Raw genomic sequence first — 922,746 nt, forward strand, 5'->3', positions numbered from 1 at the left:
CGCAAATCCGTGACTCGTCCAGAGGTTGCAGGTGCAAGCCATTGCGCGGCTCCACCTCGGTGAGCACTGCCACATCGGCATGTTCGGACAGCAGCGCCGCCAGGGTTTCCTGGGCGTTGCCCAGGCGCAGGTTCACGGTAATGCCCGGGTAGCGCGAGCGCAGGCTGGCGATCATCGGCATCACCAGGTGCGGACCATCCGCCGCCACCTCCAGACGCCCAGTGAGCAACTGCCGGTTGGCCTCCAGCATGGTCTGCGCCTCATCCACCAAACCGAAGATCGCCCGGGTGATGGCCGCCAGGCGTGCGCCCTCTTCGGTCAACTCCACCCGCCGGGCGGTACGGCGCAACAGCGCAATCTGGTAATGCTCTTCAAGCGCCTTGATATGCCCGGTAACCGCCGGCTGGCTGATGAACAGCCGCGCCGCAGCACGGGTAAAACTGCCCTCGCGGGCCACGGCATCGAATGCACGCAGTTGAAACAGGTTCATAGCTATCGGCCTCACTGATAGCTCGCATAACAACAAACAATTTGATTGATAACAAGCCAAACTGCAATTTAGGCGCCGTAGCTTCAACCCCGACCCTTGCGAGGATTTGAGATGACCACTGCCGCGCCGATCCTGTTGACCCCTGGCCCCCTGACCACTTCGACCCGCACCCGTCAGGCGATGATGGTGGATTGGGGTTCATGGGACGATCGCTTCAACCAGCTCACCGCCAGCGTCTGCACGCAGCTGCTGGCGATCCTCAATGCTGCCGACAGCCACCAATGCGTGCCGTTGCAGGGCAGCGGCACCTTCGCCGTCGAAGCCGCCATCGGCACGCTGGTCCCGCGCAATGGCAAGGTGTTGGTGCTGATCAACGGCGCCTACGGCAAGCGCCTGGCGAAGATTTGCGAAGTGCTCGGTCGCTCGTTCAGCACCTTTGAAACCGATGAGGACGAGCCCACCACCGCTGCCGATGTAGATCGCCTACTGCTGGCTGACGCGGCCATCACCCACGTCGCGTTGATCCATTGCGAAACCAGTACCGGCATTCTCAACCCGCTGGCGGAGATCGCCCAAGTCGTCAAACGCCACGACAAGCGCCTGATCATCGATGCCATGAGTTCTTTCGGCGCGCTGCCGATCGATGCTCGCGAAGTGCCGTTCGAAGCGCTGATCGCCGCCTCGGGCAAATGCCTGGAAGGCGTACCGGGCATGGGCTTTGTCTTTGCCGAAAAAGCTGCGCTGGCCGCCTCCCAGGGCAACTGCCATTCCCTGGCAATGGACCTGTTCGACCAGCACACCTATATGGCCAAGACCGGCCAATGGCGTTTCACCCCACCGACCCACGTCGTCGCGGCCCTGCATGAAGCGTTGCTGCAATACGCCGAAGAAGGCGGCCTGCCCGCCCGTCATCAACGCTACGCCGACAACTGTCAGGCACTGCTGGACGGCATGGCTGCGCTGGGCCTGCGCAGTTTCCTGCCGGCGGCGATCCAGGCGCCGATCATCGTCACCTTCCACGCACCAAAAGACCCACGCTACCAGTTCAAGGACTTCTACGAACGGGTCAAGGCCAAGGGTTTCATCCTTTACCCCGGCAAGCTGACCCAGGTGGAAACCTTTCGCGTGGGCTGCATCGGCCATGTCGATGCGGCCGGTATGCAGGCGGCGGTCAAGGCTATCGCCGACGTGCTGCAAGAAATGGAAGTGCTGGACATTTGACTGCCCCCATTACCCACAGGACCTGAACCATGAACTATCAAAACCCCAACACCCTCCAGGCCGTTATCCTCGACTGGGCCGGCACCGTGGTCGACTTCGGCTCCTTCGCCCCCACGCAGATTTTTGTCGAGGCGTTTGCCGAGTTCGACGTGCAAGTTTCTATTGAGGAAGCCCGTGGGCCCATGGGCATGGGCAAGTGGGACCATATCCGCACCCTTTGCGATCAGCCGCAGGTTGCCGAGCGCTATCGCAAGGCGTTCGGCCGCACGCCGACCGATGACGACGTGACCGCCATCTACCAGCGTTTCATGCCGCTGCAAATCGAGAAGATCGCCGAACACTCGGCGCTGATCCCCGGCGCCCTCGACACCATCGCAGCGCTCCGGGCGCAAGGGATCAAGATCGGCTCCTGCTCCGGCTACCCCAAGCAAGTGATGGACAAGGTCGTCGCCCTGGCCGCCACCAACGGTTATGTCGCCGACCATGTGGTCGCGACCGACGAAGTTCCCAACGGCCGCCCTTGGCCGGCCCAGGCCCTGGCCAACGTGATCGCCCTGGGCATCGATGATGTGGCCGCGTGCGTGAAGGTCGACGACACCGTGCCGGGTATTCTCGAAGGCCGTCGTGCCGGGATGTGGACCGTAGCGCTGACCTGTTCGGGCAATGCCCTGGGCCTGACCTACGAGCAATTTCGCGCCCTGGGCAGCGCCACACTGGCCAGCGAGCGTCAGCGCATCGAAACAATGTTCGAAGGCTCGCGCCCGCACTACCTGATCGACACCATCAACGACCTGCCGAATGTCATCGTCGACATCAACGCACGCCTGGCACGCGGGGAAATGCCGCAAAGTTACTGACCAGGATCAAGGCAACGGCATTGGCAACGAGCGAAGCGCTCAAAACGGGCATACAGTTAACGTACTCCGTCGCTAAAGAGCGGAGGTATGCCCTGATGAGTGAGGAACGCAGCAATGCCGTGGAAAAATTCCGATACGCGCTACAGCACCATGTCGATTGCGCTGCACTGGTTGATGGTAGTGCTGCTGGCGGTGGTCTACGCCTGCATTGAATTACGCGGGCAATTCCCCAAAGGCAGCGGTGCGCGCACGCTGATTGTGGAAATGCACTTTATGTTCGGACTCACCGTGTTTGTGCTGGTGTGGCTGCGCCTGTTCGCACGCAGCCTGGGGGTGGCGCCGAAGATCGTGCCAGCACCGCCGCAATGGCAGAACCTGCTGGCGAAGCTGATGCATTGGGCGCTGTATGCGTTGATGATCGGGTTGCCGATTGCCGGTTGGTTGATCGTCAGTGCCAAGGGGCATTCGGTGATGTTCTATGGGATGGAGTTACCGCCGCTGATTGCAGAAAACAAGGCATTGGCCGAGGAGATTGAAGGCTGGCACGTGCTGTTCGCCCAGATCGGTTACTGGCTGATCGGGCTGCATGCGCTGGCAGGGATCTTTCACCATTATGTGATGCGCGATAACACTGCCTTGCGAATGATGCCGGGCAGGCACAATCCCACCCGTTGACACCTACAGGAAACCTCGGCGGCCTTGCAGGCCGCCAGTGTGGATGAAGATCAAGCGCGTGCCGGGGGCAAAGCGGCCGGCCTCGATCTGTTGCTTCAATGCCAGCAGCGCCTTGCCGGTGTAGAGCGGCTCCAGTGGCACACCGCAGTCCCGTTCGGTGCGCTGGATAAACTCGAGCAGCAGCGGATCGACCTTGGCAAAGCCGCCACGGCAGGCGTCCAGCAACTCATAACCGGTCTGCACAATCGCACCCACATTCTGCGCCACGCCATGATCACCCGGCACAGCCATTGCGCCGTACACCGGATGCGCGCCGGCCTCCGCCAGCACCAGCCCGGCCAGGGTAGTACCGGTGCCCGCCGCCAGCCACCATGCGTCGTAATCCGTCCACCCGAGGTGGCTCAACTGCACCCGCGCCTGCTCCACCAACACCCCACAGCCCAGCGCACCGTCCAGACCACCACCGCCTTCGGGTATCGGATAAAGGTCGGGATACTGCTCGCGCCAGGGCAGCCAGAAACCCGGCTCATGCCGCGCCCGATAACCGCCGTAGCCCAACCAATGCAATTGCATCCCGAAGGTCTTGAGGTCGAGCACCGTGGGAGTGTCTTGGGGATGGCCGCGCAACAGGCCAACCGTGGGAAAATCAAAGCGCTTGCCCGCCGCTGCCAGTGCGTGCAGATGGTTGGAGTGAGCCCCGCCAAGGCTGATAACCCCTTTGGCGCCGGTAGAGCGGGCCTGAGCCAAGTGTTCGGTAAGTTTGAACCACTTGTTGCCGCTGATCAGCGGGTCGATGCGGTCCAGGCGCAGCACGGCCAGCTCGATGCCGTTCAGCCAATCAAGCTGCACAGGTTCAAGGGGCGCATAAGGCAGCCAATCGAAAGGGCCCATCGGCAGGTATCTGAATGAGAAAGGGGCGGCAAGTCTAACACCGCCCCTGTTGTCGCCTTACAACTCGGCAGCCAGGCGCGAGCCCTGGTTGATGGCGCGCTTGGCGTCCAGCTCGGCCGCCACATCGGCGCCGCCGATCAGGTGCACGTTCTGGCCGGCAGCAACCAGGCCGTCATGCAGTTCGCGCAGTGGGTCCTGGCCGGCGCAGATGACAATGTTGTCCACCGCCAGCACCTGCGGTTCACCCTCGGCGCCGATGCGGATATGCAAGCCTGCGTCATCGATCTTCAAGTACTCGACGCTGTTGAGCATCTGCACCTGTTTGTTCTTCAAGCCGGTACGGTGAATCCAGCCGGTGGTCTTGCCCAGGCCGTCGCCAACCTTGGAAGCCTTGCGTTGCAGCAGGAACACCTCGCGGGCCGGCGCATGGCGCTCGGGCTTGATCCCGGCCACCCCGCCACGTGCTTCCAGTTGGGTATCGATGCCCCACTCTTTCCAGAACGCCTCTCGATCCAGGCTGGTAGACACGCCTTGGTGTACGAGGAATTCCGATACATCGAAACCGATGCCGCCGGCGCCGATCACCGCCACACGCTTGCCCACCGGCTTGCGCTCCAGGATCACATCCAGGTAACTCAACACCTTGGCGTTCTCGACGCCCGGGATCGCCGGGGTGCGCGGCGCGATACCGGTGGCCAGGATCACCTCGTCATAATCACCTGCCACCAGCTGCTCGACGCCCACACGGGTGTTCAGGCACAGCTCTACGTGAGTGGTCTGCAATTTGCGTTTGAAGTAACGCAGGGTTTCGAAAAACTCTTCCTTGCCCGGCACGCGCTTGGCGATATTGAACTGGCCGCCAATCTCGCTGGCGGAATCGAACAAGGTCACCTGATGCCCACGCTCAGCGGCAACAGTGGCAGCGGCCAGACCGGCAGGGCCGGCGCCGACCACCGCGATTTTCTTGATCTGCTTGACGGGCAGGTAATTGAGTTCGGTTTCATAGCAGGCGCGCGGGTTGACCAAACAGGTGGTCAGCTTGCCGCCGAAGGTGTGGTCCAGGCACGCCTGGTTGCAGCCGATGCAGGTGTTGATCTCATCGGCGCGCCCAGCGGCGGCCTTGTTGACGAACTCCGGGTCGGCCAGAAACGGGCGCGCCATCGAGACCATGTCGGCATCGCCTTCGGCCAGGATCTGCTCGGCGATTTCCGGGGTGTTGATGCGGTTGGTGGTGATCAGCGGAATCTGCACCACACCGCGCAATTTGGCGGTGACTTTGCTGAAGGCGCCCCGCGGGACCTTGGTGGCGATGGTCGGGATACGCGCTTCGTGCCAGCCGATACCGGTATTGATGATCGTCGCGCCAGCCTGCTCGATAGCCTTGGCCAACTGCACGATTTCCTTCCACACGCTGCCGCCTTCCACTAGGTCAAGCATCGACAGGCGGAAGATAATGATGAAGTTCGGGCCGACGGCCTCGCGTACGCGACGCACGATCTCCACCGCCAGGCGCATACGGTTTTCAAAGCTGCCGCCCCAACGGTCGGTGCGATGGTTGGTCTGGGCGGCGAGGAACTGGTTAATGAAGTAGCCCTCCGAACCCATGATTTCCACACCGTCGTATTCGGCGGCCTGGGCCAGCAATGAGCAGGTGACGAAATCCTGAATCTGCTTCTCGATGCCCTCTTCATCCAATTCCTTGGGCTTGAACGGGTTGATCGGCGCCTGGATCGCACTCGGCGCCACCTGCTTGGGGCTGTAGGCATAACGCCCGGCGTGAAGGATCTGCATGCAGATCTTGCCGCCCGCCTCGTGCACCGCCTGGGTGACGATCTTGTGCTTGAGCGCCTCTTCTTCAGTGGTCAGCTTGGCTGCCCCGGCGTATACCCCGCCTTCATCATTCGGGCCAATGCCGCCGGTGACCATCAGGCCTACGCCGCCACGGGCGCGCTCGGCAAAGTAGGCCGCCATGCGCTCGAAACCGCCGGGCTTTTCTTCCAGGCCGGTGTGCATCGAGCCCATCAGGGTACGGTTGCGCAAGGTGGTAAAACCCAGGTCCAACGGGGCCAGCAGGTGCGGGTAGGCAGCAGCGGTCATGGTACAGCTCCACAACGGATCATCACGGGACGTGGCGCACTCGAACGGTGTGCCATCGGTTTATGTCCCACAGACTAAGAGGCGGTGGACCACGGCTCAATGACTGAAACTGACAAGTTATTGATCCAAATGCACAGCGCCCCTTGGCAAGCCGCGCCATGGGCCCTACCCTAGTCGCGAACCCTGCACCTGGTCTGTTGTCTGTTGCCCCATGCGTAAACTTCTAGCGTTCACCGTCACCATGGCCCTGGTTGCCGCCCTCGCCGCGTATCTGGTCTGGACCCAGGAGCGCCCCGTGGCGCATTACCTGTCGGACCTGCGTATTACCCTCGCCGTCAATGAGGGCGAACCAGCCGACCGTGGCAACCTGCTCGGCATTCAGCCAGAGCTGTTCCCTGCCGACTATCAAAGCCTGGAACGCCTGCATTTGAAGCTGTCGAGCTACCTGCAAAAAGCGCGCGACCAAGGCCTGATCAACGCCAAGACCATCGTGGTGCTGCCCGAACATATCGGCACCTGGCTGATGCTCAAGGGCGAAAAAAACGAGCTGTACCAGGCCACGCACTTGAAGGACGCGATGAACTGGCTGTCGATCAGCAACCCATTACAGTTTGCCAAAGCCTGGATCAGCGCCACCGGCGACAACCGCATGGATGACGCCTACCTGCGCATGAAGGCCCCTGCCATGGCGCGCGACTATCAAGTAGTGTTCGGCGGCCTGGCAAAAGAATTTGGCGTAACCCTGGTGGCCGGCTCCATCGCCCTGCCCAACCCGAGCGTGATCCAGGGGCAGTTGGAAGTCGGCCATGGCGCGCTGTACAACGCCAGCGTGGTGTTTGCCGCCGACGGTTTGCCACTGGGCCAACCGCAGCGCCAGCTCTACCCGATCTATGATGAACGTGGCTTTATCGAGCCAGGCGATGAGAATGTCGTCAGCGTGGTGGATACGCCTGCCGGGCGCCTGGGCACCCTGGTCGGCAGCGACAGCTGGTACCCGGACAACTATCGCAAGCTTAACGAGCAAGGTGCGCAACTGATCGCAGTACCGGCCTTCGTCACTGGCCGCGACACCTGGGACCGTCCATGGCGCGGCTTCAAGAGCGTGTCGACGCCTTCCGAGGTCAGCCTCAAACCCGAAGAAACCAGCGAAGGCGCCGCCTGGCGCCGCCTTACCCTGATCAGCCAGCAGCCCGTCAGCCAGGCCATGGCGGGCATGAGCGTGTTTTTACGTGGGCAGTTCTGGGACCTGGGCAGCGCCGGCCAGAGTTTTCTGAGCAGCAACGGGCAAGTGTTCGCCGACGGCGATGCCCGTGGCGCGCGCCTGCTGAATATCTGGCTGTAGCCCTTGAAGCCGGTGCGCCTGGGGGATCTGTCGGTGGGCTTCGTGCACACCCTGGCCGATGCCATCCAGAGCCACGGCCTGGACCCGCAACCGCTGTTGCTGCAATACGGCCTGGACCCTGCACGCCTGGCTGAAGCCGGTGCACGCCTGTCGATCCCGCGCTATATGCGCCTGGGCCACGCGGCCATCCAACTGACCGGCGACCCGGGCCTGGGCCTGCGCATGGGCCAACTCAGCCGCTTGAGCCAGGCCGGCCTGGCCGGTGTCACCGCCGCCCAGGCCCCCAATGTGCGCGAAGCGGCGCGCACGCTCACACGCTTTGAAGCGCTGTACGGCTCCAACTATCGCGGGCAATCGAGCTTTCATGAAGATGCCGAAGGCGCCTGGCTGCGGTTCTACTCCATCAGCCCCTACAACGCCTATAACCGCTTTGTGGTGGACTCGATCATCGCCGGTTGGCTGCAACAATTATCCAGCCTGGCGCAACAGCCGGTGCAGGCACAACGGATAGAAATCGAATTCGACGCGCCGGACTATCACGAACACTACAACGTGCTGGGAAGCGGCGTGATGCACTTCGGCGCCGATGCCAATCAACTGCGTCTGAGCCAACCCACCTTGGCGCTGCGCAACCCACAGCACTGCCCAAGTACCTGGCACCTGTTGCTGCAGCTGTGTGAAAGGGAGTTGGAGCAGCTGACTCGCACCCGCAGCCTGCGTGAACGCATCACGCGGTTGCTCGGGCCGATGCTCAATGGCGGCCGGGAACCCGACCTGGAAGAGGTGGCGGCACGCTTGAAACTGCCGACCTGGACATTACGGCGCAAACTGGCCGAGGAAGGCACACAGTTTCGCGCAATTCTCAACGACACCCGCCGCGACCTGGCCATGACCTATATTCGCGATACCGAGCTGGCATTTGGCGAGATCGCCTACTTGCTTGGTTTTGCTTCAGCCCAAGCCTTCCAGAGGGCCTTCAGGCGCTGGAATAACCAGACCCCAGGGGAATTTCGCCGCAGTCAGCGGCATTCCGCCTGAAGTCGGGTTACAGCTCGGTGGCATCGTCGGCCGGATCCAGCGGGTCCAACTCGAATGCCTGGTACTCCAGCAGTTCTTCCTGGTAATCGTCCATGGTGGACTCCTTCTTCAAATGAAAGCGGTGGCAGGTAAATGACCTGCGAACCCAGCCTAAAGTGCCGTCATGACGAAAAAATGTCGACGTTGTGACATTCCTGCGCTTGAAAAGTTAAACGCGACAGGCGCCGGATAATTTAATCCCATGACTTGAGGTGCGATTGCAATCATTGCAACTGCAATCACATTTCCAGTAGGGTACAAATATCCGTTGAAAGGAGCCTGGACCCATGCCTGCCTCTATCGCGCATTCTGCGCAGAGCTGCATCGACGCACTCAGCACCGCCGCCTGCCCGGGCAACTCGCCGCTGTATACGGTGATGAGCATGGCCAATACCCTGGAATCCAGCCGGCACGCCTGGGTGATCCGTGGCCAGTCATGCAGCCGCCGCGTGGGCAACTGGCCTATCTGGTTTGCGCGCAATCGCGGCGAAAAACCCCTGCTCTATCTGCACAGCGCAGTGTCGTCTGCACAGTTGTGCGCACTGTCGGAGCAGACCGCCCAACGTGGCATCTTTTGCAATGACATCGAGAACCAGCCTTCCCCGTGGCCCAAGGGCACGCACCCGTCATTGCCAGTATGGCTGGCGACCCATCCACGCTGCACACCCTACGATCCCGCCTCGGGAGACGAAGCTCGAGCGATTGTGCTGGCAGGACTACGCACGCTGTACGTCGACGGCCAGCCAGGTTTTTATTATTTGGCGCTGCATGACCAGGATGCCCCCACGACACTGACTGCCCAAGACCGAGAGGATGCCCACAAAGGCATGTATCCGATCCAGCGTGGCCAAGCAGCAGATGTGCGCCTGCTCGGTGCTGGCCGGGCGCTGGAAGAGGTGATGTTCGCCGCAGAGTTGCTGGAACAGGACTGGAATATTACGGCGCAGGTGTGGAGCAGCCCCAGCTACACACGGTTGGCCCGTGAGGCGGCGACCGCGGAGCGCTGGAACCGCTTGCACCCCTTGGCCCCCACGCGCAGCTGCCATTTACGTGATTGCCTGGCAGGCAGTAGCGCACCCGTCATTGCCGTCACCGGTTATCCGCAGGTGATTGTCGATCAATTAGCCGCGCATGTAGATGCACGATTTATCGCCTTGGGCGCAGGCTCGGTGCAGGCCCATGCGCCGAGCCGCTATTGGATTGTGGCGTCAGCGTTAAGAGCGCTGGCCGATGAAGGGCGTACCGACATGCAGCAGGTGGAAAACGCACTGCAGCGCTATCACCTGAAGTGAGGGGGAATGCAATTGCGCAAGCACGATCCCCCCGCACTGAGGCTGTTTTCGAACCTACGATTTACGTCGGCTGCGCACTTGCACACCCGCATCCATCGCCAAGCCCGCCGTGCGCTCCAGGGCATCGGCAAATGCCTGGCGCTGCTCGGGTTCGATTTGTGAAAGGAACAGCTCGTCCACAGTGCTTTCGTAGATTTTCCACATGCTCTTGCGCAGCGCTCGACCCGTGTCCGTGATCGAGGCAAACGCCGCACGACCGTCGCCATCGGAGCGGGAACGCACTACCAGGCCGTCCTTTTCCAGGCGGTCCACCAGGCGCGTGAGGTTATAGCGCTCAATGGCCAGCACATCGGCCAGTTCGTGCATACGCCGGGTGCCGCCGGGCCCGCTTTCCAGGCCCCACAACGCATCGTACCAGGCGTACGGCGGCAGGCCCGCCGCAGCCAGGCGCCGCTCGATTTCACGGATGACCGTCCTGTGAGCCCTGACAAAACGGAACCATACATCCGGCTCTTTCGACGACATGCAACACCATCCGGGGAATTTCAAGAAGGTTGCAATAGTAGCTCATCCCGCGCTAGATTCTGGCATGTCGTTGCAATTGCAACTACATTTGCATCACTCCCACGAGGAGCTTGCTGCTTGAATCCGCCTACCCTGGAGCCTCACATGACCCCGAATGACCCAGTAAGACTCGACGATGATCCGCAGGAAACCCGCGAATGGCTGGACTCCATCGAATCGGTGCTGTCCACCGAGGGCCGTCCACGCGCTCATTACCTGATCGATCAGTTGCTGGATTTCGACGTTGCACGGCATGGCGACTTCTACGGGCGGGTGACCACCCCCTATGTCAATACCATCCCGGTTGAGCGCCAGTTGCCCTACCCCGGTAACCAGGCCATCGAGCGGCGCACCAATGCGTTCATCCGCTGGAATGCCATGGCGATGGTATTGCGCGCGGGCAAACACTCAGGCGTAGGTGGGCATATCGCCACCTATGCGTCAGCCGCCGTGCTGTATGACGTAGGCTTCGATCATTTTTTCCGTGGCCGAACCGACACATTCGACGGCGACCTGGTGTATATCCAGGGCCATTCCTCACCAGGCATTTATGGCCGTGCCTACCTGGAGGGCCGTATCAGCGAAGCGCAGCTGGATAACTTTCGTCGCGAGGCCGGTGGCGAGGGTTTGTCTTCCTACCCTCACCCACGGTTGATGCCGGACTTCTGGCAATTCCCTACGGTCTCCATGGGCCTGGGACCGATCACTGCCGCGTACCAGGCGCGTTTTATGCGGTACCTGGAGTTCCGAGACCTCAAGCAGCATCAGGGCCGCAAGGTTTGGGCATTCCTCGGCGATGGCGAAATGGACCAGCCCGAATCCCTGGCGGCCATCTCCCTGGCGGGCCGCGAAAAACTCGACAACCTGATCTTCGTGGTCAACTGCAACCTGCAACGCCTGGATGGTCCGGTGCGCGGCAATGCCAAGGTGATCCAGGAATTCGAGAGCCTGTACCGCGCCGCCGGCTGGAATGTGATCAAGGTGATCTGGGGCAGCGGCTGGGACGCACTGCTGGAAAAGGACCAGAGCGGCCTGCTGCGCCAACGCATGATGGAATGCGTGGATGGCGACTACCAGAATTACAAATCCCAGAATGGCGCTTATGTGCGTGAACACTTCTTTGGCAAATACCCGCAGTTGCTCGCACTGGTTGCGGACATGTCCGACGACGACATCTGGAAACTCTCACGGGGCGGGCATGACCCGGACAAGGTCTACAACGCCTACGCCGCCGCCGTGCGCCACAAGGGCCAGCCCACGGTGATACTGGCCAAGACGGTCAAGGGCTTCGGCATGGGTGAAGCTGGCGAAGGCCAAAACATCAACCATCAGCTGAAGAAGATGGGGGCCGAAGCGGTAAAAGCTTTCCGCGACCGTTTCGGCCTGGAGGTCGACGATGACCGGCTCGAAGAAATCCCCTACCTCAAACCCGCCGTCGACAGCGAAGAGGCCCACTACTTTGCCGCACGACGGCAGGCACTGGGAGGCTATGTGCCAGCGCGCCACACGAGCGTTGCGCCGCTGCAAATCCCCGAGCTGAGCGCCTTCGCCACCCAACTCAAAGACACCGGTGAGCGCGCCATCTCCACCACCATGGCCTTTGTGCGCATCCTCGGCACGCTGCTCAAGGACACGCATTTGGGCAAGCTGATCGTGCCTATTGTGCCGGATGAGTCGCGCACCTTTGGCATGGAAAGCCTGTTCCGCCAGATCGGTATCCACTCAGCCGTCGGCCAGCTCTATACCCCACAGGACGCCGGGCAATTGAGCTACTACAAAGAGAGCAAAGACGGACAGATCATGCAGGAAGGGCTGAATGAATCCGGCGCTATTTCTTCCTGGATCGCGGCAAGTACCTCCTATAGCAACCATGGCCTGATGACCGTGCCGTTCTATATTTTCTACTCGATGTTCGGCTTCCAGCGTGTCGGCGACCTGGCCTGGGCGGCGGGCGATGCGCGAGCGCGGGGCTTCCTGCTGGGCGCCACGGCCGGGCGCACCACGCTGATGGGGGAAGGCTTGCAACACGACGACGGGCACAGCCATATCCTGGCGTCGGTGATTCCCTGCTGCGTGGCCTATGACCCGACTTTTGCCTACGAACTGGCGGTGATTATTCGCGAGGGTATGCGGCGCATGTATGTCGAACAGGAGGACATCTATTACTACATCACCCTGCTCAACGAAAACTATCCGCACCCGGCGATGCCGGAAGGCGTTGAAGAAGGCATTCTCAAGGGCATGTATCCGCTGAGCAGCCACCCGCAGGCAAAGGTACAGCTCATGGGCAGCGGTTCAATCTTGCGCGAAGTGATCGCCGCAGCCGAGTTGCTCGCCAAGGATTTCGCCGTGCACAGCGATGTCTGGAGCGTCACCAGCCTGACCGAATTGCGCCGTGATGGGCACGCCGCCGAGCGCTGGAACCTCCTGCACCCGCAAAGCGAGCCGCGCCAAAGCTACGTCGAAACCTGCCTTGCCGGGAGAACCGGCGCTGTGGTGGTGGCCACGGACTACATGAAGTTGTTCGCCGACCAGATTCGCCCCTTCGTGCATAACCGCCGTTTTGTCGCACTGGGTACCGACGGTTTCGGGCAATCGGACACCCGCGAGACATTGCGCGAGTTCTTCGAGGTAGACCGGCACTTTATCGCTTTAGCAGCCTTGAAGGCGTTGGCTGATGACGGTGTGATTGGTCGTGACAACGTCGCCCTGGCCATCAGCCGCTACGGGATCAACGTCGACAAGGCCGATCCCATAGCCATCTGAGTTACTGCGCAGGCGCTGGCAAGGGCGGTATTGCCTCTGTCGGCGCAGGCAGGCTGGGATTGGTCGGCGCCGGCGCGGGCTCAGTTGCTGGCGCCGAGGCAGGCGCAGGTTCCGGGGTCGGTGCGATCGGCGCAGCCTCAGGTGGCGGTGCCAGGGGTTGCGAAGCGGCAGGCGCTACAGGTGCCTCCTTCGGCGCCTCGACCTTCTCGGCTACTGGAGCGGCTACCGGAGCGGCCTTGGGTTCAGGCACACCCAGGTCAGCCTTGGGCTGCTCGGGTATATGCTCGGCCTGCTTGACCTCCTGCGGCAGGAACACATCCACCAGCGCAAAGTAACGCTCGTAGAACTTCGGTGCCGAGACGGTCTCGCTCGCGACTTTCACCATCGAGTCGTCAGTGGAGCCGATCGGCATCGACACCGAACCCAACACACCCACGCCGAGGCTGGCGGAGTTGTTGACCTTCTTGAGCGCATAGCGATCCTGCAAGGCGTTGGCAAACATCGTCGAGTGATTGCTGCCTTTGCCATCAGCAGCGCACACCACGTTGAAGCTGATCTGCAGATGGGTCTCGCCGGTCTGCTGGAAACTCTTGTTGCCCGCCACCAGCTTAGGATCGCTGCTGGTAATGATGTAACCCTGGCTCAGCAGAGCGCGGCGCGCCGCTTCACACGCCGCTACATCGCTGACCGGGTAATCGCGGGAAAACGTACCGGAATCGTCGAAATTCTCATGTTCATAGATAGCGGTCTTGGGTGAGGAGCAGCCCGCGGCGCCCGCCAGCACCAGCGCCAACCCGAGGCTACGCAAGTGAAATGATGTCGACATTGAAAATCCTGTGGAAAACGGTCCGGACGGTATTGTGCAACAGAACGCGGCCTTGAAGCGCGCATTCCTGTCGGTTAAACATCTCAGCCTTGTGAAGCGGCGTCAGTAGGAAAAAGCCCGGCACACATATGGTCGATAAACACGCGCAATTTGGCCGAGGCATGGCGACTGGCCGGCCACAGCAACCAGAAACTGCCGCGGTGTTCGAGGTGCTCATCCAGCACGCGCTGCAAGGCCCCTTGCGCAACCGCCTCGTTGACCATGTAGTCCGGCAGACACGCAATACCGAGACCTTCCTGGGCCACATGCTTGAGAGACTCAATGGTGCTGCTGACCAGCGGCGCACGCAAGCTCGGCTCCGCCGCGCCCGGCACCAGTCGCAGCGGCCAGGGCTCGAGTTTGCCGGAGGCGCAGAATTTATGCCGAAGGCAGGCGTGATGACTCAAGTCCTGGGGCAGGAGTGGCGTGCCGTATTGGTCGAAATAGCCGGGCGTACCGACAAGTACCAGTTGGTAATGCCCCAGATGGCGCGCCATCAAGCGCGAGTCTTGCGGCTTGCCGGTGCGGATCACCGCGTCGAAGCCTTCATCGATGACATCCACCATACGGTCGGAAAAATCCACGTCCAACTCGATATCCGGATAGGCGCGCATAAAGCCACTGATCACCGGCATCAACAACCCCCGCACTTGGGGCACGCTGATACGCAGTTTGCCTTGCGGGGTAGCACTGGCCTCGCTCAACTCCAGCTCAGCCGCTTCCACTTCCGCCAGGATACGCCGCGAGCGTTCCAGCAACAGCGCGCCCTCACTGGTCAGGGTGATACTGCGGGTGCTTCGATGAAACAGCCTGACACCCAGGCGCTCCTCCATGCGTGCGATGCTTTTGCCTACCGCAGAGGATGACACGCCCAATACCCGCCCTGCGGTGGTGAAGCTACGCGTTTGCGCAACCTGTACGAATACCGAGAGCCCGCTCAGACTGTCCATGCTGATGCCTTGGTCAATTGCGGACAAAAATGTCCGATAAGTTCGGCACCTTAGCCTGTTTTTCCGCGCATCGCAGCCCCCTACCCTGTTTCCTTGCCCCTTCAAGGAGACTCCCATGAACAACAACGCTTCATTGGCCGCTACGGCGCCCGTGCATGAACCCTTGCCATTGGCAGGGTTGCTGGCCCTGGCCTCGGCCGGCTTTATCACCATCCTCACCGAGGCCATGCCCGCCGGGCTGCTGCCGCAAATGAGCGAAGGGCTGGAAGTGTCACAGGCGCTGGTCGGGCAGTTGGTGACGCTCTACGCCCTGGGCTCATTGCTCGCGGCCATCCCGCTGACCTTGCTGACCCGTGGCTGGCGTCGCAGGCCTCTGCTGTTGATCGCCATAGGCGGCTTTGCCTTGGTCAACAGTGTCACCGCGTTTTCCAGCCACTACGGCGTGACCTTGATCGCTCGCTTCTTTGCGGGTGTATTCGCCGGGCTGCTGTGGGCGCTGTTGGCAGGCTACGCCAGCCGCATGGTTGCCCCTCATCTGCAGGGTCGGGCGATCGCCGTGGCCATGCTCGGTGCGCCGCTGGCCTTGTCCCTCGGCGTACCTGCTGGCACCCTGCTTGGCACGCTGGTCGGTTGGCGCAGCAGCTTTGCCATCATGACCGGCCTGACCCTGTTACTGCTGGTGTGGGCGCGCTGGCAATTGCCGGATTTTGCCGGTGAAGCAGCCAGCAAACGTCTGAGCTTGAATCGCGTGCTGGCCCTGCCGGGAATCCGCCCCGTGCTGTGGGTGACCTTCACCTATGTGTTGGCTCATAACATCCTCTACACCTACATCGCTCCCTTGCTGGTGCCCGCCGGCATCGGCAGCAAGATCGACCAGGTGTTACTGGTGTTCGGCTTGATGGCGTTGGCAAGCATCTGGTTGGTGGGGATATGGATTGATCAACACCTGCGGTTGCTGACCCTCATCAGTTGCGCGATGTTCGCCGCAGCTGCCCTGCTCCTGGGTTTCTGGACCAGCTCTGCGATCTGCATCTACATCAGCGTGGCGGCCTGGGGCCTGGCTTTCGGAGGCCTGCCGGCCCTGCTGCAAACCGCACTCGCGAAGTCGGCCGGCAACTCGGCCGATGCCGCGCAATCCATGCTGGTCACCGCGTGGAACCTTGGCATTGCCGGGGGTGGGCTGGCTGGCGGCTTGATGCTCCAACACTGGGGCGTCATCGCATTTCCATGGGCAGTGCTGGGGTTGATAGCGCTGGCGCTGGGTGCAATGACGGGCAAGGCCTGGCACGGCCGATGACAAGTTTGTTTACAACTTATTCCTCTACTTCCTATCATCGCCTCTGGGTGCGTTGCTGCATAAGGCGCGGCGCAGGTTAAAAGCCAAGCATTGGTCGGGCCGCCAATGGAGATTTGTCGTGCCTGATAAACACCCTGCCATCCCCCGCCCTCAGCGCCTGACTGAGGGCGCGCTGTCTGCCCTTGAGCGTTTTTCCCATATCGAAGCCGTGAGCGGTATCGTCCTGCTGTTGGCAGCGATCGTGGCGCTGATCTGGGCCAACAGCCCCGCCGCAGCGACCTACGAGCACTTCTGGAACACGCCTGTTACCCTGGGACTTGGCGATTACAGCGTGTCGCGTTCCCTGCACTTTCTGGTCAATGACGGGCTGATGACCATCTTCTTTCTGGTAGTCGGCGCCGAGATCCGTCAGGAAATCAAAGATGGCGCCCTGGCCAATCTGAAACTGGCCACGCTGCCCTTGGGCGCTGCGCTGGGCGGTGTGCTGATGCCTGCACTCATCTACACCCTGCTCAACCACGGCACCGTCGCCGCCAGTGGCTGGGCGGTACCCACCGCGACCGACATCGCCTTTGCCGTGGGCGTGCTGGCGCTGCTGGGCAAGTCGATTCCCAGTGGCGTGCGTATCCTGTTGCTGGCCCTGGCGATCATCGATGACATCGTGGCGATTCTGATCATCGCGATCTTCTTCACTGCCAGCCTCGATTACATGGGCTTGGTGATTGCCGCAGGCGGGCTGGCGCTGGTGCTGGTGTTCCAGCGCATGGGCATCGGCAAGGCTGCGATCTATCTGTTACCGGGGGCGATTGTATGGTTCGGGCTGCTCAAGACCGGCGTGCACCCGACCCTCGCCGGGGTGATCCTGGGCTTGATGACGCCGGTCAACTCCAAGCCCACCACAGAACGCCCGCTGGAGACCATTGAACGCACGTTCAACGAGCTGATGGAGCGCTTCTCGCATTCGGCAGAAGGCCCCCAACAGGTCGCCCAGCCCCTCAAGCAACTGCGCCAAGCCCAACGGGAGATGTTGCCGCCGGTGCAACGGGTGCAATCGGCACTGCATCCGTGGGTGGCATTCGGCGTGATGCCGCTTTTCGCCCTGGCCAATGCCGGCGTGAGCCTGGACGGCTTCAACCTCGATGATCCGATGGCTCACGGGGTGTTCATGGGGGTCATCTTCGCGCTGGTACTCGGCAAACCCCTGGGCGTGATGCTGGCGAGCCTGATGCTGGTCAAGCTCAATATCTGCAAGCTGCCGGACGGTGTGACCTGGACAGGAGTCGGCCTGGTTGGCCTGCTGGCCGGGATCGGGTTCACCATGTCGATCTTTATCTCCTCCCTGGCCTTCTCGGACCCGGCCTTGCTCTCGGCCGCCAAGCTCAGTGTATTGGCCGCTTCGACCCTGGCAGCGGTGATCGGCCTGACCTGGGGCAAGCTCAAATTTTCAGGCAAGCACCCATAAGGCGAGTTAAGCACCCACTTTATCAAGGGCAAAAAAAGACCCCGGCCTTTTCAGGACGGGGTCTTTTTTATTCAAGCCGGCATCAGTACTTCTTGATGTCTGCCTGGGTTTCCAGCTGCTTGCGGAACGCCGCGAAGTCCTGCTGACCGATACGGGAAGCGAGGAAGCGGCGGTATTGCGCCTTTTCTTCGTCCGTAGGGGCTGCCGCTTCGTTGACGCCGTTCAAGCGCACAATCACCAGGCTGCCATCGCGCAGCGTCACCGTGGTGAAGGTCGGCTTGTCCTTGGCCGCAGGCTTGGGCATGCGGAACAGGGCTTGCAGCACGGCTGGGTCGATGGACTCCTGAGCGCGGGTCGCCGCTTCAGTCACCTTCCAGGCCTGACCGTCAATCGGCTGGTCCAGCGCGGTTTTGCCGTCACGCAGGCTGGCGATCAACTCGTCGGCATGGGCTTTGGCGGCAGCGCTCGCACGCTCCTTGGTCATCTGGGTGCGAATCGCTGCAGCGACGCTCTCAAGCGGCAGTTGAGCCGGCTTGAGATGCTCTTTGGCACGCAACACGATGATGGTTTCCGGGTCCAGCTCGATGGCGCTGCTGTTGGCACCTTCATCCAGCACTTCCGGGCTGAATGCCGCAGTCACCACGGCACGGTTGGCTGCAACGCCTTCGCCACCTTCACGGCCAAACGGCGCCGAGGTGTGGACGGTCAGCTTCAGGTCAGATGCCGGCTGAGCCAGGTCGGACGCTTCGAATGCCGCATCTTCCAATTGCTTGGTCGCTTCGACAAACCGCTGTTCAACCTGTTGGGTCTTGAGCTCGCGGGTCAGCTTGTCTTTCAGGCTGGCAAACGATGGCACCTCAGGTGCTTCAACGCCCAGCAACTTGATCAAGTGCCAACCGAAGGCACTGCGCACCGGCGCCGATACCTGGTCTTGCTTCAAGCCGTACAGGGCCGTTTCGAAGTCCGGATCGTAGACGCCAGGGCCGGCAAAGCCCAGGTCACCGCCATTGTTGGCCGAACCTGGATCCTGGGAGAACTCCTTGGCCAGGGCTTCGAACTTCTCGCCTTTGGCCAGGCGTGCCTGGACTTCTTCGATCTTGGCCTTGGCTTGCGCCTCGGTGACCTTATCGTTGACTTCGATCAGGATGTGCGCGGCACGACGCTGTTCAGCGAGGTTGGCAGTTTCCTTCTCGTAGGCAGCCTGCAGTTCATCGTCCTTGACGGTGACCTGGTCGAAGAAGGAGGACTTCTTCAATTCCAGATAGTCGATGACCACCTGGTCCGGGGTCATGAACTCTTTGGCGTGCTGATCGTAGTAAGCCTTGACCTCATCATCGGTGAGCTTCACCGCTGCCGGGTCTGCCTTGATGTTGACGGTGGCGAAATCGCGGGTCTGTTTTTCCAGACGGGCGAACGCCAGCACCTCGGCATCGGTGACGAAACCGCTGCCGGCGATACCTGCGCGAACCTGGCCGATCAGCATTTCCTGGGTCAGCATCTGACGAAATTGCATACGGCTATAGCCCAGTTGACGGATCACCTGGTCAAAACGTTCGGCATTGAACTTGCCATCCACCTGGAATTCCGGCGTCTGCAGGATCACCTGGTCCAATGCGGCTTCCGAGAAACCGAACTTGGCATCAGCAGCGCCTTGCAGCAGCAGCTTGCGGTCGATCAGGCCCTTGAGGGCCGCGTCGCGCAGCAGTTTTTCGTCCAGCAGCGAAGCGTCGAAATCCTTGCCCAACTGTTGCATCAGCTGGCGACGTTGCATGTCGACGGCCTGGCTCAGTTCGGTCTGGGTGATCTGTTCACCGTTGACCTTGGCCACGTCCTGCGCGTTATTACCCGAAGCCTGGAAAATGGCTTCGATACCGGTGAACGCCATCAATGCGACGATGATCCCGATAATGGTCTTGGCAATCCAGCCTTGTGAATTGTCCCTGATATTTTGCAGCATGCGTCCCCCAGAAACGGTTGAACTTCAAAAATAGGCAACCGTGGAGCGTGGGTAGAGTCCGGATAGAAGAAAGGCGCATCCGAGGATGCGCCTTCTCGTAACTGGCGGAGCGGACGGGGGTTTGAACTCTCACCCCCGGCGTGGCGACCCGATGGATACCTGGGCCGCTACCGCTCCGCTGCCAGGTCGGACGTGTGTCCGACCCGGGTAAGCAAAGGCTTGATCGAAGCTTAGTTAACGGCTTCTTTCAGGGCTTTACCGGCTTTGAAACCTGGTTTCTTGGCAGCAGCGATTTGCAGTGCTTTGCCAGTCTGTGGGTTACGGCCAGTGCGAGCTGGGCGGTCAGTCACAGAGAAAGTACCGAAGCCTACCAGTACCACGGAGTCGCCGGCCTTCAGAGCGCCAGTGACGGATTCGATTACTGCGTCCAGCGCACGGCCAGCAGCAGCTTTCGGGATATCAGCGGATGCGGCGATAGCATCAATCAGTTCCGACTTGTTCACTCTAAGTCCCCTTATATATCTATTGAGTATGATTCTAAGTTTTTTGGTAAAAGCAAAAACCAGTGCTGGGTGGCCTACAGACACTTAAGAGCCGCTTTATAACAAGGGCTCTAAAAAGCTGTCAAGGAAGCCCCCAGGCTTTAACACATTAATGCGTGCTAATTCTTTCCTTGGAATCTGACTCGCGTTTTTCGTCCTTCGCGACTATCTCCGGAGCTACATCCGGCAAGGGTTCCGGCGCGTATTGCAGCGCAATTTGCAGGACCTCGTCAATCCATTTAACCGGTTTAATCTGAAGATCCTGCTTGATGTTGTCAGGAATTTCCTTCAAGTCGCGAACATTCTCTTCCGGAATGATCACCGTCTTGATTCCGCCCCGGTGAGCCGCCAGCAATTTCTCTTTCAGACCACCGATGGCCAATACCTGACCACGCAGGGTAATTTCCCCGGTCATTGCGACGTCAGCGCGCACAGGGATGCCAGTCAATGCCGACACCAGGGCCGTGCACATGCCTACGCCCGCGCTAGGGCCGTCTTTCGGGGTCGCCCCTTCCGGCATATGGATATGGGTGTCGTGCTTCTCATGGAAGTCCAGCGGGATGCCCAGGCTGCGGGCACGACTGCGCACCACGGTCTGCGCGGCCGTGATGGATTCGACCATCACGTCACCCAGAGAGCCGGTCTTGATCAACTGGCCTTTGCCGGGAATCACCGCAGCTTCAATGGTGAGCAATTCGCCACCCACCTGAGTCCACGCCAGGCCAGTCACCTGCCCGACCTGATCCTGCTGCTCGGCCAGGCCGTAGCGGAATTTCTTCACACCCAGGAAGTGTTCCAGGGAGTCGGCAACTACCTTCACAGAGAAACGTTTTTCCAGTGCGTGTTCTTTTACCGCCTTGCGGCAGATCTTCGCGATCTGGCGCTCAAGGCCCCGTACACCGGCCTCGCGGGTGTAGTAACGCACGATGTCGCGGATCGCCTCGACCTCAAACTCGATCTCGCCCTTCTTCAGGCCGTTGGCCGAAATCTGCTTGGGCGCGAGGTATTTGACGGCGATATTGATCTTCTCGTCTTCGGTGTAACCCGGCAGACGAATCACCTCCATCCGGTCCAGCAAGGCTGGCGGAATGTTCATGGAATTGGAGGTGCACAGGAACATTACATCAGACAAGTCGTAGTCGACTTCCAGGTAATGGTCGTTGAAGTTGTGATTCTGCTCCGGATCGAGCACCTCAAGCAGCGCCGAGGCAGGATCGCCACGCATATCGCTGCCCATTTTGTCGATTTCATCGAGCAGGAACAGTGGGTTGCGCACGCCCACTTTTGTCATCTTTTGAATCAATCTTCCTGGCATCGAACCGATGTAGGTACGGCGATGACCACGGATTTCCGCCTCGTCACGCACACCACCCAAGGCCATGCGCACAAACTTGCGGTTGGTGGCACTGGCAATCGACTCGGCCAGGGAGGTTTTACCCACACCCGGAGGGCCGACCAGGCACAACACCGGACCACGAATCTTTTTCACGCGCTTTTGCACGGCAAGGTATTCGAGGATGCGCTCTTTGACTTCCTCAAGACCATAGTGGTCGGCGTCGAGGATTTCTTCGGCGCGAGCCAGATCCAGGCGTACCTTGGTCTGGGCCTTCCACGGCACCTGCACCAGCCAATCGATGTAGGAACGCACCACGGTGGCTTCGGCCGACATTGGCGACATCTGCTTGAGCTTGTTCAGCTCGGCGGTGGCCTTGGTCAGGGCATCTTTGGGCAGGCCAGCGGCATCAATGCGCTTTTTCAGCTCTTCGATTTCGTTGTGGCCTTCCTCGCCGTCGCCGAGTTCCTTCTGAATGGCCTTCATCTGCTCATTCAGGTAGTACTCGCGCTGGCTGCGCTCCATTTGCTTCTTCACGCGACCGCGGATGCGCTTTTCTACCTGCAACAGGTCGATTTCGCCATCCAGCAGCGCCAACACGTGTTCGACACGGGCCGACAGGTCGATGATTTCGAGGATGTCCTGCTTCTGCTCGATTTTCAGCGCCATGTGCGCGGCCATGGTATCGACCAGGCGGCTTGGTTCATCAATGCTGCTGAGGGAAGACAGCACTTCAGCCGGGACTTTCTTGCCCAACTGCACATACTGCTCGAACTGCGAGAGCAGGCTGCGCACAAACACTTCGGATTCGCGCTCTGCAGCTTCGACTTCTTCGATCAGTGCCACTTCGGCGCGCAGGTGCCCGTCCACCTCCATGAAACGCTCTACGGCACCGCGCTGCTCGCCTTCCACCAGCACCTTGACGGTGCCATCAGGCAGCTTGAGCAATTGCAGCACAGTGGCAATGGTGCCGACGCGATACAGGGCATCTTCACCCGGATCATCATCAGCAGGATTCTTCTGGGCCAACAGCAGGATCTGCTTGTCGCCCGTCATCGCAGCCTCGAGGGCTTCGATAGACTTCTCGCGCCCCACGAACAGCGGGATAACCATGTGCGGATAGACGACGACATCACGCAACGGCAGGAGAGGCAATTCGATGGTTGTCTTCATGATTTCGCCTCTATGACAGTTGATAAGTAAGCATGAAACCAAGATGGGGGTTACATGCAAAAAAAACAAGCTCAATGCCAGTAGTTAAACGCATGAATACACGCGAATTTAACCACCGCACCAAGAAAACGCCCCAAAAAACAAGGGGCCCCTAAAGGCCCCTTGCTTGTACCGCAACTGCTGAACGCTTACGCGTCTGGCGCAGCCTTGGCCGTCGGCTCACTGTTTTCGTAGATATACAGTGGCTTGGACTTGCCTTCGATAACGCTTTCGTCGATCACCACTTTGCTCACCTCAGACTGCGAGGGGATTTCGTACATGGTGTCGAGCAACACGCCTTCGAGGATCGAACGCAGGCCACGTGCACCGGTCTTGCGCTCCAGTGCCCGCTTGGCCACCGATTTGAGCGCGTCGGTACGGAACTCGAGGTCCACGCCTTCCATCTCGAACAACTTGGCGTATTGCTTGGTCAGGGCGTTCTTGGGCTCGGTGAGGATCTGAATCAAAGCCGCCTCATCCAATTCGTCCAATGTCGCCAGGACCGGCAAGCGGCCAACGAATTCCGGGATCAGACCAAACTTTACCAGATCGTCAGGCTCGACTTCACGCAGGGACTCGCCCACCTTCTTGCCTTCTTCCTTACTGCGCACTTCCGCACTGAAACCAATGCCGCCACGGGTGGAGCGCTGCTGGATAACCTTCTCCAGGCCGGAGAATGCGCCACCACAAATGAACAGGATGTTGCGCGTATCAACCTGAAGGAATTCCTGCTGCGGGTGCTTGCGGCCGCCCTGTGGCGGTACGGAAGCAACCGTGCCTTCGATCAGTTTCAACAGTGCCTGCTGCACGCCTTCACCGGAAACATCCCGAGTGATCGACGGGTTGTCAGACTTGCGCGAAATCTTGTCGATTTCGTCGATGTAAACAATACCCATCTGGGCCTTCTCTACGTCGTAGTCGCACTTCTGCAGCAGTTTCTGAATGATGTTCTCGACATCTTCGCCCACATAGCCAGCCTCGGTGAGAGTGGTGGCGTCGGCGATGGTGAACGGAACGTTCAGCAGGCGAGCGAGGGTTTCCGCAAGCAAGGTTTTACCCGAGCCTGTAGGACCGATCAGCAGGATGTTGCTCTTGCCGAGTTCGACCTCGTCGCCTTTCTTGTCACGCTGGTTCAGGCGCTTGTAGTGGTTGTACACCGCTACGGCCAGAACCTTCTTTGCACGCTCCTGGCCAATGACGTATTGGTCCAGGATGCCGCTGATTTCTTTAGGCGATGGGAGTTTGTGCGCACTGCTCTCGGCCTGGGCTTCCTGCACCTCCTCGCGGATGATGTCATTGCACAGGTCGACGCATTCGTCGCAGATAAACACCGAGGGGCCGGCAATCAATTTGCGTACTTCATGCTGGCTTTTGCCACAGAAGGAGCAATAGAGCAGCTTGCCGTTGTCCTCGCCGTTGCGGGTGTCAGTCATTCGTTCGATCCAAATCCGATAGGCTTGCAACACAAGATGAAGGCTTATGCGGGCTTTTTCAAGCCCGCCAGTGGTCGGACATGCCGACCAGCCCTATTTTGAGCGGCTTATATTAAGCGGGGCGCTTTTCGATCACTGCGTCGATCAACCCGTATTCACGGGCGGCTTCTGCGCTCATGAAATTGTCACGGTTGGTGTCGCGCTCGATTTCTTCCAGTGTGTGCCCGCTGTGCTTGGCCATCAGCGTGTTCAGACGCTCACGAATGAAGAGGATTTCCTTGGCATGGATTTCAATGTCCGATGCCTGGCCCTGGAAACCGCCCAGTGGCTGGTGAATCATCACGCGTGAGTTCGGCAGGCAGAAACGCTTGCCTTCGGCACCTGCTGTCAGCAGGAACGCGCCCATGCTGCAAGCCTGGCCGATGCAGGTAGTCGACACGTTTGGCTTGATGAATTGCATGGTGTCGTAGATCGACATCCCTGCGGTCACCGAACCACCTGGCGAGTTGATGTAGAGATGGATGTCCTTGTCCGGGTTTTCCGCTTCAAGGAACAGCAATTGCGCACAGATCAGGTTAGCCATGTAGTCCTCTACCGGGCCAACCAGAAAGATCACTCGCTCCTTGAGCAGGCGCGAGTAGATGTCGTAGGCGCGTTCGCCACGAGCGGACTGCTCGACAACCATCGGGACCAGGCCGCCTGCGGCCTGGATATCAGAGTTCTGCTGAATATAGGAATTACGGAACATGCTCTGCAGTTACTCCCAAATAGTCATGTCTTGAAAACGCATAAGCCAGCGCGAGGCTGGCTTATGGTTGAATTTCCAACGAGTTGGACAATCAGTCGGCTTGTGCTGCTTCCGCCGGTTTGACTGCTTCTTCGTAAGAGACCGCTTTATCGGTCACCTTAGCCTTCTGCAGAACAGTATCCACAACTTGTTCTTCAAGCACAACCGAACGTACTTCGTTCAGCTGCTGGTCATTCTTGTAGTACCAAGCCACGACCTGCTCAGGCTCCTGGTAGGCCGAAGCCATTTCCTGGATCATTTCGCGAACGCGGTCTTCGTCAGGCTTGAGGTCGAACTGCTTGACCACTTCAGCCACGATCAGGCCCAGCACAACGCGGCGCTTGGCTTGCTCTTCGAACAGCTCGGCCGGCAGCTGGTCAGGCTTGATGTTGCCACCAAACTGCTGAACAGCTTGTACGCGCAGGCGATCCACTTCGTTGGACAGCAGGGCCTTTGGCACTTCGATCGGGTTGGCGGCCAGCAGACCGTCCATGACCTGGTTCTTGACCTTGGACTTGATGGCCTGGCGCAGCTCACGCTCCATGTTCTTGCGAACTTCGGTGCGGAAACCTTCGATGCCGGTTTCCTTGATACCGAATTGAGCGAAGAACTCTTCGTTCAGCTCTGGCAGCTTAGGCTCGGAAACGCTGTTGACGGTAACGGTGAACTCGGCGGCCTTGCCGGCCAGGTCCAGGTTCTGGTAGTCCGCTGGAAATTCCAGGTTCAGAACGCGCTCTTCGCCGGCTTTGGCGCCAACCAGACCGTCTTCGAAGCCAGGGATCATGCGGTTGGAACCCAGCACCAGCTGAGTGCCCTTGGCGGAGCCGCCAGCGAACACTTCGCCGTCAACCTTGCCAACGAAATCGATGTTCAACTGGTCTTCGTTCTGGGCAGCACGCTCGGCCACTTCAAAACGGGTGTTCTGCTTGCGCAGGATTTCCAGCATGTTGTCCAGGTCCGAATCAGCCACTTCGGCGCTCAGACGCTCGATTTCGATACCGTCGAAACCAGCCACTTCGAATTCCGGGAACACTTCGAATACGGCAACGTATTCCAGGTCCTTGCCAGCTTCCAGGGACTTGGGCTCGATCGAAGGCGAGCCAGCCGGGTTCAGCTTTTGCTCGACAACGGCTTCGTAGAAGGAAGCCTGGATCACGTCACCTACAGCTTCCTGGCGCGCATCGGCACCAAAACGACGCTTGATTTCGCTCATCGGCACTTTGCCTGGACGGAAACCAGCGATCTTGGCCTTCTGGGCAGTCTGCTGCAGACGCTTGTTGACCGCAGTCTCGATACGCTCTGCCGGCACGGTGATGCTCAGGCGGCGCTCGAGAGCAGTAGTATTTTCAACAGAAACTTGCATGGATATTCCTCGTTGCACAGACGTTAGCCGGCCATTTCCGACCCCAATCAAGGGCATGCATTCTAGTGGGTCAAACTCAAGAAGTCACCCTACTGAAAATACAGCGGAAAACAGCCGGCAATTTATCGGTACGAAGGCACGGATGCACCTCGCCCCGGTGACAAATACAGCCAACTGCGCCAGGGCTCTGCGCCGCCTCTTCTATATAGAAGAAACCAGTCATTTCCCTGACGCCCGACCCCGCGCACAGGGCCTGCGGGCAGCGCGGTATCATCGAGACATACAAATACGATGAAACACCCCACCCTTTCGACCTTGCATCTGCAGCCGCCGGATATACGAACCGCTAAAACCAAAAAAGGCGCCAGACTGTTAAATCTGGCGCCTTTCGAATATGGGGTGGACGAAGGGGATCGAACCCTCGACAACGGGAGTCACAATCCCGTGCTCTACCAACTGAGCTACGCCCACCATATTGCGTTAACAAAGAAACCAAACTACTTCTTTGTTGAACTTTACCCCGCCTGACGGCACAGCAAAGCTTTAATTGGTGCGGATGAAGAGACTCGAACTCTTACGCCTCGCGGCGCTGGAACCTAAATCCAGTGTGTCTACCAATTCCACCACATCCGCGCTTGAAGCTCTTAAAGCAAAGGCGCCAGACGATTAATCTGGCGCCTTTCAAAATATGGGGTGGACGAAGGGGATCGAACCCTCGACAACGGGAGTCACAATCCCGTGCTCTACCAACTGAGCTACGCCCACCATATAGCGCTACTTGTGCCAAAGCTGCCTAATGGCGCACCCGGCAGGACTCGAACCTGCGACCATCCGCTTAGAAGGCGGATGCTCTATCCAGCTGAGCTACGGGCGCCTGATTAATCTGTACTCTTGGAGGATTACAAACTAAGTGTTTCCAGCCTTGCAGGACAACAATTCTGCTCGACCTTCTAACCAGTGCTAGGCTGTGCCCGACAAGTGCGACGAATAGTATAGAGCGTCCTGATACCCGTCAAATCTTTTTTGAAAAAAACTGATTTTATTTAAGGGCTTAGGGCAATTTGCAGACCAAGCGCCTTTGCCCTCGCGCCCTGGCGTGCGAGAATGCGCGCACTTTTCTTCCCCCTCTCGATGGTTAATCACGCGTAATGACTGCACAACTTATCGACGGCAAATCAATCGCCGCCAGCCTGCGCCAGCAGATCGCCAAACGCGTCACCGAGCGTCGCCAGCAAGGCCTGCGCACGCCTGGCCTCGCGGTGATCCTGGTCGGCAGCGATCCTGCCTCTCAGGTTTATGTCTCGCACAAGCGTAAAGACTGTGAAGAGGTCGGCTTTATTTCCAAAGCCTACGACTTGCCTTCTGACACCACTCAACAGGCCCTGACCGACCTGATTGACAGCCTCAACGATGATCCGGAGATGGACGGCATCCTGCTGCAGCTGCCGCTGCCCGAGCACCTGGACGCCTCCAAGCTGCTGGAACGCATCCGCCCGGACAAAGACGTCGACGGGTTCCACCCTTATAACGTCGGCCGCCTGGCGCAACGTATCCCGCTGCTGCGTCCATGCACACCCAAAGGCATCATGACCTTGCTGGAAAGCACCGGGGTCGATCTTTATGGCCTCGACGCAGTCGTGGTAGGCGCCTCCAATATCGTCGGTCGCCCGATGGCCATGGAACTGCTGCTGGCCGGCTGCACCGTGACCGTCACCCACCGCTTCACCAAGGACCTGGCCGGCCACGTTGGCCGCGCCGACCTGGTGGTGGTCGCTGCTGGCAAGCCCGGTTTGGTCAAAGGTGAATGGATCAAGGAAGGCGCCATCGTCATTGACGTGGGCATCAACCGCCAGGATGACGGCAAGCTGGTCGGCGACGTCGTCTACGACACTGCCCTGCCCCGCGCCGGCTGGATCACGCCAGTGCCAGGTGGTGTCGGCCCGATGACCCGCGCCTGCCTGTTGGAAAATACCCTTTACGCTGCAGAAACCCTGCACGGTTAATAACCAGGCGTAATGAAAAAGCCCTGCCTTAGCGCGGGGCTTTTTATTGCCTGAGAAAAAACTGTTTTTTCTTAGTTTTTAAGCACTTTCATCCGGTTCTGGAAGAACATTCGACAGTTTCTGATCCATACTCCTAGAATGTAACGTCATTTTTCATAAAGCCCGTTCCCGAACGGTATTTCCTTACTTTTTAGCGAGTTCATCCGCGTGAAAATTCGTCTCTCTATTGTCGGCCTGTTTTTCGCTTTGACAGGCACCTTCGCCCACGCCGCCGAATCCACCCTGGCCCCGCGTGACGCCTCCAAACTGCAAATCGCCTCCGGCAGCGCCATGCTGGTGGACTTGCAAACCAACAAAGTCATTTATTCCAGCAATCCCGACGTAGTAGTCCCCATCGCTTCAGTGAGCAAGCTGATGACCGGCCTGATCGTGCTGGAAGCCAAGCAGAACATGGATGAGTACATCGACATCAACATCACCGACACGCCAGAGATGAAAGGCGTGTTCTCCCGGGTAAAAATCGGCAGCCAGATGCCGCGCAAGGAAATGCTGCTGATTGCGCTGATGTCCTCGGAAAACCGCGCCGCCGCCAGCCTGGCCCACCACTACCCGGGTGGCTATGCGGCATTCATTGCGGCGATGAACGCCAAGGCCAAGTCCCTGGGGATGACCAGCACCCACTATGTGGAGCCTACCGGCCTGTCGATCCATAACGTCTCGACCGCTCGCGACCTGAGCAAGCTGCTGGCGTACGCGCGTAAATTCCCGATGCTGAGCCAGTTGAGCACCACCAAGGAAAAGACCGTGGCGTTCCGCAAGCCCAACTACACCCTGGGTTTCTCCAACACCGACCACCTGATCAACCGCGCCAACTGGGATATCAAGTTGACCAAGACCGGCTTCACCAACCAGGCGGGGCATTGCCTGGTGCTGGTCACAAGCATGGGCAACCGCCCGGTTTCGCTGGTGATCCTGGATGCCTTTGGCAAGTTCACCCATTTTGCCGATGCCAGCCGTATTCGCAGCTGGGTCGAGACCGGCAAGGGCGGCCCGGTGCCGGATGTGGCGTTGCGCTACAAGGCTGACAAGAATCTGAAGAGTCGCAATGCGGTAGAAGTGCGCCGCTAATTCGCTCACACCAGAAATCCGATGTGGGAGGCTCCCCTCCCATATTTGTTACTTGCGCTCCCCAAGGACCTTTAGCGCTTGGGCCGCCGCCCCTTCTTGCCCGGCCTGGGCCGTTGAGTTTGCCGAATCGTGCCAGCGCTGCGCATCCACATTAGCCGGCAATTGGCTCGGGCGTTGAGTCAGGATGGCCCAGTGGCCCGCGCTCTTCCATGCCGACTCAAAGTCACTGAAGCTCATGATCAATCGGCGCTCCTTGCCTGAGCGCAACAATACCGTGCTTTCCTGCTGGTTAAAGCCCACGACGACTACATAGCGCGCTCCGGACCAGAAGCTGGAATTGATTCGCGCCATCACCGGGTAACCCGCCGCCACCTGCGCCAGCACCGCGGTCAGCTTGGCGTCCAGTGGGTACACCATCAGCCCGTATTCGCGCGCCAGCACCTGCATGTTGCGTTCGAGGTTCGCCTCAGCACCCGGCAGGCGCAGTGGTTTGTCCAGCAACCCCGGTGTCATGACAATGCCTTGTTGCGACAGCATACTGGCAAGTGCCGTAGGACCGCTCTGATAAGCCTCGCTGCGAAAGGTCGGCACGCCGTTGAGTTCAACGCGCTCCGGCAGGCCGGACAGCTTCGACGGTTGGCTGGAACAAGCCGTTAACCCCAGGGCACAAGCCAGCAAGATGGATGTTTTAAGGTTCGAGCGTAAGCGCAATGTTTTACTCTCTTGATCAACGGGCGGTGAGGGCCCTGATCATAGGATGCTCTTGAGCGCGGGTATAGCCTGGCACATCAGTAAAGCACCCGCGATAGAGCAAACAAGTTGGACAGACACGACCATTGGTCAATAGCAGGCAACCGCCAGGTAGCTAGACTGTCCATTGAGAAGACTGTGTGTGCCCCCAGTGGGCGAAAGGAGGCCCGAATGAGCCTTGCAACGACAATTTTTCTGTTGATCTGTGGCTGGTTGGCAGTGGCCGCGGCCATGTTGTGGGGGGTCATGCGCGTGACTCGCCGGCATCATCACCCCCACGTCAAACCTGCCGCGCCCGCCAAGCCTCCCAAGGCGACGGCTCATCACGCCTAGCCAGGCATGCAATTGAAGTCTTGGGTGGCGGCGATTTCCTTGCCGTGACCGTCCTTGAGGGATGCGCGCACGGTGGTGCCCAGGCTCGACTCTTCCAGTGTGTAATGCTCACCCGCCTTGAAGTGTTTGTATTCCACCCGGCCCTGGCAGTCTTGCTGGTTGTCGTCGCCGGGTTCGTCTTCAAACAAGGTCACGTCCAGCCGATGGTCACCGGGGCTGACTTCAAAGTAGCGCCCGTCATCGACGCGTTTACCGTCAACCCGCTCGGCCATCAGGTCATTTGGCGCTTCCTCTTTCAGGCCGATCCAGGCTTGGCTCGGGTCAGCCTTGGGCAGCGGGCCGGCGCAGGCCGAGAGCAACACAACAACGCTCAGCATAGGTATCAACAACAGGGTTTTCAGTGACATGGCAGGGCTCCAAAGAACATCAAAAAAAGACGTATCCGATGGATGCCAAGCTTGAAGAGCCCGCGTTTGCGGAACAAATGAATACAAATGAAACGATCTTCAGCCATTACCTAAATCTTCCTTCACCTGGCTGAAAGGTGCGTGTTAGGTGGGTCGGGCAAGACTGCCGGGGTTTGCAATCCTGCTCTTCTCGGAGACTCACGCATGCTCGGGCTGGTAAAGACCGCACTGCAAAAGCCGTACACGTTTATCGTGTTGGCTATATTCATCTGCATCATCGGGCCCATGGCGGCCCTGCGTACGCCCACTGATGTGTTTCCCGATATCGGCATACCCGTGGTCGCGGTGGTCTGGCAGTACAACGGCCTGTCCCCGGACGCCATGGCCGGCCGGGTGATCTACACCTATGAACGCTCCTTGAGCACCACCGTCAACGATATCGAACATATCGAATCGCAATCATTGCCCGGCATGGGCATCGTCAAGATCTTCTTCCAGCCCGGCGTCGATATCCGCACCGCCAACGCCCAGGTCACGGCGGTGTCGCAAACCGTGCTCAAGCAGATGCCACCTGGCATCACACCGCCGCTGATCCTCAACTACAGCGCCTCCACGGTACCGATCCTGCAGATGGCCTTCTCCAGCCCGAGCCTTTCGGAAGCCAGGATCCGCGACCTGGTGCAGAACAATATCCGCCTGCCCCTGAGCGCGCTGCCCGGCCTGGCCATGCCCACGCCGATGGGCGGCAAGCAGCGTCAGATCACCCTCGACCTCGACCCCCAGGCCCTGGCTGCCAAGGGCTTGTCGGCCCAGGACGTCGGCAATGCCCTGGCCTTGCAGAACCAGATCATCCCGGTAGGCACCGCCAAGCTGGGCTCCAACGAATACACGATCCTGCTCAACAACAGCCCCAAGGCCATCGATGAACTCAATGACCTGCCGATCAAGACAGTCGACGGCGCAATCATCACCATCGGCCAGGTCGCCCATGTGCGCGACGGTTCGCCGCCGCAAACCAACATCGTGCGCGTCGACGGCCATCGCGCGGTGCTGATGCCGGCGTTGAAGAACGGCAGCATCTCTACCCTGTCGATCATCGACGGCATCCGCCAGATGCTGCCACGCATCAACGAAACCCTGCCGCCTTCACTGAAAACCTCGCTGCTGGGTGATGCCTCGGTGTTCGTCAAGCAATCGGTGGGCAGCGTAGCCCAGGAAGGCATCATCGCCGCGCTGCTCACCAGTGCGATGATCCTGTTGTTTCTCGGCAGTTGGCGCTCGACCTTGATCATCGCCGCATCGATTCCGCTGGCAGTGCTCTCGGCCATCGCGCTGCTGGCGGTCAGCGGGCAAACCCTCAACGTGATGACTCTCGGCGGGCTGGCGTTGGCGGTGGGGATTCTGGTGGACGACGCCACAGTGACCATCGAAAACATCAACTGGCACCTGGAACAAGGCAAGGCGGTGAACACTGCGATCCTCGACGGTGCCGCGCAAATCGTCGGCCCGGCGTTTGTCTCGCTGCTGTGCATCTGCATCGTGTTTGTGCCGATGTTTTTGCTGCAAGGCATCGCCGGTTATCTGTTCCGGCCAATGGCGCTGGCGGTGATCTTTGCCATGGCCAGTTCGTTCATTCTCTCGCGCACCCTGGTGCCGACGCTGGCGATGTTCCTGCTCAAGCCGCATACGCCGGAGCAAGGCGTGGGGCATCATCCCGAAGATCAATTCATCAACCATCATGAGGGTGAGCAACACGCGAAACCGCGCAATGCGCTGCTGCAATCGGTGCTGAATTTCCAACAGGGCTTTGAGCGTCACTTCTCCAATATCCGAGACACTTACCATGGCTTGCTGACGTTGGCGCTGGGGGCGCGCAAGCGCTTCATTGTCGGCTTCCTGGCCTGCGTAATCGCCTCATTCGCGTTGCTGCCAAGCCTGGGCCAGGACTTTTTCCCGGCCACCGATGCCGGTGCCCTCGCGCTGCATGTGCGCTTGCCGCTGGGCACGCGAATCGAGGAAAGCGCCGCTGCGTTCGATCACATCGAAGCACGCATTCGCGAGGTCATCCCCGCCGACGAACTCGACACCATCGTCGACAATATCGGCATCCCGCTCAGCGGTATCGACATGGCCTACAGCAGCAGCGGCACCATCGGCCCTCAGGATGGCGATATCCAGGTCACCCTGAATAAGCACCACGCACCCACCGCCGACTACGTGAAAAAACTGCGTGAAGCCTTGCCGCAAAGTTTCCCCGGCAGCCACTTTGCGTTCCTGCCGGCAGACATCAGCAGCCAGATTCTCAACTTCGGCGCGCCGGCCCCTCTGGATGTGAAAATCTCCGGGCGCAGCGATGCAGAAAACCGCGCTTACGCCGTAGAACTCGAACGTCGCTTGCAACACGTACCAGGCATTGCCGACCTGCGTATCCAGCAGTCCACCGGTTACCCCTCCTTGCAGGTCGATGTCGACCGCCTGCGCGCCAACGGTTTGGGCATTACCGAAAAAGACGTCACCAACAGCATGGTCGCCTCCCTGGCCGGCAGCTCCCAGGTGGCACCGACCTTCTGGCTCAACCCGGCCAATGGCGTGTCCTATTCCATCGTCGCCGCCACCCCGCAGTACCGTCTCGACAGCCTGCCATCACTGGAGGCCCTACCGGTGACCGGTGCCGATGGCCAATCGCAAATCCTCGGGGGCGTGGCGACCATCTCCCGCGTACAAAGCCCGGCGGTGGTCACCCACTACAACATCGAACCGACCCTGGACCTGTATGCCAACGTACAAGGTCGCGACCTGGGCGGCGTGGCCCGTGATGTGCAAAAAGTGCTGGACGACACTGCATCCATGCGTCCCAAAGGCGCGACCATCAGCCTGCACGGGCAAATCGATGCGCTGCATGAGGCGTTCAGTGGTTTGAGCTTCGGACTGCTCGGCGCAGTGGTGCTGATCTACTTGCTGATCGTGGTCAACTTTCAGTCCTGGGCCGACCCCTTTGTGATCATCACGGCGTTACCGGCCGCACTGGCGGGGATCGTGTGGATGCTGTTCCTCAGCGGCACCTCGTTATCGGTCCCGGCGCTCACCGGCGCAATCCTGTGCATGGGCGTGGCCACCGCCAACTCGATCCTGGTGGTGAGCTTCTGCCGTGAACGCCTGGCCGAACATGGCGACGCGTTGAAAGCTGCCATGGAAGCCGGTTACACGCGCTTTCGCCCAGTGTGCATGACCGCCTTGGCAATGATCATCGGCATGTTGCCCCTGGCGCTGTCCGAGGAGCAAAACGCGCCGCTGGGTCGCGCCGTTATCGGCGGTTTGATCTTCGCCACCATCGCCACTCTGTTGTTTGTACCCGTGGTCTTCAGCCTGGTCCACGGCCGTCACCCTACTCGCGCAATTGCTGGAGAAACGCCCCATGTCGTCTGATCACAAACCCTCGCGCAAGCGTCTGATGCTGATGGGTGTCGGCGGCCTGACCCTCGCTGCCCTGCTGGTCGCCAGCGGCTTGCACGCCCGCACGCTGCACGAGCGATCTGTCGCTGCCTGGACCGAAACGGCGGCCATTCCCCAAGTGATGGTGTTGCAACCCCAACAGAACACTGCCGGCGATACGCTGCGCTTGCCGGCGCACCTGGAAGCCTGGAGCACAGCGCCGATCCATGCGCGGGTCAGCGGCTATCTGAAAGACTGGAAAGTGGATATGGGCACGCAGGTCAAGGCCGGGCAAATCCTCGCCGAAATCGACAGCCCTGACCTCGACCAGCAACTGGCGCAGACTCACGCACGGCTGATTCAGGAACAGGCCAATGCACGTCTGGCAGCCACCACTGCCACGCGCTGGCAACACCTGTTGGCGAGCCATTCAGTGTCGCGTCAGGAAGCCGATGAAAAAACCTCGAACGCCGCCGCGACCACAGCCAATGCCGAGGCTGCCGCAGCGGACTACGCTCGCTTGTCAGCATTGGAGGGCTACAAAACCCTGCGTGCGCCATTCGCTGGCACCATCACTGCGCGGCATACCGATATCGGTCAGTTGATCAAAGCCGATACCGACAGCGATCTGGCGCTGTTCACCCTGGCCGACACCCACCAACTGCGCCTGTATGTGCCGGTGCCGCAGAACTACGCGGCAGTGATCCATCCGGGCCTGGAAGCCGAGTTGACGGTGCCTGAGCACCCAGGCGAACACTTCAAGGCGCGCCTGATCGGTGACTCCACCGCCATCGACCGCCGCTCCGGCACCCTGCTCGCCCAGTTCGTCGTCGACAACCCCAGCGGTGAATTGCTACCGGGCGACTACGCCGAAGCCAGCCTGCCGATTCCGGCCGATACTCACGGCGTGAGCATCCCGGCCAGCGCCTTGATCTTCCGCGCCCAGGGTACGCAAGTGGCGGTGTTGGATGGGCAGAATCATGTGCACCTGCAAGACATCCACATCGGTCTGGACCTGGGCGAGCGCCTGGTGATCGACCAGGGTTTGAACGCCACCGACCGCATCATCGACAACCCGCCCGATGCCTTGCGCGAAGGCGACCCGGTGCAACTGGCCGACGCCGCCGGAGGTGCCCATGCGCCCAAGGCTTAAACCGCTCGCGGCGCTGATACTGCTGGGGTTGCAGGGTTGCTCGATGGCACCGACCTATACCGCGCCGTCGATTGACCTGCCCGCCCACTACCGCGAACAGACCAGCGACGGCCCATGGCACAGCGCGCAACCGTCCGATCAGTTGGTGACCCAGTGGTGGCAACTCTATAACGATCCAACGTTGGACAAGCTGCAGCAGCAATTGCTCAACAGCAACCCGGACCTGGCTGCGGCACTGGCGCACTTCGATGCCTCCCAGGCGTATGCCAGCCAGTTGCACGCCGGGCTGTTCCCGCAAATCAGCGCCAGCGCACAGCCGCAGCGCCAACGGCAATCGGACGCGAGACCGTTGCGCGGCACAACGCAGCCGTCGGTGTACAACAGCAACATTGCCGGGTTTTCGTTGAGCTACGACCTGGACCTGTGGGGCAAGATCCGCAATCAGGTCGCGGCCGGTGACGCTCAGGCGCAAGCGTCCGGCGATGACTTGGCGGTGGCGCGCCTGAGCCTGCAACAGCAGTTGACGACGTTATATGTGCAACTCAATGGCCTGGATGCACAGAGCCGAATACTCGACAGCTCGCTGGAGGATTTCAGCCAGGCGCTGCAACTGACGCGCAGTCGCTACGAAGGCCAGATTGCCTCGGAACTGGACCTGACCCGCGCGCAAAATCAACTGGCCGAGGCCAAGGCGCAGCGGGATGAGGTGCGTGGGCAACGCAACCTGACCGAGCATGCAATCGGCGAGTTGGTGGGCGTGGCGGCCAGTGACTTTTCATTGCCGCCCAGCCCGCAGTTGATGGCCTTGCCAAGGATTCCATCGCAGTTGCCAAGCCACTTGCTGCAACGTCGCCCGGACATCGCCGCGGCTGAACGCCGGGTGTTTGCGGCCAACGCAAATATCGGCGTAGCCAAGGCGGCGTGGTATCCGGATTTCAGCCTGACCGGGTTGATAGGCGGGCAGACGCAAGGCGTCGGTAATCTGCTGTCAGCTGGCAATCGCTATTGGGCGTTGGGGCCGTTGGTGAACCTGCCGATCTTTGATGGCGGGCGGTTGAGTGCCAATGAACGCCAGGCCAAGGCCGAGTTTGAAGAGGCGTCGGCGCAATACCGTAGCCATGTGTTGCAAGCCGTACGAGAGGTAGAGGACAACCTGGGGCAACTGAGGGACTTGCAGCAGCAAGCCCAGGATGAACAGGCGGCGGCGCAGGCGGCGCAACATACCCAGGCGTTGGCGATGAACAGCTATCAGGCGGGGGCGGTGAGTTATCTGGATGTGGTCACCGCACAAACGGCGGCGCTACAGGCGCAGCGCACATTGCAGGCCGTACAGACGCGGCAGCTGGTGGCAAGTGTGGGGCTTTTGACCGCCCTCGGCGGTGGCTGGCAACCTGGCGCCTGACGTCAATACCGCAATCGGGAGCAAGCCCCCTCCCACATTTTCAACCGCTGGCGATGGCGGCCGAGGCTGCCACCATGGCGCGCAACAACACCGCACACCCCGCCGCCAGATCATCCGGCGCGGCATTTTCGATTTCGTTATGGCTGATGCCACCTTCACACGGTACGAAGATCATCCCCGCCGGGCCAAGCTCGGCGACGAAGATTGCGTCGTGCCCTGCCCCGCTGACAATGTCCATATTCGACAGCCCCAAGCCATTGGCCGCATCGCGCACGGCATCGACGCAACCTTTGTCGAAGTACAGCGGCGGGAAGTCGGCGGTGGGTTCCATCTCGTAACTCAGCCCGTGTTTGGCACAGGTGTCTTCAATCACCTGGCGCACCTGGGCAATCATCGAGTCCAGTCGTGCTGGCTCTAAATGACGGAAATCCAGGGTCATGCGTACCTCCCCCGGAATCACGTTGCGCGATCCTGGATACGCTTGCAGGCAACCCACCGTGCCACAGGCGTGCGGCTGATGCTCCAGCGCCGCCGCATTCACCGCCGCCACCACCACCGCCGCGCCCACCAGGGCATCCTTGCGCAGGTGCATCGGCGTCGGGCCGGCGTGGGCTTCGACACCGCGCAGTTTGAGGTCGAACCACTTTTGCCCGAGGGCGCCGAGTACCACGCCGATGATTTTCTTTTCATCCTCAAGAATCGGCCCTTGCTCGATGTGCGCCTCGAAATAGGCGCCAACCTTATGCCCGCTCTCGGGGCGCGTCCCGGCATAGCCGATGGCATTCAACGCATCGCCGACGCTGACGCCGTCCGCATCGACCTTGGCCAGGGTATCGGCCAGGCTGAACTTTTCGGCGAACACGCCGGAGCCCATCATGCAGGGTGGAAACCGCGAGCCTTCCTCGTTGGTCCACACCACCACTTCCAACGGCGCCTCGGTTTCAATCTTGAGATCGTTAAGGGTGCGCAACACTTCCACCCCCGCCAGTACACCGAAGCAACCGTCGAACTTGCCGCCGGTAGGCTGGGTATCGATATGGCTGCCGGTCATCACCGGCGGCAGGTCCGCGTTGCGCCCTGGACGGCGGGCGAAGATATTGCCGATACCGTCGATGCTCACGGTACAGCCGGCCTCTTCGCACCACTGCACGAAGAGATCGCGGGCCTTGCGGTCAAGGTCGGTAAGGGCCAGGCGACACACCCCGCCCTTGGGGGTGGCGCCGAGCCTGGCCAGGTCCATCAGCGACTGCCACAGGCGGTCGCGGTTGATGTGCTGATGGGTCGATTGCAGAACGTCGAGGGCAGCGTTCATGGGGATCTCCTCAGGCTGTATTTCTTATGATTGGAACAGGTGGCACGCGATCCAATGTGAGAGGGGACTTGCTCCCGACAGCAGTGGCCGAGTCGATATATGCATGACTGATACACCGCCATCGGGGGCAAGCCCCTCCCACATTGACCGCGTTCACAAGGATGATTTGGCTACGGCCGGGTTGATACCGCGCTTGGCATTGAGCCCGTAATACAACACCCCGCCCAACGCCGAACCGGTAAACCAGCCATAGCTGTAAAACCAACTGAACGCATCGCTGCCCAGCGACAACAGGGTCAGCACCACCGGCACGCCAAAGGCGATGAAACCACTCCAGTTCCACGCCGGGTACACGTCATCACGGTAAAGTCCTGCCAGGTCCAGTTGCTGTTTGCGGGTGATGAAGTAGTCCACCACCATGATCCCGGCAATCGGGCCCAGCAGGCTCGAATAGCCGAGCAACCAATTGGAGTAGACGGTCTCCAGGCTGACATCGGAAACGATCAACCCAAGCTTTTTCAGCAGCTCATGGGCCATCAGCGCCAGCCCTACCAGCCCGGTCAGGATCACCGCGGTGGTGCGGTTGATCAGCTTGGGCGCGATGTTCTGGAAGTCGTTGGTGGGCGAAACGATGTTCGCCGCGGTGTTGGTGGACAAGGTGGCGACGATGATCAGCGCCATCGCCACTGCCACCCACACCGGGCTCTGGATATGGCCGATCAGGGTCACCGGGTCGGAGACGCTGACGCCCACCAGTTTGACCGAGGCGGCGGTCATGATCACGCCGAGGGCGGCGAACAGGAACATGGTCAGCGGCAGGCCGAAGATCTGCCCGAGAATCTGGTCTTTCTGGCTCTTGGCGTAGCGGCTGAAGTCGGGAATGTTCAGCGACAAGGTGGCCCAGAAGCCTACCATCGCGGTCAGACCCGCCATGAAATAGCCGGTGAGGCTTGCGCCTTCAGGGCGTTTGGGTGGGATCGCCATCAGCTCGCTGAGGGACACATTCGGCATCGCCCACACCAGCAGGCCGATACCTACCGCCACCAACAACGGCGCCGACAGGGTTTCCAGGCGCTTGATCGACTCGGCACCGCGCAACACCACCCACAGGTTCAGGCACCAGAAAATCATGAAGCCAATCACTTCACCAGTACCACCCAGCGACTTCCAACCCTCGAAAATCGAACCGAGAAACAGGTGAATCGCCAACCCGCCAAACATCGTCTGGATACCAAACCAGCCGCAGGCCACCAACGCGCGAATCAGGCACGGCACGTTGGAACCGAGAATGCCGAATGACGAGCGCAACAGCACCGGAAACGGGATGCCGTACTTGGTGCCGGGAAACGCGTTGAGCGTCAGCGGGATCAACACCACGATATTGGCCAGCAGGATCGCTATCAGCGCCTCGCCCACCGACAAGCCGAAATACGCGGTGAGTACCCCGCCCAGGGTGTAGGTCGGCACGCAAATCGACATGCCGACCCACAATGCGGTGATGTGCCATTTGTTCCAGGTGCGCTCATGCACCTTGGTGGGTGCCATGTCATGGTTGTAGCGAGGGCTGTCGAGGACGTCGGGGCCGGCGTCGAGTTCGTACAGGCCGTTGCGCTCGATGACTTGCGATCTGTTCTGTTGCATGGCCGCTCCACGGTTTTTTTTAAATTATTTTTGCTCACCTGCACGCTGTGTACAGGAGGCCGGAGTACCGCATAAACAACATGACATCTCGGGCCCCGACCAATTGCCTTTGCACTCAATTACCGTGCCGACAACGGCTGCTGAACCCGCACCACTTATATAACGTGCTGATGTTTATCAGCTTTCCGAGTGAGCCTGGGTTACTTGCCGCGCTATTGGGGCCAGCCATTGCGCAAGTTGCCAGAACCGTCAGGTCTCAATCTGGTGCAACACAATTATTTTTATTTTTCAGTGCCGTCAAGAGGCATATCTCAAGCGTCTGATTTGCAATAAGAAATGTTGCTCAAAAACAGAAGCTGTCAAGTGCGTCAAAATGGTGAGCGATCGCTACATTTTGGTGATTTTGTTATTTTTATCTTTTAATTCAGTAACTTAATTTAATTATAAGCTTAAGAAAAATCTTCTTGCCCAATCGAAAAACTCGGGCTAGTTTCTATTCCTGTCACCGATGACAGGAATTAACCCTCCATCGACCGGCAGTATTACAACACTTAGAACTGGCATAAGCCGGTCAAGCCTGTGAGGAACTCGACATGTCGCTGTTGATCCGTGGCGCAACCGTTATTACCCATGATGAAAGTTACCGCGCCGATGTGTTATGCGCAGGCGGTCTAATTCGGGCCATTGGCACCGATCTGGATATTCCCGCCGGCACTGAAATACTCGATGGCAGCGGCCAATACTTGATGCCGGGCGGCATCGATCCCCACACCCATATGCAACTGCCCTTCATGGGCACCGTGGCCAGCGAAGACTTTTTCAGTGGTACGGCCGCGGGCCTGGCCGGTGGTACCACGTCGATCATCGACTTTGTGATTCCCAACCCGCAGCAATCCTTGATGGAAGCCTTCCACCAGTGGCGCGGCTGGGCAGAAAAGTCCGCATCCGACTATGGCTTCCATGTAGCGATCACCTGGTGGAGCGAGCAGGTACGCGAGGAAATGGCCGAACTGGTCAGCCATCACGGCATCAACAGCTTCAAGCATTTCATGGCTTACAAGAACGCAATCATGGCTGCCGACGATACCTTGGTAGCCAGCTTCGAACGCTGCCTGGAGCTGGGCGCGGTGCCTACCGTTCATGCGGAAAACGGCGAGCTGGTGTATCACCTGCAACGCAAGCTGATGGCCCAGGGCATCACCGGACCGGAAGCCCATCCGCTGTCGCGCCCGTCCCAGGTGGAAGGCGAAGCGGCCAGCCGCGCAATACGAATTGCCGAGACCATCGGCACGCCGCTGTACCTGGTGCATGTGTCGACCAAAGAGGCGCTGGATGAAATCACCTACGCTCGGGGCAAGGGCCAGGCGGTGTACGGTGAAGTACTCGCCGGCCACTTGCTGCTGGACGACAGCGTCTACCAGCACCCGGATTGGCAGACCGCCGCCGGCTATGTCATGAGCCCGCCGTTCCGTCCGCGCGGGCATCAGGAGGCCCTGTGGCACGGCCTGCAATCGGGCAACCTGCACACCACCGCGACTGACCACTGCTGCTTCTGCGCCGAGCAAAAAGCCGCCGGGCGTGACGACTTCAGCAAGATCCCCAACGGCACCGCCGGTATCGAAGACCGCATGGCGCTGCTGTGGCACGAAGGCGTCAACACGGGGCGCCTGTCGATGCAGGCGTTCGTTGCGCTGACCTCCACCAACACGGCGAAAATCTTCAACCTCTACCCCCGTAAAGGCGCGATTCGCGTCGGTGCGGATGCCGACCTGGTGCTCTGGGACCCTGAAGGCACACGAACCATTTCGGCCAAGACTCACCACCAGCAGGTCGACTTCAACATCTTCGAAGGCAAGACCGTGCGCGGCGTGCCGAGCCACACCATCAGCCAGGGCAAGCTGGTCTGGGCCGATGGCGACCTGCGCGCAGAACGGGGTGCCGGGCGCTATGTGGAGCGGCCGGCGTATCCGTCGGTGTTCGAGCAGTTGAGCAAACGGGCAGCGCTTTCCAAGCCAGTGGCTGTGAACCGCTGAACCCGCTATCGGGGGCAGCACAGGCAACACAAGAACCAATGCCCATCAGAGGCAGCACCTCAATAACCGTGAGGCCAATACCGTGATCCAGACCCTGACCCACCTTCCCCATCCCCGCGACGACGCGGCCACCCTCGCCAGCCAGTTCAGCGACCTGGCACCGCCGCTCAACGCCCGGCAAGCGCATCTGGAAGCCTCGCGCTGCCTGTACTGTTACGACGCGCCGTGCGTGAACGCATGCCCCAGCGAGATCGACATCCCGTCGTTCATCCGCAATATCCACACCGAGAACGTGCAAGGCGCTGCGCAGAAAATCCTCTCGGCCAACATCCTCGGCGGCAGTTGCGCTCGGGTTTGCCCCACGGAGATCCTGTGCCAGCAAGCCTGCGTGCGTAACAACGCCGAAGAATGCGCGCCGGTGCTGATCGGTTTGTTACAACGCTACGCCATCGACAACGCGCACTTCAGCGAACACCCGTTCCAGCGCGCCGCGCCCACCGGTAAGCGCATCGCCGTGGTCGGCGCCGGGCCGGCGGGGTTGGCCTGCGCCCACCGCGCCGCGTTGCACGGCCATGACGTGGTGGTTTTCGAAGCGCAGGAGAAAGCAGGCGGCCTGAATGAATATGGGATCGCCAAGTACAAGCTGGTGGATGATTTTGCTCAGAAAGAACTGGATTTCCTTCTGCAAATCGGCGGCATTGAAATCCGCCACGGCCAGCGCCTGGGCGAAAACCTGACCTTGAGCGAACTGCACCAGCAATTCGATTCGGTGTTCCTCGGCCTCGGCCTGGCGACCAGCAAACAGCTCGGCCTGGCCCACGAAGACGCCCCCGGCCTGCTCGCCGCCACCGAGTACATCCGCGAGCTGCGCCAGGCCGATGACCTCACCCAACTGCCCCTGGCCGACCGCTGCATCGTGCTCGGCGCAGGCAATACCGCCATCGACATGGCCGTGCAAATGGCTCGCCTCGGTGCCCGCGAGGTAAACCTTGTGTACCGCCGTGGCCTGGCGGACATGGGCGCGACCCAACACGAACAAGACATTGCCAAGGCCAATCAAGTGCGGCTGCTGACCTGGGCCCAACCCGACGAAGTGTTGCTCGACGACCAGGGCCGCGTACGCGGTATGCGCCTGGCCCGCACCCACCTGGAAAATGGTCGCTTGCTACCGACGGGGGAAACCTTCGAACTGGCCGCCGATGCGATCTTCAAGGCCATCGGCCAAGGCTTTGACAACGACGCACTGCACGACCCGCTGGCCCAGCAACTGCACCGCGTGGGCGAGCGCATCTTTGTCGATGAACAGCTGCGTACCAGTATCCCCGGCGTGTATGCCGGCGGCGATTGCGTCAGCCTTGGCCAGGACCTCACCGTGCAGGCCGTGCAACACGGCAAGCTGGCCGCCGAGGCCATGCACGCCCAACTCATGCTGAATGTGGAGGCTGCGTAATGGCCGATCTCTCGATTGTATTCGCCGGTATCAAAGCCCCCAATCCGTTCTGGCTGGCCTCCGCGCCGCCCACCGACAAAGCCTACAACGTGGTCCGTGCGTTCGAAGCCGGCTGGGGTGGCGTGGTGTGGAAAACCCTGGGCGAAGACCCGGCGGCGGTGAACGTGTCGTCACGCTACTCGGCGCATTTCGGGGCGAATCGTGAAGTGCTGGGCATCAACAATATCGAACTGATCACCGACCGCTCCCTGGAGATCAACCTGCGGGAAATCACCCAGGTGAAAAAGGACTGGCCTGACCGTGCACTGATCGTATCGCTGATGGTGCCATGTGTTGAGGAGTCCTGGAAAAACATCCTGCCCCTGGTGGAGGCGACCGGCTGCGACGGCATCGAGTTGAATTTCGGCTGCCCCCACGGGATGCCCGAACGTGGCATGGGCGCAGCGGTCGGCCAGGTGCCGGAGTATGTGGAACAGGTGACGCGCTGGTGCAAGACATATTGCTCGCTGCCGGTGATCGTCAAGCTCACGCCCAACATCACCGACATACGCGTGGCGGCGCGGGCAGCGTCTCGCGGCGGCGCGGACGCGGTGTCGTTGATCAACACCATCAATTCCATCACCAGCGTGGATCTGGAGCGCATGGTCGCCCTGCCGGTGGTCGGCACCCAGAGTACCCACGGCGGTTACTGCGGTTCGGCGGTCAAGCCGATTGCCCTGAACATGGTCGCCGAAATCGCCCGTGACCCGCAGACCCAGGGCCTGCCGATCTGCGGCATCGGCGGTATCGGCAACTGGCGCGATGCAGCGGAATTCGTCGCCCTGGGCTGTGGCGCAGTGCAGGTGTGCACGGCGGCGATGCTGCATGGCTTCAGGATTGTGGACGAGATGAAGGACGGGCTGTCGCGGTGGATGGACAGCCAGGGTTACACCAGCCTGCAGGACTTTTCCGGGCGGGCCGTGGGTAACACCACGGATTGGAAGTACCTGGATATCAACTACCAGGTGATCGCCAAGATCGATCAGGCGGCGTGTATCGGTTGTGGGCGTTGTCACATTGCCTGTGAGGACACTTCACACCAGGCGATCGCCAGTTTGAAACAGGCGGACGGCACGCATAAGTATGAAGTGATTGATGATGAGTGCGTGGGCTGCAACTTGTGCCAGATCACCTGCCCGGTGGCGGACTGCATCGAGATGGTGCCGATGGACACCGGCAAGCCATTTTTGAATTGGACGCAGGATCCGCGTAATCCGTATCGGGAAGCTGTGTAGCCTTTAGACCGCTATCGCAGGCAAGCCAGCTACCACAGTTGACCGCATTTTGTCTGAAGGAATGCAGTCGAATGTGGGAGCTGGCTTGCCTGCGATGGGCATGGGTATCTACACAACTTCTGGTATGGCGCTGTCCCTGTGGGAGGGGCGGTGCGACGATTCGACTTGCTCCCAATGGCGGCCTTAGGACCGACCAGGATGTTGGATCAGATCGAGTACATATCCGTTATTTAGGTAACGGCCACTATTGGTTCCGCTCTTACAGCGGCTCACTTTTGAAAAGCGCAAAAGTAAGCAAAACGCTCTTGCCCCACCACTCGGCACCTCGCCCAGGCTCGGTGTGCCCGTAATCCGACAGGGATTTGGGGGGCCGCCGCCACGCGCCATCCATGGCGCGGGGCGGCGGCCCCCCAAATCCCTGTCGGATTCCGGCCAGCGTGGTTTAACGGGGCGCCTAAGATCAAAAGCAGATCAAGAGCAGATCAAGAGCGGCTCACTTCGCATCGTGGTTACTGGTGACTGCTACGAAGTTGTGTAGATCCCCATGCTGCGATGGGCCCCTCAGCCTCACCACAGGGCTCAAGGCTCCAACCCGATCCCCCGCAAGATCACACTGGTCACCGTCTGAATCGCCTTTTCGAACTGCATATCCGACAACGGCTGGTGATCATTCAAAATCTTCACCTGGTGATCAAAGTCGGCATAGTGCTGGGTCGAGGCCCAGATCATGTAGAGCAGGCTCGACGGTTCCACCGGCAGGATACGTTTGTCTTGCACCCACTGGCGAATCTTCGCTTCCTTCATCTTGGCCCAGTCGTACAGGCTTTCATCCAGGGCCTCACCGAGCGTGGGCGCGCCGTGGATGATTTCATTGGCCCAGACCTTTGAGCCATACGGCCGCGTACGCGAGCGCTGCATCTTGGCGCGGATGTAGCTGCTGAGCACCACCCGCGGATCATCGAAGGTTTCGAAGCTCAGGGCATCCTGCTTCCACAGCTCCAGCAGGTCGAACAGCACCGCGCTGTACAGCTCGCTCTTGGTGGTGAAGTAATAATGCAGGTTGGAACGCGGCAGTTGCACCTCTTCGGCGATGTCGGCCATGGCGGTGCTGCCGTAGCCTTTTTCAGCGAAGACTTTTTCCGCCGCCAGCAGGATTTTCTCGACGTTGACCCGACGGATTCCGATCTTGTGATTGCCCATAAGGGCTCCCTGACAACAACACGGGTTAAAGACTACCACCAGCTCTAGATCGGGGCGACAGGCCAAGCCGAAACTTCGTACACTGCCCGCTCCTACCCATTGATTGGTATTGAACAATGTTGATCAAGAAAGCCCTGACCACCCTCGCCCTGCTCACCTCCCTGCTGGGCGCCTCGGCGGCATTTGCCCATGCCCACCTCAAGAGCGCAGAACCTGCGGCCAACAGCAACGTCGCCGCACCGAAAGACCTGCGCCTGACCTTCACCGAAGGCGTCGAAGCCACCTTCACCAAGGTGTCCCTGAGCAAGGACGGCACTGAAATCGCCATCAAGGGCCTGGAAACCCCGGACGCGGACAAGAAAGTCCTGGTCGTGACCCCTGCCGCCCCGCTCGCGAGCGGCAATTACAAAGTGGTGTGGAATGCGGTGTCGGTCGACACCCATAAGAGCAGCGGTGAATACAGCTTCAAGGTCGGCCAGTAACCCATGGCAACCCTGCTGGTGCTGTGCCGTTTCCTGCATTTTATCGTTGTGCTGCTGATGTTCGGGGCTTGCGTGCTCCGGCCCTGGCTGCTCGGCGCCCAGGTACAACCGGCTCTGGACCGGCAACTGCTATGCATCACCCGTGGCCTGGCCTGGCTGGGGCTTGGCTCCGGCGTGGCGTGGTTACTGCTGATCACCGCCAGCATGGCCGGCAGTTGGGACGCGGCGCTGCAACCGGCCACCGTGCAATTGGTGCTGGGCAAGACCTTTTTCGGCCAGGTATGGTCCTGGCATCTGCTGCTGAATGTTCTGCTGGTGATCGTGCTGATCAAACCCTGGCCAGCCTTGCGTTTGCCATTGATCACCCTGCTGCTGGCGACCCTGGCGCCGGTGGGCCATGGCGCCATGCTCGACGGGCTGAGTGGGCAATTGCTGATCCTCAACCAAGTGGTGCATCTGCTGTGCGTGGGGACCTGGCTGGGTGGGTTGCTGGTGCTGGTGCTGATCCTCAGGCACGCGCAAGAGCACCGGCTGGAGCCGATTTTGCGGCGCTTCAGCGGCGTGGGTTACGGCCTCGTCGCCGGCTTGCTGGTAACCGGTTTGATCAATGTGCGCGTGCTCACCGGGCAACTCTGGCCCACGCCACTGTTCAATGGGTTTGCCTTGATCCTGCTGATCAAGGTGGGGTTGGTGGTGGGGATGCTGGGCTTGGCGTTGTTGAACCGGTTGCGTATCGAACGCTGCGAACAGCGCTTGGGCAGTTTGAAAGCCAGTGTGATGATGGAATGGCTGCTGGGGGTCTGCGCAGTAGCCGCCGTTTCACTGCTTGGCACCCTGCCTCCGATGGTCTTGGCAGGATAAAAAACCAGGTTTAACTCAGTCAAATGTGGGAGGGGGCTTGCTCCCGATAGCGGTGTATCTGTCAGATCATCTGTGACTGACACACTGCTATCGGGAGCAAGCCCCCTCCCACATTGCCCCGTGCCCGCTTTAGATCAACGCACACCTAGTCATCGTATAACTTCTGCTTGACACACCCCGAAAACCCCGCAAATATCCCGCTCAATGTTGTACGACGACGTATAACAAATAATAAAAACAACAAAAGAAAGGGAGCCTCACTGTGAGTCAATTCGTCCGCAATTGCTCTGCACCCCTGGGCCTTATCAGCCTCGCCAGCCTGGCCGTCACCCTGCCCCTGTGCGTTCAAGCCGAAGGTTTTATCGACGACGCCAAGGCCACGCTCAACCTGCGCAACGCCTACTTCAACCGCAACTTCACCAACCCCGGCAACCCTCAGGGGAAAGCCGAAGAGTGGACGCAGAACTTCATTCTCGACGCCAAATCCGGCTTTACCCAAGGCACTGTCGGGTTCGGGATTGATGTATTGGGCCTGTATTCGCAAAAGCTCGATGGCGGCAAAGGCACTGCCGGCACTCAACTGCTGCCGGTGCATGACGATGGCCGCCCTGCCGACAATTTCGGACGTCTTGGGGTCGCGCTGAAAACCAGGCTGTCCAAGACCGAGCTCAAAGTTGGCGAGTGGATGCCGGTGCTGCCGATCCTGCGTTCCGATGATGGCCGCTCTCTGCCCCAGACCTTTCGCGGCGGCCAGGTCACCTCCAATGAGATCGCCGGTCTGACCCTCTACGGCGGCCAGTTTCGCGGCAACAGCCCACGCAACGACGCGAGCATGGAAAACATGTTCATGAACGGCAAAGCTGCGTTCACCTCGGACCGCTTCAACTTCGGCGGGGGCGAATATACCTTCAACGACAAGCGCACCCAAGTCGGCCTGTGGTACGCCGAACTCACTGATATCTACCAGCAACAGTATCTGAACCTCACCCACAGCCAGCCGGTGGGTGACTGGACCCTGGGCGCCAACCTTGGCTTCTTCAACGGCAAGGAAGACGGCAGCGCCTTGGCCGGCGACCTCGACAACAAGACCGTGTTCGCCCTGCTCTCGGCCAAATACAACGGCCACACCTTCTACGTCGGCCTGCAAAAACTCACCGGCGACAGTGTATGGATGCGCATCAACGGCACCAGCGGCGGCACGCTGGCCAACGACAGCTATAACGCCAGCTACGACAACGCCAGGGAAAAATCCTGGCAGGTACGCCATGACTTCAACTTTGTCGTACTCGGCGTGCCAGGGCTGACCCTGATGAACCGCTATATCAGCGGCAGTAACGTGCACACCGCAGCGATCACCGATGGCAAGGAATGGGGGCGTGAGTCGGAACTGGCGTATACGGTGCAAAGTGGTGCACTGAAAAACCTCAATGTGAAGTGGCGCAATTCGACAATGCGGCGCGACTTCAGCAATAACGAGTTTGATGAAAACCGGATTTTTATCAGCTATCCGATTTCGTTGTTGTAAGTTCCAGGGTCGAACTCGATCTCAAAGGTGCCAGCTCCCACCTTTGATCTCATGCGCCTGGAAGGACGTTGACAACACCAAGAATCCCTAACACTATTTCCATATAGTCATACGACAACCTACAACAAAAATTGGAATGCTCATGACCATCACGACGCCCGCTCCCTTCAACCGTCTGTTGCTCACCGGCGCCGCCGGTGGCCTCGGTAAAGTTTTGCGCGAACGTATGCGCCCTTACGCCAAGGTCCTGCGCCTGTCGGATATCGCCGACATGGCCCCCGCCATCGATGCCCGCGAAGAAGTGCAAACCTGCGACCTGTCCGACAAGCAAGCGGTGCACCAATTGGTAGAAGGCGTCGACGCCATCCTGCATTTTGGTGGCGTATCGGTAGAGCGCTCGTTCGAAGAAGTGCTCGGCGCCAATATCAGCGGCATCTTCCATATCTATGAAGCCGCACGTCGCCATGGCGTAAAGCGTGTGATCTTCGCCAGCTCCAACCATGTGATCGGTTTCTATAAGCAGGGTGAACAACTCGACGCCCACTCCCCACGCCGCCCGGACAGCTACTACGGCCTGTCCAAGTCCTACGGCGAAGACATGGCCAGTTTCTACTTTGATCGTTATGGCATCCAGACGGTGAGCATCCGCATCGGCTCCTCGTTCCCGCAGCCGCAGAACCGCCGGATGATGCACACGTGGCTGAGCTTCGACGACCTGACCCAACTGCTCGAGCGCGCGCTGTACACACCCGATGTCGGCCATACCGTGGTCTACGGCATGTCGGCCAACCTCGACACCTGGTGGGACAACCGCTACGCCGCACACCTGGGCTTTGCGCCCAAGGACAGCTCCGAAGTGTTCCGCGCCCAGGTCGAGGCCCAGCCGCCGGTCGCAGATGATGACCCGGCAAGGATTTATCAGGGCGGCGCGTTCTGCGCGGCAGGCCCATTCGGTGACTGAGTACACAGCAACCCAAAGGAATGAGTGGCCATGACTGCAGAATTGATTGTCGATGCCCGCAACGCCGTGGGGGAATGCCCGATATGGGTGCCTGAAGAAAACGCCCTCTATTGGGTGGACATCCCCAACGGTGGCTTGCACCGTTGGGACGCCTCTACCGGGCACCTGCGTGCCTGGCAAGCCCCGCAGATGCTCGCCTGCATCGCACCTACCCAAGCGGGCAACTGGGTGGCAGGCATGGAAACCGGCTTCTTTGAACTGACCCCGCACAACGACGGCAGCCTCGACACTACGCTCTTGGCCGGTGTCGAACACCCGCGGCCGGACATGCGCTTGAACGACGGCCGCTGTGATCGCCAAGGCCGTTTCTGGGCCGGCAGCATGGTGCTGAACATGGGGTTGAACGCCGCTGAGGGCAGCCTTTATCGCTATGCGTCTGGCACGGCGCCCCATGCGCAGCTCGATGGTTTCATCACCCTCAACGGTCTGGCCTTCAGCCCCGATGGCCGCACAATGTATGCCTCTGATTCACACCCGCTAGTGCAGCAGATCTGGGCATTCGACTACGACATCGACACCGGTGCGCCGTCCAACCGCCGAGTGTTTGTGGACATGCATGACTTTCTCGGCAGGCCCGATGGTGCAGCTGTCGACGCGGATGGCTGCTACTGGATCTGCGCCAACGATGCCGGCCTGGTCCACCGTTTCACCCCCGACGGTCGCCTCGACCAGTCCCTCACCGTACCGGTAAAAAAACCCACCATGTGCGCCTTCGGCGGCAGTCGCCTGGACACCCTGTACGTCACCTCCATTCGTGACGATCAGCGTGACAGTTCGCTGTCCGGCGGCGTGTTTGCCCTCAACCCCGGCGTCAAGGGATTGCCCGAACCCCAGTTCATCCTCTAGCTGCATCGCTGTGCCTTGAATACAACAATAACAAGACAGGAATCACCGCCCATGGACTTCAAACGCATCTTGCTCGCTGCCACACTCGTGGCCCTCAGCAGCGCCGCCCACGCGCTGGAAATCAAGTTTGCCGATATCCACCCCGCTGGCTACCCCACCGTGGTCGCCGAAGAAAACATGGGCAAGGCCCTGACCCAGCAAAGCAAAGGCGAATTGACCTTCAAGTACTTCCCGGGCGGTGTGCTCGGCTCCGAGAAGGAAGTCGTCGAACAGGCCCAGGTCGGCGCCGTGCAAATGACCCGCGTCAGCCTTGGCATCGTCGGCCCGGTGGTGCCGGACGTGAATGTGTTCAACCTGCCGTTCGTGTTCCGCGACCAGGCGCATATGCGCAAAGTGATTGACGGCGAAATCGGCGATGAGATCCTCGCCAAGATCACCGATTCCGAGTTCGGCCTGGTCGCCCTCGCCTGGATGGACGGCGGCACGCGCAACCTCTACACCAAGAAACCAGTGCGCAAGATCGAAGACCTCAAGGGCATGAAGATTCGCGTGCAAGGCAACCCGATCTTCATCGAAGCCTTCAATGCAATGGGCGCCAACGGCATCGCCATGGACACCGGCGAGATCTTCAGCGCCTTGCAGACCGGGGTGATCGACGGCGCAGAAAACAACCCCCCGACGCTTCTGGAACACAACCACTTCCAGAACGCCAAGTACTACACCCTCACCGAACACCTGATCCTGCCCGAGCCCATCGTGATGTCGAAAATCACCTGGAACAAGCTCAGCGCCGCACAGCAGGACATGGTCAAGGAAGCCGCCAAGGCCGCCCAGGCTGACGAGCGTTTGTTGTGGGATGCCAAGTCGGCCAGCAGTGAAGAAAAACTCAAAAAGGCCGGGGTCGAGTTCATCAGCGTCGATAAAAAGCCCTTCTATGACGCCACCGCGCAGGTTCGCGCGAAGTACGGTGCGCCTTACGCCGACATCATCAAGCGTATCGACGCCGTTCAGTAACGCCCTCCTCCCTGACAAGGCCCGGCGCGGTCGGTATCCACGCGCCCGGTCACGGTGAACGCCATGAAGAATCTACTGCTGCGCATCAACGACCGTATCTACATGACCTGCATCTGGGTCGCCGGCCTCTCGGTCCTGGGGGTCGCGCTGATCATTCCCTGGGGCATCTTCGCCCGCTATATTCTCGGCACCGGCTCCAGTTGGCCGGAACCCTCTGCGATCCTGCTGATGCTGGTGTTCACCTTTATCGGCGCGGCTGCCAGCTACCGCGCCGGGGCGCATATGTCGGTGGCGATGATCACTGATCGCCTGCCTGATGCTCAGCGCCGCGTTGTCGGCATCGTCTCGCAACTGTTGATGGCGACCATCTGCCTGTTCATGACCATTTGGGGCGCCAAGCTGTGCCTGTCCACCTGGAACCAGTTCATGAGCGCCATCCCTACCCTGCGCGTGGGCATCACCTATATGCCGATCCCGATTGGCGGCTTGCTGACCCTGATATTCGTGCTGGAAAAACTTCTGCTGGGCGACCAGAGCCACCGGCGCGTAGTGCGTTTTGACCTGGTTGAAGAAAGCGAAGGGGCTGCCTGATATGGACGCATTGATTCTGCTGGGCAGCTTTATCGCCTTGATCCTGATCGGTATGCCGGTGGCCTACGCCCTGGGCTTGTCGGCGCTGATCGGCGCGTGGTGGATCGACATTCCGTTCCAGGCCCTGATGATCCAGGTAGCGGGCGGGGTGAACAAGTTTTCACTGATGGCGATTCCATTCTTCGTATTGGCCGGAGCGATCATGGCCGAGGGCGGCATGTCGCGGCGGTTGGTGGCGTTTGCCGGGGTGCTGGTGGGCTTTGTGCGCGGCGGGCTGTCGCTGGTCAACATCATGGCGTCGACGTTTTTCGGTGCGATCTCAGGCTCGTCGGTGGCCGATACCGCGTCGGTCGGTTCGGTGCTGATCCCGGAGATGGAACGCCGCGGTTATCCCCGCGAGTTCGCCACCGCGGTCACCGTCAGCGGCTCGGTGCAGGCATTGCTGACGCCCCCGAGTCACAACTCGGTGCTCTACTCCCTGGCGGCTGGCGGCACCGTCTCCATCGCCTCGCTGTTCATGGCCGGCGTGGTGCCGGGCCTGCTGATGAGCGCGTGTTTGATGGTGCTGTGCCTGATATTCGCGAAAAAGCGCAACTACCCCAAGGGCGAAGTCATCCCGCTCAAGCAGGCGCTGAAAATCTGTGCTGATGCACTCTGGGGCCTGATGGCCATGGTGATCATCCTCGGCGGCATCTTGTCGGGCATCTTCACCGCCACCGAGTCGGCGGCCATCGCGGTGCTGTGGGCGTTTTTCGTGACCATGTTCATCTACCGTGACTACAAATGGCGCGAGCTGCCCAAGCTGATGCATCGCACGGTACGCACTATTTCCATCGTGATGATCCTCATCGCCTTCGCCGCCAGCTTCGGCTACATCATGACCCTGATGCAGATCCCGGCGAAGATCACCACGCTGTTCCTGACCCTGTCGGACAACCGCTACGTGATCCTGATGTGCATCAACGTCATGCTGCTGTTGCTCGGCACGGTGATGGACATGGCACCGCTGATCCTGATCCTTACGCCGATCCTGTTGCCGGTGATCCTCGGTATCGGCGTCGACCCGGTGCACTTTGGCATGATCATGCTGGTCAACCTCGGCATCGGCTTGATCACGCCTCCGGTGGGCGCGGTGTTGTTCGTCGGCGCGGCGGTGGGCAAGGTAAGCATCGAGAAAACCGTTAAGGCGCTGCTGCCGTTTTATGCGGTGCTGTTTCTGGTGCTGATGGCCGTGACCTACATTCCGGCACTGTCGTTGTGGTTGCCGAGCGTGGTGCTGTAAACCCAATCGTCAGAACACAGGTGAGCAAATGTGAGAGGGGGTTTGCTCACCTGACGGCCTCATAATCGACAGGCGTCTACGTGACACACCTCGGTCAAATGTGGGAGGGGGCTTGCTTCCGATGGCGGCCTCAGGGCCGACCAGGATGTTGGATCAGACCGAGTACATATCCGTTGTTTGGGTAACGGCCGCTATTGGTTCCGCTTTTACAGCGGGTCACTTTGGAAAAGAGCCCCAAAGTAACCAAAGGGCTCTTGCCCCACCACTCGGCACCTCGCTTAGGCTCGGTGTGCCCGTAATCCGCCAGGGATTTGGGGGGCCGCCGCCACGCGCCATCCATGGCGCGGGGCGGCTAAACCGGCATCCCTGCCGGTTTACCCCCCAAATCCCTGTCGAATTCCGGCCAGCGTGGTTTAACGGGGCGCCTAAGATCAAGATCAAAAGCAGATCAAGATCAAGAGCGGCTCGCTGCGCATCGTGGTTACTGTTGGCGAATGCAAAGTTGTGTAGATACCTGTGCTAATCGGGAGCATGCCCCCTCCCACATTTTGCTCTGCACTGTGTCAGGGTCAGGGTGGGCTGTTTTTCAGGCGCCCGGCAGTATCGATACTCACCACCACCGACAACCCAGGTCGCAACCGCTCGCTCTCGGCTTGATCCGGATCCACCGTAATCCTCACTGGCACGCGCTGGGCGATCTTGACGAAGTTGCCGGTGGCGTTGTCCGCCTGCAACAGGCTGAACTCCGAGCCGGTTGCAGGCGAGATGTGCTGCACCGTGCCATGGAATTTGCGATGGTTCAGCGCGTCAACGGTGAAGGTTACCGGCTGGCCGACCTGCACATTGTCCATCTGGGTTTCCTTCATGTTGGCGATCACCCACAGTTGCTTGGGCACCAGGGCCATCAATTGCGCGCCGGAGTTAACGTAGGCACCCAGGCGCACGCCGATCTGCCCCAACTGACCATCGCGTGGCGCGGTGATGCGGGTGTTGGACAAATCGATCCGCGCCAGTTCCACCGCCGCCTCGGCACTGGCGACTGCCGCTTCCAGGGAGCCGCGATTGACGATCACTGTTTGCAGGTCTTGCCGGGCAATTTCCAGGCTGGCCTGGGCCTGGGCTACGGCGGCAATGGTCTGGGCATTGGCGGCGCGGGTCACGTCCAGCTCGCGCTTGGACACCGAGCCATCGCTGATCAATTCTTCGTTGCGACGCAAGTCGGCGGTACTTTTGCGCGCCTGGGCCTGGCTGTCGACCAACGCGGCCTGGCGCAGCTTGATGGTCGCTTCGGCGCTGTTGCGTTGTTGCACCACATTGGCCAGCGACGCTTTCTGCACGGCCAGTTGCGCCAGGGCCTGGTCCAGGCGCTGTTTGTAGATGCGGTCATCCAGGCGTACCAGCAGGTCCCCCGCTTTTACATACTGGAAATCCTGCACCGGTACTTCGAACACATAGCCGCCAAGTTGCGGGCCGATAATCGTCACCTGCCCGCGCACCAGAGCGTTTTCGGTGGTTTCCACCGCACTGCTGAACGGCGGCAATTGCCAGGCGTACAGCACGATCAGCACACCGATGATGGCGATGGCGGCAAAACCCAGGGACGAGATGATGCGCACGCGCAAAGGCCGCAATTGCGTGGGCACGGCGCCCGGTGGCGTGCTGCCTTCAGGTGTGGCAGCGATGGCGGTTGTGGTGGTGGTTGAAGGTTCGGTCATGAAGTCGCGCCGCTGGGTTGAACAGGAGGGATTGCCTTGGTGGTGCTCATCAACCATAGGCTGCGGGTGAAGATCCACAGCATGGTCAGGATCGCGATAATCGCGATCAGCATGAACACATCGTTGTAAGCCATTACATTCGCTTCACGGGTGGCCGCCGTGGCCAGGCTGCGGATGCCCATCAGGTTGCGCAGTTCCGGGTCGGCGACGATGCCACCGTAGGCCGACCCGCCGCTCTGCACTCGCGCCGCCACACGGGGGTCGATCAAGGTCAGGTGCTCGACGATCATGCTTGAGTGATACTTCTCGCGCACGGTCTGGAAGGTGCCCAGCAACGCCGCGCCGATCAGGCCGCCGAGGTTCTGGCAAATCCCGAACATCACCGAGAAGCTCACCAGGTTGCGCGGGTTGGTCAGCACGTTTTTCGTGCCCAGCACCATGGTCGGCCCGAGGAAGAACGTGCCGCCAAAGCCTAGCAGGAACTGGCTGATATAGAGGTTTTGCGGGCGCGTCAGGTTGCTGGAAAAACTGTCCATCACCGAACCTGTCGCCATCAGTGCCAGGGAAATCACCAATGGCATCAACAGGTGCGCCGGGTTGATCGTCAACGCGCTGACTACCAGCCCGGCAATCGCCCCGGCCAGCATCACCACATATAAGGTATGCATTTGCTGGTAGCTCATGTTCAGCATTTGCATGAACCCCACCGCACCGGTGGATTGCTCGGACAGCACCATGCGAATCAGCACTACCGCCAAGGCCAGGCGAATCATCACGCCGCTGCCCAGCCAGCGCGTCATCAGCATCGGGTTGCTGCGGTTATGCTCGATGGCCAGCCCCGCCATGATCAGTACCAGCGAGCAGGCCGAGGCCACACCGATCCACGGCGCTTCCAGCCACCAGTCAATACGCCCCAGGGACAGCACCGCGCACAGTAAAGCAACGCCAGTGGCAAGGATGGCGAAGGTGAGGAAGTCGAGTTTTTCAAAGGTCTTGAAGCGGTCACCGGGCGGCAGCTTGAGCAGGAACACGCAGCCCAGGCAGATCAGCGCCAGGCCCAGTTCAAACAGGTACAACCCGCGCCATTCGGCGATCTGCAGCAAGTCTTCGGAAAACAGCCGCGCCAGGGGCAGCGCCAATTGCGCGGTGCCCAGCCCCAGCACCAAGGCTTTCAAGCGCCACTTGGCCGGGAACGCCTGGATCATGTAGTACAAACCCAACGAGCTCAGCGCCGCGCCGACCATGCCGTGAGCCGCCCTCACCGCAATGGCCGAGTTGAGGTCGTTGACAAACAAGTGGCCGAAAGTCACCAGCGCATACAACACCAGGAACACTTCGGTAAACGCACGCAGGCCGAACTGCTGACGAAACTTCACCAGCAGCAGGTTCATGCACACGTTGGTCATGACATACGCGGCGGGCAGCCAGGCCATTTCCGCGGTGGTCGCACCCAATGCGCCTTGCAGGTATTGCAGGTTGGCGATAACCAGGGCATTGCCCAGGCCACCGGTGATAGCTACCAGCACGCCTACCAGCGCAAACAGCCAGCGCTTGTGGGTGGGGTGCAGCGGCGTCGACGGCGAGCCGGGCAGGCTCGGCCGCTCGTGGGGCTGCCAGGTGTGGGGGGTGTATTTATCCATTCGGTGACCTTGGTGAGCCGACGTGCAAGGTCGGTGAAGCGCTTACTCAGGTAGTAGTAAACCTGAGCAGCGCTCATCTTTCCATGGCGAACGCACAATTGATCTTCAAACGGCCGAAAGGCGGCATCGGCTGGCCCACTGCCTGCGCCGAGCGGCTCACCTCAACGATCGGGGTCCGGCTTGATCGCTATCTCAGGCACAGGGTTATAGAACGGCCCATAGTCGAGCAGCAATTCATCACCTTTCTTGATGTCTTTGAGTGCCACATAGAACGTCAGGTTTTTCCCGACAGCTACGGAAACGACATTGTTCGACTTCCACACCGGCCCATTGCGCAGTTGCGAGGTATTGATCAGGCTCAGGGTGTTACCCGTGTGCAGCCCACTCACCGTGCGTACGCCCGAACGTGTACCGAACAGGTAAGTCAGCACAGCCCGTGAACCTTGCTTACGTTGCTCTTGGAACAGCGACGCCTCGTCTGCATGGTATTTGCCGGCATACGGGCCAAGCACTTCAAACTGGGGAATGTCGCGCCGCGCCCACACCGAAGCGCCGCGAGCCGGCCCACCATCGTCCAGCGGCGTGACCACTTCCAGCACTTCATCAAACCGGGACTGATGCTCGCATTCGGTCCGCAGCCAGTCTTTGATCGACGCCTTGATCTGGGCTGAAACACGCGTCTTCGTTACGCTATCAAGCCCATCCAGAACACCATTCCAATGGGCGATACGGATGTTATCGATAGGACCTTCAAGTGATTGGGTCAAGCTGAGCCTGGGGTTCGTCGGGTCCTGCAAAATCGGCAAGGTATTGTCGAACTGATGAGGCGGCAATAGAGAAGAAGCGTCGGTCTCAACCTTGACAACGACGACGTCCGCAGATGATCCAGGGATCTGTTCCCCCTGTGGCGTGTTGGTGGGATTGTTCAGGTCTGAAGACTTCGACGGCGGCGGATCCAGAGGGTCTTGCGCAGGCCGTTTTCGTGTTGCACTCGCATCAGGTTGCTCGGGCACGGGAAGCTGCGGGATATCTTGCTCTGCCCGATTGAGGCGTTGCACGGTCGCCGCTTTCAAAGAGCCATCGGCGTTGACGTACTGATGCCAAGTGTTTGGGTTGAGCCCATGTTGGCTCAAGAACTGCGACGGCGTGACTGACGTGTTCGATTGAGCGAAGAGCGCCCGCCACTGGCGTAGATGGTCATCAGTAAGCGCGGTATAGGTGCGACCGGCCGCCCTGTTCAGCAACGCTTCACCGGCCGGCCCCAGGCCACCATCTTGCCGCACACAATTTTTGAACGTACTCGTATTAAGGTGATGATGGCCGGCAAACCCGTTCATGGTCATTGCGTCACGCGCCTGCTGTGTCTTGCTTTGCCAATCGCGGATATGCGTTTCGGTCAGCATATTGAAGGGTGTATTGGCCGCACGGTCGCGCACAATCTTGCCGGTATCGCTCAACTGGCCGTCAGGCTGCACATAGTAGGCAAAGGTTTTCGGCGAGAGGTTCCTCTGCTGGGCAAAGTCCTCACGGGTAATGCTTCGCGGTTGCGCGGACGACAACGCCTCCCACTCGTGTAGATGTTCACCCGTGATGATCTGTTTGCGTGCCGAAGTCTGGAAGGTGGGGGCAAGCGCGGTGTTTTGCTCTGCCTGATTGAGACGTCGCAAGGCCGCCTCTTTCAAGGAACCATCCTTTTTAACGAAACGACTCCAACTGCCTGGGCTGAGCCTGTGTTGGCTCATGAACTGCGCTGACGTCACTACGTTGTTCGGTTGTGCCAAGAGCGTGCGCCACTGGTGTAGATGCTCATCGGTAATCACCTCATAGGCAGTACCGGCAGCCCTGCCCAATAGCTCTTCACCCTCTGGCCCCAGGCTGCCATCGACCCGCACATAATTTTTGAGCGTATGCGAATTCAGGTGATGATGAACGGCAAACCCGTCTAGGGTCATGGCGCCACGCTCCTGCCGAGTCAAGCTTCGCCAACTCTGGATATGCGCTTCGGTCACCTTGTTGAACGGCGTGTTGGCGGGGCGGTTGCGCACGATCAAGCCGGTCTCGCTCAGTCGACCGTCAGCTTTCACACAGTACTCAAACGTTTTCCAGGGCAGTTGGTGCTGGCGGGCAAAGCCCTTGGGGGTAAGCCTTATTTGCTCCTGGCGCGGCAATGCTTCCCACGCCTGCAAATGTTCAGCGGTGATCTGCTTTGCACCACCGGTTGCCCCCAGGCGGTGCCATTGGTCACCCTGTATATGCTGGACCAACAACTCGGTCTGCCGGTTGTTGTGATAAACCCGGGCCTGCACAACGCCGTCCTCCGTGCGCGACACCTGGCGGACTTCGTACACCGCCGCCTTACCGTGGCTGTCGATATGACGTATATGAGACATGTGCCCATCGGCGGCCACATACACGCCCTGGCCATTACGTAAAAGGCCAGCAATACGCGACTCAGGCACGTTGAAGTGACCAAACCATTCATGGCTCAGTTCGCTCACTTCTTCGAGGTGCGGCGCGCCCACCTTACCGGCGACAGCCTGGGTTGCGACCGCGAACTCCTCGAGCGGGCTGCCATAAGGTCGCATCGCGTCGGCATCAAAAGCATACCAATGGCCGTTCTTGAGCACGGCGGCGCCCTCCACCATCTGTTCGGCCACCTTCACCACGCCTGTCGCCGCTGCGTCATACTGCTTGCTGATCGCCTTCAATACGTCGTAACTGCCGGTGGCACCTCTGAGTTTATTGACGGTTTTGGACAGTACATACAAGCCACCGCTGCCCACCAACCTGGCCAAATCACCCAAACCACCCACCGGATTGAGCAGGTCAATCGTGGCGACGCCAATGACTTTGGCAGCCTTTAGCGCCTTGGCACCGCTGGAGAGAACAGCGCTGCCGATCTTGAGCAGTTTTCCAGCCGTGGTGGCCCCTGCAGTAACAAAGCCGAAGATGTCCAGCATGAGATCAAATGCCGCCTCGCCATATTTGCCATTCTGAATATTGACGATGGCCGATCTGAAGGGGATCAGGTTCAACAAAAAATCGTTCAACGGTTTGGGGCTGTAATACTCGTCTATGGGAGTCTGCCCGCGTGCCTGTTCTTTTATTGCAGGGTCATCGAGATCAAGGTGTTGGACAAAGGCGTCGGCAATCGAACGGGATCGAGCGCTGGTGAAACTATTCACAAGTGAGTCACTCAATGGGCGTTCACGACCCAGACCATCTGCGTTATGACGGGGCGTGAACGCTTTGGTCGTAGAAACATTTTTGCCTGCCTTGGACTCCTGAACCTGCGCTGCGTACACGCTCGCCCTTTCAATCGAACCTTTATTGAAGTCGATGACGTAGGCTTTTGTCGTGCCATGCAGTTCAGTTTTGACCAACAGTCCAGGTTTATTTTGACCCTGCGTATTATTGAAATGACCATCCATGACGTATGAGCCTTCTTGGAAAAAGCTGATTTTTCCAAACTCGAAGTTCTTCCTATCCGCAGATGGGAGCTGCGAGATCATGTGCCTGACGGTTGTATTGACGGCAGCCTTTTTTTCCTGAATGGCGCGTGTGAACTGCTGTTCGAAAGCCTCCCTGACACCGAACGTGAGGTTACTGTTCACCGCCTCTATGGGAATGCGGGGGTCACTCGATTTAAGTGGTCTCGGATTCGGCAAGTCCATCTTGGCGTAGTCCAAGAGTGAATGAGTGCCGCTTATCCCGTTTTGCCCGTGCTTCACGCCAGACGCATCAGTGCTGAGTGCTTTGACTTCAAACAGCGCGCCCAAGTCTCCAAACCGCTCCTGCAACTTGATCTGTGCGATTTCTGTTCGCGTCGATATTGCCTTGTCCAGTATTTTTGAAGCAGACATCCGCTCATCAAGCTGTTGGTTGAACTCGGTCCTGACGGTTTCAAGTTGTGCAGCGGTGTAGGTGTCAGCGTTTCTTTTGGGGATGATTTCATTCGCAACGCCCCAATCGAATAACGCGGCAGTCTGGGCATGCTGAGTGGCCACAGGGTCAACCCGTCGGGCGTTTTCAGCCTCGCTCATGACCTGCGCAAACGTCATGCCGGGGACTTTGCCCGGGGTGTGCGCCTCAATCGTCATCGCAGCCATCGTCAGGCTGGCCCACGCCTGACTGCCGACCTTTACCGTCGGGGGAATGTCTTTGATCAGAAACTGCGGTACCGCCTTGGCCAGCAACAGGTACGCACCAACACTCGCCAGTGCAGCGCTGGTTGTGCCAGTACTGCTCAAATGTTCGGCCAAGCCGGCCACGACCTTGGAGGCGTGGTGCCCCCCACGTGTGTCACTGCCCAGGTCGAAACCGGCAACGCTGTTGCGATCGGGCGCAGTGATCGACTCAGGGTCCATCTGCAGGGCGATAGCGGCCAGCAGGTAATCGCTTGCGCTGCTTTCGCTGTCAACGCCTTGCATGGTTTGCTGTAGCGCTTTGCCCATCCGCTGCCCTTGCGGGGAGTTGACCAGTGCCTGGAGTATTTTAGCCGGGTCGTCGCCCGCCTCTGCCGGCAGCGGCTGCCGATACCGCAGAAACTCCAGCACCCCGCCCTGGGTTTGCATCACCAGCGGTTGGTCGCCAAGGGCGTGTTGGTGATTCATCGTGACAAGACGCAAGCGCCGCTGTTCGTCTGCGCTCAAGGGAACCGGCCAGGACAATGCGCCTCCCAGATTACCCAGCAAGGGAGATGGGCTGCTGGGTAACGGCCTATCCTGGCTGAGACGAGGGGGCGTCATTGAGGTGTCGACGCCGTCGGTCACAGGTGATGACGGATGTTCATCTGTCGGCAGGGGAAGCGAAAAATGCGTACTTGCAGCGGTAATGCTTGTCATAAAACGCCTATGCGTAGTCGAGGAGTCCGGCGCTTGCGGCCGTTCACTGAGTGTCAGCACCCAATGAGGAGGTTCCCGACCAACTGCAAGACTTCGTGACCGTGCACCGCTACCGCGTCAGAGCAACGCGCTGACAAACATGCCAATCGCCACCACCCCACACAGGCTGGCGAACCCCACTTGCAACACCCGCGCGGGGATGACCGAACACAACCGCCTTCCCGCCAACATGCCGACGACACTCGCGCCGATAAACACCCAGCCCACCGGCTCGATGCTCACGCCCGCATGAAACGCACCGGCCACGCCGATCAGCGATAGCAGGCTGACCACCATCAACGATGTGGCGACGATCCCGCGCATCTGCACGTCGGTCAGTTGTTTGAACGCCGGCACTATCAGGAAGCCGCCGCCCACGCCCAGCAAGCCCGATACCGCACCCGTCACAGCTCCCAGCGCAGCCAGGGTGGCGCTGCACTTGGCGGTCCAGGAGAAGCGCCCGGTTTGTTGATCCAGCATGCAGTTCTTCTGGCCCCATGAGGCGGCGCCATGGTCACTCGGCCCCGCCTCGCGCTTTTCCCGTTGCAGCATGCGCCAGGCCACCAGCACCATCAGGGCGCTGAACAACCCCATCAGCACCGGCTCCGACAGTTGGTGGGCGACGAACACGCCCAACGGCGAAAACAGCGCGCCGAGCAAGGCGATCAACAACGCCGCGCGGTAACGCACCAGGCCATGGCGCAAGCCATCGATGGCCCCCACCGCCGCTGCCGCGCCCACTGCGAGCAACGACACCGGCGCGGCCTGGGTCATCGTCAACCCCAGCCCCAGCACCAACGCCGGCACCCCAAGGATGCCGCCGCCCGCGCCGGTCAGGCCCATGACCAGGCCCATCAATACACCCAACAGACTGGCCAGCAGCATTCAGTCCACCTTGCTCAGACGGGTCAGCCACTCGCGGCCCTTGAGCATGCCGTTCCAGTAGAACCACGGCAGCAGCGTGGCCTTGAGGAACCACATCGAACGGCGCGCCCGAGTCGGATCCAGGGGAAAGGTCGGCAGCAGCTTGCCGCCGTAGCCGAACTCGGCCAGTACCACCTTGCCCTTCTCCACCGTCAGCGGGCAGGAGCCATAGCCGTCGTACTTGAGCGGCAGCGGCGCCTGTTTGCGCAGGGCCAGCAGGTTTTCGGCCACCACCACGATTTGCTTGCGCACCGCCGCCGCCGTCTTGGCGTTGGTGGTGCCGCACACATCACCCAGGCCGAAGACGTGCGGGTAGCGCAGGTGTTGCAGGCTGTGGGGGTTCACTTCGCACCAGCCGGCGGCGTCGGCAAGCTCGCTTTCGCGGATAAAGTCCGGGGCCAGCTGCGGCGGCACGACGTGCAACATATCGAAGGTTTTCTCTTCGACGCTCACGTTGCCTTCGGCGTCCTTGACTTCGAACCAGGCTTTACGCGCCGGGCCGTCGACTTTTACCAGGTTGGAATTGAACGCCAGGCGCGCGTTGTATTTTTCGACGTATTTCATCAACGGCGGCACAAAGGTCGCCACGCCGAACAGCGCAGCGCCGGCCAGGTTGAACTCCACCTCGATGTTTTTCAGGGCGCCCTGCTTGAGCCAGTGATCACAGGACAGGTACATGGCTTTTTGCGGCGCTCCGGCGCATTTGATCGGCATGGCCGGCTGGGTGAACAGCGCCTTGCCGCCCTTGAGCTGCTGCACCAGTTGCCAGGTGTACGCGGCGTGCTCGTAGCTGTAGTTGGAGGTGACGCCGTGCTGGCCGAGGGTGTCTGGCAAGCCCTCGATTTTCTCCCAGGCCAGACGCAGGCCGGGGCAGACGATGAGGTTTTGCCAGGTGACGCGCTGACCGCTGTCGAGCACCAGGGTTTGCTCGTCGGGCAGCACTTCGCTGACGGCGGCCTGTACCCAACTGACGCCATTGGGCAGCACATCGGCCAGGGGGCGGCGGGTCTTTTGCAGGTCGTAGGCACCACCGCCGACCAGGGTCCAGGCCGGCTGGTAGCAGTGGTAGTCGTTAGGTTCGATCAGGGTGATGTTCAGGTGCGGCTCGCGCTTGAGCAGGCTGGCCAGCAGGCCGATGCCTGCCGAGCCGCCGCCGATGACTACGATATCGCCACTGATGGTCGGTCCCCAGTGTTGTTCGGTCATTGTCTACTGCCTTTTTGAGTCAATGCACACAAGGGTCGCTGCCGGATGGCGTCACGCCCAGCTTTTTATGACCGCGCCGCAATACAGCCCGGACAGGGTCTTCATCACTTGAATCACTTCATGGCTGGCCAGGCCGTAGAAAATGTATTTGCCTTCTCGCCGGGTGGCGACCAGCCCTTCATCGCGCAGGATGCCCAACTGTTGTGACAGCGTGGGCTGGCGCACGCCAGTCAGGGCTTCCAGCTCGCCGACGTTGCGCTCGCCCTGGGTCAACTGGCACAGGATCAACAGTCGGTCTTCATTAGCCAGGGCCTTGAGCAAGGAACAAGCCTTGGACGCCGACGCACGCAACTGGGCGACTTCGCCCTCACTCAAGGTAGATTCCATTTGCTTCGGGTCCTTTATGTCACTTAAGCTCAAAACATTATGTGTAAACGTAAACTGATTGTAACCACTTTTTTCTTCATTGGGGACAGCCGCCATGCCAGCGTTGATTCAAGCCTTTCTGGATGACGCATCGTCGACCTATACCTACATCGTCTATGAAGCGGATGGCGGCCCCTGCGCCATTGTCGACTCGGTACTCAACTACGACCCGGCGTCGGGGCGTACCGATACCGCCCAGGCTGACAAGGTGATTGCGTTCGTGCGCGAGCATGGCTTGCAGGTGCAGTGGTTGCTGGAAACCCACGCTCATGCTGATCATCTTTCCGCCGCGCCCTACCTGCGTCGCACCTTGGGCGGCAAGATCGCGATAGGCGAATCGATCAGCAAGGTGCAGGGCGTGTTCAAAAACCTGTTCAACCTGGAGCCGGAATTTCGCGTCGACGGTTCGCAGTTCGATCACCTGTTTGCGCCGGATGAAATTTTTCATATCGGCGGTTTGAAAGCCCAAGCCCTGCATGTGCCGGGACACACCCCTGCCGACATGGCCTACTTGATCGACGGCCGCTTGATCCTGGTGGGCGACACGCTGTTCATGCCCGACGTCGGCACCGCCCGCTGCGATTTCCCCGGCGGCGATGCGCGGCAGTTGTACGCATCGATGCGCAAGCTGTTGGCGTTCCCCTCGGATACCAAGCTGTATGTGTGCCATGACTACCCGCCCGAGGGCCGTGAGGCCAAGTGCCAGACCACTGTGGCGGAACAAAGGGCGGGGAATATCCATGTGCATGATGGGGTGGATGAAGCGGCGTTTGTAGAGATGCGCACCCAGCGTGATGCCGGGTTGGGAATGCCGACCTTGTTGCTGCCGGCGATCCAGGTGAATGTGCGGGCGGGGCATATGCCGCCGGCGGAAGAAAACGGCGTGACCTACCTGAAGATCCCCCTCAACCAACTTTGAAATACAGTAAAAAAATGTGGGAGGGGGCTTGCTCCCGATAGCAGTGGATCAGCTACACATAAGTTGACTGTCACACCGCCATCGGGGGCAAGCCCCCTTCCACATTTTTACCGCGTTGAGTCAGTTGCCCAGGCTGATGCCATTGGCTGGCAACGGCAACGCCGTCTTGTAGCGCACTTGCTTCAAGGCAAAGCTGGAGCGAATGTTGGCCACCCCCGGCACCTTGGTCAAAAAGTCCATCATGAAACGCTCCAGCGACTGGATCGTCGGCACCAGCACCCGGATCAAATAATCCGGATCACCCGCCATCAGGTAGCACTCCATCACCTCGGGCCGGTCCGAGATCGCCCCTTCGAACTGCTGCAACGCCAACTCATTCTGCTTTTCCAGGCTTACATGGATGAACACGTTGACGTGCAGCCCCAACAGGTCGGCATCCAGCAGCGTGACCTGCTCACGAATCAGGCCCAGTTCTTCCATCGCCTTGACCCGGTTGAAACACGGCGTGGGCGACAGGTTGACCGAGCGGGCCAGGTCGGCGTTGGTGATGCGGGCGTTCTCCTGCAGGGCGTTGAGAATGCCAATATCGGTACGGTCCAGTTTGCGCATGAGACAAAATCACCTGTTTATTATGTTTATGCAGTTTTTTTATCCGCAAATGACGGTGAGCGCAATGAAACACAGATAAATATTCTTCTACGCCACGCCTATGATTGTTGTAGGACAAGATTTCTTCTACCCGAAGACTGACTGTCAGCTAGCGCGCCCACTACAAGAAATTCACAAGATAGAGCGTAGAAAGCCATGACCCAGCCGTATGCACCGCTGCGCCTGCACGTTCCCGAACCTTCGGGCCGTCCAGGCTGCAAGACCGACTTCACCTACCTGCGTCTGACCGACGCCGGCCTGGTACGCAAACCCGCCATCGACGTAGAACCCGCCGACACCGCCGACCTGGCCAAGGGCCTGATCCGCGTGCTCGACGACCAGGGCCAGGCACTTGGGCCGTGGGCCGAGGGTGTTTCGACCGAGATCATGCGTAAAGGCATGCGCGCCATGCTCAAGACGCGCATCTTCGACAACCGCATGGTGGTTGCCCAGCGCCAGAAAAAAATGTCGTTCTACATGCAAAGCCTTGGCGAAGAAGCCATCGGCAGCGCCCAGGCCCTGGCCTTGAACATCGACGACATGTGCTTCCCCACCTATCGCCAGCAAAGCATTCTGATGGCCCGCGACGTGCCGCTGGTAGACCTGATCTGCCAACTGCTGTCCAACGAGCGCGACCCGCTCAAGGGTCGCCAGTTGCCGATCATGTACTCGGTCAAAGAGGCGGGTTTCTTCACCATTTCCGGCAACCTCGCCACCCAATTCGTGCAGGGCGTGGGTTGGGGCATGGCTTCGGCGATCAAGGGTGATACCAAGATCGCCTCGGCCTGGATCGGCGACGGCGCCACTGCTGAATCAGACTTCCACACCGCCCTCACCTTCGCCCACGTCTACCGCGCGCCGGTAATTCTCAACGTGGTCAATAATCAATGGGCCATCTCCACCTTCCAGGCCATCGCCGGCGGTGAAGCCACCACTTTCGCCGGACGCGGCGTGGGCTGCGGCATCGCCTCACTGCGCGTGGACGGCAATGACTTTATCGCGGTGTATGCCGCCTCGGCCTGGGCTGCCGAACGCGCACGGCGCAACCTGGGGCCAACGTTGATCGAGTGGGTCACCTACCGAGCCGGCCCGCACTCCACCTCCGATGATCCGTCCAAATACCGTCCAGCCGACGACTGGAGCCACTTCCCATTGGGCGACCCGATTGCCCGTCTCAAGCAGCACCTGATCAAGATTGGCCAGTGGTCCGAAGAGGAACATGCGGCGGTCAGTGCCGAACTTGAAGCCGAAGTGGTCAAGGCGCAGAAGGAAGCCGAACAGTACGGCACCCTCGCCGGCGGCCAGATTCCAAGCGCCGCGACCATGTTCGAGGACGTCTATAAAGAGATGCCGGAGCACTTGAAGCGCCAGCGTCAAGAGTTGGGGGTGTGACATGAACGACCACAACAACAGCATCGAACTGGAAACCGCCATGACCACCACCACCATGACCATGATCCAGGCGCTGCGCTCGGCCATGGATGTGATGCTCGAACGTGACGACAACGTGGTGGTGTTCGGCCAGGACGTCGGCTACTTCGGCGGCGTATTCCGTTGCACCGAAGGTTTGCAGACCAAATACGGCAGCTCGCGGGTGTTTGACGCACCGATCTCGGAAAGCGGCATCGTCGGCGTAGCCGTGGGCATGGGTGCGTATGGCCTGCGTCCGGTGGCGGAAATCCAGTTCGCCGACTACGTCTACCCCGCCACCGACCAGATCATTTCCGAAGCGGCGCGCCTGCGCTATCGCTCGGCCGGCCAGTTCACCGCGCCCTTGACCATGCGTATGCCCTGCGGTGGCGGCATCTATGGTGGCCAGACCCACAGCCAGAGTATCGAAGCGGTGTTCACCCAGGTCTGCGGCCTGCGCACGGTGATGCCATCCAACCCCTACGACGCCAAGGGCCTGCTGATCGCCTCCATCGAGAACGATGACCCGGTGATCTTCCTGGAACCCAAGCGCCTGTATAACGGCCCGTTCGACGGCCACCACGATCGCCCGGTAACGCCGTGGTCAAAACACCCGCAAGCGCAGGTACCGGACGGTTACTACACCGTGCCCCTGGACGTGGCCGCCATCGTGCGCCCAGGTTCGGCTGTGACGGTGCTGACCTATGGCACCACCGTGTATGTGTCGCAAGTTGCCGCCGAAGAAACCGGCATCGACGCCGAAGTCATCGATCTGCGCAGCCTGTGGCCGCTGGATTTGGAAACCATCGTCAAGTCGGTGAAAAAGACCGGCCGTTGCGTGGTGGTGCATGAAGCCACGCGCACCTGCGGCTTTGGCGCCGAACTGGTATCGCTGGTGCAAGAGCACTGCTTCCACCACCTGGAAGCGCCGATCGAGCGTGTCACCGGTTGGGACACGCCCTACCCGCACGCGCAGGAGTGGGCGTATTTCCCAGGGCCGTCCCGAGTGGGCGCGGCGTTGAAACGGGTCATGGAGGTCTGAATGGGCACGCACGTTATCAAGATGCCGGACATTGGCGAAGGCATCGCGGAAGTTGAGTTGTCGGTGTGGCATGTGAAGGTCGGCGACCTGGTGGTTGAAGACCAAGTGCTGGCGGATGTGATGACCGACAAGGCGATGGTGGATATTCCCTCGCCGGTCCACGGCAAGGTGATTTCCCTGGGCGGCGAGCCGGGTGAAGTCATGGCGGTGGGAAGTATTTTGATCAGCATTGAAGTCGAAGGCGCAGGCAACACCAAGGAGGTGCCGGTGGCTGCCGAACCGGTGAAGGCGGCGCCCGTGGCCGAAGCCAAACCGGCACCCGCACCGGTAGAAAGCAAACCCGCGCCTACCGTGAAGGCGCCGCAAGCACCCGTGGCCCGCGAAGCCAGCGAGCGCCCGTTGGCCTCCCCGGCCGTGCGCAAACATGCGCTGGATGCCGGGATTCAACTGCGTCTGGTCCATGGCACAGGGCCTGCGGGCCGGATTCTGCACGAAGACCTGGAGGCGTACCTGCACCAGGGGCCGGCCACCAGCGCCAGCGCCGCCAACCCTTACGCCGAGCGCAATGATGAACACCAGATCCCGGTGATCGGTATGCGCCGCAAGATCGCCCAGCGTATGCAGGACGCCACCCGGCGCGCCGCGCATTTCAGCTACGTGGAAGAAATCGACGTCACCGCCCTCGACGAGTTGCGCGTGCATCTCAACGAAAAGCACGGTGCGACACGCGGCAAGCTGACCCTGCTGCCGTTTATCGTACGGGCCATGGTGGTGGCGCTGCGCGACTTCCCGCAGATCAACGCTCGCTACGACGACGAAGCCCAGATCATTACCCGCCTCGGCGCGGTACATGTGGGCGTCGCCACGCAAAGCGACGTGGGCCTGATGGTGCCGGTGGTGCGTCACGCCGAAGCCCGCAGCCTGTGGGGCACTGCCGAAGAAATCGTGCGCCTGGCCAACGCCGCACGCACAGGCAAGGCCAGCCGTGAAGAGCTGTCCGGCTCGACCATCACCCTGACCAGCCTGGGCGCCCTGGGCGGCATCGTCAGCACGCCGGTGCTGAACCTGCCGGAAGTGGCCATCGTCGGCGTCAACCGCATCGTCGAACGGCCCATGGTGATCAAGGGCCAGATCGTGGTGCGCAAGATGATGAACCTCTCCAGCTCCTTCGATCACCGCGTGGTCGACGGCATGGACGCGGCGCAATTCATCCAGGCCATTCGCGGCCTGCTCGAACAACCCGCCAGCCTGTTCCTGGAGTAAGGGCATGACTCAGACATTGCACACCACGCTGCTGATTATCGGCGGCGGCCCTGGCGGCTATGTGGCGGCGATTCGCGCCGGCCAGCTGGGCATCCCCACCATACTGGTGGAAGGCCAGGCACTGGGCGGCACCTGCCTGAACATCGGCTGCATTCCCTCCAAGGCGCTGATCCATGTAGCCGAGCAGTTCCAGCAGACCGTGCATCACAGCCAGGGCTCACAACTGGGCATTGAAGTGGATGTGCCGACCCTGGACATCCGCAAAAGCGTGGAATGGAAAGACGGCATCGTCGATCGCCTGACCACGGGTGTCGCCGCGCTGCTGAAAAAACACAAGGTGCAGGTCGTTCACGGTTGGGCCAAGGTTATCGACGGCAAGACTGTCGAGGTGGGCGACCAGCGCATCCAGTGCGAACACCTGCTGCTGGCCACCGGCTCGAAAAGTGTCAACCTGCCGATGCTGCCGATTGGCGGGCCGATCATCTCGTCCACCGAAGCCTTGGCACCGACCCGCGTGCCCAAGCGCCTGATTGTGGTGGGCGGCGGTTATATCGGCCTGGAACTGGGTATCGCCTATCGCAAGCTCGGTGCCGAGGTCAGTGTGGTCGAGGCCCAGGAACATATCCTGCCCGCCTACGATGCCGAGCTGACCTTGCCGGTGGCCGAGTCCCTGAAGAAACTCGGGGTGAAGCTGTACCTGGAACACAGCGTCACTGGCTTTGCCGACAACAAGCTGCAAGTGCGTGCGCCCAATGGCGACACCTTGGCGCTTGACACCGACCAGGTACTGGTAGCCGTTGGGCGCAAACCCAACACCCAAGGCTGGAACCTCGAAGCGCTGAACCTGGACATGAACGGCGCGGCGATCAAGATCGACAGCCGTTGCCAGACCAGCATGCGCAATGTGTATGCCATCGGCGACCTCAGCGGCGAACCGATGCTGGCGCACCGGGCCATGGCCCAGGGCGAGATGGTGGCCGAACTGATCAGCGGCAAGACCCGCGAATTCAACCCGGCCGCGATTCCAGCGGTGTGCTTTACCGACCCGGAACTGGTGGTGGTCGGCAAGACCCCGGACGAGGCCAAAGCTGCCGGGCTGGACTGCATCGTGTCGAGCTTCCCGTTCGCCGCCAATGGCCGAGCCATGACGCTTGAGTCCAAGGCCGGCTTCGTGCGGGTGGTGGCGCGGCGTGACAATCATCTGATTGTCGGTTGGCAAGCCGTGGGGGCTGGGGTGTCCGAGCTGTCTACCGCGTTCGGCCTGAGCCTGGAAATGGGCTCGCGCCTTGAGGATGTGGCCGGCACTATTCACGCCCATCCGACCCTTGGCGAGGCGGTGCAGGAAGCGGCATTGCGGGCACTGGGCCACGCCTTGCATCTGTGAAACCGCGGTGACGCTATCGCAGGCAAGCCAGCTCCCACATTTGGAATGCAGTCAAATGTGGGAGCCGGGCTTGCCCGCGATGACGGTGGACCAGCCAATACAAAGGCTCAATGGTCCACCCACCCGCTCCCACACAAGCCAAGAATGCAGTATTGTTGCTCCCATCCAGTAAAAAATCCGACTTGACCAGAGATAGAGGGTGTCATGGGTAACGAAAGCATCAATTGGGACAAGCTGGGTTTTGACTACATCAAGACCGACAAGCGGTTTCTCCAGGTCTGGAAAAACGGCGAATGGCAGGAAGGCACCCTGACCGACGACAACGTGCTGCACATCAGCGAGGGCTCCACCGCCCTGCACTATGGCCAGCAATGCTTCGAGGGGCTGAAGGCCTATCGCTGCAAGGACGGTTCGATCAACCTGTTCCGCCCGGACCAGAACGCTGCACGTATGCAACGCAGCTGTGCCCGCCTGTTGATGCCGCATGTGTCGACCGAAGACTTCATCGACGCCTGCAAACAAGTGGTCAAGGCCAACGAGCGTTTCATCCCGCCGTATGGCAGTGGCGGCGCGCTGTACCTGCGCCCGTTCGTGATCGGCACCGGTGACAATATCGGCGTACGCTCTGCGCCGGAGTTCATCTTCTCGGTGTTCGCCATCCCGGTCGGGGCCTACTTCAAAGGCGGCCTGGTGCCACATAACTTCCAGATCTCCACCTTCGACCGCGCTGCGCCGCAAGGCACCGGTGCCGCCAAGGTCGGTGGCAACTACGCCGCCAGCCTGATGCCGGGCTCTGAAGCAAAGAAATCCGGCTTCGCCGACGCGATCTACCTGGACCCGATGACTCACTCGAAAATCGAAGAAGTCGGCTCGGCCAACTTCTTCGGGATCACCCACGACAACCAGTTCATCACGCCGAAGTCGCCTTCGGTGCTGCCAGGCATCACCCGCCTGTCGCTGATGGAACTGGCCCAGACCCGCCTGGGCCTGGACGTGGTCGAGGGCGAAGTGTTCATCGACAAACTGGACCAGTTCAAGGAAGCCGGCGCCTGCGGTACTGCTGCGGTGATTTCGCCGATCGGCGGCATCCAGCACAACGGCAAGATGCACGTGTTCCACAGCGAAACCGAAGTCGGCCCGGTTACCCAGAAGCTCTACAAAGAGCTGACCGGTGTGCAGACCGGTGACGTTGAAGCGCCAGCGGGTTGGATCGTCAAGGTCTAAGCCAGCGACACCGCAATACACTGTGGGAGGGGCAAGTCGAATCGTCGCACCGCCCCTCCCACATTTGATCTCCAGTATTTTCAGGACTGAGGAATATTCCCGGCAATCTTCTTGCCCATACTGATCCTCGGCTCCACCCCATACCCCAACGCCTCATAAAACCCCACCACGACGTCATTGCCGCCGGTGATCTGCAGGTTGATCTTCATGCAGCCCAAGGCCGTCAACGCCTGCTCGGCATGGCGCACCAGTGACGATCCCAAACCATGGCGACGATAGTCTTCATGCACCGCCACCGAGTACAACCAGCCACGATGGCCGTCATAGCCCGCGAGAATCGTACCAATCACGGCTTTCTTGTCGGTGGCCACGAAGAACAACCCATCGTTGACCGCCAGCTTCTTGTCAATCGCCAGGCTCGGCAGGTTATGCGCGGTGTCATAGCCAAACGCTTGCTGCCATAACTCAATCACTTGGGCGCGATGCTGCCGGTCGCGGTAGGGGCCGATGGGATGCCGTGACAGCAAGGTCTTTTCCATGACCAGCGTGCGCTCGTTGCCATGGTAGACATCGCGCACGGTGTGAAAACCCAGCTTGCTGTAGAACGGCTCGGCGGTCAGTGAGGACGGTACACTCAACACTGTCACCCCGGCTTCGCGGGCACGCAGTTCGATCTCGATCATCAACAAACGGCCGATACCCTGCCCTTGCAGCTCGGGATTGACGAAGACCGAACGCACCACGTTGGCATCAAGGGCAGCGGTGGCGACGATTGAATGGTCCTGGGTAGCCACCAGCACAATACGGCGGTTGAGCAGTTCCAGAACCGCATCGGGCGTGAAGTGAGTGGCGACGCGAGCAATCACATCTGCTGGATAATCCCGTGCATTGCTGCTGTGCAAGGCCGCCAGAATGACCTGGCTGATGCCCTGGGCATCGGCTGCTTGGGCGAGACGAACAACGGTCGACATGACTCCTCCTGGCTGGCGCGACTGTAATGAACACCCCACTGTGCATGTGGAAGGGAGCTTGATCCCGATAGCGGTGGGTCAGCTAAAGATAAGCTATACGCCTCGTTGATGCCCTGCATATCGATCATTTCCACATCCCGGACAACCCCCTGTTCGGCGCAGAACCCAGCATCTCCCGGGCTTTCTGGATACGGCCGATCAGCGAACCGCAACAGGTGCGGGCAATGCCATTGACGCTGAACCGTTCAACCAAGCACGCCCATACAATCGGCGTCACCGCCCGCCCCCTAAGCTTTTGACTTTCTTGAAAGCGCTGGAGAGTAGGCATGTACAGAAAAGTGAGGGCGGTAACCCTGGCCGTGACATTGCTGGCCGGGGCCATGGCGGGCAGCGCATGGGCGGCCACGCCGGTAGTGGCTGTGGCGCCGCAATACGACACCAGCCATGTGTATGTAGCACCCGCTGATGTAGAGGGTTTTGCCCAGAGTTTCCTGGCCACGTTCGGGGGCAAGAGCACGCCCCAGGTGGTGGTCAATGTGCTGCCGGTGCCGAGCAGCACCACTTCGCAACTGTTGCAGACCCCGGCCGGCACGGTGTCACTGTTCGGCTTCACCACGCCCATCCCCCATCCTTTCGGCCAGGAGCGCAATGGTTATCTGGTCAAGGACATGGACGTGGCCCTGAAGGCAGCTCGGGACAACGGCGCTGCGGTCATCGTCAGCGATTTTCCCGATCCCATCGGCCGCGATGCGGTGGTGCAGTGGCCGGGCGGCGTGAACATGCAGCTGTATTGGCATACCAAGACCCCCGATTACGCCGCCTTCCAGACGGTGCCGGAAAACCGCGTGTACCTCAGCGCCGATCGCGCCGATCGCTTTATCAAGGCGTTCATTGGCTTCTCCCACGGCAAAGTGGTCGCCGATGACAAGCACGCACCTGCTGTGGAGGTGGGCCAGGCTGGCGGCACTTACCGACGCGTCGAAATCACGTCGCCCTTTGGGCGTATGGCGGTACTGGTGACCAACGGCCAACTGCCCTACCCCTTTGGCCATGAAACCACCGGCTATGAGGTAGCCGACCTGACGGCCACCCTGGCCAAAGCCACGGGCTCGGGCGCTACCGTACTGGTGCCGAGCTTCGCCAGCAAAGGCCGTCGCAGCGCATTGGTGCAATTCCCGGGCGGTTACGTCGCGGAAATTCACCAACTCATCGCGGCAAAATGATCCGTCGTACAGGCTGGGGCCTGGCCGTGCTGTGGCCGCTGGTGGTGGGCAGCGTACATGCCGACAATCAACCGACCCGCCCGGCCATCAAGGCCAATCGCTGGCAGGAAGACTGGTCTGTGCTCAAGGATCCGGCATTGCGCACGCAACCGTTGGACAACCTCAAGTACATCCCGCTGTCCGCCGCCAACCCGTTCACCTACCTGTCCCTGGGTGCGACGTTGCGCGAACGCTTCGAGATGAACGACGCCAGCGGCTTCGGCGTGCGCGATGTAGCGCGTGATCGCTACCTGATCCAGCGTTTTCAGGTGCACGCCGACTTGCACCTCAACGAACACTGGCGGCTGTTCACCCAGTTGGAAGATGTACGGGCCTATGACAAAACCACCATCGGCGGCGCCGACCAGAACCGCGTCGACCTGCGCCTGGCCTTTGCCGAATACGTGAAGACCTTCAGCGCCGGCACCTTTAAGGCTCGGGCGGGTCGCCAGGACTTTGCCTTCGATTTGCAGCGCTTTATTTCGTCGCGCGATGGCCCGAATGTGCGCCAGTCCTTCGACGCGCTGTGGGCCGACTGGGAAACGCCCCAGTGGCGTTTTATCGGGATCGCCAGCCAACCGGTGCAATACCAGGATGGCCGGCACTTTGACGACAAATCCAATCGTGACGCGCGCTTCCACATGCTGCGGGTCGAGCGGCTGGTGGGCGGCAGCAATGAGTTGTCGGCCTATTACGGCGTCTACGAGCGCCGTGCCGCCCATTACCTGGATGCCGACGGCAACGAGACCCGCCAGTTGCTCGACGTACGCCTGGGCGGCGCGGCCCGGGGCTTCGACTGGGATATCGAAGCCATGCTGCAAAAGGGGTCGGTGGGCAGCCAGGCGATCCGCGCCTGGGCCGGCGGCAGCCGTACCGGCTACACCTTCGACACGCTGGCCTGGACACCGCGCCTCGGCCTGCAAGTGGATGTCGCCTCCGGTGACCGCAAGCGCGGTGATGGCCGCGTCGGCACCTTCAACCCACTGTTCCCCAACGGCTACTACTTTTCCCTGGCCGGTTATACGGGCTACAGCAACCTGATCCACGTCAAGCCATCAATCACCGTCAAACCCATCGCCAAGCTGAGCGTGCAAACCGCTGTCGGCCTGTTGTGGCGGCAGACCACCGCGGACGCGGTTTATACCCAACCCAACCTCGCCGTCGCCGGAACGGCTGGCCAGGGTCAACGCTGGACCGGCGCCTATGGCCAAGTGCGCACCGACTACGCGTTTACCTCCAACCTCAGCGGTGCAATCGAGGCCGTGCACTACGCGGCTGGCCAGACCCTGCGTGATGCCGGTGGGCACGACAGCAACTACCTGGGCATGGAACTCAAGTTCAGTTGGTAACCTCAGGCGAGCACACCCATACAAGCCTGGGCTCAGGTTAACGGCAATAGTGATACGGTTTTTTCAGCGCTTTTTTAACTCAAGCAAGGAGATTCAGATGAGCACCTTCGTTGCCAAAGACGGTACCCAGATCTACTTCAAGGACTGGGGCAGCGGCAAGCCCGTGCTGTTCAGCCACGGCTGGCCGCTGGATGCCGACATGTGGGAATACCAGATGGAGTACCTGAGCAGCCGCGGCTTTCGCACTATCGCGTTCGACCGCCGTGGCTTTGGCCGCTCGGACCAACCCTGGACCGGTAACGACTACGACACCTTCGCTGACGATATCGCGCAGTTGATCGAACACCTGGACCTGAAGGACGTGACCCTGGTGGGCTTTTCCATGGGTGGCGGTGATGTGGCGCGCTACATCGCCCGCCATGGCAGCGCTCGTGTCGCCGGCCTGGTGTTGCTGGGTGCCGTGACGCCGATCTTCGGCCAGCAACCGGACTATCCCCAAGGCGTCCCCACCGAGGTGTTCGATGGCATCAAGGCCGGCCTGTTGAAGGATCGCGCCCAATTCATCAGCGATTTCAATACGCCGTTCTTCGGTATCAACAAGGGCCAGCAAGTCTCGGAGGGTGTGCTCAGCCAGACCCTGCAGATCGCCATGCTTGCCTCGCTCAAGTCGACTGTGGATTGCGTCAGCGCCTTCTCCGAAACCGACTTCCGCCCGGACATGGCCAAAATCGACGTGCCGACCCTGGTGATCCATGGCGACGGCGACCAGATCGTGCCGTTCGAAACCACCGGCAAGGTGGCTGCCGAAATGATCAACGGCGCGCAACTGAAGGTCTACAAGGATGCACCCCACGGGTTTGCCGCGACCCACACCCAGCAGCTCAATGAAGACCTGTTGGCGTTCCTCAGCCGCTGAACCGCTTGCAACCTCCTCTCCTTGTTTGGCCGGGTTCGCCCGGCTTTTTTTTGCTCAGGCGAAACGCGTCCGAAACCGCGCCAACGTACTTGCAGGCTTGTGCTGAAATCCCGCGGTTGTCGCCAGCGGTTGCATTGCCGAAAGAACCCGGCATGATCTTGCTGAACTGCCGACCCCGCGCTACGGTCCCAACCCATACGCTCATCGCTACAGGAACTTTTCCATGACGCTCCCCCAAGAAATGACCCTGATCGAAATCACCACGCCTGGCGGCCCCGAGGTCTTGCAGCCGCGTCGCGCCGACGTGCCAGTGGCCGGGCCAGGTGAAATTCTGATTCGCGTGCACGCCGCCGGGGTCAACCGCCCAGACGCGCTGCAACGCGCCGGCAAATACCCGATGAAACCCGGCATGAGCCCGATTCCCGGGCTGGAAGTGGCCGGTGAAGTGGTGGCGCTGGGCACTGGCGTGACTGAATACAGCCTGGGCGACAAGGTGTGTGCCCTGACCAATGGCGGTGGCTATGCGCAGTTTTGTGCGGTGCCGGCCAGCCAGGCGCTGCCGGTCCCGGCGGGCATGGACTGGATTCAGGCCGCCGCCGTGCCGGAAACCTTCTTCACGGTCTGGGCCAACCTGTTCGGCCTCGGCGGTGCCCATAAAGGCCAGCGCGCCTTGATCCACGGCGGCACCAGCGGCATCGGCACCACCGCATTGATGCTCTGCCAGGAGTTCGGTATCCAGGCATTCGCCACCGCCGGCAGCGCCGACAAATGTGCCGCGATTGCCAAGCTGGGCGCCGAACCGATCAACTACCGCGAACAGGAGTTTGCCGAGGTCATTGCCCAACAGACCGATGGCAAAGGCGTCGATGTGATTCTCGACATCATGGGTGCCTCGTACCTGAACAACAACCTCAAGGCCCTGGGCATGGACGGTCACCTGGTGATGCTCGGCTTCCTCGGTGGCGGCAAGGCTCATGACGTCGACCTGCTGACCATCCTCGCCAAACGCGCGGTGATCACCGGCTCCCTGCTGCGCGCCCGCACCCGCGAAGAAAAGGCCGCGATTGCCGAACAGCTACGCGAATACGTGTGGCCGGTGCTCAGCGCCGGGCGCTGCCTGCCGATCATCGACAAGGTCTACGCATACACCGACGCCGCCCAGGCCCATGCGCGAATGGAAGGTGGGGATCACATTGGCAAGATTGTGTTGCGGGTGGAGTGAGGCGCTTTCCTCAATCCTTGGCGACCGGCCAAGTTTGACGGTACTCGGCACAAATGTGGGAGGGGCGTGTGTCACTCCGGTTCGGCATACACCGGATAATCCACATACCCCGCCTGAGTCCCCCCATACAAGCCCTCTGCCTTCAACGCATTCAATGGCCAGCCATTGAAAATCCGCTGGGGCAGGTCTGGGTTGGCAATGAACGGCCGTCCGAAGGCGATCAGGTCCGCCAGCCCAGCCTCGACCAACCGTGCACCGCGCTCGGCGGTGTAGCGGCCGGCGTAGATGATCCTGCCGCTGAAGGTGCGGCGCACGGCCTGGCGGAATGTTTCAGGCAGGTCCGGCGCGTTATCCCAGTCGGCTTCGGCGATGGAAACATAGGCGATGCCCGACGCTTCCAGCACTTTGATCGCTTCGATATAGGTACGGTGCGGGTCTTCTTCCACCAGGCCAATGTAGACCCGATCCTGATCGGTGCCACTGAACAGCGGCGAAAAGCGCACGCCCAGGCGCTGCGGCCCCACCACCTTGCACACCGCCTCGACAATCTCGCGCAGCAAGCGCAGGCGATTGTCCAGCGAACCGCCGTACTCATCCTCACGGATGTTGGAGTGGGCCGAGATGAACTGGTTGACCAAATAGCCGTTGGCCGCATGGATTTCCACACCATCGAACCCGGCGTCCAGGGCATTGCGAGCAGCCTGGGCGTAGTGTCCGACCAACTCGTCGATTTCCAGCGGGCTCAACGCACGAGGCACGGGTGGCTGCACCAGCTCACCCACACCCGGACCGGTTTCAATAAAGGCTTTGGCTTGCAGCGCCGGCAGTGCAGACGGCCCCACCGGTGCAGCGCCGCCAGGTTGCAAGGCGTTATGGGACACCCGCCCCACGTGCCATAGCTGGGCAAAGATCACCCCACCCTCGGCATGTACCGCTGCGGTCACCTTGCGCCAACCCTCGATCTGCGCCGGTGTATGGATGCCCGGCGTCCATGCGTAGCCCTGGCCGCGCGGCTCGATCTGCGTACCCTCGCTGACCATGAAGCCGGCACTGGCACGCTGGCGGTAATATTCGGCCATCAGGTCGGTGGCGATATTGCCCGGCTGGGCGCTGCGCTGGCGTGTCAGCGGCGGCAGCACAACGCGATTGTTCAAGCGATGATGCCCCAGCTTTATCGGGGTGTTCAAAATGCAGTCAGGCATGGGGATATTCCAGATTCAGGACGAACGAAAACCCTGGCGACTCCTGGGAGTCGCCAGTGCGTACCTCGGTTTATTAACTTAAGCGCTGAGTGCCAGCAGTTCCACGGCCACTTCGTTGGAGCTGCCCGGGTTCTGCCCAGTGACCAGCAAGCCATCGACAATCACAAAGGATTGCCAATCGGCACCCTTCTCATACTTGCCGCCCAGTTTTTTGAATTCATCTTCAATCAGGAACGGCACAACATCGGTCAATTGCACCGCGGCTTCCTCCGAGTTGGAGAACCCGGTCACACGGCGGCCCTTGATCAACGGCTCACCGTTGACTGCCTTGACGTGGCGCAAGGCACCCGGTGCATGGCAGACAAATCCGATGGGTTTGCCGGCCCGTTCGAACGCCTCGATCAGCGCGATGGACACCGGCGACTCCGCCAGGTCCCACAGCGGGCCGTGGCCGCCAGGGTAGAACAGGGTGTCGAAGTCGGCGGCGTTGACCGTTTCCAGCTTCACCGTGCCAACCAGGGCCGACTGCGCAACCGGGTCTTTCCTGAAGCGCTCTGTCTGCTCGGTTTGCGCATCCGGCTCATCGCTCTTCGGGTCCAACGGCGGCTGGCCGCCAGCTGGGGAAGCCAGCACCACAACGGCGCCAGCGTCCTTGAACACGTAATAAGGGGCGGCAAACTCTTCGAGCCAGAAGCCGGTCTTGCGCCCGGTATCGCCAAGCTGGTCGTGAGAGGTCAGTACCATTAATACTTTCATTTTCCAGTGCCTCGATCGATGTGAGTAGCAGGGTTTTCAGGGCCGCCCAACAACTGTTGGGTCAGCAGCAGCGCCTCGCAGAACGGCGCAGTGGTACGGGTGATCTTGCCCATGACGCTGGTTCCCAGCCACAGCGCATACAAGCGCTTGGCAAGGCTGTGCGGGGCGTGCTCGAACCTGAGCGAGCCGTCTTCGACCCCGCGCTCCAGGGCCAGCGCGAGTAACTCGATGGTGCGCGAAGTACCGCGCTGCAACGCCAATCGCATGGGTTCTGACAGGTCGGAGACTTCAGCCCCCAACTTGACGGCCAGGCACTTGCCGGTATCGGTGCAGCCAGTGTGGTTGTCGATCCAGCCTTGCCAATAGCGCATCAACTTGGCGTGATGGGTTAAACCCGGCTGATCCAACAGCTGCTGCATGCCTTCGACGTACTGGTCGAAATAGGTATCGAGCAACACCACGCCAAACGCATCCTTGGAGTTGAAGTAGTGATAGAACGAGCCCTTGGGCACTTGTGCGGCGTGCAGGATTTCGTTCAAGCCCACCGCGGAAAATCCCTTGGCACCGACGATGGATTGCGCACGTTCAAGAATCGCTTGCCGTGCACTGCTGCTTGCGTTGCTCATGCTTGCCTCCGTGCGATTAGACCAGTCGTCTAGTTCGTTGGGGCCATGTTAGGCAGCGAGGCAACCACTCACAATGTCATATCCGCAAGGATTCCGGACATGCGCCAAAGTCGGTTGCCGTTTGCCTGGTACACGCCGACAATCCCCTCTCCCCTGCCCCTTGGAGAGATGCAATGCACAGCGTTGCGCTGATGGTTTACCCGAATTTCCAGTCGTTGAGCCTTAGCCTGGGCTCGGTGTTCGAGTGCGCCAACCTGCTGCGCGGTGAGCCGGCCTATGAGTTTCACCTGGTATCGGAAAGCGGCGGCGCGGTGATGACCTCCCAGGGCTTTTCAGTCAATACCAACGCCATCCGCCCAGAGGGTTATGACACTCTGATCGTCAGCGGCTATCTGGAGTTTCGCCTACCGGAGGCCAACCTGCTGGAACTGGTCAAGGCAGCGTCGGCACAGTCGCGCCGGGTGGCCTCCTTATGCATGGGCATCTTTGTGCTGGCAGAAGCGGGCCTGCTCGCCGGCAAACGCACCACCACCCACTGGATCCACGCGCCGGCGTTTCGCAAGCGCTACCCGGATATTCGCCTGGAAGAAGACAAGTTGTTCGTGGTGGACGGCCAGGTGTGGACCGGTGCCGGCATGAGCGCCGGGGTCGACCTGGCACTGGCGATGGTGGAGAACGACCTGGGCAGCGACCTTGCGCGCCGCATCGCACGCAAGCTGGTGATAGCCCAGCGCCGCGGCAGCGAGCAATCGCAATTGTCGACCTTGCTGGAACTGGACCCCAAATCCGACCGCGTGCAACTGGCCCTGGCCTATGCGCGTGAAAACCTCACCCATGATTTGTCAGTCGACGCCCTGGCCGACGTCGCCCGGCTCAGCCCGCGCCAGTTCAGCCGAGTGTTTCGCGAAGAAACCGGGCAAACCCCGGCCAAGGCCATCGAAGCCCTGCGGGTGGAAGCGGCCCGGGCCATGATGGAAACCAGCCGCCACCCGGTGGAAGTGGTCGCCCGCGAAACCGGGTTTGGTGATCGCGAGCGCATGCGCCAGGCGTTCCTCAGGGCATTCGGGCAGCCGCCCCAGGCGATGCAGCAGGTGCTGTTCAATCCAGGCTAGGCCCGTGTTGGAGGGGCTTGCCCCCGATTACCATAGGTATCTACACAACTTTGCATTCGCCAACCGTAACCACGATGCGAAGCGAGCCGCTCTTGATCTTGATCTTGATCTTGATCTGCTTTTGATCTGAGGCGCCCCGTCAAACCACGCTGGCCGGAATTCGACAGGGATTTGGGGGGTAAACCGGCAGGGATGCCGGTTTAGCCGCCCCGCGCCATGGATGGCGCGTGGCGGCGGCCCCCCAAATCCATGTCGGATTACGGGCACACCGAGCCTGAGCGAGGTGCCGAGTGGTGGGGCAAGAGCGTTTTGGTTACTTTTGCGCTTTTCAAAAGTGACCCGCTGTAAAAGCGGAACCAATATCAACCGTTACCGCAGGAATGGATATGTACTCGGTCTGATCCAACATCCTGGTCGGCTGTCAGGCCGCCATCGAGAGCAAGCCCCCTCCCACATTTACCGCCCCCCCCATTCGAATCACGGGGCATCAGTGCAATGACGCCCGGGTAATCAGGTAGCTCACCAACTGCGGATCATCCTCCAGTTCCATCATCTGCACCGGACGCGGCAGGTTATCCAGCACGGTGCGCCAGAATGCCTGGGATACCTCGTCCTGATCATAGAAACGCACCAGCCAATTGGCCGCGCCGCTGCACAGCACCTGGCTGGCGATGGCACGGCCGATGCCCTTGCGACGATAGCGTTTGAGAATGAACAGGTCGGCCAGCTCCAACGCGTCGATACCCGGCAGTTCGCTGCCTTCAATCAACAGGAAACCAGCGATATAGCCATCGACCAGCAACAGGTTGGCGCTCCACTGCGGGTCTTGCCAGTAGCGGGCCAAGTGTTCGTCATGGATATAGAAACGGCCATCGACTTCGACATCTTCCTGTTCCCAATCCGAAGACTCGTAGGCGTAGTACTGGTACAGATTGCGAATCAGCTCGGCGTCTTCAGGGCCGGTCTGGATCAATTCAACGGTGGTTTCAGGCATGGGGCTCTCGGTGGAAAAACGCAGGGCGCCATTGTTCACAAAAGTGCCTGCCACGCCAATGGCTTGTCGAATCCTTTCTATTGGCTGAACCGAATGCAAATAGCGGTTGCCCTGGCCAAATTCCTGAAACATTTAGAATAAACTTCGCCGGTTTCCACCTTTCGCTCAAGGACACGTATTGTGACCAATGTCTGTACCGCCGGCCTGGATGTGGGCTTTGCCTCCCTGGATTACCTGCAAATTTTCATCCTGGGGGTAATCCAGGGCATCACCGAATTGCTGCCGGTGTCGTCCACCGCCCATATGCGCGTGGTGCCCGCCCTGCTCGGCTGGCAAGACCCGGGCTCGGCGTTTTCGGCGGCCATGCAATTGGCCGCGCTGGCGGCAGTGGTCAGTTACTTCTGGCGGGATGTGCGCCAGGTCACCACCGGCAGTATCAGTGCGGTACGCCGGGGCGACTATAACGATCGGTGGTTCAAACTGGCGGTGGCGATCGTGCTGGCGACTATCCCGATTGGCATTGCCGGGTTGGCGCTGTCTTCGACCCTGAATGCATGCAACTCGCCATTGCGCGGGCTGATGGTGATCGGCATTTCCTGCGTGGTGATGGCGGTGTTGCTGGCACTGGCCGAAGTGCGCGCCCGCCATACCCGCGACGTAAGCCAAATGCGCTTGCGCGATGCGCTGATCGTGGGGGTGGCGCAGATCGGCGCGTTGATTCCTGGGGTGTCGCGTTCGGGCTCCACGCTGACCGCAGCGCTGTTCCTGAACTTCAAACGTGAGGAAGCGGCGCGCTTTTCTTTCCTGTTGGGCCTGCCGGCCATTGCCCTGGCGGGTTTGAAAGAACTGTGGGTGCTGCTGCGCGCCGACATGCCTGCCCACGCCTGGCCGCACTTGATCTTCGGCCTGGTGGTGGCGAGCATCTCGGCGTTCTTTGCGATCTGGGGCCTGATGAAGTTCCTGGAGCGCTTCTCCACCTGGCCGTTCGTGATCTACCGTGCGCTGCTGGGGATCTTCCTGATTGTGGCGGTCAGCAGCGGGTTGTTGAGTTAAGCCGCCGGTTCGCGGTCGGCCAGCGCTTCAAGCAGATCGGCCGAGGGCACGAAGAACAAACCACCGGTCACTGCCGTACTGAAGTCGAGCAAGCGGTCATAGTTGCCGACCGGGCGGCCAACGAACATGTTTTCCAGCATCTGCTCCAGAGGCTGCGGCGAGCGTGCGTAGCCGATGAAGTAGGTGCCGAACTCGCCGGCGCCGGGGCGGCCGAAGGGCATATTGTCGCGCAGGATCTTCACTTCCTCGCCGTTCTCGTCAGTGATGACGGTCAAGGCACTGTGAGAGTTGCTCGGCTTGGTTTCTTCGTCCAGTTCGATATCTGCCAGTTTGGTTCGCCCGATTACCTTCTCCTGGGCTTCTACCGTCAAGCCGTTCCAGGCGCTCATGTTGTGCAGGTATTTCTGCACCACTACGTAGCTGCCGCCCTCGAACTGAGGGTCTTCGTCACCGACCAGGGTGAATCTTTCGGCCTTGCGCCCTACCGGGTTTTCGGTGCCGTCGACAAAACCGATGATGCTGCGCATATCGAAATAGCGGAAACCCTGGACCTCATCCACCACCTTGACGCTATCGCCCAAGGCGGCCATCAATTGGGTCGCCAGCTCGAAACACAGGTCCATCTGCTCGGCGCGGATATGCAGGAGGATATCGCCCGGGGTCGACACCGCCTTGCGCCCTTCTACACCGAATTCGCGGAACGGATGCAGCGACGCAGGGCGTGGGGCGCCGAACAGCCGGTCCCACGCATCCGAGCCAAAGCCGCAGACGCAGGTCAGGTTGCCCGACGGCACGCGCTTGCCCACCGAACGCACAAGGCCGGCGATGTCGGCACACCAGCCACGCACGTTTTCAGCCGCGTCGGGGGCCAGGGTGGCGACCATGAAAATCGCGCTGCTGGTGATCGGGTGGCACACGGACTGCGGTTCGAGAGGTGGCTGGACAGGGCAGGTTTTCATCAGGCAGATCCATAGGCTAAGGTCGGTTTGAACCGACGCAGGTTAGCAGATCAGCCGTGACAACTGGCCCACACCTGGCGAATCAGCGCTTTCATCTTGAGCGCCTCGGCCCAGCGATCAGTGAGTTCTCGCCCCATTGCATCGGTGATCGCATAGGGTGGCGGGCCCAGTTCGCAGGTGAAGGGCAGGCTCTGGGGCGCGTCGGCACGGGTCAGCCAGTCGTCGATCCCATAGCGCCACCAGCCAGTAAAGCGCTCGACCCAAGGCTGGTGCTGAGGAAAATCCAGGCCAACCTGCACCTGTTCGCTGCTGGCGATGCGGCCATGAAAGCCCCAGCTATGACGCAGGATGGTGCGTATCTGTTCGTCGTCTTCCACACTGCCGGGCTCGGGCAACTCGCGGCCAACCACGTAGTGGGACAGGTCTGCGAGCAGTTTCAGGTCGGGCATTTGCGCCAGCAGGTCGAGGGTGAACAGCAGGTCGTTGGTCAGTCGATAACGGTGGGTTTCCAGCAGGATCGGGAAGTCCACCTGTTCGGCCAGGCGCTGCCAGCCTTCGATCAGCCTGGCCGCCTCAACCTGGGTACGCGGGCGCACATCGGCTTGCAGGGTCAGGTGGTGACAACCGTAGCGGCCGGTCACTTCCAATGCCCTGGCCAGATCGTCCACCGATTGCGGGAACAGCTGACCTTCGATCTGCAAGCCCCTGGCCGTGGCGGCAGCATGCAAGCGCGAGACTGCGGCCAGCGTCCAGTAATGATCGGTGATGCCGTCGAAACCAGCGGCGGCGATGCGGTCCAGTTGCGCTTCGAGGCTGCCGGGCTCGGTTTGCATGGCCCACATCGATTGGAATACCAGAAGTTGGCGCATATCAGCCTCGCAACAGTGGTTTGAGGGACACATCGGCATCTGCCAGGCTGCCCGGGTCGAGCACAGTGCCCGCGGCAATCAGGCGCTCGCACAGCTTGATGTCCCTGGCCGCACCGTTGCCCGGCGCCCAGCCGCACGCGCCTTGCAACCGGGCATCGTCGTCGAGGTAAAACAGCAACAGGCCACCCCCAGGCAACGCACGGCTGACCGTGCGTGCAGTCATCATCCCGACAGTCTGCAAACCCCAGTGGTATTGGTCGGACCAGAAACCGGGGAGCGTCTCGAATGGCAGCGCTCGCCCCAGCAGGTTCAACGCGGCGTGCCGCCCCTGGGCCTCGGCGTTGCGCCAGGTTTCCTGGCGCTGAAAGACGCCAGCGAGGCGAAACTCGCAGACATCCCCCGCCGCGTAGATATCCGCCGCGCTGGTGCGCAATTGCGCGTCGACACGAATGCCCTGACCGACTTCCAGCCCTGCCGCCGCCGCCAGCTCGATATTGGGTTGCATGCCGATGCCGACCACCACCAGGTCACAGGGCAGCCGTTGCCCATCGACCAGTTGCACGGCGTCGGCGTGGATGCATTCCACGCCGACGTTCAAGCGCACGTCCACACCTTGATCACGATGCAACGCCAGCAGCGAGGCACTAATCGGCGCCGGCAACACCCGGCTCGCCAAGCGTGGCCCGGCTTCAAGCAGCGTGACCTCACACCCCAGCCCTCGTGCGGTGGCCGCCACCTCCAGGCCAATAAAGCCACCACCGACCACGACCAGGCGGGTGCCGGGACGCAACTTATCACGCAGAGCCAAGGCTTCATCGTGGGTACGCAGGTAAAGCACAGGGGCCTGCGCCTCGGGCAAGCGTCGCGCCCGGCCACCGGTAGCCAGCAACAAGCCGGTATAGGTCAACCATTGGCCGTCGGCCAGTTGCAGCCGGTGTTGCTGCGGGTCCAGGCGGCTCACCGGGTTACCGGCGATATGCTCGATGCCCAATGCCGCCAACCGTGCACTGTCGCACAGGCTGCATTCCGCCAGGTCCGTCGAGCCTTGCAGCACGCCTTTGGACAACGGTGGGCGTTCGTAGGGCAAGTGCGCTTCATCGCCGATCAGGATCAGGCGCCCGCTGTAACCTTCTTCACGCAAGGTCAGTGCCGCACGTCCACCGGCATGACCAGCGCCGACGATGATCAGGGCCTGGTTCATCATCCGGCCGTGACAGCGAGCAGTACCCGCCCCGCTTCGACCCGCACCGGGTAGGTCTTGAGGTTGACGCACACCGGCGCGCCCAGGGCTTGGCCGGAACGGTAATCGAAGCGCCCGTTGTGCTTTGGGCATTCAATCACGTGGTCCATCACCAGGCCGTCCGCCAGGTGGATTTTCTCGTGGGTGCACAGGCCGGCGGTGGCGAAGAATTCATCCTCGGCAGAGCGGAACACCGCGTAGGTGTGAATACCGTGGTCGAAGCGCAGCACGTCTTCTGCTTCTATTTCGCCCACGGCGCAGACGTCGATCCATTGATCGTTCATGCATTTATCTCCAATGACTGGCTTTTACTGTGTGGCGAGCAAGCTCCCTCGCCACGGGTCGGGCGTTGGACGAAATAGCTGGGGTCGCTGCGCTGGCGCCAAATAGTCGGAATGATTTCCTGGTAGGCCTCCCACAGATTGGCATACGGCGCTGGGCAGTCGCTGCGGATCTCTTCGTGCAGTTGACTGAGCGCGTGGTAAGGCACCATCGGGTACATGTGGTGTTCGAGGTGGTAGTTCATGTTCATGTAGATAAAGCGCAGCACCCGGTTCATGTAGATGGTGCGGCAGTTACTGCGATGGTCGAGCACATCTTCAGCCAGGCCCACATGCTGGCTGAGGCCGAACAGGTAGCCGAGCCAGGCACCATAGAGACTGGGCAGCCCCACCAGCATCAGCGGCAGCCAGCTGTGCAGGTACAACGCGGCGCCGATGATCAGCGCATAAATCCCAATCCATATACGTGCGGCACGCAATACCTTGGGCCATTCGGATTCAGGGATGAAGTCTTGCTCTTGGGCACTCATGCGCCCGAGCGCATGGCGGGCCACGCCGCTGAAGGTCTTCCAGGCCAGGGGCAGGTTGAACAGGCTGAGGGCCATCATCCACAGGCTCGGCGGGCGCGGCTCGACGATCTCCGGGTCGCGGCCGACGACGATGGTGTCGGTGTGATGACGGGCATGGCTCCAGCGCCACACGTGAGGTTCGAACAGGCACATGAAGCTCGCCACCTGGTACAGCCCGTCGTTCATCCAGCGGGTCTTGAACGCAGTGCCGTGCCCGGTTTCGTGCCAGCGCGGGTTGGACGCCGTGCCGTAGAGCACGCCATAGACGAGAAAAAACGGTACGCAGGCCCAGGAGCCCCAGAACCAATAGCCACCAAAGCCTGTGACCAACAGCGTCGAGACCCAGATAGCGGTGTCGAGCAAGGCCGGAGCGTCGCGGCGCTGCATCAGTTCTTTCATGCGTTTGCGCGAGATGGGCGACTGGTACCAGTTGGCCGAAACCAGGCCTTTTTCGGCGGCGCGGGCCGCTTCAGGGCCAGTGAGGCTGTAGTCGCGCCGAGCGCGGTAAGCGGTGTGTTCAGGCATTGTTATTGTTCTCCGCAAGCGTAGGGTTTCAGGTGCTTTGCGGAACCAACCATAGAGCGCAGCCAAATCACCCTCAAGGCCTTGAATCCATTCCCTATCAAGCTATCATCCAGGCCCAGCGGAGCTTGATAGTTTTCTATCAAGACGCTCAAGGGGCCTGCCAATGCACAACCATAAACGCCCAACCATCGCCACCGTCGCCGCCCACGCGGGGCTTAGCGTGGCCACCGTCGACCGGGTATTGAACGCCCGCGCCCCGGTCAACCCGGGCACGGCCGAACAGGTGTTCCAGGCCGCCGAAGCCGTGGGTTATTTCGCTGCACGACTGATCGGCCAGCGCATCCGCGAACGGCGCCCCACCTACCGTTTCGGCGTGCTGTTGCTGGGCACCGCCCAGGCCTTCTATGCCAACCTCGCCCAGTCCATCAGCGATGCCGCGCAGCATCACGCCACCGCCAACCTGAGCTGCCAGTTCGACTACATCAACGACCGTTCACCGAATGCCATCGTCGCGCAGATCGAGCAACTGGCGGTGCAGTGCGACGCCCTGGCGGTGGTCAGCTTCGCCCATCCGCTGATCAACGCCTGCCTGGCGCAGATCCGTGAAGCCGGCTTACCAGTGGTTGCGCTGCTGTCGGATATCCATGAACAGGCCCTCGAACCCTATGTGGGCCAGGACAACCACGTAGTCGGGCGCACCATGGGCTGGCTGCTGGCACACATCTGCGGCGCACGCAAAGGCAGCGTTGGCATTTTGCTTGGCGGCCATCGTTTTCTCGGGCACCAGGCACGGGTCAAGGGCTTGCACAGCTACCTGGCCGAACACGCGCCGGGCCTCAAGCCGTTGGAGCCGCTGATCAACCTGGATAACTGCGACATCACCGAGGAAGCCACCCTCGACCTGCTCGCCCGCCACACCGACCTGCGCGGCCTGTGCGTGGTGGGCGGCGGCGGTGACGGCGTGATCAACGCCCTGGCGCAACTGCCCAAGCGCCCGACGTTGTGTTGCATTCTGCAGGAGTCGACTGAGCTGTCGCGCCAGGCGTTGAGCCGCGGCTTGATCGATGTGGTAATGGACTCGCAGCCGCGGCAGACAGCGGCGGCGCTGGTGCAACTGCTGGTGCAGTTGCTGAATGACGAAGGCTTCGATCCGGTGCGGCATCGGGTGCATATACCACCGCAGATAGTGACCCCGGAAAACATGGGCACCTGATACACAAAGAACACAATGTGGGAGGGGCGGTGCGACGATTCGATTTGCCCCGACGGTGATGAACCCGTCAAAAATTCAGAGGCTGACACACCGCTATCGCGGCATGGGATCTACGCAACTTTGTAGCTGCCGACCGTAACCACGATGCGAAGCGAGCCGCTCTTGATCTTGATCTTGATCTTGATCTGCTTTTGATCTTAGGCGCCCCGTCAAACCACGCTGGCCGTAATCCGACCTGGATTTGGGGGGTAAACCGGCAGGGATGCCGGTTTAGCCGCCCCGCGCCATGGATGGCGCGTGGCGGCGGCCCCCCAAATCCAGGTCGGATTACGGGCACACCGAGCCTAAGCGAGGTGCCGAGTGGTGGGGCAAGAGCGTTTTGCTTACTTTTGCGCTTTTCAAAAGTGAGCCGCTGTAAGAGCGGAACCAATAGCAGCCGTTACCCAGATAACGGATATGTACTCGGCCCAATCCAACATCCAGGTCGGCTGTCAGACCGCCATCGAAGCCCCCACCTTTAATCTGCACACGGACAATCATTCACCGCCCGCGAAAATCCCCTGCACTCAAACCAAACCGCCCCATCTTGTTGTACAGCCCACCCCGCGACACGTTGAGTTGCCGGGCGGCCAGGCGAATATTGCCGCCCGTGTTGTTCAATGCAGCGACGATGGCATGCAGTTCATGGCTGCTCAGATCCTGCGCGGGCTGGGGCTGGTAAAGGCGCAGCGCTGCCCTTTGCTGAGTTTCCAGCGGCAAGTCAGCCGGCTGGATCAACTCGCCCATCGCCAGGTTGGTCGCCCGTTCAATGGCGTTTTCCAATTCACGCACATTGCCCGGCCAACCATGGGCTGACAGCAGGGCCAACGCGTCCGGCGAGAAACCCTGCACCGCTTTACGCAACGAACGCGCACAGCGCTGCAGGAAATGCCGTGCCAACAGCGGGATATCCTCGCGGCGCATACGCAAGGGTGGCACCGTGAGGTTCAACACATTGAGGCGGTAGTAAAGATCCTCACGAAACGCGCCTTCGGCCACTGCCTGGCTCAGGTTGCGATGGGTAGCGGTGATGATGCGCACGTCCACTGGCCGCGAATTTTTCGCACCTACGCGGGTGATTTCGCCTTCCTGCAAGACCCGCAACAGGCTGACCTGGGCATCGAAGGACATGTCGCCAATTTCATCCAGGAAGATGGTGCCGCCATCGGCCAATTCAAACTTGCCCGCCGACCCACCTCGCGCCGAGCCGGTGAACGCGCCTTCGACATGGCCAAACAGTTCGCTCTGCACCAGGTCCCGGGGGATGGCACCGCAGTTGACCGCCACGAACGGGCCGTTGCAACGTTCGCTGGCATTATGAATGGCCTGGGCGAACAGCTCCTTGCCAGTGCCGCTTTCGCCGAGGATCAAGGTGGTGGCGTCACCGCGACTGGCAATGCGCCCCAGGTGCAGCGCGTCCTGGATCGCCCGCGAGGAGCCCTGGATGGTGTCGAAGGTATAGCGGGCCTGGGTGCCGACAATGCGTCGGGTGATTTCGCGGATGCGGCGGTTTTCGCGCACTGACACAATCACCCCACCCTGCTCCAGCGGGCATACCGAAACCAGGCACGCAAGCGGGCTGCGGTCGCGCAGCTCAAAGGTGCAGTCAAGGTCGCGCACCGGCTCACCCAGCGCGTCGCTCAACTCATTGCACCCCAGGCGCTGGAACGGACTGCCGAGCAGTTCCAGCCCCACCCCGAACAACTGCCGCGCATAGCGGTTGAGCGCCTTGATGCAGCCATGCTCATCCAGCACCACCAAGCCTTCGTTCAGCACTTCGAGCACCGCTTGTTGTTCTTCCAGCAACACCTGCAGCGCCATCTGCCGCGACACCGCTTCGGCTGCCGCCTGGACGGTACCCAGAGTATGGAAATGAAACCAGCCGGGCTCGGCGGTCAGCGTGAGCATCGCCAGTGTCTGGCCCTGAGCATCCTTGATCGGCGCAGCGGCGCAGTGCATGCGGCGCTGGCGCAGGGCGCCGGCGAAATTCTCCTCGGCCAATACGTACACCAAGCGATCTTCGGCCAGGGCCAGGCCGGTGCAGTTGGTGCCCTGTACCGATTCCAGCAGGCGACTCCCCACGGGGGTGATGTCCAGCCCGCAGAAATACAGGGTGGTGCCCTCGGCATCGGTAAGGTTGATATGGCCGCGTGGGTTATAGGCCAGCAGGCCGTGCATGACCTGCGCGGCAGCGGCGATCAGTGCGCGGTGATTGGCCAGGGTAGCCGCCAGCGTTTGGGCGGCAACGAAACGGTAGTGGCTGTCATCGGGATCGATACCCGCCTCGATACTGCGCCGCCAGGAATCCCAGATGACCTGGCGCACCCCGGCCGGGCGCTCGACCTGGCCAGACAGACACGCTCGCCAGCCCTGCTCCAATGCAGCGACGGGGCCGTCATTCAGCGCAGCAGGCCCCAGGGCCGTGAGGTAATCGAGGTCTTGCCCGCTAAACGTCAGGGTCATCGAGGTATCCATGTTCATGTTTTTGACATGTCAGTATAGGCATGTCATTTGAATGAACACATTTTGTTTAGTCTATTTTATAAACTCTTAAAAATCAGTGCGTTATGACTTGGCACAACCCTTGCTCCTGCCTCTATGCCAGCCAGGACCGTCCTGCGGCCAACAATAAAAAGGGGTCACTTCATGAGTACACAAAACATCCGCCTCGGATTGATCGGTGCCGGTCGCATGGGCAGCTTCCACGGCCTTACGGCGGCCCGCCACATCCCCGGCGCCTGCCTTGCCGCCATCGCCGACCCAACTCCAGGCCAGGCCGCACGCCTGGCAGCAGAGCTGGGGGTGGACAAGGTCTACACCGACCCACAACAGCTGTTGGACGACCCCGATATCGACGCAGTGCTTATCGCTTCCCCCGCCCGTAGCCACGCCGACCTGGTGATCAGCGCCGCCCGTGCCGGCAAGGGCATCTTCTGCGAAAAACCCATGGCGATCACCCTGGATGAAGCCGATCGCGCCATCGCCGCTGCCGCCGACGCCCGCGTGCCGTTGCAGGTCGGTTTCAATCGGCGTTTCGCCAAGAGCTTCCGTGCCGCCCACCTCGATGTCACAGCCGGCCGCATCGGCACGCCGCAGTTACTGCGCTCGCTGACCCGCGACCCGGCGCTGAACAACCCAGCCGCGTCACCACAATGGGTGATCTTCCTGGAAACCCTGATCCACGACTTCGACACCCTGCGCTACCTCAATCCCGGCGCCGAAGCGGTGCAGGTCTATGTGATGGCCGACGCGCTGATCGCACCGGCGTACAAAAGCCAAGGTTTACTCGACACTGCAGTGGTCACGATCCGCTTCGACAACGGCGCCATTGCCACCGCCGAGGCCAACTTCCAGGCGGTGTATGGCTATGATGTACGCGGTGAAGTGTTCGGCAGCCAGGGCATGCTGAGCATGGGCAGCCTCAATGACTGCGACCTGGTGCGCTACCTGGCCCAGGGCATCCAGGCCGACACCCAGCGGATGGACACTGACCTGCTGCGCGACGCCTACATTGCCGAACTCAACCACTTCGTCGACTGCCTGCGCAGCGGCGCCAAGCCCTTGGCCAGCGGTGAGGATGCGCGTGCAGCCCTGGCAATTGCCCGCGCCTGCATTGAGTCGTACGAGACCGGCAAGGCCGTGGCCGTGCAAGGGGCACGCCCATGATGCCGTTCACATTGGCCGTCAGCGCCGAGATGGTGTTTCTCGACCTGCCCTTCATCGAACGGGTCAAACGTATCCACGCCCTGGGGTTCAGCGCCGAAATCTGGAGCTGGACCGACAAGGACATCGACGCCCTGGCCGCGACCGGCGCGAACTTCACCTCGATGACCGGCTACATCAGCGGCACCCTCACCGACCCCGAAGGCAGCCGCCAACTGCTCGACAGCGCCCGCGAATCCCTGGGCATCGCCGAGCGCCTCAATTGCCCCAGCCTCAACCTGCACGGCACCGGCCTGGGTGACGGCGGCTTGCCGGTGCAGCCGGTCAGCCAGACCACCGGACGCATGTGGCTGAGCGCCTGCAAGACCCTGGAAAGAATCGCGCGCCTGGGGGAAGACGCCGGCCACGTGTTCCTGCTGGAAAACCTCAACACCGCCGTCGATCACCCCGGTACGCCCTTCGCCCGCGCCAACGACACTCTGGCCCTGATCGAAGCCGTGGGCAGCCCGCATCTGAAGATGAACCTGGACCTGTACCACGCGCAGATAGGCGAAGGAAACCTGATCGAATTGATCCAGCGCGCCGGCGGCGCCATCGGTGAAATCCAGGTGGCCGACGTGCCCGGGCGCAAGGAACCCGGCACCGGCGAAATCCACTACCCGGCCATTGCCCGTGCGCTGCACGCCATGGGCTACACCGGCGTGGTCGGCCTGGAGGGCTGGGCCAGCGGCACCAGCGAAGTGGCCCTGGAGCGCTTCCGCCAGGCATTCACCCTATAACAATAAAAGGAACACACTTATGCATCGTTATTCATTGCTAGTGGCCGCGCTGCTGTTGCTGTTCAGCCAATGGACCTTCGCCGCCTATCGCATCGGCGTAAGCATTGCCCGGGTTGACGATAACTTCATGACCTATGTGCGTAGCGGCCTGGAGGCTGCGGCGAAACAGCAGGACGTGCAGATCCAGTTCGAAGACGCCCAAGGCGATGTGGTGCGCCAGCTCAATCAAGTCGAGGGGTTTCTCAACCAGAAAGTCGACGCGGTGATCGTGCTGCCGGTCGACACCGCCGCCACTGCCAATATCACCCGAGCCGCCGTGGCGGCCAAGACGCCACTGGTGTACGTCAACCGTCACCCGGATGAACGCACACTGCCCAAGGGCGTAGTCACGGTGGCCTCCAACGACATCGAGGCCGGACAACTGCAGATGCGCTACCTCGCAGAAAAACTCGGTGGCCAAGGCAATGTGGCGATCATCATGGGCGACCTCGCGCAAAATGCCACCCATGACCGCACCGAAGGCGCCAGGCAGGTGCTCAAGGACTTTCCCGGTATCAAGATCGTTGAACAGCAAAGCGCCGAATGGCAACGCAACAAAGGCATGGACCTGACCAGCAACTGGCTGCTGGCAGGTACGCAGTTCGATGCGATCGTGGCCAACAACGATGAAATGGCGATTGGCGCAGCCATGGCATTGCAGCAAGCGGGCAAGGCCAAGGGCGAGATTGCGATCGTCGGCATCGACGGCTTGCCCGACGGCCTGGCCGCGATCAAGCGTGGGCTGCTTGCTGCGTCAGTGTTCCAGGACCCCAAGGCCCAGGCGACCCAGGCGGTTCGAGCGGCGATCAAGATGATCAAGGGCGAACCGATTGAAGCCGAAGTGTGGGTGCCGTTTGAACTGATCACGCCTGAGCAGGTGGTAGTGTTCGAACAGCGCTACAAATAAACCGAAGACAAGGAGATCCCGTGTGGGAGGGAGCAAGCCCCCTCCCACACTGGCTCTGAATCAGTCCAGGTCACTCGCGTCATGCCGTTCGGGCAACTGCTCCTCACCCGACACCCGATTCACCCGCCGCCCGCGCTGCACCGCTGGCCGGGCGTCAATTGCGTCGGCCCAGCGCAGCACGTGTTTGTATTCATGCACCGAGAGAAACTCCGCCGAGTCGCCATACAAGCGGCCCTTGACCAGCCCGCCGTACCAGGGCCAGATGGCGATATCGGCAATGGTGTACTCATCGCCGGCGATGTACTCGCTCACCGCCAGGCGCTTGTCCAGCACGTCCAGTTGGCGCTTGGCTTCCATGGCAAAGCGGTTGATCGGGTACTCCATCTTGCTCGGTGCATAGGCATAGAAATGTCCGAAACCTCCGCCCAGGTAAGGTGCGCTGCCCATCTGCCAGAACAACCACGACAGGCATTCAGCTCGGGCCGCAGGCTCGCTGGGCAAGAACGCGCCGAATTTCTCGGCCAGGTATTGCAGGATCGCGCCGGACTCGAACACCCGAATCGGCGTGGCGCCACTGTGGTCCATCAGCGCCGGAATCTTCGAGTTCGGGTTTACCCCCACAAAGCCACTGCCGAACTGGTCGCCGTCACCGATCTTGATCAGCCAGGCGTCGTATTCGGCACCGGTGTGCCCCAGCGCCAGCAATTCCTCAAGCAGAATCGTGACCTTTTGCCCATTGGGCGTAGCCAGGGAGTACAGCTGCAATGGGTGCTTGCCTACTGGCAGCGCCTTTTCGTGGGTAGCACCGGCGATGGGCCGGTTGATACTGGCAAAGGTGCCGCCGCTTTCGGTGTCCCAGGTCCAGACCTTTGGGGGTACATAATCAGCCATGCCACTGCTCCTCAGGGATTGCGATAAACGAAGCGTTCCAGACTAAACCAAAGACGGGTGATGCGTCACACCGGCCTCCCCGTCTTGTCGAGGCACCTGTACGCGCAGGGCGATAAGCAAGGCCGCGAACAGCATCAATACACCCGCGCCGACAAACACCCCGCCGATGCCGCTGACGCTGAACATCAAACCACCACCGGCAGCCCCCGCGGCAATCGCCGACTGTACCGACGCAACCACCATGCCGCCGGCACTTTCGGCCTGGTCCGGCACGGCACGGGCGACCCAATTGGACCACGCCACCGGCACACCGCCAAACGCCATGCCCCACAGCGCCAGGAGCAACGCCTGGCCCGGCAGTGATACCGGTAGCCAGACCAGGGCCAGTGCCGCAATGCCCACCAGCACCGGCATCAACACCAATGTTCCACGCGGGTGGCGCACCAGTAACCAACCTGCGAGCAAGGTGCCGACGAAATTCGCTACGCCAAAACCCAGCAGCATCAGGGCCAGCCCTTGGGTATCGACGCCGGTGGTACTTTCCAGGAACGGACGAATATAGGTGAACAACGCGAAATGCGCGGTGTGCACCAGTACACAGCCGAACATGCCCATGGCGATGCCCGGACGCAGCAGCACTTGCAGCACAGTGCGCAGGCGCGCAGCGCCGTTGGGCGCCAGGCGCGGCAGGGTGAGCGCCTGGAACGCCAGGGTCACCCCACCCACGGCAGCCGCCGCGATAAACGCACTGCGCCAACCATAGAGCCCACCCAGATAGCTGCCCAGCGGCACGGCGACCACGGTACCCAGCGCAATGCCACTGAAAATGATCGACAGCGCCCGGGGCAACGAGGCCGGCGGCACCAGACGCATGGCCACTGCCGCTGCCATACTCCAAAAACCGCCCAGGGCGATGCCCAGCAGGATGCGCATCAACAGCAGTACGGTCAGGCTGGAAGACAACGCCACCAGCAGGTTGGAGGCGATCATCAGCGTGGAGAACCCCAGCAGCACCACGCGCCGATCGATGCTTCGGGTCAGGCCGGGCACCAGCAAACCGGCAAACAACGCCACCACTGCCGTCACCGTCACGGCCTGGCCGGCCAGCGCCTCCGAGACCCCCAGGTCCAAGGCCATGGGGGTCAACAAACTGGCCGGCAGGTACTCCGCCGTCAGCAAGCCGAACACCCCCATCGCCAAAGAAAATACCGCCAGCCAGGCCGGCTCCGTCACAATCCCGGCAGGGGCTTGGGCTGCATTGTCATTCATCACAGGTCATCCTCGGATCATTGGCAAGGCGGCCAGTCTAGGTTTGCCCGCCCGGATGATCTATGATGCAAACCCTTGAGTTATTGACCGAAACCCCGAACATGACTGCCGCGCATGCTTTTACCCTGTCTTCCGACCTGATCAATGAGCTGCTGCGCGGCATGCGCCTGCGCGGTGTGAAGTACCGCCGCATCCAGGCCGGGCCGAGCTTCGGCATGGGCTTTGACGCCAAGCCCGGCCATGCCTATTTCCACTTTCTCGCGGCCGGCCACGTGACCTTGCGCGGCGAGGATGGCGACCTTTTCGAACTGTCGGCGGGCAATGCGGTGTTCATCGCCCATGGTGGCGCGCATGCACTGTTATCCGATGCGAGCGCCGGTGTGCACGATATAGGCGATTTCGACAGTGCCCCGTTGGGGGATGCGGTCTGCGCCGTGGATGCTTCCCCTAACGCGACGCCCAGCACCTTGCTGTTCAGTGCCTGCATGGAGTTCGAACTCGGCAGCATCCAGGGGCTCGGCAACCTGATGCCGGCGCTGATGCTGATCGATGCGGGGGGCCAGCGTTACCCCGGCCTGATGCCGATCCTGGCGGTGATGGAACGGGAAGTCTCCACGGCCCGCATCGGCTATGCCGGCATCCTGGCGCGCCTGGCCGATGTGGTGGCGGCGATGATCGTACGCGGCTGGGTCGAATGCGCCTGTGGCAACGCCTCGGGCCTGGTGGCGGCGCTACGCGATCCACGCCTGGCCCGCGCCCTCCTCGCCCTGCACCAGCAGCCGGGCCGCGACTGGAGCGTGGCGGAACTGGCCGCGCAATGCCATACCTCGCGCTCGGTATTTGCCGATCGCTTCCAGGCCATCCTCGGCATACCGCCGTTGCGCTACGCTACGGAACTGCGCATGCGCCTGGCCACGCAGTGGCTGAGCCTGGAGCGCATGCCCATCGAAACCGTCGCGCAACGCCTCGGCTACACCTCCCAGGCGGCGTTCAGCCGTGCCTTCAAGCGCATCACCGGGCAACCGCCCGGGGCGGCCCGCAGTTCAATGTAGCGACCGCCCCTTCAAGCATTGCGCACCCTGATCATGAAGCCTTAATCTCGTCAGCCAATCACACCGCGAAAGCAATGGAGGCTGCATGAAACTGGTCGGAATGCTGGACTCGCCCTACGTACGCCGCGTGGCGATTTCCCTGGACTTGTATGGGGTGGAGTTTGTGCATGAACCGCTGTCGGTGTTCAGCACCTACGCGCAATTTGCCCAGATCAACCCCGTGGTCAAAGCCCCCTCCCTGGTGTTGGACGACGGGATGGTGCTGATGGATTCGAGCCTGATCCTCGATTACCTGGAAGCACTGGCGCCGGCTGACAAGAAGCTACTGCCCCAACAACCGGCAGCACGCGCCCACGACCTGCAACTGCTCGGACTGGCCCTTGCAGCCTGTGAAAAGAGTGTGCAGATCGTCTATGAACACAACCTGCGCCCAGCCGAAAAGTTACATGCACCGTGGATCGAACGCGTCAGTGGGCAATTGCTGGCGGCCTATGCCCTGCTGGACAAGCAACTGGCAGACAGTGAAGCGCTGACCCAGGCATCCATTACAGCAGCGGTCGCCTGGTCGTTCAGCCAGTTCACCGTGGCGTCGGTGGTGAAGTCGGATGCGTTCCCCAACCTGAAGCGCCATGCTGAACGCCTGGAACAGCACCCAGCGTTCAAACGCTACCCAATCGCCTAAGCATCGCAGTTCATATGTGGGAGGGGGCTTGCCCCCGTGACGGCCTGACAGCCGGCGCATCTCTACCTGACACCCCAGGATCTAAATGTGGGAGCTGGTTTGCCTGCGATGACGTCGGCCCAGCGAACATTGATGTGGGTTGACCCACCGCTATCGGGGGCAAGCCCCCTCCCACTCGCGATCTTCACAATTTTTTGGAATCGCGTTTCTACACCCAGCCGCCGTCAACGATAAAGTTTTGCGCCGAACACATCGCCGAGGCATTCGAGGCCAGAAACAGGGCCATATTGGCGATGTGTTCCGGCATCACACTGCCAGGCAGGCACTGGCTACGGGCGATCAACTCCCGAGCCGCGTCATCCACCCACATGGCCAATTGTTTTTCCGTCATCACCCAGCCCGGCACCAGTGTGTTGACGCGGATATGGCTCGGCCCCAGCTCCCGCGCCAGGCCTCGGGTCATGCCGTGGGCGGCGGCCTTGCTGGCGGCGTACACCGGGTAGCCGGCAGACGCCATCATCCAGCCGACCGAGCCCAGGTTGATGATCGAGCCGCCACCCGCCTCTTTCATCATTGGCACCACCGCCTTTGCGGCAAAGAAGGCGTGCTTGAGGTTGACAGCGATCAACCGGTCGAACATTTGCGAGTCGATTTCTTCCAGACTGTGGCGCACGTCATTTGCCGCGTTGTTGACCAGCACCGTGATCGGCCCGAGGGAATGCTCGAAGCGCCGGATTGCCGCACCGTAGCCAATCTCATCGGTAATATCGCAGCACTCGAACTCGACCGTGTGGCCCTTGGAACTCAGCAGCGCCGCCAAGCGTTCACCCTGGCTTTGCGCGCGATCCACAAACGCCACTTTGGCACCCTGGGCGGCAAAGGCCCGCACCATGAATTCGCCAATCCCTGACGCCCCGCCGGAGATCAATACGCTCTTGCCCTTGAGGTCGGGATAAATGGCGTGCTCAGTACTCATAACGTAGTGCCTCGATCAATTAGTCTTATTTTATTTTACGAAATCGGCGTTAAAGGCTATAAATCTGCTGGATAACCGGTGAAATATCTCACATTAGTAGAACTATTCAACCCAAAAACAACAAAAGGAAGTTCGACATGAAGCACCCTCGATACCTGTTGTCCGGTCTGGCGCTGTCCATGCTGATCGCCAGCGGCGGCGCTCACGCCGCCGGCCTTACCAGCGAGCACAAGCCTTTCGGTAAAACCAATGACGGCACCGCCGTCGAACAGTATGTGTTGCGCAACAGCCATGGCATGCAAGCCACGGTAATTACCTACGGCGGTGTATTGCAGTCGCTGAAGGTGCCTGACAAAAACGGCAAGCTCGACGACGTAGTGCTGGGTTTCGATGATGTGCAAGGCTATCAAGGCGGTACTGCATTTTTCGGCGCAACCATCGGCCGCTTCGGCAACCGCCTGGCCGGCGGTGCCTTCGAACTCGACGGCAAACGCTACCAGGTGCCGCTCAACGACGGCCCCAACTCGCTGCATGGCGGCGCCCAGGGCTTCGACAAACAGGTGTGGCACGCCGAGCCCGTCAAGGACAAGGATTCGGTGGGCGTCACCCTCACCTACCTGTCCAAGGACGGTGAAATGGGTTTCCCCGGCAACCTGAAGACCGAAGTCACTTACCGCCTCAACGACAAGAACGAACTGCACATCGACTACAAGGCCACCACCGACAAACCGACGGTACTCAACCTCACCAATCACAGCTACTTCAACCTCGCCGGCGCGGGTAACGGCGACATTCTCAAGCAGGTCGCCACCTTGCACGCCAGCCACTACACACCGGTGAATGCCACCTTGATCCCCACCGGTGAGCTGGCTCCGGTCAAGGGCACACCGATGGACTTCCTCAAGCCCACGCCTATTGGCCAGCACATCAAGGCGGACCATCCACAGCTCAAATTTGCCGAGCCGAAACAAGGCGGGTTCGACTTCAACTGGGCCCTGGATACCAAAGGTGATGTAAAGCAGCTTGCTGCCCAGGTGCATGACCCTGAGTCGGGGCGGCGCTTGCAGCTTTACACCAGTGAGCCTGGGGTGCAGTTCTACACCAGCAACTTCCTGGATGGTTCGGTGAAGGGCAAAGGTGGCAAGACGTACCAGCACTGGAGCGGGTTCACCCTGGAGACCCAGCATTTTCCGGATGCGCCTAACCAACCCGGCTTTGCCTCAACTCGCTTGAATCCAGGGCAAACCTATATCCAGAACACCATTTTCAAGTTCACCGCCGATTAAAACTGTGGGAGGGCTACACCCCGATGAGCATAGGTATCTACACAACTTTGCAGTCGCCAACAGTAACCACGATGCGAAGCGAGCCGCTCTTGATCTTGATCTGCTTTTGATCTCAGGCGCTCCGTCAAACCACGCTGGCCGGAATTCGACAGGGATTTGGGGGGTAAACCGGCAGGGATGCCGGTTTAGCCGCCCCGCGCCATGGATGGCGCGTGGCGGCGCCCCCCCAAATCCATGGCGGATTACGGGCACACCGAGCATAAGCGAGGTGCCAAGTGGTGGGGCAAGAGCCTTTTGGTTACTTTTGGCTGGGCCGGCATTCCGGCTCTTTTCAAAAGTGACCCGCTGTAAAAGCGGAACCAATATCAGTCGTTACCGCAGGAATGGATATGTACTCGGTCTGATCCAACATCCTGGTCGGCCCTAAGGCCGCCATCGGGAGCAAGCCCCCTCCCACAGATCCGGCGTAACGCCAAAGTTGTGTAAATACCCATGCCCCCAGTAAAAGCTCGCACATTCCTCCCCACCCACTAAGCTCAATCTCGAACAAAAACAACGAGCAGCCCGCCATGCCCCATCTCACCGAAACGTTCCGCAGCCGCTACCGCGCCAACGTGAGTCGCCATTACAACCCCTGGCTACACGCCGCGTTCGTCCTCGGCTACGGCATCACCTGTATCACCCTGGCCTGGTCCTCCACCGCACAGATCACCGCGCTGCAGTGGCTGACGGTGCCCTTGACGCTGGTGTTCTTCAACCTGTGCATCTACCTCGTGCACCGTCACCTCGGCCATCACAAGCACCCATTCGCCCGGCTGTTCTACGCGCGCCACACCGGCGATCACCACAGTTTCTTCACGCCCGGCCACATGACCTACGACAGCCCGCGTGACTGGCGCGTCATCCTGTTCCCCGCCTGGCTGATCGTACTGCACAGCCTGGCCATCACCCTTCCCGGCTGGTGGCTGCTCAAGCAACTGAACCCCAACGTGGCGGGGTTGTTTGCCGGGTGCATGATCCTCGGCTACCTGCTCTACGAGGTGTTCCACGCCTGCGAACACTTGCCCGCTGAACACCCGGTGGCGCGCCTGCCGTGGATTCGCCAAATGCATCGCCTGCACGCCCTGCATCACCGTCGCGAGCTGATGCAGGGGCGCAATTTCAATATCGTGCTGCCGTTGATGGACTACCTGTTTGGCACGCTGCATTGGGAGCCGGCCACAAAAAAAGGGAGCAGCCCAGATGGACTGCCCCCTGCTTCACATTCCTAGATCAATCAGCGCACGATGGTCTGGCTGCAAATGTGGCCCAGGCTGACGTATTGGGTGATATTGCCGCCTACGCCCACACCCGGAAACTCCTTGAGCTCGATGCGCCAGCCACCTTCGTTGAACCAGGTTTCCCAGTTGTAGGTCTGGCCCGACGCGCTGTCCGGATACCGCACTTTATAGTCGCCGGAGCAAGTGCCCAAGGCGACATTGCCCGAAGCTGCACCCGTGATGCCGGTCTTGGCCTCATAGTTGACCCAGTTGTAAGTTGCACCAAAGTGCTTGTCGACCCGCAGCACTGGGGTGACCCCGCGCAGTGGCTCACCGGTGCTGTCCGACCATTGGGTGCTCCAGCTCAGATTGCGGGCTGCCTGGGTGGCCAGCTGGAAGATCGAGCTGGGAATGCGCACTACGTTATCGCCGTTCACGTTGTGCTGGTTCAAGCGAGGCGCCGAACCCAGGGTCAACTTGTACTGCGCCTGAGGGTTCAACGCCACCGCCGGGTTCGCCCGCACACGTACCTTGACCGTGTAGCCCGGCGTCAGGTTCGGATAGGTGGAGGTGGAATCCGGCTGAATCACTACCCAGTTATTACCGTCGAAACGCTCGAAGATCCACTGGTTGCGCGTACCCGCACCATCATCACCCAGGAACATGCCGACACCCTGGCCGCGCAGCGACGTGAAGGAGAAGTAATCCACATCATTGACGCTGTCGAGGTTACCGGTCACCTGATTCAGCGCATCCGGCAGGGCAAACGCGGTTTGCTCGGTATCGTTGGGCTCGTAGGCATCAATGTTGCTGTCTACCGCCACGCCGAAGCTGAACTGCGAGTTGCTCGCGGCATTGGCCACCATGAACCAGTAGTAGTCACCGGCCGGCAATACACCGTTGAGGTACTCATCGGCATTGCCGGCGTTATCAGATGTGCCCAACGGGGTCAGATTACCCTGCCCGTCATCGTGGAACAGGGTCAGCGACATGTCGGTGCCGACACTCTGGTTCAACAACTGCACCTGAATTCGCGCATTCTTCGGCAGGTTGAAGTGGTAGGCGATCTGCGCGCCGGTCTCCACCCCGGTCAGCGTGTAAAGGGTGTTGATATCCAGAGTTGGAAACAGCGGAGTGAAGGCAGCAACCGCCGCTTCCTTGAGTTTCGCCTGATCGGGCTTTACCAACTCGCCTACCTTGGCATCAACCACCGCATTACTGGCAATTGCCTTGCCGGCTGACACCTTGGGCTTGCCGGCCTTGGCTGCATCGAGCTTTTGCTTGAGTGCGTCCGAGACAATGGCCTTCTCCACTGTGCCACCTTGTTTCAACGCTTTGTCCACGGCCTGCTTGACCGTCTGCGCACTGAGCTTGGGAGGGGTTTGCTCGGCCAGGGCAAAGGCCGAAACAAAGCAGGAGGCCATCATGGCCGCGCCTAGCATAAGGGCTTTTTTCGATTTCATTTTTTATCCATCCATAGTTAAAAAATTGAAGCTCAGGTGACCGGTGACATCCGGTCACCTGGGATGGACTGTAGGACAATACTGTACGCATGAACAGTATTTTTTAAAAAAATGTTAACCTTGGTATTCAGGTCGTGAAAGCGAGCACCTCTAAAGCCAGGTGCACCAATAGCCCCAACTGATAGCCCAAATCATCGCAAGGCGATAGGGCCATACAGCCCAACGCCTGAGCGCTGACGGAATGGCGGCTGACTCTGCCTCAGTCATAAAGCCTTCTTTCACGGAGCTTTCTGGCGCGCGAAGGATATCAATCATCAGACACATACGATGAAACCTGATAAACCGCTGGTTTCGTCCCCAGCGTTGCCGATGTTTACGGACCTGCGGGTTTTCACTGAAGTAACCTTCCAACTCATCGAGTTTTGTTCGTTCGAAAAAAAGTATCAGTCCCAAAACCACAAACGTCCCGATAATCATCACAGCGGTATAGGCGAGAAAAAAATCCATGCTCAAGCACCCTCTGGCTGGAATATCAAATCACCGTTGTCCTCTACAATTTTTCCACCCAGGAACGCCCCACCATCCCCGCCCTTCTTACCTCCTAGATACCCTGCCATCGCCCCCCCAATTATTGCGCAGGTCAGAGCGCCGGTTCCTCTCGTCGCGACACCTAGAAAAATGTTGCATGCACGGCGTGTTAACTCAGCACCAAGCCCCCCTGCGCCAGCAGCCCCTACCACCCCACCCACCAACCTTCCCGTCTCCACATACTTCGCTCTTTTGCATTGCGCCTCCCTTCCCACCACACACGCCTCCCTGATTTCCAAACCCGCCACGCCTACATCCATCGCCAGCCCCACATAAGTCCCATTCCCCAGCCATTTCGAAGCCTGCGCAACTGCCCCGATCCGCTGTGCATACCCTGCTATTTCTCCTTTATGCAAATAGCTCTTGGTTGAAACGCCAAGCACCTTTTGTCCTGGCGTCACCAGCTTATGGAGCAGGTGCCGATTCAACACATCGAAATGATCAGAGCGCTGCTGATTCAACGCCCTACCCATTAGCCGGGACTTCAAACTGAGGTAGTCCGTGGTGCGGTCGTTGAGGTATGCCTGCGCCATGCCTTACATCTCGAATGCCATGAAGATGGCATCGAAATATAAGCAAGCGCCTACAGCCCGGACACAAGCAGGCGGGGGTCAAACAATACGTTTGGGAAGTTGCCTACACAGCAAAAGATAAGCGCCTACGGAAGACGCCCTAATACCCCGTCATCTCCAAATACCCCACCCCACCCTCGAACTTCACCGGCCCTTCCCAGTAGGGAATCCCCAGGTTCATCCACGCTTTCGGATTGACCGCCTCGGTGGTGATGTCCAGGTGTTTGCCGGGGATCTTCAGCGACCAGCGCGTAGGAATGCTGCGCCCGTCAATCTCGGTTCTGGTCAGCGGCGCCAGTTGAATATCTGCGTTGTGCAGGGTCTCGGTGCGGCCCTGGGCGTCGATCCAGGTTCCGGTGAGGTACCCGCCGCCGTCTTTGTCTCGCACGCGAAAGAGCATCAGTTGCGCGCCCCGATCCAGGTGCAGGGAGAACCAGTCCCAGCCGGTCTGGCTGGCGGCCAGGGGTTGGCTGCTCCATTCGCGGTCGAGCCAGGCCGGGCCGCTGACTTCGTACGTCTGGCCGTCGATACTGATGCTGCCGGTGGCGGTGAAAAACGGCTGGCTGTAGTAGTACGACGCCTGGCCCTGGTCGGATTTGCGGCTGTAGCCGTTGTCACCTTGCAGCACCAACGGGCGGCTGGAGGTCAGTTGCAGGTCGTAGGCGAATTGCGCGCCACTGGCCTTGAGTTGCATATCGGCCAGAGCGCTAGTGGCGCCTGGGCGGCTGGCGAAGTTCCAGTCGTCGATCCAGGCGTTGAACGGCAACGCTTGCGCTCCGGCCTGGCCGACGCCACCACGGGCGAAGCGTTCGGCGGCGTAGTGGTGGGTAGCGCTGGTGACGGCGGCGTGGCCGAGCCAGATGGTGGAGTCGCACCAGCCTTGCTGCATCGGCCCGGCATTCACGGCGTTGCGAAACAAGGTCCATTGCACGCCGAACACATTGCCCTGGGCATCCTTGAGGTTGGCGGTGACGTACCACCATTCGATGCGAAAGCCTGGGTGCGGGCCGTGATCTTCGGGGAAGCTGAAGACTTTGCCGGGGACCACTTGGGCAAATTCCGCCGCATCGCTGCCCAGCCCGGCGAAGCTTTCCTCGGGTGCAGGCGGCTTGTCACAGGCACTCAACAGCAGCAGCAACACCCCCCACCCCAACGCTTTAATCTTCATTTGCAAAGGTCCTCAACAAATCCGCCGGGCGGCTGCGGTAGAGCTGCCATAGCGGCCAGGCCGAGGCCAGCAATGTCGCAAGCAACGCCAGCCCCATCAACTGCGCAAGCTGCCCGGGGAATACCTGCAACGGCAGGCGCCAGCCGAACGCCTGGACGTTGATCACCGCATCCAGGCACCACGCCAGCAACAGCCCCAACGGCAACGCAAGGACCAGCGTCAGTACCGCCAGCAGCCAGGTCTGGCCAAGGTTGAGCAGCATCAGTTGGCGGCGCGTCACCCCCAGCGCCCACAACGGCGCAAGGTGCCCGAGGCGACTCTGGCTCTGGGTCAGCAGGCTGATGAACAATGCCACGCCCGCCACGCCCAGGGTCAGGCTATTCAACGCAGCAGTGGCGGCGAAGGTGCGTTCGAAGACCTGACTGGACCATCCCTTGAGTTGTTGTTGATCGACGATACGGCTGTCTTCCAGGGCGAACTCACGCTGCACTTCACCCACCAGCGGCTGCACATCCTGGGGCGCCACGCGCAGGTTGAAACGCACCGGTGACAGCGTCGGCCAATGAGCCAACAGGTGCTTGGCGTTGACCAGCAGATGGCCCTTGGGGTTGCCATAGTCGGCGTAGATTCCGACGATTTCCGGTGCCCATGTGCCCTGAGGGGTGGGGACTTGAACCCTGTCGCCCAGGCGCACGTTCAAGCGCCGCGCCAACTGCTCGCTGAGCATCACGCTATCGTCTTGCAGCAAGCGGTCCCAGGGTGTGCTCGTCGCCTCCAGCAACGGCCAGTGCTGACGATAGGTGGGGTTGTCGACCACACCAAACAGCTCCGCCGGCCAGCCTTGCAACTGCACCGCGACCTGCCAGCTGGGCAGCACCGCCTGCACCAGCGGCTGCTGTGCCAACCATGTGTGCAGTTGCTGCGCCTGAGCCGGATTTTGCGGGTTGAGGTAAAGCTCGGCGGTCAGACGTTGTTCCAGCCAGTGGTTGAAGGTCTGGCGAAAACCCGAGGTCATGGAGCCTGCGCCAATATTGGCCGCCAGGGCCAGCAACAGCGCCATGAGTGCCAGGCTCAAGGCTGGCAGTTGCTGGCGACAGTCGGCGAGGAACCACTGGCCCAGTACCGAACGACTGCGCCCCAGCACGCCGTTCAACAGCGCATTGAGCAACACCGGCAAACCCAGTGCAGCGCCCAGCAGCAACGCCGCCATCAGCACGAATCCGGCGGCCAGGCTGTTGCCCAATTCCAGGGCCAGCAGTGCAATGAGCAGCGCCGCAACCGCCACCCAACCCTGGCGCCGCAACCAGCGCCCGTGGGCCTCATGCCAGGCCTGTGCATTGGCCAGCGCCAGCAACGGCAAACGCGCCGCACGCCACAGGCTGCTGGCCCCTGCGAGCAAGGCGCCGAGCAGGCTCAAGCCCAGCCCTGCAAGCCACCACCCCGGGCTCAAGCTCAGTTGACCTGCCACTTCGGCCCCGTACAGGCCGCGCAAGCTGGCGGAGACGTCCGGCAACAACAGGCTGGCCAGCAGGTAACCACTGGCGACCCCGAGTACACCGCCCAGCAATGCCAGAACGCCCAGTTCGACCCCCAGGCTCAGGATCAGCATTCGCGCACTGACCCCGCAGGCACGCAAAGTGCGCAACAAACCCCGCCGTTGTTCCAGGGCCAGGCCGATGGCTGCGTGCACGATAAACAACCCGACCACGAAGGACAAAAAGCCCAAGGCGTCGAGGTTCAGATGAAAGCTATCGGTGAGACGTGAGAGGTTGTTGTCCTCGCCCTGCTTGAGTTGCAACCCGACGGGCGCTTGGGGATGGCGCGCGGCGAAGGCGTTGTCCAGCAGCAAGCGCGACAACCGCCCCTGCATGTTCAGCAAGGGTTGGGCAAAACCGATATCGGTAAGCAGCATACCGGGGGCCATGTCCGGTTGAACCTGCAACGGCGGCAAGCGCTGCCCGCTGGCCGTCAGCGGTTGTTCGCCCGCGTGCAAACCGAGCGCCTCCAAGGTTTGCGCGGCAACCCAGGTACGCCCCGGCGCCTGGAAAAACGCCAGCATCTGTGCCTGGCTCAAGCGCTGCCCGGCCACGCTGCCGCTGCCAGGTAACGATACCGGCTCAATGCCCATCAATTGCAGCCGCTGCTCCTCATGCCCCTTGAGTACCACCCGCCCCTGCACCACCGGTGACACCGGCCACCCCGCGCGGCGCAACTGCGCAAACAGCGCTTGGGGGAAGGCGGCGCCGTCCGGTGCGCTCAAGCTGGCCTGCGGTTCGCCGCCGATCAATTGGCTGGCGCGCGCATAGCCGTCCCGTGCCTGGCTGTTGAGCGCCTGCACGCCCGTCAATAATGCCGTAGCCAGCCACAGGCCGGTCAGCACGCTGAAAAACTGCACCGGGTGACGGCGCCAGTGGCTCAACAACGCACGCAACGCCCAGCAGAACACCGCCATCTCAGCGCGCGTCCATCGGTACGACACGGCCATGGTGCAGCAGCACCTGCTGGTCCAGGCGTGCCGCCAGCCGTGGGCTGTGGGTGACCATCAACAGGCTGGTAGGGCTGTCCTGCAGCAGATCCAACAGCAACTGCAGCACCTCATCGCTGGTGGTTTCGTCGAGGTTGCCGGTGGGCTCATCGGCCAACAGCAAACCCGGACGCGAGGCCAGCGCCCGCCCTACCGCCACCCGCTGCTGCTGACCGCCAGACAGTTGCTCCGGATAACGCTTGAGCAAATCGCCCAGCCCCAGACGTTCCACCAACTGCGCCTGCCAATGCGGATCGAAGCGCCCCGCCAGGCGCGCCTGGAATGCCAGGTTGTCCTCCACACGCAAGCTGCCGATCAGGTTGAACTGCTGGAACACCAGGCCGATTTCGGTACGGCGCCAATGGGCCAGTTGCCCTTCGTTGAGCTGGTCCAAGCGCTGCTCGCCAATGCGGATGCTGCCGCCGTCGACCCGATCCAGGCCGGCCACCAGGTGCAGCAAGGTGCTTTTGCCACTGCCCGACTCGCCCATCAGCGCCAGACTGCTGCGCGGCCCCAGGTACAGGTCGACACCGGCCAGCACGGCCAGCGGACCTTGGGGAGTGGCGTAGTGTTTGATAACCCCTTGTACCTGCAACATAGGAACGCTCATTTGAAGGACTGCCAACGAGAATAACGGCTGAGGGTGATGCCCACGCAATTTTTTCACATGGATTTCACCGCCTGCCCATCCTCGGCACTTTAGAGTGCACTCCCAGCGGTGATAACTCGCAACTTGTTAGTTACTAATATTCACACTTTTTACGACGCGGATGTTCAGCAAAAAGACAGCAGCACTGTGACAGGCTGCTGCTCCACAACGGGCGACAGCCCATTAACTTCACTTGTTATAAGCACAACTAAAGGGCCGAGGGTGAATAGCGTGGCAGACATGATCCTGGCCAATCCAGAACCCAAATGGGCAAGGTTGAAGCGCCTGAAAAAATACCGCCTGCCTGTGCTGGGCATCAGCTTAGTCGGCCTGCTGCTCACAGGTTTTCTGTTGTGGCCCTCTTCCCCGCTTGACCTGGGGGTCGGCAATCGCCTGGTCACCTCCGGGGTGCTCGCCAGTTGGCGCCAGGGCGACCTGGTGGTACTGGTGCGTCATGAAGAACGCTGCGACCGCTCGACAAATCCTTGTTTCGGCCCTGCCAGCGGCCTCACGATCCAGGGCACGCAACGCGCGACCGCACTGGGCAAAGCCTTTGACTCATTGGGCATGGAGGCCACCGACGTGCTGAGCAGCCCGACCACGCGCACTGCCCAAACCTCGCTGTTCATGTTCGGCAAGACCGAGCTGTCCCCGGGCCCGCTCGCCATTTGCGGGGATGCCATGGCGGAGGAAATCCTCAGCCATAAACAGCCGAGTCGCAACCTCATGTTGATCACCCACAGCGCCTGCATGAGCGACTTCCAGACGAGCCTGGGCTTTCCCCATGCCGCAGCGGCCGAATATGGCAGTGCACTGTTCGTCAAGGTATTGCCCAACGGCAAACTTGAGGCAATGGGCACTCTGAAAATCCAGCAATGGGCCGCAGTACTTAAACAACTTTAATTACACTTATTTACATACCCAGCAGCTATTACGTTCAGCAAAACGACAGCCCTGTTCTGGCATGTTCAGTTGCGCCTCTTAGTTAGGTTCCCCCCCTCATTGATTCAGTGAACATCACGATGCTCGGCCCGATTAATTCAATACTCTTCCTGCACCTGTTTGAACGTCATGGAGCAACGTGCTCATGACCCGCTTGAACCCTCTGCCCTGGTTAATCCTGGGCTTTGCCGTTTTTTTCTTGCTGCCCCTGGGCTTTCACGGCCTGTGGATTCCGGATGAAACCCGTTATGCCCAGGTCAGCCAGGAAATGCTGATGAGCGGCAACTGGGTAGCGCCGCACTTTATGGGCGTGCGTTATTTCGAAAAACCCGCCGCGGGCTATTGGCTGATTGCCCTGGGCCAGGCGGTGTTTGGCGAAAACCTGTTCGGCGTGCGCATCGCCTCGGTCCTGGCCACGGCGTTGAGTGTGCTGCTGGCCTACCTGATCGCGCGGCGCCTGTGGAACGACCCACGTAAAAGCTTCGCCTGCGCCCTGCTCTATATGAGCTTTGGCCTGGTGGCCGGGCAAGCCGGGTATTCCAACCTTGATCCGCAATTTACCTTGTGGGTCAACCTGAGCCTGGTCGCCCTGTGGTTTGCTCTCGACAGCCCCACCTTACGTGGGCGTCTGGGTTGCTGGGCCTTGTTGGGGCTGGCGTGCGGCATGGGGTTCATGACCAAGGGGTTTCTGGCATGGCTGCTGCCGGTATTGGTCGCGGTGCCTTACCTGATCTGGCAGCGCCGCGTCGATGAGTTGCTGCGCTACGGGCCGGTGGCGATTATGGTCGCGGTACTGGTTTGCCTGCCGTGGGCATTGGCGATCCATGTGCGGGAACCGGATTACTGGCGCTTTTTCTTCTGGCACGAACACATTCGCCGCTTCGCCTCCGACAATGCGCAACATGCGCGGCCGTTCTGGTTCTTCCTGCCGATCATGGTCGTGGCGTGTCTGCCGTGGGCCGCATTGCTGCCGACAACACTGTGCAAGGCCTGGAACGAAAAACGCCAGCCGGCGATTGCCTTTCTCGCCCTGTGGTGGCTGCTGCCCCTGGGCTTTTTCAGCCTGAGCAAAGGCAAGTTGCCGACCTACATCATGCCCTGCCTGCTGCCCCTGGCGCTGCTGATGGGCCACGGTTTGATCGACCTGATCAAGCAAGGCAAGGCACGTACGATTGTGATCAACGGCGCGGTCAATTTCGTTCTCGGCATGGCGGCCATGGTCGGGCTGATTTACCTGCAAATCACCGACCCGCTGTACGGCAACAGCCACGCCGAGATGTTCAGCCTGTCCCTGGCTTTTATCGTGCTGCTGGGCTGGATCCTCGCCAACCTGTTGCAAGCGGTGCGCCCGCTGACGTTGTGGGCGATGCCGGCGCTGGGCATTGGCTTGCTGGTAGCCCTGTTGCCGGCGGGAATGCCGCAGTTGATAGCGGATAACGAAATGCCCGACCAGTTCGTGCTTGAGCACCTGGACGAACTGCAACACACCCGTGCTTTGCTGAGCAACGAACTGGGCCTGGCATCGGCCTTGTCATGGCGCCTGCGTGAGCCAGAGGTGGCGTTTTACGGCACCGAGGGCGAGCTGCGCTACGGCTTGCATTACGAAGAAGCGGCGCACCGCAAGGTCACGCTCGACAACGTGCAAGCCTGGTTGGCCCAAGCCCGCGAGCGAGGTTCGGTGGGCGTGCTGATGCGGGTCCGCAGCACCAGCGAACACCGCGAAGAAGGGCAATTGCCGCCCGGCGGCAAGCGCTATCGCAAGGGCAACCTGGTACTGACGATTTACCCCCAACAACCTTGATCGCCTTTGCAGGAACAGCCCATGAGCCTATGGAAAACCGAACGCGGCGCCCTGGTTTTACTGCTGGGCGTTTCGGCCTTGCTTTTACTGCTGGGCCTGGGCAGCCGCGACCTGTGGGGGCCGGAAACGCGCTGGGCCAACATCGCCCTGCAGATGCTGCAAAGCGGTGATTACTTCGACCCGTATCTCAAAGGCACGCCGTATTACGACAAACCCCTGCCCTCCTACTGGCTGATCAGCGGCTTCGCCAGCTTGATGGGCGGCCTTGGCCCGTGGTCGTTGCGCCTGTCATCGGTGATTGCGGCGTGGCTGAGTATCTGGCTGGTGTACCTGATCGGCGAACGGCTGTTTCGCAAAGGCACAGGCTTGATCGCCGGCTGGATGCTCGCCACCACCTTCTACTTCCTGTTCTGGGCCAGGGTCGCCACCGCCGACGTGCTGACCGTGTGCGGCGTGCTGGCAGCCGTGTGGTGGTATTGGCGCGGGCCGGAAGACACCAGGCTTGGGCGCTACACGATGTTTTTCCTGTTGCTGGCAGCGACGTCACTGTTCAAGGGCTTGATCGGTTTTGTGCTGCCTGGGCTGGTGCTGCTGCCGCACCTGCTCAGCCAGCAGCGCTACAAACGCCACCTCAATCTGCGTCTGCTGTTGGCCATGCTGATCGCCGCGGCGTTTTACGCGATTCCTTTCGTACTGTCCCAGCGCTACGGCGCGCCCTCTTATGGCGAGAGCGGTCTGGCGTTGGTGTTCAGGGAAAACGTGGTGCGTTTCTTCGACCCCTTCGATCACATGGGGCCGATCTACACCTACCTGATCTACCTGCCGGTCTACACCCTGCCCTGGGCCCCCTGCTGGCTACTGGGCCTGTGGCTGGCGGTGCGGCACTGGCGCCACACCCCACCCAACGTGCGCTGGCTGGTGTGGGGCCTGGGCCTGTTGTTTGCATTCTTCACCGCCAGCGGCAGCCGCCGCAGCTACTACGTACTGCCGCTGGTGCCCTTTGCCCAACTGCTCGCCGCCTGGTGGCTGAGCGAACGCCTAAAGAAAAAACCGGCGAGCTGGCCGCGCTGGCAAAAAGGCTTCGGCATCAGCGCAGGCCTGCTCTTGCTGGTGCTGGGGGTGATCTACCCCTGGACTACCGGCAACGGCGGCGTGACCCGCTTCGCCGAGGATGTGCAAGCCCAAGCCGTGAAAAACGCACCATGGGACCAATGGCAAATGGTGCTGGTGGAGGTCGACAACAAGCTGCCCATGTACCTGCAAAACCACGGCAAGCCCTTCTACTACGTCAGCGAAACCCAGGACTACCCCCGCCAGGGCGACAGCGCCGCCTTCATGGCCTGGCTGGAAAAGACCAGCGGCCAAAGGTTCGATCCGCAACACACGATTATCATCGCGCAGTATTCCAGGGAAGACCCGATGCCGCTGGCGTTTCTGGGCGTGGATCATCGAGTGGTCACTACGCAATCGGATAATGGCGAGCGCTTGTTTCAGAAGCGTGAGGGAGGGAGCGTGGCGTTTGTTCCGATGCCACGCTGAGAATCGAAGAGGCGCTGTTTGCAAAGGCTTGGCGTGAGCCCCCTACGGGGTGCATTTAAACTTCGCACACAAACTCGTCAGCCTGCGCCTTGAGCCAATCAAACAACCGAGCGATATCCGGCTCCGACTGACGACCCTCTCGGCAAATGATGTAATAGGCAGCCGGCGACATCATCACAGGAGCTTCCAGCGCAACCAAGGCTCCCTCCTTCAACGCGTCATGTACCAGTGCAGTTCTGCCCAACGCAATTCCCCCGCCTTTTACCGCCAGGCTGATAGCCAAACTGGAATCAGGAAAGCGTGGGCCATGGTGATAGGGCGGTGCTTGCAGCCCCTGGAAGGCAAACCAGCTCTCCCACCCTGGACACACTTGATCATCCACCCGATGAATCAATGGGTACTGGGCGATATCCGCCAGGGCAATATCGCCGTGTATACGCGCAAACGCTGGCGAACATACAGGAAATACCGCATCGCGCATCAAAAGCTCGACATGGTGGTCCGGATAGTCGCCGTACCCCATCACCACGGCGACGTCATACTGATGCGCACTCAAGCTGCTGCTGCTCATGTCCGCGCTGGTCAACACCAAATCCAGATTGAACGACGCGTGAGCATGAGAACCATGCATCCTGGGAATCAGCCAGGTTGAGCACAGAGAGGACGTACAGGCGAGGTAAAGCGGTTGAGGTTTACCGGGACTGAGCGAATGCAGCACAGCATCCAGGTCTTTGAAAAAACCTTCGGCCACCGGCAACAGTGCCTGCGCCGCCGGCGTGAGTTTGACGCCCCGTGAGTGGCGCTCGAACAACTGCACCCCCCACCACTCTTCCAGACCTGCGATTTGATGACTGATAGCGCTGGCGGTGAGGTTCAACTCGGATGCGGCACGCGCAAAACTGCCGGTCTGCGCGGCACTCACGAAGGCTTGAAGCATAGGGGTCGGGGGCGGACGTTGGGCCATCAGTTGCTCACTTTGATCAGGATGATCCCGCCAACAATGACGAATGCCGAAAGCATTCGCCGCCAGCCAAACCGTTCATGAAAAAACAGTGCGGCAATAATGGTGCCGATAATAACACTGGTTTCCCGCAACGCGGACACCTTGGCTACCGCATCCAGGGACAACGCAAACAACACCAGGCCGTAGGACGCCAGGTAAAACACCCCTCCCAACATTCCTACCCGCCAGTGGCAGCGGATGGCCTGGGTGAATGCCGGACGCGCCTTGATCAACGCCAATAACGGGATCGGGATGCTCTGGAATACCGTCAGATAAATGATGTATTGCAGCACCGTCTCACTGGCTCGCACGCCTTTGGCGTCCACCACCGTATAGGACGCAATGAACGCTCCAGCGCACACCGCCATCAGGATCGGCTTGAGCATGTGCGCCGTCATCCTGCGCACAAATGTCAGGCTGATGATCCCCACGCAAATCATCAGCACACCTGCCATCGCCTGAAACGACAGCTGCTCATGCAGTAAGAAGTAGGAAAAAAGCGCAACCAGTACCGGCGGCACACCACGCATGACCGGGTAAACCTGACCGAAATCGCCGGTCTCGTAAGCCTTGATCAGAAACAATCGATAGATCGTATTGAGCACTACGGAAACCAGCACATAGCCCCACACCTCAAGGCTTGGCACATAAACCAACGGCAGCGCTGCCAGACAGATCAGCAATGCGGTGCCATCGACCATTGCCAAAGTCATAAAGCGACTGCTTCCGGCGCGTACTACGGCATTCCAAGTGGCGTGCATGAAGGCGGAGATCAAGACCAGGGTGATCGCGATATCGGAGTTGTCCATGGGGCTCGGCTTTTGCTGAAAACAGGGAGGAATCAGTTATGCAGGGCAAGCCAGGCATCATGGCTTGCGTAACCACATCCGTAGCATGTAGCGATTGAGATCGCTCAGCCGCTCACCATCATTGATCTGCGCACAGGGAACATTCCTGTCTATGAAATGCGTGCGGGTATGCAGGAACTTGTTGTCGGCAGAAATCAATACCTGCCCTGGTTCAAGCAGTATGCGATGTTGGACTGAAGACTGGTCGAGCACAGCATCCAGTATATTCAGCGCCTGAGTTTGTGCGAGGGTCAACGGGACACCAGACTTCAGATGAGCCGACTCAATGTAGACACGAAAATACCTGATCAAAGGAATGCCTGCGTCTGAAAAACTCAAGATGGGCGCTTTAAACAGCGTCTCATCCTCGGCCATGCCTCGATTCTCAAAAAAGAAATCGCATTTCAGCTGTGTCAGTACATCTGGAAACGTCATCAGCTCTGCGTAGACCGCGCTCGCATTAATCAGAATGCTTTCACCACCCAGCAGTGCTTTCTGACCACACGCCAAGATCAAATAGTCGATAGGTAGCGGGTCACTCACACCATCGTTGTGTACGTAAGCACCCTGCCGGGTTTGGTGGTATCTGGCACCCTCTTCAATACTCTTACCGCCCCGATCGTATACTTCAATAACCTTATGACCGAGATGATTCTGCACCATTGGCTTTCCCAGCAAAGAGCCAAATGTCCAAATAAGTGATTTGAAGACTGCGAGGCTATCGACTTTAAAACCATCCAAGATCAACACATGAGTTTCATGGTCAATCATGTTTCGAATATTGTTCAATTCCGCATGCAGGATGGGTGAGCTAAGCGGATTGATGCAGGCAGGTGTTGTATCGAAGCGATGATTTTGGCCACTGGACACGACTATATTCTTTGCGCACAACAACTCATCAAATGCGGCTTTTGAAAGTCTGACTTTGGCTGCCTCTTGACGAAAATGACTGACATCCATGTTCATCGCAATCCTTTACGGTGGTGAGTAGAGCCTCCATTTAACTAAGCTCAACCTTGTCCGAAAAAGCGAAACCTCATCAGGGTAGCCATCAACGCTCGTCATGACAGATTTTTCCTACGCCAAAATATGAGCTGTCACTGCTGGCAGTTTTGTCATGGTTTGTAAAGGGCCAGCAAGCCATCTCTCTTTAAATTGCAGGACATTTCCGAGACAATCCCCGCCGCCTTGTGCCGGTTGGAATCGGTGGCTAGTCTGCGATCCGTCACTGCTCATCAGTGATCGGGTTTAGTCGCCCGGATTCCAGTTGTGCGCAAGCTGTCACCCTGTTCATGGTGGCTGTGCGCAGGGCACCTTCGGGTGCGCCGGATCCAACTGGCCGGTCGACTAACCTGCGTACAGCCGCCACCCTCCGTTTAGTCGCGAAGGGGTCGGCTCCTTATCTACCAGTTGGAGCTACACCATGAATAAAGTCTTACCCGACCCACCCTTCGACCCCGCAAAAACCCGTGCCGCGTTCAACCGCGCCATTGACCATTACCTGCCCAGGCAGGGTTTTCACAGCGTCAACGACGATCTGAGTTTTGAAGATGCGTTGCTGTACACCGCCAGCCTGCTCGACAGTGCCTCAGCGACAGCGCTCGATTGTAGCGAGCTGCTGGACAGCCCCGTGCGGGCGAAGATTCTGGCGGTGTGGCATTTGCTGGAGATTGCCAGAACCACAGTGGATCGCTCTATCGAGTGCATGAAGCCCTTGAAGGCAGCACCGTAGAATGTGGGAGGGGGCAAGCCCCCTCCCAGACTGAATGCATTCCAATCCTCAGATCCTGCGGCGGCGGTTGAGGGCGGGAATGGCGGTTTGCGGCACTTCAACGCGCTGGACCTGCGCCACGGTTCTGGCGGCGAGTTGCGCCAGGGTTGGCTGGCTGAACAAGGTGCGTGCGTCCACTTCCAGCCCGGCCTTGCGCAGGCGGGCCACCAGGTTGACTGCCAGCAGCGAGTGCCCGCCCAGTTCGAAGAAGTGGTCGTGGCGCCCTACCCGCTCCAGTTTCAGCACGTCGGCCCAGATGCCGGACATCAAGGTTTCCACTTCGCCCTGGGGCGCTTCGTAGGCACGGCTGAGCACCGCGTCCAGGCCCGGCTCCGGCAGGGCCTTGCGGTCGAGTTTGCCGGCAGGGTTCAGGGGCAGTGCGTCGAGTTGTACAAAGGCGGCCGGCACCATGACTTCCGGCAGTTGCTCCAGCACATGGGCGCGCAAGTCTTCCAGGCTCGGCGCCTGGCCGCGCAGGGTGAAGTAGGCGACCAGGCGCTCATCGCGAATCAGTACCGCCACTTCACGCAGCGCCGGGTGTGCACTCAGGCGCGCTTCGATTTCGCCCAACTCCAGGCGCACGCCGCGCAGTTTGACCTGGAAGTCATTGCGCCCGAGGAATTCCAGATTGCCGTCCGGCAGGTAGCGCACCAGGTCGCCCGTGCGATACAGGCGGTCACCGGCGACGAAGGGGCTGTCGATAAACCGCTCGGCAGTCATCTGCTCCAACCCCAGGTAGCCGCGGGCTACTCCCACACCACCGATATGCAGTTGACCGCTGATGCCTATGGGGACCGGTGCGTCATGGGCGTCCAATACGTACAGGCGGGTATTGTTGATCGGCCGGCCAATCGGCAGTTGCACCGCGGGTACCGGCGCGCCGGGCTCGAGGGTCCAGGCGCTGCTGTCGACCGTAGCCTCGGTAGGGCCGTAGACGTTGTGCAAGCGCACCTTGGGCAAGCGCGCCTGCACGCCACGGGCCAGGGCTTCGGTCAGTTCGCCGCCGCCGCACAACACATCGGTGAGGCTGGTGCACAGCGCCGACTCGTCCAGCTCAAGAAACTGCTGCAACATCGCCGGCACAAACTTGATCACGCTGATGTGCTGCTCGCGAATCAACTGGGCCAGGTACGCAGGTTCACGATGACCATCGGGCCGCGCCAGCACCAGGCGCATACCGTTGCTCAATGGCCAGAACAGTTCCCACACCGAACCGTCAAAGCTGAATGGCGCGCGCTGCAACAAGGCGCCGCCTGCGGCGTCGGGGCACAATTGCGAGCCCCAGTGCAGCAGGTTACCCAGGCCGCGATGTTCGATCATCACGCCCTTGGGGATGCCGGTGGAGCCCGAGGTGTACATCACGTAAGCCAGGTTGGCGATGCTCAAACCCGGTACCGACGGATTGTCGGCCGGCGCCTGGCTCCAGGTGCAGTGGTCGAAGTCGATCACGGGGATTGCAACCTCGCCCGGCACTTCGCGGGTAGCGCCGTGTACCAGCAGCGCCACCGGCTGGCTGTCGGCGAGCATGTAGGCCAGGCGTTCGCGTGGGTAGCTCGGGTCGAGGGGCACATAGGCACCGCCCGCCTTGAGAATGGCCAATAACCCCACCACCAGCTCCAACCCGCGCTCCACACACAGTGCCACCCGCGAGTCGGGCTCTACGCCATGCTCGCGCAGATGAAAGGCCAGTTGGTTGGCGCGTTCGTTGAGTTCGCGATAGGTCAATTGCTGCTCGCCGGCCTGCACCGCGATGGCATCTGGAATGTCCCGCGCATGGGCTTCGAACAGCGCCTGGACAGTGAGGGTTTGCGGGTAGTCCGTGGCGGTGGCGTTGAAGCCTGACAACTGGGTGTGCAACTCGCTGGCGGGCAACACCTGTATGTCGCGAAGCGGCATTTTCGGCGCCTGCTCAAGCGCATCCACCAGGCCATTGAGCACCGTGTCGAGGTAGCTCAGCACCCGCTCGGCACCCACGGTGCGCGGCGCCTTGGCCTTGAGCCGGAAACCGCTGGCCACGTCATCCACCGTCAACATCAGCGGGTAACTGAGGATGTCTTCACTGTTGAGCAAGGCCATGCCCGGTACCAGTTTCAGTTCAAGATCGGCCGAGGTGTGGCGGTAATTGAGCAGACTGTTGAACAACGGTGACACGCCGCTGCAACGCTGGGCCAACGCCAGGGAGGCTTGTTCATGTGCGAGCAAGGCGCTCAGTTGTGTGTGGGTGTCGTGCAGTGCATCCACCACGTTTTGCCCGACCAGGCGCAGGCGCAGCGGCAAGGTGTTGATGAACATGCCCAACGCCCGCTCGGCACCCTCGCCGGCTTGCAAGCGGCCAAGCAGTACGGTGCCGAACACCACATCGTCGCGGCTCGCCACCCGGCTGAGCACCTGGGCCCAGGCCAGGTGGAACAGGCTCGCGGCGCTCACGCCAAGAGCGCGGGCCTGGCTGCGCAGGCGCAGGTTGAGCGCGTCACTGAGCAGGCGTTCGGCTTCTTCGGTCTCGGCACGCTTGGCCTGGCGCTCCTGCACGCCAAACGCCAGGGTCGGCTCGTCCACCTCTGCCAACTGCTGGCGAAAGAACGCCTCGTGCGCAGCCTGGCGCACGGCTGATCGGGCTTGCGCCACCACATTGCGGTACGGCACCGGCACGGGCAATTGCGCCTGTTGGCCGAGCAGATGGGCGCGGATCTCGTCCACCAACAGGGTGGTCGAAGTGGCATCGTTGACCAAGTGATGAAAGCGCAGCCTGGCGATCCAGCGCTGATGGTGAGGTTCTTCGGCGTAGTCCAGGGCCATCAGCGGCGCCTGGCGCAAGTCCAGCGGTTGAGCCGGCTCGCGCAGCGGTTGGACCCGCAACCGCGCTTTTCGCCACACCACCTGCATCGGTTGTTCAAGGGCATCCCACACCAGGCTGGTGCGCAGGATGTCATGGCGGTCGATCACTTGTTGCAGGGCGTGGGCGAAGGCATCCAGCTGCTCGCGGCGCGCAAAGCTGAACAGAGCCTGTTGCTGATACGGGTCGTGCGCATCGGTGATGTGGTGATAAAGCAAGCCTTCCTGCAACGGCGCCAGCGGGTAGATTTCCTGCACATTCGCTGCCCCACCAGGGATGCTTGCGACGATGTGGTCGAGGCTGGGTTGATCCAGCTCGGCCAGGGCGAGCAGATCGGGGGTGATATGCGTACAGCCCGGCGGAATTCGATTGTCTGGCACCGCCATTTCATTACCGCCACACGCTGCCGCCAACGCCGCCAACGTTGGCTGGCCGAACAGCACCTGCACATCGGCACGCAGACCGGCCTGGCGCATGCGCTGCACCAGTTGCACCGCCAACAGCGAATGCCCGCCCAACTCGAAGAAATGGTCGTGGCGCCCTACTTGCTGCACGTGCAGCAACTCGGCCCAGATCTGCGCAAGGGTAGCTTCCACACCCGCCTGCGCAGCTTCGAAGCGGCGAGTGACAAAAGCTTCCTGGCTGGGTGCGGGCAAGGCTTTGCGGTCGAGCTTGCCATTGGCGGTCAGGGGCAACGCCTCAAGGCGGACATAGGCCGCCGGCACCATGTAGTCAGGTAACGAGGCCTGCAGATGGGCGCGCAGGGTTTGGATCTCGACTGGCTCACGCGGGATAAACCAGGCCAGCAATTGCCCTTGGCGAAACTGCACTACCGCGTCCTTGATCGCCGGGTGGGCGGCCAGGGCCGATTCGATTTCCCCCAGCTCGATGCGTACACCGCGGATTTTTACCTGGTCGTCGTTGCGCCCCAGGTACTCAAGATTGCCGTCCGACAGCCAGCGCGCCAGATCGCCGGTGCGGTACATACGCGCGCCGTTGAAAGGATCGTCCAGGAAGCGTTCGGCATTCAGTTCAGGACGGTTAAGATAACCCCGCGCCACGCCCTTGCCGCCCACATACAACTCCCCCACTGCGCCAATCGGCACCGGGCGTTGTTGCGCATCCAGCAGATAAACCTGGGCGTTGGCGACCGGCGCGCCGATATGCAGCGGCTGGCCCACCTCAACGGCTCCAGAGGTGGCAACCACGGTGGCTTCGGTAGGGCCGTAGTTGTTGATCAGTTCAAATGTCTGCGCCTGGGTGAACGTGCGCAGGCGATCGCCGCCAATCAGCAAGGTGCGCAAGGTGGGATGCCCACGCTGCTGGCTGAAGGCGTATTCGGCCACAGGCGTGGGCAGGAAACACACGTCCAGTGGCTGCGCGCGCCACCAGTCGAGCAACGCATCGATATTTTCCGCGCCGTCGTGCGCCGGTGGCAGGTGCAGCGTTGCACCCACGCATAACGCCGGCCAGACTTCCCAGGCCATGGCATCAAAACCAAAGCCGGCGACGCTGGCGGTATGGCTGCCCGCGTGCAGGTCGAACGCCCGGCAGTGCCAGTCCACCAGGTTCGATACGCTGTGGTGCTCCACCATCACGCCCTTGGGCAAGCCGGTGGAGCCGGAGGTGTAAATCACATAGGCCAGGTTCGACGGCGAGACCGCAACCTCGGGGTTACTGTCGATGTGCGAGGTGACCTGCTCCAGCACGACCACTGGCACCGTGGAGACAGGCAAGCGCTGGCGCAAATCCTGTTGGGTCAGGATTGCCATAGGCGCACTGTCTTGCAGCAGGTAGTCGAGGCGTTCAGCCGGATGGGCCGGATCCAGCGGCACGTAGCAGGCGCCGGATTTGAGCACTGCCAACAACCCCGCCAATGTGTCCAGCCCGCGTCGGGCCAGCACGGCCACGCGATCATCCGGCTGTACGCCGTGTGCCAATAGTTGATGCGCCAGGGCATTGGCCTGACGGTTGAGGTGGGCGTAGGTCAGCTGATGGCCCTGATACACCGCGGCTATGGCGTCGGGCGTGTGTGCGGCTTGCGCTTCAATCCGCCGGTGCAAGGTTTGCGGCAGTGCGTTGGGCTGCGCGGTGGCGTTCCAGTGCAGCAGCCGAGCCTGAGCTTCAGGCGCCAGCATGGAAAACTCACCGACTGGCAGCGAGGGGTCTTCCAGCCCTTGCTCCAATAGCCAAGTGAAGCCGCGCGCCATCGCCTGGACTTCGTCGTGCTGGAAGTACGCCTCGTTGTAGACGCAATGCAGCCACGCGCTGTCCTGGTAGCGGTTGCTGCGCAGGTGAATGGCGATCGGCAATGCTTCATGGTGGTTGGACACCTTGATGGCACGCGCCTGCACCTGACCAAAACGCAGGTCATGGTCGTCCTGCTCGAACGACACCGACAGGTCGAACAACTGCCCGCGATCGGTTCGTCGCAGGCCCAGCTCACGGTTCATCTCGCTTAACGGGAAGCGCTGATGGCGGAAATCCTGCTTGAGCTGATCGCGTATGCCGCGCACCAGCTCACCAAAAGGCAACCCCTCGCTGAACTGAAAACGCACCGCACTGACCTGGGCAAACATGCCGACGGTGGCGCGAAAACGCGCGTTGGAGCGGTTGAGAATCGGCAGCCCCACCACCCATTCCCGGCGTTGACTGGTGCGGGTGAAATACACATACATCGCCGCCAGCAACACATGAAAAGCCGACGCCTGGCAGCGGTTGGCGACCTGCTCCATACGGTTGAGCAGCGCCACCGCAAACCCTTCCAGGAAGGTGTTGCTCGACGCCTTGGTGGTTTGCTTGGGCGTCAGCAGTGGCTCGGGCAGTACCTGGAACTTGTCCAGCCAATAGTCGCGGTCACGGGCGCAACGGGCCGAGTGCAGGTAGCGCTGGTCGTTGTCGATAAAGTCGATATAGGACGGTGCGAACGGCTCCACGTGCCGGCCCTGCTCCAGGGCGGTGTACAACTGCGCGAGGGATTGCAGCAACTGGCCGAAGCCCCAACCATCGAGAATCAGGTGATGGGCCTGGGTACCGAGGCGGTAGTGGTCATCATCAAGTTTGACCAGAAAAAACCGGCACAACGGTTCGCCGTGCATGGCATAGGGCCGGGCCATCTGTGCCTGCATCAAGGCTTGCGTCGCCGCGGGTGGATCGGGTAGCACGGAAAAATCATGAACCACCACCTCCACACTCAGTTCGGGGGCGAATGTTTGCCCAGGCATGCCGTTGGCGTCGGTATGCAGTTGGGTGCGCAACGCATCATGCCGAGCCACCAGCAGGGCGACAGCACGCTGCATGCGTTCGGGCACGACCGGGCCGGCAAAATCCAGATAGCCACCAATGTTGTACAACGGCGAATCGCCCACGCGCATCTGATCGAGCCAAATGTCCTGTTGGGCGGCAGTGAGGGGGAAGCTGGCCGGCTGGCGGGAGGAATACTGCATAAGATCCTTCTCATGGGGGTCAGGCACTGGCCGCGCAGGGTGGCCCATTACGCCGAATTTGCCGGATTTGAGCATGGGGGGCCGCAGGTGTCTGTCACCCGAAACCCGGACATTCAAATGGATGGAACGGGCTTGGCGGGTCGTTCACTGCTGAAACGATTAAAGCGCTGTAGGAAATTGGCTATACATGGCCGATGCTGGCACTTTGAAATTCTGCAAGAATTTAAACTTTTACCTTAAATATCAACCAGTTAATTAAACCTAAAAATACCATGCGAGCGTTCGTTGCCGATTTTATTGACCAGAAACGTCGGAATAATGACGCAGATTTTATGGCAGCTTGTGTCCCGCGTTTCCGCTACATACGTAGGACAAATCCATATGGCTAAATAAAATCTCGAACGCCGAGTCACGTTCAAGCAGTACGGATCGCCCCGCCGCAGCCCGGAGCCTCCGCAGACGGTTTTCGACATCAAGGATGAGATGGCTATGAATCTGACCCGCAGTATTGGCGACACACAGGGCCCGCATTTTTATGCCGAAATGGGCGAGTTGATTTCAAACAGCGGCCATGAACGCTTCGCCGCAGACATGTTGCATCTGGTGGACAAATGGGTGCCGATTCACCTGGTGGACCTCAGCGAATGGACGCTCGATGAGCTGCGCGACCGCGTGCTCGACATCAAGCTGCTGGGCAGCGCCGGGTTGAAAAAGGAGTTGTCTGTACCCCAGACCCTGCACCCATTGAACGACCACCCGCTGATGCGCGAAATGCTGCGCATGCAAGACCCGCTGTTGATCCAGATGAAAGCCAAGGCCAACAGCGCGCACCCGTTGGGCAGTTCGCACCAGTGCAATCTGGTATCGCGCCAAGGGAACCGACGCTGTGTGATTTCGTTCTACCGGCCGCCAACCCAGCGTGGGTTTTCCCTGGCTGAATTGTCGTTTCTCAAGTGCTTGTCGGACACCCTGTTGCCGTTGATGGAGCGGCACGCGCAACTGCTGCGCCAGGTGCCGCACGCCGAGACTGAGCCGGCCCACACCCTGCTGGAACAATCGCAATTGCAGCGCGAGTTCTACAAGCGCCTGGCTCTGAGCGATATCACCCTTTCGGCGCGCGAGCAGGAAGTGTGCCTCGGCCTGCTGACCGGCGGCACCGTGCCGCAGATCGCGGAAAAACTCAGTGTAAAAAACAGCTCGATCGAAACCTACCTCAAGCGCGCCGCCGCCAAGCTGGGCGTGAGCGGTCGGCATGGCCTGGCCAAATGGATGGTGGGCGCCTGATGAACAAACGGATGCTTTGCTGCGTCGGCATGGCGTGGACGCTCAGTGGCTGTTCGCTGATCCCCGAGTATCAGCGGCCAGCGGCGCCGACGCCTGCGCAGTATCCTCAAGGCGGCGTGTACAGCCTGGCGCAGGCCGGCGACCTGACGCAGAATCCGGATTGGCAGCAGCTGTTCCACGACCCTGCGCTGCAACAATTGATCGCCGATGCCCTGGTCAACAACCGCGACCTGCGGGTGGCCGCCCTGAATGTAGAGGCGTTCCAGGCGCAGTATCGTATACAGCGCGCTGATCTGTTCCCGGCGATCTCCGCCAGCGGTGCCGGCAAGCGTCAGAAATTGCCAGGGAACGTGACAGGCACCGGCAAATCGGCGATCACCTCCAACTATTCCGCCACCTTGGGCCTGAGCGCTTATGAGCTGGACCTGTTCGGCCGCGTGCGCAGCCTCAGCGAACAGGCGCTGCTGACTTACCTGGGCACCGAAGAAGCCCGGCGCAGTGCGCAATTGAGCCTGGTGGCGAACGTGGCCAACGCCTACCTGACCTGGCGCGCCGATCAGGAACTACTGGCCCTGGCCGAGCAAACCCTGGTGGCCAACGACCATAGCTGGCAACTGACCAGCCGCAGCAAAAACGCAGGCAAAGCTTCGGCGCTGGAGGTGGTGCAAGCCCGTACCGCAGTGGAAAGCACCCGCGCCAGCGTCGCTCGCTATGAACGCCAGGTCGCCCAGGACCTTAACAACCTCGTGCTGCTGGTGGGCGGCCCGGTGGATGAGCATCTGCCCGCTCGCCCGCTGGCCGATGATCTGGTCGCCCGCGTCCCCGCCGGGTTGCCCTCCGACCTGCTGCAACGCCGCCCGGATATCCTCCAGGCCGAATACCAGTTGCAGGCGGCCAACGCCAATATCGGCGCCGCCCGTGCTGCGTTCTTTCCGTCCGTGACCCTCACGGCCAATGCCGGCAGCACCAGCAAGGAGCTGTCGGGGCTGTTCAAGGGCGGCGCGGGCACCTGGACCTTCCAGCCGCAAATCAACCTGCCGATCTTCAACGCCGGCAGCCTGCGTGCCAGCCTCGATTACGCCAAGTTGCAGAAGGACATCACGGTGGCCCAGTACGAAAAGTCCATCCAGAGCGCATTTCAGGAAGTCGCCGACGGCCTTGCCGCTCGCCAGACCTTCAACGACCAACTGGATGCGCAACGGGATTTCGTTGCCGCCAACCAGAACTATTACGACCTGGCCCAGCACCGCTACCGCAGCGGCGTGGACAGCAACCTGACGTTCCTCGATGCGCAGCGTGCGTTGTTCAGCTCGCAACAGGCGTTGATCGTGGACAGGCTGGCGCAGCTGGTGGCGGAGGTGAACCTGTATACGGCGTTGGGTGGGGCGTGGCGCGTCAACGCAACGCCGACTGCCGCAACCGATACTCCCCCGGCGTCATCTGCGCATACCGCAGGAAAAACCGGCTGAAATACGCCGGGTCCTTGAACCCCAGCTGGTAGCAGATTTCATTTGCGGAGTTGCCGGTAAACAACAGCAGGCGTTTGGCCTCTTGCATCAGGCGCTCAAGGATCAGGCGCTTGGAGGGCAGGTCGGCGATGCGTCGGCACACCTCATTGAGGCGCGCCTGGGTCACGCCGATGGCCTGGGCATAACGCGCCAGCGGCCAATGCTCCAGGTAATGGGCTTCGATCAGTTCGTTAAAGCGGTGAAAAATGCGCAGGTCTTCATGGGCCGTCGGGCGTGCCGGCAGGGCGTGGGCGCACAGGCGCAGCAGGCGGATCATGATCAGCCGCGTCAGGCTGTCGAGGGCGGCCGCGCGCCCTGCCCGTTCGGCGTTGATCTCGTTGCACAGTTCTTCGAAAAGCTGGTCCAGCCCTTCGGCGTCGGCGCCCAGCGCGACACACGCAGCCCCGGAGGCAAGGCTGGGGTCGGCGTCGATCAAGCCCCACACCAGTTGCTGGCGCACCGTCAGCACATGCCCGTCGGCATCGGCTTCGGTGACGAAGGCGTGGGCCACCGTGGGCGGCGTGAGGAAAAACATCGGCCCTGCTTCGACGTACTGACGGTCGTCCAGATACACCCGCACCGCGCCACTCTTGACGTAATGCACCTGGAAAAACCGGTCATGGCGATGCACAGCCATGTTGCGCCCGAAAAAACCTGCCAGGTTGCCCAGCTTGTCGTAATGCACCTCGGCGTCGCTGTAACGCTGGTCGTAGACCTGCCCGAGGTTGATGTTGGGAATCGGCTGCACGTCGCCCTCCTCTTGTTGTTGTGATGCCATCGGAGTGTGCCACGCTTGACGGTAGTTAACATATTAATTATAACGTTAACAACTTAACGAACTGCCTATGCAGCCGTCGTCACCGCCAGGAGAAACGCATGAGCCGTACCCTGCATGATGTTGCCAGCGGCACCCTGTTCGGCGTTGCGCTGAACTACCAGGGCCTGCTGGACCAACATCTCGCCGCCTTCGAGCAGGCGCCCTACCGGAAGCCGCCAACCAAACCGGTGTTGTTCATCAAGACGCCCAACACCCGCAATGCCCATGGCGGCACGGTGCTGCAGCCTGCGGGCGAGCGCCTGCAACCGGGCCCGGCGCTGGGCGTGGTGATCGGCCAACGCGCCAGCCGCGTCAGCCTGGACAATGCCATGGCCCATGTGGCCGGGTATGTGGTGGTCAACGAATTCAGCCTGCCGGAAGACAGCTACTACCGCCCTGCCGTCAAAGCCAAATGCCGCGATGGGTTTTGCGCCTTGGGCCCGCAAGTGATTGCCCGGGATCAAGTGGCCAACCCCAACGAGCTGGCCCTCAAGCTCTTCGTCAATGGCGAGCTGCGCCAGCAAAACTCCACCGCCCGTTGGGTGCGCGATATCCCGCAATTGATCGCCGAGATCAGCGAGTTCATGACCCTGCACCCCGGTGATGTGCTGATCACCGGTACTCCGGAGGGCCGCGTGGATGTGCAGCCGGGTGATCGCGTTGAAGTTGAAATCACTGGCGTCGGCCGCCTGCTCAATATCGTTCAGGCGGAGGCACTGGCATGAAGCGCGCACGTATCCGTTTTGAAGGTCAGATCCATGCCGTGCAGGTAGACGACGATCACAGCGTGCGCCTCAGCGATGGCCGGCGGCTTGCCGAAGATCAGGTGCAATGGCTGCCGCCCGCCACCGGCAACATGTTCGCCCTGGGCTTGAACTACGCCGATCACGCCGCCGAACTGGCCTTCACACCGCCGACCGAACCGCTGGCCTTTATCAAGTCGGTCGGCACCTACACCGGCCACCGCCAGGTCACCTGGCGCCCGGACAACGTCGCCTATATGCACTACGAGTGCGAACTGGTGGCGGTGATCGGCAAGACCGCGCGCAACGTCAAGCGCGCCGACGCCCTGGACTACCTGGCCGGTTACACGGTGTGCAACGACTACGCGATCCGCGACTACCTGGAAAACTACTACCGCCCCAACCTGCGGGTTAAAAACCGCGACGCCACCACCCCGGTGGGCCCCTGGATCGTCGACGTGGCCGATGTGCCCGACCCAGGCAACCTGAAGTTGCGCACCTGGATCAACGGCGAGCTGCGCCAGGAAGGCAGCACCCAAGACATGATTTTCGATATCCCCTACCTCATCGAATACCTGTCCAGCTTCATGACCCTGCAACCCGGCGACATGATCGCCACCGGTACGCCCGAGGGCCTGGCCGATGTGGTGCCGGGCGATGAAGTGGTGGTGGAAGTCGAAGGTGTAGGCCGCCTGGTCAACCGTATTGTCAGTGAGGCGGCGTTTTTTTCCGCCGTCAACGAGGCTTGAACAACATGATCAAACACTGGATCAACGGCCGTGAGGTCGAGAGCAAAGACGTATTCATCAACTACAACCCGGCCACCGGCGAGGCCATCGGCGAAGTCGCCAGCGGTGGTGCTGATGAAGTCGCGCAAGCCGTGGCGGCGGCCAAGGAGGCGTTTCCCAAGTGGGCCAACACCCCGGCCAGGGAGCGCGCACGCTTGATGCGCAAGCTCGGCGAATTGATTGAGCAGAATGTGCCACGCCTGGCCGAACTGGAAACCCTCGACACCGGCTTGCCGATCCACCAGACCAAAAACGTGCTGATCCCACGGGCCTCGCACAACTTCGACTTTTTCGCCGAAGTCTGCACCCGCATGGACGGCCACAGTTATCCGGTGGATGACCAGATGCTCAACTACACCCTGTACCAGCCGGTAGGCGTGTGCGGGTTGGTGTCGCCATGGAACGTGCCGTTCATGACCGCCACCTGGAAGACCGCGCCGTGCCTGGCGCTGGGCAATACCGCTGTATTGAAAATGTCGGAGCTGTCGCCACTGACCGCCAATGAACTGGGACGCCTGGCGGTGGAAGCCGGGATCCCCAACGGCGTGCTCAATGTGATCCAGGGCTACGGCGCGACCGCTGGTGATGCACTGGTACGCCATCCGGATGTACGGGCGATTTCCTTTACCGGCGGCACTGCCACCGGCAAGAAAATCATGCAGACCGCGGGCCTTAAAAAGTACTCCATGGAGCTGGGCGGCAAGTCGCCGGTGCTGATTTTTGAAGACGCCGACCTGGAGCGCGCCCTCGACGCCGCACTGTTCACGATCTTCTCCCTGAACGGCGAGCGGTGCACCGCCGGTAGCCGTATCTTTATTCAGGAAAGTGTCTACCCGCAATTTGTCGCCGAGTTCGCGGCGCGGGCCAAGCGCCTGATCGTGGGCGACCCGCAGGACCCCAAGACCCAGGTCGGCTCGATGATCACCCAGGCCCATTACGACAAGGTCACCGGCTACATCAAGATCGGTCTGGAGGAAGGCGCCACACTGCTGGCCGGCGGCCTGGAGCGCCCGGCCAACTTGCCGGCGCACCTGAGCCGCGGCCAGTTTATCCAGCCGACGGTGTTTGCCGATGTGAACAACCGGATGCGCATCGCCCAGGAAGAAATCTTTGGTCCGGTGGTGTGCCTCATCCCGTTCAAGGACGAAGCCGAAGCGCTGCAACTGGCCAACGACACCGAATACGGGCTGGCGTCCTATATCTGGACCCAGGACATCGGCAAGGCTCATCGGCTGGCGCGCGGTATTGAGGCGGGCATGGTATTTATCAACAGCCAGAACGTGCGCGATTTGCGTCAGCCCTTTGGCGGGGTGAAAGGCTCGGGCACCGGGCGCGAGGGTGGCCAGTACAGCTTTGAAGTATTTGCCGAGATCAAGAACGTGTGTATTTCCATGGGCAGTCATCACATTCCGCGCTGGGGTGTGTAGCCCAGGATCAAACAAGCCTCCTGTGGGAGCCGGGCTTGCCCGCGATGCAGACACCGCAGTCCTTCAGCCTTACCGAGTCGATGCAATCGCAGGCAAGCCAGCTCCCACAGGGACCTCACAAGCCTTACAAGAATAATTATTCAGGAGAATCATCATGGGCGAAGTGGTTCTGGCAGCGAAGATCTGCCACGTACCGTCGATGTACCTGTCGGAACTGCCCGGCAAACATCACGGCTGTCGCGAAGCGGCGATTGCCGGGCACAAGGAAATCGGCCGGCGCGCCCGCGAACTGGGGGCCAATACCGCCGTGGTGTTCGACGTGCACTGGCTGGTCAACAGCGGTTATCACGTCAACTGTGGCGAGCAGTTCCAGGGCACCTACACCAGCAACGAGCTGCCGCACTTCATCAAGAACATGGATTACGCCTACCCCGGCTGCCCCGAGTTGGGCGAGCTGATCGCCGCCGAAGCCAACCTGGCCGGCGTGCGCAGCATGGCCCATAACATCCCGAGCCTGGAGCTGGAATACGGCACGCTGGTGCCCATGCGCTACATGCACATGGGCGTGCCCGAGGATCAAAAACTCAAGGTGATTTCCATCGCTGCCTGGTGCGCCTGGCATCGCCTGGAAGACAGCTTTGCCTTCGGCGCCGCTGTGCGCCGGGCGATCGAAAAGAGTGACCGAAAAGTGCTGGTGCTGGCCTCCGGCTCACTGTCCCATCGGTTCTCGGATGACCGCCAGGCTGAAGCGAATATCCACAACTGGACCCGCGAATTCGATAAGCAAATGGACCTGCATGTGGTGGACATGTGGAAGCAAGGCCGCTTCAAAGAGTTCTGCGCGATGCTGCCGGACTACGCCGAACACTGCTTTGGCGAAGGCAAGATGCACGACACCGCTATGCTCCTGGGCCTGCTGGGTGGGCCGGACTATGCCCAGCCGGCCGAGATCATCACGCCGCCGTTCGGCAGTTCGGGCACTGGCCAGATCAACGCGATTTTCCCGCTGTAGCTTTGGGAGAAACCTATGCCGCACTTTATCGCTGAGTACACCGACAACCTTGAACCTCAGGCCGATTTGCCTGGCCTGTTTGAAAAAATCCACCGCGTGCTGGGCGACAGTGGCGTGTTTCCGTTGGGCGGCATCCGTAGTCGTGGTGTGCGCCTGGACACCTGGCGCATGGCCGACGGCAAGCATGACTACGCCTTCGTGCACATGACCCTCAAGGTCGGCCACGGCCGCGACCTGGCCACGCGCCAGGCGGTGGCCGAAGCCGTGTTCGCGGTGATCACCGCGCACTTCGCCCAATTGCAGGCGCAGCGGTTGTTGGCGCTGTCGTTCGAGATGGTCGAGTTGCACCCACAGCTCAACTTCAAGCAGAACAATGTGCATGCGTTCCTGAATAACGCGGCGGGATAAAAACCTGCCCTCCCCTCACGGCCACTCAGACAAAAAGTACAACATCATGAGCACAGCCCACTCCACTGCAAGCCTGCGGCTTGCCGAGCACGACCGCACCCATCGTTTGGTGACCTGGCGCCTGATGCCCTTGTTGCTGGTGTGTTACCTGTTCGCCCACCTGGACCGTATCAACATCGGCTTCGCCAAGATGCAGATGAGCCACGACCTGCAGTTCAGCGACACGGTGTACGGCTTTGGCGCCGGGCTGTTTTTCATTGCCTACGCGCTGTTTGGCGTGCCCAGCAACATGGCCCTGGACCGGGTCGGGCCACGGCGCTGGATCGCCTGCCTGATGGTGGTGTGGGGCCTGCTCTCCACCGGCATGTTGTGGGTGGAAAGTGCTAGGGGCTTCTACCTGCTGCGCTTTTTGCTGGGGGTGGCCGAGGCCGGGTTTTTCCCGGGGATTCTGGTGTTTCTGAATCGCTGGTACCCGGCGCGGCGACGCGCCCAGGTCACCGCCTTGTTTGCCATCGCAGTGCCCATGGCCGGGGTGTTGGGCGGGCCGATTTCCGGGGCGATCCTGGAGAACTTCCACGACGTGGGCAGCCTGCGCGGCTGGCAATGGATGTTCCTGATCGAAGGTGCGCCCGTGGTGCTGCTGGGGCTGGTGGTGCTCAAGTGCTTGCCGGACAGTTTCGAAGTGGTGCACTGGTTGAGCAGCGAACAAAAACAGCAACTGCGCACCCAGTTGAGCAACGAAGAACAGCGCAAGACCATCACCTCGTTCAGCGGCATCCTGCGAGATCCGCAAGTGTGGCTGCTGGTGGCCGTGTACTTTGCGGTGATGCTGGCGGTCAACACCCTGGCCTTCTGGATGCCAAGCCTGATCCACGGCGCCGGTATCGGCCGCGACAGCCAGGTCGGCTTGCTCAGCGCCGTGCCGTACCTGGCCGGTTGCTTCTTCATGCTCGGCTGTGGGCGCTCGTCCGATCGCCACCGCGAGCGTCGCTGGCATTTATGCGTGCCCCTGCTGATGGCCGCTGTCGGCATTGCCGTCGCGGGCCTGGCGCCCGGCAATGCGCTGCTGGTGATGAGCGGCCTGGTGGTCGCCGGCATGGGCGCCAGCGCGGCGCTGCCGATGTTCTGGCAACTGCCGCCGGCGTTTCTTTCCAACACCACTCAAGCCGCAGGCATCGCCATGATCAGCTCGTTCGGCAGCATCGCCGCGTTCCTCGCGCCCTACCTGATCGGCTGGATGCGCGACGCCACCCAGAGCGCCAGCCTGGCCCTGTACGTACTCGCCCTGTTTATCGCCCTCGGTGGCCTGCTGGTGCTGCGCACTCAGGCCGCCATCGTCAACCCACACTAGAGACCGTTGCCATGCTCGACTCCCAGCAAATCCTCGCGGCCGCCGCCCACCTGGACCGCGCCGAACGCAGCCGCGAACAGGTACGTCAGTTTTCCCTCGACTACCCCGGCATCACCCTCGAGGATGCGTACGCCATCCAGCGCGAATGGGTTGCGCAAAAGATCAAGAACGGGCGCACGCTCAAGGGCCACAAGATCGGCCTCACTTCACGAGCCATGCAGGTTTCTTCGAACATCACCGAGCCCGATTACGGCGCCCTGCTCGATGACATGTTTTTCGACGAAGGCAGTGATATTCCCTTCGAACGCTTCATCGTGCCGCGTGTGGAAGTGGAACTGGCGTTCATCCTTGGCAAGCCGCTCAAGGGCCCGAACTGCACGGTGTTCGACGTGCTCGACGCGACCGAATGGGTGATCCCGGCGCTGGAAATCATCGACGCACGCATCCAGCAGGTCGACCCACAGACCAACGCCACCCGCAAGGTGTTCGACACCATCTCCGACAACGCCGCCAATGCCGGCGTGGTACTCGGTGGCCGGGCTGTGCGCCCCACCGAGATCGACCTGCGCAAAGTGCCGGCGGTGCTGTATCGCAATGGCGTGATCGAAGAGTCCGGCGTCTCGGCGGCAGTGCTCAACCACCCGGCCAAGGGCGTGGCGTGGTTGGCCAACAAGCTGGCGGCGCATGACGTCACCTTACTGCCTGGCCAGGTGATTCTCGGCGGCTCGTTTACCCGCCCGGTGGCGGCCCGCCCCGGGGATACCTTCCACGTCGACTACGACCTGCTCGGTTCGATCGCCTGTCGCTTCGTCTGAACACTGGAGGATTGTCATGGACATGCCTGTCAACCGCTTCAAACAACGCCTGCACAACGGCGAGGTGCAGATCGGCCTGTGGCTTGGCCTCGCCAATGCCTATAGCGCCGAGTTGGCCGCCAATGCCGGTTTCGACTGGCTGTTGATCGACGGCGAACATGCGCCCAACCACCTGCAGGGGATGCTTGCGCAATTGCAGGCCATCGCGCCCTACCCCAGCCAGGCGCTGATTCGCCCCGTGGTCGGCGACACGGCATTGATCAAGCAACTGCTGGATATCGGCGCGCAGACGCTGCTGGTGCCCATGGTCGAAAGCGCTGCCCAGGCCCAAGAACTGGTGCGCGCCCTGCGCTACCCACCCCAGGGTATTCGCGGCGTCGGCAGTGCCCTGGCCCGTGCTTCGCGCTGGAACAGCATCACCGACTACCTCGACCAGGCCGATGCGCAGATGTGCCTGCTGGTGCAGATTGAAAACCGCGAGGGCCTGGCCAATCTGGACGCTATCACCGCCGTCGAAGGGGTGGACGGTGTGTTCATCGGCCCGGCGGACTTGAGTGCGGCCATGGGGCATCGCGGTAACCCCGGGCATCCTGAAGTGCAGGCGGCGATTGAAGACGCCATTGTGCGCATCGTTCAAGCGGGCAAGGCGGCGGGGATTCTCAGTGCGGATGAACGCCTGGCGCGGCGCTATATCGAACTGGGCGCAACGTTCGTGGCGGTGGGGGTGGATACCACGGTGTTGATGCGCGGGTTGCAAAGCCTGGCCGGGAAGTTCAAAGACGTACCGGTGGCTGCCAATACCGGTGGTGTCTACTAAGATCCAATGTGGGAGCTGGCTTGCCTGCGATAGCGGTGTATCAGCGACAAATAAGCCAGCTGACCCGACGCTATCGCAGGCAAGTCAGCTCCCACAGTTGACCGGCGGTGGTTCAGTCATTAGTTCAGCGCTTGATGTTCTTCAAGTCATCCAGCAACCCCAGCAAGGTCTGGAATTTCTCTTCGCCAAGCTGATCCTGCAAACGCTGGTAATTGGCCTCCATGCACTGGCTCATGGACTCGAAACTCGCCTTGCCCTTGTCCGCCAAAGTAATGAGCACCCGGCGCTGGTCCTGTTCGGCCTTGCGTCGGTGCACCATGCCGGCAGCTTCCATGCGCACCAGCACGCCGGTCATGCTCGGCTTTAGGATGCACGCCAGTTCCGCCAGTTGGTAAATCTCCAGCTCACCGTGCTGTTCGAGGATGCGGATGATGCGCCATTGCTGTTCGGTCAGGCCGTGTTCATTCAGGGACGGGCGGAAAAAACTCATCGCGGCTTCGCGGGCTTGCAGCAAGGCCAGGGTCAGGGATTGTCGAGGTTTGGACATAGGATCAGGGTCACGAAGTATTTAGTTAATAATTTAACGAAACTCTAACATTCCCCGCCAGCGAGCGCGCTATAACTTGTGTGTGCCCTCGCCCGTGGCGCGCTGAATCAAAAACCCGGGCACGCAGGATCAAGACTTCCAGCCCGTCAGGGGCCCTAATGGAGGCATCCGCTTCAGCGCCTTCCTTCACTTTTTCAGGCTGCGCCATGATCAACATCGAAACCCCTACGTATTACACCGCCACCAAGAAATACAACCTCAGTTTCCCCACCCTGGAGCAAGACATCGACGCGGATGTCGTGGTGATCGGTGGCGGCTTTTCAGGGATCAACACCGCGCTGGAACTGGCGGAAAAAGGCATCACCAATATCGTGGTGCTTGAAGCGCGCTACCTGGGCTTTGGTGGCACCGGCCGCAACGGCGGGCAGATCATGGCGGGCATCGGCCATGACCTGGAGAAGATCAAGAAGGACGTGGGCGAAGACGGGCTGCGCCAGGTGTTCGAGATCAGCGACCTGGGCGCCGATATCATCAAGAACCGCATCGCCAAGTACAACATCGATGCCGATTTCTGCCACGGCTACGGCTATATGGGCTTCAACGCCCGCCAGGAAAAAACTCTGCGCGCCTGGGAGAAGGACTTCAAGTCGGTCAACAGTCAGCATGAAATCCGCTTTCTCGGCGGCTCGGATGTGCAGCAGATCATCGGTTCCAACGCCTACACCAGTGCGCTGCTGCACATGGGCGGCGGGCATGTGCATTCGCTGAACCTGCTGTTGGGCGAGGCCACCGCGCTGGCCGGCCATGGGGTAAAGATCTTTGAGAACAGCCCGGCCCTGGAGGTCAGCTACGGCGAACGCATCACCGTGCGCACCGGGCGCGGTTCGGTACGCGCCGGCAAGTTGCTGTGGGCCTGTGACAGCTTTCTCAACAAACTCGAACCGGAACTGCACCGCTCGACCATCAACACCTACGCTTTCCAGATGATGACCGAGCCGTTGTCCGAAGAATTGATCCAGCGCATCAGCCCGATCCGTGGCGCCTACAGCGATATCCGCCCGGTGATCGACTACTACCGCGTAACCAATGAAAACCGCCTGCTGTTCGGCGCCGCGACGCCTTTGGTCGAGCATATTCCCGGCGACCTGAAAGCCTGGAACCGCCACCTGATGCTGAAGATTTTCCCCTACCTCAAGGACGTGAAAATCGACCTGGCCTGGGGCGGCCCGATGGCGTGCAGCCCGAATCTGTTCCCGCAGATCGGCACCTTGCCAGGGCGCAGCAATGCGTTTTTCGTGCAGGGCTATTCAGGCTTTGGCGTCACGCCCAGCCACATCATCTGCAAGGTCCTGGCCGAAGGCATGAGCGAAGGCTCGGCGCGCTATGACCTGGTCAGCTCGATCCGCCGCCCGACCATCATCGGCAAGGACGCAATTCGCCCTCTGCTGCTGACGGCGGGCAAATCCTGGCACCAATTGTCCGGCTACTGGAACGGGCGTCGCTAACCCCTACAAAAAATAATGTTGTATTTATCAGGAGCAATTGCCATGACCCTTACTGCTATCAAACATAACGTCCAGCTGTCGGAACTCGATGCCTGGGGCACCGTGGCCGACCTCGGCTCGCAGATCCTTGAAGGCGAGGTGCGCGCCTTCGGCAAGATGACCTTCGGCGCCCCCACCGATGCGGTCAGCAGCGCCTATTTCGGCACCACCCGGGGCAAGTTCCGCATGGTCTACCCCTTCGCCGAACAAGCTACCGTGGTCACCGGCGAGGTGATACTCACCGATGAGTCCACCGGCCAGTCCAACCGCTACAAGGCCGGTGACAGCTGGTTTGTGACCAAGGGCACGCCGGTGCTGTGGGAAGTGGTCAGCGAGAGTTTCGTCAAACACTACTTCGCCGTCGTTTAAGGAGCCTTGCCATGAGCACTTCTTCTGACTGGATCACCGTGGGCGCCCTGGCCGACGGTTTTGCACCCGAAGCGTTCATCCTGCCGAACCTCGCCGACCTGGCTGGCCAGACCTTCACCTTGCACTTCGCCAATGGCTGGCAGATCGAACACCGTTTCGAACAGGAGCGCCTGGCCTGGCACGCCGCCGACGGTCACTCCAGCGGCAGTGCAGCCTACCGCGCCAGCTCGATTCGCCCGGGCCTGTACCTGGTGGACTTCATCAAGCATGAGGCCGGGCAAAGCTGGTCGATCAGCCTGGTGCTGGACACGCCAACGGCCTCCTTTACCGCGGTGATTGGCCGTATGCCGGAGCCGGCAGAGACCCACGAAGGCCTCTACCACCGCGCCCTGGCCGGCAAACCGCTGACCTCGGTGCACGCCGAGTTCCTCCACGGCAGCCTCGACCGGCCGTGGCAGGCGGGCCATTGCCTGCACGCGCCGACCGACGAGCTGGTGGGCCTGCGCAACCAGTATCGCTACAGCCCCAGCGAGGTCTACGAGCACATCTACCTCAACCCGCAATTCTACGCCTGGCAATGCCTTGAGGGTGTGGAGAAAGGCTTGTGCGACACCGACCGCTGCCATTACTACAAGATCGCCGAGCAGCTGTACCTGTTCGTCTGGCAGGAGAAGATCGTGCCCACCCTCGGCCTGGTGCTGATCGACCTGCAACAACACCGCAGCGACGGCAAAATCTTCGGCTACGCGGGGGCATCCTTCGACGCGCTGTCGAACTTCCCGATCAGTTCCTATTGCCAGGTGCTCAACCGCACGGAGTACCCCCGTGACTGAGCCGCGCACGGTGGTGATCACCGGGGCCGGCACCGGCATCGGCGCCGCTTGTGCCCGGCTGTACGCGCAGGAAGGCGCACGGCTGGTACTGATCGGCCGGCGCCGCGAGCCACTGGAACAGGTGGCGCAGGCCAGCGGCGGCCTGATCCTGGTGGGCGATGCCGCCTGCCCCGACACCTGGGATGGTTTTATCCGCGAGATTCACGCCCACTACGGGCGTATCGATGTGCTGCTGGCGTGTGCCGGCGGTCATGGCCTGGGCAGCGCGACCCAGACCAGCCCGTCTACGTGGGAAGCGGCGCTGCGCAGTAATCTGGACAGCGCGTTCTACAGTGCCCGCGCCTGCCTGCCGCTGTTGCAGGCAAGCGCCGGCAGTGTCGTGCTGATCGGCTCCATCGCCTCGCTCGCGGCGGGGCCCGAGGTGTGCGGCTACACCACGGCCAAACATGCGTTGCTCGGGCTCAATCGCTCGCTGGCACGGGACTACGGCCCCCACGGCGTGCGCGTGAACGCGGTGTGCCCGGGCTGGGTGCACACGCCGATGGCCGATGCCGAGATGCAGCCGTTGATGGAAGCGTACGGCGACACCTTGCAGCAGGCGTACGAGCGCGTGTGTGCCGATGTGCCGCTGCGCCGCGCCGCCCGGGCCGAAGAGATCGCCAAGGTATGCCGCTTCCTGGCCAGCGACGACGCATCGATCATTACCGGGGCGACCTTGTTGGCGGACGGCGGGTCCAGCATCGTCGACGTGCCGACTCTGGCGTTTACGCGCCTGGAGCCTGCCCATGCCCAATGACCTGGATTTCAGCGGCCAAGTCGTGCTGGTCACCGGCGGCGCCCAAGGGATTGGCCTGGGCATCGTCCAAGCCTTTGCCCAACGCGGTGCGCGGGTGGTGATTGCTGATCGCCTGCTTGAACAAGCTGAAAGGGTGGCCGCTGGGTTGTGCGCGCAGGGCTATCAGGTCGAGGCCGTGGGCGTTGACCTGGCGCAAGCCGAGGCGGTATTCGCCTGCGTTAAAGGGTTGGCGCAACTGGATATTGTGGTGCACAACGCCGGGTATTTCCCGCTGACAGCCTTTGCCGACATCACCTCGGCGATCTTGCAACGCACCTTGGCGGTAAACCTTTCGGCGCTGTTCTGGCTGACCCAGGCGGCGTTACCGACGTTTCGCGCGCAAGGCCGGGGTTGCGTGCTGGTGACGTCTTCGGTCACCGGCAACCGGGTGGGTTATCCGGGGCTGAGCCACTATGCGGCGTCAAAGGCTGGGGTGAATGGGTTTATCCGCAACGCGGCGTTGGAACTGGCGCCGTTGAATGTGCGGGTCAATGGCGTGGAACCGGGCATGATCGCCACGCCGGCGATGAGCAACCTGGGCGATGCCGCGCTGAATGAGAGCATCGCCAGCCGTGTGCCACTGGGGCGTTTGGGCGCGGCTGCGGATATTGCCGGCGCGATGCTGTTTCTGGCTTCTGACCTGGCTGGCTATATCACCGGGCAGACCTTGGTGGTCGATGGTGGCTCCACCCTGCCCGAATAACGGGGACCCATGTGGGAGGGGGCTTGCTCCCGATAGCGATGGTTCAGTCAAATATCCAATGGCTGACACACTGCTATCGGGAGCAAGTCGAATCGTCGCACCGCCCCTCCCACATTGGATCTCCTGCAGCCTGAAGGATCTGTTTATGCCCCCACCGCCTGCAACCGGCTGGAGCGAAAATCCTTGGGCGACACCTCGAACTGCTTCTTGAACGAACGGCTGAAGTGCGCCGAGTCGGTAAAGCCCCACTTGTAGGCAATCGAGGTGATCGACTCGCTACGCAGGAAGGGGTTGGTCAAGTCGTCCGCACTGCGCTTGAGCCGTGCGCGCTGGATGTAGCGGCAGACGCTGTCGTCCTGCTCCTCGAACAAACGGTACAGGTGCCGCACCGAGATATTCAGGCGGTTGGCCAGGCCAATCGGGCTCAGGCCAGGCTGGCCCAACGACTCATCAATGACCTTTTGCACATAGCTGCGCAGATTATTGCCCTGCAACGCAGCAACGCCCTCGCGGCACTCATCGCCCTGCTCCAGCGCCGAGCCCAGCAGCGACACAAAGGCCGCCTGCAGCGCGTCCACTTGCGTGGCGTCGTCATCAGTGTCGTCCTTGCACAGCTGATCCATCAACACATGCAACATACGCCCACAGGCTTTGGTCGAGGAGATCTTGCCGAACGCCAGCGCCTGGCCGCCCAGGTGCTTGCACACCTCGGTGCGCGGCAACGACAGCGAGGCATGTTCGATCAAACCAAAGGGGGTGATTTCGATGGAGCCCACCGAGTCCATCAACAGCATCTCGCCGGGCGCCAGTTGCACGGTCTGCTCGTTCTGGGTGATCTGCGAATAGCCGCTGCGCTGGCTGACCAGGAAGCACTCCTGGTCATTGTCGTGATCGGCGTGGTGCGTCGGGCGTTTGATCAGCCCGGCATTGGTGCGCAGGATGGCCAGGCCACGGGGCAAATTGTGGATCTCGCCAATAAACAGCGAACGGTTGAAGGCCAGTTCGGTATCGAAGTGGCCACACGCGGCGCGCAGTTCGCGGTTCCAGCTGTCGAGCCCGTCGGGTGCATGCTGTGGGATGCTCATGGGGGTGTCTCCGCAGTGGCGTTCTTTTTGTTGTTCTGATGCAATAGTTAACATGTTATCTATATGCACGCAACAACAACCTGTTTGCCCTTTGCAGAAGCACTAATGATGCCAATCACAGCGTCGACAGCGCCCGCTTGATACCCGCCAACGCCGCCAGTAAATGGTTGCGTTGCTCAGGGCTTACAGCAATGTAACGCCGAAACGCAGGCATCCGGTTGACCACCTCACTCCCGCCCATATGTTCCAGGCGCACACACCATTGCCGGTCCTTGAGATCAATGCGCAGGCGCTTGAAATCCAGCGGCATCAGCGCCTGGAACAACCCGCTGTCGGCCAGCAAACGCGCCTGTAGCTCACACGCCAGAGCCTGGCTGCCGGAGCGCCGGCGCACGCGGATACCGTTGCGCCGAATAGCGCCGCCATGGTGCACCTCGAAGCTGCCAGCGCCACTCGCTGAAGCCGGTACGCGCAGGACGCACTCGGTCAGCACCAGGTGCATCAACAACTGCGACTCGGTGCGCTCGACAATCTCGAAGTTCACACCGTCCACTTCAAGCGTCGCCAGGCCCAGATCACGCCGCAAGCGCGCCAGGGTCACCCCAGGTCGATAACCGCTCGGTGCACGGTCTGCGCTGAACAGCTCACACAGTTTTTGCCGCAAAGTCGTTATAACCATCATGGGCAGGCCCCGGTTCATGACTGAATTCCTTGGCCAACACCTCCTCGACGCAGGCTGGCTTGAAGGGGTTGACCTTCTGCACCACCAGGGTCCAGAACAACGCATAGGTGGCGGTCACGCCGAGCATCACCCCAAACGGCACATAAATGTCGGCCGGGTTCATGCCGGGCGGGGTGATAAACCACATGCCCAGCAGGATGCCGATGCTGGAGACGATCTGCGGCAGCGGGAACCACGGCGAGCGATAGGCCCTGGGCAGGTCCGGACGGCGAATGCGCAGGATCACCACCGACAGCGTCACCAATAGGTAAGCAAAACTCCACGCGCACACCGCCGCCAGCACCAGGTGCATGATGTTGTCGGTATTGCCGCCCAGGTACAGCGCGTGCAGGCACGGGATCAGCATCGCCACCAGAATGCACAGCAACGGCGTCTTGAAGCGCGGGTGCAGATAGGTGAACACCTTCGGCAACGCGCCATCCACCGCCATGCCGTAGAGGATACGCGGCACACCGGCCATCAAGGTATTGATGGTCGCAGCACCGGCGAAGAGAAAACCGATACCCAGCCACAGCGGCCCGATCTGCCCCATCACCTGCTCGGCGAACCGGGGGATGGCCATGGGTGTGTCCAACAGGTGCACGCCGGAGGCGGCGTCGAGCACCACGTTTTCTACCTGGCGTTTCATCGCAGCGCCATAGATAAACATGCACGTCGCCACGCCCATCAGCCCGAGCATCATCGCCCGTGGCATGACCTTGGCCGATTGGCGCAGGTCCGGGGCCAGCGGGGTAACGAACTCGCAACCGACGAACATGAACATCGCCATGCCCACCAGCGACAGCACGGTGACCAGGTCGGTGCCCACCAGTGATTCCCCGAACCAGCCATCCAACTGCACCGCTGGCGCGGCGATCAGGCCCAGCACACCGAACACCATCAGGGTGGTCCACATGCCGAACGTGAGGATAATCTCTGCGCGGCCAAAGGCGCTGACCCCGAAAGCATTCAGCACCCCGAACACCAGCACGAACCCCACGCCCAGCAACCACGAGCCGCCGGCCGATTCTGCCAGGGTATTGAGGTGTTCGAAGTTCACCAGCGCCATGACCCCGGCGAGGATGGTTTCGGCGGTGCCGGCGAACACATGCACGATCAGATACGCCGACAGGGTGCCGGTGATCGCGAAGAACCGGCCCATGCCGCAATTGATGTAGTCGTACACCGAACCGGTGGTGGGCAGCATCGACGCGGCCTCGGCGAAGGTGGTCGCCTGGGCCAGCATCATCACCACGGCGATCAGCATCGCCAGGGCAAAGGCGCTGCCGCCAATGCCAAAACCCATGGTGGCGGTGAGGATCACCGGGCTTGCCATGATCAGCCCGATGGTGCTGGCCAACGCGGTGGGGAAACCTACCGTGCCTCGGTTGAGGTGCGCGGTGAGTCGGTCGTTGATCGACATGGTGGGGTCCTCGAAAGCGGTTTTTTTAGTGTGTCGGCACTCTGCGCCCCACCTGGCTCGATCGTCTTGCCCCTGTCTGCCGAAGGTTTTGTTGCTGCCTGCCACGGCGTATCGCCTGGCGGCCAGGGTCAACTGTCTGGCACGCATATGAAAGACTTGACCTGCGACCGCTCGCCCTAATGCGCCCTCACTCTTAACCAAGATGGGGACAATAACAATGGAGCACACACTGAAAAACCGCCGCCTGCGCCAGGCGGTCGGCCTGGGCATTGCACTGCTGGTCGGCCGCGCCCAGGCCATCGAGTTGTATGCCGATACCGACACCCAGGTCACCGGCAACTTCCTCGCCGTCTACGGCCTGTTCAACAGCCCGAAGAACTACGATGGCCGCAGCGGCGGCTCCACCTGGCGCGAGGGGTTCATCAAGTACGGCCTGAGCGTCGAGCAGAGCCTGGGCAAACTGGGCGGCGTATACGGCACGGCGAACCTGGTGAGTTCCGGCACCTGGGGCGACGGCGATGCGTCGGGGTTGACCAACGGCACGGAGCGCACCACCAAGTTTGACGAAGCCTTCGCGGGCTGGCGCTCCGGCGAGCTGTTCCCGGCGCTGGGCAAGGATGGCGTAGACCTGTCGTTTGGCCGCCAGATCATCCTGTTGGGCGACGGCTTCATCATCAACGACGACGGCCCCAACCTCGGCAATGGCGTAGGCGACGGCGAGTTCAATCGCGGCGGCGCCTACTACATTGCCGCGCGCCATGCCTTCGACAAGACTGCGGTGATTCGCCTGGGTGGCAAGGACGGCGTGCATGGCAGCCTGATGTGGATCAAGTCCGACAACCGCGCCCAAGCCAGAACCGAAATGGCTGCGGGCACCCTGGAATACAGCGCCGCCCCGGGCACCCTGGGGCTCACCTATATACACGGGATCGACGTGGATGAGCGTTTCGCTACCGACCTGCAACGCCAGCGCAAAGGCATGAACCTCTACAGCCTGCGCGGTGCCGGCAGTGCCGGCATCAACAACGCCCACTTCGCCTTCGAACTGGCCCGCCAGGACCGCCGCGACAGCCAGCAGAACGCTGGGTACGCCGAAGCCGGCTACACCTTCGCCGACCTGCCCTGGTCGCCGGACCTGACCTACCGCTACGCCCGTTATTCAAAAAACTGGGACGGCATGTTCGCAGGCTTCAACCGCGGCTATGGCACCTGGGTACAGGGCGAAGTGGCGGGCAACTATTCCGGCCCCTACAACAGCAACACAGCGGTGCAACACGTGGCGCTCAAGGTCAAGCCGCTGGAGAACCTCACCCTCGGCGCATTGTTCTTCGACTACAACACCGTCAGCACTCGCGGCCAGTTGAACCTCGATGGCCGCGAACTGGACCTGTACGCCGAATGGGCGGTGAACGAGCACCTGATCATCACGCCGTTGCTGGGCCTGTACAAACCCGACAAAGATGCCGACACCGGCGGTAACCAGGTCGGCGGCAGCGGTACCAATGTCTACAGTCAGCTGGTGGTGGCCGTACCGTTCTGAACCGTCTCGGGCGCGCACGGAGGCAGCGCCCGCACCTCGGCATAGGCGCCTTGATGATAGAGCAGCGGCGCACGGCCAAAGTCGTCGAAGGCCACCACCTTGCCGATCATGATCCAGTGGTCGCCGCCATCGATCTGCTGGTATTTCTCGCAGTGAAAGCGCGCCGAGCAATCGGCGAACACTGGCGAGCCGCCCTCACCCGGCTCGTATTCGATCAGGGCGAAGCGGTCTTCACGGGGGCGCGCAAAGTTGTTGGACAGGTGCACCTGGTCGGCCGCCAACACATTCACGGCAAAGTGGCTGGCCTCCTCGAACACCTCATGGCTATTGGAGCGTTTGTCGATGCTCCACAGCACCAGCGGCGGGTCGAGGGACACCGAGTTGAAACTGTTGGCGGTCACGCCGACCTTGCGCCCGGAAGCGGTGGCGGCAGTGACCACCGTCACACCGGTGGCGAAGTTGCCGAGGGCGCGGCGAAAGGCCCGTGGGTCGAAAACGTCAGACATGCAAGACTCCCGGGTGGCCGCTCGTGGCCGCCCTTATTGTTATGGGTGATAGACGCGGCTACACCATGCTCGGGTCGGGCTCCAGCCCCATCAGCTCACGGCCGAGGATCTGCGCGCACACGTCGTAGTCGGTATAGGCATGGGCGCCTGTCATATGGGAATCGCGGAACAGGCGCTGCATCTCGTTGTGCTCGAACCAGGCATTCCCGCCCGCAGCGGCGAACAGGCGGTCTACCGCGTCGATGCACATCTTGGTGGCGTAACCCTGATTGGTGCGCCAGAACGCCAGGGTTTCCCGCGTGGGGTAACGGTGGGCGGCGCTGTGTTCGGCGTGTTCCTGCCAGGTTTTTTCCAGGAACGCCCGGGCGGCGGCCACCTGGTGGGTGGACTCGGCCAGGCGCATCAACGCCGGGGTGGCTGCGCCGACGGCGGCGCCGGTGTAGGCGCGCACCCGCGTCCTGGTTTTTTCGCGAAACACCTCAAGCATACGCTCGGCCACACCGAGGCTGACGGTGGAGAAGCCACTGGCGAAATAGGGCCGATACGGCGCATAGAAAATCTGGCTGTCGGGGTAGAGGCCAAAGCCTGCGGACTTGCCTTCCATCATATCCTTGGCCTTCTGGATACGGTGTTCGGGCACCCAGGCGTTGTCGATGATCAGGGTCTTGGTGCCGCTGCCCTTCATGCCGGCCGCAAACCAGTCGTCACGAATCTGATAGTCACTGCGCGGCAACACAGCAAAGCAGTAATCCTGGGTGCCTTCGGCGTTCTGGCGACGGCAGCCGACAATCGCCCACTCGCCATGGTCACAGCCGCTGCTCCAGCCCATCTCACCGCTGAAGTACACCCCGCCCTCGCCCTCGGTCACCCGACCGAACGGTGCAATACTGCTGCTGGCCGTGGCATCCGGGTTGGCACCCCAGATTTCCTGCTGCAACTGGGCCGAGAACAGCGCCAGTTGGTGGCTGTGAGTACACAACAAGCTCATGGCCCAGGCGGTACTGGCGCAACTGCCGGCGAGCAAGGCGATGCAGTCGGCGAATTCGGGCAGCGTCAGTTCCAGGCCGCCGAAGGCCTTGGGCTGAAAGGCACGGTGCAGACCGATGCTTTTGAGCAGGGCGATATTTTCATCCGGTACCTGGCGCAGTTGCTCGGCACGGCTGGCATTCGCGGCAATGGCCGGCAAAAGGGGTTTGAGGTCTTCAAGGAGCGGGTTTGGCTTTTTCATGGACGGCCCTGCTTATTATTGGAAGTCCGACAGGCGTTCCGGATTGCGGAACGGCGCTGGATGCAGGGCCAGTATCGAACGGGCCGTGCAGGCGGGAAATGCACGTTCGGCAGGCAAGCTTGTACTTTTCACAGGCGCGGCAGGCACAGGCATAAAACCTGGCAGGCACAGTCAAGCCGCTTATCGGTGCGTTGGTTACCCTCGGGTTTTCTTTTGTGAACTGCCAGGAACCTGCCATGAGCGATATCCCGTTGCTGCCTCAAGTCGAAGCCTTTTTGCGTCGCCGCCATGGGCTGTTTATCGACGGTGTCAGCGTGCGCAGCCACGCCGATCAAACCCTGAACGTCATCAACCCTGCCACCGGCCAGGTGATCGCCGAAGTGGCCGACGCTGACCTGGCGGATATCGACGCCGCGGTCGCTTGCGCCAACCGTGGTTTCCAGCGATGGTCCCAGGCCGCGCCCGCCATACGCGGCAACGTGCTACTCAAATTGGCCGACCTGCTGGAACAGCACCGTGAAGAACTGGCGCAGATCGAAACCTGCCAGTCGGGCAAGATCATCCAGATTTCCCGCGCTTTCGAGGTCGACCAGGCCGCGCACTTCCTGCGCTACTACGCTGGCTGGGCCACCAAGCTCAGCGGCCAGACCCTGACCCCATCCCTGCCTTCATTCAATGGCGAGCGCTACACCGCCTTTACCCTGCGCGAGCCGGTGGGCGTGGTGGTTGGCATCGTGCCGTGGAATTTCTCGACCATGATCGCCATCTGGAAACTCGCCTCGGCGCTGGTGACCGGCTGCAGCATCATTATCAAGCCCAGCGAATTCACGCCGCTGACCCTGCTGCGCATCGCTGAACTGGCCATCGACGCCGGGCTGCCGGCGGGTGTGCTCAATGTGCTCACCGGCGGCGGCCATGTCGGCAAAGGGCTGGTGGAACACCCCGGCACGCACAAGGTTTCATTCACCGGCTCAGTGCCCACCGGCATCGCCGTCGGCCGCAGCGCCATGGGCGCCGGCCTCACCCGTGCAACCCTGGAACTGGGTGGCAAGAATGCTGCCGGCTTCCTGCCCGATATGGACGTGGACAAGGCAGTGGACGGCATCATCGAAGCGGGCTTTTTGCATTCGGGGCAAATCTGCGCGGCGGCCGAACGCTTTTTCGTGCACCGCTCGCAAATCGACGCCGTGCTGGAAAAACTCAAGACGCGCCTCGGCCGCCTGAATATCGGCTCACCGCTGGACGAACACACCGAATTCGGCCCGGTCACACACCAGCAGCACCAGCACAAACTGCTCGGCTACTTCAACCAGGCTCGCGCCGAAAACAACACGATCATCCACGGCGGCCACCTTATCGACCGGCCTGGTTGCTACGTCGAACCCACGGTGATCCTCGCCAACCACCTGCACGACACCCTGCTCAATGAGGAAACCTTCGGCCCTATCGCCACCTTCCTGCCCTACGATGACGAAGAAGAACTGCTGGCGCTGATGAACCACGGGCCCTACGGGTTGAGCGCCAGCCTGTGGACCAACGACCTGGGCAAGGCCCTGCGCATGATCCCGGCGATCAAGGCAGGCACCTTGTGGGTGAACATGCACACCTTGCTCGACCCGGCAGTGCCGTTTGGTGGGTGCCGGTCTTCGGGGGTTGGGCGGGAGTTTGGCAGTGCATTTATTGAGGATTACACCGAGCTTAAGTCGGTGATGATTCGGTATTGATTGGGGGCAGTGCAAGCTTGGACTTGATAGGTGTCGAGTGTACGTCAGACCCAATGTGGGAGGGGGGCTTGCCCCCGATGACGGTGGGTCAGTCACAGATGTATTGACTGACACTATCTCATCGGAGGCAAGCCGTACCGGACAACCTCATGGAGCTGGTCGAGCGCAGTAATATTTTCATCGCCATTGGACATGCGCTGTTCCCATTGCTCCATAGCCAGACGCTGAGGCATCCGTACTTTCCTCCTCTGTCAACGCCGTGACCTGCATCACACGGGTTCTATGCCGGAATTATCACCTTTGAGTACCAAAGTGACCGTACAAAAATTGTTTTTTGAATCAACCGACGAGCAGCGCCATCCTTACCAAAATGAGGCGCCGCCGCCGACGCGATGGCAACTGTTTCTCCACAGCAGATCGGGTGTGTAATCCACGGCAACAATGAGCAATGCCTGCTGCGGTTTGTGTGACGCAGGCATGCGCTATTGTCGTAGTACCAGCTTCACTACAACGGAATCATTGGCTTACTGTCGCAATTCGACTATCTGGTCAGCACCTACATCGCCATTCACGGCGGACTCCCGTTCGAGGTCGCGACCATCATCTGCGCAGCACAACCGCCAACAGCGAACGCGAAGCTCATCGGCTTGGTAATCGCCCCTCATCTGCTCCAACAGCAGCCTGCCACTACCCTGGCTACGCTGGCGCGCCTTCGCTCAGTAGCCTAACGCGCCCGCAACTCTGGGCGCTATGGGCGAAACAGTAGGGCATGGCGTCAGCAATACCGCTCAGTGAGCTTGAGCATTTCTACTATGTGATAGAGGCAGTGAAGGCTGGATTGGGCATAAGCGTGATCCTCTGGCCGCTGGTGATGGATGATCTGCAACAAGTTCAATTGCTTGCCCCCTTTTGCTTTATCGGTAGTGGCCAGTCCTATGTGGTAGTAAGACGGCAGACGTGTTCGGCACGCGCCGAGCACTTTTGCGCATGGCTGGTCAGCGAGGCGCGGACGACGCCTGTGCCGGGCGACACCAGCTAGCTGACAACGCCGGATAGCCCGAGCCACTCGTCAAGCGTAGAGGTCATTGGCTAGCGACTACCCCACCCTACCGCACTCAAGGCCTCTCCGCAGCAGCCAGCCAATCGCCGATACCTGAAACGCCAAGAGATAACAGTTCATCTTGCGCTGAAACGACTCGTTGCAACATTGCGCCTCCATCCACCTCTTCCCACTCCTCTGCTTCTGCAAATAATTGCGTAAGCAACTGGGTGAGATTTCCTCCGCGGTCATACATATGCGCGCCCTTACCTCGCACATAGGCGAGATACAGTTCGAAGACCACAAGCGCCTCTCCAGGGTCTCGTTGCGCAGTGACGCTTAACCACTCATCAAGCCCATGAATGTATGCACCGACACCACTGCTACCCATCTCAAGCACGGAGAAGTAACGACGTACAAGATCAGAAGGTATGCCCGTTACATCACTACAAAACAATTGTCCCACTCGCTGCCCAATAACATCTGAATGCGTATTGAGTGACAACCCATAGTCGAGTCCAGCAATGCACTGCGCTCTGTACCGGGCAAAATTCTGGGCGTTCGCCCAAACGGCTGAAGCCCCCTGCCATGCGGCAGCATCATCTATCTCAGACAGCTCAAGCATCAGCTCCGAAGTCCGGCCAACATCCGACAAGGCGGCCAAAGCAGATATTCGCCCCCAGGTCTCAAAATCTTTACCCACCCCCTCCAAACGAAGTCGCGCCAACCATTTAGAAACTCTCTCAAAATCAGTGCGATAGGAGTAATAAAGACATTGCTCCGCCCCTCCCCAAAGTCCCGAGGTATTGCCTTTCATACATCGATCGAACAATTCCCAGCCTATACCGGAGTCCAGACTCTGCAGATACGCCAAACGCCGGAGTATCACGGCGGCAATAGCCGGATCACCTTCATCAGCAAAGTCGAACAAGAGACGCAGCAATGAATCAGGCAGCGCATTACCACTCTTCAGAAAGTTGATGGTCAAAATCACCAATGCCTCGGCAATATGACCGCGAGCCATATTTATTCCAACGTCGAGATGATCAACCCCATCACCGCTGATAGAAGCTTCTTCTCGCATTGTCAAAAAACATGTAGCAAATTTTATCATCCGTTGAGCTTGGTCAGCATCTTCGACCACATTGGCACATGCGTTGAGGGCGTTAGAAGCCGCGCGATTGTGCTGCCAATACTCTGAGTTAAGTCCAAGCTCGTGAATAACTTTCCCAGCCAATGAGGCTCCATCTATAGTTACAAATGGCGTCCAAGAATCCCCTGATTGCAAATTGCCGTGAAGATGGGCCAAGCAATTGCCCGCACCACTCATAATTGCATCGCGAAAAACTGACGAAAGATCAGCCCCGCTGTCCGTCATAATCCCCAGGAAACGATCAGGGTCACGGGACGCTGCCTCCCGCAGCATTGAAGCCACCTCACCTTCACCACCGACCAAGTGCTCCTCGAAAGCACGCTGATATCCGGTGTAATGCATAAGAAGCTGCAACACTCCGCGATCACTGATTTCAAGGAATACGCTATATGGGAAAGGCGCCGTAACCATCCCGCTCCAAGCCTGAATTGGGGGGCCTTCATTAAGGACGCCTTCGCGCTCAATTGCATCATCAAGTAAAAGCTGAGCACCGGCGGGTCGCAGATGACATGGAATGCACGCAATCAACCGCGCCTGTACCCCGTTTGCCCATAAAACCTCTCGCTCATCTCGTTCAATACCCTCGGTAATCGCGAATAATGCCGCCACCACAGAGTCCTGCTTACTTGAGTCAAAATGCACAAACGCGACCTTGGCAAGACAGCCAAGCTCGTATAAAAACTCACACTCCACCAGCGGCTCGATACAAAATAGCCGAGCAGCAATTTCAGAATTGGTAGACGGGTTTTCTATACAAGCCATTAATCCAAAGTAGCGCAGAGCTCCCTCATGATTAAAACAGAGGCGTTCCCGATTGCTTCGCCACCACTCTGAGTCAATTAAGGCATGACTGAGCACAGCCCCTTCGACCGCTCTCAATAGTAAATGCATAGAATCTTCATGCTGAAAATCACTGTGGGACCGGATTGCTCGGTGAGAAGTGCTCCGCAAAAAACCCGAGCTTCCAGCAGCCCAATCGCCGATTTCAGATATTCGAATTTGGCTCCAACCTTCTATAGAAGGTATTGCAATATTCAACAGGTCCACTGAAGACTTCATGCGCTCGGCGATGTAATTTTTACATTCAGCACCGAACTCATGATCCCGCCACCTTAGCTTGGTGCCAAAATGATGAAGCTCTCGCACGTCATCCTCTGTCACATCACCCGTAATGAATGCCCAAAGCACATCATCTGATAAGACGCCAGCGTCAACGCAACGTGCGATAGAACGTCCTAGGTAGCTGTACTCCTGTATAGGCATACGGAGCAGCGCCTCAACCAACTTACCCGTAAGAGTGGCATGTTCAGACGCTACATCGGATAGCAAGAAGCCCAGTCCGCCAGCGACAAGCCCTCTATCCATCCAGTCCGCCTCAAGCAACTCAGTCCAGAAAGGCAATATTAGTGATGGAGCGTGATTCACCCACAATGAAGATCTGTGCAAATGCGTCATCAGGCCTTCTTGGTCGCGCTCCGCCCTTAGCAGAGGCACTAAATGCGCGAACCAGAACGCCCCCCACTCCATCGCTTTGCCTCGCAAATAGATGATCTGAAACACATCTTTGTAATCTCGGCGGAGATCGCGAAGCATCGGCCAGTCATCACTATGGGGCGGCCGGTCAGCGAATGACTCCGCGACCAATCGACGCATATGGAATGGGCACTGCCCCATGAGAACAGCCCGCAACTGAGTTCGAAACAATCGGCGATCACCAGCAGCCAACTGCGCCACGAAACTTCGGATAGTTGGTCTGACAAATGGTACAGGTGACAAGCTCTGAATGAACTCATTCAACGTCACCCCCCTTCGAATCGCTGAGCTGATCACTAGCACATCAAGCAACGTCTGGTGACCAAACCCGACTCGCCCATCCATAGCCTGGTGCAGCACGTTGTGACTGAGTAGCACACGCAAAACACCCTGGGAGCCGCTGAATCGCTGCGCAGGAATAGTGAGGCTGCGGGTCCGGAGCATCTCGTCGGCAACTGACTCTATCGCTTCAAGCGCTGTGATGCCCAAATTCGCATCAGCATGAACCAGTGTATCCAGATACCGTTGCGCCAGCGCCTGACTAGTTACAACGCTAAACCCACCCCCCAATTGTGCTAGCTCAATAAAAATTGCAAGTTCACGGGGATTCGAGATGAGTTGACGCGTTGGCGCATCCACCCCAAAAATATCAATGCCGAGTGACTGTAGCAATGGAGATACGTCACAGTTCCAATCCAGGGGCTGACAAGCTAGCTCGCACTCCCATACTCGCGACGCCAAACGGCGGTCATAGCGCCTATCAAAATCACGACAGGCTGTCAGCACTGTCACGTTGCTGATCAATAACAACCTATCGATCTGTGCCAGGAAATACGTCAACGCCGCGTGCTCCCGCGAGATCGACAATACATCAAGAGAATCAATAACAATGGCGACCCGAGCATTGTCTGCAAGACGTGCAACCTTTTCCACCCAGTCCTCGTACAGGCCCTGAGCGTGGCGGTCTTGGGCCGTTGCAAGGTCAGCAAACTCTCGGGACTGTATGAATAGAGGCACTATAGAACCGTCACCCTCAGCCAGGAGTTCCAGTGCTTCTTGCACTGCCAGAAGAGCGCAGGTTTTCCCCGCCCCAGGCAGCCCGGTGAGCAGTATTGAGCGCTTTCCGTTATCGATGGCAGAAAGCATGTCGTCAACAACACGAATTGGGAGCCGCCTCCCACCCATCTCGCGCCGCCAATTCCTACCGATAGCAGAAATTTCATCGAGAGAGGCACGAACCTCAGACACGTTCATATGCGGCGCGAGCATCGACCCTGATTGCTGAAGCAGGCCGAGAAGGTCCTCTTTTGTCAAACGATGTTGAACTGACGCCGCCTGTGAATCACGCGAGGGCATTCGTGAACCCAACTGATCGAGCCGGTACCAAAGTGCATCGTAAGCGGCCTCCGCATTGGTTGCCAGAATGCGAAGCCGCTCGAGCAACGACTCTTCCAAATCGTTGAAATCATTTGTGTTATGGAAAGTTGTGCGACGTAGAAAGTCATACGTGCGAAGCGATACAGCGGCATTAAACGTAGCACTTAAAGAAGCATCGATTGTCGCGTGCTCGTTCGTAAGGCTGTTCCGGTAGCTGCTCTCATCAGGCTGCGTTGCGCAATGCTCTCGCAGCTTAGCAATATGACCAAACGTACCGCGCGAATAGAAACGCACCTCTGTGTTCAGATCCCCCACCAACAGGCGAGAAGCCTTCTCGAACTCACCGGACAGATCAGCAACCGTCCAAGGTTTGAAATCCGGCTGATTCTTCTTGCATTGACAGCAAATGATTGAGCCGTCGGACTTTCCGACAACCACGTCATCCACCAACCAACGAGTGGAGTCGACCTCCAGCCACTCATAGTCGGCGTCGGATAGCATCGAAATGGCAAACCACATAGCAATCAGCGTCTGATAGCTATCCCCTCGATTTGAACGAATACCTGAAAGACTCATTAGCCACCTAAAAAGGCAATAGAACGTGAAAGAGCCAGCTCAAGTGGTTGACAATGCCGACATTCAACAATGCCGTAACATAAAAAACGCAGGTCCGCTGCTTCCGAGCGTAGACGCATAAATCACAAGAGGTCGATATGTGACAACCTCCTCAATGCCCAGAACATTGAATGCTCCGGGCAGTGAGGATCATAGATTTAACGAGGCGACCAGTTAGTCTGTCCAATGGAGATCATTTCGTTCGTCCGCCCATAGCGCGCTTTCAAAATCGCGGAAATCCCAAGATCAACCGTGTCCAGATGCGGCAGCATCATCGAAACATACGTCTCAAACGTCGGATGTTTGGTCCAGTAGCCAGACTCAATCGCCGAGCGAAGGGACCGATCAAACCAACCCCGAGTGACCATGAGCAAACCTAAGATGCGATCCTCTTCATGTTCGCCATTGGTCATTAGATGGTAACCGTCCGTTTTCATACGCTCGCGCTGCACGTATATCCCTGGCCGGTAGCCCAACTCTTCTTCAGCTTCCATAAAACGCTCATGGATCTCTCGATGCGTTTTCTGATCAGGCTTGTGATCGGACGCGAAGCGAAAGTCACAGTATCGGCAGTGGCTCACACCTTGATGTCCATCCGGCGTATCAACATGCTGACTGATTGTGCGGTCAAACCAACGGCTCAGCTCATGATAATTCCGCGCACCACAAATCTCGACGGCAGCCTTATCGAGGCGCTTGCCGTGAGAAAGATCAGGGAAGTTGATTCTGAGTTGCTTAGCGTGGCGCTTGACGCGGTGAACATCAGCAAAAGTGATGGTGTTTTGCATTTCAGCCTCCGGGGCCGGGCCTAGTGTCCACTACGAGAACCCAATACAGGGCGGTTGGTACTGTCACGGTAGAGCGCGAGCTTTGCCATTAGTGGACGGCTGGCACCTACCGGGTGCCTTGATTGAATCCTATGTCATTCGCTCCGCAGACCGCAAGCACAGCGGGCTGAGAGCCAGAAGAGCAACTGTTCGGTGGTTGATTCAATGCTTCCGCATCTGGGCTGCACGGTAAGCAACCTAAGAGCGCTAGGCGCAAAAATGTAACCCTATGCGTCGACCGACTTAGCCATCAGACGCCCCACCACTGTCGTCTCTGGCCCGAGCGCGTTTTGCTGCTTCGCAAATCCCCGACATTGGTCGCCATTCTGCTGACTCGAACGCAGCCGTTCGTTGGATGATACCCACGACAGCTACCGGCACCTGCCTCATGACCCCCAACACAGCCGTTCAATCAAGGAACCCATTCAATGCGTCCACTTTTCATGCAGGGTATCGATCATATGACAGCGACCTTCCCCTTTGACAAAAGCCTATTCCCACCCGATTGAAGCGGCGATCCGTTGGAGTGATTTACACCGCTCAGAAGCCTTTATCCTAGCCCAACTTGGCGAGCGTCTACGCTCGACCAAAGATGACTTCCCCGCTGGCCGAAGCTGTATTTGAGCAGCGAACGACTCTACTGCAAGCTTTACAACGGCGAGCTACCCTTAGGCAAGCGCGGTGTGGTCTGTAAGGACCTGAGCCTGGCCGACGCCCGGAGTTGACGCCCCTCCTACATTTTGATCGCATTGCATCAGCGAGACAGCTGTCGTTTCAGCCCTCCAGCGGCCGCGCTTCAATCTCGATCAACCTTCCGGCAATGGCCACCCGCTGACGTTGATCCACGCTGCGAGCTTGTCAGCCCCCTCTTACATAAACTTCGGGTTGCGTCCGATGAGCCTCGCCGCTAACCTTCGCGGGTCGCTGCAAAATCAGCGGACGGGTGTGGAAGCCCGAACTCTCCAGGCGTATAAGCGCCCATAGCCTTAGCGGGCGCTTTTTTCATGCTCGCTATAAAGTGTTATGGCGGCTGTGCGCGGGGCACTTTCGAGTGCGCCGGGGTCCTGGAGTCCGGTCTTCCACACCTGCGTACAGTCGCCACCCCATCATGTGGAAGTGATTGTGGCGGCTCCTCTAACTCCAGGAGCAACCGTATGAAAAAAGTCACACCCAATCCCCCGTCATCAACTTCGGATGACAACCCACAACTACCTCCCGATGTCATCTTCACCGTCCGCCCCGGACTCAGCACGGAAGCCGCCTTGAGCAATGCCAGCGAAATGCTGGAGTCAGCGACTGTCTGTGCCTACGACTGTGCCGAACAGCTCGATGGTCAGAGCCGCAAGCACGTGCTGGCGGTGGTGCAGCTGATCGAGATTGCGCAGTTGCTGGTCGATGAAGCGCTGAACCGGGAATGCCCGGTGGCCTGATGAAAAAACGCAAATTCATCAAGCAATAACGTTCCTATGTGGGAAGGGGCTTGCTCCCGATGAGGTAGTGTCAATCAATACATCTGTGACTGACCCACCGCCATCGGGGGCAAGTCGAATCGTCGCACCGCCCCTCCCACATTTGGATCGCATTGCATCAGTGAGATAGCTGTCTTTGTCAGCCACTACTTGCTGCTTTCAAAAAAGCACTCGCCTAACTGAACGGAACCACCGCCTCTGCCTCCACCTCGATCAACCATTCCGGCAACGACAACCCACTGACCATAATCCACGAAGACGGCGGCGGGTTGTGTGCGAAGCGCTGACGCAGAGCCTCAGCAATCGGCTCCTGCTGATCTCGTGCAGTTTCGACGATATACAACCGCAGCATGATCACATGGGACAGATCGCCCCCCACCTCGGCCAGCACTTTTTCGACATTGTCCAATGCCGTGGCCGTCTGCTCGGCAATGCCTGGGCCCACCGTGCGCTCTTGAGCATCCACGCCCACCTGCCCGGAAAGCATGATCCGCCGACCATCCGGCACTTCCATGGCCTGGCTGAAACCGTATTGCAGGGAGTTGAATACCGTCGTGGGATTAATAACCTTTCGTTGCATGACCAATCCTTGTTTGTCAGTAGGAAGACAAGGCTAACCCAGAGAAACTGCCCACACTGACGGTTCAACATCCAGCAACATGTTCATGGATGAAGCGCTGGCCTGATGAATAAACGCAAATTCAACAAGCAATGACGTTCCTATGTGGGAGGGGGCTTGCTCCCGATGAGGTAGTGTCAATCAATACATCTGTGACTGACCCACCGCCATCGGGGGCAAGTCGAATCGTCGCACCGCCCCTCCCACATTTTGATCTCACTGCATCAGTGAGGTAGCTGTGCCTGGGAGCGCGGGCCAGGCTACCAGGTGCCCATCGTCAGGCTGTGCGGTGAAAACTCTGCGAACTGCCAGCGCAGTGCCAAGGCTGCCGGACGGCGGACCACGTGCTCCACCGTCACCGTCCACAAGCGCTGCGCGCCCTCAAACTCGGCCACTGGCGGCCCGCTGAGAATCAACGATGTACGCCCCGCCACTTGCAGCACGTCGCCCGTCTCAAAATCCACAAACAGCAACCCCGCTACCGGGTTGGCGTGCAGGTTACCGAGGGTGTTGAAGAACAGGTTGCCGGCAAAATCGGGAATGGTCAGCACGTTGCCTTCTACCCGCACAAACCCCGTGTTGCCGCCGCGATGGGAAACGTCCACCGAGCGTTCGCCGTGCTGGTCCACGTAGCTGGCGACGAAGAAGGTGTCAGCGTTGCGGATCAGCGTTTGGGCGGCGGCGTCCAGGCTGGTGCTGCGCTCCGCTGTATCGCCAGGTTTGCGCGCAATCCCAGCGACAGGCCGCAGTTGGATGTACTTGGGGCAGTTGCCGAAGGTGTGCACCACGTTCACCGCAAAGCCGTCATGATCCAGCGCTCCGATCCGACCGTTCATGCGGTTGCGACGCCGGGTGCCGAGATCGATGCCGAGCAGGCCAACGGACGCGCCATGAGTGATGCCAGCCCAGGCCGGGTCGCTTCTGGCGGGCAGGCTGTCGATTTGCAGCGCCTGTGGATCCGGTGAATGGGCAAACCCTGGCGCGCCCTCCAGCATGGTCGCCCAGGGGATACCCTGTTCGTCCACCACACCCAGAATGAGGTAAGGCAACAACGGATAAAAATCACGATGCTGCTCGGGCAAATAATCACGAATGACCTTCGGCCCAATCATGGCCATGCGTTCGGCGACGCCTGCACTTTCCTGCAATTGCCGTTCGCCGACATGCCAAGGGGATTGTTCGATCGAGTTCATGGCGATCACCTCTGGTTGGATAACCGAATGCTGCGCCTACCCAACCCTGCAGAGAATGCCCACCCTGGGCAATCCACTATTACGCCAACTGAAATGCCGGATGTTCGCGCAACGCGGTGACGCAGTAGTCGACAAAACTGCGCACGCGCATCGGCGCATGGCGGCCTTCGCGGTAGATCACATGCACCGGCAGCGGCGGCATTTCAAAGGCCGGCAAGACACGACGCAGTTGGCCATTTATGAGGTGATCATGAACCGGATAACTGAGGCAACGAATCACCCCCGCGCCCTGCACCGCCGCATTGATCGCGCCTTGGACCGTGGCGCAACTGAGGCGGGCGCGGGCGTTGAGGGTGTAATGCAGGAAATCCCATCGCAGCGCTTCGGCGCTGGCAATCAGATGATGTTGCTTGAGGTCGGCCGGATGCCGGGGCTCGCCTTTGGCCGCCAAATACGTGGGGCTGGCGCACAGCAGGGTGCGCACCTGGCCGACCTGCCGTGCAATCAGCGACGAGTTGGGCAGCTCACCCACCCACACCGCCACGTCAAACCCCTCTTCGTGCAGGTTGGGGTAATAGTCGTGGTAGTTAGCAGTGACACGCACCGCCGGGTAGCGATCCATGTAGCCGGCCAGCAATGGCGCCATGACATAGCGACTGAACAACAACGGCAGGCATATCCGCAGGTTGCCCTGGGCGTGCACATGGGCGCCGTTGGCCGAGGCTTCGGCCGCATCCACCGCTGCCAGCAGGCGTACACAGTCGGCAAGATAAGCCTGGCCTGCATCGGTGAGGTTGACCCCGCGTGTGCTGCGCTGCAGCAACACCACCCGCAGGCGTGCCTCCAGGCGCGCAACCGCACGTACCAGGGTCGGGCCGGAGACCTGGGCACGGCGTGCCGCCGACGCCAGGCTGGGTTGCCCGGCCAGCGCGACAAACAGCTGCATATCGCGAAAGCGCTCCATCAGGTGCGCCGCTTCGTCGCCGGGTTCAGGGCCGGGTCCTGCCCGAGGCGATGGCTTAAGAAATCCACAAAGGTATTGACCTTGGCCGGTATGCGACCGTTTTGCTGGAACACCACGTGGATCGGCAGCGGCGCCGGTTCGAAAGCCTCCAGCACCAGCTCCAGCTCACCCGCCGCCACCGCTGCCGCCACCTGATAGGACAGCACCCGCGTCATGCCCCAGCCCAGCCGCGCCAGGTTGATCGCGGCATTATTGGCCGTGACGATCAGGCGTGGCTCAATGGGTACCTTGAGTGGCCGCCCGGCGTCGACGAACGTCCATTCACTGACCAGTTGGCTGGACGATGAGGAGACGATCCTGGCTTCCCGCAATTGCTCAGGCCGCTGCGGGCGCCCATGTTGGTCCAGATAAGCCGGCGATGCGCACACCACCCGGCGCACTTCGCCGACCTTGATCGCCTGCTGCCCGGGTTCGTGCAGATGGCCGATACGCACCGCTACATCGACGCCTTCATCGGCCATATTGACCACACGGTCGACCAGCAAGGCACTGATGTTCACCAGGGGGAACTGGTCCAGGTACTCCCCCAGCACAGGCGCCACATACAGCTCGCCAAACAGCACCGGTGCGGTCACTGTCAGGTGACCGCCGGGGATGGAGTAACTGCCCGCTGCCGCTTCCTCGGCCTCTTCCAATTCGGCGAGGATGCGCCGGCAATCTTCCAGGTAACGCTGGCCGGCTTCGGTCAGGTGCAGGCTGCGCGTGGTGCGCGCCAGCAGTTGCGTACCGATGCGCTGCTCCATAGCGGCAATGGCGCGGGTCACGCTGGGTGGCGAGGTCTTCAGGCGGCGCGCAGCAGCGGCAAACCCCTCCTCCTCGGCCACCGCCAGGAACACCTGCATTTCATGAAATCGGTCCATCGGCATCCCTTGATCGTTACTGTGATTGCAGCCCCACCGCCGTGCGCGGCATAGCGATAAACCCCGGCAAGGCTTCGATACTGGCAAGCCAGGCACGCACCTCAGGGTAGTCGGCCAGCGACACGTTGCCTTCCGGCGCATGGGCCACGTAGGTGTAGAACGCGATATCGGCAATGCTTGGCTGATCGCTGGCCAGAAAGCGGCTCTCGCCCAGCTGCTGCTCCATCACGTTCAGCAGGGCATAGGCTCGGTTGATCGCGCTGACAGTGTCCACCTCGGCGCCAAACACCGTGGCCAAGCGCGCCGTGGCGGGCCCAGCATGGAGTTGACCAGCGGCGGCTGAGAGCCAGCGTTGGACCCGCGCTTGCCCGATGGGGTCGCTTGGCAACCACTGCCCTTTGCCATAGGTACTGGCAAGGTAGACCAGAATCGCATTGGAGTCGGCCAAGACAGTACCGCCGTCATCGATCACCGGTACCTGGCCGAAGCGGTTGAGATTAGCAATGAATTCGGGCGTTTTATGCGCACCTTGCTTGAGGTCCACCAGGATAAATTCATTGGGCAAGCCCAGCAGGGACAACATCAGCTCGACCCGATGGGAGTGGCCGGACAATGGAAAACCATAAAGTTTGATCGCAGGCTGGGTCATGAAAGGCTCCAAAAGAATGGGTATCGACGCCAGGCATATTCCACTGCCGCCTCAGTCGGCGGAATGACCAGAATTTACAATCCAGCATTTCATTGGGCGAAACAATCACCTGTCCAAAATTCTCGGCGCCGGCGTCGCAATTTCATGAAAAAAATTCAAACTATCGTCCTTCCTATCGTTCACACCTTCACGTGCAACGTTAAGTAGGAGGCGACATGCAATACCGACAACTGGGTCATTCCGGCCTGCTGGTATCGGAAATCATCCTGGGCACCGTGCCCTTTGGCGGTCGTGCGGAGTTCGAAAAATGCGGCGCGGTGGACGTGCCCCTGGCCAAGCGTATGTTCGATATCGCGTTCGATGCCGGGGTGAATATGATTGACACCGCTGACCTCTACTCCCACGGCCTGGCCGAGGAGGTAGTCGGCAAGGCGCTGGGTGACAAGCGCAACGATATCCTGCTGGCTACCAAGGGCCGCAGCCCGGTGGACCAGAACCCGAACAATTCCGGCTCATCGCGCTATCACCTGATTCGCGCCTGCGAAGCCAGTTTGAAGCGCTTGGGCACTGACCATATCGACCTGTACCAACTGCATAACTGGGACGGCATGACGCCGATCGAAGAGACTCTCGAAGCCCTGCGCCTGTTGGTCGGTTCGGGCAAGATCCGCTACTTCGGCACCAGTAACTTCACGGCCTGGCAGATGATGAAAACCCTGGGCAAGGCCGAGCTGCACGGCATGCTTAAGCCCATCACCCAGCAGATCTACTACACCCCGGAATCCCGTGAAGCCGAGTACGAATTGCTGCCGCTGGCCTTGGACCAGCACGTCGGTACTTTGGTATGGGGCCCGATGGGCGAAGGCTTACTGACCGGCTCGACCCGACGCGGGCACAAGCCGCCGGCCAATACCCGCCAGGGCAGCGGCTGGCCGGAACCCTATGTGCATGACCAGGAGCGCGCCCTGGACATTATCGAAACCCTTGCCGCCGTCGGGGATGAGCATGGCGTCTCGGTCGCCCGTACCTGCCTGGCCTGGCTCAAGGATCGGCCGGGGATCACCTCGCTGATCGTCGGAGCGCGTACCGAAGAGCACCTGCGCGATAACCTTGCCGCGACTGAACTGAAGCTGACCGAGGAACAATCGTCACGCATCGAGGCGGTCACGCGTCGTCAGCCGTTGTATCCCTATTGGCATCGCTTTACGGCCGGGATTGATCGTTTTGATCCTGCGGAACAGCCGTTCCTGGCCGAGCACCAGAAGACCATGGATGCGCGCAAGGACAAGTAAACACAGCCCTTACTGTGGGAGCGGGCTTGCTCGCGAAAGACGTCAACGATAACGCATGTTTCCTGATTAAACGTGGCGCCTGTGCGTTTTTCGCGAGCAAGCTCGCTCCTACAAAGAACCTTAAGCCCGCGCCCACATTTTTGGGTTGCACCGAATAGCAATGCTGCCTATATTTGCCGCCTGGCGCTCTCCACGCCACCTTCCGCGGAAAGGGCTGCGCCCAGGACATCACAGCTCTACCTCATTTCTACGACTCCCAACCTTGAAGCGGAAAAGGTTCGAACAAGGAGCTCGTATGTCGCAACGCCCTTTCGCCTCAAACACCGACGGCCGCCTCAACCTTGAGCAGCAGCGCAAGCGCGCCAAGGAACTGTTGTCGCGCCTGAAAAGCCAAGACCCCAGCGCAACCTTGTCCCAGGCGCAATGGCAGGTCGCCAAACAGCTGGGCTTCGCCAGTTGGCCCAAGCTCAAGGCCCACGTCGACGCCATCGACTTTGCCGCCCGCCACCCTGGTTTCGAGGCCAGCGATGAGTCCCGTACCACCCATTGGCGCTGTGGCAACGATATTGCCCACAGCCTGCAACTGGCCGGGTTCAAGGGCCAGTTCCGGATGCTCACCGACCCGTTGTGCATGGGGCCAGTGCGTGAACTGCCCAGCGAAGCGTTCCGCGCGATGCGCAGTACCTTTATCAGTCAGGCCTTTGCCCTTGACCCCACTGAAGTCGCGCATCGCGTCAACGATGAATACAACCAACTACAAGCCTTGACCAACGCCGATCACAGTGTGCTGTGGTGCGAGGCGGACGCCTACGATCAATTGTTTCTGGTGCGCGCCCTGGCCGGCCTTGAACAGGCGCCGCGCAAGCTGGAGCTGATTGAGGCCGGCCGCATTCCCGGAGTCGAGCGATTTATCGGCATAGGCCAATTGGCCCCCGATGTGCTGGCCTGGCTCTGGCCGCAGCGGCGCTTGATCGACGACGACGCAGTGCAATTGGCCAAACGGGCCTGGTCGGCTTACTGCGACAGCTCACCGCTCAAGCTCGCGGAACTGGCCCGTGGCAATCACCCTGCCCTGCCTTTTCTGGCGCCGGCGTTACAGCGCCAGCTACAGGAGTTGCCGGGTATCGAGGACGGTTTGTCGCTGACTGAACGTTTGTCCCTGAGGTATATCGCCGAGGCCGGGCCTGTGCCTTTCGGCCGGGTGTTTGCCGAGTTGATGGCCAAGCGCGAGCCGCTGCCTTTCCTGGGCGACATGATGTTCCATGCGCTGCTGCGCCCATTGATTGATGGGGCGGCGCCGCTGCTGATCGAGTCCGAAACGGGCGTGGAGTGGCCGCGCCGCGTATTGGCGTTGACGCCACTGGCGCAGCAGGTGCTGGACGGCGACGCCTGCTGGCTGGACCACGCCAGCCATGAGCGTTGGGTCGGCGGTGTGTGCCTGCGGCCACGGCAAGCTCATTGGGCACTGGGCCTTGCTGATCAGCCCGTCTGGCTTGACTGATGCTACGCGATACGATCAGCGCTTGGGAAACAACCCCACGGCACATGCCACCACAGTCGGGTCGCCCTGGTAGACCGCCCGCGGGCTCATCGAAGGCTGGGGCGACCGGCCGTCCACGGCGCGCAGCATGGGCCACTCAGCGGTCGGAGAACTGTGTGCCGGATCGACGATTTCCATGCAGCGACGCAGGGAGGTGAAGTCTGGTGACTGTGACAACGACAGGTGCAGGGTCTGGCTGACCGAGACCGACACCACAGAGCGCTGCGCACATTGCCCGTCATAGATCAGCGTGTGGCGGATCAACGGGTTGTCATGGCAGTACTTGAGCAGGTTGACCTGCCGCGAGTGCACTAGCGCAGTGTTGATGATCAGCAGGTCAAACGCCACAACGCCCGAGCGTGTCAGTGCCTGCAACTCGTCGAACGAACTCAACGGCGCAATGCGGTGATAGCCCAGCTGGTTGAGCATTTTCTCGATCTTGATCCGTTGCAAAAGCTCTGCATCGGCAATCAGAAGGCGTAACGCTTTATTGGACATAGGGTAAACCTGACAGTTGGGCATCCGCGTCGATCATTCAACGCTGAGCAAAGTAACCGTCAGGGGTGAACCCTGACTTTAAGGCGATTCTGAAACGGCAATCCGGGGCACACCGTACTTTTAAGAATCGCCTCAAAGCCTTCGCGCCACTCGCTATCTACCATGGGCTGCGTTCCCTTACCCGACCATGGAATTGCCGTGTTCATGTTTCTACTCAGAATGGTGCTGCTCGCCTGCGGCCTGCTGGTGCTTGCGCCCCCGCCTGCCGATGCGGCGCTGAAGATTGAAGGCACCCGCCTGATCTATTTCGGCCAGGACAAGGCCGCCGGTATCAGCGTGGTCAACCAGGCCTCGCGGGAAGTGGTGGTGCAAACCTGGATCACCGGCGAGGACGAATCAGCCGACCGCACCGTGCCCTTTGCCGCCACCGAGCCATTGGTACAACTGGGCGCCGGGGAACATCACAAGCTGCGCATCCTGTATGCCGGTGAGGGCTTGCCCAGCGATCGTGAATCGCTGTTCTGGCTCAATATCATGGAAATCCCGCTCAAGCCCGAAGACCCCAACAGCGTGCAGTTCGCGATCCGCCAGCGGCTCAAGCTGTTCTATCGCCCCCCAGCACTCCAGGGCGGCTCGGCCGAGGCGGTGCAGCAATTGGTATGGAGCGGCAACGGGCGCACGGTAACCGTCAACAACCCCAGCGCCTTCCACCTGTCGCTGGTCAACCTGCGAACCGACAGCCAGACGCTCAGCGATTACCTGCTGCTCAAGCCCCATGAACGCAAAACCCTGACCGCGCTCGACGCTGTGCCCAAGGGCGCCACTCTCCACTTCACCGAAATCACCGATATCGGTTTGCAAGCCCGTCATAGCACGGCGCTCAACTGATAAATCACGGGGTATTTGAACCGATGTCACTGACCAAACGCTGTTTACCGCTTCTGGTGTTGACCTGCGCGGTCTTGCCCGCCACCAGCTACGCACTGGCCTGCCGCGAGGACGGCACCAACTCGATCATCACCCAGGAAGCGCTGGGCACGGCGCTGGCCGTCGCCGCCGACGCACCCAACGGCACCATCATTTGGGAATCCGGCCCGCGCTCGACCAATGTCATCTGCAAGGACGACTACCTCCACGGCCGTGAGGAAGTGTATTTCTACGTCAACCCGGCCAGCGTGAGTATCGGCACCGGGATTCGCGTGGGCATTCGCTATAACAACCAACCGATTACCCAAAGCACCGGTAAGGTCGGTACCGGTTTCTTCTCCGACCGAGGCTGCAATTTGTCCAACTGCGTGGGCTGGGACAAGGCGCGCTTCACCCTCAATTTCAGCGTGTTCATCGAGAAGTACGACCCCACGCCACCGAGCGGCCAGGCCAGCACGCTGACCTCTTACCGCGTATTCCAACTGGACGGCGTGCGCGGGCTCAACTCACGACCCAACAGCAACTTCAATTATGTGGTCACCGGCATGAACGATATCCGCTTCGTGCCTTGCACTCCCGAACTGACCATCAGCCCCAGCGTGGTCAACTTCCCCACACCTTCGCGCAAGGCCGCGATCGGTGAAGTCGCCAGCAGCGCGAACTTCAGCCTGAACCTGCGCAAGGGCTGCGACACGCCCTATACCGTCAGCGCACGCTTCGCCACCACGCCGGGCGGCGGCAGTGTGAACAATGGCCTGCTGGTGCCGGACAACAACAGCTCAGTCGGCATCTCGCTGTCTCGCGCCGAGAGCCAGCAGCAACTGCCCTTCAATAATTGGTTCACGCTGCAGGAACTGATGGGCCTGGGCCAGAGCCATGATGAATTCCGCGCCGACCTCAAGTGGCGCACCCTACCGATTCCCGGAGCGTTCGACGCTGCCGTAGTGGTGGATATGTACTACAAGTAGGTGATTTTTAAGGATCGTCTTATGCCACCGGCAAAGGCCGAGACGTAAAGTCTGCCGATGCGATTGAAAAGTTATCTGCTCCAGATCAACCCCGTCCTCTCCCGACCCGAAGCAGCCAGAAGGCTGCTTCGTATTTTTGCGACTGTGCTGCTGGTAGGCATCCTCAGCGGGGTCTATACCTTTTTGCTGTCGACCTTCAACAACGACATCTCCCAGCGCCGCGGCTACATGAGCAGCGCCATTGCCGAAGCCCATACCTTTTTCACCAACCGCCAAGCCCTGCTCGAAAGCCTGAGCCTGTCGGCAGTGCGCAAGCAGTCCAGGGTCTATCCGTCCTCGGCCGAAGAACAACACCTGGAATTGGGCGACACATCGGGCAACCAGTGGAGCATCTGGCTGACCGCACGCATGCGCGACTACCTCAAGGCCAAACAGCTTAACCTGCTCTATGTCAACGCCGGCCCCACCCCGCAAGTGATGCGCCTTTACGACGCCACCCCGCAGGTATTGCCGATTTCCAAATGCATGCTCAACCGCCTCAAGGCCCTGCAGCACACCGACCCGGCCACGCTTAACGAACTTTGGCTGAGCGACAGGACTGAACAGCACTCGCACCTGTATATCTTCATCCGCTTGGACGAGCGTGATCGCGACTCCGGCTGGCTCGGCCTGGAGATGGATAGCCGTGAAGTCTCCTCGACACTCAGCGACCAGAGCGCCGGCGAGTTCATGATGCTCAATTCCCAGGGCATGCTGGTGTTCACCAACAGCACCGATACACAGTTGAGCCAGCAACACCTGAGGCCCGGCGAAGACAGTTTTTTCGGTTTTGTCGGCAACGGCTGGCTACCCGACCACCTGGTGATTCGCAAACACCTGAAGTCCTCCGAGTGGCAGTTGATGTACTCCATCGACCTGCGTGCGGTGGTCACCGGCGTGTGGAAACAGCTGCTCGGTTCGCTGCTGTTCTGCCTGTTCAGCCTGACACTGATCTGGCTGGTGATGCGCCGCGTCGACCAGCGTTTCATCATTCCGTCGATCCATCGCATCCAGGCGTTGATCGAAAGCGAAGCCTTCGGCCGCGATGTGATCCAGACCGCTCCCGTGGCCCTCTGCGTGCTGCGCCGCACCGACGGCCAGGTGGTACTGGAAAACACCCTGGCCCAGCAATGGCTGGGTAACGGGCCGGAGCGCGAGGCGCTGCGCGCCGGCTGGATCGAGCAAGCCTTTGCCAACGGCCCTTCCGAGCGCAGTGACTACTTTGAAACCATCGACGGCCGTCACCTGTACCTGAGCAGTGCCCCGACCCGCTACAAAGGCGAAGACGTGCTGTTTTGCGCCTTCAGTGACATCAGTGCGCGCAAGCAGGTCGAGGCAGCGCTGGAAGAGGCGCGGCAATCGGCAGACGCGGCCAACGCGGCAAAAACCCTGTTCCTGGCGACCATGAGCCATGAAATCCGTACACCGCTGTATGGCGTGCTCGGCACCCTGGAACTGCTGGCGCGCACGCAACTGGATGCACAACAAAAGGACTACCTACAGGCGATCGAAGGCTCATCGTCGACCTTGCTGCAACTGATCTGCGATGTGCTGGACGTATCGAAGATCGAGGCCGGGCAGCTGGCACTGGAGATGGGCGAGTTCTCACCGCTGGACCTTGTGCATGAAATCATCCAGGGCTACGCCGCAGCGGCCCACGCCAAGGGCCTGCAGCTGTATGCCTGCTTCGATCCCAAGCTGCCGGAACGCCTGATCGGCGACGTAACGCGCATCCGCCAGATTCTCAATAACCTGCTCAATAACGCGGTGAAATTCACCGACTATGGGCGCGTGGTGCTGCGGGTCAAAGTGTTGGGCCGCGACGGGGAACGCTCCAGTCTGTTGTGGCAAGTCTCGGACACCGGCAAAGGTATCGCCCAGGAAGATCAGGCGATGATCTTCGAGCCGTTTTACCAGAGTGAGGGCAATACCAATGTGGTCGCCGGCACCGGCCTGGGCCTGCCTATCTGCCAGCGCCTGACGGAGTTGATGAACGGCAATATCCGCATGGTCAGCGAACTCGGCCTGGGCAGCAGTTTCAGCCTGATCCTGCCGTTGGAAGAAGCACCTGTTGCACCGATGACACCGTTGCTGGCCGAGACCATTTACGTGGCCTCGCCGATCCCGGAACTGGCAAACGCGATCGCCGGCTGGTTGCGCCGTTGGGGCGCCAGGGCCCAGGCCGGCTTGCCGACGCTGGCGGACACGCATCTGCTGTTGCAAGTGCACCCCGGCAGCGTTGACCCGTTACTGGTGCCCGAGTGGCCAGGGCCGGTGATTCACGTGAGCAGCAATGCCTGCCCCTGCGTAGAAGCCGACGCTGGCGCCTGGCACGTCAACCTCAACCACCTGGGAGCCATTCATCAGGCCGTGAGCCAGGCGCAAGGGCTATGGGTGGCCCGCGCCGATGAGCAAACGCACCAGCGGGACCTGAACAAACTCAACCTGCATCTGCTGGTGGCCGAGGACAACATCATCAACCAGCTGATTTTGCGTGATCAACTCGAAGAACTCGGCTGCACCGTGGAGCTGGCGGCCGACGGTCAGCAAGCGCTGCAGCTCTACACCGCCGGCAATTTCGACGTGGTGTTGACGGATGTGAACATGCCCCATATCAACGGCTATGAACTGGCGCGTGAACTGCGTCGACAGGGCTGCACGTTGCCGATTATCGGGGCCACCGCCAACGCCATGCGCGGCGAGGCCGACCTGTGCCTGGCCGCCGGCATGAACCATTGCCTGGTCAAACCCTTTGCGTTGCGGGCTCTATTCAACTCCCTGGCGCCTTATGCACGGATCCCCCATGAAGCCCCTTAGTATTCTGATTGTCGAGGACCATCCCCTGCAGCATATCTACCTGCAGAACCTGCTCAGCGAGTTGGGAGATTTCCTGCTCGAAACCGCCGAGGATGGCAAAGAAGCGCTGGAGCGCCTGCGCCAGCGGGACTTCGACCTGGTACTGACCGACCTGCTGATGCCCGGCATGGACGGCGTGCAGTTTATCCAGTGCCTGGCCAGCCTGCGCTGCAAGCCGGCGCTGGCGATCATGAGTGCGGCGTCACGGCGCATGTTGATGGGAGCCAGCCTGGTGGCGAAAAACCTCGATGTGGAAGTGATCGGGTTGATCTCCAAACCCGTGAACGCCGAGGCCTTGCGCACTCTGATCGACCAGCTCAGAAACAAGGTGCGCAAGCCCGCCCCCGAACTTCCCGAGCACATGGACATCGACCGTCACACGCTGGTGCAGGCCATGAGCAGCGGCCAGTTCCAGGCCTGGTTCCAGCCGAAAAAATCCCTGGCCAACGGCCGTATCGTCGCCGCCGAAGCCCTGGTGCGCTGGATGCACCCCGAGCAAGGCGTGATGCTGCCTGCCGCGTTCCTGCCGGCGATCAAGGCGTTCGAACTGGAGGAGCGGCTGTTGTGGCTGGTGCTCAAGCAAGCGATCCACGCCCAGGAACACTGGCGCCAGCGCGGCTATGAAATTCCAGTGTCGATCAACCTGCCGACCCACTTGCTCAACAGCCATGACCTGGCAGACCGTTTGCTGGAGTTCGTGCTGCACCACAATGGTATCCCGGGAATGATCTGCTTCGAGTTGATGGAATGTTCGGTGCCGCAGGACATCAGCAACTTCTACGCCGGCGCCTGCCGATTGCGGATCAAGGGGTTCGGTTTGTCCCAGGATGATTTCGGCAAGGGCTACAGCTCCTACCTCAATCTGGTGTCCACGCCCTTTACCGAACTGAAGATCGACCAGGCACTGGTGCAGGGCAGTCACGACAACGAAGGCATCGCCCAGGCATTGGCGAGCATTATCGCGCTGGGCCGCAAGTTGGGTCTGACGGTGGTCGCCGAGGGCGTGGAAACCCCGCAGCAATTGGCGCTGCTGCGCAAAATCGACTGCAATCAGGTGCAGGGTTTCCTGATCTCTCACGCCGTGTCTTCGGACCAATTTCAGCAACTACTGAACAATGATGGCCCCGCGACATCTCACTAGCTGGCGGCCGCGATCATAAGGAGTAAGCTCCATCCAGTGCCGATTTATCCTGCGCCTGCGGAAAACCTTGATGAAGCACAATAACGCGATTCTCGAAGCCTTTACCCGCAGCTCATTGCGCCTGAACAAAGGCTTGATGGTGTTGATGGGAGTCGCGTTGCTGCTGATGCTGACCAATTACTGGTCGCTGCACCGAGGCGTCGAAGTGCGCTACAGCGCGATGCGCTTTCACTTTGCGCGACTGATGGAAAACCTCGCAGAACAGCAAACCTACCTCAAGAGCCTGACACACCCCGGCATCCAGGCCGAACTGCTGCGCGCCACCCACGTGCAGGTCAGCCTTAAAAGCCGCATGGTCGACAACCGCCGCACACTGTACGAAGGCCAGAAGTATTCGTTTTCGGTGCCATTCAGCGTCAAGTTCGATGAACAGCAGATCAGCACCGCCGCCAGGCCGCCGATTTTTGCCCTGGGTGCGCACTTGACCAGCTACTACAGCGCCTTCTGGTCCTCGTCGCCGTACGAGGCACCGCAAACCTTTGTGCTCAATCGCCAGACCAACTACACCATCACCATTCCGTCCGTGGGCTACCGGCACCGGGAAAGCCCCGAGGATACCGACAACCCGGTGGCGCGGGTCAACGCCGTGCAGCAAATCCTTGCACAGACGCCGCAGCCGCTGGAGCAGAATCGGGTGTATTGGCAGGCCGGCCCCGAACCCGAGCATTTGCTGGCCTACATCGGCCTGCCACTCGACGCCCAGGGCCAGGCCGTGATCGGCACCCTGCTCGACGTGTCGCAGGTCGACGATGTACAGCGCGCGCTGAATCACTCGGCGTTTGACCGCTTTACCCTGATTGGCCCTGACGGCAACCGGTTGATTGGGCCAACCACCCAGGCGCAGCTCAGCGATGGTGTGCATTTCACGGCCGACGGCTTTGAATTCAAGGTCACCGAGGCAGGCGATCAGCCCTGGAGCGCGGTCTATGGCCTGAACTATTCGCACTTCTTTCACTCCGCATTGTGGCCGTTGAGCACCATGGCGTTGCTGCTGTTCAGCCTGATTACACTGGGTTGGGCCGGCAGCCGATGGTATCGACGCCAAGTGATCACCCCGGCACAACTGGCCCACGAACGCATCGCCGAAAGCGTGGCGTTCAGCCGCGTGATCATCGACACCGCCCCCACTGGGTTATGCGTGGTGCGACGCAGCGATGGCAAGGTATTGATCGAAAACCAGCGCGCCCAGCAATGGCCGGGCACCTCACGCCTGGTGGAGGCAATGGACGGTAAGCACGATGGCGCCGAGAGCGGTGAGACGCACTTGGAGATCGAAGGCCGGCACCTGCAGATCGGCTTTGTGTCGACCCGTTATCAGGCTCAGGACGTACGCCTGTATGCATTCAACGATATCACCCGACACATCGAAGACGCCCAGGCCCTGGAAGAGGCACGTCATGCCGCCGATTCGGCCAGCGAGGCCAAGACGCTGTTCCTGGCAACCATGAGCCATGAGATCCGCACGCCGCTGTATGGTGTGCTCGGCACCCTCGAATTGCTCGGCCTGACCGACCTCGACCCGCACCAGAAAACCTACCTGCACACCATCCAGCGCTCGTCCGCCACGCTGTTCCAACTGATCAGCGATGTGCTGGATGTCTCGAAGATCGAGTCCGGGCAAATGGCGATAGAAGCCGTGGATTTCTGCCCGTTGGACATGCTCGAAGACACCTTGCACACCTACGCCGCCTTCGCCCGGCGCAAAGGGTTGCAGCTTTACAGTTGCATCGACCCGCAGTTGCCGAGCTGCCTGATGGGCGACCCGATGCGCATCCGCCAGGTCCTCAATAACCTGGTGAGCAACGCCATCAAGTTCACCGACTTTGGGTGCGTGGTGATTCGTGCCAGGGTGGTGGGCAGCGACGCCAATAATGTCGACCTGGAATGGCAAGTCACCGATTCCGGCGTGGGCATTGCCGAGGCGCAGCAGGCCAAGCTCTTCGATCTGTTCTACCAGGCACCGGACACCGCCAGCGCAGGCGGCACCGGGCTGGGCCTGCCGATCTGCCGGTGGCTGGCGCAGATGATGGACGGCGAAATCCGCGTGGTCAGCGAGCCCGGGCTGGGCAGCAGCTTTACCCTGAAAATGCGCTTGCCACTGTGTTGTGGCGCACTGACCAACCTGCCGCTGATCGAACCCAGCCCGACGCCGGTGTACGTGCAGGCACCGGTACGCGAACTGGCGCAGGCAATGAGTGACTGGCTCAACCGCCTGGGCATCACCGCCGCCCTGGCCGCGACCACCCAGGACAAAGACAGTCACCACGCGGTACTGGTAGATCTGTTACCCGGCGAGCCCCCCAAGCCATGGGCCGGCCAACGTGTGCTCTGCCTGCCCGGTGCGCACAGCCCGCCGCTGCACACGGCGCAAGGCTGGGTGGTGGATATGCACGACATACGCACCATCGCCGCCACCGTATCACTGGCGCAGCACGGCAGGCACGAGCAACCCGCGGCGACCCTGCCACAAAGCGCCGGGCGCCTGGAGCTGCGCATCCTGGTAGCCGAGGACAACCCGGTCAACCAGGCGATCATCAAGGAGCAACTGGAGGCGCTCGGTTGCTCGGTGAGCCTGGCCGCCAACGGTGAACAGGCGTTGCAGTTATGGCAACCGGAGGCCTTCGACCTGGTGCTGACCGACGTGAATATGCCGTTGATGAATGGCTATGAACTGGCCAGAACCTTGCGTGAGCATGACCCCCTGTTGCCGATTGTCGGCGTGACCGCCAATGCAATGCGCGAGGAAGGCGTACGTTGCCTGGCAGTGGGCATGAACGCCTGGATCGTCAAGCCCTTGAGCCTGCAGACCCTGCGCGACCAGTTGATCAAACTGTGCAAGATCAAGTCGCCGGTTGAGCCTGACGCCCAGGTATTCGACGACCGCGTGCAACTGTCGGACAAGATGCGCCCGCTGTTCATCAGCAGCGTGCAGCAGGATGTGCAGCGCATCGGCGTGGCCCTGGTCCAGCGTGATGCCCGCGGCCTCGGCCAATTGCTGCACTCGATCGCTGGCGCCCTGGGCGCAGTGCAGGCACTCAGCCTGGCCCAGGCCTGCATCGAACTGGAAAGCGCACTTGACCGCGGCAGCCTCGACACAACGCTTGAGCTCAAGGTGAAGACTGTGATGCAGCGTCTGTCGGCCGTTCTGGAGACTCTCCAGCCCGGGCACTCTTCACTCACTTGAACTGGCACTACGGACGGCCCTTTATGAAAAAATTCAACGTGGTAATCGCGGACGATCACCCGATCGTGTTGCTCGGCGTTCGCGAACTGGTAGAGCGTGATATGCGCTTTCAAGTCGTCGGCGAGGCCGTGTGCTCGGCCGGCCTGATCAAGCTGTTGCAACACCAAGGCGCTGACATCGTGATCACCGACTACAACATGCCGGGCGACTCGCCCTATGGCGACGGCCTGAAGCTGGTGGAGTACCTGAAAAGGCATTTCCCGCAGGTACAGATCCTGATCCTGACCATGATCTCCAACCACCTGATCCTCACCCGTCTGCAAGAGCTGGGCGTGGTCGGCATCATCCAGAAAAGCCAGTTGCATACCGAGATTCAACTGGCACTCAAGGCGATCGCCCAGGACAGCGACTATCGCAGCCTGGAGCCGCCAAAGACCTCGGTGATAGAGACCCTCACGGCAATTGACGAGCGCTTTACCAGTTTGTCGCCCAAAGAGTTCGAGATCCTGCGCCTGTTTATTTCCGGCATGAGCGTGAGTGATATTGCGCGCCGCCAGAACCGAAGTTCAAAGACCATCAGCGCACAAAAGATATCGGCCATGCGCAAACTTGAAGTGAGCAGCGACCAGGATCTACTTGCTTATTGCCTGGAACGTAACATCTTCAACTAACGCATAACTTGCAAGCCATTCCTGGACAATGGCTTTGCCCTTTATTTTCAAGCCTTTCACCGCTGCAACAGCACAAATAACCTGCCCACGCCAGCGCTTATAAGAATCGTCTTATTCGCTCCCGCCGCCTCGTCGCCTACTCTTTGCTCGCAGTTCAACAACAGCAAACTTTTCAACTAACACTTACGGACATCATCATGAAGAAGTTTTCCCTGGCTGTGATCGCCTCGGCCATTATCGCCGCTTCCGGCAGTGCATTTGCCGTGGATCCTGCTCCTGCGCCAACCCTGGGCGGCAGCGGTAAAATCACCTTCACCGGCGTCATTAACAACGATGCCTGCTCGGTGGACGGCGCCAACTCCGACCGCACCATTTCGGTGGACATGGGCAACGTTTCGATCAAGGACATGGGCACCGCGGAAAACCCAACCGCAGGTCGTGTGACCGCCAAAGACTTCAACCTTAACGTCAACTGCAACCAGGGCACCAAGGTCGCCATGATCTTTGACGCCAACAACGGCGGTTCGGGCCTGGTCACCGGCAAAAAAGTACTGGCCCTGAACCCGGGTTCGGCCACTGCACAAAACGTCGGTATTGCCCTGCTCGACAGCAAGGGCGGTCTGATTGACCTCAGCTCGCCAAGCACCGCACGCATTGAAAGCACCATGCACGGTGCCGGTACTGAAGGCGGCGACGCCACCCTGAGCTTCGCGGCCGCCTACGTCACCACCGCAGCGGCTGGTTCGTCGACCGCCGGTCGCGGTGACGCCACCCTGCCGTTCATCCTGCAATACGAATAATTCGGCGCCCCGGGCACCGAACGCGCGAGGCCTTGCGGCCTCGCCATTGTCTTCTGATTACACCGGATAACCCTCATGCCGCCTCGTTCTATCGCCGCATGTCTGGGGCTGCTGGGCTTGCTCATGGCTACCCAGGCCGCCGCCAGCATTTCATTGAATGCCACCCGTATCGTGTTTGACGGTGACCACAAGGAAGCCAACATTACCGTGCGTAACGGTAACCAGGATGTATTGATTCAATCCTGGGTCGACATGAACGACGCCAGCGCCAGCCGCGCGCCGTTTGCCGTCACCCCGCCACTGGCACGGGTATTCGCCAAGGAACAACAACTGCTGCGCATTCTGTATGAAGGCACCGGCATGCCCACGGACCGCGAGTCGGTGGTGTGGCTCAATGTGCAGGAAATCCCCAAGGCCAGCGAAGCCGAGAACACCTTGCAGTTGGCCATCCGCCAACGCATCAAGATTTTTTACCGCCCTGCCGGCCTTACCGGCAGCGCGCTGCAAGCCCCTGCGCAGCTTGAATGGACGCTGGTCAAACACGGCAGCCAAACCCTGTTGCAGGTGAAAAACCCGACGCTGTACCACGTGTCCATGGCCGACATCAAAGTGCAGGCGGTATTGACCAGCGACTCCACCATGATTGCGCCCGGCGAACAAAAACAGTTTGCGCTCAGTGCTCCAGTTGCCAGCGGGCCGGTGCAGTTGTCGTTTTCCAGCATCAATGACTACGGCGCGCAGAATCACTACAGCGCGCCGCTGTCCAGCGGCACTGCGCTACCGGCGCATGCGACTGAATCGCGCCTCAACCCCTAAGCACTTTCGCTAACCCACAGGCTCACTTCGCGTGCGTGTTTGCGTGCCCGGCTGTCCGTCAATCAGGGATGTCATAGGTCTTCGCATGTCCTTTCTTTCCAGCAACAGGCCCGCACGTGGCGTACTGAAGTTGAAGACGCTGTCGCTGGCGATTGCCGCCAGTCTGCCCGGCCTGGTCATGGCCGATGACGCTACGGAAACCTTCAATACCACCTTCCTGCAAGGCTCGCAGTCACCGGTGGACTTGCAGCAATTGCTCTCTGCCAACAGCGTGCTGCCGGGCACTTACCGCGTCGACCTGTACAGCAACGAAGTGCTGGTGGGCCGGCGCGATATCGACTTCAAGCGCAACCCGAAAAACGGCCGCGTCGAAGCCTGCCTGACCCTCGAACTGCTCAAGCAACTGGGTATCGACCTGCACCGTTTGCAGGCCGAGGGCAAACTTGACCCGCAGCAGCCGCAGGAATGCTACGCCCTTGCCGACATGATCGAAGACGCCAGCGTGCGCTACGACAGCAGCCGTCTGCGCCTGCTCGCAAGTATCCCGCAGGTGGCGATGCAGCGTGGCTTGCGCGGGTATGTCGACCCACAGTTGTGGGACGACGGTGTGCCCGCCGCCTTCATCAACTACCAGCTCAACAGCAGCCGCACCGCCGGCGACTATAAAACCCGCATTGCCAATAACCTGGGCCTGCGCAACGGCATCAACCTGGGGGCCTGGCGCCTGCGCAACGAGTCGAACCTGAGCGGCGGCACCGATCGCTCGAACACCTTCACCAGCAACCGTACTTACTTGCAGCACGACGTCACCGCGATCAAGGGCCAGTTCAGCGCCGGTGAGATTTTCTCCGACACTGACCTGTTCGACAGCGTGCGCTACCGCGGGGTCAAGCTCGCCTCGGATGATGGCATGCGCGCCGACAGCGAACGCGGCTATGCCCCCGTAATCCGTGGGGTGGCGCAGACCAACGCGACGGTGGAAATCCGCCAGAATGACTACATCCTCTACACCGCCAACGTCGCGCCAGGCCCGTTCGAGATCAACGATATCTACCCCAGCGGCTCCAACGGTGACCTGCAAATTACCGTGATCGAAGCCGACGGTACGCGGCGGGTGACGATGCAGGCGTTCTCCAGCCTGCCGATCATGGTGCGCGAAGGCCAGGTGAAATACAGCGTCTCGGCGGGCACGTTCAAAAGCAATGCCGATGGCCTGGCAACCCCGCGTTTTTTTAGCGGTACGCTGGCTTACGGCTTGACCAGCAACCTCAGCGGGATTGTCGGTGTGCAAGCCAGTGAGGACTACAGCGCGCTGTCGATCGGCGCCGGCCGGAACACCTCGTTCGGTGCGTTCTCGCTGGATACCACCCATTCGTCCAGCAAGGCCCAGGGGCGAACCTCCCAGGGCAGCAGCGTACGCGCCTTGTACGCCAAGACCTTTGCCGGCACCGATACCAACTTCACCCTGGCCGCCTATCGCTACTCCACCGAGGGCTATCGCACCCTCACCGACCATGTGGAAGACAGCAGCGAAGACCTGCGCGTACGCACCGGCCACTCGAAAACCCGCACCGACCTGACCATCAACCAGAGCATCGGACGCAACAGCGAATTCGGCAGCCTGTATGTGAACGCCAGCGACCAACGCTACTGGAATCGCGGCGGCTCCCAGAGCTTTTCCGCGGGCTACACCGGCAACTGGGGCGACCTGAGCTACAACCTTGGCGTGACGCGCACCAAGCAGATCGTCACCTGGGGCGAGCCGAGCAGCGACACGCAGGTGAACCTGTCGGTGTCTTTCCCGCTGGGCAGCCAGGCCCGCGCGCCACGGGCGTTTGTCACCACCAGCCACCAACGTGGCGATACCACCACCCAAGCGGGCATCAATGGCTACGTGGCCGATACCAGCGACACTTTCTATTCGGTGCAGGCCGGCCACAGTGAAACCAGCGGCGACTCAGGCTCGGTGAACATCAACAGTCGCACCGCCGTGGCAGACGTCAGCCTCGGTTATAGCCAGGGCCAGGGCTACAACTCACAGAACTTCAACCTCGCAGGCTCCGTGGTGGCTCATGCGGGTGGCGTCAACCTGGGGCAGACGGTCAGCGAGACCTTCGCCCTGGCCGAAGTACCAGGCATCTCTGGGGCCAAGATCAGCAGCTACAGCGGGGTGGAAACCGGTTACAACGGCTATGCGGTGGTGCCCACTGCGCAACCCTACCGGGTCAACTGGATCAGCCTGGACACTCGCGATCTGGGTGGCGACGTGGAAATCACCAACGCTACCCAACAACTGGTGCCGCGCCGTGGCGCCATCGTGGTGGCGCATTACAGTGGCACCACCGGGCGGCGGGTGTTGTTTGAGTTGTTTGATGCACAGCATCAACCGCTGTCGTTTGGTGCCTCACTGGAAGACGCCAATGGCAAGCAGTTGGCGATTGCCGACCCCAATGGTAATGCCCTGGCGCTGGTGGAAGAGGATCAGGGCACACTGATCATCAAGTGGGGTGAACAGCGTTGTAGCGCGAGCTATGCGCTGGCACCACAGAACAAGGCGTTGAACTACGAGCGCCAGGCACTGGTGTGTACGCCTTGATTGTGCGGGGGAATGCGCTACTGTGCCGACCACGCACCCATCCTCTGCGAGATTTGCCCATGCGTAACCTGTTCCTTGCCAGTGCCTGCCTGCTGACCACCGCCCTGGCAGGCTGCCAGCAAACACCCCCGGCCAACGACCAACTCGACGCCGTGCTCTGGACCCAGACGTCCATCGAGCACGAGATGATCTACCGCCAGCTCTTCGCCAACGCCACCCGCCAACTCGATGTAGCGCTGGCCGACCCCAACTGGGACGCACTGCCTTTACCTGCGCGCAAGCTGACCGGTTTGCCGCCGGCGGTGATTGTGGATATCGACGAGACGCTGTTGGACAACGTGCCGCTCAACGCTCGCGACATCATCAACAATCAGGTCTATTCCTACGATCGCTGGAATACCTGGGTCGAGCAGGCCAAGGCCGAGGCACTGCCGGGTTCCGTGGCGTTCCTGCAAGCGGCCAGGCAAAAAGGCATCAAGGTGTATTACCTCACCAACCGCGAGCACAGCCAGGTCGCGGCCACCGCCAAAAACCTGCGTTTGCGCGGCTTTCCGATAGAGAGCGACGCACAGATCCTGGCGGCCAGCACCCCCATCGGCCATTGCGAAAGCGCTGGCTATGGCAAGAACTGCCGTCGCCAGTGGGTCGCCAGCCAAGCCCGCGTGTTATTGATGGCCGGTGACTCGCTGGGAGATTTCGTGCAGGCCGAACACAACACCCTGGCTGCGCAGCGCAAGGCCGTCGAACCCTATGTGAACTGGTTGGGGCAGCGCTGGTTCCTGCTGCCAAATCCGAGCTACGGCAACTGGTACAGCGCGCCGTACGGGGATGATGAAACCTTGCCGTTTGCGCAGAAACGCAAGCTCAAGCAGCGGGCATTGTTGTTGCAGCAATAAAGAGTAGCCCCCTCCCACATTGGATCTGCGTATCAGGAGCGATCAACACTTTAGCCCTGAGGCTTGGTGTGCCAACCCGAGGGCCGTTCATCCCACTCATTTGCACCGCTGCCCTCTTGTCATCACACTCGTCATCCACCCGTCGACTCAGGAATCGCAGATGCCTCACTCGTTGCTCAAGCCTGCCTTGCCCGGCGTTGCGCTGCGGCGATGGCGTTTGCTGCACCGCATCAAGCAAAGTCATGCAGCGCAGTTGTTCAACGTCACACAATCGACTATTTCGCGCTGGGAAAGTGGCGTACAAGCGATGGATCCGGCTGCGCACCAACAGCTTGAGCAGTTGTTGGCAGCCCGACTTGATGCAGCCGCCGATCAGGCATTGGCCCGGCTGGTCAGCGAGAGTTCGCAAGCGATGCACTTGGTGTGCGACCTGACGCACCGCCTGCTCGCGTGCTCGCCCTCCCGCGCACGCCAGTTCAGCAGCCCGCTCGCCGAGCTTATGGGCCAGTCGTTGTGGCGCTTCGCAACGCCGCAAATCCAGCTGATCGAAGCCAGCCTGGAGCATACCGGCTGGCGTGAAACCCAGGCACCACCGGCCCTTGAATTCACCACTGGAAGCAACGACTCCAATCTCGTGCCCATACGCCCAAGCCTGTGTCGCTGGACACGCATGACCCTGAGCGATGGCAGCGCAGCACGCCTGGTCGAGACACTCTGAAAGCCCACCGCGCATATTTTATGCGTGGACGATCTGCGCTCGCGCACCTAGGCTTACCTGCACAACCGACCTTGCGGGGCAGCATCATGGACATGGAAAAAATCAAAGGCCGTCTCGATTTTCTGCGCGAAGCGGAAAAACTCAAGGATGTGCTCAGAAGTGCCCACACGGCTTCGGGCCGCACTGAAAGCACGGCCGAACACAGTTGGCGCCTGTGTCTGATGGCGATGGTGTTCGCCGATCAATTGCCCGGCCTGGACCTGCTGAAAATCCTCAAGATGTGCGTTATCCATGATTTGGGCGAAGCCATCCACGGCGATATCCCGGCGGTCAGCCAGGCGGCCTTTCCCAACAAGGGCGAACAGGAGCGACTCGACCTGCTGCTGTTGGCGCAGTCCCTGGACAGCCCCCTGAAAGCCGAGATCCTGACGTTATGGGATGACTACGAGAACGCGCGCTCGCCGGAAGCAAAAGCCGTCAAGGCCATGGACAAGCTGGAGACCCTGCTGCAGCACACCCAAGGACTGAACCCGCCCGATTTCGATTACGCCTTCAACCTGGCCTACGGCAAAAAACACACAGATGCCGACCCTTTGTTCGAAGCGCTGCGGGCGTTGATCGATCGGGCGACAGAGCAAAGGCTCCACGCCGCAGAGTGACGGGCGTCATCACACCGCCCGAGCAGCAATCGCCTCCACCTCCACCAACGCCCCCGGCAGCGGCAACGCCACCACTTGCAACGCGGTCCGCGCCGGTTTGTTCGGCTGCTCGGGCGTGCCGAAGAACTGCGTATACCCCCGCTGTAACCCGGCAAAATCCAGCTTGCCGTGGGTTTCTTCCGCGCCGACCAGAAATACCCGCAACTGCACGATATCGCCCAGGTCCAGATCCTGCTGCTGGAGGATTTTGCGCAGCTTGTTAAACACTGAAACAGTCTGTACTTCGGTGTCGCCGTAAACCCCAGGCACATTCGGGTCGGCGAGGTCGGGCAGCGTGCCGCTGACGAATATCAGACTGGCCGAGGCCGGCACGGTGACGGTTTGCGAGATGGGAAAATCGCCCACGCTGGTGCGTTGAATGCTGTCGCTCATGGTATTGCTCCTCAAGAGGCGGCCACAGCCGCAATCTGTCGTTGTTGAGTGATGCGCTCGGCCAGTTGCGCCACCACATGGCGCGCGGAGTTGGCCGCCGACTCCTGCCAGATGCCCACGCCACTTTGCACCAGGCCGTCGCCGGCGAAGTACACCCGGCCATGGGGCCGTTCCAGCAAGGCGTGAGCCTGGGCGGGGAAGTGTTCGCGTTGCAGCCACGGGCCTTCGCTGTAGGGGATCTGTTCCCAGGACACCGCCAGTGGATGACGCAAATGTTTGGAATAACCTGGATGCAACAGCTCTACGGCTTGTCGGGAGGCGGCGTGCTGCTGTTCGAGTGGCTGTGCGCCGAACACGTCGGCGCCCTCCCCGGTCACGTAACCGGCCACCAGCACGCCCTCGCGGGTGTTGAGGTCGTTGCTGGGGTACCACAGCAAGCGCGCCGGATGCTCGACCCATGACAGGCCGCCATAGGTGCGGTAATCGGTTTCCCAGAAACGTGGGGATTGCCACGCCACCTTGGTCGCCTGATCGCTGCGAGTGCTGAGCAAGGCGGCCTTGACCGGGTCGCTGAAGTCGCTGTCGAGCCTGGCCAGCAGGGGCAGCGGCAAGGTCGAGACCAGGTAATCGGCACGCACCACCTGTTCGCGGCCGCTGTGCTGGTCGTGATAGGTCACCGCCACGCCCTCCTCCAACTGACGGATCTGCCGCACCTGGGCGCCGAGTTGCACCTGCTCATGCACGCGTCGGTAGAGGGCGTCGGTGATGCGGTCCATGCCGCCCACCGGCTGGAACATGGTGGCTGAAAATTCCGGGAACTCGGTGTGCAACAAAGCGCCCCAGAGTTCCGGGTGCAGCAAGCGCTCCAACCCCAGCGGCTTGTGGCGGGCGGGCAAGGCGCCAGGGTGGGCGGCTGACTCAAGGTGCCCGGAACGCAGGGTGCCCTCAAAAGCCAGCTCCTGGGACAGGTCCCCGTACACCTGCAAAAAACCCAGCAGGCGCGTACGCTCTTCACCACTCAATACATCGTCAAGGGCATCGCGTTGCACCGCCTTGGCCAGCAACCCGGACAGATGCCCACGGGTATCGTTGAGCGCCTGGCCGACGCTGAACGCCGGCTGGCTCAGGTCCGGCCGCACCTGAGCGCCATGGCTGCTGTTGACCAGCACTTCCAACGGCACGCCCAGCTCACTGCAATAGTCGAGGATAGTGCGGTGCTGGCTGGGAATACGCGCCGGGCCGGCGTTGAAATACTGGCCCGGATCAAACCCCACGGTTTGCGAGCGGCCATCCTTGTAGTCCACGCGGTCGCCGTTGCGCAGGGTCCAGGTGCGGCCACCCACGCGCTCACGGGCTTCCAGCACCTGCACGCTGAAGCCGGCGCGACTCAGTTCCAGGGCCGTGACCAATCCTGCAATCCCGGCGCCCAGCACCAGCACGCGGGTGCCCTGTCCCAGGCCATCCTTGAGTTTCAGCGGTTGCGGTCGGCGGTGTGACGATGGGCCCAGACCCAACACCGCCAGTGCATCCTTGACCGCCTTCTCACCGCCCACTGCGGCAATGCTCGACAGCGCTTCACGTCGTGTCAGTCCCATGTCGATGCTCCTAGTCCGGCAAGCCCGGTGGGTTGATCAGCGACTTGTCGACGCGTTCGACATCCAGGCCCCAACGTTGCAGCACCTGCTCGTATTGCCCGCCGGCAATCGCGCCTTCCAGGGCGGTGTGGATCGGCTGGACCAGGCCGTTGTCCTTGCGCGTGGTCACGGCGATATCGGCCTGCAACGGCCACCCACCGTTGACGGTGCCGACGCGCTTGATGCCGCCGGTGATCGCCGCCGAATAGGCGTACACCGAGTTCGGCCCGAACAGCGCATCGCTGCGCCCTGACTGCACCGCCAGTTGCGCGGCGGCCTGGTCGTCGAAGTATTGCAACAGCGCAGGCTTGAGGCCGGCTTTTTCATTGGCCTCGTTCCAGGCCAGCAGGACCTTTTCCTGGTTGGTGCCGGAGCCGACGATGATCTTCAGCCCGGCAATGTCCGCCGCCTGCTTGATCTCAGTGATCTTGCTGGTGCTCTTGACGTAAAAGCCGAGCACATCCTGGCGGTAGGTGGCGAAGTCAAAACGCTTTTTGCGTGCCTCGGTGACGGTGACGTTGCTGATCACCACGTCGTATTTGCCCGAGCTGACGCCCAGGGGCCAATCCTCCCAACTGGTCTGTACCACATTGAGTTGCAGGCCGAGGCTATCGGCGATCAGTTGTGCGGTATCGGCTTCGCTGCCGATGGTGGTCTTGTCGTCACTGGCGAGCAGTGCCAGGGGCGGCCCGGCCACGCCGGACACGGCCACGGTGAACTTGCCCGGCTGGGCGAACTTGAAGCCTGGCGGGATCTGCGCAATGGCCGCTTCATTGCGCGGCACATGGATGCGCGGGCGGTCGGGGCTCAGATCGACCTGTTGCACAGCGAAGGCGTATTGCGCGGTGCTGACGGCAAGCGCCAGCAAGGCCACGCGGGTGGTATGGATGAACATGACAGTCACTCCTTGAACTAAAGCACCTTGCCGAGAAAGGCCTGGGTACGGGGATGGCGGGGTTGGCGGAAGATCTGTTCGGGCGGGCCTTCTTCGATCAACTGGCCGTCGCAGAGAAACACCACGTGGTCGGCAACTTCGCGGGCAAAGCCGATCTCGTGGGTGACGATCACCAGGGTCACGCCCAGTTGGGTGAGGCCCTTGATCACGTCCAGCACCTCGCCCACCAGCTCAGGGTCGAGGGCCGAGGTGGGCTCGTCGAACAGCAGAACCTTGGGGTCCAGCGCCAGAGCCCGGGCGATGGCGACGCGTTGCTGCTGACCACCGGAGAGCTGGCGCGGATAGGCGTCGGCCTTGTCCGCCAGGCCGACCTTGGCCAGCAACTCGGCGGCCTTGAAGTGGGCTTGGGCCTTGCTCCAGCGCTTGTGGGCCAACGGCGCTTCGGCGATGTTTTCCCAAGCGGTCAGGTGCGGAAACAGGTTGAAGTTCTGGAACACAAAACCCACGTCGATGCGACGCTTGAGGATTTCGCGCTCCTTGAGTTCGAACAGCAGGTCACCCTTGCGCCGATAGCCGACGTATTCACCGTCGATGGTGATATGCCCGCTGTCGATCTTCTCCAGGTGGTTGATGGTGCGCAGCAAGGTGGACTTGCCCGAGCCGGACGGGCCGAGGATCACCGTGACCTTGCCGGGGTCGATGGTCAGGTCGATGTTATCGAGCACCTGCTGGTTGCCAAAGCGCTTGCCCACGCCCTGGATCTGGATGCGCCCGGCGCGTGCTTCAGCCATGGGACTTCTCCTTGAGCCACAGGCGCAGGCGCTGCAACGGCGTCGGCGGCAGCACCCGGGCGGTGCCACGGGCGAAATGACGTTCGACGTAGTACTGGGCGCTGGTGAGCACGGTGGTGATGATCAGGTACCACACCGTGGCCACGATCAGCAGCGGGATCACCGCCTGGGTGCGGTTGTAGATGACCTGCACGGTGTAGAACAGCTCGGGCAGGGCCAGTACGTAGACAATGGAGGTGCCCTTGACCAGGCCGATGATTTCGTTGAACCCCGACGGTAAAATCGAGCGCAATGCCTGGGGCAGGATAATGCGAAAGATACGCCGCGACGCCGGCAACCCCAGGGCCGCGGCTGCTTCATGCTGGCCGGCCTCCACGCCGATCAGGCCACCGCGAATGATCTCCGCCGCATAGGCCGCCTGCATCAGGCTCAAGCCCAGCACCGCTACGGTGAATTGGCTGAGCACATCCACCGTCGACCATTCGGCGAACACCAGGTCGGTGAACGGCACCCCGAGCACGATGTGGTCATACAGGTAGGCAAAGTTGTAGAGAATGATCAGCACCAGCAGCGCCGGCATCGAGCGGAAAAACCAGATATAGCCCCAGGCCAATGCGGCCAGCAACGGCGAACCCGACAGCCGCGCCAGGGCCAGCGCCGTGCCAAGAATGACGCTGAACACAGTGCTCAGCAGGGTCAGCAACAGCGTCTGCCCCAGCCCGCGCAGCACTGACGGCGAGAAGAACCACTGGCTGAATACGCCCCACTCCCACCGCGGGTTGGTGGCCAGGGAATGCACGATGGCCAGCAGCACCAGCGCGGCGAAGATCGACCCGGCCCAGCGCCAGGGATGCCGGGCGGGCACCACTTGCAGCGCCTTGATCGGCGTGGAGACGCGGTGCTGACGCAGCGGTTGTACGCTGACCTCATCAAGCAGGTCGTAGGGTTTGGCGACAATGGGCATGTGCTATTCCTCGCAGGCCTTAGAAGGCGTAAGTCAGCCGGGTGTAGTAGTACCCGCCGGTAAAACCGTAGGGCGAATAAGTGCCGTAGCTGGCAACCATGGTGCTGCTCGGCACCCCTTGTTTCTTGGGGTATTGGTCGAACAGGTTCTTGGCGCCGATGGCGATGTTCAGGTCTTTGGTGAGGTTGTAGCCAAGGTCGAGATCGGTGATCCATTTGGCGCTGTAGACCCGGTCCAGGTAGCGGTTGGCCGATGAGTTGACTTCCTTGTAGGAACCGTAGCGAGTCAGGGCCAGGCTGAGATTGAAGCGTTCGATGCTCCAGTCGCCACCGAGGATCAGCTTGGTATTGGGCTGCACGCCGGTGATCAGGTTGCGGGCCTCGCGGTCCATCAGGTCATAAGGTCGGCCAAGGATGCTGGTGGACGCCTTGTAGTTCTGGATTCTGGTCTGGTTCCAGTTGAACGCAGCGGTCCACTTCAGCGCGCCGAACGCGCCCAGGTCCTGGTTATAGCTGCTGACCAGGTCCAGGCCCTTGGTGCGAGTGTCGGCGCCGTTGATAAAGTACTGGCCGCCGGAGGTGGAGTTGATGCCGTTGTTCTGCAGTACCTGGGTGACTTCAGGACCCAGCAAGGTGCCGGTCAGGGTGATGCGGTCACGTAGATTGATCACGTAGGCATCGGCGGTGAAACTCAGGCGGTCGGTGGGTGTAAGGGTGAAACCGAGGCTGAAATTGGTGGAGCGTTCGGGCTTCAACTCTTCGGCGCCCAGCGCCTTGGCCGCCGCCGACCCCACCGGCAGCACGCCGTAATTGATCGACTGGTACACGCCGTCCACCACGCCATAGGTGGTGGAGCGCGCACTGAACAAACTGTTGGCCAGGGACGGCGCACGAAAGCCATTGCTCACCGTGGCACGCACGGCGAACTGCGGCGTGAAGTCATAGCGGGTGGTCAGCTTGCCGCTGCGGGTGGCGCCCACGCCTTCGTTGTAATGCTCATAGCGCAGGGCGGTGCCGACGTACCAATCCGGCAAGGGGTTGAAGCTCACGTCCACATAACTGGCCAGGCTGTTGCGAGAAGCGCTGCTTTCTTCCTGCGGGGAAATGCCGTTGGTGACCTGGGCCCCTGACGACGCGCAGTTACCCGGCGCCACGCAGTAGCCGCCGTTGGCATAAGACCCGTAGTCACCGGCCTGTACCTCGTAGGTATCGCGCCGATGCTCGAAGCCATAGGACAGGTCCAAGGGTTTTTGCAGGCCGATATCAAAGCCGCGTTTGAAGTCCAGGTTGGTGGTCAACTCGGTAGAAATCCACGTGCCGGAGGTAAAGCTGTTTGGCGTGGCTTCGCCCAGGGACGGATTCTGGTTGTGGGTTGTGCCCTGCTCCGCTTCATTGCGCCCGTAAGTGGTGGACAGGTCCCAGTCCCACTCACCCAGGGTGCCCTTGCCACCGAAGGCCGCCTGGAAATCGTCTTCGTCGATGTACCAGGTGGGGGTGTACCCGGCCGGATAGCCATTGGGCCCCGTGGTGATGGTGTTGGTGATGGTCGGCAGGCGGAAGTTCTGCCCCTGCTCGGCCTTGCGTCGCGAGTAGGTGGTGAAAGAGTACAGGCTGAGGCTGTCATCGATCGGCAGCTCGGCGTTGTAGCCCAGGGTCAGCAGGTTGGTCTTGGGCGTGCCGTAGCCGCCATAGGTGGACTTGCCTGCCAGGCCATACGCCTGCTCGTAGGTGTAGCCGTTGGCGCTGGCCTTGTTGTCATCGTTCTGGCTACGCGCATCCAGAGCCAACTGCACGATGCCGCCGTTACCGATTTCGAAGCCCTTGTTGAGGCTTTGCTGCACCGTCTGCTTCTTACCGTCGTAGCCAAGGCCGGTGTTGGTCACCGAAGTGCCGCTGGTGTCGGCCTTGAGGATCACGTTGATCACCCCGGCGATGGCATCGGAACCGTATTGGGCTGCGGCGCCATCGCGCAGGACTTCCACATGGTCGATGGCACTGATGGGGATCAGGTCCAGATCCGCCGGCGCCGCACCAGTGTTGATGCCGTTGATATTCAAGGTGGCGCTGGTGTGGCGACGCTTACCGTTGACCAGCACCAGTACTTCGGCGGCGCTCAAGCCCCGCAGGTTTGGCGCGCGGGCAATGCCGCTGGCGTCCCAGCCGGTTTTTTCCGGCAAGGTCAGCGACGGGATCACCGCGCTCAACGCCTCCATCAACCCGGGCTTGCCGGTGCTTTGCAGTTGCTTGGCGCTGACCACATCAATCGGCACCGGGCTGCTGGTGACCGTGCGCTGCTCGGCGCCACGGTTGCCGGTGACCACGACGGTAGACAAGGTGCTGTCGTCCTGGGCGTGCGTCGCTGCAGCCAGCAAGGACAACGTCAGGGCGGCGGTGGGTTGTAGAACGTGCTTCATATCCATTCCCGGCTTTTTCCAAATCGCGAAATCGAGCAGGCACGCGCCTGGCGCGGCGTGACCGGTGTTCAAAAGGCGTTTCGGCTTGGGCTAGGTGTGGGGCAAGCGAGGGGTTTGAAGTGGCAACATACGTTGAGCTCCCGTCCAACGATTCTGCTGCGGGGGATAGTTACCCGGTCAGGCGCGCAGAATCTGAATCACGCTGGGTACCATCCGAGGTCAGGGGTAGGCTGTTGAGATCAAACATAACGGAATGAATTTCAAAAATATAATGCTGTTTTGGCATAAGCTAATATTCTCTACTTTCATTATTTATCAATATTTTTATTCATAATGGTAATGTTTATCCCATCAATAGCAGAGAGATTCTGGGCTAGGGAGGGGCTTGCCTTAATGCCAGTCAGTTAAGCGTACATTGCCCTCTGTAGGAGCGAGCTTGCTCGCGAAAAACCTCAACGATAAAGCGTGCTTCCTGAATGAACGCGGCGCCTGTGAGTTTTTCGCGAGCAAGCTCGCTCCTACAGAGTCTTAACTGACTGGCATTAGGGCTTGCCCTCGATGAGCATGGGTACCTACACAACTTTGTAGGTGGTCGCAGCCGACGGTAACTACGATGCGAAGCAAGCCGCTTTTGATCTGCTTTTGATCTTAGGCGCCCCGTTAAACCACGCTGGCCGGAATTCGACAGGGATTTGGGGGGTAAACCGGCAGGGATGCCGGTTTAGCCGCCCCGCGCCATGGATGGCGCGTGGCGGCGGCCCCCCAAATCCCTGTCGGATTACGGGCACACCGAGCCTAGGCGAGGTGCCGAGTGGTGGGGCAAGAGCGTTTTGGTTACTTTTGCGCTTTTCAAAAGTGACCCGCTGTAAAAGCGGAACCAATATTAGCCGTTACCACAGGAATGGATATGTACTCGGTATAACTGTGTTGGCTGTCAGGCCGTCATCGCAGGCAAGCCAGCTCCCACATTTGGATCGCGTCGCATCATTTAGATAGTCGCTGGCAGTCAAGCCGCCATCGGGAGCAAGCCCCCTCCCACATTGGTACTCGGTGCAGCCAGGATTATTGAGCCGGCCGCAACAGTTGCATCTGCTGGCGATAATCATCAGTCACCTGCCGTGCCTGGCTGCTGCTGGTAATGACTCTTGGCGTAATGAGCACTATCAACTCTGTACGGTCCTTGGACTTGCCAGTATTGCCAAACAACCACCGCAACCCCGGGATCTTGCCCAGATAAGGCACGGCACTGACACTCTCGGCGTTGTCCTGTTTGATCAACCCACCAAGCAATACCGTCTGCCCACTCTGCACCGCCACCTGAGTCGACACCGAGCGTGTGGAAATGCGCGGGTTCACCGGCGTCTCACTGCTGCCCGCCGGGTTCTGGGCATCACTGACCTGCTGCTGGATATCCATGTACACCAGCCCGCCCGGATTGATGCGCGGCACCACATCCAGGATCACCCCGGTCTGCACGTATTCGACACTGCTCAAGGTGGTGTCGGCGTCACCTGTGTTGACGGTGGTCTGGCTGATGGGAATGTTATCGCCCACCTGAATCTGTGCCGGCTGATTGTTCATCACCACCAGCGACGGCGCCGACAGCACCTGGGTGCGGCCGTTGGTTTCCAGGGCGTGCAAGGCCACTTGCAGGTTGGAGCTGACAAAGGAGTAGAACAACGAATCCGCCGCCCCCAGCCCCGCCCCGCCACCGCCCAGGGCGCCTTGGCTGCCGGAGGCGTTCGCCACCGTGGTGCTGGTGGAATTGCCCGCCAGGCGGCCGAGATACCACTGCACACCCAGGTCCAGTTCACCGGTGAGTTTGACCTCCAGGATGCGGGTCTCGATCTGCACTTGCAGCGGTGGGTTGTCCAGGCGCTTGATCGCCGCTTCGATCTCTTTCCATTGCGCCGGACGGGTGCGCACCAGCAGCTGGTTGCTGCTCTTTTGCGCGGTGATGCGGGTGCCGGCTTCGAGGTCGCTGGTGGGGGGCGCCTGGGTATTTTCGGCAGGTTCGGATTCAGGTTCGTCGGGTGCAGGCGCTGGGACATTGGCCTGCAGCCCAGCGCTGGTGGACGAGGATAACGTGGTGGTACGCAACCCCGGCGCGACCTTGGCCGGTGCATCGTCCTTGATCGCACCATTGCCGTAGATCTGCCGCAAGTATTTGGCCAGGTCGGCGGCCTTCATATTGCGTACGTCGTACACATACATCTGCGGCTCGTTGCCGCCGCCCTCGTCGATGGTACGAATCCAGTCACCCACCTCGCTGAGGTACTCGGGCTGAGACGAAATCGCCACCACCGAGTTGGTGCGCTCGACCGGCAGAAATCGCAACATGCCCGCCAAGGGCGTGCCGCTGTCGGCGCCGAACATGGCTTGCAGCTCAGGCATCAGTTCGGCCACCGAGGCACGTTGCAGGCCGAAGACCGCCACGGACATGCCCTTGAGCCAGTCCACATCGAAAGTGTCGATGGTGTCCTGGTAGTTGGCCAGCTCTTCCGGGGTGCCGGCCAGGCTCAGTACGTTGCGCGCCGGGTCGACCAGCAGAAACGCATTCTCTCGGGCGAAGGGCTTGAGCAGTTTCTGCATCTCGGTGGCGGAGATGTAGCGCAGCGGGAAGAGTCGCGCCGAGAGCCCGCTGGAGGGCTGCGTCACGCGCATCTGCGGCACCAGCTTGCCCGCCACCGCCTGGCTGGCCGGCAGAATCACGTAGCGGTTGCCCTGTTTGATCATGGCGTTGTCGGTCCAGGACAGCAGGGTTTCGAGGATCGACAGCGCCTGCTGCTTGTCCACCGGTTTTGACGTGGAGAAGCTGACATTGCCCTTCACGCCCTCGGTGATGCTGTAGTTCTCGTGCAGCAAGTCGCCCATTACGCTGTTGATCACCGCTTCGATGGGCTGGCCCTGAAAGTTGAAGACGATGTCGCCGCCCTCCTCCTGGGCTTTTACCGGCGCAGTGGGTTTACGCACGAACGTCTGATTGCCACGAATCAGCTGGCGCTGCGGCGGCGACTTCGCCTCGGGCAGAGCGCTTTGCATCGCAGGCGCCGCATTCGGCGGGCGTTGCGAACCGGTGCCTTGCAGCGCCTCGTTCAGCAGCTGGTCGTCCGGATCAAGGCGGTCGGGTAAGGATCCACAACCGCCCAGGGAGACGGCAGTGGCCAGGCAAAACAGCGAAGTGCGCATATCGATCAAGGGAGGGGCTCGCGGGGATGGGAAATCAGGGGTAACCGCTTGCCGTAGAGGCTCAGGGTCTGGGTGCGCCCGTTGAGGGCGAAACGGGCGTATTGCGGGGTCAGGTGCTCCAGGCGCCAGCCGTTGGGCAGCGTCTGGCCCAGGCGCACCGTCAGGGGTGGGCCGCTGGCTTGCTTGAGCATGGCCATTTGCAGGTTGCCGGTGATCATGATGCCGCTGAGGGTCAGGTTGGCCAGGCTCGCCACCTGGGTCTTGCCGACCACGCTGTCCGGGCGTCGATCGGGGCTGAACAGCGGCGTCTGCCAGGTGCTCGCGAGTTCTTGCAACGCCGGCGCCGGTGCGGCCTGCACAGTGACGGAGGGCTGTGCAGGTGCAGGCGCCTGCGGCAACCATCGCGGTTGATCACCGATGCTGCTGAGGATCACCGCCATCAGTACGCCCAATAGCCCGGCCAAGCCGAGCAAGCCCCACTCCAGGGGGCGCAGTGCACCGTTCATGGCGCCACCTGCGCCGGTTGCAGGTAGCCACGCACCAGCAGTTGCACCGCCAGCTTGCCCGCCCCGCCAGTGGCCGGTGCCTGTTTGCTGCGGCGAATGCGCAACTCATCGACAAACAGAAACGGCGGCTGGTATTCCAGCGCGTGCAGGATCGCGGTCAGCGGTTCGATGGCGCAGTTGAGCGTGAGGCTGACCTTGACCTGCCGATAGGGCTCGCTGCTGTCCTGTTCGGTGGTGATGGGTTTGCGCTGGGTGAGGTTGCAGCCGCCGCCCAGGTTGGCGTGGCTGTTGATCAGGTCGGCCAGACGCTGCATCAGATCGGCGGCGACCACATCGGGGTCATCGCCTGGCAACAGGCTGGCGCTGCTGGCCGGGTCTTGCCGCGCCAGCTCAAGCTGCTCGCGCAATGCATCGCCCTGGCGCAACACGGCGGCGTAGCGTTGCTGCTGCTCACGCAACTGCTGGGCTTGCTCGCCCATGGTACGCAGCGGGCCGGCGAACCAGCTGTCGATCAGCAACCAATAGGCCGCACCGAGTACCACGGCCAGGAGCAACAAGGCACCGCCACGACGTTCACGGGGTGTGAGGGGTCGGCGCATCGGCGGCCTCCTGGCGTAAGTGGGCGCGCAAGGCAAACTGGTCCTTGCCGGTGCGCGCATCGGGTTGAATCACCCCTTCGAACTGGGCGTTGTCCAACCGCCGACAGCCTTTGATGCGGGTGATCAGGCCACTGGCCTTGGCACTTTGCCCGGAGAAGGTCACCTCAGCGTCCTTGACGTCCAATTGGTCAAGCCAAGTGTCGGCGGGCAGGCAAGTGGTCAAGTCATTGAGCAGCGCAGCCAGCGGCGGTTGCGCCAGTTTGCGCTGGGTGAGGTACTGCGCCGCGCCGCGGGTATTGAGCAGTTGCTGGCGCAGGGCGTGCACCTGGGCGACCTGGGCCTTTTGCTGCTGCACGGTGGCGTGCATGGCGTCGAGTACACGCTGGCGGTCGTTGAGCCACAGCAACATGGCGGCGATCAGCAAGGCACCACACAGCCATGGCAGGCTGCGCTGCAAATCCTTGCCCCTTCGGCGTTGGCGCGAGCGTAACGGTGCCGGCAGCAGGTCAATGCCCAGGCCCGCCACATCGACGCGATGGGGATGCAGACCGAGGGCAGCGCAGTCGCTGAGAATCCGGTCCAGACGCTCGCGCAGGATCGCCACCAGCGTGACCTCAAGGTGGGTAGGTGTGCGCTGCTCCTGACGCGCCACGAAGTACAACTGCTCGACGTCGAACGGGGTGTAGCGGTCCAGTTCATAGCCGACCACCGCCGTGAGGTTGCGCGCGGCCGCCAGGGGCAATTGCAGGCGTTGCTGCAGCACCACGTCAGGGTCGAGCATCAGCACCTGGCAGGCGCTGCCGGGGATAACCGGCGCCGTCAGCGGCCAGTGATGGACCTGCTCAGGCGGCTCTTGTGGGGCCAGCCAGCTCGGCACACAGCCGCGCAGTTCGGTGAGCCACAGGCGCCAGCCTTGTTGCAACAGGCTGCCGCGCCACTGGCGGGCGATAGGTTCAAGTCGATTCATTCTTGCCACCGCACCACCCGATAGGGTTGTGCACGGTCCTCCGCGGGGCTCAATAAGACGGTGAGTTGCAGGCGTGCCTGATAGCCGCCGGGGCGCTCGGCACGGCTGTCGATTTCCAGCACCTGGCCGGGGTCGGCGCCCTCGGCGTTTTGGCGTGGCAGGTTCAATGCCTTGCGCATCAAGGGGCTGGCAAATGCCGGATCGGGTCGATCCAGGTCGCTCCACAAGGTCATTTCCGGCAGCAATTGGCTGTACAGCGCCTGGGTCATACCGGGCAGTTGCCGCACTTCTTCCAGCACCCGAAACGGCGCCAGGCCCTGATGGCGCCGAGCCTCAAGCGCCTGGACCAACTGATGGGCCTGGGCCGAGGTAGCGCCGCAAGCCAGGGCCAGGTGCAGCAAGTCACCGGGGTCGGCGTTGACCAGGTACAGCTTGCCGCGCTCACTGCGCAGGCGGACCTGTAGGCGGGCGTCGTCGAAGGTCAGCGCGATGGCACGCCCGTCCGCCACCCAGTGCCGATCAGCCATGACCTGGGCAATACCGGCTTCGGCGGCCAACAGCGTCTGGGTGTGCTGGCGGTACCACAGCGCCTGGCGACTTTGCAGTTGCACCCAGGCAGCCAAACCGCCGAGCAACAGGCTGAGTAAAGCCAGCACCCACAGCACCAGCAGCAACGCCGCTCCGCGTTGGCACTTCATTGTTCACTGCTCGCGCTGCCGAGGTTCAGGCGCAGGGCAATCACTTGCGTCAGCCACGGCACCGGCCCGTTGACGCTGGCGTCGATGCGTACTGCGACAGGCAAGCGCCTGGGCCAGGGCCATGCGCTCAACCAGCCGGTGGGCTGGCCCACGGGCGATACACCGCGATAACTCAATTGCAGCGCCTCGACGTTATGCAGCAGCACCTGCGGTTCAGCGCGCTGGGCGTTGGCAGCGGATTGCAACTGCGAAAACGCCACCTGAAAATCCTGCTCTACCCGTTGCAGGGTAAAGCGCTGGATGCCCCCGCCGAGCACGCCGGGCAAGGTCGCCACAAACTGCAAGCGCTCTGCCGTACCGATAAAAAAACCGTCGGCCTGGCTGTCGTCTTCAATGATATCCAAGGGCAACGCCTCGCTGATCGCGGTGCGTAGAAACTGTTGGGCGGTGCGCATTTCATCCAGGCTCACGGTGTAACTTTGGGCCTTGGCCACCGCCCGATTGGCGCCCAGCAACGCAGCGCCCACCAGCAATAACAATATCGAAAGCAGGCTGAGCACCACGAGGATCTCCAGCAAGGTGAAGCCCTGCTCGCGGCGCTTCACAGGCGGGCCTTCAAGGTGCTGAAGCGGGCCTGATGCGCGCCTTCGCGCAGGTTCAGGTCGAGACGAAACAGATGGGGCTGTTGCCGGGTACTGGTCAAGTGCCAATGAATGCCATCAAGTTCGCCTTGCAAGGTGCCTTCGCTCAGCGGGCCGGCCGCTTCCTGGTCCAGCAGCGTGAGCGCGGCCTGGGTTAGCCGGTCGCTGTGGGCAACCTGGGCCAACGAGCGCGCACTCTGGCCGAAGACAACCAGCAACACGCTGCTGCACACCGCCATCAACGTCAGGGCCGCGAGCATTTCCAGCAGGGTAAAACCGGCCTGATGCTTCATGGCAGCGCCCTGGACTGCACGCTGCCGGTGAGCCAGCCAATGTCGATACGCCAACGCCGGGCGCCGCTGGCCAGCAGCAGGTTGCCGCCGGTGGAACTGCCATCGGGGTAGAACACCACGGCGGCGCCCGCCTGCTCGGCACTGTGCAGCGTCACCTGCAACGGTGCCTGCCACTGTTGCGGAGCACGCCCTGGAGCCCGGAACGTCAGACGTTGCAGGTCGAATTCGGTGCGCGCCGCCTGGCCGCTGACGATCGCCCCCGCCCGCGTGGCGCGCAGTGCCTCGACCATCTGCCCCACCACCCGCCGCTCCTGAGCCACTTGCAGCCCCTGGCGCACACCCAGCCCCAGCAACCCGGCCGCGACGCCGATCAATACAATGACCACCAGCATCTCCAGCAAGGTAAAGCCGCGCTGGGCCATGGCCGGGTTACTCCCAGTTACCCAAATCGGCACTGTAGCCCTCGCCGCCCGGTTGACCGTCCTGGCCGTAGAAGATCAGGTCGAAGGCGCCATGCTGCCCGGGGAAGCGATAACCGAACCCGTGACCGAACGGGTCCTTCAACTCCGAAGGCTTGGCATAGGGACCCGCCCAGCTGGAGGCATTGGCGGGCTTGTCGAGCAGCTGTTGCAGGGTGTTGGGCGGCGCGCCCACATCCAGGGCGTAGCTGTCGATCTTCATGCTCAAGCTCGCCAACTGCGCCTTGCCTGCACCGTATTTGCCCTTGTCCACATTGCCGCCGACCTGGCGCACGACTATGGTTGCGACGATGCCCAGCAGCACGATCACCGCGAGCATTTCCAGCAGAGTAAAGCCGTTTTGGCGGTGCCGGGTTCTCATTGATTCCACTCCATGAAGGTTCATATATGGCTGGTGAGGCTCATCAGCGGCAGCATGATCGCAAGCATGATCACCGCCACCAGCACCGCCATGATCACGGTCAGCGAGGGCACCAGCGCAGCGAGCAGGCGGTCGATCGCGCGCTTGGCCTCGACGTCGAAGATGTCGGCGACCTTGAGCAACATGCCGGGCAGTTCACCGGCGTGTTCGCCGACCTCGATCATTTGCAGGGCCAACTGCGGCAACAGCGGCTGACTGCCAAACGCTTCGGCCAGGGTGCCGCCGCCTTTGACCTGTTGCGCCGCCAGCGCCACTTGCGCCTGCAATGCACGGTTGCTGCAGACCTGCCGGGCGATCACCAGCGCGGGCAGCAATGCCACGCCATTGCAGAGCAAGGTGCCGAGGGTGCGAGTCAGGCGTGCGGCTTGCACCCGTTGCAGCAGCGGGCCGACCACACGGATGCCCAGCAGATGACGGTCGTAGCGTTCGCGGCGGTTGGGGTCGCGCAGGCGCGTCGCCAGGAGCCCGGTACTGATCGCCAACCCGGCCAACAGCACCAGGCCATAGGCCGACAAAAACTCGCCAAGCCCCAGGATCACTTGGGTGATCAACGGAATCGGCACGCCCAGATCCTGAAAAATCGGCACGAATTGCGGCACCACATAGGCCAGCAACAGCGCCAGGGAACCCAGTACGCCCACCACCAGGAACGCCGGGTAGATCAGCGCGTTGATCACCTCGCCACGCAGTCGCTGGCTGCGCTCCAGGTAGTCGCTGAGCTGGCGCAGGGTGTCTTCCAGCGCACCACCGGCTTCGCCCGCGCGCACCATGCTCAGGTACAGCGCAGAAAACGTATCGCCCTCTTCCTCAAGCGCAGCCGACAGCGGTTTGCCGGCCTTGACCTGGTCACGGATGCGCTCGATCAAGGCCCGCACCTGGGGTTGGCCGGGTTGTTTGAGCAGCAGGTTCAACGAGCGTTCAAGGGGCTGACCGGCGCCGAGCAGCGTCGCCAGTTGCTGGGTGAAACTCACCAGCGCTGCCCCCTTCAACGGCCCGCGTACACGACGTAACGAGGCACTGCCCGTCGTTTCGATATGCAGCAGCAACCAGCCACGCTTGTGCAAGATGGCGACGGCGGCGGCCTGGTCAGCAGCTTGCAGCGTGCCGCTCTGGGCGACGCCCTGGCTGTCCAGGGCACGGAACTTGAACAGGCTCACGCATCCTCTCCACGGGTGACGCGCAACACTTCTTCCAGGGACGTGACGCCCGCCAGTGCCTGACGCAGGCCGTCTTCATACAAGGTGCGCAAACCGCCGCGGCGGGCGGCTTGCTCAAGGGTGACGGCGTCGGCGTGGGCCATCAGCAGGCTGCGCAACTCGTCATTCATCACCAGCAATTCGGTGAGGGCGCTGCGGCCGTGGTAGTCGCCGTGATACAGCAGGATCGGACGCTGCTCGGTGAGGCGATCCAGGCCGTGTTCCTTGATCAACGCCGGCGGCGCCTGGAACGCGACCCGTGTGGCCGGGTCCAGGCGCCGCACCAGGCGCTGGGCGAGAATGCCGCTGACGGTGGAGGCGATCAGGTAGCTTTCCACGCCCATGTCCAGCAAGCGTGTGATGCTGGCGGCGGCGCTGTTAGTGTGCAGGGTTGAGAGCACCAGATGGCCGGTGAGTGAAGATTGGACGGCGATGCGGCAGGTTTCCAGGTCGCGGATTTCACCGATCATGATCACGTCCGGGTCCTGGCGCACGATGGCGCGCAGCGCTCCGGCAAAGTCCAGGCCGATGGCGGGCTTGACCTGGATCTGGTTGATGCCTTCAAGCTGGTACTCCACCGGGTCTTCCACGGTGATGATCTTGCGTTCGGCGGTGTTGAGCCGCGACAGGGCGGTGTACAGCGTGGTGGTTTTACCCGAGCCTGTGGGCCCGGTGACCAGCAGGATGCCGTGGGGCCGCTCAAGCACATCAAGAAAGGCTGCCAGGCGCTGACCATCAAAACCCAGGCTTGGGAAGTCGAACTGCACGGTTTGCCGGTCCAACAGGCGCATCACCACCGACTCGCCGAAGCTGGTGGGCACCGTGGACACGCGCAAATCCAACGCCTTGCCCTGGATGCGCAGCATGATGCGCCCATCCTGGGGCAGGCGCCGCTCGGCGATGTCCAGGCGCGCCATGATCTTGACCCGCGAGATCACCGCCGCCGACGAACTGGCGGGCGGCGCTTCGGCGTCGTGCAGCACGCCATCGATGCGGTAGCGCACCTTGAGCTGGTTTTCGAAGGGTTCGATATGGATATCCGACGCCCGTTGTTCCACGGCGCGTTGCAGGATCAGGTTGACCAGGCGAATCACCGGCGCTTCGGAAGCCATGTCTTTGAGATGCTCGATATCTTCGAGGGCACCACCCTGCTCATCGAGGTTTTCGATCAGCGTGCCCATGGCCGAACGACCCTGGCCGTAGTAACGCTCGATCAGGCTCTCCACGTCGGTATGCGCGCCGATGGCCAGCCAGACAGGCACTTGGCAGGCATACGCCAGGGCCTGGAACGGGTACCGCTGCGTCGGGTTGGCGGCCAGCACGCGCAGGCCGCCCTCGTCCCAGCCCATGGGCACCAGGTGGTAATGACGCAGGAAGCGCTCGGTCACGGCGGGTAATGGGTCAAGCAACGGCGGCGCAGCGTCGGTCGCCAGCAATGGCGCAGCCAGCAGATCGGCCCAGGCGCGGGCCAGTTCGATTTCGGACACCAGGCCCAGGCGCGTGAGTAAACCCAGCAGGTCGCGAGGGTCATCGGATAAGCGCCGAGCGCGTTCCAGATCCAGCGTTTTAAGCCCGGCGTGCTGCATCAGCCACGCGCACACCTGGTCGGTGTGCGGGATGTGCATCTTGCAAGCATCGATGGGGGCTGAAGACATCATTGAGGAATATCTAACGTTGCGAAAAGTATGGCTATTTGGAACTACCGAACAATGCCATTAGTTCGCCACAGCCGATGCAGGAGTTAGCCGGGGGTATCGACTGGAAGTTATAGCTCTAGTTCCGGCTGGCGGGAAATTAAATACAAAACATTGCCAAATGCACTGATTTAGAGCGTTAGCAGCCAATAGCCACTAGTTGCACTTAGCCATACCCCGTAATGACTAGGTACTTTCCCTTTCAATTAACTGACAGTGCAAAAGATTCAAGCGTGCAACTTCACCCTCGATCGGTAATACACCCAGACTTTGTAGAACGCGGGTGGCGGCTAATACACCAATCTCAAGGGCCGGTGGCTGGATCGTGCTGAGGCTGGGCAGCAACATCTGTGCGAAGGGGTAGTCGCCAAAGCCCAAGACGGCGCAGTCCTGCGGGATGTTCAGCCCCGCACGCTGACCGGCCAACAAACCGCCGGCAGCCAGGTTGTCGTTGGCAAAGAAAATCGCGTCGGGCCTGGTCACCTCCCCCATCAGCGCCTCCATGGCCTGCTTGCCCGCCTCGAAAGGCGCACGGTCGGCGTCGGGAACAAAGACCCACGGCTGCACACCCAGCTCGCTGAGGGTCGCAGTAAAACCATCACGGCGCTCCAGCGCGCTGAAGTCGCCCGCCGCGCTGTTCTGCACGAAGGCGATACGCCGATAGCCCTTGCCATGCAGGTAGCGCGCGGCAGTGACGCCGACTTGATAATGGGAAAACCCCACTTGCAACGGCTCGCGCTCCGGCACGTAGTCCCAGGTTTCCACCACCGGGATGTCCACCTCGGCGATCATCTTTTCGGTGCCTGGGCTATGGAAGCGGCTGGTCAGCACCAGCGCGGCCGGCGACCAACCAAGAAAGGCGCGCACCGCGCTTTCCTCTTGCTCGATGCTGAAATAGCTGGACGCCAGCAACAGCTGGTAGCCGTGGCGACTGAGGGTATCGCTGAAACCCTGCAAGGTATTGGCAAAGATCGGCCCCGAGATATTCGGAATCACCATCGCGACGATTCTGCCTCGCGCAGAGGCCAAGCCACCGGCCACCAGATTGGGCACATAACCCAATTGCGCCACCACCTCGGCGATACGCTCACGGCGTTCGGGCGAGACCTGCTCCGGCTGGTTGAAGTAACGCGACACGGTAATCGCCGACACCCCAGCCTGGCGTGCCACGGTGCTCAGTGTGACGCGTCCGGCGCCCCGGCGTTTGCGCGGTGTGTGTTCGTCCACGGAATGACCCTGTAAAAAAGGAATATAAAACTAATTTATTAGTATTTGACGCTCTAAGCTGCGCCTTCAATAATGCCGATGTTAGCGCTAACAAGGCGCAGTGTCTGCTACTCGCTCGAGCGAATGCCCAGGACATTTTCACAGGCGCTGGCGGTCGCAGAACCGCAGCGGACCAGGGTATTTTTTCGAGCGGGCACAGCATGCATAACTTTCCACGGCACACCCATTTATTGCTTCTGGCCAGCCTCAGCGCCCTGCCCGTCTGCGGCGCTGTTGCAGCTGACGAGCAAGAGCCCACGCTTCAATCCGTGACGGTCACCGCTACCCGACGGGAAGAGTCGCTGCAAAAAGTCCCGGTGGCCGTCTCGGTGCTCGATGGCGAACAACTGGAGCGCGACAACCGCAACGGTGTGGCGAGCATCGCCCAGCAGGTACCGTCACTGAACTTTCGTACCGGCGCGTCGAACAAGGACACCTCCCTGTTCGTACGCGGCGTGGGCACCATTTCCACCTCGCCGGGGGTGGAGCCCACCGTGGCGACGGTGATCGACGGCGTGGTTTATGCGCGCCCCGGCCAGGCCACCCTCGACCTGCTCGACCTGGAGCGCATCGAGGTACTGCGCGGCCCGCAAGGCACGCTGTTCGGCAAGAACGCGTCCGCCGGCGTGCTGAATATCACCAGCAAGGCGCCGACTGCCCAGACACACGGGTTTATCGATCAGTCGTTCTACAGCGGCAATGAAAGCCGCACGCGGTTCGGCATCGGTGGCAGCCTGGTGCCGGAGGTGCTCAAGGGCTCGATCAGCACCTTGTTCGGCAGCTACGACGGCAACGTCGACAACCGCCACAATGGTCAGGAGGTCAACGGTTACAACCACAAGGGCATTCGCGGCAAGCTGGAGTTCACGCCCAACGACGACGTGAAGCTGACCCTGATCGCCGACTACATGCAGTCCCACGATGACGCGCCCAATGGTGTGGTCAGCAAGTCCCTGAGCCCGGCGTTCAGCAATGCCTTGAGGCCAGTGCGCGCCTCAAGTGACAACCGCGATATCAACACCGATACCCGCAGCCGTGTGCAAGACATCAACAAGGGCCTGTCGGCGCAGTTGGACTGGAACCTGGGCGACTACACCCTGACCTCGATCACCGCCTGGCGCGGCTGGGACAACACCCAATACCAGGACGGCGACCGTCTCGGCACCGTCACCGCCGCCTTCCCCGGCACCGCCGACAAAGGCGACCTGGCGTTCGACCAGTACTCCCAGGAGCTGCGTCTGGCCTCGCCCAAAGGTGAGTTCCTGGAGTATGTCGGCGGCCTGTTCTACATGCATGGCAAGGATGAGGAAACCTATCAACGCACCCTCACGACGACTGCGCGTGTCGACCGTGGCATCGCCGACTACAGCACCACCAGCGACAGCTACGCGGCATTCGGCGAGACCACGCTCAACTTCACCTCGCGCTTTCGTGGCATCGCCGGCTTGCGCTATACCCATGACGACTTGAAGTACGACCATCGCCGCGTGTCCACCTCTGCCACCACGGTCAGCGGCATCCAGCCGGCGACGGCGAGTTCCGGCTCGGTAGATGAGGACGGTTGGTCCGGCCGACTGGGCGTGCAATACGACATCAGCGACAGCGTCACCAGCTACCTCACCTACTCGCGTGGCTACAAAGGCCCGGCCTACAACGTGTTCTTCAACATGCAGCCGCGCGACACCGAGGCGCTCAAGCCGGAGACTTCCAACACCTGGGAAGCCGGGATCAAGGCCACCGCCTGGCACAACCGCCTGACCACCAACCTCGCGGTGTTCCACAGTGACTACGACAACTACCAGGCCAACTTTTTCGACACCGTCGCCGGCCAGGTAGTGACACGCCTGATCAATGCCGGCAGCGTCAGCACCGAAGGCGTCGAGCTCGATTACGCGTTGCAAGCCACCCAGCAACTCAAGCTCTCCGGCGCCCTGGCCTATACCCGAGCGCGCATCGATCAGTTCGCGTGCCCGGCAGGCGCAGCGGCGACCTGCAACGTGAATGGCAAGCCATTGCCATTCAGCCCGGACTGGAAAAGCTACGTGCGTGCCGACTACAGCATCCCCCTGGACAACGGCCTGGATGTCGAGCTGGGCACCGACTACAGCTGGCAGAGCGAAGTGCAGTACGACATCAGCCAGAACCTGGACACCAAGCAAGGCGCGTACGGCATCTGGAACGCTAGCGTGGCCCTGGCCGACTACACCAATGGCTGGCGCGTGGCGCTGCTGGCCAAGAACCTCGCCGACAAATCCTACTCACCGCTGTTGGCCAGTGGCGGCAACTACATCTACCGCGCCGTACCCCGTGACGATGAACGTTACTTCGGCGTGCAACTGCGCAAGGACTTCTAGCATGAGCCGTCAACTCAAACTCGGCGCGTTCCTGATGGCCACCGGGCACCATGTAGCCGCCTGGCGACACCCCGATGTACCGGCGAATGCCGGGCTGGATTTCGCCCACTACAAGCACTTGGCGCAGGTAGCAGAAGCGGCCAGATTCGACGCGCTGTTCGTGGCCGACAGCATTGCCGCCGCCACCGGTGAGATCGCCAGCCAGATGGCGCGCTCGGATCATTTCGAGCCGCTCACCCTGCTCTCGGCGCTCAGTGCGGTGACCGAGCATATCGGCCTGATCGCGACCGCCACCACCAGCTACAACGAGCCCTACCATGTGGCGCGCAAATTTGCTTCGCTGGATCACCTTTCCGGTGGCCGTGCAGGCTGGAACCTGGTGACCTCGGACAACGCCGCCGAGGCACTGAATTTCGGCCGCGACGCACACCTGGGTCATGCCGAACGCTACAGCCGCGCGCGGGAGTTTCACCAGGTGGTGACGGGGTTATGGGACAGCTGGGACGACGATGCTTTCGTGCGCGACAAGGCCAGCGGCCGCTATTACGACCCGCATAAACGCCATGTACTGGATCACGTGGGCGAGCATTTCCAGGTCAAAGGCCCACTGAACGTGGCGCGCTCGCCCCAGGGCCAACCGGTGATCGTGCAGGCCGGCTCTTCGCACACCGGCCGGGAACTGGCGGCACAGACTGCCGAGGTGGTGTTTACCGCGCAGACTTCGCTGGCCGACGCCCAAGCGTTTTACCGTGACCTCAAGGGGCGCCTGGGCCAATACGGGCGCGAGGCCGATTCGCTGAAAATCATGCCGGGCGTGTTCGTGGTGGTCGGGGAAACCGAAGCCTGCGCCCAGGCGAAATTTGAAAGATTCCAAGCATTGGTCGAACCCAAGGTAGGCGTGGCGTTGCTGGGGCGCATGTTGGGTAATTTCGACCTGTCCGGCTACCCGCTGGACGGGCCGCTGCCCGAGCTACCCTTGACCGACAGCGGTCAACGCAGCCGCCAGCAACTACTGAGCGAACTGGCCCAGCGCGAACAGCTGACACTGGCGCAACTGGGCCAACGCATTGCCGGCGGACGCGGTCATTACAGCCTGATCGGCACGCCTGTGCAGATCGCCGATGAGCTGCAGCGCTGGTTCGAAGAAGGCGCGGCGGATGGCTTCAATATTCTGGTGCCGCACCTGCCGGGCGGGCTGGAGGATTTCGCCCGCCTGGTCGTTCCCGAGTTACAGCGGCGTGGCCTGTTTCGGCGCGAATACAGCGGCACCACACTGCGAGAAAACCTCGGCCTGGCGCGCCCGGCCAACCTTTTCAAGGAGACCCGAGCATGAAAATCCCCACCCTGCTGCTGGCCCTGCTGCTGACCCAGACCGCCTGGGCGGCCGATCCATCAACCTTGCGCATCGGCTACCAGAAAGGCTCCATCGCCCTGGTGCTCGCCAAGGAGCATGGCCTGCTGGAAAAACGCTTCCCACAAACCGAGGTGAAATGGATTGAATTCCCCGCCGGCCCGCAGATGCTTGAGGCGCTGAACGTCGGCGCACTGGACGTTGGCGCTACCGGCGACATTCCGCCTCTTTTCGCCCAGGCTGCAGGTGCCGACCTGGTCTACATCGGCGCCGAACCGCCCAAGCCCAGCGCCGAAACGTTGCTGGTACGCAACGACAGCCCAGTGCATTCGGTGGCGGACCTGAAGGGCAAAAAGGTCGCCTTCCAGAAAGGCTCCAGCTCCCACAACCTGATCCTGCGCGCGCTGAACAAAGCCGGCCTGAGCTACACGGACATCCAACCGGTGTACCTGCCACCGGCCGATGCACGTGCGGCATTCGAGCAAGGCAGCGTCGACGCCTGGGCGATCTGGGAACCTTACTCCTCCCTGGCCCTGAGCCAGAGCCCCAGCCATGTGCTGGTCGATGGCGAGGGCCTGGGGTTGTCGGGGCCGGTCTACACCGCACGGCGTGAATACGCCCGGGCCAATGGTGGGTTTATCCAGGACCTGCTGGGGGAGCTCACCCAGGCTGAAGCGCTGACCCGCAGCCAGCGCGAAGACAGCCTGAAGGTGCTCACCGCGTTTATGGGCCTGCCAAGCACGGTGATTGCCCGCTACATGGACAACCGCCCGCCGTCACCAGTGCTGCCGATTGACGACAGCATCATTGGCGCACAACAGGCCACGGCGGATCTGTTTTATCAGAACCGCTTGCTGCCCAAGACCATTGAGGTGCGCAAGGTGATATGGCGACCCGAAGCCCGTTGAGATCTGAAGTGTGAAACTGTCTACGGTTTCGTCGCCAACACCAAACGGTGCACGAGGCCGCCAAACAGCCCACCCAGCAAAGGCACCACCCAGAACACCCACAACTGAGCCATCGCCCAATCGCCCTGGAACAACGCCACACCAGTACTGCGCGCCGGGTTAACCGATGTATTGCTCACGGGAATACTGATCAGGTGAATCAAGACCAGGGCAAAACCGATGGCCAGCGGCGCAAAACCGGCCGACGCCTTTTTGTCGGTGACGCCCAGGATGATCAACAGGAAAAACGCCGTGAGTACAAACTCGGTGACCACTACCGAAAGCAGCGAGAAGCCCCCGGGCGAATGCTCGCCATAACCATTGGTGGCAAACCCCGCAGTCACATCGAACCCGGCCTTGCCGCTGGCGATCAGGTACAGCACGCCAGCCGCCGCAATCGCGCCCAGAACCTGAGTGAGGATGTAGGGCACCACATCCTTGCCGTCAATACGCCCAGCGGCGAGCAAACCCAAGGTGACCGCCGGATTGAAATGCCCACCCGAAATATGCCCGGCCGCGTAGGCCATGGTTAATACCGTCAAGCCAAATGCCAATGCCACACCGGCAAAACCAATGCCCAACTCAGGGAATGCGGCCGCCAACACGGCACTGCCGCAACCGCCCAGTACCAGCCAGAACGTGCCGAAGAACTCGGCGGCGAGACGTTTTGTCATCAGGAAACTCCTTGAAGTCAGGTCAAAAAGTTGGAGCCTAACAACAGGGTACGGGCATTGGATGTGGGAAATTTCCTTAGCGCGTAACTAATGAGCAGGTGTGATTCGCGGTGAAGATTGTTCACGCGGGAAGGCATTTATTCCCGGCATGAAAAAGCCATAATCAGCAACAACAGTGGCGCATCAAGGCAAAGCCGGCCTCTTGCTGCTCAGCGTGGCCCCCCCTCTGGATACCCTCACCGTGGCGCGCCCGCCTTGGCGATCAACTCACGCAATCGGGAATCCTTAGGCTCAAACACGTCGAGGAGCCCGATCGCCTTAAGAGCGGGCAGAGATTGAATAATTTCTCGCTCAGCTAGCAGTTGATCATCCATGCTCGCGCCTGGATTACTCCAAACTCGTACGTTTGCCAAAAAGGCACCCACCGTCCCTTTACGTACGGTCACTCCCTCAAATGTTGCTTCGTTTGTGTCGTCGGCAAGAACGTCTTCGGCACGCATATCCGTCTCCGCAGTTGGGTTGCTTTAACTTATCGGCCTTTCGGAAAAGGGCATCACGCCGACAATAACGTAATTATCTTGCGCTGACATTTAAATGAAAACCCGGCGCTTGGCCGGGTCCGTTGATGCTCAGTTGTCAGGATGCTCACTGGCTACTGAATCGGCAGCGTCCACGTCCGACATATCTTCCTCGAGGGGTGCCTCGTCGTCCGGTGGCAGCGGGATATGATCCTCATCGCGCTTTGGATCATGACCGGCCTCATTGTCCGTTCCACGCGTTACTGCCTGCTGTGAAATATTGCCTGGGGCGTTCTCGTTGATTTCCATGCTGTCTCTCCGCTCTAAAGCGCGACAAATACGCACTTAAACATTGGAGCAGGCGTGTAACAGGGAGTGCCGAACTTTGGACGAACGGAAAATCCCGAGACGGTGTTGGGCGTAAGGACGCCAGCACCAGCAGCCATAACGGCGACTGAGGATCCCGCCAAGGGCTCACGCAGTAGCCCTGTATGTCATCCGCCTTGGCCTGATTGAGTAGTTTCAGCCACTTCCTTGTCGAGGCCCCTTATGGCACTTCCTCACACCGCCTGCATCTTCCTGTATTTCCTGTTGCTCAGCACTATCTGGCCCAGCCATGCCAGAGATCTGGCCGAGGGCCTTACCGAGCAGTCACCGTCTGTGGCCCTTGAAAATAAAAACCACCGTTATCCGCAATGGACCGGCATCGATTCACTGGAAAACGCCTTAGGCCAGACCTGCAATGCCGTTCTGCTCGACACGCGCAATCGCCAGGGTAAAGCCATCGGGCCGGCTTATGCGTGGAGTCGACCCTCAACAGTTTTGCCGAACATCCCGGCGTGTTCCCCAGCGCCTTGCGCAACCGCTGCAACGGTCTGCGCCCAGGCAGCTCCGGCAGCCCGATGCTGGACCGGAACACCAATGAAATCACCAGCATCATCAGCAAGGTCGCGTCTGCCATTCAGAAAGACATTCTCAATAGCTGCCAGAACAACTCGGCGTGCGAAGCCGCCAAATTCAACTACAGCTACCCCGTCAACGACTTGTACTACTGCTTTGTAGACGGTGTTTTCCGTAACGACACCCCAACCTGCCAGCTCAAGGCGGTTGAAATCACGCTGGATGAGCCATGGAACCTGAAGCCCTATGTGCATTTAAAACGTGACACCACCGACCAAATTACCCGTCCGACTTGGAACCTGAGGTTCTCGATCCAGGAACCGTTCTACCGATTCAAAGCCGTGAATCACATCAGCGATTGCGCACGCACACACGGCTACCAAGTCGCTGCCGCTTCTGACGAAGCCTACATCAACCAACCCATCGGCCCAGTGCTGGGGCCGCATGTGTTATGCATACTCGGGGGTGCAAACGGCCGAACAGCCGCTGACCGAAGCGCTGCTGCGCAATGCGTTCACCCATTCGGTATTCCTGACCAACCCGGCACCGGCACCGCAGCTCAAGCACCGCTATCACATCGCCTGGGAAAACCAGCAGGACGGTTTTAGCCAGCATTATTACTACAGCGTGAACTCGGCGATCAGCACCATCTGCGGCGATATTGACGACGATCGCTACACCTTGGCCATGGACGGCATATTCCTTGATATAGCAGAGCTGCCGGTCACGTTATGCAGTTATGCACGCAACAACGCCGGGCAACCGTCGGCCATTCGCACAGACATGATCACAGGCGCAACGGTTCGCTCGCAGCGTCAGGCCAGGTGAGGCAGGGAGATGTTTTAAGCAAATGTTGATGACTCAAGTCAGCGCAAGCAAGGGCAATGCCCGAAAGGCACGACTTGAGCGGGATCACTGGGGCTCTCCCCCGCCGAACCGCAGCGGGGGCGACCCGATTACCATTGACCAGAGAGCAAACAGGTTGCCGCCTCAATCATGCTGAAGTGGTACCACGGCTGAGAATCCTGGCAACTGGTGGCGAAAGACGCATGCGCGCTTGAGGTCGCTAACAGGCAGGCTGCAGCCGTCATATAGACGTATTTTTTTATAGTCATCTTCACTCCCCTTCCCATCGTTAATACATTGGCTTGCGCTTCAAACTTTAATAGTGGGCTTGAGCGAGGATCAATTAGGGCAGGTGTGCTAATGGCATATTGACCAGACTGCACCTGTAAACTTGCAGGCAAATACTGGGCTTAAGTAGACTTCTACTCAATGGCACGCGCCCAAGTCCAACATCGGAGAACGACATTGCCTGGAGTGGATAAGACTTGGACGATCGTGACGAATCGCCTGACTCTGAATCGTCATCAACTAGAAGACTTAGAAGATTGCCTAGCCATGTGGCAGGATCCGTTCGTCGTGCGACTGATACGTGCCACGCCATTTGACAGGCGGGAAACCTGGAACCGCCTACTGCGCTATGTCGGTCACTGGGAGCTCCACGGTTTTGGCTATTGGACTATCCGCACTCGCGCGCAAAGCCAATTTTGTGGAGAGCTTGGCTTTGCCTACACCCATCGTGAGATGCCGACCGGCTTTGAAGGCTTGCCGGAGTTCGGATGCACACTGGCGCGGTCGTCGTGGGGCCGCAATATTGCCCAAGAGGCCACTGAAGCGGCGCTAGAGTGGATGGATCACCACAAAGGGTTGCGACGCACCATTGCGATTACCGATGAAGCCAACCGCGCCGCCCTTGCACTTGGGCACTCGGCGGGTTATGTGCACCGTCAGACAATACCATTCGAAGGTCGCCCTTTCGCTTTGATGGAGCGCGACACATCCGATCTGCGAGACCCGAGTTCAGAAGATTGACCTGGCGGAGGCCTGATCTGTCTGTCGCGCTTTGATCACTCCAGTGGCGCTGCATAGACTACTGGCTGCGACGATTGACACCAGCATGCCTTGCATAGAAATACACCAAGGAATTGCGCTCGCCAGACAGCACCTTGCTCACCTCATGACGGTACTTACAGGTGGTGACAAGCACCGAGCCATACGAAGCCATGTAAGAACGCTGTTGACCGTTGTCGGCATATACCACGAACGCCCCACCTTCAAAATGGCGTCCTAGCTGCACAATCATCGAATATTCGTAATCGGGATTGCTGGCAGCATCGAGATGAACGCCAACAAAAGAGCCGGCGATCATTCGGTTCATCTGGCATCGGCGGATATGGAACGGGTCCTGTGACTGGAAAAGCGCAGCCAAACATCCCGGACGCTGCCCGCCGGACAGGATATCAATGATGCCGTCCGAGAAGGGCCGATTGACAGTGCTCGGCAGCTCACCGGCGCGATCCACCATAATCCTGCGCACGTAGATGGCATGCTTGTCACCCGCATCACCATTGGTGACCGTCTCCTCTGGTATCTGCGCCTGCAGGCCCTCCAAGCGAGTGATCTCTTGATCGGAGAACACTACTCCAGCCGGAATCAAGGTGCTACCAGTGCGCTGGAGTTCCTCGGCATACTGGCTGTAATTGCAAGCAGTGGCGGCTTCAGCTATTTCGTTCATTTTCTGCTCCTTTTTTTCGGGTATATGGAAACCGCAACCTCAACCCCCTGAAAGGATCGAGTCGTACAGTTGCTCACGTTGGTCGCAGGTGAGCGCAGGCGCCCAGCCCGCAAGTGCCCCGCTGCCAGCGTTGATCACCGCCGAGCGACTGCCGGAGCGCACCAAGATCCCGCTCGCCTTCTCGCCATGCAGGTACATGCCCAACACCAACCGATGGTCGGCATACACCCCGTCGAGGTCGACAGCGTGGCTCAGCGTCGGCGTCTCCACAAAACGCTGCGCGATCCATGCATCCAGGCCTACATCAAGCAAACGTTTCCAGAGAACTGCAGGCGGCAGACTGCTTCCAAGTACGATTCCCTTGCCACCGTAGGTGTTCTTTTGCTTGAAGATCAGGCTGTCCTTATTGCTCAGCAACCAGTCTCTATCTGCATCCAGCACACTCCAGCTTGGCAGCAGAAAGTCACGGATAGCCGTGATTTGCTCGGGCTCGAACAAGTGGTGGTTGCGAGCGTCCCAGAGCATTGCAAGCCAGCCCTTGCTCATCAGCAGCTCGGCTTCCAGGCCATTGGAAAACCGTGCGCCACGCTGCAAAAGGTCGTCGTAAATATCGGTATTGACTGTGACGTCATCGAAAGTAAAACAGCGATGGATCAAGACGTTGGACAGGTCATGACAACCACGCCATTTCGAGGTCAGGCTGGTTTCATCGTGGATCTGGATATCCATGCTGGGAATGCTGTGAGCCAGGTGTTTATGTGCCAGGTGTTGATTTAGGTAGCCCAAGGCTGCATGAGAACTCCAGTCGAGCAAAATCAGGTGCTCGGTCGGCACGCGTGCACACGTCTCCCTGTATAGATGAGCGAGGTTTTGGAAGGGCGACACGTCAGCATCCGAATCGGGAAATCCTAACGAATCAGCGAAAATACGATAGTAGTCGTGCAGTTCACCGCCGCCGACTGCGACAGAGAAGTTCAACTCGCAGATCGCGTGACCATCACGTAACGGCACCAGATCCACACGTGCGACGCGATGCGGGGCATCGACCAGCTGCCGCCAGTCAACATAAGGTTCCCAGGCAACCGGCAAACCTAATTGAAGAAGAACGTCGGCACGGGAACAACATGCCATCAGGGCGCTGGCAAGCCTGCCCTGCGCAGCAACAATGTGAAGGGCGGCTGCCGCAATCCTATCGTGTTCGGTTCGATCAAAGACAAGCGGATACGGCATCAAACGGATTCGTGGGGCACCGATGTCAGCGGAGAACCGCGCGAGGGCCTCAGTGATGGACGGTTGCCTAAATGAAGTGAGGATTTCCCCCATCACCGGAATCGTTTTCTGGCTCCACTCGCTGAACATTCTTCCTCCATGAATACCTTCTGTGTAATCCGCATGCACCGTTGTATCGCCATAAACGATCAGCACGTCCGCTGGCTTTGCCTCTTATCGTTGCAGTTGACCACGCTCACATCGGTGATCACATCCTTGCCATCAGTCAACAAGGTGATGCTGCAGAAGTAGTCGATCACAATCCTGTTCTCTTCATAGCCGACCTTGCGATAGATAGGTTCACTACTGACGGGCATGATGCCATTGAGCCCACGACCTCCAATTCCGACCCACCTCTCTTGCTGCCCCACATACTCAACCCCCGTCTGGATGAACACCTTCTCAGGAGTGACGCGTGTTCGGATCCGATTCCAGGCGTAGAAGCCGCCACTACCATATGACGAAGGCCCTACGCCCTGGTCAGGCGGTCCAAACACTTCAAAAGCCCTTTCCGCGGGCTGGCCTACGAGCTTCTGAGCCGCCACCTGGATATCGTTGACGCCACTACTTTTAGTCGGGGGCGAAGTTGAGCAGGCAGTAATGGCAAAAAACGCCAAGCCAACACATAGGCGTTGCATTACGGACATGGTAGTTACTCCTTCGCTCTTGGCAATTTCTGCACCCAATAACGGCGTTTTTCAAGGCAGTTGTCGCTTCAACCGTTCTGCTATGCCGCTTTTTGTTCGGTCTGCTGTTCCCGATCCGGATTCAGCAGCACCGTTTCTACCAGTTCCCAGTTACATGTTTGCCCTGACCACAGTTCAGGTCTTTTCCGACGCTCGCCGTTAGCTCAAGTCTTAATCGCTCTTGCTTCAATCACCCGGAGAAAAGATGCGTATGACGACCTCAGATCCCAAAACGATAAATCATCTAAGACGAACAGCAATTCCCAGGATGCAATCAGGAGCCGTCCTACAGGGTCTCCTCTCTAATTCTCACCCACTGCAGCTCAATCGGCTTGGACACTCCGGTCTTGACCATCAGACGTCATAGCTCAAAAGCCATCATTGGGACTACAAGCGCGCTGGACCCTCGGCGGGAAAATCCGTATGCCGCACTACTTTTTGATGTAGTGCTTGCATTTAATCGTAACTGTCCGAACTATCCCCCTTGAAATTCAAACCTTAATCTCCTTCAACCACTGATTGACGCGCTCCCATTCAAAAAGCGTTGAGTCGAACGTACCGCCGTGCCATTCCATCATGTCTTCGAATTCCGGATGATTGGGGTCAGCAGTTTGTCCACTCGGTTAACCGAGTGGTCGGCGATGCGCTCCAGAACATAAGTCAAATAAGCTTGCGGGTTCAGATCATTGAGTTCGGCCGACATACAGCGCGACAATCCGAGCCTGATGCAGAAAGCCCGGTGCTTGGCCGGGCTGCGAGGTAATCATCAATTCAAACGGCGTTGAATTGCTCAACCATGTCAGGGAAGCGCTGAACCAATTTAATCAGTAGTGTTGCCTGGGCATCTGGTTTGGATTTCGATTGCTCCCAGTTCTTCAGCGCGTCCAGATTCATCCTGACCTGCCTGGCAAACACTCGTTCTGCTCATTTCGTACTGACGAAGAGTAATATCTCCCTTCCGGTGCTCGCTCATATCCTCCACACCCTGCATCAGCTCGGCAAACAGACTGCGTTTCACTTCCCACCTCATTCTTCAGCTTTATGTCGCGGATGGCAAAAATGAAAAAGCCCAGCAGGCAGGCCGGGCTTCTAGTGGTTACTCAAAACTAGGCGTCAGACGTTTTATTCCTGACAGAATCACCAGCGGATAGTGAGCATCTGATTTTTGCCGCGTGCGCAACCACCTCACGCTGGGAGGCGCTTGCCTTGTGAAGCACCTCCCGGAAAACCTCACGTTTGGTCTCAGGGGAGGCGTTACTGAAGAAATCCGCGAGTAGGCTGGAGTCTTCGGTGTTGGTTTTACGCATGACGATCTGCCTCAGTCAGTAGCTCGATGAGCTGCTGGTAATCATAGGTCTCTGGAATTAGGGCGTCAATCTGCTCCACCGTTACCCCATCCTCATAGAATTCTTCAGAGCAATCTGTGTTCTTTACAAGCAAATCTATGTGCAGCCCCGTCCATAGGATCTCCTCAACTCAACAATATTCCGGCGTACTGCCAAGTATTGCTGAGCAAATTTGTCCATGGGAATATTTCTTCCCTCGGTTATTTCTCGTGCTTTCACGAACTCCCAAGAGAGCTCTGGGCGCTGATAGACGTACATAATCTGGGCAGCCCTATTTCCTTTCAGAACCCTATCAATATTTCGTTTTGCAACATCTAGATTCGACATCGTACCGTCAAGGATGAACGAAACGCGCTTCTCAAAGGCTCGGTCCAAGACTTTTTCGAGGATCTTTGTCACAGCTCGCTGGAAAAGGTATGAGTTCCCACCGGAATAACCAGGGATAAGTTCTCGAAAATCATCCGGATCAATTCGGAGAACTCGACGCTCCTCGCCCTCTGGGTGTCCTTTCTCCAGAGCCTCCACCATTGCCTTGGAAATCTCCGTTTTGCCAGCACCAGGAGAGCCCGCCATAAAGACGGTGAGCGGAGCGCGCTCTGGAATAAAAATCTCGGTGTCGACAATCTTCTTGGCCAGAGGTCGGCGGTGTGTGATGGCAAACTGAAAAGCAGCCTCTTCTAGCTCTATTTCTTCAGGCATCATTAGTGGCTCGAAATTCGTTTTCCAAAAACTAACACTTTGCTCGACCTTAAACCATGCAACCTCGAGGATCAGTGGGAGGCGATTTTCCTGATCGAGGAACTGAGGAAGTCAAACTCATAGCGTAGAGGCCATGCGAGCGAGGGCATGACCAAAAACTACCAGCGAGACCACGAGGAAATCATCTGGTCCGAGGCGATCCCGGACCTGAATATCAGCGAAATCACCGGGTAGTTTTGCGCGGGTTTTGCGCAGGCACAAAAAAGCCGATCTATCTGATCGGCTTAAGTGTCTGATTTTACTCAGGAATAATGGTCGGGACGGAGTGATTCGAACACTCGACCCCTAGCACCCCATGCTAGTGCGCTACCGGACTGCGCTACGCCCCGACTAGGCGTGTTACTGGGTTCGCTTCTCAACGAAGCGAACCGGAATATACCGCAAGCTTTTGAAATGTGGAAGTATTTTTAAAGCTTGAATCATTTCTTCAGCACCACCAGCACATCTTCCAGTTCGGAGATCATCTGGCGGATCAGTTGCTTGTATTGGGTGGTGTCGTCTTTGGCTTCATCACCGGACATACGCTGGCGTGCGCCGCTGATGGTGAACCCCTGATCGTACAGCAATGCACGGATCTGTCGGATCATCAGCACGTCCTGGCGCTGATAATACCGACGGTTCCCGGTGCGTTTGACGGGGTTGAGTTGAGGAAACTCCTGCTCCCAATAGCGCAGCACGTGCGGTTTTACGGCACACAGCTCGCTGACTTCACCAATGGTGAAGTAGCGTTTGCCTGGGATGACGGGTAGTTCGTCGTTATGACTTGGTTCCAGCATAAGCCTCAACTCGGGCCTTCAACTTCTGCCCTGGACGAAAGGTGACCACACGGCGAGCCGTGATCGGGATTTCTTCTCCCGTTTTTGGATTGCGGCCAGGCCGCTGGCGTTTGTCCCGCAGGTCAAAATTGCCGAAACCGGACAATTTGACCTGTTCGTTGTCTTCCAGAGCGTGGCGGATCTCTTCAAAAAACAGCTCGACCAATTCCTTGGCCTCGCGCTTATTCAGACCCAACTCTTCGTACAGACGTTCCGCCATCTCAGCTTTCGTCAAAGCCCCCATACGTCACTTCCTTAACGTGGCGTTCAACCTTTGTTCGAGCGAGGTGAGGATATTTTGTGTCGTGGTATTCACCTCATCGTCATTAAGAGTGCGCGATGGATGCTGCCAGGTCAAGCCGACTGCGAGGCTTTTTCTATGCGGATCAATGCCTTTACCCTGATAGACGTCAAATAGCCTGAGGTCTGTCAGCCATTCCCCTGCATTTTCACGGATTACATCCAGAACGGCAGTGGCGGCGACGTCACGGTCGGCGATCAGCGCCAGGTCGCGACGCACTTCAGGAAAGCGCGACAACTCGCTGAATTTAGGCATCTTGCCCGATGCCACTTCAGCCAAGACTAGCTCAAACACGAAGACTGGACGGTCCAGCCCCAACGTTTTCGACAGTTCCGGGTGAATGGCGCCCACAAAACCTACCAGGCGACCTTCGCGCTCGATACGCGCAGTCTGGCCCGGATGCAAGGCTGGGTGGCTGCCCGGCACAAACGTAAAGGCATCCAGCGCGCCGGCAAAGCCCAGTACCGCTTCCACGTCAGCCTTGACGTCGAAGAAGTCTACGACGTCGCGACCTTGCGCCCAGCCTTCCGGCAGGCGGCTACCGCATACCACGCCAGCCAGCATCGGCTCCTGTTTAAGACCATCGAGCTGACCCACGAAACGCAGGCCGCTTTCGAACAGGCGCACGCGGTCTTGCTGGCGGTTCAAGTTGTGGGAAAGCGCTTTCACCAGACCCGGCCACAGCGACGAACGCATGGCGGCCATGTCGTTGGAGATCGGGTTGGCCAACAACAGCGGCTCAACACCCGGGTTGAACAGCTCAAATTGTTTTGGATCGATGAAGCTATACGTCACGGCTTCCTGGTAACCACGAGCAACCAGCAGGCGGCGCAGCTCAGGCAGGTGCGCACGCGCTTCGGCCTTGGGTTGCGGCGCGAGGCGCGCTTGCGGGTAGCGAACCGGCAGGCGGTTGTAGCCATACAGACGTGCCAGCTCTTCGATCAGGTCAACTTCCAGGCTGATGTCGAAGCGATGGCTAGGTACTGCAACCTGCCACTGCCCTTCCCCATTCGAGGAAATACCCAGGCCGAGGGCGGACAGCAGTTGCTCGATTTCAGCCGGTTCAATGACCAGCCCGAGCATTTGCTCAACGCTTTTGGCACGCAGGGTGATCGGTGCAATCGACGGCAGGTGCTGCTCACTGACGGTTTCGGTGATCGGGCCGGCTTCGCCACCGGTGATCTCCAGCAGCAGGCCGGTGGCGCGCTCCATGGCTTCACGGGCGAGATTCCAGTCCACGCCACGCTCATAGCGGTGCGAAGCATCGGTGTGCAGGCCATAGGAACGGGCCTTGCCTGCGATGGCGATCTGGTCGAAGAACGCGCTTTCAAGGAATACGTCACGAGTGGTCGCGGAAACACCGCTGTGCTCGCCCCCCATCACGCCGGCAATTGCCAGGGCGCGAGAGTGGTCGGCGATAACGAGGGTGTCGGCACGCAGGCTGACTTCCTGACCGTCGAGCAGCACCAGCTTTTCGTCTTCCTCGGCCATGCGCACGCGGATGCCACCGTTGATTTCGGCGAGATCGAAGGCGTGCAGCGGCTGACCCAGCTCCAACATCACATAGTTGGTGATGTCGACCGCGGCGTCGATGCTGCGCACGTCGGCGCGACGCAGGCGCTCGACCATCCACAGCGGGGTCGGCTTGGACAGGTCGACGTTACGGACCACACGCCCCAGGTAACGTGGGCAGGCGTTCGGCGCGAGCACTTCGATGGAGCGAACTTCGTCATGCACCGGCGGCACAACAGCAACCGCAGGACGGGTGACGGGAGCGTTGTACAGCGCGCCCACTTCACGGGCCAGACCGGCCAGGGACAGGCAGTCGCCGCGGTTCGGGGTCAGGTCGACCTCGATGCTGGCGTCTTCCAGTTCCAGGTAAACCCGGATGTCCTGACCCACAGGCGCGTCGGCCGGCAGCTCCATCAGGCCATCATTGCCCTCGCCTACCTGCAACTCAGCCTGAGAGCACAACATGCCGTTGGACTCAACACCACGCAGCTTGGCCTTCTTGATCTTGAAGTCGCCAGGCAGTTGGGCACCGATCATGGCAAACGGGATCTTCAGGCCCGGGCGCACATTAGGCGCTCCGCACACGACCTGAAAGGTTTCCGAACCGTTGCTGACCTGGCACACACGCAATTTATCGGCATCAGGGTGTTGCTCGGTGCTCAGCACTTCGCCCACTACCACGCCGCTGAAAACACCGGCGGCCGGGGTAACGCTATCGACCTCAAGACCGGCCATCGACAGACGCGCAACCAGCGCGTCGCGATCTACCTGCGGGCTTACCCAGCCACGCAGCCATTGTTCACTGAATTTCATCCTGCTCTCCTAAAGATTCGTTACGACTAGCGAAATTGCGCGAGGAACCGCAAGTCGTTGTCGAAGAACAGACGCAAGTCGTTCACGCCGTAACGCAGCATGGCCAGACGCTCAACGCCCATGCCGAAGGCAAAGCCCGAGAACTCTTCCGGATCGATCCCGGACATGCGCAGCACGTTAGGGTGGACCATGCCGCAGCCCATGACTTCCAGCCAACCGGTCTGCTTGCAGACTCGGCAACCTTTACCGCTACACATCACGCATTCCATGTCGACTTCAGCGGACGGCTCGGTGAACGGGAAGAACGATGGACGGAAACGCACGGCCAACTCTTTCTCGAAGAACACCCGCAGGAACTCTTCGATGGTGCCCTTGAGATCGGCGAAATTGATATCGCGATCCACCAGCAGGCCTTCGACCTGGTGGAACATCGGCGAGTGGGTGATATCCGAGTCGCTACGGTATACACGGCCTGGGCAGACAATGCGGATCGGCGGCTTGTTCGCTTCCATGGTGCGGACCTGTACCGGCGAGGTATGGGTGCGCAACAGCATGTTCGCATTGAAATAGAAGGTGTCGTGCATCGACCGGGCCGGGTGATGGCCTGGGATGTTGAGCGCCTCGAAGTTGTGATAGTCGTCTTCGACCTCAGGGCCTTCGGCAATGCCGTAGCCGATGTGGGTGAAGAACTGCTCGATACGTTCCAGAGTCCGGGTAATCGGATGCAAGCCGCCCGAGGCCTGACCACGGCCAGGCAAGGTCACGTCAATGGACTCGGCGGCGAGCTTGGCCGCTAGATCGGCCTCCTCGAGCGACGCCTTGCGCGCATTGAGCACCTCTGTGACACGTTCCTTGGCAACGTTGATCAACGCACCGACTTGCGGACGTTCTTCAGCCGGCAAATTTCCCAGGGTCTTCATCACCTGAGTCAATTCACCTTTCTTGCCAAGGTAGTGAACCCGGATTTGCTCCAGGGCATTTACATCTTCAGCGCTTTGCACGGCCTCAAGGGCTTGGGCAACGAGCGCGTCCAGGTTTTCCATGTACAGACTCCAGATACAAAATAGGGGAAGAGCTTGAAGGCTCTTCCCCTATTTATGACGTTTACCACCTTGGGCTACAGGAGTAACCCAGGATGACTGTCGGGGGTACTTAAGCCAAGGAGGCTTTAGCTTTCTCGACAATCGCAGCAAACACCGCTTTTTCGTTCACGGCCAGTTCAGCCAGAACCTTACGGTCGATTTCGATGGACGCTTTCTTCAGGCCAGCGATGAAACGGCTGTAGGACAGACCGTTAACACGTGCACCAGCGTTGATACGAGCGATCCACAGAGCGCGGAACTGACGTTTTTTCTGACGACGGTCACGGTAGGCGTACTGGCCTGCCTTGATTACCGCTTGCTTGGCAACACGGAATACGCGTGAACGCGCGCCGTAGTAGCCTTTAGCAAGTTTCAGAATTTTTTTGTGACGTTTACGGGCAATGACGCCACGCTTTACACGAGCCATGAGTTACTTCCTCTAGTCTTGATCCAAAAATTAACGAAGGCGCAGCATGCGCTCGACTTTTGCCACGTCAGACGGATGCAGCAAGCTGCTACCGCGCAGTTGACGCTTACGCTTGGTCGACATTTTGGTCAGGATGTGGCTCTTGAAAGCGTGCTTGTGCTTGATACCGTTAGCAGTTTTCAGAAACCGCTTAGCAGCACCACTTTTAGTCTTCATCTTTGGCATGTTCGGATACTCCGCATTCAGTTGATAAACATAATCAGAAGGCCTGCCGTGCCCTGTTGATTACTTCTTCTTTTTCGGGGCGATGACCATGATCAGTTGGCGTCCTTCCATCTTAGGATGCTGTTCGACCGAACCGTACTCGAGCAGGTCAGCTTCGACCCGCTTGAGGAGTTCCATCCCCAGCTCCTGGTGGGCCATCTCACGGCCGCGGAATCGCAAGGATACCTTGGCCCTGTCCCCATCACTCAGGAAACGTACCAGGTTGCGCAGTTTTACCTGGTAATCCCCTTCCTCCGTCCCTGGACGAAACTTGATTTCTTTAACCTGAATCTGCTTCTGGTTTTTCTTGGCTGCGGCAATCTGCTTCTTCTTCTCGAAGATCGATTTGCCGTAGTCCATCAGCTTGCAGACAGGTGGTACAGCATCGGCGGAAATTTCCACCAAATCGAGCTTGGCTTCTTCAGCCTTAAGAAGCGCGTCTTCAATTGACACAATCCCAAGCTGCTCACCCTCAGCCCCAATTAACCGAACCTCGCGTGCCGAGATATTCTCGTTGATCGGGGCTTTCGGTGCAGCTCGTTTATCTTGTCTCATTTCACGCTTAATAATAATTACTCCGAATCTGGGCGACCACGCCGGGAAACCGCTTGCGCGAGGAACTCAGCGAACTGGGCGACGGGCATCGAGCCCAGGTCAGCACCTTCACGAGTACGCACAGCGACAGTCTGCATCTCGACTTCCCGATCTCCGATAACCAAAAGATAGGGAACCTTGAGCAAAGTATGCTCGCGGATTTTAAAGCCGATCTTTTCATTTCTCAAGTCGGACTTGGCACGAAATCCGCTTTCGTTGAGAGTTTTTTCAACTTCGGCGGCAAAATCTGCCTGTTTATCAGTGATATTCATGATCACTGCCTGGGTCGGAGCCAGCCACGCAGGGAACGCGCCCTCGTAGTGCTCGATCAGGATACCGACGAACCGCTCGAACGAACCGAGGATCGCCCGGTGCAGCATAACCGGGTGTTTACGGCTGTTGTCTTCGGAGACGTATTCGGCTCCCAGACGGATCGGCAGGTTAAAATCGAGCTGCAGGGTACCACACTGCCAGACACGGCCAAGGCAATCTTTGAGCGAGAACTCGATCTTCGGACCGTAGAACGCGCCCTCCCCCGGCTGCAGGTCGTACGCAAGGCCCGCACTGTCGAGTGCTGCGGCCAGTGCAGCTTCGGCGCGATCCCACAGCTCGTCGGAACCAACGCGCTTTTCCGGACGAGTGGACAGCTTCATTTCAACTTCGGTGAACCCGAAATCGCGATAAACGTCCATGGTCAGCTTGATGAACGCGGCGGATTCAGCCTGCATCTGCTCTTCGGTGCAGAAGATGTGGGCGTCGTCCTGGGTGAAACCGCGCACACGCATGATGCCGTGCAGTGCACCGGATGGCTCGTTGCGGTGGCAGGCACCGAACTCGGCCAGGCGCATGGGCAACTCGCGGTAGCTCTTCAGGCCTTGGTTGAACACCTGCACGTGGCATGGGCAGTTCATCGGCTTGATGGCGTAGTCGCGGTTTTCCGACTGGGTGGTGAACATGTTGTCGGCGTAGTTGGCCCAGTGCCCGGATTTCTCCCACAGGCTGCGATCAACGACCTGCGGGGTCTTGATCTCCAGGTAACCGTTGTCGCGCTGAACCTTGCGCATGTACTGCTCAAGCACCTGGTACAGGGTCCAGCCATTCGGGTGCCAGAACACCATGCCCGGCGCTTCTTCCTGAAGGTGGAACAGGTTCAGGCGCTTGCCGATCTTGCGGTGGTCGCGCTTTTCAGCTTCTTCAATGCGCTGGATGTAGGCGGCCAGCTGTTTCTTGTCAGCCCAGGCCGTGCCGTAGATCCGTTGCAGCTGTTCGTTCTTGGCATCACCGCGCCAGTAGGCACCGGACAGCTTGGTCAGCTTGAACGACTTGAGGAAACGCGTGTTCGGCACGTGTGGGCCACGGCACATGTCGACGTATTCTTCGTGGTAGTACAGACCCATGGCCTGCTCGTCCGGCATGTCTTCCACCAGACGCAGCTTGTAATCTTCACCGCGCGCGGTAAACACGTCGATCACTTCGGCACGCGGGGTGACTTTCTTGATGACGTCGTAATCTTTTTCAATCAGCGCGTGCATTCGCTGCTCGATGGCCGCCAGGTCGTCCGGTGTAAAAGGACGCTCATAGGCGATGTCGTAATAGAAGCCTTCTTCGATTACCGGGCCGATCACCATCTTGGCGGTTGGGTACAGCTGCTTGACCGCATGGCCAATCAGGTGCGCGCAAGAGTGGCGAATGATCTCCAGCCCCTCTTGATCCTTGGGCGTGATGATTTGCAGGCTGGCATCGCAAGTGATCAGGTCACTGGCGTCGACCAGTTTGCCGTCGACCTTGCCGGCCACGGTCGCCTTGGCCAAGCCTGCACCAATGGATGCGGCGACTTCGGCTACGGAAACCGAATGATCGAATGAACGTTGACTGCCGTCGGGTAGAGTAATAGTTGGCATGGCGCCTCCTCTCCTAGTGGTGACCCCTACCAAAGGTCACGTGGGTTGGGATGAGCCAGTACAAGATCCAACACCAGGCCGTTCAGTGATGAACGCCTGCCTTACAGCGGCAGGAGCCTTTCGGCCAACCGATAATCGAACCAGAGTGACTGGATTGAGCTAAAAAGAAACATGGCAAGGCGGTAATTGACGCGCCTGAAACTAGCCAAGCCCACGATCCTAGCACAGATGAACGGTCATCGCGCCGACGAAGCTTTGTGGATAGCGCAATTCAAGGCTTTATAGCTGCAAAGTGAACTTGAGCTGTACGTCGGGCCTCCAACCCACTGAGAATCGCCGTTCGTCCTCGACCCAAAGGAGCATCCCATGATGCGTTTCACCTCTACCCTCGCTGTCGCCGCTACCCTGAGCCTCCTTTCCCTCGGCGCGCAGGCTGCAGCCCCTTCCAACTGGCCAGCCGGCGCCCGTGACAGCTTTGTGAGCGACTGCAGTGCCGCCGCGAGTCAGAACGTAGACGCCAAAACTGCCAAAGCTCACTGCGAATGTGGTGCTGACAAGATCAATGCCGAATTGACTAGCGCGGAAATCACAGAACTCATGGCAGGCAAGCCACCAGTGGGCGATAAAGCAATCGCCGCTCGCTCGGCGCTCGAAACCAAAGCCGTCGCAGCTATTGATTCCTGCAGAGTCGTGAAGAAAAAGTAAGATTGACCACTGATCTGACGGCCATATCGCTGAAAAAACGCCCTGAAAACTGCCATTTCACACAAATTACGCAGGTTTTACGGCTTTTTTTAACAGTTGATATTTCAGCGCAAAGCCCCGTAGATCGGGGCTTTGCGCCGAGCCAGGGATCAGATGCAACGCGATTGATTAGCAAACAATGCCTTGGGGGGGCTCCCAAGTCGAACATTTCGACTATGATAGCCCAGTGTGCCCAGTTGGCCTGAGCAGCACAGCACTACTGAAAATATATGTTTCTTGGAGATACACCATGTCTAATCGCCAAACCGGCACCGTTAAATGGTTCAACGATGAAAAAGGCTTCGGCTTCATCACTCCTCAAGGTGGCGGTGACGACCTGTTCGTACACTTCAAAGCTATCGAAAGCGACGGTTTCAAAAGCCTGAAAGAAGGCCAAACCGTTTCCTTCGTGGCTGAGAAAGGCCAAAAGGGTATGCAAGCTGCACAGGTTCGCGGCGAGTAATTCTCCGCTGAGCTAAAAAAAACCCCGTCCATGTGACGGGGTTTTTTATGGGCGATGCAAAAGCCGAAGCTATCAGCCGCAATTGACCCGCGTGATCACCAGGTTGTTGTCAGTGTTGAGGTTCAGGCGGTCAGAACGATATTCCAGGGTAATCATATCGTTGGGCTTGAGGATGCGTGCATTCTGCGCGCCAGCACGGCTACGAGCCTGCTCCAGCAACTGTGGCGAGGCTTTCTGGCCGATTGCGAACTCGGCGGCCTTCGACTCACAGCGGCTATGACCAGCATCGGTCACGGTGGCGTCTTTGCCTGGCTCAGAGGCACCCGGGGTGCTGCAACCCGCCAATGCGAGTGCTGCCAACAAAGTACCGAATGAAGCGAGCTTCCAAGGCATGAAGCCTCCTATGATTAAAAATGGACAGAGATCGTGCGACAGCGATATGAACGATTGGTTTCAAGACGTTAATCGCCTGCGCGCAAGTCTGCCTGACTCGCGCGGGGCAATCGCCCAGTCAATCGTGACTAGATATGAACGCACTCAGTAGATGTCAATGTAGTCAGATTGTGGGTGTGGCCAGTTCTGTTTCAGCGCATTGAAAATCTGCATGACCCAGACCTCATCGCTGGCCGCCACAATGCCGACATAACCAGAACCCTTGGCCCAGGTCTCCAGACGAAACAGCAGGCCATCAATCTGCGCCCCACCGACTACGCCGGAAGAAATATAGGCAATACCAGCCCTGGTTACCCGAAGCTGGGTATGTTCGTCGTCACTGGCGTGGGCAAGCAGTTGGCGCACGGCATCCAGCGTCAGGTTCTCAGGCTTGTTCAGATCGATCTGCACGCGGTGTTTCCCGGCTGTTAAACAAGCTGACAGTGTCGCATACCCCCTCCTTCATGCCTAAGTAGCAGTGCCAAAGGCCGCGCAAAATGGTTAACTGCGCCGCTGGAACCGCGTTCCAGCGCATTGCCCAGTACTTCAGCCGTGAGATTTCCATGACCACCGTAACGCTCCAAGCCGATATCAAAGCCAAGTGGCCCCAGGGGCAAAGCTCCTATAGCCCCGGCAGCACCGAAGAACTGGCGATCATTGGTATCGATCTGTTGGTCAAGGAACTGGGAACCCAGGCGGCACAAGCGTTCATCGGCCAGGTATTCGAGAAATACCCGGCCGACCACATGGGCGCACAAGAATAAGAACCGGTCGACGAACGCCGACCGGTAAAACGTATTACTTCAAACGCGCCAGACGCTCGGTCAGCAGATCGAAGAAGCCCTGGGCGTCGCCGTTCTCGACCCAGAACACATTCTTCTCTTGCTTGAGGCCGTCGTACCAATCGACGATGGTCTGGCCAAAGGTTGGGCCTTCGCGGCTGTCGACGACCATATTGGCCTGACGACCGCTGAACAGCGATGGTTTGAGCAGGTAGGCAACCACGGTAGCGTCGTGGACCGGGCCACCCGGAATGCCGTAATGCTCCATGTCGCCTTTGACGTACTCATTCAGAATACTGCTGACGACCTTGCTCGCGTTGTTGTTCAGGTCCGCAATCTTCTTCAGGCGGGCGTCGCTGGTGAGGACTTTATGGGTCACGTCCAACGGCAGGTAGGTCAACTTCACTCCACTTTTGAGCACGATCTCAGCCGCCACCGGATCGGCGAACAGGTTGAACTCGGCCACGGGCGTGATATTGCCGCCATTGAAGTGCGCGCCACCCATCACCACCACTTCCTTGATGCCCTGGGTGATTTCGGGCGCCTGGGTCAGTGCCAGCGCCAGGTTGGTCTGTGGACCGAGCATGGCGATGGTGATGCTGTGCGGTTTGGCGGTGCTCAGCGTCTTGATCAGGTAGTCAACGGCATTACCTTCGGCCAGGCCTTTTTTCGGCTCGTGCACGGTGACGCCGGAGATACCCTCTTTGCCATGGATATTCTCGGCGTAGATCGGCTTGCGCAGCATAGGCGCCGGCGCACCGGCGTACACCGGAATGTCCTCACGCCCTGCCCACTCGCGCGCCAGACGCGCATTGCGGGAGGTCTTGTCCAGGCGCACATTACCGGCGACGGTGGTCAGCGCACGAATGCTCAGCTCCTCCGGCGAGGCCATGGCGAACAGCAGCGCCACCACGTCATCGGCCCCAGGGTCGGTATCGATGATCAGGTCGATTTTTTCCGCCGCCTGGGCGCTTGCAGCTGTGAGTGCGGACAAAAGCAGAACACTCCGGAACAGGTTTTTCAGGATGGGTAGACCACGTTGCATAAAGCACTCCTTGTCATTGGGGGGACGCTAAAACGTTACGCCGGATACCAGCGCGATATTGCAGTAAGGCTGGCACTCGCCGGTACGCACAACCGCGCGTGCTGTGCGGCTCAGTTGCTTGAATTCTTCATGGCTGAGCAGCCGCCTCTCACCCAGCGCTGCCTGCTCTGTCAGCGCATTGAGCGCGCTCAGCGCCGGCGGTTGCTTGAGCAGGATTTCCTCCGCGAGCACGTGGCTTTCAACCTGCATCTCACTGAGCACAATGCGCAACGTGCTGATGAAATCCGGAATGCCCTGGGTCAGTGCCAGGTCGATCAACTCCACGCCGGGCGGTACCGGCAGGCCGGCATCGCCGATGACCAGCACGTCACCATGGCCCAGGGATGCGATCACGCGTGACAGGGCGATATTGAGCAAAGGTGTCTTTTTCATGAGGGCACAAAACCTTGTACGTCGTGCAGCGTAGGAATGGAAGGCTGAGCGCCGGCGCGGGTCACAGACAACGCCGCCGCTACCTGGCCAAAACGGATCGCCTCGGCTTCGCTCTTGCCCGCGGCCAGTGCAGCGGCAAAGCCACCGACGAAAGTATCGCCTGCGGCTGTGGTGTCCACCGCCTTGACCTTCGGCGCCAACAGATGCTCGAAGCTGCTACCGTCGGCAAACAGTGCCCCCTGGGCGCCAAGCGTAATGATGACTTTACCCGCCCCCGCCTTGATCAGCGCTGTCGCGGCGACCTTGGCGCTGTCGAGCGAGTCGACGGTGACGCCGCTCAGGGCGGTGGCTTCACTTTCATTGGGGATCAGGTAATCGATCGAGGCATACCACTGAGCGGGCAAAGGCCCACTCGCGGGAGCCGGATTGAGGATGACTGTCTTGCCCAGTTCGCGGCCGCGCTTGAGCGCATGACCAACAGTGTCCATCGGCACTTCAAGCTGGCAGATGATCACGTCTGCCGCCTGCAGCACAGCGTCGCAGGCTTGCAGAGACGCGGGCGTCAACTCACCGTTGCTGCCGGCCACAATGACAATCGCATTCTGGCTGCTGTCATCCACCACGATCAATGCCACACCACTGGAGCCCTCTACGGTGCTGACCGCCTGGCAATCGATCCCTTCCACCAGCAGTGCATCACGCAACTGACTGCCATAGGCATCGGTGCCCACGCATCCGATCATCGCAACACTGGCCCCCAGCCGCGCCGATGCCACCGCCTGGTTGGCGCCCTTGCCACCCGCAACGGTGGAAAAGCTCTGGCCGATCAGGGTTTCACCGGCACGCGGCAAGCGACTGGCCCGGGTGACCAGATCCATGTTCAAGCTGCCTACTACCACTACTTTTGCTGGCATACATCAGTACTCATCAATTCGGTTCAGCGGTATTGGGCGAACACACCGGCCAATGGCGCCGTCGACTCACGCAAAACGATACTTGGCGTCACGATGCGTTGATCGATCGACCGTTGGGGTGTTGCTATTCGTTGCAATAATAATTCGGCCGCCGTCTCGCCCAATTGCAGGATCGACTGCCCGACCGTGGTCAGCGCAGGATAGACGTAGCGTCCCATCTGAATGTCATCGAAACCGATCACCGACAACTCGGCCGGCACGCGGATGCTGCGTTCTGCGGCTGCGCGCAGCACGCCGAAACCAATCATATCGTTGCTGGCGAAAATCGCGCTGGGCGGGTTTTGCGCTAACAATTGCACGGCTGCGGCATACCCCCCCGTGCTGGTGAAATCGCTTTCCAGGATCCGGCTAGCCAACACCTCGACACCCGCTTCGCGCAATGCACGCTGGTAACCCGCCAGGCGCATTTGTGCCACGCGGGTATGCCCCGGGCCGCCGATACAGGCAATATCCCGATGGCCCAACTCCAGCAAGTGCCGGGTCGCGAGGTAGGCGCCCTGTTCGTGGTCGATGCGCACCAGGTCGACATCGATGCCATCCAGGGCCCTGTCGACAATCACCATGGGCGTGCGCACTGCACTCAAGCCCGCCGCCAGGCCGCTGTCATCGCCGCCCACCGACGTCACGATCAAGCCGTCGACGCGTTTTTCGAGCAACACGCGCAAATAACTGCGCTGTTTTTCCGCGTCGTCGTCGGAGTTGCAGAGGATCACGCAGTAGCCATTACGCTCGCAGTAATCCTCGATGCCCCGCGCAAGCTCGGCAAAATACGGGTTGAGGCTATTGGGCACCAACAGGCCAATGGTGGCCGTGGTCTTGGCCTTGAGCGAACGCGCCACGGCGCTGGGTACGTAGTCCAGCTGTTTGATCGCCGCCTCGACCTTGATGCGGACCGGCTCGCTGACCGGGCGCGTCTTGTTCACCACATGGGACACGGTGGTGTAGGAAATACCTGCAAGCGCTGCCACATCCTTGATCGTTGCCATGACTCAGCCCCGCCGACTGGCGCGCTGGCTGCGGTAAGTATCAAGGACCACGGCGATCACGATCACAGCACCGGTAATGATGCGTTTGGTGGGCTCCGTAGCGCCGATCTGCGCAAGCCCCGCCGCCAATACCGAAATGATCAATACACCGAAGAACGTACTGATGACCGAACCGCGCCCGCCCATCAGGCTGGTGCCGCCGATTACCACCGCGGCGATTACCTGCAGCTCCAGGCCTGAACCAGCATTCGGGTCTGCCGCCTCCAGGCGCGAGATCTGGAACAGCGCAGCTACACCGGCCAACAGGCCCATCAGGCTGAACACCAGAATCTTGTATGGCTTGGGATTAATGCCAGCCAGGCGCACTGCTTCTTCGTTAGTGCCGATGCCGATCAGGTAACGCCCGAAGACAGTGCGGGTCAGCACCAACTGAGCCGCAATGATCACCAGCAGCGCAATGATGAACGACGGGGAAATACCGAAAGCAATCGGGTTGGACAGCCAGGCAAACGAGTCACCGATATAAGCGGTGCGCGAGCCCGTCATTTGATAGGCCACGCCCCGGGCCATCTCCAGCACACCCAAAGACACGATAAATGACGGGATACGCCAGGCCACGGTGATGGAGCCGGTGATGGTCCCGGCCAATGCAGCGCAGCCCATGCCCAGTAGCGCAGCCGGCAACACGCTCCAGCCCCAGCCCAGGATTGCCACGCTGACCGCCGATGCCGCCAATGCCAGCACCGAACCTACCGACAGGTCGATGCCGCCGATGATCAGGATGAAGGTCATGCCCACCGCCAGCACCATCAGGTCCGGAATCTGGTTGGCCAGGGTGCTGAAGGTGTCGTAGGACAGGAAGTGGTCGCTGAGTACCGAGAACAGCGCAATCATCGCCAGCAAGGCACCCGCCAGCCCCAGGTAAGTACCCAGGCCATAGAAGTTGCCGCCAGTTTTACCGGGGGAAATGCTTGTTTTCATGGGGTATTCCTAGGCGCTGCCTCATTGAGCAGCGCATCACGTTTCTGATAGCCGGCAAAGGCGGCGGCGAGCAATTCGTCCTGGGTCCAGCTGTCACGCTCGAAGGTCTCGATCAGGCGCCCCGCGGACAACACCCCGATGCGATCACAGATCAGCATCAGTTCACGCAGGTCGCTGGACACCACCACCAAGGCCTTGCCCTGGCGAGTCAGTTCGCCAAGCAACGCATAGATGTCGAACTTGGCGCCGACATCGATGCCTCGTGTGGGCTCATCGAACAGCATCACCGCACAATCGCGCTCCAGCCAGCGGCCAATCACTACTTTTTGCTGGTTGCCGCCCGACAGCTCGGACACCAATTGCCCCGGGCTGGAACTGCGGATACGCATGGCGTCGATCTGGCGTTTGGCCAGGGCGGTTTCGTTGCGGCTATTGACGACGCCACCACCGGAAATTTCCGGCATGTTGCCCAAGGCGATATTGGCGCTGATCGATTGGGTCAGCAGCAGGCCCTCGCCCTTGCGGTCTTCGGTGATCAGGGCGATACCATGACCAACCGCATCCACTGGCGAGCGAATACTGACCACCCTGGCCGGCGACCCCAGGGCCACGGTGCCGCTGTCGGCCTGGTCGGCACCGAAGATCAGGCGCAGCAACTCAGTGCGGCCGGCGCCGATCAGTCCGGAAATACCGTAGATCTCACCGGCGCGCACTTCGAAGGACACGTCGCGAACCTTGTCCGAACGGCTCAGGCCCTTCACCGTCAAGGCCGGTTCGCCGATGGTGCGCGGGCCCAGGTCAATGTGTTCGCCCAGCTCGCGACCGACCATCAAGGTCACCAGTTGCTCACTGTTGTAATTGGCCATCGGCTCGACACAGACCAGCTTGCCGTCGCGCAGTACCGCAATACGCTGGGCGACACGGGCCAGCTCTTCCAGCCGGTGTGAAATATAAATGATCGCCACGCCTCGGGCTTGCAGACGGGTGATTTGCTCAAACAGCATCTCGACTTCACGGGCGGTGAGCATGGCCGTGGGTTCGTCGAGAATCAGGACGTGGCAGTCGCCGATTAGGTTGCGCGCAATCTCGACCATTTGCTGGTGGCCAATGCCCAGGCTGCCAACCAAGGTGTCGGGGTCGATCGCATCCAGGCCAACTTGGGCCATGGCCTCGATCGCGGCTTTGCGCAGTTGCTTGCGGCTGATCCAGCCACAGTTGCTCGGCAGGTTATCCAGAAACAGGTTTTCAGCCACCGTCAGGGTCGGCAGCAGGTTGAGTTCCTGCATGACCATGCGCACGCCCAAGGCTTCGGCCTGGGTGCGGCTGGCGGGGCAGTATTCCTGACCGTTGAACTGCATGTGCCCGGTAGTCGGTGTGACCAGGCCGCCGATGATCTTCGACAAGGTACTTTTGCCTGCGCCGTTCTCACCGGTCAGCGCGAGCACTTCCCCGCGATTGAGCGTCAGGGTGATGTCGGACAGAACCGGCTGGGCATAGGTCTTGCCGATACCGCTGACCGAGAGGACAGCGTTCGGGGCGGAAGATGACATAGGAAAATCTCCAGGCGCCCGCTCAGGACGAGCGAGCGCTGTTGGGTACTGCCGGGATTACTGCTTGATGACGAGTTCGACCGGGGTTTCGATCACGCCATCTTTGGCATCGACCTTCTCACCCTTGACCAGCTTCAATGCGTTCTGGATACCGAATACTGCTTGTTGCGCGGCAGCCTGGTCAGCGGTGGCCAACACACGACCATCCTTGAGCATTGGCTTGATCGCATCAATGTTGTCGTAGCCCACCACCAATACCTTGCCGGCCTTGCCTGCCGCACGCACGGCGGAGACAGCGCCCAGGGCCATGTTGTCGTTACCGGCCAGCAGCGCCTTGATATCCGGCGTTTCGCTCAGCATCGCTGCAGCAATCTTGTTGCCCTGGTCGATTTCCCAGTTGCCGGATTGGGTGGAAACAATCTTCATGCCTGCAGCGTCCATCGCATCCTTGAAGCCTGCGGTGCGCTGCTGGGCGTTAGTCGTGGTGGGTACACCTTCGATGATGCCAACCTTGTCACCCGCGGCCAGTTGCTTGGCCAGGTAGTCGCCCACCAGCTTGGAGCCTTTGCGGTTGTCCGGACCTACGAACGGGATATCGAGGTTTTTGCTTTTGAGTACCTCCGGATCCAGGCGATTGTCGATGTTGACGACCTTGATACCGGCATCAGAAGCCTTCTTCAGCACACTGGCGAGTGCCTTGGAGTCGGCGGGAGCAATGACAAGCGCGTCTACCTTGGAGTTGATCATCTCGTTGACGATGGCGATCTGCGCACTGGTGTCTGTTTCGTTCTTGATCCCGTTGGAGATCAGCTTGAACTCTGCTGGGTGCGCTTTCTGGTAGTCCTTGGCACCGTCGGTCATGGTGACGAAGAACTCATTGGCCAGGGACTTCATGACCAAACCAACAGTAGGTGTTTTGGCAGCGTCATCAGCAAGTGCAGAAGAGAGAGGCAAAGCAGCGGATGCGGCAAGCACAGCGACAGCAAGAAGACGTCCAGCGAATGGCAGCTTCATGGGTTCACTCCGATCTTATGATTATTGTGAGCAACGCTTGCACCGAAGACCTCTTCGGCGGCCCTCCCACCCGGGCGGCTGATACGAGCTGTCACGAAACTCCTGGAGTGCTCGTGAAACATCTCGCAAACGTTTGCGTTGAGCAAACTATGAGAACCTTGTCGGGATTTGTCAACGGTAGAAACTGGCCTTTCAATCCCATGCCCGCGGCCTGGTTCAACCTGCCTTGGGGACTGAAACGTTTAAGGCAACCTCTTTCTCGCACTCTCTAAAACGACAGGTGTTGACGCTAATCGCACTCGAATCTTATGACAGGACTGTCGGACTACCGAACACACTACCCCTCCACCGTTCGGAAAGCCGGACGCCACTCACTCAAAACAAGCTTGAAAATTCTCATAAGTTGTTTTAAATCAATACGTTAATTTAAGAAGAACCACACACTCGGCCTGGTACAAATCCTGCTTTTCCCCTGCACCTCGCGGCGTTCAGAACCGCCCGGGTGTTCTAGATGAACCGGCTACAGCACTCATCAAAAACCAGAGAGAAAAATAATGAAATCTGCATTGAAGAACTTTGTCCCGGGCGCCATGGCCCTGCTGCTGCTGTTCCCCCTTGCCGCACAGGCAAAAGAAGTCGAAAACAAAACCAAACTGTCCAACGTAGTGATCCTTGCCACAGGCGGCACCATTGCTGGCGCCGGTGCCAGTGCGGCCAACAGTGCTACGTACCAGGCAGCCAAAGTCGGCATCGAACAACTGATCGCCGGCGTTCCTGAGCTTAGCCAGATCGCCAACGTACGCGGCGAACAAGTGATGCAAATTGCTTCTGAAAGCATCAACAACGAAAACCTGCTGCAACTGGGTCGCCGCGTCGCCGAACTGGCTGACAGCAAGGACGTGGATGGCATCGTGATCACTCACGGCACCGACACCCTTGAAGAAACTGCCTACTTCCTGAACCTGGTAGAAAAAACCGACAAGCCTATCGTCGTGGTCGGCTCCATGCGTCCGGGTACGGCCATGTCGGCTGACGGTATGCTCAACCTGTATAACGCAGTCGCTGTTGCAGGTAGCAAGGATGCACGGGGCAAAGGCGTGCTGGTGACCATGAACGACGAAATCCAATCGGGTCGTGACGTCAGCAAGATGATCAACATCAAGACCGAGGCATTCAAGAGCCCGTGGGGCCCGCTGGGCATGGTCGTTGAAGGCAAATCCTACTGGTTCCGCCTGCCGGCCAAGCGTCACACCATGGATTCGGAATTCGACATCAAGACCATCAAGAGCCTGCCTGACGTTGAAATTGCCTACGGCTATGGCAACGTGAGCGACACTGCCTACAAAGCACTGGCCCAAGCTGGCGCCAAGGCCATCATCCACGCCGGTACCGGTAACGGTTCGGTATCCTCGAAAGTCGTTCCCGCGCTGGTCGAATTGCGCAAGCAAGGCGTACAGATCATTCGCTCCTCCCACGTCAACGCCGGCGGTATGGTTCTGCGTAACGCTGAACAACCAGACGACAAATACGACTGGGTTGCGGCTCTGGACCTGAACCCGCAGAAAGCTCGCATCCTGGCCATGGTAGCCCTGACCAAGACCCAGGACAGCAAAGAGCTGCAACGCATGTTCTGGGAATACTGATTACTGCTGATCGACCTGTGGGAGCGAGCTTGCTCGCTCCCACAATTGCTCCCCCTTCTCAACAAACTTCCCGAATAGCTGTCAGACGAACTTCTTGAAATTTAAGCAGTTGCGAAATCGCCTACAGTTAAATACTGTATGTGCGTACAGCAAATTAAGGAATGCTCCGTGGCAAAGCCCTCTTCCGCAGCACCTGCGGCGCCTGACGCCTACCAGCGCCTGGCTATTCGCGTGCAAAAGATCATCAATTCGACCAACGCACAGAAAGCCAAGGCAGCCTTGCTCTTCCGTTTACCCGATGAGCCGGAAGACGTGTGGCAACGTCTACTGGAAGAAATTGCAGAAAACGACAACGTCACCCTCGCCTATCGGGATGACGGTGGCGTGCAGATTTTTTGGGTTGTGCCGAAGGAAGATTGATTGTGAGTGCCCGTTTTATTGCCGTGTGCTGTCTGTTTTTAAGCGTAACCGCCAACGCCCAAGCCCCTCGCACCTTCAGCGAAGCCAAGAAAATCGCCTGGAAGCTTTACGCACCCCAATCGACCGAATTCTATTGCGGCTGCAAATACACCGGTAACCGCGTGAATTTGAAAGCCTGCGGTTACATCCCGCGCAAAAACGCCAATCGCGCCGCGCGCATCGAGTGGGAACACATCGTGCCGGCCTGGCAAATCGGGCATCAGCGCCAATGCTGGCAAAACGGAGGGCGAAAGAACTGCACGCGCCACGACGATGTGTTCAAGCGCGCCGAGGCGGACCTGCACAATCTGGTGCCGAGCATCGGCGAAGTGAATGGCGACCGTAACAACTTCAGCTTTGGCTGGCTGCCCGTGCAAAGTGGGCAGTACGGCTCGTGCCTGACCCAAGTGGATTTCAAGGCCAAGAAGGTCATGCCACGCCCGTCCATTCGCGGCATGATCGCACGCACGTATTTTTATATGAGCAAGCAATACGGGCTGCGCCTGTCGAAGCAGGATCGACAACTTTATGAAGCCTGGAACAAGACTTACCCGGTGCAAACCTGGGAGCGCCAGCGCAACCAGACCGTGGCCTGCGTGATGGGGCGGGGCAACGAGTTTGTCGGCCCGGTGAATCTCAAAGCCTGCGGTTGAACGTGGGCGGGGTTGCCGCCCACTTGGCACGTCACTGCGCGGCGTTGTGTTCGATAATTTCAGACACAGTGTCGGTTTTCTTCGCGCGGGCCATCTTTTCGTTGAGCAAGGCTTGTTTGGCCTCGGCCTCGGCCCTGGTTGCGAACGGACCCAACAGCACCTCATCCTTGCCGTCGACCTTCACGATATAAAAATTGAAACCATGCTCCAGCAACCAGGCGGTCAGGTCGGTGATCGCCTGCAGCTTGTGGTCTGGCGGGCCGACGCGCACATCCCATTCCTGAGCGGCAATCGCGCCGGTTTGTGGCAGGCTTTCGGTCACGGCAGGCTTGGCCTTGGGCGCATCGACCGATTTACCTTCACCGCATCCGGCCAACGCCAACACCACAATTGCCATCGCTACTTTACGCACTGCCCTGCTCCTTTGAGGATAAAGAGGCGACTTTACCATTCACTGTCTATTCTGGCCGTCATAAACGTTGGCTTAAACAATGCGAATGATGTATCGCGACCTGTATGATGCCGCCATGGGAATTAATGTCGCCTCTATGCGTCCTAAAAGAGGCAGCCACAGGGAAGCGCTTCGCAGTAAGCTACACACATCCGACACCTGCCCTGTCTGACACATGTGTCCTTAAAAGTAATCAAGGAGAAGTCCATGCTTATACTCACCCGCAAAGTTGGTGAAAGCATAAACATCGGTGATGACATTACGATCACCATTCTGGGCGTTAGCGGCCAGCAAGTACGAATCGGCATCAACGCACCCAAGGACGTTGCCGTGCATCGCGAGGAGATTTACCAGCGCATCCAGGCCGGCCTGACTGCACCCGACAAAAACCAGACGCCTTGAAACGCCTCCAGTAGCCAGCCCTTTCGTTCACTGTAATGGCTGGCGAAAACCCAATCGGCCTGCTCGCGTCTTCCAGACTGACCAGTGCGCTTTGAGCATGCCCCTTCGCTGCAAGATGAAACTGTCTGGGCATCTGGAACTTGTTGAAATATTCGCAGCCCAATTTCTGACATTTTATCCTGCCATCCGAATGCATTCAGGAATACGTCGATGAGGCCAGTCGCGACGCCACCTCTTGTTTCCAGATCCTGGATGATCGCCCTGCTGATCGGGGTGGCCTTCCTGGCGCTTGGGTATGGGCTGAGAGTCGAAGTCGAGGGCGCCGATCCCGACGCCCATTCCTGGCTGGACCTGGCGCTTCTTCTCTGCGGCTACCTGCTGGTGTTCTGCCTCAAACCCATCCAAAAAGTTATCTTGCGCAAGCTATGCCAGCGCGCAGCGCATCGTGCCCATCAGAAAACCACACGCTGAGGACCTGCTGCGTATCACGGCGCCAGCTTGCGCAAAGACAACAAGCCATCAGCGCCATGCTCGGTGCATAAATCGCCGTAGTCGTTGATGCAAGCGTGTGCAGTCACCATGGGCTCCAAGTGTGCCGAGGTGACAACCACAACATCCGCCCCCGCTGCTTCACCCGCTCGAATGCCAACCGTGGCGTCTTCGAACACCAGGCTGTCCTCAACCGACACCCCCAGGCGTTTGGCGCCCAATAAATAGCACGCAGGGTCGGGCTTACCGTTGGCCACGTCTTCGGCCGTCACCCACACGGTCGGCAAGGGAATGCCTGCCGCTTGCAGTCGACGTAATGCCAGCGCCTTGGGAGCAGACGTGACCAGCGCCCATTGAGCCGCAGGCAAGCCTTTCAAAAACTCCACTGCGCCGGGAATCGCTACAACGCCGTCGACATCGTTGAGCTCCGCGTCGGTAATCCACTGGGCTTCAACTTCTGGATCGACACCCGGCAACGCCTGGCGGGTGATCGTATCAATCGCACGCGCGCCATGAATGGTAGGCAGAAACGCTTCCACATCCAGACCATGGCGCTCGGCCCAGATGCTCCATACACGTTCGGCCGCAGCGATGGAGTTGAGCAGGGTCCCATCCATATCGAACAGGAAAGCGCGGTAACGCCGGTTGAACACGGATGAAGTTGGGATGGACACTGCGCGGCTTCCTCATGAGCTGGACCCCCGCAATCTACGGATCACCTCGGCGCTTGTAAACGTAGAGCCTCCTCGACCGGACACGCATTGCCCACGCGCCAGGCTCGAACCAAGAATGACGAACTTGTCATGATCCTGTTGGTTGGCTGTTGGGGTCGCCTGGTTACTGTGAACTCACTGCCAACCCGGCAGCCCCCAGCCACGAGAGAGACCGCCATGAAACTGTTCGCCCTGGGCTTTGCCGCCTTGCTCGCCACCGGTTCTGCCTTCGCTGCCGACGCAACGTCTGCCAGCGATGTCATCCACGACAAAACCGGCTTCTTCCTACACCTGGATGTCGCCAAGGTGCTTTCGAGCACCGACATCTCTGGCCAATGCGGGATTGTCCCGGCGCACTTGCGCTACCTGGACCATCAGGGCCGCGAACACCTACTCGATTACCAGGTCCAGGGCGTCGGTTGCGCCAGTGACAATTGATCGGGCTACACTTGCGCCACTTATTGAAGCAGGACACTTTCCATGAACATCCTCGTAGTCGAAGACGAACCCAAGGCCGGCAATTACCTGCTCAATGGCTTGCAGGAGCTTGGCCACTCGGTGAGCCTGGCGCGCGACGGCGTAGAGGGTTTGCACCTGGCCCTGGAAACACCATACGACGTGATCGTGCTGGACGTGATGATGCCGAAAATGGATGGTTGGGAAGTGCTGCGTCGCCTGCGCAAAGAGTCCGATACACCGGTGCTGTTCCTCACCGCTCGCGATGACATCGCCGACCGCATCAAGGGCCTTGAACTGGGTGCCGACGACTACCTGATCAAACCCTTCTCCTTCGCCGAACTGGTCGCACGCCTGCGCACCCTCAACCGCCGTGGCCCGAGCCGCGAAGAAGAACAGCTGCACATCGCCGACCTGCACATTGATGTACTCAAGCGCCGCGTGACCCGCGCCGGTACGCGCATTACCCTGACCAACAAGGAATTCGCGTTGCTGCACCTGTTCGCCACCCACCAGGACCAGGTGCTGTCCCGCTCGCTGATCGCATCACGGGTGTGGGACATGAACTTCGACAGCGACACCAATGTGGTCGATGTTGCCGTACGCCGCCTGCGCCTGAAAATCGACGACCCGTTCCAGCTCAAGCTGATCCACAGCGTGCGCGGCATTGGCTACCGCTTCGATACCCAACCATGAAGCGCGATCGCCATTATTCCCTGACCCTGCGCCTGGCATTGATCTTTGCCCTGCTCGCCTTCGCCCTGCTGGCCACCCTGGGCGTGACGCTCTACCACGAGCTGGAGCGTGAGCTGATCAAGCGTGACGACGCCGCGCTGATCTCGCGCGCCAACCAACTGCGCAACGTGCTCAATGACGGCAATACCCGCGAACTGATCAAGACCAAGCCCCAGCTGTTCCAGAACATGCTGGGCAACAGTGAGTCGGTACTGAGCATCGCTGCACCTGGGCAGACTCCGTTATTGCTCGTCAACCCGGGCAACATTCAAATACCGGCCGTGCCGGCCGTGGCAAAAGACCACGCCCTTGGACTCGCCGACGTACACCATTTGCCCGGCGTAGATGGCGTGCCCTTCGCCACCGTGGCGGCTTTCATCGACACCGGTGACCTGGGGAGCCTGCAAGTCACCGTCGGGCGCCTGATGGCTGAACGCACAGCCATGCTTGCCAGTTATCGCTTGAGTGTTTTTATCCTGGCCAGCATCGCGGCGGTCATTCTCGCCTTGGTTGGTTATGTGCTGGTACACCGTGGGCTGGTGCCCTTGCGGCGCCTGGCCGGACATGCACAGGGCATCGGCGTGAACAACCTGGCCGAGCGCCTGGGCAGCCAAGGCGCGCCCAAGGAGCTGCTGCCGATGATTGACGCCTTCAACACCATGCTTGAACGGCTGGCCAAAGGTTTTATTCAACTGGGCCAGGTGTCCACCGATATGGCCCATGAACTGCGCACCCCCATCAATAACTTGCTCGGTGAAACCCAGGTCGCGCTGCAACAGAGCCGCGCTATTGAAGACTATCAGCAACTGCTGGCCTCAAACGTTGAAGAGCTTGAACGCCTGGCACGGATGCTCGACAACATGCTGTTCCTGGCCCGCACCGACCCGGCCAGCGCCCTGCGTCAGCGCCAGGCGCTGGACGCAGCCGATGAAGTGGAGCGCATCGCCGATTATTTCGAGGGCTTGGCCGGTGATGTGGGTATGCACATCGTTGGCGTGGGCGAAGGTGTGATCTGGGCGGAACCGATGCTGCTGCGCCGGGCACTGGCGAACCTGTGTGCCAATGCCATCAAGTATGGCGCGCCGAACACCGAGCTGAGCATCCAGGCCATCCCGACAGTCGAGGGCACTTGCATCAAGGTCAGCAACCAGGGTGCAACCATTGCCGCGGAGCATTTGCCCAGGCTGTTCGAACGTTTTTACCGGGTGGATGAATCCCGTGAATGCTCATCCCAGTCCAATGGACTGGGATTGTCGATTGTGGCGACCATCATGCAGCTGCATAACGGTCGGTATGGCGTCAGCAGTGAAGACGGCGTGACCTGCTTTGAATTGTTTTTCCCCGCACAGGAGGCGTGAGGGTTATCCCGCTCAATCAAAGGCGCCATTGAGTACTTCGTAGATGATGCCGCTGGCGATGGCGACCAGAATCAAATCGGTTCCCGCTTGCTGCCATTCATAACCGTCGTAGTGAGGCAGCCGCCCCAGCAGGCGACCATCGAGTTTCTTGGCGATACCGGGTGGCAGCGGCTTGCCACGCGCCAGGTTCTTCTGGATGCCCGGCGGCAATGCAGGCCCTGGGCTCCAGTAATCGCGATAACCGCCGAGCACATTCAATACGCTCCCTCGGTCAACGCTGGGGCCGTGACCACCTGAGCCGCCCTTGCCCTTGGGCTTGTCGTAGACCTGCCCTGCGGGGTTATTGCCTTTGTTATTGCCCTGCCCCTGACCGCCCTTGTTACCCTGGCCCTGCCCCCCTTGGTTATTACCCTGCCCCTTGCCATTACCGGGATCGGCCAGGGCAAGACCGCTACCCGCAAACAGCGCGAGGGACAACGCGACAGACACGAACTTCGGGTACTTGATCATGATGGTTTTCCAAGGTGGATACACCCGTGAACTATAGTCGAAGTTGCCCCACGAATAACTCCACTCACAGCCCAACCGTCAGCTCACCTGCCCGCCTGTTTCCCGCACATCCGCTTGGGTGAGCCAGGCCGTCGAGACCGCCAGTCGCAAGGCCTCAACCAAAGGCGGCTGATCGGCCGGCGGCGAGCTCGGCACATGGATAAACCCACTGCGCACCCCGGCCTCGACCAGCCGGTGCTGCAAAAGGTAGAACACCTGGTTGCAGACGAACGTACCCGCCGTTTGCGAAACGGCAGCCGCCACCCCCGCGTCACGCAGCGCCTTGACCATGGCCTTGATCGGCAATGTCGAAAAGTATGCAGCCGGGCCATCGGCTACCACTGGCGTATCAATCGGCTGTTGCCCGAGGTTGTCGGGGATGCGTGCGTCATTGATATTGATCGCTACCCGTTCGATAGACATCTCGCTGCGCCCGGGCGCCAGGCCGGTGGCAATCACCATTGCCGGGTTCAACTCGCTGATCAATCGGCTCAGGTGTTCACCCGCCGTGGCAAATGCACAGGGCAGGCAATGCGCGACAATGCGTGCACCCTCGCCCAGTTGCACGCCATCCAACTGGCGTGCAGCTTCCCATGACGGGTTCACCAGGTCGTTATCAAAGGGCTCGAAACCCGTCAGCAGTACAGTTTGCATAGTGACCTCACATCAACAGGTAAAGCAGCACGATATTGACCACCAGCATCATCAGCGCGGTGGGGATCTGCGCCTTGATCACCGCGTTCTTGTCGGGCAACTCCAGCAACGCCGCTGGCACGATATTGAAGTTGGCCGCCATCGGCGTCATCAACGTGCCGCAGTAACCGGAAAACATACCGATCGCCGCCATTACCGCAGGGTTGCCGCCATAAATCCCTACCAGCACCGGCACGCCGACGCCGCCAGTCATCACAGGGAAAGCCGCAAAACCATTGCCCATGATCACCGTAAACAGGGCCATGCCCAGTACATAGACCATCACCGCCACCAGCTTGTAGTCCAGGTTGATGTAGGTGGTGGTGACGTGGGCGACTGCCGTGCCCACCCCGGCCTCGTTGAACAACAATCCAAGCATCGCCAGCATCTGCGGCAACACCATGGCCCAGCCCAGGGCTTCGGTCAGACGACGGGATTCGCGCAGGGCTTGTACCGGTGTATCGCGGGTCAGCCAGCAGGCCAGGCCCAGGGCAATCAGGCAGCCGATGCCGAGGGAGACAAAGGTGGTGTTCTTCGGGTCCAGCAACGGTACACCGCCGATTTCGGTGTGCTTGAGCAATACCGAACCAATTACCGTGGTCAACGGAATCGCCAAGGCCGGGATAAACAACTTGTGGCCCAGGCGCCCGGCGCTGGCGCGGGACGCCTTGTCGTGCAATTCGGCGTGCTGGCCGCGACCAACGCCACCCAAGCCGGCGATCAACGCCATCACCACCACACCGATGCCGATGGCCACCGAGGGCAGACGCTCCCCCACCAGGAACGGTATGGCGAACAACAACCAGAACAGCGCGCTGGACCAGCGTTTGGGATGGGTGCGATCGAGCAGGATCATGCCCGCAGTGATCAGCAACAGAACACCGGCGAGCCAATAAAGGTATTGAATGGAAATGATCATTGAGCAGCCTCCACGGACGTGTTGGCCGGGCTCATTTCGCGGGTCAATCGTCGATCAAAGCGATGCAGGCGGATCGCATGAATGATGAACGCACAAATCGCCGTCGGAATGCCCCACACCGCGATGTGCAGCGGCTCCACGTCAATCCCCGAGCCCAACAGGAAGGTGTGCATCAACGCAATCGCACCGAAGGCGACAAAAATATCCTCACCAAAAAACAGCCCGACGTTATCGGTGGCCGCACACATGGCCAAGACCTTGTGGCGCAGCTTGTCCGGTAGCTTGCCGTAGCGTTTTTCCGCAGCACCTTCGGCCATCGGCGCCAACAGTGGGCGCACCATTTGCGGATGCCCACCCAGGCTGGTCAGCCCCATGGCGGCCGTGGATTCACGCACAAACAGATAAATGATCAGCAAACGCCCAACCGTTGCCCGCTCGAAGCGGGCGATCCAGTTCTGCGCATGCAGGCGCAAGCCATGACGCTCCAACAGGCCAATCACCGCCAGCGGCAATAAAAGAATCAATTGCAGGGCACGAGTCTGAAGGAAACCATCGCCCATGGTGGCGAGAATTTTTTCCAGCGGGAACTGGGCGGCAAGCCCGGTGGCGATGGCGGCGGCGGTGACCACCAACAGCGGATTGAAGCGCAATACAAAGCCGACCACGATGACAAGCACGCCGATCAGCGGCCATAGGTTCACAACTGTTTGCATGGCACAGAGGTCCTTTAGTGCGCGCTGCGGCGCCATAACAGCAGGATGTGGGCAAAGGGCTCACAGCTTGGAAGTGGCGTGCAGTCGGCTCGGTTTTTTTATTGTTGACCCGGAAGGTCGAGCGTCAGTGGCGGCAACTTTGCTGTCTGGAGACCGGGGGTGTCCAACAAGAAAAATTGTTGCTGCACACCAATAAATTTTGTGGGGATGGCGCCGACGGTCGGGCGCAATCAGGAGAAAGCGTCCAGACCTCAGGGGGAAAGTCGCGCAACCGACCTGATGAGGAGCTCAAAATCGTTCAACCGTGTAGACTCTCAAACAGAACCTATACTCCATCATGCAGCTGTGTGTACCTGCAGTTCGTTCACGGTGTTATACCGATAATGAGGGCTCGCGCTATGTATGCCGGACAAATGAGTGATATGGCGACCACGTTTGGCGAAATACGCTGCCAGATGTTCGTCCAGATAATTTGCCTGCTGTCGGTGGCTACGCTGTTCTGCTGATCGAGCGTTCAAACCTGAATACACGCCTTGAGCCGTGTAGGGGTGGCTATTGCCCAAATTCCAGACAACAAAAAAGGGCCCACCTTTCGGTGAGCCCTTCCAGACCGCCCAGCAGAGCGGATTTTGTTTGGTAGGCGCGATTGGACTCGAACCAACGACCCCCACCATGTCAAGGTGGTGCTCTAACCAACTGAGCTACGTGCCTGCTGTGAGGCGGCATTCTACGGAATTCCGGAGGGGTGTCAACATCTTTTTTGCAGCTAAGCCTATGAATATGCGAATTTTTTATTTATGCCGGGTACACCTGGGATTTCCGGGTGGCTGGCAGGCAATTTTCAACTCAGGTAGGATCGCCGCACTCGTAAAAAATATAAAACAGAGGTTCCAGGATGGCGAACACCCCCTACCCCCAGTCCTATTACGCCGCTTCCGCGAATGCAGCCCCACCCCGTCCAACCCTGCAAGGTGAGGTCGAAACCGATGTCTGTGTGATTGGTGCCGGCTATACCGGGCTTTCCAGCGCGCTGTTTTTGCTGGAGAACGGCTTTCGCGTCACGGTACTGGAAGCCGCCAAGGTGGGTTTTGGTGCCTCGGGTCGTAATGGCGGGCAGATCGTCAACAGCTACAGCCGTGATATCGATGTGATCGAGCGCAGTGTCGGGCCCAGACAGGCTCAGTTGCTGGGGCAGATGGCCTTTGAAGGCGGCAAGATTATTCGGGAGCGCGTGGCTAAATACCAGATCCAGTGCGACTTGAAGGACGGCGGTGTATTTGCCGCACTCAACAGCAAGCACATGGGTCATCTGGAATCGCAGAAGCGCCTGTGGGAGCGCTACGGCCATACGCAGCTTGAGTTGCTCGACGAGCGCCGCATCCGCGAAGTGGTGGCCTGTGACAACTATGTGGGCGGTTTGCTGGACATGAGCGGCGGGCATATCCACCCGCTCAACCTGGCACTGGGCGAAGCGGCGGCCGTGGAATCCCTGGGCGGTACGATTTATGAGCAATCGGCAGCGGTGCGCATCGAGCGCGGCGCCAACCCTGTGGTACACACCGCCGAAGGCAGGGTCCGGGCCAAATTCATTATCGTTGCCGGTAACGCTTACCTGGGCAACCTGGTGCCGGAGCTGGCGGCCAAGTCGATGCCATGCGGTACCCAAGTGATCACCACCGCACCCCTTGGCGATGAATTGGCCAAGACGCTGTTGCCGCAGGATTACTGTGTCGAAGACTGCAACTACCTGCTCGACTACTACCGCCTCACCAGTGACAAGCGCCTGATCTTCGGCGGCGGCGTGGTGTATGGCGCGCGGGACCCGGCGAATATCGAGGCAATCATCCGGCCGAAAATGCTCAAGGCATTCCCGCAACTCAAAGACGTGAAGGTCGACTACGCCTGGACCGGCAATTTCCTGCTGACCCTGTCGCGCCTGCCCCAGGTCGGCCGTCTTGGCGACAACATCTATTACTCACAAGGCTGTAGCGGCCATGGCGTGACGTACACGCACCTGGCAGGCAAAGTACTGGCTGAGGCATTGCGCGGGCAGGCTGAGCGTTTTGATGCGTTTGCGGATTTGCCGCACTACCCGTTCCCGGGCGGGCAGATGTTGCGTACGCCGTTTGCGGCGCTGGGGGCTTGGTACTACGGGCTGCGCGATAAATTCGGAATGTAAACACAACCCGTGTGGGGGCGACTTGCTCGCTCCCACACCAGTTATGCGCTTCACACGCTGCCGTCAATGCGCCTTGTGTTCGACGGAAGGCGCCTCGGCTTGCAGCTTCTGCACATCGCCTACGGCCAGCTCAGCCGATTGGCCGCCCCAACCTTGACGCAGGTAATTGAGCAGATCAGTCAGCTGTTGCGCACTGAGCTTCTCGGAAAACCCCGGCATCGGTTGCATGTGCTCGAACCCGGAAAATTTCTGCTCGCCAATACCGTCCTCGATCACGCGCAGCAGGTTGCGCGGGTCTTCCAGGCGCAGCGTGGTGTTGCCGCGCATGGCCACCGCGATGTGCGGCTTGCCTTCCCCACCCGCGGCGTGGCAACCGGCGCAGACGTTCAGGTATTCCTGGCGGCCGCGCTGAGCGCTCTGGCTGAGTTTATCCACCGGCACGTCGACCAGCGCTTTGGCGGCTGGCGGGTTATCGCCCAGCAGGAACGTGGCCATCGCGGCCAGATCCTGATGGCTCAGGCCCTGGGTGCTGTTGTGGAACACCGGGAACATCTCGTTGAACATCGTGCCTTGGGCGCTCATGCCGTGCTTGAGGAATGTGGCCAAGTCCTGTTCATTCCAGCCGCGGGCAGCCAGGTCCGTGGCGAGCAGGCTAGGCGCCAGGTAACCATTGAGGATGCCGCCGGTCAGGCGCTTGTCCAGCTCCATCGCGCCCGGCAGGCCGCGTGGCGTGTGGCACTCACCGCAGTGACCAAGCACTTCGACCATGTACTGGCCGCGTTTCCAGGCTTCGCTTTTACCTTCGGCCGGCTCCAGTTTCAGCGCTTTGCCGTACAACGCATTCCAGCCCATCAGGCCCAGGCGCACGTTGAACGGAAAACTCAGGCTCGTCACCGGCGCTGCACGTTCGATCGGCTCGATGGTTTTGAGGTACGCATGAATCGCATCCGAATCTTCGCGCGGCATCAGGTGGTAGGAGGTATACGGCATCGCCGGGTACAGATTCGCCCCGTCGCGACGCTTGCCTTGCGTCAGCGCAGCGAAGAACTCGTCATCGTTGTACAAGCCGATGCCGTGCTCTTTGCTCGGCGTGATGTTGGTGCCGTAGATCGTGCCGAACGGCGAGACAATCGGCAGCCCGCCCGCAAACGGCGCGCCGCCCGCTGCAGTGTGGCACGCCATGCAGTCGGCGGCGCGGGCTAGGTATTCGCCGCGCTTGACCTGATCATCGGCATGGGCAAACAGCATCGGCGCAGCCAGGCCGACCGCCAGGGTCATTCGGGTCAGAAAAAGCTTCATGCTCAACCCTCCTTGACCAGGCCGAGATCGGTCAGCACGTTGCGGGTAGCGTTGTAATAACGCACGTACCCAGTGCAACGGCAGACGTGATGCCCAAGGCTGTCCTCGATGACTTGTTCCAGTTTGCTGTGCACGGTCGGCTGACGTTGCAGCTTTTCCACCAGCACGGTCGCCGCGTTGACGAAGCCCGGCGCGCAGTAGCTGCACTGGAACGCAAACTCATCCACGAAGCGCTGCTGGATCGGGTTCAGTTCGATGACCTGCCCCGACTCATCGCGCTTGGCGTGGGATTCAATGGTGCGCACTCGCTTGCCTTCAAAGTAATGCGCGCCGGTGATGCACGTGCGCACTTCTTCGCTGGTGCCGTCCGGGTTGTCGACGATGACCACGCAAGCGTGGCAAATACCCTGGCCGCAGCCAAGACGCGAACCGGTGAGGTTTTTGTATTCGTGCAGGTAATCGATCATCGGCAGGTCATCAGGGATGTCCACTGGGCCGACGGATTGACCATTGAGGGTCAGTTGAAGCGGACGATTAGGCATTGAGGGCTTCCTTGATGCGCGCAGCAGTGATTGGCAGGTCGCGAACACGTTTACCGATGGCGTGCGCCACGGCATTACCGATGGCCCCGACAATCGGGATCATCACCACTTCAGCGATACCCTTGGATGGATCGCTCGGCGACAGCGCCGGCAAAATCTCCGAGGTCTGCTTCCACACGGCAACGTGACGCGCCATCGGCAGACGGTAACGGTTGAAGTTCCAGTCACCCTCCCCCGGCCCGCCCTCATACAGCGGCATTTCCTCCATCAATGCGTGGCCGATGCCCATGGCGACACCGCCCTCAAGCTGACCTTTGACCAACTCCTCAACCAACACGCGGCCGCACTCGATCCACGAATGGTGATTGAGCACTTCCACCTGCGCCGACCCCTTGTTGACCTTCAACTCGACCAATGTGGCGACCGGGCTGTAGTAAGTCACGGCAGCGTTGTTCAACTGCGTCGCGGGGTAGCTGATGTTCTGGCGATCCAGCAGATGGAAGCCGGCAGTGCTCATCAGCGCCTGCTTGGCTTTTGGCGCGCCGTCGCCGTACTTCACGGCCAGGCCGTCGAGCGGCAGGCGCTCGCGCACGCCGTCGATGCTGTATTCAGCCTCGGCCCAACTCCAGCGGTTGAAACCGTGCACAGTGGCCGCCGTGACCAGGCCGCGCTCGTGGGCACGCTTGGCCAATTCTTCAAAACTGAGCGGCTGCATGCCGTTGGCGGTGAGCTTGCCGTCGACCCAATGCGCATCTTCGCGGCGCACCACATAGGGGTTGGCCTGACCGCCGAACGGGCCCTGACGCCAGATCTCCAGCGCCGCTGGCCACAAACCATGGTTGAACAGCACGCGCGCCGCTTCACGGGTGGCGTGGCTGAAGTAGTACGCCGAGTTGGTGGCCGAAGATGCCGAAGCGAGCTTGCCCACCCAGCGCGGGTTGCGCAGCAGGTTGTCCTGCTCGGCCTGGCTCATGATGTAAGGGTTGCCGCTGGTGATCAGCTGCATTTCCTTCCACTCTGTTTCGCCAGTCTTCACTTCGTGGGCCGGGCTGCCAAGGAAATCGGCAACGACCAGCGATTGCGAGGTAGACATACCGGTGCCGATTTCGATACCGATATGACGCAGACTGATGCGACCGTCAGCGCTGAATTCGATACTGGCCATCGGTGCTTCGGAACCAGTGCCAAAGTCTTTCTGGCAGATAGCGAAACCCACGCCGTACCAGTTATCCGGGTCTGCGGCTTCGCGTTGTTGCTTGATCGCGTCGCGGTTTTTCCAGACCTCGTGAACAGAGGCTTTGTCGAGAATTTCGTGCAGGCGCAACGCACCGGCAGGAATAGCGCCCTGGGTGTTTTTCATGCCCGAACGCAGTGCGTTCTTGCGGCGCAACTCGATAGCATCCACACCGAGACGACCGGCGATTTCGTCGACCATCATTTCCGTCGCGGCCATGCTCTGCAGGGTGCCGTACCCACGCATCGAACCGGCTTCAACGCCCCGCGAGTGATACGCGGTGACTTGCAGGTCGTTCTGCGGCATGTAGTAGATCGACTGTGCGGCCGTGGCGCCTACTGCGGCTACCGAGGGGCTGTAGTTGATCCGGCCACCGCCGTCGACGCTCATGTCGGCGAGGAAGATCTTGAAGCTGTGATCGTTCTTGTCGACAGCCAATTGATAACGAATGTCGAACGGATGACGCTTGATGCCGCTCTGGAACTGCTCGTAACGGTCATTGGCCAGACGCACCGGCACGCCGGCACCGTACAACGCCGCGAGGGCGGCGTAGTAGACAAAGATGTTGTGGTCTTTGGAGCCGTACCCCACGGTGTAACCGGGGTGCATGTTCAGGTTGGCCAGGCCGAAGCGCGACGGCGAGATCATTTTCGCCGTCTCGGTGGCAACCTCCAATGGGCACTGGGTGGCCACCACGAAGTGCAGGGTCTTGGTTGCCGGATCGTACCAACCGTTGCCGTTGTCCGGCTCCATGGCGGCCGGCTCGATTGACGGAGTCTTGTAGCGCTCGTCGAACACCAGCCAGTTGTCCGGCGGCGTGTTGATCTGGCTCTTCATGCGGTCGGCGTAGAACAGACCGCGCTCGGTCAGGTTGCCGTGCAGATTCGGTTGTGAATTCCATACCGGGCGACGGTTTTTCAGCATCGGAAACAGAATCGAATCCTTGAGGCTGGCAAATTCGTCTTCATCGGCCGAGGTGGGGCCGCCAACGCGCACATAGCGGAAGCTACCGTAAGGGTCGCCTTCGTAGTACGGCACTTTGGCGCCGTAACGAATCGCCTTGTCGTTGAATTTGAGTTTGTTCTTGGCCTGGCGGAAACGCTCGAAATCGTTCCAGATCAGGATCGCCACCGGGTGACCGATAAACATCGGCACCTTGCCTTCAGGCAGCAGCGGATCCGGAGCATGTTCCTCGGGGAAAACGATACCGTCCTTGTCCAGATCGGCAGCGGTGACGATACGATCCGGCTGCAGATCGGCGCCGAGCCACGCCAGGTCGTAGCCCGCATAAATATGGTCGGCCTTGATGGTTTTCAGCAGCATGGCGTGACCTTGCTGCACGGGCCAGCCGGGCATGTCCTTGGAGCGGATGTCGCGGGCGAAGACTTTGCTGCCGCACACTTTGGACAACGCATCGTTACGCTGGCGCGCCTTGCCGTTATTGCCCAGCCATTTTTCGGACGGCACGGTAACGCTGTTTTCCATCAGGGCAGCCAGCGCCTGGGTGCTCAGCGGTGTCAGCGTGACGCTCACACCCGCCACCAGGCCGCCCTGGAGGAACGAGCGCCGGGTTATTTCACGGTTGGACATGGATCATCCTCTGAGCGGTTATAAATCCGCCCTTATGGTTAAGTACACCGAATATCGAGACTTGCAGAAGCCTTTTTGCGACGAATCAAAAGGCCATGATGACAGTGCAAAGTTGACCGAAGGGTTAACTTTAAAGGTTTCTGCGCCTGCGGCAAATAACCACATTGAAATTTTTTGACACAACAACGCAAAACGGCCGACAAGATCGAGACGATCTGTCAGCCGCTTGCCTATGAATGAGGACGATGTCACAAACACCATGACGTTTTTTCAAACGCCAGACACAAAAAACCCCGGTCTTTCGACCAGGGTCTTTGCTATCGGATCAAGTCAGCCGGTGGCTTTCTTGTGCTTCAAGGCGTTCAGTGGACCTTGAGGCAGATATGGCGCAGCGGACGGGACTCGAACCCGCGACCCCCGGCGTGACAGGCCGGTATTCTAACCGACTGAACTACCGCTGCGTATCGCTTGGCTGATTGAGCGTAAAGCCTCAACCACCTTTAAACATCTGATCGATCAACCTGGGTTGTTCAATCTCAAGCCCGATACATCGAACCTGGAAAATATGGCGCAGCGGACGGGACTCGAACCCGCGACCCCCGGCGTGACAGGCCGGTATTCTAACCGACTGAACTACCGCTGCGCGTCGGTGCAACCTTTAACGTTGCGTCTTGCCCTGGGGCAAGACTCTCAAGAAGTGGTGGGTGATGACGGGATCGAACCGCCGACCCTCTGCTTGTAAGGCAGATGCTCTCCCAGCTGAGCTAATCACCCTTTGCTTCGTTGAGGCCGCGAAATTTACGCAGGTAGCGGACCTAAGTCAATAGCCTGCTTGAAGTTTTTCTGAAAAAGACAAAATCACTTCAAGACGGCTAACCGCCCTACTCGCTGTAAATCATCTTCTTGCTCATGCCACCGTCCACCACAAACTCTTGCCCGGTGACAAACCCGGCCTGACGCGACAGCAACCAGGCTACCATCGCCGCCACGTCCTCTACCGTGCCCACCCTGCCCGCAGGGTGCTGGGCATGATCGGCGTCTGTGAGCGGCTCGGCACGGCGCGCAGCAGGATCACGCGCATCGATCCAGCCGGGGCTGACCGCATTGACCCGAACCTCTGGCCCCAGGCTCATGGCCAAGGCGTGAGTCAGGGCCAGCAAGCCACCCTTGCTCGCCGCGTAAGCTTCGGTATCCGGCTCCGATTGACGGGCCCGGGTCGAGGCCAAATTGACGATCGCACCGCCGTGGGCGCGCAGGTACGGCGCGCAATGCTTGGCCAACAGCATCGGCCCGCCGAGGTTCACCGCCAGCACGCGATTCCAGTACGCCAGATCGAGGCTTTCCAGGGTGATATTGCGCGGGTCAGCCACGGCGGCATTGCAGACCAGCGCGTCGAGTCGCCCGAACTGCCCCAACACCTCGGCAACCCCCTGGGCCACTTGCTTCTCGTCGGCCACGTCCATGGTGATGAACCAGGCGTTATCACCCAGCACCTTGGACACCTTGGCGCCGCGCTCGCGGTCCAGGTCGGTCAACACCACCTGCCAGCCTTCGCTGATCAGCCACGCGGCAATCCCCAGGCCAATGCCCCGCGCCGCGCCCGTTACCAGCGCAACGCGCCCGTTACTGGCCGCCGCGGCCTCCATGGACCACTCGATCACAAGGCCGCCAGCCCGCGGGCCAGGTCTGCCTGCAAGTCTGCTACATCTTCCAGGCCCACCGCGATACGGATCAGGCTGTCACGGATGCCGGCCGCTTCACGCTCCTGCGGCGCCAGGCGCCCGTGGGAGGTGGTGCTCGGGTGGGTGATGGTGGTCTTGCTGTCACCCAGGTTGGCGGTAATGGAGATCAAGCGCGTCGCATCGATAAAGCGCCAGGCGCCGTCTTTGCCGCCCTTGACTTCGAAACTCACCACCGCACCAAAACCACGCTGCTGGCGCTGGGCCAAGGCGTGTTGCGGGTGGCTCTTGAGGCCAGCGTAGTGCACTTTCTCGATACCGTCCTGCTGCTCCAGCCACTCGGCCAGGGCCTGGGCGTTGGCGCAATGGGCTTTCATGCGCAGGCTGAGGGTTTCCAGCCCCTTGAGGAAGATCCAGGCATTGAACGGGCTCAGGGTCGGGCCGGCGGTACGCAGGAAGCCCACCACTTCCTTCATCTGCTCGCTGCGTCCAGCCACCACGCCGCCCATGCAACGGCCCTGGCCGTCGATGAACTTGGTTGCCGAATGCACCACGATGTCCGCACCCAGCTTCAGCGGTTGCTGCAAGGCCGGGGTGCAGAAGCAGTTATCCACCACCAGCATCGCACCCTTGGCGTGGGCGACTTCGGACAGCGCAGCAATGTCGACCAACTCGGCCAGCGGGTTCGACGGCGATTCGACGAACAGCAGCTTGGTATTGGCCTTGATCGCCGCATCCCAGCCGGACAAATCCGCCAGGGGCACGTAATCCACTTCGATACCGAAGCGCTTGAAGTACTTCTCGAACAGGCTGATGGTCGAGCCGAACACGCTGCGCGACACCAGCACATGGTCGCCAGCGCTGCACAGGCTCATCACCACCGCCAGGATGGCCGCCATGCCGGTCGCGGTCGCCACAGCCTGCTCAGCGCCCTCCAGGGCCGCGATACGCTCTTCGAACGCGCGCACGGTCGGGTTGGTGTAACGCGAGTACACGTTGCCCGGCACCTCACCGGAAAAACGCGCCGCAGCGTCGGCCGCCGTGCGGAACACGTAGCTTGAGGTGAAGAACATCGGGTCACCGTGCTCCCCTTCCGGGGTGCGGTGCTGGCCGGCGCGCACAGCCAGGGTATCGAAAGCTACGCCATCGAGGTCGCTGTCCAACCGACCGGCATCCCATTCCTGACTCATGCTGCGACTCCTTACTCAATACGTTATTTAAGATACAAAACCGGCCCCTCAGGGCCGGTGTCTACTCAGTTGTTGTACAGGTCGATGATCGCGCTGACCGCCTGGGTCTTGATCTTGGACGAGTCGTTACGCGCCTGCTCGATCTTGTTCAGGTAAGCCTCGTCGACATCTCCGGTCACGTACTTGCCGTCGAACACGGCACAGTCGAACTGCTCGATCTTGATCTTGCCCCCGCCAACCGCTTCGATCAGGTCCGGCAGGTCCTGGTAGATCAGCCAGTCGGCGCCGATCAGGTCGGCCACGTCCTGGGTCGAACGATTATGTGCAATCAGCTCGTGGGCGCTCGGCATGTCGATACCGTACACGTTCGGGTAACGCACCGCAGGCGCCGCAGAGCAGAAGTACACGTTCTTCGCACCGGCTTCGCGGGCCATCTGGATGATCTGCTTGCAGGTGGTGCCGCGTACGATGGAGTCGTCCACCAGCATCACGTTCTTGCCGCGGAACTCAAGCTCGATGGCGTTGAGCTTCTGACGCACCGATTTCTTGCGCGCAGCCTGGCCGGGCATGATGAACGTACGGCCGATGTAGCGGTTCTTGACGAAGCCTTCGCGGAACTTGACGCCCAGGTGGTTGGCCAGCTCCAGCGCAGCGGTACGGCTGGTGTCCGGAATCGGGATAACCACATCGATGTCGTGCTCAGGACGCTCGCGCAGGATCTTCTCGGCCAGCTTCTCGCCCATGCGCAGACGCGCCTTGTAGACCGACACACCGTCGATGATCGAGTCCGGACGCGCCAGGTAGACGTGTTCGAAGATGCACGGGGTCAGCGTCGGCGCAACGGCGCACTGGCGGGTATGCAGCTTGCCGTCTTCGGTGATGTAGACAGCCTCGCCCGGCGCCAGGTCGCGGATCAGGGTAAAGCCCAGTACATCCAGGGACACGCTTTCGGACGCGATCATGTACTCGACGCCTTCGTCGGTGTGACGCTGGCCGAACACGATCGGGCGGATGCCGTGGGGGTCGCGGAAACCGACGATGCCGTACCCGGTGATCATCGCCACCACGGCATAACCACCGACGCAACGGTTGTGCACGTCGATCACGGCAGCAAACACGTCTTCTTCGGTCGGCTGCAGCTTGCCGCGCTGGGCCAGTTCGTGGGCGAACACGTTGAGCAGCACTTCCGAGTCGGAACTGGTGTTGACGTGGCGCAGGTCAGATTCGTAGATCTCCTTGGCCAGCTGTTCAACGTTGGTCAGGTTACCGTTGTGCGCCAGGGTGATGCCGTAAGGCGAGTTGACGTAGAACGGTTGAGCTTCGGCCGAAGTCGAGCTACCGGCAGTCGGGTAACGCACATGGCCAATACCCATGTGCCCGACGAGGCGCTGCATGTGACGCTGATGGAACACGTCACGCACCAGGCCATTGTCCTTGCGCAGGAATAACCGGCCGTCGTGGCTGGTCACAATACCGGCAGCGTCCTGGCCGCGGTGCTGGAGGACGGTTAGCGCGTCATACAGCGCCTGATTGACGTTCGACTTACCGACGATACCGACGATGCCACACATGCGACGCAACCCCTACTTAATGAATCTTGACTGAACACAGCTTACTGAGGCGTTTGCGCCGGCAAGAGGTGTTCCTTGAACGGAAGATCAGCGGGTACGCTGATTCCGCTGGCCAGCCACTGACTGCTCCACCCCAATATGAGGTTCTTGGACCAATCTGCAACCAATAGAAATTTTGGCACGAGTACCGACTCCTGCCACCACGAATCCTGCTGTACCGGCCCCAGGCTCAACAGCCCGACCGCCACAACCACCAGCAACGCGCCACGCGCGGCACCGAAGGCCATGCCGAGAAATCGATCGGTCCCGGAGAGGCCGGTGACACGTATCAACTCGCCAATAAGATAATTGACCATTGCCCCCACCAGCAGCGTGGCGATGAACATGATGGCGCAGCCCGCGATGACGCGAGCCGAAGGTGTCTCTATGTACCCGGCCAGGTAGACCGACAGTGAACCACCGAACATCCAGGCTACGACTCCTGCGATGATCCAGGTCAGCAACGACAGTGCTTCTTTTACAAAGCCGCGGCTCAGACTGATCAAAGCGGAGATGGCGACGATTGCAACGATCGCCCAATCAACCCAGGTAAATGGCACAGTGCAGCCTACGTACGGATAAGGCGGCGCATTTTAGCAGAGCGCCGGGCTATCGGTAAGCGGTGATTGCGGCTGCTTTGCAAATCAATAGATTGGGCGGTGTGAACGCCATTTCAAGCCCACCATAAACCAATGTGGGAGGGGGCTTGCTCCCGATTGAAGTGTGTCAGTATCAGATGTACTGACTGACCCACCGCTATCGGGAGCAAGCCCCCTCCCACACTTAGATTGCGTTAATGCCTGCTTGAATCAGCCGCGCTCGGGCTGGAAACGCACCACAAACCCATTGAGGTTCTGCTGGCGGCCCAGCAAATCGCGCAGGCGATCCGCCTCGGCGCGCTCGATCAGCGGCCCGACAAACACCCGATTCTTGCCATCGGCACTGCGGATATAGGCGTTATAACCCTGGGCACGCAGCTTTTTCTGCAAGGCGTCGGCACTTTCGCGATTGGCCAGGCTGGCGAGCTGGATCGACCAACTGATCGGCAGGCCATTGGGATCAATGCGGCTCTGGCCCACATCCGGTTTACCCGGCGCAGCAGGCTGCGGCGCCACAGGCTTGGGCGTTGGCGCCGGTGCCGGCGGTTTGGCAGCGACAGCGGGTGCCGGCGCTGGCTTGACCACCGGCACACTTGGCTGCACCGGCATCGAAGGAGCCTGTTGCGTAGCGACCTCCTCCTCGACAGGTACAGGCTCTTCCGGCAACGCCTGAGGCTCGGGCACCACCACCGGCTCGACCTGAACCTGGGGCACCACCGGCGCCTGGGGCGCAGCGGGTGCTTCAACCACCACCTGGCGCTGCTCGTCCTGACGGGAAAACAGCATCGGCAGGAAGATGACTGCCAACGCCACCAACACCAGGGCTCCAACCATTCGCTGCTTGTATGCGCTATCCAGTAATGCCATGTGCAGCTTCCTCCGTGGAGCGCCGGGCCAGCCATTCGAGCGCCTCGGCAACACAATAAAATGATCCGAACAACAGGATCTCGTCCTCGGCCGTAGCCACCGCACACTGCGCCTCCAGGGCGGCAATGATGCTTGCATACGACGTCACGGGCGCGCCAAGGTTCTGCAAGGCGGTTTGCAGCTCAGCCGCCGGCCGGCTACGCGGTGTATCCAGCGGCGCAACAGCCCAAGACTGAACACTGCCAAGCAACGGCGCAACCACGCCTTCCAGATCCTTGTCGGCCAACAGCCCGAACACCGCCAGGCGACGGCCGGCCGGTGGCGTGCGCGCCAGGCGCTGCGCCAAATAGTGAGCCGCATGGGGATTGTGACCCACATCCAACAACAGGTTCAGGCGCTTGCCTTGCCAGTCGAGCACCCGACGATCCAGGCGCCCCACCACTTTCGTCGCCCGCAGGGTTGCGCCGATCTGCTCGGCATCCCACGGCAGATCCAGCAGCAAATAGGCTTGCAGCGCGAGTGCAGCGTTTTCCATCGGCAGGTTCAGCAGCGGCAAATCAAGCAGCTCGACCACCTTGCCACGGGCATCACGCCCGCGCCATTGCCAATGGGTCGCACCGATGTCGAGATTGAATTCACGACCGCGCAGGTAGAACGGGCAATCCAGCTCGCGCACCTTGTCCAGCAAAGGTTGCGGCGGATCCAGGTCGCCACACAGCGCCGGCCTGCCCTGGCGGAAAATCCCGGCCTTTTCATAGGACACGGACTCGCGGGTATTGCCCAGGTAGTCGGCATGATCAACCCCGATGCTGGTGACCAGCGCCAGGTCGGCATCCACCACATTGACCGTATCCAGGCGCCCACCGAGGCCGACTTCCAGCACGACCACATCCAGTTGCGCACGCTCGAACAGCCAGAACGCCGCCAGGGTGCCCATCTCGAAATAGGTCAGGGAAATATCGCCACGCCCGGCATCCAGGGCAGCGAAGGCTGCGCACAACTGCTCGTCCGTGGCTTCGACGCCATTGAGCTGTACCCGCTCGTTGTAGCGCAGCAGGTGCGGCGAGCTGTACACACCGACCTTCAGGCCCTGGGCCTGCAACAGCGCCGCGACAAAGGCACAGGTGGAGCCCTTGCCATTGGTGCCGGTCACCGTGATCACACGCGGTGCCGGCTGGCCCAACCCGAGGCGGGCCGCTACCTGTTGCGAGCGCTCCAGGCCCATGTCGATGGCGGACGGATGCAACTGCTCAAGGTAGGCGAGCCATTCGCCCAGGGTACGTTGGGTCATAGGTTTGCAGGCACCGGCGGCACGACGATTGGCTCGACTTTAGGCGCGACGTACACAGGCGTCGGCAGGCCCATCATTTGCGCCAGCAGGTTACCCAGACGTGGACGCAGCTCGCCACGCGGGATGATCAGGTCAATAGCGCCGTGCTCCAGCAGGAACTCGCTGCGCTGGAAGCCTTCCGGCAGCTTCTCGCGCACGGTTTGCTCGATCACACGCGGGCCGGCAAAACCGATCAGCGCCTTGGGCTCGCCGACGATCACATCGCCGAGCATCGCCAGGCTGGCGGAAACGCCGCCGTAGACCGGGTCGGTCAGTACCGAGATGAACGGAATGCCTTCTTCGCGCAGACGCGCCAGTACCGCCGAGGTCTTGGCCATTTGCATCAGGGAAATCAGCGCTTCCTGCATACGCGCACCACCGGAGGCGGCGAAGCAGATCATCGGGCAACGGTTTTCCAGGGCGTAGTTGGCAGCACGCACAAAGCGCTCACCGACGATGGCGCCCATGGAACCGCCCATGAAGGAAAACTCGAAGGCCGAGACCACCACGGGCATGCCCAGCAGCTTGCCGCTGACCGAGATCAGCGCGTCCTTCTCGCCTGTCTGCTTCTGCGCACCGACCAGACGGTCCTTGTACTTCTTGCTGTCGCGGAACTTGAGACGGTCGACCGGCTCCAGGTCAGCGCCCAGTTCGTTGCGGCCATCGGCATCCAGGAAGATGTCGATGCGCGCGCGCGCGCCGATACGCATGTGGTGATTGCACTTGGGGCAAACATCCAGGGTCTTTTCCAGCTCCGGGCGGTACAGCACCGCGTCGCAGGACGGGCACTTGTGCCACAGACCTTCAGGAACCGAGCTTTTCTTCACCTCGGAACGCATGATCGAAGGGATCAGTTTGTCTACTAACCAGTTGCTCATGCTTTCTTTCTCCAGTACCGGTGGCTTGAACACAGCCCCGCGTATGCCCTTGAGCTAAATTCATATGTGGCGATGATGCCTGCGGGACGGGGTCAGACGTTGGACCTGCCATTTCCCGCCTGCATCCTCAGCCTTCCAGACAACCTGCCAGCGCAGGGTTGCCACTTCATTTCCGGGCCACCCACAGGCGGCGCCGGGCTGTTTTACACAGTGGTAGTTATGGACGGCGGCAGACTGCCAGCCGTCACATCCCGCCACTGCTGTTGCGCACGGCCTGCATGAATGCGCGAATCCTGTTGTGATCCTTGATGCCCTTGCCCTGCTCCACCCCACCGCTGACGTCCACGGCATACGGCCGCACCTGCTCGATGGCAGCCCCGACGTTCGCAGGGTTGAGCCCACCGGCCAGGATGATCGGCTTGCTCAACCCCTCGGGAATCAGCGACCAATCGAACGCCTCACCCGTACCACCCGGTACGCCTTCGACGTAGGTGTCGAGCAGGATCCCGCGAGCGCCGATATACGCGGCACACGCCGCGGCGATATCGTCGCCCGTCTTGACCCGCAACGCCTTGATGTACGGGCGCTGATAACTTTCACACTCATCAGGCGTTTCATCGCCATGGAACTGCAGCATGTCCAGCGGCACCGCATCCAGGGTTTCATTGAGTTCGCAGCGACTGGCGTTGACGAACAAGCCCACGGTGGTCACGAAAGGCGGCAGCGCCGCAATGATGGCCCGCGCCTGCAGCACATTCACCGCGCGCGGGCTTTTGGCATAAAACACCAGACCGATGGCATCGGCCCCTGCCTCGACTGCCGCCAGCGCGTCTTCTATGCGGGTAATCCCGCAAATCTTGCTGCGAACGGCTGACATGTCGTAGGAACCTCAGGGTTGGACCGAGAAAGTCCCGGATGTTAACAAAAGCTTTTCCGGGCGTCAGCCGCCAAGTTCACTGAAACCTGTGAGGAAGTGCGGCCCGATAAAGCGTTCCGGCAACTGGAACTCGTCGCGGTACTCCACATCCACCAAATACAGGCCAAACGGGTGCGCCGTGACGCCGCCCGTGCGACGGATGCGGCTTTCCAGCACTTCCCTGGCCCACTCAACCGGGCGCTCGCCCGTACCGATGGTCATCAGCACGCCGGCAATGTTGCGCACCATGTGATGCAGGAACGCCCCGGCGCGAATATCCAGCACGATCATCTTGCCGTGACGGGTGACTCGCAGGTGATGAACTTCCTTGATCGGCGACTTGGCCTGGCACTGGCCGGCGCGGAAGGCGCTGAAGTCATGCACGCCCACCAGGTGCTGCGCGGCCTCGGCCATACGCTCGGCGTCCAGCGGGCGGTGGTTCCAGGTAATTTCTTCATTGAGATGCGCGGGGCGGATCTGATCGTTGTAGATCACGTAACGGTAACGCCGGGCGATGGCCTTGAAGCGTGCATGAAAATGCGCCGGCATGACCTTGGCCCAGCTCACACTCACGTCGTGGGGCAAATTGATATTCGCCCCCATCACCCACGCCTTCATCGACCGCTCGGCCTGGGTGTCGAAATGCACCACCTGGCCACACGCGTGTACGCCAGCGTCGGTGCGCCCGGCACACATCAGCGACACCGGCGAGTCAGCGACTTTGGACAGGGCGTTTTCGAGGGTTTCCTGCACCGTCAGCACGCCGGAGGCCTGACGCTGCCAGCCGCGATAGCGCGAGCCTTTGTATTCCACGCCCAGGGCGATGCGGTAAAAGCCGGCGGCCGCCATTTCGGCGGCCGCGTTATCTATATTTGCCAAGAACTGAGAGCCTGATGAGTTGCGCAAAGGCGGGCATTATAAAGGCGTCGGATGCCTGACGGGCGTTTTGTTATGGATCGATGCCAAACAAATGTGGGAGGGAGCAAGTCGAATCGTCGCACCGCCCCTCCCGCACTGTTATAGCGCCTGGCTTTAGATTCGGCCGAGCATTTCCTTGGCTTCGCCACGCTGGTCTTCGTTGCCTTCGACCAAGACTTCATCAAGGATGTCTTTAGCGCCATCGGCATCACCCATGTCGATGTAAGCCTGGGCCAGGTCGAGCTTGGTAGCGACTTCATCCGTGCCTGAGAGGAAATCGAAATCCGGTTCATCATCACCGCCCAGCGCGGCATCCTCGGCCGTGAAGGTCGGCTCGATCGGCGGGTGCTCCAGGCTCTGGGACAATCGGTCCAACTCGGCATTGACGTCGTCCAGTTCCGAGGCAAACGCATCGGGCTTGGCTGCCGGGGCCGTCGGCTCATCAGCCAGGGACAGGTCAAAGTCTTCCGGCAACTCGAATTCGTCCAGCGCGGCAGGTGTCAGGGTGGGCGGCTCGACAGGCGGCACGTCCTTCATCTGCTCCTCAAGTCCCGAGAGAAAGTCGTCATCGGATTTCGACGCTGGCGGATCCAGTTGCAGGTCCAGGTCAAAGTCCGAGAGATCCTGCGCATCGGCCTTGGCCTCAGTCTGTTGTTGCAGCAGCGCTTCAAAGGTTTGCTGGTCCCGGGCGATCTCGGCCGGCGAGGCAGCTTCCAGCTCATCCAGGCTAAGGTCAAAATCGTTGTCGAAGGTGTCCGCCGGCTCAGCCGCCGCCGGCTTGTCATCGAGCAAATCCTTGACGTACTGCGCATCGAGAGCCGCAGCAGCCACGGCGGCGCTGACGCCCGCTGCCAGCACGGCCATGGCCGGGAAGCGGCTCTTGAGCTGCTCGACCTGGGCGTGGTTCTCACCGTTGGCGACCAATTGGCGCTCCTGGGTGACGAAACCGTCCTTGTCGTTCTGCAGGCCGTAGACTTCCATCAGCTTCAAACGCAGGTCGCTGCGCTTGGGCTCATGTTTGATGGCTTGTTCAAGCACATCAGCCGCCTGGTTCAGGTGGCCGCGGTCGATATGGGACTGGGCCTGAGCCAATGCATCGCTGGAGTTCTCCTGGGCAACAGCGACGGCCAGGGGTGCGAGCACGGAAGCGACAGTCGGCACGACAACCGGCTCAGCCACCGGGGCAGGCGCTGGCGCGGCGCCCAGCTTGACGCTCGGCGGCGGCACTTCAAGGCCTTCAAAACTGTCAGGCGGCAGGTCCTGGTCAATATTGGGCGTGAACTCAGGCTCTTCGGCCAGCGCCCGCGCCATGCGCAGATGCTTTTCCTCTTCGCGGCGGGCATTGCGATGGCGCGCCCACAGCAACAGAAGCAGCAGCACCACCAGGATGCCTGCCCCGCCAATGATGCCGAGGATAATAGGGTTGGTCAGCAAGTCATTGAACTTGCCTTCGGTGGTAGCAGGTGCCGCGACCGGCTTGGGCGGTTCAGCGGCGGGTGCAGGGGTTGCAACGGGCGCCGCAGGCTCTGCTGCGGGCTCACCTGCCAGCTGCGCAGGGATTGCAGCCGTAGCCGGCTCACCGTTTTGCGCCTGCAAGCGAGCCAACTGGTCATTCTTCAACTGAATCAGCTTTTGCAACTTGTCCAACTGGCTTTGCAAGTCGGCGGCGCGGCTCTTGAGTTCTTCGTTATCGCGGCGGGTGGTGTCCAGCTCTTCCTGGGTCATCGCCAGCTTGTCGCTCAATGCACGGTTATCACCGGCCTTGCCCTTCGTACCTTGCTTGGCGGCTTCGGCCGAGACCAGGCTCAAGTTGTCCTTGGCCTGGGTGCTCGTCGGCGCATTGCCGGCCTGGGTACGCTTGGTCGCATCCAACTGCGCCTTGCCGGCCACTTGCCCCTTGGGGGTACGACGGCCCTGACGCCAGGCGGCGTTCTGCGCGCTGACTTCGGCGATCGCTTGAGGCTGCGCCAGCGCCGTACTTTGCGTGGCATCCGGCAGGCGCAGGACCTGGCCGGTTTTCAGGCGATTGATATTGCCATCGATAAAAGCGTCAGGGTTGAGCGCCTGGATCGCCAGCATCGTCTGCTGGACCGAGGCGCCGTTACGATTCTTCGCGGCGATTTCCCACAAGGTGTCGCGGGACGTGGTGGTGTGCTGGGCGGGCGTGCCGGCGGCAGGTGCGGCACTGGCCGGCGCGCCGGCAGTCGGTGCCGGCTGGTCGAACTTGGCCGGGTCGAGCAGCACGCTGTAGTCACGCATCAAACGGCCATTGGGCCATTGCACCTGCAGCAGGAAGCGCACATAGGAATCGGGCAGCGGCTTGCTGGAGGTCACGCGCACCACGCTGCGACCTTCGGGGTTGATCACCGGGGTGAACGTCAGGTCATCGAGAAACGCCTGGCGGTCAACGCCCGCATCCACAAAGGCCTGGGCAGAAGCCAGGCTCGGAGTGATCTCGGCCGCCGTGAGGCCACCCACATCACGCAATTCGATTTCCACCGACAGCGGCTGGTTCAACTTCGACTTGAGGGTCATCTCCCCAAGTTGCAGCGCCTGCGCCATACCGGAGGACAGCGCCGAGGCGGCCGCTATTGCTAACACCAGTTTGCGAACTTGAACCATAGCCTCATCCTTTGTCTGAACGCTCCCCGCCCTGCGAGAAGGTTGGTAACCGCTGCCATAAGGCATGGCGAGCCGATAGGTCACCGACGCGCTTGTGTTTCACTTGGGACCAAGCATAGCGCCTGGCTAGAATCAATCTACAAATTGCCGCCAAGTATCTTTTACACAAGGCCTTTTATCAACAACTGCGCCAGTTCCACAGCGTTCAGGGCCGAGCCCTTGCGTACGTTATCTGACGTCAACCACAGATTTAGTTCCGCGGGGTCGTCAACACCTGCACGTACGCGTCCTACGTAAACCACATCCTGGCCGACCGCATCGCCTACAGCCGTTGGGTAATCGCCCTCCTCAACCAGCTCGATACCCGGCGCAGCATCGAGTGCACGGTTGACTGCGGCCAGATCGACCGGCGCGGCCAATTGCAACGACACTGTCAGGCTATCGCCGAAAAACACCGGGGCTTGAACGCAGGTTGCGGAAATCTTTAGCAAAGGTGTTTCCAGCACGGCACGCAGCTCGTGTACGAGGCGTTTCTCCAGGGCTGTATGACCTTGGGCGTCTGGCGTACCGACTTGAGCCAGCAGGTTGAACGCCATTTGCCGGTCGAAGAACTTCGGTTCCAGTGGACGCACGTTCAATAACTCAGCGGTCTGCCGCGCCAACTCGCTGACGGCCTCCCGGCCCTGGGCAGAGACCGCCAGGTTGGCGGTGACATTCACGCGCTGGATATCCACCAAACCCCGCAACGGCGCGAGCACTACCGCCAGGTAGGTGGCAGACGGGCTTGGGCTGCCGAGCTGGAATGGTTTTTTCAAACCGTTCAACACCTGGGCGTTGGCCTGCGGCACCACTGGCGGCGCCTGTTCGGCAGGCAATGCGCCGGACAAGTCGATTACCGAACAGCCAGCGGCCGTGGCGCGCGAGGCGAAACTCAGAGTCACCGCCGGGCCTGCTGCGAAGAACGCCAACTGCGCCTTGCTGAAATCGAACTCGTCGACCTCTTTGACCCGCACGTTCTTGCCACGAAACGGCACCGAGGCCCCCGCCGAGTTGCTGCCCGCCAGCAAATACACGGTGCCTACCGGGAAATCCAGCTCTTCGAGGATCTGCACCAGTGTTTCACCCACAGTGCCGGTGGCACCGATCACGGCGATTTCGAAGGTCTGGGTCATGGGGGCTGCCTCGGGCATTGCAGGGGGGAGCGGCACTTTACCGGGTGGCTGGGGGTGAGGCAATTAGCCTGGGCCTTGTGGTGTGGCTGATGGCGCTATTGAGAGCAAGCCCCTCCCACATTCGACCCAGCTCCAACCTTGAAATGGAGGGCAAGTGTGGGAGGGAGCTTGCTCCCGATAGCGCCCGACAGAACAATAAAAAACCCCGCGCCTGTCACCAGAGCGCGGGGTTCTTCAATGCAAGAAAGCGATCAACGCTCCAGCAAAATCCGCAACATGCGACGCAGCGGTTCAGCCGCGCCCCACAGCAGCTGGTCGCCGACGGTGAACGCACCGAGGAACTGGCTCCCCATGTTCAGCTTGCGCAAACGGCCCACCGGTACATTCAGGGTGCCGGTGACCTTGGTCGGGCTCAGCTCCTGCATGCTGATATCGCGGTTGTTCGGCACCAGCTTGACCCAAGGGTTGTGCTGGCTGATCAAGCCTTCGATATCAGCGATCGGCACGTCTTTGTTCAGCTTGATGGTCAACGCCTGGCTGTGGCAACGCATGGCGCCAATGCGCACGCAGATGCCGTCCACCGGAATCGGGTTCTTGAAGCGACCGAGGATCTTGTTGGTCTCGGCCTGGGCCTTCCACTCCTCGCGGCTCTGACCGTTGGGCAGTTCCTTGTCGATCCACGGGATCAAGCTACCAGCCAATGGCACGCCGAAGTTCTCGGTCGGGTAAGCGTCGCTGCGCATGGCTTCGGCTACACGACGGTCGATGTCGAGAATCGCGCTGGCCGGGTCTGCCAGTTGATCGGCGACAGCGGCATGGGTCGCGCCCATCTGCTTGATCAGCTCGCGCATGTTCTGCGCACCGGCACCAGAGGCAGCCTGATAGGTCATGGCACTCATCCACTCGACCAGGCCGGCTTCGAACAGGCCACCCAGCCCCATCAGCATCAGGCTGACGGTGCAGTTGCCGCCCACGTAGTTCTTGGTGCCGGCATCCAGTTGCTGGTCGATGACCTTACGGTTGACCGGATCAAGGATGATCACCGCGTCATCCTGCATACGCAGGCTGGAAGCGGCGTCGATCCAGTAACCCTGCCAGCCGGCTTCGCGCAGCTTGGGGAAGACTTCGCTGGTGTAGTCGCCACCCTGGCACGTCAGGATCACGTCGAGGGTCTTCAACTCTTCAATGCTGTAGGCGTCCTTGAGCGGGGCAATATCCTTGCCCACGGACGGCCCTTGGCCACCTACGTTCGAAGTGGTGAAAAACACCGGCTCAATAAGATCGAAATCCTGCTCTTCCAGCATCCGCTGCATGAGCACGGAACCGACCATACCGCGCCAACCGATCAGACCTACACGTTTCATCGCAACTACACCTTGTTAAAAAGTGGGCCGCCTTGCAGCAACAACTGCAAGCGGGCCCGAGAGATTACAGATTCCGCAGCGCGGCGACTACTGCGTCGCCCATTTCTTGCGTTCCGACCTTGGTGCAGCCCTGGGACCAGATGTCCCCGGTGCGCAAGCCCTGGTCCAGTACCAGGCTGACGGCTTTCTCGATCGCGTCGGCCGCTTCACTCAGGTTGAAGGTGTAACGCAGCATCATCGACACCGACAAAATGGTCGCCAGCGGGTTGGCAATGCCCTGGCCTGCGATGTCCGGCGCCGAACCGTGACACGGCTCGTACATGCCCTTGTTGTGGGTGTCCAGGGACGCCGACGGCAACATGCCGATCGAACCTGTGAGCATCGACGCCTGGTCGGACAGGATGTCGCCGAACAGGTTGTCGGTGACGATCACGTCGAACTGCTTGGGCGCACGCACCAGCTGCATCGCGGCGTTGTCGACGTACATGTGGCTCAGTTCGACGTCCGGGTAGTCCTTGGCCACTTCCTCAACGATTTCGCGCCACAGTTGGCTGGAGGCCAGCACGTTGGCTTTATCCACCGAGCACACCTTTTTGCCACGCACACGGGCCATATCGAAACCGACCCGGGCGATACGGCGGATTTCGCTCTCGCTGTACGGCAGCGTGTCGTAGGCTTGGCGCTCGCCATTTTCCAACTCGCGCACGCCCCGTGGCGAACCGAAATAGATACCGCCGGTCAGCTCACGCACGATCAGGATATCCAGGCCCGCCACCACTTCCGGCTTGAGGCTTGAGGCATCGGCGAGTTGCGGGTAGAGGATTGCCGGGCGCAGGTTGCCGAACAGGCCCAGTTGCGCGCGGATTTTCAACAGGCCGCGCTCCGGGCGGATGTCACGCTCGATCTTGTCCCACTTCGGGCCACCCACCGCGCCGAGCAACACGGCGTCGGCCGCACGGGCGCGGTCCAGGGTTTCGTCGGCCAGGGGCACGCCGTGCTTGTCGATGGCCGCGCCGCCGATCACGTCGTGGCTCAGCTCGAAGCCCAGACTGTACTTGGCGTTGGCAAGCTCCAGCACCTTGACCGCTTCGGCCATGATTTCCGGACCAATACCGTCGCCAGGGAGAATCAGAATCTGCTTGCTCATGGGTTCCTCATTTCATCAAGCGACCCGCCCGTGGGCAGGCCGGGAAAAATCAATCAGCGTTGGGCAAAGACCACCAGCACGTCGGTGCTGAAGGTGCCGTCGGCCTGAATTTCGTAATAATCGCGCACTTCCTGGCCCATCGCCTTTTGCAGCTCAAGGATTGCCGCACGCAGCACCTCTGGCGTGCGCATGCGCTCGACCCACGAGGTGTATTCCAGACGCAGGCGTTGACGCAGGCTGTTACGCACATGCAGGCCAGACTCGCTGAGTTGCTGCATCCACTCGGCGGCGGCGTAATCTCGCACGTGGCTGGTGTCGCGCAGCACTTCGACGGTTTGCAGGTAAGTGTCCAGCAATGGGCTACCCGGTGACAAGACATCCACAAACGCCGCCACCCCGCCTGGCTTGAGCACGCGGCGCACTTCCCGCAGGGCCAGGCCCAGGTCACTCCAGTGGTGGGCCGAATAACGGCTGAACACGAAGTCGAACTCGCCATCGGCGAACGGCAGACGCTCGGCGGCGCCGTGGACGGTGCGGATATTGTCCAGGCCGCGATCTTTCGCGGCGGCGGTGACCACGTCGAGCATCTGCCGAGACAGGTCGTAGGCCACCACTTCGTTAACCAGAGGCGCCACCTGGAAACTCACATGACCCGCCCCACAGCCCAGGTCCAGCAGCCGTGCAGCGCCCTGCCCGGCCAGCTCGGCCTGCAGCAGTGCGAATTCGCTGCCCTGGGCGTGCACGGCACTGCTCAGGTAGGCCGAGGCTTGCTCGCCGAATTGCTTTTGCACGACTTGGGTATGGGCAGTGGTGGTCATGGTGGCTTTCCTTGGGGTTTGTGGTGGTTGCACTGGCGCTATCGCAGGCAAGCCAGCTCCCACAGTTGACCGAGGTGTTCAGGCGAACATCGATCCATGTGGGAGCGGGCTTGCCCGCGATGGGGCCCGCACGGTTACCGCAAATCAGGCATCGCGAAACAACCAAGGCTGGCTCGCCCGGTGCCTGGCTTCAAACGCGGCAATCGCATCGCCGTCCTGCAAGGTCAGGCCGATATCGTCCAGGCCGTTGATCAGGCAGTGCTTGCGAAACGCATCCACTTCAAAGTGATACACCTTGCCGTCCGGACGGGTGACGGTCTGCGCGGCCAGGTCCACGGTCAGCTGATAGCCCACATTCGCTTCCACTTGCTGGAACAGCTCATCCACTTCGGCATCGCTCAAGATGATCGGCAACAGGCCGTTCTTGAAGCTGTTGTTGAAGAAGATGTCGGCATAGCTGGGCGCGATGATGCTGCGAAAGCCGTACTCTTCCAGGGCCCACGGCGCGTGTTCACGGCTGGAGCCGCAACCGAAGTTTTCCCGGGCCAGCAACACACTGGCGCCCTGGTAGCGCTCGGCATTGAGCACAAAGTCTTTGTTCAGCGGGCGCTTGGAGTTGTCCTGGTAGGCGTAGCCCACGTCCAGATAGCGCCACTCATCGAACAGGTTGGGGCCAAAACCGGTGCGCTTGATCGACTTCAAGAACTGCTTGGGGATGATCTGGTCAGTGTCCACGTTGGCACGGTCCAACGGCGCTACAAGACCTGTGTGCTGGGTAAAAGCTCTCATCGGGTATTCCTCAGATCAATTCGCGAACGTCGATGAAACGACCGTTGACGGCAGCGGCGGCGGCCATGGCCGGGCTGACCAGGTGGGTGCGGCCACCGGCGCCCTGACGCCCTTCGAAGTTACGGTTGGAGGTGGACGCGCAATGCTCGCCCGACTCCAAACGGTCCGGGTTCATCGCAAGGCACATCGAACAGCCTGGTTCACGCCATTCAAAACCGGCTTCGAGGAAGATCTTGTCCAGGCCTTCAGCTTCGGCTTGCGCCTTCACCAGGCCCGAACCTGGTACCACAATGGCTTGCTTGATGGTCGAGGCAACCTTGCGGCCCTTGGCGATCACCGCCGCGGCGCGCAGGTCTTCGATCCGCGAGTTGGTGCAGGAGCCGATGAACACGCGATCCAACTGGATGTCGGTGATCGCCTGGTTGGCTTTCAAGCCCATGTACTTCAGGGCGCGCTCGATGGAGCCGCGCTTGACCAGGTCGGCCTCTTTGGCCGGGTCCGGAACGTTCTGGTCAACGGCCAGGACCATTTCCGGCGAAGTGCCCCAGCTGACTTGCGGCTTGATCTGCGCAGCGTCGAGTTCGACCACGGTGTCAAACACCGCATCGGCGTCAGACACCAGGTCTTTCCAGGCTTCGACGGCGGCGTCCCAATCGGCGCCTTGCGGGGCAAACGGGCGACCTTTGACGTACTCCACGGTTTTCTCATCCGCCGCCACCATGCCCACACGGGCACCGGCTTCGATGGACATGTTGCAGATGGTCATGCGGCCTTCGATGGACAAGTCACGAATGGCGCTGCCGGCGAATTCGATGGCATGGCCGTTACCGCCGGCGGTGCCGATCTTGCCGATCACGGCGAGCACGATGTCTTTGGCGGTCACGCCAAACGGCAATTGGCCTTCGACGCGTACCAGCATGTTCTTCATTTTCTTGGCGACCAGGCACTGGGTGGCGAACACATGTTCCACCTCGGAGGTGCCGATGCCGTGGGCCAGGGCGCCGAACGCGCCGTGGGTGGAGGTGTGGGAGTCGCCGCAGACCACGGTCATGCCCGGCAAGGTCGCCCCCTGCTCCGGGCCGATCACATGGACGATGCCCTGGCGCACGTCATTCATCTTGAATTCGGTGATGCCGTATTCGTCGCAATAGTCGTCGAGGGTTTGCACCTGCAGACGCGAAACCTGATCGGCAATGGCTTCGATACCGCCCTTGCGCTCAGGCGTGGTCGGCACGTTGTGGTCCGGCGTGGCGATGATGGAGTCGACGCGCCATGGCTTGCGCCCGGCCAGTCGCAGGCCTTCGAACGCTTGGGGCGAGGTCACTTCATGGATGATGTGACGGTCGATATAGATCAGCGACGATCCATCATCGCGACGTTTCACTTCATGGGAATCCCAAAGCTTGTCGTAAAGCGTTTTGCCGGCCATCAGTCGGTCCTCATCAGCGGTGTTTCTATACGCCGGGCTTTTCAATAACCCTTTGGCTTGTGAGGCTGATGGTATGGCGCTACATTAAATAACTCAAATTCATATTTTTTATGCTTTGGATTACCAACTGGAATAGCACCATGGATCTGGCCAACCTCAACGCTTTTATCGCCATCGCCGAGACCGGCAGCTTCTCGGGGGCCGGCGAACGCCTGCACCTGACGCAGCCCGCCATCAGCAAACGCATCGCGGGCCTGGAGCAGCAATTGAAGGTGCGTTTGTTTGATCGCTTGGGCCGTGAAGTCGGCTTGACCGAAGCCGGCCGGGCCTTGCTGCCGCGCGCTTATCAAATCCTCAACGTGCTGGACGACACCCGCCGCGCCCTGACCAACCTTACAGGGGAAGTCAGCGGGCGCCTCACTCTGGCCACCAGCCACCATATAGGCCTGCACCGCCTGCCACCGATCCTGCGCACCTTCACACGGCAATACCCAAACGTGGCACTGGATATTCAGTTTTTGGATTCAGAAGTGGCCTACGAAGAAATACTCCATGGTCGCGCCGAAGTGGCGGTAATCACCCTGGCGCCCGAGCCCCACCATCTGGTGCGCGCCTCGCCGGTATGGGATGACCCGCTGGACTTTGTGGTAGCGCCGGAACACAGCCTGATCAGCAACGGTTCCATCAGCCTGGCCGATATCGCCAGGCACCCGGCGGTGTTTCCCGGCGGCAACACCTTTACGCACCATATTGTCAGCCGCCTGTTCGAAGCCCAGGGACTTGCGCCAAATATTGCGATGAGCACCAACTACCTGGAAACCATCAAGATGATGGTGTCCATCGGCCTGGCCTGGAGCGTGTTGCCGCGCACCATGCTCGATGATCAAGTGGCAAGTATCGCTTTGCCGGGCATACAACTCAGTCGCCAGCTAGGCTATATCGTGCATACAGAAAGGACGCTATCGAACGCTGCGCGGGCTTTCATGAGCCTGCTGGATGCACAGGTCGATCTGCCAGGGTTACCGGCATGACACTGTGCGGCCTCGGGTTTCAAGGAAAACCGCGCTGTCTTCTCACCGAGCCAAGGCCCATTGACAATGCGCAACCCCGGCGACCCCGTACCTCCCCTGCCCCGCATCTACGCCCTGGACCCCCAAGCGGCGGAGCAAAGCTGGGACAGTGCCCCGCAATTGCTGGCAGCCCTGAATGCCGCCCGGCTGGGCGCCTGGTGCTGGGAAATCGACACGGGAAGAATCAGTTGGTCACGGGGTACTCAAGCGTTATTCGGCTTTGACCCGCATCAACCCTTGCCCAAGGACCTCGACTACCTTGACTTGCTGGCCCCGCAAGACAGCGCACGGGTGGTGCGTGGTTTTCACGCGGTCCTGGCAGGAGAGCCGTTCGAACGTGCCATGCACCATCGCATCCAGTGGCCCGATGGCAGCCTGCACTGGCTGGAAATCAGCGGCAGCCTCGCGCCGGAAAAAGCCGGACGGCGCCGCATGATCGGAGTGATCCGCGAGATCACCCATCAGCGCGACCGCGAACACGCCCTCAGCCACTCCGAAAAGCGCTTCGCCACATTGTTCCATTTATGCCCGAACATGGTGCTACTGACCCGCCAGGCCGATGGCTTGATCAGCGAAGCCAACCAGTATTTCGAAATGCTGTTCGGCTGGCCGGTGGCCGATGCCATCGGCCGTACTACCCTGGAACTGGGCCTGTGGCGCCATCCGGAGCAGCGTGCACTGCTGGTCAAGGCCACTCAGCGCAAAGGCGAGCCCATCACCATGGAGGTGCAGTTCTGCGCCAGCAACGGCCAGATCCACGACGGCACCCTCAGCGCCCAGAAGGTGGAACTGGACGGTGAGGCTTACCTGATCAGCACGTTCCTGGACACCACCGAGCGCAAAAATGCCGAGCAAGCGCTCAAGGACAGCCAGGAACGCCTCGACCTGGCCCTGGATTCCGCGCAACTGGGCACCTGGGATTGGCACATCCCCAGCGGCATGCTCTACGGCTCGGCCCGCGCCGCCCAACTGCACGGGCTCGAACCGGCGCCCTTTCATGAATCCTTCGATGCGTTTTTCGAAGGGATGTCCGACCAGGATCGCGAGGGCATGCGCAATGCCTACCGCAGCTTGCGTGAAGGCCCGGACGGCAACTACCAATTGACCTACCGCGTGCAGTTGGAGGACGGCAGCCCACGCTATCTGGAAAGCCGTGCGCGCCTGTACCGCGACGAAGCAGGCAAACCCCTGCGCATGGCGGGCACCTTGCTGGATATCACCGACCAGGTCGAACGCGAACAACGCCTCACCGCCTCCGAGGAAAAATTTGCCAGCTTGTTCCAGGCCAGCCCCGACCCGATCTGCGTGACCTGCCTGGAGAGCGGCGCCTTTATCGAGATCAACCCGGCGTTTACCCAGACCTTTGGCTGGACAGCCGCCGAAGTACTGGACAAAAGCGCCGAACAAATCGGCCTGTGGGACGACTCCAGCAAGCGCCTGCAACGCATCGAGCAGGTGATTCGCGAACAGGCCCTGAGTAATGTGGCCATCGTGGTGCATCACAAGGACGGCCAAAGCCTGACCTGCGTCATTTCCAGCCGCTTGATCAAGGTCAGCGACCAGCCCTGCATCGTCACCACTCTTCGGGACATCACCCAGCAGCAACGCTCGGAAGCCGCCCTCAAGGCCAGTGAAGAGAAGTTCGCCAAGGCGTTTCACTCCAGCCCTGACGCGATTTCCATCACCGAACGCGACACCGGCCGTTATGTGGAGGTCAATGACGGTTTTTGCCGCCTGACCGGCTACCGCACCGAAGAAGCCATCGGCCTGACCCTGTACCAGATCGGCATCTGGGCCGATGAAAACCAGCGCGCGGCATTATTGGCCGAGTTGCAGATCAAGGGCCGCATCCATCATCTGGAAATGCTCTGGCACAACAAACGAGGCGAGGTGCTGGCGGTGGAGGTCTCGGTCGAGCCGATCACCCTGAATGAAACCCCCTGCCTGCTGCTGACCGCACGAGACGTCAGCCTGCTGAAAAACGCCCAGGCGCAGATCCGCCACCTGGCCTATCACGACCCGCTCACCAACCTGCCCAATCGCGCACTGCTGATGGACCGCCTGAGCCAGCAGATCGCCCTGCTCAAGCGCCACAACCTGCGCGGCGCCCTGCTGTTCCTCGACCTCGACCACTTCAAGCACATCAACGATTCCCTCGGCCACCCGGTGGGCGATACCGTGTTGAAAATCGTCACCGCACGCCTGGAAGCCAGCGTGCGCATGGAGGACACCGTGGCACGCCTGGGCGGCGATGAGTTTGTGGTGCTGCTCAGCGGTCTTGAGGGCAAGCGCCAGGAGGTCAGCGACCAGGTGCAAAGCCTGGCCGATACATTGCGCGAGTTGCTGTCGGAGCCGATGTTCCTTGACGGCCATCGTTTGCAGGTCACGCCCAGCATCGGCGTAGCGCTGATTCCCGACCACGGCACCACGCCAGCCGATTTGCTCAAGCGTGCCGACATCGCCCTGTATCGCGCCAAGGATTCAGGGCGTAATACCACACAAATGTTCCACAACAGCATGCAAAAAACCGCCAGCGAGCGACTGCGCATGGAGACCGATCTGCGCCTGGCCTTGTCACGCGGCGAGTTCAGCGTGCATTACCAGCCCCAGGTGGATGCGCGTGGCAACCGGATTGTGGGGGCCGAGGCCCTGGTGCGCTGGCAACATCCGCAACTGGGCGCGCAGTCGCCGACGGAATTTATCAAGGTATTGGAAGACAGCGGCCTGATCCTGGAAGTCGGCACCTGGATTCTCGATGAAGCCTGCGGCGCCTTTGCCCAGTTGATTGCCGACGGTCTGGTAGACCCGCTCAATTTCAGCCTGTGCGTGAATATCAGCCCGCGGCAGTTTCGCCAGAACGACTTTGTGGAACGGGTAGAACACAGCCTCAAGCAGCATCAACTACCCTCCAGCCTGCTGAAACTGGAGATCACCGAAGGCATCGTGATCCAGAACCTGGACGACACCGTGGCGAAGATGCGTCGCCTGAAAAAGCTCGGCGTGAGCTTCGCAATGGATGACTTCGGCACCGGCTACTCATCCCTGACCTACCTCAAGCGCCTGCCGGTGGATGCATTGAAAATCGATCAGTCATTCGTACGCGATGCCACCCACGACCCTAATGACGCGGAGATCATCCGCGCCATCGTAGCCATGGCGCGCAGCTTGAACCTGGACGTGATCGCCGAGGGCGTGGAAACCCCGGAGCAACTGGCGTTCCTGCAAAAGCTGGGCTGCCATTTATTCCAGGGTTATCTGCACAGCCGTCCGTTGCCGATAGAAGGCTTCAGGCGGTTGCTGGAACAGGGTCGAGCGGGACCGGATGCTGCATGCCCAGCAGACGGCTGACACATTGCAGGTCGGTCTCGCGGCGCAGCGCGGTGAACAGCTCCACTGCCTGCGGGTAGTTGCGCGTCAGCATCGCCAGCCATTGCTTCAAGCGGCCGGGTGCCTGTTTTTCAGTCAGTTGCGCCACCGACTGGCGCCAGAACTCCTGAAGCATCGGCTGCATCTGCGCCCAGGTCATCTCGACCACTTCCTCACCGGCCTTGGCCGCCACAATCTGCCTTGCCAGGTCAGGACGCGCCACCAGGCCACGGCCGAGCATGATGTCTTCGGCGCCACTGATTTCACGGCAACGCTTCCAATCTTCGACGCTCCAGATATCACCATTGGCAAATACTGGCACCTTGACCACGTCCTGCACCCGCGGGATCCACTCCCAGTGGGCCGGCGGCTTGTAGCCATCGGCTTTGGTGCGCGCGTGGACGACGATATGTGCAGCACCGCCCTCGGCCAACGCGGTGGCGCATACCAGCGCGCCATCCGGGCTATCGAAGCCCAGGCGCATCTTGGCGGTCACGGGAATGTGGGCGGGCACGGCACGGCGCACGTGCTCGACGATCTGGTTGAGCAGCTCCGGCTCCTTGAGCAGCACCGCGCCACCCCGGGACTTGTTGACGGTCTTGGCCGGGCAACCAAAGTTCAGGTCGATCACCTCAGACCCCAGCTCGCAGGCCAGGGCAGCGTTTTCGGCCAGGCACACCGGGTCGGAGCCGAGCAGTTGCACACGCAGCGGCACACCCGCTGCGGTATGGGCACCGTGCAGCAGTTCCGGAGCGAGCTTGTGGAAATAGGCCGGGGTGAGCAGGCGGTCGTTGACACGGATGAACTCGGTCACGCACCAATCGATACCGCCCACGTGGGTCAACACGTCCCGCAGGATGTTGTCGACCAACCCCTCCATGGGCGCCAGAGCAATTTGCATGGAAAACACTCAACAAAAATCGTGGCGCAGTTTACTGGGTTTCCGGCGGCGACCGTTAACCCCTTGTCAGGGCGGGACCGTAACCTTCAATAAACTCGGCAGGCATGCGCTTGGGTTTGCCGCTGGACAACTCGATGCACACAAAGGTGGTTTGTGCGCGCAGCAGCGTCGCGCCGTCGCGAGGGCGTACCAGCTGGAAACGACGGGTCATTTTCAGGCGCTGATCCCAGTCGACAATCCAAGTGGCCAGTTGCAACTCATCGCCCTCATAGCCTGCCGCCAGGTAATCGATCTCATGGCGTACCACCGCCATGGCGCGGTCCAGGCGACGGTATTCCGTGAGGTCCAGCCCCAGGCGCTGGGAATGGCGCCAGGCGCAACGCTCCAGCCAGGACACGTACACCGCGTTGTTGGCGTGCCCCAGGCCGTCGATGTCTTCAGGCGCAACCTGCAGATCGATGATAAACGGCGTTGCCAAATCCCAGCCCATGCCTTGCTCCAGTCGATTGATGTCGGCGGGGCAGTGTATCAGGCGGTTTGCCGCTGCTGTAGACGGCGGCAGTCGAGGCGCGCCTCTTCAGCGCACCGCCGACTTGGCCGCACGGATTACACGGTCCGACAACTCACCAGGCCCCAGTGCGCGAGCCAGCGTCAGGCCACCCACCATCAAGGCCATGTCCGCCAGTGCCTTGTCGATGTCTTCAGGGCTGTCGGCCAGCTGCGCAGTCATCAGCTCCACGTGCTCGCTCAAGACCTCGCGAAATGCGTCGGGCAAGCGACCCATCTCGCCAACTGTGGCCGGCAAGGGGCAGGCCTGGGAGGTTGAATCACGATGCTTGCGTGACAGATAGAAGGCCGCCACCAGCGCACGACGCTCTTCGCCGGTGAGTTGCGTGTCCAGATCGTCGATAGAGGCCCGGCGCTGCGCCAGCAACTGGCTGAACGCCTCCAGCATCAACGCGTCCTTGCTTTCAAAGTGCGCGTAGAAACCACCGACGGTCAGCCCTGCCGCCCCCATGACCTCCCCCACACTCGGCTCAGCCGGGCCGCGCTGGATCAATGCCGCGCTGGCAGCCTGCAAAATACGTTCGCGGGTTTGCGCTTTTTTATCGCTCATCAAGGCCTCCGTCTGTCATGGGTTGGATATTATTACCATAATAATATTGCGCAAGCGAAAGGTACGACCGCCGGTCAGAACAAAAAAATGGAATCAATCGAGAAAATGGCCAAACGCCAGACAAACAAAAGGGCCATTCAATAATTGAATGACCCTTAAAAATCCCGCAAAGCGGGTAATCGTGGCGTCCCCTAGGGGACTCGAACCCCTGTTACCGCCGTGAAAGGGCGGTGTCCTAGGCCACTAGACGAAGGGGACACAAACCTTCTATACACTGATCAGCGCTGAGAACTGATCGATTCAAGGACGGTGTGGCCGGAACCTTGAACCTGTAAAATTGGTGGAGCTAAACGGGATCGAACCGTTGACCTCTTGCATGCCATGCAAGCGCTCTCCCAGCTGAGCTATAGCCCCGGATTTTTCGTCTCGCGACGCAGCAGACCTTTCGAGCTGCTTGTTGAAACTGGCGTCCCCTAGGGGACTCGAACCCCTGTTACCGCCGTGAAAGGGCGGTGTCCTAGGCCACTAGACGAAGGGGACAAAACCTTCTGTACATCTGATCAGAGCTGAGACCTGATCAATTCAAGGACGGTGTGGCCGGAACCTTGAACCTGTAAATTGGTGGAGCTAAACGGGATCGAACCGTTGACCTCTTGCATGCCATGCAAGCGCTCTCCCAGCTGAGCTATAGCCCCTCATCGGTGAGGACGGGGCGAATCTTAATGGCGGTTTGGAAACGTGTCAAATTTATTTTCAACAATTTTCAAAATTTTTTGCCGGGATAACAATCACTTACCGACGAAACCCCGGAAAACCGGGGTTTCGTCACTGCAACGGCCTGCTTAAGCGATGGCGCCCAGCAGCTTTTCCCATTCCTTATTTTCTTTCTTCGACACACCACCAAGCAAATCAAGGGCTTGGCGCAGGCGGAAACGGGTCAGGTCCGGGCCGAGGATTTCCATCGCATCGAGCACCGACACCGAACTCGCTTGCCCGGTGATCGCGGCAAACATCAGCGGCATGGCATCGCGCAGTTTCAGCTCAAGGGATTCCACTACCGCCTGGATCGTGGCCGTGATCGCATCTTTTTCCCACTGGCGCAGGCTTTCGAGCTTCCACAGGATCAACTGCATCAGTTGGCGAACCTGGTCGCCGGAGAGCTTTTTGGATTCAAACAGCTTGGCATCCGGATTCACGCCGCCGGCAAAGAAGAAACTGGCCAAGGGTGCGACCTGGCTGAATGTCTCTACCCTGCCCTGCACCAACGGCGCAATCTTCATCATGTACTCGGGGTTCAACGCCCATTGCTGCACGCGGCTGGCAAACTCTTCCACGGGCAAGTCACGCAGCCACTGGCCGTTGAGCCACGACAGCTTCTCGATATCGAAGATCGGCCCGCCGAGGGAGACACGGGACAGGTCGAAGTTGTCGACCATTTCCTGCAACGAGAATTTCTCCCGCTCGTCCGGCATCGACCAGCCCATGCGGCCCAGGTAGTTGAGCATCGCCTCAGGCATAAAGCCCATGCGCTCGTAGAACGTTACCGACGTTGGGTTCTTGCGCTTGGACAGCTTGCTCTTGTCCGGGTTACGCAGCAGCGGCATGTAGCACAGCTGCGGTTGCTCCCAGCCGAAGTATTCGTACAGCAGGATCAGTTTCGGCGCCGATGGCAGCCACTCTTCACCGCGCAGCACATGGGTGATGCCCATCAGATGGTCGTCGACCACGTTGGCCAGGAAGTACGTCGGCAAGCCGTCGGTCTTCATCAACACTTGCATGTCCATGCGGTCCCACGGGATTTCGACGTCACCGCGCAGCATGTCCGGCACCACGCACACGCCTTCGCTCGGCACTTTCATGCGGATAACGTGGGGTTCGCCAGCCGCCAGGCGTGCGGCCACTTCTTCCTTGGACAGCAGCAGCGCCCGGCCATCGTAGCGCGGGGTCTCGCCACGGGCCTGTTGCTCGGCGCGCATCTGGTCCAGCTCTTCGGCGGTGCAGAAGCACGGGAAGGCGTGGCCCATGTCGACCAGTTGCTGGGTGTATTGCTTGTAGATGTCGCTGCGCTCGCTCTGGCGATACGGGCCATGCGGGCCGCCGACGTCCGGACCTTCAGCCCAGGTAATGCCCAGCCAGCGCAAGGCATCGAAAATCTGCTGTTCCGACTCACGGGTGGAGCGCAGTTGATCGGTATCTTCGATCCGCAGGATGAATTCGCCACCATGCTGCTTGGCAAAGCAGTAGTTGAACAAGGCGATGTAAGCAGTACCGACGTGGGGATCCCCAGTAGGCGATGGCGCAATGCGCGTGCGGACGGTGGTCATGGCAGGTCTCGAATGGGCGATAAAACTGAAAATTGAAACAAGGGGCGAATGGTAACAGCCTGGGTGATTTCTGGAAAACCGAGGCGCGGCCATCGCAGGCAAGCCAGCTCCCACATTTTGACCGCGTTCACAGATCAATGTGGGAGCCAGGCTTGCCCGCGATGAGGCCAGCCCAATCAACGCAAATCAAACAGCCAACAGGCGCTCGCGCAACTTGCCAATCTCATCCCGCGTCTGCGCCGCCGCCTCGAACTCCAGGTCCCGCGCCAGTTGGTACATCTTCTCTTCCAACTGCCGAATCCGCTTGGTGATCTCACTCGGCGAGCGCAGTTCGTTCTCGTACTTGGCACTTTCCTCGGCAGCCTTGGCCATGCCCTTGCGCTTCTTGCTGCGCGAGCCTGGCACGGTGGCGCCTTCCATGATGTCGGCAACATCCTTGAACACGCCCTTGGGGGTGATGCCGTGTTCCAGGTTGAACGCAATCTGTTTGTCGCGACGCCGCTGGGTCTCGCCAATCGCCCGCTCCATGGAACCGGTGATGCGGTCCGCATACAGGATCGCCCGGCCATTGAGGTTACGCGCCGCCCGGCCGATGGTCTGGATCAACGAGCGCTCGGAGCGCAGGAAGCCCTCCTTGTCCGCATCCAGGATAGCCACCAGCGACACTTCGGGCATGTCCAGGCCCTCACGCAGCAGGTTGATCCCCACCAGCACATCGAAGGTCCCCAGGCGCAGGTCGCGGATGATCTCTACCCGCTCCACAGTGTCGATGTCCGAGTGCAGGTAGCGTACGCGCACGCCGTGGTCGGCCAGGTAGTCGGTCAAGTCTTCGGACATGCGCTTGGTCAATGTGGTAACCAGCACCCGCTCTTCCAGGGCCACACGCTTGTTGATCTCCGACAGCAGATCGTCAACCTGGGTCAGCGCCGGGCGGATTTCAATCTCCGGGTCCACCAGGCCAGTAGGTCGCACCAACTGCTCGATCACGCGACCAGCGTGCTCGGCTTCATAGTTGCCGGGCGTCGCCGATACGAAGATGGTCTGAGGGCTGATGGCCTCCCACTCGTCAAAGCGCATTGGCCGGTTGTCCAGCGCCGACGGCAGGCGGAAGCCGTACTCCACCAGGGTTTCCTTACGCGAGCGGTCGCCCTTATACATGGCCCCCACCTGCGGCACGCTGACGTGGGATTCGTCGATCACCAGCAAGGCGTCCGGCGGCAGGTAATCATAGAGGGTCGGTGGCGGCGCACCGGATTCGCGACCCGACAGGTAGCGCGAGTAGTTTTCGATGCCGTTGCAGTAGCCCAGCTCCAGGATCATTTCCAGGTCAAAACGGGTGCGCTGCTCAAGGCGCTGGGCTTCCACCAGCTTGTTGTTGGAACGCAGGTACTCCAGACGCTCGGCCAACTCGACCTTGATACCCTCGATGGCGCCCATCAGGGTTTCACGCGGGGTCACGTAGTGGCTTTTCGGGTAGAAGGTAAAGCGTGGCAGCTTGCGGATCACCTCGCCGGTCAACGGGTCGAAGGCCGACAGGCTTTCGACTTCGTCATCGAACAGCTCGATGCGGATCGCTTCCAGGTCGGATTCGGCCGGGTAGATGTCGATCACATCGCCGCGCACCCGGAAGGTGGCGCGGGCGAAGTCCATGTCGTTACGGGTGTACTGCAGGCTCGCCAGGCGGCGCAGCAGTTCGCGCTGGTCGAGTTTGTCGCCACGGTCAACGTGCAGCACCATCTTCAGGTAGGTTTCGGGGCTGCCCAGACCGTAGATGCACGACACCGTGGTGACGATGATCGCGTCCTTGCGCTCCAGCAACGCCTTGGTCGCCGACAGGCGCATCTGTTCGATATGGTCGTTGATCGATGCATCCTTCTCGATAAAGGTATCGGAGGACGGCACGTAGGCTTCGGGCTGGTAGTAGTCGTAGTAGGAAACGAAGTACTCAACCGCGTTGTTGGGGAAGAACGCCTTGAACTCGCCGTAAAGCTGCGCGGCCAGGGTTTTGTTCGGCGCCAGCACCAGGGTCGGGCGGTTGGTCTGGGCGATCACGTTGGCGATGCTGAAGGTCTTGCCGGAACCGGTCACCCCAAGCAGCGTCTGGTGCGCCAGGCCGGCTTCGATGCCTTCGACCATCTGGCGAATGGCTTCCGGTTGATCGCCGGCGGGTTCAAAACGGGTAACGAGCTGGAAATCCGACATAACGTACCTCGTGAAGTCACCCCAGACTCGACACCGCCAGGGACGAAATAGCTCAGCAACCCGCGAATAATCATCGCAGGTTGCAGGAAAAAACCATGATAGCTGTAGAAGTGGTGGCGAATGTGACGGGTTTCAAGGCTGACGTCCTACATGTCCTTTCCCTTCAAGGTTGCAATAAGACTAACGGTCAGCAAATAAACCGAAAAACTTGGCCGAAAAGCCATTTCGGCTGTCGCCCTGCGCGGTGATGGCCTCTATACTAGCTCCCCGTTTGTGCACCGCTCTAGTGCATTCGGCTGGAGCGCGACACGTCCCTCCCTTCCCCCATAGAGCTGCCGCAAAAATGAGCCTGTTCTCCGCTGTCGAAATGGCACCACGCGATCCTATCCTGGGCCTCAACGAAGCATTCAACGCCGATACACGAACCACCAAGGTCAACCTTGGCGTGGGCGTTTACTGCAACGAGGAGGGGAAAATTCCACTCTTGCGTGCCGTTGCCGAAGCGGAAGCCATTCGCGTGGCGCAACACGCCGCCCGTGGCTACTTGCCGATCGACGGTATCGTGGCCTACGACCAAGCGGTGCAAAAGCTGTTGTTCGGCGCTGAGTCCCCGCTGCTGAGCGCTGGCCGAGTCATCACCGCGCAAGCCGTGGGCGGTACCGGCGCACTGAAAATCGGCGCTGACTTCCTCAAGCAACTGCTGCCCAATGCCGTCGTCGCCATCAGTGATCCGAGCTGGGAAAACCACCAGGCCCTGTTCGAAAAAGCCGGTTTCCCGGTGCAGACCTACCGTTACTACGACGCGGCCACCCACGACGTGAACCGTGCCGGCCTGCTCGAAGACCTCAACGCCCTGCCGCCACAGTCCATCGTGGTGCTGCACGCCTGCTGCCACAACCCGACCGGCGTCGACCTGAGTCCGGCCGACTGGCAAGACGTGCTGGAGGTGGTCAAGGCGAAAAACCTGGTGCCGTTCCTCGACATGGCCTACCAGGGCTTTGGCGACGGTATCGACGAAGACGCCGCCGCAGTGCGCCTGTTCGCTGAGTCGGGCCTGACCTTCTTTGTGTCCAGCTCGTTCTCCAAGTCGTTCTCGCTGTATGGCGAGCGAGTAGGCGCGCTGTCGATCGTCAGCGAGTCCAAGGAAGAAAGCGCGCGCATCCTGTCCCAGGTCAAGCGTGTGATCCGCACCAACTACTCCAACCCGCCCACCCACGGCGCAGCCATCGTTGCCGCAGTGTTGAACAACCCTGAGCTGCGCGCTCAGTGGGAAGCCGAGTTGGCCGAAATGCGCCTGCGCATCCGCGGTATGCGCGAGCAGATGGTGGCCGAGCTGGCCAAGGCTGCGCCAGGTCACGACTTCAGCTTCGTCGGTCGCCAGCGCGGGATGTTCTCCTACTCCGGCCTGACAATTGAGCAAGTCACACGCCTGCGTACCGAGTTTGGCATCTATGCACTGGACACCGGGCGTATCTGTGTGGCGGCGCTGAACCAGTCGAACATTGGTGCGGTGACCAAGGCGATTGTCGAGGTGCTGTAAGCCGGCAAGCGTTAGACGAAGGGGGAAGCCATTGGCTTCCCCCTTTTTATTGGCGAACACACTAGACTGAACGCCGACTGCCTCCTTGCTGCGAGAACCCTATGAGAAACGATGACCTGGACCTGCGCGCCGACCGCGACGAATTGCACGACTACGCCCCACGCGCACCGCAAGCCAAGCGCCAGAAAAGTTTGGTGCTGCAAGTGGCGTTAGGTGTATTTCTTGGAGGGTTGGCTTTATGGCTGGTGCAACTGGGTGCAACGGCGATCATGGCCAAACTGGCGATGGGCACCCTGCAATTTGGCGGCTGATGTAAGACACCTGTGGGAGCTGGCTTGCCTGCGATAGCGGTGTGTCATTCAATGAATCTTTAACTGAACCGCCGCTATCGCAGGCAAGCCAGCTCCCACATTTGATCTACGGTGCTGGTAGATTGCGTTCTTCCAGCAGTTTTACAAAGCTGTTCAAACTCTGCGATACCGTGCCCCGCCGCCAGATCAGCCAGGTATTCAAGATACGGAATGTGTCGGGCAGCGGCCACACGCTCACCGCCGCACACCCCGGCATACTCTCCAGCATACTGCGCGGCATCAGCGCCAGCCCGGCCCCGGCGCTGACACAGGCCAACATGCCATGGTACGACTCGATCTCGAAGATCTTGCCCGGCACCGCGCCATCCTGTGAAAACCAGCGTTCAAAGTGATGCCGGTACGAGCAGTTCGAGCGAAACGTATAAATGTTCTCGCCATTCACATCCTGCCCCCGGCTGATCGGCGCGTGATGCAGCGGCGCGATCACCACCATCTCCTCCTCAAACACCGCCACACCCTCCAGCGTGGAGTGCAGCACCGGGCCATCGACAAAGGCCGCCGTCAGCCGGCCCGACAGTACGCCTTCGATCATGGTGCCCGAGGGGCCCGTACTCAGGTCCAACTCCACCTTGGTGTATTGCTGGTTATACGCCGCTAGTAACGCCGGGATACGCACCGCCGCCGTGCTCTCCAGCGAGCCCAGGGCAAACGCACCTTGGGGCTCCTCCCCCGCCACCGTGGCGCGGGCTTCTTGCACCAGGTCGAGAATGCGCCGCGTATAGCCGAGGAAATTCCACCCGGCGGGGGACAAACGCAAGCGACTCTTCTCACGGATGAATAACTCCACGCCCAAATCCTGCTCCAGTTGCTTGATGCGCGTGGTGAGGTTCGACGGCACCCGATGAATCAACTGCGCGGCGGCGCTGATGCTGCCTTGTTCGGCAACGGCCTTGAAGATTTCCAGCTGCACCAGATCCAAGTCATTCTCCATTCATGAACGTATTGCTTAATATTATTCAGTTTCCAGAAAAGATACAGCCCCGTACGCTGGCCATCATTCACTCTTTCAGCCGGACGGTGCCATGAACAACGCTATTTCCCACCAGACCCACGCCTTGTCGATCAACCCCGCCAACGGTGAAACCGTTGCCAGCTACCCCTATGAAAGCGCAGCACAACTGGATGCCGCCCTCACCCGCGCGGCCGATGCCTTCCGTACTTGGCGCCACACCCCGGTGAACCAGCGTGCCGACTGTCTGCTGGCCCTGGCTGCCGCCCTGCGTGAGCAAGCTGAAGACATGGCGCAGATGATCACCCTGGAAATGGGCAAGCCTATCGCCCAGGCCCGCGCCGAGATTGAAAAATGCGCCCAGCTCAGCGAGTGGTACGCCGCCCACGGACCGGCCATGCTCGCCCCGGAACCTACCTTGGTGGACAACGGCAGCGCCCGGATCGAATACCGCCCACTGGGCCCGATTCTCGCGGTGATGCCGTGGAACTTCCCGGTGTGGCAAGTGCTGCGCGGCGCCGTGCCGACCCTGCTCGCCGGCAACACCTATGTACTCAAACATGCGCCCAACGTAATGGGCAGCGCCTACCTGATCCAGCAAGCGCTGCGCAAAGCCGGTTTTGCCGAAGGCGTGTTTGAAGTGATCAACGTGACCCAGGACGGCGTGTCCACCGCCATCGCCGACCCGCGCATCGCCGCCGTGACGCTCACCGGCAGCGTGCGCGCCGGTATCGCCATCGGCTCACAGGCCGGGGCCGCGTTGAAAAAATGCGTGCTGGAACTGGGCGGCTCCGACCCGTTTATCGTGCTCAACGACGCCAACCTCGACGCCGCCGTACAAGCCGCCGTCATCGGCCGCTTTCAGAACAGCGGCCAGGTCTGCGCCGCCGCCAAGCGCTTGATCATCGAAGCCGGCGTGGTTGAAGCCTTCACTGCCAAATTCCTGGAAGCCAGCCGCGCCCTGGTGATGGGCGAACCCACCTCGACCGCCACCTATATCGGCCCCATGGCGCGTTTTGATCTGCGTGACGAACTGCACGGCCAGGTCCAGGCGACCCTGGAAGAAGGCGCCAGGCTGCTGTTGGGTGGCCATAAAGTCGCGGGCGCGAGCAATTACTACGAACCGACCGTCCTGGCCGACGTCACCGACCAAATGACGTCGTTCAAACAGGAACTGTTCGGCCCCGTGGCGTCGATCATCACCGCCCGCGACGCCGAGCACGCCGTGGCCCTGGCCAACGACAGCGAGTTCGGCCTGACGGCCAGCATCTTCACGGCCGACGCGGCAAAGGCGCGAGCGATTGCCGACCAGCTGGAAACCGGCGGGGTCTTCGTCAACGCGTTCAGCGTGTCGGACCCTCGGGTGGCGTTTGGCGGCGTGAAAAAAAGCGGGTTCGGCCGCGAGCTGTCGCACTTCGGTGTACGCGAGTTCTGCAATGCCCAGACGGTGTGGCTGGATCGTAAGTAGCCTGCCAGCCTTGGCGCTCAACAATTAATATGTCGTCGCACGCACTGCACCAAACCATCCAGGGCCTGGGGTTTTACCGGCGCGAGCACACAGACCGTGTGCTCGCGCGCTCCCTCCGTCACTGTCAGGGTGTAATGCACCTGGCCGGGGTTGCCTGGTTCAGGGCGAGTGCTTTGCGGCAACCGAAAGAAACCCGAGTCTTCGATCAGTTGCCGCAGCTCCTGCTGGTCCTGCTCGGGCAACGCGTCCAGTTCGACGCTGCGCGGTTTGGCCAACCCTGGAAAAAACGCCGCCCCGCCGCTTTCCTTGATTGAAATTCGCATGGCTGTTCCTCGCCGCACAGGCGGCTTCGTCAAACGTTAATGCCCACCGCTTTCCAGCCTGCCTTGACCGCCTTCTGCTCATCCTTGTTTACGCCATAAAGCTGACCGGCAATATCATGGGTGATACGCGCAAAACGCAAAAAGCCGGAATTGGGCCGCAGCCGCGAATCGCGCAGTGCGTCATACCAGATCCGCCCTGCACGCTCCCAGGCGAACCCGCCAATCTTGGTGGCCACCTGATAGAACGCGTGGTTGGGAATGCCGGAATTGATATGCACGCCACCATTGTCCTCGTAGGTTTGCACAAAATCATCCATATGCCCCGGCTGCGGGTCTTTGCCCAGCAGCTTGTCATCAAAGGCGGTGCCCGGGGCTTTCATCGAACGCAGAGCGGTGCCTTTGATCTTTTTGGTAAACAGCCCCTTGCCGATCAACCAGTCGGCGTCCTCGGCCGTTTGCTTCAGCGCGTACTGCTTGATCAACGAACCGAATACATCCGACAGCGACTCGTTCAGCGCGCCGGACTGGTTGAAGTACATCAGCTTGGCCTCATCCTCGGTCACGCCATGGGCCAACTCATGGCCAATGACGTCGAGCGCCACGGTGAAGCGGTTGAACAACTGCTGGTCGCCATCGCCGAACACCATCTGGGTCGAATTCCAGAACGCGTTGTTGTAGTCCTGGCCGAAGTGCACCGTAGCGTCCAGCGCCATGCCCGCATCGTCGATGGAGTTGCGGTCGAATACCTGGTCAAAAAAATCGAAGGTGGCGCCCAGGCCGTCATAGGCTTCGTCTACTGCGGCATCGCCACTGGCGGGCTGCCCTTCGCCGCGAATCAGCTTGCCAGGCAGGCTGTCGGTGTTTTCGGCGCTGTAGATCGAGCGCTGTTTCTCGGCGCCCACGGCCAGCGCCATGCGGGCCGGGCCCTTGGCGGGTACCGCGACCATACGCAACGAGCGGAACGTGCTGTCCTTGGCGCGCGTGCGTAATGCGACCTCCCGCTGGGCTTTATCCCCGTGGCGGGCGATCTGGTCGAGCATGTACGGTGGGATCAGGCAGAAAATCGGGTTGCGCGGTTGGCGAACACACATGAGCTGGCTCCTTTTTGGCGTGTGATGAACGTCCGGGTAACGGTTTTCAGGATAGCCCTGTGTTCGCCACCTGGGCCAAATTGTCATGAGTTTGTGTTTCAGTGGTGTTTATCCGAGGCCCATAAGGAACATGCCCATGCCCGCCCGCACAGCCAAAATCGACCTTTCCCACCGCCCAAGGCTCGCCGACCTGCGCCCATTGGTCGCAGCCAGCCCCAGCCTGCTGGAAGCCAGAACCGCGACGCCGCGTGTCACAGCGGCCAAGGACTTCAAAAACCGCGCGGGCTATGCCGACGATTTCCTCAGCGACTTCGTGGTGCCATGGCCCACGGTTGGCGAGCCGCTGGCAAGCGACGTGCAACCCAAGCGTCTGGACTACACGCATTTCTCCATCACCATGTCGCGCTCCCGGCGATTGGCGCTCTACGTGGGGGTCAATATCGACGGCGCCAAGCATGTGGACATCACGCGCAGCAACGACGCCTGGGCCTACGATGGCCGCCTGCCTCTGGACGCCCAAGCAGGTGAAGACCTCTATGCCGGCAATGGCCTGGACCGCGGCCACCTGGTACGGCGCCAGGACCCCAACTGGGGCGACGAGGCGAACACCGCCAACTTCGACACCTTTCACTTCACCAACTGCTCGCCCCAGATGAGCGGCTTCAACCAGAAGACCTGGCTGGAACTCGAAGACTACATTCTCGACAACACCCAGCGCTGGAAAGCCCGCGCCACGGTATTTACCGGGCCAGTGTTCGCCGATGACGACCGACTTTACCGTGGCGTAAAAATCCCCAGGGCGTTCTGGAAAGTAGTGGCCTACCTCAGCGACGATGGCAAACCGTCCGCCAGCGCCTACATGATTGACCAAAGCCGCGAGCTGGGCCAACTCGACCTGGTATTCGGCCCGCTTCGCACCTACCAGCGCAGTGTGATTGCGATCGAACAACTGACCGGCATCCGCTTCGCCAACCTGGCCGACTACGACGGGTTCAGCAACGAAGAGCGCGCCACAGGCACCCGGATCGAAGCGCTGATCCGCGGGCCGCAAGATATTCGACTCTGATTCGCGCCTACAGGGTGTGATCGCTTACCATATCGCCGCCGGTTCCCGTATGGGACTAACAGGGAATTCGAAACGCCGCACGCGACGTGAACCGAAACTGCCCCCGCAACTGTAGATGCCGAGCCTGCTCCCCACTGCCACTGGACCGCGTCCGGGAAGGCGGGAGCAAGGCGACGACGCATCAGTCAGGAGACCTGCCGGCCCAGCTAATTCACTAACCGGCGGGGTGTCCGGGAAGGACATCCTGGCCCTGCCCATCAGCAGCGTCCATGGGCGTATTTCCGAGCCGTACCTCCCCTGCTGCACCTACGGTTCACAAGGAGATCGCCTCATGCTGCCACGCGTTACCGCCCTGATCGCAGGCTTGGGTATGTGTGCCCTGGCGCAAGCCGCGCCCACTCAGTACCCGTTGACCGTGCAAAACTGCGGCAGCACCCTGACCTTCCAGCACGCCCCCGCCCGCAGCGTGACCATCGGCCAGGCTGCCACCGAGATGCTCTACGCCCTGGGCGTGGGCGACAAGGTGGTCGGCACTTCGCTGTGGTTCAACAACGTGGCGGCGCAGTACAAGGCCCAGGACGACCGCATCGAGCGCCTGGCCAACAACGAGCCAAGCTTCGAAGCCGTACTCGCCAAGCGCCCGCAACTGGTGGCCGCCGAGCTGGAATGGGTGGTGGGCCCCCAAGGCGTGGTCGGCACCCGTGAGCAGTTTCATGAACTGAAGATCCCCACCTACCTGTTGCCGTCCGACTGCGAAGGCAAGGACAACCTGGTGGGCGCCGATGGCACCCGGTTGGAGCCCTTTCGCATCGAGACGATCTACCAGAGCCTCCAGCAACTGGCGCAGATTTTCGACGTACAGGATCGCGGCCAACAACTGGCCGACGAACTCAAGGCGCGCCTGGCCAAATCCGTCGCTACGGCGCAGGGCAAAGGCTTGAAGCAGGCCAGCGCACTGGTGTGGTTCTCCAGCGCCGAAATGGCCAGCGACCCTTACGTAGCCGGCCATAAGGGCGTGCCGCAATTCATGCTGCAAACCCTAGGCCTGCGTAACGTCGTGCAGTCCGATGAAGAGTGGCCCGCCGTGGGCTGGGAAACCATCGCCAAGGCCAACCCCACCTTCCTGGTGATCGCTCGCATGGACCGCCGCCGCTACCCGGCCGACGACCATGAAAAGAAACTCGCCTTCCTGCGCAGCGACCCGGTGACCCGCAACATGGACGCGGTCAAGAACAACCGCATCATCATCCTCGACGCCCTGGCGTTGCAGGCGAGCCTGCGCACCTTCGAAGGCCTTGAACAACTGGCCGCCGCCATCGACGGCTACGACCTGGGCCAATGATGCGCAGCCTACTCGCCCTGGCGCTGCTGTTGCTCGCCCTGCTTGCTGGCGTCGCCATCGGTGAAACCGCCATCGAACCGCAGGTGGTGCTGCAGGTGCTCGCCAATAAACTCTGGGGCGCGGGCTTCGTGCTGGACCCCATCGACGAAGGCGTGGTGTGGAACTATCGGCTCACCCGGGCCCTGGTGGCCGCAGCCTGCGGCGCAGGGTTGGCAACGTGCGGCGTGATCCTGCAATCGCTGCTGCGTAATCCGCTGGCCGATCCGTACCTGCTGGGCATCAGCGCCGGCGCGTCAACCGGCGCGGTACTCGTTGCCTTGATTGGCGTGGGCGGTGGTTTGGTGTCGTTGTCGGCAGGCGCGTTTGTGGGGGCGATGGCGGCGTTTGCGCTGGTGACGCTGCTGGCGCGGGCCAGCGGTTCGTCCAGCGGTACCGGGCAGATCATCCTCGCGGGCATCGCCGGCTCGCAGTTGTTCAATGCCTTGACCGCGTTCCTGATCACCAAGTCGGCCAGCTCCGAACAGGCCCGCGGCATTATGTTCTGGCTGCTGGGCAACCTCAGCGGCGTGCGCTGGCCGTCGGTGTGGTTGGCGGTGCCGGTGGCGGTCGTGGGGCTCGCGGTGTGCCTGTGGCACCGTCGCGCACTGGATGCGTTTACCTTCGGCAGCGACTCGGCGGCCTCCCTCGGCATCCCGGTGCGCCGCGTGCAATTTGTGCTGGTGGCCTGCGCTGCGCTGGTGACGGCGGTGATGGTGTCCATCGTCGGCTCCATCGGGTTTGTCGGCTTGGTGATTCCCCATGCGGTGCGCCTGTTGCTTGGCACCGGGCATTCGCGCTTGTTGCCGGCCAGCGCCTTGGGTGGCGCGCTGTTTTTGATCGCTGCGGACGTGCTGTCGCGCACCCTGATCAAGGGCCAGGTGATTCCGGTAGGTGTGGTGACCGCATTGGTGGGCGCGCCGGTGTTTGCGCTGATCCTGATTGGCCGGAGGAATGCGCGATGAGCGTGCTCAGTTGCAGCGGCCTGGGCTTCAAAGTGCGTGAGGCGCAGTTGCTGCGCGACATTGACCTGGACGTGCAGTTGGGTGAAACCCTCGGGATCGTCGGGCCCAATGGTTCAGGCAAATCCACCCTGCTCAAATTGCTGGCTGGATTACGTGTGCCGGCCAGCGGCGATGTTCGCCTGGGTGGCAAGCCGCTCGGTGAGTTGTCGCGCCGCACCATCGCGCAACAGCTGGCGGTGGTGGAGCAACAGGCCGACACCGACGACGCCATCCGCGTGTTCGACGCCGTGGCCCTGGGCCGCACGCCGTGGCTGTCTGCGTTGAGCCCGTGGTCGCGTGAAGACGATGCCATCGTGCACCAGGCCCTGCACGACGTAGATGCTACCCACCTGAGCCAACGCGCCTGGCGCAGCCTCTCTGGCGGCGAACGCCAGCGCGTACACATCGCCCGCGCCCTGGCGCAACGGCCGCAGATTTTGTTGCTGGACGAGCCGACCAATCACCTGGATATCCAGCATCAACTGGCGATCCTCAAAGGCGTGCAAGGCTTGCCGGTGACGACCTTGATTGCCCTGCATGATCTGAATCAGGCGCTGACCTGTGATCGCCTGGCCGTACTGGATCGCGGAGAACTGGTGGCGCTGGGCGCACCGCTGGAGGTGCTGACGCCACAGCGCTTGCAGGAGACATTCGGGGTGCAGGGGCATTACCTGACGGACCCGTTCGACGGTGCGCAGATCCTGCGCCTGCGCTCCAACTGAAACCGTGGGTTGTAACAGCGGACGGTAACCACGATGCGAAGCGAGTCGCTCTTGATCTGCTTTTGATCTTAGGCGCCCCGTTAAACCACGCTGGCCGGAATTCGACAGGGATTTGGGGGGTAAACCGGCAGGGATGCCGGTTTAGCCGCCCCGCGCCATGGATGGCGCGTGGCGGCGGCCCCCCAAATCCCTGTCGGATTACGGGCACACCGAGCCTAAGCGAGGTGCCGAGTGGTGGGGCAAGAGCGTTTTGCTTACTTTTGCGCTTTTCAAAAGTGAGCCGCCGTCAGGGCGGAACCCTAAGTGGCCGTTACCTAAATAACGGATATGTACGCGGTCAAATCCAACATCCCGGTCGGCTGTCAGGCCGTCTTCGCAGGCAAGCCAGCTCCCACATTTGGATCGCGCTGCGTCAGTTAGAACAGCGCCGGATATCCGGTCGTCACGGGAGCAAGCTCCCTCGCCACAGGTCCAGCGTCGCACCAAAGTTGTGTAGATACCTATGCCCCGATGAGGGAGTGTCAGCAAATACATCGGTGACTGGCCCACTGCCATCGGGGGCAAGCCCCCTCCCACATTGGTTCTACAGAAGTCGGTGCATATGGGTTGTCTGCCATATCGGGTCGGCCTCGACATCCACCACTTCGAACCCCTGCCGCCGCCAGAAATCAATCGCGCCGGGCAGAAACGGATGGGTGTGCAAGTACATCACCTCCACGCCATCCGCCCGCGCCAGCGCCTCCAGCGAGCGGTACAACCGGCCCGCCAGGCCCAGGCGGCGCACTGCCGGGAGCACATACAGGCGCACCACTTCCACCGTCTTGCGCCCCTGGTAGTTCAACTGTGGAAAGCGGCCGTCATAAGGCCGATAAGCCACCGCGGCAACGATTCGACCTTCGGCACGAGCAATCAAAAACCGCCCACCGCCCTCAAGGTAGATGGCTTCAAACTGCGCCAGATCCTGGGGTACTCCGGTGGCACTGAGCGTTGGAAACAGTTCATCCCGCGCCTGCAAAGCGAAGCTCAGCACCTGGGGAATGTCAGCGGCCTGCACCGCCTCGATACTAACGCTCATCGCCAAGGATCCGAGCCGTTATCCACTGGCGAGCGTAAGCCAACACGCGATCGGCCATCGCCACCGGAAAATGAATAAACCCATGGGCCGCTTCCGGCAGTAGATGGGCCTCAACCGCCGCCCATCGCTCGGCGATAAGCAGGGTGTCATCCTTGAGCGGGTCCAATTCGCCCACGAACATCAGCGCTGGCGGCAGCCCCTCAAAGTCCCCATACAAGGGCGACAACGGTGGCTGCCGGCGCGCCTCGTCGCTGATCCCCGGCGTCAGCAGGCGCAGCGCCTGGACCATGCCCGGACCATCCAGCAACAAGGTGCCCGGCCCGGCCATGCGCACACTGGGCGTGCCGGTCAAATCGTAGACGCCGTAATACAACACCGCGCCGCTTACCCGCTGGAGCAACTCGGGCCATTGCTTGAGCGCCAACAAGGTGGCCGCCGCCAGGTGCCCGCCGGCCGATTCACCGACGAAAAACACCGGCAGGCCGGCAAACTCCGGGCAGTCCGCCAGGAGCCAGCGCGCAGCCGTCAGGCAGTCGTCCAGCAACCCTTCGATCGGCGTATCCACCGCCAGCCGATAATCCACCGACACCACCGCCACGTCGCACGCGTTGACCATGCCGAGGTTAAGGTCGTCATCCATTTGCGCATTGCCGATCACCCAGCCACCGCCGTGGATATCCAGCACCACGCCTTTGGGCTTGCCACTGGGGCGCAAGATGCGCACGGGCACCGTGCCCAGCCTTTTCAGCTCAACCACGGGCGCCTTCTTGAACGTCTGGCTGGCGCGTAGCAGTGCCTGGATCATGCGCGGCGTCACGCGGTTGCGGACTTTAAAGCGCGGCATCCACGCCAGTTTCTGATTGAAGCGGCGCATCTGGGCCAGTTCGGGCTCGCTGGCGGGCCAATGCTGGTAAGCCATCAGCGATTATTACGCAGGATCGAGAAGTTCAACGCCGCAGCCACGCATAGCCACGCCAGATACGGGAACAGGATCAGCCCGGTAATCAAATCCAGGCGCACGGCCAGCACCACCATCGCTGCCACGGTGAGCCACAAGAGCACGATAATCACCATCCCGGCGAACAACCGATGAGCACCGAAGAACACCGGCGTCCACAGCGTGTTCAATGCAATCTGCGCCGCCCACAAGGCCAACACCATTTCGCTGCCGGGGATCAGGGTCAAGCGGTAACCGGCCCAGGCCAACAGCAGGTAGATGATCGTCCATGCCACCGGGAACAGCCAATTGGGCGGGGTAAAGCTGGGCTTGACCAGGGATTCGTACCAGGCACCGGGTTTGAAGATCACACCGGTACTGGCGGCGGCGGCGCAGGCGAGCAGGAAGATGAAAAAGGTCATGGTCGGTCCTTGAGGTCCTGTGGATGGAAAAACAATGCACTGCTTTGAGTGACTCAAGCAACCGCGGATAAATTCAATGGGAGCAGCAAAATACCCGCTCTTCTGCGCGTCATGAAAATTGGTTATGGTCGCCAACATCCAGCATCGTTGCCCGAGACGCCCCCTTGCCCAAGCTTGCCGATCACCGCAGCAGCCCCTGGTCAGTGTTCCTGATCTTCCTGCGCCTGGGCCTCACCTCCTTCGGCGGGCCGATTGCGCACCTGGGCTATTTTCGCCAAGAGTTCGTCAGCCGCCGCCGCTGGCTCAGCGAGCGCAGCTATGCCGAACTGGTCGCCCTGTGCCAATTCCTGCCCGGCCCGGCCAGCAGCCAGGTCGGTATCGCCTTGGGCCTGTCACGCGCGGGTTACCGGGGCGCGGCGGCAGCCTGGGCGGGGTTCACCTTGCCGTCGGCCATCGTCCTGATCCTGTTTGCCCTGGGGCTGGCCCACTATGGCGGCGCCCTCCCCCCTGGCGCGCTGCACGGCCTCAAGGTCGTCGCCGTAGCGGTGGTGGCCCAGGCCGTATGGGGCATGGCACGCAACCTGTGCCGAGGCGTTTTACGGGTAGCGTTGATGTTGAGCGCCGCCTGCGTGGTGCTGCTGCAACCCTCCGCCTGGGCTCAAGTCGGGGTCATGGTGGTCGCAGGCGTGGCTGGCCTGCTGTTGTTCAAGCCCGAGAGCAGTGCCGAGCCCGACGCGCTGCCCATCGCCATCAGCCGCCGTGCCGGGGCCCTGTGGTTGATGCTGTTTTTGCTGTTGCTGATAGGCTTACCTCTCCTCTCCGCATGGACGCTCAACCCTACGCTGGCGCTGGTGGACGCCTTCTACCGCACCGGCGCGCTGGTATTCGGCGGCGGCCACGTAGTGTTGCCGCTACTGCAAGCCGAAGTGGTGCCCAGCCACTGGGTCAGTAACGATGTATTCCTCGCCGGCTACGGCGCCACCCAGGCCGTGCCGGGCCCGCTGTTCACCTTCGCCGCCTTCCTCGGCGCCTCCATGACCCATGCCCCGAGCGGCTGGCTTGGCGGCGTGATCGCCCTGCTGGCGATCTTCGCACCGTCGTTCCTGCTGATCTTCGGCGCCTTGCCCTTCTGGGCCAACCTGCGCAGCAGCCCGCGCACCCAGGCGGCGCTGGCCGGGGTGAACGCGGCGGTGGTTGGCCTGTTGTTGGCGGCGCTGTACCAGCCGGTGTGGACCAGCGCGATTTTCAATGTGTATGACGTGGCGTTGGCGCTACTCGCACTGGTCGCGTTGATGGTGTGGAAGCTGCCGCCATGGCTGGTAGTAATAGGTTGCGGTGTACTGGGCGGGTTACTGGCCTAAGATAGCGCAGACAATCAGCTCCCTCGCCACAGGACAGCGCAGCGTCTTAACTGACCGGCATTGGGGCTCAGCCAGGCTCGACAATCTTGAGCCACGGCCAACGCGCCTGATAACTCCTGGCCTTGTGCAAAAACAGCTCCGGCTCCGGATGCAAAGGGTTGATGCGCAAGACACCCTGCTCCACATCCTCCAAGCCATAAGGCGCATACACCTCGCCCGAGGCAATATCCAACGCAATGCACGTACCCGCCACCAGGTAACGGTCAACCCCCTGCCGAGCCGAATACAACTGCGGATAAGGCCGGCCAAACCGCTGCCCATACCAAAGGTGCACCCGCGCCTGATTCTTGACCTCTACATTCACGCCCAGGTCCTCAAATAGCGCCTGTGCTCGGCGAATCACCGCGTCCTCCGCCTCGTAGGACACATCCTCATCAAAGTAAAAAACGTCGTAATCCTTCACGCCCTGATCGGCCGGCAGATTCGCCTGATGGTTCCACACCGCCTGGAACAGGCAGCCCGCCGTGAGCAGGCACTGCTGCACACCCAGATCCGGCAGGCGCGCCGTGATTTGGGCATTGATCGGGTTGGCCATGGCCAATTCGAGCAAGGTGTCGACAGTCAATGTCATGTTCAGTCCTCCATCGTCGGCCGCAACAATACCACCCCAACATGTCACTTCTGTAGGAGCGAGCTTGCTCGCGAAAAACTCAAACGATAACGCAGCGCCTGAAGGCAAAATCCGATTCCCACACCACGCCTTGCTCCATTGCCTACGCGTACGTCAGAATCCGCCGGCTTGTGCGCTGGGGTGGCCGTCTCTAAGGTGGCTCGGTCGCTGAATTGTTCAGTGATCGGGTTTAGTAGCCCACCTTTAGACCTAACAAGTGCACAAGCTTCCTCCATCAGACGTTCGCGTCTGTGCTTGATGGTGGCTGTGCGCAGGGCGTCCTCGGACGCGCCGGTTTTGTTAGGTTCCACCGGTCTACTAACCTGCGTACAGCTACCGCCCTATTGTTTAGTAGCGATGGGAAGTGGCCCAAGCAAGGAACTTAACGATGGTTAACGATTCAACCACGCTCTATACCGTGGCCCCCAACGCCAGCAACGAAACCCTCATCACCAACAGCTACGAAACCTTCACCAGCGTCAGCACCCTGCTGCTCGACCTGTCCGAAGACCTCAACGGCAAACACCGCGACATCGCCCTGGCCATCCACCAACTGAGCGAACTGGGCGTACTCCTCACCGCCAGACTCCTTGACCGCGAAGCGCCCTGCCCTGGCTGATGGTTAACCCTCCAACTCGCTAGCCCGATAACTCGCCGCGTCGCCATAAGCCACCTACAGCGACTCGGCGGCTTGGTTTCATGCGTAGGTCGACTGACTAGAGCGAGACGGTTACGCTGACGTTTTCGCATGACGGGAAAAGCGAATGACAACGGTGTATCAGGGAAGCTGCTTATGCGCAGCCGTCACTTACGAGCTATCCGCCACGCCCAAGTCAGTGAGCCACTGCCATTGCCGCCAGTGCCGCAAAAGTCACGGGGCCGCATTCGCTTCTTACGGCAGTGTTCCCCGTGACGCACTACGGGTACTTTCCGGCGCCAACAGCATCAGAACCTAAGCATCCTCAGAAACCGTGTTACGCGAATTTTGCTCGCATTGTGGCTCAACATTGTTCTGGTCACGATCTCAAGGCGAGTTTGCCGACTGGGTTTCGATAGCCCTGGGCACGCTCGACACACCCTTCATAGCTGAAAAGCAAAAACACATTCATGTCGACTCCGCAGTCCACTGGTGCGACTGACTGCTTCGAATCATTTCAGCTGGTTATGACAGGCTGAAACCGGCCAAGCTGCCCGCCTCAGAAACCTCCAAGCCGCATGATATGAGTCGCCTGAACATCATCTGTTCGCTTGAAGCCACAGCGCTCATAAAAGGCGCTTCCTTCAACCGTATCCGTGAAAAGACGCACTACCTCAAACCTAAGAGCGGCACGTTCAACAAGCGCCTTTACCAGCGCCTGCCCGACGTGTTGCCCCCTTGACGAAGCTGCGACATACACCCGTCGCAGTCTGGCCACATTATTGTCAGCATAGGGATCAACTGAAAGACCTCCGATGCCTATCAGCTGCTGATTCAAATAGGCCGCCATCAGACATTCGCCTGGTGCATCAAAGCGGTTTGCTCCAGAGTGCCATTCGTTAATCAGACGGCTGAGGAACCTGAAACCTTCGCCAACGGCTTCCTTTTCCAGCGCCTGTATCTGGCGCGGAAGGTGTGTGATCCGTTGAACCTCATATCGTTTCATCCATCCCTGCCTCCAATATGAAACTCGTTCAATGCTAACAATTTCGTTTGAGGTGATGAACACTGCAAGGTCAATCCTGTAGGAGCGAGCTTGCTCGCGAAAACCCCAAACGATCACGCAGCGTCTGAAGGCAAAATCCGATTCCCCTGCCGCACCTTGCTCCATTGCCTACGCCTGCGTCAGAATCCGCCGGCTTGTGCGCTGAGGTGGCCGTCTCTAAGGTGGCTCGGTCGCTGAATTGTTCAGTGATTCGGGTTTAGTAGCCTGAAGGTTAATCCAAACAACGTGCACAAGCGTCACCGATCAGACATTGCGTCTGTGTTTGATGGTGGCTGTGCGCAGGGCACCTTCGGGTGCGCCGGCTTCGTTTGGATTCCCCGGTCTACTAACCTGCGCACAGCCGCCACCCTTATGTTTAGTAGCTAAAGGATGATGGCCCTAAACAGGAATTCAAACATGCTCAAATCAGATTCAAGTGCCCTCTTCAACGTTGCCCCCAACGCCAGCAACGAAACCCTTATCACCAACAGCTACGAAACCTTCACCAGCGTCAGCACACTGCTGCTCGACCTGTCCGAAGACCTCAACGGCAAACACCGCGACATCGCCCTGGCCATCCACCAACTGAGCGAACTAGGTGTGCTCCTCACCGCAAGACTCCTGGACCGCGAAGCGCCCTGCCCTGGGTGATGATTAAGCATTCAACTCAATAGCTCGATAACTCGCCGCGTCGTCGTAAGCCATGTTCAACGACTCGGCGAGTTTGTACTTGATGGGTGGACCGGATGAGGAAAGCAGTGACCGCTTTCGGCCAGAAGCGGTCACTCACGTCCAACTGCTCCTCGATCTAACGGTGGAAGCGTTCCAAAACGCTTAGTCATACGACATGGTTTCCACAAGCTAATAAATTGGACCTGCTAGAACATCAAGAAGAGAATGAACTACTGGTCGTACAACGTCGGCTGTCGAATCGTATCCATGAGCTGGAATGCACAAGGAAGAGGACCTTGCATTGAGCAAACGTAGACAATGCGCATGAGTTTCTTCGTTGAGCCTTCCTGCGGACGCTAAATAACGCGAGTAGCTTGAAATTTCACTCTCGGACGAACTTGACGCCAACCGCGCACCAATCAAACCAGCAAACTCATCATCTGTGCCAATCCTGGATTTAATAGCATAATTGACCCTGTCTTGAAAATCCCATAACGAATGGCTCGGTCGATTGATCATTGCTCTAACCAGCTTCTCGAGCTTTACACTTTGAAGCCTTTGAACCCCGACAAGGATAGGTCCAACAAAGCTTTCATAGTCGTGGTCGTCATTACTTACCGCTGATACTACTTTGTCCAGACTGGGGTTGCCGGGATCATAAATGGCCAGTGCTGCAACGCCATGTTGGAAACCACTCTCACAAACAGTCGACTGTAATTGGGCTAACACGTCACCGTTCTCGGAAAATTGCTGCCGCAATATATAGGAAGCTTCGAAATAGCTCTGCATTCTATGCCAAGACTGATCCGCACTGTTTCTGTGAATCCTAGTCGCAGTCAAACAGTGCTTTAGCAGCAGATCGCTTCTGGAAACTTCCTTGGCTAGCGCCTGCAATACTGGGGCGCGAAGACACTCCGTCGTGTGTGTGCAATAGTCGAGAAAGCGCTGCCGCAATACGGTATTAACGGACACATATGGCGCTACAAGCTCCCAAAAGCGCGATTCGTCAGTAAAGTGTCCTAGTCTTGAGAGTAATTGACTGTCGAAGCTTTTTTCCAAATCGTCCCAGTGCTCAGCCACCAATCTAATCAGCGCTGGGGGCTCATTAGAATAATGCCCTAGCGATATATCCAGGGGTTTTTTCCCCCACTCGAGGATAGAAAATTGCTCCGTTGCTCCGTATACGACCAAACCGGCGAACGCAGCCGCTCGCCGATCTTCATGATCGTGTCCAACCGCCATTGCATCTACAAGCAGGCGATCGATAACTGGCTTCCGGTCTGAGTCGATGGAAAGCAGTGCTTGATAGTTTTTTATGGCAGCGTGAGTTTTGAGAGGGCCGTCTACTTCATGATCATACCTTTCCAAGATTTCCTTTGCAGTATCGTTTCGATCGAACTCACTGGAGGCAGCATCAACGATTTGCAACCGCATAACAGCTGAGAGGGAACCAACACTCTCAGCAATAAGTTGCTGGACGAACGAGTCATCACGATAGGCTAAAGCTAGAAGCCCAATGGGTGGGTTACGCCCTTTAAGTCTTTCTAGTGCAAACGCTTTGACCCTCCCTTCTTGGGGGTAAAGGGCAATCAACTGCCCGGAACCTGAATAGACGTGGTCTGGCTCGCACAACGACCTGTCCACCAAAATTTCTACAATTTCTTTATGGTCGAAAACGTCCAACTGGCTGAAAGCAGCAAGCACTACGTCGAACCTTACTTTATGGCGGCCGTTGAGAATCTTTAATAATTCCTCAATGCACGTTTCTCGACTAAGCATTTTTGGGTACAAGCCAATCAGATGAAATTTTCGCTCATCTGGCCACAGAAGTACCTCTTGCACCAGCTCGCGAACTTCAGGAAGCTCAGCTGCCCAACCTTCAACCAAAGGAGCCAGAGCCCAAAAGACTGAAAAATTCTCAGCTTTTTTTACCCTTTCCATCAAGTACTGTTTAATTCTGGGGTCTTGAAGGGAATTGTACACCGGTCTCGCAACATACTCTTGATGTTCCACCTTCTTGGAAATAACCGCGAGCACGAGCTGTTCTCGAACCTCACTATCCTTTTCCGAGAATTTCAAAAGCTGGCTCCAATCCAGCCCCAATCGCAAGACGAACGGATGCTCTGATCGCAATTCATGCGCGATCCATGCACATATCTGCGCATTATCAGCACTACAGCTGAGAAGATAATGCTGTGCAATTTCCTTCTCAATTTCATCGTAGCCTGAGATTCTTCCGTTTAGGTTATTCAGGCAAATCTCAACTACTTTAGAATTGTTCAGCCAACCCTGTACTAAACTTTCCCCAACCTGTGCACGATGCAAGTAGCCGATTCCATCACGCCAAGCACATAGTGAAAGTAGCGCTGACAGATCAGTATCTTGGTGCAGCCCTAATTGAACCTTGCACCAGATAGCGCTCAGTTGAAGCGCCTTGTCCACAGCAACAGAAGCTGTGGCTAGGAAATTAATCAACAAGCGGTTATCGGACCACCCGATGGTCAAGGCTTCCAAAGCCCGCGCCACCACCGCCAAATCGGAGTCACCGCGAAGCAATCCCATCAGCCAGCTTTCTACTTCCATATCGCCGTTGTAGACGATTGCCAATGACTGAGCGGCGGCTCGAGAATTGGCGGGACTCTCATCCTTAAGCCCATGTTTCAACAAACTAAGCTGATGGTCTGACCGCTCCCATCGTGCTAATGCAGAATAAAATTCTTGTAAATACTCTGCAGATCGTATTCCCCAGCGATTGATACTTTGCGACGTTTTTTCTCTGAGTGTCGGATTGTAAATTCCTCCTAGCGCAGCGGCAAGGTGGGCACTACGCTCACCACCCCACCCAGCCCCTCCAATGATGTTCAGACTGCGCTCAGCCAGCCTGATCGCAGTAGGTCGATTGATCTCTGCCCCTCCAAACACAACATTGGCAAGAAGCAAGCGCCGCTGCAATGCGCCGACCACATCAACCTCAGGCTCATCGATAACCTGCACGATTTGCTCGGCTTCAGACCGCCTGGTGTTCCCCGCAATCAAATCGCCGAACACACTTCTCCAACGGAAACTACTTGCATTTGCCCGCACGAAACTCAAGATCGTCTCAATCGGCCAGCCGTGTATATGGACGGATGCCAGATATTCCTCCAGGCTTGCATGCACAAAACCCACCTCCTCGCGTCCTTTTTCAACTAGCAGGCCCATCGTCTCGGCGTTAACTGCAAGGATCTCGTTGGCGACTTCGGAAGCCTCGCGAGTCGTGTAGCAATATCCCTCAGGATCAGTGAGAAATGTTTTTATGCATTTACGGGCCAGTTGAAGGGGATACCCAGCGTCTCCCCCCTCCATTCGAATCTCGAATGCAAGCGCTGCGAGCGCTTCCCTGCGAACGTCGATTGATGCCGCGGACGAAAATCGAGGGCAGACGTCCCCTGCCGCTGTGGCTCGGCTAGACGGATGGACCTCCAACAGCAAGTCAGTCAACTGGTTCAGCGCCTGGACCTTGTTGATCGGCAACACCAACTGACGAACTGCCAACGCGATCAATCCCAGCAATAACAGCGGCGTCTCCGCGAGCGTGGCCAACCCACGCCCTTTTTCAAGCTCTTTGAAGAACCGCTGAGTTTGCCAGGTGATTGATTCTTCATTAGAAGATTGATCGTTGCTGGACCCCACGTTTCGCGAGAACCACGTCGTGGCGATTTCCCTCTGCTGCACCTTGGACAGTGGTGCTAGCAGTCCCACTGCCCAGCTGTCTGGAATCCCCCCGATTTTTGAAAGCCCTCCAGGTCGAGCACTGACGACCACCGGAATTTTGTGTGCAGAAACAATAGTTAGCATTGTGAGCAAGGTCGTGCGAGCTGCCTGCTCGTTGGCCCATTCGTCTAGCCCGTCGACAAGAAGTACTACCCGGGACTCATCAATGGCTTGATCAATCAATGCCACGAGGTCACCAGTTAACTGAGGCTGCCAAGTCGCACGGATTAATTCTTTGATACCTATAGCTCCGGCATTGGCTTCACTGAGGCGCACCCACTTAGCGAAAGAAATGAACAACGGTAAATGGCGGCCCCAGCGTTTCGCAACGTCAGTAAATCGCCTCTGTTCACCGAGCAAATCAAGCGCTAGGCACCGCAGCACCGTACTTTTTCCGCTTCCAGCATGCCCCACGACAGCAATCTGATCGGACTCTCCAAGCCAATCCAAGATGGGGGTGCGACGGTAATTTTCCGCCTGACGGCTTTCCTCTTTTTTCACCGGTGAATGCGCGTTAGTTCGTTGCGGTTCGGACATAGGCGAAACTGGTGCCTCACCCTGGCCAGGTGCCACCTGGCTCATGACAGCTTCCTTCAGCAGAACGTCAGGTGCAGAGAAACGCTCAAGTAGGGAAATGGGGGCCTGAGACCGATCAGAAAAAGGCGTTGGGGCATTCACCAGAATTCGGTCAAGAAGCTCGAAACCTCCTTGATAGACGCTATGGAGTTGCGTCCTGATCTTATGCAACTCGCTACCATCTAGCCGCAACAGCTGCTCCTGGCTTACAGTGTCCCCAAAAAATGCCTTCGCACACTCACGCCCAAAAAACTCCAATACGATATCTGGGTAATTTCGCAATGCGCCGCACAAGTCATGACCACCAAGTACCTTAAGGGTTATTCCCTGGGCATGAAATAATTCGGCCTGGACTTCAATCGCATCCTGCAGACCGACGTCATCGACTGGACATTGCACGGCAATGTAGAACATATCAGTTCTCGCCACCCAGCCTCCCTCGAGGAACGTTTCACAGGCTTTCTTCAGGTCTCTCGGGGTGTACTTTGCGTAGCATTTCGCTTGCCAGGTGTCGTATCTACCGTTGCGCTTTCGAGCAAAAATGTCTATGCCTTGCTGCGCTTGTCCTGCCCTTCCATATAGGCTGTGAGATTCGATATCAGCTTGTTTCCCCGCCAGTCGATAACACAGCTTTTCAAAGTTCTCCCAGCGTAACTCACTAAATGGCAATGACTGTGCGGCCGTAAGAACTGAGGTAAAAGGTGGGACATGGCTTGCTGGGGCCGTGATTGCAATTTCCGTCATTTTTGATGATCCATGTGCAGGTGCGACTTCTGTCATCGGGCGCCGGGCGGTTGCATCATATTGTGTATCAAAACTGGGGGCACCGTGGCTTGAATCGCCACTGTTTTGATAGACACCATTGAGTGGCCGCTTCTGGCCGATTTCTGCCGTTCGTGAAGGTCAGCATCCGACAAACTTGATTCCCAGAGTTAAACCCCCTGTACCCGGTACACAACCGAATCATATTTCTCCGCAATCCGCCTCTCCATGACCACTCCCCCCAAAGCTTCGGCAATACGTCGACTCGCACAATTCTGCGTCGCAACAGGATAGATAAAGTGCTTTGCCGCCACCCGCTTGCTAGCCCACTGAACAACCGCCCGCACCGCTTCACCACCAAAGCCCAGCCCGTGTTTATCTTCACGGATCCAGATGCCCAACTCCGGTGTTTCACTGCCGGTATGGTGCAGCCCGACCAATCCGGTAAAACGAGCATTCACCCGCTCTCTGATCGTAAACACAATGTCGCTGCCATCCGCTATCGCAGGCAGCCACCGCCCCCAGACTTGCGCGTACTCTTCCAGTGAGGCAGGCGGTTCCCTGGACATGTAGCGAGTCAGAGACGCGGTGATACAAGCGAAGGACTCAACAGCGTCCTGCTCACAGAAGGGCTCGATGCTCAGGCGTTGCGAGAGAATGCGGATTGGGTGGGTGTCCACTGGCATTGCAATTTCCTTCCTGGGGGCCGTTACTCCATTTATGCCGTGAACATACCATGCGGGTCGCTTCATCAGTATCCGGCTCCCTATACTGGGGCCCCAGGATGGTAGTTGGAGCACACAATATGCCCGTCGCACCCAATCAAAATTCCCCGATCATTTTGGTCCCAGTTCAACAAAGCGACTTGGATAATCTGGTAGCCATTCGAATTGAGGCCATGCGCGAAAGTCTGGAGCGTGTTGGGCGGTTTGATCCGGTCCGTGCGCGGGAGCGGTTTCTTGGCGGCTTTGAAGCTCGCAATACACACTACATCGAGGCAGCTGGAGAGCGGGTAGGTTTCGTAGTGGTCAAACATCACCCCAATGAACTCTTGCTCGACCACTTGTATGTAAGGCCGAGCGCGCAAGGGTCAGGGGTAGGGTCTGCTGTTCTCACTCAGGTTTTCAAAGAGGCGGATGCGGCTGCGCTTCCTTTAAAAGTGGGTGCTCTCAAGGAAAGCGCTTCGAATCGCTTTTATACCCGCCATGGCTTCCAGTTCATCGAAAGCCGTGAATTCGACAATTATTATGTTCGTCAGCCTATTCCGGCGATTGGCCCTCATTCCGGAACCATGGGCTGACTTGCACTAGCCCTTCAGTTCACCAGCCCGATTGCTCGCCGCGTCGTCATACGCCACGTACAGCGACTCTGCAATTTGGCTTTTGATCGCCTTGGTGGCCTCCAGCCCCAGCACAAAACCCTCGGCTTTACCGCCAGCGCGGTTAAGTTCTTCATGGGTGGAGGCGCCAGTAATAGCGTCAAGCAGCTTGGCGGCGTGGGGGCCGACGCCTTTGGGGAGGGAGATCTGGTCGATGGACATTATCGCTACCTTGAAAAATGGAGTTCGGGAGCGAGTGGAACCACTGCCGGGGCTGGCATGGTAGACCTGTTTGCCATGAAAGGGGTCGCTTTACGCGCAGCGGCGCTATTCTTTGCGGCTACGCAGTGATGTGGGGCCATTGATCAATCTGGAGGGGCTTATGGAGTATTGCGTTGAGGGCTACTGCCTTCGGCCTTTGTCACGTGACGATTTCGAGAAGGTCAGCCGTTACGAACGCGTCAATCGCAGGCATCTGCAACCCTGGGAGCCGCTCAGGGACGAGGAATACTTCACCACTGGCAACGCCAGGGCCAGGGTCGAGCAGCAGGTAAACAATATGCACGCTGGCAACGCTCTGTGTTTCCTCTTGCTTGAACCCAAGAGCGGAGAGGTTCTAGCGCGGTGTAACTACACGAACATTGTGAGGGGCGTTTTTCAGGCCTGTCATCTCGGCTTCTCATTGGCGGAATCTGCCCAGGGTCGCGGCTTGATGAAAAAAACACTTCAGGTCACCAACCGTCACTGTTTTGAGCAACTGGGCCTTCACCGGATCATGGCCAATCATTTACCCCGCAATGTGCGAAGTGAGCGCCTTCTGGAGTCGCTGGGGTTTGAAAAGGAAGGACATGCGCGAGCCTATCTGAAGATTGCTGGCGTTTGGGAGGACCATACGTTGAGGTCGTTGATCAACTCTGAAGAATAAGCGCACCACCCACCCTACTCAGGAAAAAGCTGATGTCTACCGAGCCCCTCTGCCTGGTTTTTGTCCCCGCCCTTGCCGCCGTGCTGACGGCCGCCGAATCGAAAAAAGGCGCCCCCCTAAACGAAGTCGAAGTCTGCGATCTCCGCGACCAGGCCACTTGCATTGCGGTAACCTTCTCCACCGCGTTGGCGATGGAACAAGAACGGGGTTACCCGGATATCGTTGCCGAGGACTGCTGGAATGAGTGGCAACGCTTGCGTACCGCGCTTCAATCGCGCCCGCTCTGATCAGCATAGGTATCCAGACAACTCTGTAGCGCTCAACGGTAACCACGATGCGAAGCGAGCCGCTCTTGATCTTGATCTGCTTTTGATCTTGATCTCAGGCGCCCCGTTAAACCACGCTGGCCGAACGCAGGCTTGAATTCGTGGGTAACCCGGCAGGACGCCGGGTTAGCCGCCCCGCGCCATGGATGGCGCGTGGCGGCGGCCCACGGATTCAAGACTGTGTTCGGGCACACCGAGCCTAAGCGAGGTGCCGAGTGGTGGGGCAAGAGCGTTTTGCTTACTTTTGCCTGGGCCGGCATTCCGGCTTTTCAAAAGTGAGCCGCCGTCAGGGCGGAACCCTAGGTGGCCGTTACCGCAGGAATGGATATGTACACGGTATAGCTGTGTCGCCTATAAGGCCGCCTTCGCGAGCAAGCCCGCTCCCACAGTTTGATTGCGGGGTGTCCGGTAGATTGGCGTCGGCTGGCAGGCCGCCATCGCAGGCAAGCCAGCTCCCACAGTTGATCGTGGGGGGTCAGGTAGATTGGCATCGGCTGGCAGGCCGTCTTCGCAGGCAAGCCAGCTCCCACATTTGGATTTCGGAGCGTCAGATGGATATGCGCCGGCTGTCAGGCCGTCACGGGAGCAAGCTCCCTCGCCACAGATTTAGCGTCGTGCCGAAGTTGTGTAGATAGCTATGCTCTGATCAGCGCCCCAACCCACTCCCAGGACTCACGGACTTCCTTTATGCCGCCTGCCACACGCGACCACGCCCGTATCGAACGCCGTCTCATTGCAGCCCTGACCGACGCCTGCGAGATCGCAAAGGTCGAAATCCCGGGCTTCGACTGGTTGACCCACACCGTCGACTACCGCGCCTTCCCCCAAAGCCTGCGGGTGATCTGGGTGTTCGACAGTGTCGCGAGCAAGGCTCACGCCCTCGCGACCGGCGCGGACGCCCGTATGCGCGAGCTGACTACCGCCGCGCTGGTTGACGCTGACGTGCACGTCCCGAATGTCGCCCGCTGCGTCAGTTTCGACTCCGAAGAGGAATGCCACCTTCGGCATGGCGGCGATTGGCGTCGACGATTAGCCAATCTACGGGCGATCTGAAGTCGATCTTTCACGCCCCCGCTTTACACGTCAACCAGGCCCCCCAGAAAAGGCTGCTGAAGAAACGCGTCGCGTCGCCAAACCCGGCGTCGTGCAACAGTTTCTGAACCGCCGCTTCGGAATGGGGCGGGTCAGCGCCTTGAAGGATTTTGCCGAGCTTGGCCTTCACTTCGTCCGGGCTGGCTCCATGCTGACGCCACCGTTGGCCCCACGCCGCCAGCAGCAACGGCTGGCTGGCATACGCATAGTGATTGCCCGCGACGATCAGCGGTGCACCCGGTTTCAGGTGCGCCCGAATCGATTGCAGCATCCGACCCTTGGCGTCATCACCCTCCAGGTGGTGAAGCACACCGATCAAGGTGGCGGCGTCGTATGACGCATCTGCTGCCAGGTCTTCAAGCGGCCCGAGATGCAGGGTTGTTCTATCAAGCAAGTGGTTGGCCTCCAACTGCTGCCTTGCCGCGTCGAGCATCGGCTGGGAGGGATCAACCGCCATAAAGCGCCATTCCGGTTCAAGGCTGGCCATGGCGATGATCTCCTGCGCCGTACCGCCGGCACCGACCACAAGTACCTTGGCCGAAGGGGCATCGCCAAGGCTCGCCGCGAGCATGCACGCTGCCAGATCCTGGCACGCGTCATAGCCCGCCAGCGCGATACGGCTTTGTCGTGCGTACTCGTTGGCTCTTGAGGTATCGAATTTGTCAGCAGGGTTGGGTGAGGATGAGTTCAAGGCGGTTCTCCGTGGCCTTGACGCAAATTACGTTAACCGTGGCAGCAAGAAAAATTCATTAATGTTATGTGCTGCATTCCCATGGGGAATGCGGGGGCGTGCGAGTGGAGGGGTTGCAGGATCGTACAAGCCTCTGACCTGTCGCCCGGATAGTCTGGCCTTCTCATCGACAGGAAGATCCCGCATGACTCAAGCACAGCCCGTAAACCTTGCGCAAAAAGCCTCGCTCATCGACCAGCAATGGAGCCCAAGGGTGGTGGCCGAAATGAACGACTACCAGTTCAAGGTGGTGCGCATCGAGGGCGAGTTCATTTGGCACTCACACCCGGAAACCGATGAAGCGTTCCTGGTGCTCGAAGGCACGCTGCGTATCGACCTGCCGGACGGCCCGGTGTATGTGAAGCCGGGTGAGTTGTATGTGGTGCCGCGTGGCATTGAGCACAGGACGGCGGCCGAGGGAGAAGCCAGGCTGATGATGATCGAGCCGCGGGGTATCCTGAATACCGGGCATGAAGGTGGTGAGCGTACGGCGTTGAATGACCAGTGGATTTGAACGTTGAGGCGCATAGATCTGTGTGGGAGGGGGCGTACGCAAAGTTGTGTCGATACCTATCACCGCGGCCTTATCTCCTTTGAACCTGCACACTCGCAAATGTCGGCTCGTCACGCGCCTGCTCCAACGTGTTCTTGGGCCGTTCCGATACTGGGGCAGGCGTCACCGGTCGCACTGCGGCGGGCGGATGCAGGCGCATGTCCGAGCGCTCATCGCTGGGCGCTACGCCGAAGAAATCCCGGTAGCACTTGGAAAAATGCGGCGTGGACACAAAGCCGCAAATCACCGCCAGCTCGACAATCGAAATCGGCGTCTGCATCAACAACTGACGCGCACGGGTCAGGCGCAGTTTGAGGTAATAGCGCGATGGCGTGCAGTACAGGTGCTTCTGAAACATGCGCTCCAACTGGCGGCGGGACACGTGCACATAGGCGGCCAGTTGGTCGAGGTCGATGGGTTCTTCCAGGTTGGATTCCATCAGGGCGACCACTTCCTGCAGCTTGGGCTGTTGCGTGCCGAGCAGGTGCTTGAGCGGCACGCGTTGGTGGTCGCGCTCATTGCGAATGCGCTCGTACACGAACATCTGGGAAATTGCCGCCGACAGCGTATGCCCGTGATCGCGGCCGATCAGGTGCAGCATCATGTCCAGCGGCGCAGTGCCGCCGGAGCTGGTGAAGCGGTTGCCATCGAGCGTGAACACGCTGGAGCTGACCTTGACGCGGGTAAACGCCTCCTGCATCGACGCCATCAGCTCCCAATGCACGCTGCATTGGAAGCCATCGAGCAACCCCGCCTGGGCCAGTGCCCAACTGCCGGTGCACACCGCGCCGAGGCGTTTGCAGTACAAGCGCGCCTGGCTGCGCAGCCAGGCGATGAGCGCAGGGTTGATAGCCTGTTGAATGCCGACGCCGCCGCACACAATGACTGCATCGAAGCCGCGCTGGTCCTGCGCGCACGCATCCGGGGTCACCGACACGCCATCGCTGGCCCACACCGGCTGCCCGTTCAGGCTCAGGGTTTGCCAGCGGTAGAGTTCTTCGCCCGCCAATTGGTTGGCCATGCGCAGCGGCTCGACCGCACACGACAGCGATATCAGGGTGAACTGGTCCAGCAGCAAAAAGCCGATGGTCTGGCAAGCAGGTGCCTCGGTTTCCATCACCGCTACCCCGCAGGCGTGATCAGGAATGTTCCAGCGCCACCGGCTTGGGTGCCCGGTTGTGCTGGCGCGACGTGACCAGGCCGATGAAGGAAATCACCAGCGCCAGGCCAATGGTCGAGGACACTTCGGTGCGGTGCTCGGGCGTCACCATCATCACCCCCAGGGCCAGGCAGATGAACACGATCACCAGGTAAGTCAGCCACGGAAACAGCCACATGCGAAAGGTCAACTCGACGTTTTGCCGAAGCAGCAAGCGACGCATACGCAGTTGCGAGATCGCGATCACCAGGTACACCAACAACGCGATGGCGCCGGAGCTGGCGAGCAGGAACTGGAACAGACCGGCTGGCATGAAGTAGCTCAGCAACGTGACGCCCGCACCGATGATGGTGCTGGCAATCACCGCCGCCCGGGGCACGCCCGCCTTCGAGGTGATTTTAACGGCCGATGGCGCATCGCCGCGTTTGCCCAGGGAAAACAACATGCGCGAGGAAATGTAGATCGAGGAGTTCATGCAACTGGCTACCGCAATCAGTACCACCACATCGACCATGAACTTGGCATTGGGAATATTCATCAGTTCCAGTGCGCGCTGATAGGAGCCCACGGACGCCAGCAGCGGGTCGTTCCAGGGCACCACGGAAATCACGATGGAGATCGACAGCAGGTAGAACACGCCGATGCGCCAGATCACCGAGCGGGTGGCCTTGGCGATGTTCTGCGCCGGGTTGCTCGATTCGGCTGCGGCGATGGTCACCGCTTCGGTACCAATGAAACTGAACATGATGGTAATGAACGCGCCCACCACCGCCGAAAGGCCGTTGGGGGCAAAACCGCCGTGTTCTTCCATCAAGCGGCTCAAGCCGCTGGCTTCACGATCCGGGATCCAGCCCATGAGCACGCTGAAACCCAGGCCGATAAAGCCGACGATGGCAATCACCTTGGCCATGGCGAACCAGAACTCGAACTCGCCGTATTTGGCCACGCTGAACAGATTGGTGATCACCAGCAACACGATTGAAACCAAGGCGAACAGCCACGCATCGACCTGAGGGAACCACTGGTTGAGCACGTGCCCGGCGGCCAAGGCTTCGATGGGAATGACCAGCACCCAGAACCACCAGTACAACCAGCCGATGGTGAACCCGGCCCAGGGGCCAATGGCCTGGTCGGCGTAGGTGGAAAACGAGCCGGTGTCGGGGCGTGCCACCGCCATCTCCCCCAGCATACGCATGACCAGCACCACCAGCAGGCCGGAAAACAGATAAGCCAGTAAAACCGCCGGTCCCGCGGCGGCGATGGCGTGTCCGGAGCCGACAAACAACCCCGCGCCGATGATGCCGGCGATGGACAACATGGTCACGTGACGCGGCTTGAAGCCCTGCGCCAGCTGACCGTTGGAATCGTTGCAGTTGAGGCTAGTCATTGTTTTTGTTGTTCTCGGGCGGCCAATGACCCTCACCTTAAGTGCCCGAGGCCAGGCGCAAGTAGCCTGGTTACGCCGCCATCGTGTCTGATATCGACATTTGTGAGGGTGGCCCCCTGAAGTGACGAGCGTGGCGCCCTACTCTTGCGCGCTGCGTATCAACGACCCGAACAGCTCTCCACGCGGCATCTTGCTCAGCTCGATATCGGCATTTTCAAACCATTCCCGTCCGGCTTCCGGGTGAGGCCCGCTTAACACCACTACCCCACGTTCATAGGTATACCGCGCCGCCGCCACGTCACCATTGTGGTAGGTCGCGATGACCTTGTAGGGCGCCGCGGCGCTGGCTTTGGGAAAGTAAGGGCCGTCCTGGTAAAACACATGGTCAGGCTGCCCGTCCCACGTCACCCGCACGGCGGCGTCATCGATACCGGCCACTTCAAAACCGGGGCGGCCGGCTTCGGTGTCGAGCGCCTGGGGGATCAGGCCGAGGTTGTTGTCGTCGGCCAGGTAGGCGCCCATGCACAGGCCCAGGTAGCGGCCGCCGTTGGCGACGTAACCACGGATGGCTTCGGCGCGTGCATCGCCCAGGCTGTCGAGGGCGGCCGGGATGTCCTGGCCGCCACCGGGTTGCACGTAGAGGTCATAGTGCGCCAGGTTTTTTGGCGTGATGTCGATGGGTTCGTCGGCACCGACGAAGTCAATCTGGTAATTGGGGTTGAGACGCTGCAGGGCGGTTTTCATGTTTTCCGAGCAGTCCGGGCAACCTGCCGGGCCACGGTAGATGGCGACATGGGTGATGGGGCCTGCGCCGTGCACGGGTAAAGGGTGCAGCGTAGCAACGGCGAGAAACGTGGCAGCGAGGGCAGGCAGTTTCATGGGGCAGGCTCAACGCGCAGTTGAATGGGTTTGATCCAGTGATCGCAGCGCCAAGCCTATAACGATGAGCCTTTTTAATTCGTGAAGAGTTGTAAATCCACGTGGGCCATTCATCCACTCCCCAGCATCTGCCACAACGACGCGCCCACGCCGGTAATGCTCTCACCGGCGATCAGCCCCGCCGCTGCCGTGATCGCAAAGCGCTGCGTCACGCTCGGCCAGCGACAGCTCACCGCCCAGGTCATGATCGCCCCCAGGGCCATCATCAGCGACACCGACGCGGGCAACACAAACGCCAGTCCCAAGGCTGCCGCACTGGGCAGATAGCGGGCGCGATGGGTGGGTAATGTGCTGTCGAGTATGCCCAGCAGCACACCGAACAAGCTTGCAATGCCGATGGCCCAGCGGATGCTGGGGGACAGTGAGTCCAAACCGTGGGTCAGGGTTTGGGCCACGGCTTTCCAGGTGGCGACGGCCGGGGCCGGCCATTGTTCGGTGAGCAGCATGGTCTGAGGGTCAGGGATCAGCGCCAGGTACGCGAATACGCCGACGATGCTGCCGACAAAAATCCCGAGGATCTGGGCGATCACTTGCTTGTGCGGCGTCGCGCCAATCGCTTTGCCCACCTTGAAGTCGTTCATCAGGTCCGTGCACTGCCCCGCCGAACCGCCGGCGGTGTTGGCGCTCATCAGGTTGATCGGCACCTGGCCCGGCGCAACGATGCCAAAGCTCAGCTGGGACAGTTGCCCGATGGCGCCAATCGGCGGAATACCGGTCGCCCCCACCACCCGCGCCGCCACGGCAGCCAGGCAGATCGCCAAGGGAATGGTCAGCAGCGCCATCCCAAGGTTGATACCGAACAACAGCGCTTGCAGGCTCACCACCAGCGCGATCGCCAAGGCAAACCCCACGGCAGGCCCGGGCTTGGGAACCGCCCACGGCGTGCCGCCAGACGCCCGGGTCGAGCGATGCAATGCCCACAGGCGAATCGCCAGGGACGCCAAGGTGGAACACACCATCAGGCTCACCCCGGGCCACAGCAGCCATTCCACCAGCGCGGCAAATTGCGGACCGTTGCTGTCGGCGGGCAGGCTCACCAGGTCGTTGGCCAACAGCCACGGCCCCAGCCCGCCCCAGGCCAGCAAGGCACCGAGCAGCAGGGTCAGGCCTACGCGAATGCCGATAATGCCGCCGAACCCCAGCAACAGCAGCGAAGGGTCGGCGGTGAAGGTCAGGCGCTCCAACGCGGGGCTCGGCGACCAGCGCGGGAAGGCCCACATAAAGGTATCTACCCACTTGGCCGATCCGGACAACAGCGCTGCGCCGAGCAGCACTTTCAAGCGCGTGGCGGCTTCGCGGCCATGGCTGTAGATGTGCAGCAGGGTTTCCAGGGTGGCCATGCCTTCGGGAAACTTCAGCGCCTTGTCATTGAGCAATGAAGGCCGCAGGTACCACGCGATCCAGACCCCCAGGAAACTCACCGAAAACACCCAGGCGATCATCGGCAGCGCCGCCAGCTGGTTGCCCGTGAGCAGGGTATAGGCCGGGATGGGCGCGACCAGCCCGCCGGAAATGATCGACGCCGCGGCAGAGGCCACGGTCTGGTTGATATTGCTCTCGTGCAGGGTCCACGGCAGGTGCTCGCCGGCACGCCGGGCCAGGCCCTGCCAGATGCCATAGCCGATCAGCAAGGCGATGATCGACATGTTGAACGACCAGCCGATCTTCAAGCCCGCGTACACGTTGGAAGGGGTCAGCAGGATACCCAGCACGATCCCGGTGATGACTGCCCGCAGGCTCAATTCGCGTTCTACGGGGACGGTTGCCGAGGTGGAGTGCATGCAGATTCCTTTCGAGAAAAGCCAGTGCCACCTCTTAAGTGAGCGCTGGAGAACTCGAAGGTTCACCTACCGTACACGGGACTGGTTCCAAATGTGGGAGGGGGCTTGCTCCCGATAGCAGTCTGTCAGTCAGCATTTTTGTTGCTGACCCACCGCTATCGGGAGCAAGCCCCCTCCCACATTGGTCCTCCTCACGCCTGGCTATTTGGCGAACGCATATTCCCCGCCCCGCTCCACCGCCTTGCGGTAAGCCGGGCGCGCCTGGAGCTTTTTGACCCACGCCGCCAGGTTCGGGTAAGCCTGCAATTTACCCTGGGCCTGGGCCACTTCACCGATAAAGCTCATCTGGATATCTGCGCCACTGAGTTCGTCGCCCACCAGGTACGGCGTGCGCCCCAGCACGTCATTCAGGTAGCCGAGGTAGTTGACCAGTTCCGATTCAATCCGTGGATGCAACGGTGCGCCCGCTTCACCCAGCCGCCCCACATAGAGGTTGAGCATCAACGGCAGCATGGCCGAGCCTTCGGCAAAATGCAGCCATTGCACATAGCTGTCGTAGGCGTCGGTGGCCGGGTCGGGTTGCAGTTGGCCGTTGCCGTGGCGGCGGATCAGGTAGTCGATGATTGCGGCAGATTCGATCAGCACGCGGGAACCGTCTTCGATCACCGGGGATTTGCCCAGGGGGTGAATGGCCTTGAGTTCAGGTGGCGCCAGGTTGGTCTTGGCGTCGCGCTGGTAGCGTTTGATGTCGTAGGGCAGGCCCAGTTCTTCAAGCACCCACAGGATACGTTGTGAGCGGGAATTGTTGAGGTGGTGAACAGTGATCATAGCGGGCAACACCTTGGGGGATTTAGGAGAAGACTACAGGGTAGCGGTGAAGTGCCGTGAATGTGACTCAGGCGAGCAACTGATCGATCCACTTCACCTGCTGCACGATCTCCTGCACTTTCTGCTCGGGCACGGCCTGCCGCGCCTGTTCGAGGCTGGCCAGTGTCTTGCGTTTTTCGCGCACTATACGCTGCCACTTCGCCAGGAACTCCTCGCTACGCGCCTGCATTTGCAACGGGCCGAAGTACAGCTGCTCGGCGGTATAGGTGACCGCCTCGGCGCGTTCGGCGACGATGATTTCATAGTAGAAGCGGTTTTCCCGCAGCAGCTCCTCATGCAGGATCTGGTAGCCGTTCTCCATCAGCCATTGGCGCAGGGGTTGCTCGCCGCCGTTGGGTTGCAGGATCAGGCGTTCGCGGCCATTGAGGTGCGCCTTGCCGCTGTCGAGAATGTCGCGGATGGTCTCGCCGCCCATGCCGCACAGGCTGACGACAGTAATATCATCGCCCGCTTCGATTGCTGCCAAGCCATCAGCCAGGCGCACGGTGATGTGCTGCGCCAGGCCGTTATCGTTCACGGTACGGTTGGCTGCGTGAAACGGTGTAGCGGCCACTTCCCCCGCCACGGCCGCCGCAATAGCGCCTCGGTGCATCAAGGCCACCGGCAGGTAGGCGTGGTCCGAGCCGATATCGGCCAGGCGTGCGCCGGCTGGCACGTGCGCCGCCACACGCTCAAGGCGCATGGACAAGGTGTGTTGGTTCAACGGTGGTTCCTTATGAGTGCCCGGAAAATCGATCCCGGCTGTTGGTCAAGTGCAGCACCATGGCCGCCCGCGCGGCATCCGGGTCCTGGCGCTTGATGGCGTTGTAGATCGCCTCGTGCTCCAGGTTCGCCAACTGCCCCAGCTGGGCAAAGTCTGCGCCGCCGCGTTCGGCGTCCTTGACCTGGGTGCGCGGGATCATCGCACTGCCCAGGTGCAACATGATGTCGGTAAAAAAGGTATTGCCGGTGGCCTCGGCGATCAGCTGATGAAAGCGTTTGTCTTCCTCCACGCAACTGTCGTTGTTGGCCAGCGAGGCCTGGTAGTCGTCCAGCGCCTGGCGCATACGGGCCAGCTGCACGTCGCTCCTGCGCAGCGCGGCCAACGCCACGGCCTGCACCTCAAGGCCCAGGCGTAATTCGAGCATGTTGCGCACGCTGGCGACCGTGTCCACATGCAGGCGCAGGCCCGGCTGCGTGTGTTGCTCCAGCACAAAGGTGCCGATGCCGTGACGCGTCTCCACCAGCCCCGACGCCTGCAACTTGGACAAGGCTTCACGCACCACGGTGCGGCTCACTCCGTGCTCAAGCACGATGGTGGATTCAGACGGCAGTTTTTCACCGGGTTTGAGTTGCCCGAGCAGGATGCGCTGGGTCAGCGCCTCAACCACGCCCTGGGCCAGGTTGGTGGAGCGTTTACGCACAGGCGTTGGGCTTTCAATGGGCATGACTACAGGTCCGCAGGGTTGGGCAGGAGCAAGCTTATCACCCTGCCCGGAAGCACTGCCCTTTTGCTGCAAAAAACCTTTAACTTGTATGACAACACATCAAATGTTCACCAACTGCATTGCTGATCTGCTCAAAACACTCCAGACAAGCCCCGCTACGACAACCAATGAAAACGGTTAAATAACCGAACCAACTGGTCCGTCACAGTACTTATAAAAACAAATTCACTCCTCGGCGCATTGCGATTCACGGAAAATCACTTGTATGATGTCTGTCAACAAAACAGCCAAACCCGCATAAAAACAATCAGGGGGAAGTTTCAAATGGTGAGCCATTCAAGCCCAGCATCGGCCGTACCCGAAAGTGATTCAGTGCTCGCCCGCGCCGTGAGCAAAGTGAAGCGCCATGTGCTGCCACTGTTCGTGGTCATGTTCATCCTCAACTACATCGACCGGGTCAATATCGGCTTTGTGCGCACGCACATGGAGCATGACCTGGGGATCGGCGCAGCGGCCTACGGCTTCGGCGCCGGGCTGTTCTTCATCGGTTATGCGCTGTTCGAAGTGCCGTCCAACATGCTGCTGCAAAAGGTCGGCGCCCGTATCTGGCTGACCCGCATCATGTTCACCTGGGGCATCGTCGCCACGCTGATGGCGTTTATCCAGAACGAAACCCACTTCTACATCCTGCGTTTCTTGCTGGGCGTGGCGGAAGCCGGGTTCTTCCCCGGCGTGATCTATTACTTCACGCGTTGGTTGCCCGGCGTGGAGCGCGGCAAGGCCATCGCTATTTTCCTCAGTGGCTCGGCGGTGGCGTCGTTGATCTCCGGGCCGTTGTCGGGCGCGTTGTTGCAGATCGAAGGTTTTGGCTTGCACGGCTGGCAATGGATGTTCGGTATCGAGGGCCTGGCTTCGGTGGCACTGGGCTTTTTTGTGTGGTTCTGGCTGGACTCCAAGCCCCATGATGCCAAGTGGATGACCCGCGAAGAACAGGACGCCCTGGTTGACGCCATCGACCAGGAACAGCGCGAACGTGAAGCCCTGACCACGGTGAAACCGACCATCGGCAAGCTGCTCAAGGACCGCCAGATCCTGCTGTTCTGCGCTCTGTACTTCTGCATTCAACTGACGATCTATGCCGCCACCTTCTGGCTGCCGAGCATCATCAAGAAAATGGGCGACCTGAGTGATGTGCAGGTGGGTTTCTTCAACTCGATCCCCTGGCTGATCTCCATCATTGCCATGTACGCCTTTGCGTCGCTGTCGGGCAAGTTCAAGTTCCAGCAAGCCTGGGTCGCGGCGGCCCTGCTGATCGCGGCGGCCGGCATGTTCATGTCCACCACCGGCGGGCCGATATTCGCCTTCGTCGCGATCTGCTTTGCGGCCATCGGGTTCAAGTCCGCGTCGTCGCTGTTCTGGCCGATCCCCCAGGGCTACCTCGACGTGCGCATCGCCGCCGCCGTGATCGCACTGATCAACTCCATCGGCAACCTGGGCGGCTTTGTCGCGCCAACCACCTTCGGCTTTCTGGAACAAACCACCGGCTCGATCCAGGGCGGGCTGTATGGCCTGGCCGGCACCTCGGTGCTTGCGGCCATTCTGGTGTTTTTCGCCAAGACGTCGCCCTCTGTCGTGCAGACCTCACATAGCGCTGCCCCCTCAGGCGCCGCCATCAGCAAATCCCTTTGAGCGTATATAAGGACCTTGCCATGAATACCCCTGTAGTCACCCATTTCCAGGTCATCCCGGTCGCCGGCCACGACAGCATGTTGCTGAACCTCAGCGGTGCCCACGGCCCCTACTTCACGCGCAATATCGTCATCCTCAAGGACAGCAGCGGCAACACCGGCGTGGGCGAAGTGCCCGGCGGCGAGCGCATTCGTGAAACCCTTGAAGATGCACGCAGCCTGGTGATCGGTCAGCCGATTGGCCAGTACCAGCGCGTGCTTAACCAGATGCGCAGCACCTTCGCATCGCGGGACGCCGCCGGGCGCGGCCTGCAAACCTTCGACCTGCGCATTACCATTCACGCCGTCACTGCTATGGAGGCCGCTCTGCTCGACCTGCTGGGCCAGTTCCTCGAAGTGCCGGTGGCCGCCTTGCTTGGCGAAGGCCAGCAACGCGACGCGGTGAAGATGCTCGGCTACCTGTTCTATGTGGGGGATCGCAACGCCACCGACCTGGCTTACCGCAACGAGGCCGACGCCGATGATGAGTGGTTCCGCCTGCGTCATGAAAAAGCTCTGACCGCCGACGCGGTGGTGCGCCTGGCCGAAGCGGCCAAGGCCAAATATGGTTTCAACGATTTCAAGCTCAAGGGCGGCGTATTGAGTGGCGACGCCGAAATAGAAGCCGTCACCGCGCTGGCCGAACGCTTTCCCGACGCGCGCATCACCCTTGACCCAAACGGTGCCTGGTCGTTGAAAGAAGCCATCCGCCTGTGCCGCGACCAGCATCATGTGCTGGCCTACGCCGAAGACCCCTGCGGCGCAGAAAACGGCTACTCGGGCCGCGAAGTCATGGCCGAATTCCGCCGCGCCACGGGCCTTAAAACCGCTACCAACATGATCGCCACCGACTGGCGTGAAATGGGCCACGCCATCCAGCTGCAATCAGTGGACATCCCCCTCGCCGACCCGCACTTCTGGACAATGCAAGGCTCGGTGCGCGTCGCACAAATGTGCAACGAGTGGGGCCTGACCTGGGGCTCGCACTCCAACAACCACTTCGATATTTCCCTGGCGATGTTCACCCAGGTGGCTGCGGCCGCCCCGGGTGAGATCACCGCCATCGACACCCACTGGATCTGGCAGGACGGCCAGCGCCTGACCAGCGAACCGCTGAAGATTGAAGGGGGTTACGTAAAGGTGCCGGCCAAGCCGGGCCTGGGTGTGGATATCGATATGGACGCGGTGGCCAAGGCTCATGAACTGTACAAAGGCATGGGCCTTGGGGCACGAGATGACAGTGTGGCGATGCAGTTCTTGATTCCGGGTTGGGGCTTTGATAACAAGCGGCCTTGCTTGGTGCGGTGAATCGGCTTTAGGAGCGCTCAGCGCAATTTGAGCGTGACGCAAAAAATCCGATGCCCAAACAGGCATCGGATTTTAGTCAGATCAGAAGCTTAGCTGTTTGACCTCTGGCACGTCTGCCAGAGGTCTCTTTGCGCTATTGCTGACTGGCGACCTCCAGACCCGCTGCGTCCTGCTCCAGGCCAGAAAGAGCAGTGCCATTGATCAGCGGACCATAACGGCGGCTGAATTCCCAGTTGTAGGGCACGTGGTCTTTGCTGATCCCGTTGTCCCAATTCACCGACCAGGTCATCAGGCCCTTGATCGACAATCCTTTGTCGTACAAACGCTTGAAAGCATGGGTCACAGCTGCTGGGCTGGTCACATAACCGGTGGCAGCCGCATCGACGTTCGCAGGCAGGCCAATCACGAACTTGTCTGCCGGGATTTTGGTAAACCCGCGCGTTCCGCTCACCAGGCTTTCGGTCAGGTAAAACAGGAAGTCCTCCTTCATCGCGTCGTTGTTCTGGGCAATCCAGGCACCGTTGCCGTTGTTGACCTCCTGCACCCAGATCCCGTCGCCACCCTGGTTGTAATACTGTGGGGCGATGAAGTCGTAATAGCCTTCCAGCGCCTGGATGTACCCGACGTATTTGCCGGCGGTGGTGAGGTAGGGAAACTCCGGCGCCATGCTGATAATGAAGTGTTTGCCTTGACCGGCGTAGTGGTCCTTGACCAATTTCAACGCGGCGGGCAGGACAGTCTTGTTGTCGGCGAAATCAATCGCGCTCTGTTCAAGATCGATATCCAGGCCATCAAAGCCATAGGTTTCCACCAGGCGGATAATCTCGTTGGCCAGTGGCTGTTCGTTGCCTTTATGCAGTTCGATGTGTGCATCGGCGCCGCCAAGGGAAATCAGCACCGCCCTGCCCTGGCTGTTCAGCACGCCCACCTGGCGACGGAACTCGGCGTCGGACAGGTTGTACGGTTTGAAGGTCGGGATACCGTTGCCCTTCATGAAGGCCACGGCCACCACGTTGTAATCCCTTGGTACGTCCGCCAGGCTCATATTGGCGAACTGGCCACGCTGGTAGCCATCGCTCGGGCCGGCAGGCCAGTTGTGCCAGAAGCCCATGAGGATCTTTTTGCCGGCAATGCTGGGCATCAGCGAAGCGGCATCGTTGAGTGGCGATTGCAGTGAGGTAAAGTCGATATTTGACATGTTCTAATCCTTCAGAACCTGTGGGTTTAATGATGCGGGCTTATTTGAAGTCCACGTCGAAGGCTTGATAGAAGGCGTTGCCGGTGTTGGCGACGATCCACATCAATACGATCACATGCTGGCCCTTTTTGTTGGCCGGCAGTTTCACTTCATGATTGACCTTGGCCTTCAGTTCGCCTGCATGGCTGTAGTACGGCACCTGGGTATAGAAGTCTTCAGCGAACGGCTGGGTTTCCAGTTGTGCGCGGGTGATGCGTTGTTTCGGATCCCAGCCATCCTTGGTGATCAGCCAGCGATAGCCACGGGTGGTGTGCGGCGCGGTGTATGCCCAGGTGACCTTGAAGGTCTGACCCGGCTCGACATTGAGCAACGGCCAGGTGAAGGCGCGGCCGAGTTTCTTGGCCATTTCCTCGTGGGTGAAGTTGACGCAGTCACGCGCATCGGTCTTGCCACCGCTGAGGATGAAGCCGTCGGCTGGTGGAGTGACGCTGTCACTGTCGGTTTGATAAGGCGCCGGGAACGGACCGGCCATCAGTGCCGGGAAGTTTTTGCCGCCTTCCATTTCATTGACCTGCCAGGTCTCCAGCAGGCCCAGATCCACGGCGACTGCACCACGGCTGGAAGGGGATGTGACACGACCATGGCGAAGCGGTGTCTGGGTTTGTGGTTTGTTCATTTTGTGACTCCATTGATTTGATTAAGAACTCTCCTTTCTTGAAGGAGAGGACCTCAACCTAACGGAGTCGCTTTTTTTTGCCACTGGCCCATTTTTCACTCATTTTCGTTTCATGAGCGCGCCGACTCGAAAACACTGGATATATAACCAGTGTTATGGGAATAACCTTACGCTGCTAGAGGTGGATTTCCTACAAGACCAGGCGCACATCAACTCAGCTTCTTTCGTAAATCGCATCATCCCTTCGTAAGAGATAGCCCTCTGTGGACAAAAAGGGACGTCTCTATTTTCAATCAAATAAACCGTCCCCCTTTTGGGTCCATCAGGTTTTGCCGGTGACGGCCGTTTTTTTAATTGTGGTCGCGGCAATCGGTTGCACCGTCAGTTCCACCCCCAATGCCAACATCAGCTTCTGGACCGTCTCATAACGCGTCTTTGAGCCGCCTTTCAGGGTTTTATACAAGCTCTCCCGATTCACCCCCGCCGCTTCGGCAACCTTGTTCACACCCTGGGCCTTGGCAACCTCGGCCAGCGCTTTCATAAGGACTTGCGGATCATGGCACGCCATGCTTTGCGCAAGATAAGCACTGATGGTTTCCGGGCTATCAAGGAAGCGTGAAGCCTCATAGGCGCTGGTGCCGGATGTATCCAGCTCGAGGATCGGCATGTCCTCTGATTTGAATGTCGACTTACTCATGTCATTGACCTCTCAGGGCATCGAGAATCTCTTTTGCCCGCTTGATTCCTCGTTTCTGGTCGGTTTTATCGCTCCCCCACAGCATCAGGTAAGCGGTGATGCCCGTGCGCACAAAGTAAATCCTGTATCCGGGCCCGACAAACACACGCATTTCACTCATGCCATTGCCTACAGGCTGGCAATCGCCAAAATTGTTTTCTTCGGCTCGATCCAGGCGGATCAGTACAGCCGTTTTTCCCCACACATCCCTCATTCCGTCGAGCCATGTATCGAACTCGGGCGTCCTGCCAATCGTATTGATCACAGAGTCACTTGTAGCCTACTGGCTACTCCTTGTAGATGCCAGTGAATTTTTAATGTCGGTGAGCACCGCAAGAAAAAATCCTAGTCCAGCCGCCGCGCAGGCAGCCGAGCAATACTATTAGCGCTTGTGTACCTTGCATCCAGAGCAGCTGATCAGGCATTGAGCCGAGGGCAGCGCCAGCCGAAAAGGGAGGGCCAATCAACACCTATCAATGTGGGAGGGGGCTTGCTCCCGATAGCGGTGTATTTGCCATTGAGAGGTTGGCTGACCTGCCGCAATCGGGAGCAAGCCCCCTCCCACATTTGCACTGCGTTGTTGTTGAGGCAGCATTTTTGCGCACAACGTCGACCCGCGACTTTCTTTGGTATTAAGTAAACCGGGGCAGACACTATTAAGATGTCGCCCGAGCCCACCACCCTATCGTCACAGCGGGCTCTACCCTCCCACCCCGACATCGGAAGCGCTCTGCATGAAGCTACCTGAGATCAGTACATTCATCGCTCAATGGCCCTCCCTTGGCGTGACGCAGCCTGCCGCTTGGCGGGTGTCTCAAGACTGCGAAAACCAGGTTCTGGCCTTGCTGTCACGCCTCGGCACGGGCTACCGGCGCCACGGAGACTGTGCCATCCACGAAAGCGCCATTGTCGAAGAAGGTGCGGTGTTGAAAGGTCCGATCATCATCGGCGAAGGAGCATTTGTAGCAGCGGGAGCCTACCTGCGTGGCGGCGTTTATCTGGGCAGCCATTGCATTGTGGGCCCAAGCTGCGAACTGAAAAGCACCTTCATGCTGGCCGCAAGCAAGCTGGCACACTTCAACTTTGTCGGCGATTCATTGATTGGCGAAGGGGTAAATATTGAAGCCGGTGCAATCATCGCCAATTACCGGAATGAGTTGGATGGGGCGGATATCCAGATCCGCTACGCAGACAATGTGATCGACACAGGGGTGAACAAATTTGGTGCCCTGGTAGGCGACGGCTGCAAAATCGGCGCGAATGCCGTCATTGCTCCAGGCGCAATATTAGAGCCAAACAGTCGTGTTCCGCGTTTGGGGTTGATTGACCAGTTCGCCTACGAGTAGCGATAGCCTGTAGACATGTCCTACAGCGCGCTGCACCACCTTGCTCCGTTGCCTACAGTTGCGTCAGAATCCGCCGGCTTGTGCGCTTGGGTGGGCGTCTCTAAGGTGGCTCGGTCGCTGACAACTCAGTGATCGGGTTTAGTAGCCCGAGGGTCAATTACACTTAGTGCATGAGCTTCATCTATCAGACGTTCCTGTCTGTGCCTGATGGTGGCTGTGCGTAGGGCACCTTCGGGTGCGCCGGCTTTGTGTAATTCCCCGGTCTACTAACCTGCGTACAGCTGCCACCCTTTCGTTTAGTAGCGAAACGGTGTCGGCCCCACTCAGGAATTACGCATATGTACAAAATCACGCCTAACCCTCCAAACGATCCAAACCTCAAGCTTGATCAGGCATCCCTTAACACCCACGCCGAACCACCTCCCTCACCGCTGTTCAACGTTGCCGACGACGCCAGCAACGAAATGCTCATCGCCAACAGCTACGAAACCTTTTCCTCGGTGACAGCGTTATTGCTTGACCTGTCGGATGAACTGTCAGGCAAACAGCGCGATGTCGCGCTGGCGATTCATCAGCTGAGTGAATTGGGGGTTTTGTTGGTGGACAAATTGATGGCGAGGGAAAGTGCTTCAACGGTTAGCTAGTCTTGCAGCCACCCGATAGACCGCCGCGTCGTCATGATCGACTTAACGACGACTCGGCAGCACCTTTGCGCCGGTCAGGCCTTCGGGGCCTGGCGGGCGCTCTTTCTCTTGGAAGACGCTGGAGCCACCCCTTCCTCGCGCAGACGATTAATCAGCAGCTGCGCATTCTGCACATGCCACACCCTCGGGTTTACCTTCGAAAACCATTGACCTTAAAGTTGGCTTTAAACCTAAGTCAGTGGGTGGCCAAGGCGTGTGATTGCACCCCTCCTCATGGTTTTGGATTTTTCATCAATTTTAATAAATACCCAGGCCAGCGCCATCGCGGGGTGGACTGATCGGGGGTGCCTGCAAGGGTGTCTACCAGAGAGCGCGTCTTCAAAGGGTCGGCTACGGCCTCATCGACGACGCTGTGCGGCTGCCTGTCGTCGACTGAAGGCGCAGCCGCCCGACGCGGTTTTCCGGTGGCCGGGTCCATGGTGTAACCCGCGGCCTTACCTTTTTCGGTGATGGTCCAGATGCCATCGGTGTTGATAAGCACGGGCTCATCAAATGTGAGCGTTACCTCTTTGGCTACTGTGACCACCATATTGTCGTTGATACTTATCGGTGTATAAGTCGCGAACTCCCTGCCCAGCAAAGCTTGCGTGGCACCTGCACTGGAAAATTTCAGCACCATCTGCTCAAGGAAAGCGATGCTGCCCATATTGCTCAGCGCGCCGAAGTCCGGGTTCAGGACATGACGTAAAAAACCCTGTTCGAGGCGGGTAGAGTCAATGGCCGAGCCGTACAGAATGCGTGATGCCGCAGCTACATCATGCTCCTTGAAGTTGAACGTCACCCGGCGCCCCTCCTGGTTGTAGCCATTATTACCGCTCAAGAGCTGGCGACCATTGTCGTGATGGCGGTAGTTGCCGAGGTCGTAGGCCAGCATGTCGACATATGCCAAGTCGGCTCCTTGCTCCTGCGCATAGGCGTACATGTCCGACAACAGGCTGCGATCATCACGAGTCAGGAAGTCGTAACTGCTTTGGGCCATATTGCTAGAGGTCAGGGTGCCTTCGGCCACCGCAGGTTCATACCCCAGGAAGAGCCGAGAAATCATGAGTTCACGCCCAATGGCGGAACCTGAAGAGGCGCTGACCCGCTGTTCATTCAGGCGAACCTCCTGCCAGGCTGCGCGCCGTTCGTTGACGGTGAACGTACCGCTTTCGTCGCGAGCAATCAGCGTCAATTGATCGATCGCGAGTCCTTTGAAAGGGTTACTGGCCAAACCGTTGGCAAAGGCGGTGGCTTGCTTGGCGCGCTCAAGCAATTCCAGAACGTGAGTATCGGGAACCTCAGCATCATGCTGAGCTTTGTCAGCGAAATATCTTTCGTCGCTGATCGCATCGAGCGGGTTGGAGAGGTTGTTGCCTGGGTCTTCTTGACGCATGCCGGCGTCATGGTTGGCAGCGTCACTTAGTTGCCTCGCCAGGATCGATAAGGTGTTGTCAGCATCGGCTTCAACAACGGCAGGCGCGCCGATAGGGTCTCGAAGAGGCAACACCGAGGCTGGGCTCAAGTCACGGACAACAGGACCAAATGATGCACCTATAAGCTCCATAATCATCACCCTTTAATTAAAGGTCAGTGTCGACACATCCAGTAGGATTCACGCTCCAACACTGCATGATTTACAGCTTCAAGTAAGCCAGCTACTTCCTAAAAACGTGAAGTCCGCATCTGTAATACCAAGCAGTAGGACTCTGTCAGCCACTTCGTAGTCCCGCCTCCCCTCTACCTGAACCGACCGTTTCGGGTCATGCTGCGCCCTCCCTTTCAAGGACGAAAAAAGCATGAAAGCCCCCCTCGCCGCTCTGCTGCTGATGTGCCTGAGCGCTCCCGCATTCGCCAGCGACAGCCCCGTCGGCTTTCAAACCACCACCCTGCCAGACACCCACAACAACCGCCCGCTGGAAATGGCTGTGTGGTACCCCGCCACCACCAATGCCAACCCCAGGCTGATCGCCGACAATGTGGTGTTCATCGGCGTGCTGGCCGTTCCGGATGCGGCGCCGACGCCCGGCAAGCATCCTTTGGTGGTGCTCTCCCACGGCTACGGTGGCAATTGGGGCAAACAGGCGTGGCTGGCCAGTGCGCTGGCCCGGCAGGGTTATATCGTGGCAGCGGTCAACCACCCGGGCACTACCAGCCAGGATCGCAGCGCGCAGGCGGCTGCGCAGTTATGGCAACGGCCGAGGGATTTGAGTCGGGCCATTGATGCGTTGCTGGCGCAGCCGGCGCCATTCGGTGCGGTGGATAGCGACCGGATCGCGGTGGTGGGGCATTCCCTGGGGGGCTGGACGGTGATGGAGACGGCCGGTGCGCGTTTTGACCCGGCGCTGTTTGCCCGGGACTGCAGCGCCCATCCGACGCTGGTCGCGTGTACCGCCTACCGCGAGATGAATCCTGAGGGCACTGCGAACGGGAAGGAGCAATTGGCCGCGGACTTGAGCGACAAACGCGTCAGCGCCGTGGTGTCTTTGGACCTGGGCCTGTCGCGCGGGTTTACCGATGCAAGCCTGGCGGCGCTTCCGGTGCGGGCCTTGGTGATCGCCGCCGGTGTGCCGTCAGCGGATTTGCCGGCGCAGATGGAATCGGCCGACATGGCCAAGCGGTTGCCAAAAGCCTCGACGCAGTACGTGGAGATCCGCGACGCCAGCCATTTTAGTTTTATGTCCCAATGCAAACCGGGCGCGGCGGCGATACTCGACGCCGATGTGCCCGGCGATGGCATTATTTGCCAGGACGGCAAGGATGCGCGGCCACGCCCGGTGATCCAGCAGCAGGTGATCACGTTGATCAGCGAGTTCCTGGCACGCTGAACCATTAATCCAGGACCACGGCGATGAATAGCGGCAAAAAAGACACCTTCGCCTATCAAGCGGTGTACCGCTACCTCATCGAGCTGATCGAGGCCTGCCCTGCCGACGGCGAACGCAAATTGCCGTCCCTGCGCCAACTGGCCCTGTGCCTGGGCGTGTCGGTGTCGACCACCAAGTACGCGTATGCATTGCTTGAGGAACAAGGGCGGATCCAGGCCAGGCCCAAGCTCGGTTTTTTCATCGTCCCAGGCTTGGCTGCCACCATCAACCCAAGCTCATCCCCCCTGCTCGACCAGGTCTTCGCCAACGCACGCCAACCCGGCATGCTGGCCCTGAGCAGCGACGCGCCGGCGATGCTGCTGTCGCTGGAGCAGCCCTTGCTGATGGTGGAGCGTGAACTGACCCGGCAGTACCCGCGCTCGCTGGCACCACTGTATCTGCCAATGGGCGAGCCCGAGTTGCGCGCGGCCTTGGCCGAACGCTATAGCCGCTCTACTGACCATTACTGGCAAGCCGACCAGGTGTATATCGGCTCGGACCTGCACAGTGTGTTGGAGGTCTCGCTCAATGCCCTGGACCTGGCGGGCACGCTCGCACTGGTGGAGTCGCCATGTTCGTGGGCGATCCTGCGGCAATTGCAGGCGGCGAAAATCCGTGTGATCGAGATGCCCCTCGGCGCAGATGGACGTTTTGACCTGGACGCTCTGAACGCGTTGCTCAAGCGTGAGCCGATTCGCCTGGCGGTGCTGTCATCGACAGTGAATATGCCCCAGGGCGGTGTGATGCCCGCGCAGGATAAACAGCAGATCTGCGAATGGTTGGCCGAGCGGAATATCTGGTTGTTCGAAAACGACACCTACGGCGAGCTGTATTTCGGCCCCCAACCGGCGCGTTATCGCGACTACGCCGACCCGCACAAACTACTGGTGTTCTCGACCTTCGACAAAGTCATCGGCTCGGAAGCACCCTACGGCTATGTGCTGTGTCGCAGTGCTGGGACGCCGTTGCAGCAGCTGTTCCTGGAGCGCGGCTTTCGCCTCTCGCCGATCCGCCAGAAAGCCATCGCCAAGCTGTTTGCGTCCAAGCGTATCGACACACACCTGAAGGCGTTGCGCGCACGGTTGCTGGCGCGCATGACGCAGCTCAAAGCCCTGCTGTTAACCCACGGCAATGACCAATGGCAGGTGGTCGAACCCCACGGCGGCGCAAGCTTCTGGCTCCGGGCCAGCCGCCCGGTGGATATGCGCCAGGTGTTCGCGCACTTGCTAAGCCAGCGCATCGTCATCGCCCCCGGCGAACTGTTCAGCCAGCAAGGCGCCTGGCCAGATCACCTGCGCCTGAGCTACACACTCGACTGGAGCAAGGACATTGCCCAGGCCGTCCAACTACTGGCCCAGGCGTTGCGTCAAAGCCCGTAGCAGTGCCGGTCTTCGGGAAAACGACCCTGGCGCACATCGTCGGCGAAACGCTCGCAGGCATCGCGAATCACCGCCCCCACATCAGCGTATTGCTTGACGAAGCGCGGCATCGAGCCGCTGCCCAGGCCCAGCACATCCTCGGTGACCAACACCTGGCCGTCACACGCAGGCGATGCGCCGATGCCGATGGTGGGTTTGCTTGAGTCCAGGGTGATCTGCCGGGCCACACCTTCGGCCACCCCTTCCAGCAGCAGACTGAAGGCCCCCGCTTCCAGGTTGGCGCGAGCATCGGCGACAATCACCGTAGCGGTTTCAGCACTCAGGCCCTGAGCCTTGAACCCGCCCATGACGTTGACGAATTGCGGCATCAGCCCCACGTGGGCCATCACCGGTACACCCCGTGCAACCAGGAACTCCACGGTGCCGGCCAGGGCCTGATTGGCCTCCAGCTTGACCGCATCGCAACCGGTACGCGCCAATACTTGGGCACAGTTGCGAAAAGCCTGCTCATACGACTCCTGGTAACTGCCAAACGGCATGTCGGCGATCACACAGGCCAAGCGCGTACTGTCGACCACCGCACGGGTGTGGCCGATGATTTCTTCCAGTTGCATGCTCAGGGTCGACGCCCGGCCATAGCCGACCATGGCGGTGGAGTCACCGACCAGGATGAAGTCGACGATCGGATCGATCAGCTTGGCGATAGCGCTGGAGTAGGCGGTCAGGGAGACGATTTTCTGCTGCCCCTTCATGGCGACCAATTGAGGGACAGTCATGCGTTTGGTACGGGTGTGAATGCTCATCGGGGCTTTTCCGTTTGCGCTGGATACTCGGCCCGATTATTGGCGAAACGAAGGACGATTCAATGCACAGATCAGCGCTAAAAAGCGACCCAGCGCCCGGTCACACTTGCTGAAACTGGTATCATCCGCGCCTTTCCCTCTCAGGCTCCGCGACATGAACCGCCAGAAAAAACTCCAGCAGCTCTTCAAGGCCAAAGCCAAAAAGGCCAGCGCCAAACTGGCGCCCAAAAGCAAAGACAAATACATCAGCAAGGCCGACCGTTTGAAGCTGGAAACCGAAGCTGGCCAGGACCCGGTTACGTCCCCCGAGACACCTGCTGAGTAAGACGCATGGCTGAAGGGGTGGCCGCTTCATACTTGCCCCAGATGCGCCGCAGATGCCGCGCCGAACCAAAGCCTGCGCGCTCGGCGACGGTTTCAATGCCCAGGTCCGACTCGGCCAGCAGTTCACGGGCCACAGCCAGGCGCAGGCGGTGCAGGTAGTCCAGCGGGCTGATACCGACATGCTCCTGGAACAAGCGCCCCAGGTGGCGGCTGCCGGTACAGGCCAGGGCCGCCATGCGGGTCACGGTCCAGGCTTCACAGGGGGCTGCGGCGATGGCGTCCTGCACCCGATGCACCGCCGGGTGCAGGTGATTACGCCCGGTTATCCACGGCGACAACTGCGGGTCGCTGCCGCTGCGGCGCAGGTACACCACCATGTCCCGCGCTACCGCGCACGCCAGCCGTGGCCCGGCCAGCTCGGCGACCAGGTGCAGCATCAGGTCGATACCGGCCGTGACACCGGCGCTGCAACTGACCGGGCCATCGGTCACGTACAAGCGGTTTTCCAGGACGCGAGCCTTGGGCGCCATGGCTTGCAAGGTGGCGCACAACGAGTGGTGCGTGGTGCATTGGCGGCCATCCAGCAATCCGGCGCTGGCGGCACTCAACGCGCCGGCGCATACGCAGATAAGGCGTTCAGCCGAGGGTGCGAAGACGTTTTGCAACCAGTGGGTCAGCCGCTTGCTGGCCGAGTCGAACGCCTGCTGGTGCGTCTTGCTGACCTTCATCGTGGAGCCCACCAAGACCACCAGGGTGCCGGGGGCCAAGGTCGGTGGCAGTGGCGCCAGCCCCGTCAGCGGCAACCCGATGGAGGTGTGCAGCGTTGCCACCGGGCTGACGTACTGCAAGTCGAAATCCACCGCCGCCGGGTCATCGACCTGGGCGGCCAGGCGCAGCACTTCGGCAGGCCCGGCCAGGTCGAGCATCAGTACGTTTGGCAACAGCACAAACAGCACCGGCACACTCATCGATTCACTCCGCCAGGGCCTGGGCGACCGTCACGATGCGGGCGAAGCGGTCATCGAGGACCAGCTCCGTGCGTTCGCGAATCTCGGCCGGCGTATAGACCCGGCCGCTACGCGCGTGGGTCATCGGGAAGGTCAGCGTCGCCTCGCTGACAAAATCCACCGTGAAGCCGCTGTCGCAAGCCTGCCGCGTGGTGGTCTCGCAGCATTGCTCGGTGCGGATGCCGCTGATGATCAGCGTGGTAACGCCCATCTCTACCAGACGAGCGGCCAGTGGCGTGCCGGCCAAGGCACTGTGGTAGCGCTTGTGGATGACCAACTGCGGATTGATCGACAGCTCGCTCAGTGCCCTGACGTTGCCCGATTGCATGGAGAAATGCCCCTGGTCTTCAACATGGAAGACTTGTACCACCGGGATGCCCCGCTGAACACAACCGTCGATGAGGGCCTGCTGTTTTTCCAGATAGTCGGGCAGGTCATTTTCGGACCAATAGGTTGAATGACGGAACGAGTGCTGGGCGTCGATCACGATCAGGGCTTTACGGCTCATGGACAGTCCTTTTGGCTTGCATCAGTGGGTGAACGATGCAAGCCATGGTAAGGACAACCCACAGCGCACGACAGGCGCAAGGCAGACTACTTCAGGACGGATTCGGACATGTCATCGGACACACCATGGCACAACGGCTGCCGGGTTCGAAGCCATGGGCGTATTCATCTGCCAGGATCGTTTCCAGACGCGGATCACTGTGAGTAGCGAAGCCCAGGCGCCGGTAGAACGGTGCATTCCACGGTACATGCACAAAGGTGGTCAGGGTCACTGCATGCAGTTGCTGGGCGCGGGCGTGGTTCATCGCCGTTTCCACCAGCCTGCGCCCCCAGCCCTGGCCTTGCAGCGGCCGGGCCACGGACACTTCATGGATATGCAGATCGTCGCCAAAGCGTTCTGCGCTGAGGAAACCCTGGGGTTGGTCGTGGTGATCAACCACCACCCAACAGGTCGATAGCGCGATCCACTGCCGATGGCACTCGACGCCAATCGACGCGGCATCCGCCAGCCAGGCCAGCCCTTCGATTGCGCGAAACGCCTGGGCCGCGCACTGCTCGATGGCGGGCAACAAACCGGCGTCTTGCGTGCGCGCCAGGCGAATGTGGGCGGACTGCTCAGCAACCACTCAAGGCCACCTGGGGCCGTTCGCCGGCAAAGAAGAAGGGCCGCAGGCGCACGCCCACGCCGTTGCCGATAAAGGCCGCCACCAGCCACACCCAGCCATGCAGGCTGCCCGAGGCGACGCCACTGAAATAGGCGCCGATATTACAGCCATAGGCCAGGCGCGAACCGTAGCCGAGCAGCAGGCCGCCGATCACGGCGGCGATCAACGAGCGTGCCGGAATATTCAGGCTGGGAGCGAAACGCCCGGCCAAGCCAGCGGCCAGCAGCGCGCCAAGGACAATGCCGATATCCATGACGCTGGTGATGTCTTCCCAGACCGGCGCGGCCAGGGCCTTGGCATTGCCCGGCATCTGCCAGAACGCCCAACTCGCCACATCCACACCCAGCCCGCTCGCCACTTTGGCGCCCCACAGCGCGAACGCCGAGGTGATGCCCCACGGCCGCCCAGCCAGAGCCAGGGTGGCGTAGTTGAGCAGCGCCAGGCCAATCGCGCCCCACACCAGCGGCCAGGGTCCGCGCAGGAAGCGGCGCAGCCCCTGGTGCTCGCTTTGCACGCCTTGTTCAAGCTGGCCGTGGCGGCGCTTTTCCAGGCGCACAGTTACCACCGCAATCAGCGCGAACACTGCCAGGCTCAGGATCAACGCCGGCAAAACACCGAAACTCTTGACGATGGACACCGCCGGGAACGACGGCAGCGCAAACCACCAATCAACATGATGAGTAGCAATCAACGAACCACAGATAAAAAACAACAACGTCACCAACATGCGCGCGTTGCCGCCGCCCACGGTGAACAACGTGCCCGATGCACAGCCGCCACCCAGTTGCATGCCGATCCCGAAGATAAACGCCCCGAATACCACCGACACCCCGGCCGGCGCCACCAGCCCCACTACCGGCTGGCCGAACAGGCTGCCCGCGCCCAGCGCCGGGAAAAACAGCAGCACCGCCACCGCCAGCATCACCATCTGCGCCCGCAAGCCGGCGCCACGCCGGTCATTGATAAATACGCGCCAGGCCGAGGTAAAACCGAAGGCAGCGTGGTACAGCGTCAGGCCCAGCGCGGCGCCGACCACCAGCAACAACACTTGGCGTGCGCCAACGGTGTTTTGCAGGAACAGGGCGCCCGCCACCAGGATGATAAAGGCTATCAGTGGCGCGGCAGGCTTGCGTGCAGGCGCCAGGGAAAGGGAGGTGCTCATGGGGATCTCGATGGGTTGGAAGGAGGCCAGTATAGCCCCAGACGGAATTTGATCAGGCGCAGGCATTGCCCAGAGGCTCATCGTTTGAACCACCGCCTTCGCAGCCTCGCTAAAGCTCGACAGCTCCCACAGGGATTAGCGGTGCTGAGTTGATCTCGATTGGCAGGGCCATTGCGACAAACACAACTCCCGACAACAACACCGCCCAAATATGGGAGCTGTCGAGCCCCAGCGAGGCTGCGAAGGCGGCGGCACAGTCAACATCTTCATCGCCCAAACCATCGCTATCGCAGCCTCGCTAAAGCTCGACAGCTCCCACAGGGATTAGCGGTGCTGAGTTGATCTCGATTGGCAGGGCCATTGCGACAAACACAACTCCCGACAACAACACCGCCCTAATGTGGGAGCTGTCGAGCCCCAGCGAGGCTGCGAAGGCGGCGGCACAGTCAACATCTTCATCGCCTGAACCATCGCTATCGCAGCCTCGCCAAAGCTCGACAGCTCCCACAGGGGATCGACAGTGCTGGGGTGATCTCGGTTGGCAGGGCCATTGCGACAAACCCAACTCCCGACAACAGCACCGCCCTAATGTGGGAGCTGTCGAGCCCCAGCGAGGCTGCGAAGGCGGCGGCACAGTCAACATCTTCATCGCCTGAACCATCGCTATCGCAGCCTCGCCAAAGCTCGACAGCTCCCACAGGGGGATGAGGAGGAATGACTAACGCTGGCTGATCGAGCTCCACGCCGCTTCAGCCAGCAGCTCACGGTACTCGAAGGGACTCTTTTTGACCTTCGCCGACAGCCACGCACGCGAATAGCTTTCCGCCGCGCCAATGATCAACGAAGGAATAAGTTCTGCGGGCAAATGGCTGAAGTGTTCCTTGCGCCCTTCCCCGCCCATCCACTCCTTCAACTGCTGGTTGCGCTGCTTGTTGCGCGCAATCAACTCGTCCTTGAACGGGCCGTTGGACACGGCAAAACGGCTTTGGAAAACAAACCGCGCCCAGTCCGGCTGGGCGGTGACCCATTCAACGTAGCTGTACACCAGGCCAACCACACCGGCGTGGGCCGTATCCGCCGCTTGCAGGTAGTGGTCACGCAGGCTGGCCTGGTCTTCCAGCGCAGCAAAGAACAGCGCGGCGACCAGCCCTTCCTTGTTGCCGAAGTGGTGATAGATAGCGCCCACGCTGGTGTCGCAGCGCGCACGGATGGTCTCGATGTTGGTCGCCTCGATGCCTGCCTCGTTAAAACAGGCCAGCGCCTCACGCAGGATGGTGCGCTTGAGGTCGCTGCGCCTGCCGGGGAAGGTGCGCTCGATGAGATCGATGGAGTGCATGGGGGGAACGCCAAATCAAAACAGTTTATAGGCTGAGCGACCGCCAGAGAAAGCTCGGGTTGACAGGCATGGAATCTACAGAATATTGTTCTGTTACGGAATATTATTCCGCAATTAAACTTTGAGGATATTCGTATGAGCCAAGCACTGAGCATGTTCAATAGCGTAGGCCCTGCCGCATTCAGCAACCTGGCGTGCCAGATGGCACCCTACTTCAGCACCATCACTCCCGAGATCGCGGAACTCAAGCCCAACCATGCAGTGGTCACCGTGCCGTTTCGCAAGGAAATCACCAACCACCTGGCTTCGGTGCATGCCATTGCGCTGTGCAACGCCGCCGAACTGGCCGGTGGCATGATGACCGATGCATCGATCCCCGCTGGCGCACGCTGGATTCCCAAGGGCATGAGCGTGGAATACCTGGCCAAGGCGAAAACCGATATCCGCGCCGTCGCCGATGGCAGCGCTATCGATTGGCAGACTGCAGGCGACAAGATCGTGCCGGTAGAGATCTTCGATGCGGGCGGCGTCAAGGTCTTCACTGCCCACATCACCATGAATGTGAAGCTCGCTTAGCCCCTCAGCCGGTACAGGCGGTATCAGCGACACGGCATCTGCAAGGCGTGACTGAACGCGTGGATGTGGTCGACGATGCGCTGCGAAGCGGTGCGGATTGCGGTGGTGGTATTGCCGGCGATATGCGGCGTCAATTGCGCACCGGCAATGCCCGCCAACGGCGAGCTGAAACGGTCTTTTTCCAGGGCGAAGGTGTCAATGGCGACCGCCTTGATATGCCGGGGAAACCGGGTCATGAAGGCGGCCAGTTGCTGCTCGTCGACGATGCCACCGCGAGCGGTATTGATCAGTATCGAACCCTGGCGCATCCGCTTGAACTCGGCGCTGCCGAATAAGCCGCGAGTCTGCGGGGTGAGCGGCACATGGATCGAAACGATATTGGCCTCATCCAGCAACTGTTCCAGGGTTTTCCTGCGTTGCAGCCCGAGGCGGCGCGCCTCCTGCTCGGTAAAGCGCTCGGACCCGGTGGCAATCACCTTGATCCCCAACGCGCTGGCTTTGCACGCCACCTGCTGGGCAATGCTGCCGGTGCCCACCAGCCCGAGGGTGAGTTCGGCGTATTCAGCAGCAGGCGCCAAGGTGCCTTTTGACCAGTGGCCTTGGTGGGTTTGCGCGTTGTAGTGGTCCAGATCCCGAGACAGAAACAACGCCTGGGCCAACACGTATTCAGCGACAGCGGTCGCATTGGAACCCGGCGTATGCAGGACAGTCACTCCCGCCTGCTCGCAAGCCTGTCGGTCGATATGGTTGAGGCCGGTCCCGGCCTGAGCGATGGCGCGCAGCGGTGTGGGCAACCCGGGTGAGCTGGCGGCGCGAATCAGTTCGCCGCCCAGCGGAATATTCAAGCGCGTCTTGAACACGCTGTAACCCCCAGCCTGATCCACCGCGGCGATAAAACCCCGCTCATCATGGCCGTTGATATCGGCATACCCGATGCGTGCGCCATAGCGCTGCTGGATGCTGTGTTTATCGGTGAAATAATAGAGGTTAAGGACGACCGCCAAGCCCAGTTCAAGGAATCGATCGATTTCCTCATAGAGCAGCGGCGGGTCGGGCGCGTCGAGTATCAGAGTGGTGAATGCCATGGGTTGATCCTTTTGAAGGCACCGCTAACTCAAACAATGGTTGCTTGATTGCCGCTTCGAAGACCGCATTGCCCAAGGTCGCCGCCCGCTTCGACCAATAAAGCATGGGCCTGATTTTTCGGTAAAAGACCTGTTTGGAATAAAACGAACGGGAAAAAATCATCGGCCCGTCAAAAAAAACACGCATGTGCTCCAAGGCCATAATCGAGGCGCTTAACTTTTTGATTAATCAGGGCTAAATAAAATCATTCGAAAACGTCTTACTCAAAGGAAAATCTCGGCACCCATAGCGTGCGAGAGACACCTGAAAAAATCTTCATAACCCTTGAACGTCAGCCAAATGAATAGGCGAAGCGCTTGCGAGTCCTGTCCATCGGCATATTCAGGAACATACGCCCCGGTGAAACGGCGCGCCCCTAGCTCAGAAGGGTCTCTATGCAAAGCCTCCCGTTCTCTGCGTTACGTCTGTTCGGTGTGCTGGCAGTCATGGTCTGCGCGCTGTTGACGACGCAAGCCCGTGCCGATTACACCGACCTTTCCCTGACCCATGAAAAAAATATTCAGTCCTACGTCGTGAATGCCGACGGCAGCTTTGTACTGGATGTCGAACGGGTTATGCGGATCAATGAAGAGCGCGCGATCACCTCCAACGCCCAGCGCTCGGTCACCTACAATCGCACCCTCGAAACCCTGGATATCGTCGAGGCCTACACCCTCAAACCCGATGGCCGCAAAGTCGTGGTAACACCCGACCGGATCAAGGAGCAGCAGGAGCTTGAGTCTGCCCAGGCGCCGATGTTCCAGGACTCGCGGGTCAAGGTGGTGATCTTCCCGGAGCTGCAAGTGGGCGATCGGATGGTGCTGCGGTACCAGCGCCATCGCAACACGCCGTTGTTTCCAGGGCAGTTCGAAGACCTTTTCTCGCCGGATTTCTACCAGAATGAACAGGTGCGCCTGAGCTACGACATGCCCGCCGAAATGAAGCTGTACGCCGACTCACGGGGTTTCAAGGCGTCTACGCCAGCCAACGCCAACGGGCGAACGGTGTACCGCTGGGACTTGGAACAAACCAAGAAAAACCGCGTGGAAGAAGGCTCCGTTGCCTACACCGACTACGGGCAACTGCTGGCCGTATCGACGTTCACCGACTACAAACAGTTTGCCCAAGCCTACGCCGCGCGCGCGCAGGTAGAAGTGACCCCGGCCATGACCCAACTGGCCAAGGAACTCACCGCCAACCTCGACAACCCACGCAGCAAGGCCCTTGTGCTAAGTGATTGGGTACGCAAGAACATTCGCTATGTGGCCGTGTACGTCGGTGCCGGCGGCGTAGTGCCGCATTCAGCGCAAGCGGTGCTGGATAACCGCTATGGCGACTGCAAGGACCATGTGGCCCTGCTTGAAGCGCTGCTCAAAGCCGTCGCCATTGAAAGCGCGCCCGCCCTGATCAACGCCGGCAACGCCCACGTACTGCCCAAGGTGCCAACCCTGGGGGTGCTCAACCATGTGATCACTTATGTACCCAGCCTCGATCTGTACCTGGACTCCACCGCGACACCCATCGCCGCTGGCTACCTGCCTCTGCCCGAACTCGGCAAACCGGTGTTGCTGACACAGACCGGTGAACGCACACAAACGCCGTCCGGCCAACCTGGCAAAGTGAACACAACCATAGCCTTCAAGGTCAACGCCAAAGGCGCTGCAGACTTTACCAATGACTCCACCATCGACGGTTGGGGCGCGGAGTTTAACCGCTTCATGCTCAAGGCCATGCAGCCGGCCGACCGTAATCAGCTGGTGCAGCAGATTCTGAGCATGTATGGGCAATCCGGCAGCGGGTTGATCGAAACTGACGCCTTGGACGGCACTGCCAATACCTTCAAATTCGCGATTAAAGGCCACACCAGCAACCTGGTGAACCTCCCTGGACCGACCGGGGTGCCTACCCTCTCCAGCCTGGCCGGCGGTATTGGCCAGAGCGTGTTTTCCTTGATCGTCGAAAAGGAACGCACCCAGGCCTTCACCTGCCTTTCGAGTGAGATCTCAGAAGTTGCGCGCCTGGAGTTCCCCGCCAAGGTGAAGATCCTCGCGGTGCCCAAGGCAGTATCGGTGAAACAGGCAGGCTTCGACTATCGCTCGACCTATGTGAAGAAGGCCAATACGGTGCTGATCACCCGTCAGTATGTGTTTAGCAAGCCAGAGATTCTCTGCACCCCAGAGGATTTTGCAGCCATGCAACCGGCGGTTGAAAGTATGGTCAACGACTTGAAAAGCCAGGTCATTGTGCAGACGTTGTAACGCCCTCGCGGTTCTTGCGTGGCAGTGCTGAAGCACTGGCGCGCGGGAATCGTAGGCTGTGATGCTGAGGCGCGGGTATAAAAACCGCTCCCCACCCAGCCGTCGCTATTGTGAGGCGCTATCTGCCTTTAATGTTCTGACTCGACAGCCCGCACGCTCGTAAAATCAAGAATGACCGTAAACCTCTGTTGCTCACGGATCACTTCAATCTGCCAGCCCAGCTTTGCGCACAATTGCCGCATCAACTGCAACCCTAGCCCATACCCAAAATCGTCGGACTCCTGTCGCGGCTTGGCCTCGCGGACGTGATTGGCAATCATCAGCCGCGGGTATTTGAAACGGATGTCTACCGTGCCCTCTTCTGCGTATTGCAGCGCATTGCGCAAGAAGTTGCCGATCACGATACGACACGCCGTAGGGGGCAGTCGGCAAGGTTCGGTGTGGATGTCGATGCTTAGCTTGATATCCCGATTACCGATCAGGTAGCGGTGCTTCTCAATCAGTTCGCCGACTACCTCGCTCAGATTAACGTCTTGCTCGGGCAGCGATTCGGAACGCTCGCGGCTCATCCATAGCAATGTCTCGGCGATCAGTTGCATGTTCATCACAGAGCGTTCTATGCGTTGCAAGGAAGGCGGCAGCACACCGCCCGATTGCAGGGCCAACAATTCGATATTGGCCTTGAGCACCGCCAGTGGCGTGCGCAGTTCATGGCTGGTGTAGCGCAACAGGCGGCCTTCACGCTGGCTGGCGGCCTGCACCTGCTCAACACTTTTGGCCAGGGCATCGGCCAGCATATTGAACTCCTTGAAGCTGAAACCAGGCCGTGTGCTGGCCAGGGCATCAGGGTCTTTGAGTGTGCCGGACCATTGCACCAGACGCCCCAGCGGCCGAACCAGCCACCAGACCAGCAAGGCAATGATGATCAGCGCCGGCACGAATACCGCCAGGCTGATGAACTTGACACTCTCTATGACCTGATCGAAATAGGCGTCAGACAACGGCGTCTCGACCTCACCCCCGGCTTCGTTATCGTGGTCGATGTCGTACATGTAGAGGGTTTTGCCGTCACCCAGGGGCTGTTCGAGGATGATCTGGAAAGGCTCGTCGTCGTCATCGGAATAGAGATCGCCGAAGATATTCACCGCACCGAAGGACAAGCTCGGTGGGGTATCGAGCAACTCACGCACGTCCTGCGGCAATGCCTGCTTGCCGATGACGCTGGTATAGAAGTAATTGTGCGGCGTCGGCGTGGTCGGGTCCTGTTTGTAGTGCCGGAGAAAATATTGGGCTTCCTCCTCCATCATCGCGCTGGCGGTATAGAACAGGCCGCGCACGGTAAATTCAGGCAGCAGCTTGCTGTAGATCACCAGCACCACCGCAATCAGACACAGGAAACTGCCGCTGATTACCCACTTCAGACTCAGGCCGTTACGCATGGGGTTTTACCTGAATGCCGACACCCGCCAGGGTATGGATCAACGGCCGGCCAAAAGGCTTGTCCACGGCCTTGCGCAACCGATGCATATGCACCTTGAGCGTATCAGTGTCGGGTGGCTCATCGCCCCAGATCTTCGCTTCCAGGCGCTCCCGAGAGACCGGCTGTGGGCTTGCGCGCATCAGGTTTTCCAACAAGGTCCAGCAGATGGGCGACAAATGCAGCTCCTGCCCTGCGCGGCTGACTTTGCGGGTGGTCAGCTCCATTACCAGGTCATCCACTTGCAGGCGACTGGTCTGGCCGCTGCGGCGCAGGCTCAGGGCGCGAATCCTGGCGACCAGCTCGGCCAGCTCGAACGGCTTGACCAGGTAGTCGTCGGCTCCGGCAGCGAAACTGGCGAGCTTGTCCGACAGCGCGTCCAGCGAGGTCAACATCAGGATGGGCGTCTGGATGCCCTGCTGGCGCAACCGATCACATACCTGCTGGCCGTTCAGTCGCGGCAGCATGATGTCCAGGAGGATGACGTCGTAATGCTGATTGAGCGCCAGGTTAAGCCCGGTCTGACCATTACTGACGTGGTCGCAGACAATGCCGCTGATCTCCAGATACTCGATGACGGTGGTGGCCAGATCAAGGTTGTCCTCGACCAGCAGCAAGTGGATATGCACGGGGAAAACCTCGAACAGGGAGTGCGCAGAGGTTTGCAGGATAACGGAACTCGAGCTGCTTTCTGCTGACGTTTACCTGACGTTAACCCACTGCTGCTTAAGCTAAGGCTTCTCTTATCCAGAGCTCGCCCTCGCCATGAACCTGTCTTCGATGATCAAAGGTGCCCTGCTAGCCTTGATTTTCCTCGCCCTGCTGGTGGGTTTCCTGCCGCCGGACGCTCAGCGGGGACGCATGGGCGGCAGCGGCTGGTTTCCGATTGGCCAGAATGCCGAGCGCACAGGATCGAGTTATGTCACCAGCGCGTCCTGATGACATCGGCGCCAGTTATGCCGCCCAGTTGGTCGCGTGCGTGGTGCTGATTGTTGGCGTGTCGGTTTCGGTGGGTATCTACATTGCTCGCTTGAATGCACACGTCGATAAGCAACGAGAGCTGTCACCGGTGTATCTGCACGCCTGCCCCGGAGGTCGCGGGGGCTTTATTGTCTACCCGGATGGCAGGCGCAGCGGTGACAGTTGTTATAGAGCCGATGAAGGGGAACCAACAGGCATCGACGAGGCGCAGAATCTACAGGCTCGCACGGGGCTCTCAAGCGCGACGAGGTGCGGGCAGCGCCTTGTTCATCGAGAAGATCACACCTGCCAACGAAACCGCCAAAATAGCGATAATGACCCATGGAAATGACGTCGACCCAGCCTGCGCCAGCAAAACGCCCCCCACTACTCCACCACCGGCAACCGCGGTATTCCAGGCCGTGGTGTACATCGACTGGGCGACATCAACAGAATCGCCAGCCAAGCGAGACAATGCCGTCTGGGTAATCGTTGCAAATCCTCCGACAGCCAGCCCCCACACTGCAACCGAAGGGTAGATCATTGCCGGGATACTGCCCCAAAGCCCTAGCGACAGCGACGCTAACCCAAAGACAAGAACACTGGCGATGATGAGAAATTGCAACCGGCGATCAATTGTCGCGCCTACAAGCCATAGACCAACGATGGAACCTAGCCCGAAGACAAACAGCACAACATCCAACTCTCTAGCCAGGCCCGAAGCGTCCAGGAATGGCTCAATGTAGATATAGAGAACGTTGTGAGCGACAACGAAAGTGAACACCACGAAGAGAACTGAGCGAATACCCGACTTCAGGAACACATTAACAAGGGACTGCCGTTGCTCCTTGGTCTGCCCAGGAAAATCCGGCACGGTGACCATCACCCATACGATGAGCGATAACGCCAATACGGTCATCAGGCCAAAGGCGCCTTGCCAGCCAATTGCTCGCCCCAGCAGGGCTCCCAGTGGAACCCCCAACACGAGCGCGATCGTAGCCCCAGCACCGGAAATAGCGATTGCCCGTCCACTCAAGTGACTGGGCGTCATGCGCACCGCATAGCCTGCCAGCAGCGACCATACAACGCCGCCAAATACCCCCGCAAAGAAACGCGCCACCAGCGAAACCATGTAATCGTCAGACAGCGCAGTGACCAAATTCACCACGGCAAAGCCAGCGATTGCAGTCAACAGCAGCGGGCGACGACGCATGCCCTGTGTCAAAAGCGTCAATGGAATAGCGGCGATCAACGCGCCCACCGCATACACGGTGATGAACTGCCCCGCCAGGCTTTCCGATACGCTCAGCCCTTGCGAAATCGAGGAGAGCAACCCGGCAGGCATGATCTCCGTCAGAAGCGTGATAAAGGCTGCCATCGCCAACGCCAAAAGGCCGGCAAGGGGTAGCCCTGGGCTCAGAGTGTCAGGTCTGGAAAAACCAGCCGTATTGTTAGACGTCATTCAGATATCACTCCTTTATTCACCCAAACCACACCCATTTCCCGACAGTCGCTGTGTGACGCGGGTACAGCCGCAAGCCTGCGCCGCCGCCCCGTCTAAATGTACATAATCCATCGGGATTTCCTTCTAACGGTTGAAGACTCCGTGATGGCCCCTTTTGCCGGCCACCTGCATCCTATTTGGCAAATATGAGTGTGGCCTACCTCGCGGAAATGAAAAACAGGGTAAGGTTCCGAACATCTATGACAGGTAAGTCAATAATAGGCAGGGTTTATGGAAAGCTTGGGTGTTCTGGATGTGTTTGTGCGGGTCGGTGAAACGCGAAGTTTTACCGCTGCCGGGAAACAGCTCGGCATATCGGCATCGGCAGTGAGCAAGGCAATCGGCCGCCTGGAAGAACGACTGCGTGTACGGCTATTTCATCGGTCAACCCGTACGGTCAATCTGACGCCTGAAGGGGCGCAGTTCCTGGAGCGCTGCAGGCGAATCCTCCACGAGGTCGAAGCGGCAGAAAATGAATTATCTCAATCGCAAGCCACCCCCTATGGAAAGTTAAGAGTCAGTGTGCCGTCTGTGGGCATGCTGTTCATGCCGGCATTCGCAAAATTTAAACAGCGTTATCCAGATATCGAACTGGATATTGACTGCACGGATCGATTGGTAGATGTAATCGAGGAAGGTTTCGATGCGGTTATCCGCACAGGCGATCCGACAGATTGCCGGTTGATGGCACGTGAAGTCGGCACCTACCGACGTGTCATTGTCGGATCCAGCGCATACTTCAAGCACGCGGGCGTGCCTCATAAGCCGGAAGACCTGAGGCAGCACAAGTGCATGTTGTATCGCTACCGCAGTACCGGGAAGTTGGCCACCTGGCCGCTAGGTCCCAGCTTCCCGGGCAACCTCGAGCTGCCCATCAGCATGATAACCAACACCTTGGAGCCCCTGGTCACGTTTGTTGAACATGGCCTCGGGATAGCGTGCGTGCCTGATATTGCGATCAAACGTCAGTTGGCCGAGGGAACGTTGATATCGGTATTGGAGGACTTCAATGAGGACGTTACTACCTTTCGGGTTTTATGGCCTTCGAGCCGTCTCTTGTCGCCTAAATCAAGAGTGTTCATCGACTATATGGTAGATAACCTCTTTCCTCTATAAATAAACAGAAGCTGTACACGCTATGCGCCAACCAGGGTTTGTCCGGCTCGACGCTGACTGAAACGACTGCTGCGACGTTCATTGGCTTACCTCTGAATCAGAGGATTAGAGATGGCGTCCAAATCCAGACAAAAAAGCCTGCATCCCTGCAGGCTTTTCTCTATCTGGCTCCACGACCTAATCCTACCTTCCGGCAATGGAAACGGAATCCGGCTACGCAACGTGTCTCCCGTGGCGCACGTACATTCCTGGGCAATCTCTGCAAGATCACACTCCAACTGATCGAGTGGGAAATAGCGTATCCACAACAAAGCCGTCCGGGCTGATCTTTCCTTGATTGTCGATCCATTCAATCGATTTCAATACATATAAAATATGCATAATGAAAACATTCATGGTTCAATTCGATAACGCAAAAAGCATCTCCAACCAGCGCAAGCACAGAGGCGTAAGCCTTGCTGATGCAGAACCGGTGTTTTACGACGAGGCAGCCCTAACCATGCAAGACCACGATCACGGAGAAGAACGCTGGGTGATCATGGGCACAGATGCAAAGGGACGCGTATTGGTGGTGGCCTACACCTATCGCGATCCCAATTTCGTACGCATCATCAGTGCCCGGCTTGCATCCAGAAATGAACGGCGCCAGTACCTGGAGGTTTGAACCATGAAAGACGAATACGACTTCAGCAACGCCAAGCGCGGCGCTATCGCGCAGAATAAAGGCAAAACCCGCATTACGATCATGCTGGACGATGCAGTGATCTCAGCTGCCCGTGAACGTGCGGAAAATGCCGGCACCGGCTATCAAACTGTGATCAACAACCTGCTGCGACAGGCGTTGGTTTCCCAGGATGCACATAACCTCGCGCCTGCCTCGAAGAAACAAGCCAAAACCCTGCAGGTCATCAACAATGGAATCAGCGTCTCGGAGGTCAAAGCCTTGGAACAGCAGTTGATAGCGCTCGCTGGAGAATTAGATCGAATGCTTGCCAGCCCAAAACCTACCAAATCAAAAAGCAAATCTATCTGAGCCGAAGGATTAGCGATGGCGTCATGGGAAGCGCGCTATGCGGTTGGGTTGTCGGGCCAAATTCCAAGCAAAAAAAAGCCTGCATCTCTGCAGGCTTTTCTCTATCTGGCTCCACGACCTGGACTCGAACCAGGGACCCAATGATTAACAGTCATTTGCTCTACCAACTGAGCTATCGCGGAATGCGCCGTATGTTACTGATTAAAAAGAAGAAGTCAAGCTTTGCGTTACATTCGTTTCAATTAACCGCCATGACCTGTTGAAAACGCCGGTTCCGCCGCCAGATCCAGCCAGGCCCGCGCTGCCGGTGGCAGGTGGGCGCTGGCGCGCCAGGCCAGGGCGATGTGCCAGTCAGTCTGGGGTTCGTCTAGGGGGATCAGGGCGATGCCGGTGTGTTGGTGTTTGTGCGCCAGCATCCGCGGCAGGAAGGCGACGCCCAGGCCGGCGGTGACCAGGTCGACGATAAAGTCGATCTGCCCGCTACGGGCGGTGACTTTCGGGGTCACGCCTTTGCGCTCACACGCGCTGAGAATCTTGGCGTTGAGGGCGAAACCGGCTTCGAACAGGATGAACGGCGAGTCCGCCAGGTCGGTGAAGTCGATGCGCTTGCGTCGGGCCAGCGGGTGGCTGATGGGCAGTACCGCGATCAGGGGTTCGTTGCGAACCGGCTGGTAGTCAAAGCCCTCATCAACCGGCAGCAGCAGTGCGGCCAGATCGACCTCCCCTGCCTCCAGGCATTCACGCAGTTTTTTACTGCCGTACTCGGTCAGTTCAATGTCGATGTCCGGGTAACGGCTGCGGTATGTGGCGAACATGGCGGCAAACAACACGCCGCACCCCACCGGCGGCAAGCCGATGCGTAGCACGCCACGTGTAAGACCGCGCAGGTCGTTGATTTCAGCCAGCAGGTCGTTGCGTTCGGCGAGTATCACCAAGGCGCGGCGGTAGGCGATTTCGCCGGCGGCGGTCAGCTCGTTCTTGTGGCCGAGGCGGTTGAGCAACGGCGCGCCCAACTCATCCTCCAGGGTCTTGACCGCCTTGCTGACGGTAGACTGGGTTAACGCTACCACCTCGGCTGCCTGGGAGAACCCGCCCTGGCGCACCACTTCGACAAACGCACGCAATGTTCGCAGGTTCATCAGCATTCCTTTTGCGACTGGGTAACAGTGATAAAAGTTGTTTTTATCATGTCACAACTTTGCTTATCGTGTAGCACTTTGCCCTGTGGAGACACCGTCGATGATCATCTCGTCCGCTTCCGACTACCGCGCTGCGGCCAAGCGCAAGTTGCCGCGCTTTCTGTTCGACTACATCGACGGTGGCGCCTACGCCGAGCACACGTTGCGCGCCAACAGTTCGGACCTGGCCGAGATCAGCCTGCGCCAACGCATCCTGCGCAATGTCGACAGCCTGAGCCTGAGCACCCACTTGTTCGGCACGGAACTGGCGATGCCGGTCATTCTTAGCCCGGTCGGCCTGACCGGCATGTATGCGCGGCGCGGCGAAGTGCAAGCGGCCAAGGCAGCTGCCAACAAAAACATCCCCTTCTGCCTGTCGACGGTGTCGGTGTGTTCAATTGAGGAAGTGGCCTCGCAGAGCCCGCAGTCGATCTGGTTTCAGCTCTATGTGCTCAAGGATCGCGGCTTTATGCGCAATGCGCTGGAGCGAGCGCAGGCGGCCGGCGTGACCACGCTGGTGTTCACCGTGGATATGCCCACACCCGGCGCACGCTACCGCGATGCGCACTCGGGCATGTCCGGGCCGTACGCGGCGCAACGGCGCATGTTGCAGGCGGTCACCAAGCCGCAATGGGCATTCGATGTGGGCTTGATGGGCCGCCCCCACGACTTGGGTAATATCTCCAAGTACCTGGGCAAACCCACCCATCTGGAGGACTACATTGGCTGGCTTGCCAACAACTTCGACCCGTCGATCAGCTGGAAAGACCTGGAGTGGATCCGCGAATTCTGGAAAGGCCCGATGATCATCAAGGGCATCCTTGACCCTCAGGATGCCAGGGATGCGGTGAGCTTCGGTGCCGACGGTATCGTGGTGTCCAACCATGGTGGCCGCCAACTCGACGGCGTGCTGTCCACCGCCAAGGCGTTGCCGCCGATTGCCGACGCGGTGGGCGATGACTTGACCGTGCTGGTGGACTCCGGCATTCGTTCCGGGCTCGACGTGGTGCGTATGCTCGCCCTGGGTGCCAAGGCGTGCCTGCTGGGGCGCGCGACCACCTATGCGCTGGCCGCCGAAGGCCAACGTGGGGTAGAGAACGTGCTGGATATCTTCGCCAAGGAAATGCGCGTGGCCATGACGCTGACCGGCGTCACTTCCATCGCGCAGATCGACCGCACGACGCTGGTCCAGCCGTGATGAAGGCGGTGTCATTTATGTGAGGTTTATTTGAGACGTCGTTTGTTCGCGACAAACAACGCGAAACACCGTGACATTAAAGTTGAACGGGTCGGCTGCAACGCCGGCCCCTACCAGCCAAATAACTGGCGCCATTAATTAAAAGATAATTTTTATTTTAATTACAGTCTTTTGATTTATAAGAACTTTTTAAAACAAAACGGCTTTGGCACGAATCTCGCTGTAACACTTCCCAAGCAGGTTAAGTGATGACAAGACGTGCGGCACGTGCCTCGGGGTTATAACTCAATGCAAAGCGGTTTAAACTGTTCCCCATGTTTTACGGAACTGAAGGAACAGTAAGACGCCTGGCACTTGCCGCCCTCATCCCGCCTGTAAGACAGCCAAGTGCTTAGAGGCCATCCGCTTATGAAAACACCCACCCAGACCAACGCGATTGACTTCGACACTGCCAAATTGCAGCGCCTGGGATTTGGTCAACCTTCCCTGCGTCCACGCCGCCCCGCAACCCTGAGCGAACTTTGCCAGCAACTGAGCCAACAGTTGCAAACCAGCCTGGAGCCGGAGCGCATCCTCGGCCTGTTCTTTCGCGAAATACAACGCCTGGTACCGCTGGACGCGTTGCAGTATCGCCACGCCGCCAGCGACCTGCGCCTCGAGTTCGGTCATCGTGGCCACCATTCGGTGAGCTACACCTTGAGCCACGAAGGCGAGCACCTTGGAGAACTGGTGTTTCGCCGCAACCAACGGTTGATCGACGAGGAATTGAGCCAGCTTGAATCCCTGCTGGTGACGTTGCTGTATCCAATGCGTAACGCCCTGCTCTACCGTGCAGCCACCCGCAGCGCCCTGCGCGATTCGCTGACCGAAACCGGTAACCGCGTGGCCATGGATCAGACGCTGCAACGGGAAATCGACATGGCCAGGCGGCATCTGCACCCCTTGTCCGTGCTGATGCTGGACATCGACCACTTCAAGAGAATCAATGACACCCATGGTCACGCCGCCGGCGATAGCGTGCTGCGCACCGTGGCGGGGGCGATCAAACACCAGTTGCGTAACGTCGACATGGTATTTCGGTTTGGCGGGGAAGAGTTTCTGATCCTGCTGTCCAACACCGGACGCGATGCAGCGAAGATGGTCGGTGAGCGTTTGCGCCAGGCGGCACAAGCCCAGGACTATTGGGTGGAAGGCACGCGGGTCGAATTGACGGTGAGCCTGGGTTGCTCGACACTGCTGGCGGCCGAATCGGCTGAAAGCCTGCTGCGCCGGGCAGACAACGCGCTGTACGTGGCCAAGCGCGAAGGCCGCAATCGCTTGGCGATGGCGGGGTAATTCCCCGCCATCACGTTTACATTACGCCTCGCTGGCAACGCGCACCGGGCGCTCGCGAATGGCTGGCGCCTTCTCTTTGTCTTTCTCTACGTTCTCCAGGCGCATGCAGCTTTCCAGGAACAGGTACATGTAGTCGTAGCTTTTGCATACTGCCTGGCGCAACTCTTCCTGCAGTGCCTTGCCAGGGTTGTTCCCGGCCAGGGTGCAGATGATTTCCAGGGCTTCCCACGGGTGGGCGTCGTCGTACTGGGCGTGCATCTTCAGCCACTTCATCGCCCGCTTGCGATCTTCCTCGGGGAAGGCGTCGGCATACACACCGGTAGAGCAGACCACGGCAGACCACTCCCCTGTCGCACCCTCGATCGCATAGTTGGTGGCGGCAATCGCGACGATCAACGAATCCGCCGAGCTGGTGTGCCAGCACCAATGACTCAGTGCATGCAATTCCGGCGGCACGTCCTGGGCTTGCAGCTCTTCAAGGCTGACACCATGGGCACGCGCCCAATTCACCCAATAATCCGCATGGTTGAGTTCCACGCGAATGTTGCGCATCAGCCAACGTCGCGCCATATCCTCACCCGGGTGGCGGGCGAACTTGGTCTTGGTCAGGTTTTGCGCCATGTACAAGGCAAACTGTTCCACCACCGGCCAACCACCAATGAGGTAGTGGCGCATGGTCCTGGCGCTGAGGGCGTTGTCGCGCATACGCTGATACAGTTCGTGCTCGACAACCCGACGCTTGCTCTCGCTACAGGCCTGGATCAATTGCTGCGCCCAGGCTGGGTAACTCGAGGCTTCCATAAGCGGCCCGGTTCTGTTGAATGTGTCGATCACTGTAGGGCTCCTTTTTAAGTGTGATTTTACAGACCAGCAAATGTTTCAGCGGAATGTGCCGGGCGCCTTGAACACCAGGGGCTGAGGCCGCACGGGTCGACACTGCAAGCTATCAAAGGTAAACAATTGCGGGCGTTCAATCAGGTAGCCCTGAGCGTAATCCACACCGATCTCAAGCAACGCTTGTTCGATCTGGGGTGTTTCAACAAATTCGGCAATTGTGCGCTTACCCATGACGTGGCCGATGTGGTTGATCACTTCGACCATGGCGCGGTTAATCGGGTCGTCCAGCATATCCTTTACGAAACTTCCATCGATCTTCAGGAAGTCTACAGGTAAATGTTTCAAATATGCGAATGAGGACATTCCGGCGCAAAAGTCGTCGAGTGAGAAGTGGCAACCTAACGCTTTGAGTTCATTAATAAATCGAATGGCACTACCCAAATTGGCTATAGCGCTGGTTTCAGTTATTTCAAAACAAATCATTTCCGGTGGAATGTTGTAAGCGCCGAATTTCTCACGTAAAAAACCTAGAAAATCGTCATCACCGATAGTTATTCCTGACAGATTAATCGCACACATGGCCATAGGACGGCCCGGACGTTCAGTCATGCATCGAGCAATGATCTTGAATACGTTTTCAACCACCCAACGATCCAGCGACGTCATCAAACCGTATCGTTCGGCTGCCGGAATAAAACTGTCGGGCAAAATGATGCGCCCGGCTTCGTCATGCAGGCGTAGAAGAATTTCGATGTGTCCATTGCCGGCTTCGGTGTGGCCCAACGGCGAGATTTCCTGCGCGTAGAGGCAAAACCGATCCTCCTCAAGGGCAATGTGCAGGCGCTGCACCCAGGCCATTTCGCCAAAGCGCAGCGACAACTCGGAATCATCGGCGTGATAGACCTGTATGCGGTTGCGCCCTTTTTCCTTAGCCATGTAGCAGGCCATGTCGGCCGCCCGCAGGGAGGTTTCCAGGGTGGTTGGGGTTTGCGAGATATGCACCAGGCCGATGCTGACGGTGGTCATGAACGGTCGGCCTTTCCACACAAAGTGCAGACTTTGCACCGTATGGCGCAAGCTCTCGGCGATCTTTTCCGCCACCGGCGCCGGGCAGTTCTCCAGCAGAATGCCGAACTCGTCGCCCCCCAGGCGTGCCAACGTATCACCCTCGCGCAAGTCAGATTGCAACAGCGCGCAGATGTGGCGCAGGAGTTCGTCGCCTGCCGCATGGCCGCAGGTGTCGTTGACCAGCTTGAACTGGTCGAGATCGAGAAACATCAAGGCATGTCGCCCATTTTGCTGGCGTGCCACCTGTTGCAGTACCTGCTCAAGACGGAACTCGAATTCGCGGCGGTTGGCCAGGCCAGTCAAGGCATCATGGGTCGCCTGCCACGAAAGGTTGGCGATGTACTGGCGCTCCTGGGTCATGTCGTGCAGCACCAGCACCGCACCGCTGACCTTGCCGGCACTGCGGATCGGCGCGCCCACCAGCGTGACCGAGACGGTGCTGCCGTCCAGGCGCTGGATCAGCTTGGAATGCTCGCTGCCGCCACTGAGTTGGCCCTTGATGATGTGTTCAATCAAGGCGAAGCCGTCGGGCTCGGCGTTTTCATCCAGCAACTTGAATAACGCCGCCAACGGCAAGCCCTGGGCCTGTTCGGACTTCCAGTGGGTCAGCGCTTCGGCCGCGGGGTTCATATAGGCAATGGCGCCGTCGACGTCGGTGGTGATCACCCCGTCACCAATCGACTCCAACGTGATCTGCGCCCGCTCCTTCTCCGCTTGCAGCGCGTCAGCGAAGGCGTGGCGCTGGGCCAGCAACTTGTGGGTACGCAACAGCGCCAGGACGATCAGCCCCAGGGCGGTGGCCAGGTTGGTGATCAACAACAGGCGCAGGATCATTCGCGAGCCTTCGCCCAGCGCATCACTGAACGCCTTGGCGGCCGGCGTTACACCCTCGTTGATGGCAATGATGCGCGCTTTCCAGGCGCGCACATCCTGCTCGGTAACCTGATCGGTGCTGATGGCGCTGTGCATCTGTTGGGCCAGTTCATCCAGTTGCTCAAGGTAGTCATCGCCGACCGTCCACAGTTCAATGGCTTTTTCCAGGTAGCTGAAATGGCGGAAGTTGAGGTACAGCCAGATCAGGCTGGGGACGTCGTCCGGGTGATTGCCACCCTTGAGGATGCCCAGGCGCGCGGCAGCCAGGTTTGGCGTGGCCCGATCCAGAGCCACACGCAGCTCATGCCCGCCTTGAGGTACGGCAATGGCATGCTGGTATTTGAGATAGGTGGCGTCGTCGCGGCTATCGGCATACAGCGTCAGGTAATAGATGGCATCCTTCTGGCCCTTGGACCACAAGCTTTCGCCAGCCACATAGCCACGCACCGCAGAAAGCACGTAGAGACTGCCACAGCCTAACAATGCCTGGAACAAGACAACGGCAATAAAGGGCCAGACGATACCCAACAACCGTGGCGTTCCGAGAGTCCGCTTTTGCTTCATGAAGTCCCTTACACATGCACAGCTTGATACGCACGCGAAAATCCGCTTCCGATAGCACAGCCTAAGCTAAATCAACGCACTTGTTGCAGGTGTCCGTAAAGTTTGGCGTAGAGCCCGCCGTCGGCAATCAATTGCTGATGATCACCATCCTCGGCGATGTGCCCGCCATCGAACACCAGTACTCGGTCAGCCTGTTTCACCGCGGACAGCCGGTGGGCGATGATCAGTGTAGTACGCCCGCTGAGAAACCGCGCCAATGCCTGGTGCAGGTTGTACTCGGTCGCCGCATCCAGTGCCGAGGTGGCTTCGTCCAGAATCACCACTTTGGGCTCGGCGAGCACCATGCGGGCGATAGCCAGGCGCTGCCGTTGACCACCGGAGAAGCGCACACCCGAGCGCCCCACCACACTGTCCAGGCCCATGGGCAGCGCCCTGACAGTAGCATCCAGCTGGGCGATTTCCAGCGCCTGCCAGCAGGCTTGATCGGAGCGGGTGCGGCCCATGGTCAAATTGGCGCGCACGGTGTCGTTGAACAGCGCCGGGTGTTGCAGGACTACGGCGACGTTTTCACGAATGGTTTCCAGGCCGATCTCCTGCTGGGTGGCCCCCCCAAAACGAATGCTGCCGGCCTGTGGTGTGTAGAGCCCCAGCAGCAACTGCACCAGGGTACTTTTGCCGCCGCCGCTGGCGCCGACAATCGCCACCTTCTCCCCCGGCGCGATCGCCAGGTTCAATTGGTCGAGCACCAGGTCCTCGCCGTAGCCGAACTCCAGGCCACGCACCTCGATACCAACAGTCTCATGCCCGGTAAACGGGTCTGCACCACCGGCGTACTGCGGCTCATCGGCACGTGCCAACAGCTCGTTGATCCGCGTCAGCGCGCCGCCCGCTGCGTAGTAGGCGTATTGCAGGTTCAGCAGTTGCTCCACCGGGCCGATCATGAACCACAGGTAGCTGAACACGGCAAGCATCTGGCCGATGGACAGGTCGGAGAACAGCACCGTAAGCATGGCTGCCGCACGGAAAATGTCGATACCGAACTGGAACAGCAACCCACTGGCGCGGCTGGAAGCATCGGTTTTCCATTGGGAATGAATCGCATAGTCGCGCACTTCCTGGGCACGCTGGCCCAGGCGCCCGAGGAAAAAGCCCTGGCGATTGCCGGCGCGCACTTCCTGGATGGCATCGAGGGTTTCGGTCAATGCCTGGGTAAAGCGCGAGGTGCTGTCGTTCTCCAACTTCTTCAGATGCTTGACGCGCTTGCCCAATTGCACGGTGGCGTAGATCACCAACGGGTTGAACAACAGGATCAATAGCGCCAGCTGCCAATGCATCCACACCAGGATTGCCGACGTGCCGACCAGGGTGAGCATCGCCACCAGGAAACGGCTGAGGGTTTCGCCGACGAATTTGTCCAGGGTGTCCAGGTCGGTGACCAGGTGGGTAGTGACCGTACCGCTACCCAGGCTTTCGTACTCACCCAGGGAGATCCGCTTGAGGCGTTCGATCAGGCGCACGCGGATGCGATAGACGATGTCCTTGGCCAGACGCGCAAACAGCCGCGCCTGCACCACGTTGAACACCAACGCACCACAGCGCAGGGCCAGCGTTACCAATAGCATCAGGCCGATGTAGCCGGCGGCTTTCTGCCAACCCAGGGGCAACGCGTGGTTCATCACCTTGAGCGCGGCATCGCCGTGGCCCAGCAGCACTTCGTCCACCAGCAATGGCAACAGCAGGGGGATCGGCACACTGCACAGCGTCGCCAGCACGGCCACGCCATTGGCGATCCACAGGGCTTTCTTGTGACGCAGCGCCAGACGGCGAATCTCTGCCCAGGTCAGGCGGTCAGTGCGTTGAGGTTGCTCATACACAGGCAGCTCGCTCCAGCCATCGACCCAATAACGGCGACAGCTCGGACAGCGGCTGGTAACCATTGGTCAGCAAGGCCAACTGGCCATTGCGCTCTGCGAGCAACGTCGGGAAACCGGCGATCCCCAGATCCTGCACCCAGGTGAAATCGGCGGCGGTGGCGGCATGCTGCTCGGCGCGGTCGAACTCGCCTGCAAACTCGATACGCGGAATGCCGGCCTGCTCGGCCAGCTCCACCAGCACATGGGCGAGGGTCACGTCCTGCCCCTCGACATAGAACGCGCGCTGGATCAGCCCCAACAGCTTCCAGGCGCAATCCGGCGCCAGGCTGCGCGCGGTGACGATGGCACGGCAGGCAGGCTCGGTGTCGTAGACAAACCCCTCAGGCAATGCGCCCTCACGCTTGAATGGCTGGCCGGTGGCCTCGGTGACCGCTTGCCAGTGTTCAAGGATGTAGCGCCGGGTGGTCGGCTCCAGCGCTGCACCGCTGCCGGTACGCAAGCCGCCCACCACCAGGTGCACGTCCACGCCGGCCGCCTGGGCCTGCTCAACCAGCGCCTGCGCGACCGGGGCGAAGCCCCAGCACCAGGAACACATCGGATCCATTACATAGAGCAGGCGCGCAGACATGGCTCAGGCCTCGGAAGGAGTTTGCTTGTAGTTGAAACCAATCGGGTGCGGCATATTGCGGGCCTTGGCCAGCTCGATCTGCTTCTGCCGGTCGATCGCGCTGCGACGGGTCTTCTCCGGCAGCTTATCCCAGCAATGGGGGCAACTGATGCCAGCCACATAATGCTCAGAGGCGCGATCTTCTACGCTGACCGGTGTGCGGCAGGCATGACATTGATCGTAGTCGCCTTCGCTCAAGTCGTGGCGCACGGTCACGCGATTGTCGAACACAAAGCAGTCGCCCTGCCATTTGGTTTCTTCCTGGGGCACCTCTTCGAGGTACTTCAGGATCCCGCCCTTGAGGTGATAAACCTCATCAAAGCCTTCGCTGAGCATATAGCTCGACGCCTTCTCGCAGCGAATGCCGCCGGTGCAGAACATGGCGACTTTCTTGTGCTTGGCCGGGTCGAAGTTGGCTTTGATATAGTCGGGAAATTCGCGAAAACTGGTGGTCTTTGGGTCGATTGCGCCCTCAAAGGTACCGATTGACACCTCATAATCGTTACGGGTGTCGATCAACAGCACTTCAGGATCGCTGATCAATGCGTTCCAGTCTTGCGGGTTGACGTAAGTGCCGACCTTTTTGTTCGGATCAACCCCTTCGACGCCCAGGGTCACGATCTCTTTCTTGAGTTTGACCTTGGTGCGGTAGAACGGCTGGTCGTCGCAGTAGGATTCCTTGTGGTCGATGTCGACCATGCGCGGGTCTTTTTTCAGCCAGGCCATCAGGCCATCGATACCTTCGCGGCTGCCGGAAACGGTACCGTTGATGCCTTCTTCGGCGATCAGCAAGGTGCCTTTGATGCCGTTGTCGACCATCGCCTGCAGCAGTGGCTCGCGCAGGGCGACGTAATCTTCGAGGGTGACGAACTTATACAGTGCCGCCACAACAATCGGTTGAGTCATGGGTGTTCTCTCCAGGTGGCTACCCTCGTAAGGGGTGAACCGGATTCAAAAACGCGTCGGTCAGGCGGCGCGGGGCGCATTCTAACAAAAGTGCGGCGCCATCGCATCGGCACGCAGCCGCTGATAAGTCCTCAGCGATGTGGGTTACGTACCCCTTCCACTCGGTAACGCTGGCCGCCGAGATGGCTGAACATCAAACGATAGGCACCGCGTCCACGAGCAGCGGCGTAGCCGTGCAAATCAGCGGACCATAGTTGGTCTCTGTGAGCATGCCAATGAACCGCGCCAAAACGCCCTTCACGCAAGTGGCTGAGGGTAAGGGCAATACTGCGGCGCTCGCGGCCCGATAGTTGGGTATCTACAAGCCTCGCGGTATCGAACTCCATTTGCGGGGCAGTGGCTCTCGCTGCCGCCGGCGCCACCAACGGCACCTGCGCCTGTGCTTGCCGACCACCGCGTGCGCGACTTGAGCCAGCCACCTGTGTGGTCACCCCAACCTCGAACGCGCTCGGCCCCGCCTGCTGACCGCTCGCGGCAGCGGGCTCACGTGCCGGACTTCGCAGCACTATCACGCCATAGCCCATGCGTTTCAACTCCGGCATCGGGTTACGATTCCCCCCCAGTGCGCGTTCCAGGTCTCCCGCCTCGTCCACAGGCCCCACGTAGCCACGGAGGGTCCCCTGACGCCGATGGACCATAAGGGTAATGCCTTCTTCACCATGACGGCGCGCGTAGGCAAAATTCACCAGCCGCTCCGTTTCTTCGTGACTCAGCCCCGCATCCTCCGCCGCAGCAATCGCCGTCTCCGAAACGGCCCTGGCGAAATTTTCTTCCAGTTGTTGCGCTGCGCTGGCCAGGGCCTGCGGCTGCATGCTTTGATAGGTAATGAAGCGGTCGGTACCAACCAGCAGGCCTCCCACCAGAGCCCCCACGGCAGCCCCCACCCTCGCATCGCCCAGCAACGCTGCCGCCCCCAGGCCCAGCAAGGCCAGAACCAGGATGAGTATGATCTCGTCCTGTATCTGAGGGTTTTCCATGTCGGTAGGCTGCAACCCCATTGAATCAACGAACGTGACCGGGTTGTTGAACGCCATGAGATAAGGATTCAGCTGCGTCCCTCCCCCAACAGGGTCGGGGCTTATCCAGCGCTGCAACCATGGGGCGTAATAGCGGAAACCGTAGTAATACAAACCGCTGCCGTCACGCTCCTTGCCTGAATATCGACGGGTTTTGTAACTGCCCTCCACCGCGTTGCGCGATGCCCACCACGCTGTCCCCCCATACGGGAAATAACTCTCCTGACTCAATAACTCGGCCTGTTCGCCCAACTCCAACCCATGGCTCGACTGCTGATCGGTCAGGCAAAAACGCAGGGCTTCATCGTCAGCCCCCTCATCAAGTCCCAGCTCCCATTGCAAGATCTCCACCGCGCAGCGCGCTACGTCAAGGCGCAATACATTCAATCGACGCAATGGCCGCTGGCGAATTTCCAGGCCTGGCAGGTAATAGACACGCGCTGTTTGTCGACTGCCGGCAACCTGCTGGTGCGTGAGCTTGAGCGCACGCTGGCCGTCGCCTGCATACACATAAGTTTCCTCATCCGAGTCAGCGCCGTCACGCACAACTGACGTGACCCTGGACAACTGATTACGCACGTTCCACACCATCGGTACACCACGCCCCAGCCGTTGCTGATTGCCATTGGCGTCAAAACCCTGCGCCAACTCGCCAGCCAGATGCTCGCTAGACAACGCGCGGTTACTGCCAATGGCGACCTGCATATCGCGCGTGTAACCGACGCCACTGGACGGCACATGGCGCAACCGGGTCAGGTTGCCCCCCTCGTCATAGGCGTAGTGCTGGGTGTAGTTGCGCCATAAACCGGCATCGGTGGAACCGAACAAAATACGTGCAGGCAGCGCCGGGCCGATGGTGGCGGCGGCACTTTCCCGGCCCGTCGCCTGAGTCAGCTGGTACAGCGAGTCGTATTCATAGCGGCATGAAGCCTCCACTTGCGTGTTGTGGCTCCATTTCGTCGGTTGCGACTGATCCTGCAGGGCTGAAATATTTCCCACCGGGTCATATCCGTAATTCAAATCCTGTAATGGCGTCGCCCGCTCATTTTTGCGGTACGCCATCAGCCGGTGCATACGGCCATCCTCGGCCCGATAGGCGGCGAGGCTGCTCACGCCATTGCCCAGCAGGGCCGCCTCCACCTGACCGGCAGCATTGTAGTCGTAGCGCTCTATCACGGTCTTGCGCGCGCCACTTTTCAAGGCGAGGTGAATATGTTTCGTCTGTCCGTCCAACCCATAGGCAAAGTGCCGACCATTACCCTTGGCGTCGACCTGTTCCAACGTGCCGCCGAGTGCATCAAATGTCCAACGTGTGGTGTAACGCTCGCCGTCCAACTGCTGGTCCTGATCGGCCTGAGCAAGCGGCCAGTCAACATCGCCCGGCGCCTCGCGAAATCGCCGCGTCTGCCGAAGCACTCGCCCGGTCATCCCATAGGCTTCGAACACCTGGGCGCCAGCCGGGTCGGCATGGCACACCAGACGGCCACTGCGGTTAAGGGCACGGTGCTCAGATGTTGGGGTGGCATATACCAGGCGTTCGACACAGCGGGGTCGCTCTTCGTCGGCCGCTTGTTCGAACACCGCCACCGGACGCTGCAAGTCATCGTAGTCGTGGCGCTGATAGGCCCCCCTACCGTCCCAGGCCTGCAACAGTTGCCCGGATGGCGCCGCCAGCATCAGCCGCATGCCGGCGTCCACATCGTGGTTGCGGATCAGCGTACCGGACAGGCTGTACACCGACACCTGATTCGCCTCGATCAATGGTTCACGCGATTTAAGGGTATGCAGACGAGGGTCCCACTGCTCAAGCATCAGGCCGCTGGCCCCATAGACTTGACGCCTGACACGGGCCGTCGGCTCAGCCTGGGGGGTAGCGCGCAGATAAGCGACACTGCGGACCGTCAACCCACGGGGGTCGAATGCCGCAAGCGAGGGCGTATTTCGATGAAGTGAAGCAGACATGATCACATGACCTGAGTTGCACAATGGTCAGAAAAGCCTAGGGTTCATGTCTTGCACAGAGGTGGTATCGGTGTATGGGCACCTCAACCGGCGTGCGCCGACGACGCCTGTAAATACCTATACCTGGCCCCGTTAACCTGCGTGATAGCGTTTTTCATTGCCTGCCGGCCCCCCCGGCGGGCGTGAAGGAACGTATGAATATGCAAACCGACAGCAGCCCCTTGCTCGCCAAGCTGATTGATCACTCACGGCCTCCCGCTCCAGGTCGGGACGATTTCAAGACCGCCCTGCGGCGCCTCAACCTCAACTCGGTATTGGACATCGTACGATTGTCCGAAAGAGCCTTTGCCGAGCAACTGGCAACGTACAACGATGACGATGCCCACACGGTGTACCTCAAGGCCCAGAGCGCCGCCGCGCAACTGGAAACGTTATTTCGCGAACAGCAAGTCTCGTCCCCTCCTTCTTCACCGCGCAATAAACGCAGTCTCCCCCCCGAGACCAGCGCAACCTACCAGGCCTTGTTCAAGGAAAAGTGGGACCAGTTCTGCTCCAGTTCGTCTATCGCAGCGCTCGATTCACCGACTGCCTACCTGCGTGCGCTCTATTTGTTCGCCCTGCAGCTGGAAGAAAATACCAAGGACACAAACGCGCTCAAGCTGTCGCAGCGACGCCCGGAACTCAAAGACCAGGTGATCAACCAACATAGCGTTTCGAGCCAGGTTCCCATGTTGTCGATCGTCAACCAGATCTTGCTCAAAAATATCGCGCCGGCCAAAGAGGAAGATACCTATAGGGTGCTGAGTGAAACCTGGTATCCGTTTTCTCTGCCCTATCATTTGCACCATCAGCAATGCCAACAGGGCCTGTCGGGCGACAAGCCGGCGTTGGGTGAGTTGAACTATCGCATCAGTCGCCAGTTGCCTTTGGCAGGAGAAACCAGCACTTACGGGCAGGTCGGCGAACAGAACAACGAAGTCCAATGTCAGTTATCGGGGTTGAGCCCTAACCAACAGACAATGCTGAAAGCTAAATGGGTCACCGAAACAGAGGTGGAAAAAGAGGAAAAGGTGAAAAAGTTCCATCTCCAGTTTTACAACTGGACGATAGATCAAACAGGACCAGAGAAGCTCACTGACTTTCTGAACCATACACAACTGGATGCCGACCAACTTCAGGCGCTGCTTGCACAACAGACTCAGTCACCACGCCAATCACCTAACTGCAAGCAAAACCCCGGCCTCGCCTACGGTGCGTGCTATATCAACGGCACGACCACACCCGCTATCAGCCTGGACAACGCCAAGCTGACCCACGTTAGCCTTGAGCGCTTCGACAGACTGCAACGCATGATTCGTCTACAGCGCTGGCTCGGCCTGCCTTTCGCGCAATTGGACACCCTGATAGTCAGCGCCATGCGCTGCGAAGGCCATCGCAACAGCACGCTGCAGATCACCCATAACACCCTCCGGGCGCTGGGGGTCTTTTGCTATTTGAGCAAACGCTACACGTTGCAAGCCGAAGAATTTGCCGCCCTGCTTCATCAGTTACCCGTCCATGCCTCAGGCGACCGCATGTCATTGTTCGACCAGGTGTTCAATCGCACGGGTTCCGCCCTGCCTCCCCTGTACCTGGACAGCGCTACGTTCGACGGTACCACCCGGCAACAGCTCTGCGCCGGGTTGGGCCTGCAAGACACCCAGGATTCGCTTCAACTACTGATCCCTCCCGACCAGCCTGCAACCCGTACGATCGAGACGATCAGCAAGATCTATCGGCAAGCGAGAATCGCTCGCCTGTTCGGGCTATCGGTCGTGGAATGCCGACAATTGGTGCAAATGCTCGGGAATGCGAACTTTCTCATGCAGTTGCGCAACCCAACGTTACGCAACAAACCCAAGGGCACGACTGACTTCCTCGACATGCTCATGCACCTGGAATGGGCGAGCCGTTGGTTTAAAGAAAACGGCAGCAGCCTGACGCTGCTCAGACGCCAGCTATTGCTGGATAGCCAGGTCCAGGACCCGATCATCAATCAGCTATTGAAGGAGTTCGCCAGCTATGACCAAGCGTCTCTTTCCAAAGCGTTGCAACTGCTTGATCTTCCTCAGCAACCCGGTGACGAAAAAGATCGTTTACCCGCCGTTGACTGGGAGTCCTTGGCCTATGCGGCGCTGCAACGGATGCGTCCCAATAACAGCATCGAGATGGCGCTCGATCAAGTGCTCTCTTCCGTTCAAATCAGCACGATGCCCGCACGTACGACAACGTTGATCGACCGAGCGAAGCCTAAGTTCAACACACTGCTGAGCAATGCGCGGGATGAGTTGTGGACTTTATATCTACGCCTTAAAGAAATCACCCAAGCCGTCCTCCATGCGCCAAACAATGCCAACGGCTATCAAAAATACGACAATGACTACCATTTCCTGCGTTTATACGCCCCCGCTGCTACGCCGCTGCAAACGCTCAGTTATCTGATACTGCGGTTACCTCACGCCGCCGATATTCTGCAACTGCCCCTCAGCCCACAAGCACTTCACCAGTTTCTGGTCAATCCGCACTGGCTCGCGAGTAAGTACAGGGCGTCTTCGCTGCTCGAACTGACCCCGTACAACCTCTACCTCATGCAGCAGTTCAAACATTGCATACACCACTGCGGCCTAACGGAAGAGCAGCTGCTCAACTACTTCGAACACGCCAATACCCTGCCCAACGGCGCTACGCAAAACACCAGTGAAGAAACGAACGAGCGTCTCGCTCAACTTTTAGGTTGGAGTGCCAGTGAAATCGATGTCTTCAGCAGCCAACTGAAACCTCCACGCATTACCTCAATGAACCGCCTGGACTGGGTGCTGCGCTGCCGCCAAGCCAGCATCGACACAGGCCTGCCTGCCAACATGCTGATCAAAGCCAGCGAACTGAAAGCCGACTCTGCATTGGCTGACTGGAAGAGCGTCGGTGAGGCGGTCACAAGTGCGTATCCATAACCCACTCACACCCTACTCACATTCGACCCGCTCAAGGATTGATCATGTCTCACTCGCTTAATCAACAGCTCAATGAAAGCCTGCGCGACGCCATGCTCGCGTACTACCTGACCTACAAAGTACCTCCCGAACTAAAGGAAAAGATCACCCAGGCCGACGATCTTTACGAATACTGGCTGCTCGACGTACAAGTCAGCCAAGCCGTACCGACCAGCCCGGTAGCCTGTGCCATCTCCAGCCTGCAGCAGTACATCACACGCATCCAGCTGGGCCTGGAACCGGGCTATGAAAAGCAGGGCATGACCACGCAACAGGACACGTTATGGCGCGAACAGTTGCACACCTACGCACTCTGGAACGCCAACCAGCAGTTGCGCTATCACCCCGCCAACTATTTGGACCCGACATTACGGCGTGACAAGACCGACAGCTTTGAGCAGTTGGAAAACGACCTGAGCCAGTATCGAATTCAAGCGGATACCGTTACCACGGCGGTTCACAATTACCTGGCCAGATTCGAGGAAACCGCCAACATACGCACGATCAACGGTTATATCGACGCCGACTTGAGCAACCTGTATAGCGGCACCTATTACTTCGTCGGGAAATCGAGCTCCGCAAACACCTATTACTGGCGCTCCCTCGACCTGTCCAGGCGCGCAGGGTCGGTACTTTTTCAGGATGCCTGGTCAGGCTGGGAGAAAATCAACTTGTCGGTCTCCGACGCCACCGCCGAGCAAAGTATCCGGCCGGTGTATTTCAATAATCGGCTATTTTTCATCTGGGCCGAATGCATCCCCCCCTCCCCGACCAGTTCCGTCCCACCGACGAAAAAAAACTCAGAGAAAAAAAAACAGCTGGCCGAATGGATCAACAGCCGCTACGTCAAGTTTCGCCTCAATTTTTCTTATAAAAAGCACGATGGCAGTTGGAGCGCACCCAAAGCCTGCATTGAGGAGTACTGTGCCACTGAAGACGTCAACGCATTGCCCCCTGCCTTTCTGAAAACCATTACGCAGACGGTGGCTATCGTCGACAGTAACGGCCCCCCGGTACTGTTTTTAAGTGTGCTTGCCACCAGCCGTAAAGACCCCAAACAGCAGGAGAACTTTATTGGAAAGTTTTTCCAGGCTGTCCACGTCGACCAGTCCTTCAACATTACCACCATCGCCGATGGCGGCAGCCCCGAGCGCTATAGCGTGCTGCCCGGCTCACAGGTGGACGAAGAGATAAACCGACTCCTGGAACACTTCGATCCATCGCAGAAGACAAAAGTGCAAACTGTAGTTCAGGGCAAAGATCAAAGCGTGAGCGGGTACTACAGTGAATTGCTGCCTGACACCGCTCGGCAATACCTAACATTCTTTGCTCATAAAAACCAAGGAAACTTGCAGTTCAAGGTAACACCCCCAAACAAGCACTCGATTTCCCCCACGGAGCAAACGATTACCGAAAACAACGACCATTGGGACTTCGAAAACAATCGAACAAAAATAAAAACACCAACAGCAAGCGACGTCTCTGTTGATTCAAACACCAATGAACTCGTATTTACTTCCACACTCACTGACAGTTTCCAGCAAACGTACGGCGTCACACTAATAAAAAAACAAGCGGTGAGGATATTAACATCACACTGACAGTAGACGACGCACTGGATGATCCGAAAGCCACTCAACTTAAACTGACCAGTGATTCTAAAATTGACGATCCAACCAACGCGCTCCAGACTGATTTTTACGCTCTTTATTTTAAAAACACGGCCACGCATGACGAGTTCCCCAATGCTGTACATACCGAGAGCGGGTTACTCATTAAACTCAAGCCCAAGTCCAAAGACGGGAACACCGTCTCGCTGAAAAATCATTATATAGACAAGAATGCTTTCATCAGTTTATACACAAGTACAGAAAACTCCATCCAGGTCGCCCTTAACCGCTACAGCAAATACCCAGACGCGAACAAAAAGACGTCGCTGCACGCACAAAATACGTTGATTATAAAAAAACCCGCCGTGAGCACATCTAAATTACGTGCCTATAAGCACATCATTATGAGAGCCAATTTTAAAGACTATCCATTCACCGAAAAAATCAATGCCAACTCACATCAAATCATCAACTATCAGGACACTGCCCACGAAAGCCTCACCGGGTCAAATCCCGAATTACCCAGCGGGCATCGGGTCACGGCGCGTATTCCAGTGACCACGGAGGAAATAACGTCGGGCATCACCCTGATACACGGGGTGGTGACGCTTGAGCCTGCCAAAGAAGACGACTCGACAATTCTCGGCTATACCCTGAAAGCAACTACCTTGAAGTTGGCCCCTTCCACCTCTGACACATCGCTCAGTCAACACCTGGTGCCGATGATCAAAAGACAGACGTCGGAAAAACTCGGCACCGCCGAATTTATTGATTTCCCAACGAGCACCTCAACCCCGCCTGCCGACACGCCCCCCCGCCTTCGCATGAATACCTGTTTTGCCGGCAATCTGGTCAAGGCGGCCAATGTCAGCCTTGAGCATTTGTTTTCGTTAACACCGAAAACGTGGCAAGAACCTCCACTCACACCAGATGGAGCAGCAGAGGACATCGACTTTAACGGGGCTCACAGCAAGTACTTCTGGGAGCTGTTCCTGTACGTACCCTGGTTGGTTGCCCACCGCCTGAATCAGGAGCAGCAGTATGTCGAAGCCCAAGCCTGGCTCAAACACATCTTCGACCCAGCGCGGTTGGCCGATACGGACAGCGAACGCCCTGAATTTTGGGGGTTCAACGAGCTCGTTCGTACGGGCCCGCTCCCCGGTTCAGTCACTCACGACCCACACAAACTGGCGATTCGCTCACCGGTGCATTTTCGCAAAGCAATCTATCTGCTTTATCTCGATATATTGCTCAATCGTGGCGATGCAGCCTATCGGCAGCTTACCCCCGACAGCCTGACCCAGGCCAAACTCTGGTACACGCGAGCCAACCACTTTCTCGGGCCACGCCCCCGCGTCATCACCACTGAACCGTGGGATAAAATCACCCTCGAAAGTTTGACGACGAACCGCTCTAAAGCCCTGGTAGAACTGGAGCAAACAAACCCACCAATCACTATCAACCCTGCGACCGAAGGCATCGCACTGGCTTCGCTCACGGACACCGATAATCTGTGCCTACCCTTCAATACCGAGCTGGTAGCGCGCTGGGACAAGCTCGAAAGTCGCCTGCATAACCTGCGGTACAATCTCGACATCACTGGCAAACCCTTGCGCCTGTCGCTGTACGCAACCCCGCTCTCACCTCTGAAACTGTTGGCCAGCCGCAGCAGCGGTGCCTTCGGCGAAGGAGGCGTAGCGTCGTTCATTGACGCGCAAGTCGGCCATTATCGCTTCCAGGTCATGCTGGGCCACGCGCTCACGGCAACCGAGGCGGTGATTCAATTCGGCAACACGGTGCTGAGCCTGATTGAGCGCAAGGAACAGGCTGAATACCTGGAGTTGCAGCAACAACAAGCCTGGGACTTGGCCAATATCGTCGTAACCCAACAACACCAGGCATTGTTGCTCGACGAGAAAAACCGCCAGGCACTCGGCGCCAGTCGGAGCATGATCGAATCCCGGATGCGCCACTACGAACGCCTGCTCACCGAAGGCATCAGCCCCGCAGAAGCGCACGCAGGCCAACTCTACCTGCTCAGTAGCGGATTCGAGACCGCAGGATCCACCGCCGCCGCAGGGGCCGGCATCGCGATGATAGCGCCGAACATCTTCGGTACGAGTACCGGCGGGGCACGCTGGGAGGGCCCGTTTTATGCAGCCCAAGCCTTGGCTCAAGGCACCGCGACGGTGTTGCGCGGCACTGCCGCAGACCTGGACCGTTCCGAGCAATTCAACCGTCGGGAGCAAGAATGGGCGCATGCCCAGGATCAGGCCCGACTCGAACTGGCCCAGGTCGATGCCCAATTACAAGCTTATGCCGAGCAGGAAAAAGCCACGCGCCTGCAATTACGCCTGGCCGAGACCTCCCTGGCCCAGGCCTGGTCGAACTATCAATTGCTGGCCAAGCGCTTTACCAGGGCACAACTGTATGACTGGCTCAATGTACAACTGAGCAAGTTCTATTACCAAGTCTATGACCTGAGCCTTTCCCTGTGCCGCACCGCGCAAGCGTGCTGGCAGTACGAAGTCGCAGACTATGCGAGCACGTTTATCCAGCCCGGTGCCTGGAACAACAACTACCGCGGCTACCTGGCGGGTGAGGCCCTGAAGCTGTCGCTATTGAAGATGAATGCGGCCTATGTGAACCATAACGTTCGGGACCTGGAAATCGTCAAGACCATCTCCCTGCGTCATCGCATGATCGATTGCAAAGTCCCCCCCCCCACAACAGACACAACCGGCACTCAATCATCGAGTACACAAAACACATGGGCCGAGCATAAACGACAACTGGTCGATAACGGCGCGCTGTGCTTCAAGTTGCCCGAGGCTCTGTTTGAAGAGGATTACCCCCACCACATCCTGCGGCGAATAAAAGGTATCAGCGTGTCGTTGCCCGCGACGCTAGGCCCCTATGAGGACATCAAGGCGATACTGACCCAGACCCATAACGAAATCGTATTGCCCTCAGGCGAGCGGCGCCGCGACATGCGCGCCCATCAGCAAGTCGCACTGTCCACCGGCCTGGATGACAATGGCCTGTTCACCCTCAACTTCGAGAGCCAAGATCGCTACTTGCCCTTCGAATACACCGGGGCCATCTCCAACTGGACCCTGGAATTCCCCAACCCTGCCCAGCAAGAAGCCGTACTCAAATCGATCAACGATATCGTCATTCACCTGCGTTACACCGCCAGGGTGCCAGCAGCCAGCGAGGTCAAGGCATGAACGACGATACGCTCAACCTCCAGGTCAATACCCCCGCCCTGCCCAAAGGCGGCGGCGCCATTCAAGGCACCGGCAAAGGCTGGGGCGATGTCGGCTCCAGTGGTACGGCAAGCTTTGAAATTCCCTTGCCGATCTCTCCGGCGCGCGGCTACGCGCCGGCCATGTCGCTGACCTACCACAGCGGCGCCGGTAACGGCCCCTTCGGATTGGGTTGGAGGGTACCCTTGCCGGCCGTCAGCCGGCGTACCTCCCACGGCGTGCCGGCCTACACGGGGCACGACGTACTGGTGGGCCCCGACGCGCAAATATGGCTACCCGAACGCGACGCCGAAGGTGCGATCGTCAGCCGTTCCACGACCGCTTTCAATGGTTTGCCACTGACCATCGCCTACACGGCCACCCGGTACTTTCCCAGGATCGAGAGCCAGTTCGACCGTATCGAGCACTGGCACTCGGCAACCGATACGGCAGGCTTCTGGTTGATACAAAGTGCCGATGGCAGTCAGCACTTTTACGGGAAGACCCCATTGGCGCGAATTGCCGATCCGGACCACCCGCACCATGTGGCGCAATGGTTGTTGCAGGAAAGCCTGAATACCCACGGCGAACACATTTATTATCACTACAACAAAGAAACCGATCCCTCGCGCTACCCGAGGGACTGTCGAGCCCAGTGTTACCTGGAGCGCGTCTGCTACGGCAACTTCACCGCCAAGGAGCAGGAACAGCTCTACCTCTGGCAGACCGACGATGAGCCGGGCATGGGCTGGCACTTTCAGTTGCTCTTTGACTATGGCGAACGTGACCTTGAGCTGGATAAGCGGCCGACGTATCAGAAAACCCGGGAGTGGCCGACACGACCCGATCCCTGCTCGGATTTTTCGTTCGGCTTCGAGCTACGCACCCTGCGCTGTTGCAACCAGATTCTGATGTTTCACCACTTCCCCAAAGAAGCGCAAATGGGCACCGACCCGGTGCTGGTCAAACGTCTGCTGCTGGAATACCGCACATCCAGCCATGTCAGCCTGTTGAGCGGGATCCATGAGCAGGCCTTCGACAGCGCAGGCAATAGCGTGAGCCGCCCGCCACTGGAGTGTTTTTACCAATCGAGCCAGCTCAAGGTGGACAAGAGCGGCTATAAGCCCTTCAGTTCGCTGCCCGGGCTGCATGACAGCGATCGCTATCAATTGGTCGATCTGTATGGCGAAGGCATACCGGGTGTGTTGTATCGCGCTGACAAGAGTTGGTACTACCGTGAACCGCTCAGGCCGCAGCACACGAAAACCGGCGACGAGGTGATTTACGGCGCGGCCCAGGAGTTGGCGCGGGTGCCGGTCGCCGACAGTACCCGGCCCATCCACCAGGCGCTGGCCGATGTGAACGGCGATGGCCGTCTGGACTGGCTGGTTGCCCAACCGGGGATGAGCGGCTTTTTCAGCCTGGACGAACAGCGCAACTGGTCAACCTTCACGCCGTTCGATGCGTTCCCGTCGGAATTTTTCCATCCCGCGGGAATACTCGCCGACTTGATGGGGACGGGACGTCCTGACGTTGCCATGATCGGCCCCCGTAGCGTGCGCCTGTATGCCAATCGCCGGCGAAAAGGCTTCGAACCCGCCATTGAGGTGCCTCATAAGCTCGATGACGTCTTGCCGATCGTTTCCGCCTCGTCCAACGAGCTGGTGGCGTTCAGCGATGTACTTGCCACGGGCCAGCAGCATCTGGTGCGTATCCGGCATAACGAAGTGAAATGTTGGCCGAACCTGGGTCGAGGACGTTTTGGCCAAGGGTTTGTGTTGGCCACGTTGCCGTTCCGTTATGAAGTGTTCAAAGCGTCCAATGTACTGCTCGTCGACCTCAATGGAGGTGGCGCTACGGACTTGCTGTATTTGAGCGCCGCCCACCTGTGTATTTTCCTCAATAAAGGCGGCAACGGCTTCGAGGCGGATGCGATCAAAGTCCCGTGGCCAGAGGGCGTGCGGTATGACGACCACTGTCAGGTCAACATCGTCGACGTGAGCGGCCGGGGCTGCCCCAGCCTGATCCTGACCGCCGCCCATCAGACCCCCATTCACTGGCGCTACGATTTTTTCACTCACAAGCCCTGGCTGCTCATGCGCACCGACAACAACATGGGCGCCCAGGCTTCGATCAAATATCGCAGCAGTGCCCAGGAGTGGCTGGACGAAAAACGCGAGCTGCTTGCCAAGGGCCAGTCTGCGATCAGCCAGTTGCCCTTTGCGCTGCTGCTGGTCAGCCAACAGGCCCAACGGGACGAGATTACCGGCAACCAGCTGACCCAGCGCGTGAGCTATCGTCAGGCTTATTACGACCGCGTGGACCGTGAGTTTCGTGGCTTTGGGCTGTTGCTGCAAACCGACACCGAGAGCAGCAAAGACACGCAACACAGCCAGGGTTTCAGCTCCCCCATGCGCACCAAAACCTGGTTTCATACCGGGCAATACATCGACATGCCCACCCTCGGCCATAGCAGTCACGACCCACAGGCCAAAGCCATGGGCCGCACACTGGTTAGCCGATACAGGGCGACGCCCGGGGCACAGCCACTGGATCACCACGACGACTTGATCAGCGATCCTGCACCACTGCTGGCACGCGAAGTGGCACGCGCACTCAGCGGCAGAGTGCTACGGGTGGAAGTGGCAGCAGCGGACACGGCGCAAGGCACCGTGCCCTATGCCGTCACGCAACAGCGGTATCTGGTCCGTGAACTGGCACCGGCCAGTGCTCATACGCTCTACCCCCGTTTGCTGCCATTAGCGCTGGAGTCGATCAGCTATCAATATGAAGGCGTGGAAAACGATCCCGTCTGCCAGCACCAGATCAATCTGCGCTGGGATGCCTATGGTTATTTGGTGCATAGCGTGACCCTGCATTATGCCCGCCGTACCACCACCGACAGCCCGCCACCCGCCGTGCTGGTGGATGAGCACCAGCAGCGCTGGTGGCGCGATACCCATGACAACGCGCAACAATTCTATTACCTGAGCGAAACGCTGGCCCAGCCCATTCATCTGGACGACGCACAGCAGTGGTGCCTGGCCTTGCCCTACCGTCAACGAGACAACGCCCTGGTGCTCGGCAAGACGCCAGCGCCTGGCGGGCTGGACACTGCGCGTATCGCCTATGAGGTGTTCATCGATACCAGCGTCGGGCCGTTGGCCGCAGGGGCCAGCCGCGCACTGAGCGGCTTGTCGCGCCAGTACTACCGGCAGGCCGGCGCTTTGGGTAAAACCCTGGAACCTGGGGTCGCCACTGCCCAGGCATTGACTGACTACCTGGAAACCGCCGAGCTGGATGACCAGGCCATGAGTGCCTACAACGACATTCCAGCCATGCTCAACCAACCCAAGGTGGACCTGGTGCAAAAGCTCACCGACAGCGGCTATCACGCCATGGAGCTGTTTTTTCTATTTGACGGCGAGGTGCCGCCCAAGGAAAACCGCCTGTGGTCGATTCGCCGGCACTTTCCCCGCTATGGCAAGGCCACCCAGTTTTATCGGATAAGGGCGCTGCGGGCCACGGAGGCCCATGGCGAAACAACGCTCACCTATGACCCCTACACGTTGCAAACCGTGCGCGTAAAAATGCCCGACGGTTGTGTGACCAAGGCCGAATACGACTATCGATTGCTGCTGCCGACAAAAATCGTCGACCCCAATGGCACTGTTCAAGAAGCGCTTTATGACGGTTTTGGGCAGTTACTCGCCAACACCTTTTACGGCCACGAACAAAGCCTCAGAGTGGGCTTCGCCGCCCTGGATAGCTACCGCCCGCTCAAAAATATAACGCCCGCATTGGCCATCGAACAGGCGCAAAGCGTGCTGCAAGACATGGCCAGCGCGCACTGCTACGCCCCGTTCAGTTGGATGGGTAGCATCGACTTGGCCCTGGTCAAGCCAGAGTGGATCACCAAGGGCTATCTGCTCCCCAGCGGGCATATCCGCATGAACGCGCGATCGCTCCTGCGTGGTGGTCGCCAGCCCCTCAGTGACAGTGCAAAACAGCTCAAGGCGTTGATCGACAAGGCCAGCCGTACGCCGGTACATGGGCTCATGTTGCAAGCCGACCGCTACCCCGGCGATACCGAACAACAGGTTCGCATGACCCTGACCTGCTGGGATGGCTTCGGCCGCTCATTGCAGACCAAGCAGAAGACCGAACCAGGCCCGGCCCATGCGGTCGACGACAAGGGCAATCTGCTGGTCGACGAACTACCGGATGCAAACGCCACCTTGAAGAAGCAGCTACGCCAAGTGCAAGCCAACCCCCGCTGGCGCGTCAGCGAGCGTGTCGAATACAACAACAAGGGCCTGGTCATTCGCGTCTACCGCCCCTACTTCGCCGACAAGCACACCTACGTCAATGATCAATCCATGCGCGAGCTGGGCCACAGCGACCGACAGTTCTACGACCCCCTCGGGCGCCCGACAAAGACATTGACCGCAGGAGGATTTATGCGGCGTAACACCTATTGGGCCTGGTACACCGTCAATGAGGACGAAAACGACACTTATGCAGAGCTGAACTCCGACAACATACTGACTGATACCCCCTAAAGACCTGGGTATCTACAGAACTTTTGCTCCTGCGCCAGACCTGTAGCGGTCTGGCCCCTCCAGCGTGAGCCGTTCAAATGTGTGTGGCTTGCCTGCAAAGGCAGCCTTGAAGCCGACTGGGATGTTGAATGGGCCGCAGCGACGACCCATTCATGTTCTTGTCAGGATCGCCGGGCTGCGCCCCATCGCGACGCCAAGGTTGTATACCCGCGCCTGGCAAACGTTACGAAAAAGCCGCGCCATTCGGTCAATGATGCAATCACGCCGCGGGCCGCCATGACAATTGTTCGAGTGGTCCGGCCTTGAGCGGCCTGGGGCAGGCCCGTCAGCGCAACGGCCAATGCCTCGACACCGGACGCGGCCCAGTGCGTCCACACCTGATTGAACATTCTGCTCAGCCCACCGTGCGCCGTCGCGACAGGATCCGGCAGCTGTACGGTTTGGCCATGGGGATCGTGGACGGCGGTCCGGTGACCGCCACGCATCATCGTTCCCATCGCCCCATCGTAGGCTTCTATTGCAGGTGAGACATTGGGTTGCATCAGCGCAGGCACTTCCCCGCCATAAACAGCGTTGGCCACGGTAGCAAGGGCATAGGCGGCCGTCGCTCCGGCGGTGCGCGTGACCCTGCCGCGCAGGGGCGTGCTGCCCCAGGAGATGCCGGTACCGTGCCCACGAAGGACCTGCTGCACCAGTTCTCTGGAGAGCGCGCGCACATGTCCGCCCAACCGCTGGACCGCCACCGGGTCCCAGCTGTGCTCGGCTTGATCACCTATCGAGTCGCCATGCATGGCATACCCCATACCCGCGGCACCTGCAAAAATAGCACCGATCTGTGGCGCATATCGCGTCCAGTTACCGGCAATACCGGTGCTCATATGTGCCGTGGACACTGCATCCAGCACCGCAACGGTAAGGCGCAAGATTTGGTTGCGTTGTGCCGTGGGCTGGACGGTACTGAAGACCGCCAGATCGACGCCCGTCGCGATTGCATTGGCGATATAGGTGGATAAACCATCGCGAATCGCTGCCGACGAGGCCGGTTGTATCCTCGGGCGCATAACCCTGCCTATATTCGCGAGCCTGCGGCTGATGGAAAGCCTGCGTATTTGTTTATCCTGCGACTCCTCCAAAGCCGATGTGGCAGCCAGCCCTTGCGCATCGACCTTGCTAACCGGATTACCGCCAACCATGGCGTACAGATTCAAGCCATCGGCATCGCCGATCGGGTCCGGGCTGATCCATCGGCATAACCACGGCGCGTAATACCTGAAGCCGTAGTAAGACAACCCGCTGGCATCGCGCTCCTTGCCCGAGTAACGGATGAACCTGTAACTCGCCTCGCTGGCATTCTTGGCCGCCCACCACGCAGTCCCGCCGTAGGGATAATAACTTTCCTGGCTGAGCAGTTGCGCCTGCTCGCCCAGTTCCAGGCTGCTGCTACCCAAGTGGTCCGACAAGCCGTAACGGATCTGCGCCTGCTGGCGCCCTCCCGAAGGGTGGCGATCCCACAGCAGGACGCGCACCGTGGTCGTACCGGCATCAAGGTTGAGTACATTCAGTTGCTCACCCGTTGCGCTGTCATGGCGAATTTCCAGTCCCGGCAAGTAGCGTACCTCGGCCGTATGCACCACGCTCCTGGCCTGGTAGACCCTGCGTTTGAAGATGCGCTGGCCCGTGGCATCGTAGGCGTAGCGCTCTTCATCGTCGTTGCCGCCCTCGCGCCGCACCTGCGTGAGGCGCACCAGTTGGTTGCGCACATCCCAGTCCATCTTGTGATCGCCTGCCAATGCTTGCAGATTGCCGTTGCGGTCAAAGCCCTGGCCCAACCCCGGCGCGCTCTTGCCCTCGGCCTGCGGCAGAAAATGATTGCTGCCCGCGGCCACGCTCATCTGCCGCGTGAAGCCCGTGCCGCTGCTGGGCACATGTTGCAACTCAAGCATATTTCCGGCGGCGTCATAGCTGAACTGCTGGGTGTAGCGACGCCATACGCTGTCGTCAGCCGAGCCAAACGCCACCCTCGCTGGTAACGCCGAGCCTCCAGGGTTGCCGGCGGTTTCGCGGCCGCAAGCCTTGGTCAGTTGCGATAACGTGTCGTACTCATAAAGACTGGCCGAACTGATTCGGGTGTTGCTGGACCATTGCGTCGGCTGGGCAAGGTCATCGATCCGCACGACGTTGCCAACGCCGTCATACTCGTAGCGCAGGTCTTGCAGCGCTGCGCCCGGTTGCGCGGGCAGATGGGCAGTCATTTGCCGCAAGCGACCATCGAATTCACGGTAGTGCATGGCACGCACAACGCCATTGCCGGCGCGTTCGCTGAGCACTTGACCCGCTGCGCTGTAGTGCCGCTGGCCCAACACCTGCGTACGCACGCCGCCCTTGGGCGTCACAAAGATACTCGCCGGTTGGCCGTCAATGCCGTAGGCGTAGTCGAAGCGATTGCCCTTGGCGTCCGTGTGATGCATGCGCTCACCCAGCGCGTTGAACCCAATGGAAGTCTGGAACCTCTCGGGCTCCAGGCGCAGCTCGCGTTGTGCATCGGGCTGCGGCCAATCCAGCGCGGCATCCGCCTTCCGGAAGCGTCGGGTCTGCTGAGCAACTTCTGCGTGCACCCCATACCGCTCGTGGAACAACGAGCCGCCGCCGTCATCGTGGCGAACCACACGGCCACAGCGGTTGCGCGCAGCCTCTTCATTCGAAGATGCAGCATAGGCAAGACGCTCGACGCACAGCGCCTGCCCGTCACTGGCCGCCTGTTCGAAGACTGCGACCGGCCGCAGATATTGATCGTAGTGATGAGCCTGGTGAGCGCCCCGTCCATCCCACTCTTCCAGTAACTGCCCGGCTTGCCCCATCAGTGTCAGTCGCCAGCCGGCATCCACGCTGTCGGTGCGCAACGCCTGTCCGCCAAGGCTATAGACCGTACGTTGATTGGGCGCGGTGTCAGGCTGTGAGCGTGACAACTGCAACAAACGTGGGTCCCACTGTTCAATCATCAAGCCCGTACTGCCAAATACCTGACGATGAATGCGCACTTGCGGTTCAACTTCCGCTCTTGAGCGGAAGTAATCAATGTTACGAACAATTAACCCACGCGGGTCGACTGCGGCCAGGGACGGCGTATTTCGATGGATGGAATCAGACATGACCTCAGGACCTTATTGCTGAACAAGTAGTCCTGAGAGCCTAGGGATGAGGGGATCAGAAAGGTGGTGCTGGAGGATGCTTTTGTGTATCCAGTTACTGGCATCGCCCCGACCCGCTCACGTGTCAGCGTGCCGCCCGCCCTGACACCCTCGGACGGCTGGGTTTGTAGCGACGCCAAGCGGACGCGTTTGACTCCCAAGGCGCGTCGACCCGCTGTTGGTTTTGATAGAACGTCACGCGACCTGCCAGTTGCAGACGATGCCGATAAAGCCAGCGCAGCTCGGAGGCCGTGGCAGATACCCGCTGCTTGCTGACGACGGCTTCTATATCCAAATTGTCGAGAGCGAAATGGACCATCGCCGCACTTTGCGGGCTAGTCAAGGTTTCCAAAGCCGATTTGCTGCTTCGCGTGACGATTTTTTGCTGGATGGCCAATAGGTCTGTGCCAATGTGTTGGCGAGCCGTGGCCTCGAGTGAATACCTGCCTGCGGCAAGATCACTGACAAACCTCCTCGCGAATTGCTGGTTGCAGGAAGTTGACGTACAACCTGAATACTTCGAAACAATGCCCTCGTAAAACGGCCGGACGCCGACCGAAAGCTGCTCAATGAGCTCGGCCTTGAGTTCGTTAGCTTTCGCTGGATCATGTGGATCTTGCGTCAAGTCGCTGAATAGCTCCGCATTCGTGTTACGAAATGCAGAGAAGGCGCGAACGGGAGGCGCCAGCCCGGCAGTCCAGCGCTGCAGTTCCGCGCCTGAGAAATAGGCCACCATCGCATCCCCGCGTGCACTCAGCTTCGACCAGAAACTCCTGTAGGCAGCAACCGTCGCGGCCAAGCCAAAGAGAATATCGCCTCGACCGGGTTGGAATTGCTCGCCAAACGTCGTTTGCGTGCCATCGGCATCCCTGAACCCTACGGGATTGCCCCGGGCCATCGCATACAGGTTCAAGCCGTCCACATCGCCCATCGGGTCCGGGCTTATCCAGCGCTGCAACCACGGTGCGTAATAACGCGCACCGTAGTAGTACAGGCCCGTGGCGTCGCGCTCCTTGTCGGAGTAACGGCGAATCTTAGGGTGCCCCCGAACGATATTGCTGGTTGCCCACCACGCCGTTGCGCCATAAGGAAAGTAATGCTCCTGGCTCAACAAGCGAGCCTGCTCGTCCAGTTCCAGCGCACAGCTCTTGAGGTGATCCAAAATGCTGAATCGCAGTGAGTGGGTACTCATCTCGCTGGGCTTGCCCGACTCCCATTGCACCACGCTGACTCGCCCACCGCCCGTATCGATGTCCAGCACATTGAAGCGCTGCGCTGTTTGCTTGTGTACTTGCAGGCCTGGCAGGTAATAGGTTTCCTGGGTGTAAGGTTTTGCACTGGCTTCACGGCTGCGAACCTTGAGTGCGCGCAGACCCTGGCTGTCATACAGGTAACTTTCCACATCAGGGTCACCGCTCTCACGCTGTACCTGGGTGGCATAGGTCAATTGGTTGCGCACATTCCAGGCCGCCTGCTGCGTGCCGTCGAGCGACAGCTGATTGCCATTGGCATCGAACGCCCCATTCCATTGCACCTGCCGCCCTTGCACTACGGGCACAGCGCGGTTCGTGAGCGCCGCCACTTGCATTTCGCGGGTATAGCCTGTGCCGCTGGAGGGCACGTGTCGAAGGCGCGTCAGATTGCCCGCCTCATCATAGACATAATGCTGGGTGTAATTGCGCCAGAGCCCCTGATCCGTCGCCCCGAACTGCACCTGCGTCGGCAAAGCCCGGCCCCCGGCATTGGCGCTGTTTTCCCGACCGCTGGCCTGGATCAACTGATAAAGCGTGTCGTACTGGTATCGATTAACCGCATCAATCCGGGTGTTGCTGTGCCATTGAGTCGGTTGCGCCTGGTCGCTGAGGCTGAGGATGTTGCCGGCCGGGTCGTACTCATATACCAGTTGCTGCAGCGGCGTGCCGGCCTGCCCTTGGCGGTACACCTCAAGTTGCTGCAAACGACCGTCGTGCTCGGCGTAACGGGCGACTTTGGTAACGTTATTGCCCGCCCGCTCGGACACGGCTTGGCCACTGGAGTTGTACACCCGCTGATTCATCAACACTTGGCGCTCGCCGGTCTTGAAGATCAGCAGCATTTCCAGCAGCCAGCCCTGTTGCCCATAGCGCCACTGTAGGCGGTTGTCCTTGGCATCGGTCTGCTCCAGCATTGCACCCAGCGCATCGTATCGCCAGGTGGTGGTATAGGCCTGGCGTTCCGTTAGCAGATCCTGTGCCTCATCGCTGTGTGGCCAGTCGACCAGAGCGATATCGGTGCGAAACCGTCTGGTTTGCTTGATGAGGCGCTGATCGATCGCGTACGCCTCCGCCAGCAGCACACCCGCCGGGTCCGCATGGCGAATCAGCCGTCCACAGCGATTGCCGACGACCTCGGCCGGGATGGCGGGCGCGTACGTCATACGCTCGACACAACGGGGTGTCGGGTCCTCTGCAGATTGTTCGAACACCGTCACAGGGCGCAGCAAACGGTCATAGTGAAACGCCTGGAGGGCGCCGCGCGAGTCCCAGCTGTGCAACCGCTGCCGAGCTGTACCGTACAAGACCAAGCGCCAGCCGGCATCCATACTCTGGGTTCGCACGGTTTCACCGGACAGGCTGTAAAGGTTCGATTGCGCCGCCACCCCGGTCGAGCCAAGAGCGAACTGACGTGGGTCCCACTGTTCAAGTAAAAAACCACTGGCACTCAACACCTGGCGATTGACCCGCGGCTGAGGGGAGTCCGCGAGCGTTGCACGATGATACTGCACAGTGCGCACGGCTAACCCGCGAGGGTCAATGGCCGTCAAGGTAGGCGTATTTCGATGAAGGGCGTTAGACATGAATTCATGACCTGTTTTGCACTAAGGTCAACAAATCCTAGAGGTACCGGCCTCGATAAAGGGGTATAAAAAGAAGCCGTGTGTAACCAGATCCTGACACCACCTATCGAGGCCAGCAGGCTTGGCACCTGCTGGCCTCAAAGGTTTTCAGTGCCCGCCGGCGCAGGTCGGCGAGGCCGGGGCTGCGTCGATTTTCGCCCATTCCTCAGGCGTGTAGGTATGCAGCGCCAACGCATGAAATTCGCTCATCAGGTCACCCAGGGTGGCGTAGACCTTCTGGTGGCGCTTGACGCGGTTGAGCCCTTCGAACTGCGGGCTGACCAGCACGGCCTTGAAGTGGGTCTGCAACCCACGGCTGTGCATGTGGCTTTCATCCAGCACACTCAAGTGTTGCGGGCCCAGGGCGGCGAGCGCCGTTTCGATACGCTGTTGCATGGTCATTGCTGCTTACTTCTTCTTGGCCGGTGCGGCGGCTTTTGGCGCCAGCTCATTGGTCATGTCTTCCAACAGCTTGTTCACCACCGGTACGGCGCTTTCCAGTTTGGCCTGGGTCATCTGGGCCGATTGCTGGGTCAGCTGCGGCATTTTTTCCAGGACCTTCTTGCCAAGTGGCGACTGGTAGAACGCTACCAGGTCCTTGAGCTCGGATTCGCTGAAGTTGGTGGTGTAGAGCTTGACCATATCAGGCTTGAGCTTCGGCCAGCCGATGGCCTGGTCCAGGGCGGCGTTGGCCTTGGCCTGGTAGCTGTCCAGTACGGACTGCTTGGCGGCAGGCGCCTTGGTCTGTTCGAAACGCTGGGCGAACATTTGCTGCACTTGCATGTACACCGGGGTCCCCAGCTTGTCAGCGTGGGCCAGGGTAAGGAAGGCTTCGGCACTGGCGTTGTGGCTGGCGGTATCGGCAAAAACCTGGCCGCTGGCGCAAACCAGAGCAACCGCGGTACAGATGGCACGAAGACGAGTCATCGAGTTTCCTTTTCTAGCAGGCGAGGTAAGACCCCAAGGGCGCCCATTCTGCGCCTAAAAAACCTCGCGGCTCAACCCCACCCCACGCAGGCCCTGGTTTTGCGGGGCGCAATGGCACAAATGCGGATTTAGGGAACCCACGGCAGCCGCCAGGGCCTAAACTGACCAATCACGACTGGATAAGGAGGGTGCCCGATGAGCCGTATCGAAACCGACAGCCTGGGAGAAGTACAGGTCCCTGATGATGCCTATTGGGGCGCGCAAACCCAGCGCTCGCTGGTCAATTTTGCGATTGGCGAGCAGCGTATGCCGCTGGCGGTATTGCATGCCCTGGCCCTGATCAAGAAGGCCGCCGCCCGGGTCAATGACCGCAACGGCGACCTGCCCGCCGATATCGCCCGGCTGATCGAACAGGCTGCCGACGAAATCCTCGACGGCCAGCATGACGACCAGTTCCCGCTGGTGGTCTGGCAGACCGGCAGTGGCACCCAGAGCAACATGAACGCCAACGAAGTGATCGCCGGCCGCGCCAACGAACTGGCCGGCAACAACCGGGGCGGCAAAAGCCCGGTACACCCCAACGACCATGTGAACCGCTCCCAAAGCTCCAACGACTGCTTCCCAACCGCCATGAGCATTGCTGCGGTGCAAGCAGTGCACCAGCAACTGCTGCCTGCTATCGCGACGCTGTCCGGTGGCCTGGCGGAATTGGCCGCGCGGCATATGAAGCTGGTCAAGACCGGGCGCACCCACATGATGGACGCCACGCCGATCACCTTCGGCCAGGAGCTGTCGGCGTTTATCGCCCAGCTCGATTACGCCGAGCGCGCGATCCGCAGCGCCCTGCCCGCCGTGTGCGAGCTGGCACAGGGCGGCACTGCCGTCGGCACCGGGCTCAACGCACCCCATGGCTTCGGCGAGGCGATTGCCTCGGAACTGGCGGCGCTGTCGGGCTTGCCCTTCGTGACCGCACCGAACAAATTCGCCGCCCTCTCCGGCCATGAGCCGCTGGTCACCTTGCACGGCGCGCTGAAAACCCTGGCCGTGGCCCTCATGAAAATCGCCAACGACCTGCGCCTGCTGGGTTCCGGCCCACGCACAGGGCTGGCCGAAGTGAAGTTGCCGGCCAACGAACCGGGCAGTTCGATCATGCCCGGCAAGGTCAACCCCACCCAGTGCGAAGCGCTGTCGATGCTGGCCTGCCAGGTACTGGGCAACGACGTGACCATCGGCATGGCCGCCAGCCAAGGGCACTTGCAGTTGAACGTGTACAAACCGGTGATTATTCACAACCTGCTGGAGTCGATCCGCCTGCTGGCCGATGGCTGCAACAACTTCCAGGAGCATTGCATCGCGGGTCTTGAGCCCGACGCCGCGCAAATGGCCGAACACCTGGAACGCGGGCTGATGCTGGTCACCGCGCTCAACCCGCATATCGGCTACGACAAGTCGGCAGAGATCGCCAAGAAGGCTTACGCCGAAGGGCTGACACTGCGCGAAGCCGCGCTGGAGCTCGGCTACCTCACCGACGCCGAGTTTGACCAGTGGGTCCGCCCGGAAAACATGCTCGGCGCTTAAACCGACATCCGCAGCCGCCGGGCCCTGAGCCCGGCGAGCAGCGAAGGCGCCAACGCAACCATCGCCGACCCCGTCACCACCACCAGCGCCCCCACATACCCCAGGGCATTGATCTCCTCAGCCTGCACATAGTCAGGCCACAGCCAGGCCGCCAAGGCCACCGCCACAAAGGTCACCAACGGCGTCAACGCCAGGGTCGCACTGACCCGCGAGGCTTCCCAATGCGCCAGGGCTTCGGCAAATGCGCCGTAGGCCACCAGCGTATTCATGCAGCACGCCAGCAGCAGCCACCCTTGCAGCGGGCTCAACTGCAACGCCTCCAGCGGATGCGCCCACGGCGTGAGCAACACTGCGCACGACAGGTAGATCACCATCATCACCTGCAACGAATTCCACACTGTCAGCAACTGCTTCTGCCCCAATGCATAGAACACCCAGATGGTGGTGGCGAGCAGGATCGTCAGCACACCGGCGGTGTAGGTGCCCATGGACGTCAGCAACTCCACCAGGCGTTGGTTGAAGAACAAACCAAAGCCGATAATCAGCACCACCAGCCCCACACCCTGCCCCAGGCTGAAGCGCTCCTTGAACACAAACACACTGGCTACCATCAGAAAGATCGGGCCCATCTGCACCACCAACTGCGCGGTGCCCGGGCTGAGCATTCTCAGCCCAACCAGATACAGCACGTAGTTGCCGACCAGCCCGCACACCGCCATGCCCACCAGCCAGCCGCCCCTGGGGCCGAGCACTTTACGGCTGGGCAAGCGCTTGGTGGCAGCCAGATAGACAAACAGGCAAGTGCCGGCCACCGTGAGGCGAAACCAGGTGACGGTGATCGGGTCCATCACTTGCAGCACTTGCTTGAGCTTGACCGGAAGGATGCCCCACAGAAACGCGGTCAGCAGGGTCAGGAAAAAGCCGTAGACCCAGCGGCCGGAGGAGATGTGCATGAGTGCCCCAGATGCCAGAGGAAGTGGAGCAGGCATTCTAGGGGCAAGTCACTGAGTTCGGATACGTCACAGTCTTGAATGTGGGAGCTGGCTTGCCTGCGATGGCGGTTTATCTGTACCCAATCTGTCGCTGACCCACCGCTATCGCAGCATGGGTATCTACACAACTCTGACGTAGCAACCATCAGTAACCACGATGCGAAGCAAGCCGCTCTTGATCTTGCTCTTGATCTGCTTTTGATCTTAAGCGCCCCGTTAAACCACGCTGGCCGGAATTCGACAGGGATTTGGGGGGTAAACCGGCAGGGATGCCGGTTTAGCCGCCCCGCGCCATGGATGGCGCGTGGCGGCGGCCCCCCAAATCACTGGCGGATTACGGGCACACCGAGCCTGAGCGAGGTGCCGAGTGGTGGGGCAAGAGCCCTTTTGGTTACTTTTGGGGCTCTTTTCCAAAAGTGACCCGCTGTAAAAGCGGAACCAATAGCAGCCGCTACCGCAGCAATGGATATGTACTCGGTCTAATCCAACATCCTGGTCGGCCCTGAGGCCGCCATCGGGAGCAAGCCCCCTCCCACATTTGGATCGCGGTGCATCAGCTAGATAGCTATAAGCTGACAGGCAGCAAGCTCCCTTGCAAAGGAGCAGCAGCGTACCAAAGTTGTGTAGATACCCATGGCTATCGCAGGCAAGCCAGCTCCCACATTGGCCGTATTCCAACCTGACTCAGCGTACGGCTTCGAAAAGTCCGGTAGCGCCCATCCCGCCGCCCACGCACATGGTGACAATCCCATAACGCAGATTGCGCCGTTGCAGTTCGCGCACCAGGTGCCCCACCTGTCGCGAGCCCGTCATGCCGAACGGGTGACCGATGGAGATCGAGCCGCCGTTGACGTTGTACCTGGCGTTATCAATCTCCAGTCGATTGCGCGCGTAAAGACACTGGGAAGCAAAGGCCTCATTGAGTTCCCACAGGTCGATATCCGCCACCTGCAAGCCTTTGGCCTTGAGCAACTTGGGCACCGAAAACACCGGGCCGATGCCCATCTCGTCCGGCTCACAACCGGCCACGGTAAAACCACGGAAAAACGCCTTGGGCTTGAGCCCCAACGCGAGGGCTTTTGCCAGGCTCATCACCAGCGTCATCGAAGCACCATCGGAGAGCTGCGAGGAATTACCCGCAGTCACCGAGCCGTCCTCGGCAAACACGGGCTTGAGCCCGGCAAGACTGTCCAGGCTGGTGTCCGCACGATTGCAGTCATCCCGATCTACCACGCCATCGAGGATCTGCACCTCGCCGGTATGCTTGTCCTCGACCTTGTACTGGACCGCCATCGGCACAATTTCGTCATTGAACAAGCCATCGGCCTGGGCCTGGGCCGTGCGCTGCTGGCTTTGCAGGGCGTAAAGATCCTGCTCCTGGCGGCTGACGTGATAGCGACGGGCAACGATTTCGGCGGTCTGGCCCATGGGAAAGTAAATGCCTGGCACCTGCTCTTTAAGCAGCGGGTTGATCAGGTTATCGGTGTTGACGCTTTTCAGGGTCAGGCTGATGGACTCGACACCGCCGGCGACAATGATGTCGCTGCAGCCCGAAGCGATCTGGTTGGCGGCGATGGCAATGGCCTGCAAGCCTGACGAACAGAAACGGTTGAGGGTCATGCCTGCCGTACCGGTGCCAAGTTGCGACAGCACCGCCACATTGCGCCCGATGTTGTAGCCCTGGGCACCCTCGTTGGACCCGGCACCGACGATGCAATCTTCCACTGTGGCCGGGTCAATGCCGTTACGGGCCAACAGTGCATTGACGCAATGAGCCGCCATGTCATCGGGCCGGGTCTGGTTGAATTTGCCACGAAAGGACTTGGCCAGGCCGGTTCGCACGCTGTCGACGATCACTACTTCACGCATGGGGCACCTCGATCTTGTGGTTGTAGATCGAGGATAGATCCAGGCCTGGCCGACCGCGATGATCATTCACTGCATGGATGCAAAAGCATGGAGGTCGGGAAGACCGGGCTATTTCTTTTTCTTCTTGTCGTGCTTGTCGGTTTTAGCGAACGCATCCTCCAGCGCCCGGTTGATGGTGCGCAACACCTTGACCCGCGCCCAGCGCTTGTCGTTGGCTTCTACCAGGGTCCAGGGCGCCACCTCGGTGCTGGTGCGATCAACCATGTCGCCCACTGCCGCGCGGTAGTCGTCCCACTTGTCGCGATTGCGCCAGTCGTCTTCGGTGATCTTGAAGCGTTTGAAAGGGATTTCTTCACGGGCCTGGAAGCGCTCCAGCTGAGTGTCCTTGTCGATGGCCAGCCAGAACTTGACCACGATCACCCCCGCATCGCGCAGTTGCTCTTCAAAGTCATTGATCTCGCCATAGGCGCGCATCCAGTCCGCCGGGGTGCAAAAGCCTTCGATGCGTTCCACCAGCACGCGGCCGTACCAGGAGCGGTCGAACACGGTGAACATGCCACGCGCAGGGATCTTCTGCCAGAACCGCCATAGATAAGGCTGGGCGCGCTCGTCTTCACTGGGCGCGGCAATCGGCACGATGTGGTACTGGCGCGGGTCCAGTGCTGCCGCCACACGACGGATCGCCCCGCCCTTGCCGGCTGCGTCGTTGCCTTCGAATACGCTCACCAGCGCGTGCTTGCGCATGCGTTTGTCGCGCATCAGGCCAGAGAAGCGCGCCTGCTCGGTGATCAGCTGTTCTTCGTAATCGTCCTTGTCCAGGCGCAGGGTCATGTCGAGGCTGTCGAGCAGGCTCTTGCGGTCAACCGAGGCAAGCAACGGCGCCGGGTTCATGCCGCTGGCCTTGACCTTGGCCTGCTTCAAGGCACTTTGCAGCCCATCCAGCAGGATCTTGCCCACGGTCAGCCCACGGTAATGCGGGTCGACACCCTCGATTACATGCCAGGGCGCATAGTCGCGGCTGGTGCGACGCAGCACGCGCTCACCGAAATGCACGAACTTGTCGTAGGTCTTGGACTGCTGCCAATCCAGCGGGCTGATGCGCCAGCTGTGCAACGGGTCATCGGCCAAGGCCTTGAGACGCGCCTTCATCTGTTTTTTGGACAGGTGGAACCAGAACTTGAAAATCAGTGCGCCTTCATCGCAGAGCATCTTTTCCAGGCGCTCGGCACCGGCGATAGCCTGGTCCAGGCGCGCGTCCTTGATCTGCCCATGCACCCGGCCTTGCAGCATCTGGCTGTACCAATTGCCGAAAAAGATCCCCATGCGGCCCTTGGCCGGCAATTGCCGCCAGTAGCGCCAGGCCGGCGGGCGCGCCAGTTCTTCGTCGGTCTGCTGGTCGAAGGTGCGCACTTCGATCAGGCGCGGGTCCATCCATTCATTGAGCAGCTTGACGGTTTCGCCCTTGCCCGCGCCTTCGATGCCGTTGATCAGGATGATCACCGGGAAGCGCTTCTGCTGCTGCAGCTCGTACTGCACCTCCAGCAAGGCTTCACGCAGGGCCGGCACTTCGGCGTCATAGGTGTCTTTGTCGATGGCGTGACCGATTTCGGCGGATTCGAACATGGGCAGCTCCGTTTCAAGATGGCTCAAGACTAGCGGATTGGGCCCCACGGCAGGCAAGGAATTTCACTCGGCTTGCCGTGGATCAATCACCGCGCCGATGGTTAATGCCCAGGCACATGGCAAATGCCCAGGTCCTGATGCTTCAACATCTGCTGGGTCAAGCGCTCCATCACTGCGGTTATTGCCTGCCGTCGCGGTGCGCGCAGGGCTTCCATTTGTTTGAAATACTCCCCGTCGGTAAGGTCCTGGCGATTCTCAAAGAGTGTTTGCTGCTGCGTATCGAAGGGCTCAGTCACCGATAGGAACTCAGCAGGAAACTGGTGTTTGAGATGGGTTTTCCAGAACGTCAACTGGGTAATAAAACGCAAGAAGGCGGGCGACAGCTCAGCTGTTCGCACCTGGGCTTGCGCCATCGCCAAATCGCTGCTGGGCACCTCGAAAAACGAGTCATAGACCATATGTTCGGGCTGCCCCGGCAGTTGCAGGTCCTTGGCCAACCCGACCCGAAATGCCAGGTTGATTTCCAGCGGATCCGAGGAGGCTTTTTCAACCGCATATGTCGCCGCAATTTTCTCCAGCTCGCTGAGGCGAAACAAACCTCGACTCAAGTTCAACAGCGCCCCGGAGTTGCTCTGTGCACGACCCGCCTGCAGCGTTGCCTTCTCGACTTCCTTGAGAACCTCAATCTGGCTGAACATCTGCGCCGCCCCATCCTCACAACCAGTCGGATGGGCTGCCAGTTGGAAGACCTGCTCGCGCAGCCCGACATTGTCATGGGTCGCCTGCAATACGTCCCAGACACGTTGCGTCATATCCTCGCGCACACGGCGACTGTCAGCAGTACTGGTCAATTCAGCCAGCAACAGGAACAACTCTGTCGATTCCGGATCGTCCCGCAGGTTGGCCCAGACGTTACGCTTGTTGGCATCGCGGGCGGACACCTCGTCCGGCAACCACCGTGCCCTGGCCTTCAGTTCGGTCATACGGGGCTGATCGTCGCCTACATACCCCATGCCAATACCGACTTCGGCGCGGTAACGCTCGAGTGCCTCTACTGTCGTCTCGGATAACGGATTGCCACCCACGTCAATCGATTGGCTGAAAATACGCGGCACCCTGAACAACCAATCGGGCAATACCGTGATCAGGTTATCGCGCAAATCCACCTGCTCCAGGTGGGCCAACCCTGCGAGACCTGGCGGCAGATCGACGATTTTGCTGTCGCGCAGCAAGAGGGTCTGCAAGTCACGCATGCTGCTGACATCCACCAGCTTATCCAGTGGGTTATGGCTCAGGTCCAGCAGGCGCAGCGTATTCAGATCAGCCAGTTTCAGCTGGGTATACTCGGTCAGTGCAAGACGGTTATGGGGCATCGACAAGCTTTCGAGGTCGAGCATCCGCGAGAATATTTCCGGCAAGCGGGTCAGGCGGTTACGACCCAGCGCCAGATGCCGAATGCCTTTGAAACACTTGAGGAAATACGCGACGTCATCGCCCAATCGCATATTCTTGAGTGACACCTGACGGACATGGTCGAAACGAATGTCGGCAGGCAGCGTCGGCAACGATCCGACGCGCATTCCGTCCAGGTTCAAACTGGGAACCGACATCTGATGTTCATCCAGAGCAGAGCTTTGACGCCGCCAACAGGCTTCAATGCGCTCAGCCACCTGCTCGCGGCTGGTACGAATGTCACTCAGGCCCGGCTGTTTTTCCATGCCCTGGATATCGGTCTTCCAGTGTTTGAGCAGCGCTCGCAGACGAGTGAGCTCTGCCTTCAAGCGCTTTACCGCCCTGGCTCGGGCAAGATGGTCAGCACCCAAGGCCATCAGCAGCGAAGACACTTGTGCATCGCTGAACATGGGGTACAGACGCTTCACCTTGCGCACTAACGCGGGAGGGTGCGCCAATGGCCCCGTCGGCGAATCAGCCATTTCACAGGACATCGCGTCCAGCACCGGTTCGCTGCCCCTGCTGGAAAAAGCCTCAGCGGCCAGCTCCCGTTCCCCCTTGGCCTGGGAAGCGCTCATGTAGCGCAGGCGCCAGAGATTGTTGGCCTCGTTGAGCGGCAACCCCATTGCTACGCGCTGGCTGTCGTTCAGCGCGCAGTCAATCGCCTGAAACAAGCCGTCAGGTCCGGAGTAAGGCCCACCTAGACTCAGGCCGTTGTCGTCGAACGTTGCAAACCCTGCGTCCGAGCTGACCACGATTCGTCGCACACCGGCGCCATTGCGCGCGCCCAGGGCCAACAAGTCGCCCTGTGGCGACCCCTGGCGCAACTCAAGCCGCACCTCCCTGCCCCACCCTGCCAGATGCGGCATCGACCGAACCGCCACACACGCCGTATCAAGGCTGGCCAGCTCAGGCTGCTCAAACCCCATCAGCGCGCGGTCCAGGCGTTGCTCCCCGAGGGCACGCTGGACTGACTCGGCCAATGCCATGGGGATACGTTGATTATCGCGCAGGGTCTCGCGCTGCACCGTTGAGGTCTGGGCCATCAATTCGCGCATCAGCGTACAGGGCAGCTGCGGATAGGTACGCCTGAGCAACGCCCATTCGGGCGGTACAGGTCCGTCATGGGCCTGATACAACTGCTCGAACAACGGCCTGCAGTCAGCCTTGAGGTGTGCGAGCAACTGACGCTCCAATACGCCGCGCTCCTGATCAGCAGCAACCCCCTCTCCAAGCAGGCCGATTTTTTGTGCCTCGTCCAGCTCGGCCAACAGCACATCAAACACTTTGCCCTCACGAAGCATCTGCTCAGTGAGCGTCAAACGCAGGCCTACATTGTCAAACGGCCCACCGGTGGGGTAACGCGCCTTGACGCTGCCCTGTGCATCCAGCACCTCAAAATAGCGCCCCACCGGCCACCCGTCCAACAAGGGCAGGGCATGCATCTGCAAGGTCAAGTTTTCTGCACTGGGGGAGGCACCGCTTTCCAACTGCCAGATCAGATCACGAATGGACTGGTCCAGCTTGAAACGCTCATACAAATCACGAAAACGTGCGGGAAGGGGCAGGCACTCTTCGGCCTGATAGACGCCCCATTCATGGGGCATATCCATAATGGCCTTGATCTGCACAAGTTTCCTGGGATGCAGCGAAGCACCTGGGCCTGCCGGGTTCAGGCGTGAAAAGAGATACTCCTGATCCTCCCATTCGTCGGGCGTTTCGAACGCAAATCGCCAGCGTCCTTCGCCGTTGTGCAGCAACAGCGGGCGATAAGCCGTCTGCCGCAGCGGGTGACTGGCCCGCCATCGATCCAGTTTCGAGTCAAACGCAACCCGATGTACGCAATCATTGACCTTGACGTATGAATGCCCTCCGACTTTGTAAATTCCCGTAGCGTCCGCAACCTCGTCGTCGACAAGACGCTGATCATGGAAGTACGGCGTGACATTTGCCCGCCACAGCCGCAGATTGCCATCTGTGGGGCGTACCACTTCAAACTGGCGAAAAAAGTTATCCAGGTTGAGACCGCTGCGTTTCATCGCAGAACCGACAACCTTGCTCCCCGCCGCGAACAGCACCATCGAGGTGATGTTTTGCGCTACCGCTGCCAACTGCTTGAACGCCTCTTCTTTATCGCCACGGCGCCAGTCCTCAATGCCCTCATACAGCTCGCCGAGCATCTGGCCCACCGCCACGCCAGTCATCAATAGTCCCAACTCCGGCACAACAAACCCGGCGAGGTTGAGCACTGTCAAACCGGCATCCAGGTACGCTTGCAAGCGCTGCTCGCGGGCCACCTCATCCACGTCGGCCACCGGTACCGCCAGGGTCCGCGCGTCGGCTTGCAGTTTGGCGGCGTAAGTTGCGAAAAAATGCCCCGCCAGGCTAACCGTAATGGGATTTGCCTCCAGCGCCCCCAAGGTACGGGATTGAGCGAAATGGCTGAAGAAGCCAACCCGGTCATCCTGGCTCAGGTACCGGGTAAAGAAACTACGATAAGCCGGCACTTCAAGCTTGCCCTTGAGGTAGACCTGAAAGTCATCAAACGAGGAATACTCGAACAATGGCCGCTCCGGCTCATTGGGCATGTACACCACACAGGGTTCTTGCGGGTATTGCGCAACCGAGCGGCCGGAGAACACCAGGATGCTCCACAGGCAACTGCCCTGTACATTCAGCCATTGCCATGTGACGGGGCGCCATTCAAACAAAATCCCTGCCGCCTGAGCCTGAGACGCTGTCAGCTTGCGGTCCAGCAATTTGCACAACACCTCGTAGACACCTTGGGAAATATCTGCGCGCATCAGGGCAATGTGGGCGTCGATTTTTATATCCAGGGTTTTCATCTGGCCGATATCGGTTGCGACATTATTGAGGTTGGGCTGATCACTCCCCAGCTTGAATACTTCGCTGATGTGCTGCTGATACAGGCCACCCAGATCCAGGGCACGGCACCCCTGGGCAAACTCCAGGGGGGTTATGCCAATGGCCCCGCGAGCGGCAGCCCCCAAGCGCAGCAGCGAGCCCGTCGGAAAGTGCTGCGCTCGCACTTCATCCTCGGAAAAATTCTGCATCGCCACATGCAGCAAACTGTCCTGCACCAGCCTCACCGTTTTCACATATTTCAATGGCAAGACTTCTTTCTCGTACTCGTTTACAGCACGCACCAAAAGATCTTTTTTCGGCTCCACGGTCAGTTGCCATCGGGTCTGACAGTAAGCCTTGAGCCGCTCACTGCAAAATTCATCCAGTGCTTGCAAAGGCTTCAATTGCTCGGCGACAACTGCCTGGGCATCTGCAACCCGTGCGGCATCCCTGGTCAGTGCGTCCAACACGCCAGGCGGTGCGTTGACCATCCAGCCCGGCAGTTGCTTTTGCAACACCTGGGCCTTGTCCAAATCACCCGTCATTTCCAGTAAGGCGGACTGCAGTTGCCGCTGGGTCAATTGGTTCAGTTTGCTGTTCAAATCGTCCTGTGGGCGCATCAGCAATGTCCTTTATTGCCTATAAATCAAGCCATTACGATACCGCAGCAACTTGCACAGAATTAACGCTGATAGTTGATGGATTGAAGGCCGGACGCAGCAGCTATTTCCATGCAAAACCTATGGGGCTACCACCTGGAATCGGCCCTGCGCGCCGCGATCGGCTAGAATGGCCGCCTTGTCTTTGCCTGCTGTATGTCTATGAGCCGCCCATGACCCCCATCACCCACGCCCAGCTCGACTGGGATGACCAAGGTCGCCCGCATTCGCGGGTGTTCGACGACGTGTACTTCTCCGACCAGTCGGGCCTTGAAGAAACCCGCTATGTGTTCCTGGAGCAGAACCGCTTGCAGGAGCGCTTTGCTGGCTTGCCAGCGGGCGGGCGACTGGTGATCGGCGAAACCGGCTTCGGCACGGGTTTGAATTTTCTCTGCGCCTGGCAATTGTTTGAGCAATACGCACCGGCCGGCGCGCGCCTGCATTTTGTCAGCGTAGAAAAATATCCGCTGAGTCATGCCGACCTGCAACGCGCCCTCGCCCTCTGGCCTGAACTGCAACCTTTGGCCGAACAACTCTTGGCGCAATACATCGCCATTCACCAAGGCTTCCAACGCCTGGTGCTGGATAACGGCCGCGTGGTCCTGACCCTGTTGATCGGCGACGCCCTGGAGCAATTGCCGCAACTGGATGCACAGATCGACGCCTGGTTTCTCGACGGTTTTGCCCCGGCAAAAAACCCGGACATGTGGACCGCCGAACTGTTTGCCGAACTGGCGCGCCTGGCGGCACCGGGCTCGACCATCAGCACCTTCACCAGCACCGGTTGGGTACGGCGCCTGATCAACGCCGCGGGCTTCAAGATGAAGCGCACGCCGGGCATCGGGCATAAGTGGGAGATCCTGCGCGGCGAGTTTCTCGGCTGGCCCGACGAGACGCCGCCGCCCGCCAAAAGCAAACCGTGGTTCGCTCGCCCCCCAGCCATCGACGGTAAACGCCACGCCATGGTTATTGGCGGTGGCCTGGCCGGTTGCGCAACGGCTGCCAGCCTGGCCGCCCGCGGTTGGCGCGTCAGCTTGCTGGAACGCCACGCCGGCCTGGCGCAGGAAGCCTCGGGCAACCCTCAGGGCGTGCTGTACCTCAAGCTGTCGGCCCATGGCACCGCATTGTCCCAACTGATACTCAGCGGTTTCGGCCACACCCGCCGCCTGCTGGAGCACTTGCACCGTGGCGTGGATTGGGATGGCTGTGGTGTGTTGCAACTGGCGTTCGACGCCAAGGAAGGCCAGCGCCAGGCCCAACTCGCCGACGCCTTCGCACCGAGCCTGCTGCACCTGCTCGACCGCGAGCAGGCGCAACAACAGGCTGGAATCCAACTGGCCCACGGCGGCCTGTTTTTCCCCGAGGGCGGCTGGGTACATCCACCCGCACTGTGCCAGTGGCAGGCGACGCATCCGCTGATTGAGGTGCTCAGCCACCATGAGGCGCTTGAGCTGGACCGGCGAGACGACCAGTGGCACGCCCGCGCAGGCGATCGCGTGCTGGCCAGCGCCAGCGTGGTGGTGCTCGCCGGGGCGGCCGAGATCAAGCGTTTCCCCTTGAGCGCAGACATGCCGCTCAAGCGCATTCGCGGGCAGATCACCCGGCTCGCACAAACCCCGGCCAGTGAGGCCCTTGCTACTGTGGTCTGTGCCGAGGGTTACGTCGCACCAGCCCGCCTTGGTGAACATACCCTGGGCGCCAGTTTTGACTTCAACAACCAAGACCTCACACCCACGCTCGCTGAACATAGCGGCAACCTGGAGATGCTGCGCGAGATCTCCACAGACCTGCTGCAGCGCTTGGGCGCCGACCGCCTGGCGGCCGAACAGTTGGAAGGGCGTGCCGCGTTTCGGTGCACCAGCCCCGATTACCTGCCGATCGTCGGGCCGCTGGCCGACCGTGAAGCGTTCCAGCAGGCTTATGCCGTGCTAGGCAAAGACGCCCGGCAAGTACCGGATACGCCGTGCCCCTGGCTGCCCGGACTGTACCTTAACAGTGGCCATGGCTCCCGCGGCCTGATCACTGCACCACTGTGCGGCGAACTCCTGGCCGCCTGGCTGAATGACGAACCGCTGCCGGTACCGGCAAGCGTGGCCGCGGCCTGCCACCCCAACCGGTTTACCCTGCGCGCTCTGGTTCGAGGCCAGGCCGCAGCCCGTAAAGAGTAGGATTGATGGCTAGGCGGCCATCTGCCTTATAACTTATCGGTCTAAAACTCCACGCATAGCACTGGGTCAGTTTCTGGGTACGCGCCGTTTGGCGTATTGAGTATTGACCCCTCCCCAACGGAAAAACCGGTAAGGAACTTATGTGTGGATTAGCTGGCGAGTTACGCTTTGATCATCAACCTGCCGACCTGGCAGCCGTAGAACGCATCACCCATCACCTCGCCCCCCGTGGCCCCGACGCATGGGGCTTCCACGCCCAAGGGCCGATTGCCCTGGGCCACCGCCGCCTGAAAATCATGGACCTGTCGGATGGCTCCGCACAGCCGATGGTTGACGCCCAACTGGGGTTGTCCCTGGCGTTCAATGGCGCGATCTATAACTTCCCGGAACTACGAGAAGAGCTGGAAGCCTTGGGCTACGCCTTCTATTCCGGCGGTGATACCGAGGTGCTGCTCAAGGGCTACCACGCCTGGGGCGAAGCACTGCTGCCCAAGCTCAACGGCATGTTTGCCTTCGCCATCTGGGAACGTGACGCCCAACGTCTGTTCATCGCCCGTGACCGCTTGGGCGTAAAACCTTTGTACCTGTCGCGCACCGGCCAGCGCCTGCGCTTTGCTTCAGCCTTGCCGGCACTACTCAAGGGCGGTGATATCAACCCGATCCTCGATCCGGTTGCGTTGAACCACTACCTGAATTTCCACGCCGTGGTCCCCGCACCGCGCACGCTGTTGGCGGGCATTGAAAAGCTGCCGCCCGCCAGCTGGATGCGCATCGACGCAAGCGGCAAGACCGAACAGAAAACCTGGTGGACCCTGCCCTACGGGCCCCATGAGGATGAAAAACACCTGACCCTGCAAGACTGGACCGACCGCGTGCTCGACAGCACCCGCGAAGCCGTGGCCATCCGCCAACGCGCCGCCGTGGATGTGGGCGTGCTGCTCTCCGGTGGCGTCGACTCGAGCATGCTCGTCGGCCTGCTGCGTGAAGTCGGTGTGCAGGACCTGTCCACGTTCTCCATCGGTTTTGAAGACGCCGGTGGCGAGCGCGGCGACGAATTCCAGTACTCGGACCTGATCGCCAAGCATTACGGCACTCGCCACCACCAACTGCGCATCGCCGAAAGCGAGATCATCGAGCAACTGCCGGCGGCGTTCCGCGCCATGAGCGAGCCGATGGTCAGCCATGACTGCATCGCGTTCTACCTGCTATCGCGTGAAGTGGCCAAGCATTGCAAGGTTGTACAGAGCGGCCAGGGTGCTGACGAATTGTTCGCAGGCTACCACTGGTACCCGCAGGTCGATGGCGCCAGCGATCCCTATGCGGCCTATCGCGATGCCTTCTTCGACCGCAGCTACGACGACTACGCAGCCACCGTCGCACCGAAATGGTTGACCGCCAACGACGCTGCCGGCGACTTTGTGCGCGAACATTTTGCCATGCCGGGCGCGGACGCCGCCGTGGACAAGGCCCTGCGCCTGGACAGCACGGTGATGCTGGTGGACGACCCGGTCAAACGCGTCGACAACATGACCATGGCCTGGGGCCTGGAAGCCCGGACACCGTTCCTCGACTACCGCCTGGTAGAACTCTCGGCCCGCGTACCGGGCAAGTTCAAACTGCCCGATGGCGGCAAACAGGTGCTCAAAGAGGCCGCGCGCCGGGTGATCCCCAGCGAAGTCATCGACCGTAAAAAAGGCTACTTCCCGGTCCCCGGCCTCAAGCATTTACAAGGCGACACCCTGAACTGGGTACGCGAGCTGCTGCTGGACCCGAGCCAGGATCGTGGCCTGTTCAACCCGGCCATGCTCGATCGCCTGCTGACGGACCCTCAGGGTCAACTGACCCCATTGCGCGGTTCCAAGCTGTGGCAACTGGCGGCGCTGAACCTGTGGCTCAGCGAACAAGGAATCTGATCCATGAAACCTAACGCCGCGGCGTATAGCCAACGCTTGATCAAAGGCCAGGCGCCGACCTACGAGCGCCTGCAGGCCCGTCTTGCCGAAGACGGCAGCCCGCAAGGCCCCGAACCGATTGCCGTGCATTGCGGTTGGGGGCGCTTGTTGATCGGGCATACGTTTCCCGACCCTGCCAGCCTCGCCCTGGAGCTGCTCAACGAACAGCCCGGCGAACGCGATATCGCCCTGTATGTGGCCGCGCCCCAGCAAATCCTCGGTATCGACCCGCAGCAGTTATTCCTCGACCCGTCAGACACCTTGCGCCTGTGGTTCAGTGACTACCGCCCCGCCACCCGAGTGTTTCGCGGTTTTCGGATCCGTCGGGTACAGAGCGAAGCCGACTGGCACGCCGTCAACTTGCTGTATCAGGGCCGCGGCATGTTGCCCGTCGACGTCGAACGCCTCACACCGCGCCATCAAGGCGGCCCAGTGTATTGGCTGGCGGAAGACGAAGACAGCGGCGCCGTGATCGGCAGCGTGATGGGCCTCAACCATCAGAAAGCCTTTCACGACCCGGAAAACGGTTGCAGCCTGTGGTGCCTGGCGGTAGACCCACAGTGCACCCGCCCAGGCGTCGGTGAAGTGCTGGTGCGCCACCTGGTGGAACACTTCATGAGCCGTGGCTTGAGCTACCTGGACCTGTCGGTGCTGCACGATAACCGCCAGGCCAAGAGCCTTTACGCCAAGCTGGGTTTTCGCGCACTGACCACCTTTGCGATCAAGCACAAGAACGGCATCAACCAGCCGCTGTTTCTCGGTCCGGGGCCGCAGGCGGGGTTCAATCCGTATGCGCGAATCATTGTCGAAGAAGCCCATCGGCGCGGTATCGATGTGCAGGTGGATGACGCCGATGCCGGGCTGTTCACCCTCAGCCACGGCGGGCGCCGTGTGCGGTGCCGCGAGTCGCTGAGCGATTTGACCAGCGCCATCAGCATGACCCTGTGCCAGGACAAGAGCCTGACCCACAAGGTGCTCAAGGCCGCTGGCCTGAAGTTGCCTGCGCAACAGTTGGCAGGCAGTGCCGACGACAACCTCGAGTTTCTGGACGAGCACCAGCGCGTGGTGGTCAAGCCGTTGGATGGCGAACAAGGCCAGGGCGTGGCGGTGGACCTGCGAACGATCGAGGAGGTGCAGCAAGCCATCGAAACGGCACGCCAGTTCGACAGCCGCGTACTGCTCGAAAGCTTTCACGAGGGCCTGGACCTGCGCATCCTGGTGATCGGTTTCGACGTCGTCGCCGCCGCGATTCGCCGCCCCGCCGAAGTGATCGGCGACGGTCAGCATTCGATTCGTGCATTGATCCAAGCGCAAAGCCGACGTCGTCAGGCCGCCACCGATGGCGAAAGCAAGATCCCCCTGGACGGCGAGACCGAGCGCACGCTGAAGGCCGCCGGCTACGACTACGACAGCATCCTGCCCCGGGGCCAGACCCTGGCCGTGCGGCGCACCGCCAACCTGCATACCGGCGGTTGTCTGGAAGACGTCACCGCCATCCTGCACCCGACGCTGGTGGACGCCGCCGTGCGCGCCGCCCGCGCCCTGGATATTCCCATGGTCGGCCTGGACCTGATGGTACCGGCGGCCGACCAGCCGGAGTACGTATTTATCGAAGCCAATGAACGAGCCGGGCTGGCCAACCATGAACCGCAACCAACTGCAGAGAAGTTTGTGGATTTGTTGTTCCCACACAGTCAGCCGACGGCTTGAACGATGTATCGCCTGTTCCGGCGCTATCGCGGGCAAGCCCGGCTCCCACAGTGACTGCATTCCAATGTGGGAGCCGGGCTTGCCCGCGATGAGGCCGGCCCAGGCGACGACGCTCCAGCCCCTTCATCGAAACCATCGATGCCCTCAACTCATCAGGAGTTTCCATGACCAGAACCATCCCAGAACCCGATCTCGCCTACCTGCAAAAAGTGCTGCTGGAGATGCTCGCCATTCCCAGCCCCACCGGATTTACCGACACCATCGTGCGCTACGTCGCCGAACGCCTGGAAGAACTTGGCATCCCGTTTGAAATGACCCGGCGCGGCACTATTCGCGCCACCCTCAAGGGCCAGAAAAACAGCCCTGACCGTGCCGTCTCTGCGCACCTGGACACCATCGGCGCCGCCGTGCGAGCGATCAAGGACAACGGCCGCCTGACCCTGGCACCGGTGGGCTGCTGGTCGAGCCGCTTTGCCGAAGGCAGCCGGGTCAGCCTGTTCACCGATAACGGTGTCATCCGCGGCAGCGTATTGCCGTTGATGGCGTCCGGGCACGCGTTCAACACTGCCGTGGATGAAATGCCGGTGAGCTGGGACCATGTGGAACTGCGCCTGGACGCCTACTGCGCCACTCGTGCCGACTGTGACTCCCTGGGCATCAGCGTCGGTGACTATGTAGCGTTCGACCCACTGCCGGAGTTCACCGAAAGCGGGCATATCAGCGCCCGCCACCTGGACGACAAAGCTGGGGTCGCCGCCCTGCTCGCCGCGCTCAAGGCAATCGTCGACAGTGGCGAACCGCTGCTGATCGACTGCCACCCGCTGTTCACCATCACCGAGGAAACCGGCAGTGGCGCAGCGGCCGCCCTGCCCTGGGATGTCAGCGAGTTTGTCGGCATCGACATCGCCCCGGTCGCCCCGGGCCAGCACTCCAGCGAACACGCGGTGAGCGTGGCGATGCAGGATTCCGGCGGGCCGTACGACTATCACCTGTCGCGGCACTTGCTGCGCCTGGCCGCCGATAACGACCTGCCGGTGCGCCGTGATCTGTTCCGCTATTACTTCAGCGATGCGCACTCAGCGGTTACCGCCGGCCATGACATTCGCACCGCCCTGCTGGCCTTCGGTTGCGATGCCACCCACGGCTACGAGCGTACCCATATCGACAGCCTGGCCGCCCTGAGTCGCTTGCTGGGCGCCTATATCCTCAGCCCGCCGGTCTTTGCCAGCGATGCGCAACCGGCCCAGGGCTCCCTGGATCGGTTCAGTCATCAGATCGAGCATGAAACGCAAATGGAGAGCGACACCCGCGTGCCGTCGGTGGACAGCCTGGTCGGAAACAAGTCCTGACGCTGGCGACAGCTGCTACTGGCAACATAGGTCCCGGCGCAGTAGCATCGCCGGGACCTGACACCTGAGGCTTGTATGCTGATTCCCTACGATGCACTTGAAGTCGACACCCTGACCCGCCTCATCGAAGACTTCGTCACCCGCGACGGCACCGACAATGGCGACGACACGCCGCTGGAAACCCGCGTGCTGCGCGTACGCCAGGCACTGACCAAGGGCCAGGCGCTGATCGTCTTCGACGCCGAGAGCGAGCAATGCCAACTGATGCTCAAGCACGATGTGCCCAAGCATCTGTTCGACTGAAAACCCCGCCTAAGGATTGGGTACCGACACGGGGTGCGTGACGGGCCCCTGGCGTTCGCGGATCTTCTGATAAACCTCGGCACGGTGCACATTGACACCCACGGGGGCTTCGATACCGAATTTCACGTGGGTGCCGTTCACTTCGAGAATATAGACGGTGATGTCATCGCCAATAGCGATGGCTTCGCCTATGGTGCGGCTTAAGACCAGCATGGCGTGTGTCCTTTTCAAATAGCAGGACCTGGACCATGCGCCCTTGGAAATGGACCGGCAATGGCTTGCTGGAAAATCAGGTATTACCTACACAGGTAGGTAATTTGCCTGACAGACTCCATCCAAATCAGCCCTTAACGGCCTGCGCCTTGGCGCGCATCTTGTCGGCCATCAGCGTCATCTCGTCATACAGCAACTGCGGGTTTTTCTGCTTCAGTGCCCAGGCCATGCGCCCTTGCTCATGGGGCAGGATCATGAACTCGCCCGCGGCCACGCGCTGGTAGATGTAATCGGCGATATCGGTCGCCGAAATAGGTGAACTTTCAAGCAACTTGCCCACCTGCGCCTTCATGGCCGGGGTCGGCCCACGGAAGGAGTCGAGCAGGTTGGTCTGGAAAAACGATGGGCACACCACGTGCACGCCCACTTCCTGCTGCTTGAGCTCGACCAGCAGGCTTTCCGACAACGCCACTACGCCGGCCTTGGCCACGTTGTAGTTGCTCATGGCCGGCCCCTGCATCAATGCAGCCATCGACGCGATGTTGATGATCCGGCCCTTGCTCTTCTCCAACAGCGGCAGGAACGCCTTGCAGCCCTTGACCACGCCCATCAGGTTAATTGCGATCTGCCAGTCCCAGTCCTCCAGGGACAGTTCGGCGAAGAACCCACCCGAGGCCACGCCTGCGTTGTTGACGATCACATCAATGCCGCCCAGCTTGACCTCGCACGCCTGGGCAAACGCGGTGAGCTGGCTGTAGTCGCGCACGTCGCAGCGCTGGATAAACCCTTCCCCCCCCGCCTCGCGCACAAGTTTGAGGGTCTCCTGCAAACCGGGCTCACTGACATCCGACAACGCCAACTGCCAGCCCTCACGGGCCCAGCGCAGAGCGATTTCACGTCCCAGGCCGGACCCGGCGCCAGTGATCATCATGCGGTTTTGCATAGGAAGTAGCCTTGTGGTTTACCGAAGAAGTGACCGGCAGTGTAGCGAAGGTTTTTCCCGCACCCACGCACCATCAGATTGATGAATGCCTAGGGGGCGTTCTCAATTAGTTTCCCCGCCGCGTTGTCGCCTTAAAGCGGGCCAGGCAAGGCGCAGGCCGCAGGGAATGGTTGTTCCCTTTCCAAGGCCTGCAACGCAGGCTGGCCCGCTTTAAGGCACAACCCGAAGGGCCGGGCCTGCTGTTGTGCAGGGCTGCGTTGCTCGAAGCTTATTTGGAATGACCAAACCACGCTTCTCGCGCCTTGCCCTGCACAACAGCAGACCCGGCGCGACGGGGAAACTAATTGAGAACGCCCCCTAGGCAAACCCTGGGCTGGGTTGCAGGTGTGCGTATAGCCCAAGTTCAATTTTTTTCAACTGATTAGTTCAAGTTGCGCACGCGTTAAAAGAAATAAGCAACTAATCAAAATGTTTTAGAAAAACAATGAATTTTCTGCGAAGTACATGAGTCCCAATGGTTAAGACGTCCCGATGCACATGGACGAGATAACGGTCAAACAGCCGGTTTTTGCACAGAACCTATAAGGAATAAAACCATGAGCCTCATTCTAATCATTATCCTGATCCTTCTGTTGGTCGGCGGCCTGCCAGTGTTCCCGCACTCGCGTAACTGGGGTTATGGACCGTCGGGTATCCTGGGTGTGGTGCTGGTCGTCCTGCTGGTGCTGTTGTTGCTCGGCAAGATATAAAAGCCGGGACAAAAAAAGAGGCCTCGATCGAGGCCTCTTTTTTTATTGCCGGTCAGTTAGTCCGGCTTACCATCTACAACACCTGCGGTGTTATCCAGCAGGCTCTTGGTAGCGGTCTGCAGGAACGACTCAAGTTTCTGCTTGAGCGCAGCTTCGTCCGGCGACTCAGGGATCACCTTGCCAGTCGGTTCGGCGCCAAGGGTGTATTCCCACAACTTGGGTGGCATTTCCTTGGGCAATACCAGTACGCGGTCAGCGGTAAGCAAGGCCACGGTCTGGTCGCTGCCCGATGGCTTGATCACACCGAAGCCCTTGTCGCCTTCCGGCAGGTTCAACAGGTCACGCCCCCAGCACTGGTGCAACGTGTCGCCACCCAGGCGGCCCATGATGGTCGGCACGATGTCGATCTGGGTGCCCACGGTGTGGTCACGTACGCCGAACTTTTCCTGCATGCCAGGTGCGATCATCAGCATCGGCACGTTGAAGCGGCCCAGGTCCATTTCGGTGATCTGTTGCTCGTTGCCGAAACCGTGGTCGCCCACGATCACGAACAGCGTTTCCTTGAAGTACGGCTCCTTGCGGGCCTTTTCAAAGAACTGGCCCAGGGCCCAGTCAGAGTAGCGCATGGCCGTCAAATGCTCGTTGAGGCTGCCACGGTCGGTGACTTTTTCAACCGGCAATGGCGTCGGCAACGCGTACGGGGTGTGGTTGGACAAGGTTTGCAGCAATGCGTAGAACGGCTTGCCGCCTTCACGGGCTTTGAGCTCCTCCAGGCCACGGTTGAACATGTCCTGGTCGGACACGCCCCATGTCGGGTCGGAGAACACCGGGTCGACAAAGTCATTGCGGCCGATGAAGTTGGTCATGCCCTGGTTGCTGAAGAAGCCCGACTGGTTGTCCCAGGCGAAATCGCCGTTGTAGACATACACATCGTCGAAATCACGCGCACTGAGCAACTGCGGCAGGCCCGACAACTTGTGGCTGCCTTCCGGGGTCTGCATCAGGTACTCGAAGCCCGGCAGGTTCGGGAAGCAGGCCATGGTGGCGAACATACCCTGGTGGGTGTGGGTACCGTTGGAGAAGAAGCGGTCGAACAGCAAGCCTTCCTTGGTCAGCTTGTCGAAGTACGGCGTGATATTGCCCGGACGGCCCAATGCGCCCACCGAGTGACCGGCAAAGCTTTCCATCAGGATCACTACGACGTTCTTGATCGGCAGGGTCTTCTCGGCCGGCGGCGTGAAATCACGGCGCACGGCAGCGGTGTCGGTATCCACCAGTTTTTCGCTCGGCAACACCAGCATGTCGCGCACGGTCTGGGTGGCCAGCGGTTGTTCGAGGGTGGCTTTCCAGATGTTGGCACGGTCTTCACCGAACCGCGCCTTGGCCGCCGCGATCAGCGACAGGGTGCCATTGAGGCCCAACTGGTTGGCGAAGTTCGAATCGGTGGTGTAGACATCCCCCCAACGCAATGGCGGGCCCTGACGCAGGGTGCCGCGAATGGCGACCACGGCGACCAGCAGGCAAACCACGAATACAGCGATGCGGCTGTACCATGGAGCCACCTGGCGCGTGCTGATCGTACCGCCGCTGAACGGGCCACGCGGGCGCGTTGCACGGTCGGCGCCCTTGAAGGCCATGCTCAGGATCAGCGTGCCCACGGCCCAGGCCAGCAGGTAGCGCACCACCGGGAAACCGTACCAGAGCATGCTCATCACGGTTTTCGGGTCTTCCTTCACATACTGGAAGACCAGGCCGTTGAGGCGCTGGTGGAATTCACGGTAGAAGTCCATTTCCATCAGGCCCAGGAACAAGGCGATGCTGGACACGACGGTCAGCCATAAACGGAAGAAACCCCGTGCCGCCATGGCCCGTACACTGAACAACGCCAGCAGCAACGGGATCAGCAGGTACATCACCAGGCGGATATCCAGGCGCAGGCCATTGGCGAACGCTTCCAGGAACGTCGAGGCCGGCGTGTCCAGGATCATCTCGCGGTTGTAGACCAGCAACGCCAGGCGCAGCAGGGAGAACATCACCATCATGACCAGTGCGCAGAGCAGCGTGTACGCCAGATGGGATTTGACGGTCGGTTGCAGCAGGCGATTTGAAGCTCGCTGCTGATTCAGGGCGTCCGGGTTTGCCATGTCGTTTTAGGACCCATTGGAAGTTTAAGTGGCGAAATAATGCAGTGGCGTCCGCCCTCGCCCAGGCTGGCTGGGGTAAGCGGTTTACGCGGTGGCACAAATGGTGCCCGATCAAGGCCGGCAAGGCTATTAATTACTGAACGTACAACCTTGCCGTGTCTTTAAAGGCCCCAGGGATAGAGCCCTGGCAGGCGAATAAAGCCGGCGAATTGTCTTGGATGGAATGTGAAAATTCTGTACAGCGAATATTTCGATACACAAATTTTTCGAACAAATGTGGGAGGGGCGGTGCGACGATTCGACTTGCTCCCGATAGCGGTGTGTCAGTGAGCTTATTTGTCACTGATCCACCGCTATCGGGAGCAAGTCGAATCGTCGCACCGCACCTCCCACATTGACTGCGCCGACTCCAGGAGGAGTGAGGCGCTTAGATCCGCACGTTACCGCGTGGCCCGGCGATAGCCCAGATAATCAGACCCAGTACCGGCAACAGCAGGATCAACAGGATCCACAGCACTTTGGCGCCCGTGCTTGCGCCGCTTTTGAACACGTTGATGATCGCCCAGATATCCAGCGCGAGGATGATCAGGCCAATCAGGCCGTTGAAAGTGGAACCCATGGTGTCGCTCCTAAGTGAGGGCATGCACTTGTAGGATAGTCAGCCTTGGCGGGGGTTCCGTTTTAATTTCAGACGTGCACGGCGATCTTCAATGCCTCAAGCGACGGTTCAGCCTTGATGCCGACTTCAGCGCACAGTTGCAGCACGCGCGGCAGGTCGTTGCCGAACACCAATACGGCCTGGATCTCATCATCGAGCAACTGACTGAAGTTCATCAGCACATAACCGCCGTCTTCCGGGCTCAGGGCGCTCATCTGAATCTGGATGCGGTTCAACGCGGTCAGGTCTTCAGTCTTGGTCAATTGCTTGGGCTTGAGATTGAACGCCACGCCCGGACCAAACGAGGCGACGATCTGCGCGAACAGGTCGCCGTAGGTATCAGCCTGAAACAACACCGTGTCGGGCAGGCTGCCGACCACCACCCACTCCCCCAGCGGTATCGGGAAGCTGTCGTCGTAGTTGATATCCGGGTTTGCCGCCAGGAAAGCGGCCGGGTCTGCGTAGGCTTGCGCCGCTTCGTCGGCAATACGTGCCACCTCGTCCTCAGCCATGACGCCGGCGCTGATTTTGCTGATGAGTTCGACGAGGGCGGTTTTCATGGGCGATCCTGTAGCGAGCGGGTTTTCGAGGGCGCGTAGCCTACACCAGTTTCTGCAACTGCGCCGCCGTATCCACCGCGCCCATGGTCTGTGCCGCAGCCAGTGCCGTGGCACCTTGAGCGTCGGTAGCCTTGGGATTGGCGCCTTGACCTAGCAGGTATTCGACCATTTCAACGCGGTTGAACATCGCCGCCATCATCAACGCCGTACGCCCATCCGATGAGGCCGCCTCAACCGGCGTGCCGCCTTCGATCAGGGCCTGAACCACAGGCAGGTTGCCTTTGAACGCCGCGCCGGCAATCGGCAACTGGTTCTTGTCATTGGCGATCAAGGGGTCGGCCTTGAATTCCAGCAGTACTTTTACCGCCTCGGGGTGGCCGTGGTAGGCCGCGAGCATCAATAAGGTGTCGCCATTGTGATTACGAAAGTTGGCTGGCAAGCCCTTGGCCAATAACGCAGCAAGCATGGCTGCATCGCCGCGGCGGGCCACGTCGAAGACCTGCTCGGCAAATTCGGCGGCTTCGTCTTCGGTCATTTGTTTAGGCTGGTCTGACATGGGGGCTCCTTGCTGAGGCGGCTTGTGTAACTGAATAAGGCGCCCAGTGTCGCGATGGAGTTCCCCCCTGTCATGGCTTTTTTGTCAAAAGCCGCCATAGCCAGAATCAATAACGAAAGTGCCCGCCCTGGATCTGCGCCAATAATTGCCCGGTAACCGGCACGTAGCTCTGCGAACCTGGCAGCCAGGCGTACACCGGGTCATTGCCGGCCTTGGCGGGGTCGAATGCTTCCTCTTTGAGTTTCATTTTCTGGTACTTGAAGGTGCCGGTGGTTTCCATTTTTACCTTGATCCGCAGGAACAGCGGCACCGCATAGTGCGGCAACTGGCCGTGGGCAAATTGCAGCAGTTCGCGCATGTCCAGGGCAGCCAGAGACTCACTCGGGGTGATGGCGACCATGCCAGCACGGCCATTGGTGTTCGCGATCTCGACGCCATAAGCCACCACTTCGGCGATTTGCGGGTGTTGCAGCAGCACGTTTTCCACTTCGGTGGTCGAGACGTTTTCACCCTTCCACCGGTAGGTGTCGCCCAGGCGATCGACAAATTGCGCATGACCAAAGCCGATGCTACGCACCAGGTCACCAGTATTGAAATACCGGTCGCCCTTCTCGAACACGTCGCTGATCACCACCTTGCGATTTTTTTGCGGGTCGGTGTAGCCATCGAACGGTGACTTTTCATCGATCTTCGCCAGCAACAAGCCCTGCCCGCCCGTTGAGACCTTGTGCATGAACCCATCACTGCCGCGCAACGGTTCACCTGTGTCAGGGACGTAATCCACCAACGCCCAATGCTGCAGGCAAAAGCCGATGGTGTTGTCAAAATTCAGCACGTTGGTAAAACCGATATTGCCGTCACTGGCCGCATACAGTTCGCAAATATGCTCCACCTCATAGCGCTGTTTGAACTGCGCCCACACACCGGGGCGCAGGCCATTGCCGACCATCTTGGTCACGCGGTTATCGCGATCCTGTTCGCTGGGGGGCTGGTCGAGCAAATAGCGGCATAACTCACCGACATAGCCGAGGGTGGTCGCGTTGAACTTGCGCGCATCCTCCCAGAACTGGCTGGCGCTGAACTTGCGCCGAATGGCGAAGCCGGACGCGCCGATAATGGCCGAGCCCCAGCACACACACAAACCGGTGCCGTGGTACAGCGGCAAGGTGCAATAGAGAACGTCGTGCGGTGCCATGTCCAGGGCAATCCTGCCGAAGCTCACAGCGGTTTTGGTCCAACGCCCATGCTTCATGATGCCGGCCTTGGGCAAGCCGGTGGTGCCGGAGGTGTAGATATAGAAGCAGGGATCGTTGTAGGAAATCTGCGCGCAGATCGCAAGGTTGTCCACCGGGTGCCCGGCACTGGCCGCCATCAGGTCGATGTAGCCCTCGGGAACTGCGCCATCGGGTTGATCCGCCACACACCAGGTGCGCTCGGCCGGAATCTGCACCTGATCGCGCACCGCTGCGTAGGAGCTCAGCAACTCCGCCCCCACCACAATGGCAACTGGGTCGACCAGCGTCAGGCTGTGCACCAGCGTCCCTTGGGTTTGCGATGTATTGAGCATGGCGCAGACGCCGCCCAGCTTGGCCACGGCCAACACGTTGAGCAGCAACTCGGGGCGATTTTCAATTAACAGCGCTACCACGTCGCCTTTGCGAATGCCTTGGTCATGCAGGTGATGGGCGATGCGATTGGCCTGCTGATTGGCGTCGCGGTAGCTGATCACCTGGTCAGCGTAAAGCAGCGCGGCACCGTCAGGATTACGCAAGGTCGCTTGCTCGAAATGCCAGCCCAGGCCGCAGGGTTGGCTGGGGTCGGTGACATTGGCCGCGCGCATACCGCGAACCACACGCGGGAGCGCCCGAACGATGGCAGGCACCTTTCGCAGCATCATGCCCCAGGTAATCATGTCGTTTTGCCGATGGCTCATGGCGGGACGTCCTTTTTCTTATTTTTGGTCGAGTCCAGGGACATGACGAGCTAGTAGGCACTCGCCAATGCGTTACAGGAAAATACGTCAGCCCTTCTTTGGCTGTACACGCGGGATTTGAAAAGTTTTGTATCCCAAAGGGCAGCCGCCGCGGGCAGCGGAATTTTCCGGCAAAAAAGGTGGTCAATAGCTGTAAGGCAAGCCGGACACCTTCGCAAAGGCGCCGAGTAAATAACGCAAAATGCAGGATGCACGATGGCCTTTCATGCAAATTGCACGAAAACGCAAATTAGAAAATTTTGCAACCAGCTGATTTTTAAAGGATTTTTTATTTAACCAATACTGGCACAATCACTGCACCTATCACTCCATGCTTGCCAACTTGAGCCAATGGAGCTGATAGACATGAGCCTGATCCAAGATAAATTCGCTTCGGTATTCTCCAACTACGACGTCACCACCCAGCCACGTCCTGACGGTGGCATCCTGTTGACCCTGCGCAACAGCGAAGGCAAACAGGTCAAGCGCTCGATCTCGTACCAGCAATTGCACACCGCCGATCAGTTGACCTGGGTGATCAGTGCCATTCGCCGTGACCTGGCCGAACAAGCCAGCGAGCTGCCGCAGATTTCCATGCTGCAAAGCCAGAACCGCTTTGCGCTGCCGACCTACCATTCGGCATAAGTAACAGATATAAAAAGGGCCGCGACGCCGTTGAGCGTCGCGGCCCTTTTTTGTGCCTTCAGCATAAGCCTTGGCGAGTGGCTTCGTTTTTCGCCTGTACCCGGTTGGTCACGTCCAGCTTGCCGTAGATATTGCGCAGATGAAACTTCACTGCCGCTTCGGAGGTGCCGCGAATCTGGCTGATCTCCCAGATGGTCTTGCCCTCGGAAGCCCACCGCAGGATTTCCAGCTCCGTCGGGGTCAGGGGCTTGCCGGACAAGTTCAGGCGTTTTCTGATAGCCGTCGGCACGCTATCGATCGGGGGACACGTCTGCTCTGGGCTGCTCATCGCTCTCTCCTTATATCTGCTGATGCGGCACCGCCTTTCGGACTCCTCCTATTGACAGATGACATAAACATTGGCGCCGCACAGAGAGTTACATAACCAGCGGAGTGAAAGCGTACAACACAGAACAAACAGCTTCGCCCTACGAATATTCAGGCGTTTTCCCACAACAAGTTCCAACTTGCCCGGGTTGAATATTTAGATATTTATGCTTAGTCGTCCAACCCTGGAAAACGCGCGGCAATGTTATCTGCGCTGAACGTCGGCACCTCGCCTTCGGCGGTGTTGAACAAGCGCAGCGCCACCAAGTGCGGGTTCTCGCCGATGTCGAGCCAGTGCGACATTCCCGCCGGGATAACCAACAGGTCATTTTTCTCGGCGCGCACGCCGTACACGTAATCACCCACATGCAGCATGAACAGGCCTTGGCCGGCGATAAAGAAATACGCGTTATTTTCACGGCAGGTGCGCTCTACCAGGAACGGGTCACGCAATTCATGCTTCTGGGGATGGTCGCCCATCACGCTGATCACCTTCGCCGTGGCATAGCCGAGCGCATCGATCTGCGGACGGTACGCCGCGATCATTTGCGCCTCACTGGCGCCTTTCTCGATAATGCCGGGCTGCCAGCGTTCAAAGCCTATGCCGTGTTCGGCCAAGGTCGACTGGATGTCGTCGAAATGGGTCAGCACCTTGTTGGGGGTATCTGCGGTGGCGATGTGATAAACGGCTACGTAACTCATTGCACGGTTCCTTGGTTCGGCTCTTGCAATCTAAGGCCAATGATAATGGCGGCGGCCAGCGCCGCGACGCTGGCGATACTGAACGTCAGGGTCGGGCCCAGCAGGTTCCAGCTATAACCGGAATACAGGGCGCCGAGGGCACCGCCAGTACCGGCCAAGGCAGCGTACAGGGCTTGGCCCTGGCCTTGCTGACGGTCACCGAAGCTGCGCTGCACAAAGGCAATCGCCGCCGCGTGAAAACTGCCGAATGTGGCTGCGTGCATGAGCTGCGCAAACAGCAACACCCAGAAAAATTCGGCAAAGGCGCCCAGCAGCAACCAGCGCAGCGCCGCCAGCACAAAGCTGGCCAGCAGCACCCGGCGCACCGAAAAACGCGCCAGGATACGGCTCATGGCCAGGAACATCAGGACCTCCGCCACCACCCCCAGGGCCCACAACATCCCGATCACGCCACGGCTGTAGCCCAAGTGTTCCAGGTGCAGGGTGAGGAAGGTGTAATACGGGCCATGGCTCATTTGCATCAATGCCACGCAGGCATAGAACGCCAGCACCCCGGGACTGCGCAATTGCTTGAGGAAACCGTCACCGGTCAAGCGATTGCCATGGCTGGCAGGCTGGGCATTGGGCACCCACAGGCTGGCGCCGATGATGCCGGCCATGATCACTACCACCACGACCGGGTAGATATCCAGGCTCAGCCAGTCGAACAGCCGCCCCATGATCACTACAGTGAGGATAAAGCCGATGGAGCCCCACAGACGGATCTGGCTGTAGCGCGAGGTTTGCTTGTGCAGATGGGCCAGGGTGATGACCTCGAACTGCGGCAGCACCGCGTGCCAGAAGAATGCGTGCAGGGCCATGACCATCGCCAGCCAGGCGTAGGTCTTGCTGACGAAGATCAGGCAGAAACTGGCCAGGGTACAGACCGCGCCAAATCGCACGATGGCCAGGCGCCGGCCGGTGAAGTCGCCGATCCAGCCCCACAGGTTAGGCGCCACGCAGCGCATCAGCATGGGGATGGCCACCAGCTCGCCGATACGCGCGCTGGAAAAGCCCAGGTGATCGAAGTACAGCGCCAGGAACGGCGCGGTCGCTCCGAGCAGGGCGAAGTAGAACAGGTAGAAGCTGGAGAGGCGCCAGTATGGGAGCGGTGGAGTCATTTTAGTGGGGCTGCTTCGCAGCCCAGCGCGAGCAAGCTCGCTCGCCACAACAACAAGCTCGCTTGCCGGCGGCGATCACAGTTGGCCCAGTACCGGTGTGGTCACGCGCACATCGGCATTTTGCCCACGGTTGCGCAGCAGGTGGTCCATCAACACGATGGCCATCATGGCTTCGGCAATCGGTGTGGCGCGGATGCCGACGCACGGGTCATGACGGCCCTTGGTGATCACGTCCACCGGGTTGCCGTGTACATCGATCGAACGGCCCGGCGTGGTAATGCTTGAGGTCGCCTTGAGCGCCAGGTGCGCAACAATCGGTTGGCCGGAGGAAATACCGCCAAGGATGCCACCCGCATTGTTGCTGAGGAAACCTTCAGGCGTCAGCTCATCGCGATGTTCGGTGCCGCGCTGGGCAACACAGGCAAAACCTGCACCGATTTCCACGCCTTTGACCGCGTTGATGCTCATCAGCGCGTGGGCCAGTTCGGCGTCGAGGCGGTCGAAGATCGGCTCGCCCAGGCCCGGCTTGACGCCTTCGGCCACCACGGTGATCTTGGCACCGACGGAGTCCTGGTCACGGCGCAACTGGTCCATATAGGCCTCCAGCTCCGACACCTTGTCCGGGTCGGGACAGAAGAAGGCGTTGTCTTGCACGCTGTCCCAGCTCTTGAACGGGATCTCGATCGGGCCCAACTGGCTCATGTAGCCACGGATGACGATGCCCTGGGTGGCCAGGTATTTCTTGGCGATGGCACCGGCGGCCACGCGCATCGCAGTTTCCCGCGCCGAGCTGCGGCCACCGCCACGGTAGTCGCGCTCGCCGTATTTGTGATGGTAGGTGTAGTCGGCATGGGACGGGCGGAACACATCCTTGATTGCCGAGTAGTCCTTGGACTTCTGGTCGGTGTTGCGAATCAACAAGCCAATGGCGCAGCCGGTGGTGCGGCCCTCGAACACCCCGGAGAGGATTTCGACTTCGTCCGGCTCCTGGCGCTGGGTGGTGTGGCGGCTGGTGCCGGGCTTGCGGCGGTCGAGGTCACGCTGCAGGTCTTCCAGGGACAGCTCCAGGCCTGGTGGGCAGCCGTCGACAATGGCGACCAACGCCGGGCCATGGCTTTCGCCCGCGGTGGTGACAGTGAACAGCTTGCCGAAGGTATTGCCGGACATGCAGGGCGCTCCGTGAAATCAGTTGAATCAAGTCAACCGTAATAACTTAAGGCGGCCAGTATACGCAGGCTAACCGACTAGTTCATCCTCGAAACCTTACCGGTAGACATTGGTCCAACCGGCACCTCACTGATGATGGCGCGATGATGCTGCGAGTTCTGCTGTTCACCCTCACCCTGTTTACCGCCGCGGTCCAGGCCGCCTCCCCTGTGGTACTGCAACGCCCTATCAGCCTGGACACCGGCAGCGGCCAACTGTTTGGCTCATTATTGTTGCCGCAGTCCGACCAACCGGTGCCGGTGGTGCTGATCATCGCCGGCTCCGGCCCCACCGACCGCAATGGCAACAGCGCCGACGGCGCCCGCAATGACAGCCTCAAGCGCCTGGCCTGGGTGCTCGCCCGGCATAACATCGCCAGCGTGCGCTACGACAAGCGCGGGGTCGCCGCCAGCCTGGCCGCCACGCCGGATGAACGCAACCTCACCCTGGACGCCTATGTGTCCGATGCGGTGGCCTGGGGCAAGCTGCTCAAGGCCGACAAGCGCATGGGCCCGCTGATAGTGCTGGGCCATAGCGAAGGCGCGCTGGTAGCTGCCCTCGCCGCGCCGCAACTGGCGCCGGCCGGGGTGATTTCCCTGTCGGGCAGCGCGCGCCCGGTAGACCAGGTGATTCGCCAGCAACTGGCCGATCACTTGCCCCCTGCCCTGTTGTTGCGCAGCAATGAAATCCTCGACCACCTCAAGGCCGGCCAAGTGGATGCCGACGTGCCGCGCCCACTCGAAGGCATCTTCCGACCAAGCGTGCAGCCTTATCTGATCAGCCTGTTCCGCGCCGACCCATCGGCCGCCTTCGCCAGGCTGAACATGCCGGCGTTGATCATCCAAGGCACCAACGATATCCAGGTCGGTATCGCGGATGCCCAGCAGTTGAAAAAAGCCAAGCCCGACGCGCAGTTGACGGTCATAGAAGGCATGAACCACGTGATGCGCATCGTGCCCAACAACGTGAAGCAGCAACTGGCGTCCTACAATGACCCGAAACTGCCCCTGGCTGCGGAACTGGGCCAGCGTATCGTCGCGTTTATCGACGGACTTCAACCCCGTTAAGCGACAATTTGCCTCCAGTCCTGGGCAAACCGGCCGATAAGTCCAGAGTCGACAGTAAAAAGACTGTCGGCTTGCTGGGCTTGGACAGGATCGCGCCGCATGACAACCACCGAAGCAACACCCGAATCTACCGCCGACACCTCGACTGCAACCGCGGCCGTCGAGGCGGCGGCCCTGCCGTGGGCGGACGTCCACGCCGAACACTTCAAGATGCTGCGCCTGGCTCCGCTGACCACCGACCGTGCCACTGGCGCACGGCCGTTGCGCTTTGTGCAGTTCGGCTATGCCGAGCGCCACGACAAGCACCACAGCCTGTTGCGCATGGTTATCCAACTGCCCGGCCAGCGGGTACGCCGCGAGCAGAACCACCTGGATATCTGGGTGGACCATGATAAACATCGCGTGCATTTCGGCCCAGGCAACAGCCTGGAAATCGAACCGGCCAACCGGGGGATCGGCCGTTTCCTGGTCGCTCAGGCCGCCGCCTGGGCGAAGAAGAAGTGGTCCCACTACCGCGTCGACGGCGTGGACCTGGCCAACAAGGACGCCCTCAACGAAGCCACGCGCCTGCGTCGTGATCACTTCCTGCGTATCCAGGGATTTGATGTGGCCTATGCCGACGTGCAGCACCTCAAAGGCAATGTGCAGCCGGGCAAGGTCGGCGACGTGCTGGACAGTTGGAACACTGAGAAGGTGCAGTTCGTGGAGATCCTCGAAGCCGCGCAGATGCTGCAACAGGCCGATCAGAACCTGGCGGAACAGGAAGTGAAGCTGCGCAAGGAAGAGGAAAAAGTCATCAAGTTCAAGCGCGAGGACAGCGGGCTGCGCTTTACCATCACGTGCCTGGTGGCGTTTACGGTGTTTCAGGCAGGGTTGTTGATCTGGATTGCCACGCACCGCTGATAGATTGAAATGCAATCAAAATGTGGGAGCTGGCTCCCACATTGACCGAGTTTCTGCAGTTATATCCGGGCAGCGAAAACGGCCTGGTGTTGGCGACACTGCTCAGCCGTCAGCATGAACACCCCATGCCCACCCCGCTTGAAGTCCAGCCAGGCAAAGTCGACTTCCGGATACAGCGCGTCAACATGCACCTGGCTGTTGCCCACTTCGACAATCAGCAAACCCTTCTCGGTCAGATGGTCCGCCGCTTCGGCCAGCATCCGGCGTACCAGGTTCAGGCCGTCGTCACCACAGGCCAGGCCCAGTTCCGGCTCGTGCTGGTATTCATCCGGCATGTCGGCAAAATCTTCGGCATCCACATACGGTGGGTTTGACACGATCAGGTCGAATCGCTGGCCGGGCAAGCCGTCAAAACCATCGCCCTGCACGGTATAGACCCGCTCATCGACGCCGTGGCGCTCGATATTCTGGTTTGCCACTTCAAGGGCTTCGAAGGACAGGTCACCCAGTACCACTTCGGCCTCCTGGAACTCGTACGCACAGGCAATGCCGATGCAACCGGAGCCGGTGCACAGGTCGAGGATGCGCGCCGGCGGCTGCGCCAACCAGGGTTCGAAGCGGTTTTCGATCAGTTCGCCAATCGGTGAACGCGGGATCAACACGCGCTCATCGACAATAAACGACATGCCGCAGAACCACGCCTCTTTCAACAGGTAGGCGGTGGGCACACGCTCGTGAATACGGCGATGCAGTAAACGCTGCACATGGGAGATTTCCTCTTCTTCGAGGTTGCAATCCAGGTAGCTGTCGGCAATTTCCCACGGCAGGTGCAAGGCGCCGAGCACCAATTGCCGGGCTTCGTCCCAGGCATTGTCGGTGCCATGGCCAAAAAACAGGTCTTCCCCATGGAAACGGCTGACAGCCCAACGGATATGGTCGCGCAAAGTGCGCAGGCGGGAAGTGATCACGGGGCAAGCTCCTGGAAAAAACGACTGGCAATTCTAACAGCCTTCACCTGTACCGACGATGTACGAAAACCCTGGCGCCGTACGTCGGATTTCATCCAATTGACCCGCATTGTGTTAAACAAGCCCACCTCTTGACATGGCTGCACGCCAGCAACGGCGTACCTTACGATAGTAGCGATTCACAGAAGCGCTCAGCCAGTGGACAATGTCGCAAAAGCCCCACTCACAGGAGCCCCAGAATGTCCGTTCCAAAGACGATGTTTCAACTCAGCGGTCGCGGTTACGCAGCAGCCAACCTCAGTCATGCGACCCTCGTGATCATCGACGCCCAGAAGGAATACCTCAGCGGCCCGCTCGCCCTCTCGGGCATGGACGCAGCTGTCGCTAATATCAAACAACTGGTCAGCGCCGCGCGTAATGCCGGACGCCCGATTGTGCATGTGCGCCACTTGGGCACCGTAGGCGGTCTGTTTGATCCACAGGGCGAGCGTGGCGAATTCATCCCGGGGCTTGAGCCAGAGGGTGACGAAACCATCATCGGCAAGCTGCTGCCGAGCGCCTTCCACGGCACCGGCCTGGAAAAACACTTGCAAGACCTTGGCTCCCTGGACCTGATCGTCTGCGGCTTCATGAGCCACTCCAGCGTCAGCACCACCGTGCGTGCGGCCAAGAACCTGGGCTTTCGCTGCACCCTGGTGGAAGACGCCTGCGCCACTCGCGACCTGCCCTACAAGGGCGGCATCCTGAGCGCCGAACATGTGCAGCACACCGAAATGGCGATCATGGCCGACAACTTCGCCACCCTCGCACTGACTAAAGATCTGATCTGATCATTCTGGCGTTGAGCGGCGTGTTTATTGCTCCGCTCATCCGCAAAGCCCTTTCATTTGGCGCATTTACCCCTCCCTCCGGAACAACCTGTGTATTGTCCGGTCGAAGGGCCGATACCCTGGAGGAAAGGTCGGAATGAAGATATCCGATGGTTTTGATGCTCGTCGCTTGCGCCCCAAGGGCCCGAGCAACTGGCGTCTGCGCCTGGTGGCGGGCATTGCCGCGCTGCTGGCGATCATAGGCTTGTTGTTGGCCGGCGCTGGTGGCGCCGGCTTGTTTGGGCATTCGCCGGCACTGGGCGAGTTGAATGCCAGCCCGGGCGGCTCGGCGATCCTGTTGGGGATCGGCCTGCTGGTGCTGTGGTTAGGCGTATGGTTATGGCGCCGCAGCCGTCGGCGGATGCGTCAGCCTTTGTCGTTGAATATCGCCTCGCACCTGATGAAAAAGCACGACTGATGGCGCTTGGATAGCGTTTGCTGCGCCCTGGCCGCCGCGATTTAGGTAAACTGCCCGCCCTTCGCGGAGGCTGACATGCAAGACGACGATTTTTCCCTGTTCAAAAACGAGCTGCGCGGCGTCAAGCCGATCAAGCACGACCGCGCCGACACCGGCAAACCCAAGACCGACCGGGCACAGATCGCCAAGCTGCGCCAGGCCGCGACCGTGCGCAGCGATGCCACTACCGTGGATGGCCTGTCGGATCAGTTCGTGATTGACGTCGGCCCCGAAGACGAGCTGATGTGGGCTCGCGACGGTGTGCAGGAAAGCCAGATGCGCAAGCTCAAGGCCGGCCAGGTCCCGTTCGAAGGCAGCCTCGACCTGCACGGCATGAACGTGGAAAAGGCCCGGGAAACCCTGTGGGCCTTCCTCGCCGAAGCGACTAAATTCGAAATCCGCTGCGTGCGCGTCACCCACGGCAAGGCTGTGCGGCTGGATGGCAAGCGGCCAATGATCAAGAGCCACGTTAACACCTGGCTGCGTCAACATGCCCAGGTGCTCGGCTTTACTTCCTGCCAGGCCCGCCACGGCGGTGCCGGTGCGGTGTATGTGATGCTCAAGCGCACCATGCTCGAAGGCCGCGACGAGTAAAGTGCCATCGTCAGGCTTGCAGCGATGTGCCCGCCACCGTAACCTTGCGCTTTGCGAAAATCCCACAGGTAGTTTCATGTCCCTGGAACAGAATTACACAGAGATTCTCGGCCAACTCGGCGAGGACGTCTCCCGCGAGGGTCTGCTCGACACGCCAAAGCGTGCCGCCAAGGCGATGCAGTACCTTTGCCGCGGTTATGAACAGACGCTCGAAGAAGTCACCAACGGTGCCTTGTTCAGCTCCGATAACAGCGAAATGGTGCTGGTCAAGGACATCGAGCTGTACTCGTTGTGCGAACACCATCTGCTGCCGTTTATCGGCAAGGCCCATGTGGCCTACATTCCAAGCGGCAAAGTGCTGGGCCTGTCGAAGGTTGCACGAATCGTCGACATGTATGCGCGCCGCCTGCAGATCCAGGAAAACCTCAGCCGCCAGATCGCTGATGCGGTGCTGCAAGTGACCGGCGCCCTGGGCGTGGCCGTGGTAATCGAAGCCAAGCACATGTGCATGATGATGCGCGGTGTGGAAAAACAGAATTCGTCGATGATCACCTCGGTGATGCTCGGTGAGTTCCGCGATAACGCGGCCACTCGCAGCGAATTTCTCAGCCTGATCAAGTAACCGGCTGGGTAGGAAAGAACCGGCGTTCATCGCCGGTTTTTTTTCGCCTGCAGAAATCAGGTAAGCTGCGCCCCCTCAGTTATGGGCAAGAGGTAACAGCCATGTTCGTCAAAGCACTTCGAGTGGGCCTCGGCCAGATCATCATCGCGGGCGATTTTCTGACCCGCCCACGCAAAAAGCAGCGCCCCGCCGAACAACAGGCGCGGGTGAACGACGCGGCCAAGGCGCTGACGCTGTACCAGTTCCACGCCTGCCCGTTTTGTGTGAAAACCCGCCGCACCCTGCATCGCCTGAACGTGCCGGTAGCCCTGAAGGACGCAAAGAACAACGAGCAGGACCGCCAGACCCTGCTGGAGCAAGGCGGCAAGATCAAGGTGCCGTGCCTGCGCATCGAAGAGAATGGCCAGACCACCTGGATGTACGACTCCAAGGTGATCATCGACTACCTGGACAAGCGCTTCGCTGCGATCTGAAGCACGCTGCGGTCAATGTGGGAGCTGGCTGGCCAGCTCCCACATTTGCGGTGCGGTGTTGTTAAGTCAGTGTTGTCAGGTCCAGATCCAGCAGTGCCGAGCCCAGGCACTTGCCGTGGGCATCCAGCGCCAGTGAGCGGGTCACGCCCCCACGCAAGATACCCGGCAACACGAAGTTCAGCGCCTGCACATTCGGCAATTCATAACGTCGAACGGGGGCCGCTAACGGGTCCAGCAAATCCTTGAAAAACTCTGTGACGCGCTCCGCCGTAAGCTGTTCGCACAGCAACGGGTAGTCTTGCGCGCGATAGGCAATGATCGAGATGTTCGACGTGTCGCCCTTATCCCCGGTGCGGGAATGGGCCAGCGCATGCAGTTTCATTCTTCAATCCTCGGTTTGACCGCTTCACGGGGCAGCAACAACGATGCCACCGCCACGACCTGGCGCACACTCTTGCTAGCCCCACCGCCTCCGGCTGGGCCGTTGGTATAGAGGGTCTCCACTTCATTGCCGACCCGCACGGCGTCGCTGCGTTCGTCACAACGGGCGGCAACCCTCAGCCGCACTTCCCAAGGCTCGACAGTACTGCGTGGACCATGTAATGAATCCATGCCGATCAATTCGGCGCGCACCTCCTGCATCTTTACGCCGATCAATTCCAGGCGTTTGAGCACTACATCTCGCGCCAACTGCGCGCGTGCGACAGCCCCCGGGCCACCGTAGGACATCTGCCCCTCACCGATCCAGCCGTCCAGATAACCGACGCTGACTTTCAGCTGTTCGGGCCGTGCACGCCCTTCGGCACCGTGGGCGCGAACCCGATCAACGCCCTCCTCGACAAACCCCACCTGGGAAAAATCGGCCGTCACATCCGGAGTCAGGTACGCCGCTGGGTCGTGCACTTCGTAGATCAATTGTTCGATGCACGTGGCACGGCTGACACGGCCACCAGAACCTGCAACCTTGGTGATCACGGCGTGGCCATCCGCATCGACTTCAGCCAGCGGAAAGCCCAGGCGCGCCAGGTCATCGACGTCCTTGAAGCCAGGATCCGCGAAGTAACCGCCACTGACCTGCCCGGCACATTCGAGCAAATGCCCAACCAAAGTGCCGCGCCCCAGGCGCTGCCAATCATCAGCGGCCCAGCCAAACTCAAACATCTGCGGTGCCAGGAACAACGAAGGGTCGGCCACCCGCCCGGTGATGACCACATCGGCGTCGGCGCGCAGTGCCTCAAGAATGCCGTCCACACCCAGGTAGGCATTCGCGGAGATCAACCGCTCACCAAGGGAGCCAACGGTCTGGCCGTTATCCAGCAACTGCTCGGCAGGCAAAGCGTGCAGTACATCATCCCCCACCACCGCCACAACCTTCAGACCCAGGCCCAGCTCGGCAGCAATGCGCCGCACTTCAATGGCCGCCGACACCGGGTTGGCCGCGCCCATGTTGGTGATCACCCGTAAGCGACGGCGACCGCCGGGCTGGCCCACGCAGGGCAATACTCGGCGCATGCGTTCACTCAGCAACGGGTCATAACCGCCCTGCGGGTCGCCGATGCGCGCCTGTTGTGCCAGGGCAATGGTGCGTTCGGCCAGGCATTCGAAGACCAGGTAATCCAGGTCGCCATGTTCGGCCAGTTCCACGGCAGGTTCGATACGGTCACCGGAATAGCCGGCGCCGGAGCCAATGCGCAAGGTGTTCATCTCAAATCACTCCCAGGAGCAACGCCGTCAGGGTCATCAACACCGAGGCGGCAAACAGAAAAGGAATCGTGAATCGCTGGTGATCGGCCAACTCGATCTTGCACAGGCCCACCAACAGGAAGGTCGCGGGCGTCAGCGGGCTGACCGGAAAACCGGTGGTGTGCACGCCCAGCAACGAGGCTTGGGCCACTTGCAGGGGGTCGACGCCCAGCGCCTTGCCGACTTCGGCGATCACCGGCATCACGCCGAAGTAGTAGGAGTCGGGGTCAAACAACATGCTCAGGGGCATCGACAGGAACCCCACGACCGCCGGGATCAACTTGCCGTGGCCCGCCGGAATCTGCGCCACCGCCACTTCGGCGATGGCCTTGAGCATGCCGGAGCCTTGCATGATGCCGGTGAACACCCCGGCGGCGAGCAGGATACTGGCCATGGTCAGGGCGGTTTTCGCATGGGCGTCGATGCGCGCACGCTGGGCGTCCACGTTGGGGTAGTTGATGCACAGCGCAACCACGGTGCCGAGCATGAACATCACCACGGGGTCGACCCAACCGGCAATCATCACCACCATCACCAGCACGGTCAGGATCAGGTTGACCCAGAACAACCGTGGGCGGCGCAGCTTGATGTCGTCGTCGCTGAGCACCCGTTGCGGCACCGCCTGCACGCTGGAACCGGCGCCCAGGCCGAGGCGCTTTTCTTCACGATGGCCCAACCACCAGGCGCACGCGAAGACGAAGATCAGCCCGACGATCTGCACCGGGATCAGCGGCTGGAACAGATCGGCCACCGGCACATGCAGCGCCGCCGACGAGCGCAGCACCGGGCCGGTCCAGGGCAGAAAGTTGACCCCCGCCGCCATCGCGCAGACGCAGGCGAGAATGCGCTTGTCGATGCCCAGCCGCGTATACAACGGCAGCATCGCCGGCACCGTCACCAGAAAGGTCACCGCGCCGGAGCCGTCCAGATGCACCAGCAACGCCAGCGTCGCGGTGCCAACCACAATTCGTGTAGGACGCGTCCCTACCGTGCGCAGGATGCGATCAATGATGGGGTCGAGCATCCCGGCATCGGTCATGATCCCGAAAAACAGGATCGCGAACACAAACATGCCGACCACGGGGGCGACGTTCTTGATTCCGGTGATAATGAAGGCACTGGTTTGCAGGCCGAACCCACCGACCAGAGCGGCGATGATCGGCAAGGCGATCAGGGCCACCAGTGGCGAGAGACGCTTGCTCATGACAGCGACAAGCAGGCTGAGAATGGTGATGACGCCCAGGGTTGCGAGCATGGATAACTCCAGGGTGGCCGTTTTTGGCCGGTTATTGTTTTCCCGGAGTATTGGAAGCGGGTTAGTCTTTGTAAATTGGAATATTCGCCCTGGCACGTTCGGAAAAACAAAATGAAGAACTCGATTCAGCACATCCAGGCCTTCCTCGCGGTAGCCCGCACCGGCAGTTTCACCAAGGCGGCCAACGAGCTGCACCTGTCGCCTTCGGCCCTGACCGTGCAAGTACAGCAATTGGAAGACTGGCTCGGCGTCGCCCTGCTCGACCGCAGCCCGCGCCATGTGAGCATCACCGCTGCCGGCCAGGATGCGCGCGGGCCCATGGAAAAACTGCTGCTGGACCTGGACAACATCGTCACCGGCTCACGCGACCTCGCAGCCTTGCGTCGCGGCGTGGTGACCATCGCCGCCCTGCCGTCAGTTTGCGCCGGCGCCCTGCCCCCGGCCTTGCGCCTGTTTCGCCAGCGCTTTGCCGGGATCGAGGTACGCCTGCATGACCTGGTGGCCCATCGCATTCATGCCCAGGTCCGCAACGGCGAGGTGGATTTCGGCATCGGCGTACGGGCGCGCCTGAGCCATGGCCTGCAATTTCAGCCGGTGCTCAATGATCGCTTGTGCGCGTTTGTACCGCTGGATCATGCGCTGACGCGCTATCGGTCACTGACCCTGGCGCAACTGGCCGACCAGCCAATTATCCTTACCGGACGTGACAGCAGCGTGCGCGAACAGGTCGACGCACTGTTTGACCAGACACGGCTGACGCTGAATGCGGGCATGGAGGCCAACTACATGTCGACGGTATTGGCGCTGGTGCGCCAGGGGTTGGGGATCAGCGTGCTGCCGGAATCGGCGGCGGACAGCCTGGAGGGGTTGAAGCGAATCGACATCGATCATCCCGGCGTGAACCGGGAGATCGGCTTGATCACACGCAGCGCGATGGCATTGAGCCCGGCGGCGCAGCGCTGCTTTGAACTGCTAAATCACGAATTATCTGACTCACTATTGAGCTAAATGTGGGAGGTGCTGTGCCCCTCCCACCTTTTGATTGCATTATCAGTCCAACATCGGCACATACCGAGGATGGCTGGCCACCCGCTGCAACCACGCTTGTACCGCCGGATAAGCGTCCAAATCAAACCCGCCCTCTTGGGCCACATGGGTGTAGGCATATAACGCCACATCAGCGATGGAGAATTGGTCGCCCACCAGATACGGGGTCAACTGCAGTTGGCGATCCATGACCTTAAGGGCCTTGTAGCCGCCTTTGTGCAATTTCTTGTATTCCTCCAAGCGATCCTCCGGCAGCCCCAGATAGAACTGGATAAACCGCGCCACCGCTATATACGGCTCATGGCTGTACTGCTCGAAAAACTGCCACTGCAATACCTGGGTGCGCAGGCGCGGTTCCGTGGGCAGGAACTCGCTGCCATCGGCGAGGAAATTGAGAATCGCATTGGACTCCCATAGGCAGGTGCCGTCTTCCAGCTCCAGCACCGGGATCTTGCCGTTGGGGTTCTTCGCCAGGAACTCAGGGGTCTGGGTGTCGCCCTTGAGGATGTCGATATCGATCCACTGAAACGGGATCCCCAACAAGCTAAGCATCAATTTGATCTTGTAGCAGTTGCCCGACTTGTAATCGCCATAAACCTTGTACATGGGCTCCCCTTATGCCGCTTTGCGCATTCCGAGCGAATGCTTGCGCCCTCAAAGTGCGGGTATTGCAGCAATGTTTCAAGGCGGCGGGCGGAATAAATCTGCCTGTCCCCCTGGGAGTCAGCCTTTCATCCACTTTAGCCCAAACATTCGAAAACATTATTTGCTTTATTTGTATACAAAAGCATAATTCGCTTCGTGCGAGTTCCTGACCTTTTGGTCAACAAACCCGCCAGTACCTCAAAGCGCTGTTGCCCACTCATGTGACCGGCGCTGGACATAACAATAAAACGATTGAGGAGTACTCGCTGTGGATAGCCGTAAAACCGAAGCCCCTACGTTGGACCTGGCCACGCCGCAAGGCGGTTGGCTGGAACGCCTGTTCAAACTGCGCTTGCATGGCACCACAGTGAAGACCGAGCTGATCGCCGGCCTCACCACCTTCATCACCATGGCCTACATCATCTTCGTCAATCCCAACATCATGGCCGACGCCGGTATTGATCACGGTGCGGCCTTTGTCGCCACCTGCATCGCCGCAGCCCTGGGGTGCCTGTTGATGGGCTTGTATGCCAACTGGCCAGTGGGCCTGGCACCGGGTATGGGGCTGAATGCGTTTTTCACCTACACCGTGGTCGGCACCATGGGCTACAACTGGGAAACAGCTCTCGGCGCGGTATTTGTCTCGGGCGTGCTGTTCATGATTCTGACGCTGTCACGCATCCGAGAATGGCTGCTCAACAGTATTCCGGTCAGCCTGCGTCATGCCATGGGCGCGGGTGTGGGTCTGTTCCTCGGGGTGATCGGCCTGAAGACCGCCGGCATCATCGTCGACAGCCCAGCCACCCTGATCAAGCTCGGCTCCCTGCATGAACCCGCCCCACTGCTGGCGGCGGTGTGCTTCCTGCTGATCGCCATCCTCAGTTATCACCGTGTATTCGGCGCAATTCTGATCAGCATCATCGCCGTGACCCTCGCCGGCTGGGGCCTGGGCCTGGTGCATTACAACGGCATTCTCTCCACCCCACCGAGCCTGGCACCGACCTGGATGGCGATGGACGTGATGGGTGTGTTCAATGTGAGCATGATCAGCGTGGTATTTGCCTTTCTTTTTGTACACATGTTTGACACTGCCGGTACACTGATGGGCGTTGCCCAACGGGCCGGGCTAGTGAAGGCCGATGGCAAGATCGACAACCTGTCCCGCGCATTGAAGGCCGACAGTGCTTCCAGTGTGTTCGGCGCCATGGTTGGCGTGCCGCCAGTGACCAGCTACGTGGAAAGCGCCGCAGGTGTGGCAGCCGGTGGCCGCACCGGGTTGACCGCTGTAACGGTAGGCGTACTGTTCGTGGCGGCGATGTTCTTCGCACCGCTGGCCGGCATGATTCCCGCCTATGCCACCGCTGGCGCGTTGATCTACGTAGCGATGCTGATGATGGCGAGCATGGCCCATATCAATTGGGATGAAGCTACCGACAGCATTCCGGCGATCGTCACTGCCATCATGATGCCGCTGACGTTCTCGGTCGCCGACGGGATCGCTCTGGGCTTTATCACCTATGTAGCGCTGAAGGCCGGCACCGGCAAGTACCGCGAGATTTCTGTCAGCCTGTGGGTGTTGTGCGCGATTTTCATTGCGAAATTCATATTTTTATAAAAGGAGCAAATGATGAACCTGGATACCTGGCTGCTGTTCAGTGGGGCTGCATTGATCGTGATCCTGATTCCAGGGCCACTGTCGCTGCTGATGATCAGCAACAGTCTCAACTACGGCCTGCGCCGCTCGTACCCGGCGTTTTTGGGTGGAGTGTTTGCGTCGATCTGCCTGTTGAGCGCTTCGGCCTTGGGTCTGGGGGCATTGTTGCTGGCCTCGGAACAGCTGTTCAGCGCCTTGAAAATCGCCGGTGCGCTGTACCTGTTCTACCTGGCCTGGCAGAGCTGGCAGCAATCGCGTCTGCCGAGCGAAGGCGCCGAAGTCCCACAAACGCCGTCTGTACCGCGCTTTCGTGCGTTGTTTGGGCGAGCATTCGTGCTGGGTGCCAGCAATCCCAAGGACATCCTGTTCTTCGCCGCCTTCCTGCCGCAATTTCTCAGCAGCCAACAGCCGTTCCTGCCGCAATTGCTGATCATGATTGCCACCTGGACGATGCTAGACCTGCTGTGCAAGTTGGCTTACGGCTTGGGTGCCCATGGCGCTGCACGGTATTTGCGCAGCGGTTCGGGCCAGAGCTGGTTCAACCGCACCAGCGCCGCGCTGTTCGGCGGCGCCGGTGCGATGGCACTCATCAACGCTAAGGGTTCAATTTGACGAAATAAACAGTTGGATCGAGCCGCCCCTTTGTGGGCCATTGGATGCCGGCGACAATCCGCACCAAGCGCTGTTCTCGCATCGCGCTGTCAACCCCCCTTAATAAAAGAGAGTCGGGGTGTGAGTTGATGGCTATCCGAATCCACTTATCGGAAAGCTTCCCTCTCAAGGTCATTCGCCCCAGTTCAAGCCATTGGTAGGCCACGTAGTAAATTGTGCTCGAACGGGGATGAGTAACGACTGATTCAATACTGGGTTCTCCGCCACGCATCCCTGGGCGCCGCACAGACAAGTCATCGACGCGGAAACCCTGGCGCTCCAGCACGGTCCTGACGGCGGCGCGCTCCGCTTCAAGCCTCTGCGTCCTGACCGGTCTGACACCATAGTGCAGGCTCGGGTCTAACGTATGAGGCGGCGTGAAATCAACGCGCGTGAAGCCGGGCGCCTTGCCTTCAAAACCGACGTATAGGTATTGGTTGCGCCGTTCATTAGTCCGCAACATCCGTAGTAAATCATCCGTTTGGCCGCTGCTCGCAGGGAGCGGGGGTAGCCATTCGTCCAGCGTCGCGCGGATGCCGAGCAAATGGCTTGCCGTGGCAGAGGGGGAAGGATCTGACAATTCAATCATCCGTCTGACGGTAAACTTTCGAGCTGCACTCGTCATGGAGGGAAAGGCCCTGCCCACAGAGTCCTCCAACGTACTGTCGAACAGTGCCGAATGATGTTGCCATTCACCTGTAGGCAGGCGTGATACGGGAATGGGTTGGTCGCGAATATCAGTGCTTGTCCAGCGCATGATATCGGCTCGCGCGGATGGCCCCGGTGGCTCATTTCGGGTGATAAACACCAGGTCGGTCAACGGTGCATGATCGCCCTGTGGGAGCATCCGGTAAAAACCGCTGTTCGGATCCTCGAAGGTGGTATATGGAGGAGCCACGCGCAAAAACCTGGCATTGAGCGAAGAACCTCTGGGAGCCGTGCCAACCTCAAACACTTGAGGCGCAGGGAAGTCCACAACTTGACTGGAGTGAACTTGAGTACGCCAACTCAGCCAGTGGGTGTCCGTTGTACGTGACTGAAGAATCCGGTTCACAGTCGCCATGCGCTCACGAGGGGGTTGCCAATCCGACAATGGCGGCCGGGGAGCGCGCCATGGGTCATGCGCTGCGGAGTTGCCCCCAGATTGAAGATTATTGGTCTCCAGCAACCACTCCTTGGGCTGATGGATATTCAGGACCAACTCATCCTCACCGCTTTTGAGCATGTTTCTCAGCCGAAACGCCGACTCGCTATCACGTTGGTAAACGGGATAATGGTGAGTGTCATCCGTTACAAATTGCTGACCATCTTTCACATAGACGCCCTCCCTGCCACGCCCTTTGAGCGCCACAGCATCCGGCGGCACGCCCTTGACTTTGAAACGTTCCAAGGGTTTTAACGCGGCCGCAGAAGGCGCAGCCTGACGCAGCACCCGGCCATGACTGAAATGCGAACGATGTATCCGATTCAACACAGCCCCCAGCGGGCGCCGCACGATACCCGCCACTGCGCCTCTGACCTTGGGGCCGGGGGTAAAGGTCTGCCACAAATCGAACGCCAGATACAGGGTCATAAACACAATATCCACGACATCATTGGGGTCTGCGAACCGGTGAAAACGTCGTGCCACCACCAGCAATTCATAAAAGGAGTTAGCCAGCGCAAATAATGGAAAGAAAAACGATATGAGCGCTCGCATGCTGCTATCAGTCTGCTCCGCAAGGCGGCGGACACGATACTCATCCAGGCTCCTGCCAGAATTACTCGCCGCTTGAGTGCGGCGTTGCAAATCCAGCACATTGGCGTAATACAGCAATGCCCTGGGTTCGCTGTGGGACATAGGAACGATCACCAGCCAGCTTGAAGGGCTACTGGCAATTTGCTCGTGGATCAGTTTTTCGATCTCATCGAGCACTGGCGTCGGTTGCAGATGTGTAATGCTGAAGGAGCGAACAAAGCCAGGAAGCCTCCACTTACCTTCGAAATAATAAGCATCCGGCATGACAGAAAGCCATCCAGGCTCTCCTGCTTCATCGGGGTCATGAATGATTGCGTCAAATGCCCAACCGGGCGCTACCTGCCGCGCAAGTAACTTTACAAGGTCAACCGAAGCGGCAATGCGACTGAGTTCTACCCGCGCCATCGCCACACTGATGTACTCGGTGATGATCAAGGCGTGCGGCGCAGCAGGCCAGTAAACTACGCAGCGCCCACTGCCCTGATCCTGCATGACCACGATCCCTGAGATATAGCGATCATGCTGCATCGTGTGCGCCGCCAGATGAACGACGTGCAACTTCAAATCATACCCATTTTTCAGCAGGTCCTCAGGCGTTCGCGCCGCCATCGCCGTGCTGAACAGGCTCTGTGCAAAGGTGCTTAGCCCTTGTTGAACCGCCGAAAAAAGCTGCATGTGCGCGCATTCATCCAGCGTGCGATTGATCAGCGCAGGAATGCGACCTGCGTCCAGACTCGGGTTGGCTTTAACCGTGGGGTAGAAGGTATGGTTGATCTGCGTGTTGTAGTTTCCGCCGATATCCAGCGAGGAGACTGTCTTGATCAAATAGTCCTTGTTCAGCCGTTGTTTCCACTGCGGCTGCAGATAGCGTGCTCGATTCAATCGCCAAGACACCCAGGGTGCTTTCGGATCAAGATTATGCAACGCCAGCTGCAACATGCTGAAAGTTGTGGTTTGAGTACTTGGGGTCAGGACCTCCCCGCGATCACCCGGCGTGCAGTGGCTTTGATTACCGCAGAAGCTGCCTCTGACATCATCCGGCATCGTGATCAGGGGCTTGTCGATGTCCAGCTCCGGGTAGAAACCATCCTCGGTTAAACGGGCGATCAACTTGCGGCGGGCGAACGTTTCCAAGTCAGTCAGAGAGCGTTCAAGCAGGTTTTCAGAGGCAAAGGCGCTGCTCAGGTACCGGCGCTGCAAGCGCTTGAAGTGCTTAAGCTGGGCAGATGTTGCGCCCGCTAACCACTGCGGCAGTTTTTTTGCCTCAAGCGCAGCCTCGCGCAGAAGATCAACGTTGGCCTGAGCCTGGGCCAAGGCGGGACTGTCTGGAATCTTCAAGTGAGCGTCCAGCTCAGCCAATAGCAGCACACGGCTCAGCTCGGCATCTTTTACCTCATTGAACAGACCGGCAGTCCCCTCAATACGCTTGTTCAAGCCAAAGTAGTAGGTCATCAAGTGTTTGAAAGAAACCGTCGCAGGGTTCCCCTCAATGGGTTCATAGCGCACCGTCAGGGTTTCACGCCGGGCATGGTCACGTAAGTCGTGACGCTTATCGTGCTCTATACAGCCCCACAGGACCGAATCATCACAGCTCCCGAGGCTGGCTTTCAGACCGCGGGTTAAAGCATCCAGGCCGGAAAAAGCCTTCAGCCCGCCATATTGCCCGAATGCATACAGCGCGACCGGAACCCCACGGGACGGGTGCTTCATCGCCGTCGCCCGAGCCACCACCCAAACGTTATGAAGCGGGTAGAAGGCAGCCTGCGCGCTGCCCACAGAGACCGAAAACACCTGGGCTTTTCCGCCCACGTATTTGGATGCCGACAGCCGCTCCACCACCTCCATCACCAAATCCAGATGCGCAGTGGGTATCAGCTTGAGCCGGTGTTGCAACTGAACCTCACAGCGCAGAGCCTCGACATGGGCACGCAGGAACAAGGCATAGCGTTTGTGCGCACCCGTTGGGCGCTCAATCCAAAAAGGCACATCGTAGAGCCGCTGCTGCGCATCTTTAATCAGCGAATTCAACGCGTCTTTATGTGCTTTGAGTTGGTTCTCAAGCACCACAAATTCCTCAAGCGCTGCAGTCTCGACGCTTAGATCATCGGCGTTGAATAGTGCGAGCAGACCTTTTCCGTAGCGTTTGACCTGTTGTTCCGCGGTGAGCAGGGCCAGACCGGGCGCCGTGCTGGCAAAGATAATTTCTGCGCGTCGTCGTTGTTCGTCCCACTTGAGCAATTGATCGACTAGAGCCCCAAGTCGGACTTTACCGACCAGTGCCTTCCTTGCACGCTCGATAAAACGCAGAAATGGCACAGCGGTCAGCGGTTGAGGTGGCGGCTGTTGTGGAGAAAACACGTGTGCGTGATTGATCGCCAGCGCACAGGCCAGCTCGTTTTCCCATTGACCTTCCAGCAACGCTTGCGCGCTCATCGCCAGCGCATCACCGGAGATTGTCGAGCCGCGACTCACGCTTGACGGGGGGGTCAGGTCCGTAGGCCGACATAGCTCATGGCGGCGCTTTAACGGCAGGCATTGCCAGAGTTCGTCGAACAGTGACTCACTGACCAACTTCAGAAGGCCACATTGCAGGCCGAAGAAGGACGAGTACTCGTAGAAATTGCGCACCACACCCGGTAGGTAAATCACATGCGGTGCACCATCAGGATCGCCTTCACGGTAGATATGCAAGGCACCGGGAATTGCAACCGCAGGCGTACCCGGCCACATCAGCGAACTCGCTCGCACATTGGCCCAATCGCCCCCTGCTCGCTGGCGTGCCTCAGCACTCGGTGCGTCGATCAGGGCCTGCAGCAGTGCCATCCCGGCACTCGACAGTTCGTCCAATTGCCGCGCTATAAAAGCCCGGCCAGCGAAGAGTTCGGCGTGCAGCTCTGCCCAATGCCCCCTGCGTGTTTGCACGGAACCGGGCTGCAGGGCGTCCCAATAAGGTGTGGCCGACAAGGCAATTCTGTCTTGCAGCTTCATGGCGATAACTCGCTGCAGCACTTGCAACGGCGTATAAGGCAACTGGCGAGTCGGGTCACCCTTGACGCTCAGGGCAGTGAACTGATTCAGGTTGATCGGCACTGCGGGCAAGACCAGTGACAGCAGCGCACGATCAGTCAGGCTGTCGACTTTCTGCGGCTCTGCAGGTGGTTTTGGCACGGTGAACAGCAGGCTGTCCGGGTCTATTTCAAACTCTTTGCGCAGCTCGTTGCGGATCACCCACAAAACTTTGGGCACGCGCGCTATCAGCCTTGCAAGCACCTTTATTACCTCAGCGCAGCGCAGTTCGGCAAAAGCAATCTGATTAATCAAACGGCTTGGATGGGCGTGAGCGTTGATTCGCCGGGTCAGCTGGCTGCGTATACCCTGAAGCGTTGCTTGGGCAGCGACCTCCGGATCTTCTGGGTCGGGTATGTCGTTGAGTAAGGCCATGGTGTTTTCTTGATTGAGGAAAACACCGAGCCTATGCAACGCACAGGCGCTTGAGGCTTTAGATAGTTGAACGCAGCACGGTCGAAAAAAAGCCCGCAGTGTGCGCGGGCGAAACCAACGAAGAGCATTTGGGGATGTGAAGCGAGGTGACGACTCAGCTACCGCGATAGGTGGAGTAGCTGTAAGGCGAAATCAGCAGCGGCACATGGTAATGCTCTTGTTCGGCGCTGATGCCGAAACGCAATACCACCACGTCGAGAAAAGCCTGCTCTGGCAGTTGCACACCGCGGGCACGGTAGTAGTCGCCAGCACTGAATTGCAATTGGTAGACACCGCTGCGGTAGTCATCGCCTTGCAGCAACGGCGCGTCGCAACGGCCGTCGCTATTAGTCACGGCGCTACCCACCAGTTCAAGCTGCGCGCCTTCGACGCGATACAACTCGACCTTGATCGCGCTGCCGGGGCAGCCGTGTGCGGCGTCCAAAACGTGTGTGGTCAAACGTCCCATGGCTTTTATGCGCCTCCCGAAGTCAGTCATAGAGAAACCCGCACTCTTTCAGGGCAGTGAAAAAGCCGGCGATGGCCGATTAAGACACTTTTATAAAAAATTGTACACAATAAATTTCACAGCGCTTCCACCCTCCTGTAGGAGCGAGCTTGCTCGCGAAAAACGCCAACGATGACGCGGGCTCTCAGAATGAAAAGTGGCGCGCTCAGGTTTTTCGCGAGCAAGCTCGCTCCTGCAGTGGGCTTTTTCATTTTAACCTGACCACTCAGGCAAGTTTCTTGCAGAGACCTTTAGAGAGACCGTTCAGAAAAAATGCAGAAATGCAGGCTTACAAAGTTTGCGATAAGTTGTATACAATCACTCATCGCTGTGACGCCACCCAGTCTTTCCACTGCCCGGCCGCCACACACCTAGCTACCACGAACAAGAAGGAAGACTGCAGTGAGCGCTGACTACCCACGCGACCTGATCGGTTACGGCAGTAACCCTCCTCACCCCCACTGGCCGGGCAACGCACGCATTGCGCTGTCGTTCGTACTCAACTACGAAGAAGGCGGCGAGCGCAATATCCTGCATGGCGACAAAGAGTCCGAAGCCTTCCTTTCGGAAATGGTCTCGGCCCAGCCGCTGCAAGGCGAGCGCAACATGAGCATGGAGTCGCTGTACGAATACGGCAGCCGTGCCGGGGTGTGGCGCATCCTCAAGTTGTTCAAAGAATTCGACATACCGCTGACCATCTTCGCCGTGGCCATGGCTGCCCAGCGTCATCCGGATGTGATCCGCGCCATGGTCGCCGCCGGCCACGAGATTTGCAGCCACGGCTACCGCTGGATCGACTACCAGTACATGGACGAGGCCCAGGAGCGCGAGCACATGCTCGAAGCCATCCGCATCCTCACCGAGCTGACCGGCGAACGCCCGCTGGGTTGGTACACCGGTCGTACCGGCCCCAACACCCGCCGCCTGGTGATGGAGGAAGGCGGTTTCCTGTATGACTGCGACACCTACGACGACGACCTGCCCTACTGGGAACCCAATACCCCTAACGGCAAGCCGCACCTGGTGATCCCCTACACCCTGGACACCAACGACATGCGCTTCACCCAGGTGCAGGGTTTCAACAAGGGTGACGACTTTTTCGAGTACCTCAAGGATGCCTTCGACGTGCTGTATGCCGAAGGCGCCGAAGCGCCGAAGATGCTTTCGATCGGCCTGCATTGCCGCCTGATCGGCCGCCCGGCACGCCTGGCCTCGCTCAAGCGCTTCATTGAATACGTCAAAGGCCATGATCAGGTGTGGTTCACCCGCCGCGTGGACATCGCCCGTCACTGGCACCAAACCCACCCCTGCACGGGAGCGGCGAAATGACGGCGTTCCAGACCTTGCAACCGTCGACCCTGAGCCGCGACGCCTTCGTCGCTGCCTTCGCCGACATCTACGAACATTCGCCATGGGTAGCCGAAAAGGCCTTCGAGCTGGGCCAGGATGCGTCGATCGACCAGATCGAAACCCTGCACCAGCGCATGAGCGATATCCTGTTGAGCGCTGATCATCAAAGCCAGTTGGCCCTGATCAACGCCCACCCGGACCTGGCCGGTAAAGCCGCCGTCCAGGGCCAACTCACCCAAGCCAGCACCGATGAGCAAGCTGGCGCGGGGATTCACCAATGCACGGCCGAAGAGTTTTCTCGCTTCACCGAGCTGAATGACGCCTACAAGGCCAAGTTCAAGTTTCCCTTCATCATGGCGGTAAAAGGCAGCAACCGGCACCAGATTCTCGCCGCGTTCGAAACGCGCATCCATAACTCGACAGACACCGAGTTCAAGTGCGCGCTGGACGAGATCAACAAGATCGCGTTGTTCCGTTTATTGACCCTCTAAACGACCATCCCCAGCCACTCTATCCAAGGCAGACAAGAAGAATGAAAGCTTACGCCGTACCTTTCGAAAAGTTCGTCAACCTGGCCGACGCCCGCCTGGGCACCAAGATCATCTCGGTGACCGATGACTGGTTCGCCGACGCCAACCGCCTGTTCCAGCCGACCCCGGCCGTGTGGAAGGAGGGCGTTTTCGATGACAACGGCAAGTGGATGGACGGCTGGGAGTCACGCCGCAAGCGCTTCGAAGGCTACGACAGCGCGGTGATCCGCCTGGGCGTGCCCGGTTCGATCAAAGGCGTGGACATCGACACTTCATTCTTTACCGGCAACTTCCCGCCGTCGGCCTCCCTGGAAGCCTGCTTCCTGGCCTCGGGCGAGCCGGATGCCAACACCCAATGGGTTGAAGTGCTGTCGGCGGTAGAGTTGCAAGGCAACAGCCACCACTACCACGAGATCAACAACGACCAGGCGTTCAGCCACCTGCGCTTCAACATCTACCCGGATGGCGGCGTCGCCCGTCTGCGTGTGTATGGCGTGCCGTTCCGCGATTGGTCTTCGGTGGGCGACAACGAACAGGTCGACCTGGCTGCCGCGCTCAATGGCGGTCGTGCCCTGGCCTGCTCCGATGAACACTTTGGCCGCATGAGCAACATCCTCAACCCGGGCCGTGGCATCAACATGGGTGATGGCTGGGAAACCGCGCGTCGTCGTACACCGGGCAATGACTGGGTGATCGTCGCGTTGGGCCACCCGGGCGAGATCGAAAAGATCATCGTCGACACCCTGCACTTCAAGGGCAACTACCCGGACACCTGCTCGATCCAGGGCGCCTTCGTCAAAGGCGGCACCGACAGCCAGATCGAAACCCAATCGCTGTTCTGGCGTGAACTGTTGCCGGCGCAGAAACTGGAAATGCACGCTGAACACACCTTCGCCGAGCAGATCAAGGCGCTGGGGCCGATTACCCATATCCGCCTGAATGTGTTCCCGGATGGTGGTGTGAGTCGCCTGCGCGTCTTGGGCAAAGTGTCGAAATAAGCGGTGATGCCTTCGCAGGCAAGCCAGCTCCCACAGGGGAATGCATTCCAAATGTGGGAGCGGGCTTGCCCGCGATAGCAATAGACCAAACAACACAGTATTCGGATAAGAGACAGCCATGCGCACACTGATGATCGAACCCCTGACCAAAGAAGCCTTCGCCCCTTTCGGAGACGTTATCGAAACCGATGGCAGCGATCACTTCATGATCAACAACGGGTCGACCATGCGCTTTCACAAACTGGCAACGGTCGAAACAGCACAGCCTGAAGACCACGCCATCATCAGCATCTTCCGCGCCGACGCGCAGGACATGCCGCTGACCGTGTGCATGCTGGAGAGACACCCGCTGGGCAGCCAGGCGTTCATACCGCTGCTCGGCAACCCCTTTCTGATCGTGGTCGCGCCACTTGGCGATGCACCTGTATCAGGCTTGGTCCGCGCCTTCGTTACCAACGGCAGGCAGGGCATCAATTACCATCGCGGCGTCTGGCACCACCCGGTGCTGACGATCGAAAAGCGGGATGACTTCCTGGTGGTTGATCGCAGTGGCACAGGCAATAACTGCGATGAGCATTTTTTCAAAGAGGATGAGCGGTTGATCCTCGCCCCCCACCAATAAGAGAAGGCCGGATCACCCGACAACAAGGGTGACAGGCGAGAGGTAAAGACTGTGGAAGCACATCTGTTGGAATGGCTGAACCTGAGCGTTCGCTGGGTTCACATGATCACTGGCGTCGCCTGGATCGGCGCTTCGTTCTACTTTGTCTGGCTGGAAAACAACCTCAATCGCGTCAACCCCAAGAACGGCCTGGCCGGTGACTTGTGGGCGATCCACGGTGGCGGTATCTACCACCTGGAAAAATACAAACTGGCCCCGCCGACCATGCCGGACAACCTGCACTGGTTCAAATGGGAAGCCTACTTCACCTGGATGTCGGGCGTCGCGCTGCTCTGCGTAGTGTTCTACCTCAACCCGACGCTGTACCTGCTCGCCCCCGGCAGCAGCCTCAGCGGCACCGAAGGCGTATTGCTGGGCATCGGCTCACTGTTCGCCGGCTGGTTCATCTACTCCTTCCTCTGCGACTCGGCCCTGGGCAAGCGCCCTGCCCTGCTCGGCTTGATCCTGTTCGTGCTGCTGATTGCGGCGGCCTATGGCTTCAGCAAGGTGTTCAGCGGCCGTGGCGCCTACCTGCACGTGGGTGCGGTGATCGGTACGATCATGGTCGGTAACGTGTTCCGCATCATCATGCCCGCCCAGCGTGCACTGGTGGCAGCCATCGCCGAGAACCGCACACCGGATCCGGCGCTGCCGGCCAAGGGCTTGCTGCGTTCTCGCCACAACAACTACTTCACCTTGCCGGTGCTGTTCATCATGATCAGCAACCACTTCCCGAGTACCTACGGCAGCCAATACAACTGGCTGATCCTGGCCGGGATCGCAGTGGCGGCGGTGCTGGTAAGGCACTACTTCAACACCCGGCATGACAGCCAGAAGTATGCGTGGACCTTGCCGGTGGGCGCGTTGGCGATGATCAGCCTGGCGTATGTAACCGGGCCCAAGCCTGCAGAACCGATTGCCAAGGCACCTGCTGCGATCGAGTACCAGCCGCTGCCGGAAACCGCCCTGGGCGGTGGCTTGAAACCCGCGGCGCCTGCCGCCCCCGCCGCTGAACCGGCACCAGCCCAGGCCACGACCGACTTCGGCCAGGTGCACCATGTGATCGAACAACGCTGCACCGTGTGCCATTCGGCCAAGCCCACCAGCCCGTTGTTCAGCACCGCACCGGCAGGGGTGATGTTCGACACACCGGCACAGATCCAGCAGCAGGCCGCGCGTATTCAAGCGCAGGCCGTGGCCAGCCAGATCATGCCGCTGGGCAATATTACCCAGATGACCCAGCAGGAAAGAGACCTGATCGGCACCTGGATCAATCAGGGGGCCCGCACCAACTGACTGTTTCACACAGGACCAATGTGGGAGCTGGCTTGCCAGCTCCCACAATTGAGATCTGCCGTGTTTTGAAAATTGCTTTGCAAACAACACAAAAATAAAAAGATTCGAGGTGTTGCATGTCCCAGTTAGAAACGCAGACTCCTGCCGCGCCCGCCATGGTGCGGCTGCCCCTCTTGCAACTGATTCTGGTTGGCTTGCAACACGTCTTGCTGATGTACGGCGGCGCCGTCGCCGTCCCCCTGATCATTGGCCAGGCCGCAGGCTTGAGCCGTGAAGAAATCGCCTTCCTGATCAACGCCGACCTGCTGGTGGCCGGTATCGCCACCATGGTGCAGTCGTTCGGCATCGGCCCGGTGGGTATCCGTATGCCGGTGATGATGGGTGCCAGCTTCGCCGCTGTCGGCAGCATGGTCGCCATGGCCGGTATGCCCGGTATCGGTTTGCAAGGCATCTTCGGCGCGACTATCGCCGCCGGGTTCTTCGGCATGCTGATCGCGCCATTCATGTCCAAGGTTGTGCGCTTTTTCCCGCCGCTGGTAACCGGTACCGTCATTACCGCCATCGGCCTCTCGCTGTTTCCCGTGGCCGTGAACTGGGCCGGTGGCGGCAGCGCTGCCGCCACGTTCGGCTCGCCGGTGTATCTGGCGATTGCTGCCCTGGTGCTGGCGACCATCCTGCTGATCAACCGCTTCATGCGCGGCTTCTGGGTGAATATCTCGGTGCTGATCGGCATGGGCCTGGGTTACGGGTTGTGCGGCGTTATCGGCATGGTCGACCTCAGTGGCCTGGCCCAGGCGCCCTGGGTGCAGGTGGTCACGCCGTTGCACTTCGGTATGCCCAAGTTCGAGTTGGCGCCGATCCTGTCGATGTGCCTGGTGGTGGTGATCATCTTTGTCGAGTCCACCGGCATGTTCCTCGCCCTGGGCAAGATCACCGGCCAGGAGGTCACCCCGAAAATGCTGCGCCGCGGCCTGTTGTGTGACGCAGGCGCGTCGTTCTTTGCCGGTTTCTTCAACACCTTTACCCACTCCTCCTTCGCGCAGAATATCGGCCTGGTACAAATGACCGGCGTGCGCTGCCGCTCGGTCACGATCATCGCCGGGGCCTTTCTGATTGTGCTGAGCCTGTTGCCCAAGGCCGCCTATCTGGTGGCGTCGATTCCGCCGGCAGTACTCGGTGGCGCGGCGATAGCCATGTTCGGCATGGTGGCGGCGACCGGGATCAAGATCCTGCAGGAAGCCGACATAGCCGACCGTCGCAACCAGCTATTGGTAGCGGTGAGCATCGGCATGGGCCTGATCCCCGTGGTACGGCCGGAGTTCTTCGCGCAACTGCCACTGTGGATGAGCCCGATTACCCACAGCGGGATCGCCATGGCCACACTCAGCGCGTTGTCGCTGAACATCCTGTTCAACATCCTCGGCGGCGCTGAACGCCCCGAAGTCGCCCATACGCATTGATTCCTTTGTTAGTACAAAAATAACAACAAACAGGGAACACCCACATGCACAGCCTTCAACCGGGGCCGGCCACACGCCGCGCCCCATTCTCGCCCCTCGCGCTCTGTTACAGCGCACTTGAGCCCAGGCCTGGGAGCCAGTATTCTCCGCGCCCGCTCGAATCGACTCAAAAAAAAACAGCGAATGTAAAAGCTGACTTCAAGGCCAACTTATCCCGGCCTGATGTTGGCTGCCAAAGTGCGCAAAAGTCCTCTGAATTCGACTGCATCCGCTGCAGCCGACGGGGATTTTTTGGCTTTTCAAACACCTTGGCGCAGCTCTTGCTAACAGCATTAAAGCTGACCGAACAGACGATTTTTGCAGCGAACCAAAAGGCGCCATACCAGAGCGCCTGCGTAGAAGAAAAAAAACCATAAAACTTTAACTCGGGAGCAACCGAATGAAACCCATGTTCAAAGGCCTGATGCTGGCGGGATCCCTGCTGGCTGGTGGCCAGGCCGTAGCCGGTGACTTGTTGCAGTGGCAGAACAACAGCCTGACTTACCTGTGGGGCAAGAGCTTTACCGTCAACCCGCAGATCCAGCAAACCGTCACCTTCGAACATGCCGACGCATGGAAGTACGGCGACAACTTCTTCTTCCTCGACCGTATCTTTTACAACGGCAAGGAAGACGGCAATGTCGGCCCGAACACTTACTACGGCGAGTTCAGCCCGCGTTTGTCGTTCGGCAAGATTTTCGACAAGGACCTGTCGTTCGGCCCGATCAAGGACGTGCTGCTGGCCTTCACCTACGAGTTCGGCGAGGGCGATAACGAGTCCTACCTGCTGGGCCCGGCATTCGACTTGAACATCCCCGGTTTTGACTACTTCCAGTTGAATTTCTACCAGCGCCAGACCGAGGGCAATCGCCCGGGTGACGGTGTGTGGCAGATCACTCCGGTGTGGTCGTACACCATCCCCGTGGGCAATTCCGACGTGCTGATCGACGGTTTCATGGACTGGGTGGTGGATAACGACAAGAACGCCCGTGGCACTTATCACGCCAACCTGCACTTCAACCCGCAGGTCAAATATGACTTGGGCAAGGCGCTGCATTGGGGCGACAAGCAGTTGTATGTGGGTTTTGAATACGACTACTGGAAGAACAAGTACGGGATTGAAGACAGCGGCGCGTTCAAGACGACTCAGGACACCGCAAGCTTCCTGGTCAAGTACCACTTCTAATAAACACTGCTGGACAAAATGTGGGAGGGGGCTTGCTCCCGATAGCGGTGTGTCATTCAAAGTATCTGTGACTGAATCGCCGCCATCGGGAGCAAGCCCCCTCCCACATTTTCAGCTCTGCGTCAGGCCGAGGAATCGCGACAACTCCTCACGTTTGGCCAGCGCATCCTTGCGCCCCAACTCGATCAACTCGCTGCAATACCCCGCCTCGAACAGCAAATAACTCAACACCCCCGCCCCACTGGTCTTGGTCGCCCCCGGCCCGCGCAAGAACAAGCGCAACGCCGCCGGTAATTCCTGGCGATGTCGCGCCGCGATTTCATCGATAGGCTGGCTGGGCGCAATCACCAGCACGTCCACCGGTGCCAGGCCCTGCACCGCGGCGTCGACAGGGACAACCCGACTAAACTGGTTCAAGCGCTCCAGCAGTTCGATATCGCTTTCCAGGCTGTCAATGAAGGTGCTGTTGAGCATATGCCCACCGATTTGCGCCAGGGTCGGTTGCTGGCCGGTGTAGGTACGTTGCGTCGACGCTTCATTGCCCCTGGGGTTGCCACTCACGCCGACGACCAACACGCGGCTGGCTCCCAGGTGCAAAGCCGGGCTGATGGGCGCTGACTGCCGCACCGCGCCATCGCCAAAGTACTCTTCGTCGAGTTTGACCGGAGCAAACAACAGCGGAATCGCCGAACTCGCCAGCAAGTGCTCCACCGTCAGTTGGGTCGGCACGCCGATACGCCGATGGCGCAGCCAGGCATCGATGGTGCCGCCGCCCTGGTAGAAAGTCACCGCTTGCCCGGACTCATAGCCAAACGCCGTCACCGCCACTGCCTGCAAGTGCTTGCGGCGAATAGCCTCGTCGATGCCGTCCAGGTTCAAGCGTTCTTGCAGCAAGTCGCGCAGTGGCGAGCTGTTGAGCAGCGCCACGGGCACCTGGGCGCCCAGGCCCAATAGGCTGTGGATGAGGAAACGGCTGGCCTGGCGCATTACCCCAGGCCAGTCGCTGCGCAGCACCTGGTGGCTGCGAAAGCCCTGCCAGAATGCCGTCAGCCGTTGGATCGCTGCCGAGAAATCGGTAGCGCCACTGGCCAGGCTCACCGCATTGATCGCGCCGGCGGAGGTGCCGACAATCACCGGAAATGGATTCGGCGCCCCCGGCGGCAGCAACTCGGCAATCGCCGCCAATACCCCAACCTGATACGCCGCTCGCGCCCCGCCGCCGGAAAGAATCAAGCCTGTGACCGGTTCAACTGAGCGCATTGCGTCACTCCGTGTGGGAAAAGTCAGCGTTATCGACGGCGCTTTTCATACAGTTTGGGCTCACCCGGCGGCCGGCTCTTGAAACGGCGATGGGTCCACAGGTATTGCTCGGGGCAATCGCGTACCGAGGCTTCGACCCATTGGTTGATGCGCAGGCAGTCGATTTCGTCGGTTTCACCCGGAAAATCGGTCAACGGTGGATGGATCACCAATCGGTAACCGCTGCCATCGGCCAGGCGCTCCTGGGTGAACGGCACCACCAACGCCTTGCCCAGGCGTGCGAACTTGCTGGTAGCGGTGACGGTAGCTGCCTGGATACCGAACAGCGGCACGAAGATGCTTTGCTTGGCGCCGTAATCCTGGTCCGGTGCGTACCAGATGGCCCGCCCGGCACGCAGCAGCTTGAGCATACCGCGCACGTCGTCGCGCTCCACGGCCAGGGAATCGAGGTTATGGCGCTCACGACCACGGCGCTGGATAAAATCGAACAGCGGGTTGCCATGCTCGCGGTACATGCCATCGATGGTGTGTTTCTGCCCCAGCAGCGCCGCGCCGATTTCCAGGGTGGTGAAGTGCAGGGCCATCAGGATCACGCCCTTGCCTTCCAAGTGTGCCTGCTTGAGGTGCTCCAGCCCTTCGACATGGGCCAGTCGCGCCAGGCGCGGCTTGGGCCACCACCAACTCATGGCCATTTCAAAAAAGGCGATACCGGTGGAGGCAAAGTTTTCCTTGAGCAAGCGTTTGCGCTCCTGCACGGATTTTTCCGGGAAGCACAGCTCAAGGTTACGCGCCGCGATACGGCGGCGATCGCCAGCCACGCGGTACATGCCCGCACCCAGCAGGCGACCAATGGTCAACAACGCCCGGTACGGCAACTGGGTGACCAGCCACAGCAGGCCGAGCCCCAGCCATAGCAGCCAAAAACGCGGGTGAAGAAATACAGCTCGAAAACGCGGGCGATCCATTACAGATTCCGGTAAAGACAAGGGCCGCGCATTCTACAACGGTTCGACTCGGCTTGCGGCGGGTGAGTGTTCTCGTTATAAGTCTCGACACTTTTCGTGACAAGCCGCTTTCGCCGACCATGAGCCAAACCGAACCGCTAGACCAAGATCCCGTGTTCCAGCTAAAAGGCAGCATGCTCGCCATTACCGTGCTGGAACTGGCGCGCAATGACCTTGATGCCCTGGACCGCCAACTGGCCGCCAAGGTTGCCCTGGCGCCGAACTTTTTCAACAACGCCCCGCTGGTGCTGGCGCTGGACAAGCTGCCGGCCGGCCAGGGCGTGATTGATTTGCCCGGGCTGATGCGCGTGTGCCGCTCCCATGGCCTGCGCACCCTGGCGATTCGTGCCAGCCGCATCGAAGACATTGCCGCCGCCATCGCCATTGAACTGCCAGTACTGCCTCCGTCCGGTGCCCGCGAGCGTCCCTTGGAACCGCTGGTCGGTGAAGAGAAGAAAAAACCGGAAAAACCACCCGAGCCTGCGATCAAGCCGACAAAGATCATCACCTCGCCGGTACGCGGCGGGCAGCAGATTTACGCCCAGGGCGGCGACCTGGTGGTGATCTCCTCGGTCAGCCCCGGGGCGGAACTTCTCGCCGATGGCAACATCCATGTATACGGCCCGATGCGCGGACGTGCCCTCGCCGGCATCAAGGGTGATACCAGAGCACGGATTTTCTGCCAGCAGTTGACCGCTGAGCTGGTTTCCATCGCGGGTCAGTACAAGGTTTCCGAAGATTTGCGCCGCGATCCACTGTGGGGGGCTTCGGTACAGGTCAACCTGTCGGGCGATGTGTTGAACATCATCCGGCTTTAACGGATACTGCCGCATTTTCCAAGCATCTCTAGACTCTGATAGCAAAGCGAAACCGGCAAGACTTGTGTAGGAATATTTGGAAGTTGGTGTCTCCCTACGGAAACACCATCTTTTTCCTACAAAGGCTGTCCGCCTGCAGCGAGTTTCAAGAGATGTTTTTCAGGGACCGAAAGTCCTTTTTCCTTAGGGGTGAAACACCTTGGCCAAGATTCTCGTGGTTACATCCGGCAAGGGTGGTGTGGGTAAGACCACCACCAGCGCCGCTATCGGTACCGGCCTCGCACTGCGCGGCCACAAGACAGTCATCGTCGACTTCGACGTCGGTTTGCGTAACCTCGACCTGATCATGGGCTGCGAACGCCGCGTGGTGTACGACTTCGTCAACGTGGTGAACGGCGAAGCCAACCTGCAACAGGCCCTGATCAAGGACAAGCGCCTTGAGAACCTGTATGTACTGGCCGCCAGCCAGACCCGCGACAAAGACGCGCTGACCAAGGAAGGCGTGGGCAAGGTTCTCGCCGAGCTCAAGGAAACCTTCGAATACGTGGTGTGCGATTCCCCGGCCGGTATCGAAACCGGTGCTCACCTGGCGATGTACTTCGCCGATGAAGCCATCGTGGTGACCAACCCGGAAGTCTCCTCGGTACGTGACTCGGACCGTATGCTGGGCCTCTTGGCCAGCAAGTCCAAGCGCGCCGAAGAAGGCCAGGACCCGATCAAGGAACACCTGCTGCTCACCCGCTACAACCCGGAGCGCGTCAACAATGGCGAGATGCTCGGCGTTGAAGACGTGAAGGAAATCCTCGCCGTGACCCTGCTGGGCGTGATTCCGGAATCCCAGGCCGTGCTGAAGGCATCCAACCAGGGCGTGCCGGTGATTCTTGACGACCAGAGCGACGCCGGCCAGGCGTACAGCGATGCCGTCGATCGCTTGCTGGGCAAGACCGTGGAACACCGCTTCCTCGATGTCAAGAAGAAGGGATTCTTCGAGCGTATCTTTGGAGGCAACTAAACAATGAAATTTCTCGACTTCTTTCGCGCCAACAAAAAGCCAAGTACCGCGTCGGTAGCGAAAGAGCGTCTACAGATCATCGTGGCGCACGAACGCGGCCAACGCAGCACGCCGGATTACCTGCCAGCCTTGCAGAAGGAACTGGTCGAGGTGATCCGCAAGTACGTCAATATCGGCAACGATGACGTGCATGTCGCTCTGGAAAATGACGGCAGCTGCTCGATTCTGGAACTCAATATCACCCTGCCCGATCGTTGATCGAAAGGGCGGTCGCCACGGCGGCTCGATCACCTTGATCCTTCGGGAACCAGGTGGGCGAGCCGCCGTTGGCGTTTGTTACGAGGCTGTTTAATGCCGCTGTCCAATATTCATATCCTGCATCAGGACGACGCTGTCCTGGTGGTGAACAAGCCAACCCTGCTGCTCTCGGTGCCTGGTCGCGCCGACGACAACAAGGACTGCCTGATCACCCGCCTGCAGGAAAACGGCTACCCCGAAGCCCGTATCGTCCATCGCCTGGACTGGGAAACCTCGGGGATCATCCTGCTGGCCCGGGACGCCGACACCCATCGCGAGCTGTCCCGCCAGTTTCACGACCGTGAAACCGAAAAAGCCTACACCGCCCTGGCCTGGGGCCAACCGGAACTGGACAGCGGCAGCATCGACCTGCCGTTGCGCTACGACCCGCCGACCAAGCCCCGCCATGTGGTCGACCACGAGTTCGGCAAGCACGCCCTGACCTTCTGGAAAGTGCTGGAGCGTTGTGGCGACTGGTGCCGCGTGGAACTGACGCCGATCACCGGGCGCTCGCATCAGTTGCGTGTGCATATGCTGTCCATCGGGCATCCGTTACTGGGTGATGGCTTGTATGCCCATGAACAAGCGTTGGCTGCCTGGCCGCGGCTGTGCCTGCACGCAAGCATGCTCAGTTTCACCCATCCACAAAGCGGCGAGCGCTTGCGCTTCGAGTGCCCTGCCCCCTTTTAAGCTGCGAACACGGGTAAATGTGGGAGGGGGCTTGCCCCCGATGGCGGAGTGTCAGTCACTGTATTTGCTCACTGACACACCGCAATCGGGAGCAAGCCCCCTCCCACATTTGTTCTGTGCACTTCTGGCCATCGAACGGTAAACTCCGCGCATTGCTGTCTGGAGCTATTTATGCGCGAAGCGTTGAATCAAGGCCTGATCGACTTCCTCAAGGCCTCCCCTACTCCTTTTCATGCCACTGCGGCCCTCGCCCAGCGCCTGGAAGCGGCCGGTTACCAGCGTCTCGACGAGCGCGACACCTGGGCCACCGAGGCCAATGGTCGCTATTACGTGACCCGCAACGACTCCTCGATCATCGCCTTCAAGCTCGGTCGCCACTCGCCGTTGCAGGGCGGCATCCGCCTGGTCGGCGCCCACACCGACAGCCCGTGCCTGCGGGTCAAGCCCCAGCCTGAGCTGCAACGCCAGGGCTTCTGGCAGTTGGGCGTGGAAGTCTACGGCGGTGCGCTGCTGGCGCCGTGGTTCGACCGCGACCTGTCCCTGGCAGGCCGCGTCACCTTCCGCCGCGACGGCAAGGTCGAAAGCCAGCTAATCGACTTCAAGCTGCCGATCGCCATTATTCCCAACCTGGCCATTCACCTGAACCGTGAGGCCAACCAGGGTTGGGCGATCAATGCCCAGACCGAGCTGCCGCCGATCCTTGCGCAATTTGCCGGTGACGAACGCGTGGACTTTCGCGCCGTGCTCACCGAGCAGTTGGCCCGCGAGCATGGGCTGAACGCTGATGTGGTGCTCGACTACGAGCTGAGCTTCTACGACACCCAAAGCGCGGCGGTCATCGGCCTCAATGGCGATTTCATCGCCGGTGCGCGCCTGGACAACCTGCTGTCGTGCTACGCCGGCCTGCAAGCCTTGCTGACCAGCGAGACCGACGAAACCTGCGTACTGGTATGCAACGATCACGAAGAAGTCGGCTCCTGCTCGGCCTGCGGCGCCGATGGCCCGATGCTGGAGCAGACCCTGCGCCGCCTGTTGCCTGAAGGTGATGAGTTTGTACGCACCATTCAGAAATCACTGCTGGTATCGGCGGACAACGCCCACGGCGTGCACCCCAACTACGCCGAGAAGCACGACGCCAACCACGGTCCGAAACTCAATGCCGGCCCTGTGATCAAGGTCAACAGCAACCAGCGCTACGCCACCAACAGCGAAACCGCCGGGTTCTTCCGTCACCTGTGCATGGCCGAGGAAGTGCCGGTACAAAGCTTTGTGGTGCGCAGTGACATGGGCTGCGGCTCGACCATCGGCCCGATCACCGCCAGCCACCTGGGTGTACGCACCGTGGATATCGGCTTGCCGACGTTTGCCATGCACTCCATTCGAGAGCTGTGCGGCAGCCATGACCTGGCGCATCTGGTGAAGGTGCTGGGTGCGTTTTATGCGAGCCGCGATCTGCCCTGATTTGACGGGCAAAATGTGATCGAAATGTGGGAGGGGGCTTGCTCCCTCCCACATTTGGTTAGATGTACTGCCAAACTGACTTGTATCACCTGCACTTCCTGCAATCGCGCCTAGACTTGTCAAAACTTCCACTGCGACAAGGCTATTGCTCCCATGATTTCAATGTCCTCGTTCCACGCCATGCTTATCCCCATCGTGATCGGCATGATCATGCTCGCGGTCGGCTTCAACTTTCGCGATAAGCCCCTCGGCGTGTTCGGCATGTGGATTGGTATGCTGCTGATCCTGGGCACCGTGGTCTACAAGATCCTCGCCAAACTGGCGCAATGACAAATGCGCTCGCATTGGGGATAGCGGCCTCGTACACTCGGTCAATTCGTTGCTTTGAAGGTTGACCGCCTCGTGCTTTCCCGTCTGTTTGCCCTGCCCTGCTACCTGCTGATCGCCCTGCTCACGCTGCTGCCGCTGTCATCCGCCCAAGCCGTAGGCTTGCCCGGAATGCTGGGTGGTTCCAGCAAGACCCAACCCCAGGCTGAAGTGCCCCTGGGGCAGTCGCTGGACGAGGTGATCAAGACCCTCGAAAACGACCAACAGCGCACCCAGCTGCTGAGCGACCTGAAAAAGCTGCGCGCCGCCACGCAAAAGGCCCAACCCGCGACAGAGCAAGGTGTGCTCGGGTTGATCGGCAGCACGCTGTCGGGCTTTGAACAGCAGTTTTCCGGCGCCGACAGCCCATTGGGGCGCTGGTCCAATGAAGTCGACCTGGCCAAGGATGAACTGGGCGCGCTGATGCTGCCGGCCAACGAATGGCTGCCGATCATCTTTGGTTTTGCCGTGATCCTGGCAGTGTGGAGCCTGCTGGCCGCCGCGCTGATCTGGCTCAGCCACCGGGTACGCGAGCGTTTCGGCCTGCCCGAAGAGTTGCCGCAACACCCGCGCACCTGGGACATGCTGCGCTTTGCCCTGCGCAAGCTGGGCCCCTGGTTGATCGCCCTGGTGATCACGGTTTACCTGAGCTACGCCCTGCCTTCCTCCCTGGGCAAATCCCTGGCGATGGTGCTGGCTTATGCCTTGGTGGTCGGCACCTGTTTTTCGGCAATCTGCGTAATTGCCTTCTCCGTACTCGACGGCCCGCACCGCCACCGCGCCCTGTATATCCTGCGTCATCAGGCGTTCCGCCCGCTGTGGTGGATCGGCAGCTTCGCCGCCTTCGGTGAAGCCTTGAGCGATCCGCGCCTGGTCGAGGCGCTCGGCCAGCACCTGGCCCACACCGCCGCAACCGTGGCCAATGTAATGGCGGCGCTGTCCACCGGCGTATTTATCCTGCGTTTCCGCCGACCGATTGCACACCTGATCCGCAACCAGCCGCTGTCGCGCCGCCTGACCCGCCGCGCCCTCACCGACACCCTGTCGATCATCGGTACCTTCTGGTACATCCCGGCCTTGCTGCTGGTAGGTATTTCACTGTTCGCGACCTTCCTGTCGGCCGGCGACACCAGCACTGCGCTGCGCCAGTCGCTGCTGTGCACGGTGCTGCTGGTGTTGTGCATGGTGATCAACGGCCTGGTGCGCCGCCACGCCCTCAAGCCGCAGCGCGGGCACAAACGCCATGCGCTGTACTCCGAACGCCTCAAAGGGTTTGTCTACACCCTGGTGCACCTGGTGGTGTGGCTGGCGTTTATCGAGTTGGGGCTGCGGGTGTGGGGCCTGTCGATGATTCGCTTTACCGAGGGTGACGGCCATGAAATAGCCGTGAAGCTGTTCGGCCTCGGTGGCACCTTGCTGTTCGCCTGGCTGATCTGGATCCTCAGCGACACCGCAATCCACCACGCTCTGACCCGCTCACGCAAGGGCCTGGCCAACGCGCGTGCGCAAACCATGATGCCGCTGATCCGCAACGTGCTGTTCGTGACCATCTTCATCATCGCCGCCATCGTGGCCCTGGCGAACATGGGCATGAACGTCACCCCATTGCTGGCCGGTGCGGGTGTGATCGGTATCGCCATCGGCTTTGGTGCGCAGTCGCTGGTAGCGGACTTGATCACCGGCTTGTTCATCATCATCGAAGACTCCCTGGCCATCGACGACTACGTGGACGTCGGCGGCCACCTGGGTACGGTGGAGGGCCTGACCATCCGCACCGTGCGCCTGCGCGATATCGACGGCATCGTGCACACCATCCCGTTCAGCGAGATCAAGAGCATCAAGAACTACTCCCGAGAGTTCGGCTACGCGATCTTCCGGGTGGCAATCCCCTACAACATGGAAATCGACGACGCGATCAAGCTGATGCGCGATGTCGGCCACGCCATGCGCAACGACCCGCTGCAACGCCGCAATATCTGGTCGCCACTGGAGATCCAGGGCGTGGAGAGTTTCGAGTCCGGCAGCGCGATCCTGCGCGCACGCTTCAAGACCGCGCCGATCAAGCAGTGGGAAGTCTCGCGAGCGTTCAACCTCTCGCTCAAGCGGCACCTGGATGAAGCCGGGCTCGACCTGGCAACGCCGCGCTTGAGTGTGCAGGTAGTGACGGCAGGCAGCGTGCAGGAAAAGGACCCGCAACCCAACACAACGCTGTAGCCCCACAGGTAACCACAATGCGAAGCGAGCCGCTCTTGATCTGCTTTTGATCTGAGGCGCCCCGTTAAACCACGCTGGCCGAACGCAGGCTTGAATCCGTGGGTAACCCGGCAGGACGCCGGGTTAGCCGCCCCGCGCCATGGATGGCGCGTGGCGGCGGCCCACGGATTCAAGCCGGAGTGAGGGCACACCGAGCATTAGCGAGGTGCCGAGTGGTGGGGCAAGAGCGTTTTGCTTACTTTTGCGCTCTTTTCAAAAGTGAGCCGCTGTAAGAGCGGAACCAACAGTGGCCGTTACCCAAACAACGGATATGTACTCGGTATGATCCAACATCCTGGTCGGCCCTGAGGCCGCCATCGGGGGCAAATCGAATCGTCGCACCGCCCCTCCCACATTGGATCAATGGTGAATCAGTTAGTCAGTGCAACAGCGTCCATCTTCTGGCGCAAGCTCAACGGACGCATGTCCGTCCACACTTCCTCGATATACGCCAGGCACTCCTTCTTCATGCCACTCTTGCCCACAGTACGCCAGCCTTCAGGCACAGCCTTGTAGTCAGGCCAGATCGAATACTGCTCTTCGTGGTTGACCACTACCTGAAACAGGATGTCGTCGCGGTCAAATACTGAGGTCATTGCTGTTCTCCATCGCTCAACGGCTGGCTGCGCACCACGCGCAGCGCTGATATCTGTAGAAACGTACCAGGCACCGCAAAAATTAAACGCCGGCAACCGCCGCCGCCAAGGCGCGCCCGAAGATCTCGGCCACCTGGTCGACTTCGGCCGCGGTGATCACCAGCGGTGGCAGAAAGCGCACCACGCCGCCATGGCGCCCGCCCATCTCCAGGATCAGCCCGCGCTTGAGGCACTCACGCTGCACCAGCGGTGCCAGCAGGCGATGCACCGGCGGGTGCCCCAGGCTATCAAGCGGGCCCGTCGGATCCACCAGCTCCACCCCCAGCATCAGCCCACGGCCACGGATATCCCCCAGCTGCGGGAAGTCGCGCTGCAGGATGCGCAGATGCTCGCACAGACGCTCGCCCATGGCCGCCGCATGACTGGCCAAGTCGTGATCCTTGAGGTAGCGCATCACCGCCGAGCCCGCCGCCATCGCCATCTGGTTGCCGCGGAACGTCCCGGCATGGGCACCCGGCAGCCAGGTGTCGAGCCAGTCGCGATACACCACCACCGCCAGCGGCAGGCTGCCGCCAATGGCCTTGGACATCACCACCACATCCGGAATGATGCCGGCGTGTTCGAAGGCAAACATCTTGCCGGTACGCCCAAAGCCGCTCTGGATTTCATCGACGATCAGCGCCACCCCCGCTTGCGCGGTGATACGCCTTAAGCCACGCAACCAATCGAGATCGGCAGGGATCACGCCGCCTTCACCCTGAATCACTTCGACAATCACCGCCGCCGGCAGCACCACCCCGGCTTCGGGATCGTTGAGCAGGTTTTCCAGGTAGTGCAGGTTGGCCCGCACACCCTGGGCGCCGCCCAGCCCGAACGGGCAGCGGTAGTCATACGGGAATGGCAGGAACTGCACACCATTGCCCAGCAACGCCCCCAGCGGCCTCTTCGGCCCCAGGCTGCCCATCAAACTCAACGCCCCCTGGCTCATGCCGTGATAAGCGCCCTGGAACGACAGCACAGTGCTGCGCCCGGTGGCGGTGCGCACCAGCTTCAACGCGGCTTCCACCGCATCAGTGCCGGTGGGGCCGCAGAACTGGATTTTCGCTTCCCGCGCCAGTTCCGATGGCAGCAAGCCGAACAGGTCCTGCACGAACTGATCCTTGACCGGTGTGGTCAGGTCCAGGGTGTGCAGTGGCAGCTCGTCGCTCAAGACTTGCTGGATCGCCTGGATCACCACCGGGTGGTTATGCCCCAGCGCCAGGGTGCCGGCACCGGCCAGGCAGTCGATGAAACGCCGCCCCTCGACGTCTTCCACATACAGGCCCTTGGCGCGTTTGAGCGCCAGGGGGATACGCCGCGGGTAGCTGCGGGCGTTGGACTCCTGCTGGCGCTGGCGGGCCAGCAGCGGGGTTTCGTCAAACTGGTAGAGCGTTTCCGCAGGCGCCAGGGCGTCTTCGATACGGCTGGTAGCGACTGACATCTCTCGATCCCTCAATACGCTGATGATGACCAAACTGCCGATCCGTTGGCGGCTGGCCCAAGGGCATGCGCACGGATTTCCTGTTCTGGAAACGCATCAGCTAGAACAGGATTTAGGGGGCGGTGATCGATAACTGATGAATGAAGATGCAAATGTGGGAGCAAGCCCCCTCCCACACTTCATAGCCCGCGATATTTGTCGTTCAGTGCATACAAGATCGCGCAGCTCTCTGCATCCAGGAACCCGCAATAATCCCTGGCCCGAAAGTGCATCTGGAACGCCCGGGTGCGCTGTTCAAAGGCTCGGCGATTCTGCGCGGGCTTGTAGCCAAAACGCTGAAACGCCCGCTCCACCTCAACCTCTGGCGGCAAGCCGACACAAAAGCGGCGCTGGTACATCGCCCGTGTGGGCTCATCAAACCAGGCCCCAATACCGGCCTCATGCAGAACACGCCAGGGCAGCCGCGGCCCCGGATCACTCTTGCGCCAATAGGCCACATCCGAATGCCCGAGCAGGTCAGTCGGGCCGACCTGCGGATAACGTGCAAGCACGTCGCGAACCAATGCAATCAGTACATCGATCTGTGCTTCGGGGTATTCGGGAAAGGTAAATACCCCCGCGTCATCCCGCGCCAGGTTGACGATTTCAACGCCAATCGAGCGGCTATTGAGGTCGTCCCTCCCCGCCCAATGGCTCACCCCTGCGTGCCAGGCGCGTTTGTCCTCATCCACCAGGCGAAACACGCGCAACTCTTCATAACCAGCAGCGCGGTAGCTGGATTCATCGGGGTCGGGCAGCAGATAGTGGGCGCTGACGCCATGTTGCGTAAGGGTACGCAGGGACGAAGCAAAAGGCGCCGCGGTGTAGTGCAGGATAACCTGCTGCACGGATTCGCCTTGGCGGTCGTTGAAATCCCTGGCAGGGAAACTGGTGTCGATAACCAACATAAGAGCCATCCTTTTCATTTCAGGCCGAATCATTCGGCCCGTTCAAGCGCAAAAAAATTACCGCCATCCTGAAGGGTTGAATGTCAGGCGGGCGGTAATTACTTGACACATGAAAAGCAAGGTTCAGCGGCGCAGCGGCATACCCAGCTCAACCCGCAAGCCGTCCGGCTGGCTGTCGAACGCAAGCGAGCAGGCGCAGCGCTGCACAATCGCCTGCACGATCGCCAGGCCCAGGCCGCAGCCTTCGCTGTTGCCATTACGCCAGAAGCGCTGGGTAAGGTATTGCAGGTCTTCGCTGGAGATCTGCTTGCCATGGTCACGCACGCGGAACACCACGTTATCCGGGGTAGAAAACACGTGCAGTTCCACGCGGGTATCGGCGGGGGTATGGCGCAAGGCGTTGTCCAGCAGGTTACGCAAGGCCGCGACGGCGAGGCCTACGGGCATTTCTACCGGAACGTGGGAGAGGTCCGGCGCAAGAATAAGATCGATACGGGAATTGTCACCGGCATTGGCGTCCTGGATCGCCAACCTGGCGACTTCTTCGGCACTGGACTGCAAGCCATCGTCAAACGACAAGCTGCCCTCCACCCGCGCCAACAGCAACAACTGCTCCAGCGTGCGATGCAAGCGGTCGGCGCCCTCCTCGGCGTGCGCCAGCGACTGATCGCGCGCCGCGCCTTCGGTCATGCGCGCCACTTGCAGGTGGGTCTTGATTGCCGTCAACGGGCTGCGCAGTTCATGGGCCGCGTCACCGGTCAGGCGGCGCTCGCGCTCAATGGTCTTGGCGATGCGCTGCAACAGTTGGTTCTGGGTGTCGAGCAACGGCTTGAGCTCGCTGGGCAACGGGTGAATCTGCAAGGGTTCGAGAGAGTCGGCGCTGCGGCGCATCAAGGCGTCGCGCATACGATTGAGCGGCACCAGGCTCTGGCCGATGCCCAGCCACAACAGGCACAGGCAACCGAGCAATGCCACGCCGACCGGTACCGATGCCGCCAGCAGGATCGACAGGTTGAGTGCCTCACGCTCCACCTGGCGGTCTGCGGTGGTGATCAGCAGGTCACCCCGGGACAGGGTGAAACTGCGCCAACCCACACCATCGATCATCTGGTCACGAAAACCACTCCTGCGCGACTCCAGACCTTCATCCGGGGTCGTGTGGCTGCGTGCCAGGATCTCGCCGCGCAAGGAACTGACCTGGCAGGCCATGCCCCCCGGCACATTCAATTGCTCGGTGCGCAAATGTGCACCACCGCTGACGCTGGCCAGACCCGGCATCTGCTCGGTGAGCCCGGCTACCATGCGCGCCGAGGCCACCAGGCGCTGGTCGAGGGAAAACATCATCTGGTTGCGCAAGTCATTGAGCATCCAGGCGGCCGCCAGCACCCAGATCAGCACAAAAGCGGCGCCCAGCTTGAACGTCAGGCGCAGGCGCAAGCTCATCACTGAGTGTTCTCTCCTGCATCAGCCGGCCCCAGGCGATAGCCCAAGCCCCTGACGGTCTCGACGATGCCATTGCCCAACTTGCGCCGCAGGTGATGGATATGCACGTTGAGCGCGTTGCTTTCCAGCTCATCGCTGAATCCGTAGATGCTGTCCTTGAGCTGCTCGCTGGACAACACACGGCCCTTGTTGTGCAGCAGCGCCTGCAACAGCGCCTGTTCGCGACGGGACAGGTCCACCGGCTGGCCATCCAGGAAGGTCTCGCGGCTGCTGGGGTCGTAGGCCAGGCGGCCGTGCTCGATGAGATTGACACTGCGCCCCGCCACCCGGCGCAACAGGGTTTGCAGGCGGGCGGCGAGTTCGCGCAGGTCGAAGGGCTTGAGCAGGTAGTCATCGGCGCCCGCTTGCAGGCCGTCGACGCGGTTGGTCACCGAGTCCCGCGCGGTGAGGATCAGCACGGGAATTTCCAGGCCCTGGCTGCGCTGTTGTTGCAGCAGCTTGAGGCCATCTTCGTCAGGCAGGCCGAGGTCGAGCACCATGATGTCGAACGCTGCGGCCTTGAGCATCGCCCTGGCGGCTGCGGCCGTGGCCACGCGCTCGACCGTAAAGCCCTGGGCACCGAGGCCGGCCACGATACCGCTGGCGATCAGTTCGTCGTCTTCACAGACCAGTACGTGCATGCTGAACCCTTCATGAAAGATGGGGGTGATTAGAAAAGTGCCAGATTAAGCGCGCATTATGCCGCTAAAGTTAACAACATCAGATTATCCCTACACTCTAGAATAGCGCCGGTTAATCATCGGTTAATCAGCGCCACACATTGTGTGCCTCACTTGCATCGAACTAAGGCTTGACCATGCGGCATCTGTTTACCTTTCTGCTGGTGTTGTTCGCGGGATTCGCCCAGGCAGCGCCGGGCAACCCCTTCGAAACCAAACCCGACTTTCTCCCGGTGGGCAAAGCCTTCACCTTTACCTCCGAACGTCTTGAAAGTGGCGAAACCCAACTGTATTGGCAGATAGCCGACGGTTACTACCTGTACCAGCAACGCATGAAGTTCGACGGTTTGGCCGAACAACCCGTGCTGCCCCAGGGTGAAGCCCATAGCGATGAGTTCTTCGGCGAACAGCAAGTGTATCGCCAGGGCCTGGAAGTGAAGATCCCGGCCGGCGCCACCGGCAAGGTCAAGCTGGGCTGGCAGGGCTGTGCCGATGCAGGCCTGTGTTATCCACCGCAGTCGATCACCGTGGACCTGGGCGGCAACCCGGCCGTAGCCGCTACCGCGCAGGCCCAGGACCAAAGCCTGGCCAGCGGCCTGCAACAACGCAGCCTGGGCTGGAGCCTGCTGATATTCTTTGGCCTGGGCCTGTTGTTGGCGTTTGCGCCCTGCTCGCTGCCGATGCTGCCGATTCTCGCCGGCCTGGTGGTGAGCAGTGGCGCCAGCCCGCGCCGTGGTTTTGCCCTGGCCGGTAGCTACGTGGTGTGCATGGCACTGGTGTATGCGGGCCTGGGTGTGATGGCCGCGCTGCTTGGCGCCAACCTCGCCGCGCTGCTGCAAACCCCGTGGATCCTCGGCAGTTTTGCCGCGCTGTTCGTGCTGCTGGCTCTGCCGATGTTCGGCTTCTTTGAATTGCAGTTGCCCGCCTTCCTGCGCGACCGTCTCGATAACGTCAGCCGCCAGCAAAGCGGTGGCAGCCTGGTGGGTGCTGGTGTGCTCGGCGCGCTGTCCGGCCTGCTGGTGGGCCCGTGCATGACCGCGCCCCTGGCCGGCGCCCTGCTGTATATCGCCCAGAGCGGCAATGCGCTGCACGGTGGCCTGATCCTGTTCGCCATGGGCATCGGTATCGGCATTCCGCTGTTGCTGCTGGTGACCGTGGGCAATCGCTTCCTGCCCAAGCCGGGCACCTGGATGAACGTGCTCAAGGGTATCTTCGGCTTCCTGTTCCTGGGCACCGCCGTGCTGATGATTCGCCCAGTGGTCGGCGACAGCCTGTGGATCGGCCTGTGGGGTGCGTTGGCGCTGGTGATGGCGTACTGCGGCTGGACACTGGCCCGTGAGTTCGGCCTGGCCGCCAAGGTGTTCGGCGCAGGTTCCCTGGTGCTGGGCCTGTGGGGCGCGATACTGGTGGTGGGCGCAGCCGGTGGCAGCGATGAGCTGTGGCAACCGTTGAAGGTTTACAGCGGCTCAAAGGTCGCCGGTGCACCGAGCGCTCACGATGCCTTCACCACCATCAATGACCCGGCCGTGCTGCAAAGCCAGCTCGACAGCGCCAAGGCCCAGGGCCAATGGGTGCTGCTGGACTATTACGCTGACTGGTGCGTGTCGTGCAAGATCATGGAAAAACAGGTGTTCGGCAAACCCGAGGTGATGGACGCGCTCAAAGACGTGCGCCTGCTACGCCTGGACGTCACCGCCGACAACGCTGCCAGCCGCGAACTGCTGGGCCGCTACAAGGTGCCGGGGCCACCGAGCTTCGTGTGGATCGGCCCGGACGGTGATGAACGTCGCGCCCAACGCATCACCGGCGAAGTGGATGCCGCCGCCTTCCTGCAACGCTGGACGCAAACCCGAGACGCGCGCTGATGTTGACCCTGACCATCGGCACATTCGCCATCGCCCTGAATCACATCCTGCTGATCAGCGCGCTGATTCTCGCCACCCTGGTGGGCTGGCGCGTGGCCAAGCGTGGCGGTGAGAACCCCGAATCGGTGCTGTTCAGCCTGTTCCTGCTGGGCATGTTGGCCGCCCGCGTCAGCTTCGTGCTGATGTACTGGAGTTATTACAGCAACGACTGGGTGGAGATGGTCGACTTGCGTGACGGTGGTTTCCTCGCCTGGCCCGGGATTATTGTGCTGATCCTCGGCGCGCTGGCGTATGGCTGGCGTCGCCCGGCCCTGCGCAAGCCGCTCAGCGCCGGGGTGATCACCGGTCTGTTGTTCTGGGGCATGGCCAGCCTTTCCCTCAGCCTGTATGAAAAAGGCACGCGCCTGCCGGACATCACCCTGCGCAACGCCAATGGCGAGGTGGTGCAACTGGCGGATTACCAGGGTGGCCCGCTGGTGATCAACCTGTGGGCCACCTGGTGCCCGCCGTGCCGGCGCGAAATGCCCGTGCTGGAAAACGCCCAGCGTATGCGCCCCGACGTGACCTTTCTGTTCGTCAACCAGGCCGAGAGCATGCAAAGCGTCAGCACCTACCTGGCCACCCAGGGCCTGAACCTGGACAACATGCTGTTCGACGCCAGCGGCCGCCTCGGCCAAGCCGTGGGCTCCATGGCCCTGCCGACCACGCTGTTCTACCAAGCCGATGGGCGCCTGATCAACAGCCACCTGGGCGAACTCTCCGAAGCCAGCCTGGCCCGCGCCATGGAACCCTTCGATGACACCACGACAAGGAAACCGACATGCCTCGCCTCCGCCACCTGCTGACCCTGCTGCCCTTGACGCTCGCCGCCTCCCTGGCCCAGGCCGAAGACTGGCCGGCGCCGATCAAACAGATCGAAGCCAAGGGCGCCAGGATCATCGGTAAATTCGATGCCCCCAGCGGCCTCACCGGCTACGCCGCCCAGTACCAGAACCGTGGCATGGCCCTGTACCTGACCGCCGACGGCAAAAACGTGATCGCCGGCAACCTGTACGACGCCCAGGGCAATGACCTGAGCACCGCGCCTCTGGAAAAACTGGTGTACGCACCCATGGCCAAGGAAGTCTGGGCCAAGATGGAAAAAAGCAGCTGGATCCAGGACGGCGACAAAAACGCCCCGCGCACCGTCTACCTGTTCAGCGACCCCAACTGCCCCTACTGCAACATGTTCTGGGAACAGGCGCGCCCGTGGGTCAAGGCCGGCAAGGTGCAGCTGCGCCACATCATGGTCGGCATCATCCGCGAAGACAGCCCAGGCAAATCCGCCGCCCTGCTCGCCGCCAAAGACCCGCAAAAAGCCCTGCAAGAACACGAAGCCGCCGGCAAGGGCAGCAAACTCAAGGCGCTGGAAAAGATCCCGGCCGAGGTCGAGGCCAAGCTCGATGCCAATATGAAGTTGATGGATGAACTGGAGTTGTCGGCGACGCCGGCGATTTTCTATCTGGATGATAAAGGCGGGTTGCAGCAACAACAGGGGGCGCCTTCGCCGGAGAAGTTAGTGAAGATTCTCGGGCCAAAATAAGCGCCGCCCTCGCAGGTGCCATCGCAGGCAAGCCAGCTCCCACATTTGAATGTATTCACAACTCAACATGTGGGAGCTGGCTTGCCTGCGATGAGGCCCTGACAGGCAACGACGATTAAAGTCCCTCCAACTCCGCCATCAAATCACTCAACCGATCCACCTTCTCGGCACTGATCTCATTGGCCGCCAACCCGTCGATATACTCAGCCAACTCCGCCACCGTGCTGCACTCGAACATCGCCCGCAGCGGCACATCGCGCTGCAACGTTTTCTGCACCCGCGAGGCGATCTGCGTAGCCAGCAAGGAGTGCCCGCCCAGTTCGAAGAAGTTGTCCTGCACCCCGACCCTTTCAACCTTCAACACCTCGGCCCAAATTCCGGCCAGGGTGGTTTCCAGTTCATTACGCGGCGCCAGGTAGTCCTGGCTGTGCAGTTGGCCGATCTCCAGGGCCGGTAGGGCCTTGCGGTCGAGTTTGCCGTTGGCATTCAGGGGCAGGCGTTCAAGCCATAGCCAATGCAGCGGCACCATATATTCGGGCAGTTCGGCACGCAGGCGCTGCTTTATGCGGTCCAGGCGCTCGCCAGCGTTCAACGACTCATCGGCGGCCACCAGGTAGCCAACCAGATGCTTGCCGTTAACGCCCTCCTGAACGCCGACCGCCGCGTCGCGGACGTCAGGTTGTTCATGCAGGCGCGCTTCGATTTCACCCAGTTCGATGCGGTAGCCGCGAATCTTCACCTGATGGTCGATCCGCCCGACGTACTCCAGCACACCATCGCTGCGGCGCCGCGCCAGATCGCCGGTGCGGTAGAGACGTTCGCCCGGTGCACCAAATGGGTTGGGCACGAATACCTGGACGGTGCGCAGCGGATCGCTGACATAACCGCGACCGACACCGGTGCCGGCGACACACAATTCACCGATTGCGCCCTGGGGCACCAAGTCGAGCGCACCGTCGAGCAGGTACAAACGGTTGTTGTCGGTCGGCGTACCAATCGGCAGGTAAGTGCCACGGGTCGAGGCCAGGTCGACGCGGAAGAACGCCACATCATCCGAACATTCCGCCGGGCCATAAGCGTTAACCAGACCAATCTGCGGATAGCGCAGCAACCACTGGTGCGCCAGTTCCGGAGGCATTGCCTCACCCGTCGGCAACATCCAGCGCAAACCATCCAGGCCGATACGCTCCTGGGCCAACATGCCCTGGATCAGCGACGGCACACTCTCCAGCACAGTGATGCCCTGTGCTTGAACGTGCGCCAGCAACCCCTGCGGATCATGGGCAATGGTGTTCGGCACAATATCTACCCGCGCACCAAACAGCGGCGCGGCGAGGAACTGCCAGACGGAAATATCAAAGCTTTGCGAAGCGGTCTGGGCGATCACATCCGCGTCGCTCAGCCCCAGATACGGCACCTTGCTCAACTGGTTGTTGAGCATCCCGCGCTGTTCGACCATCACGCCCTTGGGCAAGCCGGTGGAGCCCGAGGTATAGATCACGTAAGCGAGGTTGTCCGGGCCGCTATAGAAGCCTGGGTTTTCGCCACGGGCAGGGATTTCCTCCCACACCAGCAGTTGGCAGTCGACGCCTTCGAGCAGCTCGATGGCCTGTTCCCGGCACGCTTCGGTGCACACCAGCAAGGGCGTGCGGCTCAGGTCGATGATGCGGCTCAGGCGCGGACCCGGCAGGCCCGGATCCAGCGGCAGGTAGCCGGCACCGGCCTTGAAGCTGCCGATGATCATGCCCAGCAGGTCCAACCCACGTTCAGCCAGCAACGCCACCGGTTGGTCCAGGCCCACACCCGCCGCAATGAGCGCGTGGCCCAGGCCATTGCTGCGGCGGTTCAGCTCGTCATAGCTCCATTGCTGGTCGAGGCAACTGGCGGCGATACGCTGCGGATGTTGCGCCACCTGTTGCTCGAACAACTCGATGTAGCTGCGCTCCAGCGGGTAGGCATGTGCGCTCTGGTTACAGCCTTCCACCAGGAATTCACGTTCCTGCTCGCCAATCAGCGGCAAATCAGCCATGTCGCCATGGAAGCCTTGCACCAGCGCCAGCAGCAGGCGCTTGAACTCACTGAGCATGCCTTGCACGGTGCTTTCGTCGAAGTAGCGCTGGTCGTAGGACAGGTGCAAACCAAGGTCATTCCCCGGATAGCACACGGCAGTCAGCGGGAAGTTGGTGTGGGTACGCCCGGAATCCGAGGTGGCATTCAGGCTTTGCGCACGGTCCAGCACCGAGACTTCCACCGGGGCGTTTTCGAACACAAACAGGCTGTCGAACAACGGCTGGCCCTTGGGCAATTCGCTGTGCTCCTGGATCGTCACCAGCGGCAGGTATTCGTACTCGCGCAGCTGCATATTGCTGTCGAGCAAGGCGCTTAACCACTGGCGTACGCTGCAGCGCTGGCCGTCCTCGGGCAGTTTCACCCGCAGTGCGATGCTGTTGATAAACAGGCCGACGGTACGTTGCATCTCGGGCATCTCTACCGGGCGCCCGGCCACCGTGACACCGAACACCACATCGCGATCGCCACTCAAGCGACGCAGCACCAATGCCCATGCCGCCTGGGCAAAGGTGTTGACGGTGAGCTGGTGCGCCTGCGCCAGTTCACGCAGTTGCGCACCGTCGCGGGCATCGAGGCGGGTGTAGCAGTCGCCCACCACCATGCCGCCGCTACCGCCGGCATGTTCGCGCAGGAACGGGCGATCGCTCGGGATCGGCGTGGTGCGTTCGAAGCCTTGCAGGTTTTGTTGCCACCACTGGCGCGCTTCATTGAGGTTCTGGCGTTGCAGCCAGGCAATGTAATCGCGGTAGCGCGGCGGCGTCGCCAGTTGCGCGTCGCGACCCTCGCCCAGGGCCATGTAGATATCAAAGAAATCATTCATCAACAGCGAACGGCACCATGCATCGATGAGGATGTGGTGGTTGCTCATCATGAACCAGTAACGTGCCTCCCCCACGCGGATCAGGCGCAAGTGGAACGGAGCCTGGTTGAGCAGGTCGAAACCGGCTTCGCGCTCGGCCTTGAGCAATGCTTGCAGGCGCGGTTCCTGCTCGGTCTCGGGGACAGCGCTCCAGTCCAGGTATTCAATCGGCGTGCTGCCGGGCTTGTGGATCACTTGCAGCATGTCTTCGCCGACGTTCCAGCAGAACGAGGCGCGCAAGGCTTCATGGCGGGCGATCACCGCTTGCCAGGCCTGGGCGAAACGCTCGGGGTCCAGGGCACTGTTGATGCGGTAACGGTCCTGCATGTAATACAGGCCGGTGCCCGGTTCCAGCAAGGTATGCAGCAACAGGCCCTCTTGCATCGGGGTCAGCGGATAGACGTCTTCGATGGCGCTGGCCGGAACCGGCAAGGCATCCAGTTGCGCCTGGGTCAGGTGCGCCAAGGGGAAATCGGACGGCGTGAGGCCACCGGCGTCGTCCTGCAGGCAATGGGCGATCAGGCTGCGCAGTTCGGCCAGGTAGGCGTCGGCCAGGTTGCCGATGGTGTGCGCATCGTGGCGCTCACGGCTGAAGGTCCAGCGCAGCACCAGCTCACCGCCGTAGACCTGGCTGTCGACACTCAGCTCATTGGGCAGCGGTGCGTCCGGATCATGGGCCAGGCCGGCGGACTCATCCAGCGGGTGGAACAGCGCCTCGGCGCCAAAGCTCTGGTCGAACTGCCCGAGGTAGTTGAAGGTGATGTCGGCGCCTGGCAATGCCGCCATGCTGCGTTTGCACAGATCGTCCGCCAGGTAGCGCAGCACGCCGTAACCCAAGCCCTTGTGCGGCACGCCGCGCAGTTGCTCCTTGATCGCCTTGATCGAGGCGCCCTGCTCGGCCAGCGGGGTCAGACGCAACGGGTAGGCGCTGGTGAACCAACCGACGCTGCGCGTCAGGTCGATCTCATCGAACAACGGTTCGCGGCCGTGGCCTTCCAGCTGAATCAACGCCGAGTCGTGGCCGCTCCAGCGGCACAGCACACGGGCCAGGGCCGTCAACAACAAGTCGTTGACCTGGGTGCGGTAGGCGCTCGGCGCTTGCTGCAACAGTTGGCGCGTGGTCTCTGCGTCCAGGCGCACGCTGATCGTCTCGGCGTCACGATTGCGCAAGCTGCCTTGCGCACGTGCCACCGGCAGTGTCACCGCCGGGCCGGCCAACTGGTCCTGCCACAGGCTTAACTCTTCGCGCAGGGATTCGCTGCCGGCGTACGCCTGCAAACGCGCGGCCCAGTCGCGCAACGCGCTGGTCTTGGCCGGCAGGCTGACAGACTGGCCGTCACTGAGTTGGCGATAAACGTTTTGCAGATCCTCCAGCAATACACGCCACGACACGCCATCGACCACCAGGTGATGGATCGCGATCAGCAAGCGCTGCTGGCCCTGCGGCCCGTCCACCAGCAACGCACGCAACAGCGGCCCGTGCTCAAGGTCGAGGCTGCGCTGGGTATCGGTGAACAGCGCGGTGCATTGCTCCATGTCGCGCACCTGCGCCTGCATCAGCATGCCGCCTTCCGGCACGGCCAGGTGTTCGGCATGCCACTGCGCGTCGCGCCGGGTGAAGCTCAGGCGCAGCGCGTCGTGATGTTCCAGCACCGCCAGCAACGCTTGCTCCAGGCGATGGGGGTCGAGCAATTGCAACGGCTTGAGCACCAGCGCCTGGTTCCAGTGCTGGCGTGCCGCAATATCGGTGTCGAAGAACCAATGCTGGATCGGCGTAAGCCCAGAGCTGCCGGTCAATACACCTTGCTCGGCGGTGACCTGCTGCGAATGGGTGGCGACAGCGGCCAGGGTTTGCACGGTCTGGTGCTGGAACAGGTCACGGGGGCTGAAATGGATCCCGGCCTGGCGCGCCCGGCTGACCACCTGGATCGACAGGATCGAGTCACCGCCCAGCTCAAAGAAGTTATCGTCGAGGCCGACTTGCTGCACATTCAACACCGCGCACCAGATGGCAGCCAGGCTGTGTTCCAGCTCACTGCGGGGCGCCACGTAGGCTTGGCGATTGGCCTCAGGGTCCGGCTCAGGCAAAGCGCGGCGGTCGAGCTTGCCGTTGGCGGTCAGCGGCATACTGTCCAGCACGATCAAATGCGCAGGCACCATGTAGTCCGGCAGTTGCGCCTTGAGGTGCGCCTTCAGCGCCTCGCGCAAGGCGACAGGCTCGGCATCGCTGACCAGGTACGCCACCAGTTGCTTGCCGCTCGGTGCATCCAGGGCCAGCACCACCGCCTCGCGCACGGCGGCATGTTCGAGCAAGCGCGTTTCAATCTCGCCCAACTCGATACGGAAACCACGAATCTTCACCTGGTGGTCGATACGCCCCAGGTATTCCACCAGGCCATCGGCGCGTTGGCGCACCAGGTCGCCGGTGCGGTACAGGCGCCCGCCCTTGGCGGCAAACGGATCGGCGACAAACCGCTCCGCCGTCATCCCTGGCCGGCGGTGGTAACCCTGGGCCAGGCCGGCACCGCCGATATACAACTCACCACTGGCGCCTTGGGGCACCAGCGCCAGGTCGGCGTCGAGAATGTAGGCCACGCGCGCACCGATGATGCTGCCGATCGGCACGCTGCCGGCGCCCTCTTCCAACTGCTGCGGCGCCAGGCTGGCCAGCGGCATCACCACGGTTTCGGTGGGGCCATAGGCGTTGAAGAACACCTCAGGCATGAACGCCGCACGAATACGTTGCAGGTGCTCGCCGGTCAAGGCTTCGCCACCGGTGATGCACATGCGCACCGGCAAGGTCTGCTGCCGGGTCGCCAGCCACTGCGCCAACTGGCTGCCATAGCTGGGGGTAAAGCCAAGGATATTGATGCGATGGGTACGAATCAGCGCGCAGATTTCTTCGGCATCCCACTGGCCCTGGGCGCGCAATACCACCTGGGCACCGCTGAGCAGCGGCACCAACAAACGCTCGGTGGCGGCGTCGAAGTTGATCGAATAAAAGTGCAGCTCGCAGTCATCCGGGCGCATACCGAACCGTTCGATCACCGCCTGGCAATGCATGGCGATTTCACCGTGGGACACCACCACGCCTTTCGGCTTTCCGGTGGAGCCGGAGGTATAGATCAGGTACGCCTGGTGTTGCGCCAGGCTCACAAACGGCAGCGCATCGGCAGGGTAATTCTCCAGCACCGGCAGGTCGTCTTCCAGGCACCAGCACGCCACGGTCGTCGGTAATTCGCCGAGGGCTTCGAACATCGCCGCATCGCTGAGCAGCAAGCCGATGTCGCTGTCCTCGATCATGTAATGCAGGCGGTCCAGCGGGTATTCCGGGTCCAGCGGCACGTAGGCGCCACCGGCCTTGAGGATCGCCAGCAGGCCGATGACCATTTCCAGCGAGCGCGGCAGTGCCAGGCCGACCCGTACCTGCGGGCCCACCCCGCGCTCGCGCAGCATCCAGGCCAGGCGGTTGGCGCGGGCGTCCAGCTCAGCATAAGTGAGCGTCACACTGGCAAAGGTCAGCGCTGGGGCATCGGCACGCTGGCTGGCTTGATGGCTGAACAGCTGATGGATGCATTGGTCGAGGCGATGCTCGCCCTTCTCAACCCCGAGACTGTCCTGCAATGCGCGCTGTTCATCTGCGCTCAGCAACGGCAATTCGCTGAGACGCTGCTGCGGGTTGGCAATCAAGGCTTGCAACAGGTTGCGCCAATGTTCGGCCATGCGCGCAATGCGCGGTTCATCGAACAGGTCGGTGCTGTAGGTCAGGCAGCAACCCAGGCGATGGTCGAGGTCGGTGACTTCCAGGTTAAGGTCGAACTTGGTCGCCCGCGCATCGTTGGCCAGGTACTCGACGGTCATGCCCGCCAGTTGGCGGCTCTGCTGGAACTCCCAGCGCTGCACGTTGCACATCACCTGGAACAGCGGGTTGTACGCCGCGCTGCGCGGCGGTTGCAGGGCTTCGACCAGATGGTCGAACGGCAGGTCCTGATGAGACTGGCCCTCGATCACAGTGTGGCGCACCTGCTCGAACAGTGCGGCGACACTCATTTGCCCATCGAGCTGGCAACGCAGCACCTGGGTGTTGAGGAACGCGCCGATCAGCCCTTCGCTTTCCGGACGAATGCGGTTGGCGACCGGCGCGCCGATGCGCAGGTCGGTCTGGCCGCTGTAGCGGTAGAGCAACACGGCCAGGGTGGCGGTCATGGTCATGAACAGCGTGAGGCCGCGCTCGGCATTGAAGGCGCGCACGCGGGCCGCCAACTCATCGCTCAGGTCAAAGCGGTACAGCTCGCCCTGGTGGCTTTGTACCGCAGGCCGTGGGCGGTCGCCGGGCAGCTCCAGCAGAGGATGTTCAGTGCCCAGTTGCGCGGTCCAGTAATCCAGCTGGCGTTGGCGCTCACCGGACTCCAGCCACTGGCGCTGCCACACGCTGTAGTCGAGGTACTGCACCGGCAGCGGCGCCAGCGGCGAATCGCGTTCGTCGATAAAAGCTTCGTACAAGGCGCTGAGTTCACGGGCGAAGATGTCCATGGCCCAGCCTTCGGTGACGATATGGTGCAGGGTCAGCACCAGGTAGTGTTCCTGCTCGTCGGCCTTGACCAGGCAGGCTCGCAACAGCGGCCCGGTTTCCAGGTTGAATGGCGTGTGCGCTTCCTGATCAGCCAGTTGCTGCAAGCGCTGTTGGCGCTCGGTTTCGTTCAGTGCGCAGAAGTCCTGCCAGTCCATGCGTACAGCGGTCTGCGGCGAAACCTTCTGGTATGCCACGCCGTCAACGCTCGGGAAGGTGGTACGCAGGGTTTCGTGACGCATGATCAATGCCTGCAACGCCGCCTCGAAACGTTGCACATCCAGCACGCCGCGCAGGCGCGCCATGCCGCCGACGTTGTAGGCCGGGCTGTCCGGTTCCATCTGCCAGAGGAACCACATGCGCTGCTGGGAATAGGACAACGGCACCGGCGCGCTGCGGTCGACCTTGGCGATTGCGCTTTGTTGATTGCGCTGCCCCGCCGCCTGGATCAGCCCGACCTGCTCGACAAAGGCGCCCAACTCACTGGCTTCGAACAGGGTGCGCAACGGCAGCTCTACGTCACACGCCTGGCGGGTGCGCGAGATGATTTGCGTGGCCAGCAACGAGTGCCCGCCCAAGGCGAAGAAGTCATCGCGCAGGCCAATGCGCGGCAGGCCCAAGACCTCGCGCCAGATCGCGGCGATTTGCAGCTGCAACGGTGTGTGCGGTTCGACGTGTTCGCGGGTTTGCCAGACCGGCTCGGGCAAGGCGCGCCGGTCGAGCTTGCCGCTGGGGCTCAGGGGCATGGCGTCAAGGCGCATCAGCAGCGCGGGCACCATGTATTCCGGCAATTGGGCGGCCAGGGCGGTTTTGACCTGTTGCTCATCCAGTTCGGTGTGGGCGGTGTAATAGCCGATCAACTGCGCGTCGCGCACCAGCACCACGGCTTGGGCGATACCGTCCTGGGCCAGCAGGCGTGCTTCGATTTCTTCCGGTTCCACCCGGAACCCACGCAGTTTGACCTGCTGGTCCAGGCGCCCGAGGTATTCAAGCACGCCATCGGCACTCCAGCGCGCCCGGTCACCGGTGCGATACAGGCGTGCGCCCGCCTCACCCAAGGGGTCGGCGACAAAGCGTTCGGCCGTCAGCCCGGCACGACCAAGATAACCACGCGCCAGGCCGATGCCGCCGATGCACAACTCGCCCGGCACCCCGACCGGCAGCGGGTTGAGCTGCTCGTCGAGCACGCGGCAGATCACATTGCCCAACGGCCGACCAATCGGCGAGCGCTCACCATCGGTGGCGGAGCAATGCCAATGAGTAACGTTGATCGCGGTTTCGGTCGGGCCATAACGGTTGTGCAACTGCACCGCCGGCAACTGCGCCAACACGCGGTTGCGCAACTCGGCAGGCAGGGCTTCGCCGCCGGAGAACATACGGCGCAGGCTGGTGCATTCAGCTGCCAGCGGTTCATCGATAAACAGCTGTAACAACGGTGGCACGAAGTGCAGCGTGGTCACGCCATGTTCCTGCACCAACTGCGCGATGCGGTGCGGGTCGCGGTGTTCACCCGGCCCCGCGAGCACCAGGCGGCAACCGGTGATCAGCGGCCAGAAACACTCCCACACCGACACGTCGAAACTGATCGGCGCCTTTTGCATCAGCACATCGGTTTCATTCAATTGATAGGTGGCCTGCATCCACTGCAAACGCTCGGCCAGCGCGCCATGGGTGTTGCCCACGCCTTTGGGCAGGCCGGTGGATCCAGAGGTGTAGATCACATAGGCGAGGTTATCGCCATGCAGGTGCAAGCCTGGCGCTTGGGTCGGCCAGCTGTCGAGGTGCAGGCTGTCCATGGCGATCACGCACACGCCTTCGGCAGTCGGCAACTGCTCCAGCAACGCGGTTTGGGTCAGCAGCAGGTGTACGCCACTGTCCTTGAGCATGTAGGCCAGACGCTCGGCAGGGTAATCCGGATCGAGCGGCACGTAGGCGCCACCGGCCTTGATGATGGCCAGCAGGCCGATCAGCAGTTGCGGCGAACGCTCGGCGGCGATGGCCACGCATACGTCCGGGCCGACGCCTTTGTCGCGCAGGTAGTGAGCCAGGCGGTTGGCCTGGGTCTGCAGTTGGGCGAAGGTCAGGCTGCCGTGCTGCCAGACCAGCGCCGTGGCGTCCGAATTCTGTTGGCTGAGCAACTCAGGCAACCACTGCCGGGCCGGCTCGCAGGGCGCTTCGCCCCAGGGTTGCTGCTGGCCGGGCGGCATCAACGGCAGGTCGCCGATGGCCTGTTGCGGTTGCTCGCAGACCGCTTGCAACACGCTGACGTAGTGCTCGGCCAGGCGCTGGATAGTCGCGCTTTCGAACAGCTCATCGGCGTAGTCGAACGACAGGCTGAAGCGCCCGTTGCGGTCTTCTTCGCTATGCAGTTGCAGGTCGAACTTGGCTTCGCGGCTGTGCCATGGCAGTTCATCAGCCAACAGGCCCGGCAAGCGGCGCAAGGCACTCAGATCACGTTGCTGGTGGTTGAACATCACCTGGAACAGGCCCTGCTCACGGGCCTGGGGGAAGGCTTCCAGCAATTGTTCGAAGGGCAAGTCCTGATGGGCCTGGGCCCCCAACGCACTGTGGCGGGTGGCGGCCAACAGTTGGCCGAACGGCAGGCGCCCGTCCAGCTCGGCACGCAGTACCAGGGTGTTGATAAAGAAACCGATCAGGCCCTGGGTTTCCTGGCGCGGGCGGTTGGCATTGGGCACGCCGATGCGAATATCGCGCTGGCCGCTGTAGCGATAGAGCAAGGTCTGGAACGCCGCCAGCAACAGCATGAACGGGGTCGACTCATGAGCCTGGGCGGTTTGGCGAATCGCGGCGCTGAGGCGTGCATCCAGACGCAGGCTATGCCGCGAGGCGCTGTGCCGATGCTGGGCCGACCGCGGATGATCGGTGGCCAGGTTCAAGGCCGGATGCTCCTCGCCCAACTGCGCCGTCCAGTACGCCAACTGGCGCGAGCCTTCGCCTTCGGCCAGCCATTGGCGCTGCCAGCTGCCGTAGTCGGCGTAGTGCAGGGCCAGCGGTGGCAGCTCAAGGGGCTGGCCCTGGACGGCAGCGGCGTACAGGCGCGAGAACTCGTCGATCAGGATATTCAGCGACCAGCCGTCGGCGATGATGTGGTGCAGCGTCACCAGCAGTTGGTGGTCTTCATCGTCCAGGCGCACCAGGGTGACCCACAGCAGCGGGCCTTTCTCCAGGTCGAATTGGGTACGCGCTTCATCCTCGCGAATCTGCTGCGCACGCGCTTCGCGCTCGGCAGCGGGCAAGTCACTGAGGTCGATGACTTGCAGCGCAAAATCCGTCGCGGCCTCGACACGCTGAAAGCCCTGACCCTCGCGCTCGTAAAAGCGCGTACGCAAGGCTTCGTGGCGTTGGATCAGTTGCTGGAAGCTTGCGCGCAACGCCTCTTCATCCAGCTCGCCACGCAGGTGCAAGGCGCCGGGAATGGTGTAGGCGCTGCTGTGCGGGTCCAACTGCCAGGTGATCCACAGGCGGTTCTGTGCCAGCGACTGGGGCAGCTCTTCCTGGCGCGGCAACGCGTGAATCACGCCCTGGGCGACGCCGCCGTCCTGTTGCAATTGCGCCACGCCCGCCGCAAAGGCAGACAGCGTCGGTGCTTCGAACAGCAGGCGCAGGTTCAGTTCCAGGCCCAGGGTTTCACGCAGGCGGGCGACCACTTGAGTGGCGCTGATGGAGTTGCCACCCAGCAGGAAGAAATGGTCATCGGCGGCCACGCCGGGCAGTTGCAGTTGCTCGCACCAGATCGCCGCGATCCGTTGTTGCAGATCAGACGCCAGCGCCGCGCCGCTCGCAGCCTCTTGTACTCCGGGGAATTGCGCATAGCTATCGAGGCTGCCATCGGCGTGGCGAATCGCACAGGCTGCGCGCTGTACCTTACCGCTGGACGTCTTCGGCAGCGCACCGGGGTTAAGCAGCACCACCACGCTCGGGGCTTGCTGGCAGGACTCGGCCACCGCTTGGCGGATCGCTTTGATCAGTGCTTCTGGCGGCAGGATTTTCTGCACGCTGCGGCTGATTTCCGCAGCAATGCCGATGCCCTCCAGGCCCTGGTCATTCACGGCAAAGGCGGCGACGCGACCTTTGCGCACCACCTCCACTTCACGCTCGATGGTCTGTTCAATGTCCTGGGGGTAGAGGTTGTGGCCGCGCACGATCAGCAGGTCTTTGAGGCGACCGGTGATATACACCTGGCCGTCACGGATGAAACCCAGGTCACCGGTGCGCAACCAGGTGCGGCCAGCGTGCTGGACGAAGGTCTTGGCGCTGGCTTCGGGGTTGCGCCAGTAACCGTGGGCGATACTCGGCCCCGTGGCCCAGAGTTCGCCGACACAGTTGTCGGCAAGCTCGGTGAGGGTATGCGGGTCGGCGATCAGCACAGCGTGGTCCGGCTGGCTGGTGCCGCAACTCATGATCGCACTGCCCTGACCCGGTTCGGCACGGTTGGCGGCCAGCGCTTGCTCATCCATGTGCATCGCGGGAATCCCGCAACCACGGGTGCCGCCGGCAACAAACAGGGTCGCTTCGGCCAAACCGTAGGAGGCGAAGAAGTTGTTCGGAGTAAAACCGCAGGCGGCGAATTTTTCCGCGAAGCGCTCCAGGGTATCGAGGCGAATCGGCTCGGAGCCGGAATAGGCCACGCGCCAGCGGCTCAAATCCAGGCGTTCAAGGGCCGACTCGCTGACCCGCTCGCTGCACAGGCGGTAGGCGAAATCCGGGCCGCCACTGATGGTGCCGCCGTATTCGCTGATCGCTTGCAGCCAACGCAACGGTCGGCCGAGAAAATAGGCCGGCGACATCAACACACAGGGCACGCCGCTGAAAATCGGTTGCAGCAGACCACCGATCAGGCCCATGTCGTGATACAGCGGCAACCAGCTGACAATCACGTCATCGGGGTTGAGGTCGATACCGAAGCCACGACGGATCAGCACTTCGTTGGCCACCAGGTTGCCATGGCTGACTTGCACGCCCTTGGGCAAGGCGGTGGAGCCCGAGGTGTATTGCAGGAAGGCGATGTCGTCGGCCTGCAACTGGGGCTCGACCCAGTGCTCGGCAAGCTGCGCCTCCAGGGTGTCCACGCTCAGCACCGGCGGCGCGTTTTCAATCTGCGCCAGGTCCTCGCTGAGGCTGGCAATCGTCAACAACAGGCGCGGCTCGGCATCGCTGATGATCGACAGCAGGCGCTCCTGATGATGGCGGCGCGTGGACTCCGGCGGATACGCCGGCACCGCGATCACCCCGGCGTACAGGCACCCAAAGAACGCTGCGACGTAGTCCGGGCCGCTGGGGAACAGCAGCACCGCCCGTTCGCCCAGGCCGGCATTGGCTTGCAAGGCGGCGGCGATGGTGCGGGCGCGTTGGTCCAGGTCGCGGTAGCTGAGTACCACACTGTGCTCGGCGCTGTCGGCGAGGAAGCGCAACGCGACCTGATCCGGTGCCTGCGCAGCGCGGCGTTGAAGGGACTGGACCAGGGTGCGGGGGAGTTCGAAGGCGTCCATCATGGGGTTCCTGCCTGAAATCGGCTTACGGGAAAGTCGGGAAGTCGGTGAGGTTCAGCCGGCGGCAAGTTGCCGTGCCGCGCCAATGCGCCAGCGCGCCAGATGCTCGTCGGCATAGCGCCGCAGGCAGCGCAATACGGCGCTTTCGTGCTGTACGAGAAAGAAGTGATGGCCGTCGAACATGTCCAGGGAGAAACCGCTGGCGGCGTCGAGTTGCCAGTCGAGCAACTGGTCGGCGCGTACGCTGTCCTGCTTGCCGCCAAACACATGGATTGGCAGGCCAAGCGGCTCGCGCTCGCCGTAGATGAAGCTGCCGCACAGCAGGAAGTCGGCGCGCAGGATCGGCAACATCAACTGCATCAACTCGGGGCTAGCCAGGGCTTCTTCGGTAGTGCCCTGCAATTCGCGCAGGCGGGCGATCAGTTGGGCATCGGACTTCTCGATGGCGTATTCGCTGACATCGCGCCGCGCCGGGCCAGCCGTGCCTGAAGCAAATAACGCCAGGGGCGCAGGCACATTGCGCGCGCTCAAGGCATGGGCCAACTCAAACGCCAACAGCCCACCCAGGCTGTGGCCGAACAAGGCATAAGGGCCGTCGAGATCACGGCTGATTTCCTCAGCCAATTGCGCCGCCAGAGCCTTGATATCGCGCTGCAACGGCTCGTCCATGCGCCTGCCGCGCCCGGGTAATTCCAGCGGGCATACCTGCAACCAATCCGGCAGGACGCGGCGCCAGCGAGCATAGACCGAGGCGCTGGCGCCTGAGTGGGGCAGGCAAAACAGACGCAGCCGGGCAGGCGTATTCATCACGCAAGCACTCCAAACTGACACATGCCCAATGCACGATAAAAACCCATCTGCTCCTCCTGCGGGTGCTGATCCTTGGCCGTTTGTTAACAAGCCTGTCACCCAGAAGAACGGACGGCCCCGGCAAATAATTAGTCGCAGGCGGCGAGCGAGACGTGGTTCACACCTTCCACAAAGGCATAAGATTAGTTCGCCTTCTCATTTGACAATAATTATCATTCAGCATAATTTGTTGCCCGATGTGTAGGAGGCCTCAGCAAGGACGCCCTCCCCTAACCTCTTTTGCGACAAGGTGATTTCCATGACGGAACAAGTATCCACAGGCAGGTGCGACTCACCCCTTCTGCAGGCGTTCGTCGATAATCGACTGATATTGGTGAAGATTGCCGCACGCATTACCGGGTGCCGCTCCCGTGCCGAAGACGTGGTACAGGACGCCTACTTCCGATTGCAGTCAGCGCCGACGATCACTTCATCGTTCAAAGCCCAACTGAGTTACCTGTTCCAGATCGTGCGTAACCTGGCGATCGATCATTACCGTAAGCAGGCCCTGGAGCTCAAATACTCCGGGACCGAAGAGGAAGGCTTGAATGTGGTCATTCACGGCGCTTCACCGGAAACCTCCCATATCAATTTCAACACCCTGGAAAACATCGCCGACGCCCTGACGGAACTGCCCCAGCGCACCCGCTATGCGTTCGAGATGTACCGCCTGCATGGCGTGCCGCAAAAGGATATCGCCAAGGAATTGGGGGTTTCGCCGACATTGGTGAACTTCATGATTCGCGACGCGCTGGTGCATTGCCGCAAGGTGTCGGGCAGCCACAGCGATACGTTTGCACGCAGGGTTTGAGCGCGGCATAAACAAACTGTAGGAGCGAGCTTGCTCGCGAAAAACACACAGGCGCCGCGTTCATTCAGGAAGCCTGCGTTATCGTTGACGTTTTTCGCGAGCAAGCTCGCTCCTACACAGGCAGTTTATTTTGCCTCTTCGGTCTCAAGGTACTGGCGTCAGATCAATACGATACGGCTCGAAAATCTTCAGCATCTGCCCATTGTCCCGCAAGCCCTTGAGCAATGCGGAAAACGCCTCAGCCGTGATCGGTGCCTTGGGCCGCAGCAACGCGTAATGGTGATACACCTGGTCAATGCGCTCGGACACCAGAAATTGCCTGGCCATGTCCACATTGCGCACCAGAAAATCACTCAGGTACGAACGCGTCACCAAGGCAATATCGGCCCGCCCACGCGCAACCATCAGCAGGTTGCTGTCATGGGAATAGGTCAAGGTGGCGTTGAAGTGCTGGGCCATGTTCCTGGGGTCAGGGTTGAAGCCCGCAAACGCGTAGTGATAGCCGCTGAAGACTGCCAGGCGCTTGCCGGCAAGGTCGGCAAAATAGCTTTCGTCGCGACCGGGCTGGCGTTGGGCGACGAAGATTTCTGCGTCTTCCAGGCCCATGTCGACGCTGGTATGGGCAATATCCCGCCAGCCCCAGGACGGATTCTCGAAAATTGCCATGTCGACCCGGCCTTGCTCGAAATCACGGAAACGCCGGGGAATAGATGTGGGTACCAATACAAACTGGTAGTCGGTTTGCGCAGCGTTCAGGGCCTCGATCAATTGCGGCAGCAAACCGGTGTCGGCACCTTGTTCAGGACGTACGGTGTAAGGCGGAAAGTGCGCCGCGCCGATCCTCACCAATTGCGCAGCGCCCGCCTGCGTCCACGCGGCGCTGCCCAGTGCCCATAATGCAAGTCCTGCAGCCAGCCGCCATGGCGAAAACATCGAGGCACACACCGTTGAATATTCTGATGGCGCTAAGCTAGGCGTTTTTATCGGGGGAGACAACGTTCGCCCTCAAATTAATAGCGTGCACCTCAATCCGCCTTTAACACCATCAGCAGGGCCTCTTCGGCCAATTCTTCAAGGGTCAGGCTGCCCTGGGTACGGAACCAGGTAGTGGTCCAGGACAACGCGCCCGTCAGGAAACGCCGAGTAATAAACACGTCACCGCGGATATACCCGGCGGTCTTGGCCTCACCCAATACCTGCAACCAGATATCTTCATAAACATCGCGCAAGGCCAGCACCTGGGCCTGGCCCTCGGCCGACAGCGAACGCCATTCGTAGACCAGCACCGCCATGGCCTCGCCGCTGCCGCCCATGATCGACTGCAACTCGCAGCGAATCAGCGCCAGCACACGCTCGCGCACAGTGCTCGCCTCTTCCAGCGCGGCGCGCATCATTGCGGTGTTGTAGTGGATGGTTTCTTCCATCACCGCCCGCAGAATCTCGTCCTTGCTCTTGAAATGATGAAAGATGCTGCCCGACTGTATGCCCACGGCGCTGGCAAGGTCACGCACGGTAGTGCGCTCAAAACCCTTGTTGCGAAACAGGTGAGCCGCGGTTTGCAGCAATTTGCCCCGGGCGCTCTCGGGGTCGGTCAATCGGCCACCGGCGACCATGGCGCGCATCACCCCCAGGGCTTTGTGCTCATCCATGCTGCTCTCCTTCACTTGTGCTGACATCTTGGGCGGCAATTTAGGCCGTGGCCGCCACCCAAGCAAGCGCTTGGGTAAAACTTGTGCGCACAGTTTACAAACCAAGCGCTTGCTTGGTAGTCTCGACACCAGCCCCTGGAGGACGGATTTCTCATGAGCAAAACGGTTCGTATCGGCTGCGCCAGCGCCTTCTGGGGCGACACCTGCACGGCGGCCGCTCAATTAGTGCACGGCGGCGCCCTGGATTACCTGGTGTTCGACTACCTGGCGGAAGTCACCATGTCGATTCTCGCCGGAGCACGCATGAAAGACCCCAAAGCCGGTTACGCCACGGACTTTGTCGAGGTCCTCACGCCCTTGCTGGCGGATCTCCAACGCCAGGGCATCCGCGTGATCAGCAATGCCGGCGGCATCAACCCCCAGGCCTGCGCCGCCGCCCTGCAAGCGGCCTGCGACCAGGCCGGCATTGCGCTGAAAATCGCGGTGCTGCTCGGCGATGACCTGCACCCCCAACTCAAACACCTGCCCAACGTCACCGACATGTTCAATGGCGCCCCGCTGCCACCTTTGTGCGTGTCCGCCAATGCCTACCTCGGCGCGCCGGGGATTGCCCAGGCCCTGGGGCTCGGCGCCGATATCGTCATCACCGGCCGGGTAGTCGACAGCGCGGTGGTCAGCGCGGCCCTGGTGCATGAGTTCAACTGGTCATGGCAGGACTACGATCATCTGGCCCAGGCCGCCCTGGCCGGGCATATCATCGAATGCGGTGCCCAGTGCACCGGCGGCAACTTCACCGATTGGCGCGACGTACCGGACTACGAGCACATCGGCTTCCCCATCGTCGAAGTCAGCGCCGACGGCCAGTTCACCGTCAACAAAGTCGAAGGCAGCGGCGGCCTGATCAGTGAACTCAGCGTGGCCGAACAGCTGCTGTATGAAATCGCTGATCCGCGCGCCTATCTGCTGCCGGATGTGATCTGCGATTTCAGCCAGGTCAAGTTGCAGCAGCAAGGCAAGCATTCAGTGCGTGTGCACGGCGCCAAGGGGCTACCACCCACCGATCAGTACAAGGTCAGCGCCACCTATCCTGATGGTTTCCGCTGTACCGCCAGTTGTCTGCTTGCCGGGATCGACGCGGTGGCCAAGGCCGAGCGGGTCAGCCAGGCGATCATCAACAAGACCGAGCAACTGTTCAACCAACGCGGTTGGGCGCCCTACACCGACGTGAACATTGAGCTGCTGGGCAGCGAAGCCACCTACGGCGCCCATGCCCGGCGTGAGGATTGCCGCGAAGTAGTGATGAAACTGGCCGTGAGGCACCCGAGCAAACAGGCCCTGGTGCTGTTCGCCCGCGAGATCGCGCAAGCGGCCACGGGCATGGCACCGGGGCTCACCGGCATCGTCGGCGGGCGGCCGACGGTCTACCCGTTGATTCGGCTGTTTTCGTTCCTGATCGACAAGGCGGCCTGTGCAGTGAGCGTCGATTATCAAGGCCAACGCCACGCCGTCGAGCTGCCCGCCGCGCTCCCCCTACGCACGCCCGCTGCCCCCATCGAACCGCCCAAACCCCAAGGCCGCGCCGACGCCAGCGTGCCCCTGGTGAAACTCGCCGTGGCGCGCTCCGGTGACAAGGGCAACCACAGCAATATCGGCGTGATCGCCCGCCACCCCGACTACCTGCCATGGATCGCCGAAACGCTGACCCGGGAGGTGATCGTCGACTGGATGAGCCACGTGCTCGACCCCCTTCACGGCCGCGTCGAGCGCTGGTATCTGCCCGGCAGCCACAGCCTGAATTTCCTGCTGGAAAATGCCCTGGGCGGCGGCGGTATCGCCAGCCTGCGCATCGACCCCCAAGGCAAAGCCTTTGCCCAGCAACTGCTGGAAATCCCCATCGCCGTGCCGCAACACATTGCCGACCAACTCACCTAAAGGACCGTCGCCGTGGCCTTCGACTCGATCTTCAAAGCCGACCTGTTCCAGGGGCAAACCGTGATTGTCACCGGAGGCGGCAGTGGCATTGGCCGCTGCACCGCCCATGAGCTGGCGGCCCTGGGCGCTCGCGTGATCCTGGTGGGCCGCAAGGCGGAAAAGCTGCAGAAGGTCGCAGCGGAAATTGCCGAAGATGGCGGCGTCACCCATTGGCATGTCTGTGATATTCGTGATGAAGAAGCGGTGAAAGCGCTGGTCACGCAGATCCTGCACGACCATGGCCCCATCCATGGCCTGGTCAATAACGCCGGCGGCCAATACCCCTCGCCCCTGGCCGCCATCAACCAAAAGGGCTTTGAAACCGTACTGCGCACCAACCTGGTGGGTGGTTTCCTGGTGGCGCGGGAAGTGTTCAACCAGTCGATGAGCAAGCACGGTGGATCAATCGTCAACATGCTCGCCGACATGTGGGGCGGTATGCCCGGCATGGGCCATTCCGGCGCAGCGCGGGCGGGCATGGATAATTTCACCAAGACCGCCGCGTTTGAATGGGGCTATGCCGGGGTGCGCGTCAACGCCGTGGCGCCCGGCTGGATTGCCTCCAGCGGCATGGACACCTATGAAGGCGCGTTCAAGGCCGTGATCCCCACCTTGCGCGAGCATGTGCCGCTCAAACGCATCGGCACCGAGTCGGAAGTCAGCGCGGCCATCGTTTTTCTACTCAGCCCGGCCGCGGCCTTTGTCAGCGGCAGCACGCTGCGCATCGACGGTGCCGCCAGCCTGGGCAGTCGGGCATGGCCGCTGCACAAGGCGCAGGCGCCGAGCCAACCCTTCAATGGGTTCCACCGCGCCTATCTGCCGGATGTGCTCAAGACGGAGCAATAACACGATGCCGACGATTGAAACCCTGGTCGATCCCCACAGCCCACAGTTCGCACAGAATCGCGCCGCCATGCTGGCCGCCATTGCCCAGTTGCATCAACTGGAACACAACCTGCTGGCCAAGGCTGAGGAGGCCAGGCCCAAGTTCGACAAGCGCGGCCAATTGCTGCCCCGCGAGCGCCTCAACCTGCTGCTCGACCCGGGCGCGCCGTTTCTGGAACTGGCCAGCCTGGCCGGCTACAAACTCCACGACGACAAGGACGGCAGCGCCGCCGGTGGCGGGCTGATCGCCGGCATCGGCTATGTCAGCGGCGTGCGTATGTTGGTGGTGGCCAACAACAGCGCGATCAAGGGCGGTACCATTTCCCCCTCGGGCCTGAAGAAATCCCTGCGCCTGCAACAGATCGCCATGGAAAACAAACTGCCGGTGGTGACCCTCGCCGAAAGCGGCGGCGCCAACCTCAATTATGCCGCCGAGATTTTCGTCGAAGGTGCACGCAGCTTTGCCAACCAGGCGCGCATGTCGGCGATGGGCCTGCCGCAAATCACCGTGGTGCATGGCTCGGCCACGGCAGGCGGTGCGTATCAGCCGGGCTTGTCGGATTACGTGGTGGTGGTGCGCGGCAAGGCGAAGCTGTTCCTTGCCGGGCCACCGCTGCTCAAGGCCGCCACCGGCGAAGTCGCCAGCGACGAAGATTTGGGCGGTGCGCAGATGCACGCGCAAACCGCCGGCACCGCTGAATACCTGGCGGAAAATGATGCCGATGGCGTGCGTATCGTGCGAGAAATTGCCGGCCTGCTGCCGTGGAATGACCGGCAGCCGCCAGCGGTAAAAAACGCCTATACCGAGCCGCTGTACCCCATCGACGAGTTGCTGGGGCTGATCCCCGACGACCCGAAAAAGCCCTACGACGTGCGCGAAATCCTCGCGCGCCTGGCCGACGCCTCTCATTTCCTGGAGTTCAAAAACGAGTTCGACGCCCATACCGTCTGCGGCCATCTGCATATCCAGGGCCGCGCCGTTGGTGTGATCGGCAACAACGGCCCCATCACGCCGAAGGGCGCAAGCAAGGCCGCGCAGTTTATCCAGCTGTGTGATCAGAGCCGTACGCCGCTGCTGTTCCTGCACAACACCACCGGTTTCATGGTCGGCACCGAGTCCGAACAGCAAGGGGTGATCAAGCACGGTGCAAAGATGATTCAGGCGGTGGCCAACGCCCGCGTGCCTAAACTCACGGTGGTGGTCGGTGGCTCCTACGGTGCCGGTAACTATGCGATGTGCGGGCGCGGCCTTGACCCCCGCTTTATCTTCGCCTGGCCCAACAGCCGCACAGCGGTCATGGGCGGCGCGCAAGCCGGCAAGGTGCTGCGCATCGTCACCGAGGCCAAGCAGTTGAAGGACGGCCTGGTGCCCGACCCAAAGGTGCTGGACATGCTCGAACAGGTCACCGCGCAGAAGCTCGACAGCCAGTCCACCGCGCTCTACGGCAGCGCCAATCTGTGGGATGACGGGTTGATCGATCCACGGGATACCCGCACCTTGCTTGGGTTCCTGCTGGATATTTGCCATGAGGCTGAACTAAGGCAACTGCAACCGAACAGCTTTGGTGTGGCGCGATTCTAATCAGGAGAACAATAAAAATGATCTTCACCCAGGAACATCAGGAACTGCGCCGCACCGTGCGCACCTTCGTCGACCGCGAGATCAACCCCCATGTCGACGAGTGGGAAAAAGCCGGGCGCTTTCCCATCCACGAAATCTTCCGCAAGGCCGGCGAGCTGGGCCTGCTGGGCATTTCCAAGCCGGAGCAGTTCGGCGGCATGGGCCTGGATTACAGCTACTCCATCGTCGCCGCCGAAGAATTCGGCAGCATCCGCTGTGGTGGCATCCCCATGTCCATCGGCGTGCAGACCGACATGTGCACCCCGGCCCTGGCCCGCTTCGGCTCCGATGAATTGCGCGAGGAGTTCCTGCGCCCGGCCATCAGCGGTGAACAGGTCGGCTGCATCGGCGTGTCGGAAACAGGCGCCGGCTCCGACGTGGCCGGGCTCAAGACCCATGCGCGTAAAGACGGCGACGACTATGTGATCAACGGCAGCAAGATGTGGATCACCAACTCGCCCAGCGCTGACTTTATCTGCCTGCTCGCCAACACCTCCGATGACAAGCCGCATATCAACAAGTCGCTGATCATGGTGCCGATGAACACCCCGGGCATCAGCGTCAGCCCGCCCCTGGAAAAGCTCGGCATGCACAGCTCCGAAACCGCCCAGGTGTTCTTCGACGGCGTGCGTGTGCCGCAGCGCAACCGCATCGGCCATGAAGGCGCAGGCTTCATGATGCAGATGCTGCAGTTCCAGGAAGAACGCCTGTTTGGCGCGGCCAATATGATCAAGGGCCTGGAGTGCTGCATCGACAGCACCATCGAATACTGCAAAGAGCGCCAGACCTTCGGCAAGGCGCTGATCGACAACCAGGTGATCCACTTCCGCCTGGCCGAACTGGCCACCGAAATCGAGTGTCTGCGTGCGTTGGTCTACCAGGCTACCGAGCAGTACATCAAGGGCCAGGATGTGACTCGCCTGGCATCCATGGCCAAGCTCAAGGCCGGACGCCTGGGCCGTGAGGTCAGCGACAGTTGCCTGCAATATTGGGGCGGCATGGGCTTCATGTGGGACAACCCGGTGGCCCGCGCCTACCGCGACGTGCGCCTGGTATCGATTGGCGGCGGTGCCGACGAAATCATGCTGGGCATCATCTGCAAACTGATGGGCACCCTGCCCGGTAAAAAGCCATGAGTACCCTGCTGCTGGAAGCCCATAACGGCGTGCTGCATATCACCCTCAACCGGCCAGAATGCCGCAATGCAATGAGCCTGGCCATGGTCAAGGAACTGCGTACAGTACTGGCGCAATTGGACAGCCAGGTACGCGCCGTGGTGATCAGCGGTGCGGGCGGACATTTCTGCGCCGGTGCCGATGTGAAGGACCTGGTCGGCGCGGGGGATCAGTTACACACGTTGAACCGCACGTTTGGCACCTTGCTGCAAGAGGTGCAAGCGCTGCCGCAGGTGGTGATCGCAGTGCTGCAAGGCGCGGTGCTGGGCGGTGGGTTTGGGTTGGCCTGTGTGAGTGATATTGCGATCGCCGAACACAAGGCGCAGTTCGGCTTGCCGGAGACCAGCCTGGGCTTGTTGCCGGCGCAGATAGCGCCGTTTGTGGTCAAGCGCATCGGCTTGACCCAGGCACGGCGGCTGGCGCTGACGGCGGCGCGGTTTGATGGGATCGAGGCTGGCCGTTTGGGCGTGGTGCATTTTGTCGAGCACGATGCCCAGGCACTGGCGCAGCGGCTGGATGAAGTGTTGGGGCAGGTATTGCAGTGCGCGCCGGGGGCCAATGCGCGAACCAAATCCCTGTTGCTGGCAAGCGTGGATGAGCCGCTTGATGCAGTACTGGACCGCGGGGCGCAGTGGTTTGCCGAGACGGTGAGAAGCGATGAAGGGATTGAGGGGACGCAGGCGTTTGTGCAGAAGCGAAAGCCGGGTTGGTCTCGATGACGCCATCGCAGGCAAGCCAGCTCCCACAGGGGAACACATTTCAAATGTGGGAGCTGGCTTGCCTGCGAAGAGGCCCCAACACACGCCACATCCAGTAAGGGATAACCCAATGCCCGCCTTCACTAAAATCCTGATCGCCAACCGCGGCGAAATCGCCTGCCGTATCCAGCGCACTGCCCAAGCCTTGGGCTACCGCACCGTGGCCGTGTACAGCGACGCCGACACCCATGCCCTGCACGTGCAGATGGCCGACGAAGCCGTGAATATCGGCCCGGCTCCCGTACAACAGTCATACCTGAACATCACCGCCATCCTCGACGCCGCCCGACGCACCGGCGCCGACGCCATCCACCCAGGCTACGGCTTCCTTTCGGAAAACCCCGACTTCGCCCGCGCCTGCCAGAACGCCCATATCGTTTTCATCGGCCCCAGCAGCGAAGCCATCGAGCTGATGGGCAGCAAGCGCCTGTCGAAGATCGCCATGCTCGACGCCGGTGTGCCCTGTATCGCCGGTTACCAAGGCAGCGCCCAGGACGACGCCACGCTGCAACAGGAAGCCGAGCGCATCGGCTTCCCGCTGATGATCAAGGCCAGCGCCGGTGGCGGCGGGCGTGGCATGCGCCTGGTACACCAACCTGAACAGCTGCTGGAGCAACTGCGCACTGCGCGCTCCGAGGCAATGAACGCTTTTGGCAGCGACGAACTGATTCTTGAGCAGGCCCTGATCGACCCGCGCCACGTTGAGGTGCAAGTGTTCGGCGATCGCCATGGCAACCTGATCTACCTGGGCGAGCGCGACTGCTCGATCCAGCGCCGCCATCAGAAAGTCATCGAAGAAGCGCCCTGCCCCGTGATGACGCCCGAACTGCGCCAGGCCATGGGCGACGCGGCGCTCAAGGCCGGGCGGGCGGTGAGCTACGTCGGCGCCGGTACCGTGGAGTTTCTGCTCGACCGCAATGGCCGGTTTTATTTCCTGGAAATGAACACGCGCCTGCAAGTCGAACACCCGGTGACCGAGCTGACCACCGGCCTCGACCTGGTGGCCTGGCAACTGCACATCGCCGCCGGCCAGCCGCTGCCGCTGGCACAAGCCGATGTGGTGCTGAGCGGCCACGCCATGGAAGTGCGCCTGTACGCCGAAGACCCGGCCCAGGGCTTCCTGCCGCAAACCGGGGACGTGCTGCGCTGGGAGCCTGCCGCCTGCGTGCGCATCGACCATGGCCTACGCGAAGACGAAACCATCAGCCCGTTCTACGACCCGATGCTGGGCAAGATCATCGCCCACGGCGCCACTCGCGAAGAAGCTCGCCGAAAGTTGCTGCGGGCCGTGGAAGACACCGTGCTACTGGGTGTCACCACCAATCAGCGGTTTTTGGTTGATTTGCTCAAGCAGCCGGATTTTATCGCCGGCAATTTCAGCACCGCCTTTATCGCCGAACACTTCGGCCAGCTACCGCCCCAGGCGCCATCGACTGAACAGCTCAGCCTGGCAGCAGCGCTGTTTTACCAATACAGCGCCAACCAGCACCCCCGAGGCCTGGCGGGATGGCGCAACACCGCCAATGTGCCGTGCACCTACCGCCTGGAGGTCAATGGCCAAACCCACACCGTGAGTGCCGACGACCTGCAACTCACCACCGACGGTCGCTGGGCCACCTGGGTGCTCAATGGCATCCGCCGGCGTACCGCCTACTACATCGACGATACCCAACTGTGGCTACCCGGCGTGAAGGTGACCAACCGCACCCAGCAGGTCGCCAGCCGCCAGGTGGATGCCAGCAGTGGCACAGTCAAGGCGCCGATGGATGGCGCCATTGTCGATATCCAGGTCAGCGTCGGCGACACAGTCACCAAAGGCCAACTGTTGCTGGTGCTCGAAGCGATGAAAATGGAGCACCCGTTGAAGGCCGGGATCGACGGCATCGTCAAGGCGGTGCAGGTCATGGCGGGCGATCAGGTGCGCAATCGCCAGGTTTTGCTACAGATCGAATAACGCCCCTAGGCGGAACTACAGGGCCGGGCTACGCTCTATCCCCATCAGAAAGGGACGAGTACGGGAACCTGCACCATGCCTCATTGGCTGATTATTGACCTTGAAGCCACAACGGATGACGGCGGTTGGCCCGTGACAGAGATGGAAGTCATCGAGATCGGCGCCAGCCTGGTCAACCGCCAGGGCCGCGAACTGGATCACTTTCAGCGCTTTGTGCGGCCACTGCGACGGCCTTTGCTGACGCCCTTTTGCCGCAAGCTGACCCATATCACCCAAGCCAATATCGACGCAGCCACACCGATCACCGAAGTGTGGCCGCTGTTCGAGCGCTGGCTGGGCCAGCACCAGGCACGCCTGGAAGGCTGGGCCAGCTGGGGTGATTACGATCGCGTGCAACTTGAACTCGAATGGCAGCGCCATGGCCTGTCCAGCGCCCTGGGGCAAACGCCCCATGTGAACCTCAAGCAACGCTTTGCCAAGGCCCGGCGCCTGGACAAACCACTGGGGCTCAATGGTGCGCTGCAATTGGCGGGGATGCAGTTCAATGGCCAACAGCATCGCGCCCTGGAAGACGCGCGTAACACCGCACGCCTGTTACCGTTGATTTTGCCGGTCTAGGCAGCTCCCGTGGGCTTGGGCATACTGGCCGACCTTTCCAGACCCTTTTTCCGAGGATTCACCCATGTTCAAAGTCAACGAGTACTTCGACGGCACCGTCAAGTCGATCGCTTTCGGCACTGCAGAAGGTCCGGCGACCATCGGCGTGATGGCTCCGGGTGAATACGAATTCGGTACCGCCCAGCGTGAAATCATGCATGTGGTCTGCGGCGCCCTGATCGTCAAACTGCCCAACGCCGAGTGGGAAACCTTCGCCGCCGGCAGCCAGTTCAACGTACCGGCCAACAGCAAGTTCCAGTTGAAGGTCGCCGTAGACACCGCTTACCTGTGTGAATACCGCGGCTAAGTATCACCGGTAAACAAAAATGCCCGTCTCCAGCGAGACGGGCATTTTTTATTCCAGGACCGTCACCGGCATCCCGACTTCCAAGTGGCCGATGCCATCGTTGACCAGGTTCTGGCCGAACATCGCGCCCTTCTCGGTCTTGCGATAGGTCTCCAGCGTCGCGAAGGGTTCGCGGTCGGGGCTGCGCTCGCCGGTGCGGGGATCAATGGTGGTGAGGATGCAACGCGAGCACGGCTTGACCACCCGGAACTCCACATCGCCGATGCGCAAGCGCTTCCAGCCATCCTCGGCAAAGGCTTGGGCGCCTTCGATCACCAGGTTGGGACGAAAACGCAGCATCTCCATCGGGCGGCCGATCTTCTCACACAAGTCATCCAGGGAGCCTTGGCCGATCAGTAACAGCGGGTAGCCGTCGGCAAAGCCGACCTTGTCGTCATCCTTGCCGTAGCCGGCTTCGGTGGTGCGCGCACGTTCCAGGGGAAGCTGTACCAGGCGCGTAGGCTTGCCGATAAACTCGCTGACCCAGGCGGCCGCCTCATCGCCAGCATCGGGTACGCGCAGGGTGTCGCGCCAGATGGTCACGCCGCGCAGTTCACTGGCACCCTCCGGCAACGCCACCTCCAACGATGAGTAGCCCGGCGAACTCAAGGTCAGGCCCCCCGCGTCGTTCCACAGCGCCGACAGTTGGCTCATCTTCGCCACCGCCCGCTGCGTCAGGAACCGCCCACTGGCTTCGTCCACCAGCATCCAACGTCGATCCCCTTGCAGGCCGAGTTTATCCAGGCCTATGTGCTGCAAGGCTTCGGCCTTGCCGGATTTGAGGGGGTAACGGTACAACGCGCTGAGACGAAGCATGGGCCTGCCTTCCTGGGAAACAAAGTGTCATCCTAAAGTCAGGCGGGCACTTCGTCCAACATCAGTCGCTCGCGCACCACATCCACCAGCTTGTCCGGCTGGAATTTGGAGAGGAAATTGTCGCAGCCGACCTTCTTCACCATTGACTCATTGAAGCTGCCCGACAGCGAAGTGTGCAGCACCACATAGAGGCCGCGCAGGCGCGGGTCGTTGCGGATTTCGGTGGTGAGGCGGTAGCCGTCCATCTCGGGCATTTCGGCGTCGGTGAAGATCATCAGCAGCTTGTCGGTCATCACCTGGCCGCTGTCGGCCCAGGCTTTGAGCATGTTCAACGCCTTGAGACCGTCGCTGGCGATGTGCATCTTCACCCCCAACTGTCCCAGGGTATCGCGCAACTGCGACAGGGCCACGTTGGAGTCGTCCACCAGCAGCACTTCGCGACCACGGGCACGTTCGAGCACCGGGTCTTCGAGTTTTTCCCGCGAGACCTTGGCGTTATAAGGCACGATCTCGGCGAGGACTTTTTCCACGTCGATGATCTCCACCAACTGGTCGTCGACCTTGCTGATGGCCGTGAGGTAATGCTGGCGACCGGCGCTGGTCGGCGGCGGCAGGATGGCTTCCCAGTTCATATTGACGATGCGGTCAACGCCGCCCACCAGAAACGCCTGCACCGAACGGTTGTATTCGGTGACGATGATGGTGCTGTTGGGCCCCGGCACCAAAGGGCGCATACCGATGGCCTGGGACAAGTCGATCACCGGCAAGGTCTGGCCACGCAGGTTGACCACCCCGCACACGAATGGGTGGCGCTGGGGCATCAGGGTCAGCTTGGGTAACTGCAGCACTTCCTGCACTTTGAACACGTTGATCGCGAACAACTGCCGTCCGAAGAGGCGGAACATGAGAATTTCCAGGCGATTCTCACCCACCAATTGCGTGCGTTGATCTACCGTGTCGAGAATGCCGGCCATTAAAAGCTCCTGGTGTACACGCCGCAGGCGCGTTGAGAGGGTATGCAGTCGTATAGGCACGTTATCGGCGGCAAACGCCGGACCTTGACCCCAATAAAATGCCATGTAAATTCATTGATGTCACACTGACATCATGCTTTACTGCTTCGGCCCTTGATACTGTTTCAATGCGCCGTGCGCGACAGTCGAACCGACGTGCAGTTCCACCATGTAGGGGGTTCCCCTATACGCAATCAGGCCCAACCTGATATTCGCGATATCTAATAGCCATTAATGTGACGCCATTCTCATTGCATGAATGGAGTCAGGCTTTTGTTTGCCATCCCCAGCCCTTGGCCCACGGGCCTTTCAGGCACTCACGTATCGGCAACTGAAGTCGTGTCATCCCGCACACCATGGGCTACATACGACTTTCGTGAGCACTTCAATAAACGTCCTACTGAAACATCGGAAGCGACCTACAAGTCCAAGTCGTATTTCAGCGCTAGTTTTAAGCCATTCACCCGGTGCGACATCTCATCACCCGACCTTACGTTGCGGAGACTTGCATGATGAATAGCGCAAACGAATGGCAAACAGCACTTCTCGCGTTTCTGGGCGAGGCTCAACTGCTTCTGGGCAAATCCGAAGAGTGTTTGAGCCATCTGCATTTGATCCGCAACGACAGCGACGCCATCGACTGCATGAAAGCCAGCCTGGCTAAACTGGCTGAAAAAGCCGATGGCCTGGCGCTGCAGGCGATCAGCGAGTTCTCGGGGCATCTGCAAAATCTGATCGCCAATGCCCAAAGCCCTCTGCAGTTGCATGACGAGGCGCTGGACGCGCTGCATGACTGCCTGACCCTGCTGGCCTGGCAACTGGAACTGATCGACACCCGCACCGGTGAACTGAGCCTGGATGAAAGCGAGCAAACTTCATTGATCGCAACGGTTGCCTTGCAGATCCCGCAAAAGAATTTGAGCCGTACACCGCCGCAGCATCTGCATCAGGGGTCGTAGCGTCGTGCAGGTCGTATTTAACTGTCGAGTTATCTAAAAACGACCGGCTTTGACGCAATGGGAAAATATCAATTAGCCGTCAATGTAATAATTATACAAACCAACTTCGTTAATACAACTTTCCACTTTCAACTCTGGGATTAACGCCCAGAGTATTTGTGTGGGCCATAAACCAATCAGGCGACCAACGGTAAGCGGGGTGGTACTATGCCCCGCTCGAAGTGATTTAACTTCAACATGCTTAAAGACGATTTGGCAGCGCACTCCAAACAGAGCCCGGTCAACCGGCCTCACCGCAGTGAACCCTCATTGGCTCCATCCGCTATGTACGCCAGTTTCAAGTCACTTATCGCCAGGTCCGTGTCCCGCAGCCATGTGCGCCGCCTCACCCTTGCGCTGTGCCTGTGCTCATTGCTGGCCAGCCTGTGGGCCTATCTGCAGGACGCGCCGCTGCCGTTGCTGATCCTGCTGCTCAACTTCGCCACGCTGGTGGTGGTGGGGCTGCAACAGTGGAATTCGCGCAAAGCCATCAAGTTCGAGCCCCAGGAACTGGCCGACCGCTTGCTGCAAGTGCAGGAGAACGAACGCCACCGGCTCAGCCGCGAACTGCATGACGATATCGGCCAACTGCTGACCGCCGCCAAACTGCAAAGCGAATGGTTGCAGCGCCGCCTGCCCCCGGACCTGAACACCCATTGCACGGTGCTGTGCAATACGCTCAATGAAACCCTGGCCAAGGTGCGCGACGTCTGCGCCATCCTCAACCCGCGCCAACTGACCAGCCTGGGTCTGGAAGCCAGCCTGCGCGCACACCTGCTCAAGACCCTGGAAAACACCCAGGTGTGCTGGAGCCTGGAGTGCCAGCAACGGCTCACCGGCATCCCCGAAGAAATGGCCGTGGCGGCCTTTCGCATCACCCAGGAAGCGGTGACCAACATGCTTCGCCATGCAAAGGCGCGCAACCTGCTGGTGCGCCTGCAACGCCTGCCTGAAGGCCTGTCGCTGATGATCTGCGATGACGGCCAGGGGTTCTCGCCTGCCCCCGACCCGGGCCGGGAAGGCCAACGGGGCTTGGCCGGTATGTGCGAACGAACCCACCAGCTGGGGGGCACCTTTTCCATCAGCAGCCAGCCTGGCAACGGCACCCGTATCAACGCACTTTTCCCCTGGGCGCCCCGCGCTCTCGAACGGGCCAGCGCCCCTAAGGTTCTCGAGTGACCTGCAATTTACTCCTGGTGGATGACCACGCACTGATTCGCGCCGGTGTGCGTGCGCTGATTCTGGATATTCCCGGCTACAGCGTCATCGGCGAAGCCAGCGATGGCGCACAACTGCTGGCGCAATACAGCGCCTTGCAGCCGGATATCGTGCTGCTCGATCTGTCGATGCGGCACACCGGTGGGCTGGATGCCTTGCAGCAACTCAAGCGCTTTTACCCCAATTGCAAGGTGCTGATTCTGTCGATGCACACCGAACCAGACCTGATCATGCGCGCACTGGAGTCCGGAGCCCACGGCTACCTGCTCAAGGACACCACCGCCAACGAGCTGGAACATGCCCTGCTGGCCCTGCGTAACAACGAACGCTACCTGAGCCCCGCCATCGCCCACACGGTGATCAACCAGGCGCTGATCCGCAGCCAGAGCCCCAGCGCTCCCGTTGCCCACAGCCATAACCTGACGGCGCGGCAACTGGAGATTTTGCGTCTGATCGTACGTGGCAAGTCCACCCGGGAGATCGCCCATGGCCTGGGCTTGAGCATCAAGACTGTGGAGGCCCATCGCTCGCAGATCATGAAGCGCTTGCAGATTTTCGACGTGGCGGGCCTGGTGTTATTTGCCGTGCGTGAGCAAATCATCAGCCTGGACGACTAACGGCGAACCCAGCGGCAGATGCACGCGAAGCGCCTTGGGCAACGCTTCGAAATGCAGGTCGTCGCCTTCCAGCGGCTCGCCATCGAGGTTGATGTACAAGCCTTGGGCGACCTTGATATTGACCCATGGCAGGCGTGCGCGAACGAACATGGTGTCCAGGCCCCAGCCATTGCTCATCAATTCACGCAGGGTGCCGACCACTTCCTGGGGGGCTGGCAGGATGCTGACGTCGAGCAATCCATCATCGGCCAATGCGCCGGGGCACAGCACATGCCCGCCACCGGCCTGGCGACCGTTGCCGATACCCAGCGCGAGCAGCTCGCCTTTCCAGTGGAAATCCGGGCCTTCCAGCTCCCCGTAGGCGGCCTTCAATTCGCTGAAGCGCGATAAACCGGTGAACAGGTAGGCGGCGCCGCCGAGGACTTTCTTCAGGTCTTCGGAGGTGTTGGCCGTGACCTGGCTACCGAAACCGCCGGTGGCCATGTTCAGGAAGATCTGCCCGCCCACCTGGCCGAGGTCGATGGCCCTGGGCTGGACGTCCAGCAACGCCAGGGCGCCGGCCGGTTCCAACGGCACGCCCGCGGCCTTGGCAAAGTCATTGGCGGTGCCCAGGGGCATCAGCACCAGGCTGGCGTCGGCCTTGGCCAGCGCCATGGCCTCGGCCACATCGCGCAGCGTACCGTCGCCGCCGCCGGCGATGATGTGGGTGTAGCCGTCAGCCAGGGCTTCATCGACCAGCCGCTGGGCATCACCACCCTCCCACGTCACCCGCACCGCCAACTCCCAACCCTGCTCACGCCGGGCCAGCACGGCGGCACGCACGTCCTCGTTCAGGGCTTGTTTGCCGTGAAGGATCAACAGGGCTTTGGGGGTGGTCATTTGAAGGTATCTCCTGGGTCAAGGTGCTTGAAGGATGTTGACCCTTGGAGAACAGGAAAAGTCTGTGGCTGGAGAAAATTGATTGATGTACGCAGATCAAACTGTGGGAGCTGGCTTGCCTGCGATGGCCATAGGTATCTACACAACTTCAGTTCGCAGCCCCCCTACGGTAACCACGATGCGAAGCGAGCCGCTCTTGCTCTTGATCTTAGGCGCCCCGTTAAACCACGCTGGCCGGAATTCGACAGGGATTTGGGGGGTAAACCGGCAAGGATGCCGGTTTAGCCGCCCCGCGCCATGGATGGCGCGTGGCGGCGGCCCCCCAATCCATGGCGGATTACGGGCACACCGAGCCTGAGCGAGGTGCCGAGTGGTGGGGCGAAGGCCTTTTGCTTACTTTTGGGCCTCTCCAAAAGTGAGTCGCTGTAAGAGCGAAACCATAAGCGGCCGTTACCGCAGCAACGGATATGTACTCGGTCTGATCCAACTCCTGGTCGGCTGTCAGGCCGCCTTCGCAGGCAAGCCAGCTCCCACATTTGGACTGAGGGGTGTCAGGTAGATAAATGTCGGCTATCAGGCCGTCATCGCAGGCAAGCCAGCTCCCACAGTTTGGTCGCAGGGTGTCAGGCAGAGAAGCGTCGGTTGCCAGGCCGCTATCGAGGGCAATCCCCTCCCACATGAACCCAGCAAGCGCAGCCGAATCAGCTCTTGTGCAACTTGCTCATCAACTGCGCCTCGGCCTGGGTCAAGCCGCACGACTGGGTCAGTTCGTCCACCGTCGCCCCCATCCCCACCAGCTTGGCCGCCTGGGCAAAGGACAGGTTCGAAGGGTCGCGCTGTTCCAATTGCACCAGCTTATCCGGCAAAGGCCCGAGAATCGCGCGCAGTTCATGCACTTCATCGCCGACCCGCACCGCACTCTGCTGGTAATGATCCACGCGCTTGACCAGCTCCAGAATGCGCCGATCACGCACGGCATCGCGTTCGGCCTGTTGCAGGGCCAACTCCCGTTGCTGACGCATATAGCGCAGTACAAACGCCAAGGTCCCGGCCCACAACAGGGCCAGGACAATCACCGCTGCCTCAAGGAACAATCAGATGCTCTCCAGTTCCGACCACTCTTCTTCGCTCATCATCTTGTCCAGCTCAACCAGGATCAGCAGTTCGTTGTTCTTGTTGCACACGCCCTGGATGAACTTGGCCGATTCTTCGTTACCCACGTTCGGTGCGGTTTCCACTTCCGATTGGCGCAGGTAAACCACTTCGGCCACGCTATCGACCATGATCCCGACCACTTGCTTGTCGGCTTCGATGATCACGATACGGGTGTTGTCGCTGACTTCAACCGTGTCCAGGCCAAAACGCTGGCGGGTGTCGATGACTGTCACCACATTGCCACGCAGGTTGATGATGCCCAGCACATAGCTCGGTGCACCCGGTACCGGAGCGATCTCGGTGTAGCGCAGCACTTCCTGCACGCGCATCACGTTGATGCCGTAGGTCTCGTTGTCGAGTTTGAAGGTAACCCATTGCAGGATCGGATCATCCAAACCTTGTGCGGACGCTGACTTGTTCATTCGTGTAACCCCTTCAAATGCCGTTATCGACGGCGTGTGTGCTATTGCGCCGCGCAACCGCACGGCCCTTATTGTTCAATCAACTACGTTTGTTCTGTGGCATCGCCTTGACCGCACCGCTGGCAATCAACTCGGCCAGTTCAGCGACATCCAGCAATGCGCACATGTGCTCAATCACGGTGCCCGCCAGCCAGGGGCGCTGGCCGCGGTGGCTGCGCCATTTGATTTCATTGGGGTCCAGGCGCAACGAGCGGCTGACTTGATGCACCGCCAGCCCCCATTCGTAGCCCTGCACCGAAATCACGTATTGCAAGCCCTGGCGGAAATCGTCGCGGTAGCGGTCGGGCATCACCCAGCGCGCGGTGTCCAGCACCTTGAGGTTGCCGGCCTGGCTGGGCAAGATGCCGAGAAACCACTCCGGCTGGCCGAACAACGGTGTCAGCTCCTGGCCTTCCAAAGAATAGATCGAGCCCAGGCACACCAGCGGCACTGCCAGGGTCAAGCCGGCGACGTCGAACAGCAGGCACTCGAACGGCTCGGCCGCCCACGCCGGGCGGCCGTCACCGGTTACCGGCGGTGGCGTGATACTCGGCGGCAGGTGCACGTCCACCACCGGTTCGACCACCATCGGCGCCAACACCGCAGGGGTGATCGGCACCACGACTGGAGCCTCCACCACCTGCGCATCACGCGCCTGTTCTTCCATGACGGCCTGCTGGAACTCGTCCAGCGTAGTGTCAGGCTCGACAGCAGGCTCAAGTACCAGAATCGGTTCCGGCAGCTCTTCGTCAGTCGCCTCCTGCAGCAGGGCATCCAGGTAGGATTCCAGCGCGAGTTGCGGCCGGGTCTTGAATTCGACAGGACGGTTCATCACGCCACCTGCGCCACAAGCTGCTGCGACAGCAGATGCTTGAGCAACGCACGGTAGGCCAGCACGCCACGGCTCTTGCCATCGAACTGCGACGGCGTGAGCCCCGCACGGCTGGCATCGCGCAGGCGAGTATCCACCGGGATGTAGCCGTTCCAGATGGTGTCCGGGTAGGCATCGCGCAATACGCGCAAAGTGCTGAGGGATGCCTGGGTACGGCGGTCGAACAAGGTCGGCACGATGCTGAACGGCAGCGCCTGTTTGCGCGAACGGTTGATCATCGCAAGGGTGCTGACCATACGCTCCAGGCCCTTGACCGCCAGGTGCTCGGTTTGTACCGGGATCACCAATTGCTGGCTGGCCGCCAGGGCGTTGACCATCAGCACGCCCAGCAACGGCGGGCTGTCGATGATCGCGTAGTCGAAATCCTGCCACAACTGCGCCAGGGTCTTGGCGATCACCAGGCCCAGGCCGCTCTGCCCCGGCGACTGGCGCTCAAGGGTGGCCAGCGCGGTGCTCGACGGCAACAGCGAAATGCTCTCGTTGCTGGTGGGCAGCAGCAATTGCCCGGGCAAATCCGCCGGCACGCTGCCCTTGTGCAGGAACAGGTCATAGCAGCTGTGTTCCAGCGCATCCGGGTCGTAGCCGAAATAGCTGGTCATGGAACCGTGGGGGTCGAGGTCGACCACGACCACACGCTTGCCCGCTTCGGCCAGCAAGCCGGCTAAGGCGATGGAGGTGGTGGTCTTGCCGACTCCACCCTTTTGATTGGCAACTGCCCAGACTCTCATTCGGTTGGTTCCTCCCGGCGGGCACAGGCGCGACCGAGACATGGCATAAGGTTATTGAGCCGGTGACGGAGAATTGACGGCGCTTGCCCGAACCGGCGACTTTGCAGGGGTCGGTGCAGTTTGTGTGCCAGCGCGCTTCAACGCCGCATCCGGTGTTGCATTGGCCGTGCCAGTGCCGGTCAGGCTGCGACGTACATCCAGGTTGCGCGACACCACCAGCACCACCCGACGGTTGCGTGCCCGCCCTTCCACCGTGGCGTTATTGGCCACGGGCTGGAATTCACCATAGCCCACCGACGCCAGTCGCTGAGGGTTCACACCCTGCATGGCCAACATGCGCACGATGCTCGATGCACGGGCCGATGACAGTTCCCAGTTGGTCGGGTACTGCGCGGTGCTGATGGGAAAATTGTCGGTGAAGCCTTCCACATGGATCGGGTTTTCAAACGGTTTAAGGATCGCCGCCACCTTGTCGATGATGGTGAACGCCTGGTCACTGGGCAACGCATCGGCACTGGCAAACAACAGGCTGGAGTTGAGTTCGATCTCCACCCACAACTCGTTGCCGCGTACGGTCATCTGATTGGAACTGATCAGGTCACCAAAGGCGGCACTGATGTCATCGGCGATGCTTTTGAGCGGGTCACTGGTGCCGCCGACACCGGCAGCGATCTCCTCGCTGTCGTTAACCAGCGGCTTGGCCGGGGTGACGGTCCTGGGCCGCTCGTCACCGATGGGAATCGGCTTGAGCGCACGCTCGGTATCGTTGAACACGCCCACCAGTGCCTGGGAAATGATCTTGTACTTGCCTTCGTTGACCGACGAAATCGAATACATCACCACGAAAAACGCAAACAACAAGGTGATGAAGTCCGCGTAGGACACCAGCCAGCGCTCGTGGTTGACATGTTCTTCAGGCTCGCGACGGCGACGGCTCACAGGCGGTTCCTCCCATCAATCCATGAAGCCCTGGAGCTTCAATTCGATGGAGCGCGGGTTCTCACCTTCGGCAATCGACAGGATGCCTTCAAGCAGCATTTCGCGATAACGCGACTGGCGCATGGCAATCGACTTGAGCTTGCTGGCCACCGGCAACAGCACCAGGTTGGCACTGGCCACGCCGTAGATGGTCGCCACAAACGCCACGGCAATACCGCTGCCCAGCTGCGAAGGATCAGCCAGGTTGCCCATCACGTGGATCAGGCCCATCACCGCACCGATGATGCCGATAGTCGGCGCGTAGCCGCCCATGCTTTCAAAGACTTTGGCCGCATTGATGTCACGGCTTTCCTGGGTGTAGAAATCCACCTCCAGGATGCTGCGGATCGCTTCCGGCTCAGCGCCGTCCACCAGCAACTGCAGGCCCTTGCGTGCGTAGCTGTCGGGCTCGGCATCGGCCACGCCTTCCAGGCCCAGCAAACCTTCCTTGCGGGCAGTGAGGCTCCAGTTGACCACGCGGTCGATGCCGCCGGGCAGGTCGACCCGTGGCGGGAAAATGATCCACACCAGGATCTGCATGGCCCGCTTGAACGAGCTCAGCGGCGACTGCAACAGCGCCGCGCCCACGGTGCCACCAATCACGATCAGCGCCGCCGGGCCATTGGCCAGGGCGCCGAGGTGGCCGCCTTCGAGGTAGTTGCCGCCGATGATGGCGACAAACGCCATGGTGATCCCGATCAGGCTCAAGACATCCATCAGAGGCAGGCCTCCACCAGATGCTTGCCGATGTCGTCCAGGCTGTAGACCGCGTCAGCCAGGTCAGCCTTGACGATGGCCATGGGCATGCCATAGATCACGCAGCTGGCTTCGTCCTGGGCCCAGATGGCGCTGCCACCTTGCTTGAGCAGGCGTGCGCCTTCACGGCCGTCGGCGCCCATGCCGGTGAGCACCACCGCCAGAACTTTGTCACCGTAGGACTTGGCCGCCGAACCGAAGGTGATATCCACACACGGCTTGTAGTTCAAGCGCTCGTCGCCCGGCAGGATTTTGATCGCACCACGGCCGTCCACCATCATCTGCTTGCCACCCGGCGCCAGCAGCGCCAGGCCAGGACGCAGGATGTCGCCATCCTCGGCTTCCTTGACGGTGATCCGGCACAGCTTGTCCAGGCGCTCGGCGAACGCCTTGGTGAACGCCGCGGGCATGTGCTGCACCAGCACAATCGGCGCCGGGAAGTTGGCCGGCAGCTGGGTCAACACCCGCTGCAAGGCCACCGGGCCACCGGTGGAGGTACCGATGGCAACCAGCTTGTAAGCCTTGCGCTTGGGCGCTGGCGAATGGGCACTCGGTGCAGCGGCGGCACGTACCGGCGCCACCGCAGGCCGAGCCACCGGCGCAGGGGCCGGGCGTGCAAACGATGAGGTTGGTGCAGCCGCTACGGGCGCAGGCGTAGGTGCCGGCGCAGGTGCACTGAACAGGCTACGACGGTTACTGCGTGAGATGCTGTGCACCTTCTCGCACAGCATCTGCTTGACCTTGTCGGGGTTGCGCGAGATGTCTTCGAAATTCTTCGGCAGAAAATCCACCGCGCCGGCATCCAGCGCGTCGAGGGTCACCCGTGCGCCTTCGTGAGTCAGCGACGAGAACATCAATACCGGGGTGGGGCAGCGCTGCATGATGTGACGCACGGCGGTAATGCCGTCCATCATTGGCATCTCGTAGTCCATGGTGATCACGTCCGGCTTCAACGCGATGGCCTGATCGATCGCCTCTTTACCGTTGGTGGCCGTGCCGACCACCTGGATCGTTGGATCGGCGGAAAGAATTTCCGAGACGCGGCGGCGGAAGAAACCCGAATCGTCCACCACCAGGACCTTGACTGCCATAAACACTCCGTTAGGTGGGGCGGGCATGACCGCCCTGCCCCACCAGAATCAAATACGCCGTGCGGCGTAACGCTTGAGCATGCTTGGAACATCGAGAATCAACGCGATCCGACCGTCACCGGTAATGGTCGCGCCCGACATGCCCGGGGTGCCCTGCAGCATCTTGCCCAAAGGCTTGATCACCACTTCTTCCTGGCCCACCAGTTGATCGACCACAAAGCCGATGCGCTGGGTGCCCACGGACAGAATCACCACATGGCCTTCACGCTGCTCTTCATGCTTGGCCGACGCCACCAGCCAACGCTTGAGGTAGAACAATGGCAATGCCTTGTCGCGCACGATCACCACTTCCTGGCCGTCCACCACGTTGGTGCGCGACAGGTCGAGGTGGAAAATTTCGTTGACGTTGACCAGCGGGAAAGCGAACGCCTGGTTGCCCAGCATCACCATCAGCGTCGGCATGATCGCCAGGGTCAACGGCACCTTGATGACGATCTTGGAGCCCTGGCCCTTGGTCGAGTAGATGTTGATCGAGCCGTTGAGCTGGCTGATCTTGGTTTTCACCACGTCCATGCCGACGCCACGGCCGGATACGTCGGAAATCTCGGTCTTGGTCGAGAAGCCCGGGGCGAAGATCAGGTTGTAGCACTCGGTGTCGGTCAGGCGGTCGGCGGCGTCCTTGTCCATCACGCCGCGCTTGACCGCGATATTGCGCAAGATGGTCGGGTCCATGCCTTTGCCGTCATCGGTGATCGACAGCAGGATGTGGTCGCCCTCTTGCTCTGCGGCCAGGATCACCTTGCCGTTGCGCGACTTGCCGGCGGTTTCGCGTTCTTCCGGGGTTTCCACGCCGTGGTCGACCGCGTTGCGCACCAAGTGGACCAGCGGGTCGGCGAGGGCCTCGACCAGGTTTTTATCCAGGTCGGTTTCTTCGCCCACCAGTTCCAGGTTGATTTCTTTCTTGAGCTGGCGCGCCAGGTCGCGGACCAGGCGCGGGAAGCGGCCAAAGACTTTCTTGATCGGCTGCATCCGCGTTTTCATCACGGCGGTTTGCAAGTCGGCGGTGACCACATCGAGGTTCGACACGGCCTTTTGCATGGCTTCGTCGCCGCTGTTCAGGCCCAGGCGCACCAGGCGGTTACGCACCAGCACCAGTTCGCCGACCATGTTCATGATGTCGTCCAGGCGTGCGGTATCGACGCGCACGGTGGTTTCGGCTTCACTGGCGGGCTTTTCCGCCGCGGCCGGTGCCGCTGCACGGGCAGGTGCCGGCGCGGGTGCCGGCTTGGCGACCGGCGCCGACGCTTTGGCGGCCGCCGGTGCGGCAGTGGCGACCGCTGCGGCGGCAGCTGGCGCCACTTCGGTGAACTTGCCTTTACCGTGCAGCTCGTCCAGCAGCGCTTCGAACTCGTGATCGGAGATCAACCCGTCGTCGGCAGGCCCAGCCTTGGTGGCCGGGGCGGCAGCTGTGGCCGCGACTTCCGGCAGGGCTTCGGCCACAAAGGTGCCTTTGCCATGCAGTTGGTCGAGCAGTGCTTCGAACTCATCGTCGGTAATGTCGGTGCTGGCATTGGCATCCGGCACTTGCGGCGGCGCCACAGGGGCCACGGCATCGGCCGCGAACTGGCCCTTGCCATGCAACTGGTCGAGCAAGGATTCGAATTCTGCGTCGGTAATGTCTTCGCTGGTCGGCGTGGCGACAGGTGCAGCCGGCGCTTCAGCCTCGGCCTTGACCGCATTGAGCGAGTCGAGCAGCTGTTCGAACTCGCTGTCGGTCACGTCCGGTTCGGCTTCTACCACCGGCTCAGGCGCCGCTTGCACAACCGGCGCAGCGGCAGCCGGTTCAGCCAGGCGCGCCAGGGCGGCCAGCAGTTCCGGGGTAGCCGCCGTGATCGGCGCACGTTCACGCACCTGGCTGAACATGCCGTTGACTGCATCCAGTGCTTCGAGAATCACGTCCATCAATTCCGAATCAACGTGACGCTCACCCTTGCGAAGGATGTCGAACACGTTCTCGGCGATGTGGCAGCACTCCACCAGCTCATGGAGCTGGAGGAAGCCGGCGCCCCCTTTTACAGTGTGAAAACCGCGAAAAATTGCATTGAGCAGGTTCGCATCATCCGGTCGGCTTTCCAGCTCGACCAGTTGTTCGGACAGTTGCTCTAGAATTTCGCCGGCCTCTACAAGGAAATCCTGAAGGATTTCTTCATCGGCGCCGAAGCTCATGTGGGTGCTCCTTAGAAGCCTAAACTGGATAACAGGTCATCTACGTCATCCTGACCTGACACAACGTCTTCACGTTTATCGGCATGAATCTGCGGACCTTCACCCTTGGCGAGATGTTTTTGTGGATCTTTTTCCGAGAGGATCGCTTCGCGGTCGTGTTCGATGCCGGCAAAACGGTCGACCTGGCCGGCCATCAGCACCAATTTGAGCAAGTTGCTTTCCACTTCGGTGACCAATTGGGTCACGCGCTTGATCACCTGGCCGGTGAGGTCCTGATAATCCTGGGCCAGCAGGATGTCGTTGAGATTGCTGGCCACCGTGCGGTTCTCTTGCTCGCTGCGCGACAGGAAACCGTCGACCCGACGCGCCAACTCACGAAATTCCTCAGCGCCCACTTCACGGCGCATGAAGCGGCCCCAGTCAACGCTCAGGGCCTGGGCTTCGCTGGCCATGCCGTTGACCAGAGGCGTGGCGTTTTCCACCAGGTCCATGGTGCGGTTGGCAGCGGCCTCGGTCAGCCTGACCACATACGACAGGCGCTCAGTGGCGTCGGTGATCTGTGAAATTTCTTCGGCCTGGGGCATGCGCGGGTCAATCTGGAAATTGACGATCGCACTGTGCAGCTCGCGTGTGAGCTTGCCCACTTCCTGGTACAGGCCGCGGTCACGGGTCTGGTTAAGCTCATGGATCAACTGCACCGCATCGGCGAACTGGCCTTTTTCCAGGCTGTCGACCAACTGGTGAGCATGTTTTTTCAGGGTCGACTCAAAGTCGCCCTGTGACGTTTCGTTATGCTCCATAGCTCCCCCGTGGCGACATCAATGACCGATGCGTTCGAAGATTTTTTCAATCTTCTCTTTCAAGGCCAGCGCCGTGAATGGCTTGACCACGTAACCGTTGACCCCGGCTTGGGCGGCTTCGATGATCTGTTCACGCTTGGCTTCGGCGGTCACCATCAGCACAGGCAGGCTGCGCAGCTTTTCATCGGCGCGCACGTGGCGCAGCAGGTCGATACCGGTCATGCCCGGCATGTTCCAGTCAGTTACCAGAAAGTCGATGCTGCCGCTGTTGAGGATCGGAATCGCCGTAATGCCGTCATCCGCCTCGACCGTGTTGGTGAACCCAAGGTCACGCAACAGGTTTTTAATGATCCGCCGCATCGTTGAGAAGTCATCAACGATGAGGATTTTCATGTTCTTGTCCAATTCGACCTCCAAGCAGTCTTAAACGCGCCCAGCACCTGGACGCGCCATTTCAATCAACAGGCGTTACACAAAAAGGACTGCCCAGGGCACCACGGTACTCACCCGCAAAACCCTGCGGTTTCGCGGTAGCGTCTGCAGTGTCCCCACACTGCCTGTCAGCGCGCGCGCCACTCTCCCAATCGCCCCCGCAAGCGGGCGGCGCACTGGCTATGCAACTGGCTGACACGCGACTCGCTGACCCCCAGGACCTCACCGATTTCCTTGAGGTTCAGCTCTTCGTCGTAGTACAGCGCCAGCACCAGGCGCTCACGCTCGGGCAAGTTGGCAATCGCGTCCGCCAACGCTTTCTGGAAACGTTCGTCCTCCAGATCGCGCGACGGTTCAAGATGTGCACTCGCGCCGTCCTCGTGCAGCCCTTCGTGTTCGCCGTCCTGTAAAAGGTCGTCGAAACTGAACAGGCGGCTGCCCAAGGTATCGTTCAAAATCCCGTAGTAATCGTCGAGACTCAATTGGAGTTCGGCCGCAACTTCATGATCTTTAGCGTCACGACCGGTTTTTGCTTCAATTGCACGAATTGCATCACTGACCATGCGGGTATTGCGGTGTACCGAACGCGGCGCCCAATCGCCTTTACGCACCTCGTCGAGCATTGCGCCACGGATACGGATACCCGCATACGTCTCGAAACTGGCACCCTTGCTCGCGTCGTATTTGGTCGACACTTCAAGCAGGCCGATCATACCGGCCTGGATCAAGTCTTCGACCTGCACGCTCGCCGGCAGGCGCGCCAACAGGTGATAGGCAATGCGCTTGACCAGAGGCGCATAGCGCTCGATCAATTCGCCCTGGCTGTCACGTGCCGACTTTTTGTAAAGGTTGTAGCCGCTGGATGTCATAGCACCGGTCCCGCACTCGTCTGATGCACCAAACGCTCGACGAAAAACTCCAGATGCCCCCGCGGATTGGCGGGCAACGGCCAGGTATCGACCTTCTGGGCAATGGCCTTGAACGCCAGTGCGCACTTCGAACGAGGGAACGCTTCGTAGACCGCACGCTGCTTTTGCACGGCCTTGCGCACACACTCGTCATAGGGAACTGCGCCGACGTATTGTAAAGCCACATCGAGGAAGCGATCCGTGACCTTGGTCAACTTGGCGAACAGGTTGCGCCCTTCCTGCGGGCTCTGGGCCATGTTGGCCAGCACGCGAAAGCGGTTCATGCCGTAGTCACGGTTAAGCAGTTTGATCAGCGCGTAGGCGTCGGTGATGGAAGTAGGTTCGTCGCACACCACCAGCAGCACCTCCTGCGCGGCGCGCACAAAGCTGACCACCGATTCGCCGATCCCGGCGGCGGTGTCGATCACCAGCACGTCGAGGTTGTCGCCGATATCACTGAAGGCCTGGATCAGCCCGGCATGTTGCGCGGGGCTCAGGTGCACCATGCTCTGGGTGCCCGAGGCAGCCGGCACGATACGAATGCCACCGGGCCCCTGGAGCAGCACATCGCGCAGCTCACAGCGGCCCTCGATCACATCGGCAAGGGTATGTTTGGGTGTCAGCCCCAGCAGAACGTCCACGTTCGCCAAGCCCAAATCAGCATCCAGCAGCATGACGCGACGGCCAAGCTCTGCCAGGGCCAGGGACAAATTCACTGACACGTTAGTTTTGCCGACGCCACCTTTGCCGCCGGTCACCGCGATCACCTGTACGGGATGCATGCTGCCCATTTTATTTCTTTACCTTGTCTTGCTTAGACGCAGGCTACATGGCTTGGCCGCTTGAAACGCTTGCAGACCATCGATGTAGGTACATTTCACGGTGTTCATCCTGCCTCAACCGACCCGTTTTGCCGGGTGGTGGTAAAGGTCGGCGAACATATCGGCCATCGCTTCCTCGCTAGGCTCTTCTTGCATTTGCACACTGACGGCACGGCTGACCAACTGATGACGGCGCGGCAGATGCAGATCATCCGGGATCCGCGGCCCGTCGGTCAGGTAGGCGACCGGTAATTCATGACTGATGGCCAGGCTCAACACTTCGCCCAGGCTCGCGGTTTCGTCGAGCTTGGTGAGGATGCAGCCGGCCAGACCGCAGCGTTTGTAACTATGGTACGCGGCGGTAAGAACCTGTTTCTGGCTGGTGGTTGCAAGCACCAGGTAATTTTTCGACTTGATGCCACGCCCGGCCAGGCTTTCGAGCTGCATACGCAGGGCCGGGTCGCTGGCTTGCAGGCCGGCGGTATCGATCAGCACCACGCGCTTGCGCAGCAGCGGGTCGAGGGCATTGGCCAGGGACTGGCCCGGGTCGACGTGCGTCACTGGCACATTGAGGATGCGGCCCAGGGTCTTGAGCTGCTCCTGGGCGCCGATGCGGTAGCTGTCCATGCTCACCAGGGCGATATTCTGTGCGCCGTATTTAAGTACATAACGCGCGGCCAGCTTCGCCAGGGTGGTGGTCTTGCCCATGCCGGCGGGGCCGACCATGGCAATCACACCGCCCTCTTCCAGGGGTTCGATTTCCGGGGTGGCGATCATGCGCGCCAAGTGCGCCAGCAACATGCGCCAGGCCTGACGCGGCTCTTCGACTTCGGCGGTCAAGGCCAGCAGGTCGCGGGACAAAGGGCCGGACAAGCCGATGCGTTGCAGGCGGCGCCACAGGTTGGCTTGCTGGGGCTTGCTGCCTTGCAGTTGCGTCCAGGCCAACGAGCCCAGCTGCACTTCCAGCAGTTCACGCAGGCCATTGAGTTCAAAGCGCATCGAATCGAACACACGCTGGTCGACAGCAGCAGCCGGGGCGGGCGCGGCTGGACGCGGCGGTTCGACAAATGTCGGCTCTACCAGCGGCTCGGCGGCGGTCAACGGCAGGCCGGCGAACAATTGGCGATTGGTGCTGGCATCGCTGTCGCCACGCATACTCAGTTCAGCCTGGGCCGACACAATGCGCGAGGCGGTCTTGCGCAGCTCGTCTTCGAGTTCCATGTTCGGCACGCGCGGGGCCAGCGCCTGGGGGGTGTAATCCAGGGCAGCCGTCAGCTCGACACCGCCGGCAATCCGACGGTTACCGATAATCGCGGCATCGGCGCCCAGCTCATCACGGACCAGTTTCATGGCCTGACGCATATCGGCGGCGAAAAAACGCTTAACTTGCATAACCCACTACCTCAGCCATTGGGCCCAACTGTCGCGACGATAGTCACTTGCTTATTGTCAGGAATTTCCTGGTAAGCCAACACGTGCAAATTCGGTACAGCCAGGCGTCCAAACCGCGACAACATCGCCCGAACCGGGCCGGCCACCAGCAGGATCACCGGGTTGCCTTGCATTTCCTGGCGCTGTGCGGCGTCGATCAACGAACGCTGCAGCTTTTCAGCCATGCTCGGCTCCAGCAAAACGCCCTCTTCCTGGCCTTGCCCCGCCTTCTGAATACTATTGAGCAATATTTGTTCCAACCTGGGTTCCAGGGTGATCACAGGCAGCTCGGACTCAATGCCTACAATGCTTTGCACGATTGCACGGGACAATCCGACGCGCACCGCCGCCACCAGAGCGGCAGTATCTTGACTCTTGGCGGCATTGTTGGCGATGGCTTCGGCAATGCTGCGAATGTCACGCACCGGCACCTGCTCGGCCAACAGCGCTTGCAGCACCTTGAGCAACTGCGACAGTGTCAGGACACCCGGCACCAGCTCTTCGGCCAGTTTCGGTGAGGATTTGGCCAGCAAGCCCATCAATTGCTGGACTTCCTCATGACCGATCAGCTCGTGGGAGTGCTTGTAGAGAATCTGGTTGAGGTGCGTGGCAACCACGGTGCTGGCATCCACCACGGTGTAACCCAGCGATTGCGCCTGGCTGCGCTGGCTGACTTCGATCCACACCGCTTCCAGGCCAAAAGCCGGATCTTTGGCGGTAATGCCGTTTAGCGTACCGAACACCTGCCCGGGGTTGATCGCCAGTTCGCGATCCGGGTAGATCTCGGCTTCAGCCAGGATCACGCCCATCAGGGTCAGGCGATAGGCGCTGGGAGCCAGGTCGAGGTTGTCGCGGATATGCACGGTAGGCATCAAGAAGCCCAGGTCCTGGGACAGCTTCTTGCGCACGCCCTTGATCCGCGCCAGCAATTGCCCGCCCTGGTTGCGGTCCACCAGCGGGATCAGGCGGTAGCCGACTTCCAGGCCGATCATGTCGATCGGGGTCACATCGTCCCAGCCCAGTTCCTTGGTTTCCTGGGCGCGGGCCGGGGATGGCAGCAGATCCTGCTGGCGGGCAATCTCTTGCTGGGCCTGGACCTTGACCGCGTTCTGCTTTTTCCAGAACAGGTAAGCTGCGCCGCCGGCCAGGGCCGCCATGCTCAGGAACGAGAAGTGGGGCATACCCGGCACGATGCCCATGATCGCCATGATGCCCGCCGCCACGGCCAGGGCCTTGGGCGAGGCGAACATCTGGCGGCTGATCTGCTTGCCCATGTCTTCGGAGCCCGAAGCGCGGGTAACCATGATGGCCGCCGCTGTTGATAACAACAGTGATGGCAATTGCGCCACTAAACCGTCACCGATAGTCAGCAAGGCATACACCTTGCCCGCATCGCCGAAGGTCATGCCGTGCTGGAAGATACCGACGGCCATGCCGCCGATCAGGTTGATAAACAGAATCAGCAGGCCGGCGATGGCGTCGCCGCGCACAAATTTGCTGGCGCCGTCCATGGAGCCGTAGAACTCGGCTTCCTGGGCGACTTCCGCACGGCGCGACTTGGCCTGGTTCTGGTCGATCAGGCCGGCGTTGAGGTCGGCGTCGATGGCCATCTGTTTGCCGGGCATGGCGTCGAGGGTAAACCGCGCGCTCACCTCGGAAATCCGCCCGGCGCCCTTGGTCACCACCACGAAGTTGATGATCATCAGGATCGCGAACACCACGATACCGACCACGTAGTTGCCGCCGATCACCACCTCGCCGAACGCCTGGATCACCTTACCCGCAGCGGCATGGCCGTCCTGGCCGTGAAGCATCACCACCCGCGTGGACGCCACGTTCAGCGCCAGGCGCAGCAGGGTCGCCACCAGCAGAATCGTCGGGAATACCGCGAAATCCAGCGGCCGCAGGGCGTACACGCACACCAGCAACACGACGACGGACAGGGCAATGTTGAAGGTAAAGAACACATCGAGCAGGAACGGCGGCATCGGCAACATCATCATTGCCAGCATCACCAGCAACAACAACGGCACACCCAGATTGCCCCGCGACAGGTCAGTCAGGGTGCCACGGGCCGTGTTGAGCATTTGAGAGCGATCTACCACCGGTATTCCTCGGGTCCTTGAAGCAAAGTTTTGACGCTGGAGGGCGACTTGGAGGCGGGGTTGCAAGAAGCCTTCCAACTTTGCTTTTGGGGCGATTTTCGAGTGGTAACCGATTCAAGTGTGGGAGCTGGCTTGCCTGCGATTGCGGTGTGTCAGTCACGCAGATATTGGCTGTGAGTCAGCCATCGCAGGCAAGCCAGCTCCCACATTTGGATTTGTGTGCAACCAGTATTGCTGAGGAAATTTCTGACAAGGATTTGGGGTTGCCCCTAGGAAATGCGCTCTCTAGTCTCCGTACACCGCTGCAAACGCAGCGGACGGGCGTCGCGGCCCGGATTACCTAGGAGCAAAAGCACCATCTCCCTTTCAGTAAAAGGAGCTTCACAGTGATCAAACCCGCCCCAAATGCCCCCATCCGGCTGTTTACCGTAGCCGACGGCATCAGCACCGAAGACCTGCTGGTCAACCTCAGCGAAACCCTTGCCTCGGCCAATGCCTTGAGCTGCGACCTGGCTTTTGACCTGGAAGGTTCGAAACGAGAGGAATTGCTCGGTGTTGCGCAATTGATCGAACTGGCGCAGTTACTGGCTGATCGTGTGCACCTTGGCGCCGCAATGGCGGGCAAAGCAAGCAGCGGATAATACGGACAAGGGTGGGAGCTGGCTTGCCTGCGATTGCGGTGTGTCAGCCACTGGGATATTGGCTGTGAGTCAGCCATCGCAGGCAAGCCAGCTCCCACCTGTGATTCAGTTTCTAAACTGGCCGTATATTCTCAGCCTGTGGGCCTTTTGGACCTTGTGTGACGTCAAACTCTACTTTTTGGTTTTCATCCAAAGATTTGTACCCCTGCGTCGCAATTGCCGAGTAATGGGCAAACACATCGGGAGTCCCATCATCCGGAGTAATAAAACCAAACCCCTTCTCCGCGTTAAACCACTTCACCGTGCCAGTTGTCATTGCCATTCTCCCTACACTTCACTTGAGACCCGGTTCACCTGGGTTGCACAGTTTGACGGGCAAGGCATAAATACCCTCGGGTCGATGGACCATTTGGAACTCCATGCGCTTGCCAAACCACAGCGCAGTGCAACGCCAGTCTCTGCCATTGATAAACACATCCTCTCCCCCGCCATCGGGCTTGATCACCCAATCGCCCCTGAGCCAGACGTAGTACCTGACCGTACCCGTAGCCATCTTCACAACCGCTCTCCCTGCATCTCGTTACTACATACGCGCAGTGCATGGTGGGTAATAAAACAGCGGGCAGCGCCCTTTGGCTACTGTCAGAGTTGACAGGTAGACGCAGGCTTTCAATGGGTGATAGGCATGGCAACGTTGCAGATCATGCATCCGTTGATCTTTTGCGTTTGCGCGGTTTGCGCTGCTTGGCAGGCGCTTGCTGGACTTCAGCGCATTCGACATTCGTCGATTGGACGGCAACCGCATTGCCATCCCGATCCCGAGCAATAAAACCAATGCCCTTGACCGCATCGAACCACCTGACCGTGCCCCTATCCATCACCGCCTCCCGAGCCGCGCATGGCTGCGCGGCTCATCGCTGTATCAAACAGTGAAGGCGGCGTAACGGCTACTGTCAAAGTTGACAGGTCAAAGAAGAATCAGGTGTCGCGGCGCAAATCCGGCGGTATCGGCAAATCCTTGAGCGGATCAGGCCGCTTGCCCTTGCCGGCGCGGTATTGGCGGATTTGGTAAACGTAGGCCAGTACCTGTGCCACGGCCAGGTACAACCCGGCGGGGATTTCCTGGTCGAGGTCGGTGGAATAGAAAATCGAGCGCGCCAGCGCCGGCGATTCCAGCAGCAGAATGTCGTTGGCCACGGCGATTTCGCGGATTTTCAGGGCGGTGAAGTCGCTGCCCTTGGCCAGCAACATCGGCGCACCACCCTTCTCGGGGTCGTACTTGAGGGCCACGGCGTAGTGCGTCGGGTTGGTGATGATCACGTCGGCGTCGGGTACCGAAGCCATCATCTTGCGCTGGGACATTTCGCGCTGCAGTTGACGAATGCGTTGCTTGACCTCGGGCCGGCCTTCCTGATCCTTGTGTTCGTCACGCACTTCCTGCTTGGTCATCAGCAGTTTCTTGTGGCTTTCCCACAGCTGGATCGGCGCATCCACAGCAGCGATCAGGATCAGCCCGAGGGCCATCCACAGCGCGCTCCAGCCCACCACCTGCACGCTGTGGATGATCGCCGACTCCAGCGGCTCATGGGCGATGCGCAGCAAGTCGTCGATGTCGGACGACAACACCGCCAGCGCCACGAACAGAATCAGGAAAAACTTGGCCAGGGCCTTGAGCAATTCAATCAGGGCCTTGGCGGAGAACATGCGCTTGAGCCCCGCGCCCGGGTTCATGCGGCTGAACTTGGGCGCCATGCTGCCCGCGGCAAACAACCAGCCGCCGAGGGCAACGGGGCCGATCAGCGCGGCGAGCAGCAAGGTGATCAAGATCGGTTGCACCGCCAATAGGGCGATTTTGCCTGAGTGCAGCAGGTACTGGCCCATGGCGTCGGGGTTGAGCAGCACTTCGCGGGGCAAGCTGAAGTTGTGTTTCATCATCTCCAGCAAGTCCAGCGCCAGGCCCCCGCCGTAGATCAGCAAGGCACCGGCACCGGCGATCATGGTGGCAAAGGTGTTGAGCTCTTTGGAGCGTGCAATCTCGCCCTTTTCCCTGGAGTCCTTTTTACGTTTCTCCGTGGGGTCTTCTGTTTTGTCCTGACCACTCTCGCTTTCGGCCATGGCTCAGCGCGCCCGTGCCAGATCACGTAAGAACTGCAGGGCATCGGTGGCCAGCGGTTGATACTGATTGAGAATGTCGGCCAGGCCGACCCAGAAAATCCCCATGCCCAACACCAGGGTCAGCGGGAAACCAATCGAGAAGATGTTCAGTTGCGGCGCCGCACGGGTCATCACACCAAACGCGATATTGACCACCAGCAGCGCCGTGATCGCCGGCAACACCAGCAACAGCGCCGCGCCGAGTACCCAACCGAGGCGCCCCACCAGTTCCCAGAAGTGGTTGACCACCAAGCCTGCGCCCACCGGCAAGGTGGTGAAGCTCTCGGTCAGCACCTCGAACGCCACCAGGTGACCGTTCATGGCCAGGAACAGCAAGGTTACCAACATGGTCAAAAACTGCCCGATCACTGCCGCCGACACGCCGTTGGTGGGGTCGACCATGGAGGCGAAGCCCATGCCCATCTGGATCGAGATGATTTGCCCGGCCACCACGAAGGCTTGGAAGAACAAGGTCAGGGAAAACCCCAACATGGCGCCGATCAGGATCTGTTCGGCGATCAGTAGCAAGGCGCTGAGGTCCAGCGCGTTGACCGGCGGCATCGGTGGCAGGCCCGGCACGATCACCACGGTGATCGCCACGGCAAAGTACAAACGCACGCGACGCGGAACCAGGGTGGTGCCGAACACCGGCATAGCCATCAACATCGCCGTGACGCGAAACAACGGCAGGATGAACGAGGCCACCCAGGTGCTGATCTGAGTGTCGGTCAACGCCAGCAAGGACTGCATCGGCTCAGCCGATCAACTGCGGAATACTGCCGTACAACTGCAGGATGTATTCCATGAAGGTTTGCACCAGCCAAGGGCCGGCGACGATCAGGGTCACCAGCATTACCAGCAGGCGCGGCAGGAAGCTCAGGGTTTGTTCGTTGATCTGGGTGGCCGCCTGGAACATCGCCACCAGCAGGCCGACCAACAGGCTCGGTACCACCAGCACGGCGACCATCAGGGTGGTCAGCCACAGTGCTTCGCGGAACAGGTCGACGGCGACTTCTGGGGTCATGGCCCTATACCCCTCCGAAACTGCCGGCCAGGGTGCCAATAATCAGCGCCCAGCCGTCCACCAGCACAAACAGCATGATCTTGAACGGCAACGAGATGATCAACGGCGACAGCATCATCATACCCATGGCCATCAGCACGCTCGCCACCACCAGGTCGATGATCAAAAACGGGATAAAGATCATGAAGCCGATCTGGAACGCGGTCTTCAATTCGGAGGTGACGAACGCCGGCACCAGAATGGTCAAGGGTGCTTGGTCCGGGGTGGCGATGTCGGTACGCTTGGACAGGCGCATGAACAGCTCAAGGTCGCTGGAGCGGGTTTGCGACAACATGAAGTCCTTGATCGGGCCCTGGGCTTTGTCGATGGCGTCCTGGGCGTTGAGTTTTTCCGCGAGGTAGGGTTGCAGGGCTTGCTGGTTCACCTTGTCGAACACCGGCGCCATGATGAACAGCGTCAGGAACAAGGCCATGCCGGTGAGGATCTGGTTCGACGGCGTCTGTTGCAGGCCCAGGGCCTGGCGCAGGATCGAGAACACGATGATGATCCGCGTAAAGCTGGTCATCAACATCACGAACGCCGGGATAAAACTCAGCGCGGTCATGATCAGCAGGATCTGCAAACTGACCGAATATTCCTGCGCGCCGGCCGCGTTGGTGCCCAGGGTGATCGCCGGGATCGACAACGGGTCGGCGCCCAGGGCCAGCGGCGCGGCCAGCAACAGCATGAGCGTCAGCAAAACGCGCATTACTTCTTATCCTTCTGATCCTTGCCCAGCAACTCCATCAGGCGCTGGGCGAATTCTGGCGTGGCGGTCTCGGTCTTGGCCGCGTCCACCGGGGTCTTGAGTACATGCAGCGGGGTGATGCGCCCGGGCGTGATGCCAAGCAGGATCTGCTCCTCGCCGACTTGCACCAGCACCAGCCGATCACGCGGGCCGAGGGCGCGCGAACCGACCAGTTCGATCACCTGGCCATTGCCCGGGCCGATGTGCTGTACGCGGCGCATCAGCCAGGCCAGCACAAAGATCAAGCCGATCACCAGCAACAGGCCCAGCACCAGCTGCGTCAATTGCCCGCCGACGCTGCCGACCACCGGTGCCGCAGCCGCTTGCGCGACCGGTTCCACCGCCCAGGCGCTCAATGGCAGCGCCAGCAACAGTCCCGCCATCGAGTACTTCATCTCAGCGCAACTTCTTGATGCGTTCGCTCGGGCTGATCACGTCCGTCAGGCGGATGCCGAACTTCTCATTGACCACCACCACTTCGCCGTGGGCGATCAGCGTGCCGTTGACCAGCACGTCCAGTGGCTCACCGGCCAGGCGGTCCAACTCGATCACCGAGCCCTGGTTGAGTTGCAGCAAGTTGCGAATATTGATTTCGGTGCTGCCCACTTCCATGGAAATCGACACGGGGATGTCAAGAATCACATCCAGGTTCGGACCGTCGAGGGTCACCGGCTCGTTGTTCTTCGGCACGCTGCCAAATTCTTCCATCGGCAGGCGCTTGCCGGCAGGCGCAGTGGCGGCGTCGGCGGCCAGCAGTGCGTCGATGTCGTCCTGGCCGACATCGCCGGTTTCTTCCAGGGCCGCGGCCCACTCGTCAGCCAGGGCCTGGTCTTCGGCGGAAGTGTTTTCGTGTTCGGTAGCCATTACATGTCCTCGGCGCAGCAAACAATCATGAATTAGGGTTGAATCAGCGTCGGTTGATCGGCTCAACCACTTGCAACGCCAGGTTGCCTTTGTGGGAACCGAGCTTGACCTTGAACGACGGCACGCCATTGGCGCGCATGATCAGTTCTTCCGGCAGGTCGACAGGGATCACATCCCCGGGCTGCATGTGCAAAATGTCGCGCAGGCGCAACTGCCGACGGGCGACGGTGGCGCTCAGGGGCACGTCGACGTCCAGCAGGTCTTCACGCAGGGCCTTGACCCAGCGCTCGTCCTGATCGTCGAGGTCGGACTGGAAACCGGCGTCGAGCATTTCGCGCACCGGCTCGATCATCGAGTACGGCATAGTCACGTGCAGGTCACCGCCACCGCCATCGAGCTCGATGTGGAAAGTCGACACCACAATCGCCTCGCTGGGGCCGACGATGTTGGCCATGGCCGGGTTCACTTCCGAATTGATGTACTCGAAATTGACTTCCATGATCGCCTGCCAGGCTTCCTTCAAGTCGATGAAGGCTTGCTCCAGCACCATGCGCACGACACGCAGTTCGGTGGGGGTGAATTCACGCCCTTCGATCTTGGCGTGACGGCCGTCGCCGCCGAAGAAGTTGTCCACTAGCTTGAACACCAGTTTGGCGTCGAGGATGAACAGCGCAGTGCCGCGCAGCGGCTTGATCTTGACCAGGTTGAGGCTGGTGGGCACGTACAGCGAGTGCACGTATTCACCGAACTTCATCACCTGCACGCCGCCCACCGCCACGTCCGCCGAGCGGCGCAGCATGTTGAACATGCTGATACGGGTGTAGCGGGCGAAACGTTCGTTGATCATTTCCAGGGTCGGCATGCGTCCACGGACGATGCGATCCTGGCTGGTCAGGTCATAACTTTTGACGCTGCCGGGTTCGGCAGCCATTTCGGTCTGTACCAGACCATCGTCCACGCCGTGCAACAGCGCGTCGATTTCATCCTGGGACAGCAGGTCTTGCACGGCCATGTCGTGATCCTACTGCAATACGAAGTTAGTGAAGAGCGCCTGCTCGACCACGACTTTGCCGAGTTCTTTCTGGGCCACTTCCTGCACGCTGGCAGTGACCTTCTGGCGTAGCATTTCCTGGCCGACCGGGGTGGCCAGGCTGTCGAAGGCCTGCCCGGAAAACAGCATCACCAGGTTGTTGCGGATCACCGGCATATGCACCTTGAGGGCATCCAGATCCGCCTGGTTGCGCGCCAGCAGGGTAATGCTCACTTGCAGGTAGCGCTGACGACCGTTGACGTTGTAATTGGCAACAAACGCCGGAAGCATCTGTTCGAAGATTGCCGGTTGCTTGACGTTGGTGGCGGCGTCGGCGGCGGGTGCCGGCTTGCTTGCACTGCTGTGCATGATGTACCAGGTGCCGCCAATCGAGGCACCGATAGCCAAAAGCAGGCCCAGCACAATCAACAGGATCAGCTTGAGCTTGCCTTTGCCTGCTGCGGGGGGAGTTGCTGCGTCGTCGCTCTTCGCCATGCCAATAATCCGTCACTATTCGGGGATTCATAGATCTACGGGAAGGCAAGAGCAAGTGTTATGCCAGAGTTGTCTGGCGCGAAGGCAACCCAAATCAAATGTGGGAGCTGGCTTGCCTGCGATGGCGGTGGGTCAGTTCACATATATGTCACTGATACACCGCCATCGCAGGCAAGCCAGCTCCCACACTGACCGGGTTTGGACAGGAAGTCAGGCGTAGTAGTCGACCGCGCTGGAGCCGATCACGCTCTGGCTCACGCGCCCCGCCACTTCGGCCACGTCCACAGGGCCACCAGCGTCGCCGCTGTCAGCACGCCTGCCGCTGCCGCTGACGCCCCGCGCCTGGCCCTGCTGTTGCTGCTGCTCCTGGCCACGGGACTGGTCGGACACATTCACATCCACCTGCCCCATCCCCTGCTGGGCAAACATCTCACGCAAGCGGCCAGACTGGCTTTCCAGCGCTTCACGCACCACGGCATGGCCGCTCATGAAATTGACCTGGGCCTGCTGGTCCGCCGTCATGTTGACCTTGATATCCAGACGCCCAAGCTCGGCCGGCTGCAACTGGATCTCGGCCGACTTGAGGTTGGCGCTGGAGAGGTACATCACGCGGTTGACGACCTCTTCGGTCCAGCCGCTCTGGTGCATGGCCAGCGGTGCATTGGCAACCGGCGGCAAGGCGTTGGCGGTTTTGGGCGTGGCGGCCTGGGTCAGCGCGGCGAGGCGGTTGGCGAAATCGTCCACGCGGGTGTCGCTGCTGGCGTTCTTGAGGTCCTTGAGGCCGTCATCGATCAACGCGCCAAACGCCTTGTCGCCACCCTGGTCGGTGCTGTCCTTGGTGGTTTGCTGGTCGACCATCGTGGCCAGGCCAGCGGCAAAGCTTTGCGCAGCGGTCGGTTGATCCGTAGGGGCGGCTGCGCTTTTCTGCGGCGTCTGGCTGCTGGCCGACACGTGCCCACCCTGCTCCATCGCCAGGCGTACAGCCGGCATCGCATCCAGGGGATCAGCCTGCGGGTCGAAAGCCGGCTGCTGGGCCTCATCGACCACGGCGACCACCGGTTGGGCCTTGGCGTCCTCGTCAACCGCCGACACTTGTACGGGCACCGCCACCGGCATCGCGGTGGCGATTACCGCGGGGTCGACAACAGGGTCTACCGCAGGTGGTTGCGCCAGGGCTGAATCGCTGGGTTTATCGCCCTCGGCGCCAGTGCTGTCATCGGCCTTGGCCGACGGCTTGGCAGGCAAGGGATTGCCGCTATCGGCAACCGCCGGCTTGCTGGCGGCAGGCTTGTCGCTGCCGGCAACCGGTTTGGCGCCGGTATCGGAAGGCTTGTCACGCGTGACTTTACTGGCGGTGTCGTCGCCCTTCAGCGTCGGCTTGGAGCCCTGCTTGGCAAACACTTGAGCAAAGCCTGCGCCCTTGTCTCGCGGGGCCGCAACCACTACCGGCGGGTTAGCGGCAGGCGCTGACGGCTTGGCCGCAGGGGCAGCCTGAAGGAGCGAATTGGGGGCGACTGGCATGGGTAAGGTTCTCCACTGCATGGGGTCGGGGATGCAGTCTGTGGAGATAGAGCAAGAGTCGGGCCAGGTTTAGCGCGATGATTCAGAAACTGAACGTTGGCGCTCCGACTCATACAGCGGCCGGACCAACGCGAACTCATGATCGATCTGGTCAACCAATTCGCCCAGATCCGATGATGGCTTGACGGACTCAGCCTCCAGGCGCTGACACAGCTGCGCCAGCCGCACCGCCCCAAGGTTGCCACTGCTGCCTTTGAAACTGTGCGCAATCTGTCCCAATGCCTTGGCATCGTCGCGCGCGTCGCGCAGCGCTTTGATGCGCTTTTGCGAGTCATCGAGGAAGGTGTCGAGCAGTTTGGGATACTCACCCTCCATGACGTCCTGCAAACCCGACAACACGTCGGGGTCCAGATGAATCTCAGCCACTTGCTCGCTCCTTGATCAAGAATCAGCGGATTATGCCAGAGCTTCCCAGCAAAACTCCACGCAGACACGGCGCCCGCCCTCGGACCAGCGTACAGCGCTGCTCAGTTGACGCACCAGGTTCAGCCCTCGGCCAGACAGACGGTCAACTTCCAGGGGCCGCGCCAGCTCCTGTTCGACATCAAAACCCGGCCCGCTGTCTTCAATGCACAGGGTCATCTTGCCGCCCTTGTCGGTCGGTACCACCTGCACATGCACGCGCACGTAGCCACTGCTCAGCTGCGCCAGACGCTCATTGCGCTGATGATAATACTGCGCAAACCCTTGCGCATCGCGCTTGAGCCGTGAGTCCAGGCCCAGCACACCATGTTCCAGGGCATTGGAATACAACTCCGCCATCACGCTGTAGAGCGCGCCGCTCTGCTCGCGCAACCCATGGATCTCCAGCAGCAGTTGCAGCAGGTACGGCAGCGGGTTGTAGCGCTGCAGCGTCTGGGCGCGAAACTCGAAACCCACCGACCAATCCAGCGGGCACGACTGGCCGCTGTCGGCATACATCGGCTCGGCCACTCGCAGCGCCTGGCCGGACAGCAGGGTGATCTCGACCATGCTGACGTCATCGCGCGCCAGCCCCCGAAATGCAGCCAGGGCGTGCTCGATATCCTCAAACAGGCGGTCAGGCTCGCGGTTGGCAGCGAACACCTGTTGCAACCGCTCGGCGCCGAACAGTTGATCATTGGCGTCAGCCGTATCCAGCACGCCATCGGAGAGCAGGAACACCCGATCGCCCAAGGCCATGGGCCAGACCTCGGTGCTGTCATCGAAGCTTTCCGCCGATAGCACGCCCAGGGGCAGATGCCGCGACATCAGCGGCGTGCGCTTGCCAGTGGCGACTTCATGCACATAGCCTTCGGGCATACCGCCGTTCCACACCTCAACCGCACGCCGCTGGGCGCTCAGGCACAACAAGGTGGCGCAACAGAACATGTCCACCGGCAGGATGCGCTTGAGCTTGGCGTTCATCTCCCGCAAGGTCTGCGTAAGGCCGTAGCCCTTGGCGGTCATGCCGTAGAACACTTCGGCCAACGGCATGGCGCCAATGGCGGCCGGCAAGCCATGGCCGGTGAAATCGCCGAGCAGCACGTGCATGTCACCGGACGGCGTGTAGGCCGCCAGCAGCAAATCACCGTTGAACAAGGCATAGGGCGATTGCAGGTAGCGGATATTGGGTGCGGCATTGATACAGCCGGAGTGGGCAACCTTGTCGAACACCGCCTTGGCTGCCCGCTGCTCATGCATCAGGTGCTCGTGGTGCCTGGCGATCAGGTCGCGTTGTTGCAAGACCGTGGCCTGCAGGCGGCGCAGGCGATCCATGGCGTTGATCTTCGCTGCCAATATCAGGGGGTTGTAAGGTTTGGGCAAGAAGTCGTCGCCGCCGGCATCCAGGCATTGGGCCAGCGCTTCGCTTTCGCGCAGGGAGGTGAGGAAGATGATCGGCACCAGCGCCTCCCCCGCCAACTGCTTGATCTGCCGGGCGGCTTCAAAGCCGTCCATCACCGGCATCAGCGCATCCATCAGCACCAGTTGCGGGCGCTCATGACGGAAGATCTCCACCGCCTCGGCACCGTTGCTGGCAGTCAGCACCTGATGACCCTGGCGACGGATGATGGTCGACAGCAACAGCCGATCGGCGGCGCTGTCTTCGGCGATCAGGATAGTCAGCGCCTCAAGGACCGGGGCCAAGGCGCTCAACTGATATCGAACAGTTTGTCGAAGTTGGAAATGGCGAGGATCTTGCGCACGTCGGGGTTGCTGTTCGTCACACGGACCTCGGCGTCATCACCGCCAGCATGATCACGTAGCAACAGGAGCATACCCAGGGCTGAACTGTCCATGTAGGTGGCCTCCTTGAGATCGACAATATAGGTCTCGGGCACCTTGTAGAAACGCTCATAGGCGTCCCGAAACGCCTGGTGGCTGCCGAAATCGAACCGGCCCTTGATTGCGATCGTCAACTTCTTCCCATCCAGGGATACATCGGACTCGATTGACATGTGACTGCTTCCTTGTCATTGGCACTGTGCAACAAGGTTTAGCAGGCGAACCGGATCTGAGCAACACATCTATCCTGCGTCGTTAGTTAGAATTGTTCCTGGCGGGGCAGGCGTTGGGACAATTCATCAAGCAGCTTTTGCTCGCGCTTATCTTCAATCGCCCGCGCTTCGTCGATATAGCGCTGCACCAGCTTGCGCAAACCTTCCACGCGGGCAAACGCCTGCTGCCAGCTTTCCCGGGCTTTATCGAGGTTGTTCTGGTGCCAGGCCAGGCTCTGGCGCTGTTGGCCGACGGCTGTTTCAAGCTGATTGAGAAAGCCCTGATACCCCATCAACCACTGGCCCGACACGCCCTTGCTGCCGCGCTCGATCCACTGTTGTTGGTACTCCAGGCGAAAGCGCTCCAGGTCGCCCAGCTTGCTCTCTGCCAGGCGCACCTGGCCTTGAAAGTAACCCAGGCGTTGCACGGCGGTTTTCTCGGCCTTTTCGGCCATTTCCACCACCGGGGCCAGGCGCGCGGCGCGGCTGTTGGCCATGGCTTAACCGCCTGGCGCGGGGGCGAAGATGGACTGCAGATGCGCTTCGCTTTCGCCCATGCTGATCTTGTCGTTGAGGCCCTGGCGCAGGTAGTTCACCAGCTGTGGTTGCAAGGCAATGGCCAGGTCGGTGTCGCGATCGCCGCCGGCCACATAGGCGCCGACGCTGATCAGGTCGCGGCTCTGCTGGTAACGCGACCACAGTTGCTTGAACTGCTGCGCACGGGCCATATGCTCAGGGGTGACCACCGCCGGCATCACCCGGCTGATGGACGCTTCGATGTCGATGGCCGGGTAGTGCCCTTCTTCTGCCAGGCGTCGCGACAGCACAATGTGGCCGTCGAGCACGCCCCGCGCCGAGTCGGCAATCGGATCTTGCTGGTCGTCGCCTTCGGACAACACGGTATAAAACGCAGTGATCGAGCCACCGCCGGCCTCGGCATTACCGGCGCGCTCCACCAGCTTGGGCAGTTTGGCGAAGACCGACGGCGGATAGCCTTTGGTGGCCGGCGGCTCACCAATGGCCAAGGCGATTTCCCGCTGGGCCTGGGCGAAACGCGTGAGCGAATCCATCAGCAGCAGCACATTCTTGCCCTTGTCTCGGAAATACTCGGCGATGCGTGTGCAGTACATGGCTGCGCGCAGGCGCATCAGTGGCGCATCATCCGCAGGCGAGGCCACCACCACCGAGCGCTTGAGCCCTTCTTCACCGAGGCTGTGCTCGATGAATTCCTTGACCTCACGGCCCCGCTCACCGATCAGCCCGACCACGATGATGTCGGCCTCGGTAAAGCGCGTCATCATGCCCAGCAACACCGACTTACCCACGCCGGTACCGGCGAACAGGCCCAGGCGCTGGCCGCGTCCGACTGTCAATAAACCGTTGATGCTGCGAATGCCCACGTCCAGCGGCACGCTGATGGGGTTGCGGTTGAGCGGGTTGATGGTGGGGCCGTCCATCGGCACCCAGTCTTCGGCCTTCATGCCGCCCTTGCCATCCAGCGCACGCCCGGCGCCGTCGAGTACGCGGCCGAGCATACTCATGCCCATGGGCAGGCGGCCAGTGTCGGCCAGCGGTACCACGCGAGCACCCGGGGCGATACCGGCCAGGCTGCCCACCGGCATCAGGAAAATCTTGCTGCCGGAAAAACCCATCACTTCGGCTTCGACCTGCACCGGGTGGTAGCTGTCGTCATTGATCACCAGGCAGCGGCTGCCCATGGCAGCGCGCAAGCCCTCGGCTTCAAGGGTCAGGCCGACCATGCGCAACAAGCGCCCTTCAAGGATCGGCTGGCCGGGCAATTCGGTTGCCTCGGCGTAGCTGCTCAGGCGCTTGGCAAAGCTGGTGCGATCAAGGCGCATCGGGAGCGTCCAGGTCAACGCTCACGTCAGGCGCTGCCGGATGCAGAGCTTGCTCATGCAGTTGATCCAACAATTTGGCCATGATCTGGCTGATGCGGGTTTCCACCGTGGCATCGATGCGGCTGTGTTCGGTTTCGACACGGCAACCACCGGGCAACAACGCCGCATCCTCGACGATGCGCCAGGTTTCTTCATGGCGCTCGCGCAGGGCTTTGACCTGCTCGAAATCCTGCGGGTTGATGTACAACCGCACATTGCCGACACCCAGGGGCAGCAGCTTGAGGGCTTCGCGCATCACGCTTTCGATCTGGCTGGAGTCCAGCACCAGCTCACGTTGGATCACCTGGCGGGCAATGTGCTGCACCAGGCCGACCATGGATTTTTCCAGTTGGGTGTCCTGCTCGGCAATCGGGTCGAACAGGTTGCCCATCAGGCGTTCCAGGCTGGCCAGCTGGGTGCCCAGCGCTGCCTCGGCTTCCTGGCGGACCTTGAGGGTGGTGCTGCGAAAACCGTCTTTCTCGCCCGCCGCAAAGCCTTCGTTGTAGGCTTCCTGGCGGATGGCTTCAAGTTCTTCGAGGGTCAGTGGCTGGACTTCATCCAGCGGCACTTCTTCCATTTCCACCGGAAGCTCTTCGACCGGCTCAGGCTCGGGCTCCGGCACATGGGGGTCGAAGCTGGGCAACGACCAGATATCGAACCCGCCGACATCCCGCGCGCGAATCAGATCGCTGGGCGTCTCATCTTTGTTCGACATGCAAGGCGCCTTAGATCATTTCTTCGCCGCCCTTCCCGCCGAGAACGATTTCTCCGGCTTCGGCCATACGGCGGGCAATGGTGAGGATTTCCTTCTGCGCGGTTTCTACATCGCTGACGCGCACCGGGCCCTTGGCTTCCAGGTCGTCGCGCAACAGTTCGGACGCACGCTTGGACATGTTCTTGAAGATTTTCTCTTTGACGTTTTCGTCCGAGCCCTTGAGGGCCAGCACCAACACGTCGGAGGAGACTTCGCGCAACAGCGCCTGGATGCCACGGTCGTCGACATCGGCAAGGTTGTTGAAGACGAACATCAGGTCTTCGATCTGGCCGGACAGGGTGTCGTCGATCTCGCGGATCGAGTCCATCAGTTGGCCTTCGACCGAGCTGTCGAGGAAGTTCATGATGTCGGCCGCGCGCTTGATGCCACCCAGGGTGGTGCGCGAGGCATTCGAGTTGCCGGAGAACTGCTTCTCCAGAATCGTGTTGAGTTCCTTGAGGGCCGCCGGTTGTACGGTGTTGAGCGACGACACGCGCAGGATGATGTCCAGGCGCACTTTGTGGTCGAAGTGGCCGAGCACTTCACCGGCCTGGTCCGGGTCCAGGTAGGCCACCACGATCGCCTGGATCTGCGGGTGCTCGTAGCGGATCACGTCGGCGACCGCACGAGGTTCCATCCACTTGAGGCTGTCCAGGCCACTGGTGTTGCCGCCCAGCAGGATGCGGTCGATCAGGCCGTTGGCCTTGTCTTCGCCCAGCGCCGAGGTGAGCATCTTGCGAATGTAGCTGTCGGAACCGACGCCCAGGCTGGTCTGGTCGCCGACGATCTCGACGAACTCGCTCATCACCTGCTCGACTTGCTCGCGGTGCACATTGCGCATCTGCGCCATCGCCACGCCGACACGCTGGACCTCTTTGGGCCCCATGTGGCGCAGCACTTGGGCAGCGTCGGTTTCACCCAGGGACAGCAGCAACACGGCGGCTTTGTCGACCCGGGAGAGCTTGGCCACAGCGGCTCGATCATTCATCAGCGTTAATCCACTCTTTCACGACCTGGGCCACACGGCCCGGGTCTTCTGCCACCAGACTCTTGATTGCGTTCAACTGAGCGTCATAGCCTTCGCTCGGGCTTGGCAACAGGATGCTTTGCGGGCCGCCAAGGCTGACGCGGTCGTTGGCCAGTTCGCCATCCAGGCCGCCCATGCCACCCAACTCGACGTCGCCACCGGCCAGCGCCAGTTGCTTCTTGCCGCCACCGGTAATGTTGTTGAGCACCGGGCGCAGTACACCAAACACCAGCACCAGGATGAACAACACACCCAGCACTTGCTTGACGATGTCCCAGAACCACGGCTGGGTGTAGAACGCAGGGTCGCTGATCACTTCAGCGCGCTCGGCGGAGAACGGCATGTTGATCACACTGACGCTGTCGCCACGGCTGGCATCGAAGCCGACAGCGTCCTGTACCAGGCGGGTGAAGCGCGCCAATTCGTCGGCGGTCCAGGGCGCGCGGGTCACGGCGCCATCGGCTGGGTTGACCTTGACCTGGTCATCGACCACCACCGACACCGACAGGCGATTGATCTTGCCCTGTTGCTGTTTGGTGTGGCTGATAGAGCGATCGAGTTCGAAGTTCTTGGTGGACTGGTTACGCTTGTCCGCAGGATACGGCGCAAGCATCGGCTGGCCGGTGGCCGGGTCCATGATCTGCTGGCCGTTGGCATCCAGCAGCGGCTGGCCAGGCTGGATCGCGCCAGCAGTGGCAGCGGCGCCGCCAGTGGTCTGCGGTGCCGAGGCGGCCGACGGTGGTTGGTTGCTCAAGGCCCCCGGCACACCTTGCGGGCCATTGGCAGCGGTGCGCTGCTCGCTGGTGGACTGCTCGCTGCGCAGCGCCGGCTGGTCAGGGTTGAACTGCTCCGAGGTCGATTCGACAGCGCTGAAGTCCACGTCGGCGGACACTTCAGCCTTGTAGCGGTCGTTACCCAGCACCGGTTGCAGAATGTTGTGCACGCGCTGAGTGAGCATGCTTTCCATGCGGCGGCTGTAGTCAAATTGCTTGCCGGCCTGGGTCAGCGCGGAGTTTTCGGCCATGTCGGAGAGCAGGTTGCCCTTCTGGTCAACCACCGTGATTTGCGACTTGCTCAATTCGGGAACGCTGGTGGCCACCAGGTTGACGATCGCCAGCACCTGGCCAGGCTCCAGGGAGCGGCCGGCAAACAGTTCGACCAGTACCGAAGCGCTGGGCTTGCGTTCGTCACGCACGAACACCGAGCTTTTCGGAATCGCCAGGTGCACACGGGCAGCCTTGACGTTATTCAGGCTGGAGATGGTGCGCGCCAGTTCGCCTTCCAGGCCACGGCGATAACGGGTGGCTTCCATGAACTGGCTGGTGCCCAGGCCCTGGTCCTTGTCGAGAATCTCGAAACCGATATTGCTGTCGGACGGCGCCACGCCAGCGGCGGCCAGTTTCATCCGTGCGCGGGCCACGTCATCAGACTTGACCAGCAAGGCGCCGGAGTTGGGTTCCACGGTGTAAGCGATGTCGGCAGCGGCGAGGGTTTCCATGATCTGCTTGGAATCCATGCCCGACAGGCTGCCGTACAGTGGGCGGTAATCGGGTTGTTGCGACCACAACACCACGGCAAAACCAATCGCCACGCTGGCCGCCAGGCCAACCATCAGGCCCACCTGACGCAGCATGGTCATTTGCGAGAGGTTTTCCAGGAACGACAGGCCAAACAACGGCGGCTTGCCGTCTGCCTTGGCGGGGAGGTTGTCGGAGAGTGCTTCTGCCATGACTTAAATCTCGTCCTTAAACCGGCATCTGCATGATGTCTTGATAAGCCTGAACCAGCTTGTTACGCACTTGAGTCAAGGCCTGGAAAGACACACTGGCCTTTTGCGAGGCGACCATCACATCGGTGAGGTCCACGCCGCTTTTACCGATCTCGAACGCAGTGGCCAACTGGCTGGACGCCTGCTGGGTATCACTGACTTTATTGATTGCCTGACCGAGCATGTCGGCAAAACTGCTTTGGCCCAATTCCGGCGCTGGCGCGACGGATTTCGGTTGAGCCATGGCATCCATTTGCATGGCGCGCATATCCAACATCAACCGATTGAACTCAATACCCTGGCTCATGACCTTCTCTCTCCGACGACCCGCAATTTTTTGACACTACGCAGCGGTTACTAGGGGTGGTAGCAACAAGGGTGCCAGCTCTGGAGCAACTCGTAAGAAAAGGCGACAAAGCTTGTAGAACTTGTTACCGGTCATGTGGCGAAAAGATAAGCTTCCACATCCATACCAGCATCGCGCATCTGCGCCAGCTTGTAGCGCAAGGTGCGCGGGCTGATGCCCAGGCGCTCGGCCGCTTCTTTGCGGCGGCCACGCTCAGCGCGCAGGGTGTCGATGATCATCTGGAATTCGCGACGACGCAGGTCATCACCCAGGGCGCCAGCTGATTCAACCTCGGCGACCACTGGAGCCGGGGCCAGGCTCGGCAACGGCGCAGCACCATTGCCCATGGCCAGGCAGAAATCCTGCGGCTGGATCAACCCGCCCTGCTGCAAAATCAGCGCACGCTGGATGGCATTGTCCAGCTCGCGCACGTTGCCCGGCCACGGATAGCTGACCAGGCACGCCTGAGCCTGCGGCGATAACCGCGCCTGGGCATGCTTCATTTTTTTGACGTGGTTGTTCAGCAGGCGCTCGGCCAACGGAATGATATCCGCCGGGCGCTCGCGCAACGGGCGCCAGGCCAGGGGGAACACCGAGAGCCGGTAGAACAGGTCCTCCCGGAAGCGCCCCGCCGCCACTTCGCCGGCCAGGTCGCGGTTGGTGGTGGCAACCACGCGGATATCCAGCTGGATCGGCTTGCGTGCCCCCACGCGCTCCACTTCACGCTCCTGCAACACACGCAGCAACTTGGCTTGCAGGCCCAGGGGCATTTCCGAGATTTCGTCGAGCAGGATGGTACCGCCGTCGGCCTGTTCGAACTTGCCGGCCTGGGCCGCGATGGCGCCGGTGAACGAGCCCTTTTCATGGCCGAACAACGTGGCTTCGAGCATGTTGTCGGGGATCGCCGCACAGTTGATCGCAATGAACGGTTGCTGGGCACGGCTGGACTGCTGGTGGATGTAGCGTGCCAACACTTCTTTACCGGTGCCGGATTCGCCGGAAATCAGCACAGTGGAATCACTGCGCGCCACCCGCGCTGCCAGTTCCAGCAATTGCGCGCTGGCCGGTTCAAAGGCTATCGGGCCGTCGCCCTCGCCCGCCGACATCACGCCAAGGGCATGTCGGGCGACCAGCTCGATCAGCGCCTTGGGCTCGAACGGTTTGACCAGGTAATCCGCCGCGCCCTGGCGCATGGCGTCCACCGCCCGCTCCACGGCGCCATGGGCAGTCATCAGCAGCACCGGCAGCTGCGGCTGGCGCGCACGCAGCAGGCCGAGCAACTGGTGGCCGTCCATGCCGGGCATGTTCACATCGCTGACCACCAAGCTGAAGGCTTCCTGCTCGACCGCCGCCAAGGCCTCCTCGGCAGAGCCGACCGCACGGTAGTCATGGCCCGCCAACAGCAGCGTGTCAGCCAATGCTTCACGCAGGGCGCGATCGTCTTCCACCAATAAAACCTTGATAGCCATAATCCTTTTACTCCGCGCTCGCCGCGCTGGAAAACAGCGGCAAGGTCATCAATGCACAGGTGCCGCGCCCCAAGCGGGAGCGCAACTGCAATTCTCCCTGATGGGCGCGTGCCACTGCCTTGACCACGGTCAGGCCCAGGCCAGTGCCGTTGGTCTTGGTGGTAAAAAACGGCTCGCCCAGGCGTTGCAGCACCTGGGGGTCGATGCCGCTGCCGCTGTCGCTGATACACAGGCGCAGGGTTTGTTCGCGGGCGTAGAGGTGCACTTTGAGGCGTGCATCCGGGCCGCTGGCCTGGGTGGCGTTTTCGATCAGGTTGAGCAAGGCGCCGACCAGGGTGTCGCGGTTGCACAGCAATTCGCCCTGGTGGCTGTCACATTGCCAACGCAGGTTGGCGCCCTGTACATGGGTCGCCGCCGCTGCTTGCAAGGCCTGCATCAACCCGGCAGGCGTGACGCGGTCGGTCAGCGGCAATTCGCCGCGGGCAAACACCAGCATGTCGCGCACCTGGTGCTCCAATTCATGCAAGCGCTCCTTGAGGCGCCCGGCAAATCGTTGCTGAGTGGCCACAGGCAATTGCTCATCAGTCAAATGACTGGCGTAGATCAACGCCGCCGACAAGGGGGTGCGGATCTGATGCGCCAACGAGGCGACCATCCTGCCCAACGACGACAGCCGCTCATGACGGGCCAACTGGTCTTGCAGGTGACGGGTTTGCGTCAGGTCATTGAGCAGCACCAATTGGCCCGGCTCGGCGTCCAGGGAGCGAGTGGCGATAGACAGGCGACGCCCGTCCTTGAGGGAGACTTCGTGGCCGTCGTCTTCTCGCGGCGCAAAGCAGCGGGTGATGACATGGCGCCACAGCTCGCCTTCCAGCGGCAGGCCCAGCAGGTCGCAGGCCGCCGGGTTGGCTTCGCGCACACGGCCCTGGTCGTCGATGACGATCACGCCACCGGGCAACAGGTCCAGAAGATTTTGCAGACGGTTGGCCAGGCGTTCTTTTTCCGCCAGCTCCTGCATGCGCTGGGCACTGACCACCGCCAGCTCGCCTTTAAGCTCGGACACCCGCGCCTCAAGCAGACTGTAGGAGTCAGTCAGTTGGCTCGACATCTGGTTGAACTGCGAGAACGCTTGTTCCAGGCCCTGGCGGGTCGGCGGTTCTACAGGCGAAACCAGCCCCTGGATGGCAGGGGCCGAAGATAGTTGGGCGGCGTGGGGCATGATGCTCTCTCGCTTGGCTGACCGTCAGTTAAACGGAACGTTGCGAGGGCTGTAGCAATACCCGTGCCGAAAAAAATCTACCTATAAATCAGCTAGTTGAAAAACAGGCGTCAATCATCCGCCTGTTCATCACCTTCTTTGCGGCTCATACCGTACTTGCGCATCTTCTCCACCAGGGTGGTACGGCGGATGCGCAGACGCTCGGCGGCGCGGGCAACGATGCCATGCGCGTCGTCCAGAGCCTGCTGGATCAACCCTTGTTCCAGGTTGCCGAGGTAGTCCTTGAGGTCAAGACCTTCGGGCGGCAGCATGGCGGTGGCACCGAAGTCCGGGGCATGACCGTTAATGGCCACGCGCTCTTCCATGTCACTGCGCAGGCTGTCCATCTGCTCGTCTTCATCGTCGACGTAGCGAAATTTCTTCGGCAGCTCGACCACGCCGATCACCCCGTACGGATGCATGATCGCCATGCGTTCCACCAGGTTCGCCAGCTCGCGCACGTTGCCCGGCCAGCCGTGACGGCACAGCGACATGATCGCGGCAGAGTTGAAACGAATGGAGCCGCGCTTTTCGTGCTCCATGCGCGAGATCAGCTCGTTCATCAGCAACGGAATGTCTTCCACGCGCTCGCGCAGCGGGGCCATCTCGATGGGGAATACGTTGAGGCGGTAGTACAGGTCTTCGCGGAAGCTGCCAACCTCGATCATGCTTTCGAGGTTCTTGTGGGTGGCGGCAATGATGCGCACGTCCACGCTCTGGGTCTTGTTGCTGCCCACGCGCTCGAAGGTGCGCTCCTGCAACACACGCAGCAACTTGACCTGCATCGGCAGCGGCATGTCGCCGATTTCGTCAAGGAACAGCGTGCCGCCATTGGCCAGCTCGAAACGCCCGGCACGGCTGGTGATCGCCCCGGTAAAGGCGCCCTTCTCGTGGCCGAACAGTTCGCTTTCCAGCAGCTCTGCCGGGATCGCCCCGCAGTTGACCGGCACAAAAGGCCCGTCGCGACGCTTGGAGTGATAGTGCAGGTTGCGTGCGACCACTTCCTTGCCGGTGCCCGACTCGCCGAGGATCAGCACACTGGCGTCGGTGTCGGCCACTTGCTGCATCATCTGGCGCACGTGCTGGATCGCACGGCTGGTGCCGACGAGGCTGCGAAACAGGTTGGGTTCACGGTGACGGCCGCGCTCGCGGGCCTGGTCGTACATCTCGCGATAGACCTGGGCGCGGTGCAGCGAATCGAGCAATTTGCTGTAGCTGGGCGGCATTTCCAGGGTGGAAAGCACGCGGCGGCGCTGGTCTTCCGGCAGGTCCACAGAAGAAATATCGCCCATCAGCAACACCGGAAGGAACTCATCCCAGGTTGACAGTGTCTTTAACAGGCCCAGAACTGCGCCAGGAGCGTTTACCGTCCCGATCAATACACAGATGACTTCACGGCTCGACGCCAACGAGCTGACCGCCTGCTGCCAATCGTGGCTGGCGCAGGGTAAATTTTCTTCACCAAGAAAATTTAAAATCACCGCTAAATCGCGGCGGCGGACGCTATCGTCATCGATCAGCAGAATTTTGGTTTCACGCCACATGCAATAGCAACTTCCCTAGTAAAACTTCCTGCCCCGGAATGAGGGCAATCAAGACGCCTGTAAGATTTGTTACCTACTAGACGTCTGAAATCTGAAAACAGCACTAGTTAAGTCAAAAATGCTGGCACAGTCAAATATATGACGCGCCGTGCGGATTAACTGCGCCCGTTCAACCGAAGAGATGGTAAACCTTTGACGCATTTTTCGCTTGGTTGATCTGCGACATCTCTTCGAAAATCGCCTGGCGCTCGCCGGTCGTCACCTCCAGCAACTGCTGGTACACCACCAACAAACTTTCCAGCTTCTCGCGCAACGCGCCCTCGTCTACCGGTGCCTGACTGAGCACCTCATCAATCACCGCGCGGCAACCCAGGTCCAACTCGCCCACGGCTTCCCAGTTGCGCTCGGCCAGCGCGCCGAGAAGGGCTTCGCGGGTTTCGTCGATGCGTTGCAGTGCATGGCTCATGATGTGTCCCTCAAGGCGATCGGCCTTATTGTGGAGCGATGGCATCCCAGCCGGTCTTGACGGTGATCAGCAGGCGGGCGACTTCGTCGATTATCTCGGCGTCATTCACCTGGTTGGCCTCGACCAAACGATTGCTCATATAGCCATACAAGGCGTCCAACTGGTGCACTGCTGCCGGATCTTCGGCCTTTTCTGGCTCCAGGCCGTCACGCAGGCCAGAGATAATTTCAATCGCCTTGCCCAGCATCAGCCCTTTCTGGGCAATATCCCCACGGTTCAATGCGCCCTTGGCCTGCGCCATGCGATCAAGGCCTCCTTCCATCAGCATCTGCACCAGGCGGTGCGGGCTGGCTTCGGAGACCTGGGCATGGGAACTGACCTTCTGGTATTGGCGAAGGGCTCTCATCGGGTTCATGTTGCTACCTCGTTACTGGCGACAATCGAATAGGTTTGCTTAACCAGTTTTTCGACCGTGGCGACGAAAACTTTAATTCCCAACCATACGCCAAGGCCCTGAATCAGGGCCTGAAAGCGCGCCGCCCATCAGTTCGATTTCGGATTGTTCAGCGAGTTGAGGGTGGTCAGGATGCTGGAGCTGCTGGCGTTGATCTGCGCGATCATGGTGTCCATGGCCGTGTACTTGGCGGTCAGGGATTTTTGCAAGGCGTCCATACGTCGTGTCAGGTCGGCCGTCTCTTTGGTCAAGTCGGTCAACTTGTTGTTGAGATCCGTCGCCCGGGTTGCCAGGGTGCCGGTGGTGCCCACGTAGCTCTTCGTCGCCTTGTTCATGCGCGTGATCAAACCCGTGTCGCCGGTGAACAGCTTGGCAATATCGCCAGCGCCTTTGACTACGGCCTTGTCCCACGTCTTGTCATCCAGGCTCAGCAGGCCGGTTTTCTGATCGGTGGTGATACCCATCTGGGCCAGGCTGGTCATGGTGCCCGCGCCGGAGCCGTTGACCAGTTCGGAGCGCAGGCTGTTCACCAATTGGCGCATTGACGCATCGCCGGTCAAGGCACCTGCGGTGGTAGTCGACGCGTCACCGGTTGCAGTAACTTTGGTCTGGGTATTGATGGCGGTCATCAGCGTGTTGTACGCACTGACGAAGGACTGTACCGAGGTTTTCAACGTGTCAGTGTTACTGGCCACGGTAATGGTCGTCGGTTTTTTCACATCAATGGTGTCCAACAGCTCCAACGTGACGCCACTGATCGCCGACGTGATTTTGTTGCTGCTGGATGACATTGCAATGCCGTCGATGGAGTACTTGGCGTTGGTCGGCGGCGTGCCTTTGTCATACCCGCTGGCCAGTTGCGAATCACCGCTGAGGGTGATGTCGGTGCCTTCGCCCATATTGGTCGAGGTCAGTACCAGTCGCGCACCATTGGAGTCGCTCAATACGTTGGCACTGATACCCTGCGACGAGAGCTGGGTATTGATTGACTCTCGCACCTGTTGCAGGGTCGCGCCACCTGGAATCACCACATCGAAGCTTTTACCCGACTGGTTGATGGTCAGCGTCTGGTCTTCGTCTGTAGTGTTGGCCTTGCCCGAGGCACCCTCAGCATTCACCGCAGTGGTAACTTTTGAAGCGGTTGCCAGGTTATCGACTTGCAACACGTACTTGCCACTGGATGCTCCGTCACCCAACGTCACCTTGGCGTTTTTCTCTTCCGAAGAACTTGCCGCCAGCCCATTGAACGCGGAGGGGTTATTCAACTTGGTGATCGCCGCCTGATAGGCCTCCAACGCCGTCTTGATCGAACCAACTGCCGACAACTGGACGGTGGCAGTTTTCTGCTCGTTGGTGATCTGCTGTTGTTTAGGCGCTTGTTCAGCCCCCACCAACGCCTTGACGATAGCTTGCGTGTCGTAGCCCGAACCAGGGCCGGAAATCGTTGAACTAGCCATTTTTCATTCTCCTTGTCCTGCGGCGGCCGTTTTTTTGGCGCTTAAACGCCTAGACCGCAATCAGAAACATGTTTCGTGCCAACTCAAGCCTTGCTATCAAACAACAGGCTGCCGGCATCGCTCAGGTTCTGCGCCAATTTCAGCGCGGTCTCCGATGGAATCTGTCGAATCACTTCACCACTGTCGGTGGCGATCACCTTGACCACTACCTTGCCGGTAGAGTCATCGATGGAAAAATCCAGGTTGCGCTGTGAAGCCTGCACAAACTCACGCATATCGGTAACAGCCTTCTCCAGCGCCACGCGCTGAGGCTCTTCACTCTTGATCGGCTCATTGCTGGCCACAGGCTTGGCCTGGGTCACCACTGCGCCAAGGTTGGCCGAAGCCGTGGCTGCGGGGTAAGACGAGGTCAGCTTGATGCTCATGTCCATGTCACCACCTCCAAACTGAAAAAACGGAAGGGCACGTCGTTAAACGCACCCTCCCGTTATTTAACCGCTAGCGCTATTACTGAAGCAGCTTCAGTACAGCGGATGGCAGTTGGTTGGCCTGGGACAGGATCGCAGTGGAAGCCTGTTGCAGGGTTTGTTGCTTGGTCAGCTCAGCGGCTTCAGAAGCGAAGTCAGCGTCTTCTACGCGGCCTTTGGCAGCGGAGGAGTTCTGCGAAATGCTCTGCAGGTTGGCCACGGTGCTGGTGAAGCGGTTTTGTACGGCACCCAGCTGCGAACGCTGGCTGTCGATCTGCTGCATGGCATCGTCCAGAGCCTGGGTAGCCTGTTGCGAAGCAGCGGCAGTCAGGATGTTCAGGTCGGAAACGCTGGTTTCCATGGTGACGGCGGTTTTGGTGCCGGCCGCTGCAACAGCGGTCAGACCCAGTGCAGCCAGGCCAGTACCGGCGCTACCATCCTTGATGGTGATGTCTTTGTCAGCGAACAGGTTCAGGGTGCCGTCAGCGTTTTTGCTGGCTTGAACACCGGTGCTGGCGCTGTTGATCGAAGAAACGATCGCGTCAGCGGTGTCACCTTTCTTGAACTTGACTTCAACGCCGTTCACATCGATGGAGGTGTCAGCGGTCAGTTTGGCTTGGGAAGTACCAGCGGAAAGACCCAATTGCGACAGCGAACCCGCAGAGGTGTTGGACAGCTTGATGTCCTGGCCACCACCGGAGGTCACTTTGACACGACCATCAACCAATGTAGCGGTTGCACCAGCACCCGCAGCAGCAGCGATGTCAGTCAGCACGTCAGCCATTGTATCAGTGGCAGTCCAGGCTACAGCAGTGCCGTTAACCGAGATACCGCCAGTCAAACCCATTGCGGTGGTGCCGGTAGGGGTACTGTTGGTAGCTGGAGTAGCACCTGCAGTCAGACCGAGTTTGGCCAGGCCCGCTGTTGCGCCGCCGGTAGCGGAAGCGCCCAGGGTAATAGCACTTTTCGAGGTCAGAGTAACGACACCAGCAGCATCAGCGCTAGCAGTAACACCAGTGGTAGCTGTTTGAGCGTTGATAGCAGTAACGGCAGCAGTACCGGCTGCTGCACCAGCAGCGGCAACACCCAGAGTAATTTCAGTACCGTTAATGGTGAACGCGTCAGTTGCAACAGTTGCCAGTGCTGCGGCACCACCGGTTACGGTGGCTTTAGTACCGCCCAACACGGAGCCGGTCGAAGTAGCAGCCAGACCAGTCATCGCGGTGCCATTTACAGCAGCTTCTTTGTAGTTACCCTTCAGCGCAGTCGAGCTGATGTCGGTCATACCGAACGAGATAGTCTCGTTGGCGTTGGCGCCGATCTGGAACGCTACGTTGCTGAACGAGCCGTCGAGCAGGTTACGACCACCGAAGGTGGTGGTGCTGGCGATACGGTTCAGCTCGCCCACTTTAGCGGTGAATTCCTGCTGCAGGGAAACACGGTCAGCGTCGCTTTTGTCACCGTTGGACGCTTGCAGGGCGAGTTCACGCAGACGCTGCAGGGTGTTGGTGGATTCTTGCATCGCGCCTTCAGCGGTCTGGGCAATCGACACGCCGTTGTTGGCGTTGGCGATGGCAACGTTCAGGCCTTTGACCTGGTTGTTCAGACGGTTGGCGATCTGCATGCCGGCAGCGTCGTCTTTGGCGCTGTTGATTTTCAGGCCGGAGGACAGACGGTTCATCGACTGGCTCAGGGCGTCGGAAGCTTTGTTCAGGTTCTTCTGGACACCCAGGGAGGTGATGTTGGTGTTTACTGATAATGCCATGACGAAATCCTCGTGATTTGGATACTGCGGCTTCCGGCCCTGGCGACCGCCGGGTGTGGCCTAGAGAACCTACGTAATAGTTATCGTCGTGGTAGCCGGTTGCTTGAGGATTTTTTTGATTTTTTTTAGTAGCCCTGTGCCAGCCCTTGTATTTCAAGGGCTTATGCAGGCACAGAAGCCCGGTTTCATTGACTTTTCTGGCGCCAATAAAAAAACGCCGATGATCGAAGGATCATCGGCGTTTTTTATGCAGCGGCTAAAACATCACGGGCGATAGAGAATCGCCGAGCCCCACGACAGGCCCACACCAAACCCGCTGATTGCCACACGCTTCCAGGTAGCGTCCATCACGTGCTTTTCCAGCAGCAACGGGATGCTCGACGACACAGTGTTGCCGGTCTCGACCATGTCCTTGATGAACTTGTCCACCGGCGCCTCTTCAAAGCGACGCGCCACGGCATCGACGATGGCCGCACTGCCCTGGTGGATGCAGAACGCATCGATGTCATCGGCCTTGAGGTCCGACTCTGCGAGCAACTCGTGCAAGTGCGCCGGCACTTTCAGCAGCGCGAAGTTGAACACCTGGCGGCCGTTCATGAAGAACACGCCGTCGCTGACTTTGAGGTGCGGCGCGCCGGAACCGTCGGTGCCGAACTTGGATTTGCCCAGCAACCACGGCGCATCTTCGCCCATCCAGGTGGCGGTGGCGGCATCGCCGAACAGCATGGTGGTGTTGCGATCTTCCGGGTCGACGATCTTCGAGTACGGGTCTGCAGTGATCAGCAGGCCGTTTTTCAGGCCGGCGGCTTCCATGAAGCCCTTCATCGCGTAGATGCCGTAGACGTAGCCGGAGCAGCCCAGGGAAATATCGAAGGCGGCAACGTGGGTAGGCAGGCCCAGTTTGTCCTGAACGATGGCGGCGGTATGAGGCAGGCCCTCTTCATCGCCGTTCTGGGTGACGACGATCAGCGCGTCGATGGACTCACGCTTCAATTCGGGGTTGTTGGCAAACAAGGCGTTGACTGCTTCGACGCACAGATCGGAAGTCTCCTGTGCAGCTTCCTTGCGCGGCAGGAACGCCGAGCCGATCTTGCCAATGATGAATTCTTCATCCTTGGCGAACTTGGCACCCTGGGCGTAGTTATCGATCCCGTCCGCCGGCACGTAACTGGCGATGCTTTTTATGCCAATCATTGTGGCTTCCCAATACTAAATAGCTGGAGAACACCCCTCGGGCTATGCCGGAAGTGCTGACAATAAAGGGGATAACCCCATAAAAATCCCGGTGAAAGCCGCCCGATGAAGGCCCTGTGACGACTTATCCTTTTCACACGATACAGTGAAGATGCGCTTTATGACTCACAGGTCACTCAATTTTGCGTGGTTTATGCAAAACGTTTCAACAATTGCGCCACGGAAACGACGACGGCCCAGCCTGTTTCCAGGCTGGGCCGTCGTGCACAGCGCCGATCACATCTTGTTGAACAGGCTCAACTGCGAGATTTTCACAAAGGCCAACTGCGAAGCCTGCAACATGGTCTGCTGCAAGCTCAGGTTGATGGCGGCTTCGGCGAAGTCGACATTGCCCAGGGCATTCATGGTGGTGGTATTGGCCAGGTCCAGGCTGACGTTTTCCTTGGACTGAATATCCAGGCCATTGAGGCGCGCACCCAGGGAGCCGCGCGCCTGGTCGATCTGGCTGTAGGCATTGGTCAAGTTGCCAATGGACTTGGCCACCACATCCTTGAGCTCCTTCTGCGCCGCCGGGTTGCCGTCTGACGGCGTTTCCAGGATTTTGCGCAAATGGCTCAAGGTGTCGAGGACATTCTCGTTCTTGTTGCTGGTGGCACTGATCGAAAACTGGTCGCCGGCTGCCGGCGCCGGTGCGGTGGTGACATCGAAGGTCACGCCCGCCGCCGTGATTGACGTTGCACCAGCTGCCAGGGTGCCACTGGCAATGGATTTACTGTCTGCGGTATACGGCTGCGCATACAGATCATAGGCACCGGCCGCGCCAAACTTGACGACGACACCCGAGTTGGGAAAGGTGCTGGCGTATGCCGCCGGATCGCTCACCGTGCCGCCGCTCAGTTGCGCAGTGGACGGATTGCTCGGGGTGCGCGAAACACTGAAGGTGTCCGGCTTGACCGACAAGCTGAACTCGCGATCCTTGACGATGGCGTCCGATGGCGCGCCGGGCAGTATGTCTTTGCCCAGTGCGTCCTTGCCCAGGTTCAAGCCGATGTCGAACTTGACCCCGCGCAGATTGATACTCGAACCGCCTTCCTTGGTGGCATCGAAAGTGCCGTTGCCCGGAATCTCCGAGGTGATGTCCTTGCCGGCATTGTCCGTTACGACATATTGGGTGCTGCTGGTGAAGGTCAGCTTGTACGGCTGGCCGTCGGAAAAACTGCTGTTATAGCTGGTGTTGGCCGCGATCAACCCGGCAGACACGGTGACCTTGCCATCATCGACCGCTGGCGGCACGAGGATCGGTGCTGTTTGCGTACGGCCCGTATTCGCAGAGCTTTCAAGCATGCTCTTGGCGGTATTGCCCATGGCGACCGACAGGTTCTCCGCCACCTTCAGGCTCAGCGGCGTGTCATCGCCCTGGTAGCTGTAGGTGCCGTCATTGTTGCGGGTGTAGGGAGGCGTGTCGGTCTTGCTCCCGGAGAACAGGTAATTACCGCTGGCGTCCTTGGTATTGAGCAGGCCCAGGACCTGATCTTCAATGGCGCCGATCTCGGCGGCAGTCGACTTGCGGTCAGCATCGCTGATGCCGACGTTACCCGCCTTCAGCGCCAATTCACTGGCGCGTTGAATCGCGATATTGATGTTTTCCAGCACGCCGTCCTGGGTGGTCAGCGAATTCTTCAACGTGTCGATATTGCCGTTGAACTGCGCCAGCATGTCTTTCTGCTGCTGCAGCATCAGCAACCGCGCCGCCGCTACCGGATCATCAGCGGCGGTTTGCACACGGACACCGGTGCTGGCCTGGTCCTGGGCCTTGACCACGCTGGAATAGTTGCTCTGGTACTTGGCAGAGCTGGTCTCGAAATACTGCTGTGTAGAAATACGCATCGTCCCAGCCTCCCTTAAAGAGCATTCATCAGTGTGGTGAAGGTTTCCTGCGCAGCCTTGATGATCTGCGACGACGCGGTGTAGTACTGCTGGAACTTGATCATGTCGCCGGCTTCGTCATCCAGGTTGACCCCGGACACCGAGTTGCGCGCATCTTTATTGGCGCTCAGCAACGCACCGGTGGCGGCGCTGTCGACCCCGGCCTGGCTGGCCTTGGCGCCGACAGTGGAGACCAGCTTGCTGTTGGCCCCCACCAGGCTGGTGCCCCCGTTGCCCTCGCCCATGCCAACGGTGGCCTTGGTTTGCAGGTTCAGCAGTTCCTGGGCGTTTCGGCCATCGGATTTGCCGCCGCTGTTGAAGGCGAAGGTGGTGCTGTCGCCGTCTGCCGGGGAGCCATTGACAGTGGTGTCGAACTTGAAGCTCTTGCCGGGGATGGCTGCACCGCTGGCGTCGCGCATCGGTACGTCGACGGTGATCTTGTTGCCCTGCCCCGGGATGATTGAGCCAGTGCCAATCGGGTTGCCCTTGGAGTCGCTGATCGTATACGACTGCGTACCGTCGGCGGCGGGTTTGCCGAACACCATCTTCACCGGCATCGAGTTTTCAATACCGGCGCGCAACTGTGCGGTGTCGGTGCCGCCATGGATGTCCAGCGGCACCGTCAACGACGGCTGGGTAAATGTGCCTGTGCCGCTGTTGGTCTTGCTGCTGGTACCCGCCAGCGGGCCGGCAAACGCCAGCTTGTTGGCATCGGTGAGTGCTACACCCATACCGCTTGCGCCGGTGGCGGTCGGGCTGACTTTGAAGCTGTCGCCAAACGCCATGGCGCCCTTGCCGTCCAGCGCCAGGGTAAAGCCATCCATGGTCGGCGGCGGTGTGGAGCCCATGTCAAAGGTGCCCATGGCCTTGCCGTCCGAGCGCAACACGGTGACCTTGTTGGGGTCGGTCTTGTCGCTGAAGGTCACGGTGTAGTCAAACGTGGACAACTTACTGCTGTCCTTGATCGTCACGTTCAGGTTGCCGGCCCCGGCACTGTTGCCCGAGGCGCCCTGGCTGCGCGACGCAATGGCGGCGGCACTGTTGATGTCTTTGAACAGCGAAACGCCAAAGTCACCATTGAGGTCCAGGCCTTGGCCCAGCTGGTTATTGATGGTGTCTGCGGTTGCGATGGCGATACGGCCCAGGTCGTTGATAGCCGGCATCAAGGCATCACTGCGATAACGCAACAGGCCACCGATGCTGCCGCCACTGATGACGCCGCCCAGGTCCATGGTGGTGCCGTTCATGTCCAGCTGAATGGTGTACTGGCTGTTATCGGTTTTGCTCGGCACTGCGGAAATCGTATTGGAGATCCCGCCCTCCACCAGGGACTGGCCGCTGCCGGTGGTCACGCTGAACTGGCCGTTCTTCTCGGTGGCCGTTACGCCGATCAGCTCATTGAGCGAGCGTACCGCCTCGTTACGCGAGTCCAGCAGGTTGGCCGGCGCATTGCCCGACGCGCCTTGCACTTGGGAGATCTGCTTGTTGAGCGAGGCAATGGAGGCGGTCAATTGATTGACCTGCTCACTCATGCTGCTCAGTTGGTTGTTGATAGTCTCTTTCTGCTGGGTCAATTGCGTCGAGATCGCGTTGAAACGGCTGCTCAGGGTCTGGGCGTTGGTCACCAGCAGTTGGCGGGCCGACAGGTCGCTGGGGTTGGACGCTGCGGTTTGCAGGGTAGCGAAGAACGAGCTGAGCACCGATGACAGACCGGTGGTCTTGTCCGACAGCACTTTGTCGACGGCGCCGACCTGATCCAGATACGCCTTGGCATCGTTGTTCAGGGCCGTGCTGTTCTGGTAGGCAGTGTCCAGGTATTCGTTGTACACCCGGCGCACGTCGGCCAGGGTGGTACCAGTGCCGATGAACACACCGCCGAACGGGTTCGACGCGTTAGTATTCTGCGTGGTCTGCTGACGCGAGTACCCTGGGGTATTAACGTTGGCGATGTTATTACTCAAGACCGACAACGATCCTTGAGCGGCGTTGAGCCCTGACATCCCGATACTGAGCAAACTCATGGTTCAGACCTTATAAATGTGTGGTTGCGCCAGCGGCAGCGTAGTTCTGGTAACTGTTCATGGTTTTTGCGATCTGCGAAATCTTGCTGGCGTAATCCGGGTCGGTTGCATAACCGGCTTTTTGCAACTCGCGTACAAACTGTTCCGGGTTGTCGGCTGATTTCACAACTTCTTTATAGCGATCATGGCTTTGCAGCAGGGTCACGAGGTCGTGGAAGCTGTCCTGGTAGGAGCTGTAGGAACGGAACTGCGCCGTTTCCTTGACCATCGCACCATCGCGAAACTCGCTGGTGATCGCACGGGCCTGGCCGCCCTGCCAACTCTGGCCGGCCTTGATGCCGAACAGGTTGTGGCTGCTGCTGCCGTCTTCGGCACGCATGACCGATTTGCCCCAACCGGTTTCCAGCGCTGCCTGGGCCACCAGGTACTTGGGATCGATGCCAATCCGTGCGGCGGCGGCCTTGGCCATCGGCAGCATGGTGGCGACGAATTCATCCTGGGAGCTGAAGGCTTTCTTCGCCGGTGCCAGCGGTGGCTGGGCAATGGCGCGGCCATACACCTGCATGCGCCCGCTCGGTACGGCAAAGGTGCGCGCACTGCTGTTGATGACGTTGTCATCGGCGGCACTGTTACGCAGCGGCGCGGCCTTGGCCACGACCTGGGTACTGGGCACGATGCCGGCAAGCAAACGGTCAGTCAGCTTGCTGGGCAAGGCGATACGGCGCTGGTTCATCAGCTCCATGTCGTTGCTGTGAGACGCAACGGCCCCAGCCTGCGGCTCAGCCACGCGATAGGCCCACAATGGACGCTGCCCATTGGAGCGCCCCAACGGGCCCTCAGCCTGGGTACCGGCAGCAATCTCAGTCGGCACATCAACTTTCTTCACCGGCCCATCCGCCGCCGGGCCTTGCAAGGTGGCGGCCTGGGCCTCCACCGGTTTGTTCTTTTGCATCTGGCGCATCAGCACGTCGGCCAGGCCGATACCACCGCCCTCGCGGGACATCGAGACCGCCAGTTGCTGGTCGTACATTTCCTGATACTGCTTGGCCGCCGGGGTATTCAGCGGGTTGTCCTTGCCCAGAGCGTCGGTAGCCGAGCGCATGGACTTGAGCATCTCGTTCAAAAACAGCGACTCGAACTCCTGCGCCACCTTGCGCATGTTGCCTTCGCTGTTCTTGTCATCACCGACCTTCAGCTGGTTAAGCCGATTCAGGTCGGAGTAAGACCCCGAGTCCGCCGTGCTGCTGATGCCGCTCTTGCGCATATCCATGGCCATGGCCTCAGATCACGATCAGGTCGGCTTGCAAGGCGCCGGCCTGTTTCAAAGCTTCGAGGATGGCCATCAAGTCGCCGGGCGCTGCGCCCACCTGGTTCACCGCGCGGACAATCTCGTCCAGGGTGGTGCCGGGGCCGAACTTGAACATCGGCTTGGCTTCTTGCTGGGCATTGACCCGCGAGCGCGGGACCACGGCGGTCTGGCCGTTGGACAGCGGGCCCGGCTGGCTGACGATCGGGTCTTCGGTGATGGTCACCGTCAAGCTGCCGTGGGTCACCGCTGCCGGCGAGACCTTGACGTTCTGGCCGATCACGATAGTGCCGGTACGTGAGTTGATGATGACTTTTGCCACCGCCTGGCCAGGGTCGACCTCCAGGTTTTCCAGGATCGACAGGTAGTCCACACGCTGGCTGGGGTCCAGTGGTGCGGTGACGCGAATCGAACCGCCGTCGATGGCCTGGGCCACACCTGGGCCGAGCATGTCGTTGATCTTGTCGACCACGCGCTTGGCAGTGGTGAAGTCGGAGCGATTGAGGTTCAGGGTCAGGCTGTTGCCCTGGTTGAAACCGCTCGGCACGGTGCGTTCAACCGTCGCGCCACCGGGAATGCGCCCGGCCGACGGTACGTTGACAGTGATCTTCGAACCATCGCGGCCTTCAGCGTCAAACCCGCCGACCACCAGGTTGCCCTGGGCAATGGCGTAGACGTTGCCGTCGATACCTTTGAGCGGCGTCATCAGCAAGGTGCCGCCACGCAGGCTTTTGGAGTTGCCCATGGACGAAACGGTGATGTCCACCACCTGGCCCGGCTTGGCGAATGGCGGCAAATCGGCACTGATCGACACCGCGGCAACGTTCTTCAATTGCACGTTGCCCGAGCCTGGCGGCACCTTGATACCGAACTGGGACAGCATGTTGTTGAAGGTCTGCAGGGTGAACGGCGTCTGGGTGGTCTGGTCACCCGTGCCATTGAGCCCCACCACCAGGCCGTAGCCGATCAACTGGTTGGAGCGCACGCCGGAAATACTGGCGATATCTTTGAGCCGCTCGGCCTGGGCCACAGTGCTCAAGGCCAGCAAGAGCGCCGTCGCCATCAGCTGTTTGAAATTCAAAATGGCCACCTAGAAAGGGAACAGCGGGCTAAGGAAGAAACGATCGAACCAGCCCGGCTGGCTTGCATCAGCAAACGAACCCGTCCCCGAGTAGGTGATGCGCGCATCGGCAATGCGCGTCGACGGCACGGTATTGTCGGTGGAAATATCATCGGCGCGGACCATCCCGGCAATGCGCACCAGCTCGTCGCCGGTGTTGAGGGTCATCCACTTTTCACCGCGTATGGCGATGATGCCGTTGGGCAATACGTCGGCCACGGTCACGGTGATCGAGCCGGTCAGGCTGTTGCCCTGCCCCGCCGCACTCTTGCCGTTGGTGGCACGGTCGCCGCTGTAGCCGGCGTCCAGGCTCAGGTCACCACCGCCCAGCGGGTTGTTGGTGTTCAGGCCACCGCCGAACAGCGACGTCAGGCCGATGCTGGTCTTGCTGTTCTTGCCGATCTGCGAGTTGGCGTTCTTGCTGGCCTGGGTCTTCTCGTTGAGGGTGATGGTGATGATGTCACCGACCCGGAAGGCCTTGCGGTCGCTGTAAAGGTTCTGTTCGAAACCAGCCTGGTAGATCGAGCCGTTATTGGCCGCCGCCGGCAGCGGCGTGCGTGGCAACACCGGCGCGTAGTACGGGTCATTGGGCTTTGGCGTTGGGGCGACACAGCCCGCGAGCACGGCGATCCCACTCAATGCCAAAACGGAAACATAGCGATTCATGACCCTTACCTCATGGTGTTGCAGGCGCCGTCAAGGGCGCCCCATAGACGTGATTACAGATTCTGCGTGACGAACGAGAGCATCTGGTCGGCGGTGGAAATCACCTTGGAGTTCATCTCGTAGGCGCGCTGGGTGGTGATCATGTTGACCATCTCCTCAACGGTGCTGACGTTGGAGGTTTCCAGGGTGCTTTGCAGCGTGGTGCCAAACCCGTTCAGGCCCGGGGTGCCGATTTGAGGCGCGCCGCTGGAGGCGGTTTCCAGGAACAGGTTATTGCCCATCGCTTGCAAGCCGGCCGGGTTTATGAAGTCGGCGGTTTGCAGGTTGCCGATCACTTGCGACGCCGGGTTGCCGGCCACAGTGATGGACACGGTGCCGTCGTTGCCCACGGTAAAGGTCTTGGCATCCGCCGGAACCACCACGGCCGGTTCCAGAGCGAAACCGTTGGCGGTGACGATCTGGCCGTTGGAGTCCAGGTGGAAAGTACCGTCGCGGGTGTAGGAGGTAGTCCCATCCGGTTGCAGGATCTGGAAGAAGCCACGGCCATTGATGGCCATGTCCAGCGGCTGGCCGGTTTGCTGCAGGTTACCGGCGCTGAAGTTTTTCTGGGTGCCGACGATCTGCACACCGGTACCCAATTGCAGGCCCGAGGGCAATTCGCTGTCCTGGGTCGATTGGGCACCTGGCTGCTTCTTGATCTGATAGAGCAGGTCCTGGAACTCGGCGCGGTCACGTTTGAAGCCCGTGGTCGACACGTTCGCCAGGTTGTTGGAAATGGTCGTCAGGTTGGTGTCCTGGGCGGACAGGCCTGTCTTGGCAACCCATAGAGCCGGAAGCATGCTGTTCTCCTTCGTGCGCCGGGTAGTGGGCGCTACGTTGCAAATTAGTTAATGGGCTTGAATCAGCTCATCTGCATGACGCGCGTCATGGCCTGGTCGTCTTCTTTAGCGCTGTTCATCATCTTGATGTGCAGCTCGAACTGCTTGGAAAGCGCCAGCACCGCGGTCATTTCTTCCACGGCGTTGACGTTGCTCGCCTGCAGGAAGCCCGAAGTCAGCTTGACGTTCGCATCGGCCTGGGCTGGCTGGCCATCCTTGGTGTGGATGGTGCCGTCCAGGCCCTTGGTCATGTTCTTGAGGTCGGGCTGGACCATCTTGATCCGGTCCACTTCCGCCATCACCCGCGGGCCTTCGCCCATGGCGCGGATGCTGATGGTGCCGTCGGCACCGACTTCGATTTTCTGCTGGGGCGGCACGGCAATCGGGCCACCGTTACCCATGATCGGCATCCCGTTGCCGGCACGCAGCACACCGAGCGCATCCACGTTCATGCTCGCGCTGCGCACGTAGGCTTCGCCGCCATCGGGGGTTTGCACGGCCATCCAGCCGTCGCCGCTGACGGCCACATCCAGGTCACGACCGGTCTCGATCATCGCGCCCGGGGAGAAGTCAGTGGCCGGCCGCTCGGTCATGGCAAATGCCCGCGCCGGAAAGCTGTCGCCGAACACCGGCATCGAACGCGCCTGCTCCAGGTCGCGCTGGAAACCATTGGTGGAAATGTTCGCCAGATTGTTGGCATGGGCCTTCTGCGCCAGTGCGTTCTGGCTGGCGCCGGTCATTGCCACATAAAGGTATTTGTCCACGCTCTTTCCTCTTTCTGACGGACGCTTGCCGCCCACCGCTGTACTGAGGAGGCTTAAGCAATTTGCGAACCAACTTTAAAAAAAACGAAGGAGCCCCCTGAATCCGGGGGTTGAGCGCTGGAGCGTCGGGCAGACCCACTGCCCAAGAGTCGAAAAAACGGCGGACTTATGCCGCTTGCGGCAAGACATGACGCCCGAAGCCCTCCCCATGCCTGAATTACGCCGGTGCGTCGCCATTTCAGCTTCCTGGGCCGCTCTTATCGAGGGAAATGTTGCAAGGGGTTATTAATACACACGCGGTGACTACCAGACTTATCATTTCAAATTCACGTACAGCGAGTGAAACCCATCGTTATCAGGTACTTGAGCATTTAGTTAATACATGTGTTTACGCTTGCTTTCTCGGACATCTCACGACACTTACACCAAATTAAACCGTCTCGACACACGCTTACAATTACTAAACAACGACAACTTGAACACACCCTACTGCCTGCGTAAATTCTGTCCATCGCAACATCACCACCCTGAGTATTTAAACTTGCATTCTTGCGACACACCTATCACTAACTACAGGACCAGTATCATGTTCACTACCCCACAAGTACCCACCCTGCCCTTCAGTGTTCCCTACTTCCCTACAAGAGCGGGTGGCAGGCCGGACCATGATATATATCGACCTAACTACCCATCGGCCGCGCCCCATTATCACGCGTGCACCCACGAGCACAGGGCCGAAGTTTCAGACTATCGTCCTGACCGATACTTTCCAGAGGTGCACCGTGCCAGGGACTATTACCCCGACCGACGCATCTCGGACATGCAACCAGACTGGGACTATCGCCCTGCCCGGGATTTTCCGCAAATGCGCCGCGACTGGGACTACCTTCCCGAGCGGCGCGTACCAGACATGCGCCGTGACTGGAACTACCCTACTGAAAGGTATGTTGATCAGCGGCCAATTTATCTCGTCTCTCCAAGGCTCGCAGACGAGTTCGCACCAATAAATCAACATTGGAACCCGGCCGTAAAGGCGCTGGATAAACTTATCGACACACTGCCACAGGCCATGATCCGTATGGACATGGATATCACCACCAAGGATCTGCTTGGCGGCAAATATGGACCACTCTCCCCCAGTATTACCAAGGAACTGGGGAAACTGGATGAACATAGGGACTACCGTATGGTGTCTCAGTTTAACGGACACGCATTGACCTACCTCTGGGCACCCGTCGACGGTGGCAGGCCTGTATTTATTGAACAGCCAGAAAACGGCTATATGACGCCAACGAGCTGTACGGATTTATTAAAGCTGTTGAATTCGAATTCCGAAGCCCAACAATTCAAGGATTACGGCGTAACCGCCAAGGACCTGAAAGACGGCAAGTACGGAAAACTCTCTCCCGAGATTCAAAAAAGTTTGAGCAACTTGGAACATGACAAGAACTACAGCCTGATTGAGTTCTTTAAAATTGACAACGAAAACACAACGCTGGCCTGGATGGACAAAAGTACAGGCAAGATTGAAGAAATAGGCCAGTACAACAGTGTCTACGGCTGACACACTGGACCGTTGTCAGATCGGACACTGCGTTCACAAGACGCAGTGTCCAGCATCGCGATACCCTTACTTGATCACCTTATAGTCGCGCAACTTATTCGCAATGGTGGTGTGCGATACACCCAAACGCTTACCCAGCTGCCGGCTGCTTGGGTGCTCGGCGTACAGGCTTTCCAACACGGCCTTTTCGAACCGCCCCACGATATCCTCCAAACCGCCTTCCAACGAAAAATCCCCAAGCGGTTGACGCACGCCGTAATCCGGCAGACGAATATGCTCGACCTTGACCGTGCCGCCCTCACACAAGGATACAGCCTGAAATAACACGTTTTCCAACTGCCGCACATTGCCTGGCCAGTGGTAGTGGCTAAGACGCTCCATGGCAGCGGGCGCCAACTTGGGCAGCGGGCAACCGATCTGCCGACTGGCTTGGTCAAGAAAATGCTCGACCAAGGGCGCCAGGCCGTCCAGGCATTCGCGCAAGGGTGGAATGTGCAGCGACAGCACGTTCAGTCGGTGATAGAGATCCTGGCGAAACTCACCCCGGGCGCAGAGTTCCGACAAGTCCACCTGGGTCGCACAGATCACCCGCACATCCAGATACACCTCTTCATCACTGCCGACCCGACGAAAACACCCATCCTGCAAGAAACGCAGCAATTTCACCTGCAATCTCGCGCTCATTTCGCCAACGCCATCAAGAAACAAGGTACCGCCCGCCGTCAACTCCAGCAGCCCGAGCTTGCCCTCCGCTCGCGCCCCTTCAAAGGCACCGGGGCCGTAGCCGAATAGTTCAGTTTCGGCCATCGACTCGGGCAAGCCCGCACAATTGAGGGCCATCAAAGGCGACTGCCCTCGCGGGCTGGCCAGGTGACACGCACGGGCCAGCAGTTCTTTACCGGTGCCGGTTTCGCCTTCTATTAATAGCGGCGCATCCAGCGGTGCCATGCGCCGTGCTTCGCGGACCACCGCAGCCATCACTTTGGAGCTTTGAAAGATGCTGTCAAAGCCGCGCAGCTCTTGCTTGCGCACGTTGTAGATGCGCTCACCCACACGGTCAGCGCGATGCAAGGTCAGCACGGCACCGGCCATGGCCTCACTGTCGTCATGCTCACTGGATTGCAGTGGGGCGATATCCGCCAAAAACACGTCACCTTTGACCTTGACCCGCAAGCCGTTGATCCGCGATTTGCTGGCACGCACCAGTTCCGGCAAATCGAAGTCCTCGGCATAGCGCGACAGTGGGATACCCGGCACCTCATCCACCCGCACGCCGAGTAACTGTGCCGCTGCGCGATTGGCAGCGACGATGGAACCGCCCATGTCGATGGACAGCACCGGAAATTCCAGGGCGCCAAGCAGCGCATTGAGTTCCATATGCCGCCGCTCGCTCGGCATCAGCCCTACCCTTTTGACGCCGAATACGCCGGCAATCGCCTCGAACTGCGGGCGCAATGCCTGGAATTGCATGTTCACCAGGTTCGGGCAAAACAGGTAGATGGCATTGCCATGCTCACCGCCGACCTCACCCTTGGCGACGTTGACGCCGTACTCCACCAACAGGTTGAGGATGTCCCGCAGGATGCCGATGCGGTTCTGGCAATGCACTTTGATACGCATGGAAAGGCTCGAAAAGTAGAGAGGCGCCGCGTCTTTTTGCCGCTGGGCGCAGATAGTCGTCAAGATTATGTGACAGCGCGTCACCTTTTCACAGCCCAAGACACGGATAAGGCTTACACCCGTAACGAATACTTTACAAAAACCAGTAATTTTTCCTACGTACCCAGGCGAGACAGCGACGGAATCCAGCCCTGTTCGGGTTATCAATAGGTACATCGCAGGACATAACAAGAACGAATGCCTAGCAGGAGAGCCGTATGAAGCAGACGCACTACGTGGCCCGCGAGCCCGATGCGCAAGGTTTTATCCATTACCCGCCAGAAGAACACGCGGTATGGAACACGCTGATCACTCGCCAACTCAAAGTGATCGAAGGCCGTGCCTGCCAGGAATACCTGGACGGCATCGACAAGCTCGGCCTGCCGTTGGACCGCATCCCCCAGTTGGGCGAAATCAACAAGGTGCTGGCCGAAACCACCGGCTGGCAAGTCGCGCGGGTACCCGCACTGATTCCCTTCCAGACCTTTTTTGAATTGCTCGCCAGCAAGCAATTTCCGGTGGCGACCTTTATTCGTACCCGTGAAGAGCTGGACTACCTGCAAGAACCGGATATTTTCCACGAGATCTTTGGCCACTGCCCGCTGCTGACCAACCCCTGGTTCGCCGAATTCACCCACACCTACGGCAAGCTCGGCCTGGCGGCCACCAAGGAGCAACGGGTGTACCTGGCGCGCCTGTACTGGATGACCATCGAGTTCGGCCTCGTGGACACACCCCAAGGGCGGCGCATCTACGGTGGCGGCATTCTGTCTTCGCCTAAAGAAAGCGTGTATTGCCTGTCGGATGAGCCCGAGCACCAAGCCTTCGATCCGCTGGAAGCGATGCGCACCCCTTATCGTATCGACATCCTGCAACCGCTGTACTTCGTATTGCCCGAACTCAAGCGCCTGTTCGACGTGGCGCAGGAAGACATCATGGGCATGGTCGAGCGCGGTATGGAATTGGGCTTGCACGCACCGAAATTCCCGCCAAAGCCCAAGGCTGCTTGAGCTGTGCCTTTTTAGGCCAGGTGAGTCTGTTCCCTGGCCGCGCGTTGCTTTAGGGTAACGCCACTGACCTTCAAACATTCGAATTCAGGACACCTCCCATGACCACCTTGAACCAAGCCCACTGCGAAGCCTGCCGCGCCGATGCCCCGCAAGTCAGCGATGAAGAACTGCCGGTGCTGCTCAAGCAGATCCCTGACTGGAACATCGAAGTGCGCGACGGCGTCATGCAGCTGGAAAAGGTCTTCCTGTTCAAGAACTTCAAGTTCGCCCTGGCCTTCACCAACGCCATGGGTGAAATCTCCGAAGCCGAAGGCCATCACCCTGGCCTGCTCACTGAATGGGGCAAAGTCACCGTGACCTGGTGGAGCCACTCCATCAAGGGCCTGCACCGCAACGACTTCATCATGGCTGCGCGCACCGACGAAGTGGCCAAGACTGCCGAGGGCCGCAAGTAATGCACTTCGATGCGATTGGCCGCGTGCCCGGTGACCCGATCCTCGGGCTGATGGACCTGTATGCCCAGGATGCCAACCCGAACAAGTTCGACCTGGGCGTGGGCGTGTATAAGGACGACCAGGGCCTGACCCCGATTCCCCACTCGGTGAAGCTGGCGGAACAGCGCCTGGTTGATACCCAGGTGACCAAGACCTACATCGGTGGTCATGGTGACGCGGCTTTCGGCACCCTGATCAGTGAGCTGGTGCTCGGTGCCGATTCGGCCTTGTTGCGCGAACGCCGCGCCGGCGCCACCCAGACCCCAGGCGGTACCGGCGCCCTGCGCCTGAGCGCTGACTTTATCGCCCAGAGCCTGCCTGGCCGTGGCGTGTGGTTGAGCAACCCGACCTGGCCGATCCACGAGACCATTTTTGCCAAGGCCGGGCTTAAGGTCAGTCACTACCCTTACGTAGGCAGCGACAATCGCCTGGATGTGGCGGCGATGCTTGCGACCCTGTCCACGATACCCAAGGGTGACGTGGTGCTGCTGCATGCCTGCTGCCATAACCCGACCGGCTTCGACCTGACCCAGGATGACTGGCGCCAGGTGTTGCAGATCGTGCGGGAACGCCAGTTGCTGCCGCTGATCGACTTTGCTTACCAGGGCTTTGGTGATGGCCTGGAGCAGGACGCGTGGGCGGTGCGCCTGTTTGCAGCCGAGTTGCCGGAAGTGCTGGTCACCAGTTCCTGCTCGAAGAACTTCGGTCTGTATCGCGACCGGGTCGGCGCACTGATCCTGTGTGCTGCGGATGCCGAAAAGCTCACCGATGTGCGCAGCCAACTGGCGAACATCGCCCGCAACCTGTGGTCGACGCCGCCGGATCATGGCGCTGCCGTGGTGGCGACCATCCTCGGTGATACCGAGCTGAAAAAACTGTGGAGCGAGGAAGTCGAGGCCATGCGCTCGCGGATCGCGCACTTGCGTTCCGGGTTGGTGGAAGCCTTGAAGCCCCATGGCTTGGCCGAGAAGTTTGCCCATATCGGCGCGCAGCGCGGGATGTTTTCCTATACCGGTTTGAGTGCCGAGCAGGTCAAGCTACTGCGCGAGAAGCACAGCGTGTATATGGTCAGTTCAGGCCGGGCCAACGTGGCCGGGGTGGATGCGACACGTTTGACGCTGCTGGCCGAAGCTATCGCCGACGTTTCCAACTGAAAACCCCGGGACTAAATGTGGGAGGGAGCATGCCCCCTCCCACATTTTTACCGAGGCAAGGTTTTTAGCCAGTGACCATTTCAGCCTTGAGCTGCGCCTCCCTGGCCTGCACATCCGCCAACCGATACAACTCGATATGCCCATCCCAGTGCTCGATCAGCGCGGTGCACGATTCCACCCAATCTCCGCAATTGAGGTAATCCACCTCCCCCACCTTGCGAATCTCGGCATGGTGGATATGCCCGCACACCACCCCATGCAGTTCGCGCCTGGTGACTTCGTGGGCAATCGCTTCTTCGAAATCGCTGATAAAGCTCACGGCGGTTTTCACCTTGTGCTTCAGGTACGCCGACAGCGACCAGTAGCCATAACCGTAGCGCGCGCGCCAATGGTTGAGCCAGCGGTTAAGCGTGAGGGTGAATTCGTAAGCCGAGTCGCCGAGGAACGCCAGCCAACGGTGATAGCGGGTGATCACATCGAACTGGTCGCCATGGATCACCAATAGATGCCGACCATCGGCAGTCACATGCACCGCCTCATCGACCAACTGGATATTGCCCAGGATCAGCTTGGAATAGCGTCGTAAAAATTCATCATGGTTGCCAGTGACGTAGATCACCTCGGTACCGCGCTTGGCCATGGTCAGCAAGCGACGGATCACGTTGGTGTGGGCCTGGGGCCAATACATGCCGCCGCGCATTTTCCAACCATCGATAATATCGCCCACCAGGTAGACCTTGTCGGCGTGGTAGCCCTTGAGAAACTGCGACAAGTGCTCGGCCTGGCAATCCCGGGTGCCTAGATGCACGTCGGAAATCCACAGGGTTCGCACCCGTTGCTTGCGGCTGGGCTTGGTGAACTCGGCATGGGTCATGGGCATCCCTCGACGCTGTTTTCGCGAGCTTGCGCCTTGGCGATTAATAGCCCATGACAGCTGTGCGTCAGTCTGATGACAGCGCTCATTGCGTATGAAGCGTTGTAGACTGGCGGCCTGCTGCCACTGGAGACCGCGATGAGCCCGAGCCTCACGCTACGCCACTACCTCGAAGCCCCCATCGCCCATAGCCATGATCATGCGCAGTTGGTGTTCGGCCTGTCCGGGCACCTGGAGCTGGAAGTCGATGGCCGTGGCAGCCAAGTGCGCGAGAGCAGTGTGATGGTGCTGCCCTTCTCCACCCACCATGCCTGTGGCAGCCGCGATGGCAGCCGCTGCCTGGTGCTGGATGTGCCGACCGAACATTGGGTGGTGCAATCTTTGGGCGAGCATGCCGATGCCAGTCGCCGCTTGCTGGGGCAACCGGCGCGACTGACGCTGGATCCGCGGCAAAGCCAACTGGTGCAGTGGCTGGCGCACAGCCCGGTGGACGATCCGCTGATCGTCCAGCAAGGTGCGGTGCTGTTACTGGCCAGCCTCAATCATCTCCAGGCTAAACCGCAGCCAGGCCGGCGCCTGCCTTATGCAGCGTTCAATGCCCATATCCAGCGCCATGCTGCGCGCCCTTTGCAGGTGGCCGACCTGGCGCGCATCGCCGGGCTTTCCGTGGCGCGCCTGCATGCACGCTTCATGGCCGAATGCGGGCAAACGCCGATGGATTATCTTCGCAGTCGTCGCTTGCACATGGCGCTGGGGCTTTTGCGCGGCACACCGCTTGCCATTGGTGAGGTTGCCGAGCGCGTCGGCTACGCCTCGCAAAGCGCATTCAGTGCCGCCATGTTGCGCGAGTTTGGCGCCACGCCCAGCGCCCTGCGTCAGGCCGACTGACAAGAGCCCCACGCTAAAAATCGCGAGGCCGGCGACAGACGCCCGCGAACCAAGTCTCTAGACTGCGAGGCTGTTACCCCCGTTGCTTCAAGGATCGCAATGACTCCCCGTTCAGCCCTTGGCGCCCTGCATATCGGCGCATTGATGTTTGGCCTCACCGGCGTATTCGGCAAGCTGGCGGCGGCCTCCCCTGCCATCATCGTGTTTGGTCGCGCCGCGTTTGCTGTGCTCGCCCTGGCGGTATTTGCCCGCTTTGCCAGCAACGCGCCCTGGAAGACATTGGAGATGCGCGACTGGCGCCGCCTGCTGGTCAGCGGTGTGTTGCTGGCCGCGCATTGGGTGACGTTCTTTATTGCCGTCAAAGTCGCCGGCGTGGCCGTGGCGACCCTGGGGTTTACCGCCTTTCCGGCCTTTACCGTGATCCTTGAAGGGTTGATCTTCCGCGAGCGCATTCGCGCCAATGAAGTGCTGCTAGTGGCCCTGGTCACCGTTGGCCTGGTGCTGGTGACCCCGGATTTCAACCTCGCCAGCGAGGCCACGGGCGGCCTACTGTGGGGGATCGCCTCGGGGCTGTTGTTCTCGTTGCTATCGCTGAACAATCGCGCCAGCTCCGGGCGCATTCCTGCGGTACAGGCCGCGCTGTGCCAGAACGTGGTGGTCGCGGCCTGCCTGCTGCCGGTGGCCGCACCTGGGCTGGCGGATGTACGTGGGATTGACTGGCTGTGGATCGGGTTGCTGGGAGTGTTTTGTACTGGTCTTGCCCATAGCCTGTTTGTCGCCAGCCTTGCCGTGATCAAGGCGCGCACCGCCTCGGTGGTGTTTGCCATGGAACCTGTCTACGGCATCACCGTGGCCTGGCTGTTGTTTGCCGAAACCCCGACCTTGCGCATGTTGCTGGGCGGCGCCTTGATCATCCTCGCCATCGTGCTTTCCGGCCTGATGGGCAGCGCCGGCCAGGCCAAACAACCGGCAGCCACAGCCTGATCTATACTTTAAACGTCCGCAACAGTCTGTAGTCGTTCAACGGATAAAGACTCCTCGACGACAGCCATGATGCTTTCTGAAGTTGCTGCAAGCGAGTGGTCATCCCTCAATGCGATGCAGGAGTTTCATCATGGAAATGCTCATCAGCTTGCTGGTCCAGATCATCAGCGGTGCCGTCGGTGGCAACATCGCCGGCATGACCAAACAGAGCCTGGGGACAGGGCTCAATACCTTTCTCGGCGGAGTCGGCGGCTTGGTGCTGGGCCAGATTGTCGCCGCACTCACGGGCACCACCAGCGGCGAAGCGCTGGATGTTGCCGCGGTCGGCAGCAATATTGTCGGCGGTGGCGTCGGTGGGTTGGTATTGACGTGGGCCGTCGGTTTTATCAAACAAAAGCTCGCTGCCAAGTAGCGGTAGGGTCACCGCCCCTCTGTGGCGGTGACTTTCATTGCGTACGATCGTTATGGCCCAGATCGCGCTGCGGGTCGATCTGATCGCGTACCCGCTGTTTTAGTACCTTGGCCTCGGGAAAGCCGCCGTCGGCTTTGCGTTCCCAAATCTGCCCGCCATCACAGGTGATGCGAAAGACGCCACCGGTGGCCGGCTCCAGCGCCACGCGCCCCAGGTCATCGGCAAATGTACTGAGCAACTCCTGGGCCAGCCACGCGGCGCGCAGCAACCACTGGCACTGGGTGCAATAAGTGATAACGATCTCGGGTTTGCTTGCAGACATAATTTAAGCGGCTCCTGACATGACGGGCCCAGCGAATCGAGTGGCTATAATAGCGGCCTTTATCGCCCAGCCTCGAGATTGATGATGCGCCGCCTGCTGTCTTGCCTGTTCCTGTGCCTGGTCCCCCTGCTTGCCGAAGCCTTGGAAGCACCCCGCCCTAAAATCGGCCTGGTGTTGTCCGGTGGTGCCGCCCGTGGCCTGGCGCATATCGGTGTGCTCAAAGCCCTTGAGGAACAGGGCATCCATATTGATGCGATTGCCGGCACCAGCATGGGTGCGGTAATTGGCGGGCTGTACGCATCGGGCTACAAGATCGACGAACTGGAGAAGCTGGCGCTGGGCATCGACTGGCAACAGGCCCTGTCGGACGCCCCACCACGCGAAGACGTACCGTTTCGGCGCAAACAGGACGACCGGGATTTCCTGGTCAAGCAGAAACTCAGTTTCCGCGACGACGGCAGCCTGGGCCTGCCACTGGGTGTGATCCAGGGCCAGAACCTGGCGCTGCTGCTGGAAAGCATGTTTGCCCACAGCAGCAACACGCGTAACTTCGACAAGCTGCCGATCCCGTTCCGCGCAGTGGCCACCGACATTACCACCGGCGAAAAAGTCGTGTTCAGCAAGGGCCACCTGCCCCAGGTGATACGCGCCAGCATGTCGATCCCCGCCGTGTTCGCCCCGGTGGAACTGGACGGCCGCCTGCTGGTGGACGGCGGTATGACCGACAACATCCCGCTGGATGTGGCGCGGGAGATGGGCGTCGATATTGCCATCGTGGTCGACATCGGCACCCCGCTGCGCTCGCGCAAGCAATTGGCGACCGTGGTGGACGTGCTCAACCAGTCCATCACCCTGATGACCCGGCGCAATTCCGAGGAGCAACTCAAGGCTCTGAACCCCAAGGATGTGCTGATCCAACCGCCTCTGGCCGCCTATGGCGTGACCGACTTCGGCCGCGCCAAAGACATGATCGACGCCGGTTACCGCGCCACCCGCGCCCTGGATGTGCGCCTGGCGAACCTGCGTCCGGTCGAGCCCATCGACGCGCAACTGGTGGCTGCACGCACGCCGGGCGAGCGCACCCCGGTGATCACCGCTATCAAGGTGGAGAACGACTCCAAAGTCAGCGACGACGTGATCCGCTATTACATCCGCCAGGGGCTGGGAGAACCGTTGAACCTGGGCCGCCTGCAGTCGGACATGGGCACGTTGTACGGTCTGGATTACTTCGAGCAGGTGCAATACCGCGTGGTCAAAAAGGGCCAGGACAACACCCTGGTGATCAGCGCGCGGGGCAAGCGCAGCGGCACCGACTACCTGCGCCTGGGCTTGAACCTGTCGGATGACATGCGCGGGGACAGCGCGTTCAACCTTGGCGCCAGCTATCGAGTGAACGGCATCAACCGCCTCGGCGCGGAATGGCTGACGCGGGTGCAGATCGGTGATCGACAGGAGTTGTACAGCGAGTTCTACCAACCGATGGACACCGGCTCACGCTACTTCGTCGCGCCTTATATCAGAGCCGAGGCGCAGAACGTTGAGCTGATCCTGGACAACGACCCCATCTCCGAATACCGCCTGGAACGCTATGGCTTTGGCTTGAACTTAGGACGCCAGATCGGCAACAGCGGCGAGATCCGCTTCGGCGTAGGTGAGGCGTGGGGCAAGGCGGACGTGCGTATCGGCGAGCGCGACCTGCCGAGCGTGAGTTTCAGCGAAGGGTTCTATGAGCTTAAATATTCCTTCGACTCCCTCGACAACGTCTACTTCCCACACAGCGGCGAAGACATAGGCTTGGCCTTTCGCGAATTCGAACCCGGACTGGGTTCGGACCAGCGCTACCGTCAGTGGGAGTTCAAACTGGACAAGGCCATGAGCCATGGCCCGGACACCTTGATACTCGGCGGTCGCTATGGACGCACGCTGGATAATTCCGACGTGGTGATCTCCAGCTTCCTGCTGGGTGGGGCGCGGCAATTGTCGGGCTTTCGCCAGGATGCGATTTCGGGCCAGAACGTCAGCCTGATACGCGCGGTGTACTTCCGCCGGCTGACCCCACGCTCGTACCTGCCACTGGACTTCCCGTTGTACCTGGGCGCCTCACTGGAACGGGGCCGGGCGTGGAACAACGACAACGAATTCGACAGCGGGTATATCAATGCCGCGAGTATTTTCCTGGGATTTGATACGCCACTGGGGCCGCTGAATTTCAGCTATGGGTTCAATGATGATAATCAGAAGGCTGTGTACTTGAATCTCGGCCAGACCTTCTGACACAACACAGAACTAATGTGGGAGGGGGCTTGCTCCCGATGGCGGGGTGTCAGTCAACAACTCTGTAGCTGGCCCACCGCAATCGGGAGCAAGCCCCCTCCCACATTTGGTTCTCGGCAAATCAGGAGTCAGGACTTTTCCAGGTTCGCCAGGATGTGCTCATGCACACGCATGCACACGCGCAGATCCTCTTCATTCACCCCAACGAACAGCTCATGGCGCAAGGCCGTGGCGATGGTCTCGATCTGGTCGATCAGCGGTTGAGCGGTATCACACAACAAAATGCGTTTGGCACGGCGGTCTTCCACCACGGCTTGGCGTTGCACCAGGCCCTGGCCTTCCAGGCTGTCGAGCAGGCGCGCCAGGGTCGGCCCTTCGACGCCGACACTTTGTGCCAGTTCACGTTGGGTAGGTGCTTCGACAAAACGGGCCAGATGCAGCAACACCAGCCAGCGCGCCTGGGACAACCCTAGCCCCGCCAAACGACGGTCCAGCTCGGCGCGCCAACCTCGGGACATTTGCGCCAACTGCATGCCAAAACGGTGTTGATCGGTTAACGGCATAAAAAACTCATGTTTAAGACTGAAAATAAAGTGTGGCTAATTATTAGTCAGCTAAGCATGAGCCATGCCAGTAGGCAAGGCCCGGTATGTACTGATTCGTTACATTGTCGTAATTGCCACACTAAATTTCGAATTCCGACTGCAAAGCGGCCCGCACGCAGTACAAAACACCCTCGGGAACACGCCCGGTGAACAACGGAGCGATCTCCACCACAGGTGGCAATTCGCCTTCTCCGTCGAGGAAGGCATCCTGGATTTCGCCAAGTAAATCCTCAGGCAAATCAAGGGCCTGCTCCAGCGACAACTGTTGCTTGCCAATGGCTTCGGCGAGCAGGGTATACACATTTTTTTCCGAGCATTGCAGTTGGCCGGCGATCTGGATCGGGGTCATGCCAGCGCGGGCCAGGCTGATCAGTTCGTGGCGAATATCGGCGATTTCCTTCGGCGCTTCTGCCTGGCCGCCGAGCACTTCGAGGAAGGCCTGGCCATAACGCTCCAGCTTGCGCGCACCCACGCCACTGACCCGAGCCATCTCGGCCATGGTGGTCGGTTGCTCGCGGAGCATTTCCAGCAAGGTGGAGTCTGGGAAGATAACGTAGGGCGGCACGCTGTGTTCCTGCGCCAATTTGCGCCGCAGGGTACGCAACGCCTCCCACTGCTCGCGCTCCTCGCCCCGCACCAACTGGCTGGCCTGGCTGGTGCTGCTGCTTTTGGCGCTGGCCTGCGGCTTGAGGTCGCGGCGCAGTTCCAGGCTGACTTCACCCTTGAGCAACGGCCGGCAACTGTCGTTCAGGCGCAGCCCGCCATAGCCTTCGATATCAATGTCGACGAGGCCACGGGCAACCATCTGGCGAAACAGCGAACGCCATTCGCCCTCGGCACGGGCCTTGCCGACGCCATAGACCGACAGTTTTTCGTGGCCGAAGCTGCGCACTTTTTCATTGTCCTTGCCGAGCAACACATCCACCAGATGGCCCACGCCATAGCGCTGGCCAGTGCGATAGATCGTCGACAACGCCTGGCGCGCAGGCTCGGTAGCGTCCCAGGTTTGCACGCCGTCGATGCAGTTGTCGCAGTGGCCGCAGGGTTGCGGCATGTCTTCGTCGAAATACGCCAGCAGCGTCTGACGGCGGCAGCGGGTTTCTTCGCACAACGAAAGCATGGCGTCGAGCTTGTGCTGCTCCAGACGCTTGTGGCGCTCGTCACCTTCGGAGTTCTGCAGCATCTGTTTGAGCATCACCACGTCCTGCAGGCCGTAGACCATCCAGGCATCCGCCGGCAGGCCATCACGGCCAGCACGTCCGGTTTCCTGGTAATAGGCCTCAAGGGACTTGGGCAGGTCCATGTGCGCCACGAAACGCACGTTGGATTTGTCGATACCCATGCCGAAGGCGATGGTCGCCACCATGATCAGGCCTTCCTCGTTGAGGAAGCGTTTCTGGTGCGCAGAGCGCGTTTCATTGGGCAGACCGGCGTGGTAAGGCAGCGCCGGGTAGCCTTGCTCGCACAGGAACGCAGCGACTTCATCGACCTTCTTGCGTGACAGGCAGTAGACAATACCCGCATCGCTGCGCCGCTCGGACAGGAACGCGAGCAACTGCTTGCGTGGCTGCTCCTTGGGTACGATGCGATAGAAGATATTCGGCCGGTCAAAGCTGGACAGGAAGCGCTCGGCGTTCTGCAAATGCAGGCGCTCGACGATTTCTTCACGGGTGCGCTTGTCGGCGGTGGCGGTCAGGGCGATGCGCGGCACGTCGGGGAACAGCTCCGCCAATTGACCAAGCTGCAGGTATTCGCGGCGGAAATCGTGGCCCCACTGCGATACACAGTGGGCTTCGTCGATGGCGAACAGGGCGATTTCCAGGCTCTGCAAAAAGGCCAACATGCGTGGCTGCACCAGACGCTCCGGCGCCAGGTACAACATCTTCACTTCACCGCGCTTGATTCGTGCGGCCAGGTCGCGCTGCTGCTCGGCGCTGAGAGTGGAGTTCAGGGAAGCGGCGGCGACGCCCAGCTCTTCGAGGGTGGCAACCTGATCGTCCATCAACGCGATCAGCGGCGACACCACCACCGCCAGGCCGTTGCGCAACAGCGCAGGTACCTGGAAGCACAGCGACTTGCCGCCACCGGTAGGCATCAGCACCAGGGCATCGCCGCCGCTGGCCACACGCTCAATGATCGCACCCTGGCGGCCACGAAAACTGTCGTAGCCGAAGATGTCCTTGAGGACGCGTTGAGCCTGCTCGAGCATGTAAAACTCCAAAATGGTGCCGAAATCCCTCTGTACAGGCTGGCCGAAAAAATACGCTTTCACGGAAAATAATCCGTAAGCGAAGTTTTCCCGGATTGGCGCTAAGCCTGCAGGGGCATCACAAAACGCGGCAGTATACCCGACCGTCATCGGCCAAAGGGCGCGACTGACGAATAGACGCCCGCTCTAAAACCGGGCAAATATGCCGTGCGGCTGGCCTGGGCGCTCAAGAAAGCCTAGAATTCAGCATCGTTTATTCCCAAGGTAGCCCTTCAATGTCCTTCGCTGAGCAACTAACCCGCCTGCAAGCCTTCCTCGACGCCGATGAGCTGCATGACGAGGCGCTGGACTACGTGGCCGCACACGGCTACCTGACCGCCCTGTCGATCTGCTCCGAAACCGTCCCGGACCGTGAATGGATCGACGCGCTGTTCGCTGAAGAGCCTCATTACAGCGACGCCGCCCAGCGCGAAGAAATCGAATCCACCCTGATCGCCCTCAAGGCCCACATTGCGCGCCAACTGGCCTCCGACGAAGAGTTCGAGCTGCCATGCGACCTCGACCTGGGCGACGACCCGGATGACTCCGACCTGCGCGGCTGGTGCATCGGTTTCATGGAAGGCGTGTTCCTGCGTGAAGCCGCCTGGTTCGAAACCGCCGAAGAAGAAGTCAGCGAAATGCTCCTGCCGATCATGGTCGGTTCGGGCCTGTTCGAAGAAGAAGCAGAGTTCTCCGACATCGCCGCCGATGCCAACCTGATGGACGACATGATCGTGCAGATCCCGGAAGCCCTGACCGCGCTGTACCTGCTGTGCAACGCGCCTGACGAAAAACCGGCGATCCTCAAGCCACGTCACCACTGAGTCGCTTGCCCGTGGCACCCATGGGCAACCGCTCACTGCTCCTGCGCTACGTACTACTGGCCATCGGCTGGCTGAGCGTAGCGCTGGGAGTGATTGGCATTTTCCTGCCGGTATTGCCGACCACGCCCTTTCTACTGCTGGCCGCCGCCTGCTTCGCTCGAAGCTCCCCGCGGTTCTATCACTGGCTGGTGGAACACCCACGGCTGGGCCCATGGATTCGTGATTACCTGGATGGCAACGGCATTCCACTCAAGGGTAAGGTCTACGCCATCGGCCTGATGTGGCTGAGCATCGCGCTGTCCTGTTACCTGGTGCCGTTGCCGTGGGCTCGCGGCTTCATGCTGACCAGCGCCGTGCTGGTGACGATCTACATCCTGCGCCAGAAAACCCTGCCCCCGCGCTGAATGCACCTGCGACATTAGATCCCACGCGACCTTGGTCGACACTGACTAACAACAGGCATCATGCGAGACTGTCCAACCGGGCCCGGAATGCCCGGGTGTTCTTATGCTCGGAGTTACCATGACGCTGTCCAGCGGGCTGATCGCCGCCGTTGCCCTGGCCTATATGGCCATTATGTTTGCCATCGCCTTTTACGGTGACCGCCGCCATGCGCCGCTGCCACCCCGGGTGCGTGCGTGGGTCTATAGCTTGTCGCTGGCGGTGTACTGCACCAGTTGGACGTTCTTTGGAGCGGTAGGCCAAGCCGCCGAGCAGTTGTGGGCATTTTTACCGATCTACCTGGGGCCGGTGCTGTTACTGGTGTTGGCGCCTTGGGTGCTGCAGAAGATGATCCTGATCAGCAAGCAGGAAAACATCACCTCCATCGCCGACTTTATCGCCGCTCGCTATGGCAAATCCCAATCCCTGGCGGTGGTGGTCGCGCTGATCTGTCTGGTCGGCGTGCTGCCCTATATCGCGCTGCAACTCAAAGGCATCGTGCTGGGCGTAAACCTGTTGATCGGCGCCGGCCCGGACACCACCGGTACCCGGGCTCAGGACACAGCCTTGATCGTGTCGCTGGTGCTGGCGCTGTTCACTATCGTGTTTGGTACGCGCAACCTCGATGCCACCGAACACCACCGGGGCATGGTGCTGGCGATTGCCTTTGAGTCTTTGGTCAAGCTGTTCGCATTCCTCGCGGTCGGTGCGTTTGTGACCTACGGCTTGTACGACGGTTTCGGCGATCTGTTCAGCCAGGCCATGCTCGCACCGCGCCTGGAGGAATACTGGAAAGAAACGATCAACTGGCCATCAATGGTGGTGCAGACTGGCGTCGCCATGATGGCGATCATCTGCCTGCCCCGGCAATTCCATGTGACCGTCGTTGAGAACATTGACCCGCAGGACCTGCGCCTGGCCAAGTGGGTATTCCCGGCGTACTTGATCCTCGCCGCGTTGTTCGTGGTACCGATCGCCCTGGGCGGCAAAATGCTGTTGCCCGGTTCGGTGCTGCCCGACTCCTACGTGATCAGCCTGCCGATGGCCCAGGCCCACCCGGCCCTCGCCGTGCTGGCGTTCATCGGCGGGGCTTCGGCAGCCACCGGCATGGTCATTGTGGCCAGCATCGCGTTGTCGACCATGGTCTCCAACGACATGCTGTTGCCCTGGTTGCTGCGCCGCTCCAGCGCCGAGCGGCCGTTCGAAGTATTCCGCCACTGGATGCTCTCGGTACGCCGGGTGAGCATTGTGATCATTCTGCTGCTGGCGTATGTGAGCTACCGTCTGCTCGGCTCGACTGCCAGCCTGGCCACCATCGGCCAGATCGCTTTTGCCGCCGTGACCCAACTGGCCCCGGCGATGCTCGGTGCGCTCTACTGGAAGCAGGCCAACCGACGCGGTGTATTTGCCGGCCTGGCTGCCGGTACATTCCTGTGGTTCTACACCTTGGTCCTACCGGTGACGGCGAAAAGCCTTGGCTGGTCGCTCAGCCTTTTCCCCGGCCTGACCTGGATGCACTCCCACCCATTCGGGCTGTCGGTGACGTCGCTGACCTTGGGTACAGTGTTCTCCCTGGCGGGTAACTTCACCCTCTTCGTCTGGGTATCGATGCTGTCGCGCACGCGGGTTTCCGAGCACTGGCAGGCCGGCCGGTTTATCGGCCAGGAAATCAACCAGCGCGCCAATGCTCGTTCCATGTTGTCGGTGCAGATCAGCGACCTGCTCAGCCTGGCTGCACGTTTCGTCGGCGAAGAACGTGCCCAGCAGAGCTTCATTCGCTTTGCCTATCGCCAGGGTAAAGGCTTCAACCCCAACCAGAATGCCGACAACGATTGGATTGCCCATACCGAGCGTTTGTTGGCCGGCGTGCTCGGCGCCTCCTCGACGCGGGCAGTGGTGAAAGCCGCGATCGAAGGGCGGGAAATGCAGCTGGAGGACGTAGTACGCATCGCCGACGAAGCCTCCGAGGTGCTGCAATTCAACCGCGCCCTGCTGCAAGGCGCTATCGAGAACATTACCCAGGGCATCAGCGTGGTGGACCAGTCGCTCAAGCTGGTGGCCTGGAACCGACGCTACCTGGAGCTGTTCAACTACCCGGACGGTTTGATCAGCGTTGGCCGGCCGATTGCCGACATTATTCGCTACAACGCCGAGCGCGGCCTGTGCGGGCCGGGTGAAGCCGAAGTACATGTGGCGCGACGCTTGCACTGGATGCGCCAGGGCCGCGCGCACACCTCCGAGCGCCTGTTCCCCAATGGCCGGGTGATCGAGTTGATCGGCAACCCGATGCCCGGTGGCGGTTTTGTCATGAGTTTCACCGACATCACCGCGTTCCGCGAAGCCGAACAGGCACTGACCGAGGCAAACGAAGGCCTGGAACAACGAGTGACCGAGCGCACCCATGAGTTGTCGCAGCTCAACGTGGCGCTGACCGACGCCAAAGGCGTGGCCGAATCTGCCAGCCAGTCGAAGACCCGCTTCCTGGCGGCAGTCAGTCATGACCTGATGCAACCCTTGAACGCGGCGCGGCTGTTCTCCGCCGCCCTCTCCCACCAGCACGACGGCCTGTCCGACGAGGCGCGGCAACTGGTGCAGCATCTGGATAGCTCGTTGCGCTCAGCCGAAGACCTGATCAGCGACTTGCTGGATATCTCGCGCCTGGAAAACGGCAAGATCAACCCACAACGCCAGCCCTTTGTACTCAATGAGCTATTTGACACCCTGGGCGCAGAATTCAAGGCGCTGGCCCATGAGCAAGGTTTGCGCTTCCGTTGGCGCGGCAGCCGCCTGCGAGTGGACAGCGACATCAAGTTGCTGCGGCGGGTGTTGCAGAACTTTCTGACCAATGCCTTCCGTTATGCCGACGGGCCCGTGCTGCTGGGCGTACGTCGACGTCAGGGCGAACTGTGCCTGGAAGTATGGGACCGCGGCCCGGGCATTCCGCCGGACAAGCAAAAAGTGATCTTCGAAGAATTCAAGCGCCTGGACAGCCACCAGACCCGCGCCGAGAAGGGCCTGGGCCTGGGCTTGGCGATTGCCGACGGCCTGTGCCGCGTGTTGGGCCATCGCCTGAGCGTGCGCTCGTGGCCGGGCAAGGGCAGCGTGTTTAGCGTATGCGTGCCGCTGGCGCGCAACCAGACCAGCCCGCAGCCAAAAGCCGCCGTGGAGAACGGCCTGCCCCTGAGCGGTGCGCGGGTGCTGTGCGTGGATAATGAGGAAAGCATCCTGATCGGTATGCGCAGCCTGCTGACACGCTGGGGCTGCGAAGTCTGGACCGCCACCGACCAGGCCGAGTGCGCAGCGCTGCTGGCCGACGGTATGCGACCGCAACTGGCGCTGGTGGATTATCACCTGGACCACGGCGAAACCGGCACCGAACTGATGGGCTGGCTGCGAGCGCAATTGGCCGAGCCTATTCCCGGCGTGGTGATCAGTGCCGACGGGCGCCCGGAGATGGTGGCGCAGGTGCATGGGGCGGGGCTGGACTACCTGGCCAAGCCGGTGAAGCCGGCGGCGTTGAGGGCACTGTTGAGCAGGCACCTGCCCTTGTAAAAGGGTCGTGCGTGGTCAAAATGTGGGAGGGGCTTGCCCACTCCCGCATTTGGCCCCACCTCTATTCGGGGAGATGCGCCACGCCATCCGAATCTGTCATCGCTCGCTCCAGTAAATCCGCCGGAAGGCTCTTGCTGGCTCGGGCGCCGAGCAACCTTAACTGCTCGGTACGGCTGACCAGATTCCCACGCCCGTCCGTCAATTTGTTGCGCGCCGCGCTGTAAGCCTTGTCCAACTGCTGCAGCCGGTTGCCCACTTCGTCCAGGTCCTGGATAAACAACACGAACTTGTCGTACAGCCAACCGGCACGCTCGGCGATTTCCCGGGCGTTCTGGCTCTGACGCTCCTGCTTCCACAGGCTGTCGATCACCCGCAGGGTGGCGAGCAAGGTGGTGGGGCTGACAATCACGATATGGCGATCGAAGGCTTCCTGGAACAAATTCGGTTCAGCCTGCAAGGCCGCGGAAAAAGCCGCCTCGATCGGTACGAACAGCAGAACGAAATCCAGGCTGTGCAAACCTTCCAGGCGCTTGTAGTCCTTGCCGGCCAAGCCCTTGACGTGATTGCGCAAAGACAGCACATGCTGCTTCAACGCCGCCTGGCCAATCACTTCGTCATCTGCCGCGACGTACTGTTGATAGGCGGTCAAGCTGACCTTGGAGTCGACCACCACCTGCTTGTCGCCCGGCAACATGATCAGCACGTCCGGCTGGAAGCGCTCGCCATCCGGGCCCTTGAGGCTGACCTGGGTCTGGTATTCGCGGCCTTTTTCCAGGCCTGCGTGTTCCAGCACCCGCTCAAGAATCAGTTCCCCCCAGTTGCCCTGGGTTTTCTGCCCCTTGAGGGCGCGGGTCAGGTTGGTGGCTTCGTCCGACAGGCGCAGGTTCAGTTGCTGCAGGCGCTCAAGCTCCTTGGCCAGGGAGAACCGCTCACGGGCTTCGTTTTGATAGCTTTCTTCAACGCGTTTCTCGAAGGACTGGATGCGCTCCTTGAGCGGGTCGAGCAACTGGCCCAGGCGTTCCTGGCTGGTTTCGGCGAAGCGCTGTTCACGCTCGTCGAAGATTTTACCGGCAAGCTCGGCGAACTGAGCACGCAGCTCGTCCCGTGAGCCTTGCAGGTCAGTGAGGCGCTGCTGATGGCTCTCCTGCTGCTCGCGCAATTCCGCGCTCAGGGCTGCGGCCAAGGCATCGAGACGGCGCAGTTCGGTTTCCTTGGCGCTGCGATCGAGGTTCCAGGCATGGGCGGCATCGCGGGCGTTATCGCGGTCGATCTGCAACAGTTCGACTTCGCGGCCCAGTGCCGCCAGGTCGGCTTGTTTGGCGGCGTTGGCCTGGCTCAGGTCGCTGATTTCATCGCGACTGGCGTCCAGTTGGGCGGCGAGCCCTTCCTGGGCCAGTTGCGCGTTTGCCAGGCGTTCTTCCAGCAGTTCCCAGCCGGTGTTACGCGCGTTCAAGCGCCGCTGAATCTGCCAGCACAGCGCCAGTAACGGTACGGCTGCGCCAACGAGCCCCAAGGCAATACTGGTCCAGTCAAAAACCATAGCCATTTCTGCCATCACCAAAAAAGATCAAGGGTAACCAAGCACAGGGCGCGAAGACAGCTCAGTCTTCGACCTGGCCCAGTTCACGCTGGGCGCGACGATCGCCGGCGCGAGCGGCCGAGCGTAATAGATCATGACCAATGCGCCGATCACGGGCGTTTCCGCACTCACGGCACATCAGTTGGCCGAGACGACTCTGTGCGGCCACCACGCCTTCCCGGGCAGGCTGCTTGAGCAAGCGCCCGGCGAAGTGCTTGACGTTGCTGCTCTGGCCCAGACGCGGGCTGTCGAGCAGCCACAGAGCGACCTTCAAGGAAAAACGCTTGGGTGCGGTAACAGTTTGAGTAGTGTCGGTAACAGAAGGTGATACTGAGCGAAACTTCATAAAGCACTGTGGGACAGAACGGAAGGCGCGCCACTCTACTCTTTTTTTCGTACAGGTAAAGCTGAAAAAAACCTGCACGCCCGTCCTAGAGCAAGCGCTTGGGACAATCCACAGAAGCTGTGGATAACTCAGTGGACAACCCTCCTTGAACTCGCGCAAAGGCCCATGGAACGGGGCCCCCGGTCAAACTGACGATTTTTTCACCAATAAAAAAAAGCCAGATTTTTCATTGACTTAAATTTTGATTACAGGCAAATGGGCGCCCTTCTCGGTGAGTGGCAGGAGGGTTACACATGCCGCAACCAATGTGCACAAGTAACTATTCAAGGGTTATATCGCCGGCGTTTTTTGATTCAACACGCGTTAAACATGTTACTGCCAGGACAAACCCAGGGGCTTTTCAAATCTGTCCCGGCTCGCCACACTGCGCCACCGTCAATGCAACTCTGTAGGGCCGATGAAAGGAATTCTGCTTTTCGCCATGCTGCTGTTGGCCATCTGCGCGACATCGTTGGGAATCAATGCCGCGCTACCCTCTCCGGACGGCGCGTTGTTTGCCATCGCGATTTTGCTCTCGGCCGCCTTTACCGCCGCGAGCCTGTGCATCGAACTGAGTGACGGCCGGATCAATGATCTGCACGAGGTCATGCAACTGATCGAGACCGGCCAGTCCTTGCGCCTGACGCTCGCCGCCTACGCACTGGGCTGCGCCCTGGCTGCGTCTGTGACCGTACTGGTCTATCGTGGATTGCTCGGCGGCTGATTAAAGTTTTTTGCCCCCCCCTTCCCTTCCCTGTTTCATTCCGTTACTATCCGCGGCGTTAGTACCAAGCTGAAAGTCAATTCTGGTCGAACAAGTCCCCTGAACCACACGGGATCGACCACCTCGATGGTTTCCAGGTATCGCTTGCGACGACACTGCCTTTGAACAAGCAAAGGGTGTCGCGAAGTTTACATACTCTGACCGAACCAACCTGCAAATTGATCAGGATCTTCACCCCGGGCCCAGAACCTTTGCCCCTGTTGTGTTGCCTGCCCTCCTAAGTACCTACCTGCCAGCCCAAGCGCGCCTAAATTATTAGCGCTTCAAACTGGCTGCTTTGTTCCAGTCAGGTTCTTCGCTTGATCAATGGTGATCAGCGTTACTGGAACGTTTTAACGTTGCACGGTTCTTATCCGTGTCATTTGTAGGAACACCAATAATATGAACGCTCAAATCCACACTCAGGATGCCATTCGCACCCTCACTAACGCTTTTGCCCCAATGAACTGCCTGATCATGGCCGCTCGCAAAGGCTGCTTCAGCTTCACCCTGGTCAATGAACACGGTATCGCTCGTCACAGCGAACGCCTGTACCCCGATCAATACTCCAGCGCAGAACCGCTGCAGGCCGTGATCGAGCGTACCCGTCAGGCACTGACTGCCTGATCGACCGAGTCGCTGAAAACAAAAACCCTGTCTGAAAAACAGGGTTTTTTATTGCCTGAAATTTGGCGCGGGCCTGTATTTACTAAGCACCGATAGATATAAACGTTATAACTGAATAGACAAGATGTTTTAAAAACAGTCCTTTACATCATGAATATGACACTACACTTCAACTCAAGCGGCATCGTCCGCTTGCGACGGGCCTGAGATCCGATTCACCGCTGCCAAGCCCTCCTTCTCAGGCTCGTCCACCCCATTTATGGACTGAGGCTTGTATGGGTATTGCCGCCAGCGAATTGTGTCGTTATGTGATCAGGCCGACCTTGACCTACCTCGGCTGCCATAACCCAACAGCCGAGTCCTTGTTACTGGGCATCGCCGCCAGCCAGTCGGAACTGGGGTCGGCCCTGCATGATCGGCGCGGCCATGGCCTCTATAGCATCACTGAACCCCGCCACCGTGCCCTCTGGGACGAATACCTGGCGCTGGACCCGGAACGCGCAAGCCTGGTGCGCGGGCTGGCCAGCCAACATGCGTTTCTGAGTGCGCCCCAGGTGGAGTTGACGGTAAACCTGCGATACGCCACGGCAATCGCCTGGTTGCTGGTAGAACAACACCGCCCGGCACTGCCCGCCCCAGGCGACGTATTGGCCATGGCGCGTATCTGGAAAGAAATATTCCACCCTCAAGGGAGGCTGCGGGATTTTACCCAAGCCTGGCAAAGCTGCGTCCCATCCATAAAACAGGTGATCTGCTGACCGGGCAAATTGCAAGATTCGGCAAAAAACAGCGAATCTGGTCGGATTGTCCTACAAAACCGCTCTATCTCCTGCATTACACCCTATAGCGCGATCGCAAATTTATTGTTACTTTCCGCTGCGGTGATCACCTCGGAGTTCTAATAATGAAAAAAGTAATGCTCAAGACCACACTTAGCCTCGCCGTTGCCATGGCATCCTCCCAACTATTCGCCAGCGGCTTTGCCCTGAACGAACAGAGCGTCAGCGGGATGGGTACTGGTTTTGCAGGTCGATCTTCTTCTGCCGATGATGCAAGCACTGTGTTCGGTAACCCTGCCGGTATGGCACGCCTGGAAGGTCAACAGATCACCGGCGGCGTTGCAGCCATTGATGCTTCTACTGATATCAGCGACGTCAGCGGCCGCTCCCGCGGCAGCAACAAAGGTGACATGGTGCCATTCACCGCCGTCCCTTTCGGTTTCTACACCAATAAACTCAACGATCAGTGGGCTGTCGGCTTCGGTGTCTATGCACCGTTCGGCCTGGTAACCGACTACGAAAGCGGCTTCCAGGGCCGTGGCTTTGGCAGCAAGAGTGAAGTGAAAGTCATCACCTTCCAGCCAACGGTCAGCTACGCCTTCAACGACCGTGTTTCCGTTGGTTTTGGCCCGACCATCAACCGCATCGCCGGCACCCTGGAATCAGACCTGACGCTGAACGCTCTCGCGCCAGACACCAACATCAAGATCAAGGGTGACGACACCGCGCTGGGCTTTAACATCGGCGTGCTGGTACAAGCCACCGATACCACCCGCGTCGGCCTGACCTATCACTCCAAGGTCAGCTACAAGCTGGACGGCCACACCGAAGTCACCGCACCAGCCGCGACCGCTGCCGCCCTGCGCAGCAATCGCTACGATGCGTCGCTGAAGATCGATACGCCTGAGTCCTACGACCTGTCGGTGACCCAAGACCTGACCGACGCCTGGAAGCTCTATGCAGGTGCAACCTGGACACGCTGGAGCCGCTTGAAAGACATCACCGTCAAGAACGACGGCGTGTCCGGCGCAACAGGCGGCGCGCTGGCCCCTGCCTTGGTCGGCACTATCAAGGAAGACCAGAACTGGCACGATACCTGGGCCTATGCCGTGGGTACTTCTTACCAGCTTACCAAGCAAGTGGTGTTGCGTACCGGCCTGACTTTCGACCAGTCGCCTACCAACAACACGGATCGTTCGCCACGCATCCCGACCGGCGACCGCACGATCTTCAGCCTGGGCCTGGGCTACGAGGTCATGCCGAACATGACCATCGACCTGGCCTACTCCTACCTGAAGGAAGAAGACGTCAAGGTTTCGCGCTCCAACCAATTGGCCAGCTACAACGCCAAGTATGAAAACAGTGCCAACGGTTTCGGCCTGGGCATGACCTACAAGTTCTAAACCGCGACCGTATAAAAAAGCCCCGCTCTCCTGTGAAGGAGGCGGGGCTTTTCAATGCCCGCGAATCAGGGTTTGGATGCTATCGCCTGCTCCACCGCCTTGATCAACTCCGGGCTGTCCGGCTTGGTCAGGCTGGAAAAGCTCGCGACAACATTGCCCTGGCGGTCAACCACGTACTTGTAGAAGTTCCACTTCGGCGCCGCGTCGGCCTGCTCGGCAAGGACCTTGAACAGATGCACCGCATCCGGCCCCTTGACCTTCTGCGGCTCGGTCATGGTGAAGGTCACGCCATAATTCACGTAACAGACCTTGGCGGTCTCCTCCCCGGTCTTGGCTTCCTGCTTGAAGTCATCGGACGGCACGCCAATCACTTCCAGGCCTTCGCCCTTATAGCGTTGATATAAGCCTTCCAGGCCCTTGAACTGCGGGGCAAAGCCGCAGAAGCTCGCCGTATTGACGATCACCAAGGGTTTGCCAGCGAATTGCTGGCACAGGTCAATGGATTCCTTGGCGCGCAGTTTGGGCAATTGGCCCGTAAGCAGCGACGGGCAGCTGGCGGCCATGGCCACGCTGCCAACAGCCATGAGGACGGGTACAGCGAGCCAGCGCATCAACATGATCAAAGTCCTTGAGTCAGTTCAGGCATTGAACTTAACAGATCGCCATGCCAAGTTGCATCAACGCCAGGCCACCTTGCTGCCAACCCCACCAGGCCAGTAGCAACAGAAGCAACCCTGCCGCTATCACCATCAAGCGCACCGCTACCCTCATGCCGCCTCCATCTGCGCCTGCACACGCGCCACTGGCCGCTCACGCACCGGCCAGTTCAAGGCCGCGGCGAGCAGGCTGAGCAGAATCGCCACCTGCCAGATCAAATCGTAGTTGCCGGTTCGATCATAGACCACCCCGCCCAGCCAGCCGCCAAGGAACGAGCCGAGTTGATGGAACAGGAACACAATCCCACCGAGCATCGAGAGGTTGCGTACACCAAACAACGTCGCGACGGTGCCGTTGGTCAGCGGCACGGTGGACAACCACAGAAACCCCATCGCCATGCCAAACAGATAGGCCGTCACTTCAGTGACTGGCGCCCACAGGAACAACACAATCACCACCGCCCGCAGCAGGTACAGACCAGTCAGCAAGCGCGGCTTGGACATGCGCCCGCCCAGCCAGCCAGCGGTATAGGTGCCAAACACATTGAACAGACCGATCAAGGCCAGCACCGTGGTGCCCACCGTGGCCGGCAGATGTTGGTCGACCAGGTACGCCGGCAAGTGCACACCGATAAACACAACCTGGAACCCGCACACAAAAAAACCAAAAGACAGCAGCCAGAACCCGGAGTGAGAGCAGGCTTCCTTCAACGCTTCGCGCAGGGTTTGCTGACCGACCGTGACCGGCAACGGCCGGTCCTTGAGCATGGCAACCAGCGGCAGGATCAACGCCACCATCAAGCCCAACGCCAGCAACGCTGCGGACCAGCCCAGCCAACCGATCAAGCCGAGGGTGCCGGGCACCATGGCGAACTGGCCGAAGGACCCGGCCGCGCTGGCAATGCCCATGGCCATGCTGCGTTTTTCCGGCGGTACGGCGCGGCCGACCACACCGAGAATCACTGAAAACGAGGTACCGGACAGGCCGATGCCAATCAGCAAGCCTGCACTCAGGGACAATGACCACGCGGAGTCGGACATCCCCATCAGCACCAGGCCCACGGCGTACAACACGCCGCCGACAAACACCGCTCTGGTTGCGCCGAAACGGTCGGCCAAGGCGCCGGTAAACGGCTGCGCCAGGCCCCAGATCAAGTTCTGCAAGGCAATGGCGAAGGCGAAGGTCTCACGCCCCCAGCCGAATTCGCTGCTCATCGGCGCCAGAAACAGGCCGAAGCCATGCCGTACGCCCAAGGACAACGCCAGGATCAGCGCACTCCCCACAAGGATCCAACCGCTGGTGCGCCACATCGAGGTCATTTTTTATTCTCCGCTCGCGGGTATATACCCGCTTGTAGTCGAACAAACCGCCGTTCAGGCGAGTTCATCCAGCAAGGCCAACAAGGTTTCGCGCTTTTCAGCGCCGAGCTTATCAATCAGCTTCTGTTGCGCCGCTTCCCATGCCGGCAACGCGGCGGCCAATCGCTGCTGGCCACTTTCAGTCAACAGCACAAGGCGGTTTCGCAGGTCATCGCCCTCGACCAATTGCACCAACCCCTCGCCTTCCAGGACACGCAGGTTGCGCCCCAGGGTGCTGCGATCCAGGCCCATGGCTTCGGCCAGGCTGGAAATGCTCGGTTGGTCGAGGCGCTGCAGGTTACACAGCAAAGAATACTGGGCGACGTTGATCCCGAAGCCGTCGAGAGCGCCGTCGTAATGCCTGCTGACGCCACGGGCGGCGCGTCGCAGGTTGGTGCATAAACATTGGGAAGCAAGCATAGAGCGTGTATATACCCGGAGTTAAGGAATTGCAAGAAAGCGTTACAGCGCCAACCCGACCAGGACAGCGACTTCCAGCAGCTCCAACAGCGCGCCTGCCGTGTCGCCCGTGGTACCGCCAAGGCGCCTGATCATCAAGTAACGCAGCCACACAAAGCACAGCACCGCCAGCAATACCGCAATGCCACCGTTGAAACCACCGATCAGGATGCAGGTCAATCCGCTGAGGATCAGCACCTGCTGGCCGACAATCCGCGGTAAGTAGTCCGACAAGGCCTGGCCCAACCCTCCTGCCCGCACATAGCGCGTGGTAAGAAACAGCGCCAGCATCGAAGCCCGTCCGATCAACGGCGCCAGGATCAGGGCGGCGCCATTATGCTGCTCGATCAAGGCCACCAACGCGCTGAACTTGAGCAATAGCACCAAGCCCAGGGTAACCACCGCAATCGGCCCGCTGCGCGGATCTTTCATGATACTGAGCGTGCGTTCGCGATCACCAAAGCCACCCAACCAGGCATCGGCGCTGTCCGCCAGACCATCCAGGTGCAGGCCACCGCTGAGCAGCACCCAGGCCGTCAGCAACAGCGCGGCGTGCAGCAGCAAGGGCGCGCCCATCAATACCAGGTTCAACCCCCACAGCAATAGACCGAACAGCAGTCCCACCAGCGGATAAAACAGTAACGAACGGCCTAGCTCCTGAGGCTGCGGCATACCCGGCAAGCGGATCGGCAGGCAGCTGAGAAATTGCAGGGCAATCCAGAACGGCAACATCGTCACGATCCTTCTTTCAGTACGCCGTCGGCACCGACCTGCAGGCTGAAAAGCGCGCCGTGGCCGACCTCGACGTTCAGCAGTTGCTCGCGCGGCATCCCACGCGCCCGGGCCAGCAGCAGGCGCATCACGCCGCCATGGCTGACCAACAACACGCGCTGGCCGGCGTAAGCCTGATGCAGGCGTGACACCGCGCCGAGCACCCGCTCGGAAAATGCACTGACAGGCTCGCCTTGGGGCGGCGTGAACGCATAGGGATCGGCCCAGAACAAACCCAGCCCTTCGGCATCGGTCTCCATCAGCGCCGCGGCGCTCTGGCCTTCCCAGGCACCGAAGTGGAGTTCTTGCAAAGCCGGCTCAAGGCTGACCGGCAGGCCGAGCTGTGCTCCCAGCTCCTGGGCAAACAAGGCGCAGCGTTGCAACGGTGAGCCGATCAACCGATCCCATGGCCCCTGCCCCACCACCGCGGCTCGCATCTGCGCCCAGCCCCTGGCGGTCAAGGCATCGTCCAGGCTGCCGCGCAGGCCGCCGCCCAGCTCGGTTTCGCCGTGGCGCAGCAGGTCCAGGTGCAGGGTCATGCGGGGCGATCTGCCACGGCCGCTTCGGCGAAGGTTGCCATCTGCCCGTGCAACGCACAGGCCAAACGCAACAACGGCACCGCCAGCGCCGCGCCGCTGCCTTCGCCCAGGCGCAAGCCCAGTTCCAGTAGCGGTTCGGCATCCAGGCTGTGCAACACATGGCGATGGCCCGGCTCGGCACCGCGATGCCCGAACACCAGCCATTCGCGGCACGCCGGGTTCAAGCGCACCGCCACCAGCGCCGCAACGCTGCAGATAAACCCATCCACCAGCACCACGATACCTGCCTGCGCACAGGCCAGGTAAGCGCCAACCAACGCGGCAATTTCAAAACCGCCGAGATTGAACAGCGTTTGCAACGCATCACCCCGTTGCCCGGCATGCAGCGCCAAAGCGCGCTCGATGACCGCGACCTTGTGGCTGACGCCCGCTGCATTCAAACCTGTGCCCGGGCCAGTCAGGTCGCTCACCTGGCAATCCAGCAATGTACAGGCCAACGCGCTGGCCGCGGTGGTATTGCCGATACCCATCTCGCCGCCGATAAACACCTGCGCACCGCGTTCCAGAGCGCGGTGCGCGCTGTCTCGGCCGGCTTGCAATGCCAACAGCCCCTGAGCCTGGGTCATCGCCGGGCCATCAACAAAGTTGGCCGTGCCCGCGCCGATATTCACATGACGCACGCCGGGCAAGTTCAGCGAGGGCGTCACTGTGCCAAGATCAATCACTTCCAGTTGCGCATCCAGTTGCCGCGCCAACACGCTGATCGCCGCACCACCACTGACGAAGTTTTGCAGCATCTGCCCGGTCACTTCCTGGGGAAATGCCGACACGCCTTCGGCGACCACACCGTGATCACCGGCAAAAATCGCGATCCACAGTTGCTCCACCGACGGCTTGACCTGGCCCTGCAAACCCGCCAGTTGCACCGCCAGCGCTTCCAGCTGGCCGAGGGAACCGGCGGGCTTGGTCAATTGTTGCTGACGCGCCAGCGCCTGTTCATGGGCCGCGGTATCAATGGCCTTGCAGGGGTTGAGCCACCAGGATTCCGTCATAACGCAGTACCTTTCAAAGTCAGGGGCAGGCCGGCAACCGTCAACACCACACGCTGACACCGCTCGGCCAAGGCTTGATGCAGCCAACCGGCTTCATCCACATAGCGGCGAGTCAATTCGCCCAGCGGCACGACACCCAGACCGGTCTCGTTGCTGACAAAAATGATTTCACCCGGCAGCGAAGCCAGGGTTTGCAGCAGTTGATCGCGCTCGAACACCAGACGATCGCTATCGTCGAGCATCAGCAGATTGGTCAGCCATAACGTCAGGCAGTCCACCAACAGGCAGCGGTCGGTAGCGGCGTTTTCACGCAACACATGCGCCAGCTCGATGGGTTCTTCAATCAGCCCCCAATGATCCGGGCGACGTTCGCGATGCAGCGCCACCCGCTGATTCATTTCACCATCCAGCGGCTGGCTGGTGGCGATATAAGTGACCGGCAAAGCGCTGTCGCAGGCGAGCTTTTCAGCCAGGCGACTCTTGCCCGAGCGGGCACCACCCAAGATCAGTTGGAGCATGGAATTAGCCCTGTAAAAGTCAAAGGTGGAGCGCAAAACCAGAATGAATGCGGCGCTTTACGTAACCACGATGCGCAGCGAGCCGCTCTTGATTTTGCTTTTGATCTCAGGCGCCCCGTTAAACCACGCTGGCCGAACGCAGCAATGGATATGTACACCGACAGGCCGCCATCGGGAGCAAGCCCCCTCCCACATTTGCATCGCGTACACACTGTTAAATCCCACATAGGTTGCGCAACAAATCGGTGTCCAAATGGTGTTCAACCAGATCCGCCAACCGTTCGATATCACGCTCGCGCAACCCGTGATAATCCACCTCTTGCACCTCCTGCAATCCGGCCCACCGCAGCAAGGCACTGCACGCCGCCGGTGTTTCGAACAGCCCGTGCAGGTAGGTGCCGAGAATCTGCCCGTCAGCACTCAGCGCGCCATCGCTGCGACCATCGTCCAGCAGCACCGCAGCGCTGAGCAGGGCATCGCCTGATGTCACACCCGCGTGAATCTCATATCCGCTCACTTCAGCATCTTCGAGCACCAAGCGTCCGCGCACATTGCGCAGTTGCTTGTGCTCCTCCAGCGTTGTAGTAAACGCCAGCAGCCCGAGGCCGGCACTGGACCCGGCCACACCCTCCAGCCCAAGCGGGTCATGCACCTGCTCACCCAGCATCTGCAACCCGCCGCAGATCCCCAGCACCTTGCCGCCATAACGCAGATGCCGCGCCACGGCCGCATCCCAGCCATTGGCGCGCAAGAAGGCCAGATCGCTGCGTACGCTTTTGGAGCCAGGCAGGATGATCAGGTCAGCCGCAGGTATCGCCTGGCCCGGCCCGACAAACTGCAAATCCACCTGCGGGTGCAGGCGCAGCGGGTCAAAGTCAGTGTGATTGCTGATACGCGGCAACACCGGCACCACCACCTTGAGCACGTGGGCGGCCTTGTCGATCTGGCGCTGGTCGATGCCGTCTTCCGCCTCCAGGTGCAGGTCCATCACATAGGGCAACACGCCGACGACCGGCTTGCCGGTGCGCGCCTCCAGCCAATCCAGGCCAGGCTGCAACAGCGCGATATCACCGCGAAAACGGTTGATGATGAAGCCCTTGACCCGTGCCTGCTCGCTGGGCGACAGCAATTCCAGGGTGCCGACCAGATGGGCAAACACGCCGCCGCGATTGATATCGGCGATCAACAGCACCGGGCAATCCACCGCTTCGGCGAAGCCCATGTTGGCGATGTCATTGGCGCGCAGGTTGATCTCGGCCGGGGAGCCCGCGCCTTCGACCATCACCACCGGGTAGGCTTGGCTCAACCGTGCGTGGGAAGCCAGCACCGCCTGCATCGCAATGGCTTTGTAGTCGTGATAGGCCACGGCGTTCATGCTGGTCACGGCGCGACCGTGGATGATCACTTGCGAGCCGGTGTCGCTGTTGGGCTTGAGCAGCACCGGGTTCATGTCGGTGTGGGGTGCCAGGTTGGCGGCCTGGGCCTGCACCGCCTGGGCGCGGCCGATCTCGCCGCCTTCGGCCGTCACCGCGCTGTTGAGCGCCATGTTCTGCGGTTTGAACGGCACCACCGCAACACCCTGACGCACCAGCCAACGGCACAGCGCGGTCACCAGGGTACTCTTGCCGGCGTCGGAGGTAGTGCCCTGCACCATCAGCGTACTCATGTGGCCTCCTTGTATGCGGCCAAAGCCTCGTCCAACCGCAACCAGTCGGCTTCGGTGTCGGGCAAACCGAAACGCACGCTGCTGTCGTGCACAAACAGGCGCAGCAGGATGCCGCGCTGGGCCATGAATTCGTGCAGGCGCTCGGCATGAGGCGTGATCAGCCACTGGAACAATGCGCAGCCGCCGTGGGGTTGAAAGCCTCTGCGCTCAAGCAGTTCGAACAAGCGCTGGCCCGCTTCGATGCATCGATTGCGCTGGCGGGTGTGCCCATCCGTATCGCGCAGGCACGCTTGGCCCAATACCCGCGTCGGCCCGCTGACTGCCCAGGGCCCGACCTGTTCGGCCAGCAACTTGAGCAACTTGCGTTCGGCCAGCACAAAGCCCAGGCGTACACCGGCCAGGCCGAAAAACTTGCCGAACGAACGCAGTACGATCAAACCGACCTGATCGGCATGGCTCGCCAGGCTTGAATCGGGGGTCACGTCCATGAACGCTTCGTCCACCACCAGCCAGCCACCGCGCTGGACCAGCCGTGCATGCCAGTCCAGCAAACGTTGCGGGGACAGGCTCAGGCCCGTGGGGTTGTTGGGGTTGACCACCACCAGCACGTCGAGGCTGTCGAGGAAAAAGTCGACCTCCTGCTCCTGCACTTCACGCACCACATAACCGGCGCGGCGCCAGGCTTCGGCGTGCTCGGCATAGCAAGGCGAAAGCACGCCGACCTTGCCGGAGCGGCGCAGGCGCGGCAGCAACTGGATCGCGGCCTGGGAGCCCGGCACCGGCAACAACTGGGCGGCGCCGTAATACTCGCAGGCGGCCCTCTCCAGGCCATCATCGGTTTCCGGCAAGCGGGCCCAGGCACGCAGCGGGATCTCGGGAATCGGCCACGGCCAGGGCGCCAGGCCACTGGACAGATCAAGCCAATCCGCTTCGGCAATCCCGTATTCAATCGCGGCCTTTCGCAGCCGACCACCGTGTTCAAGCATAGATTTGCGCCCCTACACACAAGACCAGCAGCCACAACCATACGCCGCGCTGCACCAGGTGCCAGCCACGATCAATGGAGTCGGCATCGGCCGGCGGGCCTTCGCCCAACTGCGGGCGCTGATGCACCTCGCCGTGATAAATCGCTGCGCCACCGAGTTCGACGCCCAACGCACCGGCACCGGCAGCCATCACCGGACCGGCGTTAGGGCTGTCCCACGTCGGGCCCTGGGTGCGCCAGCATTTGAGGGCCAGACGGGTTTTGCCCAATAGCGCGTAGGTCAAGGCCACCAGTCGCGCAGGAATGTAGTTGAGCACATCGTCGATCTTTGCAGCCGCCCAGCCAAAACGCTCAAAGCGCTCGTTGCGATAGCCCCACATGGCGTCGAGGGTGTTGCTCAGGCGATAAAGCACCACGCCTGGCACGCCTGCCACCACAAACCAGAACAACGCGGCGAATACCGCATCGCTGCCGTTCTCCAGCACCGACTCGGTTGCGGCGCGCGCAACTTCGGTGCGGTCCAGTTCGCTGGTCTGGCGGCTGACCAGGTAACTCACGCGTTTGCGTGCCTCATCCAGATCATCGCTGCGCAGGGCCTGGGCCACCGGCGTCACATGCTCGCCCAGGCTGCGCATGCCCAAGGCGCAGTACAACGCCAGGATTTCCAGGAGCCAGCCGATATAAGGCGCCCACGATAACGCGGTGGCCAGCAAGGTCAGAGGCACCACTGCGATAAACCACGCGGTCACGCCATGGCTGCGCCAGCCACGCCCACCGCTATTGAAACGCTGCTCGATGCGCCCGGCGAAGTTGCCGAACGCCACCAGCGGATGCCAGCGCCTGGGTTCACCCAGCAGCGCATCCAGCGCCACCGCAGCGACACACAGCAAGGCCACACTCATTGACTCACTCCCCACGTGTTTTCATACAGCATGTCACTCAGCGGCCGCGGCTCGGTCCAGCCTTCGAGCTGCAACATCGGTGCCGGGTAGAACTCAGCCACCGGCCCCAGGCACAGTACGGCCAGGGGTTTCGCGCCGGGTGGCAGACCCAGCAGTTCGGCCAATTCCTGGGGTTCGAACAGCGACACCCAGCCCATGCCCAGGCCTTCCACGCGCGCCGCCAGCCACAGGTTCTGGATTGCGCAAGATAGAGACGCCATGTCCATTTCCGGCAAGGTGCGGCGCCCGAAGATGTGGCGCTCGCGATCATCCATCAGTGCAGCCACCAGTACCTCGGCGCAGTCGTTGATGCCTTCGACCTTGAGCTTCATGAAGTCATCGGAGCGCTCGCCCAGGGCCTGCGCGGTGCGCACGCGCTCTTCTTCCACCAACTGCTGGATCTGGCTGCGCAACCGGCGGTCGCTGATACGGATAAAACGCCATGGCTGCATCAGACCTACACTGGGTGCCTGGTGCGCGGCCTGGAGCAAGCGGTGCAACAGTTCCGGAGCAACGCTGCCGCCGGTGAAGTGGCGCATGTCGCGGCGTTCGGCGATGGCACGGTAGACGGCCTGGCGGTCGGCCTCGGGGAAGGCGTTGTCAGTCATGGCCTCATCGGGGGCAAGCCCCCTCCCACATTGGATTGGGTTTCAACTCGGTCAACTGTGGGAGCTGACTTGCCTGCGATAGCGGTCTCAAGGTCTGGCGCGAACAACGCGGCCACCGCGCCAGGATTCGACGGAAAATAAAAGTGCACGTAGGAAGCGGTCAGCCGCCCTTGTCGGTAAACCGCTTCAGCCCCGCGCCCGCCGTTAGGGCTCAGGCCACGGGCGATCGGCGCCAATGCGGTGCTGGTCAAGGAGTGGTGGTAGGTGTGCCCGCGCAACGTGCCTTCCGGCAATTCGACACTTTGCAGGGCCAGGGCCGCGAGTTTCTTTTGCATCACCGCATCGCCTGGCAGCACGCCAACCAGTTCGGCTCTGTCGCCCTCTACATCCGTCAGCGAATCGAGCAGATAGAGCATGCCGCCACATTCGGCGAGCAGTGGCTTGCCGGCGGCGTGATGAGCACGGATGGCCTCCAGCATCGAGGTGTTTGCCGACAGCGCCTGGTGGTGCAGTTCCGGATATCCGCCTGGCAGGTAAAGGCTGTCTGCCTGCGGCAGTTGGCGATCATGAATAGGTGAGAAGAATGTCAGCTCTGCGCCCATGGCCCGCAGCAAATCCAGGCTGGCGCCATAGGTAAAGGCAAAGGCTTCGTCACGGGCGACGGCGATACGCACACCGGCAAGTAACGGTTCAGCCTTGATCACTTCGGGCGCGGCAAAGGTCACGGGCGGCGGCAGGGCCACTTCGCAGCTACTGCCCAATGCCTGGGCAGCAGCATCCAGGCGTACATCGAGGTCATTGAGTTCGCTGGCTTGCACCAGGCCCAGGTGGCGGCTCGGCAGTTCGATACCGGTCTCGCGGGATAACGCGCCGTACCAACGCAAGCCCTCGGTGAGGCTGCCTTCGAGCAACTGGGCATGGCGCAAGGTGCCGACACGGTTGGCCAGCACGCCGGCGAACGGCAGGTCGGGCTGATAGCGCGCCAGGCCCAGGGCCAGGGCACCAAAGGTCTGGGCCATGGCAGTCCCGTCGATCACCCCCAGCACAGGCACGCCGAAGTGCCGCGCCAGGTCGGCGCTGGAGGGGGTGCCGTCGAACAGCCCCATCACGCCTTCGATCAGGATCAAGTCGGCCTCCCCGGCCGCTTCCCACAGCAGACGACGACTTTCCTGCTCGCCCACCATCCACATGTCCAATTGATACACCGGCGCACCGCTGGCACGCTCGTGGATCATCGGGTCGAGAAAGTCCGGCCCGCATTTGAACACGCGCACCTTGCGCCCCAGGTTGCGATGCAAACGGGCCAGCGCGGCGGTGACCGTGGTTTTGCCCTGGCCGGACGCCGGAGCGGCGATCAAGACGGCCGGGCAATGACGGGGCTGATTCAAAGTTCGACGCCCTTCTGTGCCTTGATACCGGCCTGGAAGGCGTGCTTGAGCATGCCCATTTCGGTGACGGTGTCGCCCATTTCGATCAACTCAGGCTTGGCACCACGGCCGGTGACCACCACATGCTGCATCGGCGGGCGGGCTTGCAGGTCGCTGAGAACCTGGTCCAGGTCGAGGTAGCCGTGCTTGAGAGCGATGTTCAGTTCATCCAGCACCACCAGGCCAATGGAAGGGTCATTGAGCATTGCCCGGGATACCGCCCAGGCTGCTTCGGCGGCGGCGATATCGCGTTGACGATCCTGGGTTTCCCAGGTGAAGCCTTCGCCCATGACGTGGAAGCGAACTTGCTCGGGGAAGCGCCGGAAGAACAGCTCTTCGCCTGTGCTGTTGCGGCCCTTGATGAACTGCACCACACCGCACTGCATGCCGTGGCCCATGGCGCGGGCCAACATGCCGAAGGCCGAACTGCTCTTGCCTTTGCCGTTGCCGGTCAATACCAGCAACAAGCCGCACTCATTCGGCGAATTGGCGATGCGCTCGTCGATCACGGCTTTTTTGCGCAACATGCGCGCCAGGTGGCGTTCGTCGCGGTCGGGGGAATCGGTCATGGCAGCTCTCCGTTGGGGCTGGACAAAAACGGCGGGCAGGAAAAAGAAAAAACAGACAGCCAAGCATCGCCCACCGTGATGCTGTTGAATGTTCAAGGCCGGTCTCCGGACTCATGAGTGGCGCGTCTTGTCGAAGCAGCCGAGGGCGCGCCTTCCCATATCGCGGGCGATACAGTGGCAAACAGCACCGTCTTGACTCATTTACCGTTGCGGGGGCAGCGCCGGAATCGCGGCAGCACTGTGTACAAGTGCGCTCGCTCACCGGCTTCCCTGTTTCACCCTGTCGACGCGCACGCCACAGAGCACCTGGAACAAGCCGCGAAGGTTAGTGGGTTGGGGGTGGAGCGTCAATTAAAGCTGGCCTTGTACTTGAACCATCCGTACAGCGTGCTTCTCTACCCTTACAGGTATCAAGGAGAAAACCATGCCTAAAACCCGACTGGCCTTACTGATCATGCTCACCGGCAGCCTCGCCGCCTGCGGCGAAAGCTCCACCTTGCAAGTCTCCGATGGCACCGGGCCCTCGCCCAAACTGCCGGAGCCGAACAAGACGCTGATTCCCACCGTCAACATCGCCCCGGCGATCGGTTGGCCTGAAGGCGCCAAGCCAACGGCTGCCGCCGGCACCCAAGTGGCCGCATTCGCCGAGGGCCTGGATCACCCACGCTGGCTCTACGTACTGCCCAACGGAGACGTACTTGTGGCCGAGACCAATGCGCCGCCCAAGCCAGACGATTCCAAAGGCGTGCGGGGTTGGGTGATGGAAAAAGTCATGGGCCGCGCCGGTGCCGGTGTGCCGAGCCCGAACCGCATTACGTTGTTGCGCGATGCCGATCATGACGGCGTGGCCGAAACGCGTACGGTATTTCTGCAAAATCTGAATTCGCCGTTTGGCATGACACTGGTGGGCAACGACCTGTACGTGGCGGACTCGGACAAGTTGCTGCGTTTTTCCTATCAGCCAGGTGAAATCGCAATCACATCCCCAGGCACTACGGTCGTGGAGTTGCCAGGTGGCCCCTTGAACCACCACTGGACGAAAAACGTAGTGGCCAGCAAGGATGGCAGCAAGTTGTATGTGAGCGTCGGCTCCAACAGCAACGTCGGTGAAAATGGCCTGGACGCCGAACAAGGCCGCGCGGCCATTTGGGAAGTTGATCGCGCCACCGGCCAACACCGCATTTTCGCTTCCGGCCTGCGCAACCCCAACGGCATGGCCTGGGAGCCACAGAGCGGCAAACTGTGGACGGCGGTGAACGAGCGCGATGAAATCGGCAGCGACCTGGTGCCGGACTACATCACCTCAGTCAAGGATGGCGGCTTCTATGGCTGGCCCTTCAGCTATTACGGCCAGCATGTGGATGTTCGCGTCACGCCGCAAAACCTGGACTTGGTTGCCAAAGCCATCGCGCCAGACTACGCAGTAGGCCCGCACACCGCTTCACTGGGGCTGACCTTCGCCGAGGGCAGCAAGTTGCCTGCGCAATTCAGCAACGGCGCGTTTATCGGCCAGCATGGTTCGTGGAATCGCAAGCCGCACAGTGGTTACAAGGTGATTTTTGTGCCGTTTGAAGGGGGCCAGCCGAAAGGACAGCCGGTGGATGTGCTGACGGGGTTTCTCAACAGCGACGAGAAAGCCATGGGCCGGCCGGTGGGCGTGGTGATCGACCAGCAAGGGGATTTGCTGGTGGCTGATGATGTGGGCAATAAGGTGTGGCGGGTGTCGGCAGCCAAATAACTCATCTCAAACACACCACAAAATAATGTGGGAGCAAGCCCCCTCCCACATTTGGATCTATGTACGACTCAAGGGTTGCGTGCCAGATTCCCCGGTAAAACCCGTTTCGCACTCAGGTAGGCATTCTGCCAATACGCTTTGGATAGCGTGTCGAGCTTCACCGTACCGCCGGTTTGCGGCGCATGCACAAAGCGCCCTTCCCCGACATAGATCCCCGCATGGCTGACCCGTGAACCACCGCCGGTGGCGAAGAACAGCAAGTCACCGGTTTGCAGGTTCTGCTCGCTGACGTCCTGGCCACGCATGACGATCAGTTCACGCGTGGTGCGCGGCAGGGAAATGCCGGCGGCGTCGCGGAACACAAAGCCGATCAGGCCACTGCAATCAAACCCCGAATCCGGTGTGTTGCCGCCCCAGCGATACGGCGTGCCGACCAGGCCCAACGCACGGAAGAGCACGTCTTCGGCAGCCGGCGAAAAATTCTGGGTGGCGTAGTTGAATACCGGCTTGGGCTTGACCGCTACAGGCGCGGGCGGCGGTGGGCGGCTGGCGCAGGCGCTGAGCAGCGCGGCGCAAACAATGAGCATCAGGCGGGCCGAGGTCGACATGTGCAGAACAATCCTGGTCTGGATGCGGCTTTCGCTGCCGAACGTTGAAAACCAGAACGCGCAAGCAAAGCTCGCGCGAACGGATAACAACAATGTCCAGGGATTCTAGCGCTTACACGTCAAACTTCAAGTATCACTTTAACTTTACTTACTAGCGGTAACCGTAGTCGGGGCCATGGCGAGTGCGCGCTTGGCTTCGATGAAGGTTTTGCTCCAGTAGCTGTCGCCCAGGTTATCGACCCGAACACCACCGCTGCGGCGGCTGCTGGAGTGGATAAACTGATTATCGCCCAGGTAGATACCGGCGTGGCTGACACGACCACGGCCACTGGTACTAAAGAAAAGCAGATCGCCCGGCTTGAGGTTGTTGCGTGCGACCAACGGTGCATCCACGTTGATCATTTCGCGGGTGGAGCGAGGCAGGTTCATGCCAGCTTCTTCACGAAACAGATAACCGATGAAACCGCTGCAATCGAAACCGGCTTCAGAGGTGCCGCCAAAACGGTAACGAGTACCGATCAGGGACTTGCCGCGTTCAAGAATGCTGTCGGCCAGAAGGGGCAGCTGGTAAGGCTTGCTGTCTGAAAACTCGGCGAGTTCTTTTTCGGTTGCCATCTCTTCTTCATAAACAGAAGCAGACTGTGCAGCAACGAACTTGGCCTGATTTTGAACCTGTGGTTTGGGCTGTTCTGCCACCTGTTGAGGGTGGGAGGCGCAACCAAACAATAGGGTAACGAGTGCGAGAGGCACGAGGGGTGCGAAGCGATTTAGCATGGGCACGACCGTGGCTGATGTGTAAAGAAGCCGAGACTATGCCCTCTATCACATCGATTTGCAAATTCAATCGTGATCTATGTGACTTATTGTTTGGACTATGCCATCTAAGCCGTAATTCCATTTATCACTGCACTTGCGTGGCCCGCTGGGCTCAAACGCAGGTTTTCTGGCGCCCGTAAATTGCCGATTGCTGGCAAATCAACGCCTTACCAACCCAGTGTTTCTTTGAGGAAAGGAATCGTCAATTTTCTTTGCGCCTGCAAGGAGGCCTGGTCAAGCTGCTCAAGCAAATCGAACAGCGCGCTCATGCTGCGGGTGCCACGAGTCAGGATAAAGTGCCCGACTTCGTCGGTCAGGTGCAGGCCACGTCGGGAAGCACGCAGCTGCAGGGCACGCAACTTGTCCTCATCGGACAACGGGCGCATCTGGAAGATCAGCGCCAGGGTCAGGCGCGACTTGAGGTCGGCCAGCTTCACCGGCAGCTCACGAGGCGATGTGGAAGCGGCGATCAGCAAACGACGACCGCTGTCGCGCAGGCGGTTGAACAGGTGAAACAGCGCTTCTTCCCAATCCGCCTTGCCGGCCACCGCCTGCAAGTCGTCCAGGCACACCAGTTCGTATTGCTCAAGGTTGTCGAAGATGCCGACACCGCGGTCCATCAACTCGGCCAGGGGCAAATACACTGCCGGCTCGCCCATCTGTTCGAAACGCAGGCACGCGGCCTGCAACAGGTGGGTACGCCCCACGCCATGCTTGCCCCACAGATAGATCAGGCTTTCAGTCCACCCGGCGTCGGCTTCGCAAAGCCGCTCCACATAGCCGAGTGCAGCGGCATTGGCGCCTGGGTAGTAATTGATAAAGGTAGCGTCATCACGCAGACGCACACCTAGGGGCAGCTGAATCGGTTTCATGCTGACTGAACGGCTCCCATCGAACCGTTAGTGGCCTCTGTGTAAAGTTTGCAAAGTTTATACCCGTGACGCCGGGTGCACAATGCAGCAGACCACAAGCAAAATCAAAGGTTTGCGTTAACCTGGCGGTTTTACGCGGATTGTTTGACGCCCCCTGCCCCACAAACAACAAACGCGGCCTTGGCCGGGTTTGTGACATTGCGATTACAACTCGGGCTCATCAACGCCCGTATACACGTCCGAATCCTTGTACAAGTCGTGAACATGACGCACCAGCACCATGATCACCGCCGCCACCGGCAGCGCCAGCAGAATGCCGGTAAACCCGAACAACTCGCCACCCGCCAGGATCGCAAAGATCACCGCCACCGGGTGCAGGCCAATCCGATCGCCTACCAGCAACGGCGTCAGCACCATGCCTTCCAATGCCTGGCCGACCATAAACACCGCGACAATCCCCAGCATTGGGTAGAGGTCGCCGCCAAACTGGAACAGACCGGCCACCAGCGCCGCACCGATACCAATCACAAAGCCCATATACGGCACGATGGCTGCCAGGCCTGCGATCAAGCCGATCAACAGCCCCAGCTCCAGGCCGATGGCCATCAAGCCGGCTGCGTAGATCACCCCCAGCGCCAGCATCACCAGCAACTGACCGCGAACGAATGCCCCCAGTACTTCATGGCATTCTGCAGCAAGGGAGACGATGCGTTCTTCACGGTCACGGGGCAGCAGGCTGCGGATCTTGGCCATCATGATGTCCCAATCACGCAGCAGGTAAAACGCCACCACCGGGATCAGCACCAGGTTGGTCAACCAGCCGATCAGTGCCAGGCTCGAAGCGGTTGCCTGGCTGAGCACCACCGTAACGATATCGGTGGTCTTGTCCATATGCTCGCTGATGGCCGCCTTGACCTTGTCGAACTTCCAGAACCCATCCGCCAACCCGAACTTGGACTGAGCCCACGGCATTGCCGTGTGCTGCAACCAGTCGAGCATCTGCGGCGCCAGCTCGTAGAGGCGAAACAGCTGCTTGGCCAGCATCGGCACCAGTATCAACACCAGCGCGGTGATAATCAGCGTGAACAGTGCGAACACCGTGACCACGCCCAAAGTACGCGACATACCGGCTTTTTCCAGGCGATCCACCACGGGATCGAACAGATAGGCAAGCAACAGCGCCACCAGAAACGGCGTCAGGATCGAATGCAGCAAGAACACAAAACCGCACAGCAGGACTATCCCGCCAAGCCACACCCAACGACGCGTATCCGCCATAAACCACTCCATCTATTATCGACGCCCTTCTTCTATATAGAAGAAGGAACACTATTTACCAACGAAACCGCAGTTGCGCCTGAGGCTCAGGTACAGCAGCCGGTTGCGTGCCATCGACCACAGGTTGCTGGGCCGGGACTTCACCTGCGGGAACTTCCTGCAACTTGGCCAGGCTCAATTGGGTACGCAACTGCTCGGCACTACCGTTGACGCGATACACAATGCGATTGCCATCCACCAACTGCGGCTGACCGCCAAAGGGTTCCAGCAACCGGCCCAGGGCGGCGTATCGCTCCAGGTTCATGCCTTGCACTTCAAGCAGCTGCTCGCTGCTCACGCCGGGCTTGACCGCAAAGCGCGGCGCCAGCTTTTGGCTGACCTCCAGCAATACAGCATCTGCCAGTGCGGCAGTATCAGCGCCTTGGACGGTACCTTGCTCAGACTTATCGCCCAGCCACAGACGCCATTTGGCCTGCCACTGATTACCTTCCTGGCGCGCATGCACAGCCAGCAACGCATCGGCTCCGTAGCGCTCGGAGGCTGCACGCAAGGGCGCAGCGTCCGCGCTTTCCAGATTCGGCGCAGTGGCAACCACTTGCTCATCCAGGTCGCCCAGCGGCAGGCGCAACGGCAAGCCACGGTGTTGCGCGGCGCGGCGCAGTGTCTGGGCAACCGCCTGGCCATCGCCGACCAGGCTGCTGCCTTCGGTGGAATCGTTCAGCCACCAACCGAGAATCGACGGCCGATTACTGCCCCAGATCGACAGGCCGGCATCACGCAAGGCGCGGTCGGTGCTGACCGGGTCGAAGTCCACTTGCAGGCTCTCGGGCGGGCCCGCGTCGTAGCCATATTGGGTGATGATTTGTTGCGGGTCCTTGCGGATTGCCGCCAGGCCCGGGCCGTCGACGGCCTTGGCGTCGCCGGTGAGGCGGATCACCAGGGTCTGCACGGCGCGCTGGGTGGCCTGGTCACGCTCCTGGGGCGACTGGCTGCTGACCGGTTCGAGCACTTGATAGAGGCCATTGAGGGTTTCGGCATGACTCGCCAGGCTGACCAACGACAAACAGCCCACAAAGAAGAATTTACACAGACGCATGGAAGATTCCCGAACGACAAATTTAGCGGCTGGAACAGACCGCGTGAATCGGTTTAGCCAGGCTGTGACCACAGCACCCGGCAAAACATTCACAGGGCCTCGGTAAGTTTTTGTACTGTCATAACGATAGCGGGTTCAAGGCTATACCTTAATACGCCGCTTGGCAGAGCCGATCAGCATTTTTTAACCGGCTTTTTTAATCTATATGGCCCTGCCCGTCGGCCCGAGGATGGCCGCTGCCCTTCAAGCCTGATAAAATCGCGCGCCTTCGCAGACCGTCAACGGCAGCGGCCTTTTTAAAAAGCGCCCGCCCGCTCGGTCGTTACCCCTGAATCCCCCCCTAAAGGCCTGGATCATGAGCAAGCAACCCTCCCTGAGCTACAAGGACGCCGGTGTAGACATCGACGCCGGTGAAGCATTGGTCGAACGCATCAAGAGCGTCGCCAAGCGCACTGCGCGCCCTGAAGTCATGGGCGGCCTGGGCGGTTTTGGCGCCCTCTGCGAAATCCCGGCCGGCTACAAGCAGCCTGTACTGGTGTCCGGCACCGACGGCGTAGGCACCAAGCTGCGCCTGGCCCTGAACCTGAACAAGCACGACAGCATCGGCATCGACCTGGTTGCCATGTGCGTCAACGACTTGGTGGTGTGCGGCGCCGAGCCGTTGTTCTTCCTCGACTACTACGCCACCGGCAAGCTCAATGTCGAAACCGCAACCCAGGTGGTCACCGGCATCGGCGCCGGCTGCGAACTGTCGGGGTGCTCGCTGGTCGGCGGCGAAACCGCTGAAATGCCAGGCATGTACGAAGGCGAAGACTACGACCTGGCCGGTTTCTGCGTCGGCGTCGTGGAAAAGGCCGAGATCATCGACGGCTCCAAAGTGGCTGCCGGCGACGCCCTGCTCGCCCTGCCATCGTCCGGCCCGCACTCCAACGGTTACTCGCTGATCCGCAAGATCATCGAAGTGTCCGGCGCCGACATCGAGAACATCCAGCTCGACGGCAAGCCTCTGACCGACCTGCTGATGGCCCCGACCCGCATTTACGTCAAGCCACTGCTCAAGCTGATCAAGGACACCGGTGCCGTCAAGGCCATGGCCCACATCACTGGCGGCGGCCTGCTGGACAACATCCCGCGCGTCCTGCCAAAAGGCGCCCAGGCGATTGTCGACGTGGCCAGCTGGCAGCGCCCGGCAGTCTTCGATTGGCTGCAAGAGAAAGGCAACGTCAACGAAACCGAGATGCACCGCGTGCTGAACTGCGGTGTGGGCATGGTCATCTGCGTGGCGCAAGAGCACGTTGAAACCGCGCTGAACGTATTGCGTGAAGCCGGCGAGCAACCTTGGGTCATCGGCCAGATCGCCACTGCTCCGGAAGGCGCAGCCCAGGTTGAACTGAAGAACCTTAAGGCGCACTGATGCCTGCAACCTGTGATGTCGTGGTGCTGCTCTCCGGCACCGGCAGTAACTTGCAGGCCCTGATCGATAGCACGCGCAGCGGTGACAGCCCGGTGCGCATCGCTGCGGTGATTTCCAACCGCAGCGACGCCTACGGCCTGCAACGCGCCAGGGACGCGGGTATCGACACCCGCTCGCTGGATCACAAGGCGTTCGACGGCCGCGAGGCCTTCGACCGCGCCCTGGTCGAACTGATCGACGCCTTCAATCCCAAGCTCGTCGTGCTTGCCGGCTTCATGCGCATCCTCAGTGCTGATTTCGTGCGGCACTACGAAGGGCGCCTGCTCAATATCCACCCTTCCCTGCTGCCCAAGTACAAAGGCATGCACACCCATCAGCGCGCCCTCGACGCCGGCGACAGCGAGCATGGCTGCAGCGTGCACTTTGTCACCGAGGAACTCGATGGCGGGCCTCTGGTCGTACAGGCAGTGGTTCCGGTAGAGTCAGGCGACTCGGCGCAGACGCTTGCGCAACGGGTTCATACCCAGGAACACAGGATTTACCCGCTGGCTGTTCGCTGGTTTGCCGAGGGACGGTTGATTCTTGGTGACCAGGGTGCATTATTGGACGGTCAGTTACTCGCGGCCAGCGGCCACTTGATTCGAACCTAGGAGATTTTATGCGTCGCGCCCTGCTCTTCGCTTTTGCGCTGTTCGCTTTGCCTGCCGTACAAGCGGCAGACCTTCACCCTTTCTCCGTCAGCTACACCGCCGACTGGAAGCAACTGCCCATGAGTGGTTCGGCTGAACGCAGCCTGACCAAAAACGGCGACGGCACCTGGACCTTGAACTTCAAGGCCTCGATGATGATTGCCAGCCTGACCGAAACCAGCGTGATCCTCTTCGATAAGGACACCCTGCAACCCAAGAGCTACAGCTTCGAGCGCGGCGGTTTGGGCAAGGCCAAGAAGATCAACCTGGATTTCGACCAGGCGAACAAGAAAATCACCGGCTTTGAAAACAAGGATCCGGTCAACGTCACCCTCGAAAGCGGCATGCTCGACAAGTCCACGTATCAGCTCGCCCTTCAGCGCGACGTGGCTGCCGGCAAGAAGAGCATGAGCTACCGAGTGGCCGAAGGCACTGATGTCGATACCTATGACTTCCGTGTGATTGGCCCGGAAAAGGTTCAGACCAAGGTAGGCTCCATTGACGCGATCAAAGTTGAACGCGTACGTGATCCCTCCCAGAGCAAGCGCATCACGCAGATGTGGTTTGCCAAGGACCAGGGCGGCATTCTGGTTGCCCTGCGCCAGGTTGAGACCGATGGCAAGGAATACAACATCATGCTGCAGGATGGCACCGTTGATGGCCAGGCCGTCAAGGGCAGCTGATTGCAGATGTGCTGGAAAAGAGCCTCGCTGAATGCGGGGCTTTTTTTTGCCTGGAAATTTTACTGTGAAGCTTATGACGCTATCGGGAGCAAGCCCCCTCCCACAGTGGAATGCATTTCAAATGTGGGAGGGGGCTTGCTCCCGATAGCGGTGGTAGGGCCGACAAAGGTCTTATTGCTAGAAGCAAACATGAAACTTTTGTCATAAAACTCATGCCCCTGCGACCGAATGCCACGGGTTTAGCGGCCTGCGCGATTGTTGCGTTTCCTGCAATGAATTGTTGCGCGCAAAACCCATTTACTTAGCAAGCTAACAAATTATATAACAAAGGCCTGCGACGACTTGCCGCAGATCAACCAGAGATTGGAGCAAGCAGATGACTGTAAAAGTAACTGAACGCGACGATGAGCATATGTCCCATGAAGCAGTAGGCCACGGGATTCACATCTGGGATGTCCATCAGCAAGACGTATTGGTCGGCATGTTCCACAACGAGAGCGACGCCCACAATTATAAAAACGAGCTCGAGACTCTCGAACTGCAACGCCAGGCAAAAAGCTCCTGAAACACTGAAATCATGTGGACGCCCGGCCCACGCAGCCGGGCCGTCTACACACAAAAACCCCGCCTTTGAGCGGGGTTTGTTGTTTCTACAGCCTTACCACATCAGATCATCCGGGATCTGGTACGCGGCGTACGGATCATCCTCATCCGGCACCTGGCTTTCGGTGAGGATGTTCATCTGCACGATACGTTCCGGCGCCCGCTCCTGGATCTTCAGCGCCGCTTCACGCGGGATCACCTCATAGCCGCCACCGTGGTGCACGATCGCCAAGGAGCCGTTGCTCAGCTTGTTGCGCATCAAAGTGTTGACCGACAGGCGCTTGACCTTCTTGTCATCGACAAAGTTGTAGTAGTCCTCAGTGGTCAACTTGGGCAAGCGCGAGGTTTCGATCAACTGCTTGACCTGGGCGGTACGCGCCTTGGCTTCGGCTTTTTCCTGCTGCTGGCGGTTGAGCTCCTGGTCACGCTTGACCTTCTCGGCGTGTGCCTCAGCGGCCAGGCGTGCCTGGGTATCATCGACTTCGGCCTGGCCCTTGTGGACCAGACGCTGCTGCTTCTGCTTCTCTTTGCCGACCTGCTTGGCCTGCTTTTGGTTGACCAGACCTGCTTTGAGCAACTGGTCGCGAAGGGAAAGGCTCATGGTGCTTACTCACTTAGGCAGCTGCTCAACCGCAGCTGGACACATTCTTTTCCTGGCGTTTGGCTTCGCCCCACAGGGCGTCCAACTCTTCGAGGGTGCAATCTTCTATGGGTTGGTGCGTATCGCGCAATGCCTGTTCGATAAATCGGAAACGTCGTTCGAACTTGGCATTGGCATCGCGCAGTGCGGTTTCCGGGTCAACCTTGAGGTGACGGGCCAGGTTGACGGCGGCAAACAGCAGGTCACCGACTTCATCGGCAATGGCCTGCGGATCGTTATCGGCCATGGCTTCGAGCACTTCATCCAACTCTTCACGCACGTTGTCCACCACCGGCAAGGCGGCTGGCCAGTCGAAACCGACCTGGCTGGCGCGCTTTTGCAATTTGGCCGCACGGGACAGTGAAGGCAAGGCCGTTGGCACATCATCCAGAAGGGAAAGTTGCTCAGGTGCGTCGGATTTTTCCGCACGCTCCTCGGCCTTGATCTGCTCCCAGCGCTCCTTGACCTGTTCTTCGCTCAATTGCGGAATATCCAGCGGTGCATACAGATCGCCAGTGGGAAACACATGGGGATGGCGTCGAATCAGCTTGCGCGTGATGCTGTCGATCACCCCGGCAAATTCGAAGCGCCCTTCTTCTCGGGCCAACTGGCTGTAATACACCACCTGGAATAACAGGTCGCCCAACTCGCCTTGCAGGTGATCGAAATCGCCACGCTCGATGGCGTCGGCCACTTCGTAGGCTTCTTCGAGGGTATGCGGGACGATTGTTGCGTAGGTTTGCTTGATGTCCCACGGGCAGCCGTATTGCGGGTCGCGCAGGCGGTTCATCAGGTGCAGCAGGTCATCTAGTGAATACATCAATCTCTTTCCACTGAAGATCCAATGTGGGAGGGGGCTTGCTCCCGATAGCGGTGTTTCAGTCACCAGATGTATCAACTGATAGGCAGCTATCGGGAGCAAGCCCCCTCCCACACTTTAAACGGCGTTCACCCAGTTACTCATGGGGTACGGTTACGCCGCGTCTCGATGATGTTCGGCAACTGGGAAATCCTCCCAAGCAACCGCCCCAGCGCATCCAGGCCCGGAATCTCGATGGTCAGGGACATCAACGCCGTGTTGTCCTCTTTGTTCGAGCGGGTGTTGACCGCCAGCACGTTGATCCGCTCGTTGAGCAGCACTTGCGAGACGTCACGCAGCAAGCCGGAACGATCGTAGGCACGGATGATGATGTCCACCGGGTAAGTGAGCACCGGCACCGGCCCCCAACTGACCTGGATAATCCGCTCCGGCTCGCGCCCGCCCAGCTGCAGCACCGAGGCGCAGTCCTGGCGGTGAATGCTCACGCCACGGCCCTGGGTGATATAGCCGACGATGGCGTCGCCCGGCAACGGCTGGCAGCAGCCGGCCATTTGCGTCATCAGGTTGCCCACGCCCTGGATCTGGATATCGCCACGCTTGCCCGGTTTGTAGCCGGTGGCCTTGCGTGGGATCAGTTCCAGCTGTTCGTTGCCGCGCTCGGGCTCGACCAGTTGCTGGGCCAGGTTGACCAGTTGCGCCAGGCGCAGGTCACCGGCACCGAGGGCGGCGAACATGTCTTCGGCGATCTTCATGTTGGCCTTTTCGGCCAGCTTGTCGAAGTCCACCTGAGGCAGGCCCAGGCGCGCCAGTTCGCGTTCGAGCAGGGTCTTGCCGGCGGCGACGTTCTGGTCGCGCGCTTGCAGTTTGAACCAGTGGACGATCTTCGCCCGCGCCCGCGAGGTGGTGATATAGCCCAAGTTCGGGTTCAGCCAGTCGCGGCTCGGCGTGCCGTGCTTGCTGGTGATGATCTCGACCTGTTCACCGGTTTGCAGGCTGTAGTTGAGCGGAACGATGCGCCCGTTGATCTTGGCGCCCCGGCAGTTATGGCCGATTTCGGTGTGCACGCGGTAGGCAAAATCCAGCGGCGTGGCGCCCTTGGGCAAGTCAATGGCATGGCCGTCAGGGGTGAAGATATAGACCCGGTCCGGCTCGATATCCACCCGCAGCTGTTCGGCCAGCCCGCCGATGTCGCCGAGTTCTTCGTGCCATTCCAGCACTTGGCGCAGCCAGGAGATTTTCTCTTCGTACTGGTTGGACCCGGCCTTGACGTCGGTGCCCTTGTAGCGCCAGTGCGCGCACACGCCCAGCTCGGCCTCTTCGTGCATCGCGTGGGTGCGGATCTGCACTTCCAGCACCTTGCCTTCAGGGCCGATCACCGCAGTGTGCAGCGAGCGGTAGCCGTTTTCCTTGGGGTTGGCGATGTAGTCGTCGAACTCCTTGGGGATGTGGCGCCACAGGGTGTGGACGATCCCCAGCGCGGTGTAACAGTCGCGCATTTCCGGCACCAGCACGCGCACCGCCCGCACGTCGTAGATCTGGCTGAAGGCAAGGCCCTTGCGCTGCATTTTGCGCCAGATGGAATAGATGTGCTTGGCGCGGCCGCTGATGTCGGCGTCTACGCCGGTTGCCTGCAGCTCGGAACGCAGTTGGCCCATCACGTCGCTGATAAAGCGCTCGCGATCCAGGCGCCGCTCGTGCAGCAACGTGGCGATCTGTTTGTATTGGTCCGGCTCCAGGTAGCGAAAGGACAGGTCCTCCAGCTCCCACTTGATGTGGCCGATGCCCAGGCGGTGGGCCAGCGGCGCGTAGATGTCGAAGACTTCGCGGGCGACGCGGTTGCGCTTTTCGTCGTCGGCGGTCTTCACCGCACGGATCGCGCAGGTACGCTCGGCCAGCTTGATCAAGGCGACGCGCACGTCGTCGACCATCGCCACCAGCATCTTGCGCAGGTTTTCCACCTGGCCCTGGGTGCCCAGCACCATCGACTGGCGTGGGCTGAGGCTGGCACTGATGGCCGCCATGCGCAGCACGCCGTCAATCAGTTTGGCCACCACCGAACCGAAACGCTGGCCAACCGTGGCCAACGGAATATGCCCTTCGCGCACGCCGCGATACAGCACGGCGGCGATCAGCGAATCCTGGTCCAGCTTGAGATCGGCGAGGATCTCGGCGATTTCCAACCCGGTGCGAAAGCTTGAAGTGCCTTCGGCCCACAGGTTCTTGGCCGCATTGTCTTGCTGCTCAGACTCACGAGCGAACTCGCAGGCTGCTTTCAAGGCTTCACGGTCCAGTGCCGGGTCGACACTGACGGCATGATCCAGCCATGCCTCGAGATTGATACTGCCGTCGGTGTTGATCGGCTGGTGTGCTCTCACCTGTACCATCTTGCTTACCTTCCCTACGACGCACCTTTGATGCGCCAAAATCATCGCCGACTTTTACTGCGAGCTCCGTAGCAGTACCAAGGCCTTGGAGAACGCAGGCCAGTCGGATTAAACGGGCATCCTAGCCCGCTTCAAATAACGCCATGGCCTCGACATGCGCAGTCTGCGGAAACATGTCGAGAATCCCGGCACGCTTTAGCCGGTAGCCTTGCTTGACCAACTCAACCGTGTCCCGCGCCAGCGTGGCTGGGTTACAGGACACATACACCAGGCGCTTGGCTCCAAGGGTGGCGAGCTTGCGCACAACCTCTTGGGCACCATCGCGGGGTGGGTCCAAGAGTACCGCAGAAAAGCCCTGTTTGGCCCATGGCGCGTCAGTCAAAGGTTGAGACAGGTCGGCCTGAAAGAACTGCACGTTAGGCAAATGGTTGCTCGCGGCATTGAGTGCCGCACGGTCCACCATGGTCTGCACACCCTCTACCGCCACCACTTCGCGCACCTGGCGCGCCAGCGGCAAGGCGAAGTTGCCAAGGCCGCAAAACAGGTCCAGCACCCGTTCGTCGGCTTGTGGCGCCAGCCACTCCAATGCCTGGGCAACCATCGCCTGATTGACCCCGGCGTTGACCTGCACAAAATCTCCCGGCCGGTAAGCCAGTTCCAGATTCCAGGCATCCAGGCGAAACCCCAGGGCCTGGTCGGGCTCGACAGGTTCCGGCTGACCCTCGCCATGCAGCCATAATTGGGCTTCATGGAAGGTGCAGAATTCTTTCAGGATCAGCAGGTCTGCTTCGGACAGCGGTGCCATATGCCGCAGCAACACAGCGATGGACGAACCACTGAACAGCTCCACATGCCCCAGCGCCTGCGGTTTGCTCAGGCGACGCAGCATATTCGGCAAGCGCTGCATGATCGGTTGCAAGGCTTGTACCAGCACCGGGCAGTCGTCGATAGCGACGATGTCCTGACTGGCCACGGCGCGAAAACCCACTTCGAGTTTCTTCGCCTTGGCGTCCCAACGTACGGCCACACGGGCGCGACGCCGGTAACCGAACTCCGGCCCGCTCAACGGCGGCGCCCACTCTTGCGGTTCGACACCTGCCACCCGCGACAGTTGTTCGGCGAGCATGCGCTGTTTCAGGGCAAGTTGCTGGTCATGGGGCAGGTGCTGCACGCTGCAACCGCCGCAGCGGCCAACATGGGCGCAGGGTGCCGGGCGCCGTAGCTCGCTGGCCTTGAACACCCGCTCGGTGCGGGCCTCAACCACTTTGCCGTGGGCGCCCAACACCCGCGCTTCGACTTCTTCGCCGGCCAGCGCGCCATTCACAAACCAGGTGCGGCCTTCAAAGAACACAATGCCACGGCCATCATTGGCCAGGCGTTCGATGGTCAGGCGCTGTTTCTTGCCCACCGGGATCTGCGGGGCCCGGCTGCCGCCTGTCGGCTGGAAGCGCAGGCCTCTCTCGTGCTTGGCCATCAGTTGGGTTCGTCGAAGATGCCGGTCGACAGGTAGCGGTCGCCTCGGTCACAGATGATCGCGACGATCACCGCGTTTTCCACTTCTTTGGACAAGCGCAACATACCGGCCACGGCGCCGCCGGAGGACACGCCGCAGAAGATGCCTTCTTCACGGGCCAGACGGCGCGTAGTGTCTTCGGCTTCGCGCTGGGCCATGTCGATGATGCGGTCTACGCGCGTCGCGTTGTAGATCTTCGGCAAGTACTCTTCGGGCCAGCGGCGGATACCGGGGATGGCCGCGCCTTCCATCGGTTGCAGACCGACGATCTGGATCGCCGGGTTCTGCTCCTTCAGGTAGCGCGAGTTGCCCATGATGGTGCCGGTGGTGCCCATGGAGCTGACGAAATGGGTAATGGTGCCCTGGGTCTGGCGCCAGATTTCCGGGCCGGTGCTGGTGTAGTGCGCTTCGGGATTGTCACCGTTGGCGAACTGGTCCAGCACCACGCCACGGCCTTCGGCGGCCATACGCTCGGCGAGGTCACGGGCGCCTTCCATGCCTTCTTCCTGGCTCACCAGAATAAGCTGGGCACCGTAAGCGGTCATCGCCGCCTTGCGCTCGGCACTGCCGTTGTCGGGCATGATCAACACCATCTTGTAGCCCTTGATCGCCGCGGCCATGGCCAGGGCGATGCCGGTGTTACCCGAGGTGGCTTCGATCAGGGTGTCGCCTGGCTTGATCTGCCCGCGCAACTCGGCGCGGGCGATCATCGACAGCGCCGGGCGGTCCTTGACCGAGCCGGCCGGGTTGTTGCCTTCGAGTTTGAGCAACAGGGTATTGCTGGTTTCACCCGCCATGCGTTGCAAGCGGACCAGGGGCGTGTTGCCGACGCAATCGGCGATTGTTGGGTACTGCAAGGTCATGGCGTATTCGCAATCCAGACTGCGGGGGCGGACATCATACCGGGAAAGGCCGGCGGGCCATATCACGCAAAGTGTGGTGCTTATGGCTTATAGGAATAAGCTAATAAAGTGGCGCCGGTTGGGACGCCATCGGGAGCAAGCCCCCTCCCACAGTTGATCGCGTTCCAACATGAGAATACGGTCGACTGTGGGAGGGGGCTTGCTCCCGATGGCCGCACCTCGATAAACCTGCTACTCCCGCCGCCCGCCGCCATGATTTTTCTGAAAAACCTTCTCCCCCATCGCCGCAATCTGCCCTTCGATCAGTGCTTCAAAGGGTTTGAGCAGCGGCTCGAACGATACCGGCGCTTCCAGTACCTGCAGCGCTTGCACGATTGCTTCGACCGTTGACAAGGCGCCAGGCCCCGGCGCCTTGCGCAAGCGATAGCGGGAAACGCCGCCTAGGGCCAATGTCACCCGGGGCAACGCCGCCAGCAAAGGGTTGAGGTGCAACAGCTTGCGCGCCTTGCGCCAGGTGCCATCGGGAACCACCAATAACAATGGCTGATCGTCAGGTGCGTAAGCGTGCAGCGGCTCGGCATCATCGGCCGGAAACAACAATCGCGCCCGATAACCAGGCGGGTTTAATAACGTCGCCAGATCATCAAACACCTCCCCCACCACCAACTGCGCATTATTCAAGCCCAACGCCGCCAACCTCGCGGTATTGAGCGCATGGCCGACCTCGCTCGGGTGCTGCAACAGCAACACGCGGGTGCGGCTGTCGAGGGTCGGGATCAGTGCACAGAGGCAATGAGTGGTCGGCCGCAAGCATTGCGGGCATTGGGGTCTGGGCATGGTTTTTTCAGGCCTGGTTGAGCTGGGTCTTGAGCAAGTCGCGGAAGGTCTGGATCAGCGGTTCACGGCTACGGCCACGGCGCATGATCATCGAGAACGGCGCCTGGTAGCCGAAGGTCGCCGGCAGTAACACGCGCAGGTCACCCTTGTCGGCCCAGGCCTGGGCGTAGTGTTCGGGCAGGTAACCGATGTAGGCGCCGGACAATACCAGGATCAACTGCGCTTCCATACTTTCCACGGTCGCGGCGCTGTGTTTGAAGCCGTGGCGCGCCAGCTCGGCCTGGCTCCAGTAGCCGCGGCCGACCATACGTTGCTGAGTGATGACCTGTTCGGGAATACGCCGCTCGCTGAACAGCGGGTGCCGGCTGCTGCAATACAGCCAGTGCTGTTCGCGGTACAGCGGCATATAGATCAGCCCGCTCATACGGTTGGAGAACGCACCGATTGCCAGGTCCAGGCGGTTGTCCTGTACGCCCAGTTGCAGTTCGTAGGGGCTCATCACCGACAGATTCAGGTGAACCGCCGGATGTTCCAGGCTGTAGGCGCCAATCACTTCGGCGAACGGCAGGGCCTTGTCGCTGACGGTGGAATCAAGCACGCCCAGCTTGAGCGTGCCGCGCAACTCGCCTTTGAGCGCGGCAGCGTATTGCTCGAAGCCCTCGAGCTCGCCCAACAGGCGCAGGGTTTCCTGATGAAACAGCTCGCCTTTGCTGGTCAGGCTGAAGCCGCCACGTCCTCGATGGCACAGCACCAGGCCCAGCGCGGATTCGAGTTGGCTCATATACGTGCTGATGGCCGACGTCGACAGGTTGAGTTCGTGCTGGGCATTGGCGAACCCCTGGTGGCGCACGACGCTGACGAAGATGCGCAGGAGTTTCAGGTCGGGCAAGGCGTTGGCCATGGTCGGCTCCGGACAGGGATGCGTGCAGTCTACCTCCCTGCATTAGTTTAGAAAAATCTGAACTAAGTATTTGCCCCTGCCGATTCTTCCTGCCCCAGGCTTTTCGCAGAATCGGCCATCAATAAACAAAACAACGATGAGGCAATCCCGTGGACAAGATTTTCCACCAACCACTGGGCGGCAACGAAATGCCGCGCTTCGCCGGCATCGCCACCATGATGCGCCTTCCCCACCTGCAAACGGCCAAGGGTCTGGACGCTGCCTTTATCGGCGTGCCCCTGGATATCGGCACCTCGCTGCGCGCCGGCACACGCTTCGGGCCTCGGGAAATCCGCGCCGAGTCGGTGATGATCCGCCCCTACAACATGGCCACCGGCGCTGCACCGTTCGACTCACTGTCAGTGGCCGACATCGGCGACGTGGCGATCAACACCTTCAACCTGCTCGACGCCGTGCGCATCATCGAAGAAGCCTACGATGAAATCCTCGAGCACGACGTGATCCCCCTGACCCTGGGCGGCGACCACACCATCACCCTGCCGATCCTGCGGGCGATCCACAAGAAACACGGCAAGGTCGGACTGGTGCACATCGATGCCCATGCCGACGTCAACGACCATATGTTCGGCGAAAAAATCGCCCACGGCACCACCTTCCGCCGCGCCGTGGAAGAAGGTTTGCTCGATTGCGACCGCGTGGTGCAGATCGGCCTGCGTGCCCAGGGCTACACCGCCGAAGATTTCAACTGGAGCCGCAAGCAAGGCTTTCGCGTGGTCCAGGCCGAAGAATGCTGGCACCAATCCCTGGCGCCGTTGATGGCCCAAGTGCGGGAAAAAGTCGGCGGCGGCCCGGTGTACCTCAGCTTCGACATCGACGGCATCGATCCCGCCTGGGCACCCGGCACCGGCACCCCGGAAATCGGCGGGCTGACCACCATCCAGGCGATAGAGATCATCCGTGGCTGCCAGGGCCTGGATCTGATTGGTTGTGATCTGGTGGAAGTTTCGCCGCCCTACGACACCACCGGCAACACCTCGCTGCTGGGCGCCAACTTGCTGTACGAGATGCTCTGCGTATTGCCTGGCGTCGCGCATCGCTGATGCCTTCACGATAACAATCAAGGGGATCGCGCAGATCCCCATCCAACGATGTACCTGACCTTCGCTCGCGTATTGACCGAGCCGGCTGCCGCCTGATCGCCCATAAAAAAGATAATCGGAGAATCACCGTCATGGCTTTGGATTTATTCGTCGTACTCATCTACGCCGCCGGTATGCTCGTGCTCGGCTACTACGGTATGCGCCGCGCCAAAACCCACGAAGACTATCTGGTGGCGGGCCGTAACCTCGGCCCGTCGCTGTACATGGGCACCATGGCCGCCACGGTATTGGGCGGCGCCTCCACCGTCGGCACCGTGCGCCTGGGTTATGTGCACGGCATTTCAGGTTTCTGGCTGTGCGCCGCGCTGGGCGCCGGGATCATTGCGCTGAACCTGTTCCTGGCCAAGCCGCTGCTGAAGCTGAAAATCTTTACCGTGACCCAGGTCCTGGAAAAACGCTACAACCCCATGGCGCGACAGGCCAGCGCGGTGATCATGCTGGCCTATGCACTGATGATCGGCGTGACCTCGATCCTGGCCATCGGCACCGTGTTGCAAGTGCTGTTCGACTTGCCCTTCTGGATGTCGGTGCTGGTAGGCGGCGGTGTGGTGGTGGTGTATTCAACCATCGGTGGCATGTGGTCGCTGACCCTGACCGATATCGTGCAATTTGTGATCAAGACCGTCGGCCTGATGTTCATCCTGCTGCCGATCTGCCTGTACCGCGTCGGCGGCTGGGATGAACTGGTGGCCAAGCTGCCGGCGTCGAACTTCAGCTTTACCGCGATCGGCTGGGACACGATCATCACTTACTTCATGATCTACTTCTTCGGCATCCTGATCGGCCAGGATATCTGGCAACGAGTGTTCACCGCCCGTGATGAAAAGGTCGCCCAGTACGCGGGCGCTTTCGCCGGCGTCTACTGCATTCTCTACGGCCTGGCGTGCGCCCTGATTGGCATGGCGGCTCACGTGCTGATCCCGGATCTGGATAACGTCAACAATGCCTTTGCCGCCATCGTCAAAGCCTCGTTACCGGACGGTATTCGTGGCCTGGTGATTGCGGCTGCCCTGGCGGCGATGATGTCCACCGCCAGCGCCGGCCTGCTCGCTGCGTCCACCGTGTTGACCGAAGACCTGCTACCACGGCTGCGCGGTGGCAGGCAATCGAGCCTGGGCATCAACCGCTTGTTCACCCTGATGACCGGTGTGGCCGTATTGGGCATCGCACTGGTGGTGAATGACGTGATCAGCGCGCTGACCCTGGCCTATAACCTGTTGGTGGGCGGTATGTTGGTACCTCTGATTGGCGCGATATTCTGGAAGCGAGCCACCACCTCGGGCGCGATCACGTCCATGGCGCTGGGTTTCGTAACCGCGCTGGTGTTTATGTTCAAGGATGGGTTGGATGCAAACACACCGATTTACTGCAGCCTGGCGGTGGCCCTGGTGAGTTTTGTGCTGGTGAGTGTGTTGTCGCGCAAACCAGATACCGTGGCGGCTCGGGCGGCTTGAGCGATTAGGATAGTTTCTTCAGCGGGTGCGACGTCGGTGTTCGCGCCCGTTTTTTTGCCCTGCACAAAATAATTGTGGGAGCGGGCTTGCTCGCGAAGGCGGTGTGTCATTCAACCATTTACTGGCTGATGCACCGTATTCGCGAGCAAGCCCGCTCCCACATTTTGCATATTCTTTGGGCCTGATACTCAGCGGCGACGGGGCCGGCGCTGCTCATCGTCCGTGCGGATCGGCACCGGTTGCAGCGGGGGCTCGATCAAGCCCAGCGCAACGCCAAGATCGTGGAGCCAGTTTTGGATTTTCTCTTTCATGGTTGCCCCCTTTGAGGGTAGTGCTGGTCGGCGTGAGTTTTGTCGCCGTTTCCTACAGAGATAGTAGCCCTAAGTCCTAGGTAATGCTTGAACGAAACCACAACTAACTATTACTGGATTGATCCAAATCCTGACGAATCGCTCAAGCGATGGCGCGCGTATCTGCCAGGCTTGCCGGGCTGCCTTCGTGCTGCAGGTCGATCCATGCATTGAGGTTAGCGCCGAGCATACCCTTTCGCCACATCAGCCAGGTGGTCGCAGTGGCAAAAGGCCCGGTCAGCGGATGAACGGACACGCTGTCCTTGCCTGGCAGGCTGTCGAGCATCGATTGCGACATCAACGCCACCCCCGAACCGGCGATCACACACGCAAGCATCCCTTGATAGGACTCGATCTCGATAGCCCGCCCCATGGCTACATGCTCGTGGGAAAACCAGGTTTCCAGGCGCGTGCGATAGGCGCAACTGCGTCGGAACGTGAACACCGGTCGCCCGGCAACGTCCCGGGGCCCGCGCACCGGTGGGTGATCGGCTTCGCAAATCAATACCAGGCGCTCTTCGCACAGCGGTACGCCATCCAGAGTCGCGATGGTCAGCGGACCGTCCACAAACGCTGCATCCAGCCGCCCGGTAATCAAACCTTCCAGCAACTCCCCGCTGGGCGCCGACTGTACTTGCAGGTTCACCATGGGGTAAGTCCTGTGATAGCGCGCCAGCAGCTTGGGCAAGTGAACCGCGGCGGTGCTGTACATGCTGCCCAGCACAAAATCACCAGCCGGTTGACCGCCTTGTACGGCGCCGTGAGCTTCGTCATGCAGCGCCAGCAGCCGGGTGCTGTAGTCCAGCAGCACTTTACCCGCAGGAGAAAGCTGCAACCGCTGGCGCTCACGCACAAACAGCTCGACCCCCAGCTGCTCCTCCATCTGCTTGAGGCGGGTCGACAAGTTCGATGGCACGCGGTGCAAACGTTCGGCGGCGCGGGTGATGGAGCCCTCTTCCGCCACGGCCTGGAAAATCCGCAATTGACTGAACTCCATACCTTTCTCCAAAACTGAACAAGTTACTCACTATTATTCAATTTTACAGAAAGTCAATCCGCCTTAGCCTACAAGTCATTCGCTTTCCTGTAGGAAACCTAAGCATGTCACCGCAGATTCGTTTACTTGCCAGCTTTATCGCCCTGATGATGGCCATGGGCATTGGCCGCTTCGCCCTGACCCCGCAAATGCCGCATTTGCTCAGCGAAGGTCAGGTCGACCTGGCGGATGCCGGGCTGATCGCGGCCGCCAATTACTTGGGCTACTTTGTGGGCGCGGTGGATTCGATCTTTGCTCGCAGCCATCATCATGTACGCGGCCGCCTTTATGGCGGGTTGTGGCTCTGCGTACTGCTGACGCTCGCGTCGTACTGGGCCCATGGGTTCTGGCCGCACTTGCTGTTGCGCTTCGGAACCGGCGTGGCCAGCGCCTGGGCCCTGGTGATGATTACCAGCCTGAGCCAGCCGCTGGCGATCGCCGCCGGCCGGCCGCGTCTGGGTGCGCTGGTATTTGCCGGGCCGGGACTGGGGATTGCGCTGACGGGGCTGCTGGCGCTGGGCTCGAACTTGCTGGGGCAAGGCTCCGCCATGCTGTGGCTGGTCTACGGCATCGTTGCCCTGGTGATGCTGCTGGCGATCCTGCCCTTTTTACCCAAGCCAACCCTCACGGCGCCTGCTGAAACCCGTGCAAGCAACAACGGCAGCATCGCGCATCTGTGCTGGATCTATTTCCTGTTCGGCCTGGGCTACATCATCCCCGCGACCTTTCTGTCGCAGATGGCCAACGCACAGTTCAACGGAGCCTGGCAGGCCGATCTGTTCTGGCCCTGCTTCGGCCTGGCTGCCGCTGTAGGTGTGGTGGTGGCAAGCCTGCGCCGCAAGAGCCCGGACACCACGCGCCGCTGGCTGATCGTGACCTTGTGGCTGCAAGCGGCCGGGGTCTTCGCCTGCCTGCTCGGTAACGGTTGGGGCCTGGCGCTGGGCGTGTTGTTGTGCGGCGCGCCCTTCCTGGCCTGCATGCAACTGGTAATGGCGCGCCTGCGCGAGGTTGCACCCAACGGCTACCAACGCAGCACAGGGCTACTGACCGCCAGCTTTGCCATCGGCCAACTGAGCGGTCCGCTACTGGCCTCGATGAGCAGTCACCTCGGTGGTGGTCTGCACCCGGCGTTGATCGTCGCCGGTGCCGGGTTGTTGGTGGCAGGCTCGGTCTTGATCAACCGCCAACTACCGATGCACACGCCGTGCACACAGGTGGCCGACGGTGCAGCACAGGGCGGTTAAACAGGTGCCCCACGCCATGTCCATCACCGCGAGCCCGGCGGACCAGCCCTGAAGCGTGGCCCAATTGCTCAAATCATAAGTGCCATAGGCCACCAGGCCCAGCAGTGCGCCCAACCGCGCAGCACGTTGCCAACTGGCACTGGGCAAGACCACGAACACCACACAACCGAGGACATACAGCAGATAAAACAACACCGCAGGCAACAGGCGCGGCTGATCAAGCATCAGCGGGCCGAGCAGGGATTTGTAGGTGGGGCCCATCAGCACGCCGAGCCAGAGGCCGTCGAGGAGCAGGAAGGCGAGCAAGGTGCCGAGGTAGGCGAAGAGCGGTCTCTTGGACATGACACGAGCCTTTGTAGGAGCGAGCTTGTTGTGGCGAGCAAGCTCGCTCCTACAGAGAGCCAGGCGCGATCAGCTTAGTTCAATGCGGTCGGCGTGAATCACGATCTGGCCTTGCTTGTAGAGCGCACCAATGGCCTTTTTAAAGTTGCCTTTGCTGACGCCGAACAAGTTGCTGATCACCGCCGGATCGCTTTTGTCGCTGACCGGCAGGGTGCCGTTGTTGTCACGCAACTTGGCGAGGATCTTGGAGTTGAGGCTGGAGGCCGCTTCCTGGCCGACCGGTTGCAGGCTCAGGCTGATGTTGCCATCGGCGCGAATCTCCTTGATGAAGCCTTTTTCTTCCTTGCCCGGGCGCAGGAACTTGAACACTTCGTTCTTGTGGATCAGGCCCCAGTGCTTGTTGTTGATGATTGCCTTGAAGCCCATGTCCGTGGCTTCAGCCACCAGCAGATCGACTTCCTGGCCCACCTGATAGTTGGCCGGCGTCTTGTCCAGGTAACGGTCAAGGCGTGCGGTGGCGGTGATGCGCTTGGTGTGCTTGTCGAGGTAGACGTGCACCACGCAATATTCACCCGCTGTCAGCTGGCGCTTTTCTTCCGAATACGGCAGCAGCAGATCCTTTGGCAGGCCCCAGTCGAGGAACACCCCGATACTGTTGACTTCCACAACTTTCAAACTGGCAAATTCGCCGACTTGAACTTTGGGTTTTTCAGTGGTGGCGATAAGTTTGTCATCGCTGTCCAAGTAAATGAAAACATTAAGCCAGTCTTCATCTTCACTGGGAATATCTTTAGGGATATACCGATTAGGCAAGAGGATTTCGCCATCTTGCGCACCATCGAGGTACAAACCAAAGTTAGTGTGCTTGACCACTTGCAAGCTGTTGTAGCGCCCGACTAAAGCCATTTCCAATACCCTCATTGCGTGGGCGGCATTCTACCCGAGTTGGGCCTTGCACGCGCGCGCGCCTGAAAAATCGCGGGCTGGCATGGCGTTCTACTGGCATCGCCCCGCTCGTCTGATCAATCGGTTGAATTTTTCCGGGCCGCCAACCTCGCATACGCCCATGGTTTCGAGCTAAAACAGTAAGTTAGCGGCATATTTCATCATTAAACCTGGGCTCTTTCCCAGCCTGGTCTATATTCTCAGGGGATATTTGCCAAGCAATTGTCAAGTATTTCCTGTACGATGCTTGGCCAAGTTAATTCTCTACAGGTTAGTGGCCGCCATGCGTGTAAAAGCATCCAACAGCAAAGCAAAGCCAGCTCCCGCCGTTGAAACCAGCGAATCGATCAATAGCCAGATTGCTGCTTTCCTCAAGTCCGGCGGCGAAATCCAGCAAATTGCCAAGGGCGTGAGCGGCCAGACTTTCGGCCCGTCCAAGCAGATCAGCCTGGGCAAGAAGTAATCGTCCTGCCTGCGCACTGCATCTGGTCCCTAAGCGTCTTGCCTTCAAGGCGCTAGGACTAGAGTTGGAAACACCCTCGTACCCCCTTCAATATCAAGCTAATCGACGAACGGGCCTCAATGCCTGGCATTCGCCGGTATCCTTGCACACGTCTAGCACGGGCATCTGCTCGAACCCGTCCGTTACTGCTCCTCGCTTTTCATGGAGTGAAGCATGCTTAAACGCTGTATTTTCCTGGTCAGCATTCTGATCGCCAGCCCTTTGGCCGAAGCGCAGATTTTTCAGCGTGAACTGGGCGACTTCGACCTGAAATTGGGCACCACCCCCAGCCGTAGCATGGCCCAGGGTCTGGTCAAGCCCACCTCTCCTGGCAGTGACTCGTTCCACGGTGGCCTGGACCTTACCCACGACAGCGGCCTGTATTTCGGCCAGTTTTCACCGAATATGGGCCTGTCGTCGGCCAACAATCTCGAAGTTGACTCCTACCTGGGTTTCAAACGCCCTTTCGACCAGACCCTGGGCTATGAAGTGGGCTTGATTCACTACAGCTACCCCAAGGTCAGCCCCCTCGACAGCCAGGAGTTCTACGGCGGCCTGAACCTGTTGGGCAACCGCTTCGGCGTGTCCTTCAGCAACGACCCCGACCGCCAGGACAGCACCCTGTTCGCCGACCTCGGCGGCACCCAGCCGTTCGGTATCGGCGTCAGCATGAAATACACCACCCACCAATTGGGCACACCGGTGTCGGTAGAAAACGGCGCCATCAGCAGTTTCAGCGACTGGTCGGTGCAATTCTCCCGGGCCTGGAAAGGCATCGACCTGGATCTGATCTACAGCGACTCCAGCCTCAGCGGCGGTGACTGCTCGGCCTACTCCGGACACAACTCGCAATGCGACGGCCTGTTGACCTTGAAGGCCGTCCGGCCGTTTTATTGATGGGCTGAACTGTCGCACCCCGCGCAGGTTCACATGCATTAACCCCATCCGTGCAAGGACTCGCCCATGTTGCGCCGGCTCAAACTCCTGATGGTACTGCTGACCCTGAGCCTGGTGCTCGCCGGCTGCAATCGCGTGGGCCTGGCCTACCGTAATCTCGACGTGATCATCCCCTGGACCCTCAACGACTACCTGGACATGAATGCCGGGCAGAAGAGCTGGTTCAACGACACCCTCAAGGAACACCTGGCCTGGCATTGCACCACGCAATTGCCGGGCTACCTGGACTGGCTCGACCGCCTGCAGCAGATGGTCGACAGTAACCAGGTCACCGACGCCGCATTGCAAACCCGTACTGTCGAAGCCAAACAGGCAATTGCCGAGATTGCGCGGGAAATCACCCCCTCCGCCGTGCAATTGCTGCAAGGCCTGGACGATCAGCAGGTCAAGGACATGAGCGACGCCCTGGCCAAGGACCTGCGCAAACGCCAGGATGAATACCTCAAGCCGCCGCTGGCCCAGCAGATCAAGGAACGCGCCGAGCGCATGAGCAAGCGCCTGGATGCCTGGATCGGCCCGCTGAGCGCCAGCCAGCAAAACCGCGTAACGGCGTGGTCCAACGCTTTGGGCGAACAGAACCAGGCGTGGATCGGCAACCGCGCCCATTGGCAGGCGCAGTTTATCGAGGCCGTTGAACACCGCCACGACGCCGACTTCCCGCAGAAAATGCAACGTTTGCTGGTGGACAGAGAGAGCCTATGGACGCCTGAATACCGCGCTGCCTATGCCCAGACCGAAGCGGCGGCGCGCAGTCTGATCGTGGACCTGATGGCTGAGAGCACCGTGCAACAGCGTCAGAAGCTGAGGCAAAAAATCGACGGCGTACGAGGCGATTTCAAAGCGCTTAAATGCCTCAAGGCCGGCGCAAATCAATAGGGATGGGAGCATCGCTTCCATCCCTATTGGACTCAGGCCTTATATAGAGCCACCGGCAATCGCAGCTTTGGAAGCGACTTGATCGAAGGTCGCTTCATCCAGCGCATCCTCCTGCTCGTTCATCACTTGACGGGGGTGCTCATGGCCAGGAATCGAACTGTCGATCAGCGCCAGCAGGCTTGCACCGCGCGGGGTCAGTATGAAATTCTCACCGTTGCCGCCCTCCTCCTCGGGGCGCGACTCAATAAACCCGCGCTTGAACAACAACGCCTCGTAATCCGCAGCGGTTTTTTTCAGCGCATCCAGGTTCCCGGTGTCCTCGCCAGCCGTCGCCTTATCGGCGGCTTCCTGCTCGGCGTACTTACGCGGGGCGAAGCTGCCCTCGCCGTTCTGCACTTCATGCAGCAGACGTTCGATCAGATCCCAGTTGTAAGTCGTCATCCTGATTCCTCCTGCAGGCCGATGGAAAATTAGCCCGTCACAGGTAGTGACACGTGGGGGCACTGGCCGTTCACCCGGATAGACGGGCGTCATTTCTCTGAACTTTCCAGACGTTCGCCGCCTCAACTGCCTATACCGCCAAGGAGGTCCGACCATGAAAACCCTGATGAACCTGGCGATTGCCGCCACACTGTTGAGCGCCCTGCCCGCGTGGGCTTGTACGCCTGAAGAGGCCACGGCCAAACGCGAAGAACTGGCTAGGCAAGTGACCCAGCTAACGGAGCAGAATCCGCAGAAGGCCAAGGAGATGGATGCCCAATTGCAGAAAATGGACCTGGACACCGAAAGCGCCGAGTTTCCCGACAAATGCCAGCTGATCGACGCAAGGCTCAAAGAACTGAAAGAAGCCGCCTCCAAAACCAAAAACTGATGGCGAAAAAAAACCGGACAATGTCCGGTTTTTTTCTGCCTGGCTGCTTATTCGGCAGCAGGCGCTTCTGGCTTGCGGCGCTTGAGTGGCGCCATGCCATCCTTGCTGACGAGCGACAGGTTGTCGGTCTTCGGCCGGTTGGCGATCTTGCGCTTGGTCGGCGATTTGGCGCCGGTTTTCTTTTTGTCGCCCTTGGCGTCGGTCTTTTTCTTCTTCACGCCAACGGCCTTGCCCGACGCCTTGACCTTCTTCGGCCCGGTGTAAGTACCTTTGACTTCCTTGATGGTACGGCGCTCGAACGATTGCTTGAGGTAGCGCTCGATGCTCGACATCAGGTTCCAGTCGCCGTGGCAGATCAGCGAGATGGCCAGGCCATCGTTGCCGGCACGCCCGGTACGGCCGATACGGTGCACGTATTCGTCGCCGCTGCGGGGCATGTCGAAGTTGATCACCAGGTCCAGGCCATCAACGTCCAGGCCACGGGCAGCGACGTCGGTGGCTACCAGGATCTTCACGCCGCCTGCCTTGAGGCGGTCGATGGCCAGCTTGCGGTCCTTCTGGTCTTTCTCGCCGTGTAGCACGAACGCCTTGTATTCCTGCGCGACCAGACGCCCGTAAATGCGGTCGGCGGCGGCACGGGTGTTGGTGAACACGATGGCCTTCTGGTAGGTCTCGTTGGCCAGCAACCAGTTGAGGATCTGTTCTTTGTGCACGTTATGGTCAGCGGTCACGATCTGCTGACGCGTGGTGGCGTTCAGGTCACTGACGTTGTTGACCTGCAAGTGCTCAGGATTGTTCAGCACCTTGGCAACCATGTCGCGCAGGGTTGAACCGCCGGTGGTGGCGGAGAACAGCATGGTCTGCTGGCGATTGACGCATTCAGCGACCAGGCGTTGCACGTCATCGGCAAAGCCCATGTCGAGCATACGGTCGGCTTCGTCGAGCACCAGTACTTCGACTTCCTTGAGGTCGAGGTTGCCGGCATTGAGTTGCTCGATCATGCGCCCCGGGGTACCGATCAGGATGTCCGGCACCTTGCGCAGCATGGCAGCCTGGACCTTGAAGTCTTCGCCGCCGGTAATGATGCCGGACTTGATGAAGGTGAACTGCGAGAAGCGCTCGACTTCCTTGAGGGTCTGCTGGGCCAGCTCACGGGTCGGCAGCAGGATCAGGGTCTTGATGCTGACGCGGACCTTGGCCGGGCCAATCAGACGATTCAGAACCGGCAAGACGAAAGCGGCGGTCTTGCCGCTGCCGGTTTGAGCCGTCACCCGCAGGTCACGCCCCTGGAGCGCGAGCGGGATGGCCGCGGCTTGCACAGGCGTAGGCTCGACAAATTTAAGCTCGGCCACGGCTTTGAGCAGGCGTTCGTGCAGGGCGAATTGGGAAAACACGGGTGCTACCTCGAAGAAATACAAAATATCAGCGCCATAGGTTACCGGTTTCGGGCGGCCAAACCGAGTTTCTTTACGCGAACAGGGTTAATCAGCTGCTTTTTTGTGAGCGATTTTGTCCAGAGCGTCAACTTTGTTGCACTTAAATGCTCTAATCGCCCCGTGTTGTCTTACAGAAGAATCGGTTCACTCATGGATATCAAACAGCTCTGGCTCAACGTCCAAGACCTTTGGGGCGCCCTCGATGAACACCCGGTCCTGCATTCCAGCCTCGGCTTGCTGGTGCTGCTGGTGGTGGCATTGCTGGTTGGACGGGTAGCGCGTTACCTCATCCTGCACGCAGTCAAATTGCTTGGCCGGCAACCGGCCCTGCACTGGCTGAACGATCTGCGACATAACAAAGTCTTCCATCGGCTGGCGCAAATGACACCGTCCCTGGTGATCCAGTTCGGCCTGTACCTGGTACCTGACCTGAGCAAGACCGCCATTCTGTTTATCGGCAATGTGGCCCTGGCGATCACCATTCTGTTTATGGTGCTGGCGATGAGTGCCCTGCTCAATGCGCTGCTGGATATCTACGCACGCACCGAACATGCACGCACCCGCTCGATCAAGGGTTATGTGCAGTTGGCAAAAATGGTGTTGTTCGTGTTTGGCGCAATCATCATCGTCGCCACCCTGATCGACCGTTCGCCGCTGCTGCTGCTGTCGGGCCTGGGTGCGATGTCGGCGGTGATTCTGTTGGTGTACAAGGACACGCTGCTGTCGTTCGTCGCCAGTGTGCAATTGACCAGCAACGACATGCTGCGGGTTGGTGACTGGATCGAAATGCCCCAGGTCGGCGCCGACGGCGATGTGGTGGACATCACCCTGCATACGGTCAAGGTGCAGAATTTCGACAAGACCATCGTCTCCATCCCGACCTGGCGCTTGATGTCCGAGTCGTTCAAGAACTGGCGCGGTATGCAGGCCTCCGGCGGGCGGCGCATCAAGCGCAGCCTGTACATCGATGCCAGCGGCGTGCGCTTTTTGCGCGATGACGAAGAAGTGCGCATGACCCAGGTGCACCTGCTCACCGGCTACATCAGTCGCAAACAGGCCGAACTCAAGGCCTGGAACGAGGCCCAGGGCCACAGCGCGCAATTGTCGGCCAACCGCCGGCGCATGACCAACCTCGGCACGTTCCGCGCCTATGCCCTGGCGTATCTGCAAAGCCACCCGGACATCCAGCCGAACATGACCTGCATGGTGCGCCAGATGCAAACCACCGCCCAGGGCGTACCGCTGGAGATCTACTGCTTTACCCGCACCACCGCGTGGGCGGATTACGAGCGGATCCAGGGGGATATTTTCGATTATCTACTGGCAGTGTTGCCGGAGTTCGGATTGAGCCTGTATCAGCAGCCGAGTGGCAACGACCTGCGCGCCGGCGTATTGCCGGCGTTGGCCGGGGCCGCGCAACTACCCGCCATCGAAACGGCGTGAAGTGATCCGAACGGGATTACGGCAGTGATGCCGTAATCTCCTGGCGGCAAACCTCAAGCACTTCATCAGCCAAAGCGGAATCATCCGGGCACGCCCGCGATAACATGATTGCGCCAATGGCATGGGCCATCCTGTTGAGCATTTTCGCGCGCACGTCTTGCTGTGGCTCGTCCTGCGTCGTGTTGTACTTTGCCTCCAGCGCTTGCAGCGTGTTTTCCAAGCCGTTGGCAAAGGTTTCCTTGAGGGTCCCTGATTGACGCGCAGCGTCTGCACACAACGCCGCCAACGTGCACCCGCCGCCGCGATGATCGCGGTGCTGCCTGGACAGGTAAACCTCGAAAAACTCCCCCGCCTCCATCTCCACGCTGCTGGCGAGCGACTGCGCCAGGCCATTGGCGGCCGCTTCTGCCATCAAATCCGCCTTGGAGCCGAAGTGCTTGTAGAAGCCGCCCTGGGTAAAACCAGCGGCAGCCATCAGTTCGGCCACACCGACCCCATCGAAACCGCGCTCACGAAACAGCGCGGAAGCCGTCGCGACGATATGCGCTCGATTGTTCTGTGATTGCGTCTTGGTGATCTTCATTTCTATGCGCTCCTGCTGCCCTGCGATAGAGGGATCTTACTATGATGTCGATCATAATCAAAACCGTTGACAGCTTTGATTATGATCGACATCATAAAACCTCCCTGCACTCACTGAGCATCACACCATGAGCACTTCCAAGACCGTTCTCATCACTGGCGCCTCGACCGGCATTGGTGCCGCCTACGCCGAACGCTTTGCCCAGCGTGGTCACGACCTGGTTCTGGTCGCCCGCGATACCAAGCGCCTGGAAGCGCTCGCTGCACGTCTGCGTGAACAGCACGCCATCACTGTTGATATCCTCCCCGCTGACCTGACCCAGATCGCTGACCTGGCAGCGGTCGAAGCACGTCTGCGCGAAGATTCCAGCATCGGCACGCTGGTCAACAACGCCGGTGCCGCACAGTCCGGCAGCTTCATCGAACAGTCCACCGACAGTGTCGCTCAGTTGGTCGCGCTCAACACCACCGCGCTGGTACGGCTTGCCAGCGCCATTGCCCCACGCCTGGCGGCAGCCGGCAACGGCGCTATCATCAACATTGGCTCGGTGGTGGGCCTGGCGCCAGAGTTCGGCATGACCGTATATGGCGCGACCAAGGCATTCGTACTGTTCCTGTCCCAGGGCATGAGCCTGGAGTTGGGCGCCAAAGGTGTCTATGTGCAAGCCGTGCTACCGGCCGCTACGCGTACCGAGATCTGGGACCGGGCGGGCATTGACATCAACACCCTCACGGACGTGATGGAAGTAGGTGACCTGGTGGATGCGGCGCTGGTCGGTTTCGACCGTCGTGAGCCCGTGACCATCCCGCCCTTGCAGGACGGCGCACGCTGGGATGCCTTGCAGGCAGCCCGACAAGTCTTGCTGTCGCAGATCAAGCAGTCCGAGGTTGCCGAGCGGTACCTGACCCAAGCCTGATCAACCTGTTGCAGGCGCGCTCTATGCGCCTGCCCTTCCTCTCGAAGCGATGAGCGTTGAACCATGAAGGCATTTTCCATCGAACGTTACGGCAAACAGACCGGGCGCATCACCGAAGCGCCAACACCAGTGGTGGGTGAGCATGACGTGCTGGTTCAAGTACATGCCAGCAGCGTCAACGTGCTGGATGCAAAAATCGCCAAGGGCGAATTCAAACTGATTCTGCCGTATGCATTGCCGTTGATACTGGGCAATGACCTGGCTGGCGTGGTGCTCAGCGTCGGGGCCGCGGTGCGACGCTTCAAGCCGGGTGACGAAGTGTATGGCCGCCCTCCACAGCAGCGTATCGGCACGTTCGCCGAGCTGATTGCGGTACGCGAGGACGCACTGGCACGCAAACCTGCGAACATGACGATGGAGCAAGCCGTCGCCCTGCCTCTGGTCGCATTGACGGCATGGCAAGTACTGGTTGAAACAGCGAGGCTGAAAAAAGGCCAGAAGGTCTTCATTCATGCCGGTTCCGGCGGAGTCGGCAGTATCGCCATCCAGCTTGCCAAGTATTTGGGCGCATTTGTCGCAACGACGACCAGCACCGCCAATGTCGAGTGGGTCAAGGCCCTGGGCGCCGATGTAGTGATCGACTACAAGCAGCAAAACTTCGAAACCCTGCTCAATGATTATGACGTCGTCTTGAACAGTCTCGGTCCGGACGCACTGGCAAAGTCACTCGACATTCTCAAACCGGGCGGTCAACTCATCTCCATCTCCGGGCCACCGACGCAGGCGTTTGCTCGCGAGCAGCAGCTGTCGTGGCTATTGGGCCTGGTCATGGGTGTGTTGAGCAGCGGTATACGTCGCAAAGCGCGCAAACAAGGCGTGCGTTATGACTTCCTCTTCATGCGCGCCAGCGGCGCCCAATTGGATGAACTGACCGCGCTGGTGGAAGCCGGCATTATCAAGCCGGTGATCGACCGCACCTTCCCTTTCGAGTCCACAGCCCAAGCCCTGAGCTATGTCGAACAAGGCCGCGCCAAAGGCAAAGTGGTGATCACGATGACAGCGCCGCCCGTGCCTGGCGTGCGCCGAGCCGACTGATCCACACCGCACCCAGAATCACCAGGCCACCCAGGGCCAGTCGGCCCAGCGGCTCATGCTGATTCCAGATCAGCAGGTTCAACAGCAGCCCCACCGGTACATGCAGGTTGTTCATCACCGCCAGAGTGCCGCCATTGACCAGACAGGCGCCCTTGTTCCACCAGTACATACCCAGCGCGGTGCTGACCAAACCAAGGAACACCAGCACGCCCCATTGCAGCGGCGCTTGCGGCAAGAAGTCAGCCTTGCCGAACAGCAGGAACGCCGGCAACACCACCAACAAGGCGCCCAGGTAGAAATAACCGAAACGCCGGAAGTGCGGTTGGTCACTGGGATAACGCGCCACCAGATGCTTGTACATGACTTGCCCGGCGGCGTAGGTGAAGTTGGCCAATTGCAGCAGCAAGAATCCCATCAGGAAGTGCGGGGTGATCTGATCGAAACGAATCACCGCCGCACCGCCCACCGCCACCAGGGCCGCGACCAGTGCCCAAGGATTGAAGCGCCGATTAAGCGCGTCCTCGATCAGAGTCACATGCAGCGGTGTGAGGATGGTGAACAGCAGCACTTCCGGCACCGTCAGCACGCGAAAGCTCAGGTACAGGCATACGTAGGTCACACCGAACTGCAATGCACCGATCACCAACATGCCGCGCATGAACGCTGGCTCCACCGAGCGCCAGCGCGTCAACGGGATAAAGATCAGCCCGGCCAGCACCACGCGCACCAGCACTGCGAAGTAGCTGTCGACGTGACCGGCGAGGTATTCGCCGATCAAACTGAAGGAAAATGCCTGAATCAGGGTGACAACCAGTAAATAGCCCATGCGCGCCTCGTTTCGAATGGGCGCGACATTAAAGCTTTTCCAATCTTGAAGAAACTCAAGGCAAAAAAAACCCGACCTCGCTAAAGCGGCAGTCGGGCAGGAGCACTCAGGAGCAACAAGTGCAAAGGGAGGTTCGATACGCGTACTTGAAGGGTTGGCGTGGCGTTATATAAACAGCCCGCGATTATCTGGCGATTAACGGATCACGCCACCTGTGCGAGCAGGGCTTTGGCATGGTTGATGCCTTTTTCCTGGAAGTCGCTGCTCAGGTTCACCCCTTCGGCGTGAATGAAGGTCACGTCGTGAATGCCGATAAAGGCCATCACCTGACGCAGGTAGGGTTCCTGGTGGTCCGAGGTGGCCCCGGTGTGAATGCCGCCACGGGCGGTCAGCACAATGGCACGTTTGCCGGTCAGCAAGCCCTGCGGTCCGGTGGCGGTGTACTTGAACGTTACGCCGGCGCGCAGGACGTGATCCAGCCAGGCTTTGAGGGTGCTGGGGATGGCGAAGTTGTACATCGGTGCAGCCATTACCAACACATCGGCGGCGAGCAATTCGTCGGTCAATGTGTTGGAACGCTCCAGGGATACCTGTTCGCTGTCGTTACGCTGATCTTCAGGTTTCATCCAGCCGCCAAGCAGGTTGGCGTCCAGGTGTGGAACCGGGTTGAGCGCCACGTCGCGCACGGTGATCTGATCGGCTGGGTGGGCAGCCCGCCATTGGCTGATGAACTGTTGGGTGAGCTGGCGAGAGATAGAATCCTGCTGGCGCGCACTGCTTTCGATGATCAGAACGTTGGACATGGCTATGTAGGCTCCATCGGTGAATGTTGTAAGTCGATGGAGAAAAGATTAACCAGGGCTCATTCGATAAAAAAGCGCAAAAAACTGCTATAACCCATCTATAAATTTGTTTATAAGCGGAGTACCCCTGTGGAAAGGCTCCGCTATCGCTTTATTTGGGGCTGCAGGTCAAGGCAATGCGCATCTTGATGATGGCGCGGTTGAACTTGACCGTGGTGTTGGTGCTTTTGCCTGCTGGCACGCTCACGGTGCGACGGCGCGGCGATTCCGGGCCGTTGGTGAAGATTACCGAACACACAGCATCCTGGGTGCCGTAGTTGTTCAGCTGAATCGAGCTGATGTCTGCGTCCACGTCGGAGGCGGTGTAATCAATGCTGACGCCATCGATCTTTTTCGTCACGTCGATAGGGTAGGCAAATACGCTCATCGGCAGCAGCGCCAGCAACACACAACACAATTTTCTCATTCGGCAGTCTCCAATAAGGACCGCCAGCTTAGGACAAGAGGAGCTCATGTTGAAAGCGCCCCGCGTTACCCTCGATCAATGGCGCACGTTGCAGGCCGTGGTTGACCATGGCGGCTTCGCCCAGGCGGCTGAAGCGCTGCACCGTTCGCAATCCTCGGTGAGCTACACCGTGGCTCGTATGCAGGATCAACTCGGCGTGCCGCTGCTGCGCATCGACGGGCGCAAGGCGGTGCTGACCGAGGCCGGTGAAGTGCTGCTGCGTCGCTCCCGGCAACTGGTGAAGAACGCCAGTCAACTGGAAGACCTTGCCCATCATATGGAACAGGGATGGGAGGCCGAAGTGCGCCTGGTAGTGGATGCGGCCTATCCCAATGCGCGCCTGGTGCGCGCCCTGACTGCGTTTATGCCGCAAAGTCGCGGCTGCCGCGTGCGCTTGCGTGAAGAGGTGTTGTCCGGCGTCGAAGAACTGCTGATCGAAGGCGTAGCCGACCTGGCAATTTGCGGTTTCAGTATCCCCGGTTACCTGGGCACCGAAATGAGCGATGTGGAATTTATCGCCGTGGCCCACCCCGAACATGCGCTGCACCGCATGAATCGCGAGCTGAGTTTCCAGGACCTGGAAAGCCAGATGCAGGTGGTCATCCGCGACTCCGGCCGCCAGCAACCGCGCGACGTCGGTTGGCTGGGCGCCGAACAGCGCTGGACCGTCGGCAGCCTGGCTACCGCCGCCGCCTTCGTGGGCAGCGGCCTGGGCTTTGCCTGGCTGCCGCGGCACATGATCGAGCGCGAACTGGCCGAAGGCGTACTCAAGCAACTGCCCCTGGAACAAGGCGGCAGCCGTCACCCGACGTTCTATCTCTACTCCAACAAGGACAAACCCCTGGGGCCGGCGACGCAGATTCTCGTGGAGCTGCTGCGCACGTTTGACACCGCTCCCCTGGATGCGCCTTTCGCCGCTCCCCGACAAGCCTGAAACGGAGTTCATCCATGGCCTGGTTCGACCACGAAGGCTGCAGCCTGCACTACGAGGAATACGGCCACGGTGCGCCGCTGATCCTGATCCACGGCCTGGGCTCCAGTAGCCAGGATTGGGAGCTGCAAGTGCCGGTACTGGCTCGGCACTATCGCCTGATCGTGGTCGACGTGCGTGGGCATGGCCGCTCCGATAAGCCCCGCGAGCGCTACAGCATCCAGGGCTTCACGTTCGACCTGCTCGCCCTGATCGAGCACCTGGACCTGCCGCCCGCCCACGTTGTGGGTTTATCCATGGGCGGCATGATCGCCTTCCAACTGGCGGTGGACGACCCCGCGCGAGTCAGAAGCCTGTGCATCGTCAACAGCGCGCCCGAAGTGAAGGTGCGCAGCGCAGGTGACTATTGGCAGTGGGCCAAACGCTGGACCCTGGCCCGCGTACTCAGCCTGCGCACCATCGGCAACGCCCTGGGCGAACGACTGTTCCCCAAACCTGCCCAGGCCGACCTGCGTCGCAAGATGGCCGAACGCTGGGCAAGCAACGACAAACGTGCTTATCTCGCCAGCTTCGACGCGATTGTGGACTGGGGCGTGCAGGAACAACTTTCGCGAATTACCTGTCCAACCCTGGTCATCAGCGCCGACCACGACTACACCCCCGTCGCGCAGAAAGAAATCTATGTAAAACTGCTGCCCGATGCGCGACTGGTGGTGATCGAAGATTCCCGCCATGCCACGCCCTTGGATCAACCCGAAGTCTTTAACGCGACCTTGCTCGATTTTCTAAAGACAGTCGAAACCACTACCCAGGATCACTGACCCATGCTGAAAAAAATCGCCTTCTTTGCCGGCTCCTTTCTGTTTGCCGCCAACCTGATGGCCGCCACCGCTGCTGCACCGGTGAAACCTGCCGCACCGGCCAAGTCCGCCGCGCCTCACGTGCTGATCAGCACCACCAATGGCGACATTGAAATCGAACTGGACCCGGTCAAGGCGCCGATCAGCACCAAGAACTTCCTCGCCTATGTCGACAAGGGTTTCTACACCAACACGATTTTCCACCGCGTGATCCCGGGCTTCATGGTCCAGGGCGGCGGGTTCACCCAGCAGATGTCGCAAAAACCGACTGAAGCACCGATCAAGAACGAAGCCAGCAATGGCCTGCATAACGTGCGCGGCACGCTGTCGATGGCCCGCACCAATGACCCGAACTCGGCCACCAGCCAGTTCTTCATCAACGTAGCCGACAATGCGTTCCTCGACCCGGGCCGCGATGCCGGTTACGCCGTGTTCGCCAAAGTGGTCAAGGGCATGGATGTGGTCGACATCATCGTCAACTCCCAGACCACCACCAAACAAGGCATGCAGAACGTGCCAATCGATCCTGTGTTGATCAAGTCGGCCAAGCGCATCGACTGAGGTCTGCAGGTAGCTTCGCGTGGTGCCCACACGGCACCGCGCGCATTTGAAAGGAGAGCCCGCCCGGCGGGCGTCAAACCCAATGCTCTATCGTCGCTTTGAACAACTGATCGATATTTTCCGCGACGCTCCCAGCGCGGCCCCTCCCGAAAAAGTCCTGCCCTTCTATCTCTATTACCTGCGCCAGGTCTGGCCCTGCTTCGCCGCACTGCTGGTGGTGGGGCTGGTCGGTGCGCTTATCGAAGTGGCGCTGTTCAGCTATCTGAGCCGCATCATCGACCTGGCCCAGGGCACACCACCGGCGAATTTCTTCCAGATCCACAGCGCCGAGCTGATCTGGATGGCCGTGGTCGCCCTGCTGCTGCGCCCGGTTTTCAACGGCCTGCATGACTTGCTGGTGCACCAGACCATCAACCCCGGCATGACCAGCCTCATTCGCTGGCAGAACCACAGCTACGTGCTCAAGCAGAGCCTGAACTTTTTCCAGAACGATTTCGCCGGGCGCATCGCCCAGCGGATCATGCAAACCGGCAACTCCTTGCGTGATTCGGCAGTGGCGACGGCAGAAGCCATCTGGCACGTGTCGATCTATGCCATCAGTGCCCTGGTGCTGTTTGCCGAGGCCGACTGGCGGCTGATGATCCCGCTGATCACATGGATCATCTGCTACAGCCTGGCCCTGCGCTACTTCGTACCGCGCGTGAAGGAGCGCTCGGTGATTTCCTCGGAGGCGCGCTCCAAATTGATGGGCCGAATTGTCGACGGCTATACCAATATCACCACCTTGAAGCTGTTCGCCCATACGCAGAATGAACAGGAATACGCCAAGCAAGCGATCATCGAGCAGACCGAAAAAACCCAACTGGCCGCCCGTGTGCTCACCAGCATGGACACCGTGATCTGTATCTTGAACGGCCTGCTGATTGTGACCACCACCGGCCTGGCCCTGTGGCTGTGGACGCAGTCGCTGATTTCCGTCGGCGCGATTGCCCTGGCTACCGGCTTGGTTATCCGCATCGTCAACATGTCCGGTTGGATCATGTGGGTGGTCAATGGCATCTTCGAAAATATCGGCATCGTGCAGGACGGCCTGAAAACCATCGCCCAACCACTGGCCGTGACCGACCGTGAAAACGCCCCGCGCCTGAAAGTCCCCAATGCCCAAGTGCACTTTGAGCAGGTGGATTTCCACTACGGCAAGAAGAGCGGGATCATTGGCGGCCTCAACCTCAACATCAAGGCCGGGGAAAAGATCGGTTTGATCGGCCCGTCCGGCGCGGGCAAGTCGACCCTGGTCAACCTGCTGCTGCGCCTCTACGACCTGCAAGGCGGCCGCATCCTGATCGACGGCCAGAACATCGCCGAAGTGGCCCAGGAAAGCCTGCGTGCACAGATCGGCATGATCACCCAGGACACATCGCTTCTGCACCGTTCGATCCGTGACAACCTGCTGTATGGCAAGCCCGACGCAACTGAGGACGAACTCTGGGCTGCGGTGCACAAGGCTCGCGCCGATGAGTTCATCCCGCTGTTGTCGGATTCCGAGGGCCGCACCGGGCTGGACGCCCATGTCGGTGAGCGCGGGGTGAAACTCTCTGGCGGTCAGCGGCAACGTATCGCCATCGCCCGCGTGCTGCTCAAGGACGCGCCGATCCTGATCATGGACGAAGCCACCTCGGCATTGGACTCGGAAGTGGAAGCGGCAATCCAGGAGAGCCTGGAAACCCTGATGCAGGGCAAGACCGTGATTGCGATCGCCCACCGGTTGTCGACCATCGCACGAATGGACCGCTTGGTAGTGCTGGAGAAAGGCCAGATTGCCGAAAGCGGCAGCCATGCCGAGTTGCTGGCGCAGGGCGGGCTTTATTCGCGGTTATGGCAGCACCAGACCGGCGGATTCGTCGGAATAGACTGATTTCATTGGATAGGTGCCCGGGCAATTCCGAACAATTCTGACAGTTTTCTCTATCGAACTGGTCTTGCGACACAATCCTGCTGTACTGCAATCAGGCCCCAGGAGGGCCCTGATTTAGGCGGCAGGGAAGCTTCACAGACCGTTAATCAGATAGAGCAATCTAAGGAAGTGTTCATGTCACTGTTCAAACGTTCCGTAACGGAAGGGCTGGGTACGTTTTGGCTGGTGTTGGGCGGTTGCGGGAGTGCGGTGCTGGCCGCAGCGTTCCCCAATGTCGGAATCGGCCTGCTCGGCGTGGCCCTGGCCTTCGGGCTCACAGTGCTGACCATGGCGTTTGCCATCGGACACATCAGCGGCTGTCATCTTAACCCGGCCGTTTCGGTGGGGTTGGTGGTGGGCGGAAGATTTCCAGCCAGAGAGTTGCCGGCCTACATCGTGTCTCAGGTGATCGGTGCCACCATCGCCGCTGCGCTGCTGTACTTTATTGCCAGCGGCAAACCCGGCTTTGAACTGGCGAGCGGCCTGGCCTCCAACGGCTATGGAGAACACTCACCCGGTGGTTACTCGATGGCAGCAGGGTTGGTCTGTGAACTGGTGATGACGGCGATGTTCGTGCTGATCATCCTGGGCGCCACCGACCGCCGTGCCCCCGCGGGCTTTGCCCCCATCGCCATTGGCCTGGGGCTGACGCTGATCCACCTGATCTCGATCCCGGTCACCAACACCTCGGTCAACCCGGCCCGCAGCACGGGGCCCGCGTTGATTGTCGGCGGCTGGGCGCTCGAACAGTTGTGGCTGTTCTGGCTTGCGCCGATCCTGGGCGCGGTGATCGGTGGCATTACGTACCGATGGTTGGGCGCAGAAAAGCCTGCCTGACCAAATCCCTGTAGGAGCGAGCTTGCTCGCGAAAAACGTCAACGATGACGCAGGCTTCCAGATGCAGCCCGCTTCGCCTACGCGTTCTTCGCGAGCAAGCTCGCTCCTACAAGGTGTTTCACTTGCTGTCAGGTTGCCGATAAGGCAAAGCCGCCCTCGCCTCTTCGGCATACGCCAGAATCCCCACCCGTTCACGTTCAAGAAAGTCGTGCACGGCACTCTTGAGCCCCGGATGACGCAGGTAGTGCCAGGACCGCGTGATCACCGGCTCAAACCCGCGAATCAATTTGTGCTCGCCCTGGGCCCCGGCATCAAAGCGTTGCAGGCCGTGGGCGATGGCATAGTCCATGCCCTGGTAGAAACAGGTTTCGAAATGCAGCCGGTCGAACGCCCCCAGGCAGCCCCAGTAGCGGCCGTAGAAGCTGTCGCCACCGATCAGGCTGAACGCCATGGCCACCGGACGCTGGCCCTGCTTGGCCAACACCACGCGGATCGCCTCGGGCATACGTTCGGCCAACAGGCTGAAAAACGCCCGCGTCAGGTAGGGCGCTTGGCGGCGCACCGCATAGGTGTTGGCATAGCAGGCATAAACAAAATCCCATTGGGCCTCGCTCAATTGATGACCTTGCAGCCACTCGAACTCGATGCCCTGCCCGGCCACTTGTTCACGCTCTTTGCGCATCTGCTTGCGCTTGCGTGAACTCAAGGCATCAAGGAAGTCCTGGAAGTCGCGATAGCCACGGTTCTGCCAATGAAACTGGCAGCCCAGGCGTTGCATCCAGTCGGGCTGCCGGGCCAAGGCATCATCGGCCAAAGCGTCGGTGAAATTGATATGGGCGCTGGAGAGCCCTTCGATTTCCAGGTAACCCGGCAAACTTTTGAGCAACTCAAAGCCGTCTTCGGCACTGGCGGCCAGTAAACGCGGCCCGCTGACCGGACTGAACGGCACGGCTGTCAGCAGCTTCGGATAGTAATCAATGCCGGCACGCTCGCAGGCGTCGGCCCAGCCATGGTCGAACACGTACTCGCCATAAGAGTGCCACTTGCGGTAACTGGGTAATGCCGCCACTAAGCGCGGGCCTTCCCAGTGCAGCAGATGTTCCGGCTGCCAGCCTGTATGCGGGCCCAGGCTGGCGCTGTCTTCCAGCGCGCTCAAGAACCCATGCCGCACAAAAGGCTGGGCCTGCGGCACCAGGGCATCCCAAGTGTGAGCAGCGATTGCGGACAGGCTGTCCAGGCGTTGCAGTGGCATCGACATCCTCATTGTTTCACGGCATGAAAGCCTGGGCAGTATCGCTTATCGCAGCCTGGCGTACATCTGCAAAACGCGCCGACAGACCGCGCAAGCGTTAGTTCCTTCCCGTTACAAGCTGTCATCTACATGAAATCACTTAGCCACTACTCCGTCATAAACGGTCGCGATACTGACGCCAGTTTTTAGAGCGTCCGGATCTACCGGGCGACATTTTTTCCGTCCGTCATGGGTCGGTTGTGTCCTGGATGGTTTGCCATCCCTCCTCACTTTCGGAGATTGATATGCGTCTTGCTTCCACTAAAACTGCGGCGCTCCTGTGCGGCGGCCTGTTGCTGGCCCTGAGCGTACCGGCCAGCGCTGCAGTCGACGCTAAATTGCTCGACATGCTCAAGGCCAACGGCCAGATCACCGCGTCGCAGTACACCGAACTGCAAGCGGAACTGGCCAAGGACCAGAAAGAACAGCAGATCGCACGCCAAGCTCAACAAGAGACCAACGAGCAGATCGCAGCCACTGCGAAAAAAACCAACGAGCTGAGCAGCTTCGACCAAAAGCTGGCCTGGGCCGCCAAGACTCAATTCAAGGGTGATGTACGCTTCCGCCAGGAAACCATCAAGATCGATGGCGAACCCAACAACGGTGGGCGTGACAAAGACCGTCAACGTATCCGCGCCCGCCTGGGTGCCTACACCGAAATCAACCCGCAGGTGGACACCGGTATCCGTATCGCCACCGGCGGTGGTGACGATGCGCGTTCTACCAACCAGGATCAGGACGGCTACTTCGATAAAAAATCGATCTGGCTGGACCTCGGTTACATCGACTACCACCCGGACCAGATCAAGAACCTGCACGTGATCGGCGGCAAGATGCTTCAGCCTTGGGTAAACATGGGCGACGTGATCTGGGATAGCGATATCAACCCTGAAGGCCTGGCCGTCACCTACAAATACCCACTGGGCAGCAGCGCCGAACTGTTCGGCAGCCTGGGTAACTACAACCTCAAGGACAACGTCGACGGCGACGGCGTGCAGTTCCGCCACGACCTGCGCCTCACGTCCGGCCAGTTGGGTACGCGTTTCTCGGTCACCGACAACCTGAAAATGACCCTGGGCGGCAGCGTCTACGCCTACAAAAATGACGAGGACAGCCGCTGCACAACCACCACCACGCCTTGCGCGTTGGCGGTCAACGGCAACTCGGCCAACAACGAGTTCCGCCTGTATGAAGGTTTTGCCCAGGCAGACATCGGCGGCCTGGCAGTGCCACTGTCGTTCTACGGCCAATACGTGAAAAACAACGATGCCGTGACCGACCAGGACACCGCGTGGTTGCTGGGTGCCAAGTCCAAGGTGTTCGGTTTCAACCTGGACTACAACTACCGCGATGTTCAGCGTAATGCCGTCGTAGGCGCGTTCACCGATTCGGACTTCGCCAACGGTACCACCGGTTCGCGCGGCCACAAGATGAAGGTCAGCTACGACATCGACAAGAACTTCGCCCTGGGCGCCACCTACTTCCTGACCAAGGCGGACTACGCCAGCCGTACCCAGCGGGATGCCAACACCAACACCCTGCAACTGGATGCTGAAGCCAAGTTCTAACCGTTACTGTAGGAGCGAGCTTGCGGTGGTGAGCTCGCTCCTACATATCCTTACGGCGCTCGGCCACCAACTGTTCAGCCAGCGCATCAGCACCGTCCACCGGCTCCTGCGGCATACGCTTGAGCGTCGCCTGCAACAGGCGCATCTGCCGGATAAACCGTCGGCAGTTCGGGCAGAACATCAAGTGATGACGCACCATCAGACGTTCACGGAAGGTCAATTGACCATCCAGATAGTCACTGGAGCGCGCTACTTGCTCTTTACAGGTCAACATTCGCCCGTCTCCTCAAAATGCTCCACCGTAGCAAAGACTTTAAGCCGTGCTCGATGCAGGAGCACACGAACGTTGGAGAGCGAAAGGCTCAGAAGATTACAGATTTCCTCCAGTTCCAGACCCTGGCGTTCACGCAACACCAGCACGCTGCTTTGCAGTTCGGACAAACTCAGAATCGTATGCTCCAGGCATTTGCGCAGTTCATCTTCGGTCAGCAGCGCTTCAGGGGTGTCCTGGTGCCAGGCATACGGGGCGACAGCCCAATGGCCATCATCCGGGCTGAAGCGATCATCACCAATGGTGCCGTGGGGCGAAGGCAAATCGTCGAGCAGCACTTCCCGACGATTCTGTTTGTAACGTCCCTTGGCGGCGTTGGCGGTAATGGTCAATAACCATGTCTTGAGGCTCGATCGCCCTTCGAATCTGGCCAGGTTGCGTACGACCGAAACCCAGGCGTCTTGCACGATTTCGTCGGCGTGGCGCTGACCGACGATGGCGTAGGCCACCGCCCGCATTGCGCTCTGGTAAGTGGTGACCAATTCCTTATAGGCCCGCTGCTCACCCTTGAGCAGGCGTTCAAGCAGGTGCGCGTCGTCCGCTGCTGCCATTCAAACCTCTATTTAAAAGTGCACACCCGGTCCTGTGGGAGCTGGCTTGCCTGCGATGCAGACACCTCGGTGTATCAGTCACACCACAGTGATGCCATCACAGGCAAGCCAGCCCCCACACAATCAGCGTTTGCGCAGGATCACACTGCCAATCGAATACCCGGCGCCAAAGGAGCTGAGTACGGCAACCGAGCCCTTGGGCAAGTCATCCTGGTAAGTGTGAAACGCAATCACCGAGCCGGCCGAGCTGGTATTGGCGTAAGTATCGAGGATCACTGGCGCTTCTTCCACCGACGCGTCGCGCCCCAGCAGCTTTTTCACGATCAGGTGGTTCATGCTCAGGTTGGCCTGGTGCAGCCAGAAGCGCTTCACATCGGTCACACTCAACTGATTTTCCGCCAGGTGCGCGCCGATCAATTCGGCCACCATCGGGCAGACATCGCGAAACACCTTGCGGCCTTCCTGCACGAACAGCTTGTCGGGGGCACCGACACCTTCTTCCGCCGTGCGGTTGAGGAAGCCGAAATTGTTGCGGATGTTGTTGGAGAATTTGGTCAGCAGCTTTGTGCTCACCACATCGAACTGGTGCTCGGACGTCGCCAGGTCAGCGCGCTCCAGGATCACCGCAGTGGCGGCGTCACCGAAGATGAAGTGGCTGTCGCGATCGCGGAAGTTCAGGTGGCCGGTGCAGACTTCCGGGTTGACCATCAGGATCGCCCGGGCCTGGCCCAACTGGATGCTGTTGGCCGCGTTCTGGATGCCGAAGGTGGCCGAAGAACACGCCACGTTCATGTCAAAACCGAAGCCCTGGATACCCAAGGCTTCCTGGACTTCAATGGCAATCGCCGGGTAGGCACGTTGCAGGTTGGAACAGGCAACGATTACGCCATCAATGTCGGCGGCGGTCTTGCCGGCACGTTGCAGGGCTTGTTCGGCGGCACCGACCGCCATCTGGCAGAGCACCGACCATTCGTCGTTGCTACGTTCGGGCAGGCGTGGCGCCATGCGCTGCGGATCGAGGATGCCGTCCTTGTCCATCACAAAACGGCTCTTGATGCCGGATGCCTTTTCGATGAATGCCGCGCTCGACTCCGTCAGCGCCTGCACCTCGCCACGCTCGATGGCGGCGGCGTTGTCTGCGTTGAACTGTTGCACATAGGCATTGAAAGACTGCACCAGCTCTTCGTTGGAGATGCTGTTGGCCGGGGTGTACAGGCCAGTGCCGCTGATGACGACGTTATGCACGGTCGTTCCTCTAAATCTGTCAGGCAGAAGATATTGGTACCATCGTACCAAACTTAAAGTCGTTTGATTCCGTCCAGCAGGCATCAAACTGGCGATGCTTTATTCAATCTTGTAACCGCGAAGTTTGCCACAACCCTGGAGATTTGGCGCTATAGGCTAGACAAACACCTTGAATGTGGGAGGGGCGGTGCGACGATTCGACTTGCTCCCTCCCACATTTGGCCCTGCCCGGATCGGGAAACCGGGAAAGGTTCAGGGCTCTACCTGGCTCCACTGCTTGCTCAAGCGTTTATCGGAAATCGGTACCTTGGTGCCCAACTGCTGGGCAAACAACGACACCCGGTATTCCTCCAGCCACCAGCGGTAAAGCTCCAACTGTGGGTCACGCTTGCCTTCCTGGGCGTGTTTGTTCAAGCGGTTCTGGTATTGCGCCCACAGGCCGCCCAATTCGCTGCTCCACACGCGATCCTTTTGCACCTGGCTCGGCAGTTTTTCCAGGCGCAGTTCGATTGCCTTGAGATAGCGCGGCAGCTCCTTGAACCATTGCGCCGGGGTTTCGCGCACAAAACCTGGGTACACCAGGTTGCTCAGTTGCTGCTTGATATCATTCAAGGCCACCGCCTGGGCCAGGTCGATCTTGCCCTTGAAGCGCTTTTGCAGGCCGTGCCAGAGTTTCAGCACCTCCAGGGTCAGGCGTGCCAGGCGCTCGGCGTGTTCGGTCCAACCGCCACGCTTGCGCTCGGCCAGGGCAGCCAGGCCCGCGCCATCACGCGGCAGGCTTTCTTCGCCCTCAAGTACACAGGTGTCGAGGCTGGCCAGCAGAATGTCTTCCACCAACGCGTCGATACGCCCCAGTTCGCGGTACATCAAGCCCAGCTCGGTCAGGCCCGGCAATTTGCCGCGCAGGAATTTCGCCGGTTCCGCCAGTTGTTGCATCAGCAGGCGCTGCAACGCGCGGCGATGCTGGAACTCGGCTTCGGCGGCGGTGGAGAAACGCCCTTCCTTGACCGTGCCGTTCTCTTCCACCAGCGCCGGGTACACCGTCATCGACAGGCCGGCGATGTTTTGCTGGGTCTTTTCAGCCACCGCCGCGAACACCTTGGCTTCTACCGGCTGTTGGCTTTTCGCGGTTTGCGGTACGGCCAACGCGGCCTGGCTGGCCTCTGCAAAACGTGCGGTCAGTTCGGCCAGGTCGCGGCCTTCGCCAAGGAACTTGCCTTGGCCGTCGACCACTTCCAGGTTCATCTTCAGGTGGCTTTCTACCTGCTGCGCCGCTTCAGCCCAGGCTTCATCGCTGACCCGCGCACCGGTCATGCGCAGCAACTCGCGCCCCAGCGCCTGGGGCAGCGAGCCCTGGCCGAATTCGATGCGTTGCAGCGCCGCCTTGACGAAGTCCGGCACCGGCACGAAGTTCTTGCGCAATGCCTTGGGCAGGTTGCGTACCAACGCGATGCATTTGGCTTCGATCACGCCCGGCACCAGCCACTCCAGGCGCTCGGCCGGCAACGCCGGCAGCAACGGCGCAGGTACACGCAGGGTGACGCCATCGCGAGGGTGGTTGGGTTCGAAGTGGTAGCTCAAGGCCAACGCCAGGTCACCCAGGTGCAAGGTGTCCGGATAATGCGCAGCGGTAACCTCACTGGCCTCGCGGGCCAGCACATCTTCTTCGCGCATGATCAGCAGGTGCGGGTCTTTCTGGCTGTTGACCTTGTACCAGCTGTCGAACGTGGCGGTCTGGTGAATCTCCGCTGGCAGGCGCGCATCGTAGAACGCGTAGAGGGTTTCTTCGTCGGCGAGGATGTCGCGACGGCGGGCCTTGGCTTCCAATTCGTCGAGTTGCTCCAGCAGGCGCTGGTTGGCTGTCAGGCACTTGGCGCGGGACTGAATCTCACCGCGTACCAGGCCTTCCCGGATAAACAACTCGCGGGACACCACCGGGTCAATCGGCCCGTAATGCACCGGCCGGCGCCCGACCACAATCAGCCCGAACAGGGTGATCTGCTCAAACGCCACCACCTGGCCGCGCTTCTTCTCCCAATGGGGTTCGAAGTGGTTTTTCTTGATCAGGTGCCCGGCCAGCGGCTCGATCCAGTCGGCGTCGATCTTCGCCACCATGCGCGCATAGAGCTTGGTGGTTTCCACCAGTTCGGCGGTCATCAGCCATTGCGGGCGCTTCTTGCCGATACCGGACGAGGGGTGGATCCAGAAACGCCGCTGCCGCGCACCGAGGTAATCGCCGTCTTCGGTCTTCTGGCCGATCTGGCTGAGCAGGCCGGACAGCACCGCCTTGTGCAGTTTGGGGAAGTCCGCCGGCTCTTTATTGATGTTCAGCTGCATGTCGCGGCAGATCAGGCTCAACTGGCGATGGGAGTCGCGCCACTCGCGCAGGCGCAGGTAGTTGAGGAAGTTCTTGCGACACCAGTTGCGCAGCGGGCTGGCGGTCAGTTCCTGGCGCTGCTCTTCAAAGCCACGCCACAGGTTGACCAGCCCGGCGAAGTCCGAATCCGGATCCTTCCACTGAGCGTGGGCCTGGTCGGCGGCTTGTTGACGCTCCGGTGGGCGCTCGCGCGGGTCCTGGATAGACATGGCGCTCGCGACGATCAGCACTTCCTGCAAGCTGCCCAGCTTGGCCGCTTCGAGCAACATGCGGCCCATGCGCGGGTCCACCGGCAAGCGTGCAAGCTGGCGACCCAACGGCGTGAGTTGGCTGTTACGGTCCACCGCCGAGAGTTCCTGCAGCAGGTTGAAACCGTCGCTGATCGCCTTGCCATCTGGCGGTTCGATAAACGGGAAATCAGTGATTTCGCCCAGGCGCAGGTGCAGCATCTGCAGGATCACGGCGGCGAGGTTGGTACGCAGGATTTCCGGGTCGGTGAATTCCGGGCGCCCGATAAAATCTTCTTCGCTGTACAGGCGCACGCAAATACCCGGCTCAACTCGGCCGCAACGGCCTTTACGCTGGTTGGCGCTGGCCTGGGAGATCGCCTCGATCGGCAGGCGCTGCACCTTGGCGCGGTAGCTGTAGCGGCTGATGCGCGCCGTGCCGCTGTCGATCACATAGCGAATGCCCGGCACCGTCAGCGAGGTTTCCGCAACGTTGGTCGCCAGTACCACGCGCCGGCCTGGGTGGGATTGGAAAATGCGCTGTTGCTCGGCCGGTGACAGCCGTGCGTACAACGGCAAAATCTCGGTGTGCTTGAGCTGGGCCTTGCGCAGCATGTCGGCGGCATCACGGATCTCGCGCTCACCGGGCAGAAACACCAGCACATCGCCGGGGCTGCGTCGCTCGCTGCGCTCATAGGCGGCGATTTCATCGAGAGTGGCGAGGATCGCCTGGTCGACGGTCAAGTCATCCTCGACGCGGTTGCCCTCTTCGTCCTGTTCCAGGGTCAGTGGGCGATACCAGGTGTCCACCGGGAAGGTACGGCCCGAGACCTCGACAATCGGCGCATCGTCGAAGTGCTTGGAAAAGCGCTCCAGGTCGATGGTCGCCGAGGTGATGATGACTTTCAGGTCGGGGCGACGCGGCAACAGGGTCTTGAGGTAGCCGAGCAGGAAGTCGATGTTCAGGCTGCGTTCGTGGGCTTCGTCGACGATGATCGTGTCGTAGCGTTCCAGATAACGGTCGTTCTGGGTTTCGGCCAGCAGGATGCCGTCGGTCATCAGCTTGATCAGGGTGTTGGAATCACTCTGGTCTTCGAAACGCACCTGATAGCCGACCAAGGCGCCCAATGGCGTGGTCAGCTCTTCAGCGACACGGCTGGCGACGCTGCGCGCTGCGATCCGGCGCGGCTGGGTGTGGCCGATCAGGCCGTACTGGCCGCGGCCGATTTCCAGGCAGATTTTCGGCAACTGGGTGGTCTTGCCCGAGCCGGTCTCGCCGGCAATGATCAACACCTGGTGTTTGAGCAGCGCGTCCTTGATCTCATCGCGCTTGGCGGCAATCGGCAGGCTGTCGTCGTAGCGAATCACCGGCAGGCTGGCGCGCCGCGCCGTGACCTGGGCACAGGATGCCTGCATCCGCGCCACCCACTGCGCCAGCTTGTCCTCATCGGGTTTCTTGCGCAGCTCAAGCAACTGCCGGCGCAAGCGGTGGCGGTCGGCGAGCATGGCGTGATCGAGGGTTTTGAGCAGTTGGTCGATGGTGGGTGCTTGGTCAGTCATCAGCTACTTCGACGGTCATCTATGTTATGCGCGGCCGGCAAGTGTGGCAGAAAATCGACTTATCTGGCAGGTCAAACATGTGGGAGCAAGCCCTCCCACAAGAGAAAGCCTTACAGCGGGTCTTTTCGGCGATAGGGGAATACGTCGATAACCTTGCCGGCGCGAATCGCGTCCTGCAGGCCCTTCCAGTAATCGGCGTTGTACAGCTCGCCATGCAGCTCATCGAACAACCTGCGTTGCCCGGCGTCGGCAAACAGGAACGGCGGGAACTCTTCGGGGAATACGTCCAGCGGGCCGATTGAGTACCAGGGCTCTGAGGCCATTTCGTCCTCGGGGGTGCGCGGTGCGGGAATATGGCGGAAGTTGGCTTCGGTCAGAAAGCAGATTTCATCGTAGTCGTAGAACACCACGCGGCCATGACGGGTGACGCCGAAGTTTTTCAGCAGCATGTCGCCGGGGAAGATATTCGCCGCCGCCAGTTGCTTGATTGCCAGGCCGTAGTCTTCCAGGGCTTCGCGCACCTGGGCGGGGTTGGCGTTGTCGAGGTAGAGGTTGAGCGGGGTCATGCGCCGCTCGGTCCAGCAGTGGCGGATCAGCACGCTGTCGCCTTCCACTTCGACCGTGCCGGCCGCGACTTCCAGCAGCTCGGCCAGGCACTCGGGCTCGAACTTGCTCAAGGGGAAACGGAAGTCGGCGAATTCCTGGGTGTCAGCCATGCGCCCTACCCGGTCGACACTTTTAACCAGCCGGTACTTCTCGATCACCGTGGCGCGGTTGACGTTTTTCGACGGTGAAAAACGGTCCTTGATGATCTTGAACACGGTGTTGAATCCCGGCAGCGTGAACACGCTCATGACCATGCCGCGCACGCCGGGGGCCATGATGAACTGATCGTCGGTGGTGGCCAGGTGGTTGATGAGTGCGCGGTAGAATTCGGACTTGCCGTGCTTGTAGAAACCAATGGAGGTGTACAGCTCGGCAATGTGCTTGCCCGGCAGGATGCGCTTGAGAAAACCGATGAATTCGGCAGGTACCGGTACGTCGACCATGAAATAGGAGCGGGTGAACGAAAAGATGATCGACACGTCGGCTTCGTCGGTGATCAACGCATCGATCTGGATGCCGCGCCCTTCGCGGTGCAGCAGCGGGATGACCAACGGCCACTGTTCGTCGCGGGTATAAATGCGCCCCACGAGATAGGCGCCTTTGTTGCGGTAGAGCACGGAGGAAAACAGCTCGACCTTGAGGTCCGGGTCCTTGCACACCCAATCCGGCAGGTTTTCCCGCAGTTGGGCTTCGAGGCGACGCAGGTCGGCAGGAAGGTCGGCGTAAGGCTCGCTGAAGCTGTAGTCAGAGAAAATCTGCGCCAGCATGTCTGATATTTTACCGGCCGGCGTGTAGACCCGGGTTTGCGCCGCCCGCGCCCGGCGCAGGCTCGGCCGGGTGGTGTGGATGAACATGCAGCCGTCGCTGATCAGGTCATGGCTGAACAGGCCGCAGAAGATCGAGTTGTACCAGGTCTCGGACAATTCATCGTCAAAGCGCAGGTCGATCAGGCCGATATACGCGCTTTTCACCAGGGGCCACAGCTCGATGTCCTGCAGCGCACCCGCTTCGAAACCGGCGCGCAGGCGGGCAGTGACCTCGGCAACTTTCTCTTCATACAGGTTGATGCGTGCCGCAGACGCCGCCTGCCCTTGCTGCCACTGAGCCTTCTCGAAACGCTCGCGGGCCCCATCGGTGATCTGGCGAAAGTGCTCACGGTAATCGTCGAAACCATCGAGGATCATCCGGGCGATAGCGAGGGCGGGCTGCGACATGCGGAAAACCTCGAACGGGTAGCGGGAAGCTCAGAGCTTAGCCAGTGAACGCTGGCAGGAGAAGGAGGATTTTTCAGGCGCGGCTGTACTTAGCGATTGTGTCGGCCTGAGCGCTGGGCAACACTCCCCGCCTGATTGGCGTAGGAGTTTTCCGTGAGACCTGTTGACACCCTCTACTTGCTGGGATTGGCTGCCATCTGGGGCGCGAGTTTCCTGTTTATGCGCATCATCGCGCCGGAAATCGGCACCGTGCCGACCGCATTTTTCCGCGTGTCGATCGCCGCCGCCGGGTTGCTGGCGATTCTGGCTATGCTGCGCGTGAGCTGGGATTTCCAGGGCAAGTTCAAGACCGTTTTGCTGTTGGGGGTGATCAACTCCGGGATCCCAGCGACCATGTACTCGGTGGCGGCCCAGGTACTGCCGGCGGGTTATTCGGCAATTTTCAACGCCACCACGCCGCTGATGGGCGTGCTGATTGGCGGGTTGTTTTTCAGCGAGCGCCTGACACCGTCGAAAATAGCGGGCGTTGCCTTGGGGCTGTTTGGCGTCGCTGTGCTCACGCGTGCGGGGCCAGTGGCCTTTGATCTGCAATTGTTGATGGGCGCGCTGGCGTGCCTGCTGGCAACCACCTGCTACGGGTTTGCCGGTTTCCTGGCACGACGCTGGCTGGATCAGCGCGGCGGGCTGGACAGTCGCCTGTCGGCCTTGGGCAGTATGCTCGGCGCTACCTTGTTTCTATTGCCGCTCTTTGCCTACAGCGCCATCAGCCATCCACCGGCAAGTTGGGGCGGCTGGCAGGTGTGGGCGTCGCTGCTGGGCCTGGGGCTGGTGTGTACGGCGTTCGCCTACATTTTGTACTTCCGCCTGCTGTCATCCATCGGCCCGGTCAAGTCGATGACCGTGACCTTCATGATCCCGCCGTTCGGCGTATTGTGGGGGGCGTTGCTGCTGGATGAGCCACTGTCCATGGCTCACCTGTATGGCGGGGTGTTGATTGCCGGGGCGTTGTGGTTGGTACTGCGCCCGCAAAAACTATAGGAGCGTCCCCCTGCTCCCGGGGGTGCTTCGCCCCCCAGCGCAAGCAAGCTTGCTCGCCACGGCAAGCTTGCTCCTACAGGGGGTTAGTGTTTACGGAATACAAACACCAAACCGACGATGATCAGCGCCATGCCCAACAGGCTCAACAGCGCCAGGCGGTTGCCGAAGATCAGGTAGTCCATCACCGCCGTCACCGCCGGCACCAGATAGAACAAACTGGTGACATTCACCAGGTTGCCGCGGGCGATCAGCCGATACAGCAACAGCGTCGCCAGCACCGACACCACCAACCCCATCCACAGCACCGGCAGATAAAAGCCCGCATCATGCTCAAAGTGAAATGGCTGGAACGGCACGAACACCGCACACAACAGCATCCCGGCCAGGTATTGCAGCGGCAATGTGCCCAAGGGGTTGTCGGTGATGCGCTTTTGCATGATCGAGCCGAACGTCATGCTCGCCAGCGCCAGCAGCCCGAAGAGCATCCCGGCCAGGGACATGCCCGCCAGCCCGATGCCCTGGTACACCACCATGATCAACCCGGCCAGGCCCAACCCCAGGCCGAACAGCCGGCGTAACGAGCGCTGACGCTCCATCAGCACCACAGTGAGGATCGGCTGGACGCCCATGATGGTCGCCATCACTCCGGGGGTGACTTTGAGGTCCAGGGCCAGCAGATAGAAAATCTGGTAGGCCCCCAACAACACCATGCCCGTCGCCGCCGCATACAGCATGGGCTTGCCGGGACGTGGCAGCTTCAACTTGAGGATCGGCACCAGCACCACCAACCCCACCAGGGCGATGGCAAAGCGGATCAGCAGAAAGGCAAAGGGCGAAGCATGGGCCAGGCCCAACTTGGAGAAGATCGCCCCGCTGCTCCACAGCAAGACAAACAAGCTCGTCGAGGCCGCCGCGGCCACGGATTGTTTCGAAAGAACAGACATGAGTTACCACCTGTTATCAGGCAAAAAAGCCGATTCAGTAAGGACTGAATTTCAGTAGGTTTTTTTCAGGCAGGCACAGGGCAACAGCAAACAGCTGATCAGCCCGAAATGCCAACGCCCGGCGGTGATACGACTGCGTACACCGGCGTGCTACTGACAGGTGGGGGGTAGTGACTGATCTGCGCAGGCTGCTTTGCGCCGCACGGCACGACCACAGCGTTGACCGCTGAATCGACTACCGCTATGCGCTGGGAAGCTGGCATGTGCTGATCTTTTTGAAGGGAGAAAGACGCGACGACTATAACCAGCCGCAAACATACTTTGCAATCCTTTCCCCCTTGCCTCGTACGTGGAGGGTTTTCATGCCCTCGAACCAGACCACTCGCTATAATGCCGCCCGGTTTTTGTTAAGGATTTCACATGATTGCTCTGCCCTGGCTGTACCTCACACTACTTTGCATTGGCTATGTCACGGCCTTGATCTACGGCCAACTGGGCATACTGGCGGCGGTGTCTGTGGCGCTGCTGCTGATGGCCGGCTACGCCGTACGCCAGCAACGCACGCCTTGGGCACGCTACCTGGGTCATGGCTTGTTTATCGTCCTGGCTCTGGGGCTGGCGATGCACTGGCTGCCGGGTTTCTACAATGGCCGAGGTATTGCGCCCCAGCGTTTCACTCCGGACTCGGTGCCCTTCTCGATGTACCTGAACCAGGACAAACCCCTGATCGGCTTCTGGCTGTTGCTGGCCTGCCCGTGGATTGTGGCGCGACGCTCATTGCGCCTGTCGATCTGCGTCACCACCCTGGCACTGACCCTGACCGCCATCGCTGCCCTGGGTGGCGCGGCCCTGATGGGGATGATCAGTTGGGCCCCCAAATGGCCGGACCAGGCATGGCTGTGGGTGCTCAATAACCTGCTGCTGGTGACGCTGGTGGAGGAAGCGCTGTTTCGTGGCTATGTTCAGGGTGGCCTGAGCCAGCGTTTCAAACACCTGCCCTACGGCGAGAACCTCGCGCTGCTGCTGGCCTCGCTGTTATTCGGCCTGGCGCATTTTGGTGCGGGTTGGCAGTGGGTAATGCTGGCGAGTATTGCCGGGGTCGGTTACGGCCTGGCGTATCGCTTTGGCGGGCTGGGCGCAGCGATTGCCACGCACTTTGGCTTGAATCTGCTGCACTTCGGGCTGTTCACCTACCCGATGCTGGCCGGCTGAGCCTTTCTTACTGTAGGAGCGAGCTGTTGTGGCGAGGGAGCTTGCTCCCTCGCCACAGCCAGCCCACTGCTCCCAGGATTGTTGCAAAAATAAGTTAAATAAATGCCCGCCATGGCCGATACCCCCTGAAAGCCTTGCGGATTGAACAATCATGCGTAATAACCAACCCGTTACCCAGCGCGAACGTACCTTCCCCGCTCAGCAACGGTTGATCTCCACCACAGATGCCAAGGGTGTCATTACCTACTGCAACGACGCGTTTGTCGAAATCAGTGGGTTCACCCGCGACGAACTGATCCGTGCCCCGCACAACCTGGTGCGCCACCCGGATGTGCCCTCGGCCGTGTTCGCGCACATGTGGTCCACGCTCAAACAAGGCTTGCCATGGATGGGCATTGTCAAGAATCGCTGCAAGACCGGTGACCATTACTGGGTTAACGCCTATGTGACTCCGGTGTTCGACGGCAACCAGGTGATCGGCTACGAATCGGTGCGCATCAAGCCCACCGCCGAGCAGATCCGCCGGGCCGAGGCGCTCTATCAACGCATCAACCAGGGCAAGTCGGCCATCCCCCAGCGCGACAAATGGCTGCCGGTGCTACAGGACTGGCTGCCGTTTATCCTGGTCAGCCAACTGAGCTTTATGATCGGCGCCACCCTCACCTCCCAGTGGGGCTTTGCCCTGGCGGCAGCGCTGTCGGTGCCGTTGGGCCTGCTGGGCCTGAGCTGGCAGCAGCGCGGCCTCAAGCGCTTGCTGCGCCTGGCCGAGCAGACCACCTCCGATCCGTTGATCGCGCAGATGTACACCGACAGCCGTGGCGCCCAGGCCCGACTGGAAATGTCGATCCTCAGCCAGGAAGCGCGCCTGAAGACCTGTCTTACACGCTTGCAGGACACCGCCGAACACCTCAACGACCAGGCGGCGCGCTCCAACACCCTGGCGCACAACAGCTCCAGCGGCCTGGAACGCCAGCGCGTGGAGACCGAACAGGTGGCCACTGCGGTCAACCAGATGGCCGCGACCACCCAGGAAGTCGCCAGCCATGTGCAGCGCACCGCCGATGCCACCCAGGAAGCCAACCGCCTGACCGGTCGCGGCCGCGATATCGCCGGGGAAACCCGCGAGGCGATTCAGCGGCTGTCGGTTGCGGTGGGCGAGACGGGTGTGACCGTCACCCAACTGGCCAAGGACAGCGATGAAATCGGCGGCGTGGTCGATGTGATCAAAGGCATCGCCGACCAGACCAACCTGCTGGCACTCAATGCCGCTATCGAAGCCGCGCGGGCCGGTGAGATGGGCCGTGGATTTGCAGTGGTCGCCGATGAAGTGCGCCAACTGGCACAGCGTACGGCCGAATCCACCGGGCAGATCCATACCCTGATCGCCAAGCTGCAACACACGGCGGCTGCAGCTGTGCAAACCATGGACGCCGGGCATCGCCAGGCTGAAGAGGGTGTAGCGCGGGTGATGGAAGCGGATCAGGCGTTGGTGGGCATCAGTGAGGCGGTGGCCAATATCACCGACATGACCACCCAGATTGCCGCTGCTACCGAAGAGCAAAGCGCCGTGGCCGAGGAGATCAGCCGCAATATCAGCACCATTGCGCTGTTGGCGGATCAGACTTCAGAGCAGGCCATGAACTCGGCGCAGTTGAGTGAAGAGCTGACTCATACGGCGAATACTCAGTACTCGCTGGTGGAGCGTTTTAACCGGTAGACCCGCTATCGGGGCAAGCCCCCGATAGACATAGGTATCTACACAACTTCTGGTATGGCGCTGTACCTGTGGGAGGGGCGGTGCGACGATTCGACTTGCTCCCGATGGCGGCCTCAGGGCCGACCAGGATTTCGGATCCGACCGAGTACATAGCCATTCCTGCGGCAACGGAAGCTATTGGTTCCGCCCTGACGGCGGCTCACTTTGCAAAAGCCGGGATGCCGGCCCAGGCCAAAGTAAGCAAACGCTCTTGCCCCACCACTCGGCACCTCGCTTAGGCTCGGTGTGCCCGTAATCCGCCATGGAACAGGCGCCGAGAAACCCAGCCACTTGCACCGCCGCAGCCTCCAAATGCTGCTCATGACTGAACCCGAACGCCTTCAATGGCTTCAAGTCATGATCCTGAAGCGCATATTATCAACGGCCATATACACTCGAACGACCTATCACCAAACAGTCTATCAAACTGTCATTATTCACAGGTTACCGCCCCCTCTCTGCGCTCTTACTCTACGGCATCACGCCAAAAAGAGTAAAAGCCCATGTCTCAGTCGTCACTGAAACCACTCTCTAGGACAATCGGCCACGTACAATTGAGAGAAAAACAACACGGAACAACCCCACTGAAAGGTTGGGCCATGCCAATACATCAGTCACACGACAATCAATATTGCATGAAGATAACACTTCAGGGTCCAGACACCCGACACTCATTACTATTGAAAAGCCCCTTTCCCCCTCAAACACTCAAGCAAAATCCTGACCGCTTCGAATACATCCACATCCTGCACACAAATAATAATTGCGCGGAGACTGAGGAGCACTTGGGACTGCCAGGCGAATTCAAGATAAACATTGACGAAATGACTGGCCGGACAACGCTAGACTTCGTATGCAGCATCATCGAGAAACAATCAGGATTACGTGAAATCAAAGGCCGCTGCGAGTGGAGTGGAGAAACTACCACATCGCAAATTTCTGCAGTTTTCCGCTGGAAAGAGGGAGACATCCAATATGAATCAGAAGGTTGGCTATTCTACAGTGAGCAGCCCAACGGAGGTGGCGCATGGTATCTAGTCGGCGAAGAGGGACAACCGGACACACATGATTACCGTGATTGGGCAATCATAATTTATAGCAACGATGAAAACGCAACGATCACTGATAAAACCTTTGTGCACCTTGACGGAAAGTCAAACTTTTTCTACTTCCCCTATTTTGGAGGTGGTTACGAAGGTGAATACAACATCACCCTCACATTGACTCAAGATCCTCTGCAATGTAAAGCCGTCTTCCAGCACACAATCAGGGACGTTGTAAGTATGACTCATGGTAATTTTTATACTGCGCCCTCCGAAAACTGAAAACCGATTTAAAAATCAATCCCTCAACTTCTATGAGAAGGACTAGACGATGAACGGAGAATATATTTTCTTCCCTGATGCTGCCAAACGCCAAAACACTGACAATGAATTTAATTGGACAGTGAACGGTTCCCCCGTCGTCATAACTGCGGAACAAACTGTATTTGGCCATTTAACACATGAGAAATTATGGTTATTCATGGGATCAGTAGGACATACCAGTCAAAGAAACTTATTTGCGTTTCAATTTTTCATTCCCTATATAGATGAAAACCCGATAGACACGATCTATGAACTGGGCAGCCTGTTCAAGTATCACCACAGCATCGCGGGCCCTGCTGGGCAACCTGGAATCAGAGTTGTCAGCGCAGTCCGCGCAGAACTTGCCATCAAGCTTAATCCGGCTGAAGGCACCGCCAGCGGCACCTTCAATGCCACTTTCAGCGGCGAGTACAGCGCTCTCCATCCACAGGGAAGCTTCACATTAATCAAGGATCGCTAAGGTGTGCACCTCACAAGAAGTGCTCCCCGGATGCCCCTAGACCACAGAGCGCCGCGAAGCGTCAGCCTAGAAATCCTGACGCTTTGACGGCCGCAGTCTCCAAATGCTGCTCATGACTGAAGCCCGACGCCTTCAACGGCTTCAAATCATGATCCCCCGCCACCAGCCACATCAGCTCGATGTTCGGCGACAAGTCATACCCCTCAACCGCCGCTCGATTGCCTAGCGCATCGCGCTCACCCTGCACAATCAACGTCGGCGTCTTCAACCCGGCCAGATGCTCGACCCGTGGTTTCTCCGGTTTACCCACTGCATAGAAGGGATAACCCAGGCACACCAGCCCGTCAGCACCCAACTCATCGGCCAAAAGACTCGCCATCCGCCCGCCCATGGACTTGCCGCCAACTGCCAGTTTCCCAGCGACATGACGTCGCACCTCGCCATACACCTCACGCCACGCCTCCAGCAGTTTCGGCGCCGGATTCGGCGGGCGCTTGCCGCCATCCACACGGCGCTGGGCCATGTACGGGAACTCGAAGCGCAACACGCTCACGCCATGCCCGGCAAGGCGTGCCGCCATGTCGTTCATGAACGCCGAGTCCATCGGTGCCCCGGCGCCGTGGGCCAGGATCAGCGTGACCGGCTCGCCCGAAGCCGTGCCCGTGGCGACATCCCACAGCCAGCCGCGTTCACGCACACACTGCGCCCATTGATCCCCGTCAATACTGGCCTTGTGCTCTTTGCCCATGCTTGCCTCGCTTTTTAGTCTGCCTATAACTCCAGCCCAAGTGCCGCACTTGCTTGGGTTGAACCGTGGATGGGGAACCATGAACACTACTTTAAGTACCGCCTATAACTACAAGGTGGTCCGCCAATTCGCCATTATGACGGTGGTGTGGGGCATCGTCGGCATGGGGCTCGGGGTTTTTCTCGCCGCCCAATTGGTTTGGCCTGCGCTCAACTTCGATTTACCCTGGACCAGCTTCGGCCGCCTGCGCCCGTTGCACACCAATGCGGTGATTTTCGCCTTCGGTGGCTGCGCGCTGTTCGCCAGCTCCTTCTACTCGGTACAACGTACCTGCCAGACTCAGCTGTTCGCACCAAAAGTGGCTGCGTTCTGCTTCTGGGGCTGGCAGCTGGTAATTTTGCTGGCCGCAATCAGCCTGCCGCTGGGCTACACCAGTTCCAAGGAATACGCCGAGCTGGAATGGCCGATCGATATCCTGATCACCATCGTCTGGGTCGCCTATGCCATCGTGTTCTTCGGCACGATCATGAAGCGCAAGACCAAGCACATCTACGTCGGTAACTGGTTCTTCGGTGCGTTCATCATCACCGTGGCCATCCTGCATATCGTCAATAACCTGGAAATCCCGGTCAGCCTGACCAAGTCCTACTCGCTGTACGGCGGTGCGACGGATGCCATGGTGCAGTGGTGGTATGGGCATAACGCGGTAGGCTTTTTCCTCACCGCAGGCTTCCTGGGGATGATGTACTACTTCGTACCCAAGCAGGCCGAGCGTCCGGTGTATTCCTATCGCTTGTCCATCGTCCACTTCTGGGCGCTGATCACCCTGTACATCTGGGCCGGCCCTCACCACTTGCACTACACCGCCTTGCCGGACTGGGCGCAGTCCCTGGGCATGGTGATGTCACTGGTGCTGCTGGCGCCAAGCTGGGGCGGCATGATCAACGGCATGATGACCCTCTCGGGTGCCTGGCATAAGTTGCGCAGCGACCCGATCCTGCGCTTCCTCGTTGTGTCCCTGGCCTTCTACGGCATGTCGACCTTCGAAGGTCCGATGATGGCGATCAAGACCGTCAACGCTCTCTCCCACTACACCGACTGGACCATCGGCCACGTACACGCCGGGGCGCTGGGCTGGGTGGCGATGATCTCCATCGGCGCGCTGTACCACATGATCCCGAAAGTCTTCGGTCGCGAGCAGATGTACAGCCTCGGCCTGATCAACGCGCACTTCTGGCTGGCCACCATCGGCACCGTGCTCTACATCGCCTCGATGTGGGTCAACGGCATCGCCCAGGGCCTGATGTGGCGTGCGGTCAACGAAGACGGCACCTTGACCTACTCCTTCGTCGAAACCCTGGTGGCCAGCCACCCTGGCTTCATCGTGCGGCTGGTGGGCGGTGCGATCTTCCTCACCGGCATGTTGCTGATGGCTTACAACACGTGGCGCACCGTGCGTTCGGCGCAGCCAGCCGAAATCAGCGCCGCAGCGCAGATGGCCTGAGGAGTCGATGATGAAACACGAAACGATTGAAAAAAACGTCGGCCTGCTGATGCTGCTGATGGTGCTCGCCGTGAGCATCGGCGGCCTGACCCAGATCGTCCCGCTGTTCTTCCAGGACGTGACCAACAAGCCGGTGGAAGGCATGAAGCCCTACACCGCGCTGCAGCTGGAGGGCCGCGACATCTACATCCGCGAAGGCTGCGTGCAGTGCCACTCGCAGATGATCCGCCCGTTCCGCGCCGAGACCGAGCGCTACGGTCACTACTCGGTGGCCGGCGAAAGCGTGTGGGACCATCCGTTCCTGTGGGGCTCCAAGCGCACCGGGCCGGACCTGGCCCGCGTCGGCGCGCGCTACTCGGACGACTGGCACCGCGCGCATTTGTACAACCCGCGCAACGTGGTGCCGGAGTCGAAAATGCCGGCCTATCCGTGGTTGGTCACCGCCGCCGTCGACAGCAGCCACACCGAGACCAAATTGAAAGTGATGCGCACCCTCGGCGTGCCGTACACCGACGACGACATCAACGGCGCGGTCGCCAGCCTCAAGGGCAAGACCGAGATGGACGCGCTGGTTTCCTACCTGCAAGTGCTCGGCACTGCCATCAAGAGCAAGAGGTGAGCCATGGGATTTGAATTCGATGCGGGCACCATCCGCGGCCTCGGCACGCTGGTGGTCGCCATCGCCTTTATCGGCCTGTCGCTGTGGGTGTTCAGCCCACGGCGCAAGTCGGAGTTTGAGGATGCGACCATGCTGCCGTTTGCCGATGAACCCTCCCCAACCGACGCTCAAGCAGAGCCAGCAACAAGGAGCACTCGGCCATGACTACTTTTTGGAGTACATGGATCTGCGTATTGACCCTCGGCAGCCTGATCGGCCTGACCTGGCTGTTGGTCGGCACCCGCAAGGGCGAAACCAAGGGTAGCGTCGACCAGACCATGGGCCACGCCTTCGACGGTATCGAGGAGTACGACAACCCGCTGCCCCAGTGGTGGTTCATGCTATTCGCCGGCACGCTGGTATTTGCCGTCGGCTACCTGATTCTCTACCCGGGCCTGGGCAACTGGAAAGGCGTGCTGCCGGGCTATGAAGATGGCTGGACCCAGACCAAGGAATGGGACAAGGAAATGGCCAAAGCCGACGCCAGGTTCGGGCCGATCTTCGCCAAGTTCGCGGCGATGCCCGTGGAAGAAGTCGCCAAGGACCCACAAGCGTTGAAGATGGGCGGTCGCCTGTTCGCCTCCAACTGCGCGGTGTGCCACGGCTCGGATGCCAAGGGCGCCTATGGCTTCCCGAACCTGGCAGACAGCAACTGGCGCTGGGGTGGTTCGGCCGAAGCGATCAAGGCTACCATCATGGCCGGTCGCCACGCGGCCATGCCGGCCTGGGGTGAAGTGCTGGGTGAGGACGGGGTGAAAAACGTCGCCGCCTATGTGCGCCACGACCTGGCCAAGCTGCCCTTGCCGGCGGACAACACCGCTGACCTGGCCGCGGGCCAAGCCGCATTCAGCACCACCTGCGTGGCTTGCCACGGCCCACAAGGCCACGGCGTGGAAGCCATGGGCGCGCCGAACCTGACCGAACCAAGCGGGTTTATCTACGGCACCAGCCTGGCGCAGTTGCAGCAGACCATCCGCCATGGTCGCCAGGGCCAGATGCCGGCCCAGGAAGTGCTGCAGGGTAATGACAAGGTGCATCTGCTGGCGGCGTACGTGTATAGCCTGTCCCATAATGCTGATGGTGCAACGCCAGACAGCCAACCGCAGTAAAAGCTCTACCTGTGGCGAGGGAGCTTGCTCCCGCTGGAGTGCGAAGCGCTCCCAAGATCTTGGGGCCGCTGCGAAGCCCAGCGGGAGCAAGCTCCCTCGCCACAGGCATAAGTCGCGACCAAGTGTCGCACCCTCGCGACACCCAACTTTCCCCCCCTCATATTCGGGTCTACGCTTGTTCCCACAGTGGAGCAATTCTGGCGTAGGCGACGGTATCCGTTGCGCCCCCTAAAATTCCTGTCCACTTGATCAGCTTTCTATTTCGGATTTAATCCTTACGCCAAACATGGAAAGGGCGCAGAATCTGGCGTGGAACGCATTGATACAGGTCAGCCATTGCGTTGCAATGGCCCCTCGCTTTCTACATACTTGCGACCGATTTTACCTATAAAAAAACCTAAACCGTGGAACCTTAGAATGAGCACAGCAATCAGTCCGACTGCTTATAACTATAAGGTAGTCCGCCAGTTCGCCATCATGACGGTGGTCTGGGGGATCCTTGGCATGGGGCTCGGGGTGTTCATCGCCTCGCAACTGGTCTGGCCGCAATTGAATTTCGACCTGCCCTGGACGACCTTCGGTCGTTTGCGCCCGCTGCACACCAACCTGGTGATCTTCGCCTTCGGTGGCTGTGCACTGTTTGCCACCTCCTACTACGTGGTGCAACGCACCTGCCAGACGCGATTGATCTCCGATGGCCTGGCCGCGTTCACTTTCTGGGGTTGGCAGGCGGTTATCGTCGGCGCCATCATCAGCCTGCCGCTGGGCTACACCACCACCAAGGAATACGCCGAGCTGGAATGGCCGATCGCGATTCTGCTCGCCATCGTCTGGGTGACCTACGCAGTGGTGTTCTTTGGCACCATCGTCAAGCGCAAGACCAAGCACATCTATGTGGGTAACTGGTTCTACGGTGCGTTTATCCTGGTCACGGCGATGCTGCACATCGTCAACCACGCCTCGTTGCCGGTCAGCCTGTTCAAGTCCTATTCGGCCTACTCGGGCGCGACGGATGCGATGATCCAATGGTGGTACGGCCACAACGCCGTCGGGTTCTTCCTCACCACCGGCTTCCTGGGAATGATGTATTACTTCGTGCCCAAGCAGGCCGAGCGCCCGATCTACTCCTATCGCCTGTCCATCGTGCACTTCTGGGCGCTGATCACCCTGTACATCTGGGCCGGCCCCCACCACCTGCACTACACCGCCTTGCCGGATTGGGCACAGTCCCTGGGCATGGCGATGTCGATCATCCTGCTGGCACCAAGCTGGGGCGGCATGATCAACGGCATGATGACCCTGTCGGGCGCCTGGCATAAGCTGCGCACCGACCCGATCCTGCGCTTTCTGGTGGTGTCGCTGGCGTTCTACGGCATGTCGACCTTTGAAGGGCCGATGATGGCGATCAAGACCGTCAACTCGCTGTCCCACTACACCGACTGGACCATCGGCCACGTACATGCCGGCGCACTGGGCTGGGTAGCGATGATCTCCATCGGCGCGCTGTACCACATGATCCCCAAACTGTTCGGCCGCGCTCAGATGCACAGCGTCGGGCTGATCAATGCGCACTTCTGGCTGGCGACCATCGGCACCGTGCTCTACATCGCTTCGATGTGGGTCAACGGCATCACCCAGGGCCTGATGTGGCGTGCGATCAATGATGACGGCACCCTCACCTACTCCTTCGTCGAAGCGCTGCAAGCCAGCCACCCGGGCTTTATCGTGCGAGCCCTGGGCGGAGCGTTCTTTGCCAGCGGCATGCTGCTGATGGCCTACAACGTCTGGCGCACCGTGCGTGCCTCTGACCCTGTAGAAGCCGAAGCCGCCGCCAAGATCGCCGTTGTGGGAGCCCACTGATGAAGCATGAAGTAGTCGAGAAGAATATCGGCCTGCTGGCCTTCTTCATGGTCATTGCCGTGAGTATCGGCGGCCTGACCCAGATCGTCCCGCTGTTTTTCCAGGACGTGACCAACAAGCCGGTCGAAGGCATGAAGCCGCGCACCGCCCTTGAACTGGAGGGCCGTGACGTCTACATCGCCAACGGTTGCGTGGGCTGTCATTCGCAGATGATTCGCCCGTTCCGCGCCGAAACCGAACGCTACGGCCACTATTCGGTCGCCGGTGAAAGCGTGTGGGACCACCCGTTCCTGTGGGGCTCCAAGCGCACCGGCCCGGACCTGGCCCGTGTGGGCGGGCGTTACTCCGATGACTGGCAGCGTGCGCACTTGTACAACCCGCGCAACGTGGTGCCGGAGTCGAAAATGCCGGCGTACCCGTTCCTCGTGGAAAACAAGCTCGACGGCAAGGACACCGCGAAGAAGATGGAAGTCTTGCGCACCCTGGGCGTGCCCTACACCGACGAAGACATCGCCGGTGCAGCGGCCGCTGTGAAGGGCAAGACCGAAATGGACGCATTGGTGGCCTACCTGCAAGGCCTTGGCACCATCATCAAAAGCAAACGGTGACCTACATGGATATCGGGATGATTCGTGGCCTGGGCACCGTTGTGGTGATGGTGGCCTTTGTCGGCCTGGCGCTGTGGGTGTTCAGCCCGCGGCGCAAGTCGGAGTTTGACGACGCGACCATGCTGCCCTTTGCAGATGATCCCGAAGCCATCAAGCACGTCGAGCAAGCTTCTAGGAGTAACAAAGAATGACTACGTTCTGGAGTCTGTACGTCACAGTCCTCAGTCTGGGTACCATCTTCGCCCTGACCTGGCTGCTGCTGTCGACCCGCAAGGGCCAGCGCACCGAGCAGACGGACGAGACCGTCGGCCACTCGTTCGATGGCATCGAGGAATACGACAACCCACTGCCCAAATGGTGGTTCATGCTGTTTGTCGGCACCATCGTCTTCGCCCTCGGCTACCTGGTGCTCTACCCCGGCCTGGGTAACTGGAAGGGCCTGCTGCCGGGCTATAACTACCTGGACAACGACAAGCAAACCGCCTTTGCCAACGGCCAGACCGGCTGGACCGGCGTGCACGAATGGGAAAAGGAAATGGCCAGATCGGAAGCCAAGTTCGGGCCGATCTTCGCCAAATTCGCATCGATGCCCATTGAAGAGGTGGCCAAGGACCCGCAAGCCCTGAAGATGGGAGGCCGCCTGTTTGCCTCCAACTGCTCGGTGTGCCACGGCTCCGACGCCAAAGGCGCCTACGGTTTCCCTAACCTGACCGACGCTGACTGGCGCTGGGGCGGCGAGCCAGAGACCATCAAGCAAACCATCATGCAAGGCCGCCACGCAGTAATGCCAGGTTGGGCCGAAGTCATCGGCGAGCAAGGCGTGGCTGACGTGGCAGGCTTTGTGGTGACCAACCTCGATGGCCGCAAACTGCCCGAAGGCGCCAAGGCCGACGTTGCCAACGGCGAGAAACTTTTCGCCGCCAACTGCGTGGCCTGCCATGGCCCGGCCGGTAAAGGCACGCCAGCCATGGGCGCCCCCGACCTGACGCACCCGGGCGCATTCATCTACGGTTCAAGCTTCGCGCAACTGCAGCAGACCATTCGTTACGGCCGTCAAGGCCAGATGCCTGCGCAGGAGTTGCTGCAAGGCAATGACAAAGTGCACTTGCTGGCGGCGTATGTGTACAGCCTGTCCCGTGGGGATAAGAAGGCAGAAGAGCAATAAATCCTCGCACACAAAAAAGCCCCGCCCAGCGAAAACTGGCGGGGCTTTTTTGTTTCTGGCTTCCGAGTGACTCGTCGATTGCCGCAACCGCTCTGGTTCATGGCTTACCGTGGTCACACGCAACGTCAGCGACTTCAAGTCCAGCGGCGTTGCGCTGATCAATCCATGGGACGAATGACCGTCTTGCGAACAAAAACCGTCCGTACTTCACAAGTCAATTGATCGAGACAACGTCCACCAACTGCAACAGATCATTCGCTCTGCTCGCTGAGATTAATACATAACCATCTTATTAAATTCCCGTCGGCGATTACGCAACGGCGCATGAAAATTATCCAGCCGTTCCAAATCAAACTTATCAATACTGCCATCCGATGAGGGAGCACCTACTTTATCAACACCCTGGGCACTACAAAGCTTATTCAAAAGTCCGGGCATTAGAAAAATCATCTTAACCAACTCGACGTTCCTTTCCGACACCTCAGGCTTAAACCCGCAAAGCACTTCAACCAAACTCCCAACCGTAATGCGTCCTGGAGAGCCTGGATCTTCAAACACGTTGAAGTTTTGCAGCAGTCGTTCCACCACCTCGCCCTCTATCACCTTCGAGTCATCAGGCACTCGATTGCCAGCAAAGGATGGTTGAACGGCAAAACTACGCAACGTCATCGCGCTCGCGGGTACAGCATGATCTGAAGTTGGCAGCCCCAAGATAGAGCGCAGATTAAAAACCCCGGAACTTGGAGCAGTAAAAACATTATCACTTATCATCTAACACCTCAAAAAGCAGATAAGACCAGAAAAAAACAAACCACACACCCATTAGTGAATACCACTTACCAAACAGTTCAATCCGCAGAGCAAAAACATGTAAATGCATGTATACATGCTTGGCGACTGGCCATCAGTGGAAACTTCAAGCGGAGCAAATAGTAAGCAACCAATCGCACTTGATGCTTGCCTATATATTTACAATTTATGCCATGGCTATAAAACAGCCGAGCCAGCCTGACACGGCAATATAAAAATATTGCCAAACTTGATCTGCGCTTTTCCGTGACTCACCCTGCTCACGCCACATCAGCGACTTCTGGCCCAGCGGCGCGCCACTGATTGACCCGAGGGACGAATGACCGGCACACCAACCAAAACCGTCCATACTTCACAAGTCAATTGATCCAGGTCACGTACACCATCATTTGATTTCTCCCAACGCGACCAAAGGTCGCACCCTTTGCACAACATCGGGGGCGTATCATTAGGCCACTGCAACACCCCCCATTTGACCCTGGCTGGCACGTACTGGCCGAGGCAAATCTCCACCGCCGTGGGATGCAATGATGAGCAACCAGATACCGGTACATGACGTTACCCCGCCTGCCAAAAACGCGAGCAACAGCGTCGACCTCTACGCCTCGCGAGAGAAAATCTATACCCGTGCCTTCACCGGCCTGTTCCGCAATTTGCGCATGCTCGGTGGCGCCGGCCTGTTCCTGCTTTACTTCGGCACCGTGTGGCTGAACTGGGGCGGCCACCAGGCGGTGTGGTGGAACCTGCCGGAGCGTAAGTTCTTCATTTTTGGCGCCACCTTCTGGCCCCAGGATTTCATCCTGCTCTCGGGCATTCTCATTGTTGCGGCCTTTGGCCTGTTCTTTATCACCGTGTACGCCGGACGGGTGTGGTGCGGCTATACCTGCCCGCAAAGCGTGTGGACGTGGATTTTCATGTGGTGCGAGAAGGTCACCGAAGGCGACCGCAACCAGCGCATCAAGCTGGACAAGGCGCCCATGGGCGCCAACAAGTTCCTGCGCAAGTTCAGCAAACACACGCTGTGGCTGTTGATCGGTTTCGCCACCGGCATGACCTTCGTCGGCTACTTTTCGCCGATCCGCGAGCTGGTGTTCGATTTCTTCACCGGCCAGGCCGACGGCTGGTCGTATTTCTGGGTCGGCTTCTTCACCCTCGCCACCTACGGCAACGCCGGCTGGCTGCGCGAGCAGGTGTGTATCTATATGTGCCCTTACGCGCGCTTCCAGAGCGTAATGTTCGACAAAGACACCCTGATCGTTTCCTATGACCCGCGCCGTGGCGAAGTGCGCGGCCCGCGTAAAAAGGGCGTCGACTACAAGGCCCAGGGCCTGGGCGACTGCATCGATTGCACCATGTGCGTGCAGGTGTGCCCGACCGGCATCGATATCCGCGACGGCCTGCAAATCGAGTGCATCGGCTGCGCCGCCTGTATCGATGCCTGCGATCACATCATGGACAAGATGGACTACCCACGCGGCCTGATCAGCTACACCACCGAGCACAACCTGTCCGGACAGAAGACCCACAAGTTGCGCCCACGGCTGATCGGCTACGCGCTGGTGCTGCTGGCGATGATCGGCTTGCTGGTCGGCGCATTCTTCATGCGCTCGCTGGTGGGTTTCGATGTCAGCAAGGACCGCGTGCTGTACCGGGAAAACGCCGAAGGGCGCATCGAAAACGTCTACAGCCTGAAGATCATGAACAAGGACCAGCACGACCACACCTACGTGCTCGACGCCGCCGGCCTGCCGGACCTCAAGTTGCAGGGGCGACGCGAAATCAAGGTGGCCGCCGGCGATATCGTCAGTATGCCGGTGGAGTTGTCGAGTGCGCCGGAGCAACTGCCGTCGAGCACCAACGAGGTGACGTTCATCCTCAAAGATGCCGATGACACCAGCGTTCATATTGAAGCCAAGAGCCGATTCATCGGCCCACAAGTTCGTTAAACAGGGAACACAAGAATGCCCGCAACCACTGCTGCAAGCCCTTGGTACAAGCACCTCTGGCCCTGGATCATCATCGCGATCCTGGCCTGCTCGGTGACGCTGACCCTGTCCATGGTGACCATCGCGGTCAACAACCCGGACAACCTGGTCAACGACAATTACTACGAGGCCGGCAAAGGCATCAACCGCTCCCTGGACCGTGAACGCCTGGCCCAGACCCTGCAACTGCGTGCCAGGTTGCACCTGGATGAACTGACCGGCGAAGTCGAGTTGCACCTGACCGGCAACAGCGGCCCTGCAACCCTGGAACTGAACCTGATTTCCCCGACCCAGCCGGAGAAGGATCGCAAGATCGTCCTGGCCCGCAGTGATAGCGAGCAGGGCCGCTACATCGGCCAGGTCACCGACAAGGTCGAGGGCCGGCGTTTCGTGGAACTGCTTGGCGTGGAAGGCAGCAACACCTGGAGGATGTTCGAGGAAGAAGAGGTCAGCCACGACAAGGACTTGCTGTTGGGTGACGAACCATTGCAGGGTGCCGAAGACCTGAAAAAATAGCAGCGCCCATGACCAACCCAATCCCCTGCTACCACTGCGCCCTGCCCGTCCCGCCCGGCAGCCGGTTCACCGCCCGGATCCTCGACGAACGCCGCGAACTCTGCTGCCCCGGCTGCCAGGCCGTGGCCGAAGCGATTGTGGCCGGTGGGCTGGAAAGCTATTACCAGCACCGCAGCGAAGCCTCGGCCAACCCCGAGGCGCTCCCGGTGCAACTGGTGGATGAGCTGGCGCTGTACGACCGCGCCGATGTGCAAAAACCCTTTGTGCGCCATCAAGGCGACTTGGCCGAAACCACCCTGTTGATGGAAGGCATCAGCTGCGCCGCCTGCGGCTGGTTGATCGAGAAACACCTGCGCAGCCTGCCCGCGGTGGCCGAGGCGCGGCTGAACCTGTCCAACCATCGCCTGCATGTGCGCTGGGCCGATGGGCAATTGCCATTGAGCCAACTGCTCAGCGAGCTGCGCCATATCGGTTACGCCGCCCATCCCTACCAGGCCGACCGCGCCGCCGAACAATTGGCCAGCGAAAACCGCCTGGCCCTGCGTCAACTGGGGGTTGCCGGCTTGCTGTGGTTCCAGGCGATGATGGCAACCATGGCGACCTGGCCGGAATTCAATATCGACCTGAGCCCGGAGTTGCACGTGATCCTGCGCTGGGTTGCGATGTTTCTCACCACACCCATCGTGTTCTACAGCTGCGCGCCGTTCTTCAAAGGGGCGCTGCGTGACATACGCACACGACACCTGACCATGGACGTATCGGTATCCCTGGCAATTGGCGGTGCGTACCTGGCGGGGATCTGGACCGCGATCACCGGCGTGGGCGAATTGTATTTCGATGCCGTGGGCATGTTTGCGCTGTTCCTGCTGGCCGGGCGTTACCTTGAGCGCCGTGCCCGGGAGCGCACCGCCGCAGCCACCGCTCAATTGGTCAACCTGTTGCCCGCCTCCTGCTTGCGCCTCAAAGACGATGGCCAGAGCGAACGCATCCTGCTCAGTGAACTGGCATTGGGTGATCGTGTACTGGTGCATCCCGGCGCGGTGCTGCCGGCGGATGGCGTGATCCTCGACGGCCAATCCAGCATCGATGAATCCCTGCTGACCGGCGAGTACCTGCCACAACCGCGGCGGGTCGGCGACAGCGTTACGGCTGGCACGCTGAATGTCGAGGGCGCACTGACCGTCCAGGTGCGCGCCCTGGGCCACGAGACGCGCCTGTCCGCCATTGTGCGCCTGCTGGAGCGCGCCCAGGCCGAGAAACCACGCCTGGCGCAAATCGCCGACCGTGCCGCGCAGTGGTTCCTGCTGTGCTCGCTGATCGCCGCCGTGCTGATCGGCCTGCTGTGGTGGGAACTGGACCCGTCACGCGCATTCTGGATTGTGTTGGCGATGCTGGTGGCGACGTGCCCGTGTGCACTGTCCCTGGCCACCCCAACCGCCCTGACCGCTGCCACCGGCACCTTGCACACCCTGGGGTTGCTACTGACCCGTGGCCATGTGCTTGAAGGCCTGAACCAGATCGACACAGTAATTTTCGACAAGACCGGCACCCTCACCGAAGGGCGCCTGGCGTTGCGCGCCATCCGCCTCCTGGGCGCGCTGGACAGCGACCAGTGCCTGGGTCTCGCTGCCGCCCTGGAGAACCGCTCGGAACACCCGATTGCTCGAGCCTTTGGGCGTGCGCCACTGGCCGCTGATGAAGTGTTGAGCACCCCTGGCCTGGGCCTGGAGGGTCGGGTGGGGGACCGCCTGTTGCGTATCGGCCAACCGGGTTTTGTCTGCGAACTCAGTGGCTGCGCGATTCCCGCCTCACCGGACGACGCCGGGCAATGGCTGCTGTTGGGTGACAACAGCGGCGCCCTCGCCTGGTTCGTACTCGACGACCGCCTGCGCAGCGACGCCCCTGCCCTGCTCGCAGCGTGCAAGGCACGCGGCTGGCGTACGCTGCTGCTCTCGGGCGACAGCTCACCGATGGTCGCCAGTGTGGCCCTTGAGCTGGGCATCGACGAAGCCCACGGCGGCCTGCGCCCTGATGACAAGTTGCAGGTGCTGCAAAACCTGCACAGGCAAGGCCACAAGGTGCTGATGCTGGGCGATGGCGTCAATGATGTGCCGGTGCTGGCCGCCGCCGATATCAGCGTGGCCATGGGCTCGGCCACTGATCTGGCGAAAACCAGCGCCGACGCAGTGCTGTTGTCCAACCGCCTGGAGGCACTGGTGCAAGCCTTCAGCCTGGCGCGGCGCACCCGTCGAGTGATCATTGAAAACCTGCTGTGGGCCGGGCTGTACAATGGCCTTATGCTGCCGTTTGCGGCCCTGGGCTGGATCACACCAATCTGGGCAGCCATCGGTATGTCCCTCAGTTCGTTGACCGTGGTACTTAACGCATTGCGCCTGACTCGCCTGCCGAACGCACACGCTAAAGGTACCGCCCCAGTAACCCGCCCGCTGCCGGCCTGAGCCGCGTGGGCATGGAGTGCAGATGCCAGCCTTATACGTAATGATTCCAGCGGCGCTGCTGTTAGTGGGTGTGGCCATCTATATCTTCTTCTGGGCCGTGGACAGCGGCCAGTACGAAGATCTCGATGGCCCGGCCCACAGCGTGCTGTTTGACGACCAGGACCCTAACCACCTGGCCGCCATTGACGAAGCCAACGGCCCCGAACAACCGCCCAAGGACCCACCTCATGCTTGAGCTGGCGCCCCTGCTGGTTTCGGCATTGATTCTGGGCCTGCTCGGCGGCGGCCATTGCCTGGGCATGTGCGGCGGGTTGATGGGCGCGCTGACCCTGGCGATCCCCAAGGAGCAACGCAGCCGCCGCTTTCGCCTGCTGCTGGCGTACAACCTGGGGCGCATCCTCAGCTATGCCACGGCAGGGCTGCTGATCGGCCTGGCCGGCTGGGCGGTGGCCAACAGCCCGGCGGCGATGTTCATGCGCGTGCTCGCCGGGTTACTGCTGATTTGCATGGGCCTGTACCTGGCCGGTTGGTGGAGCGGCCTGACCCGCATCGAAAGCCTCGGACGCGGCCTGTGGCGGCATATCCAGCCGCTGGCCAACCGTTTGCTGCCGGTGTCGAGCCTGCCGCGCGCCTTGATGCTGGGCGCTCTGTGGGGCTGGTTGCCGTGCGGGTTGGTCTACAGCACCCTGCTGTGGGCCGCGAGCCAGGGCAATGCGCTGGACAGCGCGTTGCTGATGCTCGCATTCGGCCTCGGCACCTGGCCGGTGCTGCTGGCCACCGGGCTGGCGGCGGAGCGTGTCACCGCGCTCTTGCGTAAACGCAGCGTGCGCATGGCCGGCGGCCTGTTGGTGATCATCTTCGGTATCTGGACCTTGCCGGGCCCGCATCAGCACTGGCTCATGGGTCATTGAAAGCCCCTGTGGCATAGCGCCGCTCCCCGTTGATGCAAATCAACATGCCTTGCCAGCCCTGCCCCTAGACTCGGCCCACTAGCCAATCCGGGGGACCGCCCGCATGCTCGACGCCATTCGTTGGGACACAGATCTGATTCACCGCTACGACTTGGCGGGGCCGCGCTACACGTCCTACCCTACCGCCGTCCAGTTGGACAGCCAGGTCGGCACCTTCGACCTGCTCCACGCCCTGCGCGAAAGCCGCAAGGCGGTACGGCCGTTATCGGTGTATGTGCACGTACCGTTCTGCGCCAACATTTGCTACTACTGCGCCTGCAACAAGGTGGTCACCAAGGACCGTGGTCGCGCCCAGGCCTACTTGCAACGCCTGCAGCAGGAAATCCAGCTGGTGGCCTGCCACCTCGATCCGAAGCAGCCAGTGGAGCAATTGCACTTTGGCGGCGGCACACCGACTTTTCTCAGCCACGATGAACTGCGCCAGGTGATGAATTGCCTGCGCCAGCATTTCAATTTGCTCGATGATGATTCGGGCGACTATGGCATTGAAATCGACCCTCGCGAAGCCGACTGGGCCACCATGGGCCTGCTGCGCGAGCTGGGTTTCAACCGCGTAAGCATCGGCCTGCAAGACCTTGACCCCGAGGTGCAACGAGCGGTCAATCGCCTGCAAAGCCTGGAAGAGACCCGCGCAGTGATCGATGCGGCGCGTACCCTGCAATTTCGCTCGATCAATATCGATTTGATCTACGGCTTGCCCAAGCAATCACCGCTGAACTTCGCGCGTACTGTGGAAGAAGTCATCCGCTTGCAGCCGGACCGCTTGTCCGTATTCAACTACGCCCATCTGCCGGAACGTTTCATGCCCCAACGGCGGATCAACACCGACGAGCTGCCCTCGCCGGCCGAAAAACTGCTGATGCTGCAAACCACCATTGAACAACTGACCCAGGCCGGCTACCGCTATATCGGCATGGATCACTTTGCCCTGCCGGACGACGAACTGGCCATCGCCCAGGAGGAAGGCAAGCTGCAGCGCAACTTCCAGGGCTATACCACCCACGGGCATTGCGATCTGATTGGGTTGGGCGTTTCAGCGATCAGCCAGATTGGCGACTTGTATTGCCAGAACAGCAGCGACCTCACCCAATACCAGAACGCCTTGGCGGGCGCACAACTGGCGACCAGCCGTGGTTTGGTCTGCACCACCGACGATCGCCTGCGACGGGAAGTGATCCAGCAGTTGATCTGCAATTTCAGCCTGGGCTTCGAGACGATCGAACAGGCGTACAACATCGACTTTCGTGGCTACTTTGCCGATTTATGGTCGCAGTTGGAGACGATGGCCACCGACGGCCTGATCGAGTTGGACGCCCAGGGCATTCGTGTGCTGCCGGCCGGGCGCTTGCTGGTGCGTTCAGTGTGCATGGTGTTCGATGCCTATCTGGAGCACCAGAACAGGCAACGATTTTCGCGGGTCATCTAGACGGTCTTACTTCATGGCCAGGGTCGCGGCCTTGGCTGCATCACCCGCGCTCATGTCTTTCATCGCCTTGGTGAGAGACGCCTGGGCGCTGGTCAAGCTGGCTTGCAGCGCACCCAAGGCCGATTGCAGCCCGGAAAGCCGGGCACGGGCCTGTTCAGGGCTGAGACTTCTGTCGGCCATTACCGCTGCCATCTCAGCCTGTTTCTCGGCAATCTGCTTTTTGATCTCACGAATCATCTTGAGCAGATTCTTGACGTTGTCCGCCAGGCCGCTTTCGTCGATGTCACTGTTTGAGGTTTTTTCCGCCGCGGCAGCTTTCATCGCGGCGCCGGAAATGGTCACCGAAACGGCAGGCTTGGCTTCATCCGCCGTCGGAATCGCGGCGACATCGGAATCGGCAGCTTTCTTGGTTTCGGGTTGTGCCTGGATCTGAGTACGCGAAGCGAGTTGGGTACTGAGGGCTAACATGGTTTGAGCCACCGTGTTTGTAGTCGATGGCAGTACTATCGGCGGTTTTAGCCAGATCTTTATATACCGGCAGGTTTTTTGTACACGCTGGCCTCCATACCCCCCAGTGCGTTACCCTTACGTCTTATGTGTGTTTTCCCACAAGGATTTAAGAAATGTCCGAGCCAGTTAAACTGCGCGCTCACAGCCAGGCCCATTGCAAGGATTGCAGCCTGGCTCCCCTCTGCCTGCCACTTTCGTTGAATCTGGAAGACATGGATGCGCTGGACGACATCGTCAAACGCGGCCGCCCACTGAAAAAAGGCGAGTTTTTGTTTCGCCAGGGCGACAAGTTTGATTCCGTCTATGCAGTACGTTCGGGCGCATTGAAGACGTTCAGCCTCAGCGACGGCGGCGAAGAACAAATCACCGGCTTCCACCTGCCCAGCGAGTTGGTCGGGCTGTCGGGAATGGACACCGAGATTCACCCGGTGTCGGCCCAGGCCCTGGAGACGACGTCGGTGTGCGAAATTCCTTTCGAGCGCCTGGACGAATTGGCCCTGCAATTGCCACAACTGCGCCGCCAGTTGATGCGCGTGATGAGCCGCGAGATTCGTGACGATCAACAAATGATGCTGCTGCTGTCGAAGAAAACCGCCGACGAGCGCATCGCAACGTTCCTGGTCAACCTGTCGGCGCGCTTCCGTGCCCGTGGCTTCTCGGCCAACCAGTTCCGCCTGAGCATGTCGCGCAATGAAATCGGCAATTACCTGGGCCTGGCGGTTGAGACTGTGTCCCGCGTGTTTACCCGCTTCCAGCAGAACCAGTTGATTGCTGCCGAGGGCAAGGAAGTGCATATCCTCGACCCGATCCAGCTGTGCGCATTGGCCGGTGGCTCACTGGAGGTCTGATCCAGACACTGCGGCCGCGCCAATCGGCAAGGCCGCAGGTATACTTCGAGTCCGTTTTCCGCCCAGGACTCTGCGACGATGACCTTCGATTCGTTCGACATCAAATCCCTGATTCGCCCTGTCATCGACTTCCCCAAGCCTGGGGTTATCTTTCGTGACATCACCCCGCTGTTCCAATCACCCCGCGCCCTGCGCCTGGTAGCCGACAGCTTTGCCCAGCGCTATGTCGAAGCCGATTTCACGCATATCGGTGCGATGGATGCCCGCGGTTTCCTGATAGGTTCGATCATCGCCTACCAGCTCAACAAGCCGCTGATCCTGTTTCGCAAGCAAGGCAAGCTGCCGGCGGATGTGCTGGCCGAGGGTTACCAGACTGAGTACGGCGAAGCCTTCCTGGAAGTACACGCCGACAGCCTGTGCGAAGGTGATTCGGTGCTGATATTCGATGACCTGATCGCCACCGGTGGCACCCTGATTGCTGCGGCCAACCTGGTACGGCGCATGGGCGCGCAGATCTTTGAAGCGGCGGCGATTATTGATTTGCCGGAGCTGGGTGGGTCGCAGCGGTTGGAAGACATGGGGATTCCCACGTTTTGCCTGACGCAGTTTGGGCTGACTGAAAGGTAAGGGTCGTCAGTACTGCAGTCATCGCGGGCAAGCCCGGCTCCCACCTTGGAATGCATTCCCCTGTGGGAGCCGGGCTTGCCCGCGATGAGGCCCGAGAGAACACCCGGTTCACAACCCCATCTGCTTACTGATGATTTCATTCATCACCTCGCGCGTCCCGCCCCCGATCGACAGAATGCGATTATCCCGATACAGCCGCTCCACCAGGCTACCCCGCATGTACCCCTGCCCGCCCAACATCTGCACCGCGTCATAGGTCACCCGGTCAGCTGTATCCGTGGCCAGGTTCTTGGCCATGGAAATCTCCTTGATCACGCTCTTGCCAGCGGCCATCTTCGCCGCCTGACGGTAAGTGAACTCGCGGGACACTTCCACGGCGGTGGCCATTTCCGCCAGGCGGTGCTTGAGCACTTGGAACTTGCCGATGGGTTTACCGAACGCTTCGCGCTGGGCGGCCCACTTGAGGCTTTCTTCCAGGGCCAGTTGCGCGGTCATGTTGGCCATCAGCGCCAGCGCCAGGCGCTCGCTCTGGAAGTTGCCCATGATGCAGGCAAACCCCATGTTTTCAGCGCCGATGAGGTTGCCGACGGGCACGTGGCAGTCGTCGAAAAATAACTCGGCCGTGTCCGACGCCCACCAGCCCATCTTCTTCAACGGCTGGCCAACGGTGAAACCGGGGGTGTCTTTTTCAATCAGCAACAGGCTGATACCGCCGAAGCCCGGCCCGCCGGTGCGCACCGCCACAGTATAGAAATCCGCCCGAATGCCGCTGGTGATAAAGGTCTTGGCACCGCTCACACGGTAGTGCTCACCGTCACGCACGGCGCGGGTGTGCAGGTTGGCGACATCCGAGCCGCCACTCGGTTCGGTAACCGCCAGGGCGATGATCTTCTCGCCGGCCAGCACCAGGGGCGCTATACGCTCCCGCACGTCAGGCCGGGCCCATTTGACGATGGGCGGCAGGCCGATATCCAGGGAGCCGAGCCCGGCCACCACACCACCGGAACCGCAACGCATCAGTTCTTCGCTGGCGGCGACCTTGGCGAACAGATCGCCTTCGTGGCTTCCACCCAATGCCTCGGGGTAACCGATCCCGAGAATGCCCGCCGCTCCGGCTTTGAGGTAAAGCTCACGAGGAAAGCTCTCAGCCTCCTCCCAGTGCTCGACGCCCGGCAACATCTCGCGCTCGACAAACCGGCGCACGCTGTCGCGGACCAATTGGTGGCTGGGGTCGAAGTATTCCTGATAGGCAGACATCGGCAAGCTCCATGGCGAGATGGAGCGAACTTACCAAGCGCTTGCTTGGTTTTCAAGCTGTACACGATTTTCACCGACACCACAAAACCAATGTGGGAGCCGGGCTTGCCCGCGATGCAAGCGCCTCGGTTTTTCAGTTACACCGTGGTGATGCTATCGCAGGCAAGCCAGCTCCCACATTGGGGGCTGCAATGGGCGTTAGAGGGCGATCGGCTTGCGGCCTGCGAACGAGTGCGCCAAGGTACCGCCGTCCACCAATTCCAGCTCGCCACCCAACGGCACGCCGTGGGCGATCCTTGAAGTGATCAAGCCTTTATTGGTCAGCAGTTGGGCGATGTAATGCGCCGTGGCTTCACCTTCCACCGTCGGGTTGGTCGCCAGGATCACTTCGCTAAAGGTGCCCTGTTCTTCAATGCGCGCGACCAGTTGCGGGATACCGATGGCTTCCGGCCCCAAACCGTCGAGCGGCGACAGGTGGCCCTTGAGCACAAAGTAGCGGCCGCGATAACCGGTCTGCTCCACTGCATACACATCCATCGGCCCCTCCACCACGCAGAGCAACGTGTCGTCGCGACGGGGGTCGGCGCATTGCGGGCAAAGTTCTTCTTCGGTGAGGGTGCGGCACTGACGGCAGTGGCCCACGCCTTCCATGGCCTGGCTCAGAGCCTGGGCCAGGCGGGTGCCGCCACTGCGATCACGCTCCAGCAGTTGCAGCGCCATGCGCTGGGCAGTTTTCTGGCCAACACCTGGCAAGGTACGCAGGGCGTCGATCAGTTGGCGAATCAGGGGGCTGAAGCTCATGGGCGAAGGGTCCGACAAAACAACGAGACGCGGTTTATACCCGCGCCCCGGATTAGCGTCAAATACTCAATCTTGCGCGACGCGCACCACCAACTTGCCGAAGTTGCGTCCCTCCAGCAAGCCGATAAAGGCTTCAGGCGCTTGCTCCAGGCCATCGACCACATCCTCGCGGAACTTGATCTTGCCATCGCGCACCCACGGCGCCATAGCGCTGAGGAATTCCGGCTGGCGGTCGCCATAGTCGTCGAACACGATAAAGCCCTGGATACGCACACGCTTGGTCAGCAAGGTGCGCTGCAGTGCCGGCAGGCGATCAGGGCCGCTGGGGGTTTCATGGGCGTTATAACCGGCGATCAACCCGCACAGCGGCACGCGCGCCTTGGCGTTGAGCAGCGGCAGCACCGCATCGAAGACCTTACCGCCAACGTTTTCGAAGTAGATGTCCACGCCTTTGAAACACGCCAGGGCCAATTCGTTGGCAAAGTCCGCGCTCTTGTGGTCGATACAGGCGTCAAAGCCCAGCTCATCCACCACATAGCGGCACTTGTCGGCACCGCCAGCAATCCCTACCACGCGCAAGCCCTTGAGCTTGGCCACCTGCCCCACCACCGAGCCCACCGCGCCGGACGCAGCCGCCACCACCAGGGTTTCCCCGGCCTTCGGCTGACCGATATCCATCAGGCCCATGTAAGCGGTCATGCCTGGCATACCCAACACGCCCAGGGCCATCGACGGGCTCGCAAGCCCCTTGGGCAAAGGCATCAGGTTCTTGCCGTCGCAGATACTGTGGCTCTGCCAGCCGGTGGCACCGACCACCAGATCACCTACCTCGAATTTCGGGTTGCGTGATTGCTCGACACGGCTGACAGCACCACCGGTCATCACTTCGCCGATTTCCACAGGCGCGGCGTAGGACGGCGCGTCACTCATGCGTCCACGCATGTAGGGGTCCAAAGACAGGTACAGCGTCTTGAGCAGCACCTGACCGTCTGCCAGATCGGGCAGGCTTACACGTTCCAGGCGGAAGTTTTCCGGCGTGGGTGCGCCTTGAGGGCGTGAGACCAGAACGATGCGTTGGTTGAGCGTCATGTCTTGAGGCATCAGCGGGGCTCCTTTTATCGATGAGAATTCAGCGGTATAGGGTGCAGACCATGAGCAACGGGCCGGGGTTCGATGTTTCGTGCGCGCAAAAAAAATGCCGGGCGCAATGCCCGGCATTTGAGTCTAGCCAAGGTTTGTATCAGAACGGCAGTTTCATGCCCGGTGGCAGTTGCATGCCAGCCGTCACGCCGGACATTTTGTCCTGGCTATTGGCTTCGATCTTGCGCACAGCATCGTTGACGGCTGCGGCGAACAACGCTTCGAGCATTTCCAGGTCATCTTCGCCCACGCCAGGCAACACGCTCGGGTCGATGCTGACACGCTTGATATCGTGGCGACCGGTCATCACCACGCTGACCATATCGCCACCGGCTTTACCGGTGACTTCGGCGTTGGCCAGTTCTTCCTGCATCTTGGCCATTTTTTCCTGCATCTGCTGTGCCTGCTTCATCAGGCCGGCCATGCCACCTTTCATCATGGGAATCACCTCAAAAGTACGTGGATCAATAAATAGCCCGGTGTCATGACGCTTGGGGCACCGGGGCTTCGACAGGTTCAATAGTATCGTGGCGGACGACCGCCCCGAACTGTTGCATCATTTGTTGGATAAGCGGATCAGCGTGGATCGAATCCTCAGCCTCGCGCTGGCGGTTCAGACGCCGACGGGTCGCGGCCTGGGCCGGGGTTTCCTGCTCCGGCTTGATCAGTTCGATGGCGATGGTCAGCGTGCGCCCATGGTATTGGTTGAGCGCATCGTTGAGCCGACGCTGCTGGGTCGCATTGAACAAGGCGCTGTGGGCCGGGTCCAGGTGCAGCAGCCAATGGTCGCCCTCGATGGAGATCAGTGTGCAGTTGGCGGCGATACTCCCGGTCATGCCGGAGATCGGCAATTTCGGAAACAATTCCAGCCATTGCAGGGCCAGGCCGGTAGCCGGCGCCGCAGCCGGTTCGGCTTCGGGCTCGGGTGCCGGTTCGGCGGTGTGCTCGCTGGCCAATTCGTCCAGGTAGCTGTAGGCCGAATCCATGTCCGGCTCGATGTAGTCTTCGTCCAGCGGCGGTTCGTCGTCCAGGTCGATGCCGGGGGTCGCGGCCTCGACCTGGGCTACCGTCGGCTCGGGAACCGGCGCCGATACCCACTCAGGGGCATCCGGCACCACGCTGTCCGGGGTCGGCGCAGGCATCGGCGTCAGCTCGGGCTGCTCGCCGGCAGTTTCCAGTACGGGTTCCACGGCGGGCTGTTGCTCAGGCTCGGGCTCAGCCTCTGCTTCGACCGGATCGTTCCAGGGCAGGTCGACCACGGGGGCGGGCTCGATAACCGGCTCGGGCTCAACCACAGGTGCCACTGCAACCGGCGCGGATTCGGGCTCAGGTGCCGGCGCCACCGGCGCAGGCGCAGCCACTGCTGGCGCGACAACGGCCGCGCCAGCCACTGGTTTGGCGGAATCAACTGTGGCCTGGCTGATCCCCACTGGCTTTAGCGGCTGTCTCGGCGCGTCTGCCGAATCCGCCGGCCGGAACGCCAGCATCCGCAGCAGCACCATTTCAAAGCCACCTCGCGGGTCCGGCGCCAGGGGCAGGTCACGGCGGCCGATCAGGCCCATCTGGTAGTAAAACTGCACATCCTCGGCCGGCAATGCCTGGGCCAGGGCCAACACGCGGTCGCGATCGCCATGGCCGTTATCCACGCCTTCCGGCAAGGCCTGGGCGATAGCGACGCGGTGCAGCACATTGAGGATTTCCGAAAGCACGCCATTCCAGTCCGGGCCTTGCTCCGACAGGTGGCGCACGGCCTCAAGCAATGCCTTGGCGTCGCCCTCGATCAGCGCGTGCAGCACGTCGAAGACCTGGCCGTGGTCCAGGGTACCGAGCATGGCGCGCACATCGGCAGCCATCACCTTGCCTTCGCCAAAGGCGATGGCCTGGTCGGTGAGGCTCATGGCGTCGCGCATCGAACCGTCGGCGGCGCGGCCCAGCAACCACAGGGCGTCGTCTTCGAACGGTACGTTCTCGACACCCAGCACATGGGTCAAATGCTCGACCACGCGCTCGGGCGTCATGTTCTTCAGCGAGAACTGCAGGCACCGCGACAAAATGGTTGCAGGAAGTTTCTGCGGGTCGGTGGTGGCCAGGATGAACTTAACGTAGGGCGGCGGCTCTTCCAGGGTTTTCAACAGCGCATTGAAGGAGTGGCTGGACAGCATGTGCACTTCGTCGATCAGGTAGACCTTGAAGCGCCCACGGCTCGGCGCGTACTGCACGTTGTCGAGCAGCTCGCGGGTGTCTTCGACCTTGGTGCGGCTTGCGGCGTCGATCTCGATCAGGTCGACGAAACGCCCTTCGTCGATCTCGCGGCAGACCGAACAGGTGCCGCAAGGCGTTGACGTGATACCGGTCTCACAGTTCAGGCACTTGGCGATGATGCGCGCAATCGTGGTCTTGCCCACCCCGCGAGTACCGGTGAACAGATAGGCGTGGTGCAGCCGCTGGCTGTCCAAGGCATTGATCAGAGCCTTGAGCACATGGGTCTGGCCGACCATTTCGCGGAACGAGCGCGGGCGCCATTTACGTGCAAGAACCTGATAACTCATCGAAAACCGTCGCAACTGGGAAGCGGAAGCCGGTAATGCTAGCGGAGCAGGGGGGAAATTGCATCCGGCACGCTCGTCTAATCTGACGAAGCTGGCTTGATTGCCCGTCCAGATGGCGTCTGCGGGTGTGCTGGCCGCACGATTGAGCGCCAGCGCCCCTCCAGGCTGATAGCGGCGACGCTGGTCAGCACGATCACCGCACCCAGCATCACCTGCAGGGTCACCTGTTCACCGAGCAGGGTGGCGGCCATCACCATGGCAACCGGCGGAATCAGGTACATCGCCACCGAAGCGCGGCTGACTTCGACGTGCTTGAGCACATAACCCCAGGCCAGATAGGCCAACGCGCTGGGAAAGATGCCCAGCACCAGCACCGCGAGGTTCTCCCGCAACGGCGCCTGCACGATAGCGGCAGGCAGGCCCGGCAGGTTCACGCACAGCATCAAGGTGCCGGACCAGACCATGTAGCACGCCATCGTCAACGGACTGTAGCGATGGGCGTAATGCCTCTGGATGGCGAAGTACACGCTCCATGAGCAGGCCGCCAGCAGGATCAACAAGCCGCGCGGGTCGATATCGCCTACGCCATGATCGCTCCAGATCACCACCAGCACGCCGACCAACCCCAACAGCACACAACTCCAACGCCACATGCTGACGCGCTCCTGCAAACAGAAAAAAGCGATCAACACACTGAACAGCGGCGCCGATTGTGCCAACACACTCGACGCCGCCGCTGTCACCCATTGCTGCCCGTGATTGAGGCTGGTGTGGTGCAGGAACACCCCGAAGAAACCCAGCACCAGCAGCCACGGCAGGTCGCGCACCTGGGGCCGGCCAATGCCGACTACCCAGGCCACAGCCGCCATGAATAGCGACGCAATCAAAAAACGCAGCAACGCCAATTGGCCAGGGCTGTAGCTGTGCAGCCCCATATGCACGCCTATGGGTGAATAAGCCCAACAGAGGATGACGCTGGCAATGACTAGCGTAAGCTTGAGCGGTGACGGGGTACTCATCGATGGCATCCATAAAAGAAGGAGTGCCGTCAGTCTTGGCCCGGGCCTGGCGTAGGACAATTAAGCGTTTCTGACTTCTGAAATCACTGGAACTGAGCAATGGAACTGGCCCAACTGAAAATGGTGCGAGCCGTGGCGCAAACCGGCAGCGTGGCCCAGGCCGCCCTGCAACTGCACTGTGTGCCGTCCAACATCACCACGCGCATCAAGCAGCTGGAAAGCGAGTTGGGCACACCGTTGTTTATCCGCGCCGGCCGCGGGCTGGCGATCAGTGCTGCGGGTGAGATCTTCCTGGATTACTGCGAGCGCATCCTGGCGTTGGTGGATGAGTCCAAGCGTGCGGTGGATGCCAGCGCGATTCCCCGTGGCACCTTGCGCATCGGCGCGGTGGAATCCAGCGCCAGCGGCCGCCTGCCGCCGCTGTTGGCGGAGTATCACCGGCGTTATCCCGAGGTCAGCCTGGAGTTGGTGACCGGCGCCTGGGCGCAACTGCTGGACGACCTGCAACACCATCGTCTGGATGTGGCGCTCGTGGCCGCCAGTGGCAAACACACGAAGCTGGAGCACAGCGTGGTCTACAGCGAACGCCTGGTACTGATCGCCAGCGCGTCCAGCGCGCCCATCCACAGCCCCGAAGACCTGGCTGGCCGCACACTATTGGTGTGGCCGCCCGGCTGCCCCTATCGCGCAGCACTGGAACACTGGCTCAAGCCCCAGGACTTCAAGCCGGCGATTGCCAGCTATACCAGTTGGGGCACGATCATCGGCTGCGTCAGCGCGGGGATTGGCGTGGCGTTGGCGCCGGAGGGCATCCTGGCGCGTTATGAGCAGGCCAATCAGCTGGCATCGTATCGGTTCGACGAACTGGCAGCGGTAGACAACTTGCTGTTCTGGCACAAAGATACCCAGCGGCATCTGGCACGGGATGCATTCTCCGGGCTACTGCGCGAAACCTTCGGCTAACACCCCCTCCCACATTTCAGAGCTTCTCAGGGCTTCGGCGCATCCAACCGTGCGTACTGGCCCTGGCTGATCCACCCCGTGAACGAACGGTCGTCAGCGTTGATAAACTCCACCTGCGCCCAGCCGTCCTTGAACGCCAGCACACCCACTACATCACCCTTGACGATATAGGGACGCTTGACCGCCTTGGCCCCCGGAGTTTTCAGCAGGTAAGCCTTGTCGGCAGACACCGTCACCAGCCCGATCCACTTTTTGCTGGCAGTCTGGGTCAGGTCCAGACCCGTGGCGATTTCCGGCATCAACACGTTGATGCAGCCGGGGTGTTGCCGGCCCTGCTCCACTGTCAGGACCACACCGTCGGACGCCACTGCCACACTCCCAGGGTAGGCAGCATCCAGCCAGGTGGTAAGCGCCTCTGGCTTGCCTTGCAGGTAGAAGGTGCAACGGCGGCTAACGCCCTCGCCCATCGCTTCGGAATAAAAGCCTTCAACCTGATTCGCGGGCGTCACCGCCAGCATCAACCCTTCGTACTTGCCTGAATGCAAAGCGGCCGAACCCGCAAACGCGGGGGCCACGGCGCACAACGACAGCATTCCCATCGCCAGAAAACGAATCATCTTATTTCTTCCCTTCAAAGGCTTCGTAGGCTTGTTTCATCAGCACGTCATAGTTGCCGTAGTCCTCGCCGTTATAGTTACGAGCCATGGCTGTGAAATCCTTGTTTTTCATCGCACTCATCAGCGCCGTGCTCTTGCTGCAAAAACTGAGGTAGGCCTTGAGTTGATTACCGGCGTTTACTTTTAACGCCGCTGCAAACTCGAACACCGTCTTGAACCCGCACGACGCGAAGTTGAACCCCATGACCTGAAACATCCCCCAGGACGCCGACATCAGTGCCGCTTCCTGGTCGAGAGCAAAAGCGGTGGCCATGGTTTCCCAGGCCTTGACCTGGTCCTTGTTGTTGGTCTGCCACTGCGGCCCGGCTTTTTTCTTGTAGATGTACGACAGCAGAGGGTGCGACTGGTCGTAGATATGCTTGGTGTACTTGCGAAAGTGATGACCTTCGAAGGCGATGATCGGCAGCCTGGCCGGCCCGAACCCCACCTTCCCGCCCGACTCGATGGTGGCGAACGCCTTGACCACATTCACCGAGATGCCGTTGCCCAATTGCTTGGCAGCATTCTGGAAGTCCGTATCGCTCAGCGTCGTGCCGCCATCGCAGGTGGCCTGCAACATTAATTGGCGGTTGCGCCGCTCGGCCTCGATCACCGCACGCACCTGGTTCAGGTAGACATTGACCGTGGCTTGCACCGCATCGACGTTGTTATTGCCCAATGCGTTGAGAAAGCTCGGAATACGCATGGTCGGGAAGGCCCGTACGGGTACTTTCACCGCTTCCTCGATCAAGCTGTTGAACGTACGCCCCGTGGGGTCGATCACCCCATCGGGATGAGCATATTTGAGATGGCGGAACTGATACTGGCTGATGCACTGCACCAACTGGCCATCGCACTTGCCGTTTTCCAGCAAGGCAAAGCCCATCTTGGGAATGATCAGGTTGAACAGATACTGGATGCACTGCACATCGGCGGGCAAGTTGCGGGCTTTGCCGGGAGCCCCGACTGAGGCGCTGATAAGTCGAGGCAACCCTTGCAGGCTTTTCATGACAGACATCCTTGTAAGTTAGAGAAGCGATAGCACTTCAATATCAAGTCCATGCCCTTGTCATGCTCTGAAACAAGTGGCCGGCGCAAGCTAACAAGGCGGTCTGGGGGTTGTCCAGAGGGCTTTTCCAAAGTTGTGAAACAGCTGGATTAAACCCTTCAGTAACCGTGTAATTCGCGGGTTTTCTGATACTTGTGATAGTCGAGCCACTCAACCACATCGTAGGGCAGATAGAGCTGCTGGGTGGCTCGCGAAATTGCGATGTACACCGCACACAGTCGCTGGTCGAACGCGTAGGCATCCTGGAACTTTACGTTGGTCAACAACGCTGGTGTGAGCAACACCCGGTTGAACTCCATGCCACCGGCGTCTTGCGCCAACATCAAGAGGCAGCGCTCATCCGGATGGCCGCTTTGCCTGTTCAAGCGCGTGACATCCGCCAGATTAAAGCCTTTTTGCAGCTCAGCTTCGACCCAGAGAAACGCCTCATCGAACTGGCAGGCCGCGCGTACTTGCTGCCAATCGGCCATATCGCTGAAAAACGGATGGGGCCCGCTGTCATTGAACTCGCTGCTGTAGAAGTCAGGCTTGAACAACGCGACCACGGTGTCCATAAAGTACTTGAGCGATTGCTGCGCTTCTTTACTGGCCAGGCTGAACGCACAACGGGCTTCGCTCAACTGGATGGCCCACTTCATTGTGTCCCAGTGGGATGCGGTCAATACCACGCAGCCTTGCGGCGGTACAAAGCCCAGCGGATAAAACTCGATACCGACGTCGGCATCCCGAGCCCCCTCGAAAAGCACTTTGCTCTTATCCGAATGCTGGCTGATCAAGGGATTGACCAGGCGCTCGACATTGCGTCCGGAGCGCACGGAGTAACACACATCCGTATGGCGCACCTCACGGGCGCGCCTGACCATGACTCCACTGGCCTGCTGATACTCATCCCCCAGGGTTATCAGCACCTGCCGGCCCCGCTCGATGATTTGCAGCAGCGGCGCCGGAATATCCTGGCTCTCGTCGATAAGGACGTGGGTATAACGCTCGGGCACCACGCAGCCGGCGAAGCTGGCGCGCTTGATCATCAGCAAGGCTTCAAACCCAGTCTGGCTGCCCCAGGCCGGATTCGCTTCGAGATAGCTCCATAGCCGGCTGGCATATTCGAGCAGTGCCCTGGCATCAACGCTGGACAGCGGCTGTTTGAAATGCGGCAAGTGCTTCGCCGACAGGCTGTATTCCCAGGAGCGGCAGTAGGCTTGCAATACGTTGAGGCAAACGTCGACCACAGCCGGCCCTTGCAGGCCACGAAAGCCGAAGATATTCAGCTCCTGAGCCAGTGCCTGCTTGCTCGGCGCCCTCACCTGCGCAGTCAGCGGCTTGGCTCTGGGCCCCTGCATCAAGGCGTGGGCGAATGCATGGAAGGTGTGCCCGGCCTTTCGCTCGCGTACACCCACCATACGGGCACGCAGGGTTTCCAGCTTTGCCGGGGTACGCGCCAGCAACAAAGTCTTTTCCGGGCGCAGGTGCTCCATCAGCGCCACCAGCAGGTGACTCTTGCCGATACCTGCATAGCCCTGAACATGCAGGTCTTCGTTCAAGTTGGCGCGGAAGGTTCTGACCAACTTGTCTTGCTCGGCACTCAACCAGCGCTCGCGATGCCTGGGCGTGACCATCTGCTTGCTGAAGGGATCATTGGCCTTGAGATGGCGGACTTTGTATTCAAAGTCCCACTTGCCGCTAGGCAACAGATAGTCGCGCGCCTGCACTTCCTCCGCTAACAGAAAACGCAGCTTCAGGCTTTTGACCACATTGAGGCCGAAGTACAGCTTCCTTTGGTCGAACAGCCGCTGCGCCTCGGAGAGTAGGGAAACGCTTGCCGAATGGCTGGCCTCTACCGCCCAGTCAATCAGCTTGGCCAACACTTTTTCGGCACCATTGGCGCTCAGGTCGCTTTCGGGCACCTGAGCCAGGTTCTGGATCACCAGCACCGCCGCCAACTCCGGTTCACTCAGGGCTACCAGCGCTGCTGCACCCTCACCGCTCAGCAAACCCGCACAGGCTTGCTCGGTGATCGGCAAGAACACAGGGCTGGACAAATCAAAATGTTCCGAGTGCATACAGCCTCGTAGCCAGGGGAAAGAGACACTTGGGAGTATGCCACTAGTCGTGGAGTGGCCGTCGTGCACTGTGCGATAAGGGTCACAGATGACTGGCTGACTATATGGATTCAGGAATAGGTAAAACAGAAGGGAGCGTTATGGAGGCAACCCCACCAGCCACACCCCGGCACACAATGTTCCCGCTGTGGCTGCTGCCTTCCGGCTCTGACCAGGTTCACGGGTAATCGTTGCGGGGGGACCGATGGGGTCACCATAACGACGCAAGCCTCTCGGCAAGCCGCGCCATTGTACCGATCTGATCGGAAGTTACAACCGTAAAAAATGAGAAGCTTCAAGTACTTGCCATGGCCCTCTGCAATTACCCCTCCCACGGAAGCAATCACTGAGCCTGCAGAACCTTGTCCGCTCTGCCGCCCTCTTCCTGGATGACCAGGTGGATAAAGTGCAACTTGGCTATCACCGCCGGCGGCAGCACGAAGGGGTAGAAATCCGGCTGGCCCATGGCGCGGGACAGTTCGTTGAGCATACCGGCCAGCTCGATCCAGGCATTGACGAACGAGAGGAACGCCGGGCCGCCGGGGTGTGCCGGGTCATACAGCGTTGTCAGCGGGAACGGCTGGTAGTCCAGGTCCATCTCGCGGGCGCTCATGCCAAAGCCCAACGCGGTGTCCACCGCGTCCATCATGTGCAGGTAATGGGCCCAGGTTTCAGCCCAGTCTTCCCAGGGATGCATGGTGGCATAGGCGCTGACGCAGGTTTGCTGCCAATCCGGACGCGGGCCGTTCTGATAATGCTGGTCGAGCGCTTCGGCGTAACTGGCGCGCTCATCGCCGAACAAGGTGCGAAAAGCGTCAAGCCAGTGGCTGTTGGCAATCAGCCGATCCCAGTAATAGTGGCCGACTTCATGGCGAAAATGACCGAGCAAGGTGCGGTAAGGCTCGCGCATCTGTACGCGGACTTTTTCGCGGTGAGCATCGTCGGCTTCCTTGATATCGAGGGTGATCAGGCCGTTGGCATGGCCAGTGGTCGGCGCATTGCCTGCCAGGTCAGTCCCGATGAAGTCGAAGGCCAGGCCAGCGTCTTCGTCAACGCTCTTGGGCACCACCTGCAGGCCCAGGCTGATCAGTTGTGCCACCAGCCGACGCTTGGCAGTTTCGACCTTGCGCCAGCGTTCGGGGTTTTCCGGGATGGATAGATCAGGAATAGTGCGATTCAGGCTGCAGGCCACGCACAGCGACCCAGTGCTGTGGGCGGGGATCAGCCAGTTGCACGCGGCCGGTGAGTCGAGGTTGGCGCAGCGACGCCAGGTGCCGGCATCGGGCGCGTCATCCGCCAGCCAAGTGTCAACGACAGGGCCGGGTTGCAGGGAAGACAGGCGGCTTTGCTGCGGCAGATAACCCAGCACTGCCTGGCAGGCCAGGCATTGGCTGTTGCGAAAGAATAAAGACTGGCCGCAGCGGCATTGCCACACCTTGCTGTTGCGCGAGGTTTGAGCCATGAACGGGGCGGCGATGCGCGAACTGAGTTGCTCGAAGTAACGGAACATGGCGATCTCTCCCTGGGGTGACAGAGACTAGATCATTTCTCGCTCGAGATCGTTCCGCTTTCTTGAGGGGCTGCTGCGCAGCCCGACGGGAGCAAGCTCCCTCGCCACAGGAAGAGGTCAGACGCTGATGTTGTGGCTGGCCAGGAAGGCGACGAAGGCCTCCTCATCCAGCACTTTAAGGCCCAACTCGCTGGCCTTGGCCAATTTGGAACCGGCCCCCGGCCCGGCGACCACGCAGTGGGTTTTCGCCGAGACGGAACCGGCCACCTTGGCGCCCAGGCTTTCGAGCTTGTCCTTGGCGACGTCGCGGCTCATCAACTCCAGGGAGCCGGTGAGTACCCAGGTGTGCCCGGCTTCCGGCAAGCCTTCAACGACCTTTTTCTCGCTCTGCCAGTGCATGCCGAAGTCCTTGAGCTGCTGCTCGATGGCCAGGGCATGGTGGGCGTTGTCAGGGTTGTCGAAGAATTCGCGCACGGCCTTGGCTTGCTTCTCGGGCAGGGCCTGGCGCATATCCAGCCAATCGGCCTTGATCACGCCTTCCAGCGAGCCGAACTTGTCTGCCAATTTCTGCGCAGCGCCGGGCCCGACGGAAGGCACATGCAACTTGTCGAGCAAGCCGCCCAAGGTGGTGCTGGCAGCAAATTCGGCACTCAGATCGCCCTGCTCCTGCAATTGCAGGCCACACTCGTCCGGCGACAACAGTGCACCGATCACATCCTGGTTATGGCTGTCTTCAAAGAAGCTATGAATCTCGTGCGCCACTTCCAGGCCGACGTCGGGCAAGTAGGTCAGTACTTCAGGCAAAGCGTTCTGCACACGCTCAAGGGAGGCCAGGGAGCGTGCCAGCACCTTGGCGGTCTCTTCGCCCACATCGGGAATTCCCAGGGCGTAGATAAAACGCGCCAGGGTCGGGGTCTTGCTGTTTTCGATGGCGCTGATCAGCTTCTTGCTGGAGATATCGGCAAAGCCTTCCAGGTCGATGATCTGTTCGTACTTGAGCTTGTAGAGGTCTGCCGGCGAACCGATGAGTTTCTCATCCACCAATTGCTCGATGGTCTTGTCGCCCAGGCCGTCGATATCCATGGCACGCCGCGAGACGAAATGAATGATCGCCTGCTTGAGCTGCGCGCCACAGGCCAGGCGCCCGACGCAACGGTACACCGCGCCTTCGCTGACGGTTTCCTTGCCTTTGCTGCGCTTGACCAGTTGCGTGCGCTCCACATGGGAGCCGCACACCGGGCAGTTCTCGGGGATCTGCACCGCGCGGGCGTGCTCCGGGCGACGCTCGGTGACCACCGAGACCACTTGCGGAATCACATCACCAGCGCGGCGGATGATCACCGTGTCACCGATCATCAGCCCCAGGCGCGCCACTTCGTCCATGTTGTGCAGGGTCGCGTTGGACACCGTCACGCCAGCCACCTTGACCGGCTTCAAGCGCGCCACCGGAGTGACAGCACCGGTACGGCCAACCTGGAACTCCACGTCGAGCAACTCGGTCAGCTCTTCCATCGCCGGAAATTTATGCGCAATCGCCCAACGCGGCTCGCGGGCGCGGAAGCCCAGTTCACGCTGGGACGCGATGCTGTTGACCTTGAACACCACGCCGTCTATTTCATAGCCCAGCGCATTACGGCGCTCGCCAATGTCGCGGTAGTAGTCCAGGCACTCCTGGATACCCTTGGCCAGCTTCAGTTCGTGACTGATCGGCATGCCCCACTTCTGCAACTGCTTGAGGTTGCCGATATGGGTGTCACTGATGTCGGCAGTCACTTGGCCGATGCCATAGCAGCAGAATTCCAGCGGGCGGCTGGCAGTGATCTTCGAGTCCAGTTGGCGCAGGCTGCCCGCCGCGGCGTTGCGCGGGTTGGCGAAGGTCTTGCCGCCGACTTCCAGCTGCGAGGCATTCAGGCGTTCGAACCCGGCCTTGGACATGAACACTTCGCCACGGACTTCCAGAGTAGCCGGCCAGCCGCTGCCGTGCAGCTTGAGCGGAATATTGCGCACGGTGCGCACGTTGACGCTGATGTCCTCACCGGTAGTGCCGTCACCCCGGGTGGCGCCGCGTACCAGTTCACCGTCCTGATACAGCAGGCTGACCGCCAGGCCATCGAGCTTTGGCTCGCAGCTGTACTCCACTGCCGCACCCGCGCCAAACAGATCGCCTACCGGCAGGTCGAGGCCCTCGGTCACCCGGCGATCAAACTCCAGCATGGTGGTTTCATCAAAGGCGTTGCCCAGGCTGAGCATCGGGATCTCATGCTTGACCTGGGTGAATGCCGACAGCGCCGCACTGCCGACCCGCTGTGTCGGTGAATCACGCGTCACCAGCTCCGGATGCTCGGCTTCCAGGGCCTTGAGCTCGTGGAACAAGCGATCGTACTCGGCGTCCGGAATGCTCGGCTCGTCAAGCACGTGGTAGCGATAGTTGTGCTGATCCAGTTCAGCGCGCAGTTCGAGAATGCGGGTGTGGGCGGCGGTCATGGGTGTTCTCTCATAAAGCAAAAGAGCAGCCGAAGCTGCTCAATATGTTAGTGCATGGATTCTACAGACAACGCTTATGATCGAACCTCAGCGTTTCTGTGTCAGGGCACGACGCTCGAACTCGACGATGCGCTGACGATAATGCTCGATGGTCTGGGCGGTCAGGACGCTGCGTTGGTCGTCCTTGAGCTCGCCGTTCAATTCCTGGGACAGCTTGCGGGCTGCGGCCACCATCACATCGAACGCTTGCTTGGGGTGACGCGGGCCTGGCAGGCCGAGGAAGAAACTCACCGCCGGAGTGCTGAACAGGTCGATATCGTCCAGGTCGAAAGTGCCGGGTTTGACCGCATTGGCCATGGAGAACAGCACTTCACCGTTACCGGCCATGCTCTCGTGACGGTGGAAAATATCCATCTCGCCAAAGCGCAGGCCGCTCTCAAGGATGTTCTGCAACAGCGCAGGGCCCTTGAAGCCGCCGGCATCACGGCAGATCACACTGATAACCAGGACTTCCTCGGCGGCCGGCTGATCGTTTACCGATTGGCGTGGCGCGCTTTTGGTCGGGGTCTCGTCGGGGAAATCGTCATCACGGCTGCTGAAGCTCGGGCCGTCATCGAGGTCCAGGTTCAGGTCGCCTTGATGCGGCTCGGCAACCGCCGCGCCACCACGCTTGCCGCGCTTGGAGGACGGCTCGCGGGCTTCGCGCAACGGCGCGCTCATTGACGGTAAATCATGCTCATCCAGTTGCGGCTCTTTGTGGGTATCCAGCACACGGGGCGGCCCCAGCAGCTCGGCGGCGCCGTCGTCGTCAGGCAAGTTGGACAGGTTTCGGTCCAAACGGAACTTGAGCTTGCCCTTGCCACCGCGCATGCGGCGCCAGCCATCGAAAAGAATACCGGCAATGACAATGATGCCGATGACGATCAGCCACTCGCGCAGACCGATTTCCATGTAATCCCGTGCCTCTAATAAAAAATGCTGAAAAATAAGGGGTTTAGCACCGTGCAAACCGCTTTAAAACGTGGCGCCAACTCTATGTTCTGACTGACGTTTTGCCCACGCATACGAAAAATTGACATTAAACTAGCACGACCAAAGATAACTTTACACCGTCTGTCAAAATGCCTTGAACAAATATGTCCATTTGCCACTTTCGCCAGACCGGTAAATCGCCCTACGACGTGCCGTAAATTCTCTCTCCTGGCATGGTTCAGGATTCCACCATTGCCATCGCCTCTTCCACATCCACTGCGACCAAACGCGAACAGCCCGGCTCGTGCATCGTGACCCCCATCAACTGGTCCGCCATTTCCATGGCGATCTTGTTGTGGGTGATGTAGATGAACTGCACAGTCTGGGACATCTCTTTGACCAACCGAGCGTAGCGTCCAACGTTAGCGTCATCCAGCGGCGCGTCAACTTCGTCGAGCATACAGAACGGCGCCGGGTTCAACTTGAAGATGGCAAATACCAAGGCCAATGCGGTCAGGGCTTTTTCGCCACCGGACAACAAATGGATGGTGCTGTTCTTCTTGCCCGGAGGCCGCGCCATGATCGTTACCCCTGTATCGAGTAGATCTTCGCCCGTCAGTTCCAAGTAGGCACTGCCACCACCGAAAACTTTTGGGAATAACGCCTGTAAACCGCCATTAATCTGATCAAAGGTATCTTTGAAGCGGTTGCGGGTTTCCTTGTCGATCTTGCGGATCACGTTTTCCAGGGTGTCCAGGGCTTCGACCAGATCGGCATCCTGAGCATCCAGATAACGTTTGCGCTCGGACTGCTGCTGGTACTCATCGATCGCCGCAAGGTTGATGGCGCCAAGGCGTTGAATGCGCGCGGCAATCCGCTCAAGTTCTTCTTCGGCGTCCTTCTCGTTGGCCTGGGCGGTCAGGGTGTTGAGCACGCCATGCAGGTCATAACCGTCTTCGAGCAACTGGTCCTGCAAGGTCTTGCGGCGCACGGTGAGGGCTTGCCACTCCATGCGCTGTTGTTCGAGTTGGCCGCGGATCAATTGGGATTGCTGCTCGGCCATGGTGCGGCGCTTTTCAGCGTCACGCAGTTCGCGGTCGGCATCTTCCAGGGCGATCTGCGCGGTCTTGAGCTCTACGTCGACGGTCATGCGCTTGTCGAGCAGTTCCTCAAGCTTGAGGCGCAGCTCTTCCAACGGCGCCTCGCCCTCCTCCAGGTTGAGGCTCAGTTGCTCACGTTTTTCGGTGAGGCGTTCGGACTGCATCTCCAGGCGCTCAAGGGCCTGGCGCGTGGAATCATGCTGGGCCCGCAGAGAGCCCAGGCGCACCGCCAACTGGTGAGCGTGATCCTTGTGCTGGCGAGCTTCCTGGCGCACGCGGTCGAGGCGTTCGCGCAGGCTGTCACGCTGGGCCAGCAGCAACTCGCGCTGCTCGGTATCCAGCGCCATGCTGTCGAGGGCTTCCTGCAATTGCAGGCGCGCTTCGCCAACCTGCTCATGTTCAAGGGCGCGCTGTTCGCCCATCTCGGCCACTTCTTCGTCAAGGCGGGTGCGGCGCAGGGTCAGTTGTTCGACCTTGGCTTTGCTCGCCGACAGTTGGGCTTTCAATTCGCCTTGCTGGCGCGCTTCGTCTTGCAACAAGCGGCGCAGGTGTTCGCGGCCGGTCTCTTGCTGGCGCTGGGTGGCGCGCAGGGTTTGCAGTTCGGTTTCCAGGCTTTCGAGGGTGGCTTCGCGCTCTTCGCGTTCGGCGATCAGGTTGACGATTTCCTGGCCGCGGGCCAATACGCCACTTTCCGCTTCGCTGGCGCGGCGCACGCGCAGGAAATGTCGGCCGATCCAATAACCGTCGCGACTGATCAGGCTTTCGCCGGCGCTCAGTTGACCACGTTGGGCCAGGGCCTGCTCCAGTGTCTCAACCGGCTTGACCTGGCCCAGCCATGGCGACAAATCAAGCGCCGCCTCGACCTTGTCCAGCAAGCTGCCTGGTACCCGCGTGCCGTCGGCCGCCGGGCTGAGCAAACGCAAATCGCCCTGGGCGAAACCGGCCAGGTCGAAGCCGCCAAAATCGTCCACCAGCACCGCTTGCAGATCGGCGCCGAGCACGGTTTCCACCGCCAGCTCCCAACCGGCTTCTACCTTCAAGCCTTCGGCCAGGCGCGGGCGCTCGGCCAGATGCTGGTCGCGCAGCCACTCGGCGGTGCCGGTGCCAGGGTCCAGCGCAGCTTGCTGCAAGGCCTCAAGAGATGCCAGGCGCCCATTGAGCCGCTGCAGATCGCCCTGGGCCTGCTGCTGCGCCTGGGTTGCCGTTTGCAATTGCTGGCGCAACTGCTCCAGGCGCTCCACCTGTTGTTCTTCGCTGGCTTCCAACTCTTCCAGCGTCATTTCGCTTTCGGCCAGTTGCTCGCTCAGCGCCATGATCGCCGCGTCTTCGGGGTCGGCGGCGAGCAATACGCGCTCTTCCTGCAGGCGACGCTGGCGTTCGGCCAGGCGCTCCATGCTGGTTTCCAGTTGCTGGATGCGCGACTGCTGCACCTCGGCCTGGCGACGCGGCTCGGCCGATTGCAGGTTGAAGGTATCCCACTGCTCCTGCCAGGCGTGCATGGTGGTTTCGGATTCTTCCAGCGCGGCGGCGGCCTCTTCGGCGGCGGCGTTGGTGATTTCCTGCTCGGGGGTGAGCATGTCCAGCTCTTCGCCGAGGGTCAGCAGCAAGGTGCGGTCATGGCCCAGGTGCGACTCGGTTTCCAGGCGGGCGCGCTCGGCCTCCTTCAAGTCGTCCTGCAACTGGCGCAAACGCTGCTGGCCGTGCTGGATGCTCTGCTCGACCCGAGCGATATCGCCCCCCACCGAATAGAAACGGCCCTGCACCAGATTGAAGCGTTCGGACAGTTCATGGTGCCCGTCACGCAAGCGTTCGATGCTGGCGTCAGCATTACGTTGCTCGGCCACCAGCGCCTCAAAGCTGACTTCCTGAGTGCCGATGATCGCTTCGCGCTGACCCACCTGATCGTTCAACGCCTGCCAACGCAGGGCCGACAGTTGCGCCTTGAGCTGGCGCTCTTCGCCCTTGTATTCCTGATACTTCTCGGCGGCCTGGGCCTGACGGTGCAGGCGCTCCAATTGGCGCTCCAGCTCTTCGCGCAGGTCGGTCAGGCGGGCGAGGTTTTCATGGGTACGGCGGATGCGGTTTTCGGTCTCGCGGCGGCGCTCCTTGTACTTGGAGATGCCGGCCGCTTCTTCGATAAAGTTGCGCAGGTCTTCGGGCTTGGCTTCGATCAGCTTGGAGATCATGCCCTGTTCGATGATCGAATAGCTGCGCGGGCCCAAGCCTGTGCCGAGGAAGATATCGGTGATGTCCCGGCGGCGACACTTGGTGCCGTTGAGGAAGTAACTGTTCTGGCTGTCGCGCGTGACTTTGCGGCGAATGGAGATCTCCGCGTAAGCGGCGTATTCGCCGACCAGGGTACCGTCGGAGTTGTCGAACACCAGTTCGATGCTGGCCTGGCTCACCGGCTTGCGGCTGGTGGAGCCGTTGAAGATGACGTCGGTCATCGACTCGCCACGCAGGTTCTTCGCCGAGCTCTCGCCCATCACCCAGCGTACGGCGTCGATGATGTTCGACTTGCCGCAGCCATTGGGTCCCACTACCGCTGCCATGTTGCTGGGGAAGTTCACGGTAGTCGGGTCGACGAAGGATTTGAACCCCGCCAACTTGATGCACTTGAGCCGCACGCTTAGGCGTCCGCCAACGCAGCGATGACCAGCGAGCTACTGCGCTGGCAGTAGGCCGACAGCACCAGGCGAATCTGTACCAGGTCACGGGCGAGCACCGCGGCGAGCAATTGCTCGAACAAGGCCTGAAACTCGCTCATGGACGCCTTGCGCTGATCCAGGGCCAGGTAATAGGCGCGGTTCATCGCCGGCTGCAGGTTTTCAACGGTTTCCTGCAAATACGGGTTGTTGGCGAAGGGGTACGCGGCGCGCATCACGCTGAAGCTTTCTTCGACGAAGGCACGGATGTCCTCGCGCTCCAAGCTCAGCTGCAGGCGTTGCTGGATCTGCAGGAACGGCGCCATATCGGCCTGGGTCTGCCAGCCTTCGGCCACTGCATTGCCGAGCAGGATGTACATCTCGCCCATCAACGTACACAGGCTCTGCACCTTGTGCGCGGTGAGCTCGGTAACGTGGGCGCCACGGCGCGGCAGGATCGCGATCAGATGGCGGCGTTCGAGGATCAGCAAGGCTTCGCGCACGGAACCGCGACTGACGTTGAGCGCCAGCGTGACCTTCTGCTCCTGGATCCGCTCTCCAGGCTTGAGTTCGCCGCGAATGATACGTTCGGCGAGGTGGTGAGCGATTTGCTCGGCGAGACTGTCCGGCGCCTTGAACGTCATGTTTTCCCTTCAAAATCTTCTATCGGTACAAGCGCGGCAGTGTAGCGCATTGGCCCGCTGATGGCGCTACGCCCACCGTGGCGAATTTGGCATGAAATAAGCAACGTTAACAGCCCACGCGCCGCCAAAAACACCGGTTCCAGAAGACTGAACCATAATTGAAAGTGTTGCGATCGCATTTTCTTGACCCTTAGGTCAGAAAACCATTGACCGAAAAGTCAGACATGACTAGATTCGGCGCAAAGCGGTTAACAACAATAATGAGTCTGCGAGGCCTTCCGTGATCCAGTTTTTACTCAACCAGGAACTCCGTAGCGAGCACGCCCTGGACCCCAACCTGACCGTGCTCAACTATCTGCGTGAGCATGTGGGCAAATCCGGTACCAAGGAAGGCTGCGCCAGCGGCGACTGCGGTGCGTGCACGGTGGTGGTCGGCGAGCTGCACACCGACGAGCAAGGCGCCGAGCAGATTCGTTATCGCAGCCTCAATTCCTGCCTGACGTTCGTGTCGTCGCTGCACGGCAAACAACTGATCAGCGTTGAAGATCTCAAGCACCAGGGCCAACTGCACAGCGTGCAACAGGCCATGGTTGAGTGCCATGGCTCGCAGTGCGGCTTTTGCACCCCGGGTTTCGTGATGTCGTTGTTTGCCCTGCAAAAGAACAGCGACGCCCCCGACAGCCACAAAGCCCATGAAGCCCTGGCCGGCAACCTGTGCCGCTGCACCGGTTATCGCCCGATCCTGGCCGCCGCCGAACAAGCCTGCTGCAACAAGCCCCAGGATCAGTTCGACAGCCGCGAGGCCGACACCATCGCTCGCCTTAAAAGCATCGCGCCCACCCAGACCGGCGAGCTCAACAGCGGTGACAAACGCTGCCTGGTGCCCTTGACCGTCGCCGACCTGGCCGACCTCTACGACGCCTATCCGCAAGCCCGCCTGCTGGCCGGCGGCACCGACCTGGCGCTGGAAGTCACCCAGTTCCACCGCACCCTGCCGGTGATGATCTACGTCGGCAACATTGAAGACATGAAGCGCATCGAACATTTCGACGACCGCCTGGAGATCGGCGCGGCCACCGTTCTCTCCGATTGCTACACCGCGCTACACCATGAATACCCGGACTTCGGCAGACTGCTGCAGCGCTTCGCCTCCCTGCAAATCCGCAACCAGGGCACCCTGGGCGGCAATATCGGCAACGCCTCACCGATTGGGGATTCGCCGCCACTGTTGATTGCGCTCGGCGCCCAGATCGTACTGTGCAAAGGCAACACCCGCCGCACGCTGGCGCTGGAAGACTATTTCATCGATTACCGTGTCACCGCCCGCCAGGACAGCGAGTTCATCGAGAAGATCATCGTGCCCAAAGGCCACGCACTGTTCCGTGCCTATAAGGTGTCCAAGCGCCTGGACGATGATATTTCCGCCGTGTGCGCGGCGTTCAACCTGAACATCGACAACGGTGTGATCAGCGCGGCGCGCGTTGCCTTCGGAGGCATGGCTGCCACACCAAAACGCGCAAAAAGTTGCGAGGCCGCGCTGGTGGGCGCCATCTGGAACTCGGCCACGGTCGAGAAAGCCTGCGCCGCCCTGGCACAGGACTTCACCCCGCTGTCGGACTTCCGCGCCAGCAAGGAATATCGCCTGCTCAGCGCGCAGAACCTGCTGCGCAAGTACTTCATCGAACTGCAAACGCCGCACATCGAGACTCGGGTGACCGCTTATGTCTAACCATCACGCCGTCGTAAAGACCCAAGCCGAACTTGCCGAACTGTTTGCCCAGGACCTCACCTCCGGGGTCGGGCGCAGCGTCAAGCATGACAGCGCCGCCAAGCACGTCAGCGGCGAAGCGCAGTACATCGATGACCGCCTGGAATTTCCCAACCAGTTGCACCTGTATGCGCGCCTGTCCGACCGTGCCCACGCCCGCATCCTCAGTATCGACACTGCGCCCTGCTACGCCTTCGACGGCGTGCGCATTGCGATCACCCACGAAGACGTACCGGGCCTGAAAGACATCGGACCGTTGATGCCCGGCGACCCATTGCTGGCCATCGACACCGTGCAGTTCGTCGGCCAGGTGGTGCTGGCCGTGGCGGCCCGTGACCTGGAGACCGCGCGCAAGGCGGCGATGGCGGCGGTGATCGAATACGAAGACCTGGAGCCGGTGCTGGATGTGGTCGAAGCCTTTCGCAACAAGCATTTCGTGCTCGACAGCCACACGCACCAACGCGGCGATTCGGCGTCTGCGCTGGCGAGTGCCAAGCACCGTATCCAGGGGACCCTGCATATCGGCGGCCAGGAACACTTCTATCTGGAAACCCAGATCTCTTCGGTAATGCCCACCGAAGACGGCGGCATGATCGTCTATTGCTCTACGCAAAACCCTACCGAAGTGCAGAAGCTGGTGGCCGAAGTGCTTGACGTGTCGATGAACAAGATTGTCGTGGACATGCGTCGCATGGGCGGCGGGTTCGGCGGCAAGGAGACCCAGGCCGCCAGCCCCGCCTGCCTGTGCGCGGTGGTAGCACGCTTGACCGGCCAGCCGACCAAGATGCGTTTGCCGCGGGTTGAAGACATGCTGATGACGGGCAAGCGTCACCCGTTCTATATCGAGTACGACGTGGGCTTCGACGACAACGGTCGCCTGCACGGGATCAACCTGGAACTGGCGGGTAACTGCGGCTGTTCGCCAGACCTGTCCAACTCGATTGTCGACCGCGCGATGTTCCACGCCGACAATTCGTATTACCTGGGCGATGCGACGGTCAACGGCCATCGCTGCAAGACCAACACCGCCTCCAACACCGCCTATCGCGGCTTCGGCGGCCCCCAAGGCATGGTCGCCATCGAGGAAGTGATGGACGCCATCGCTCGCCATCTGGCCCTCGATCCGTTGGCAGTGCGCAAGGCCAACTACTACGGCAAGACCGAGCGCAACGTCACCCACTACTACCAGACCGTCGAGCACAACATGCTCGAAGAGATGACCGCCGAGCTCGAAGCCAGCAGCCAATATGCCGAACGCCGCGAAGCGATCCGTCTGTATAACGCCCACAGCCCGATCCTGAAAAAGGGCCTGGCGCTGACCCCGGTGAAATTCGGCATTTCTTTCACCGCAAGCTTCCTGAATCAGGCCGGCGCGCTGATTCATATCTACACCGATGGCAGCATCCACCTGAACCACGGCGGCACCGAGATGGGCCAGGGCTTGAATACCAAGGTCGCGCAAGTGGTGGCCGAAGTGTTCCAGGTGGACATCGACCGCGTGCAGATCACCGCCACCAACACCGACAAGGTACCCAACACCTCGCCCACTGCGGCTTCCAGCGGTGCCGACCTGAACGGCAAGGCGGCACAGAATGCCGCCGAGACCATCAAGCAGCGCCTGGTGGAGTTCGCTGCGCGCAAGTACGACGTCAGTGAAGCGGACGTAGAGTTCCGCAACGGCCATGTGCGTGTACGCGAGCAGATCCTGACGTTCGAAGCGTTGATCCAGCAGGCGTATTTCGGCCAGGTCTCGCTGTCGAGCACCGGTTTCTACAAGACCCCGAAAATCTTTTACGACCGCAGCCAGTCGCGCGGACGACCGTTCTACTACTACGCGTTCGGCGCCGCCTGTTGCGAAGTGATCGTCGACACCCTGACCGGCGAATACAAGATGCTGCGCACCGACATCCTCCACGATGTGGGCGCTTCGTTGAACCCGGCCATCGACATCGGCCAGGTCGAAGGCGGCTTTATCCAGGGCATGGGTTGGCTGACCATGGAAGAACTGGTGTGGAACAACAAGGGCAAGCTCATGACTAACGGCCCGGCCAGCTACAAGATCCCGGCCGTAGCGGACATGCCGCTGGACCTGCGGGTGAAGCTGGTGGAGAACCGCAAGAACCCGGAGGACACGGTGTTCCATTCCAAGGCCGTGGGTGAGCCGCCGTTCATGCTCGGGATTGCTTCGTGGTGCGCGATCAAGGATGCGGTGGCGAGCCTCGGCGATTATCGCCATCAGCCCCAAATTGATGCGCCGGCGACGCCCGAGCGGGTGTTGTGGGGGTGTGAGCAGATGCGGCAGTTGCAGGTGGCGAAAGCTGTCGAGGCTGACACTGAATTGGCTTCGCTCTAGACCCAGGCGCTGCCATCGCGGGCAAGCCCGGCTCCCACATTTTAAGGTGCGAACCCAATCAAATGTGGGAGCTGGCTTGCCTGCGATAGTGGCCGAACTAACAGCAGAAATGTTGAGGTAGACATGGACAACTGGATCAGCGCCCTCGCCACCCTGCAAAACCAGGGCGAACCCTGCGTGCTCGTCACCATCATCGAAGAGCTGGGCTCCACGCCACGTAATGCCGGTTCCAAGATGGTGATCAGCGCCGCGCACACCTTCGACACCATCGGCGGCGGGCACCTGGAATACAAGGCGATGCAGCTCGCTCGCGACATGCTCGTGCGCGGCCAGCAAACCACCCACCTGGAGCGCTTCAGCCTCGGCGCAAGCCTGGGCCAGTGCTGCGGTGGCGTGGCGGTATTGCTGTTCGAACCCATGGGCCAGGTGCAGGCGCAGATCGCGGTGTTTGGCGCCGGCCATGTCGGGCGTGCGCTGGTGCCGTTACTGGCAAGCCTGCCCTGCCGGGTGCGCTGGATCGATTCCCGTGAGCAGGAGTTTCCGGAGCACATCCCGCAAGGCGTGCGTAAAATCGTCAGTGAAGAACCGGTCGATGAAATTGCCGACCTGCCCGCGGGCAGTTACTGCATCGTCATGACCCACAATCACGCGCTGGACCTGGAACTCACCGCCGCCCTGCTCAAGCGCAATGACTTCGCCTACTTCGGCCTGATCGGCTCGAAAACCAAGCGCGTCAAATTCGAACACCGCCTGCGTGGCCGCGGCTTCGACACCGCACGGTTGCAACGCATGCGCTGCCCCATGGGCCTCACCGAGGTGAAGGGCAAGTTGCCGGTAGAGATCGCCATCTCCATCGCCGGCGAAATCATCGCCACCTATAACGCCAATTTCGGCCAGCACACCGCCGGCGCCGAACCCATTGCCAAACTGCTGCCGGCTTCGCGCCGCAGCCAAGCTATCAATTGAGATAACCATGCCTTTGACTCGCAAAGCCTACCGCGCCGCCATCCTGCACAGCATCGACGACCCTGCCATCGTTGGCATCGACGCCTCCTACGAGTATTTCGAAGACGGCCTGCTGGTGATCGATAACGGCCAGATCAGTGCGCTCGGCCACGCCAGCGAACTGCTGCCGACGCTGCCCGCCGACATCGACATCACGCACTACCAGGACGCATTGATCACCCCCGGCCTGATCGACACCCATATCCATCTGCCGCAAACCGGTATGGTCGGCGCCTACGGCGAGCAATTGCTGGATTGGCTCAACACCTACACCTTCCCCTGTGAAAGCCAGTTCGCCGACAAGGCCCACGCCGATGACGTCGCGGATATCTTCATCAAGGAGTTGCTGCGCAACGGCACCACCACCGCACTGGTGTTCGGCAGCGTACATCCGCAATCGGTGAATTCGTTCTTTGAAGCTGCGGAAAAACTCGACCTGCGCATGATCGCCGGCAAAGTAATGATGGACCGCAACGCGCCGGACTACCTGACCGACACCGCACAAAGCGGCTATGAAGAAAGCAAAGCGTTGATCGAACGCTGGCACGGCAAAGGCCGCCTGCATTATGCCGTTACGCCACGCTTCGCCCCCACCAGCACGCCTGAGCAACTGGCGCTGGCCGGGCAATTGCTGGGCGAATACCCGGACCTGTACATGCAGACCCACATCAGTGAGAACAAGCAGGAAGTCGAGTGGGTAAACGAGCTGTTTCCCGAGCGCAACGGCTACCTGGACGTGTACGACCATTACAAACTGCTCGGCGAGCGCTCGGTGTTTGCCCACGGCGTGCACCTGTGTGACGACGAATGCGCACGGCTGGCGGAGACCGGCTCGGCGGTGGCGTTCTGCCCAACGTCGAACTTCTTCCTCGGCAGTGGGTTGTTCAACTTGCCCATGGCCGAGAAACACAAATTGAACGTAGGCCTGGGCACCGACGTGGGCGGCGGTACCAGCTTCTCGCTCCTGCAAACACTGAATGAAGCCTATAAGGTCATGCAGTTGCAGGGAGCGCGATTGAGCCCGTTCAAGTCGCTCTATCTGGCGACCCTGGGCGGTGCGCGCGCGTTGCGCCTGGAAGACAGGATCGGCACATTGCAGCCGGGGACGGACGCGGACTTCCTGGTGCTGGACTACAACGCCACGCCACTGCTCAGCTATCGCTTGAAGCAGGCCAATAACATTGCCGAGACGTTGTTTGTGCTGATGACGCTGGGGGATGATCGGGCAGTGTTGCAAACCTATGCAGCCGGCCAGCTGGTGCACCAGCGCTGATCTCAGAGACACCACAAAACCAATGTGGGAGCTGGCTTGCCTGCGATAGCATCACCGCAGTGTAACTGATACACCGCGGCGCCTGCATCGCGGGCAAGCCCGGCTCCCACATTTGATTGGGTTTACAACTTTACAGACGTGCGCCCAGGTTTTTTAGTCTGTAGAAGGTGCGAAAACACCGCATGCAAATCATCCGACGCGCTCTCTTCATCGAGGTTGAGTTTGCTGTCGATATGATCCATGTGATGCATCATCAAGTTCACCGCCAGCACCGCATCGCGGGCTTCGATCGCGTCAATCAACTGGGTGTGCTCATCGTAGGAACAGTGCGAGCGGTTGCCGCTTTCGTACTGGGCGATGATCAATGAGGTCTGGGACACCAGGCTGCGCTGGAAGCTGATCAACGGCGCGTTCTTGGCCGCTTCGGCCAGTTTCAGGTGGAACTCGCCGGAAAGACGGATACCGGCACCGCGATCACCGCGGGAGAAACTGTCGCGCTCGTCATTGACCATCTGGCGCAACTCGGCCAATTGCTCAGCGGTAGCGTGCTGCACCGCCAACTCCGTGATCGCTCGCTCCACCAGACGCCGGGCCATGAACACCTGGCGCGCTTCTTCCACACTGGGGCTGGCAACCACTGCGCCGCGATTGGGCCGCAGCAGTACCACGCCTTCATGGGCCAGGCGCGACAGTGCGCGGCGAATGATGGTACGGCTTACGCCAAAAATTTCGCCCAGTGCCTCTTCACTCAATTTGGTTCCGGGTGCCAGGCGTTGTTCGAGGATCGCCTCGAAGATATGCGCATAGACGATATCGTCCTGGGTTCCGCTGCGACCGGTCTTGCCGGCTCGCGGTTGTTTCTTGAGAGGTTGCAACTGTTCGTTCATGGGCACTCGGGTAGGGAGAACGGCGGCGAATTAACGGTAATACGGCAAATTCAAGGTAATACGGCAACTACGGGTCGCTGGCAAGTATCACCTAAAAACAGCGCACATTGTACACAACCCAATGCGCCAACACACTGTACGGCTGTTTGCGGCCCCGGCTGTATTGCAATGACTGGTTACGTTTGAGTTTAGGCTTGAATCTGCGCCGTCACCGGCAAATCCCAGGTAAAAGGAACACCCTTCCATGACCGACGCCACCCAAGCGCCCTTGCGCCCGCTGGCCGACACCTCCCCCTCGGCCATCGTCGCCGGTTTTATCGCCATGATGACCGGCTACACCAGCTCCCTGGTGCTGATGTTCCAGGCCGGCCAAGCCGCCGGTTTGACCACCGCGCAGATTTCTTCGTGGATCTGGGCGATTTCCATCGGCATGGCGGTGTGCAGCATCGGCCTGTCCCTGCGCTATCGCACCCCCATCACCATCGCCTGGTCCACACCCGGCGCGGCGCTGTTGATCACCAGTTTAGGCGGCGTGAGTTATGGCGAAGCCATCGGCGCCTACATCACCTGCGCGGTGCTGGTGACCCTGTGCGGGCTGACCGGCAGCTTTGAAAAACTGGTCAAGCGCATCCCGGCATCGCTGGCGGCGGCGTTGCTGGCGGGGATCCTGTTCAAGATCGGCAGCGAAATCTTCGTCGCCGCGCAGCATCGCACCGGCCTGGTACTGGGGATGTTTTTCACCTACCTGATCATCAAGCGCCTGTCGCCGCGCTATGCCGTGCTTGCCGCGCTGCTGATCGGCACCGCGCTGTCGGGGCTGATGGGGTTGCTGGACTTCAGCGGTTTTCATCTGGAAGTGGCGACGCCGGTATGGACCACGCCGCATTTCTCACTGGCGGCGACCATCAGCATCGGTATCCCGCTGTTTGTGGTGGCCATGACCTCGCAGAACATGCCTGGTGTCGCCGTGCTGCGGGCCGACGGCTACACCGTGCCGGCTTCGCCGCTGATCACCACCACCGGCCTGGCCTCGCTGGTACTGGCACCGTTCGGCTCCCACGGCATCAACCTGGCGGCGATCAGCGCGGCGATCTGCACCGGGCCGCACGCCCATGAAGACCGCAACAAGCGCTACACCGCTGCGGTGTGGTGTGGGGTGTTCTATGGGATTGCCGGGGTATTCGGAGCCACGCTGGCGGCATTGTTCGCAGCCCTGCCCAAGGAACTGGTGCTGTCGATTGCAGCGCTGGCGTTGTTTGGCTCGATCATCAACGGCCTGAGCATTGCCATGAATGAGCCGAAGGAGCGGGAAGCGGCGCTGATCACCTTTATGGTCACCGCGTCAGGCTTGACGTTGTTTTCCATCGGCTCGGCGTTCTGGGGGATTGTCGCGGGGGTGTTGACGCTGCTGATTCTGAATTGGCGCAAGGCATAAAAAAACGGCGACCCTCAGGTCGCCGTTTTTTTAGTATCACTTAGCCGCGTTGATCGGCTTTTCCGGATACCACACGTCCAGCAACGGGCTGACTTCAGCCTTGGTCAGCTCGGAACGGGTTTTCAGCCAGGCTTCGACAGCAGCGCGCTGCTCTTCGGACACCGAGCCACGCTTCTGCAGGCAAACCAGACCGTAGTCATCGCCGCCGACATAGCCCAGACCATTGGCTTCCATGGCTTCTTTGATGAATGCTTCGAGGAAAGCGTCGATAGCTTCTTCACTCAGGCCTTCGTTGAAGTCCAGGTTCAGTTCGAAACCCAGCTCTTGAAATTCATCAACGCACAGTTTTTTGCGCAGACGCTGGGAACGGTTAGTCGCCATTGGAACAATCCTCATAAGTAATAACGGGCGGCACTTTAGCAGTTTAAGGCGGCAATTGCCCGACTCTCTGGGACGGGCGGCACATCGGCCGTTAAAAAAACCTGATTAGCAGCTATCGTTCAGCTACAAGTGAAGCCACCTTGGGGCATAATGCCGACACTTTCGTGACCATTGAGGGATTTTCTTATATACCCCTCGCCTTTTTCACCCTTCTCAGCAGTAGGGTTTTATTTCTTATGATCAAATCGTTGCGTTCTGTATTACTTGCCAGTGTCCTTTTGCCTTTGGCCCTTTCGGCCACCGCCGCTCCCATCAATACTGCCCTGCCCCCCAGCGTCGCGCAGGCCCTGCAGAAAGCCAAACTGCCCAATACCGCGCTGTCCCTGGTGATGCTGCCTCTTAACGGCCCCGGTACGCCAACCGTATTCAATGCCGACGTGTCGGTGAACCCGGCCTCAACCATGAAGCTGGTGACCACTTACGCGGCCCTGGAGATGCTCGGCCCCAACCACCAGTGGAAGACCGAGTTCTACACCGACGGCACCCTCAGCGGTGGCGTGTTGCGCGGCAACCTGTACCTCAAGGGCGGCGGCGATCCCAAGCTGAACATGGAAAAGCTCTGGCTGCTGATGCGCGACCTGCGTGCCAATGGCGTGCAGCAGGTCACCGGTGATCTGGTACTGGATCGCAACTTCTTCAACCAGCCGCTGTTGCCTGATTTCAATGACGACGGCAACGACGAGAACAAGCCGTTCCTGGTCAAGCCCGATGCCTTGCTGGTCAACCTCAAGGCCCTGCGCTTCGTGACCCGTAATGATTCGGGACGCGTGATCGTGTCGGTCGAACCTCCGATTGCCAGCATTCGCATCGACAACCAGGTGAAAGTCACCAACGCCAAGCAGTGCACCGGTGACGTGCGTTACAACCCGGTGACCGCCGCCGACGGCAGTGTGACTGTGACCGTCAGCGGCCAACTGGCTGATGGCTGCAGCTCTCAGACTTACCTGTCACTGCTCGACCATGCCACCTACACCGCCGGCGCCGTGCGTGCGATCTGGAAGGAGCTGGGCGGCACCATCCAGGGCCGCGATATCCAGGCGCCAGTGCCCAAGGATGCCAAGGTGCTGGCCCGCGCATTCTCGCCGGACCTGGCGGAGATCATTCGCGACATCAACAAATACAGCAATAACACCATGGCCCAGCAACTGTTCCTGAGCCTGGGCGCGCAATTTCGCAACGATGCCGATGGCGACGATGCCAAGGCCGCGCAACGCGTCGTGCGCCAATGGCTGGCCAAAAAAGGCATCACCGCACCGCACCTGGTAATGGAGAACGGCTCCGGCCTGTCCCGCGCCGAACGGGTCAGCGCTCGCGAGATGGCGGCCATGCTGCAAGCCGCCTGGAAAAGCCCCTACGCGGCGGAGTACATCAGCTCGATGCCAATCGCTGGCACTGACGGCACCATGCGCAAACGCCTGAAGACCACAGCGATGCGCGGCGAAGCTCACGTGAAGACCGGTACCCTGAACACCGTACGCGCCATCGCCGGGTTCAGCCGTGACAACAACGGCAACACTTGGGCGGTGGTGGCGATTCTCAACGACTCCAAGCCTTGGGGCGCGTCATCGGTGTTGGACCAGGTGCTCCTGGACCTGTATCGCCAGCCGAAGGCCGTTGCAGCCGCGCCGGTTCTGTAAAGCATCACACTACCCTGCTGGAGCGAGCTTGCTCGCGAAAAACGTCAACGATAACGCGTGTCTCCTGAACAAACGCGGCGTCTATGGTTTTTTCGCGAGCAAGCTCGCTCCTACAGGCAGTAGGGCTTGCTCGCTCCCACACGCCTCGACCCGGTCCCTGCCCGCCTGCTTGGCCACATACACTGCCGAATCAGCGCGCAGCAGCAACCCATCAATATCTTCATCAGTCCGCCAACTGGCTACGCCAAAGCTGGCAGTGACGATGCCCACCGGTTCCATCGGCGTATCGCGCAACGACTGCCACAACTGAGTTGCCAGGCTATAGGCCTGGGCACCATTGGTACTTGGGCACAGCACCACGAATTCTTCCCCACCCAGGCGGCAAAACACGTCGGTACGGCGCAAGCGCTGGCCTATGCGCTTGCACAACTCCTGCAACACCCCGTCGCCCACGGCGTGACCATGCTGGTCGTTGATGCGCTTGAAGTGATCGATATCGAGCATGATCAACGACAGCGCACCCGAGGTGCGGTTGATCCGCAGCATCTCGCCCTTGAGCCGATCCTGAAAATAACGACGGTTATAGATGCCCGTCAGAGAGTCAGTGATGGAAAGCGCGCGCAGTTCTTCCTCGACCCGTTTGAGATCGGAAATATCCGACACATAGCCGTGCCAAAGCGTACCGCCTCCAGGTAACTCTTCAGGTGTCGCTTCGCCGCGAATCCAGCGCAAGCCTCGCTGAGGCAACTGCACGCGATATTCTTCGCGCCAATGGCTCAGTTGCAGCGCCGACAAACGTATCGAGGCACGCACTCGCTCGATGTCCAAGGGGTGAATGCGTTCCAGCACCTTGCCTGCATCCTGCTGTAATGCGCCAAGTTCGATTTCATAGATATCGCGCATACCTTCGCTGGCGTAGATGAAACGCCCATTGCCCTGCAGGTCCTGGGTGAACTGGAAAATCCCGCCAGGCACATGAGCACTGAGTTTTTTCAGCAGACGGTCCCGGGCGGCCAGGGCTTCATAGGCGCGCTTTTGCTCGGTGATATCCAGGTAAATTGCCAAGTGCCCGACCCACAGGCCAAAGTCGTCCAGGAGCACGGTGGCCAGCATGTTGACCGTCAGTTGGGTACCGTCCTTGCGCACCAGCGTCCACTCGCGAGCTTCATGCAGGCTGTCAGGGCTCTCCACCAGCATTGCCTGGCTCGGCGCAATACGCTTGCCTAGCGCCAGGCTCAACGGCGCAGCCCGCGCTTCGAGTTCCACGGCCAGGTGCAGGCTTTCCAGGGTCAGGCGACCCAACACCTCTTCGGCCTTGAAACCCAACATCTGTTCGGCACCGGCATTGAAGGTGTTGATCACACCGCGCAAATCGGTGGCGATGATCGCGACCTGAGTCGCCGCATTCAGCACACTGCGTAATTGCCCGTGAGCCCCACGCAACTCTTGCTCACGCAAGCGCAACTGCACGGTGCGCTGTTCCACCAGTTTCAGCGCACGCTGACGCTGGCTGACCAGCACGTAGAGCAAGGCACTGAGCAAGGCGCTGAGCAGCACACCCATGCCCAGAATGGTGTTCATCGAGGAATGATTGGCCTTGTCGAACACCTCGCTGGCACGCAGGCTCAGGGCATAGACGTGATCGCCAAGGGTGAGGCGGCGTGTCGCCGTCAGGTCGCTGTTGCCCACCGTATTGCTGGATGCATACAACACCCGTTGCTGCGTATCGGAGGTGTCGACGATCTGCATGACCAGATTGTCGCGATTCGGTTTGGGCAACCCATCGGCCACCAGTTGGCGCATGCTGAGCACCGCCATGACAAAGCCGTAGGGCTCGGTGCCGACGGTTTTGCTCACTGGCGCCACCAGCAGCACGCCGGCCGCGTAGGCAGGCTCCACGCCCACCAGTTGCATGGGCTGTGACACTGCCGGCCTGGCGTTTTTTTGCGCACGCTCCAGGGCTGAACGGCGCAAGGGCTGGGCCAGCAGGTCAAACCCCAAGGGCGAACCCAGCAGGCTTTGCGTCTGGCTGTACAACACCGGTACGTATTCATCGCGCTCGGGCGCGGGCGCCAACTCACCCAAGCCATTGAGTTCACGGATGCTGAAAGGGATGCCACGCTGACGGGAAATCTCTTGCTCGAACGCCCTGCGCTGCTCACGAAATATGCGCGGTGCCCAGGCGTAGGCACGCGCATTGAGCAACAGAGGCTGGGCAAAGCCGTCGAACTCGGCACGGGAGACATCGCCAGAGTTGATGAAGAAACGCTGCAGGCTACCCAGGCGCTGCTCCTGATCCTCAAAACGCTCCTGGATGCGGGTGTAGCGCTCATTGACCAGCAACTGGAAACGCTGGCGCACCTGTTGCTGATACAGGTCGGCAGTCGCCCACGCGACAACCATCGTCAACGCACTGCCAGCCAACAACACCACCAATGCCACCAGCCAAGCCGACGCCTGCTCACTGATAAAACCAAGAATTTTCGGGCGGACAGCTTGCATCGGCATAGGCAACACTCACAACGCCAGTGTGCGGGGGTGTCACGTTGGCTGGGGTTTAAGTTATAGCCATTGGTCGGGTGTTTGACCAGCCTAAAAACTGCAGGGGCTTAATGTGGGAGGGGGCTTGCTCCCGATAGCGGTGGATCAGCCAATACATTGGTGACTGATACTCTGCTATCGGGAGCAAGCCCCCTCCCACACTGGATACTCGGCGCATTCAGAACTGCTGATATTAATCAGCGAGCAGTGATTTTCCAGGCCCGGTGGATCTTCGCATTGCGCGCAAAATCCGGGTCGATGGTCTTGTCGCTGATCTCCTCGACCGCATAGCGTTCGCTGAGGTTGTCTTCCAACTGGAACTTGCGGAAGTTGTTGGAGAAGTACAGCACGCCACCCGGCGCCAGGCGCGCCATGGCCAGGTCGAGCAACTGCACGTGGTCACGCTGCACGTCGAAGATACCTTCCATGCGCTTGGAGTTGGAGAAGGTCGGCGGATCGATGAAAATCATATCGAACTCATCACGACTGGCCTCCAGCCACGCCATGACATCACCCTGCTCCAGGCGGTTCTTGTCGGAGAAACCATTGAGGGAGAAGTTGCGACGCGCCCAGTCCAGATAGGTTTTGGACAGGTCGACGCTGGTGGTGCTGCGCGCTCCACCCTTGGCAGCATGGACGCTGGCGGTGGCGGTGTAGCAATACAGGTTGAGGAAGCGCTTGCCGGCCGCTTCTTTCTGGATGCGCATACGCATCGGGCGGTGGTCGAGGAACAGGCCGGTATCCAGGTAGTCGGTGAGGTTGACCAGCAGCTTCACGCCACCTTCGCTGACCTCGGTGAACTTGCCTTGGGCGCTCTGGCGTTCGTATTGCTTGGTGCCGCTCTGACGCTCGCGACGCTTGACCACCACACGGCTCTTGTCGACGTTCAGGGCCTGGGGAATCGCTGCCAGGGCGTCGAACATGCGCGCCGAGGCTTTTTCCGGGTCAATGGATTTTGGTGCGGCGTATTCCTGTACGTGAACCCAATCGTGGTACAGGTCGATGGCCATGGAGTACTCGGGCATGTCGGCGTCATACACACGGTAGCAATCCACGCCTTCACGCTTGGCCCATTTGCCCAGCAGCTTGAGGTTCTTTTGCAGGCGGTTGGCAAACATCTGCCCGCCTTCGCTCAAGCGCGCCTGTTCGACCACCGGGGCCGGGGCTGGCTTGATCGGGTTGCCGTTCTTGTTGTACTGGCGCTCAACGGGCTCGGTCGGCGCCTGGTCGTAAGCCGCTTGCTCACGCTCAGCCTGGCGCTGCTCCGGCGTGCGACGTTCGCCGGTGACGAACTGATCCGGGTTGACCTTGATCAGCAGCAATTTGCACGGCAACGCGCCGTTCCAGAACGAATACTGTTTGTGGCTGCGGATGCCCATGCGCTTGCCCAGGTCCGGCGCGCCGGTGAACACCGCCGCTTCCCAGCCCATGCAGGCCTGGCGCAGGCGCTCGCCGAGGTTCTGGTAGAGGTACAACAGGCTGGCTTCATCACCCAGGCGCTCGCCGTAGGGTGGGTTGCAGATCACCAGGCCTTTCTGGTTCTGGTCCGGGCGCGGCTCGAACGTGCCCACTTCGCCCTGGTACACCTTGATCCAGTGGCTCAGGCCGGCGCGTTCGATGTTATTGCGGGCGGGTTGAATCAGGCGCGGGTCGGCTTCGTAACCGCGGACCCACAACGGTGGCTTGTTCATACCAATGGCCGCACGCTCGCTGGCCTCGGTGTGCAGCTTTTTCCACAGCGCCGGGACGTGGCCCAGCCACGTGGTGAAACCCCACAGCTCGCGGTTGAGGTTGGGGGCCATGTCGGCGGCGATCATCGCGCCTTCAACCAGAAAGGTGCCGACGCCGCACATCGGGTCGGTCAGCGCACCGCCTTCGGCTGCAATGCGTGGCCAGCCGGCGCGAATCAGGATCGCCGCTGCCAGGTTTTCCTTCAGCGGTGCCGCGCCCTGCTGCAGGCGGTAGCCACGCTGGTGCAGGCTGTGGCCGGAAAGGTCCAGGGACAGGATCGCTTCGCCACGGTCCAGGCGCAGGTGAATGCGCAAGTCCGGGTTGATCTTGTCGATGGATGGACGCTCGCCGGTTGGGGTGCGCAGCTTGTCGACGATCGCATCCTTGACCTTCAGCGCGCCGAAGTGGGTGTTGTCGATGCCCGAGCCGTGACCGCTGAACTCGACCGCCAGGGTGCCGTCGGGAACCATGTGGTCGGCCCATTCGATATCCAGCACGCCGTGGTAGAGGTCTTCGGCGTCCTTCATCGGGAAGCGCTTGAGTACCAGCAGCACACGGTTGGCCAAGCGTGACCACAGGCACAGGCGGTAGGCGGTTTCCATGTCGGCCATGCCGCGAACGGCCGAGGTGTGCTCGCGGGCGTCCTCAAGGCCAAGCCCGACGGCTTCCTCGATCAGCAGGCCTTCGAGGCCCTTGGGGCAAGTGAGGAAGAGTTCAAAACGGTCCGACATGGGGCATTCCAGGCTTTTCAGCAATAAATGAACGGGCGACGCATCGCCGGCTCGGTTTTCAATCAAGCACTTTTCTTGAAGAGTGCTCGCGTGGCACGAATGTGCCGTCCCACCCCGCTTTCCGGGCCGTTGAGCCTTGTTTGACGGGGCAGAGAAACAATGTGAAGCAACAAAAGGAAATATTCAGACCCTTCGTCGAATAATAACCGACTGCAACAGGCGGGCATTCTCACTAAAGGATTAACCCGCTTCGCTGTGCAGGGCACATCATAGCTGGCTTTGCTGCATAAAAGGGGCGAAAAACCATCCCAGCTTATGGCTATAGCATCGTTATCGTTACGTGCTTATGACAAAACGATCATTGAATACATGTGACCTATTGGTTAGAACTCAACACAGGTTGGCGCCGTAACGACGCCGACACATCGGCTCGCCACGCCGGCAGCGAGCCCACCAACGGCAGAAAAACTCTGCCCGGCCTTGGACAAGGCCGAAGGATATCTAGACAGTCAACAAGTGAGGGAAACACCCTATGAGAAGACTTAAGCGTGATCCGTTGGAAAGAGCATTTTTACGCGGATATCAATATGGCGTTCATGGAAAATCCCGTGAGCTTTGCCCATTTACTCTACCGTCGGTACGCCAAGCCTGGATCAACGGCTGGCGAGAAGGACGCGGCGACAACTGGGACGGTATGACTGGCACTGCGGGCATCCACAGACTCAACGAACTTCACGCCGTCGGCTAATCAGGGGCATTTTATTCCGACACACATCTTTGAATGAGTAACGACTTAACCACGCGCGCCCCATCCGGGCGGCGGGCTTCGGCCCAGGGGCTCCTTTATGGAGCCCTTTTTATTGCCTGGCAGATTGTCAGCGCAGGGCAGCGATGGCATCCACCGACTCGCGAATCAACGCCGGCCCCTTATAGATAAAGCCGGAGTACAACTGCACCAGGCTGGCGCCAGCCGCGATCTTCTCGGCCGCGTGCTTGCCTTCGGTAATACCGCCCACCGCGATGATCGGCAAACGCCCGGCCAACTCGGCCGCCAGCACCTTGACGATATGGGTGCTCTTGTCCCGTACCGGCGCGCCCGACAGGCCGCCCGCCTCGTCGCCATGGGCCAGCCCCTCGACGCCCACGCGGCTGAGGGTGGTGTTGGTCGCAATCACTGCGTCCATGCCCGCATCCACCAGGGCCTGGGCCACCAGTACAGTTTCTTCATCGCTCATGTCCGGGGCGATCTTGATTGCCAGGGGTACGCGCTTGCCATGACGCACGGCCAAGTCTTCCTGACGCTGGCGCAAGGCTTCGAGCAGTTGTTTGAGGGAGTCACCGAACTGCAGGCTACGCAGGCCCGGGGTATTGGGCGAGCTGACGTTGACGGTGACGTAGCTGGCGTGGGCGTAAACCTTGTCCAGGCAGATCAGGTAATCGTCCACTGCACGCTCTACCGGCGTGTCAAAGTTCTTGCCGATATTGATCCCGAGGATGCCTGTGTATTTTGCCGCTTGAACCCGCGATAACAGGTGATCGACGCCGAGGTTGTTGAAACCCATGCGATTGATGATCGCCTCTGCGTCCGGCAGGCGGAAAATGCGTGGCTTGGGATTTCCCGGCTGTGGCCGTGGCGTCACGGTGCCGATTTCAACGAAGCCGAACCCCAACTGTGCAAACCCGTCGATGGCCGCGCCGTTTTTGTCCAGGCCGGCTGCCAGGCCGACCGGATTGGGAAAATCCAGGCCCATCACCGACACCGGCACTTTCGCCGCAGCCTTGCATACCAGGCCATTGAGCCCCAGGCGGCCACCGGCACCGATCAAGTCCAGGGACAGATCGTGGGAGGTTTCCGGGGAGAGTTTGAACAACAGCTGGCGGGCCAAGGTATACATGGGCGGGCTAGACTCGGATGGCGGCAAAAGGTGCCGCGATTATAGCCGGGGTGGCGCGCCTCATGCGAGGCGTGCTGCGCTCATCGGCGCTGAGCAATCAACGCCTGATAACGCACCCAGATCCTTTCGGCGTAGCGCTGGCGCAACGCCTCACGCTGCGAGCCAGGGCCCGGCCCAACATTGTAGGAACCCACCGCCATCCAGTTGTAGCCGAAACGCTGAATAAACTCGGCCAGAATCGAGGCACCGACTTGCACCGACAAACAAGGTTCGCTCAACAACCGCTCCTCGGTAATGCCCTGTTTGAGCAAACGCGGCAGGTGGATGCTGTTGATCTGCATCAAGCCGATATCACGCGTGCCATTGCGGTTGGCGTAGTTGATCGCCTGCGCGCGCGAACCCGATTCGACATCAGCGATAGCCTGCAACAGTTCCGGTTCGAGATCGTACCGGCTGGCCGCCTCGTCCCAGCAATAGGCCAGTGCCTGGTGACTGCCCATCAGCCCACCGAGCAGCAGTACCACGCTCCAAACCTTAAGCATTGCTGGCCTGGCCACACACAGAGCACACATGCACGACACCCCGTGGTGCTTCCCCTACCCGCACCGGGCACGTAAAGCGATACCCCTTGCCATAAATCGTCTTGATAAACCCTTTGTCGGCGCTCAAATGTTTGCGCAGGGAATAGATACAGCGCGTGAGTGACTCATCGGCCACCTCTCCTCGGGGCCAGGCCAGCTCCAGCAGGCGATCCTTGGTCATCAGCGTGCCACCGGAGGCCAGCAACAGTCGCAGCACATGCCACTCCTTGGGCGGCAACTGAATATCCGCATCGCCGTCCGTCAACCGGCCATCGCCATGCAAGGTCCAGCGAGCGAAGACCAGGGAGGCCGTCGATTCATCAATCACGACGGCCATACGTACCTCTGCTTTGGACTACTGACATTCACATCCTTAGTTTCCGTACCGGCACACCTGCCAATGTCACGACTATAAAAAACCGGCTTACGGCTCGCGCTAGGACAAAGCCCATTCGGACGCCCTTTTTTGGAAACTTTCGGTCAGACAATTCTCCTGACGCATTTATTGGGGTAGCCATTCCTGATACGTCTCCTGCAACTCAACCCCCAGCCGATCCTCCAGCTGCACCAGCTCACCCAACGCCATCAGTTGCCCATTGACCCGTACCTCCACACATCGAGTCGCCCCTGGATCCAGAGGCAGCACCTTCCCCGGTGCGAACGCAGCCAAACGCTTGCGGCTGATCAATTGCTCCTGCAGCAGTATTTCCAGGTGCATGGACAAACGCCTTTTTCATGGGGAAAACTCACGATCCGTGCGCAGGAACGCACGCTGCACACGCTCATGTTGTGCTGTGCTCAATTGCGCAGGCGCGAGAGGTGGCGGTAATGGCTCAGGGCCTGACGAAACCTCATCCTGGACCGTGGCTCTATCCAGCTGCGCCACCAGCTTTTCGATAAGAGTCACCTGAGCAGGCTGGCCCTTGATCAACAAACTGTTGGTATCCGAATAGGCCACCAACACCAGGCTACCGTCTGCCAATTGGCCTTTCTGCTCAGGGGATAGCCGGGCTTCGATCATGGAAGCCATACCCGGTACGCGGACCTTATTGGCACCCGCTCCTTGCTCGCGGTCCTGAACAGCTGCATTGATCACCTGGACAACGCCGAATGCCGTTGCGCCTTCGGGCTGCTTGCGGCGTGGCTGGTCCATCAGGCTGGCCAGCCGCAAGACATGATCGACATAGCTCGGTGGCCCGTAAACGTAGAACGTACGTGCCCCGCTTTCACGCAATGGGTAGCGCGGCTCATCCAGCCCCGCACGCCGCATGATGCCGCGCAGCCGATTGACCGAGATATGCCGCAGCACTACCGCAGAACTACGCACCTCATCGGCGGTGTAGAGATGCACCACTTGCCCGCTGCGGTGCCAGATCAGGTCTTGCTGCTCAGCGAGGGTTTCCAGAACCCGTTGCGGCGCTGCAAAGTCGAAGGTTCCGCTGATGCGCCTGCGCGCCACCGCACGGCTGGTGACCACAGGCAGGCCCAATGGCCCCGAGAGCGCGGTAAAGAAAGTATCCAGAGCTTCATCCTGCGCCTGGTACGCCTGGCCCCAGGCTACGGGGCTGCCCAGCAACAGGGCGGCACACAGTAACCCGCAGTGCAGCCAGCGGCAGTTCATGGGGTTCGGGGAATCAGTGTGCACCGTGGGTATTCCTGGGCGATCTGGCCTGAAGAAGCGGCCATACTGCGAGGCGCAAGAGGTTCAATCATGATGGAAAGTTGACGGCAGACTGCACCACGCCCCCGTGGCATGTGCCTTGCTTTGCACTTTGTATCTGGCCCGCACCAAAGGCGGCGCGGGCCTACGGACAAAGGCGTCGTTACCCCGCAATGGCCTGTCACGCCAAGCCGGGAAACGACGCTTTTTTTTCAGAAAAGGCAGGTATTGATGAACGATCCGCTGGCATGGGTAAACGGCAGCGATGCCCCGGAAAAGAGCAGCCTTGACCTGGGGTTCATGGCCCTGACCGATTGCGCTTCGCTGGTGGTCGCGGCCACCCAGGGCTTCGCCCAGCCCTACGGCCTCACACTGAACCTCAAGCGCCAATCATCCTGGGCCAACCTGCGGGACAAGCTGGTCAGTGGCGAGCTGGACGCCGCCCACGGGCTGTACGGGCTAATCTATGCCGTGCATCTTGGCATCGGCGGCGTTGCGCCTACCGACATGGCCGTACTGATGGGCCTCAACCAGAACGGCCAGAGCATCAACCTGTCCCACGGCCTGCAACACCAGGGAGTGGTCACTCCTGAGGCGCTGGAACGCCACGTGCACCAAAGCCGGACAAAACTGACCTTCGCCCAGACATTTCCCACGGGCACCCATGCCATGTGGTTGTATTACTGGCTGGCGAGCCAAGGTATTCATCCATTGCAGGATGTGAACAGCGTGGTGGTACCGCCGCCGCAAATGGTGGCGCACCTGCAGGCCGGACGCATCGACGGTTTTTGTGTCGGCGAGCCTTGGAGTGCCAGTGCAGTGCAACATCATCAAGGCTTTACCTTGGCGACCACCCAGGCGATCTGGCCCAATCATCCGGAAAAGGTCCTGGGCTGCACCCAGGCGTTCGTCGACGCATACCCCAATACCGCCCGTATACTGGTCATGGCGATTCTCGAAGCCAGCCGGTTTATCGAACAGAGCACTGAAAACCGCCGTTCCACCGCGCAGTTGCTCAGCGCTCGCGACTACCTCGACGCCCCGTTGGACTGCATCGAGCCGCGCCTGCTGGGTCATTACGACGACGGCTTGGGTAACCAGTGGCAGGATCCTCATGCATTGCGCTTTTTCGCCGGTGGCGAGGTGAATTTGCCCTACCTCAGCGACGGCATGTGGTTCATGACCCAGTTCCGGCGTTGGGGTTTGTTGCGTGAAGACCCTGACTACCTCGGCGTCGCCTGCCAGGTCCAGCAATTGGCGCTGTATCGCCAGGCCGCCGATGCGCTGGGCCTCAGCGTTGGCGACGCGCCGATGCGCAGCAGCCAATTGATCGACGGCAAAATCTGGGACGGCTCCGACCCCGCCGGTTACGCCCGCAGCTTCCGCCTCAATGCCCTGGGCGATGACAACCACCGTCAAGCGCTGCGCTGACAGGAGCTCAATGATGCTACGAATCCTGTTGATCAATGACACCCCGCGCAAGGTCGGGCGCCTCAAGGCCGCGCTGACCGAAGCCGGTTTCGAGGTGATCGATGAATCCGGCCTGACCATCGACCTGCCCGCACGCGTCGAAACAGTGCGCCCGGACGTGATCCTGATCGATACCGAGTCACCCGGCCGCGATGTGATGGAGCAAGTGGTGCTGGTCAGCCGCGACCAGCCCCGGCCTATCGTGATGTTTACCGATGAGCATGACCCGAATGTGATGCGCCAGGCAATCAAGTCCGGCGTCAGTGCCTATATCGTCGAAGGCATTCAGGCCCAACGCCTGCAACCGATCCTCGATGTGGCCATGGCCCGCTTCGAGAGTGACCAGGCCCTGCGCGCGCAGTTGCAGGCCCGCGACCTGCAATTGGCCGAACGTAAACGCATCGAGTTGGCCAAGGGCCTGCTGATGAAAATGAAGAGCTGTAATGAAGAAGAGGCGTACACCCTGATGCGCCGTCAGGCCATGAGTCGCCAGCAGAAACTGATCCAGGTGGCAGAGCAGATTATTGCCATGAGCGAGTTGCTCGGCTGATCTGGCTCAGCTCTTGCTAAAGAATCCTCACAGGTAACCAACGGCGGTTGCCCCTCCACGACAAAGACGTCGCCCACCCGGTTTGCCCTCGCGAACCCGGTGGCGGCGTTTTTTCGTTTCAGACCCCCAACCGTTGAGGTGCGTGATGAAATCAAGCTTCTGGAAATCCGGGCACACCCCGACCCTGTTTGCCGCGTTCCTGTATTTCGACCTGAGCTTCATGGTCTGGTACCTGTTGGGCCCGCTGGCGGTGCAAATTGCCGCCGACCTGCACCTGACCACCCAGCAGCGCGGCCTGGTGGTGGCCACGCCGATCCTGGCGGGCGCGGTGCTGCGTTTTCTGATGGGCATGTTCGCCGACAAGCTGTCACCCAAGACTGCCGGGCTGATAGGCCAAGTGATTGTGATCGTGGCGCTGTTCTGCGCCTGGAAGCTGGGGATCCACAGTTACGAGCAAGCCTTGCTGCTGGGCGTGTTTCTGGGCATGGCCGGTGCTTCCTTTGCCGTGGCCCTGCCCCTGGCATCGCAGTGGTATCCCGCAGAGCACCAGGGCAAGGCCATGGGCATCGCCGGTGCCGGTAATTCCGGCACCGTGTTTGCCGCCTTGCTGGCACCGGTGCTGGCGGCTGCGTTCGGCTGGAGCAATGTGTTCGGCTTTGCGCTGATTCCGCTGGTCCTTACCCTGATCGTATTCGCCTGGCTCGCACGCAACGCGCCACAACGTCCGAAAGCCAAGTCCATGGCCGACTACTTCAAGGCCCTGGGCGACCGCGACAGCTGGTGGTTCATGTTCTTCTACAGCGTGACCTTTGGTGGCTTCATCGGCCTGGCCAGCGCCCTGCCCGGCTACTTCAACGACCAATACGGCCTGAGCCCGGTGACCGCCGGTTACTACACCGCGGCCTGCGTGTTCGGTGGCAGCCTGATGCGCCCGCTGGGCGGCGCCCTGGCCGACCGTTTTGGCGGGATCAAGACCCTGCTCGGCATGTACAGCGTGGCGGTGATCTGTATTGCCGCAGTGGGTTTCAACCTGCCCAGCTCCTACGCGGCGCTGGCGCTTTTCGTCTGCACAATGCTCGGCCTGGGTGCCGGAAATGGCGCGGTATTCCAGTTGGTGCCGCAGCGTTTTCGCAGTGAGATCGGCGTGATGACCGGCTTGATCGGCATGGCCGGTGGCATCGGCGGCTTCGCACTCGCCGCCGGCATGGGCGCGATCAAACAGAGCACCGGCAGTTACCAGTTGGCGTTGTGGTTATTCGCCAGCCTCGGGGTGCTGGCCTGGTTTGGCCTGCATGGCGTCAAGCGCCGCTGGAGAACCACCTGGGGCTCGGCTGCGGTCACCGCTGCCCGCGTCTGATGAGCCTTCAACTGAGCGTCGCCCAGGCCAGCGCCATTGGCCCACGCAGTGAAAACCAGGATGCGCTGCGGGTGGTCACACCGATGGCGGAACTGGCGGCGAGCAAAGGCTACCTGTGCGCATTGGCCGATGGCGTCAGCCAATGCGCCGACGGTGGCCTGGCCGCGCGCTCGACCTTGCAGGCGCTGGCGCTGGACTACTACGCCACGCCGCAGACCTGGGGCGTGGCCCAGGCGCTCGAACGTCTGTTGGTCGCGCAAAATCGCTGGCTGCAAGCCAACGGTGGTGGGCAACCGTTGCTCACCACCCTCAGTGCCCTGGTGTTTCGCGGCCAACGCTTCACGCTGGCCCATGTCGGTGATTGCCGTGCGTATCGCTGGTTCGACGGCGAGTTGCAACGCCTCAGCGAAGACCATGTGTGGGAACAGCCGGGTATGCAGCACGTACTCAAACGCGCCCTCGGCCTGGATCAGCACCTGGTGCTGGACTTCCTCGACGGCCAATTGCGCGAGGGCGAGTGTTTCCTTTTGCTCAGCGACGGGGTGTGGGCGACGTTGAGCGATCACAGCATCGGCGCGATTCTGCGTGAGCAAGACGACCTCGACCTGGCCGTCAACACCCTGGTCAGCGCCGCGCACCTGGCAGGCAGCCAAGACAACGCCAGCGCCTTGCTGGTGCGCATCGACCAACTCGGCGCCGCCACCCTCGGCGACGCCTTGGTGCAGTTGCAGCAATGGCCACTGCCGCCGCCGCTGAAGGCTGGGCAGACCTTTGAAGGCTGGGAGGTGCAAAGCGTGCTCGCGCAGAGTCGGCAGTCGTTGCTGTATCGCGTGCACGATGCGCAGCGGCAATCCTGGCTGCTCAAGACCTTGCCCTTGCGCCAAGACGATGACACTGACGCCGCCCAAGCCTTGTTATCGGAGGAATGGTTTCTGCGCCGCGTAGCTGGCCGTGCCTTTCCGGAGGTGCATACCGCCAGTGGTCGTCAGCATTTGTACTACGTGATGCGCGAATACCCCGGGCAGACCCTCGCCCAGCTGTTTCAACAACAAGGCCCGCTGCCGCTGGCGCAATGGCAGTCGATCGCCGAACGCTTGCTGCGCGCCGTGGGCCTGCTGCATCGTCGACAGATTCTGCACCGCGACATCAAACCGGAAAACCTGCTGCTGGGTGATGACGGGGAACTGCGGGTGCTGGACTTTGGCCTGGCCTACTGCCCTGGCCTTTCTGAAGACCGTGCCCACTTACTGCCCGGCACCCCGAGTTTTATCGCACCCGAAGCTTTCGGTGGCGAGCATCCTACTGCGCAACAGGATTTGTATAGTGTCGGTGTGACCTTGTATTACCTGCTGACCGGGCATTACCCCTACGGCGAAATCGAAGCCTTCCAACGCCCGCGTTTCAACCAGCCTGTCAGCGCCAGCCGCTATCGCCCTGATCTGCCGGATTGGTTGCCCCACAGCCTGGAGCGCGCCGTGGCCGCCCTGCCCGCACACCGCTATGAAACTGCCGAAGAATGGCTGCTGGTGCTGGAACAGGCCGACCGCCGCGAACTGAGCGTGCGGCCACGGCCGCTGCTGGAGCGCGAGCCGCTGAAGGTCTGGCAAACCCTGGCAGCGGCCTCGCTGTTGATCAATCTGGTGCTGCTGTACTGGCTGCTGCACCACTAACGAGCAAAATCCACCTCTCTCCTGTTTAAACGCCCAATAAAACTGGGGGTATGCAACTTGGCACAGCTGCTGCATTAGGTCTTGCCAACAACCCACATATAGCCGCCCCTTCAACGTCGAAGGGTCGAGCTTCCCGAGAGAACGGGACCAGGACAAAGGCGTCCTCGCTAGCTGACTAGCGGGGACGCCTTTTTTTGTTTGCGCATGATTTGTCGAGCCATTGCGGAGAACGACATGAAAAAACTCAAACTGGTGATGATCGGCAACGGCATGGCCGGGGTTCGCACCCTTGAAGAATTGCTCAAGCTGAGCAGCGAGCTGTACGACATCACCGTATTCGGCGCCGAGCCCCACACCAACTACAACCGCATCCTGCTGTCGCCGGTGCTGGCCGGTGAGCAAACCTTCGAAGAGATCGTGCTCAACGATCTCGACTGGTACCTGGATAACAACGTCAAGCTGCTGCTCAACCGCAAGGTGGTGCAGATCGACCGGGTCAAGCGCAAAGTCATTGCCGAAGACGGCACCGAGGCCGAGTACGATCGCCTGCTGATCGCCACCGGCTCTACACCCTTTATTCTGCCGATTCCCGGCAACACCTTGCAGGGCGTGATTGGCTACCGTGACATTGCCGACACCCAAGCGATGATCGACACCGCCAAGACCCACAAGCACGCGGTGGTGATCGGTGGCGGCCTGCTCGGCCTGGAAGCGGCCAACGGCCTGATACTGCGCGGTATGCACGTCACGGTGGTGCATATCGGCGAATGGCTGCTGGAACGGCAACTGGACAAGACCAGCGGCCAGTTGCTGCAAACCGAACTGGAAAGCCGTGGCCTGGTGTTTCGCCTGTGCGAGCAAACCCAGGCCTTGCATGATGCCGGTAATGGTCGCGTCGGCTCGGTGCAATTCAAAAATGGCGACATCATCCCGGCCGACCTGGTGGTGATGGCCGCCGGTATCCGCCCCAACACCGAACTGGCGGAGAAGTCCGGCATCCCCTGCAACCGTGGGATCCTGGTCAACGACACGATGCAAACCTACGACCCGCGCATCTACGCGATCGGCGAATGCGCCAGCCATCGCGGGATCGCCTATGGCCTGGTGGCGCCGCTGTTCGAACAGGCCAAGGTCTGCGCCAACCACTTGGCCCAACTGGGCTTTGCCACTTACAAAGGCTCGGTGACCTCGACCAAGCTGAAGGTGACCGGCATCGACCTCTTTTCTGCCGGCGACTTCATGGGCGGTGAAGGCACCGAGACCATCACCCTCTCCGACCCGATCGGCGGCGTATACAAGAAGCTGGTAATCAAGGACGACATCCTGGTCGGTGCGTGCCTGTACGGCGATACCGCGGATGGTGGTTGGTACTTCCGCCAGATCCGTGAGAACCATGCAATTGGCGAGATCCGCGATCACCTGATGTTCGGTGAGAACGCCTTGGGCGATGTGGGCCATCAAGGCCAGGACAAAGCCATGAGCATGGCCGACAGCGCCGAAGTCTGCGGCTGCAACGGCGTGTGCAAAGGCACCATCGTCAAGGCAATCCAGGAACAAGGGCTGTTCAGCGTCGATGAGGTGAAAAAACACACCAAGGCCGCCAGCTCCTGCGGTTCCTGTGCCGGGCTGGTTGAGCAGATCCTGATCAACACCGTGGGCGGCGCGGCTGACGTCAAACCCAAAAGCGAAAAGGCCATCTGTGGGTGCAGCGACCTTAATCACGGGCAGATCCGTCAGGCTATCCGCGAGCAGCACTTGCTGACTATCGACAGCACCATGCGCTACCTGAACTGGCGTACCCCCAATGGCTGTGCAACATGTCGCCCCGCTCTCAACTACTACCTGATTTCAACCTGGCCGGGCGAGGCCAAGGACGACCCGCAATCACGACTGATCAACGAACGGGCCCACGCCAATATTCAGAAAGACGGCACCTACTCTGTAGTCCCACGGATGTGGGGCGGCGTGACCAATCCTTCGGAGCTGCGCCGCATCGCCGATGTGGCCGACAAATACAACGTGCCGATGGTCAAGGTCACCGGCGGCCAGCGCATCGACTTGCTCGGCATCAAGAAGCAGGACTTGCCAGGGGTGTGGAAGGACCTGGACATGCCGTCCGGCCATGCCTACGGCAAATCCATCCGCACCGTGAAAACCTGCGTGGGCAGCGAGTTCTGCCGTTTCGGCACGCAGAATTCCACCCAATTGGGCATTGAACTTGAGCATGACCTGTTCAATATGTGGTCACCGCACAAGGTCAAGCTGGCGGTGTCCGGTTGCCCACGCAACTGTTCGGAAGCGGGCATCAAGGACGTGGGAATTATCGGTGTCGACTCCGGTTGGGAGATGTATATCGGCGGCAACGGCGGCATCAAGACCGAAGTCGCGGAGTTTTTCGTCAAGCTCAAGACCGCCGATGAAGTGCGCGAATACAACGGCGCATTTCTGCAGCTGTACCGCGAAGAAGCGTTCTACCTGGAACGCACGGTGCACTACCTGCAACGAGTGGGCATGGAACACATCAAGAAGGCCGTACTCGAAGACCCGGCCCGCCGCCAGGCGCTCAATGAGCGTTTGCAGTTCTCGCTGTCATTCGAACAGGACCCGTGGAAGGAACGCCTGGAACAGCCGCTGCTGAAAAAGGAGTTCGACGTTATCCCGGTCAAACAACTGGAGGTGTCGCTATGAACTGGCTGGATATCTGCGCCCTTGATGAAATCAATACCCTGGGCTCGCGCATCATCAGTGGGCCCAAAGGCGACATCGCGATTTTTCGTACCAGTGACGACGAAGTCTTCGCCCTTGACGACCGTTGCCCGCACAAGGGCGGCCCGCTCTCCCAAGGCTTAATCTATGGCAAGCGCGTCGCCTGCCCGCTGCACAACTGGCAGATTGACCTGGCGTCCGGCGAAGCCCAGGCGCCGGATATCGGCTGCGCCCACCATCATCAGGCCCGGGTAGAAAACGGCCGGGTGATGCTGGCCCTGCGGGACGCGGGTTGATGAACCGCCAGACCACCGCGTCCACCTGCTGTTATTGCGGCGTGGGCTGCGGCGTGCTGATCGAGCATGACGGCGAGCAGATCCTGGGGGTGCAAGGCGATCCTAGCCATCCGGCCAACTTCGGCAAATTGTGCAGCAAAGGCGCCAGCCTGCACCTGACCGGCGACGTGAGCGCACGCGCCCTGTATCCGGAGTTACGCCTGGGCAAAGGTTTGGCCCGTACCCGTACCGACTGGGACACCGCCCTGGATCACGCCGCCAACGTGTTCGCCGAGACCATCGCCGAGCACGGCCCGGACAGCGTGGCGTTCTATATTTCGGGGCAACTGTTGACCGAGGATTACTACAGCTTCAACAAGCTGGCCCGGGCGTTGGTGGGCACCAACAATATCGACAGCAATTCTCGGTTGTGCATGTCATCGGCGGTGGTCGGCTACAAGCGCAGCCTGGGCGCCGATGCGCCGCCGTGCAGTTATGAAGACCTGGAAAACAGCGACTGCGTGATGATCGTCGGCAGCAATATGGCCTACGCCCACCCGGTATTGTTCCGACGCCTGGAGCAGGCCAAAGCGCAGCGCCCGCAGATGAAAGTACTGGTGATTGATCCGCGGCGTACAGACACCTGCGATTTGGCTGACCTGCACCTGGCAATCTTGCCGGGGACGGACGTGGCGTTGTTTCACGGGATTTTGCATTTGCTGCTGTGGGAAGACTGGGTTGATCGTGCATTCATCCAGGCCCACACCGATGGCCTGGCCGAGCTCAAGCGCCTGGTGCATGACTACACGCCGCAGATGGTCACGCAGTTGTGCGGGATCAGCGTCGAACAACTGCGCCTATGTGCGCAGTGGGTCGGCACCTCCAGCAGCTTTTTGTCGCTGTGGTGCATGGGCCTCAACCAATCCACTGCCGGCAGCGCAAAAAACAGCGCGTTGATCAACCTGCACTTGGCCACGGGCACCATTGGCAGGCCGGGGTGCGGGCCGTTTTCCCTGACCGGTCAACCGAATGCCATGGGCGGTCGCGAAACCGGCAGCCTGTCCAACCTGCTGCCGGGCCACCGCGAGGCGTCCAACCCGGAACATCGCGCTGAAGTGGCCGCCTACTGGGGCGTGGAGCAACTTCCTGCGCCCACCGGCCTTAGCGCGATCGAACTGTTTGAACAGATGCAGGCCGGCAAGATCAAGGCCCTGTGGATCGCCTGCACCAACCCTGCACAATCCTTGCCCGACCAGAACGCCGTGCGTGCGGCCTTGGCGGCGTGCCCTTTCGTAGTGTTGCAGGAGGCTTTTCGCACCACCGAAACCGCCATTTATGCCGACCTGCTGTTGCCTGCCGCCAGTTGGGGCGAGAAAGACGGCACGGTCACCAACTCCGAGCGGCGTATTTCCCACGTACGCCGCGCCATCAACCCACCGGGAGAGGCGCGGGCGGACTGGGCAATTACCGTAGATTTCGCACAGCGCCTGGAGCGTTACCTGCGACCAGGGTTGCCCAGCCTGTTCGCCTTTACACAGCCGGCGCAGCTGTTTGACGAGTTCAAGGGGCTCACTCAAGGGCGTGACCTCGACTTGTCCGGTATCAGCCATGGCCTGCTCGACCAACTCGGCCCGCAGCAATGGCCGTTTCCCACAGGCGCACAGACAGGCACAGCGCGCCTGTATAGCGATGGCATCTTCCCCACCGACAATGGCCGGGCGCGGTTTGTGGCCGACCCTTACCGCGCGGCCAAGGAACAACGGGACGCGCGCTTCCCCCTGACCTTGATCACCGGCCGCCTGCGTGACCAGTGGCACGGTATGAGCCGCACCGGCACGGCCGCACAGTTGTTCGGGCATGTCAGTGAAGCGCTGTTGAGCCTGCACCCGGACGAGCTTCGCCGCCACCGCTTCCAGGAAGGTGACCTGGTCAGCCTGAAAAGCCGTCGCGGCAGCGTGATCGTTGCCGTCAGCAGCGATGACAGCGTACGCCCCGGCCAGGCATTTCTGCCGATGCATTGGGGCGACCGCTTCCTCAAGGGCGGCGTCAATGTGATCACCCAACCGGCGTTTGACCCACTGTCCAAACAGCCTGAACTCAAGCACAGCGGGGTACGCCTGGAAGCCGTGCAACTGCCGTGGCAGCTGTTCGCGTTGATCGAGGGCAATGTGCAGCAGCATTTCGAAGCGCTGCGCCCGCTATGTGAGGAATTCGCCTACGTCAGCCTGAGCCTGGCCGGCCGTGAACGCCCTGCGTTGCTGGTACGGGCAGCCCATACCGAGGCGCCGGACCTGCATTTGTTGACTCGGATTGACCACTTGCTGGGCCTGAACGACGGTCCGGTCATGGCCTACGACGACCCGCGCCGCTCAATCGGCAAGCGCGTGAAAATCGAAAAAGGCCGTATCACCGCCCTGCGCCTGGCCGGCGAAACCCTGGCCCGCCACTGGTTGCAAAGCCTGTGGCTGGAAGGCCGCGCCGACGAGCAACTGCGACGCTGGCTGTTGGCACCTTTAAGCGCGCCACCCGGTGCCGCAACGGCCAGCAACAAGATTGTGTGCAACTGCAAGAACGTCAGCGAAAACGCCGTGTGTGCGGGCGTTGGTCGTGGCCTGGACCTGGATGGACTTAAACGGGAACTGGGTTGCGGCACCCAATGCGGCTCCTGCGTGCCGGAAATCAAACGTCTTTTGGCCAGCAAACCGCAGCCAATCGCCATCAGTGTGTAAGGGGAACAACATGAGCGCAAAAGTGTGGCTGGTAGGCGCGGGGCCCGGTGATCCGGAGTTGCTGACCCTCAAGGCAGTCAGAGCCCTGCATGAAGCGGACGTGGTGCTGATTGATGACCTGGTCAACCCGGCCGTGCTCGAACACTGCGGCGATGCACGCGTGATTACCGTCGGTAAACGCGGTGGCTGCCGCTCCACCCCTCAGGATTTTATCCATCGCCTGATGCTGCGTTATGCCCGCCAGGGCAAATGCGTGGTGCGGCTCAAGGGCGGCGACCCGTGCATTTTTGGTCGCGGTGGCGAAGAGGCGCTGTGGCTGCGCGAACGTGGCATTGAGGTGGAGTTGGTCAACGGCATCACGTCGGGGTTAGCCGGGGCGACGAGCTGCGATATTCCCCTGACGTTACGCGGTGTGAGCCGTGGGGTGACGCTGGTCACTGCTCATACTCAGGACGACAGCCCGTTGAACTGGCGCGCACTGGCGGAAAGTGGAACCACACTGGTGGTGTACATGGGCGTGGCGAAGCTGGAGGAGATTCGTCAGCAGTTGCTCGAAGGTGGGATGACCCCGGACATGCCCGTGGCGATGATCGAAAATGCTTCGCTGCCCCAGCAGCGCGAATGCCGCAGCGATCTGGAGCGGATGCATGAGGATGCGCAAGCGTTCGCCCTGAAGAGCCCGGCTATCCTGGTGATTGGTAGCGTTGCTGATGCTGCGCAGGCGGCTTGCCTGGCGACGGCGGCCAGTGCCTGAGGCAAATTCCAGGCGAAAAAAACCCGGCCTAAGCCGGGTTTTTTTGTAAAGCCAGGCTAATTACTTAGCGGTGGCTTCAACAGCTGCTTCTACGCGACGGTTAACAGCGCGGCCAGCTTCAGTTGCGTTGTCAGCAACTGGGCGGGACTCACCGTAACCAACGGAAGTGATGCGGCTAGGAGCTACGCCATCTTTAACCAGGACTTGCTTAACAGCGTCAGCACGACGCTGGGACAGCTTCTGGTTGTAAGCGTCTGGACCGACGGAGTCAGTGTGACCAGCAACTTCTACGTTGGTGTCTGGGTACTGAGCCATGAAGTCGGCCAGGTTTTTCACGTCGCCGTAGCTGTTAGGCTTAACAACCGACTTGTCGAAGTCGAACTTAACGTCCAGCTCAACACGAACAACCTGAGCAACCGGAGCTTCTGGCTCTGGAACTGGCTCTGGAGCTGGTGCTGGGGTAGGAGCTGGAGCAGCTGCGCCAGCGTTACCGCCGAAGTTCACGCCCAGGCCAACCAGTGCGGAGTAGTCCCACTTGCCGTTGTCCAGACCGTAGTCAGCTTCAACACCAGCACGTGCGTACAGGTTGTTGGTGAAGTAGTACTTCACGCCGGTACCGATGGTGGCGAAAGTGGTCTGGTCGCGACCGCTGTGGCCATCAGCCTTGACGTTGGTACGGCTCTGGTGGCCGAAACCGCCTTCAACGTATGGACGCAGGCTATCAACGCCAGCCTGACCGAAGTGGTACTGAGCAACGAGGCTGCCAGTGTCACCTTTGATCTTCTGGTTGCCAGTGCCGTCGTTCGAACGGGTGTGGTTGGTCTTGTCGTACGACAGATTCAACGACAGATCGTCGGTCAGGAAGTAACCAATGCGAGCGCCTGGGTTGAAGCCGTCTTCGATGTGCTTAACGCTATCGTTGTACTGCTTCTTGTAGAACAGCTCGCCTTCAACTGCGCCTTGGCCTTGTGCCAGAACGCCGAAAGAAGTAGCGGCAATAAGAGAACCAATGGCCAAGCCCAAGGTGTTTTTCAGTTTCATCCGTTAAATCCCCATCTGGTGATTGTAAAGCAGTCCCACAAACCGGGGGACAACTCGGCGACAAGTCTAACAGAACTTGCCTACACGTAAGAGATATTTGCTACGCACTAAGTTTCAGTCTCGCCCGCAAATTTCTCACGTAATTTATCAAGAGCACGTTTGTACCGCATTTTTGTAGCACTCAAGCCCATATGCATGATGTCAGCGATTTCCTGGAATTCCAGCTCTGCGACAAAGCGAAGCACCAGAATTTCCCGGTCAATCGGGTTCACATGCACCAACCAGCGATCAAGTCCGCCCTTCTCCTCGGGTGCGGGCGCCTTTTCTTCAGACGCCTCCTCAAGGGGGTCCAGACTCAATGCGTCCATCAAGCGACGCTTTCGCCGTTCCTTCCGATACTGCGTGATGCACTCGTTGTACGTGATGCTGTACAGCCAGGTCTTGAACTTCGATTTGCCCTCGAAGTTCTTCAGGCCATATAGCACCTTGAGCATCACTTCCTGACAGACATCGTCCGCGTCTCTATCGTTCCCCAAATACCTTGAACAAACGTTGAACAGAGTGCGTTGATACCTGCGCATCAATTCTTCGTACGCGCGTGTTACGTGAAACAGCTCCGTGTGCGAGCGCGCGACCAACTCCTCATCAGAGAGCTCACGGGGGTCATAGCGCGTGGACAGCGTTTGGGCTTTATTCAAAACAAGTCGTGCCGGCAGTCAGGTCAATGTCCGTTGCAACCCGGTCACCCGGGTTTGCGGCGGCGTACATTAGCAGGGTTTGCCGGATTAGCGGCTACTGACCTGCTGCTCCAGGAGAATCCGGTTGGACAGCGAAACCAGTTCTCCGTCATCGGTCAGCACTGTCGTCTTGACCGTGCCGATCTCCTCGATCTGCCCTTCAACCTCGCCCACACGCACTTGTTGCCCAACCTGATATAGCTCACGCACATAGATTCCCGCAAGAATCTGACCGGCAATTTCCCGGCTTCCCAAACCCATGGCCAGTGCAACGGCCAGACCAACGGTAATCAAAACAATCACAATGACGTGGTTCAGCAGGTCAGTCTTGACCTCCAACTGGCTGATCGCGACGGAAATACTGATGATGATCACCAGCCCCTGTGCGATTCGCCCCAAGCCTGCCGCGTAGTCCAACCCCACGCCTTCAGCGGCCCCGCGCACCAGCCCATTGGCCAATTGCGCGAGTAAAACACCTACCAGCAACACCAGCGCGCCGCCGAAAACTTTCGGCAAATACAGTGCCAGCATGTCGAGCGTAGCTGAAACTCGCTCAAGTCCAAGGGATTGCGCTGCAGAAACCAGAAAAATAAGTAGAACAAACCAGTAGACGATCTTGCCGATCAAGGTAGAAATCGGCACTTGCAGCCCGGCGCGACCCAGCAATTTGGTCAAACCGGTGCCGGCCATCAGGCGATCCAGCCCGAGTTTGGCGAGCAGCTTGGACAACAGGGTGTCGAGCAACTTGGCCACGACAAAGCCCAGCAACACCAGGACCAGGGCACCAAACAGGTTGGGAATGAAATTCGCAACCTTGGTCCACAATGCGGTCATCGCAGTGACCAGGCTCTGGGTCCAGAGATCAAGTTCCATATTCAATCAGCCTTATCAGCAGTGCGAGCAAGAGGTTTACGGCGGGAAACCGGTGACACATGGGCCGAACCGTTGTTCAGGGCCATCATCAATGCCGGCAACCAACGCCCGAGCAGCCCGAACAGATCACCCGCACCGACCTGACGGTTGGCGGTTTTCAATACGCGACCCAGGCAAGCATCGTCATCACGGTTGGATGGCGAAGCATTGAGCATGTCACGCAAAGACTGTTCGAACGGATCGTGCATAGAGACCTCTCGCAAGTGAATTAAAAGACGAGGGTAAAATTCATCGGGTCACATCGACCCTTTCCTACGTTCAGGTCATATTCAGCTCAAACCCATCGTAATCGTCGAAATAGCCACCATTGTCCCAGGGCCACCGAGACCATCAACAAACACGCAATCATGAATCCGTAGGGGCTCTCGGAGAACGGAATGCCACCCACATTTATACCGAGCAAACCGGTGAGAAAACTCATCGGCAAGAAGATCCCGGTGATGATCCCGAAGCGATACATGGTGCGGTTCATGCGCAGGCTCAAGCGCCGGTCTTCGGCCTCAAGCACAAGCCCCACGCGCTCTCTGGCCAGTTCCAGCTCTTCCAGGTAACGGGTCAGACTGTTGTGCAACTCGTTCCAATAGTCAGCATCGTCATCGCAGAACCATGCCAATTTTATTCGCGTCAGCTGGGCAAAAATATCCCGCTGTGGTGCCAAAAACCGCTTGAGCCCGGCCGCGCGCCGACGGATCTGCAAAACGCTGCCGTGCTCCGGGGTATACCGTTCGTCGGCATCGAGTTTTTCTTCCTCGGAATCGACGATTTCTGACAACCCTGTCACCAGATCCTGCACTTTGTTGGTCAGGTACTGAGCCATATAAAGGATGAGTTCAGACGCCGTTTTGGGGCCTTTGCCGTCCGCCAGTTGCACCAATAGCTCATCGGTGGCGCGCAACGGGCGCAAACGCAGGGAGATCACACGATTGGCGGCGGCGAAGATACGCACCGAAACCATGTCCTCCGGTTCTGCCCCGGGGTTGAGATTGATCCCGCGCAGAAACAACAGCAATTCGGCGTCGGGCAACGGCAACAACCGTGGGCGGGTGTTCTCCTCCAGCAGCAGGTCGCAGGCAAATTCGCTCAGGCCACTGGATTTGCGCAGCCAGGTCTGGGTCTGGGGATGGCTGCGATCCCAATGCAGCCACAGGCTTTCCTGGGGTTGCAACTGCAGATCGTCGAGCTCAGTCCGGGCAATCGAACGCGCACCGCCTTTACCATCCAGCACCAGGGCATGCACCAGCCCCCATTGCGCGTTCTCTTCCTCGAACATCCAGACTCCTTGGGTTTATTCAGGCATTTTCAGCGGGCTGGGCGACACGATCACGCCGTTATTGTCGGCGTAGATGTACTCACCCGGACGGAACGTCACACCCGCGAATGTCACGACGACGTTCAGGTCACCGAGGCCCCGCTTGTCGGTTTTCATCGGGTGGGAGGCCAGGGCCTGCACACCCAAGTCGGTCTGGGCGAGAACATCCACATCCCGGACGCAACCATAGATCACCAACCCTTCCCAGCCATTTTTCGCAGCTTTATCGGCAATCAGATCGCCCAGCAACGCGCGGCGCAGTGAGCCTCCGCCGTCAACGACCATCACTTTGCCGGCGCCCGGCTGGTCAGCCTGTTCCTTTACCAGGGAATTATCTTCGAAGCATTTGATGGTGACGATCTCACCCCCAAAAGAATCTCGGCCACCGAAGTTGCTGAACATCGGCTCCACTACCTGCACCAGTTCCGGGTAGGCGTCACACAGGTCGGGGGTCACGTAATGGTTCATCGAGAAGCTCCTGTCGTCAAAGAAGAGATCGAACATCCACGGTGTACATCAGAAAAACGCGCCGCGACAGGCATTCTTTAAGTGCCTGCCAGTGGTGGGCCGCCATGATCGGACCCGCATCAGCGCAACGCAATACACGTTGCGCGACTGAATATGACCAGAAGCGCCCAGCGCGTCATATCTTAGCCGCAACCACTCAAGAGTGAAACGCCCTTGGTAGAGCGTTTGCTCAAACTGCTGCGGCTACTTGGGGCCGAGTCCCGAATAATGGTGTCAGTGGGTCGTTCAACCACCGTTCCACCAGTGGCCATACTTCGGCCTGCGCAGCTTTGCTGACCAGCATCTGCACATGCCCGAAGTCCTCGCTGAAACCCTGCTCGCGCCCCAGGCACAGATACTGGCGATGCTCGCTGCCGACCTGCTCGAAGAGTTTGCGACACGCCCAGTCCGGGTCTTGCCGATCGCCCGCCGCACTGACCGCGAGCAACGGCACATCGATCTGCGCCAAGCCTTTCCACCAGTCACATTCGGCATCGCCGAAGCGGCCGAACAGGCCATTCCAGCGCATCGCTTCGATCATCACTCCCGCCGGCTCATCCTCGGGGCCGCGCTTGAAGCGTGGGCCAGACACATGGGCAAGGCGCTTGAGGATCAACCGAGTACCCCACTCCAGCGGTGGAATTTTCAACGGCCAATGGGTGCGGCTGACCTGACAGCCAAACAATGCCACCGAAGCCACCTCAGGCGCCCCCAAGTGTTGCCCGCCCAGGGCCGCAGCCAAGGTCGTGGCACCGAGGGAGTGCCCGATCCAGTGCGGGACCTGCCCGCTTTGCTCACGCACAAAGGCACCCACGGCCGGCAAATCGTAGCAGGCGTAATCGGCGACGCGGTTTCTGGCGTATTCATGGTTGCGCTTGGACAGCCCATGGCCGCGCATTTCCGGGATCCACACATCAAAACCCCGGCGCGCCAGGTACGCGCCCAGGCCGATCCCCTTGGGCGAGTACCAGAAGCGCCGATTGGAAAAGCTGCCATGCAACAAAATAATCGGCGTGCCCCGGTTTTCCGGGACATCGGCCAGGCCCAAACGGGTAACCGCCAGCTCGACGGTGCCATCAGGGCTATTGCCGGGCTTGAGCCGGTAGACGTCTTCACTCAGGTCGCCACGACGTTCAGCGCTGATCAAGGCGACGGGAAACAGGTTGCTGCTGCTTTGCATAATGCTCTTGCACAAAAAAGGGCGGCGTCCGCAAGGAGTTCCCGCCCAGTACAGATAAGAATGCCGGTCACCCTCACGAGTAACCGGCACTTTTGACGTTGCGACTTTAAGCGGACGCTTGGCCTTCCGCCAGGAAGAACCAGGTTTCCAGCACAGAGTCCGGGTTCAGCGAGACGCTTTCGATGCCCTGCTCCATCAGCCATTTGGCCAGGTCAGGGTGGTCGGAAGGGCCTTGGCCGCAGATACCGATGTACTTGCCGGCCTTGTTACACGCCTGGATGGCATTGGCCAGCAGCTTTTTGACCGCAGGGTTACGCTCGTCGAACAGGTGAGCGATGATCCCGGAGTCGCGGTCCAGGCCCAGGGTCAGCTGGGTCAGGTCGTTGGAGCCGATGGAGAAACCGTCGAAGAACTCCAGGAATTCTTCGGCCAGGATGGCGTTGGACGGCAATTCGCACATCATGATCACGCGCAAGCCGTTCTCGCCACGGGTCAAGCCGTTTTCGGCCAGCAGATCGACCACTTGGCTTGCTTCGCCCAGGGTGCGTACGAACGGCACCATGATCTCGACGTTGGTCAGGCCCATCTCGTTGCGCACGCGCTTGAGGGCACGGCACTCAAGCTCGAAGCAGTCGCGGAACGCTTCGCTGATGTAACGCGAGGCGCCACGGAAGCCCAGCATCGGGTTTTCTTCTTCCGGCTCGTAGAGCTTGCCGCCGATCAGGTTGGCGTATTCGTTGGACTTGAAGTCCGACAGGCGCACGATGACCTTTTTCGGGTAGAACGCCGCCGCCAGCGTACTGATGCCTTCCACCAGCTTCTCGACATAGAAGCCCACCGGGTCGTTGTAGCCGGCGATGCGCTTGTCGACGCTTTCCTTGATATCCAGCGGCAGGCCGTCATAGTTCAACAAGGCCTTGGGGTGCACGCCGATCATGCGATTGATGATGAACTCCAGGCGGGCCAGGCCCACCCCGGCGTTCGGCAACTGCGCGAAATCGAAGGCGCGGTCCGGGTTGCCGACGTTCATCATGATCTTGAACGGCAGGTCCGGCATGGCGTCGATGGAGTTTTGCTTGATGTCGAAGCCCAGCTCACCTTCGAAGATGAAACCGGTGTCGCCTTCGGCGCAGGACACGGTGACACCCTGGCCCTCCTTGAGCAGTTGGGTGGCGTTGCCGCAGCCGACTACCGCCGGGATCCCCAGTTCACGGGCGATGATCGCCGCGTGGCAAGTACGCCCGCCTCGGTTGGTGACAATGGCGCTGGCGCGCTTCATCACCGGCTCCCAGTCCGGGTCAGTCATGTCGGAAACCAGCACGTCGCCGGGCTGGACTTTGTCCATTTCCGACACGTCCTTGATGATCCGCACCTTGCCAGCACCGATGCGCTGGCCAATGGCACGGCCTTCCACCAGTACGGTGCCGGTTTCCTTGAGCAGGTAACGCTCCATGACATTGGCCGAAGTGCGGCTCTTCACGGTTTCCGGACGCGCTTGCACGATATATAGCTTGCCGTCGTCACCGTCCTTGGCCCACTCGATGTCCATCGGGCACTTGTAGTGCTTCTCGATGATCATCGCCTGTTTGGCCAGCTCGCTGACTTCTGCATCGGTCAGGCAGAAGCGCGCGCGCTCGGCCTTGTCGACGTCAACGGTTTTCACCGAGCGACCGGCCTTGGCCTCGTCGCCGTAGATCATCTTGATCGCCTTGCTGCCCAGGTTGCGGCGCAGGATGGCCGGGCGGCCGGCCTCAAGAGTATGTTTGTGCACGTAGAATTCGTCAGGGTTGACCGCGCCTTGTACGACGGTTTCGCCCAGGCCGTAGGCACCGGTAATGAATACCACATCACGGAAGCCCGACTCAGTGTCCAGGGTGAACATCACGCCGGCAGTGCCGGTTTCCGAACGCACCATGCGCTGCACACCGGCAGACAAGGCCACCAGCTTGTGGTCGAAGCCCTGGTGTACACGGTAGGAAATAGCGCGGTCGTTGAACAGCGAGGCGAATACTTCCTTGGCCGCGCGAATGACGTTTTCCACGCCACGGATATTCAGGAAGGTTTCCTGCTGACCGGCAAAGGAGGCGTCCGGCAAGTCTTCGGCGGTGGCCGAGGAGCGTACGGCGACGGCCATGTCCGGGTTGCCGGCGGACAGGGTGGCGAAGGCGGTGCGAATTTCTTCGTTGAGCTTCTCGGGGAACTCGGCTTCCATGATCCACTGACGGATCTGGGCGCCGGTCTTGGCCAGGGCGTTGACGTCGTCGACGTCCAGGGCATCCAGCGCGGCGTGGATCTGGGCGTTGAGGCCGCTCAGCTCGAGGAAGTCGCGGTAAGCCTGGGCCGTGGTGGCGAAACCACCGGGCACCGAGACACCAGCGCCTGCAAGATTACTGATCATCTCGCCGAGGGATGCGTTCTTGCCCCCCACATGCTCTACATCATGGACGCCGAGCTTATCGAGGGAAACTACGTACTCTACCAAGGTGATCTCTCCACTTTCTGTGTTGGAAAAGCTCAGGACGCGGGTTGCTCAGTAGGAGCTAACGCCAGCGCTTGTGGCCTGGACCTGGAAAATAAGTGAGAATGCGGCCCACTGCGGGACGGCAAAATCACGCCTATCATATCCAAGATTCGCCATCAGCTTAAGGCCCAGGGCTCAAATGAAACGATCTGCTTTCTTTATTTCCGACGGCACCGGCATCACAGCCGAAACACTGGGCCAGAGCCTGCTTGCGCAGTTCGAAAACATTACCTTCGCCAAATTCACCCGGCCTTATATAGACAGCGTGGATAAAGCGCGGGCCATGGTACAACAAATCAATCTGGCGGCTGAGAAAGACGGTTTTCGCCCGATCATTTTCGACACCATCGTCAATCAAGACATTCGTGAGATTCTCGCAACGTCGAATGGTTTCATGATCGACATTTTCTCGACCTTCCTGGCGCCATTGGAACAGGAGTTGAGTGAGCATTCTTCATACTCTGTCGGAAAGTCCCACTCCATCGGGCATAACTCCAACTATATGGAGCGTATCGAGGCGGTGAACTTTGCCCTCGACAACGATGATGGCGCCCGCACCCACTACTACGACAAGGCCGACCTGATCCTGGTGGGCGTGTCGCGTTGCGGCAAGACCCCGACCTGTCTGTACATGGCCATGCAATTCGGTATCCGTGCGGCCAACTACCCGCTGACCGAAGACGATATGGAACACCTGACGCTGCCCGCCGCCCTACGCGCCCATTCGCACAAACTGTTCGGCCTGACCATCGACCCGGACCGCCTGACCGCCATCCGTAACGAACGCAAGCCCAACAGCCGCTACTCCAGCTATGCGCAGTGCGAGTTCGAGGTGCGTGAAGTGGAAAATCTGTTCCGTCGCGAGAATATTGCACACATCAATTCCACGCATTTTTCGGTGGAAGAGATTTCGGCGAAGATTCTGGTGGAGAAGGGTGTGGAGCGGCGCTTCAAGTGATCTCTGGCGCCTGATCTGACGCTATCGCAGGCAAGCCAGCTCCCGCAGTTGGAATGCGTTCCCCTGTGGGAGCTGGCTTGCCTGCGATGAACGGTAACGCGGATTTACAGATGAAACCGCCCGCCCCCCTGCCCCAGCGCCGTCGCCAGCGCATCAAACCCTTCGCGCAATAACTGATCATCGCCCGAGGTATTACAGATACTCGCCCGTATAAACTGCGGCACCGCGGTCTGCCCCACGGCAAACGCCTCTGCGGTGGCGATCAGGTAATTGTTCTGCCTGAGCTCTGCCTCGATTTCCGACGCACGCCATGGCTCTGGTACCTCGATCCAGAAATGCGGGCTGTTGAGGTGGGTGCGATACGCCAGCCCGGTCAATAAATCCTCGACCAAGGTCTTGCGGCGGCTGATTTCGTTGATTTGTTGGCGCAACAGATATTCCGCCGTGCCGTTTTCGATCCACTGGGTGGCCAGTTCCAGGGTCACAGGCGTCGCCATCCAGCAGGTCGAGCGCAACGCCGCGGAAATACGACTGACCAGCGCGGGCGGTGCATGGACGTAGCCTACCCGCAACCCTGCAGACACCGCTTTGCTCAGACTGCTGATCAAAATCGTACGCTCAGGCGCGAAATAGCTGAGTGGCGGCGGGCGATCTTCAACCAGCACGCCGTGGGCTTCGTCTTCGAGAATCAGCAGGTTGTGCTCACGACACACCTTGGCCAAGGCTTCGCGACGCGCCACCGACAACACCGCCGTCGTGGGATTCTGAATAGTCGGCGTGCAGTACAACGCCGAAATCCGGTGATTACGACAGACCTCATCCAGCGCCGTGGGCAACACGCCCTCCTCATCCATTTCCAGGCCAATCAGGCGCACGCCCAACATGCGCGCAGCCGTAATCAGTCCAGGATAAGTCAGTTGCTCGGTGACTACCGTATCGCCAGCACGCAGCAGCGCCATCATCGCGCACAGCAAACCGTGCTGGCCGCCGTTGACGCAGATGACCTGCTCTGGAATCGGATGAAAATCGCGCTGCACCAGCCATTGCGCCCCGGCTTCACGGTAACGCGGCAAGCCGGCGTCGGGGGTATAGGCGCTGATGTCCTGCAGGAACTTGGCGTTGGTCGACAGCGTTTGGAAGCTCTGGGCAAGAAACACCGTTTCCTGCCCCGGAATATGCATGTTGCGACTCATGTCGAAGTACTGGCGCGGCTCCTCGCTGAAATTGCGAAAGCCTTCATCACGCTGACGCTCCATCCCACGCTTGCGCACGAAGGTTCCGTCACCGACCCGCGCAACCACCAAGCCCAGGCGCTCCAGCTCACCGTAGGCCCGGCTGATGGTGCCAATGGTCACCCCCAGGTTGTCGGACAGCACCCGATGGGGCGGCAGTTTTCGTCCCGGTTCAATCAAGCCTTCGAGGATGCCCCGCTCCATCACATCAGACAGGCGCTTGTACTTCACGCCCTGCCCATTGGACAGGCCCTCACGCATAATTGACACCATGTCAATATTTGTTTTGACAGCCATCTTTCGCCCTAATAGTGTGCTTTTACGGGTTCAATCGCCGATAAACATAACTCATTACAAGTTCAATATAGAGTTCAATTCCGGCTCAGGGAAGCAATAAAAGATGCCAATGTCCGCCGTTCTCGAAAACACTGCAAAAACAAAAACTCAAAAACAGTGGCTCGCCGGGCTGGTGACCAGCGTGATGTTTCTGATCGTGTGCCTGAGTTGGGGCACTACATGGCTGGGCATCAAGATCGCCGTAGAGAGCGTGCCGCCGCTGACATCCGCCGGGCTGCGCTTTCTGATCGCGTTTCCGCTGTTCCTGTGTTTTGCCATGGTGCGTCGCGAGCCGATCCTGTTCCCACGGGAAAGCCGCTGGTTCTTTGTGTTTGTGACCCTGTCGTACTTCAGCGTTCCCTACTACCTGCTCAACTATGGCGAGATGCACGTGTCATCCGGCCTGACGGCCCTGCTGTTCAGCTGCATGCCGGTATTCATCCTGATCTTTTCGGCGCTGTTCCTGCGTGAGCGCATCTACTTCTCCCAGGTCGTTGGCATCGGTATCGGGTTTGGCAGCCTCTACATGATCATCAAGAGCCAGGGCCTGCACCTGGACCACGCCGAGTTCTTCGGTGTGTTGGCGATACTGAGCGCCGCGATCATGCACGCCTTGTGCTACGTGATTACCAAGCAGAAAGGCAGTGCTATCAGCGTGATTACCTACAACACCCTGCCCATCGGCATCGCCGGGCTGATGTTGTTTGTCGCCGGCCTGTGGTTTGAAACGCCAGCCTTCAATGACATCACCCTGCGCTCCTGGACTGCACTGTTCTACCTCGGGCTGGTGGCCTCGGTAGGCGGGTTTATTGTGTATTTCATGCTGCTCAAGCGTCTGAGCCCGATCATCCTGTCGTTCGTCTTCATCATCTTCCCGGTGTTCGCGGTGATCATCGGTGCCTGGTACGAAGGCGTGGAAATTTCCCGCGACCTTATGTTGTATTCGGCGATTCTGCTGGCCGGCTTTGCGATCACCAAGCTGCCGGTTGAAAAACTCCTGGCCAAGAAAAAATGACCCTCAACCAACGCGAGAGAAACATGGAAGTCCTCCGCCCCACCGCCCTGGAACAGATCTACGCCCACGCCAGCCGCAGCTACCCAGAAGAGTGCTGCGGCTTCGTCTTCGCCGACGGCAGTGTGTACCTGGGCAGCAATATTCAGAACGAGCTGCACCGCAAGAACCCCCAGATGTACCCCCGCAGCGCGGCCAACGGCTACACCTTCTCGGTGGCCGATACCCTGCTGCTGAACAAGGCGTTTCGCAGCGACAACCCGGTGGTGGTGATCTATCACTCCCACCCGGATGTCGGCGCCTATTTCAGTGATGAAGACCAGGACAAGGCGCTGTTCATGGGGGAGCCGATCTACCCCGTCAGCTATCTGGTGGTGGATGTTCGCCAGCGCCAGGTCCTGGGCTCAAAACTGTTTGCCTGGGATGGCAAGCATTTCGCACCTCAACCCTTCAACGACCTGCACACGGAGTTGTCCATGAACGCTGTCTCTTTCCCCGACATTCTGGTTCGCGTGGCCAAGCTGCCGGAATCGACCCTTGAGGGCGCCGGATCGACATTGCGCGAAGTCATTGAAAATCTCTGCACCAATCACCCCCAATTGCGTCAGCACCTGTTCCATGAAAAGAACAACCAGCTCAAGGAACACTTCCTGTTTACCGCCGAGGAGGCGCTGATCGAAGCCGATGAAGTCCTGCCGCCAAAATCCCGGATCGAAGTGTTGCTCGCCACCTCAGGCGGCATGGACATCGACACCCTGAGCAACGAAGAAGTGCAGCGCTACGTGCGCCACATCACCCTGCCCGGCGTCGGTCGCGAGGGCCAGTTGAACCTGAAGAAAGCCAAAGTTCTGGTCATCGGCACCGGGGGCCTGGGCTCGCCCATCAGCCTGTACCTGGCAGCGGCAGGCATCGGCACCCTGGGGCTGGTGGATTTTGACGTGGTGGAAAGCAGCAACCTGCAGCGCCAGATTGTCCATGGCAACAGCACCCTGGGAATGCCCAAGGTCGAGTCCGCCAAGCAACGCCTGCAGGACCTCAACCCTCATATCCGGATCAATGCGCACAACACCGCGCTTGACACCGACAACGCTCTGGAACTGGTAGGCGCCTATGACCTGGTGATCGACGGTACCGATAATTTCGATACCCGCTACCTGGTCAACGATGCTTGCGTACAGTTGGGCAAACCTTTGGTCTATGGCGCCATCTACCGTTTCGACGGGCAGATCAGCGTGCTCAACTACAAAGGCGGGCCGTGCTATCGCTGCCTGTTTCCCAAGGCCCCGCCCGCTGAACTGGCGCCCAATTGCAGCGCCGGCGGCGTGATCGGCGTGCTGCCCGGTGTGGTGGGCATGATCCAGGCTACCGAGGCGATCAAATTGCTGATCGGCATTGGCGAACCGTTATCCGGCCGCTTGATGCGCTTTGACGCGCTGGCGATGAAGTTCAGCGAGATCCGCTTCAAGCGCCGCGTCGACTGCCCCTGCTGCTCGGAGCTGCGCAGCAGCGAAAGCGCCGCCCCCACGGTATGTGCCGATACCGTACCGAGCCAACCGTCGCTGGCGGCAGAACGCTACATCAAGCCTCAGAACCTCAAGCAGGTGCTTGAGCACCCCAGCAGCGCCGATGTATTGCTGGACGTGCGCGACGCCAGCGAATTGGAAGTGTGCAAGCTGCCAGGCGTGCTGCACATTCCCCTGGCCGAACTGGATGGTCAACTCGACAACCTCAGCCGAGACAACACCCATTACCTGATCTGCTACGCGGGCACCCGCGCCGAACAGGCCGCCAGCACCCTGCTGGCAGCCGGGTTCGCGAACACCAAAGTCCTGCAGGGCGGCATGAAGCACTGGGTTCGCGACGTCGAACCCGACATGCCTCTGTACTGATCGTGGAGACTTGCTGATGCTGCATAACTCCATTCTCGACGTCATCGGCCAAACGCCTATCGTGCGCCTGGCCCAGTTTTCCGAAGACCTCGGCATCGAGGTCTACGCCAAGCTGGAATCCCTCAACCCCGGTGGCAGCCACAAGGCGCGCATCGCCCTGGGCATGATCCTCGATGCCGAGCGCCGTGGCGTGCTGATCCGTGACTCCGGGCAAACCATCATCGAACCCAGCGGTGGAAACACCGGCATTGGCCTGGTGATGGCCGGCAATGTCCTGGGCTATAAAGTAGTGCTGGTGATCCCTGACAACTACAGCCCCGAAAAGCAGAAATTGCTGCGCCTGTATGGTGCCAAAGTGGTGCTGTCAGACAGCCGCCTGGGCAACAACTCCCACGGCGAAAAGTGCATGGAACTGCAGTTGGAAAACCCCAACTTCGTGATGCTCAACCAGCAGCGCAATGGCGCCAACCCGCAGACCCACCGCGACACCACCGCGCCGGAGATCATCCGCGCCTTCGGTGACCAGCGGGTGGACTACTTCGTCAGCGGCATCGGCACCGGTGGCCATATCACCGGCATTGGCGAAACCCTCAAGGCCGCCTGGCCAGCGATCCGCGTGATGGGCGTGGAGCCGCAGGAATGCGACCTGCTCAAAGACCAGCACGCTGCGCACGCAATCCAGGGCCTGTCGATTGGCCTGATCCCGAGCATCCTCAACCTGGACGTGATCGACGGCATGCTCAAGGTGTCGCACTCGGCGTGCCTGGACATGATCAAACGCATCATGCGCACCGACGCCATCAGCCTGGGGCTGTCCTCCGCCGCCAACATGGTTGCCATCGCCCAACTCGCCCCCGAACTGCCGCCTGAAACGGTGGTGCTGACCATGGTCTACGACAATGCCGACAGCTACCTGCCCAGTTTCGAGTAACGGGTTTTTCAATCATCCAGAATGCGGGGGTGCCTCCATGGGGGGCTTTATCGACATGCAACTGCTGCACGATGAGTTGCTTACCCATCTCATCACGACCCTGACGCCCGGGCAGATGAAGCAGTTGGAACCACACCTGGCGCCACTGATCCAGAACGCCGCCCAAGCAGTGGCCGAGGACCTGATCGCCTACGCCTATCGCGACCCGGCATCGCGCGGGCGCGGTGAGTTGATCCTGGAATCCTATGCCTCGTTCAAGGCAGTGCTGTTCTACCGCCTTGCGCACCAGGTGTGGAATTTCCCCGACCCTGGCCATGGGATGTTTTCGCGCATGGCGCTCAAGCTCAGCAACCAGGGCAAGATTCTCTCCGGTGCCGAGATTCATCCGGCGGCGCGTATCGGCCGACGCTTTGTACTGGACCATGGCTACGGCACCGTCATCGGCGAAACCTGCGTGATCGGCAACGACTGCTACATCCTGTGCGGCGTGACCCTGGGAGCCCGCGGCATCGCCAACAATCCGGACGGCAAACGCCACCCGCGCCTGGGCAACAACGTCGAGGTGGGCGCCGGTGCCCGGGTGCTGGGCTACGTGTCGATCGGCGACAACGTATTTATCAGCCCCTCCTGCGTGATCACCCAGGACGTACCGGCAGGCACCAAGGTCAAGGTAGTCAACCAGATCCAGCTGCAAAAAAACGACGAATCGGACCGCAGCAATTACCTCGGTGCCTTTGCCCTGGATGAGCGCTTGCACGTCGTCGGTGAGGTGAGTGCCGGTCATAAGGTTACGGTGCTGGATGCCGACTTTCATCCGCTGCAAGGGTTAATGCTCGAACCCACGGTGAAAGAGCGCCACCACCTGCAATTTCGCCTGCACCGTGTCGATACCGGCGAACAACTGCCGCGCTTGCCGCTGAACCTGAAAGTCTGCGGGCCGGAATTTGAAATCACCCTGCTCTCTCCCCCTGGCTTGAGCGCGATGGTGCGCCATCTCTTGCAAGCCAGCCCACTGATCGTTGGAGGTTGAACATGTCCGTGCATACCATGGAAACCCTGGCGCTGTTCGACAGCGCGCCCTATCAGAACGCGTTCAGCGCCCGGGTTATTGCGGTCAGTGAACAGGGCATCGCCCTGGAGCACACGCTGTTCTACCCCACCGGCGGCGGGCAACCGGGCGATACCGGCCATTTCACCCTACCCGATGGCACGCGGGTCGAGGTGACAGGTACCGTGCGCGATCCGGTGTTGCGCTCGATCATCTGGCATCAGGTGGACCATTGCCCCGAGCAGTTGACGGCGGGCATCCAGGTAGACGCCGGCCTGGATTGGGAGCGGCGCTACCAGCACATGAAAATGCACACCTGCCTGCATTTGTTGTGCTCGCTCATTGACGCGCCCGTGACCGGTTGCAGCATCAGTGCGGATAAAGGCCGACTGGATTTCGACCTGCCGGAAATGACCCTGGACAAAGACGGTCTAACCCGTGACCTCAACGCCCTGATCGAGCAGGCCCACGCGGTGAAGACCCTGTCGATGCCCGCCACCGAATACGCGACCTTGCTACAGATCACCCGCACCCAGGCGGTTGCGCCACCGGTGGTGTCGGGCTCGGTACGGGTGATTGAGATCCCCGGGATCGACATCCAGCCATGCGGCGGCACCCATGTGCTCAACACCGAGGAGATCGGCCGGGTGTTCTGCGAGAAAATCGAAAAGAAGAGCAAGCACAACCGCAGGGTGATACTGCGGTTTGAACAAGCTTGCGCCTGACCCGATAGTTGCCCCAATGGAGGACAAATGTGAGAGGGGGCTTGCTCCCTCCCACATTGGCCGCGTTGTTTTTTAGATCACCAACAGATCCATGAAACGGTTCACAGCCGTCGCCTCAAGCCGTGCCTGATCCTTGCACAACGCAACAATCTCGGCGCTGCGCTGCGCAGTGAACCGCGTCGCCAGGTTGGCTTTGAACTTGTCTTCCAGCAATGGGATACCGTCCACCCGACGGCGGCGATGGCCAATCGGGTATTCCACCGCTACCTGCTCAGTGCAGGTGCCATCCATAAAGAACACCTGCACCGCATTGGCAATGGAACGCTTGTCCGCCTCCAGGTATTCGCGGCTATAACGTGGGTCTTCAACGATGACCATCTTGTCGCGCAGTTCATCAATGATCGGGTGGGCCGCGTGGAAATCATCTTCGTAGTGCTCGGCCACCAGATTGCCGAACACCAAGGGCACGGCCGTCATGTATTGCAGGCAGTGGTCGCGATCGGCAGCGTTGGCCAATTGGCCAACCTTGGAAATAATCCGAATCGCCGACTCATGGGTGGTGATCACGATACGTTCGATTTCATGCAGACGATGCTTGACCTGCGGGTGCAAGGTCACCGCCGCCTCGCAGGCGGTTTGCGCGTGGAATTCTGCCGGGAAACTGATCTTGAACAGCACGTTTTCCATCACGTAGGTGCCGTAGGCCTGAGGCAGGCTGAAGGCGCGCTTGTCTGTGGGCTTGAGCGCCAGGTCCTTGTTGGTGTGGCTGAACAACACGTCGTAGAACCCCCACTGCGGCGCGCTCAACACACCGGGAATGCCCATTTCGCCACGCAGGGCGATATCCGCCAGGCGCACACCACGGCTCGATGCATCGCCTGCGGCCCAGGATTTGCGCGAGCCGGCATTCGGTGCATGGCGATAGGTGCGCAACGCCTGCCCATCAACGAAAGCGTGAGACAAGGCCGACAGCAGTTGTTCACGATTGGCGCCCATCAGCTTGGCGGTGACAGCGGTGGAGGCGACTTTGACCAGCAGCACGTGGTCAAGGCCGACGCGGTTGAAGGAGTTTTCCAGGGCGATCACTCCCTGGATTTCGTGGGCCATGATCATCGCTTCCAGCACCGCACGTACGGTGAGCGGCGCCTCGCCATTGGCCACGCGTTTTTGCGAAAGGTGATCGGCCACGGCGAGAATGCCGCCGAGGTTGTCCGAAGGGTGTCCCCATTCAGCGGCGAGCCAGGTGTCGTTGTAGTCGAGCCAACGCACGATGCAACCAATGTCCCAGGCAGCCTTGACCGGGTCGAGGCGAAACGAAGTGCCCGGCACGCGCGCGCCGAACGGCACCACGGTGCCCTCCACTATCGGCCCCAGGTGCTTGGTGCACTCGGGGAACCGCAGCGCCAGCAGGCCACAGCCAAGGGTGTCCATCAGGCAGTTGCGGGCAGTGTCCAATGCATCCCGGGAATCGATGCGGTAGTTGAGGACATAGTCGGCGATGTCCTGCAAAACCTGGTCGTAGCCGGGGCGGTTGTTCTGGTCGACGTTGGCGCTCATGGCAGTTCTCCTAAAAGTTGGGTTGTTCCATCCTCAGGGTCAGGGTTAATCGTTGCGCAGGTCTGATTGCCTGCTTGTATCCGTGTGGGAGGGGGCTTGCTCCCGATGACGGTGGGTCAGTTAATGGATGGGGCGACTGACACCCTGCTATCGGGAGCAAGCCCCCTCCCACATAAAGCTAAAAAGCGTCACCCGGAACGCGGACGAAACCTTCCATCAGCACCCGTGCACTGCGGCTCATGATGGCTTTTTTCACCACCCATTCGCCGTTCACTTGGGTGGCTTCGGCGCCGACGCGCAAGGTGCCGGAGGGGTGCCCGAAACGCACAGCGTTACGCTCGATACCGCCCGCCGCCAGGTTGACCAGGGTGCCGGAAATCGCCGCCGCCGTGCCGATCGCTACCGCCGCCGTGCCCATCATGGCGTGGTGCAGTTTGCCCATGGACAGGGCACGCACCAGCAGATCCACATCGCCGGCCTTGATTGCCTTGCCGCTGGAGGCCACATAATCCGCAGGCTTGGCTACGAACGCGACCTTGGGTGTGTGCTGGCGCTGGGCGGCTTCGTCCAGATGCTTGATCAGGCCCATGCGCAACGCGCCATAAGCCCGTACCGTCTCGAACATGGCCAGGGCCTTGGGGTCGCTGTTGATCGCGCCCTGCAGTTCGGTCCCGGTGTAGCCGAGGTCTTGAGCGTTGATGAAAATGGTCGGAATACCGGCGTTGATCAACGTGGCCTTGAAGGTGCCCACGCCCGGTACTTCCAGGTCGTCGATGAGGTTGCCGGTAGGGAACATCGAACCACCGCCGCCCTCTTCTTCCGCCGCCGGGTCGATGAATTCCAGCTGGACTTCGGCGGCCGGGAAGGTCACACCGTCCAGTTCGAAGTCGCCGGTTTCCTGCACCACGCCGTTGGTGATCGGCACATGGGCGATGATGCTCTTGCCAATATTGGCCTGCCAGATCCGCACTACCGCCACCCCGTTCTCGGGCACGCGGGCCGGGTCAACCAGGCCCGCGCTGATGGCGAACGAACCCACTGCTGCCGACAGGTTGCCGCAGTTGCCACTCCAATCGACAAACGGCTTGTCGATGGAGACCTGGCCGAACAGATAGTCCACGTCGTGATCGGCGCGGGTGCTTTTGGCCAGGATCACGGTTTTGCTGGTACTTGAAGTGGCACCGCCCATGCCGTCGATCTGCTTGTCATAAGGGTCGGGGCTGCCGATGACCCGCAGCAACAAGGCATCGCGGGCCGCCCCCGGCACCTGCGCGACTTCGGGCAGGTCCTTGAGGCTGAAGAACACGCCCTTGCTGGTGCCGCCACGCATGTAGGTGGCGGGGATCTTGATTTGCGCTACGTGTGCCATGGTAGTCCTCTTCAGGCGGTGGCCGCCGATTCCAGGAAATCCTGGGCAAAACGTTGCAACACGCCGCCCGCCTCATAGATCGACACTTCTTCGGCGGTATCCAGGCGGCACGTCACCGGCACCTCGACACGTTCGCCATTCCTGCGGTTGATCACCAGGGTCAGCTGCGCGCGCGGGGTGCGCTCGCCGACCACGTCATAGGTTTCACTGCCGTCGATCTTGAGGGTGTGGCGGTCGGTGCCCGGCAGGAATTCCAGCGGCAACACGCCCATGCCCACCAGGTTGGTGCGGTGAATGCGCTCGAAGCCTTCGGCGGCAATCGCTTCCACACCGGCCAGGCGCACGCCCTTGGCGGCCCAGTCGCGGGACGAGCCCTGGCCGTAGTCGGCACCGGCAATGATGATCAGCGGTTGCTTGCGCTCCATGTAGGTTTCAATCGCTTCCCACATCCGCGTGACCTTGCCTTCCGGCTCGATACGCGCCAGCGAGCCCTGCTTGACCTTGCCGTTTTCCTGCACCATTTCGTTGAACAGTTTCGGGTTGGCGAAGGTGGCGCGCTGCGCCGTCAGATGGTCACCACGGTGGGTCGCGTAGGAGTTGAAGTCGACTTCCGGCAAGCCCATCTTCGCCAGGTATTCCCCGGCGGCACTGCCCGGCATGATCGCATTGGACGGCGACAGGTGGTCGGTGGTGATGTTGTCCGGCAGCACCGCCAGCGGGCGCATACCCTTGAGCGGCCGCGCGCCGGCCAGTGCGCCTTCCCAGTACGGCGGGCGACGGATGTAGGTGCTCTGCGGGCGCCAGTCATACAGCGGGGTGACTTTGGGGCCGGTGTCTTCGTGAATGGCGAACATGGGGATGTACACCGCACGGAACTGCTCGGGCTTGACCGATGCCTTGACCACCGCGTCGATCTCTTCGTCGCTCGGCCAGATATCCTGCAAGCGGATTTCCTTGCCGTCGGCATCCAGGCCGAGCACGTCCTTCTCGATATCGAAACGGATGGTGCCGGCAATCGCATAGGCCACCACCAGCGGCGGCGAAGCCAGGAAGGCTTGCTTGGCGTAAGGGTGAATGCGCCCGTCGAAATTGCGGTTGCCCGACAACACGGCGGTGGCGTACAGGTCACGGTCGATGATTTCCTGCTGGATCACCGGGTCGAGCGCGCCGGACATGCCGTTGCAGGTGGTGCAGGCAAAGGCCACTACGCCGAAACCGAGTTTTTCCAGCTCATGGCCCAGACCGGCCTCTTCCAGGTACATGGCCACGGTTTTCGAGCCCGGCGCCAGCGACGACTTGACCCACGGCTTGCGGGCCAAGCCGAGCTTGTTGGCGTTACGTGCCAGAAGCCCGGCCGCGATGACGTTGCGCGGGTTACTGGTGTTGGTGCAACTGGTGATGGCCGCAATGATCACAGCGCCGTCGGGCATTTGCCCTGGAACTTCGTCCCACTGGCCGCTGATGCCTTTGGACGCCAGGTCACGGGTGGCAACACGGGCGTGGGGGTTGCTGGGGCCGGCCATGTTGCGCACGACGCTGGACAGGTCGAAGGTCAGGCCACGCTCGTACTGAGCCCCTTTGAGGTCATCGGCCCACAGACCGGTGTGGCGTGCGTACTGTTCGACCAGGGCGACTTGCTCGTCTTCTCGGCCAGTGAGTTTGAGGTAGGCGATGGTCTGCTGGTCAATATAGAACATCGCTGCGGTGGCGCCGTATTCAGGAGCCATGTTGGAGATGGTCGCACGGTCGCCCAGGGTCAGTGCACTGGCCCCTTCGCCGAAGAACTCCAGCCAGGCGCCGACCACTTTCTGCTGGCGCAGGAACTCGGTGAGTGCCAGCACCATATCGGTGGCGGTGATGCCCGGTTGCAGCTTGCCGGTCAGTTCCACGCCGACGCTTTCCGGCAGGCGCATCCACGACGCACGGCCGAGCATCACGCTCTCGGCCTCCAGGCCGCCGACGCCAATGGCGATCACGCCCAGGGCATCGACGTGGGGAGTGTGACTGTCAGTACCGACGCAGGTATCCGGGAAGGCTACGCCGTCACGGACCTGAATCACCGGCGACATTTTCTCCAGGTTGATCTGGTGCATGATGCCGTTGCCCGGCGGGATGACATCGACGTTCTTGAAGGCTTTTTTGGTCCACTCGATAAAGTGGAAGCGGTCTTCATTGCGACGGTCTTCAATGGCACGGTTTTTCTCGAACGCCTGCGGGTCAAAGCCGCCAGCCTCGACAGCCAGGGAGTGGTCGACGATCAGTTGGGTCGGCACCACCGGGTTGACCTGCGCCGGGTCGCCGCCTTGCAGGGCGATGGCATCGCGCAGACCGGCAAGGTCCACTAGGGCGGTCTGGCCGAGGATGTCATGGCACACCACGCGCGCCGGGAACCAGGGGAAATCGAGATCGCGTTTGCGCTCGATCAGTTGGCTCAGGGATGCGTTGAGGGTGGCCGGGTCGCAACGGCGCACCAGGTTTTCGGCGAGCACGCGCGAGGTGTAAGGCAAGGTGGCGTAGGCGCCGGGGGTGATTGCTTCGACAGCCGCACGGGCGTCGAAGAAATCCAGGCGACTGCCGGGGAGCGGTTTGCGAAATTCAGTGTTCATCGTCAGGACTCGGTCACGGTAAGTTCGAAAGGTGAACTGTCGACACTGGCTTTGTTTCCTGTGGGAGCTGGCTTGCCTGCGATTGCATCACTGCGGTGTGACAGGTACACCAAGGTGATGCCATCGCAGGCAAGCCAGCTCCCACAAAAAAGCACATTAGCCAGCGAACACAGCCCATCCCATTCAGCGACGTTCGATTGGCACGAACTTGCGCTGCTCAACGCCGATGTACTCGGCGCTTGGACGGATGATGCGGTTGTTGGCGCGCTGTTCGAACACGTGCGCGGCCCAGCCAGTCAGGCGTGAACAGACGAAGATCGGTGTGAACAGCTTGGTCGGGATGCCCATGAAGTGGTACGCCGAGGCATGGTAGAAGTCGGCGTTGGGGAACAGCTTCTTCTGTTCCCACATGGTCTTGTCGATGGCTTCAGACACCGGGAACAACACCGTGTCGCCCACTTCATCAGCGAGTTTTTTCGACCAACCCTTGATCACTTCATTACGCGGGTCGCTGTCTTTATAGATCGCGTGGCCGAAGCCCATGATCTTGTCCTTGCGCGCCAACATGCCCAGGGTGCCTTCGACCGCTTCTTCGGCCGAGGAAAAGCGCTCGATCATTTCCATCGCCGCTTCGTTGGCCCCGCCGTGCAGCGGGCCGCGCAGGGAACCGATGGCGGCGGTGACGCAGGAATACAGGTCGGACAGGGTCGAAGCGCATACCCGGGCAGTGAAGGTCGAGGCGTTGAATTCGTGCTCGGCGTAGAGAATCAGCGACACATTCATGACTTTGACGTGCAGCTCGCTGGGTTTCTTGCCGTGCAGCAGGTGCAGGAAGTGGCCGCCGATACTCGGCTCGTCGGTCACGCAGTCGATGCGCTTGCCGTCGTGGCTGAAGCGGTACCAGTAGCACATGATCGCCGGGAATGCGGCAAGCAGGCGGTCGGTGACATCGCGCTGTACGCTGAAATCTTTTTCCGGCTCGATATTGCCCAAAAACGAGCAACCGGTGCGCATCACGTCCATCGGGTGGGCGTCGGCGGGGATGCGTTCGAGCACTTCTTTCAATGCCTGGGGCAAGTCACGCAGTTTGCTCAGCTTGGCTCTGTAGGCGGCCAGTTCGGTCTTGGTCGGCAACTCGCCGTACAGCAACAGGTAGGCGACTTCTTCAAACTGCGCATCGGCGGCCAGTTCACGCACGTCGTAGCCACGATAGGTCAAGCCTGCACCGGCCTGGCCCACGGTCGACAGTGCGGTCTGCCCGGCAACCTGGCCACGCAGGCCGGCGCCACTCAATACTTTTGCTTCAGCCATGTTCGTTCTCCAATCTTGAATTTATTAGGGAGGCGCACCGCATTATTTTTTCGCGGCAAACAGCGCGTCGAGCTTCTGCTCGAAGGTGTGGTAGTCGATGCGATCGTAGAGCTCCATGCGCGTTTGCATGGTGTCGATCACGTTCTGTTGGGTGCCGTCGCGACGGATCGCGGTGTAGACGTTCTCGGCAGCCTTGTTCATGGCACGGAAGGCCGAGAGCGGGTACAGCACAATGGAAACATCCGCAGATTTCAACTGTTCGGTGGTGTACAGCGGCGTCGCGCCGAACTCGGTAATGTTAGCCAGGATCGGCGCCTTTACGCGGGAAGCGAACAGCTTGTACATCTCGAGCTCGGTGATGGCTTCCGGGAAGACCATGTCGGCACCGGCTTCGATACACGCGGCGGCACGTTCAAGGGCAGACTCCAGGCCCTCGACCGCCAGGGCGTCGGTGCGCGCCATGATCACGAAGCTGTCATCGGTACGCGCATCCACGGCAGCCTTGATGCGGTCGACCATTTCCTGCTGCGACACGATCTCTTTATTGGGGCGATGCCCGCAGCGCTTGGCGCCGACCTGGTCTTCGATATGGATGGCGGCGGCGCCGAACTTGATCATCGACTTGACGGTGCGCGCCACGTTGAATGCCGAGGAGCCGAAACCAGTGTCCACGTCCACCAGCAGCGGCAGGTCGCAGACGTCGGTAATGCGGCGCACGTCGGTGAGTACGTCATCCAGGCCGGTAATACCCAGGTCCGGCACGCCGAGCGAGCCGGCGGCAACCCCGCCACCCGACAGGTAAATAGCCTTGAAGCCGGCGCGCTTGGCCAACAACGCGTGGTTGGCATTGATTGCACCAACAACTTGCAAAGGCTGTTCGCTGGCGACTGCGTCACGGAAACGCTGGCCGGGAGTGCTGTTGTTATTACTCATGACTCACCTCGTGATGAAGGAGCGCCGTCCGGGAAGTGACGGGCGATGTTGCGTTTAGAGGCGCCGATATGCCGGCGCATCAACAGTTCGGCCAGTTCACCATCGCGATCGGCAATCGCGTCGAGAATGCGGTGGTGTTCGGCAAAGGCCTGGCGTGGACGATTGGGGGTGGCGGAAAACTGGATGCGGTACATGCGCACCAGTTGGTACAGCTCGCCGCAGAGCATTTGGGTCAGGGTGCGGTTACCGGCGCCCTGGATAATCCGATAATGAAAGTCGAAGTCGCCTTCCTGCTGGTAATAGCCGACACCGGCCTGGAACGCGGCATCGCGCTCATGGGTGTGCAATACCTGGCGCAGCTCTTCGATTTCCGCGTCGGTCATGCGCTCGGCGGCGAGGCGGCAGGCCATGCCTTCCAGGGACTCGCGGATCTCATAGAGTTCAATCAGCTCGGCGTGGCTCAACGACACAACCCGTGCGCCAACGTGAGGCACGCGCACCAGCAGGCGCTGGCCTTCCAGGCGGTGGATCGCCTCGCGCAGCGGGCCGCGGCTGATGCCGTAGGTACGCGCCAGTTCCGGCTCGGAAATCTTGCTGCCGGGGGCAATTTCACCTTTGACGATGGCGGCTTGGATACGCCGGAAGACGTTCTCGGACATGGTTTGGGAATCGTCTGACGCCGCTATCGGAATTTCCGCCTGATCCAGCATATTGTCGACACCTTTAAAAGCAATGCCGCAAAAACTAGCTAACTACCCCTTAACAGTCAAAGAATAAATACACATTGTCGACAATCGTCTAATACGCCTGAATAACCCATCCAAGGCATGGCCGCCTGCCAGCGCTGGCGCCAAAAAAGCATCATGTTAGAATGCCCGGCGTATTTGCCTGACATCCCTGGATGAAACGGCGCACGAGGGAGTTTGCGCAGCAATGCCAGTCGCCTTGAATTGAACATCGCACGGCACCGCCTCAGGATTTATGAGACTCAAGCCCTTCCCCCTGTTTATTTGCCTACTGTTGCTGTCCAGCCTTGGCTTCGCCGCCGAGAAAACGGTGTATGGCCTCAATGAATACGCCAAGCTGGACGGTATCGACCTGGAAGTCGCGGCCAAGCTCGACACCGGCGCCAAGACCGCCTCGTTGAGCGCCCGCGATATAAAGCGCTTCAAGCGCAACGGCGAAACCTGGGTACGCTTCTACCTGGCCATCGACACCGCCCACTCCCACCCCATCGAACTGCCCCTGGCCCGCGTCAGCAAGATCAAGCGCCGCGCCGGCGACTACGACCCCGATGAGGACAAGAACTACACCGCCCGTCCGGTGGTTGCCCTGGATATCTGCATGGGCACTGCTTTACGCAGCATCGAAGTGAACTTGACTGACCGCAGCAGCTTCCAATACCCGCTGCTGATCGGCTCCGAAGCGCTGAAACGCTTTGATGCGCTGGTCGACCCCAGTCTTAAATATGCAGCAGGCAAACCCGCCTGCGTCGCCGACGCTCATACCGCCGAGTAAACCGAATGCGCTCTCTGACCCTGCACCTGAAAATCCTGATCACCTTCCTGGTGGTGCTCGGCATTTCGGTCACCGCCTATCAGATTTTCGTGCTGGGGATCCCCGTGACCGAGGATGCCACCGACGACTTGTGGAACATCGACGCCAAGGTCGAGTTCGTCGCCAACCCCAAGGACCCGGTCAAGATCCAGATGTTCGTGCCGCCTCTGAGCCGCGACTTCGTCAGCCTTAATGAAAGCTTTATCTCCAACAACTATGGAGTCAGCGTCAACCGCATCGACGGCAACCGCAAGGTCACCTGGTCAGCGCGCCGGGCCAAGGGTAACCAGACCCTGTATTACCGACTGGTGCTGACCAAGCGTTACAGCGGCGAAAAGATCAAGATCAAGGGCCCGACCTTCCGCGACAGCATCGCCGTGGAAGGCCCGGAAAAAATCGCCGCCGAAGCCTTGCTGGCGCCGATCCGCCAGCACTCGGCCGACGTCGAGACCTTTATCAGCGAAGCCATCAAGCGCACCAACAACCTCAACGACGACAATGTGAAGCTGCTGCTGGCCGGCGACCCGTCGACGCCGCACAAGGCCAGGATCGTCGAGCTGCTGCTGTCCATTGCCCATGTGCCGGTGGAGAAAGTCCACACCATCCGCCTGGTAGCCGACCAGCCGCAAACCCCGGAGCTGTGGCTGCGCAGCTTCAACGGCAACGACTGGCTGTACTTCAACCCGGAGACCGGTGAACAGGGCCTGCCCGCCGACCGCCTGCTGTGGTGGACCGGCGATGAAAACCTGATCACGGTCGATGGCGGCAAGAAGGCCATGGTGACCTTCAGCCTCAACAACAGCGAAATGAACGCGATTCGCCTGGCCAAGCTGACCGACGAAAACACCGACGCCAACTTCCTCGAATACTCTCTGTACGGCCTGCCGCTGCAAACCCAGCAGACCTTCATGATCATGGTGATGATCCCGATTGGCGTGCTGGTGATTCTGATCCTGCGCAACCTGATCGGCCTGCAGACCCTGGGCACCTTCACTCCGGTGCTGATCGCCCTGGCGTTCCGCGAGACGCAATTGGGCTTCGGCATTGTGCTGTTCACGATTATCACGGCACTGGGGCTGTCACTCAGGTCGTATCTGGAACATTTGAAACTGCAGATGCTGCCGAGGCTGTCGGTGGTGCTGACCTTCGTGGTGGTGCTGATCGCCGCCATCAGCCTGTTCAGCCATAAGCTGGGGCTGGAGCGTGGCTTGTCGGTGGCGCTGTTCCCGATGGTGATCCTGACCATGACCATCGAACGCCTGTCGATTACCTGGGAAGAGCGCGGCGCCAACCATGCACTGAAAGTGGCGATTGGTACCCTGTTCGCCGCCTCGTTGGCCCACCTCATCATGAGCGTTCCGGAGCTGGTTTACTTCGTGTTCACCTTCCCGGCGATCCTGCTGATTCTGGTGGGCTTCATGCTGGCCATGGGTCGTTATCGCGGCTATCGCCTCACCGAGCTGGTGCGTTTCAAGGCATTCCTGAAGGCTGACTCCTGATGTTTGGCTTCTGGAAAACCTGGAAGGCCCTGGAAGCGCGCGGGATCATGGGCATCAATCGGCGTAACGCCGACTACGTGCTCAAGTACAACAAACGCAGCCTGTACCCGATTGTGGATGACAAGATCATCACCAAGGAACGGGCGCTGGCCGCCGGTATCCATGTGCCGGAAATGTACGGGGTGATCTCCACCGAGAAGGAAATCGACAAGCTCGACGAGATCATCGGTGGGCGCAGCGACTTCGTGATCAAGCCCGCCCAGGGTGCCGGCGGCGACGGCATCCTGGTAGTGGCCGACCGGTTTGAAGGACGCTATCGCACGGTGTCCGGCAAGATCATCAGCCATGAAGAGATCGAGCACCAGATTTCCAGCATCCTCACTGGCCTGTATTCACTGGGTGGCCACCGCGACCGGGCGCTGATAGAGTACCGTGTGGTGCCCGACCAGATCTTCAAAAGCATCAGCTACGAGGGTGTGCCGGATATTCGCATTATCGTACTGATGGGCTACCCGGTGATGGCCATGCTGCGCTTGCCGACCCGCCAGTCCGGCGGCAAGGCCAACCTGCACCAGGGCGCGATCGGCGTGGGCGTCGACCTTGCCACTGGCCTGACCCTGCGCGGTACCTGGCTGAACAACATCATCACCAAGCACCCTGACACCACCAATGCGGTCGATGGTGTGCAACTGCCCAACTGGGACGGTTTCATGGCGCTTGCGGCCGGCTGCTATGAGCTGTGCGGGCTGGGCTATATCGGCGTGGATATGGTACTGGACCAGGAAAAAGGCCCGCTGATCCTTGAGTTGAACGCACGGCCTGGGCTGAACATCCAGATTGCCAACGACTGCGGCCTGACTTTGCGCACCCATGCGGTGGAAGCGCGATTGGAAGAACTCAAAGCTGCCGGCGTGACGGAACCCCCGCAAGAGCGGGTGAAGTTCGTGCAGGAGATGTTTGGGCATATACCGCCCGTGGAAGGCTGATCCGGTCTTCAAACTGTCTATCCCCGACATCCCCTCTAGGAGCAAATCCTACAGGGGACTACAATCCCCCTCCCCCGCGCCATTGGCTGATCCAACCCCGCATGTTGACCTGCTCCGTACACCCATTGCCCTACCGGGCCAACCCCGCCGAGTATTTTGCGGCGATTCGCCATGCTCCAGGCGCGGTACTGCTCGACAGCGGCCGGCCGACGGCTGATCGCGGCCGGTATGACCTGCTCAGTGCCTGGCCCGAAGCGAAATTGACGGTAGGGCCGGACGAAAGCGGCGGTGATTTCCTGCAACGCTTGCGGAAAAACCTCGCGCGATTGGGTGAAGCCGCAATCCCCGCCGATTTACAGTTGCCGTTCGCCGGAGGCTTGATCGGCTACCTGAGCTACGACTTCGGCCGGCACCTTGAGAACATGCCGCACCTGGCAGTGGATGACCTGCACCTGCCAGACGCGCGCTTCGGGCTGTACGCCTGGGCGCTGATCAGCGACCACCAGGCCCGGAGCAGCCAACTGGTGTTTCATCCCACGCTGGCCGATAGCGAACGACAACGGTTGATCGCGCTGTTCAGCCACGGGACTGTCGACACCTCTGCGACGTTCAAACTCCAGGGCCCGATGGCACCCGACCTCACCGCAGAGGCCTACCGCCAAGCCATCGCGCGTATCCAGGATTACATCCAGGCCGGCGACTGCTATCAGGTCAACTTTGCCCAGCGCTTTCGCGCACCCTGCATGGGGGATCCCTGGGCAGCCTATTGCGCCCTGCGAGAAGCCTGCCCCACGCCGTTTTCCGGGTTCCAGAGCTTGCCCGATGACGGTGCGGTACTGAGCCTGTCACCGGAACGCTTTGTGCGCATCAGCGAACGCCAGGTCGAGACCCGCCCGATCAAGGGCACCCGCCCTCGCGGCGTAACACCTGCAGAAGACGCCGCCAACGCCGCCGAATTGCTCGCCAGCCCCAAGGATCGCGCAGAAAACCTGATGATCGTCGACCTGCTGCGCAACGATCTCGGTCGCAATTGCCGCATAGGCTCGGTGAAAGTGCCGGAACTGTTCAGCCTGGAAAGCTACCCCAACGTGCACCACCTGGTGAGCAGTGTCACCGGTGTACTGGCCGACGACAAAGACGCCCTCGACCTGATCGCCGGCAGCTTCCCCGGCGGCTCCATCACCGGCGCGCCGAAGATCCGCGCGATGCAGATCATCGACGAGCTTGAGCCCACCCGCCGCGGGCTGTACTGCGGCTCGCTGGTGTACCTGGACGTGCGCGGCGAGATGGACAGCTCCATCGCCATCCGCAGTTTGCTGGTCAAGGACGGGCAGGTGTGTTGCTGGGGTGGCGGTGGGATTGTGGCGGATTCGCAGTGGCAGGCGGAGTATCAGGAGTCGCTGACGAAGGTGCGGGTGTTGTTACAGACTTTGGAAAGTTTGTAGGGGCTGTACCGGCCCTATCGGGGGCAAGCCCCCTCCCACCTTCGACCGCGCCGCGATCAAAGGTGGGAGCTGGCTTGCCTGCGATGGGGCAATCAGTCGCGCCGCATAACTTACAGGCTCAACTGCCGATTCGACGCCTTGATAAACTCTTTCTTCAAGTCTTCAAAGGTGTGCACCGCCGGGAACTGCGGGAATTCGCGAATCACATTCTCCGGCGCATGGAACAGGATCCCACGATCAGCTTCACCCAGCATGGTGGTGTCGTTGTACGAGTCACCGGCAGCGATCACGCGGTAGTAGAGGCTTTTGAATGCCAATACCGACTGGCGCTTGGGGTCTTTCTGGCGCAACTGGTAGCTCACCACCCGATCATTTTCATCAGTGATCAAGCGGTGGCACAGCAAGGTCGGGAAACCCAGCTGGCGCATCAGCGGTTGGGAGAATTCGTAGAAGGTGTCGGACAGGATGACCACCTGGAAGCGTTCGCGCAGCCAGTTGACGAACTCGACGGCCCCGTCCAACGGTTTGAGCGTAGCAATCACCGCCTGGATATCGGCCAGTTTGAGCCCGTGTTCGTCGAGAATGCGCAGGCGCTGCTGCATCAGCACGTCATAATCGGGAATGTCGCGGGTGGTGGCGCGCAGGGATTCAATACCGGTTTTTTCGGCGAAGGCGATCCAGATTTCCGGAACCAGCACCCCTTCCAGGTCAAGACAGGCAATTTCCACAAGACACTCCATTGGATTTATTAGTTGAGCGGGCAAAAGGACTGCCGAACTCTAGCGACTCAAGCACGCCGCCGCAACGCACGGCAGATTTTGATACCATCGCCGCCTATAGAGCGCTCAGCGCCACTGACCTGTAGGAACCGTCCTGATGAACCAAGCCTTCGACGTCGCTGAACTCGCCGCGACTTATGCCAACAAGTCTGCCCAGGATATTCTCAAGCTGGCGTTCAGCCAGTTCGGCGATGACCTGTGGATTTCCTTCAGCGGTGCCGAGGATGTGGTGCTGGTGGACATGGCCTGGAAGCTGAACAAGAACGTCAAGGTATTCAGCCTTGACACTGGCCGTCTGCACCCGGAAACCTACCGGTTTATCGAGCAGGTCCGTGAGTTCTACAAGATCGATATCGAACTGATCTCGCCGGACCAGAGCAAGCTGGAACCCTTCGTCAAGGAAAAGGGCCTGTTCAGCTTCTATAAGGACGGCCATGGCGAATGCTGCGGCATCCGCAAGATCGAACCGCTGCGCCGCAAGCTCGCCGGTGTGAGTGCCTGGGCCACCGGCCAGCGCCGCGACCAGAGCCCCGGCACCCGCAGCCAGGTGGCTGCGCTGGAAATCGACACGGCTTTCTCCACCCCGGAACGTACCCTGTACAAGTTCAACCCGCTGGCGCAGATGACCAGCGAAGAGGTGTGGGGTTATATCCGCATGTTGGAGTTGCCTTACAACAGCCTGCATGAGCGCGGCTTTATCAGCATCGGCTGCGAGCCCTGCACCCGCCCGGTATTGCCTAACCAGCATGAGCGCGAAGGCCGCTGGTGGTGGGAAGAAGCCACGCAGAAGGAATGCGGGCTGCATGCGGGGAATATCATCAGCAAGGCCTGAGGCCAGAAAGTTGATGCGGTAAAAAATGTGGGAGGGGGCTTGCTCCCGATAGCGGTGGGTCAGCCACAGATTTGCTGGCTGACACACCGCTATCGGGAGCAAGCCCCCTCCCACACTTGTTTTGTGTATAGCTTAAAAATGTACACAACTATGTAACTATCGGTGCCATTTTTGTGTGCAGCTTAAGCTTCAGCGCACCAAAACGTAACATCCCTCTTTGTTGATTTACTCGTATACGAATTTCGCCATTCCCGATTAAAAAATAAATACCTGTTCAAGCGGTCAACTTATATTGCTTGTAATTCAGCAATTTATTTAACACTCCTATAAAAACGAAATTAACACTGCTTTTCATATATTGAAAACTGGCACGCATGTGGCTTAGTGAAAAGTACGCTTTGTATACAATCAATACAAAACCTACATACACTTTGCCATCCGCCGCTTTGCTGCCGATGCGCTGGAGCCTGCCGGAATGCGTACAAGTCTTTCGAGCAATATCGCGCTGGATCTGCCCTCCTCCACCCTCCACCCCGAGGCTGCAAGCCCCGGCCCACTGGTCCTCAGCCCGCGCCTGCACAACAAGGACCTGGCCCCCACCAAAATCGAGGGCCGACGCTGGGGGCGCTATAGCATCTTTGCGCTGTGGACCAATGACGTGCACAACATCGCCAACTATTCGTTTGCCATCGGCTTATATGCATTGGGCTTGGGCGGCTGGCAAATATTGCTGTCCCTGGGGATCGGCGCGGCGCTGGTGTACTTCTTCATGAACTTGTCGGGGTACATGGGACAGAAGACCGGTGTGCCGTTTCCCGTGATCAGCCGCATCAGTTTCGGTATCCATGGGGCGCAGATTCCAGCATTGATCCGGGCGGTGATTGCGATTGCCTGGTTTGGTATCCAGACGTACCTGGCATCGGTGGTTTTCCGCGTATTGCTGACGGCGATTCATCCGGGTTTTGCCGATTATGACCACAACTCGATCCTGGGCCTGTCGAGCCTGGGCTGGGCATGTTTTGTCGCGATCTGGCTGGTGCAGTTGGTGATCCTCGCCTATGGCATGGAAATGGTACGCCGCTATGAGGGCTTCGCCGGGCCGGTGATTTTGCTCACGGTGGCTGCGTTGGCCGGCTGGATGTACTTCCAGGCGGGCGGACATATCGCCTGGTCGATCCGTGAACCGCTGAGCGGCGGCGAGATGTGGCGCAATATCTTTGCCGGTGGCGCGCTGTGGCTGGCGATCTACGGCACCTTGATCCTCAACTTTTGCGACTTCGCCCGCTCTTCGCCCTGCCGCAGGACCATCCAGGTCGGCAATTTCTGGGGCCTGCCGGTGAATATCCTGGTGTTTGCCGCCATTACCGTGCTGCTGTGCGGCGGCCAGTTCCAGCTCAATGGCCGAGTGATCGAGAGCCCGACCGAAATCATCGCGGCAATCCCCAATACCTTCTTCCTGGTGCTCGGTTGCCTGGCCTTCCTGATCGTTACCGTGGCGGTGAACATCATGGCCAACTTCGTCGCCCCGGCCTTTGTGCTGAGCAACCTGGCGCCCAAGTACCTGAACTTTCGCCGCGCCGGGTTGATCAGCGCCTTCGTGGCGGTGCTGATACTGCCGTGGAATCTCTACAACAGCCCGCTGGTGATTGTGTACTTCCTTTCTGGCCTGGGCGCGCTGCTGGGGCCGTTGTACGGGGTGATCATGGTCGATTACTGGCTGATCCGTAAAAGCCGGGTGGACGTGCCGCAGCTGTATAGCGAAGACCCCAATGGCGTTTATTACTACAGCCGGGGGGTGAATATGCGCGCCGTGGCGGCGTTTATTCCTGCCGCAGTGATCGCGATCCTGCTGGCGCTGTTGCCAGGGTTTGCCAGCGTTTCACCGTTTTCCTGGCTGTTCGGCGCCGGCATCGCAGGGTTGCTGTACATGCTGATCGCCAAGCGTCAGCCGGTTTACGCCGATGTCAGCGGCGAAAGCATTGCCGTCGATAACGTCAGTCATTGAATAGGGACATTTCATGCGCATCCTCGTCGTCAACGTCAACACCACTGAATCGATCACCGACACCATCGCTCAGCAAGCGCGGGCCGTGGCGTCACCGGGCACCGAGATAGTCGGCCTCACGCCCTACTTCGGCGCCGAGTCAGTGGAGGGCAATTTTGAAAGTTACCTGGCGGCCATCGCCGTCATGGACCGGGTCATGGCCTACGACCAGCCGTTTGATGCGGTGATCCAGGCCGGCTATGGCGAGCATGGCCGTGAAGGCTTGCAGGAATTACTCAATGTGCCGGTGGTTGATATCACCGAAGCGGCGGCCAGCACCGCGATGTTCCTGGGGCATGCCTACTCGGTGGTCACAACCCTGGACCGCACCGTGCCACTGATTGAAGACCGACTGAAACTCGCCGGCCTGTACCAGCGCTGTGCTTCGGTGCGCGCCAGCGGCATGGCGGTGCTGGAGCTGGAAGCAGACCCGCTGGCCGCTATGGAGGCCATTGTGCAGCAGGCGGAACTGGCGATTCACGACGACAAGGCCGAAGTGATCTGCCTGGGCTGCGGCGGCATGGCCGGGCTGGATGAGCAGATTCGCAAACGCACCGGAGTGCCGGTGGTGGACGGGGTGACGGCGGCGGTGATGGTTGCCGAATCGTTGGTGAGGTTGGGGTTGTCGACATCCAAAGTCAGGACGTATGCGCAGCCAAGACCCAAGAAGATCATTGGTTGGCCCGGCAAGTTCGGCCACTGAAGATCAAATGTGGGAGGGGGCTTGCTCCCGATAGCGGTGTATCAGCCAGCTTATCTATAGCTGGCCCACCGCAATCGGGAGCAAGCCCCCTCCCACATTTTGATCACAAGGTTTTAGATTGCGCTGAATCTTTGGCCTAACTGCTGCTCGGCAAACTGCTCGATGATGAAATCCACAAACGCCCGAGTCTTGCCTGGCAGCAGTTTATGTTCGGCGTAGTAGATGCAAATATTGCCGTCGTTCACATACCAATCCGGCAATACCCGCAGCAACTTGCCGCTCGCCAGCCAGGGTACGGCAAACGGCATGCTCACCAGTGCAATGCCCAGGCCCTGTTCGGCGCAGATGCAGGCGGCCTGCGAGTCGCTCATGGTCATGCGCGGCTTGAGACTCAGCGGGCCGTGCTCGCCATTGCGATGAGTCAGTTGCCAGGAGCGCACTCGCCCGGTTTGCGGTGAGCGAATCAGGATGCCGTCGCAGTGCTCCAGGTCTTCTGGCTGCAACACCGCTGGGCGTGCCGCCAAATAGTCAGGCGATGCCACCAACACGCGGTGAGCCGGCGTCAGCTTGCGTGCCACGACGCCTTGGGGCAGCTCAAAGCCGCCGCCAAGGGCCGCGTCGAAGCCCTGGCCAATCAGATCGACCTGGCGATTGTCGAAATGCCAATCCGGGCTGATATCGGGGTAGCGTTTCAGAAACTCCCCCAGCAGCGGCACGATATACATACAGCCGACCACCGTGCCCATGCTGACCTTGAGCGTGCCCACCGGTCGCCCTTCGGCGCTGGCCAGGTTGGCCACGGCATTCTGGATAGTGGTGAGGCTGGCGCTGACCTCTTCCAGAAATAACTTGCCGGCTTCAGTCAACGTAAGCCGCCGAGTGCTGCGCTGAAACAGCCGCACACCCAGGCGCGCTTCCAGTTTGGCGACACTTTTGCCTACGGCTGCGGGCGTCAGGCTCAAGTGCCGGGCCGCCTCGGCAAAGCTGCCACCCTCGGCGCTGCGCACGAAGCATTCGATACTGCCAAAGCTCTCCATATCGGCCACTCTAAACTTTTGGTTTACACAGACTATAGCAATCACGGTCTACCGGCGTGCCGGAGGCAGGTCGATACTCAGCCCATCAACTACTTGGAGATCGACATGACCACACAAAACCTCACCGGCAAAGTCGCCCTGATTCAAGGCGGTTCCCGCGGCATCGGTGCCGCCATCGTCAAGCGCCTCGCCGCGCAGGGTGCAGCTGTCGCCTTTACCTACGTCAGCTCGGCCGCCAAGGCCCAGGCCTTGCAACACGACGTGATCAACGAAGGCGGCAAAGCCCTGGCGATTCAAGCCGACAGCGCCGATGCCACGGCAATTCGCAATGCCGTCAACGCCACGGTCGATGCGTTTGGGCGCCTGGATATCCTGGTGAACAACGCAGGCGTGCTGGCCATCGCGCCGCTGGAAGACTTCAAGCTGGAGGACTTCGACCAGACCCTGGCAATCAACGTGCGCAGCGTATTTATCGCCACCCAGGAAGCCGCCAGGCACATGGGCGAAGGTGGCCGTGTGATCAATATCGGCAGCACCAACGCCGAGCGTATGCCATTTGGCGGTGGCGGGCCTTATGCGATGAGCAAGGCTGCGCTGGTAGGGTTGACCAAGGGTTTGGCGCGGGATCTGGGGCCACGGGGTATCACCATCAACAACGTGCAGCCCGGGCCGGTGGATACCGATATGAACCCGGCGAACAGTGAGTTTGCCGAAAGCTTGATCGGGTTGATGGCGGTGGGCAGGTATGGGCACGTGGAGGAGATTGCCAGCTTTGTGGCGTATCTGGCCGGGCCGGAAGCCGGGTATATCACGGGCGCCAGCCTGACCATCGATGGTGGTTTCAGCGCATAACCCAATGTGGGAGGGGGCTTGCTCCCTCCCACATTTTGCCCTGTGTTGGGTCAGGACATAGGTGGCAAACCATAGGCCGCCAGATCAAAATCCGCGAGCTTGCGGATAATCTGGTCGGCATGTTGGTACTTGCTGTCCGCCATGGCCTCATCGGGCACGGCGATGGCGGTCATGTTGGCAGCCTTCGCCGCAGTCACGCCGAACGGCGAATCTTCGAACACCAGGCAATCCTCAGGCGCCACACCCAGACGGCGCGCAGCCGTGAGGAAGATATCCGGCGCCGGCTTGGCCGCACCGACTTCCGGGTCGTCGGCAGTGACGATGGTGTCGAACAGGCCAAACCATTCGCGGTGCAAGGTGGTCTTGTGGCCAAACGAGTTACGCGATGAACTGGTGCCCACCGCAATTGGGATATTGTGCGCCTTCAAGTGCCGCACCAACGCCTCGGCGCCCGGCATACCCAGGGCCTTGGGAAAGCGCTCGCTCATCAACGGCTCGCGAATTTCCAGAAACTCGGCGGGCGTGATCGGTAACTCCAGCGCCTTGACCACGTAATCGGCCAGATCCTGAGCGCCTCGCCCGATGATGTGCTGCTTGATCCCCCAGTCATAGGTACGGCCATAGCGCTCGGCGATGATCTGCGTGACTTCGGTGTAGATGCCTTCGGTATCCAGCAACAACCCGTCCATATCGAAAATCACGGCTTTGATCGGGACAGCGGTACGCGGTGCATTCATCACGACACAACCTTGGGGCAAGGACTAAATGGATTCAGCACAATAACGGCCACCCTTGCCGGCGAGCAACCCTTTAGACTGTTTGCCCCTCCATTCGAAGTGCCCACAATGCTCTACCGACTCGTCGCCGACGGCCTCGTGCTGTTTCACCTGACCTTTATCCTGTTCGTACTGTTCGGTGGCCTGCTCGCCCTGAAATGGCCCAGGGTAATGTGGCTGCACTTGCCCGCCGTGGCCTGGGGGATCGCGGTAGAGGTGCTGCACCTGCCCTGCCCGCTCACCCGCTGGGAAAACCTGTTTCGTCACCTGGCCGGGCAGGACGGTTATGGCGGCGGGTTTATCGAGCACTACATCCTGACGCTGATCTACCCCGCCGGGCTGACGGCGAATATTCAACTGCTGCTGGGGGCGGTGGTGATATTGATCAACGCCGTGGTGTATGGACGGTTGATCCGGAGTTTGCTGGCACGCAGAAGCGCATAACCTTCAGACCCGAGCTTGATCGCCTGGGCGCACGCACAAGCCTGAACATGAAACCTGGGCAGATTGTTTTCAATCTGCCAACCGAGCGCTTAAAGTGTCGCCCCCTCGGGAATTGAATCTTGAGGTTGAGTCCATGGAGTTTCAAGTGAAATACGTCATTAAAGCAGTTGCAGCAGCCGTTCTTGGTTTCACCCTGGCAGGTTGCACCGGCACCGCCATGAAAACCCCGCAATACGACGCCAGCCAATACACCGTCATCGGCCACAGCGAAGCCAGCGCCACCGGCATCATGCTGCTGGGCATCATCCCAATCGGCCAGAACAACCGTTTCGTACGCGCCCAGAATGCAGCCATCAAAGCCAAAGGCGGCGACGCGCTGATCAACACCCAAGTGCAAGAAAAGTGGTTCTGGGCCTGGGTATTGAACGGCTACACCACCAAGATTTCCGGTGATGTGATCAAGCTGAAAACCGCGCAATAAAGTATGAAACTGCCAGGGCGCTGACCCCGGCAAGCGACGTATCATGGGCCTGACCTTCGAGGATGGCCCATGAACCTCAGCATCATTTACGCCCTCGTAGCCGCCGCCCTGTTTGGCGCCAGCACTCCGCTCGCCAAAAGCCTCGGCCTGGGCCTGGGCCTCTCGCCTATATTGCTGGCCGGCCTGCTTTACCTGGGCAGCGGCATTGGCCTTGCCGGCGTACGTCTGATCCGTGATCGCGGCTGGAAACCCACCGGGTTGACCCCATCGCAATGGCCCTGGCTGCTCGGCGCCATCGCCTTCGGCGGCATCCTAGGCCCCGTCGCCCTCATGTTCGGCCTGATTCGCACCGCTGGCGCCACCGCCTCGTTGATGCTCAACCTCGAATCAGTGCTCACCGCCGTGATCGCCTGGGTCGTATTCAGAGAAAACGCAGATCGGCGCATCGTGCTCGGCATGGTCGCCATTGTGCTGGGCGGCGTGGTGTTGTCATGGACGGGCGCCGGCGGCGGCGGCCAGGACTGGACCGGGCCGCTCGCCATTGCGCTGGCGTGTTTGTGCTGGGGGATAGATAACAACCTGACGCGCAAGGTGTCGGCGTCTGACGCGCTCTTTATCGCCGGTGCCAAAGGTTTGATTGCGGGGCTGGTGAATTGCGGTTTGGCGCTTTACCTCGGGGCGCGGATTCCGGGCGTGGCGCAATTGGCGCCGATCCTGGTGGTGGGGTTCCTCGGCTATGGCATCAGCCTGGTGATGTTCGTGCTGGCGCTACGTGGGCTGGGCAGTGCGCGCACCGGGGCTTATTTCTCCACGGCACCCTTCCTCGGTGCCGCAGTGGCGCTGCTGGTATTTGGCGAGTCGGTGACCGTAGCGTTCTGGATTGCCTCGGCGCTGATGGCCGTAGGCGTGTGGCTGCACCTGACGGAGCGACATGCCCATGAGCATGTGCATGAGGCAACGGAACATGGGCATTGGCATGTGCATGATGAGCATCATCAGCATGAGCATGGGTTTGAGTGGGATCCGGCGCAGCCTCATAGCCATGTGCATGTGCATGCGGTGATGAAGCACAGCCATGCGCATTTTCCGGATGTGCATCATCGGCATAGGCATTGAACGCGGATGCTGGTGGCTTTGGGCAACGTCCTACGCTCCATTCAGAAGCGACAGGCTGCCTTTTTAAAATCGCCACACCTATAGTCTTTCGGTCGCTCACATAGCGACCGGGTTTGGCGACTCGATGACAAGGCGGAACGTAGACGACGTTATTTTCGAGCAACTGACGTTTTTTGACGGCTTAGCGTGAAAAGGCCTCGTTGTATTTATATTTGTCTTGTGGAATCACTCATGAACCAATACATGGCCCTCACCAGCAACGACAGCGCCACACCTGCCCTTTTTGTCGACACCACCGTGCCACTGGAAATACTTCTCGATGCTGCGACCTATCGACTTCGTGCCGTTGCACAAGTCCTTGAGAACCTCGCACTACGCAGTGAGATCAGTAGTGATGCGGTTGTACTCAGTGATTTTGCGTTGCTTTGTTCAATCCCTTTGCGCGACGGCTGCGATTTGCTGGACGTCATAGGAAGGCGAATGGATATGCCAAGCGCATGACCTGATAAAGCTGGACTTTCAAACCCCAGAAATCACAAAACCCCTGGTTTCTCTCGAAACCAGGGGTTTTGTTTACATCGAATTTGGCGGTGAAGGAGAGATTCGAACTCTCGATACAATTTCTTGTATACACACTTTCCAGGCGTGCTCCTTAAGCCACTCGGACACTTCACCGTATCTCGGCAAACCAGTTCAGTCTGTCGAGGCGCGCTAATGTAGTCGAAAGCCTTTCTGATGGCAAAGGTTTTTTTCAGAATTTTCATGCGGTTAGACGGTTATGCCGTGGCGCGCCTGATAACGGGCGGTGTTTCTGCCATTCTTGGGCAGGCCCGGCACCAGTTTTGCGGGACTGCTGCGCTGTGCCGCGGGGCGTCTACCCTTGGGGATTGAGGAAAAGCCTGACCGGGTAGTCAGTCACGGCGCTTTACCCAGGCGGGCGCGGTGGGTAACGTCTGCTGCATTCTCTCTATAACAAGCCCTACAAGGAACCGCGTCATGAGTGAGTTGATTGCCTACCATTTCGAAGACGGTATCGCGACCCTGACCTTGAGCAACGGCAAGGTCAATGCCATTTCTCCGGCGGTGGTCAGCGAATTCAACGCTGCGCTGGATCAGGCCGAGAAAGATCGGGCAGTGGTGATCATCACGGGTACGCCGGGAATTTTGTCGGGTGGCTATGATTTGAAGGTGATGACCGCCGGCCCTAAAGAGGCGATCAGCCTGGTGACGTCGGGCTCGACCCTGGCGCGGCGTTTGTTGGCGCATCCGTTCCCGGTGATCGTGGCGTGCCCTGGGCATGCGGTGGCCAAGGGCGCGTTTTTATTGTTGTCGGCGGATTATCGCATTGGCGTGGAAGGCCCGTTCAGCATTGGTCTGAATGAAGTGGCAATCGGCATGACCATGCATCACGCTGGTATCGAGCTGGCGCGGGATCGTCTGCGCAAGTCGGCATTTCATCGGTCGGTGATCAATGCCGAAATGTTTGATCCGCAAGGCGCCTTGCAAGCAGGCTTCCTCGATAAGGTCGTGGCACCGGAAGAATTGCACGCGGCAGCCCTGGAGGCGGCGCGGCAGTTGAAGAAGATCAACATGAACGCTCACAAGCACACCAAGTTAAAAGTGCGCCGGGCGCTGCTGGAGGCTCTGGACGAAGCAATCATCCAGGATCAAGGCCATAACCTGAGTTAACTCCTACGCCTGCTTTATCAAAGCCCGATCTAGTATCGGGCTTTTTCTTACAAATAAACCCGAAACATCTGTAGCCGCTCTGGGCAGCCGCTACTGGCATGCGTAGAAACATACGCTTAAACATCGCCTATCTCCTACATCTGTGGGGCAATTGCCCAATACAGTGCACATCCGTACACTGCGCCACCTTTTGTTCCGATGGGCCGTTTCGATGCTTTTTCTGTTACGTATGTTGTTGATGGGCCTGCACTTTATGATCGCCGGGGTATTGGGCGTACTTTTAGGGGTATGCCGGCCATTCAATCCGGACAACAGCCGCCTCTGCGCCCGCCTTTACGCATTGCCAGCCATGTGGATCTTGCGCCTGAAGGTGAGGACGGATGTCGACTCGCTGCGCAACAAACCCGGCACCTGTGTGGTGATCGCCAACCACCAGTCCAACTACGACCTGTTTGTACTTGGCAATGTAGTGCCGCACCGCACCGTATGCATCGCCAAGAAAAGCCTGAAATGGGTGCCGCTGTTCGGCCAGTTGTTCTGGCTGGCGGGCAATGTGCTGATCGACCGTGGCAATGCACACAAGGCGCGGCGTGCCATGCTCACCACCACCCAGACCTTGCAACACAAGGACACGTCGATCTGGGTGTTCCCGGAGGGTACGCGCAACCTGGGTAAAGGGCTGTTGCCGTTCAAGAAAGGTGCGTTTCATATGGCGATTGCGGCCGGCGTGCCTATCGTGCAGGTGTGTGTCAGCAATTATGTAACGCAGATGCAGCTCAACCGCTGGAACAGCGGGGAATTGCTGATACGGTCGTTGCCGCCGATTCCTACCACTGGCATGACGGTAGATGACATCCCTCAATTGATGCTGGACTGTCACGCGCAAATGACCGCATGCATTGAAACAATGGACCGTGAACTTGCAGGAGCGAGCTTGCTCACGAAAACCGTGTAAGCGACGCGAGTCATCTGATAGCGCTGCGTCATCGTTGATGATCTTCGCGAGCAAGCTCGCTCCTGCAAGGGAATGGGCAATGTCAGTCAGCAACAACGGAACGCCATTCAGGCTAAGCTGCCCAACATCTGTCCTCTTATAAGAAGTGATCAGCACCATGGGTAGAGTTGTTGCGGCGGCCGTCTACAGCGCCGGAAAAAAAGTCTCGGATATCACCCTCGATGAAGGCGCGGCCTGGGCAGCCAAGCCCGGTCACTTTGTGTGGATCGGCCTGGAAGAGCCCAGCGCCCAGGAATTGAACAACCTGCAACACCAGTTCAACCTGCATGAACTGGCGATTGAAGACGCCATGGAAAAACACAGCCGCCCGAAGCTGGAAACCTTCGGCGATGCGCTGTTTATCGTCACCTACTCACCGGTGCGCGAGAACGGCAAGCTGGAGTTTATCGAAACCCATATTTTTGCCGGCAACGGCTACATCATCACCGCACGCAACGGTCACTCGGCGTCCTACGGTTTTGTGCGCCAACGCTGTGAGGCGCGGCCGCTGTTGCTGGAGCATGGGGAAGATTTCGTACTCTATGCTCTGCTGGATTTTGTCACCGAAAACTACCAGCCGGTCAGCGAAGCGATCCACGCCGAGATCGATGAGCTGGAGCGCAACGTATTGTGCAGCTCACTCAATGAGCGCGATATCCAGCACCTCCACGGCCTGCGTCGTGACGTGCTGCGGCTCAAGCGTCATGTGGCGCCGATGGTGGAAATCAGCCAGGAGTTGCAGAAGCTGAGCTTCCCGTTTATCGACAAGAACATGCGCCCGTATTTCCGCGATGTGCAAATCCACGTTACGCGGCAGATGGAAGACCTCACCACCCTGCGCGACATTGCCAGCCAGACCATCGAGATCGGTGTGTTGCTGGAGGCGTCGCGCCAGAGCGTGGTGCAGCGCAAGTTCGCCGCGTGGGCGGCGATCCTGGCGTTCCCCACGGCGGTGGCGGGGATCTACGGGATGAACTTTCAGAACATGCCCGAGCTGCAATGGCATTACGGCTATTTTGCGGTGCTCGGGTTTATCGCTGTGGGCTGTGGCGGTTTGTGGGCCAGCTTCAAGCGTTCAGGCTGGCTTTAGGCCGCGGTATCCGGCTTGTGCGCGACAAAGCGCATCATCCACTCCGCCACGGTTGCGCCGTGGTGGTCGCGGTCCAGGCTGGCAACGCCGTTGGTGTAGACCTGTTCCCCCAGGGTTGTTTGAAGAATCTCCAACAACTCGCGGGAATAGTCCTGGACAAATTCGGGGTGCCCCTGAAAGCACAACACCTGGTCACCGATGTGGTAAGCGGCAATCGGGCAAAACTCACTGGAGGCAATGACCGTGGCATTTTCCGGCAAGGTAGTGACCTGATCCTGATGGCTGATCAATAGCGTCAGTTCCGGCACCTGGGGGCTCATCCATGGGGCCTTGGCATCCAGCTTGTAATCATGGATGCCCATTCCCCAGCCTTGGCTCGCGCGTTCAGTCTTGCCACCGAGCAGCAATGCCAGGAGTTGATGACCGAAGCAGATACCCAGCAGCTTGTCGCCACGCTCGTAGCGCTTGAGCACATAGGTCTTGAGGGTCTGGATCCAGGGGTCAGTGCCGAACGAGTCGGCCTTGCTGCCGGTGATCAGGTACGCGTCAAACACCTCGTCATCCGGCGGGTATTCGCCCTGCACCACGTTGTAGACGACAAATTCGGCGGCAATCGGTTGCTTGGCGAACAGGCGCTTGAACATCTGCCCGTAACCTTGGTACTGATCGATCAAGCCTGGACGCAGGATATCGGTTTCCAGGATGCAGACGCGTAGCGACATAAAAAATACCTGACACGGCGATGGGAATATTGCACACCCCAGAGCCTGCCTTGAAATACACCCTCAAGGCAAGCTCCGCTCCCACATTTTGCTCAGCCGAACACTTCGCCCTGTGCCGCTTTCTCCAGCAACAACGCCGGTGGCGAGAAGCGCTCCCCATACTCTTCGGCCAAATAACGAGCGCGGGCGACAAAATCGTTCAGCCCGTATTGGTTGATAAACTGCAGCGCGCCGCCACTCCACGCGGCAAAGCCGATGCCGAAGATCGAACCGACGTTGGCGTCAGCCGTGGACATCAACACGCCCTCCTCCACGCAGCGCACGGTTTCGATGGCCTGGATAAACAGCAAGCGGTCGCGCACGTCCTGGGGTGAAATTCGATTGCCGGGCCGTTCGAACCGGGTTTTCAACTCTGGCCACAGGTGCTTCTGGCCACCGGCGGGGTAATCGTAAAAACCGCCGCCCGCCGCCTTGCCGGTGCGCTTGTATTCATTCACCAGCAAATCAATCACTGCCGTCGCCGGATGGTTCGGCAGGGCCTTGCCTTCGGCCTGCAGATCCTTGGCGGTTTGCTGTCGGATATGGCTCATCAGGCTGAGGGACACTTCATCGGACACCGCCAGCGGCCCCACCGGCATCCCGGCCTTGCGCGCTTCGGTCTCGATCATCGGCGCGGCCACGCCTTCGCCGAGCATGGCAATGCCTTCGTTGGTGAAGGTGCCGAAGACCCGCGAGGTGAAGAAGCCACGGCTGTCGTTGACCACAATCGGGGTTTTCTTGATTTGCAGGACGAAATCGAAACCGCGGGCCAGGGTCTCGTCGCTGGTGTGGGTGCCTTTGATGATTTCCACCAGGGGCATCTTGTCCACGGGGCTGAAGAAGTGCAGGCCGATAAACCTGGATGGGGCCGGCACCGCCGTGGCCAGGCCGCTGATGGGCAAGGTGGAAGTGTTGGAGGCGATCACCGCATCGGCACCGACCACGCTTTGCGCAGCCGCCGTGACCCTGGCCTTGAGTTCGCGCTCTTCGAACACGGCCTCGATGATCAGGTCACAGCCGGCCAGGTCAGCGTCATCCTGCGTAGGGTGAATGCGCGCCAGGATGGCTTCGCGCTGTTCGGCGGTCAATTGCCCACGGCTGACTTTCTTGTCCAGCAAGGCAGAGCTATGGGCTTTGCCTTTTTCGGCGGCGGCGAGATTGATGTCTTTGAGCACCACCTCGACCCCCGCACAGGCACTGACATAGGCGATGCCCGCACCCATCATCCCAGCGCCGAGTACACCGACCTTACGGGTGACGTGAGGGGCAAAACCCTGTGGGCGTGAGCTGCCGGCATTGATTTCATTAAGCTGAAACCAGAAGGTGCCGATCATGTTCTTCGCCACCTGCCCAGTCACCAGTTCGGTGAAGTAGCGGGTTTCGATCAGGTGTGCGGTGTCGAAATCCACTTGGGCACCTTCAACGGCGGCGCAGAGGACTTTCTCCGGTGCCGGGAAGCAGCCATGGGTTTTGCTGCGCAAAATCGACGGGGCAATGGCGAGCATCTGCGCGACTTTGGGGTTGGACGGCGTGCCGCCAGGGATCTGATACCCCTTGTTGTCCCAGGGTTGCCTGGCCTCGGGATTGGCGAGAATCCACGCACGGGATTTGCTCAGCAGTTGCTCGCGATCGGCTGCCAGTTCATCAATCAAGCCGGCTTGCAGGGCCTGGGCTGGCCGGACTTTTTTGCCTTCGAGCAAATACGGCAGGGCTTTTTCCAGGCCCAGCATCCGCACCATGCGCACCACCCCGCCGCCGCCCGGCAACAGGCCAAGGGTGACTTCGGGCAGGCCCAACTGTACGGACTTGTCGTCCAGCGCGACCCGATGATGGCAGGCCAGGCAAATTTCCCAGCCGCCGCCCAAGGCCGCGCCATTGATCGCGGCCACCACCGGCTTGCCGAGGGTTTCCAGGCGGCGTAACTGCGCCTTCAACACCAGCACGCTGTCATGGAAATCCTTGGCGTGGGCCTTGTCGACCTTGATCAGTTCATTGAGATCGCCACCGGCAAAAAAGGTCTTCTTGGCCGAGGTGATCACCACCCCGGCAATCTGGTCCTTCTCTGCTTCCAGGCGCGTGACGGTGGCCGCCATCGCTTCGCGGTAGACGGCGTTCATGGTGTTGGCACTCTGGCCGGGCATGTCCAGGGTCAGTACCACGATCTGGTCCTGGCCTTTTTCGTAACGAATGGCATCGGTCATGACAAATTCCTTGGGCTCAGAGGCGTTCGATGATGGTGGCGATTCCCATGCCACCGCCGACACACAGGGTGGCCAGGCCGTAGCGTTGCTGGCGCACCTCCAGCTCGTCGAGCAGGGTGCCGAGAATTGCGCAACCGGTGGCGCCCAATGGGTGACCCATGGCGATGGAGCCGCCGTTGACGTTGACCCGTGCGGCGTCGATGCCCATGTCTTTGATGAACTTGAGCACCACCGAGGCAAACGCTTCGTTGACTTCGAACAGGTCGATGTCTTCTACCCGCAGGCCGGCCTTGGCCAGTGCCTTGCGGGTCGCCGGTGCGGGGCCGGTGAGCATGATGGTCGGGTCGGTGCTGGTGACTGCCGTGGCCACAATGCGCGCCCGCGGTTGCAGGCCCAACTCGCGCCCCTTGGCCTCGGAGCCGATCAACATCAATGCCGCGCCATCAACGATGCCGGAGCTGTTGCCCGGCGTGTGCACATGGTCAATGCGTTCCACATGGCTGTAGACCCGCAGCGCGGTAGCATCAAAGCCCATCTGGCCCATCATTTCGAAGCTGGGCTTGAGCTTGCCCAAGCCTTCAAGGGTGGAGTCGCCACGGATAAATTCGTCATGATCCAGCAGCACGATACCGTTCTGATCCTGCACCGCGATCAACGACTTGCTGAAGGAACCGTCCGCTCGGGCCCTTGCGGCTTTCTGTTGTGACTGCAGGGCAAAGCTGTCCACATCCTGGCGAGTGAACCCTTCCAGCGTGGCAATCAGGTCAGCGCCAATACCTTGAGGGGTGAAGTGGCTGTGCATGTTGGTTTGCGGGTCGAGCACCCAGGCGCCGCCATCGCTGCCCATGGGCACGCGGGACATGGATTCGACGCCACCCACCACGACCAGATCTTCGAAGCCGGAACGCACTTTCATTGCCCCCAGGTTGACCGCTTCCAGCCCCGAGGCGCAGAAGCGATTGACCTGGACGCCGGCGACGCTGATGTCCCAGTCCGCTACCAGGGCGGCGGTCTTGGCGATATCGGCGCCCTGGTCGCCCACCGGCGTGACGCAGCCCAGGACAATGTCATCCACTTGGCGGGTGTCGAGGTCGCTGCGTTGTGCCAGCGCCGTGAGCAAGCCGGCCACCAGGTTTACCGGTTTGACGCTGTGCAAGGCACCATCGGCCTTGCCTTTGCCCCGGGGCGTGCGTATCGCATCAAAGATCAAAGCTTGGGTCATGACATCCTCGAACCGCTGTGGGTGTATGCCCCTACCTTAGGCCCGATTGACACGGTTTCAATGACGGATGCGCTCATTGCTTTTGACCCCCTCGCTCGGACGAACGGTAGGTAGCTACGGGAATTACCTGATTAATCGTTTTAGCTGTCTAGCCCTAGGGCTCGCGCCAAGATGGCAATAAGCCTCATGCCGTTTTTAGCGCAAATGCTGATTAGCTGATATGAAATGGATCTAAGCGAAGAAGATCGGGCGCTCTAAGGTTGAACCTGTAGGACACTGCTGCCGGGTTTTGCTGGAGCAGTTGTAAGAAAAGTGCAATGTCATCTCGCGATACTGAAATAAACCGGCACGCATTTGACGCTCAGGAATAACAACAAATAGGCAGTCAGCCATGTTCAAACATTCGAAAGTACGTCAGGCGGGACTTATTCTGTTCGCCACCACACTGATTCTGATCTTGCCCAATTTAACCAAGGTTATCGGGTGACGATCCAGCACCCCGTCTTTGTGCTCACACAGCATCGGGCCAGCAGCGTTTGGCAGCACCTGCCGGGATATTGCGCTTAGCGGTCCCGTTGCGGGCGCTGTCTTTTTACCTGTGCGTTTCGGGTATCTTGTGCGCTATCGCCATTTATCGTCGGGCCTGTGCCGTGAAACTGATCCTCGCTTTTTTTACTGCTTTGCTGAGCCTACCCGCTGCGGCTGCGCAATTGACCATTGAGCTGGACCACGCCAGCAAGACCTGGCAGACCGCGCAGTTGCTCAAGCACCCCGAGGCGCAGGACGTACAAATCGTCGACGACGTGTCTTACAAGCGCAACATGACCTATCGCGCGGTGCCCCTGGCGGTACTCCTGCCGGGCCTGAAGCCTGCGAACCACCTGCAAGCCGTTGCCCTTGATGGCTTTGCCGCCGAACTCACCGCCGCGCCCTTGTTGGAAAAAACCGGTGCACGCGCCTGGCTGGCCGTGGAAGACCCGGCCCATCCGTGGCCGGCGCTGGCGCAAGGCAAACCCAGCGCCGGGCCGTTTTACCTGGTGTGGACCAACCCCCAAGCCGGGCATATCAGCCCGGAACAATGGCCCTTCCAGATTTCCACGATCAAGCAATTGCAGACGGTCGCCGAGCGCTTTCCAGCCTTGCTGCCCGACCCGAAGCTGGCAGCGGATGACCCGGTGAACCAAGGCTTTGCGTTATTCCAGAAGAACTGCCTGGCTTGCCATCGCCTCAATGGTGCCGGCGATGCGCAAATGGGGCCGGACCTGAATATTCCCTATAACCCGACCGAGTATTTCGGCGGCGATTTCCTCAAGCGCTACATCCGCGACCCACAAAGCCTGAGGCACTGGTCACAGGCCAAGATGCCGGCGTTTGCGGCCAGCGTGTTGCAAGACCACGAGCTGGATTTGCTGGTGGGGTATTTGCAGCATATGGCGGGGCGTAAACAGCAACCTTAAGCCTCCCACATCTGGCCTGCTGTGCTCAGGAAGTTTATTGCTGCTGCACGGAAACCAAGGTCGGGGCTACAAATACCTTGGCATGCATCTGCTCATGCCCACCGCCGCGGCGCATACCGCGTACCGGGCAGGCGTCGAGGTAGTCCAGGCCCACGGCGAGCTTCAAGTGCCGCTCCGGACGGGCCAGTTGGTTGGTCACGTCAAAGCTGTACCAGGCGCCATCCAGCCAGGCTTCGGCCCAGGCATGGCTGGCCAGGTGCGCGCTGTCTTCGGTGTACAAATACCCCGACACATACCGCGCAGCAATCCCCAGGCTGCGCGCGCAGGCCAGGAATGCATGGGTGTGGTCCTGGCACACGCCCGCCGCGCCCGCGAAGGCTTGGGCGGCGCAGGTATCGACGGCAGTCGCACCTGGCGTGTAGATCATCGCCTGGTTGAGGGCCTGCATCAGGTCGATCAACGCCGTACGGTCGCGACGCTGATGGCAGTGTTGTTCGGCAAACCGGCGCAAGGCTTCGTCGGGCTCGGTCAGGCGCGTGCTGCGCAAAAACGGAAAGGGCGACTGGCTTTCGTGCTCGGCCTCGCGCAACTCATCAATTTCTACCTGGCCGCGGGCGCCGATGATGATGGCATCGTGGGGTTCATCCAGGGTCAGCACATGCAGGATGTTGCCGAAGGGGTCCACTTGGGCGCGCACCGGGCGCGGCAGGTCGAGTTGCCAGCTGAGCACGTGCTGGCGCTCACTGTCGTGGGGTGTAAGGCGCAGGTATTGAATGCTGGCACGTACCTGGTCTTCGTAGTGGTAGGTGGTTTCGTGGCTGATGGAGAGTCTCATGCCGCCTCCAGGTAGGAACTGTAGATGGCGTCGCCCAACTGGCGGACCAAGGGGATAAAGTCGGTCAGCCAGGCGTGCAGGCCTTCCTCAAGGATTTCGTCGATGGCGGTGAAGCGCAGGCGCGCATCCATCTCGGCGGCCAGGCGCTGGGCCGGGCGGCCGTTGAGACCGGGCAGGCTGGCGAGGATCTGGTCGATCTCTTCACTGCACGCCCGCAGTGAACGCGGGACATCAGCACGTAATAGCAGCAGCTCGGCAACCTGCCGGGCACCTGGGGCATCACGATAAATTTCGGTGTACGCCTCAAATGACGACAGCGCACGCAGCAATGCGCTCCACTGGTAATACGCGTGAGCGGTGCCATCGCTGACCGCCGCCTGGTCGCCGGCCATTTCATAGCGGGCATCCAGCAGGCGCAGGGTGTTATCGGCGCGCTCGATAAAGGTACCCAGGCGGATAAAGCGGAAGGCATCGTTACGCATGATGGTGCCGTAGGTGGCGCCGCGGAACAGGTGGGAACGCTCCTTGACCCAATCACAAAACCGGCTCATACCGTAGTGGCTCAGCCCTTGCTGGGCGATGTCACGAATGTCCAGCCAAGTGGCGTTGATGTTTTCCCACATGTCGGCGGTAATACGCCCACGCACCGCATGGGCGCTGGCCCGCGCGGCGCCAAGGCAGCTGTAGATGCTGGCCGGGTTGGCCGCATCCAGCGCGAAAAAATGCAGCAGGCGTTCGGCATGAAGTTCGCCATGACGCTCGTGATAATCCTCCAGCGTGCCGGTGATCAACAACGGCATGGCCAGTTCGTGCAGGCCATCGCCGCGCCCATCCTGGGGCATCAGCGACAGCGAATAGCTGACATCCAGCATACGCGCGAGGTTTTCTGCGCGTTCCAGATAGCGAGACATCCAGTACAAATCCGAGGCAGTTCTACTCAGCATGGCATCAGTCCTCGACCACCCAGGTATCTTTGGTGCCGCCGCCCTGGGACGAGTTGACCACCAGCGAACCTTCGCGCAGCGCCACGCGGGTCAGGCCGCCAGGCACCACCCGGGTTTCCTTGCCAGACAATACGAACGGGCGCAGGTCGATATGCCGGGGCGCGATACCGTTTTCGACGAAGGTCGGACAGGTGGATAAGCATAGGGTCGGCTGTGCGATATAGGCGTGGGGCTTGGCCTTGATACGCGCACGGAACGCTTCGATTTCGGCCGTCGTGGACGCCGGGCCAACCAACATGCCGTAGCCACCGGAGCCCTGGGTTTCCTTGACCACCAGGTCGGGCAGATTAGCCAGTACGTGGGACAGTTCGTCAGGCTTGCGGCATTGAAAAGTCGGAACGTTCTGCAGGATCGGTTCTTCGTCCAGATAGAAACGGATCATTTCTGTCACGAACGGATACACCGATTTATCGTCCGCGACCCCGGTGCCGATGGCATTGGCCAGCACCACATTGCCACAGCGATAGGCCGCAAGCAGGCCAGGGACTCCGAGCATCGAGTCGGGGTTGAATGCCAACGGGTCGAGGAAGGCATCATCGAGGCGGCGGTAGATCACATCGACAGCCTTGGGGCCGTCGGTGGTGCGCATGAACACGCGATCATCACGCACAAACAAATCCGCGCCCTCCACCAGTTCCACCCCCATTTCCCGGGCCAGGAAGGCATGCTCAAAGAACGCACTGTTGAAGCGCCCCGGGGTCAGTACCACCACGCTGGGGTTATCCAGAGGGCTGGCGCTTTTGAGGGTATCGAGCAGCAGGTTGGGGTAATGGTCGATGGGCGCGATGCGCTGGGCGGCGAACAACTCGGGGAACAGACGCATCATCATCTTGCGGTCTTCAAGCATGTAGCTGACACCGCTGGGCGTGCGCAGGTTGTCTTCCAGCACGTAGTAGGTGCCATCGCCATCACGTACGAGATCTACCCCAGAAATGTGGGAATACAGATCACGGTGCAGATCCAACCCCTGCATCGCCAACTGGTATTGCTCGTTGGCCAGCACCTGTTCGGCAGGCACGATACCGGCCTTGATGATGCGCTGTTCGTGATACAGGTCGGCGAGGAACATGTTCAACGCCTTGACCCGCTGGATACATCCACGTTCGACGATCCGCCATTCACTGGCGGGAATACTGCGCGGGATGGTGTCGAAGGGGATCAGGCGCTCGGTGCCCTGCTCGTCTCCGTAGAGGGTGAAGGTGATGCCGGCGCGGTGGAACAGCAAATCGGCTTCGCGCCGACGTTGGGCCAGCAGTTCGGCAGGGGTATCGGCCAGCCAGCGGGCGAACTCGCGGTAATGGGCGCGCACCTGCCCTGCCCCATCGTACATTTCATCGTAATAAGTGCGGATCATGCCGTACTCCTTGTCACTGGGACGCAAGGACCTTCGCAAGGCCCGTGCCATCGACATAAACACCTGGTTATCAATGAGTTGAATAAACCAAGCGGTTTCGCCGCACCGTCCTGGTGCGCAGAACGCCCGCTGTGATGTGGAGTGCTTCATTGCAACGCGCGCTTTGACTATCAACAGCATAGTCAGAGTTGATTTCACGGCTCGGCGGACACCGCACATAATCGCTTCCATCAGCTGATCAGGAGATGTCCTACAGCCAACGCTTTTGCGCAATCGGTAATGTGTTACCTGTTGTACTGATTTACTCCTCAAGGTTCCCTTTCCGCCACCCTATCCGGGTGGTTTTTTTTGCGCGCAAGACTGCGATGTGCAGCCCTGCAAACAAAAACGGCCGACCCAAAGGTCAGCCGATACGCTGCGCTGCTCATAACACGTGCTACATGGGTAACCCACGCACCTCCTGCTTGACGCCCCATCCTTCGATGATGCCGCCGAGCGGTTCGACCACCGCTTCAAAGTCTTGCTCAAAGTCGCCTATACCATCGTAGGTGGCGAACATGACCTTGCTCAACTCCAGGTACCAGGCGCCATCGTCGCGCGCACTGACCTGGGCATTCAGGGACTCTCCACGAAATCGACCCGCAGCCCTGCGCGCCCGTTCCTCATCCGGGAAAATGGCGTAGAACTCGATCGGGTGAAAACGCGAAAAATCAAAACCGCCTTCTTTCATGCGGCGCAGAACGTTGGTGCTGATGTCTTCTTGATAGGCTGTGCTCATGAAAAGTGCTCCTCAAATGATGGATAGACTTTCCGTGCTTCCCGAAGCTCGCGCCCTGCTGGCGCGAGTACTACGGCAGGAACAACACCGCTGGAAAACAAGCATGTAGCTGACAAGACCAGACCTTAGCGATTCGTTCGCTGATCTCGATTGCAGAGTAGCGCGAAGCTATCACCTCCACCAGAGGTGCTTGGATGGGTATAACGGAAATATTCAGGCCGCGGGTTCGACCTTGAGATTTTTGATACCGTTTTGATCATGCAGGCTCTTGACCGTGGGATCGGGAACACGATCGGCAAGATCGTTAAGGTCCAGCTTTTCCAACACCGGCGACACACGCACCCGCACCATCTGTGCGGCTTCTTCCAGCGTCGGCTCATGCTCGCACTCGAATTGCTCGACTACCGGCTCGCCGCGGTCATTGATGAAAGAAACATTCCACTTCGGCATCGGTGCCTCCTCGATAAAACCCATTGGTGGGCTTACATTTATCTGGACCTTGAGGGCTCGCCAAACGTTCCACTCAAGCCCGGAGGCACCTGATCAACAGCGCTTATTTTTCAGCGTGTTCCTTCAAGGCTTTCAAGGTGTTGAACGGCGCGTCCACCACGAACTTGTTGGCCAACCACGACGGCACGCTGCCGCCTGGCTCGGTGTGTACCTGGTAGGTCACTTCGGTTTCGTTGGCACCTTTGGGCACCAGTTTCCAGAAGCCATCGACCTGGGCCACTCGCACGTAGCCTTTTTCTTCAGGCTTGTAAGTCGGCACGCCTTCCAACTTGCGCGTAACGCTGCCGTCAGCGGCTTTGGTGGTGGTGACGTGGATATACGAATCGCGATCCGTCACAGGGAACGGCGCCTTGAACTGGGTGTAGGTCCATGCCTCGTCGCCTTTCTTGTCGACGAGTTTCTGGGATTTGCATTCATGGATCCACGCGCAGGCCCCCGCGACGTCTTCCTGCAAAGCCTGGATTTTGGCGACAGGCGCCTTGATTACCGTCACACCGCGATAGGCTTTGTACTTGGAGCCGGCCATTTCGCTCAGCGAAATCTTGATGCCGTCTTCGTCCTTGGCAACTTGCCAATCCTCAGCCTGGGCAGTGGCCGCGAACATCATCGTAAAACCGCACACCACAGCCATTCGTTTCAGCGAACCCATCGTTGTATTCCTTGTTGTTGAAGTTCCGATAGTAAAGCCCATCAAGCCGCCGTCATTTGCTCCCACCAGCCGATCAAGCGAATCGCATCGGCCTGGTCGTTACCGCAGACCTCGATATCCGCCTTGAAATCACTGCACACCGCCGGACGTTCCGGTTGACCGAATAGCTGGCACAGTTGTTCCACCGACAGGTGCAGGCAACGCACGCCTGCGGGTTTGCCCTGGGGCATTCCCGGCAGCGGTGAACTGATGGAGGGGGCGATGCAGCATGCGCCACAGCCTTCACGGCATTTCATGACCAGCAGGTCCTCGACGACTCAATAGGGATGGCCGGGCTAGAGTACGCCCTTAAACAGCCGTTTTAAAATGGTCCAACAGGGGTTTTTCGCACAAAACAAAGATGACCGACCAGTCTGCGACAGATGGTCGGCAACCCGGGTCACCTGTGACTGAACAGTTTATTGCTTGAATTCGAAATCCAGCGCGGCGCCTTCTACATCGCGACGCTCATCGTTACGCAGTTGCAGCTTCATCTCATTGCTGAGCAAGCGGCCGTTGATCTGGAACGCGCTGTTATCGGTGGGCTTTTCGCCAAACATCGGCGGCAGCAAGGGCACGCTCTTGGGTTTGGGCATGGTGCCGATCGGTTGCAAGTGCCTGACCATGTCCGAAGGCAGGGACAGGTCCAACTGTGCCGGTGGCAGTTTGGTCTGGGCCACTTCATGGGCCGACTTGGACTTGCTCGCCACAGGTGCGCGCTTTTTGGTCTTCACCGCTTTTTTCACGGTGGCTGGGGCTTTTTTTGCGGGCGTTGGCTGCTTGGCCGACGTTTTTTGCTCGGCACTCGCGGCGGGTTTAACGTCAGCCACCGGCGTTGCAGCCAGCACCGTGCAGACGTTGCACAGGCTTAACAGGCCAATCACCAAAGTTACACGGAAAATAGACGTCATATCGCCAACAGCATTAACGGCAGAAGGCCATATGCTCGCTTGTTGTGCGTGGCATGACAAGGGCGCAGATCAATGTTGTCCCCTCTGCCCCCCTCAAAAGCCTGCTGCAGTTTCCTGGCACAGCTGGCTGGCAAGCATGCCCAGGGTCATCAACGCCCGCTCTGCCTCGCGGTTCCACGGGGTGCCGCAATTGAGACGGATACAGTGGTTGAACTGTTCGGTATTACTGAAGATCAGCCCTGGTGCAATGCTGATGCCCTGTTGCAAGGCACGCACGTGCAGCTCCTGGGTATTGACCCGCCCCGGCAAACTGACCCACAGGATAAAGCCGCCGGTCGGACGGGTCATCTGGGTGCCTTCGGGGAAATATTGCTGTACCGCCAGCTGGAAGGCGCTGAGGTTCTTGCGGTATTCCTGGCGAATGTAACGCAGGTGACGGTCGTAGCCGCCGTTTTCCAGGTACGCCGCCACGCCCATCTGCGTGACGCTGCAGGCAGAGTGAGTGCTGAACATTTGCAGGCGCTGAATCTCCTGCTGGTACTTGCCGGCGATCATCCAGCCGATGCGCACGCCCGGAGACAAGGTCTTGGAAAAACTCGAACAATAGATGACCCGGTCAAGACGGTCATAGGCTTTCAGGGCCTTGGTGCGGCCCAGTTCGAACATCAGCTCGCCATAGATATCGTCCTCGACGATCTGGATATCGAAATCCGACGCCAGGCGCAGCAATTGCTTCTGTCGCTCCTCTGGCATGGTGCCGCCCAAGGGGTTGCTCAGGCGCGTGGTCAGCACCAACGCTTTGATCGACCATTGGTTGGCCGCCAATTGCAGGGCTTCCAGGCTCATGCCCGTGGCGGGGTCGCTGGGGATCTCAATGACTTTGAGGCCGAGCAAATCGGCCAGTTGCAGCAAGCCGTAGTAAGTCGGTGATTCGGCGGCGATCAAGTCGCCGGGCCGGGTCAGCACGCGCAAGGACATCTGCAACGCATCGACACAGCCGTGGGTGATCACCACTTCGGACGGATCCACGACTACGCCGGCATCGCGCATTCGGATCGCCACCTGGCGACGCAACGGTTCGAAGCCGGGGCTGAACATGTAGCTGAAGGCCCGTGGGCTCTGGAACCGCGTGACCTTGGCCAACTGCTGGTGCAGCGCCCGTACCGGCAGGTAGTCCACACTCGGCACCGCAGCGCCCAGGGGGAATACGCCTTCACGACGTGACTCGACCAACACCTGCTGGATGATACTGCTGCGGGTGACCAGCCCCGGGCGCTCGACCCGGGCGATGTCTGGCGTCGGCGCCGTGAGTGCCGGGGTCTGGTGCACGTAATAACCCGATTGCGGCCGCGCCCGAATCAACCCCTGGTCTTCCAGGTTGGCGTAGGCCTGCAACACCGTGGCATGGCTCACATTGAGCTGGGAGCTCATCTTGCGCACAGAGGGCACGCGCTCTCCCGGTTGGTAGACACCGCGCCGGATGTCTTCAGCCAGTTGCTGGGCAATACGTTGGTAAAGCAACAGATTGGTCATGACGCAGCACTCGATTTCACGGCTATTTTATTTTTGTGTGAAACATACCAGCACAGTTTAGAAGTGTACGGGGACAGTTAACACAATAATCGAGCGCGAACCGTAGTGACAGCAAAAACTGTGAAGGGAGTACGCGTGACAAAATGTGGGAGGGGGCTTGCTCCCGATGACGGTGTATCAGTCGAAGATGTTGCAACTGAACTACCGCTATCGGGAGCAAGCCCCCTCCCACATGCAATTGCGTCAGACTTTAGCGAGCGGCGCCCAGTTGGCCTTTCTCGTCGGAGAATACGATTTCCACCCGGCGATTCTGTGCGCGGCCTCGTTCGGAGGCGTTGGCTTCTACCGGGTATTGATCGCCATAACCCTGAACCTCGATACGCTTGTCGTCGACACCCAGGTCCATCAACAGGTCTGCCACCGATTGGGCGCGGTCACGAGAAAGTTTGAGGTTCTCCTGCTCGCCCCCGGTGTTGTCGGTATAGCCCTCGATACGCACCCGACGCTTGGGGTTCAGTTGCAGAAACTGCACGATCTTGAGCACGGTGCGGCTGGCCGAGTTTTGCAGTTCGGCTTCGCCGGTATCGAACAACACATCCCCCAGGGTCATCACCAAGCCTCGGTCGGTCTGGGTGGTGAGGCTGGCGATCTGCGCTTCAACCCACTTGCCCTGCTGCTGCACACTGGCCAGCTTGTTTTCGCGCAGGGCCAGTTGCAGGCGCTGACGCTCCAGCTCGAGCTGGGTACCGCGCTCGGCATTGAGGCCCTGCTCGGTGTGTTCGCGGGCGATGGCACTGTAGCGCTGGCTCAGGTAGGCGTAATGCACCACGTCGGAGCCGCTGCCCCAGTAGCTGGACAGGCGATCGGCACGGGCCAGGGACTCGCCGGCGCGGATCACATCCTTGGGCGCAAAGCGCAGCACATTGGAGTCTTCCTTGACCTTCTGGAAGTCGTCGCCCGCCTGTTGCAATGCCTGCTCGCTGCTGGGCTGGCTGGCGCATCCGCCCAGTGCCGCGCTACCCAAGAGCAACGCACAGCTCAAACCACGGATCATCGGGCTCATTGCGCGTCTCCCAATTGCAGTTGCTTGCGCAGGCGAGTGATACGGGTATTAAGCACGTTCAATTGTTCCTGGCTCTTGGCGGTCAGCACTTTTGCCTCGGCCAGGCGCGCATCCAGCTCGGCCTGCTCGGCCCGCATACGCGCGCGCTTGTACGATTGGTCGGCCATGTTGGACTTGGCCCTGGCGAACTTTTCTTCGGCCAGTTTCAGTTCGGGCGATTCATCGGCGTTGACCCCGACCGCGTTGGCTTGCTCCAGGGCTTGCTGGGTCAGGCGCATTTGTTCATTCGGCGCAGGATCGGTTGCACATCCCGCCAGAGCGACAACGGCGAGGGCCGCGAAAAGAGGTCGAAAAATCACTGTAAATCCCTACTTTGTTGGGGTGCCGACGGGTTGTTGCAATTGCGCTTTCCAGCGCTCCAGATTGCGCTGCAGCGCGGCTTGCGCGACACCGGACGCGGGCAATTCTGTCATCTTTTTGGTCAGCTGTCCGCGCAGCCAAGGATCATTGCACGCCGAGTTATGGGAAATCGCCAGGTACAGCCCGGGCTGATCGACAGGCACCTCATGGGCGACCAAGTCGTTACTCATGCCCAAGGTCTGGGCCATGGCCATGCCGGAATAGCGTCCCGCCAGCACGTAGTCCACCTCCCCCAGCAACAGTTTCTGGAACGCCGGCGTGAGATTCGGCAGGCGTTGCAGGCTGAGCTGTTGGCCGGCGAAGGTTTCGAATTCAGTGCTCAGACGGGCGCGCTCCGATACCGCGCCCTTGTAGCCGTGCAGGTCAGCCGCCGTGGTGTAGGCCAGCGGCGAATCCTTGCGCGTCCAGACCAGGTAGTCGGTCTGCATCAACGCCGGATGGATGTAGTCGAAGTTGTCCAGCTCACCGAGATTCAGTGGAGCATCAGCGAGAATATCCATGCGCCCGCTGCGCGCCTCATCCAAGGCCAGGGAGCGCTTGCCGCCGTAGAGCAGGTCGATTTTCAACCCAAGGTCCTTGCCCACTTGTTGCAACACGTCGGCGGTAGCGCCGATCAGGTGCGTGGGGTCCTGGGGGTCGCGCCACAGCAAGGGCGGTGCGTCCGGGCTGCCGGTGATCACCAGGCGTTCGCATTTGCCGGCGGCGAATGACAGGCTCGGCAGCAGCGTGAGGCCCAGCAGTAAAGTCCAGGGGCGCAACTCCATGGCAAGGTTCTCCTGATAAGTAAAAAAAAACCCGGTCATAAGACCGGGCTCTTTATAAGTGAAGCAGCTGGATTAGACCAGCTTCGAAAGCTCAGGTACGGCTTCGAACAAGTCTGCCACCAGGCCATAATCGGCCACCTGGAAGATCGGTGCTTCTTCGTCCTTGTTGATCGCAACGATCACCTTGGAGTCTTTCATACCGGCCAAGTGCTGGATCGCGCCGGAAATACCGACGGCAATGTACAGCTGTGGCGCAACGATCTTGCCGGTCTGGCCGACCTGCATGTCGTTGGGTACAAAACCTGCGTCCACGGCTGCGCGGGAAGCGCCGACCGCAGCGCCCAGCTTGTCGGCCAGGGCGTACAGGTGTTTGAAGTTGTCACCGTTCTGCATGCCACGCCCGCCGGAAACGACGATCTTGGCGGCGGTCAGTTCAGGACGGTCCGACTTGGCCAGCTCTTCGCCAACAAAGCTGGAAGTACCCGCGTCGTGGGCAGCGGAGACGGCTTCAACGGCGGCCGAACCCCCTTCGGCGGCAACCGGGTCGAAACCGGTGGCGCGTACGGTGATGACCTTGACCGAGGCGTTGGACTGCACGGTAGCGATGGCGTTACCGGCGTAGATCGGGCGCTTGAAGGTGTCAGCGCTTTCTACCGAGATAATCTCGGAGATCTGGTCAACGTCCAGCTGCGCGGCAACGCGTGGCAGGATGTTTTTGCCGTTGGAGGTAGCGGCAGCCAGGATGTGGCTGTAGCCAGCGCCCAGCTCTGCAACCAGCGGGGCAACGTTTTCTGGCAACTGATGCGCGTAGGCGGCATTGTCAGCGTTCAGGACTTTGCTCACGCCTGCAATTTTTGCAGCGGCTTCAACCACGGCGCCAGCGCCTTGGCCTGCAACCAGTACGTGGATGTCACCACCGATTTTAGCGGCGGCAGCCACGGTGTTCAGGGTGGCCGGGGCCAGCACCTTGTTGTCGTGTTCAGCGATTACGAGGATAGCCATGATCAGATCACCTTCGCTTCGTTTTTCAGTTTCTCGACCAGTTCAGCCACCGACTTGACCTTGATGCCTGCGCTGCGTGCAGCCGGCGCTTCAACTTTGATGGTCTTGTTGGTGGAGGCGGTGGAAACGCCCAAAGCATCCGGAGTCACCGATTCAAGCGGCTTCTTCTTGGCTTTCATGATGTTTGGCAGGGACGCATAGCGCGGCTCGTTCAAACGCAGGTCGGTGGTGACGATGGCCGGCAGTTTCAGGGAAACCGTCTGGGCGCCGCCGTCGATTTCACGGGTGACCGCAACGCTGTCGCCACTGACTTCGACTTTCGAAGCAAAGGTACCCTGGCCGTAACCGGTCAGTGCAGCCAGCATCTGGCCAGTCTGGTTGTTGTCGCTGTCGATGGCTTGTTTGCCCAGGATCACCAACTGAGGCTGTTCCTTGTCGACAATGGCCTTGAGCAGTTTGGCAACCGCCAGGGAAGTCAGTTCTTCAGCGGACTCCACCAGAATGGCGCGGTCGGCGCCCAGGGCCAGAGCGGTACGCAGCTGCTCTTGGGCAGTGGTCGGACCGATGGACACCACGACGATTTCAGTCGCAACGCCTTTCTCTTTCAGGCGTACGGCTTCTTCCACAGCGATTTCGCAGAAAGGGTTCATCGACATCTTGACGTTAGCAAGGTCGACGCCGGAATTGTCCGCCTTGACGCGAACTTTCACGTTGTAATCGACAACGCGTTTGACAGCTACAAGAACCTTCATGGATTCCTCGTTACTCTCCGGTGAAAAGAAAGTCGCCTAGGCGAACCTGGCGGTTGATGCTCATCGGCACACAAGGGCACCTCCAAAGACCTCGGCAGTGGCCTTGCACACGGGAAAATGATGACCGTTCGTCAGCGGTGACTGAGAGGTCATTCTTTATCGCGGCGTGTAAACTGCACACCAGCTTACCTTTGGACGTGCTCTTGAAACCTGCAGTCTGCCTACGGGAAGCGCGAAACCGACCGTATCTTGACCGGAACGCCTATTCTGGTCAATACGGCAAAATGGTCAGTCATAAGCCCCGTTGCTTTGATTTACCTAGGCTGCGGGCAATTCAAACAAACGTTTGTATTGGACGCTGCCAGTGGTCTATATATAATGCGCCACCTAGAGAGACAGGTGGGTCCTGCCGTTGTGCATGACGCTACCGAACCTCCACCCATTAGAAAAAAAAGCCTGTTGAGCCTTGAGTAGGAGATAGCCTGTGGAACGCGAATACATGGAATTCGACGTGGTCATCGTCGGCGCCGGCCCGGCTGGCCTGTCTGCCGCCTGCCGACTGAAGCAGAAGGCCGCCGAAGCCGGTAAGGAAATCAGCGTCTGCGTGGTCGAGAAAGGCTCCGAAGTCGGCGCCCACATCCTCTCCGGTGCCGTGTTTGAACCCCGCGCCCTGAACGAACTGTTCCCGGACTGGAAAGAGCTCGGCGCCCCGCTCAACACCCCGGTGGTGCGCGATGACATCTATGTACTGCGCAGCGGCGATACTTCCACCAAGGTTCCCGACTTCTTTGTGCCCAAGACCATGCACAACGAAGGCAACTACATCATTTCCCTGGGCAACCTGTGCCGCTGGCTTGCCCAGCAGGCCGAAAACCTGGGCGTGGAAATCTACCCAGGCTTCGCCGCCCAGGAAGCTCTGTTCGATGAAAACGGCGTGGTGCGCGGGATCATCACTGGCGACCTCGGCGTCGACCGCGAAGGCAAGCCCAAAGACGGCCTGTACACCCCAGGTATGGAGCTGCGTGGCAAATACACTCTGTTCGCCGAGGGTTGCCGCGGGCACATCGGCAAGCAGCTGATCCAGCGCTTCAACCTGGACAGCGACGCCGACGCCCAGCACTACGGCATCGGCCTCAAGGAAATCTGGGAAATCGATCCAGCCAAGCACCAGCCAGGCCTGGTAGTGCACACCGCCGGTTGGCCGCTGGATATCATGGGTAACGAGAACACCGGTGGCTCGTTCCTCTATCACCTGGAAAACAATCAAGTCGTGGTCGGCCTGATCGTCGACCTGTCCTACAGCAATACCTTCCTGTCGCCCTTCGATGAGTTCCAGCGCCTCAAGCACCACCCGGTGCTGGCCCAATACCTGGAAGGCGGCAAGCGGGTCAGCTACGGCGCCCGCGCGATCTGCAAAGGCGGGTTGAACTCGTTGCCAAAGATGGTCTTCAAGGGCGGCGCACTGATCGGTTGCGACCTCGGCACCCTGAACTTTGCCAAGATCAAGGGCAGCCACACCGCCATGAAGTCCGGCATGCTCGCCGCCGACGCCGTGGCCGACCGCCTGTTTGCCGAATCCGAAGGGGGTGATGAACTGACCGCGTACGTCGACAGCTTCAAAGCCAGCTGGCTGTACGAAGAACTGTTCGCCAGCCGCAATTTCGGCCCGGCCGTGCACAAGTTCGGCGCAATCATCGGCGGCGGTTTCAACTGGCTCGACCAGAACATTTTCGGCGGCAAGATCCCTTTCACCCTGCACGACACCAAGCCGGACTACGCCTGCCTGAAGCTGGCCAAAGACAGCCAGAAGATCGCCTACCCCAAACCCGACGGCAAGCTGAGCTTCGACAAACTGAGCTCGGTGTTCATCTCCGGTACCAACCATGAAGAAGAACAGCCGTGCCACCTGAAGCTCAAAGACCCGAGCATCCCGATCGGCACCAACCTGCCGCTCTACGATGAACCGGCGCAGCGCTACTGCCCGGCCGGCGTGTATGAGGTGGTGACCAAGGAGGACGGCGAGAAGCGCTTCCAGATCAACGCCCAGAACTGCGTGCACTGCAAGACCTGTGACATCAAGGACCCTTCGCAGAACATTACCTGGGTAACGCCGGAAGGTGCGGGCGGGCCGACTTACCCGAATATGTAAGGCCGCTTGACCAGTGGTTCTACGATCAGGCTGCACCGGCTGAATCAATGGCTTCTTCGATTCAGCCGGTGGACGCGCTGTCAGCGGTGCTGAAATCGCTGATCGGCTCAACTGACGGCATTGGTTTTCAACGACTCCAACAATTCGACCATTTCTTCAAGAGACTGGTTATCCGGTTGAATCTGCTCCCTCAGTTCCCAAATACTGTAGCGGTCATCGGACTGTGCCAGGTTAACCCCTGACGTCTTCGCCGAACCAAAATCCACCGGATAACACTTGCGAGTATTGGCGTCGTAAAGAATATTTCTTGCGGCCAAATCATTGTGAGCAATGCCGGCGTTTTCCAATTCGACCAGCATATTCAACACGCTGGCTGATAAGCCCTCGGGCAAGGCTTTATCCCCGGCCATCAGTTGCTCAAGCGATTCTCCCGGCACTTTGGGCATACGCATATAGGAAACGGTGTCAGCAGCATTGCTGCCAAGGAACGTCGCACGCTGTTCTCCATAATATCGGTTAAATAACGCCACCTCATTTTTCATATCGGCAATGCGCTTGGCAGCCGGTAAAGGGAACGTTACTTTGATCACATAATCAGCATCGTCCGGGTCGGCATACACCATCGCACGGGAGCCAAACCCGACGGGGTCTTTCAATCGTCCCTCAAGTTCATCCAGCCCACCGCCCATGACTCCTCTTCGACGCCAAACACCCTGAGCATCGGGCTTGGCAACAATGGCGCTACTGGCCAACTGGTCGGGGTCATGTGGATCGACTACACGCAAAATGTAATGCATGCCGTCCCCGGCATCAGGGGCATTGGCGACGTAATAGGGTTTGCCACCTAACTCGATTTCCCGCATACCTGGAAAAGACGCGCCAGTATTGGGTGCCCTCATCAATTGCAGGTCGTTTGTCTGTGAGTCAAGTTCCCAGCGGTAGTGTTGGGCGCCAGCGTTATTGGTTAACGAGGGTTCTCCCAACTCTACATCTGCCTTCGCCATGACAATTTCATGGGCCAGTTGCAGACCTGAGATCACCGCTGCGGCACCGCCGGCTACTCGATCATTTTGCGTCATGCCATCAATGGCGTCATGAACCCCGAAGACAATGTTGCCGGTGTTACCGATGATGGGCAGGTAACCGAAGGTATTGCCCCAAAATTCTTTCGCGGCTTTCCAGTTCTGCTGCGACGCACCAAAGACCTCAGTCTGGTCGGCCCACCTTGCGTCTTTTGCGTTAACAGCCTGAAAGTGAGAGGCAATGCCGCTCTTCAGATCGCCAAACTTCAGGTAATAATCGCTGTCTCTCGATTGGGTGTAATTGAATGTCTCCCGAACGGGTACGGCCCTATCCGCAAGCAGATTTTTTCTGCCTGGGAAGGTGGCGCTATTACCGTGAATAAGCGCCCCCAGAACATAGTCTGCCCTTGGCCAGTGCGCGTCTTTGCCGCCTTGCCGGTCACGGGCGTTGAAACTGTTCTGCACATGAGCACGATTTCTTTCAGCCCATTTGGCAAAGTCATCATCCCCGTGCAGTTCACTGACAGTGCCGCGTCTCAAATCAACCATTAAGCCTTTATCAGGTCGATGGTCATAATCACCGTGATAATGGACATAAGGAACAAAGGCATAACCGGCCAGAGAGTAACCGTATATATTTGGAACAACGACGTTTCCATTGTCCTCAAGTGTACGAATGATGGCTCTCTGGCCCGCCGGCGTAAGCTGACTGAACGTAGCCTTGTCGTCATGCAGACCTTGCAATGTTCCCTTGACCACATAGGCGTCCGCTTTCCCCGAGCGTTCTGCTAGCTTGCCCTCAGGGTCGCGCATCGGCTTGGCTACTTCTTGCCCCCAAGGACGTTGAAGTACGCTGCCCAGGGCCTCAAGTTCGTTGATCATATCCTTGGCCTGCGCATTGATATGCATGTCTTGGGCGTTCAACTGGCCCCCCGGCGCCACTTTATCGTGCTTCAACGCACCGGCTGCAATTTGCCATGCCAAGTAGGTGCGTTCATCCTGATTAGTCAGATGCGAGACACCATTGAGTTCCTTGACGTAAGACTGGAACGTCACCGTGATTTTTTGATGTGGGTCGTACCCCGCCGCCAGCAATCCACCGCTGAAATAACCTGCAGGCTCCAAGAACGGACGCAAGTGCTGGAATCTGATATTGCGTTGGCCTTCGTCGCCAGTTTCCATAGTCTGGATCTGCGCAACAACGCGACCAGCATAGGCATTGATTCGCCGTTCACGCTCGCCAAACGTATACCTCGCAGTAGGCGGTGTTACATCGAGCGAGCCGTAAATTACACCCTTGGAAAAATCAAGTTCGTGATTCGGGTCAGGGGTGACTGTCGTGTTGTTGGCAACACTCACTTTCATGCCTGCCGAACCGTTAACCTCACCTGCGGTTACAGTGTTTGCAGGCAGCGCAGAAGCCGATTGCTGAGTGCTGATAAGCATCGTATGAGTGAGGGGCTGAACTTTCACGCGCACTACCTCCTTGGTCCCAGACGCTAATTCGCCTGGTGCAATCGTGAGTGCATAACGAGCCAGAGCAGTTCCGTTGCCACCGCGCTGAAACAGTTATCAGGTATTGCCTCCCTATTCGATCTTCATGCAAGCAAGGCTTATCTGACAGGCGTACCCGGTAGACTCAGGCGGCTCGCTCTTCACCAGGGTTACGCAAAAAGTAACGCTTATATTCGCGACTGAACTGCGACGTACTCTGATACCCCACGCTGTGCGCCGCCTGCGCCACGCTCATGCCCTCCACCAGCAGCAACTGTTGGGCCTTCAATAGTCGCAGGCGCTTGAGGTACTGCACCGGCGACAACAAGGTGCAACGCTTGAAATGCTCATGGAAGGTCGACGCACTCATGTGCGCATACCCGGCCAGCGTCTCGATATTCAGCGGTTCGGCGTAATGGGCATGCAGGTGATTCAATGAGGTGGCGATGCGCGAAAACTGCCCCTGTTGTTCCACCAATGCACGCAGCACATCCGCCTGCGGCCCGCGCAAGGCGGTGAACAACAATTCGCGCACCCGCGCCGGGCCCATGATCCGGCTTTCCAGCGGATCGTGCAGGCACTGCAACAGCCGTTCGACGCATCCACGCATGACGTCATCGAGCACCACCGAACTCATCGACTCCAACGTCTGCGCCGTAGGCGGCGGCCCGGCCTGCATACCCATAGCAATCACCAACTCGCCCAACACCACCCGGTCGATGCCCACCGTCACGCCATACAGCGGCGCATCGGGCGCCATGGCAAAGGTCTCGCACTCGAACGGCACCGGCATCGCCTGGATCAGATAATGCCCGGCGCCATACTCCAGGGTACGCGGGCCCAGGTACGCGACTTTGCTGCCTTGGGCCACGAACATCAGGCTCGGCTCGTAGATCTGTGGCCCGCGCGCCACATCGCAACTGGCGCGCAATACCTTTACACCGGGCAGGTGAGTCGGGGAAAAACCGTCGCGGGATGCAAGGCCCTCAATCAAGGCGACCAGGGTGGCGTTGGCATCGAGATGGCGGGTCAGCAACATGGTAAAAAACTTCGCGAATTAGGGATGAGAGCATCATCGCAGGTCTGGCGACCAATACATCCAAACTTGAGGCAGTGCCGGACGAATAGGCATGAGACTCGGAGCAATCGCCATGGCCGCCGGTGCGCTCGGTACGCAGAATGGCTCGCCTCACTTGTCATTGCTTTTTTGCGAGGTTTCTTCATGTACACCGCCATCGGTTATGCCGCCCAGTCGGCCACCACTCCCCTCGCCCCTATGTCGTTTGAACGCCGCAGCCCGCGTGTCGATGACGTGGCCATCGAGATCCTCTACTGCGGCGTGTGCCACTCCGATATCCACCAGGCTCGCAACGAGTGGGGCATTGCCGTGTACCCGCTGATGCCGGGCCATGAAATTGTCGGTAAGGTCACCGCCGTCGGCGCCAACGTCACCGCGCATAAAGTCGGTGATCTGGTGGGCGTGGGCTGCATGGTGGATTCGTGCCGCCACTGCGAAGCCTGCCAGTCAGACCTTGAGCAATACTGCCTCGAAGGCCCGACCATGACCTACGCCACCCCGGACCGCGTGGATGGCAGCAACACCATGGGCGGCTACTCCGACAGCATCGTGGTCAGCGAGCATTTTGTGGTGAAGATCCCAGCCAGACTCGACCTGGCCAGCGCTGCACCAATTCTGTGTGCAGGCATCACCACGTACTCGCCGCTCAAGCACTACGGCGTGAAGGCCGGCGACAAAGTCGGGATTCTCGGCATGGGCGGCCTGGGCCATATGGGCATCAAGTTCGCCAAGGCCATGGGCGCCGAGGTGACGCTGTTCACACGCTCGGCGAGCAAGGCTGAGGAAGGCCGCCGTCAGGGCGCCGACCATGTGATCGTGTCCACCGATGCCGAGCAGATGAAAGCCGCTGCCGGGCACTTCGACTTCCTGCTCGACACCATCCCGGTGCAGCACGACTTGAACCCCTACCTCGATGTACTGCGCTTTGACGGCGTGCATATCCTGGTCGGCCTGATCGAGCCGGTGGACCCGCCCGTCAATGCCGCGAAACTGGTGTTGGGCCGTAAAGTGCTGGCCGGTTCGCTGATCGGCGGCATTGCCGAAACCCAGGAAGTCCTGGATTTCTGCGCCGAGCACAACATCACCTGCGACATCGAAATGCTCGACATCCGCAAGATCAACGAGGCTTACACGCGCATGATCGCCGGTGACGTGAAGTACCGCTTCGTTATCGACATGGCGAGCCTCAAAGCCTGATCAGGCTTTGGCGCCCAACTCCGCTGACAGCCGGGCTGCGACCTGTTTGATCACAGGGATCAGCTCGGCCATTTTCTCCAGCGGCATGTAGGGCACGGTACTGGCGATGCTGATGCCGGCGACAATTCGCCCGCCGGCATCGCGCACCGGTGCGGCCACACAGCGAATCGACGGTTCGTTGTCTTCCAGGTCGAACGCATACCCGCCCGCTACATACTCGCCCATGCGCTGTTCGAACTGCGCCCAGGATTGCTCCGGGTGCTGCGGCCATTGCAGGCTTTTGCCCGTCGCCGGCAAGCTGGCGTGGTACAGGCGCTGCCACTCCTGCGGCGAATCATCCAGCAACAACGCCTTGCCGATACCGGTGCGCGCCAGCGGCATACGGTGGCCGACCCGCGAGCGCATTTCCGGGCCATTGCGGCCAGGGTTCTTGTGCAGGTAAAGCACATCGTCGTATTCACGGATCGCCAGGTGGATGGTGTCGCCGGTCAGGGCTGACAACTCGTCCAGATAGGGTACCGCCAGGCTTACCAACGGTAGCTCTTCACGGGCCTGGAAGCCCAACTCGATCAGCTTGGGCCCCAGCAGGTAACCGACTTGCGGCACTACACGCAGGTAACGCTCGTCCACCAGACAACTGGCCAGGCGGTGCGTGGTACTGCGCGTGGTGCCGATACGCCGGGCAATCTCTTTCAGATCCCGCGCACCAGCCGCCACCGCGTGCACCACGCCCAGGCCACGCAACAGGGTTTGGGTACCGGTGGGGGCGGCGTCTTTGACGGGGGTGTGGGCGTTTTCCTGCATATCGGGCCTATGTGGTAGTACGAAAACGAGCGGCATTATGGCAAATACCGCCCTCCTGAACACAGGAGATCCAAGGTGGGAGCTGGCTTGCCTGCGATGGCGGTGGGTCAATTAAAGATGGGCTGGCTGACACACCGCTATCGCAGGCAAGCCAGCTCCCACAGTTTGCTCTTCACAGGGCGAACATCAGCGTTGCTTCATGCGGTCAATGATGACCGCCAGCAGCAGGATCGAACCACGAATCACATACTGGTAAAACGTGTCGATGTTCTTCAGGTTCATCGCGTTCTCAATGATCGCCAGGATCAGCACCCCGGCAATCACATGGCGAATCATGCCGATGCCGCCGCTCAGCGATACCCCGCCCAGCACGCACGCAGAGATCACCGTCAGCTCGAAACCCTGGCCGATCATCGGCTGGCCCGAGGTCATGCGCGACGCGAGAATCACCCCGGCCAATGCGCCGATCAAACCGTGCACGGCAAAGATGATGATCTTGGTGCGATCGACATTCACCCCGGCCAGCAGCGCGGCTTCCTGGTTACCACCAATGGCCATGGTGTTGCGCCCATAGGTGGTGTAATTGAGCAGCCAACCGAAGAACACGAAACACAGCACAGTGATGATGATTGGCACCGGTACGCCCATCAGTTGGCCATTGCCGAATACGAAGAAATCTTCATTCATCACCCCCACTGCCTTGCCGTTGGAGAAGATGTACGCCAGGCCGCGCACGATCTGCATGGTCGCCAAGGTGGCAATCAACGCATTGATGCGCAGCTTGGCAATCACGATGCCGTTGATCAGCCCCACCACCAGCCCCATGGCCAGTGCCGCCGACACGCCGAGAACCACGCTGTCGGTGTCACGGATCACGATGCCCGCCACCACCCCGGCACAAGCGATCACCGACCCCACTGACAAGTCGAAGTGCCCCGACGCCAGGCAGAACAGCATGGTGCACGCGGCGATGCCCACCGTGGATATCGCTAGCCCCAGGCCGCGCATGTTCAGTGGCGAAAGGAAGTTGTCGATAAATACCGCGCTGAGTACAAAGATGCTCAACGCTGCCAGCAGCATCACCCAGTCGTCGAGAAACTTGCGCTGGTTGAACCCCGGCCAGAAACCCTTTGCAGTTTTAACTTCAGACATAGCCAACCCCTCTTATTTCTTCAAGCCCGCGAACGCGGGAGCGCCAGTTGCAAAAGGCGCGCTTCATCCGCTTGGGCACGGTGCAGTTCACCGCTCAGGGCGCCTTCGCTCATCACCAGGATGCGGTCGGAAATGCCCATCACCTCCATCAGGTCGCTGGACACCACGATCACCGCAATGCCGCTGGCCGCCAGGTTATGGATGATCTGGTAAATCTCCGACTTGGCGCCGATGTCGATACCGCGGGTGGGCTCGTCCAGCAGCAGGACCTTCATCGGCATCGATAGCCAGCGGCCGAGAATGGCTTTCTGCTGATTGCCGCCGGAGAGGTACAGGATCTTCTGCGCCGCGTTCGGGGTTTTGACCCGCATCGCCTGGATCTGCCGGTCGGCGTTAGCTTTCTCCCAGCCTTCGCGCAACAGCCAGCCAAAGGTGGAATGCGCATCCCGGGCACTGATGTTGATGTTTTCGGCGACGCTGCCCAGCGGGATGATGCCTTCCTTTTTGCGATCCTCCGGGCACAGCAAGATACCGGCGGCGATGGCGTCGCGGGGTGAGCGCAATTGCAGGGCTTGCCCGCACAGCTGCAGGCTGCCGGCGCTGGTGCGCTCCAGCCCACTGAGCAGGCGAAACAGCTCGGTGCGCCCTGCCCCCACCAGCCCGAACAGCCCAAGGACCTCGCCCTTGCGCACCGCAAAGCTGATCGGCTCGCGCAGGCCCGGGCCGAGCAGGCCGTCTACCTTGAGCGCCACTTCGCCGTGCTCGCGTGGGCGGTAGTCGTAGATGTCCTGGATATCGCGACCGACCATGCAGGTCACCAACTGGTCGTGGGTCAGCGTGCTCATGTCTTCGAACGTGCGCACGTAGCGACCGTCCTTGAACACCGTCACCGCATCGCAGATACGGAACACTTCTTCCATGCGGTGCGACACGTAGAGCACCACTTTGCCCTCGTCGCGCAGGCGCGCAATGATTGCCATCAGCCGGTCGATTTCCCGCGCCGACAAACTGCTGGTCGGCTCATCGAAGGCGATCACGTTGGCACCGCGGGACAACGCCTTGGCGATTTCCACCAGTTGGCGCTGGCCCAGGGACAGGCGCCCGAGCTTCTCGTCGGGGTCGATCTCATCGGCCAGGCCCTTGAGACATGCCAGCGCCTGCTGGCGCAGCAAACCGCGATTGACCACACCGAAACGCGTCGGCAAGTGCCCGAGGAACAGGTTCTCGGCCACACTCATTTCCGGCACCAGATGCAGTTCCTGGTGGATCACCGCGACACCGTTGGCGATGCTGTCGGCAGCGTTCTTGAACGCCATGACCTGCGCGCCGATCTGCACGCTGCCGCTGCTGGGAATGTAGGCGCCGCCGAGGATTTTCAGCAGGGTCGACTTGCCCGCACCGTTCTCGCCCATCAGGGCATGCACCTGCCCGGGGTGGGCGGTGAAGCTGATGCCGTCCAGCGCCTTGACCCCAGGAAAGGTTTTGCCGATCGCGTCAAAACGCAGGGCCGCAGCGGTCATTTCCACAACCCGATTTTGGTCAACTCTTCCTTGAAGTTCTCGCGGGTGATCAGGGTGACTTCGTCCATGGCGGTGTACTTCGCAGGTTCCTTGCCGGTGGTGACCCATTCGTACATCGCCAGCGCGGTGTTATAGCCTTCGATATGCGGGCTCGGCAGCATGGAGCCGAAGAAACCACTGTCGGCTTTCTTCAATTCGCCAATGGCGTCGGTGCCATTGATGCCGATGCCGATGACGTTGGCCGCCTTGAAACCGGCACTTTCGGTGGCGCGCACGCCGCCCAGTACCGTGTTGTCGTTCATGCCGCCGATGATCAGGTTCTTCGCGCCGCTCGGCAGCTTGACCAAGGCCGAGTTGGTGGCGTCCATGCTGCCGGGTACGTCGAGGGTTTTAAGCGCGGCGGTGAGGATGTGATCCTTGGGAATACCAGCGTCTTCCAGGGATTTGATCGAGCCGTCGGTGCGCTTCTTGCCGGTGTCGAGTTCGTTGAAGGTGTTGATCACCGCATAGGTGTCCTTCCAGTCCCAGCCGCGTTTTTTCGCTTCGGCGGCCATGGCGGCCCCTTGTTTCTGGCCCACTTCAAACGCGGCCATGCCCAGGTACGGTACGTCTTCCATGAAGTTGCCCTTGGCATCGACAAAGCGGTCATCCACGGCCATGACTTTCAGGCCATTGACCTTGGCCTTGGCGACAATGGCCGGGCCCAGGGACACGTCCGGTGGGCAGATCACAAAGCCCTTGGCGCCGTTGGCGGCGAGGCTGTCGATGGCCGAGAGGGTTTTCTCGCCATCGGGCACGGCGATCTTGATCACGGTGAAGCCATGCTCCTTGCCGGCTTTTTCGGCGAAGGCCCATTCAGTCTGGAACCACGGCTCTTCGGCCTGCTTGACCAGGAAGCCGATCTTCACTTCTTCAGCCGATACAAAGCCGCTGAACACCATTGCCAGCGCCACAGCGCCAAGAGTCTTCTTGAACATGAACCACCTCTTTCTTGTTATTGGAAAACGATTTAGTCGTGGTACATCACCGAACGCCCGCCATCGATCATCAGGCACGTGGCGTTGATAAAGGGTGCCTCGTCGGTCGCCAGGAACAGCGCGGTCATCGCCACCTCAATGGGTTGGCCGATGCGCTTGGGCGGGTGCAAGTCAAACGCGCGCTGGCGTTCGGCGCGGGGGTCGGGAAAGCCGTTCCAGTAGTCGACGTTAAGCTGGGTTTCGATATAGCCCGGGGCGATAGCGTTTACGCGGATCCCCTTGGGCGCGTATTCGATGCCCAGGGCGCGAGTGAGGCCGAGCAGGCCATGCTTGGCGACAGGATAAGGAAAGCAGCCGGGGATGATGTGGCTGGAATGGGTGGAGGCAATATTGATGATGTTGCCGATGCCCTGCTCGATCATGTGCGGCAGCACTGCACGGCAACCGAACCAGGCGCCATCAAGGTCAATGGCGAAACAGCGGCGCCAATCCTCGTCGGTCATTTCCAGCGGGTCGCGAAACACATTGACCCCGGCGCAGTTGACCAGTACGTCCACCCGGCCAAAACGCTCGATGGCGAGATTGACCAGCGCCTGCCATTGCTCTTTGGAGGTGATATCTACAGGTTGTGCGCAAATCTCGGCGCCACGTTCGCGCCAACAGGCGGCGACTTTCTCGACTTTTTCACCCTGGATGTCCGCAATCACCAACCGCGCCTGCTGGGCCTGGAAGCAAGCCACGATCGCCTCGCCAATGCCTTGCGCAGCGCCGGTGATGATCACCACCTTGTTCTTCAGCCGCTCGCCGTAAGTCGGCTCGGGCACGGCGGGTAGGGACAACGGTTGTGCCTGCATCGCTTCACCTGTTTTATTTTTGGTAGTGAGTGCTGATGCAAGCGACTATAAACCCAGACCTTGAAATATCTCAATATATAAATTTGCATCCCATATTGTGAACAAAGACAAAAAAAACCGGCCATTGATAGCCGGTTTGGAATGTCGGTCAGCCTTGGGCAAAATCCCTCAGCGCCTCGCCTTCCATGCGATAGCGCACCCACTCCTCCTGAGGCTGGGCACCGATGGATTTGTAGAAGGCAATCGCTGGTTCATTCCAGTCCAGCACGCTCCACTCGAAACGCCCACAGCCGTTATCACAGGCAATCTTCGCCAGGTGGCGCAACAGCTTCTTGCCCGCTCCGCCGCCGCGTTGCTCCGGGTTGATATACAAGTCTTCCAGGTACAGGCAGTTGCTGCCCAGCCAGGTGGAGTAGCTGAAAAAGAACACGGCAAAACCAATCGGCAAACCGTCGCGCAGGCAGATCAGACCATGGGCGGTAGCGCCCTCGCTGAACAGGCTGCGCTCGATATCCACCACGCTGGCGATCACTTCGTGCCGGGCTTTCTCATATTCGGCAAGCTCGGTGATGAAACTCAGGATCTGCGCAGCATCGCTGGGTACGGCGGGGCGAATCTCGATGGTCATGGGCGCGCCTTGGGCAATTTCAAAGGCCACATATTAAGGCGGTTTGATGACCGATTGCAGCGCAATCTCATGCCGACGCAAGTCTTTTTACTCCGCCCCAGAGTAATGCCAGCACCAGTAATCACAGAACAATCCCAATGAGCGCCCATGGTAAACAAGCTGCATAATTCCAACATTCAGGTCCTGCTCATGCCCACCACGTCTGCAGTTGGCACGAAGACATTCGCGCTGTTCTGCCTCGCCAGTTTCTTATTGTCGCTGTCCTACGGCTCGACCTTTTTGCTGTCGCTGCTGATTCATTCACGCGGCGGCAACGAGCACGACGCCGGCAGTGTTATTGCCACGGCAATGCTCAGCACTTTTGTGGCGGTGGTCGTTTCCGGGCACCTGGCGGATGCGCTGGGCGCAGCGCGAGCGATTGCGGGCACGGGTGTAATGCTGGTGGTGGCCTGCCTCGGGTTTGCCCTGTCCCCCGGGTTTGGCCAGGGCCTGATGTTGTTCGGGCTATCCCTGGGCTTGGGCTGGGGCGTGTTCTATACCCTGGGGCCGATCATCGTGACCCTGCTGGTGCAACCCCAGCAGCGCGCCAAGTATTTTGCCCTGCTGTCCGGCAGCATGTTGAGCGGGATCGGTTCCGGCCCGTTGCTCGGGCGCGCCGCCACCGCGCTGGGCTTGCCCCTGACGACAGCGTTCTACATTGCCGGGTTGGCCAGCCTTGCCGGGGTTGTGATGTTCTGGCGCATGGGCGCGCAGTTCAAACAGCACGCAAACGTGCCGGCGTCGAAGATTACCTGGACAGCAAGCCGCCGCGTGCTGACGTCCAAGGCAGCGTTCGCCATCTTGATGGTCGGCCTGGGTGGCTGCGTGTTTGGTGGGTTGTCGTCATTCCAGACCAGCTATGCGCTGGCCCATCAGCTGGATTATTCACTGTTCTTCGCGGGTTTCCTGACTGCTGCGATCACCAGCCGGCTGCTGATCGCCGGCTTTGTGGTCAAGCGTGATGCCTATCAGGCTGCGTGCGTATTGTCCGGCGTCATGTTTGGCGCGGTTGCGCTATTCGCGTTCGGGGTGAGCGGTAACTTCAGCTATCTGGTGGCTGCCGCCACGCTGGGGGTCGGGTATGGCCTGACGTACTCGGTGATCAATGGGCTGGTGGCCAATGAAGCACCCAGCGGCACCATGTCCCAGGCATTATTGCTGTTCAGCCTGGCGTACTTTATCGGCGTCTTCGGGTTCCCGTGGCTCGCGGGCAAGATGATTGTCGAATTCGGCCTGTCGACGATGCTGTTGAGCGTACTGGTCATCGCGGCACTGAACTGGTCGATCACCGTGGCGCGCCTGATCGTGCGGCGAGTATCGATACATAAAGTGATACAGGTGAGCTGATACCGTTCGTCGCCATCAATGCACGAACAGCAAAGGGTGGCTGACCAATAAAGGGTAAGGACATTAATCATATGGAGACACCCTCATGAAAAATTCCAAATTTGCTGCCCTCGCCCTCACCGGCCTGCTGTCCGCGGCGTCCCTGAGCGCCTTTGCGGCGACTTCGTCGACCGGCCCCACCGACCCGACGCCCGACGCGACGACTGAATCGCAGAAATCCATGGGCACTGGCCTGGATACCAACGGCGGCGCGATCATCGACAATACCAACGGCGCCGACCCTCACACCCAGGGCCATGACACCCAGCGCCAGGCCCCGGCTGCGGTCGGCAACGGCAAAATGGGCCCGTCGGTCAATGAGCCGAAGATCAATAAAGGCGACGACTCGAATCTGCCAGGTGCACCGAAACAACCAGCGCCTTGATAGATCCCTGGCAACACCAACACCCGATCATTTCCCAGTGAAGAGGTACACATGAACGTCGATAGAAACCTTGAAAAAGAAGTCCTCACCCGCCTGTTGCACGCTCATCCCCAGGGCTTGGGCAAGGAGGTACTGGACAACTACCGCGGTGAGAAAGAAGTCGCCAGTGTCTTGGCGTTTCTGCAAGATCGCGGGTTGATCAAGGATGGGCATGTGACCACCGACGACGCCGGTGAATACTCGTTGAACCTGCCGATCAAGCTCACCGCCTCGGGTGTGGATGAGGCTCGCAAGCTCGACGGTGCAGGCCCTCGGTAAGTCATTTCTGGTCTGGCCCTGCGACCGGGGCCAGAAGGAGTCGCCCAAGCGCGCGGCGACCAACCGTGAGGGGCACCTGCGCAGCAGTAGGGCTTCATTAGGTAAGCAATCCAAGGAAAGTTTGTTGAAAGAAGCACGGGCCAAGGATATTCGTGGGCGCTCGACCATGAGTAAGGATGAGTTGGTCCAAGCGCTGAAAAAAGCAGGTTAAACATCGATCCGAAATGTGGGAGGGGGCTTGCTCCCGATGGTGGCATGTCAGTTTGCTTATCTTTAACTGACACGACTGCATCGGGAGCAAGCCCCCTCCCACATTTAGGTTGGTGTGTATTCGTTGGCTAGTGCATCGACTTCGGCTGCGCCTGGGCAAGTAGCCGGCCCCCAACGTGTCACCGCCAACGCCGCCGCAGCATTCGCTCGACGCGCCGCCTCGACAGGTTTCAAGCCCTGCGCCAAGCCGGCAATAAACACCCCTGCGTGCGCATCCCCCGCACCGTTGCTGTCGACCGCTTGCACTTTGAAACCGGGCACATGCTCGATGCCCCCTGTGCGCCCTACCCAGCAACCATTGGGCCCATCACGTACGACCAGCAAGGTTTGCGCAGGCAGATGTCGACTCAACTCAGGCAACGCCGCGGCGATCTCAAGGGCACCGGTAAACGCCAGAGCTTCCGGGCCATTGCTGGTCCAGATATCGATACGTGCCAACAACGCCCGCATCAAGACTGAATCCGGCGCCTTGACCAGCGGTCCAGGATCGAACACCACTACGATCTCTCGCGGCAGCGCCAGCAGCCAGTCGATCAACGGCTGCGCCTTGCCCTCAAGGAGCAGGCTGTAGCCACTGACGTACACGTAGTCATCGGCGAGCGGGACGATCCTGGCCAAATCTTCGGCACTCAATTCGCCTTCGGCGCCGATATGGGAAATGAACGTACGCTCAGTGGTGGCCTCGGTCAGGGACACACACAAACCAGTGTCCTTCTCGCTGCTCGCAGTCAATGCCATTTCAATCTTTTCAGCCTGCATCGCGGCGCGAGCCAAGTCACCAAACCGGCCATTGCCGTGGCGCCCAAGGTAAACCACCGACATCCCATTGCGCCGCGCCGCCGCCATGACGTTGAAGCCACCACCCGCTTCGAAACTGGCAGATTTGGCCAGTACGTCACCGCCAGTTGCCGGCAGGGTGTCGAGGGCCATGACCAAGTCGACAATGACCTGGCCGGTATGCAGCAATCTAGGCATGGGTACCCTCTACCAAAGCCGGGCGACGATCAGACGCGCCGCCCAGTACCGCATAAAGGCCGCCTGCGACCAGGAATGTGACGATCCAGCCCAGGCCGTTGTGGCCCAACCAGGAGTCGGACAGCGGCCCGGCGAACCAGATATTTTGCGCGGTGGTGCCGATGGTGGTGAAGCAGAACCCCAGCACGATAGCCACGGCCCAGGCGCCGAACGCACGCCACTCCACACCGCCGCGATACCAGTAAGCGCTGCTCGGACTGACATCCAGCAAGTCCTTGGGGCTGTAGTAATGCCGGTGCATCAGGTCGACCACGAAGATCCCGACCCACGCCGTAATCGGCACCGCCAGCAACGAAATGAAGGTGATGAAGGGGCCATAGAAGCTGTCGGCGATCAGCATGAAATAGATGGAACCGGCAAAGATCGCCACGATATCGACAATCACCGCGTGCACGCGCTTGACCTTCAAACCCAGGGTCAGGGTGGTAAGACCGGCCGAATACACCGACAGGTTATTCGACAGCAACAGCCCGCCGAATGCGGTGATCAGGTAAGGCACCGCCATCCAGGTGGGCAGCATGTCGCGGATCGCGATGATGGGGTCGGTGGCCGACGCCAGGTCGTTGTTACCCACTGACAGCAGGCCACCAAGGGTAATCAGCAACACCAGCGGGATGCCCGCGCCAAAGGCGGCGCTGGCCACCAGGCGCACAGCCTTGACGCTGCGGTGCTGGTAGCGCGACATATCGGCACCGGCGTTGGCCCACCCAATGCCGGTGCCGGCGGCCATGGTGCCGACGCCGATGATCATCGCGCTCAACGGCGCAGGTGTGGCATTGAACACCGCGCTCCAGTCGATAGTGGCACACAGAAAGCCGCCCACCAGGATATTCAAACCGCCAAAGACATAGGTGGCCCACTTCTGGATCACCAGCAGCGTGGCGTGGCCGAGGCCGGACACTGCCAGGGTCAGCAGTACAAAGATGGCGATGAAGATCAACGTGAGTAAGGGGGCGCTTTTCGCCTCTACCGCCGAACCGAACAGGATCGAACACAAGGACAGCAACACAAAGGCGGCCGTGGTGGTATTGACGGTTTCCCAACCCAGGCGCGACATCAGCGAGACCACGGTCGGGCCGATATTGCCGCGTACGCCAAAGATAGCGCGGGATAACGTCAGGCTGGGCGCGCGACCACGGCGGCCGGCGATGGAGATGATGCCCACTACCGCGAAGGAGCCCGCTGCGCCAAGGATTGCGACGATGATCGCCTGCCAGATGGCCAGGCCCCGAAACGCGACCAACGTTGCGCCGAGCGGCAAGCCGAGGATGCTGATATTGGCGGCAAACCATACCCAGAACAGTTGCAGCGGATGGCCGTTGCACTCGCCTTCCGGGACCGGCTCGATGCCGCGTGTTTCCAACTGCCCGGCGCTTTGGCCACTAGAGGTGCTGCTCATGAAGGGGTGCTCCTGGTGCCTGTATTGTTGTGGTTGTGGCAGCGAGTCGAATCTTTATGCAGTCTTCCTGACTCAACGCTTTTTAATGTGGGAGCTGGCTTGCCTGCGATTGGGGTGTGTCAACCAGCCCAGCAGCAACTGGAAAACCGCTGTCGCAGGCAAGCCAGCTCCCACATTTAGTTCCGTGTTTATCGCAAGGCCAATAACGCTTGGACCAGCGGCTGCAAGTCCAGGCCATTGACCTGCTTGACCTGCTCGATCAGCGCCTCTGGCCAGCACTGCATCCCCAGGCACGCGCCGAGCATGGCCCCCAGGATCGCGGCGATCGTGTCGGTGTCGCCCCCCAGGCTGGCGGCCAGGCACAGCGCTTCGAAGGCATTCATATCGCCGGACGCGACTTGCTGCGCCAGGGCGAACGACACCACCACCGACTCTTGCGAGGCAACAGACGTCCCGATCAATTCGTAGAGCAAATCGGCAAACAGGGCCTTGTCATCGCTGCCGACACTCAGGGTGCGGGCCCAACTGATGCGAGTGGAAATGCGTCCACCGGCCACCCAGTGGCCATGGCTTTCAGCCTGCTGGGCAATCTGAATGCCGATGTTCAAGGCTTCGCCGAGGTCCACGCCATTGATGCCGGCGGAGACCACCGCCGCCACGGCCGCGGCACTGGAGATACCCAGGCTGGTGTTATGGGTGACCTGGCAAGCCTGGATCACCGCCTGGATAAACGAGGCTGTCTCGCTCACATCGGCGGCGATGCCCACCGGGGTGATGCGCATGGCCGCACCATTGGTGGTGCCGTAGCGTCCGGACTCTTGCGGCGTATGGCCAGCCAGGATCATATCAATCGCCCGTTTGGTCGACGGCCCGAGCAGGTCCTGGGAACCCTTGGCGCGCATTCCCGCTTCCCAGTCGATCAGGCGCTGGGCAAGCACGGCAGGTTCGATCCGGCCTTGGCCTTGCACCAGCAACTCAGCGACCAGGATGGCCTGCTCGGTGTCATCGGTAATGGAACCGGCGGGCATGTTCGGTGCGATGGGCTGGTCGGCATCGGCGTCTTCCAGGGCGGTGATAGTTCCGAAGCGCGCTTTCACCTGTTCGCGGCTCAAGGATTGTGTGGGCATACCCAAGGCATCGCCCAGGGCCAAGCCATAGAAAGCACCGAGTGCGCGATCTTCCCGGGTCATTTGGCGGCTCCAAACTGCAGATGCAGGCGAAAGTGCAGCGGGTCGAGCAAACTTTCGACATGCTCCATGAAGCGTTCGCGACGGTCGTAGGTGGTGCGCGAAGCTTTGAGAAATACCGTGCCGGCAGCGCGCCCGAGCAATTGAGCATCTTCATCGCTCAGGGGCTCGGCGCCGATCCACTGGTCACCTTCGGCGCCCACATAACCGTAGGCCGCCAGGGTGATAGTCAGGGAATCATCGATCAGGCCAATGCGGGGCAGGCTTTCCAGGCCGCCCACTGCTGGCATCAACGAACGCTCCAGGGACACCGCAACGCCATCGGCCGTGTTCCGGCGGCGATCCAGGGCAATAAATTGATCGGTGCCGAAACGGCTGAACAGGTCCGGGCGCGTCACGGCTTCGAAACGCAGCACGTCGGTGCTCACCTGAGCCCCCGTGTCTGCCAGGGCCTGGGCCCAACCGCTGCGTTGGTCGAGGACCATACCATCAAAGGTGACGATGGAGCCGACACCACTCTGGGTGGCGATATAGTTACGGCGCTTGAGCTCGGCCAACGCTTCGCGCAGCGTGCCACGGCTGACCGCAAACTCCTCGGCCAACTGATGCTCACCCGGCAACAGCAAACCGTCGGCCATGACCCCGCCTTCGATACGGCGGATGAGCTCGTCGACGACGCGTTTTTTCTTATCAAATCGAACATGTCTAATCATGTACAAATTGATAACCGAAAGCAGGCATTTACAGCAAGGAGATTATTTCAGGGTGAAGGCAAAATCAGCCTCAGGGTTCAAGACCGATGGGGAAAAACTCCCCTGCACTCCATACGCCAAGCCAGTTCTGACCGTTTATCGGACGAGTCACCGCCAGCTCCACCAATTGGTAGAACACGTTGCGATGCACGAGGGCTTCAAGGTTGGTGCGAACTCGCACGTAGGGTGCAGGTTCCTGGGTGACAGGGTCCGTCACCACCCGCAACGGGTGTTCGAGGCCGGCCTCGACCTGCTCGTCGACGTTGGTGGTAAAGCGCAATACCTGGCTTTCGCCCTGCCCTTGCACGTCCAGTGTTACCGCCACAAATGGCGCATCATCGACGCTGATGCCGACTTTTTCTACCGGCGTCACCAGGAAATAATCATCGCCATCACGGCGCAGGATATTGGAAAACAGTTTGACCATCGGCTTTCGCCCGATAGGCGTGCCCTGGTAAAACCAGGTGCCGTCGCGGGCAATGCGCATGTCGATGTTGCCGCAAAAATCCGGGTTCCACAGATGCACCGGCGCCGGCCCCTTGCCCTTGGGCAGTTGGGCCAATAGGTCATTGGCCTTGGCGGAATCGGTCATGGGGCTCTCCTCAGGTCTACTGATTGCTCATACCCAGCAAGCCTCGGGCGTATTGCGCCAGGGGGCGGGCAATCAGATCTTGTGGCGATGTGTCGTGGAACGTCAGTAAACCGCCACGACTGCGAATGCGTGCAGTATCAATCAAATACTGGGTGCTGGTCTCGATCAACATGACCTGGATCACACCGCTGTCCAGCCCCAGGCGGTCCAGAGCTTGCTGGTCGGTCCACTCATCGGCATTGCCGATACGGTCATCGGCTGCCGCAAAACGGCAATACAGCAGGTAGTGAGCCCCCGCCCCGCGGGCTTCGGCCATGGCCTGCTCAAGACCTTCGGGTTGGCGAGCACGACGAACCATGGGGAAATATTCGACGAAACCGTTGAACGCTTCCTCGGCGACCACGTTGGGTCGCGGGTACGCGCTGCCCGGCGGCACGAAGGCGCCTTGGGCGATAAACACAAAGGAATCCGGCTGTATGCGCACCGAGGCCGTACGCCGGGTGTCGCTATGGTCCAGCAGCCCGGCATCGCTCATCTGATAGCGAGTGCCTTCGGCCATATCGCTGACGGTCATACAACCACTCAGGGCCAACGCCGCCAGCAGTAAAACCAGACTACGCATCCTAATCCTCCAGAAGCCGGTGACGGAAAACCGGCGAATGGGCGTGAGATGCAGGTTCTGCGCCAGCTTGAAGGCCAACACATTGAGGCATGCGCGACCTTAGCCGCCAATGATCTTCATGATCGTCGCGCCGCCCGAAAACGCCACTTCCTGCTTGTCGCCCAGCGCCTTCATCAACAAGCCCTGCAAGGCCGGCAATGCCTGGTGGCGCGGTTGATCAAGCAAGTCACCGACGTAGTGGCGATTGCTTGAGGACAAGCAACCATGCAGCCAGCCCGTGGAGGACAACCGCAACCGCGAACACGTACGACAGAACGGTACACTTTCGTTGGCGATCACGCCGAAGAAGCCTTTGCCCGGTACTTCGTAGCGTACGGCGGTAGCGTCAACGGGCGCGTTGGCTTGCAGGTATTCGTGGCGCTCACCGATCAGGCTGAGCAATTGCTGCAAGCTGACAAATTGCTGGAGGAACGCGTTGGAGTCTTTCGCCAGGTGCCCCATGCGCATCAATTCGATAAAGCGCAACTCGTAGCCACGCTCCAGGCAGTAATCGAGCAGAGGCATCACCTGATCCAGGTTCTGGCCACGCAATGGCACCATGTTGACCTTGATCTTGATGCCGGCCGCGCTGGCCTGGTCCATACCATCGAGCACGGTGGCCAGGTCGCCGCCACGAGCGATGCTGCGAAAGGCATCGGCATCCAGGGTATCGAGGGAGACATTGATACGCCGAATGCCGGCATCCACCAGCAACGGCAGTTTGCGCGCCAGCAGTTGGCCGTTGGTCGTCAGGCTGATGTCGCTGAGGCCCATCTGCCCTACCGCGTCCATGAACGCTTCCAGCTTGGGGCTCACCAGCGGTTCGCCGCCGGTAATGCGCAAGCGTTCGATGCCCGCCGCTTCAATCAGGTAAGCCACGCCCCGGGCCATGGCAGCGGCCGAGAGTTCGTCCTGGGCAGCCACCAGCCGCTTGCCGTCAGGCACGCAGTAGGTACACGCGTAATTGCAGGCTGAGGTCAGGCTGATCCGCAAATTGCGAAAACGCCTGCCTTGACGATCAACGATCATGGATCACTCCGGCAGAAGATAATTCGGGCGCGCTAAAAGCTGACTCATAAATCAGCTTTTAGCAAGGTCCTTGCCTGAGTATATTCCTGGGTTAATACCCCTGGCAGTAAATCATTGCCCCATCACTGCGGCGAATAACTTACGTAGCCGGGGTCTCATTACCTTTTTCAGGCCCAGGCAGTTCAGTGCTGTGCTTGCGCTTGTTGCCCATGCGCACGCCGATGTCCATCAGGAACTGGAAGAAACCTTCCTGATCCTCCAGCACATTGCTCCAGAACGGCGAGTGATACAGCGCCACGGCGCCATGCACCAGGGCCCAGGCGGCGCAGTAGTGGAAATACGGCGGCACGTCTTCAAGCTTGCCTTCACTGATACGCCCCTTGATCAGCAGGGTCAGGCGTTCGAAGTTCGAGGCGCGGATCTTGTGCAGCTCCTCGACCATTTCCGGCACCTGGTGCCCCTTGACCACCTTCTCTTCCAGGCGGTCGAACAGGCGGTAGCGCTGCGGGTCACGCATACGGAACTCGAAGTAAGCGCGAGACAGCGCTTCCTTGTCCTTGTCGACATCGGCCGAGTGCAGCAGCTCGTTCAAGTCGCGCTCGTAGTCGAGCATCAGGCGCAAGTAGATCTCGGCCTTGGATTTGAAGTGCTTGTAGATGGTGCCCTTGCCGATACCCACGGCATCCGCAATCATCTCTACCGTGACGCTGTCTTCGCCCTGTTCGAGGAATAACTTGAGTGCGGTGTCGAGAATTTCCTGCTCACGGCGGCGAAACTCACGGACCTTACGGGGTTCTTTGTGCATGAGGAAGAAGTCTGCAAAGGTCGGAATAGGGAGGGTTGCGCAGGGCCACAGATACGTGGCGATACGATTTACCCGATGCGAGGGATTATCCCGACTGAACGGTCGTTGGGCAATGTCTATGTGAACCCGCGATGCACTTAACTTTCAATATGCCAACGTTTTTATCGATATCAGTCAGAAATAGACGCGCCGCCTGAAGCTGCCCACCTGCTCAATGAGAACTCAAGCTAAGCGGGCGTATTCCAAATCTGTTTAAAAAACGATCAGATCTGACTGGACTGAATCGGATACTGATCAATACTTCAACTGTCGCCGCGACATCTCCCCCAAGTGACGCGACGACCTGGGTACCGACGGACTGCGTGCCCTTGTTTTACTCCTAATGGTCTTAGCCCGGATTCACCCCCCAGAACCCGGGTTTTTTTTGCCTGCGATTCAGCCGTGCTATCCGGCTACATGGGCCAACGGAAACAGGCGTTTGAAGTTTTCGGTGGTCTGCTCGGCGAAGCGCTCGTACGACTCGCCGCGCAGCATCGCCAAGTAATCGGCCACGTCACGCACATATTCAGGCAGGTTTGGCTTGCCGCGGTGGGGAATAGGTGCCAGGTACGGCGAGTCGGTTTCCACCAGCAGGCGGTCGGCTGGCACTTGGCGAGCCACGTCGCGCAGCGCGTCGGCGTTGCGAAAGGTGACGATACCCGACAGGGAAATATAGAACCCCAGGTCCAGAGCAGCCTTGGCCATGTCCCAGTCTTCGGTAAAACAATGCAACACACCGGCCTGCGGCAGCGCGGCTTCGCGCAGCAAGGTCAAGGTATCGGCGCGGGCACCCCGGGTGTGGACGATCACCGGCTTGCCGGTCTGCCGGGCGGCCTGCAAGTGCAGGCGGAAAGAGGCCTGCTGCAACTCGGCGGCTTCAGGCTCGTAGTGGTAGTCCAGGCCGGTTTCGCCAATGGCCACCACCCGTGGATGGTTGAGTTCGCCCAATAGCCAATCCAGAGCCGGGGCTTCGCCGGGCTTGAGGTCCAGCGGGTGGATGCCCACCGAGCAATCCACATCGGCGTAGCGATCAGCCAGGGCTTTGACGTCGCCGGCGTTTTCAGCGCTGACGCCGATGCACAGAAAGTGCCCTACCCCACGCTGGCGTGCAGCTTCAAGGGCGGCGTCGAGGGAACCGCCGTGCTGGGCAAGGTCAAGGCGATCAAGATGGCAATGGGAATCTACGAGCATAGGAAGTCAGGGCTTAATTCACAAAAAGGGTCTGGCCGACCATACACCTGTCGGCCGCGAAAATTAACGGCGCCCGAGCAGGCCAACCCACTGCACCAGCAGCGCCTCAAGCAACAGCACGCGGTTGAGGTTGGCCTTACCGAGTACCTTCTGGCGCTGCGCGAGGATCCAGTCCTGAATATTCAGCACTTTGTCCTGGGCACTTTTCTGCGCCAGGTATTGCACCACCTTGCGCATATCCGCCAGGCCAAGGCCGTTTTCATCCTGGGTCAGTTGGTAGCGCAGGATCAGGCTGGACCAGTCGCAGAACCAGTCGAACAACAGCAGCAGGGGAATATCCTTCCAGGCGCTTTCAGCCAGTTGCGTGGCGGACAGCTCCTGCTTGAGCAGCTTCTTCACACCTTCCACAACCAGTGCCCGTTGCTCACGCACGCCCTGGGTTTGCAGCTTCACTGCCGCCAGGGGTGAACCGGCCGCCAGGGTCAACAACTCGACCCGTTCCTGCTCGGTGCACTCCGGCAACGCCTGCGCCAGCCATTGCAGGCTCATGGCCTCGCTCGGCAACGGGCACGCCTGCTGTACGCAGCGGCTGCGAATCGTCGGCAACAAACGGCTGGACTGATGGCTCACCAGCAACAGCACGGTGTCGCCGGACGGTTCTTCAAGGCTTTTGAGCAAGGCGTTGGCGGCGTTGATGTTCATCGCCTCGACTGGCTCGATCAGCACCACTTTGCGCCCGCCCATCTGCGCGGTCTGCACTACGAAGCTGACGAGGTCGCGTACCTGGTCGACCTTGATCGCCTTGTCGGCTTCCTCGGGCTCCAGCACATAGTTGTCCGGGTGACTGCCGGCCTTGAGCAGCAGGCAGGATTTGCACTCGCCACACGCCTGCAGATTGACCGGGCGCTGGCACAACAGGCTGGCCATCAAGCGCTCGGCGAGGTGACGCTTACCGATGCCCACTGGCCCATGCAGCAAATAGGCATGGGCGTGCTGGGCACGACCGGCCAGTTGCTGCCACAGGCTGTCCTGCCACGGGTAGGACTCAGCCACGAGTGCGCTCCAGCAGAGTCGGCAACAGCGCGTCGATGGCCTGTTGCACCTGGTTCAACGGCTGCGCCGCATCGAGCAGGTAATAACGCGCCGGCTCAGCCTTGGCGCGCTGCAGGAAAGCGCTGCGCACCGCGTCGAAAAATACCGGGCCTTCCAGTTCGAAACGATCCAGACGACCGCGAGCGCTGGCGCGGGCCATGCCCACTTCCACGGGCAGATCGAACAGCAGGGTCAAATCCGGACGCACATCGCCCTGTACGAAGGTTTCAAGGGTGGCGATACGCTCTACTGACAAACCTCGGCCACCGCCCTGGTAGGCGTAGGTGGAATCCGTGAACCGATCACAAATCACCACGGCGCCGCGTGCCAGCGCGGGGCGAATCACTTCGGCCAGGTGTTGGGCTCGGGCGGCAAATACCAGCAGCAGCTCGGTGTCCGGGTTCATTGGCTCGTCACCCGGGGCCAACAGCACTTCGCGTATACGCTCGGCCAGCGGCGTACCGCCCGGCTCGCGGGTCAGCACCACTTCAATGCCCTGCGCACGCAGGCGCTCGGCCAGGTAGTCGCGGTTCGTGCTTTTACCGGCACCTTCCGGGCCTTCCAGGGTAATAAACAAGCCAGTCACAGGCAGTCCTTAGTCAGAGTCATTGCGGGCTTTGCGGCGCGGTAGTGTCCGGCGCGGGCTCAATCGGTGCCTCGGCAGGTGCGGTTGCATCTTCCAGCGGTTTCACCACTGGAGCCGGGCTGGAGCGGTAATCGCCACGCCGCTTGAGCTGGAACTCGCGCACGGCGGCATTATGGGCATCCAGGTTATCCGAGAAAATATGGCTGCCGTCGCCACGGGCGACAAAATACAGGCTGCTGCCCGGCACCGGGTTCAGCGCTGCATGGATCGCCTCGCGACCGACCATCGCAATAGGCGTGGGCGGCAGGCCGGCGATCATATAGGTGTTGTAGGGGTTGGCTTCCTTGAGGTGGGCGCGGGTCAACTTGCCGTTGTAGCGCTCACCCAGGCCGTAAATCACGGTGGGATCAGTCTGCAGCATCATGCCGATCTTCATGCGGCGCACGAACACACCAGCAATCTGCCCACGCTCTTGCGGCACGCCGGTCTCCTTTTCCACCAGGGACGCCATGATCAGTGCCTGATAAGGGTCGGTGTACGGCGCATCGTCGGCACGCTTGCTCCACTCCTGGGCGAGCACATCATCCAGGCGGTTGTAGGCTTTTTTCAGGAATTCGACATCGGTCATGCCGCGTACAAAACGGTAGGTGTCAGGGAAGAAACGCCCTTCCGGAAACTCACCCGCATGGCCGAGCTTGTCCATCACTTCGCTGTCAGTCAGGCCAGGAAGGGTCTGTACGATTTTTTCATGCTTGGCCAGGGCGGTGCGCACCTGGCGGAAATTCCAGCCCTCCACCAGGGTCAGGCTGTATTGCACCACTTCGCCGCGCTGCCACAGGCCGATCAAGCCTTCGGCAGTGAGGCCGGGTGTCATGCGATATTCGCCGCTGTGCAGTGGCTGGCCTTCAAGGTTGAAGCGCCAGTACAGGCGTAACCAGAATGCGTCGTCAAGTACACCGTCGGCTTCCAGACGATTGAAAGTACCCGTTGGGGTAGCGCCAGCCGGCACGTCGAGCAACTGCTCCTGGGGCAGCTTCAGGGGCTGCTTGAGGGCAGAGTCGAGTTTCCAGGCCGAAAAGCCCACGAGCAACGCTGCCGAGACCAGGCTGATCTGCAGCAGTAACACCAGTTTTCGTATCAACTCAAATATCCAATAGCGCGCGAACAATACCCTGCAGTTTACGGGTGAGCGGCCCAACCGGCCAGCTCATCGCAGCGCATCCACGCACCGGCCAAATGCCATATACGCTGTTGCAGACGAAGACCTCATCGGCCTGCTGCAACTGCTCAATATCGATATCGGCCACGGCCACCGGGATGCCCAGCGCTTGTGCCTGGGCCAGCAGCTCGGCGCGCATCACCCCGGCCACGCCGCAACGGGTCAGATCAGCGGTTAGTAACAAGCCGTTGCGCACCAGGAACAGGTTGCTGAACACGCCTTCGATCACCCGTCCGGACATATCCAGCATCAAGCCTTCGGCATGTTCGGTATCTTGCCATTCAGCACGGGCGATCACTTGCTCCAGGCGGTTGAGGTGCTTGAGACCGGCCAGCAGCGGCTGCTCAGCCAAGCGCGTGGTACAGGGGAACAGGCGGATGCCTTCGATTGCATGGGCGGGCGGGTAAACAGCGGGCGCACTGCCCTGCAAGATACGACGCACCGGGGCGCCAGGGTTGATGCCATAACCGCGCAGGCTGTCGCCACGGGTGAGGATCAACTTGAGGACACCGTCACCCAGCGCGACGGCGAAGCCAAGCACTTCGTTGCGAATCAACCCGTGATCCGCCACCAGTGCCAAGCGCCTGCAACCCTCTTCCAGGCGTTGCAGGTGACGGTCGAGCAGCAACGGCTGCCCGGCCTTGACGGCGATGGTCTCGAATATCCCATCGCCATACGCCAGGCCACGATCTTTCAGGGGCACGCTGCCCGCTGGCTGACCGTCGACCCAGCTGTGCATCACTCGGCGAACCGGCGGAACACCAGGGAGCCGTTGGTGCCACCAAACCCGAACGAGTTGGAGATCACCACGTCGATCGGCATCGGTTGCGCTTCGTGGGGCACGAAGTTCAGGTCGCAGCCTTCGTCCGGCTCATCAAGGTTGATGGTCGGCGGAGCGACCTGATCCTTGATCGCCATTACACTGAAGATCGCCTCGACCGCGCCCGCCGCACCCAACAGGTGGCCGGTCATGGACTTGGTGGAGCTGACGGCCAGCTTGTAGGCATGTTCACCGAACACCGACTTGATGGCTTCGGCTTCCGCCAGGTCGCCGGTCGGCGTCGAAGTACCATGGGCGTTGATGTACTGCACCTGGTCAGGGTTGACCTTCGCATCGCGCAGTGCATTGGTGATGCAGCGCGCAGCACCGGCACCGTCGGACGGTGGCGACGTCATGTGATAGGCATCGCCGCTCATGCCAAAGCCGATCAACTCGGCGTAGATGGTGGCGCCACGCGCCTTGGCGTGCTCCAGCTCTTCGAGCACCAGGGCACCGGCGCCGTCAGACAGCACGAAGCCATCACGGCCCTTGTCCCATGGACGGCTGGCCCGGGTCGGCTCGTCATTGCGGGTCGACAACGCACGGGATGCACCGAAGCCACCCATGCCCAGGCCGCAGGCGGCCATTTCAGCGCCACCGGCGATCATCACATCCGCTTCGTCATAAGCGATGTTGCGCGCCGCCATGCCGATGCAGTGGGTGCCCGTGGTGCACGCCGTTGCGATGGCGTAGTTAGGCCCTTGTGCACCCAGGTGGATGGACAGGAAGCCGGAAATCATATTGATGATCGAACCGGGCACGAAGAACGGTGAAATTCGACGCGGGCCGGAATCGTGCAGCGTGCGGCTGGTTTCTTCGATATTGGTCAAACCGCCAATCCCCGAACCCATAGCCACGCCGATGCGGTCACGGTTGGCGTCGGTGACTTCCAGACCGGCGTTGCGCACCGCCTGAAAACCGGCTGCCAAGCCGTATTGAATGAACAGGTCGAGCTTGCGGGATTCTTTGATCGAGAGATATTCCTCGACATTGAAGCCCTTTACCGAGCCGCCAAAACGGGTGGAATAGGCAGAAAGGTCCGTGTGTTCGATCAGACCAATACCACTGCGGCCAGCCAGAATGCCCTGCCAACTGCTCGGCACATCCGTACCCAGTGGCGACAACATACCCATACCGGTGACTACGACGCGTCTACGCGACACAGCACTCTCCTTTTTCTAATGACGACACTTCGATTCGCAGCTTACTTTTCATCACCGCCTAAAGAAAAAACCGCACGCCGTTACAGCAGTGCGGTTTTTCCCTGACAGCAAGCGACGACTACAAACTATTACGCCTGGTGGCTGGTAACGTAGTCGATGGCAGCTTGAACAGTAGTGATTTTTTCAGCTTCTTCGTCCGGGATTTCGGTCTCGAATTCCTCTTCCAGAGCCATCACCAGCTCAACGGTGTCAAGGGAATCGGCACCCAAGTCTTCTACGAAGGAAGCAGTGTTGACCACTTCTTCTTCCTTAACGCCCAGTTGCTCGGCAACGATTTTCTTGACGCGCTCTTCGATGGTGCTCATACCTTGTTTAACTCCTAATGGACAAATTCAGGCAGCTGGCCAGTGGGTAAGTGTATAGAAAGCCATTTCAGCTTTTCAACTGAAAGCTTCACCCTGTACCCGGTCGGCCACCTGCCTATAAATTAAGTTGCAGCTTTATAACGGATTTTAGACAGCTCGTATGACATTTTTTTGAAGCGATCCGTCACAATTTAACTCATGTACATCCCGCCGTTCACCGGGATTGTAGCCCCAGTCACGTATGCCGCACCGTCGGATGCCAGGAAAGTGACCACATTCGCGATCTCTTGAGCCTGGCCCAGACGGCCCAGCGGAATCTGCGTCAGCAACGCTTCACGCTGTGCTTCCGGCAGTTCGCGGGTCATATCGGTGTCGATGAACCCTGGGGCCACCGAGTTGACCGTAATCGACCGCGAACCGACTTCACGTGCCAGTGCACGGCTGAAACCTTCCAGCCCGGCCTTGGCGGAAGCGTAGTTTACTTGGCCTGCGTTGCCCATGGCACCCACTACGGAGCCAATATTGATAATTCGGCCCCAACGCGCCTTGGTCATGCCGCGCAAAACACCCTTGGACAGGCGGAACAGACTGTTCAGGTTGGTATCGACCACGTCGTACCACTCGTCGTCTTTCATGCGCATCATCAGGTTGTCACGGGTGATACCGGCGTTGTTCACCAGAATCGCCGGCGCACCGAACTGTGCAGTGATCTCGGCCAGTACGGCAGCCACGGACTCATCGCTGGTCACATTCAGCTCAAGGCCGGTGCCCTGCACGCCGTTTTCCTTCAGGGTCGCGGCGATACGCTCGGCGCCCGAGGCGGAAGTGGCGGTGCCGATCACAACGGCGCCCTGACGGCCCAGCTCCAGGGCGATCGCCTGGCCAATGCCACGGCTAGCGCCGGTAACCAGTGCAACTTTACCTTGCAGACTCATGCAGGCTTCTCCTAAGTACGGGATTCAGGCCAGTGCCGCGCGAGCGGCAGCGAAGGCTTCAGGGGTATTGAGGTTGGCGGTCGACACACCGTCGGCGCAGCGCTTGTTCAGGCCGGCCAGGACTTTGCCCGGGCCACACTCGACCAGCTCAGTGGCGCCATTGGCGGCCAGGGTCTGGACCGATTCAACCCAGCGTACCGGCTTGTACAGTTGCTCCAGCAGGTCGCGCTTGAGGGTGTCGAGGTCGGCGGCCACGGCCGCGCTGACGTTCTGTACCAGCGGGATCTGCGGCGCTTGCCAGTTGATGGCCGCGATAGACTCGGCAAAGCGCTCGGCAGCCGGGCGCATCAGTTCACAGTGGGACGGCACGCTCACCGGCAACGGCAGTGCACGCTTGGCACCCCGGGCCTTGCAGCCTTCGATGGCGCGCTCAACAGCCGCCTTGGCGCCGGCGATCACCACCTGGCCCGGGGAGTTGAAGTTCACCGCGCTGACCACTTCACCTTGCGCCGCTTCGGCGCAGGCCTCGATTACTACCGCATCGTCCAGGCCCAGGATCGCGGCCATGCCGCCCTGCCCAGCCGGAACGGCTTCTTGCATCAACTGGCCACGACGCTCGACCAGCTTGACCGCTTCACCAAGGGTCAGGCTACCCGCCGCCACCAGGGCGCTGTATTCGCCCAGGCTGTGTCCGGCAACAAATGCCGGACGCGCCCCACCTTCTGCCAGCCACAAGCGCCACAGGGCGATCGAAGCGGTCAGGATGGCCGGCTGGGTTTTATCGGTTTGATTGAGCTGCTCTTCCGGCCCCTGCTGGGTCAGCGCCCACAGGTCGTAACCCAGGGCATCGGAAGCTTCCTTGAAGGTATCCAGGACCAGCGGGTATTGCGCGCCCAGCTCGGCCAACATGCCGAGGGACTGCGAACCCTGCCCTGGAAAGACGAATGCGAGGGATGTAGACATGTAACAAGCCCCTAATGATCTGGTCGTCAAAAATGCGCACTCCAACGTTGGGAGCGCGCGAAACTGACAGATTGGATGGTCAATTGAACTGGCCGGTCACATTTAAGCACTCCCGGGCCAATTCGCCTAAGGCAACAGATCCTCAAGACGGCCGTGCAGGCGTTGCGGCAGGTTTTCCTGTATCTCGATCAACGCCCGCGCAATCGCACTTTGAACCCCCTGCACGCCGGCCGAGCCGTGGCTTTTGACCACAATGCCCTGCAAGCCGAGAAAGCTCGCTCCGTTGTGCCGTGCCGGTGCCAGGTCGGCCTGCAAGCGGCGCATCAACGGCAGCGCCAGGGCACCGACCATGCGCGATACCAGGCTCTGCTTGAACAAGGCTTCGATACGCGTGGCAATCATGGTTGCCAAGCCCTCGCTCGACTTGAGCAAGATGTTGCCGACAAACCCGTCACACACCACTACGTCGGCTTCACCACGGTACAAGCCGTCACCTTCGACAAAACCTATGTAGTTCAAGCCCGGCGCGCCTTGCAACAACGTGGCGGCGAGCTTGACCTGCTGGTTGCCCTTGATGTCCTCGGTGCCGATATTCAGCAGGGCGACCCTTGGCCGGGCTACGCCCAGCGCTTCAGCGGCCACCGAGCCCATCACGGCGAACTGCAACAGGTGCTCGGCACTGCAATCGACATTGGCGCCCAAGTCCAGCAACTGGCAATAGCCCTTCTGCGTCGGGATCGCCGCCACCATCGCCGGGCGGTCGATACCCGGCAAGGTCTTGAGCACATGCCGCGACAAGGCCATCAACGCCCCTGTATTACCGGCACTGACACAGGCTTGCACCTTGCCATCACGCAGCAGCTCAAGCGCCACACGCATTGAAGAGTCGGGCTTGCCGCGCAAGGCTGCGGCCGGCTTTTCATCCATGCTGATGGTTTCGCTGGCGGGCGTAATGGTCAGGCGCGCGCGATCCACCGCCGGATGGCTGGCAATCAGTTCTTCAAGAAGGGTAGGTTGACCGACGAGGGTCAGGTGCAGCGAGGGCGTAGCAGACAGGCTGGCAATGCAGGCCTGAACAATGCTGCGGGGACCGAAGTCCCCGCCCATTGCGTCAATCGCGATGACTTGGGCAGACAAGTGATTACTCGTCAGCGCCCTTGTCGATCACTTTACGGCCACGGTATACGCCTTCTGGCGATACGTGGTGACGCAGGTGAACTTCACCAGTGGTCTTTTCCACGGACAGGGTGCTAGCCTCGAGAGCGTCGTGCGAACGGCGCATGTCACGGGCGGAGCGGGATTTTTTGTTCTGCTGAACAGCCATAATTGATTAACTCCTAAACGTTTGGGTCACGCTTTAACTGCGCCAATACACTGAACGGGTTGGACCGCGTTACCTCGTCCTCGCTCGGCTCGGCCTCGTCATCGAGACCCTCCGGCTGCTGGCATTCTTCCGGATGATGAGCAGGCACAATGGGCAAGGCGAGCAAAAGCTCCTCCTCGATCAGTGCATGCAGATCCAATGGATCTTCGCCCAGTTCCAGCACGTCATAACCTTTCGGCAACGACTGGGTATTCGCACCCTCTTTCACCACAGCATAACTGCATTCGCTGTGGATCGGCAGGGTGACCAGCTCAAGACAACGCTGGCAAACCATTTTGACTTCGGTGTCGATAAAGCTGTGGATTACCACAGACTTACGTTCATCTCGTTCAAAAACGAATTTAGCCTGCACCGTACCGACAGTGTCGGAAAGCGGGTCGCAGAGTCTCTCCAAATCGGCCAGCAGCACTTCACCTTGAAGGGTGGTGCCACGATCAGCCAATTTGCGCGGGTCAACGTGAGGTGGAATCGGGTCATTCAACATAGGCGCAGCATTATAGGGATGCACCCAGCCATGTCAAAGGAAATTCAGCCCTGTGCGTCAGCCGGTCGCGTCGCTAGAATCGGTGACTGCCTTGAGGAGACGTATATGCTGCCTTTATTACTCGCGTCCAGCTCGGTTTATCGCCGGGAATTACTGAGCCGCCTGCACCTGCCTTTCACCTGCAGCTCGCCGGATATCGACGAAAGCCACCGCCCGGACGAATCCGCCATCGAACTGGTCAAGCGCCTGGCCGAAGAAAAAGCCCGCGCCCTCGCCGCCAGCCATCCTGGCCATTTAATCATTGGCTCTGACCAGGTCGCTGCACTGGAAGGCCGGATCATCGGCAAGCCTCACACCTTTGAAAACGCCCGCGAGCAATTGTTGGCGGCCAGCGGCAAGCGTGTGAGCTTTCTTACCGGGCTGGCACTGCTCAACAGCAACACAGGGCATTGCCAGGTCGACTGCGTGCCTTTCACGGTAACCATGCGCGAGCTGGATGCAGAGCGTATTGAGCGCTACCTGCGGATCGAGCAGCCCTATGACTGCGCGGGCAGCTTCAAGGCCGAGGGGCTGGGCGTGAGCCTGTTTCAAAGCACCGAAGGGCCGGATGCGACCAGCCTTGTCGGGCTGCCGCTGATTCGGCTGGTGGATATGCTGCTCGCCGAGGGCGCGCAAATCCCTTAAATACACCACCGGCCAAATGTGGGAGGGAGCAGGCCCCTCCCACCTTTTGATCTACAGCAGGCTCGGGGTATCAGCGTAGCGTCGGGCCTTGGAAGCCCATGTACAGGGCTAGCTTCTCAGCCACGCTGGCGCCGAGCTTTTTGGAGAAGCGATCAAACGGCGATTCCTCGACCGTAAAATCCACCAACTCCTTCTCGCCAACCACATCCCGCGCCACCGAGCTGGCACTGCCCAATCCGTCAATCAAGCCCAGCGGCAACGCCTGCTCGCCTGACCACACCAACCCGGAGAACAATTCCGGATGGTCTTTATCTTTCAGACGATCCCCACGGCCCTGCTTGACGCTGGCAATGAACTGGCGATGAGTGGTATCGAGCACGCTCTGCCAGAACGCGGTTTCATCCGCCTTCTGCGGCTGGAAAGGATCCAGGAACGCCTTGTGCTCACCCGAGGTGTAGGTGCGACGCTCCACCCCCAGCTTCTCCATGGTGCCGACAAAACCGTAACCGGCCGCCGTCACACCAATGGAGCCCACCAGGCTGGCCTTATCGGCATAGATCTGGTCAGCGGCACTGGCGATGTAATAGGCCCCCGAGGCGCCCAGGTCGGAAATTACCGCGTAGAGCCTGGTATCCGGATGGAGTGCGCGCAGCCGGCGAATCTCGTCATACACATAGCCCGACTGCACAGGGCTGCCGCCAGGACTGTTGATACGCAGGATCACCCCCTTGACCTTGGGGTCTTCGAAGGCGGCGCGCAGGCTGGTGACGATATTGTCGGCACTCGCGGGCTCCTTGTCGGCAATCACACCGCGCACCTCGATCAGGGCGGTGTAGTGACTACCGCGGGTAGCGCTTTTTTCCATATCCATCAGCGGACTGAACAGCGCCAGCATCCCAAGTAGGTAAACAAAGGTCAGCAGCTTGAAAAAAATCCCCCAGCGCCGCGAACGACGCTGCTCCTGGACACTGGCCAGGAGGGTCTTCTCCAGCAGTTTCCAGCTTTTATCATCACTGCTTTCGGCCTTTTCGGGCGCTTTCCACTCGTCACTCATGCCATCAACCCCAGCAAAGACTTATCGGGCCCGGCTGAGCCAGGCCTGCAATTCAGAAAAATGATCAATCGTGAGCCTCGGCTCGTATTGCTGCAACGCCTCCGCAGCCTGGGCGCCATAGCTGACCGCTACGCTGTCCATGCCAGCATTGCGCGCCATCATCAGGTCGAAAGATGCATCACCCACCATCAATGCCTGGCGCGGCGATACACCGCAATGATCCAGGATCTGCTCCAGCATCAGAGGATGGGGCTTGCTGGCGGTTTCATCGGCCGCACGGGTGATGTCGAAATAGTCTTCCCAGCCATGCGCCTTGAGCACCCGATCCAGCCCGCGACGGGCTTTTCCGGTGGCGACCGCCAGCTGATAGCCCTCGGCACGCAAAGCCTGCAGCGACTGCACCACACCGTCAAACAGCGGCGAAGGCTCGGCCTCCAGCGCAATATAGTGATCGGCGTAATGCTCGCGGAACGCTATCAGCTCGTCGTCGGCAATTTGCGGATAAAGCGTGCGGATTGCTTCAGGCAAGCCCAGACCAATGATGCCCTTGACCGCGAGGTCGCTGCACAACTCAAAACCCGAGCGAGTCGAAGCCATATGCATCGACTCGACAATCCGACCAATGGAATCGCACAGCGTCCCATCCCAATCGAAGATCAGCAGCTTGTAGTCAAGGTGCGACACTCAAACGCTCCACGGTCTTGGCCCACATCTCGTCGACCGGCGCCTGCAATTTCAGCTCGCCACCATCGGGCAGCGGCACGGTGAGCATGTAGGCGTGCAGGAACAGACGTTTACCGCCCAGATCGCGGATCTCCTTGGAGAAACCCTCATCACCGTACTTGGTGTCACCGGCAATGCAGTGCCCCGCGTGCAGGGTGTGCACGCGTATCTGGTGGGTACGACCAGTGACCGGCTTGGCTTCGACCATGGTGGCGAAGTCGCCGAAGCGGCGCAGTACCTTGAACAGGGTCAGGGCTTCTTTGCCCTCCTCGTCCACCTCGACCATACGCTCACCGGAACGCAGGTTGCTCTTTTGCAGCGGCGCACGAACGCTCTTGATCGAGCTGGCCCAATTGCCACGCACCAGCGCCATGTAGCGCTTGTCCACCCCGTCGCCACGCAGGGCGGTGTGCAGGTGGCGCAACATGCTGCGCTTCTTGGCGATCATCAACAGGCCGGAGGTGTCACGGTCCAGGCGATGGACCAGCTCCAGCTCCTTGGCATCCGGGCGCAACTGGCGAAAGGCTTCGATCACGCCGAAGTTCAGGCCGCTGCCGCCGTGAACTGCAATGCCGCACGGCTTGTTGATCACGATCAGTTTGTTGTCTTCGAAGACAATCGAGGCTTCCAGGCGCTGCAACAGCCCCTGGGCCAAGGGCACAGGCTCGTCGCGCTCAGGCACGCGTACGGGCGGCACACGGACAATATCGCCCGCCTGCAACTTGTACTCAGGCTTGATCCGCCCCTTGTTCACGCGCACTTCGCCTTTACGCAAAATGCGGTAAATCAAGGTCTTGGGCACGCCTTTGAGCCGGGCCAGGAGAAAATTGTCGATGCGTTGGCCGGCATATTCCGGCGAGACCTCAAGCAGCTGGACGCTGGGGGTCGGGGGGGTGGTAGTCGTCATGGCCGCGATGATAACAATTTTTTATGGAATTGAAGCACTTAATCATTGCTGCTATAGTCGCGAACGCCGCCAAAAGCGGCCTGGACAGAGGACATGCGGCAAATTGCCGGCCCTGACCATCGCAATTCATCAGGACGCGAGGCCGTCCTACGGGGCTTCGGCCACCTTGGAAGGCTCGGGATTGTAACAAGCGCAGGTGACATGAGGCCTGAAGCGAGTGCAAAAAGCAGAGTGAATACTCGCGTTTTGCGCCGATATTTACGGCCAGTTCACAAAGTGCAGTCAGTCTTGAGCCAGACCATGGCAGATGCTTCGGAAACAACGCCTGTTAAGAGCTGAGTGAGAGCGCAGTCGCCCACACCTAGTCTTGTTTAGCCATGAGCGTGGACTCCCCATTGGAGCCCACGGTAAATGCCAACCCGCTGCGGATTCTGCGCGCGGCAGCACCCGAATTATCAGGGATACGTGTAGGGTGGAGATGCACAACCGTCGGACTGTGTAGCACTAGGCTTGTTTCAGACGCTTCATCTCGTCCACAGTCGCCGGTTGATTCCTCCTCCTGACCTTAGCTTTTGTTGAAGTGGTGCCTTTGTCACCACCGCTAACGAGCAGGACGCGTCCGTCGCGATACCGGCCCAATTGGCAGGTTTTGCTGGACACTGGAGTGGCCAACCACTCTTGACGCACCTGACACCGACCGTGAGAAGTCGTGTGTGCCGAACGCCGTTTCCGGCAGCCCGGAAACCGACGGTACAACATGAAAAGAATGCTGATTAACGCAACTCAACCCGAAGAGTTGCGTGTTGCACTGGTAGATGGCCAACGCCTCTACGACCTGGACATCGAATCCGGTGCACGCGAGCAAAAGAAGGCCAACATCTATAAAGGCCGTATTACTCGCATCGAACCAAGCCTTGAGGCTGCCTTTGTCGATTTCGGCTCCGAGCGCCACGGCTTCCTGCCCCTCAAAGAAATCTCCCGCGAATACTTCAAGAAAGCCCCCGAAGGCCGCGTGAACATCAAGGACGTCCTGAGCGAAGGCCAGGAAGTCATCGTCCAGGTCGAGAAAGAAGAACGTGGCAACAAGGGTGCTGCCCTGACCACCTTCATCAGCCTCGCTGGCCGTTACCTGGTCCTGATGCCGAACAACCCGCGTGCCGGCGGTATTTCCCGTCGCATCGAAGGCGAAGAGCGCAACGAACTGCGCGAAGCGCTGAACGGCCTGATCGCACCGGCCGACATGGGCCTGATCGTTCGCACTGCCGGCCTGGGCCGCAGCAGCGAAGAAATGCAGTGGGACCTCGACTACCTGCTGCAACTGTGGACCGCTATCAAGGAAGCGTCCCTGGACCGTTCCGCGCCGTTCCTGATCTATCAGGAAAGCAACGTGATCATCCGCGCCATCCGCGACTACCTGCGCCAGGACATCGGCGAAGTGCTGATCGACAGCGTTGAAGCCCAGGACGAAGCCCTGACCTTCATCCGCCAGGTAATGCCGCAGTACGCCAGCAAGATCAAGCTGTACGAAGACAGCGTGCCGCTGTTCAACCGTTTCCAGATCGAAAGCCAGATCGAGACCGCCTTCCAGCGCGTGGTCGAACTGCCTTCCGGTGGCTCCATCGTGATCGACCCGACCGAAGCTCTGGTGTCCATTGACATCAACTCGGCACGTGCGACCAAAGGCAGCGACATCGAAGAAACCGCCCTGCAGACCAACCTGGAAGCGGCTGAAGAAATCGCCCGCCAGCTGCGCCTGCGTGACATCGGCGGCCTGATCGTGATCGACTTCATCGACATGACCCCCGCCAAGAACCAGCGCGCCGTGGAAGAGAAAGTCCGCGAGTGCCTGGAAGCCGACCGTGCCCGCGTACAAGTGGGCCGTATCTCGCGCTTCGGCCTGCTGGAAATGTCCCGTCAGCGCCTGCGCCCGTCCCTGGGTGAGAGCAGCGGTATCGTGTGCCCGCGTTGCAACGGCACCGGTATCATCCGTGACGTTGAATCGCTGTCCCTGGCGATCCTGCGCCTGATCGAAGAAGAAGCCCTGAAAGACCGCACCGCCGAAGTTCGCGCACAAGTGCCGATCCCGGTTGCCGCCTTCCTGCTCAACGAAAAACGCAACTCGATCACCAAGATCGAACTGCGCACCCGTGCTCGTATCGTCATCCTGCCGAACGATCATCTCGAGACGCCGCACTTCGAAGTACAGCGCCTGCGTGATGACAGCCCGGAAGCCCATAGCGGGCAGTCCAGCTACGAAATCGCTGCTGCCGCGGCCGAAGTGGAAGAAGTTCAGCCCGCCGCCGCGACCCGCACCCTGGTTCGCCAGGAAGCCGCCGTCAAGACCGCGCCGGCACGTGCCAACGCACCGGTCCCGACCGAAGCCGCCGCCCCGGTTGCCGCACCGGCCGCCCTGCCTGAGCCAAGCCTGTTCAAGGGCCTGGTGAAGTCGCTGGTCAGCCTGTTCGCCACCAAGGAAGAGCCTGCCGCCCCGGTTGTGGTTGAAAAGCCTGCCACCGAGCGCCCGGCGCGCAACGAAGAGCGTCGCAACGGCCGCCAGCAGAGCCGCAACCGCAACGGCCGCCGTGACGAAGAGCGCAAGCCTCGCGAAGAACGTGCACCGCGTGAAGAACGCGCCCCCCGTGAAGAGCGTGTTCCTCGCGAAGCCCGTGAAGAAACCCCGGCCGTAGCCCGCGAAGAACGTGCACCGCGTGAAGAGCGCGCACCACGTACCCCGCGTGCCCCGCGCGAAGATCGCAAGCCGCGTGGCGAGCGTGAAGAGCGTGTGCGTGAACTGCGCGAGCCGCTGGATGCGGCACCTGCCGTTGCTGCTGCCGCTGCCGCAACCACCGAAGAACGCCCGGCCCGCCAGCCGCGTGAAGAGCGTGCCCCACGTGAAGAGCGCCAGCCGCGCCCACCGCGTGAGGAGCGTCAACCACGCGCCGAGCAAGCCGCTGCCGCCAGCGAAGAAGAAGTACTGACCGGCGAAGAGCAACTGCAGGAAGACGGCCAGGACAACGCCGAAGGCGATCGTCCACGCCGCCGCTCCCGTGGCCAGCGTCGTCGCAGCAACCGTCGTGAGCGTCAGCGTGACGCCAACGGCAACGTGATCGAAGGCTCGGAAGAAGCCGGCGAAAACGCAGAAGTTGCCAGCAACGAACCAACGGGCGCCGAACTGGCTGCCGGCTTGGCCGTTACCGCTGCCGTGGCCAGCTCGGTCATCAGCGCACCTGCTGAAGCCCAGGCTCACGAGCAAGCCGAGCGTGCTACCGCCGCCGTCGAAGAAACTGCTGCCGTAGAAACACCCGTTGTCCAGACCCCAGTGGTTGAAACGCCGGTTGTTGAAGCGCCAGTTGTTGAAGCCACGACCCCTATCGAAGCCCCAGTGGTTGCGCAAGTGGAAGTTGCTCCGGTTCGCGACGCACAGCCAGAAACCGAAGTGGTTGCTGTTGAGCCCGCACCGGTTATCGAGCCTGCACCAGTGGTTGAAGCGGCCGTAGAAGCACCGGTTGCCGAAGAAGCCGCCCCGGTTGTGCGTGAAGTTCGCGAAGAACAGACCGCCTTCCAGTGGACCGCTGAGCCAGCTGCCCCGGTTGAAGCGCCAACGCCTGCCCCTGCGGTAGAAGAAGCGCCTGCGCCGGTTGCTGAAGTCGTCGCCGAGCCAGCCCCAGTGGTTGAGCCGACGCCGGTTGTGGAGCCTGCACCCGTGGTTGAAGTTGAAGCCCCAGTGGTTGCCGAAGTGTCCGCCCCTGTAGTTGAAGCTGCACCTGCCAGCGCCCTTACCGAAAATGGCCGTGCGCCGAACGACCCGCGTGAAGTGCGTCGTCGCCGCAAGGAAGCCGAAGCAGCTGCCGCAGCGGCTGCCCAGGCGGTAGAGCACAAGGCCGTGGAAGAAGAGCCTAAACCCCTCGTCTGATTCCATCAGCCACTAAAAAGCCCCGCCTGAGCAATCAGGCGGGGCTTTTTTATGGCTACTTGGAATGCCAGCTCCCACACTTAACCTGCAGTAAAACTCAACCGTTGCGGCACATCCACATCCCAAAGCACACCAGGATCATCTACCTGCACCTCTCGCACCTGTGTTTGTGCGAACAACGGCCTGGCCCCACGATCCCCACCAAGAGCCATCAGCGCCGGCCCAAACGTGTGATCGAAAGCCACCGGGTGCCCATACTGCCCGGCAGATACCGGCACAGTGATGCCCTCCACGCTGGCAATAACCCGCTCGATACTCGATGACTGGATAAACGGCATATCTCCCAACACCACCAGCCACCCATCCGCTGCACCGCTGGCCTTGACCGCCGCCGCAATGCTGTCGCCCATCCCGCTCGAGTCCAGCAGTACAACCTGACAGCCATAAGCCTCTGCCAGGCGGATAACCTCCCCGCGCCCCGGCGACGTCACCAGCCAGCGCGTTACAACACGCTCAGGCAAGTTGCGCAGCACCTGCTCGATGACCGGCCGGATAACGCCATCCAGCCCCACGCAAGCAGCCAGTAACTTGTCTTGATCCGCCCCGGCTTCGGCGCGAAAGCGACTGCCCTGCCCCGCTGCCAGCACAATCGCTGTAACGGTCACTGCGCCGCTACCGCCAGGGGCTTTTTCTGCATCGGTGCCACGCCGTTCTTGATCGCGACAATTTCCGCCATCAACGACAGGGCAATCTCCGCCGGTGTATGGCTGCCGATATGCAAACCAATCGGCCCATGCAAGCGCGCAATCGCATCCGCCGACAAGCCCAGCGCCGCCAGGTTCTCCCGGCGCTTCTGGGTATTGACCCGCGAACCCAGGGCGCCGATGTAGAAGGCAGCGGAGTTCAGCGCCGTCAGCAGCGCCATATCATCCAAACGCGGATCATGGGTCAGGCAAACGATGGCCGTGCGCTCATCGGTGTGGATGTTCAACACCGCCTCGTCGGGCATACCAGGCACGAAGCGGCCATGTTGCTCTTCCCAGCCGTAGACGAACTCTTCGCGGGGGTCGCAGATCAGCACTTCGAAATCCAGCAAGCGCGCCATTTCGGCGACGTAGCGCGACAGTTGCCCGGCGCCGATCAGCAACAGCCGCCAGCGCGGGCCGTAAATGGCGCGCAGGCGTTCGCCGTCGAAGCTCACCACATCAGTCTTGCTCGCAGCGCTCAGGGTTACCGCGCCCGTGGCCAGGTCCAATTCACGTGCGACGACCTGGTGGTCTTCACAGCGCGCCAACAGTTGCTCGACCCAGGCCCAATCATCCACCCGCTCTTCGGTCAGGCGCAGCGTGCCGCCACACGGCAAGCCAAAACGTGCCGCTTCGTCGCGGGTGACGCCGTAGGTCACCAGTTGCACTGGTGGTCCGTCGTCCGCCAGCCGCCCGTCCTGCAGGCGTGCGATCAAGTCATCTTCGATACAGCCTCCGGACACAGAACCAATGACCACCCCGTCGCCACGCAAGGCCAGCATCGCCCCCGGAGGGCGCGGCGCGCTGCCCCAGGTCTGTACCACGCTGTACAACACCACGCGCTGCCCGGCGCGGCGCCATTCCAGGACGCTACGCAGGACATTCAAATCCACACTGTCCATCAAACCTTCCTGCCAGCGTTGAAGAATCGTCGTTTACTGTAAAGCAAAATAATCAAAAAGTGGCCGCGCACAAACGCAAACGCCCCGAACCAGTCGGGGCGTTTGCCAATTGCCTTGGCGTCAGATCACGCCATCAGCGGCTTACTTGACCACAGGGGCAGGGCCTTCGGCCACACCCAGGTCATCGAGCTCGCGGGTTTCGGAGATACCGGTACCACCGGATGCCAGCTCGCTTTGCAGCTTGTCGGTGTCCAGCTCCTTGACCCACTTGGCCACAACGATGGTGGCTACGGCGTTACCCACCAGGTTGGTCAGGGCACGGGCTTCGGACATGAAGCGGTCGATACCCAGGATCAGCGCCAGGCCGGCAACCGGCAGGTGGCCGACAGCCGACAGGGTGGCAGCCAGGACGATAAAGCCCGAGCCAGTCACACCTGCAGCGCCCTTGGAGGACAGCAGCAGCACCAACAACAGGGTGATCTGATGGGTGATGTCCATGTGGGTGTCGGTCGCCTGAGCGATGAACACGGCAGCCATGGTCAGGTAGATCGACGTACCGTCGAGGTTGAAGGAGTAACCGGTTGGAATCACCAGGCCAACGACGGACTTCTTCGCCCCCAGGCGCTCCATCTTGATCAGCATACGCGGCAGTGCGGATTCGGAAGACGATGTACCCAGTACGATCAGCAGCTCTTCACGGATGTAGCGAATCAGTTTCAACACGCTGAAACCGTGAGCGCGGCAGATTGCACCCAGTACCAGCACGACGAACAGGATGCACGTGATGTAGAAGCAGATCATCAACTGGCCCAACTGCACCAGCGAACCCACACCGTAGGCACCGATGGTGAACGCCATGGCGCCCAGGGCACCGATTGGCGCGAGCTTCATGATCATGTTGATGATGTTGAACATCACGTGGGCGAAGCGATCGATGAAGTCCAGCACCGGCTTGCCGTAGGCACCCAGGCGGTGCAGAGCGAAACCGAAGATCACCGAGAACATCAGCACTTGCAGGATGTCACCGTTGGCGAAGGCGCCGACGATGGTGTTCGGGATGACGTTGAGGATAAAGCCGACAATGCTCTGGTCTTTACCGGCGGTGACGTAGGCCGCCACTTTGGAGGCGTCCAGGGTGGCGACGTCGATATGCATGCCGGCGCCCGGCTGCACAACGTTGACCACGACCAGGCCGATCAGCAAGGCGATGGTGGACACGATTTCGAAGTACAGCAGTGCGTAGCCACCGGTTTTGCCGACCGATTTCATGCTTTGCATGCCAGCGATACCGCTGACAACGGTGCAGAAGATGATGGGGGCGATGACCATTTTGATCAGCTTGATAAAGCCGTCACCCAGTGGCTTGAGGGCCACGCCGGTCTGCGGGTAGAAGTGGCCGAGCAAAATACCGATAACGATTGCAACGATCACCTGGAAATACAGGGATTTGTAGATTGGCTGACGAGTCGTCATTGCAAAGTTCCTCAATCGTCCCGTGTGGCAAATATCCGCCATTGCCCACGACACTTGAATTGCGAACCCTCCTGCACTGGAGGGATTTGTTGTTTGCGAAGCCTGTAGGAGAAAGCCTGCGCTGCAATCCCTATCGCAAACAGCGTGCCACTTTGCTTAAACACCCTGAAGGCCCTTCGACATCAGGGCCTGGCGTTTATTGGCGCGCTTGAGCCGTGGAACAAGGTGGCGGATTTCCGCCCGCCCATCCCGTCTCGTCCTACAATTTGGCGGATATCCGCCTTGCCGTCGCGCCGGGGGCTGACTACCATCCGCCACTCCATGGATGAGGCCCTTTCATGCGTGAACGTACCATCGCCAGTCACTACGCCCGAGCCGCCCTCGGCGGTGCGCGTCGTGTGGGTTACGACTACTCAGGGCTGTTGCAGCAGGTGGGCATCAGCCCCGAACTGCTGACCGAGCCCCGCGCCCGTATCGCACCGGAGCAATTTACGCGGTTGCTGCAAATGCTTTGGCTGGGGCTGGATGACGAATACCTGGGGTTCGCCGAAGGCCCGAGCAAGCGTGGCACCTTCGCCATGATGTGCCACGCCCTGATCCACTGCCGCACGCTGGAGAAGGCTCTGGAACGCGGCTTATTGTTTTATAGCCTATTCCCACAGGGCCCGCGCTGGCAGCTGACGAAAGAAGGCGATATGGCGCGGCTGAGCCTGGATGACTCGCAGCTATGGGACCCGGATCACTTCCTCAGTGAATGCCTGCTGGTGATCTGGCATCGCCTGGGCAGTTGGCTGATCGGCCAGAGAATCCGGCTGCAACAGGCCACCTTCAGTTACCCGATGCCGGACCATGCTGGCGAGTACGACCTGCTGTTCCCCTGCCCCTTGGTGTTCGGTGCGCCGACCAGCAGCCTGGTGTTTCCCAGCCGCTACCTGAGCCTGCCGTTGTTGCAGGATGAACGCACTCTCAAGCATTTTTTGCAGCGCTCCCCTGCCGACTTGCTGTCGCGCCCGGATGAAGGCGACAGCCTGAGCAGCCAGTTGCGCCGCTTGCTCAGCCGCGACCGCACGCCCTGGCCGGACCTGGAAGCCGTCGCCCAGCATTTGCACATCAGCCCGCAAACCCTGCGCCGGCACCTGCGCGAAGAAGGCAGCAGTTTTCAGGCTCTGAAGGATGAGTTACGGCGAGACATCGCTATCTATCACCTGGGACGGGCGGATTTGTCTTTGCAGGAAATTGCCGAACAGTTGGGGTTCTCCGAACCGTCGGCGTTTCATCGGGCGTTCAAGAAATGGACGGGGTTGACGCCGGGGGCCTACAGGGCGCAGGAGAGTTAAAGGTATAGCGCCTGGGAGGGCCTCTTCGCAGGCAAGCCAGCTCCCACAGTTGATCGGGTTTACAAAATCTGATGTGTGAATACATTCAATTGTGTGGCTTGCCTGCAATGAGGCCAGTGCAGATCACAAGGCCGGAAAATGAATCCTGAACGCAGCCCCCCCTAACGCTGAATCCCCCAACGTCAAACGCGCGTGATAGCTTTCGATGATGTCCTTGACCACCGCCAACCCGATGCCCTGCCCCGGGTGCTGGCGGTCCAGACGCTCGCCCCTTTGCAGGATCCGGGCGCGCTGGTCCGGTGGCACGCCTGGGCCATCATCTTCGATACACAGCTCAAGGCCGTCCAGGTTTTCCACCAGGCTGATTCGCACTTGCTTGAGGCACAGGCGATAGGCGTTTTCCAGCAGGTTGCCGAGCATTTCGAGCAGCGCGCCTTTCTCGATGGGCACGTCGCACTCAGGTGGCAGATCAAAGGTGACGGTGACACGCTTGTCGCGGTAAACCTTCTCCAACGTATCGCACAGGCTTTGCAGCACGGGCTCCAGACGTACCTGGTGACGCACCAGCCCGCTTTTACGCAGGCTGGCACGCTGCAATTGGTAGCCGATCTGCTGGCTCATGCGCTCAATCTGCGATTGCAATACCCACGCCTGGCTGCGCTCTTCGGGACGCTGGGCCATGTCTTCGCTCACCCCCTGCAAGACCGCCAGCGGGGTTTTCAAACTGTGGGCCAAGTCATCAAGGGAGTCACGGTAGCGCGTACGCTGCTCGCGCTCGCTGTGCAACAAACGGTTGAGCGAGCCGGTCAGCCGCAACAGTTCGCGGGGATGTTCTTCACTGAGGCTTTCGCGGGTACCGCCTTCGATCTGGTCAAGTTCCTGGCTCAGGCGCCGCAAGGCTTGCAGACCCCAGGTCAGGCCCAGCCACAGCAGCGTCAACAGCACCAGCAGGGCCGCGCCGAATCCCAGGTAAAGGTTCTCGCGCAAGCCTTCGAGGGTCAGTTGGTACTCACGCACCGGTTGCAGGGCGACGATACTGAAGGCGGCGCTCTTGCCCCCCAGCAACCGGACCTCGACGTCATACACGAAGAATTCCTGGCCATTGGCCTCGCGGATGCGCGCAAACTCATTACCGCGCCCGTCGTAGCGCGGTTTGTAGTTAATGTTTTCTTCCTGGGTCGCCCGCGAACGCCACACCAGATGGCCTTCGCGGTCGTAGATATAGCCCAGCAGGCGGCTGTCGGTAAGGTTGAAACGTTCGTCAGGCAACTGCGCCGGCATCAGCAGGCGGTTATTTTCCACCCGCGCCGCAGAAATCAGGGTGGTCACATCCGACGCCAGACGCTGCTCGATGGAATCCTGCAGCGCCAGGCTGAAGGCGCCTTGCATGGCCGGCAACAAGCCGAGCATAAACAGCACGGCCAGGGTGGCGGCCGCCAGCATCAGGCGCACACGTAACGAGCGAATCAACGGCAGCGCTCATTGAACAGGTAACCCAAGCCGCGCACGGTATCGATCGGCTTGAACCCGGCGGGGCCTTCCAGTTTGCGGCGCAGGCGACCGACCAGCACTTCGATCACGTTCGGATCGCGCTCGTCGTCATCAGGGTAGAGCTGCTCCATCAAGCGATCCTTGGCCACCACCTGTTGATGATGACGCATCAAGTACTCAAGGATCCGATATTCGTAGGCGGTCAACGCCAGCGGCTGTTCATCCAGGGAGGCCTGCTTGCGGTTGAGGTCCAGCAGCAACGGCCCGGCGATGATGGTGGACTGGGTAAAGCCGCTGGAGCGGCGCAGCAAGGCATTCATGCGCGCCTCCAGCTCTTCGAACTGGAAGGGTTTGACCACGTAGTCGTCGGCACCGGCCGCCAGGCCTTCGACCTTGTCCTGCCAGTTGCCGCGAGCGGTCAGGATCAGGATCGGGAAAGTCTTGGCCTGGGTACGCAATTGGCGGATCAGGTCCAGGCCGCCCATGCCGGGCAGGCCAAGGTCGATGATCGCCAGGTCATGGTTGAACTGGCCGGTCTGGTACAGGGCTTCCTCGGCATTGGCCACGGCTTCGACCACATGCCCACTGTCGGTCAGGCGGGTAAACAGGTGATGACGCAGCAGCGCCTCATCTTCCACCACCAGCAATTTCATAAGGCTCTCCAAGGCAATTCAACTGTCCGACAGAGGGATATCATAGCGGCCCTGCACGTCTTGCGGGCGCAGTTTAATGCCATTGTACTGGCCCGTCAGGTGCGTGTAGCCGCTGCGATAGTCGGGTTGCGCAGCGGTAACGCCCAGGGCCTGACCCCACGGCGCGGCCTGGGTGCCGACGTCTTCGAAGCTGACACGATGGATCAGGTTGCCGGATTTCCTGGTTTTTTCGCCGCCAAAGGCCGCAAAGGCGCCATCGCTGGCCTGCACGCCCGCGGTGGCACCGAGCATGGTTAACGCCAACATCAGCTTCTTGATCGCAGTCATGGTGATTACCTCATACGCGTTTGGGCTGTGAGGTCCAGACTACGCAGGCGCCCCTGAACTCCCCCTGAACAGGCTCTTAACCACACCTGAACCGCGCCGGACTATGCACTGGCGCGCCAACTCGGCAAAATACCGCGCATGACGCCCCTACCCTCTTGCTGCACCCCGCTCGATGCCCGTTGGCCGCTGCCTGTCGCCTTACCTGGCACGGTGTTTTTGAGCACCCGATTCGATCCGGCCTTATTGGACGCAGGCGATTTCCAACGCAGCGCTGTGCCGCCGCCGGCGAGCATCCAGCGCTCGGTTGCCAAGCGTCAGGCGGAGTTCCTCGCAGGGCGCCTGTGCGCCCGAGAAGCGCTGCAACGCCTGGATAACCTCAACTGCATTCCAGCCATCGGTGAAGACCGCGCGCCGGTCTGGCCAGGGCATATCAGTGGTTCCATCACCCACAGCACCGGGCACGCCGCAGCGATTGTCGGGCACAAGGCGCAATGGCGCGGGCTGGGCATGGACCTGGAAAACCTGCTGACCCTGGAGCGGGCGGAGCGCCTGGCCGGGGAAATTCTGACAGCCAACGAGCTGCAGCGTATGGCGACCATACCGCGTGAGCTGCATGGGTTGCTGGTGACGCTGACGTTTTCGGTCAAGGAGAGTCTGTTCAAGGCGCTCTACCCCATCGTGCAAAAGCGCTTTTACTTTGAACATGCCGAGCTGTTGGAGTGGTCACAGGCGGGCCATGTGCGGCTGCGGTTGCTCACGGATCTTTCTGAAGAATGGGGTGATGGCAAAGAGTTGGAGGGGCAGTTTGGGGTGGAAGGGGAGCAGCTGTTGAGCCTGGTGGCCATCGGCGCTAGATAGACTTGGTCCCGATAGCGGTGTCAGGGTTTGTCTTGATCCCTTGGCCAACTCAGGCTGAAGCACGCCCCGCCCAGGTTGTTGCTCTTGCTGATCAACGCCCGCCCGCCATGCCAATAGATGATCCGCCGCACAATCGACAGGCCAAGGCCATGGCCCCCCGAGGCGCGGGTACGGCTGTCGTCCAGGCGCAGGAACGGCGTGAAAATTCGCTCCCAGGCACTCTCCGGCACGCCGGGGCCATCGTCTTCCACATCAATACGGCAGCGCAGTTGGCCGACCTGATAACTGATCAGCACCTGGCCCTTGGCGTGGCGCATGGCGTTACTCACCAGGTTTTGCAGGGCGCGGTGCAGGTAACGCGGCTCAGCGTCGACCCAGGCGTCCTCCCAGTGGGCCGATGACAGGCAGACACCGCGAGCCACGGTGACCTGCGGGCGCAGTGGCGACAATTCGCCAATGACTTGGTCAAGCAGCGCATCGAGGTCCACGCGCTGGAAATTCAACTCCGGCGCGCCCTGCTCCAGGCGCGCGTAGGTGAGCATTTCATCCACCAGGCCATCGAGGTCCTGGATATCGCCGTCCATGCCTTCCAGGTATTTACGCCGTGCCTCGGGAGTGGCGGCGTCACCAATCATCTCCAGGCCAAAACGCAGGCGCGCTACCGGCGTGCGCAGCTCATGGGACACCGCACGCACCAGTTCGCGCTGAATCGCCAGCAATTGCTGCAAGTGCTCGGCCATGCCATTGAACGCGGCCGCCAGGCGCCCTACCGAATCGGCGCCCCGGGCCGGCACGCGCACCTCCAGGTTGCCCTTGGCGATCCGCGTTGCTGCCGCCTCCAGGCCTTTGAGCCGACGCTCCAGCTGGCGCACCAGCAGATAAACGATCAAGCCGATCAGGGTCAGGCCGATCAAGGTGATCAGAATCAGCCACTGCGCCGGATAGGGGTTCATTTGATAGAGCGGGCCGATTTCCAGCACCCACGGCGTACCGACCATGCCGGCAAATACGCGGATCGAATCGCCGCCCTTGCCCAGGGCCATCACCGTATCGCCTTCCGCCACGCGACGGCGCTGGTCGTCGTCCATATCGGCCTGGTCAAGGGCCATCAAGTGCATCTCAAAACCAAAGCCCTTGGCCTGCTTGATATCGGCCAGGCGTTGCGGCTGCTCGGCCACCGGAAAACGCACCAGTTCGTCGGCCAGCAGGTAGATAGTTGCACGGGCCAATTGCTCGCTGATCTGCTGCACTTCACCGGTGAGCACCAGCTGTTCCTGCTCGCTGACCAGTCGCAGTACCCGCGCCGCATGAGGGCCGGTCTGTTCCACCAGCACCTGGCCGCGTTGCAAGCGGTTGCGCTGGCCCAGGTCCAGTTGCGCCTCTGTAAACGTGCGCAGCTCCAGCGGAATGCCCAGCAAACGCTCCCATACCGCCAAGGCCCGCAGCCGTTCGATGGCGTTCATGGCTTGCAGGTTATCGCCCATCAAGGCAAAGGTGCCGTGGGCCAGGCGTTCGCGGTATTGGCCGCTGCGCACGTCGTTGAGCAGATGCAACGCCAGGGCGCCGAGCAACGCCACCAGGATCAGCGCCGCGCACATGCCGCCGTAGATGCGCAGGAAGATCGAATTCACAGCAGCATGTCGGCAGCGGCTTCGGGGACGAACAGGTAGCCTTTGCTGCGGATGGTCTTGATCAGGCGCGGGTGGATCGGGTCGTCGCCGATTTTCGGCCGAATGCGCGAGATGCGCACATCAATGGAGCGGTCCTGGCCGTCGTAGCCAATGCCGCGCAGGGCAATGAAGATTTCTTCCCGGGACAGGATGCGCCCGGCATTCGCGACCAATAACCACAGCAGGTCGAATTCGGCGCTGGTCAGTTCGATCCCGCCATCGTGCAGCCAGGCTTCGCGCAGCGCGTTGTCCACCACCAGCGGGCCGAACTGCAGGCGGCGCTGGTTTTCTCCCGCCGCCGGTAACGCCGGCTCGCTGCGCCGCAATAGCGCCTGGATACGCGCCAGCAACAGGCGCGGGCGCACAGGCTTGCACACATAGTCGTCGGCGCCCATGTCCAGGCCCTGCACCTGGTCCATGTCGTCGGTACGCGCGGTAAGCATCAGGATCACGCCCTCATAACGCTCGCGAACTTTGCGACAGATGCTCAGGCCATCTTCGCCGGGCAGCATCAGGTCGAGGATCACCAGGTCCGGCTGCTCGGCGATGATGCGCGCCGCAGCCTGGGCGCCATCGCTTTCCACCGACACGCGCAGGCCGTTGCTTTCCAGGTACTCACGGGTCAACTCGGCGAGTCGCTCGTCGTCCTCGATGATCAGTATCTGCCAGGCTTCTTGCTCCATGCGCTACCTCATTATTATTAGAAATTCTTCGGCTCACGCGGCCTCCACCACCCATACCCTGTTTGTCATGTTTTAAGGGCATAACAAAGCCCGATTGTAGCCATGCCCCAACCCATAAATACAAGCCAGGAATTCCATTCGGTGATGGCGTTTTTTTGTGATAGGGTTCGCGCCCTCAAAATTCCCACCAACGGTTTACACCTTGGAATATTCGGTGACAAACGGTGTGATCCAGTAGTAATGCGGCCTACACGGGTGTTCCACGATTCATACACATTTTACTCACAGCGTTATCCACAGGTAGTGCGTTGCTAACCCCCCAAAAACGCATTATCTTGTACCTCGGCGCTAAAAAAACCCTACATGTAGGGTTTTAAGCGAAAAAACCAAACACAAGTCAGACCAGAAACTCAAGCGCTTTCTTGCTCACGTTTGGTTGAACCAAAGCATTTTTTCAAAGCCCAAACCGCGCACGCGGATGGCAGCCGTTTTCAAGCCCGCTTGGCTGAAGACGGTACGGGTGTTGCAGGGCTTGAACCAGGCCACTGTCACCCAGCAGGAATACGGCGAAGGGCTCCCGGCCCCAAGCCAAAGACTTCGGCATGGAAGCGGCGCGATGAGCTCCCTTCCTCCTGTCCCGAAGTTGTTATGCCAGGCCCTGGCCTGCTGTAAGTGCTTCAGGACGGAACGGTGGGCACCTTGATGGTGCCCAAATAAATATAGAATGTGGAGACAACCCCCCATGCAAACCGACACAACTCGCGAGAACCCGCAAGGCTCCGTGCCGCAGGCCGCTGATTCGAATCCGGATCTGTCCGCCACCGCACCTGGCCAACTGCGCGTGATCAAGCGTAACGGCACTGTCGTTCCTTATACCGATGACAAAATCACCGTCGCCATCACCAAAGCGTTTCTTGCAGTTGAAGGCGGCACCGCTGCTGCCTCGTCGCGCATCCACGACACCGTTGCCCGCCTGACCGAACAGGTCACCGCGACCTTCAAGCGTCGCATGCCTTCGGGCGGCACCATCCACATCGAAGAAATCCAGGACCAGGTTGAACTGGCCCTGATGCGTGCCGGCGAGCAAAAAGTGGCCCGCGACTACGTGATCTACCGCGATTCGCGCGCCAAGGAACGTGCCGTACGCTCCCCGGCCGAAGAAGCTGCCGTACAAGCACACCCGTCGATCCGCATCACCCTGGCTGACGGCAGCTTTGCGCCGTTGGACCTGGGCCGCCTGAACACCATCATCACCGAGGCCTGCGAAGGTCTGGAAGAAGTCGACGGTGACCTGATCCAGCGCGAAACCCTGAAGAACCTGTACGACGGCGTGGCCCTGACCGACGTCAACACCGCGCTGGTGATGACCGCCCGTACCCTGGTTGAACGCGAGCCGAACTACTCGTTCGTGACCGCGCGCCTGTTGATGGACACCCTGCGTGCCGAAGGCCTGGGCTTCCTGAAAGTCGCCGACAGCGCCACTCACCACGAGATGGCTGACCTGTACGCCAAAGCCCTGCCGGCCTATATCGCCAAGGGTATCGAGTTCGAATTGCTGAACCCGATCCTGGCCACCTTCGACCTGGAAAAACTCGGCAAGGCGATCAACCACGAGCGCGACCAGCAGTTCACCTACCTGGGCCTGCAAACCCTGTACGACCGTTACTTCATCCACAAGGACGGTATCCGCTTCGAACTGCCGCAAGTGTTCTTCATGCGCGTGGCCATGGGCCTGGCGATTGAAGAGAAGAACAAAGAAGACCGTGCGATCGAGTTCTACAACCTGCTGTCGTCCTTCGACTACATGTCGTCGACCCCGACCCTGTTCAACGCCGGCACCCTGCGTCCTCAGCTGTCGAGCTGCTACCTGACCACCGTGCCGGATGACCTGTCGGGCATCTACCACGCGATCCACGACAACGCCATGCTGTCCAAATTCGCCGGCGGCCTGGGTAACGACTGGACCCCGGTGCGCGCACTGGGTTCTTACATCAAGGGCACCAACGGCAAGTCCCAGGGCGTTGTACCGTTCCTGAAAGTGGTGAACGACACCGCCGTCGCCGTTAACCAGGGTGGCAAGCGCAAAGGCGCTGTGTGTGCCTACCTGGAAACCTGGCACATGGACATTGAAGAGTTCATCGAGCTGCGCAAGAACACCGGTGATGACCGTCGTCGTACCCACGACATGAACACCGCCAACTGGATCCCTGACCTGTTCATGAAGCGCGTCTTCGATGACGGCAAGTGGACCCTGTTCTCGCCATCCGAAGTGCCGGACCTGCACGACCTGACCGGCAAGGCCTTCGAAGAGCGCTACGAGTACTACGAAGCCCTCACCGAGTACCCAGGCAAGGTCAAGCTGTTCAAGACCATCCAGGCCAAAGACCTGTGGCGCAAAATGCTGTCCATGCTGTTCGAAACCGGCCACCCATGGTTGACCTTCAAGGACCCATGCAACCTGCGCAGCCCGCAGCAGCACGTGGGCGTGGTCCACAGTTCGAACCTGTGCACCGAGATCACCTTGAACACCAACAAGGACGAGATCGCCGTTTGCAACCTGGGCTCGATCAACCTGCCGAACCATATCGTCAACGGCAAGCTGGACACCGCCAAGCTGGAACGCACCGTCAACACCGCCGTACGCATGCTCGATAACGTGATCGACATCAACTACTACTCGGTGCCACAGGCGCAGAACTCCAACTTCAAGCATCGTCCAGTTGGCTTGGGCATCATGGGCTTCCAGGACGCGTTGTACCTGCAGCACATCCCTTACGGTTCCGATGCTGCGGTCGAGTTCGCCGACAAATCCATGGAAGCGGTCAGCTACTACGCGATCCAGGCTTCCTGCGACCTGGCCGACGAGCGCGGCGCCTACGAGACGTTCCAGGGTTCGCTGTGGTCCAAAGGCATCCTGCCGCTGGACTCGCAACAGATCCTGATCGAAGCCCGTGGCCAGAAGTACATCGACGTTGACCTCAACGAAACCCTGGACTGGGCGCCGGTTCGTGCCCGCGTGCAGAAAGGTATTCGTAACTCCAACATCATGGCCATCGCACCGACCGCCACCATCGCCAACATCACTGGCGTGTCGCAGTCGATCGAACCGACCTACCAGAACCTGTATGTGAAATCGAACCTGTCGGGCGAATTCACCGTGATCAACCCATACCTGGTTCGTGACCTGAAAGCCCGCGGCCTGTGGGACTCGGTCATGATCAACGACCTGAAGTACTACGACGGTTCCGTGCAGCAGATCGAACGCATCCCGCAAGAACTCAAAGAGCTCTATGCGACCGCCTTCGAAGTGGATACCAAGTGGATCGTTGACGCCGCCAGCCGCCGTCAGAAGTGGATCGACCAGGCTCAGTCGCTGAACCTCTACATCGCCGGCGCTTCGGGCAAGAAGCTGGATGTGACCTACCGCATGGCTTGGTACCGTGGCCTGAAAACCACTTACTACCTCCGTGCCCTGGCCGCGACCAGCACCGAGAAGTCGACCATCAACACCGGTAAGTTGAACGCTGTTTCCAGCGGCAACCATGGTGATGATTCGGTTCTCGCAGCTCCTGCCGGTCCGGCACCTGTGCCAAAGGCCTGCGCGATTGACGAGCCGGATTGCGAAGCTTGCCAATAAGCTGAATCAGTCCAGGGCTTGAACGCCCTGGATTGAAAAAGCCCGATAGACCCCGACTGCACAGGGTTTATCGGGCTTTTTCGTTTATCGCCCTAGAGAAAGGCGTAGGCAATACCCTGCTTCGGCGCGCCACCTCGTCTTCCCCACAACTCCACTCGCCCATCGATGACCGCCATCGAGTGGCGATCATAGGCCACGACACCGAGCTTACCGCTCGCCAGCTCACTGCTCGAAGACTGCCTGTAAAGCCCTTTCAACCCCAGGCGATTCAACGCTTCGTGGGGCATTTCGCCGTTATTCAGACTTTGCATCGCATGGGCGAAACTTAACTTCGAGGTATTCGGGTTGTCATCCAGGCCATTCCCTTCCAGCTGTGCACGCTTGGCACTTGCAGCAAACATGAAGTTAGCATCAGTCAACATCTGCGGATTATCGCCCTTGAACTGTGCGTACCTAGCCGCCTGCTTCAACTCATCCTTGGACAAATCAAGTTTGAACTGATCGCGCATGGTCACCTGATAGCCATCCGCCGTTTCTTTAACCTCTTTGAAAACGTCAGTGGGCTTCTGACCAAACTTCATCATTGCGCCCTTGATCGCTGAAACGGTGACGCAATTGCCGTCCGGCCCCTGGCTGAAGCCACTCCAGATATTGTCTGGTTTTTTTCCTGGGTTACTTTGATCAGGCTTGTAGTTGAAGTGCTTGGAGCCTTCGGTAATCGGCAGATTACTCATGGGCTCGCTGGGGCCGAAATTGTCGGGGTTCGGCCTACCGCCGCCACCTCCACCACCTGGCGATGGGCCAGGGGAAGGCGGTGAGGGAGTTGGCGATGCATCATCCTGTTCCGGGAACCACAATTTCATCAAGCGCCGCAGAAAGTCCAACCAAGAGACGTCAGCCTTCTCCATCAGCTCGTTCATGATCTCTTTGAATTTTTCGTCACCGAGTTCTTCGCGCTTATCGTTCAGCTTGTCGCGAAGGTCTTGAGCGGTCTGGCTCTTGGAGGTTTTTTCGGCATCCATCAATTCGCTGAGTAGTTGCCTGACTGACTCAGCGTCGGTGTCTTGGGTTTTTCCGGGATCATCCGGCTGACTCGTGCGTCCGTATAAGCCCGCACTATCGTTATTCAGGACAAACCAATAACTTCCTGATGGTGCCCCTTCCCACTGCTCGTAAATCGCCATGCATCTCTCCCTGCTGATCCATGGGCGGCATGCGCCCGTGACTCGTCCGTGGCGCAATGGGCGTTGGGCGTTCCAGCAGCAAGGCGAGATGAAACAGGCGGTAAACAAATAACACGCGCACAAAAAAAGCCCCTCGATCGAGGGGCTTTTTTTGTGCGCGTGTTGAGCGACGGTATCAGGTCATCTGGATGATGGTCTGCATGATGGTACTTTGGGTGGAGATGGTCTTGGCGTTCGCCTGGTAGTTGCTCTGGGCCTTGATCAGGTCAACCAGCTCGTTGGTCAGGTTGACGTTGGAGGCTTCCAGAGAGGAGCCCTTGATAGAACCCAGCGTGCCAGCTTCCGGCGCGTCGTAACCCGGCTGGCCCGATGCGAAGGTCTCTTTCCAAGTAGTACCGCCAGCCGGCTGCAAGCCTTGCTCGTTGTTGAAGCTGGCCAGGGAAATCTGGCCGATGGCTTTGCTCTGCTGGTTGCTGAAGGTCGCGAACAATACACCGCTGCCGTCGACTTTCAGGCCAGTGATCTGGCCAGTGGCATAACCGTCAGTGACCGGCGGGTTGCGGTAGCTGGCCGAGTTGTACTGGGTGACATTGCCCATGTTGATAGCGATGCCATCCTTGTTGGCTGACGCATCGTTGGCCTTCCAGACACCGTCGGTCACTGTACCGGGTACCCAATCCTTAATGGTCAGGGTGTTGCCGGCAACACCACCGGTCACGATGCTCTTGAGATTACCGGCACCATCGAAAGCCAGGGTCGACGGCACTGGCGCTTTCACATCAGCCCCGGTACCGGTCGGAGGCGAACCGTCAGGGTTACGGCCATCGATCAAGGTGTAGGACTGCCACTCGTTGGCACCGGTTTTCACCACGTACTGAACCATCGGGTGCGCGTTGCCCTGGGAGTCATACAATGTAGTGCCGTATTGCGTGGTGAAGGTTTCTGACTTGGTTGGGTCAAAGGGGTTCTTGGTCTGGTCGATTACCGGCGACGAGGAGTTAAGGTTGCTGGCCGAATCCACCTTGGTGGACGCCTTCGGTGGCAGGTTCGCCAGGTTCAGTTGCAGGTCGACCAGACCACCCTTGTTGATCTTGCCATTCTCGTCCGCAGCGTAACCCTGCAGACGCGAAGTGCCAGTGTTGTTGGTGATGTAGCCGTCCTTGTCCGCACGGAAAGCACCGCTTCGGGTGTATTCCAGCGAGCCGTCGCCACCCTTCTGCACGAAGAAACCACCGCCCTGGATCGCCATGTCGAGGATGCCGCCACCGCCGTTGACGTCGCCCTGGGTGAACTGCTGCGACACCGCCGCCAGGTTCACACCGTTGCCGATGGTGTTCTGGCCAGTGCCAAGTTTGGAAGCCGCATAAATATCGGAAAATTCCGCACGAGATGACTTGAAGCCGGTGGTCGCAACGTTGGCGATGTTGTTGCCGGTCACGTCCAGTTGTTTGTTGGCCGCATAGAGGCCGCTAAGGCCGATATTAAAAGACATGTTTCTCTCCCTCTGCCGTATTTAGCCGGCTCTATGTACCGATAGTCTGAATTTGCGACAGCTTGACGCTGCCCATGCCGCCTGCAAGGTTGAGCAGCATTTCGCCGCCGGTCTTGCTCAAGGTCACGCTGGTTACGGTGGCTGGCAGCGAGGTGGCCAGGGAAACCGAGTCACCCTTGTCGTTCTTGGTGCTGGCATTGAAGGTGTAAGTGCCGGCGGGGGCGACCTCGCCCTTGTCGTTCTTGCCGTCCCAGATAAAGCTCTGGCTGCCGGCACTCTGCGCGCCCATATCCACGGTGCGCACGACGTTGCCGTCCTTGTCGGTGATTTTGACGGAAACGTTGCCCACCGCCGATGGCACCTCTACCGAACCGTTCATGCTCTTGCTGGTATCAACCATGGCTTTGTCGGTCTGGATAATGATCGACCGCCCCACCAGCGATGAAGCCTGCAGCGCTTGCGAAGAGCTGAAGTTGCTGGAGATGTTATTCACCGAGTCGTTCAGGGTGTTGATGCCTTCCAGGCTGCTGAACTGGGCAAGTTGGGCCACGAACGCGCCGTTGTCCTGGGGCGACAGCGGGTTCTGGTTTTTCAGCTGGGTTACCAGTAACTGCAGGAATGCGTCCTTGCCCAACGCCTGGTTGCCAGTGGCTGCTTTGGAAACATTCGAGACATTGTTCGAAGCGTCCTTGACCTTGGAATTGAACAGGTCCTGGACTGTCGTGTTGTTTGACGTATCAACGATGGCCATTATTTGGCGCCCCTTATTACTGACCCAGGGTCAGGACCTTCTGCATCATGGCTTTGGCGGTGTTCATCATTTCCGCATTGGTCTGGAACGAACGACTGGCGGAGATCATGTCAGCCATTTCCTCGACCACGTTGACGTTGGGGTAGTAGACGTAACCCTTTTCGTTCGCGGCCGGATGGTTGGGCTCGTAACGGGCCTCCAGGTTGCTCTGGTCTTCAACCACACCCAGCACCTGCACGCCGGAGCCGGCTGCGTCCTGGTTCTGGAACAACGAATCGCTGCCACCGGCCTGGCCACCCTGGAACATGGTGGCAAACACCGGGTGACGGGCACGGTAAGTCTGGTCAATGCTCGAAGAGACGGTCTCGGCGTTGGCGATGTTACTGGCGACGGTGTTCAAACGCGTGGTCTGCGCGCTCATGCCACTGCCGGCAATATTGAAAACACTGGACAGGGACATGGCTTATTCTCCACGCAGGGCTGACATCAGCCCCTTGAATTTGCTGTTGAGCAGGGTAAAGCTGGCCTGGAAATTCACCGAGTTCTCGGCGTAGTTCGATTGCTCCAACTGCGCGTCGACGGTGTTCTGGTCGATCGACGGCTGCATCGGCGTGCGATACAGCAACGACTCGTCACCCTTGCTCAGGCCCTGCGCTTCGATATGACGGCTGTTGGTCATGTTCAAGGCGAAGGTGCCGCTCTTGGTCTTGTCTTGCTGTGCGGCGAGCACGGCAGAGAAGTCCAGGTCCCGAGCCTTGTAGTTCGGGGTATCGGCGTTGGCAATGTTATTGGCCAGGACTTCGGCACGCTGGGCGCGAAAGCCCAGGGCTTGTTCATGGATACCGAGCGCTTTATCGAAGCTGATGCTCATGGCGGAAACCTTTAGGCTGACCTGCTGTTCGTTAGCAGGGTTATAGCAAGGTGCGTGCCAGTCTTTCAGGAGCCCGTATATCAAGGGTTTCGAGGGTAGGTGCCGGCGACTATGCCAGAAAAGCGGCAACGGGTTTCCGCGTGGCGCCAGTAAAGCGGCAATGGGGAGTTGCCGCTTTCTTCAACGTTGCCGCAGAAACAAATGTGGGAGGGGGCTTGCTCCCGATAGCGGTGTATCAGTGATAAAGACATCAACTGAACCACCGCTATCGGGAGCAAGCCCCCTCCCACACTTTAACTGCGTGCGACTTACTTGGCCTGGTAGATGATCCCCGGGCTGCACTGCACCATCTGGTAATGGTCCGGCAGGCCATTCAAGGCTTCGGAAGCACCGAGGAACAGGTAACCGCCGCGCTTGAGCGTGCCGTGGATGCGCAACAGGATGTCTTTCTTCACTTCGGCCGAGAAATAGATCAGCACGTTGCGGCAGAACACCATGTCGAACTTGCCCAGGCTGGCGTAGCTGTCGAGCAGGTTGAACGAGCGAAACTCCACGCGGTTCTTGATCGGTGCCTTGATCGCCCAGCGCCCGGCGCCTTTGGGGTCGAAGTAACGCTGCAGGCGCTCCTGGGATAAACCGCGGCCCAGGGCCAGGCTGTCGTACTCACCGGTCTTGCAGTTGGTGAGCATGGTGCCGGACAAGTCGGTAGCGACAATTTGCGCGCCGGCTTTCAACTGGCCCATGTTGGTTCGCTCGAACTCGTCGATGGACATCGAGATCGAGTAGGGTTCCTGCCCCGAGGAACAGGCCGCCGACCAGATGCGCAGGCGCTGGCCCGGGCTGGCCTTGATGGCTTCCGGCAACACTTTGTTCTTGAGCACTTCAAAGGGGTAGGTATCGCGAAACCACAGGGTTTCGTTGGTGGTCATTGCATCGACCACCATTTCCTTGAGCCCGCTGCGCGGCTGCCCCTGGATCCGCTGGACCAACTCACCCAGGGACTTGATGCCCTGCTGTTCCATCAGTTTGTTGAGACGGCTGGATACCAGGTACTGCTTGTTTTCACCGAGCAATATGCCACAGGCTTTTTCCAGGAAGACCCGGAACTGTTCGAAATCCAAATTACCCGTAGACAATGATACCGCCTCTTAAATCGTGTGATCGCCGGGGGAAATCCCCTAGCCGTGATCTGCTGCCTTGATCCGGTCGACTACCCGGGATGCGAGGTCATCAGGACGGAACTTGGCCAGAAAGTCATCAGCACCAACCTTCTTGACCATTGCCTGATTGAATACCCCCGACAACGAAGTATGCAGGATGATATGCAGTTTTTGCATGCGTGGATCGTTGCGTATCTCGGCCGTGAGCGTGTAGCCGTCCATTTCCGGCATCTCGATGTCGGAGATCATCATCAGGAATTCTTCTTCGGGCTTCTTGCCTTCGTCCACCAGTTTGCGCAGGTAATCCAGGGCCTGACGACCATCATTGAGGGCCACCACGTCTACACCAACGGTCTGCAGGCAGCGTGTGACCTGCTTGCGCGCCACTGAGGAGTCGTCCACAGTCAATACGCGCAGGGACACCGCCTTGTGTGCAGTCTCGGCATCCACCACACCCACAGAGATGGTTTCCGAGGTGGGTGCCACTTCGGCGAGGATTTTTTCCACGTCGATGATTTCGACCAACTGGTTATCGACCCGTGTCACCGCCGTCAGGTAGTGATCGCGCCCGGTGCCCTTGGGCGGCGGATGGATCTCTTCCCAGTTCATATTGACGATACGCTCCACCGAGCGCACCAGGAAACCCTGGGTCTTGGTGTTGTACTCGGTGATGATCACAAAGGGGTTCTGGCGGTCTTGCAAACCCGCCGAGCCCGTGGCCATCGCCAGGTCAAGAATGGGAATAGTTGCGCCACGGATGTTGGCTACACCACACACCACTGGGCTGGACTTGGGCATGATCGTCAGCTTTGGGCATTGCAGCACTTCCCGCACTTTGAATACGTTGATGCCATACAACTGTTTGCCATCCAGGCGAAAAAGCAACAACTCCAGGCGATTCTGCCCTACCAGCTGTGTGCGCTGGTTTACTGAATCCATTACACCTGCCATGCCCTGACTCCTAAATCCTGGGGGTACGACGCGCACCCAACACTAAACGGCACGAGCTTTGCTATTTATTAAATATGGATATTAAAACGACAGTTTCCCGACGCCCTAGCCACCGCAGGCTGTTCTGCGCCGTGATGGCGCTGCTTGCCTTGAGCATTGGCGCTACCGCACGCGCCGACAATGTCACCCTGCCTGATCTCCTTATCGGCGTCACCCAAGGTTTTCTTGAATTCACTGTAGAAGATTATCTGGCGACCACGCAGACGCCGGGACGTTATGAAATTCAGGTCAGCCAGTTGGACCCGCGCTTGCGCATGCCGATGTGCGACAAGGAATTGACAGCCACGCTGGAAAGCCCTGCCCAGCCCATCGGACGCGTAACGGTAAAAGTTCGCTGTGAAGGCGCCTCGCCCTGGACGGTATTCGTGCCGGCTCAGGTCAAGCTGTTCCGCGATGTGGTAGTGGTCGCGCGGCCGTTGAAACGCACCGGCATCATCGGCTACGAGGATGTGGCCCTGCGCGAGCGCGATATCAGCCTGATCAACCAGGGCTACCTGACCTCAGTGGATCAGGCTATCGGGCAGAGACTCACCCGACCAATGGTCACCGATCAGGTCATCACACTGGTTCACCTGGAACAGGCTGAAGTGATTCGCAAGGGTGACCAAGTGGTGATTTCGGCCAGCAGTGGCGGGCTGAACGTAAGGATGCCAGGGGAGGCACTGTCCAATGGCGGCATGAGCGAGCAGATTCGCGTCAAGAATCTCAACTCCAATCGCGTGATCAAGGCGCGGGTCACGGCGCCTGGTCAGGTCGAGGTCGCTTTATAGATCACTGGAATCACAGGCCGGCTTTTCCTACACTGTGTGTTGGATGTCGAGCGGTACAGGTTTATTGTCAATCGAGCCTAAAGTTTGCCCGGGTATGGCCGAAAACATGGCAAGCGTCCAAATACCCAGAGGTTTTTTCACCATGGTCATTGATTTCAGTCGTTTGAATAACACCCAGGCTTTGCCGGGCAATACGCGCACCAACGGTGCCAAGGACAGCGTAGAAGCCAAGTCCCAGCCCTTGCCCGCCAAGGCAGAGCAGGCCAGCGCCAGCCAGAGCGGGGAATCGGTACACCTGAGCAATGAGGCTCAACAGTTGCAGAAGGTCACTGACTCGCTGCGTGATCAGCCGGTTGTCAATAAAGCTCGCGTGGCTGAGTTGAAACAGGCCATCGCCGACGGCAGCTATAAAGTCGACAGCAGCCGTGTAGCCAATAAGCTGCTTAACTTCGAAGCCGAGCGCTAGGCAAAAGCCTGCGCAGGGCTTTTGGACGCTTAAAACCCAAGGCCAGCCATGCACCACGACGAACATCTGCTTCAACTGATCATTGATGATCTGGCGCCAACGCACCAGTTGCTTGAGCTGCTCAAGGAAGAATCCCTGGCCCTGTACGGCCGGGACATGCCCTTGCTCGAAGAAATCCTGGCGCGCAAGCAGTCGCTGATTGTGTTGCTCGAACAACACGGCAAGAAGCGCAGCCAGATACTCATCAGCCTGGGCCTGCCTGCCGATCACGAAGGCCTGGCACAACTGGCTAGCCACTCCTCGGTCGGTGATCAATTACTGGCGCAAAGCAAAGAACTCAATCAATTGCTTGCCCAGTGCCAGGAAGCCAACCTGCTCAACGGCCAATCAATCCAGCTTCAGCAAGCCACGACCGCCAATCAGTTGCGCATACTGCACGGTGGTGAGCCTCCGGCCCTGTACAACGCCCAAGGCTCCACCTCTCGCCTGGTCAAGCCAAGTACCCGCAGCCAAGCCTGACACCGGTTTACAGCGCGACCTATCCAAGGAGCGCTACATACTGGCAAAATGCCGGTTCTTGCGTGTAGTCGTACTTTGTCTGGAGATGGAAGAACCGTGTTCAACGCCCCTAATGCGGAAGATGCACCGCAGCCACCGAAGGTGCTCACTACGCCTCTGGAAGTCGCCAGCACATTACGGATGCTGCAAGAAAGCCATGATCCGCTGATCATCACTTTCCACGAACGCAGCCAGCGCTTTCAGAGCTATTTGGTGGATATTGATCGGGACAGCAAAACGCTGGCCCTGGATGAAATGATCCCCCGAGACGGTGAGCGCTACCTCGAGAACGGCGAACCCTTTCGTATCGAAGGCTTCCATGAAGGTGTACGGGTTGCCTGGGAAAGCAATGGCACGCTGAACATCAGCGAAAAAGACGGCCACCGTATCTATAGCGGCAGCATGCCTGACGAGGTGGTTTATCATCAGCGGCGCAATGCATTTCGCGCCGCACTGAAACTTGCGCAATTGGTGAATATCGAACTGGGCGGCGAGAAGCTCAAGGCACCGATCAGCGGCAAACTTCTGGACATTTCCGCCACTGGCTGCAAATTGCGCTTTGAGGGCGATATCTCCGAGCGCCTTCAGTTGGGCCAGGTCTATGACCGCTTTATCGCCGCCCTGCCCTTTGGCAGCATGACCACCTCCGTCGAACTGCGCTACCTGCACTTCGAAGACAAGATCAACACGACCTTTGCTGGCGTGCGTTTTCACAACATGAGTGGTTTGGTGCAGCGCCAGGTGGAGCGTTTTGTCTACCAGCTGCAGCGCGAGGCTCGGCGCTTCGACAAGGACGATGATCTTTAAGGTTTAGACGCTGAAATAAAAAACGGGCAGTTCCTGATAGGAACTGCCCGTTTTCATTCAGGGGCGTGCCCTGCTCAAGTCATGGGGATGTTCATCCGGGTCTACCGGCTCCTGCGGCTCTTCATTGGCTGGCTCATCAGTTACCGGGTCTGGCTCGGGTTCCGGGTCAGGGACAGTGACCTGCATCTGCTCCTGCACCACTTGCTCATCCACCCGTGGGTCGAGCGCTGCTACCAGCGGTGAACTGGACATGCTGTCAGGCATCGCCACGTGATGCAGCGGGGCGTCGTCGACCTGGTGCAGGTTGGTCACTGCTTTGGGACGGATGCGCCATACCAGGATCAACGCACACAAACTGAAAAACGCGTAGAGCATCTGGCTGCCGAACAACTTCATCACGACACCCGCCAACAGTGGGCCGATACTGGCGCCTATGCCGTAGGTCACCAACAACATGGCCGTCAGCGAAACCCGACGATCACCTTCTACATGATCGTTGGAAAAAGCCACTGCCAATGGGTAAAGGCAGAACTGCACCAGCGAACAGAAGAAGCCTGCCACAAACAGCACTTCCAGCGGTACTTGAGTCATGATCGCCAGCGGCAACGCTGTTACGGCCAGGCACAACGCAAAGCAGCGAATCAACAGCGCGCGGTCATAGCGGTCCGATAGCCATCCCAGCGGCCACTGAACGACCAAGCCGGCAAAAATGCAGCTACCCATGAACAAGCCGACTTGCTCAGTCGTCAGCCCCTGCTGAGACGCGTAGAGCGGCGCCAAACCGTAGAACGACCCAACGATCAAGCCCGCGCCCAGCACCGTACTGAGAGACTGTGGCACACGCTTTATAAAAAAACGGGGCTCCATCGGGGCCGGGTGCAGGGGCGCGGGGTGAATGCGTCGGGTCATGGCCACAGGCACCAGGCACAACGCAAAACACAACGCGACCAACATCAGCAGTTCAAGCCCAAGGTGAGGATGCATGACCAGGATCAACTGCCCCAGTACCAACCCGAGGTAGGACGCGATCATGTAGCCGCTGAACACTACGCCACGCTGCTTGGCATCCGCCTGTTCATTGAGCCAGCTTTCGATAACCATGTACTGGCACATCATCCCCAGGCCGACGATTATCCGCAGCACGATCCAGGCAGGTAGCCAATCAATCAAGCCATGACCCAGCACTGCCGCGCCGACGATTCCGGCGCAAGTCGCGTAGGCACGAATATGTCCAACGCGGGCTATCAGGCGATGCCCGATCTTGCCGCCCAGTACCAAGCCAAAATAGTTGGCGGCCATCAGCGCACCGACCCACAAACTGTCGACATTGTCTGCCGCCAGGCGCAAGGCCAGGTAAGTACTGAGCAGGCCGGAGCCAATCAGCATCATCAAAGAGGCGAAATAAAGGGCTCGAAAAGATTTCCAGATCTGGCGCATCGGCGTTCCGAGCGGCTCCTTGCGGTAAGGGATTGGGCTATCGGCATGATAGTCCGGGTGGTCGGGTCCGGACAGGCGGTGCGGCCTGTTTCCGGGGATTATTTTGCATAAGAGCTCAGACGTTGCACCTGTGTCTGTAGGTACACAACGGTAGAGATAAATACATGACGCCCCTGCTGTGAACCCTGAAGCGCTGCAAGGTTCGACTGATCTTTGAGGCTTTGCAAAAAGCTGTGGGTATTGAATAGCTCGGTACTTTTCAACCGCCCAAAACAAAACCCCTGTTTGCGTTAGCAAACAGGGGTTTCGGAATTTAATCTTGACGATGACCTACTCTCACATGGGGAAACCCCACACTACCATCGGCGATGCATCGTTTCACTGCTGAGTTCGGGATGGGATCAGGTGGTTCCAATGCTCTATGGTCGTCAAGAAATTCGGGTACTGAGTCGCGACCAGTTGGTCTCGCTTCAGCAAATTGGGTATGTGACAGCTTTCGGTGTTTTGTGAGCGTCGAACTTTCGGTTCATTGCGTCTTCACACACCGCAATCTGATGCTCTTTCGAGAAACAAATTGCTTGGGTGTTATATGGTCAAGCCTCACGGGCAATTAGTATTGGTTAGCTCAACGCCTCACAGCGCTTACACACCCAACCTATCAACGTCGTAGTCTTCGACGGCCCTTCAGGGAACTCAAGGTTCCAGTGAGATCTCATCTTGAGGCTAGTTTCCCGCTTAGATGCTTTCAGCGGTTATCTATTCCGAACATAGCTACCCGGCAATGCCACTGGCGTGACAACCGGAACACCAGAGGTTCGTCCACTCCGGTCCTCTCGTACTAGGAGCAGCCCCTCTCAAATCTCAAACGTCCACGGCAGATAGGGACCGAACTGTCTCACGACGTTCTAAACCCAGCTCGCGTACCACTTTAAATGGCGAACAGCCATACCCTTGGGACCGGCTTCAGCCCCAGGATGTGATGAGCCGACATCGAGGTGCCAAACACCGCCGTCGATATGAACTCTTGGGCGGTATCAGCCTGTTATCCCCGGAGTACCTTTTATCCGTTGAGCGATGGCCCTTCCATACAGAACCACCGGATCACTAAGACCTACTTTCGTACCTGCTCGACGTGTCTGTCTCGCAGTCAAGCGCGCTTTTGCCTTTATACTCTACGACCGATTTCCGACCGGTCTGAGCGCACCTTCGTACTCCTCCGTTACTCTTTAGGAGGAGACCGCCCCAGTCAAACTACCCACCATACACTGTCCTCGATCCGGATAACGGACCTGAGTTAGAACCTCAAAGTTGCCAGGGTGGTATTTCAAGGTTGGCTCCACGCAGACTGGCGTCCACGCTTCAAAGCCTCCCACCTATCCTACACAAGCAAATTCAAAGTCCAGTGCAAAGCTATAGTAAAGGTTCACGGGGTCTTTCCGTCTAGCCGCGGATACACTGCATCTTCACAGCGATTTCAATTTCACTGAGTCTCGGGTGGAGACAGCGCCGCCATCGTTACGCCATTCGTGCAGGTCGGAACTTACCCGACAAGGAATTTCGCTACCTTAGGACCGTTATAGTTACGGCCGCCGTTTACCGGGGCTTCGATCAAGAGCTTCGCGTTAGCTAACCCCATCAATTAACCTTCCGGCACCGGGCAGGCGTCACACCCTATACGTCCACTTTCGTGTTTGCAGAGTGCTGTGTTTTTAATAAACAGTCGCAGCGGCCTGGTATCTTCGACCGGCATGAGCTTACGGAGCAAGTCCTTCACCCTCACCGGCGCACCTTCTCCCGAAGTTACGGTGCCATTTTGCCTAGTTCCTTCACCCGAGTTCTCTCAAGCGCCTTGGTATTCTCTACCCAACCACCTGTGTCGGTTTGGGGTACGGTTCCTGGTTACCTGAAGCTTAGAAGCTTTTCTTGGAAGCATGGCATCAACCACTTCGTTAACTAAAAGTTAACTCGTCATCAGCTCTCGGCCTTAGAATCCCGGATTTACCTAAGATTCCAGCCTACCACCTTAAACTTGGACAACCAACGCCAAGCTGGCCTAGCCTTCTCCGTCCCTCCATCGCAATAACCAGAAGTACAGGAATATTAACCTGTTTTCCATCGACTACGCTTTTCAGCCTCGCCTTAGGGACCGACTAACCCTGCGTCGATTAACGTTGCGCAGGAAACCTTGGTCTTTCGGCGTGGGTGTTTTTCACACCCATTGTCGTTACTCATGTCAGCATTCGCACTTCTGATACCTCCAGCAAGCTTCTCAACTCACCTTCACAGGCTTACAGAACGCTCCTCTACCGCATCACTTACGTGATACCCGTAGCTTCGGTGTATGGTTTGAGCCCCGTTACATCTTCCGCGCAGGCCGACTCGACTAGTGAGCTATTACGCTTTCTTTAAAGGGTGGCTGCTTCTAAGCCAACCTCCTAGCTGTCTAAGCCTTCCCACATCGTTTCCCACTTAACCATAACTTTGGGACCTTAGCTGACGGTCTGGGTTGTTTCCCTTTTCACGACGGACGTTAGCACCCGCCGTGTGTCTCCCATGCTCGGCACTTGTAGGTATTCGGAGTTTGCATCGGTTTGGTAAGTCGGGATGACCCCCTAGCCGAAACAGTGCTCTACCCCCTACAGTGATACATGAGGCGCTACCTAAATAGCTTTCGAGGAGAACCAGCTATCTCCGAGCTTGATTAGCCTTTCACTCCGATCCACAGGTCATCCGCTAACTTTTCAACGGTAGTCGGTTCGGTCCTCCAGTTAGTGTTACCCAACCTTCAACCTGCCCATGGATAGATCGCCCGGTTTCGGGTCTATTCCCAGCGACTAGACGCCCTATTAAGACTCGCTTTCGCTACGCCTCCCCTATTCGGTTAAGCTCGCCACTGAAAATAAGTCGCTGACCCATTATACAAAAGGTACGCAGTCACCCAACAAAGTGGGCTCCCACTGCTTGTACGCATACGGTTTCAGGATCTATTTCACTCCCCTCTCCGGGGTTCTTTTCGCCTTTCCCTCACGGTACTAGTTCACTATCGGTCAGTCAGTAGTATTTAGCCTTGGAGGATGGTCCCCCCATATTCAGACAAAGTTTCTCGTGCTCCGTCCTACTCGATTTCATGACTAAGAGATTTTCGCGTACAGGGCTATCACCCACTATGGCCGCACTTTCCAGAGCGTTCCGCTAATCTCAAAGCCACTTAAGGGCTAGTCCCCGTTCGCTCGCCACTACTAAGGGAATCTCGGTTGATTTCTTTTCCTCAGGGTACTTAGATGTTTCAGTTCCCCTGGTTCGCCTCTTGCACCTATGTATTCAGTACAAGATAACCATCTTATGATGGCTGGGTTCCCCCATTCAGACATCTCCGGATCAAAGTCTGTTTGCCGACTCCCCGAAGCTTTTCGCAGGCTACCACGTCTTTCATCGCCTCTGACTGCCAAGGCATCCACCGTATGCGCTTCTTCACTTGACCATATAACCCCAAGCAATCTGGTTATACTGTGAAGACAACATTCGCCGAAAATTCGAATTTCTCGATTAAGAGAACTCACAAATTTTACCTTAGCCTGATCCGTTACCAGTGAAAGTAACGTTCAGTCTATCTTTCTATCACATACCCAAATTTTTAAAGAACGATCTAATCAAAGACTAGAAATCAATATTCACTTCAGAATATTCATTTCTAAACTCTAACAGCAGAAGCAGTTAATGGTGGAGCCAAACGGGATCGAACCGTTGACCTCCTGCGTGCAAGGCAGGCGCTCTCCCAGCTGAGCTATGGCCCCATAACAAAATTGGTGGGTCTGGGCAGATTCGAACTGCCGACCTCACCCTTATCAGGGGTGCGCTCTAACCAACTGAGCTACAGACCCAATTTCGAGCGCGTAACTGATTAGCTAAGAGCTATCAGCTTGGAGCTTAAAGCTGCTTCTATCGTCTTCTTCAATGAATCAAGCAATTCGTGTGGGAACTTATGGAGCAGCTGATGTCGTCGATTAAGGAGGTGATCCAGCCGCAGGTTCCCCTACGGCTACCTTGTTACGACTTCACCCCAGTCATGAATCACACCGTGGTAACCGTCCTCCCGAAGGTTAGACTAGCTACTTCTGGTGCAACCCACTCCCATGGTGTGACGGGCGGTGTGTACAAGGCCCGGGAACGTATTCACCGCGACATTCTGATTCGCGATTACTAGCGATTCCGACTTCACGCAGTCGAGTTGCAGACTGCGATCCGGACTACGATCGGTTTTGTGGGATTAGCTCCACCTCGCGGCTTGGCAACCCTCTGTACCGACCATTGTAGCACGTGTGTAGCCCAGGCCGTAAGGGCCATGATGACTTGACGTCATCCCCACCTTCCTCCGGTTTGTCACCGGCAGTCTCCTTAGAGTGCCCACCATGACGTGCTGGTAACTAAGGACAAGGGTTGCGCTCGTTACGGGACTTAACCCAACATCTCACGACACGAGCTGACGACAGCCATGCAGCACCTGTCTCAATGTTCCCGAAGGCACCAATCCATCTCTGGAAAGTTCATTGGATGTCAAGGCCTGGTAAGGTTCTTCGCGTTGCTTCGAATTAAACCACATGCTCCACCGCTTGTGCGGGCCCCCGTCAATTCATTTGAGTTTTAACCTTGCGGCCGTACTCCCCAGGCGGTCAACTTAATGCGTTAGCTGCGCCACTAAAAGCTCAAGGCTTCCAACGGCTAGTTGACATCGTTTACGGCGTGGACTACCAGGGTATCTAATCCTGTTTGCTCCCCACGCTTTCGCACCTCAGTGTCAGTATTAGTCCAGGTGGTCGCCTTCGCCACTGGTGTTCCTTCCTATATCTACGCATTTCACCGCTACACAGGAAATTCCACCACCCTCTACCATACTCTAGTCAGTCAGTTTTGAATGCAGTTCCCAGGTTGAGCCCGGGGATTTCACATCCAACTTAACAAACCACCTACGCGCGCTTTACGCCCAGTAATTCCGATTAACGCTTGCACCCTCTGTATTACCGCGGCTGCTGGCACAGAGTTAGCCGGTGCTTATTCTGTCGGTAACGTCAAAATTGCAGAGTATTAATCTACAACCCTTCCTCCCAACTTAAAGTGCTTTACAATCCGAAGACCTTCTTCACACACGCGGCATGGCTGGATCAGGCTTTCGCCCATTGTCCAATATTCCCCACTGCTGCCTCCCGTAGGAGTCTGGACCGTGTCTCAGTTCCAGTGTGACTGATCATCCTCTCAGACCAGTTACGGATCGTCGCCTTGGTGAGCCATTACCCCACCAACTAGCTAATCCGACCTAGGCTCATCTGATAGCGCAAGGCCCGAAGGTCCCCTGCTTTCTCCCGTAGGACGTATGCGGTATTAGCGTCCGTTTCCGAACGTTATCCCCCACTACCAGGCAGATTCCTAGGCATTACTCACCCGTCCGCCGCTCTCAAGAGAAGCAAGCTTCTCTCTACCGCTCGACTTGCATGTGTTAGGCCTGCCGCCAGCGTTCAATCTGAGCCATGATCAAACTCTTCAGTTCAAACATCTTTGGGTTTTTAAGAAACCCTAAACTTGGCTCAGCAATCGTTGGTTACATCTTTGATTTCTCGCGGAGTAACTTGTGATGCTGATAATCTTGTTGACTATCAGTCTGACTCCACAAGCACCCACACGAATTGCTTGATTCAGTTGTTAAAGAGCGGTTGGTTAAGATCTTTCGTCTCAACCGAGGCGCGCATTCTACAGCAGCCTCATTTGCTGTCAAGTGATTATTTTCAGAAGCTTTCGAAGATTTCTTCAACAACTTCAACCACTTGCGCTTAAGATCTCTCCGAAGCGGGAGGCGAATTCTACAGGGATTTGCATGTGCGTCAACCCCTTAAATCAAAAAACTCAAAACGCCCATTTGGCCTGCCGTGCACCAGGCCTGGAGCCCTCTGTGAATCTCTGCATATAAAGAAGGGAGCCAGCGCATTGCCCGCACTGGATCCTCCTGACGCAAAAAACAACCTGCAACAAATGCCAGGCTATCAACAGATAGCTGGATTCAGATCGAAGGAAATGCAGCAGAGAGAAAGGCGGATGGCTTGTAGATAGCAGTAAACGCCATGGCAGGCGTTCAGCCTATAAAGATGGTGTCCCAGGGCCGGTTCGAACGGCCAACCTTCCCCTTAGGAGGGGGATGCTCTATCCAATTGAGCTACTGGGACAAATGACAAGCGCGTCACGGATAAGACCAGCGACAGACGGCGTGCATCTTAACGGCCGAGGTAGGTTTTGTCATGTCGTCCTTAGGCATTTTGCTTGTAGGGCGATCCCTGCACATACCTTTATAGCTTCACCCAGCAAACACGGGCACTTGCAGGGATCGTGCAAATTGCACTACCTCAAAATGCCATCATTGCAAACTGCAACCCAAAGCCCCCTCGCAGGCAAATCAACTAATTGATTTTAAAGGTAAAATAGTTTGGCACGGCATCTGCAATGCTCTTTGCATAAACCAAGCGAACCAAGCACCACGGAGAACATGACCATGAATAGCGTACTACTATTAGCTCTCAATGCCGTGGCCCTGGCCGCACTGGTGATATTTCATTTCCAGCCAGTCAATACTCAAGATGCCGCACTGATCAGCCAAGCAGTTCCCCATCATCTGCAACAACGCCCCCAGCTGGCGGTAGTCACTGCTACCCAGCAGTCGCCCGTCCTCCTGACCCAAGATACACAAGCTGCACCTACATCCGAGTACTGGGTTTTCTGAGATAGCTATCAATGTCCAAACCTGCCTGGTTTTTTCTATGTTTGACCCTGATGGCAGGCTTTCTGGGCCTAGCTACTGACTGCCCTAGAGCTCAAGCCACCGCCTTCATCGTCAGCGCCGTGTTTGGTAGCCTATTGATGTTGGCACTCATCGCCGGTCGCCGAATCAAGTTCGATCCATTGCTTCGCTGACCCCCTCCCCTACCTTATGTCGAATCACCCTAGCAAATCGGCAAACTGCCACTAGGCTTAAGACTGAGGGCAAAAGGCCATATTGCACTGCGCCCTTCAACCCAGATGCGCCGCAGCCCTGCGCGTTGATGGACTAGCACTGCATCAGCGCCAAAGTTTTCAAACCAGTCCGCAAAAATGCAAATCAGTACTGGCACAAAGCCTTTAGGCGGTTCAATATTTGTCACAGAATTGACGCCAATGAAATGGCAAATCTGAGGCATGATGCGGCCTCTTTGCAATTCGGGTTGAACTTTGGTCGTGAGCCTTGTCTTAACACTCATCTTGCGGCCAATTCCAGAAACCGCTCCCCTGAACTAACCGGTTAAATATATGCGCCCATTGAAACAGGCAATTTATTCCAGCCGTACGGCTGACAAATTCGTCGTACGTCTGCCAGACGGAATGCGGGAACGCATTGCCGAGGTGGCTCGCAATCATCACCGCAGCATGAACTCTGAAATCATCGCACGCCTGGAACAAAGCCTTATTCAGGAAGGTGCCTTGGGTGAAGAGTTGAGCATGCGACTGGATAGCCCAGAGCTGTCACTGCACGAACGCGAACTGCTGCAGCGTTTTCGTCAGCTCTCCCACCGCCAGCAAAACGCCCTCGTCTCGCTTATCGCTCACGATGTTGAGGCGGCCGCAGAAGCCAATTGATTGACACTGAAAGCCGAAGCCAGCCATGTGCTGGCTTTTTTTTGCCTGAATTTTGGAGATGGGGCGCAAAGCGGGGGCAGACATGCCCCCGCAGAAAGGATCAGAGCAGGAAAATCGTTGCCAGGCCCAGGAAGATGAAGAAGCCACCACTGTCAGTCATGGCGGTAATCATCACGCTGGCTCCCATGGCGGGATCGCGACCAAGGCGCGCCAGGGTCATAGGGATCAATACCCCCATCAAGGCAGCCAGCAGCAAGTTCAAGGTCATGGCGGCCGTCATCACCACACCCAGAGACCAACTGCCATACAGGAGATAGGCCACCACACCAATCACTCCACCCCACACCAGACCGTTGATAAGGCCCACAGCCAGCTCTTTGCGCAGCAAGCGTGAAGAGTTGGCCGTACTCACCTGATCCAGCGCCATGGCCCGCACGATCATGGTGATGGTCTGGTTGCCGGAGTTACCGCCGATACCCGCAACAATCGGCATCAACGCCGCCAATGCCACCAGCTTTTCGATTGAGCCTTCAAACAACCCGATTACACGAGATGCGATAAATGCCGTGATCAGGTTAACCGCCAGCCAGGCCCAGCGGTTATGCAGAGAACGCCAGACTGACGCAAAAATATCTTCCTCTTCACGCAAACCCGCCATGTTGAGGACTTCGGTTTCACTCTCTTCACGGATCAAGTCAACGATTTCATCGATGGTCAGACGACCGATCAACTTGCCGTTCTTGTCGACCACCGGAGCCGAGATCAAGTCGTAACGCTCAAAAGCCTGGGCCGCGTCGTAGGCATCTTCGTCAGGATGGAAGCTGACGGTATCGCTGGCCATCAGGTCAGCTACTTTCTTCTCGGGATCATTGACCAGCAGACGCTTGATCGGCAACACGCCCTTGAGAATTCCCTCGTAGTCGACCACGAAGAGCTTGTCGGTATGGCCCGGCAGCTCTTTGAGGCGACGCAAGTAACGCAGTACCACTTCCAGACTGACGTCTTCGCGGATGGTGACCATCTCGAAATCCATCAGCGCACCGACCTGGTCCTCGTCATAGGACAGCGCCGATCGCACGCGCTCACGCTGCTGCGTATCGAGCGCCTCCATCAACTCATGGACAACATCCCGGGGCAGCTCAGGTGCCAGGTCGGCCAGTTCGTCGGCATCCATCTCCTTGGCGGCGGCCAGGAGCTCATGATCATCCATGTCGGCGATCAGAGTCTCACGAACCGAGTCAGACACTTCCAGAAGGATGTCACCGTCGCGATCAGCCTTGACCAACTGCCAAAGTGTCAGTCGATCATCCAGCGGCAAAGCTTCGAGGATGTAGGCAACGTCGGCGGAGTGCAGGTCATCGAGCTTGCATTGTAACTCCACGAGGTTTTGCCGGTGAACCAGGTTTTCAACGCGGTCGTGGTTCGGACCTTCCTGGCGGTGCGTGAGGTCTTCGACCACGCGCTGGCGCTGCAGCAGCTCGATGACTTGAGCCAGACGATCCTGCAGGCTTTCTTGTGTTTTCTTTACTTCTACTTCGGTCATAGGCGAACTCCACTCCCAGCAGCGGGGCACGCCGGAAGGATCAATCAGTCAATTCATGATTGGTAAAACGGGGTACTGAGTCACTACTGGGTAAGTCCATGGAGGTATTCCACAAGCCCCGACGGGGCTGACGGGCGCATGATACACCGCCCGGCCGTTTTAAACGTTAAAAAACTGGAAAGAACAAGCGCTTGCGAGCCAATGTTCAGTATTGGCTGCACCTATAGAAATGCGACGACACGCACGAGAGGGAAAACACATGGGAAAGATAAAAAGACCCACACCAGGATAAAACCTACATAAACCCCAGACGGCAAAAAGCCCGCACTAGGCGGGCTTTTTGTTTGTATGGTGCACTCGACAGGATTCGAACCTGTGACCGCTCGGTTCGTAGCCGAGTACTCTATCCAGCTGAGCTACGAGTGCAGATTGTGTTTTTAGTCCAGATCACAACTGGTTGAAGCCGAGTTACCTGCATCGCTGCAACTAACTCTTAAATGGTGCACTCGACAGGATTCGAACCTGTGACCGCTCGGTTCGTAGCCGAGTACTCTATCCAGCTGAGCTACGAGTGCATTTGTTGCCGCGCATTATAGGCCGTTCAATCTCTATGTAAAGCTATTTTTTCGAGTATTTTCAACAACTTACCGAAAAAACCAGATTGCAACGTACTAAGCAAATAATGGCGGAGAACGGGGGATTCGAACCCCCGACACCCTTTTGAGGTGTACTCCCTTAGCAGGGGAGCGCCTTCGGCCACTCGGCCAGCTCTCCGCAACACGGGGCGTATATTAACCACGTTCATCCCCGTTTGCAAACATAAAAAACGATAAAAATTAAAGGCTTGGTTCTTCGTCCTTCTCTTTCTTGATCCGCAGGTAGATTTCCTCGCGGTGAACCGCTACCTCTTTTGGAGCGTTAACCCCAATACGCACTTGATTGCCTTTGACGCCGAGCACGGTCACGGTGATTTCGCCATCACCGATAATCAGGCTTTCTGCGCAACGACGAGTCAGAATCAGCATGCCTTTCTCCTCACGCATTTCAGTTCAGGAACAACAGTCTGCAAAAAAAAGGCATTCGACCTACAACCCAAAAGCCGTAGCCCTACACACCTAAGTATTGTCGAGCCCACGCAAAAGAACATGCGCCCCACAAAAAAATGAAAGGCGCGGTAAACCGCGCCTTCCTGGCAATACATCACTCGCCCTGTCGGGCCGGAGCGTCAAGCTCAAAAGCGGTATGCAGCGCGCGTACAGCCAGTTCCAGGTACTTCTCTTCGAGCACTACCGAGACTTTGATTTCCGAAGTGGAAATCATCTGGATGTTGATGCCTTCCTTGGCAAGGGCCCCGAACATACGGCTGGCAACGCCGGCATGGGAACGCATGCCCACCCCTACGATCGATACCTTGGCAATCTTGGTATCGCCAACCACTTCACGGGCGCCAATTTCGCTCGCAGTGTTCTGCAGGATTTTCAATGCCGCATCGTATTCGTTGCGGTGCACGGTGAAGGTGAAATCGGTGGTGTTATCGTGCGAAACGTTCTGCACGATCATGTCGACTTCAACATTCGCATCGCTGACAGGACCCAGAATCTTGAAAGCCACGCCCGGGGTGTCTGGCACGCCACGGATCGTCAGCTTGGCTTCATCGCGGTTGAAAGCGATGCCGGAAATGATCGGCTGTTCCATGGATTCCTCTTCATCAATAGTAATGAGGGTGCCCGGACCCTCCTTGAAGCTGTGCAATACGCGCAGCGGAACGTTGTACTTGCCGGCGAACTCCACCGCGCGAATCTGCAGCACCTTGGAACCAAGGCTGGCCATTTCCAGCATTTCTTCAAAGGTGATCTTGTCCAGGCGCTGGGCCACTGGCACGACGCGCGGGTCAGTGGTGTAGACGCCATCCACATCGGTATAGATCTGGCATTCGTCAGCCTTGAGCGCTGCCGCCAGTGCCACACCCGTGGTGTCAGAACCGCCACGCCCGAGGGTGGTGATGTTGCCTTGCTCGTCCACACCTTGGAAACCCGCTACAACTACCACGCGCCCTGCCTTCAGATCAGTACGAATTTTCTGATCATCAATCTGCAGGATGCGCGCCTTGGTGTGCGCGCTGTCGGTGAGAATGCGCACCTGGCTGCCCGTGTAGGACACCGCTGGCACGCCACGCTTGTTCAGAGCCATGGCCAATAGCGCAATGGTCACCTGCTCGCCCGTGGACACAATCACATCCAGCTCACGTGGCAACGGCTGTTGATCCCCGCTGATAGCCTTGGCCAGGTCGATCAGGCGATTGGTCTCGCCGCTCATGGCTGACAGCACCACTACCAGGTCATCGCCGGCATCGCGGAATTTCTTAACCTTGTCGGCGACCTGCTCGATTCTTTCTACAGAGCCGACCGAGGTGCCTCCAAATTTCTGTACGATCAAAGCCATTTCCAAGCCGCCTCAGCCCGTAAAGGGGCGCCTAATATCCAATCCACCCGCACTGAACAAGCCCGTGACTAGACCACGGGCCGATTAACAGTGCCTTAAATACCTGCCTCGACAAACGGCACGGTCAAGGCCAGGGCCGCGTCCAGGGCACCGGCGTCTACACCACCGCCTTGTGCCATGTCCGGACGACCACCGCCCTTGCCGCCCACTGCCGCAGCGGCTTGCTTCATCAAATCACCGGCCTTGAGTTGGCCAGTCAGGTCTTTGGTTACACCGGCAACCAGAACGACCTTATCCTCATGGACACTGCCGAGCAGGATCACTGCGCGGCCGAGCTTGTTCTTCAACTGATCGACCAAGGCCAACAACGCCTTGCCGTCCTGCCCGTCCAGGCGCGCCGCCAGAACTTTCACATCCTTGACGTCAACCGCCGAGGCCGACAGATCATCGCCCGCAGCACTGGCCGCCTTGGCCTGCAACTGCTCCAGTTGCTTCTCCAGCGCACGGTTACGCTCCAGCACGGCAGACAGTTTGTCGATCAGATTGTCACGGCTGCCCTTGACCAGGCTGGCCGCTTCCTTGAGTTGCTCTTCGGCGGCATTGAGGTAAGCCAGGGCCGCAGCACCGGTCACCGCCTCGATACGACGCACACCGGACGCCACACCGCCTTCGCTGATGATTTTCAGCAGGCCGATATCGCCGGTACGGTTAGCGTGGATACCACCACACAACTCGACCGAGAAGCTACCACCCATGCTCAGCACGCGAACTTCGTCGCCGTACTTCTCGCCAAACAACGCCATGGCGCCCTTGGCCTTGGCGGTTTCGATGTCGGTTTCTTCAGTTTCTACCGGCGTGTTCCTGCGCACCTCGGCATTGACAATATCTTCCAGCGCCTTGATCTGCTCAGGCTTGATTGCTTCAAAGTGGCTGAAGTCAAACCGCAGGCGCTGGCTGTCGACCAACGAGCCCTTTTGCTGAACATGCTCGCCCAGCACTTGACGCAAGGCAGCGTGGAGCAAGTGAGTGGCCGAGTGGTTCAACGCAGTTGCGTGCCGTACGTCGGCATCGACCTGGGTATCCACTGGCGCGCCGACGGTCAGGCTGCCCAGCACCAACACACCGTGATGCAGGAAAGCACCGCCGGTCTTGGTGGTGTCGCGCACCTCGAAACGGCCGGACGTCGAGCTGAGGAAACCACAATCACCAATCTGGCCACCTGACTCGGCGTAGAACGGGGTCTGGTCCAGCACCACCACGGCTTCTTCGCCTTCGCTCAATACATCGACCGACTTGCCGTCTTTATAGATGGCAACGATCTTGGCCGAGCCGGCGGTAGCCTTGTAGCCGATGAACTCGGTGGGCACGTCAACCTTGACCAGCGTGTTGTAGTCCAGGCCAAAGGAGCTGGCGGAACGCGCACGCACACGCTGGGCTTCCATCTCACGCTCAAACCCGGCTTCATCGATGGTCAGCTCGCGTTCACGGGCGATATCGGCGGTCAGGTCCATCGGGAAACCGTAGGTGTCGTAAAGCTTGAACACCACGTCGCCCGGTACCACAGAGCCTTTGAGCTCAGCCAGGTCCTGCTCGAGAATCTTCAGGCCGTGCTCCAGTGTCTTGGAGAACTGCTCCTCCTCGGCCTTGAGTACGCGCTCGATATTACTCTGCTGCTGCTTGAGCTCCGGGAAGGCATCGCCCATCTCGGCAACCAGTGCAGCCACGATTTTGTAGAAGAAGCTGCCGGTGGCACCCAGCTTGTTACCGTGACGGCAGGCACGACGGATGATGCGACGCAGCACGTAGCCACGCCCTTCATTGGACGGCAACACACCATCGGCAATCAGGAAGCCACAGGAACGAATATGGTCCGATACCACCTTGAGCGACGACTGGCCTTCATTGGTGCAACCAATGGCCGCAGCCGAAGCGCTCAGCAGGTTGGTGAACAGGTCGATTTCATAGTTGGAATGAACGTGCTGCATGACCGCACTGATCCGCTCCAGGCCCATGCCGGTGTCCACCGACGGCGCCGGCAGCGGATGCAACACGCCATCGGCGGTGCGATTGAACTGCATGAACACGTTGTTCCAGATTTCGATGTAGCGGTCACCGTCTTCATCCGGCGAGCCCGGTGGGCCACCCCAGATGTCCGCACCGTGATCGTAGAAGATCTCGGTGCAAGGGCCGCACGGGCCGGTATCGCCCATGGTCCAGAAGTTATCGGAAGCGTAAGGTGCACCCTTGTTGTCGCCGATGCGAATCATGCGCTCGGCAGGTACACCGATTTGCTGGGTCCAGATGTCATAGGCTTCGTCGTCCGTCGCGTAGACGGTAACCCAGAGTTTTTCCTTGGGCAGTTTCAGCACGCCGGTCAGGAAGGTCCAGGCGAAGGTAATCGCATCCTTCTTGAAATAGTCGCCGAAGCTGAAGTTACCCAGCATTTCGAAGAACGTGTGGTGACGCGCGGTGTAACCGACGTTTTCCAGGTCGCTGTTCTTGCCGCCGGCGCGTACGCACTTCTGGCTGCTGGTGGCGCGAGTATAGGCGCGCTTTTCCTGGCCCAGGAAACAGTCCTTGAACTGGTTCATCCCCGCGTTAGTGAACAGCAGGGTGGGGTCATTGCCTGGGATCAAGGAGCTGGAGGCTACACGGGTGTGACCTTGCTCTTCGAAGAAGCGAAGGAAGGCTTCACGGATTTCTGCGCTTTTCATTAGGTTCTTCCACGGAGGCTGCGGCCAAAGGCCAGTGCGCAACATCATCAGACGGAGCGACGGCAAAGGGCCGCATTATATCGGCCCTTCGCCGGTGGTACAGCGTGTTTATGTGATAGAAACAGTCAATTAGACGGTCTGCACTGTCATTTCTGCGAAAATGCGACGAATGTCTGCACGACTTGCTCGATCTGTGCCCGGCTGACATCCAGATGGGTGACCATACGCAGGCGCGGCGCGGCACTCAACTTGATCCCGCGCTCTGCGGCGAAGGCTTTCAACGCCTGCGCCTGGTCGCCAATTTGCACATAGACCATGTTGGTCTGCACCGGCTCCACCGTGTAACCGACCTTGCGCAGCTCATCACCCAGCCACTGCGCGTTGGCGTGGTCCTCGGCCAGGCGCTGTACCTGATGATCCAGGGCATACAGCCCCGCTGCCGCCAACGAACCGGCCTGGCGCATTGCGCCACCGACCATCTTGCGCAGGCGCCGGGCCTTGGCGATCAACGCCGTGGAACCGCACAGCACCGAGCCGACCGGTGCGCCAAGGCCCTTGGACAGGCACACCGACACCGAATCGAAATGCTTGGCGATGTCACGCGCATCCACCCCCAGCTTGACCGCTGCGTTGTAGATCCGCGCCCCGTCCAGGTGCAAGGCCAGGCCATGCTCACGGGTAAACGCACGCGCCTTGGCCAGGTACTCCATCGGCAGGACCTTGCCTTGCATGGTGTTTTCCAGCGCCAGCAAGCGCGTGCGGGCAAAGTGGAAATCGTCAGGCTTGATCGCCGCCAGCACGTGGTGAAGGTCCAGGGAACCGTCCGCTTGCACTTCCAGCGGCTGCGGCTGGATCGAACCCAGCACGGCCGCCCCGCCGCCTTCGTATTTGTAGGTATGGGCCTGCTGGCCGACGATATATTCCTCGCCGCGCTCACAGTGGGCCATCAATGCCAGCAAATTGCTCATGGTGCCAGTGGGCACGAACAGCGCGGCGGCGAAGCCCAGACGCTGGGCCAGTTCTGCCTCCAGCTTGTTGACGCTGGGGTCTTCGCCATAGACGTCATCACCGCTGACGGCGCCGGCCATCGCGTCGAGCATACCGGGGGTGGGTTGGGTCACGGTGTCGCTGCGCAGGTCAATCACGGTCATGAAGGGGGCCTCTAACGGAATGGATAAGTCCTTTCGTGTGTGATTACTGCGGGCAAAGCCACGCAATATCAAGCCCCCACTGCATTCAATCGAATACCAACCAAACAAACCGATATAGCTTATCGATACGGCAGTCGTGCAGTTTTTGAAAAACCGTGTTAAAAACTCTCCGCCGCCAGGGTTCTGGCGGCAACGTTCTCAGGGCGGGGTGCAATTCCCCACCGGCGGTAATTGCACGCAATGTGCATAGCCCGCGAGCGCTTGGCGTCTCGAACTGCTCCGGCAGGACGGCGACAAGGTCAGCAGACCCGGTGTGATCCCGGGGCCGACGGTCATAGTCCGGATGAAGAGAGAACGGGATTGGCACCTAAGGGCCGCGCACCAGGCGTGCTTGCGTACCCTTAAATCCCATTCGATTCATAACGCCCTGTTTTTTTCTTAAACAGGAGTCAGAACATGCAACCCACCGCAATCGACAGCAAAAGCAAAAACCATCACGGCGAGCGCGTCGCGTTTATCCAGGCCTGCTGGCACAAGGATATCGTCGACCAATCGCGCAAAGGCTTTCTTGCCGAAATGATCGCCCAGGGCTATCAGGAGTCAGACATCGACTTCTTTGAAGTCGGCGGTGCCTTTGAATTGCCCCTGCACGCCAAGTTGCTGGCCAAGACCGGTCGCTATGCCGGCATCGTCGCCGCCGCGCTGGTGGTGGATGGTGGCATCTACCGGCACGAATTCGTCGCCCAGTCAGTGGTCAGCGGTTTGATGCAGGTTCAACTGGAAACTGAAGTGCCGGTGTTCTCGGTGTCCCTGACGCCGCATCACTTCCACGCCGGCAGCGAGCACACCACGTTCTTCTATGAGCACTTTGTGCACAAGGGTCAGGAAGCTGCGCGCACCTGCGCCGATACTCTGCATAAAGTACGGGCGATCCGTCGCAGTGAAGAGCAGCACAAACGAGCCGTTTAAGCGCAAGAAAATCTGCCCCGCCCATTTTCGATTGGCGGGGCATTTTTTTGCCTGAACAGATAGCATTTCAACATGTGAAAAAGCCTGCCCAAGGCGTCCTACTCCCTCCGTGCATATCTACCGTTTTGGCAACACGCGTATCTGGTTTAGTTAAAGCGCAGACCTCATTGGGTCTCTCTTAACCTAAACGATCAGGTATTGAATCATGACCAAAACGATAGAGAGTGAAGGCACTTCGGCCTCCACATTCCCGCGACCACGCTCACCCGACCTGGAGGCCAGTTCACAGGCATGGGATGCACAAGTTCACAAAGGCGTCGACGGCGAGCGACACTCGCAACATGTGCGCCAAGTCCCCTATGACAACCCCGCCGGTGACGGCGTAATCGAAATCCATCCGATCTTCAAGGACGAAAACGTCGTTATCGAACGGCAGATCTTTAGCCCCAGCCAACTCGATCAATTGTGGTTCACCACTTCCGACAAGCCTGACACTATCAGCATCAGGTCGCTCGCACATCTGCATAGCGCGTTGCATTCATCAGTGAACCAGCCGACGATTTTAAAACCTCGTCGACCTATCGAACTTCCGCGCTTACCGTCCCTGGCCATGCGTATCAACGAGACGGTTTACTTGATCCGTCTTGCCCCACTCCAGACACTGATGTTGATCACTCAGGGTGGCGATGACCGCATTCACATCGATGATGACGTGACAACCCATATCACTGTCCGCAGCGGTGATGGCAAGGATCGAATCCTCAGCGCAGGTCATTTCACACGCATAGATACCGGCCCAGGGGACGATTTAGTCACTATTCTCGACGGCAACAGTCATGTTGAGGCCGGCGATGGCGATGACGAGGTGCATGTTCACAAACGCAGTTACACCTTCATTTACGGAGGGCCTGGCAACGACATACTCAGTGGTGATGGCGATACGTTTATCGACGGTGGAGACGGCCAGGACCATATTATCGGCGGCGAAGGGCACAACATTCTCAGTGGTGCCGAGGACGGCGACCGAATTGAGGCAGGCCGCGGAACAAACGTTATCTATACCGGCCGCGGGCTTGACGACGTCACTCGGCTAAAGGCTAAAGACACCACTTACTACAGCCAGAACACCACACTCACCGCTGACTGTGCCGTGATGACGCACGCCGACACACCGCAAATACCCGCCTCTAATGAATTCGCCTCCCACATTGTCCACAGTGAGCCTGGCGGCTTGTTGCATACCGGAGTTGAGGTACAGGGTAGCCCTTCATTTATCAGCCGGGTGAATGACGATCTACGCCTGCTGCTCTGTTCGCCTACCGGCAAGCGACTCCTGGCTGAACTCACCCGCGCAGAGCGCAAAAGCGGGCGACCGATCATCATCCATGAGCTGATTGATCGTAACAACAGCGAGTTCATTCCAGACCCAGACACCGCCCCAGACGCCTTGATGAAGGGGGACAAACCGGGCACACCCTCTTACGGTGGAGATATCTGGTACAACACAGGCGTTCTATTTAAAGCAACCCCGAGCATCATTAGCCTGTTTCACGAGTTGTGCCACGCCTACTACTACGTTACTGGCATGGTGGAAAGCGGGCTCAGCGAAGAAAATTATCCACGCAGCCGCAATCGAAAAGTGTCCAATGCGGAGGTGCAAGCCACAGGCTTACCCATCGTGCCTGTAGCGACAACGTCTGCCGATGCGGATGACAATTCAGCGCCCTCGGCCCCGCCTGCGCCCTTCGAGCCCCCGCTGTTCAGTGAAAACAGGTTACGCCAGGAGCTAGGACTTCCACTGCGCCAGCATTACAACCTGATGTAACTAGACCAGCTCCTTACCATCGCTCGGCACGACCAATATGCCTGCGCGCAATCCGTTCTTCACTTTCGGGTTGGGAAAGATAATGCGCGCCCCCTCTTCTTCGATCACCCAGCGTGTCTTGGCCACGTCTTCGGCAAGCAGGTACCCCTTGGGCAACGACGAGAAGTTTTCCACGTCCGCCGGCAGGTGCATCACGAAGGCGTCGCTGTGCTTGATCACTTCGCGTGCAACGGCGAAGAGTTGCAGGCCGTCCAGGCTGCCGGTCTCAGGCTCGTTGCCCTCGATGATCTGCTTCAAACGCGCTTCCAGGCGCGACACATCCACGCCCTCGTTCTGCCCGAACGGGCGCGCCTTGCCCAACTCCAGGGTGAAAGCCTCGGCGCCGAGTTGCTCGTAGGTGAACGCGGTGAAGGTAATCGAGGTTTTGTTCTGCAGAAGTACCGCCTGCATGCCGGCAGCGTTCAGGCGCTCCAGCTCTCGGCGTGAATGCTGTCGGTCTTCCTTCCACGGGTACAACGCAAACTGCTCGATTTTCGAACCACGAATCGCGGTATGCAGGTCGTAATGCAGGCGCGAGCGGCCAGGCAGGCTGAAAAAGCTGCGGGCCAATTGCTCAAGCTCGGCGGCGCGCATGGCCTCGGGGCCGATGTTTTGTTCATGCCGGCCGTTGAACAGCCGGTTGATGTCCAGTTCGAGATAACGCTCGCCGCGGCGCATGGCCTCGGGATTGCCGAACAGAAACAGAATACGGGAGCGGGGTTTGATTTCCCCACGGGCGATGCAATGCAACAGGCGGTCGAGCAGTTCGATCGGCGCGGTTTCGTTGCCATGGATGCCGGACGACAGCAGCAAGTCACTGCCGTTGTCCAAAGCTTCAGGAGGACGTACTTCAAGCGCGCCCTCGCTGAGCCAGCGCATCTGCACGCCGTCGACAGTCAGTTGAATTTTTTGCGCCGGTTCGCGACCGGCGAGGGTCAGTTCAAGCAGTTTGCCGAGGGCGAGCATAAGCAGCTTCCTTAGTGGTTGCAGCCAGGACCATGGACGTGATCGTCGTCATCACCCTCAACGTCGGCCGGTTCCATTTCCAGTTGCAGGCTCATCAGGTTGGTCGCCAAGGGACGCATCAGCAGGTTGGCGTACTCGGCGTCGCCCTCTTCGACGTCCACACCAATCAGCAGTTGGCCACGGCCGTCGTGCTGGATCCAGATCTCCTTGCCCTGCCAGACCACGGCAACGCGGGTGCAGGAAGTTTCAAGCTGGGTGCCGTCGGTGTCTTCAAGGATCAGCTTCAGGGTGTCGGTCATAAATAAAATATCTCAGCCGTATGGCGTTAATTGATCTGGAAAGGATAAACCGAGCCCAGTTTAAGGATTTGCGTCAGTTCATCCAGTGCCGTCCGGCACTCAAGCAGCAACTGCGGGTCAGCCAGGTCGGTTTCGCGCAGGCTGTCGCGGTAGTGCTTGCCAACCCATTGGGTCAGGGTTTCGTACAGCGGCGCGGTCATGATAACGCCTGGGTTCACCGCCGCCAGTTCGGTTTCGTTCAAGGCGACGCGCAAACGCAGGCACGCCGGGCCGCCGCCGTTCTGCATACTTTGCTTGAGGTCGAACACTTTGACTTCGCGGATCAGCCCCCCGGAGCTGGTCAGGCCCTGCAGGTAATGCCACACACGCTCGTTGGCACGGCATTCTTCCGGCACGATCAGCAGCATCGAGCCGTCAGCGCGGGTCAGTAACTGGCTGTTGAACAGGTAGGAACGCACCGCGTCTTCGACACTGACCTGGGCACGGGGCACACAGACGGACTGGAAGTCAGCGCCCAGCTTGCCCAACTTGCCGTGCAGTTCAGCGAGCATCTGTTCGGTATTGAGGAATGCATCCTCGTGATAGAACAGCACTTCACCGTTGCCCACTGCAATCACATCGTTGTGGAACACGCCTGCGTCGATCACCGCCGGGTTCTGCTGGGCGTAGACCACGCCGTCATCTTTCAAACCGTGCAGGCGCGCAACGGCCTGGGAGGCTTCGAGGGTCTGGCGTGCCGGGTACTTCTGCGGGGCCGGGTAACGGGGGTCGAAGGCACTGCGGCCAAACACGAAAAACTCGACGCCCGCCTCACCGTACTCACGGCAGAAACGCGTGTGGTTGGCTGCGCCTTCATCACCAAATTGCGCCACCGCCGGCAACGCGGCGTGGTGAGCGAAGTGCTTGCCGTCAGCGAACATCGCCCCCAGCACGCGGCTGGTGGTGGGGTGTTCGATGCTGCGGTGGTACTTGCAGTTGAGGTTGGCGGCGGTGAAATGCACGCGGCCGTCTGCGGTGTCGGCGCTTGGGCTGACCGTGGCCGCGTTGGCTACCCACATGCTGGATGCCGAGCAACTGGCTACCAGCAACGGCATGGCCTGCTTGGCCGCCTGCTGGATCACCTGGGCGTCGGTGCCGTTGAAACCCAAGTTGCGCAAGGCGGCCACATCCGGGCGCTCCTGGGGCGCCAATACGCCTTGCACAAAGCCCATGTCCATCAGGGCTTTCATTTTCTGCAGGCCCTGCAACGCCGCTTCCTTCGGGTTGGAAGACTGCTGGCTGTTGCTTTGGGAGGCGACGTTGCCAAAGGACAAACCGCCGTAGTTATGGGTCGGCCCCACTAGACCGTCAAAATTGACTTCACAGGATTTCATCGGCGAGGCTCCACGAACATCTGTTTTTATAGGCATCAAATTACTTGAACACACCACAGTTCAAATGTGGGAGGGGGGCTTGCTCACGATAGCAGGGTGTCAGTTGACTAATCAGGTGACTGACACACCGCCATCGGGCGCAAGCCCCCTCCTACATTCAGATCAGTGTAATGCCGGGGGTTAGCGTGGCTGGAACCACCAGGCTCGGCGTTTCCAGCGACGCCACCGGATACGCACAATAATCGGCCGCGTAATACGCACTGGCCCGATGGTTACCCGAGGCCCCTACCCCGCCAAACGGTGCGGTACTGGCGGCGCCGGTCAACTGCTTGTTCCAGTTGACGATACCGGCACGGCTTTCCAGCCAGAACTGCTGGTAACGCGCTTCGCTATCCGACAACAGGCCAGCGGCCAGGCCGTATTGGGTGTTGTTGGCCTCTGCGATTGCCTCGGCGAAATCCGCGTAGCGAATCACCTGCAACAGCGGGCCGAACAGTTCTTCGTCTTCGCGCTCGGTTACGCCGGTCACGTCGATGATGCCTGGGGTCAGCAATGCGGCCTGATCCTGTGGTTGGGTCATTTCCAGCAGCGCTACGGCGCCATTGGCCAACATCAATTCCTGGGCGTCCATCAAGGCTTTCGCCGCGCCAAGGGAGATTACCGAGCCCATGAACGGCGGCGGTTGCTGGTCGAACGCACCGACTTCAATCGTTGCGCTCACCGCCACCAGCCGCGCCAGCAATGCATCGCCCCAGGCGCCTTCCGGTACCAACAAGCGACGGGCGCAGGTGCAACGCTGACCAGCCGAGATAAACGCAGACTGGATGATGGTGTAGACCGCCGCATCCACATCGGCCACTTCATCCACGACCAGCGGGTTGTTGCCGCCCATTTCCAGAGCGAGGATTTTGTCCGGGCGCCCCGAAAACTGCTGATGCAGATGATTGCCGGTGCGGCTGGAGCCGGTGAAGAACAAGCCGTCTATGCCGGGGTTGGCGGCCAGGGCGATGCCGGTTTCCCGCGCGCCTTGCAGCAGGTTCAACACGCCCGCCGGCAGGCCGGCTTCGACCCAGCATTGCACGGTCAGCTCGGCAACTTTCGGGGTCAGCTCGCTGGGTTTGAACAGCACGGTATTACCCGCCAGCAAGGCCGGGACGATATGGCCGTTGGGCAAATGCCCCGGAAAGTTGTACGGGCCGAACACCGCCACCACGCCGTGAGGCTTGTGACGCAATACCGCGGTGGCATCACCCAATGGGCCGCTCTTTTCGCCGGTGCGCTCACGATAACTCTGCACCGAGATGGCGATCTTGTTGGCCATGCTGGTGACTTCGGTAGCCGATTCCCACAAAGGCTTACCGGTTTCCTCACCAATGCAGCGGGCGATTTCATCGACACGGCTTTTCAGGGTGTTGGCAAAGGCTTCCAGCACGCTGATGCGTTCTTCCAACGGCAGACGAGCCCACGCAGGGAATGCCTGGCGTGCCGCCTGCACGGCGGACTCGACCTGCTCGGCGGTGGCGCCGTTGCCGGCCCACAATACCTGCTGGGTTACCGGGTTGCGCGATTCGAACAGCTCCCCCTGGCCAGCCAGCCAGCTACCTGCGATATACAGCGAATTCATTACTTGGACTCCCGAGCAGCGGACAACGGTACGGCACGCACTTGATCACCCACCACCAGTTGCAGGCGCTTGGCGGTCTGCGGATCGACCACCAGGGTACCTGCCGCCAGCCGGGCCGGAGCAGCAGTGATACGGCACTCCTCGCGCTTGCGGTTATGGATCAGGAACGGCGTGGCGTCGTCCCCCGGCGTGCCAATGGCCAACACCAGCGACTGGCTGTCGCGCACCGCACGGATTTTGCTGGTTTCACACTCCACCGCCGGGCCCGCATCGAAGATATCGACATAGCCCTGATAGCTGAACCCTTCGCTCTTGAGCATGCTCAGGGCCGGCTCGGTGTCCGGATGGACCTTGCCGATCACGTTGCGCGCATCCTCGGACAGGAAGCAGCTGTACAGCGGAAACTTCGGCATCAGCTCGGCGATAAACGCCTTGTTGCCCACACCGGTAAGGTAGTCGGCCTGGCTGAACTCCATTTTGAAGAAGTGTCGACCCAGGCTTTCCCAGAACGGCGAACGCCCGGCGTCGTTGGATACGCCGCGCATCTCGGCAATGATCTTGTTGCCGAACAATTGCGGGAACTCCGCGATAAACAACATGCGCGCCTTGGCCAACATGCGGCCGTTAAGACCGTTGCGATAATCGGCATGCAAAAACAACGAGCACAATTCGGAATTGCCGGTGAGGTCGTTGGCCAGAAACAGCGTCGGAATCTCGCGGTAGATATTCAGCTCCTGAGAGGCGCTGACGGTCAGCCCGACCCGGAAGTTGTACCAGGGCTCACGCAGGCCCACGGCACCGGCAATGGCAGAAATGCCGACCACGCGGCCTTCATCGTTTTCCAGCACGAACAGGTAGTCGGCATCGCCGCGCCCGGCTTCGCCGCGAAAGGTTTTTTCCGCCCAGCCAACCCGGTGGGTCAGGCGCTCTTCGTTGGCCGGCAAGGTGGTCAGGCCGGTGCCGGTGCTGCGCGCCAGATCAATCAGGGCCGGTAAATCGCTGCTGCGTACGGGACGAACGATCATGCTATCTCCTCGAACGGGCCGCTGTTGTCAGCCACCCGCGAAACTCTGTTTTTATACCGCTACCAAACGCACGCTCGCGCCTTCGCCAACGCCCAGGGCTTCGGCCGCCGCCAGGTCCAGGGTTACTGGCTTGCCTGGCGCATAGTCCAGCTCCAGCATCACCGCGCGGTAATCCTGCAACTGCGCGTTACTCACCAGGTACTGGCGACCGACGCCCTTGACCATCTCGCCGATCTTCACCGGTACCACGCGGCTCTGGGCGATCGAGCGAATACCCGAAACCCGTGCGTGCAGCGTTGGGCCACCGTCGAAGATGTCGATGTAGTGGTCGGTCTCGAAACCTTCGCGCATCAGGATGTCGAAGGTGATCTGCGCACGCGGGTGCACCTGGCCCATGGCTTCCTGGGCTTCGTCCGGCAACAGCGGCACGTAGATCGGGTAATGCGGCATCAGCTCGGCGAGGAAGGTGCGGCTTTTCAGCCCGCACAGGCGCTCGGCGGCGGCATAGTTGAGGTCGAAGAAGTTGCGACCGATGGCGTCCCAGAACGGCGAATCACCGTTTTCGTCGCTGTAGCCGACAATCTCGGTTACCACCGAATCGGCAAAGCGCTCGGGGTGGCTGGCAACGAACAACAGGCGGCCACGGGAGTTGAGTTCCGACCAGGGCGATCCGACCAATTCCGGCACCACGTAGAAACTGGTGAGCAGGCTGTTACCGGTCAGGTCATGGCACTGGGAAAGCACGTGGATCTTGTTATGGATCTTCAGCTCTCGGGAGGCGTGCACGAAGGTTTCGTTACGGAAACTGTAGAACGGTTCGGAGTAGCCGGCTGAAGCAACGATGGCCGAGCAGCCGGCGAGCTTGCCGGTATCGGTGTCTTCGAGCACGAAGAAATAGCTCTCTTCACCGTTGAAGCTTACCTCGGCCGCGAAAGAAGCTTCGCTGGCGGCGATCTTGTCGCTCAGGCGTTCAACATCGTCCGGCAAGGAAGTAACACCAATCGGGCTGTCTGCAGCCAGACGCTGTACCTCGCCCAGATCAGCCATTTGCGCGGGGCGCATCACCAGCATGGTGTTACTCCTTAACTCGAAAAACTCATGGAAAAAAATACCGGACAGGTCAGGAACAACACTGTTCCTAATGTGGGAGGGGGCAAGCCCCCTCGCACATTTGATCCGGTCCGGCAGATAGATTTGTATCAGGCTTGGGTCAACGTCTTCACAGCACGCTCAAAACGATCCAGGCCTTCGTTGATGTCCGCCTCTTCCACTACCAGGCTCGGCGCAAAACGCACCACGTCCGGGCCAGCTTGCAGGATCATCAGGTTCTCTTTTTCGGCCGCGTTGAACACGTCCTTGGCCTTGCCTTTGAAGGCATCGCTGAGCACGCAACCGATCAACAGGCCCATGCCACGCACCTCGGTGAAGATGCCGTATTGCTTGCCGATCTGCTCCAGGCGCGCCTTGAACACGTCATGCTTGGCGTTAACACCGGCCAACACTTCTGGCGTGTTGATCACGTCGATCACCGCTTCGGCCACTGCGCACGCCAGCGGGTTGCCGCCGTAGGTGGTGCCGTGGGTGCCGACCACCAGGTGCTTGGCCAAGTCTTCACGGGTAAGCATCGCCGCAATCGGGAAACCGCCGCCCAGGCTCTTGGCGCTGGTGAGGATGTCCGGCGTCACACCGTAATGCTGGTAGGCAAACAGGTGGCCGCTGCGGCCCATGCCGGTTTGCACTTCGTCGAACACCAGCAGCGCATCGTTCGCGTCGCACAGTTCGCGGGCACCTTGCAGGTAAGCCAGTTCAGCCGGCAGTACACCGCCTTCGCCCTGGATCGGTTCCAGCACCACGGCGCAGGTCTTGCCCGACACAGCAGCTTTCAGCGCTGCCAGGTCGTTATAAGGAACGTGGGTGATGCCGGTGATTTTAGGCCCGAAACCATCGGAGTACTTGGACTGGCCGCCGACGTTGACGGTGAACAGGGTACGGCCGTGGAAGCTGTTCAGCGCGGCGATGATCTCGTATTTCTCGCTGCCGAAACGGTCAAAGGCCACACGACGGGCCAGCTTGAACGCGGCCTCGTTGGCTTCAGCGCCGGAGTTGCAGAAGAACACACGCTCGGCAAAGGTTGCGTCGATCAGCTTATGGGCCAGGCGCAGGGCCGGCTCATTGGTGAAGACGTTGGACACATGCCACAACTTGTTGGCCTGTTCAGTCAGTGCACCGACCAGCGCCGGGTGGGCGTGGCCCAATACGTTGACCGCGATGCCGCCGGCAAAGTCGATCAGCTCACGACCTGCTTGATCCCACACGCGCGAACCTTGGCCACGCACAGGGATAAAGGCGGCAGGTGCATAGTTAGGCACCATTACTTGGTCGAAATCGGCACGTTGCACCGGGGCTTGCTCAACGGACATCGGAGTCTCCTGAAGAGGAACGCCTGCCTGGAACTGGCGGGCGATGCAGGGATTGTAAGGACAGTTTTCAGCGCCACCTTGTCGCCAAGCGACAACTTCTTATAGCGCCAACCCCGGTTTTACGCGGGTTTACGGCAATGCGACATATTGCGTCGCAATGGCGCAGTGTAAACGCTGCGCCATTTGAGAGGCAGAGGTACGACGCGCTGATTTTTCCTCACGCCCTTAACTATCTGTGACCTTTGTGCCCCTCAAGCTTGCTGTGATGACGGTGACGTTATTCACTGAAGGATCAGCCACGTGCACACACCTACGTTAACGCCTATCAACCTAGCCCTTACAGATGCAGCACGCAGAGTGCCCGCCGGGGCCTACACCAACCTTCCGAAATGGCTTGGAAACGCCTCATGCGATAAGCGCCAAGCCTTGAAAAACATCAAGCTTGAATTCGCCGATTGGTATGGCGAAGCCGATCGCTCGCAACATGCGCCCCTCAAAAATGCAGTGCAGACCAGTTGGGAGGCGCAAAACCAAGTCGATGCGGCCCTGGCAACGCTCAAGTCGCCGCAAGCATTTGCGGCCCCGTTACTGCAACAAGCCCTCAAAAAGCAGTTTGGCGTTGAGTCCGATGTCAGCACCACCTATCTGCGCCTGTATACCCCTCGGACCCTGCCCGGGCTCCCCATCGAGACGGGCGCCGACTCCTGGACCGTGTCACTGGTGGAGGCGGCGCTGCACAACTTCGATGCGGATGAAAGCAAACCAGCGGCGCATACCACAGAGTCGACCTACCTCATCCAATCGCCCGTCACAGAGCAGCCCGACACTCTGACCCCGGACAGCGAAACAACGGCGTGTACTGCAAAGTCGAACGGCATCACCCAATCGTCCCTCACTGGACCGTTCGACACGCTGCCTCAGATGCGCGACAAAATCAGCATCGCGCAATTCATCGAGCTGTGCCGCAAGCTGGATATCGGCAAGGAATATCAAAGCTACCTGAAGCAGTTTTTCGGGTTCAACGACGCCGTTCTCAAAGCCCGGTTGCGCGATAAGGTCATCAAAAGCCTGAAAGCCGAAGCGCAAGCCAGCCTTCAGATGGCACTTCTGAAAAAGGATGTGACACGCCCGGACTTTTATACACTTAGCCGCTTTCTAAAAGACTTTAACGGCGAGCTCGATGGCAAAACGCTGCTCAGCCATGACCTTAGCCTGATGAACGCGCCACTGACCGGCATTGCACTGCTCGCCCCCGACCTGGAGTTACACCGAAGCGCAGTCCCGGTGGTGGCCTATATTCCCGGCGATCCGCAGTCCCCCCTCAAGTATTACGCCAACGGCACAATATTCATGCAGGACCTGGCAAACAAGCTGCGCAGCGCCGACTACCAGGCGTTTTTCAGCCGTTTCGTCAACCATGAACATCGAGGCTACTTCTTCGCCGACCTCAACAACCGCTTGTCAGAAGTGGTGTGGCACGAGCAGGTCGCCGGCGACCCACGCCCCACCTGGCGCGACGAGCCGGTGACCAAACCCAACCTGCAATTTTACGCGACAAAAATCACTGGCGACCTGTACGAGCATCTGTATGAGAACAAGCTCAACAAACTGCTCAATGACGCACGGGTGACAGCTATACCCACCGCCGACGCCGATAGCAACGCACGATGGAAGCGCTGGGGTATTGCGCAAAAAATCGGTGAAGCCATTCTTGAAATCGCCGCGTTCATCGCCGCGCCCTTCATTCCACCGCTGGGGTTGGCGATGCTCGGCTATACCGCCTATCAAATGCTCGATGATGCTTTCGAAGGCATCATCGATTGGGCCGAAGGGCTCAAGAAGCAGGCATTCGGGCATCTGATGTCTTTCCTTGAACAAATGATTCAACTGGGCATGTTTGTGGTCGGCATACCAATTGCCAGAGACCTGCTGCGACAGGCGCTACCGAAGGAGGTGTGGGACTTTTTTGACTCGCTCCTGCCGGTCACCACCACCGGCAAAACCCGCCTGTGGAAGCCAGATCTGGCGCCCTACGCCCATGACATTCAACTCGTCGCCGGGTCACGCCCCGACCCGCAGGGATTGCATGCCCATGAAGACAAACAGATCCTGCCACTCGATGGGCTGCATTTTTCTGTCGAGCAACAGTCGGGCAACGCCTACCTTGCGCATCCCACCCGTGCGCATGCCTACCGTCCGCAGATAATCGGCAATGGCAAGGGCGCCTGGCTGACACCACTGGATCGCCCACTGACGTGGGATCGCACCACCCTGCTGCGCCGCCTCGGCCCGCCGGCCGACACCATCAGTGAGGCGGGCCTTGAACAAGCCTATCGCATCAGCGGAACCGACGAAGGCGTCCTGCGCAAAACGTACATGGACCGCCAACCGCCGCCCCCACTGCTGGTAGACACACTCAAGCGCATAAAGATTGATGAGCAGTTACAAGACTTCATCGACCAGATGAACAGTGACGCCCCCCTGGTTTATCAAAAAGCCGACCCCCAGACCCAATTGTGGCTACTGAGCCAGACCCATCTGTGGCCCGAATCCAAGACGCTGCGGTTTCTCAATGCAAAAGGTGAAACTGTCTGGGAGCATAAAGGCCGGGAAAACGCCGCCGTGGCGCAAATACACGAAGCCCAGATGCACAATGGCGACCTGCTGAAAACCCTGCTGGAAACCTTGGACGAGTCAGAGCGCAAAACCTTGCTTGAGGAAGAGTTCGGCACTACTCCCCAAATGCACGTGCGCACCGCCACACTGCGCAAACGCTTGGCACGCCAAGCCCAAGACAAACGTGCCTCCATGTTTGACTCGCGCTATCGAAAAGCTGAAACAACCGATAACGCACGCCTGCAAAAAATCATCGACACCACCGATGGCCTGCCAACGAGTGTTGCCGAAGAAGTATTACGCGGCGCCACCGGCCAAGAGCTGCTGGATATCGATCAAGGCCGCGTGCCCAGACCGGTGATTGATCGCGCACGCTGGGCCGCCCATGAGGCGCGAATCAGCCGGGCCCATGAAGGGCTGTACATGGACGCCCTGCAAAGCAGCGATACACATCGACTCGCCCTGCATTCGCTGGAAAACCTGCCGGGATGGTCGCCACAGGTACGCCTGGTAGTCACCGATTTCAGCCGTACCGGCGAGGTACGAGATGCTATCGGTAGCCCCCAAGCGCCGATCCAACGCATTCTCGTGGCTGTCGACGGTGGTTACATCCCCGAAGACGGCAAGGGCACCCTGTTTGGAGAAACCGACTTCTACACTGCCGTCCTCCAGGCGCTGCCTGACGCGCAGCGCGATGCACTGGGCATTCATATCGGCCAAGGCCCGCTGCTGAGGCAAACCTTGCGTCAGCACACATTGACGCGTGAAGCGCTTGGCGCGCTGCTGGCCGAGCACCCCGTGCGCAAACCCTTTTACGACCCGACGCTGATGCGCCTGCCCGGCGGCATGGAGGGCTACGGTGCCACCCCGGCAACCCCAGGTAACAGCCTGGAGGCTCAGTTATTACATGAGCTATACCCCCGCCTGCTCCCGACACAAGTGAGCGGTGCACTGAACTTCCTGCGAACTCTGCCCGGCTCTCCCCTACGAACGCTTCAATCCATGAAGATGGAGTTTTCACAGTTCGAAAATCGCCTTTCGGCCTGGTATTTCAACACCCCGCAAACCCTTATTGATACCCAAGTCCCACTCCCTCCCTCGAGAATCGCGGATGAGCAACTCATTCGCGGGGAATGGACACGCCAGCTGATCAGCGCCTGGCGTCATGAACTGCCCCCGGACCCTGGCTTCAGAGAAGGCCACCTATTGCAGCTCGACGCCGTATATGGCGAGCTCCCGACACTGAATATGCGCTTCATTCACATTTCCAACCTGAAACTGGCGGGCTACCACACCACCCGAGGCGCACCCGACTTCCTGACTCACTTCCCCAACCTGCGCACGCTGGAGATTAGCGATATTGCCCTCAACACAATCCCCTCTGAGGTCATAGGGCTTCCCCATCTCAACAGCCTGACGATGCGCAATTGCAACCTCAACCTGACCGCTCAAAACCGTGCAGACCTTGCCACATTGACCGGGCTTCGACATCTGGACCTCTCTAACAACCCCCAACTGTCACTCAGCCCCGACCTTAGGCGCATGGCCAACTTGCAGACGCTGAACCTGAGCCACACCAACATCTCCCTGATCCCCGAAGGCTTGATCGGTCGCCCTCTTTTGACGAGTGCCAACCTCAGCAACAACTACTTGAGCAGACTGCCCGCCAACCTCTTCAACGTGTCCAAAGCAACCGCCAGAACGATTAATTTGTCAGGCAATGAACTCTCCCGCACGGCACGGGAGCACATCAAAAGCTATTGCCAGAGGACCAGCGAACATTTTGGTGCAGACGCCCTTCCTACCGAACGTTCGCTGGCCCAGGCGCTCTACCCCACCTTCACCGTCGATAAGGCCAACAACTTTATTTACCGGCTGCCCGGTGGCCTGGATGACTCAATGGCAATACTTGTACGCCTGAAAGCAGACTACGAGAGCCTGCAAGCAGGCTTGGGAGAATGGGTGGCAAACGTCCCTGAACAGCACTCGGGCGCCCCCCTGGACGAGGACACTCGGGCACGACAACAAATCCTTCGAGACCAGTTCAAGACGTTACTGGAGGAAGGCTGGCGACGGGAAACCAGCCAGGATTTAGCACATGTGCCACCGGCAAACTTCCATCAAATGAAATTAACGACGCCACTGCTCGGCGATCTACCGGTACCGAGGGCCAATTTCGACCATATTTCAAAGCTGGAACTCGAGGGAGAGGACACCACATCAATCCCCGAGGGATTTCTCGAACGTTTTCCCAACCTGGAGAGCCTGTTTATCCACCGGTATACATTGCAAGACATTCCCCCGGGCGTATTCAAATTACCGAAGCTAAAGGCACTCAACCTGACGCAAAGCAATATCCGATTGACACCAACGAGCGCCGCAGAATTGAGCGACCTGCACAATCTTGAATACCTGGTTCTGAGTCACAACCCCAACTTGGGAATCGCCCCCGACGTCAGCAAAATGTCCAGGTTAGAAACCTTGATGATCGAAAACGCCGGCCTTACCGAGCCCCCTCACCAGCTGTTCAACCTGCCACGGCTCGATGCCCTGAACTTGAGCAACAACCGAATGACCGAGCTTCCCGACGACCTGTTTGAATTAGACGCGGACATGGCTGACGGCTTCAATCTCAGCGGCAACCCCTTCTTGCCAGAAACGATAGCCAAACTGCGCCGTTACTACCGTCGTACGGCCGTGGACTTTGGCGTGCCTGAAGCCCGACAGCCCCCTCCAACACTCGACGACACTCCGTCCGAAGAAGAGGGGGATGAATAGAAAATGCTCAACCGCACTCAAGCGCCTGACGGGCGCCCACTGGAATGCGCAAATACGGTAGACCAGGCATTACAAATGCCTGCAGGACGTCAAGGCGTTCGCCACGCCTCTGCTTGAACAGGCCCTGAAAGCCAACTTCGGCCTGGAGCTGGATGTCGAGGCCACCTATTTGCGCCTGTGTATTGCCCTCAACATCCCATGGTTCCCGATACGTTCGGGCGCCACACGTACCTGGACCGTCTCGCTGCTTGACGCCGCCTTGCATAACTTCGAACACAAAAATTGGCTGTGCTGTATCTGAGCAACGCGGCACTGAGCGAAGTTCCAGAGGGCGTATTTGGCCTGGATCAACTGCAAACGCTGGACCTGAGCAATAACGCGATCCGGGAGATACCACAGGACTTGCTGGAGACGTCAGCAACCTTCAATGGCGACAGCGACTTGAGCGGCAACCCACTGTCGGCGCAAAGCATGGAGCGCTTGCGTCAGTACTACCAACGCACAGGTGTGGACTTCCAGGTCGCGGCCGCCACCGTGGACTCCCAAGGCACGCCGCTGGTAGCAGCTCTGCCAGTACCAGAAGAAGACTAACTGTTTAATCAGCCGCGCTCTGAGGGCACCGACGACAACTCGAAGGGGCTGCTGCTGCGCCGCTGGTTGCGGTCTTCGCGCGGCGTGGCGCCAAAGAAATTGCGGTAAGCGCTGGAGAAATGCGGCCCCGAGGAGAAGCCGCACGACAGGCCGATCTGGATGATCGACTTGCTGGTTTGCATCAACATCTGGCGCGCCTTGTTCAGGCGCAGTTCCAGGTAGTACTGGCTGGGGACGCGATTGAGGTATTGCTTGAAGATCCGTTCCAGTTGTCGTCGCGACACGCACACGTGCTGGGCGATCTCGTCGGTGGTCAGCGGCTCTTCGATATTGGCTTCCATCAACAGCACCGCCTGGGTCAGCTTGGGATGGCTGGAGCCCAGGCGGTTTTGCAGTGGAATACGTTGGCGCTCACCGCCTTCGCGGATGCGCTCCACCACCAATTCCTCGGACACAGCACCGGCCAACTCCGCGCCGTGATCGCGGGCCAGCACCGCCAGCAGCAGGTCGAGTACCGACATGCCGCCACAAGCGGTCAGGCGATCACGGTCCCAGTCGAACAAATGGCTGGTGGCGATGACCTTGGGGAAGCGCTCGGCAAAATCGTCCTGCCAGCGCCAATGCACGGCAGCGCGATAACCATCCAACAGACCAAGCTGGGCCAACGGGTACACACCCGCCGATAACCCACCGATCACGCACCCAGCCCGAACCAGCTGCTTGAGCGCAGTGCTGAGCTGCGACGCGATGACGGTAGGCGGTTCATCCGCCAACAGGAACAGTTTCTGAAAGCCTTCCAACTTGCCGGCCCACGGCTCGCCCGGCAACTGCCAGGCCCCCTCGGTTTGCGGCTCGGCCTGCAGAAAAGACAACTCGTAGACCACATCCGGATGCACCCGCTGAGCAACGCGCAAGGCCTCCTCAGCCAGCGCAAGCGTGAGTGCTTTTGTGCTGGGCCAAATCAGGAAACCAATTTTGTGGGCGGTCATGGAGTGCTATCCGGAGCGAAAACAGTGAAAGAAGCCGTGGGCCAATGCTAGCCCGTAATCAACTACAAATCCCAAAACAAACAGAGATCAAAAGTGGGAGCTGGCTTGCCTGCGATGACGGTGGGTCAGTTAACACATCATTGACTGATGCATCGCTATCGCAGGCAAGCCAGCTCCCACAGGAGATCGGGGCTAACCTCAAGACTGCGGAGCATGCACTATCCCGGTGCACAAAAGCAGCCTTGACTATTTCAAACTGCCAGAGAGGAACTGCTGCAACCGTTCGGACTGCGGGTTCACCAGCACTTCCCGCGGATTACCACGCTCTTCAACAATGCCTTTGTGCAAAAACACCAACTGGTTCGACACTTCACGGGCAAAGCCCATTTCGTGGGTCACCACTACCATGGTGCGGCCTTCCTGGGCCAGGTCCTGCATGACCTTGAGCACTTCGCCCACCAGCTCCGGATCCAGCGCCGAAGTAGGCTCATCGAACAGCATTACCTCGGGCTCCATCGCCAGCGCACGGGCAATCGCCACACGCTGCTGTTCGCCACCGGACATGTGGCCCGGGAACGCGTCCTTACGATGGCCCACGCCGACCTTGGCCAGGTAATGCTCGGCCTTTTCACGGGCTTCTTTCTTCGACATGCCCAGCACGTGCACCGGGGCTTCCATCACGTTTTCAAGCGCGGTCATATGCGACCACAGGTTGAAATGCTGGAACACCATGGACAGGCGTGAACGCATACGTTGCAGTTGCTTGGGGTCGGCAGCCTTCATGGCGCCATCCTTGTTGGCCACCAGTTTCAGCTCTTCGTTATTGAGCAGAATCTTGCCGGCGTGGGGCTGCTCCAGCAGGTTGATGCAGCGCAAAAAGGTACTTTTGCCCGAACCGCTGGAACCGATGATGCTGATCACATCACCGGCCGCTGCGGCCAAGGACACACCTTTGAGCACTTCATGACTGCCATAGCGTTTATGCAGGTCTTGGACTTCAAGCTTGTACATGCGGTCGGTTCTCACAAAAACAGGTGGTCAGTCGTTGAGCAAGCGCCCGTGACGCAGCGCTTCGCGCCCCGCCACCTTGGCCAGCCAGAAACCCGCTTGGGCATAACGTAGCCGTTCAACGGCAAACAACACCCCCGAGGTGCCCGCACAAATGGTGCTTACGCGGTCGGTCAGGGGGTCAATCACTTCAAAAATCTCGTCGCCGGTTTCTACCCAGTCGCCAGCTTTACGCAGGTAACTGATCACTCCGGCATGGGGGGCGAACAGCAACTCGGTGCCTTCGAAGGGCATGCCTTCACAAGGTTCATGTTGCGGTGCGGGCCATTGGCCCCTGATCAAGCCCTGTTCGGCGAGGAATGCCAGAATGCCTTCGGCGTGGAAGATCGCTTCATCACGGCCTGTGTCGGCCTGGCCGCCCAATTCCAGCGTTGTCGCCAGACAGGCCAGCGGAATCTGCGCCTCGGGGAACAGGCGCGACAAACGCAACCACGGCAACGAGCACGCCTCGTCAAACGAACTGCCGCCGGAATCTTCCGCCAGCAGGCCGACCTGCACATTCAAATGCGCTGACAGCGACCGCCACTGCGGCCAGTGCTGCGGCAAAGCGTACATGTGCAGCGCGGCTTCGGCATCGCAATGCAGGTCCAGCACTACATCGGCGGTGCAGGCATGGCTCAGCAGAATGCGCTGCATGCCTTGCAACTGGCTGCTCGGCTCGGGCAAGGCGGTGAGCGTATCGCTCATGGCCTGGCGAATCATGCGCACATTGGCGTGCGGGTCATCGCTCAGTTTGTCTTGCAGCAATGCAGCGACCGGCTCGCTCAACTCAACGAAGTCGCGATTGAAGTTCTTGCCGCTGCCCACTTCGAAACGCCCCTGGTGGCTGCCTTGCAACAGCTGGCCAAGGCCCATCGGGTTGGCCACCGGCACCAGCTCGATCACGCCGTTGAGGGCGCCCTGCTGTTCCAGCTCGGTGAGGCGTTTTTTCAGTTCCCATGCGGCACGCATACCCGGCAACTCATCAGCGTGCAGGCTGGCCTGGATATAGGCCTTGCGCTCGCCGCTGCCGAAGCGAAATACGCTCAGTTGGCGCTCACAGCCCAGGTGCCCCCAGGGCAGCAGATGATCGATACGTTCCATATCAGTGCTTCCGTGGAGCCAGATAGCTCAGCCAGCGGCGCTCGGCCAACTTGAACAGGCGCACCAGAATGAAGGTCAGGCACAGGTAGAACACGCCGGCGGTGATATAGGCTTCGAACGGCAGGTAATACTGGGCATTGACCGTACGCGCGGCACCGGTGATGTCGATCAGCGTGACGATGGACGCCAGGCTGGTGGTCTGCAGCATCATGATCACTTCGTTGCTGTACTGCGGCAGCGCACGACGCAGGGCCGACGGCAACAGGATGCGGCGGTATAGCTTGTAGCGCGACATGCCCATGGCCTTGGCCGCCTCGATCTCACCGTTAGGCGTGGCCTTGAGGCTGCCGGCGATAATCTCGGCGGTGTAGGCGCTGGTGTTGATCGCAAACGCCAGGCACGCACAGAACGTCGCGCTGGACAGCAGCGGCCACAGGAAGCTCTCGCGCACCACTTCGAACTGGGCCAGGCCGTAGTAGATCAAAAACAGCTGCACCAGCATCGGCGTGCCGCGGATCACATAGGTGTAGAGCCAGGCCACACCATTGACGACCGGCTGCTTGGACACCCGCATCAAGCCCAGGGGCAAGGCCGCAAGCAGGCCGAAGAACAGCGAGATGGCGAGCAGTTTCAGGGTGGTCAGCAGGCCGCCAAGGTACAGCGGCATGGCCTCCCAGATGACGTTGTAGTCGAAGATCATAGATCAGCCGCCCTTACGCCTACCGAGTAGCGCTTCTCAAGGTAACGCAAGGCCAGCAACGACACGCTGGTGATCACCAGGTACATCGCCGCCACTGCGAGGAAGAAGGTAAAAGGTTCGCGGGTGGCATCTGCCGCCTGCTTGGCCTTGAACATCATGTCTTGCAAACCCACCACCGAAATCAGCGCGGTGGCCTTGGTCAATACCAGCCAGTTGTTGGTAAACCCGGGGATCGCCAGCCGAATCATCTGCGGCACCATCACCCGGAAAAACACCTGGAAGCTGCTCATGCCATACGCCAGGCCGGCTTCAGCCTGGCCCTTGGGAATGGCCATGAAGGCGCCACGGAAAGTTTCCGAAAGGTAGGCGCCAAAGATGAAACCCAATGTGCCAATACCGGCGGCCAAGGGGTTCAAGTCGATATAGTCGTCAAAGCCCAATAGCGGCGCGACGCGGTTGAGCAAGTCCTGGCCGCCATAGAAAATCAGCAAAATCAGCACCAGGTCGGGGATCCCGCGGATCACCGTGGAGTACAGGTCACCCAGCCAGGCCAACCAGCGCACCGGCGACAGGCGTAACGCGACCCCGATCAGACCCAGAACAATGGCCAAGGCCATGGACGACAAGGCGAGCTGAAGCGTCAACCATGCGCCATCGAGGATAACGGCCCCGTAGCCTTTCAACATGATTCAGGTCCTCGAAAAGGGGGATGAAAAAATGGCGCAAACTTCAGGATGACTGGTGCTTGCGCCATTTCGGACAGACAGCTGCGACTATTTACTTGGCATCAGCGCCGTAAATATCGAAATCGAAGTATTTGTCTTGGATTTTCTTGTATTCGCCGTTGGCACGGATCGCGGTAATCGCTGCGTTGATGCGGTCAAGGTTTTCCTTGTCGCCTTTGCGCACTGCGATACCAATACCGTCGCCGAAGTATTTGGCTTCGGTGAACGACGGGCCTACAAACGCGTAGCCTTTGCCGGCGTCGGTTTTCAGGAAGCCGTCCTGCAGCAGGGTAGCGTCAGCCACGGTACCGTCGAGACGACCGGCGGCCACGTCCAGGTAGATTTCGTTCTGGGTGCTGTAACCCTTGATATCCGCACCTTTTGGCGCCAGGACTTCACGGGCGAAACGGTCGTGGATCGAACCGCGCTGCACACCGATCTTCTTGCCCTTCAACTCATCCAGGCTGTCGCTGACGGTGGTGCCTTCCTTCATCACCAGACGCGCTGGGGACAGGTAGTAGCGAGTGGTGAAGTCCACGGACTTCTTGCGGTCCTCGGTGATGGACATGGACGACAGGATCGCGTCGATCTTGCGCACTTTCAGCGCAGGGATCAGGCCGTCGAACTCTTGCTCGACCCAAGTGCACTTGACGTCCATCTGCTTGCACAGCGCATTGCCGATGTCGTAGTCAAACCCGACGATGCTGCCGTCCGGTGCCTTCGAAGCAAATGGAGGGTAAGCCGCTTCGATACCAATTTTCAGTGGCTTGCCTTCGGCGAAAGCCTGCATGGACAGCACGGACAGCGCCAGGGCGCCCAACAGCACGAGTTTCTTCATCTTGGGACTCCATCGGTATAGGGCAAAAACAGCAGTATGAGCCATGGCCCACGATGCGCGAAGGTGTAACCGAATAGCGGGGCTGCGTCCTGCGCGGGCAACACCTGCGACGACGAGCGAGTGATCGGCATTCTAACGACAGGCCGGAAGCCGATATTTCCTCAATGCGACAACTATTTACAGAAGCACTGAGAAAGCGGTTCCAGCTCATTGACAGCCTCTGAGTTTTATGCAGAGACAAAAGATATTAAACCTGATGATGCTGCAAATTGCGGGCCTATTATTCGCAAACCCTTCTAGCACGGCAAGTGTGGCGTTTAATCTAATTTATCAGGGGGTCTAAAACGCGGTTTTCAGGGGCGCGAGCGTGGTCCATTGCCTCAGGTTTGGGGGCGGGGTTACACATTTGCACCAGCCGGTAACATTCTGAAACGTCCCACAGCAAAAACCGATATTTATTGGCTTGGTGGTTGAAGTGCGCTCCAAATGTGGGAGGGGGCTTGCTCCCGATAGCGGCGGGTCAGCCAGTATATTTGGCACAGACCTGATGCTATCGGGAGCAAGCCCCCTCCCACTGGATATCTGGTGATTGTTAGATCCCGTAGAAAAGCCCCATCCGGCTTAAACCGGATGGGGCTTTATTTGACTATCCGCGCTTACGCGACGTTCATGGTCTTGTGCGTCTCAATCAAATGCGCCACCACACTTGGATCCGCCAGGGTGGAAATATCCCCCAGCCCATCGTATTCAGCCGTAGCGATCTTGCGCAAAATGCGGCGCATGATTTTCCCCGACCGTGTCTTAGGCAGCCCCGGCGCCCACTGGATCACATCCGGTGAAGCAATCGGGCCGATTTCCTTGCGCACCCAGTTTTTCAGCTCCAGGCGCAGCGCTTCGTTGGGCTCTTCGCCATTCTTGAGCGTGACATACACATAGATGCCCTGCCCCTTGATGTCGTGCGGCACACCCACCACCGCCGCTTCGGCGACTTTAGGGTGGGCAACCATGGCGCTTTCAATCTCGGCAGTGCCCATGCGGTGGCCGGACACGTTCAACACGTCATCCACACGACCGGTGATCCACCAGTAGCCATCTTCATCGCGACGGGCGCCATCGCCAGTGAAGTACATGCCGCGGAAGGTCTTGAAATAGGTATCGACAAAACGGTCATGGTCGCCGTACAGGGTACGCGCCTGGCCAGGCCACGAATCGAGGATCACCAGATTGCCTTCGGCAGCGCCTTCAATAATGTTACCGAGGTTGTCCACCAGCGCCGGCACTACACCAAAGAAGGGCCGCGCGGCCGAGCCTGGCTTGAGCGCGTGGGCGCCCGGCAATGGGCTCATCAGGGTCGCGCCGGTTTCAGTCTGCCACCAGGTATCGACAATCGGGCATCGGGATTGGCCGACATTCTTGTAGTACCAGTCCCAGGCTTCCGGGTTGATCGGCTCGCCCACCGAACCGAGCAGGCGCAGGCTGCTGCCGTCGGCGCCTTCGCAGGCGGCAGTGCCGGAGGCCATCATGGCGCGGATCGCAGTGGGTGCGGTGTAGAGGATGTTGACCTTGTGCTTGTCGACGATCTTCGCCACCCGGGTGATGTCCGGGTAGTTCGGCACGCCTTCGAACAGCAGCGTAGTCGCGCCATTGGCCAACGGGCCGTAGACGATATAGGTATGGCCGGTGACCCAGCCGACATCCGCGGTGCACCAGTAGATTTCGCCCGGGCGGTAGTCGAACACACGCTCGTGGGTCAGGGCGGCATACAGCAAGTAGCCGCCGGTGGTGTGCTGCACGCCTTTAGGCTTGCCGGTGGAACCGGAGGTGTAGAGGATGAATAGCGCTTCTTCGGCGCCCATCTCTTTTGGCGCACACACGGTGCCCGCCACTTTCATCAAGTCTTCGTACCAGATGTCGCGATGCTGGTTCCACTTGATCGCGCCATTGGTGCGCTTGCACACGATAACCTTCTGGATGCTGCTGGTTTCCGGGTTGGTCAGGGCGTCGTCGACGTTAGCCTTAAGCGGAATCTTCTTACCGGCGCGGATGCCTTCGTCAGCGGTGATCACCACTTTCGACTTACAGTCGATAATGCGACCGGCCAGGGCTTCCGGGGAAAAACCGCCGAACACCACCGAATGGATCGCACCGATGCGGGTACAGGCCAACATGGCGACCACGGCTTCGGGAATCATCGGCATATAGATAGTCACCACGTCACCGCGGTGCACATCCTGGCCACGCAAGGCGTTGGCGAACTTGCAGACTTCCTCATGCAGCTCGCGGTAGGTGATATTGCGGCTCTCGGCGGGGTCATCGCCCTCCCAGATGATCGCGATCTGGTCACCACGTTCGGCAAGGTGACGGTCCAGGCAGTTGTAGGAAACGTTCAAGGTGCCATCGGCAAACCATTTGATGTCGACATGGTGGTCGTCGAACGAGGTCTGCTTCACCGCGGTGAAAGGCTTGACCCAGTCAAGGCGCTTGGCTTGCTCACGCCAGAAGCCATCGGGGTTGACCACCGACTGCTGGTACATGGCCTTGTAGGTCGCCTCGTCGGTCAGCGTGTTGGCTGCTACTTCGGGGCGAACAGGGTACAGGGAAGCCGCACTCATCTTTCTTACCTCGGTGACAATAGTTGTTGTTGTATGGCCCCTGTTGTAGCCGGGGTGGACCTATAGAACCATTCGACGATGGTAGTAACAAGACCCTACAAATTGCCCTGCTATGCCTGCTTGCTGCTCTGGCCCGCGGTCTGCGGTGAGTTGCGGGTAACTGAAAAAACTTTGATCGACCGATTGTTACAAAAACCGCCAAAGGTGTTTATCAAAAGCACGGGTATATGAATATAACGCGCAGGCTTAGAATCACTTCCGCCAACCAAGGCACTGTGATTAACAACGTAACAGCCCCCACGAAGGCACGTTAATCCGAACTTCCCAACTTTTAAGTTACACACGCGGCCTCACAAGGGCCCCGTGCCCCCTTTCGCCCTGAAGAAGGTAATGAAGAAATGAAAGCTCTATTAGTTATGGCCCTCAGCAGCTTGTGCGCAACCGCCGCCCTGGCCGACGAAGCCCCGACTGAGCTGGCCGGCCACAACGCCCCGATTGTTGAGGATTACACCTACAGCACTCACTTGGATGTGGCTAAAGTATTGTCCATGAGCAGTATTCCGGAAGTCTGTGAAGTTGTTCCGGTAAAGATGGAATATGAAGACTCCCAAGGTCAACGACACATCCTCAACTATCAAGTGATGGGCAATGGTTGCTCTAACGGATAACAACTTGGTTATTTAGATTCAACCCGGATCTTGGTCGCCGCAAGAAATCAATCTTGCGGCCAAGAACCCACCTCGAATACACCGCAAATCAAATGTGGGAGCTGGCTTGCCTGCGATGGCGGTTTCAGCCACGACGTCCCATACAGCCCTTCTCACCTGCTCCCTCCCCTCCCCATAAAATTTCTCCCAACACCCGCCAGAAATTTCCATCCCCAGCAAAGCCTTGCAAACACTCGCTCTGGCCGAAAACCACGTCATTTTGGCGCGCTCAAGTGACCATCCGCCGCAACACAAACCCAAATTTTTCCCTATAATGCGCGGGTAAATCGGGCCTGCAATATCCCTTTACACTGGGACGAAGAGCCAGACCTGAGGCATCCCGCGCGAGCTTGCACCTACCGCTGCGCACCTCAAGCCTCACGCAGAGCACCCGTAGCCCTATTCCGTTTAATGCGTGCGCTAGCTGCAACAAACGATTCCTTAAGATCCACCGCGGCCCAAGGGCCGTGTGAACACCCAACCATCCGGTTTCACACGGGCACCTTTGAGCCCTCACGCAGGAGACGACACGTCATGCTGAGCTGGGACGAATTCGACAAAGAAGAAGAAGGCGAAGTAGCCACCAAAGGCGCCAACGCCGGCCACGCCACCGAAGCCAACATGGACCGCCTCGACGGTGCCGGCGCCGCTGCCGCCATCGAAGCCCGCGCCGTCACCGCCAGTGATTCGGCCGCCATCGTGCGCGCCAAGGCCGCCCTGGACAAACTCGACGTCGCCGAAGGCCTCGCCGAGCTGGAAGGCTCCGCCGCCCGCGTCGCCGTTGACGAAAAGCGCATGATCAACTGCCGCGCCGACCTCAACCAACTCGTGCCTTTCAAGTACGACTGGGCCTGGCAGAAATACCTCGACGGCTGCGCCAACCACTGGATGCCGCAAGAGGTCAACATGACCGCCGACATCGCCCTGTGGAAAAACCCCGAAGGCCTGACCGACGACGAACGCCGCATCGTCATGCGCAATCTGGGCTTCTTCTCCACCGCCGACTCCCTGGTCGCCAATAACCTGGTGCTGGCCGTGTACCGCCTGATCACCAACCCGGAGTGCCGCCAGTACATCCTGCGCCAGGCCTTCGAAGAAGCGATCCACACCCACGCCTACCAGTACTGCATCGAATCGCTGGCCATGGATGAAGGCGAGATCTTCAACATGTACCACGAGATTCCATCGGTCGCCAAAAAGGCAGCCTGGGGCCTCAAGTACACCCGCTCGATCTCCGATCCGAAGTTCGAAACCGGCACCGTCGAGACCGACAAGGAACTGCTGCGTAACCTGGTCGCCTACTACTGCGTACTGGAAGGCATCTTCTTCTACTGCGGCTTCACCCAGATCCTGTCCATGGGTCGTCGCAACAAGATGACTGGCGTGGCCGAGCAGTTCCAGTACATCCTGCGCGATGAGTCGATGCACCTGAACTTCGGTATCGATGTGATCAACCAGATCAAAATCGAAAACCCGCACTTGTGGGATGCCGAGATGAAGGAAGAAGCGACCCAGATGATTTTGCAGGGCACGCAGCTGGAGATTGAATATGCGCGCGACACCATGCCTCGCGGTGTTCTGGGTATGAACGCGGCGATGATGGAGGATTACCTCAAGTTCATCGCCAACCGTCGCCTGTCGCAGATTGGCTTGAAGGAAGAGTACCCAGGCACCACCAACCCGTTCCCGTGGATGAGCGAGATCATGGACTTGAAGAAAGAGAAAAACTTCTTCGAGACCCGTGTGATCGAGTACCAGACCGGCGGCGCGCTGAGCTGGGATTGATCCCTAAGCCAAGCAACACGATGAAGCCCTGACTTGTTCAGGGCTTTTTTATGCACGGTGAATTGCCACTTTTTGAAGCATATCGCGTCAAGCACCTTGCCCAGAAGGGTTCGGATCGCATCACCAATGCTGTAGCCTTGTGCCGCAATTGCCATCAGTGTTCTCATCGGGCACGGGAGCAGACTCCTGCTGTCACAGCTGATGCACGCTTAAAACTATTAGATAGGACCGAGGCCAACCCGTGAACCCAGAAATGCTCGAAGCCGGCCCCGCAGACGCCAAAGTACTTTCCGTCTTTGACTTCGACGGCACCCTCACCCACCACGACAGTTTCGTGCCCTTCCTCAAGTTTGCCTTTGGCCCCGGTGAGTTTTATGGCCGGATGGTCAAGCTGGCAGTGCCTGGGCTGCGCTTTTTGGTGCGGCAGATCAGCCGGGATGAGTTGAAGGCGCAGTTGATCCGCACCTTTATGACCGGTGTTGAGAAGACGTGGGTGCAACAGAAGGCCGAGGAGTATTGCCAGCGCAATTGGGCGCGGTTGATGCGCCCGGCGGGGGTGTTGTCGGTGGAGCAGGAGTTGGGCTCAGGGGCGGTGGTGACGCTGTGTTCGGCGTCGCCGGCGTTGGTGTTGCAGCCGTTTGCCAATCGCCTTGGGATCAAGTTGATTGGGACTGAGCTTGAGGTGGTCGACGGGGTGTTGACCGGCAAGCTCACCGGGAATAATTGCCGTTGTGAGAACAAGGTACTGCGGCTTGAGGCGGTGTATGGGGATTTGGGCGAGTATCGGCTGCGGGCCTGGGGCGATACGCGGGGGGATAGGGAATTGTTGGCGGCGGCGCAGGATGCGCATTTTCGGCACTTTCATGCGAAGAAGAAAAAGCGGGCTCGGTTGCAGCGGTGATGCGGGTGGGTGGGAATCGACTGGGAACAAAGTCGATCCCATCGCAGCCTCGCTGGGGCTCGACAGCTCCCACATTTGATCCGTGCATCTCAGTGGAATGGTGTTTACGTCGTGGTTTTGAGGCCTACGCCGAGAGCCGTTGCAGACGCTTTTACCGTCAGGCTTCTTGAGCGGACGACGCGTTGCAGGTTCTTGCTGATATTTACACAGGATCCGGCTATTAATAGCCAAATCCCCACGGACCGATGCCCATGAAATTCGACACGGCCTACAGCCTGGCTCTCGATGACAAGTTGTCGATCTATGACGTACGAGAGCTGAATTTCGACGAAACCACCGACTTCGATTCCGACAAGGACCGCTTCCTCTGCCCCAACGACGCGTGCCGCGCAGCGTTCGATGCCGGCAATGTGTTGAGCACCTTCAACGCCAAGAACGTCAATTACCTGCGCACCCCACACTTCAAGAACAAACCCGGCACCCGGCATATCGAAGGCTGTCGCTATGCCAGCAGCCAAAAGACTGCGACCGGTGAAAGTGACGACGAGCGCGAGGACAACTTCCCATCGGAATTGGTACTGACACGCCGTCAGTACGAACGTAAAACACCTGCTGCCGGCATCGATGGAGGCGCCCCACAAGAGCCAACGAAAACGCCTTCAAATCGCGTTGAGAAATCCCATGTCAGCAGCGACACAACCCCGGACAAAACCAGTGTGTTCGCCCATCCGGTGGAATGCTATGTGTCGAACATCGATGACAAGGACAAGCTCAAGGCCATGCCCTTGAAGATTGGTGAGCACGCGGCGACTTACTGGTCGTTCTTCAAGAAAATCGAATACCTGCAAGACAACAAGGGCCTGATCTACTGGGGCAAGATCAAGGAAATCAAAGACTACACAAGCAGCTTTCGCATCGACTTCGAAAAGAAGGTGTGGCTCGATAAAAAGCCCTATTCAGTCAATGTATACCTGAGCAAAAAGCTCATCGAAAGCTACCGCAAGCGCACGGTTTTCCTGGAGCAGATCAAGGCGGCGGCCAGCAGCGAGCGACCGCTGTATTGTTTCTTCTACGGAGTGACACCGGAACTCAAGCAGGTGCCCAGCAAGAAAAACCCCGAGCAAACGTTCGGGGTATTCAGTGCGAATATCGAGAACCTGGATCACCTGATTATCCGGGAGGCGTCGGGGATGGAATAACCGGGCGTTGAAACCGCGACGAAAAAATCCAGATGATGAGCGGTATAAACAACTGTACAAAAACACAGTATAGTTGCGCCTCCCCCGTCGAACCTGGAGAACCCCCATGTCCTCTCTGGCAATGAGCTCTTTCGTAGAACAGCAGATCGTGCTGCACCAATTCACCGCCAAACACTGCGCACAGGCTCGCGTTATGCTGGGCTGGAGCCGCGAACATCTGGCTCGCCAGGCGGGCGTGGCGGTAGAGGCGATTCAACAATTGGAGGCCCACGGCGAAGTCGACGATGAAACCCGCTTGATCCTGGCGTTTTGCCTGGAGGCGCAAGGGCTGGTGTTCTTCCCGGGGTTTGCGCCGGGGTGGGGCATGAGTGTACGCCGGTTTGACACCGTAACCGCCGAGCCCACAGCACCAGGCCTCATTTCTCGGTTGATGGGTTCAACAACGGCGTCAGTTGATTCACCAACTCCTCAACCGAATGGTGCGTAGCGTCCAGCCGGATCACCGGGCAGCTCAACGGCTTCAACCAGGTTTCATGCCGACGCAGGCTACGTAGGCTGTGATTGCCAGTATCGTAGCGTGCGGCCCAGGTGAGAAAGGCGACGCTGTTTTGATGGCGGCTGCCACCTTCCAGGATCTGCTCCCCGTAGCGCTGCGCTTCTCGCAGACGCAGGCGTTGCAGGCGCACTTGCGGTTCCACGCGCAGGAACACCACATGGGTGAATAGCGGGATCATCGCGTCGCCCCAGCCGCAGAGTGACCCCGACAATACCCAGCCTTGATGGCCGGCGGTGTGTTCCTGCAGCAGGTGGAGGCGTTCGTCCCGGGGCCGGGAGATGGAAAAGGGTTCGAGGGTTTGCTGCCAGTAATAGAAATCGGAGTCGAAACAGGCAATATTCAGGTGCTCGGCCAATACCTTGCCCAAGGTAGTGCAACCGGTGCCCGCTGCGCCGAGGATATGAATTCTGTATGCCATGGCGTCCCTCCATGGCATTGAGTGTAAACCGTGAAGTTTCAGGCCGGCAGGTTCAGTGCCCGACACTCCTTTTGCGACGCAAAATGACCTGACCGATCAAAGCCCAGGCTTGGTTGCCGTTTGTGCGGCCTGCTCATATCCGTGGGCCACCGCCAACAACGTGGGCTCGCTCCAACGGGTGCCGAAGAAGTGGGCCGCCGTGGGTAAACCGTCTTCGTTCGTGCCGGAGGGCACGGTGATACCTGGGTAGCCGGCCGCTGCTACGCCGAAGTAACTGTTGGTATCAAAATCCGACACTATGGCGTCCAGTTTGTAACTCTTGATCGGCTCATCCACGCTGCTGCGAAAATCCTCGATCAGTTTTTCCCACGCCGTTTCGCGCTGTTCTGGCGCCAGTGTGGAGGCATTGATCTGCTTGAGCAGGGGCTGATGATCGGTATCCGTGCCGTCACGGTCTTCGTTGAACTTGATCAGCTCAGCCAGTGACTTGACTGGCAATCCCGTGCGCTTGGCCAAATAGCCATTCAACTCTTCCTTTACATCCGATAACAACAGTTCTTCATAGCGTGACTCATCTGCCATACGCAGGTTAATCGGCACTAAAACCGCCCCTTGTGCCTCAAGCACCTCCAGTGCTTTGCTGAATTGCGCACTATTTTCCACAGCCTGAACTTCACCGTTTGCAGAAAACGTCGCGGGATATCCAATACGCTTGCCCTTCAACGCACCAGGTACCAATAGCTGCGTGTAATCAACCCCTTCGGGAGCGCCCACGCTCGCCGGATCGTGAGGGTCGCGGCCAGACATGGCGTTGAGCATCAGCGCCGCATCGAACACCGACCGTGCCATCGGGCCCGGTGTGTCCTGGTGCTGGCTAGCCGGGATAATGCCATTGCGGTCCAACAAACCGACGCTCGGCTTGAGCCCAACCACACCATTGAATGCAGCGGGCACGATGATCGAGCCGTTGGTTTCGGCCCCCACCGCCAAGGGTGCCAACCCTGCGGCGACGGCTGCGGCAGAGCCGGAACTGGAACCACCCACCTGCGCGTCCGGATGATGTGGGTTGCGAGTCTGACCACCGCGGGTGCTCCAGCCATCGGGAGCGCCGCGAAAACCGGCCAGCTCCGTCATGTTGGTTTTACCGAGAATCACGGCGCCCTGGCTGATCAGGTATTCAACTAATGGAGCGTTTTTACACGCCGCCTCCCCTACCAGAGCAAAGGCACCTGCGCTGGTTTGCATGCCCGCGGTTTCAATGGTGTCTTTGAGCAAGACAGGTATTCCGTGCAGTGGTCCGCGCACTTTGCCATTGGCCCGTTCCTGGTCCAGCGCGCGGGCGCTTTCAAGCGCTTGCGGGTTGAGTTCAATAACAGAACTCAGTTGCGGATCCAGCGTGCGAATGCGCTCCTGCAAATAATTGACCAGCCCTTGCGAGGTGATGCCCCCCGGTCGCGACATCTGCTCAGCCAGTTCGCGCACACTGGCATATTCCGTCCCGGCGGGGATCGGTTTTGAAATCGCTGGCGACGATTGAACAGGTAAAGTGTTATGCGAGTAGTTAACAAAAAAACTTACACCAGAGCCGATACCAAACATGAAACATCTCCTGCGAGAGGAAGAAATGGCGAAGGATCCTCGTTGATCCAGGCGCCAGTCTAAAAACTCCCCTCCCGCCAAGAAGCACGACATAGTTAGTTCATCCCGTGGGATTGTTCAGCACCTTCTGTACTCCCAGACGTCGAGCACTGCGGTACCCCAGTACGAGTGCCGTAAGGGAATCCTTCGACCACCGCGCACCGTAGAACCACAACACTGCACCATCCTCAAGCGGTTCGTTAAGCCTTGGGTAGCCACTCCAGCATGCGTCGTGGAAGGCGACGTTCTGGCTATCGGCCACCAGAGCGTCCAGTTGGTACGCGTGCACAAGCTCATCGATTTCATTGCCGCCAGGGCGCGGGTCATCGGCGTGGCGCGCAGGCACCGGCACCAAGTTGGTTCCGGCCCGGCACAGAACATCCAACGCGCGCAAGAATGTCACCCCGTGTTCGATCGGTGTTTGATCATGCCCCCACCGCTGGGCGAACCCCACGCGCCTGCCGCTCAACGTCGAGGCAGCGCTGAAAGTGCTGTTGTTCTGTACCAGCGGCACCTCGACCATCACCGGCCCTGAGGGCTCCAGGCCGCTCAAGGCAATCAACGACAAAGAGGGATCGCGCGTAGGTTTCAGGGGAAGAGCCGGTGCGTTATAGCCGGGGATTGGTATGCTGGTGGCCGAAGCAGGATCGGCACCAAAAGCGATGCTGCGTGAGTTTGCAGGGCCAGCAGCAGGATGGATACTCGCAGTGGGCTCCTCAAGCCCAGGCGCCAGTTGCTTGGCTGGGCACGCCATGCCGACTCGCCAATACTTACTACATTTACTTTCCATCGGAACTACCCCGAAAATAGATTCTCGGAGATCATCGCACCCTTGACTGGCGCCTGTCGCAGCCTTGAAACAGCTTGAAAAATCCTTTTTCCGCGGCCGTTGCTGTCAGCTGGCGAGGCGCTCCTGCGTACCCTCAGTCTCCACCTCCAACCACCACGCATGGCCGCGCTCGGGCTGGTTCAAGCGAAACGCCTGCCCCATCGCCGGGGTGGTGATCGATACATTGCGCTCCCAGGCCAGGGCCATGATGCGGTCGAAGGGTTCGTGCCAGGCATGGAATGCCAGATCGAAGGTGCCGTTGTGAATCGGCAACAACCAGCGCCCTTTGAGATCGATATGCGCCTGCAAGGTTTGCTCCGGTTGCATGTGCACATGGGGCCAATCGACGTTGTAGGCGCCGGTCTCCATCAAAGTCAGGTCAAACGGGCCGTACTGCTCGCCAATGCGCTTGAAACCATCGAAATAGCCAGTGTCGCCACTGAAGAAGATGCGCCGCGCATCGTCGATCATCACCCAGGAACACCACAGGGTCTGGTTGCTATCAAACAGGCCACGCCCGGAGAAGTGCTGTGCCGGGGTGGCGATAAAACGGATGCCATCGACCTCCGTGCCCTGCCACCAATCCAGCTGACGGACTTTATTGGCGTCGACCCCCCATTTGACCAACGTATCGCCCACGCCCAGGGGTGCCAAAAAGTAGCGTGTCTTGTCAGCCAGTTGCACCACAGCCTCGCGATCAAGATGGTCGTAATGGTTGTGGGAAAGAATCACCGCCTCCAGCGGTGGCAACGCTTCAAGGCTGATAGGTGGGGCGTGGAAACGCTTGGGGCCTGCCCAACTGAACGGTGACGCGCGCTCGGCGAATACCGGGTCGGTGACCCAGAATTTACCACGCATCTTCAGCAGTACCGTCGAATGCCCAAGGCGGAACACCGTGTGGTCGGGTGCCGCCAACAACTGCTCGCGGGTCAATGGCTGCACCGGAATCGGTCCCACTGGCCGCGTAGTGCGTGGTTTGTTGAACAACATGTTCCAGAAAATGCGCAAGGTTTTGCCAAAACCGCTGTGTTGCACCGGGGCGTCATTGGTGAAGTGCCCCTGGTCCTGCCCGGCAGGCTGGAGCGCTGCAGGCGCAGGGTCGACACGGGTTGAAATCGTGGCCATTACCGAGTGACTCCTACAGTACGAAGAAGAATTACACTGCACAGTGTAGTTTCTAGATTGCAACAAAATCCGGAGCAAGTAAACTGCTGAGTGTAATTTCCTGATTGAGTCGAATGCCATCCATGACTGCCCCCAAGCGCCTCACCGAGCGTAAACGCGACGCCATCGTGGCGGCGGCGATTGCCGAATTTCGCGAGAACGGTTTCGAGGTCACCAGCATGGACAGAGTTGCCGCCACCGCCGGCGTTTCCAAGCGCACGGTGTACAACCACTTTCCCAGCAAGGAAGAGCTGTTCGCCGAGATCCTGAGCCAACTGTGGGCCAGTAGCGTTGCCCAACTGGACGTGAACTACGCCAGCGACCAGCCGCTGCGCGATCAACTGCGCAAGTTGCTGGAAGCAAAAATGAAGATGATGTCGGACGCCAACTTCCTCGACCTGGCGCGCGTGGCCATTGCTGCCACCATCCATTCGCCCGAACGTGCGCAAGATATGGTCAATCGCCTCAGCGCACGGGAAGAAGGTTTTACCCAATGGGTGCGCGCCGCCCAGGAAGACGGCCGCCTCAACTGTACCGATCCAGCTTTCGCGGCTCACCAGATCCAGAGCCTGCTCAAGGCCTTTGCCTTCTGGCCGCAAATCACGCTCGGCCAGCCCACCCTCGATGTGGCCGCCCAGGCCAACGTCATCGAATCTGCAATCGACCTGTTCCTCGCCGGCTACGAAGTGCGCACCCCACCCCTGTATTAGGACCTGTTGCCGGGGCGACATTAAAGGTCGCTTTTGGCGCATTCACCCGCTGTTTTGCGCAAATGGCCTGAAAGGACACTGATTATTCCTACGGGAATAATCGACAATATTGGCCGCTATTATCCGATCATCGACGCCGACCGTTGACGCACGCTGTCGCATCTGCAAAAAACAGCTGACCCAGGACACTATGGAAAACAGACGAGGCAAAGGGCTTTCATTTGCCAGACGTATCTACAAGCCAAGGATCATCGGCCTGGGTATCGGTAGCATCAGCGTAATCGGCGCGTTGTATCCCTTGTCAATGCCAGGCTGGGTATGGGCGTTGTTGTTGTTCAATGGCCTTGCCTGGCCGCACGTGGCTTATCTGATCTCGACCCATTCGCCGTTTCCCTATCAGGCCGAACGGCGCAATCTGCTGTATGACTCATTGTCGGGCGGTTTCTGGGCAGCGGCCACCCAGTTTTCGCCACTGACGGCCGTCACCATTCTGTCGATGATGGCCATGAATAACGTCGCTGCCGGTGGCACACACTTGCTCCTGCATGGGCTGCTCGCACAAGCCGCCGGCATCGCGATAGCCTGGAGCCTGTTCGGGGTCAAGTTCGATTCCAGCGTCAGCCTTTCCGAGGTCTACACCTGCTTGCCGATGCTGACGCTCTACCCGATGGCCATCGGCATGGTCTGTTATCAGTTGGCAATCAAACTGTCGCAACATAAACGCGCCCTCAGCGCCCTGAGCCGTATCGACAGCCTGACCGGCCTACTCAACCATGGCTCATGGAAAGACCTGCTGAACCTCAAGTTCCATAAGTGTCAACAGCAACAAAGCCAGGCGACCATTGCCCTGATCGATATCGACCACTTCAAGCGCATCAACGATATGCACGGCCATACCGTCGGGGATGCGGTACTGCGCCAGTTGAGCCAGGAATTACGCCAGCACCTGCGCGAAGAAGACCTCGCCGGCCGCTACGGAGGTGACGAGTTCTGTGTGATCCTTCCGAAAATGCCCTTGCAAGATGCTGCAGGACTCATGGAACAGATGCGCGAAAAATTCAGTAACTACCGCACTGCGCAGATCCCCGAATTACGCGTGAGCCTGAGCATCGGCCTGGCGGATTTTCAACCGGCCTTCAAGGATGCGGTCATGTGGCTCAACGCTGCGGATCGCGCGCTGTACGCTGCCAAGAACAGCGGCCGCAACCGCGTCAGGACCAGCGATCGGAGATCGCCTGTTCAGCCGCAGTTGTCTGATAACACCTCGTCCGAATCTTCGTCGGCGAGCCTGCCGCAATAGCATAATGCCGCCATTGGTCGGCTACCCGAAAATGCCCCTGCTCAAGCAGCGAACTTCTGGACCGGCCGATCACTCTGAACCCCTTGTTCCACCCCCTCTGTCAGCATCAGGAAGCTGGCAATGAGCAAGTCAACCGTAAGGCCTGGGGCCCTACGGGGTCAGGCGCAAATACATGGATACCGCATATGCTTGCATGCCCGAGCCCTCTAACATGCTATTTAACACCCACAAGAAAACCATCAGCACCCTGCAACACAGCATTGCCCAACAGGCCAGCCTGCTGGATGCCATCGAGCGCTCCATGGCCGTCATCGAATTCGACCTGCAAGGCACTGTGCTGCGGGCCAATGAGAACTTCTTCAAGACCATGGGTTACCGCGCAGAACAGGTCCTGGGCCAGTCCCACCGGATGTTCTGCACCCCGGCGTTCACCCGCAGCGCCGAGTACAACCAACTGTGGACGCAGCTGCGCAACGGCCAATTTCAGTCAGGCACCTTTGAGCGGGTGGGTGCCAACGGTGATTCGGTGTGGCTGGAAGCCAGCTACAACCCGGTACGCGATGAAGCCGGTCACGTGACCAAAGTGGTGAAGTACGCCATGGATGTCACCCCGCGCCTGCAAGCTGAAAGTGAAGCCAACGCCAAGCTGCAAGCCATCGACCGCGCCATGGCGATGATCGAGTTCAACCTCGATGGCACCATTATCACAGCCAACGCAAACTTCCTGCAGCGCATGGGGTACAGCCTGGCGCAGATCCAGGGCAAGCATCACCGCCTGTTCTGCACACCCGAACTGGCCAACAGTGCAGCCTACAGCGAGTTCTGGAAACGCTTGAACCAGGGCGAGCTGTTCAATGGCCAGTTCGAGCGGGTGGATAAAAACGGCCAGGTGGTGTGGCTGGAAGCCAACTACAACCCGGTGTACGACGCCAGCGGGCGCCTGTGCAAAGTGGTGAAGTTCGCCTCCGATGTTACCGCCCGGGTACAACAACATGCCACCGAGGCACAGAGCGCGGCCCAGGCTTATCACCTGTCATTGAGCACCCAGGAGATGGCCGAAAAAGGCGCCGAGGTGATCCAGAAAACCGCCACCGGTATGCGCGAAATTGCTCGGGATATCGACACATCCTCGCAACTGATCGCCAAGCTCGGCGAGCGCTCGCAGCAGATCACCGCCATCGTCAACACCATTCGCGGCATCGCCGACCAGACCAACCTGCTGGCTCTCAACGCCGCCATCGAAGCCGCACGCGCCGGCGAGCAAGGCCGTGGCTTTGCCGTGGTTGCCGATGAAGTGCGGCAGCTGGCGGCGCGCACCAGCGGCTCCACCGCCGAAATTTCCGGCATGATCGCCATGATCCAGGACGAAACCCGCCAAGCCATCGACAGCATGGACGCCACCCGCGACCGTGCCGCCCACGGCGTAGAACTGGCCAACCAGGCGGGCACAGTGATCCTGCAGATTCGCGAAGGCACCGGCGAAGCGGTCCAGGCGGTGAGCGCGTTCGCCAACGACCGGGGCAATCGCTGACCGGTTCTTCATGTCGGTGGCTGGTGGGCTCGGTCTATAGTGTTGGTTGTCTTTACGCTAAGCACTCGAGCCCGCCATGACCCCAGACAAACCCGAATCCGCCCCCACTGACCACTTGCGTTTCCACCGTGGTCACGCGCACCTGGCGCCGACCTTTGGCAACGACACCTTTGCCCTCAAAGCCGAGGCCTTCGCACGCTTTTTTGGTACCCCGACCTTTCTGGGCGCACAAACCGCGATCGTCGTGTTGTGGGTGGTGCTGAATATGACCGGCGTCACCCACTTCGACGTCTACCCGTTCATCCTGCTCAACCTGGCCTTCAGCCTGCAATCGGCTTATGCCGCGCCGCTGATCCTGCTGGCCCAGACGCGCCAGGCTGCGCGGGATAAAGCTCAGTCCGACGCCGACGCACAGCATCGCGAAGCCCTCGCCACCGCCAACACCGAACGCCAGGCCCAGGCGGCCCAGACCACCAAGCAATTGATGGAACTGCTGGAGCAGAATACCCGGCTGACGGAAATGACCAAGCAACTGACCGAGCGCATCGAGACCCTGACGTGCGAAATGCATGCACAGTTTGTGCGTAAAGCCTAATCTCGCAGCCCGCGCACATGCCGCCCCAGTTCATCAAACAGCGTCACCACCGAGCGCAACGCCCGGCAATCAGGCCGCGTCAACAGCCACAGCGCGGTGTCGTACCCTACCAATGCAGGGCTCAGTGCTTGCAAGCCTTCGCCCATTAGAAAATCCGGCAACGCCGCCACACCCAGCCCGGCGCGCACCAGTTCAGTCACCGACTGCATGCTGTTGCAGCAATAACTGGGACGCACGCCTGGCAATTGTTCACGGCGCCAGACTACCGTGGGGTGGTCGGGCAAAAAGTCGTCCGGAGCGATCCAGGCCAGGTCGGCCAGCGCCTGGCCTGCATGCCGATGAGCATAGTCGGCACTGGCATACACTTGGTACGCCACAGTCCCCAGGCAACGTCCGACCAGATGCTCCGGCGGTTTGCTGGTCAGGCGCAGGGCAATATCCGCATCACGACGGCTGAGGTTGGCGAAGTCATTGGACGTGCTCAGTTCCAGGACCAGTGCTGGATAGGCCGGCATGAACTGCGCCAGGGCCGGCAGCAGTAACCCTTGCAACACCGAGTCGGTGCAGGTCAAGCGCACGGTGCCGCTGATCACTTCTCCACCCTGCTCCACACCAATGCGCGCTGCCTCCAATGCGAGTTCTGCGCGTTCGGCCTGTTGCGCCAGGTTGCTCGCCAGGCTGGTGGGCAAGTATCCGGCGCGGCTTTTTTCAAATAAGGTCTGGCCCAGGGCCGACTCCAACCGCCGCACCGCACGGAACACCGTGGACACGTCCACCCGCAGCAACGCTGCCGCCCGCGCCAGGGTGCCGCCACGCACCAGGGCAAGGATCAATGACAGGTCGGGGTAGTCAAGTTGATAGTGCGTGGCTGCATTGAGCATGTGCGTAAATGCCAATATTGATTGCGCAAACGCCAATTTATAGTGGGTATCAGCACACCACAAGCCATGGGACATACACGATGACAGCCCCCGCCCTGCACCTCGCCCTGATCGGCGACTACAATCCTGATGTGATCGCCCACCGGGCTATCCCGCTGGCGCTACAGCGGGCCGCTGCCGCCCTGGGTCTGAGCGCCCAGGTACAATGGCTCGACACCGACACACTCACCTGCACCTCTGCCCTGCACGGTTTTGACGGCTTCTGGTGCGTCCCCGCCAGCCCCTACCGCGACACCGAGGGCGCGCTGCGGGCAATCCGTTTTGCTCGCGAGCAAAGACGCCCTTTTCTCGGCACATGCGGTGGTTTTCAACATGCTGTATTGGAATATGCCCGCAACGTACTGGGTTGGGCCGATGCAGAGCATGGCGAGTTGGCTCCAGACGCTGAACGCGCCGTCATCACGCCACTGAGCTGCTCCCTGGTAGAAGTGAACGACACCGTGCGCCTGGCCCCTTACACCCGTATTGCCCAAGCCTACGCCAGCGTGGATATCCACGAAGGCTATCGATGCCGCTACGGCATCAACCCCACGTTTGCTGGTGCACTGCTTGAAGGCAACCTGATTCCCACCGGCCACGATTCAGCGGGCGATCTGCGCGCCGTGGAGTTGCTCGACCATCCGTTCTTCGTCGCCACCCTGTTCCAGCCTGAACGCGCTGCGCTGAACGGCATCACCCCGCCCTTGGCACTGGCCCTGCTCAAGGCGTGTCGAGGGGCATTGGTATGATCGCCAAGACACCGGCCCTGCCTTATTACGCGGTGATTTTCAGCTCACTGCGTACCGATGGCGACCAGGGTTATGGCGAGGCCGCCTCGCGGATGCTGGCACTGGCGGCGGAACAACCTGGGTTTCTCGGGGTGGAGTCCGCGCGAGAAGATGGGTTGGGGATCACAGTGTCCTACTGGACCAGCGAAGCGGCGATCCTGGCCTGGAAACAGCAGGCCGAGCATCGGCAGGCGCGTGAGCGAGGGCGGGCCACTTGGTACACCGCGTTTCACACGCGGGTATGCAAGGTAGAGCGGGCGTACACCTACCCTCGTTGAAACACTAACCCTCATTTGCCCCTCACCGACCAGAAAAAAGCTGCGGGCTAGCTCACCAAACTGCGCAACGCACTGATCTGCGGGATCTCCACCCGGCGCATATACACCCGCAACGGTTCGGTGATGTTGATGCGGTCATCGATGTTCTGGTCCAGCAGCAACTGTATGCGTTCGCGGCACAGGGTCATGGTGTGGTCGGCGGCCGGTAGCCAGACGAATTCGGCAGTGGGGATGATGCCGTCATCGGCCACGTCCATGCCGAAGGCATCTTCGCTGAAACGCACGATGTACTGGCCGGTCTTGCGATTGAGGCCGACAAAACCCTGGAGTTGGTCGGCGGCCTGGCAGATAAGTTCTGAAGTGATGCGCATGGTAAACCTCACTGAAAAGTCCCATCGGGACTGGAAAGATGGTTTACACGCGTGGCAAAAAATACTGCCCTCTGACGGGGCAGCTATGGCCAAGAATACTGCAATGCAGCACAAAAAAACCGACAAAATTGGCTCGCGCGCACGTTAATGTCGGTTTGGTGATAGCGCCTTTCGCAATCAATTGTTAAAAAGGACACCTTCTCAAAGTTACCTCCACGAAAGGACTTCGCATATGCCTGTCACGTTTACCAAGAGCGCCTTGCTGCTGGCGTTGATGCTCGGCCTTGGCCAGGCACAGGCTGCCGACCCGGTCAGCCCGGCTGAATTGGCGACAAACGAAGGCATACCCTACCCTGCCGTGATCGCTCACCGTGGCGCCTCCTACGACGCACCTGAATCCACCGCCGCCGCCTACAAGGTGGCACGCGACCTGGGGGCCGACTACCTGGAACTGGACCTGCAACGCAGCAAGGACGGCGTGCTGTTTGCCCTGCACGACAACAACCTGCAGCGCACCACCGACGTGGCCACCAAGTTCCCCGAGCGCAAAGACGCGCCTGCCAACGAGTTCACCTGGAAAGAACTGCAAACCCTCGACGCCGGCAGCTGGTTCAACGCCGCCTACCCGGACCGCGCGCGCCCAGGCTTCGTTGGCCTGAAGATCCTGAGCCTGGACGACATCATCAAGATCGCCGAAGGCAACCCCTCGCACAAACCCGGCCTGTACATCGAAACCAAGGAGCCCAAGCAGTTCCCGGGGATCGAAGCCGACCTGAAAAACAAGCTGCTGGACAAGGGCTGGCTGAGTTCCGCCGGCTCCAAGCTGGGCAAAAGCAACACCGGCGTCGGCCAAGGCCGTGGCCGCGTGGTGCTGCAAACCTTTGAAGTTGCAAGCCTGCAAGAGTTGCAGAAAGAAATGCCCAACACCCCGAAGATCCTGCTGTTGTGGGTCGGCGAAGGCAGCATCGAACCCAAATCCAAAGTCACCTTCGCCGAATCCGGTGAACCGACCAAGGCCGCCTACTACGCCAAGCAAGAACCGAAGGACGCCGCCGAATTTGAAAAATGGGTCGACCAGGCCAAAAGCCTTGGCGCCATCGGCACCGGCCCGTCGGCTGAGCTGACCGACCACGGCGACCAGAGCTACACCGATCTGGTGAAACCTGAAATGAACAAGCTGACCCACGACAAGGGCCTGTTGGTGCATGTATACACCGTGGATGAGCCGGTGGATTTCGAGAAAGTCATGAAGGCCGGCGTCGATGGCATCTTCACCAACCGTGCCGCCGAGCTGCTGAAGTTCTACAAACGCTGGCCGTCTTCCAGCGTTCAGGACCTGCTCAACGACCATAAGTACTAAGGGCGTTGGTGTCAGTGAGCCATTAAGGATGAGTTAAGTTGCGCCGGTTAATCTGGCGCCACTTAAACAGCTCAACCCAAGAAGGACACACACCATGAAAACCTTGACCGCTTTGTTCGCCGCCACTGCCTTGACCCTGACTGCCGGCCTGGCGCAGGCGGATGTTCGTCCAGACCAGATTCCTAGCCTGCTCAAGTCTGGCGCCGTGATGCCTTTCGACAAACTCAACGCTGCCGCATTGGACAAGCACGCGGGCGCCACTATCAATGATACCGAGTTGGACCACAACAATAGCGGCGTCCTGGTCTACGAAGTTGAACTGACCGACACTGCCGGCAAGCAATTCGAAGTGAAGCTCGACGCCAAAACTGGCGCAGTGCTCGCAGACAAGCTCGACACTTGAGTCGAATCTCCCAAAAAACGCGCCACCTTCGGGTGGCGCGTTTTTTTATGCGCGACACCCAACCGTCACATAACCGTCATCCCACCTTGCAATGATTCGCGCCTGAGTGCCTGTGAAACTTCCTACAGGCCCTTTCTCTGCGAGCCGCCATGAACCACAGCATCGACCACGCCCATCAGGACCCCGACCTGTTTGGCCTGCTTTACGGTTTCCGCTTTCGCCCCGGCGAAAAAGGCCAGCAAATTGACTCAGCCACCGCCCTCGCCGCCTTGCAGCAACCACAAGATCCGGAAGAGTTTCTGTGGCTGCACTTGAACCTCGCCCACGCTGCGTGCGAGCGCTGGATGCAGGCGCATTTGTCGCTGCCGGAAGAGTTTTTTGAAGCTTTGCATGAGGGCTCACGCTCTACACGCATCGAGCATGTGGACTCGGCCTTGTTGGCGGTGGTCAACGATGTGGTGTTCAACTTCAGCAGCATGGTGTCGTCGGATATTTCCACGCTGTGGGTGTGCGCGCGCAGCCGCTTGCTGATCAGTGCGCGCCTGCAACCACTGCATTCGGTAGACAAATTGCGCTCGTCGGTAAAAGCCGGTGAACACTTTCGCTCGCCTCTGGAACTGCTGGTGCATTTACTGCGCGACCAAGGCGAAGTGCTGACCCAGATCGTGCGCAAGACCAGTATCAGCGTCGACCATATCGAAGATCAGTTGCTGTCCTCACGCCTGTCTACCAACCGCGCCGAACTGGGCGCTGCACGCCGCGTATTGGTGCGCCTGCAACGCCTGCTGGCGCTGGAGCCAGGCTCGTTGTTACGCCTGCTCAACCGTCCGCCGCACTGGCTGCAAAAGGAAGACGTGAAGGAGTTGCGCAAATCCACCGAGGAGTTTGCGTTGATCATCAACGACCTGACGGCCCTGGGCGAACGCATCAAGCTGTTGCAGGAGGAAATCGCCGCCAACCTCAATGAGCAAAGCAACCGCACGTTATTCACCCTTACTGTGGTGACAGTGCTGGCGTTGCCGATCAATATCATTGCCGGTTTTTTTGGCATGAACGTGGGTGGAGTGCCGCTGTCACAGGACCCGGAAGGCTTCTGGATATTAGTGGCGCTGGTGGCGACCTTTACCTTGATTGCCGGGCGGTGGGCCTTCCGAAAACGCAAAGACTACTGACCTGAAATGCGGTCAAAACGTGGGAGGGGGCTTGCTCCCGATAGCGGTAGTCAGTCAATAATTTATTAACTGACACTCCGCCATCGGGAGCAAGCCCCCTCCCACATTGGTTCTTCTGCGTTTGGTAGACCGGCGGTGCACTCGATTTCCGAAAACACTGACCTGCCGCAGCATCGCTGTAATATTTTGCAATGATCATTAAGGCCATCCTCCTCACACTGGATGCTCCGGCATGGCCACCCCTTCCCTGACTGCCTCCCCCCACGCTTCACCCTCCTCCCAACCCCGGCTGGACACAAAACCAGGCTTGTTGACGGTGATCATGTTCTTCGCCGTACTTGCCATGGGTCTGTTGTTCACCGCTTACAGCCTGATGCACGATATGCACGAAATGGGCGCCCAGCTCACTACCTGGACGCCGTTCCTGTTGCTCGGCGTGGCGCTGTTAATCGCCCTGGGGTTTGAATTCGTCAACGGCTTCCATGACACCGCCAATGCGGTGGCGACGGTGATCTACACCAACTCGCTGCCACCGCATTTTGCGGTGGTGTGGTCGGGCTTCTTCAACTTCCTCGGCGTGTTGCTTTCCAGTGGCGCGGTGGCATTCGGCATCATCGCCTTGCTGCCGGTGGAGCTGATTTTGCAGGTGGGATCATCGGCCGGGTTCGCCATGATTTTCGCCCTGTTGATCGCCGCGATCCTGTGGAACCTGGGCACCTGGTGGCTGGGGCTGCCGGCCTCGTCGTCCCACACCCTGATCGGCTCGATCATCGGCGTAGGCGTGGCCAATGCTCTGATGCACGGACGTGACGGCACCAGCGGTGTGGATTGGAGCCAGGCGATCAAGATCGGTTATGCCTTGTTGCTGTCGCCGCTGATTGGCTTTGCGTTTGCCGCCTTGCTGTTGCTGGCCCTGCGCGCCTTTGTCAAAAACCGTGCGCTGTATAAGGCGCCCAAAGGCGACACGCCGCCGCCCTGGTGGATTCGCGGGATGCTGATTGTTACTTGCACCGGCGTGTCGTTCGCCCACGGTTCCAACGATGGGCAAAAGGGCATGGGCCTGATCATGCTGATCCTGGTGGGCACCTTGCCGATGGCCTACGCGCTGAACCGCACCATGCCTGCCGATCAGTCGCTGCAATTTGCCGCCGTCGCAGAAGTGACCCAGGCTGCTTTGGTCAAAGCAGCGCCGCAGCCGGCACCGGGCGATTCACGTGCCACCTTGTCGGCCTACGTTCGCACCAAAGAGGCCACGCCGGAACTGGTGCCCGCACTCGCCGCCATCACCGGCCATATCGGCGAAGAAGTGAAAAGCTATGGTTCCCTCGCCGCCGTACCGGCCGAAGCCGTCGGCAACGTGCGTAACGACATGTACCTGACCAGCGAAACCATTCGCCTGATGGACAAAGGCAAGGTCGGCAACTTCGACGCCGACACCCAGGGCAAGCTGCAACTGTTCAAGCAACAGATCGACAACGCCACGCGCTTTATCCCGCTGTGGGTGAAGATCGCCGTGGCCATTGCCCTTGGCCTGGGCACCATGGTCGGCTGGAAGCGCATCGTGGTGACGGTGGGCGAAAAAATCGGCAAGACTCACCTGACTTACGCTCAAGGCGCTTCGGCCGAAACGGTGGCGATGCTGACCATCGGCGCGGCGGATATGTTCGGGCTGCCGGTGTCGACCACCCATGTATTGTCCTCGGGTGTAGCCGGGACCATGGTCGCCAATGGCGGGGGGTTGCAGATGAAGACCATCCGCAATTTGTTGATGGCGTGGGTGTTGACCTTGCCGGCGGCGATATTGCTGTCGGGTAGCCTCTACTGGCTTTTTACCCAATTGTTCTGACACACAGAAAATCAAAATGTGGGAGCAAGCCCCCTCCCACATTCGGTTTTGTGTTTCTTCAGGGTGTGAAGAGTCCGGCCATGGCCTTCAGGCGCTTTTTGTAGACCCGCCGCGCCTCCAGCGCTTGCTCCAATGTCACCGCCACGAACCCCGCTCGCTGATTGGGCTGCATCTGCCCGATCAAGTCCAGGTCGGCGCTGATCACCGTGCCGATCATCGCGTAGCCACCGCCCGACACCGCATCGCGATGCAGCACAATCGGTTCCAACCCCGCCGGTACCTGAATCGAACCAATCGGGTAGCAACTGTCGACGATGTTGGAGGGGTCGGAGCCCGCGCCAAACGGCTGTTCCCGCGGCTGGAAGCTCAATGCGCTGCCGCCCTTGAAGCGATAGCCGATGCGATCAGCCTCGGAGCCCACCGTCCACGGCTCGGCAAAAAAGCTGCTTTTTGCCGCGTCGGTCAAGCGCTCGTAGTACAGCCCCGGCACTACGCGCAACGTGACATCACCGCCCACCGAACGACGCAACGCCATCGGCAAGCTGTTGCCCGCACGCCCCGCACCGCTGGCCGTGCCGATAGGCAACAGATCGCCCTCCTGCAAGCGCCGCCCGTGAAACCCACCGAGAGCACCAAGGGTGTAGGTGGAGCGGCTGCCAAGCACCAACGGCACGTCGATGCCCCCGGCAACGGCGAGGTAAGTCCGCGCGCCGGCCACGGGAAACTCGAAGCGCAGCACCTGCCCGGCACGCACGCTAAAGGCGGTGTCCTGATGCACCACTTCACCGTCCAGGCGCGGCGACATCAAGGCGCCGCTCAGCGCTATAAGCGCGTCTTGCTGGAACTCCAGCTCAGGCCCGATCAGCGTGCATTCCAGGCCAGCCGCGCCCACGGGATTGCCGACCAGATGGTTGGCTGCACTCAGCGCGTATTGGTCCAGCGCCCCCGATGGCGGAATGCCCAGGTGGTAATAGCCTTCGCGGCCCAGGTCCTGCACGGAGGTGGCGAGGCCGGGTTTGAGCACCTTGATCATGCCAGCGCCTCCTGCAGGGTTTGCGGATAGCCAATGGGATCGGCGAGAAAGGCATCGAGGGAAAATTCCACCGGGCGAATGCGCAAGTCGAAACGCCCGGCTTCCACTTCGGTGACGGCCAGGTCGTAAGCCTCCCGGCCCATCGGCTTGAACTGCACGATGTCGCCAGGACGGAAGAACACCATGTGCTCCTTGAGGTAGGCCAACTGCTGCTGCGGGTCGTAGATCGGTGCCGGGGTCACGCCGAACATCTGGTAACCGCCGGCACCGCGAACCGAATAGATACACCCAAAGCAGCCGCCATGGCCCAGGGTCAGTTTCGGCGTGTCGGTGCGCGGCCGCAGGTACTTGGGCACCTGCAATTGCCGTTCGCGCTCGACCATCTGGAACATGAACGGCAGCCCCGCGACAAAGCCGACCATCGACACAAACCAGGGTGCGCCACTGTGGGCGGCGATAAACGCGTCCACATCGGCCAGGCCGTTGATACGGGCGGCGTATTCAAGGTCAGTGCCGCCGGGGTCCTGGTGGCGGTCACGAAAACGCATCAGGGTTTCGTGGGTCCAGGGGTCGTTATAGAGCACCGGGATCTCGATGATGCGCGTGTGCAGCGTGCGCTCGGCCACCGCCTGGGCTTCGGCGCTTTGCACCGCGTCGAGCAGCACGTGAGGCGCGATGCGGTCGGGGTCGAAGCGAATCTGGAAGGATGCATTGGCCAGGCACACATCCAGCACGCCTTCCAGCGCCAGGCGTTCCACGGCGCGGGTCACCGCCATGCCCTTGAAAAAAGCCTCCAGGGACATGCTGTCGCTGACCTCGGCAAACAGGTGTTCATCACCGCCGAAGCTGTAGCGGATGGGGGACGTTTCAGCCATGTCTGTTCCTCTTGGAATCATTGTAGAAAGGCAGGCAAAAAAGTGAGGTAAGGCTCTTATTGGGGGGGCCGGACTTCGATACCGGCCTGATCCAACGCTTCGCGGGTGGCTTGCACCAAGTCCAGGGCGCCAGGGGTATCGCTGTGCAGGCAGATGGAATCGAATTCAATCACCAGGTCTTCGCCTTCCACGGTACGTACCCGCCCGCTCTGACAAGCGCGCAGGACACGGGCTGCAACGGTAGCAGCGTCCAGTGCACGCACATTGCGGGTGAACACGATGGAGCCGCTCAGATCGTACTCACGGTCGGCATAGAACTCGCGCACGACCGGCTGTCCCAGTTCCCTGGCAATGCGCCAGATCACCGAATTGGGCATGCAGTACAGCAACAGCGTCGGCTCGATGATTTGCAGGTTTTGCACCAATAGCCGCGCAGCCTCTTCATCGCGGGCCAGGTGCATGTAGAGCGCGCCGTGGGGCTTGATGTGTTGCAAGGTCACGCCTTGGGCACGAGCCATTTCACGCAGCGCGCCAAGTTGGTAGAGCATATCGTCCACCAGCTCCTGGGCCGATGCATGGATATGCCGACGACCGAAGCCCACCAGGTCGCGAAAACCCGGGTGAGCGCCGATGGCCACGCCCAATTGCTTGGCGCGCTCGACAGTGCGGCGCATGGTGCCAGGGTCGCCGGCGTGAAAGCCGGTGGCGATATTGGCCGAGCTGATGTGAGCCATCAGCTCTGCGTCGACGCCGTCGCCGATAGTCCAGGGGCCGAAGCTTTCGCCCATATCCGAATTGAAATCCACTGCCCGCATCAAGGTTGCTCCGCCATAAGTGATGCCAGGAAAGTAGGCTGGGGCTTGACCCCTTGGGAAGATCTATTATCAGATGATCCATCTTCTGAAAATCAGATACCGACCATGTCCCTTACCTTGCGCCAGGTTCGCTACTTCGTCGCCACCGCTGAAATCGGCCAGATTTCCCAGGCGGCGATTCACCTGAACATTTCCCAGTCGGCGGTGACCACGGCGATCAAGGAGCTGGAAGCCATGCTCGGCGTACAGTTGTTCGTGCGCTCGGCCCAGGGCATGAACCTCACCGACGCCGGTCGGCATTTTCTCAACCGCGCCTATGTGATTGTGCGCAGCGTAGAAGACGCCCTGAACAGCCCGCTGCCGGATTACCGCGCCAGCGGCGTGTTGCGGGTGGCGGCGAGCTACACCGTGCTGGGTTATTTCCTGCCGCACCATTTGCAGCGCATGGAGCATTGGCATCCGGACGTGACCATCGAGGTGTTCGAGCAGGAACGTCAGGCCATCGAACAGGGCCTGCTCGATGGCCAGTTCGACATGGCCGTGGTGCTTACCGCCAACCTCACCCACGCGGATATCGTCTCTGAAATCCTGTTCAACTCCGAACGCCGCCTGTGGCTGCCCAGCCATCACCCATTGTGTGAACGCGGCGCCGTCAGCCTGGCGGACGTGGCGCAAGAGCCCTACATCCTGCTGACCGTCGATGAAGCCGAACACAGTGCCATGCGCTATTGGGAACAGGCCGGGCAAACCCCCAGGGTGCGGCTGCGCACCAGCTCGGTGGAAGCGGTGCGCAGCATGGTTGCCAATGGCAGCGGCGTGGCGATTCTGTCGGACCTGGTGCACCGGCCCTGGTCGCTGGAAGGCAAGCGCATCGAAACCCTGACCGTCACCGACCCGGTCACGCCCATGAGCGTCGGCCTGGCCTGGCACCGCGAGCGCGCGTTTACCCCGGCGATGCAAGCCTTCCGCGATTACTTCCACGATGCGTTCCTGGCGCCGCAGCAGTTGTCGGCGCGCCGTTAAAGGTGGGCTTGCAGGGTGGCGGTCAACCAGTCCATGAACACCCGCACCCGCAGCGGTAAATGCCGCTGGCCGGCGTACAGTAAATACACGTCCAGAGGCGGTGCCTGGTAATCCGGCAGCACGGCTACCAACTCGCCACTGGCCAATAAATCGCGAATCCCGAGTTGGGGCACTTGGGTAATGCCAAAACCTGCCAGGCACGCCGACTGATACGCATCGGTGCTGTTGACGGTCACCCTTCCTGCCATCGGCAACCGTTGCACCTTGTTGCCCACCAGGTACTCGAACCCTGCCGAGCGTGCGCCCAGGGGCCGCACGTAATGCACCAATTGGTGATTCGCCAGGTCAGCCAATGTCGCAGGCATGCCGTAACGGTGCAGATACGCCGGGCTCACGCAGTTGACCATCGGCATGCTGCACACCCGTCGCGCCACCACTGTTTGGTCTGGCTGGGCACCGACGCGCACGACGCAATCAAATCCTTCGGCGATCAGGTCCACCTGGCGGTCCGAGCCGCTGATCTCGATGTCGATCAGGGGATGGCGCGTCATGAACGTGGGCAAATTCGGCACGATCAAACCCCGCGCCATGACATTGGGCATATCCACCCGTATGCGCCCGGCCAGTTGGGTTTCATCCTGGCGAAACAACCCTTCCAGTTCTTCCATATGCGCCAGCAGATCCTTGCTGCGCTCATACAACACACGCCCGTCTTGGGTCGCCTGCACCTTGCGCGTGGTGCGTTGCAACAGCCGTGCGCCGAGCAACTCCTCCAACGCCTGCACATGCTCGGATACCGTAGAGCGTGGCAAACCCAGGCTTTGGCCGGCCTGGGTAAAACTCGATAACTCAGTGACGCGTACGAAGGTGCGCAGCAGCTCAAGCTTGTTCATTGGATTGTTCGCCTTATCCGGCCAGTGATTCCGATATCAGCCTGTTTATCACGTCATGACCGGACAAATACACTCAGTTCCACTAACTATCACTGAGGACTGCACCATGACCCGTAAAATCGCACTCATCACCGGCGCTAGCCGTGGCCTGGGCAAAAGCGCTGCGCTGCACCTGGCTGCGCAAGGCGTAGATATTATCGGCACCTACCACAGCGCCGCAGGCGAGGCCCAAGCCGTAGTTGCCCAAGTGGAGGCATTGGGTGGCCGCGCCGCCATGCTGCAACTGGACGTCAGCCAAAGCGCAAGCTTCGATGGGTTCGTCGGCCAGGTCGGCGCGCTGCTCAAGGATGTTTTCGCTCAGGATCATTTCAACTTTCTGATCAATAACGCAGGCATCGCTGCCCACGCCAGCTTCGCCGAGACCACCGAAGCCCAGTTCGACCAGTTGGTGGCGATCCACGTCAAGGCGCCGTTTTTTCTCACGCAAAAACTGCTGCCGTTGATCAGCGATGGCGGACGCATCATCAACATTTCCAGCGGCCTGGCGCGGTTCAGCCTGCCGGGGTATGCAGCCTATGCGTCGATGAAGGGAGCGGTCGAAGTGCTGTCGCGCTACCAGGCCAAAGAGCTGGGCCCACGCGGTATTACCGTGAACACCCTGGCACCGGGCGCGATTGCCACCGACTTCGGCGGCGGCGCGGTGCGCGACAACAGCGATGTGAATGCCATGGTCGCCAATAACACGGCCCTGGGCCGCGCCGGTTTGCCGGACGACATTGGCGGTGCGATTTCGACATTGCTGGCCGATGGCAGCCATTGGATCACCGGCCAGCGGATCGAGGCGTCGGGCGGGATGTTCCTGTAGGCGCCCACCTACAGGGCTACTGGGGTTTTACCGACGATTTTCTCGCGCAACACGTCATAACCCCAGTGGTACACATAGGTGTACGGCAGGAAGAACAGCAGCACACCAATGTCGAGGATGAACGCCTCCAACAGGCTGATCTTCATCAAGGTCGCAATCAACGGCACTGCCAGCAGGATCAGGCCGCCCTCGAACAGCAGCGCGTGCAGCACCCGGGTCCAGCCACTGTTGGCCAGTTGCAGGTGTGTTTTGAGGCGGTCGAACAGGCTGTTGAAAACCACGTTCCAGCTCAGGGCCAACAGGCTGATGCCCAGGGTCACTGCGCCCATCTCCAGTGCCGGCCTGCCGGTGATCCAAACCAGCAGCGGCGTACAGATCAACAAGGCCAACCCTTCAAAACCCAGGGCTTGGAAAACACGTTCAGTAATCGACTTGGTAGGGTTCATGACCCGGCTCCGTGAATGACGATGGTTGCCATGATCAGGTTTTGTCTCGATACTTCATAACCAATAACCATCGACCAAGGCGATAGTATGGCCTCCCACGAAGTGCTTCAGGCGTTTGTCCAGGCCGCCACCCAAGGCTCGTTTTCCGCCGCTGCGCGCAAGCTGGGCAAAAGCCAGTCGACTGTCAGCGCGGCGGTGGCCAGCCTTGAGATTGACCTGGACGTTGTGCTGTTTGATCGCAGCAGCCGCAAACCCACCTTGACTGCGGCGGGACAGGTACTGCTGCAACGGGCCGAACAGGTGCTGGAGGCCAGCAGTCGCCTGGAGTTGGCCGCCAGTCAGCTATCCCAAGGGTTGGAGCCGAAGTTGAGTATCGCCATGTCCGATACTTACCAATCGGATCGATTCGAAATCGCCCTCACAGCCTTCGAGCAACGCTATCCGGACCTTGAGCTGGAATGCCTGATCGCCGAATGCGAAGACCTGATCGCGCTGGTACAAAGCGGCCGGGCACAGATTGCGTTTATCGAGAAACAAGAGATTTACCCGCCGGATCTGACCTTCTCCTGCGTGGAAGAACGTACTGAAATCGCGCTGTTCGTTTCGCCTGAACACCCGTTGGCTGGCCTGGACAGGGTGCTCCCGCACGTCTTGCAGCAACACCGGGAGCTGCGGCTGGCGAGCATCATCAACCCCAATGAAAGCCGCAGCACTCAGCGTGTGTGGTCGGCACCGAGTTACCTGATGTTGATGGAGATGGCGCAACTGGGTTTTGGCTGGGCACCGATTCCACGCTGGCTGGTGGAACGTTTTGGCGGCAATCAGTTGGTCGAACTCAAGGTTCGCAGTTGGCCGCGCTCGGTGGCGGTGGATGCTCTATGGTCGCGCCAACACCCACCGGGGCCTGCTGGGAGTTGGTTGCTGGGCAAGATGCTCGACTGAGCCCCTCCCATATTTGGATAGTCATTGTCTGGGGGAATTGAGTTCGGCGAGGCGGCGCATGATGAAGCGCTTTTCCGGGGTTTGTTGGGTCAGCGACAGAGCTTTTTCGTAAGCTGCACGGGCCTCTTCAACCCGTCCCAACTGCCGGCAAAACTCCCCGCGGGCCGAATGCGCCAAGTGGTAATCGTGCAAGTCACCGCGTTGCAAAATGCCCTCCACCAGCGCCAAACCCGCCAGTGCCCCCTGCTCCATCGCCACCGCAACTGCCCGGTTCAATTCGATCACCGGCGAGGGTACCGCTCTGAGCAGTACATCGTAGAGCCCGATAATCTGTCGCCAATCGGTTTCCCCTGCGTTAAGCGCCTCGGCGTGCACCGCCGCAATCGCCGCCTGCAAGCAATACGGCCCGAAGCGCCGGGTGCTCAGCGCCTGCTCCACCAGGTTGCAGCCTTCAGCTATCAACGATGTATCCCACAGCCCACGGTCCTGAGCATCCAGCAGCACCAGTTCGCCGTTGGCCGAGGTGCGTGCGGGCCTTCGCGACTCATGCAACAGCATCAACGCCAACAAGCCCATCACCTCCGGCTCCGGCAGCAATTGCATCAGCAAACGGCACAGGCGAATGGCCTCCAGGGTCAAGTCTTCACAGGTCAGGTCCGCCCCAGTGGAGGCCGTGTAGCCCTCGTTGAACACCAGGTAAATCACGCGCAACACGCTGTCCAATCGCTCGGGCAATTCGGCTCGGGACGGCACTTGGTAAGGAATTTTCGCATCGCGGATCTTGCCCTTGGCGCGCACGATGCGCTGGGCGATGGTGGCAGGTGTGGCCAGGAACGCATGGGCGATTTGCTCGGTGCTGAGGTCGCAGATCTCACGCAGGGTCAGCGCGGCCTGGGCATCGGGAGCCAGCGCCGGATGGCAGCAGGTGAAGATCAGGCGCAGGCGGTCATCTTCCACGTCGTCATCGCTCCAGTCAGCTGCCTGCAGCGTGTCGGCCTGCTCTTGCAGCAACGGGGTAAACCGCGCCTGGCGGCGCAGGCGGTCGATGGCTTTGAAGCGGCCGGTCGATACCAGCCAGGCCCGTGGGTTATCCGGTATGCCGTCCTCGGGCCAGCGCTGCACGGCGACAAAAAACGCCTCGTGCAACGCCTCCTCGGCCAGGTCGAAATCACCCAGCACGCGAATCAGCGTGGCAAGCACACGCCGTGACTCGCTGCGGTAGATGTCTTCGACCTGACCACTGAGCGTCATTGCGGCACGTTCAGTTCGCGCACCGGGCGTACTTCCACACTGCCGACTCGGGCCGCCGGAATGTCACCCGCCACCTGGATAGCTTCGTTAAGGTCCCTGGCGTCGATCAGGTAGAACCCGGCGAGCTGCTCTTTGGTTTCGGCAAACGGCCCGTCGGTGATCGACAACTTGCCATTGCGCATACGCACGGTGGTGGCGGTGGCCACCGGCTCCAGCGGCTCGGCGGCCAGCATCCGCCCGCTGGCCTGGATGGCCTGCGCATAGGCGAGACACTCCGAGTCGTGGGGGCTGTCGGGCGAGGTGTGCAGCACCTGTTCGTCGCTGTAGATCAGGCACAGGTATTTCATGGCGTTCTCCGTGTTCGGATGACTGACTATAGTTCGCGGCGCTCAGGGTTCCAGATCGAACAGTGCCGTGCCGCTTTGCATATCAAAGGGCGCCGACCAGTGTTCATGCACCACCTTCCATTGGCCATTGATGCGCTGGTACCCGGCGGTCACGCGCATCCAGCAGGCTTTCACCTCACCATCGGGCCCGGCACCGCCGCAGTGGGCCAGCCAGTGAGCGAATGCGCTGTCTGGCGCTTCGACGATATGCAGTTCATGAAACTCGAAGATACCGGGGCCGGGGCAATGCTTCATGCATTCTTCCCAGTGCGCGCGGTAGGCCGCCCTGCCTTTGAATTGTAAAGCGGTTACGGCATCGAACGAGACGATATCGTCGGCGTAAAAGCTGACAATCTTGTCGATATCGCGACTGACAACGGCGTGTTTCCATTGCTCGATCAGGTGGTTGATGGCAGTGCTCATGGCGATGACTCCTTGGGGTGGAAAATCACGTAGGACACCCTTAGTCGAATGGCCGTCGCACCAATCGACACACCTCGGAAAAATAATTTCCCATACGTCAAACCCGATAAACTGCACCCTTATTTGCAACCGTTCGGATAGCCCGATGCAAACCCGCCTTGTTGCCTACGAGGCGCTCAACCCTGTGCAACAACAGCAAGTGAGCGCCATCGAAGTTCATCCTGAACAATTGCCGTTTTGCGGGGATATGTACTGCGCCCTTAATACCTTGCTGGCCAACCCAAGCCCTGGGGTCAAGGGCTTTGCGTTTTTAGCCAACGACATTCCCGTCGCCTTCCTCCTGCTCAAGCGCCCACCGTGCCTGCCCCATTGGGCCGATGAACACAGCGCCACGCTGCATGCGTTGCAAGTAGATCGGCATCGGCAAGGGCGCGGGTTCGGCAAAGCGTGTTTGCAGGCGCTGCCGGCCATGGCGCTTGAGACGTGGCCGCAGATCAAAGGGTTGGAGTTGTCTGTGGACACGCACAACCTGGCGGCGATGGGGCTGTATCTCGGGGCGGGATGGGTGGACAGCGGCGAGGCCTACAAGGGACGGGTCGGGTATGAGCGCCGGTTGCGCTGGATATTCAGTTCATAACGGTAATGTCACGTAAACAGGACTTTCACGCGTGCCTGTCGTGTTTACGTGACATCGAATGCGCAGTCAGCCCCGCTCTCCAACCGGTAGCCAGACTTCCACCGTCCCCGTGCCCTTCTTCCCATCGAAATCCGCGCTATAGCGCTCGAAATCCGCCCCCATCACCTTGTAGCCCGAATGCGGCAGCCATTCGAACATGATGCGTTCGTAGGTTTGCTCAAGTGCCTGCACCGGCCCGTAATGCGCGAACACGGCATAGTTGAGCGGCGGGATTTCGATGAACTCGAAATTGCTGGGCACATCGCCCTTGGCCGGGACTTCAACCCCCGCCATGTAATCGAATTCGCCTTGATGGGGGTTGTGGCATACCCCATAGGTCACCCCACCCACGCGCTTCTTGATGTCCTTGATACAGGTGTCGAACAACTCCCACAACCGTGGGATATCACCCACGGTGGCCTTCGAATACCGCCCTTGCACACCGGCGATCACCAGCGCTTTGCCGGCTTCCATGCGTGGCTCCAACGGTTGTTTTGTCTGCTGATCCATACGAACAGTCTCCTTCTTATGAGGGAACAAACCCGCAACGAGTATAGGGGCATATCCGCGCCACACTCCATGTAGAAATTTTTCCTACGCATCTGGACAACTTGCCATCATCGCCCGTATTGTCTGCCTCGCAGGCCACCGCAGTGGCCGACGTCGCTCGGACGGTTCCGGGCGCTTACGTACTCTCGAGGCAACAATGGCCGACCAAGGTTCGCCGCGCCGCTTTGCGCGCATAGATCGACTCCCCCCTTACGTTTTCAATATCACTGCCGAGCTGAAGATGGCTGCGCGTCGGCGCGGCGAAGACATCATCGACTTGAGCATGGGTAACCCCGACGGCGCCACACCACCGCACATCGTGGAAAAAATGGTCACCGTCGCCCAGCGTGAAGACACCCACGGCTACTCCACCTCCAAAGGCATTCCACGCCTGCGCCGGGCGATTTCGCGCTGGTACAAGGACCGTTATGAAGTGGATATCGACCCCGAGTCGGAAGCCATCGTCACCATCGGTTCCAAAGAGGGTCTGGCGCACCTGATGCTGGCCACCCTGGACCAGGGCGATACTGTGCTGGTGCCCAACCCCAGCTACCCGATTCACATCTACGGTGCGGTGATTGCCGGTGCCCAGGTACGTTCAGTGCCGCTGGTGCCAGGCGTGGACTTTTTCGCCGAGCTGGAACGGGCAATTCGCGGCTCGATCCCCAAGCCAAAGATGATGATCCTGGGCTTCCCGTCCAACCCCACTGCGCAGTGCGTGGAGCTGGATTTCTTCGAGCGAGTGATCGCCCTGGCCAAGCAATACGACGTGCTGGTGGTGCACGACCTGGCCTACGCCGATATCGTCTACGACGGCTGGAAAGCCCCCTCGATCATGCAGGTACCCGGCGCCAAGGACATCGCGGTGGAGTTTTTCACCCTGTCCAAGAGCTACAACATGGCCGGCTGGCGCATCGGGTTCATGGTGGGCAACCCCGAACTGGTCAACGCCCTGGCGCGGATCAAGAGCTACCACGACTACGGCACCTTCACCCCGCTGCAAGTCGCAGCGATTGCTGCGCTGGAAGGCGATCAGCAGTGCGTCAAAGACATCGCCGAGCAGTACCGCCAGCGCCGCAATGTGCTGGTCAAGGGCTTGCATGAGCTGGGCTGGATGGTGGAGAACCCCAAGGCGTCGATGTACGTCTGGGCAAAAATCCCCGAACAGTATGCCGCCATGGGCTCGCTGGAATTTGCCAAGAAGTTGCTGCTGGAGGCGAAGGTGTGTGTGTCGCCTGGGATCGGTTTTGGCGAGTATGGCGATGATCACGTACGCTTTGCGCTGATCGAGAACCAGGACCGGATTCGCCAGGCGGTGCGCGGGATTCGCGGGATGTTCAGGGCGGATGGGTTGGTCAGCAAAGCCTGACCTGATCCACCTGAAGAAAGCCAATCAATGTGGGAGCTGGCTTGCCTGCGATAGCGGTGTTGGATTCACCATCGCCATCGCAGGCAAGCCAGCTCCCACATGTGTTTTGCGGTGCCTGTTACACCACCAACGACAGCAACATGATGAAGATCAGCGCCACGATCGACAGGATGGTCTCCATCGCCGTCCAGGTCTTGAACGTCTCGGCCACGGTCATGTTGAAGTACTGCTTGACCAGCCAGAACCCGGCATCGTTGACGTGCGACAGGATCAACGAACCCGCGCCCGTCGCCAGCACCAGCAACTCGCGGTTGACGCCCGGGATCATGCCGACCACCGGCACCACAATGCCTGCACCGGTAATGGTCGCGACCGTCGCTGAACCGGTGGCGATACGAATCACCGCCGCCACCAGCCACGCCAGCAGGATCGGGTTGATCTGTGCGTTCACTGCCATATGGCCGATCACGTCACCCACGCCGCTGGTCACCAGCATCTGCTTGAAGCCACCACCGGCACCGATGATCAGGATGATCGCGGCGGTCGGCGCCAGGCTGGCGTCGAGCAGCTTGAGGATCTGCTTGGAATGGATGCCCTGGCGATGGCCAAAGGTGTACAGCGACAGCAGCAATGCCAGCAGCAAGGCGGTGATCGGGTGACCGATCATGTCCATCCAGTTGCGCACCACGTTGCCTTCGGCAAAGGCGATGTCGGCGAAGGTTTTGAGCAGCATCAGGAACACCGGCAAGAGCACGGTGACCAGGGTGATGCCAAAGCTTGGCAGCGACTTGTTATCCGTCTCGCGGGCCAGTTGATCCACCAGTTCCTGGGACGGGTTGCCCGGAATGTACTTGGCGATAAACGTACCGAAGATCGGGCCGGCGATGATGGCGGTCGGCAGTGCGACGATCAGGCCGTACAGAATGGTCTTGCCGATGTCCGCGCCGAACACGCCAATCGCCAGCAGCGGGCCCGGGTGCGGTGGCACCAGGCCGTGTACCGCCGACAGGCCGGCCAGCAGCGGGATGCCGATCTTGATCAGCGATACACCGGTACGCCGTGCCACGATGAACACCAGCGGGATCAGCAGCACAAAGCCGATTTCAAAGAACAGCGGGATGCCCACCAGGAACGCGGCGAACATCATGGCCCACTGGACCTTCTCTTTGCCGAAGGCGCGGATCAGGGTCTGGGCGATCTGATCGGCACCGCCGGATTCGGCCATCATCTTGCCGAGCATCGTGCCCAGCGCGAGGATAATGCCAACAAAGCCGAGCACGCCGCCGAAACCGTCCTGGAACGCCTTGATGATCTTGTCCACGGGCATGCCCGAGGTCAGGCCCAGGAAACCGGCCGCGATGATCAGTGCAATGAACGGGTGCACCTTGAACTTGGTGATCAGTACGATCAACCCGATGATAGTGACTACTGCATCTAGCAGCAGGTAAGACTCGTGGGACATGCCAAACATGGGGGGTCTCTCCTGTTTGTTGTTGTTATTAAAGCGGGTGTTGAATTTTCTGCCGGGGATAGCGCTATCTTTTCCGGCAAAAAATTAATGAGTAGGTTCAAAGCCGTGCTTGCGCCACCAGGCGTTGGTCTGCTCGGCCAGCTCCTCGACGCTGTCTTCACTGGCATTGAGGGCCAGGGTCAGCGGTTCGCCCTTGGGCGATTCGAGGGTGGCGAACTGGCTGTCGATCAGGCTTGCCGGCATGAAATGGCCGGGGCGGTGGGACACGCGGTCGGCGGCCACTTCGCGGGTCAGCTCCAGGAACACAAAGCCCAGGCCCGGCGCGGCTTCGCGCAAGTGGTCGCGGTATTTCTTTTTCAGGGCTGAACAGGTGAGCACAGGATGCTCGCCCGCTGTGAGCGACCGGCGCAGTTCATCGCACAGGATGTCGAGCCAGCCGGCGCGGTCGTCGTCGTTAAGGGGGTAGCCGGCGCTCATCTTTTCGATGTTGGCGGCGGGGTGAAAGCTGTCGCCTTCAATGGCAGTGGCGCCGTTCAGGCGGCACAGGGCTTCGCTGACGCTGGACTTGCCACAGCCGGAAACACCCATGATGACCAGGGCGGTAACAGGTTGACTCATGAAACACCTCAGGACGCAGATAGCGCTACCTTTGCACAGCATAAGGCTAGTGCAAAAACAGGCTTTTCCCGCGCCGACTTGTCATTTTTATGGAGTGACGCGTGCATCTGCTCCAATCATTCGAACCGGATCAGGCAACCCTGGGTTCAATAATTTGCAGCCCTTTGGAGACAGCGCTACCTTAGTGCCTCGATTTTTGTTTGGCAAGCCGCCTGATGACCTCCAAGAACGATAAAAATACCCGCACGACGGGCCGCCCTACCCTCAATGAAGTTGCACGCCTGGCCGGGGTCAGCCCAATCACCGCCTCCCGCGCCCTGCGCGGTATCAGCACCGTGGCCACCGAACTGGTGGAAAAAGTCCAGCAGGCCGCCGCCGAACTCAGCTACGTGGTCAACCCCGCCGCCCGTGCCCTGGCGTCGGCCCAGAGCCAATCGGTGGTGGTGCTGGTGCCGTCGCTGTCCAACCTGTTGTTTATCGAAACACTGGAAGCCATCCATCAGGTACTGCGGCCCAAGGGCTTTGAAGTGCTGATCGGCAACTCCCATTATTCGCGCGATGAAGAAGAAAACCTGCTGCGCAACTACATGGCCTACCAGCCACGGGGTTTGCTGCTGACCGGGTTCGACCGCACCGAAAGCGCGCGACGAATGGTCGAGGCCAGCAATGTCCCGTGCGTGTACATGATGGATCTGGACCCCAATGCCGGGGTGAACTGCGTGGGCTTCTCACAGTTGGCCGCAGGCGAAACGGCGGCGGCGCATTTGCTGTCCCGTGGGCGCAAGCGCCTGGCCTACATCGGCGCGCAGTTGGATCAGCGCACGTTGTTGCGCGGTGAAGGTTTCCGCCGCGCCTTGCAGCAGGCGGGTATGTACGATCCGGCACTGGAGCTTTTGACACCCCGCCCCTCCTCCGTGGGCCTGGGCGGCGAACTGTTCCTGCAATTGCTGGCAGCGCATCCGGATGTGGATGCGATCTTCTTCGGCAACGACGACCTGGCCCAGGGCGCCCTGCTCGAAGCCCTGCGCCACGGCATCAAGGTGCCGGAGCGAGTCGCGGTGCTGGGCTTCAACGACTTGCCCGCGTCGTCATTCATGGTGCCGCGCCTAAGCAGCATCAGCACGCCACGCGAGGCGATTGGTCGACGTGCGGCGGAGCATTTGCTGACGATCATGGCGGGCAACAAGATTGCCAAACCGGTGGTGGATATGGGGTTTGAGTTGCAGGTGCGCGAGAGTACGTAGGACGGCTGTAGGAAGCGGCTGACATCGCGGCAAGTGCCTTGCTGCTTGACCTGTCCGATGACCTCACCGGCAAGCACCGTGATGTAGCGCTGGCCATGCATCAATTGAGCGAGCTGAGTGTATTGCTGGTAGGCAAAGCCATGAACCAACAAGTACCGCTGGCCTAGTAGTAAGGGGAGGCTCGGCCCAATAAGCACGTCAGCCTGATGTAAAGCAGCCTCCCTGTATCTGTCGACTCAGAGGACAGACAAACGTCGACCAAATCACCAGCGCCTTTCAACCGGCGGTTTTCAACGTACGCTTACCGCTCATCGGTCGCTCCAGAGAACTGTCATAAATGACAGTAGACCTGCATGGTGTATGCGGCCTAAATATCAGGGGCAGCCCCCTCGCATACTCATTGCCCTCAAGGAGACTCATTATGAATTTACCCAATAAAATCACTGGCTTCCTGAAAGAGACTAACGAGAGTTTTGATTCTCACAACATTCTCCACCTGAATACATTCCCTGGCACAAAAAACACCACACTGGCATTCATACAAAACAGCCATTTTATTGCATTCGAAATAGACAAGAGCTTCACACCAGGCCGCTATAAACTTTCCCATTCCAAGAAGGAGGAGCATGTTCAAGTTATTTATAACGTGCCTAACCCTAACGGGGGTTCGGATCCATATCCGGCCATCTCGGGAACATTTGAAATTGTCAGCAACGAAGATAATATCCTTGAAGCAAAATTTGCCTTCATAGCCGCCAAAGCCGACGACCGAGAAAAAATTATTACCGTCGAACGCGGTGAGTACTACATTAAAAATTTCAATGCGACTCCATAACCGCTTACACATCCGTCCACCTCAAGGCAGCACTGCGCATAGTCAGGCAAGTGCCTGCCTTTTCTGATCACTGCCTATCCTCGCTATAGCTCCCAAACGTCTGGTAAATTGGCCCCTGGCACTCATGATCGCAGGGAAGCTCAATGGCACACTCACTGAAAATCCTGGGCCGCACCTCCTCCATCAACGTGCGCAAAGTGTTGTGGACCTGCCAGGAACTGGGTATCGACTACGTGCGTGAAGACTGGGGCATCGGCTTCAAGCCCACGCAGTCCACCGAGTTCCTCGCCCTGAACCCCAACGCCCAGATCCCGGTCTTGATCGACGACCACGGCGTGCTGTGGGAATCCAACACCATCTGCCGCTACCTTGTCGGCCTGTACCAACGCCACGACCTGCTGCCTGTCGAACCCGCCCCCCGGGCGCGTGTCGAGCAATGGATCGACTGGCAAGCCGTGGAACTCAATCGCGCCTGGAGCGACGCTTTCACCGCATTGGTACGCAACAACCCCGACGGTCTCGACGCAGCGCAAATCGCCGCCGCAGTGCAGCTCTGGAACGACAAGATGGGCATTCTCGAACAACAACTGGCCAGGACCGGTGCCTATGTGGCCGGGGAGGAATTCACCCTCGCCGATATCCTCATCGGCCTCTCGGTACACCGCTGGCAGGCAACGCCCATGCAGCGTCCACCCTACCCCGCCATTGCCGCCTACTATCAGCGGCTCAGCCAGCACGCCGGCTTCAAGACCTTTGCCCTCGACGGCCACAACTAAGCACAGGGATCACCACGTGAACGGACTCAACGTACTACTCACCGGCGCCTGCGGCAGAATCGGCAAGACATTTTTCCAGGCCTCGAAAGATCGCTACTGCTTCACGCTCACTGACCGCATCGCGCCGGATTTCGACCTGGGTGAACACCGCTTCGTACACGCCGACCTCAGCGATAAATCCAGCCTGGCGACCCTGCTCGAAGGCATCGATGTGATCGTGCATCTGTCGGGCATCCCCCATGCCAGCGCCTCGTTCGACGAACTGCTGCCCAATAACATCCTCGCCACCACCTACCTGTTCGAAGCCGCCGTGGCCGCCGGCGTGCAGCGTCTGGTATTTGCCAGCAGCGCGCAAACCATCGAAGGCTACCCGGTGGATCGCCAGATCACCCCCGGTATGCCGGTGATGCCCGCCAACCTGTATGGCGTAAGCAAATGCTACGGCGAGGCCCTGTGTGGCTACTACGCAGCCAAGACGCCGCTGTCGACCATCGCCCTGCGTATCGGTGCCTTTGAACTCTCCGAAACCCACGACCTGAACAACGCCCGCGACCTCAGCGCCTGGCTCAGCCCGCGGGATGCCGTGCAACTGCTGCAACGCTCAGTGGAAGCCGTCGGCGTGAAGCACCTGATCGCCCACGGTATTTCCAACAACCGCTTCAAGCGTCTGGATTTGAGCGAAACCACACGTGTGCTGGGCTATCAACCGCTGGATGATGCGTTCCAGGTATTTGAAATCCCCATCACTTACTGAGTTTTCACCATGCCCGCCCAATCCACCACCGACGGCCTCGACCCACTCCGCGCCGCGCATATCAGCGCACGCATTGATCGCCTGCCCGCCGTGGCCACCGTGTGGCGCCTGGTGGCGCTGCTGTCCATCGGCGGTTTTTTCGAGCTGTATGACCTGTTCCAGACCGCCTATATCAGCCCCGGGCTGATCAGCGACGGCATTTTCCATACCGGCAGCCAGGGCGTGTTTGGTTTTTCGGACCAGGCCGCGTTCGCCTCGGCGACCTTCCTCGGCCTGTTCCTCGGCGCCAGCCTGCTCAGCCCCATCGCCGACCGCTTCGGACGCCGGGCAATCTTCACCTTTGCATTGATCTGGTACACCGTCGCCACGGTGCTGATGGGTATTCAAACCTCCGCCCTGGGCATCATCTGCATGCGCTTTGTGGTGGGCATAGGCCTGGGCATCGAACTGGTGACCATCGACGCCTACCTCTCGGAACTGGTGCCCAAGCGCATGCGCAGTTCGGCGTTTGCCTTCGCGTTTTTTATCCAGTTTCTATCGGTGCCGGCTGTGGCCTTGATGTCGTGGTGGCTGGTGCCCCAGGCGCCGTTCGGCATCTCCGGCTGGCGCTGGGTGGTGTTGAGCAGCGCAGTGTTTGCGCTGTTTATCTGGCAACTGCGCAAGCGCCTGCCGGAATCACCCCGCTGGCTGGCGCAGAAAGGCCGCTTCGAAGAAGCCGGTGCGATCATGGACAAACTGGAAGTACGCTGCCTGAAAGATCACGGCAAGCCCTTGGATGAGCCGCAACCCGAAGCCATCAGCGTTCAGGGCAGCGGGCGTTTCGCCGATATCTGGCAACCGCCCTACCGGCGCCGCGCCTTGATGCTGATCGTGTTCCATGTGTTCCAGGCCATCGGTTTTTTCGGCTTTGGCAATTGGTTGCCGGCACTGCTGTCGGGCCAGGGCGTGAGCGTGACGCACAGCTTGATGTACGCCTTTATCATCACCCTCGCCTACCCGCTGGGGCCGTTGCTGTTTGTGAAGGTGGCCAACCGCTTTGAAAACAAATGGCAGATCGTTGGCTCGGCCATGGGCGCCGTGATATTCGGTAGCCTGTTCGCCCTGCAAACCACCGCGCTGGGGCTGGTGTTCTGCGGGGTGATGATCACCTTCTGCAATGCCTGGCTGAGTTTTAGTTACCACTCCTACCAGAGCGAATTGTTCCCCACCAATATCCGCGCACGGGCGGTGGGGTTCTGCTATTCGTTCAGCCGCTTGTCTACGGTGTTCAGCAGTTTGCTGATCGGTTTCATCCTCGAACACTTAGGCACGCCGGGGGTGTTGGCATTTATCGCCAGCAGCATGTTGATCGTGATGATCACCATCAGTTGGTTCGGGCCGCGTACGCGTAATCTGGCGTTGGAAAATATTGCCCATTGACCACCGTCGGCGCTCGATACCGTCCGTCAGTGGAGTGACTCTACTGTCAACTTTGACAGTAGATCGTAATGCCCCATTGCCGCTTTACTGATGACCAGGCGTTCCCGTGGTGGGCCGCCATTGGAAGGTAACCCGGATTGAACATGGACCAGAGCGAACACGCTTCAGCAGGATGGCTTAAATCCACAGGGTTCGAAGGTGAAATAGATACCAGCAACGTCGTGTATCGCCAATCCAGTACCGGACGCTGGATCGCCCTGGATGGACGCCAGCCCAGTCAGGGTGGCGACTTTATTGGCATTCAAATCGACTTTCCCAAGGATCAGCCCCCAGGTCCGATTACCGTGCCTCAACCTTGGCCAAGAGACGTTAACGTCAGCTATTTCCGAGAAACAGCCTTCGGCCATCGCACCTCCTACCGTGCAAAGAGCGGCACGCTTGACTTGCGCAGCTATGACGGGAATACAGGCTATGCAGCCGGCACTTTCGAAATCACTGCTGATGTCGAAGGCACGGACCATTCGTTCAATGGCTCGTTTGATATTCGCACCGTACAAAACAGCTAGCCAGCGGCAACGATTGGTCTCTACGCGGTCATCGCTTGCCGCCTGAAGCGTCCGCCTACCCGCCGCTACTGTGTTGGATCGTCGGCACACTTTTTGCTCCAGCTGTCGCACCGACCATTTGCACAGGTGACCGATCATGCTGGTTAACAACAACACTCAAGCCATATCGACCGTCCAGCAACTCAAGCGCCCCGACATGGACCCCGCCAACGCCGCCGCCAGCGCGCTTTACAGCGGTGCCCTGCAAGTTGCGCAGCAAAGCGTCACGCTACCGGCAGCGCAGAAGGCGCTGGACAAGGCCGGCGACCGTATCGACGAGGCCTTCGCCAAGACCCGTGTGCAACTGCAAGCCACGGCGCCCAATAGCGATGTACCGGCAAGCAACGCTGCCGGGTCAGCACGCAGTGAGTTCACCGACTACATGACCAAGACCCCGGCCGAGCGCATCCGCGACCAGTTGCTCAAAGAACGGGGCCTGACCCTGGAGGAACTGAACGCCCTGCCGGTGGAGGAACAAAACGCGTTTGCCAAGCAAGTGTCCGAGCGGCTCCAGCAGCAGCAACAGCAACAGGTAGCGGCGAAGACGGCTGACCCGCAGGCACAGGCAGTCAAAGAAACCCTGGCTGCAATCTAAGGCCATCCCCTGTAGGAGCGAGCTTGCTCGCGAAGGTCGTCAACGATGACGCGCACATCCAGAATGAACGCGGCGTTCTTGAGTTTTTCGCGAGCAAGCTCGCTCCTACAGACGGCTTTGCTGCTATTGCAGTTGCAGCGTCGAATTGAACTGACTGATTGCATCCACCACATGCCGCGAGCCTTCCTGGATCTCCAGGATCACCTGCCCCGCTTCGTTGGCCAGTTCCACCCCAAGCCCCGTGCGGCTCAAGCTCGACTGCATGCTCGTCACCGCACTCAATGACAGGTCGTGGTTCTTGCGCACCACCTCCACTATCTCCACCGTCGCCTGGCTGGTGCGGGCCGCGAGGCTGCGCACTTCATCGGCCACCACTGCGAACCCACGTCCATGCTCACCAGCCCGCGCCGCTTCAATCGCGGCGTTGAGCGCCAGCATATTGGTTTGTTCGGCAATGCTGCGGATGGTCTGCACGATGGCGCCGATGATGTCGGACTGTTTGTTGACCGCATCGATGCTGTGGGCAGCCTGGTTCAAGTCGCTGGAGATGGCCTCGATAATCTGTACCGTTTGCTGCACCACCTGCGAGCCCTTGCGGGCGCAGGCGTCGTTTTGTACGGAGGTGGCGTGGGCCGAATCAGCGGCGGTGCGCAGGGTGGTGACCTGGTCGGTGATGTCGCTGGCAAATTTCACCACTTTGTACAGACGCCCATTGGTATCGAAGATCGGGTTGTAGGACGCCTCCAGAAACAGGGTCTTGCCGTATTTGTTTTTACGCTCGAAGCGATGGGAGTGGTATTCGCCACGATTGAGTGAGGCCCAAAAGGCTTTGTAGGCCGGCGACTCCACTTCATTGCGATGACAGAACATGCTGTGGTGCTGACCGATGATTTCCTCACGTGAATACTGCACGGTGCGCAGGAAATTGTCGTTGGCGTTGAGGATCTGACCCTGTGGGGTGAACTCGATCACTGCCATGGAGCGGCTGATGGCGTCGATCAGGCTTTGGTTCTCGTGTTCATGGTGTACTCGCGCGGAAATATCCGACGCCACCTTGATCACACTGCGCACCTGATGGTCGCTGTCCAGCACCGGCATGTAGCTAGCTTCAAGCCATACCTCTTCACCGCGCTTGTTCAAACGCATGAAGGTGCCGCTGAGCGCTTCGCCCCGCGCCAGGTCGCGCCATAATTTGCTGTATTCGTCGGTGTGGGTGTAGGCCTCATCGCAAAAAATGCGGTGATGTTTACCGCGGATCTCATCGACGCTGTAACCCATGCTCTTGCAGAAATTTTCGTTGGCTTCGAGGATCACGCCTGTGCGATCAAACTCGATCATCGCCATGGAACGGCTGATGGCTGCGAGCTTGGCATTGGCTTCGGTGAGAGCACAGGAAAAACGCTGGATTTCTTGCAGGTCGGATTTGTGCTGGCGGTTGAACATGGTCAGATCACCCTTGAGTCCCGGCGCCTGAACGGCGCATTCCATTCTTGTGTTGGTAAACCTTCACGGGGAAATAACCATTCAAAACGCTTTATAGGCCAAGCATCATTAACGGTCCCGGGTGAGCATAGACAGGGGTTGGCGCTATGCAAGGCCACTAATCAGCCAGCATTGCCAGCAGGGCGCTGGCGGCGCGCACCCCATGTTCTGAAATGCGCTCAATCGATGAAAGGGGGCTTATTCGGGCTTGAAGACAATCTGCTGCACGTCGACCTTTTTCGGGATCAGGCCGTTGGCGAAAAACAGGTCGGCCGTGCGCTGCTGGTTGGCGATGTCGATCGCCTGTAACGGACGGATCGGCGCGGGCGAGCGATGCTCGAAGTAGCTTTTGACCACCGCCGGTGGCAGGCCAAGGGTGCCGGCCATCAACGCGATGCTTTCATCGGGTTGGTCGAGTGACAGGCGCTGCGCCTTGCCGAGGGTCTGAATAATGGCGGTAATGGCCTGGGGATGTTGCTGGGCGAACGGGCCGTTGACCACAAAGAAACTGCCTGCCGGGTTAAGACCCTGACCATCACCCAGCACGCGAGCGGAGCCGTCGACCACCGCGGCCGAGTAGTACGGGTCCCAAACTACCCAGGCATCAACCTTGCCTTGTTCGAAGGCGGCACGGCCGTCGGAAGGCGACAGGTACACCACGTTCACGTCCTTCCATTGCAAACCGGCGCGCAGCAGGCTCTTGAGGAACAGGTTGTGTGCACTGGAGCCCTTGAGCAACGCCACGCGCTTGCCCTTGAGCTCGGCGACGTTCTGCACCGTGCTGGCCTTGGGCACCAGCACCGCTTCGGTCTTGCCCTCATTGGGCTCGACGGCGAAGTACTGCAAGTCGATGCCAGCCGCCTGGGCAAAGATCGGCGGAATGTCACCAATATTACCGATGTCCAGGCTGCCCGCATTGAGTGCCTCGATCAGCGGCGGGCCACCAAGGAATTCGGTCCATTGCACCTGGGTACCGGGCAGCGCAGCTTCGAAGAGCTTGTGCTCACGGGCGAGCACCATGCTCACCGAACTTTTCTGGTAGCCGATGCGCAGGGTGGCAGGTTCGGCGGCGAGCGCAGGCTGGGCCAGGACGGTGAGCGCCAGCAGCGAACCCCCAAGCAGGTTTTTCAGTTTTTTCATGGATTGCCTCATGGTCGTGATCGTGAGCGGGTTGGCCGTGTGCAGTGAGTCAGACGTGGCATTCATTCCAGGCGCAACCGCAGGCGGCCGTTAAGGGCGCGGGCCATGTAATCACTGACCGAGCGCTGGGAAATTCCCAGTTCGGCGGCGATCGCGGGGTACGTCAGGCCATTGAGTCGGGACAACAGGAACGTCGCCTTGACCTGGCCCGGCAAGCCGTCGAGCCACTGGTCGACGGCTTGCAGCGACTCGCACATCTGGGCCAGGTTTTCGGGGGACGGCACGCTGAAGGCTTCATCGTTATCCAGGGCATCGAGATAGGCGCGCTCCAGGTCACGTCGCCGCCACAGCTGATACATCAGGCGCAGGGCAATCGTGGTGAGCAAGGCACGGGGCTGGCGGATCGGGACGCCGTCGAGTGCGGTCAGGAGCTGGACAAAGGTGTCGGCGGCGATGTCTTCGGCGTGTGCACGGGAATCGAGGTGACGATACAAGCGGCTGCACAGCCAGGCGTAATGGCGGTGGAACAATGCGCCTACGTAAGCGCGATGAGAGGTGTCGGCGCCGGACATAGTGGCTCCTTTTGAGTAGGTTGCGCGTTATGTCCGGTGTTCCGGTGAAGCGATCCTAGCAAGGCCGCTTATTCTTTAATAATACTTAAAATGCATTTTTATATAACCTTATTCTAGCACTGTGTAACCAACACTGGCGGCCTGCCGTTGGTAATCCAACAGCACCTGATAGTCCTCTTCAGCGGCGGGGAGTACCGCGTGCACACCGAGGGTTTCCACTACCTGCGGCAAATCCTGCAATGCCAGGTTCATCGCCTCGCGGACCCGTTCCACCTGCACACCGCTCAAGCCTCGTGGGCCGATATAGGGCAAGGTGGGGCTCGGTGCGCTGCGGGTAACGATGCGCAAACCCGCGACTTCCTGGGGTGCGAAACGCATCAGGTAGTCGTAGGTCACGCTGTCGATTGCGGCAAGGTCAGCGCGATCTTCGCGCAGCCAGCGCAGGCTCTCACGGTGGGCACCGCTGATGGCGACGCTGGCAAAAAAACGCCCGTCACGCTGCAACGGTGCCAGGCAGTGGCGCAGCAGGTTCATGCCGCTGTTGGAATCGTGGCCGTTGATCACCCCACGGCTGTTATAGAACTGCGCCAGGGTGATGCGCGGGTTGTCAGCGCGGCTCAGCAACAGGCTGCAGTGTTCGCCATTGCTGCTATGGGGCAGCTCGTAGCGGGGGCGACCGATGACGCGAACCTGGCCACGCAGCTGGGTCATCAACGGGTAGCCGCAGGTTTGGGTGACGAGCAATTCAGGCGCCAGCCACAGGCCGGGCAAGTCGAGGTGGTCGGCGTTGAGCCGACGCAGGCCCAGGCGTTCAATGCTGCGCACAAGCCACTGTTGATTGGCTTGCTCGACGGGCTCCGGGGCGACATACATGCGCAACTCGGCATAGTGCTCACTCATGGGCATCTCTCAGGCAAAAGGGTGCCGGGGGCTGTCGATGGCCTTGAGGCCGTGGCGGCTGATCAACTGGCCGTAGCCCTGCACCAGGAACCCACCGCTGCGCGCGAGCCACTGTTCGCGACGGGCACGATATACCCTGGGCAGCAAGAACCAGGGAAGTTTGGGCAGGTCGTGGTGCACCAGGTGCAGGTTGTTGTTTAGGAACAGCCATCGCCAGGCCCAGGACGCTTCGTTGAGCACCGTGCGTTGTTCCGGCCGGGGGTGGGGGCGGTGTTCATAGTAGGAACGGATCGACGCCAGCGACAAGGCCGGCACGCTGACCAGCAGCAGGTAATGCCACACCGGCAAGACACTGTTATGGGCGATAAACCCCAGCATCAACAGGGTCACGGCGCCGTGGGCCAGCCACATCGGCCAAACCTCTGGCAGGCGTTGCCATTGATCGCGCAGTAAGCGGCTGATGGCCAGGGGTGCCGCCAGCAGCAAGCGACCGACTACAGTCTTGGTCAGCCAATGCACGCTGCGTTGCAGGCGCGAGCTGGCGTCCCACTGCTGTTGGTTAAGGTAGCGGCTTTCCGGGTCGATGCCGGGCAGGGTCAGGTCTTCGTCGTGGTGATGCAACAGGTGGCTGTCACGGTACAGGGTGTAGGGGTACCAAACGGCAAACGGCGCGTAACCGAGCAGTTTGTTCACCCACGGCAAACGAGTGGGATGGCCGTGTAGCAACTCGTGTTGCAGCGACAGCCAGAGGGTCACCAACGGGATCAGCAACAAGGTGCTGCACCACAGCCCCAGCCAGTGGCTGGCAAGCAACACACCGAACCAGCCGGCATACACGCCGAGCAACAGCAACCAGGTCGGCCATTCGGTTCTTGCGGCAAAGGTCGTCGCCAGGGCTTCGATTTCCCGGCGGTGGGTCAGATCAAGGTAGTTGGCCATCGGCAGCTCAGAGCAGGTGTTTCCTGCTCTGTGCAATGAGGCGGGAAAATCTTGCAGATTGTTTGGTTCTAAGCTTGTAACTCAGTGACCGAACAGGCCGGCTTCGGATTTCTTGGTCTTCTTGTCGGCGCGTTTTTCATCCGCGGTTTTTGCCGGCTTTTTCTTCGCGGCTTTCTTTGAATCCATACCTTTGGCCATGATGCGTGCTCCACTAACAGGGGATGTAGCACTGGGTATACCACCTATTGATCGACAGAAGGCGCTTATAATCCCCGGCCCTGACAATGCTGGCCCAACAACCATGCCCGACCTGCACATCGAAACGCTGGCAGAGCCCCTCTGGCCACTGCTGAACAAGTTTTACCGCAGCCACAACTCTTCGATGAGGGCCCTCAAGGGCGGCCGTTTGTGGGTAGCTCGCGACGGCGAGATCGTGGCCGGCTTGTGCTTGAGCCCGGTGGTGGGTGGGCAGTGGCTGACGGGGGTGTTTGTCGACCCGGCCTATCGCGGCCAGGGGTTGGCGGCACGCTTGATTGAGCAGGCGGTAGCCGGAGTGGAGGGTACGGTGTGGCTGCTGTGCCATCCGGATCTGGAGGGGTTGTATCAGCGTATGGGGTTCAGTCAGGACACGCTGCTGCCGCAGTCCCTCAGCGAGCGGTTGGTGCGCTACAAACGGAACAAGCCGATGATTGCGATGGGGTTCTCAGTCACCTGAATGATGCCGGGCAAAAATGTGGGAGGGGGCTTGCTCCCGATGGCGGAGTATCCGTCGCTGAAATGTCGACCGGTCCACCGCTATCGGGAGCAAGCCCCCTCCCACATTGGGACCTCAGGTAGCCTGGTGTTTATTCGTCAGCTGTCGGATCCAATTCCGGGAACATCACTTCGATAAACCCGAACTTGCTGAAATCGGTGATCCGCGACGGGTACAGCCGACCGATCAAATGGTCGCACTCATGCTGCACCACCCGCGCATGAAAGCCGTCGGCAAAACGCACAATCGGCTCGCCCTTGGGATCGAAACCTTCGTAGCGGATCTGCTGGTAACGGTTCACGGCGCCGCGCAAACCGGGCACCGACAGGCAGCCTTCGAAGCCCTCTTCCAGCACCGGGCTCAGGGGCGTGATAAGCGGGTTGATCAGGATGGTCTGCGGTACCGGCGGCGCCTCCGGATAGCGCTCGCTGGCTTCGAAACCAAAGATCACCAGTTGCAGGTCGACACCAATCTGCGGTGCAGCCAGGCCAACACCGCCCACATGTTCCATGGTCTGGAACATGTCGTCGATCAGTTGCCACAACTCGGGGCTGTCGAACATTTCCGGCGGCACCGGCGGAGCGATACGCAGCAGGCGCTCGTCGCCCATTTTCAGGATTTCACGGATCATCGTGGCACTTCTTCAGGGGTGGGCTTGGAGTGGTCCCGGCCTAGGCCCGAGACGTGCTGTTTTTCATCGGTATGACCGGGTTCGTCAAACTCCTTTTCACCTGGGTCCTTGCCTTCGGCTGACATGTGTTCGATCACGGCATTCATCTCCGCACCCAGCAGTAACACGGCGGCGGAAATATAGAAGTACAGGAGCAGGACAATGATCGCGCCGATGCTGCCATACATGGCGTTGTAGTCGGCGAAGGTTTTGACGTAATAACCAAAGCCCAGGGAAGCCACAATCCACACCACCACGGCCAACACCGAGCCTGGGGTAATGAAGCGGAATTTCTGCTCGACGTCCGGCATCACGTAATACATGAGTGCCACGGCGAACATCAGCAGGATCACGATCAATGGCCAGCGCAGGATGGTCCACAGGGTGACGACGAACTCCTGCATGCCGATCTGCCCGGCCAGCCATTCCATGACCTGCGGGCCAAGCACCATCAGCGCAGCGGCGGCCAGCAACATGCCGGCAATGCCGACGGTGTAGAAAATCGACAGCGGAAAACGCTTCCAGATCGGCCGGCCTTCGACCACGTCGTACGCGGCGTTCATCGCGCTCATCATCAAACGTACGCCCGCAGAGGCGGTCCACAGCGCGATGACGATACCTACCGAGAGCAAGCCACCCTTGGACTGTTGCAACTGGTCGATGACCGGGTTGACCTGCTCCAGCGCCTGGGGCGGCAACACCAGCTCCGACTGCAAGCGCAGCCAGGTGAAGAAGTCCGGCAGATGCAGGAAACCGATCAGGGCAATCAGGAACAGCAGGAAGGGAAACAACGAGAACAGCATCTGATAGGCCAGTGCCGAGGCGTAGGTAGGCATCTCGTCATCGACGAATTCCGTGACGGTGCGTATCAGCACCTTATGCAGCTTGAGACCATCGAGTACCGGAAAAATCATAGCGTCTCCTTTCGCCGCAAAGAGGTTGAGTTCGTGGGCGACTCAGGGGCCGTTTTCTACATCAAAGTAGCCCATTTGGCGACTTTGAAACAATTTCCAAAATTTAGTTGCAACAGTTCACACAAAAACGGCCATCCGTGGATGGCCGCCATACTGCTGGGCAAAACCAGCAGAACGCCTTATTCGGTGGCTTTTTTCACCGCGTCCTTGGTTTTCCCGACTGCTTGCTGCGCTTCACCTTTTTTCTCTTGGATCACGCCTTCTGCACGCAGTTTGTCGTTGTCCGTGACTTTGCCGATACCCTGCTTGATGTTGCCGACCGCTTCGTTCGCCAAACCTTTTGCCTTATCCGATGTGCTGCTCATGGTATTTCTCCTGGAACAATCGAGGGTTTTGGTCATTACGTAGAGGTTGACCCAGGACGCTTCGGCAGAGTTTCAATTATTTTCGCGAGGCATTTTATCGCCTGCCGCAGGTTTGGCTTTATGTTTTGCGGCCAACCCACGAGAATGCCCGGCACATTCAGGCTGCAACGCTGAATAACAGATCCCGTAGGAAGGTTATGAAACTCAATAAAGCACAGGCTATCGCCCGCAGAAACCAGGAACTGGGCGGTGCCGTACTCGGCGTCAACAACTGCCATTTCACCGACCTGGACCACAAGCGCAATATCTGGTGGTTCGACCTGCCCGTTGCGCGGATTGCCGTGGGCCAGTACGAGTGGATCCATCTGCTGATGCATAACGCCGAGACGGACCAGTTGTTGCACCTGAAAGTGCCGACTGTGTTTCTGCGCGAAAAGCTGGAAGGGTTGGTGGTACGCAATGCGGGCAAGCGCAAGCCGGAGATTACCCTGGAACTGAGTGCCGACAAGGACTCGTTCCTCAAGGATGTGCGCCCGGCGGGTGCCGGCGTGAGCTTTGCCCAGTTCACTCTGTAACCATCGCCCCTAACCGGCGAGAGCGTGACTGCTATACCAGCAGTCACACTCTCGCGCACTTTCAGGCGGTTGCCACTGACCGGCCGGCAATACGCTGAGCCAGGGCGATGGCGAACAGGCAAAACAGCGACATGACCAGTATCCCCATCATCAGCCCCATGGCGGTGCTGGTGTGCCCCTCAGAGAAAAAGAACAGCGCCAGTGCTGCACCCGCCATCTTGATCGCGCCTTGCAGCGCACTCCCGGTACCGGCATGTTTTGCCTGGCCATGCAGACTGATCCCCAACAACAAGGGTGAGGACAGGCCACAGCCGAGAGCGACCAAAAAGCCATACGCCACCAGCGCCGGGGCCGTGACCAACTTGAATGCCTGGAGAACCAGCGGAGCGAGCGCCGCCAACACCGTCAGCGCCACCAAGGACGTCATCAGGATGCGCTCAGGCGAGTAACGATTCAAAAACCGCTTGGTCAGGTAAGAACCCAAGACGATACCCGCAGAGTAGCCAACGAACAGCAGGCCATTTTCCTGGCTCTGCAGATGGAACTGCAATTGATAGATGAATGGGCTCGCGGTGAAGTAGCCGATGGTGATCGCAAACAGTACCGCAGAGACCAGGCTGTAAACCATGAAGTTGAAGTCGCGCAGCAGCACTTTGAAACCCTCAAGCCGTTTGGAAGGCACGCCCTGCAGCGGAGCTGTTTCAACCAGTGTGGCCTTGATAAATACGGCGCCGAGCAGCGTGATCAGGGTCAATGCGTAGAAATTATATTGCCAAGGAAGTGCAGCAGTTATAAAACCACCCAGTACCGGCGCAAGCGCAGGCGAGACCTGGGACGCCATGGAGAACACCGTCAGCGATTTGGACAACTCGGTTTTATCTTTGAACGTATCGCTCAATATTGCCCGGCTTATCACGGGGCAACCGCCAGCACCGATGCCTGTTAACAAACGAAACAGATAGAGCGCCTGAATACTGTCCGCCGTCGACGTCAGGTAATTGCCCAAGGCGCCGAGGGCAAGGGAGACCATAATCACCGGTACCCGCCCTTTTCTATCGGAGATCGGCCCATACACCAACTGGGACAGTGCAAAGCCTGCCAGATAGAAGACCACCAGGTTTTGGGACTGCGCGTCAGTTACCGAAAATACCCGTGCAATCTCCGGCAAGGCGGGGTTGTACAAGTCAATGGAAAACAACCCCAATACCAGGATCAGGCAGGAGTTGGTGATCACCATTCTAGAATTCACGACAGGCTCCTTACAGTAATGGATGGTCTTTCAAGCGTGTGCCGTATTCGCTGTTGGGCGTGGTATGTCGCCCGTCGCATTTGATTTCAATCAGATGAGGGGCGGCGGTGCTCATGATGCTTTCAATACAATCTTGCAAGGCCTGTGGCGAGTCCACGCACGTCGCACTCACGCCCAGGCTCTGGGCAAACAGGCACCAGTTGTAATCGGGAATTTGCGTCAGCGCGGCTAAGTTGTCTTTGTTATTGAAGTAACTTGCCGAATAGGACCGGTTATTGAAAACGACGAAGACGATATTCAACCCATGTTTCGCGGCGGTCGATAGCTCAAGGCCCTGCATCAGCATGCAGCCATCACCGGTAATCACCATGGTTTTGCCCTCGGGGCGGGCGAAACTTGCACCGATGCCTGCCGGGATACTCCAGCCCATCGGGCCTAATGTGGTTGCCGATAAATAGGCCGCCGCCCCCCGCGCAGTCCAGTAGTGGCCGAAGAAGGATCGATGGGAGCCCGAATCGACACACACCACGCCATCACTGGGGAAAAACGCTTGCAGCACCGGGATATAGGCGGCGGGATGGTCGGCAAGATTGCCCGTAGCTTTGGCATCGACGGGGTAATGCAGCGGCACCCGTTGAAGATCATTCGACCACCTGGAGCGACTCTCCTGGCTGGCCTCCAGCTCTTGTGCGTGAACCTCGCTGACCAGCCTCAGGAAACCCTCCCCCGTCGCCACCACGCCGTGATCAATACCAAGATACCGTCCCAGATAATCTGGGTTCTCATCCACCTGGATCGCGCCAAATTGAGGCCTTAGCTCATGGGACCAGAGCATGGTGCTCCATTGAGTGGTATCGAGCCCAAGGAGAATCACACCGTCCACACCGCCCTTGAACGCCTCGATAGCGCGCTTGTTTCCCGAATAACCGTAAACGCCCAAGGCGTTGGGATGGTCCTCCGGGAACAGTCCTTTGGCGCTCAAGGTGGTCGCGACCGGAATCGAAAAGCGCTCGGAAAATGCCAGGAGCGCAGCGCCAACCTTGGAGTTTTTGCAACGTAGCCCCGCGAGAATGACGAGATTGGTCGAGCGCTTGAACACGGCCTTGATCGCCGCGCTTTTGATCTTTTCAACGGCAAGCGCTTGGTTGCTCCACGACTCCAGTACGTTGGCAGCGATATCGGCGCGGCTCGTGGATTTCTCGTACAGTGCTTCCTTGCTGACGGCCAAGTAGGTCGGGCCTTTTTCCATGCCTTTCAACAACCGCACCGATTCGCGCAAAAACGCCGACAAGGGTTGCCCTGCCTTGACCTCGAGGGCACTGCGGGTGATGGGTTTGAATACATCACACAGATTCACGCCGGTTTGGCTCCCGTCCTGCAGCACGTTTTGCATTTCCAGCGATGACGCAATCTGGCCCGACAAGAGCAAGACCGACTGGTGGTCCGTGTAAGCGGAAGCGATCCCGGTCAGCGCGTTGGTAACACCCGGCCCGCCTATCACCAGGCACACCCCGAATGTTTCACTGGCACGCGCATAGCCTTCGGCCATATAGGACGCGCCTGTTTCACACGCTGTAACCACCGGTTCAATGGCAAGCGTTGTAGAGCCATCACTGGGATAACAACGCATAAACGCATTGATCAACTTGCCAGGCACCATGAAGAAGTGCGTAACCCCCAAAGACTGAAGTTGGCGAAGAATGTAATGTGCACCGGTTTCGCCAGTACTTTGCAATTCCATTGCAAACCCCCTGTTCAGATCTCGATAAATGTGATGTTCTCGCCCTTCATCTTCAACACGGCATCTTGTGAAAAAGAAGAGGGGTAGCGCACATTGGGCATATCGGCAAAATATGGCTTGGGGCTGTTGGGCAAATAGTCCGAAACATGCAGGCTGCGCTCAGCCCGGGCACGCAGGTAGGTAATGTAGGATGCGTTATGTTTGGTCGAAGCAGAAACAGTCCATTGAATGGCCAGCTTTGTTTCCACAGGCGTCTGATCCGGCGCACTGCTGCGATGAGTTACTCGATTATCCCAAATAACCAGATCGCCGGCCTTACTCATGATCGTGCGCTCGAATTTTACCGGTTCGGCGAGCCTGATCTTGACTTCATCTTTACTGAGCTTGTGCGACCCCGGCAGTAAGGTGATGCCGCCGCCCGACACAGGATCATTATCTTGAAGATAATAAGCACACTGTAAGAATTCGGGAAATGCGCTAGGCGAAATCACTTCGTCGGGAAGAAAGTACGCATCATTGTGCCATGGTATATAAACGCTCTCGCGCACCGTAAAATTCGGTAACAGCGAAAAATCCGACTGAAAAATATCCTTTATCGCCTGAATAGCACCAGGATGGAGCAGTGCATTGACCATATCACTAAATTGCAGAAACGCCGTTGGCAACAGCGTGCTCTGCTCGGTCTCTGCCAAACTATTGACATACGTTTTACGCAACTTTTCCACCTGCTCGTTGCAGAGTACTCCTGGAATAACGACGTACCCATCCCGTTCAAGCTTTTCTCGAAAGTTCATGATCTATAATCCGTTATATAGAGGGTGACCCAGGCCACCCTCCCTTTAATTCAAAGATAGTAAGTCAGACTTCAACATGCTTGGCGGCTGTCGAGCTTTCTTCAAACGACACGCCCAGACGTTCAAATTCCTGGAAGAAATCCGGAAAGGAACAATGAACGTCCTGATAACCATCCAACTCATTAAGCTGTTGGCACCGCAAGGAAGCCACAAACAATGACATGAAAATTCGATGGTCACCCCAGGCTGACAACACTGCATCACCGGCGTAACTCGGTTCACCACGAATAACGAAGCCATCGTAGACGCCGTTTTTAAACAACGGCTGTATGTCCACACCCATTTTCACCAGCTCGGTCACCATCGCCTCAATGCGTGGCGACTTGTGCAAGCGCGTAATGGAGCCGCCGGTCACTTTGAACTCACCCTGCACATAAGCACCGATCGCCGCCAGTGTCGGCACAATATTGGGGTAATCACTCGCATCGAAATGATACTTGCCTTTTAACTCAGCCAACTTATTAACAATGCGTACTTCATTGGCAGCGTCATTGAACTCAACATTGACGCCCAGCGCCTCGGCCACTTTGAGAATCGCACGCTCGCCCTGCAAACTCTTGCTGTTCATGTTCTTGAGCGTCAACTCGCCCGGAAAGATGATGCCGGCCGCGATCAGATAGGACGATGAGGTGTAGTCACCGACGATCGTATAGTTCGCGCTGCGATAGTGGCCGGGATACACCGTAATCTGTGAATAGTCAGCGTTCACGTCATAGCTGATCCTCGCAGTGCTGAGGGTTTCCAAAGTCTGCTTGATATACGAAAGCGACAGAATTTCACCGCGGATATTCACCACCGTAGGTTGTTTGGCGAGGGGGGCGCAGAACAGAATCGCGGTGATGAATTGCGAGCTGATATTGCCCTCAATCGTACACTCTCCCCCTTTATAACCACCCCAGTTCACAATCGGGGCCTTGCCACTGTGGTTGATGCATGAAATATGAGCCCCCAGCCCTTCCAGGGCGACAAACAAAGGCTCCATGACACGCCCCCGCAGAACTTCATCGCCGGTAATAACCGCCGGCGTCGTTGTAAAGCACGTCAACGCAGCAAACACTCGAAATACCAACCCGGAGCCTAGAGCGTCGATCACCTTCTTTTCAGGCTTGATCAAGCCGCCTGTGCCAGTTACCACTAACCTGCCTGGTTGCTCCTCGATAATTGCACCAATACTACGACATGCCTTTTTCATTGTTTCGGTTTCAAGGCAACGAAGGTCATTGTAAATATAAGAAGTTCCCGAGGCGAGGCTGGCGGCAATAATTGCCCGTTGTGTTTCAGGTTTTGAGGAGGGGATGGTGGCGATAGTGCCGATCGATGAGGTAGGAAAGACTTTCAAGCGTTTTTGGGTCGACATGCATTGCTCCCTAAGACAGTAGATCCAATGTGATCGGCGAGCGGGCATTACGCTCACCGACGCGACAGAAATATCTTGTTACAACCACTAAAAACCTATCCTAGGGTTTAACGCGTTTCAAATAACAAAATGGAATAAGATTGGATCCAATCTATGACTCATTGAATTTTTTCGTTTTACTTCAATCCGTTACGGCACACAAAAAAAGCGAAACCCATAAAAAAACCGCCATCGCTGGCGGTTTAAATTTTAAAAATTCTACTATTTCATATGGCACAACGACATCTTTGGCTAACCATTAGAAGATACCCGGGTAGGCGCCGCCATCGATAAGGATGTTCTGACCGGTCACATAGGCAGCCTGATGACTGCATAAAAAAGCACACAATGCAGCGAACTCAGCCGGGTCACCAAAGCGCCCCGCCGGAATGGTTGCCAGTCGACTTTCAGCCATAGCGTTCACTGTTTTTCCTGAACGCTCTGCCGCCACTTGAAAGGTATTTTCCAATCGCTCGGTTTTGAACGCACCGGGCAGAATATTATTGATCGTGGTGTTTCTCGATGCGAAGTCTTTCTGACGCGCCAAGCCCGCCACAAAACCGGTAAGCCCGCATCGGACTGAGGTTGAAAGCCCCAATGCATCCAGGGGCGATTTAACCGCGCCGGAAGTTATATTGATTATCCGGCCGAAGCCTCGACCTGCCATGGAATCGATCACTGACTTGATGAGTTCGATAGGTGCCAACATATTGGTATCAATTGCTGCACGCCACTCTTGATCGGTCCACTCACGAAAGTTCCCAGGCTTGGGCCCCCCGGCATTATTGATCAATATATCAACTTGCGGGGCAGCATCGACCAATGCCTGGCGAATCGAAGGGTCAGTAATATCACCTACCACCGTGATGACTTCTCCCTCAGGATTTCTGAGTTTCAAGCGCTGTGCGGCAGCCTCTAAGTCAGGCGCGCCCCGTGCGTTAATCACGATGTTTACACCCTCGTCCGCAAGCGCCTGGGCACAGCTATAACCCAACCCTTTACTGGCAGCACAGACGACAGCCCATTTACCTCTAATCCCTAAGTCCATCATCACTCCTCGATCAGCCGTCAACTTGCAAGCGTCGCGTATTCAGCGAGCGTGCGTCGTTATTAGTCGATATCACACAAGCCCGTGGAGTGACAAGCCGGGCATTACGCCGCGCCAGAGGCAAAAAAATACCCCTCAGCGAGGGGTACTTTTCAATTGTGGCAAACACGCTTTACCGGGCTATTTCTTCACACCCAGCTTTTTCAGTTCTTCATCACGCAATTCACGCCGCAGGATCTTGCCGACGTTAGTTGTAGGTAACGCATCACGGAACTCAACAGCCTTGGGCACCTTGTAGCCGGTGACGTTGGCGCGCATGTGCTCCATCACCTGGTCCTTGGTGAGGGTGGCGCCTGGCTTGACCACGATGAAGATCTTGATGTGCTCTCCGGACTTCTCGTCCGGCACGCCGATGGCTGCGCACTGCAACACGCCCGGCAGGCCTGCCAGTACGTCTTCCAGTTCGTTGGGGTAGACGTTGAAGCCCGAGACCAGAATCATGTCCTTCTTGCGGTCGACAATGCGCATATAGCCGTCTGGCTGGATGATCGCGATGTCACCGGTTTTCAGCCAACCTTCGCTGTCGAGCATCTCGGCGGTGGCGTCTTCGCGCTGCCAGTAGCCCTTCATGACTTGTGGGCCCTTGACGCACAGCTCGCCGGTTTCGCCCAGCGCCAGCTCGGTACCGTCGTCGGCGATGACTTTACACACTGTGGACGGTACCGGAATGCCAATGGTGCCGATCTGGATATGCTGGATCGGGTTCACCGTGGCCACCGGGCTGGTTTCGGTCATGCCGTAGCCTTCGCAGATACCACAGCCGGTCACGGCCTTCCACCGCTCGGCGGCCGCCAATTGCAGGGCCATGCCGCCCGACAGGGTGACTTTGAGCGCGGAGAAATCGAGTTTGCGGAAGGCTTCGTTGTTGCACAGCGCCACGAACAGGGTGTTCAGGCCGACGAACCCGCTGAACTTCCACTTCGACAGTTCCTTGACCATCGCCGGCAGGTCACGCGGGTTGCTGATCAGGATGTTGTGGTTGCCGATCAGCATCATCGCCATGCAGTGAAAGGTGAAGGCATAGATGTGGTACAGCGGCAGCGGTGTGATCAGGATCTCGCAGCCTTCGTTGAGGTTGGACCCCATCAGCGCCTTGCATTGCAGCATGTTGGCGACGAGGTTGCGGTGGGTCAGCATCGCGCCCTTGGCCACACCGGTGGTACCGCCGGTATATTGCAACACTGCCACATCGCTGCTGGCCGGGCTGACATCATTCACCGGCTGGCCATGGCCCTTGGCAAGCACGTCATTGAACGTGATGGCCTGGGGCAAGTGATAGGCCGGGACCATCTTCTTCACGTACTTGAGCACGCTGTTGATCAGCAGGCGCTTGAACGGCGACAGCAGGTCGGCGACTTCAGTGACGATCACATGCTTGACGGCGGTCTTGGGCACGACTTTTTCAGCCAGGTGCGCCATGTTGGCCAGGCAAACCAGGGCCTTGGCCCCGGAATCATTGAATTGATGTTCCATTTCCCGCGCGGTGTACAGCGGGTTGGTGTTGACCACGATCAGGCCGGCACGAATGGCGCCGAACACGGCGACCGGGTATTGCAGGACGTTGGGCAGTTGCACGGCGATTCGATCGCCAGGCTTCAAGTCGGTATGCTGTTGCAGATACGCGGCAAATGCCCCGGACAATTCGTAGAGTTCACCGTAGGTGATGGTCTTGCCCAGGTTGCTGAAAGCCGGTTTGTTGGCGAAGCGCTGGCAGGACTGCTTCAGTACCGCCTGAATATTCGGATACTCGTCTGGATTGATCTGTGCAGCAATCCCGGCGGGGTACTTATCCTTCCAAAAGTCTTCATTCATGGAAGCCCACTCCTCAGCGACGCGAATTCATCATCGCATTTGATGCGATTATTATTGGTGTATGTTTTTAGGTGAATCTGGCGCTTTCAAGCAGGCCGAGACGTCACAAAGCGCGCCGAGAGTAGCAGCTTTGCCGAGGGCCGCCTAGAGCCAAAAGAGGGCCCTACAGTCATAAACATGACTCAAGAATATCCAATGGTCACTTTTAGAGCAAAAATTCTATAACGCCAGAAATGGCTCTGGAACAGGCTCTCAAGGGCGAAAAATACACTGTGTGTGGCTTGCCTGCGATAGCCATGGGTATCTACACAACTTTGGCATGGCCCTGAACCTGTGGCGAGGGAGCTTGCTCCCGTGGCGGCCTGACAGCCACCGACTCTCTAAATGATGCGACGCGATCCAAATGTGGGAGCTGGCTTGCCTGCGAAGGCGGCCTGACAGCCGACCAGGATGTTGGATCAGACCGAGTACATATCCGTTGCTGCGGTAACGGCCGCTTATGGTTTCGCTCTTACAGCGACTCACTTTTGGAGAGGCCCAAAAGTAAGCAAAAGGCCTTCGCCCCACCACTCGGCACCTCGCTCAGGCTCGGTGTGCCCCAAATCCCTGTCGAATTCCGGCCAGCGTGGTTTAACGGAGCGCCTCAGATCAAAAGCAGATCAAGAGCAAGATCAAGAGCGGCTCGCTTCGCATCGTGGTTACTGATGGTTGCTACGTCAGAGTTGTGTAGATACCCATGCTGCGATAGCGGTGGATCAGTCAATTCAACAGGTGACTGAAACACTGCTATCGCAGGCAAGCCAGCTCCCACAGTTTTGTACCCTATTTCAATTCAGGCGATGTCGCGAAGCTCACGCCGCAGAATTTTCCCCACCGGCGTCATCGGCAAAGACTCCCTCAGCACAATGTGCTTGGGCACCTTGTACCCCGTGAAGTTGGCCTTGCAGTACGCCTTCAGCTCCTCAAGGCTCACCCCTTGGGCTCGCGCTACCACGAACAGCTTCACCGCCTCCCCCGTGCGCTCGTCCGGCACGCCGATCACCGCGCAGCTGGCTACGGCCGGGTGGGCCATCACCACATCTTCGATTTCGTTGGGATAGACATTGAAGCCGGAGACGATAATCAGGTCTTTCTTGCGATCAACAATGCTGACATAGCCGTCGGTGTCGATCACGGCAATGTCACCGGTCTTGAGCCAGCCTTCAGCGTCCAGGGTTTCGGCGGTGGCCTGGGGTTGCTGCCAGTACCCCTTCATCACCTGCGGGCCCTGGATGCACAGCTCGCCACGTTCGCCCAACGGCAGTTCCTGCCCTGCATCATCAATCACCTTCATCGCCGTACCCGGCACCGGAATACCTACGGTCCCCAGGCGCGATAGACCGCCGTAAGGGTTGGTGCTGGCCACCGGTGAGGTTTCGGTGAGGCCGTAGCCTTCGCCGATGGAGCAACCGGTCAGCGCCTTCCACCGTTCCGCCGTGGCCTTGACCAGAGCGGTGCCGCCGGAGTTGGTGATCTTGAGATGGGAGAAATCCAGGCTCTTGAAATCCGGGTGGTCCATCAACGCCACAAACAGGGTGTTGAGCCCAAGCAGGCAGGAGAACCGCCACTGCTTTAGCTCCTTGATAAAGCCGCCAATGTCCCGTGGGTTGGTGATCAGCACGTTGTGGTTGCCGGACACCATCATGCACATGCAATTCGCCGTAAATGCATAGATATGGTACAGCGGCAGCGGTGCGATCATGACCTCCTGCCCTTCCTTGATCAGCGGGTGGCCGTCTTCACCCAGTTGCGACATGCACGCCCGCACCTGCTGCATGTTCGCCACCAGGTTGCCATGGGTGAGCATCGCGCCCTTGGCCAGGCCGGTGGTCCCGCCGGTGTATTGCAGCACGGCAATGTCGTCCAGGGTTACCGGATGGCGCGTCACCCCAAGGCCCGCGCCCATGCGCAACGCACGCTTGAACGACACGGCCCGTGGCAGGTGGTAGGCCGGGACCATCTTCTTCACCTTGTCGACCACAGTGTTGACCAGCCAGCCTTTGGCGGCGGGCATGAAGTCACCCATCCTGGCTTCGATCAAGTAGTCGATCTCGGTGTCGGTGCAGACCTCCTGCACCCGCGAACCGAACAGGTTGAGGTACACCAGCGCCCGCACACCTGCGTCCTTGAACTGGTGGCGCATCTCGCGAGGGGTGTACAGCGGGTTGGTATTGACCACGATCAGCCCGGCGCGCAATGCGCCGAATACCGCAACCGGATAATGCAGCACATTAGGCATTTGCACCGCGATGCGCTCGCCAGGCTTGAGGTCGGTGTGCTGTTGCAGGTAACCGGCGAACGCCGCACTTTGGCGTTCAAGCTCGGCGTAGGTCAGGGTAATGCCCATGTTGCTGAACGCCGGACGGTCGGCAAAGGTCTTGCAGGAACGCTCGAAAACTTCGATCACCGACTTGTAGGTCGTGAGGTCGATGTCATTGGGAACGCCCGCCGCGCGTTTGTCATTCCAGAAATCAGGTTGCATTATTCTTGTCCTCTTACCTGAGTGTGTCCGGCCGCTTTAAGCGTTTATAAAAAGCGGAGCTTTGGGGACGTTAGCAGCTATGAGCAAACAGGCAAATACGCTAAATCGTGTCATTGATTGTATGAATCTTGCGTCTAACGTGTAGGCAGATACCCCGCAACTCTGCGAATGAGCTATACACTCCAACGACCCTGAGCAAAGGAAGCCGCCATGACCCACAGCACCTTCTGGCTGACCGCGAATGACCACAGCCGCCTGTACGTCAACCAATGGCTGCCAGACACCCCGCCCAAGGCGGTGGTGATGCTCTCCCACGGCATGGCCGAGCACAGTGGTCGTTATGCTCGCCTGGCCGACGCCTTGTGCAGCGCCGGCTACGGGGTGTATGCGCTGGACCAGCGCGGCCATGGGCGTACTGCCGATGAGGGCACCCTGGGGCTGTACGCTGAAAAGGATGGCTGGAACAAAGTGGTCGGCGACCTGGCCAGCCTCAACCAGCATATCGGCCAGCAAAAACCGGACCTGCCGATTATTTTGCTCGGCCACAGCATGGGCAGCTACATCGCCCAGGGCTATTTGCTGCACCACAGCGCCAGCCTGCATGGCGCGATTCTCAGCGGTTCGAATTTCCAGCCGGTAGCGCTGTATAGCGCGGCACGCCTGATCGCACGTATCGAACGAATGCGCCAGGGGTTGCGCGGCCGCAGTGCGTTGATCGAGTTCCTGTCATTCGGCTCGTTCAACAAAGCGTTCAAACCCAACCGCACCGCCTGCGACTGGCTGAGCCGCGACCCGGACGAAGTCGACAAGTACATCAACGACCCGCTCTGCGGTTTTCGCTGCACCAACCAGTTGTGGATCGACCTGCTGGGCGGCTTGCAGCAAATCAGCAAAGCGTCCAATCTCGCGCAGATCGACCCGGGCCTGCCGATCCTGGTGATGGGCGGCGAATGTGATCCGGTAAGTGAAGGCAAGCGTCTCAAGGACTTGGCCCATGTCCTGCGTGAGGCCGGCTGCCAGAACATACAATTGAACCTCTACCCGCAGGCGCGGCATGAAGTATTCAACGAAACCAACCGTGATGAAGTCACCGCCGACCTTCTGAGCTGGCTGGAACAGGCGCTGACGTTGCGCAGGCCAACCCGCTGCGAATAGTTTTTGCTTTAAAATCAGCCGATTAATTACCGATAAGCCACAGGATGCACCTTTAGATGACCCAGGTAACCAACACCCCGTACGAGGCGCTCGAAGTGGGCCAGACCGCCAGCTTCAGCAAGACCGTCGAAGAGCGTGATATCCAGTTGTTTGCCGCCATGTCCGGCGACCACAACCCGGTGCACCTGGATGCCGAATACGCCAAGGCAACCATGTTCAAGGAGCGCATCGCCCACGGCATGTTCAGCGGTGCGCTGATCAGTGCGGCCGTAGCCTGCGAGCTGCCTGGGCCGGGCACGATTTATATCGGCCAGCAGATGACCTTTCAGAAACCGGTCAAGATTGGCGACACCCTTACCGTGCGCCTGGAAATCCTTGAAAAACTGCCGAAGTTTCGCGTACGCATCGCTACACGCGTATTCAACCAGCGTGATGAGTTGGTGGTAGATGGCGAGGCAGAGATTCTGGCGCCGCGCAAGCAGCAGGTGGTGACGTTGACCGAGTTGCCGCCGATCAGCATCGGCTGAGGCTGACTGCAATCTCAGCATTTACACAATACAAATGTGGGAGGGGGCTTGCCCCCGATCGCGGTGAGTCAGTCACTCAATAGGTCGACTGACTTACCGCTATCGGGAGCAAGCCGCCTCCCACAATTGTTACTGTGCAGGTCTCAGGACTGAGCACGAGCCTGGTTACGCAGGGCTTTTACCTGGTCGTGGTTGCGCTGTACGCCGTGGTACTGACGCTCCACCAGGTCACGAATACCCAGCAGGTTGTGCTTGTTGATCTTCTCGATCGCTTCACGGTAAGCCTTCAGTGCGTGGTCTTCACCGCGCTCGGCTTCGTTCAATACCGCTTCTTCATCCTTGCCAGTGACCATCGACTTCACGTCGACCCAGCCACGGTGCAGAGCACCTGCTACGCTGCCGGAATCTTCCGGATCGCCACCCAGGGCACGCACGGCGGTTTTCAATTCAGCGGCGGCAGTGGCGCAATCAGCAGAGCGCTTGGCAAACAGAGCCTTGAGTTCCGGATGCTTGATATCTTCAGCGCATTCCTTGAAACCCTTTTGGCCGTCGATGCTGGTTTCGATCAGGTCGTTCAGTACGGAGATCGATTCTTTATTGATGTCAGTCATTTTTCAATTCCTTGTACGGGTTAGAAGGGTGTCTTGGTTATTGCAGCGCCCGTGCCAGGTTTTAAAAAACAAATTTATCTATTAATTTCAATAACTTAAGAAATATTGAACCATCTGTATGTGCGTTATTTGCATGATCTGTCATTTGGCCTTCATGCAGAATGCCTGTATTTTCGAAGACCTCGCCTCAATCCCGCGAAGCTCATGAATCCTGAAAAACTCGAACTGCTGATCACCCGCGAAATGCCCTTCGGCAAATACAAGGGCCGGATCATCGCCGACCTGCCCGGCCCCTACCTGAACTGGTTTGCCCGTGAAGGTTTCCCCCATGGCGAATTGGGCGGTCTGCTGGCCTTGATGCAGGAAATCGACCACAACGGCCTGGCCGAACTGCTCGAACCACTGCGTGCCAAACACGGCAAACCCGCCCCCCGCCATTGAGAGACTCGCCATGCCAAGGAATGCCGACAACGAACGCCACTGGCACACCATCGCCCAGCGCTATGAGCTGCAACCCGGGCCGATCAACCTGGAAAACGGCTACTTCGGGCGTATGAGCCGTGCAGTGCAAGCGCAATACCTTGAGCACATCAGCTTTATCAACCGCAGCAACTCGGTACATGTGCGCCAACGTTTCGAGCAAGGTGAAAACGTCGAGATTCGCCGCACGCTGGCGGCATTGATTGACGTCGACCCCGAGTCGATCGCCTTCACGCGCAACGCTACCGAAGCCTTACAGTCGCTGATCCGCAACTACAACCGCCTGCAACCCGGCGACCAGGTGCTGATCAGCGATTTGGAGTACGACACGGTCAAGGGCGCCATGCGCTGGCTTGCCGATGTTCGCGGCGTGGAGGTGATCGAGGTGTCACACACCCACCCGGCCAGTTTCGACAGCCTGGTGCAGACGTATAACGAGGCGTTCGCGCAGTATCCGCGCCTTAAACTGATGGCCCTGACGCATGTCACTCACCGCACCGGCCTGGTGATGCCCGTTGCGGCCATCGCCCAGGCTGCGCGGGAACAGGGGATCGACGTGATCCTCGACGGCGCTCACGCCCTCGGCCAGATCGAGTTCAACCTCGCCGAACTGGGCATCCAATTTGCGGGCTTCAACCTGCACAAATGGATTGGCGCACCGCTGACGCTGGGCTTTATGTACATCGCCCCGGAGCGCCTGGCCGATATCGACCCGGACATGGGCGAGTTTCACTACCCCGCCACTGACGTGCGCGCTCGTACGTCCTACAGCACACCCAACTTCCCAGCGCTGATGACTTTGCCGCTGGTATTTGAAGAGCATCGAGACCTGGGTGGCGCGGCGGCCAAGGGCGCACGGGTCAATTACCTGCGAGATCTGTGGGTAAGCCAGGTGAGGCCATTGGCGGGGATTGAAGTGCTGACGTCGGATGATCCGCGCTTGTATTGCGGCATCACTGCATTCAAGTTCATCGGGCGCGATCAGCAGTTAATGGTGGACAGGCTGCTCAAGGAATACGACCTGTTCACCACCACGCGAACAGGAGCGGCGTTTGGCACCTGTATTCGGGTGACGCCGGGGTTGGTGACAACGGCGGCGGATATCGGCGTACTGGTCAACGCCATTACCGAGCTGAGCAAGGATTAAACTGTTTTTTGGTGAGCCGGGGGATTTTCCAGAGGCAAAAAAAAGCGGCACACCGACCAAGTGCACCGCAAAAATGCCGTTAAGCACAGCAACAACGATTCTGTAAATCCGCTCAGTCCAGCAGCGCCAGCGCCTGTGCGGTAACTTCCTGGATGCGTGCCCAGTCGCCGTTCCTGACCCACTCAGGATCAAGCATCCAGCTACCGCCCACGCACATCACGTTTTTCAACGCCATGTAGCTTTTGATATTGGCCGGGCCAACGCCGCCGGTCGGGCAGAATTTCACTTCGCCAAACGGGCCGCCCAGCGCCTTGATGGCCGCGACGCCGCCGCTGACTTCGGCCGGGAACAACTTGAAGCGGCGATAACCCAGGCCGTAGCCTTCCATGATGCCGGAGGCGTTGCTGATGCCTGGCAGCAGCGGGATCGGACTGTGTACCGAGGCTTCCAGCAGGTCGCGGGTAATGCCAGGGGTAACGATAAATTGCGAACCTGCCACTTCGGCCGCTTCGAGCATGTGACGATCAAGCACGGTACCGGCACCGGTGCACAGCTCAGGACGTTGCTCACGCAAGACCTGAATGGCCTTGAGGCCGAACTCGGAACGCAGGGTCACTTCCAACGCGGTCAAACCGCCAGCTGCCAGGGCATCGGCCAGCGGCAGGATGTCCTGCTCGCGGGCGATGGTAATCACCGGCAGGATCCGCGCCTTGGCGCAGAGGCTGTCGATCAAGGCAACTTTATCCGCCATGGACACGGTCGGTTGAGGGCTTTTCATAGCGGCTGATCCTTGGCTCATGGGCACCAGTAAATCTCGAGAGTAGGTTGCAAAAACGCGCGAATCGGCATGGCAGCAACATCGTCGCTGGCCAGCGCTGCGCTCAAGGTGGTCAATTTCGAACTGCCGGAAATCGACAGCACGGTGTAGTTGGCCGTCGCCAGCAGCGCACGACTCATGGTCAGGCGCTGGTGCGGCACGGTTGGCGCCAGCATCGGCCAGCAACGGCGAGTACCGTCGGCCTTCAGTGCTTCTGCCAGGTTGGGGCTGTTGGGGAACAGCGAGGCGGTGTGGCCGTCATCGCCCATGCCCAGCACCAGCACATCAATGCCGGGCAGTTCGGCCAGCAGGCGATCGGCCTGCTCGGCAGCGTCTTCAAGATTGGCCGTGGCGCTGTAAAGGCTGAGGAACTGGGCCTTGGCCGCCGGGCCTTGCAGCAGGTGCTTCTTCAACAAGCCGGCATTGCTGTCGGCATGCTCTACCGGCACCCAGCGTTCATCCGCAAGGGAGATGGTGACCTTGGACCAGTCCAGGCCCTGCTTGGCCAGGTTCTGGAAAAACGCCACGGGGCTGCGTCCACCGGACACCACCAGCGTCGCCTCGCCACGGGCGCTGATGGCAGCGCGCAGTTGTTCGGCCACGTCATGGGCCAGGCCATCGGCCAGCAGCGTGGGCGTACGGTACTCATGGGCAGTAACGCCCTGAGGCAGTTTCAATTCAGATATCGCCATACCACGACCTCCCATCCCGCGTAATCAGTGCAATCGAGCTCATCGGCCCCCAGGACCCCGCCGCATACGGCTTGGGCGCATCACCGGACTTTTTCCAGCCGGCGATCAACTGGTCACACCACTTCCACGCGGCTTCGATTTCATCTTTGCGAACAAACAGGTTCTGATTGCCGCGCATCACTTCCAGCAACAACCGCTCGTAGGCATCCGGGATGCGTGCGCTGCGATAGGTGTCGGAAAAATTCAGTTGCAGTGGCCCGCTGCGCAGTTGCATGCCCTTGTCCAGGCCCTGCTCCTTGGTCATCACGCGCAAGGAAATACCTTCGTCCGGTTGCAGGCGAATGATCAGCTTGTTGCTGATCTGCAGGCGCTGCTCGGGGGCGAAGATGTAGTGGGACGGTTCCTTGAAATGGATGACAATCTGCGACAGCTTTTGCGGCATACGTTTGCCAGTACGCAGGTAGAACGGCACCCCGGCCCAACGCCAGTTGCGAATATCGGCACGCAGGGCGACGAAGGTTTCGGTGTCGCTCTGGGTGTTGGAATTGTCTTCTTCCAGATAACCCGGCACGGCTTTGCCCGCACTGTAGCCGGCAATGTATTGGCCGCGTACCACCTGGGTGGTCAGGCCCTCGGGGCTGATCGGCGCCAGGGCCTTGAGCACCTTGACCTTCTCGTCGCGGATACTGTCGGCGGACAGGTCGGCCGGCGGGTCCATGGCGATCAGGCACAGCAACTGCAGCAGGTGGTTCTGGATCATGTCGCGCAGCTGGCCGGCCTTGTCGAAGTAACCCCAACGGCCTTCGATGCCGACCTGCTCGGCCACGGTGATTTCCACGTGGGAAATGTAGTTCTGGTTCCACTGGGTTTCGAACAAACTGTTGGCGAAACGCAGGGCGATCAGGTTCTGGACGGTTTCTTTGCCCAGGTAGTGGTCGATACGGTAGGTGCGGTTTTCCGGGAAAAACTGCGCCACGGCGTCGTTGACCTTGCGCGAGGATTCCAGGTCCGAACCGATGGGCTTTTCCAGGACCACGCGGGTGTTTTCCGCCAGGCCCACCTTGGACAGGTTCTCGCAGATAGCCCCGTACACCGCCGCAGGGGTGGCGAAGTAGGCGATCAGGCGTTGCTCGCTGCCGACCTTCTCGGCAAGGGCGACGTAGTCGTCAGCCTTCATGAAGTCGACATGCACGTAGGCCAGGCGCGCAAGGAAGCGCACGGCCACGGCTTCGTCGAGTTCCTTGCCGACGTATTTACGCAATTCTTTTTCGATATGGGCCAGGTGTTGCTGCTCGCTGCCGGCTTCACGGGCCAGGGCCAGGATGCGCGTATCGTCGTGCAGCAGCCCGGCGCCATCGAGTTGATAGAGGGCAGGAAATAACTTGCGCAGCGCCAGATCACCCAAGGCGCCAAACAGGGCAAAGGTGCAGGGTTCTACGGTTATCGAAGGCATGATGTTTGTTCTTTTATCAAGTTAAGCTACAAATACCTTTTTTCAAGGCATCACTCAAGGAAAAATGTAGTAATAACCACAACATTTTCCGGAAATACGCATTGCGAGTGGTGGTGTTCAGCTACCCTCAGTAGGATAGGCCACCGCGAAAAGCCAGTCGTCGATTGGTTGCCGCCCTTTATTTGCATCGTCGCCCGAAGGAAAGACTGAATGGACCGCGTGCG

At 60.0% G+C, this 922,746-nt stretch carries 816 protein-coding genes, 21 tRNA genes, 3 rRNA genes, 1 other RNA gene, 11 pseudogenes and 3 riboswitches (2 of these 855 only partly in view); of the genes and pseudogenes, 343 read left to right on the top strand and 509 right to left on the bottom strand.

Annotated elements, in window-relative coordinates; translation table 11 throughout:
- On the bottom strand, positions 1 to 490 hold the 5' portion of the coding sequence (locus tag IH404_RS17855; protein ID WP_005789259.1) for a LysR substrate-binding domain-containing protein. It extends 365 nt beyond the left edge of the window; only the first 490 of its 855 coding nucleotides appear in the window; its start codon is at positions 488 to 490; its stop codon lies off the left edge, out of view.
- Positions 491 to 601: 111 nt separating this feature from the next.
- Between IH404_RS17855 and IH404_RS17860 the strand changes: the two genes are divergently transcribed.
- The 3 genes from IH404_RS17860 to IH404_RS17870 all read left to right on the top strand — a co-directional run bounded on the left by IH404_RS17860 (position 602) and on the right by IH404_RS17870 (position 3,243).
- Positions 602 to 1,711 carry a 2-aminoethylphosphonate--pyruvate transaminase gene (locus tag IH404_RS17860; RefSeq protein WP_194438623.1) on the top strand — a complete coding sequence of 370 codons (1,110 nt, stop codon included), beginning with the start codon at positions 602 to 604 and terminating at the stop codon, positions 1,709 to 1,711.
- Between the two features lie 29 nt (positions 1,712 to 1,740).
- Positions 1,741 to 2,568 (top strand): phosphonoacetaldehyde hydrolase, encoded by an 828-nt coding sequence (gene phnX / locus IH404_RS17865; protein WP_005789262.1) that lies wholly within the window; start codon positions 1,741 to 1,743, stop codon positions 2,566 to 2,568.
- A 114-nt stretch (positions 2,569 to 2,682) separates the two neighbouring features.
- Complete coding sequence (locus IH404_RS17870; RefSeq protein ID WP_005789264.1) at positions 2,683 to 3,243, top strand: cytochrome b; 561 nt, start codon at positions 2,683 to 2,685, stop codon at positions 3,241 to 3,243.
- A 3-nt stretch (positions 3,244 to 3,246) separates the two neighbouring features.
- Here IH404_RS17870 and IH404_RS17875 read toward each other — a convergent pair whose 3' ends face one another.
- Together IH404_RS17875 and IH404_RS17880 are read right to left on the bottom strand one after the other, a co-directional pair.
- Positions 3,247 to 4,134 (bottom strand): pyridoxal-phosphate dependent enzyme, encoded by an 888-nt coding sequence (locus IH404_RS17875; RefSeq protein ID WP_194438625.1) that lies wholly within the window; start codon positions 4,132 to 4,134, stop codon positions 3,247 to 3,249.
- A gap of 57 nt (positions 4,135 to 4,191) precedes the next feature.
- Positions 4,192 to 6,231, bottom strand: coding sequence for an NADPH-dependent 2,4-dienoyl-CoA reductase (locus tag IH404_RS17880; protein ID WP_005789268.1), 2,040 nt, complete (start codon positions 6,229 to 6,231; stop codon positions 4,192 to 4,194).
- Between the two features lie 211 nt (positions 6,232 to 6,442).
- Between IH404_RS17880 and IH404_RS17885 the strand changes: the two genes are divergently transcribed.
- From IH404_RS17885 to IH404_RS17895, 3 genes are all read left to right on the top strand, one after another.
- Entirely contained in the window at positions 6,443 to 7,573 is a 1,131-nt protein-coding gene (locus tag IH404_RS17885; protein ID WP_122733411.1) for a carbon-nitrogen hydrolase family protein, read from the top strand.
- Positions 7,574 to 7,576: 3 nt separating this feature from the next.
- Positions 7,577 to 8,611, top strand: a complete 1,035-nt coding sequence (locus IH404_RS17890) for an AraC family transcriptional regulator (RefSeq protein WP_005789272.1) — start codon at positions 7,577 to 7,579, stop codon at positions 8,609 to 8,611.
- Between the two features lie 326 nt (positions 8,612 to 8,937).
- Complete coding sequence (locus tag IH404_RS17895) at positions 8,938 to 9,942, top strand: pyruvate dehydrogenase (protein WP_194438627.1); 1,005 nt, start codon at positions 8,938 to 8,940, stop codon at positions 9,940 to 9,942.
- A 54-nt stretch (positions 9,943 to 9,996) separates the two neighbouring features.
- Here the strand turns inward: IH404_RS17895 and IH404_RS17900 are convergent, their stop codons facing one another.
- A complete protein-coding gene (locus IH404_RS17900) occupies positions 9,997 to 10,467 on the bottom strand; it encodes a MarR family transcriptional regulator (RefSeq protein WP_005789278.1) in 471 nt (156 codons plus the stop codon).
- A 144-nt stretch (positions 10,468 to 10,611) separates the two neighbouring features.
- Here IH404_RS17900 and aceE point away from each other — a divergent pair, with 144 nt between their 5' ends.
- On the top strand, positions 10,612 to 13,272 hold the full coding sequence (aceE, locus tag IH404_RS17905; protein WP_194438629.1) for a pyruvate dehydrogenase (acetyl-transferring), homodimeric type: 2,661 nt from the start codon (positions 10,612 to 10,614) through the stop codon (positions 13,270 to 13,272).
- Position 13,273: 1 nt separating this feature from the next.
- Here the strand turns inward: aceE and IH404_RS17910 are convergent, their stop codons facing one another.
- Positions 13,274 to 14,098: a DUF2242 domain-containing protein gene (locus tag IH404_RS17910; protein ID WP_103734449.1), complete on the bottom strand. Its 825-nt coding sequence runs from the start codon at positions 14,096 to 14,098 to the stop codon at positions 13,274 to 13,276.
- 83 nt (positions 14,099 to 14,181) lie between these two features.
- Entirely contained in the window at positions 14,182 to 15,087 is a 906-nt protein-coding gene (locus IH404_RS17915; protein ID WP_005789283.1) for a LysR family transcriptional regulator, read from the bottom strand.
- A gap of 115 nt (positions 15,088 to 15,202) precedes the next feature.
- On the opposite strand from IH404_RS17915, the gene IH404_RS17920 reads away from it, so the two are divergent.
- Together IH404_RS17920 and nhaA are read left to right on the top strand one after the other, a co-directional pair.
- Positions 15,203 to 16,384 (top strand): MFS transporter, encoded by a 1,182-nt coding sequence (locus IH404_RS17920; protein WP_005789285.1) that lies wholly within the window; start codon positions 15,203 to 15,205, stop codon positions 16,382 to 16,384.
- A gap of 118 nt (positions 16,385 to 16,502) precedes the next feature.
- Positions 16,503 to 17,846, top strand: coding sequence for a Na+/H+ antiporter NhaA (gene nhaA, locus IH404_RS17925; RefSeq protein WP_005789286.1), 1,344 nt, complete (start codon positions 16,503 to 16,505; stop codon positions 17,844 to 17,846).
- Between the two features lie 82 nt (positions 17,847 to 17,928).
- Here nhaA and IH404_RS17930 read toward each other — a convergent pair whose 3' ends face one another.
- The 10 genes from IH404_RS17930 to IH404_RS17975 all read right to left on the bottom strand — a co-directional run bounded on the left by IH404_RS17930 (position 17,929) and on the right by IH404_RS17975 (position 27,347).
- Positions 17,929 to 19,803, bottom strand: a complete 1,875-nt coding sequence (locus tag IH404_RS17930; RefSeq protein ID WP_005789288.1) for a SurA N-terminal domain-containing protein — start codon at positions 19,801 to 19,803, stop codon at positions 17,929 to 17,931.
- A 230-nt stretch (positions 19,804 to 20,033) separates the two neighbouring features.
- Positions 20,034 to 20,306: an HU family DNA-binding protein gene (locus tag IH404_RS17935; protein WP_003174819.1), complete on the bottom strand. Its 273-nt coding sequence runs from the start codon at positions 20,304 to 20,306 to the stop codon at positions 20,034 to 20,036.
- Between the two features lie 148 nt (positions 20,307 to 20,454).
- Positions 20,455 to 22,851 (bottom strand): endopeptidase La, encoded by a 2,397-nt coding sequence (lon, locus tag IH404_RS17940; RefSeq protein ID WP_032880520.1) that lies wholly within the window; start codon positions 22,849 to 22,851, stop codon positions 20,455 to 20,457.
- Between the two features lie 188 nt (positions 22,852 to 23,039).
- Positions 23,040 to 24,323 carry an ATP-dependent Clp protease ATP-binding subunit ClpX gene (clpX, locus tag IH404_RS17945; protein WP_003238279.1) on the bottom strand — a complete coding sequence of 428 codons (1,284 nt, stop codon included), beginning with the start codon at positions 24,321 to 24,323 and terminating at the stop codon, positions 23,040 to 23,042.
- Between the two features lie 112 nt (positions 24,324 to 24,435).
- Entirely contained in the window at positions 24,436 to 25,071 is a 636-nt protein-coding gene (gene clpP / locus IH404_RS17950) for an ATP-dependent Clp endopeptidase proteolytic subunit ClpP (RefSeq protein ID WP_005789297.1), read from the bottom strand.
- A 91-nt stretch (positions 25,072 to 25,162) separates the two neighbouring features.
- The gene (gene tig / locus IH404_RS17955; RefSeq protein WP_005789298.1) at positions 25,163 to 26,473 is read right to left on the bottom strand and encodes a trigger factor; all 1,311 of its coding nucleotides are present in this window, start codon (positions 26,471 to 26,473) and stop codon (positions 25,163 to 25,165) included.
- Positions 26,474 to 26,868: 395 nt separating this feature from the next.
- A tRNA-His gene (locus IH404_RS17960) sits at positions 26,869 to 26,944 on the bottom strand.
- A 77-nt stretch (positions 26,945 to 27,021) separates the two neighbouring features.
- Positions 27,022 to 27,106: transfer RNA gene (locus IH404_RS17965), tRNA-Leu, on the bottom strand.
- A gap of 56 nt (positions 27,107 to 27,162) precedes the next feature.
- Positions 27,163 to 27,238, bottom strand: a tRNA-His gene (locus IH404_RS17970).
- A 32-nt stretch (positions 27,239 to 27,270) separates the two neighbouring features.
- Positions 27,271 to 27,347, bottom strand: a tRNA-Arg gene (locus IH404_RS17975).
- A gap of 274 nt (positions 27,348 to 27,621) precedes the next feature.
- Between IH404_RS17975 and folD the strand changes: the two genes are divergently transcribed.
- Positions 27,622 to 28,476, top strand: coding sequence for a bifunctional methylenetetrahydrofolate dehydrogenase/methenyltetrahydrofolate cyclohydrolase FolD (gene folD, locus IH404_RS17980; protein WP_122733402.1), 855 nt, complete (start codon positions 27,622 to 27,624; stop codon positions 28,474 to 28,476).
- A gap of 207 nt (positions 28,477 to 28,683) precedes the next feature.
- Positions 28,684 to 29,604 carry a D-alanyl-D-alanine endopeptidase gene (pbpG, locus tag IH404_RS17985; protein WP_194438631.1) on the top strand — a complete coding sequence of 307 codons (921 nt, stop codon included), beginning with the start codon at positions 28,684 to 28,686 and terminating at the stop codon, positions 29,602 to 29,604.
- A 48-nt stretch (positions 29,605 to 29,652) separates the two neighbouring features.
- On the opposite strand, the gene IH404_RS17990 is transcribed toward pbpG, so the two are convergent.
- Complete coding sequence (locus tag IH404_RS17990; RefSeq protein WP_005789303.1) at positions 29,653 to 30,315, bottom strand: peptidase C39 family protein; 663 nt, start codon at positions 30,313 to 30,315, stop codon at positions 29,653 to 29,655.
- 210 nt (positions 30,316 to 30,525) lie between these two features.
- On the opposite strand from IH404_RS17990, the gene IH404_RS17995 reads away from it, so the two are divergent.
- A complete protein-coding gene (locus IH404_RS17995) occupies positions 30,526 to 30,687 on the top strand; it encodes a hypothetical protein (RefSeq protein ID WP_005789305.1) in 162 nt (53 codons plus the stop codon).
- Here the strand turns inward: IH404_RS17995 and IH404_RS18000 are convergent.
- Positions 30,684 to 31,094, bottom strand: a complete 411-nt coding sequence (locus IH404_RS18000; protein ID WP_005789306.1) for a hypothetical protein — start codon at positions 31,092 to 31,094, stop codon at positions 30,684 to 30,686. The two genes, IH404_RS17995 and IH404_RS18000, sit on opposite strands and share 4 nt — an antisense overlap.
- A 204-nt stretch (positions 31,095 to 31,298) precedes the next feature.
- Between IH404_RS18000 and IH404_RS18005 the strand changes: the two genes are divergently transcribed.
- The 3 genes from IH404_RS18005 to IH404_RS18015 are packed head-to-tail and all read left to right on the top strand — an operon-like array spanning position 31,299 to position 37,081.
- Entirely contained in the window at positions 31,299 to 34,520 is a 3,222-nt protein-coding gene (locus IH404_RS18005) for an efflux RND transporter permease subunit (RefSeq protein WP_194438633.1), read from the top strand.
- Complete coding sequence (locus IH404_RS18010) at positions 34,510 to 35,679, top strand: efflux RND transporter periplasmic adaptor subunit (RefSeq protein WP_194438635.1); 1,170 nt, start codon at positions 34,510 to 34,512, stop codon at positions 35,677 to 35,679. Before IH404_RS18005 ends, IH404_RS18010 begins: the two co-directional genes overlap by 11 nt.
- Complete coding sequence (locus IH404_RS18015) at positions 35,663 to 37,081, top strand: efflux transporter outer membrane subunit (RefSeq protein ID WP_194438637.1); 1,419 nt, start codon at positions 35,663 to 35,665, stop codon at positions 37,079 to 37,081. Before IH404_RS18010 ends, IH404_RS18015 begins: the two co-directional genes overlap by 17 nt.
- A 40-nt stretch (positions 37,082 to 37,121) precedes the next feature.
- Here IH404_RS18015 and IH404_RS18020 read toward each other — a convergent pair whose 3' ends face one another.
- Together IH404_RS18020 and IH404_RS18025 are read right to left on the bottom strand one after the other, a co-directional pair.
- Complete coding sequence (locus IH404_RS18020; RefSeq protein WP_005789312.1) at positions 37,122 to 38,393, bottom strand: Zn-dependent hydrolase; 1,272 nt, start codon at positions 38,391 to 38,393, stop codon at positions 37,122 to 37,124.
- A gap of 153 nt (positions 38,394 to 38,546) precedes the next feature.
- Positions 38,547 to 40,034: an NCS1 family nucleobase:cation symporter-1 gene (locus tag IH404_RS18025; protein ID WP_005789314.1), complete on the bottom strand. Its 1,488-nt coding sequence runs from the start codon at positions 40,032 to 40,034 to the stop codon at positions 38,547 to 38,549.
- 593 nt (positions 40,035 to 40,627) lie between these two features.
- Between IH404_RS18025 and hydA the strand changes: the two genes are divergently transcribed.
- From hydA to preA, 3 genes are all read left to right on the top strand, one after another.
- Positions 40,628 to 42,067 carry a dihydropyrimidinase gene (hydA, locus tag IH404_RS18030; RefSeq protein WP_005789316.1) on the top strand — a complete coding sequence of 480 codons (1,440 nt, stop codon included), beginning with the start codon at positions 40,628 to 40,630 and terminating at the stop codon, positions 42,065 to 42,067.
- An 82-nt stretch (positions 42,068 to 42,149) separates the two neighbouring features.
- Positions 42,150 to 43,517, top strand: coding sequence for an NAD(P)-dependent oxidoreductase (locus IH404_RS18035; RefSeq protein WP_194438640.1), 1,368 nt, complete (start codon positions 42,150 to 42,152; stop codon positions 43,515 to 43,517).
- Entirely contained in the window at positions 43,517 to 44,791 is a 1,275-nt protein-coding gene (gene preA / locus IH404_RS18040; protein WP_005789319.1) for an NAD-dependent dihydropyrimidine dehydrogenase subunit PreA, read from the top strand. Before IH404_RS18035 ends, preA begins: the two co-directional genes overlap by 1 nt.
- A 579-nt stretch (positions 44,792 to 45,370) precedes the next feature.
- Here the strand turns inward: preA and IH404_RS18045 are convergent.
- Complete coding sequence (locus tag IH404_RS18045; protein WP_005789320.1) at positions 45,371 to 45,991, bottom strand: TetR/AcrR family transcriptional regulator; 621 nt, start codon at positions 45,989 to 45,991, stop codon at positions 45,371 to 45,373.
- 116 nt (positions 45,992 to 46,107) lie between these two features.
- Between IH404_RS18045 and copC the strand changes: the two genes are divergently transcribed.
- From copC to IH404_RS18085, 8 genes are all read left to right on the top strand, one after another.
- Positions 46,108 to 46,473 (top strand): copper homeostasis periplasmic binding protein CopC, encoded by a 366-nt coding sequence (gene copC, locus IH404_RS18050; RefSeq protein ID WP_005789321.1) that lies wholly within the window; start codon positions 46,108 to 46,110, stop codon positions 46,471 to 46,473.
- Between the two features lie 3 nt (positions 46,474 to 46,476).
- Positions 46,477 to 47,334, top strand: coding sequence for a copper homeostasis membrane protein CopD (gene copD, locus IH404_RS18055; RefSeq protein WP_005789323.1), 858 nt, complete (start codon positions 46,477 to 46,479; stop codon positions 47,332 to 47,334).
- A 262-nt stretch (positions 47,335 to 47,596) separates the two neighbouring features.
- Complete coding sequence (locus tag IH404_RS18060; RefSeq protein WP_005789324.1) at positions 47,597 to 48,859, top strand: OprD family porin; 1,263 nt, start codon at positions 47,597 to 47,599, stop codon at positions 48,857 to 48,859.
- A gap of 142 nt (positions 48,860 to 49,001) precedes the next feature.
- The gene (locus IH404_RS18065; protein WP_005789325.1) at positions 49,002 to 49,820 is read left to right on the top strand and encodes an NAD(P)-dependent oxidoreductase; all 819 of its coding nucleotides are present in this window, start codon (positions 49,002 to 49,004) and stop codon (positions 49,818 to 49,820) included.
- A gap of 30 nt (positions 49,821 to 49,850) precedes the next feature.
- Positions 49,851 to 50,726, top strand: a complete 876-nt coding sequence (locus tag IH404_RS18070; RefSeq protein WP_194438642.1) for an SMP-30/gluconolactonase/LRE family protein — start codon at positions 49,851 to 49,853, stop codon at positions 50,724 to 50,726.
- 51 nt (positions 50,727 to 50,777) lie between these two features.
- Positions 50,778 to 51,740: a TRAP transporter substrate-binding protein gene (locus IH404_RS18075; protein WP_194438644.1), complete on the top strand. Its 963-nt coding sequence runs from the start codon at positions 50,778 to 50,780 to the stop codon at positions 51,738 to 51,740.
- Between the two features lie 63 nt (positions 51,741 to 51,803).
- Positions 51,804 to 52,331, top strand: a complete 528-nt coding sequence (locus IH404_RS18080) for a TRAP transporter small permease (protein WP_005789330.1) — start codon at positions 51,804 to 51,806, stop codon at positions 52,329 to 52,331.
- Between the two features lies 1 nt (position 52,332).
- Positions 52,333 to 53,613: a TRAP transporter large permease gene (locus IH404_RS18085; protein WP_005789331.1), complete on the top strand. Its 1,281-nt coding sequence runs from the start codon at positions 52,333 to 52,335 to the stop codon at positions 53,611 to 53,613.
- 569 nt (positions 53,614 to 54,182) lie between these two features.
- On the opposite strand, the gene IH404_RS18090 is transcribed toward IH404_RS18085, so the two are convergent.
- The 6 genes from IH404_RS18090 to IH404_RS18115 form a co-directional block, all read right to left on the bottom strand.
- Entirely contained in the window at positions 54,183 to 55,328 is a 1,146-nt protein-coding gene (locus IH404_RS18090) for an HlyD family secretion protein (protein ID WP_005789334.1), read from the bottom strand.
- Complete coding sequence (locus tag IH404_RS18095; RefSeq protein ID WP_005789335.1) at positions 55,325 to 56,968, bottom strand: MFS transporter; 1,644 nt, start codon at positions 56,966 to 56,968, stop codon at positions 55,325 to 55,327. The genes IH404_RS18090 and IH404_RS18095 overlap by 4 nt, the downstream gene beginning before the upstream one ends.
- Before the next feature lie 161 nt (positions 56,969 to 57,129).
- On the bottom strand, positions 57,130 to 61,620 hold the full coding sequence (locus IH404_RS18100) for an SET domain-containing protein-lysine N-methyltransferase (RefSeq protein WP_242462615.1): 4,491 nt from the start codon (positions 61,618 to 61,620) through the stop codon (positions 57,130 to 57,132).
- A gap of 309 nt (positions 61,621 to 61,929) precedes the next feature.
- Complete coding sequence (locus IH404_RS18105) at positions 61,930 to 62,736, bottom strand: sulfite exporter TauE/SafE family protein (protein WP_005789338.1); 807 nt, start codon at positions 62,734 to 62,736, stop codon at positions 61,930 to 61,932.
- A complete protein-coding gene (locus tag IH404_RS18110) occupies positions 62,737 to 63,981 on the bottom strand; it encodes an FAD/NAD(P)-binding oxidoreductase (protein WP_005789340.1) in 1,245 nt (414 codons plus the stop codon).
- A 51-nt stretch (positions 63,982 to 64,032) separates the two neighbouring features.
- The gene (locus IH404_RS18115; protein ID WP_005789341.1) at positions 64,033 to 64,368 is read right to left on the bottom strand and encodes a metalloregulator ArsR/SmtB family transcription factor; all 336 of its coding nucleotides are present in this window, start codon (positions 64,366 to 64,368) and stop codon (positions 64,033 to 64,035) included.
- A gap of 94 nt (positions 64,369 to 64,462) precedes the next feature.
- On the opposite strand from IH404_RS18115, the gene IH404_RS18120 reads away from it, so the two are divergent.
- Complete coding sequence (locus tag IH404_RS18120; RefSeq protein WP_005789343.1) at positions 64,463 to 65,326, top strand: MBL fold metallo-hydrolase; 864 nt, start codon at positions 64,463 to 64,465, stop codon at positions 65,324 to 65,326.
- A 120-nt stretch (positions 65,327 to 65,446) separates the two neighbouring features.
- On the opposite strand, the gene bkdR is transcribed toward IH404_RS18120, so the two are convergent.
- The gene (bkdR, locus tag IH404_RS18125) at positions 65,447 to 65,935 is read right to left on the bottom strand and encodes a Bkd operon transcriptional regulator BkdR (protein ID WP_005789440.1); all 489 of its coding nucleotides are present in this window, start codon (positions 65,933 to 65,935) and stop codon (positions 65,447 to 65,449) included.
- Positions 65,936 to 66,130: 195 nt separating this feature from the next.
- Here bkdR and IH404_RS18130 point away from each other — a divergent pair, with 195 nt between their 5' ends.
- From IH404_RS18130 to IH404_RS18150, 5 genes are all read left to right on the top strand, one after another.
- A complete protein-coding gene (locus IH404_RS18130; RefSeq protein ID WP_005789442.1) occupies positions 66,131 to 67,366 on the top strand; it encodes a 3-methyl-2-oxobutanoate dehydrogenase (2-methylpropanoyl-transferring) subunit alpha in 1,236 nt (411 codons plus the stop codon).
- A 1-nt stretch (position 67,367) separates the two neighbouring features.
- Positions 67,368 to 68,426 (top strand): alpha-ketoacid dehydrogenase subunit beta, encoded by a 1,059-nt coding sequence (locus tag IH404_RS18135; RefSeq protein WP_005789444.1) that lies wholly within the window; start codon positions 67,368 to 67,370, stop codon positions 68,424 to 68,426.
- Entirely contained in the window at positions 68,427 to 69,689 is a 1,263-nt protein-coding gene (locus tag IH404_RS18140; RefSeq protein WP_194438649.1) for a dihydrolipoamide acetyltransferase family protein, read from the top strand.
- A gap of 4 nt (positions 69,690 to 69,693) precedes the next feature.
- Entirely contained in the window at positions 69,694 to 71,073 is a 1,380-nt protein-coding gene (lpdA, locus tag IH404_RS18145; protein WP_005789448.1) for a dihydrolipoyl dehydrogenase, read from the top strand.
- 204 nt (positions 71,074 to 71,277) lie between these two features.
- Positions 71,278 to 72,297: a branched-chain amino acid aminotransferase gene (locus IH404_RS18150; RefSeq protein WP_005789450.1), complete on the top strand. Its 1,020-nt coding sequence runs from the start codon at positions 71,278 to 71,280 to the stop codon at positions 72,295 to 72,297.
- Positions 72,298 to 72,377: 80 nt separating this feature from the next.
- Here the strand turns inward: IH404_RS18150 and IH404_RS18155 are convergent, their stop codons facing one another.
- Both IH404_RS18155 and IH404_RS27860 read right to left on the bottom strand, forming a co-directional pair.
- On the bottom strand, positions 72,378 to 73,268 hold the full coding sequence (locus tag IH404_RS18155; protein WP_005789452.1) for a GNAT family acetyltransferase: 891 nt from the start codon (positions 73,266 to 73,268) through the stop codon (positions 72,378 to 72,380).
- A gap of 95 nt (positions 73,269 to 73,363) precedes the next feature.
- Positions 73,364 to 73,488 (bottom strand): annotated as a pseudogene (locus tag IH404_RS27860) (NAD(P)-dependent alcohol dehydrogenase); the annotation flags it as partial.
- A 106-nt stretch (positions 73,489 to 73,594) separates the two neighbouring features.
- Here IH404_RS27860 and IH404_RS18160 point away from each other — a divergent pair.
- The 4 genes from IH404_RS18160 to IH404_RS18175 all read left to right on the top strand — a co-directional run bounded on the left by IH404_RS18160 (position 73,595) and on the right by IH404_RS18175 (position 78,017).
- Positions 73,595 to 74,491, top strand: coding sequence for a glyoxalase (locus IH404_RS18160; protein ID WP_194438651.1), 897 nt, complete (start codon positions 73,595 to 73,597; stop codon positions 74,489 to 74,491).
- Positions 74,488 to 75,879 (top strand): alginate export family protein, encoded by a 1,392-nt coding sequence (locus IH404_RS18165; protein ID WP_194438653.1) that lies wholly within the window; start codon positions 74,488 to 74,490, stop codon positions 75,877 to 75,879. Before IH404_RS18160 ends, IH404_RS18165 begins: the two co-directional genes overlap by 4 nt.
- Positions 75,880 to 75,976: 97 nt before the next feature.
- A complete protein-coding gene (locus tag IH404_RS18170) occupies positions 75,977 to 76,795 on the top strand; it encodes an alpha/beta hydrolase (protein WP_005789458.1) in 819 nt (272 codons plus the stop codon).
- A 223-nt stretch (positions 76,796 to 77,018) separates the two neighbouring features.
- On the top strand, positions 77,019 to 78,017 hold the full coding sequence (locus IH404_RS18175; RefSeq protein WP_194438655.1) for an NAD(P)H-quinone oxidoreductase: 999 nt from the start codon (positions 77,019 to 77,021) through the stop codon (positions 78,015 to 78,017).
- 71 nt (positions 78,018 to 78,088) lie between these two features.
- On the opposite strand, the gene IH404_RS18180 is transcribed toward IH404_RS18175, so the two are convergent.
- The 3 genes from IH404_RS18180 to IH404_RS18190 form a co-directional block, all read right to left on the bottom strand.
- Positions 78,089 to 79,219, bottom strand: coding sequence for an alkene reductase (locus IH404_RS18180; RefSeq protein ID WP_005789462.1), 1,131 nt, complete (start codon positions 79,217 to 79,219; stop codon positions 78,089 to 78,091).
- Positions 79,220 to 79,297: 78 nt separating this feature from the next.
- Complete coding sequence (locus IH404_RS18185) at positions 79,298 to 79,975, bottom strand: type 1 glutamine amidotransferase domain-containing protein (protein ID WP_194438657.1); 678 nt, start codon at positions 79,973 to 79,975, stop codon at positions 79,298 to 79,300.
- Positions 79,972 to 80,601 carry a TetR/AcrR family transcriptional regulator gene (locus IH404_RS18190; protein WP_032880456.1) on the bottom strand — a complete coding sequence of 210 codons (630 nt, stop codon included), beginning with the start codon at positions 80,599 to 80,601 and terminating at the stop codon, positions 79,972 to 79,974. The genes IH404_RS18185 and IH404_RS18190 overlap by 4 nt, the downstream gene beginning before the upstream one ends.
- Positions 80,602 to 80,774: 173 nt before the next feature.
- On the opposite strand from IH404_RS18190, the gene IH404_RS18195 reads away from it, so the two are divergent.
- Entirely contained in the window at positions 80,775 to 81,713 is a 939-nt protein-coding gene (locus IH404_RS18195; RefSeq protein ID WP_194438659.1) for a GlxA family transcriptional regulator, read from the top strand.
- 487 nt (positions 81,714 to 82,200) lie between these two features.
- On the opposite strand, the gene IH404_RS18200 is transcribed toward IH404_RS18195, so the two are convergent.
- Complete coding sequence (locus IH404_RS18200; RefSeq protein ID WP_194438661.1) at positions 82,201 to 82,839, bottom strand: GNAT family N-acetyltransferase; 639 nt, start codon at positions 82,837 to 82,839, stop codon at positions 82,201 to 82,203.
- A 48-nt stretch (positions 82,840 to 82,887) separates the two neighbouring features.
- Here IH404_RS18200 and IH404_RS18205 point away from each other — a divergent pair, with 48 nt between their 5' ends.
- On the top strand, positions 82,888 to 83,760 hold the full coding sequence (locus tag IH404_RS18205) for an undecaprenyl-diphosphate phosphatase (RefSeq protein ID WP_005789472.1): 873 nt from the start codon (positions 82,888 to 82,890) through the stop codon (positions 83,758 to 83,760).
- Here IH404_RS18205 and IH404_RS18210 read toward each other — a convergent pair.
- Genes IH404_RS18210 through IH404_RS18230 form a run of 5 tightly spaced genes read right to left on the bottom strand, consistent with a single transcriptional unit; the run spans position 83,757 to position 88,203 of the window.
- On the bottom strand, positions 83,757 to 84,719 hold the full coding sequence (locus IH404_RS18210) for a Dyp-type peroxidase (protein ID WP_194438663.1): 963 nt from the start codon (positions 84,717 to 84,719) through the stop codon (positions 83,757 to 83,759). The two genes, IH404_RS18205 and IH404_RS18210, sit on opposite strands and share 4 nt — an antisense overlap.
- A gap of 50 nt (positions 84,720 to 84,769) precedes the next feature.
- Positions 84,770 to 85,588, bottom strand: a complete 819-nt coding sequence (locus tag IH404_RS18215) for a sugar phosphate isomerase/epimerase (RefSeq protein WP_194438664.1) — start codon at positions 85,586 to 85,588, stop codon at positions 84,770 to 84,772.
- A gap of 1 nt (position 85,589) precedes the next feature.
- Complete coding sequence (locus IH404_RS18220) at positions 85,590 to 86,789, bottom strand: FAD-dependent oxidoreductase (RefSeq protein WP_032803626.1); 1,200 nt, start codon at positions 86,787 to 86,789, stop codon at positions 85,590 to 85,592.
- Positions 86,789 to 87,112 carry a MocE family 2Fe-2S type ferredoxin gene (locus tag IH404_RS18225; RefSeq protein WP_005789479.1) on the bottom strand — a complete coding sequence of 108 codons (324 nt, stop codon included), beginning with the start codon at positions 87,110 to 87,112 and terminating at the stop codon, positions 86,789 to 86,791. The genes IH404_RS18220 and IH404_RS18225 overlap by 1 nt, the downstream gene beginning before the upstream one ends.
- Entirely contained in the window at positions 87,109 to 88,203 is a 1,095-nt protein-coding gene (locus tag IH404_RS18230) for a fatty acid desaturase family protein (protein ID WP_005789481.1), read from the bottom strand. Before IH404_RS18230 ends, IH404_RS18225 begins: the two co-directional genes overlap by 4 nt.
- 163 nt (positions 88,204 to 88,366) lie before the next feature.
- Between IH404_RS18230 and IH404_RS18235 the strand changes: the two genes are divergently transcribed.
- Complete coding sequence (locus IH404_RS18235) at positions 88,367 to 89,416, top strand: LacI family DNA-binding transcriptional regulator (RefSeq protein ID WP_194438665.1); 1,050 nt, start codon at positions 88,367 to 88,369, stop codon at positions 89,414 to 89,416.
- A 540-nt stretch (positions 89,417 to 89,956) separates the two neighbouring features.
- Here IH404_RS18235 and IH404_RS18240 read toward each other — a convergent pair.
- On the bottom strand, positions 89,957 to 91,918 hold the full coding sequence (locus IH404_RS18240; RefSeq protein ID WP_194438666.1) for a sigma 54-interacting transcriptional regulator: 1,962 nt from the start codon (positions 91,916 to 91,918) through the stop codon (positions 89,957 to 89,959).
- Between the two features lie 183 nt (positions 91,919 to 92,101).
- Here IH404_RS18240 and IH404_RS18245 point away from each other — a divergent pair, with 183 nt between their 5' ends.
- Genes IH404_RS18245 through IH404_RS18255 form a run of 3 tightly spaced genes read left to right on the top strand, consistent with a single transcriptional unit; the run spans position 92,102 to position 94,843 of the window.
- Positions 92,102 to 93,121, top strand: a complete 1,020-nt coding sequence (locus IH404_RS18245; protein WP_194438667.1) for a Gfo/Idh/MocA family oxidoreductase — start codon at positions 92,102 to 92,104, stop codon at positions 93,119 to 93,121.
- Positions 93,118 to 93,897, top strand: coding sequence for a TIM barrel protein (locus IH404_RS18250; RefSeq protein ID WP_194438668.1), 780 nt, complete (start codon positions 93,118 to 93,120; stop codon positions 93,895 to 93,897). Before IH404_RS18245 ends, IH404_RS18250 begins: the two co-directional genes overlap by 4 nt.
- Before the next feature lie 19 nt (positions 93,898 to 93,916).
- Positions 93,917 to 94,843 (top strand): sugar ABC transporter substrate-binding protein, encoded by a 927-nt coding sequence (locus IH404_RS18255; RefSeq protein WP_194438669.1) that lies wholly within the window; start codon positions 93,917 to 93,919, stop codon positions 94,841 to 94,843.
- A gap of 60 nt (positions 94,844 to 94,903) precedes the next feature.
- On the opposite strand, the gene yghU is transcribed toward IH404_RS18255, so the two are convergent.
- The gene (gene yghU / locus IH404_RS18260) at positions 94,904 to 95,734 is read right to left on the bottom strand and encodes a glutathione-dependent disulfide-bond oxidoreductase (RefSeq protein ID WP_194438670.1); all 831 of its coding nucleotides are present in this window, start codon (positions 95,732 to 95,734) and stop codon (positions 94,904 to 94,906) included.
- 42 nt (positions 95,735 to 95,776) lie between these two features.
- On the bottom strand, positions 95,777 to 97,003 hold the full coding sequence (locus IH404_RS18265) for an MFS transporter (protein WP_194438672.1): 1,227 nt from the start codon (positions 97,001 to 97,003) through the stop codon (positions 95,777 to 95,779).
- 65 nt (positions 97,004 to 97,068) lie between these two features.
- On the opposite strand from IH404_RS18265, the gene IH404_RS18270 reads away from it, so the two are divergent.
- Positions 97,069 to 98,055: an AraC family transcriptional regulator gene (locus IH404_RS18270; RefSeq protein ID WP_194440694.1), complete on the top strand. Its 987-nt coding sequence runs from the start codon at positions 97,069 to 97,071 to the stop codon at positions 98,053 to 98,055.
- Between the two features lie 85 nt (positions 98,056 to 98,140).
- Positions 98,141 to 98,737 (top strand): glutathione S-transferase family protein, encoded by a 597-nt coding sequence (locus IH404_RS18275; RefSeq protein WP_194438674.1) that lies wholly within the window; start codon positions 98,141 to 98,143, stop codon positions 98,735 to 98,737.
- A gap of 208 nt (positions 98,738 to 98,945) precedes the next feature.
- Here the strand turns inward: IH404_RS18275 and IH404_RS18280 are convergent, their stop codons facing one another.
- Positions 98,946 to 99,713 (bottom strand): SDR family oxidoreductase, encoded by a 768-nt coding sequence (locus IH404_RS18280; RefSeq protein WP_005789500.1) that lies wholly within the window; start codon positions 99,711 to 99,713, stop codon positions 98,946 to 98,948.
- A gap of 137 nt (positions 99,714 to 99,850) precedes the next feature.
- On the opposite strand from IH404_RS18280, the gene IH404_RS18285 reads away from it, so the two are divergent.
- Positions 99,851 to 100,999 (top strand): aldose epimerase family protein, encoded by a 1,149-nt coding sequence (locus tag IH404_RS18285; protein ID WP_032880420.1) that lies wholly within the window; start codon positions 99,851 to 99,853, stop codon positions 100,997 to 100,999.
- Between the two features lie 569 nt (positions 101,000 to 101,568).
- Positions 101,569 to 102,270, top strand: coding sequence for a sterol desaturase family protein (locus IH404_RS18290; protein ID WP_194438676.1), 702 nt, complete (start codon positions 101,569 to 101,571; stop codon positions 102,268 to 102,270).
- 5 nt (positions 102,271 to 102,275) lie between these two features.
- On the opposite strand, the gene IH404_RS18295 is transcribed toward IH404_RS18290, so the two are convergent.
- The 6 genes from IH404_RS18295 to IH404_RS18320 form a co-directional block, all read right to left on the bottom strand.
- Positions 102,276 to 103,721, bottom strand: coding sequence for a hypothetical protein (locus tag IH404_RS18295; protein ID WP_032880416.1), 1,446 nt, complete (start codon positions 103,719 to 103,721; stop codon positions 102,276 to 102,278).
- A 150-nt stretch (positions 103,722 to 103,871) separates the two neighbouring features.
- Positions 103,872 to 104,228 (bottom strand): hypothetical protein, encoded by a 357-nt coding sequence (locus IH404_RS18300; RefSeq protein WP_078821772.1) that lies wholly within the window; start codon positions 104,226 to 104,228, stop codon positions 103,872 to 103,874.
- 2 nt (positions 104,229 to 104,230) lie between these two features.
- The gene (locus IH404_RS18305; RefSeq protein ID WP_194438678.1) at positions 104,231 to 104,842 is read right to left on the bottom strand and encodes a hypothetical protein; all 612 of its coding nucleotides are present in this window, start codon (positions 104,840 to 104,842) and stop codon (positions 104,231 to 104,233) included.
- A gap of 139 nt (positions 104,843 to 104,981) precedes the next feature.
- Positions 104,982 to 106,049: a lipocalin-like domain-containing protein gene (locus tag IH404_RS18310; RefSeq protein ID WP_005789511.1), complete on the bottom strand. Its 1,068-nt coding sequence runs from the start codon at positions 106,047 to 106,049 to the stop codon at positions 104,982 to 104,984.
- Positions 106,039 to 108,501 (bottom strand): FtsX-like permease family protein, encoded by a 2,463-nt coding sequence (locus IH404_RS18315; protein WP_194440695.1) that lies wholly within the window; start codon positions 108,499 to 108,501, stop codon positions 106,039 to 106,041. Before IH404_RS18315 ends, IH404_RS18310 begins: the two co-directional genes overlap by 11 nt.
- A 1-nt stretch (position 108,502) precedes the next feature.
- Entirely contained in the window at positions 108,503 to 109,171 is a 669-nt protein-coding gene (locus IH404_RS18320; protein WP_005789514.1) for an ABC transporter ATP-binding protein, read from the bottom strand.
- Positions 109,172 to 109,444: 273 nt separating this feature from the next.
- Here IH404_RS18320 and IH404_RS18325 point away from each other — a divergent pair, with 273 nt between their 5' ends.
- The 3 genes from IH404_RS18325 to IH404_RS18335 all read left to right on the top strand — a co-directional run bounded on the left by IH404_RS18325 (position 109,445) and on the right by IH404_RS18335 (position 113,504).
- The gene (locus tag IH404_RS18325) at positions 109,445 to 110,125 is read left to right on the top strand and encodes a histidine phosphatase family protein (RefSeq protein WP_005789516.1); all 681 of its coding nucleotides are present in this window, start codon (positions 109,445 to 109,447) and stop codon (positions 110,123 to 110,125) included.
- Positions 110,126 to 110,309: 184 nt separating this feature from the next.
- Positions 110,310 to 111,965: a lipid IV(A) 4-amino-4-deoxy-L-arabinosyltransferase gene (gene arnT / locus IH404_RS18330; protein ID WP_194438680.1), complete on the top strand. Its 1,656-nt coding sequence runs from the start codon at positions 110,310 to 110,312 to the stop codon at positions 111,963 to 111,965.
- Between the two features lie 21 nt (positions 111,966 to 111,986).
- A complete protein-coding gene (locus tag IH404_RS18335) occupies positions 111,987 to 113,504 on the top strand; it encodes a glycosyltransferase family 39 protein (protein ID WP_005789519.1) in 1,518 nt (505 codons plus the stop codon).
- 55 nt (positions 113,505 to 113,559) lie between these two features.
- On the opposite strand, the gene IH404_RS18340 is transcribed toward IH404_RS18335, so the two are convergent.
- From IH404_RS18340 to IH404_RS18350, 3 genes are read right to left on the bottom strand one after another with little or no spacing between them, the layout of a single operon-like run.
- Positions 113,560 to 114,468 carry a LysR substrate-binding domain-containing protein gene (locus tag IH404_RS18340; RefSeq protein ID WP_032880399.1) on the bottom strand — a complete coding sequence of 303 codons (909 nt, stop codon included), beginning with the start codon at positions 114,466 to 114,468 and terminating at the stop codon, positions 113,560 to 113,562.
- Entirely contained in the window at positions 114,468 to 115,316 is an 849-nt protein-coding gene (locus IH404_RS18345) for an EamA family transporter (RefSeq protein ID WP_194438682.1), read from the bottom strand. Before IH404_RS18345 ends, IH404_RS18340 begins: the two co-directional genes overlap by 1 nt.
- Positions 115,317 to 115,373: 57 nt before the next feature.
- Positions 115,374 to 116,315, bottom strand: coding sequence for a TauD/TfdA family dioxygenase (locus tag IH404_RS18350; protein WP_242462616.1), 942 nt, complete (start codon positions 116,313 to 116,315; stop codon positions 115,374 to 115,376).
- A 463-nt stretch (positions 116,316 to 116,778) separates the two neighbouring features.
- Here IH404_RS18350 and IH404_RS18355 point away from each other — a divergent pair, with 463 nt between their 5' ends.
- Entirely contained in the window at positions 116,779 to 117,087 is a 309-nt protein-coding gene (locus tag IH404_RS18355) for a hypothetical protein (protein ID WP_005789528.1), read from the top strand.
- Positions 117,088 to 117,135: 48 nt separating this feature from the next.
- On the opposite strand, the gene IH404_RS18360 is transcribed toward IH404_RS18355, so the two are convergent.
- On the bottom strand, positions 117,136 to 123,405 hold the full coding sequence (locus IH404_RS18360; RefSeq protein ID WP_194438686.1) for a non-ribosomal peptide synthetase: 6,270 nt from the start codon (positions 123,403 to 123,405) through the stop codon (positions 117,136 to 117,138).
- A 489-nt stretch (positions 123,406 to 123,894) separates the two neighbouring features.
- On the opposite strand from IH404_RS18360, the gene IH404_RS18365 reads away from it, so the two are divergent.
- Both IH404_RS18365 and IH404_RS18370 read left to right on the top strand, forming a co-directional pair.
- The gene (locus IH404_RS18365; protein WP_078821783.1) at positions 123,895 to 124,689 is read left to right on the top strand and encodes a helix-turn-helix transcriptional regulator; all 795 of its coding nucleotides are present in this window, start codon (positions 123,895 to 123,897) and stop codon (positions 124,687 to 124,689) included.
- Positions 124,689 to 126,158: an efflux transporter outer membrane subunit gene (locus IH404_RS18370; protein ID WP_194438688.1), complete on the top strand. Its 1,470-nt coding sequence runs from the start codon at positions 124,689 to 124,691 to the stop codon at positions 126,156 to 126,158. The genes IH404_RS18365 and IH404_RS18370 overlap by 1 nt, the downstream gene beginning before the upstream one ends.
- On the opposite strand, the gene hpaA is transcribed toward IH404_RS18370, so the two are convergent.
- The gene (gene hpaA / locus IH404_RS18375) at positions 126,085 to 126,975 is read right to left on the bottom strand and encodes a 4-hydroxyphenylacetate catabolism regulatory protein HpaA (protein WP_194438689.1); all 891 of its coding nucleotides are present in this window, start codon (positions 126,973 to 126,975) and stop codon (positions 126,085 to 126,087) included. The two genes, IH404_RS18370 and hpaA, sit on opposite strands and share 74 nt — an antisense overlap.
- 98 nt (positions 126,976 to 127,073) lie before the next feature.
- On the opposite strand from hpaA, the gene IH404_RS18380 reads away from it, so the two are divergent.
- From IH404_RS18380 to hpaI, 8 genes are all read left to right on the top strand, one after another.
- Positions 127,074 to 127,739, top strand: coding sequence for a fumarylacetoacetate hydrolase family protein (locus IH404_RS18380; protein WP_005789534.1), 666 nt, complete (start codon positions 127,074 to 127,076; stop codon positions 127,737 to 127,739).
- The gene (locus IH404_RS18385) at positions 127,736 to 128,506 is read left to right on the top strand and encodes a fumarylacetoacetate hydrolase family protein (protein WP_194438692.1); all 771 of its coding nucleotides are present in this window, start codon (positions 127,736 to 127,738) and stop codon (positions 128,504 to 128,506) included. Before IH404_RS18380 ends, IH404_RS18385 begins: the two co-directional genes overlap by 4 nt.
- 5 nt (positions 128,507 to 128,511) lie before the next feature.
- On the top strand, positions 128,512 to 129,972 hold the full coding sequence (gene hpaE / locus IH404_RS18390) for a 5-carboxymethyl-2-hydroxymuconate semialdehyde dehydrogenase (protein WP_032880382.1): 1,461 nt from the start codon (positions 128,512 to 128,514) through the stop codon (positions 129,970 to 129,972).
- 154 nt (positions 129,973 to 130,126) lie between these two features.
- Complete coding sequence (gene hpaD / locus IH404_RS18395) at positions 130,127 to 130,984, top strand: 3,4-dihydroxyphenylacetate 2,3-dioxygenase (RefSeq protein ID WP_194438694.1); 858 nt, start codon at positions 130,127 to 130,129, stop codon at positions 130,982 to 130,984.
- 15 nt (positions 130,985 to 130,999) lie between these two features.
- On the top strand, positions 131,000 to 131,392 hold the full coding sequence (locus IH404_RS18400; RefSeq protein WP_005789539.1) for a 5-carboxymethyl-2-hydroxymuconate Delta-isomerase: 393 nt from the start codon (positions 131,000 to 131,002) through the stop codon (positions 131,390 to 131,392).
- Between the two features lie 46 nt (positions 131,393 to 131,438).
- A complete protein-coding gene (locus IH404_RS18405) occupies positions 131,439 to 132,743 on the top strand; it encodes an MFS transporter (RefSeq protein ID WP_194438696.1) in 1,305 nt (434 codons plus the stop codon).
- An 11-nt stretch (positions 132,744 to 132,754) separates the two neighbouring features.
- Positions 132,755 to 133,558 carry a 2-oxo-hept-4-ene-1,7-dioate hydratase gene (gene hpaH, locus IH404_RS18410; protein WP_032880377.1) on the top strand — a complete coding sequence of 268 codons (804 nt, stop codon included), beginning with the start codon at positions 132,755 to 132,757 and terminating at the stop codon, positions 133,556 to 133,558.
- A gap of 16 nt (positions 133,559 to 133,574) precedes the next feature.
- Positions 133,575 to 134,375, top strand: coding sequence for a 4-hydroxy-2-oxoheptanedioate aldolase (gene hpaI, locus IH404_RS18415; RefSeq protein WP_194438698.1), 801 nt, complete (start codon positions 133,575 to 133,577; stop codon positions 134,373 to 134,375).
- A gap of 124 nt (positions 134,376 to 134,499) precedes the next feature.
- Here the strand turns inward: hpaI and hpaR are convergent, their stop codons facing one another.
- Complete coding sequence (hpaR, locus tag IH404_RS18420; RefSeq protein ID WP_005789546.1) at positions 134,500 to 134,922, bottom strand: homoprotocatechuate degradation operon regulator HpaR; 423 nt, start codon at positions 134,920 to 134,922, stop codon at positions 134,500 to 134,502.
- Between the two features lie 206 nt (positions 134,923 to 135,128).
- Between hpaR and IH404_RS18425 the strand changes: the two genes are divergently transcribed.
- The 5 genes from IH404_RS18425 to IH404_RS18445 are packed head-to-tail and all read left to right on the top strand — an operon-like array spanning position 135,129 to position 139,206.
- Positions 135,129 to 136,427, top strand: a complete 1,299-nt coding sequence (locus tag IH404_RS18425) for an FAD-binding oxidoreductase (protein WP_032880375.1) — start codon at positions 135,129 to 135,131, stop codon at positions 136,425 to 136,427.
- A 42-nt stretch (positions 136,428 to 136,469) separates the two neighbouring features.
- On the top strand, positions 136,470 to 136,835 hold the full coding sequence (locus IH404_RS18430; RefSeq protein ID WP_005789548.1) for a cupin domain-containing protein: 366 nt from the start codon (positions 136,470 to 136,472) through the stop codon (positions 136,833 to 136,835).
- Between the two features lie 11 nt (positions 136,836 to 136,846).
- The gene (locus IH404_RS18435) at positions 136,847 to 137,668 is read left to right on the top strand and encodes a molybdenum cofactor biosynthesis F family protein (protein ID WP_194438699.1); all 822 of its coding nucleotides are present in this window, start codon (positions 136,847 to 136,849) and stop codon (positions 137,666 to 137,668) included.
- Entirely contained in the window at positions 137,661 to 138,464 is an 804-nt protein-coding gene (locus IH404_RS18440) for an SDR family oxidoreductase (RefSeq protein WP_194438701.1), read from the top strand. The genes IH404_RS18435 and IH404_RS18440 overlap by 8 nt, the downstream gene beginning before the upstream one ends.
- A complete protein-coding gene (locus tag IH404_RS18445; RefSeq protein ID WP_194438703.1) occupies positions 138,454 to 139,206 on the top strand; it encodes an SDR family oxidoreductase in 753 nt (250 codons plus the stop codon). The genes IH404_RS18440 and IH404_RS18445 overlap by 11 nt, the downstream gene beginning before the upstream one ends.
- Before the next feature lie 143 nt (positions 139,207 to 139,349).
- On the opposite strand, the gene feaR is transcribed toward IH404_RS18445, so the two are convergent.
- From feaR to IH404_RS18460, 3 genes are all read right to left on the bottom strand, one after another.
- Entirely contained in the window at positions 139,350 to 140,291 is a 942-nt protein-coding gene (gene feaR / locus IH404_RS18450) for a transcriptional regulator FeaR (protein WP_005789555.1), read from the bottom strand.
- Between the two features lie 115 nt (positions 140,292 to 140,406).
- A complete protein-coding gene (locus tag IH404_RS18455; RefSeq protein ID WP_232289387.1) occupies positions 140,407 to 140,991 on the bottom strand; it encodes a DUF3156 family protein in 585 nt (194 codons plus the stop codon).
- The gene (locus IH404_RS18460; protein ID WP_194438705.1) at positions 140,936 to 142,435 is read right to left on the bottom strand and encodes an APC family permease; all 1,500 of its coding nucleotides are present in this window, start codon (positions 142,433 to 142,435) and stop codon (positions 140,936 to 140,938) included. The genes IH404_RS18455 and IH404_RS18460 overlap by 56 nt, the downstream gene beginning before the upstream one ends.
- 217 nt (positions 142,436 to 142,652) lie before the next feature.
- On the opposite strand from IH404_RS18460, the gene IH404_RS18465 reads away from it, so the two are divergent.
- A complete protein-coding gene (locus IH404_RS18465; protein WP_194438707.1) occupies positions 142,653 to 143,975 on the top strand; it encodes a hypothetical protein in 1,323 nt (440 codons plus the stop codon).
- Positions 143,976 to 144,007: 32 nt separating this feature from the next.
- Here the strand turns inward: IH404_RS18465 and IH404_RS18470 are convergent.
- Together IH404_RS18470 and IH404_RS18475 are read right to left on the bottom strand one after the other, a co-directional pair.
- Positions 144,008 to 144,481: pseudogene (locus IH404_RS18470) on the bottom strand (flavin reductase family protein); the annotation flags it as partial.
- Between the two features lie 58 nt (positions 144,482 to 144,539).
- Complete coding sequence (locus IH404_RS18475; RefSeq protein WP_194438711.1) at positions 144,540 to 145,709, bottom strand: p-hydroxyphenylacetate 3-hydroxylase oxygenase component; 1,170 nt, start codon at positions 145,707 to 145,709, stop codon at positions 144,540 to 144,542.
- A 236-nt stretch (positions 145,710 to 145,945) separates the two neighbouring features.
- On the opposite strand from IH404_RS18475, the gene IH404_RS18480 reads away from it, so the two are divergent.
- Together IH404_RS18480 and IH404_RS18485 are read left to right on the top strand one after the other, a co-directional pair.
- Positions 145,946 to 147,433 (top strand): aldehyde dehydrogenase family protein, encoded by a 1,488-nt coding sequence (locus IH404_RS18480; RefSeq protein WP_194438714.1) that lies wholly within the window; start codon positions 145,946 to 145,948, stop codon positions 147,431 to 147,433.
- 769 nt (positions 147,434 to 148,202) lie between these two features.
- Positions 148,203 to 148,472 (top strand): hypothetical protein, encoded by a 270-nt coding sequence (locus tag IH404_RS18485; RefSeq protein WP_194438716.1) that lies wholly within the window; start codon positions 148,203 to 148,205, stop codon positions 148,470 to 148,472.
- Positions 148,473 to 148,548: 76 nt separating this feature from the next.
- Here IH404_RS18485 and IH404_RS18490 read toward each other — a convergent pair whose 3' ends face one another.
- Positions 148,549 to 153,111, bottom strand: a complete 4,563-nt coding sequence (locus tag IH404_RS18490) for an AAA family ATPase (RefSeq protein ID WP_194438718.1) — start codon at positions 153,109 to 153,111, stop codon at positions 148,549 to 148,551.
- A 197-nt stretch (positions 153,112 to 153,308) separates the two neighbouring features.
- Positions 153,309 to 153,938 (bottom strand): hypothetical protein, encoded by a 630-nt coding sequence (locus tag IH404_RS18495; RefSeq protein WP_194438720.1) that lies wholly within the window; start codon positions 153,936 to 153,938, stop codon positions 153,309 to 153,311.
- 1,193 nt (positions 153,939 to 155,131) lie between these two features.
- On the opposite strand from IH404_RS18495, the gene IH404_RS18500 reads away from it, so the two are divergent.
- Positions 155,132 to 155,407, top strand: a complete 276-nt coding sequence (locus IH404_RS18500) for a DUF3077 domain-containing protein (RefSeq protein WP_194438722.1) — start codon at positions 155,132 to 155,134, stop codon at positions 155,405 to 155,407.
- A 214-nt stretch (positions 155,408 to 155,621) separates the two neighbouring features.
- On the opposite strand, the gene IH404_RS18505 is transcribed toward IH404_RS18500, so the two are convergent.
- From IH404_RS18505 to IH404_RS18525, 5 genes are all read right to left on the bottom strand, one after another.
- Positions 155,622 to 156,026, bottom strand: a complete 405-nt coding sequence (locus tag IH404_RS18505; protein ID WP_005789567.1) for a Rid family hydrolase — start codon at positions 156,024 to 156,026, stop codon at positions 155,622 to 155,624.
- Between the two features lie 299 nt (positions 156,027 to 156,325).
- Positions 156,326 to 157,258 (bottom strand): pyridoxamine 5'-phosphate oxidase family protein, encoded by a 933-nt coding sequence (locus IH404_RS18510; RefSeq protein WP_194438723.1) that lies wholly within the window; start codon positions 157,256 to 157,258, stop codon positions 156,326 to 156,328.
- Positions 157,259 to 157,337: 79 nt separating this feature from the next.
- Positions 157,338 to 158,222: a LysR family transcriptional regulator gene (locus IH404_RS18515; protein ID WP_005789571.1), complete on the bottom strand. Its 885-nt coding sequence runs from the start codon at positions 158,220 to 158,222 to the stop codon at positions 157,338 to 157,340.
- Positions 158,222 to 159,142: a LysR family transcriptional regulator gene (locus IH404_RS18520; RefSeq protein WP_005789573.1), complete on the bottom strand. Its 921-nt coding sequence runs from the start codon at positions 159,140 to 159,142 to the stop codon at positions 158,222 to 158,224. Before IH404_RS18520 ends, IH404_RS18515 begins: the two co-directional genes overlap by 1 nt.
- A gap of 16 nt (positions 159,143 to 159,158) precedes the next feature.
- A complete protein-coding gene (locus IH404_RS18525; protein ID WP_194438725.1) occupies positions 159,159 to 159,791 on the bottom strand; it encodes a glutathione S-transferase in 633 nt (210 codons plus the stop codon).
- 215 nt (positions 159,792 to 160,006) lie between these two features.
- On the opposite strand from IH404_RS18525, the gene IH404_RS18530 reads away from it, so the two are divergent.
- Both IH404_RS18530 and IH404_RS18535 read left to right on the top strand, forming a co-directional pair.
- Positions 160,007 to 161,083 carry an aldo/keto reductase gene (locus tag IH404_RS18530; protein ID WP_194438727.1) on the top strand — a complete coding sequence of 359 codons (1,077 nt, stop codon included), beginning with the start codon at positions 160,007 to 160,009 and terminating at the stop codon, positions 161,081 to 161,083.
- A gap of 295 nt (positions 161,084 to 161,378) precedes the next feature.
- A complete protein-coding gene (locus tag IH404_RS18535; RefSeq protein WP_194438728.1) occupies positions 161,379 to 162,584 on the top strand; it encodes a DUF1835 domain-containing protein in 1,206 nt (401 codons plus the stop codon).
- A gap of 15 nt (positions 162,585 to 162,599) precedes the next feature.
- On the opposite strand, the gene IH404_RS18540 is transcribed toward IH404_RS18535, so the two are convergent.
- Positions 162,600 to 163,121: a hypothetical protein gene (locus tag IH404_RS18540; RefSeq protein ID WP_005789584.1), complete on the bottom strand. Its 522-nt coding sequence runs from the start codon at positions 163,119 to 163,121 to the stop codon at positions 162,600 to 162,602.
- Positions 163,122 to 163,325: 204 nt separating this feature from the next.
- Here IH404_RS18540 and IH404_RS18545 point away from each other — a divergent pair, with 204 nt between their 5' ends.
- The 12 genes from IH404_RS18545 to IH404_RS18600 all read left to right on the top strand — a co-directional run bounded on the left by IH404_RS18545 (position 163,326) and on the right by IH404_RS18600 (position 179,452).
- Complete coding sequence (locus IH404_RS18545; protein WP_242462617.1) at positions 163,326 to 164,009, top strand: molecular chaperone; 684 nt, start codon at positions 163,326 to 163,328, stop codon at positions 164,007 to 164,009.
- Between the two features lie 23 nt (positions 164,010 to 164,032).
- Positions 164,033 to 165,016 carry a fimbrial protein gene (locus IH404_RS18550; RefSeq protein WP_005789588.1) on the top strand — a complete coding sequence of 328 codons (984 nt, stop codon included), beginning with the start codon at positions 164,033 to 164,035 and terminating at the stop codon, positions 165,014 to 165,016.
- Positions 165,017 to 165,073: 57 nt separating this feature from the next.
- Positions 165,074 to 167,872: an ATP-binding protein gene (locus IH404_RS18555; protein ID WP_194438731.1), complete on the top strand. Its 2,799-nt coding sequence runs from the start codon at positions 165,074 to 165,076 to the stop codon at positions 167,870 to 167,872.
- On the top strand, positions 167,859 to 169,052 hold the full coding sequence (locus IH404_RS18560; protein WP_005789591.1) for an EAL domain-containing protein: 1,194 nt from the start codon (positions 167,859 to 167,861) through the stop codon (positions 169,050 to 169,052). Before IH404_RS18555 ends, IH404_RS18560 begins: the two co-directional genes overlap by 14 nt.
- A gap of 70 nt (positions 169,053 to 169,122) precedes the next feature.
- Entirely contained in the window at positions 169,123 to 172,296 is a 3,174-nt protein-coding gene (locus tag IH404_RS18565) for a hybrid sensor histidine kinase/response regulator (protein WP_005789593.1), read from the top strand.
- A 23-nt stretch (positions 172,297 to 172,319) separates the two neighbouring features.
- Positions 172,320 to 172,967 (top strand): response regulator, encoded by a 648-nt coding sequence (locus IH404_RS18570; protein ID WP_005789595.1) that lies wholly within the window; start codon positions 172,320 to 172,322, stop codon positions 172,965 to 172,967.
- A 197-nt stretch (positions 172,968 to 173,164) separates the two neighbouring features.
- Entirely contained in the window at positions 173,165 to 173,767 is a 603-nt protein-coding gene (locus IH404_RS18575) for a fimbrial protein (RefSeq protein ID WP_122733820.1), read from the top strand.
- Positions 173,768 to 173,842: 75 nt separating this feature from the next.
- Positions 173,843 to 174,583 carry a molecular chaperone gene (locus IH404_RS18580; protein WP_194438733.1) on the top strand — a complete coding sequence of 247 codons (741 nt, stop codon included), beginning with the start codon at positions 173,843 to 173,845 and terminating at the stop codon, positions 174,581 to 174,583.
- An 85-nt stretch (positions 174,584 to 174,668) separates the two neighbouring features.
- Complete coding sequence (locus tag IH404_RS18585; protein WP_194438735.1) at positions 174,669 to 177,179, top strand: fimbria/pilus outer membrane usher protein; 2,511 nt, start codon at positions 174,669 to 174,671, stop codon at positions 177,177 to 177,179.
- 59 nt (positions 177,180 to 177,238) lie between these two features.
- Positions 177,239 to 178,075 (top strand): HAD family acid phosphatase, encoded by an 837-nt coding sequence (locus IH404_RS18590; protein WP_005789601.1) that lies wholly within the window; start codon positions 177,239 to 177,241, stop codon positions 178,073 to 178,075.
- 160 nt (positions 178,076 to 178,235) lie between these two features.
- A complete protein-coding gene (locus tag IH404_RS18595; RefSeq protein ID WP_005789603.1) occupies positions 178,236 to 178,793 on the top strand; it encodes a helix-turn-helix transcriptional regulator in 558 nt (185 codons plus the stop codon).
- A gap of 86 nt (positions 178,794 to 178,879) precedes the next feature.
- Entirely contained in the window at positions 178,880 to 179,452 is a 573-nt protein-coding gene (locus IH404_RS18600) for an HD domain-containing protein (protein ID WP_005789605.1), read from the top strand.
- 9 nt (positions 179,453 to 179,461) lie between these two features.
- On the opposite strand, the gene IH404_RS18605 is transcribed toward IH404_RS18600, so the two are convergent.
- From IH404_RS18605 to IH404_RS18690, 18 genes are all read right to left on the bottom strand, one after another.
- Complete coding sequence (locus tag IH404_RS18605; protein ID WP_194438736.1) at positions 179,462 to 179,884, bottom strand: RidA family protein; 423 nt, start codon at positions 179,882 to 179,884, stop codon at positions 179,462 to 179,464.
- A gap of 11 nt (positions 179,885 to 179,895) precedes the next feature.
- Positions 179,896 to 181,479 carry an FAD-dependent oxidoreductase gene (locus tag IH404_RS18610; RefSeq protein WP_194438738.1) on the bottom strand — a complete coding sequence of 528 codons (1,584 nt, stop codon included), beginning with the start codon at positions 181,477 to 181,479 and terminating at the stop codon, positions 179,896 to 179,898.
- A gap of 10 nt (positions 181,480 to 181,489) precedes the next feature.
- Positions 181,490 to 182,413, bottom strand: a complete 924-nt coding sequence (locus IH404_RS18615; RefSeq protein WP_122733827.1) for an ABC transporter substrate-binding protein — start codon at positions 182,411 to 182,413, stop codon at positions 181,490 to 181,492.
- Between the two features lie 17 nt (positions 182,414 to 182,430).
- Positions 182,431 to 183,204 carry an amino acid ABC transporter ATP-binding protein gene (locus tag IH404_RS18620; protein WP_005789613.1) on the bottom strand — a complete coding sequence of 258 codons (774 nt, stop codon included), beginning with the start codon at positions 183,202 to 183,204 and terminating at the stop codon, positions 182,431 to 182,433.
- Positions 183,197 to 184,168 (bottom strand): amino acid ABC transporter permease, encoded by a 972-nt coding sequence (locus IH404_RS18625; RefSeq protein ID WP_005789615.1) that lies wholly within the window; start codon positions 184,166 to 184,168, stop codon positions 183,197 to 183,199. Before IH404_RS18625 ends, IH404_RS18620 begins: the two co-directional genes overlap by 8 nt.
- A 19-nt stretch (positions 184,169 to 184,187) precedes the next feature.
- A complete protein-coding gene (locus IH404_RS18630) occupies positions 184,188 to 186,581 on the bottom strand; it encodes a TonB-dependent receptor (RefSeq protein WP_194438740.1) in 2,394 nt (797 codons plus the stop codon).
- Between the two features lie 1,062 nt (positions 186,582 to 187,643).
- Positions 187,644 to 189,770 carry a type II secretion system secretin GspD gene (gspD, locus tag IH404_RS18635; RefSeq protein WP_194438742.1) on the bottom strand — a complete coding sequence of 709 codons (2,127 nt, stop codon included), beginning with the start codon at positions 189,768 to 189,770 and terminating at the stop codon, positions 187,644 to 187,646.
- Between the two features lie 5 nt (positions 189,771 to 189,775).
- Complete coding sequence (locus IH404_RS18640) at positions 189,776 to 190,276, bottom strand: general secretion pathway protein GspN (RefSeq protein WP_194438744.1); 501 nt, start codon at positions 190,274 to 190,276, stop codon at positions 189,776 to 189,778.
- A complete protein-coding gene (gspM, locus tag IH404_RS18645) occupies positions 190,273 to 190,875 on the bottom strand; it encodes a type II secretion system protein GspM (RefSeq protein WP_005789622.1) in 603 nt (200 codons plus the stop codon). Before gspM ends, IH404_RS18640 begins: the two co-directional genes overlap by 4 nt.
- Positions 190,850 to 191,842: a PilN domain-containing protein gene (locus tag IH404_RS18650; RefSeq protein ID WP_194438746.1), complete on the bottom strand. Its 993-nt coding sequence runs from the start codon at positions 191,840 to 191,842 to the stop codon at positions 190,850 to 190,852. The genes gspM and IH404_RS18650 overlap by 26 nt, the downstream gene beginning before the upstream one ends.
- Positions 191,839 to 192,540, bottom strand: coding sequence for a general secretion pathway protein GspK (locus IH404_RS18655; protein WP_194438747.1), 702 nt, complete (start codon positions 192,538 to 192,540; stop codon positions 191,839 to 191,841). Before IH404_RS18655 ends, IH404_RS18650 begins: the two co-directional genes overlap by 4 nt.
- On the bottom strand, positions 192,537 to 193,145 hold the full coding sequence (locus IH404_RS18660; protein WP_194438748.1) for a prepilin-type N-terminal cleavage/methylation domain-containing protein: 609 nt from the start codon (positions 193,143 to 193,145) through the stop codon (positions 192,537 to 192,539). The genes IH404_RS18655 and IH404_RS18660 overlap by 4 nt, the downstream gene beginning before the upstream one ends.
- Positions 193,142 to 193,474, bottom strand: coding sequence for a prepilin-type N-terminal cleavage/methylation domain-containing protein (locus IH404_RS18665; protein WP_194438749.1), 333 nt, complete (start codon positions 193,472 to 193,474; stop codon positions 193,142 to 193,144). The genes IH404_RS18660 and IH404_RS18665 overlap by 4 nt, the downstream gene beginning before the upstream one ends.
- Positions 193,471 to 193,896 carry a GspH/FimT family pseudopilin gene (locus IH404_RS18670; RefSeq protein WP_005789632.1) on the bottom strand — a complete coding sequence of 142 codons (426 nt, stop codon included), beginning with the start codon at positions 193,894 to 193,896 and terminating at the stop codon, positions 193,471 to 193,473. The genes IH404_RS18665 and IH404_RS18670 overlap by 4 nt, the downstream gene beginning before the upstream one ends.
- 7 nt (positions 193,897 to 193,903) lie before the next feature.
- Positions 193,904 to 194,314 carry a type II secretion system major pseudopilin GspG gene (gene gspG / locus IH404_RS18675; protein ID WP_087945255.1) on the bottom strand — a complete coding sequence of 137 codons (411 nt, stop codon included), beginning with the start codon at positions 194,312 to 194,314 and terminating at the stop codon, positions 193,904 to 193,906.
- 20 nt (positions 194,315 to 194,334) lie between these two features.
- On the bottom strand, positions 194,335 to 195,531 hold the full coding sequence (gene gspF / locus IH404_RS18680) for a type II secretion system inner membrane protein GspF (RefSeq protein ID WP_194438750.1): 1,197 nt from the start codon (positions 195,529 to 195,531) through the stop codon (positions 194,335 to 194,337).
- On the bottom strand, positions 195,528 to 197,225 hold the full coding sequence (locus IH404_RS18685; protein WP_194440696.1) for an ATPase, T2SS/T4P/T4SS family: 1,698 nt from the start codon (positions 197,223 to 197,225) through the stop codon (positions 195,528 to 195,530). Before IH404_RS18685 ends, gspF begins: the two co-directional genes overlap by 4 nt.
- 225 nt (positions 197,226 to 197,450) lie before the next feature.
- Positions 197,451 to 198,491, bottom strand: a complete 1,041-nt coding sequence (locus tag IH404_RS18690) for a LacI family DNA-binding transcriptional regulator (RefSeq protein ID WP_194438751.1) — start codon at positions 198,489 to 198,491, stop codon at positions 197,451 to 197,453.
- Between the two features lie 200 nt (positions 198,492 to 198,691).
- On the opposite strand from IH404_RS18690, the gene IH404_RS18695 reads away from it, so the two are divergent.
- Genes IH404_RS18695 through IH404_RS18705 form a run of 3 tightly spaced genes read left to right on the top strand, consistent with a single transcriptional unit; the run spans position 198,692 to position 203,143 of the window.
- Positions 198,692 to 200,884 (top strand): TonB-dependent receptor, encoded by a 2,193-nt coding sequence (locus IH404_RS18695; RefSeq protein WP_194438752.1) that lies wholly within the window; start codon positions 198,692 to 198,694, stop codon positions 200,882 to 200,884.
- A 1-nt stretch (position 200,885) separates the two neighbouring features.
- Entirely contained in the window at positions 200,886 to 202,217 is a 1,332-nt protein-coding gene (locus tag IH404_RS18700) for an LLM class flavin-dependent oxidoreductase (protein WP_194438753.1), read from the top strand.
- Positions 202,214 to 203,143 (top strand): sulfonate ABC transporter substrate-binding protein, encoded by a 930-nt coding sequence (locus tag IH404_RS18705; RefSeq protein ID WP_194438755.1) that lies wholly within the window; start codon positions 202,214 to 202,216, stop codon positions 203,141 to 203,143. The genes IH404_RS18700 and IH404_RS18705 overlap by 4 nt, the downstream gene beginning before the upstream one ends.
- A 20-nt stretch (positions 203,144 to 203,163) precedes the next feature.
- On the opposite strand, the gene aqpZ (IH404_RS18710) is transcribed toward IH404_RS18705, so the two are convergent.
- The 4 genes from aqpZ (IH404_RS18710) to IH404_RS27865 all read right to left on the bottom strand — a co-directional run bounded on the left by aqpZ (IH404_RS18710) (position 203,164) and on the right by IH404_RS27865 (position 205,528).
- A complete protein-coding gene (aqpZ, locus tag IH404_RS18710) occupies positions 203,164 to 203,856 on the bottom strand; it encodes an aquaporin Z (RefSeq protein WP_005789647.1) in 693 nt (230 codons plus the stop codon).
- 236 nt (positions 203,857 to 204,092) lie between these two features.
- On the bottom strand, positions 204,093 to 204,356 hold the full coding sequence (locus IH404_RS18715) for a hypothetical protein (RefSeq protein ID WP_194438756.1): 264 nt from the start codon (positions 204,354 to 204,356) through the stop codon (positions 204,093 to 204,095).
- A gap of 129 nt (positions 204,357 to 204,485) precedes the next feature.
- Positions 204,486 to 204,683 (bottom strand): hypothetical protein, encoded by a 198-nt coding sequence (locus IH404_RS18720; RefSeq protein WP_032880294.1) that lies wholly within the window; start codon positions 204,681 to 204,683, stop codon positions 204,486 to 204,488.
- A gap of 485 nt (positions 204,684 to 205,168) precedes the next feature.
- Positions 205,169 to 205,528 (bottom strand): hypothetical protein, encoded by a 360-nt coding sequence (locus tag IH404_RS27865; protein ID WP_242462618.1) that lies wholly within the window; start codon positions 205,526 to 205,528, stop codon positions 205,169 to 205,171.
- A gap of 190 nt (positions 205,529 to 205,718) precedes the next feature.
- On the opposite strand from IH404_RS27865, the gene IH404_RS27870 reads away from it, so the two are divergent.
- Both IH404_RS27870 and IH404_RS18730 read left to right on the top strand, forming a co-directional pair.
- On the top strand, positions 205,719 to 206,102 hold the full coding sequence (locus IH404_RS27870) for a hypothetical protein (protein WP_242462619.1): 384 nt from the start codon (positions 205,719 to 205,721) through the stop codon (positions 206,100 to 206,102).
- 513 nt (positions 206,103 to 206,615) lie between these two features.
- On the top strand, positions 206,616 to 207,149 hold the full coding sequence (locus tag IH404_RS18730; RefSeq protein WP_194438758.1) for a GNAT family N-acetyltransferase: 534 nt from the start codon (positions 206,616 to 206,618) through the stop codon (positions 207,147 to 207,149).
- A gap of 58 nt (positions 207,150 to 207,207) precedes the next feature.
- Here the strand turns inward: IH404_RS18730 and IH404_RS18735 are convergent, their stop codons facing one another.
- From IH404_RS18735 to thrS, 15 genes and pseudogenes are all read right to left on the bottom strand, one after another.
- Positions 207,208 to 207,852 (bottom strand): 2OG-Fe(II) oxygenase, encoded by a 645-nt coding sequence (locus IH404_RS18735; protein WP_194438760.1) that lies wholly within the window; start codon positions 207,850 to 207,852, stop codon positions 207,208 to 207,210.
- A 39-nt stretch (positions 207,853 to 207,891) separates the two neighbouring features.
- Complete coding sequence (locus IH404_RS18740) at positions 207,892 to 209,277, bottom strand: hypothetical protein (RefSeq protein ID WP_194438762.1); 1,386 nt, start codon at positions 209,275 to 209,277, stop codon at positions 207,892 to 207,894.
- On the bottom strand, positions 209,271 to 209,768 hold the full coding sequence (locus tag IH404_RS18745) for a hypothetical protein (RefSeq protein ID WP_194438764.1): 498 nt from the start codon (positions 209,766 to 209,768) through the stop codon (positions 209,271 to 209,273). The genes IH404_RS18740 and IH404_RS18745 overlap by 7 nt, the downstream gene beginning before the upstream one ends.
- 613 nt (positions 209,769 to 210,381) lie before the next feature.
- Positions 210,382 to 210,507 (bottom strand): annotated as a pseudogene (locus IH404_RS18750) (transposase domain-containing protein); the annotation flags it as partial.
- 71 nt (positions 210,508 to 210,578) lie between these two features.
- Positions 210,579 to 210,837 (bottom strand): annotated as a pseudogene (locus IH404_RS18755) (transcriptional regulator).
- A 412-nt stretch (positions 210,838 to 211,249) separates the two neighbouring features.
- Positions 211,250 to 211,855, bottom strand: a complete 606-nt coding sequence (locus IH404_RS18760; protein ID WP_242462620.1) for a zeta toxin family protein — start codon at positions 211,853 to 211,855, stop codon at positions 211,250 to 211,252.
- 309 nt (positions 211,856 to 212,164) lie between these two features.
- Positions 212,165 to 212,241: transfer RNA gene (locus IH404_RS18765), tRNA-Pro, on the bottom strand.
- A 90-nt stretch (positions 212,242 to 212,331) separates the two neighbouring features.
- Positions 212,332 to 212,688: a MerR family transcriptional regulator gene (locus IH404_RS18770; RefSeq protein WP_003174972.1), complete on the bottom strand. Its 357-nt coding sequence runs from the start codon at positions 212,686 to 212,688 to the stop codon at positions 212,332 to 212,334.
- A complete protein-coding gene (gene ihfA, locus IH404_RS18775) occupies positions 212,669 to 212,971 on the bottom strand; it encodes an integration host factor subunit alpha (protein WP_002553164.1) in 303 nt (100 codons plus the stop codon). Before ihfA ends, IH404_RS18770 begins: the two co-directional genes overlap by 20 nt.
- A 3-nt stretch (positions 212,972 to 212,974) precedes the next feature.
- Positions 212,975 to 215,353 carry a phenylalanine--tRNA ligase subunit beta gene (gene pheT / locus IH404_RS18780; RefSeq protein ID WP_194438766.1) on the bottom strand — a complete coding sequence of 793 codons (2,379 nt, stop codon included), beginning with the start codon at positions 215,351 to 215,353 and terminating at the stop codon, positions 212,975 to 212,977.
- 26 nt (positions 215,354 to 215,379) lie between these two features.
- A complete protein-coding gene (gene pheS / locus IH404_RS18785; protein WP_003192486.1) occupies positions 215,380 to 216,396 on the bottom strand; it encodes a phenylalanine--tRNA ligase subunit alpha in 1,017 nt (338 codons plus the stop codon).
- A 109-nt stretch (positions 216,397 to 216,505) separates the two neighbouring features.
- The gene (gene rplT, locus IH404_RS18790; RefSeq protein WP_005789679.1) at positions 216,506 to 216,862 is read right to left on the bottom strand and encodes a 50S ribosomal protein L20; all 357 of its coding nucleotides are present in this window, start codon (positions 216,860 to 216,862) and stop codon (positions 216,506 to 216,508) included.
- 30 nt (positions 216,863 to 216,892) lie between these two features.
- Positions 216,893 to 217,087 carry a 50S ribosomal protein L35 gene (gene rpmI, locus IH404_RS18795; protein ID WP_002553160.1) on the bottom strand — a complete coding sequence of 65 codons (195 nt, stop codon included), beginning with the start codon at positions 217,085 to 217,087 and terminating at the stop codon, positions 216,893 to 216,895.
- A gap of 60 nt (positions 217,088 to 217,147) precedes the next feature.
- On the bottom strand, positions 217,148 to 217,699 hold the full coding sequence (gene infC / locus IH404_RS18800) for a translation initiation factor IF-3 (RefSeq protein ID WP_169851780.1): 552 nt from the start codon (positions 217,697 to 217,699) through the stop codon (positions 217,148 to 217,150).
- On the bottom strand, positions 217,699 to 219,621 hold the full coding sequence (gene thrS, locus IH404_RS18805) for a threonine--tRNA ligase (RefSeq protein ID WP_005789682.1): 1,923 nt from the start codon (positions 219,619 to 219,621) through the stop codon (positions 217,699 to 217,701). The genes infC and thrS overlap by 1 nt, the downstream gene beginning before the upstream one ends.
- A gap of 366 nt (positions 219,622 to 219,987) precedes the next feature.
- Here thrS and IH404_RS18810 point away from each other — a divergent pair, with 366 nt between their 5' ends.
- Together IH404_RS18810 and IH404_RS18815 are read left to right on the top strand one after the other, a co-directional pair.
- A complete protein-coding gene (locus tag IH404_RS18810; RefSeq protein WP_087945258.1) occupies positions 219,988 to 220,326 on the top strand; it encodes a hypothetical protein in 339 nt (112 codons plus the stop codon).
- Between the two features lie 289 nt (positions 220,327 to 220,615).
- On the top strand, positions 220,616 to 220,828 hold the full coding sequence (locus IH404_RS18815) for a cold-shock protein (RefSeq protein WP_003234260.1): 213 nt from the start codon (positions 220,616 to 220,618) through the stop codon (positions 220,826 to 220,828).
- A gap of 72 nt (positions 220,829 to 220,900) precedes the next feature.
- On the opposite strand, the gene IH404_RS18820 is transcribed toward IH404_RS18815, so the two are convergent.
- Positions 220,901 to 221,221 carry an I78 family peptidase inhibitor gene (locus IH404_RS18820; protein ID WP_005789685.1) on the bottom strand — a complete coding sequence of 107 codons (321 nt, stop codon included), beginning with the start codon at positions 221,219 to 221,221 and terminating at the stop codon, positions 220,901 to 220,903.
- A gap of 144 nt (positions 221,222 to 221,365) precedes the next feature.
- Positions 221,366 to 221,671, bottom strand: a complete 306-nt coding sequence (locus tag IH404_RS18825) for a hypothetical protein (RefSeq protein WP_005789687.1) — start codon at positions 221,669 to 221,671, stop codon at positions 221,366 to 221,368.
- A gap of 152 nt (positions 221,672 to 221,823) precedes the next feature.
- On the opposite strand from IH404_RS18825, the gene IH404_RS18830 reads away from it, so the two are divergent.
- Positions 221,824 to 222,024 carry a hypothetical protein gene (locus IH404_RS18830; protein ID WP_005789689.1) on the top strand — a complete coding sequence of 67 codons (201 nt, stop codon included), beginning with the start codon at positions 221,824 to 221,826 and terminating at the stop codon, positions 222,022 to 222,024.
- Between the two features lie 34 nt (positions 222,025 to 222,058).
- On the opposite strand, the gene IH404_RS18835 is transcribed toward IH404_RS18830, so the two are convergent.
- The 7 genes from IH404_RS18835 to IH404_RS18865 are packed head-to-tail and all read right to left on the bottom strand — an operon-like array spanning position 222,059 to position 229,024.
- On the bottom strand, positions 222,059 to 223,087 hold the full coding sequence (locus tag IH404_RS18835; RefSeq protein ID WP_005789691.1) for a nucleoside hydrolase: 1,029 nt from the start codon (positions 223,085 to 223,087) through the stop codon (positions 222,059 to 222,061).
- A gap of 27 nt (positions 223,088 to 223,114) precedes the next feature.
- On the bottom strand, positions 223,115 to 223,519 hold the full coding sequence (rbsD, locus tag IH404_RS18840) for a D-ribose pyranase (protein WP_005789692.1): 405 nt from the start codon (positions 223,517 to 223,519) through the stop codon (positions 223,115 to 223,117).
- Positions 223,516 to 224,433 (bottom strand): ribokinase, encoded by a 918-nt coding sequence (rbsK, locus tag IH404_RS18845; RefSeq protein WP_005789694.1) that lies wholly within the window; start codon positions 224,431 to 224,433, stop codon positions 223,516 to 223,518. The genes rbsD and rbsK overlap by 4 nt, the downstream gene beginning before the upstream one ends.
- 23 nt (positions 224,434 to 224,456) lie before the next feature.
- Positions 224,457 to 225,479, bottom strand: a complete 1,023-nt coding sequence (locus tag IH404_RS18850) for a LacI family DNA-binding transcriptional regulator (RefSeq protein WP_005789696.1) — start codon at positions 225,477 to 225,479, stop codon at positions 224,457 to 224,459.
- 3 nt (positions 225,480 to 225,482) lie between these two features.
- Positions 225,483 to 226,460 (bottom strand): ABC transporter permease, encoded by a 978-nt coding sequence (locus tag IH404_RS18855; RefSeq protein WP_003192502.1) that lies wholly within the window; start codon positions 226,458 to 226,460, stop codon positions 225,483 to 225,485.
- Complete coding sequence (locus tag IH404_RS18860) at positions 226,457 to 228,010, bottom strand: sugar ABC transporter ATP-binding protein (RefSeq protein WP_005789698.1); 1,554 nt, start codon at positions 228,008 to 228,010, stop codon at positions 226,457 to 226,459. The genes IH404_RS18855 and IH404_RS18860 overlap by 4 nt, the downstream gene beginning before the upstream one ends.
- Before the next feature lie 57 nt (positions 228,011 to 228,067).
- Complete coding sequence (locus IH404_RS18865; RefSeq protein ID WP_005789700.1) at positions 228,068 to 229,024, bottom strand: sugar ABC transporter substrate-binding protein; 957 nt, start codon at positions 229,022 to 229,024, stop codon at positions 228,068 to 228,070.
- A 554-nt stretch (positions 229,025 to 229,578) separates the two neighbouring features.
- Here IH404_RS18865 and IH404_RS18870 point away from each other — a divergent pair.
- The 3 genes from IH404_RS18870 to IH404_RS18880 all read left to right on the top strand — a co-directional run bounded on the left by IH404_RS18870 (position 229,579) and on the right by IH404_RS18880 (position 231,779).
- Positions 229,579 to 230,667: an asparaginase gene (locus IH404_RS18870; RefSeq protein ID WP_005789702.1), complete on the top strand. Its 1,089-nt coding sequence runs from the start codon at positions 229,579 to 229,581 to the stop codon at positions 230,665 to 230,667.
- 168 nt (positions 230,668 to 230,835) lie between these two features.
- Positions 230,836 to 231,087 carry a DUF1654 domain-containing protein gene (locus IH404_RS18875; RefSeq protein ID WP_005789704.1) on the top strand — a complete coding sequence of 84 codons (252 nt, stop codon included), beginning with the start codon at positions 230,836 to 230,838 and terminating at the stop codon, positions 231,085 to 231,087.
- Between the two features lie 2 nt (positions 231,088 to 231,089).
- Positions 231,090 to 231,779: an endonuclease I family protein gene (locus tag IH404_RS18880; RefSeq protein WP_005789706.1), complete on the top strand. Its 690-nt coding sequence runs from the start codon at positions 231,090 to 231,092 to the stop codon at positions 231,777 to 231,779.
- A 31-nt stretch (positions 231,780 to 231,810) separates the two neighbouring features.
- Here IH404_RS18880 and IH404_RS18885 read toward each other — a convergent pair whose 3' ends face one another.
- The gene (locus IH404_RS18885; RefSeq protein ID WP_194440697.1) at positions 231,811 to 232,176 is read right to left on the bottom strand and encodes an SPOR domain-containing protein; all 366 of its coding nucleotides are present in this window, start codon (positions 232,174 to 232,176) and stop codon (positions 231,811 to 231,813) included.
- A gap of 261 nt (positions 232,177 to 232,437) precedes the next feature.
- Between IH404_RS18885 and csrA (IH404_RS18890) the strand changes: the two genes are divergently transcribed.
- A complete protein-coding gene (gene csrA / locus IH404_RS18890) occupies positions 232,438 to 232,632 on the top strand; it encodes a carbon storage regulator CsrA (protein ID WP_003192511.1) in 195 nt (64 codons plus the stop codon).
- A 210-nt stretch (positions 232,633 to 232,842) separates the two neighbouring features.
- On the top strand, positions 232,843 to 233,103 hold the full coding sequence (locus tag IH404_RS18895) for a hypothetical protein (RefSeq protein ID WP_078821843.1): 261 nt from the start codon (positions 232,843 to 232,845) through the stop codon (positions 233,101 to 233,103).
- A gap of 14 nt (positions 233,104 to 233,117) precedes the next feature.
- Here IH404_RS18895 and IH404_RS18900 read toward each other — a convergent pair whose 3' ends face one another.
- Positions 233,118 to 233,795 carry an HAD-IA family hydrolase gene (locus IH404_RS18900; RefSeq protein ID WP_194438768.1) on the bottom strand — a complete coding sequence of 226 codons (678 nt, stop codon included), beginning with the start codon at positions 233,793 to 233,795 and terminating at the stop codon, positions 233,118 to 233,120.
- A gap of 216 nt (positions 233,796 to 234,011) precedes the next feature.
- On the opposite strand from IH404_RS18900, the gene IH404_RS18905 reads away from it, so the two are divergent.
- From IH404_RS18905 to IH404_RS18915, 3 genes are read left to right on the top strand one after another with little or no spacing between them, the layout of a single operon-like run.
- Complete coding sequence (locus tag IH404_RS18905; RefSeq protein ID WP_194438769.1) at positions 234,012 to 234,272, top strand: DUF2790 domain-containing protein; 261 nt, start codon at positions 234,012 to 234,014, stop codon at positions 234,270 to 234,272.
- A 42-nt stretch (positions 234,273 to 234,314) separates the two neighbouring features.
- Positions 234,315 to 234,986, top strand: a complete 672-nt coding sequence (locus tag IH404_RS18910; protein WP_005789715.1) for a heavy metal response regulator transcription factor — start codon at positions 234,315 to 234,317, stop codon at positions 234,984 to 234,986.
- Positions 234,983 to 236,383, top strand: a complete 1,401-nt coding sequence (locus IH404_RS18915; protein ID WP_005789716.1) for a heavy metal sensor histidine kinase — start codon at positions 234,983 to 234,985, stop codon at positions 236,381 to 236,383. The genes IH404_RS18910 and IH404_RS18915 overlap by 4 nt, the downstream gene beginning before the upstream one ends.
- A 12-nt stretch (positions 236,384 to 236,395) precedes the next feature.
- On the opposite strand, the gene IH404_RS18920 is transcribed toward IH404_RS18915, so the two are convergent.
- From IH404_RS18920 to IH404_RS18940, 5 genes are all read right to left on the bottom strand, one after another.
- A complete protein-coding gene (locus IH404_RS18920) occupies positions 236,396 to 236,893 on the bottom strand; it encodes an anti-virulence regulator CigR family protein (protein WP_194438770.1) in 498 nt (165 codons plus the stop codon).
- Positions 236,894 to 236,971: 78 nt separating this feature from the next.
- A complete protein-coding gene (pcp, locus tag IH404_RS18925) occupies positions 236,972 to 237,586 on the bottom strand; it encodes a pyroglutamyl-peptidase I (RefSeq protein WP_194438771.1) in 615 nt (204 codons plus the stop codon).
- A 7-nt stretch (positions 237,587 to 237,593) separates the two neighbouring features.
- A complete protein-coding gene (locus tag IH404_RS18930; protein ID WP_005789722.1) occupies positions 237,594 to 238,544 on the bottom strand; it encodes a DUF979 domain-containing protein in 951 nt (316 codons plus the stop codon).
- Complete coding sequence (locus tag IH404_RS18935; protein ID WP_032880264.1) at positions 238,541 to 239,257, bottom strand: DUF969 domain-containing protein; 717 nt, start codon at positions 239,255 to 239,257, stop codon at positions 238,541 to 238,543. The genes IH404_RS18930 and IH404_RS18935 overlap by 4 nt, the downstream gene beginning before the upstream one ends.
- Positions 239,258 to 239,891: 634 nt before the next feature.
- Positions 239,892 to 239,968: transfer RNA gene (locus IH404_RS18940), tRNA-Val, on the bottom strand.
- A gap of 184 nt (positions 239,969 to 240,152) precedes the next feature.
- Here IH404_RS18940 and IH404_RS18945 point away from each other — a divergent pair.
- Complete coding sequence (locus tag IH404_RS18945; protein WP_194438772.1) at positions 240,153 to 241,436, top strand: FAD-binding oxidoreductase; 1,284 nt, start codon at positions 240,153 to 240,155, stop codon at positions 241,434 to 241,436.
- Positions 241,437 to 241,499: 63 nt separating this feature from the next.
- On the opposite strand, the gene IH404_RS18950 is transcribed toward IH404_RS18945, so the two are convergent.
- The 3 genes from IH404_RS18950 to IH404_RS18960 are packed head-to-tail and all read right to left on the bottom strand — an operon-like array spanning position 241,500 to position 246,101.
- Complete coding sequence (locus tag IH404_RS18950) at positions 241,500 to 242,735, bottom strand: cytochrome c (RefSeq protein WP_194438773.1); 1,236 nt, start codon at positions 242,733 to 242,735, stop codon at positions 241,500 to 241,502.
- A gap of 2 nt (positions 242,736 to 242,737) precedes the next feature.
- A complete protein-coding gene (locus tag IH404_RS18955; RefSeq protein ID WP_005789732.1) occupies positions 242,738 to 243,277 on the bottom strand; it encodes a (2Fe-2S)-binding protein in 540 nt (179 codons plus the stop codon).
- Positions 243,270 to 246,101 (bottom strand): xanthine dehydrogenase family protein molybdopterin-binding subunit, encoded by a 2,832-nt coding sequence (locus IH404_RS18960; protein ID WP_005789746.1) that lies wholly within the window; start codon positions 246,099 to 246,101, stop codon positions 243,270 to 243,272. The genes IH404_RS18955 and IH404_RS18960 overlap by 8 nt, the downstream gene beginning before the upstream one ends.
- On the opposite strand from IH404_RS18960, the gene IH404_RS18965 reads away from it, so the two are divergent.
- Positions 246,100 to 246,279, top strand: coding sequence for a hypothetical protein (locus tag IH404_RS18965; RefSeq protein ID WP_157264169.1), 180 nt, complete (start codon positions 246,100 to 246,102; stop codon positions 246,277 to 246,279). The genes IH404_RS18960 and IH404_RS18965 overlap by 2 nt on opposite strands.
- 206 nt (positions 246,280 to 246,485) lie before the next feature.
- On the opposite strand, the gene IH404_RS18970 is transcribed toward IH404_RS18965, so the two are convergent.
- The 19 genes from IH404_RS18970 to leuC form a co-directional block, all read right to left on the bottom strand.
- A tRNA-Asp gene (locus IH404_RS18970) sits at positions 246,486 to 246,562 on the bottom strand.
- A gap of 105 nt (positions 246,563 to 246,667) precedes the next feature.
- A tRNA-Asp gene (locus tag IH404_RS18975) sits at positions 246,668 to 246,744 on the bottom strand.
- A gap of 55 nt (positions 246,745 to 246,799) precedes the next feature.
- A tRNA-Val gene (locus IH404_RS18980) sits at positions 246,800 to 246,875 on the bottom strand.
- A 107-nt stretch (positions 246,876 to 246,982) separates the two neighbouring features.
- On the bottom strand, positions 246,983 to 247,747 hold the full coding sequence (locus tag IH404_RS18985; protein ID WP_032880253.1) for an SDR family oxidoreductase: 765 nt from the start codon (positions 247,745 to 247,747) through the stop codon (positions 246,983 to 246,985).
- Between the two features lie 11 nt (positions 247,748 to 247,758).
- Positions 247,759 to 248,970, bottom strand: coding sequence for an O-succinylhomoserine sulfhydrylase (locus IH404_RS18990; RefSeq protein WP_005789748.1), 1,212 nt, complete (start codon positions 248,968 to 248,970; stop codon positions 247,759 to 247,761).
- 65 nt (positions 248,971 to 249,035) lie between these two features.
- The gene (purF, locus tag IH404_RS18995) at positions 249,036 to 250,541 is read right to left on the bottom strand and encodes an amidophosphoribosyltransferase (RefSeq protein WP_005789750.1); all 1,506 of its coding nucleotides are present in this window, start codon (positions 250,539 to 250,541) and stop codon (positions 249,036 to 249,038) included.
- 41 nt (positions 250,542 to 250,582) lie between these two features.
- Entirely contained in the window at positions 250,583 to 251,140 is a 558-nt protein-coding gene (locus IH404_RS19000) for a CvpA family protein (RefSeq protein ID WP_005789751.1), read from the bottom strand.
- 249 nt (positions 251,141 to 251,389) lie between these two features.
- A complete protein-coding gene (locus tag IH404_RS19005) occupies positions 251,390 to 252,046 on the bottom strand; it encodes an SPOR domain-containing protein (protein WP_005789752.1) in 657 nt (218 codons plus the stop codon).
- Positions 252,030 to 253,337 (bottom strand): bifunctional tetrahydrofolate synthase/dihydrofolate synthase, encoded by a 1,308-nt coding sequence (gene folC / locus IH404_RS19010; protein WP_005789753.1) that lies wholly within the window; start codon positions 253,335 to 253,337, stop codon positions 252,030 to 252,032. The genes IH404_RS19005 and folC overlap by 17 nt, the downstream gene beginning before the upstream one ends.
- The gene (gene accD / locus IH404_RS19015) at positions 253,334 to 254,254 is read right to left on the bottom strand and encodes an acetyl-CoA carboxylase, carboxyltransferase subunit beta (protein WP_005789754.1); all 921 of its coding nucleotides are present in this window, start codon (positions 254,252 to 254,254) and stop codon (positions 253,334 to 253,336) included. The genes folC and accD overlap by 4 nt, the downstream gene beginning before the upstream one ends.
- 244 nt (positions 254,255 to 254,498) lie before the next feature.
- Positions 254,499 to 255,131 carry a phosphoribosylanthranilate isomerase gene (locus tag IH404_RS19020; protein WP_005789755.1) on the bottom strand — a complete coding sequence of 211 codons (633 nt, stop codon included), beginning with the start codon at positions 255,129 to 255,131 and terminating at the stop codon, positions 254,499 to 254,501.
- Positions 255,132 to 255,194: 63 nt separating this feature from the next.
- Positions 255,195 to 256,019, bottom strand: a complete 825-nt coding sequence (truA, locus tag IH404_RS19025; protein ID WP_005789756.1) for a tRNA pseudouridine(38-40) synthase TruA — start codon at positions 256,017 to 256,019, stop codon at positions 255,195 to 255,197.
- A gap of 183 nt (positions 256,020 to 256,202) precedes the next feature.
- A complete protein-coding gene (locus IH404_RS19030) occupies positions 256,203 to 258,710 on the bottom strand; it encodes a FimV family protein (RefSeq protein ID WP_194438774.1) in 2,508 nt (835 codons plus the stop codon).
- 161 nt (positions 258,711 to 258,871) lie between these two features.
- Positions 258,872 to 259,882 (bottom strand): aspartate-semialdehyde dehydrogenase, encoded by a 1,011-nt coding sequence (locus tag IH404_RS19035; protein WP_194438775.1) that lies wholly within the window; start codon positions 259,880 to 259,882, stop codon positions 258,872 to 258,874.
- 251 nt (positions 259,883 to 260,133) lie between these two features.
- Positions 260,134 to 261,246, bottom strand: coding sequence for an aspartate-semialdehyde dehydrogenase (gene asd, locus IH404_RS19040; protein ID WP_005789767.1), 1,113 nt, complete (start codon positions 261,244 to 261,246; stop codon positions 260,134 to 260,136).
- 64 nt (positions 261,247 to 261,310) lie between these two features.
- Complete coding sequence (gene leuB, locus IH404_RS19045) at positions 261,311 to 262,393, bottom strand: 3-isopropylmalate dehydrogenase (protein ID WP_005789768.1); 1,083 nt, start codon at positions 262,391 to 262,393, stop codon at positions 261,311 to 261,313.
- A gap of 53 nt (positions 262,394 to 262,446) precedes the next feature.
- Positions 262,447 to 263,211: a class I SAM-dependent methyltransferase gene (locus tag IH404_RS19050; RefSeq protein ID WP_005789770.1), complete on the bottom strand. Its 765-nt coding sequence runs from the start codon at positions 263,209 to 263,211 to the stop codon at positions 262,447 to 262,449.
- A gap of 144 nt (positions 263,212 to 263,355) precedes the next feature.
- Positions 263,356 to 264,000 (bottom strand): 3-isopropylmalate dehydratase small subunit, encoded by a 645-nt coding sequence (gene leuD, locus IH404_RS19055; RefSeq protein ID WP_005789771.1) that lies wholly within the window; start codon positions 263,998 to 264,000, stop codon positions 263,356 to 263,358.
- Positions 264,001 to 264,010: 10 nt separating this feature from the next.
- Complete coding sequence (gene leuC, locus IH404_RS19060) at positions 264,011 to 265,429, bottom strand: 3-isopropylmalate dehydratase large subunit (RefSeq protein ID WP_005789773.1); 1,419 nt, start codon at positions 265,427 to 265,429, stop codon at positions 264,011 to 264,013.
- 140 nt (positions 265,430 to 265,569) lie between these two features.
- Between leuC and IH404_RS19065 the strand changes: the two genes are divergently transcribed.
- The gene (locus IH404_RS19065) at positions 265,570 to 266,460 is read left to right on the top strand and encodes a LysR family transcriptional regulator (protein ID WP_005789775.1); all 891 of its coding nucleotides are present in this window, start codon (positions 265,570 to 265,572) and stop codon (positions 266,458 to 266,460) included.
- Positions 266,461 to 266,526: 66 nt separating this feature from the next.
- Complete coding sequence (locus tag IH404_RS19070) at positions 266,527 to 269,847, top strand: EAL domain-containing protein (RefSeq protein ID WP_005789776.1); 3,321 nt, start codon at positions 266,527 to 266,529, stop codon at positions 269,845 to 269,847.
- On the opposite strand, the gene IH404_RS19075 is transcribed toward IH404_RS19070, so the two are convergent.
- The 9 genes from IH404_RS19075 to uvrB all read right to left on the bottom strand — a co-directional run bounded on the left by IH404_RS19075 (position 269,786) and on the right by uvrB (position 276,409).
- Positions 269,786 to 270,766 carry a tRNA-dihydrouridine synthase gene (locus tag IH404_RS19075; RefSeq protein ID WP_005789777.1) on the bottom strand — a complete coding sequence of 327 codons (981 nt, stop codon included), beginning with the start codon at positions 270,764 to 270,766 and terminating at the stop codon, positions 269,786 to 269,788. The two genes, IH404_RS19070 and IH404_RS19075, sit on opposite strands and share 62 nt — an antisense overlap.
- A 55-nt stretch (positions 270,767 to 270,821) precedes the next feature.
- Positions 270,822 to 271,256: a thioesterase family protein gene (locus tag IH404_RS19080; RefSeq protein WP_194438776.1), complete on the bottom strand. Its 435-nt coding sequence runs from the start codon at positions 271,254 to 271,256 to the stop codon at positions 270,822 to 270,824.
- 87 nt (positions 271,257 to 271,343) lie between these two features.
- Positions 271,344 to 271,883, bottom strand: a complete 540-nt coding sequence (locus IH404_RS19085; protein ID WP_005789779.1) for a TetR/AcrR family transcriptional regulator — start codon at positions 271,881 to 271,883, stop codon at positions 271,344 to 271,346.
- A gap of 182 nt (positions 271,884 to 272,065) precedes the next feature.
- A tRNA-Glu gene (locus IH404_RS19090) sits at positions 272,066 to 272,141 on the bottom strand.
- A gap of 80 nt (positions 272,142 to 272,221) precedes the next feature.
- A tRNA-Ala gene (locus IH404_RS19095) sits at positions 272,222 to 272,297 on the bottom strand.
- Positions 272,298 to 272,347: 50 nt separating this feature from the next.
- Positions 272,348 to 272,423: transfer RNA gene (locus IH404_RS19100), tRNA-Glu, on the bottom strand.
- A gap of 79 nt (positions 272,424 to 272,502) precedes the next feature.
- Positions 272,503 to 272,578 (bottom strand) — tRNA-Ala (locus tag IH404_RS19105).
- 147 nt (positions 272,579 to 272,725) lie between these two features.
- The gene (gene gltX / locus IH404_RS19110; protein WP_005789780.1) at positions 272,726 to 274,207 is read right to left on the bottom strand and encodes a glutamate--tRNA ligase; all 1,482 of its coding nucleotides are present in this window, start codon (positions 274,205 to 274,207) and stop codon (positions 272,726 to 272,728) included.
- Between the two features lie 186 nt (positions 274,208 to 274,393).
- Positions 274,394 to 276,409 (bottom strand): excinuclease ABC subunit UvrB, encoded by a 2,016-nt coding sequence (gene uvrB / locus IH404_RS19115; RefSeq protein WP_005789781.1) that lies wholly within the window; start codon positions 276,407 to 276,409, stop codon positions 274,394 to 274,396.
- A gap of 343 nt (positions 276,410 to 276,752) precedes the next feature.
- Between uvrB and IH404_RS19120 the strand changes: the two genes are divergently transcribed.
- The gene (locus IH404_RS19120; protein ID WP_194438777.1) at positions 276,753 to 277,949 is read left to right on the top strand and encodes an amino acid aminotransferase; all 1,197 of its coding nucleotides are present in this window, start codon (positions 276,753 to 276,755) and stop codon (positions 277,947 to 277,949) included.
- Between the two features lie 101 nt (positions 277,950 to 278,050).
- Positions 278,051 to 278,260: a hypothetical protein gene (locus tag IH404_RS19125; protein ID WP_005789784.1), complete on the top strand. Its 210-nt coding sequence runs from the start codon at positions 278,051 to 278,053 to the stop codon at positions 278,258 to 278,260.
- 106 nt (positions 278,261 to 278,366) lie between these two features.
- Here the strand turns inward: IH404_RS19125 and IH404_RS19130 are convergent, their stop codons facing one another.
- A complete protein-coding gene (locus IH404_RS19130; RefSeq protein WP_194438778.1) occupies positions 278,367 to 279,239 on the bottom strand; it encodes a LysR family transcriptional regulator in 873 nt (290 codons plus the stop codon).
- 103 nt (positions 279,240 to 279,342) lie between these two features.
- Here IH404_RS19130 and IH404_RS19135 point away from each other — a divergent pair, with 103 nt between their 5' ends.
- Entirely contained in the window at positions 279,343 to 280,737 is a 1,395-nt protein-coding gene (locus IH404_RS19135) for an aldehyde dehydrogenase family protein (protein ID WP_194438779.1), read from the top strand.
- Positions 280,738 to 280,754: 17 nt separating this feature from the next.
- Here IH404_RS19135 and IH404_RS19140 read toward each other — a convergent pair whose 3' ends face one another.
- Both IH404_RS19140 and IH404_RS19145 read right to left on the bottom strand, forming a co-directional pair.
- Positions 280,755 to 281,060 carry a protealysin inhibitor emfourin gene (locus IH404_RS19140; protein WP_005789790.1) on the bottom strand — a complete coding sequence of 102 codons (306 nt, stop codon included), beginning with the start codon at positions 281,058 to 281,060 and terminating at the stop codon, positions 280,755 to 280,757.
- A 29-nt stretch (positions 281,061 to 281,089) separates the two neighbouring features.
- Positions 281,090 to 282,151 carry a M4 family metallopeptidase gene (locus IH404_RS19145; protein ID WP_005789792.1) on the bottom strand — a complete coding sequence of 354 codons (1,062 nt, stop codon included), beginning with the start codon at positions 282,149 to 282,151 and terminating at the stop codon, positions 281,090 to 281,092.
- Positions 282,152 to 282,287: 136 nt separating this feature from the next.
- Here IH404_RS19145 and IH404_RS19150 point away from each other — a divergent pair, with 136 nt between their 5' ends.
- The 4 genes from IH404_RS19150 to IH404_RS19165 all read left to right on the top strand — a co-directional run bounded on the left by IH404_RS19150 (position 282,288) and on the right by IH404_RS19165 (position 286,321).
- A complete protein-coding gene (locus tag IH404_RS19150; protein ID WP_032803649.1) occupies positions 282,288 to 283,217 on the top strand; it encodes a DNA/RNA non-specific endonuclease in 930 nt (309 codons plus the stop codon).
- Between the two features lie 22 nt (positions 283,218 to 283,239).
- A riboswitch (cobalamin riboswitch) is annotated at positions 283,240 to 283,434 on the top strand.
- Positions 283,435 to 283,548: 114 nt separating this feature from the next.
- On the top strand, positions 283,549 to 284,559 hold the full coding sequence (locus IH404_RS19155; RefSeq protein WP_005789796.1) for an ABC transporter substrate-binding protein: 1,011 nt from the start codon (positions 283,549 to 283,551) through the stop codon (positions 284,557 to 284,559).
- Positions 284,556 to 285,560, top strand: a complete 1,005-nt coding sequence (locus tag IH404_RS19160) for an iron ABC transporter permease (RefSeq protein WP_005789798.1) — start codon at positions 284,556 to 284,558, stop codon at positions 285,558 to 285,560. Before IH404_RS19155 ends, IH404_RS19160 begins: the two co-directional genes overlap by 4 nt.
- A complete protein-coding gene (locus IH404_RS19165; RefSeq protein WP_005789799.1) occupies positions 285,557 to 286,321 on the top strand; it encodes an ABC transporter ATP-binding protein in 765 nt (254 codons plus the stop codon). The genes IH404_RS19160 and IH404_RS19165 overlap by 4 nt, the downstream gene beginning before the upstream one ends.
- Before the next feature lie 583 nt (positions 286,322 to 286,904).
- Here IH404_RS19165 and IH404_RS19170 read toward each other — a convergent pair.
- From IH404_RS19170 to IH404_RS19180, 3 genes are read right to left on the bottom strand one after another with little or no spacing between them, the layout of a single operon-like run.
- Positions 286,905 to 287,396 carry a GNAT family N-acetyltransferase gene (locus IH404_RS19170; RefSeq protein ID WP_005789801.1) on the bottom strand — a complete coding sequence of 164 codons (492 nt, stop codon included), beginning with the start codon at positions 287,394 to 287,396 and terminating at the stop codon, positions 286,905 to 286,907.
- A complete protein-coding gene (locus IH404_RS19175) occupies positions 287,386 to 288,315 on the bottom strand; it encodes an alpha/beta hydrolase (protein ID WP_194438780.1) in 930 nt (309 codons plus the stop codon). The genes IH404_RS19170 and IH404_RS19175 overlap by 11 nt, the downstream gene beginning before the upstream one ends.
- Positions 288,315 to 288,755, bottom strand: a complete 441-nt coding sequence (locus tag IH404_RS19180) for a TspO/MBR family protein (protein WP_003192600.1) — start codon at positions 288,753 to 288,755, stop codon at positions 288,315 to 288,317. The genes IH404_RS19175 and IH404_RS19180 overlap by 1 nt, the downstream gene beginning before the upstream one ends.
- 164 nt (positions 288,756 to 288,919) lie before the next feature.
- Here IH404_RS19180 and chrA point away from each other — a divergent pair, with 164 nt between their 5' ends.
- Entirely contained in the window at positions 288,920 to 290,116 is a 1,197-nt protein-coding gene (gene chrA, locus IH404_RS19185) for a chromate efflux transporter (RefSeq protein ID WP_194438781.1), read from the top strand.
- Between the two features lie 67 nt (positions 290,117 to 290,183).
- Here the strand turns inward: chrA and IH404_RS19190 are convergent, their stop codons facing one another.
- Positions 290,184 to 290,747, bottom strand: a complete 564-nt coding sequence (locus tag IH404_RS19190) for a nucleotidyltransferase family protein (RefSeq protein WP_194438782.1) — start codon at positions 290,745 to 290,747, stop codon at positions 290,184 to 290,186.
- Positions 290,748 to 291,174: 427 nt separating this feature from the next.
- On the opposite strand from IH404_RS19190, the gene IH404_RS19195 reads away from it, so the two are divergent.
- Both IH404_RS19195 and IH404_RS19200 read left to right on the top strand, forming a co-directional pair.
- Positions 291,175 to 291,405 carry a DUF6124 family protein gene (locus IH404_RS19195; protein ID WP_194438783.1) on the top strand — a complete coding sequence of 77 codons (231 nt, stop codon included), beginning with the start codon at positions 291,175 to 291,177 and terminating at the stop codon, positions 291,403 to 291,405.
- A 145-nt stretch (positions 291,406 to 291,550) separates the two neighbouring features.
- Positions 291,551 to 291,925, top strand: a pseudogene (locus tag IH404_RS19200) (GFA family protein).
- Between the two features lie 57 nt (positions 291,926 to 291,982).
- On the opposite strand, the gene IH404_RS19205 reads toward IH404_RS19200, so the two are convergent.
- A complete protein-coding gene (locus IH404_RS19205; protein WP_194440698.1) occupies positions 291,983 to 292,429 on the bottom strand; it encodes a GNAT family N-acetyltransferase in 447 nt (148 codons plus the stop codon).
- Between the two features lie 456 nt (positions 292,430 to 292,885).
- Here IH404_RS19205 and IH404_RS19210 point away from each other — a divergent pair, with 456 nt between their 5' ends.
- The gene (locus IH404_RS19210; protein WP_034136022.1) at positions 292,886 to 293,119 is read left to right on the top strand and encodes a DUF6124 family protein; all 234 of its coding nucleotides are present in this window, start codon (positions 292,886 to 292,888) and stop codon (positions 293,117 to 293,119) included.
- A 210-nt stretch (positions 293,120 to 293,329) separates the two neighbouring features.
- On the opposite strand, the gene IH404_RS19215 is transcribed toward IH404_RS19210, so the two are convergent.
- The gene (locus IH404_RS19215; protein ID WP_194440699.1) at positions 293,330 to 298,213 is read right to left on the bottom strand and encodes an NACHT domain-containing protein; all 4,884 of its coding nucleotides are present in this window, start codon (positions 298,211 to 298,213) and stop codon (positions 293,330 to 293,332) included.
- A 188-nt stretch (positions 298,214 to 298,401) separates the two neighbouring features.
- Positions 298,402 to 298,917: a GNAT family N-acetyltransferase gene (locus tag IH404_RS19220; RefSeq protein WP_194438784.1), complete on the bottom strand. Its 516-nt coding sequence runs from the start codon at positions 298,915 to 298,917 to the stop codon at positions 298,402 to 298,404.
- Positions 298,918 to 299,036: 119 nt separating this feature from the next.
- Between IH404_RS19220 and IH404_RS19225 the strand changes: the two genes are divergently transcribed.
- Positions 299,037 to 299,531 carry a GNAT family N-acetyltransferase gene (locus IH404_RS19225; protein WP_194438785.1) on the top strand — a complete coding sequence of 165 codons (495 nt, stop codon included), beginning with the start codon at positions 299,037 to 299,039 and terminating at the stop codon, positions 299,529 to 299,531.
- A 6-nt stretch (positions 299,532 to 299,537) separates the two neighbouring features.
- On the opposite strand, the gene IH404_RS19230 is transcribed toward IH404_RS19225, so the two are convergent.
- The gene (locus IH404_RS19230; protein WP_003192651.1) at positions 299,538 to 299,771 is read right to left on the bottom strand and encodes a hypothetical protein; all 234 of its coding nucleotides are present in this window, start codon (positions 299,769 to 299,771) and stop codon (positions 299,538 to 299,540) included.
- Positions 299,772 to 299,931: 160 nt separating this feature from the next.
- On the opposite strand from IH404_RS19230, the gene IH404_RS19235 reads away from it, so the two are divergent.
- From IH404_RS19235 to IH404_RS19245, 3 genes are all read left to right on the top strand, one after another.
- Entirely contained in the window at positions 299,932 to 300,474 is a 543-nt protein-coding gene (locus IH404_RS19235; RefSeq protein WP_005789824.1) for a GNAT family N-acetyltransferase, read from the top strand.
- A gap of 32 nt (positions 300,475 to 300,506) precedes the next feature.
- Entirely contained in the window at positions 300,507 to 300,761 is a 255-nt protein-coding gene (locus tag IH404_RS19240; protein ID WP_005789826.1) for a hypothetical protein, read from the top strand.
- Between the two features lie 726 nt (positions 300,762 to 301,487).
- Complete coding sequence (locus IH404_RS19245) at positions 301,488 to 301,853, top strand: hypothetical protein (RefSeq protein WP_005789830.1); 366 nt, start codon at positions 301,488 to 301,490, stop codon at positions 301,851 to 301,853.
- Between the two features lie 10 nt (positions 301,854 to 301,863).
- Here IH404_RS19245 and IH404_RS19250 read toward each other — a convergent pair whose 3' ends face one another.
- The gene (locus IH404_RS19250; RefSeq protein WP_005789832.1) at positions 301,864 to 302,583 is read right to left on the bottom strand and encodes a class I SAM-dependent methyltransferase; all 720 of its coding nucleotides are present in this window, start codon (positions 302,581 to 302,583) and stop codon (positions 301,864 to 301,866) included.
- Positions 302,584 to 302,767: 184 nt separating this feature from the next.
- Here IH404_RS19250 and IH404_RS19255 point away from each other — a divergent pair, with 184 nt between their 5' ends.
- Positions 302,768 to 303,136, top strand: coding sequence for a cupin domain-containing protein (locus tag IH404_RS19255; protein ID WP_005789834.1), 369 nt, complete (start codon positions 302,768 to 302,770; stop codon positions 303,134 to 303,136).
- Between the two features lie 70 nt (positions 303,137 to 303,206).
- On the opposite strand, the gene IH404_RS19260 is transcribed toward IH404_RS19255, so the two are convergent.
- From IH404_RS19260 to IH404_RS19290, 7 genes are all read right to left on the bottom strand, one after another.
- Positions 303,207 to 304,292, bottom strand: a complete 1,086-nt coding sequence (locus tag IH404_RS19260; RefSeq protein ID WP_194438786.1) for a GlxA family transcriptional regulator — start codon at positions 304,290 to 304,292, stop codon at positions 303,207 to 303,209.
- A 22-nt stretch (positions 304,293 to 304,314) separates the two neighbouring features.
- Positions 304,315 to 305,721, bottom strand: coding sequence for an amino acid permease (locus tag IH404_RS19265; protein ID WP_005789837.1), 1,407 nt, complete (start codon positions 305,719 to 305,721; stop codon positions 304,315 to 304,317).
- 138 nt (positions 305,722 to 305,859) lie between these two features.
- Positions 305,860 to 306,600, bottom strand: a complete 741-nt coding sequence (locus tag IH404_RS19270) for a BPL-N domain-containing protein (RefSeq protein ID WP_194438787.1) — start codon at positions 306,598 to 306,600, stop codon at positions 305,860 to 305,862.
- Positions 306,601 to 306,710: 110 nt separating this feature from the next.
- A complete protein-coding gene (locus IH404_RS19275; protein ID WP_194438788.1) occupies positions 306,711 to 308,441 on the bottom strand; it encodes an OPT family oligopeptide transporter in 1,731 nt (576 codons plus the stop codon).
- A 201-nt stretch (positions 308,442 to 308,642) separates the two neighbouring features.
- Positions 308,643 to 309,269 (bottom strand): glutathione S-transferase, encoded by a 627-nt coding sequence (locus tag IH404_RS19280; protein ID WP_005789842.1) that lies wholly within the window; start codon positions 309,267 to 309,269, stop codon positions 308,643 to 308,645.
- Positions 309,270 to 309,336: 67 nt separating this feature from the next.
- A complete protein-coding gene (locus IH404_RS19285; RefSeq protein ID WP_005789844.1) occupies positions 309,337 to 310,032 on the bottom strand; it encodes a tRNA (adenine(22)-N(1))-methyltransferase TrmK in 696 nt (231 codons plus the stop codon).
- A gap of 10 nt (positions 310,033 to 310,042) precedes the next feature.
- On the bottom strand, positions 310,043 to 310,756 hold the full coding sequence (locus tag IH404_RS19290) for a FadR/GntR family transcriptional regulator (protein ID WP_005789846.1): 714 nt from the start codon (positions 310,754 to 310,756) through the stop codon (positions 310,043 to 310,045).
- Between the two features lie 327 nt (positions 310,757 to 311,083).
- Between IH404_RS19290 and IH404_RS19295 the strand changes: the two genes are divergently transcribed.
- Both IH404_RS19295 and gudD read left to right on the top strand, forming a co-directional pair.
- Positions 311,084 to 312,445: an MFS transporter gene (locus IH404_RS19295; protein WP_005789849.1), complete on the top strand. Its 1,362-nt coding sequence runs from the start codon at positions 311,084 to 311,086 to the stop codon at positions 312,443 to 312,445.
- Between the two features lie 20 nt (positions 312,446 to 312,465).
- A complete protein-coding gene (gudD, locus tag IH404_RS19300; RefSeq protein WP_194438789.1) occupies positions 312,466 to 313,791 on the top strand; it encodes a glucarate dehydratase in 1,326 nt (441 codons plus the stop codon).
- A 196-nt stretch (positions 313,792 to 313,987) separates the two neighbouring features.
- On the opposite strand, the pseudogene IH404_RS19305 reads toward gudD, so the two are convergent.
- The 4 genes and pseudogenes from IH404_RS19305 to IH404_RS19320 form a co-directional block, all read right to left on the bottom strand.
- Positions 313,988 to 314,989: pseudogene (locus IH404_RS19305) on the bottom strand (chitinase); the annotation flags it as partial.
- Between the two features lie 40 nt (positions 314,990 to 315,029).
- Positions 315,030 to 315,665 (bottom strand): lytic polysaccharide monooxygenase auxiliary activity family 9 protein, encoded by a 636-nt coding sequence (locus IH404_RS19310; RefSeq protein WP_005789853.1) that lies wholly within the window; start codon positions 315,663 to 315,665, stop codon positions 315,030 to 315,032.
- 322 nt (positions 315,666 to 315,987) lie between these two features.
- On the bottom strand, positions 315,988 to 316,362 hold the full coding sequence (locus IH404_RS19315) for an addiction module antidote protein (RefSeq protein ID WP_194438793.1): 375 nt from the start codon (positions 316,360 to 316,362) through the stop codon (positions 315,988 to 315,990).
- Between the two features lies 1 nt (position 316,363).
- On the bottom strand, positions 316,364 to 316,666 hold the full coding sequence (locus IH404_RS19320; protein ID WP_005789857.1) for a type II toxin-antitoxin system RelE/ParE family toxin: 303 nt from the start codon (positions 316,664 to 316,666) through the stop codon (positions 316,364 to 316,366).
- A gap of 469 nt (positions 316,667 to 317,135) precedes the next feature.
- On the opposite strand from IH404_RS19320, the gene IH404_RS19325 reads away from it, so the two are divergent.
- On the top strand, positions 317,136 to 317,747 hold the full coding sequence (locus IH404_RS19325; protein ID WP_194438794.1) for a transferase: 612 nt from the start codon (positions 317,136 to 317,138) through the stop codon (positions 317,745 to 317,747).
- A 338-nt stretch (positions 317,748 to 318,085) separates the two neighbouring features.
- Positions 318,086 to 318,391, top strand: a complete 306-nt coding sequence (locus IH404_RS19330) for a DUF6124 family protein (RefSeq protein WP_194438796.1) — start codon at positions 318,086 to 318,088, stop codon at positions 318,389 to 318,391.
- Positions 318,392 to 318,465: 74 nt separating this feature from the next.
- Here IH404_RS19330 and IH404_RS27875 read toward each other — a convergent pair.
- Both IH404_RS27875 and IH404_RS19335 read right to left on the bottom strand, forming a co-directional pair.
- A pseudogene (locus IH404_RS27875) lies at positions 318,466 to 318,589 on the bottom strand (MerR family transcriptional regulator); the annotation flags it as partial.
- Between the two features lie 73 nt (positions 318,590 to 318,662).
- Positions 318,663 to 319,997, bottom strand: a complete 1,335-nt coding sequence (locus tag IH404_RS19335; RefSeq protein WP_194438798.1) for a hypothetical protein — start codon at positions 319,995 to 319,997, stop codon at positions 318,663 to 318,665.
- 232 nt (positions 319,998 to 320,229) lie between these two features.
- On the opposite strand from IH404_RS19335, the gene IH404_RS19340 reads away from it, so the two are divergent.
- Complete coding sequence (locus tag IH404_RS19340; protein WP_194438800.1) at positions 320,230 to 321,258, top strand: alpha/beta fold hydrolase; 1,029 nt, start codon at positions 320,230 to 320,232, stop codon at positions 321,256 to 321,258.
- A 23-nt stretch (positions 321,259 to 321,281) separates the two neighbouring features.
- The gene (locus IH404_RS19345; protein WP_005789862.1) at positions 321,282 to 322,676 is read left to right on the top strand and encodes a PLP-dependent aminotransferase family protein; all 1,395 of its coding nucleotides are present in this window, start codon (positions 321,282 to 321,284) and stop codon (positions 322,674 to 322,676) included.
- Here IH404_RS19345 and panB read toward each other — a convergent pair.
- On the bottom strand, positions 322,664 to 323,479 hold the full coding sequence (panB, locus tag IH404_RS19350; RefSeq protein ID WP_194438803.1) for a 3-methyl-2-oxobutanoate hydroxymethyltransferase: 816 nt from the start codon (positions 323,477 to 323,479) through the stop codon (positions 322,664 to 322,666). The genes IH404_RS19345 and panB overlap by 13 nt on opposite strands.
- 154 nt (positions 323,480 to 323,633) lie before the next feature.
- Here panB and IH404_RS19355 point away from each other — a divergent pair, with 154 nt between their 5' ends.
- Positions 323,634 to 323,804, top strand: a complete 171-nt coding sequence (locus tag IH404_RS19355) for a DUF2986 domain-containing protein (protein WP_005789864.1) — start codon at positions 323,634 to 323,636, stop codon at positions 323,802 to 323,804.
- Here the strand turns inward: IH404_RS19355 and IH404_RS19360 are convergent.
- The 5 genes from IH404_RS19360 to IH404_RS19380 form a co-directional block, all read right to left on the bottom strand.
- Positions 323,776 to 324,771, bottom strand: coding sequence for a helix-turn-helix domain-containing protein (locus tag IH404_RS19360; RefSeq protein ID WP_005789865.1), 996 nt, complete (start codon positions 324,769 to 324,771; stop codon positions 323,776 to 323,778). The two genes, IH404_RS19355 and IH404_RS19360, sit on opposite strands and share 29 nt — an antisense overlap.
- A gap of 4 nt (positions 324,772 to 324,775) precedes the next feature.
- Positions 324,776 to 325,318, bottom strand: a complete 543-nt coding sequence (locus IH404_RS19365; protein ID WP_005789866.1) for an isochorismatase family protein — start codon at positions 325,316 to 325,318, stop codon at positions 324,776 to 324,778.
- Between the two features lie 91 nt (positions 325,319 to 325,409).
- On the bottom strand, positions 325,410 to 325,943 hold the full coding sequence (locus IH404_RS19370; protein ID WP_005789867.1) for a GNAT family N-acetyltransferase: 534 nt from the start codon (positions 325,941 to 325,943) through the stop codon (positions 325,410 to 325,412).
- The gene (locus tag IH404_RS19375) at positions 325,933 to 327,144 is read right to left on the bottom strand and encodes a YeeE/YedE family protein (protein WP_194438805.1); all 1,212 of its coding nucleotides are present in this window, start codon (positions 327,142 to 327,144) and stop codon (positions 325,933 to 325,935) included. The genes IH404_RS19370 and IH404_RS19375 overlap by 11 nt, the downstream gene beginning before the upstream one ends.
- A gap of 718 nt (positions 327,145 to 327,862) precedes the next feature.
- Positions 327,863 to 328,480: a TetR/AcrR family transcriptional regulator gene (locus IH404_RS19380; protein ID WP_005789869.1), complete on the bottom strand. Its 618-nt coding sequence runs from the start codon at positions 328,478 to 328,480 to the stop codon at positions 327,863 to 327,865.
- A gap of 135 nt (positions 328,481 to 328,615) precedes the next feature.
- Here IH404_RS19380 and IH404_RS19385 point away from each other — a divergent pair, with 135 nt between their 5' ends.
- Positions 328,616 to 329,056 (top strand): hotdog fold domain-containing protein, encoded by a 441-nt coding sequence (locus tag IH404_RS19385; RefSeq protein ID WP_005789870.1) that lies wholly within the window; start codon positions 328,616 to 328,618, stop codon positions 329,054 to 329,056.
- Between the two features lie 23 nt (positions 329,057 to 329,079).
- Here IH404_RS19385 and IH404_RS19390 read toward each other — a convergent pair whose 3' ends face one another.
- Positions 329,080 to 330,141: an NAD(P)-dependent oxidoreductase gene (locus tag IH404_RS19390; RefSeq protein ID WP_194438807.1), complete on the bottom strand. Its 1,062-nt coding sequence runs from the start codon at positions 330,139 to 330,141 to the stop codon at positions 329,080 to 329,082.
- Positions 330,142 to 330,576: 435 nt separating this feature from the next.
- Here IH404_RS19390 and IH404_RS19395 point away from each other — a divergent pair, with 435 nt between their 5' ends.
- Positions 330,577 to 332,439, top strand: a complete 1,863-nt coding sequence (locus IH404_RS19395) for a DUF3857 and transglutaminase domain-containing protein (RefSeq protein WP_194438809.1) — start codon at positions 330,577 to 330,579, stop codon at positions 332,437 to 332,439.
- A 128-nt stretch (positions 332,440 to 332,567) separates the two neighbouring features.
- Here the strand turns inward: IH404_RS19395 and IH404_RS19400 are convergent, their stop codons facing one another.
- The gene (locus tag IH404_RS19400; protein ID WP_005789873.1) at positions 332,568 to 333,878 is read right to left on the bottom strand and encodes a HAMP domain-containing sensor histidine kinase; all 1,311 of its coding nucleotides are present in this window, start codon (positions 333,876 to 333,878) and stop codon (positions 332,568 to 332,570) included.
- The gene (locus IH404_RS19405) at positions 333,871 to 334,545 is read right to left on the bottom strand and encodes a response regulator transcription factor (protein ID WP_078821902.1); all 675 of its coding nucleotides are present in this window, start codon (positions 334,543 to 334,545) and stop codon (positions 333,871 to 333,873) included. The genes IH404_RS19400 and IH404_RS19405 overlap by 8 nt, the downstream gene beginning before the upstream one ends.
- Before the next feature lie 136 nt (positions 334,546 to 334,681).
- Between IH404_RS19405 and IH404_RS19410 the strand changes: the two genes are divergently transcribed.
- On the top strand, positions 334,682 to 334,855 hold the full coding sequence (locus IH404_RS19410; RefSeq protein ID WP_194438810.1) for a hypothetical protein: 174 nt from the start codon (positions 334,682 to 334,684) through the stop codon (positions 334,853 to 334,855).
- A gap of 277 nt (positions 334,856 to 335,132) precedes the next feature.
- On the opposite strand, the gene IH404_RS19415 is transcribed toward IH404_RS19410, so the two are convergent.
- Positions 335,133 to 336,338 (bottom strand): MFS transporter, encoded by a 1,206-nt coding sequence (locus tag IH404_RS19415; protein ID WP_194438811.1) that lies wholly within the window; start codon positions 336,336 to 336,338, stop codon positions 335,133 to 335,135.
- Between the two features lie 273 nt (positions 336,339 to 336,611).
- Between IH404_RS19415 and IH404_RS19420 the strand changes: the two genes are divergently transcribed.
- From IH404_RS19420 to IH404_RS19430, 3 genes are all read left to right on the top strand, one after another.
- On the top strand, positions 336,612 to 337,496 hold the full coding sequence (locus tag IH404_RS19420; protein ID WP_005789877.1) for a LysR family transcriptional regulator: 885 nt from the start codon (positions 336,612 to 336,614) through the stop codon (positions 337,494 to 337,496).
- A gap of 382 nt (positions 337,497 to 337,878) precedes the next feature.
- Positions 337,879 to 338,160, top strand: coding sequence for a BrnT family toxin (locus IH404_RS19425; protein ID WP_194438812.1), 282 nt, complete (start codon positions 337,879 to 337,881; stop codon positions 338,158 to 338,160).
- Between the two features lie 3 nt (positions 338,161 to 338,163).
- A complete protein-coding gene (locus IH404_RS19430) occupies positions 338,164 to 338,529 on the top strand; it encodes a BrnA antitoxin family protein (RefSeq protein WP_122734455.1) in 366 nt (121 codons plus the stop codon).
- Between the two features lie 106 nt (positions 338,530 to 338,635).
- On the opposite strand, the gene IH404_RS19435 is transcribed toward IH404_RS19430, so the two are convergent.
- Together IH404_RS19435 and IH404_RS19440 are read right to left on the bottom strand one after the other, a co-directional pair.
- Positions 338,636 to 338,711: transfer RNA gene (locus tag IH404_RS19435), tRNA-Asn, on the bottom strand.
- A 60-nt stretch (positions 338,712 to 338,771) separates the two neighbouring features.
- Entirely contained in the window at positions 338,772 to 339,668 is an 897-nt protein-coding gene (locus tag IH404_RS19440) for a LysR family transcriptional regulator (protein ID WP_194438813.1), read from the bottom strand.
- A 100-nt stretch (positions 339,669 to 339,768) separates the two neighbouring features.
- Here IH404_RS19440 and lldD point away from each other — a divergent pair, with 100 nt between their 5' ends.
- Positions 339,769 to 340,905, top strand: coding sequence for an FMN-dependent L-lactate dehydrogenase LldD (lldD, locus tag IH404_RS19445; RefSeq protein ID WP_194438814.1), 1,137 nt, complete (start codon positions 339,769 to 339,771; stop codon positions 340,903 to 340,905).
- Between the two features lie 408 nt (positions 340,906 to 341,313).
- Positions 341,314 to 342,240 (top strand): GGDEF domain-containing protein, encoded by a 927-nt coding sequence (locus tag IH404_RS19450; protein ID WP_005789880.1) that lies wholly within the window; start codon positions 341,314 to 341,316, stop codon positions 342,238 to 342,240.
- Positions 342,241 to 342,261: 21 nt separating this feature from the next.
- Here IH404_RS19450 and IH404_RS19455 read toward each other — a convergent pair whose 3' ends face one another.
- The 6 genes from IH404_RS19455 to IH404_RS19480 all read right to left on the bottom strand — a co-directional run bounded on the left by IH404_RS19455 (position 342,262) and on the right by IH404_RS19480 (position 352,067).
- Positions 342,262 to 343,074 (bottom strand): iron-containing redox enzyme family protein, encoded by an 813-nt coding sequence (locus IH404_RS19455; protein WP_005789881.1) that lies wholly within the window; start codon positions 343,072 to 343,074, stop codon positions 342,262 to 342,264.
- 45 nt (positions 343,075 to 343,119) lie between these two features.
- Positions 343,120 to 345,582 (bottom strand): EAL domain-containing protein, encoded by a 2,463-nt coding sequence (locus IH404_RS19460; protein WP_005789882.1) that lies wholly within the window; start codon positions 345,580 to 345,582, stop codon positions 343,120 to 343,122.
- A gap of 71 nt (positions 345,583 to 345,653) precedes the next feature.
- The gene (locus IH404_RS19465) at positions 345,654 to 347,456 is read right to left on the bottom strand and encodes an ABC transporter ATP-binding protein (RefSeq protein ID WP_005789883.1); all 1,803 of its coding nucleotides are present in this window, start codon (positions 347,454 to 347,456) and stop codon (positions 345,654 to 345,656) included.
- Complete coding sequence (locus IH404_RS19470) at positions 347,449 to 348,084, bottom strand: DsbA family protein (RefSeq protein WP_194438815.1); 636 nt, start codon at positions 348,082 to 348,084, stop codon at positions 347,449 to 347,451. Before IH404_RS19470 ends, IH404_RS19465 begins: the two co-directional genes overlap by 8 nt.
- Before the next feature lie 3 nt (positions 348,085 to 348,087).
- On the bottom strand, positions 348,088 to 349,029 hold the full coding sequence (locus tag IH404_RS19475; RefSeq protein WP_005789885.1) for a rhodanese-related sulfurtransferase: 942 nt from the start codon (positions 349,027 to 349,029) through the stop codon (positions 348,088 to 348,090).
- A gap of 131 nt (positions 349,030 to 349,160) precedes the next feature.
- Positions 349,161 to 352,067, bottom strand: a complete 2,907-nt coding sequence (locus IH404_RS19480) for an RHS repeat-associated core domain-containing protein (protein WP_194438816.1) — start codon at positions 352,065 to 352,067, stop codon at positions 349,161 to 349,163.
- A 194-nt stretch (positions 352,068 to 352,261) separates the two neighbouring features.
- Between IH404_RS19480 and IH404_RS19485 the strand changes: the two genes are divergently transcribed.
- The 4 genes from IH404_RS19485 to IH404_RS19500 all read left to right on the top strand — a co-directional run bounded on the left by IH404_RS19485 (position 352,262) and on the right by IH404_RS19500 (position 364,516).
- Complete coding sequence (locus IH404_RS19485; RefSeq protein WP_194438817.1) at positions 352,262 to 355,057, top strand: Tc toxin subunit A; 2,796 nt, start codon at positions 352,262 to 352,264, stop codon at positions 355,055 to 355,057.
- A gap of 44 nt (positions 355,058 to 355,101) precedes the next feature.
- Entirely contained in the window at positions 355,102 to 356,697 is a 1,596-nt protein-coding gene (locus IH404_RS19490) for a neuraminidase-like domain-containing protein (RefSeq protein WP_194438819.1), read from the top strand.
- Between the two features lie 413 nt (positions 356,698 to 357,110).
- A complete protein-coding gene (locus tag IH404_RS19495; RefSeq protein WP_194438821.1) occupies positions 357,111 to 359,936 on the top strand; it encodes a hypothetical protein in 2,826 nt (941 codons plus the stop codon).
- Positions 359,933 to 364,516 carry a SpvB/TcaC N-terminal domain-containing protein gene (locus IH404_RS19500; protein WP_194438823.1) on the top strand — a complete coding sequence of 1,528 codons (4,584 nt, stop codon included), beginning with the start codon at positions 359,933 to 359,935 and terminating at the stop codon, positions 364,514 to 364,516. Before IH404_RS19495 ends, IH404_RS19500 begins: the two co-directional genes overlap by 4 nt.
- Positions 364,517 to 364,677: 161 nt before the next feature.
- Here IH404_RS19500 and IH404_RS19505 read toward each other — a convergent pair whose 3' ends face one another.
- From IH404_RS19505 to IH404_RS19520, 4 genes are all read right to left on the bottom strand, one after another.
- A complete protein-coding gene (locus tag IH404_RS19505) occupies positions 364,678 to 367,665 on the bottom strand; it encodes an RHS repeat-associated core domain-containing protein (RefSeq protein WP_194438825.1) in 2,988 nt (995 codons plus the stop codon).
- Positions 367,666 to 367,789: 124 nt separating this feature from the next.
- Positions 367,790 to 370,477: an RHS repeat-associated core domain-containing protein gene (locus IH404_RS19510; RefSeq protein WP_242462621.1), complete on the bottom strand. Its 2,688-nt coding sequence runs from the start codon at positions 370,475 to 370,477 to the stop codon at positions 367,790 to 367,792.
- 210 nt (positions 370,478 to 370,687) lie between these two features.
- Positions 370,688 to 370,981, bottom strand: coding sequence for a BolA family protein (locus IH404_RS19515; protein WP_005789892.1), 294 nt, complete (start codon positions 370,979 to 370,981; stop codon positions 370,688 to 370,690).
- Between the two features lie 6 nt (positions 370,982 to 370,987).
- Positions 370,988 to 371,506, bottom strand: coding sequence for a DUF2059 domain-containing protein (locus tag IH404_RS19520; RefSeq protein ID WP_003175221.1), 519 nt, complete (start codon positions 371,504 to 371,506; stop codon positions 370,988 to 370,990).
- Positions 371,507 to 371,701: 195 nt separating this feature from the next.
- Between IH404_RS19520 and IH404_RS19525 the strand changes: the two genes are divergently transcribed.
- The gene (locus IH404_RS19525; RefSeq protein ID WP_032880155.1) at positions 371,702 to 373,084 is read left to right on the top strand and encodes a class II fumarate hydratase; all 1,383 of its coding nucleotides are present in this window, start codon (positions 371,702 to 371,704) and stop codon (positions 373,082 to 373,084) included.
- Here IH404_RS19525 and IH404_RS19530 read toward each other — a convergent pair.
- From IH404_RS19530 to IH404_RS19545, 4 genes are all read right to left on the bottom strand, one after another.
- Positions 373,081 to 374,037 (bottom strand): DMT family transporter, encoded by a 957-nt coding sequence (locus IH404_RS19530; RefSeq protein WP_005789894.1) that lies wholly within the window; start codon positions 374,035 to 374,037, stop codon positions 373,081 to 373,083. The genes IH404_RS19525 and IH404_RS19530 overlap by 4 nt on opposite strands.
- 723 nt (positions 374,038 to 374,760) lie before the next feature.
- On the bottom strand, positions 374,761 to 375,945 hold the full coding sequence (locus IH404_RS19535; RefSeq protein ID WP_194438828.1) for a thiolase family protein: 1,185 nt from the start codon (positions 375,943 to 375,945) through the stop codon (positions 374,761 to 374,763).
- A gap of 108 nt (positions 375,946 to 376,053) precedes the next feature.
- Entirely contained in the window at positions 376,054 to 377,568 is a 1,515-nt protein-coding gene (pap, locus tag IH404_RS19540; RefSeq protein ID WP_005789896.1) for a polyphosphate:AMP phosphotransferase, read from the bottom strand.
- Positions 377,569 to 377,669: 101 nt separating this feature from the next.
- Positions 377,670 to 382,505, bottom strand: a complete 4,836-nt coding sequence (locus IH404_RS19545; protein ID WP_194438829.1) for an NEL-type E3 ubiquitin ligase domain-containing protein — start codon at positions 382,503 to 382,505, stop codon at positions 377,670 to 377,672.
- A gap of 212 nt (positions 382,506 to 382,717) precedes the next feature.
- Between IH404_RS19545 and mnmC the strand changes: the two genes are divergently transcribed.
- The 5 genes from mnmC (at position 382,718) to IH404_RS19570 (ending at position 390,026) form a co-directional block, all read left to right on the top strand.
- A complete protein-coding gene (mnmC, locus tag IH404_RS19550) occupies positions 382,718 to 384,712 on the top strand; it encodes a bifunctional tRNA (5-methylaminomethyl-2-thiouridine)(34)-methyltransferase MnmD/FAD-dependent 5-carboxymethylaminomethyl-2-thiouridine(34) oxidoreductase MnmC (RefSeq protein WP_194438830.1) in 1,995 nt (664 codons plus the stop codon).
- 140 nt (positions 384,713 to 384,852) lie between these two features.
- The gene (locus tag IH404_RS19555) at positions 384,853 to 386,625 is read left to right on the top strand and encodes an N-acetylglutaminylglutamine amidotransferase (RefSeq protein ID WP_194438831.1); all 1,773 of its coding nucleotides are present in this window, start codon (positions 384,853 to 384,855) and stop codon (positions 386,623 to 386,625) included.
- Positions 386,626 to 386,628: 3 nt separating this feature from the next.
- On the top strand, positions 386,629 to 388,374 hold the full coding sequence (ngg, locus tag IH404_RS19560) for an N-acetylglutaminylglutamine synthetase (RefSeq protein WP_005789900.1): 1,746 nt from the start codon (positions 386,629 to 386,631) through the stop codon (positions 388,372 to 388,374).
- Between the two features lie 164 nt (positions 388,375 to 388,538).
- The gene (locus IH404_RS19565) at positions 388,539 to 389,723 is read left to right on the top strand and encodes an osmoprotectant NAGGN system M42 family peptidase (protein WP_005789901.1); all 1,185 of its coding nucleotides are present in this window, start codon (positions 388,539 to 388,541) and stop codon (positions 389,721 to 389,723) included.
- A gap of 75 nt (positions 389,724 to 389,798) precedes the next feature.
- The gene (locus tag IH404_RS19570; RefSeq protein WP_194438832.1) at positions 389,799 to 390,026 is read left to right on the top strand and encodes a YheU family protein; all 228 of its coding nucleotides are present in this window, start codon (positions 389,799 to 389,801) and stop codon (positions 390,024 to 390,026) included.
- Positions 390,027 to 390,035: 9 nt separating this feature from the next.
- On the opposite strand, the gene csrA (IH404_RS19575) is transcribed toward IH404_RS19570, so the two are convergent.
- Together csrA (IH404_RS19575) and IH404_RS19580 are read right to left on the bottom strand one after the other, a co-directional pair.
- Positions 390,036 to 390,239: a carbon storage regulator CsrA gene (gene csrA / locus IH404_RS19575; protein WP_005789902.1), complete on the bottom strand. Its 204-nt coding sequence runs from the start codon at positions 390,237 to 390,239 to the stop codon at positions 390,036 to 390,038.
- Positions 390,240 to 390,366: 127 nt separating this feature from the next.
- Positions 390,367 to 391,182 (bottom strand): SDR family oxidoreductase, encoded by an 816-nt coding sequence (locus IH404_RS19580; RefSeq protein ID WP_194438833.1) that lies wholly within the window; start codon positions 391,180 to 391,182, stop codon positions 390,367 to 390,369.
- A gap of 596 nt (positions 391,183 to 391,778) precedes the next feature.
- Between IH404_RS19580 and IH404_RS19585 the strand changes: the two genes are divergently transcribed.
- Positions 391,779 to 391,931 (top strand): DUF3309 family protein, encoded by a 153-nt coding sequence (locus IH404_RS19585; protein WP_003192767.1) that lies wholly within the window; start codon positions 391,779 to 391,781, stop codon positions 391,929 to 391,931.
- A gap of 56 nt (positions 391,932 to 391,987) precedes the next feature.
- Here IH404_RS19585 and IH404_RS19590 read toward each other — a convergent pair whose 3' ends face one another.
- The 5 genes from IH404_RS19590 to IH404_RS19610 form a co-directional block, all read right to left on the bottom strand.
- Entirely contained in the window at positions 391,988 to 394,075 is a 2,088-nt protein-coding gene (locus IH404_RS19590; protein WP_005789904.1) for an LTA synthase family protein, read from the bottom strand.
- Between the two features lie 427 nt (positions 394,076 to 394,502).
- Positions 394,503 to 394,694: a PLDc N-terminal domain-containing protein gene (locus tag IH404_RS19595; RefSeq protein WP_003172956.1), complete on the bottom strand. Its 192-nt coding sequence runs from the start codon at positions 394,692 to 394,694 to the stop codon at positions 394,503 to 394,505.
- Between the two features lie 68 nt (positions 394,695 to 394,762).
- The gene (locus IH404_RS19600) at positions 394,763 to 395,293 is read right to left on the bottom strand and encodes a hypothetical protein (protein ID WP_005789905.1); all 531 of its coding nucleotides are present in this window, start codon (positions 395,291 to 395,293) and stop codon (positions 394,763 to 394,765) included.
- Positions 395,294 to 395,333: 40 nt separating this feature from the next.
- Positions 395,334 to 395,849 carry an ankyrin repeat domain-containing protein gene (locus tag IH404_RS19605; RefSeq protein WP_005789906.1) on the bottom strand — a complete coding sequence of 172 codons (516 nt, stop codon included), beginning with the start codon at positions 395,847 to 395,849 and terminating at the stop codon, positions 395,334 to 395,336.
- A 106-nt stretch (positions 395,850 to 395,955) separates the two neighbouring features.
- A complete protein-coding gene (locus tag IH404_RS19610) occupies positions 395,956 to 397,782 on the bottom strand; it encodes a long-chain-acyl-CoA synthetase (protein WP_194438835.1) in 1,827 nt (608 codons plus the stop codon).
- Between the two features lie 405 nt (positions 397,783 to 398,187).
- Between IH404_RS19610 and IH404_RS19615 the strand changes: the two genes are divergently transcribed.
- Positions 398,188 to 398,466, top strand: coding sequence for a DUF3509 domain-containing protein (locus tag IH404_RS19615; RefSeq protein ID WP_003172952.1), 279 nt, complete (start codon positions 398,188 to 398,190; stop codon positions 398,464 to 398,466).
- Positions 398,467 to 398,524: 58 nt separating this feature from the next.
- Here IH404_RS19615 and IH404_RS19620 read toward each other — a convergent pair whose 3' ends face one another.
- From IH404_RS19620 to aroC, 4 genes are all read right to left on the bottom strand, one after another.
- Complete coding sequence (locus IH404_RS19620; protein WP_005789909.1) at positions 398,525 to 398,794, bottom strand: helix-turn-helix transcriptional regulator; 270 nt, start codon at positions 398,792 to 398,794, stop codon at positions 398,525 to 398,527.
- Positions 398,795 to 399,003: 209 nt separating this feature from the next.
- A complete protein-coding gene (locus IH404_RS19625; protein ID WP_005789910.1) occupies positions 399,004 to 399,534 on the bottom strand; it encodes an acireductone dioxygenase in 531 nt (176 codons plus the stop codon).
- Entirely contained in the window at positions 399,531 to 400,694 is a 1,164-nt protein-coding gene (locus tag IH404_RS19630; protein ID WP_194438837.1) for an MFS transporter, read from the bottom strand. Before IH404_RS19630 ends, IH404_RS19625 begins: the two co-directional genes overlap by 4 nt.
- A 75-nt stretch (positions 400,695 to 400,769) precedes the next feature.
- A complete protein-coding gene (gene aroC / locus IH404_RS19635) occupies positions 400,770 to 401,861 on the bottom strand; it encodes a chorismate synthase (protein ID WP_194438839.1) in 1,092 nt (363 codons plus the stop codon).
- Between the two features lie 143 nt (positions 401,862 to 402,004).
- Here aroC and IH404_RS19640 point away from each other — a divergent pair, with 143 nt between their 5' ends.
- Together IH404_RS19640 and IH404_RS19645 are read left to right on the top strand one after the other, a co-directional pair.
- Complete coding sequence (locus IH404_RS19640) at positions 402,005 to 402,967, top strand: alpha/beta fold hydrolase (protein WP_005789916.1); 963 nt, start codon at positions 402,005 to 402,007, stop codon at positions 402,965 to 402,967.
- 99 nt (positions 402,968 to 403,066) lie between these two features.
- Positions 403,067 to 403,870, top strand: coding sequence for a hypothetical protein (locus IH404_RS19645; protein ID WP_005789918.1), 804 nt, complete (start codon positions 403,067 to 403,069; stop codon positions 403,868 to 403,870).
- 59 nt (positions 403,871 to 403,929) lie between these two features.
- On the opposite strand, the gene prmB is transcribed toward IH404_RS19645, so the two are convergent.
- On the bottom strand, positions 403,930 to 404,838 hold the full coding sequence (prmB, locus tag IH404_RS19650; RefSeq protein WP_005789919.1) for a 50S ribosomal protein L3 N(5)-glutamine methyltransferase: 909 nt from the start codon (positions 404,836 to 404,838) through the stop codon (positions 403,930 to 403,932).
- Positions 404,839 to 405,077: 239 nt separating this feature from the next.
- On the opposite strand from prmB, the gene IH404_RS19655 reads away from it, so the two are divergent.
- From IH404_RS19655 to IH404_RS19675, 5 genes are all read left to right on the top strand, one after another.
- Positions 405,078 to 405,668: a cysteine hydrolase family protein gene (locus tag IH404_RS19655; protein ID WP_032880134.1), complete on the top strand. Its 591-nt coding sequence runs from the start codon at positions 405,078 to 405,080 to the stop codon at positions 405,666 to 405,668.
- Positions 405,669 to 405,804: 136 nt separating this feature from the next.
- Entirely contained in the window at positions 405,805 to 406,125 is a 321-nt protein-coding gene (locus IH404_RS19660) for a hypothetical protein (RefSeq protein WP_005789923.1), read from the top strand.
- A 75-nt stretch (positions 406,126 to 406,200) separates the two neighbouring features.
- Complete coding sequence (locus IH404_RS19665; RefSeq protein ID WP_005789925.1) at positions 406,201 to 406,758, top strand: Smr/MutS family protein; 558 nt, start codon at positions 406,201 to 406,203, stop codon at positions 406,756 to 406,758.
- 76 nt (positions 406,759 to 406,834) lie between these two features.
- Positions 406,835 to 407,380, top strand: a complete 546-nt coding sequence (folE, locus tag IH404_RS19670; RefSeq protein ID WP_005789928.1) for a GTP cyclohydrolase I FolE — start codon at positions 406,835 to 406,837, stop codon at positions 407,378 to 407,380.
- A 101-nt stretch (positions 407,381 to 407,481) separates the two neighbouring features.
- Positions 407,482 to 407,853: a glutathione S-transferase N-terminal domain-containing protein gene (locus tag IH404_RS19675; protein ID WP_005789930.1), complete on the top strand. Its 372-nt coding sequence runs from the start codon at positions 407,482 to 407,484 to the stop codon at positions 407,851 to 407,853.
- Between the two features lie 61 nt (positions 407,854 to 407,914).
- Here IH404_RS19675 and IH404_RS19680 read toward each other — a convergent pair whose 3' ends face one another.
- From IH404_RS19680 to IH404_RS19690, 3 genes are read right to left on the bottom strand one after another with little or no spacing between them, the layout of a single operon-like run.
- Positions 407,915 to 408,235, bottom strand: a complete 321-nt coding sequence (locus IH404_RS19680) for a hypothetical protein (protein WP_005789932.1) — start codon at positions 408,233 to 408,235, stop codon at positions 407,915 to 407,917.
- Complete coding sequence (locus tag IH404_RS19685; RefSeq protein ID WP_194438841.1) at positions 408,232 to 409,557, bottom strand: acyclic terpene utilization AtuA family protein; 1,326 nt, start codon at positions 409,555 to 409,557, stop codon at positions 408,232 to 408,234. The genes IH404_RS19680 and IH404_RS19685 overlap by 4 nt, the downstream gene beginning before the upstream one ends.
- A 1-nt stretch (position 409,558) precedes the next feature.
- Positions 409,559 to 410,851: a citrate:proton symporter gene (locus tag IH404_RS19690; protein WP_005789936.1), complete on the bottom strand. Its 1,293-nt coding sequence runs from the start codon at positions 410,849 to 410,851 to the stop codon at positions 409,559 to 409,561.
- A gap of 111 nt (positions 410,852 to 410,962) precedes the next feature.
- On the opposite strand from IH404_RS19690, the gene IH404_RS19695 reads away from it, so the two are divergent.
- Entirely contained in the window at positions 410,963 to 411,859 is an 897-nt protein-coding gene (locus IH404_RS19695; RefSeq protein WP_005789938.1) for a LysR family transcriptional regulator, read from the top strand.
- Positions 411,860 to 411,901: 42 nt separating this feature from the next.
- Here IH404_RS19695 and IH404_RS19700 read toward each other — a convergent pair whose 3' ends face one another.
- On the bottom strand, positions 411,902 to 412,504 hold the full coding sequence (locus IH404_RS19700; RefSeq protein ID WP_005789940.1) for a glutathione S-transferase family protein: 603 nt from the start codon (positions 412,502 to 412,504) through the stop codon (positions 411,902 to 411,904).
- Between the two features lie 307 nt (positions 412,505 to 412,811).
- Here IH404_RS19700 and IH404_RS19705 point away from each other — a divergent pair, with 307 nt between their 5' ends.
- Together IH404_RS19705 and IH404_RS19710 are read left to right on the top strand one after the other, a co-directional pair.
- On the top strand, positions 412,812 to 414,158 hold the full coding sequence (locus IH404_RS19705; RefSeq protein ID WP_005789942.1) for an NCS2 family permease: 1,347 nt from the start codon (positions 412,812 to 412,814) through the stop codon (positions 414,156 to 414,158).
- Between the two features lie 12 nt (positions 414,159 to 414,170).
- The gene (locus IH404_RS19710) at positions 414,171 to 414,809 is read left to right on the top strand and encodes a LysE family translocator (RefSeq protein ID WP_005789943.1); all 639 of its coding nucleotides are present in this window, start codon (positions 414,171 to 414,173) and stop codon (positions 414,807 to 414,809) included.
- Here the strand turns inward: IH404_RS19710 and IH404_RS19715 are convergent.
- Together IH404_RS19715 and uraH are read right to left on the bottom strand one after the other, a co-directional pair.
- Positions 414,793 to 420,027 carry a DUF6543 domain-containing protein gene (locus tag IH404_RS19715; RefSeq protein WP_194438843.1) on the bottom strand — a complete coding sequence of 1,745 codons (5,235 nt, stop codon included), beginning with the start codon at positions 420,025 to 420,027 and terminating at the stop codon, positions 414,793 to 414,795. The two genes, IH404_RS19710 and IH404_RS19715, sit on opposite strands and share 17 nt — an antisense overlap.
- A gap of 154 nt (positions 420,028 to 420,181) precedes the next feature.
- On the bottom strand, positions 420,182 to 420,565 hold the full coding sequence (gene uraH, locus IH404_RS19720; RefSeq protein WP_194438845.1) for a hydroxyisourate hydrolase: 384 nt from the start codon (positions 420,563 to 420,565) through the stop codon (positions 420,182 to 420,184).
- A 411-nt stretch (positions 420,566 to 420,976) separates the two neighbouring features.
- Here uraH and puuE point away from each other — a divergent pair, with 411 nt between their 5' ends.
- From puuE to IH404_RS19760, 8 genes are all read left to right on the top strand, one after another.
- Positions 420,977 to 421,903: an allantoinase PuuE gene (gene puuE / locus IH404_RS19725; RefSeq protein WP_005789948.1), complete on the top strand. Its 927-nt coding sequence runs from the start codon at positions 420,977 to 420,979 to the stop codon at positions 421,901 to 421,903.
- Positions 421,900 to 422,415: a 2-oxo-4-hydroxy-4-carboxy-5-ureidoimidazoline decarboxylase gene (gene uraD, locus IH404_RS19730; protein WP_005789950.1), complete on the top strand. Its 516-nt coding sequence runs from the start codon at positions 421,900 to 421,902 to the stop codon at positions 422,413 to 422,415. The genes puuE and uraD overlap by 4 nt, the downstream gene beginning before the upstream one ends.
- Positions 422,416 to 422,456: 41 nt before the next feature.
- Positions 422,457 to 423,452, top strand: a complete 996-nt coding sequence (alc, locus tag IH404_RS19735; RefSeq protein WP_005789952.1) for an allantoicase — start codon at positions 422,457 to 422,459, stop codon at positions 423,450 to 423,452.
- 118 nt (positions 423,453 to 423,570) lie between these two features.
- Positions 423,571 to 424,074 (top strand): ureidoglycolate lyase, encoded by a 504-nt coding sequence (locus tag IH404_RS19740; protein ID WP_005789953.1) that lies wholly within the window; start codon positions 423,571 to 423,573, stop codon positions 424,072 to 424,074.
- Between the two features lie 51 nt (positions 424,075 to 424,125).
- Complete coding sequence (locus IH404_RS19745) at positions 424,126 to 425,409, top strand: urate hydroxylase PuuD (protein WP_003192825.1); 1,284 nt, start codon at positions 424,126 to 424,128, stop codon at positions 425,407 to 425,409.
- Between the two features lie 116 nt (positions 425,410 to 425,525).
- Complete coding sequence (locus IH404_RS19750; RefSeq protein ID WP_005789955.1) at positions 425,526 to 426,869, top strand: nucleobase:cation symporter-2 family protein; 1,344 nt, start codon at positions 425,526 to 425,528, stop codon at positions 426,867 to 426,869.
- A 44-nt stretch (positions 426,870 to 426,913) separates the two neighbouring features.
- Positions 426,914 to 427,285 carry a hypothetical protein gene (locus IH404_RS19755; RefSeq protein WP_143508472.1) on the top strand — a complete coding sequence of 124 codons (372 nt, stop codon included), beginning with the start codon at positions 426,914 to 426,916 and terminating at the stop codon, positions 427,283 to 427,285.
- 23 nt (positions 427,286 to 427,308) lie between these two features.
- Positions 427,309 to 428,094, top strand: coding sequence for an outer membrane protein OmpK (locus IH404_RS19760; protein ID WP_005789957.1), 786 nt, complete (start codon positions 427,309 to 427,311; stop codon positions 428,092 to 428,094).
- Positions 428,095 to 428,205: 111 nt separating this feature from the next.
- On the opposite strand, the gene IH404_RS19765 is transcribed toward IH404_RS19760, so the two are convergent.
- Both IH404_RS19765 and IH404_RS19770 read right to left on the bottom strand, forming a co-directional pair.
- The gene (locus IH404_RS19765; protein ID WP_005789959.1) at positions 428,206 to 429,354 is read right to left on the bottom strand and encodes a patatin-like phospholipase family protein; all 1,149 of its coding nucleotides are present in this window, start codon (positions 429,352 to 429,354) and stop codon (positions 428,206 to 428,208) included.
- A gap of 29 nt (positions 429,355 to 429,383) precedes the next feature.
- The gene (locus IH404_RS19770; protein WP_005789961.1) at positions 429,384 to 430,319 is read right to left on the bottom strand and encodes a lipid A biosynthesis lauroyl acyltransferase; all 936 of its coding nucleotides are present in this window, start codon (positions 430,317 to 430,319) and stop codon (positions 429,384 to 429,386) included.
- Positions 430,320 to 430,438: 119 nt separating this feature from the next.
- Here IH404_RS19770 and minC point away from each other — a divergent pair, with 119 nt between their 5' ends.
- From minC to IH404_RS19805, 7 genes are all read left to right on the top strand, one after another.
- Positions 430,439 to 431,176 (top strand): septum site-determining protein MinC, encoded by a 738-nt coding sequence (gene minC, locus IH404_RS19775; RefSeq protein WP_005789962.1) that lies wholly within the window; start codon positions 430,439 to 430,441, stop codon positions 431,174 to 431,176.
- A 199-nt stretch (positions 431,177 to 431,375) separates the two neighbouring features.
- Complete coding sequence (gene minD / locus IH404_RS19780; protein WP_003192835.1) at positions 431,376 to 432,188, top strand: septum site-determining protein MinD; 813 nt, start codon at positions 431,376 to 431,378, stop codon at positions 432,186 to 432,188.
- A gap of 3 nt (positions 432,189 to 432,191) precedes the next feature.
- Positions 432,192 to 432,446, top strand: a complete 255-nt coding sequence (minE, locus tag IH404_RS19785) for a cell division topological specificity factor MinE (RefSeq protein ID WP_003175252.1) — start codon at positions 432,192 to 432,194, stop codon at positions 432,444 to 432,446.
- Between the two features lie 93 nt (positions 432,447 to 432,539).
- A complete protein-coding gene (locus tag IH404_RS19790; protein WP_005789965.1) occupies positions 432,540 to 433,175 on the top strand; it encodes an RluA family pseudouridine synthase in 636 nt (211 codons plus the stop codon).
- A 171-nt stretch (positions 433,176 to 433,346) separates the two neighbouring features.
- A complete protein-coding gene (locus IH404_RS19795) occupies positions 433,347 to 434,636 on the top strand; it encodes a M18 family aminopeptidase (protein WP_005789967.1) in 1,290 nt (429 codons plus the stop codon).
- 153 nt (positions 434,637 to 434,789) lie between these two features.
- Positions 434,790 to 434,966: a hypothetical protein gene (locus tag IH404_RS19800; RefSeq protein WP_005789968.1), complete on the top strand. Its 177-nt coding sequence runs from the start codon at positions 434,790 to 434,792 to the stop codon at positions 434,964 to 434,966.
- Between the two features lie 72 nt (positions 434,967 to 435,038).
- On the top strand, positions 435,039 to 437,216 hold the full coding sequence (locus tag IH404_RS19805) for a mechanosensitive ion channel domain-containing protein (protein ID WP_005789970.1): 2,178 nt from the start codon (positions 435,039 to 435,041) through the stop codon (positions 437,214 to 437,216).
- A 410-nt stretch (positions 437,217 to 437,626) separates the two neighbouring features.
- Here the strand turns inward: IH404_RS19805 and IH404_RS19810 are convergent, their stop codons facing one another.
- The 5 genes from IH404_RS19810 to IH404_RS19830 all read right to left on the bottom strand — a co-directional run bounded on the left by IH404_RS19810 (position 437,627) and on the right by IH404_RS19830 (position 442,401).
- Entirely contained in the window at positions 437,627 to 437,851 is a 225-nt protein-coding gene (locus IH404_RS19810) for an MbtH family protein (protein WP_005789972.1), read from the bottom strand.
- Positions 437,852 to 437,933: 82 nt separating this feature from the next.
- Complete coding sequence (locus tag IH404_RS19815) at positions 437,934 to 439,331, bottom strand: aspartate aminotransferase family protein (RefSeq protein WP_005789974.1); 1,398 nt, start codon at positions 439,329 to 439,331, stop codon at positions 437,934 to 437,936.
- Positions 439,332 to 439,510: 179 nt separating this feature from the next.
- Positions 439,511 to 440,278: an N-acetylmuramoyl-L-alanine amidase gene (locus IH404_RS19820; RefSeq protein ID WP_005789975.1), complete on the bottom strand. Its 768-nt coding sequence runs from the start codon at positions 440,276 to 440,278 to the stop codon at positions 439,511 to 439,513.
- A gap of 123 nt (positions 440,279 to 440,401) precedes the next feature.
- Positions 440,402 to 441,721 carry an ATP-binding protein gene (locus IH404_RS19825; protein WP_005789977.1) on the bottom strand — a complete coding sequence of 440 codons (1,320 nt, stop codon included), beginning with the start codon at positions 441,719 to 441,721 and terminating at the stop codon, positions 440,402 to 440,404.
- Positions 441,721 to 442,401: a response regulator gene (locus tag IH404_RS19830; RefSeq protein ID WP_005789979.1), complete on the bottom strand. Its 681-nt coding sequence runs from the start codon at positions 442,399 to 442,401 to the stop codon at positions 441,721 to 441,723. Before IH404_RS19830 ends, IH404_RS19825 begins: the two co-directional genes overlap by 1 nt.
- Positions 442,402 to 442,577: 176 nt before the next feature.
- Between IH404_RS19830 and dsbD the strand changes: the two genes are divergently transcribed.
- The 3 genes from dsbD to dsbG are packed head-to-tail and all read left to right on the top strand — an operon-like array spanning position 442,578 to position 445,887.
- Positions 442,578 to 444,305: a protein-disulfide reductase DsbD gene (gene dsbD / locus IH404_RS19835; RefSeq protein ID WP_194438847.1), complete on the top strand. Its 1,728-nt coding sequence runs from the start codon at positions 442,578 to 442,580 to the stop codon at positions 444,303 to 444,305.
- Positions 444,305 to 445,150, top strand: coding sequence for a TlpA disulfide reductase family protein (locus tag IH404_RS19840; RefSeq protein WP_005789983.1), 846 nt, complete (start codon positions 444,305 to 444,307; stop codon positions 445,148 to 445,150). Before dsbD ends, IH404_RS19840 begins: the two co-directional genes overlap by 1 nt.
- Positions 445,126 to 445,887, top strand: a complete 762-nt coding sequence (gene dsbG / locus IH404_RS19845; protein ID WP_032880097.1) for a thiol:disulfide interchange protein DsbG — start codon at positions 445,126 to 445,128, stop codon at positions 445,885 to 445,887. The genes IH404_RS19840 and dsbG overlap by 25 nt, the downstream gene beginning before the upstream one ends.
- A 115-nt stretch (positions 445,888 to 446,002) precedes the next feature.
- Here the strand turns inward: dsbG and IH404_RS19850 are convergent, their stop codons facing one another.
- On the bottom strand, positions 446,003 to 458,899 hold the full coding sequence (locus IH404_RS19850; RefSeq protein WP_194438849.1) for a non-ribosomal peptide synthetase: 12,897 nt from the start codon (positions 458,897 to 458,899) through the stop codon (positions 446,003 to 446,005).
- Between the two features lie 51 nt (positions 458,900 to 458,950).
- Entirely contained in the window at positions 458,951 to 459,703 is a 753-nt protein-coding gene (locus tag IH404_RS19855; protein ID WP_194438851.1) for an alpha/beta fold hydrolase, read from the bottom strand.
- 301 nt (positions 459,704 to 460,004) lie between these two features.
- Here IH404_RS19855 and IH404_RS19860 point away from each other — a divergent pair, with 301 nt between their 5' ends.
- Positions 460,005 to 460,556: an RNA polymerase factor sigma-70 gene (locus IH404_RS19860; protein WP_005789991.1), complete on the top strand. Its 552-nt coding sequence runs from the start codon at positions 460,005 to 460,007 to the stop codon at positions 460,554 to 460,556.
- A 144-nt stretch (positions 460,557 to 460,700) separates the two neighbouring features.
- Here IH404_RS19860 and IH404_RS19865 read toward each other — a convergent pair whose 3' ends face one another.
- Both IH404_RS19865 and IH404_RS19870 read right to left on the bottom strand, forming a co-directional pair.
- Entirely contained in the window at positions 460,701 to 461,489 is a 789-nt protein-coding gene (locus IH404_RS19865; RefSeq protein WP_032880092.1) for a transporter substrate-binding domain-containing protein, read from the bottom strand.
- A gap of 92 nt (positions 461,490 to 461,581) precedes the next feature.
- Complete coding sequence (locus IH404_RS19870) at positions 461,582 to 462,205, bottom strand: TetR/AcrR family transcriptional regulator (protein WP_005789994.1); 624 nt, start codon at positions 462,203 to 462,205, stop codon at positions 461,582 to 461,584.
- 153 nt (positions 462,206 to 462,358) lie between these two features.
- Between IH404_RS19870 and IH404_RS19875 the strand changes: the two genes are divergently transcribed.
- From IH404_RS19875 to IH404_RS19910, 8 genes are all read left to right on the top strand, one after another.
- Complete coding sequence (locus tag IH404_RS19875) at positions 462,359 to 464,137, top strand: acyclic terpene utilization AtuA family protein (protein WP_194438853.1); 1,779 nt, start codon at positions 462,359 to 462,361, stop codon at positions 464,135 to 464,137.
- A 12-nt stretch (positions 464,138 to 464,149) separates the two neighbouring features.
- Positions 464,150 to 465,022 (top strand): SDR family oxidoreductase, encoded by an 873-nt coding sequence (locus IH404_RS19880; RefSeq protein WP_005789998.1) that lies wholly within the window; start codon positions 464,150 to 464,152, stop codon positions 465,020 to 465,022.
- A 4-nt stretch (positions 465,023 to 465,026) separates the two neighbouring features.
- Complete coding sequence (gene atuC, locus IH404_RS19885; RefSeq protein WP_005789999.1) at positions 465,027 to 466,643, top strand: geranyl-CoA carboxylase subunit beta; 1,617 nt, start codon at positions 465,027 to 465,029, stop codon at positions 466,641 to 466,643.
- A gap of 17 nt (positions 466,644 to 466,660) precedes the next feature.
- Entirely contained in the window at positions 466,661 to 467,818 is a 1,158-nt protein-coding gene (gene atuD / locus IH404_RS19890) for a citronellyl-CoA dehydrogenase (RefSeq protein WP_194438854.1), read from the top strand.
- The gene (locus IH404_RS19895) at positions 467,815 to 468,576 is read left to right on the top strand and encodes an enoyl-CoA hydratase-related protein (RefSeq protein WP_194438855.1); all 762 of its coding nucleotides are present in this window, start codon (positions 467,815 to 467,817) and stop codon (positions 468,574 to 468,576) included. The genes atuD and IH404_RS19895 overlap by 4 nt, the downstream gene beginning before the upstream one ends.
- A 109-nt stretch (positions 468,577 to 468,685) precedes the next feature.
- Positions 468,686 to 470,569 carry an acetyl/propionyl/methylcrotonyl-CoA carboxylase subunit alpha gene (locus tag IH404_RS19900; RefSeq protein ID WP_194438856.1) on the top strand — a complete coding sequence of 628 codons (1,884 nt, stop codon included), beginning with the start codon at positions 468,686 to 468,688 and terminating at the stop codon, positions 470,567 to 470,569.
- A 75-nt stretch (positions 470,570 to 470,644) separates the two neighbouring features.
- Complete coding sequence (locus IH404_RS19905) at positions 470,645 to 471,187, top strand: exonuclease domain-containing protein (protein ID WP_005790007.1); 543 nt, start codon at positions 470,645 to 470,647, stop codon at positions 471,185 to 471,187.
- 64 nt (positions 471,188 to 471,251) lie between these two features.
- Positions 471,252 to 471,533: a pyrimidine/purine nucleoside phosphorylase gene (locus IH404_RS19910; RefSeq protein ID WP_005790009.1), complete on the top strand. Its 282-nt coding sequence runs from the start codon at positions 471,252 to 471,254 to the stop codon at positions 471,531 to 471,533.
- Positions 471,534 to 471,581: 48 nt separating this feature from the next.
- On the opposite strand, the gene IH404_RS19915 is transcribed toward IH404_RS19910, so the two are convergent.
- Both IH404_RS19915 and IH404_RS19920 read right to left on the bottom strand, forming a co-directional pair.
- A complete protein-coding gene (locus IH404_RS19915; RefSeq protein WP_005790011.1) occupies positions 471,582 to 472,388 on the bottom strand; it encodes an MOSC domain-containing protein in 807 nt (268 codons plus the stop codon).
- Between the two features lie 38 nt (positions 472,389 to 472,426).
- The gene (locus IH404_RS19920) at positions 472,427 to 473,362 is read right to left on the bottom strand and encodes a chemotaxis protein CheV (protein WP_005790014.1); all 936 of its coding nucleotides are present in this window, start codon (positions 473,360 to 473,362) and stop codon (positions 472,427 to 472,429) included.
- Between the two features lie 548 nt (positions 473,363 to 473,910).
- On the opposite strand from IH404_RS19920, the gene IH404_RS19925 reads away from it, so the two are divergent.
- The 3 genes from IH404_RS19925 (at position 473,911) to IH404_RS19935 (ending at position 476,234) form a co-directional block, all read left to right on the top strand.
- Positions 473,911 to 474,360, top strand: a complete 450-nt coding sequence (locus IH404_RS19925) for a hypothetical protein (protein WP_194438857.1) — start codon at positions 473,911 to 473,913, stop codon at positions 474,358 to 474,360.
- 324 nt (positions 474,361 to 474,684) lie between these two features.
- A complete protein-coding gene (locus IH404_RS19930) occupies positions 474,685 to 475,578 on the top strand; it encodes a sensor histidine kinase (RefSeq protein WP_005790017.1) in 894 nt (297 codons plus the stop codon).
- Positions 475,575 to 476,234 carry a response regulator transcription factor gene (locus tag IH404_RS19935; protein ID WP_005790019.1) on the top strand — a complete coding sequence of 220 codons (660 nt, stop codon included), beginning with the start codon at positions 475,575 to 475,577 and terminating at the stop codon, positions 476,232 to 476,234. The genes IH404_RS19930 and IH404_RS19935 overlap by 4 nt, the downstream gene beginning before the upstream one ends.
- Here the strand turns inward: IH404_RS19935 and yegS are convergent.
- The 15 genes from yegS to flhA all read right to left on the bottom strand — a co-directional run bounded on the left by yegS (position 476,193) and on the right by flhA (position 491,879).
- Positions 476,193 to 477,113, bottom strand: coding sequence for a lipid kinase YegS (gene yegS / locus IH404_RS19940; protein WP_005790021.1), 921 nt, complete (start codon positions 477,111 to 477,113; stop codon positions 476,193 to 476,195). The genes IH404_RS19935 and yegS overlap by 42 nt on opposite strands.
- A gap of 701 nt (positions 477,114 to 477,814) precedes the next feature.
- On the bottom strand, positions 477,815 to 478,207 hold the full coding sequence (locus IH404_RS19945; RefSeq protein ID WP_005790023.1) for a DUF2802 domain-containing protein: 393 nt from the start codon (positions 478,205 to 478,207) through the stop codon (positions 477,815 to 477,817).
- Positions 478,208 to 478,690, bottom strand: coding sequence for a chemotaxis protein CheW (locus IH404_RS19950; RefSeq protein ID WP_005790025.1), 483 nt, complete (start codon positions 478,688 to 478,690; stop codon positions 478,208 to 478,210).
- Between the two features lie 79 nt (positions 478,691 to 478,769).
- Positions 478,770 to 479,561 carry a CheW domain-containing protein gene (locus IH404_RS19955; RefSeq protein WP_005790027.1) on the bottom strand — a complete coding sequence of 264 codons (792 nt, stop codon included), beginning with the start codon at positions 479,559 to 479,561 and terminating at the stop codon, positions 478,770 to 478,772.
- Positions 479,561 to 480,349, bottom strand: a complete 789-nt coding sequence (locus IH404_RS19960) for a ParA family protein (RefSeq protein WP_005790028.1) — start codon at positions 480,347 to 480,349, stop codon at positions 479,561 to 479,563. Before IH404_RS19960 ends, IH404_RS19955 begins: the two co-directional genes overlap by 1 nt.
- A 51-nt stretch (positions 480,350 to 480,400) precedes the next feature.
- Positions 480,401 to 481,288: a flagellar motor protein MotD gene (gene motD / locus IH404_RS19965; protein ID WP_194438858.1), complete on the bottom strand. Its 888-nt coding sequence runs from the start codon at positions 481,286 to 481,288 to the stop codon at positions 480,401 to 480,403.
- Between the two features lie 15 nt (positions 481,289 to 481,303).
- Positions 481,304 to 482,044: a flagellar motor protein gene (locus tag IH404_RS19970; protein ID WP_005790033.1), complete on the bottom strand. Its 741-nt coding sequence runs from the start codon at positions 482,042 to 482,044 to the stop codon at positions 481,304 to 481,306.
- A complete protein-coding gene (locus IH404_RS19975; protein ID WP_194438859.1) occupies positions 482,044 to 483,174 on the bottom strand; it encodes a chemotaxis response regulator protein-glutamate methylesterase in 1,131 nt (376 codons plus the stop codon). The genes IH404_RS19970 and IH404_RS19975 overlap by 1 nt, the downstream gene beginning before the upstream one ends.
- 48 nt (positions 483,175 to 483,222) lie before the next feature.
- Positions 483,223 to 485,400, bottom strand: coding sequence for a chemotaxis protein CheA (locus IH404_RS19980; RefSeq protein ID WP_194438860.1), 2,178 nt, complete (start codon positions 485,398 to 485,400; stop codon positions 483,223 to 483,225).
- Positions 485,401 to 485,411: 11 nt separating this feature from the next.
- Entirely contained in the window at positions 485,412 to 486,200 is a 789-nt protein-coding gene (locus IH404_RS19985; RefSeq protein ID WP_005790038.1) for a protein phosphatase CheZ, read from the bottom strand.
- Positions 486,201 to 486,218: 18 nt separating this feature from the next.
- Entirely contained in the window at positions 486,219 to 486,593 is a 375-nt protein-coding gene (locus IH404_RS19990) for a chemotaxis response regulator CheY (RefSeq protein WP_005790040.1), read from the bottom strand.
- Between the two features lie 167 nt (positions 486,594 to 486,760).
- Positions 486,761 to 487,501, bottom strand: a complete 741-nt coding sequence (gene fliA / locus IH404_RS19995; protein ID WP_005790042.1) for an RNA polymerase sigma factor FliA — start codon at positions 487,499 to 487,501, stop codon at positions 486,761 to 486,763.
- Positions 487,498 to 488,331 (bottom strand): flagellar synthesis regulator FleN, encoded by an 834-nt coding sequence (gene fleN, locus IH404_RS20000; protein ID WP_003192912.1) that lies wholly within the window; start codon positions 488,329 to 488,331, stop codon positions 487,498 to 487,500. The genes fliA and fleN overlap by 4 nt, the downstream gene beginning before the upstream one ends.
- 105 nt (positions 488,332 to 488,436) lie before the next feature.
- On the bottom strand, positions 488,437 to 489,753 hold the full coding sequence (gene flhF, locus IH404_RS20005; RefSeq protein WP_005790047.1) for a flagellar biosynthesis protein FlhF: 1,317 nt from the start codon (positions 489,751 to 489,753) through the stop codon (positions 488,437 to 488,439).
- Between the two features lie 11 nt (positions 489,754 to 489,764).
- The gene (flhA, locus tag IH404_RS20010) at positions 489,765 to 491,879 is read right to left on the bottom strand and encodes a flagellar biosynthesis protein FlhA (protein ID WP_032880069.1); all 2,115 of its coding nucleotides are present in this window, start codon (positions 491,877 to 491,879) and stop codon (positions 489,765 to 489,767) included.
- 404 nt (positions 491,880 to 492,283) lie between these two features.
- Between flhA and IH404_RS20015 the strand changes: the two genes are divergently transcribed.
- Positions 492,284 to 492,538 carry a DUF6124 family protein gene (locus tag IH404_RS20015; protein ID WP_194438861.1) on the top strand — a complete coding sequence of 85 codons (255 nt, stop codon included), beginning with the start codon at positions 492,284 to 492,286 and terminating at the stop codon, positions 492,536 to 492,538.
- 112 nt (positions 492,539 to 492,650) lie between these two features.
- Here IH404_RS20015 and IH404_RS20020 read toward each other — a convergent pair whose 3' ends face one another.
- Together IH404_RS20020 and IH404_RS20025 are read right to left on the bottom strand one after the other, a co-directional pair.
- Entirely contained in the window at positions 492,651 to 492,854 is a 204-nt protein-coding gene (locus IH404_RS20020) for a cold-shock protein (RefSeq protein ID WP_005790055.1), read from the bottom strand.
- Positions 492,855 to 492,872: 18 nt separating this feature from the next.
- A complete protein-coding gene (locus IH404_RS20025; protein ID WP_232289436.1) occupies positions 492,873 to 493,091 on the bottom strand; it encodes a hypothetical protein in 219 nt (72 codons plus the stop codon).
- Between the two features lie 202 nt (positions 493,092 to 493,293).
- Here IH404_RS20025 and IH404_RS28030 point away from each other — a divergent pair, with 202 nt between their 5' ends.
- A complete protein-coding gene (locus tag IH404_RS28030; protein WP_032803657.1) occupies positions 493,294 to 493,482 on the top strand; it encodes a hypothetical protein in 189 nt (62 codons plus the stop codon).
- Positions 493,483 to 493,516: 34 nt separating this feature from the next.
- Here the strand turns inward: IH404_RS28030 and flhB are convergent, their stop codons facing one another.
- From flhB to IH404_RS20200, 34 genes are all read right to left on the bottom strand, one after another.
- Positions 493,517 to 494,653, bottom strand: coding sequence for a flagellar biosynthesis protein FlhB (gene flhB, locus IH404_RS20035; RefSeq protein WP_005790061.1), 1,137 nt, complete (start codon positions 494,651 to 494,653; stop codon positions 493,517 to 493,519).
- Positions 494,654 to 494,656: 3 nt separating this feature from the next.
- On the bottom strand, positions 494,657 to 495,442 hold the full coding sequence (fliR, locus tag IH404_RS20040; RefSeq protein WP_005790062.1) for a flagellar biosynthetic protein FliR: 786 nt from the start codon (positions 495,440 to 495,442) through the stop codon (positions 494,657 to 494,659).
- Between the two features lie 4 nt (positions 495,443 to 495,446).
- Entirely contained in the window at positions 495,447 to 495,716 is a 270-nt protein-coding gene (gene fliQ, locus IH404_RS20045; RefSeq protein ID WP_003192936.1) for a flagellar biosynthesis protein FliQ, read from the bottom strand.
- A 4-nt stretch (positions 495,717 to 495,720) separates the two neighbouring features.
- Positions 495,721 to 496,464, bottom strand: a complete 744-nt coding sequence (gene fliP, locus IH404_RS20050) for a flagellar type III secretion system pore protein FliP (RefSeq protein WP_005790064.1) — start codon at positions 496,462 to 496,464, stop codon at positions 495,721 to 495,723.
- Positions 496,464 to 496,898: a flagellar biosynthetic protein FliO gene (gene fliO, locus IH404_RS20055; RefSeq protein ID WP_194438862.1), complete on the bottom strand. Its 435-nt coding sequence runs from the start codon at positions 496,896 to 496,898 to the stop codon at positions 496,464 to 496,466. The genes fliP and fliO overlap by 1 nt, the downstream gene beginning before the upstream one ends.
- A 1-nt stretch (position 496,899) precedes the next feature.
- The gene (gene fliN / locus IH404_RS20060) at positions 496,900 to 497,367 is read right to left on the bottom strand and encodes a flagellar motor switch protein FliN (RefSeq protein WP_005790067.1); all 468 of its coding nucleotides are present in this window, start codon (positions 497,365 to 497,367) and stop codon (positions 496,900 to 496,902) included.
- Positions 497,368 to 497,410: 43 nt separating this feature from the next.
- On the bottom strand, positions 497,411 to 498,379 hold the full coding sequence (gene fliM / locus IH404_RS20065) for a flagellar motor switch protein FliM (protein WP_005790068.1): 969 nt from the start codon (positions 498,377 to 498,379) through the stop codon (positions 497,411 to 497,413).
- Between the two features lie 9 nt (positions 498,380 to 498,388).
- Positions 498,389 to 498,892: a flagellar basal body-associated protein FliL gene (gene fliL, locus IH404_RS20070; RefSeq protein ID WP_005790069.1), complete on the bottom strand. Its 504-nt coding sequence runs from the start codon at positions 498,890 to 498,892 to the stop codon at positions 498,389 to 498,391.
- Positions 498,893 to 499,102: 210 nt separating this feature from the next.
- Entirely contained in the window at positions 499,103 to 500,413 is a 1,311-nt protein-coding gene (locus IH404_RS20075; RefSeq protein ID WP_194438864.1) for a flagellar hook-length control protein FliK, read from the bottom strand.
- 69 nt (positions 500,414 to 500,482) lie between these two features.
- Positions 500,483 to 500,839, bottom strand: a complete 357-nt coding sequence (locus IH404_RS20080; RefSeq protein ID WP_005790072.1) for an Hpt domain-containing protein — start codon at positions 500,837 to 500,839, stop codon at positions 500,483 to 500,485.
- 30 nt (positions 500,840 to 500,869) lie between these two features.
- Positions 500,870 to 502,588 carry a fused response regulator/phosphatase gene (locus IH404_RS20085; protein WP_032803658.1) on the bottom strand — a complete coding sequence of 573 codons (1,719 nt, stop codon included), beginning with the start codon at positions 502,586 to 502,588 and terminating at the stop codon, positions 500,870 to 500,872.
- A complete protein-coding gene (locus IH404_RS20090; RefSeq protein ID WP_005790075.1) occupies positions 502,585 to 502,890 on the bottom strand; it encodes an STAS domain-containing protein in 306 nt (101 codons plus the stop codon). The genes IH404_RS20085 and IH404_RS20090 overlap by 4 nt, the downstream gene beginning before the upstream one ends.
- Positions 502,891 to 502,976: 86 nt before the next feature.
- On the bottom strand, positions 502,977 to 503,426 hold the full coding sequence (fliJ, locus tag IH404_RS20095; RefSeq protein WP_005790077.1) for a flagellar export protein FliJ: 450 nt from the start codon (positions 503,424 to 503,426) through the stop codon (positions 502,977 to 502,979).
- A 3-nt stretch (positions 503,427 to 503,429) separates the two neighbouring features.
- Positions 503,430 to 504,788, bottom strand: a complete 1,359-nt coding sequence (gene fliI / locus IH404_RS20100) for a flagellar protein export ATPase FliI (RefSeq protein WP_194438866.1) — start codon at positions 504,786 to 504,788, stop codon at positions 503,430 to 503,432.
- A complete protein-coding gene (gene fliH, locus IH404_RS20105; protein ID WP_194438868.1) occupies positions 504,778 to 505,542 on the bottom strand; it encodes a flagellar assembly protein FliH in 765 nt (254 codons plus the stop codon). Before fliH ends, fliI begins: the two co-directional genes overlap by 11 nt.
- Before the next feature lie 10 nt (positions 505,543 to 505,552).
- A complete protein-coding gene (gene fliG / locus IH404_RS20110; protein WP_003192957.1) occupies positions 505,553 to 506,569 on the bottom strand; it encodes a flagellar motor switch protein FliG in 1,017 nt (338 codons plus the stop codon).
- Complete coding sequence (gene fliF / locus IH404_RS20115; RefSeq protein ID WP_005790081.1) at positions 506,562 to 508,337, bottom strand: flagellar basal-body MS-ring/collar protein FliF; 1,776 nt, start codon at positions 508,335 to 508,337, stop codon at positions 506,562 to 506,564. Before fliF ends, fliG begins: the two co-directional genes overlap by 8 nt.
- A gap of 16 nt (positions 508,338 to 508,353) precedes the next feature.
- The gene (gene fliE / locus IH404_RS20120) at positions 508,354 to 508,683 is read right to left on the bottom strand and encodes a flagellar hook-basal body complex protein FliE (protein WP_005790083.1); all 330 of its coding nucleotides are present in this window, start codon (positions 508,681 to 508,683) and stop codon (positions 508,354 to 508,356) included.
- A gap of 131 nt (positions 508,684 to 508,814) precedes the next feature.
- On the bottom strand, positions 508,815 to 510,191 hold the full coding sequence (locus IH404_RS20125; protein WP_005790084.1) for a sigma-54 dependent transcriptional regulator: 1,377 nt from the start codon (positions 510,189 to 510,191) through the stop codon (positions 508,815 to 508,817).
- A gap of 7 nt (positions 510,192 to 510,198) precedes the next feature.
- Positions 510,199 to 511,410 (bottom strand): ATP-binding protein, encoded by a 1,212-nt coding sequence (locus IH404_RS20130; protein WP_005790086.1) that lies wholly within the window; start codon positions 511,408 to 511,410, stop codon positions 510,199 to 510,201.
- A gap of 110 nt (positions 511,411 to 511,520) precedes the next feature.
- Positions 511,521 to 512,993 (bottom strand): sigma-54 dependent transcriptional regulator, encoded by a 1,473-nt coding sequence (locus IH404_RS20135; RefSeq protein ID WP_005790087.1) that lies wholly within the window; start codon positions 512,991 to 512,993, stop codon positions 511,521 to 511,523.
- Positions 512,994 to 513,162: 169 nt separating this feature from the next.
- On the bottom strand, positions 513,163 to 513,459 hold the full coding sequence (locus tag IH404_RS20140) for a flagellar protein FliT (protein ID WP_194438870.1): 297 nt from the start codon (positions 513,457 to 513,459) through the stop codon (positions 513,163 to 513,165).
- Positions 513,460 to 513,484: 25 nt separating this feature from the next.
- A complete protein-coding gene (gene fliS, locus IH404_RS20145) occupies positions 513,485 to 513,874 on the bottom strand; it encodes a flagellar export chaperone FliS (RefSeq protein ID WP_005790090.1) in 390 nt (129 codons plus the stop codon).
- A 128-nt stretch (positions 513,875 to 514,002) separates the two neighbouring features.
- Positions 514,003 to 515,370 (bottom strand): flagellar filament capping protein FliD, encoded by a 1,368-nt coding sequence (gene fliD, locus IH404_RS20150; protein ID WP_032880058.1) that lies wholly within the window; start codon positions 515,368 to 515,370, stop codon positions 514,003 to 514,005.
- An 83-nt stretch (positions 515,371 to 515,453) separates the two neighbouring features.
- A complete protein-coding gene (locus IH404_RS20155; RefSeq protein ID WP_078821974.1) occupies positions 515,454 to 515,801 on the bottom strand; it encodes a flagellar protein FlaG in 348 nt (115 codons plus the stop codon).
- A 76-nt stretch (positions 515,802 to 515,877) separates the two neighbouring features.
- Positions 515,878 to 517,602, bottom strand: coding sequence for a flagellin (locus tag IH404_RS20160; RefSeq protein WP_005790094.1), 1,725 nt, complete (start codon positions 517,600 to 517,602; stop codon positions 515,878 to 515,880).
- Positions 517,603 to 517,866: 264 nt separating this feature from the next.
- Positions 517,867 to 518,796: a ketoacyl-ACP synthase III gene (locus tag IH404_RS20165; RefSeq protein ID WP_005790096.1), complete on the bottom strand. Its 930-nt coding sequence runs from the start codon at positions 518,794 to 518,796 to the stop codon at positions 517,867 to 517,869.
- 276 nt (positions 518,797 to 519,072) lie between these two features.
- On the bottom strand, positions 519,073 to 520,683 hold the full coding sequence (locus IH404_RS20170; protein ID WP_032880055.1) for a flagellar hook-associated protein 3: 1,611 nt from the start codon (positions 520,681 to 520,683) through the stop codon (positions 519,073 to 519,075).
- 14 nt (positions 520,684 to 520,697) lie between these two features.
- Complete coding sequence (flgK, locus tag IH404_RS20175; RefSeq protein ID WP_005790099.1) at positions 520,698 to 522,743, bottom strand: flagellar hook-associated protein FlgK; 2,046 nt, start codon at positions 522,741 to 522,743, stop codon at positions 520,698 to 520,700.
- 10 nt (positions 522,744 to 522,753) lie between these two features.
- Positions 522,754 to 524,019, bottom strand: coding sequence for a flagellar assembly peptidoglycan hydrolase FlgJ (gene flgJ / locus IH404_RS20180; RefSeq protein WP_032803660.1), 1,266 nt, complete (start codon positions 524,017 to 524,019; stop codon positions 522,754 to 522,756).
- A gap of 4 nt (positions 524,020 to 524,023) precedes the next feature.
- Complete coding sequence (locus tag IH404_RS20185) at positions 524,024 to 525,112, bottom strand: flagellar basal body P-ring protein FlgI (protein ID WP_164699565.1); 1,089 nt, start codon at positions 525,110 to 525,112, stop codon at positions 524,024 to 524,026.
- 27 nt (positions 525,113 to 525,139) lie between these two features.
- The gene (gene flgH, locus IH404_RS20190) at positions 525,140 to 525,835 is read right to left on the bottom strand and encodes a flagellar basal body L-ring protein FlgH (RefSeq protein WP_005790104.1); all 696 of its coding nucleotides are present in this window, start codon (positions 525,833 to 525,835) and stop codon (positions 525,140 to 525,142) included.
- A 53-nt stretch (positions 525,836 to 525,888) separates the two neighbouring features.
- A complete protein-coding gene (flgG, locus tag IH404_RS20195) occupies positions 525,889 to 526,674 on the bottom strand; it encodes a flagellar basal-body rod protein FlgG (protein WP_005790105.1) in 786 nt (261 codons plus the stop codon).
- Between the two features lie 62 nt (positions 526,675 to 526,736).
- Positions 526,737 to 527,477: a flagellar basal body rod protein FlgF gene (locus tag IH404_RS20200; protein ID WP_032880052.1), complete on the bottom strand. Its 741-nt coding sequence runs from the start codon at positions 527,475 to 527,477 to the stop codon at positions 526,737 to 526,739.
- A 586-nt stretch (positions 527,478 to 528,063) separates the two neighbouring features.
- Between IH404_RS20200 and IH404_RS20205 the strand changes: the two genes are divergently transcribed.
- Positions 528,064 to 529,041 carry a hypothetical protein gene (locus tag IH404_RS20205; RefSeq protein ID WP_157264173.1) on the top strand — a complete coding sequence of 326 codons (978 nt, stop codon included), beginning with the start codon at positions 528,064 to 528,066 and terminating at the stop codon, positions 529,039 to 529,041.
- Positions 529,042 to 529,107: 66 nt separating this feature from the next.
- On the opposite strand, the gene IH404_RS20210 is transcribed toward IH404_RS20205, so the two are convergent.
- Complete coding sequence (locus IH404_RS20210; protein WP_005790109.1) at positions 529,108 to 530,661, bottom strand: sigma-54-dependent phenylalanine hydroxylase transcriptional regulator PhhR; 1,554 nt, start codon at positions 530,659 to 530,661, stop codon at positions 529,108 to 529,110.
- 257 nt (positions 530,662 to 530,918) lie between these two features.
- Here IH404_RS20210 and phhA point away from each other — a divergent pair, with 257 nt between their 5' ends.
- The 3 genes from phhA (at position 530,919) to IH404_RS20225 (ending at position 533,358) form a co-directional block, all read left to right on the top strand.
- Positions 530,919 to 531,710 carry a phenylalanine 4-monooxygenase gene (phhA, locus tag IH404_RS20215; protein WP_043049667.1) on the top strand — a complete coding sequence of 264 codons (792 nt, stop codon included), beginning with the start codon at positions 530,919 to 530,921 and terminating at the stop codon, positions 531,708 to 531,710.
- Positions 531,711 to 531,808: 98 nt separating this feature from the next.
- The gene (locus tag IH404_RS20220) at positions 531,809 to 532,165 is read left to right on the top strand and encodes a 4a-hydroxytetrahydrobiopterin dehydratase (protein ID WP_005790113.1); all 357 of its coding nucleotides are present in this window, start codon (positions 531,809 to 531,811) and stop codon (positions 532,163 to 532,165) included.
- Positions 532,165 to 533,358, top strand: coding sequence for an amino acid aminotransferase (locus IH404_RS20225; protein ID WP_194438872.1), 1,194 nt, complete (start codon positions 532,165 to 532,167; stop codon positions 533,356 to 533,358). Before IH404_RS20220 ends, IH404_RS20225 begins: the two co-directional genes overlap by 1 nt.
- Before the next feature lie 64 nt (positions 533,359 to 533,422).
- Here the strand turns inward: IH404_RS20225 and IH404_RS20230 are convergent, their stop codons facing one another.
- A complete protein-coding gene (locus IH404_RS20230) occupies positions 533,423 to 534,232 on the bottom strand; it encodes a UDP-2,3-diacylglucosamine diphosphatase (RefSeq protein ID WP_005790116.1) in 810 nt (269 codons plus the stop codon).
- Between the two features lie 138 nt (positions 534,233 to 534,370).
- Here IH404_RS20230 and IH404_RS20235 point away from each other — a divergent pair, with 138 nt between their 5' ends.
- The 3 genes from IH404_RS20235 to IH404_RS20245 all read left to right on the top strand — a co-directional run bounded on the left by IH404_RS20235 (position 534,371) and on the right by IH404_RS20245 (position 536,516).
- Entirely contained in the window at positions 534,371 to 535,120 is a 750-nt protein-coding gene (locus IH404_RS20235; RefSeq protein ID WP_005790118.1) for an AraC family transcriptional regulator, read from the top strand.
- 99 nt (positions 535,121 to 535,219) lie between these two features.
- Positions 535,220 to 536,104, top strand: coding sequence for a DMT family transporter (locus IH404_RS20240; RefSeq protein WP_005790120.1), 885 nt, complete (start codon positions 535,220 to 535,222; stop codon positions 536,102 to 536,104).
- Between the two features lie 130 nt (positions 536,105 to 536,234).
- Entirely contained in the window at positions 536,235 to 536,516 is a 282-nt protein-coding gene (locus IH404_RS20245; protein WP_005790122.1) for a hypothetical protein, read from the top strand.
- Positions 536,517 to 536,550: 34 nt separating this feature from the next.
- Here the strand turns inward: IH404_RS20245 and IH404_RS20250 are convergent, their stop codons facing one another.
- The gene (locus IH404_RS20250) at positions 536,551 to 536,838 is read right to left on the bottom strand and encodes a SelT/SelW/SelH family protein (protein ID WP_005790123.1); all 288 of its coding nucleotides are present in this window, start codon (positions 536,836 to 536,838) and stop codon (positions 536,551 to 536,553) included.
- Positions 536,839 to 536,922: 84 nt separating this feature from the next.
- Between IH404_RS20250 and IH404_RS20255 the strand changes: the two genes are divergently transcribed.
- Positions 536,923 to 539,112, top strand: coding sequence for a patatin-like phospholipase family protein (locus tag IH404_RS20255; RefSeq protein ID WP_194438873.1), 2,190 nt, complete (start codon positions 536,923 to 536,925; stop codon positions 539,110 to 539,112).
- Positions 539,113 to 539,240: 128 nt separating this feature from the next.
- Here the strand turns inward: IH404_RS20255 and IH404_RS20260 are convergent, their stop codons facing one another.
- Positions 539,241 to 539,675 (bottom strand): MarR family transcriptional regulator, encoded by a 435-nt coding sequence (locus IH404_RS20260; RefSeq protein WP_003193007.1) that lies wholly within the window; start codon positions 539,673 to 539,675, stop codon positions 539,241 to 539,243.
- A gap of 121 nt (positions 539,676 to 539,796) precedes the next feature.
- The gene (gene recQ, locus IH404_RS20265) at positions 539,797 to 541,926 is read right to left on the bottom strand and encodes a DNA helicase RecQ (RefSeq protein ID WP_005790127.1); all 2,130 of its coding nucleotides are present in this window, start codon (positions 541,924 to 541,926) and stop codon (positions 539,797 to 539,799) included.
- A 275-nt stretch (positions 541,927 to 542,201) separates the two neighbouring features.
- On the opposite strand from recQ, the gene IH404_RS20270 reads away from it, so the two are divergent.
- The 3 genes from IH404_RS20270 to IH404_RS20280 all read left to right on the top strand — a co-directional run bounded on the left by IH404_RS20270 (position 542,202) and on the right by IH404_RS20280 (position 546,782).
- Positions 542,202 to 542,789, top strand: coding sequence for a YecA family protein (locus tag IH404_RS20270; protein WP_005790129.1), 588 nt, complete (start codon positions 542,202 to 542,204; stop codon positions 542,787 to 542,789).
- Between the two features lie 20 nt (positions 542,790 to 542,809).
- A complete protein-coding gene (locus IH404_RS20275; protein ID WP_032803663.1) occupies positions 542,810 to 543,193 on the top strand; it encodes a YbaN family protein in 384 nt (127 codons plus the stop codon).
- Positions 543,194 to 543,311: 118 nt separating this feature from the next.
- Positions 543,312 to 546,782: a PAS domain-containing hybrid sensor histidine kinase/response regulator gene (locus tag IH404_RS20280; RefSeq protein WP_005790132.1), complete on the top strand. Its 3,471-nt coding sequence runs from the start codon at positions 543,312 to 543,314 to the stop codon at positions 546,780 to 546,782.
- Positions 546,783 to 546,843: 61 nt separating this feature from the next.
- On the opposite strand, the gene rmuC is transcribed toward IH404_RS20280, so the two are convergent.
- A complete protein-coding gene (gene rmuC / locus IH404_RS20285) occupies positions 546,844 to 548,208 on the bottom strand; it encodes a DNA recombination protein RmuC (RefSeq protein ID WP_177464428.1) in 1,365 nt (454 codons plus the stop codon).
- 175 nt (positions 548,209 to 548,383) lie between these two features.
- A complete protein-coding gene (locus IH404_RS20290) occupies positions 548,384 to 548,707 on the bottom strand; it encodes a hypothetical protein (protein WP_005790136.1) in 324 nt (107 codons plus the stop codon).
- Between the two features lie 457 nt (positions 548,708 to 549,164).
- On the opposite strand from IH404_RS20290, the gene IH404_RS20295 reads away from it, so the two are divergent.
- The 4 genes from IH404_RS20295 to IH404_RS20310 all read left to right on the top strand — a co-directional run bounded on the left by IH404_RS20295 (position 549,165) and on the right by IH404_RS20310 (position 552,318).
- Positions 549,165 to 549,470, top strand: a complete 306-nt coding sequence (locus IH404_RS20295; RefSeq protein ID WP_032803664.1) for a hypothetical protein — start codon at positions 549,165 to 549,167, stop codon at positions 549,468 to 549,470.
- A 441-nt stretch (positions 549,471 to 549,911) separates the two neighbouring features.
- A complete protein-coding gene (locus tag IH404_RS20300; protein WP_005790139.1) occupies positions 549,912 to 550,136 on the top strand; it encodes a hypothetical protein in 225 nt (74 codons plus the stop codon).
- A gap of 275 nt (positions 550,137 to 550,411) precedes the next feature.
- Positions 550,412 to 550,894: a hypothetical protein gene (locus IH404_RS20305; RefSeq protein WP_005790141.1), complete on the top strand. Its 483-nt coding sequence runs from the start codon at positions 550,412 to 550,414 to the stop codon at positions 550,892 to 550,894.
- 146 nt (positions 550,895 to 551,040) lie between these two features.
- Positions 551,041 to 552,318, top strand: a complete 1,278-nt coding sequence (locus tag IH404_RS20310; protein ID WP_005790143.1) for an outer membrane protein transport protein — start codon at positions 551,041 to 551,043, stop codon at positions 552,316 to 552,318.
- Between the two features lie 65 nt (positions 552,319 to 552,383).
- Here the strand turns inward: IH404_RS20310 and IH404_RS20315 are convergent, their stop codons facing one another.
- The 13 genes from IH404_RS20315 to cobO form a co-directional block, all read right to left on the bottom strand.
- Positions 552,384 to 552,935, bottom strand: coding sequence for a redoxin domain-containing protein (locus tag IH404_RS20315; protein ID WP_005790144.1), 552 nt, complete (start codon positions 552,933 to 552,935; stop codon positions 552,384 to 552,386).
- A 150-nt stretch (positions 552,936 to 553,085) separates the two neighbouring features.
- Positions 553,086 to 554,285 carry an MFS transporter gene (locus IH404_RS20320; RefSeq protein WP_164365808.1) on the bottom strand — a complete coding sequence of 400 codons (1,200 nt, stop codon included), beginning with the start codon at positions 554,283 to 554,285 and terminating at the stop codon, positions 553,086 to 553,088.
- Between the two features lie 63 nt (positions 554,286 to 554,348).
- Positions 554,349 to 554,753: a MarR family transcriptional regulator gene (locus IH404_RS20325; RefSeq protein ID WP_005790150.1), complete on the bottom strand. Its 405-nt coding sequence runs from the start codon at positions 554,751 to 554,753 to the stop codon at positions 554,349 to 554,351.
- A gap of 42 nt (positions 554,754 to 554,795) precedes the next feature.
- Positions 554,796 to 555,524 carry an adenosylcobinamide-GDP ribazoletransferase gene (locus tag IH404_RS20330; RefSeq protein WP_005790151.1) on the bottom strand — a complete coding sequence of 243 codons (729 nt, stop codon included), beginning with the start codon at positions 555,522 to 555,524 and terminating at the stop codon, positions 554,796 to 554,798.
- Between the two features lie 2 nt (positions 555,525 to 555,526).
- Positions 555,527 to 556,102 carry an alpha-ribazole phosphatase family protein gene (cobC, locus tag IH404_RS20335; RefSeq protein ID WP_103733674.1) on the bottom strand — a complete coding sequence of 192 codons (576 nt, stop codon included), beginning with the start codon at positions 556,100 to 556,102 and terminating at the stop codon, positions 555,527 to 555,529.
- Positions 556,099 to 557,154 carry a nicotinate-nucleotide--dimethylbenzimidazole phosphoribosyltransferase gene (gene cobT, locus IH404_RS20340; RefSeq protein ID WP_194438876.1) on the bottom strand — a complete coding sequence of 352 codons (1,056 nt, stop codon included), beginning with the start codon at positions 557,152 to 557,154 and terminating at the stop codon, positions 556,099 to 556,101. The genes cobC and cobT overlap by 4 nt, the downstream gene beginning before the upstream one ends.
- Positions 557,151 to 557,672 carry a bifunctional adenosylcobinamide kinase/adenosylcobinamide-phosphate guanylyltransferase gene (cobU, locus tag IH404_RS20345; RefSeq protein ID WP_005790157.1) on the bottom strand — a complete coding sequence of 174 codons (522 nt, stop codon included), beginning with the start codon at positions 557,670 to 557,672 and terminating at the stop codon, positions 557,151 to 557,153. The genes cobT and cobU overlap by 4 nt, the downstream gene beginning before the upstream one ends.
- Positions 557,673 to 557,886: 214 nt before the next feature.
- Positions 557,887 to 559,338, bottom strand: coding sequence for a cobyric acid synthase (locus IH404_RS20350; RefSeq protein ID WP_005790159.1), 1,452 nt, complete (start codon positions 559,336 to 559,338; stop codon positions 557,887 to 557,889).
- Positions 559,335 to 560,324, bottom strand: a complete 990-nt coding sequence (gene cobD / locus IH404_RS20355; RefSeq protein ID WP_005790161.1) for a threonine-phosphate decarboxylase CobD — start codon at positions 560,322 to 560,324, stop codon at positions 559,335 to 559,337. The genes IH404_RS20350 and cobD overlap by 4 nt, the downstream gene beginning before the upstream one ends.
- Positions 560,317 to 561,225: an adenosylcobinamide-phosphate synthase CbiB gene (cbiB, locus tag IH404_RS20360; protein WP_005790163.1), complete on the bottom strand. Its 909-nt coding sequence runs from the start codon at positions 561,223 to 561,225 to the stop codon at positions 560,317 to 560,319. Before cbiB ends, cobD begins: the two co-directional genes overlap by 8 nt.
- The gene (gene bluB, locus IH404_RS20365; protein WP_194438878.1) at positions 561,222 to 561,872 is read right to left on the bottom strand and encodes a 5,6-dimethylbenzimidazole synthase; all 651 of its coding nucleotides are present in this window, start codon (positions 561,870 to 561,872) and stop codon (positions 561,222 to 561,224) included. Before bluB ends, cbiB begins: the two co-directional genes overlap by 4 nt.
- Complete coding sequence (locus IH404_RS20370; protein ID WP_194438880.1) at positions 561,869 to 563,260, bottom strand: cobyrinate a,c-diamide synthase; 1,392 nt, start codon at positions 563,258 to 563,260, stop codon at positions 561,869 to 561,871. The genes bluB and IH404_RS20370 overlap by 4 nt, the downstream gene beginning before the upstream one ends.
- Entirely contained in the window at positions 563,257 to 563,868 is a 612-nt protein-coding gene (gene cobO / locus IH404_RS20375; RefSeq protein ID WP_005790169.1) for a cob(I)yrinic acid a,c-diamide adenosyltransferase, read from the bottom strand. Before cobO ends, IH404_RS20370 begins: the two co-directional genes overlap by 4 nt.
- Positions 563,869 to 563,946: 78 nt before the next feature.
- Positions 563,947 to 564,193: riboswitch (cobalamin riboswitch) on the bottom strand.
- A gap of 99 nt (positions 564,194 to 564,292) precedes the next feature.
- On the opposite strand from cobO, the gene IH404_RS20380 reads away from it, so the two are divergent.
- Positions 564,293 to 565,606 carry a sorbosone dehydrogenase family protein gene (locus IH404_RS20380; RefSeq protein ID WP_194438882.1) on the top strand — a complete coding sequence of 438 codons (1,314 nt, stop codon included), beginning with the start codon at positions 564,293 to 564,295 and terminating at the stop codon, positions 565,604 to 565,606.
- A 68-nt stretch (positions 565,607 to 565,674) separates the two neighbouring features.
- On the opposite strand, the gene IH404_RS20385 is transcribed toward IH404_RS20380, so the two are convergent.
- The 5 genes from IH404_RS20385 to IH404_RS20405 all read right to left on the bottom strand — a co-directional run bounded on the left by IH404_RS20385 (position 565,675) and on the right by IH404_RS20405 (position 570,276).
- Positions 565,675 to 566,214, bottom strand: coding sequence for a C40 family peptidase (locus tag IH404_RS20385; RefSeq protein ID WP_005790173.1), 540 nt, complete (start codon positions 566,212 to 566,214; stop codon positions 565,675 to 565,677).
- A 144-nt stretch (positions 566,215 to 566,358) separates the two neighbouring features.
- Positions 566,359 to 566,988 (bottom strand): NlpC/P60 family protein, encoded by a 630-nt coding sequence (locus IH404_RS20390; RefSeq protein WP_005790175.1) that lies wholly within the window; start codon positions 566,986 to 566,988, stop codon positions 566,359 to 566,361.
- A 209-nt stretch (positions 566,989 to 567,197) separates the two neighbouring features.
- Positions 567,198 to 567,902, bottom strand: coding sequence for a DnaA regulatory inactivator Hda (hda, locus tag IH404_RS20395; RefSeq protein ID WP_005790177.1), 705 nt, complete (start codon positions 567,900 to 567,902; stop codon positions 567,198 to 567,200).
- Positions 567,903 to 568,106: 204 nt separating this feature from the next.
- Positions 568,107 to 569,180, bottom strand: coding sequence for an AI-2E family transporter (locus IH404_RS20400; protein ID WP_005790179.1), 1,074 nt, complete (start codon positions 569,178 to 569,180; stop codon positions 568,107 to 568,109).
- Between the two features lie 55 nt (positions 569,181 to 569,235).
- Positions 569,236 to 570,276 (bottom strand): DUF2066 domain-containing protein, encoded by a 1,041-nt coding sequence (locus tag IH404_RS20405; protein ID WP_194438884.1) that lies wholly within the window; start codon positions 570,274 to 570,276, stop codon positions 569,236 to 569,238.
- Positions 570,277 to 570,631: 355 nt separating this feature from the next.
- Here IH404_RS20405 and purM point away from each other — a divergent pair, with 355 nt between their 5' ends.
- The 4 genes from purM (at position 570,632) to IH404_RS20425 (ending at position 573,627) form a co-directional block, all read left to right on the top strand.
- The gene (purM, locus tag IH404_RS20410) at positions 570,632 to 571,690 is read left to right on the top strand and encodes a phosphoribosylformylglycinamidine cyclo-ligase (protein WP_005790182.1); all 1,059 of its coding nucleotides are present in this window, start codon (positions 570,632 to 570,634) and stop codon (positions 571,688 to 571,690) included.
- Complete coding sequence (purN, locus tag IH404_RS20415) at positions 571,690 to 572,340, top strand: phosphoribosylglycinamide formyltransferase (RefSeq protein ID WP_005790184.1); 651 nt, start codon at positions 571,690 to 571,692, stop codon at positions 572,338 to 572,340. The genes purM and purN overlap by 1 nt, the downstream gene beginning before the upstream one ends.
- 8 nt (positions 572,341 to 572,348) lie before the next feature.
- Entirely contained in the window at positions 572,349 to 573,062 is a 714-nt protein-coding gene (locus IH404_RS20420; RefSeq protein WP_122732135.1) for a DUF3108 domain-containing protein, read from the top strand.
- Between the two features lie 376 nt (positions 573,063 to 573,438).
- Positions 573,439 to 573,627 carry a hypothetical protein gene (locus IH404_RS20425; protein WP_003193064.1) on the top strand — a complete coding sequence of 63 codons (189 nt, stop codon included), beginning with the start codon at positions 573,439 to 573,441 and terminating at the stop codon, positions 573,625 to 573,627.
- 93 nt (positions 573,628 to 573,720) lie between these two features.
- Here the strand turns inward: IH404_RS20425 and IH404_RS20430 are convergent, their stop codons facing one another.
- The 7 genes from IH404_RS20430 to IH404_RS20460 all read right to left on the bottom strand — a co-directional run bounded on the left by IH404_RS20430 (position 573,721) and on the right by IH404_RS20460 (position 581,623).
- Complete coding sequence (locus tag IH404_RS20430; RefSeq protein WP_005790189.1) at positions 573,721 to 574,266, bottom strand: DUF2058 domain-containing protein; 546 nt, start codon at positions 574,264 to 574,266, stop codon at positions 573,721 to 573,723.
- A 25-nt stretch (positions 574,267 to 574,291) separates the two neighbouring features.
- Positions 574,292 to 575,125, bottom strand: coding sequence for a nucleoside triphosphate pyrophosphohydrolase (gene mazG, locus IH404_RS20435; protein WP_005790191.1), 834 nt, complete (start codon positions 575,123 to 575,125; stop codon positions 574,292 to 574,294).
- A gap of 140 nt (positions 575,126 to 575,265) precedes the next feature.
- Positions 575,266 to 577,509, bottom strand: a complete 2,244-nt coding sequence (gene relA, locus IH404_RS20440; protein WP_005790193.1) for a GTP diphosphokinase — start codon at positions 577,507 to 577,509, stop codon at positions 575,266 to 575,268.
- A gap of 121 nt (positions 577,510 to 577,630) precedes the next feature.
- Positions 577,631 to 578,983, bottom strand: coding sequence for a 23S rRNA (uracil(1939)-C(5))-methyltransferase RlmD (rlmD, locus tag IH404_RS20445; protein WP_194438886.1), 1,353 nt, complete (start codon positions 578,981 to 578,983; stop codon positions 577,631 to 577,633).
- Positions 578,983 to 579,885 (bottom strand): cysteine synthase CysM, encoded by a 903-nt coding sequence (gene cysM, locus IH404_RS20450; RefSeq protein WP_005790197.1) that lies wholly within the window; start codon positions 579,883 to 579,885, stop codon positions 578,983 to 578,985. Before cysM ends, rlmD begins: the two co-directional genes overlap by 1 nt.
- A 231-nt stretch (positions 579,886 to 580,116) precedes the next feature.
- The gene (locus tag IH404_RS20455) at positions 580,117 to 580,722 is read right to left on the bottom strand and encodes a DTW domain-containing protein (RefSeq protein ID WP_005790198.1); all 606 of its coding nucleotides are present in this window, start codon (positions 580,720 to 580,722) and stop codon (positions 580,117 to 580,119) included.
- Between the two features lie 7 nt (positions 580,723 to 580,729).
- The gene (locus tag IH404_RS20460; RefSeq protein ID WP_194438887.1) at positions 580,730 to 581,623 is read right to left on the bottom strand and encodes a LysR family transcriptional regulator; all 894 of its coding nucleotides are present in this window, start codon (positions 581,621 to 581,623) and stop codon (positions 580,730 to 580,732) included.
- A gap of 149 nt (positions 581,624 to 581,772) precedes the next feature.
- On the opposite strand from IH404_RS20460, the gene speB reads away from it, so the two are divergent.
- Together speB and IH404_RS20470 are read left to right on the top strand one after the other, a co-directional pair.
- Complete coding sequence (gene speB / locus IH404_RS20465; RefSeq protein WP_005790202.1) at positions 581,773 to 582,723, top strand: agmatinase; 951 nt, start codon at positions 581,773 to 581,775, stop codon at positions 582,721 to 582,723.
- Between the two features lie 131 nt (positions 582,724 to 582,854).
- A complete protein-coding gene (locus IH404_RS20470; protein WP_194438888.1) occupies positions 582,855 to 584,237 on the top strand; it encodes a sodium:solute symporter in 1,383 nt (460 codons plus the stop codon).
- A gap of 188 nt (positions 584,238 to 584,425) precedes the next feature.
- Here the strand turns inward: IH404_RS20470 and IH404_RS27990 are convergent, their stop codons facing one another.
- Positions 584,426 to 584,548, bottom strand: a complete 123-nt coding sequence (locus IH404_RS27990; protein ID WP_003193089.1) for a PA1414 family protein — start codon at positions 584,546 to 584,548, stop codon at positions 584,426 to 584,428.
- A gap of 142 nt (positions 584,549 to 584,690) precedes the next feature.
- The gene (locus IH404_RS20475) at positions 584,691 to 585,584 is read right to left on the bottom strand and encodes a LysR family transcriptional regulator (RefSeq protein WP_005790206.1); all 894 of its coding nucleotides are present in this window, start codon (positions 585,582 to 585,584) and stop codon (positions 584,691 to 584,693) included.
- Positions 585,585 to 585,688: 104 nt separating this feature from the next.
- On the opposite strand from IH404_RS20475, the gene IH404_RS20480 reads away from it, so the two are divergent.
- Positions 585,689 to 586,867 (top strand): MFS transporter, encoded by a 1,179-nt coding sequence (locus IH404_RS20480; protein WP_005790208.1) that lies wholly within the window; start codon positions 585,689 to 585,691, stop codon positions 586,865 to 586,867.
- On the opposite strand, the gene IH404_RS20485 is transcribed toward IH404_RS20480, so the two are convergent.
- Both IH404_RS20485 and IH404_RS20490 read right to left on the bottom strand, forming a co-directional pair.
- Positions 586,811 to 587,209: a DUF2177 family protein gene (locus tag IH404_RS20485; protein ID WP_032803665.1), complete on the bottom strand. Its 399-nt coding sequence runs from the start codon at positions 587,207 to 587,209 to the stop codon at positions 586,811 to 586,813. The genes IH404_RS20480 and IH404_RS20485 overlap by 57 nt on opposite strands.
- Positions 587,210 to 587,278: 69 nt before the next feature.
- The gene (locus tag IH404_RS20490; protein WP_019820451.1) at positions 587,279 to 588,115 is read right to left on the bottom strand and encodes a S1-like domain-containing RNA-binding protein; all 837 of its coding nucleotides are present in this window, start codon (positions 588,113 to 588,115) and stop codon (positions 587,279 to 587,281) included.
- 322 nt (positions 588,116 to 588,437) lie between these two features.
- On the opposite strand from IH404_RS20490, the gene IH404_RS20495 reads away from it, so the two are divergent.
- The 3 genes from IH404_RS20495 (at position 588,438) to IH404_RS20505 (ending at position 590,489) form a co-directional block, all read left to right on the top strand.
- A complete protein-coding gene (locus IH404_RS20495; protein WP_003193095.1) occupies positions 588,438 to 588,617 on the top strand; it encodes a hypothetical protein in 180 nt (59 codons plus the stop codon).
- Positions 588,618 to 588,830: 213 nt separating this feature from the next.
- The gene (locus IH404_RS20500) at positions 588,831 to 589,553 is read left to right on the top strand and encodes a TorF family putative porin (protein ID WP_005790212.1); all 723 of its coding nucleotides are present in this window, start codon (positions 588,831 to 588,833) and stop codon (positions 589,551 to 589,553) included.
- A gap of 66 nt (positions 589,554 to 589,619) precedes the next feature.
- Complete coding sequence (locus IH404_RS20505) at positions 589,620 to 590,489, top strand: DUF6279 family lipoprotein (protein WP_194438889.1); 870 nt, start codon at positions 589,620 to 589,622, stop codon at positions 590,487 to 590,489.
- A 39-nt stretch (positions 590,490 to 590,528) separates the two neighbouring features.
- Here IH404_RS20505 and IH404_RS20510 read toward each other — a convergent pair whose 3' ends face one another.
- Positions 590,529 to 590,930: a transcriptional regulator gene (locus IH404_RS20510; RefSeq protein ID WP_194438890.1), complete on the bottom strand. Its 402-nt coding sequence runs from the start codon at positions 590,928 to 590,930 to the stop codon at positions 590,529 to 590,531.
- Between the two features lie 154 nt (positions 590,931 to 591,084).
- On the opposite strand from IH404_RS20510, the gene IH404_RS20515 reads away from it, so the two are divergent.
- Positions 591,085 to 591,360 carry a hypothetical protein gene (locus IH404_RS20515; protein WP_194438891.1) on the top strand — a complete coding sequence of 92 codons (276 nt, stop codon included), beginning with the start codon at positions 591,085 to 591,087 and terminating at the stop codon, positions 591,358 to 591,360.
- Between the two features lie 47 nt (positions 591,361 to 591,407).
- Here the strand turns inward: IH404_RS20515 and IH404_RS20520 are convergent, their stop codons facing one another.
- A complete protein-coding gene (locus tag IH404_RS20520; protein ID WP_005790219.1) occupies positions 591,408 to 592,754 on the bottom strand; it encodes a DEAD/DEAH box helicase in 1,347 nt (448 codons plus the stop codon).
- 192 nt (positions 592,755 to 592,946) lie between these two features.
- Between IH404_RS20520 and IH404_RS20525 the strand changes: the two genes are divergently transcribed.
- Positions 592,947 to 594,239, top strand: coding sequence for a mechanosensitive ion channel family protein (locus IH404_RS20525; protein WP_005790221.1), 1,293 nt, complete (start codon positions 592,947 to 592,949; stop codon positions 594,237 to 594,239).
- Between the two features lie 16 nt (positions 594,240 to 594,255).
- On the opposite strand, the gene IH404_RS20530 is transcribed toward IH404_RS20525, so the two are convergent.
- A complete protein-coding gene (locus IH404_RS20530) occupies positions 594,256 to 594,822 on the bottom strand; it encodes a TetR/AcrR family transcriptional regulator (protein ID WP_005790224.1) in 567 nt (188 codons plus the stop codon).
- 127 nt (positions 594,823 to 594,949) lie between these two features.
- Here IH404_RS20530 and IH404_RS20535 point away from each other — a divergent pair, with 127 nt between their 5' ends.
- Both IH404_RS20535 and IH404_RS20540 read left to right on the top strand, forming a co-directional pair.
- Positions 594,950 to 595,738: an SDR family oxidoreductase gene (locus IH404_RS20535; RefSeq protein ID WP_194438893.1), complete on the top strand. Its 789-nt coding sequence runs from the start codon at positions 594,950 to 594,952 to the stop codon at positions 595,736 to 595,738.
- A 63-nt stretch (positions 595,739 to 595,801) separates the two neighbouring features.
- Complete coding sequence (locus IH404_RS20540; protein WP_194438895.1) at positions 595,802 to 596,833, top strand: NADP-dependent oxidoreductase; 1,032 nt, start codon at positions 595,802 to 595,804, stop codon at positions 596,831 to 596,833.
- Here IH404_RS20540 and IH404_RS20545 read toward each other — a convergent pair.
- From IH404_RS20545 to IH404_RS20555, 3 genes are all read right to left on the bottom strand, one after another.
- Positions 596,787 to 597,659 (bottom strand): carboxylate/amino acid/amine transporter, encoded by an 873-nt coding sequence (locus IH404_RS20545; RefSeq protein WP_005790229.1) that lies wholly within the window; start codon positions 597,657 to 597,659, stop codon positions 596,787 to 596,789. The genes IH404_RS20540 and IH404_RS20545 overlap by 47 nt on opposite strands.
- 203 nt (positions 597,660 to 597,862) lie before the next feature.
- Complete coding sequence (locus tag IH404_RS20550; RefSeq protein ID WP_005790231.1) at positions 597,863 to 598,462, bottom strand: FMN-dependent NADH-azoreductase; 600 nt, start codon at positions 598,460 to 598,462, stop codon at positions 597,863 to 597,865.
- Positions 598,463 to 598,613: 151 nt separating this feature from the next.
- Entirely contained in the window at positions 598,614 to 598,928 is a 315-nt protein-coding gene (locus tag IH404_RS20555; RefSeq protein ID WP_194438897.1) for a 3-phosphoglycerate kinase, read from the bottom strand.
- Between the two features lie 49 nt (positions 598,929 to 598,977).
- On the opposite strand from IH404_RS20555, the gene IH404_RS20560 reads away from it, so the two are divergent.
- From IH404_RS20560 to aqpZ (IH404_RS20580), 5 genes are all read left to right on the top strand, one after another.
- Positions 598,978 to 599,901, top strand: coding sequence for a LysR family transcriptional regulator (locus IH404_RS20560; RefSeq protein ID WP_005790234.1), 924 nt, complete (start codon positions 598,978 to 598,980; stop codon positions 599,899 to 599,901).
- A 14-nt stretch (positions 599,902 to 599,915) separates the two neighbouring features.
- The gene (locus IH404_RS20565; protein WP_194438900.1) at positions 599,916 to 600,719 is read left to right on the top strand and encodes an alpha/beta hydrolase; all 804 of its coding nucleotides are present in this window, start codon (positions 599,916 to 599,918) and stop codon (positions 600,717 to 600,719) included.
- 3 nt (positions 600,720 to 600,722) lie between these two features.
- A complete protein-coding gene (locus IH404_RS20570) occupies positions 600,723 to 601,319 on the top strand; it encodes a peptidylprolyl isomerase A (protein ID WP_005790238.1) in 597 nt (198 codons plus the stop codon).
- Between the two features lie 82 nt (positions 601,320 to 601,401).
- Positions 601,402 to 603,234 (top strand): ABC transporter ATP-binding protein, encoded by a 1,833-nt coding sequence (locus tag IH404_RS20575; RefSeq protein ID WP_005790239.1) that lies wholly within the window; start codon positions 601,402 to 601,404, stop codon positions 603,232 to 603,234.
- Positions 603,235 to 603,408: 174 nt separating this feature from the next.
- Positions 603,409 to 604,110: an aquaporin Z gene (aqpZ, locus tag IH404_RS20580; protein WP_005790241.1), complete on the top strand. Its 702-nt coding sequence runs from the start codon at positions 603,409 to 603,411 to the stop codon at positions 604,108 to 604,110.
- Positions 604,111 to 604,228: 118 nt separating this feature from the next.
- Here the strand turns inward: aqpZ (IH404_RS20580) and IH404_RS20585 are convergent, their stop codons facing one another.
- Positions 604,229 to 605,362 carry a GNAT family N-acetyltransferase gene (locus IH404_RS20585; RefSeq protein ID WP_194438902.1) on the bottom strand — a complete coding sequence of 378 codons (1,134 nt, stop codon included), beginning with the start codon at positions 605,360 to 605,362 and terminating at the stop codon, positions 604,229 to 604,231.
- Between the two features lie 284 nt (positions 605,363 to 605,646).
- Between IH404_RS20585 and IH404_RS20590 the strand changes: the two genes are divergently transcribed.
- Positions 605,647 to 606,969 carry a putative porin gene (locus IH404_RS20590; RefSeq protein WP_005790244.1) on the top strand — a complete coding sequence of 441 codons (1,323 nt, stop codon included), beginning with the start codon at positions 605,647 to 605,649 and terminating at the stop codon, positions 606,967 to 606,969.
- 40 nt (positions 606,970 to 607,009) lie between these two features.
- Here the strand turns inward: IH404_RS20590 and IH404_RS20595 are convergent, their stop codons facing one another.
- The 5 genes from IH404_RS20595 to aceK all read right to left on the bottom strand — a co-directional run bounded on the left by IH404_RS20595 (position 607,010) and on the right by aceK (position 615,080).
- Entirely contained in the window at positions 607,010 to 607,243 is a 234-nt protein-coding gene (locus IH404_RS20595) for a zf-HC2 domain-containing protein (protein ID WP_005790246.1), read from the bottom strand.
- Positions 607,237 to 607,851 carry an RNA polymerase sigma factor gene (locus IH404_RS20600; RefSeq protein WP_005790248.1) on the bottom strand — a complete coding sequence of 205 codons (615 nt, stop codon included), beginning with the start codon at positions 607,849 to 607,851 and terminating at the stop codon, positions 607,237 to 607,239. The genes IH404_RS20595 and IH404_RS20600 overlap by 7 nt, the downstream gene beginning before the upstream one ends.
- 123 nt (positions 607,852 to 607,974) lie before the next feature.
- Positions 607,975 to 609,096, bottom strand: a complete 1,122-nt coding sequence (locus IH404_RS20605) for a beta-ketoacyl-ACP synthase III (RefSeq protein WP_005790250.1) — start codon at positions 609,094 to 609,096, stop codon at positions 607,975 to 607,977.
- Positions 609,097 to 609,348: 252 nt separating this feature from the next.
- Positions 609,349 to 613,260 carry an ATP-dependent RNA helicase HrpA gene (hrpA, locus tag IH404_RS20610; protein WP_005790251.1) on the bottom strand — a complete coding sequence of 1,304 codons (3,912 nt, stop codon included), beginning with the start codon at positions 613,258 to 613,260 and terminating at the stop codon, positions 609,349 to 609,351.
- 110 nt (positions 613,261 to 613,370) lie between these two features.
- Positions 613,371 to 615,080: a bifunctional isocitrate dehydrogenase kinase/phosphatase gene (gene aceK, locus IH404_RS20615; RefSeq protein ID WP_122732161.1), complete on the bottom strand. Its 1,710-nt coding sequence runs from the start codon at positions 615,078 to 615,080 to the stop codon at positions 613,371 to 613,373.
- 153 nt (positions 615,081 to 615,233) lie between these two features.
- Between aceK and IH404_RS20620 the strand changes: the two genes are divergently transcribed.
- Entirely contained in the window at positions 615,234 to 616,118 is an 885-nt protein-coding gene (locus tag IH404_RS20620) for a DMT family transporter (RefSeq protein ID WP_005790255.1), read from the top strand.
- Positions 616,119 to 616,201: 83 nt separating this feature from the next.
- Here IH404_RS20620 and IH404_RS20625 read toward each other — a convergent pair whose 3' ends face one another.
- The gene (locus IH404_RS20625) at positions 616,202 to 617,062 is read right to left on the bottom strand and encodes a DMT family transporter (RefSeq protein ID WP_005790257.1); all 861 of its coding nucleotides are present in this window, start codon (positions 617,060 to 617,062) and stop codon (positions 616,202 to 616,204) included.
- Positions 617,063 to 617,482: 420 nt separating this feature from the next.
- Here IH404_RS20625 and IH404_RS20630 point away from each other — a divergent pair, with 420 nt between their 5' ends.
- Both IH404_RS20630 and IH404_RS20635 read left to right on the top strand, forming a co-directional pair.
- A complete protein-coding gene (locus IH404_RS20630) occupies positions 617,483 to 618,274 on the top strand; it encodes a CPBP family intramembrane glutamic endopeptidase (protein WP_194438904.1) in 792 nt (263 codons plus the stop codon).
- Between the two features lie 151 nt (positions 618,275 to 618,425).
- Complete coding sequence (locus IH404_RS20635) at positions 618,426 to 619,991, top strand: PAS domain-containing methyl-accepting chemotaxis protein (RefSeq protein WP_005790260.1); 1,566 nt, start codon at positions 618,426 to 618,428, stop codon at positions 619,989 to 619,991.
- A gap of 306 nt (positions 619,992 to 620,297) precedes the next feature.
- Here the strand turns inward: IH404_RS20635 and IH404_RS27885 are convergent.
- Positions 620,298 to 620,393, bottom strand: a pseudogene (locus IH404_RS27885) (alpha/beta hydrolase); the annotation flags it as partial.
- Between the two features lie 140 nt (positions 620,394 to 620,533).
- Here IH404_RS27885 and IH404_RS20640 point away from each other — a divergent pair.
- Positions 620,534 to 621,355 (top strand): hypothetical protein, encoded by an 822-nt coding sequence (locus IH404_RS20640; protein WP_194438906.1) that lies wholly within the window; start codon positions 620,534 to 620,536, stop codon positions 621,353 to 621,355.
- A 49-nt stretch (positions 621,356 to 621,404) separates the two neighbouring features.
- Positions 621,405 to 621,857, top strand: a complete 453-nt coding sequence (locus IH404_RS20645) for a hypothetical protein (RefSeq protein WP_032803668.1) — start codon at positions 621,405 to 621,407, stop codon at positions 621,855 to 621,857.
- A gap of 61 nt (positions 621,858 to 621,918) precedes the next feature.
- Here IH404_RS20645 and IH404_RS20650 read toward each other — a convergent pair whose 3' ends face one another.
- Positions 621,919 to 622,605 carry an alpha/beta family hydrolase gene (locus IH404_RS20650; protein ID WP_194438907.1) on the bottom strand — a complete coding sequence of 229 codons (687 nt, stop codon included), beginning with the start codon at positions 622,603 to 622,605 and terminating at the stop codon, positions 621,919 to 621,921.
- A 79-nt stretch (positions 622,606 to 622,684) separates the two neighbouring features.
- Here IH404_RS20650 and ccoN (IH404_RS20655) point away from each other — a divergent pair, with 79 nt between their 5' ends.
- The 9 genes and pseudogenes from ccoN (IH404_RS20655) to IH404_RS27890 form a co-directional block, all read left to right on the top strand.
- Positions 622,685 to 624,109 carry a cytochrome-c oxidase, cbb3-type subunit I gene (gene ccoN, locus IH404_RS20655; protein WP_005790268.1) on the top strand — a complete coding sequence of 475 codons (1,425 nt, stop codon included), beginning with the start codon at positions 622,685 to 622,687 and terminating at the stop codon, positions 624,107 to 624,109.
- A gap of 10 nt (positions 624,110 to 624,119) precedes the next feature.
- Positions 624,120 to 624,728: a cytochrome-c oxidase, cbb3-type subunit II gene (gene ccoO / locus IH404_RS20660; protein ID WP_003193159.1), complete on the top strand. Its 609-nt coding sequence runs from the start codon at positions 624,120 to 624,122 to the stop codon at positions 624,726 to 624,728.
- Between the two features lie 3 nt (positions 624,729 to 624,731).
- A complete protein-coding gene (locus IH404_RS20665; protein ID WP_005790270.1) occupies positions 624,732 to 624,932 on the top strand; it encodes a CcoQ/FixQ family Cbb3-type cytochrome c oxidase assembly chaperone in 201 nt (66 codons plus the stop codon).
- Entirely contained in the window at positions 624,929 to 625,876 is a 948-nt protein-coding gene (gene ccoP / locus IH404_RS20670) for a cytochrome-c oxidase, cbb3-type subunit III (RefSeq protein WP_005790271.1), read from the top strand. The genes IH404_RS20665 and ccoP (IH404_RS20670) overlap by 4 nt, the downstream gene beginning before the upstream one ends.
- Before the next feature lie 417 nt (positions 625,877 to 626,293).
- Positions 626,294 to 627,736 carry a cytochrome-c oxidase, cbb3-type subunit I gene (ccoN, locus tag IH404_RS20675; RefSeq protein WP_005790273.1) on the top strand — a complete coding sequence of 481 codons (1,443 nt, stop codon included), beginning with the start codon at positions 626,294 to 626,296 and terminating at the stop codon, positions 627,734 to 627,736.
- Positions 627,736 to 628,344 carry a cytochrome-c oxidase, cbb3-type subunit II gene (ccoO, locus tag IH404_RS20680; RefSeq protein ID WP_003193167.1) on the top strand — a complete coding sequence of 203 codons (609 nt, stop codon included), beginning with the start codon at positions 627,736 to 627,738 and terminating at the stop codon, positions 628,342 to 628,344. Before ccoN (IH404_RS20675) ends, ccoO (IH404_RS20680) begins: the two co-directional genes overlap by 1 nt.
- A 5-nt stretch (positions 628,345 to 628,349) precedes the next feature.
- Positions 628,350 to 628,535 (top strand): CcoQ/FixQ family Cbb3-type cytochrome c oxidase assembly chaperone, encoded by a 186-nt coding sequence (locus IH404_RS20685; RefSeq protein WP_005790274.1) that lies wholly within the window; start codon positions 628,350 to 628,352, stop codon positions 628,533 to 628,535.
- Complete coding sequence (gene ccoP, locus IH404_RS20690; protein ID WP_194438908.1) at positions 628,532 to 629,509, top strand: cytochrome-c oxidase, cbb3-type subunit III; 978 nt, start codon at positions 628,532 to 628,534, stop codon at positions 629,507 to 629,509. Before IH404_RS20685 ends, ccoP (IH404_RS20690) begins: the two co-directional genes overlap by 4 nt.
- Before the next feature lie 65 nt (positions 629,510 to 629,574).
- Positions 629,575 to 629,687 (top strand): annotated as a pseudogene (locus IH404_RS27890) (VapC toxin family PIN domain ribonuclease); the annotation flags it as partial.
- A 95-nt stretch (positions 629,688 to 629,782) separates the two neighbouring features.
- On the opposite strand, the gene IH404_RS20695 reads toward IH404_RS27890, so the two are convergent.
- Positions 629,783 to 630,280 carry a hypothetical protein gene (locus tag IH404_RS20695; RefSeq protein ID WP_005790277.1) on the bottom strand — a complete coding sequence of 166 codons (498 nt, stop codon included), beginning with the start codon at positions 630,278 to 630,280 and terminating at the stop codon, positions 629,783 to 629,785.
- Between the two features lie 569 nt (positions 630,281 to 630,849).
- Between IH404_RS20695 and ccoG the strand changes: the two genes are divergently transcribed.
- The 6 genes from ccoG to hemN all read left to right on the top strand — a co-directional run bounded on the left by ccoG (position 630,850) and on the right by hemN (position 637,676).
- The gene (gene ccoG, locus IH404_RS20700) at positions 630,850 to 632,265 is read left to right on the top strand and encodes a cytochrome c oxidase accessory protein CcoG (protein ID WP_194438909.1); all 1,416 of its coding nucleotides are present in this window, start codon (positions 630,850 to 630,852) and stop codon (positions 632,263 to 632,265) included.
- A gap of 15 nt (positions 632,266 to 632,280) precedes the next feature.
- The gene (locus tag IH404_RS20705) at positions 632,281 to 632,820 is read left to right on the top strand and encodes a FixH family protein (RefSeq protein ID WP_005790281.1); all 540 of its coding nucleotides are present in this window, start codon (positions 632,281 to 632,283) and stop codon (positions 632,818 to 632,820) included.
- Positions 632,821 to 632,828: 8 nt separating this feature from the next.
- Positions 632,829 to 635,279, top strand: coding sequence for a heavy metal translocating P-type ATPase (locus IH404_RS20710; RefSeq protein ID WP_194438911.1), 2,451 nt, complete (start codon positions 632,829 to 632,831; stop codon positions 635,277 to 635,279).
- 22 nt (positions 635,280 to 635,301) lie between these two features.
- On the top strand, positions 635,302 to 635,514 hold the full coding sequence (ccoS, locus tag IH404_RS20715) for a cbb3-type cytochrome oxidase assembly protein CcoS (protein WP_005790284.1): 213 nt from the start codon (positions 635,302 to 635,304) through the stop codon (positions 635,512 to 635,514).
- Positions 635,507 to 636,190 carry a sulfite exporter TauE/SafE family protein gene (locus IH404_RS20720; RefSeq protein ID WP_005790285.1) on the top strand — a complete coding sequence of 228 codons (684 nt, stop codon included), beginning with the start codon at positions 635,507 to 635,509 and terminating at the stop codon, positions 636,188 to 636,190. The genes ccoS and IH404_RS20720 overlap by 8 nt, the downstream gene beginning before the upstream one ends.
- 103 nt (positions 636,191 to 636,293) lie before the next feature.
- Positions 636,294 to 637,676: an oxygen-independent coproporphyrinogen III oxidase gene (hemN, locus tag IH404_RS20725; protein WP_005790287.1), complete on the top strand. Its 1,383-nt coding sequence runs from the start codon at positions 636,294 to 636,296 to the stop codon at positions 637,674 to 637,676.
- A 6-nt stretch (positions 637,677 to 637,682) separates the two neighbouring features.
- Here hemN and IH404_RS20730 read toward each other — a convergent pair whose 3' ends face one another.
- Entirely contained in the window at positions 637,683 to 638,144 is a 462-nt protein-coding gene (locus IH404_RS20730) for a hypothetical protein (protein WP_005790288.1), read from the bottom strand.
- Positions 638,145 to 638,299: 155 nt separating this feature from the next.
- On the opposite strand from IH404_RS20730, the gene fnr reads away from it, so the two are divergent.
- Together fnr and IH404_RS20740 are read left to right on the top strand one after the other, a co-directional pair.
- Positions 638,300 to 639,034, top strand: coding sequence for a fumarate/nitrate reduction transcriptional regulator Fnr (gene fnr / locus IH404_RS20735; RefSeq protein WP_005790290.1), 735 nt, complete (start codon positions 638,300 to 638,302; stop codon positions 639,032 to 639,034).
- A 78-nt stretch (positions 639,035 to 639,112) separates the two neighbouring features.
- Complete coding sequence (locus tag IH404_RS20740) at positions 639,113 to 639,661, top strand: adenine phosphoribosyltransferase (protein WP_005790291.1); 549 nt, start codon at positions 639,113 to 639,115, stop codon at positions 639,659 to 639,661.
- Positions 639,662 to 639,769: 108 nt separating this feature from the next.
- Here the strand turns inward: IH404_RS20740 and IH404_RS20745 are convergent, their stop codons facing one another.
- From IH404_RS20745 to IH404_RS20770, 6 genes are all read right to left on the bottom strand, one after another.
- Complete coding sequence (locus IH404_RS20745; RefSeq protein ID WP_194438912.1) at positions 639,770 to 640,918, bottom strand: acyl-CoA dehydrogenase family protein; 1,149 nt, start codon at positions 640,916 to 640,918, stop codon at positions 639,770 to 639,772.
- 198 nt (positions 640,919 to 641,116) lie between these two features.
- Complete coding sequence (gene recR / locus IH404_RS20750; protein ID WP_005790294.1) at positions 641,117 to 641,719, bottom strand: recombination mediator RecR; 603 nt, start codon at positions 641,717 to 641,719, stop codon at positions 641,117 to 641,119.
- Positions 641,720 to 641,785: 66 nt separating this feature from the next.
- Positions 641,786 to 642,820 carry an NADP-dependent oxidoreductase gene (locus tag IH404_RS20755; RefSeq protein WP_194438913.1) on the bottom strand — a complete coding sequence of 345 codons (1,035 nt, stop codon included), beginning with the start codon at positions 642,818 to 642,820 and terminating at the stop codon, positions 641,786 to 641,788.
- A gap of 139 nt (positions 642,821 to 642,959) precedes the next feature.
- On the bottom strand, positions 642,960 to 643,298 hold the full coding sequence (locus IH404_RS20760; protein ID WP_003193199.1) for a YbaB/EbfC family nucleoid-associated protein: 339 nt from the start codon (positions 643,296 to 643,298) through the stop codon (positions 642,960 to 642,962).
- A 43-nt stretch (positions 643,299 to 643,341) separates the two neighbouring features.
- A complete protein-coding gene (dnaX, locus tag IH404_RS20765; RefSeq protein ID WP_194438914.1) occupies positions 643,342 to 645,408 on the bottom strand; it encodes a DNA polymerase III subunit gamma/tau in 2,067 nt (688 codons plus the stop codon).
- Between the two features lie 77 nt (positions 645,409 to 645,485).
- On the bottom strand, positions 645,486 to 646,427 hold the full coding sequence (locus IH404_RS20770; protein ID WP_005790299.1) for a DMT family transporter: 942 nt from the start codon (positions 646,425 to 646,427) through the stop codon (positions 645,486 to 645,488).
- A gap of 99 nt (positions 646,428 to 646,526) precedes the next feature.
- Between IH404_RS20770 and IH404_RS20775 the strand changes: the two genes are divergently transcribed.
- Positions 646,527 to 647,390: a LysR substrate-binding domain-containing protein gene (locus tag IH404_RS20775; RefSeq protein ID WP_005790300.1), complete on the top strand. Its 864-nt coding sequence runs from the start codon at positions 646,527 to 646,529 to the stop codon at positions 647,388 to 647,390.
- Between the two features lie 26 nt (positions 647,391 to 647,416).
- Here IH404_RS20775 and IH404_RS20780 read toward each other — a convergent pair whose 3' ends face one another.
- The 9 genes from IH404_RS20780 to IH404_RS20820 all read right to left on the bottom strand — a co-directional run bounded on the left by IH404_RS20780 (position 647,417) and on the right by IH404_RS20820 (position 660,569).
- Positions 647,417 to 648,007 carry a hypothetical protein gene (locus IH404_RS20780; RefSeq protein ID WP_005790302.1) on the bottom strand — a complete coding sequence of 197 codons (591 nt, stop codon included), beginning with the start codon at positions 648,005 to 648,007 and terminating at the stop codon, positions 647,417 to 647,419.
- Between the two features lies 1 nt (position 648,008).
- Positions 648,009 to 649,055, bottom strand: coding sequence for an N-acetylmuramidase family protein (locus tag IH404_RS20785; protein ID WP_005790303.1), 1,047 nt, complete (start codon positions 649,053 to 649,055; stop codon positions 648,009 to 648,011).
- Positions 649,056 to 649,213: 158 nt separating this feature from the next.
- Positions 649,214 to 651,175, bottom strand: coding sequence for an AAA family ATPase (locus IH404_RS20790; protein WP_194438916.1), 1,962 nt, complete (start codon positions 651,173 to 651,175; stop codon positions 649,214 to 649,216).
- A gap of 150 nt (positions 651,176 to 651,325) precedes the next feature.
- An RNA gene (ffs, locus tag IH404_RS20795) (signal recognition particle sRNA small type) lies at positions 651,326 to 651,422 on the bottom strand.
- Between the two features lie 135 nt (positions 651,423 to 651,557).
- The gene (locus tag IH404_RS20800; RefSeq protein WP_194438918.1) at positions 651,558 to 652,724 is read right to left on the bottom strand and encodes a putative zinc-binding metallopeptidase; all 1,167 of its coding nucleotides are present in this window, start codon (positions 652,722 to 652,724) and stop codon (positions 651,558 to 651,560) included.
- 117 nt (positions 652,725 to 652,841) lie between these two features.
- A complete protein-coding gene (gene ligA, locus IH404_RS20805) occupies positions 652,842 to 655,208 on the bottom strand; it encodes an NAD-dependent DNA ligase LigA (RefSeq protein WP_005790321.1) in 2,367 nt (788 codons plus the stop codon).
- Positions 655,209 to 655,295: 87 nt separating this feature from the next.
- On the bottom strand, positions 655,296 to 656,159 hold the full coding sequence (gene zipA, locus IH404_RS20810) for a cell division protein ZipA (protein ID WP_194438920.1): 864 nt from the start codon (positions 656,157 to 656,159) through the stop codon (positions 655,296 to 655,298).
- 259 nt (positions 656,160 to 656,418) lie between these two features.
- Positions 656,419 to 659,907 carry a chromosome segregation protein SMC gene (gene smc / locus IH404_RS20815; protein ID WP_005790324.1) on the bottom strand — a complete coding sequence of 1,163 codons (3,489 nt, stop codon included), beginning with the start codon at positions 659,905 to 659,907 and terminating at the stop codon, positions 656,419 to 656,421.
- A 2-nt stretch (positions 659,908 to 659,909) separates the two neighbouring features.
- Positions 659,910 to 660,569, bottom strand: coding sequence for a GntR family transcriptional regulator (locus IH404_RS20820; protein WP_005790326.1), 660 nt, complete (start codon positions 660,567 to 660,569; stop codon positions 659,910 to 659,912).
- A gap of 280 nt (positions 660,570 to 660,849) precedes the next feature.
- On the opposite strand from IH404_RS20820, the gene xdhA reads away from it, so the two are divergent.
- From xdhA to guaD, 4 genes are all read left to right on the top strand, one after another.
- Positions 660,850 to 662,298, top strand: coding sequence for a xanthine dehydrogenase small subunit (gene xdhA / locus IH404_RS20825; RefSeq protein WP_194438922.1), 1,449 nt, complete (start codon positions 660,850 to 660,852; stop codon positions 662,296 to 662,298).
- Positions 662,291 to 664,690, top strand: a complete 2,400-nt coding sequence (gene xdhB, locus IH404_RS20830) for a xanthine dehydrogenase molybdopterin binding subunit (RefSeq protein WP_005790329.1) — start codon at positions 662,291 to 662,293, stop codon at positions 664,688 to 664,690. Before xdhA ends, xdhB begins: the two co-directional genes overlap by 8 nt.
- 123 nt (positions 664,691 to 664,813) lie before the next feature.
- The gene (gene xdhC / locus IH404_RS20835; protein WP_005790331.1) at positions 664,814 to 665,656 is read left to right on the top strand and encodes a xanthine dehydrogenase accessory protein XdhC; all 843 of its coding nucleotides are present in this window, start codon (positions 664,814 to 664,816) and stop codon (positions 665,654 to 665,656) included.
- 7 nt (positions 665,657 to 665,663) lie between these two features.
- A complete protein-coding gene (gene guaD, locus IH404_RS20840; protein WP_005790333.1) occupies positions 665,664 to 666,968 on the top strand; it encodes a guanine deaminase in 1,305 nt (434 codons plus the stop codon).
- Between the two features lie 122 nt (positions 666,969 to 667,090).
- Here the strand turns inward: guaD and IH404_RS20845 are convergent, their stop codons facing one another.
- Positions 667,091 to 667,855 (bottom strand): GntR family transcriptional regulator, encoded by a 765-nt coding sequence (locus IH404_RS20845; RefSeq protein WP_005790335.1) that lies wholly within the window; start codon positions 667,853 to 667,855, stop codon positions 667,091 to 667,093.
- A 244-nt stretch (positions 667,856 to 668,099) separates the two neighbouring features.
- On the opposite strand from IH404_RS20845, the gene IH404_RS20850 reads away from it, so the two are divergent.
- On the top strand, positions 668,100 to 669,290 hold the full coding sequence (locus IH404_RS20850) for a benzoate/H(+) symporter BenE family transporter (RefSeq protein WP_005790336.1): 1,191 nt from the start codon (positions 668,100 to 668,102) through the stop codon (positions 669,288 to 669,290).
- Between the two features lie 36 nt (positions 669,291 to 669,326).
- Here the strand turns inward: IH404_RS20850 and IH404_RS20855 are convergent, their stop codons facing one another.
- The gene (locus tag IH404_RS20855) at positions 669,327 to 669,671 is read right to left on the bottom strand and encodes a YggL family protein (protein WP_003193255.1); all 345 of its coding nucleotides are present in this window, start codon (positions 669,669 to 669,671) and stop codon (positions 669,327 to 669,329) included.
- A gap of 236 nt (positions 669,672 to 669,907) precedes the next feature.
- On the opposite strand from IH404_RS20855, the gene dacB reads away from it, so the two are divergent.
- The gene (gene dacB / locus IH404_RS20860; protein ID WP_005790339.1) at positions 669,908 to 671,368 is read left to right on the top strand and encodes a D-alanyl-D-alanine carboxypeptidase/D-alanyl-D-alanine-endopeptidase; all 1,461 of its coding nucleotides are present in this window, start codon (positions 669,908 to 669,910) and stop codon (positions 671,366 to 671,368) included.
- Between the two features lie 81 nt (positions 671,369 to 671,449).
- Here the strand turns inward: dacB and IH404_RS20865 are convergent, their stop codons facing one another.
- Together IH404_RS20865 and rlmKL are read right to left on the bottom strand one after the other, a co-directional pair.
- A complete protein-coding gene (locus IH404_RS20865) occupies positions 671,450 to 673,876 on the bottom strand; it encodes a diguanylate cyclase (RefSeq protein WP_194438924.1) in 2,427 nt (808 codons plus the stop codon).
- A 230-nt stretch (positions 673,877 to 674,106) separates the two neighbouring features.
- Positions 674,107 to 676,371: a bifunctional 23S rRNA (guanine(2069)-N(7))-methyltransferase RlmK/23S rRNA (guanine(2445)-N(2))-methyltransferase RlmL gene (gene rlmKL, locus IH404_RS20870; protein ID WP_005790343.1), complete on the bottom strand. Its 2,265-nt coding sequence runs from the start codon at positions 676,369 to 676,371 to the stop codon at positions 674,107 to 674,109.
- A 532-nt stretch (positions 676,372 to 676,903) separates the two neighbouring features.
- Here rlmKL and IH404_RS20875 point away from each other — a divergent pair.
- Positions 676,904 to 677,119: a ribosome modulation factor gene (locus tag IH404_RS20875; RefSeq protein WP_002553055.1), complete on the top strand. Its 216-nt coding sequence runs from the start codon at positions 676,904 to 676,906 to the stop codon at positions 677,117 to 677,119.
- A 127-nt stretch (positions 677,120 to 677,246) separates the two neighbouring features.
- Here IH404_RS20875 and IH404_RS20880 read toward each other — a convergent pair whose 3' ends face one another.
- The 5 genes from IH404_RS20880 to IH404_RS20900 form a co-directional block, all read right to left on the bottom strand.
- Positions 677,247 to 678,266 (bottom strand): quinone-dependent dihydroorotate dehydrogenase, encoded by a 1,020-nt coding sequence (locus IH404_RS20880; RefSeq protein ID WP_005790346.1) that lies wholly within the window; start codon positions 678,264 to 678,266, stop codon positions 677,247 to 677,249.
- Between the two features lie 80 nt (positions 678,267 to 678,346).
- Positions 678,347 to 678,808, bottom strand: coding sequence for a transglycosylase SLT domain-containing protein (locus IH404_RS20885; protein WP_005790348.1), 462 nt, complete (start codon positions 678,806 to 678,808; stop codon positions 678,347 to 678,349).
- Complete coding sequence (locus IH404_RS20890) at positions 678,801 to 679,184, bottom strand: winged helix-turn-helix domain-containing protein (RefSeq protein ID WP_005790350.1); 384 nt, start codon at positions 679,182 to 679,184, stop codon at positions 678,801 to 678,803. The genes IH404_RS20885 and IH404_RS20890 overlap by 8 nt, the downstream gene beginning before the upstream one ends.
- A gap of 165 nt (positions 679,185 to 679,349) precedes the next feature.
- Positions 679,350 to 679,565 (bottom strand): FliM/FliN family flagellar motor switch protein, encoded by a 216-nt coding sequence (locus IH404_RS20895; protein ID WP_005790352.1) that lies wholly within the window; start codon positions 679,563 to 679,565, stop codon positions 679,350 to 679,352.
- Between the two features lie 15 nt (positions 679,566 to 679,580).
- Entirely contained in the window at positions 679,581 to 680,492 is a 912-nt protein-coding gene (locus IH404_RS20900) for a secretin N-terminal domain-containing protein (protein WP_347340289.1), read from the bottom strand.
- 246 nt (positions 680,493 to 680,738) lie between these two features.
- On the opposite strand from IH404_RS20900, the gene IH404_RS20905 reads away from it, so the two are divergent.
- The 8 genes from IH404_RS20905 (at position 680,739) to cobA (ending at position 692,018) form a co-directional block, all read left to right on the top strand.
- Positions 680,739 to 681,938: a CmpA/NrtA family ABC transporter substrate-binding protein gene (locus tag IH404_RS20905; protein ID WP_194438926.1), complete on the top strand. Its 1,200-nt coding sequence runs from the start codon at positions 680,739 to 680,741 to the stop codon at positions 681,936 to 681,938.
- A gap of 13 nt (positions 681,939 to 681,951) precedes the next feature.
- Entirely contained in the window at positions 681,952 to 682,527 is a 576-nt protein-coding gene (locus IH404_RS20910) for an ANTAR domain-containing protein (protein WP_005790358.1), read from the top strand.
- A gap of 145 nt (positions 682,528 to 682,672) precedes the next feature.
- Entirely contained in the window at positions 682,673 to 683,884 is a 1,212-nt protein-coding gene (locus IH404_RS20915) for a nitrate/nitrite transporter (RefSeq protein WP_194438928.1), read from the top strand.
- Complete coding sequence (locus IH404_RS20920; protein WP_194438930.1) at positions 683,884 to 685,554, top strand: bifunctional protein-serine/threonine kinase/phosphatase; 1,671 nt, start codon at positions 683,884 to 683,886, stop codon at positions 685,552 to 685,554. The genes IH404_RS20915 and IH404_RS20920 overlap by 1 nt, the downstream gene beginning before the upstream one ends.
- A gap of 234 nt (positions 685,555 to 685,788) precedes the next feature.
- Positions 685,789 to 688,242, top strand: coding sequence for a nitrite reductase large subunit NirB (gene nirB, locus IH404_RS20925; protein WP_005790363.1), 2,454 nt, complete (start codon positions 685,789 to 685,791; stop codon positions 688,240 to 688,242).
- Entirely contained in the window at positions 688,239 to 688,556 is a 318-nt protein-coding gene (nirD, locus tag IH404_RS20930; protein WP_005790365.1) for a nitrite reductase small subunit NirD, read from the top strand. The genes nirB and nirD overlap by 4 nt, the downstream gene beginning before the upstream one ends.
- Complete coding sequence (locus IH404_RS20935; RefSeq protein ID WP_194438932.1) at positions 688,556 to 691,264, top strand: nitrate reductase; 2,709 nt, start codon at positions 688,556 to 688,558, stop codon at positions 691,262 to 691,264. Before nirD ends, IH404_RS20935 begins: the two co-directional genes overlap by 1 nt.
- 10 nt (positions 691,265 to 691,274) lie before the next feature.
- Positions 691,275 to 692,018, top strand: a complete 744-nt coding sequence (gene cobA, locus IH404_RS20940; protein WP_005790369.1) for a uroporphyrinogen-III C-methyltransferase — start codon at positions 691,275 to 691,277, stop codon at positions 692,016 to 692,018.
- A gap of 60 nt (positions 692,019 to 692,078) precedes the next feature.
- Here the strand turns inward: cobA and IH404_RS20945 are convergent, their stop codons facing one another.
- The 8 genes from IH404_RS20945 to ppsA all read right to left on the bottom strand — a co-directional run bounded on the left by IH404_RS20945 (position 692,079) and on the right by ppsA (position 700,207).
- Complete coding sequence (locus IH404_RS20945; RefSeq protein ID WP_005790371.1) at positions 692,079 to 693,059, bottom strand: OmpA family protein; 981 nt, start codon at positions 693,057 to 693,059, stop codon at positions 692,079 to 692,081.
- Between the two features lie 107 nt (positions 693,060 to 693,166).
- The gene (gene sigX / locus IH404_RS20950; protein ID WP_003193286.1) at positions 693,167 to 693,757 is read right to left on the bottom strand and encodes an RNA polymerase sigma factor SigX; all 591 of its coding nucleotides are present in this window, start codon (positions 693,755 to 693,757) and stop codon (positions 693,167 to 693,169) included.
- 87 nt (positions 693,758 to 693,844) lie between these two features.
- Positions 693,845 to 694,669: a mechanosensitive ion channel domain-containing protein gene (locus IH404_RS20955; protein ID WP_003193288.1), complete on the bottom strand. Its 825-nt coding sequence runs from the start codon at positions 694,667 to 694,669 to the stop codon at positions 693,845 to 693,847.
- 2 nt (positions 694,670 to 694,671) lie between these two features.
- The gene (locus IH404_RS20960; protein WP_005790375.1) at positions 694,672 to 694,917 is read right to left on the bottom strand and encodes a hypothetical protein; all 246 of its coding nucleotides are present in this window, start codon (positions 694,915 to 694,917) and stop codon (positions 694,672 to 694,674) included.
- An 86-nt stretch (positions 694,918 to 695,003) separates the two neighbouring features.
- Positions 695,004 to 695,999 carry a zinc transporter ZntB gene (locus IH404_RS20965; protein WP_005790378.1) on the bottom strand — a complete coding sequence of 332 codons (996 nt, stop codon included), beginning with the start codon at positions 695,997 to 695,999 and terminating at the stop codon, positions 695,004 to 695,006.
- A gap of 15 nt (positions 696,000 to 696,014) precedes the next feature.
- Positions 696,015 to 696,506, bottom strand: coding sequence for a ribonuclease E activity regulator RraA (rraA, locus tag IH404_RS20970; RefSeq protein WP_005790380.1), 492 nt, complete (start codon positions 696,504 to 696,506; stop codon positions 696,015 to 696,017).
- A gap of 229 nt (positions 696,507 to 696,735) precedes the next feature.
- Positions 696,736 to 697,725, bottom strand: coding sequence for an alpha/beta fold hydrolase (locus IH404_RS20975; RefSeq protein ID WP_005790382.1), 990 nt, complete (start codon positions 697,723 to 697,725; stop codon positions 696,736 to 696,738).
- Between the two features lie 106 nt (positions 697,726 to 697,831).
- Positions 697,832 to 700,207, bottom strand: a complete 2,376-nt coding sequence (gene ppsA / locus IH404_RS20980) for a phosphoenolpyruvate synthase (RefSeq protein ID WP_005790384.1) — start codon at positions 700,205 to 700,207, stop codon at positions 697,832 to 697,834.
- A 178-nt stretch (positions 700,208 to 700,385) separates the two neighbouring features.
- Here ppsA and IH404_RS20985 point away from each other — a divergent pair, with 178 nt between their 5' ends.
- Positions 700,386 to 701,204 carry a pyruvate, water dikinase regulatory protein gene (locus IH404_RS20985; RefSeq protein ID WP_003193298.1) on the top strand — a complete coding sequence of 273 codons (819 nt, stop codon included), beginning with the start codon at positions 700,386 to 700,388 and terminating at the stop codon, positions 701,202 to 701,204.
- Between the two features lie 104 nt (positions 701,205 to 701,308).
- Here the strand turns inward: IH404_RS20985 and IH404_RS20990 are convergent, their stop codons facing one another.
- Entirely contained in the window at positions 701,309 to 702,733 is a 1,425-nt protein-coding gene (locus IH404_RS20990) for a PLP-dependent aminotransferase family protein (protein ID WP_005790387.1), read from the bottom strand.
- A 109-nt stretch (positions 702,734 to 702,842) separates the two neighbouring features.
- Between IH404_RS20990 and IH404_RS20995 the strand changes: the two genes are divergently transcribed.
- Genes IH404_RS20995 through IH404_RS21015 form a run of 5 tightly spaced genes read left to right on the top strand, consistent with a single transcriptional unit; the run spans position 702,843 to position 708,377 of the window.
- Positions 702,843 to 703,787 (top strand): EamA family transporter, encoded by a 945-nt coding sequence (locus IH404_RS20995; RefSeq protein WP_032803673.1) that lies wholly within the window; start codon positions 702,843 to 702,845, stop codon positions 703,785 to 703,787.
- A gap of 23 nt (positions 703,788 to 703,810) precedes the next feature.
- On the top strand, positions 703,811 to 705,673 hold the full coding sequence (moeB, locus tag IH404_RS21000) for a molybdopterin-synthase adenylyltransferase MoeB (protein ID WP_194438934.1): 1,863 nt from the start codon (positions 703,811 to 703,813) through the stop codon (positions 705,671 to 705,673).
- A 16-nt stretch (positions 705,674 to 705,689) separates the two neighbouring features.
- Complete coding sequence (locus tag IH404_RS21005) at positions 705,690 to 706,604, top strand: cysteine synthase family protein (RefSeq protein ID WP_057701141.1); 915 nt, start codon at positions 705,690 to 705,692, stop codon at positions 706,602 to 706,604.
- Positions 706,605 to 706,641: 37 nt separating this feature from the next.
- Positions 706,642 to 707,634, top strand: coding sequence for a serine O-acetyltransferase (locus IH404_RS21010; RefSeq protein ID WP_005790394.1), 993 nt, complete (start codon positions 706,642 to 706,644; stop codon positions 707,632 to 707,634).
- A gap of 2 nt (positions 707,635 to 707,636) precedes the next feature.
- The gene (locus tag IH404_RS21015; protein ID WP_005790395.1) at positions 707,637 to 708,377 is read left to right on the top strand and encodes an alanyl-tRNA editing protein; all 741 of its coding nucleotides are present in this window, start codon (positions 707,637 to 707,639) and stop codon (positions 708,375 to 708,377) included.
- A gap of 72 nt (positions 708,378 to 708,449) precedes the next feature.
- On the opposite strand, the gene prpD is transcribed toward IH404_RS21015, so the two are convergent.
- The 6 genes from prpD to IH404_RS21045 all read right to left on the bottom strand — a co-directional run bounded on the left by prpD (position 708,450) and on the right by IH404_RS21045 (position 716,863).
- Positions 708,450 to 709,934 (bottom strand): 2-methylcitrate dehydratase, encoded by a 1,485-nt coding sequence (gene prpD / locus IH404_RS21020; protein ID WP_005790397.1) that lies wholly within the window; start codon positions 709,932 to 709,934, stop codon positions 708,450 to 708,452.
- Positions 709,935 to 710,112: 178 nt separating this feature from the next.
- A complete protein-coding gene (gene prpF / locus IH404_RS21025; RefSeq protein ID WP_194438936.1) occupies positions 710,113 to 711,303 on the bottom strand; it encodes a 2-methylaconitate cis-trans isomerase PrpF in 1,191 nt (396 codons plus the stop codon).
- 11 nt (positions 711,304 to 711,314) lie between these two features.
- Positions 711,315 to 713,909, bottom strand: a complete 2,595-nt coding sequence (gene acnD, locus IH404_RS21030; protein ID WP_005790402.1) for a Fe/S-dependent 2-methylisocitrate dehydratase AcnD — start codon at positions 713,907 to 713,909, stop codon at positions 711,315 to 711,317.
- Between the two features lie 183 nt (positions 713,910 to 714,092).
- A complete protein-coding gene (gene prpC, locus IH404_RS21035) occupies positions 714,093 to 715,220 on the bottom strand; it encodes a 2-methylcitrate synthase (RefSeq protein ID WP_194438938.1) in 1,128 nt (375 codons plus the stop codon).
- Positions 715,221 to 715,262: 42 nt separating this feature from the next.
- A complete protein-coding gene (prpB, locus tag IH404_RS21040) occupies positions 715,263 to 716,153 on the bottom strand; it encodes a methylisocitrate lyase (RefSeq protein WP_005790406.1) in 891 nt (296 codons plus the stop codon).
- Entirely contained in the window at positions 716,150 to 716,863 is a 714-nt protein-coding gene (locus IH404_RS21045; RefSeq protein WP_005790408.1) for a GntR family transcriptional regulator, read from the bottom strand. Before IH404_RS21045 ends, prpB begins: the two co-directional genes overlap by 4 nt.
- Positions 716,864 to 717,134: 271 nt before the next feature.
- On the opposite strand from IH404_RS21045, the gene IH404_RS21050 reads away from it, so the two are divergent.
- The 4 genes from IH404_RS21050 to pabB all read left to right on the top strand — a co-directional run bounded on the left by IH404_RS21050 (position 717,135) and on the right by pabB (position 721,640).
- A complete protein-coding gene (locus IH404_RS21050; RefSeq protein ID WP_005790410.1) occupies positions 717,135 to 717,671 on the top strand; it encodes an ATP-dependent zinc protease in 537 nt (178 codons plus the stop codon).
- Positions 717,672 to 717,676: 5 nt separating this feature from the next.
- A complete protein-coding gene (locus IH404_RS21055; RefSeq protein ID WP_005790411.1) occupies positions 717,677 to 719,209 on the top strand; it encodes an inactive transglutaminase family protein in 1,533 nt (510 codons plus the stop codon).
- A complete protein-coding gene (locus IH404_RS21060; protein WP_194438940.1) occupies positions 719,209 to 720,195 on the top strand; it encodes an alpha-L-glutamate ligase-like protein in 987 nt (328 codons plus the stop codon). Before IH404_RS21055 ends, IH404_RS21060 begins: the two co-directional genes overlap by 1 nt.
- A 101-nt stretch (positions 720,196 to 720,296) precedes the next feature.
- Positions 720,297 to 721,640 carry an aminodeoxychorismate synthase component I gene (gene pabB, locus IH404_RS21065; RefSeq protein WP_194438942.1) on the top strand — a complete coding sequence of 448 codons (1,344 nt, stop codon included), beginning with the start codon at positions 720,297 to 720,299 and terminating at the stop codon, positions 721,638 to 721,640.
- Positions 721,641 to 721,750: 110 nt separating this feature from the next.
- Here the strand turns inward: pabB and thrH are convergent, their stop codons facing one another.
- Entirely contained in the window at positions 721,751 to 722,368 is a 618-nt protein-coding gene (gene thrH, locus IH404_RS21070; RefSeq protein WP_005790415.1) for a bifunctional phosphoserine phosphatase/homoserine phosphotransferase ThrH, read from the bottom strand.
- A gap of 148 nt (positions 722,369 to 722,516) precedes the next feature.
- Here thrH and IH404_RS21075 point away from each other — a divergent pair, with 148 nt between their 5' ends.
- From IH404_RS21075 to IH404_RS21085, 3 genes are all read left to right on the top strand, one after another.
- Complete coding sequence (locus IH404_RS21075) at positions 722,517 to 723,251, top strand: phosphoadenylyl-sulfate reductase (RefSeq protein ID WP_005790417.1); 735 nt, start codon at positions 722,517 to 722,519, stop codon at positions 723,249 to 723,251.
- A 475-nt stretch (positions 723,252 to 723,726) separates the two neighbouring features.
- Positions 723,727 to 725,256 carry an NCS1 family nucleobase:cation symporter-1 gene (locus IH404_RS21080; protein WP_194438943.1) on the top strand — a complete coding sequence of 510 codons (1,530 nt, stop codon included), beginning with the start codon at positions 723,727 to 723,729 and terminating at the stop codon, positions 725,254 to 725,256.
- A 13-nt stretch (positions 725,257 to 725,269) separates the two neighbouring features.
- Positions 725,270 to 725,998, top strand: a complete 729-nt coding sequence (locus IH404_RS21085; protein WP_005790421.1) for an aspartate/glutamate racemase family protein — start codon at positions 725,270 to 725,272, stop codon at positions 725,996 to 725,998.
- Positions 725,999 to 726,111: 113 nt separating this feature from the next.
- Here the strand turns inward: IH404_RS21085 and IH404_RS21090 are convergent, their stop codons facing one another.
- A complete protein-coding gene (locus tag IH404_RS21090) occupies positions 726,112 to 727,035 on the bottom strand; it encodes a LysR family transcriptional regulator (protein WP_194440701.1) in 924 nt (307 codons plus the stop codon).
- Between the two features lie 105 nt (positions 727,036 to 727,140).
- Here IH404_RS21090 and IH404_RS21095 point away from each other — a divergent pair, with 105 nt between their 5' ends.
- Positions 727,141 to 727,887 carry a 3-oxoacyl-ACP reductase family protein gene (locus IH404_RS21095; RefSeq protein ID WP_005790423.1) on the top strand — a complete coding sequence of 249 codons (747 nt, stop codon included), beginning with the start codon at positions 727,141 to 727,143 and terminating at the stop codon, positions 727,885 to 727,887.
- Positions 727,888 to 727,937: 50 nt separating this feature from the next.
- Here IH404_RS21095 and IH404_RS21100 read toward each other — a convergent pair whose 3' ends face one another.
- Positions 727,938 to 728,624, bottom strand: coding sequence for an HAD-IA family hydrolase (locus IH404_RS21100; protein ID WP_005790426.1), 687 nt, complete (start codon positions 728,622 to 728,624; stop codon positions 727,938 to 727,940).
- Between the two features lie 108 nt (positions 728,625 to 728,732).
- Here IH404_RS21100 and IH404_RS21105 point away from each other — a divergent pair, with 108 nt between their 5' ends.
- The 4 genes from IH404_RS21105 to IH404_RS21120 all read left to right on the top strand — a co-directional run bounded on the left by IH404_RS21105 (position 728,733) and on the right by IH404_RS21120 (position 731,205).
- Positions 728,733 to 729,107, top strand: a complete 375-nt coding sequence (locus IH404_RS21105; RefSeq protein ID WP_005790428.1) for a DUF2784 domain-containing protein — start codon at positions 728,733 to 728,735, stop codon at positions 729,105 to 729,107.
- A 145-nt stretch (positions 729,108 to 729,252) separates the two neighbouring features.
- Positions 729,253 to 729,588, top strand: coding sequence for a hypothetical protein (locus tag IH404_RS21110; RefSeq protein WP_005790430.1), 336 nt, complete (start codon positions 729,253 to 729,255; stop codon positions 729,586 to 729,588).
- 69 nt (positions 729,589 to 729,657) lie between these two features.
- A complete protein-coding gene (locus tag IH404_RS21115; protein WP_194438945.1) occupies positions 729,658 to 730,704 on the top strand; it encodes a DMT family transporter in 1,047 nt (348 codons plus the stop codon).
- A gap of 231 nt (positions 730,705 to 730,935) precedes the next feature.
- A complete protein-coding gene (locus tag IH404_RS21120) occupies positions 730,936 to 731,205 on the top strand; it encodes a hypothetical protein (protein WP_005790433.1) in 270 nt (89 codons plus the stop codon).
- Between the two features lie 84 nt (positions 731,206 to 731,289).
- On the opposite strand, the gene IH404_RS21125 is transcribed toward IH404_RS21120, so the two are convergent.
- Positions 731,290 to 731,379 (bottom strand) — tRNA-Ser (locus tag IH404_RS21125).
- Between the two features lie 321 nt (positions 731,380 to 731,700).
- On the opposite strand from IH404_RS21125, the gene IH404_RS21130 reads away from it, so the two are divergent.
- The 3 genes from IH404_RS21130 to IH404_RS21140 all read left to right on the top strand — a co-directional run bounded on the left by IH404_RS21130 (position 731,701) and on the right by IH404_RS21140 (position 734,477).
- Positions 731,701 to 732,393: a crotonase/enoyl-CoA hydratase family protein gene (locus IH404_RS21130; protein ID WP_057014743.1), complete on the top strand. Its 693-nt coding sequence runs from the start codon at positions 731,701 to 731,703 to the stop codon at positions 732,391 to 732,393.
- A 211-nt stretch (positions 732,394 to 732,604) separates the two neighbouring features.
- Positions 732,605 to 733,348, top strand: a complete 744-nt coding sequence (locus IH404_RS21135) for a 1-acylglycerol-3-phosphate O-acyltransferase (RefSeq protein ID WP_194438947.1) — start codon at positions 732,605 to 732,607, stop codon at positions 733,346 to 733,348.
- A gap of 157 nt (positions 733,349 to 733,505) precedes the next feature.
- Positions 733,506 to 734,477: a magnesium and cobalt transport protein CorA gene (locus IH404_RS21140; RefSeq protein WP_194438949.1), complete on the top strand. Its 972-nt coding sequence runs from the start codon at positions 733,506 to 733,508 to the stop codon at positions 734,475 to 734,477.
- Here the strand turns inward: IH404_RS21140 and IH404_RS21145 are convergent.
- From IH404_RS21145 to IH404_RS21155, 3 genes are all read right to left on the bottom strand, one after another.
- Positions 734,474 to 735,199 (bottom strand): amidotransferase, encoded by a 726-nt coding sequence (locus IH404_RS21145; protein WP_005790442.1) that lies wholly within the window; start codon positions 735,197 to 735,199, stop codon positions 734,474 to 734,476. The genes IH404_RS21140 and IH404_RS21145 overlap by 4 nt on opposite strands.
- Positions 735,200 to 735,291: 92 nt before the next feature.
- Positions 735,292 to 737,439: a 3-hydroxyacyl-CoA dehydrogenase NAD-binding domain-containing protein gene (locus tag IH404_RS21150; protein ID WP_194438951.1), complete on the bottom strand. Its 2,148-nt coding sequence runs from the start codon at positions 737,437 to 737,439 to the stop codon at positions 735,292 to 735,294.
- A gap of 16 nt (positions 737,440 to 737,455) precedes the next feature.
- The gene (locus IH404_RS21155; protein WP_194438953.1) at positions 737,456 to 738,661 is read right to left on the bottom strand and encodes an acetyl-CoA C-acetyltransferase; all 1,206 of its coding nucleotides are present in this window, start codon (positions 738,659 to 738,661) and stop codon (positions 737,456 to 737,458) included.
- 650 nt (positions 738,662 to 739,311) lie between these two features.
- Between IH404_RS21155 and IH404_RS21160 the strand changes: the two genes are divergently transcribed.
- Positions 739,312 to 740,118: a cytochrome c gene (locus tag IH404_RS21160; RefSeq protein WP_194438955.1), complete on the top strand. Its 807-nt coding sequence runs from the start codon at positions 739,312 to 739,314 to the stop codon at positions 740,116 to 740,118.
- Positions 740,119 to 740,152: 34 nt separating this feature from the next.
- On the opposite strand, the gene IH404_RS21165 is transcribed toward IH404_RS21160, so the two are convergent.
- The 14 genes from IH404_RS21165 to IH404_RS21230 all read right to left on the bottom strand — a co-directional run bounded on the left by IH404_RS21165 (position 740,153) and on the right by IH404_RS21230 (position 751,732).
- Entirely contained in the window at positions 740,153 to 740,953 is an 801-nt protein-coding gene (locus IH404_RS21165; protein ID WP_005790450.1) for a transglutaminase family protein, read from the bottom strand.
- Positions 740,950 to 741,897, bottom strand: a complete 948-nt coding sequence (locus IH404_RS21170; RefSeq protein WP_194438957.1) for an alpha-E domain-containing protein — start codon at positions 741,895 to 741,897, stop codon at positions 740,950 to 740,952. The genes IH404_RS21165 and IH404_RS21170 overlap by 4 nt, the downstream gene beginning before the upstream one ends.
- Positions 741,898 to 741,901: 4 nt before the next feature.
- Positions 741,902 to 743,311, bottom strand: a complete 1,410-nt coding sequence (locus tag IH404_RS21175) for a circularly permuted type 2 ATP-grasp protein (RefSeq protein ID WP_005790454.1) — start codon at positions 743,309 to 743,311, stop codon at positions 741,902 to 741,904.
- 436 nt (positions 743,312 to 743,747) lie between these two features.
- Positions 743,748 to 744,089: a ribonuclease E inhibitor RraB gene (locus IH404_RS21180; RefSeq protein WP_005790456.1), complete on the bottom strand. Its 342-nt coding sequence runs from the start codon at positions 744,087 to 744,089 to the stop codon at positions 743,748 to 743,750.
- Positions 744,090 to 744,302: 213 nt separating this feature from the next.
- Positions 744,303 to 744,563: a hypothetical protein gene (locus tag IH404_RS21185; RefSeq protein WP_005790458.1), complete on the bottom strand. Its 261-nt coding sequence runs from the start codon at positions 744,561 to 744,563 to the stop codon at positions 744,303 to 744,305.
- A 79-nt stretch (positions 744,564 to 744,642) separates the two neighbouring features.
- Positions 744,643 to 745,248, bottom strand: a complete 606-nt coding sequence (locus IH404_RS21190) for an START domain-containing protein (protein WP_005790460.1) — start codon at positions 745,246 to 745,248, stop codon at positions 744,643 to 744,645.
- Between the two features lie 41 nt (positions 745,249 to 745,289).
- The gene (locus tag IH404_RS21195) at positions 745,290 to 745,544 is read right to left on the bottom strand and encodes a YkgJ family cysteine cluster protein (RefSeq protein WP_005790462.1); all 255 of its coding nucleotides are present in this window, start codon (positions 745,542 to 745,544) and stop codon (positions 745,290 to 745,292) included.
- A 162-nt stretch (positions 745,545 to 745,706) separates the two neighbouring features.
- On the bottom strand, positions 745,707 to 746,198 hold the full coding sequence (locus IH404_RS21200) for a translation initiation factor 2 (RefSeq protein ID WP_078822081.1): 492 nt from the start codon (positions 746,196 to 746,198) through the stop codon (positions 745,707 to 745,709).
- Positions 746,199 to 746,291: 93 nt separating this feature from the next.
- Entirely contained in the window at positions 746,292 to 747,731 is a 1,440-nt protein-coding gene (locus IH404_RS21205) for a PLP-dependent aminotransferase family protein (protein WP_005790467.1), read from the bottom strand.
- Between the two features lie 250 nt (positions 747,732 to 747,981).
- A complete protein-coding gene (locus tag IH404_RS21210; protein ID WP_005790469.1) occupies positions 747,982 to 748,794 on the bottom strand; it encodes an OmpA family protein in 813 nt (270 codons plus the stop codon).
- Complete coding sequence (locus IH404_RS21215; RefSeq protein ID WP_005790472.1) at positions 748,791 to 749,153, bottom strand: DUF4398 domain-containing protein; 363 nt, start codon at positions 749,151 to 749,153, stop codon at positions 748,791 to 748,793. Before IH404_RS21215 ends, IH404_RS21210 begins: the two co-directional genes overlap by 4 nt.
- 9 nt (positions 749,154 to 749,162) lie before the next feature.
- Positions 749,163 to 749,978: a transporter substrate-binding domain-containing protein gene (locus IH404_RS21220; protein ID WP_194438959.1), complete on the bottom strand. Its 816-nt coding sequence runs from the start codon at positions 749,976 to 749,978 to the stop codon at positions 749,163 to 749,165.
- Positions 749,979 to 750,050: 72 nt separating this feature from the next.
- Entirely contained in the window at positions 750,051 to 750,980 is a 930-nt protein-coding gene (locus IH404_RS21225; RefSeq protein ID WP_005790475.1) for an FAD-binding protein, read from the bottom strand.
- Between the two features lie 2 nt (positions 750,981 to 750,982).
- A complete protein-coding gene (locus IH404_RS21230) occupies positions 750,983 to 751,732 on the bottom strand; it encodes an electron transfer flavoprotein subunit beta/FixA family protein (RefSeq protein WP_194438961.1) in 750 nt (249 codons plus the stop codon).
- Between the two features lie 484 nt (positions 751,733 to 752,216).
- Between IH404_RS21230 and IH404_RS21235 the strand changes: the two genes are divergently transcribed.
- Positions 752,217 to 753,881 carry an electron transfer flavoprotein-ubiquinone oxidoreductase gene (locus tag IH404_RS21235; protein ID WP_005790479.1) on the top strand — a complete coding sequence of 555 codons (1,665 nt, stop codon included), beginning with the start codon at positions 752,217 to 752,219 and terminating at the stop codon, positions 753,879 to 753,881.
- Positions 753,882 to 753,988: 107 nt separating this feature from the next.
- Here IH404_RS21235 and IH404_RS21240 read toward each other — a convergent pair whose 3' ends face one another.
- Both IH404_RS21240 and IH404_RS21245 read right to left on the bottom strand, forming a co-directional pair.
- Complete coding sequence (locus tag IH404_RS21240; RefSeq protein WP_005790481.1) at positions 753,989 to 756,376, bottom strand: hypothetical protein; 2,388 nt, start codon at positions 756,374 to 756,376, stop codon at positions 753,989 to 753,991.
- 166 nt (positions 756,377 to 756,542) lie between these two features.
- A complete protein-coding gene (locus tag IH404_RS21245; RefSeq protein WP_005790482.1) occupies positions 756,543 to 757,436 on the bottom strand; it encodes an AraC family transcriptional regulator in 894 nt (297 codons plus the stop codon).
- Between the two features lie 183 nt (positions 757,437 to 757,619).
- Here IH404_RS21245 and IH404_RS21250 point away from each other — a divergent pair, with 183 nt between their 5' ends.
- Positions 757,620 to 758,672 carry an NAD(P)-dependent alcohol dehydrogenase gene (locus IH404_RS21250; protein WP_005790484.1) on the top strand — a complete coding sequence of 351 codons (1,053 nt, stop codon included), beginning with the start codon at positions 757,620 to 757,622 and terminating at the stop codon, positions 758,670 to 758,672.
- Here the strand turns inward: IH404_RS21250 and IH404_RS21255 are convergent, their stop codons facing one another.
- The 6 genes from IH404_RS21255 to IH404_RS21280 form a co-directional block, all read right to left on the bottom strand.
- Positions 758,673 to 759,476 (bottom strand): IclR family transcriptional regulator, encoded by an 804-nt coding sequence (locus IH404_RS21255; protein WP_122732243.1) that lies wholly within the window; start codon positions 759,474 to 759,476, stop codon positions 758,673 to 758,675.
- A gap of 186 nt (positions 759,477 to 759,662) precedes the next feature.
- The gene (gene araH, locus IH404_RS21260) at positions 759,663 to 760,628 is read right to left on the bottom strand and encodes an L-arabinose ABC transporter permease AraH (RefSeq protein WP_005790489.1); all 966 of its coding nucleotides are present in this window, start codon (positions 760,626 to 760,628) and stop codon (positions 759,663 to 759,665) included.
- A gap of 20 nt (positions 760,629 to 760,648) precedes the next feature.
- On the bottom strand, positions 760,649 to 762,148 hold the full coding sequence (gene araG, locus IH404_RS21265; RefSeq protein ID WP_194438963.1) for an L-arabinose ABC transporter ATP-binding protein AraG: 1,500 nt from the start codon (positions 762,146 to 762,148) through the stop codon (positions 760,649 to 760,651).
- Positions 762,145 to 763,125, bottom strand: coding sequence for a substrate-binding domain-containing protein (locus IH404_RS21270; protein ID WP_078822086.1), 981 nt, complete (start codon positions 763,123 to 763,125; stop codon positions 762,145 to 762,147). The genes araG and IH404_RS21270 overlap by 4 nt, the downstream gene beginning before the upstream one ends.
- Before the next feature lie 32 nt (positions 763,126 to 763,157).
- Positions 763,158 to 763,979 (bottom strand): SDR family oxidoreductase, encoded by an 822-nt coding sequence (locus IH404_RS21275; protein ID WP_194438966.1) that lies wholly within the window; start codon positions 763,977 to 763,979, stop codon positions 763,158 to 763,160.
- 148 nt (positions 763,980 to 764,127) lie between these two features.
- Positions 764,128 to 764,607, bottom strand: coding sequence for a GNAT family N-acetyltransferase (locus IH404_RS21280; RefSeq protein ID WP_005790497.1), 480 nt, complete (start codon positions 764,605 to 764,607; stop codon positions 764,128 to 764,130).
- 189 nt (positions 764,608 to 764,796) lie between these two features.
- Between IH404_RS21280 and IH404_RS21285 the strand changes: the two genes are divergently transcribed.
- The 4 genes and pseudogenes from IH404_RS21285 to IH404_RS27895 form a co-directional block, all read left to right on the top strand.
- Positions 764,797 to 765,993, top strand: coding sequence for an MFS transporter (locus IH404_RS21285; protein ID WP_194438968.1), 1,197 nt, complete (start codon positions 764,797 to 764,799; stop codon positions 765,991 to 765,993).
- A gap of 85 nt (positions 765,994 to 766,078) precedes the next feature.
- Positions 766,079 to 766,417 carry a hypothetical protein gene (locus tag IH404_RS21290; RefSeq protein WP_005790501.1) on the top strand — a complete coding sequence of 113 codons (339 nt, stop codon included), beginning with the start codon at positions 766,079 to 766,081 and terminating at the stop codon, positions 766,415 to 766,417.
- Positions 766,418 to 766,468: 51 nt separating this feature from the next.
- Positions 766,469 to 766,735, top strand: a complete 267-nt coding sequence (locus IH404_RS21295; RefSeq protein WP_005790502.1) for a hypothetical protein — start codon at positions 766,469 to 766,471, stop codon at positions 766,733 to 766,735.
- Positions 766,736 to 766,769: 34 nt separating this feature from the next.
- A pseudogene (locus IH404_RS27895) lies at positions 766,770 to 766,946 on the top strand (termination factor Rho); the annotation flags it as partial.
- A gap of 104 nt (positions 766,947 to 767,050) precedes the next feature.
- Here the strand turns inward: IH404_RS27895 and IH404_RS21300 are convergent.
- The 20 genes from IH404_RS21300 to IH404_RS21395 all read right to left on the bottom strand — a co-directional run bounded on the left by IH404_RS21300 (position 767,051) and on the right by IH404_RS21395 (position 784,706).
- Positions 767,051 to 767,980, bottom strand: a complete 930-nt coding sequence (locus IH404_RS21300) for a PfkB family carbohydrate kinase (protein WP_194438969.1) — start codon at positions 767,978 to 767,980, stop codon at positions 767,051 to 767,053.
- Positions 767,973 to 769,439, bottom strand: coding sequence for a cytosine permease (locus tag IH404_RS21305; protein ID WP_005790508.1), 1,467 nt, complete (start codon positions 769,437 to 769,439; stop codon positions 767,973 to 767,975). Before IH404_RS21305 ends, IH404_RS21300 begins: the two co-directional genes overlap by 8 nt.
- Before the next feature lie 188 nt (positions 769,440 to 769,627).
- Positions 769,628 to 770,629 carry an ADP-ribosylglycohydrolase family protein gene (locus tag IH404_RS21310; protein ID WP_005790510.1) on the bottom strand — a complete coding sequence of 334 codons (1,002 nt, stop codon included), beginning with the start codon at positions 770,627 to 770,629 and terminating at the stop codon, positions 769,628 to 769,630.
- Positions 770,626 to 771,339 (bottom strand): GntR family transcriptional regulator, encoded by a 714-nt coding sequence (locus tag IH404_RS21315; protein ID WP_078822091.1) that lies wholly within the window; start codon positions 771,337 to 771,339, stop codon positions 770,626 to 770,628. The genes IH404_RS21310 and IH404_RS21315 overlap by 4 nt, the downstream gene beginning before the upstream one ends.
- A 70-nt stretch (positions 771,340 to 771,409) precedes the next feature.
- Positions 771,410 to 771,970, bottom strand: coding sequence for a DUF1285 domain-containing protein (locus IH404_RS21320; RefSeq protein WP_032879868.1), 561 nt, complete (start codon positions 771,968 to 771,970; stop codon positions 771,410 to 771,412).
- A 16-nt stretch (positions 771,971 to 771,986) separates the two neighbouring features.
- Positions 771,987 to 772,592 carry a DUF4823 domain-containing protein gene (locus tag IH404_RS21325; RefSeq protein WP_194438971.1) on the bottom strand — a complete coding sequence of 202 codons (606 nt, stop codon included), beginning with the start codon at positions 772,590 to 772,592 and terminating at the stop codon, positions 771,987 to 771,989.
- 99 nt (positions 772,593 to 772,691) lie between these two features.
- Positions 772,692 to 773,660, bottom strand: a complete 969-nt coding sequence (locus tag IH404_RS21330; protein WP_005790516.1) for a radical SAM protein — start codon at positions 773,658 to 773,660, stop codon at positions 772,692 to 772,694.
- Between the two features lie 139 nt (positions 773,661 to 773,799).
- On the bottom strand, positions 773,800 to 774,465 hold the full coding sequence (locus tag IH404_RS21335; protein WP_005790517.1) for a TetR/AcrR family transcriptional regulator: 666 nt from the start codon (positions 774,463 to 774,465) through the stop codon (positions 773,800 to 773,802).
- Positions 774,466 to 774,909: 444 nt separating this feature from the next.
- Positions 774,910 to 775,695, bottom strand: coding sequence for a TatD family hydrolase (locus IH404_RS21340; RefSeq protein WP_005790519.1), 786 nt, complete (start codon positions 775,693 to 775,695; stop codon positions 774,910 to 774,912).
- 63 nt (positions 775,696 to 775,758) lie between these two features.
- Positions 775,759 to 776,748, bottom strand: a complete 990-nt coding sequence (locus tag IH404_RS21345) for a DNA polymerase III subunit delta' (protein WP_005790520.1) — start codon at positions 776,746 to 776,748, stop codon at positions 775,759 to 775,761.
- A complete protein-coding gene (gene tmk / locus IH404_RS21350; protein ID WP_122732276.1) occupies positions 776,741 to 777,373 on the bottom strand; it encodes a dTMP kinase in 633 nt (210 codons plus the stop codon). Before tmk ends, IH404_RS21345 begins: the two co-directional genes overlap by 8 nt.
- Before the next feature lie 19 nt (positions 777,374 to 777,392).
- Positions 777,393 to 778,514: an endolytic transglycosylase MltG gene (mltG, locus tag IH404_RS21355; RefSeq protein ID WP_005790524.1), complete on the bottom strand. Its 1,122-nt coding sequence runs from the start codon at positions 778,512 to 778,514 to the stop codon at positions 777,393 to 777,395.
- A gap of 1 nt (position 778,515) precedes the next feature.
- Complete coding sequence (gene pabC / locus IH404_RS21360) at positions 778,516 to 779,331, bottom strand: aminodeoxychorismate lyase (protein WP_005790526.1); 816 nt, start codon at positions 779,329 to 779,331, stop codon at positions 778,516 to 778,518.
- Entirely contained in the window at positions 779,331 to 780,575 is a 1,245-nt protein-coding gene (gene fabF, locus IH404_RS21365) for a beta-ketoacyl-ACP synthase II (protein ID WP_005790527.1), read from the bottom strand. Before fabF ends, pabC begins: the two co-directional genes overlap by 1 nt.
- 128 nt (positions 780,576 to 780,703) lie before the next feature.
- Entirely contained in the window at positions 780,704 to 780,940 is a 237-nt protein-coding gene (acpP, locus tag IH404_RS21370) for an acyl carrier protein (RefSeq protein WP_003175607.1), read from the bottom strand.
- Between the two features lie 191 nt (positions 780,941 to 781,131).
- Positions 781,132 to 781,875, bottom strand: coding sequence for a 3-oxoacyl-ACP reductase FabG (gene fabG / locus IH404_RS21375; RefSeq protein WP_005790544.1), 744 nt, complete (start codon positions 781,873 to 781,875; stop codon positions 781,132 to 781,134).
- A 24-nt stretch (positions 781,876 to 781,899) separates the two neighbouring features.
- Entirely contained in the window at positions 781,900 to 782,838 is a 939-nt protein-coding gene (gene fabD, locus IH404_RS21380) for an ACP S-malonyltransferase (protein WP_005790546.1), read from the bottom strand.
- Between the two features lie 126 nt (positions 782,839 to 782,964).
- Entirely contained in the window at positions 782,965 to 783,975 is a 1,011-nt protein-coding gene (gene plsX / locus IH404_RS21385) for a phosphate acyltransferase PlsX (protein ID WP_194438973.1), read from the bottom strand.
- 4 nt (positions 783,976 to 783,979) lie between these two features.
- Positions 783,980 to 784,162: a 50S ribosomal protein L32 gene (rpmF, locus tag IH404_RS21390; protein WP_003179396.1), complete on the bottom strand. Its 183-nt coding sequence runs from the start codon at positions 784,160 to 784,162 to the stop codon at positions 783,980 to 783,982.
- Positions 784,163 to 784,175: 13 nt separating this feature from the next.
- Positions 784,176 to 784,706 carry a YceD family protein gene (locus IH404_RS21395; RefSeq protein ID WP_005790551.1) on the bottom strand — a complete coding sequence of 177 codons (531 nt, stop codon included), beginning with the start codon at positions 784,704 to 784,706 and terminating at the stop codon, positions 784,176 to 784,178.
- A 105-nt stretch (positions 784,707 to 784,811) separates the two neighbouring features.
- On the opposite strand from IH404_RS21395, the gene IH404_RS21400 reads away from it, so the two are divergent.
- Positions 784,812 to 785,390 carry a nucleoside triphosphate pyrophosphatase gene (locus tag IH404_RS21400; protein WP_005790553.1) on the top strand — a complete coding sequence of 193 codons (579 nt, stop codon included), beginning with the start codon at positions 784,812 to 784,814 and terminating at the stop codon, positions 785,388 to 785,390.
- Positions 785,391 to 785,460: 70 nt separating this feature from the next.
- Here the strand turns inward: IH404_RS21400 and IH404_RS21405 are convergent, their stop codons facing one another.
- Genes IH404_RS21405 through rluC form a run of 3 tightly spaced genes read right to left on the bottom strand, consistent with a single transcriptional unit; the run spans position 785,461 to position 788,074 of the window.
- A complete protein-coding gene (locus IH404_RS21405; protein ID WP_005790554.1) occupies positions 785,461 to 786,444 on the bottom strand; it encodes a S49 family peptidase in 984 nt (327 codons plus the stop codon).
- Positions 786,445 to 786,465: 21 nt separating this feature from the next.
- Entirely contained in the window at positions 786,466 to 787,128 is a 663-nt protein-coding gene (locus tag IH404_RS21410; protein WP_005790556.1) for an HAD-IIIA family hydrolase, read from the bottom strand.
- Positions 787,115 to 788,074: a 23S rRNA pseudouridine(955/2504/2580) synthase RluC gene (rluC, locus tag IH404_RS21415; RefSeq protein WP_005790558.1), complete on the bottom strand. Its 960-nt coding sequence runs from the start codon at positions 788,072 to 788,074 to the stop codon at positions 787,115 to 787,117. Before rluC ends, IH404_RS21410 begins: the two co-directional genes overlap by 14 nt.
- A gap of 766 nt (positions 788,075 to 788,840) precedes the next feature.
- On the opposite strand from rluC, the gene rne reads away from it, so the two are divergent.
- Positions 788,841 to 791,987 (top strand): ribonuclease E, encoded by a 3,147-nt coding sequence (rne, locus tag IH404_RS21420; RefSeq protein ID WP_194438975.1) that lies wholly within the window; start codon positions 788,841 to 788,843, stop codon positions 791,985 to 791,987.
- A gap of 80 nt (positions 791,988 to 792,067) precedes the next feature.
- On the opposite strand, the gene IH404_RS21425 is transcribed toward rne, so the two are convergent.
- The 3 genes from IH404_RS21425 to IH404_RS21435 form a co-directional block, all read right to left on the bottom strand.
- A complete protein-coding gene (locus IH404_RS21425) occupies positions 792,068 to 792,652 on the bottom strand; it encodes a nucleotidyltransferase family protein (protein ID WP_005790562.1) in 585 nt (194 codons plus the stop codon).
- Complete coding sequence (locus tag IH404_RS21430) at positions 792,649 to 793,635, bottom strand: XdhC family protein (protein ID WP_194438976.1); 987 nt, start codon at positions 793,633 to 793,635, stop codon at positions 792,649 to 792,651. Before IH404_RS21430 ends, IH404_RS21425 begins: the two co-directional genes overlap by 4 nt.
- 141 nt (positions 793,636 to 793,776) lie before the next feature.
- Entirely contained in the window at positions 793,777 to 795,108 is a 1,332-nt protein-coding gene (locus IH404_RS21435; RefSeq protein ID WP_003189258.1) for a dicarboxylate/amino acid:cation symporter, read from the bottom strand.
- Positions 795,109 to 795,446: 338 nt separating this feature from the next.
- On the opposite strand from IH404_RS21435, the gene IH404_RS21440 reads away from it, so the two are divergent.
- The gene (locus tag IH404_RS21440) at positions 795,447 to 796,445 is read left to right on the top strand and encodes an AraC family transcriptional regulator (protein WP_005790566.1); all 999 of its coding nucleotides are present in this window, start codon (positions 795,447 to 795,449) and stop codon (positions 796,443 to 796,445) included.
- Between the two features lie 123 nt (positions 796,446 to 796,568).
- On the opposite strand, the gene IH404_RS21445 is transcribed toward IH404_RS21440, so the two are convergent.
- From IH404_RS21445 to IH404_RS21455, 3 genes are read right to left on the bottom strand one after another with little or no spacing between them, the layout of a single operon-like run.
- Complete coding sequence (locus IH404_RS21445; RefSeq protein ID WP_005790567.1) at positions 796,569 to 797,915, bottom strand: ATP-binding protein; 1,347 nt, start codon at positions 797,913 to 797,915, stop codon at positions 796,569 to 796,571.
- Positions 797,912 to 798,589, bottom strand: a complete 678-nt coding sequence (locus IH404_RS21450) for a response regulator (protein ID WP_005790569.1) — start codon at positions 798,587 to 798,589, stop codon at positions 797,912 to 797,914. Before IH404_RS21450 ends, IH404_RS21445 begins: the two co-directional genes overlap by 4 nt.
- 18 nt (positions 798,590 to 798,607) lie before the next feature.
- Positions 798,608 to 798,916, bottom strand: a complete 309-nt coding sequence (locus IH404_RS21455; RefSeq protein ID WP_005790571.1) for a hypothetical protein — start codon at positions 798,914 to 798,916, stop codon at positions 798,608 to 798,610.
- A 138-nt stretch (positions 798,917 to 799,054) separates the two neighbouring features.
- On the opposite strand from IH404_RS21455, the gene IH404_RS21460 reads away from it, so the two are divergent.
- Positions 799,055 to 799,774 (top strand): 4'-phosphopantetheinyl transferase superfamily protein, encoded by a 720-nt coding sequence (locus IH404_RS21460; protein ID WP_005790573.1) that lies wholly within the window; start codon positions 799,055 to 799,057, stop codon positions 799,772 to 799,774.
- Positions 799,775 to 799,794: 20 nt separating this feature from the next.
- Here IH404_RS21460 and IH404_RS21465 read toward each other — a convergent pair whose 3' ends face one another.
- Both IH404_RS21465 and IH404_RS21470 read right to left on the bottom strand, forming a co-directional pair.
- Entirely contained in the window at positions 799,795 to 801,405 is a 1,611-nt protein-coding gene (locus tag IH404_RS21465) for an ATP-binding protein (RefSeq protein ID WP_194438978.1), read from the bottom strand.
- On the bottom strand, positions 801,402 to 802,127 hold the full coding sequence (locus tag IH404_RS21470; protein WP_005790577.1) for a response regulator: 726 nt from the start codon (positions 802,125 to 802,127) through the stop codon (positions 801,402 to 801,404). The genes IH404_RS21465 and IH404_RS21470 overlap by 4 nt, the downstream gene beginning before the upstream one ends.
- 742 nt (positions 802,128 to 802,869) lie before the next feature.
- Between IH404_RS21470 and IH404_RS21475 the strand changes: the two genes are divergently transcribed.
- Complete coding sequence (locus IH404_RS21475) at positions 802,870 to 805,764, top strand: ribonucleoside-diphosphate reductase subunit alpha (protein WP_005790579.1); 2,895 nt, start codon at positions 802,870 to 802,872, stop codon at positions 805,762 to 805,764.
- Between the two features lie 92 nt (positions 805,765 to 805,856).
- Here the strand turns inward: IH404_RS21475 and IH404_RS21480 are convergent, their stop codons facing one another.
- The 7 genes from IH404_RS21480 to IH404_RS21510 form a co-directional block, all read right to left on the bottom strand.
- Positions 805,857 to 806,948 (bottom strand): hypothetical protein, encoded by a 1,092-nt coding sequence (locus tag IH404_RS21480; protein ID WP_005790581.1) that lies wholly within the window; start codon positions 806,946 to 806,948, stop codon positions 805,857 to 805,859.
- Between the two features lie 175 nt (positions 806,949 to 807,123).
- A complete protein-coding gene (flgE, locus tag IH404_RS21485) occupies positions 807,124 to 808,440 on the bottom strand; it encodes a flagellar hook protein FlgE (protein WP_005790582.1) in 1,317 nt (438 codons plus the stop codon).
- A gap of 31 nt (positions 808,441 to 808,471) precedes the next feature.
- Positions 808,472 to 809,191 carry a flagellar hook assembly protein FlgD gene (flgD, locus tag IH404_RS21490; protein ID WP_194438980.1) on the bottom strand — a complete coding sequence of 240 codons (720 nt, stop codon included), beginning with the start codon at positions 809,189 to 809,191 and terminating at the stop codon, positions 808,472 to 808,474.
- A gap of 16 nt (positions 809,192 to 809,207) precedes the next feature.
- Positions 809,208 to 809,651, bottom strand: coding sequence for a flagellar basal body rod protein FlgC (flgC, locus tag IH404_RS21495; protein WP_005790586.1), 444 nt, complete (start codon positions 809,649 to 809,651; stop codon positions 809,208 to 809,210).
- Between the two features lie 3 nt (positions 809,652 to 809,654).
- Positions 809,655 to 810,062 carry a flagellar basal body rod protein FlgB gene (gene flgB, locus IH404_RS21500; protein WP_194438983.1) on the bottom strand — a complete coding sequence of 136 codons (408 nt, stop codon included), beginning with the start codon at positions 810,060 to 810,062 and terminating at the stop codon, positions 809,655 to 809,657.
- A 308-nt stretch (positions 810,063 to 810,370) separates the two neighbouring features.
- Entirely contained in the window at positions 810,371 to 811,198 is an 828-nt protein-coding gene (gene cheR, locus IH404_RS21505; RefSeq protein WP_005790588.1) for a protein-glutamate O-methyltransferase CheR, read from the bottom strand.
- Positions 811,199 to 811,240: 42 nt separating this feature from the next.
- A complete protein-coding gene (locus tag IH404_RS21510) occupies positions 811,241 to 812,173 on the bottom strand; it encodes a chemotaxis protein CheV (RefSeq protein WP_005790590.1) in 933 nt (310 codons plus the stop codon).
- Positions 812,174 to 812,247: 74 nt separating this feature from the next.
- Here IH404_RS21510 and flgA point away from each other — a divergent pair, with 74 nt between their 5' ends.
- The 4 genes from flgA to IH404_RS21530 all read left to right on the top strand — a co-directional run bounded on the left by flgA (position 812,248) and on the right by IH404_RS21530 (position 814,834).
- Positions 812,248 to 813,003 carry a flagellar basal body P-ring formation chaperone FlgA gene (flgA, locus tag IH404_RS21515; protein WP_005790591.1) on the top strand — a complete coding sequence of 252 codons (756 nt, stop codon included), beginning with the start codon at positions 812,248 to 812,250 and terminating at the stop codon, positions 813,001 to 813,003.
- Between the two features lie 142 nt (positions 813,004 to 813,145).
- The gene (gene flgM / locus IH404_RS21520; protein ID WP_194438985.1) at positions 813,146 to 813,469 is read left to right on the top strand and encodes a flagellar biosynthesis anti-sigma factor FlgM; all 324 of its coding nucleotides are present in this window, start codon (positions 813,146 to 813,148) and stop codon (positions 813,467 to 813,469) included.
- 48 nt (positions 813,470 to 813,517) lie between these two features.
- On the top strand, positions 813,518 to 813,988 hold the full coding sequence (locus tag IH404_RS21525; RefSeq protein WP_005790595.1) for a flagellar protein FlgN: 471 nt from the start codon (positions 813,518 to 813,520) through the stop codon (positions 813,986 to 813,988).
- 96 nt (positions 813,989 to 814,084) lie between these two features.
- Positions 814,085 to 814,834 carry a flagellar brake protein gene (locus IH404_RS21530; protein WP_005790597.1) on the top strand — a complete coding sequence of 250 codons (750 nt, stop codon included), beginning with the start codon at positions 814,085 to 814,087 and terminating at the stop codon, positions 814,832 to 814,834.
- Positions 814,835 to 814,891: 57 nt separating this feature from the next.
- On the opposite strand, the gene IH404_RS21535 is transcribed toward IH404_RS21530, so the two are convergent.
- The 7 genes from IH404_RS21535 to IH404_RS21565 all read right to left on the bottom strand — a co-directional run bounded on the left by IH404_RS21535 (position 814,892) and on the right by IH404_RS21565 (position 822,483).
- Positions 814,892 to 816,271: an MFS transporter gene (locus IH404_RS21535; RefSeq protein WP_005790600.1), complete on the bottom strand. Its 1,380-nt coding sequence runs from the start codon at positions 816,269 to 816,271 to the stop codon at positions 814,892 to 814,894.
- 317 nt (positions 816,272 to 816,588) lie between these two features.
- A 5S ribosomal RNA gene (gene rrf, locus IH404_RS21540) occupies positions 816,589 to 816,704 on the bottom strand.
- 156 nt (positions 816,705 to 816,860) lie between these two features.
- Positions 816,861 to 819,752 (bottom strand): 23S ribosomal RNA (locus IH404_RS21545).
- 237 nt (positions 819,753 to 819,989) lie between these two features.
- Positions 819,990 to 820,065, bottom strand: a tRNA-Ala gene (locus IH404_RS21550).
- 10 nt (positions 820,066 to 820,075) lie between these two features.
- Positions 820,076 to 820,152: transfer RNA gene (locus IH404_RS21555), tRNA-Ile, on the bottom strand.
- A 124-nt stretch (positions 820,153 to 820,276) separates the two neighbouring features.
- Positions 820,277 to 821,813 (bottom strand): 16S ribosomal RNA (locus IH404_RS21560).
- The 16S, 23S and 5S rRNA genes sit together here with 2 tRNA genes alongside, the layout of an rRNA operon.
- A gap of 593 nt (positions 821,814 to 822,406) precedes the next feature.
- Positions 822,407 to 822,483 (bottom strand) — tRNA-Arg (locus tag IH404_RS21565).
- A 323-nt stretch (positions 822,484 to 822,806) separates the two neighbouring features.
- Between IH404_RS21565 and IH404_RS21570 the strand changes: the two genes are divergently transcribed.
- The 3 genes from IH404_RS21570 to IH404_RS21575 all read left to right on the top strand — a co-directional run bounded on the left by IH404_RS21570 (position 822,807) and on the right by IH404_RS21575 (position 823,924).
- Entirely contained in the window at positions 822,807 to 823,034 is a 228-nt protein-coding gene (locus tag IH404_RS21570; protein WP_194438987.1) for a hypothetical protein, read from the top strand.
- Between the two features lie 11 nt (positions 823,035 to 823,045).
- Positions 823,046 to 823,225, top strand: coding sequence for a PA3371 family protein (locus IH404_RS27900; protein ID WP_242462622.1), 180 nt, complete (start codon positions 823,046 to 823,048; stop codon positions 823,223 to 823,225).
- A gap of 372 nt (positions 823,226 to 823,597) precedes the next feature.
- Complete coding sequence (locus IH404_RS21575; RefSeq protein WP_003193592.1) at positions 823,598 to 823,924, top strand: Arc family DNA-binding protein; 327 nt, start codon at positions 823,598 to 823,600, stop codon at positions 823,922 to 823,924.
- 100 nt (positions 823,925 to 824,024) lie between these two features.
- Here IH404_RS21575 and mgtE read toward each other — a convergent pair whose 3' ends face one another.
- From mgtE to ltaE, 8 genes are all read right to left on the bottom strand, one after another.
- Entirely contained in the window at positions 824,025 to 825,467 is a 1,443-nt protein-coding gene (gene mgtE / locus IH404_RS21580; RefSeq protein ID WP_194438989.1) for a magnesium transporter, read from the bottom strand.
- 349 nt (positions 825,468 to 825,816) lie between these two features.
- Positions 825,817 to 825,893 (bottom strand) — tRNA-Arg (locus IH404_RS21585).
- Between the two features lie 72 nt (positions 825,894 to 825,965).
- Positions 825,966 to 826,042: transfer RNA gene (locus IH404_RS21590), tRNA-Arg, on the bottom strand.
- A gap of 108 nt (positions 826,043 to 826,150) precedes the next feature.
- Positions 826,151 to 826,241: transfer RNA gene (locus tag IH404_RS21595), tRNA-Ser, on the bottom strand.
- A gap of 62 nt (positions 826,242 to 826,303) precedes the next feature.
- Positions 826,304 to 826,492, bottom strand: coding sequence for a carbon storage regulator CsrA (gene csrA / locus IH404_RS21600; RefSeq protein WP_003175645.1), 189 nt, complete (start codon positions 826,490 to 826,492; stop codon positions 826,304 to 826,306).
- A 175-nt stretch (positions 826,493 to 826,667) separates the two neighbouring features.
- Positions 826,668 to 827,909: an aspartate kinase gene (locus IH404_RS21605; RefSeq protein ID WP_005790609.1), complete on the bottom strand. Its 1,242-nt coding sequence runs from the start codon at positions 827,907 to 827,909 to the stop codon at positions 826,668 to 826,670.
- 95 nt (positions 827,910 to 828,004) lie between these two features.
- A complete protein-coding gene (gene alaS / locus IH404_RS21610) occupies positions 828,005 to 830,623 on the bottom strand; it encodes an alanine--tRNA ligase (RefSeq protein ID WP_005790610.1) in 2,619 nt (872 codons plus the stop codon).
- Positions 830,624 to 830,769: 146 nt separating this feature from the next.
- Positions 830,770 to 831,774, bottom strand: a complete 1,005-nt coding sequence (ltaE, locus tag IH404_RS21615; RefSeq protein ID WP_194438991.1) for a low-specificity L-threonine aldolase — start codon at positions 831,772 to 831,774, stop codon at positions 830,770 to 830,772.
- Between the two features lie 190 nt (positions 831,775 to 831,964).
- A riboswitch (FMN riboswitch) is annotated at positions 831,965 to 832,134 on the top strand.
- A gap of 96 nt (positions 832,135 to 832,230) precedes the next feature.
- On the opposite strand from ltaE, the gene IH404_RS21620 reads away from it, so the two are divergent.
- The gene (locus IH404_RS21620) at positions 832,231 to 832,743 is read left to right on the top strand and encodes a 6,7-dimethyl-8-ribityllumazine synthase (protein ID WP_005790615.1); all 513 of its coding nucleotides are present in this window, start codon (positions 832,231 to 832,233) and stop codon (positions 832,741 to 832,743) included.
- Between the two features lie 205 nt (positions 832,744 to 832,948).
- The gene (locus IH404_RS21625) at positions 832,949 to 834,568 is read left to right on the top strand and encodes a M91 family zinc metallopeptidase (RefSeq protein WP_005790617.1); all 1,620 of its coding nucleotides are present in this window, start codon (positions 832,949 to 832,951) and stop codon (positions 834,566 to 834,568) included.
- On the opposite strand, the gene astE is transcribed toward IH404_RS21625, so the two are convergent.
- From astE to IH404_RS21660, 7 genes are all read right to left on the bottom strand, one after another.
- Positions 834,569 to 835,573 (bottom strand): succinylglutamate desuccinylase, encoded by a 1,005-nt coding sequence (gene astE / locus IH404_RS21630; protein ID WP_005790619.1) that lies wholly within the window; start codon positions 835,571 to 835,573, stop codon positions 834,569 to 834,571.
- 11 nt (positions 835,574 to 835,584) lie between these two features.
- A complete protein-coding gene (locus IH404_RS21635) occupies positions 835,585 to 835,872 on the bottom strand; it encodes a hypothetical protein (protein ID WP_003175651.1) in 288 nt (95 codons plus the stop codon).
- Between the two features lie 26 nt (positions 835,873 to 835,898).
- A complete protein-coding gene (gene astB, locus IH404_RS21640; RefSeq protein WP_194438993.1) occupies positions 835,899 to 837,245 on the bottom strand; it encodes an N-succinylarginine dihydrolase in 1,347 nt (448 codons plus the stop codon).
- 157 nt (positions 837,246 to 837,402) lie between these two features.
- Positions 837,403 to 838,869: a succinylglutamate-semialdehyde dehydrogenase gene (gene astD, locus IH404_RS21645; RefSeq protein WP_194438994.1), complete on the bottom strand. Its 1,467-nt coding sequence runs from the start codon at positions 838,867 to 838,869 to the stop codon at positions 837,403 to 837,405.
- The gene (gene astA, locus IH404_RS21650; RefSeq protein ID WP_005790626.1) at positions 838,869 to 839,894 is read right to left on the bottom strand and encodes an arginine N-succinyltransferase; all 1,026 of its coding nucleotides are present in this window, start codon (positions 839,892 to 839,894) and stop codon (positions 838,869 to 838,871) included. Before astA ends, astD begins: the two co-directional genes overlap by 1 nt.
- Positions 839,895 to 839,945: 51 nt before the next feature.
- On the bottom strand, positions 839,946 to 840,965 hold the full coding sequence (gene aruF, locus IH404_RS21655; protein WP_005790628.1) for an arginine/ornithine succinyltransferase subunit alpha: 1,020 nt from the start codon (positions 840,963 to 840,965) through the stop codon (positions 839,946 to 839,948).
- 128 nt (positions 840,966 to 841,093) lie between these two features.
- Complete coding sequence (locus tag IH404_RS21660) at positions 841,094 to 842,314, bottom strand: aspartate aminotransferase family protein (protein ID WP_005790630.1); 1,221 nt, start codon at positions 842,312 to 842,314, stop codon at positions 841,094 to 841,096.
- 426 nt (positions 842,315 to 842,740) lie between these two features.
- Between IH404_RS21660 and IH404_RS21665 the strand changes: the two genes are divergently transcribed.
- The 3 genes from IH404_RS21665 to IH404_RS21670 all read left to right on the top strand — a co-directional run bounded on the left by IH404_RS21665 (position 842,741) and on the right by IH404_RS21670 (position 848,299).
- Entirely contained in the window at positions 842,741 to 847,708 is a 4,968-nt protein-coding gene (locus tag IH404_RS21665; protein WP_242462623.1) for a leucine-rich repeat domain-containing protein, read from the top strand.
- A gap of 79 nt (positions 847,709 to 847,787) precedes the next feature.
- Positions 847,788 to 848,009, top strand: a complete 222-nt coding sequence (locus IH404_RS28035; RefSeq protein ID WP_320404197.1) for a DUF6543 domain-containing protein — start codon at positions 847,788 to 847,790, stop codon at positions 848,007 to 848,009.
- The gene (locus tag IH404_RS21670; protein ID WP_005790633.1) at positions 847,997 to 848,299 is read left to right on the top strand and encodes a leucine-rich repeat domain-containing protein; all 303 of its coding nucleotides are present in this window, start codon (positions 847,997 to 847,999) and stop codon (positions 848,297 to 848,299) included. The genes IH404_RS28035 and IH404_RS21670 overlap by 13 nt, the downstream gene beginning before the upstream one ends.
- A gap of 8 nt (positions 848,300 to 848,307) precedes the next feature.
- Here IH404_RS21670 and IH404_RS21675 read toward each other — a convergent pair whose 3' ends face one another.
- The 7 genes from IH404_RS21675 to acs form a co-directional block, all read right to left on the bottom strand.
- Positions 848,308 to 849,288: a GlxA family transcriptional regulator gene (locus IH404_RS21675; RefSeq protein WP_005790635.1), complete on the bottom strand. Its 981-nt coding sequence runs from the start codon at positions 849,286 to 849,288 to the stop codon at positions 848,308 to 848,310.
- A gap of 246 nt (positions 849,289 to 849,534) precedes the next feature.
- Positions 849,535 to 850,299: an ATP-binding cassette domain-containing protein gene (locus IH404_RS21680; RefSeq protein WP_005790637.1), complete on the bottom strand. Its 765-nt coding sequence runs from the start codon at positions 850,297 to 850,299 to the stop codon at positions 849,535 to 849,537.
- A gap of 27 nt (positions 850,300 to 850,326) precedes the next feature.
- Positions 850,327 to 851,439, bottom strand: a complete 1,113-nt coding sequence (locus IH404_RS21685) for a succinylglutamate desuccinylase/aspartoacylase family protein (protein WP_005790639.1) — start codon at positions 851,437 to 851,439, stop codon at positions 850,327 to 850,329.
- A gap of 1 nt (position 851,440) precedes the next feature.
- Positions 851,441 to 852,139, bottom strand: a complete 699-nt coding sequence (locus IH404_RS21690; RefSeq protein ID WP_005790641.1) for an ABC transporter permease — start codon at positions 852,137 to 852,139, stop codon at positions 851,441 to 851,443.
- A complete protein-coding gene (locus IH404_RS21695; RefSeq protein WP_003193627.1) occupies positions 852,136 to 852,825 on the bottom strand; it encodes an ABC transporter permease in 690 nt (229 codons plus the stop codon). Before IH404_RS21695 ends, IH404_RS21690 begins: the two co-directional genes overlap by 4 nt.
- 91 nt (positions 852,826 to 852,916) lie before the next feature.
- A complete protein-coding gene (locus IH404_RS21700) occupies positions 852,917 to 853,702 on the bottom strand; it encodes an ABC transporter substrate-binding protein (RefSeq protein WP_005790643.1) in 786 nt (261 codons plus the stop codon).
- A 656-nt stretch (positions 853,703 to 854,358) separates the two neighbouring features.
- On the bottom strand, positions 854,359 to 856,314 hold the full coding sequence (acs, locus tag IH404_RS21705) for an acetate--CoA ligase (protein ID WP_005790645.1): 1,956 nt from the start codon (positions 856,312 to 856,314) through the stop codon (positions 854,359 to 854,361).
- A 398-nt stretch (positions 856,315 to 856,712) separates the two neighbouring features.
- On the opposite strand from acs, the gene IH404_RS21710 reads away from it, so the two are divergent.
- The 6 genes from IH404_RS21710 to IH404_RS21735 all read left to right on the top strand — a co-directional run bounded on the left by IH404_RS21710 (position 856,713) and on the right by IH404_RS21735 (position 861,393).
- Positions 856,713 to 856,982, top strand: coding sequence for a DUF2790 domain-containing protein (locus IH404_RS21710; RefSeq protein WP_032803681.1), 270 nt, complete (start codon positions 856,713 to 856,715; stop codon positions 856,980 to 856,982).
- A gap of 573 nt (positions 856,983 to 857,555) precedes the next feature.
- Positions 857,556 to 858,806, top strand: a complete 1,251-nt coding sequence (locus IH404_RS21715) for a ribonucleotide-diphosphate reductase subunit beta (RefSeq protein ID WP_005790649.1) — start codon at positions 857,556 to 857,558, stop codon at positions 858,804 to 858,806.
- A 50-nt stretch (positions 858,807 to 858,856) separates the two neighbouring features.
- Positions 858,857 to 859,051, top strand: a complete 195-nt coding sequence (locus IH404_RS21720; RefSeq protein ID WP_087945261.1) for an HNH endonuclease — start codon at positions 858,857 to 858,859, stop codon at positions 859,049 to 859,051.
- An 8-nt stretch (positions 859,052 to 859,059) separates the two neighbouring features.
- On the top strand, positions 859,060 to 859,707 hold the full coding sequence (locus IH404_RS21725) for an HAD-IB family hydrolase (protein WP_032803684.1): 648 nt from the start codon (positions 859,060 to 859,062) through the stop codon (positions 859,705 to 859,707).
- A 251-nt stretch (positions 859,708 to 859,958) separates the two neighbouring features.
- Positions 859,959 to 860,906 (top strand): hypothetical protein, encoded by a 948-nt coding sequence (locus IH404_RS21730; RefSeq protein ID WP_194438996.1) that lies wholly within the window; start codon positions 859,959 to 859,961, stop codon positions 860,904 to 860,906.
- A gap of 106 nt (positions 860,907 to 861,012) precedes the next feature.
- Complete coding sequence (locus IH404_RS21735; RefSeq protein WP_032803685.1) at positions 861,013 to 861,393, top strand: helix-turn-helix transcriptional regulator; 381 nt, start codon at positions 861,013 to 861,015, stop codon at positions 861,391 to 861,393.
- On the opposite strand, the gene IH404_RS21740 is transcribed toward IH404_RS21735, so the two are convergent.
- The 4 genes from IH404_RS21740 to IH404_RS21755 form a co-directional block, all read right to left on the bottom strand.
- Positions 861,323 to 861,880, bottom strand: coding sequence for an AAA family ATPase (locus IH404_RS21740; protein WP_005790655.1), 558 nt, complete (start codon positions 861,878 to 861,880; stop codon positions 861,323 to 861,325). The two genes, IH404_RS21735 and IH404_RS21740, sit on opposite strands and share 71 nt — an antisense overlap.
- A 96-nt stretch (positions 861,881 to 861,976) precedes the next feature.
- Entirely contained in the window at positions 861,977 to 863,479 is a 1,503-nt protein-coding gene (locus IH404_RS21745; protein WP_194440702.1) for an amidase family protein, read from the bottom strand.
- A 100-nt stretch (positions 863,480 to 863,579) separates the two neighbouring features.
- Entirely contained in the window at positions 863,580 to 864,086 is a 507-nt protein-coding gene (locus tag IH404_RS21750; RefSeq protein WP_242462624.1) for a hypothetical protein, read from the bottom strand.
- A 327-nt stretch (positions 864,087 to 864,413) separates the two neighbouring features.
- A complete protein-coding gene (locus IH404_RS21755) occupies positions 864,414 to 865,472 on the bottom strand; it encodes an MBL fold metallo-hydrolase (protein ID WP_194438998.1) in 1,059 nt (352 codons plus the stop codon).
- A 122-nt stretch (positions 865,473 to 865,594) separates the two neighbouring features.
- Here IH404_RS21755 and IH404_RS21760 point away from each other — a divergent pair, with 122 nt between their 5' ends.
- The 4 genes from IH404_RS21760 to IH404_RS21775 all read left to right on the top strand — a co-directional run bounded on the left by IH404_RS21760 (position 865,595) and on the right by IH404_RS21775 (position 869,647).
- A complete protein-coding gene (locus tag IH404_RS21760) occupies positions 865,595 to 866,221 on the top strand; it encodes a TetR/AcrR family transcriptional regulator (RefSeq protein WP_005790662.1) in 627 nt (208 codons plus the stop codon).
- 190 nt (positions 866,222 to 866,411) lie between these two features.
- Complete coding sequence (locus IH404_RS21765) at positions 866,412 to 867,521, top strand: diguanylate cyclase (RefSeq protein ID WP_242462625.1); 1,110 nt, start codon at positions 866,412 to 866,414, stop codon at positions 867,519 to 867,521.
- Between the two features lie 211 nt (positions 867,522 to 867,732).
- Positions 867,733 to 869,052 (top strand): PAS domain-containing methyl-accepting chemotaxis protein, encoded by a 1,320-nt coding sequence (locus tag IH404_RS21770; protein ID WP_005790667.1) that lies wholly within the window; start codon positions 867,733 to 867,735, stop codon positions 869,050 to 869,052.
- A 76-nt stretch (positions 869,053 to 869,128) separates the two neighbouring features.
- A complete protein-coding gene (locus IH404_RS21775; protein WP_005790669.1) occupies positions 869,129 to 869,647 on the top strand; it encodes a DUF1003 domain-containing protein in 519 nt (172 codons plus the stop codon).
- Here IH404_RS21775 and IH404_RS21780 read toward each other — a convergent pair.
- Entirely contained in the window at positions 869,644 to 870,528 is an 885-nt protein-coding gene (locus tag IH404_RS21780; RefSeq protein ID WP_194438999.1) for a LysR family transcriptional regulator, read from the bottom strand. The genes IH404_RS21775 and IH404_RS21780 overlap by 4 nt on opposite strands.
- Positions 870,529 to 870,608: 80 nt before the next feature.
- Between IH404_RS21780 and IH404_RS21785 the strand changes: the two genes are divergently transcribed.
- Both IH404_RS21785 and IH404_RS21790 read left to right on the top strand, forming a co-directional pair.
- Positions 870,609 to 871,316, top strand: a complete 708-nt coding sequence (locus IH404_RS21785) for a CTP synthase (RefSeq protein WP_005790672.1) — start codon at positions 870,609 to 870,611, stop codon at positions 871,314 to 871,316.
- Positions 871,313 to 871,633: an antibiotic biosynthesis monooxygenase gene (locus IH404_RS21790; RefSeq protein WP_194439001.1), complete on the top strand. Its 321-nt coding sequence runs from the start codon at positions 871,313 to 871,315 to the stop codon at positions 871,631 to 871,633. The genes IH404_RS21785 and IH404_RS21790 overlap by 4 nt, the downstream gene beginning before the upstream one ends.
- A gap of 47 nt (positions 871,634 to 871,680) precedes the next feature.
- Here the strand turns inward: IH404_RS21790 and IH404_RS21795 are convergent, their stop codons facing one another.
- Positions 871,681 to 872,004: a DUF2025 family protein gene (locus tag IH404_RS21795; RefSeq protein WP_005790675.1), complete on the bottom strand. Its 324-nt coding sequence runs from the start codon at positions 872,002 to 872,004 to the stop codon at positions 871,681 to 871,683.
- 232 nt (positions 872,005 to 872,236) lie between these two features.
- On the opposite strand from IH404_RS21795, the gene IH404_RS21800 reads away from it, so the two are divergent.
- The 4 genes from IH404_RS21800 (at position 872,237) to IH404_RS21815 (ending at position 876,785) form a co-directional block, all read left to right on the top strand.
- Complete coding sequence (locus tag IH404_RS21800) at positions 872,237 to 873,364, top strand: glycerophosphodiester phosphodiesterase (RefSeq protein ID WP_005790676.1); 1,128 nt, start codon at positions 872,237 to 872,239, stop codon at positions 873,362 to 873,364.
- 94 nt (positions 873,365 to 873,458) lie between these two features.
- The gene (locus IH404_RS21805; protein ID WP_005790677.1) at positions 873,459 to 873,767 is read left to right on the top strand and encodes a PepSY domain-containing protein; all 309 of its coding nucleotides are present in this window, start codon (positions 873,459 to 873,461) and stop codon (positions 873,765 to 873,767) included.
- A gap of 149 nt (positions 873,768 to 873,916) precedes the next feature.
- Complete coding sequence (locus IH404_RS21810) at positions 873,917 to 874,939, top strand: transporter (protein WP_005790679.1); 1,023 nt, start codon at positions 873,917 to 873,919, stop codon at positions 874,937 to 874,939.
- A gap of 232 nt (positions 874,940 to 875,171) precedes the next feature.
- Positions 875,172 to 876,785 carry an inorganic phosphate transporter gene (locus IH404_RS21815; RefSeq protein ID WP_122733675.1) on the top strand — a complete coding sequence of 538 codons (1,614 nt, stop codon included), beginning with the start codon at positions 875,172 to 875,174 and terminating at the stop codon, positions 876,783 to 876,785.
- 58 nt (positions 876,786 to 876,843) lie between these two features.
- On the opposite strand, the gene IH404_RS21820 is transcribed toward IH404_RS21815, so the two are convergent.
- The 3 genes from IH404_RS21820 to IH404_RS21830 are packed head-to-tail and all read right to left on the bottom strand — an operon-like array spanning position 876,844 to position 879,508.
- Positions 876,844 to 877,818: a biotin-dependent carboxyltransferase family protein gene (locus IH404_RS21820; RefSeq protein WP_194439003.1), complete on the bottom strand. Its 975-nt coding sequence runs from the start codon at positions 877,816 to 877,818 to the stop codon at positions 876,844 to 876,846.
- Positions 877,815 to 878,693 carry an allophanate hydrolase subunit 1 gene (locus IH404_RS21825; protein WP_194439004.1) on the bottom strand — a complete coding sequence of 293 codons (879 nt, stop codon included), beginning with the start codon at positions 878,691 to 878,693 and terminating at the stop codon, positions 877,815 to 877,817. The genes IH404_RS21820 and IH404_RS21825 overlap by 4 nt, the downstream gene beginning before the upstream one ends.
- A 56-nt stretch (positions 878,694 to 878,749) precedes the next feature.
- Positions 878,750 to 879,508 carry a 5-oxoprolinase subunit PxpA gene (locus tag IH404_RS21830; RefSeq protein WP_122733672.1) on the bottom strand — a complete coding sequence of 253 codons (759 nt, stop codon included), beginning with the start codon at positions 879,506 to 879,508 and terminating at the stop codon, positions 878,750 to 878,752.
- A 105-nt stretch (positions 879,509 to 879,613) separates the two neighbouring features.
- Here IH404_RS21830 and IH404_RS21835 point away from each other — a divergent pair, with 105 nt between their 5' ends.
- A complete protein-coding gene (locus IH404_RS21835) occupies positions 879,614 to 880,531 on the top strand; it encodes a LysR family transcriptional regulator (RefSeq protein WP_005790687.1) in 918 nt (305 codons plus the stop codon).
- Here the strand turns inward: IH404_RS21835 and IH404_RS21840 are convergent.
- Positions 880,528 to 881,424, bottom strand: coding sequence for a LysR family transcriptional regulator (locus IH404_RS21840; RefSeq protein WP_005790688.1), 897 nt, complete (start codon positions 881,422 to 881,424; stop codon positions 880,528 to 880,530). The genes IH404_RS21835 and IH404_RS21840 overlap by 4 nt on opposite strands.
- Before the next feature lie 106 nt (positions 881,425 to 881,530).
- Here IH404_RS21840 and IH404_RS21845 point away from each other — a divergent pair, with 106 nt between their 5' ends.
- Positions 881,531 to 882,289 (top strand): SDR family oxidoreductase, encoded by a 759-nt coding sequence (locus IH404_RS21845; protein ID WP_005790690.1) that lies wholly within the window; start codon positions 881,531 to 881,533, stop codon positions 882,287 to 882,289.
- A gap of 8 nt (positions 882,290 to 882,297) precedes the next feature.
- Here IH404_RS21845 and IH404_RS21850 read toward each other — a convergent pair whose 3' ends face one another.
- On the bottom strand, positions 882,298 to 882,735 hold the full coding sequence (locus tag IH404_RS21850; protein WP_005790692.1) for a multidrug/biocide efflux PACE transporter: 438 nt from the start codon (positions 882,733 to 882,735) through the stop codon (positions 882,298 to 882,300).
- Positions 882,736 to 882,822: 87 nt separating this feature from the next.
- Between IH404_RS21850 and IH404_RS21855 the strand changes: the two genes are divergently transcribed.
- Positions 882,823 to 883,677, top strand: coding sequence for a LysR family transcriptional regulator (locus IH404_RS21855; RefSeq protein ID WP_005790694.1), 855 nt, complete (start codon positions 882,823 to 882,825; stop codon positions 883,675 to 883,677).
- Between the two features lie 21 nt (positions 883,678 to 883,698).
- On the opposite strand, the gene IH404_RS21860 is transcribed toward IH404_RS21855, so the two are convergent.
- From IH404_RS21860 to IH404_RS21870, 3 genes are read right to left on the bottom strand one after another with little or no spacing between them, the layout of a single operon-like run.
- Positions 883,699 to 884,928, bottom strand: a complete 1,230-nt coding sequence (locus tag IH404_RS21860) for an RNA polymerase sigma factor (RefSeq protein ID WP_194439007.1) — start codon at positions 884,926 to 884,928, stop codon at positions 883,699 to 883,701.
- Positions 884,925 to 885,275 (bottom strand): YciI family protein, encoded by a 351-nt coding sequence (locus IH404_RS21865; protein WP_005790698.1) that lies wholly within the window; start codon positions 885,273 to 885,275, stop codon positions 884,925 to 884,927. Before IH404_RS21865 ends, IH404_RS21860 begins: the two co-directional genes overlap by 4 nt.
- A 42-nt stretch (positions 885,276 to 885,317) precedes the next feature.
- Positions 885,318 to 885,737 carry a nuclear transport factor 2 family protein gene (locus IH404_RS21870; protein ID WP_194439008.1) on the bottom strand — a complete coding sequence of 140 codons (420 nt, stop codon included), beginning with the start codon at positions 885,735 to 885,737 and terminating at the stop codon, positions 885,318 to 885,320.
- A 145-nt stretch (positions 885,738 to 885,882) separates the two neighbouring features.
- Here IH404_RS21870 and IH404_RS21875 point away from each other — a divergent pair, with 145 nt between their 5' ends.
- Positions 885,883 to 886,374, top strand: a complete 492-nt coding sequence (locus tag IH404_RS21875) for a GNAT family N-acetyltransferase (protein ID WP_194439010.1) — start codon at positions 885,883 to 885,885, stop codon at positions 886,372 to 886,374.
- 66 nt (positions 886,375 to 886,440) lie between these two features.
- Here IH404_RS21875 and IH404_RS21880 read toward each other — a convergent pair whose 3' ends face one another.
- Positions 886,441 to 886,923 (bottom strand): GyrI-like domain-containing protein, encoded by a 483-nt coding sequence (locus IH404_RS21880; protein WP_194439012.1) that lies wholly within the window; start codon positions 886,921 to 886,923, stop codon positions 886,441 to 886,443.
- A gap of 196 nt (positions 886,924 to 887,119) precedes the next feature.
- Here IH404_RS21880 and alaC point away from each other — a divergent pair, with 196 nt between their 5' ends.
- The gene (gene alaC / locus IH404_RS21885) at positions 887,120 to 888,331 is read left to right on the top strand and encodes an alanine transaminase (RefSeq protein WP_005790706.1); all 1,212 of its coding nucleotides are present in this window, start codon (positions 887,120 to 887,122) and stop codon (positions 888,329 to 888,331) included.
- A 118-nt stretch (positions 888,332 to 888,449) separates the two neighbouring features.
- Here alaC and IH404_RS21890 read toward each other — a convergent pair whose 3' ends face one another.
- On the bottom strand, positions 888,450 to 889,802 hold the full coding sequence (locus IH404_RS21890) for a GntP family permease (protein ID WP_005790708.1): 1,353 nt from the start codon (positions 889,800 to 889,802) through the stop codon (positions 888,450 to 888,452).
- Between the two features lie 84 nt (positions 889,803 to 889,886).
- Positions 889,887 to 890,420, bottom strand: coding sequence for a gluconokinase (locus IH404_RS21895; protein ID WP_194439014.1), 534 nt, complete (start codon positions 890,418 to 890,420; stop codon positions 889,887 to 889,889).
- 212 nt (positions 890,421 to 890,632) lie between these two features.
- Between IH404_RS21895 and IH404_RS21900 the strand changes: the two genes are divergently transcribed.
- The 8 genes and pseudogenes from IH404_RS21900 to IH404_RS21930 all read left to right on the top strand — a co-directional run bounded on the left by IH404_RS21900 (position 890,633) and on the right by IH404_RS21930 (position 896,648).
- On the top strand, positions 890,633 to 891,664 hold the full coding sequence (locus IH404_RS21900) for a LacI family DNA-binding transcriptional regulator (RefSeq protein WP_164365902.1): 1,032 nt from the start codon (positions 890,633 to 890,635) through the stop codon (positions 891,662 to 891,664).
- 26 nt (positions 891,665 to 891,690) lie between these two features.
- Positions 891,691 to 891,831 (top strand): annotated as a pseudogene (locus tag IH404_RS27905) (DUF6124 family protein); the annotation flags it as partial.
- A 254-nt stretch (positions 891,832 to 892,085) separates the two neighbouring features.
- Positions 892,086 to 892,499: a hypothetical protein gene (locus IH404_RS21905; protein WP_194439016.1), complete on the top strand. Its 414-nt coding sequence runs from the start codon at positions 892,086 to 892,088 to the stop codon at positions 892,497 to 892,499.
- A gap of 143 nt (positions 892,500 to 892,642) precedes the next feature.
- Entirely contained in the window at positions 892,643 to 893,275 is a 633-nt protein-coding gene (locus IH404_RS21910) for a glutathione S-transferase (protein ID WP_122733660.1), read from the top strand.
- A 16-nt stretch (positions 893,276 to 893,291) separates the two neighbouring features.
- Positions 893,292 to 894,029, top strand: coding sequence for an NAD(P)-dependent oxidoreductase (locus tag IH404_RS21915; protein ID WP_194439018.1), 738 nt, complete (start codon positions 893,292 to 893,294; stop codon positions 894,027 to 894,029).
- 9 nt (positions 894,030 to 894,038) lie between these two features.
- Positions 894,039 to 895,448: an MFS transporter gene (locus IH404_RS21920; protein WP_122733658.1), complete on the top strand. Its 1,410-nt coding sequence runs from the start codon at positions 894,039 to 894,041 to the stop codon at positions 895,446 to 895,448.
- A gap of 143 nt (positions 895,449 to 895,591) precedes the next feature.
- The gene (locus tag IH404_RS21925; protein WP_122733657.1) at positions 895,592 to 896,014 is read left to right on the top strand and encodes a hypothetical protein; all 423 of its coding nucleotides are present in this window, start codon (positions 895,592 to 895,594) and stop codon (positions 896,012 to 896,014) included.
- A gap of 136 nt (positions 896,015 to 896,150) precedes the next feature.
- Positions 896,151 to 896,648, top strand: a complete 498-nt coding sequence (locus tag IH404_RS21930; protein WP_194439020.1) for a hypothetical protein — start codon at positions 896,151 to 896,153, stop codon at positions 896,646 to 896,648.
- Positions 896,649 to 896,771: 123 nt separating this feature from the next.
- Here IH404_RS21930 and IH404_RS21935 read toward each other — a convergent pair whose 3' ends face one another.
- The 5 genes from IH404_RS21935 to IH404_RS21955 form a co-directional block, all read right to left on the bottom strand.
- Positions 896,772 to 898,091: a PAS domain-containing methyl-accepting chemotaxis protein gene (locus IH404_RS21935; RefSeq protein WP_194440703.1), complete on the bottom strand. Its 1,320-nt coding sequence runs from the start codon at positions 898,089 to 898,091 to the stop codon at positions 896,772 to 896,774.
- 237 nt (positions 898,092 to 898,328) lie between these two features.
- Complete coding sequence (locus IH404_RS21940) at positions 898,329 to 899,270, bottom strand: aliphatic sulfonate ABC transporter substrate-binding protein (protein ID WP_277953062.1); 942 nt, start codon at positions 899,268 to 899,270, stop codon at positions 898,329 to 898,331.
- A gap of 62 nt (positions 899,271 to 899,332) precedes the next feature.
- Positions 899,333 to 899,842: a sigma-70 family RNA polymerase sigma factor gene (locus tag IH404_RS21945; protein WP_194439022.1), complete on the bottom strand. Its 510-nt coding sequence runs from the start codon at positions 899,840 to 899,842 to the stop codon at positions 899,333 to 899,335.
- A gap of 108 nt (positions 899,843 to 899,950) precedes the next feature.
- Complete coding sequence (locus IH404_RS21950; protein ID WP_194439024.1) at positions 899,951 to 900,742, bottom strand: PhnD/SsuA/transferrin family substrate-binding protein; 792 nt, start codon at positions 900,740 to 900,742, stop codon at positions 899,951 to 899,953.
- 9 nt (positions 900,743 to 900,751) lie between these two features.
- Positions 900,752 to 901,681 (bottom strand): fatty acid desaturase, encoded by a 930-nt coding sequence (locus IH404_RS21955; RefSeq protein ID WP_194439026.1) that lies wholly within the window; start codon positions 901,679 to 901,681, stop codon positions 900,752 to 900,754.
- A gap of 301 nt (positions 901,682 to 901,982) precedes the next feature.
- On the opposite strand from IH404_RS21955, the gene IH404_RS21960 reads away from it, so the two are divergent.
- Complete coding sequence (locus IH404_RS21960) at positions 901,983 to 902,396, top strand: GNAT family N-acetyltransferase (RefSeq protein WP_005790732.1); 414 nt, start codon at positions 901,983 to 901,985, stop codon at positions 902,394 to 902,396.
- Between the two features lie 130 nt (positions 902,397 to 902,526).
- Here IH404_RS21960 and def read toward each other — a convergent pair whose 3' ends face one another.
- The 3 genes from def to IH404_RS21975 form a co-directional block, all read right to left on the bottom strand.
- Entirely contained in the window at positions 902,527 to 903,066 is a 540-nt protein-coding gene (def, locus tag IH404_RS21965; protein WP_005790734.1) for a peptide deformylase, read from the bottom strand.
- Complete coding sequence (locus IH404_RS21970; RefSeq protein WP_005790736.1) at positions 903,063 to 904,019, bottom strand: YihY/virulence factor BrkB family protein; 957 nt, start codon at positions 904,017 to 904,019, stop codon at positions 903,063 to 903,065. Before IH404_RS21970 ends, def begins: the two co-directional genes overlap by 4 nt.
- A gap of 179 nt (positions 904,020 to 904,198) precedes the next feature.
- On the bottom strand, positions 904,199 to 904,384 hold the full coding sequence (locus IH404_RS21975) for a CsbD family protein (protein WP_005790739.1): 186 nt from the start codon (positions 904,382 to 904,384) through the stop codon (positions 904,199 to 904,201).
- A 197-nt stretch (positions 904,385 to 904,581) separates the two neighbouring features.
- Here IH404_RS21975 and IH404_RS21980 point away from each other — a divergent pair, with 197 nt between their 5' ends.
- Positions 904,582 to 904,959, top strand: a complete 378-nt coding sequence (locus IH404_RS21980) for a hypothetical protein (protein ID WP_005790741.1) — start codon at positions 904,582 to 904,584, stop codon at positions 904,957 to 904,959.
- A gap of 61 nt (positions 904,960 to 905,020) precedes the next feature.
- On the opposite strand, the gene IH404_RS21985 is transcribed toward IH404_RS21980, so the two are convergent.
- From IH404_RS21985 to fadD2, 7 genes are all read right to left on the bottom strand, one after another.
- Positions 905,021 to 906,208 carry a multidrug effflux MFS transporter gene (locus tag IH404_RS21985; RefSeq protein WP_005790744.1) on the bottom strand — a complete coding sequence of 396 codons (1,188 nt, stop codon included), beginning with the start codon at positions 906,206 to 906,208 and terminating at the stop codon, positions 905,021 to 905,023.
- Between the two features lie 10 nt (positions 906,209 to 906,218).
- Positions 906,219 to 907,949: a thiamine pyrophosphate-binding protein gene (locus IH404_RS21990; protein ID WP_005790746.1), complete on the bottom strand. Its 1,731-nt coding sequence runs from the start codon at positions 907,947 to 907,949 to the stop codon at positions 906,219 to 906,221.
- Between the two features lie 14 nt (positions 907,950 to 907,963).
- On the bottom strand, positions 907,964 to 908,743 hold the full coding sequence (locus tag IH404_RS21995) for a phytanoyl-CoA dioxygenase family protein (RefSeq protein ID WP_005790748.1): 780 nt from the start codon (positions 908,741 to 908,743) through the stop codon (positions 907,964 to 907,966).
- A gap of 64 nt (positions 908,744 to 908,807) precedes the next feature.
- A complete protein-coding gene (gene aroA / locus IH404_RS22000) occupies positions 908,808 to 910,160 on the bottom strand; it encodes a 3-phosphoshikimate 1-carboxyvinyltransferase (protein WP_194439027.1) in 1,353 nt (450 codons plus the stop codon).
- A gap of 298 nt (positions 910,161 to 910,458) precedes the next feature.
- Complete coding sequence (locus IH404_RS22005) at positions 910,459 to 911,247, bottom strand: SDR family oxidoreductase (protein ID WP_194439028.1); 789 nt, start codon at positions 911,245 to 911,247, stop codon at positions 910,459 to 910,461.
- 180 nt (positions 911,248 to 911,427) lie between these two features.
- A complete protein-coding gene (gene fadD1, locus IH404_RS22010) occupies positions 911,428 to 913,119 on the bottom strand; it encodes a long-chain-fatty-acid--CoA ligase FadD1 (protein WP_194439029.1) in 1,692 nt (563 codons plus the stop codon).
- A gap of 832 nt (positions 913,120 to 913,951) precedes the next feature.
- A complete protein-coding gene (fadD2, locus tag IH404_RS22015) occupies positions 913,952 to 915,640 on the bottom strand; it encodes a long-chain-fatty-acid--CoA ligase FadD2 (RefSeq protein ID WP_194439030.1) in 1,689 nt (562 codons plus the stop codon).
- Between the two features lie 210 nt (positions 915,641 to 915,850).
- Here fadD2 and IH404_RS22020 point away from each other — a divergent pair, with 210 nt between their 5' ends.
- Both IH404_RS22020 and IH404_RS22025 read left to right on the top strand, forming a co-directional pair.
- Positions 915,851 to 916,795, top strand: a complete 945-nt coding sequence (locus IH404_RS22020) for an alpha/beta hydrolase (protein WP_194439031.1) — start codon at positions 915,851 to 915,853, stop codon at positions 916,793 to 916,795.
- Between the two features lie 56 nt (positions 916,796 to 916,851).
- Positions 916,852 to 917,322, top strand: a complete 471-nt coding sequence (locus IH404_RS22025; RefSeq protein ID WP_003193747.1) for a MaoC family dehydratase — start codon at positions 916,852 to 916,854, stop codon at positions 917,320 to 917,322.
- 143 nt (positions 917,323 to 917,465) lie between these two features.
- Here the strand turns inward: IH404_RS22025 and IH404_RS22030 are convergent, their stop codons facing one another.
- A complete protein-coding gene (locus tag IH404_RS22030) occupies positions 917,466 to 917,933 on the bottom strand; it encodes a PA2169 family four-helix-bundle protein (protein ID WP_003175720.1) in 468 nt (155 codons plus the stop codon).
- Between the two features lie 204 nt (positions 917,934 to 918,137).
- Here IH404_RS22030 and IH404_RS22035 point away from each other — a divergent pair, with 204 nt between their 5' ends.
- Both IH404_RS22035 and IH404_RS22040 read left to right on the top strand, forming a co-directional pair.
- Complete coding sequence (locus IH404_RS22035; RefSeq protein ID WP_005790761.1) at positions 918,138 to 918,374, top strand: DUF3820 family protein; 237 nt, start codon at positions 918,138 to 918,140, stop codon at positions 918,372 to 918,374.
- A gap of 10 nt (positions 918,375 to 918,384) precedes the next feature.
- Positions 918,385 to 919,560: an aminotransferase class V-fold PLP-dependent enzyme gene (locus tag IH404_RS22040; protein ID WP_005790763.1), complete on the top strand. Its 1,176-nt coding sequence runs from the start codon at positions 918,385 to 918,387 to the stop codon at positions 919,558 to 919,560.
- Positions 919,561 to 919,672: 112 nt separating this feature from the next.
- Here IH404_RS22040 and IH404_RS22045 read toward each other — a convergent pair whose 3' ends face one another.
- The 3 genes from IH404_RS22045 to zwf are packed head-to-tail and all read right to left on the bottom strand — an operon-like array spanning position 919,673 to position 922,522.
- On the bottom strand, positions 919,673 to 920,338 hold the full coding sequence (locus IH404_RS22045; RefSeq protein ID WP_032803689.1) for a bifunctional 4-hydroxy-2-oxoglutarate aldolase/2-dehydro-3-deoxy-phosphogluconate aldolase: 666 nt from the start codon (positions 920,336 to 920,338) through the stop codon (positions 919,673 to 919,675).
- 17 nt (positions 920,339 to 920,355) lie between these two features.
- Positions 920,356 to 921,069 carry a 6-phosphogluconolactonase gene (gene pgl, locus IH404_RS22050; protein ID WP_032803690.1) on the bottom strand — a complete coding sequence of 238 codons (714 nt, stop codon included), beginning with the start codon at positions 921,067 to 921,069 and terminating at the stop codon, positions 920,356 to 920,358.
- Positions 921,056 to 922,522, bottom strand: coding sequence for a glucose-6-phosphate dehydrogenase (zwf, locus tag IH404_RS22055; RefSeq protein ID WP_005790770.1), 1,467 nt, complete (start codon positions 922,520 to 922,522; stop codon positions 921,056 to 921,058). Before zwf ends, pgl begins: the two co-directional genes overlap by 14 nt.
- Positions 922,523 to 922,741: 219 nt before the next feature.
- Between zwf and IH404_RS22060 the strand changes: the two genes are divergently transcribed.
- Positions 922,742 to 922,746: the start of a MurR/RpiR family transcriptional regulator gene (locus IH404_RS22060; protein WP_169856377.1), read on the top strand. Its footprint extends 856 nt past the window's final position; only the first 5 of its 861 coding nucleotides appear in the window; it begins with the start codon at positions 922,742 to 922,744; the stop codon falls past the right edge of the window.

This window comes from Pseudomonas sp. OST1909 (assembly GCF_015277575.1).
Lineage (GTDB): Bacteria > Pseudomonadota > Gammaproteobacteria > Pseudomonadales > Pseudomonadaceae > Aquipseudomonas > Aquipseudomonas synxantha_A.

Coding starts and splice junctions, on each gene's coding strand:
- IH404_RS20865 (WP_194438924.1), bottom strand. CDS start 673,876: ATGCCGATGCAAGCTGTCCGCCCGAAAATTCTTGGTTTTATCAGTGAG.
- hydA (WP_005789316.1), top strand. CDS start 40,628: ATGTCGCTGTTGATCCGTGGCGCAACCGTTATTACCCATGATGAAAGT.
- pheT (WP_194438766.1), bottom strand. CDS start 215,353: ATGAAATTCAGTGAACAATGGCTGCGTGGCTGGGTAAGCCCGCAGGTA.
- aruF (WP_005790628.1), bottom strand. CDS start 840,965: ATGCTGGTGATGCGCCCCGCGCAAATGGCTGATCTGGGCGAGGTACAG.
- IH404_RS21315 (WP_078822091.1), bottom strand. CDS start 771,339: ATGATTAGACATGTTCGATTTGATAAGAAAAAACGCGTCGTCGACGAG.
- IH404_RS19870 (WP_005789994.1), bottom strand. CDS start 462,205: ATGGATGAGCACAAAGCCCTGGGGGTGATGCGCGCCATGGTCGCCGGT.
- nirB (WP_005790363.1), top strand. CDS start 685,789: ATGAAAAAACTCAAACTGGTGATGATCGGCAACGGCATGGCCGGGGTT.
- IH404_RS21210 (WP_005790469.1), bottom strand. CDS start 748,794: ATGAGCCCGATGATCCGTGGTTTGAGCTGTGCGTTGCTCTTGGGTAGC.
- pabB (WP_194438942.1), top strand. CDS start 720,297: ATGTTGACCTGCTCCGTACACCCATTGCCCTACCGGGCCAACCCCGCC.
- IH404_RS21185 (WP_005790458.1), bottom strand. CDS start 744,563: ATGGGTTTTATCGAGGAGGCACCGATGCCGAAGTGGAATGTTTCTTTC.
- IH404_RS18595 (WP_005789603.1), top strand. CDS start 178,236: ATGCCTCACTCGTTGCTCAAGCCTGCCTTGCCCGGCGTTGCGCTGCGG.
- IH404_RS20170 (WP_032880055.1), bottom strand. CDS start 520,683: ATGCGTATTTCTACACAGCAGTATTTCGAGACCAGCTCTGCCAAGTAC.
- IH404_RS21695 (WP_003193627.1), bottom strand. CDS start 852,825: ATGTTGAAAGGCTACGGGGCCGTTATCCTCGATGGCGCATGGTTGACG.
- atuD (WP_194438854.1), top strand. CDS start 466,661: ATGATCTTCACCCAGGAACATCAGGAACTGCGCCGCACCGTGCGCACC.
- IH404_RS18455 (WP_232289387.1), bottom strand. CDS start 140,991: ATGAACCGGGGCCTGCCCATGATGGTTATAACGACTTTGCGGCAAAAA.
- mnmC (WP_194438830.1), top strand. CDS start 382,718: ATGACCCCCATCACCCACGCCCAGCTCGACTGGGATGACCAAGGTCGC.
- IH404_RS20480 (WP_005790208.1), top strand. CDS start 585,689: ATGTCACCGCAGATTCGTTTACTTGCCAGCTTTATCGCCCTGATGATG.
- IH404_RS19590 (WP_005789904.1), bottom strand. CDS start 394,075: ATGGCAAACCCGGACGCCCTGAATCAGCAGCGAGCTTCAAATCGCCTG.
- IH404_RS21245 (WP_005790482.1), bottom strand. CDS start 757,436: ATGTTGCTGACCCGCCATCTCGATGCCAACGCCACCCTGGTCGCCTTG.
- yegS (WP_005790021.1), bottom strand. CDS start 477,113: ATGACCACCCCCAAAGCCCTGTTGATCCTTCACGGCAAACAAGCCCTG.
- IH404_RS20240 (WP_005790120.1), top strand. CDS start 535,220: ATGACTCCCCGTTCAGCCCTTGGCGCCCTGCATATCGGCGCATTGATG.
- IH404_RS21945 (WP_194439022.1), bottom strand. CDS start 899,842: ATGTCCGGCGCCGACACCTCTCATCGCGCTTACGTAGGCGCATTGTTC.
- dacB (WP_005790339.1), top strand. CDS start 669,908: ATGATCAAATCGTTGCGTTCTGTATTACTTGCCAGTGTCCTTTTGCCT.
- zipA (WP_194438920.1), bottom strand. CDS start 656,159: ATGGAAATCGGTCTGCGCGAGTGGCTGATCGTCATCGGCATCATTGTC.
- IH404_RS19365 (WP_005789866.1), bottom strand. CDS start 325,318: ATGAGCCGTAAAGCCCTGATCGTGATCGACGCCCAGCACTCGTTCCGT.
- IH404_RS20695 (WP_005790277.1), bottom strand. CDS start 630,280: ATGATAAGTGATAATGTTTTTACTGCTCCAAGTTCCGGGGTTTTTAAT.
- IH404_RS21710 (WP_032803681.1), top strand. CDS start 856,713: ATGAAAGCTCTATTAGTTATGGCCCTCAGCAGCTTGTGCGCAACCGCC.
- IH404_RS18810 (WP_087945258.1), top strand. CDS start 219,988: ATGATGCGTTTCACCTCTACCCTCGCTGTCGCCGCTACCCTGAGCCTC.
- IH404_RS18640 (WP_194438744.1), bottom strand. CDS start 190,276: ATGAACGGTGCACTGCGCCCCCTGGAGTGGGGCTTGCTCGGCTTGGCC.
- IH404_RS19345 (WP_005789862.1), top strand. CDS start 321,282: ATGAATAGCGGCAAAAAAGACACCTTCGCCTATCAAGCGGTGTACCGC.
- IH404_RS19220 (WP_194438784.1), bottom strand. CDS start 298,917: ATGCCAGTGGACACCCACCCAATCCGCATTCTCTCGCAACGCCTGAGC.
- IH404_RS20330 (WP_005790151.1), bottom strand. CDS start 555,524: ATGTTGCCGTTCTGGATTGCCCTGCAATTTCTCAGCTGCCTGCCGATC.
- IH404_RS19865 (WP_032880092.1), bottom strand. CDS start 461,489: ATGTTTTCGCCATGGCGGCTGGCTGCAGGACTTGCATTATGGGCACTG.
- IH404_RS18010 (WP_194438635.1), top strand. CDS start 34,510: ATGTCGTCTGATCACAAACCCTCGCGCAAGCGTCTGATGCTGATGGGT.
- IH404_RS21310 (WP_005790510.1), bottom strand. CDS start 770,629: ATGACCCGGGAAGATCGCGCACTCGGTGCTTTCTATGGCTTGGCCCTG.
- IH404_RS19260 (WP_194438786.1), bottom strand. CDS start 304,292: ATGGAAACCGAGGCACCTGCTTGCCAGACCATCGGCTTTTTGCTGCTG.
- IH404_RS20140 (WP_194438870.1), bottom strand. CDS start 513,459: ATGAGCCATGCACTGCAACGCATCGACGAAACCCGCGAAGCCCTTCTC.
- IH404_RS19525 (WP_032880155.1), top strand. CDS start 371,702: ATGAGCCGTATCGAAACCGACAGCCTGGGAGAAGTACAGGTCCCTGAT.
- IH404_RS18985 (WP_032880253.1), bottom strand. CDS start 247,747: ATGGAGGCCGCGGCGGCCAGTAACGGGCGCGTTGCGCTGGTAACGGGC.
- IH404_RS19580 (WP_194438833.1), bottom strand. CDS start 391,182: ATGCAAAACCGCATGATGATCACTGGCGCCGGGTCCGGCCTGGGACGT.
- IH404_RS19910 (WP_005790009.1), top strand. CDS start 471,252: ATGTTCAAAGTCAACGAGTACTTCGACGGCACCGTCAAGTCGATCGCT.
- IH404_RS19855 (WP_194438851.1), bottom strand. CDS start 459,703: ATGAATACGCCTGCCCGGCTGCGTCTGTTTTGCCTGCCCCACTCAGGC.
- IH404_RS20245 (WP_005790122.1), top strand. CDS start 536,235: ATGGAAATGCTCATCAGCTTGCTGGTCCAGATCATCAGCGGTGCCGTC.
- IH404_RS20300 (WP_005790139.1), top strand. CDS start 549,912: ATGAACGCTCAAATCCACACTCAGGATGCCATTCGCACCCTCACTAAC.
- IH404_RS20625 (WP_005790257.1), bottom strand. CDS start 617,062: ATGTCTGTTCTTTCGAAACAATCCGTGGCCGCGGCGGCCTCGACGAGC.
- IH404_RS18525 (WP_194438725.1), bottom strand. CDS start 159,791: ATGACCCAGCCTGCGATCAAACTTTATGGTTTTCCATTGTCCGGCCAC.
- IH404_RS21920 (WP_122733658.1), top strand. CDS start 894,039: ATGCCCGCCCAATCCACCACCGACGGCCTCGACCCACTCCGCGCCGCG.
- IH404_RS20565 (WP_194438900.1), top strand. CDS start 599,916: ATGGCCTGGTTCGACCACGAAGGCTGCAGCCTGCACTACGAGGAATAC.
- IH404_RS20800 (WP_194438918.1), bottom strand. CDS start 652,724: ATGTTCCGTTACTTCGAGCAACTCAGTTCGCGCATCGCCGCCCCGTTC.
- IH404_RS21320 (WP_032879868.1), bottom strand. CDS start 771,970: ATGACCGATTCCGCCAAGGCCAATGACCTATTGGCCCAACTGCCCAAG.
- IH404_RS20380 (WP_194438882.1), top strand. CDS start 564,293: ATGCCTAAAACCCGACTGGCCTTACTGATCATGCTCACCGGCAGCCTC.
- IH404_RS19555 (WP_194438831.1), top strand. CDS start 384,853: ATGTGTGGATTAGCTGGCGAGTTACGCTTTGATCATCAACCTGCCGAC.
- IH404_RS19640 (WP_005789916.1), top strand. CDS start 402,005: ATGATGCTGCGAGTTCTGCTGTTCACCCTCACCCTGTTTACCGCCGCG.
- IH404_RS19480 (WP_194438816.1), bottom strand. CDS start 352,067: ATGTCTGCTTCACTTCATCGAAATACGCCCTCGCTTGCGGCATTCGAC.
- IH404_RS18735 (WP_194438760.1), bottom strand. CDS start 207,852: ATGAACGAAATAGCTGAAGCCGCCACTGCTTGCAATTACAGCCAGTAT.
- IH404_RS21870 (WP_194439008.1), bottom strand. CDS start 885,737: ATGAGCACTGCCATCAACCACCTGATCGAGCAATGGAAACACGCCGTT.
- IH404_RS17915 (WP_005789283.1), bottom strand. CDS start 15,087: ATGGACAGTCTGAGCGGGCTCTCGGTATTCGTACAGGTTGCGCAAACG.
- IH404_RS18315 (WP_194440695.1), bottom strand. CDS start 108,501: ATGGCGGTGTTCTGCTGGGCGTTGCGTGCGTTGTTGAGCCACTGGCGC.
- IH404_RS18045 (WP_005789320.1), bottom strand. CDS start 45,991: ATGGGCAATCACAAGATCGGAATCCGTCGGGTCAACGTCGAGAAAATC.
- IH404_RS18445 (WP_194438703.1), top strand. CDS start 138,454: ATGCCCAATGACCTGGATTTCAGCGGCCAAGTCGTGCTGGTCACCGGC.
- IH404_RS21510 (WP_005790590.1), bottom strand. CDS start 812,173: ATGGCAGGTGTAATGGATTCAGTAAACCAGCGCACACAGCTGGTAGGG.
- IH404_RS19460 (WP_005789882.1), bottom strand. CDS start 345,582: ATGAAGCAAAAGCGGACTCTCGGAACGCCACGGTTGTTGGGTATCGTC.
- IH404_RS21205 (WP_005790467.1), bottom strand. CDS start 747,731: ATGACCAATCTGTTGCTTTACCAACGTATTGCCCAGCAACTGGCTGAA.
- IH404_RS21790 (WP_194439001.1), top strand. CDS start 871,313: ATGATCGCCAAGACACCGGCCCTGCCTTATTACGCGGTGATTTTCAGC.
- purN (WP_005790184.1), top strand. CDS start 571,690: ATGCCTGCAACCTGTGATGTCGTGGTGCTGCTCTCCGGCACCGGCAGT.
- IH404_RS21150 (WP_194438951.1), bottom strand. CDS start 737,439: ATGACCGATGCCATTCGTTACGAAAAAGGCCAGGACCAGATCGTGGTA.
- IH404_RS21960 (WP_005790732.1), top strand. CDS start 901,983: ATGCCCGACCTGCACATCGAAACGCTGGCAGAGCCCCTCTGGCCACTG.
- IH404_RS18080 (WP_005789330.1), top strand. CDS start 51,804: ATGAAGAATCTACTGCTGCGCATCAACGACCGTATCTACATGACCTGC.
- IH404_RS18105 (WP_005789338.1), bottom strand. CDS start 62,736: ATGCTGCTGGCCAGTCTGTTGGGTGTATTGATGGGCCTGGTCATGGGC.
- rbsD (WP_005789692.1), bottom strand. CDS start 223,519: ATGAAAAAGACACCTTTGCTCAATATCGCCCTGTCACGCGTGATCGCA.
- IH404_RS21835 (WP_005790687.1), top strand. CDS start 879,614: ATGTCCCTTACCTTGCGCCAGGTTCGCTACTTCGTCGCCACCGCTGAA.
- IH404_RS21635 (WP_003175651.1), bottom strand. CDS start 835,872: ATGACCGACACCCTGAAGCTGATCCTTGAAGACACCGACGGCACCCAG.
- IH404_RS18360 (WP_194438686.1), bottom strand. CDS start 123,405: ATGCAGTATTCCTCCCGCCAGCCGGCCAGCTTCCCCCTCACTGCCGCC.
- folE (WP_005789928.1), top strand. CDS start 406,835: ATGTCCCTGGAACAGAATTACACAGAGATTCTCGGCCAACTCGGCGAG.
- uvrB (WP_005789781.1), bottom strand. CDS start 276,409: ATGTCGGATTTCCAGCTCGTTACCCGTTTTGAACCCGCCGGCGATCAA.
- IH404_RS21330 (WP_005790516.1), bottom strand. CDS start 773,660: ATGATCGTTGATCGTCAAGGCAGGCGTTTTCGCAATTTGCGGATCAGC.
- IH404_RS18430 (WP_005789548.1), top strand. CDS start 136,470: ATGACCCTTACTGCTATCAAACATAACGTCCAGCTGTCGGAACTCGAT.
- IH404_RS21075 (WP_005790417.1), top strand. CDS start 722,517: ATGAACCAAGCCTTCGACGTCGCTGAACTCGCCGCGACTTATGCCAAC.
- IH404_RS20185 (WP_164699565.1), bottom strand. CDS start 525,112: ATGGCGACGGCGCTCTTGCTGGCCTTGAGCACTGTGGCCCAGGCCGAG.
- IH404_RS18685 (WP_194440696.1), bottom strand. CDS start 197,225: ATGTCTTCAGCCCCCATCGATGCTTGCAAGATGCACATCCCGCACACC.
- IH404_RS18855 (WP_003192502.1), bottom strand. CDS start 226,460: ATGAAAACAAGCATTTCCCCCGGTAAAACTGGCGGCAACTTCTATGGC.
- IH404_RS19645 (WP_005789918.1), top strand. CDS start 403,067: ATGACAACCACCGAAGCAACACCCGAATCTACCGCCGACACCTCGACT.
- IH404_RS19415 (WP_194438811.1), bottom strand. CDS start 336,338: ATGACGTCTAACAATACGGCTGGTTTTTCCAGACCTGACACTCTGAGC.
- IH404_RS19360 (WP_005789865.1), bottom strand. CDS start 324,771: ATGAGTGTGCCGGTGCTGTTTGTGCTGTTGCCAAACGTACTGATGCTC.
- IH404_RS21940 (WP_277953062.1), bottom strand. CDS start 899,270: ATGAAAAAACTGAAAAACCTGCTTGGGGGTTCGCTGCTGGCGCTCACC.
- IH404_RS19820 (WP_005789975.1), bottom strand. CDS start 440,278: ATGTTGGTTATCGACACCAGTTTCCCTGCCAGGGATTTCAACGACCGC.
- ccoG (WP_194438909.1), top strand. CDS start 630,850: ATGAGCAACCAGATACCGGTACATGACGTTACCCCGCCTGCCAAAAAC.
- truA (WP_005789756.1), bottom strand. CDS start 256,019: ATGGCGGCCGCCGGCTTTTACCGCATCGCCCTGGGCGTGGAATACAAA.
- IH404_RS18140 (WP_194438649.1), top strand. CDS start 68,427: ATGGGCACGCACGTTATCAAGATGCCGGACATTGGCGAAGGCATCGCG.
- IH404_RS19450 (WP_005789880.1), top strand. CDS start 341,314: ATGAAAACACCCACCCAGACCAACGCGATTGACTTCGACACTGCCAAA.
- IH404_RS20385 (WP_005790173.1), bottom strand. CDS start 566,214: ATGTCGACCTCGGCCCGCCTGATGCTCATTGTTTGCGCCGCGCTGCTC.
- IH404_RS19760 (WP_005789957.1), top strand. CDS start 427,309: ATGAAACCCATGTTCAAAGGCCTGATGCTGGCGGGATCCCTGCTGGCT.
- IH404_RS20850 (WP_005790336.1), top strand. CDS start 668,100: ATGACCGACGCCACCCAAGCGCCCTTGCGCCCGCTGGCCGACACCTCC.
- IH404_RS18950 (WP_194438773.1), bottom strand. CDS start 242,735: ATGAAGCTTTTTCTGACCCGAATGACCCTGGCGGTCGGCCTGGCTGCG.
- IH404_RS20600 (WP_005790248.1), bottom strand. CDS start 607,851: ATGGCAGCAGCGGACGACGCGCACCTGCTTGAACGCCTGCTCAAGGGT.
- IH404_RS21115 (WP_194438945.1), top strand. CDS start 729,658: ATGAACCTCAGCATCATTTACGCCCTCGTAGCCGCCGCCCTGTTTGGC.
- hpaR (WP_005789546.1), bottom strand. CDS start 134,922: ATGTCCAAACCTCGACAATCCCTGACCCTGGCCTTGCTGCAAGCCCGC.
- IH404_RS18300 (WP_078821772.1), bottom strand. CDS start 104,228: ATGGATTTTTTTCTCGCCTATACCGCTGTGATGATTATCGGGACGTTT.
- IH404_RS18745 (WP_194438764.1), bottom strand. CDS start 209,768: ATGTCCGTAATGCAACGCCTATGTGTTGGCTTGGCGTTTTTTGCCATT.
- cobO (WP_005790169.1), bottom strand. CDS start 563,868: ATGACCGATTCCCCCGACCGCGACGAACGCCACCTGGCGCGCATGTTG.
- IH404_RS19895 (WP_194438855.1), top strand. CDS start 467,815: ATGAGTACCCTGCTGCTGGAAGCCCATAACGGCGTGCTGCATATCACC.
- IH404_RS20855 (WP_003193255.1), bottom strand. CDS start 669,671: ATGGCGACTAACCGTTCCCAGCGTCTGCGCAAAAAACTGTGCGTTGAT.
- IH404_RS21660 (WP_005790630.1), bottom strand. CDS start 842,314: ATGTCCGTTGAGCAAGCCCCGGTGCAACGTGCCGATTTCGACCAAGTA.
- gudD (WP_194438789.1), top strand. CDS start 312,466: ATGAATACCCCTGTAGTCACCCATTTCCAGGTCATCCCGGTCGCCGGC.
- IH404_RS18605 (WP_194438736.1), bottom strand. CDS start 179,884: ATGAGCGACAGCATTCAACGCACCAGCGTGGGCGATTTTCCCATCTCG.
- IH404_RS18910 (WP_005789715.1), top strand. CDS start 234,315: ATGAACATCCTCGTAGTCGAAGACGAACCCAAGGCCGGCAATTACCTG.
- IH404_RS20420 (WP_122732135.1), top strand. CDS start 572,349: ATGCGTCGCGCCCTGCTCTTCGCTTTTGCGCTGTTCGCTTTGCCTGCC.
- IH404_RS19005 (WP_005789752.1), bottom strand. CDS start 252,046: ATGGCATTACTGGATAGCGCATACAAGCAGCGAATGGTTGGAGCCCTG.
- IH404_RS19165 (WP_005789799.1), top strand. CDS start 285,557: ATGAGCGTGCTCAGTTGCAGCGGCCTGGGCTTCAAAGTGCGTGAGGCG.
- IH404_RS20490 (WP_019820451.1), bottom strand. CDS start 588,115: ATGGCTTTAGTCGGGCGCTACAACAGCTTGCAAGTGGTCAAGCACACT.
- IH404_RS21865 (WP_005790698.1), bottom strand. CDS start 885,275: ATGAAATACCTGTGCCTGATCTACAGCGACGAACAGGTGCTGCACACC.
- IH404_RS21230 (WP_194438961.1), bottom strand. CDS start 751,732: ATGAAGGTTCTTGTAGCTGTCAAACGCGTTGTCGATTACAACGTGAAA.
- IH404_RS20290 (WP_005790136.1), bottom strand. CDS start 548,707: ATGAAGTTTCGCTCAGTATCACCTTCTGTTACCGACACTACTCAAACT.
- IH404_RS18180 (WP_005789462.1), bottom strand. CDS start 79,219: ATGCCTGACTGCATTTTGAACACCCCGATAAAGCTGGGGCATCATCGC.
- IH404_RS19980 (WP_194438860.1), bottom strand. CDS start 485,400: ATGAGCTTCGGCGCCGATGAAGAAATCCTTCAGGATTTCCTTGTAGAG.
- IH404_RS19545 (WP_194438829.1), bottom strand. CDS start 382,505: ATGCGCCCACAGGACGATTTGAACAGCAAACTGAACCAATTGACCCAG.
- IH404_RS18220 (WP_032803626.1), bottom strand. CDS start 86,789: ATGAACCAGGCCCTGATCATCGTCGGCGCTGGTCATGCCGGTGGACGT.
- IH404_RS20470 (WP_194438888.1), top strand. CDS start 582,855: ATGGCTTTGGATTTATTCGTCGTACTCATCTACGCCGCCGGTATGCTC.
- IH404_RS19610 (WP_194438835.1), bottom strand. CDS start 397,782: ATGAGCCATCGGCAAAACGACATGATTACCTGGGGCATGATGCTGCGA.
- IH404_RS18630 (WP_194438740.1), bottom strand. CDS start 186,581: ATGAAGCACGTTCTACAACCCACCGCCGCCCTGACGTTGTCCTTGCTG.
- cobC (WP_103733674.1), bottom strand. CDS start 556,102: ATGACCCTGCACCTGGACCTGCTGCGCCACGGCGAAACCGAGCTGGGC.
- IH404_RS18320 (WP_005789514.1), bottom strand. CDS start 109,171: ATGTTGCAGGTACAAGGGGTTATCAAACACTACGCCACTCCCCAAGGT.
- recR (WP_005790294.1), bottom strand. CDS start 641,719: ATGAGCTTCAGCCCCCTGATTCGCCAACTGATCGACGCCCTGCGTACC.
- hrpA (WP_005790251.1), bottom strand. CDS start 613,260: ATGACTGACCAAGCACCCACCATCGACCAACTGCTCAAAACCCTCGAT.
- IH404_RS19020 (WP_005789755.1), bottom strand. CDS start 255,131: ATGTCAGCCGTTCGCAGCAAGATTTGCGGGATTACCCGCATAGAAGAC.
- IH404_RS18365 (WP_078821783.1), top strand. CDS start 123,895: ATGAATCTGACCCGCAGTATTGGCGACACACAGGGCCCGCATTTTTAT.
- IH404_RS19430 (WP_122734455.1), top strand. CDS start 338,164: ATGAAAGACGAATACGACTTCAGCAACGCCAAGCGCGGCGCTATCGCG.
- IH404_RS21825 (WP_194439004.1), bottom strand. CDS start 878,693: ATGGCTGAAACGTCCCCCATCCGCTACAGCTTCGGCGGTGATGAACAC.
- IH404_RS18370 (WP_194438688.1), top strand. CDS start 124,689: ATGAACAAACGGATGCTTTGCTGCGTCGGCATGGCGTGGACGCTCAGT.
- IH404_RS18345 (WP_194438682.1), bottom strand. CDS start 115,316: ATGGACAACTCCGATATCGCGATCACCCTGGTCTTGATCTCCGCCTTC.
- alc (WP_005789952.1), top strand. CDS start 422,457: ATGAAAGCTTACGCCGTACCTTTCGAAAAGTTCGTCAACCTGGCCGAC.
- IH404_RS20740 (WP_005790291.1), top strand. CDS start 639,113: ATGACCTTCGATTCGTTCGACATCAAATCCCTGATTCGCCCTGTCATC.
- aroC (WP_194438839.1), bottom strand. CDS start 401,861: ATGTCCGGCAATACCTTCGGCAAGCTGTTCACTGTCACCACCGCGGGC.
- uraD (WP_005789950.1), top strand. CDS start 421,900: ATGACGGCGTTCCAGACCTTGCAACCGTCGACCCTGAGCCGCGACGCC.
- fabD (WP_005790546.1), bottom strand. CDS start 782,838: ATGTCTACATCCCTCGCATTCGTCTTTCCAGGGCAGGGTTCGCAGTCC.
- IH404_RS20130 (WP_005790086.1), bottom strand. CDS start 511,410: ATGCCCCACGCCGCCCAACTATCTTCGGCCCCTGCCATCCAGGGGCTG.
- IH404_RS18225 (WP_005789479.1), bottom strand. CDS start 87,112: ATGAACGATCAATGGATCGACGTCTGCGCCGTGGGCGAAATAGAAGCA.
- IH404_RS18165 (WP_194438653.1), top strand. CDS start 74,488: ATGATCCGTCGTACAGGCTGGGGCCTGGCCGTGCTGTGGCCGCTGGTG.
- ccoN (WP_005790268.1), top strand. CDS start 622,685: ATGAACACTACTTTAAGTACCGCCTATAACTACAAGGTGGTCCGCCAA.
- IH404_RS19825 (WP_005789977.1), bottom strand. CDS start 441,721: ATGAGCTTGCGCCTGCGCCTGACGTTCAAGCTGGGCGCCGCTTTTGTG.
- IH404_RS18340 (WP_032880399.1), bottom strand. CDS start 114,468: ATGGCCCAACGTCCGCCCCCGACCCCTATGCTTCAAGCCTTCGTGAGT.
- IH404_RS19075 (WP_005789777.1), bottom strand. CDS start 270,766: ATGCAAATTGCTCTGGCGCCCATGGAGGGGTTGGTCGACAACATCCTG.
- IH404_RS18305 (WP_194438678.1), bottom strand. CDS start 104,842: ATGGCGCAGGCATACCTCAACGACCGCACCACGGACTACCTCAGTTTG.
- IH404_RS21455 (WP_005790571.1), bottom strand. CDS start 798,916: ATGACTGCGATCAAGAAGCTGATGTTGGCGTTAACCATGCTCGGTGCC.
- IH404_RS20305 (WP_005790141.1), top strand. CDS start 550,412: ATGGGTATTGCCGCCAGCGAATTGTGTCGTTATGTGATCAGGCCGACC.
- IH404_RS21305 (WP_005790508.1), bottom strand. CDS start 769,439: ATGAGCAGCACCTCTAGTGGCCAAAGCGCCGGGCAGTTGGAAACACGC.
- IH404_RS18235 (WP_194438665.1), top strand. CDS start 88,367: ATGCACAACCATAAACGCCCAACCATCGCCACCGTCGCCGCCCACGCG.
- IH404_RS18385 (WP_194438692.1), top strand. CDS start 127,736: ATGAAGCGCGCACGTATCCGTTTTGAAGGTCAGATCCATGCCGTGCAG.
- IH404_RS19265 (WP_005789837.1), bottom strand. CDS start 305,721: ATGACTAGCCTCAACTGCAACGATTCCAACGGTCAGCTGGCGCAGGGC.
- dsbG (WP_032880097.1), top strand. CDS start 445,126: ATGCCTCGCCTCCGCCACCTGCTGACCCTGCTGCCCTTGACGCTCGCC.
- IH404_RS19955 (WP_005790027.1), bottom strand. CDS start 479,561: ATGAACCGTCCTGTCGAATTCAAGACCCGGCCGCAACTCGCGCTGGAA.
- IH404_RS20495 (WP_003193095.1), top strand. CDS start 588,438: ATGCGTGTAAAAGCATCCAACAGCAAAGCAAAGCCAGCTCCCGCCGTT.
- phnX (WP_005789262.1), top strand. CDS start 1,741: ATGAACTATCAAAACCCCAACACCCTCCAGGCCGTTATCCTCGACTGG.
- IH404_RS20295 (WP_032803664.1), top strand. CDS start 549,165: ATGAAAGGAATTCTGCTTTTCGCCATGCTGCTGTTGGCCATCTGCGCG.
- gspG (WP_087945255.1), bottom strand. CDS start 194,314: ATGAGAACCCGGCACCGCCAAAACGGCTTTACTCTGCTGGAAATGCTC.
- IH404_RS19280 (WP_005789842.1), bottom strand. CDS start 309,269: ATGATCACTGTTCACCACCTCAACAATTCCCGCTCACAACGTATCCTG.
- araG (WP_194438963.1), bottom strand. CDS start 762,148: ATGACCGCTGCGGCCCTGCGTTTTGACGCGATCGGCAAAACCTTTCCT.
- IH404_RS18695 (WP_194438752.1), top strand. CDS start 198,692: ATGCATAACTTTCCACGGCACACCCATTTATTGCTTCTGGCCAGCCTC.
- IH404_RS18190 (WP_032880456.1), bottom strand. CDS start 80,601: ATGAGCAACGCAAGCAGCAGTGCACGGCAAGCGATTCTTGAACGTGCG.
- IH404_RS18930 (WP_005789722.1), bottom strand. CDS start 238,544: ATGATCATTTCCATTCAATACCTTTATTGGCTCGCCGGTGTTCTGTTG.
- IH404_RS19970 (WP_005790033.1), bottom strand. CDS start 482,044: ATGGATGTCTTGAGCCTGATCGGGATCACCATGGCGTTTGTCGCCATC.
- IH404_RS19595 (WP_003172956.1), bottom strand. CDS start 394,694: ATGGGTTCCACTTTCAACGGCCTGATTGGCCTGATCATCCTCGCGCTG.
- IH404_RS21395 (WP_005790551.1), bottom strand. CDS start 784,706: ATGTTGAATGACCCGATTCCACCTCACGTTGACCCGCGCAAATTGGCT.
- fliQ (WP_003192936.1), bottom strand. CDS start 495,716: ATGACCCCAGAAGTCGCCGTCGACCTGTTCCGCGAAGCACTGTGGCTG.
- IH404_RS20155 (WP_078821974.1), bottom strand. CDS start 515,801: ATGGACATGAGCATCAAGCTGACCTCGTCTTACCCCGCAGCCACGGCT.
- acnD (WP_005790402.1), bottom strand. CDS start 713,909: ATGAACACTGAATTTCGCAAACCGCTCCCCGGCAGTCGCCTGGATTTC.
- IH404_RS21955 (WP_194439026.1), bottom strand. CDS start 901,681: ATGGCCAACTACCTTGATCTGACCCACCGCCGGGAAATCGAAGCCCTG.
- IH404_RS19620 (WP_005789909.1), bottom strand. CDS start 398,794: ATGAGCAGCCCAGAGCAGACGTGTCCCCCGATCGATAGCGTGCCGACG.
- IH404_RS19605 (WP_005789906.1), bottom strand. CDS start 395,849: ATGTCAGACCAGCCTAAACAAATGACCGAAGACGAAGCCGCCGAATTT.
- IH404_RS20975 (WP_005790382.1), bottom strand. CDS start 697,725: ATGCAAAGCAGCAGCAACCTGTTTCCCGTCGCCTTGATCAGCGCTGAA.
- thrS (WP_005789682.1), bottom strand. CDS start 219,621: ATGCCAACTATTACTCTACCCGACGGCAGTCAACGTTCATTCGATCAT.
- IH404_RS21015 (WP_005790395.1), top strand. CDS start 707,637: ATGTCCGTGCATACCATGGAAACCCTGGCGCTGTTCGACAGCGCGCCC.
- prpC (WP_194438938.1), bottom strand. CDS start 715,220: ATGGCTGAAGCAAAAGTATTGAGTGGCGCCGGCCTGCGTGGCCAGGTT.
- IH404_RS18505 (WP_005789567.1), bottom strand. CDS start 156,026: ATGCAACGAAAGGTTATTAATCCCACGACGGTATTCAACTCCCTGCAA.
- IH404_RS20645 (WP_032803668.1), top strand. CDS start 621,405: ATGAACGGAGAATATATTTTCTTCCCTGATGCTGCCAAACGCCAAAAC.
- flgK (WP_005790099.1), bottom strand. CDS start 522,743: ATGAGTTTGCTCAGTATCGGGATGTCAGGGCTCAACGCCGCTCAAGGA.
- IH404_RS17995 (WP_005789305.1), top strand. CDS start 30,526: ATGAGCCTTGCAACGACAATTTTTCTGTTGATCTGTGGCTGGTTGGCA.
- IH404_RS20905 (WP_194438926.1), top strand. CDS start 680,739: ATGAACGATCCGCTGGCATGGGTAAACGGCAGCGATGCCCCGGAAAAG.
- IH404_RS22030 (WP_003175720.1), bottom strand. CDS start 917,933: ATGACTGACATCAATAAAGAATCGATCTCCGTACTGAACGACCTGATC.
- IH404_RS19740 (WP_005789953.1), top strand. CDS start 423,571: ATGCGCACACTGATGATCGAACCCCTGACCAAAGAAGCCTTCGCCCCT.
- IH404_RS18585 (WP_194438735.1), top strand. CDS start 174,669: ATGTCCTTTCTTTCCAGCAACAGGCCCGCACGTGGCGTACTGAAGTTG.
- def (WP_005790734.1), bottom strand. CDS start 903,066: ATGATCCGTGAAATCCTGAAAATGGGCGACGAGCGCCTGCTGCGTATC.
- IH404_RS20315 (WP_005790144.1), bottom strand. CDS start 552,935: ATGTTGATGCGCTGGCTCGCTGTACCCGTCCTCATGGCTGTTGGCAGC.
- IH404_RS19215 (WP_194440699.1), bottom strand. CDS start 298,213: ATGACGGAAATTGCAATCACGGCCCCAGCAAGCCATGTCCCACCTTTT.
- IH404_RS19655 (WP_032880134.1), top strand. CDS start 405,078: ATGTCCGTTCCAAAGACGATGTTTCAACTCAGCGGTCGCGGTTACGCA.
- fliJ (WP_005790077.1), bottom strand. CDS start 503,426: ATGGCCAACAGCCGCGCCGCGCGCCTGGCCCCGGTGGTGGAAATGGCC.
- IH404_RS20710 (WP_194438911.1), top strand. CDS start 632,829: ATGACCAACCCAATCCCCTGCTACCACTGCGCCCTGCCCGTCCCGCCC.
- IH404_RS21680 (WP_005790637.1), bottom strand. CDS start 850,299: ATGTACAAGCTTGAAGTCCAAGACCTGCATAAACGCTATGGCAGTCAT.
- IH404_RS19125 (WP_005789784.1), top strand. CDS start 278,051: ATGAGAAACGATGACCTGGACCTGCGCGCCGACCGCGACGAATTGCAC.
- pap (WP_005789896.1), bottom strand. CDS start 377,568: ATGTTCGAATCCGCCGAAATCGGTCACGCCATCGACAAAGACACCTAT.
- IH404_RS18400 (WP_005789539.1), top strand. CDS start 131,000: ATGCCGCACTTTATCGCTGAGTACACCGACAACCTTGAACCTCAGGCC.
- IH404_RS19205 (WP_194440698.1), bottom strand. CDS start 292,429: ATGAAACGATATGAGGTTCAACGGATCACACACCTTCCGCGCCAGATA.
- IH404_RS18290 (WP_194438676.1), top strand. CDS start 101,569: ATGCCCCATCTCACCGAAACGTTCCGCAGCCGCTACCGCGCCAACGTG.
- flhF (WP_005790047.1), bottom strand. CDS start 489,753: ATGCAAGTTAAGCGTTTTTTCGCCGCCGATATGCGTCAGGCCATGAAA.
- fadD2 (WP_194439030.1), bottom strand. CDS start 915,640: ATGCAACCTGATTTCTGGAATGACAAACGCGCGGCGGGCGTTCCCAAT.
- IH404_RS21880 (WP_194439012.1), bottom strand. CDS start 886,923: ATGGATCAGCAGACAAAACAACCGTTGGAGCCACGCATGGAAGCCGGC.
- aqpZ (WP_005790241.1), top strand. CDS start 603,409: ATGTCACTGTTCAAACGTTCCGTAACGGAAGGGCTGGGTACGTTTTGG.
- IH404_RS18560 (WP_005789591.1), top strand. CDS start 167,859: ATGAAGCCCCTTAGTATTCTGATTGTCGAGGACCATCCCCTGCAGCAT.
- fabG (WP_005790544.1), bottom strand. CDS start 781,875: ATGAGTCTGCAAGGTAAAGTTGCACTGGTTACCGGCGCTAGCCGTGGC.
- IH404_RS19920 (WP_005790014.1), bottom strand. CDS start 473,362: ATGGCCGGCATTCTCGACACGGTAGATCAACGCACGCAATTGGTGGGT.
- IH404_RS18070 (WP_194438642.1), top strand. CDS start 49,851: ATGACTGCAGAATTGATTGTCGATGCCCGCAACGCCGTGGGGGAATGC.
- IH404_RS19375 (WP_194438805.1), bottom strand. CDS start 327,144: ATGAGCACCTCCCTTTCCCTGGCGCCTGCACGCAAGCCTGCCGCGCCA.
- IH404_RS21085 (WP_005790421.1), top strand. CDS start 725,270: ATGCGCATCCTCGTCGTCAACGTCAACACCACTGAATCGATCACCGAC.
- IH404_RS18520 (WP_005789573.1), bottom strand. CDS start 159,142: ATGGACCGATTTCATGAAATGCAGGTGTTCCTGGCGGTGGCCGAGGAG.
- IH404_RS17900 (WP_005789278.1), bottom strand. CDS start 10,467: ATGTCGTCGAAAGAGCCGGATGTATGGTTCCGTTTTGTCAGGGCTCAC.
- IH404_RS20320 (WP_164365808.1), bottom strand. CDS start 554,285: ATGTGGCGCACCAGCGGTTGGATCCTTGTGGGGAGTGCGCTGATCCTG.
- IH404_RS21170 (WP_194438957.1), bottom strand. CDS start 741,897: ATGCTGAGTAGAACTGCCTCGGATTTGTACTGGATGTCTCGCTATCTG.
- IH404_RS18335 (WP_005789519.1), top strand. CDS start 111,987: ATGAGCCTATGGAAAACCGAACGCGGCGCCCTGGTTTTACTGCTGGGC.
- IH404_RS19050 (WP_005789770.1), bottom strand. CDS start 263,211: ATGACCACCACTGCCCATACCCAAGTCGTGCAAAAGCAATTCGGCGAG.
- IH404_RS18860 (WP_005789698.1), bottom strand. CDS start 228,010: ATGTCATCTTCCGCCCCGAACGCTGTCCTCTCGGTCAGCGGTATCGGC.
- IH404_RS18935 (WP_032880264.1), bottom strand. CDS start 239,257: ATGCAAACAGTTGTGAACCTATGGCCGCTGATCGGCGTGCTTGTCATC.
- lon (WP_032880520.1), bottom strand. CDS start 22,851: ATGAAGACAACCATCGAATTGCCTCTCCTGCCGTTGCGTGATGTCGTC.
- IH404_RS18160 (WP_194438651.1), top strand. CDS start 73,595: ATGTACAGAAAAGTGAGGGCGGTAACCCTGGCCGTGACATTGCTGGCC.
- IH404_RS21290 (WP_005790501.1), top strand. CDS start 766,079: ATGAAAAATTCCAAATTTGCTGCCCTCGCCCTCACCGGCCTGCTGTCC.
- IH404_RS19570 (WP_194438832.1), top strand. CDS start 389,799: ATGCTGATTCCCTACGATGCACTTGAAGTCGACACCCTGACCCGCCTC.
- astD (WP_194438994.1), bottom strand. CDS start 838,869: ATGAATTCGCTGTATATCGCAGGTAGCTGGCTGGCTGGCCAGGGGGAG.
- fnr (WP_005790290.1), top strand. CDS start 638,300: ATGTCCGAGCCAGTTAAACTGCGCGCTCACAGCCAGGCCCATTGCAAG.
- preA (WP_005789319.1), top strand. CDS start 43,517: ATGGCCGATCTCTCGATTGTATTCGCCGGTATCAAAGCCCCCAATCCG.
- IH404_RS20210 (WP_005790109.1), bottom strand. CDS start 530,661: ATGCGTATCAAAGTGCATTGCCAGAACCGCATCGGCATCCTGCGGGAC.
- IH404_RS18945 (WP_194438772.1), top strand. CDS start 240,153: ATGGCGAACACCCCCTACCCCCAGTCCTATTACGCCGCTTCCGCGAAT.
- IH404_RS20405 (WP_194438884.1), bottom strand. CDS start 570,276: ATGCGTCTGTGTAAATTCTTCTTTGTGGGCTGTTTGTCGTTGGTCAGC.
- IH404_RS18540 (WP_005789584.1), bottom strand. CDS start 163,121: ATGTCCAATAAAGCGTTACGCCTTCTGATTGCCGATGCAGAGCTTTTG.
- copD (WP_005789323.1), top strand. CDS start 46,477: ATGGCAACCCTGCTGGTGCTGTGCCGTTTCCTGCATTTTATCGTTGTG.
- flgG (WP_005790105.1), bottom strand. CDS start 526,674: ATGCTTCCGGCTCTATGGGTTGCCAAGACAGGCCTGTCCGCCCAGGAC.
- IH404_RS20685 (WP_005790274.1), top strand. CDS start 628,350: ATGGATATCGGGATGATTCGTGGCCTGGGCACCGTTGTGGTGATGGTG.
- IH404_RS19485 (WP_194438817.1), top strand. CDS start 352,262: ATGAATATGCAAACCGACAGCAGCCCCTTGCTCGCCAAGCTGATTGAT.
- IH404_RS21845 (WP_005790690.1), top strand. CDS start 881,531: ATGACCCGTAAAATCGCACTCATCACCGGCGCTAGCCGTGGCCTGGGC.
- IH404_RS21405 (WP_005790554.1), bottom strand. CDS start 786,444: ATGAGTGACGAGTGGAAAGCGCCCGAAAAGGCCGAAAGCAGTGATGAT.
- IH404_RS27870 (WP_242462619.1), top strand. CDS start 205,719: ATGTGTTATGCATACTCGGGGGTGCAAACGGCCGAACAGCCGCTGACC.
- leuC (WP_005789773.1), bottom strand. CDS start 265,429: ATGGCCGGCAAAACGCTTTACGACAAGCTTTGGGATTCCCATGAAGTG.
- fliI (WP_194438866.1), bottom strand. CDS start 504,788: ATGCGCCTTGATCGCACCAGCTTTGCCAAGCGCCTGAGCAGCTACGCC.
- uraH (WP_194438845.1), bottom strand. CDS start 420,565: ATGACTGACTTCGGGAGGCGCATAAAAGCCATGGGACGTTTGACCACA.
- IH404_RS18535 (WP_194438728.1), top strand. CDS start 161,379: ATGTCGCAACGCCCTTTCGCCTCAAACACCGACGGCCGCCTCAACCTT.
- IH404_RS21095 (WP_005790423.1), top strand. CDS start 727,141: ATGACCACACAAAACCTCACCGGCAAAGTCGCCCTGATTCAAGGCGGT.
- IH404_RS19230 (WP_003192651.1), bottom strand. CDS start 299,771: ATGTCCATCGACCAGATCTCCCTCCCCAAAGGCGTCGGCCCCCACGCC.
- IH404_RS18275 (WP_194438674.1), top strand. CDS start 98,141: ATGAAACTGGTCGGAATGCTGGACTCGCCCTACGTACGCCGCGTGGCG.
- rpmF (WP_003179396.1), bottom strand. CDS start 784,162: ATGGCTGTTCAGCAGAACAAAAAATCCCGCTCCGCCCGTGACATGCGC.
- IH404_RS19085 (WP_005789779.1), bottom strand. CDS start 271,883: ATGAGCGATAAAAAAGCGCAAACCCGCGAACGTATTTTGCAGGCTGCC.
- IH404_RS20935 (WP_194438932.1), top strand. CDS start 688,556: ATGAACCGCCAGACCACCGCGTCCACCTGCTGTTATTGCGGCGTGGGC.
- IH404_RS18150 (WP_005789450.1), top strand. CDS start 71,278: ATGGGTAACGAAAGCATCAATTGGGACAAGCTGGGTTTTGACTACATC.
- minE (WP_003175252.1), top strand. CDS start 432,192: ATGAAATTTCTCGACTTCTTTCGCGCCAACAAAAAGCCAAGTACCGCG.
- rbsK (WP_005789694.1), bottom strand. CDS start 224,433: ATGCCAGCAAAAGTAGTGGTAGTAGGCAGCTTGAACATGGATCTGGTC.
- IH404_RS19420 (WP_005789877.1), top strand. CDS start 336,612: ATGGAAAGCTTGGGTGTTCTGGATGTGTTTGTGCGGGTCGGTGAAACG.
- clpP (WP_005789297.1), bottom strand. CDS start 25,071: ATGTTCCGTAATTCCTATATTCAGCAGAACTCTGATATCCAGGCCGCA.
- IH404_RS22005 (WP_194439028.1), bottom strand. CDS start 911,247: ATGGACTTAGGGATTAGAGGTAAATGGGCTGTCGTCTGTGCTGCCAGT.
- IH404_RS21225 (WP_005790475.1), bottom strand. CDS start 750,980: ATGGCTATCCTCGTAATCGCTGAACACGACAACAAGGTGCTGGCCCCG.
- lpdA (WP_005789448.1), top strand. CDS start 69,694: ATGACTCAGACATTGCACACCACGCTGCTGATTATCGGCGGCGGCCCT.
- IH404_RS18280 (WP_005789500.1), bottom strand. CDS start 99,713: ATGAGTACTGAGCACGCCATTTATCCCGACCTCAAGGGCAAGAGCGTA.
- IH404_RS21325 (WP_194438971.1), bottom strand. CDS start 772,592: ATGCGTAGTCTGGTTTTACTGCTGGCGGCGTTGGCCCTGAGTGGTTGT.
- IH404_RS19270 (WP_194438787.1), bottom strand. CDS start 306,600: ATGAAACTGCCTGCCCTCGCTGCCACGTTTCTCGCCGTTGCTACGCTG.
- pheS (WP_003192486.1), bottom strand. CDS start 216,396: ATGGAAAACCTGGACGCGCTCGTTGCCCAAGCCCTTGAGGCCGTGCAA.
- IH404_RS21815 (WP_122733675.1), top strand. CDS start 875,172: ATGGCCACCCCTTCCCTGACTGCCTCCCCCCACGCTTCACCCTCCTCC.
- IH404_RS20895 (WP_005790352.1), bottom strand. CDS start 679,565: ATGCACCTGGAAATACTGCTGCAGGAGCAATTGATCAGCCGCAAGCGT.
- ccoN (WP_005790273.1), top strand. CDS start 626,294: ATGAGCACAGCAATCAGTCCGACTGCTTATAACTATAAGGTAGTCCGC.
- IH404_RS21995 (WP_005790748.1), bottom strand. CDS start 908,743: ATGAACTTTCGAGAAAAGCTTGAACGGGATGGGTACGTCGTTATTCCA.
- IH404_RS18815 (WP_003234260.1), top strand. CDS start 220,616: ATGTCTAATCGCCAAACCGGCACCGTTAAATGGTTCAACGATGAAAAA.
- IH404_RS18075 (WP_194438644.1), top strand. CDS start 50,778: ATGGACTTCAAACGCATCTTGCTCGCTGCCACACTCGTGGCCCTCAGC.
- IH404_RS21875 (WP_194439010.1), top strand. CDS start 885,883: ATGCAAACCCGCCTTGTTGCCTACGAGGCGCTCAACCCTGTGCAACAA.
- IH404_RS20890 (WP_005790350.1), bottom strand. CDS start 679,184: ATGGCCGTCGTGATTGATGAATCGACGGCCTCCCTGGTCTTCGCTCGC.
- IH404_RS21105 (WP_005790428.1), top strand. CDS start 728,733: ATGCTCTACCGACTCGTCGCCGACGGCCTCGTGCTGTTTCACCTGACC.
- cysM (WP_005790197.1), bottom strand. CDS start 579,885: ATGACCTTGCAGTACCCAACAATCGCCGATTGCGTCGGCAACACGCCC.
- IH404_RS20590 (WP_005790244.1), top strand. CDS start 605,647: ATGCGTCTTGCTTCCACTAAAACTGCGGCGCTCCTGTGCGGCGGCCTG.
- lldD (WP_194438814.1), top strand. CDS start 339,769: ATGATCATCTCGTCCGCTTCCGACTACCGCGCTGCGGCCAAGCGCAAG.
- IH404_RS21080 (WP_194438943.1), top strand. CDS start 723,727: ATGCGTACAAGTCTTTCGAGCAATATCGCGCTGGATCTGCCCTCCTCC.
- IH404_RS20575 (WP_005790239.1), top strand. CDS start 601,402: ATGCTCTATCGTCGCTTTGAACAACTGATCGATATTTTCCGCGACGCT.
- IH404_RS21090 (WP_194440701.1), bottom strand. CDS start 727,035: ATGGAGAGCTTTGGCAGTATCGAATGCTTCGTGCGCAGCGCCGAGGGT.
- IH404_RS20920 (WP_194438930.1), top strand. CDS start 683,884: ATGAGCCTTCAACTGAGCGTCGCCCAGGCCAGCGCCATTGGCCCACGC.
- IH404_RS21155 (WP_194438953.1), bottom strand. CDS start 738,661: ATGACCCAAGCTTTGATCTTTGATGCGATACGCACGCCCCGGGGCAAA.
- IH404_RS18625 (WP_005789615.1), bottom strand. CDS start 184,168: ATGCCCATTGTCGCCAAACCCTACGACCTGCTTGATGAGGTCAGCGTA.
- IH404_RS18905 (WP_194438769.1), top strand. CDS start 234,012: ATGAAACTGTTCGCCCTGGGCTTTGCCGCCTTGCTCGCCACCGGTTCT.
- xdhC (WP_005790331.1), top strand. CDS start 664,814: ATGGACAACTGGATCAGCGCCCTCGCCACCCTGCAAAACCAGGGCGAA.
- IH404_RS20540 (WP_194438895.1), top strand. CDS start 595,802: ATGAAGGCATTTTCCATCGAACGTTACGGCAAACAGACCGGGCGCATC.
- ngg (WP_005789900.1), top strand. CDS start 386,629: ATGAAACCTAACGCCGCGGCGTATAGCCAACGCTTGATCAAAGGCCAG.
- IH404_RS19630 (WP_194438837.1), bottom strand. CDS start 400,694: ATGACTCCACCGCTCCCATACTGGCGCCTCTCCAGCTTCTACCTGTTC.
- IH404_RS19240 (WP_005789826.1), top strand. CDS start 300,507: ATGTCTACCGAGCCCCTCTGCCTGGTTTTTGTCCCCGCCCTTGCCGCC.
- IH404_RS19080 (WP_194438776.1), bottom strand. CDS start 271,256: ATGGGCTGGGATTTGGCAACGCCGTTTATCATCGATCTGCAGGTTGCG.
- acs (WP_005790645.1), bottom strand. CDS start 856,314: ATGAGTGCGGCTTCCCTGTACCCTGTTCGCCCCGAAGTAGCAGCCAAC.
- IH404_RS18865 (WP_005789700.1), bottom strand. CDS start 229,024: ATGAAGCTGCCATTCGCTGGACGTCTTCTTGCTGTCGCTGTGCTTGCC.
- IH404_RS18230 (WP_005789481.1), bottom strand. CDS start 88,203: ATGCCTGAACACACCGCTTACCGCGCTCGGCGCGACTACAGCCTCACT.
- IH404_RS18210 (WP_194438663.1), bottom strand. CDS start 84,719: ATGAAAACCTGCCCTGTCCAGCCACCTCTCGAACCGCAGTCCGTGTGC.
- IH404_RS20270 (WP_005790129.1), top strand. CDS start 542,202: ATGTCCTTCGCTGAGCAACTAACCCGCCTGCAAGCCTTCCTCGACGCC.
- IH404_RS20985 (WP_003193298.1), top strand. CDS start 700,386: ATGAAACGATCTGCTTTCTTTATTTCCGACGGCACCGGCATCACAGCC.
- IH404_RS18600 (WP_005789605.1), top strand. CDS start 178,880: ATGGACATGGAAAAAATCAAAGGCCGTCTCGATTTTCTGCGCGAAGCG.
- IH404_RS20550 (WP_005790231.1), bottom strand. CDS start 598,462: ATGTCCAACGTTCTGATCATCGAAAGCAGTGCGCGCCAGCAGGATTCT.
- IH404_RS21730 (WP_194438996.1), top strand. CDS start 859,959: ATGAAATTCGACACGGCCTACAGCCTGGCTCTCGATGACAAGTTGTCG.
- IH404_RS20535 (WP_194438893.1), top strand. CDS start 594,950: ATGAGCACTTCCAAGACCGTTCTCATCACTGGCGCCTCGACCGGCATT.
- IH404_RS18095 (WP_005789335.1), bottom strand. CDS start 56,968: ATGGATAAATACACCCCCCACACCTGGCAGCCCCACGAGCGGCCGAGC.
- IH404_RS20910 (WP_005790358.1), top strand. CDS start 681,952: ATGCTACGAATCCTGTTGATCAATGACACCCCGCGCAAGGTCGGGCGC.
- IH404_RS20555 (WP_194438897.1), bottom strand. CDS start 598,928: ATGAGAAAATTGTGTTGTGTGTTGCTGGCGCTGCTGCCGATGAGCGTA.
- IH404_RS20275 (WP_032803663.1), top strand. CDS start 542,810: ATGGGCAACCGCTCACTGCTCCTGCGCTACGTACTACTGGCCATCGGC.
- pgl (WP_032803690.1), bottom strand. CDS start 921,069: ATGGCGATATCTGAATTGAAACTGCCTCAGGGCGTTACTGCCCATGAG.
- IH404_RS18175 (WP_194438655.1), top strand. CDS start 77,019: ATGACGCTCCCCCAAGAAATGACCCTGATCGAAATCACCACGCCTGGC.
- IH404_RS21805 (WP_005790677.1), top strand. CDS start 873,459: ATGAAAACCTTGACCGCTTTGTTCGCCGCCACTGCCTTGACCCTGACT.
- IH404_RS18500 (WP_194438722.1), top strand. CDS start 155,132: ATGAAAAAAGTCACACCCAATCCCCCGTCATCAACTTCGGATGACAAC.
- IH404_RS18065 (WP_005789325.1), top strand. CDS start 49,002: ATGACCATCACGACGCCCGCTCCCTTCAACCGTCTGTTGCTCACCGGC.
- IH404_RS21130 (WP_057014743.1), top strand. CDS start 731,701: ATGAGTGAGTTGATTGCCTACCATTTCGAAGACGGTATCGCGACCCTG.
- IH404_RS20160 (WP_005790094.1), bottom strand. CDS start 517,602: ATGGCATTATCAGTAAACACCAACATCACCTCCCTGGGTGTCCAGAAG.
- IH404_RS18705 (WP_194438755.1), top strand. CDS start 202,214: ATGAAAATCCCCACCCTGCTGCTGGCCCTGCTGCTGACCCAGACCGCC.
- IH404_RS21800 (WP_005790676.1), top strand. CDS start 872,237: ATGCCTGTCACGTTTACCAAGAGCGCCTTGCTGCTGGCGTTGATGCTC.
- IH404_RS20430 (WP_005790189.1), bottom strand. CDS start 574,266: ATGAGCCTTTCCCTTCGCGACCAGTTGCTCAAAGCAGGTCTGGTCAAC.
- IH404_RS20755 (WP_194438913.1), bottom strand. CDS start 642,820: ATGCCTCAAGACATGACGCTCAACCAACGCATCGTTCTGGTCTCACGC.
- IH404_RS17920 (WP_005789285.1), top strand. CDS start 15,203: ATGAACAACAACGCTTCATTGGCCGCTACGGCGCCCGTGCATGAACCC.
- IH404_RS20280 (WP_005790132.1), top strand. CDS start 543,312: ATGACGCTGTCCAGCGGGCTGATCGCCGCCGTTGCCCTGGCCTATATG.
- IH404_RS19470 (WP_194438815.1), bottom strand. CDS start 348,084: ATGTCTGCGCGCCTGCTCTATGTAATGGATCCGATGTGTTCCTGGTGC.
- tig (WP_005789298.1), bottom strand. CDS start 26,473: ATGCAAGTTTCTGTTGAAAATACTACTGCTCTCGAGCGCCGCCTGAGC.
- IH404_RS20995 (WP_032803673.1), top strand. CDS start 702,843: ATGTCCGCCGTTCTCGAAAACACTGCAAAAACAAAAACTCAAAAACAG.
- IH404_RS18185 (WP_194438657.1), bottom strand. CDS start 79,975: ATGAAAGTATTAATGGTACTGACCTCTCACGACCAGCTTGGCGATACC.
- phhA (WP_043049667.1), top strand. CDS start 530,919: ATGAAGCAGACGCACTACGTGGCCCGCGAGCCCGATGCGCAAGGTTTT.
- flgH (WP_005790104.1), bottom strand. CDS start 525,835: ATGAATCGCTATGTTTCCGTTTTGGCATTGAGTGGGATCGCCGTGCTC.
- cobU (WP_005790157.1), bottom strand. CDS start 557,672: ATGCTCCAACTGATCTTGGGTGGTGCCCGCTCGGGCAAGAGTCGCCTG.
- IH404_RS18115 (WP_005789341.1), bottom strand. CDS start 64,368: ATGGAATCTACCTTGAGTGAGGGCGAAGTCGCCCAGTTGCGTGCGTCG.
- IH404_RS18380 (WP_005789534.1), top strand. CDS start 127,074: ATGAGCCGTACCCTGCATGATGTTGCCAGCGGCACCCTGTTCGGCGTT.
- gspD (WP_194438742.1), bottom strand. CDS start 189,770: ATGCGCACTTCGCTGTTTTGCCTGGCCACTGCCGTCTCCCTGGGCGGT.
- copC (WP_005789321.1), top strand. CDS start 46,108: ATGTTGATCAAGAAAGCCCTGACCACCCTCGCCCTGCTCACCTCCCTG.
- fliP (WP_005790064.1), bottom strand. CDS start 496,464: ATGCGCGTTTTGCTGACGCTCATGCTGTTGCTGGCCGCGCCGCTGGCC.
- IH404_RS18990 (WP_005789748.1), bottom strand. CDS start 248,970: ATGAGTCAGGAATGGGATGCCGGTCGGTTGGACAGCGACCTCGATGGC.
- IH404_RS19660 (WP_005789923.1), top strand. CDS start 405,805: ATGAAGATATCCGATGGTTTTGATGCTCGTCGCTTGCGCCCCAAGGGC.
- fliE (WP_005790083.1), bottom strand. CDS start 508,683: ATGAGCCAGGGTATTGAGTTCAATCGGTTGATGTTGGATATGCGCGCC.
- IH404_RS19255 (WP_005789834.1), top strand. CDS start 302,768: ATGACTCAAGCACAGCCCGTAAACCTTGCGCAAAAAGCCTCGCTCATC.
- IH404_RS20820 (WP_005790326.1), bottom strand. CDS start 660,569: ATGACGTTCAAGGCGCCGGACAGTCTCGCCGAGCAAATCGCTCACCAC.
- fliH (WP_194438868.1), bottom strand. CDS start 505,542: ATGTCGAACAAAGATGAGACGCCCAGCGATCTGATTCGCGCGCGGGAT.
- IH404_RS17880 (WP_005789268.1), bottom strand. CDS start 6,231: ATGACCGCTGCTGCCTACCCGCACCTGCTGGCCCCGTTGGACCTGGGT.
- IH404_RS21735 (WP_032803685.1), top strand. CDS start 861,013: ATGTCCTCTCTGGCAATGAGCTCTTTCGTAGAACAGCAGATCGTGCTG.
- IH404_RS18025 (WP_005789314.1), bottom strand. CDS start 40,034: ATGCAACAGAACAGATCGCAAGTCATCGAGCGCAACGGCCTGTACGAA.
- IH404_RS21990 (WP_005790746.1), bottom strand. CDS start 907,949: ATGGAATTGCAAAGTACTGGCGAAACCGGTGCACATTACATTCTTCGC.
- IH404_RS19830 (WP_005789979.1), bottom strand. CDS start 442,401: ATGCACGTACTGGTCTGTGAAGACGACGAACTGATCGCCAGCGGTATC.
- yghU (WP_194438670.1), bottom strand. CDS start 95,734: ATGGCTGATTATGTACCCCCAAAGGTCTGGACCTGGGACACCGAAAGC.
- IH404_RS19475 (WP_005789885.1), bottom strand. CDS start 349,029: ATGACTCAACCGATTGTTGTGGCGGCACTGTATAAGTTCGTCACCCTC.
- atuC (WP_005789999.1), top strand. CDS start 465,027: ATGCCGACGATTGAAACCCTGGTCGATCCCCACAGCCCACAGTTCGCA.
- IH404_RS18475 (WP_194438711.1), bottom strand. CDS start 145,709: ATGAAAAAGCCAAACCCGCTCCTTGAAGACCTCAAACCCCTTTTGCCG.
- IH404_RS21475 (WP_005790579.1), top strand. CDS start 802,870: ATGCAAACCGACACAACTCGCGAGAACCCGCAAGGCTCCGTGCCGCAG.
- leuD (WP_005789771.1), bottom strand. CDS start 264,000: ATGAGAGCTTTTACCCAGCACACAGGTCTTGTAGCGCCGTTGGACCGT.
- IH404_RS18960 (WP_005789746.1), bottom strand. CDS start 246,101: ATGTCCAACCGTGAAATAACCCGGCGCTCGTTCCTCCAGGGCGGCCTG.
- flhB (WP_005790061.1), bottom strand. CDS start 494,653: ATGGCCGAAAGCGAGAGTGGTCAGGACAAAACAGAAGACCCCACGGAG.
- rpmI (WP_002553160.1), bottom strand. CDS start 217,087: ATGCCAAAGATGAAGACTAAAAGTGGTGCTGCTAAGCGGTTTCTGAAA.
- IH404_RS21145 (WP_005790442.1), bottom strand. CDS start 735,199: ATGTCGCTACGCGTCTGCATCCTGGAAACCGATATCCTGCGTCCAGGC.
- flhA (WP_032880069.1), bottom strand. CDS start 491,879: ATGCTCAACACGGCCCGTGGCACCCTGACTGACCTGTCGCGGGGCAAT.
- IH404_RS20990 (WP_005790387.1), bottom strand. CDS start 702,733: ATGGCTGTCAAAACAAATATTGACATGGTGTCAATTATGCGTGAGGGC.
- dnaX (WP_194438914.1), bottom strand. CDS start 645,408: ATGAGTTATCAGGTTCTTGCACGTAAATGGCGCCCGCGCTCGTTCCGC.
- bluB (WP_194438878.1), bottom strand. CDS start 561,872: ATGACTGACAACGCCTTCCCCGAGGCCGACCGCCAGGCCGTCTACCGT.
- IH404_RS19985 (WP_005790038.1), bottom strand. CDS start 486,200: ATGGAGCATAACGAAACGTCACAGGGCGACTTTGAGTCGACCCTGAAA.
- IH404_RS18085 (WP_005789331.1), top strand. CDS start 52,333: ATGGACGCATTGATTCTGCTGGGCAGCTTTATCGCCTTGATCCTGATC.
- IH404_RS20650 (WP_194438907.1), bottom strand. CDS start 622,605: ATGGGCAAAGAGCACAAGGCCAGTATTGACGGGGATCAATGGGCGCAG.
- IH404_RS20225 (WP_194438872.1), top strand. CDS start 532,165: ATGCACTTCGATGCGATTGGCCGCGTGCCCGGTGACCCGATCCTCGGG.
- ligA (WP_005790321.1), bottom strand. CDS start 655,208: ATGACCGCCGCCCACACCCGCATTCTCGAACTGCGCGCTGAACTGGAT.
- IH404_RS20585 (WP_194438902.1), bottom strand. CDS start 605,362: ATGCCACTGCAACGCCTGGACAGCCTGTCCGCAATCGCTGCTCACACT.
- IH404_RS21930 (WP_194439020.1), top strand. CDS start 896,151: ATGCTGGTTAACAACAACACTCAAGCCATATCGACCGTCCAGCAACTC.
- IH404_RS21765 (WP_242462625.1), top strand. CDS start 866,412: ATGGAAAACAGACGAGGCAAAGGGCTTTCATTTGCCAGACGTATCTAC.
- IH404_RS20915 (WP_194438928.1), top strand. CDS start 682,673: ATGAAATCAAGCTTCTGGAAATCCGGGCACACCCCGACCCTGTTTGCC.
- IH404_RS19815 (WP_005789974.1), bottom strand. CDS start 439,331: ATGTCAGTCGCTACCAGCCGTATCGAAGACGCCCTGGCGCCTGCGGAA.
- fliL (WP_005790069.1), bottom strand. CDS start 498,892: ATGGCGAAGAGCGACGACGCAGCAACTCCCCCCGCAGCAGGCAAAGGC.
- IH404_RS18405 (WP_194438696.1), top strand. CDS start 131,439: ATGAGCACAGCCCACTCCACTGCAAGCCTGCGGCTTGCCGAGCACGAC.
- IH404_RS21200 (WP_078822081.1), bottom strand. CDS start 746,198: ATGACGTCTATTTTCCGTGTAACTTTGGTGATTGGCCTGTTAAGCCTG.
- IH404_RS20350 (WP_005790159.1), bottom strand. CDS start 559,338: ATGAGTACGCTGATGGTGCAGGGCACTACCTCCGACGCCGGCAAGAGT.
- csrA (WP_003192511.1), top strand. CDS start 232,438: ATGCTTATACTCACCCGCAAAGTTGGTGAAAGCATAAACATCGGTGAT.
- IH404_RS21895 (WP_194439014.1), bottom strand. CDS start 890,420: ATGAGTCAACCTGTTACCGCCCTGGTCATCATGGGTGTTTCCGGCTGT.
- IH404_RS21795 (WP_005790675.1), bottom strand. CDS start 872,004: ATGCGCATCACTTCAGAACTTATCTGCCAGGCCGCCGACCAACTCCAG.
- IH404_RS20390 (WP_005790175.1), bottom strand. CDS start 566,988: ATGCTAAATCGCTTCGCACCCCTCGTGCCTCTCGCACTCGTTACCCTA.
- IH404_RS21050 (WP_005790410.1), top strand. CDS start 717,135: ATGAGACTCAAGCCCTTCCCCCTGTTTATTTGCCTACTGTTGCTGTCC.
- IH404_RS19585 (WP_003192767.1), top strand. CDS start 391,779: ATGAGCCTCATTCTAATCATTATCCTGATCCTTCTGTTGGTCGGCGGC.
- IH404_RS19030 (WP_194438774.1), bottom strand. CDS start 258,710: ATGGTTCAAGTTCGCAAACTGGTGTTAGCAATAGCGGCCGCCTCGGCG.
- mazG (WP_005790191.1), bottom strand. CDS start 575,125: ATGTATTCACTAGATGACCTGCTGCACCTGATGAACCGCCTGCGCGAC.
- IH404_RS21220 (WP_194438959.1), bottom strand. CDS start 749,978: ATGGAGTTGCGCCCCTGGACTTTACTGCTGGGCCTCACGCTGCTGCCG.
- IH404_RS20165 (WP_005790096.1), bottom strand. CDS start 518,796: ATGATTGGCATAAAAAGCATCGCCAGTTACGTGCCGGCGGACGGGATC.
- hpaH (WP_032880377.1), top strand. CDS start 132,755: ATGCTCGACTCCCAGCAAATCCTCGCGGCCGCCGCCCACCTGGACCGC.
- csrA (WP_005789902.1), bottom strand. CDS start 390,239: ATGCTGGTCTTAAGCCGCACCATAGGCGAAGCCATCGCTATTGGCGAT.
- IH404_RS18510 (WP_194438723.1), bottom strand. CDS start 157,258: ATGAACTCGATCGAACAATCCCCTTGGCATGTCGGCGAACGGCAATTG.
- IH404_RS20325 (WP_005790150.1), bottom strand. CDS start 554,753: ATGCTTGCTTCCCAATGTTTATGCACCAACCTGCGACGCGCCGCCCGT.
- IH404_RS19490 (WP_194438819.1), top strand. CDS start 355,102: ATGTCTCACTCGCTTAATCAACAGCTCAATGAAAGCCTGCGCGACGCC.
- IH404_RS21535 (WP_005790600.1), bottom strand. CDS start 816,271: ATGCGCCAGATCTGGAAATCTTTTCGAGCCCTTTATTTCGCCTCTTTG.
- IH404_RS18265 (WP_194438672.1), bottom strand. CDS start 97,003: ATGAATGACAATGCAGCCCAAGCCCCTGCCGGGATTGTGACGGAGCCG.
- IH404_RS21700 (WP_005790643.1), bottom strand. CDS start 853,702: ATGAAGAAACTCGTGCTGTTGGGCGCCCTGGCGCTGTCCGTGCTGTCC.
- IH404_RS19990 (WP_005790040.1), bottom strand. CDS start 486,593: ATGAAAATCCTCATCGTTGATGACTTCTCAACGATGCGGCGGATCATT.
- IH404_RS20880 (WP_005790346.1), bottom strand. CDS start 678,266: ATGTATACCTTGGCCCGCCAGCTGTTGTTCAAACTCTCCCCGGAAACC.
- IH404_RS19070 (WP_005789776.1), top strand. CDS start 266,527: ATGCGCAACCCCGGCGACCCCGTACCTCCCCTGCCCCGCATCTACGCC.
- alaC (WP_005790706.1), top strand. CDS start 887,120: ATGGCCGACCAAGGTTCGCCGCGCCGCTTTGCGCGCATAGATCGACTC.
- fliR (WP_005790062.1), bottom strand. CDS start 495,442: ATGCAGTCCTTGCTGGCGTTGACCGACACTCAGATCAGCACCTGGGTG.
- IH404_RS21450 (WP_005790569.1), bottom strand. CDS start 798,589: ATGAAATTGCTGGTGGTGGAAGATGAGGCGCTGCTGCGTCATCACCTG.
- fleN (WP_003192912.1), bottom strand. CDS start 488,331: ATGGGCAGCATGCATCCCGTACAGGTGATCGCGGTGACCGGCGGCAAA.
- IH404_RS19425 (WP_194438812.1), top strand. CDS start 337,879: ATGAAAACATTCATGGTTCAATTCGATAACGCAAAAAGCATCTCCAAC.
- IH404_RS17860 (WP_194438623.1), top strand. CDS start 602: ATGACCACTGCCGCGCCGATCCTGTTGACCCCTGGCCCCCTGACCACT.
- ihfA (WP_002553164.1), bottom strand. CDS start 212,971: ATGGGGGCTTTGACGAAAGCTGAGATGGCGGAACGTCTGTACGAAGAG.
- IH404_RS18465 (WP_194438707.1), top strand. CDS start 142,653: ATGGAGCACACACTGAAAAACCGCCGCCTGCGCCAGGCGGTCGGCCTG.
- hda (WP_005790177.1), bottom strand. CDS start 567,902: ATGAAACCGATTCAGCTGCCCCTAGGTGTGCGTCTGCGTGATGACGCT.
- IH404_RS20630 (WP_194438904.1), top strand. CDS start 617,483: ATGATTGCTCTGCCCTGGCTGTACCTCACACTACTTTGCATTGGCTAT.
- fadD1 (WP_194439029.1), bottom strand. CDS start 913,119: ATGAATGAAGACTTTTGGAAGGATAAGTACCCCGCCGGGATTGCTGCA.
- IH404_RS18715 (WP_194438756.1), bottom strand. CDS start 204,356: ATGCGTGCCGAAGACGTTCTTGCCGACGACACAAACGAAGCAACATTT.
- panB (WP_194438803.1), bottom strand. CDS start 323,479: ATGAGCATTCACACCCGTACCAAACGCATGACTGTCCCTCAATTGGTC.
- IH404_RS18155 (WP_005789452.1), bottom strand. CDS start 73,268: ATGTCGACCGTTGTTCGTCTCGCCCAAGCAGCCGATGCCCAGGGCATC.
- purF (WP_005789750.1), bottom strand. CDS start 250,541: ATGTGTGGCATCGTCGGTATCGTCGGTAAGTCGAACGTCAATCAGGCG.
- IH404_RS18490 (WP_194438718.1), bottom strand. CDS start 153,111: ATGAGTCTTTCAGGTATTCGTTCAAATCGAGGGGATAGCTATCAGACG.
- gspM (WP_005789622.1), bottom strand. CDS start 190,875: ATGCGCCGACCCCTCACACCCCGTGAACGTCGTGGCGGTGCCTTGTTG.
- IH404_RS21575 (WP_003193592.1), top strand. CDS start 823,598: ATGCGCCCATTGAAACAGGCAATTTATTCCAGCCGTACGGCTGACAAA.
- IH404_RS21850 (WP_005790692.1), bottom strand. CDS start 882,735: ATGAACCCTACCAAGTCGATTACTGAACGTGTTTTCCAAGCCCTGGGT.
- IH404_RS19515 (WP_005789892.1), bottom strand. CDS start 370,981: ATGACCATGCAACAGCGTATCGAAACGGCGCTCGCCGCCCTGGGCCCG.
- IH404_RS20250 (WP_005790123.1), bottom strand. CDS start 536,838: ATGTCTGCAAGCAAACCCGAGATCGTTATCACTTATTGCACCCAGTGC.
- IH404_RS19860 (WP_005789991.1), top strand. CDS start 460,005: ATGACGGAACAAGTATCCACAGGCAGGTGCGACTCACCCCTTCTGCAG.
- IH404_RS18885 (WP_194440697.1), bottom strand. CDS start 232,176: ATGGCAATTGTGGTGTTGGCGTTGGCCGGATGCGGTGAAGGTAAATCG.
- rluC (WP_005790558.1), bottom strand. CDS start 788,074: ATGACGACTACCACCCCCCCGACCCCCAGCGTCCAGCTGCTTGAGGTC.
- IH404_RS18110 (WP_005789340.1), bottom strand. CDS start 63,981: ATGACCGAACAACACTGGGGACCGACCATCAGTGGCGATATCGTAGTC.
- aroA (WP_194439027.1), bottom strand. CDS start 910,160: ATGTCGACCCAAAAACGCTTGAAAGTCTTTCCTACCTCATCGATCGGC.
- IH404_RS19685 (WP_194438841.1), bottom strand. CDS start 409,557: ATGAACACCTTGCGCATTGGCTCCGGCGCCGGCTATTCCGGTGACCGT.
- IH404_RS19710 (WP_005789943.1), top strand. CDS start 414,171: ATGAACCTGGATACCTGGCTGCTGTTCAGTGGGGCTGCATTGATCGTG.
- IH404_RS19795 (WP_005789967.1), top strand. CDS start 433,347: ATGCGCGAAGCGTTGAATCAAGGCCTGATCGACTTCCTCAAGGCCTCC.
- IH404_RS27990 (WP_003193089.1), bottom strand. CDS start 584,548: ATGAAAGAGAAAATCCAAAACTGGCTCCACGATCTTGGCGTTGCGCTG.
- IH404_RS20260 (WP_003193007.1), bottom strand. CDS start 539,675: ATGCCGTTAACCGATCAACACCGTTTTGGCATGCAGTTGGCGCAAATG.
- IH404_RS21935 (WP_194440703.1), bottom strand. CDS start 898,091: ATGTTCAACCGCCAGCACAAATCCGACCTGCAAGAAATCCAGCGTTTT.
- IH404_RS21720 (WP_087945261.1), top strand. CDS start 858,857: ATGCACGGTGAATTGCCACTTTTTGAAGCATATCGCGTCAAGCACCTT.
- IH404_RS18295 (WP_032880416.1), bottom strand. CDS start 103,721: ATGAAATCGAAAAAAGCCCTTATGCTAGGCGCGGCCATGATGGCCTCC.
- IH404_RS18770 (WP_003174972.1), bottom strand. CDS start 212,688: ATGCTGGAACCAAGTCATAACGACGAACTACCCGTCATCCCAGGCAAA.
- IH404_RS18575 (WP_122733820.1), top strand. CDS start 173,165: ATGAAGAAGTTTTCCCTGGCTGTGATCGCCTCGGCCATTATCGCCGCT.
- IH404_RS21950 (WP_194439024.1), bottom strand. CDS start 900,742: ATGAGTGAGCACTATGCCGAGTTGCGCATGTATGTCGCCCCGGAGCCC.
- IH404_RS19335 (WP_194438798.1), bottom strand. CDS start 319,997: ATGGAGCTTATAGGTGCATCATTTGGTCCTGTTGTCCGTGACTTGAGC.
- IH404_RS21135 (WP_194438947.1), top strand. CDS start 732,605: ATGCTTTTTCTGTTACGTATGTTGTTGATGGGCCTGCACTTTATGATC.
- IH404_RS17885 (WP_122733411.1), top strand. CDS start 6,443: ATGCGTAAACTTCTAGCGTTCACCGTCACCATGGCCCTGGTTGCCGCC.
- IH404_RS19700 (WP_005789940.1), bottom strand. CDS start 412,504: ATGTACAAGGTTTATGGCGATTACAAGTCGGGCAACTGCTACAAGATC.
- IH404_RS21755 (WP_194438998.1), bottom strand. CDS start 865,472: ATGGCCACGATTTCAACCCGTGTCGACCCTGCGCCTGCAGCGCTCCAG.
- IH404_RS21120 (WP_005790433.1), top strand. CDS start 730,936: ATGAACCAATACATGGCCCTCACCAGCAACGACAGCGCCACACCTGCC.
- IH404_RS19065 (WP_005789775.1), top strand. CDS start 265,570: ATGGATCTGGCCAACCTCAACGCTTTTATCGCCATCGCCGAGACCGGC.
- IH404_RS20135 (WP_005790087.1), bottom strand. CDS start 512,993: ATGTGGCGTGAAACCAAAATTCTGCTGATCGATGACGATAGCGTCCGC.
- IH404_RS20530 (WP_005790224.1), bottom strand. CDS start 594,822: ATGAAGATCACCAAGACGCAATCACAGAACAATCGAGCGCATATCGTC.
- IH404_RS19160 (WP_005789798.1), top strand. CDS start 284,556: ATGATGCGCAGCCTACTCGCCCTGGCGCTGCTGTTGCTCGCCCTGCTT.
- IH404_RS20525 (WP_005790221.1), top strand. CDS start 592,947: ATGGATATCAAACAGCTCTGGCTCAACGTCCAAGACCTTTGGGGCGCC.
- astE (WP_005790619.1), bottom strand. CDS start 835,573: ATGCTCGCCCTCGGCAAACTGCTTGAACTGACCCTCGCCGGTCGCGAA.
- IH404_RS18850 (WP_005789696.1), bottom strand. CDS start 225,479: ATGGCAACGATCAAGGATGTGGCAGCGCTTGCAGGTATTTCCTACACC.
- feaR (WP_005789555.1), bottom strand. CDS start 140,291: ATGAGCATCCCACAGCATGCACCCGACGGGCTCGACAGCTGGAACCGC.
- IH404_RS20230 (WP_005790116.1), bottom strand. CDS start 534,232: ATGACCCATGCCGAGTTCACCAAGCCCAGCCGCAAGCAACGGGTGCGA.
- IH404_RS21525 (WP_005790595.1), top strand. CDS start 813,518: ATGCACCACGACGAACATCTGCTTCAACTGATCATTGATGATCTGGCG.
- IH404_RS18515 (WP_005789571.1), bottom strand. CDS start 158,222: ATGGAGCGCTTTCGCGATATGCAGCTGTTTGTCGCGCTGGCCGGGCAA.
- IH404_RS19390 (WP_194438807.1), bottom strand. CDS start 330,141: ATGGCATTCACCACTCTGATACTCGACGCGCCCGACCCGCCGCTGCTC.
- IH404_RS20845 (WP_005790335.1), bottom strand. CDS start 667,855: ATGAACGAACAGTTGCAACCTCTCAAGAAACAACCGCGAGCCGGCAAG.
- IH404_RS19120 (WP_194438777.1), top strand. CDS start 276,753: ATGAGCCTGTTCTCCGCTGTCGAAATGGCACCACGCGATCCTATCCTG.
- IH404_RS19960 (WP_005790028.1), bottom strand. CDS start 480,349: ATGAGAGTCTGGGCAGTTGCCAATCAAAAGGGTGGAGTCGGCAAGACC.
- IH404_RS18530 (WP_194438727.1), top strand. CDS start 160,007: ATGCAATACCGACAACTGGGTCATTCCGGCCTGCTGGTATCGGAAATC.
- IH404_RS20635 (WP_005790260.1), top strand. CDS start 618,426: ATGCGTAATAACCAACCCGTTACCCAGCGCGAACGTACCTTCCCCGCT.
- IH404_RS19850 (WP_194438849.1), bottom strand. CDS start 458,899: ATGATGGACGCCTTCGAACTCCCCCGCACCCTGGTCCAGTCCCTTCAA.
- IH404_RS18565 (WP_005789593.1), top strand. CDS start 169,123: ATGAAGCACAATAACGCGATTCTCGAAGCCTTTACCCGCAGCTCATTG.
- IH404_RS27865 (WP_242462618.1), bottom strand. CDS start 205,528: ATGCACATAGGGCTTCAGGTTCCATGGCTCATCCAGCGTGATTTCAAC.
- IH404_RS20960 (WP_005790375.1), bottom strand. CDS start 694,917: ATGCACGATCCGTTCGAACAGTCTTTGCGTGACATGCTCAATGCTTCG.
- IH404_RS20785 (WP_005790303.1), bottom strand. CDS start 649,055: ATGAAAAGCCTGCAAGGGTTGCCTCGACTTATCAGCGCCTCAGTCGGG.
- IH404_RS18835 (WP_005789691.1), bottom strand. CDS start 223,087: ATGCAACGTGGTCTACCCATCCTGAAAAACCTGTTCCGGAGTGTTCTG.
- IH404_RS19770 (WP_005789961.1), bottom strand. CDS start 430,319: ATGGATCGCCCGCGTTTTCGAGCTGTATTTCTTCACCCGCGTTTTTGG.
- IH404_RS19625 (WP_005789910.1), bottom strand. CDS start 399,534: ATGAGTTACGTAGCCGTTTATCACATCGCCACCGCAGATACCCCCAAC.
- IH404_RS19310 (WP_005789853.1), bottom strand. CDS start 315,665: ATGAACAAACCACAAACCCAGACACCGCTTCGCCATGGTCGTGTCACA.
- hpaI (WP_194438698.1), top strand. CDS start 133,575: ATGGACATGCCTGTCAACCGCTTCAAACAACGCCTGCACAACGGCGAG.
- IH404_RS21295 (WP_005790502.1), top strand. CDS start 766,469: ATGAACGTCGATAGAAACCTTGAAAAAGAAGTCCTCACCCGCCTGTTG.
- IH404_RS19150 (WP_032803649.1), top strand. CDS start 282,288: ATGCCCGCCCGCACAGCCAAAATCGACCTTTCCCACCGCCCAAGGCTC.
- IH404_RS19600 (WP_005789905.1), bottom strand. CDS start 395,293: ATGAAAACCGCCCTCGTCGAACTCATCAGCAAAATCAGCGCCGGCGTC.
- IH404_RS21740 (WP_005790655.1), bottom strand. CDS start 861,880: ATGGCATACAGAATTCATATCCTCGGCGCAGCGGGCACCGGTTGCACT.
- IH404_RS18550 (WP_005789588.1), top strand. CDS start 164,033: ATGTCACTGACCAAACGCTGTTTACCGCTTCTGGTGTTGACCTGCGCG.
- IH404_RS19535 (WP_194438828.1), bottom strand. CDS start 375,945: ATGCGTGAAGTAGTGATCGTCGACAGCGTGCGAACCGGCCTGGCCAAG.
- IH404_RS19975 (WP_194438859.1), bottom strand. CDS start 483,174: ATGGCAGTCAAGGTCCTGGTGGTGGACGATTCGGGTTTCTTCCGCCGC.
- IH404_RS21770 (WP_005790667.1), top strand. CDS start 867,733: ATGCTATTTAACACCCACAAGAAAACCATCAGCACCCTGCAACACAGC.
- IH404_RS20220 (WP_005790113.1), top strand. CDS start 531,809: ATGACCACCTTGAACCAAGCCCACTGCGAAGCCTGCCGCGCCGATGCC.
- IH404_RS21435 (WP_003189258.1), bottom strand. CDS start 795,108: ATGACGACTCGTCAGCCAATCTACAAATCCCTGTATTTCCAGGTGATC.
- IH404_RS18310 (WP_005789511.1), bottom strand. CDS start 106,049: ATGAAGATTAAAGCGTTGGGGTGGGGGGTGTTGCTGCTGCTGTTGAGT.
- IH404_RS18425 (WP_032880375.1), top strand. CDS start 135,129: ATGATCAACATCGAAACCCCTACGTATTACACCGCCACCAAGAAATAC.
- IH404_RS19675 (WP_005789930.1), top strand. CDS start 407,482: ATGTTCGTCAAAGCACTTCGAGTGGGCCTCGGCCAGATCATCATCGCG.
- IH404_RS21275 (WP_194438966.1), bottom strand. CDS start 763,979: ATGCAGGCACAACCGTTGTCCCTACCCGCCGTGCCCGAGCCGACTTAC.
- rlmD (WP_194438886.1), bottom strand. CDS start 578,983: ATGGCCAAGCACGAGAGAGGCCTGCGCTTCCAGCCGACAGGCGGCAGC.
- IH404_RS21715 (WP_005790649.1), top strand. CDS start 857,556: ATGCTGAGCTGGGACGAATTCGACAAAGAAGAAGAAGGCGAAGTAGCC.
- IH404_RS18120 (WP_005789343.1), top strand. CDS start 64,463: ATGCCAGCGTTGATTCAAGCCTTTCTGGATGACGCATCGTCGACCTAT.
- IH404_RS18665 (WP_194438749.1), bottom strand. CDS start 193,474: ATGAAGCATCAGGCCGGTTTTACCCTGCTGGAAATGCTCGCGGCCCTG.
- IH404_RS18285 (WP_032880420.1), top strand. CDS start 99,851: ATGAAGCACCCTCGATACCTGTTGTCCGGTCTGGCGCTGTCCATGCTG.
- acpP (WP_003175607.1), bottom strand. CDS start 780,940: ATGAGCACCATCGAAGAGCGCGTCAAGAAAATCGTTGCCGAGCAACTG.
- IH404_RS21175 (WP_005790454.1), bottom strand. CDS start 743,311: ATGATCCGCACTTATTACGATGAAATGTACGATGGGGCAGGGCAGGTG.
- IH404_RS21830 (WP_122733672.1), bottom strand. CDS start 879,508: ATGCGGGCAGTGGATTTCAATTCGGATATGGGCGAAAGCTTCGGCCCC.
- IH404_RS18920 (WP_194438770.1), bottom strand. CDS start 236,893: ATGATCAAGTACCCGAAGTTCGTGTCTGTCGCGTTGTCCCTCGCGCTG.
- fliS (WP_005790090.1), bottom strand. CDS start 513,874: ATGAACCCGATGAGAGCCCTTCGCCAATACCAGAAGGTCAGTTCCCAT.
- IH404_RS19810 (WP_005789972.1), bottom strand. CDS start 437,851: ATGACCTCAGTATTTGACCGCGACGACATCCTGTTTCAGGTAGTGGTC.
- xdhB (WP_005790329.1), top strand. CDS start 662,291: ATGTCTAACCATCACGCCGTCGTAAAGACCCAAGCCGAACTTGCCGAA.
- IH404_RS21925 (WP_122733657.1), top strand. CDS start 895,592: ATGGACCAGAGCGAACACGCTTCAGCAGGATGGCTTAAATCCACAGGG.
- araH (WP_005790489.1), bottom strand. CDS start 760,628: ATGTCTGAAGTTAAAACTGCAAAGGGTTTCTGGCCGGGGTTCAACCAG.
- IH404_RS19400 (WP_005789873.1), bottom strand. CDS start 333,878: ATGCGTAACGGCCTGAGTCTGAAGTGGGTAATCAGCGGCAGTTTCCTG.
- IH404_RS22035 (WP_005790761.1), top strand. CDS start 918,138: ATGAATCCTGAAAAACTCGAACTGCTGATCACCCGCGAAATGCCCTTC.
- fliO (WP_194438862.1), bottom strand. CDS start 496,898: ATGAAGTACTCGATGGCGGGACTGTTGCTGGCGCTGCCATTGAGCGCC.
- ccoP (WP_005790271.1), top strand. CDS start 624,929: ATGACTACTTTTTGGAGTACATGGATCTGCGTATTGACCCTCGGCAGC.
- IH404_RS20760 (WP_003193199.1), bottom strand. CDS start 643,298: ATGATGAAAGGTGGCATGGCCGGCCTGATGAAGCAGGCACAGCAGATG.
- IH404_RS18555 (WP_194438731.1), top strand. CDS start 165,074: ATGCGATTGAAAAGTTATCTGCTCCAGATCAACCCCGTCCTCTCCCGA.
- IH404_RS19765 (WP_005789959.1), bottom strand. CDS start 429,354: ATGCGCTCAGTTGAACCGGTCACAGGCTTGATTCTTTCCGGCGGCGGG.
- cobT (WP_194438876.1), bottom strand. CDS start 557,154: ATGACGGAATCCTGGTGGCTCAACCCCTGCAAGGCCATTGATACCGCG.
- IH404_RS20705 (WP_005790281.1), top strand. CDS start 632,281: ATGCCCGCAACCACTGCTGCAAGCCCTTGGTACAAGCACCTCTGGCCC.
- IH404_RS19195 (WP_194438783.1), top strand. CDS start 291,175: ATGGTTAACGATTCAACCACGCTCTATACCGTGGCCCCCAACGCCAGC.
- ccoO (WP_003193167.1), top strand. CDS start 627,736: ATGAAGCATGAAGTAGTCGAGAAGAATATCGGCCTGCTGGCCTTCTTC.
- IH404_RS20125 (WP_005790084.1), bottom strand. CDS start 510,191: ATGGCTATCAAGGTTTTATTGGTGGAAGACGATCGCGCCCTGCGTGAA.
- IH404_RS20770 (WP_005790299.1), bottom strand. CDS start 646,427: ATGAGTACCCCGTCACCGCTCAAGCTTACGCTAGTCATTGCCAGCGTC.
- IH404_RS18545 (WP_242462617.1), top strand. CDS start 163,326: ATGTTTCTACTCAGAATGGTGCTGCTCGCCTGCGGCCTGCTGGTGCTT.
- csrA (WP_003175645.1), bottom strand. CDS start 826,492: ATGCTGATTCTGACTCGTCGTTGCGCAGAAAGCCTGATTATCGGTGAT.
- IH404_RS21890 (WP_005790708.1), bottom strand. CDS start 889,802: ATGTTTGGCATGTCCCACGAGTCTTACCTGCTGCTAGATGCAGTAGTC.
- dsbD (WP_194438847.1), top strand. CDS start 442,578: ATGCGGCATCTGTTTACCTTTCTGCTGGTGTTGTTCGCGGGATTCGCC.
- IH404_RS20075 (WP_194438864.1), bottom strand. CDS start 500,413: ATGCCAGTCGCCCCCAATTCGCTCCTTCAGGCTGCCCCTGCGGCCAAG.
- IH404_RS19495 (WP_194438821.1), top strand. CDS start 357,111: ATGAGAGCCAATTTTAAAGACTATCCATTCACCGAAAAAATCAATGCC.
- IH404_RS20310 (WP_005790143.1), top strand. CDS start 551,041: ATGAAAAAAGTAATGCTCAAGACCACACTTAGCCTCGCCGTTGCCATG.
- IH404_RS19565 (WP_005789901.1), top strand. CDS start 388,539: ATGACCAGAACCATCCCAGAACCCGATCTCGCCTACCTGCAAAAAGTG.
- IH404_RS19505 (WP_194438825.1), bottom strand. CDS start 367,665: ATGTCTGATTCCATCCATCGAAATACGCCGTCCCTGGCCGCAGTCGAC.
- IH404_RS21725 (WP_032803684.1), top strand. CDS start 859,060: ATGCTCGAAGCCGGCCCCGCAGACGCCAAAGTACTTTCCGTCTTTGAC.
- rraA (WP_005790380.1), bottom strand. CDS start 696,506: ATGAACCATTACGTGACCCCCGACCTGTGTGACGCCTACCCGGAACTG.
- fliG (WP_003192957.1), bottom strand. CDS start 506,569: ATGAATGATCGAGCCGCTGTGGCCAAGCTCTCCCGGGTCGACAAAGCC.
- nirD (WP_005790365.1), top strand. CDS start 688,239: ATGAACTGGCTGGATATCTGCGCCCTTGATGAAATCAATACCCTGGGC.
- ccoP (WP_194438908.1), top strand. CDS start 628,532: ATGACTACGTTCTGGAGTCTGTACGTCACAGTCCTCAGTCTGGGTACC.
- IH404_RS18495 (WP_194438720.1), bottom strand. CDS start 153,938: ATGCAAAACACCATCACTTTTGCTGATGTTCACCGCGTCAAGCGCCAC.
- IH404_RS18480 (WP_194438714.1), top strand. CDS start 145,946: ATGAGCGATATCCCGTTGCTGCCTCAAGTCGAAGCCTTTTTGCGTCGC.
- IH404_RS19330 (WP_194438796.1), top strand. CDS start 318,086: ATGTACAAAATCACGCCTAACCCTCCAAACGATCCAAACCTCAAGCTT.
- IH404_RS21980 (WP_005790741.1), top strand. CDS start 904,582: ATGAAACTCAATAAAGCACAGGCTATCGCCCGCAGAAACCAGGAACTG.
- IH404_RS19790 (WP_005789965.1), top strand. CDS start 432,540: ATGCCGCTGTCCAATATTCATATCCTGCATCAGGACGACGCTGTCCTG.
- IH404_RS18670 (WP_005789632.1), bottom strand. CDS start 193,896: ATGGCCCAGCGCGGCTTTACCTTGCTGGAGATGCTGGTGGTCATTGTA.
- IH404_RS22020 (WP_194439031.1), top strand. CDS start 915,851: ATGACCCACAGCACCTTCTGGCTGACCGCGAATGACCACAGCCGCCTG.
- IH404_RS21055 (WP_005790411.1), top strand. CDS start 717,677: ATGCGCTCTCTGACCCTGCACCTGAAAATCCTGATCACCTTCCTGGTG.
- IH404_RS21300 (WP_194438969.1), bottom strand. CDS start 767,980: ATGCCTAGATTGCTGCATACCGGCCAGGTCATTGTCGACTTGGTCATG.
- mgtE (WP_194438989.1), bottom strand. CDS start 825,467: ATGACCGAAGTAGAAGTAAAGAAAACACAAGAAAGCCTGCAGGATCGT.
- IH404_RS19140 (WP_005789790.1), bottom strand. CDS start 281,060: ATGCGAATTTCAATCAAGGAAAGCGGCGGGGCGGCGTTTTTTCCAGGG.
- IH404_RS20780 (WP_005790302.1), bottom strand. CDS start 648,007: ATGATTCGTTTTCTGGCGATGGGAATGCTGTCGTTGTGCGCCGTGGCC.
- IH404_RS19035 (WP_194438775.1), bottom strand. CDS start 259,882: ATGACCCAGACCTTCGAAATCGCCGTGATCGGTGCCACCGGCACTGTG.
- IH404_RS21840 (WP_005790688.1), bottom strand. CDS start 881,424: ATGAACAAGCTTGAGCTGCTGCGCACCTTCGTACGCGTCACTGAGTTA.
- relA (WP_005790193.1), bottom strand. CDS start 577,509: ATGGTACAGGTGAGAGCACACCAGCCGATCAACACCGACGGCAGTATC.
- IH404_RS18200 (WP_194438661.1), bottom strand. CDS start 82,839: ATGTTTCAGGAATTTGGCCAGGGCAACCGCTATTTGCATTCGGTTCAG.
- aceK (WP_122732161.1), bottom strand. CDS start 615,080: ATGTCGCAGCCCGCCCTCGCTATCGCCCGGATGATCCTCGATGGTTTC.
- ltaE (WP_194438991.1), bottom strand. CDS start 831,774: ATGACCGTGATTGACCTGCGCAGCGACACCGTGACCCAACCCACCCCC.
- IH404_RS19680 (WP_005789932.1), bottom strand. CDS start 408,235: ATGAAACTGCATGCGCTGGCCCATTCCCGCACCGGGGATAAGGGCGAC.
- IH404_RS17930 (WP_005789288.1), bottom strand. CDS start 19,803: ATGCTGCAAAATATCAGGGACAATTCACAAGGCTGGATTGCCAAGACC.
- IH404_RS18570 (WP_005789595.1), top strand. CDS start 172,320: ATGAAAAAATTCAACGTGGTAATCGCGGACGATCACCCGATCGTGTTG.
- prpF (WP_194438936.1), bottom strand. CDS start 711,303: ATGGCACACGTAGCGCAAATCAAGATCCCCGCCACCTACATGCGTGGC.
- purM (WP_005790182.1), top strand. CDS start 570,632: ATGAGCAAGCAACCCTCCCTGAGCTACAAGGACGCCGGTGTAGACATC.
- IH404_RS21975 (WP_005790739.1), bottom strand. CDS start 904,384: ATGAGCAGCACATCGGATAAGGCAAAAGGTTTGGCGAACGAAGCGGTC.
- IH404_RS19155 (WP_005789796.1), top strand. CDS start 283,549: ATGCTGCCACGCGTTACCGCCCTGATCGCAGGCTTGGGTATGTGTGCC.
- IH404_RS19290 (WP_005789846.1), bottom strand. CDS start 310,756: ATGCCCATTGAAAGCCCAACGCCTGTGCGTAAACGCTCCACCAACCTG.
- aceE (WP_194438629.1), top strand. CDS start 10,612: ATGACCCCGAATGACCCAGTAAGACTCGACGATGATCCGCAGGAAACC.
- IH404_RS18655 (WP_194438747.1), bottom strand. CDS start 192,540: ATGAAGTGCCAACGCGGAGCGGCGTTGCTGCTGGTGCTGTGGGTGCTG.
- IH404_RS19950 (WP_005790025.1), bottom strand. CDS start 478,690: ATGAACAAGTCAGCGTCCGCACAAGGTTTGGATGATCCGATCCTGCAA.
- folC (WP_005789753.1), bottom strand. CDS start 253,337: ATGACCCAACGTACCCTGGGCGAATGGCTCGCCTACCTTGAGCAGTTG.
- IH404_RS18255 (WP_194438669.1), top strand. CDS start 93,917: ATGCATCGTTATTCATTGCTAGTGGCCGCGCTGCTGTTGCTGTTCAGC.
- IH404_RS18005 (WP_194438633.1), top strand. CDS start 31,299: ATGCTCGGGCTGGTAAAGACCGCACTGCAAAAGCCGTACACGTTTATC.
- IH404_RS21760 (WP_005790662.1), top strand. CDS start 865,595: ATGACTGCCCCCAAGCGCCTCACCGAGCGTAAACGCGACGCCATCGTG.
- IH404_RS20505 (WP_194438889.1), top strand. CDS start 589,620: ATGTTGCGCCGGCTCAAACTCCTGATGGTACTGCTGACCCTGAGCCTG.
- IH404_RS18245 (WP_194438667.1), top strand. CDS start 92,102: ATGAGTACACAAAACATCCGCCTCGGATTGATCGGTGCCGGTCGCATG.
- cbiB (WP_005790163.1), bottom strand. CDS start 561,225: ATGAGTGTGGCCTTGCTGTGTGTCGCTGCGGTGGCGCTGGATGCGCTG.
- IH404_RS19135 (WP_194438779.1), top strand. CDS start 279,343: ATGAACAACGCTATTTCCCACCAGACCCACGCCTTGTCGATCAACCCC.
- IH404_RS17875 (WP_194438625.1), bottom strand. CDS start 4,134: ATGGGCCCTTTCGATTGGCTGCCTTATGCGCCCCTTGAACCTGTGCAG.
- flgC (WP_005790586.1), bottom strand. CDS start 809,651: ATGTCCCTGTCCAGTGTTTTCAATATTGCCGGCAGTGGCATGAGCGCG.
- IH404_RS18270 (WP_194440694.1), top strand. CDS start 97,069: ATGCAAACCCTTGAGTTATTGACCGAAACCCCGAACATGACTGCCGCG.
- IH404_RS20955 (WP_003193288.1), bottom strand. CDS start 694,669: ATGGAACTTGATCTCTGGACCCAGAGCCTGGTCACTGCGATGACCGCA.
- cobA (WP_005790369.1), top strand. CDS start 691,275: ATGAGCGCAAAAGTGTGGCTGGTAGGCGCGGGGCCCGGTGATCCGGAG.
- IH404_RS20455 (WP_005790198.1), bottom strand. CDS start 580,722: ATGCCCAGACCCCAATGCCCGCAATGCTTGCGGCCGACCACTCATTGC.
- fliD (WP_032880058.1), bottom strand. CDS start 515,370: ATGGCTAGTTCAACGATTTCCGGCCCTGGTTCGGGCTACGACACGCAA.
- IH404_RS19750 (WP_005789955.1), top strand. CDS start 425,526: ATGTCCCAGTTAGAAACGCAGACTCCTGCCGCGCCCGCCATGGTGCGG.
- IH404_RS18700 (WP_194438753.1), top strand. CDS start 200,886: ATGAGCCGTCAACTCAAACTCGGCGCGTTCCTGATGGCCACCGGGCAC.
- IH404_RS19875 (WP_194438853.1), top strand. CDS start 462,359: ATGAGCAAAACGGTTCGTATCGGCTGCGCCAGCGCCTTCTGGGGCGAC.
- IH404_RS21460 (WP_005790573.1), top strand. CDS start 799,055: ATGACGCCCCTACCCTCTTGCTGCACCCCGCTCGATGCCCGTTGGCCG.
- rne (WP_194438975.1), top strand. CDS start 788,841: ATGCTGATTAACGCAACTCAACCCGAAGAGTTGCGTGTTGCACTGGTA.
- IH404_RS19840 (WP_005789983.1), top strand. CDS start 444,305: ATGTTGACCCTGACCATCGGCACATTCGCCATCGCCCTGAATCACATC.
- IH404_RS18355 (WP_005789528.1), top strand. CDS start 116,779: ATGAATAAAGTCTTACCCGACCCACCCTTCGACCCCGCAAAAACCCGT.
- aqpZ (WP_005789647.1), bottom strand. CDS start 203,856: ATGACAAAACGTCTCGCCGCCGAGTTCTTCGGCACGTTCTGGCTGGTA.
- fliA (WP_005790042.1), bottom strand. CDS start 487,501: ATGACATCCAGCGGCTACAACCTTTACAAAAAGTCGGCACGTGACAGC.
- IH404_RS21570 (WP_194438987.1), top strand. CDS start 822,807: ATGAATAGCGTACTACTATTAGCTCTCAATGCCGTGGCCCTGGCCGCA.
- IH404_RS21785 (WP_005790672.1), top strand. CDS start 870,609: ATGACAGCCCCCGCCCTGCACCTCGCCCTGATCGGCGACTACAATCCT.
- cobD (WP_005790161.1), bottom strand. CDS start 560,324: ATGCTTGAACACGGTGGTCGGCTGCGAAAGGCCGCGATTGAATACGGG.
- IH404_RS18650 (WP_194438746.1), bottom strand. CDS start 191,842: ATGAATCGACTTGAACCTATCGCCCGCCAGTGGCGCGGCAGCCTGTTG.
- IH404_RS18820 (WP_005789685.1), bottom strand. CDS start 221,221: ATGCCTTGGAAGCTCGCTTCATTCGGTACTTTGTTGGCAGCACTCGCA.
- IH404_RS20745 (WP_194438912.1), bottom strand. CDS start 640,918: ATGTCTGCCTATCAGGAATACTTCGACCCCAGCCACCAATTGGTCCGC.
- flgA (WP_005790591.1), top strand. CDS start 812,248: ATGGATATTAAAACGACAGTTTCCCGACGCCCTAGCCACCGCAGGCTG.
- flgM (WP_194438985.1), top strand. CDS start 813,146: ATGGTCATTGATTTCAGTCGTTTGAATAACACCCAGGCTTTGCCGGGC.
- IH404_RS27900 (WP_242462622.1), top strand. CDS start 823,046: ATGTCCAAACCTGCCTGGTTTTTTCTATGTTTGACCCTGATGGCAGGC.
- IH404_RS19520 (WP_003175221.1), bottom strand. CDS start 371,506: ATGACTCGTCTTCGTGCCATCTGTACCGCGGTTGCTCTGGTTTGCGCC.
- IH404_RS19210 (WP_034136022.1), top strand. CDS start 292,886: ATGCTCAAATCAGATTCAAGTGCCCTCTTCAACGTTGCCCCCAACGCC.
- IH404_RS18590 (WP_005789601.1), top strand. CDS start 177,239: ATGCGTAACCTGTTCCTTGCCAGTGCCTGCCTGCTGACCACCGCCCTG.
- IH404_RS18620 (WP_005789613.1), bottom strand. CDS start 183,204: ATGGCTGAAGCACGCGCCGGGCGCATCCAGATCCAGGGCGTGGGCAAG.
- flgE (WP_005790582.1), bottom strand. CDS start 808,440: ATGTCTTTTAATATCGGCCTTAGCGGCCTCTATGCGGCCAACAAACAA.
- IH404_RS21335 (WP_005790517.1), bottom strand. CDS start 774,465: ATGCACAAAGAACCCCGTAAGGTCCGTGAGTTTCGCCGCCGTGAGCAG.
- moeB (WP_194438934.1), top strand. CDS start 703,811: ATGGAAGTCCTCCGCCCCACCGCCCTGGAACAGATCTACGCCCACGCC.
- IH404_RS19325 (WP_194438794.1), top strand. CDS start 317,136: ATGAAGCTACCTGAGATCAGTACATTCATCGCTCAATGGCCCTCCCTT.
- IH404_RS19615 (WP_003172952.1), top strand. CDS start 398,188: ATGAGCCTGATCCAAGATAAATTCGCTTCGGTATTCTCCAACTACGAC.
- IH404_RS20475 (WP_005790206.1), bottom strand. CDS start 585,584: ATGGAGTTCAGTCAATTGCGGATTTTCCAGGCCGTGGCGGAAGAGGGC.
- IH404_RS21745 (WP_194440702.1), bottom strand. CDS start 863,479: ATGTTTGGTATCGGCTCTGGTGTAAGTTTTTTTGTTAACTACTCGCAT.
- IH404_RS20570 (WP_005790238.1), top strand. CDS start 600,723: ATGCTGAAAAAAATCGCCTTCTTTGCCGGCTCCTTTCTGTTTGCCGCC.
- IH404_RS18915 (WP_005789716.1), top strand. CDS start 234,983: ATGAAGCGCGATCGCCATTATTCCCTGACCCTGCGCCTGGCATTGATC.
- IH404_RS18760 (WP_242462620.1), bottom strand. CDS start 211,855: ATGATGCCTGAAGAAATAGAGCTAGAAGAGGCTGCTTTTCAGTTTGCC.
- asd (WP_005789767.1), bottom strand. CDS start 261,246: ATGAAACGTGTAGGTCTGATCGGTTGGCGCGGTATGGTCGGTTCCGTG.
- IH404_RS20875 (WP_002553055.1), top strand. CDS start 676,904: ATGAGAAGACTTAAGCGTGATCCGTTGGAAAGAGCATTTTTACGCGGA.
- clpX (WP_003238279.1), bottom strand. CDS start 24,323: ATGACTGACACCCGCAACGGCGAGGACAACGGCAAGCTGCTCTATTGC.
- IH404_RS19385 (WP_005789870.1), top strand. CDS start 328,616: ATGAGCCAAGCACTGAGCATGTTCAATAGCGTAGGCCCTGCCGCATTC.
- IH404_RS20640 (WP_194438906.1), top strand. CDS start 620,534: ATGTCTCAGTCGTCACTGAAACCACTCTCTAGGACAATCGGCCACGTA.
- IH404_RS19800 (WP_005789968.1), top strand. CDS start 434,790: ATGATTTCAATGTCCTCGTTCCACGCCATGCTTATCCCCATCGTGATC.
- IH404_RS22040 (WP_005790763.1), top strand. CDS start 918,385: ATGCCAAGGAATGCCGACAACGAACGCCACTGGCACACCATCGCCCAG.
- IH404_RS18090 (WP_005789334.1), bottom strand. CDS start 55,328: ATGACCGAACCTTCAACCACCACCACAACCGCCATCGCTGCCACACCT.
- IH404_RS19915 (WP_005790011.1), bottom strand. CDS start 472,388: ATGCTTCGTCTCAGCGCGTTGTACCGTTACCCCCTCAAATCCGGCAAG.
- IH404_RS19715 (WP_194438843.1), bottom strand. CDS start 420,027: ATGGCCTTACTCAACGACATACCCGACCCAGAAGATCCGGAGGTCGCT.
- IH404_RS17895 (WP_194438627.1), top strand. CDS start 8,938: ATGCCTGCCTCTATCGCGCATTCTGCGCAGAGCTGCATCGACGCACTC.
- IH404_RS19340 (WP_194438800.1), top strand. CDS start 320,230: ATGAAAGCCCCCCTCGCCGCTCTGCTGCTGATGTGCCTGAGCGCTCCC.
- alaS (WP_005790610.1), bottom strand. CDS start 830,623: ATGAAAAGCGCAGAAATCCGTGAAGCCTTCCTTCGCTTCTTCGAAGAG.
- IH404_RS19925 (WP_194438857.1), top strand. CDS start 473,911: ATGATGAATAGCGCAAACGAATGGCAAACAGCACTTCTCGCGTTTCTG.
- IH404_RS19690 (WP_005789936.1), bottom strand. CDS start 410,851: ATGCTCGCAACCCTGGGCGTCATCACCATTCTCAGCCTGCTTGTCGCT.
- IH404_RS21285 (WP_194438968.1), top strand. CDS start 764,797: ATGCCCACCACGTCTGCAGTTGGCACGAAGACATTCGCGCTGTTCTGC.
- flgJ (WP_032803660.1), bottom strand. CDS start 524,019: ATGGCCATGGATATGCGCAAGAGCGGCATCAGCAGCACGGCGGACTCG.
- IH404_RS21180 (WP_005790456.1), bottom strand. CDS start 744,089: ATGAGCACAGCCTATCAAGAAGACATCAGCACCAACGTTCTGCGCCGC.
- IH404_RS18460 (WP_194438705.1), bottom strand. CDS start 142,435: ATGTCGATCAACGACCGACTCACCGCGCACCTCAACCGAGGCACGGTA.
- IH404_RS21970 (WP_005790736.1), bottom strand. CDS start 904,019: ATGATTTTTCCGGTACTCGATGGTCTCAAGCTGCATAAGGTGCTGATA.
- IH404_RS19395 (WP_194438809.1), top strand. CDS start 330,577: ATGCAAAGCCTCCCGTTCTCTGCGTTACGTCTGTTCGGTGTGCTGGCA.
- IH404_RS19145 (WP_005789792.1), bottom strand. CDS start 282,151: ATGTGTGTTCGCCAACCGCGCAACCCGATTTTCTGCCTGATCCCACCG.
- IH404_RS21430 (WP_194438976.1), bottom strand. CDS start 793,635: ATGGACAGTGTGGATTTGAATGTCCTGCGTAGCGTCCTGGAATGGCGC.
- pabC (WP_005790526.1), bottom strand. CDS start 779,331: ATGCACAGCTGGGTCGACGGTCAGCCAGCGGGCAGCGTGCCCCTGAAA.
- IH404_RS19275 (WP_194438788.1), bottom strand. CDS start 308,441: ATGCACTCCACCTCGGCAACCGTCCCCGTAGAACGCGAATTGAGCCTG.
- rplT (WP_005789679.1), bottom strand. CDS start 216,862: ATGGCTCGTGTAAAGCGTGGCGTCATTGCCCGTAAACGTCACAAAAAA.
- IH404_RS21860 (WP_194439007.1), bottom strand. CDS start 884,928: ATGACGCTCAGTGGTCAGGTCGAAGACATCTACCGCAGCGAGTCACGG.
- IH404_RS21780 (WP_194438999.1), bottom strand. CDS start 870,528: ATGCTCAATGCAGCCACGCACTATCAACTTGACTACCCCGACCTGTCA.
- IH404_RS19665 (WP_005789925.1), top strand. CDS start 406,201: ATGCAAGACGACGATTTTTCCCTGTTCAAAAACGAGCTGCGCGGCGTC.
- leuB (WP_005789768.1), bottom strand. CDS start 262,393: ATGAGCAAGCAGATTCTGATTCTCCCTGGCGACGGTATTGGTCCGGAA.
- IH404_RS20425 (WP_003193064.1), top strand. CDS start 573,439: ATGACTGTAAAAGTAACTGAACGCGACGATGAGCATATGTCCCATGAA.
- flgB (WP_194438983.1), bottom strand. CDS start 810,062: ATGAGCATCAGCTTCGATAAAGCGCTCGGTATCCATGAACAAGCCCTG.
- IH404_RS20205 (WP_157264173.1), top strand. CDS start 528,064: ATGTTCACTACCCCACAAGTACCCACCCTGCCCTTCAGTGTTCCCTAC.
- IH404_RS18170 (WP_005789458.1), top strand. CDS start 75,977: ATGAGCACCTTCGTTGCCAAAGACGGTACCCAGATCTACTTCAAGGAC.
- IH404_RS19930 (WP_005790017.1), top strand. CDS start 474,685: ATGTACGCCAGTTTCAAGTCACTTATCGCCAGGTCCGTGTCCCGCAGC.
- IH404_RS19245 (WP_005789830.1), top strand. CDS start 301,488: ATGCCGCCTGCCACACGCGACCACGCCCGTATCGAACGCCGTCTCATT.
- IH404_RS18435 (WP_194438699.1), top strand. CDS start 136,847: ATGAGCACTTCTTCTGACTGGATCACCGTGGGCGCCCTGGCCGACGGT.
- IH404_RS20790 (WP_194438916.1), bottom strand. CDS start 651,175: ATGCACTCGGAACATTTTGATTTGTCCAGCCCTGTGTTCTTGCCGATC.
- IH404_RS21190 (WP_005790460.1), bottom strand. CDS start 745,248: ATGGGTTCGCTGAAACGAATGGCTGTGGTGTGCGGTTTTACGATGATG.
- IH404_RS18215 (WP_194438664.1), bottom strand. CDS start 85,588: ATGCGCCAACTTCTGGTATTCCAATCGATGTGGGCCATGCAAACCGAG.
- minC (WP_005789962.1), top strand. CDS start 430,439: ATGAGCCAAACCGAACCGCTAGACCAAGATCCCGTGTTCCAGCTAAAA.
- IH404_RS19170 (WP_005789801.1), bottom strand. CDS start 287,396: ATGAGCGTTAGTATCGAGGCGGTGCAGGCCGCTGACATTCCCCAGGTG.
- IH404_RS18965 (WP_157264169.1), top strand. CDS start 246,100: ATGGATCATCCTCTGAGCGGTTATAAATCCGCCCTTATGGTTAAGTAC.
- IH404_RS20090 (WP_005790075.1), bottom strand. CDS start 502,890: ATGTCAATCGAGTCCGATGTATCCCTGGATGGGAAGAAGTTGACGATC.
- IH404_RS21470 (WP_005790577.1), bottom strand. CDS start 802,127: ATGGAGCAAGAAGCCTGGCAGATACTGATCATCGAGGACGACGAGCGA.
- IH404_RS21810 (WP_005790679.1), top strand. CDS start 873,917: ATGAACCACAGCATCGACCACGCCCATCAGGACCCCGACCTGTTTGGC.
- IH404_RS18830 (WP_005789689.1), top strand. CDS start 221,824: ATGACCACCGTAACGCTCCAAGCCGATATCAAAGCCAAGTGGCCCCAG.
- IH404_RS20235 (WP_005790118.1), top strand. CDS start 534,371: ATGAGCCCGAGCCTCACGCTACGCCACTACCTCGAAGCCCCCATCGCC.
- IH404_RS19175 (WP_194438780.1), bottom strand. CDS start 288,315: ATGGCTTACCAGCATTGGCCCGCCAGCGAGCCCGAACTGGCCCAGATG.
- IH404_RS17910 (WP_103734449.1), bottom strand. CDS start 14,098: ATGTCGACATCATTTCACTTGCGTAGCCTCGGGTTGGCGCTGGTGCTG.
- IH404_RS22045 (WP_032803689.1), bottom strand. CDS start 920,338: ATGAAAAGCCCTCAACCGACCGTGTCCATGGCGGATAAAGTTGCCTTG.
- IH404_RS20945 (WP_005790371.1), bottom strand. CDS start 693,059: ATGAAACTGAAAAACACCTTGGGCTTGGCCATTGGTTCTCTTATTGCC.
- IH404_RS20025 (WP_232289436.1), bottom strand. CDS start 493,091: ATGGCTACGGGTACGGTCAGGTACTACGTCTGGCTCAGGGGCGATTGG.
- IH404_RS21480 (WP_005790581.1), bottom strand. CDS start 806,948: ATGGCGATTTACGAGCAGTGGGAAGGGGCACCATCAGGAAGTTATTGG.
- bkdR (WP_005789440.1), bottom strand. CDS start 65,935: ATGCGCAAACTGGACCGTACCGATATTGGCATTCTCAACGCCCTGCAG.
- IH404_RS20400 (WP_005790179.1), bottom strand. CDS start 569,180: ATGGCGGATACGCGTCGTTGGGTGTGGCTTGGCGGGATAGTCCTGCTG.
- IH404_RS21605 (WP_005790609.1), bottom strand. CDS start 827,909: ATGGCTTTGATCGTACAGAAATTTGGAGGCACCTCGGTCGGCTCTGTA.
- IH404_RS18015 (WP_194438637.1), top strand. CDS start 35,663: ATGCGCCCAAGGCTTAAACCGCTCGCGGCGCTGATACTGCTGGGGTTG.
- IH404_RS21910 (WP_122733660.1), top strand. CDS start 892,643: ATGGCACACTCACTGAAAATCCTGGGCCGCACCTCCTCCATCAACGTG.
- IH404_RS18000 (WP_005789306.1), bottom strand. CDS start 31,094: ATGTCACTGAAAACCCTGTTGTTGATACCTATGCTGAGCGTTGTTGTG.
- IH404_RS19500 (WP_194438823.1), top strand. CDS start 359,933: ATGAACGACGATACGCTCAACCTCCAGGTCAATACCCCCGCCCTGCCC.
- IH404_RS18610 (WP_194438738.1), bottom strand. CDS start 181,479: ATGGGACTGACACGACGTGAAGCGCTGTCGAGCATTGCCGCAGTGGGC.
- IH404_RS17870 (WP_005789264.1), top strand. CDS start 2,683: ATGCCGTGGAAAAATTCCGATACGCGCTACAGCACCATGTCGATTGCG.
- IH404_RS21250 (WP_005790484.1), top strand. CDS start 757,620: ATGTACACCGCCATCGGTTATGCCGCCCAGTCGGCCACCACTCCCCTC.
- IH404_RS19440 (WP_194438813.1), bottom strand. CDS start 339,668: ATGAACCTGCGAACATTGCGTGCGTTTGTCGAAGTGGTGCGCCAGGGC.
- IH404_RS18195 (WP_194438659.1), top strand. CDS start 80,775: ATGCACAGCGTTGCGCTGATGGTTTACCCGAATTTCCAGTCGTTGAGC.
- IH404_RS21685 (WP_005790639.1), bottom strand. CDS start 851,439: ATGGAACGTATCGATCATCTGCTGCCCTGGGGGCACCTGGGCTGTGAG.
- astA (WP_005790626.1), bottom strand. CDS start 839,894: ATGATCGTTCGTCCCGTACGCAGCAGCGATTTACCGGCCCTGATTGAT.
- IH404_RS21625 (WP_005790617.1), top strand. CDS start 832,949: ATGACCAAAACGATAGAGAGTGAAGGCACTTCGGCCTCCACATTCCCG.
- guaD (WP_005790333.1), top strand. CDS start 665,664: ATGCCTTTGACTCGCAAAGCCTACCGCGCCGCCATCCTGCACAGCATC.
- IH404_RS18250 (WP_194438668.1), top strand. CDS start 93,118: ATGATGCCGTTCACATTGGCCGTCAGCGCCGAGATGGTGTTTCTCGAC.
- IH404_RS19530 (WP_005789894.1), bottom strand. CDS start 374,037: ATGCACATCTCCTCCGGCCGCTGGGTCTACGGCTTTTTCCTGACCCTG.
- IH404_RS21855 (WP_005790694.1), top strand. CDS start 882,823: ATGGCCTCCCACGAAGTGCTTCAGGCGTTTGTCCAGGCCGCCACCCAA.
- IH404_RS20255 (WP_194438873.1), top strand. CDS start 536,923: ATGCGCCGCCTGCTGTCTTGCCTGTTCCTGTGCCTGGTCCCCCTGCTT.
- accD (WP_005789754.1), bottom strand. CDS start 254,254: ATGAGCAACTGGTTAGTAGACAAACTGATCCCTTCGATCATGCGTTCC.
- IH404_RS18350 (WP_242462616.1), bottom strand. CDS start 116,315: ATGGATGTCAGTCATTTTCGTCAAGAGGCAGCCAAAGTCAGACTTTCA.
- IH404_RS21195 (WP_005790462.1), bottom strand. CDS start 745,544: ATGAAATGCCGTGAAGGCTGTGGCGCATGCTGCATCGCCCCCTCCATC.
- IH404_RS18130 (WP_005789442.1), top strand. CDS start 66,131: ATGACCCAGCCGTATGCACCGCTGCGCCTGCACGTTCCCGAACCTTCG.
- arnT (WP_194438680.1), top strand. CDS start 110,310: ATGACCCGCTTGAACCCTCTGCCCTGGTTAATCCTGGGCTTTGCCGTT.
- ccoO (WP_003193159.1), top strand. CDS start 624,120: ATGAAACACGAAACGATTGAAAAAAACGTCGGCCTGCTGATGCTGCTG.
- IH404_RS19225 (WP_194438785.1), top strand. CDS start 299,037: ATGCCCGTCGCACCCAATCAAAATTCCCCGATCATTTTGGTCCCAGTT.
- IH404_RS21675 (WP_005790635.1), bottom strand. CDS start 849,288: ATGACCGCCCACAAAATTGGTTTCCTGATTTGGCCCAGCACAAAAGCA.
- IH404_RS22025 (WP_003193747.1), top strand. CDS start 916,852: ATGACCCAGGTAACCAACACCCCGTACGAGGCGCTCGAAGTGGGCCAG.
- IH404_RS20020 (WP_005790055.1), bottom strand. CDS start 492,854: ATGACAACTGGCACGGTGAAGTGGTTTAACGCGGAGAAGGGGTTTGGT.
- IH404_RS20665 (WP_005790270.1), top strand. CDS start 624,732: ATGGGATTTGAATTCGATGCGGGCACCATCCGCGGCCTCGGCACGCTG.
- IH404_RS21775 (WP_005790669.1), top strand. CDS start 869,129: ATGACCCCAGACAAACCCGAATCCGCCCCCACTGACCACTTGCGTTTC.
- fliN (WP_005790067.1), bottom strand. CDS start 497,367: ATGGCTACCGAACACGAAAACACTTCCGCCGAAGACCAGGCCCTGGCT.
- IH404_RS19900 (WP_194438856.1), top strand. CDS start 468,686: ATGCCCGCCTTCACTAAAATCCTGATCGCCAACCGCGGCGAAATCGCC.
- IH404_RS18020 (WP_005789312.1), bottom strand. CDS start 38,393: ATGAACGCTGCCCTCGACGTTCTGCAATCGACCCATCAGCACATCAAC.
- IH404_RS20775 (WP_005790300.1), top strand. CDS start 646,527: ATGGAACTGGCCCAACTGAAAATGGTGCGAGCCGTGGCGCAAACCGGC.
- IH404_RS20885 (WP_005790348.1), bottom strand. CDS start 678,808: ATGCTTAAGGTTTGGAGCGTGGTACTGCTGCTCGGTGGGCTGATGGGC.
- IH404_RS19190 (WP_194438782.1), bottom strand. CDS start 290,747: ATGACATTGACTGTCGACACCTTGCTCGAATTGGCCATGGCCAACCCG.
- gltX (WP_005789780.1), bottom strand. CDS start 274,207: ATGACCACCGTCCGCACGCGCATTGCGCCATCGCCTACTGGGGATCCC.
- IH404_RS20965 (WP_005790378.1), bottom strand. CDS start 695,999: ATGTTCGAGGAAGAGAACGCGCAATGGGGGCTGGTGCATGCCCTGGTG.
- IH404_RS19695 (WP_005789938.1), top strand. CDS start 410,963: ATGAAGAACTCGATTCAGCACATCCAGGCCTTCCTCGCGGTAGCCCGC.
- zwf (WP_005790770.1), bottom strand. CDS start 922,522: ATGCCTTCGATAACCGTAGAACCCTGCACCTTTGCCCTGTTTGGCGCC.
- IH404_RS20730 (WP_005790288.1), bottom strand. CDS start 638,144: ATGTTAGCCCTCAGTACCCAACTCGCTTCGCGTACTCAGATCCAGGCA.
- IH404_RS21820 (WP_194439003.1), bottom strand. CDS start 877,818: ATGATCAAGGTGCTCAAACCCGGCCTCGCCACCTCCGTGCAGGACCTG.
- IH404_RS18580 (WP_194438733.1), top strand. CDS start 173,843: ATGCCGCCTCGTTCTATCGCCGCATGTCTGGGGCTGCTGGGCTTGCTC.
- IH404_RS20485 (WP_032803665.1), bottom strand. CDS start 587,209: ATGTCCAAGAGACCGCTCTTCGCCTACCTCGGCACCTTGCTCGCCTTC.
- IH404_RS21010 (WP_005790394.1), top strand. CDS start 706,642: ATGGGGGGCTTTATCGACATGCAACTGCTGCACGATGAGTTGCTTACC.
- IH404_RS18485 (WP_194438716.1), top strand. CDS start 148,203: ATGGCGTCAGCAATACCGCTCAGTGAGCTTGAGCATTTCTACTATGTG.
- IH404_RS19235 (WP_005789824.1), top strand. CDS start 299,932: ATGGAGTATTGCGTTGAGGGCTACTGCCTTCGGCCTTTGTCACGTGAC.
- IH404_RS18240 (WP_194438666.1), bottom strand. CDS start 91,918: ATGACCCTGACGTTTAGCGGGCAAGACCTCGATTACCTCACGGCCCTG.
- IH404_RS19410 (WP_194438810.1), top strand. CDS start 334,682: ATGAACCTGTCTTCGATGATCAAAGGTGCCCTGCTAGCCTTGATTTTC.
- IH404_RS21100 (WP_005790426.1), bottom strand. CDS start 728,624: ATGAATGCACCGCGTACCGCTGTCCCGATCAAAGCCGTGATTTTCGAT.
- hemN (WP_005790287.1), top strand. CDS start 636,294: ATGCTCGACGCCATTCGTTGGGACACAGATCTGATTCACCGCTACGAC.
- IH404_RS19355 (WP_005789864.1), top strand. CDS start 323,634: ATGAACCGCCAGAAAAAACTCCAGCAGCTCTTCAAGGCCAAAGCCAAA.
- IH404_RS21060 (WP_194438940.1), top strand. CDS start 719,209: ATGTTTGGCTTCTGGAAAACCTGGAAGGCCCTGGAAGCGCGCGGGATC.
- IH404_RS21045 (WP_005790408.1), bottom strand. CDS start 716,863: ATGCTGGATCAGGCGGAAATTCCGATAGCGGCGTCAGACGATTCCCAA.
- IH404_RS18615 (WP_122733827.1), bottom strand. CDS start 182,413: ATGTTCATCCATACCACCCGCGTGGCCTTGCTGGCGCTTGCCGTCAGC.
- IH404_RS20515 (WP_194438891.1), top strand. CDS start 591,085: ATGAAAACCCTGATGAACCTGGCGATTGCCGCCACACTGTTGAGCGCC.
- IH404_RS21005 (WP_057701141.1), top strand. CDS start 705,690: ATGCTGCATAACTCCATTCTCGACGTCATCGGCCAAACGCCTATCGTG.
- IH404_RS19755 (WP_143508472.1), top strand. CDS start 426,914: ATGCACAGCCTTCAACCGGGGCCGGCCACACGCCGCGCCCCATTCTCG.
- IH404_RS21690 (WP_005790641.1), bottom strand. CDS start 852,139: ATGATCTTCGACTACAACGTCATCTGGGAGGCCATGCCGCTGTACCTT.
- IH404_RS20510 (WP_194438890.1), bottom strand. CDS start 590,930: ATGACGACTTACAACTGGGATCTGATCGAACGTCTGCTGCATGAAGTG.
- rlmKL (WP_005790343.1), bottom strand. CDS start 676,371: ATGTCGGACCGTTTTGAACTCTTCCTCACTTGCCCCAAGGGCCTCGAA.
- IH404_RS18720 (WP_032880294.1), bottom strand. CDS start 204,683: ATGGAAATCAACGAGAACGCCCCAGGCAATATTTCACAGCAGGCAGTA.
- IH404_RS21340 (WP_005790519.1), bottom strand. CDS start 775,695: ATGCTCGTAGATTCCCATTGCCATCTTGATCGCCTTGACCTTGCCCAG.
- hpaE (WP_032880382.1), top strand. CDS start 128,512: ATGATCAAACACTGGATCAACGGCCGTGAGGTCGAGAGCAAAGACGTA.
- IH404_RS21440 (WP_005790566.1), top strand. CDS start 795,447: ATGCGTGAACGTACCATCGCCAGTCACTACGCCCGAGCCGCCCTCGGC.
- IH404_RS21620 (WP_005790615.1), top strand. CDS start 832,231: ATGCAACCCACCGCAATCGACAGCAAAAGCAAAAACCATCACGGCGAG.
- ccoS (WP_005790284.1), top strand. CDS start 635,302: ATGCCAGCCTTATACGTAATGATTCCAGCGGCGCTGCTGTTAGTGGGT.
- hpaA (WP_194438689.1), bottom strand. CDS start 126,975: ATGGCATCACAACAACAAGAGGAGGGCGACGTGCAGCCGATTCCCAAC.
- IH404_RS18870 (WP_005789702.1), top strand. CDS start 229,579: ATGAAATCTGCATTGAAGAACTTTGTCCCGGGCGCCATGGCCCTGCTG.
- IH404_RS18895 (WP_078821843.1), top strand. CDS start 232,843: ATGAGGCCAGTCGCGACGCCACCTCTTGTTTCCAGATCCTGGATGATC.
- prpD (WP_005790397.1), bottom strand. CDS start 709,934: ATGAGCGCCAACGTCGACCAGAACAACCGCCCCGGCTACGACCAGGTT.
- hpaD (WP_194438694.1), top strand. CDS start 130,127: ATGGGCGAAGTGGTTCTGGCAGCGAAGATCTGCCACGTACCGTCGATG.
- IH404_RS20460 (WP_194438887.1), bottom strand. CDS start 581,623: ATGGCCAACGCCTTGCCCGACCTGAAACTCCTGCGCATCTTCGTCAGC.
- flgD (WP_194438980.1), bottom strand. CDS start 809,191: ATGGCCATCGTTGATACGTCAAACAACACGACAGTCCAGGACCTGTTC.
- IH404_RS18135 (WP_005789444.1), top strand. CDS start 67,368: ATGAACGACCACAACAACAGCATCGAACTGGAAACCGCCATGACCACC.
- IH404_RS21400 (WP_005790553.1), top strand. CDS start 784,812: ATGCTGCCTTTATTACTCGCGTCCAGCTCGGTTTATCGCCGGGAATTA.
- prpB (WP_005790406.1), bottom strand. CDS start 716,153: ATGAGTAATAACAACAGCACTCCCGGCCAGCGTTTCCGTGACGCAGTC.
- IH404_RS19380 (WP_005789869.1), bottom strand. CDS start 328,480: ATGCACTCCATCGATCTCATCGAGCGCACCTTCCCCGGCAGGCGCAGC.
- astB (WP_194438993.1), bottom strand. CDS start 837,245: ATGAAATCCTGTGAAGTCAATTTTGACGGTCTAGTGGGGCCGACCCAT.
- IH404_RS20595 (WP_005790246.1), bottom strand. CDS start 607,243: ATGTTGACCTGTAAAGAGCAAGTAGCGCGCTCCAGTGACTATCTGGAT.
- IH404_RS21270 (WP_078822086.1), bottom strand. CDS start 763,125: ATGTTCAAGAAGACTCTTGGCGCTGTGGCGCTGGCAATGGTGTTCAGC.
- fliM (WP_005790068.1), bottom strand. CDS start 498,379: ATGGCCGTGCAAGACCTGCTGTCCCAGGATGAAATCGACGCGCTGTTG.
- IH404_RS19315 (WP_194438793.1), bottom strand. CDS start 316,362: ATGAGTAAGTCGACATTCAAATCAGAGGACATGCCGATCCTCGAGCTG.
- IH404_RS18955 (WP_005789732.1), bottom strand. CDS start 243,277: ATGCCTAATCGTCCGCTTCAACTGACCCTCAATGGTCAATCCGTCGGC.
- IH404_RS19905 (WP_005790007.1), top strand. CDS start 470,645: ATGCCTCATTGGCTGATTATTGACCTTGAAGCCACAACGGATGACGGC.
- IH404_RS19180 (WP_003192600.1), bottom strand. CDS start 288,755: ATGACCTTTTTCATCTTCCTGCTCGCCTGCGCCGCCGCCGCCAGTACC.
- IH404_RS20500 (WP_005790212.1), top strand. CDS start 588,831: ATGCTTAAACGCTGTATTTTCCTGGTCAGCATTCTGATCGCCAGCCCT.
- fliF (WP_005790081.1), bottom strand. CDS start 508,337: ATGGCAGAAGCACTCTCCGACAACCTCCCCGCCAAGGCAGACGGCAAG.
- IH404_RS20545 (WP_005790229.1), bottom strand. CDS start 597,659: ATGGGCTATTTACTGGTTGTCACCCTGATTCAGGCATTTTCCTTCAGT.
- IH404_RS21140 (WP_194438949.1), top strand. CDS start 733,506: ATGGGTAGAGTTGTTGCGGCGGCCGTCTACAGCGCCGGAAAAAAAGTC.
- recQ (WP_005790127.1), bottom strand. CDS start 541,926: ATGCTCGAGCAGGCTCAACGCGTCCTCAAGGACATCTTCGGCTACGAC.
- IH404_RS20720 (WP_005790285.1), top strand. CDS start 635,507: ATGCTTGAGCTGGCGCCCCTGCTGGTTTCGGCATTGATTCTGGGCCTG.
- IH404_RS21280 (WP_005790497.1), bottom strand. CDS start 764,607: ATGACCATCGAGATTCGCCCCGCCGTACCCAGCGATGCTGCGCAGATC.
- IH404_RS21165 (WP_005790450.1), bottom strand. CDS start 740,953: ATGAGACTCTCCATCAGCCACGAAACCACCTACCACTACGAAGACCAG.
- pcp (WP_194438771.1), bottom strand. CDS start 237,586: ATGCAAACTGTACTGCTGACGGGTTTCGAGCCCTTTGATAACGACCTG.
- IH404_RS21905 (WP_194439016.1), top strand. CDS start 892,086: ATGAATTTACCCAATAAAATCACTGGCTTCCTGAAAGAGACTAACGAG.
- folD (WP_122733402.1), top strand. CDS start 27,622: ATGACTGCACAACTTATCGACGGCAAATCAATCGCCGCCAGCCTGCGC.
- IH404_RS21255 (WP_122732243.1), bottom strand. CDS start 759,476: ATGCAGGAAAACGCCCACACCCCCGTCAAAGACGCCGCCCCCACCGGT.